820 protein-coding genes, 11 tRNA genes, 3 rRNA genes, 1 other RNA gene and 21 pseudogenes (2 of these 856 cut by a window edge) are annotated in these 909,752 nt (G+C 61.5%); 513 read left to right on the top strand and 343 right to left on the bottom strand.

Annotated features, from left to right (window positions below; genetic code table 11):
• Positions 1-334: the 5' portion of an arsenate reductase (glutaredoxin) gene (gene arsC / locus K5Q02_RS21350; protein WP_225834011.1), read on the bottom strand. It extends 20 nt beyond the left edge of the window; only the first 334 of its 354 coding nucleotides appear in the window; the start codon lies at positions 332-334; its stop codon lies beyond the left edge, outside the window.
• A 278-nt stretch (positions 335-612) separates the two neighbouring features.
• Here arsC and K5Q02_RS21345 point away from each other — a divergent pair.
• Positions 613-1,841, top strand: a pseudogene (locus K5Q02_RS21345) (YihY family inner membrane protein).
• A 355-nt stretch (positions 1,842-2,196) separates the two neighbouring features.
• On the opposite strand, the gene K5Q02_RS21335 reads toward K5Q02_RS21345, so the two are convergent.
• Positions 2,197-2,595: a hypothetical protein gene (locus K5Q02_RS21335; RefSeq protein ID WP_225834009.1), complete on the bottom strand. Its 399-nt coding sequence runs from the start codon at positions 2,593-2,595 to the stop codon at positions 2,197-2,199.
• A 104-nt stretch (positions 2,596-2,699) separates the two neighbouring features.
• On the bottom strand, positions 2,700-4,097 hold the full coding sequence (locus tag K5Q02_RS21330) for a PilZ domain-containing protein (RefSeq protein WP_225834006.1): 1,398 nt from the start codon (positions 4,095-4,097) through the stop codon (positions 2,700-2,702).
• Positions 4,098-4,127: 30 nt separating this feature from the next.
• Between K5Q02_RS21330 and K5Q02_RS21325 the strand changes: the two genes are divergently transcribed.
• Positions 4,128-4,607 (top strand): TlpA disulfide reductase family protein, encoded by a 480-nt coding sequence (locus K5Q02_RS21325; protein WP_225834005.1) that lies wholly within the window; start codon positions 4,128-4,130, stop codon positions 4,605-4,607.
• A 4-nt stretch (positions 4,608-4,611) separates the two neighbouring features.
• Positions 4,612-4,884, top strand: a complete 273-nt coding sequence (locus K5Q02_RS21320) for an acylphosphatase (protein WP_225834003.1) — start codon at positions 4,612-4,614, stop codon at positions 4,882-4,884.
• Here K5Q02_RS21320 and K5Q02_RS21315 read toward each other — a convergent pair.
• The 3 genes from K5Q02_RS21315 to K5Q02_RS21305 form a co-directional block, all read right to left on the bottom strand.
• Complete coding sequence (locus tag K5Q02_RS21315) at positions 4,881-5,834, bottom strand: hypothetical protein (RefSeq protein WP_225834001.1); 954 nt, start codon at positions 5,832-5,834, stop codon at positions 4,881-4,883. The genes K5Q02_RS21320 and K5Q02_RS21315 overlap by 4 nt on opposite strands.
• Before the next feature lie 17 nt (positions 5,835-5,851).
• Positions 5,852-7,567 (bottom strand): proline--tRNA ligase, encoded by a 1,716-nt coding sequence (locus K5Q02_RS21310; protein WP_225833999.1) that lies wholly within the window; start codon positions 7,565-7,567, stop codon positions 5,852-5,854.
• Positions 7,568-7,864: 297 nt separating this feature from the next.
• A complete protein-coding gene (locus tag K5Q02_RS21305) occupies positions 7,865-9,139 on the bottom strand; it encodes an OprD family outer membrane porin (protein ID WP_225833997.1) in 1,275 nt (424 codons plus the stop codon).
• Positions 9,140-9,812: 673 nt separating this feature from the next.
• On the opposite strand from K5Q02_RS21305, the gene K5Q02_RS21300 reads away from it, so the two are divergent.
• The gene (locus K5Q02_RS21300; RefSeq protein ID WP_225833995.1) at positions 9,813-10,238 is read left to right on the top strand and encodes an HIT family protein; all 426 of its coding nucleotides are present in this window, start codon (positions 9,813-9,815) and stop codon (positions 10,236-10,238) included.
• Complete coding sequence (locus tag K5Q02_RS21295; protein WP_225833993.1) at positions 10,239-10,445, top strand: SlyX family protein; 207 nt, start codon at positions 10,239-10,241, stop codon at positions 10,443-10,445. It abuts the gene before it with no gap.
• Positions 10,446-10,503: 58 nt separating this feature from the next.
• On the opposite strand, the gene K5Q02_RS21290 is transcribed toward K5Q02_RS21295, so the two are convergent.
• The 3 genes and pseudogenes from K5Q02_RS21290 to K5Q02_RS21285 form a co-directional block, all read right to left on the bottom strand.
• Complete coding sequence (locus K5Q02_RS21290) at positions 10,504-10,728, bottom strand: cold-shock protein (RefSeq protein WP_165496028.1); 225 nt, start codon at positions 10,726-10,728, stop codon at positions 10,504-10,506.
• Between the two features lie 105 nt (positions 10,729-10,833).
• Positions 10,834-11,106, bottom strand: a pseudogene (locus K5Q02_RS24435) (cold shock domain-containing protein membrane protein); the annotation flags it as partial.
• A gap of 263 nt (positions 11,107-11,369) precedes the next feature.
• The gene (locus K5Q02_RS21285; RefSeq protein ID WP_225833990.1) at positions 11,370-11,840 is read right to left on the bottom strand and encodes a Dps family protein; all 471 of its coding nucleotides are present in this window, start codon (positions 11,838-11,840) and stop codon (positions 11,370-11,372) included.
• Between the two features lie 307 nt (positions 11,841-12,147).
• On the opposite strand from K5Q02_RS21285, the gene aspS reads away from it, so the two are divergent.
• The 15 genes and pseudogenes from aspS to K5Q02_RS21210 all read left to right on the top strand — a co-directional run bounded on the left by aspS (position 12,148) and on the right by K5Q02_RS21210 (position 24,192).
• Entirely contained in the window at positions 12,148-13,923 is a 1,776-nt protein-coding gene (gene aspS / locus K5Q02_RS21280) for an aspartate--tRNA ligase (RefSeq protein WP_225833988.1), read from the top strand.
• A gap of 74 nt (positions 13,924-13,997) precedes the next feature.
• Positions 13,998-14,747: a YebC/PmpR family DNA-binding transcriptional regulator gene (locus tag K5Q02_RS21275; RefSeq protein WP_225833985.1), complete on the top strand. Its 750-nt coding sequence runs from the start codon at positions 13,998-14,000 to the stop codon at positions 14,745-14,747.
• Between the two features lie 217 nt (positions 14,748-14,964).
• The gene (gene ruvC, locus K5Q02_RS21270) at positions 14,965-15,489 is read left to right on the top strand and encodes a crossover junction endodeoxyribonuclease RuvC (protein WP_225833983.1); all 525 of its coding nucleotides are present in this window, start codon (positions 14,965-14,967) and stop codon (positions 15,487-15,489) included.
• Between the two features lie 21 nt (positions 15,490-15,510).
• Positions 15,511-16,116, top strand: a complete 606-nt coding sequence (gene ruvA / locus K5Q02_RS21265; RefSeq protein ID WP_225833980.1) for a Holliday junction branch migration protein RuvA — start codon at positions 15,511-15,513, stop codon at positions 16,114-16,116.
• On the top strand, positions 16,117-17,172 hold the full coding sequence (gene ruvB, locus K5Q02_RS21260) for a Holliday junction branch migration DNA helicase RuvB (RefSeq protein ID WP_225833978.1): 1,056 nt from the start codon (positions 16,117-16,119) through the stop codon (positions 17,170-17,172). It begins immediately after the preceding gene.
• A 50-nt stretch (positions 17,173-17,222) separates the two neighbouring features.
• Positions 17,223-17,697: pseudogene (gene ybgC / locus K5Q02_RS21255) on the top strand (tol-pal system-associated acyl-CoA thioesterase).
• Positions 17,678-18,373, top strand: a complete 696-nt coding sequence (tolQ, locus tag K5Q02_RS21250) for a protein TolQ (RefSeq protein WP_225833975.1) — start codon at positions 17,678-17,680, stop codon at positions 18,371-18,373. The pseudogene ybgC and the gene tolQ overlap by 20 nt, the downstream one beginning before the upstream one ends.
• Before the next feature lie 33 nt (positions 18,374-18,406).
• A complete protein-coding gene (tolR, locus tag K5Q02_RS21245; protein WP_225833972.1) occupies positions 18,407-18,859 on the top strand; it encodes a protein TolR in 453 nt (150 codons plus the stop codon).
• Complete coding sequence (gene tolA / locus K5Q02_RS21240) at positions 18,859-19,869, top strand: cell envelope integrity protein TolA (RefSeq protein ID WP_225833970.1); 1,011 nt, start codon at positions 18,859-18,861, stop codon at positions 19,867-19,869. The genes tolR and tolA overlap by 1 nt, the downstream gene beginning before the upstream one ends.
• The gene (gene tolB / locus K5Q02_RS21235; RefSeq protein ID WP_225833968.1) at positions 19,866-21,164 is read left to right on the top strand and encodes a Tol-Pal system beta propeller repeat protein TolB; all 1,299 of its coding nucleotides are present in this window, start codon (positions 19,866-19,868) and stop codon (positions 21,162-21,164) included. The genes tolA and tolB overlap by 4 nt, the downstream gene beginning before the upstream one ends.
• Positions 21,165-21,222: 58 nt before the next feature.
• Positions 21,223-21,720: a peptidoglycan-associated lipoprotein Pal gene (gene pal / locus K5Q02_RS21230; protein WP_042553163.1), complete on the top strand. Its 498-nt coding sequence runs from the start codon at positions 21,223-21,225 to the stop codon at positions 21,718-21,720.
• 6 nt (positions 21,721-21,726) lie between these two features.
• Positions 21,727-22,545 (top strand): tol-pal system protein YbgF, encoded by an 819-nt coding sequence (ybgF, locus tag K5Q02_RS21225; RefSeq protein WP_225833966.1) that lies wholly within the window; start codon positions 21,727-21,729, stop codon positions 22,543-22,545.
• 187 nt (positions 22,546-22,732) lie between these two features.
• Positions 22,733-23,380, top strand: a complete 648-nt coding sequence (gene queE, locus K5Q02_RS21220; protein WP_225833964.1) for a 7-carboxy-7-deazaguanine synthase QueE — start codon at positions 22,733-22,735, stop codon at positions 23,378-23,380.
• Between the two features lies 1 nt (position 23,381).
• Positions 23,382-24,056: a 7-cyano-7-deazaguanine synthase QueC gene (gene queC, locus K5Q02_RS21215; protein ID WP_225833962.1), complete on the top strand. Its 675-nt coding sequence runs from the start codon at positions 23,382-23,384 to the stop codon at positions 24,054-24,056.
• 60 nt (positions 24,057-24,116) lie between these two features.
• Positions 24,117-24,192 (top strand) — tRNA-Lys (locus K5Q02_RS21210).
• Between the two features lie 127 nt (positions 24,193-24,319).
• Here the strand turns inward: K5Q02_RS21210 and K5Q02_RS21205 are convergent.
• Entirely contained in the window at positions 24,320-25,339 is a 1,020-nt protein-coding gene (locus K5Q02_RS21205; RefSeq protein WP_225833960.1) for a branched-chain amino acid aminotransferase, read from the bottom strand.
• 396 nt (positions 25,340-25,735) lie between these two features.
• On the opposite strand from K5Q02_RS21205, the gene nadA reads away from it, so the two are divergent.
• Entirely contained in the window at positions 25,736-26,794 is a 1,059-nt protein-coding gene (gene nadA, locus K5Q02_RS21200; RefSeq protein WP_225833958.1) for a quinolinate synthase NadA, read from the top strand.
• A gap of 69 nt (positions 26,795-26,863) precedes the next feature.
• Here nadA and K5Q02_RS21195 read toward each other — a convergent pair whose 3' ends face one another.
• Complete coding sequence (locus tag K5Q02_RS21195) at positions 26,864-28,297, bottom strand: M48 family metalloprotease (protein WP_225833955.1); 1,434 nt, start codon at positions 28,295-28,297, stop codon at positions 26,864-26,866.
• 109 nt (positions 28,298-28,406) lie between these two features.
• On the opposite strand from K5Q02_RS21195, the gene K5Q02_RS21190 reads away from it, so the two are divergent.
• A complete protein-coding gene (locus tag K5Q02_RS21190) occupies positions 28,407-28,658 on the top strand; it encodes a sulfurtransferase TusA family protein (protein WP_225833953.1) in 252 nt (83 codons plus the stop codon).
• A gap of 59 nt (positions 28,659-28,717) precedes the next feature.
• Here K5Q02_RS21190 and K5Q02_RS21185 read toward each other — a convergent pair whose 3' ends face one another.
• Positions 28,718-29,188 carry a peroxiredoxin gene (locus K5Q02_RS21185; RefSeq protein ID WP_225833951.1) on the bottom strand — a complete coding sequence of 157 codons (471 nt, stop codon included), beginning with the start codon at positions 29,186-29,188 and terminating at the stop codon, positions 28,718-28,720.
• Between the two features lie 10 nt (positions 29,189-29,198).
• Entirely contained in the window at positions 29,199-29,756 is a 558-nt protein-coding gene (locus K5Q02_RS21180) for a glycine cleavage system protein R (protein ID WP_225833949.1), read from the bottom strand.
• 227 nt (positions 29,757-29,983) lie between these two features.
• Between K5Q02_RS21180 and dapA the strand changes: the two genes are divergently transcribed.
• From dapA to K5Q02_RS21160, 4 genes are all read left to right on the top strand, one after another.
• Positions 29,984-30,862, top strand: a complete 879-nt coding sequence (dapA, locus tag K5Q02_RS21175) for a 4-hydroxy-tetrahydrodipicolinate synthase (protein ID WP_225833947.1) — start codon at positions 29,984-29,986, stop codon at positions 30,860-30,862.
• A gap of 17 nt (positions 30,863-30,879) precedes the next feature.
• Positions 30,880-31,998, top strand: a complete 1,119-nt coding sequence (gene bamC / locus K5Q02_RS21170) for an outer membrane protein assembly factor BamC (protein WP_225833946.1) — start codon at positions 30,880-30,882, stop codon at positions 31,996-31,998.
• Between the two features lie 161 nt (positions 31,999-32,159).
• Positions 32,160-33,026, top strand: coding sequence for a phosphoribosylaminoimidazolesuccinocarboxamide synthase (locus tag K5Q02_RS21165; RefSeq protein ID WP_225833944.1), 867 nt, complete (start codon positions 32,160-32,162; stop codon positions 33,024-33,026).
• Positions 33,027-33,444: 418 nt separating this feature from the next.
• On the top strand, positions 33,445-34,047 hold the full coding sequence (locus K5Q02_RS21160) for a recombinase family protein (RefSeq protein ID WP_225833935.1): 603 nt from the start codon (positions 33,445-33,447) through the stop codon (positions 34,045-34,047).
• 116 nt (positions 34,048-34,163) lie between these two features.
• Here the strand turns inward: K5Q02_RS21160 and K5Q02_RS21155 are convergent, their stop codons facing one another.
• Complete coding sequence (locus K5Q02_RS21155) at positions 34,164-35,075, bottom strand: alpha/beta fold hydrolase (RefSeq protein WP_225839813.1); 912 nt, start codon at positions 35,073-35,075, stop codon at positions 34,164-34,166.
• Between the two features lie 357 nt (positions 35,076-35,432).
• On the opposite strand from K5Q02_RS21155, the gene putA reads away from it, so the two are divergent.
• The 3 genes from putA (at position 35,433) to K5Q02_RS21140 (ending at position 40,742) form a co-directional block, all read left to right on the top strand.
• Complete coding sequence (gene putA / locus K5Q02_RS21150; protein WP_225833933.1) at positions 35,433-38,609, top strand: bifunctional proline dehydrogenase/L-glutamate gamma-semialdehyde dehydrogenase PutA; 3,177 nt, start codon at positions 35,433-35,435, stop codon at positions 38,607-38,609.
• 329 nt (positions 38,610-38,938) lie between these two features.
• Positions 38,939-40,429: a sodium/proline symporter PutP gene (putP, locus tag K5Q02_RS21145; RefSeq protein ID WP_225833931.1), complete on the top strand. Its 1,491-nt coding sequence runs from the start codon at positions 38,939-38,941 to the stop codon at positions 40,427-40,429.
• Between the two features lie 100 nt (positions 40,430-40,529).
• Positions 40,530-40,742, top strand: coding sequence for a VF530 family DNA-binding protein (locus K5Q02_RS21140; RefSeq protein ID WP_225833929.1), 213 nt, complete (start codon positions 40,530-40,532; stop codon positions 40,740-40,742).
• Positions 40,743-40,948: 206 nt separating this feature from the next.
• Here K5Q02_RS21140 and K5Q02_RS21135 read toward each other — a convergent pair whose 3' ends face one another.
• Positions 40,949-44,059 carry a transglycosylase domain-containing protein gene (locus K5Q02_RS21135; RefSeq protein WP_225833927.1) on the bottom strand — a complete coding sequence of 1,037 codons (3,111 nt, stop codon included), beginning with the start codon at positions 44,057-44,059 and terminating at the stop codon, positions 40,949-40,951.
• Between the two features lie 201 nt (positions 44,060-44,260).
• Here K5Q02_RS21135 and K5Q02_RS21130 point away from each other — a divergent pair, with 201 nt between their 5' ends.
• Positions 44,261-45,082, top strand: a complete 822-nt coding sequence (locus K5Q02_RS21130) for an aldo/keto reductase (RefSeq protein WP_225839811.1) — start codon at positions 44,261-44,263, stop codon at positions 45,080-45,082.
• Positions 45,083-45,365: 283 nt separating this feature from the next.
• Here the strand turns inward: K5Q02_RS21130 and rapA are convergent, their stop codons facing one another.
• On the bottom strand, positions 45,366-48,209 hold the full coding sequence (rapA, locus tag K5Q02_RS21125; RefSeq protein WP_225833925.1) for an RNA polymerase-associated protein RapA: 2,844 nt from the start codon (positions 48,207-48,209) through the stop codon (positions 45,366-45,368).
• 176 nt (positions 48,210-48,385) lie between these two features.
• Between rapA and K5Q02_RS21120 the strand changes: the two genes are divergently transcribed.
• The 7 genes from K5Q02_RS21120 (at position 48,386) to K5Q02_RS21095 (ending at position 53,050) form a co-directional block, all read left to right on the top strand.
• A complete protein-coding gene (locus K5Q02_RS21120) occupies positions 48,386-48,682 on the top strand; it encodes an aspartate-semialdehyde dehydrogenase (RefSeq protein WP_225833906.1) in 297 nt (98 codons plus the stop codon).
• Complete coding sequence (locus K5Q02_RS21115; protein WP_442963941.1) at positions 48,679-49,314, top strand: alpha-ketoglutarate-dependent dioxygenase AlkB family protein; 636 nt, start codon at positions 48,679-48,681, stop codon at positions 49,312-49,314. Before K5Q02_RS21120 ends, K5Q02_RS21115 begins: the two co-directional genes overlap by 4 nt.
• Positions 49,311-49,472 (top strand): hypothetical protein, encoded by a 162-nt coding sequence (locus K5Q02_RS21110; protein ID WP_090423737.1) that lies wholly within the window; start codon positions 49,311-49,313, stop codon positions 49,470-49,472. The genes K5Q02_RS21115 and K5Q02_RS21110 overlap by 4 nt, the downstream gene beginning before the upstream one ends.
• 217 nt (positions 49,473-49,689) lie before the next feature.
• Entirely contained in the window at positions 49,690-49,806 is a 117-nt protein-coding gene (gene ccoM / locus K5Q02_RS24430; RefSeq protein WP_329959545.1) for a cytochrome c oxidase subunit CcoM, read from the top strand.
• A 205-nt stretch (positions 49,807-50,011) separates the two neighbouring features.
• Positions 50,012-51,997 (top strand): FUSC family protein, encoded by a 1,986-nt coding sequence (locus K5Q02_RS21105; protein WP_225833904.1) that lies wholly within the window; start codon positions 50,012-50,014, stop codon positions 51,995-51,997.
• Complete coding sequence (locus K5Q02_RS21100) at positions 51,984-52,187, top strand: DUF1656 domain-containing protein (RefSeq protein WP_225833903.1); 204 nt, start codon at positions 51,984-51,986, stop codon at positions 52,185-52,187. The genes K5Q02_RS21105 and K5Q02_RS21100 overlap by 14 nt, the downstream gene beginning before the upstream one ends.
• 11 nt (positions 52,188-52,198) lie before the next feature.
• Positions 52,199-53,050, top strand: a complete 852-nt coding sequence (locus K5Q02_RS21095) for an efflux RND transporter periplasmic adaptor subunit (RefSeq protein WP_225833901.1) — start codon at positions 52,199-52,201, stop codon at positions 53,048-53,050.
• Between the two features lie 258 nt (positions 53,051-53,308).
• On the opposite strand, the gene codA is transcribed toward K5Q02_RS21095, so the two are convergent.
• From codA to K5Q02_RS21065, 6 genes are all read right to left on the bottom strand, one after another.
• Positions 53,309-54,544: a cytosine deaminase gene (gene codA / locus K5Q02_RS21090; protein ID WP_225833899.1), complete on the bottom strand. Its 1,236-nt coding sequence runs from the start codon at positions 54,542-54,544 to the stop codon at positions 53,309-53,311.
• Positions 54,541-55,782 carry a PucR family transcriptional regulator gene (locus K5Q02_RS21085; protein ID WP_225833897.1) on the bottom strand — a complete coding sequence of 414 codons (1,242 nt, stop codon included), beginning with the start codon at positions 55,780-55,782 and terminating at the stop codon, positions 54,541-54,543. The genes codA and K5Q02_RS21085 overlap by 4 nt, the downstream gene beginning before the upstream one ends.
• Positions 55,779-57,050 carry a cytosine permease gene (gene codB / locus K5Q02_RS21080; RefSeq protein ID WP_225833896.1) on the bottom strand — a complete coding sequence of 424 codons (1,272 nt, stop codon included), beginning with the start codon at positions 57,048-57,050 and terminating at the stop codon, positions 55,779-55,781. The genes K5Q02_RS21085 and codB overlap by 4 nt, the downstream gene beginning before the upstream one ends.
• Positions 57,051-57,272: 222 nt before the next feature.
• A complete protein-coding gene (locus K5Q02_RS21075; RefSeq protein ID WP_225833894.1) occupies positions 57,273-57,779 on the bottom strand; it encodes a DUF1993 domain-containing protein in 507 nt (168 codons plus the stop codon).
• Between the two features lie 152 nt (positions 57,780-57,931).
• On the bottom strand, positions 57,932-58,402 hold the full coding sequence (locus K5Q02_RS21070) for a MaoC family dehydratase (RefSeq protein WP_225833892.1): 471 nt from the start codon (positions 58,400-58,402) through the stop codon (positions 57,932-57,934).
• Positions 58,399-59,361 (bottom strand): alpha/beta hydrolase, encoded by a 963-nt coding sequence (locus K5Q02_RS21065; protein ID WP_225833890.1) that lies wholly within the window; start codon positions 59,359-59,361, stop codon positions 58,399-58,401. Before K5Q02_RS21065 ends, K5Q02_RS21070 begins: the two co-directional genes overlap by 4 nt.
• Before the next feature lie 148 nt (positions 59,362-59,509).
• Here K5Q02_RS21065 and fadD2 point away from each other — a divergent pair, with 148 nt between their 5' ends.
• Both fadD2 and fadD1 read left to right on the top strand, forming a co-directional pair.
• Positions 59,510-61,198 (top strand): long-chain-fatty-acid--CoA ligase FadD2, encoded by a 1,689-nt coding sequence (gene fadD2, locus K5Q02_RS21060; protein WP_225833888.1) that lies wholly within the window; start codon positions 59,510-59,512, stop codon positions 61,196-61,198.
• 422 nt (positions 61,199-61,620) lie between these two features.
• Entirely contained in the window at positions 61,621-63,309 is a 1,689-nt protein-coding gene (fadD1, locus tag K5Q02_RS21055; RefSeq protein WP_225833886.1) for a long-chain-fatty-acid--CoA ligase FadD1, read from the top strand.
• Between the two features lie 158 nt (positions 63,310-63,467).
• Here fadD1 and K5Q02_RS21050 read toward each other — a convergent pair whose 3' ends face one another.
• The 6 genes and pseudogenes from K5Q02_RS21050 to K5Q02_RS21025 all read right to left on the bottom strand — a co-directional run bounded on the left by K5Q02_RS21050 (position 63,468) and on the right by K5Q02_RS21025 (position 69,268).
• Positions 63,468-64,493, bottom strand: coding sequence for a UV damage endonuclease UvsE (locus K5Q02_RS21050; RefSeq protein WP_225833884.1), 1,026 nt, complete (start codon positions 64,491-64,493; stop codon positions 63,468-63,470).
• A 66-nt stretch (positions 64,494-64,559) separates the two neighbouring features.
• Positions 64,560-65,327 (bottom strand): phosphonate ABC transporter, permease protein PhnE, encoded by a 768-nt coding sequence (gene phnE, locus K5Q02_RS21045; RefSeq protein WP_225833881.1) that lies wholly within the window; start codon positions 65,325-65,327, stop codon positions 64,560-64,562.
• Positions 65,324-66,151 (bottom strand): PhnE/PtxC family ABC transporter permease, encoded by an 828-nt coding sequence (locus tag K5Q02_RS21040; protein WP_225833879.1) that lies wholly within the window; start codon positions 66,149-66,151, stop codon positions 65,324-65,326. The genes phnE and K5Q02_RS21040 overlap by 4 nt, the downstream gene beginning before the upstream one ends.
• Positions 66,145-66,942 carry a phosphonate ABC transporter ATP-binding protein gene (locus K5Q02_RS21035; RefSeq protein WP_225839807.1) on the bottom strand — a complete coding sequence of 266 codons (798 nt, stop codon included), beginning with the start codon at positions 66,940-66,942 and terminating at the stop codon, positions 66,145-66,147. The genes K5Q02_RS21040 and K5Q02_RS21035 overlap by 7 nt, the downstream gene beginning before the upstream one ends.
• Positions 66,943-67,791 (bottom strand): annotated as a pseudogene (locus K5Q02_RS21030) (putative selenate ABC transporter substrate-binding protein); the annotation flags it as partial.
• A gap of 175 nt (positions 67,792-67,966) precedes the next feature.
• Positions 67,967-69,268, bottom strand: coding sequence for an Nramp family divalent metal transporter (locus K5Q02_RS21025; RefSeq protein WP_225833877.1), 1,302 nt, complete (start codon positions 69,266-69,268; stop codon positions 67,967-67,969).
• Between the two features lie 200 nt (positions 69,269-69,468).
• Between K5Q02_RS21025 and selD the strand changes: the two genes are divergently transcribed.
• Entirely contained in the window at positions 69,469-70,503 is a 1,035-nt protein-coding gene (gene selD, locus K5Q02_RS21020; RefSeq protein WP_225833875.1) for a selenide, water dikinase SelD, read from the top strand.
• Entirely contained in the window at positions 70,503-71,597 is a 1,095-nt protein-coding gene (gene mnmH, locus K5Q02_RS21015) for a tRNA 2-selenouridine(34) synthase MnmH (RefSeq protein WP_225833873.1), read from the top strand. Before selD ends, mnmH begins: the two co-directional genes overlap by 1 nt.
• A gap of 5 nt (positions 71,598-71,602) precedes the next feature.
• Here the strand turns inward: mnmH and K5Q02_RS21010 are convergent, their stop codons facing one another.
• Together K5Q02_RS21010 and K5Q02_RS21005 are read right to left on the bottom strand one after the other, a co-directional pair.
• Complete coding sequence (locus K5Q02_RS21010; RefSeq protein WP_225833871.1) at positions 71,603-72,769, bottom strand: cyanate transporter; 1,167 nt, start codon at positions 72,767-72,769, stop codon at positions 71,603-71,605.
• On the bottom strand, positions 72,766-73,668 hold the full coding sequence (locus tag K5Q02_RS21005) for a DMT family transporter (RefSeq protein WP_225833869.1): 903 nt from the start codon (positions 73,666-73,668) through the stop codon (positions 72,766-72,768). The genes K5Q02_RS21010 and K5Q02_RS21005 overlap by 4 nt, the downstream gene beginning before the upstream one ends.
• 83 nt (positions 73,669-73,751) lie before the next feature.
• Here K5Q02_RS21005 and K5Q02_RS21000 point away from each other — a divergent pair, with 83 nt between their 5' ends.
• Positions 73,752-74,249 (top strand): MarR family winged helix-turn-helix transcriptional regulator, encoded by a 498-nt coding sequence (locus tag K5Q02_RS21000; RefSeq protein WP_225833867.1) that lies wholly within the window; start codon positions 73,752-73,754, stop codon positions 74,247-74,249.
• A 331-nt stretch (positions 74,250-74,580) separates the two neighbouring features.
• Here the strand turns inward: K5Q02_RS21000 and K5Q02_RS20995 are convergent, their stop codons facing one another.
• Positions 74,581-75,474: a LysR family transcriptional regulator gene (locus K5Q02_RS20995; RefSeq protein WP_225833865.1), complete on the bottom strand. Its 894-nt coding sequence runs from the start codon at positions 75,472-75,474 to the stop codon at positions 74,581-74,583.
• A gap of 94 nt (positions 75,475-75,568) precedes the next feature.
• Between K5Q02_RS20995 and K5Q02_RS20990 the strand changes: the two genes are divergently transcribed.
• Positions 75,569-76,735 carry an MFS transporter gene (locus K5Q02_RS20990; protein WP_225833863.1) on the top strand — a complete coding sequence of 389 codons (1,167 nt, stop codon included), beginning with the start codon at positions 75,569-75,571 and terminating at the stop codon, positions 76,733-76,735.
• 111 nt (positions 76,736-76,846) lie between these two features.
• On the opposite strand, the gene K5Q02_RS20985 is transcribed toward K5Q02_RS20990, so the two are convergent.
• Entirely contained in the window at positions 76,847-77,395 is a 549-nt protein-coding gene (locus K5Q02_RS20985; RefSeq protein ID WP_225833861.1) for a GFA family protein, read from the bottom strand.
• 356 nt (positions 77,396-77,751) lie between these two features.
• Here K5Q02_RS20985 and K5Q02_RS20980 point away from each other — a divergent pair, with 356 nt between their 5' ends.
• The 5 genes from K5Q02_RS20980 to K5Q02_RS20960 all read left to right on the top strand — a co-directional run bounded on the left by K5Q02_RS20980 (position 77,752) and on the right by K5Q02_RS20960 (position 85,479).
• The gene (locus K5Q02_RS20980; RefSeq protein ID WP_225833859.1) at positions 77,752-78,828 is read left to right on the top strand and encodes a hypothetical protein; all 1,077 of its coding nucleotides are present in this window, start codon (positions 77,752-77,754) and stop codon (positions 78,826-78,828) included.
• A gap of 271 nt (positions 78,829-79,099) precedes the next feature.
• Positions 79,100-83,146: an ATP-dependent RNA helicase HrpA gene (hrpA, locus tag K5Q02_RS20975; RefSeq protein WP_225833857.1), complete on the top strand. Its 4,047-nt coding sequence runs from the start codon at positions 79,100-79,102 to the stop codon at positions 83,144-83,146.
• Positions 83,147-83,478: 332 nt separating this feature from the next.
• Positions 83,479-83,880 (top strand): hypothetical protein, encoded by a 402-nt coding sequence (locus tag K5Q02_RS20970; protein ID WP_225833855.1) that lies wholly within the window; start codon positions 83,479-83,481, stop codon positions 83,878-83,880.
• A gap of 38 nt (positions 83,881-83,918) precedes the next feature.
• On the top strand, positions 83,919-84,494 hold the full coding sequence (locus K5Q02_RS20965) for a hypothetical protein (protein ID WP_225833853.1): 576 nt from the start codon (positions 83,919-83,921) through the stop codon (positions 84,492-84,494).
• 106 nt (positions 84,495-84,600) lie between these two features.
• The gene (locus K5Q02_RS20960; RefSeq protein ID WP_442963940.1) at positions 84,601-85,479 is read left to right on the top strand and encodes a serine hydrolase domain-containing protein; all 879 of its coding nucleotides are present in this window, start codon (positions 84,601-84,603) and stop codon (positions 85,477-85,479) included.
• Positions 85,480-85,639: 160 nt separating this feature from the next.
• On the opposite strand, the gene K5Q02_RS20955 is transcribed toward K5Q02_RS20960, so the two are convergent.
• Complete coding sequence (locus K5Q02_RS20955; RefSeq protein WP_225833851.1) at positions 85,640-86,482, bottom strand: hypothetical protein; 843 nt, start codon at positions 86,480-86,482, stop codon at positions 85,640-85,642.
• A gap of 348 nt (positions 86,483-86,830) precedes the next feature.
• Here K5Q02_RS20955 and K5Q02_RS20950 point away from each other — a divergent pair, with 348 nt between their 5' ends.
• Positions 86,831-87,304, top strand: coding sequence for a hypothetical protein (locus tag K5Q02_RS20950; protein WP_225833849.1), 474 nt, complete (start codon positions 86,831-86,833; stop codon positions 87,302-87,304).
• Complete coding sequence (locus tag K5Q02_RS20945) at positions 87,291-87,650, top strand: hypothetical protein (protein ID WP_225833847.1); 360 nt, start codon at positions 87,291-87,293, stop codon at positions 87,648-87,650. Before K5Q02_RS20950 ends, K5Q02_RS20945 begins: the two co-directional genes overlap by 14 nt.
• A gap of 288 nt (positions 87,651-87,938) precedes the next feature.
• On the opposite strand, the gene K5Q02_RS20940 is transcribed toward K5Q02_RS20945, so the two are convergent.
• A complete protein-coding gene (locus tag K5Q02_RS20940; RefSeq protein ID WP_225833845.1) occupies positions 87,939-88,844 on the bottom strand; it encodes a LysR substrate-binding domain-containing protein in 906 nt (301 codons plus the stop codon).
• Positions 88,845-89,004: 160 nt separating this feature from the next.
• Here K5Q02_RS20940 and K5Q02_RS20935 point away from each other — a divergent pair.
• Positions 89,005-89,127 (top strand): annotated as a pseudogene (locus K5Q02_RS20935) (hydrolase); the annotation flags it as partial.
• A 272-nt stretch (positions 89,128-89,399) separates the two neighbouring features.
• Positions 89,400-89,903: pseudogene (gene ycaC, locus K5Q02_RS20930) on the top strand (isochorismate family cysteine hydrolase YcaC); the annotation flags it as partial.
• Between the two features lie 136 nt (positions 89,904-90,039).
• On the opposite strand, the gene K5Q02_RS20925 reads toward ycaC, so the two are convergent.
• Both K5Q02_RS20925 and K5Q02_RS20920 read right to left on the bottom strand, forming a co-directional pair.
• On the bottom strand, positions 90,040-91,251 hold the full coding sequence (locus K5Q02_RS20925) for an MFS transporter (protein WP_225833843.1): 1,212 nt from the start codon (positions 91,249-91,251) through the stop codon (positions 90,040-90,042).
• A gap of 171 nt (positions 91,252-91,422) precedes the next feature.
• A complete protein-coding gene (locus K5Q02_RS20920) occupies positions 91,423-92,511 on the bottom strand; it encodes an alpha/beta hydrolase (protein ID WP_268945238.1) in 1,089 nt (362 codons plus the stop codon).
• 188 nt (positions 92,512-92,699) lie between these two features.
• On the opposite strand from K5Q02_RS20920, the gene K5Q02_RS20915 reads away from it, so the two are divergent.
• Entirely contained in the window at positions 92,700-93,644 is a 945-nt protein-coding gene (locus tag K5Q02_RS20915) for an AraC family transcriptional regulator (RefSeq protein WP_442963939.1), read from the top strand.
• A gap of 426 nt (positions 93,645-94,070) precedes the next feature.
• Complete coding sequence (locus K5Q02_RS20910; RefSeq protein ID WP_225833839.1) at positions 94,071-96,428, top strand: FdhF/YdeP family oxidoreductase; 2,358 nt, start codon at positions 94,071-94,073, stop codon at positions 96,426-96,428.
• 90 nt (positions 96,429-96,518) lie between these two features.
• Here K5Q02_RS20910 and K5Q02_RS20905 read toward each other — a convergent pair whose 3' ends face one another.
• Positions 96,519-96,743 carry a hypothetical protein gene (locus K5Q02_RS20905; protein ID WP_225833837.1) on the bottom strand — a complete coding sequence of 75 codons (225 nt, stop codon included), beginning with the start codon at positions 96,741-96,743 and terminating at the stop codon, positions 96,519-96,521.
• A gap of 195 nt (positions 96,744-96,938) precedes the next feature.
• On the opposite strand from K5Q02_RS20905, the gene K5Q02_RS20900 reads away from it, so the two are divergent.
• Positions 96,939-97,379, top strand: coding sequence for a hypothetical protein (locus K5Q02_RS20900; RefSeq protein WP_225833835.1), 441 nt, complete (start codon positions 96,939-96,941; stop codon positions 97,377-97,379).
• A 12-nt stretch (positions 97,380-97,391) separates the two neighbouring features.
• On the opposite strand, the gene K5Q02_RS20895 is transcribed toward K5Q02_RS20900, so the two are convergent.
• Together K5Q02_RS20895 and K5Q02_RS20890 are read right to left on the bottom strand one after the other, a co-directional pair.
• The gene (locus K5Q02_RS20895; RefSeq protein ID WP_225833833.1) at positions 97,392-97,637 is read right to left on the bottom strand and encodes a DUF1652 domain-containing protein; all 246 of its coding nucleotides are present in this window, start codon (positions 97,635-97,637) and stop codon (positions 97,392-97,394) included.
• Positions 97,638-97,748: 111 nt separating this feature from the next.
• Positions 97,749-97,973, bottom strand: a complete 225-nt coding sequence (locus K5Q02_RS20890) for a PLD nuclease N-terminal domain-containing protein (RefSeq protein ID WP_225833832.1) — start codon at positions 97,971-97,973, stop codon at positions 97,749-97,751.
• Positions 97,974-98,435: 462 nt separating this feature from the next.
• On the opposite strand from K5Q02_RS20890, the gene K5Q02_RS20885 reads away from it, so the two are divergent.
• Entirely contained in the window at positions 98,436-98,789 is a 354-nt protein-coding gene (locus K5Q02_RS20885; protein WP_225833830.1) for a hypothetical protein, read from the top strand.
• 256 nt (positions 98,790-99,045) lie between these two features.
• Here the strand turns inward: K5Q02_RS20885 and K5Q02_RS20880 are convergent, their stop codons facing one another.
• Both K5Q02_RS20880 and K5Q02_RS20875 read right to left on the bottom strand, forming a co-directional pair.
• Complete coding sequence (locus K5Q02_RS20880) at positions 99,046-99,930, bottom strand: arginase family protein (protein WP_225833827.1); 885 nt, start codon at positions 99,928-99,930, stop codon at positions 99,046-99,048.
• 44 nt (positions 99,931-99,974) lie between these two features.
• On the bottom strand, positions 99,975-100,655 hold the full coding sequence (locus K5Q02_RS20875; protein ID WP_225833825.1) for a DsbA family protein: 681 nt from the start codon (positions 100,653-100,655) through the stop codon (positions 99,975-99,977).
• 101 nt (positions 100,656-100,756) lie between these two features.
• Here K5Q02_RS20875 and K5Q02_RS20870 point away from each other — a divergent pair, with 101 nt between their 5' ends.
• Positions 100,757-101,638: a LysR family transcriptional regulator gene (locus tag K5Q02_RS20870; RefSeq protein WP_225833823.1), complete on the top strand. Its 882-nt coding sequence runs from the start codon at positions 100,757-100,759 to the stop codon at positions 101,636-101,638.
• Positions 101,639-101,742: 104 nt separating this feature from the next.
• Here K5Q02_RS20870 and K5Q02_RS20865 read toward each other — a convergent pair whose 3' ends face one another.
• From K5Q02_RS20865 to K5Q02_RS20845, 5 genes are all read right to left on the bottom strand, one after another.
• On the bottom strand, positions 101,743-102,669 hold the full coding sequence (locus tag K5Q02_RS20865; protein ID WP_225833821.1) for a cation diffusion facilitator family transporter: 927 nt from the start codon (positions 102,667-102,669) through the stop codon (positions 101,743-101,745).
• Between the two features lie 313 nt (positions 102,670-102,982).
• Positions 102,983-103,297 carry an AzlD family protein gene (locus tag K5Q02_RS20860; protein WP_225833820.1) on the bottom strand — a complete coding sequence of 105 codons (315 nt, stop codon included), beginning with the start codon at positions 103,295-103,297 and terminating at the stop codon, positions 102,983-102,985.
• Positions 103,294-104,007 carry an AzlC family ABC transporter permease gene (locus tag K5Q02_RS20855; protein ID WP_225833819.1) on the bottom strand — a complete coding sequence of 238 codons (714 nt, stop codon included), beginning with the start codon at positions 104,005-104,007 and terminating at the stop codon, positions 103,294-103,296. The genes K5Q02_RS20860 and K5Q02_RS20855 overlap by 4 nt, the downstream gene beginning before the upstream one ends.
• A gap of 11 nt (positions 104,008-104,018) precedes the next feature.
• Positions 104,019-104,318, bottom strand: a complete 300-nt coding sequence (locus K5Q02_RS20850; protein ID WP_225833818.1) for a hypothetical protein — start codon at positions 104,316-104,318, stop codon at positions 104,019-104,021.
• Positions 104,319-104,327: 9 nt separating this feature from the next.
• A complete protein-coding gene (locus K5Q02_RS20845; protein WP_225839802.1) occupies positions 104,328-106,040 on the bottom strand; it encodes an amidase in 1,713 nt (570 codons plus the stop codon).
• Between the two features lie 201 nt (positions 106,041-106,241).
• Here K5Q02_RS20845 and K5Q02_RS20840 point away from each other — a divergent pair, with 201 nt between their 5' ends.
• The 4 genes from K5Q02_RS20840 to K5Q02_RS20825 all read left to right on the top strand — a co-directional run bounded on the left by K5Q02_RS20840 (position 106,242) and on the right by K5Q02_RS20825 (position 109,323).
• Complete coding sequence (locus tag K5Q02_RS20840; protein WP_225833817.1) at positions 106,242-106,814, top strand: flavin reductase family protein; 573 nt, start codon at positions 106,242-106,244, stop codon at positions 106,812-106,814.
• An 80-nt stretch (positions 106,815-106,894) separates the two neighbouring features.
• A complete protein-coding gene (locus tag K5Q02_RS20835) occupies positions 106,895-107,236 on the top strand; it encodes a hypothetical protein (protein WP_225833816.1) in 342 nt (113 codons plus the stop codon).
• 123 nt (positions 107,237-107,359) lie between these two features.
• Positions 107,360-107,671, top strand: coding sequence for a DUF485 domain-containing protein (locus K5Q02_RS20830; RefSeq protein WP_225833815.1), 312 nt, complete (start codon positions 107,360-107,362; stop codon positions 107,669-107,671).
• On the top strand, positions 107,668-109,323 hold the full coding sequence (locus K5Q02_RS20825; protein ID WP_225833813.1) for a cation acetate symporter: 1,656 nt from the start codon (positions 107,668-107,670) through the stop codon (positions 109,321-109,323). The genes K5Q02_RS20830 and K5Q02_RS20825 overlap by 4 nt, the downstream gene beginning before the upstream one ends.
• A 170-nt stretch (positions 109,324-109,493) precedes the next feature.
• Here K5Q02_RS20825 and K5Q02_RS20820 read toward each other — a convergent pair whose 3' ends face one another.
• The 9 genes from K5Q02_RS20820 to K5Q02_RS20780 all read right to left on the bottom strand — a co-directional run bounded on the left by K5Q02_RS20820 (position 109,494) and on the right by K5Q02_RS20780 (position 115,902).
• Entirely contained in the window at positions 109,494-110,525 is a 1,032-nt protein-coding gene (locus tag K5Q02_RS20820) for a GGDEF domain-containing protein (protein WP_225833811.1), read from the bottom strand.
• Between the two features lie 173 nt (positions 110,526-110,698).
• Positions 110,699-111,097 carry a GNAT family N-acetyltransferase gene (locus K5Q02_RS20815; protein ID WP_225833810.1) on the bottom strand — a complete coding sequence of 133 codons (399 nt, stop codon included), beginning with the start codon at positions 111,095-111,097 and terminating at the stop codon, positions 110,699-110,701.
• 72 nt (positions 111,098-111,169) lie between these two features.
• On the bottom strand, positions 111,170-111,502 hold the full coding sequence (locus K5Q02_RS20810; RefSeq protein ID WP_225833808.1) for a DUF2025 family protein: 333 nt from the start codon (positions 111,500-111,502) through the stop codon (positions 111,170-111,172).
• A gap of 173 nt (positions 111,503-111,675) precedes the next feature.
• Positions 111,676-111,930: a hypothetical protein gene (locus tag K5Q02_RS20805; RefSeq protein ID WP_225833806.1), complete on the bottom strand. Its 255-nt coding sequence runs from the start codon at positions 111,928-111,930 to the stop codon at positions 111,676-111,678.
• A gap of 123 nt (positions 111,931-112,053) precedes the next feature.
• Positions 112,054-112,458 (bottom strand): NUDIX hydrolase, encoded by a 405-nt coding sequence (locus K5Q02_RS20800; protein WP_225833804.1) that lies wholly within the window; start codon positions 112,456-112,458, stop codon positions 112,054-112,056.
• 3 nt (positions 112,459-112,461) lie between these two features.
• Positions 112,462-112,974 carry a hypothetical protein gene (locus K5Q02_RS20795; RefSeq protein WP_225833802.1) on the bottom strand — a complete coding sequence of 171 codons (513 nt, stop codon included), beginning with the start codon at positions 112,972-112,974 and terminating at the stop codon, positions 112,462-112,464.
• 197 nt (positions 112,975-113,171) lie between these two features.
• Positions 113,172-113,873, bottom strand: a complete 702-nt coding sequence (locus tag K5Q02_RS20790) for a YebC/PmpR family DNA-binding transcriptional regulator (protein WP_042554383.1) — start codon at positions 113,871-113,873, stop codon at positions 113,172-113,174.
• Positions 113,874-114,041: 168 nt separating this feature from the next.
• Positions 114,042-114,551, bottom strand: a complete 510-nt coding sequence (locus K5Q02_RS20785; protein WP_225833800.1) for a hypothetical protein — start codon at positions 114,549-114,551, stop codon at positions 114,042-114,044.
• Between the two features lie 94 nt (positions 114,552-114,645).
• On the bottom strand, positions 114,646-115,902 hold the full coding sequence (locus K5Q02_RS20780) for a serine hydrolase domain-containing protein (RefSeq protein ID WP_225833798.1): 1,257 nt from the start codon (positions 115,900-115,902) through the stop codon (positions 114,646-114,648).
• A gap of 154 nt (positions 115,903-116,056) precedes the next feature.
• On the opposite strand from K5Q02_RS20780, the gene K5Q02_RS20775 reads away from it, so the two are divergent.
• Positions 116,057-116,302, top strand: a complete 246-nt coding sequence (locus tag K5Q02_RS20775) for a DUF2789 domain-containing protein (RefSeq protein WP_225833796.1) — start codon at positions 116,057-116,059, stop codon at positions 116,300-116,302.
• On the opposite strand, the gene K5Q02_RS20770 is transcribed toward K5Q02_RS20775, so the two are convergent.
• Complete coding sequence (locus K5Q02_RS20770; RefSeq protein ID WP_225833794.1) at positions 116,303-116,491, bottom strand: hypothetical protein; 189 nt, start codon at positions 116,489-116,491, stop codon at positions 116,303-116,305. It lies immediately after the preceding gene.
• A 118-nt stretch (positions 116,492-116,609) separates the two neighbouring features.
• Here K5Q02_RS20770 and dgt point away from each other — a divergent pair, with 118 nt between their 5' ends.
• A complete protein-coding gene (gene dgt, locus K5Q02_RS20765; protein WP_225833792.1) occupies positions 116,610-118,082 on the top strand; it encodes a dGTPase in 1,473 nt (490 codons plus the stop codon).
• Here dgt and K5Q02_RS20760 read toward each other — a convergent pair.
• Positions 118,079-118,813 carry a sulfite exporter TauE/SafE family protein gene (locus tag K5Q02_RS20760; RefSeq protein ID WP_225833790.1) on the bottom strand — a complete coding sequence of 245 codons (735 nt, stop codon included), beginning with the start codon at positions 118,811-118,813 and terminating at the stop codon, positions 118,079-118,081. The two genes, dgt and K5Q02_RS20760, sit on opposite strands and share 4 nt — an antisense overlap.
• Before the next feature lie 97 nt (positions 118,814-118,910).
• Between K5Q02_RS20760 and K5Q02_RS20755 the strand changes: the two genes are divergently transcribed.
• On the top strand, positions 118,911-119,735 hold the full coding sequence (locus K5Q02_RS20755) for an inositol monophosphatase family protein (RefSeq protein WP_225833788.1): 825 nt from the start codon (positions 118,911-118,913) through the stop codon (positions 119,733-119,735).
• Positions 119,736-119,742: 7 nt separating this feature from the next.
• Here K5Q02_RS20755 and K5Q02_RS20750 read toward each other — a convergent pair whose 3' ends face one another.
• The 4 genes from K5Q02_RS20750 to K5Q02_RS20735 form a co-directional block, all read right to left on the bottom strand.
• Positions 119,743-120,159: a GFA family protein gene (locus K5Q02_RS20750; RefSeq protein ID WP_225833786.1), complete on the bottom strand. Its 417-nt coding sequence runs from the start codon at positions 120,157-120,159 to the stop codon at positions 119,743-119,745.
• 54 nt (positions 120,160-120,213) lie between these two features.
• Positions 120,214-121,359: a zinc-binding metallopeptidase family protein gene (locus K5Q02_RS20745; RefSeq protein WP_225833783.1), complete on the bottom strand. Its 1,146-nt coding sequence runs from the start codon at positions 121,357-121,359 to the stop codon at positions 120,214-120,216.
• Positions 121,360-121,503: 144 nt separating this feature from the next.
• Positions 121,504-121,785, bottom strand: a complete 282-nt coding sequence (locus K5Q02_RS20740) for a peptidylprolyl isomerase (protein ID WP_042554371.1) — start codon at positions 121,783-121,785, stop codon at positions 121,504-121,506.
• 64 nt (positions 121,786-121,849) lie between these two features.
• On the bottom strand, positions 121,850-122,773 hold the full coding sequence (locus K5Q02_RS20735; protein ID WP_225833780.1) for a LysR family transcriptional regulator: 924 nt from the start codon (positions 122,771-122,773) through the stop codon (positions 121,850-121,852).
• Positions 122,774-122,921: 148 nt separating this feature from the next.
• Between K5Q02_RS20735 and K5Q02_RS20730 the strand changes: the two genes are divergently transcribed.
• Both K5Q02_RS20730 and K5Q02_RS20725 read left to right on the top strand, forming a co-directional pair.
• Complete coding sequence (locus tag K5Q02_RS20730; RefSeq protein WP_225833778.1) at positions 122,922-123,188, top strand: DUF2798 domain-containing protein; 267 nt, start codon at positions 122,922-122,924, stop codon at positions 123,186-123,188.
• Positions 123,189-123,309: 121 nt separating this feature from the next.
• A complete protein-coding gene (locus K5Q02_RS20725; protein ID WP_225833776.1) occupies positions 123,310-124,347 on the top strand; it encodes a DUF2167 domain-containing protein in 1,038 nt (345 codons plus the stop codon).
• A gap of 104 nt (positions 124,348-124,451) precedes the next feature.
• Here the strand turns inward: K5Q02_RS20725 and K5Q02_RS20720 are convergent, their stop codons facing one another.
• The 4 genes from K5Q02_RS20720 to stpA form a co-directional block, all read right to left on the bottom strand.
• A complete protein-coding gene (locus K5Q02_RS20720; protein WP_225833774.1) occupies positions 124,452-125,012 on the bottom strand; it encodes an MFS transporter permease in 561 nt (186 codons plus the stop codon).
• 180 nt (positions 125,013-125,192) lie between these two features.
• A complete protein-coding gene (locus K5Q02_RS20715) occupies positions 125,193-125,519 on the bottom strand; it encodes a hypothetical protein (RefSeq protein ID WP_225833772.1) in 327 nt (108 codons plus the stop codon).
• A gap of 484 nt (positions 125,520-126,003) precedes the next feature.
• Complete coding sequence (locus K5Q02_RS20710) at positions 126,004-126,894, bottom strand: bestrophin family protein (protein WP_225833770.1); 891 nt, start codon at positions 126,892-126,894, stop codon at positions 126,004-126,006.
• An 81-nt stretch (positions 126,895-126,975) separates the two neighbouring features.
• Complete coding sequence (stpA, locus tag K5Q02_RS20705) at positions 126,976-128,244, bottom strand: glucosylglycerol 3-phosphatase (protein ID WP_225833768.1); 1,269 nt, start codon at positions 128,242-128,244, stop codon at positions 126,976-126,978.
• Positions 128,245-128,352: 108 nt separating this feature from the next.
• Here stpA and K5Q02_RS20700 point away from each other — a divergent pair, with 108 nt between their 5' ends.
• The gene (locus tag K5Q02_RS20700; protein ID WP_225833766.1) at positions 128,353-129,231 is read left to right on the top strand and encodes a CAP domain-containing protein; all 879 of its coding nucleotides are present in this window, start codon (positions 128,353-128,355) and stop codon (positions 129,229-129,231) included.
• Positions 129,232-129,386: 155 nt separating this feature from the next.
• Here the strand turns inward: K5Q02_RS20700 and K5Q02_RS20695 are convergent, their stop codons facing one another.
• The 11 genes from K5Q02_RS20695 to napE form a co-directional block, all read right to left on the bottom strand.
• Positions 129,387-131,270: a M48 family metallopeptidase gene (locus K5Q02_RS20695; protein ID WP_225833765.1), complete on the bottom strand. Its 1,884-nt coding sequence runs from the start codon at positions 131,268-131,270 to the stop codon at positions 129,387-129,389.
• 14 nt (positions 131,271-131,284) lie between these two features.
• A complete protein-coding gene (locus K5Q02_RS20690) occupies positions 131,285-131,881 on the bottom strand; it encodes a LemA family protein (protein WP_225833763.1) in 597 nt (198 codons plus the stop codon).
• Between the two features lie 110 nt (positions 131,882-131,991).
• Positions 131,992-134,181 (bottom strand): mechanosensitive ion channel family protein, encoded by a 2,190-nt coding sequence (locus tag K5Q02_RS20685; protein ID WP_442963938.1) that lies wholly within the window; start codon positions 134,179-134,181, stop codon positions 131,992-131,994.
• Positions 134,182-134,230: 49 nt separating this feature from the next.
• Positions 134,231-134,818, bottom strand: a complete 588-nt coding sequence (lpcA, locus tag K5Q02_RS20680; protein ID WP_225833760.1) for a D-sedoheptulose 7-phosphate isomerase — start codon at positions 134,816-134,818, stop codon at positions 134,231-134,233.
• 7 nt (positions 134,819-134,825) lie between these two features.
• Positions 134,826-136,115, bottom strand: coding sequence for a M18 family aminopeptidase (locus K5Q02_RS20675; protein WP_225833758.1), 1,290 nt, complete (start codon positions 136,113-136,115; stop codon positions 134,826-134,828).
• A gap of 211 nt (positions 136,116-136,326) precedes the next feature.
• Entirely contained in the window at positions 136,327-137,052 is a 726-nt protein-coding gene (locus K5Q02_RS20670; protein ID WP_442963937.1) for a 4'-phosphopantetheinyl transferase family protein, read from the bottom strand.
• Between the two features lie 21 nt (positions 137,053-137,073).
• Positions 137,074-137,670 carry a cytochrome c3 family protein gene (locus K5Q02_RS20665; RefSeq protein ID WP_225833754.1) on the bottom strand — a complete coding sequence of 199 codons (597 nt, stop codon included), beginning with the start codon at positions 137,668-137,670 and terminating at the stop codon, positions 137,074-137,076.
• Positions 137,671-137,679: 9 nt separating this feature from the next.
• On the bottom strand, positions 137,680-138,165 hold the full coding sequence (locus K5Q02_RS20660; RefSeq protein WP_225833752.1) for a nitrate reductase cytochrome c-type subunit: 486 nt from the start codon (positions 138,163-138,165) through the stop codon (positions 137,680-137,682).
• Between the two features lie 11 nt (positions 138,166-138,176).
• Complete coding sequence (gene napA, locus K5Q02_RS20655) at positions 138,177-140,681, bottom strand: nitrate reductase catalytic subunit NapA (protein WP_225833750.1); 2,505 nt, start codon at positions 140,679-140,681, stop codon at positions 138,177-138,179.
• Positions 140,678-140,938 (bottom strand): chaperone NapD, encoded by a 261-nt coding sequence (locus K5Q02_RS20650; RefSeq protein ID WP_225833748.1) that lies wholly within the window; start codon positions 140,936-140,938, stop codon positions 140,678-140,680. The genes napA and K5Q02_RS20650 overlap by 4 nt, the downstream gene beginning before the upstream one ends.
• A 25-nt stretch (positions 140,939-140,963) precedes the next feature.
• Positions 140,964-141,131 (bottom strand): periplasmic nitrate reductase, NapE protein, encoded by a 168-nt coding sequence (gene napE / locus K5Q02_RS20645; RefSeq protein WP_027906290.1) that lies wholly within the window; start codon positions 141,129-141,131, stop codon positions 140,964-140,966.
• 296 nt (positions 141,132-141,427) lie between these two features.
• On the opposite strand from napE, the gene K5Q02_RS20640 reads away from it, so the two are divergent.
• The 15 genes from K5Q02_RS20640 (at position 141,428) to K5Q02_RS20570 (ending at position 160,969) form a co-directional block, all read left to right on the top strand.
• A complete protein-coding gene (locus K5Q02_RS20640) occupies positions 141,428-142,036 on the top strand; it encodes an outer membrane protein (RefSeq protein ID WP_225833746.1) in 609 nt (202 codons plus the stop codon).
• 264 nt (positions 142,037-142,300) lie between these two features.
• Positions 142,301-142,978: a response regulator gene (locus K5Q02_RS20635; protein WP_225833744.1), complete on the top strand. Its 678-nt coding sequence runs from the start codon at positions 142,301-142,303 to the stop codon at positions 142,976-142,978.
• Positions 142,975-144,345: an ATP-binding protein gene (locus K5Q02_RS20630; RefSeq protein ID WP_225833742.1), complete on the top strand. Its 1,371-nt coding sequence runs from the start codon at positions 142,975-142,977 to the stop codon at positions 144,343-144,345. The genes K5Q02_RS20635 and K5Q02_RS20630 overlap by 4 nt, the downstream gene beginning before the upstream one ends.
• 284 nt (positions 144,346-144,629) lie before the next feature.
• Positions 144,630-145,958 carry a dicarboxylate/amino acid:cation symporter gene (locus K5Q02_RS20625; RefSeq protein ID WP_225833740.1) on the top strand — a complete coding sequence of 443 codons (1,329 nt, stop codon included), beginning with the start codon at positions 144,630-144,632 and terminating at the stop codon, positions 145,956-145,958.
• 267 nt (positions 145,959-146,225) lie between these two features.
• The gene (locus K5Q02_RS20620) at positions 146,226-147,176 is read left to right on the top strand and encodes a LysR family transcriptional regulator (RefSeq protein ID WP_225833738.1); all 951 of its coding nucleotides are present in this window, start codon (positions 146,226-146,228) and stop codon (positions 147,174-147,176) included.
• Positions 147,177-147,535: 359 nt separating this feature from the next.
• On the top strand, positions 147,536-150,040 hold the full coding sequence (locus tag K5Q02_RS20615) for a TonB-dependent receptor plug domain-containing protein (protein WP_225833736.1): 2,505 nt from the start codon (positions 147,536-147,538) through the stop codon (positions 150,038-150,040).
• Positions 150,041-150,116: 76 nt separating this feature from the next.
• On the top strand, positions 150,117-151,592 hold the full coding sequence (locus K5Q02_RS20610; protein ID WP_225833734.1) for an FAD-dependent oxidoreductase: 1,476 nt from the start codon (positions 150,117-150,119) through the stop codon (positions 151,590-151,592).
• Positions 151,589-152,566 carry an ABC transporter permease gene (locus tag K5Q02_RS20605; protein WP_225833732.1) on the top strand — a complete coding sequence of 326 codons (978 nt, stop codon included), beginning with the start codon at positions 151,589-151,591 and terminating at the stop codon, positions 152,564-152,566. Before K5Q02_RS20610 ends, K5Q02_RS20605 begins: the two co-directional genes overlap by 4 nt.
• Positions 152,563-153,447 (top strand): ABC transporter permease, encoded by an 885-nt coding sequence (locus tag K5Q02_RS20600; protein WP_225833730.1) that lies wholly within the window; start codon positions 152,563-152,565, stop codon positions 153,445-153,447. The genes K5Q02_RS20605 and K5Q02_RS20600 overlap by 4 nt, the downstream gene beginning before the upstream one ends.
• Complete coding sequence (locus K5Q02_RS20595) at positions 153,444-154,415, top strand: ABC transporter ATP-binding protein (RefSeq protein ID WP_225833728.1); 972 nt, start codon at positions 153,444-153,446, stop codon at positions 154,413-154,415. The genes K5Q02_RS20600 and K5Q02_RS20595 overlap by 4 nt, the downstream gene beginning before the upstream one ends.
• Positions 154,408-155,403: an ABC transporter ATP-binding protein gene (locus tag K5Q02_RS20590; RefSeq protein ID WP_442963935.1), complete on the top strand. Its 996-nt coding sequence runs from the start codon at positions 154,408-154,410 to the stop codon at positions 155,401-155,403. The genes K5Q02_RS20595 and K5Q02_RS20590 overlap by 8 nt, the downstream gene beginning before the upstream one ends.
• 16 nt (positions 155,404-155,419) lie before the next feature.
• On the top strand, positions 155,420-156,982 hold the full coding sequence (locus K5Q02_RS20585) for an ABC transporter substrate-binding protein (protein ID WP_225833724.1): 1,563 nt from the start codon (positions 155,420-155,422) through the stop codon (positions 156,980-156,982).
• Complete coding sequence (locus tag K5Q02_RS20580) at positions 156,982-158,247, top strand: acyl-CoA thioesterase/BAAT N-terminal domain-containing protein (RefSeq protein ID WP_225833722.1); 1,266 nt, start codon at positions 156,982-156,984, stop codon at positions 158,245-158,247. The genes K5Q02_RS20585 and K5Q02_RS20580 overlap by 1 nt, the downstream gene beginning before the upstream one ends.
• Before the next feature lie 575 nt (positions 158,248-158,822).
• Positions 158,823-159,413 carry a peroxidase-related enzyme gene (locus tag K5Q02_RS20575; protein ID WP_225839800.1) on the top strand — a complete coding sequence of 197 codons (591 nt, stop codon included), beginning with the start codon at positions 158,823-158,825 and terminating at the stop codon, positions 159,411-159,413.
• A 359-nt stretch (positions 159,414-159,772) separates the two neighbouring features.
• Positions 159,773-160,969 carry a GGDEF domain-containing protein gene (locus K5Q02_RS20570; protein WP_225833720.1) on the top strand — a complete coding sequence of 399 codons (1,197 nt, stop codon included), beginning with the start codon at positions 159,773-159,775 and terminating at the stop codon, positions 160,967-160,969.
• A gap of 350 nt (positions 160,970-161,319) precedes the next feature.
• Here the strand turns inward: K5Q02_RS20570 and K5Q02_RS20565 are convergent, their stop codons facing one another.
• On the bottom strand, positions 161,320-162,570 hold the full coding sequence (locus K5Q02_RS20565; protein ID WP_225833718.1) for an MFS transporter: 1,251 nt from the start codon (positions 162,568-162,570) through the stop codon (positions 161,320-161,322).
• A 63-nt stretch (positions 162,571-162,633) separates the two neighbouring features.
• Here K5Q02_RS20565 and K5Q02_RS20560 point away from each other — a divergent pair.
• Together K5Q02_RS20560 and K5Q02_RS20555 are read left to right on the top strand one after the other, a co-directional pair.
• Positions 162,634-163,639 (top strand): annotated as a pseudogene (locus tag K5Q02_RS20560) (AraC family transcriptional regulator).
• Between the two features lie 380 nt (positions 163,640-164,019).
• Positions 164,020-165,651 carry an ATP-binding response regulator gene (locus tag K5Q02_RS20555; RefSeq protein ID WP_225833716.1) on the top strand — a complete coding sequence of 544 codons (1,632 nt, stop codon included), beginning with the start codon at positions 164,020-164,022 and terminating at the stop codon, positions 165,649-165,651.
• A 155-nt stretch (positions 165,652-165,806) separates the two neighbouring features.
• Here K5Q02_RS20555 and K5Q02_RS20550 read toward each other — a convergent pair whose 3' ends face one another.
• The 4 genes from K5Q02_RS20550 to K5Q02_RS20535 form a co-directional block, all read right to left on the bottom strand.
• Complete coding sequence (locus tag K5Q02_RS20550; protein WP_225833714.1) at positions 165,807-166,832, bottom strand: GlxA family transcriptional regulator; 1,026 nt, start codon at positions 166,830-166,832, stop codon at positions 165,807-165,809.
• A gap of 183 nt (positions 166,833-167,015) precedes the next feature.
• On the bottom strand, positions 167,016-168,251 hold the full coding sequence (locus tag K5Q02_RS20545; protein ID WP_179538860.1) for an aromatic ring-hydroxylating oxygenase subunit alpha: 1,236 nt from the start codon (positions 168,249-168,251) through the stop codon (positions 167,016-167,018).
• A gap of 221 nt (positions 168,252-168,472) precedes the next feature.
• Entirely contained in the window at positions 168,473-169,816 is a 1,344-nt protein-coding gene (locus K5Q02_RS20540) for an MmgE/PrpD family protein (RefSeq protein WP_225833712.1), read from the bottom strand.
• 114 nt (positions 169,817-169,930) lie between these two features.
• Entirely contained in the window at positions 169,931-170,890 is a 960-nt protein-coding gene (locus K5Q02_RS20535; RefSeq protein WP_225839798.1) for a LysR substrate-binding domain-containing protein, read from the bottom strand.
• Between the two features lie 337 nt (positions 170,891-171,227).
• On the opposite strand from K5Q02_RS20535, the gene K5Q02_RS20530 reads away from it, so the two are divergent.
• The 7 genes from K5Q02_RS20530 (at position 171,228) to K5Q02_RS20500 (ending at position 179,305) form a co-directional block, all read left to right on the top strand.
• Entirely contained in the window at positions 171,228-172,259 is a 1,032-nt protein-coding gene (locus K5Q02_RS20530; protein WP_042553953.1) for a quaternary amine ABC transporter ATP-binding protein, read from the top strand.
• Between the two features lie 47 nt (positions 172,260-172,306).
• Positions 172,307-173,263 carry a glycine betaine/L-proline ABC transporter permease ProW gene (gene proW, locus K5Q02_RS20525; RefSeq protein ID WP_225833710.1) on the top strand — a complete coding sequence of 319 codons (957 nt, stop codon included), beginning with the start codon at positions 172,307-172,309 and terminating at the stop codon, positions 173,261-173,263.
• A gap of 52 nt (positions 173,264-173,315) precedes the next feature.
• Complete coding sequence (gene proX / locus K5Q02_RS20520; RefSeq protein WP_225833708.1) at positions 173,316-174,329, top strand: glycine betaine/L-proline ABC transporter substrate-binding protein ProX; 1,014 nt, start codon at positions 173,316-173,318, stop codon at positions 174,327-174,329.
• 31 nt (positions 174,330-174,360) lie between these two features.
• The gene (locus tag K5Q02_RS20515) at positions 174,361-175,422 is read left to right on the top strand and encodes a GlxA family transcriptional regulator (RefSeq protein ID WP_225833707.1); all 1,062 of its coding nucleotides are present in this window, start codon (positions 174,361-174,363) and stop codon (positions 175,420-175,422) included.
• A gap of 95 nt (positions 175,423-175,517) precedes the next feature.
• On the top strand, positions 175,518-176,837 hold the full coding sequence (locus K5Q02_RS20510) for an NAD(P)/FAD-dependent oxidoreductase (protein WP_225833705.1): 1,320 nt from the start codon (positions 175,518-175,520) through the stop codon (positions 176,835-176,837).
• Positions 176,838-176,910: 73 nt separating this feature from the next.
• Positions 176,911-177,813, top strand: a complete 903-nt coding sequence (locus tag K5Q02_RS20505; RefSeq protein WP_225833703.1) for a dihydrodipicolinate synthase family protein — start codon at positions 176,911-176,913, stop codon at positions 177,811-177,813.
• Between the two features lies 1 nt (position 177,814).
• A complete protein-coding gene (locus K5Q02_RS20500) occupies positions 177,815-179,305 on the top strand; it encodes an aldehyde dehydrogenase (RefSeq protein ID WP_225833701.1) in 1,491 nt (496 codons plus the stop codon).
• 114 nt (positions 179,306-179,419) lie between these two features.
• Here K5Q02_RS20500 and K5Q02_RS20495 read toward each other — a convergent pair whose 3' ends face one another.
• The 3 genes from K5Q02_RS20495 to K5Q02_RS20485 form a co-directional block, all read right to left on the bottom strand.
• A complete protein-coding gene (locus K5Q02_RS20495; RefSeq protein WP_042553960.1) occupies positions 179,420-179,746 on the bottom strand; it encodes an AzlD domain-containing protein in 327 nt (108 codons plus the stop codon).
• A complete protein-coding gene (locus K5Q02_RS20490) occupies positions 179,743-180,483 on the bottom strand; it encodes an AzlC family ABC transporter permease (RefSeq protein WP_225833699.1) in 741 nt (246 codons plus the stop codon). Before K5Q02_RS20490 ends, K5Q02_RS20495 begins: the two co-directional genes overlap by 4 nt.
• A 412-nt stretch (positions 180,484-180,895) precedes the next feature.
• Positions 180,896-182,254, bottom strand: coding sequence for an FG-GAP repeat domain-containing protein (locus K5Q02_RS20485; RefSeq protein WP_225833697.1), 1,359 nt, complete (start codon positions 182,252-182,254; stop codon positions 180,896-180,898).
• Positions 182,255-182,457: 203 nt separating this feature from the next.
• Here K5Q02_RS20485 and K5Q02_RS20480 point away from each other — a divergent pair, with 203 nt between their 5' ends.
• A complete protein-coding gene (locus K5Q02_RS20480; RefSeq protein ID WP_442964022.1) occupies positions 182,458-183,354 on the top strand; it encodes a LysR family transcriptional regulator in 897 nt (298 codons plus the stop codon).
• Between the two features lie 92 nt (positions 183,355-183,446).
• Here the strand turns inward: K5Q02_RS20480 and K5Q02_RS20475 are convergent, their stop codons facing one another.
• Positions 183,447-184,346 carry a LysR family transcriptional regulator gene (locus K5Q02_RS20475; protein ID WP_225833693.1) on the bottom strand — a complete coding sequence of 300 codons (900 nt, stop codon included), beginning with the start codon at positions 184,344-184,346 and terminating at the stop codon, positions 183,447-183,449.
• A gap of 222 nt (positions 184,347-184,568) precedes the next feature.
• On the opposite strand from K5Q02_RS20475, the gene K5Q02_RS20470 reads away from it, so the two are divergent.
• From K5Q02_RS20470 to K5Q02_RS20460, 3 genes are all read left to right on the top strand, one after another.
• Positions 184,569-185,066, top strand: a complete 498-nt coding sequence (locus K5Q02_RS20470; protein ID WP_042554566.1) for a (R)-mandelonitrile lyase — start codon at positions 184,569-184,571, stop codon at positions 185,064-185,066.
• The gene (locus tag K5Q02_RS20465; protein WP_225833691.1) at positions 185,044-185,823 is read left to right on the top strand and encodes a carboxymuconolactone decarboxylase family protein; all 780 of its coding nucleotides are present in this window, start codon (positions 185,044-185,046) and stop codon (positions 185,821-185,823) included. The genes K5Q02_RS20470 and K5Q02_RS20465 overlap by 23 nt, the downstream gene beginning before the upstream one ends.
• Positions 185,824-185,953: 130 nt before the next feature.
• Positions 185,954-187,546: a carboxylesterase/lipase family protein gene (locus K5Q02_RS20460; protein WP_225833689.1), complete on the top strand. Its 1,593-nt coding sequence runs from the start codon at positions 185,954-185,956 to the stop codon at positions 187,544-187,546.
• 105 nt (positions 187,547-187,651) lie between these two features.
• Here the strand turns inward: K5Q02_RS20460 and K5Q02_RS24375 are convergent, their stop codons facing one another.
• The 3 genes from K5Q02_RS24375 to K5Q02_RS20445 form a co-directional block, all read right to left on the bottom strand.
• The gene (locus K5Q02_RS24375) at positions 187,652-188,065 is read right to left on the bottom strand and encodes a serine hydrolase (RefSeq protein WP_268945236.1); all 414 of its coding nucleotides are present in this window, start codon (positions 188,063-188,065) and stop codon (positions 187,652-187,654) included.
• Complete coding sequence (locus K5Q02_RS24370; protein WP_225833687.1) at positions 188,062-188,718, bottom strand: serine hydrolase domain-containing protein; 657 nt, start codon at positions 188,716-188,718, stop codon at positions 188,062-188,064. The genes K5Q02_RS24375 and K5Q02_RS24370 overlap by 4 nt, the downstream gene beginning before the upstream one ends.
• A 459-nt stretch (positions 188,719-189,177) precedes the next feature.
• Positions 189,178-190,053 (bottom strand): LysR family transcriptional regulator, encoded by an 876-nt coding sequence (locus K5Q02_RS20445; protein ID WP_225833685.1) that lies wholly within the window; start codon positions 190,051-190,053, stop codon positions 189,178-189,180.
• A gap of 102 nt (positions 190,054-190,155) precedes the next feature.
• On the opposite strand from K5Q02_RS20445, the gene K5Q02_RS20440 reads away from it, so the two are divergent.
• The 3 genes from K5Q02_RS20440 to K5Q02_RS20430 all read left to right on the top strand — a co-directional run bounded on the left by K5Q02_RS20440 (position 190,156) and on the right by K5Q02_RS20430 (position 192,739).
• Entirely contained in the window at positions 190,156-191,091 is a 936-nt protein-coding gene (locus K5Q02_RS20440) for an NADP-dependent oxidoreductase (protein WP_225833683.1), read from the top strand.
• Positions 191,092-191,123: 32 nt separating this feature from the next.
• Positions 191,124-191,993, top strand: a complete 870-nt coding sequence (locus tag K5Q02_RS20435) for an NmrA/HSCARG family protein (RefSeq protein WP_225833681.1) — start codon at positions 191,124-191,126, stop codon at positions 191,991-191,993.
• 317 nt (positions 191,994-192,310) lie between these two features.
• Positions 192,311-192,739 carry a GNAT family N-acetyltransferase gene (locus K5Q02_RS20430; protein WP_225833679.1) on the top strand — a complete coding sequence of 143 codons (429 nt, stop codon included), beginning with the start codon at positions 192,311-192,313 and terminating at the stop codon, positions 192,737-192,739.
• Between the two features lie 389 nt (positions 192,740-193,128).
• On the opposite strand, the gene K5Q02_RS20425 is transcribed toward K5Q02_RS20430, so the two are convergent.
• Positions 193,129-193,587: a VOC family protein gene (locus K5Q02_RS20425; protein WP_225833677.1), complete on the bottom strand. Its 459-nt coding sequence runs from the start codon at positions 193,585-193,587 to the stop codon at positions 193,129-193,131.
• Between the two features lie 234 nt (positions 193,588-193,821).
• On the opposite strand from K5Q02_RS20425, the gene K5Q02_RS20420 reads away from it, so the two are divergent.
• Complete coding sequence (locus tag K5Q02_RS20420) at positions 193,822-194,601, top strand: AraC family transcriptional regulator (protein WP_225833676.1); 780 nt, start codon at positions 193,822-193,824, stop codon at positions 194,599-194,601.
• 461 nt (positions 194,602-195,062) lie between these two features.
• Here K5Q02_RS20420 and K5Q02_RS20415 read toward each other — a convergent pair whose 3' ends face one another.
• Genes K5Q02_RS20415 through K5Q02_RS20405 form a run of 3 tightly spaced genes read right to left on the bottom strand, consistent with a single transcriptional unit; the run spans position 195,063 to position 197,578 of the window.
• Positions 195,063-195,539 carry a nuclear transport factor 2 family protein gene (locus K5Q02_RS20415; RefSeq protein WP_225833674.1) on the bottom strand — a complete coding sequence of 159 codons (477 nt, stop codon included), beginning with the start codon at positions 195,537-195,539 and terminating at the stop codon, positions 195,063-195,065.
• 30 nt (positions 195,540-195,569) lie between these two features.
• Entirely contained in the window at positions 195,570-196,709 is a 1,140-nt protein-coding gene (locus K5Q02_RS20410; RefSeq protein WP_225833672.1) for a YbfB/YjiJ family MFS transporter, read from the bottom strand.
• Positions 196,706-197,578, bottom strand: a complete 873-nt coding sequence (locus K5Q02_RS20405; protein ID WP_225833670.1) for a LysR substrate-binding domain-containing protein — start codon at positions 197,576-197,578, stop codon at positions 196,706-196,708. Before K5Q02_RS20405 ends, K5Q02_RS20410 begins: the two co-directional genes overlap by 4 nt.
• A gap of 98 nt (positions 197,579-197,676) precedes the next feature.
• Between K5Q02_RS20405 and K5Q02_RS20400 the strand changes: the two genes are divergently transcribed.
• Positions 197,677-198,735 (top strand): NAD(P)H-dependent flavin oxidoreductase, encoded by a 1,059-nt coding sequence (locus tag K5Q02_RS20400; protein ID WP_225833668.1) that lies wholly within the window; start codon positions 197,677-197,679, stop codon positions 198,733-198,735.
• Positions 198,736-198,828: 93 nt separating this feature from the next.
• Positions 198,829-199,218: a tautomerase family protein gene (locus tag K5Q02_RS20395; protein ID WP_225833666.1), complete on the top strand. Its 390-nt coding sequence runs from the start codon at positions 198,829-198,831 to the stop codon at positions 199,216-199,218.
• A 98-nt stretch (positions 199,219-199,316) separates the two neighbouring features.
• Here K5Q02_RS20395 and K5Q02_RS20390 read toward each other — a convergent pair whose 3' ends face one another.
• A complete protein-coding gene (locus K5Q02_RS20390; protein ID WP_225833664.1) occupies positions 199,317-199,937 on the bottom strand; it encodes a tyrosine-type recombinase/integrase in 621 nt (206 codons plus the stop codon).
• An 84-nt stretch (positions 199,938-200,021) separates the two neighbouring features.
• Between K5Q02_RS20390 and K5Q02_RS20385 the strand changes: the two genes are divergently transcribed.
• A complete protein-coding gene (locus K5Q02_RS20385) occupies positions 200,022-201,782 on the top strand; it encodes a hypothetical protein (RefSeq protein ID WP_225833662.1) in 1,761 nt (586 codons plus the stop codon).
• 285 nt (positions 201,783-202,067) lie between these two features.
• Here K5Q02_RS20385 and K5Q02_RS20380 read toward each other — a convergent pair whose 3' ends face one another.
• The gene (locus K5Q02_RS20380; RefSeq protein WP_225833660.1) at positions 202,068-203,960 is read right to left on the bottom strand and encodes an HD domain-containing phosphohydrolase; all 1,893 of its coding nucleotides are present in this window, start codon (positions 203,958-203,960) and stop codon (positions 202,068-202,070) included.
• Between the two features lie 291 nt (positions 203,961-204,251).
• Here K5Q02_RS20380 and K5Q02_RS20375 point away from each other — a divergent pair, with 291 nt between their 5' ends.
• Entirely contained in the window at positions 204,252-204,716 is a 465-nt protein-coding gene (locus tag K5Q02_RS20375) for a FecR family protein (protein WP_225833658.1), read from the top strand.
• A 13-nt stretch (positions 204,717-204,729) separates the two neighbouring features.
• Positions 204,730-205,326, top strand: coding sequence for an OmpA family protein (locus tag K5Q02_RS20370; protein ID WP_225833656.1), 597 nt, complete (start codon positions 204,730-204,732; stop codon positions 205,324-205,326).
• Positions 205,327-205,345: 19 nt separating this feature from the next.
• Here the strand turns inward: K5Q02_RS20370 and K5Q02_RS20365 are convergent, their stop codons facing one another.
• The 4 genes from K5Q02_RS20365 to mobA form a co-directional block, all read right to left on the bottom strand.
• On the bottom strand, positions 205,346-207,466 hold the full coding sequence (locus K5Q02_RS20365) for a CHASE2 domain-containing protein (protein ID WP_225833654.1): 2,121 nt from the start codon (positions 207,464-207,466) through the stop codon (positions 205,346-205,348).
• Positions 207,467-207,822: 356 nt separating this feature from the next.
• Positions 207,823-207,899 (bottom strand) — tRNA-Pro (locus K5Q02_RS20360).
• A gap of 107 nt (positions 207,900-208,006) precedes the next feature.
• Positions 208,007-208,228, bottom strand: coding sequence for a YgdI/YgdR family lipoprotein (locus K5Q02_RS20355; protein WP_225833652.1), 222 nt, complete (start codon positions 208,226-208,228; stop codon positions 208,007-208,009).
• Positions 208,229-208,338: 110 nt separating this feature from the next.
• A complete protein-coding gene (gene mobA / locus K5Q02_RS20350) occupies positions 208,339-208,911 on the bottom strand; it encodes a molybdenum cofactor guanylyltransferase MobA (protein ID WP_225833650.1) in 573 nt (190 codons plus the stop codon).
• Positions 208,912-208,979: 68 nt separating this feature from the next.
• Here mobA and moaB point away from each other — a divergent pair, with 68 nt between their 5' ends.
• From moaB to K5Q02_RS20325, 5 genes are all read left to right on the top strand, one after another.
• Positions 208,980-209,519: a molybdenum cofactor biosynthesis protein B gene (gene moaB / locus K5Q02_RS20345; protein WP_225833648.1), complete on the top strand. Its 540-nt coding sequence runs from the start codon at positions 208,980-208,982 to the stop codon at positions 209,517-209,519.
• A complete protein-coding gene (locus tag K5Q02_RS20340; protein WP_225833646.1) occupies positions 209,516-210,727 on the top strand; it encodes a molybdopterin molybdotransferase MoeA in 1,212 nt (403 codons plus the stop codon). The genes moaB and K5Q02_RS20340 overlap by 4 nt, the downstream gene beginning before the upstream one ends.
• 104 nt (positions 210,728-210,831) lie before the next feature.
• Positions 210,832-211,728: a lipid kinase YegS gene (gene yegS / locus K5Q02_RS20335; protein ID WP_225833644.1), complete on the top strand. Its 897-nt coding sequence runs from the start codon at positions 210,832-210,834 to the stop codon at positions 211,726-211,728.
• A 122-nt stretch (positions 211,729-211,850) separates the two neighbouring features.
• Positions 211,851-212,780 carry a chemotaxis protein CheV gene (locus K5Q02_RS20330; RefSeq protein ID WP_225833642.1) on the top strand — a complete coding sequence of 310 codons (930 nt, stop codon included), beginning with the start codon at positions 211,851-211,853 and terminating at the stop codon, positions 212,778-212,780.
• An 83-nt stretch (positions 212,781-212,863) separates the two neighbouring features.
• On the top strand, positions 212,864-213,664 hold the full coding sequence (locus K5Q02_RS20325; protein ID WP_225833640.1) for an MOSC domain-containing protein: 801 nt from the start codon (positions 212,864-212,866) through the stop codon (positions 213,662-213,664).
• Positions 213,665-213,798: 134 nt separating this feature from the next.
• Here K5Q02_RS20325 and K5Q02_RS20320 read toward each other — a convergent pair whose 3' ends face one another.
• The gene (locus K5Q02_RS20320) at positions 213,799-215,724 is read right to left on the bottom strand and encodes a transglycosylase SLT domain-containing protein (protein WP_225833638.1); all 1,926 of its coding nucleotides are present in this window, start codon (positions 215,722-215,724) and stop codon (positions 213,799-213,801) included.
• Between the two features lie 377 nt (positions 215,725-216,101).
• On the opposite strand from K5Q02_RS20320, the gene K5Q02_RS20315 reads away from it, so the two are divergent.
• A complete protein-coding gene (locus K5Q02_RS20315; protein ID WP_225833636.1) occupies positions 216,102-218,027 on the top strand; it encodes an ATP-binding cassette domain-containing protein in 1,926 nt (641 codons plus the stop codon).
• Between the two features lie 74 nt (positions 218,028-218,101).
• Here K5Q02_RS20315 and K5Q02_RS20310 read toward each other — a convergent pair whose 3' ends face one another.
• Positions 218,102-218,545 (bottom strand): universal stress protein, encoded by a 444-nt coding sequence (locus K5Q02_RS20310; protein ID WP_225833633.1) that lies wholly within the window; start codon positions 218,543-218,545, stop codon positions 218,102-218,104.
• Between the two features lie 87 nt (positions 218,546-218,632).
• Between K5Q02_RS20310 and K5Q02_RS20305 the strand changes: the two genes are divergently transcribed.
• Complete coding sequence (locus K5Q02_RS20305; protein ID WP_225833631.1) at positions 218,633-219,070, top strand: hypothetical protein; 438 nt, start codon at positions 218,633-218,635, stop codon at positions 219,068-219,070.
• Between the two features lie 35 nt (positions 219,071-219,105).
• Here K5Q02_RS20305 and K5Q02_RS20300 read toward each other — a convergent pair whose 3' ends face one another.
• Positions 219,106-219,933, bottom strand: coding sequence for a hypothetical protein (locus K5Q02_RS20300; protein WP_225833629.1), 828 nt, complete (start codon positions 219,931-219,933; stop codon positions 219,106-219,108).
• Positions 219,934-220,050: 117 nt separating this feature from the next.
• On the opposite strand from K5Q02_RS20300, the gene K5Q02_RS20295 reads away from it, so the two are divergent.
• From K5Q02_RS20295 to K5Q02_RS20265, 7 genes are all read left to right on the top strand, one after another.
• The gene (locus K5Q02_RS20295; RefSeq protein WP_225833627.1) at positions 220,051-220,368 is read left to right on the top strand and encodes a hypothetical protein; all 318 of its coding nucleotides are present in this window, start codon (positions 220,051-220,053) and stop codon (positions 220,366-220,368) included.
• The gene (gene fadB / locus K5Q02_RS20290; RefSeq protein ID WP_225833625.1) at positions 220,368-222,515 is read left to right on the top strand and encodes a fatty acid oxidation complex subunit alpha FadB; all 2,148 of its coding nucleotides are present in this window, start codon (positions 220,368-220,370) and stop codon (positions 222,513-222,515) included. Before K5Q02_RS20295 ends, fadB begins: the two co-directional genes overlap by 1 nt.
• 30 nt (positions 222,516-222,545) lie before the next feature.
• Entirely contained in the window at positions 222,546-223,721 is a 1,176-nt protein-coding gene (gene fadA, locus K5Q02_RS20285; RefSeq protein WP_225833622.1) for an acetyl-CoA C-acyltransferase FadA, read from the top strand.
• 343 nt (positions 223,722-224,064) lie between these two features.
• Entirely contained in the window at positions 224,065-224,301 is a 237-nt protein-coding gene (locus K5Q02_RS20280; protein WP_225839794.1) for a DUF1653 domain-containing protein, read from the top strand.
• 267 nt (positions 224,302-224,568) lie between these two features.
• The gene (topA, locus tag K5Q02_RS20275; protein WP_225833620.1) at positions 224,569-227,175 is read left to right on the top strand and encodes a type I DNA topoisomerase; all 2,607 of its coding nucleotides are present in this window, start codon (positions 224,569-224,571) and stop codon (positions 227,173-227,175) included.
• 54 nt (positions 227,176-227,229) lie between these two features.
• On the top strand, positions 227,230-227,751 hold the full coding sequence (locus K5Q02_RS20270; protein WP_225833618.1) for a DUF6586 family protein: 522 nt from the start codon (positions 227,230-227,232) through the stop codon (positions 227,749-227,751).
• Positions 227,752-227,863: 112 nt separating this feature from the next.
• Complete coding sequence (locus K5Q02_RS20265) at positions 227,864-228,100, top strand: hypothetical protein (protein ID WP_042555598.1); 237 nt, start codon at positions 227,864-227,866, stop codon at positions 228,098-228,100.
• An 84-nt stretch (positions 228,101-228,184) separates the two neighbouring features.
• Here the strand turns inward: K5Q02_RS20265 and sulA are convergent, their stop codons facing one another.
• Together sulA and lexA are read right to left on the bottom strand one after the other, a co-directional pair.
• Complete coding sequence (gene sulA / locus K5Q02_RS20260; RefSeq protein ID WP_225833616.1) at positions 228,185-228,643, bottom strand: SOS-induced cell division inhibitor SulA; 459 nt, start codon at positions 228,641-228,643, stop codon at positions 228,185-228,187.
• An 11-nt stretch (positions 228,644-228,654) separates the two neighbouring features.
• Complete coding sequence (gene lexA / locus K5Q02_RS20255; RefSeq protein ID WP_225833614.1) at positions 228,655-229,266, bottom strand: transcriptional repressor LexA; 612 nt, start codon at positions 229,264-229,266, stop codon at positions 228,655-228,657.
• Positions 229,267-229,530: 264 nt separating this feature from the next.
• On the opposite strand from lexA, the gene K5Q02_RS20250 reads away from it, so the two are divergent.
• Both K5Q02_RS20250 and nagZ read left to right on the top strand, forming a co-directional pair.
• Positions 229,531-230,235, top strand: a complete 705-nt coding sequence (locus K5Q02_RS20250) for a TetR/AcrR family transcriptional regulator (RefSeq protein ID WP_225833612.1) — start codon at positions 229,531-229,533, stop codon at positions 230,233-230,235.
• Between the two features lie 343 nt (positions 230,236-230,578).
• The gene (nagZ, locus tag K5Q02_RS20245; RefSeq protein WP_225839793.1) at positions 230,579-231,577 is read left to right on the top strand and encodes a beta-N-acetylhexosaminidase; all 999 of its coding nucleotides are present in this window, start codon (positions 230,579-230,581) and stop codon (positions 231,575-231,577) included.
• 192 nt (positions 231,578-231,769) lie between these two features.
• Here the strand turns inward: nagZ and mfd are convergent, their stop codons facing one another.
• Positions 231,770-235,213, bottom strand: coding sequence for a transcription-repair coupling factor (mfd, locus tag K5Q02_RS20240; protein WP_225833610.1), 3,444 nt, complete (start codon positions 235,211-235,213; stop codon positions 231,770-231,772).
• Between the two features lie 152 nt (positions 235,214-235,365).
• Here mfd and K5Q02_RS20235 point away from each other — a divergent pair, with 152 nt between their 5' ends.
• The 10 genes from K5Q02_RS20235 to sthA all read left to right on the top strand — a co-directional run bounded on the left by K5Q02_RS20235 (position 235,366) and on the right by sthA (position 245,799).
• A complete protein-coding gene (locus K5Q02_RS20235; protein WP_225833608.1) occupies positions 235,366-236,814 on the top strand; it encodes a glyceraldehyde-3-phosphate dehydrogenase in 1,449 nt (482 codons plus the stop codon).
• A 357-nt stretch (positions 236,815-237,171) separates the two neighbouring features.
• The gene (locus tag K5Q02_RS20230; RefSeq protein ID WP_225833606.1) at positions 237,172-238,509 is read left to right on the top strand and encodes a Na(+)-translocating NADH-quinone reductase subunit A; all 1,338 of its coding nucleotides are present in this window, start codon (positions 237,172-237,174) and stop codon (positions 238,507-238,509) included.
• 3 nt (positions 238,510-238,512) lie between these two features.
• Positions 238,513-239,724 carry an NADH:ubiquinone reductase (Na(+)-transporting) subunit B gene (locus K5Q02_RS20225; protein ID WP_225833604.1) on the top strand — a complete coding sequence of 404 codons (1,212 nt, stop codon included), beginning with the start codon at positions 238,513-238,515 and terminating at the stop codon, positions 239,722-239,724.
• A complete protein-coding gene (locus K5Q02_RS20220) occupies positions 239,717-240,502 on the top strand; it encodes a Na(+)-translocating NADH-quinone reductase subunit C (protein WP_225833602.1) in 786 nt (261 codons plus the stop codon). The genes K5Q02_RS20225 and K5Q02_RS20220 overlap by 8 nt, the downstream gene beginning before the upstream one ends.
• A 3-nt stretch (positions 240,503-240,505) precedes the next feature.
• Positions 240,506-241,174, top strand: coding sequence for an NADH:ubiquinone reductase (Na(+)-transporting) subunit D (locus tag K5Q02_RS20215; RefSeq protein WP_225833600.1), 669 nt, complete (start codon positions 240,506-240,508; stop codon positions 241,172-241,174).
• On the top strand, positions 241,175-241,783 hold the full coding sequence (nqrE, locus tag K5Q02_RS20210; protein ID WP_225833598.1) for an NADH:ubiquinone reductase (Na(+)-transporting) subunit E: 609 nt from the start codon (positions 241,175-241,177) through the stop codon (positions 241,781-241,783).
• A gap of 10 nt (positions 241,784-241,793) precedes the next feature.
• Positions 241,794-243,017, top strand: coding sequence for an NADH:ubiquinone reductase (Na(+)-transporting) subunit F (gene nqrF, locus K5Q02_RS20205; protein WP_225833596.1), 1,224 nt, complete (start codon positions 241,794-241,796; stop codon positions 243,015-243,017).
• The gene (locus K5Q02_RS20200) at positions 243,014-244,048 is read left to right on the top strand and encodes an FAD:protein FMN transferase (protein WP_225833594.1); all 1,035 of its coding nucleotides are present in this window, start codon (positions 243,014-243,016) and stop codon (positions 244,046-244,048) included. The genes nqrF and K5Q02_RS20200 overlap by 4 nt, the downstream gene beginning before the upstream one ends.
• The gene (gene nqrM / locus K5Q02_RS20195) at positions 244,045-244,278 is read left to right on the top strand and encodes a (Na+)-NQR maturation NqrM (RefSeq protein ID WP_225833592.1); all 234 of its coding nucleotides are present in this window, start codon (positions 244,045-244,047) and stop codon (positions 244,276-244,278) included. Before K5Q02_RS20200 ends, nqrM begins: the two co-directional genes overlap by 4 nt.
• Positions 244,279-244,404: 126 nt before the next feature.
• A complete protein-coding gene (gene sthA, locus K5Q02_RS20190; RefSeq protein ID WP_225833590.1) occupies positions 244,405-245,799 on the top strand; it encodes a Si-specific NAD(P)(+) transhydrogenase in 1,395 nt (464 codons plus the stop codon).
• Between the two features lie 324 nt (positions 245,800-246,123).
• Here the strand turns inward: sthA and K5Q02_RS20185 are convergent, their stop codons facing one another.
• The 3 genes from K5Q02_RS20185 to K5Q02_RS20175 are packed head-to-tail and all read right to left on the bottom strand — an operon-like array spanning position 246,124 to position 247,718.
• Positions 246,124-246,843: a glycerophosphodiester phosphodiesterase gene (locus tag K5Q02_RS20185; RefSeq protein WP_225833588.1), complete on the bottom strand. Its 720-nt coding sequence runs from the start codon at positions 246,841-246,843 to the stop codon at positions 246,124-246,126.
• Between the two features lie 9 nt (positions 246,844-246,852).
• Positions 246,853-247,149 (bottom strand): phosphodiesterase, encoded by a 297-nt coding sequence (locus tag K5Q02_RS20180; protein WP_225833587.1) that lies wholly within the window; start codon positions 247,147-247,149, stop codon positions 246,853-246,855.
• Complete coding sequence (locus K5Q02_RS20175) at positions 247,146-247,718, bottom strand: PilZ domain-containing protein (protein ID WP_225833585.1); 573 nt, start codon at positions 247,716-247,718, stop codon at positions 247,146-247,148. The genes K5Q02_RS20180 and K5Q02_RS20175 overlap by 4 nt, the downstream gene beginning before the upstream one ends.
• Positions 247,719-247,813: 95 nt before the next feature.
• Here K5Q02_RS20175 and K5Q02_RS20170 point away from each other — a divergent pair, with 95 nt between their 5' ends.
• The 11 genes from K5Q02_RS20170 to murB all read left to right on the top strand — a co-directional run bounded on the left by K5Q02_RS20170 (position 247,814) and on the right by murB (position 257,951).
• Positions 247,814-249,064: a lipoprotein-releasing ABC transporter permease subunit gene (locus tag K5Q02_RS20170; protein ID WP_225833583.1), complete on the top strand. Its 1,251-nt coding sequence runs from the start codon at positions 247,814-247,816 to the stop codon at positions 249,062-249,064.
• Complete coding sequence (gene lolD, locus K5Q02_RS20165; RefSeq protein WP_225833581.1) at positions 249,057-249,761, top strand: lipoprotein-releasing ABC transporter ATP-binding protein LolD; 705 nt, start codon at positions 249,057-249,059, stop codon at positions 249,759-249,761. The genes K5Q02_RS20170 and lolD overlap by 8 nt, the downstream gene beginning before the upstream one ends.
• Positions 249,761-251,005: a lipoprotein-releasing ABC transporter permease subunit gene (locus K5Q02_RS20160; protein ID WP_225833578.1), complete on the top strand. Its 1,245-nt coding sequence runs from the start codon at positions 249,761-249,763 to the stop codon at positions 251,003-251,005. The genes lolD and K5Q02_RS20160 overlap by 1 nt, the downstream gene beginning before the upstream one ends.
• A gap of 89 nt (positions 251,006-251,094) precedes the next feature.
• Entirely contained in the window at positions 251,095-253,317 is a 2,223-nt protein-coding gene (locus tag K5Q02_RS20155; RefSeq protein WP_225839791.1) for a DNA internalization-related competence protein ComEC/Rec2, read from the top strand.
• 72 nt (positions 253,318-253,389) lie between these two features.
• Entirely contained in the window at positions 253,390-254,046 is a 657-nt protein-coding gene (locus K5Q02_RS20150) for a MotA/TolQ/ExbB proton channel family protein (protein WP_225833576.1), read from the top strand.
• Entirely contained in the window at positions 254,043-254,471 is a 429-nt protein-coding gene (locus tag K5Q02_RS20145; protein ID WP_225833574.1) for an ExbD/TolR family protein, read from the top strand. Before K5Q02_RS20150 ends, K5Q02_RS20145 begins: the two co-directional genes overlap by 4 nt.
• Positions 254,471-255,478 (top strand): tetraacyldisaccharide 4'-kinase, encoded by a 1,008-nt coding sequence (lpxK, locus tag K5Q02_RS20140; RefSeq protein ID WP_225833572.1) that lies wholly within the window; start codon positions 254,471-254,473, stop codon positions 255,476-255,478. The genes K5Q02_RS20145 and lpxK overlap by 1 nt, the downstream gene beginning before the upstream one ends.
• 41 nt (positions 255,479-255,519) lie before the next feature.
• Positions 255,520-255,705 (top strand): Trm112 family protein, encoded by a 186-nt coding sequence (locus K5Q02_RS20135; RefSeq protein ID WP_225833569.1) that lies wholly within the window; start codon positions 255,520-255,522, stop codon positions 255,703-255,705.
• 1 nt (position 255,706) lies between these two features.
• Complete coding sequence (gene kdsB / locus K5Q02_RS20130) at positions 255,707-256,471, top strand: 3-deoxy-manno-octulosonate cytidylyltransferase (RefSeq protein ID WP_225833567.1); 765 nt, start codon at positions 255,707-255,709, stop codon at positions 256,469-256,471.
• Entirely contained in the window at positions 256,471-256,935 is a 465-nt protein-coding gene (locus K5Q02_RS20125) for a low molecular weight protein-tyrosine-phosphatase (RefSeq protein ID WP_225833565.1), read from the top strand. The genes kdsB and K5Q02_RS20125 overlap by 1 nt, the downstream gene beginning before the upstream one ends.
• Positions 256,932-257,951, top strand: coding sequence for a UDP-N-acetylmuramate dehydrogenase (gene murB, locus K5Q02_RS20120; RefSeq protein ID WP_225833563.1), 1,020 nt, complete (start codon positions 256,932-256,934; stop codon positions 257,949-257,951). The genes K5Q02_RS20125 and murB overlap by 4 nt, the downstream gene beginning before the upstream one ends.
• A gap of 257 nt (positions 257,952-258,208) precedes the next feature.
• On the opposite strand, the gene rne is transcribed toward murB, so the two are convergent.
• On the bottom strand, positions 258,209-261,421 hold the full coding sequence (gene rne, locus K5Q02_RS20115) for a ribonuclease E (protein WP_225833561.1): 3,213 nt from the start codon (positions 261,419-261,421) through the stop codon (positions 258,209-258,211).
• A 717-nt stretch (positions 261,422-262,138) separates the two neighbouring features.
• Between rne and rluC the strand changes: the two genes are divergently transcribed.
• From rluC to sppA, 3 genes are read left to right on the top strand one after another with little or no spacing between them, the layout of a single operon-like run.
• On the top strand, positions 262,139-263,092 hold the full coding sequence (gene rluC, locus K5Q02_RS20110) for a 23S rRNA pseudouridine(955/2504/2580) synthase RluC (protein WP_225833559.1): 954 nt from the start codon (positions 262,139-262,141) through the stop codon (positions 263,090-263,092).
• Positions 263,085-263,780 carry an HAD-IA family hydrolase gene (locus K5Q02_RS20105; protein WP_225833557.1) on the top strand — a complete coding sequence of 232 codons (696 nt, stop codon included), beginning with the start codon at positions 263,085-263,087 and terminating at the stop codon, positions 263,778-263,780. The genes rluC and K5Q02_RS20105 overlap by 8 nt, the downstream gene beginning before the upstream one ends.
• Complete coding sequence (gene sppA / locus K5Q02_RS20100) at positions 263,770-264,747, top strand: signal peptide peptidase SppA (protein WP_225833555.1); 978 nt, start codon at positions 263,770-263,772, stop codon at positions 264,745-264,747. Before K5Q02_RS20105 ends, sppA begins: the two co-directional genes overlap by 11 nt.
• 70 nt (positions 264,748-264,817) lie before the next feature.
• Here the strand turns inward: sppA and K5Q02_RS20095 are convergent, their stop codons facing one another.
• Together K5Q02_RS20095 and fnr are read right to left on the bottom strand one after the other, a co-directional pair.
• The gene (locus K5Q02_RS20095) at positions 264,818-265,366 is read right to left on the bottom strand and encodes an adenine phosphoribosyltransferase (protein ID WP_225833553.1); all 549 of its coding nucleotides are present in this window, start codon (positions 265,364-265,366) and stop codon (positions 264,818-264,820) included.
• Positions 265,367-265,405: 39 nt separating this feature from the next.
• Positions 265,406-266,140, bottom strand: a complete 735-nt coding sequence (gene fnr / locus K5Q02_RS20090) for a fumarate/nitrate reduction transcriptional regulator Fnr (RefSeq protein WP_225833551.1) — start codon at positions 266,138-266,140, stop codon at positions 265,406-265,408.
• A gap of 144 nt (positions 266,141-266,284) precedes the next feature.
• Between fnr and K5Q02_RS20085 the strand changes: the two genes are divergently transcribed.
• Entirely contained in the window at positions 266,285-266,770 is a 486-nt protein-coding gene (locus tag K5Q02_RS20085; protein WP_225833549.1) for a hypothetical protein, read from the top strand.
• Positions 266,771-266,793: 23 nt separating this feature from the next.
• Here K5Q02_RS20085 and hemN read toward each other — a convergent pair whose 3' ends face one another.
• From hemN to ccoN (K5Q02_RS20010), 15 genes are all read right to left on the bottom strand, one after another.
• The gene (gene hemN, locus K5Q02_RS20080; protein ID WP_225833547.1) at positions 266,794-268,176 is read right to left on the bottom strand and encodes an oxygen-independent coproporphyrinogen III oxidase; all 1,383 of its coding nucleotides are present in this window, start codon (positions 268,174-268,176) and stop codon (positions 266,794-266,796) included.
• A 219-nt stretch (positions 268,177-268,395) separates the two neighbouring features.
• Positions 268,396-269,079, bottom strand: a complete 684-nt coding sequence (locus K5Q02_RS20075) for a sulfite exporter TauE/SafE family protein (protein ID WP_225833544.1) — start codon at positions 269,077-269,079, stop codon at positions 268,396-268,398.
• A complete protein-coding gene (gene ccoS, locus K5Q02_RS20070; protein ID WP_225833543.1) occupies positions 269,072-269,272 on the bottom strand; it encodes a cbb3-type cytochrome oxidase assembly protein CcoS in 201 nt (66 codons plus the stop codon). The genes K5Q02_RS20075 and ccoS overlap by 8 nt, the downstream gene beginning before the upstream one ends.
• Entirely contained in the window at positions 269,269-271,698 is a 2,430-nt protein-coding gene (locus K5Q02_RS20065; RefSeq protein ID WP_225839790.1) for a heavy metal translocating P-type ATPase, read from the bottom strand. The genes ccoS and K5Q02_RS20065 overlap by 4 nt, the downstream gene beginning before the upstream one ends.
• Positions 271,698-272,204 (bottom strand): FixH family protein, encoded by a 507-nt coding sequence (locus tag K5Q02_RS20060; RefSeq protein ID WP_225833541.1) that lies wholly within the window; start codon positions 272,202-272,204, stop codon positions 271,698-271,700. The genes K5Q02_RS20065 and K5Q02_RS20060 overlap by 1 nt, the downstream gene beginning before the upstream one ends.
• A 137-nt stretch (positions 272,205-272,341) precedes the next feature.
• Positions 272,342-273,751, bottom strand: a complete 1,410-nt coding sequence (gene ccoG, locus K5Q02_RS20055) for a cytochrome c oxidase accessory protein CcoG (RefSeq protein ID WP_225833539.1) — start codon at positions 273,749-273,751, stop codon at positions 272,342-272,344.
• 180 nt (positions 273,752-273,931) lie between these two features.
• Positions 273,932-274,879 carry a cytochrome-c oxidase, cbb3-type subunit III gene (gene ccoP, locus K5Q02_RS20050; RefSeq protein WP_225833537.1) on the bottom strand — a complete coding sequence of 316 codons (948 nt, stop codon included), beginning with the start codon at positions 274,877-274,879 and terminating at the stop codon, positions 273,932-273,934.
• On the bottom strand, positions 274,876-275,076 hold the full coding sequence (locus K5Q02_RS20045) for a cbb3-type cytochrome oxidase subunit 3 (protein WP_225833535.1): 201 nt from the start codon (positions 275,074-275,076) through the stop codon (positions 274,876-274,878). Before K5Q02_RS20045 ends, ccoP (K5Q02_RS20050) begins: the two co-directional genes overlap by 4 nt.
• A 4-nt stretch (positions 275,077-275,080) precedes the next feature.
• Positions 275,081-275,689, bottom strand: a complete 609-nt coding sequence (ccoO, locus tag K5Q02_RS20040) for a cytochrome-c oxidase, cbb3-type subunit II (RefSeq protein WP_225833533.1) — start codon at positions 275,687-275,689, stop codon at positions 275,081-275,083.
• Complete coding sequence (ccoN, locus tag K5Q02_RS20035) at positions 275,686-277,140, bottom strand: cytochrome-c oxidase, cbb3-type subunit I (RefSeq protein WP_225833532.1); 1,455 nt, start codon at positions 277,138-277,140, stop codon at positions 275,686-275,688. The genes ccoO (K5Q02_RS20040) and ccoN (K5Q02_RS20035) overlap by 4 nt, the downstream gene beginning before the upstream one ends.
• A 325-nt stretch (positions 277,141-277,465) precedes the next feature.
• Positions 277,466-277,915, bottom strand: a complete 450-nt coding sequence (locus K5Q02_RS20030; protein WP_225833530.1) for an REP-associated tyrosine transposase — start codon at positions 277,913-277,915, stop codon at positions 277,466-277,468.
• 136 nt (positions 277,916-278,051) lie between these two features.
• A complete protein-coding gene (gene ccoP, locus K5Q02_RS20025; protein ID WP_225833528.1) occupies positions 278,052-279,002 on the bottom strand; it encodes a cytochrome-c oxidase, cbb3-type subunit III in 951 nt (316 codons plus the stop codon).
• The gene (locus K5Q02_RS20020; RefSeq protein WP_225833526.1) at positions 278,999-279,184 is read right to left on the bottom strand and encodes a cbb3-type cytochrome oxidase subunit 3; all 186 of its coding nucleotides are present in this window, start codon (positions 279,182-279,184) and stop codon (positions 278,999-279,001) included. Before K5Q02_RS20020 ends, ccoP (K5Q02_RS20025) begins: the two co-directional genes overlap by 4 nt.
• A gap of 4 nt (positions 279,185-279,188) precedes the next feature.
• Positions 279,189-279,797 (bottom strand): cytochrome-c oxidase, cbb3-type subunit II, encoded by a 609-nt coding sequence (ccoO, locus tag K5Q02_RS20015; RefSeq protein WP_225833525.1) that lies wholly within the window; start codon positions 279,795-279,797, stop codon positions 279,189-279,191.
• Positions 279,797-281,236, bottom strand: coding sequence for a cytochrome-c oxidase, cbb3-type subunit I (ccoN, locus tag K5Q02_RS20010; protein WP_225833523.1), 1,440 nt, complete (start codon positions 281,234-281,236; stop codon positions 279,797-279,799). Before ccoN (K5Q02_RS20010) ends, ccoO (K5Q02_RS20015) begins: the two co-directional genes overlap by 1 nt.
• Positions 281,237-281,337: 101 nt before the next feature.
• Here ccoN (K5Q02_RS20010) and K5Q02_RS20005 point away from each other — a divergent pair, with 101 nt between their 5' ends.
• The 3 genes from K5Q02_RS20005 to K5Q02_RS19995 all read left to right on the top strand — a co-directional run bounded on the left by K5Q02_RS20005 (position 281,338) and on the right by K5Q02_RS19995 (position 284,106).
• Positions 281,338-282,024, top strand: a complete 687-nt coding sequence (locus K5Q02_RS20005; protein ID WP_225839788.1) for an alpha/beta family hydrolase — start codon at positions 281,338-281,340, stop codon at positions 282,022-282,024.
• Positions 282,025-282,137: 113 nt separating this feature from the next.
• A complete protein-coding gene (locus K5Q02_RS20000) occupies positions 282,138-282,479 on the top strand; it encodes a hypothetical protein (protein ID WP_225833521.1) in 342 nt (113 codons plus the stop codon).
• A gap of 436 nt (positions 282,480-282,915) precedes the next feature.
• Entirely contained in the window at positions 282,916-284,106 is a 1,191-nt protein-coding gene (locus K5Q02_RS19995; protein WP_225833520.1) for a sugar transporter, read from the top strand.
• Between the two features lie 35 nt (positions 284,107-284,141).
• Here K5Q02_RS19995 and K5Q02_RS19990 read toward each other — a convergent pair whose 3' ends face one another.
• The gene (locus K5Q02_RS19990) at positions 284,142-284,732 is read right to left on the bottom strand and encodes an NAD(P)H-dependent oxidoreductase (RefSeq protein WP_225833518.1); all 591 of its coding nucleotides are present in this window, start codon (positions 284,730-284,732) and stop codon (positions 284,142-284,144) included.
• A 155-nt stretch (positions 284,733-284,887) separates the two neighbouring features.
• Here K5Q02_RS19990 and K5Q02_RS19985 point away from each other — a divergent pair, with 155 nt between their 5' ends.
• Positions 284,888-285,199, top strand: a complete 312-nt coding sequence (locus K5Q02_RS19985; protein ID WP_225833516.1) for a putative quinol monooxygenase — start codon at positions 284,888-284,890, stop codon at positions 285,197-285,199.
• A gap of 177 nt (positions 285,200-285,376) precedes the next feature.
• Here the strand turns inward: K5Q02_RS19985 and amaA are convergent, their stop codons facing one another.
• Both amaA and amaB read right to left on the bottom strand, forming a co-directional pair.
• Positions 285,377-286,663, bottom strand: a complete 1,287-nt coding sequence (amaA, locus tag K5Q02_RS19980) for an L-pipecolate oxidase (RefSeq protein ID WP_225833514.1) — start codon at positions 286,661-286,663, stop codon at positions 285,377-285,379.
• Between the two features lie 13 nt (positions 286,664-286,676).
• Entirely contained in the window at positions 286,677-288,167 is a 1,491-nt protein-coding gene (gene amaB, locus K5Q02_RS19975) for an L-piperidine-6-carboxylate dehydrogenase (RefSeq protein ID WP_225833512.1), read from the bottom strand.
• Positions 288,168-288,364: 197 nt separating this feature from the next.
• Here amaB and K5Q02_RS19970 point away from each other — a divergent pair, with 197 nt between their 5' ends.
• From K5Q02_RS19970 to K5Q02_RS19960, 3 genes are all read left to right on the top strand, one after another.
• On the top strand, positions 288,365-289,273 hold the full coding sequence (locus K5Q02_RS19970; protein ID WP_225833510.1) for a LysR substrate-binding domain-containing protein: 909 nt from the start codon (positions 288,365-288,367) through the stop codon (positions 289,271-289,273).
• Positions 289,274-289,405: 132 nt separating this feature from the next.
• Entirely contained in the window at positions 289,406-290,803 is a 1,398-nt protein-coding gene (hglS, locus tag K5Q02_RS19965; protein ID WP_225833509.1) for a 2-oxoadipate dioxygenase/decarboxylase HglS, read from the top strand.
• Positions 290,804-291,105: 302 nt separating this feature from the next.
• Positions 291,106-291,690 carry an eCIS core domain-containing protein gene (locus K5Q02_RS19960; RefSeq protein WP_225833507.1) on the top strand — a complete coding sequence of 195 codons (585 nt, stop codon included), beginning with the start codon at positions 291,106-291,108 and terminating at the stop codon, positions 291,688-291,690.
• Between the two features lie 6 nt (positions 291,691-291,696).
• Here K5Q02_RS19960 and K5Q02_RS19955 read toward each other — a convergent pair whose 3' ends face one another.
• The 5 genes from K5Q02_RS19955 to K5Q02_RS19935 all read right to left on the bottom strand — a co-directional run bounded on the left by K5Q02_RS19955 (position 291,697) and on the right by K5Q02_RS19935 (position 294,274).
• A complete protein-coding gene (locus tag K5Q02_RS19955) occupies positions 291,697-292,053 on the bottom strand; it encodes a DoxX-like family protein (RefSeq protein ID WP_225833505.1) in 357 nt (118 codons plus the stop codon).
• Entirely contained in the window at positions 292,046-292,471 is a 426-nt protein-coding gene (locus tag K5Q02_RS19950) for a thiol-disulfide oxidoreductase DCC family protein (RefSeq protein WP_225833503.1), read from the bottom strand. The genes K5Q02_RS19955 and K5Q02_RS19950 overlap by 8 nt, the downstream gene beginning before the upstream one ends.
• Before the next feature lie 48 nt (positions 292,472-292,519).
• A complete protein-coding gene (locus K5Q02_RS19945; protein WP_225833502.1) occupies positions 292,520-293,005 on the bottom strand; it encodes a hypothetical protein in 486 nt (161 codons plus the stop codon).
• A gap of 67 nt (positions 293,006-293,072) precedes the next feature.
• Positions 293,073-293,651: a hypothetical protein gene (locus tag K5Q02_RS19940; RefSeq protein ID WP_225833500.1), complete on the bottom strand. Its 579-nt coding sequence runs from the start codon at positions 293,649-293,651 to the stop codon at positions 293,073-293,075.
• A 14-nt stretch (positions 293,652-293,665) separates the two neighbouring features.
• Positions 293,666-294,274: a hypothetical protein gene (locus K5Q02_RS19935; protein WP_225833498.1), complete on the bottom strand. Its 609-nt coding sequence runs from the start codon at positions 294,272-294,274 to the stop codon at positions 293,666-293,668.
• Positions 294,275-294,703: 429 nt separating this feature from the next.
• Between K5Q02_RS19935 and K5Q02_RS24665 the strand changes: the two are divergent.
• Positions 294,704-295,438, top strand: a pseudogene (locus tag K5Q02_RS24665) (PAS domain-containing protein); the annotation flags it as partial.
• Positions 295,439-295,447: 9 nt separating this feature from the next.
• Positions 295,448-296,023 carry a methyl-accepting chemotaxis protein gene (locus K5Q02_RS24660; protein WP_442964021.1) on the top strand — a complete coding sequence of 192 codons (576 nt, stop codon included), beginning with the start codon at positions 295,448-295,450 and terminating at the stop codon, positions 296,021-296,023.
• Positions 296,024-296,075: 52 nt separating this feature from the next.
• On the opposite strand, the gene K5Q02_RS19925 is transcribed toward K5Q02_RS24660, so the two are convergent.
• The 3 genes from K5Q02_RS19925 to K5Q02_RS19915 form a co-directional block, all read right to left on the bottom strand.
• Positions 296,076-296,816, bottom strand: coding sequence for a zeta toxin family protein (locus K5Q02_RS19925; protein WP_225833494.1), 741 nt, complete (start codon positions 296,814-296,816; stop codon positions 296,076-296,078).
• Positions 296,817-297,167: 351 nt separating this feature from the next.
• A complete protein-coding gene (locus K5Q02_RS19920; RefSeq protein WP_225833492.1) occupies positions 297,168-299,171 on the bottom strand; it encodes a peptidase U32 family protein in 2,004 nt (667 codons plus the stop codon).
• 122 nt (positions 299,172-299,293) lie between these two features.
• Positions 299,294-300,277, bottom strand: a complete 984-nt coding sequence (locus K5Q02_RS19915; RefSeq protein WP_225833490.1) for an MBL fold metallo-hydrolase — start codon at positions 300,275-300,277, stop codon at positions 299,294-299,296.
• Positions 300,278-300,464: 187 nt separating this feature from the next.
• On the opposite strand from K5Q02_RS19915, the gene K5Q02_RS19910 reads away from it, so the two are divergent.
• Positions 300,465-301,346 carry a LysR family transcriptional regulator gene (locus tag K5Q02_RS19910; RefSeq protein ID WP_225833488.1) on the top strand — a complete coding sequence of 294 codons (882 nt, stop codon included), beginning with the start codon at positions 300,465-300,467 and terminating at the stop codon, positions 301,344-301,346.
• An 81-nt stretch (positions 301,347-301,427) separates the two neighbouring features.
• Positions 301,428-302,072 (top strand): UPF0149 family protein, encoded by a 645-nt coding sequence (locus tag K5Q02_RS19905; RefSeq protein ID WP_225833485.1) that lies wholly within the window; start codon positions 301,428-301,430, stop codon positions 302,070-302,072.
• A gap of 94 nt (positions 302,073-302,166) precedes the next feature.
• Here K5Q02_RS19905 and K5Q02_RS19900 read toward each other — a convergent pair whose 3' ends face one another.
• The 3 genes from K5Q02_RS19900 to K5Q02_RS19890 form a co-directional block, all read right to left on the bottom strand.
• Positions 302,167-302,988 carry an HDOD domain-containing protein gene (locus K5Q02_RS19900; RefSeq protein ID WP_225833483.1) on the bottom strand — a complete coding sequence of 274 codons (822 nt, stop codon included), beginning with the start codon at positions 302,986-302,988 and terminating at the stop codon, positions 302,167-302,169.
• Between the two features lie 150 nt (positions 302,989-303,138).
• Positions 303,139-304,173: a GGDEF domain-containing protein gene (locus K5Q02_RS19895; protein ID WP_225833481.1), complete on the bottom strand. Its 1,035-nt coding sequence runs from the start codon at positions 304,171-304,173 to the stop codon at positions 303,139-303,141.
• A 119-nt stretch (positions 304,174-304,292) separates the two neighbouring features.
• Positions 304,293-304,910, bottom strand: coding sequence for a hypothetical protein (locus K5Q02_RS19890; RefSeq protein ID WP_225833479.1), 618 nt, complete (start codon positions 304,908-304,910; stop codon positions 304,293-304,295).
• Positions 304,911-305,678: 768 nt separating this feature from the next.
• Here K5Q02_RS19890 and K5Q02_RS19885 point away from each other — a divergent pair.
• The 3 genes and pseudogenes from K5Q02_RS19885 to K5Q02_RS19875 all read left to right on the top strand — a co-directional run bounded on the left by K5Q02_RS19885 (position 305,679) and on the right by K5Q02_RS19875 (position 309,860).
• Entirely contained in the window at positions 305,679-306,131 is a 453-nt protein-coding gene (locus K5Q02_RS19885) for a (2Fe-2S)-binding protein (protein WP_225833477.1), read from the top strand.
• Between the two features lie 116 nt (positions 306,132-306,247).
• The gene (locus K5Q02_RS19880; protein WP_225833475.1) at positions 306,248-308,506 is read left to right on the top strand and encodes a xanthine dehydrogenase family protein molybdopterin-binding subunit; all 2,259 of its coding nucleotides are present in this window, start codon (positions 306,248-306,250) and stop codon (positions 308,504-308,506) included.
• Positions 308,507-308,521: 15 nt separating this feature from the next.
• A pseudogene (locus K5Q02_RS19875) lies at positions 308,522-309,860 on the top strand (c-type cytochrome).
• Positions 309,861-310,008: 148 nt separating this feature from the next.
• On the opposite strand, the gene K5Q02_RS19870 reads toward K5Q02_RS19875, so the two are convergent.
• On the bottom strand, positions 310,009-310,419 hold the full coding sequence (locus tag K5Q02_RS19870) for a cyclophilin-like fold protein (RefSeq protein ID WP_225833473.1): 411 nt from the start codon (positions 310,417-310,419) through the stop codon (positions 310,009-310,011).
• Positions 310,420-310,534: 115 nt separating this feature from the next.
• Complete coding sequence (locus K5Q02_RS19865; protein ID WP_225833471.1) at positions 310,535-310,801, bottom strand: DUF2790 domain-containing protein; 267 nt, start codon at positions 310,799-310,801, stop codon at positions 310,535-310,537.
• A gap of 384 nt (positions 310,802-311,185) precedes the next feature.
• On the opposite strand from K5Q02_RS19865, the gene K5Q02_RS19860 reads away from it, so the two are divergent.
• The 5 genes from K5Q02_RS19860 to K5Q02_RS19840 all read left to right on the top strand — a co-directional run bounded on the left by K5Q02_RS19860 (position 311,186) and on the right by K5Q02_RS19840 (position 316,026).
• A complete protein-coding gene (locus K5Q02_RS19860; RefSeq protein WP_225833470.1) occupies positions 311,186-311,878 on the top strand; it encodes a heavy metal response regulator transcription factor in 693 nt (230 codons plus the stop codon).
• A 9-nt stretch (positions 311,879-311,887) separates the two neighbouring features.
• The gene (locus K5Q02_RS19855) at positions 311,888-313,330 is read left to right on the top strand and encodes a heavy metal sensor histidine kinase (RefSeq protein WP_225833468.1); all 1,443 of its coding nucleotides are present in this window, start codon (positions 311,888-311,890) and stop codon (positions 313,328-313,330) included.
• Positions 313,331-313,508: 178 nt separating this feature from the next.
• Positions 313,509-313,805 carry a hypothetical protein gene (locus K5Q02_RS19850; protein ID WP_225833466.1) on the top strand — a complete coding sequence of 99 codons (297 nt, stop codon included), beginning with the start codon at positions 313,509-313,511 and terminating at the stop codon, positions 313,803-313,805.
• A 576-nt stretch (positions 313,806-314,381) separates the two neighbouring features.
• Entirely contained in the window at positions 314,382-315,035 is a 654-nt protein-coding gene (locus K5Q02_RS19845) for a DUF2076 domain-containing protein (RefSeq protein WP_225833464.1), read from the top strand.
• A 193-nt stretch (positions 315,036-315,228) separates the two neighbouring features.
• Positions 315,229-316,026 (top strand): SDR family NAD(P)-dependent oxidoreductase, encoded by a 798-nt coding sequence (locus tag K5Q02_RS19840; RefSeq protein WP_225833462.1) that lies wholly within the window; start codon positions 315,229-315,231, stop codon positions 316,024-316,026.
• 18 nt (positions 316,027-316,044) lie between these two features.
• Here the strand turns inward: K5Q02_RS19840 and K5Q02_RS19835 are convergent, their stop codons facing one another.
• From K5Q02_RS19835 to acnA, 11 genes are all read right to left on the bottom strand, one after another.
• Positions 316,045-317,220: a GGDEF domain-containing protein gene (locus K5Q02_RS19835; RefSeq protein WP_225833460.1), complete on the bottom strand. Its 1,176-nt coding sequence runs from the start codon at positions 317,218-317,220 to the stop codon at positions 316,045-316,047.
• A gap of 277 nt (positions 317,221-317,497) precedes the next feature.
• On the bottom strand, positions 317,498-318,160 hold the full coding sequence (locus K5Q02_RS19830) for a potassium channel family protein (protein ID WP_225833459.1): 663 nt from the start codon (positions 318,158-318,160) through the stop codon (positions 317,498-317,500).
• Between the two features lie 214 nt (positions 318,161-318,374).
• Positions 318,375-319,088, bottom strand: coding sequence for an alpha/beta fold hydrolase (locus K5Q02_RS19825; RefSeq protein ID WP_225833457.1), 714 nt, complete (start codon positions 319,086-319,088; stop codon positions 318,375-318,377).
• Between the two features lie 5 nt (positions 319,089-319,093).
• Positions 319,094-319,528: a GNAT family N-acetyltransferase gene (locus K5Q02_RS19820; protein ID WP_225833455.1), complete on the bottom strand. Its 435-nt coding sequence runs from the start codon at positions 319,526-319,528 to the stop codon at positions 319,094-319,096.
• 187 nt (positions 319,529-319,715) lie between these two features.
• Positions 319,716-320,051 carry a hypothetical protein gene (locus K5Q02_RS19815; RefSeq protein WP_225833453.1) on the bottom strand — a complete coding sequence of 112 codons (336 nt, stop codon included), beginning with the start codon at positions 320,049-320,051 and terminating at the stop codon, positions 319,716-319,718.
• Positions 320,052-320,088: 37 nt separating this feature from the next.
• Complete coding sequence (locus tag K5Q02_RS19810) at positions 320,089-320,427, bottom strand: DUF6966 domain-containing protein (RefSeq protein ID WP_225833451.1); 339 nt, start codon at positions 320,425-320,427, stop codon at positions 320,089-320,091.
• A 42-nt stretch (positions 320,428-320,469) separates the two neighbouring features.
• The gene (locus K5Q02_RS19805) at positions 320,470-321,003 is read right to left on the bottom strand and encodes a DinB family protein (protein ID WP_442964020.1); all 534 of its coding nucleotides are present in this window, start codon (positions 321,001-321,003) and stop codon (positions 320,470-320,472) included.
• Between the two features lie 51 nt (positions 321,004-321,054).
• A complete protein-coding gene (locus K5Q02_RS19800) occupies positions 321,055-321,915 on the bottom strand; it encodes a hypothetical protein (RefSeq protein WP_225833449.1) in 861 nt (286 codons plus the stop codon).
• A gap of 468 nt (positions 321,916-322,383) precedes the next feature.
• Entirely contained in the window at positions 322,384-322,842 is a 459-nt protein-coding gene (locus K5Q02_RS19795) for a DUF6998 domain-containing protein (RefSeq protein WP_225833447.1), read from the bottom strand.
• 466 nt (positions 322,843-323,308) lie between these two features.
• Positions 323,309-324,874: a methyl-accepting chemotaxis protein gene (locus K5Q02_RS19790; protein ID WP_225833445.1), complete on the bottom strand. Its 1,566-nt coding sequence runs from the start codon at positions 324,872-324,874 to the stop codon at positions 323,309-323,311.
• 283 nt (positions 324,875-325,157) lie between these two features.
• Positions 325,158-327,896 (bottom strand): aconitate hydratase AcnA, encoded by a 2,739-nt coding sequence (gene acnA, locus K5Q02_RS19785; protein WP_225833443.1) that lies wholly within the window; start codon positions 327,894-327,896, stop codon positions 325,158-325,160.
• A gap of 235 nt (positions 327,897-328,131) precedes the next feature.
• On the opposite strand from acnA, the gene rlmM reads away from it, so the two are divergent.
• Together rlmM and tusA are read left to right on the top strand one after the other, a co-directional pair.
• The gene (gene rlmM / locus K5Q02_RS19780; protein ID WP_225833441.1) at positions 328,132-329,187 is read left to right on the top strand and encodes a 23S rRNA (cytidine(2498)-2'-O)-methyltransferase RlmM; all 1,056 of its coding nucleotides are present in this window, start codon (positions 328,132-328,134) and stop codon (positions 329,185-329,187) included.
• Positions 329,188-329,232: 45 nt separating this feature from the next.
• Complete coding sequence (gene tusA, locus K5Q02_RS19775) at positions 329,233-329,475, top strand: sulfurtransferase TusA (RefSeq protein ID WP_225833439.1); 243 nt, start codon at positions 329,233-329,235, stop codon at positions 329,473-329,475.
• A gap of 146 nt (positions 329,476-329,621) precedes the next feature.
• Here the strand turns inward: tusA and K5Q02_RS19770 are convergent, their stop codons facing one another.
• The gene (locus K5Q02_RS19770; protein ID WP_225833437.1) at positions 329,622-331,022 is read right to left on the bottom strand and encodes an MATE family efflux transporter; all 1,401 of its coding nucleotides are present in this window, start codon (positions 331,020-331,022) and stop codon (positions 329,622-329,624) included.
• A 168-nt stretch (positions 331,023-331,190) separates the two neighbouring features.
• Here K5Q02_RS19770 and pdxB point away from each other — a divergent pair, with 168 nt between their 5' ends.
• On the top strand, positions 331,191-332,342 hold the full coding sequence (gene pdxB, locus K5Q02_RS19765; protein ID WP_225833435.1) for a 4-phosphoerythronate dehydrogenase PdxB: 1,152 nt from the start codon (positions 331,191-331,193) through the stop codon (positions 332,340-332,342).
• 12 nt (positions 332,343-332,354) lie between these two features.
• Here the strand turns inward: pdxB and K5Q02_RS19760 are convergent, their stop codons facing one another.
• A complete protein-coding gene (locus K5Q02_RS19760; protein WP_225833433.1) occupies positions 332,355-332,531 on the bottom strand; it encodes a PA1571 family protein in 177 nt (58 codons plus the stop codon).
• Between the two features lie 181 nt (positions 332,532-332,712).
• Between K5Q02_RS19760 and K5Q02_RS19755 the strand changes: the two genes are divergently transcribed.
• Positions 332,713-333,285: a DUF1287 domain-containing protein gene (locus K5Q02_RS19755; RefSeq protein WP_225839785.1), complete on the top strand. Its 573-nt coding sequence runs from the start codon at positions 332,713-332,715 to the stop codon at positions 333,283-333,285.
• A gap of 60 nt (positions 333,286-333,345) precedes the next feature.
• Here K5Q02_RS19755 and K5Q02_RS19750 read toward each other — a convergent pair whose 3' ends face one another.
• On the bottom strand, positions 333,346-333,633 hold the full coding sequence (locus K5Q02_RS19750; RefSeq protein WP_042555657.1) for a DUF3509 domain-containing protein: 288 nt from the start codon (positions 333,631-333,633) through the stop codon (positions 333,346-333,348).
• A 116-nt stretch (positions 333,634-333,749) separates the two neighbouring features.
• Positions 333,750-333,971, bottom strand: a complete 222-nt coding sequence (locus K5Q02_RS19745; protein ID WP_225833431.1) for a hypothetical protein — start codon at positions 333,969-333,971, stop codon at positions 333,750-333,752.
• Between the two features lie 447 nt (positions 333,972-334,418).
• Here K5Q02_RS19745 and dnaX point away from each other — a divergent pair, with 447 nt between their 5' ends.
• The 6 genes from dnaX (at position 334,419) to K5Q02_RS19715 (ending at position 341,862) form a co-directional block, all read left to right on the top strand.
• Complete coding sequence (gene dnaX, locus K5Q02_RS19740; RefSeq protein WP_225833429.1) at positions 334,419-336,518, top strand: DNA polymerase III subunit gamma/tau; 2,100 nt, start codon at positions 334,419-334,421, stop codon at positions 336,516-336,518.
• Between the two features lie 17 nt (positions 336,519-336,535).
• A complete protein-coding gene (locus tag K5Q02_RS19735) occupies positions 336,536-336,862 on the top strand; it encodes a YbaB/EbfC family nucleoid-associated protein (protein WP_042555660.1) in 327 nt (108 codons plus the stop codon).
• A 155-nt stretch (positions 336,863-337,017) separates the two neighbouring features.
• Complete coding sequence (gene recR, locus K5Q02_RS19730; RefSeq protein WP_225833427.1) at positions 337,018-337,617, top strand: recombination mediator RecR; 600 nt, start codon at positions 337,018-337,020, stop codon at positions 337,615-337,617.
• Positions 337,618-337,778: 161 nt separating this feature from the next.
• Positions 337,779-338,285: a sigma-70 family RNA polymerase sigma factor gene (locus K5Q02_RS19725; RefSeq protein ID WP_225833424.1), complete on the top strand. Its 507-nt coding sequence runs from the start codon at positions 337,779-337,781 to the stop codon at positions 338,283-338,285.
• Between the two features lie 3 nt (positions 338,286-338,288).
• Complete coding sequence (locus K5Q02_RS19720) at positions 338,289-339,236, top strand: FecR domain-containing protein (RefSeq protein ID WP_225833422.1); 948 nt, start codon at positions 338,289-338,291, stop codon at positions 339,234-339,236.
• 136 nt (positions 339,237-339,372) lie between these two features.
• A complete protein-coding gene (locus K5Q02_RS19715; RefSeq protein ID WP_225833421.1) occupies positions 339,373-341,862 on the top strand; it encodes a TonB-dependent siderophore receptor in 2,490 nt (829 codons plus the stop codon).
• 63 nt (positions 341,863-341,925) lie between these two features.
• Here the strand turns inward: K5Q02_RS19715 and K5Q02_RS19710 are convergent, their stop codons facing one another.
• Positions 341,926-342,840 carry an AraC family transcriptional regulator gene (locus tag K5Q02_RS19710; protein WP_329959543.1) on the bottom strand — a complete coding sequence of 305 codons (915 nt, stop codon included), beginning with the start codon at positions 342,838-342,840 and terminating at the stop codon, positions 341,926-341,928.
• Between the two features lie 274 nt (positions 342,841-343,114).
• Between K5Q02_RS19710 and K5Q02_RS19705 the strand changes: the two genes are divergently transcribed.
• Entirely contained in the window at positions 343,115-343,852 is a 738-nt protein-coding gene (locus K5Q02_RS19705; RefSeq protein WP_225833420.1) for an SDR family oxidoreductase, read from the top strand.
• 58 nt (positions 343,853-343,910) lie between these two features.
• A complete protein-coding gene (locus tag K5Q02_RS19700; protein ID WP_225833418.1) occupies positions 343,911-344,186 on the top strand; it encodes a putative quinol monooxygenase in 276 nt (91 codons plus the stop codon).
• Positions 344,187-344,256: 70 nt separating this feature from the next.
• Here K5Q02_RS19700 and K5Q02_RS19695 read toward each other — a convergent pair whose 3' ends face one another.
• Together K5Q02_RS19695 and K5Q02_RS19690 are read right to left on the bottom strand one after the other, a co-directional pair.
• A complete protein-coding gene (locus K5Q02_RS19695; RefSeq protein WP_225833416.1) occupies positions 344,257-344,685 on the bottom strand; it encodes an organic hydroperoxide resistance protein in 429 nt (142 codons plus the stop codon).
• A 208-nt stretch (positions 344,686-344,893) separates the two neighbouring features.
• Positions 344,894-345,343, bottom strand: a complete 450-nt coding sequence (locus tag K5Q02_RS19690; RefSeq protein WP_225833414.1) for a MarR family winged helix-turn-helix transcriptional regulator — start codon at positions 345,341-345,343, stop codon at positions 344,894-344,896.
• Positions 345,344-345,539: 196 nt separating this feature from the next.
• Between K5Q02_RS19690 and K5Q02_RS19685 the strand changes: the two genes are divergently transcribed.
• On the top strand, positions 345,540-345,929 hold the full coding sequence (locus tag K5Q02_RS19685; protein WP_225833412.1) for a hypothetical protein: 390 nt from the start codon (positions 345,540-345,542) through the stop codon (positions 345,927-345,929).
• Positions 345,930-345,985: 56 nt separating this feature from the next.
• Here K5Q02_RS19685 and K5Q02_RS19680 read toward each other — a convergent pair whose 3' ends face one another.
• Positions 345,986-346,246: a YgaP-like transmembrane domain gene (locus K5Q02_RS19680; RefSeq protein WP_225833411.1), complete on the bottom strand. Its 261-nt coding sequence runs from the start codon at positions 346,244-346,246 to the stop codon at positions 345,986-345,988.
• A 28-nt stretch (positions 346,247-346,274) separates the two neighbouring features.
• On the bottom strand, positions 346,275-346,652 hold the full coding sequence (locus K5Q02_RS19675) for a Rho termination factor N-terminal domain-containing protein (protein WP_225833409.1): 378 nt from the start codon (positions 346,650-346,652) through the stop codon (positions 346,275-346,277).
• A 232-nt stretch (positions 346,653-346,884) separates the two neighbouring features.
• Between K5Q02_RS19675 and K5Q02_RS19670 the strand changes: the two genes are divergently transcribed.
• Both K5Q02_RS19670 and K5Q02_RS19665 read left to right on the top strand, forming a co-directional pair.
• Positions 346,885-347,283 (top strand): DUF2513 domain-containing protein, encoded by a 399-nt coding sequence (locus K5Q02_RS19670; protein WP_225833407.1) that lies wholly within the window; start codon positions 346,885-346,887, stop codon positions 347,281-347,283.
• A gap of 19 nt (positions 347,284-347,302) precedes the next feature.
• The gene (locus tag K5Q02_RS19665) at positions 347,303-349,759 is read left to right on the top strand and encodes a glycogen/starch/alpha-glucan phosphorylase (protein WP_225833405.1); all 2,457 of its coding nucleotides are present in this window, start codon (positions 347,303-347,305) and stop codon (positions 349,757-349,759) included.
• Positions 349,760-349,998: 239 nt separating this feature from the next.
• On the opposite strand, the gene K5Q02_RS19660 is transcribed toward K5Q02_RS19665, so the two are convergent.
• The 3 genes from K5Q02_RS19660 to K5Q02_RS19650 are packed head-to-tail and all read right to left on the bottom strand — an operon-like array spanning position 349,999 to position 351,098.
• The gene (locus tag K5Q02_RS19660) at positions 349,999-350,247 is read right to left on the bottom strand and encodes a hypothetical protein (protein ID WP_225833403.1); all 249 of its coding nucleotides are present in this window, start codon (positions 350,245-350,247) and stop codon (positions 349,999-350,001) included.
• A complete protein-coding gene (locus tag K5Q02_RS19655) occupies positions 350,244-350,870 on the bottom strand; it encodes an NAD(P)H-binding protein (protein WP_225833402.1) in 627 nt (208 codons plus the stop codon). Before K5Q02_RS19655 ends, K5Q02_RS19660 begins: the two co-directional genes overlap by 4 nt.
• A gap of 9 nt (positions 350,871-350,879) precedes the next feature.
• Positions 350,880-351,098: a hypothetical protein gene (locus tag K5Q02_RS19650; protein ID WP_225833400.1), complete on the bottom strand. Its 219-nt coding sequence runs from the start codon at positions 351,096-351,098 to the stop codon at positions 350,880-350,882.
• A 220-nt stretch (positions 351,099-351,318) separates the two neighbouring features.
• Here K5Q02_RS19650 and K5Q02_RS19645 point away from each other — a divergent pair, with 220 nt between their 5' ends.
• The 7 genes from K5Q02_RS19645 to glgB all read left to right on the top strand — a co-directional run bounded on the left by K5Q02_RS19645 (position 351,319) and on the right by glgB (position 363,559).
• The gene (locus K5Q02_RS19645) at positions 351,319-351,810 is read left to right on the top strand and encodes an MgtC/SapB family protein (RefSeq protein ID WP_225839781.1); all 492 of its coding nucleotides are present in this window, start codon (positions 351,319-351,321) and stop codon (positions 351,808-351,810) included.
• 84 nt (positions 351,811-351,894) lie between these two features.
• Complete coding sequence (locus K5Q02_RS19640; RefSeq protein WP_225833398.1) at positions 351,895-352,137, top strand: hypothetical protein; 243 nt, start codon at positions 351,895-351,897, stop codon at positions 352,135-352,137.
• A 176-nt stretch (positions 352,138-352,313) separates the two neighbouring features.
• The gene (gene ku / locus K5Q02_RS19635; RefSeq protein ID WP_225833396.1) at positions 352,314-353,138 is read left to right on the top strand and encodes a non-homologous end joining protein Ku; all 825 of its coding nucleotides are present in this window, start codon (positions 352,314-352,316) and stop codon (positions 353,136-353,138) included.
• Positions 353,139-353,149: 11 nt separating this feature from the next.
• On the top strand, positions 353,150-355,699 hold the full coding sequence (ligD, locus tag K5Q02_RS19630) for a DNA ligase D (protein WP_225833395.1): 2,550 nt from the start codon (positions 353,150-353,152) through the stop codon (positions 355,697-355,699).
• A gap of 288 nt (positions 355,700-355,987) precedes the next feature.
• Positions 355,988-358,012: an alpha-1,4-glucan--maltose-1-phosphate maltosyltransferase gene (locus tag K5Q02_RS19625; RefSeq protein ID WP_225833393.1), complete on the top strand. Its 2,025-nt coding sequence runs from the start codon at positions 355,988-355,990 to the stop codon at positions 358,010-358,012.
• A gap of 13 nt (positions 358,013-358,025) precedes the next feature.
• Complete coding sequence (treS, locus tag K5Q02_RS19620) at positions 358,026-361,358, top strand: maltose alpha-D-glucosyltransferase (protein ID WP_225833391.1); 3,333 nt, start codon at positions 358,026-358,028, stop codon at positions 361,356-361,358.
• A complete protein-coding gene (glgB, locus tag K5Q02_RS19615; protein WP_225833389.1) occupies positions 361,355-363,559 on the top strand; it encodes a 1,4-alpha-glucan branching protein GlgB in 2,205 nt (734 codons plus the stop codon). The genes treS and glgB overlap by 4 nt, the downstream gene beginning before the upstream one ends.
• A gap of 64 nt (positions 363,560-363,623) precedes the next feature.
• Here the strand turns inward: glgB and K5Q02_RS19610 are convergent, their stop codons facing one another.
• Positions 363,624-363,908, bottom strand: coding sequence for a hypothetical protein (locus K5Q02_RS19610; protein WP_225833387.1), 285 nt, complete (start codon positions 363,906-363,908; stop codon positions 363,624-363,626).
• A 181-nt stretch (positions 363,909-364,089) separates the two neighbouring features.
• On the opposite strand from K5Q02_RS19610, the gene K5Q02_RS19605 reads away from it, so the two are divergent.
• The 4 genes from K5Q02_RS19605 (at position 364,090) to K5Q02_RS19590 (ending at position 367,884) form a co-directional block, all read left to right on the top strand.
• The gene (locus K5Q02_RS19605; RefSeq protein ID WP_225833385.1) at positions 364,090-365,148 is read left to right on the top strand and encodes a tetratricopeptide repeat protein; all 1,059 of its coding nucleotides are present in this window, start codon (positions 364,090-364,092) and stop codon (positions 365,146-365,148) included.
• A gap of 77 nt (positions 365,149-365,225) precedes the next feature.
• A complete protein-coding gene (locus K5Q02_RS19600) occupies positions 365,226-366,314 on the top strand; it encodes a DUF1615 domain-containing protein (protein ID WP_225833383.1) in 1,089 nt (362 codons plus the stop codon).
• 78 nt (positions 366,315-366,392) lie between these two features.
• A complete protein-coding gene (locus tag K5Q02_RS19595) occupies positions 366,393-367,232 on the top strand; it encodes an AraC family transcriptional regulator (RefSeq protein WP_225833381.1) in 840 nt (279 codons plus the stop codon).
• Between the two features lie 46 nt (positions 367,233-367,278).
• The gene (locus K5Q02_RS19590) at positions 367,279-367,884 is read left to right on the top strand and encodes a LysE family translocator (RefSeq protein WP_225833379.1); all 606 of its coding nucleotides are present in this window, start codon (positions 367,279-367,281) and stop codon (positions 367,882-367,884) included.
• Between the two features lie 758 nt (positions 367,885-368,642).
• On the opposite strand, the gene K5Q02_RS19585 is transcribed toward K5Q02_RS19590, so the two are convergent.
• Genes K5Q02_RS19585 through K5Q02_RS19575 form a run of 3 tightly spaced genes read right to left on the bottom strand, consistent with a single transcriptional unit; the run spans position 368,643 to position 370,426 of the window.
• Positions 368,643-369,326, bottom strand: coding sequence for a GNAT family N-acetyltransferase (locus tag K5Q02_RS19585; RefSeq protein WP_225833377.1), 684 nt, complete (start codon positions 369,324-369,326; stop codon positions 368,643-368,645).
• A gap of 15 nt (positions 369,327-369,341) precedes the next feature.
• A complete protein-coding gene (locus tag K5Q02_RS19580; protein WP_225839779.1) occupies positions 369,342-369,782 on the bottom strand; it encodes a GNAT family N-acetyltransferase in 441 nt (146 codons plus the stop codon).
• Positions 369,783-369,799: 17 nt separating this feature from the next.
• On the bottom strand, positions 369,800-370,426 hold the full coding sequence (locus K5Q02_RS19575; RefSeq protein ID WP_225833375.1) for an FMN-binding negative transcriptional regulator: 627 nt from the start codon (positions 370,424-370,426) through the stop codon (positions 369,800-369,802).
• A 90-nt stretch (positions 370,427-370,516) separates the two neighbouring features.
• Between K5Q02_RS19575 and pdxR the strand changes: the two genes are divergently transcribed.
• Positions 370,517-371,989, top strand: coding sequence for a MocR-like pyridoxine biosynthesis transcription factor PdxR (pdxR, locus tag K5Q02_RS19570; protein ID WP_225833373.1), 1,473 nt, complete (start codon positions 370,517-370,519; stop codon positions 371,987-371,989).
• Here pdxR and K5Q02_RS19565 read toward each other — a convergent pair.
• Positions 371,986-372,177: pseudogene (locus tag K5Q02_RS19565) on the bottom strand (GNAT family N-acetyltransferase); the annotation flags it as partial. The gene pdxR and the pseudogene K5Q02_RS19565 overlap by 4 nt on opposite strands.
• A 707-nt stretch (positions 372,178-372,884) precedes the next feature.
• Here K5Q02_RS19565 and K5Q02_RS19560 point away from each other — a divergent pair.
• Positions 372,885-374,111 carry a PrpF domain-containing protein gene (locus K5Q02_RS19560; RefSeq protein ID WP_225833371.1) on the top strand — a complete coding sequence of 409 codons (1,227 nt, stop codon included), beginning with the start codon at positions 372,885-372,887 and terminating at the stop codon, positions 374,109-374,111.
• On the opposite strand, the gene K5Q02_RS19555 is transcribed toward K5Q02_RS19560, so the two are convergent.
• From K5Q02_RS19555 to glgA, 14 genes are all read right to left on the bottom strand, one after another.
• On the bottom strand, positions 374,108-374,320 hold the full coding sequence (locus K5Q02_RS19555; protein ID WP_225833369.1) for a DUF3079 domain-containing protein: 213 nt from the start codon (positions 374,318-374,320) through the stop codon (positions 374,108-374,110). The two genes, K5Q02_RS19560 and K5Q02_RS19555, sit on opposite strands and share 4 nt — an antisense overlap.
• Positions 374,321-374,411: 91 nt before the next feature.
• A complete protein-coding gene (locus K5Q02_RS19550) occupies positions 374,412-375,404 on the bottom strand; it encodes a lysylphosphatidylglycerol synthase domain-containing protein (RefSeq protein WP_225833367.1) in 993 nt (330 codons plus the stop codon).
• Positions 375,401-376,633 (bottom strand): cardiolipin synthase ClsB, encoded by a 1,233-nt coding sequence (clsB, locus tag K5Q02_RS19545; protein WP_225833366.1) that lies wholly within the window; start codon positions 376,631-376,633, stop codon positions 375,401-375,403. Before clsB ends, K5Q02_RS19550 begins: the two co-directional genes overlap by 4 nt.
• Positions 376,630-377,409: an endonuclease/exonuclease/phosphatase family protein gene (locus K5Q02_RS19540; protein ID WP_225833364.1), complete on the bottom strand. Its 780-nt coding sequence runs from the start codon at positions 377,407-377,409 to the stop codon at positions 376,630-376,632. The genes clsB and K5Q02_RS19540 overlap by 4 nt, the downstream gene beginning before the upstream one ends.
• A gap of 818 nt (positions 377,410-378,227) precedes the next feature.
• The gene (locus K5Q02_RS19535; RefSeq protein ID WP_225833362.1) at positions 378,228-378,872 is read right to left on the bottom strand and encodes a glycosyltransferase; all 645 of its coding nucleotides are present in this window, start codon (positions 378,870-378,872) and stop codon (positions 378,228-378,230) included.
• Positions 378,869-379,495, bottom strand: a complete 627-nt coding sequence (locus K5Q02_RS19530) for a class I SAM-dependent DNA methyltransferase (protein WP_225833360.1) — start codon at positions 379,493-379,495, stop codon at positions 378,869-378,871. Before K5Q02_RS19530 ends, K5Q02_RS19535 begins: the two co-directional genes overlap by 4 nt.
• On the bottom strand, positions 379,492-380,250 hold the full coding sequence (locus tag K5Q02_RS19525; RefSeq protein ID WP_225833359.1) for a PIG-L deacetylase family protein: 759 nt from the start codon (positions 380,248-380,250) through the stop codon (positions 379,492-379,494). The genes K5Q02_RS19530 and K5Q02_RS19525 overlap by 4 nt, the downstream gene beginning before the upstream one ends.
• Positions 380,247-381,284 carry an acyl-CoA dehydrogenase family protein gene (locus K5Q02_RS19520; protein ID WP_225833357.1) on the bottom strand — a complete coding sequence of 346 codons (1,038 nt, stop codon included), beginning with the start codon at positions 381,282-381,284 and terminating at the stop codon, positions 380,247-380,249. Before K5Q02_RS19520 ends, K5Q02_RS19525 begins: the two co-directional genes overlap by 4 nt.
• A complete protein-coding gene (gene glgX / locus K5Q02_RS19515; protein ID WP_225833356.1) occupies positions 381,281-383,410 on the bottom strand; it encodes a glycogen debranching protein GlgX in 2,130 nt (709 codons plus the stop codon). Before glgX ends, K5Q02_RS19520 begins: the two co-directional genes overlap by 4 nt.
• 18 nt (positions 383,411-383,428) lie before the next feature.
• Positions 383,429-383,755: a DUF2934 domain-containing protein gene (locus K5Q02_RS19510; protein WP_225833354.1), complete on the bottom strand. Its 327-nt coding sequence runs from the start codon at positions 383,753-383,755 to the stop codon at positions 383,429-383,431.
• On the bottom strand, positions 383,752-386,556 hold the full coding sequence (locus tag K5Q02_RS19505; RefSeq protein ID WP_225833352.1) for a malto-oligosyltrehalose synthase: 2,805 nt from the start codon (positions 386,554-386,556) through the stop codon (positions 383,752-383,754). The genes K5Q02_RS19510 and K5Q02_RS19505 overlap by 4 nt, the downstream gene beginning before the upstream one ends.
• Positions 386,549-388,627, bottom strand: a complete 2,079-nt coding sequence (gene malQ, locus K5Q02_RS19500) for a 4-alpha-glucanotransferase (protein WP_225833350.1) — start codon at positions 388,625-388,627, stop codon at positions 386,549-386,551. The genes K5Q02_RS19505 and malQ overlap by 8 nt, the downstream gene beginning before the upstream one ends.
• A complete protein-coding gene (gene treZ / locus K5Q02_RS19495; protein WP_225833349.1) occupies positions 388,624-390,366 on the bottom strand; it encodes a malto-oligosyltrehalose trehalohydrolase in 1,743 nt (580 codons plus the stop codon). The genes malQ and treZ overlap by 4 nt, the downstream gene beginning before the upstream one ends.
• Positions 390,366-391,904 (bottom strand): glycogen synthase GlgA, encoded by a 1,539-nt coding sequence (gene glgA / locus K5Q02_RS19490; RefSeq protein WP_225833347.1) that lies wholly within the window; start codon positions 391,902-391,904, stop codon positions 390,366-390,368. The genes treZ and glgA overlap by 1 nt, the downstream gene beginning before the upstream one ends.
• A gap of 782 nt (positions 391,905-392,686) precedes the next feature.
• Between glgA and pcaQ the strand changes: the two genes are divergently transcribed.
• Complete coding sequence (pcaQ, locus tag K5Q02_RS19485) at positions 392,687-393,616, top strand: pca operon transcription factor PcaQ (RefSeq protein ID WP_225833345.1); 930 nt, start codon at positions 392,687-392,689, stop codon at positions 393,614-393,616.
• Here the strand turns inward: pcaQ and K5Q02_RS19480 are convergent.
• Positions 393,613-394,455, bottom strand: coding sequence for a DUF1838 family protein (locus K5Q02_RS19480; RefSeq protein WP_225833343.1), 843 nt, complete (start codon positions 394,453-394,455; stop codon positions 393,613-393,615). The genes pcaQ and K5Q02_RS19480 overlap by 4 nt on opposite strands.
• Positions 394,456-394,704: 249 nt before the next feature.
• Between K5Q02_RS19480 and pcaH the strand changes: the two genes are divergently transcribed.
• From pcaH to K5Q02_RS19460, 4 genes are read left to right on the top strand one after another with little or no spacing between them, the layout of a single operon-like run.
• Positions 394,705-395,424: a protocatechuate 3,4-dioxygenase subunit beta gene (pcaH, locus tag K5Q02_RS19475; protein ID WP_225833341.1), complete on the top strand. Its 720-nt coding sequence runs from the start codon at positions 394,705-394,707 to the stop codon at positions 395,422-395,424.
• Between the two features lie 10 nt (positions 395,425-395,434).
• Positions 395,435-396,043 carry a protocatechuate 3,4-dioxygenase subunit alpha gene (pcaG, locus tag K5Q02_RS19470; RefSeq protein ID WP_225833339.1) on the top strand — a complete coding sequence of 203 codons (609 nt, stop codon included), beginning with the start codon at positions 395,435-395,437 and terminating at the stop codon, positions 396,041-396,043.
• A complete protein-coding gene (zapE, locus tag K5Q02_RS19465) occupies positions 396,033-397,163 on the top strand; it encodes a cell division protein ZapE (RefSeq protein ID WP_442963934.1) in 1,131 nt (376 codons plus the stop codon). Before pcaG ends, zapE begins: the two co-directional genes overlap by 11 nt.
• A gap of 4 nt (positions 397,164-397,167) precedes the next feature.
• Positions 397,168-398,109, top strand: coding sequence for an AEC family transporter (locus K5Q02_RS19460; protein WP_225833337.1), 942 nt, complete (start codon positions 397,168-397,170; stop codon positions 398,107-398,109).
• Positions 398,110-398,244: 135 nt separating this feature from the next.
• Here K5Q02_RS19460 and K5Q02_RS19455 read toward each other — a convergent pair whose 3' ends face one another.
• From K5Q02_RS19455 to K5Q02_RS19445, 3 genes are all read right to left on the bottom strand, one after another.
• Positions 398,245-398,865, bottom strand: coding sequence for an NAD(P)H-dependent oxidoreductase (locus K5Q02_RS19455; RefSeq protein ID WP_225833335.1), 621 nt, complete (start codon positions 398,863-398,865; stop codon positions 398,245-398,247).
• Positions 398,858-400,252, bottom strand: coding sequence for a class II fumarate hydratase (locus K5Q02_RS19450; RefSeq protein WP_225833334.1), 1,395 nt, complete (start codon positions 400,250-400,252; stop codon positions 398,858-398,860). Before K5Q02_RS19450 ends, K5Q02_RS19455 begins: the two co-directional genes overlap by 8 nt.
• A 70-nt stretch (positions 400,253-400,322) precedes the next feature.
• Positions 400,323-401,333, bottom strand: coding sequence for a DUF2804 domain-containing protein (locus K5Q02_RS19445; RefSeq protein WP_225833332.1), 1,011 nt, complete (start codon positions 401,331-401,333; stop codon positions 400,323-400,325).
• Between the two features lie 247 nt (positions 401,334-401,580).
• On the opposite strand from K5Q02_RS19445, the gene K5Q02_RS19440 reads away from it, so the two are divergent.
• Together K5Q02_RS19440 and K5Q02_RS19435 are read left to right on the top strand one after the other, a co-directional pair.
• Positions 401,581-402,081: a DUF2059 domain-containing protein gene (locus tag K5Q02_RS19440; protein WP_225833330.1), complete on the top strand. Its 501-nt coding sequence runs from the start codon at positions 401,581-401,583 to the stop codon at positions 402,079-402,081.
• A gap of 53 nt (positions 402,082-402,134) precedes the next feature.
• Positions 402,135-402,440, top strand: coding sequence for a BolA family protein (locus tag K5Q02_RS19435; RefSeq protein WP_225833328.1), 306 nt, complete (start codon positions 402,135-402,137; stop codon positions 402,438-402,440).
• 154 nt (positions 402,441-402,594) lie between these two features.
• Here K5Q02_RS19435 and K5Q02_RS19430 read toward each other — a convergent pair whose 3' ends face one another.
• The gene (locus K5Q02_RS19430; RefSeq protein WP_225833327.1) at positions 402,595-403,608 is read right to left on the bottom strand and encodes a zinc-dependent alcohol dehydrogenase family protein; all 1,014 of its coding nucleotides are present in this window, start codon (positions 403,606-403,608) and stop codon (positions 402,595-402,597) included.
• Between the two features lie 291 nt (positions 403,609-403,899).
• Between K5Q02_RS19430 and trhO the strand changes: the two genes are divergently transcribed.
• The 3 genes from trhO to K5Q02_RS19415 are packed head-to-tail and all read left to right on the top strand — an operon-like array spanning position 403,900 to position 407,244.
• Positions 403,900-404,838, top strand: coding sequence for an oxygen-dependent tRNA uridine(34) hydroxylase TrhO (gene trhO / locus K5Q02_RS19425; RefSeq protein WP_225833325.1), 939 nt, complete (start codon positions 403,900-403,902; stop codon positions 404,836-404,838).
• Positions 404,839-404,840: 2 nt separating this feature from the next.
• Entirely contained in the window at positions 404,841-405,473 is a 633-nt protein-coding gene (locus tag K5Q02_RS19420) for a DsbA family protein (protein ID WP_225833323.1), read from the top strand.
• On the top strand, positions 405,466-407,244 hold the full coding sequence (locus K5Q02_RS19415) for an ABC transporter ATP-binding protein (RefSeq protein WP_225833321.1): 1,779 nt from the start codon (positions 405,466-405,468) through the stop codon (positions 407,242-407,244). Before K5Q02_RS19420 ends, K5Q02_RS19415 begins: the two co-directional genes overlap by 8 nt.
• Positions 407,245-407,672: 428 nt before the next feature.
• On the opposite strand, the gene K5Q02_RS19410 is transcribed toward K5Q02_RS19415, so the two are convergent.
• On the bottom strand, positions 407,673-408,275 hold the full coding sequence (locus K5Q02_RS19410) for a hypothetical protein (protein ID WP_225833319.1): 603 nt from the start codon (positions 408,273-408,275) through the stop codon (positions 407,673-407,675).
• Between the two features lie 296 nt (positions 408,276-408,571).
• On the opposite strand from K5Q02_RS19410, the gene hppD reads away from it, so the two are divergent.
• The 7 genes and pseudogenes from hppD to K5Q02_RS24650 all read left to right on the top strand — a co-directional run bounded on the left by hppD (position 408,572) and on the right by K5Q02_RS24650 (position 416,363).
• Positions 408,572-409,654 carry a 4-hydroxyphenylpyruvate dioxygenase gene (hppD, locus tag K5Q02_RS19405; RefSeq protein ID WP_225833317.1) on the top strand — a complete coding sequence of 361 codons (1,083 nt, stop codon included), beginning with the start codon at positions 408,572-408,574 and terminating at the stop codon, positions 409,652-409,654.
• Between the two features lie 4 nt (positions 409,655-409,658).
• Positions 409,659-410,800, top strand: a pseudogene (locus K5Q02_RS19400) (homogentisate 1,2-dioxygenase).
• Positions 410,800-411,786 (top strand): fumarylacetoacetate hydrolase family protein, encoded by a 987-nt coding sequence (locus tag K5Q02_RS19395; RefSeq protein WP_225833315.1) that lies wholly within the window; start codon positions 410,800-410,802, stop codon positions 411,784-411,786. Before K5Q02_RS19400 ends, K5Q02_RS19395 begins: the two are co-directional and overlap by 1 nt.
• A 242-nt stretch (positions 411,787-412,028) precedes the next feature.
• Positions 412,029-412,679 carry a maleylacetoacetate isomerase gene (maiA, locus tag K5Q02_RS19390; RefSeq protein ID WP_225833313.1) on the top strand — a complete coding sequence of 217 codons (651 nt, stop codon included), beginning with the start codon at positions 412,029-412,031 and terminating at the stop codon, positions 412,677-412,679.
• 83 nt (positions 412,680-412,762) lie between these two features.
• Positions 412,763-414,151, top strand: a complete 1,389-nt coding sequence (locus tag K5Q02_RS19385; protein ID WP_225833311.1) for an amino acid permease — start codon at positions 412,763-412,765, stop codon at positions 414,149-414,151.
• 256 nt (positions 414,152-414,407) lie between these two features.
• Positions 414,408-415,460 (top strand): annotated as a pseudogene (locus K5Q02_RS24655) (methyl-accepting chemotaxis protein); the annotation flags it as partial.
• Between the two features lie 30 nt (positions 415,461-415,490).
• Positions 415,491-416,363, top strand: a complete 873-nt coding sequence (locus tag K5Q02_RS24650; RefSeq protein ID WP_442964019.1) for a methyl-accepting chemotaxis protein — start codon at positions 415,491-415,493, stop codon at positions 416,361-416,363.
• 58 nt (positions 416,364-416,421) lie between these two features.
• On the opposite strand, the gene K5Q02_RS19375 is transcribed toward K5Q02_RS24650, so the two are convergent.
• From K5Q02_RS19375 to K5Q02_RS19360, 4 genes are all read right to left on the bottom strand, one after another.
• The gene (locus K5Q02_RS19375) at positions 416,422-417,552 is read right to left on the bottom strand and encodes a metal-dependent hydrolase (protein WP_225833306.1); all 1,131 of its coding nucleotides are present in this window, start codon (positions 417,550-417,552) and stop codon (positions 416,422-416,424) included.
• A 98-nt stretch (positions 417,553-417,650) separates the two neighbouring features.
• Positions 417,651-419,210 (bottom strand): oxalurate catabolism protein HpxZ, encoded by a 1,560-nt coding sequence (hpxZ, locus tag K5Q02_RS19370; protein WP_225833304.1) that lies wholly within the window; start codon positions 419,208-419,210, stop codon positions 417,651-417,653.
• Positions 419,211-419,235: 25 nt separating this feature from the next.
• Positions 419,236-420,189: a PDR/VanB family oxidoreductase gene (locus K5Q02_RS19365; RefSeq protein WP_225833301.1), complete on the bottom strand. Its 954-nt coding sequence runs from the start codon at positions 420,187-420,189 to the stop codon at positions 419,236-419,238.
• Entirely contained in the window at positions 420,176-421,216 is a 1,041-nt protein-coding gene (locus K5Q02_RS19360; protein ID WP_225833298.1) for an aromatic ring-hydroxylating oxygenase subunit alpha, read from the bottom strand. The genes K5Q02_RS19365 and K5Q02_RS19360 overlap by 14 nt, the downstream gene beginning before the upstream one ends.
• A gap of 465 nt (positions 421,217-421,681) precedes the next feature.
• On the opposite strand from K5Q02_RS19360, the gene K5Q02_RS19355 reads away from it, so the two are divergent.
• On the top strand, positions 421,682-422,197 hold the full coding sequence (locus tag K5Q02_RS19355) for a MarR family winged helix-turn-helix transcriptional regulator (protein WP_225833295.1): 516 nt from the start codon (positions 421,682-421,684) through the stop codon (positions 422,195-422,197).
• Between the two features lie 39 nt (positions 422,198-422,236).
• Here the strand turns inward: K5Q02_RS19355 and K5Q02_RS19350 are convergent, their stop codons facing one another.
• Both K5Q02_RS19350 and K5Q02_RS19345 read right to left on the bottom strand, forming a co-directional pair.
• Positions 422,237-423,388: an amidase gene (locus K5Q02_RS19350; protein WP_225833293.1), complete on the bottom strand. Its 1,152-nt coding sequence runs from the start codon at positions 423,386-423,388 to the stop codon at positions 422,237-422,239.
• Between the two features lie 183 nt (positions 423,389-423,571).
• Positions 423,572-424,834 (bottom strand): amidohydrolase/deacetylase family metallohydrolase, encoded by a 1,263-nt coding sequence (locus tag K5Q02_RS19345; protein WP_225833290.1) that lies wholly within the window; start codon positions 424,832-424,834, stop codon positions 423,572-423,574.
• 566 nt (positions 424,835-425,400) lie between these two features.
• Between K5Q02_RS19345 and K5Q02_RS19340 the strand changes: the two genes are divergently transcribed.
• The 5 genes from K5Q02_RS19340 to arfB all read left to right on the top strand — a co-directional run bounded on the left by K5Q02_RS19340 (position 425,401) and on the right by arfB (position 428,874).
• The gene (locus K5Q02_RS19340) at positions 425,401-426,267 is read left to right on the top strand and encodes a transporter substrate-binding domain-containing protein (protein ID WP_225833287.1); all 867 of its coding nucleotides are present in this window, start codon (positions 425,401-425,403) and stop codon (positions 426,265-426,267) included.
• A 10-nt stretch (positions 426,268-426,277) separates the two neighbouring features.
• Entirely contained in the window at positions 426,278-426,925 is a 648-nt protein-coding gene (locus tag K5Q02_RS19335) for an amino acid ABC transporter permease (RefSeq protein ID WP_225833285.1), read from the top strand.
• The gene (locus tag K5Q02_RS19330; protein WP_225833283.1) at positions 426,922-427,584 is read left to right on the top strand and encodes an amino acid ABC transporter permease; all 663 of its coding nucleotides are present in this window, start codon (positions 426,922-426,924) and stop codon (positions 427,582-427,584) included. Before K5Q02_RS19335 ends, K5Q02_RS19330 begins: the two co-directional genes overlap by 4 nt.
• A complete protein-coding gene (locus K5Q02_RS19325) occupies positions 427,581-428,378 on the top strand; it encodes an amino acid ABC transporter ATP-binding protein (protein ID WP_329959542.1) in 798 nt (265 codons plus the stop codon). The genes K5Q02_RS19330 and K5Q02_RS19325 overlap by 4 nt, the downstream gene beginning before the upstream one ends.
• Before the next feature lie 82 nt (positions 428,379-428,460).
• Positions 428,461-428,874, top strand: coding sequence for an alternative ribosome rescue aminoacyl-tRNA hydrolase ArfB (gene arfB, locus K5Q02_RS19320; RefSeq protein ID WP_225833281.1), 414 nt, complete (start codon positions 428,461-428,463; stop codon positions 428,872-428,874).
• On the opposite strand, the gene dkgB is transcribed toward arfB, so the two are convergent.
• Positions 428,871-429,674 (bottom strand): 2,5-didehydrogluconate reductase DkgB, encoded by an 804-nt coding sequence (gene dkgB / locus K5Q02_RS19315; protein WP_225833279.1) that lies wholly within the window; start codon positions 429,672-429,674, stop codon positions 428,871-428,873. The two genes, arfB and dkgB, sit on opposite strands and share 4 nt — an antisense overlap.
• 154 nt (positions 429,675-429,828) lie before the next feature.
• Here dkgB and K5Q02_RS19310 point away from each other — a divergent pair, with 154 nt between their 5' ends.
• The 13 genes from K5Q02_RS19310 to K5Q02_RS19250 all read left to right on the top strand — a co-directional run bounded on the left by K5Q02_RS19310 (position 429,829) and on the right by K5Q02_RS19250 (position 440,576).
• Positions 429,829-430,722 carry a LysR family transcriptional regulator gene (locus tag K5Q02_RS19310; protein WP_225833277.1) on the top strand — a complete coding sequence of 298 codons (894 nt, stop codon included), beginning with the start codon at positions 429,829-429,831 and terminating at the stop codon, positions 430,720-430,722.
• Between the two features lie 183 nt (positions 430,723-430,905).
• On the top strand, positions 430,906-431,307 hold the full coding sequence (locus K5Q02_RS19305) for a PA2779 family protein (protein ID WP_042552865.1): 402 nt from the start codon (positions 430,906-430,908) through the stop codon (positions 431,305-431,307).
• Positions 431,292-432,251: a PA2778 family cysteine peptidase gene (locus tag K5Q02_RS19300; protein ID WP_225833275.1), complete on the top strand. Its 960-nt coding sequence runs from the start codon at positions 431,292-431,294 to the stop codon at positions 432,249-432,251. Before K5Q02_RS19305 ends, K5Q02_RS19300 begins: the two co-directional genes overlap by 16 nt.
• Positions 432,252-432,746: 495 nt before the next feature.
• Positions 432,747-432,823: transfer RNA gene (locus K5Q02_RS19295), tRNA-Val, on the top strand.
• 290 nt (positions 432,824-433,113) lie between these two features.
• Positions 433,114-435,036, top strand: coding sequence for a threonine--tRNA ligase (gene thrS, locus K5Q02_RS19290; protein WP_225833273.1), 1,923 nt, complete (start codon positions 433,114-433,116; stop codon positions 435,034-435,036).
• Positions 435,036-435,587 (top strand): translation initiation factor IF-3, encoded by a 552-nt coding sequence (gene infC, locus K5Q02_RS19285; protein ID WP_225839773.1) that lies wholly within the window; start codon positions 435,036-435,038, stop codon positions 435,585-435,587. Before thrS ends, infC begins: the two co-directional genes overlap by 1 nt.
• A 60-nt stretch (positions 435,588-435,647) precedes the next feature.
• Positions 435,648-435,842: a 50S ribosomal protein L35 gene (gene rpmI, locus K5Q02_RS19280; protein WP_042552869.1), complete on the top strand. Its 195-nt coding sequence runs from the start codon at positions 435,648-435,650 to the stop codon at positions 435,840-435,842.
• 27 nt (positions 435,843-435,869) lie between these two features.
• On the top strand, positions 435,870-436,226 hold the full coding sequence (gene rplT, locus K5Q02_RS19275; protein WP_225833270.1) for a 50S ribosomal protein L20: 357 nt from the start codon (positions 435,870-435,872) through the stop codon (positions 436,224-436,226).
• Positions 436,227-436,323: 97 nt separating this feature from the next.
• Complete coding sequence (pheS, locus tag K5Q02_RS19270; RefSeq protein ID WP_225833268.1) at positions 436,324-437,340, top strand: phenylalanine--tRNA ligase subunit alpha; 1,017 nt, start codon at positions 436,324-436,326, stop codon at positions 437,338-437,340.
• Positions 437,341-437,386: 46 nt separating this feature from the next.
• Entirely contained in the window at positions 437,387-439,765 is a 2,379-nt protein-coding gene (gene pheT, locus K5Q02_RS19265; RefSeq protein WP_225833267.1) for a phenylalanine--tRNA ligase subunit beta, read from the top strand.
• Positions 439,766-439,768: 3 nt separating this feature from the next.
• Complete coding sequence (ihfA, locus tag K5Q02_RS19260; protein ID WP_013791841.1) at positions 439,769-440,071, top strand: integration host factor subunit alpha; 303 nt, start codon at positions 439,769-439,771, stop codon at positions 440,069-440,071.
• The gene (locus K5Q02_RS19255) at positions 440,052-440,408 is read left to right on the top strand and encodes a MerR family transcriptional regulator (protein WP_225833265.1); all 357 of its coding nucleotides are present in this window, start codon (positions 440,052-440,054) and stop codon (positions 440,406-440,408) included. Before ihfA ends, K5Q02_RS19255 begins: the two co-directional genes overlap by 20 nt.
• A 91-nt stretch (positions 440,409-440,499) precedes the next feature.
• A tRNA-Pro gene (locus K5Q02_RS19250) sits at positions 440,500-440,576 on the top strand.
• A gap of 349 nt (positions 440,577-440,925) precedes the next feature.
• Here the strand turns inward: K5Q02_RS19250 and K5Q02_RS19245 are convergent.
• Positions 440,926-441,492: a TetR/AcrR family transcriptional regulator gene (locus K5Q02_RS19245; protein WP_225833263.1), complete on the bottom strand. Its 567-nt coding sequence runs from the start codon at positions 441,490-441,492 to the stop codon at positions 440,926-440,928.
• Between the two features lie 150 nt (positions 441,493-441,642).
• Here K5Q02_RS19245 and K5Q02_RS19240 point away from each other — a divergent pair, with 150 nt between their 5' ends.
• From K5Q02_RS19240 to K5Q02_RS19230, 3 genes are all read left to right on the top strand, one after another.
• Positions 441,643-442,740: an oxidoreductase gene (locus tag K5Q02_RS19240; RefSeq protein ID WP_225833261.1), complete on the top strand. Its 1,098-nt coding sequence runs from the start codon at positions 441,643-441,645 to the stop codon at positions 442,738-442,740.
• Between the two features lie 116 nt (positions 442,741-442,856).
• Complete coding sequence (locus K5Q02_RS19235; RefSeq protein WP_225833258.1) at positions 442,857-443,546, top strand: hypothetical protein; 690 nt, start codon at positions 442,857-442,859, stop codon at positions 443,544-443,546.
• 112 nt (positions 443,547-443,658) lie between these two features.
• On the top strand, positions 443,659-444,732 hold the full coding sequence (locus K5Q02_RS19230) for an alpha/beta hydrolase family protein (RefSeq protein ID WP_225833255.1): 1,074 nt from the start codon (positions 443,659-443,661) through the stop codon (positions 444,730-444,732).
• Between the two features lie 98 nt (positions 444,733-444,830).
• On the opposite strand, the gene K5Q02_RS19225 is transcribed toward K5Q02_RS19230, so the two are convergent.
• Entirely contained in the window at positions 444,831-445,748 is a 918-nt protein-coding gene (locus K5Q02_RS19225) for an AraC family transcriptional regulator (protein WP_225833253.1), read from the bottom strand.
• Between the two features lie 332 nt (positions 445,749-446,080).
• On the opposite strand from K5Q02_RS19225, the gene K5Q02_RS19220 reads away from it, so the two are divergent.
• The 3 genes from K5Q02_RS19220 (at position 446,081) to K5Q02_RS19210 (ending at position 449,109) form a co-directional block, all read left to right on the top strand.
• A complete protein-coding gene (locus K5Q02_RS19220; protein WP_225833251.1) occupies positions 446,081-447,169 on the top strand; it encodes an alpha/beta hydrolase in 1,089 nt (362 codons plus the stop codon).
• 22 nt (positions 447,170-447,191) lie between these two features.
• The gene (locus tag K5Q02_RS19215) at positions 447,192-447,926 is read left to right on the top strand and encodes an SDR family oxidoreductase (RefSeq protein WP_225833249.1); all 735 of its coding nucleotides are present in this window, start codon (positions 447,192-447,194) and stop codon (positions 447,924-447,926) included.
• Positions 447,927-448,053: 127 nt separating this feature from the next.
• Positions 448,054-449,109 (top strand): NmrA family NAD(P)-binding protein, encoded by a 1,056-nt coding sequence (locus K5Q02_RS19210; protein WP_225833247.1) that lies wholly within the window; start codon positions 448,054-448,056, stop codon positions 449,107-449,109.
• 155 nt (positions 449,110-449,264) lie between these two features.
• Here the strand turns inward: K5Q02_RS19210 and K5Q02_RS19205 are convergent, their stop codons facing one another.
• Positions 449,265-450,194, bottom strand: a complete 930-nt coding sequence (locus K5Q02_RS19205) for an alpha/beta fold hydrolase (RefSeq protein ID WP_225833245.1) — start codon at positions 450,192-450,194, stop codon at positions 449,265-449,267.
• A 116-nt stretch (positions 450,195-450,310) separates the two neighbouring features.
• Between K5Q02_RS19205 and K5Q02_RS19200 the strand changes: the two genes are divergently transcribed.
• From K5Q02_RS19200 to K5Q02_RS19190, 3 genes are all read left to right on the top strand, one after another.
• Entirely contained in the window at positions 450,311-451,246 is a 936-nt protein-coding gene (locus K5Q02_RS19200; RefSeq protein ID WP_225833243.1) for an AraC family transcriptional regulator, read from the top strand.
• A gap of 331 nt (positions 451,247-451,577) precedes the next feature.
• On the top strand, positions 451,578-453,500 hold the full coding sequence (locus K5Q02_RS19195) for a HAMP domain-containing methyl-accepting chemotaxis protein (RefSeq protein ID WP_225833241.1): 1,923 nt from the start codon (positions 451,578-451,580) through the stop codon (positions 453,498-453,500).
• A 371-nt stretch (positions 453,501-453,871) separates the two neighbouring features.
• Positions 453,872-454,648 (top strand): hypothetical protein, encoded by a 777-nt coding sequence (locus K5Q02_RS19190; RefSeq protein WP_225833240.1) that lies wholly within the window; start codon positions 453,872-453,874, stop codon positions 454,646-454,648.
• Between the two features lie 134 nt (positions 454,649-454,782).
• Here K5Q02_RS19190 and K5Q02_RS19185 read toward each other — a convergent pair whose 3' ends face one another.
• Positions 454,783-455,625 (bottom strand): prohibitin family protein, encoded by an 843-nt coding sequence (locus K5Q02_RS19185; protein ID WP_225839771.1) that lies wholly within the window; start codon positions 455,623-455,625, stop codon positions 454,783-454,785.
• A gap of 324 nt (positions 455,626-455,949) precedes the next feature.
• On the opposite strand from K5Q02_RS19185, the gene recC reads away from it, so the two are divergent.
• Genes recC through recD form a run of 3 tightly spaced genes read left to right on the top strand, consistent with a single transcriptional unit; the run spans position 455,950 to position 465,052 of the window.
• Positions 455,950-459,399 (top strand): exodeoxyribonuclease V subunit gamma, encoded by a 3,450-nt coding sequence (gene recC / locus K5Q02_RS19180; protein ID WP_225833238.1) that lies wholly within the window; start codon positions 455,950-455,952, stop codon positions 459,397-459,399.
• A complete protein-coding gene (gene recB / locus K5Q02_RS19175; protein WP_225833236.1) occupies positions 459,396-463,031 on the top strand; it encodes an exodeoxyribonuclease V subunit beta in 3,636 nt (1,211 codons plus the stop codon). Before recC ends, recB begins: the two co-directional genes overlap by 4 nt.
• Complete coding sequence (gene recD, locus K5Q02_RS19170) at positions 463,028-465,052, top strand: exodeoxyribonuclease V subunit alpha (protein WP_225833232.1); 2,025 nt, start codon at positions 463,028-463,030, stop codon at positions 465,050-465,052. The genes recB and recD overlap by 4 nt, the downstream gene beginning before the upstream one ends.
• Positions 465,053-465,391: 339 nt before the next feature.
• Here recD and K5Q02_RS19165 read toward each other — a convergent pair whose 3' ends face one another.
• From K5Q02_RS19165 to K5Q02_RS19150, 4 genes are all read right to left on the bottom strand, one after another.
• Positions 465,392-466,549 carry a YeeE/YedE family protein gene (locus K5Q02_RS19165; protein WP_225833228.1) on the bottom strand — a complete coding sequence of 386 codons (1,158 nt, stop codon included), beginning with the start codon at positions 466,547-466,549 and terminating at the stop codon, positions 465,392-465,394.
• 252 nt (positions 466,550-466,801) lie between these two features.
• Positions 466,802-467,725: a sulfurtransferase gene (locus K5Q02_RS19160; protein ID WP_225833225.1), complete on the bottom strand. Its 924-nt coding sequence runs from the start codon at positions 467,723-467,725 to the stop codon at positions 466,802-466,804.
• A 100-nt stretch (positions 467,726-467,825) separates the two neighbouring features.
• Positions 467,826-468,770 (bottom strand): aliphatic sulfonate ABC transporter substrate-binding protein, encoded by a 945-nt coding sequence (locus tag K5Q02_RS19155; protein WP_442963933.1) that lies wholly within the window; start codon positions 468,768-468,770, stop codon positions 467,826-467,828.
• Positions 468,771-469,047: 277 nt separating this feature from the next.
• The gene (locus K5Q02_RS19150) at positions 469,048-469,626 is read right to left on the bottom strand and encodes a Maf family protein (protein ID WP_225833223.1); all 579 of its coding nucleotides are present in this window, start codon (positions 469,624-469,626) and stop codon (positions 469,048-469,050) included.
• A gap of 111 nt (positions 469,627-469,737) precedes the next feature.
• Here K5Q02_RS19150 and K5Q02_RS19145 point away from each other — a divergent pair, with 111 nt between their 5' ends.
• The 13 genes and pseudogenes from K5Q02_RS19145 to K5Q02_RS19085 all read left to right on the top strand — a co-directional run bounded on the left by K5Q02_RS19145 (position 469,738) and on the right by K5Q02_RS19085 (position 479,935).
• Complete coding sequence (locus K5Q02_RS19145; protein ID WP_225833221.1) at positions 469,738-470,265, top strand: YceD family protein; 528 nt, start codon at positions 469,738-469,740, stop codon at positions 470,263-470,265.
• A 12-nt stretch (positions 470,266-470,277) separates the two neighbouring features.
• A complete protein-coding gene (rpmF, locus tag K5Q02_RS19140; protein WP_025167420.1) occupies positions 470,278-470,460 on the top strand; it encodes a 50S ribosomal protein L32 in 183 nt (60 codons plus the stop codon).
• 3 nt (positions 470,461-470,463) lie between these two features.
• The gene (gene plsX, locus K5Q02_RS19135) at positions 470,464-471,480 is read left to right on the top strand and encodes a phosphate acyltransferase PlsX (protein ID WP_225833219.1); all 1,017 of its coding nucleotides are present in this window, start codon (positions 470,464-470,466) and stop codon (positions 471,478-471,480) included.
• A gap of 99 nt (positions 471,481-471,579) precedes the next feature.
• Complete coding sequence (fabD, locus tag K5Q02_RS19130) at positions 471,580-472,530, top strand: ACP S-malonyltransferase (RefSeq protein WP_225833217.1); 951 nt, start codon at positions 471,580-471,582, stop codon at positions 472,528-472,530.
• A 15-nt stretch (positions 472,531-472,545) separates the two neighbouring features.
• The gene (gene fabG / locus K5Q02_RS19125) at positions 472,546-473,289 is read left to right on the top strand and encodes a 3-oxoacyl-ACP reductase FabG (protein WP_225833215.1); all 744 of its coding nucleotides are present in this window, start codon (positions 472,546-472,548) and stop codon (positions 473,287-473,289) included.
• Between the two features lie 191 nt (positions 473,290-473,480).
• Positions 473,481-473,717, top strand: a complete 237-nt coding sequence (gene acpP, locus K5Q02_RS19120) for an acyl carrier protein (protein WP_225833212.1) — start codon at positions 473,481-473,483, stop codon at positions 473,715-473,717.
• Positions 473,718-473,932: 215 nt separating this feature from the next.
• Positions 473,933-475,176: pseudogene (gene fabF / locus K5Q02_RS19115) on the top strand (beta-ketoacyl-ACP synthase II).
• Complete coding sequence (gene pabC / locus K5Q02_RS19110) at positions 475,176-475,988, top strand: aminodeoxychorismate lyase (protein ID WP_225833209.1); 813 nt, start codon at positions 475,176-475,178, stop codon at positions 475,986-475,988. Before fabF ends, pabC begins: the two are co-directional and overlap by 1 nt.
• 3 nt (positions 475,989-475,991) lie before the next feature.
• Positions 475,992-477,062 (top strand): endolytic transglycosylase MltG, encoded by a 1,071-nt coding sequence (mltG, locus tag K5Q02_RS19105; protein ID WP_225833206.1) that lies wholly within the window; start codon positions 475,992-475,994, stop codon positions 477,060-477,062.
• Positions 477,059-477,691 (top strand): dTMP kinase, encoded by a 633-nt coding sequence (tmk, locus tag K5Q02_RS19100; RefSeq protein WP_225833203.1) that lies wholly within the window; start codon positions 477,059-477,061, stop codon positions 477,689-477,691. The genes mltG and tmk overlap by 4 nt, the downstream gene beginning before the upstream one ends.
• Positions 477,684-478,670 (top strand): DNA polymerase III subunit delta', encoded by a 987-nt coding sequence (locus K5Q02_RS19095; protein ID WP_225833200.1) that lies wholly within the window; start codon positions 477,684-477,686, stop codon positions 478,668-478,670. The genes tmk and K5Q02_RS19095 overlap by 8 nt, the downstream gene beginning before the upstream one ends.
• 34 nt (positions 478,671-478,704) lie before the next feature.
• Positions 478,705-479,061 (top strand): PilZ domain-containing protein, encoded by a 357-nt coding sequence (locus K5Q02_RS19090; protein ID WP_225833197.1) that lies wholly within the window; start codon positions 478,705-478,707, stop codon positions 479,059-479,061.
• Between the two features lie 91 nt (positions 479,062-479,152).
• Positions 479,153-479,935, top strand: coding sequence for a TatD family hydrolase (locus K5Q02_RS19085; RefSeq protein WP_225833193.1), 783 nt, complete (start codon positions 479,153-479,155; stop codon positions 479,933-479,935).
• 296 nt (positions 479,936-480,231) lie between these two features.
• Here the strand turns inward: K5Q02_RS19085 and K5Q02_RS19080 are convergent, their stop codons facing one another.
• Positions 480,232-481,365 carry an aminotransferase class V-fold PLP-dependent enzyme gene (locus K5Q02_RS19080; protein ID WP_225833191.1) on the bottom strand — a complete coding sequence of 378 codons (1,134 nt, stop codon included), beginning with the start codon at positions 481,363-481,365 and terminating at the stop codon, positions 480,232-480,234.
• A gap of 74 nt (positions 481,366-481,439) precedes the next feature.
• Between K5Q02_RS19080 and K5Q02_RS19075 the strand changes: the two genes are divergently transcribed.
• From K5Q02_RS19075 to K5Q02_RS19065, 3 genes are all read left to right on the top strand, one after another.
• Complete coding sequence (locus K5Q02_RS19075) at positions 481,440-482,078, top strand: TetR/AcrR family transcriptional regulator (RefSeq protein ID WP_225833189.1); 639 nt, start codon at positions 481,440-481,442, stop codon at positions 482,076-482,078.
• 101 nt (positions 482,079-482,179) lie between these two features.
• Entirely contained in the window at positions 482,180-482,785 is a 606-nt protein-coding gene (locus K5Q02_RS19070) for a DUF4823 domain-containing protein (protein ID WP_225833187.1), read from the top strand.
• 43 nt (positions 482,786-482,828) lie between these two features.
• Positions 482,829-483,395 carry a DUF1285 domain-containing protein gene (locus K5Q02_RS19065; protein WP_225833185.1) on the top strand — a complete coding sequence of 189 codons (567 nt, stop codon included), beginning with the start codon at positions 482,829-482,831 and terminating at the stop codon, positions 483,393-483,395.
• A gap of 45 nt (positions 483,396-483,440) precedes the next feature.
• Here the strand turns inward: K5Q02_RS19065 and K5Q02_RS19060 are convergent, their stop codons facing one another.
• Entirely contained in the window at positions 483,441-485,105 is a 1,665-nt protein-coding gene (locus K5Q02_RS19060) for an electron transfer flavoprotein-ubiquinone oxidoreductase (RefSeq protein ID WP_225833183.1), read from the bottom strand.
• Between the two features lie 313 nt (positions 485,106-485,418).
• Here K5Q02_RS19060 and K5Q02_RS19055 point away from each other — a divergent pair, with 313 nt between their 5' ends.
• Positions 485,419-486,168, top strand: a complete 750-nt coding sequence (locus K5Q02_RS19055; protein ID WP_225833181.1) for an electron transfer flavoprotein subunit beta/FixA family protein — start codon at positions 485,419-485,421, stop codon at positions 486,166-486,168.
• Positions 486,169-487,098 carry an electron transfer flavoprotein subunit alpha/FixB family protein gene (locus tag K5Q02_RS19050; protein WP_225833179.1) on the top strand — a complete coding sequence of 310 codons (930 nt, stop codon included), beginning with the start codon at positions 486,169-486,171 and terminating at the stop codon, positions 487,096-487,098.
• 96 nt (positions 487,099-487,194) lie between these two features.
• Here K5Q02_RS19050 and K5Q02_RS19045 read toward each other — a convergent pair whose 3' ends face one another.
• On the bottom strand, positions 487,195-488,172 hold the full coding sequence (locus K5Q02_RS19045) for an alpha/beta fold hydrolase (RefSeq protein WP_225833177.1): 978 nt from the start codon (positions 488,170-488,172) through the stop codon (positions 487,195-487,197).
• A 95-nt stretch (positions 488,173-488,267) separates the two neighbouring features.
• On the opposite strand from K5Q02_RS19045, the gene K5Q02_RS19040 reads away from it, so the two are divergent.
• The 8 genes from K5Q02_RS19040 (at position 488,268) to K5Q02_RS19005 (ending at position 495,409) form a co-directional block, all read left to right on the top strand.
• The gene (locus K5Q02_RS19040) at positions 488,268-489,098 is read left to right on the top strand and encodes a substrate-binding periplasmic protein (protein WP_225833174.1); all 831 of its coding nucleotides are present in this window, start codon (positions 488,268-488,270) and stop codon (positions 489,096-489,098) included.
• A gap of 90 nt (positions 489,099-489,188) precedes the next feature.
• The gene (locus K5Q02_RS19035; protein WP_442964018.1) at positions 489,189-489,461 is read left to right on the top strand and encodes a DUF4398 domain-containing protein; all 273 of its coding nucleotides are present in this window, start codon (positions 489,189-489,191) and stop codon (positions 489,459-489,461) included.
• Positions 489,458-490,267, top strand: coding sequence for an OmpA family protein (locus K5Q02_RS19030; protein ID WP_442963932.1), 810 nt, complete (start codon positions 489,458-489,460; stop codon positions 490,265-490,267). Before K5Q02_RS19035 ends, K5Q02_RS19030 begins: the two co-directional genes overlap by 4 nt.
• Positions 490,268-490,419: 152 nt before the next feature.
• Positions 490,420-491,862: an aminotransferase-like domain-containing protein gene (locus K5Q02_RS19025; RefSeq protein ID WP_225839764.1), complete on the top strand. Its 1,443-nt coding sequence runs from the start codon at positions 490,420-490,422 to the stop codon at positions 491,860-491,862.
• A gap of 70 nt (positions 491,863-491,932) precedes the next feature.
• Complete coding sequence (locus K5Q02_RS19020) at positions 491,933-493,594, top strand: vWA domain-containing protein (protein ID WP_225833169.1); 1,662 nt, start codon at positions 491,933-491,935, stop codon at positions 493,592-493,594.
• Between the two features lie 2 nt (positions 493,595-493,596).
• Positions 493,597-494,187 carry an RNA polymerase sigma factor gene (locus K5Q02_RS19015; RefSeq protein ID WP_225833165.1) on the top strand — a complete coding sequence of 197 codons (591 nt, stop codon included), beginning with the start codon at positions 493,597-493,599 and terminating at the stop codon, positions 494,185-494,187.
• The gene (locus K5Q02_RS19010; protein ID WP_225833162.1) at positions 494,184-494,771 is read left to right on the top strand and encodes a hypothetical protein; all 588 of its coding nucleotides are present in this window, start codon (positions 494,184-494,186) and stop codon (positions 494,769-494,771) included. The genes K5Q02_RS19015 and K5Q02_RS19010 overlap by 4 nt, the downstream gene beginning before the upstream one ends.
• 116 nt (positions 494,772-494,887) lie before the next feature.
• Entirely contained in the window at positions 494,888-495,409 is a 522-nt protein-coding gene (locus K5Q02_RS19005) for a hypothetical protein (RefSeq protein ID WP_225833159.1), read from the top strand.
• A gap of 51 nt (positions 495,410-495,460) precedes the next feature.
• Here the strand turns inward: K5Q02_RS19005 and K5Q02_RS19000 are convergent, their stop codons facing one another.
• The 3 genes from K5Q02_RS19000 to K5Q02_RS18990 all read right to left on the bottom strand — a co-directional run bounded on the left by K5Q02_RS19000 (position 495,461) and on the right by K5Q02_RS18990 (position 497,949).
• Positions 495,461-496,216 carry a CPBP family intramembrane glutamic endopeptidase gene (locus K5Q02_RS19000; protein ID WP_225833156.1) on the bottom strand — a complete coding sequence of 252 codons (756 nt, stop codon included), beginning with the start codon at positions 496,214-496,216 and terminating at the stop codon, positions 495,461-495,463.
• 44 nt (positions 496,217-496,260) lie between these two features.
• On the bottom strand, positions 496,261-496,428 hold the full coding sequence (locus tag K5Q02_RS18995) for a DUF2897 family protein (RefSeq protein ID WP_225833152.1): 168 nt from the start codon (positions 496,426-496,428) through the stop codon (positions 496,261-496,263).
• Between the two features lie 174 nt (positions 496,429-496,602).
• On the bottom strand, positions 496,603-497,949 hold the full coding sequence (locus K5Q02_RS18990; RefSeq protein WP_225833148.1) for a class II 3-deoxy-7-phosphoheptulonate synthase: 1,347 nt from the start codon (positions 497,947-497,949) through the stop codon (positions 496,603-496,605).
• Positions 497,950-498,122: 173 nt separating this feature from the next.
• Here K5Q02_RS18990 and K5Q02_RS18985 point away from each other — a divergent pair, with 173 nt between their 5' ends.
• The 4 genes from K5Q02_RS18985 to pabB all read left to right on the top strand — a co-directional run bounded on the left by K5Q02_RS18985 (position 498,123) and on the right by pabB (position 502,969).
• A complete protein-coding gene (locus tag K5Q02_RS18985) occupies positions 498,123-498,896 on the top strand; it encodes a spermidine synthase (RefSeq protein WP_442963931.1) in 774 nt (257 codons plus the stop codon).
• Between the two features lie 115 nt (positions 498,897-499,011).
• The gene (locus K5Q02_RS18980; protein WP_225833146.1) at positions 499,012-499,410 is read left to right on the top strand and encodes an ester cyclase; all 399 of its coding nucleotides are present in this window, start codon (positions 499,012-499,014) and stop codon (positions 499,408-499,410) included.
• Positions 499,411-499,713: 303 nt separating this feature from the next.
• On the top strand, positions 499,714-501,447 hold the full coding sequence (locus K5Q02_RS18975; protein ID WP_225833143.1) for a DEAD/DEAH box helicase: 1,734 nt from the start codon (positions 499,714-499,716) through the stop codon (positions 501,445-501,447).
• Positions 501,448-501,604: 157 nt separating this feature from the next.
• Positions 501,605-502,969, top strand: a complete 1,365-nt coding sequence (gene pabB / locus K5Q02_RS18970) for an aminodeoxychorismate synthase component I (protein ID WP_225833139.1) — start codon at positions 501,605-501,607, stop codon at positions 502,967-502,969.
• Here pabB and K5Q02_RS18965 read toward each other — a convergent pair.
• A complete protein-coding gene (locus tag K5Q02_RS18965) occupies positions 502,954-503,721 on the bottom strand; it encodes a DODA-type extradiol aromatic ring-opening family dioxygenase (protein WP_225833137.1) in 768 nt (255 codons plus the stop codon). The two genes, pabB and K5Q02_RS18965, sit on opposite strands and share 16 nt — an antisense overlap.
• A 105-nt stretch (positions 503,722-503,826) precedes the next feature.
• On the opposite strand from K5Q02_RS18965, the gene K5Q02_RS18960 reads away from it, so the two are divergent.
• A complete protein-coding gene (locus K5Q02_RS18960; RefSeq protein ID WP_225833134.1) occupies positions 503,827-504,477 on the top strand; it encodes a thiopurine S-methyltransferase in 651 nt (216 codons plus the stop codon).
• 81 nt (positions 504,478-504,558) lie between these two features.
• Here the strand turns inward: K5Q02_RS18960 and htpX are convergent, their stop codons facing one another.
• The 3 genes from htpX to K5Q02_RS18945 form a co-directional block, all read right to left on the bottom strand.
• On the bottom strand, positions 504,559-505,431 hold the full coding sequence (gene htpX / locus K5Q02_RS18955; RefSeq protein ID WP_225833132.1) for a protease HtpX: 873 nt from the start codon (positions 505,429-505,431) through the stop codon (positions 504,559-504,561).
• A 226-nt stretch (positions 505,432-505,657) separates the two neighbouring features.
• Positions 505,658-506,104 carry a hypothetical protein gene (locus tag K5Q02_RS18950; RefSeq protein ID WP_225833130.1) on the bottom strand — a complete coding sequence of 149 codons (447 nt, stop codon included), beginning with the start codon at positions 506,102-506,104 and terminating at the stop codon, positions 505,658-505,660.
• Positions 506,105-506,172: 68 nt separating this feature from the next.
• Positions 506,173-507,384 carry a pyridoxal phosphate-dependent aminotransferase gene (locus tag K5Q02_RS18945; protein WP_225833129.1) on the bottom strand — a complete coding sequence of 404 codons (1,212 nt, stop codon included), beginning with the start codon at positions 507,382-507,384 and terminating at the stop codon, positions 506,173-506,175.
• A gap of 147 nt (positions 507,385-507,531) precedes the next feature.
• Between K5Q02_RS18945 and msrB the strand changes: the two genes are divergently transcribed.
• The 3 genes from msrB to K5Q02_RS18930 all read left to right on the top strand — a co-directional run bounded on the left by msrB (position 507,532) and on the right by K5Q02_RS18930 (position 508,986).
• On the top strand, positions 507,532-507,930 hold the full coding sequence (msrB, locus tag K5Q02_RS18940; protein WP_225833128.1) for a peptide-methionine (R)-S-oxide reductase MsrB: 399 nt from the start codon (positions 507,532-507,534) through the stop codon (positions 507,928-507,930).
• A gap of 125 nt (positions 507,931-508,055) precedes the next feature.
• The gene (locus K5Q02_RS18935) at positions 508,056-508,544 is read left to right on the top strand and encodes a glutathione peroxidase (protein WP_225833127.1); all 489 of its coding nucleotides are present in this window, start codon (positions 508,056-508,058) and stop codon (positions 508,542-508,544) included.
• Positions 508,537-508,986, top strand: coding sequence for a MarR family winged helix-turn-helix transcriptional regulator (locus K5Q02_RS18930; protein ID WP_225833126.1), 450 nt, complete (start codon positions 508,537-508,539; stop codon positions 508,984-508,986). Before K5Q02_RS18935 ends, K5Q02_RS18930 begins: the two co-directional genes overlap by 8 nt.
• Before the next feature lie 45 nt (positions 508,987-509,031).
• Here the strand turns inward: K5Q02_RS18930 and K5Q02_RS18925 are convergent, their stop codons facing one another.
• Positions 509,032-511,341, bottom strand: a complete 2,310-nt coding sequence (locus K5Q02_RS18925; protein ID WP_225833125.1) for a hybrid sensor histidine kinase/response regulator — start codon at positions 511,339-511,341, stop codon at positions 509,032-509,034.
• Positions 511,342-511,440: 99 nt separating this feature from the next.
• Between K5Q02_RS18925 and K5Q02_RS18920 the strand changes: the two genes are divergently transcribed.
• Both K5Q02_RS18920 and K5Q02_RS18915 read left to right on the top strand, forming a co-directional pair.
• Positions 511,441-512,331 carry an ATP-binding protein gene (locus K5Q02_RS18920; RefSeq protein WP_225833124.1) on the top strand — a complete coding sequence of 297 codons (891 nt, stop codon included), beginning with the start codon at positions 511,441-511,443 and terminating at the stop codon, positions 512,329-512,331.
• On the top strand, positions 512,328-512,810 hold the full coding sequence (locus tag K5Q02_RS18915; RefSeq protein ID WP_225833123.1) for a GAF domain-containing protein: 483 nt from the start codon (positions 512,328-512,330) through the stop codon (positions 512,808-512,810). The genes K5Q02_RS18920 and K5Q02_RS18915 overlap by 4 nt, the downstream gene beginning before the upstream one ends.
• A 57-nt stretch (positions 512,811-512,867) precedes the next feature.
• On the opposite strand, the gene K5Q02_RS18910 is transcribed toward K5Q02_RS18915, so the two are convergent.
• A complete protein-coding gene (locus K5Q02_RS18910; protein ID WP_225833121.1) occupies positions 512,868-513,638 on the bottom strand; it encodes a hypothetical protein in 771 nt (256 codons plus the stop codon).
• A 379-nt stretch (positions 513,639-514,017) separates the two neighbouring features.
• Here K5Q02_RS18910 and K5Q02_RS18905 point away from each other — a divergent pair.
• The 4 genes from K5Q02_RS18905 to K5Q02_RS18890 all read left to right on the top strand — a co-directional run bounded on the left by K5Q02_RS18905 (position 514,018) and on the right by K5Q02_RS18890 (position 514,409).
• Positions 514,018-514,093, top strand: a tRNA-Glu gene (locus K5Q02_RS18905).
• A gap of 28 nt (positions 514,094-514,121) precedes the next feature.
• Positions 514,122-514,197 (top strand) — tRNA-Gly (locus tag K5Q02_RS18900).
• Positions 514,198-514,244: 47 nt separating this feature from the next.
• Positions 514,245-514,320, top strand: a tRNA-Glu gene (locus tag K5Q02_RS18895).
• Positions 514,321-514,333: 13 nt separating this feature from the next.
• A tRNA-Gly gene (locus tag K5Q02_RS18890) sits at positions 514,334-514,409 on the top strand.
• A gap of 98 nt (positions 514,410-514,507) precedes the next feature.
• On the opposite strand, the gene K5Q02_RS18885 is transcribed toward K5Q02_RS18890, so the two are convergent.
• Complete coding sequence (locus K5Q02_RS18885) at positions 514,508-514,918, bottom strand: PA2817 family protein (RefSeq protein WP_225833119.1); 411 nt, start codon at positions 514,916-514,918, stop codon at positions 514,508-514,510.
• Between the two features lie 75 nt (positions 514,919-514,993).
• Positions 514,994-517,441 carry an acyl-CoA dehydrogenase gene (locus tag K5Q02_RS18880; protein ID WP_225833116.1) on the bottom strand — a complete coding sequence of 816 codons (2,448 nt, stop codon included), beginning with the start codon at positions 517,439-517,441 and terminating at the stop codon, positions 514,994-514,996.
• 331 nt (positions 517,442-517,772) lie between these two features.
• Between K5Q02_RS18880 and K5Q02_RS18875 the strand changes: the two genes are divergently transcribed.
• The 3 genes from K5Q02_RS18875 to K5Q02_RS18865 all read left to right on the top strand — a co-directional run bounded on the left by K5Q02_RS18875 (position 517,773) and on the right by K5Q02_RS18865 (position 520,190).
• The gene (locus K5Q02_RS18875; protein ID WP_225833114.1) at positions 517,773-518,393 is read left to right on the top strand and encodes a glutathione S-transferase family protein; all 621 of its coding nucleotides are present in this window, start codon (positions 517,773-517,775) and stop codon (positions 518,391-518,393) included.
• A 79-nt stretch (positions 518,394-518,472) separates the two neighbouring features.
• Entirely contained in the window at positions 518,473-519,405 is a 933-nt protein-coding gene (locus tag K5Q02_RS18870) for an ABC transporter ATP-binding protein (RefSeq protein ID WP_225833111.1), read from the top strand.
• Positions 519,402-520,190, top strand: a complete 789-nt coding sequence (locus tag K5Q02_RS18865; protein ID WP_225833109.1) for an ABC transporter permease — start codon at positions 519,402-519,404, stop codon at positions 520,188-520,190. The genes K5Q02_RS18870 and K5Q02_RS18865 overlap by 4 nt, the downstream gene beginning before the upstream one ends.
• Before the next feature lie 193 nt (positions 520,191-520,383).
• Here the strand turns inward: K5Q02_RS18865 and K5Q02_RS18860 are convergent, their stop codons facing one another.
• From K5Q02_RS18860 to K5Q02_RS18850, 3 genes are all read right to left on the bottom strand, one after another.
• A complete protein-coding gene (locus K5Q02_RS18860) occupies positions 520,384-521,355 on the bottom strand; it encodes a magnesium and cobalt transport protein CorA (RefSeq protein ID WP_225833107.1) in 972 nt (323 codons plus the stop codon).
• A 76-nt stretch (positions 521,356-521,431) separates the two neighbouring features.
• Positions 521,432-522,154 (bottom strand): lysophospholipid acyltransferase family protein, encoded by a 723-nt coding sequence (locus K5Q02_RS18855; protein ID WP_225833104.1) that lies wholly within the window; start codon positions 522,152-522,154, stop codon positions 521,432-521,434.
• 125 nt (positions 522,155-522,279) lie between these two features.
• The gene (locus K5Q02_RS18850) at positions 522,280-522,969 is read right to left on the bottom strand and encodes a crotonase/enoyl-CoA hydratase family protein (RefSeq protein WP_225833103.1); all 690 of its coding nucleotides are present in this window, start codon (positions 522,967-522,969) and stop codon (positions 522,280-522,282) included.
• 354 nt (positions 522,970-523,323) lie between these two features.
• Between K5Q02_RS18850 and K5Q02_RS18845 the strand changes: the two genes are divergently transcribed.
• A tRNA-Ser gene (locus K5Q02_RS18845) sits at positions 523,324-523,413 on the top strand.
• 293 nt (positions 523,414-523,706) lie between these two features.
• On the opposite strand, the gene K5Q02_RS18840 is transcribed toward K5Q02_RS18845, so the two are convergent.
• Entirely contained in the window at positions 523,707-524,081 is a 375-nt protein-coding gene (locus K5Q02_RS18840) for a hypothetical protein (RefSeq protein ID WP_225833101.1), read from the bottom strand.
• Between the two features lie 71 nt (positions 524,082-524,152).
• Here K5Q02_RS18840 and K5Q02_RS24365 point away from each other — a divergent pair, with 71 nt between their 5' ends.
• The 5 genes from K5Q02_RS24365 to efp all read left to right on the top strand — a co-directional run bounded on the left by K5Q02_RS24365 (position 524,153) and on the right by efp (position 527,594).
• Complete coding sequence (locus K5Q02_RS24365; protein WP_268945235.1) at positions 524,153-524,281, top strand: hypothetical protein; 129 nt, start codon at positions 524,153-524,155, stop codon at positions 524,279-524,281.
• A 75-nt stretch (positions 524,282-524,356) separates the two neighbouring features.
• Entirely contained in the window at positions 524,357-524,683 is a 327-nt protein-coding gene (locus K5Q02_RS18835; protein WP_225833098.1) for a hypothetical protein, read from the top strand.
• A gap of 697 nt (positions 524,684-525,380) precedes the next feature.
• The gene (locus K5Q02_RS18830) at positions 525,381-525,638 is read left to right on the top strand and encodes a hypothetical protein (RefSeq protein ID WP_225833095.1); all 258 of its coding nucleotides are present in this window, start codon (positions 525,381-525,383) and stop codon (positions 525,636-525,638) included.
• Positions 525,639-525,820: 182 nt separating this feature from the next.
• Positions 525,821-526,975, top strand: coding sequence for an elongation factor P maturation arginine rhamnosyltransferase EarP (gene earP, locus K5Q02_RS18825; RefSeq protein ID WP_225833093.1), 1,155 nt, complete (start codon positions 525,821-525,823; stop codon positions 526,973-526,975).
• Between the two features lie 46 nt (positions 526,976-527,021).
• Positions 527,022-527,594 carry an elongation factor P gene (gene efp, locus K5Q02_RS18820; protein WP_225833091.1) on the top strand — a complete coding sequence of 191 codons (573 nt, stop codon included), beginning with the start codon at positions 527,022-527,024 and terminating at the stop codon, positions 527,592-527,594.
• 139 nt (positions 527,595-527,733) lie between these two features.
• Here efp and K5Q02_RS18815 read toward each other — a convergent pair whose 3' ends face one another.
• The 3 genes from K5Q02_RS18815 to K5Q02_RS18805 all read right to left on the bottom strand — a co-directional run bounded on the left by K5Q02_RS18815 (position 527,734) and on the right by K5Q02_RS18805 (position 529,356).
• Complete coding sequence (locus K5Q02_RS18815; RefSeq protein WP_225833088.1) at positions 527,734-528,291, bottom strand: Smr/MutS family protein; 558 nt, start codon at positions 528,289-528,291, stop codon at positions 527,734-527,736.
• 48 nt (positions 528,292-528,339) lie between these two features.
• Positions 528,340-528,663: a hypothetical protein gene (locus K5Q02_RS18810; RefSeq protein ID WP_225833085.1), complete on the bottom strand. Its 324-nt coding sequence runs from the start codon at positions 528,661-528,663 to the stop codon at positions 528,340-528,342.
• Positions 528,664-528,756: 93 nt separating this feature from the next.
• Positions 528,757-529,356, bottom strand: a complete 600-nt coding sequence (locus K5Q02_RS18805; protein ID WP_225833083.1) for a cysteine hydrolase family protein — start codon at positions 529,354-529,356, stop codon at positions 528,757-528,759.
• Positions 529,357-529,602: 246 nt separating this feature from the next.
• Between K5Q02_RS18805 and prmB the strand changes: the two genes are divergently transcribed.
• Positions 529,603-530,508: a 50S ribosomal protein L3 N(5)-glutamine methyltransferase gene (prmB, locus tag K5Q02_RS18800; RefSeq protein WP_225839750.1), complete on the top strand. Its 906-nt coding sequence runs from the start codon at positions 529,603-529,605 to the stop codon at positions 530,506-530,508.
• A gap of 239 nt (positions 530,509-530,747) precedes the next feature.
• On the opposite strand, the gene cobF is transcribed toward prmB, so the two are convergent.
• The 5 genes from cobF to phhA all read right to left on the bottom strand — a co-directional run bounded on the left by cobF (position 530,748) and on the right by phhA (position 536,789).
• Positions 530,748-531,512 (bottom strand): precorrin-6A synthase (deacetylating), encoded by a 765-nt coding sequence (gene cobF, locus K5Q02_RS18795; RefSeq protein WP_225833080.1) that lies wholly within the window; start codon positions 531,510-531,512, stop codon positions 530,748-530,750.
• 157 nt (positions 531,513-531,669) lie between these two features.
• A complete protein-coding gene (ggpS, locus tag K5Q02_RS18790) occupies positions 531,670-533,934 on the bottom strand; it encodes a glucosylglycerol-phosphate synthase (RefSeq protein WP_225833077.1) in 2,265 nt (754 codons plus the stop codon).
• A 98-nt stretch (positions 533,935-534,032) separates the two neighbouring features.
• Positions 534,033-535,322 (bottom strand): MFS transporter, encoded by a 1,290-nt coding sequence (locus K5Q02_RS18785; RefSeq protein ID WP_225833075.1) that lies wholly within the window; start codon positions 535,320-535,322, stop codon positions 534,033-534,035.
• Between the two features lie 191 nt (positions 535,323-535,513).
• A complete protein-coding gene (locus tag K5Q02_RS18780) occupies positions 535,514-535,870 on the bottom strand; it encodes a 4a-hydroxytetrahydrobiopterin dehydratase (protein WP_225833073.1) in 357 nt (118 codons plus the stop codon).
• 133 nt (positions 535,871-536,003) lie between these two features.
• Entirely contained in the window at positions 536,004-536,789 is a 786-nt protein-coding gene (phhA, locus tag K5Q02_RS18775; protein WP_225833071.1) for a phenylalanine 4-monooxygenase, read from the bottom strand.
• A gap of 239 nt (positions 536,790-537,028) precedes the next feature.
• On the opposite strand from phhA, the gene K5Q02_RS18770 reads away from it, so the two are divergent.
• On the top strand, positions 537,029-538,582 hold the full coding sequence (locus K5Q02_RS18770; protein ID WP_225833069.1) for a sigma-54-dependent transcriptional regulator: 1,554 nt from the start codon (positions 537,029-537,031) through the stop codon (positions 538,580-538,582).
• Between the two features lie 45 nt (positions 538,583-538,627).
• Here the strand turns inward: K5Q02_RS18770 and K5Q02_RS18765 are convergent, their stop codons facing one another.
• The 8 genes from K5Q02_RS18765 to K5Q02_RS18730 all read right to left on the bottom strand — a co-directional run bounded on the left by K5Q02_RS18765 (position 538,628) and on the right by K5Q02_RS18730 (position 547,042).
• Positions 538,628-539,290, bottom strand: coding sequence for a DUF799 domain-containing protein (locus K5Q02_RS18765; protein ID WP_225833067.1), 663 nt, complete (start codon positions 539,288-539,290; stop codon positions 538,628-538,630).
• A gap of 5 nt (positions 539,291-539,295) precedes the next feature.
• The gene (locus K5Q02_RS18760) at positions 539,296-539,652 is read right to left on the bottom strand and encodes a DUF4810 domain-containing protein (RefSeq protein WP_225833065.1); all 357 of its coding nucleotides are present in this window, start codon (positions 539,650-539,652) and stop codon (positions 539,296-539,298) included.
• 17 nt (positions 539,653-539,669) lie between these two features.
• Positions 539,670-540,338, bottom strand: coding sequence for a CsgG/HfaB family protein (locus K5Q02_RS18755; protein ID WP_225833063.1), 669 nt, complete (start codon positions 540,336-540,338; stop codon positions 539,670-539,672).
• A 365-nt stretch (positions 540,339-540,703) separates the two neighbouring features.
• On the bottom strand, positions 540,704-543,049 hold the full coding sequence (locus tag K5Q02_RS18750) for a TonB-dependent siderophore receptor (RefSeq protein WP_225833061.1): 2,346 nt from the start codon (positions 543,047-543,049) through the stop codon (positions 540,704-540,706).
• Between the two features lie 290 nt (positions 543,050-543,339).
• Entirely contained in the window at positions 543,340-544,311 is a 972-nt protein-coding gene (locus K5Q02_RS18745) for an IS110 family transposase (protein WP_225833059.1), read from the bottom strand.
• 277 nt (positions 544,312-544,588) lie between these two features.
• Complete coding sequence (locus K5Q02_RS18740) at positions 544,589-545,560, bottom strand: FecR domain-containing protein (protein WP_225833056.1); 972 nt, start codon at positions 545,558-545,560, stop codon at positions 544,589-544,591.
• Entirely contained in the window at positions 545,544-546,074 is a 531-nt protein-coding gene (locus K5Q02_RS18735) for a sigma-70 family RNA polymerase sigma factor (RefSeq protein ID WP_225833054.1), read from the bottom strand. Before K5Q02_RS18735 ends, K5Q02_RS18740 begins: the two co-directional genes overlap by 17 nt.
• Before the next feature lie 71 nt (positions 546,075-546,145).
• Complete coding sequence (locus K5Q02_RS18730) at positions 546,146-547,042, bottom strand: LysR substrate-binding domain-containing protein (RefSeq protein ID WP_042556107.1); 897 nt, start codon at positions 547,040-547,042, stop codon at positions 546,146-546,148.
• A 128-nt stretch (positions 547,043-547,170) separates the two neighbouring features.
• On the opposite strand from K5Q02_RS18730, the gene K5Q02_RS18725 reads away from it, so the two are divergent.
• The 19 genes from K5Q02_RS18725 (at position 547,171) to K5Q02_RS18635 (ending at position 567,955) form a co-directional block, all read left to right on the top strand.
• Positions 547,171-547,998, top strand: coding sequence for an FAS1-like dehydratase domain-containing protein (locus K5Q02_RS18725; RefSeq protein ID WP_225833051.1), 828 nt, complete (start codon positions 547,171-547,173; stop codon positions 547,996-547,998).
• Positions 547,999-548,055: 57 nt separating this feature from the next.
• Positions 548,056-549,219, top strand: a complete 1,164-nt coding sequence (locus K5Q02_RS18720) for an acyl-CoA dehydrogenase family protein (RefSeq protein WP_225833048.1) — start codon at positions 548,056-548,058, stop codon at positions 549,217-549,219.
• 10 nt (positions 549,220-549,229) lie between these two features.
• Entirely contained in the window at positions 549,230-550,582 is a 1,353-nt protein-coding gene (locus K5Q02_RS18715) for an MmgE/PrpD family protein (RefSeq protein WP_225833045.1), read from the top strand.
• Positions 550,583-550,660: 78 nt separating this feature from the next.
• Positions 550,661-551,866 (top strand): CaiB/BaiF CoA transferase family protein, encoded by a 1,206-nt coding sequence (locus tag K5Q02_RS18710; RefSeq protein ID WP_225833042.1) that lies wholly within the window; start codon positions 550,661-550,663, stop codon positions 551,864-551,866.
• A gap of 153 nt (positions 551,867-552,019) precedes the next feature.
• Positions 552,020-552,838, top strand: coding sequence for an HpcH/HpaI aldolase/citrate lyase family protein (locus K5Q02_RS18705; protein WP_225833039.1), 819 nt, complete (start codon positions 552,020-552,022; stop codon positions 552,836-552,838).
• Between the two features lie 155 nt (positions 552,839-552,993).
• On the top strand, positions 552,994-554,298 hold the full coding sequence (locus tag K5Q02_RS18700) for an ABC transporter substrate-binding protein (RefSeq protein ID WP_225833036.1): 1,305 nt from the start codon (positions 552,994-552,996) through the stop codon (positions 554,296-554,298).
• A 2-nt stretch (positions 554,299-554,300) separates the two neighbouring features.
• On the top strand, positions 554,301-555,197 hold the full coding sequence (locus K5Q02_RS18695) for a branched-chain amino acid ABC transporter permease (RefSeq protein WP_225833034.1): 897 nt from the start codon (positions 554,301-554,303) through the stop codon (positions 555,195-555,197).
• The gene (locus K5Q02_RS18690) at positions 555,197-556,141 is read left to right on the top strand and encodes a branched-chain amino acid ABC transporter permease (RefSeq protein WP_225833032.1); all 945 of its coding nucleotides are present in this window, start codon (positions 555,197-555,199) and stop codon (positions 556,139-556,141) included. Before K5Q02_RS18695 ends, K5Q02_RS18690 begins: the two co-directional genes overlap by 1 nt.
• Positions 556,138-556,878 carry an ABC transporter ATP-binding protein gene (locus tag K5Q02_RS18685; RefSeq protein ID WP_092370482.1) on the top strand — a complete coding sequence of 247 codons (741 nt, stop codon included), beginning with the start codon at positions 556,138-556,140 and terminating at the stop codon, positions 556,876-556,878. Before K5Q02_RS18690 ends, K5Q02_RS18685 begins: the two co-directional genes overlap by 4 nt.
• 11 nt (positions 556,879-556,889) lie before the next feature.
• Positions 556,890-557,606 (top strand): ABC transporter ATP-binding protein, encoded by a 717-nt coding sequence (locus tag K5Q02_RS18680; RefSeq protein WP_225833030.1) that lies wholly within the window; start codon positions 556,890-556,892, stop codon positions 557,604-557,606.
• Positions 557,603-559,036 carry an aldehyde dehydrogenase family protein gene (locus K5Q02_RS18675; protein ID WP_225833028.1) on the top strand — a complete coding sequence of 478 codons (1,434 nt, stop codon included), beginning with the start codon at positions 557,603-557,605 and terminating at the stop codon, positions 559,034-559,036. Before K5Q02_RS18680 ends, K5Q02_RS18675 begins: the two co-directional genes overlap by 4 nt.
• Positions 559,037-559,072: 36 nt before the next feature.
• Positions 559,073-560,197, top strand: a complete 1,125-nt coding sequence (locus K5Q02_RS18670) for a zinc-dependent alcohol dehydrogenase family protein (protein ID WP_225833026.1) — start codon at positions 559,073-559,075, stop codon at positions 560,195-560,197.
• Positions 560,198-560,284: 87 nt separating this feature from the next.
• Positions 560,285-561,037 (top strand): SDR family oxidoreductase, encoded by a 753-nt coding sequence (locus K5Q02_RS18665; protein ID WP_225833024.1) that lies wholly within the window; start codon positions 560,285-560,287, stop codon positions 561,035-561,037.
• A gap of 164 nt (positions 561,038-561,201) precedes the next feature.
• The gene (locus K5Q02_RS18660; protein WP_225833022.1) at positions 561,202-562,203 is read left to right on the top strand and encodes a TRAP transporter substrate-binding protein; all 1,002 of its coding nucleotides are present in this window, start codon (positions 561,202-561,204) and stop codon (positions 562,201-562,203) included.
• Positions 562,204-562,296: 93 nt separating this feature from the next.
• Positions 562,297-562,965 (top strand): nitroreductase, encoded by a 669-nt coding sequence (locus tag K5Q02_RS18655; protein ID WP_225833019.1) that lies wholly within the window; start codon positions 562,297-562,299, stop codon positions 562,963-562,965.
• 340 nt (positions 562,966-563,305) lie between these two features.
• Complete coding sequence (locus K5Q02_RS18650; protein ID WP_225833018.1) at positions 563,306-563,773, top strand: MarR family winged helix-turn-helix transcriptional regulator; 468 nt, start codon at positions 563,306-563,308, stop codon at positions 563,771-563,773.
• Positions 563,773-565,218 carry an efflux transporter outer membrane subunit gene (locus K5Q02_RS18645; protein WP_225833017.1) on the top strand — a complete coding sequence of 482 codons (1,446 nt, stop codon included), beginning with the start codon at positions 563,773-563,775 and terminating at the stop codon, positions 565,216-565,218. Before K5Q02_RS18650 ends, K5Q02_RS18645 begins: the two co-directional genes overlap by 1 nt.
• A gap of 9 nt (positions 565,219-565,227) precedes the next feature.
• A complete protein-coding gene (locus K5Q02_RS18640; protein ID WP_225833015.1) occupies positions 565,228-566,424 on the top strand; it encodes an efflux RND transporter periplasmic adaptor subunit in 1,197 nt (398 codons plus the stop codon).
• Position 566,425: 1 nt separating this feature from the next.
• On the top strand, positions 566,426-567,955 hold the full coding sequence (locus K5Q02_RS18635; protein ID WP_042556097.1) for a DHA2 family efflux MFS transporter permease subunit: 1,530 nt from the start codon (positions 566,426-566,428) through the stop codon (positions 567,953-567,955).
• Between the two features lie 172 nt (positions 567,956-568,127).
• On the opposite strand, the gene K5Q02_RS18630 is transcribed toward K5Q02_RS18635, so the two are convergent.
• Positions 568,128-569,063 (bottom strand): hydroxymethylglutaryl-CoA lyase, encoded by a 936-nt coding sequence (locus tag K5Q02_RS18630; RefSeq protein WP_225833013.1) that lies wholly within the window; start codon positions 569,061-569,063, stop codon positions 568,128-568,130.
• Positions 569,064-569,221: 158 nt separating this feature from the next.
• Positions 569,222-570,427 (bottom strand): CaiB/BaiF CoA transferase family protein, encoded by a 1,206-nt coding sequence (locus K5Q02_RS18625; RefSeq protein WP_225833012.1) that lies wholly within the window; start codon positions 570,425-570,427, stop codon positions 569,222-569,224.
• A 178-nt stretch (positions 570,428-570,605) separates the two neighbouring features.
• On the opposite strand from K5Q02_RS18625, the gene K5Q02_RS18620 reads away from it, so the two are divergent.
• From K5Q02_RS18620 to dctM, 5 genes are all read left to right on the top strand, one after another.
• Positions 570,606-571,535 (top strand): LysR family transcriptional regulator, encoded by a 930-nt coding sequence (locus K5Q02_RS18620; protein ID WP_225839748.1) that lies wholly within the window; start codon positions 570,606-570,608, stop codon positions 571,533-571,535.
• Between the two features lie 91 nt (positions 571,536-571,626).
• Positions 571,627-572,631 carry a DctP family TRAP transporter solute-binding subunit gene (locus K5Q02_RS18615; RefSeq protein WP_329959541.1) on the top strand — a complete coding sequence of 335 codons (1,005 nt, stop codon included), beginning with the start codon at positions 571,627-571,629 and terminating at the stop codon, positions 572,629-572,631.
• Between the two features lie 25 nt (positions 572,632-572,656).
• Positions 572,657-573,034 (top strand): VOC family protein, encoded by a 378-nt coding sequence (locus tag K5Q02_RS18610; protein ID WP_225833010.1) that lies wholly within the window; start codon positions 572,657-572,659, stop codon positions 573,032-573,034.
• Between the two features lie 336 nt (positions 573,035-573,370).
• Positions 573,371-574,003, top strand: a complete 633-nt coding sequence (locus K5Q02_RS18605) for a TRAP transporter small permease (protein ID WP_225833008.1) — start codon at positions 573,371-573,373, stop codon at positions 574,001-574,003.
• Positions 574,000-575,283: a C4-dicarboxylate TRAP transporter large permease protein DctM gene (gene dctM, locus K5Q02_RS18600; RefSeq protein ID WP_225833006.1), complete on the top strand. Its 1,284-nt coding sequence runs from the start codon at positions 574,000-574,002 to the stop codon at positions 575,281-575,283. Before K5Q02_RS18605 ends, dctM begins: the two co-directional genes overlap by 4 nt.
• Before the next feature lie 85 nt (positions 575,284-575,368).
• Here dctM and K5Q02_RS18595 read toward each other — a convergent pair whose 3' ends face one another.
• On the bottom strand, positions 575,369-576,916 hold the full coding sequence (locus K5Q02_RS18595) for an EAL domain-containing protein (protein WP_225833004.1): 1,548 nt from the start codon (positions 576,914-576,916) through the stop codon (positions 575,369-575,371).
• 243 nt (positions 576,917-577,159) lie between these two features.
• On the opposite strand from K5Q02_RS18595, the gene acs reads away from it, so the two are divergent.
• The 6 genes from acs (at position 577,160) to argR (ending at position 583,639) form a co-directional block, all read left to right on the top strand.
• On the top strand, positions 577,160-579,121 hold the full coding sequence (gene acs / locus K5Q02_RS18590) for an acetate--CoA ligase (RefSeq protein WP_225833002.1): 1,962 nt from the start codon (positions 577,160-577,162) through the stop codon (positions 579,119-579,121).
• A 317-nt stretch (positions 579,122-579,438) separates the two neighbouring features.
• Positions 579,439-580,218, top strand: coding sequence for an ABC transporter substrate-binding protein (locus tag K5Q02_RS18585; RefSeq protein ID WP_225833000.1), 780 nt, complete (start codon positions 579,439-579,441; stop codon positions 580,216-580,218).
• Positions 580,219-580,378: 160 nt separating this feature from the next.
• Complete coding sequence (locus K5Q02_RS18580; RefSeq protein WP_225832998.1) at positions 580,379-581,068, top strand: ABC transporter permease; 690 nt, start codon at positions 580,379-580,381, stop codon at positions 581,066-581,068.
• Between the two features lie 10 nt (positions 581,069-581,078).
• A complete protein-coding gene (locus K5Q02_RS18575; RefSeq protein WP_225832996.1) occupies positions 581,079-581,777 on the top strand; it encodes an ABC transporter permease in 699 nt (232 codons plus the stop codon).
• Positions 581,778-581,831: 54 nt separating this feature from the next.
• A complete protein-coding gene (locus K5Q02_RS18570) occupies positions 581,832-582,596 on the top strand; it encodes an ABC transporter ATP-binding protein (protein WP_225832993.1) in 765 nt (254 codons plus the stop codon).
• Between the two features lie 62 nt (positions 582,597-582,658).
• Positions 582,659-583,639 carry a transcriptional regulator ArgR gene (gene argR, locus K5Q02_RS18565; protein WP_225832990.1) on the top strand — a complete coding sequence of 327 codons (981 nt, stop codon included), beginning with the start codon at positions 582,659-582,661 and terminating at the stop codon, positions 583,637-583,639.
• A 116-nt stretch (positions 583,640-583,755) separates the two neighbouring features.
• On the opposite strand, the gene K5Q02_RS18560 is transcribed toward argR, so the two are convergent.
• From K5Q02_RS18560 to coxB, 4 genes are all read right to left on the bottom strand, one after another.
• Complete coding sequence (locus tag K5Q02_RS18560; protein WP_225832988.1) at positions 583,756-585,207, bottom strand: SLC13 family permease; 1,452 nt, start codon at positions 585,205-585,207, stop codon at positions 583,756-583,758.
• Between the two features lie 98 nt (positions 585,208-585,305).
• Entirely contained in the window at positions 585,306-585,659 is a 354-nt protein-coding gene (locus K5Q02_RS18555) for a hypothetical protein (protein WP_225832986.1), read from the bottom strand.
• Complete coding sequence (ctaD, locus tag K5Q02_RS18550) at positions 585,659-588,187, bottom strand: cytochrome c oxidase subunit I (RefSeq protein ID WP_225832983.1); 2,529 nt, start codon at positions 588,185-588,187, stop codon at positions 585,659-585,661. Before ctaD ends, K5Q02_RS18555 begins: the two co-directional genes overlap by 1 nt.
• A complete protein-coding gene (gene coxB / locus K5Q02_RS18545) occupies positions 588,184-589,041 on the bottom strand; it encodes a cytochrome c oxidase subunit II (RefSeq protein WP_230411039.1) in 858 nt (285 codons plus the stop codon). The genes ctaD and coxB overlap by 4 nt, the downstream gene beginning before the upstream one ends.
• A 165-nt stretch (positions 589,042-589,206) precedes the next feature.
• Between coxB and K5Q02_RS18540 the strand changes: the two genes are divergently transcribed.
• On the top strand, positions 589,207-589,665 hold the full coding sequence (locus K5Q02_RS18540) for a DUF2231 domain-containing protein (protein WP_225832981.1): 459 nt from the start codon (positions 589,207-589,209) through the stop codon (positions 589,663-589,665).
• A 45-nt stretch (positions 589,666-589,710) separates the two neighbouring features.
• Here the strand turns inward: K5Q02_RS18540 and K5Q02_RS18535 are convergent, their stop codons facing one another.
• Positions 589,711-590,124 carry a CopD family protein gene (locus K5Q02_RS18535; RefSeq protein ID WP_225832979.1) on the bottom strand — a complete coding sequence of 138 codons (414 nt, stop codon included), beginning with the start codon at positions 590,122-590,124 and terminating at the stop codon, positions 589,711-589,713.
• Positions 590,125-590,498: 374 nt separating this feature from the next.
• Here K5Q02_RS18535 and moaA point away from each other — a divergent pair, with 374 nt between their 5' ends.
• Both moaA and K5Q02_RS18525 read left to right on the top strand, forming a co-directional pair.
• Positions 590,499-591,494 (top strand): GTP 3',8-cyclase MoaA, encoded by a 996-nt coding sequence (gene moaA, locus K5Q02_RS18530; RefSeq protein ID WP_042553208.1) that lies wholly within the window; start codon positions 590,499-590,501, stop codon positions 591,492-591,494.
• 179 nt (positions 591,495-591,673) lie between these two features.
• On the top strand, positions 591,674-592,123 hold the full coding sequence (locus K5Q02_RS18525) for a PA2169 family four-helix-bundle protein (protein ID WP_225832976.1): 450 nt from the start codon (positions 591,674-591,676) through the stop codon (positions 592,121-592,123).
• A gap of 77 nt (positions 592,124-592,200) precedes the next feature.
• Here K5Q02_RS18525 and K5Q02_RS18520 read toward each other — a convergent pair whose 3' ends face one another.
• Positions 592,201-592,827 carry a LysE family translocator gene (locus K5Q02_RS18520; protein WP_225832973.1) on the bottom strand — a complete coding sequence of 209 codons (627 nt, stop codon included), beginning with the start codon at positions 592,825-592,827 and terminating at the stop codon, positions 592,201-592,203.
• 227 nt (positions 592,828-593,054) lie between these two features.
• On the opposite strand from K5Q02_RS18520, the gene K5Q02_RS18515 reads away from it, so the two are divergent.
• Genes K5Q02_RS18515 through K5Q02_RS18505 form a run of 3 tightly spaced genes read left to right on the top strand, consistent with a single transcriptional unit; the run spans position 593,055 to position 596,054 of the window.
• Positions 593,055-594,200, top strand: coding sequence for an ABC transporter substrate-binding protein (locus K5Q02_RS18515; RefSeq protein WP_225832971.1), 1,146 nt, complete (start codon positions 593,055-593,057; stop codon positions 594,198-594,200).
• Positions 594,193-595,275 (top strand): FecCD family ABC transporter permease, encoded by a 1,083-nt coding sequence (locus K5Q02_RS18510; protein WP_225832967.1) that lies wholly within the window; start codon positions 594,193-594,195, stop codon positions 595,273-595,275. The genes K5Q02_RS18515 and K5Q02_RS18510 overlap by 8 nt, the downstream gene beginning before the upstream one ends.
• Positions 595,272-596,054 (top strand): ABC transporter ATP-binding protein, encoded by a 783-nt coding sequence (locus tag K5Q02_RS18505; RefSeq protein ID WP_225832963.1) that lies wholly within the window; start codon positions 595,272-595,274, stop codon positions 596,052-596,054. Before K5Q02_RS18510 ends, K5Q02_RS18505 begins: the two co-directional genes overlap by 4 nt.
• 180 nt (positions 596,055-596,234) lie before the next feature.
• On the opposite strand, the gene guaD is transcribed toward K5Q02_RS18505, so the two are convergent.
• Together guaD and K5Q02_RS18495 are read right to left on the bottom strand one after the other, a co-directional pair.
• A complete protein-coding gene (gene guaD / locus K5Q02_RS18500) occupies positions 596,235-597,542 on the bottom strand; it encodes a guanine deaminase (protein ID WP_225832961.1) in 1,308 nt (435 codons plus the stop codon).
• A gap of 154 nt (positions 597,543-597,696) precedes the next feature.
• Positions 597,697-598,926 carry an MFS transporter gene (locus K5Q02_RS18495; protein WP_225832959.1) on the bottom strand — a complete coding sequence of 410 codons (1,230 nt, stop codon included), beginning with the start codon at positions 598,924-598,926 and terminating at the stop codon, positions 597,697-597,699.
• A 272-nt stretch (positions 598,927-599,198) separates the two neighbouring features.
• Between K5Q02_RS18495 and smc the strand changes: the two genes are divergently transcribed.
• From smc to ligA, 3 genes are all read left to right on the top strand, one after another.
• Entirely contained in the window at positions 599,199-602,687 is a 3,489-nt protein-coding gene (gene smc / locus K5Q02_RS18490) for a chromosome segregation protein SMC (protein WP_225832955.1), read from the top strand.
• 224 nt (positions 602,688-602,911) lie between these two features.
• Positions 602,912-603,739, top strand: coding sequence for a cell division protein ZipA (zipA, locus tag K5Q02_RS18485; RefSeq protein WP_225832951.1), 828 nt, complete (start codon positions 602,912-602,914; stop codon positions 603,737-603,739).
• 99 nt (positions 603,740-603,838) lie between these two features.
• The gene (gene ligA / locus K5Q02_RS18480; RefSeq protein WP_225832947.1) at positions 603,839-606,205 is read left to right on the top strand and encodes an NAD-dependent DNA ligase LigA; all 2,367 of its coding nucleotides are present in this window, start codon (positions 603,839-603,841) and stop codon (positions 606,203-606,205) included.
• Between the two features lie 294 nt (positions 606,206-606,499).
• Here the strand turns inward: ligA and K5Q02_RS18475 are convergent, their stop codons facing one another.
• The gene (locus K5Q02_RS18475; protein ID WP_225832945.1) at positions 606,500-608,209 is read right to left on the bottom strand and encodes an OPT family oligopeptide transporter; all 1,710 of its coding nucleotides are present in this window, start codon (positions 608,207-608,209) and stop codon (positions 606,500-606,502) included.
• A 121-nt stretch (positions 608,210-608,330) separates the two neighbouring features.
• Positions 608,331-608,609 carry an HU family DNA-binding protein gene (locus K5Q02_RS18470; RefSeq protein WP_013791713.1) on the bottom strand — a complete coding sequence of 93 codons (279 nt, stop codon included), beginning with the start codon at positions 608,607-608,609 and terminating at the stop codon, positions 608,331-608,333.
• Between the two features lie 291 nt (positions 608,610-608,900).
• Between K5Q02_RS18470 and K5Q02_RS18465 the strand changes: the two genes are divergently transcribed.
• Positions 608,901-610,535 carry a methyl-accepting chemotaxis protein gene (locus tag K5Q02_RS18465; RefSeq protein WP_225832943.1) on the top strand — a complete coding sequence of 545 codons (1,635 nt, stop codon included), beginning with the start codon at positions 608,901-608,903 and terminating at the stop codon, positions 610,533-610,535.
• A 101-nt stretch (positions 610,536-610,636) separates the two neighbouring features.
• An RNA gene (gene ffs, locus K5Q02_RS18460) (signal recognition particle sRNA small type) lies at positions 610,637-610,733 on the top strand.
• A 369-nt stretch (positions 610,734-611,102) separates the two neighbouring features.
• Here the strand turns inward: ffs and K5Q02_RS18455 are convergent.
• From K5Q02_RS18455 to pobA, 5 genes are all read right to left on the bottom strand, one after another.
• Positions 611,103-612,365, bottom strand: a complete 1,263-nt coding sequence (locus K5Q02_RS18455; RefSeq protein WP_225832941.1) for an OprD family porin — start codon at positions 612,363-612,365, stop codon at positions 611,103-611,105.
• A gap of 69 nt (positions 612,366-612,434) precedes the next feature.
• Positions 612,435-613,757, bottom strand: coding sequence for a TRAP transporter large permease (locus tag K5Q02_RS18450; protein WP_225832939.1), 1,323 nt, complete (start codon positions 613,755-613,757; stop codon positions 612,435-612,437).
• On the bottom strand, positions 613,754-614,284 hold the full coding sequence (locus K5Q02_RS18445) for a TRAP transporter small permease (RefSeq protein ID WP_225832937.1): 531 nt from the start codon (positions 614,282-614,284) through the stop codon (positions 613,754-613,756). The genes K5Q02_RS18450 and K5Q02_RS18445 overlap by 4 nt, the downstream gene beginning before the upstream one ends.
• A 59-nt stretch (positions 614,285-614,343) precedes the next feature.
• A complete protein-coding gene (locus K5Q02_RS18440; RefSeq protein ID WP_225832935.1) occupies positions 614,344-615,399 on the bottom strand; it encodes a TRAP transporter substrate-binding protein in 1,056 nt (351 codons plus the stop codon).
• Between the two features lie 208 nt (positions 615,400-615,607).
• Positions 615,608-616,792, bottom strand: a complete 1,185-nt coding sequence (gene pobA, locus K5Q02_RS18435) for a 4-hydroxybenzoate 3-monooxygenase (protein ID WP_225832932.1) — start codon at positions 616,790-616,792, stop codon at positions 615,608-615,610.
• A 150-nt stretch (positions 616,793-616,942) separates the two neighbouring features.
• Here pobA and K5Q02_RS18430 point away from each other — a divergent pair, with 150 nt between their 5' ends.
• Positions 616,943-617,812: a helix-turn-helix domain-containing protein gene (locus K5Q02_RS18430; protein WP_225832929.1), complete on the top strand. Its 870-nt coding sequence runs from the start codon at positions 616,943-616,945 to the stop codon at positions 617,810-617,812.
• A gap of 38 nt (positions 617,813-617,850) precedes the next feature.
• Here the strand turns inward: K5Q02_RS18430 and K5Q02_RS18425 are convergent, their stop codons facing one another.
• The 3 genes from K5Q02_RS18425 to K5Q02_RS18415 form a co-directional block, all read right to left on the bottom strand.
• Complete coding sequence (locus K5Q02_RS18425; protein WP_225832926.1) at positions 617,851-618,852, bottom strand: tripartite tricarboxylate transporter substrate binding protein; 1,002 nt, start codon at positions 618,850-618,852, stop codon at positions 617,851-617,853.
• Between the two features lie 62 nt (positions 618,853-618,914).
• Positions 618,915-620,429: a tripartite tricarboxylate transporter permease gene (locus tag K5Q02_RS18420; RefSeq protein WP_225832923.1), complete on the bottom strand. Its 1,515-nt coding sequence runs from the start codon at positions 620,427-620,429 to the stop codon at positions 618,915-618,917.
• A 12-nt stretch (positions 620,430-620,441) separates the two neighbouring features.
• The gene (locus K5Q02_RS18415; protein ID WP_225832920.1) at positions 620,442-620,909 is read right to left on the bottom strand and encodes a tripartite tricarboxylate transporter TctB family protein; all 468 of its coding nucleotides are present in this window, start codon (positions 620,907-620,909) and stop codon (positions 620,442-620,444) included.
• A gap of 565 nt (positions 620,910-621,474) precedes the next feature.
• On the opposite strand from K5Q02_RS18415, the gene K5Q02_RS18410 reads away from it, so the two are divergent.
• The 4 genes from K5Q02_RS18410 (at position 621,475) to K5Q02_RS18395 (ending at position 625,296) form a co-directional block, all read left to right on the top strand.
• A complete protein-coding gene (locus K5Q02_RS18410; protein ID WP_225832917.1) occupies positions 621,475-622,248 on the top strand; it encodes an IclR family transcriptional regulator in 774 nt (257 codons plus the stop codon).
• 128 nt (positions 622,249-622,376) lie between these two features.
• Entirely contained in the window at positions 622,377-623,426 is a 1,050-nt protein-coding gene (locus K5Q02_RS18405) for a Gfo/Idh/MocA family protein (RefSeq protein WP_225832914.1), read from the top strand.
• Between the two features lie 42 nt (positions 623,427-623,468).
• Positions 623,469-624,302, top strand: a complete 834-nt coding sequence (locus K5Q02_RS18400) for a sugar phosphate isomerase/epimerase family protein (RefSeq protein WP_225832911.1) — start codon at positions 623,469-623,471, stop codon at positions 624,300-624,302.
• Positions 624,303-624,414: 112 nt separating this feature from the next.
• On the top strand, positions 624,415-625,296 hold the full coding sequence (locus tag K5Q02_RS18395; protein WP_225832908.1) for a DMT family transporter: 882 nt from the start codon (positions 624,415-624,417) through the stop codon (positions 625,294-625,296).
• Positions 625,297-625,381: 85 nt separating this feature from the next.
• Here the strand turns inward: K5Q02_RS18395 and K5Q02_RS18390 are convergent, their stop codons facing one another.
• On the bottom strand, positions 625,382-626,758 hold the full coding sequence (locus K5Q02_RS18390) for an MFS transporter (protein WP_225832905.1): 1,377 nt from the start codon (positions 626,756-626,758) through the stop codon (positions 625,382-625,384).
• A 570-nt stretch (positions 626,759-627,328) separates the two neighbouring features.
• On the opposite strand from K5Q02_RS18390, the gene quiC reads away from it, so the two are divergent.
• A complete protein-coding gene (gene quiC / locus K5Q02_RS18385) occupies positions 627,329-629,236 on the top strand; it encodes a 3-dehydroshikimate dehydratase QuiC (protein ID WP_225832902.1) in 1,908 nt (635 codons plus the stop codon).
• 91 nt (positions 629,237-629,327) lie between these two features.
• A complete protein-coding gene (locus K5Q02_RS18380) occupies positions 629,328-629,999 on the top strand; it encodes a TetR/AcrR family transcriptional regulator (RefSeq protein WP_225832899.1) in 672 nt (223 codons plus the stop codon).
• Positions 630,000-630,037: 38 nt separating this feature from the next.
• Here the strand turns inward: K5Q02_RS18380 and K5Q02_RS18375 are convergent, their stop codons facing one another.
• Both K5Q02_RS18375 and aroQ read right to left on the bottom strand, forming a co-directional pair.
• The gene (locus K5Q02_RS18375; protein ID WP_225832897.1) at positions 630,038-630,895 is read right to left on the bottom strand and encodes a shikimate dehydrogenase; all 858 of its coding nucleotides are present in this window, start codon (positions 630,893-630,895) and stop codon (positions 630,038-630,040) included.
• A 7-nt stretch (positions 630,896-630,902) separates the two neighbouring features.
• Positions 630,903-631,343 carry a type II 3-dehydroquinate dehydratase gene (gene aroQ, locus K5Q02_RS18370; protein ID WP_225832895.1) on the bottom strand — a complete coding sequence of 147 codons (441 nt, stop codon included), beginning with the start codon at positions 631,341-631,343 and terminating at the stop codon, positions 630,903-630,905.
• 701 nt (positions 631,344-632,044) lie between these two features.
• Here aroQ and K5Q02_RS18365 point away from each other — a divergent pair.
• The 6 genes from K5Q02_RS18365 (at position 632,045) to K5Q02_RS18340 (ending at position 637,828) form a co-directional block, all read left to right on the top strand.
• Positions 632,045-633,581: ribosomal RNA gene (locus K5Q02_RS18365) — 16S ribosomal RNA — on the top strand.
• A gap of 66 nt (positions 633,582-633,647) precedes the next feature.
• A tRNA-Ile gene (locus K5Q02_RS18360) sits at positions 633,648-633,724 on the top strand.
• A 31-nt stretch (positions 633,725-633,755) separates the two neighbouring features.
• A tRNA-Ala gene (locus K5Q02_RS18355) sits at positions 633,756-633,831 on the top strand.
• A 259-nt stretch (positions 633,832-634,090) separates the two neighbouring features.
• Positions 634,091-636,981, top strand: a 23S ribosomal RNA gene (locus tag K5Q02_RS18350).
• A 140-nt stretch (positions 636,982-637,121) separates the two neighbouring features.
• Positions 637,122-637,237 (top strand): 5S ribosomal RNA (gene rrf, locus K5Q02_RS18345).
• The 16S, 23S and 5S rRNA genes sit together here with 2 tRNA genes alongside, the layout of an rRNA operon.
• A 297-nt stretch (positions 637,238-637,534) precedes the next feature.
• Positions 637,535-637,828 carry a cupin domain-containing protein gene (locus tag K5Q02_RS18340; protein WP_225832893.1) on the top strand — a complete coding sequence of 98 codons (294 nt, stop codon included), beginning with the start codon at positions 637,535-637,537 and terminating at the stop codon, positions 637,826-637,828.
• A gap of 248 nt (positions 637,829-638,076) precedes the next feature.
• On the opposite strand, the gene K5Q02_RS18335 is transcribed toward K5Q02_RS18340, so the two are convergent.
• The 5 genes from K5Q02_RS18335 to hpxX form a co-directional block, all read right to left on the bottom strand.
• On the bottom strand, positions 638,077-638,817 hold the full coding sequence (locus tag K5Q02_RS18335; protein ID WP_225832890.1) for a YciK family oxidoreductase: 741 nt from the start codon (positions 638,815-638,817) through the stop codon (positions 638,077-638,079).
• A 128-nt stretch (positions 638,818-638,945) separates the two neighbouring features.
• Positions 638,946-639,617, bottom strand: coding sequence for an N-acetylmuramic acid 6-phosphate phosphatase MupP (gene mupP / locus K5Q02_RS18330; protein WP_225832887.1), 672 nt, complete (start codon positions 639,615-639,617; stop codon positions 638,946-638,948).
• A 151-nt stretch (positions 639,618-639,768) separates the two neighbouring features.
• A complete protein-coding gene (gene hpxZ / locus K5Q02_RS18325) occupies positions 639,769-640,152 on the bottom strand; it encodes an oxalurate catabolism protein HpxZ (RefSeq protein WP_225832884.1) in 384 nt (127 codons plus the stop codon).
• 4 nt (positions 640,153-640,156) lie between these two features.
• The gene (locus K5Q02_RS18320) at positions 640,157-641,551 is read right to left on the bottom strand and encodes an AtzE family amidohydrolase (protein WP_225832881.1); all 1,395 of its coding nucleotides are present in this window, start codon (positions 641,549-641,551) and stop codon (positions 640,157-640,159) included.
• Positions 641,548-641,736, bottom strand: coding sequence for an oxalurate catabolism protein HpxX (hpxX, locus tag K5Q02_RS18315; RefSeq protein WP_225832878.1), 189 nt, complete (start codon positions 641,734-641,736; stop codon positions 641,548-641,550). The genes K5Q02_RS18320 and hpxX overlap by 4 nt, the downstream gene beginning before the upstream one ends.
• Positions 641,737-641,888: 152 nt before the next feature.
• Between hpxX and K5Q02_RS18310 the strand changes: the two genes are divergently transcribed.
• The 7 genes from K5Q02_RS18310 to hpxK all read left to right on the top strand — a co-directional run bounded on the left by K5Q02_RS18310 (position 641,889) and on the right by hpxK (position 648,371).
• A complete protein-coding gene (locus K5Q02_RS18310; protein ID WP_225832875.1) occupies positions 641,889-642,728 on the top strand; it encodes a MurR/RpiR family transcriptional regulator in 840 nt (279 codons plus the stop codon).
• A gap of 263 nt (positions 642,729-642,991) precedes the next feature.
• Positions 642,992-643,786, top strand: coding sequence for a transporter substrate-binding domain-containing protein (locus K5Q02_RS18305; RefSeq protein WP_442964017.1), 795 nt, complete (start codon positions 642,992-642,994; stop codon positions 643,784-643,786).
• Positions 643,787-643,796: 10 nt separating this feature from the next.
• The gene (locus K5Q02_RS18300; RefSeq protein WP_225832872.1) at positions 643,797-644,462 is read left to right on the top strand and encodes an amino acid ABC transporter permease; all 666 of its coding nucleotides are present in this window, start codon (positions 643,797-643,799) and stop codon (positions 644,460-644,462) included.
• Positions 644,462-645,118 (top strand): amino acid ABC transporter permease, encoded by a 657-nt coding sequence (locus K5Q02_RS18295; RefSeq protein ID WP_225839732.1) that lies wholly within the window; start codon positions 644,462-644,464, stop codon positions 645,116-645,118. Before K5Q02_RS18300 ends, K5Q02_RS18295 begins: the two co-directional genes overlap by 1 nt.
• Positions 645,099-645,836: an amino acid ABC transporter ATP-binding protein gene (locus K5Q02_RS18290; protein WP_225832870.1), complete on the top strand. Its 738-nt coding sequence runs from the start codon at positions 645,099-645,101 to the stop codon at positions 645,834-645,836. Before K5Q02_RS18295 ends, K5Q02_RS18290 begins: the two co-directional genes overlap by 20 nt.
• A gap of 25 nt (positions 645,837-645,861) precedes the next feature.
• Positions 645,862-647,094: a pyridoxal-phosphate-dependent aminotransferase family protein gene (locus tag K5Q02_RS18285; RefSeq protein WP_225832867.1), complete on the top strand. Its 1,233-nt coding sequence runs from the start codon at positions 645,862-645,864 to the stop codon at positions 647,092-647,094.
• Positions 647,094-648,371: an allantoate amidohydrolase gene (gene hpxK / locus K5Q02_RS18280; protein ID WP_225832865.1), complete on the top strand. Its 1,278-nt coding sequence runs from the start codon at positions 647,094-647,096 to the stop codon at positions 648,369-648,371. Before K5Q02_RS18285 ends, hpxK begins: the two co-directional genes overlap by 1 nt.
• 64 nt (positions 648,372-648,435) lie before the next feature.
• Here hpxK and ubiG read toward each other — a convergent pair whose 3' ends face one another.
• Together ubiG and K5Q02_RS18270 are read right to left on the bottom strand one after the other, a co-directional pair.
• Complete coding sequence (ubiG, locus tag K5Q02_RS18275) at positions 648,436-649,134, bottom strand: bifunctional 2-polyprenyl-6-hydroxyphenol methylase/3-demethylubiquinol 3-O-methyltransferase UbiG (RefSeq protein ID WP_225832862.1); 699 nt, start codon at positions 649,132-649,134, stop codon at positions 648,436-648,438.
• Positions 649,135-649,249: 115 nt separating this feature from the next.
• Complete coding sequence (locus tag K5Q02_RS18270; protein WP_225832860.1) at positions 649,250-650,578, bottom strand: TRZ/ATZ family hydrolase; 1,329 nt, start codon at positions 650,576-650,578, stop codon at positions 649,250-649,252.
• Positions 650,579-650,712: 134 nt separating this feature from the next.
• Between K5Q02_RS18270 and K5Q02_RS18265 the strand changes: the two genes are divergently transcribed.
• From K5Q02_RS18265 to pcaC, 16 genes are all read left to right on the top strand, one after another.
• Positions 650,713-651,783 (top strand): s-methyl-5-thioribose-1-phosphate isomerase, encoded by a 1,071-nt coding sequence (locus tag K5Q02_RS18265; RefSeq protein WP_225832858.1) that lies wholly within the window; start codon positions 650,713-650,715, stop codon positions 651,781-651,783.
• A 224-nt stretch (positions 651,784-652,007) separates the two neighbouring features.
• Positions 652,008-654,824 (top strand): DNA gyrase subunit A, encoded by a 2,817-nt coding sequence (gene gyrA / locus K5Q02_RS18260; RefSeq protein ID WP_225832855.1) that lies wholly within the window; start codon positions 652,008-652,010, stop codon positions 654,822-654,824.
• A 92-nt stretch (positions 654,825-654,916) separates the two neighbouring features.
• Complete coding sequence (serC, locus tag K5Q02_RS18255; protein ID WP_225832852.1) at positions 654,917-656,002, top strand: 3-phosphoserine/phosphohydroxythreonine transaminase; 1,086 nt, start codon at positions 654,917-654,919, stop codon at positions 656,000-656,002.
• Positions 656,002-657,111, top strand: a complete 1,110-nt coding sequence (gene pheA, locus K5Q02_RS18250; protein WP_225832849.1) for a prephenate dehydratase — start codon at positions 656,002-656,004, stop codon at positions 657,109-657,111. Before serC ends, pheA begins: the two co-directional genes overlap by 1 nt.
• 85 nt (positions 657,112-657,196) lie before the next feature.
• Positions 657,197-658,306, top strand: a complete 1,110-nt coding sequence (gene hisC, locus K5Q02_RS18245) for a histidinol-phosphate transaminase (protein ID WP_225832846.1) — start codon at positions 657,197-657,199, stop codon at positions 658,304-658,306.
• A complete protein-coding gene (locus K5Q02_RS18240; RefSeq protein WP_225832843.1) occupies positions 658,303-660,543 on the top strand; it encodes a bifunctional prephenate dehydrogenase/3-phosphoshikimate 1-carboxyvinyltransferase in 2,241 nt (746 codons plus the stop codon). Before hisC ends, K5Q02_RS18240 begins: the two co-directional genes overlap by 4 nt.
• Positions 660,540-661,229, top strand: a complete 690-nt coding sequence (gene cmk / locus K5Q02_RS18235) for a (d)CMP kinase (RefSeq protein ID WP_225832840.1) — start codon at positions 660,540-660,542, stop codon at positions 661,227-661,229. Before K5Q02_RS18240 ends, cmk begins: the two co-directional genes overlap by 4 nt.
• 138 nt (positions 661,230-661,367) lie before the next feature.
• Positions 661,368-663,050: a 30S ribosomal protein S1 gene (gene rpsA, locus K5Q02_RS18230; RefSeq protein ID WP_225832838.1), complete on the top strand. Its 1,683-nt coding sequence runs from the start codon at positions 661,368-661,370 to the stop codon at positions 663,048-663,050.
• 278 nt (positions 663,051-663,328) lie between these two features.
• A complete protein-coding gene (locus K5Q02_RS18225; protein WP_225831062.1) occupies positions 663,329-664,378 on the top strand; it encodes an IS3 family transposase in 1,050 nt (349 codons plus the stop codon).
• 257 nt (positions 664,379-664,635) lie between these two features.
• A complete protein-coding gene (locus K5Q02_RS18220) occupies positions 664,636-665,487 on the top strand; it encodes a CoA transferase subunit A (RefSeq protein WP_131199291.1) in 852 nt (283 codons plus the stop codon).
• A complete protein-coding gene (locus K5Q02_RS18215; protein WP_225832836.1) occupies positions 665,487-666,269 on the top strand; it encodes a CoA-transferase subunit beta in 783 nt (260 codons plus the stop codon). Before K5Q02_RS18220 ends, K5Q02_RS18215 begins: the two co-directional genes overlap by 1 nt.
• Complete coding sequence (gene pcaF, locus K5Q02_RS18210) at positions 666,266-667,471, top strand: 3-oxoadipyl-CoA thiolase (protein ID WP_225832834.1); 1,206 nt, start codon at positions 666,266-666,268, stop codon at positions 667,469-667,471. The genes K5Q02_RS18215 and pcaF overlap by 4 nt, the downstream gene beginning before the upstream one ends.
• Positions 667,472-667,793: 322 nt before the next feature.
• The gene (locus K5Q02_RS18205; RefSeq protein ID WP_225839731.1) at positions 667,794-669,107 is read left to right on the top strand and encodes an MFS family transporter; all 1,314 of its coding nucleotides are present in this window, start codon (positions 667,794-667,796) and stop codon (positions 669,105-669,107) included.
• Positions 669,108-669,125: 18 nt separating this feature from the next.
• Entirely contained in the window at positions 669,126-670,493 is a 1,368-nt protein-coding gene (locus K5Q02_RS18200; protein ID WP_225832832.1) for a 3-carboxy-cis,cis-muconate cycloisomerase, read from the top strand.
• Positions 670,494-670,502: 9 nt separating this feature from the next.
• Entirely contained in the window at positions 670,503-671,294 is a 792-nt protein-coding gene (gene pcaD, locus K5Q02_RS18195) for a 3-oxoadipate enol-lactonase (RefSeq protein ID WP_225832830.1), read from the top strand.
• An 85-nt stretch (positions 671,295-671,379) separates the two neighbouring features.
• The gene (pcaC, locus tag K5Q02_RS18190) at positions 671,380-671,778 is read left to right on the top strand and encodes a 4-carboxymuconolactone decarboxylase (RefSeq protein WP_042554079.1); all 399 of its coding nucleotides are present in this window, start codon (positions 671,380-671,382) and stop codon (positions 671,776-671,778) included.
• Between the two features lie 387 nt (positions 671,779-672,165).
• Here pcaC and K5Q02_RS18185 read toward each other — a convergent pair whose 3' ends face one another.
• Both K5Q02_RS18185 and K5Q02_RS18180 read right to left on the bottom strand, forming a co-directional pair.
• A complete protein-coding gene (locus K5Q02_RS18185) occupies positions 672,166-672,999 on the bottom strand; it encodes an aldo/keto reductase (RefSeq protein WP_225832829.1) in 834 nt (277 codons plus the stop codon).
• A 27-nt stretch (positions 673,000-673,026) separates the two neighbouring features.
• Positions 673,027-674,748, bottom strand: a pseudogene (locus tag K5Q02_RS18180) (FAD-dependent oxidoreductase).
• A 161-nt stretch (positions 674,749-674,909) separates the two neighbouring features.
• Between K5Q02_RS18180 and K5Q02_RS18175 the strand changes: the two are divergent.
• A complete protein-coding gene (locus tag K5Q02_RS18175; protein ID WP_225832827.1) occupies positions 674,910-676,676 on the top strand; it encodes an ABC transporter transmembrane domain-containing protein in 1,767 nt (588 codons plus the stop codon).
• A 243-nt stretch (positions 676,677-676,919) separates the two neighbouring features.
• On the opposite strand, the gene folE is transcribed toward K5Q02_RS18175, so the two are convergent.
• The gene (gene folE / locus K5Q02_RS18170) at positions 676,920-677,483 is read right to left on the bottom strand and encodes a GTP cyclohydrolase I FolE (protein WP_225832825.1); all 564 of its coding nucleotides are present in this window, start codon (positions 677,481-677,483) and stop codon (positions 676,920-676,922) included.
• A 187-nt stretch (positions 677,484-677,670) separates the two neighbouring features.
• Positions 677,671-678,672, bottom strand: a complete 1,002-nt coding sequence (gene gap, locus K5Q02_RS18165) for a type I glyceraldehyde-3-phosphate dehydrogenase (protein WP_225832823.1) — start codon at positions 678,670-678,672, stop codon at positions 677,671-677,673.
• A 131-nt stretch (positions 678,673-678,803) separates the two neighbouring features.
• On the opposite strand from gap, the gene edd reads away from it, so the two are divergent.
• From edd to K5Q02_RS18115, 10 genes are all read left to right on the top strand, one after another.
• Positions 678,804-680,633: a phosphogluconate dehydratase gene (gene edd, locus K5Q02_RS18160; RefSeq protein ID WP_225832821.1), complete on the top strand. Its 1,830-nt coding sequence runs from the start codon at positions 678,804-678,806 to the stop codon at positions 680,631-680,633.
• Positions 680,630-681,595, top strand: coding sequence for a glucokinase (locus K5Q02_RS18155; protein ID WP_225832819.1), 966 nt, complete (start codon positions 680,630-680,632; stop codon positions 681,593-681,595). The genes edd and K5Q02_RS18155 overlap by 4 nt, the downstream gene beginning before the upstream one ends.
• A 53-nt stretch (positions 681,596-681,648) precedes the next feature.
• A complete protein-coding gene (locus tag K5Q02_RS18150; RefSeq protein ID WP_225832818.1) occupies positions 681,649-682,383 on the top strand; it encodes a response regulator in 735 nt (244 codons plus the stop codon).
• Positions 682,373-683,830, top strand: a complete 1,458-nt coding sequence (locus tag K5Q02_RS18145; protein WP_225832816.1) for an ATP-binding protein — start codon at positions 682,373-682,375, stop codon at positions 683,828-683,830. The genes K5Q02_RS18150 and K5Q02_RS18145 overlap by 11 nt, the downstream gene beginning before the upstream one ends.
• 242 nt (positions 683,831-684,072) lie before the next feature.
• Entirely contained in the window at positions 684,073-685,305 is a 1,233-nt protein-coding gene (locus K5Q02_RS18140; RefSeq protein ID WP_225832814.1) for a D-mannose isomerase, read from the top strand.
• Between the two features lie 113 nt (positions 685,306-685,418).
• Positions 685,419-686,687 (top strand): ABC transporter substrate-binding protein, encoded by a 1,269-nt coding sequence (locus K5Q02_RS18135; RefSeq protein ID WP_225832812.1) that lies wholly within the window; start codon positions 685,419-685,421, stop codon positions 686,685-686,687.
• 261 nt (positions 686,688-686,948) lie between these two features.
• Positions 686,949-687,857 carry a carbohydrate ABC transporter permease gene (locus K5Q02_RS18130; RefSeq protein WP_225832811.1) on the top strand — a complete coding sequence of 303 codons (909 nt, stop codon included), beginning with the start codon at positions 686,949-686,951 and terminating at the stop codon, positions 687,855-687,857.
• Positions 687,850-688,680: a carbohydrate ABC transporter permease gene (locus tag K5Q02_RS18125; protein ID WP_225832809.1), complete on the top strand. Its 831-nt coding sequence runs from the start codon at positions 687,850-687,852 to the stop codon at positions 688,678-688,680. Before K5Q02_RS18130 ends, K5Q02_RS18125 begins: the two co-directional genes overlap by 8 nt.
• A 134-nt stretch (positions 688,681-688,814) precedes the next feature.
• Complete coding sequence (locus K5Q02_RS18120; RefSeq protein ID WP_225832808.1) at positions 688,815-689,963, top strand: ABC transporter ATP-binding protein; 1,149 nt, start codon at positions 688,815-688,817, stop codon at positions 689,961-689,963.
• Between the two features lie 93 nt (positions 689,964-690,056).
• On the top strand, positions 690,057-691,289 hold the full coding sequence (locus K5Q02_RS18115) for a maltoporin (RefSeq protein ID WP_225832806.1): 1,233 nt from the start codon (positions 690,057-690,059) through the stop codon (positions 691,287-691,289).
• Positions 691,290-691,549: 260 nt separating this feature from the next.
• Here the strand turns inward: K5Q02_RS18115 and K5Q02_RS18110 are convergent, their stop codons facing one another.
• Positions 691,550-692,410, bottom strand: coding sequence for a MurR/RpiR family transcriptional regulator (locus K5Q02_RS18110; protein ID WP_225839730.1), 861 nt, complete (start codon positions 692,408-692,410; stop codon positions 691,550-691,552).
• Positions 692,411-692,586: 176 nt separating this feature from the next.
• Here K5Q02_RS18110 and zwf point away from each other — a divergent pair, with 176 nt between their 5' ends.
• The 5 genes and pseudogenes from zwf (at position 692,587) to K5Q02_RS18085 (ending at position 698,016) form a co-directional block, all read left to right on the top strand.
• Positions 692,587-694,056, top strand: a complete 1,470-nt coding sequence (zwf, locus tag K5Q02_RS18105) for a glucose-6-phosphate dehydrogenase (RefSeq protein WP_225832804.1) — start codon at positions 692,587-692,589, stop codon at positions 694,054-694,056.
• On the top strand, positions 694,043-694,756 hold the full coding sequence (pgl, locus tag K5Q02_RS18100) for a 6-phosphogluconolactonase (RefSeq protein WP_225832803.1): 714 nt from the start codon (positions 694,043-694,045) through the stop codon (positions 694,754-694,756). The genes zwf and pgl overlap by 14 nt, the downstream gene beginning before the upstream one ends.
• A gap of 19 nt (positions 694,757-694,775) precedes the next feature.
• Positions 694,776-695,435, top strand: a complete 660-nt coding sequence (locus K5Q02_RS18095) for a bifunctional 4-hydroxy-2-oxoglutarate aldolase/2-dehydro-3-deoxy-phosphogluconate aldolase (protein WP_225832801.1) — start codon at positions 694,776-694,778, stop codon at positions 695,433-695,435.
• 61 nt (positions 695,436-695,496) lie between these two features.
• Positions 695,497-697,122 (top strand): NADP-dependent glyceraldehyde-3-phosphate dehydrogenase, encoded by a 1,626-nt coding sequence (locus K5Q02_RS18090; RefSeq protein WP_225832799.1) that lies wholly within the window; start codon positions 695,497-695,499, stop codon positions 697,120-697,122.
• Between the two features lie 76 nt (positions 697,123-697,198).
• A pseudogene (locus K5Q02_RS18085) lies at positions 697,199-698,016 on the top strand (shikimate 5-dehydrogenase).
• A gap of 92 nt (positions 698,017-698,108) precedes the next feature.
• Here the strand turns inward: K5Q02_RS18085 and K5Q02_RS18080 are convergent.
• The 4 genes from K5Q02_RS18080 to K5Q02_RS18065 all read right to left on the bottom strand — a co-directional run bounded on the left by K5Q02_RS18080 (position 698,109) and on the right by K5Q02_RS18065 (position 701,128).
• Complete coding sequence (locus K5Q02_RS18080) at positions 698,109-699,440, bottom strand: sensor histidine kinase (protein ID WP_225832798.1); 1,332 nt, start codon at positions 699,438-699,440, stop codon at positions 698,109-698,111.
• A 95-nt stretch (positions 699,441-699,535) separates the two neighbouring features.
• On the bottom strand, positions 699,536-699,943 hold the full coding sequence (locus K5Q02_RS18075; protein ID WP_225832796.1) for a Spy/CpxP family protein refolding chaperone: 408 nt from the start codon (positions 699,941-699,943) through the stop codon (positions 699,536-699,538).
• 179 nt (positions 699,944-700,122) lie between these two features.
• On the bottom strand, positions 700,123-700,806 hold the full coding sequence (locus K5Q02_RS18070; protein WP_225832794.1) for a response regulator transcription factor: 684 nt from the start codon (positions 700,804-700,806) through the stop codon (positions 700,123-700,125).
• A 22-nt stretch (positions 700,807-700,828) separates the two neighbouring features.
• Complete coding sequence (locus K5Q02_RS18065; RefSeq protein ID WP_225832793.1) at positions 700,829-701,128, bottom strand: YciI family protein; 300 nt, start codon at positions 701,126-701,128, stop codon at positions 700,829-700,831.
• A 108-nt stretch (positions 701,129-701,236) separates the two neighbouring features.
• On the opposite strand from K5Q02_RS18065, the gene K5Q02_RS18060 reads away from it, so the two are divergent.
• From K5Q02_RS18060 to rluB, 6 genes are all read left to right on the top strand, one after another.
• On the top strand, positions 701,237-702,100 hold the full coding sequence (locus K5Q02_RS18060; protein ID WP_225832791.1) for a PHP domain-containing protein: 864 nt from the start codon (positions 701,237-701,239) through the stop codon (positions 702,098-702,100).
• A gap of 12 nt (positions 702,101-702,112) precedes the next feature.
• Positions 702,113-702,742, top strand: coding sequence for an L-threonylcarbamoyladenylate synthase (locus K5Q02_RS18055; RefSeq protein WP_225832789.1), 630 nt, complete (start codon positions 702,113-702,115; stop codon positions 702,740-702,742).
• Between the two features lie 127 nt (positions 702,743-702,869).
• On the top strand, positions 702,870-703,598 hold the full coding sequence (locus tag K5Q02_RS18050) for a segregation and condensation protein A (RefSeq protein WP_225839729.1): 729 nt from the start codon (positions 702,870-702,872) through the stop codon (positions 703,596-703,598).
• A gap of 49 nt (positions 703,599-703,647) precedes the next feature.
• Entirely contained in the window at positions 703,648-704,460 is an 813-nt protein-coding gene (gene scpB, locus K5Q02_RS18045; protein WP_225832788.1) for an SMC-Scp complex subunit ScpB, read from the top strand.
• Positions 704,457-704,636, top strand: a complete 180-nt coding sequence (locus K5Q02_RS18040; RefSeq protein WP_225832786.1) for a DUF1289 domain-containing protein — start codon at positions 704,457-704,459, stop codon at positions 704,634-704,636. Before scpB ends, K5Q02_RS18040 begins: the two co-directional genes overlap by 4 nt.
• Positions 704,637-704,790: 154 nt before the next feature.
• On the top strand, positions 704,791-705,972 hold the full coding sequence (gene rluB, locus K5Q02_RS18035; RefSeq protein WP_225832784.1) for a 23S rRNA pseudouridine(2605) synthase RluB: 1,182 nt from the start codon (positions 704,791-704,793) through the stop codon (positions 705,970-705,972).
• A gap of 101 nt (positions 705,973-706,073) precedes the next feature.
• Here rluB and K5Q02_RS18030 read toward each other — a convergent pair whose 3' ends face one another.
• The 7 genes from K5Q02_RS18030 to pnuC form a co-directional block, all read right to left on the bottom strand.
• Complete coding sequence (locus K5Q02_RS18030; RefSeq protein WP_225832783.1) at positions 706,074-706,997, bottom strand: GGDEF domain-containing protein; 924 nt, start codon at positions 706,995-706,997, stop codon at positions 706,074-706,076.
• 291 nt (positions 706,998-707,288) lie between these two features.
• Complete coding sequence (locus K5Q02_RS18025; RefSeq protein WP_225832781.1) at positions 707,289-708,200, bottom strand: DMT family transporter; 912 nt, start codon at positions 708,198-708,200, stop codon at positions 707,289-707,291.
• 49 nt (positions 708,201-708,249) lie between these two features.
• The gene (gene queD, locus K5Q02_RS18020) at positions 708,250-708,606 is read right to left on the bottom strand and encodes a 6-carboxytetrahydropterin synthase QueD (protein ID WP_225832780.1); all 357 of its coding nucleotides are present in this window, start codon (positions 708,604-708,606) and stop codon (positions 708,250-708,252) included.
• Between the two features lie 68 nt (positions 708,607-708,674).
• Positions 708,675-709,817 carry a catalase family protein gene (locus K5Q02_RS18015; protein WP_225832778.1) on the bottom strand — a complete coding sequence of 381 codons (1,143 nt, stop codon included), beginning with the start codon at positions 709,815-709,817 and terminating at the stop codon, positions 708,675-708,677.
• Positions 709,810-711,720 carry a c-type cytochrome gene (locus K5Q02_RS18010; RefSeq protein WP_225832777.1) on the bottom strand — a complete coding sequence of 637 codons (1,911 nt, stop codon included), beginning with the start codon at positions 711,718-711,720 and terminating at the stop codon, positions 709,810-709,812. The genes K5Q02_RS18015 and K5Q02_RS18010 overlap by 8 nt, the downstream gene beginning before the upstream one ends.
• Before the next feature lie 177 nt (positions 711,721-711,897).
• Positions 711,898-712,428 (bottom strand): AAA family ATPase, encoded by a 531-nt coding sequence (locus tag K5Q02_RS18005; protein ID WP_225832775.1) that lies wholly within the window; start codon positions 712,426-712,428, stop codon positions 711,898-711,900.
• Positions 712,425-712,991, bottom strand: coding sequence for a nicotinamide riboside transporter PnuC (gene pnuC, locus K5Q02_RS18000; protein ID WP_225832773.1), 567 nt, complete (start codon positions 712,989-712,991; stop codon positions 712,425-712,427). The genes K5Q02_RS18005 and pnuC overlap by 4 nt, the downstream gene beginning before the upstream one ends.
• Positions 712,992-713,235: 244 nt before the next feature.
• Here pnuC and K5Q02_RS17995 point away from each other — a divergent pair, with 244 nt between their 5' ends.
• Together K5Q02_RS17995 and K5Q02_RS17990 are read left to right on the top strand one after the other, a co-directional pair.
• A complete protein-coding gene (locus K5Q02_RS17995; protein WP_225832771.1) occupies positions 713,236-714,066 on the top strand; it encodes an undecaprenyl-diphosphate phosphatase in 831 nt (276 codons plus the stop codon).
• Positions 714,067-714,091: 25 nt separating this feature from the next.
• Positions 714,092-714,826: a DUF1294 domain-containing protein gene (locus K5Q02_RS17990; RefSeq protein ID WP_225832769.1), complete on the top strand. Its 735-nt coding sequence runs from the start codon at positions 714,092-714,094 to the stop codon at positions 714,824-714,826.
• On the opposite strand, the gene K5Q02_RS17985 is transcribed toward K5Q02_RS17990, so the two are convergent.
• The 3 genes from K5Q02_RS17985 to K5Q02_RS17975 are packed head-to-tail and all read right to left on the bottom strand — an operon-like array spanning position 714,821 to position 717,350.
• A complete protein-coding gene (locus K5Q02_RS17985) occupies positions 714,821-715,174 on the bottom strand; it encodes an MmcQ/YjbR family DNA-binding protein (protein ID WP_225832768.1) in 354 nt (117 codons plus the stop codon). The genes K5Q02_RS17990 and K5Q02_RS17985 overlap by 6 nt on opposite strands.
• Positions 715,171-716,370: an MFS transporter gene (locus tag K5Q02_RS17980; RefSeq protein WP_225832766.1), complete on the bottom strand. Its 1,200-nt coding sequence runs from the start codon at positions 716,368-716,370 to the stop codon at positions 715,171-715,173. The genes K5Q02_RS17985 and K5Q02_RS17980 overlap by 4 nt, the downstream gene beginning before the upstream one ends.
• Before the next feature lie 38 nt (positions 716,371-716,408).
• On the bottom strand, positions 716,409-717,350 hold the full coding sequence (locus tag K5Q02_RS17975; protein ID WP_225832764.1) for a LysR substrate-binding domain-containing protein: 942 nt from the start codon (positions 717,348-717,350) through the stop codon (positions 716,409-716,411).
• A 148-nt stretch (positions 717,351-717,498) separates the two neighbouring features.
• Between K5Q02_RS17975 and K5Q02_RS17970 the strand changes: the two genes are divergently transcribed.
• Both K5Q02_RS17970 and K5Q02_RS17965 read left to right on the top strand, forming a co-directional pair.
• A complete protein-coding gene (locus K5Q02_RS17970; protein WP_225832762.1) occupies positions 717,499-718,107 on the top strand; it encodes an FMN-dependent NADH-azoreductase in 609 nt (202 codons plus the stop codon).
• 114 nt (positions 718,108-718,221) lie between these two features.
• Positions 718,222-719,001 carry a dienelactone hydrolase family protein gene (locus K5Q02_RS17965; RefSeq protein ID WP_225832761.1) on the top strand — a complete coding sequence of 260 codons (780 nt, stop codon included), beginning with the start codon at positions 718,222-718,224 and terminating at the stop codon, positions 718,999-719,001.
• A gap of 48 nt (positions 719,002-719,049) precedes the next feature.
• Here the strand turns inward: K5Q02_RS17965 and K5Q02_RS17960 are convergent, their stop codons facing one another.
• From K5Q02_RS17960 to K5Q02_RS17950, 3 genes are all read right to left on the bottom strand, one after another.
• The gene (locus K5Q02_RS17960) at positions 719,050-719,835 is read right to left on the bottom strand and encodes a DUF4394 domain-containing protein (protein ID WP_225832759.1); all 786 of its coding nucleotides are present in this window, start codon (positions 719,833-719,835) and stop codon (positions 719,050-719,052) included.
• 152 nt (positions 719,836-719,987) lie between these two features.
• Complete coding sequence (locus tag K5Q02_RS17955) at positions 719,988-720,692, bottom strand: anti-sigma factor (protein ID WP_225832757.1); 705 nt, start codon at positions 720,690-720,692, stop codon at positions 719,988-719,990.
• Positions 720,689-721,237: a sigma-70 family RNA polymerase sigma factor gene (locus tag K5Q02_RS17950; protein ID WP_225832756.1), complete on the bottom strand. Its 549-nt coding sequence runs from the start codon at positions 721,235-721,237 to the stop codon at positions 720,689-720,691. The genes K5Q02_RS17955 and K5Q02_RS17950 overlap by 4 nt, the downstream gene beginning before the upstream one ends.
• A 182-nt stretch (positions 721,238-721,419) precedes the next feature.
• Between K5Q02_RS17950 and K5Q02_RS17945 the strand changes: the two genes are divergently transcribed.
• Positions 721,420-722,448: an amidohydrolase family protein gene (locus tag K5Q02_RS17945; protein ID WP_225832754.1), complete on the top strand. Its 1,029-nt coding sequence runs from the start codon at positions 721,420-721,422 to the stop codon at positions 722,446-722,448.
• A 70-nt stretch (positions 722,449-722,518) separates the two neighbouring features.
• Positions 722,519-722,983, top strand: a complete 465-nt coding sequence (locus tag K5Q02_RS17940) for a DUF3859 domain-containing protein (protein WP_225832753.1) — start codon at positions 722,519-722,521, stop codon at positions 722,981-722,983.
• Positions 722,984-723,078: 95 nt separating this feature from the next.
• Here K5Q02_RS17940 and fabB read toward each other — a convergent pair whose 3' ends face one another.
• From fabB to K5Q02_RS17915, 5 genes and pseudogenes are all read right to left on the bottom strand, one after another.
• Positions 723,079-724,299: a beta-ketoacyl-ACP synthase I gene (gene fabB, locus K5Q02_RS17935; protein WP_225832751.1), complete on the bottom strand. Its 1,221-nt coding sequence runs from the start codon at positions 724,297-724,299 to the stop codon at positions 723,079-723,081.
• Between the two features lie 12 nt (positions 724,300-724,311).
• Positions 724,312-724,827, bottom strand: coding sequence for a 3-hydroxyacyl-[acyl-carrier-protein] dehydratase FabA (gene fabA / locus K5Q02_RS17930; protein WP_225832749.1), 516 nt, complete (start codon positions 724,825-724,827; stop codon positions 724,312-724,314).
• A gap of 230 nt (positions 724,828-725,057) precedes the next feature.
• Positions 725,058-726,966, bottom strand: a pseudogene (locus K5Q02_RS17925) (ATP-binding protein).
• On the bottom strand, positions 726,963-727,883 hold the full coding sequence (locus K5Q02_RS17920) for an ABC transporter substrate-binding protein (protein ID WP_225832748.1): 921 nt from the start codon (positions 727,881-727,883) through the stop codon (positions 726,963-726,965). The pseudogene K5Q02_RS17925 and the gene K5Q02_RS17920 overlap by 4 nt, the downstream one beginning before the upstream one ends.
• On the bottom strand, positions 727,884-729,992 hold the full coding sequence (locus tag K5Q02_RS17915) for a TonB-dependent receptor plug domain-containing protein (RefSeq protein WP_225832746.1): 2,109 nt from the start codon (positions 729,990-729,992) through the stop codon (positions 727,884-727,886).
• Positions 729,993-730,181: 189 nt separating this feature from the next.
• On the opposite strand from K5Q02_RS17915, the gene K5Q02_RS17910 reads away from it, so the two are divergent.
• The 7 genes and pseudogenes from K5Q02_RS17910 (at position 730,182) to K5Q02_RS17880 (ending at position 735,923) form a co-directional block, all read left to right on the top strand.
• A complete protein-coding gene (locus tag K5Q02_RS17910) occupies positions 730,182-731,204 on the top strand; it encodes an NAD(P)H-dependent glycerol-3-phosphate dehydrogenase (protein ID WP_225832744.1) in 1,023 nt (340 codons plus the stop codon).
• Positions 731,205-731,215: 11 nt separating this feature from the next.
• Positions 731,216-731,542, top strand: coding sequence for a DUF4389 domain-containing protein (locus tag K5Q02_RS17905; protein ID WP_225832742.1), 327 nt, complete (start codon positions 731,216-731,218; stop codon positions 731,540-731,542).
• A gap of 10 nt (positions 731,543-731,552) precedes the next feature.
• Positions 731,553-732,017 (top strand): phosphohistidine phosphatase SixA, encoded by a 465-nt coding sequence (gene sixA / locus K5Q02_RS17900; RefSeq protein ID WP_225832740.1) that lies wholly within the window; start codon positions 731,553-731,555, stop codon positions 732,015-732,017.
• Between the two features lie 160 nt (positions 732,018-732,177).
• A complete protein-coding gene (locus K5Q02_RS17895) occupies positions 732,178-732,981 on the top strand; it encodes an alpha/beta fold hydrolase (protein WP_225832738.1) in 804 nt (267 codons plus the stop codon).
• Positions 732,978-733,841 (top strand): alpha/beta fold hydrolase, encoded by an 864-nt coding sequence (locus K5Q02_RS17890; protein WP_225832737.1) that lies wholly within the window; start codon positions 732,978-732,980, stop codon positions 733,839-733,841. Before K5Q02_RS17895 ends, K5Q02_RS17890 begins: the two co-directional genes overlap by 4 nt.
• 159 nt (positions 733,842-734,000) lie before the next feature.
• The gene (locus K5Q02_RS17885) at positions 734,001-734,801 is read left to right on the top strand and encodes a DUF4892 domain-containing protein (protein WP_225832735.1); all 801 of its coding nucleotides are present in this window, start codon (positions 734,001-734,003) and stop codon (positions 734,799-734,801) included.
• Positions 734,802-734,847: 46 nt separating this feature from the next.
• A pseudogene (locus tag K5Q02_RS17880) lies at positions 734,848-735,923 on the top strand (AI-2E family transporter).
• Positions 735,924-735,935: 12 nt separating this feature from the next.
• On the opposite strand, the gene K5Q02_RS17875 reads toward K5Q02_RS17880, so the two are convergent.
• Complete coding sequence (locus tag K5Q02_RS17875) at positions 735,936-736,985, bottom strand: patatin-like phospholipase family protein (RefSeq protein ID WP_225832733.1); 1,050 nt, start codon at positions 736,983-736,985, stop codon at positions 735,936-735,938.
• A gap of 140 nt (positions 736,986-737,125) precedes the next feature.
• Here K5Q02_RS17875 and K5Q02_RS17870 point away from each other — a divergent pair, with 140 nt between their 5' ends.
• On the top strand, positions 737,126-737,398 hold the full coding sequence (locus K5Q02_RS17870) for a hypothetical protein (RefSeq protein ID WP_225832731.1): 273 nt from the start codon (positions 737,126-737,128) through the stop codon (positions 737,396-737,398).
• Between the two features lie 129 nt (positions 737,399-737,527).
• Complete coding sequence (locus K5Q02_RS17865) at positions 737,528-738,136, top strand: flavin reductase family protein (RefSeq protein WP_225832730.1); 609 nt, start codon at positions 737,528-737,530, stop codon at positions 738,134-738,136.
• A 4-nt stretch (positions 738,137-738,140) separates the two neighbouring features.
• On the opposite strand, the gene K5Q02_RS17860 is transcribed toward K5Q02_RS17865, so the two are convergent.
• Complete coding sequence (locus tag K5Q02_RS17860) at positions 738,141-738,449, bottom strand: hypothetical protein (RefSeq protein WP_225832728.1); 309 nt, start codon at positions 738,447-738,449, stop codon at positions 738,141-738,143.
• 272 nt (positions 738,450-738,721) lie between these two features.
• Here K5Q02_RS17860 and K5Q02_RS17855 point away from each other — a divergent pair.
• From K5Q02_RS17855 to K5Q02_RS17835, 5 genes and pseudogenes are all read left to right on the top strand, one after another.
• Positions 738,722-739,640: pseudogene (locus K5Q02_RS17855) on the top strand (AAA family ATPase).
• Positions 739,637-740,593, top strand: coding sequence for a DUF58 domain-containing protein (locus tag K5Q02_RS17850; RefSeq protein WP_225832727.1), 957 nt, complete (start codon positions 739,637-739,639; stop codon positions 740,591-740,593). Before K5Q02_RS17855 ends, K5Q02_RS17850 begins: the two are co-directional and overlap by 4 nt.
• Complete coding sequence (locus K5Q02_RS17845) at positions 740,590-742,584, top strand: transglutaminase TgpA family protein (protein WP_329959540.1); 1,995 nt, start codon at positions 740,590-740,592, stop codon at positions 742,582-742,584. The genes K5Q02_RS17850 and K5Q02_RS17845 overlap by 4 nt, the downstream gene beginning before the upstream one ends.
• A 22-nt stretch (positions 742,585-742,606) precedes the next feature.
• Positions 742,607-743,368, top strand: a complete 762-nt coding sequence (locus tag K5Q02_RS17840) for a CHAD domain-containing protein (protein WP_225832725.1) — start codon at positions 742,607-742,609, stop codon at positions 743,366-743,368.
• Between the two features lie 104 nt (positions 743,369-743,472).
• Positions 743,473-744,270 carry an acyl-CoA thioesterase gene (locus tag K5Q02_RS17835; protein WP_225832723.1) on the top strand — a complete coding sequence of 266 codons (798 nt, stop codon included), beginning with the start codon at positions 743,473-743,475 and terminating at the stop codon, positions 744,268-744,270.
• Here K5Q02_RS17835 and K5Q02_RS17830 read toward each other — a convergent pair.
• The 3 genes from K5Q02_RS17830 to K5Q02_RS17820 all read right to left on the bottom strand — a co-directional run bounded on the left by K5Q02_RS17830 (position 744,246) and on the right by K5Q02_RS17820 (position 747,059).
• Complete coding sequence (locus K5Q02_RS17830) at positions 744,246-744,476, bottom strand: hypothetical protein (protein WP_225832721.1); 231 nt, start codon at positions 744,474-744,476, stop codon at positions 744,246-744,248. The two genes, K5Q02_RS17835 and K5Q02_RS17830, sit on opposite strands and share 25 nt — an antisense overlap.
• 113 nt (positions 744,477-744,589) lie before the next feature.
• On the bottom strand, positions 744,590-746,074 hold the full coding sequence (locus tag K5Q02_RS17825; protein WP_225832719.1) for a methyl-accepting chemotaxis protein: 1,485 nt from the start codon (positions 746,072-746,074) through the stop codon (positions 744,590-744,592).
• 148 nt (positions 746,075-746,222) lie between these two features.
• Positions 746,223-747,059 carry a TatD family hydrolase gene (locus tag K5Q02_RS17820; protein ID WP_225832718.1) on the bottom strand — a complete coding sequence of 279 codons (837 nt, stop codon included), beginning with the start codon at positions 747,057-747,059 and terminating at the stop codon, positions 746,223-746,225.
• 206 nt (positions 747,060-747,265) lie between these two features.
• Between K5Q02_RS17820 and K5Q02_RS17815 the strand changes: the two genes are divergently transcribed.
• From K5Q02_RS17815 to K5Q02_RS17805, 3 genes are all read left to right on the top strand, one after another.
• Positions 747,266-748,684: a transglycosylase SLT domain-containing protein gene (locus tag K5Q02_RS17815; RefSeq protein ID WP_225839726.1), complete on the top strand. Its 1,419-nt coding sequence runs from the start codon at positions 747,266-747,268 to the stop codon at positions 748,682-748,684.
• Between the two features lie 100 nt (positions 748,685-748,784).
• Entirely contained in the window at positions 748,785-749,219 is a 435-nt protein-coding gene (locus K5Q02_RS17810) for a DoxX family protein (protein WP_225832716.1), read from the top strand.
• 218 nt (positions 749,220-749,437) lie between these two features.
• On the top strand, positions 749,438-749,737 hold the full coding sequence (locus K5Q02_RS17805; RefSeq protein ID WP_225832715.1) for a class I SAM-dependent methyltransferase: 300 nt from the start codon (positions 749,438-749,440) through the stop codon (positions 749,735-749,737).
• On the opposite strand, the gene greB is transcribed toward K5Q02_RS17805, so the two are convergent.
• From greB to K5Q02_RS17790, 3 genes are read right to left on the bottom strand one after another with little or no spacing between them, the layout of a single operon-like run.
• Positions 749,738-750,235, bottom strand: coding sequence for a transcription elongation factor GreB (gene greB, locus K5Q02_RS17800; protein ID WP_225832713.1), 498 nt, complete (start codon positions 750,233-750,235; stop codon positions 749,738-749,740).
• 33 nt (positions 750,236-750,268) lie between these two features.
• Positions 750,269-752,773 carry an ABC transporter permease gene (locus K5Q02_RS17795; protein WP_225832711.1) on the bottom strand — a complete coding sequence of 835 codons (2,505 nt, stop codon included), beginning with the start codon at positions 752,771-752,773 and terminating at the stop codon, positions 750,269-750,271.
• Positions 752,773-753,456 (bottom strand): ABC transporter ATP-binding protein, encoded by a 684-nt coding sequence (locus tag K5Q02_RS17790; protein WP_225832708.1) that lies wholly within the window; start codon positions 753,454-753,456, stop codon positions 752,773-752,775. Before K5Q02_RS17790 ends, K5Q02_RS17795 begins: the two co-directional genes overlap by 1 nt.
• A 10-nt stretch (positions 753,457-753,466) precedes the next feature.
• On the opposite strand from K5Q02_RS17790, the gene K5Q02_RS17785 reads away from it, so the two are divergent.
• The 3 genes from K5Q02_RS17785 to K5Q02_RS17775 are packed head-to-tail and all read left to right on the top strand — an operon-like array spanning position 753,467 to position 755,440.
• On the top strand, positions 753,467-754,084 hold the full coding sequence (locus K5Q02_RS17785) for an arylesterase (RefSeq protein ID WP_225832707.1): 618 nt from the start codon (positions 753,467-753,469) through the stop codon (positions 754,082-754,084).
• Between the two features lie 58 nt (positions 754,085-754,142).
• Entirely contained in the window at positions 754,143-754,424 is a 282-nt protein-coding gene (locus K5Q02_RS17780; RefSeq protein ID WP_225832705.1) for a hypothetical protein, read from the top strand.
• Between the two features lie 59 nt (positions 754,425-754,483).
• A complete protein-coding gene (locus K5Q02_RS17775) occupies positions 754,484-755,440 on the top strand; it encodes a L,D-transpeptidase family protein (RefSeq protein ID WP_225839725.1) in 957 nt (318 codons plus the stop codon).
• Between the two features lie 125 nt (positions 755,441-755,565).
• Here the strand turns inward: K5Q02_RS17775 and oprI are convergent, their stop codons facing one another.
• The gene (gene oprI, locus K5Q02_RS17770; RefSeq protein ID WP_042553774.1) at positions 755,566-755,817 is read right to left on the bottom strand and encodes an outer membrane lipoprotei OprI; all 252 of its coding nucleotides are present in this window, start codon (positions 755,815-755,817) and stop codon (positions 755,566-755,568) included.
• Positions 755,818-756,185: 368 nt separating this feature from the next.
• Here oprI and K5Q02_RS17765 point away from each other — a divergent pair, with 368 nt between their 5' ends.
• On the top strand, positions 756,186-756,467 hold the full coding sequence (locus K5Q02_RS17765) for a GNAT family N-acetyltransferase (RefSeq protein WP_225832704.1): 282 nt from the start codon (positions 756,186-756,188) through the stop codon (positions 756,465-756,467).
• 57 nt (positions 756,468-756,524) lie between these two features.
• Here the strand turns inward: K5Q02_RS17765 and K5Q02_RS17760 are convergent, their stop codons facing one another.
• Positions 756,525-757,601 carry a 3-deoxy-7-phosphoheptulonate synthase gene (locus tag K5Q02_RS17760; protein WP_225832702.1) on the bottom strand — a complete coding sequence of 359 codons (1,077 nt, stop codon included), beginning with the start codon at positions 757,599-757,601 and terminating at the stop codon, positions 756,525-756,527.
• Positions 757,602-758,051: 450 nt separating this feature from the next.
• Between K5Q02_RS17760 and K5Q02_RS17755 the strand changes: the two genes are divergently transcribed.
• The 3 genes from K5Q02_RS17755 (at position 758,052) to cysB (ending at position 760,139) form a co-directional block, all read left to right on the top strand.
• Positions 758,052-758,438, top strand: coding sequence for a thioredoxin family protein (locus tag K5Q02_RS17755; protein WP_225832701.1), 387 nt, complete (start codon positions 758,052-758,054; stop codon positions 758,436-758,438).
• 123 nt (positions 758,439-758,561) lie between these two features.
• Positions 758,562-759,059 carry a universal stress protein gene (locus K5Q02_RS17750; RefSeq protein ID WP_225832699.1) on the top strand — a complete coding sequence of 166 codons (498 nt, stop codon included), beginning with the start codon at positions 758,562-758,564 and terminating at the stop codon, positions 759,057-759,059.
• A gap of 105 nt (positions 759,060-759,164) precedes the next feature.
• Positions 759,165-760,139: an HTH-type transcriptional regulator CysB gene (gene cysB / locus K5Q02_RS17745; RefSeq protein WP_225832697.1), complete on the top strand. Its 975-nt coding sequence runs from the start codon at positions 759,165-759,167 to the stop codon at positions 760,137-760,139.
• A gap of 57 nt (positions 760,140-760,196) precedes the next feature.
• Here the strand turns inward: cysB and K5Q02_RS17740 are convergent, their stop codons facing one another.
• Positions 760,197-760,817 (bottom strand): phosphoadenosine phosphosulfate reductase domain-containing protein, encoded by a 621-nt coding sequence (locus K5Q02_RS17740; protein WP_225832696.1) that lies wholly within the window; start codon positions 760,815-760,817, stop codon positions 760,197-760,199.
• A 136-nt stretch (positions 760,818-760,953) separates the two neighbouring features.
• On the opposite strand from K5Q02_RS17740, the gene thrH reads away from it, so the two are divergent.
• Entirely contained in the window at positions 760,954-761,571 is a 618-nt protein-coding gene (gene thrH / locus K5Q02_RS17735) for a bifunctional phosphoserine phosphatase/homoserine phosphotransferase ThrH (RefSeq protein WP_225832694.1), read from the top strand.
• Positions 761,572-761,614: 43 nt separating this feature from the next.
• Here the strand turns inward: thrH and K5Q02_RS17730 are convergent, their stop codons facing one another.
• The 3 genes from K5Q02_RS17730 to rloA are packed head-to-tail and all read right to left on the bottom strand — an operon-like array spanning position 761,615 to position 764,667.
• Positions 761,615-762,601, bottom strand: coding sequence for an alpha-L-glutamate ligase-like protein (locus K5Q02_RS17730; RefSeq protein WP_225832692.1), 987 nt, complete (start codon positions 762,599-762,601; stop codon positions 761,615-761,617).
• A 4-nt stretch (positions 762,602-762,605) separates the two neighbouring features.
• Entirely contained in the window at positions 762,606-764,132 is a 1,527-nt protein-coding gene (rloB, locus tag K5Q02_RS17725; RefSeq protein ID WP_225832691.1) for an osmotic stress tolerance membrane protein RloB, read from the bottom strand.
• Between the two features lie 4 nt (positions 764,133-764,136).
• Positions 764,137-764,667, bottom strand: a complete 531-nt coding sequence (rloA, locus tag K5Q02_RS17720) for a retropepsin-like aspartic peptidase RloA (protein WP_042553763.1) — start codon at positions 764,665-764,667, stop codon at positions 764,137-764,139.
• Between the two features lie 293 nt (positions 764,668-764,960).
• Between rloA and K5Q02_RS17715 the strand changes: the two genes are divergently transcribed.
• The 5 genes from K5Q02_RS17715 to prpF all read left to right on the top strand — a co-directional run bounded on the left by K5Q02_RS17715 (position 764,961) and on the right by prpF (position 771,749).
• Positions 764,961-765,683: a GntR family transcriptional regulator gene (locus K5Q02_RS17715; protein WP_225832689.1), complete on the top strand. Its 723-nt coding sequence runs from the start codon at positions 764,961-764,963 to the stop codon at positions 765,681-765,683.
• Entirely contained in the window at positions 765,680-766,567 is an 888-nt protein-coding gene (prpB, locus tag K5Q02_RS17710; RefSeq protein WP_225832687.1) for a methylisocitrate lyase, read from the top strand. Before K5Q02_RS17715 ends, prpB begins: the two co-directional genes overlap by 4 nt.
• Positions 766,568-766,639: 72 nt before the next feature.
• Positions 766,640-767,767 carry a bifunctional 2-methylcitrate synthase/citrate synthase gene (gene prpC / locus K5Q02_RS17705; RefSeq protein ID WP_225832686.1) on the top strand — a complete coding sequence of 376 codons (1,128 nt, stop codon included), beginning with the start codon at positions 766,640-766,642 and terminating at the stop codon, positions 767,765-767,767.
• 114 nt (positions 767,768-767,881) lie between these two features.
• The gene (gene acnD, locus K5Q02_RS17700) at positions 767,882-770,482 is read left to right on the top strand and encodes a Fe/S-dependent 2-methylisocitrate dehydratase AcnD (RefSeq protein ID WP_225839723.1); all 2,601 of its coding nucleotides are present in this window, start codon (positions 767,882-767,884) and stop codon (positions 770,480-770,482) included.
• Positions 770,483-770,561: 79 nt separating this feature from the next.
• Positions 770,562-771,749 carry a 2-methylaconitate cis-trans isomerase PrpF gene (prpF, locus tag K5Q02_RS17695; RefSeq protein WP_225832684.1) on the top strand — a complete coding sequence of 396 codons (1,188 nt, stop codon included), beginning with the start codon at positions 770,562-770,564 and terminating at the stop codon, positions 771,747-771,749.
• 17 nt (positions 771,750-771,766) lie between these two features.
• On the opposite strand, the gene K5Q02_RS17690 is transcribed toward prpF, so the two are convergent.
• Positions 771,767-772,405 (bottom strand): LysE family translocator, encoded by a 639-nt coding sequence (locus K5Q02_RS17690; protein ID WP_225832683.1) that lies wholly within the window; start codon positions 772,403-772,405, stop codon positions 771,767-771,769.
• Positions 772,406-772,430: 25 nt separating this feature from the next.
• On the bottom strand, positions 772,431-773,249 hold the full coding sequence (gene ppsR, locus K5Q02_RS17685) for a posphoenolpyruvate synthetase regulatory kinase/phosphorylase PpsR (RefSeq protein ID WP_225832681.1): 819 nt from the start codon (positions 773,247-773,249) through the stop codon (positions 772,431-772,433).
• A gap of 175 nt (positions 773,250-773,424) precedes the next feature.
• Here ppsR and ppsA point away from each other — a divergent pair.
• From ppsA to K5Q02_RS17645, 8 genes and pseudogenes are all read left to right on the top strand, one after another.
• Positions 773,425-775,796 (top strand): annotated as a pseudogene (gene ppsA, locus K5Q02_RS17680) (phosphoenolpyruvate synthase).
• A gap of 168 nt (positions 775,797-775,964) precedes the next feature.
• Complete coding sequence (locus K5Q02_RS17675; RefSeq protein WP_225832679.1) at positions 775,965-776,969, top strand: alpha/beta fold hydrolase; 1,005 nt, start codon at positions 775,965-775,967, stop codon at positions 776,967-776,969.
• Between the two features lie 110 nt (positions 776,970-777,079).
• Positions 777,080-777,565 (top strand): ribonuclease E activity regulator RraA, encoded by a 486-nt coding sequence (gene rraA, locus K5Q02_RS17670; RefSeq protein WP_042553754.1) that lies wholly within the window; start codon positions 777,080-777,082, stop codon positions 777,563-777,565.
• A 51-nt stretch (positions 777,566-777,616) separates the two neighbouring features.
• Positions 777,617-778,612 carry a zinc transporter ZntB gene (locus tag K5Q02_RS17665; RefSeq protein ID WP_225832677.1) on the top strand — a complete coding sequence of 332 codons (996 nt, stop codon included), beginning with the start codon at positions 777,617-777,619 and terminating at the stop codon, positions 778,610-778,612.
• Positions 778,613-778,666: 54 nt separating this feature from the next.
• Positions 778,667-778,915: a hypothetical protein gene (locus K5Q02_RS17660; RefSeq protein ID WP_042553752.1), complete on the top strand. Its 249-nt coding sequence runs from the start codon at positions 778,667-778,669 to the stop codon at positions 778,913-778,915.
• Position 778,916: 1 nt separating this feature from the next.
• Entirely contained in the window at positions 778,917-779,741 is an 825-nt protein-coding gene (locus K5Q02_RS17655) for a mechanosensitive ion channel family protein (protein WP_225832676.1), read from the top strand.
• 90 nt (positions 779,742-779,831) lie between these two features.
• Positions 779,832-780,422 carry an RNA polymerase sigma factor SigX gene (gene sigX, locus K5Q02_RS17650; RefSeq protein ID WP_225832674.1) on the top strand — a complete coding sequence of 197 codons (591 nt, stop codon included), beginning with the start codon at positions 779,832-779,834 and terminating at the stop codon, positions 780,420-780,422.
• A gap of 109 nt (positions 780,423-780,531) precedes the next feature.
• Positions 780,532-781,512, top strand: coding sequence for an OmpA family protein (locus tag K5Q02_RS17645; protein WP_225832672.1), 981 nt, complete (start codon positions 780,532-780,534; stop codon positions 781,510-781,512).
• Between the two features lie 294 nt (positions 781,513-781,806).
• Here the strand turns inward: K5Q02_RS17645 and K5Q02_RS17640 are convergent, their stop codons facing one another.
• Positions 781,807-782,121, bottom strand: a complete 315-nt coding sequence (locus K5Q02_RS17640) for a transcriptional regulator (RefSeq protein ID WP_225832670.1) — start codon at positions 782,119-782,121, stop codon at positions 781,807-781,809.
• 194 nt (positions 782,122-782,315) lie between these two features.
• Between K5Q02_RS17640 and K5Q02_RS17635 the strand changes: the two genes are divergently transcribed.
• Positions 782,316-782,708 (top strand): hypothetical protein, encoded by a 393-nt coding sequence (locus tag K5Q02_RS17635; protein WP_225832669.1) that lies wholly within the window; start codon positions 782,316-782,318, stop codon positions 782,706-782,708.
• 11 nt (positions 782,709-782,719) lie between these two features.
• Here the strand turns inward: K5Q02_RS17635 and K5Q02_RS17630 are convergent, their stop codons facing one another.
• Positions 782,720-783,658 carry a LysR family transcriptional regulator gene (locus K5Q02_RS17630; RefSeq protein WP_225832667.1) on the bottom strand — a complete coding sequence of 313 codons (939 nt, stop codon included), beginning with the start codon at positions 783,656-783,658 and terminating at the stop codon, positions 782,720-782,722.
• A 141-nt stretch (positions 783,659-783,799) separates the two neighbouring features.
• On the opposite strand from K5Q02_RS17630, the gene K5Q02_RS17625 reads away from it, so the two are divergent.
• Positions 783,800-785,005: an acyl-CoA dehydrogenase gene (locus K5Q02_RS17625; RefSeq protein ID WP_225832666.1), complete on the top strand. Its 1,206-nt coding sequence runs from the start codon at positions 783,800-783,802 to the stop codon at positions 785,003-785,005.
• Positions 785,006-785,012: 7 nt separating this feature from the next.
• On the opposite strand, the gene K5Q02_RS17620 is transcribed toward K5Q02_RS17625, so the two are convergent.
• The 4 genes from K5Q02_RS17620 to xthA all read right to left on the bottom strand — a co-directional run bounded on the left by K5Q02_RS17620 (position 785,013) and on the right by xthA (position 788,618).
• Positions 785,013-785,207 (bottom strand): hypothetical protein, encoded by a 195-nt coding sequence (locus K5Q02_RS17620; protein ID WP_225832664.1) that lies wholly within the window; start codon positions 785,205-785,207, stop codon positions 785,013-785,015.
• Positions 785,204-786,196: a TerC family protein gene (locus K5Q02_RS17615; RefSeq protein ID WP_225832662.1), complete on the bottom strand. Its 993-nt coding sequence runs from the start codon at positions 786,194-786,196 to the stop codon at positions 785,204-785,206. Before K5Q02_RS17615 ends, K5Q02_RS17620 begins: the two co-directional genes overlap by 4 nt.
• Before the next feature lie 154 nt (positions 786,197-786,350).
• Positions 786,351-787,727, bottom strand: a complete 1,377-nt coding sequence (locus K5Q02_RS17610) for a substrate-binding domain-containing protein (RefSeq protein ID WP_225832660.1) — start codon at positions 787,725-787,727, stop codon at positions 786,351-786,353.
• Positions 787,728-787,805: 78 nt separating this feature from the next.
• Entirely contained in the window at positions 787,806-788,618 is an 813-nt protein-coding gene (gene xthA / locus K5Q02_RS17605) for an exodeoxyribonuclease III (RefSeq protein WP_225832659.1), read from the bottom strand.
• Between the two features lie 146 nt (positions 788,619-788,764).
• Here xthA and K5Q02_RS17600 point away from each other — a divergent pair, with 146 nt between their 5' ends.
• From K5Q02_RS17600 to tpx, 3 genes are all read left to right on the top strand, one after another.
• Entirely contained in the window at positions 788,765-790,498 is a 1,734-nt protein-coding gene (locus K5Q02_RS17600) for an autotransporter assembly complex protein TamA (protein ID WP_225832657.1), read from the top strand.
• Positions 790,495-794,166: a translocation/assembly module TamB domain-containing protein gene (locus K5Q02_RS17595; protein ID WP_225832655.1), complete on the top strand. Its 3,672-nt coding sequence runs from the start codon at positions 790,495-790,497 to the stop codon at positions 794,164-794,166. The genes K5Q02_RS17600 and K5Q02_RS17595 overlap by 4 nt, the downstream gene beginning before the upstream one ends.
• Positions 794,167-794,233: 67 nt before the next feature.
• Positions 794,234-794,734, top strand: a complete 501-nt coding sequence (gene tpx / locus K5Q02_RS17590; protein ID WP_225832654.1) for a thiol peroxidase — start codon at positions 794,234-794,236, stop codon at positions 794,732-794,734.
• Positions 794,735-794,788: 54 nt separating this feature from the next.
• On the opposite strand, the gene K5Q02_RS17585 is transcribed toward tpx, so the two are convergent.
• Positions 794,789-795,721 carry a LysR family transcriptional regulator gene (locus K5Q02_RS17585; RefSeq protein WP_225832652.1) on the bottom strand — a complete coding sequence of 311 codons (933 nt, stop codon included), beginning with the start codon at positions 795,719-795,721 and terminating at the stop codon, positions 794,789-794,791.
• Between the two features lie 240 nt (positions 795,722-795,961).
• Here K5Q02_RS17585 and chvE point away from each other — a divergent pair, with 240 nt between their 5' ends.
• The 12 genes from chvE (at position 795,962) to K5Q02_RS17525 (ending at position 815,625) form a co-directional block, all read left to right on the top strand.
• Positions 795,962-797,026 carry a multiple monosaccharide ABC transporter substrate-binding protein gene (gene chvE / locus K5Q02_RS17580; protein ID WP_225832651.1) on the top strand — a complete coding sequence of 355 codons (1,065 nt, stop codon included), beginning with the start codon at positions 795,962-795,964 and terminating at the stop codon, positions 797,024-797,026.
• Positions 797,027-797,129: 103 nt separating this feature from the next.
• Complete coding sequence (gene mmsA, locus K5Q02_RS17575; RefSeq protein ID WP_225832649.1) at positions 797,130-798,656, top strand: multiple monosaccharide ABC transporter ATP-binding protein; 1,527 nt, start codon at positions 797,130-797,132, stop codon at positions 798,654-798,656.
• A gap of 14 nt (positions 798,657-798,670) precedes the next feature.
• The gene (mmsB, locus tag K5Q02_RS17570) at positions 798,671-799,858 is read left to right on the top strand and encodes a multiple monosaccharide ABC transporter permease (RefSeq protein WP_225832647.1); all 1,188 of its coding nucleotides are present in this window, start codon (positions 798,671-798,673) and stop codon (positions 799,856-799,858) included.
• Between the two features lie 71 nt (positions 799,859-799,929).
• Positions 799,930-800,712 carry an SDR family NAD(P)-dependent oxidoreductase gene (locus K5Q02_RS17565; protein WP_225832645.1) on the top strand — a complete coding sequence of 261 codons (783 nt, stop codon included), beginning with the start codon at positions 799,930-799,932 and terminating at the stop codon, positions 800,710-800,712.
• Positions 800,709-802,454 carry an L-arabinonate dehydratase gene (gene araD, locus K5Q02_RS17560; protein WP_225832644.1) on the top strand — a complete coding sequence of 582 codons (1,746 nt, stop codon included), beginning with the start codon at positions 800,709-800,711 and terminating at the stop codon, positions 802,452-802,454. Before K5Q02_RS17565 ends, araD begins: the two co-directional genes overlap by 4 nt.
• A 19-nt stretch (positions 802,455-802,473) precedes the next feature.
• Positions 802,474-803,403 carry a 2-dehydro-3-deoxygalactonokinase gene (locus K5Q02_RS17555; protein ID WP_225832642.1) on the top strand — a complete coding sequence of 310 codons (930 nt, stop codon included), beginning with the start codon at positions 802,474-802,476 and terminating at the stop codon, positions 803,401-803,403.
• A gap of 2 nt (positions 803,404-803,405) precedes the next feature.
• Entirely contained in the window at positions 803,406-804,293 is an 888-nt protein-coding gene (locus K5Q02_RS17550) for an SMP-30/gluconolactonase/LRE family protein (RefSeq protein ID WP_225832640.1), read from the top strand.
• A gap of 198 nt (positions 804,294-804,491) precedes the next feature.
• Complete coding sequence (locus K5Q02_RS17545) at positions 804,492-805,706, top strand: MdtA/MuxA family multidrug efflux RND transporter periplasmic adaptor subunit (RefSeq protein ID WP_225832638.1); 1,215 nt, start codon at positions 804,492-804,494, stop codon at positions 805,704-805,706.
• The gene (locus K5Q02_RS17540; RefSeq protein ID WP_225832636.1) at positions 805,703-808,798 is read left to right on the top strand and encodes an MdtB/MuxB family multidrug efflux RND transporter permease subunit; all 3,096 of its coding nucleotides are present in this window, start codon (positions 805,703-805,705) and stop codon (positions 808,796-808,798) included. Before K5Q02_RS17545 ends, K5Q02_RS17540 begins: the two co-directional genes overlap by 4 nt.
• Positions 808,795-811,896, top strand: coding sequence for an efflux RND transporter permease subunit (locus K5Q02_RS17535; protein WP_225832634.1), 3,102 nt, complete (start codon positions 808,795-808,797; stop codon positions 811,894-811,896). Before K5Q02_RS17540 ends, K5Q02_RS17535 begins: the two co-directional genes overlap by 4 nt.
• Positions 811,893-813,356 carry an efflux transporter outer membrane subunit gene (locus K5Q02_RS17530; protein ID WP_225832632.1) on the top strand — a complete coding sequence of 488 codons (1,464 nt, stop codon included), beginning with the start codon at positions 811,893-811,895 and terminating at the stop codon, positions 813,354-813,356. Before K5Q02_RS17535 ends, K5Q02_RS17530 begins: the two co-directional genes overlap by 4 nt.
• A gap of 151 nt (positions 813,357-813,507) precedes the next feature.
• The gene (locus K5Q02_RS17525) at positions 813,508-815,625 is read left to right on the top strand and encodes a putative bifunctional diguanylate cyclase/phosphodiesterase (protein ID WP_225832630.1); all 2,118 of its coding nucleotides are present in this window, start codon (positions 813,508-813,510) and stop codon (positions 815,623-815,625) included.
• Here K5Q02_RS17525 and K5Q02_RS17520 read toward each other — a convergent pair.
• The 7 genes from K5Q02_RS17520 to gltA all read right to left on the bottom strand — a co-directional run bounded on the left by K5Q02_RS17520 (position 815,614) and on the right by gltA (position 820,448).
• The gene (locus K5Q02_RS17520; protein WP_225832628.1) at positions 815,614-816,615 is read right to left on the bottom strand and encodes a glutathione S-transferase family protein; all 1,002 of its coding nucleotides are present in this window, start codon (positions 816,613-816,615) and stop codon (positions 815,614-815,616) included. The genes K5Q02_RS17525 and K5Q02_RS17520 overlap by 12 nt on opposite strands.
• Positions 816,616-816,700: 85 nt before the next feature.
• Positions 816,701-817,684: a glycosyl transferase family protein gene (locus K5Q02_RS17515; protein ID WP_225832626.1), complete on the bottom strand. Its 984-nt coding sequence runs from the start codon at positions 817,682-817,684 to the stop codon at positions 816,701-816,703.
• The gene (locus K5Q02_RS17510) at positions 817,681-818,016 is read right to left on the bottom strand and encodes a TusE/DsrC/DsvC family sulfur relay protein (protein WP_225832624.1); all 336 of its coding nucleotides are present in this window, start codon (positions 818,014-818,016) and stop codon (positions 817,681-817,683) included. The genes K5Q02_RS17515 and K5Q02_RS17510 overlap by 4 nt, the downstream gene beginning before the upstream one ends.
• A complete protein-coding gene (gene tusB / locus K5Q02_RS17505) occupies positions 818,013-818,312 on the bottom strand; it encodes a sulfurtransferase complex subunit TusB (RefSeq protein WP_225832622.1) in 300 nt (99 codons plus the stop codon). The genes K5Q02_RS17510 and tusB overlap by 4 nt, the downstream gene beginning before the upstream one ends.
• Positions 818,312-818,665 (bottom strand): sulfurtransferase complex subunit TusC, encoded by a 354-nt coding sequence (tusC, locus tag K5Q02_RS17500; RefSeq protein ID WP_225832620.1) that lies wholly within the window; start codon positions 818,663-818,665, stop codon positions 818,312-818,314. The genes tusB and tusC overlap by 1 nt, the downstream gene beginning before the upstream one ends.
• A gap of 1 nt (position 818,666) precedes the next feature.
• Positions 818,667-819,059 (bottom strand): sulfurtransferase complex subunit TusD, encoded by a 393-nt coding sequence (tusD, locus tag K5Q02_RS17495; RefSeq protein WP_225832618.1) that lies wholly within the window; start codon positions 819,057-819,059, stop codon positions 818,667-818,669.
• Between the two features lie 120 nt (positions 819,060-819,179).
• A complete protein-coding gene (gene gltA, locus K5Q02_RS17490) occupies positions 819,180-820,448 on the bottom strand; it encodes a citrate synthase (protein WP_225832616.1) in 1,269 nt (422 codons plus the stop codon).
• A gap of 364 nt (positions 820,449-820,812) precedes the next feature.
• Between gltA and sdhC the strand changes: the two genes are divergently transcribed.
• The 12 genes and pseudogenes from sdhC (at position 820,813) to K5Q02_RS17430 (ending at position 835,016) form a co-directional block, all read left to right on the top strand.
• Complete coding sequence (gene sdhC, locus K5Q02_RS17485) at positions 820,813-821,187, top strand: succinate dehydrogenase, cytochrome b556 subunit (RefSeq protein ID WP_225832614.1); 375 nt, start codon at positions 820,813-820,815, stop codon at positions 821,185-821,187.
• The gene (sdhD, locus tag K5Q02_RS17480; RefSeq protein WP_225832612.1) at positions 821,181-821,549 is read left to right on the top strand and encodes a succinate dehydrogenase, hydrophobic membrane anchor protein; all 369 of its coding nucleotides are present in this window, start codon (positions 821,181-821,183) and stop codon (positions 821,547-821,549) included. Before sdhC ends, sdhD begins: the two co-directional genes overlap by 7 nt.
• A gap of 3 nt (positions 821,550-821,552) precedes the next feature.
• Complete coding sequence (sdhA, locus tag K5Q02_RS17475; protein WP_225832610.1) at positions 821,553-823,325, top strand: succinate dehydrogenase flavoprotein subunit; 1,773 nt, start codon at positions 821,553-821,555, stop codon at positions 823,323-823,325.
• An 11-nt stretch (positions 823,326-823,336) separates the two neighbouring features.
• A complete protein-coding gene (locus tag K5Q02_RS17470) occupies positions 823,337-824,056 on the top strand; it encodes a succinate dehydrogenase iron-sulfur subunit (protein WP_225832609.1) in 720 nt (239 codons plus the stop codon).
• A gap of 249 nt (positions 824,057-824,305) precedes the next feature.
• Entirely contained in the window at positions 824,306-827,137 is a 2,832-nt protein-coding gene (locus K5Q02_RS17465; protein ID WP_225832607.1) for a 2-oxoglutarate dehydrogenase E1 component, read from the top strand.
• A gap of 72 nt (positions 827,138-827,209) precedes the next feature.
• Positions 827,210-828,436 carry a 2-oxoglutarate dehydrogenase complex dihydrolipoyllysine-residue succinyltransferase gene (gene odhB / locus K5Q02_RS17460; RefSeq protein WP_225832605.1) on the top strand — a complete coding sequence of 409 codons (1,227 nt, stop codon included), beginning with the start codon at positions 827,210-827,212 and terminating at the stop codon, positions 828,434-828,436.
• A gap of 84 nt (positions 828,437-828,520) precedes the next feature.
• Positions 828,521-829,957, top strand: a complete 1,437-nt coding sequence (gene lpdA / locus K5Q02_RS17455; protein WP_225832603.1) for a dihydrolipoyl dehydrogenase — start codon at positions 828,521-828,523, stop codon at positions 829,955-829,957.
• A gap of 200 nt (positions 829,958-830,157) precedes the next feature.
• Positions 830,158-831,324, top strand: a complete 1,167-nt coding sequence (gene sucC, locus K5Q02_RS17450) for an ADP-forming succinate--CoA ligase subunit beta (RefSeq protein ID WP_042553713.1) — start codon at positions 830,158-830,160, stop codon at positions 831,322-831,324.
• Positions 831,324-832,211: a succinate--CoA ligase subunit alpha gene (gene sucD, locus K5Q02_RS17445; protein WP_042553712.1), complete on the top strand. Its 888-nt coding sequence runs from the start codon at positions 831,324-831,326 to the stop codon at positions 832,209-832,211. Before sucC ends, sucD begins: the two co-directional genes overlap by 1 nt.
• A 277-nt stretch (positions 832,212-832,488) precedes the next feature.
• Positions 832,489-833,803 (top strand): annotated as a pseudogene (gene brnQ, locus K5Q02_RS17440) (branched-chain amino acid transport system II carrier protein).
• A gap of 89 nt (positions 833,804-833,892) precedes the next feature.
• Entirely contained in the window at positions 833,893-834,627 is a 735-nt protein-coding gene (locus K5Q02_RS17435) for a DUF599 domain-containing protein (RefSeq protein WP_225832601.1), read from the top strand.
• Positions 834,624-835,016, top strand: a complete 393-nt coding sequence (locus tag K5Q02_RS17430) for an MAPEG family protein (RefSeq protein WP_225832599.1) — start codon at positions 834,624-834,626, stop codon at positions 835,014-835,016. The genes K5Q02_RS17435 and K5Q02_RS17430 overlap by 4 nt, the downstream gene beginning before the upstream one ends.
• 60 nt (positions 835,017-835,076) lie before the next feature.
• On the opposite strand, the gene K5Q02_RS17425 is transcribed toward K5Q02_RS17430, so the two are convergent.
• Positions 835,077-835,379 (bottom strand): hypothetical protein, encoded by a 303-nt coding sequence (locus K5Q02_RS17425; protein ID WP_225832597.1) that lies wholly within the window; start codon positions 835,377-835,379, stop codon positions 835,077-835,079.
• Between the two features lie 270 nt (positions 835,380-835,649).
• Here K5Q02_RS17425 and K5Q02_RS17420 point away from each other — a divergent pair, with 270 nt between their 5' ends.
• Together K5Q02_RS17420 and htpG are read left to right on the top strand one after the other, a co-directional pair.
• Positions 835,650-836,891, top strand: coding sequence for an MFS transporter (locus K5Q02_RS17420; RefSeq protein WP_225832595.1), 1,242 nt, complete (start codon positions 835,650-835,652; stop codon positions 836,889-836,891).
• Positions 836,892-836,983: 92 nt separating this feature from the next.
• The gene (htpG, locus tag K5Q02_RS17415) at positions 836,984-838,888 is read left to right on the top strand and encodes a molecular chaperone HtpG (protein ID WP_225832593.1); all 1,905 of its coding nucleotides are present in this window, start codon (positions 836,984-836,986) and stop codon (positions 838,886-838,888) included.
• 406 nt (positions 838,889-839,294) lie between these two features.
• Here htpG and K5Q02_RS17410 read toward each other — a convergent pair whose 3' ends face one another.
• On the bottom strand, positions 839,295-840,881 hold the full coding sequence (locus tag K5Q02_RS17410) for an ABC-F family ATPase (RefSeq protein ID WP_225832592.1): 1,587 nt from the start codon (positions 840,879-840,881) through the stop codon (positions 839,295-839,297).
• A gap of 512 nt (positions 840,882-841,393) precedes the next feature.
• On the bottom strand, positions 841,394-841,867 hold the full coding sequence (locus tag K5Q02_RS17405; RefSeq protein ID WP_442964016.1) for a hypothetical protein: 474 nt from the start codon (positions 841,865-841,867) through the stop codon (positions 841,394-841,396).
• A 555-nt stretch (positions 841,868-842,422) separates the two neighbouring features.
• Between K5Q02_RS17405 and K5Q02_RS17400 the strand changes: the two genes are divergently transcribed.
• The 41 genes from K5Q02_RS17400 to K5Q02_RS17205 all read left to right on the top strand — a co-directional run bounded on the left by K5Q02_RS17400 (position 842,423) and on the right by K5Q02_RS17205 (position 886,965).
• Positions 842,423-843,151: a GntR family transcriptional regulator gene (locus tag K5Q02_RS17400; protein WP_225832588.1), complete on the top strand. Its 729-nt coding sequence runs from the start codon at positions 842,423-842,425 to the stop codon at positions 843,149-843,151.
• Positions 843,148-843,909, top strand: coding sequence for an ABC transporter ATP-binding protein (locus K5Q02_RS17395; protein ID WP_225832586.1), 762 nt, complete (start codon positions 843,148-843,150; stop codon positions 843,907-843,909). The genes K5Q02_RS17400 and K5Q02_RS17395 overlap by 4 nt, the downstream gene beginning before the upstream one ends.
• A 1-nt stretch (position 843,910) precedes the next feature.
• Positions 843,911-844,675: an ABC transporter permease gene (locus K5Q02_RS17390; protein ID WP_225832584.1), complete on the top strand. Its 765-nt coding sequence runs from the start codon at positions 843,911-843,913 to the stop codon at positions 844,673-844,675.
• A 26-nt stretch (positions 844,676-844,701) separates the two neighbouring features.
• Positions 844,702-845,685, top strand: coding sequence for an ABC transporter substrate-binding protein (locus K5Q02_RS17385; protein WP_225832583.1), 984 nt, complete (start codon positions 844,702-844,704; stop codon positions 845,683-845,685).
• 17 nt (positions 845,686-845,702) lie between these two features.
• Positions 845,703-846,719, top strand: a complete 1,017-nt coding sequence (locus K5Q02_RS17380) for a zinc-binding dehydrogenase (RefSeq protein ID WP_225832581.1) — start codon at positions 845,703-845,705, stop codon at positions 846,717-846,719.
• Between the two features lie 83 nt (positions 846,720-846,802).
• Positions 846,803-847,225 carry a PaaI family thioesterase gene (locus tag K5Q02_RS17375; RefSeq protein WP_225832579.1) on the top strand — a complete coding sequence of 141 codons (423 nt, stop codon included), beginning with the start codon at positions 846,803-846,805 and terminating at the stop codon, positions 847,223-847,225.
• Positions 847,226-847,229: 4 nt separating this feature from the next.
• Positions 847,230-848,018 carry a VOC family protein gene (locus K5Q02_RS17370; RefSeq protein WP_225832577.1) on the top strand — a complete coding sequence of 263 codons (789 nt, stop codon included), beginning with the start codon at positions 847,230-847,232 and terminating at the stop codon, positions 848,016-848,018.
• Positions 848,015-849,544, top strand: coding sequence for a class I adenylate-forming enzyme family protein (locus K5Q02_RS17365; protein WP_225832575.1), 1,530 nt, complete (start codon positions 848,015-848,017; stop codon positions 849,542-849,544). Before K5Q02_RS17370 ends, K5Q02_RS17365 begins: the two co-directional genes overlap by 4 nt.
• Before the next feature lie 36 nt (positions 849,545-849,580).
• Entirely contained in the window at positions 849,581-850,645 is a 1,065-nt protein-coding gene (locus K5Q02_RS17360; RefSeq protein ID WP_225832573.1) for an ABC transporter substrate-binding protein, read from the top strand.
• Positions 850,642-851,100, top strand: a complete 459-nt coding sequence (locus tag K5Q02_RS17355) for an acyl-CoA thioesterase/BAAT N-terminal domain-containing protein (RefSeq protein ID WP_225832571.1) — start codon at positions 850,642-850,644, stop codon at positions 851,098-851,100. Before K5Q02_RS17360 ends, K5Q02_RS17355 begins: the two co-directional genes overlap by 4 nt.
• The gene (locus K5Q02_RS17350) at positions 851,097-851,948 is read left to right on the top strand and encodes an acyl-CoA thioester hydrolase/BAAT C-terminal domain-containing protein (protein WP_225832570.1); all 852 of its coding nucleotides are present in this window, start codon (positions 851,097-851,099) and stop codon (positions 851,946-851,948) included. Before K5Q02_RS17355 ends, K5Q02_RS17350 begins: the two co-directional genes overlap by 4 nt.
• Complete coding sequence (locus tag K5Q02_RS17345) at positions 851,945-852,703, top strand: ABC transporter ATP-binding protein (protein WP_225832568.1); 759 nt, start codon at positions 851,945-851,947, stop codon at positions 852,701-852,703. Before K5Q02_RS17350 ends, K5Q02_RS17345 begins: the two co-directional genes overlap by 4 nt.
• Positions 852,696-853,472, top strand: a complete 777-nt coding sequence (locus K5Q02_RS17340) for an ABC transporter permease (protein WP_225832566.1) — start codon at positions 852,696-852,698, stop codon at positions 853,470-853,472. The genes K5Q02_RS17345 and K5Q02_RS17340 overlap by 8 nt, the downstream gene beginning before the upstream one ends.
• Positions 853,473-853,483: 11 nt before the next feature.
• Complete coding sequence (locus tag K5Q02_RS17335; protein ID WP_225832563.1) at positions 853,484-855,106, top strand: gamma-glutamyltransferase family protein; 1,623 nt, start codon at positions 853,484-853,486, stop codon at positions 855,104-855,106.
• Between the two features lie 196 nt (positions 855,107-855,302).
• On the top strand, positions 855,303-856,127 hold the full coding sequence (locus K5Q02_RS17330) for a Plug domain-containing protein (RefSeq protein ID WP_225832561.1): 825 nt from the start codon (positions 855,303-855,305) through the stop codon (positions 856,125-856,127).
• Positions 856,124-857,473 carry a TonB-dependent receptor gene (locus K5Q02_RS17325; protein ID WP_225832559.1) on the top strand — a complete coding sequence of 450 codons (1,350 nt, stop codon included), beginning with the start codon at positions 856,124-856,126 and terminating at the stop codon, positions 857,471-857,473. Before K5Q02_RS17330 ends, K5Q02_RS17325 begins: the two co-directional genes overlap by 4 nt.
• Positions 857,474-858,058: 585 nt before the next feature.
• The gene (locus tag K5Q02_RS17320) at positions 858,059-860,047 is read left to right on the top strand and encodes a TonB-dependent receptor family protein (RefSeq protein ID WP_225832557.1); all 1,989 of its coding nucleotides are present in this window, start codon (positions 858,059-858,061) and stop codon (positions 860,045-860,047) included.
• A gap of 201 nt (positions 860,048-860,248) precedes the next feature.
• Positions 860,249-861,859: an ABC transporter substrate-binding protein gene (locus tag K5Q02_RS17315; RefSeq protein ID WP_225832554.1), complete on the top strand. Its 1,611-nt coding sequence runs from the start codon at positions 860,249-860,251 to the stop codon at positions 861,857-861,859.
• A 2-nt stretch (positions 861,860-861,861) separates the two neighbouring features.
• Positions 861,862-862,794, top strand: coding sequence for an ABC transporter permease (locus K5Q02_RS17310; RefSeq protein ID WP_225832552.1), 933 nt, complete (start codon positions 861,862-861,864; stop codon positions 862,792-862,794).
• 101 nt (positions 862,795-862,895) lie between these two features.
• Positions 862,896-864,191, top strand: a complete 1,296-nt coding sequence (locus K5Q02_RS17305; RefSeq protein ID WP_442964015.1) for an acyl-CoA dehydrogenase family protein — start codon at positions 862,896-862,898, stop codon at positions 864,189-864,191.
• Positions 864,188-865,537: an LLM class flavin-dependent oxidoreductase gene (locus tag K5Q02_RS17300; RefSeq protein WP_225832551.1), complete on the top strand. Its 1,350-nt coding sequence runs from the start codon at positions 864,188-864,190 to the stop codon at positions 865,535-865,537. The genes K5Q02_RS17305 and K5Q02_RS17300 overlap by 4 nt, the downstream gene beginning before the upstream one ends.
• A 25-nt stretch (positions 865,538-865,562) precedes the next feature.
• Complete coding sequence (locus tag K5Q02_RS17295; protein WP_225832549.1) at positions 865,563-866,618, top strand: NADP(H)-dependent aldo-keto reductase; 1,056 nt, start codon at positions 865,563-865,565, stop codon at positions 866,616-866,618.
• Positions 866,619-866,636: 18 nt separating this feature from the next.
• Entirely contained in the window at positions 866,637-867,521 is an 885-nt protein-coding gene (locus K5Q02_RS17290) for an ABC transporter permease (RefSeq protein ID WP_225832547.1), read from the top strand.
• Positions 867,518-869,176, top strand: coding sequence for a dipeptide ABC transporter ATP-binding protein (locus K5Q02_RS17285; RefSeq protein WP_225832545.1), 1,659 nt, complete (start codon positions 867,518-867,520; stop codon positions 869,174-869,176). Before K5Q02_RS17290 ends, K5Q02_RS17285 begins: the two co-directional genes overlap by 4 nt.
• Positions 869,154-870,569, top strand: coding sequence for an LLM class flavin-dependent oxidoreductase (locus K5Q02_RS17280; RefSeq protein WP_225832544.1), 1,416 nt, complete (start codon positions 869,154-869,156; stop codon positions 870,567-870,569). Before K5Q02_RS17285 ends, K5Q02_RS17280 begins: the two co-directional genes overlap by 23 nt.
• 71 nt (positions 870,570-870,640) lie before the next feature.
• Complete coding sequence (locus tag K5Q02_RS17275; RefSeq protein WP_225832542.1) at positions 870,641-871,843, top strand: acyl-CoA dehydrogenase family protein; 1,203 nt, start codon at positions 870,641-870,643, stop codon at positions 871,841-871,843.
• 552 nt (positions 871,844-872,395) lie between these two features.
• Entirely contained in the window at positions 872,396-873,880 is a 1,485-nt protein-coding gene (locus tag K5Q02_RS17270) for a TonB-dependent receptor domain-containing protein (RefSeq protein WP_268945234.1), read from the top strand.
• Positions 873,805-874,521, top strand: a complete 717-nt coding sequence (locus tag K5Q02_RS24360) for a TonB-dependent receptor (RefSeq protein WP_268945233.1) — start codon at positions 873,805-873,807, stop codon at positions 874,519-874,521. The genes K5Q02_RS17270 and K5Q02_RS24360 overlap by 76 nt, the downstream gene beginning before the upstream one ends.
• Before the next feature lie 169 nt (positions 874,522-874,690).
• Positions 874,691-876,376 (top strand): ABC transporter substrate-binding protein, encoded by a 1,686-nt coding sequence (locus K5Q02_RS17265; protein ID WP_225832540.1) that lies wholly within the window; start codon positions 874,691-874,693, stop codon positions 876,374-876,376.
• On the top strand, positions 876,373-877,359 hold the full coding sequence (locus tag K5Q02_RS17260; protein ID WP_225832538.1) for an ABC transporter permease: 987 nt from the start codon (positions 876,373-876,375) through the stop codon (positions 877,357-877,359). The genes K5Q02_RS17265 and K5Q02_RS17260 overlap by 4 nt, the downstream gene beginning before the upstream one ends.
• Entirely contained in the window at positions 877,356-878,222 is an 867-nt protein-coding gene (locus tag K5Q02_RS17255) for an ABC transporter permease (protein WP_225832537.1), read from the top strand. Before K5Q02_RS17260 ends, K5Q02_RS17255 begins: the two co-directional genes overlap by 4 nt.
• Complete coding sequence (locus tag K5Q02_RS17250; RefSeq protein ID WP_225832535.1) at positions 878,219-879,187, top strand: ABC transporter ATP-binding protein; 969 nt, start codon at positions 878,219-878,221, stop codon at positions 879,185-879,187. The genes K5Q02_RS17255 and K5Q02_RS17250 overlap by 4 nt, the downstream gene beginning before the upstream one ends.
• Positions 879,141-879,923, top strand: coding sequence for an ATP-binding cassette domain-containing protein (locus K5Q02_RS17245; protein ID WP_225832533.1), 783 nt, complete (start codon positions 879,141-879,143; stop codon positions 879,921-879,923). The genes K5Q02_RS17250 and K5Q02_RS17245 overlap by 47 nt, the downstream gene beginning before the upstream one ends.
• A 93-nt stretch (positions 879,924-880,016) precedes the next feature.
• Entirely contained in the window at positions 880,017-880,496 is a 480-nt protein-coding gene (locus K5Q02_RS17240) for an HIT family protein (RefSeq protein WP_225832531.1), read from the top strand.
• Between the two features lies 1 nt (position 880,497).
• Positions 880,498-881,019, top strand: a complete 522-nt coding sequence (locus K5Q02_RS17235; RefSeq protein WP_225832530.1) for a GNAT family N-acetyltransferase — start codon at positions 880,498-880,500, stop codon at positions 881,017-881,019.
• The gene (locus tag K5Q02_RS17230) at positions 881,019-882,404 is read left to right on the top strand and encodes an MFS transporter (RefSeq protein ID WP_225832529.1); all 1,386 of its coding nucleotides are present in this window, start codon (positions 881,019-881,021) and stop codon (positions 882,402-882,404) included. The genes K5Q02_RS17235 and K5Q02_RS17230 overlap by 1 nt, the downstream gene beginning before the upstream one ends.
• A 184-nt stretch (positions 882,405-882,588) precedes the next feature.
• On the top strand, positions 882,589-883,134 hold the full coding sequence (locus K5Q02_RS17225; protein WP_225832527.1) for a GNAT family N-acetyltransferase: 546 nt from the start codon (positions 882,589-882,591) through the stop codon (positions 883,132-883,134).
• Positions 883,135-883,162: 28 nt separating this feature from the next.
• A complete protein-coding gene (locus tag K5Q02_RS17220; protein WP_225832525.1) occupies positions 883,163-884,995 on the top strand; it encodes an ABC transporter ATP-binding protein in 1,833 nt (610 codons plus the stop codon).
• Between the two features lie 14 nt (positions 884,996-885,009).
• Entirely contained in the window at positions 885,010-885,471 is a 462-nt protein-coding gene (locus K5Q02_RS17215; RefSeq protein WP_225832524.1) for an NUDIX domain-containing protein, read from the top strand.
• On the top strand, positions 885,461-886,471 hold the full coding sequence (locus K5Q02_RS17210) for an aldo/keto reductase (RefSeq protein WP_225832522.1): 1,011 nt from the start codon (positions 885,461-885,463) through the stop codon (positions 886,469-886,471). Before K5Q02_RS17215 ends, K5Q02_RS17210 begins: the two co-directional genes overlap by 11 nt.
• Entirely contained in the window at positions 886,471-886,965 is a 495-nt protein-coding gene (locus K5Q02_RS17205; protein ID WP_225832520.1) for an AAA family ATPase, read from the top strand. Before K5Q02_RS17210 ends, K5Q02_RS17205 begins: the two co-directional genes overlap by 1 nt.
• A gap of 24 nt (positions 886,966-886,989) precedes the next feature.
• Here the strand turns inward: K5Q02_RS17205 and K5Q02_RS17200 are convergent, their stop codons facing one another.
• Positions 886,990-887,430, bottom strand: coding sequence for a hypothetical protein (locus K5Q02_RS17200; protein ID WP_225832518.1), 441 nt, complete (start codon positions 887,428-887,430; stop codon positions 886,990-886,992).
• 294 nt (positions 887,431-887,724) lie between these two features.
• Between K5Q02_RS17200 and K5Q02_RS17195 the strand changes: the two genes are divergently transcribed.
• The 5 genes and pseudogenes from K5Q02_RS17195 to K5Q02_RS24640 all read left to right on the top strand — a co-directional run bounded on the left by K5Q02_RS17195 (position 887,725) and on the right by K5Q02_RS24640 (position 892,165).
• Complete coding sequence (locus K5Q02_RS17195) at positions 887,725-888,714, top strand: aliphatic sulfonate ABC transporter substrate-binding protein (protein ID WP_225832516.1); 990 nt, start codon at positions 887,725-887,727, stop codon at positions 888,712-888,714.
• A gap of 75 nt (positions 888,715-888,789) precedes the next feature.
• Entirely contained in the window at positions 888,790-889,623 is an 834-nt protein-coding gene (locus K5Q02_RS17190; protein WP_225832514.1) for an ABC transporter permease, read from the top strand.
• A 1-nt stretch (position 889,624) separates the two neighbouring features.
• Positions 889,625-890,344 (top strand): ABC transporter ATP-binding protein, encoded by a 720-nt coding sequence (locus K5Q02_RS17185; RefSeq protein ID WP_225832512.1) that lies wholly within the window; start codon positions 889,625-889,627, stop codon positions 890,342-890,344.
• 192 nt (positions 890,345-890,536) lie between these two features.
• Positions 890,537-891,259: pseudogene (locus tag K5Q02_RS24645) on the top strand (MCP four helix bundle domain-containing protein); the annotation flags it as partial.
• 33 nt (positions 891,260-891,292) lie between these two features.
• A complete protein-coding gene (locus K5Q02_RS24640) occupies positions 891,293-892,165 on the top strand; it encodes a methyl-accepting chemotaxis protein (RefSeq protein WP_442964014.1) in 873 nt (290 codons plus the stop codon).
• A gap of 130 nt (positions 892,166-892,295) precedes the next feature.
• On the opposite strand, the gene K5Q02_RS17175 is transcribed toward K5Q02_RS24640, so the two are convergent.
• From K5Q02_RS17175 to K5Q02_RS17155, 5 genes are all read right to left on the bottom strand, one after another.
• The gene (locus K5Q02_RS17175) at positions 892,296-893,396 is read right to left on the bottom strand and encodes a sigma-54 interaction domain-containing protein (protein WP_225832508.1); all 1,101 of its coding nucleotides are present in this window, start codon (positions 893,394-893,396) and stop codon (positions 892,296-892,298) included.
• 8 nt (positions 893,397-893,404) lie between these two features.
• Positions 893,405-894,592, bottom strand: coding sequence for an acyl-CoA dehydrogenase family protein (locus K5Q02_RS17170; RefSeq protein WP_225832506.1), 1,188 nt, complete (start codon positions 894,590-894,592; stop codon positions 893,405-893,407).
• Complete coding sequence (gene ssuD, locus K5Q02_RS17165; RefSeq protein ID WP_225832503.1) at positions 894,589-895,746, bottom strand: FMNH2-dependent alkanesulfonate monooxygenase; 1,158 nt, start codon at positions 895,744-895,746, stop codon at positions 894,589-894,591. Before ssuD ends, K5Q02_RS17170 begins: the two co-directional genes overlap by 4 nt.
• A gap of 877 nt (positions 895,747-896,623) precedes the next feature.
• Positions 896,624-897,475, bottom strand: coding sequence for a 3-mercaptopyruvate sulfurtransferase (gene sseA / locus K5Q02_RS17160; RefSeq protein WP_225832500.1), 852 nt, complete (start codon positions 897,473-897,475; stop codon positions 896,624-896,626).
• A 120-nt stretch (positions 897,476-897,595) separates the two neighbouring features.
• A complete protein-coding gene (locus tag K5Q02_RS17155) occupies positions 897,596-897,874 on the bottom strand; it encodes a peptidylprolyl isomerase (protein WP_225832499.1) in 279 nt (92 codons plus the stop codon).
• 148 nt (positions 897,875-898,022) lie between these two features.
• On the opposite strand from K5Q02_RS17155, the gene K5Q02_RS17150 reads away from it, so the two are divergent.
• Positions 898,023-899,237 carry a PilT/PilU family type 4a pilus ATPase gene (locus tag K5Q02_RS17150; RefSeq protein ID WP_225832497.1) on the top strand — a complete coding sequence of 405 codons (1,215 nt, stop codon included), beginning with the start codon at positions 898,023-898,025 and terminating at the stop codon, positions 899,235-899,237.
• A gap of 55 nt (positions 899,238-899,292) precedes the next feature.
• Here the strand turns inward: K5Q02_RS17150 and K5Q02_RS17145 are convergent, their stop codons facing one another.
• The 7 genes from K5Q02_RS17145 to alaC form a co-directional block, all read right to left on the bottom strand.
• Positions 899,293-899,811: a thioredoxin family protein gene (locus K5Q02_RS17145; RefSeq protein ID WP_225832495.1), complete on the bottom strand. Its 519-nt coding sequence runs from the start codon at positions 899,809-899,811 to the stop codon at positions 899,293-899,295.
• Between the two features lie 69 nt (positions 899,812-899,880).
• Positions 899,881-900,600 (bottom strand): substrate-binding periplasmic protein, encoded by a 720-nt coding sequence (locus tag K5Q02_RS17140; RefSeq protein WP_225832493.1) that lies wholly within the window; start codon positions 900,598-900,600, stop codon positions 899,881-899,883.
• 183 nt (positions 900,601-900,783) lie between these two features.
• A complete protein-coding gene (locus K5Q02_RS17135) occupies positions 900,784-902,739 on the bottom strand; it encodes an acetoacetate--CoA ligase (protein ID WP_225832491.1) in 1,956 nt (651 codons plus the stop codon).
• Positions 902,740-902,799: 60 nt separating this feature from the next.
• A complete protein-coding gene (locus K5Q02_RS17130) occupies positions 902,800-903,570 on the bottom strand; it encodes a 3-hydroxybutyrate dehydrogenase (RefSeq protein ID WP_225832490.1) in 771 nt (256 codons plus the stop codon).
• Between the two features lie 52 nt (positions 903,571-903,622).
• A complete protein-coding gene (locus K5Q02_RS17125; protein WP_225832488.1) occupies positions 903,623-905,014 on the bottom strand; it encodes a GntP family permease in 1,392 nt (463 codons plus the stop codon).
• Between the two features lie 289 nt (positions 905,015-905,303).
• Positions 905,304-906,704: a sigma-54 interaction domain-containing protein gene (locus K5Q02_RS17120; protein WP_442963930.1), complete on the bottom strand. Its 1,401-nt coding sequence runs from the start codon at positions 906,702-906,704 to the stop codon at positions 905,304-905,306.
• Positions 906,705-906,798: 94 nt separating this feature from the next.
• Entirely contained in the window at positions 906,799-908,043 is a 1,245-nt protein-coding gene (alaC, locus tag K5Q02_RS17115) for an alanine transaminase (RefSeq protein WP_225832483.1), read from the bottom strand.
• 163 nt (positions 908,044-908,206) lie between these two features.
• Here alaC and ampC point away from each other — a divergent pair, with 163 nt between their 5' ends.
• Positions 908,207-909,454, top strand: a complete 1,248-nt coding sequence (gene ampC / locus K5Q02_RS17110; protein ID WP_225832481.1) for a class C beta-lactamase — start codon at positions 908,207-908,209, stop codon at positions 909,452-909,454.
• A 17-nt stretch (positions 909,455-909,471) separates the two neighbouring features.
• Here ampC and K5Q02_RS17105 read toward each other — a convergent pair whose 3' ends face one another.
• Positions 909,472-909,752 carry the 3' portion of a pyridoxal phosphate-dependent decarboxylase family protein gene (locus tag K5Q02_RS17105; protein ID WP_225832478.1) on the bottom strand. 1,069 nt of this gene lie beyond the right edge of the window, so only the last 281 of its 1,350 coding nucleotides appear in the window; the start codon falls outside the window, past its right edge; the stop codon is at positions 909,472-909,474.

Here is a 909,752-nt window from a genome sequence, read left to right as displayed (position 1 = left end):
CGTTCTCGGGGGGGCGGCCGATCACCGCGCGGTCGCCGGCGATCAGGATCGGGCGTTCGATCAGGCGTGGGTGAGCGGCCATGGCCTCGATCAGTTGCGCTTCGCTGAGCGCCTCGTTCGCCAGCTTCAACTCGCGGTATTCGTCTTCGCCGCTGCGCAGCAGTTGCCGTGCGGTGATGCCCAGCTTGGCCAGCAGGTCACGCAATTCCTCGGCGCTGGGGGGCGTTTCCAGATACAGCAGCACCGTTGGCTGTACACCGCGCTCTTCGAGCAGTTGCAGTGCACCTCGAGATTTGGAACAGCGCGGATTGTGGTAGAGCGTCAGGTCGGTCATGAGGTAGTCGCTTCTGGCGGCAGGTGAGCGCTATTCTAACCACGTAGGCGCCCTGCACTGAACCAGGTGCGGCAATGGATACGAACCTAAGTGCACACTCAGCGTCTGTTATGCGTCGCCTATATTGCCTTTTCGTGAACCCGGCCCGTTTCCAGGGGCTTTGGCTTCACCAGTACCTGGCCTTTTCGATTCACTGGCGTAGTGCTCTGACGCCGTGCGAAGCGTGGTGCCTGTATGGCTGTAGTTCGCGAGATATGGATCGGTTCTGAGAGGTAGGTATGCAGCAATTTTTGCGCGATTGGTGGGAGTTCGTGCGATTTCTCTGGCATCGGTTTTTCGAAAACCGCGGTGCCGACAATGCGGCTGCCCTGACTTACACCACGCTGTTCGCCGTGGTGCCGATGATGACGGTCACCTTTGCCATGCTATCTGCAGTCCCCGCTTTTCAGGGCAGTGGCGAGCAGATCCAGGCGTTCATATTCCATAACTTCGTGCCCTCGGCGGGTGAGGCGCTGCAGGAGTACCTGAGCGATTTCACCACGCAGGCTCGTCAACTGACCTGGATCGGCGTCGCGGTACTGGCGGTGACGGCGTTCTGGATGCTGGTGACCATCGAGCGCACCTTCAACACCATCTGGCGGGTTCGGCAGCCGCGTCGCGGCATTTCGACCTTCCTGCTGTACTGGGCGATTCTCAGCCTCGACCGATGCTGCTCGGCGCCGGTTTTGCCGTCAGCACCTATATCGCCTCGCTTTCGCTGCTCAGTGGGCCAGATGCCGTCGTCGGTGCCAAGACGCTGCTGCGTTTCACGCCTCTGCTGTTCAGTGTCGCGGCGTTCACGCTGCTCTACGCCGCGGTACCGAATGCCCGCGTGCCGCTGCGGCATGCGTTCTGGGGTGGCCTTTTCACGGCGATACTGCTGGAGCTTGCCAAGGCGCTTTTCGGCATCTACGTGCGCCTTTTTCCAGGCTACCAATTGATCTACGGCGCGTTCGCCACAGTGCCGCTGTTTCTGTTGTGGATCTACATGTCCTGGCTGATCGTGCTCGTCGGTGCCGAGCTGGTGTGCAATCTGGGTGTATCCCACCACTGGCGCAAGCAGGCGATGCCCCGTGTGCTGGTGCTGCTGGGTATTCTGCGGGTTTTCCAGTCGCGGCAGCGCTCTGGGCTGAAGGTGCGTCATCGGGACGTTCAGCGGCAGGGTTGGCTGTTGCCAGGGCATGAATGGGAAGAGGTGTTGAGCTTTCTCGAGAGCCAGCGTCTGGTGGCCTGTACGGGGGGAGACAGCTGGATGCTCAGTCGCGATCTTGGCCACTATTCGTTGCAGCAGTTGCTGGAGCGTAGCCCCTGGCCGCTACCGTATCTTAATCAGCTACCGGCAGAGCTGGACGAGCCCTGGTATCCCGACTTGCGTCAGGCCCTGCAGCGCCTGCACGAAGAGCAGACACTGCTGTTCGGTGACAGTCTGGCGCACTGGCTGGAAGGAGACGGGGGTGACAAAAAATGACAGATTGCGCGCCAGTTGAGTGTTCGGTTGGGCAAGGATGTTGCTGTGAAGCTCGATGGAGGCATGGCTGTTTCGTCGTTTAACTGGCGCCAGTACAATGGCATGATTCTGGCTAAGTGCCATACTCAATAGGTTTTCAGTATCCGGGTCGGGGAATGCATGCCATGAGTAACGCCACAGGGAAGGTCGTCATGCTTCATCCGCGTGATAGCAGGGCTGCGCTGGAAAGCCTGAATCGCATTACCGGACTCAGATTCAGCCATTGGCCGGAATCTCTCGTTTGCGTAATGGAAAAGGGCGTGCCGTCAGGCACTCTTTCGAGCCCCGTTGAACCCGGCGTGGATGCGCCCGCCAGTCAGGCGTTCGCCTGACTTCCTTGCGTTTGCGCGAGTGCTGGCTCGACGGCCTGCACGAACAGCTCTTCCACTTTCACCTCGATTCGCGGCAGCGCCGTACGTAGGCGAATCTGCATGTCTTCGATGCGTTGCGAAACGGCTAGGCGCGCAATGCCCGACAGGAGGATTCTGTCCTGGGCGCCCACCTTGGCGTGATCCAGGTTCACCGAGCGCAGTTGGCCAGCGTCGCGGTAGCTGACCTGCAGCGACACCAGGCTGTTGGCCTGGCCCGGTAGATGCAGCCAGGCGGCGATGTTGAATTCGGCCACGCGACCTTCGTAAGCGGTAAGTTGCAGGTGCGCGCTCTCGATGAGGTGCGCGGGTACGTGGCCGATCAGCGTGTCGTGAGCGTTGGGCATGGGGCTTTCCCTGGCTGCAAAAGGAAGTCAGCGGGAAAGTATAAAGAGCCGACCTGTTGCAAGACTGTGCGCCAGGCCGGCGTTCGGTGTGACCGGCCTCTCATTTATGGCAGTTCGAGAGGGTGGCGGCTCACCGTGGCGCTGGCCAGGTTGCAGGGCGGCAGTTGCAGTTGGTTCTGGCTGACCGCGTTAGGTAGCTGCAGCCAGAGATTCTCTCCGTCGGCGAACTGGTTGCGTGGCACCCACAGGCCGTGGTGCCAGCCGTTGCGGGGTTTCGGTGTGCTCTGCAGGATGCCGAGATGGGGTTGGCTGCTGGGCGTGCGCCTGAGCCAGGTCGGTTGCGCCAGGCCCTTCAGGTAGCGCAGACCGAGATGCAGGCCTTCGGCATTCAGGTGCCGCCAGCAAACCAGCGCAAGGACATCGCTATCGGCGATCAGCAGCACCAGTTGGCCGATGGGCAGCGTGCTCGCCGCCTGGGCCGAGCACAGCAGGCGTGCGCCGCCTGGGCCAATATCGAGAATCTGCCCCGGTGTGCAGTGCGGGCGTTGCTCGAGCAACTGGGCATGAATGGCCGGTACGCCAACCGCCAGTCGGCAATCGCTTTGCTGCGGCGTGCGTAGGTGACGGCGTTGATTGTTGCCTTGCCAGTGCTGCTGCACCCGCTCGAGCAGCTCGCGTTCTGCGGCGCTCTGCAGTGGCGCCGGTTCGCTCAGCGCTACCAGTAACGCGCCCAGCTCCAAGCGACGCAATGTGTCGGAGCTTGCTTGCGGTCGTTGCAGATAGGTCAGGCAGGGCTGAGCCCGAGCCAGGTCGATCAGTGCGCCTTCGGATTTGTCCTCGGTATCCCATGGCAGTAGTCTGGCGGTCGCTGCCAGCGGTGCCAGGGCGGTGAACAGCCGCTCGCTTTCTTCTGGATGCAGGTGCGGCGGATTGCTGAGAGCCAGCAATAGTGTCTGCTGGTAAAGGCCGCGTAGCGTGTCGGCGGGCGTTGGCAGAAACGCTGCTGCCACAGGCTCGTCGAGGCAGTCCTGCTGTTCGCCTAGCCAGTACAGCAAGTGGCTATCGCGCCACAGCTCGGGGGCGGGCTCGCGATACTGTTGATAATGGCGCAGCAGCGTCTGTGCGATGAAGTGCTGAGCCATATACAGGCACCAGGCCAGATGCGGGGGCGATGGCTTGTGCCCCTGGAATATCTGCAGCAGCAGGCGCTTGAAGCCGATGGCCAGTTCGCTACACAGCATGAGCAGCGGAACCGACGGTGTAGCGTGGCTGGCTGCGTGATAATGGCGATATTCATCGCTGAAGTTTTGCAGCGTGCGTTGTCTTTCGAGTAAGGTCATTGTGCTGCGGTTGAGGCGCGCAAGCAGTGCGAGTGCCTCTTGCAATCCTGCTTCTACAGCCTGCTGGCGGGCCGCGCAGAGACGCTCGGCGAGTTCGGTTTGGGTGATCGAATTGGTCTGGGGCGCGTCGGGCACGTCGAGCTGCGAGGCATCCAGTGTCATAGCAACACTACCGGTATGAGGGCCGTTTCCATGGTAAAGCGACTCCAGTCAGTCATTCGGATCATGATGGTGCTCGCCGCCGGGTTGGCACTGGCGGGATGCGGGGATGACTTCGGTGTCGACCAGCATGGGCGAAAGGTAGCGGTTGAGCGTCTGGAAGGCCAGTGGCTGGTTATCAATTATTGGGCTGAATGGTGCGGCCCATGCCGTTCCGAGATCCCCGAGCTGAATGCGTTGGCCCCGGAACTGGAGAAACAGTCGATAAGCGTATTCGGTGTGAACTTCGATGGCTTGCAGGGTGATGAGCTTTCCCGTGCAACCGAAGCGCTTGGCATCGAATTCACCGTGCTGGCCAAGGATCCTGCCGAGCACTATGGCTTGCCGCCCAGCGATGCACTGCCGGTGACCTACATCGTTGATGACAAGGGCAAGGTACGGGAACGGCTGCTCGGCGAGCAGAATGCCGAAAGTCTCAAGGCGCGCTTGAGCGCATTGCGCCAGGAGGGATAACGCGGTGGCCAGTTTGAGTCTGCAAGGGCATATCAGTGGGCGCGTTCAGGGCGTCGGCTTTCGCCAAAGTACTGCCGCCGAGGCTCTGCGGCTTGGGCTGTCCGGCTGGGTGCGCAACCTGAGCGATGGCCGAGTGGAAGTGTCTTTCGAAGGTGACATGACCGCTGTGCGTGCGTTGGCCGGTTGGCTGGAGAACGGGCCGCTCCCGGCGAACGTGACTGAGCTAGCGCTGCAGGAGCAGCCTTTGCAAGGCCACACGCAATTCGTCGTCCGTTAATCCTCGCCCGGGTCGGCGACCAGCCGTCCAGCGTCATCGGTTAGCGATTTGAGAAACGCCGCCTGCAGTTCTGGGTCGTTGCGGGTTAGTTCGATCAGGCTCTGCTCGAGCTCGCTGGCTTCTTCTTCAAGCCCCAGTTCGGACAAGCGCTTGACGCGATGTACCCATTGCTCGACTTCCGCGCCTTCCAGATCGTCATAGATCAGATCATGGGCCTCGCGCAGCTTGCCGCGCAGGGTACGGCTGACCAGCAGAGTGGCCTCGGCACTGGTCGAGTCCTGATCGTCGGTGACCGTCAGCAGCAGCGTGCCGATACGGGCGATATCCTGATCGGCGAAGGGGCCGTCGAGCAGGTTCAGGCGTAGCACGCCGTTGTGATCGGTCAGCAATTCGTGGGTCTGGTCGCCGGCCTTGATCAGCACCGGACGCTCGCCCCAAGGCAGGCTGGAATATTCGGTACGGGTTTCCTGACGCTTTTCGTCGATACCGGCCAGGTTCTGTTGCGAACGGCCGTTGGACTCGACGTTCATGAACGGATTGATACCCGCCACGCCATAGCTGATCCAGTCCTTGGTCGCCGTGTCCGGCAAGCGACCGAGGGCCACCACGTTGAGCACATTGGCACCGACGCCGCCGACGATGGCCACCGCGCCCAGCGGCACTTCATAGATTTCGCGCCAGGGCTGATACGGCGTGTAGCGATCGTAGTGGCGTGTGACCTCGAAGGGCGTCACTTCGAAGACCTTCTGCTCGTGCACCCGTACACGACGCTGCGGCAGCTCCAGAACCTGAGGCTGGCCGACGTCGATCTGCAGGCTGTGGCTCAACAGTTTGCGCTCGATGCGCTCCTCGTGCTCGCTGCGCTGTGGCAAATGATTGGCACAGCCAGTGAGGAGGATGGCGCCACAGGTAGTGGCGCCGACGAGGCGTAAGGTGCTTCGCTTGAACATGACGGCTCTTTGGCGGGTCAGCGGCGGATACGGTTCTGGATGAACGACAGGACATCGGCAACGGCAACTGGTTGAGCCGCGGTTTCCACGCGGCTCTTGTATTCCAGATTGCCTTCGGCGAGGCCGCGGTCGCTGACCACGATGCGATGCGGGATGCCGATCAATTCCATGTCCGCGAATTTGATGCCCGGACTGGTCTTTTTGTCACGGTCGTCGAGCAATACATCGAAGCCGGCAGCGGTCAGTTCCGCATACAGCTTGTCGGTCGCCTCGCGTACCGCGTCGGTTTCGTAGCGCAGTGGTACCAGCGCGATCTGGAAGGGCGCCAGGGTGTCGTTCCAGATGATGCCGCGCTCGTCGGAGTTCTGCTCGATAGCTGCTGCCACCACGCGGGAAACGCCGATGCCGTAGCAGCCCATGCTCAGGGTGACGGGCTTGCCGTTCTCGCCCAGAACCTGGCAGTTCATCGATTCGCTGTACTTGGTACCCAGCTGGAAGATGTGCCCGACTTCGATGCCGCGCTTGATTTCCAGGGTGCCCTGGCCGTCCGGGCTCGGATCGCCGGCCACCACGTTGCGCAGGTCGGCAACGGTCGGCACAGGTAGGTCGCGTTCCCAGTTGACGCCGAAATAGTGCTTGTCGTCGATGTTGGCACCGATGGCGAAATCGCTCATCAGCTCGACCGAGCGGTCGATGATGATTGGCAGCGACAGATTCAACGGGCCCAGAGAGCCTGCGCCTGCACCGATGGCTGCGCGCAGCTCGGCATCCGAAGCCATTAACAGCGGGCTGGCAACGCCCGGCTGGTTGCCGGCCTTGATCTCGTTCAGCTCGTGATCGCCACGGATGATCAGCGCGATCAGCTTGCCTTCTTCTTCGGCATGCACGATCAGCGTCTTGATGGTGCGCTCGATAGGCAGATCGAAGCCATCCACCAGTTGCTGGATGGTTTTCGCGTTTGGTGTGTCGATCAGGCGCAGTTCTTCACTGGCTGCCGGGCGAGTGGTCTCGCGAGGAATCGCTTCGGCCTTCTCGATGTTGGCGGCGTAGTCGGAGACATTGCTAAACACGATGTCATCTTCGCCGGAGTCGGCCAGCACATGGAATTCGTGCGAGCCAGCGCCACCGATCGAACCGTTGTCGGCCACCACCGGGCGGAAGTTCAGGCCCAGGCGGGTGAAGATATTGCAGTAGGCCTGATGCATGCGGTCATAGGTCTGCTGCAGCGAAGCCTGATCGGCGTGGAAGGAGTAGGCATCCTTCATGATGAATTCACGGCCACGCATCAAACCGAAGCGTGGGCGGATTTCATCGCGGAATTTGGTCTGGATCTGGTACATGTTCAACGGCAGCTGCTTGTAGCTGTTCAGCTCGTTGCGCGCCAGGTCGGTGATGACCTCTTCGTGGGTCGGGCCAACGCAGAACTCGCGGTCATGGCGATCCTTGACGCGCAGCAGTTCCGGGCCGTACTGCACCCAACGGCCGGACTCCTGCCACAGTTCGGCAGGCTGAATGGCGGGCATCAACACTTCCAGAGCACCAGCGGCATCCATCTCTTCGCGCACGATCCTCTCCACCTTGCGCAGGGTGCGCAGGCCCATCGGCAGCCAGGTGTACAGGCCGGAAGCGAGCTTGCGGATCATCCCGGCGCGCAGCATCAGCTGGTGGCTGATGACGACAGCATCGGAAGGCGTTTCTTTGAGGGTAGAAAGCAGGAACTGACTGGTACGCATGATGGGCCGTTCTGTCGGTTGCAAAGGGGATTTTTATGGCTCGGCATTGTACGGCGACAGCTCTGTTGCGTACAGGACGCAGAATGTCAGAGGGGTATGGTGGAAGGGTGTGTGCGCCAAATTGAGGCGCCACCTTGGCGCTGGTAGTCGGTATTGGTGCGCCTATGGGCGTCCGGAATCGATCGCTGGCCGTTTCAATGCACTTGTTCGTGACTGATTTGCTTTGAGGTTTCTTTCAGTCAATAAAAAACCCGGCCTAAGCCGGGTTTTCTGAACTGTTATCAGGCTTTCGCGAGATTACAGAACGCTGAGCGGGTAGTTCACGTAGAAGCGGACTTCGTTGGTGTCATCAATGTTGACGTCACTAACTTCGGAGTTGGCACGCAGCAGCGAGGCACGCAGACGGAAGGAGAGATCCTTGGCTGCACCGCTCTGAACGGTGTACGCCACCTGGTTGAAGAACTCGTGCTCTTTACCGTTGGTATTGGTGATCACGCCGTCTTCGCGGGAAGTGATGTTGTCAGCCCAGATGTAAGCGGTTTTGAAGGTCAGGCCTGGAACACCGTACGATGCGAAATTGATGTCGTAGCTGGCTTGCCAGGAGCGCTCGTCTTCCAGGTTGAAGTCAGACAGGAAGCTGTTGGCTACGAAGATCGCACCGCCACCGTCGCCGCCGCCATAAATGAAGCCCTGGCTGCCAGTGTTGCGCTGGTGAGCGATAGTGAAGGCGTGAGCACCGACGCTGTATTTGGCCGCCAGACTCCAGATGGTGTTGTCGCCACCGCCAACTTCGCGATCGTAATCGCTGTCGTAGATGTTGAAGTCGAAGCTCAGGGCTTGTTCTTCGGTCAGCGGCAGATTGTAGTTCAGGTTGGCGTAGTTACGCTTGTACTGATCTTCCAGGTCGCTGTGGTACAGGGCAGCGCTCAGGTCGTCAGTGAAGGAGTAAGAGCCGCCGAATACGTTGATCGACTTCAGACCAGCGCTGTCGCGACCGGATTGACGCATGGAGTTCTGAGCGGTGAAGCGGCCAGCGTTCAGTTCGAGACCTTCGATCTCGGTGCTGGTGATCATGGTGCCTTCGAAGGTTTCCGGCAGCAGACGGCCGTCATCGTAAGCCAGAACCGGCAGAGCAGGCAGTTGCGAACCGTAGGTCACTACGGTGTTGGAGAAGCGAGCCTTGACCGCAGCATTGGCGATGGTCAGGTCTTTGCCTTCGTTCTCCGGAAACATGCCAACGCCACGACGGCCGCTACCAGTGTCCAGTTGGAACAGGGTGCCGGCATAAGCGTTCACGCCGAATCCAACGGTACCCTGAGTAAAGCCGGATTCGAACAGAGCACGAGCGCTGGCGCCCCACTCTTCGGAGTAGCCGACACGATTGCCACTGCTATCGACGTTGCGAGCAGCACCATTACGAGCATCGCGGTTGTAGTACATGCTGCGCGCAAGGAGCGACAGGCTGCTGTCTTCGACGAAACCCTTGGATTCGGATTGATCCGAAGCCACTGCCATTTGAGAGGTACCCGCGGCTACTGCCAGGGCCATTACGCTCCACTTCATCACTCGCATCGTGATTTGCTCCTTTGGTTTAGAAGAGTAGTTCCACTGCTCAATTGGTTGTTATGGAGAGCAGCTCTATTTCTTTTTGTGTCGGATGGAACTTATAGCACGGTGCTTTGTATGGCGATAGTTTCAATCTATCCACTGGTCGCACTCCGCAGCTCTGTCGAAAGGCTCAAGAAGGCACATCGCAATCTCAAGAATCCCCACCCGTGCAGCACCTACCGACTATTTTTCAGCTCTTGATCAGGCGCGGTGACGTTACCACGTTGCCCTGAAGATGAGCGTTACAGGCTTTAAAGCAAGACTCGTGCTCAAATTGCTAAAGCGGCCAAATAAATAGGCCTCCGGGCTCTGAATGGGCCGCTCCGCTGAGCAAAGATACAAATTCCCGACCTAAACTTTTCATTTCTGCTGTTGTACTTAGGGAGCTTATTAATAGGAGGAATATTTTTGCCGGTTTTCTTGATAATGATTTTTAATTAAGGAGTCGGATGTTTCTCAAATGTTTACTTCGGGAAACAATATGGTGCGCCCTGGAAATTGCTTGTGGCGTTTTTGCGCATTTTTGGTGCGTCGCTGTCAGGGTTAAATTTCCAAGGCATGCCCGGTATGCTGACTGCCCTTGTTCCGGTCGCCACCATACCTTCGGTGGGCACCTTTTACGTTGAGTGGTGAGTTGATGTTCGTTCTGGATTCCCGCCTGCAGCAGGACACCTTCGTGCTGGGGGAATTTCCCCTGAGTCGTCTGCTGCTGAGCAACGATGCACGCTATCCGTGGTTCATCCTGGTTCCACGTCGAGAGGAGGTCAGTGAGGTCTTCCAGCTCGATGCAGACGATCAGCGTGCGCTGTGGGGGGAAACCGCGCTGCTGGCCGAAGTGCTGAAGGATGCGTTCAAGGCGGACAAGATCAATATCGCCACGCTGGGTAATGTGGTGAGCCAACTGCATATGCATGTGATCGTACGTTACCGCGACGATGATGCCTGGCCCGCTCCTGTGTGGGGGCGCCACCCGGCAAAGCCTTATGAGCAAGAGCAGTTGTCTGCCCTGCGCGACAGGTTGCAGTCGGTCATGCCTGCACAGTTTCAATTCGGAGACGTATAAGTGAAGGTGCTCGAAGATCGCATCGTCGAGCTGGAGAGCCGTCAGGCCTTCCAGGACGACACTATCCAGGCGCTCAACGATGCGCTGGTGGAGCAGCAAAAGCTCATCGAGCGTCTGCAACTGCATATGCAGGCGATTGCCAAGCGGCAGGACGAGGTCAGCCCTTTCGGCAGTTCCCAGGATGAAGCGCCGCCGCCTCATTATTGAGGCCTGCGCCAGAAACGAAAAAGCCCGCATCGCTGCGGGCTTTTCTTTGTGCGGTGACTTAGCGCCGGGTTGGCAGCGCCGCGATCACGTCTTCAGCCTGCAAGCCTTTGTCGCGCTGCATGACGGAAAACTCCACACGTTGACCTTCTACCAAAACGCGGTGACCTTCGCCGCGGATGGCACGAAAGTGCACGAAGATATCTTCGCCGACATCGCGGGAGATAAAGCCAAAGCCCTTGGAAGTATTGAACCACTTGACCGTGCCTGTCTCACGATCTCCCAGATCCTGTGGCACTGAGGTCTTCTGCCGCTCGAAACGCAGATTGGTTGCCAGGTGCAGGGCGACTGCAATGGCGATGATCAGCAGGCTGAACAGAAGAGCGGGTTGCTCGGCAATCAAGGGCAGTGGAGCGAGCAGAATCAGTGCTTGCAGTAGCGTGCCTAGAATCAGCAGGGCGCACACCAGGTTTTGCAGTTGCTGGCGCAGGCTGTTGTGCCAAATGGGGAATTGAGTGGCCAGCAGTAGATTGAGGAAACCAAAAAGAGCCAGGCACAGCGCGTCTGGGTTCTGCAGGAACGGCTGGGCTTGATCGCTCAGGCTAGGTGTAGTGGATAGCAGCAGGGCGGATAGCCCGACCAGAAGGTGGACGATTTTCAACATGTTCAACGCACTCACTTAATAAAGGAACACCAGGAAGAGCTGGCTCCACGCGATTTGCCGTGACGTAAGGGCGATAGATATACGAGAGGGCCAGCCTATGCGCCTGCCCGAGGGCTCGGGATGACAGCACGGGGCGTATTTAACAGCAAAGGAGGGGGGTTCTCAAATCAGTAGCGTTACAGCGTGCGGTTGCAGCACTGCGATCAGTGATGCGGATAAGTGAACGATGGACGCCACAGAGGCGGCCATCGCGACAAGCGGGATCAGGAAGCCAGCAGGCTGCGCAGCATCCATGCGGTTTTTTCATGAACCTGCATACGCTGAGTCAGCAGGTCGGCGGTCGGCTCGTCACTGACCTTATCCAGCAGCGGGAAGATACCGCGGGCTGTACGCACGACCGCTTCCTGGCCCTGCACCAGCAGCTTGATCATTTCTTCGGCGCTAGGTACGCCTTCTTCTTCCTTGATCGACGACAGGCGTGCATAGGCCGCATAGGTGCCTGGAGCCGGGAAGCCCAGCGCACGGATGCGTTCTGCGATCTGATCGACGGCCAGTGCCAGCTCGGTGTACTGCCCTTCGAACATCAGGTGCAGGGTGTTGAACATCGGCCCGGTAACGTTCCAGTGGAAGTTGTGGGTTTTCAGATACAGGGTGTAGGTGTCGGCCAGCAGGCGCGACAGGCCTTCGGCGATGGAGGCGCGATCCTGTTCAGCGATTCCGATGTTGATTTCCATGGATTTTTCTCCTGTTGGTAGTAGTAGGGCGCTTAGCCTTGCAGATGGGCAGAGCCTATCATGGTGAACTTGAGCGGCCATGTGCTTTGTATCAATGGCAGCGATCAGCGAAAACTATGCGCGGACGTCAGTGGGTACTTGCTCGGCTGCGCGGTGCTGCTTAACCATATATAATCGGCTGCTTTGCTGCAGCGACAGACCGTCTGGCTTGTCCGTGCCAATCCGCGCAATGCATGTTGCCGGATCGGACGAAAGACGCCGGCTCGCGGTTCAATGAATTTCAGACTCAAGAGAAGCGATTATCCCCATGATGCGCAGCCACTATTGCGGCCAGTTGAACGAAAGCCTGGAAGGCCAGGAAATCACCCTTTGCGGATGGGTTCACCGTCGCCGTGACCACGGCGGTGTGATCTTCCTCGACATCCGTGACCGTGAAGGCCTGGCTCAGGTGGTGTTCGACCCGGATCGCGCCGACACCTTCGCCAAGGCTGACCGTGTGCGCAGCGAATACGTGGTCAAGATTACCGGCAAGGTACGCCTGCGTCCGGCCGGTGCGGTCAACGCCAACATGGCCTCGGGTGCTATCGAAGTGCTCGGCTATGAGCTGGAAGTACTGAACGAAGCGGAAACTCCGCCGTTCCCGCTCAACGAATACTCCGATGTCGGTGAAGAAACCCGCCTGCGCTATCGTTTCATCGACCTGCGTCGCCCGGAAATGGCCGAGAAGCTCAAGCTGCGCTCGCGTATCACCAGCAGCATCCGTCGCTACCTGGACGAGAACGGCTTCCTCGACGTGGAAACGCCGATCCTCACCCGCGCCACGCCGGAAGGCGCCCGCGACTATTTGGTGCCGAGCCGTACCCACGCTGGCAGCTTCTTCGCATTGCCGCAGTCGCCGCAGCTGTTCAAGCAATTGCTGATGGTCGCCGGCTTCGACCGCTACTACCAGATCGCCAAGTGCTTCCGCGACGAAGACCTGCGTGCCGACCGCCAGCCGGAATTCACCCAGATCGACATCGAGACCAGCTTCCTCGACGAAGCCGACATCATGCATCTCACCGAGACCATGATCCGCAACCTGTTCAAGGAAGTGCTGGACGTCGAATTCGCCGAGCTACCGCACATGACCCTGGCCGAAGCCATGCGTCGTTTCGGCTCCGACAAGCCGGATCTGCGCATCCCGATGGAACTGGTCGACGTTGCCGATCAGCTCAAGGATGTCGACTTCAAGGTTTTCTCGGGCCCGGCCAACGATCCGAAAGGCCGCGTTGCCGCGCTGCGCGTACCCGGCGGTGCGAGCATGCCGCGTAAGCAGATCGACGACTACACCAAGTTCGTCGGCAACTACGGCGCCCGTGGTCTGGCCTACATCAAGGTCAACGAGCGCGCCAAGGGCGTTGAAGGCTTGCAGTCGCCGATCGTCAAGAACATCGCCGAGCCAAACCTCAACACCATCCTCGATCGCGTTGGCGCGGTCGATGGTGACATCGTGTTCTTCGGCGCCGACCGCGCCAAGGTGGTCAACGATGCTCTGGGCGCGCTGCGCATCAAGCTTGGCCATGACCTGAATCTGCTGACTGCCGAGTGGGCACCGCTGTGGGTCGTCGACTTCCCGATGTTCGAAGAGAACGACGACGGCAGCCTGACCGCCATGCACCACCCGTTCACCTCGCCGAAGTGCTCGGCCGAAGAGCTGGAGGCCAACCCGGCCGCAGCGCTGTCCCGCGCCTATGACCTGGTGCTCAACGGCACCGAACTGGGTGGCGGTTCGATCCGTATCCACGACAAGGGCATGCAGCAGACCGTGTTCCGCGTGCTGGGTATCAGCGAAGACGAGCAGCAGGAGAAGTTCGGCTTTCTGCTCGACGCCCTCAAGTACGGTGCACCGCCCCATGGTGGTCTGGCCTTCGGCCTCGACCGTCTGGTGATGCTGATGACCGGTGCCAGCTCGATTCGCGAAGTCATCGCCTTCCCGAAAACCCAGAGTGCTGCCTGCGTCATGACTCAGGCGCCAGGTGTGGTAGACGGCAAATCGCTGCGCGAGCTGCACATTCGCCTTCGTGAGCAACCCAAGGCGGAGTAAGCGCCAAACGGTATGCCGAGCCCAGGGAAACCTGGGCTCGTTCATTGTGAAATCTGAAAAATCTGGAGTGGAATATGGCCGGTCATTCCAAATGGGCCAACATCAAGCACCGCAAGGGGCGCCAGGACGCCAAGCGCGGCAAGATCTTCACCAAGCTCATCCGTGAGCTGACCGTTGCTGCCAAGCACGGTGGCCCGATACCCGCAGACAACCCGCGTCTGCGCCTGGCCGTCGACAAAGCGTTGACCAACAACATGTCCCGCGACGTGATTGACCGTGCCATCGCCCGCGGTGCCGGCAACAACGAAGCCGACAACGTCGTCGAGTTCAGCTACGAAGGTTATGCGCCGAGCGGTGTGGCGATCATCGTCGAAGTGATGACCGACAACCGCAACCGCACCGCCGCCGAAGTGCGCCACGCGTTCACCAAGTGTGGCGGCAACCTGGGCACTGATGGCTCGGTGGCTTACATGTTCGAGCGCAGAGGGCAGATTGGCTTCGCTTCGGGTGTCGACGAAGATGCGCTGATGGAAGCTGCGCTGGAAGCCGGTGCTGATGACGTGGAGATGGGCGAGGACGGCGCTGCGCTGGTCTCGACCAGCTTCACCGAGTTCCACGCAGTGAACGAAGCGCTGAGCACTGCCGGCTTCAAGGGTGAGGAGGCGGATATCGCCATGATCCCGTCGATCAGTGCGCCGATCACCGATCTGGAAACCGCGCAGAAGGTATTCAAGCTGATCGATATGCTCGAAGACCTGGATGATGTGCAAAACGTCTATCACAACGCCGAAGTCTCCGACGAGATCATGGAACAGCTCGGCTGATAGTCTGAGTGGGTTGTAGAGCCGGAAGTTGCCATGGGGGCTTCCGGCTTTTTTATGGCCGACCGTTTTGCGCGAGCCAGGGCTCTTATGATGAAAAATGCATCTTATGTCCGACGGGCTGTGGATCCTTTGGATGACGGCGACCTATCGACGACCCTATACTCGCGCCTGGATAAATAGACAGTGTGGCAGCCAATGCCACTGGTGGATGACAGGCATGACGCTGATTCTGGGGATTGACCCCGGTTCCCGCATTACCGGTTACGGTGTGATACGTGATACGGGGCGCACATGTGAGTACGTAGCGTCAGGCTGTATTCGAACGGGTGGTGGGCCTCTACCGGAGCGCTTGCAGATTGTCTTTCGCGGCGTCAGTGAGGTAATTCGTACCTTCGGGCCGGTGACCATGGGCATCGAACAGGTGTTCATGGCGCGCAATGCCGATTCGGCACTTAAGCTTGGGCAGGCGCGTGGTGCCGCTATCGTCGCCGCTATGGAAGCAGGCCTGGAAATCAGCGAATACACGGCGACCCAGGTCAAGCAGGCGGTGGTCGGAACCGGCGCGGCGGACAAGCAGCAGGTGCAGATGATGGTCATGCACCTACTTAAGCTGGTGCAGAAACCGCAGATCGATGCCTCGGACGCTCTGGGCATCGCCCTGTGTCATGCTCATCACCGGCAGAGTCTTATTCCCCATGGTCTGGCCAGCGCCAAGCGGCGCGGTGGTCGTCTTCGTTTGTAATCGAGTTGAAGGAATGCGCCGGTGATCGGACGTTTACGCGGCACCCTGGCGGAAAAGCAGCCGCCACATTTGATTCTGGATGTGAATGGTCTGGGCTATGAGCTGGAAGTCCCCATGACCACGTTGTACCGTTTGCCCTCGTTGGGTGAGCCGCTGACGCTGCACACTCATTTGGTGGTGCGCGAGGATGCGCATCTGCTTTATGGCTTTTTCGAGAAGCGTGAGCGCGAGCTATTTCGCGAGCTCATTCGCCTCAATGGCGTGGGCCCCAAGCTGGCGCTGGCGTTGATGTCGGGGCTGGAGGTCGATGAATTGGTGCGTTGCGTGCAGGCTCAGGACACAGCCGTGCTGGTGAAAATTCCTGGCGTCGGTAAGAAAACCGCAGAGCGCCTGCTGGTCGAACTCAAGGATCGCTTCAAGGCCTGGGAGACGGTACCCGGCATGGCCAACCTGGTGGTTGAACCTCGTGCGGGTAGCGCAGTCACAAGCGCGGAGAATGATGCGGTCAGTGCGCTTATCTCTCTGGGCTACAAGCCGCAGGAAGCCAGTCGCGCCGTTTCGGCGGTCAAAGAAGATGGGTTGAGTAGTGAAGACATGATTCGTCGCGCGCTGAAAGGAATGCTGTAAATGCTCGAAGCAGACAGGCTGGTTACGGCAGGTAGCCGCGACCGCGACGAGCAGGTCGACCGCGCCATCCGACCGTTGTCGCTGGCCGAGTACATTGGCCAGCCCGTGGTGCGTGAGCAGATGGAGCTGTTCATCCAGGCGGCCCGCGGTCGCAAGGAGCCACTCGATCACACGCTGATCTTCGGCCCGCCGGGCTTGGGTAAGACTACCCTGGCGAACATTATTGCCCAGGAAATGAACGTTTCCATCAAGAGCACTTCGGGCCCCGTGCTCGAACGTCCTGGTGATCTGGCTGCGCTGCTGACTAATCTTGAGCCCGGTGATGTACTGTTTATTGACGAAATTCATCGTCTATCGCCCATCGTCGAAGAAGTGCTGTACCCGGCGATGGAAGATTTTCAGCTCGATATCATGATTGGTGAGGGGCCTGCCGCTCGTTCGATCAAGCTCGATTTGCCGCCCTTCACCCTGGTCGGCGCAACCACTCGGGCTGGGATGCTGACCAATCCGCTGCGTGACCGCTTCGGCATCGTGCAGCGTCTTGAGTTCTATAACATCGAAGACCTGGCGACCATCATCATGCGTGCGGCCGGCATTCTCGGTTTGCCGATTGAGCCCGAGGGGGCGTTCGAGATCGCCCGGCGGGCTCGTGGTACGCCGCGTATCGCCAACCGCCTGCTGCGTCGCGTTCGGGATTTCGCAGAGGTACGTGGGCAGGGCGAGATCACCCGGCAGATCGCCGACCTGGCCTTGAACCTGCTGGATGTGGACGAGCGTGGGTTCGATCACCAGGATCGCCGCTTGTTGCTGACCATGATCGAGAAGTTCGACGGCGGCCCGGTCGGCGTCGATAGCCTGGCTGCGGCGATCAGCGAGGAGCGGCACACGATAGAAGATGTGCTGGAGCCTTACCTGATCCAGCAGGGTTACATCATGCGCACGCCGAGAGGGCGAGTAGTGACCCGACATGCTTACTTGCATTTTGGTCTGAATACGCCGAAACGCATGGATGAGCGGCCAGTGCTCGACTTGTTCACAGAGGGTGAGGGGCAATGAAAAAAATACTTGTCGCGCTGATTGGCAAGACTCGGTGCGGGCACTAGAGTATGCGCGCGCAATACGCTGGTCAGCCGTTCGCCCATCGCTGTCGTGTTTACTACGAAGATACCGATGCCGGTGGTGTCGTCTATTACGTCAACTACCTCAAATTCATGGAGCGGGCTCGAACCGAGCGGCTGCGCGAGCTGGGTTTTGCCCAGTCGACGCTGGCTGCAGAGGGTCTATTGTTCGTCGTGCACTCCAGCGAGGCGCGCTATCACGCGCCGGCGCGGCTGGACGACGAATTGCTGGTAAGTGCTGAAGTAACTGAATTGAACCGTGCCAGCCTGCGCTTTCGTCAGCAGGTGAGGCGGGTAACGGATAATGCGCTGCTCTGCGAAGGGCAGTTTCTGGTGGCCTGTGTGTGCGCCGATAATTTCAAACCCCGGGCCATGCCTCTGTCTGTGCGAACCGCGTTCGCCAAGCAGGATGGTACCGGTACATCTACTGCAGGAGAGTAAGCGTGGAAGCCAACGCCGTTGACCACATGTCTATGTGGAGTCTGATCAGCAACGCCAGTCTGGTGGTGCAGTTGGTGATGCTGATCCTGGTGGCCGCATCGGTCACTTCTTGGGTCATGATTTTCCAGCGCAGCAGTTTGCTGCGTGGCGCCAAGCGTGCACTTGATAACTTCGAGGAGCGCTTCTGGTCCGGTATCGATCTGTCCAAACTGTATCGTCAGGCGGGCAGCAATCCAGATCCGGATTCGGGCCTGGAGCAAATTTTCCGTGCTGGCTTCAAGGAGTTCTCTCGCCTGCGTCAGCAGCCTGGGATGGATCCAGACGCGGTAATGGATGGTGTTGCTCGTTCCATGCGCGTAGCCATTTCCCGCGAAGAAGAGAAGCTCGAGCAGAGCTTGCCGTTTCTCGCTACCGTCGGCTCCACCAGTCCTTACATCGGTCTGTTCGGTACCGTGTGGGGGATCATGAATTCCTTCCGAGGTCTGGCTCAGGTGCAGCAGGCTACTCTGGCAACCGTAGCGCCCGGCATTGCTGAGGCACTGATCGCCACGGCTATCGGTCTGTTCGCTGCGATCCCTGCCGTTATCGCCTACAACCGTTTCGCTGCCCGCGGTGAGATGCTGATCTCTCGTTATTACACCTTCGCCGACGAGTTCCAAGCGATCCTGCACCGCAAAGTGCATAGCAGTGAAGAATAAGCCTTAGGCATTCATAGATAGGTTTTCAGAGCCATGGCCAGAATTCGCAATAGACGCAAGCCCGTCGCCGAGATGAACGTAGTGCCTTACATCGATGTGATGTTGGTGCTGCTGGTCATCTTCATGGTCACGGCGCCGATGCTCAACCAGGGGGTCAAGGTCGACCTTCCTCAGGTCAGCAGCGAAGTGCTGCCGCAGGACAATGATTCCCAGGTACTGACCATCTCCATCAAGTCCGACAAGTCCTACTACTGGAACATGGGCACTGAAGTGGATACCGATACGGTGCAGGATCGCGCCCTGACTCTGGATGAGATGACCCGTGCCGTCACCGCCATCATCAACCAGACTCGCAGTCAGGGTAAGCAGGTGCAGGTGTTTGTACGTGGCGACAAGGCCGTCGATTACGGCACTGTGATGTCCGCTATGGGTGGCTTGCAGCAGGCTGGCGTAGGTAACGTCGGTCTGATTACCGAGGCGCCCTAATGCGGCAGCGTGAGCGCTCACCTTCGGAAAATCTGTTCTGGCCGGTGGTCTGGGCCGTAGGTCTGCATGTGCTGATGTTTGGCATGCTGTTCGTCAGTTTTGCCTTTGCCCCGGATCTGCCACCAGCAAGACCGATCGTGCAGGCTACCCTGTACCAATTGAAGTCGCAGAGCCAGGCAACTACCCAGACCAACCAGAAGATTGCGGGCGAGGCGAAGAAAACCGCAGCACCGCAATTCGAGACTGAACAGCTCGAACAGAAAAAGGCCGAGCAGGAAAAGCAGGCCCAGGCTGAAGCGCAGAAACAGCAGGCCGCTAAAGCAGCGGAACAAAAGAAAGTCGAAGAAGCTCAAAAGGCCGATGCGGCGAAGAAGGCAGAGGCCGATGCCGCGACGAAAGCAGCCGAGCAGAAGAAGCTGGCTGATGTCGCCAAGGTAAAAGCTGCGCTTGAGGCCGACAAGAAAAAGGCTGCTGAAGCGGAAGCGAAGAAAAAAGCCGCCGAGGATGCCAAGAAAAAGGCAGCTGAAGAGGCCAAGAAGAAAGCGGCAGCCGATGCAGCGAAAAAGAAAGCTGCCGAGGATGCCAAGAAAAAAGCTAATGCACAGGCAGCTGAGCGCAAAGCGGTAGAGGACAAGAAAGCAGCGGCTTTGGCCGAGCTGCTGTCCGATGACACCGAGCGTCAGCAGGCGCTGGCCGAGACTCAGGGTGATCAGGTTGCGGGTAGCCTCGATGATCTGATCGTCAAATTGGTAAGTGAGCAGTGGCGGCGGCCGCCGTCGGCGCGCAATGGCATGAGTGTTGAGGTGCTGATCGAGATGTTGCCCGACGGCACCATCACCAATGCCAGTGTCAGTCGCTCTAGCGGTGACTCGCCGTTCGACAGTTCAGCAGTACAGGCAGTGCGCAACGTGGGGCGTATTGCAGAAATGCAGCAACTTGATCGTGCCACGTTCGATCGGCTTTACCGGCAGCGTCGTGCCGTCTTCAAACCGGAGGATTTAGGTCTGTGAATACCCTGATGCGAATCGTTGTACTGGGGCTGGCCATGCTGGTCGGTAGCGTGCAGGCGGCTGATCCCCTGGTGATCAGCACCGGCACCGATCGAGCCACGCCGATTGCCGTGGTGCCGTTCGGCTGGCAGGGCGGCAATGTGCTGCCCGAAGACATCGCCACTATCGTTGGCAATGATCTGCGCAACTCCGGCGTGTTCGAGCCGATTCCACGGCAGAACATGATCAGCCTGCCGACTCAAGGCAGCGAAGTCATCTACCGTGACTGGAAGGCGTTGGGCGCCCAGTACGTGCTGGTTGGCAACATCGTGCCCAACGGTGCACGTCTGCAGATTCAGTTCGCTCTGTTCAACGTAGCCACCGAGCAACAAGTACTGACCGGCAACGTTGGCGGCAGCACCGATCAACTTCGCGACATGGCTCACCATATCGCCGATCAGTCGTTCGAGAAGCTTACCGGCGTCAAGGGCGCGTTCTCCACTCGCATGCTTTACGTCACTGCAGAGCGCTTCGGGGTGAACAACACCCGTTACACTCTGCAGCGTTCGGACTATGACGGTGCCCGTGCAGTAACCCTGCTGCAGTCCCGTGAGCCGATCCTGTCGCCGTCGTTCGCGTCCGATGGCAAGCGTATCGCCTACGTTTCCTTCGAACAGAAACGTCCGCGCATCTTCGTGCAGCACATCGATACCGGTCGTCGCGAGCAGGTCACCAACTTCGAAGGCCTCAACGGCGCGCCTGCCTGGTCGCCGGATGGCAGCAAGCTGGCGTTCACGCTGTCGAAAGACGGCAACCCGGAAGTCTATGTCATGGACATAGCCTCCAAAAATCTGCGCCGCGTTACCAACCACTACGCCATCGATACCGAGCCTTTCTGGGGCAAGGACGGTCAGACGATCTATTTCACCTCTGACCGCTCGGGCAAGCCACAGATTTATAAGACCAACATCAATTCTGGTGCGGTCGAACGAGTGACCTTCGTCGGCAACTACAATGCCAACCCAAAATTGTCTGCCGACGAAAAGACCCTGGTAATGATTCATCGCCAGGATGGTTACACCGTGTTCAAGGTAGCTGCACAGGATCTTGAGCGTGGCAATTTGCGCATTCTTTCAGATACAAGTTTGGATGAGTCGCCTACTGTCGCGCCCAATGGAACGATGATAATCTACGCTACCCGCCAGCAGGGGCGGGGAGTCCTGATGTTAGCGTCCGTTAACGGTCGCGTTAGGCTCCCTCTACCTACCGCTCAAGGCGAAGTTCGAGAGCCATCCTGGTTCCCCTTCCTGAACTGATGCGCGGTGCTTCACCTGTTTGTATGCTTAACACACTGGGGTTCATTAGGAGTTACACATGGAAATGCTGAAATTTGGCAAATTTGCTGCACTGAGCCTGGCTCTGGCAGTGGCTGTTGGTTGTTCCTCCAAAGGCGGTGATACCGCTGGCGAAGGCGCTGTAGACCCGAACGCTGGCTACGGTGCAAACACCGGCGCTGTCGACGGCAGCCTGAGTGAAGAAGCCGCTCTGCGCGCTATCACCACTTTCTACTTCGAATACGACAGCTCTGACCTGAAGCCGGAAGCCATGCGCGCTCTGGACGTTCATGCCAAGGATCTGAAAGGTAATGGCGCTCGCGTCGTCCTGGAAGGCCACGCTGACGAGCGCGGTACCCGCGAATACAACATGGCTCTGGGCGAGCGTCGCGCCAAGGCCGTTCAGCGTTACCTGGTACTGCAGGGCGTTTCCCCTGCTCAGCTGGAACTGGTTTCCTACGGTGAAGAGCGTCCTGTTGCCACTGGCAACGACGAGCAATCCTGGGCTCAGAACCGTCGCGTCGAACTGCGTAAGTAATTCGATATGCGAATGTGCCGACGTGTAGTAACCGTTATGGCGCTGAGTCTGCCGCTTGCGGCTTGGGCTCAGATTCCCGTACAGGATGGCAGTACCGGTAACGGTGGTGCCAGTCCGAATGCCGGTTACGGCACGTCTGGCGCCTACGCTGGAGGTGGGGTGGAAACCCCATCTTCGGCGCAGGGCATGCTGTTCAATCAGCTCCAGCAGATGCAGCAGGAAATCGCGCAACTGCGTGGCATGCTTGAAGAGCAGCAGAACGATATTCAGCGTTTGAAGCAAGAAGGCCTGGAGCGATACCAGGATCTTGATAAACGTCTGAGCAGTGGTGCCGCAGCTGGTGCTGCAGCCACACAGAATTCTCCAGCCGCGGGTGCCAGCAATGGCACCGGTGGTTCCTCCGCTGGTGACGCAGGGCAGGCGCAGGCCTCCGGCGAGCCGGCAGACCCGGCGAAGGAAAAGCTGTTTTACGATGCAGCTTTCGACCTGATCAAGGCCAAGGATTTCGACAAGGCCAGCCAAGCCTTCGCAGCGTTCCTGCGTCGTTATCCGAACAGCCAGTATGCGGGCAATGCCCAGTATTGGCTGGGGGAAGTGAACCTCGCCAAGGGTGATCTGCAGGGTGCCGGCCAGGCCTTCGCCAAAGTCAGTCAGGCCTATCCGCAGCACTCCAAAGTACCTGATTCGCTGTTCAAGTTGGCCGATGTGGAAATTCGCCTAGGCAACAATGACAAGGCCAAGGGCATTCTGCAGCAGGTCATCGCCCAGTATCCGGGCACTTCGGCTGCTCAGCTGGCTCAGCGTGACCTACAGCGCATCCAGTAAGCCTCAGCTTGTGAACGAAACCCGCGCCTGTCGCGGGTTTTTTATTGGCCGTCAGCTGAGCGCTCGAGCTACAGGCCGTCGACAGGGGCGTCAAAAATGGCTGCAGGCCGTTTTTTTCGTTTAGAATCGCTGTCCTTTTTCGCAACGGAGGCGGATGGCCTGTTTCGCCGTCACGCCCGTGGCCCCTATGAAAGATACCCTGCGCATTACCGAGATTTTTTTCTCGCTGCAGGGGGAAACGCGTACTGCCGGCTTGCCGACGGTATTCGTGCGCCTGACCGGCTGCCCCCTGCGCTGTCAATACTGCGACACCGCCTACGCCTTCAGTGGTGGAGAGATCCTCTCGCTGGACGCCATCCTCGAGCAGGTGGCGAGCTACCGTCCTCGTTATGTGTGCGTTACCGGTGGCGAGCCGCTCGCACAGCCCAACTGCATTCCCTTGCTCCAGCGTCTGTGTGACGCCGGTTACGACGTGTCCCTGGAAACCAGTGGCGCGCTGGACGTTTCGGCTGTCGATACTCGGGTCAGCAAGGTCATCGACCTGAAAACTCCAGGTTCGGCCGAGGTGGCCCGCAACCGCTACGAAAACATCGAGTACCTGCAGCCGCGGGATCAGGTCAAGTTCGTGATTTGTTCGCGTGAGGACTATGACTGGTCGGTGAGCAAGATCATCCAGTACGGCCTGGCCGAGCGCGCCGGCGAGCTGCTGTTCTCGCCTAGCCACCAGCAGGTGAGTGGGCGTGAGCTGGCCGAATGGGTGATCGCTGACAATCTGCCGGTGCGCATGCAACTGCAGCTGCACAAGATTCTTTGGAACGATGAGCCGGGGCACTGACATGAGTGAAAAGAAAGCGGTCATCCTGCTGTCCGGTGGCCTCGACTCCGCCACTGTGGTGGCGATGGCCAAGGAGCAGGGTTATAGCTGCTATAGCATGAGCTTCGACTATGGGCAGCGGCATCGCTCCGAGTTGCAGGCTGCCGAACGGGTTGCCCGGCAGTTGGGGGTGGTTGAGCACAGGGTGATCGGTATGGATCTCGGCGGTATCGGCGGCTCGGCGCTGACCGATGCCAGTATCGATGTGCCGCAGGCCCCCACGACAGGAATTCCGGTGACCTATGTGCCGGCGCGCAACACTGTCTTTCTAGCCTTGGCTTTGGGCTGGGCCGAGGTGCTGGAGGCCCAGGACATCTTTATCGGTGTTAACGCGGTGGATTATTCCGGGTATCCGGATTGCCGGCCGCAATTCGTCGAGGCGTTCGAGCACGTGGCCAATCTCGCCACCAAGATGGGAGTTGAGGGGCGGCGCATCTCTATTCAGGCGCCCTTGCAGATGATGAGCAAGGCTGAAATCGTCCAGACGGGGTCGCGTTTGGGGGTTGATTACGCTCTGACCGTCTCTTGCTACCTTGCCGATGGTGACGGGCGTGCATGTGGGAAATGCGATAGCTGTCGTTTACGTTCAGCCGGCTTTGCCACTGCCGGTGTGCCCGATCCAACTCGTTATCAATAGATTATTTTCTAGTAGGTGTTGAATTTCTGATTTAAATCAGTATTATAGCGCCCGCAGCACGGGTCGTTAGCTCAGTTGGTAGAGCAGTTGGCTTTTAACCAATTGGTCGTAGGTTCGAATCCCACACGACCCACCATTTAAAGTCTTCCTCGCGAAGACGCAATAAAAAGCCCGGATCTTGAAAAAGATCCGGGCTTTTTATTGCGTGCAATATTTGCTGCTAAAGTCCGCTGACGACTCCTGAGAGCCGCCAGCGGGTTGCATCACACTTTGACGATCCAGCCTTGCGGCGCTTCGATATCACCGGACTGCACGCCGGTCAGCTCGCTGTACAGGCGGCTGATGGTCGGGCCAACTTCTTTCTCACTGTAGAAGACGTGGAGCTTGCCCTCGTACTCGATGCCGCCAATTGGCGTGATGACGGCTGCGGTACCGCAAGCGCCGGCCTCCTTGAAATCGCTCAGGCGATCGATGAACACGTCGCCTTCGATGACTTTCAGGCCCAGGCGGCTTTGTGCCAGTTCGATCAGCGACAGGCGGGTGATGCCTGGCAGCACCGACGGCGATTTCGGGGTGACGAACTCGTCGTTGTGAGTGATGGCGAAGAAGTTCGCCGAGCCCACTTCCTCGATCTTGGTGTGGGTTTGCGGATCGAGGTAGATGCAGTCGGCGAAATTGTTCTTCTTGGCCTGCGAGCCGGGCATCAGGCTCGCAGCATAGTTGCCGCCGACCTTGGCGGCGCCAGTGCCTTGGGGCGCCGCGCGGTCATAGCCAGAGATCACGAAGTTGTTCGGCTTCATGCCGCCCTTGAAGTAAGGGCCGACCGGGATGCAGAACACCGAGAAGATGAACTCCGGAGCGGTGCGCACGCCGATGTTGTCGCCAACGCCGATCACGAAGGGGCGCAGATACAGCGCGCCGCCGGAGCCGTAGGGCGGGATGAAGCGCTCGTTGGCTCGGACTACTTGCTTGCAGGCCTCGATGAATTGCTCGCTGGATGGTGCCGGCATCAGCAGGCGCGCGCAGCTGCGCTGCATTCGCAGGGCGTTCTGGTCCGGGCGGAACAGGTTGATCGAGCCGTCCTTGCAGCGGTAGGCCTTGAGGCCTTCGAAGCACTGCTGACCATAGTGCAGGGCAGTGGAGCCCTCGCTGATGTGCAACACATTGTCTTCGGTCAGGTTGCCCTGATCCCACTCACCGTCGCGCCAGTGCGACAGGTAGCGCTGGTCGGTCTTGATGTAGTCGAAACCCAGCTTGTCCCATTCGATGCTTTCGTAAGCCATGACATCCTCAATCGCTGAACGACCACTGCGGGGCGCGCGCGTGGTCGATGTTTTCCAAAGTGGTGATAATTCGTACAGAGGTCGCATCCGGCCTCTGGGGCATCTCTGCGGTCGGCCATGTGCGGCCATGGCACTTGGCGGCTGTCGCTCGCCCAGGCAGTTATCCTGATGCTGATGATGCGGCGGATTATCGTGGCGATCAACCGGTGGATCGATGCGAGGTCGTTCGGGCGATTGAAAATCGTCCGGCAATGCCCTTAACATGCGCGCCCGCGCAAGGTTCGCAGCCCGCTGCTGTCTAACCTGCGATGCCGCTCTGCGTGTGCCGACCAGTTCGATGCGTCTGGCGGTATACTCAACGTTCCGTGCTCATAGACCTCGATAGGGCCTGACGACATGACGCAGATTGCCGAACGACTTCTTGTCCAAGCTCATCTTGATGCCAAGCAGCCAGAGACGCTGACGGCGGAGCAGGAAGCGTTCTACCGTGATGAAATTGGCAAAGAACTGAAGCGCCAGAATGCCGTTCTGGTGGCTCACTACTACTGTGACCCGGTACTGCAGGCGCTTGCCGAAGAAACCGGCGGCTGTGTGTCCGACTCGCTGGAGATGGCCCGCTTCGGTAATCAGCATTCGGCGCAGACCGTGCTGGTCGCCGGCGTAAAATTCATGGGCGAGACGGCGAAAATCCTCAATCCTGAAAAGCGCGTGCTGATGCCGACGCTGGAGGCTACCTGTTCGCTGGATCTGGGATGCCCGGTCGACGAGTTCGCCGCGTTCTGCGATCAGCATCCGCAGCGCACCGTGGTGGTTTACGCCAATACCTCGGCTGCGGTGAAGGCGCGTGCCGACTGGGTGGTAACCTCCAGCTGCGCCGTCGAGATCGTCGAGCACCTGATGGATAACGGCGAGAGCATCATCTGGGCGCCGGATCAGCACCTGGGCCGCTTCATCCAGAACAAGACCGGTGCCGACATGCTCCTCTGGGACGGTGCCTGCATCGTTCACGAAGAGTTCAAGGCCCGTCAGCTTGAGGAAATGAAGGCGCTGTATCCGGAAGCGGCCGTGCTGGTGCACCCGGAGTCACCAACCGCGGTGATCGACCTGGCCGATGCGGTGGGCTCGACCAGCCAACTGATCGCTGCCGCCCAGCGCATGCCGAACAAGACCTTCATCGTCGCTACCGACCGCGGCATCTTCTACAAGATGCAGCAGCTGTGTCCCGACAAGGAATTCGTCGCAGCGCCGACAGCCGGTAATGGTGCCGCCTGCCGCAGTTGCGCCAGTTGCCCCTGGATGGCGATGAACACCTTGCAGCGCACCTTGCAGTGCCTGCGCGAGGGCAGTAACGAAGTGTTCGTCGATCCGGCGCTGATCCCTCGGGCGATCAAACCGCTCAAGCGCATGCTGGACTTCACCCAGGCGGCACGCCTGAAGCTGGCAGGCAACGCCTGATAGCAGCGGCAAGCTGCAAGCGCCAAGTAAGAGCTGTCTGCAAAAAGGCTCTGGCTTGGCGCTTGTGTATCAGCGCAGCATTTCTTCCGTCATGCGCTTCTCTTCGATCAGCTCTTTCTGGCGGGCGTCGATGCGTGAGGCCAGCTGGAAGTTGTTGCTGGCCCGGCGCTTGGCGAAGTCGAGCTGTTCGATGGCCTGATTGAAATCCCCCACCAATGCGAAGAACTCGGCACGGGCCTGATGCAGGCCGATGGTGTTGCCGCTGAGGCCGCGCACTTCCGCGACCTGATACCAGACGTCCGGATCCTTTACGCGGCGCTTGAGCAGATCGTTCAAGGCCCGCTCTGCTTCGGGAATGCTGCGTTGTTTGAGCAGCAGGTCGATGCGTGCCTGGTTCAGCGGGTAATTGCCTGGGTACAGATCGAGCAGGCGCTTGATGCGCTGATCGGCCGCGGAGAGGCGGTTGGCAGCGCTGTCCAGGCTGATCTGCGCCAGGTTGTAGGTGACGTCGTCCGGCGCTTTTTGCAGCAGCGGCGCCAGTGTGTCGCGTGCTTCGTCGAACTGGCTGCCCTTGATCAGGGCGATGGTCAGGCCGTAGCGGGCAGCGTCCATGTTCGGGTTTTCATCGAGCTGGGCACGGAAGCGCTTGGCAGCGATGCCGGGTGTTTCTTCATAGGTCAGTTGTACGCGGGCACGCATCAGCTGGTAGCGCAAGCTGTCTTCGGTGCCGCCAGCCTGGTACTGCTCGGCGCGGTTGCGGGTATCGGCGATACGCGATTCGGAAACCGGGTGAGTCAGCAGGAATTCGGGTGGCATGCGGTCGTAGCGGTACTGACGCATCAGGCGCTCGAACATGCTCGGCATCGAACGAGGGTCGTAGCCAGCCTTTTCCAGGTTGACCAGACCGATACGGTCGGCCTCCTGCTCGTTCTGCCGGGAGAAGCGCCGCTGCTCCTGAATCGCCGCTGCCTGGGTCGACGCGATGGCGGCGATACCGGCATCGCCAGCACCCGCTGCGGCAGCGACGATACCGGCGAGCATGGCTGCCATGACCGGCAACTGCATGCGTTGCTGGGCTTCCAGGCCGCGGGCGAAGTGGCGCTGCGACAAGTGAGCCAGTTCGTGGGCCAGCACCGAGGCGTATTCGCCTTCGGTCTGCGCATACAGGAACAGCCCGCCATTGACGCCGATGATCCCGCCCGGTGCGGCGAAGGCGTTGATCTGCGGGCTGTTGAGCAGCACGAATTCGAGGCGCCGATCCTGTACCTGGCTGGTTTCGGCCAGACGGTAAACGCTGCTTTCGACGAAGTCCTTGAGCTGAGGATCCGAGAGCTGGCTGACCTGACCGCGGACGATGCTCAGCCAGGCGCGGCCCAGTTGATATTCCTGTTGCGGAGAAACCATCGACGAGCTGGCATCGCCGAGTGATGGCAGGTCGTTGGCCATCGTCGGTTGTGCCATTAGCAAGGCGAGCGTCAGCAGGGTAGGGCGCAGAACATTCATGCATGGAGCTCTTGTTGGATCAGTGCCGTACTGTAGCGGGGAGGCACTTGCCTGACCAGCGTCGGCGGGCCTTGGGTTATGCTGTCGGCCTGGAAAAACGGAGGGCGTTATGGGTGATGTAGCGGTGTGGCAGGGCGAGCATCAGGCTGAGCTGGATGCGTGTGGCTTGAATTGTCCGCTGCCCTTGCTCAAGGCCAAGATGGCCCTCAACGGCCTGGGTAGTGGCGACGTACTCAAGGTGCTGGCCACGGATGCCGGGTCGCAGCGCGATTTTCGGGCGTTCGCTCGGCTGGCTGGCCATGAGCTGCTTCGTGAGGAGGCCGAAGGCGAGGTGTTCCGTTACTGGCTGCGCAAGGCGTGATGCCAGGCTGAATAGGCCACCATGAAAAATGCCGCTCGAGAGCGGCATTTTCATATGTATCAGGCTTTGTTGAGGGCCTCGGCCGCGGCCAGTACCTCATCGACATGGCCAGGTACCTTGACCCCTCGCCATTCCTGGCGCAGCACGCCGTTCTTGTCGATCAGGAAGGTGCTGCGGTCGATGCCCAGGTACTCCTTGCCGTAGAGCTTCTTCAGCTTGATCACGTCGAACAGTCCACAGACGCTTTCGTCCTTGTCCGAAATCAGCTCGAAGGGGAAGCTCTGCTTGGCCTTGAAGTTCTCGTGAGTCTTCAGGCTGTCGCGTGATACGCCGATGACCACCGTGTTGGCCGCCGCGAAGGCTTCATAAGCGTCGCGAAAGCCCTGGCCCTGAGTGGTGCAACCTGGAGTGTTGTCCTTCGGGTAGAAGTAGATCACCAACTGCTTGCCCTTGTAGGCAGCCAGGTTGAAGTCGCCGCCGGTGGCGGGGGCGCTGAAATCTGCAACCGGGGAGTCGATAGCGACAGTCATGAAACGCTCCTTATGGATTCTGGGGGCGCCAGGGTTCGATCAGTGCGTCGAGGTTCAGTGCATCGGCGAAGTCGAGGAACTGATCGCGCAGCCAGCTGATCTGGGTGCCGGCGGGGAGGGTGACGGTCAACTGGGCGTTGAGCATGGTGCCGCCGGTCTGCGGAGCCTGGTAGGTGTCGCAGGTCAGGGCCTCGAGCTCGACGTTGTGGTCGATGAAGAACTGGCACAGTTCGTTGAGGATGTCCGGGCGATACACCGAGCTGACGTAGGCTACGTAAGGCAGCGCCTGAGGACGGACTTCCGAGGCACCGCTGCGGATTACGTTGGCGGTGAACTCATGTTTCTTGGACAGTGCCGGCAGGCCCGTCTCCAGGCGTGCCAGCGCATCCCAGTTGCCAGATACTTGCAGCACCAGTGCGCTGAAGTCTCCATGGCGGCTCAGGCGCGTGCTGACGACCGCACAGCGGTTTTCATGGCTGGCTCGGCACAGGACGTTGGTCAGCTCCATGGCGTTGGTGCCGAGAGCACTGATGACGAGGAATTGTTCGCGAACTGGAGGGGTGGACATGCAGCCTTCCTAAACGTTGAGCGCTCGGCTCTATAGACAGTGCCAAACAAACAAGCAGGGTAGCGAAAAGCGCTCGCCAGGGGAATGACCAGATACCGCTATCGCCAACCTCATTTAATGTACTCAATGCCGGAAATCACGGTCGCTCACACCGCCTGCTACTTCGCTTGTGCAAGGCTGGTGGCGCCAGTACCATTACGGCTCTCTTTTTCGGCAGGAGCGGTTGCATGATTGCGGGCAGTATGGTGGCACTGGTCACGCCCATGGATGCGCAGGGTAATCTCGATTGGGACGCCTTGAGCAAACTGGTGGATTTCCACCTGCAAGAGGGCACCAATGCCATCGTCGCGGTCGGCACCACAGGTGAGTCGGCGACACTCGACGTCAATGAGCACATCGAAGTCATCCGCCGCGTAGTCGGTCAGGTCGGCGGGCGCATCCCGGTAATCGCGGGTACGGGTGCCAACTCCACCCGTGAAGCGGTCGAGCTGACCCAGAACGCCAAGAACGCTGGTGCCGATGCCTGCCTGCTGGTCACGCCGTACTACAACAAGCCGACTCAGGAAGGCCTCTATCTGCACTTCCGCCATATCGCCGAAGCCGTGGCCATCCCGCAGATTCTCTACAACGTGCCGGGGCGTACTGCCTGCGACATGCTGCCGGAAACCGTTGAGCGGTTGTCGAAGGTCGACAACATCATCGGTATCAAGGAAGCCACCGGCGACCTGCAGCGTGCCCGTGACATTCTTGATCGTGTCAGCTCGAATTTCCTGCTCTACTCCGGCGATGACGCCACTGCGGTCGAGCTGATGCTGCTGGGTGGCAAAGGCAACATCTCGGTGACTGCCAACGTGGCCCCGCGGGCGATGAGCGACATGTGCTCGGCGGCCATGCGTGGTGAAGCCGCGATTGCCAGGGCGATCAATGATCGGTTGATGCCCCTGCACAAAAATCTGTTCATCGAAGCCAATCCGATTCCGGTGAAGTGGGCACTGAATGAAATGGGCATGATGGCCGACGGCATTCGCTTGCCGCTGACCTGGCTGAGCCCCCGTTGTCACGAACCGCTGCGTCAGGCCCTGCGCCAGTCCGGTGTATTGGTCTAATCGAGGAACTACGACGCATGAAGCGACTGGCCGGACTTTCCGCACTTGCTCTGATCATCACCAGCACCAGTGGCTGTGGCTGGATCTGGGGCGAAAATGGCTACTTCCGTGATCGCGGTAGCGATTACCTGACCGCACGGCAGACCGCACCGATGCAACTGCCTGCCGATGTCGAGGCCAAGCGCCTTGATCCGCTGCTGCCGGTGCCCCATCAGATCCGCGACAGCGACGTGAAGGGTGAGTACGACGTGCCGCGCCCGCAAGCACTAGCTGTTAGCGAAGACGTCAGCGAGTTCAGCCTGCAGAACAGCGGCGACTCCAGCTGGCTGGTCGCCCAGCGTGTACCGGCTGAAGTCTGGCCGGGTGCCCGTCAATTCTTCGAGGATGGCGGCTTCCGTATCGTTGACGAACGCCCGCAAACGGGTGAATTCAGCACCGATTGGAAGCGTTTCGATGCGCTGTCCAGCAGCATGCAGAGCCGCCTAGGCGGCCGTGTCGCCGGTCTCGACAACAACACAGAAACCCGTGTGCACGTGCGCCTCGAGCCGGGGGTGCAGCGCAATACCAGCGAGATCTTCGTGGTGACTGCGCAGCGCCCCGCGGGCAGCACGACCGACGTGCCGTTCACCGAGCGCAGCGTCAACAAGGCACTGGACGCGGCACTGCTCGACGAGCTGCAGGTCAACCTGACGCGCAGTGTCGAACAGGGCGGCTCGGTATCGTTGCTGGCCGGCCGTGACTACGATGCACCGAACCGTGTGAGCTTGTCCGCTGATGGCAACGGCAATCCCGTGCTGAACCTGAACACCGACTTTGACCGTGCATGGTCCGGCGTTGGTCGCTCGTTGCGCATGGCTGAACTGCGTGTCGATGACATCAACCGTACTCTGGGCGTTTACTACGTCAACCTGGCCGAAGGCCCGCAGCGTGCCAACGAGAAACCTGGTTTCTTCAGCCGTCTGTTTGGTGGTTCGGACAGCAAGGACGAAATTGAAGCCCGCGCCGAGCGCTATCAGGTACGCCTGACAGCCGTGGGTGACACCGTGCAGGTAACGGTCGAGAAAGACCTCAATACTGTTGCACCGGCTGATGTAGCGCGTCGTGTGCTGGGCATGATTCAGGAAAACCTCGGCTAAGGCTGCAGTTCCGAGCGTTGGATCAACAGGCGAAACCCCAGGGTTTCGCCTTTTGTTTTCACCGGCAGTGCTTTTCAGTGCTGCTGGGACTTACCAGGCCGTCGGTCGTCATCGTTGACGAAGAGCGGCGCGACTTTCACGCGACAAGGCGGAATCTCGATATGACCACACCTTCCCTGAGCCTGAAAAAGATCTATTCGGGCAAAGTTCGCGATCTCTACGAGATCGACGACAAGCGCATGCTGATGGTCGCGACCGATCGCCTGTCGGCCTTCGACGTGATCCTTGAACAGCCGATTCCGGATAAGGGCAAGATCCTCACCGCCATCTCCAACTTCTGGTTCGACAAGCTCGCTCACGTGGTGCCCAACCACTTCACCGGTGATCGCGTCGAAGATGTAGTGCCGGCTGCCGAGCTGCCGTTGGTCGAGGGCCGTGCCGTGGTCGCCAAGCGCCTCAAGCCAGTTGCCGTGGAAGCCATCGTGCGCGGCTACATCGTCGGTTCCGGCTGGAAGGAGTACCAGAAGAGCGGCACCGTGTGCGGTATCCAGCTGCCGGCCGGCCTGAAGGAAGCCGCCAAGCTGCCACAGCCGATCTTCACCCCGTCGACCAAAGCTGCCGTTGGTGACCATGACGAGAACATCAGCTTCGAGCAGTGCGAAGCGATCATCGGTGCCGAGCTGGCTGCCAAGGTGCGCGACACCGCCATCGCCCTGTACGTCGCGGCAGTGGAATACGCAGCGACCCGCGGCATCATCATCGCCGACACCAAGTTCGAATTCGGCCTCGATGAAGACGGCACCCTGACCCTGATGGACGAAGTGCTGACCCCCGACTCCAGCCGCTTCTGGCCCGCCGACAGCTACGCCGAAGGCACCAACCCGCCGAGCTTCGACAAGCAGTTCGTGCGCAACTGGCTGGAATCCACTGGCTGGAACAAAGAGCCACCAGCCCCAGCCGTACCGGCAGACGTCGCGCAGAAGACTGCCGACAAATACCGCGAGGCGCTGACTCGTCTTACTGCCTGATTGCGCCATGCCAGACCCAGCGCCGCCGTTACCGTAAGGGAACGGCGGCGTTCTCGTTCAGGGCCTCAGCTTTTGATCGGTAGTGTTCAGGGAATCACCAGTTTCGACTCGAGGTGCCCTCCGGCTGCTTATGCCGAGCGCAATCCGTTTACTTTCGAGCGCTACGTTGCAGGGTTTCCACACTGCGGAGCTTGGTGTAGGTTATGGCCCGGGTGCCACCGCAATCGCGGCAAGGCAGGTTTAGTTTTGCGCAGGTCGGGCCGCCAGCGCAGAGTAAGTGCAGCATGATTCCAGCCTTTTCTTACCAATCCTTCCCTTTGCACGTTCTGTCATCGCATCCATACAAACCTTTCAGCATCACCTCGGCAGTCGCTGTCGCTATACGGTGCAATGGGGCCTTGCCCGGAGTTACCCGCCGATGAGCATGCCGCAGGAATCAGAGCAGCTTCAGGAGACTGGCCCCCGCTACCTGGGCTATGCCCGAGCCAGTGAAACGCCGAACCTGCTCAGTCAGCTGTTCGGGCTTGAACTGGCGGGTTGCACCCGGCTCGTTTCGGAGCAGACCAAGAACAACTGGCGCAATCGCCCCGAACTGACCCGCTTGCTCGCTGAGCTGGGCCCCGGCGACGTACTCACGGTAACCAAGCTCGATCGCCTGGCTCGCAGCACTCGTGAGCTATTGGAGATCGCGGAGCGCATCCACGTCAGTGGCGCGGGTCTTCGTAGCCTGTCCGAGCCCTGGGCAGACACCACCACGGAGAATGGCCTGGCGGTCCTGGCGGTTTTCGCCGGTATCGTCGAGTTCGAGCGCTCTCTCATCCTCGAGAGAACCAAGGATGGGCGTGACGCCGCAAAAGCCCGAGGCGTGAAGTTCGGCGCCAAGCCCACGCTGACCAGCGAGCAGATCGACCAGGCGCGACGCTTGATCAACGAGGATGGCCAGTCCGTCGATCAAGCCGCCAAGGTGCTCAAGGTTCACCGCTCCACGCTCTACAGGGCGTTGCGGCGGGTGGAAACATAGCGGCTGGTGTGGGGCATGCCGTTTGAGTTTCGTCTTCATCAAGGCGGCCGCCTAGCCCTTATGAGACGCTGCGAAGGGACTAGCCTGCCGAGCTCCGAAATGCCTTTTGACGTTCCCTACTTGTCCAGGAACTTCATTACAGCGTCAGAGAAGAGTTCTGCCTGATCAAACATGACGAAGTGAAAGCTGCCGTCTATGCGCGTGAAGCTGACTTCAGGCGTCGAGGCGTAGGCATTGCGATACAGCGCATCTACGTTGGAGGCGGGTACGCCAAAGAGGTTGTCGTAGGCATAGACGACTTCGACCGGCGCCTTGATGCGATTTAGCTCAGGGCGAAGGTCTGTAGTCATCAATTCATACACTGCATGAGCTACGGTTTCGCGATCCGACTGGGTAGCCGCGACGACAAGGCTTGGCCTGATGGCCTCGGTTTTGGCGAGGCGGGCGATGGATGCGTTTTGCATGGCTGCGTTCTGCTCGGGTGATGCCGTCAACATCGCATCGCGTATTTCTATAGCGTGCGGAGTAGCCGTTTCGCTGGTCGCGGATGGGGCAACTAACAATGTATAAAACGGCAGCGCATCAACAATCATCAGGCGCCCGACTCGGTCGGGATAACGGGCACCGAGCATCAGCGCAACCTCACCACCCAGCGAATGACCAATGATGGTGGGCGCTTCGATGCGGTGGCGGCGGATGTACTCGGCGATCGCATCGGCTGTCGGCGCCGCTACCTTCCCATCTATGTCAGGCACCGCAGGCGAACCGGCAAAGCCTGCTATCTGCACCAGATGGAGACGGTGGTTCTGACGTAGTTTGGAGGCCAGGCCCGCCCATACCTCGCGGGACGATGCCAGCCCCGGAATCAGTATCACATCTGTACCGGATCCTTCGATCAGCACCGAGATGCGCTCTTGGTTCAGGGACTCCTGAGGCAAAGGCTTCGAGTGCTCTGGCGATGCCACTACCCAAGTTGCCGCCAACGATAACGTGGCACTAATTGCCGCAAGGATCATTCTTGCGCACATGATCATTCCTTTGACTGACAAATAGTCACTATAGGGCGCATGAACGATCCATGAAACCGCCATCAATTGGTGCTTCCGAAGGCTGTTGCTGTCTCGGTGAGGCGCTCAGGGAATAGTCTGCAAGGGTGCTTGCCAGCCCGATCTGTCAGCGTTTACCGACTGCCAACCTCGTAAAGCATTCAGCTATTCGGAGTTTTCAGCAAAAACTCCAGAGGTTTCCGCAAGAAGCCGTCATCGTTCTGCCACTACATTCCGCCATCCACTTCTGCGTCATGTGATCGCCAGATCCTCGTATCTGAGCTAGACCCAAAGCAGGGGTATCCCACAGATAATCTCCATAACAAGAGGATGGGCGTGATGTTCAAAGCCAGTCACGTCTTGCATCAGGAGTTCCTTGACCGGATCTCCGCTGCCAAGGCCGCCGATTTTTTCCCTGCCATCAGCGCCAACTACAGTGTTGACGAGGCAGCCTATCTCGGCGAATTGCTGCAGCTGGCCGATCCCGGTGCTGCCGGTATCGAGGCCGTTCGTCAGCAGGCGCGCAGCCTGATTCAGGATGTGCGTGGCCGCGACAACGCGGTCGATACCCTCGATGCGCTGCTGCGTCAGTACAGCCTGGATACTCAGGAAGGCCTGATGCTGATGTGCCTGGCCGAAGCCCTGCTGCGGGTGCCGGATGCCGCCACCGCCGATGCGCTGATCCGCGACAAGCTCAACGCCGCCGAGTGGGAACGCCATTTGGGCAAGAGCGACAGCGTGCTGGTCAATTTCGCCGCCTGGGGCCTGGTGATGACCGGCAAGGTGGTCGATCCGCAGACCAGCGATGGCCGACCGAAGAAGGTGCTCGGTCGTCTGATCCAGCGTTCCGGCGAGCCGGTGATCCGTGCGGCCATGAACCAGGCCATGAAACTCATGGGCAAGCAGTTCGTGCTCGGCCGTACCATCAGCGAAGCGCTGAAGAACGGTCGCCCGGAGCGCGAGAAGGGCTACACCTATTCCTTCGATATGCTCGGTGAAGCGGCATTGACCGCCGAAGACGCCGAGAAGTACATGGCCGACTACCGCAAGGCCATCGACACCGTGGGTGCCGAGCCGCAGGTCGGCCCAGGCCCGAAGCCGTCGATCTCGATCAAACTCTCTGCACTGCACCCGCGTTATGAAGTGGCCCAGCGCGAGCGCGTGCTGACCGAGCTGTTCGCCAACGTGCGCGAGCTGGTGATCCGGGCGCGCAAGCTGAACGTCGGGATTTCCGTGGACGCGGAGGAGGCGGATCGCCTCGAGCTGTCCCTGGAACTCTACGAGAAACTGCTGCGTGATCCGGCCGTTGCCGGTTGGGGCGAGTTCGGTCTGGTGATCCAGGCCTACTCCAAGCGCTGCCTGCCGGTGCTGGTCTGGCTGACCCTGTTGGGCAAGGAACTCGGCGAGAAGATGCCGCTGCGCCTGGTCAAGGGCGCCTACTGGGACAGCGAAATCAAGCAGTGCCAGGTGTGGGGCCTCGACGGCTACCCGGTGTTCACCCGCAAGGAAGGCACCGATACCTCCTATCTGGCTTGCGCCCGTTACCTGCTCAGCGAATTCACTCGCGGCGTGATCTACCCGCAGTTCGCCAGCCACAACGCGCACACCGTCAGTTGCATCCTGGCCATGGCTGCCGAGCAGTCGTCGCCGCGCGAGTTCGAGTTCCAGCGCCTGCACGGCATGGGCGATGCGCTGTACGACACGGTGCTGGAGAAGCACCGCAAGACCGTACGCATCTACGCGCCGGTGGGTGCCCACAAGGATCTGCTGCCGTACCTGGTGCGCCGCCTGCTGGAGAACGGTGCCAACTCGTCGTTCGTCCACCAACTGGTCGACCCGAGCGTGCCGGTCGAATCGCTGATCGATCATCCGGTCACTCAGCTGAGCAAATTCGCCAGCCTCGGCAATAACAAAATCCCACTCCCGCCAGAGCTGTACGGGGGCACACGGAAAAACTCTCAGGGCATCAACATGAACATCCAGAAATCGCTGACCGAGCTCGAAAACGCCTACAAGCCGCAACTCGACCGTCAATGGCAGGCTGCCCCGGTGATAAACGGCCAGACCTTGAGCGGCACCGCCGAGGAAGTTCGTTGCCCCTTCGACCTGAACAAGGTGGTCGGTACTGCCCAGTTCGCCACCGCCGCCCAGGCCGCCCAGGCGCTGGATGGCCTGAGCGCCGCCTGGCCGCGCTGGAATGCCGTCGCTATCGACGAGCGCGCACGCATTCTCGAGCGCCTCGCTGACCTGCTGGAAAACAACCGTGCCGAGTTGATGGCGCTGTGCACCGTGGAAGCCGGCAAGTCCATGCAGGACGGCATCGACGAAGTCCGCGAAGCAGTGGATTTCTGCCGCTACTACGCGCAGCAGGCGCGCCTCAAGCTGGGCCGCGAAGAGCTCAAGGGCCCGACCGGCGAGCGCAACGAGCTGTTTCATGAAGGCCGCGGAATTTTCGTCTGCGTCAGCCCGTGGAACTTCCCGCTGGCCATTTACCTCGGCCAGATCAGTGCCGCCCTGGTGGCAGGCAACGTGGTGCTGGCCAAGCCAGCCGAGCAGACCAGCCTGATCGCCGCACGCGCCCTGGAACTGATGTTCGAAGCCGGCCTGCCAAAGGATGTGATCGCCTTCCTGCCGGGCGACGGTGCGACCCTGGGCGGCGTGTTCTGCCGCGACCCTCGCGTGGCTGGCGTGTGCTTCACCGGTTCCACCGACACGGCGCGCATCATCAACCGTCAGTTGGCCGAGAAGGACGGCATGATCGCCACCCTGATCGCCGAGACCGGCGGCCAGAACGCCATGATCGTCGACTCCACCGCGCTGCCCGAGCAGGTGGTCAAGGATGCCGTCGGCTCTGCTTTCACCAGCGCCGGTCAGCGCTGCTCGGCACTGCGCGTGCTGTACGTGCAGCGCGATATCGCCGACCGGGTGATCGATCTGCTCAAGGGCGCCATGGCCGAGCTGAAAATTGGCCCGACCCATCTGCGTGAGAACGATATCGGCCCGGTGATCGATGCCGAGGCCCGTGAAGGCTTGCTGGCGCACATCAACCTGCTCAAGGGTGAAGGCAAGCTGATTGCCGAAGCCTCGCTGCGCGCTGACCTGAATGGTCACTTCATCGCACCGGTGGCGTTCGAGATTGGTGGCATTCACGAGTTGAAGAAGGAACAGTTCGGCCCGGTTCTGCACGTGGTGCGCTTCGATGCCAGCGATTTGGAGAAGGTGGTCGCGGCGATCAACGCCACCGGCTATGGATTGACCCTTGGCATCCACAGCCGAAACGAGGAAACTGCCGCCCGCATCGAAGCCCTGGCGCGGGTCGGCAACCTGTACGTGAACCGTAACCAGATCGGTGCGGTGGTTGGCGTACAGCCGTTCGGCGGCTGCGGCCTGTCCGGTACCGGCCCGAAAGCCGGTGGCCCGAGCTACCTGTTGCGCTTCGTCAACGAGCGCACCACCTCGGTGAATACCACGGCGGTGGGCGGCAACGCCTCACTGCTGTCGCTGGGCGACGAGTAACAGAAAACGGGCGGGAATCTTCAGGTTTCCGCCCGTTTTGCTATCGGGCGTCTTTAAAAACTACCTGCGTTGCCATCACTGCGTCAAAGACAGGCTCAAAATGCTCATTTACAACTCGTAAACTCCGCTTTTTCGCCTGTCTTTTCCTTGTGCTGACTGCCTCGCTGACGTTTTTAAAGACACCCTATTGGGGGCGTATGCCCCGAATCGGTAATGCCACCAGCAGAGTGGCATGCCTGGAGCGCGACCGTGACCGATGGTCGTGATGTGCCAACTGGGCCGGGTAACCCCCGGTTCGAATAAAAACAAACGAGAGGGGCATTCCCCAAATGACTGCAAGTACTCCCATGCTGGTCACCTTCGTGGTCTATATCCTGGCCATGGTGTTGATCGGATTCATTGCCTACCGCGCGACCAAGAACTTCTCCGACTATATCCTCGGTGGCCGTAGCCTCGGTAGTTTCGTCACCGCACTGTCGGCTGGTGCCTCGGACATGAGCGGCTGGCTGCTGATGGGCCTGCCAGGTGCGATCTTCATCGCCGGTATCTCGGAAAGCTGGATCGCCATTGGCCTGATCCTCGGTGCCTGGCTGAACTGGTTGTTCGTCGCCGGTCGCCTGCGTGTGCACACCGAACACAACAACAACGCACTGACCCTGCCGGACTACTTCACCCACCGTTTTGAAGACAACAGCAAGATGCTGCGTATCTTCTCGGCGCTGGTCATTCTGGTGTTCTTCACCATTTACTGCGCCTCGGGCGTGGTGGCTGGTGCTCGCCTGTTCGAATCGACCTTTGGCATGAGCTACGACACCGCCCTGTGGGTCGGTGCGGCGGCTACCATCGTCTACGTATTCGTTGGCGGCTTCCTGGCGGTGAGCTGGACGGACACCGTGCAGGCCACCATGATGATCTTCGCGCTGTTGATCACCCCGGTGTTCGTGATTCTCGCCCTGGGCGACTTCGATGCGGCCATGGCCACCATCGAGCAGGCCAACCCGGCCAACTTCGACATGTTCCGCGGCCTGTCCTTCGTCGCCATCGTGTCGCTGCTGGGCTGGGGCCTGGGCTATTTCGGCCAGCCGCACATCCTGGTGCGCTTCATGGCGGCCGATTCGGTCAAGTCGATCCCGGCTGCGCGCCGTATCGGCATGATCTGGATGATCCTGTGCCTGGGTGGCGCTGTGGCAGTCGGCTTCTTCGGCATCGCTTACTTCGCCAACAACCCGTCTTTGGCCGGCCCGGTCACCGATAACAGCGAGCGCGTGTTCATCGAGTTGACCAAAATCCTCTTCAACCCATGGATTGCCGGCCTGGTGTTGTCTGCCATCCTGGCGGCGGTGATGAGTACCCTGAGCTGCCAGTTGCTGGTGTGCTCCAGCGCCCTGACCGAAGACTTTTACAAGGCCTTCCTGCGCAAGGGTGCCAGCGAGAAGGAACTGGTCTGGGTAGGTCGCGGCATGGTGCTGCTGATCGCCATCGTTGCCATCATCATCGCCTCCAATCCGGACAGCAAGGTGCTGGGCCTGGTGTCCTACGCCTGGGCTGGTTTCGGTGCTGCCTTCGGCCCGGTGGTGATCCTCTCCCTGGTCTGGAAAGGCATGACCCGTAACGGCGCGCTGGCCGGCATGGTGGTCGGTGCACTGACCGTGGTGCTGTGGAAGGAGTTCGTCGGCCTGGGTCTGTACGAGATCATTCCGGGCTTCATCCTCGCCACCCTGGCCATCGTGGTGTTCAGCAAGATCGGTCGCCCGGCAACGCCGGCGATGGTCAAGCGCTTCGACGAGGCCGAGAAGGAGTATCAGGACGCGCACATCTGATCGCGTTTCTGTCACTCGATTGACCAGAGGCCCGGACATTGTCCGGGCCTTTTCGTTGGCGCCGTCTGTTAAGCTGCCGCGCCGCGATAGGGAGACATTCATGAGTACATCCAACGACCCGCTACACGGTCTGACGCTGCAGGCCATTCTCACCGATCTGGTCGAGCACTATGGCTGGGACGGCCTGGCCCAGCGTATCGATATCCGCTGCTTCAAGAGCGACCCGAGCATCAAGTCGAGCCTGACCTTTCTGCGCAAAACGCCTTGGGCACGGGAAAGGGTCGAGGCGCTGTACCTGAAGCTCAAACGCTGATTGATATCACCGTAGGATGGTGTTGAGCGAAGCGATACCCATCGAATCTGGGGATGACCTTGGGATAGGGGCAGACGGTGACTTGCTTCTGTGGGAGCGCGCCATGCGCGCGAGATCACGGGCATGGCCCGTTCCCACTGAGTCGAGAAATGGCCGCCTCCACACCCTGGCTTATACCCAGTTCAACCGCAGATGAGACGAGCCATCTAGCGCACCAACTGGGCCGTCTGCTGTTGTGGCGCCGGGGCGCACAGGGTGTGTGCTCCCGGTTGCAGGTAGGGCGTGAGGATCGGCGCCATGCCTTTGAGCACCTGTACCGGCAGCGCCGAGGTGAAGCGGAAATTCTCCGCCGCACGGCCCGGCACGAAAGCGGTGAGGGTGCCGAAGTGATCCGGGCCGAGAAAGAACACGAAGGTGGCGGTACGGTTCTGTACCCGTGAGCTGATCACCTGGCCACCACGGCCCACACTGGTCAGGCGGTTGTCACCGGTGCCGGTTTTACCGCCGAGGGTCAGTGCCGTGCCGTCGGCCAGGCTGAAGCTGCCTTGCAGGCGTCGCGCGGTACCGCCTTCCACGACTTGCGACAGGGCATCGCGCAGGGCTGCAGCCACCTCTGGGGCCATGACTCGCTGCCCGGGCACCGGCACATGGCCGACCAGGGTGTCGTACGGGGTATTGGCTGCGAAGTGCAGGCTGTCTATACGTACCGTGGGCTGGCGGATACCGTCGTTCTGGATGATGCCGATCAGCTCCGCAAGAGCCGCAGGCCTGTCACCCGAGCTGCCTATGGCGGTTGCCAGCGATGGCACCAGGTATTCGAACGGATAGCCCAGGTTCTGCCAGCGGCGATGGATGTCGAGGAACGCTTCGACCTCCAGCATGATGCGGATACGGCTGTCCCGAGCGCTCTTGTGGCGGCTCTTGAACAGCCAGCCGTAGACCTCCTGGCGTTCATCCTGACTGGCCGCGACGGCATCGTTGAAGCTGGCGTCCGGGTGTTCGAGCTGAAAGCCGAGCAGCCACAATTCCAGCGGATGCACCCGGGCGATATAGCCCTGATCCGGCAGGCTGAAAGCGCCTGGCCCATAGCGCGTGTACAGATCGCCGATACGTTTGTCGCTGAGTTTCACGCCCGGCAGATGAGCCTTGATGAAAGCCCCGAACGTGGCCTGATCGACCTGTGGCATCAGATAACGGTGTACCGCTGCCAGGCGCGTATCGGTGAGGCGCAGGCCGCCGATAAAGGTGTCCAGCCGCTCCTGTGCCGACTGGCTCTGATACTTGCGCCAGAAGCGCAGCAGAAAGGTGGTGCCCTCGCGATCGGCAAAGCGGCTCAGGTACTCCTGGCGCCGTGGATCCTTGTCGTCCTTGAGCAACTCGGCGCTGTTCTCCGGCGCTTGGTAGGTGCTGTAGCGCACCAGATCGCGCATCAGGCGGATGAACGGCAAGTTGATCGATTCGCGCAGCGACTCGCGCAAGGTCGGCAGCCGGCCGTTGTCCTCGCGGCGGAAGTTGCCAAAGGTGTGCAGGCCGCCGCCGGTGAAGAAGCGCTCGTTGGGGCTGGCCGAGTAGCGGCGCTCCAGGGCGGCCTCCAGCATGCTGGAGAGATCGCTGGCCGGGTTACGGCTGAGATAGTCGATGGCCCAGCGGCTAAGCAGATCCTGATCGGCGACCTCCACGGCGCGCAACTGGGCGGGCGTCTGCCCGGCATGGCGTTGGTACAGTTCGGCGATCACTTCCAGATAGGTCGCCATCACCCGAAGTTTCGCCGTGGAGCCCAATTCCAGCTTGCTGCCCTCGTTGATGTCGAACGGCTGGTTGGTATTGTCCGTCTGCACCCGCACCTGGCTGCCGCCGGGGCTGCGCTCGAACAGGGTGAAGCTGTAGCGCACGTCAGCGGTCTTGCTGGGCGACAGCAGGCGGTCGCCGAACAGGCCGACGCTTTCGGCGAATGCGGGGTCGGCGAGCTGTTCGAGGTAGAGGCTGACCTGCTGCTGCAGATCCGAATTGAGGCTGGAGCGTGCATCCAGGTCGAGGCGGTCGAGCCTGTAGTAGGACAGATTGAGCAGGCCGGCCAGTCGTGCCCGGGCCATGCTGATGCCCTTGTCGCTGTCGACCAGCTGCAGGTTGGGGTCGGTCTGCCAGTCGCGGTAGGTCACCTGCTGCGCGAGGGCAGCATCGCGCAGCTCGTTATCGAGTACGCCGCCGCTGGCCAGCAGGCGTAGGTGGCTGTCGGTCAGCTCGGCGAGCTCGTCACGACCTTTCGACAGGTAGTACGAAGGCCGGCGCTGGGCGATCATCAGTGACAGCACTTGGCGCAACGCCAGTCCCCGATCGGCCAGGCTGGCATCGCTCGAACGCTGCGGGTCGAGCAGACGGTTGGTGGTGGCGAAATCAGCGCCGTACCAGATGCGCAGGCCGTCGGCCAGGCCGTGCACCTCGCCGTGCCCCGGTGCCGCTGATAGCGGAACGCTGTTGAGGTAGTCGCGCACGATGTTCTGCCGCGCTTCGAGGGTTTGCGGGCCGCCCTGATAGGCGCGCACGCTGGCCGATATCATCTGCCGCAATTTCTCCGCGGGTGCATGGGTGATGCCATCTGGCGAGTGCCGGTACTTCTCCAGTTGCGTGGCCAGGGTGCTGCCGCCCGCGGACTGATCCTGCATGCCGACATACTTGCCGATCTGCGAGAGCGCCGCCTTGCTGAAGCGCGGCCAGTCCACCGCCGGGTTGGCTTCGGCGGGCTCGCTGGCCAACAGCTTGCGATCCTCGATGAACAGCAGGCTGCCAACCACCAGTGATGGGATTGCGGCGAAGCTCGGGTAGCGTTGCCGGGGATTGCGTACGGTGTAGAAGGGTGAACCGCGGCAGTCTTCGATATTGACCCCGGTCTGCGCTTTTTCCGCGAAGGGCGGGAACAGGCCCCGTTCGGTATAAGCCATCAGCGCCGGAGAAAAATGACTCTGTTGCAACACCTCGAAGCCTCGGCTCTGCAGGCGTTCGATGAAGGTGGGCAGGTGGCTGTACCCCATGCGTTCATCGAAGGGGCCGGCGCCAGGGTAGATGATGGCGTCGCTGGGACCGCTTTCGACCTGATAGGTCAGTTGCGCGGCGTAGCGGCTCAATTCACTGGACTGGAAGTAGGCGGTGCGCAGCTCATAGATCAGCAGTGCTGCGCCGATCATCAGCAGGAGCATCAGGATAACGCCGACGGCCCAGCGCACAGGGTGGGACTGCCGCCGGGGTTCGAGCTGCACCGCGGTAGCGGCTTTGCGCTCGCTTACAGGCGGTGCTGAGTCGGATCGCCATAGTGCGCCCATAGTGAATTGGCCCTGGCTTGTCCTTTATCTTTAGCGTAGTCGTTGAGCGGTGTCGTGCTCTGTCCGCTGAACAGAAAACTCGTGTCGGAACATGAATGGTGACTTTGGGCAGCTGCTCTACGCTGGGCGTGACCCGCTGGCGTATGACCTGAACCCGCGAGTGTCAGGCGGGTCAGGATGCAATCAGCAGGAGGAACCATGATGCGAACACTTGAATTGGCCGGCACTCAGGTACCGGTGATAGGCCAGGGCACTTGGCGGATGGGTGAGAATCCGGGCCAGCGGCGGGCCGAGGTGGCGGCGTTGCGTGAAGGTATCGAGCGCGGTCTGCGTCTTATCGATACGGCCGAGATGTATGGCGAGGGTGGTGCGGAGGAGGTGGTCGGCGAGGCGCTCGTTGGCAGGCGTGATCAGGTGTTTCTGGTCAGCAAGGTCTACCCGCACAACGCCAGCCGTGCTGGCGTGGCGGCGGCCTGTGAGCGCAGTCTGAAGCGCTTGGGCACCGATCATCTCGACCTGTATCTGCTGCACTGGCGCGGGCAATATCCGCTGGCGGAAACGGTCGAGGCCTTCGAACGGCTGCGCGAGCAGGGCAAGATCGGCCGCTGGGGCGTGTCCAACTTCGATCTGGATGACCTGGAAGAACTCGGTGACCCAGCCTGTGCCACCAACCAGGTGCTCTACAACCCGCAAGAGCGCGGCGTGGAGTTCGATCTGTTGCCGTGGCAGCAACGCCAGGGCATGCCTTTGATGGCTTACTGTCCGCTGGGGCAGGGCGGTGCGTTGTTGGCCAATCCGGCGTTGCGCCAGGTGGCTGAGGAGCATGGCGTGACTACCGCACAAGTCGCACTGGCCTGGGCGCTTCGTCAGCCGGATGTGCTGGTGATTCCCAAAGCTGGCGATCCTGAGCATCTGGCCGAAAATGCCGCCGCAGCCGACCTGCAGCTCAGCGAAGCCGATTTGCAGGTAATCGACAGCGCCTACCCCGCGCCAGGGCGCAAGCAGCGGTTGCAGATGGTGTAGCGGCGGTTGTGCCGCAAGGCGGGTATTGAGCGAAGCGATACCCATCAAGGGTTCGGCGTAGAGTCCCGATTGCCCGGCAAGACCGCAATCGATTCGCCCCGAGGTCGGGGCTCCTACAGGGTTGGTGACACTCGCGATCGTGTAGGAGCCGCGCCCCTGCGGCGAATGGCGCAGGCTGCGCCAAGCGTGCGGCAAGGCTGCAGTCGATTTCCGCTACAGGCCGCGCTCTTTGCACAGCGCTGAAGCCAGTCTCGCCCTCCATAAAGAGGGCGAGACTATTGGCTCAACCCGCGACCAGAACCCGAATGGCTTCCAGGCGCAGGGCGGCTTTGTCGAGCATGGCCAGGCCCTGTTCGCGTTGTTCACGCAGGGCTACCAGTTCGCTGTCACGCACGCTCGGGTTGACCGCTTGCAGGGCGGTCAGGCGGGCGAGTTCCTCGTCCAGCTCGGCGGCTAGGCGACGCTTGGCTTCGCTGACACGCTCAACATGGCGTGGCTGGATCTTCGCTTCACCAGCCGCGATCTGCGGGTTGAGCGCATCACGCTGAGCCTGCACGAACTTGTTGGCGCTGGCCCGGGGCACGCTTTCCAGCTGATCGTTGAGGGTTTCGAAGGAGACCTTGCTGGCCAGATCGTTGCCATTGCCATCGAGCAGGCAGCGCAGCGCGGCCGGCGGCAGGTAGCGGCCCAGTTGCAGGCTGCGTGGGGCGACCACTTCGCTGACGTAGAGCAGCTCCAGCAGCACGGTGCCGGGCTTGAGCGCCTTGTTCTTGATCAGCGCCACCGATGTGTTGCCCATCGAGCCGGAACGCACCAGATCCATGCCGCCCTGCACCATCGGGTGTTCCCAGGTGAGGAACTGCATGTCTTCGCGCGACAGCGCCAGGTCACGGTCGTAGGTGATGGTCACGCCTTCGTCGTCGCCGAGCGGGAAGCTGGCATCGAGCATCTTCTCGCTGGGGCGCAGGATCAGGGCGTTATCCGAGTGATCTTCGCTGTCGATGCCGAACGCGTCGAACAGTTGCTCCATGTACATCGGCAGGGCGAACTGGTCGTCCTGCTCGAGAATCGCTTCGACCAGCGCTTCGCCTTCACCGGCACCACCCGAGTTGAGCTCCAGCAGACGGTCGCGACCGGCGTGCAGCTCGCTTTCCAGGCGCTGGCGCTCGGTAGTGGCTTCGTCGATCAGGCTTTGCCACTGACCATCGTCGGCGTTTTCCAGCATCGGCAGCAGGCGGCTACCGAACTGGTGCTGCAAGGCGTTGCCGGTCGGGCAGGTGGCCAGGAAGGCGTTCAGCGCCTGGTGATACCACTGGAACAGACGCTCCTGCGGGCTGTTTTCCATGTACGGCACGTGCACCTGAATCTTGTGCTTCTGGCCGATACGGTCAAGACGGCCGATGCGCTGCTCGAGCAGATCCGGGTGCGCAGGCAGGTCGAACAGCACCAGGTGATGGGCGAACTGGAAGTTGCGGCCTTCACTGCCGATTTCCGAACAAATCAGCACTTGGGCACCGAATTCTTCGTCGGCGAAGTAGGCGGCAGCGCGGTCACGCTCGAGGATGCTCATGCCCTCGTGGAACACCGTGGCCGGGATGCCGGAGCGCACGCGCAGGGCGTCTTCCAGATCCATGGCGGTCTCGGCGTGGGCGCAGATGACCAGTACCTTGAATTTCTTGAGCATCTTCAGGGTATCGATCAGCCACTCGACACGCGGATCGAAGCGCCACCATCGTTGATCTTCCTCGATGTCCGCCTGGCCCTGGTAGCTGACTTCCGGGTACAGCTCGGCATGCTCGCCCAGCGGCAGCTCCATGTACTCGTCGGGGCTCGGCAGCGCGTAGGCATGCAATTCGCGCTCGGGGAAGCCCTGCACCGCAGCGCGGGTGTTGCGGAACAGCAGGCGGCCGGTGCCGTGACGGTCGAGCAGTTCGCGGGTGAGGCGGGCGCTGGCTTCGATGTCGCCGTCGGCGACGGCGGCCAGCAGAGCTTCACCCTCGGCACCCAGGAAACCCTGGATGGTTTTGTGGGCGGCGGCGGACAGGCGACCCTTGTCGAGCAGCTCCTGCACGGCTTCGGCGACCGGCTGGTAGTTGGCGCTTTCGGCGCGGAAAGCTGCCAGGTCATGGAAACGGTTCGGGTCGAGCAGGCGCAGACGCGCGAAGTGACTGTCCTGGCCGAGCTGTTCGGGGGTGGCGGTGAGCAGCAGCACGCCTGGGATGACTTCGGACAGCTGTTCGACCAGGCTGTATTCGCGGCTGGCCTTTTCCGGGTGCCAGACCAGGTGGTGGGCTTCATCGACCACCATCAGATCCCAGCCGGCGGCGAACAGCGCGTCCTGGGCCTTTTCGTCTTCGCACAGCCATTCCAGCGCGACCAGTGCCAGTTGCGCGTCTTCGAACGGATTGCTGGCATCGCTTTCGATGAAGCGTTCGGCGTCAAACAGCGCCACTTCCAGGTTGAAGCGCCGGCGCATTTCCACCAGCCACTGGTGCTGCAGGTTTTCCGGTACCAGGATCAGCACGCGGTTGGCGCGCCCCGAGAGCAGTTGGCGATGGATCACCAGGCCGGCTTCGATGGTCTTGCCCAGGCCCACTTCGTCGGCCAGCAGAACGCGCGGGGCGATCCGGTCGGCGACTTCACGGGCGATGTGCAATTGGTGGGCGATAGGTTGTGCACGCACGCCGCCCAGGCCCCACAGCGAGGATTGCACCTGCTTGCTGGTGAACTCCAGCGTGCGGTAGCGCAGCGAGAACCAGGGCAGCGGGTCGATCTGCCCGGCGAACAGGCGGTCGCTGGCGAGACGGAACTGAATGAAGTTGGACAGCTGGGTTTCCGGCAGGGTGACGTTCTGGTTCTGCGCGTCGAGGCCATGGTAGACCAGCAGGCCATCGACATCGTCGACTTCGCGCACGGTCAGCTTCCAGCCTTCGAAGTGGGTGATCTCGTCGCCCGGAGAGAAACGCACGCGGGTCAGTGGCGCATTGCGGGTTGCGTACTGGCGGGTTTCTCCCGTGGCCGGGTAGAGCACGGTGAGCATGCGGCCGTCCTGCATGAGGATGGTTCCCAAGCCCAGTTCCGCTTCGCTGTCGCTGATCCAGCGTTGCCCCGGTTGATACTCCGCCATGCTGCCTGTCTCCACCTGTGAAAAAGCCGGCTATGGTAACGGAAACGCCGGGCCTCGGCCAAAGGTGCATGCTGCGGATTTGGCACTTACTGACGGATACCCGGTCAGAAAGTGTAGTAAGAACCCACTAAAGCTGCCTGCTCAACGGCCGACATACCCCAAAAGGGGATTTATCCATGCTGCCACCCATCCCTAGTAGCCTGATTCCGGTCACTGCCCAGCAGGACGTGGTCAAGCCGCGCCCGGAAATCGCTCCGGTAACGGCGACTGCCGAGGCAGCCCAGGAGGATGCGGTCGGTCTGGACAAGCGTCACCCTCAGGAAGTGGAAGAGCGCTTGCGCGAAGAACAGCGTCGTCGGCAACGGCGGGGTTACAGCGCCGCAGAACTCGCCGAGGGTGATGTCGATGAAGCCGACGAGCCTGCCATCGAACAATTGCCCCGCCAGGGGCTGTGGGTGGACGTCGAGGTTTGACTAGCGCTGATCCCACCCCGACCGCTCAGGCCGGCCTGTTCGACAGACCCGATCTGAACCTGCCCGATGCCGACCTTAGTTATCTGCCTGCCTGGCTTGACGGCCCTACGGCGGATCATTGGCTCGAGCGACTGGTTAGTGAGACGCCCTGGCAGCAGCCCGAGGTCGTGCTCTATGGCCGTCGTCATCCGGTGCCGAGGCTGACCGCCTGGTATGGCGATGCCGACGCCAGTTATCGCTACTCCGGGATGATCCATCAGCCGCTGCCCTGGACGCCGCTGCTCACCGAGATTCGCCAGCGTCTGGTGGACGCGCTGGGCTGCCCGCTCAACGGTGCGCTGCTCAATTATTACCGCGACGGCCAGGATTCCATGGGCTGGCACAGTGATGACGAGCGCGAGCTGGGCGATGACCCTCTGGTGGTTTCCCTGAGCCTGGGAGGCGCGCGGCGCTTCGATCTGCGCCGCAAGGGCCATAACCGTATCGAACATTCGCTTACGCTGGCACACGGTTCGCTACTGGTCATGGGCGGAAAGACCCAGCATTATTGGCAGCATCAGGTGGCGAAAACGCGCAAGCCGTGCGCGCCGCGCCTGAATCTTACGTTTCGTCTGATCCGGGCGCCGCTATGAGCAACGATGTGAAACTGATCGACTTCACCGCCGAGCGCGACAAGCGCATCCATGACCTGCGCGACAAGAAGCTCGAGGACATGCGCAATGCCTTCGAGCAGGCCTTGCCGATGCCCAAGGGCAAGAAGAAGTCCAAGGGCAAGCCGAAGAAGCGCTGACGGTTCGTCTCGCTGCACGCTGCTGTCGCCTGCCTTGCCATTCTGATTCCCCGCCGCACATCCCGCTTGTGGATGCTCGCACCCTTTCCGTTGATCCAGATCACCTGCTGCCAGCCGTTTGCAGCAGGCGTAGCGCTGCCCTTGATCTGGATCAATGGCGCCTAGCCCTGCGCTGTTAACGTAGCCGCATACCCGAGCAACGGATGCAGGAGGCAGCATGTTCGTCGATGTGGTGGTTCTCGCCGGTATCGGCACCGTGGGACTGATGGTTCTGTTCTGCGCCGGGTTCACGTATTTCATCTGGAGAGATGCGCGCAAGAAAAAGCCGCACTGAAACCGGATTCACGAGCACGCAAGGCATTGGGGCGACTTCGGTCGCCCTTTTTTTCGTGCGCGTTTTTCAAGCCTGCGAGTGCGAAAGCGAGACAGCCCTCTGGACAGCATATAGTTAGCTAGCTAATAATTTGCCTCTCTGCACGGAGGCGGAACCGTTTCGCTACGGCTATGTTCAGACAAGTGCCGCTTTTTAGGTAACCATCGTGCGTGATTCCCTGCTGGCGTTCATCGCGCCAAGCCCGCAAGCCATTCAGTTCGCAATCAAGACCCTGCTCGGTGGTGGTCTGGCGCTCTGGCTCGCGTTGCGTTTGGGGCTGGAACAGCCGCAGTGGGCATTGATGACGGCGTTCATCGTCGCCCAGCCGTTGTCCGGCATGGTGGTGCAGAAAGGCCTGGCGCGGCTGCTCGGCACCTTGGTCGGCACCTTCATGGCGGTGGTGATGATGGCGCTGTTTGCCCAGACGCCGCTGCTGTTCCTGCTCGCCTTCGCGCTGTGGCTGGGGATGTGCACGGCAGCCTCTACCATGCTGCGCAGCGCTTGGTCATATGCGTTCGTGCTCGCCGGCTATACGGTGGCGATCATCGGCCTGCCGGCCATCGGCAAGCCGCATGTGATTTTTGACGAGGCCATCGCCCGCTCCACGGAAATCTGCCTGGGGATCGTCTGCGCCACGCTCAGCAGCGCTTTGCTCTGGCCGCAGCGTGTCGAACGCCAGCTGGCGCAGCAGGCGCGGGATGCCTGGCAGACCGGCGTCAAGGCCGCGCGCCAGGCGCTGACTGGTGAGGCCGAAGCGCGTCAGGGACTGCTGGAGGCGCTGGCCCGTATCGTCGCCGTGGATGCCCAGCGTGAGCACGCCTGGTTCGAAGGTGAGCGTGGCCGCCAGCGCGCGATTGCGCTGCGCGTGCTCAGCCGCGATCTGCTCGGCGTACTGCGCTTGGCCCGTGGTGTGGCGCGGCAATGGCGGCAGTTAAGCAGTAGCGAGGCTGAAGCCGTTGCCCCCTGGTTGCAGGAGGTGGACGAGCGCTTGCAGGAAGCTCAGGGCGATCTGCCGGCGCTGATCGAGCGTCTGCGTCAGGCCGCTCAGGACGATGAACTGAACAGCGGCCAGCAGCTGTGCCTGGAGCGCATGGCGGTGTTGCTGTTGCGCATCGAAGATGCCAGCCGGGCCTTGCTCGCCGTCGAACAGGGCAGGGCGCCGGCCGATGCGCCGCGAGCGCTGTCCTGGCATTACGATTGGCAGAGCGCCCTGGTGTACGGCTCGCGCAGCGCCCTGGCGTTCCTCACTCTGGCGACCTTCTGGCTGGCCACCGCCTGGACTCACGCCACTGGGGCCATGCTGTTGGCCTGCGTGGTTTGCAGCCTGTTCGCTCGGCTCGAGGCGGCGCCGCAGATCGGCATGATGTTCCTGCGTGGGATTTTCTATGCGCTGCCGGTGGCGTTCTTCGTCGGGCAGATCCTGATGCCGCAGATCGACGGCTTTGTCATGCTCTGCCTGGTGCTCGGCGTACCCCTGTTCTTTGGCGTACTGGGCATGGCCAGGCCACCGATGGCCGCCACCTCGACCTCCTTCTGCCTGCACTTCATCGTGCTCTGTCTGCCGGCACCGGGCGTTGGCTATAACGTCGAGTTCTTTCTCAATGAGGCGCCGGGCATGCTCATGGGCGTTGGCATCGCGGTGTTGGCGTTCCGCCTCGTGGTGCTGCGCAACCCGGTGTGGCACGGCCGCCGGTTGATGCACGCGATTCTGGTGGATCTTGGCCGCCTGACTCGCCGCGAGCTGGGCCGTGCGGAAAACTGGTTCGGTGGGCGCATGGCCGACCGTTTGCTGCAGCTCGCCCGGCATTATCCGGCGCGTCCGGATCAGGCGCGTAGCCGCTGGGACGACGGCGTGGCTGGTCTCGATCTGGGCGATGAGTTGTTGCACCTGCGCGCTTGCCTGGCCAATGCCGATCCCGAATTGGCGCGGTCGCAGCGGCGATTTATGCGGCGTCTGGACGATGTGCTCGAGCGCGGCCCGGCGCCGGGCCGTGAGGATGATCTGGATGGCCCCGTGGCGGATCTGCAAGACGCACTGCGCGCCTGTGCGCCCAGTGTCGATAAGCGCTTGGCCGAGGCGGCACTGCTGCAATTACAAACCGGCTGGCGCCACTGGTGCCACCTGAGAGGAGAGGCCCATGGGCTTGCATGAGTGGTCGCTGGGCGGCGTATTGCTGAGCCCCATGGCGGCCTATGCGGTATTGGCGCTGTTGCTCACCGGCGTGTTGCGCCTGGGGCTGCAGCGCGTTGGATTGGCGCAGTGGATCTGGCACGAAGCCCTGTTCGATTGCGCCCTGTATGTCTGTGTTCTGGCGGTCATAATTGCCGTGCTGGCACGTTGAGGAGAGAAAGCATGCGTTCGACGATTCGCGTCGGCATTACCCTGGCCATGGTGGTGGCGGCGATTTTCGCCGGCTCCTGGATCTGGCAGCACTACATGTATTCGCCCTGGACCCGCGACGCTCGGGTGCGTGCCGACGTGGTGACCATCGCGCCGGACGTCTCGGGTTGGGTGGTTGAGCTCAAGGTGCGCGACAACCAACAGGTCAAGGCGGGTGACCTGCTGATGACCATCGACCGCGACCGCTACCAGGCCGCGCTTGAAAAGGCCCAGGCGGTGGTGGATATCCGCAAGCAGCAGCTCAGCCTGCGCGAGCACGAAGCCTCCAGGCGCGCGAGCCTTGGCGCTCAGGCGATCAGTGCCGAGCTGCGCGAGAATGCGCAGATCAACGCCGAGATGGCCCGTAGTGAATTTCGCGAGGCCCAGGCCGATCTGCGTGTCGCCCAGCTCAACCTGGCGCGCAGCGAAGTGCGCGCGCCGCGTGACGGGCAGGTCACCAACCTGGTGTTGGCTCAGGGTAATTATGTGACGGCTGGCCAATCGGTAATGGCGCTGGTCGATACCGGCTCGTTCTACGTGCAGGCGTATTTCGAGGAAACCAAGTTGCCACGCATTCAGGTCGGTGCGCCGGTCGAGGTGTGGTTGATGGGCGGCGAGCAAGAGATCCGTGGCGAGGTGGAAAGCATCAGCCGTGGCATCACCGACCGCAACGCCAGCCCGGACGGCCAGTTGCTGGCCAATGTCGAACCGACCTTCAACTGGGTGCGCCTGGCCCAGCGTATTCCGGTACGCATCAAGCTTGACGCCATGCCGGAGAACGTTCAGTTGAGTGCCGGTATGACCGCCAGCGTGCGGGTGGAGTAGGGTGCTTTGGTCATTGTGGGAAGGGCTTTAGCCCCGATACTCAGTGAAGAGCTCGGGGCTAAAGCCCCTCCTACGGTCACTGTTCGTCTCAGGATTCTTCTGCCGTTTATGGGGAGGTCGAACTTGGCGATGTGCCCAGGGGCTGGCTTGAGCGACGACATGACCCCTGCGTGCGGGTGGAGTCGGGCGTGTAGGAGTGGCTTTAGCCGCGAGCCTTTTACAGGTTTTCGTGGCTAAAGCCCCTCCCACGTTTCAGCATTAGCCGCGCTGTACGCTCGCCGGGGTTCTGCGCATCAGCACTTCGCCGTGGCGTACCGATACCAGGGCGTAGCCCTGGGTGCGGATCATCTCGTAATCGTCGGGTGCCGAGAGAATCAGCAGGTTGGCCGGGCGGTCCACTTCCAAACCATAGCGTTCGCCCAGGTGCAGGGTGCGGGCGCTGTTGTCGGTAATCAGGTCGAGCCCACGTTGCAGGTCTTCGTAGCCAAGCATGTGGCAGATATGCAGGCCGGCTTCGAGGATGCGCAGGATGTTGCCGTTGCCCAGCGGGTACCAGGGGTCGACGATGGAATCCTGGCCGAAGCAGATATTCATGCCGGCGCGGTCGATCTCAGCCACGCGGGTCAGGCCACGGCGTTTCGGATAGGTGTCGAAGCGGCCCTGCAGGTGGATGCTCTCGGTGGGGCAGGAGATGAAGTTGATCTTCGACATCTTCAGCAGGCGGAACAGCTTGGAGCAGTAAGCGTTGTCGTAGGAGCCCATGGCGGTGGTGTGGCTGGCGGTGACGCGCGCGCCCATGCCGCGCACCCGGGCTTCTTCGGCCAGTACTTCGAGAAAGCGCGACTGCGGGTCGTCGGTCTCGTCGCAGTGCACGTCCACCAGGCAGCCGGTGCGTTCGGCCAGATCCATCAGGAACTTGATCGAGCTGACGCCCTGATCACGGGTGTTCTCGAAATGCGGGATGCCGCCAACCACGTCGGCGCCCAGTTCCACCGCCTGCTCCATCAACGCGCGACCATTGGCGTAGGACTCGATGCCCTCCTGGGGAAAGGCGACGATCTGCAGATCGATGAGGTGGCGGGTTTCCTCGCGCACCTCGACCATCGCCCTCAGAGCGCCCAGGGTCGGGTCGGTGACGTCGACGTGGGTGCGCACGTGCTGGATGCCGTGGTCGACCAGCATGTCGATGGTCTTCTTTGCCCGCGTCTTGGTGTCTTCGTGGGTGACCAGCGCTTTGCGTTCGGCCCAGCGTTCGATGCCTTCGAACAGCGTGCCGCTCATGTTCCAGGCCGGCTCGCCGGCGGTCAGGGTGGCGTCGAGGTGGATGTGCGGTTCAACGAAGGGGGCGATCACCAGGTTGCTGGCGGCGTCGAGGTCGCCTTCGGTCACGTTGACTGTGGTCGGCTGCGCGGTGATGGCGGCAATCTTCGAGCCGTCCAGTGCGATGCTGAAAAGACCTTCGCGGCCACGCAGACGGGCGTTGACGATGTTCATGGGGTACTCCTTGGCAGGCTATGAGACGACAGGCGGCGAATCAGCAGGGCGATGCTGATGTTGAGCCGGTCGTGAGGATCATCGAACGAGCAGCCGGTCAGCGCTTCGATACGCTGTACACGGTAGCTCAGGGTGTTGCGGTGTACGCCCAGGCGTTGCGCGGCCAGGGCCAGGTTGGCGTTCTCGAAGAACCAGGCTTCGAGCGTCGGCATGAGCACCGGTTCATGGCGTGAATCATCGCCGATCAGTGGCCCCAGCGTACGCTCGACGAAGCGCTCCAGCAGGCTGCGGTCGCGAATTGCAGCGAGCAGTTCGATCACGCCCAGCTCGTTGAAACTGCACAGCCCCAGCCGCTCGGGAAAGGCCTGGGCGGCAACCAGCGCCTGACGGGCCTGACCAAGAGCACGGGCGAAGCGCTCGGGGTGATGGCTGCCACTGCTGAGGCCGAGAACCGCGCGTTGTGGCTGCAGGCGCTCGTCCAGCTCACCAAGCAACTCCATCAGCAACGTGCGGTTGCGTTGTTCGTCGTGGCTGCTGGCGCAGGGCAGCAGGGCAATCCAATGCTCGCCCTGACTGATCAGCGGCAGCGCGTCGCCGAGGCGCTGCAGGCATTGTTCGAGGCGTTGCTGCAGGCACTGGCGGTTATCGCGCAGCAGGCGTTCGCCGCTGTCGGCAGCTTCACCATCGAACAGCTGCTCGCCGTTTTGCAGGCGCAGCAGGGCGATCTGGCGCGGCACGCCCAAGGGCAGATCGAGACTGGCGGCGCGCTGTAGCAGAATCTCCAGGGACTGATAGTCGCCTTCCAGCAGCTGCTCCAGCACGTGCTGGCGCGAGCTGCCGAGCATCTGCTGTTGCACCAGCGCGGTACCGATGGCCTGGGTCACCACCACCATCTTCAGCTGGTAAGGCTGTTCGAGCAGCGGCAGGCCGAGGCGGTCGGCTTCGGCCACTACCGTTGCCGGAATGCTCTGGATGAACTCGGCGCCGGTGAGAATCACCAGACCGGCCGTGGCGCGCTCGACTGCCTGGCGTACCAGAAGCAGCAGGTTGGCTTCGTCACGAGGGTGGTTGATCCCGGTGACGAAGACCAGCTCGCCGCCCATCACCCAGTCGGCGATATCCTCGTTCTCGGCCACGTACGGCCAGCGCACCGGGTTGCCCAGCGCCGCCTGGCCTGCGCGCAGGCGCAGGTCGTGCAGGCCGGGCAACGTCAGTACATCGGCGACGCTCAGGCTCATGCGCCGGCGACCAGACCGCGGGCGGCGAACAGTTTCTTCGCTTCGAACAGGCTGACGTACACCAGCGCAGCGACGGCGATACCAACCAGCGGCGCGACCCAGGGCGAGAAGTAGGCGCACAGCGAACCGACGGCATAGGCGCCCAGGCCGACCCAGTTGAACGCCGGCAGGCGGGTCTCGGCGAGCAATGGGTACTTGCCTTTATGGCCGTAGAAATAGTCGGCCATGATCACGCCACCAATCGGCGGGATGATCGAGCCGAGCAGGATCAGGAAGGGGATCAGCATGTCGGACATGCCGCCGATGGCCAGCAGCGTGCCGATACCGGCGCCAACCACGGTCACCGTCTTGCGGCGCCCGGTGCGCAGCAGGTTGCAGCCGGCTGCGGCGAAGTTGTAGATGGTGTTGTCCTGGGTGGTCCACAGATTGAGGAACAGCATCACCACCGCCGCCATGGAAAGCCCCTGCAGCACCAGCACTTCGACGACGTCCGGTTGCTGGTAGACGATGGCGCCATAGGCCCCGGCAACGATCATCAAGCCGTTGCCGAGAAAGAATCCGACCATGCTGGCAATCACTGCGATACGGCCGGTGCGGGCGAAGCGTGTCCAGTTGGTGGCCTGGGTGGCACCGCTGACGAAGGTGCCGAAGACCATGGTGATGGCGACGCTGAGGGTCATGCTCTGGGTCGGCTCGATGGCCATCAGTGCGCCGAGGCCGCCGATGTCGTCGGTGGCGATCCACAGCGAGCAGATCAGCAGGGCAAGCATGGCCGGCACGGAAATCCGCGAGAGGATATCCAGGCCCTTGTAGCCGATGAACGCGGTGATGCAGAAGGCGAAGCCGAACAGCACCATCAGCGGGATGATCAGGCTTTCCGATAGGCCGAGAATCTTCACCAGCACGATGGCGACCGTCGCGGTGCCCCAGGCGTACCAGCCGATCTGGGTGAAGCCCAGCAGCACGTCGGACAGCTTGCTGCCGGCCTCGCCAAAGCAGAAGCGGCCCATCAATACCGAGTTCAGGCCGCTACGGCAGGCGATCAGGCCCAGCACTGCGGCATAGGCGCCGAGCAGCAGGTTGCCGATGATGGCTGCCCAGAGCAGCGTCTTGAAATCGAAGGCCATGCCGATCTTGCCGCCGGCGAACATGGTGGCGGTGAAGAAGGTGAAGGAGAACAGCATGATCGAGGTGGAGAACAGCCCCTTGCGGGCGCCTGCGGGAACCTCGCTCAGAGGGTAGTCGCTGTCGGTGGTCGGGTGCGTCATGGCCTAGCTCCACGGGGTGAGAGAAGGCATGGCTATAGCAGGTGACGTGCCAAGTGATTGATTTGGCAGCTCATACAGCGCGGGTTGTGCAGGTTGCACAATGAAAATCGATTTTACGGCTTAACTACCGATTTTATTTGTGATGGGTGAACAGTTTTGACTCGGCTTGGTGCAACGCGCATAGGCGACGCACCAAGACGGTCTCTATTGCTGGCGACGAACTCAGCGGGTGCCGAGGAAGTCGCGTTTGCCGATCTCGACGCCGTTGTGACGCAGGATCGCGTAGGTGGTCGTCAGGTGGAAATAGAAGTTCGGCAGCACGTGATCGAGCAGGAAGGCCTGACCCTGGAAGTGGGTCTCCTTGTCACGGCGCTTGAGGGTGATGGTGCGGTCTTCGCTGCCATCGAGCTGCGCGGCGCTGATGCTGCCCACGAACTCCAGAACCTTGGCGATGCGCGCCTGCAGTTCGGCGATGCTGGTTTCGTCATCGGCGTGGCTCGGGGCTTCGACGCCAGCCAGCAGGGCGGCACCGGTTTTCGCGGTATCGCAAGCGATCTGCACCTGGCGGCTCAGGGCGAACATATCCGGCGCCAGGCGTGCGTTGAGAAACACGCTCTGCTCGATCTTGCGGGCTTCGGCGTTGGCCGCAGCGATACCGAGAATGGTCGACAGATTGTTCAGTTGGCGGGTGAAAACTGGAATGGAAATGGAATGCATGGACAGTGGCATGGGAAGCTCCAGAAAATGTACGTCGTATGAAGGGGGCGGGCCGTAATCCGTAGGATGGGTGCAACCCATTGATGTGGTGATGGGTTGCACCCATCCTACGGATCTTGGTAGGTCTCATCTACGCTGCCCGACCCACCAATAGAATCGTGAAATCAGCCGATGGTGATCGGTGGCAGGCTCGCTAGTTCGACAGTAAACGCTTTGCGTGGCGCAATGATTTCCGCCTCGCCATCGACCACCAGCTCGTCGTTCTGATTGAACACGCGGGTGGCGATCAGTACACGGAATTTGGGGCGTTTTTCGAGAATTTCCAGGCGCACGGTGAGGGTGTCACCCAGCTTCACAGCCTTCTGGAAGGTCATCTGCTGGCTGACGTAGATGGTGCCAGGGCCGGGCAGGGTGCAAGCCACGGCAGCGCTGATCAGCGCGCCACTGAACATGCCATGGGCGATGCGCTCCTTGAACATGGTGGTGGCCGCGTATTCAGCGTCCAGGTGCACGGGGTTGTGGTCACCGGAAACGGCGGCGAACAGCAGGATGTCGCGCTCTTCAACGGTCTTGCTGTAGGTAGCGGTCTGGCCGACTTCGAGTTCTTCGTAAGGGGTGTTGCTGCTCTGTGTCATGGAGTGGGTTCCTGAGGATGTAATGGTCGCTGCTGGGGCTGCGCGAGCGCCTGTTCCAGCCAGTCGATCAGGTCGCGGGTGACCTCGTCACGGTTGAGCTCGTTGAGCAGCTCGTGGCGGGCCTGGGGGTAGCGTTTGAGTGTGGTGCGGTTATGCCCCGAGCGGTTCAGGGCGTCGGCCAGGTGTTGCAGGCGCTGGCCCTGGCTGACCGGGTCGTGGTCGCCACCGATGATCAGTATTGGCAGCTGTGGTGCGATCTGTTTCAGGCAGGCGGTCGGGGTGATCTGTTGCAGGCCTTCGAGCAGGTCGAGCCATAACTGGTTGGTGCAACGAAAGCCGCACAATGGGTCGGCAATGTAGCGGTCGACTTCTGCGCTGTCACGGCTGAGCCAGTCGAACGGTGTGCGGGCAGGCTTGAAAGCCTTGTTGAAGGCACCGAATGACAGCCAGTCGATCAGCGCACTGCGCCCCGTAGCACCTTGGCGCCAGCGCTCCACGCGGGCGATCAGCGTGGCTGCTCGGTAAATTGCCACCCGCTGATAGTTCGAGCCACTGAGAATCGCGCCCTGCACGCTGCTGCTGTGGTGCATCAGATACGCCGTGGCGATGTAACTGCCCATGCTGTGGCCGAACAGGAAGATAGGCGTCTGCGGGCACTGCTGACGGATGTGGTGATTGAGCGTGGAGAGGTCGCCCACCACATGGCTCCAGCCATTGCGATCGGCGAAATAGCCGAGCTGGCCATGCTGCGCCGTTTGCCCATGGCCGCGTTGATCAGCGGCATAGACCTCGAAACCGACAGCCACCAGCGCTTCGGCAAAGCGGGCGTAACGGCCGCTGTGCTCGGCCATGCCGTGCGCAATCATCAGCACTGCTTTGGGCTCGCGCTCGGCACGCCAGTGATTGACGTACAGGGGTACGCCATCACTGCTGTCGAGCCAAAAGCTGCGGTGCTGCATGGCAATTCCCTTGAGCCTGCGAATGGCGTGCATTGTAGACCGTGCAGGTGCTGAAATTCACGGTATTGATTGTGGCTTTGCGACGCGGTGGCCGGCTGCTAAGTTCAGGGGGACTTCACGCAAATTCGGAAAAAAAGGGATAACAACAATGCAACCCGATTTCTGGAACGATAAACGCGCCGCTGGCGTGGCCAACGATATCGACATGTCGGCCTACCAGTCGGTGGTCGAGGTGTTCGAGCGCTCCTGCAAGACCTTCGCGGATCGCCCCGCCTTCAGCAACCTGGGTAGAACCCTGACCTATGGCGAGCTGGACGAACTGTCCAGTGCATTCGCCGCCTACCTGCAGCAGCACACCGATCTCAAGCCTGGCGACCGCATCGCTGTGCAGATGCCCAACGTGCTGCAGTACCCCATCGCGGTGTTCGGTGCGCTGCGCGCCGGGCTGATCGTGGTCAACACCAACCCGCTGTATACCGCCCGCGAGATGCGCCATCAGTTCAAGGATGCCGGCGTGCGTGCGCTGGTGTACCTGAACATGTTCGGCAAGCTGGTGCAGGAGGTGCTGCCCGATAGCGAGATCGAGTACCTGATCGAAGCGCGCATGGGTGACATGCTGCCCACGCTCAAGGGCTGGCTCATCAATACGGTGGTCAAGAAGGTCAAGAAGATGGTGCCCGACTACCATCTGCCACAGGCACTGTCGTTCAAACAGGTGCTTCGCGATGGCGCGAGCCTATCGGCTAGCCCGGTCAGCGCCACCCACGACGATATCGCCGTGCTGCAATACACCGGCGGCACCACCGGGGTGGCCAAGGGCACCATGCTCACCCACTCCAACCTGATCGCCAACATGCTGCAGGCCGATGCCTGCATGTCCCAGCACGGTGCCGATGGCGCCGAGCTGATGAAGCGCGGCCAGGAGGTGATGATCGCGCCGCTGCCGCTCTATCACATCTATGCCTTCACGGTTAATTGCATGTGCATGATGGTCAACGGCAATCACAACGTGCTGATTACCAATCCACGGGACATCCCAGGCTTCATCAAGGAGCTGGGCAAATGGGACTTCTCCGCGCTGCTGGGGCTCAATACCCTGTTCGTCGCGCTGATGGATCACCCAGACTTCAAAAAGCTCGACTTCAGCCACCTCAAGGTCACCAATTCGGGCGGTACCGCGCTGGTCAAGGCGACCGCCGAGCGTTGGCAGAGCCTGACCGGCTGCACGGTGGTCGAAGGCTACGGCCTCACCGAAACCTCGCCGATCGCCAGCGCCAACCCCTATGGCGAGCATGCGCGGCTGGGCACGGTGGGCATTCCGGTGCCGGGCACTGCCTTCAAGGTCATCGACGACGACGGCAACGAGTTGCCGCTGGGCGAGCGGGGCGAGCTGTGCATCAAGGGCCCGCAGGTGATGAAGGGCTACTGGAACCGACCAGACGCCACCGCCGAGGTGCTGGACGACGAGGGCTGGTTCAAGTCCGGTGATATCGCGGTGATCGACGAGGACGGTTTTGTACGCATCGTCGACCGCAAGAAGGACATGATCATCGTCTCCGGCTTCAACGTGTACCCCAACGAGATCGAGGACGTGGTGATGGCCCACAGCAAGGTGGCCAGCTGCGCGGCCATTGGCGTGCCCGACGAAAAATCCGGTGAGGCGGTCAAGCTGTTCGTGGTCAAGCGTGACGCCAGCCTCACTGCCGAGGAGCTGAAGGCGTACTGCAAGGACAACTTCACGGGCTACAAGGTGCCGCGGCACATCGTCTTCCGGGATTCGCTGCCCATGACCCCGGTGGGCAAGATCTTGCGACGCGAGCTGCGCGACAATCCATGACGGCGTTATGACCTAACCCCATGGCAAAGCGATAGCCGGGCGTCCTTCCCGGGTGTCGCTTCGCTCGACCCAGGCGATGTGAGCGAGGGATGGCATAGCCGCAGCGGTCTCTTTCGGCGTTTCACCTACCTCTGCTATTGCCAATCTCGTCCGGCAGGAAAAGCTGCAGGCGTCTATCATGGGCGTTGCCTGCCGTTCGGTGATTTCTGCCAATCAATCCCGAGTGGAAAAATTCTTTGTGACCATATGTGTTTATTTGGTCACTTTCAGTACTTGTCGGCCTTTTCGGGCTCTGGTCGGTATCTGGCAACTCTGCTACTCTCGGCCCGCTTTGCGCCTCACAGGGGCGAACAGGCAGGCATACATACAACAAACAACCGCATACGCGGTGAAGACAAGCAGTTGCTTAGGAGTGGGTGTCCATGACCGAAAACTTCTGGACGGACAAGTATCCCGAGGGGATCGCGGCCGAGATCGATCCCGACCAGTACCCCAACGTTCAGGCGGTGCTGAAGCAGTCCTGCCAGCGTTTTGCCGACAAGCCCGCATTCACCAACCTGGGCAAGACCCTCACCTACGGTGAGATGTTCGAGCTCTCCGGTCACTTCGCAGCCTACCTGCAGCAGCACACGGATCTGCAGCCCGGCGACCGTATTGCCGTGCAACTGCCCAACGTTCTGCAATACCCGATCGTGGTGTTCGGCGCGCTGCGTGCCGGGCTGGTGGTGGTCAACACCAACCCGCTGTACACCGCCCGTGAAATGGAACACCAGTTCAAGGATTCCGGCGCCAAGGCGCTGGTCTGCCTGGCCAACATGGCCCATCTGGCCGAGCAGGTGGTACCCAAGACCGGCGTGAAGACGGTGATCGTCACCGAGGTCGGCGACATGCTATCGCCGCTCAAGCGCTTGCTGGTCAACGCCGTGGTCAAGTACGTGAAGAAGATGGTGCCGGCCTACAACCTGCCTGCCGCCATCAAACTCACCGATGCCCTGAGCCAGGGCCGTGGCAAGGCCGTCAGTGAAGCCAGCCCCGGCGCCGAAGAGATCGCCGTGCTGCAATACACCGGCGGCACCACCGGCGTGGCCAAAGGCGCGATGCTGACCCACCGCAACCTGATCGCCAACATGTTGCAGTGCCGCGAGTTGATGGGCTCGAACCTCAACGAAGGCAGCGAGATCTTGGTCGCGCCGTTGCCGCTGTACCACATCTACGCCTTCACCTTTCACTGCATGGCGATGATGCACTGCGGCAACCACAACCTGCTGATCACCAACCCGCGTGATCTGCCGACCATGATCAAGGATCTGTCCAAGTTCAAGTTCAGCGGCTTCGTCGGCCTCAATACCTTGTTCGTCGCGCTGAGCAACAACGAGGGCTTCCAGAAGCTCGATTTCTCCAAGCTCAAGGTCACTTTGTCCGGTGGTATGGCGCTGCAGCAAGCGGCAGCCGAGCGCTGGAAGCAGGTAACCGGCTGCGCCATCTGCGAAGGCTACGGCCTGACCGAAACCAGCCCGGTGGCTTCGGTCAACCCGATTACCAACATCCAGTTGGGCACCATTGGCATTCCGGCACCGTCCACCCTGTTCAAGGTGATCGACGACCAGGGCAACGACCTTGCCCTGGGTGAAACCGGCGAGCTGTGCATCAAGGGCCCGCAGGTGATGAAGGGCTACTGGCAGCGCCAGGAAGCTACCGACGAAGTGATCGATGCCAACGGCTGGTTCAAGACCGGCGACATCGGCATCATTCAGCCGGATGGCTACATCCGTATCGTCGACCGCAAGAAGGACATGATTCTGGTGTCCGGCTTCAACGTCTACCCGAACGAGCTGGAAGAAGTGCTGGTGGCCCTGCCGGGCGTGCTGCAGTGCGCCGCCATTGGCGTGCCGGACGAGCGTTCCGGTGAGTCGATCAAGGTATTCGTGGTGGTCAAACCGGGCATGACGCTGACCAAGGAGCAAGTCCTGCAGCACATGCACGACAACCTCACCGGCTACAAGCGACCCAAACAGGTCGAGTTCCGCGAGAGCCTGCCGACCACCAACGTCGGCAAGATCCTGCGCCGCGAGCTGCGCGATGAAGAACTGAAGAAACTCGGCAAGAAGTAACCCTTCGCGCCGTAGCAAAAGGCCCTGCACTGCAGGGCCTTTTGCGTTGTGGAGATTGTGGCGTTTCAACTCCCGTAACCTGGCGTTGAGCGAAGCGATACCCAAGTCGATTTCCCGGGTGTCGCTACGCTCGACCAGGCTACGTAAAACGGCTTCGGCTAGTCGGCTTTCAGATACCGCTCGTAAAACTCCAGAGTCGCCACGTTCTTGTCCTTGGACTCGAACATAATGTCGAAGCGATCGAGGAATTGCAGAACGTACTCGTTCGTCCACCCATTCCACATGCGCGCGCTATGGCCGTACAGCTCACGTTTGGGCACGACTTTCAGCACCTCGGGCATTTCCAGTTTCTGCTCGGCGCTCAGCCCCAACTCCTGTAAACGCTCCTGCGGCTGGGAAAGGTGCATGGTCGGCCGTACGCCGCGCCAGCTGTCGATGATGCGCGCCACGCGGTCAGCGTGAGGGGCGATGTAGTCGTCCTCATGGATCCAGCAGTGGTGCACGTCCAGCACCACCGGCGCCAGGTCGGCGAGAGCCAGGCAAGCGTCGACGCCATAGGTCTTCTCGTCGTTCTCGAAGGTGATGCAGTGGCGCGCTTCCTGGGACAGGCGCGCCCAGACTGCGCGAGTACCTTCACCACCCAGCTTGCCGGCGATGTGCAGGTTGCATTTGAAATCCTGAAACTGCCGGCCGTAGCCCATCATGCGGATCATGTCGGCGTGGTACTCGAACTCGGCGATGCTGTTCTCGACCACATCCGGGCGGTCGGAGCCGAGCACGCAGTACTGGCCGGGGTGCATGGACAGACGGATATCCGCCGCACGCGCAGCCGCGCCAATCGCCGCGAAGCCGTCGATCAGCCGCTGCTGGATGACGGGCTGCTGATAGAAGGCACTGACCTTCGGGTGGCTGTAGAACGGCAGCAGATCGCTGCTCAGGCGCAGCATCTGCAGCGGCTTCGGCAGGCTGACGACATAGGCGAGCAGACGCAGTTGAGCCTGCAGGTTGTGCTCGACGATCTCGACCAGCTTGGCGTGTGCGACCGGCTGGGCAACGCTGTCCATCCAGCGCAAGGTCGTGGTGCGCGGGTTGAACGCCGCTTCGATGATTTTCAGCTCGCCAGCCGGCAGGCTGCGATCAGGGTGACGGTATTGGCAGGCGAAGCCAATGCGGGGTAACGACATGGAAAGCCTCGGAAGTGAAAGTCGCTGTGTGGCATCGGACGCTGATGACGGCATTTCGCTCAGGGATTAGTTGCGCACCCAGCGTTGTCGCGTCCAGCCACTGAAGGCATCTACGGCGAGTACCAGCAACAACATGGCAAGGATCACGGTGCTGGCCTGGGCCTCTTGAAAAAGGCTTAGGCTGACGTACAGCATCTGGCCTAGCCCGCCTGCGCCGACGAAACCCATGACTGCGGCCATACGGATGTTGTTCTCCCAGCGGTACAGGGTGTACGCCAGCAGTTGTGGCCATAGGTTGGGCAGGGTGCCGTAACAAAAGGCCACCCAGGCACCGCCGCCCTGCAGGCGAATGGCGGCGGCTGGCTCCGGCGGGGTGTTTTCCAGCGCCTCGGCGAACAGCCGACCGAGTACACCAGCGGTGTGTAGCGCCAATGCCAGCGTGCCGGCGTTGGGGCCCAGGCCGGCGGCCAGCACCATCAGCAACGCCCAGACGAGCTCGGGAATGGCGCGCAACGCATTGAGCAGCAGGCGCGTAACGCTCTGCAGCGGCCAGCCCAGACGACCTGCTGCGGGCAGGGCGAGGAGCAATCCCAGTACGGCGGCGAGCAGGGTGCCCAGTGCCGACATGGCCAGGGTTTCCTTGGCACCCTGCACCGTGGCCTGCAGGTGCTCGATACTCAGATCCGGGCTCATGAAACGCAGCGCGTAGCTGCCCATCTGTCCCAGGCTGTCGCCGCTGAACAGGCCGAGCAGATCCAGACCCAGGTACACAAAGGAGCAGCCGACCGCTGCGAGGATGGCCAGCACCAGCAAGCCATTGCCCAGGCGCCTCATGCGAACCTGCCGCGTAGCAGGCGGCTGAGCTGGTCGGCCAACAACACCAGCACCAGGAAGGTCAGCAGCATGCTCGCCACTTCTGCACCGGCGAACATGCGCATGGACAGATCGATCTGCTGGCCCAGGCCTCCCGCACCGACGAAACCCATTACCACCGAGGCACGCACTGCGCACTCCCAGCGGTACACGGTATAAGAGGTCAGTTCGCCGGCCGCATTGGGTAACACCCCGTAGGCGAAGGCCGCCAGGCGCCCGCTCCCTGAGTGCAGCAGGGCATGCATCGGGCGTTGATCAACCGACTCGAAGATTTCCGCATAGACCTTGCCGAGCATCCCCGCATAGGTGATGGCGATGGCCAGCACGCCTGCGGTAGGGCCCAGGCCGACGGCACGCACGAACAGCAGCGCCCAGACGATTTCCGGCACGCTGCGCAGAATGATCAGCAAGCCGCGCACCGGCCAGCGCAAGCACTGGCCGAGCAGGCTGGGTCGCCCGCCGCGAGCGGCTGCCGACAGCGACAGCGCGCGGCTTGCCAGCAGGCAGGCCGGCACAGCCAGCAGCAGCGCCAGGGCCATGCCGGCGGTGGCGATGGCGAGGGTCTGCAGGGTGGCTTCCAGCAGCAGGGCAAGGAAATCGGCATCGTGCGCCGGTGGCCAGAAGCCCTCGAGAAAGCTGCCCATCGAGCGGGTGCTTTCCGGCTGCAGCAACACCGCCAGATCCAGTTCGGCCAGCTGGATACCCGGCCACAGCAGGGCAATAGCCAGCAAGCTCAAGAGCAAGCGTGGCGCGGCCGCGGGATCGCGCCCGTCGCGTTTCAGCATCGTGCTGTCCAGGGGCTTGCGGTTGCCACCCCTTGGGTCTCGGGGTTCAGTTGCTCATTGGCATATAAGGTGTCGAGGCGCTGCCGGTCGACGTCGCTAGCGGCGAGGTCGAAGACGATCTGTCCGTCGCGCAGGCCAATGATCCGCGGGAAATGCGTCAGGGCCAGTTCCACCGTGTGCAGGCTGGCGACCAGCGTGACCTGGCTGGCCTGCGCATGGCGGCAAAGCAGCGACAACGTGTGATCGGCCAGGCGTGGATCCATCGCCGAGACCGGTTCGTCGGCAAGCAGCAGCGCTGGCGCCTGATACAGCGCTCTGGCAATGCCGACCCGTTGCAACTGGCCGCCAGACAGTTCGCCGCAGCGGGCGAACAGCTTGTCGGCCAGATCCAGCTTGGCCAGCTCGGCACGGGCGCCTGGAATGTCCAGCGGGTGCAGCAGATTGAGCAGGCTCTTGCCCAGGCCCCACTGGCCGAGCTTGCCGGCCAGCACCGCGGTGACCACGCGTTGCCGCGAGGGCAGCGGTGGCGCCTGATGAATCAGGCCGATACGCGCACGCAGACGTTGGCGCTGGCGACTGGAGAGCTGCCAGGGATGCTCACCGAGCACCTGCAATTCGCCGGTGCTTGGTGCCAGCGCCGTGGCCAGCAGGTTGAGCAGGCTCGACTTGCCGGCGCCTGACGGGCCGATGATCGCCACCCGCTCGCCGCGCTCGATGTTCAGGTGCAGATTCTGCAGTGCCTGAACACCGTTGCCGTGCCTGAGGCCGATGCCGGACAGCCGCAGGGTCATTTCCAGCAGGTCGGCCGCGCGGGCAGCTTCTTCGATGCCTTTGTAGTTCTCGGGTTTGGTGTCGATGAAGCGGCTCGCCGCCTGCAGGTCGAGGATTGCCTTGTGCTCCGGGTTGGCCGGATCGAGTGCCAGGAAGGCCTGCTTGATCTTCTCGGCCAGTGCCGGGTCGAGGGTGCCGCGTACCGTCCAGTTGTAGTCGAAGTAAGTCGGTGTGGTGGCGAACACCTTGACCTTGTTGGCGTCGACCTTGCCGCTGTTGACCAGCTTGTCCCACACGCTGGCATTGAGTACACCAGCATCGACCTTGCCAGCCTGCACCCAGGCGGCCGTGGCGTCATGGGCACCCGAATAGGCGACACGGCTGAAGAAGGCTTCCGGCTTGATGCCGTCCTGCAGCATGAAGTAACGCGGCATCAGGCTGCCCGAGGTGGACGATACCGAGCCGAAGGCGAAGGTCTTGCCCTTCAGATCAGCCAGAGATTTCACGTTCGGGTCGGCGGTGATGAATTTGCTGGTGAACTGCGCATCCTGTTCGCGCTGTACCAGCGGGATGGCGTTACCGGTCTTCAGGTGCACTTGAACGAAGGTGAAACCGCCCAGCCAGGCCAGGTCGAGGCGATCGGTGGCCAGCGCTTCGACCACCGCGGGGTAGTCCGCCACCGGCACGAACTCCACCTTCATGCCCAACTGCTGTTCCAGGTAGGCACCCAGCGGTTTGAACTTGCGCAGCAGCTCGGTCGGCGCCTCGTCAGGAATGGCTGACACGCGCAGGGTTTCGGCTGCAAAGCTGGTCAGGGCGGAAACGGACAGGGCGAGGCCGGCGGCGAGCGCCAGGGTGCGCTTGAGCATGGGAGTTCTCCGGTTCAATAGCGGGAAAAGCGGGAGGGTGTGTACGGCGTGCTTGCCGGTGCGGTGATGCGCTGGAACCGCTCCGCTGGGGCTGGGTGTTCGTAGGGGCGGCCTGTGGCAAGTATAGGGGCAGTCGCCGCCCGCGGCGAGCGCCGCAGGGGCGACATGGCAGGCCCTAACCAATCAGCCGGAAGAGTTCGTTTAGACAAAGCACTACGAACAACGCGGCAGCGACGCCCAGCAGGCCGTTGGACAGCCAGCCCGATCGCCACTCCGCCGGAACCCTTTTCGAGTTGAGCAGCCAGATCAGCGTGAGCGCCAGGAACGGCATGAAGAACGCACCGAAGGCGCCGTAGGCGATCACCAGGCCGAATGGCCGGCCCAGGGTGAGCAGCAGCATCGGCGGGAAGGTCAGCCATAGCACGTAGAAGCGGAAGGCCGGAGTCCTTTCCAGATCCTGCCGCGCACCTTTGGCCTGCTCGCCGCCCTGCACCTGGCGTACAAAATCTGCGAACAGCAGCGACACGCCGTGCCAGACACCCAGGATCGAGGAGAAGGTGGTCGCGGCGAAGCCGACGAGGAACAGGGTGGACACCACGCTGCCAAAGCGCTCACGCAGGATTTCATCCAGGTCGAGCAGGCCGCGGTCGCCACCGGCCAGGGTGATTTGTGCGGTGTAGAGCAGCTCGGCGCCCACGATCAGCATCGAAATCACGAAGATACCGGTCGCTATGTAGGCGACGCGGTTGTCCAGCCGCATCATGCCCATCCAGGCCGGCGTACGCCAACCCTTGGCCTGCACCCAATAGCCATAGGACGCCATGGTGATGGTGCCGCCGACGCCGCCGATGAGGCCGAGCGTGTAAATCGCCGAGCCTTCGGGAAAGGTTGGCACCAGGCCGGTTAGCGCGTTGCCGAGGTTCGGCATGACCAGGATGGCGAGGCCGACCACCACCGTGAACATGATGCCGATGAACAGCTTCATGACGGTTTCGAAGGCGCTGTAGCGGTTGAACAGGACGAACACCGCGCCCGCGATCCCCGACAATGCCCCCCACATCCAGAATGGCATCACGTCCGGGAACAATGCGGCCAGAGGTAGCGCCGTGGCGCTCATCGCCGTGCCGCCGTAAACGAAGCCCCAGACCACGATGTAGATACCGAAGTACCAGTACGTCCACTTACCCAGTGAGCGCCAGCCTTCGAGAATCGTCGATCCGGTCGCCAGGTGGTAGCGCGCCGAGCCTTCTGCGAGGGCAATCTTCACGATGCAGCCCACGACCGCGGCCCACAGCAGTGCATAGCCGAAGCGGGAGCCGGCGATCAGGGTCGCCACGAGGTCGCCGGCGCCGACGCCGGTGACCGCGACCACGATGCCGGGGCCGATTAGCTTCCAGCGGGCCGCCGTACTGCTCGGCGGGGTCGCATCCGTTGGTTCTTCCATCGAAGGTGTGCGCGTCTCATTGTTGTCGGTCATGTCATCCTCCTCTATGCAGGCGCTTCGGCATGTACCTGCAGCATAGACAGTTGGTGAAGCGTTGCTCACTGCAGTGGGGCGCAAAGCGCTCCAGGCGGCAGGCCTGAAAGAGGCCAGGCACGGCTCGACTCGCTCCTTTGCTCTGCGACGGCACCCCCAGGCTGGTAGAATTCGCCCCTCTTCACGTGCGAGGTATCTTCATGAGTGAGCCGATCCGCCTGACCCAGTACAGCCATGGTGCCGGTTGCGGCTGCAAGATTTCCCCCAAGGTGCTGGAGGTGATCCTCGCAGGCAGCGGCGCGCAGAATCTCGACCCAAATCTCTGGGTGGGCAATGCCTCCCGTGATGACGCCGCGGTGTATGCCCTCGACGAAGAGCGCGGTGTGGTGTCGACCACCGATTTCTTCATGCCCATCGTCGATGACCCCTTCGACTTCGGCCGCATCGCCGCCACCAATGCGATCAGCGATATCTACGCCATGGGCGGCGACCCGTTGATGGCCATCGCCATTCTCGGCTGGCCGGTCAACCTGCTGCCGCCTGAAGTCGCCCGCGAAGTGATCCGCGGCGGCCGCGCCGTCTGCGATGCCGCCGGCATCCCGCTGGCCGGTGGGCATTCCATCGATGCCCCGGAGCCGATCTTCGGCCTGGCGGTGACCGGCGTGGTGAACAAGCGACACATTAAGCGCAACGACACTGCCCAGGTCGGCGACACTCTTTATCTGACCAAACCATTGGGCATCGGCATCCTCACCACGGCCGAGAAAAAGGCCAAGCTGCGCGCCGAAGACGTCGGCCTGGCCCGTGACTGGATGTGTACCCTGAACAAGCCTGGTAGCCGCTTCGGCAAGCTCGAGGGCGTCAACGCGATGACCGACGTGACGGGCTTCGGCCTGCTCGGCCACCTGGTGGAAATGGCCGACGGATCGGGGCTCAGCGCGCGCCTGGACTATGCTGCCGTGCCGCGTCTGCCAGGCGTCGAGCACTACCTTGCCGAGGGCTGTGTACCAGGCGGCACGCTGCGTAACTTCGACAGCTATGGCGAGCGCATCGAGGCGCTCAGTGACGAGCAGCGCGACCTGCTCTGTGATCCGCAGACCAGCGGCGGTCTGTTGATCGCCGTCAGCGAGCAGGGCGAGGCCGAGTTCCTTGCGCTCGCCGCCGAGCTGGGGTTGGAGCTGGCGCCCATCGGTGTGCTGGTCGAGCGACAGCGTCACGCGGTAGAGGTGTTCTGATGCGCGACGACGCCCGCAACTACCGCGAGCTGTTTCTTTCCGATGTACCGATGATGGATACCCGTGCACCGGTGGAGTTCGTCAAAGGGGCCTTTCCCGGTGTACTCAACCTGCCGCTGATGACCGATCTGGAGCGGCAGAAGGTCGGTACCTGCTACAAGCAGCACGGCCAGGATGCCGCCATCAAGCTGGGCCACCAACTGGTCGGCGGCCAGACCAAGGCCGAGCGTGTCGAGGCCTGGGCTGCGTTCGCGCGGGCCAATCCGCAGGGTTACTTGTACTGCTTCCGCGGCGGCTTGCGCTCGCAGATCGTCCAGCAATGGCTCAAGGAAGCCGGCATCGACTATCCGCGTGTGGTCGGTGGCTACAAGGCCATGCGCACCTTTCTGCTGGAAACCCTCGAGCAGGCGGTGGAGCAGTGCCAGTTCGTCGTGCTTGGCGGCATGACCGGCACCGGCAAGACCGACGTGCTGGCGCAACTGCCTAACGCGCTTGATCTCGAAGGCCATGCCAATCACCGCGGCTCCAGCTTCGGCAAGCGTGCCACCGGCCAGCCTGCGCAGATCGACTTCGAGAACGCCTTGGCCGTCGACATCCTCAGAAAGCGCGCGGCGGCTATCGAGCAGTTCGTGGTCGAGGACGAAGGCCGTATCGTTGGTAGTTGCAATGTGCCGCTGGCGCTGTACCAGGGTATGCAGGGTTACCCGCTGGTCTGGCTGGAGGACAGTTTCGACAACCGTGTCGAGCGCATCCAGCGCGATTACGTGGTCGATCTGTGCGCCGAGTTCATCCGCGTGCACGGCGAGGAGCAGGGCTTCGGGCTGTTCGCCGAGCGCCTGTTGCAGAGCCTCAACAACATCCACAAACGCCTGGGAGGCGAGCGTCACCAGCGCCTGCTGGTGATCATGCAGGCAGCGCTGGACGAGCAACAGCGCAGCGGCAAGGTCGACCTGCACCGCGGCTGGATCGAAGGCCTGCTGCGCGAATACTACGACCCCATGTACGCCTATCAGCGCGACAGCAAGGCCGAGCGCATCGAGTTCGCCGGCGACGAAGCATCGGTGATCGAATATTTGCGTAACCGCCGCGCCTGAATGCCTTAGCCGGTTCGCGTCTGAAAATGCCCGCTACCCGGCTTGAAGCGCGCTGCCATGACCATCAGCGCCAACGTGGCGACGGCCATGGCCAGCCAGCTCAGGCGCAAGTCGTCGGTGTACTGGCGCAGCAGGCCAGCCAGCAGCGGGGCGCAGGCGGCGATCAGGTAGCCACCGCCCTGCACGAAGGCCAGCAGATCGCCGGTCTGGCGTGGGTCGTGGAGATGATCCTGAGCCACCACCAGCGAGAGCGGGAACAGCGCACCGATGCCGATACCCACCAGGATGCAGATCGGCACCACCAACTGCAGCGGTGCCAACAGCAAGCACAACAGACCGGCTAGCAACGACAGCAGCACGACGGCAAGCAGAATGCGGCGATCCGCAAAGCGCGCCAGCAGGCTCGATGCCAGCAGCCCGGCGGTCACCTCACAAAGCGTCAGTGCTGCCAATAACAGGCCACTGGACTGGGCGCTCCAACCCAATGCGGTGTAGTAGGGCGGCAGCCAGGCCAGCACCAGGGTGTAGCCGGCTGTGCCGACGCCGAAGAACGCCATCAGCAACCAGGCTCTGGGCGAACGCCAGGCATCCAGATGTTCCACCTCGCCGCTCGGCGGCGCACTGTCAGTGGGTGCGGCTTTGTTCCAGAGCAGAGTCGCACCGACCGCCGGAAAAGCCCACAGCGCCAGAGCCCAGCCCCAGCCGACCCACTGCGCGAACCACGGCGTGAGGGCCGCGCCAAACGCGGCACCACCCATGATTGCGCAGCTGTAAAAGCCGATCAGGCGGCCGCTGTCGTTGCTGAAGCGTGCCTTGATCAGGCCAGGCAAGAGCGCCTGTACGAAAGCGATACCAGCGCCGGCCAACAGTGCGCTGACGATCAGCGGAGTCGCGTGCGGCTGCACTCCTCGGATCGCACAGGCCAGGGCGATCAGCACAACGCCGACGAGAATGCCGTTCTTCTCACCAAGGCGCCGGCGCAGTAAACCGGCAGCCAGGGCACCCAGGCCCATGATGACGATGGGCAGGCTGGTCAGCAGGCTGGCGCCGACATGGCCCAGGCCGGTGTCGAGCTGGATGCGGTCGAGCAACGGGCCGAGCGCCGCCAGCACCGGGCGCAGGTTGAGGCCGAGGAGGACGATGGCGATCAGCAGCAGCGACTGGCGTTTCATCGTTTGTTCTCCTGGGCACCACGCCAGGCCACCAGCAGCACACCACCGACGATGCACAGCGCCGCCAGCAGCATGTTCAGGCTGCCGCGCTCGTCCAGCAGCGTCACCGCCATGGCCGCGCCCAGCATCGCCGCCACCGAGCCGATCTGGCTGAGGTACACCGCGCCAGCGAGCTTCTGCAGCACGAAATACAGGGCGTAGACGATGGCGAACAATGCCATCTGCACCAGCAGCAGGGTGATCGCCAGGCCGCTGTCCAGGGTGGGGGCGAGCCTGACGTCGAACAGTGCCAGAGGCAGCAGGAGCAGGGCGCCACCGAGCAACATGCCGGGCGCCAGCGACAGTGGGCTGGCACCTGCCGGCCAATAGCGCGAACGGTAGATATTGCCCAGGCCCAGAAACACCGGCACGGCCAGCGCGGCGATGATCCACAGCAGCGGGCTGTCGCCACTGTGCAGCTTGTCCAGCGCCAGCAGCAGGCTGCCGCCCAGGCCAATGCAGATTCCCAGCAGGCGCACGCGGCTCAACGGTTCCATGCGCAGCGCCAGGGCCAGCAGGTAGGTGATCAGCGGCGGAAACGCCAGGCACATGGAGGCGAAGCCGGCACCGACGTGGGGAATCGAGCTGAACAGCAAGCCATTGGGCAGGGCGATACTGAGTAGGCCCGAGCCCAGGTAGTAGCGTTGCAGGCGTGGGCTCATACACGGCGCCTCGCCACGCAGGCGGGTGAACACCAGCAACAGTAGGCCACCACCCAGCAGGCTCCATAACAGATAGGCCACCGGCGCCCAGCCTGCTGCGCTGGCCAGCTTGACCAGATTGCTGGTCAGCCCCATCAGCGCGCCGATGGCGAGCAACAGTATGAGTGCCAGTAGCGGGCGTGAATTGGCAGGTGGCATGGCTGGCCTCATCCGGTGAATACGCTAAGATGGCAACATTCTTTTTGAAAAGTATCTTGATGGCAAGATAAATCGAGGGCGACATGCAGGATCGTGCACAATTGGCCGCCGAGCAGTGGCAACAGCAACGCCCGGATCTGGATGGGTTCTCCATGGCGGTGATCGGTCGCCTGGGTGAGTTGAGCCAGGTGGTCAGCCGCGATCACTTGTTGCCGTTCTTCGCCGAGCATGGCTTGCAGGCCGGCGAGTTCGACCTGCTCGCGACCCTGCGCCGATCCGGCGAGCCCTATGCCCTGATGCCCACCGCACTGTACGAAAGCGCGATGATCTCCTCGGGCGGCATGACCAGTCGTATCGACCGCCTGGAAAAGGCCGGCCTGATCGAACGCCGCCGTCACCCGAGCGACCGTCGCGGCATTCTGGTGGCGCTGACGACGGCAGGCTTTGAACTGATCGACAGCATGCTCAGTGCCCATGTTGATAACCTGCAGCGCGTTCTCGCTGCCCTCAGTGACGAGGAAAAACAGCAGCTGCATGCACTCACCGGCAAGCTGTTGGCCAACCTGCAACCGGGTGAATGAAAGACAGCGAGTCCATGTCTCTCACGGCCTTGATCATCGGCCTAATCGTCCCGACGTGATCGCTGGCCGCGTGCCAGTTTGGGTGCAAGCCTGCGACGCCAGGTGTAATCCACAGCAGGTAGACGCTGGAGCGTCGAAGGCTGCATTCCCACGCGGAGCGTGGGAACGATCGGTTCTGCGCTTGCATAGGATGGCTCCCACGCTCCAGCGTGGTAGCACAGCCCAGGGCGCTCCGCGCCCGTATGGGATTGACGAGGTGCACCCGACAGTAGACGCGGAGCGTCCTGGAAGGCATTCCCACGCGGAGCGTGAGGAACGATCAGTTCTGCGATTACATCCGGTGATGCTCGACCAGAAAATCCACGAACACCCGCACCCGTACCGGCATTGCCGAGCCGCCTACGAACACCGCGTGAATCGGTTCCCGGTCGCCGGGGTTCCAGGCCTCCAGCAGCTGTATCAGGTCGCCGCGCTGTAGATCTTCGCTCACGCTGAACTCGCCGATGCGGGCGATGCCGGCACCTACCCGTGCGAGTTGTGCCAGCGCTTCACCACTGCTGCATTCGATATTGCCGCTGACCTTCATGAAGAACTCGTTTCCGTCGCGCACGAACGGCCAGTTGGGTTCGGCACGGCGGAAGTTGAAGCGCAGGCAGTTGTGCCCCAGCAGGTCTTCTGGTTCCTGGGGCGTGCCATGGCGCTGCAGATAATCCGGCGAAGCCACCACCACCTGGCCGGTGTCGCCGATCTTGCGCGCGGTCAGCGGGCTGTCGGGCAGATTGCCAAAGCGCACCGCCACGTCGGCCTGGCCGCCGAGAATGTCGACCACTTCGTCGCCGAGGGTGAGGTCGACGGTGATGTTCGGGTAGCGCGCGCTGAAGGCTGCCACCAAGGGAACGATGGCCAGCCGCCCGTGGCCAAGGGCGGCGCTGACCCGCAAACGGCCCCTGGGTACGCCCTGGTCGGCGATGGCTTCTTCGACCTCGGCCATGTCGGCCAGGATACGCCGGGCGCCACGCAGGTAAGCCTCGCCCTCTGCGGTGAAGGTGATCGCCCGGGTAGTGCGCAACAGCAGGCGAGTGCCAAGACGCTGTTCGGTGCGCGCGATGATCCGACTGACCGCCGAGGGTGTCAGCCCCAATGCACGCGCGGCGGCCGACAAGCTACCTTCCTGCGCTACCGTGGCGAACACGCTCATTTCACCTGAGCGGCCGTTGAAGTCCATTTGTGCTCCTAAAGCAAAAGTGCTTTCCAGAAATGCTATCTACCGCCTGAAAAGGCTTAATCGTAGCATTCGCAGCATAGATAAGGAGCCTCTCATGAACATCAATCCACCCCTAGTAGCACTCGCCATTGGTGCCTTCGGCATCGGCGTTACCGAGTTCGCCCCCATGGGCATGTTGCCGAGCATCGCTACGGATCTCGGCGTTTCTATTCCCGCTGCAGGCCTGCTGGTCAGTGCATACGCGTTGGGCGTATTGCTCGGCGCGCCGCTGATGACCCTGACCACCGGCAAGATTCCCCGGCGTTATCTGCTGATCGGGCTCATGGCGATCTTCACCCTGGGCAACCTGATGTCCGCCCTGGCGACCGATTACTACAGCCTGATGGTCGCCCGGGTGGTGACCTCACTGAACCACGGTGCGTTCTTTGGCGTCGGCTCCATCGTCGCCGCCAGCGTGGTCGCCCCGGAAAAACGTGCCGGCGCGGTTGCGGCCATGTTCATGGGCCTGACTCTGGCGACCATCGGCGGTGTGCCGCTGGCTGCCTGGTTTGGCGAAGTGCTCGGTTGGCGAACCGCATTCTGGGGGATCACCGGCCTCGGCGTGGTGGCCATGGCCGCGTTGTGGTTCGCCTTGCCCAACCTGCCGGCGCCGAAAAGCGTTGGTGTAATGGCTGAAGTTCGCGCGCTGGGCCGTGGCCCGGTGCTGGGGGCATTAGCGCTGACCGTGGTCGGTTCGAGTGCGATGTTCACCGTGTTCACCTATATCGCGCCGATTCTCAGCAGCGAGACCCACGCGTCCACCGCTTTTATCACCGCCATGCTGGTGCTGTACGGCGTGGGCCTAACGCTGGGCAACATGTGGGGCGGCAAAGCCGCTGACCGCTCCATCGACCGCACCCTGATCGTTTCGCTGAGTGTACTGATTGTTGTACTGCTGGCGTTCACCGTACTGATGCGCTGGCCGCTACCGGCCGCCGTGGCCATCCTGATCTGGGGCATCGCCAGCTTCGCCATCGTGCCGCCGCTGCAGATGCGTGTGATGGAGGCCGCCAAGGGCGCACCCAACCTAGCTTCGGCGGTAAATATCGGTGCCTTTAACCTTGGCAACGCCGTTGGCGCAGCGCTGGGCGGCGCGGTGATCAGTGCAGGCCTCGGCTACCCGGCGATCTCCCTGGCCGGTGCCGCGATGGCGGCACTTGGGCTGCTGATGGTGCTGGGATTTGCTTGGCGTTCGAGGGGGATAGCGGCAACAGTGAGCTAAGAAGGGCGTTAATTAAAAAGGGGCGGATTAAATAAATCCGTCCCTTTTGCTTAGGAAGCGCACGTTGGGCGTTGGCAAGGAGTAAACAGTTATAGAAAAGGCGCAGATTTATTATCTGGTTGTTTTGTCGCGCTCAGCTTCCTCGCCAATACGGATCTTGGGTGATTTGAATCCCATGGCAATCCACGCGCCCAACAGGTTTGCATAGAATCGCCAGGTCTGCAGCGTGCCTGCTGGCAGACCATCATCGAACGCGACTTTGTCTGTTCTGTCGCCCGTCATCGTGCGCAGCTGTGGCTTTGGCCGTGTCTCTTCGGGCCAGAGGCTCGAATAGAGGCTGAGCCAGTGGCCGCTCTGGAATTCGAGAAAGATCGGGCTGTTGCAGCACCGGCTTATTACGCGACGCGTTGGGGCTTTTGGCCCGAGCCGGAAAGCCTCCAGGAGATCCTGACCGCGCAGGAATTGGATTCTGTCTTTGCGATAGAGCACAAACTGCGTGCCTGCATTGCGCTCCAGCATCGGCCGCGCAAGCGGCAGCTGCTCAAGGCGTATCGCCGCTTCCCGGCAACTGTTGCAATGGCATTCGGTGGAAATGAACGGCTTACCATCGAGCTCGATGGCAACCTGTGCGCACTCGCACGTCACAACGTTCTTTGTCACGTCGCCGCTCCTTGGAGGTTGGTTCTGATGCCTTCTGACGCCTCAAACAACGGGCGTCTTCGAGCCGCAAAGCCATTTCCTGGCTACGCCCATTTGCGGGCGATGCGTTGCGGCCATGTTGTAGTGGTAAGCGCCGGCAACTCGATTCCTAAAGTGGCCGGTGACCCGGGTAATAGTGCACCAGGCATGCACGGTGCCACAGGTCTCTGGCTTGTATTCTACGGCGGTCGCGGGAATCTGTTATATCTCATAACTTGTGATACTCAGCTTCCGCCCCGGCCAAAGTCATCAAGAAGGCTCGTATTGAGGTGTGAGGGCGCGCACGTCAATTGTCCGTTTTCAGGGAGAAAACCGAAATGTTGTTGCGTATGGGAGCTGCCTACCTGCTGTCGTTGCACGCCACCGTTGCCATGGGCGCATTGCCTTACGCCAGTGGGGATGTGACGCGCACGGAGTGCGTGGAGGCGATGAAGTTGGCGAGCGCCATGTTCTATTCATCGGCGCCCAGGCTTTACGCGCCGCTTGTGCTGCCAGAGGGAATGAAAAGTCGCATGCTGTTGGGGGCTGCCGAACTGGATCTCTCAGCAGGTGACGCCCTTAGCAGCACCGAGGATTTCCAGCTCTACCCGTCAGGCAATCGCCACCTATATTGGGAAGCGCAGACGAGTTATCCGCAAAGGCTAGTGCTGCATGAAGTCGGGGCAGGCTGGCGCGGTGATCGATATTCGCTCTACTGGGTCGATGCGGATGTTACGCCTGAGGATTTCCTTCGGCAGATCAGCGATTACGCATCAGCGGCGAGAATGGCTGTGGTTGCCGATAGCTGGCGGCCTCCTCTAGTGCTACAAACTACGCCCGAGCAGGGCAAATGGGTGATTGATTTCGGCCAACCTTTTACAGTGTTTGCCAATTGGCAGGTGTATACGACCGGCGCGCGCGAGGCCACCTGCACTATCGCATTCACGCCTGCAGATCAGGCGCCTGAAGCGGGCTTGCCAGAACCGGTGTTGAACCTAGTCAGCAAGCTGGATAAGGCGCTGGGCGAGGGTACGGACGAAGGCACGCTGCAGCCAACGGCAAGCATCAGGTTGGAGGGTAAGCATGCACTGGCCAACGTATCATTACGTCCGTGGGCGATTTCCGAAGCCCAGGTCTACAACAGCCGTACACAGGTTGAGGCCGGGCTGGCTGCTTGGGCGGAATCGGCAGAATCCAATCGGCAACACTACGACCAGATCAAGCAAGTCTATTCTGAGGCGGAGCAGGCGTTGGCGGATTATTACGCGCGTACTTTCGGCTTGCCTGCGCAGGCTGCGCACACAAGTGCAGCGTGGAATCTGGATGTCCTCTTGCGCACTTTTTTTGTCTTTGCCGATGAGCAGGGCGGCCAGAAGGGCGAGATGGGTACTAACCCATGGCCGGCGCGCTTTTAGCGGGACAGTGTTGCTGTCGGCTGAAGTCTAGTTTGGGAGAAGCAAGATTTGGCACGGCGAGGAGGGAGCGCTCGCTGCTCGGGGATGATGAGGTAGTCGGCTGGGGCTAGGTCGCTAACGGCTAGAAGATGGGATAGATTTATTTATTGGGCAGTCTGACCGCTTCTAATCAAAAGTCCTCGCTCCCCGCCTTCCATCTACAGCCCACCCTGCACGCCTCACCCCGGAATCTGCGACAATCGCCAACTTTTCCGCGACCCGCCCGAGCCTGATGACCGACGTCCCCTTCGATATCGCTGCCCTGCAGAACAACCTAGACCACGCCATGATTGCCGACCGCCATCGCTTGCGTCGGCAGTTGCATGAGCTGCAGAAGAAGCCCGACGAGGCCAAGCAGGCGCAGTGGCTGGATCGTTTCCGGGCGTCTTGCGCCAAGGTCGAGGCGCGGCGCTTGAGTGTGCCGGTGATGCGTTATGACGACGCGCTGCCGATCGCGGCCAAGCGCGACGAGATCAAGGCGGCGCTGGCCAAGCACCAGGTGTTGGTGATCGCCGGTGAGACCGGGTCGGGGAAGACCACCCAGTTGCCGAAGATCTGCCTGGAGATCGGTCGTGGCCAACACGGGCTGATCGGCCATACCCAGCCGCGGCGACTGGCGGCGCGCAGTGTGGCGACGCGGGTGGCCGAGGAGATCGGTACACCGTTGGGCGAGCTGGTCGGTTATCAGGTGCGCTTCGAGGATCAGAGCAAGGACAGTTCGCTGATCAAGCTGATGACCGACGGCATTCTGCTTGCCGAAACCCAGCATGATCGCTACCTGGAAAAGTACGACACGCTGATCGTCGATGAGGCCCACGAACGCAGCCTCAATATCGACTTCCTGCTCGGCTATCTGAAGACCCTGCTGCCGCGGCGGCCCGACCTCAAGGTGATCATCACCTCGGCGACCATCGATCTGGAGCGCTTCTCGAAACACTTCAACGACGCTCCGATCGTCGAGGTCTCCGGCCGCACCTATCCGGTGGAAACCTGGTACCGGCCGCTGGCTGCCGAGGTGGACGAGGAGGGCGAGCGCCTGCTCGACGATCTCACCGTCGATCAGGGCATTCTTGCCGCGCTGGACGAGATCGCTGCCCATGAGACGAGTGTCGGCCAGCGCCCGGGCGACGTGCTGATTTTCCTGCCGGGCGAGCGCGAGATTCGCGATGCTGCGGAAGTGCTGCGCAAGGCCAACCTGCGCTTCACCGAAGTGCTGCCCTTGTATGCGCGGCTGACGCCTGCCGAGCAGCAGAAGATCTTCGCGCCCATGGCTGGGCGCAAGATCGTGCTGGCCACCAACGTCGCGGAAACCTCGTTGACGGTGCCGGGCATTCGTTACGTCATCGATAGCGGCACGGCGCGCATCAGCCGTTACAGCTACCGCGCCAAGGTGCAGCGCCTGCCCATCGAGGCGGTTTCTCAGGCCAGCGCCAACCAGCGCAAGGGCCGTTGCGGCCGGGTCGAGCCGGGTATCTGCGTGCGCTTGTATGCCGAGGAGGATTTTCTCGGTCGGCCCGAGTTCACCGATCCGGAAATTCTGCGCACCAACCTGGCGGCGGTGATCTTGCAGATGCTGCACCTGCGCCTGGGCAGCATCGAGGATTTCCCCTTTATCGAGCCGCCGGATGGCAAGGCCATCAGCGATGGTTTCAACCTGCTGCAGGAACTATCGGCAGTCAATCGCGAAGGGCAACTGACCCCGCTGGGGCGTCAGCTGGCACGCTTGCCCATCGATCCGCGCCTCGGCCGCATGGTGCTGGAGGCCGCCAAGCTTGGTAGCCTGCAGGAACTGCTGATCGTCACCAGTGCGCTGTCGGTGCAGGATCCGCGCGAGCGGCCGATGGATCGCCAGCAGGCGGCTGATCAGGCCCATGCGCAGTGGAAGGATGTGGATTCCGACTTCGCCGCGCTGATCAACCTGTGGCGCGGCTTCGAGGAAAAACGCCAGGAGCTCGGCTCCAGCCCGCTGCGTAGCTGGTGCAAGAAGAACTTCCTCAACTACATGCGGTTACGTGAGTGGCGAGATTCCCATCGCCAGTTGGTGTTGCTGGCGAAGGATCTGCAGCTGGGCGATAACGCCTCCCGTAGGAGCCCGCTTGCGGGCGATTCAGCGCAAGCAGGTTCAGCCGAAAAAGCCGTGCAAGTAGCGCCGACCACCGACACCAAGGTTAATGTGATCCTCCGCGAGCAGGCCGAGGCCAATGAAGCCGCGCAGCGCGCCAAGGGTTACGCGGCTGTGCACAAGGCGATTCTCAGCGGCCTGCTCAGCCAGATCGGCCAGAAGACCGAGGAGGGCGACTTTCTCGGTGCCCGCCAGCGGCGCTTCTGGGTGCATCCGTCGTCGGTGATCGGCCGCAAGAAACCCAACTGGATCATGGCCGCCGAACTGGTCGAGACCACCAAGCTGTTCGCCCGCCAGGTCGCCAAGATCGAACCGGACTGGATCGAGCCGCTGGCTGGTCACCTGATCAAGAAGAACCACTTCGAGCCGCACTGGGAGAAGAAGCGCGGCCAGGTGGTGGCGTACGAACAGGTGACCCTGTACGGGATGATCGTGATCGGCCGTCGGCCCGTGCATTACGGGCCCATCGATCCGCTGGTGGCGCGTGAGTTGTTTATCCGTGAAGGTTTGGTGCGTGGCGAAATCAATAGCCGTACCAAGTGCCTGAGCGCCAACCGACTGCTGCTGGAGAAGCTCGACGAGCTGGAAGCCAAGGCGCGCCGCCGCGACATTCTCGCCGACGAGGAAACCCTGTTCGCCTACTACGAGGCGCGCATTCCCCAGGACATCTACCAGACGGCGACCTTTGAGAGTTGGTACAAGCGCGAGAGCGCCAAAGACCCACAGCTGCTGATGATGCGCGAGGAAGACGTGCTGGCCCGCGAGGCGCTGGAAGTCACCGCCGCCCAGTATCCCGATACCCTGCATATCGGTGAGCTGCAGTTGCCGCTGACCTATCACTTCGAACCCAATCATCCGCGCGACGGCGTGACCCTGCGCGTACCGGCGCCGCTATTGCCGCAGCTACCGGGCGAGCGCCTGGAGTGGCTGGTGCCGGGGCTGATCGAGGCCAAGGCCATCGATCTGGTGCGCGGCCTGCCCAAGGCGCTGCGCAAGAATTTCGTGCCGGTGCCGGATTTCGTCGGCGCAGCCCTGAGCAAGCTCACCTTCGGCCAGGGCAGCCTGCCGGAAAGCCTGGCTCACGAGCTGCAACGCATGACCGGTGCGCGCATCGACAGTGATGCGTGGGTCGAAGCGACCCGCCAGCTCGAACATCACCTGAAGATGAACATCGAGGTGGTCGACACCCACGGCAAATTCCTCGGCGAAGGCCGGGATCTGACCGAGTTGACCGCGCGCTTCGCCGAGGCCAGCCAGGCCGCGTTGGCCATTCCTCAGACCGACAAGGTGCCGAAGGCGGTGGAGGCCAAGGGCTTCGCCCAGGTCGCCGAGAAGACTCAGCAAAAGGTTGCCGGGCTCTCCATGACCGTGTTCCCGGCGCTGGTGGAAGATGCCGGTGTGGTCAAGGAAGGGCGCTTCCCGACCCAGGCCGAAGCCGAGTTCCAACACCGCCGCGCGCTGCAGCGCCTGTTGCTGCAACAACTGGCGGAGCCTGCCAAGTTCCTGCGCGGCAAATTGCCTGGGCTGACCGAGCTGGGCCTGTTGCACCGCGATCTGGGCCGGGTCGATGCGCTGGTCGAAGACATTCTGCTGGCCAGCCTCGACAGCTGCATCCTCGAAGGCGAACAACCGCTGCCCCGTGACGGCGCAGCGCTGGCCGCCTTGGCCGAGAAAAAACGCGGCGCCTGGGCCGACCATGCCGAGCGCCTGGCCCGCCTGACCCTGGAAATTCTCAAGCTGTGGCACGGCCTGCAGAAGCGTTTCAAGGGCAAGATCGACCTGGCCCAGGCAGTGGCGCTCAACGACATCAAGGCGCAGCTGGGCAATCTGGTCTATCCCGGCTTCGTCCGCGAAACGCCTGGCGAATGGCTCAAGGAACTGCCGCGCTATCTCAAGGCCATCGAGCAACGCTTCGACAAGATCGCCGCGCAGCTGCAACGCGACCGGGTGTGGAGTGGCGAGCTGGCCGGCTACTGGGAACAGTACCAGGCGCGCCTCGGCAAGCATCTGCAGGAAGGCAAACGTGACGCCAATCTGGTGCTCTACCGCTGGATGCTCGAGGAGTACCGCGTGTCGCTGTTCGCCCAGCAACTGGGCACCAAGATGGCCGTGTCGGACAAGCGCCTGAGCAAGCAGTGGAGCCAGGTCGAGGGTTGATACGGGGCTTTTGTAGCCTGGGTCGAGCGTAGCGACACCCGGGAAGTCGCCCTGCTCGGCTCTGGCTTCTGCATCTTCAAAAGTAGTGGGGCAGCACACCAGCAGCTCCCTTTTTTTGGCAAGCTATTGCGCTATTTACAAGGAATGTACTCATGAGATTTCTTCAGCACGTTCTCCTTTTGTCCCTGGCTTTCTTGGTAGTGGGATGCTCATCGCGTCAGCCTCTGCCCGAAACGCCGAAGCGAGCTGTCTTGATTGGCAGCATCCTCGAGAGGTCATCAATGGTCACAACCGTAGCTGACAGCGATCGAGGGCGTAAGACCGATGCTCAGATGCGTGAGGAAGCCCGCAGTGTTACGGATAGGTTAAAGGCAAAAGCCCGTACTGATCTGCCTGAGGATTATTGGAGCACTTATGAAGAAGGCTCTTACCAATTTTCTTTGGACGTTAACAGTATTGAGCAGCGCGCATTGGGGGCTTACAAAGCTAGATACCGACAGGGGCTGGCTACGGCTTCCAATGAAGAGCTGGAGCAATTGGCACGCAGCGAAAGCATGGAGGGTACGCCAACGTTCAAGAAGCTGTTCAATGGTGGTGATACACGACTTACGCTGCTCTATTTTCAGCAAGACAACCACCTTAGTGCGCAGGCGCTGGATGACTATCTGAAGCGGCTCGATGCACTTGATAAGCGCTATGGCGTTTGCGTCGCGAGAGAACGCTGCTGGAAATGAATTTTAGTATGAACTCGCTAAATTAACAGGGAAGCTTAATGAATCTGCGTGTGTCTAATTATCTCGTAATACCGCTTATGGCGCTGCTTGTTGGACTTTCCGGATGCTCCTCTAGAGGTTTGCCAGAAACCCCCGAGCGAGCAAAGCTAACCGATGCTGTGGTGCATAGGTTGCTGAGTGATGCCAATATTTCAGAGCCGGAGCCAAAGTCGGAATTTGAAATGCGGCAATACATTCAGACTGCCATCCAGAAGCGCAGGAACGATATCGGAGTTTCTCTGCCGGATGCATACTGGTCGCAAGTGGAAGAGCTTACCTACCAGTATTCTCGGGGGGAACAATCATTTCAGCAGTATGCAATCAGCGATTACAAACGGAAATTCAAAGCGAAGCTCGCTCGCGCTTCCGATGAGCAATTGGATATTCTGATCCACTCAGAAAATATGAAGGATACTATTGAGTTCAAGCAGTTTTTTAAGAACTTTGATAGAGACATGTTTGTTTTAAACCTCGCAATGAATTCGTATACAGCCCGGTCGCGGTATGTCGAGCAGATGAGGGAGCTTGATAGCAAATACGATGTGTGTTCCAAGGTCAGTACCTGCTGGAAGTGATCGGGACGCTGTGGTGGATCCATCAAGCGCGATCCACCCTATGGGTTAAATCGATGAGTTCGAACCACAAGACAATGGACTTTCTTTCACGGCGGCGGAGAGCGCATTGACTGGTTTTTCAAGCGCGCTGGTTGTAAACGACCGGCTCTCTGCCTCGGGGTCTTCGGGATTGCTCGTACCCTGGTGGAGCTTCACCAAGACCGTGCTGGCGGCGACTACCCTGACCCTGGTGCGTGATGGGCTGGTATCGCTCGACGAGGTGGTGCTGGGCGGCCCCTTCACACTGCGCCAGTTGCTGAAACACGAGAGCGGCCTGGCGGATTACTCCGAGCTCGCCGACTACCACGCTGCCGTCTCCCGTGGCGATGAGCCCTGGCCAGCCAGCGAAATGCTCGAGCGCCTCGATGCCGCGCGCCTGCGCTACCAGCCTGGGGTCGGTTGGGGGTACTCCAATGTCGGCTATCTGTACGTCACCCGGTTGATCGAGGAACTCAGTGGCAGCTCACTCGAAAGCGCCATCGAGCAACGGGTGTTGCAGCCGCTCGGCGTGTCTTCTGTTCGTCTGGTGAAGACGCCTGCCGACTTGCGCGACGTCGATATGGGCAGCGCTGCCGCCTACCAGCCTGGCTGGGTTTATCACGGCTTGCTGGTCGGCAGTGTGTCCGATGCCGCCTTGCTGCTGGATCGGCTGCTGGGTGGCAGCCTGCTGCCCAATGAGCTGTTGGTACAGATGCAGGAACGGCGCGTTCTGGGTGGGCCTCTTCCAGGGCGTCCATGGATCGTTGCTGGCTACGCCTTGGGTTTGATGCAGGGCGATATCGAGGGCGGCATCGTCCTCACTGGCCACACCGGGGTTGGGCCGGGCAGCGTGATTGCGGTGTACCGCTGCACCACGGATGCCGGAACGGCGACCTGTGCGGTGTTTCAGAAAGACGCCAGAGAAGGCGACGTGGAAGCTGAACTGGTCGCTGCGCTTCGTCGCTAACGTTTGCCTGGTCACATCCCCTGCACTCAATGTCGCTCTTCGTAGCCTGGGTCGAGCGCAGCGACACCCAGGGAAATTTCCCGGTTATCGCTGCGCCCAACCCTACGGTACTGGAGCACCTACCGGCGAGGTCAGTCATGGGTTTGGTGCTTCGAGTCGGTCAGACCCGCTCCGACATCGGCTTGTGCTCGCCCTTGGCCCACAATTGCTGCCGCCAGTTGTTCGCCAGGTTGAGCGGGTGCAACCCAGCCGCCGGGCCATCGCGCGGAGCATTGCGGGCGGCGACCCTTGCGAGCAGTTCTGCGCCGATATCGATGGTTTGCGGGTAGTTGGCGCGGTTGAAGTCTCTCCCCAGGCTGAAGCGCTCGACCTCGAACAGGGCGATCTGCGCATCGGCCAGGTCATTGGCCTGCTTTACCAAGTCGTCCGATGCGTTGAGTGTTCGCAGCAGGCGATCGCGTTGATCGGCGCTCAGCGAACTCGCGTTGGTCAGCACGAGCGCTCCGGCTGCATCGACACTAAAACCGAAAGCGGCACCTTTCAGATCGGGGTGAGCGCTGGCAATCGTTTCCAGGAGACGGGTGTAGGTCTGTTCGATCGTCGTAGAGATAGCGCTTAACTGCAGATTCGCCGCCTTCATGGCTTGCCCTTGAGTTTCCAGGGCCTCTTTGGCGACTGCTACAGGATCTCTGTGCAGGCTGGCGATCAGCGCCTGTTGGTCTTGCTCGCTCAATGCATCGGGAGCGTGAAGTTTCACCCCTTCAGAAAGGCTCAACGAGCTGCTGGCCGTGCTGCCGGTCTTTGCTGCTTCTGTGTAGGCCTGAAACGTGTCCAGGGCCTCTTGGCTGATCTGTACCTTGGTGCGTTCGGCCAGCATGTCGCTGCCAGCAGTAGGATCGTTTTCAGCGCTGACGTTTGCCGCGTGGCCGGGCGTAACGCGCCACAGCGAAGTTGTGGGTGAATTGGCCGTGGCGGAAAAAGTGAATGTGGGTAACTCACTCATGTCCTTTCTATCTCCTGTTCATCCTTGCCTGGTCAGTGCCGTAGTCAGCCTGTGTTGCTGGCGACTGCGCTTCCATCAGGTTACATAGCGGCAGCGCGGCTCGGTTCTTTAACGAGTCCAGTTGATAGCGTCAGGGCAATCGCCAACTTATGAAGCCTCGGTGTAGGCGACTACGAACCGAACCCGTCAGTCGCTTGCTTCGCTAGGCCATATGCCCGTGCATATCGTTGTGCAGGCATTCGGGATTTATTTCCTTTGTGCGTGGTCATTCACGGTGGACTGCGTGTTGCTCAGTCATGCTTGTTCAGCAACATGACCACCGACCTGCGTACACATAAGGAGCATGTGATGGAAATGAAGATATTGGCCAGCGGCATTGGCGCAGCGCTGCCCAAGACCAGCATTGGTTTCAGCCTGTTCAGTGGCGTTTATATCCAGCTAAGGCGTTCCAGCAGCGACCAGCCGCAGACGTTCGGCATCGCCTCGGGTTTCGAGATCGGTGGCAACAGTGGCACGCTGATCGCCGGGCATATCGAAACGGCGTGGATGAAGATCGACACGACAAAGCACGCCTGGCTGTGCAGCCGCTCTTCGCTGGTCGGCAAGCTGGGTGAGGTGGAGCTGAAGGGCACGCTGGCTTTCAGCGGCACCGTAGACGTGAATTTCACCATTTTCGATGCGAACAACGAATCCACGTTCTCGCTCAGCCGGATCAAGGTCGAGTCCAAAGGCGGGCAACTGGCGGATACCAAGATTCGTGGCGTGATCAAGGACATGATGGGCAAGACCCAGAACGGGAGCGCGCTCTGTGCACAGCCGTGACCCGGGTCGATTCCCTCGTCTGAAGACACTGTGCAACCTGATTCTGCTGGTGCTTCAGCTGATTACCGTGGCGGCATACTGGGGGCTGGTCGATGCCAGGCCCGACTATATGGCCATTAGTCAGGGGCTCTATCCCGACAGCGAGCTGCTGATGAACAGCCGGCTCGCTGACTGGCTGGTTTCCATGCCAGCGATGGCGGTGGTGGCTGTCGTCTTCGCTGCGAGTGTTGCCAAGGAATTCGCCGGCCTCCCCAAAGGGCGGCGGATCCTGCTCAACCTGGTGCTGCTGATCATCCTGGCTGCCGCGTTCGGTCTCGCAGCCTCTCAGCTCCATCCCGTCGTTTAGGGGAGAGGGCTGGCGCAAGTCGCTGCGTTGATGGCGTAGGCCGGGGCCAGTCAGAGGCCCATGCGTAGGAGGAGCGTCGCCCCCGGCGCGAATCGATGGCTGCTGCGCCGCACTCTCCGGCCTGGCGCCTAACTTTTGATGGCCCCCACGCTCCAGCGTGGGAGCCCCGACCTGGTCACGCTGCGCCCGCGTTCCCTGGCCAGCAGGGACGCAGAGCGTCCCGGAATGCATTCCCACGCGGAGCGTGGGGAACGATCAGATGCAACGGTAAGGCCTGGCGCATGCGAATCAGGCCATATCGCTCTGCCTAAACTCTTCCGCCAGAAAGTCGATCAGGGTACGCACCGAGGGCAGCAGCCCGCGGCGGGACGGAAAGATGGCGTGGACGATGCCGCATTTGGGTTCCCAGCCCGGCAGCATCTCTACCAAGGTGCCGGCGTCCAGATCCTCGCGCACCGCGACCCGTGGGACGTGGGCAATGCCGACGCCGGCCAGGGCGCCGTGGCGCAGGGCGATCAGGTCGTCAGTGACCATGCGCGGGTGATGGGGGATCAGCAGCTTTCCCTCATTCGGGCCGAACAGCTCCCACTGGTATTCGCGCTGCGAGCCACCCCAATGCAGGCTCGGTAACTGGCCCAGGTCGGCAGGCTGAAACTGCTCCGGCAGCTGTTTGAGAAAGTCCGGGCGGCCAACCAGGCACTGGCGGCTGTTGCCCAGCACCTTCATCACCATGTCGGTGTTTTCCAGTGGTGGGAAGCGTACCCGCAGGGCGATATCGAAGCCTTCGTGGAGCAGGTCGACGCGGCGGTTGGTGCTCTCGATGAACAGCTCCACGGACGGGTAGCGCAGCATGAAGCGCGTCAACATCGGCCCGACCCAGGAGTTGAGCAGGGTGGTTGGGCACGCCAGGCGCACCAGGCCGCGAGGCTCGCTTAGGTTGCGTTCGATCACTTCGGCTGCGCCTTCGGCCTCCACGCGCATGGCCACGCAACGCTGGTAGTACTCCTGGCCGATCTCCGTCAGCGAGCAATGGCGGCTGGTGCGGTGCAGCAAGCGCACGCCCAGGCGCTCTTCGAGCAGGGCGATGCGTCGGCTGAGTTTGGACTTGGGAATATCCAGAGCACGGCCGGCGGGCGCGAAGCCGCCATGCTCTACCACCTGGGTGAAGTAGTAGAGCGTATTGAGGTCTTCCATCGATATACCGTTCTGAAAATGGAACGCTGTAGGCAATTTTTGCCGTCTGGTGCGTTGAAGGTGTCGAATTTAATCTTTACCACATGCAGCGACAACTGCACGACACCAACCAAATCCAGCCGAACGACTCGGCAGCCAACTGAAAATAGAGGATCGCGCCATGACTACTTCCTTCACCTACAACCGCCTCAACAAAGACAACGCCGTCGTTCTGCTGGTCGACCACCAGGCTGGTCTGCTCTCGCTGGTGCGCGACATCGAGCCGGACAAGTTCAAGAACAACGATAGGGACTACTCCCGTTTCAGCGCGAGCCGCGTTGCCGCGTAAGACCTCGCCAGGCTAGGCGGAGGACGCAGGGAATGGCATTCCCTTTTCAAGTCCTCCAACGACGCATGGCGAGGTCTTACGCGCAACCCTCAGAGGCCGGGCCAGTTTTCGCGCGATGCTGCGTTTCTCGGTGGCTCATTTGGCCTGCCAAACTTCGCACCTCGTGCCTTGCCTCGCGCAAAAACTGGCTCCGGCGCGGCCGTGCTGAAACGGGAGTAGTCCCTTGGGCCCTGGCTGATCTGGCCAAGTTCTTCAATCTGCCGACCATCCTCACCACCAGCTTCGAAACGGGCCCCAATGGCCCGCTGGTACCCGAGCTGAAAGAGCTGTTCCCGGATGCGCCGTACATCGCTCGCCCTGGCCAGATCAACGCCTGGGACAACGAAGATTTCGTCAAGGCGATCAATGCCACTGGCAAGAAACAGCTGATCATCGCCGGTGTGGTGACCGAGGTGTGCGTGGCGTTCCCGGCGCTGTCGGCGCTGGAGGAGGGCTTCGAGGTATTCGTGGTCACCGACGCTTCTGGCACCTTCAACCAGATCACCCGTGACGCGGCCTGGAACCGTATGTCCAACGCTGGCGCTCAGCTGATGAACTGGTTCGGCGTGGCCTGCGAGTTGCACCGCGACTGGCGCAACGATGTGGAAGGGCTGGCGAAGATCTGCTCCGATCACATCCCGGACTACCGCAACCTGATGACCAGCTACGCGGCCCTGACCGGCAACAAGTAAAGGCCAATTGGCGAGCATGAAGGCACCTCCACGCAGGTGCCTTTTCTCGTTGGCGGTAAGCGAAACCGCCGCCGCGCGAACGGTGAGAGCCAAGTGGCGTTGATGGCAGCGGCAAGCGTGCCTTGCCTCGCTCACCTTATGCTGCCGCACGCGATACCATCGAGGGCGCCTGTAGCGCGGCACGCCCTGCCAGGCAGGCGAGCACACCCGCGACTACCAGCAGCGCGGCACTCAACTCGAATGTTGCACGGTAGCCGCTCAGGTCGAACACCAGCCCACCCACAGTGGCGCCCAGTGCTATCGCCAGCTGGATGATCGCCACCATCAGCCCACCGCCTGCCTCGGCATCGTCTGGCAGGGTTTTCGCCAGCCATGTCCACCAGCCGACTGGCGCCGCCGTCGCCACCAGCCCCCAGAGGCCGAGCAACACGGTAGTGGCTGCGGTTGAGGCACCGAAGGAAATCAGCGCCATGGCGATTGCTGCCATCAGCAGCGGGATGGCGATCAACGTGCGATACAGGCTTCTTTTCAGGAATACCTCGATTGCGAAGGTACCGACCAGACCGGCCACGCCCAGTACCAGCAGCATCAATGACAGCGTGTTTATGCCAACGTGGGTGACGGTTTCCAGAAACGGGCGCAGGTAGGTGAACAGCATGAACTGGCCCATGAAAAAGACACTCACGGCGATCATGCCCAGCGCCACGGGCAGGCTCTTCATCAGCCGGAAGACATTGCTGCTTTTGCCGCTGCGCTCGGTTTTGATCGAGGGCAGGCTAAGCAGCAGCCAGATAGCAGCCAGCGCGGCGACCGGCACGATGCAGAAAAACGCGCCGCGCCACCCGATCAGCGAGCCGAGAAAACTGCCCAGAGGTGCTGCAATCACTGTTGCCAGCGCGTTGCCGCCGTTGACGATAGCCAGTGCCCGAGGCACTTGATCCGTGGGTACCAGGCGCATCGCCGTCGCCGCTGATAATGACCAGAAGCCACCGATGGCGACACCGATCAGGGCGCGGCCCAGCATGAAGATCAGGTAGTTCGGCGCGAACGCCACCACCGTTCCTGAGACGATCATCAGCAGCGTCAGCGAGAGGAGCAGCCGCTTGCGATCGACGCGTGCCGCCAGCGCTGCGATGACCAGGCTGGTGAGCAGGGCGAACAGGCCGGACACGGCGATGCCCTGGCCGGCCTGGCCCTCGGTGATTTGCAGGTCTGCTGCAATCGGCGTGAGCAAGCTGACCGGCATGAACTCGGAGGCGACCAGGGCAAACGCGGCGAGCGACATGGCAAGTACGGCGCCCCAGGCGTGGGGTGCCTGGGGCGCTGACGAAAGAGGTGTGGGGGGCATGAATGAATCCTGTGTTTCCCGGATGCTGTCCGGTGTGGCAATGGCCAGCCGCAACGGGCCGGCGAACGGCCTATTCGGGGTGGCCGCGAAGGCCAGGGAATGGCGCTTGCAGTTGTAGCGCGAAGACTGACCGGACGCAGGCATGTCGCGTTCGGTCAGTCTTGCTTGTGATTACTTCAGGTTCTTGTCGAAGAAGTTGGTGATCGTCTCGAAGGGGATTTTGTCCAGGCGGTCATAGAGATCCACATGGTTGGCATCCTTGACGATCAGCAGCTCCTTGGGCTGTGCGGCGGCCTTGAAGGCGTCTTCGCTGAAGTAGCGCGAGTGCGCATGCTCACCGGCGATGATTAGAATCGGCCGTGGCGAAATTTCCGCGATGTTGGTCAGCAACGGCAGGTTCATGAACGGCAGTGGTGTGGTGGTGGTCCAGGCACCATTGGAGTTCGGCGAGTTCTTGTGGAAGCCGCGCGGCGTGCGGTAGTAGTCGAAGAATTCCTCGATGATCGCGCCGTCGTTGCCGCTGAGCTTCTCCGGCAGGATGCGCGGCCCCGGCATGGGCGTGCCGTTCTGGGCATCGACCCAGCGCTGCTGGCTCAGTTGCTCCAGGGCCTGTGCGCGTTGTTGCGGCGTCAAGCTGTCGTTCATGCCCTTGGCCATGACGCGCGACATGTCGTACATGGCGGTGGTGACCACGGCCTTGATGCGCGTATCCACCGCTGCAGCACTCAGGCCCATGCCACCGAAACCGCAGATGCCGATGATGCCGATGCGCTGGCGATCGACCGATTTCTGTAGCCCGAGGAAGTCGACCGCGGCGCTGAAGTCTTCGGTATTGATGTCCGGCGAGGCCAGGTCGCGGGGTTCGCCGGTGCTTTCACCGGTGTAGGACGGGTCGAATGCCAGTGTGATGTAGCCACGCTCGGCCATGGTCTGGGCGTACAGACCAGATGACTGTTCCTTCACCGCGCCGAATGGGCCGCTGACGGCCAGGGCCGGAAGCGGCTGGCTGCCGCGCTCTTTAGGCAGGTACAGGTCGGCTGCCAGGGTGGTGCCGTAGCGGTTCTTGAAGGTCACTTTCTGATGGTCGACCTTGCTGCTTTGGGGGAACGTCTTGTCCCACTGCTGGGTAAGCGTCATGGTCTTTTCTCCTGTCGCGTGTTGCGCTTCCTGGGCCAGTGCGGCCGGCACGCTGGCGAAGGCTGCGATGCCGGCAAAGAGGGCGCTCTGGATCAGCCCCAGGCGTGAAAACGAGTTGTCCATTGAATGCACTCCGGTGGTGATGCGATCGATGATCTGTCGCAGGCCGTGCCATTCTGCGTAGCTGCCCACGCGGTCTGTAGCGCATTTCACTGGATTACTTGCCCGATCCGATGAGCTTGCCGGCTTTCGATGGGAAGGTCGTGACGAGCGCGTTAGAGTGCAATAACGACGCAGATACAGGCTTGATGATGAACAGACACAACGCGCAAATCGCATCACTCCAAGAGTCGCTCGCGCAGAGTATCGGTGCGCGCATTGCCCGGCCGGGGGATGACAAAACCGCTATTGCCGGGCTTGGTTTCTTCAGGCGTGAAGAGCCGTCGCCACCGGTGGTGTGCATGGTCGAGCCGAGCATCATCCTCGTCGCCCAGGGCGAGAAGCGGCTGTGGGTCGGCGGCGAAGGCTACCCATATGATCCCTCGCGTTTTCTGGTCACCTCGCTGAATCTGCCGGCCAACTCCGAAGTACTGGTGGCGAGCCCACAGCGGCCCTGCGTGGGGTTGACCCTGAAGCTGGATTTGCGCGTGCTGGCCGAGCTGATCGCCGAGGGTAGTTTGCCGACCAGCCGTGATCGGTCGGCGGGAACTGGGGTGGGGATTGGTTGCACCACCGCGCCGCTGCTGGCGTCGTTCGAGCGGCTGCTGGCGCTGCTGGATGAACCGGAAGCCATACCGGTGCTCGCGCCGTTGATCCAGCGCGAGATTCACTATCGCCTGCTGATGGGCGACCAGGCGGGCAAGCTGCGCCAGATCACCTCCGTCGATGGTCAGGGCTATCGCATCGCCAAGGCCATCGACTGGCTGAAGCTCAACTTCGCCACGTCGCTGCGTGTCGAGGAACTGGCTGCTCGTGTACAGATGAGCGCGCCGACCTTTCATCATCACTTTCGCCAGCTCACCGCCATGAGTCCGCTGCAGTACCAGAAGTGGCTACGCCTAAACGAAGCCAAACGGCTGATGCTCAACGAGCACCTGGACGTATCCAGCGCCGCCTTCAAGGTTGGCTACGAAAGCCCCTCGCAATTCAGCCGTGAATACAGCCGCCTGTTCGGCGTGCCGCCCAAGCGGGATATCGCCGTGTTGCGTGGGCAGGCGGTTAGCCCGGCCGGTGAGCAGGGGCCGCTCGCTGGTTAGGCCGGTTGGCAGCATTGTTGCGCACTGGCGGTACTCGAGAATGAGCGATTGAGAGGTGATGCTGATCACCGGCCTGCGTTACGACCGCGAACGCAACCGTACCGATGTCGAGCAGGACGACGTTCCACTCCCGACAACGTATCCAAGACCTTCAACGCATTACTGCCCAAGCTCGGGCTGGATTACCCACCGGCAGACAGCCAATACCTCGGTTTTACCGTGCCATCGACGTGGGGCTCCACGTAGCTTCGGGTTGATGCTCGATGACACGCTGTAGGCAGGGCGATGGTTCTGCCCGTGAGCCGGATGAGCAAGCATGGTGCTACATCCGGCTACAAAAACCTCGCTAGACCGTAGGACTGTTAACCCGAACCTTTCAGGAAGCGCCTTCGTCGTACCAGTACCACCAACGTGCTGGAGAGGGACATGCTGACTGATCCGAAAACCCGCTATCGACCCTATACCCACGCAGCCGGTGGCTGGGGGTCGGCTAAGTCCGTGGCGCGTATCGTGTTGCGTGAACAGGCGGTGCTGAAGATCGGCGCGGCATTGCTCAAGCAGAACAAACCTTCGGGGTTCGCCTGTGTGAGTTGTGCCTGGGCCAAGCCCGGCGATACCCACCCCATGGAGTTCTGCGAGAACGGCGCAAAGGCCACCGCCTGGGAGCTGACCGCGAAACGTACGGGCCCGGAGTTCTTCGCCAAATACAGTGTGTCGGAACTGAGAAACTGGTCGGCCTACGCCCTCGAACAGCACGGTCGGCTGACCCATCCGCTGCGCTACAACGCCAGCACCGACCGCTACGAGGAAACCAGCTGGGAAACCGCCTACCAGGAAATCGGCGCCACGCTGCGCACGATGCAGCCGGACGAGGTGGTGTTCTATGCCTCCGGGCGCGCCTCGCTGGAAGCGTCGTTCATGTACCAGCTGTTCGCCCGGGCCTATGGCACCAACAACCTGCCGGACAGTTCCAACATGTGCCACGAGAGCACGTCGGTGGGCCTGCAGGAAAGCATTGGTGTACCGGTTGGCACCGTGACGCTGAATGATTTCGAGCACACCGACTGCCTGCTGTTCTTCGGCCAGAACGTCGGCAGCAACAGCCCGCGCATGCTTCATCAGTTGCAGGAGGCGCGGCAGCGCGACGTGCCGATCATCACCTTCAATCCGCTCAAGGAGCGCGGCCTGCAGCGCTTCGTCAATCCGCAGTCGCCGAGCGAGATGCTCGGGCCGAACTCGACGCAGATCAGCACCCAGTACCATCAGGTAGCCATCGGCGGAGACACCGCGGCGATTACCGGCGTCGCCAAGGCGCTGCTGGATCTGCACGACGCTGCCTTGCAGCGCGGTGAGCCCGGCCTGCTGGACGAGGATTTTATCGCCACCCATACCAGAGGCGCCGAGGATTTCATCCGCTACGTGCGCGAGCAGAGCTGGGCCGAGCTGGAGTCCATCACCGGGCTCAGCCGTGGCGCCATGGAGGCGACAGCGCTGACCTATGCCCAGGCGCAGCGGGTGATGATCGTCTACGGCATGGGCCTGACTCAGCATCGTCAGGGCGTGCAGAACGTACAGATGCTGGTGAACCTGCTATTGCTGCGCGGCAATATCGGCAAGCCGGGCGCCGGCATCTGCCCGGTGCGTGGGCACTCCAACGTACAGGGCCAGCGCACCGTCGGTATCGCCGAAGACCCGGCCAAGGTGCCGGTCGAGCTTATCGAGCAACACTTCAAGTTCAGCGTGCCGAAGCAGATGGGGTTGTGCACGGTCGACGCCTGCAGCGCCATGCTCGACGGGCGCGTGCGCGGTTTCATCAGCCTGGGCGGTAACTTCATTCGTGCAGTGCCCGATACCACGCAGATGGAGCCAGCCTGGCAACGATTGAAGCTCAACGTGCAGGTAGCGACCAAACTCAACCACTCCCATCTGCTGCCTGGTGAGCACGCCTGGTTGCTGCCGTGCCTGGGGCGTATCGAAGCCGATCGCCAGGACGGCGTGGAGCAGAGCCACAGCACTGAGGACAGCACCGGATGCATTCACGGCTGGCGCGGTAGCAGTGAGCCGGCCAGCGAACATTTGCGTTCCGAGCCGGCGATCATTGCCGGGCTGGCGCGCAGTACGTTGTCACCACAGGTCGGCATCGACTGGGATGCCTGGCGCCGCGACTATTCGTTGATCCGCCAGGCAATCGCCACGATCTACCCGGATATCTTCCACGACTTCAACCGGCGCATGTGGCAGCCAGGCGGTTTTCATCGTCCTCTGGGGGCGGCGAAGCGCGAGTGGGCTACCGAGAGCGGCAAGGCGCAATTCGTCACCCCGCAACAGTTGCACGTCGACGATGACGTGCAGGCACCCTATGTACGGCGTGACGTGCTGCAACTGATGACGATCCGCAGCAACGACCAGTTCAACACCACCATCTACGGTTACGACGACCGCTTTCGCGGTGTGTATGGCACCCGCTCGGTAATCTTCATGAACACCGACGACATCGTCCGCCTCGGGCTGGCGGCCGGCGAATGGGTGGACGTGACCACCGCCGTGCAAACGGAGGTCGAGCGGCGGGTCGGACCCCTGCAGGTACTCGCCTACGACATTCCTCAGGGCTGCTGCGCGGCCTACTACCCGGAGTGCAATCCGCTGGTGCCGCTCTGGCATCACGCCGAGCGCAGCAAGGTGCCGGCGGCCAAGTCGATTCCGGTAACGCTGCGTATCAGCGACGCAGTTGCGCCGGGTGACACCCTGCCGCAGGGTGCGGCGGTGATTGCCTCGCAGCGCTAGTGCTATTGCCGGAGCGGGCGGCGCCGCTGGTGCAGCCCAGCCGGTGATGGGCGACCGACCGCCGCAGCGGTCGGTTCGCGCAGTGCGATCTCAGTCCTGCTGGCGGATCTTGCGTTCGGCCTCTCGGGACTTCTCTCTGATCTTCTCCGCTTCCTGCTCCTTGGTCTTGATCGAGGTCGGCGTGATCACGCGGTCGATGGCCTCGGTCTTTTCTCCTGGCCGCTGAATCTCCTTCTTCACCACATTGACGTCATCGCCTTCCACATCCTTGGCCGGGGCGTTCGGTGGGGTCTGATCGATCGGTGTCCTGCTCATGTCGTTCTCCTGTTTCGTTGATAGGTTCTAAAGTTAGGAGGCCGATCAGCCGGTTGAGTTCGGACAATTCCCGACTGTGTCGGGATGCTTCAAAACGGCGATTTCATGGCCTGCCGGGCGCAGAAACTCGGAATCTCTCGCGCCGACCCGCATCGAATGAAGTGACGTTCCATAACCACGCTGCTGGAGAACAACATGGGCGAATTCAGGATTTATCTCGACGACGAACTGCTATGCGCAACCACCTCACCGGTTCTCGCGCAGGCCGCCTGGCACCGCGCGTCGCGTGATGCCCGCGTGGCGGAGGCGGGCGGTTCGGTACGTGCTTACGAGGGCGAGGTGACCGTCGCGGAAATGCATCCGCAACCGCGGGTTGGTCACCCCTGGCCGGACGGCCGCGATCATCAGGCGGATCTGCGCGACGTATGGGACAGCCTGTTGCAGATGCTTGCGCAGCAAGGGCTCGATGACCAGGCGCTGACCGATGCACTGAACCGCTTCGGCCTGAAGACCAGCAGTGCGCAAGCTACGGTGCATGATGACCTGGGCGGCCGGACGATCCCGTCTGCGGCGGAGCTGGTGGTATTGCTCAAGGCCATCCAGCAGGCCCAGCCCGATACCCGCCTGCAGGTCTGACGCTGGTTGTTACTAACGCAGCATATTGTTCATGCGGTGGCGTTCGAAGATTTCCGGCGTTTCGGCGCTAATCCGATCTTCGATCAGTTGAATGATCTCGAACACTTCCATTGGTGTCAGTGACGTTTTACAAGGGATTTCACTGACATGAATGGAGATGGATGAGTCAGGCTCTTTGAGGACGACGCTCATACTCGTGGGAGAGTCCAGAGATGCTTGTACAATAATTGGCGAGAAATAGTTGTACAGCAGTGCCATTGCGTCCAGAAACCGCATTGTTGCCACAATAATTACTCTCGACATTACGCCTGAAGGGTGGCGTTATAATGTCGAAGAAAACAGCCATGTCAATTGATGTTACGTAACTGGCTATTTGCTATGTTCTGGCGAGGAGGGCGGTTTTGGCATGCCGCGCGATCCAGCATACGCCCAGGCGATTATCCCAAATACTGGGAGCGCTATTATTGCCACTGCCCACATCAGCCGAGTATTGAAACTTTTATCGCTGCGCCACAAGTTCATGATGGCCACTAGATCGATGAAGGCGATCACGACAATTGCGCCCAGCCAGAAATATAGCGAGGGATCGTTCATGGTAGAGCTCCTGCTTGGTGGGTGGAGGCCTCTGGAAAGGCCCTGGTCGTGGGCTGCTTGGCGGGGCGGCTGGCCTGGATGCGCAGTGATGGGGGAATCGTCCACCAGCATGCGAGATCGCATTGTCATCTTCATGGATATAGCGGGGGTTATTCAGCACTATATAAAGGTACGAAGTGGCGCGGGATATTAAGTTCGTGCGAAGGGATAGCCGGTGATATGAATGGTGATTATATATAAAGGTATAATTGCATCTTGATATCAGCAGGCTTTGCTCATGCGTGCATGATGCCTGCCGGAAAATTTGCCGTTCATGCATTTTGCACTGACAGCTTATTCAAACTGAATTAAGAACCGCGGAATCCGGGGCGTTGATGATTCGAGAAAGTTGGCATGCGTGATGCACTCCTCTGTTCGCAAAGAACAAATAAGTGTGCCACTTCTGCTAATAAGGAATTCTCGATGACCTTCTCTGCCATCAACCAGTTGATCACTGCCCTGCCTGACCATCAGATCTCCATCAAACCGCGCCCGGATGGCATGTACCTGCTGACCATCAGCAAGGACGGCGAGAACGTCTTCGTCAAGGCGGTCGACAAACAGTCGGTCATGAGTGAGGAAGGCGTGCACTCACTGCAGCGTGAGATAGTACGCGACCGCAAGCTGGTCAGCGGCGAGGTGAATTGGAAGGGTACCGGGGCGCATTGGGTATCGCGCAAACTGCCGACCTTCACCGGGGCGCCGGTGAACCCGACCGCAGCGAAAATGATGTGGTCACGCCGCAATCTGGACAGCGTACTAAGACCCACGGCGTGAGAGCCTGGTCGAAGAGCCCCGATGATTCAGTTTTTATATCTGCGTGACGCGCGCGCTCAGCCGGCCGTGACTGCCGGCTTTGCCCAGCCACCACTTTGCATCGAAACCCATGTGCAAGTTGCCACATTGAAGCCGTCGAAATGAATGACGTAGCGCCAGGCTGCCTATAGCCCTGTTCGCCGCGGTTGAGTGCCTGCATGAACGGCATGGCCCAGTTGGCGTCAGGCTATCTGATCGCGACCGCCTCCAGATTGCGTTAACGGCAGTTTCCAATTAGCGGAAGCCTGGTGAGCATCGTCTTGAGCGCCAGGGCGTCCCAGGGCAGATGTTCGGCGATGCCGATGCCGACTACATCGGCGCTGGCGGAGAGGTCACTTAACACCTCGACAACTTGCCCCATGCTCAGTTGGCCTTGCGCGACGCCATCGAAGGCGCCTTCGGGCGTTGTGGGGTTGGCAAACAGCAGCCCTCGGAAGAACGCCGGATCCAGCGCATCCAGGTCGAAGTGAATGGCCAGGTGTCTGGCGCCCGTGGCCTTGAACCATTCGATCACCGGCTGGCTGCCTCGCTCGGCGAGCAAGGAGGGGCTGACATTGCCGAGCCCCAGGCGTTGAATCTCTGCTGCTTCCCACTCGCTCGGATCATGCAGGCCCAGATACAGAACGTTCTGCGCCTTGAGGGGGCGCGGCACGGCGTTGACGAAGTCGGCGTCGCCGTTGCCCAGCAGGTTGCCGAGCACCATGGCATGGGCATGCTGGAACTGCGCCGGGGTCATGAGATCCGGGTGGGCATCGATCCAGAGGACTGCCAGCTCGCCATCGTAGCGTTCGTTCAGGTAGGCGAAAGGGGCGAGGTCGACGAGGCAATCACCGCCCAGTACCACCAGGCGATCGGGGCGATGCTTGTCGATCAGCGCCCGCGCCGCTGCCGCCTGGGCGAGTAGAGCACTACGGCCGACGATGCCGTTCTCGAGGGCGAGCGGCGCGTCATCCGGCGCTGCCACAGGCACTTCCTCGACCGGGCCATCGGCTTTGGGGGCCAGCCAGGCCAGGAGTTGCGAGCCGAAGTGATAGGGCGGATTGTTGCCGCCCTGCCATTGGGGAAACAGCAGGCGCAGCGTCTTGCCGGTGGATTCGGACATGGGATCTCCTGAGGTTCGGGGGCTCGAAAACGCGCAGAGTGCGATCAGCCCAGTGCGCTGCCAGCCACTTTGCGCAGCTCGCCCAACAGTACGTCGCGCCCTTGATACAGCGCTGCCGAGGGAATGGCGTGGAGCTTTTCATCGACCTGTACCAGCAGTTGCGGCACGCCACGGATGCCAAGCCTGCTCATCAGCTGTTGAGTCGTGTCGATGCGTGTTTGCGTCTGTTGGGCCAGGGCGTCGTCCGTTTCCAGGCGCTGGCCCAGCTCCGTGGCGTCGATGGCGTGGCCTGCGTCGCTGAGAAACCCAGCCGTTACCTCGGCGACGACCTGAGCGATGGCGGTGTTCCGGCCCGCCACATACCTGGCGACCTGCAACTGCCTGAGCAGCCCAGGCTCCAGCCCGTTGCCTATCTGCTGAACCAACGTCAGGGCCCGGTTGATGGCGGTGGAGTCGAATGGCGTGGCGCTATCCATCAGCACCTTGTCACGGTATGCCTCGCTGAACACTTCGCCGGTCGCTGCGGCAATGCGTTGATCGTTGCTCCACGCATAGCCCGCCCAATCGGCGGACATCTCCCGCGCCCCCAAGCCCGAGAACAAGCCGCTGGGGCACATCTCGAGCCGCTCAGGCCAGGCCTGTGCCAGCGTGGTCAGTGCTGGAGAGCTGGCGTAGCACCAGCCACACAGGGGATCGAAGATGTACTGAAAACGAACGGACGCCATGGCCAAAAGCCCTCGTGGAATGCTGATGGCGGCACTGTATTTGTTTGTTGGGCGGCGATATACGGGCCTATGGTTGACGCTTTGTTGCTTGAGACGAGCATATGGATCGCATCACGGCCGCCAAGGTGCTTCTGGAGACGGTCGCGCGTGGCAGCATCTCGGCGGCCGCGGCTCACCTCGACATGTCGCGAGCGATGGCGACCCGTTACATCGCCTCCATGGAGGAGTGGGCCGAAGCCCGGCTGCTGCATCGCACCACCCGCAAGCTCAGCCTGACGGCGGCGGGGGAGCAGGTGTTGCCGATCTGCCGATCGCTGGTGGCCTTGTCCGATGATGTGCGGGCGTTGGGCGTGGAGGCCGAGCGTGAACCCAAGGGGTTGCTGCGCATCACCGCGTCCTCGATCTTTGCTGAGTACTGCCTGACCGATACGCTGATGGCATTCCTGCAGCGGCACCCGGCCGTTTCCATCGATCTGCAGATCGTCGATCGCATGACCAATCTGGCGGAAGATGGAATCGATCTGGCGATCAGGGTCACCAACGAGCTCGATCCCAGCGTGATCGCGAAAAAGCTCGGTGAGGTGTGCTCGTTCATCTGCGCGAGCCCGGCGTACCTCGAGCGCCACGGCTGGCCGAGCGATATCCGCGATCTGGCGGCACACAATTGCCTCACCTATGCCTACTACGGGCGCAGCATCTGGCACTTCAATAGCGGCGGCGAAAACACCATGGTGCCGGTCACGGGGTGCTTCAGCACCAACGAGGCGTCCATCGTCGTACGTGCGGCCATGAGTGGAACCGGAATCGCCATGCTGCCGCATTTCGCTGCCGAACAAGCGATCAGGGACGGGCGCCTGGTACGCCTGTTCCCGGCAGCGGAGATAAAGCCGCTGGGCATCTACGCCGTGTACCTGTCCAGGCAGCGGATGCCGACAGCGCTACGCGCGCTGATCGACTTTCTGTCCACGCACCTGGCGGTGTGAGGCGGGTTCTGCGCTCGGCGGGCCTTCATGGTTTTCATGAGCTGCGCTGATTCCGAACTGACGATTGAATAGTCGCTCTCGCAGAGCCAAGGGCAGACGCATCACTAGCGAGCCCATTGCGGATCGGTGGTGAAGGCGATGGTCAGCCAGCGGTTGGGGCCTTCGTCGCCAATCGCTTCACCGATGGCGTCGCGCAGCCGATCCCAGTCGTCCAGGGTCTGGGCTGGCCAGTCTGCAGGCACGATGAAGTACAGCTCGACCTGCAGGGCGCGGCCCACCTTGGCCACGTAGGCCTCGTAGCCGACGAAACCCTGCTGGGCCACTACCCCGGAAGCCACCTCGTCGACGTGCATTTTCAGCGCTGGCGGCGTGACCAGCAGGATATCGGCCAGCGCCTGGCGGATGGTCAGCAGCGGCATGGGCAGAATCACCAGGCAGATGATCGCCAGTACCGCCGGGTCGATGTACGGGCCAAGCCAGCCGTAGGCGGTCGAGGCGGTCAGTTCGCCTAGCAAGAAGGCGATCAACAATGCCAGCGAGATGCTCCCGGACATCACCCAGGCCTTGGCATCCAGGGCCACGAAGTCCGAGCGGATAAGCTTGTTGGCGCGGAACTCCAGGACGGCAAGGCTGAAGCAGGCGATGGTTGCGACGAGCGCGTAGATGATCGCGAAGCCGAAATCGAGGGGTTTGCCGCCTGCCAGCAGGCTGCCTACCGCGTTGATCAGCGCGTACAGCGTCACGCCGCACAACAGCGTGCCGTTGAGCGCCAGCACCATGGGTTCCAGGTGCCAGAACCCCATATTGAAACGTTCGATGAGGCGGCGGTTGGCGTCGCTGTTGGACGTGTGCTTGCGGATCAGGGTAGCCACGATCAGCGCCAGGCCGCTCATGCTGGCATCGGCGAGCGAATAGACGCCGTCGAAGACGATGGAGAAGGAGCCCGACAAGAGGCCGAAGACGATACCTCCACCCGCTAGCAGCAGGGTGACGGCGATGGATAGGCGCAGGATGCCTTGTTCTGTTTTCATGATCGATTACCGGGTACTGGGACGAAATGCCAGGCGTGACCTGTCACTTCGAAAACTCGAAAACGCTATCTTTCGGCTGGCCGAACCGCTGTGGCTTGGCGACAGGAGGAGTAGTCGGGTTGGCTAACGACAGATTCTGGCAACGCAGTTTGCGGGAGCCTGGGGGCGAGACTGGCCAGCTCGGCTGATATGCGCTGGCCAGTATAAGTTAGCGTCTGTGCATAAAAAATTGGCGAACGGGCAAGTCTTCTATGCGTTGGTGCAATGTTCGTTGGGAGTGGTGTCAGCCTGATCGATCCGCCAGGCTGCTGCTTTACAGCCCCGTTTGCCTGACGAGAGCAGCAACCAGTATCCCTGCGGCAATCGCTGGAAGTGGCTTCTTGACCAGCAGCATGACGATTGCCGTGCTCAATAATGCCAGCCGTGCACCGTTGTCACCCTCCAGCGCCAGCGGAGCCAGCAGTGCCACCAGCACCGAGCCGGACATGGCGCTGATGAACTGCTGGGTTCTGAGGTTTATCGGCACGAAGGACATGACGAAAATACCGCCCCAGCGGGTGGCGAGCGTCACCACTGCCATCACGATGACGACGATCATGGCGCCGGAACCAGTCGATTCGAGCATCATGCTTTCTTCTCCATCCACAGGGCACCGAGCATGCCGCCCGCCAGTGCGCCGACGACTACATGGCTATTGCTGGGTAAATACCAGTAGGCCAGCAGCGAGGCGCACGCAGCAATTGCCCAGATGATCAATATCCGCAGGTTCTTCTGGCCGCCGACGACCATGGCCAGCAGAAAGCAGCCCATGACCATGTCCAGGCCAAAGCTCACCGGGTCGTCAATGGCGCTGCCGAAGTAGATGCCCAGCCAGGTTCCCAGCAGCCAGGCCAACCACAACGCTATACCGCCACCGAGCAGCAGCCCCAGTCCTGGCTTGCCAGAGCCGAAGGCCTGCATGGACATGGCCCAGTTGGCATCGGAGGCGACTAGCATGACGCCGTAGCGCTTGGCTGGCGGCAGGTTGCTCAGCCAGGGGTGAAGCGTTGCGCCCATCAACAGGTGGCGGGCGTTGATGGCGAATACCGTCAGCGCCAGAGGCACCAGCGGTATGTGGGTGCCCCACAGATCCAGCGCTGCGAACTGTGATGCCCCGGCGAAGACCAGTGCGCTCATGACGAGGCTGGTCTCGGTACTCAACCCGGTCTGCGTGGCGGCCAGCCCGAAAGCCAGGCCGAACAGCACCACGAAAGCCGAAATAGGCAGGAATGCCTTGAACCCATCCCAGGCGATAGAAAGGTTGATTGCTTGCAGATTTTTATCGCTGTTCGACAACATATCGTTCCTGTTCATGCATCCGTTGCGCTTATCGCCAGTGCATTCGCGAGCTGTCCGAAAACGCTGTTAATGCGAGTTTCTCCACACGGGGTGTAGTGAGCCCATGGCGAAAGTATGTGTTGGGTGCATTCTTCCGTAAATCGCATAATTCGGCTGTCTGTCATTCGAATTACGAATGCTGTGGTGAAGCGGATGGGCTCCAGTTCGATTTGCGCAAATCGCTTATCCCACTCGTCACGCAGGCAGGCCAGGTGCTGCTCGGTTAGGCGCTGCAGCGTGAGCATGATTGTCGCTTGCAGCTCGACAATCACGCCGGCTCATCACTCAGCCTTCGGCAGCGGCGGGGTGCGCGGTGGAATCTGGCGTTTCGAACCGGTCGACTCGTAAGCGCAGGCCAGGCGCAGCAGCGCCGAGTCATCGTAGGCGCGGCCGGCGAAGGTCAGCCCGACTGGCATGCCGATATCCGCCATCACACCCATCGGCACAGTGACCGTGGGTACGCCGAGGTGGCGAATGGCGAGGTTGCCGTTGGCGACCCAGATGCCGTTGCTCCAGGCAATGTCTGCGGAGGCCGGGTTGACGTCGGCATCCGCCGGCCCCACGTCAGCGACGGTGGGGAAGAGCACGGCGTCGAGCTTCAACTCGTCCATCCATTGTTCGAGATCGATCTGCCGGGTCTTCTCCAGCCCGCGCAGGCCGTCTGGCAGCGTGGCGATCTCGTTCCACGGGGTGATGCCGCGTTCGGCCATGCGCACGTATTCGTCCATCCCGGCGGCCAGATCGTCCTCGCGGTTGGGCAGGGTGCCTGGGTCGTGGGGGAAAATCTGCGGCCCATCGACGTCCGCCAAACGGTTCAGTTTCGGATCGCCATTGGCACGCAGGAAATCATCGAAGGCCCAGGCCGACAGCTCCCACAGTTCGTCATGCAGAAACGCTTTGGAAACCAGGCCGCGGTTGAACACCGTCGAGGCGCCAGGGCGATCGCCCTCGCAGTTGGAAACCAGCGGGAAGTCGACGTCGATCACTTCGGCACCGGCACTTTCCAGCGCCTTACGGGCGCTCTCCCACAGTGCGATCACCGAGGCGCGGGTATTGATGCGCTGCCCGGTTGGCCCGCCAATGCCTGGCGACTCGCTGGTGCCCGCTTCGGGGTCGGCATTGATGAACATGCGCGGTACGCCGAAGCGTTTGCCGGCCAGTGCGCCAGCATCCGCAGCCAGTGTCTGATAGGCGTCGGGGCGCACCGAGGAGGCGCTGGGAATCGGCACCCAGGGCTGCAGGCGCCACAGGTCGCCACGGGTGTCGGGGTCATCGGCGACGACTACGTCCAGCACTTCGAGCAGATCGGCCATGCTTCGCGCGTAGGGCACCACCACGTCCATGGTCGGCGTCAGCGGCCAGTTACCGCGTACCGAGATCACTCCGCGTGACGGCGTATAGGCACACAGGCCGTTGTTGGAAGCCGGCCCGCGGCCGCTCGACCAGGTTTCCTCGGCCAGGCCGAAGGCGGCGAAGCTGGCGGCGGTGGCGGTACCGGCGCCATTGGATGAGCCCGAGGCGAACGGTGCGGTCAGGAAGTTGGCGTTGTAGGGGCTTTCGGCGCGGCCATAGACGCCGCGCTGCATGCCGCCGTTGGCCATCGGCGGCATGTTGGTCTTGCCCAGGCAGATGGCGCCGGCAGCGCGCAGGCGTTCGACGGTGAAGGCGTCGCGGTGGGCGAGCAGATCCTTGAAGGCCGGGCTGCCCGAGGCGGCGGTCAGCCCTTTGACCAGGTAGCTGTCCTTGGCCGTGTAGGGGATGCCATCGAGCGGGCCGAGGGTTTCGCCACGGGCGCGGCGGGCGTCTGATGCCTCGGCTTCGCACAGCGCGTCAGGGTTACGCACTACCACGGCATTCAGCGCGGTGGGCGTCTGCGGGCCGTCGTAGGCATCGATCCTGGCGAGGTAGGCTTTGACCAGTTCGACCGCCGTGGTGTGACCTGCCTCGAGCGCCGCGCGCAGTTGGGCGATGGAAACTTCGGTTACCTCGATCATGGTCTCACCACTGGTTGCTGACAGGCGGGCGACGTCTGGCGTCATGCTGCACCTGAATGGGATGGAGGGCTCGAGCAAAGCCGGCACGGGCGCCGATTCTAGCGCGCCAGTGGCTGTCCGGGCGATCACGTCGTTGCAGGTGCTGGCTCGCGAGGTGCGATGTTGTACATTGCCGTTTTCGACTTTCTATGAGGCGCAGCGATGGACAACCCGATCAAGCCGGTGAGCCTGGACAAAGCCTATCGGCTGCTTAACCACGGCCCCACGGTGCTGGTGTCCGCACGTCATGACGGCGTAGATGGGGTGATGGCCGCCGCCTGGGCCTGTGCCCTGGACTTCGATCCGCCCAAGCTGACTGTGGTGCTGGACAAGATCACCGCGACCCGTGTGCTGGTCGAGCGCAGCGGCCAATTCGTCATTCAGGTGCCCACTGCCGCGCAGCTGGAACTGACTCACCAGGTCGGCTCGCGCAGCTTGAACGATGAGCCCGACAAGCTCGCCTCTACCGGCGTCGAGCTCTTCGCCCTTGGCGACCAGGAGCTGCCTTTCGTCGCGGGTTGCTCGGCGTGGCTGGCCTGTCGCCTGATCGTCGAGCCGCATAACCAGCAGACTTACGACCTGTTCATCGCCGAGGTGACCGCCGCCTGGGCCGATTCGCGGGTATTTAGTGATGGGCGCTGGCACTTCGAGGACGCCGATCCTGCCTGGCGCAGCATCCACCACGTAGCCGGCGGTCACTTTTATGGGATCGGCGAGGCGTTGAGCCGCAAATGATCCGCGCTGCGTGCTGTCTCAGCTAGAGCATGAGGCGAAGGCGCCATTGCCTGGCGCCTCAACGGCTATCGGAGTTCGAGATGAAATCACTGATCGGTTTTACCCTGATGCTGGCTGTGCTGACGGCTACGGCTGCATCCGCCGACGAGCGCGCGCCGCAGACCATCCGCGTGATTCCCAAGGCTTACGTCAGCCCGGGTGCCAGTGGCAGCGTCGACACCTATGAGCGTCAGGAGCGTTACAACCTTTATGGCGGCCAGCGCATACCGCAAGGTATCGATTCAAGTCGTTATGAAAGTGGCCAGCGCAGTTCGACTTTCGAGACCCGTGGCGGCATCCGGCAGAGTACCGAGTATCCGAACGGCTATCAGATTCAGCGCTATCCGGGGCAGGGTACCCAGCAGTATCAGCAGCGGCGCTGAGTGCGCCGGGCATTAGACATTGGTCTAAAAGGGAGGGGGTTTCGACTAAGGTCGTCTGTCGGAAGTTGAATGCTGACTTACAGTTATCCATACCAGCATCCAGCTGTGGAGGATAACAATAAAATGAACGACAGCATCTACCGGCGGATCGAGCAAAGTCCGCACTTCAAGGAGCTAGTAGCCAAGCGTGAAAAGTTCGCCTGGATACTTTCCGCCATCATGCTTGGCATCTATGTAGGCTTCATCCTGCTCATTGCTTTCGTGCCCGGTTGGCTGGGAACACGGATCACCGAAGGCTCTCCGATCACCTGGGGCATTCCCGTAGGCCTCGGCGTAATCCTCTCGGCCTTCGTGCTGACCGGTATCTACGTGCGCCGTGCCAACAGCGAATTCGACCATTTGAACCAGGTAATCCTGGATGAGGTGGGCAAATGATCGGTCGCATCCTTTCCACTTTGGCCTTGATGGCCCTGGCCCCCACTTTGTGGGCCGACGCGCTGACCGGTGACGTACAGCGTCAGGCGGTCAATACGCCCGCTATCCTGATGTTCCTGGCTTTCGTCGGTGGCACGCTGTGCATCACCTACTGGGCTTCCAAGCGCAGCAAGTCGACGTCTGATTTCTATACCGCGGGGGGCGGTATCACAGGCTTCCAGAATGGCTTGGCAATCGCTGGTGACTACATGTCGGCGGCGTCCTTCCTGGGTATTTCCGCCCTGGTGTTCACTTCCGGCTATGACGGCCTGATCTACTCCATCGGCTTCCTGGTCGGCTGGCCGGTGATCCTCTTCCTGATCGCCGAGCGCCTGCGTAACCTGGGCAAGTACACCTTTGCCGACGTGGCCTCCTATCGCCTCAAGCAGAAGGAAATCCGCACCCTGTCCGCCAGCGGTTCGCTGGTGGTGGTGGCCTTTTACCTGATCGCGCAGATGGTGGGTGCCGGCAAGCTGATCGAGCTGCTGTTCGGCCTGCAATACCATGTGGCGGTCGTGCTGGTCGGTATCCTGATGGTGATGTACGTGCTGTTCGGCGGCATGCTGGCCACCACCTGGGTACAGATCATCAAGGCGGTGCTGCTGCTCTCCGGTGCGTCGTTCATGGCGTTCATGGTGATGAAGCACGTCGACTTCAACTTCAACACCCTGTTCACCGAAGCGATCAAGGTTCACGCCAACGGCGAGAGGATCATGAGCCCCGGCGGCTTGGTGAAGGATCCGATCTCGGCGATTTCCCTCGGCCTGGCGCTGATGTTCGGTACGGCTGGTCTGCCGCACATCCTGATGCGCTTCTTCACTGTTGGTGATGCCAAGGAAGCCCGTAAATCGGTGTTCTACGCCACTGGTTTCATCGGTTACTTCTACATCCTGACCTTCATCATCGGCTTCGGCGCGATCCTGCTGGTCAGCACCAACCCGGCCTTCAAGGACGCTGCTGGCGCTCTGCTGGGCGGCAACAACATGGCGGCGGTGCACCTGGCCAACGCCGTGGGTGGCAGCATCTTCCTGGGCTTCATCTCGGCCGTGGCCTTCGCCACCATCCTTGCGGTGGTTGCCGGTCTGACCCTGGCTGGCGCCTCGGCGGTATCCCACGACCTGTATGCCAGTGTGATCAAGAAGGGCAACGTCAACGAGAAGGATGAGCTGCGCGTATCGAAGATCACCACCGTATGCCTGGGTGTCCTGGCCATCGGCCTGGGTATCCTCTTCGAGAAGCAGAACATCGCCTTCATGGTGGGCCTGGCGTTCTCCATCGCGGCGAGCTGTAACTTCCCTGTGCTGTTCCTGAGCATGTACTGGAAGAACCTGACCACCCGTGGCGCAATGATCGGCGGCTGGCTCGGCCTGATCACTGCCGTGGTGCTGATGGTGCTCGGCCCAACCATCTGGGTCACCGTACTTGGCCACGAGAAGGCGATCTTCCCGTACGAGTACCCGGCGCTGTTCTCCATCATCGTGGCGTTCGTCGGTATCTGGTTCTTCTCGATCACCGACAAGTCCGAATCGGCTGCAGAGGAACGTGCGCTGTTCCTGCCGCAGTTCGTACGTTCGCACACCGGCCTGGGTGCCAGTGGCGCTTCGTCTCACTAACTGATCCAGCTACAGGGAACAGGGCGGCCTTCGGGCCGCCCTTTTTCTTTGGGATGTGCAACCAGAGGATGGATACAACGGAGGCGCATGCAGTGGCAGAGGTGTGAAGGTTTCGCCGTCTGGCAACGTCCGCATCCTGTGTGAAACGCACCTGTGTCCTGAGGTCGTTCCTAGCTTGGTTCGAGGGTTGCGTCGCTATCGATATGGATGCGATTACGGCCTGCGCCTTTGGCCTGGTAGAGCTGCTGATCCGCACGCTCCAGCCAGCCTTCCCATCGTTCGCCTGCTCGTAGCACCGCTCCACCCATGGAAACCGTCACCGCGCCGCCAGGGCTGCTCAGGTGCTCGGCAATCTGCGCCTGCAGGTGCTCTGCAGCCGAGAACAATCCTTGCTCATCGGTATTGCCCAGCAACAGCAAAAACTCTTCACCACCAAAGCGAAACAGCCGATCTTCCTGGCGGACGCTGCGCTGGGCCAGTTCGACGAAATCCACCAGCACCTGATCGCCGGCCTGATGGCCGAAGCGGTCGTTGATCTGCTTGAAGTGGTCGAGATCGATCAGCAGCACCGCGGCGCTGATGTCGTGCCGGCGCCGGCTGGCCACGGCGATCTTCAGTTCGTCGTTCATCACCCGGCGGTTACGAGCGCCGGTCAGCGGGTCGCGGGTGGCCCAGGCGTGTAGCTGCTCGCGCTGATGCTGGGTGCGATAGGCGAAAATGAAGGTCAGCACGCTGGCCATCAGCGCGGTGACCAGAAAGGACAGCATCTGGTAGCGGCTTTCGAATACCGTGCCGGGCATCAGCATGGCGTAAATCGCCAGTGCCGCGACAACCATGACCGTGGCGAGCAGCGCCCTGGGCGGCGATACCATGAAGAAGTTGAAGAGGATCAACGGGTAGATCCAGAACAGCCCGTTGACGCCCAGATTGATGGTGATCAGGGTGGCGCACAGCGAGAAGATACCGGCCAGCCAGACCCCCGGTTTGACCGTGTCGCCGGTGCGCCAGGCATGGATGACGGCCAGGATGGTCGACAGCACGATCACCGTATCGGCGATGCTGACCAGGTAGTTGCCGTGCAGGGCCCGATAGACGGCATAGGGTGAAATGCCGAGCACGCCGAACAGACCCATGAGGGTGATGATCGACAGCTGGAAATCCTTGCGCAGCCGCGCAAGCAGACGCTTCACTTGAATAGCCATGGTGCTTTCATTCTGGTTGTGGGCGCGTGTGCTCGATTGCTACGGTAGGTCGCGTGTAGATAAGAGTCTCGACCTCAGGCAGCCGTTCACATTGGCGGTAGCGCTGGCGGGCGGCAAGTGAGGGAAGTGGTCAAAGTGCCAGCATATACGCCAGGAAGCACGAACGGCGCACTTCAGCGCAGCATTGCGTCCAGTGTTTTGGTACGCCGGTAGCGGGCCAGGCGCTCGGCCAGCGGGGTGGGCAACTCGTTGCAGGGCTGAAAACCCAGGCGCTGGTAGAACGGCTGCAGGTCCGGGTGGCAGAACAGCCAGGTAGGCTTGTCTGTCTCCTCTAGCGCCGCGGCGATCAGGGCGCCGGCCAGGCCTTGTTGGCGCCGCGCTGGGGCGACCAGCAGGCTGGTCAGCCAGTGGCCGTGAGCCGCCTTCTGCAGGCAGAGTGCGGCGACAATCTCGCCGTCCCTGGCGATCCAGACCTGATGGTCGCTGCGGGTACGCATGGCGGAGCGGTGGCTGCGATAGAACTTGTCCGCCAATGGGCGCAGATGATCGGGCAACAGGCAGAACACAGGCATGGCAGTCAGCAGCGTTGAATGGCCGGCCAGTCTAAGTTGCGGGCGGGAGTGAAACCAGCGGTTCGCGCTTGATCAGCCGCTCGGTTGCAGCTGCCGTTGCGCGCTGATTTCCGGTAGATCCTCACGGCGCAGATAAATGCGCAGCGGCTCGCCGATGTTCAGGCGTTCGTCGATACGCATATCGGCCAGTAAACCCAGGCGGTCGCGTTTCAGGGTCATCAGTTCGGGTGTGTCGCCAACTGCCCAGACGAACTCGCTGGTTGGCGTGATGCTGTCTTCGGCGATATCGAGGCCAAAGGAGTCCTCACTGAAACGCACGATGTGTTGACCGGTCTTGAGGTTGAAGCCGACGAACCCTTTCAACTGGTCGGCAGCGGCGCAGATGTCGGCAGAAGTGATAGCCATGGTGAACCCTCGCGGATACGGAGCGGATCACCACAGGCTACGGGCTTGAAAAACAGCAGCCTTGCTACAGATCAATGGATAGTGGCTGGCTCAGTGGGCGCCTTGTCGCAGGCGCTCGGATTGCACTGGAAACCCTGACCCTATGATCGAGACTGTCGATAGCCCTGATCCACTCAGCCTTCTGGATCGATACCGCGCTGTGGGCCGGCATCGCGAATCGAGTTGGAGGCCCGGTAGTTAGGTGCTTGCAAGGCGCTACGGATCTTTTCGTAATCCTCGTAGGAAAGGCCGCTGCGGCTGATCATCTCCAGGGCGAACTGCTTGACCTCAGCGTTTGTGTAAGGTCGTTCAGCGGCCGATTGCGGGGCGGCGCAGCCAGTGAGCAGCAAGGTAAAGACTGTGAGCAGAAGGATCAGGGAGCGTTGCATGAGAGCACCTGTGAGCGAGGCCGTTTGGATTGCTCATAGGCTATTCACTGGCCGCTTCCGGCAGAAATCATTCGCTTCGATAGTGGCTATCGGTGCTTCAGCTCAAATGGGAAATTCGTGCGCTCAGGCGCTTGGCCAGATCACTGGCAGCACGTGACGGCACAGCAACGGCGCCAGGTCGTCGGTGCGTGGGTCGCAGGCGCTCAGCCAGCGCAGTTCTTCCAGCTCGGCTGCGGGCAATACGGGGTGTGGGAGCAGGGCTCGGAAGATATCGGCTTCGACCCGGGTATCCGCTTCGTTGGCGGCGACTTCGCTGAAATGCCCCAGCTGCATGAACGCCGACTCGGGCATGTGCAGCTCCAGCTCTTCGTGGAGTTCGCGCAGGAGTGTCTGCAGCGGTGTCTCGCCCTCGTCACGTTTACCGCCGGGTAGCATGAACATGCGAGTGCCGCGCTTGCGCACCAGCAGCAAGCGGCCCGTTTCGTCGAACAGGCAGGCTGCTGCGATGTGCAATGTACGTGGCGGCATGGATCAGTGCAGGTTCTGCGGCTTCATCAGGCCATCGAGCAGGCCGACTTTGACTGCCATCAGCGGCGAGTTGTTGATCCACACATCGTCGATGACGATGGTGCGGCCGATGTCTTCCTTGTCGGCGGCGACGAGCAGGTAGTAGGTGCCATCTTCCAGCGCTTCGCCATCCCAACCCAGCGTGGTCATGCCAATTACGCTAGAGGAGCGGGTGGGTTTGTTTGGAATAACGGTGCCGTAGGCGTCCATCAGAACAGCACGCGGCTTCAGGGCGAATTTGTTGATGCCCATACAGGTGTGATCGCACAGCGAATTGACGTTGAGGCGATAGCGTTCGCCCTGCTTCAACTGCAAGGAATACACGCGGTAGTTGGACAGCGAACTGCCGAACTGCATGTTCGCTTTGCCGGCCTTGCCACGCGTCAGGCTGGAATGCGGGTTCAGCGGCAGCGGAACGACCTGGGCGTTGTGGATCGCTTCCAGGTTGTTGCGAACGATACTGTCTTGATCGGCCACGGTGGTGGGCGACGATGAATGAGGCGCGCTACTGCAAGCTCCAAGCATTAAGCAGGCGGCGAGAACGAGTGACTTGTGCAAGATGAAGCTCCTGTGCGGCGATGTTCCGCTCTGCGATTGATCAGCAAAGAAGGAAGCCGGACAGTATACCGGGTTATTGCGGCAATACCGTGATGGATTGCCGCAATTCGCCTTGGTTAGCCGGCCAGACCCACGTAGACGTTTTGCACATCGTCATGGTTGTCGATGGCTTCTAGGAAGGCTTCGACCTCTTCGCGCTGCTCGGGCGTCAGGTTCGCGACCGGATTTTTCGGGCGGTAGCCGAGGTTCGCCGAGTTTACCGTGAAGCCTTGTTCCGGCAGCGCACGGCTGACCAGATCGAGATCCGTCGGCTCGGTGATGAACAGGGTGTTGCCTTCATCGGCTTCGTCGAAATCCTGAGCGCCGGCTTCGATAGCTGCCAGCTCCGGGTCTGCGCCGCTCTCGCTTGACGCCTCGATCAGCCCGACATGGTCGAAATCCCAGGCTACCGAGCCGCTGCTGCCGAGCTGGCCCTTGCGGAACAGCACGCGAATCTCCGCTACGGTGCGGTTCACGTTGTCGGTCAGGCACTCGACGATCAGCGGCACTTGGTGCGGTGCGAAGCCTTCGTAGGTAGTGCGTTCGAAGTTGACCGTCTCGCCGCTCAGGCCTGCGCCTTTCTTGATCGCGCGATCCAGGGTGTCCTTGGGCATCGAGGCTTTCTTGGCCTGATGGATGGCCAGGCGCAGCTTGGGGTTCATGTCCGGATCGGCGCCATTGCGCGCGCAGACCATGATCTCCTTGACCAGGCGACCGAAAATCTTGCCCCTGGCGTTGGCGGCGGCTTCTTTAGGTTTGGCTTTCCACTGGGCGCCCATGTCTTGTTCTCTCGACTATGCGGATGATGGATAGGCGCAGCCTTCGGTTGGCTGGAAGGAGCTGCGCGGCGAATCTGGTGGCGGATTTTAATCCGTCGCCGCCGCGCTGGCACCCTGCAAATTGCGTTGGCGCCTGTTTAAGCGTTCGGCAACGCTGCTTGTGCGGCCCTAGGGCGTTTGCACCAGCTGATTGACCAGATCCAGCGCCTTCTCGAAGGAGGGGTAGCCGCTCTTGGCCACGTCCAGCTCGGAGTAGTCGGCGCGATACTCCTCGGCGCGGATGGGGTCGGCCTCGTCGACCAGGTAGGGTTCCGACCAGATCTTGTAGAGCAGGGCCACGGCGTAGGGTTGCTGCTGCGCGGCAGCATCCTCCAGCTTCTTGAGCACCTCTTCTGTCTGTGGGCCTTCGCGAATCATCAGAATCGCCTGGTAGAAGGCCACCTCGCCCAGAGAGTCTTCGCTCTCGGCGCGGCGTAGCAGGGCGCTGGCCAGCTCATGGCTCTCCATGTCGCCGGACACCACCAGCATCTTGGCCTGCAACATGTCGTTCTGATGGAGCAGTTGGCTGTCGCGGCAGCTGTCGCCGCTCAAGGGTTCGTCGCAGGAAGTCGAGGAGGCGCAGCCACCGAGCATCAGGCTCAGCAGCAGGCAGCCAACGCCGTGTCGGCAATCAATCATAGGTATCCCTCAGGTAAATCTGATCTATCGACCAGCACGGCGTCGCCGGGTTCGCCCAACCGGCGATCTTTGTGGTTTCCACCAGTCGCTTCGATCAGCGCAATGCCTTTACCGCTGCACCGATGAAGGCATAGGTTTCCATTTCCCGCTCATCCATCTCCGGCTTCGGCCAGGTGCTCCACACCACTGCCACGACCTTTTCCTTGGGGTTGATGTAGAGGAACTGGCCAAAGATGCCCTGCGCCTCGAAGGCGCCGCCGTCATGCTCAGGCAGTGCTGCGGCGCCGGTCGGGAACAGCCACCACTGGTAGCCGTAGCCGAGCGCGTATTCGCCGTCATACAGCTTGCCGGGCTCCAGGTGCGAGCCCGGTGCCGCGCGGGTGGCACTCGCCAACCAGCCGGCAGGCAGGATGCGCTCGCCGTCGATCACCCCGTCATTGAGTATGAATTGGCCGAAGCGTCCGTAATCGCGCAGGGTTGCGGACAGGCCGCTGCTGCCGATTTCCTGACCCGCACGGCTGTCCAGTTGCCAGTAGGCATCGCGCTCCATGCCCAGGCGTGCCCAGATTCGTTCGGAAAGGTAATCGCTGGTGGTCATGCCGGTTGCTGCGCGAACGAGTTCACTCTGCAGGTGGGACTCGCCGGTGCTGTAGGCGAATGTCGTGCCTGGCGCGTGGGCTTTCTTGAGGCCGGACATCTGCTTGAGCAGGGCGCCTGGGTTGTTGGCCAGTTGCAGTTCGAACATACGACGCCGGTCGGATTTCGGATCGCGGTAGGTTTCGTCCCAGGCCGCGCCGGAGCTCATCTGCAGCATCTGCTCGACGCTCACGCCGTCATAGGCGCCGCCCTTGAATTGCGGCAGGTAGCGGGTCAACGGATCTTTCACGCTGGCGATACTGCCTTGCTGCACGGCGGCACCTACCAGCGTGGATGAGATCGACTTGACCACGCTGAACGAGGTCCAGCGGGTGCTGGCGTCGTTACCCATGGCGTACTTTTCCAGGGCGACCTTGCCGTCCTTGATGATCAGCACGCCGCCGACCTGATTGCGGCGCATGAACTCCTCGACGCCCAATGACTGGCCGTCGACGCTGTAATGCACCGGTACTTCGGTACGGGCTGGCAGTGGGTAGACCTTGGGGCCGCGGGGCACGGTACGGGTGAAGAACAGCTCGTCCATGTGCCGGTAGGTACCGGGCTGATAGGCCGGGCGTAGCTCGTAAAGATCCTGAGCGCGGCCGATCCGCTCGGTTTTTTCGGCAGGAGGCGTCTGCGAGCTGGCGCAGGCACCGAGCAGCAGGGCGATTGCGGGCAGAACGAGGGCGTTGCGGCATGCGGCTCTGGTGCTCATGGTGCTTTCCCGATCATGGTGGTTGGCTTCAACCATAGCCGATAACGGCAGCGAGTAGCCGCCCAACCGTGGGCCGGAGAGGTTGAACTGTCGTTCGTGAGCGTCGCTCTACTGCGCACGTACATGAAAACCAACCCACCTGATGGAGACCCACATGGAACTTCCCAACAAAGACCTCGGCACCTTGTTCCAGCAGCTGGGCCTGGACTCCGACCCGGCCAGCATTGACGCCTTCATCGCCGAACACTACCCGCTGGCCGATGAGGTCAAGGTGTCCGAAGCGTCATTCTGGACTGAATCTCAGGCGGCTTTCTTGAAAGAGCAACTGCTGGAGGACGCTGAATGGGCGCCAGTGGTCGATGAGCTCAACGTACGCCTGCACGAGAGCAAGCCGGTTTAGCTAAACCTCCGTCAGGCGCTGCAACTCGCGCCTCACCATGGCCGCGTACTCGGGAGGCGACAGGCTGTATAGCTCGCTGGCTACCCAGCCCAGCCAGCGAGGCCCGAGTGCCGCCTGCTGCTCCAGCAGGCGCATGGCTTCGGCGCTGGCCTGCTCGGCTTGTTGCTGGTGAAAGTCGGCGCGGCTCATAGCGAGATCTCTTGCGGTTCAATGGGCGTGGTGCCCATTCTCGCCACGCGCAGGTGCTTGGTAAACCGCTCCTTGCGCGTTAGGCTCGCGGTTTCTGCGCCTGGTCGAGACTCAAGCGATGCCTTCAGTGGTGAATTTCAAAGACAGGATTGTTGCATTGCGCCCTGGCGATCAGGTTGGCGTAGCAGCCGATGTCGATCTGCTTTATGCCTTCGAAAGCGACCGTGGGCGCATCATCAATTCTGCGGCCATCCGCCGTCTGCAACAGCGCACCCAGGTATTTCCCCTGGAGCGCAACGCCGCGGTGCGCAGCCGCCTGACCCATTCGATGGAAGTGCAGCAGACCGGGCGCTTCATCGTCCGCACGCTGTATGTGCAACTAGGTGAGCGCGCCGTGGATTACGGCCTGGATGGCTTGCAGGGCGCGCTGGAAAGCCTGGTGGAAATGACCTGCCTGATGCATGACATCGGCAATCCGCCGTTTGGCCACTTTGGTGAGTTCGCCATCGGTGAGTGGTTCGATCGTGGGCTGGACGGCTTGTTTGCCGTAGCCCTACCGCAACCGCCGGACAACGACGAACTGCACACCCGAATGCGTGCCGACCTGCGCAATTTCGAAGGCAATGCCCAGGCCGTGCGGCTGGTGGTCAACCTGCAGCGCCTGCGCCTGACCTACACCCAGACCGCGGGTCTGCTCAAATACCTGCGCCCCGCCTATCAGCCGAAGCCGGCCAAAGGGGCTGCCAACGCCTACCTGAACAAGAAACCGGGCTTCTATCTTTCCGAGGAGGACTTCGTCACGGGCCTGCAGCAGAAGCTGGGTCAGCAGCCGGGGACGCGCCATCCGGTGGCCTACATCATGGAGGCGGCCGACGACATTTCCTATTGCCTCGCCGATATCGAGGATTCGGTGGAGAAGGGCATTCTTGGCGTGGCCGAGCTGGCGCCGCTGCTGATCGACACCTTCGCAGGCATGCAGTCGCCCGATGTGCAGATTCCCGGCTCGCGTCACTCGTTCCGCAGCCTGGTGGAGCAGGCGCTGGAGAGCTATCACCAGGAAGAAATCAACAAGGCTGGCGAGTTCTTCGTCAAGCTACGGGTCAGCATGATCCACCCGCTGGTGCAGCACGCTGCACGTCAGTTCATCGATAACATCGAAGCGGTATACGCCGGCACACTCGACCGTGCGCTGATCGAGGACGACAGCCTGCCTCACGCCATCGTGCAGACTTTCAAGGATGTCGCCATGGCGCGGGTGTTCTGCCACCGCGAGGTGGAAACTCTGCAGTTGCAGGGCTACCGAATCATCCAGGGCTTGCTGGACAGCTATGGCGCGCTGCTGCGCGTCGATGCGCAGACCTTTCTGGAATTGACCGAGGGTCAGTGCCGTCGTGAGGCCTATCTGCAGATGCTTGTGCGGCGCCTGCCGGGGCAACTGCTCAAGGCCTACCGTCAGGCTGTGCGCGAGTCAGTCGGGAGCGACCAGGCCGCCTGGGAGTTCTACTACCGCTGCCGTTTGCTTCAGGATTTCATCAGCGGCATGACCGACCAACATGCTCAGGACGAGTACCGAGCGCTCTCGGCGCTTTAAAGGTTCTTCCAGATCAGCTGCACCCCCGCCACCAGCATGCCCAGGCGGGCAATGCGGTAGAACCAGGTGTGGTTGATGCGCGACTGCAGCCACAGACCCGTCCATACGCCGAGCGGTACGATGGGCGCGAGCATCAGACTGAGCAGCAGATTCTCCCGGTTGAACTGCCCGAGCCAGGTGTAGGGAATCAGCTTCATGGCGTTGGTCAGCAGAAAGAACATATTGATGGTGGCCACGTAGCGCACTTTTTCCAACTGCTGCGGAAGCAGGTGCATCATCACCGGTGGCCCGCCGGCATGGGCAACGAAGCTGGTAAAACCGGCCAGTGACGAGAGCATCACGCCGCGCTTGGGCTGCAGTGGGCGAGGTGCTGGGTCGGTCTTGAGCAACCCCATCAACACGAAGGAAATGGCGATGAGGCCGATCAGCAGGCCGATCAGGTTCTCGTTTAGCAGCTCGAAGGTCAGCGAGCCGATGGCGATACCGATCAGCGCGCCGGGCAGCATGACCTTAAGGTTGGCCACGTCCCACTTGCCCCAGTAGGCCTTGAGCCCGACCACGTCGGCCAGGCAGAGTATCGGCAGCATCACCGCCACCGCCTGCATCGGTGAGGTGGCCAGGGCCAGCAACGGCACCGCGATGCCGCCCAGCGCACCGCCGAAGCCGCCTTTGGAAAGGCCGGTGAGAAAAACTGCCGGAATGGCGAACAACAAGAGGTCGACGAGGGTCATTGCACTGCAGCCCGATCAGGAAGCGCGCAGGGTAGAGGCTGTTGCCGCTGCATCGCAAGTCGGCTGATTCCCGCTGTCACTCAGGAGTGCCCCGAGCATGTCGAACGCCAGCAACGTAACCAACCAGGATCTGACCGTTCGTTACGCGTTTGCCAAACGCGTAGCCGTGGAAGCCGCCGAGCGCGGCATGAGCTACTACGCACGGCGCCACAGCCTGGCCGTGCAGCACAAGGGCGATGACCTGCAGGATGTGGTGAGCATCGCCGATCAGGACGTGGAGGCCTTCATTCGCGCCGAACTGGCCGCGCATTTTCCCGAGGACGGCATCGTTGGCGAGGAGGGCGGCAGCGGTGGCCTGGAGGCTCGCTGCATCTGGGTGATCGATCCCATCGACGGCACCGCGTGCTTTCTCAATGGCTTGCACAACTGGTGCGTGTCCATCGGCCTGCTGGTGGATGGGCAGCCGCTGCTCGGGGCGATCGCCGATCCCAATCACGATGAGCTGTTCCATGGGTTCATCGGCCACGGTGCGTTCGTCAATGACACGCCGCTGGCGGCTCATGGCGCCGGCCATGTGCGTGAGGGGCTGGTCGGCGTGGGCACTACTCACCGGGCGGGCAAGGAGAACTTCTTGCCCTTCGTCGGTGCGCTGCTGGATGAGGGTGGCATGTTCCTGCGCAACGGTTCCGGCGCCCTGATGACTGCCTATGTGGCGGCTGGTCGCCTGATCGGTTATTACGAAACCCACCTGAAAAGCTGGGACTGCCTGGCCGGCCTGGTGCTGGTACGCGAGGCGGGTGGTCGCCATAACGATTTTCTGCGTGGCGATGGGCTGCTTGGCGGTAATCCCTATCTGGTCGCCGCGCCGGGCGTCTACGAACAACTGGCGGCTATGGTCGGCCCGTCGCTGGACGCCGAGTGAGGCATTGTCACGTGGAACTGTATTGCGCGAACAGTTGTTCGCCGGTCAGCTCCCGCGTCTGGTTGGCGAAGCAGTAGTAAGCGGGTTTGGCATCGATGAATACCTGGCTTTCAAACTGCCAGTTCTCGTCGCCGTCGAGCAGGCCTACCGGCACTGCATAGAACCCACCACTGGTGAGGCGATAGAACAGGTGCGTGCCGCATTCCGCGCAGAATGCGCGTTCGGCCCACTCTGAAGACGCGTAGGTGCGCATATGCTGTTGCCCGGTGAACTGCGCGGTTTCCCCTTCGACCACCAGCAGCGGGCCACCGCCCCATTTGCGGCACGTTGCACAGTGGCAGGCGCTCACGTTTGCAGTGCTGACCTGCAACGTAAGGCTGACCGCCCCACACAGGCAACTGCCGTGTTTCTCAAGATCAGCCATGCTGTGCGCTCCGAAAAAATGAGTCGGTGGTTCGGTGCCGCCATTGCGCGCCTGTTACGTGGGTGACGCACTCTGAACCACACGATGAATGAACTGTAGCTTGCCGATCACCGCCGCGGGCAGCACGAAGGGGTAGAGATCCTTCTGGCCCATGCTGCGCGCCAGTTCGTTGAGCATGGCAGCCAGTTCGATCCAGGCGTTGACGAACTGCAGGAATTCTTCCGCCAGGGGATCGTTCGGGTCATACAACGCTGCTCGGGTGAAAGGCCGGAATTCCAGCTCCACGTCACCGGCACGCATACCGAAGCTCAGGGCGGTGTCCAGGGTGTCCATCATGTGCAGGTAGTGGGCCCAGGTTTCCGCCCAGTCTTCCCAGGGGTGCATGGTGGCGTAGGCACTGACGAAGGAAGCCTGCCAGTCTGCCGGTGCGCCCTGTTCATAATGACGCTGCAGGGCGGCGCCGTAGTCGGCACGTTCGTCACCGAACAGCATGCGGTAGTCGTTCAGCCACTGGCTGTTGGCGATCAGCCGATCCCAGTAGTAGTGGCCGACCTCATGTCGGAAGTGGCCGAGCAGGGTGCGGTAGGGCTCGCGCAACTGGATACGCGTCTGTTCGCGTACGTCGTCGTCGGCTTCGGCGATGTTCAGGGTGATCAAGCCATTGGCGTGGCCAGTGGTGGGCTGCTGACCATCGGCATCCGGGCCGAGGAAGTCGAAGGCCAGGCCGTTGATTTCGTCCTGAGTCTTGCTGATCAGTGGCAGGCCCATGGTCAGCAACTGCGCGACCAGACGGCGTTTGGCGGTTTCGAAGCGCGCCCAGCGTCTATCGTTGTCCGGCACCGACAGGTCGGGGATGGTGCGGTTGAGCTGGCAGGCCGTACACAGGCCGGCGCCATACATGGCCGGTAGCAGCCAGTTGCAGCCCGCGGCGGTATGCAGATTGTCGCAGCGCCGGTAGCGCCAGCCCTGCGGATCACCTTCCACCCGCCATACGTCGGTTTGCTCGCTGGCCACCAGGGTTACCACCTGACCGCGCTCGGGCTCGTAGCCTAGCGGCGACTGGCAGGCCAGGCACTGGCTGTTGCGAAAGAAGATCGGCTGGCCGCAGGTGCATTGTCCCAGAGCCTTCTGGCTGGGCGTGCGAGCCTGTTTTGCCGAATCGCCAATGCGCAGGCCGAGGGCCTGGAAGAACCGGTTCATATCATGGCCTCGCGGAAGGTGGGACTACCGGAGCGATAGAGTGGTGCGGTGGTGGGGCGGTTCCGGCATTTTCTGTGGCCTGGGCGGCGTGCCGGGGAAAGCGGGCGAGCGGCCTGGTGCCGTGGGACACCAGGCGCTGGGTGATCAGTCCTGGCGGCTGGTCACTTCGAGCAGGTGATAACCGAATTGGGTTTTCACCGGGCCCTGAACCACGTTGACCGGCGCGCTGAACACGACGGTGTCGAATTCCTTGACCATCTGGCCCGGGCCGAACGAACCAAGGTTGCCGCCGTCACGGCTGGATGGGCAGCTGGAGTTGTCTTTGGCGACCTGGGCGAAGTCGGCACCGCCTTCGATGGCAGCTTTCAATTCGTTGCACTTGTCTTCGGTAGCAACCAGGATGTGGCGGGCAGTGGCTTTGGCCATGGGGGAAACACTCCATTCAAATGAGCTGCCGAGCGTACCGGATTCATTCGGTGAGTCAAATTCGTTAGGGGCGCCAGTCGTCGCGCAGGCTGTCTTGCAGATGCTCCACGAAGGCGCGCACCTTGGGTGTCAGTTCGTAGCGATCACGCACGCACAGGTAGTAATCGAGGGGTTCGGTAAGCGCCTGGCTACTCGAATGCTGCGGGTTGGCGAACAACTGCTGCAGGTGACCACTCGCCAGATAGGGCTCGGCGACGAAAGCCGCCAGGCGCGTGATGCCGCCACCGTTGGCAGCGACTCTGGCGAGCACGTCGATATCATCGCTGATCAGTGCCACGCGAATCTGTGCATCGAAGCGAATCCCATCGCGCACGAACCGCCAAGGCATCAGGCGTCCGTCCACGGCAACCTTGAAAGCCAGGCAATCGTGCTCGCGCAATTCTTCTGGGGTGACTGGCGTGCCGGCTTTGTGCAGATAGGCCGGCGACGCGCAGTAGATCGATGGCACGCTGGCAATATGCCGTGCCACCAGGCCATCTTCGAGTTGCTGCGGGATACGGATGCTGATATCCACCGACTCCTGAATATGATTGACGCTGCGGTCGGTGGTGATCAGCTCGCAGGCGATACGTGGGTAGCGCGTGGTGAAGGCGGGCAGCAGCGGCGCCAGCACATAGCGGCCGAATGCGGCGCTGGACGCGATCCGCAACCGACCTTGAGGGGTGTCGTGTGCTTGCGTGGCCGTGCTGCGTGCCAGTTCCAGATCGCGCAGCACGTCGCGCACCTGCTCGAAATACAGCGTACCGCTTTCGGTTAGTGCCAGGCTGCGGGTGGTGCGCGTCAGCAGACGTACGCCGAGAGATGATTCCAGGCGAGCGATATTCTGGCTGGCTGCAGCGGCGCTGATGCCCAGCAGGCGAGCGCCTGCAGCGATGCTGCCGGTTTCCACCGCCTTCACGAAACTCTCGATGCCGCGCAAGGTATCCATGTACAAGCTTTCTATTGGTTGATCGATTGATAAGGTTAGCTTTGTACTGACCTTACCTGCGGCCCGCTACTCGCGGCAACGGGCGGCCGCGATAATGGCCGCCTCTGCCGTACCTTGACGGCATCTCACTATTCGAAGGATGTAGCCCATGCCTGAAGCGACCCTTAGCCGTACTCGCCGAAACTGGAAGTTGCCGGCCAAGTTGTCGCCGGTGGCCTTCGCCTTTTTCATGTCCGGCATCATGGCGTTTCTGATGTGCCTGGTGATCACCGCCACCAACCGCGGTTTCAGCGATGGCTATCTGTGGGCGGTGGTGGAGGCTTACCAACTGGCGATGCCGGTGGCGTTCGTTTGCGTAATGGGCGTTCGGCCTGTGGTGCTGCATCTGGTTCGGCTTACCGTGCGCGCTTCATAAAACCGGGTATTCGGACGGCGCTTTGTGAGATGTATCCAAAAATGACAGGAAGTTACCAAATGATTCTGTCGTCGATGATAGGCTAGCGCCCGAAATTCAAGCCGATCTCATGGAGCGTTACATGTTGTTCAAGGAGTTGATGCTGGCCAGCCTGTTGGCCACGGTAGTTCCCCTGACCTGGGCCGACCAGGCACCCACCGCGCAGGATGCGCAAGAAGCCCCCGCCGCCGAAGCCGCTGACAGTGATCACATCAGCGAGGAGCAGTTTCTCGATAGCCTCGATTTTCGCTCCGGCAAAGTAGTGGTCGGCAGCAACCTGGCAACCCTCGATCTCCCGGAAAATCTGGTATTCCTCGACGGTGCCGACGCCGAGCGCGTGCTGGTCGAGGCCTGGGGCAATCCGCCAGACGACAAGCTGCCGCTGGGCATGATCCTGCCCAAGGGCGTATCGCCCCTGGCGGACGAGTCTTGGGCCGTCACCGTGGAGTACGAAGAAAACGGCTACGTGTCCGACGAGGACGCTGCGGACATCGACTACGCCGACATGCTCAAGGATCTGCAGGACGGCGCCAAGGCCGAGAACGAGTGGCGCACCGAAAACGGTTACGAGCCGATCGCCATCGTCGGCTGGGCCTCTGCACCGCACTACGATGCCGCAGGCAAGAAGCTGCACTGGGCCAAGGAAGTGAAATTCGGCGACAGCGAGGAACACATCCTCAACTACAACATCCGCGTGCTGGGCCGCAAAGGTGTACTGGTGCTGAACTTCATCGCCGGCATGCATCAGCTGCCGCAGATCGAAGAGAACCTGCCGGCAGTGCTGGCCATGACCGACTTCAACGACGGCAACCGCTATGCCGACTTCAACCCGGATCTCGACCAAGTCGCGGCCTATGGCCTCGGCGCGTTGATCGCTGGCAAGGCTGCTGCCAAGGTCGGCCTGTTCGCTGCCGCACTGGTATTGTTCAAGAAGCTGTGGTTCCTGCCCATTCTGTTGATTGGCTGGGTATGGCGGCGTGTTACTGGCAAGAAGAAGGAACAACCTCAGCCGCTGGCACCCGAGCCACAAGTGCAGCCTGAAGCCAAAGCCGAGGCCGCCCCGGAGCGCGTTTCTAGCGTGATGGATCTGAACAATCCGCGCGAGGATGACAAGCGCTGATAGCACTACCGCGCTGACAGAAAAGCCCCGGCCAATGCCGGGGCTTTTTGTTGGCCGATACAAATACGCTTCGTCCCTGACTGCCGCAGCGGCGATCAGGTAAATCAGATGTAGGAGCCGATGATGATCAGCAGCCACAGCAGGCCGCCCGGCAGCATGCACAGATAATTCGCGATGCTGAAGTGGCTGTTGCTCTGGCCCGTCGGATCGTCGCTGGCCAGGTTGGCTTTCTCCTGGATGATCGACAGCGGCCACGCCGGTAGGATGGTACCCGCGAGCAGCAGCATGATTTCCAGGGTCACGCCGATATGGCCGTCCAGACGCGAAAGGCCGTTGCTGGCAAAGACCAGGACAATGTACATCCACGCCGCGCTCGCATATTTCCAGTCGCCCAGACCCTTGGCCTGCAGTTGCGTGAGGATCAGCCGGCACAGCGAATGGATGAAAAAGATATGGAAGATCGAGCGCGCTGCCGGGCTGATCTTCTTCGGGCGCATGGTTGCTCGTTGGCTATCCCATTGCTTGTAGGCCCAATAGACCGCGTAGAACCCGAGCGTCATGAAGAACAGCACGTAGAGTTTGCTGGTGGAGGTGACGAAGAAGCTGTCGCGGGGGCGTTCGTCGACCAGTAGTGGGGCGCTGGGCGTTTGATACAGGTTATCCATTGACCTTGCTCTCGCAGACGCTGCCCTGTCAGGCAGTGTGATGGTTTAGCGCTCATCACACATTGCGCGGTGACGAACGACTCCTCCAGGAGTGCATGGCAGTTTACAGTGCAATGGCTGGGCGCAGCAGGGCGGGGATCTTGAAAGCGGTGGGCCAAGGCGGCCCACCGCATCAGGTTTTCAGCAGTAGCGATCGAGCAATTGATCGTGCTTGGCCTGTTGGCCTGTCCACTCATGCTCTAGCGTACGCAGTACGTTGCCCAGGAAATCACGGTCAGCGGCGGCGCGGCGGCCTACGTACCCTTGGCCGCGGCGGTAGGTGCGCAGGCGAGTGCGCATGCTGGGCCGCTGACTGACGAACTCGTGTTCTTCCTGATCCGCTGGCAGGCAGTCGATGCGAACTTCGCCCGACTCGCATACCCAGAGGATGTGGTTGTCCAGGCTGTCCTTGCGTGTGGCGAACAGTTGAGCGAGGTCTTCGATGGTCGGTTTCTTGTTCAGGTTCATGGCGTGTACCCCTTCATTCTCTGATCTGTCTAAGGCGCCCGCTTGCGGTGCGGTGCCGTCATTGCCCGTGGCGTTTGAGTGCTGCCGAAGACCGTGTAGCGACGTGTAGGTGTCACTACGCAGCGGCGGCTAACGGAGGTCTGGCGGTGCGGGGGAGAGAAAGTCAGCTGAGACGGGGCCGGATGCAGGTGATCCGCAGGATCAGCCACAGGCATCATGACAATGTCTCGCTAACGCTCTCGTCCTCGCAGGACGCTCGACTTCATCAATCTGCCTTGTGGGCAGTACATATCGTGGAACGCTCGGCTGGTGTTACCGAGTTTGCCCAAGTGCCCTTGTCAGGGCTCCCGTCAGGGGAGGCAGATCCATCATGCAAAAGCGCGAAGAGGTCGTCAATAGATTTTGTAGTGTTTTTTTGATCGCACTACAAAAAGCCTTGAGACCTCGCTTGAGGTGTCTACTGCGCCGAAAAATGACCCTGTAGTCAGAGGCGTTCGTCGCGCTCGCGTTGAGCATCGCGTTGCATCGATTCGAGGTTCTTCTCGATGGTTTCGCAGAGTGCATCCATCTGGATCTGATGCTCGCTGGCCTGGAATGGGCTCTGCAGGTCACCGCCCACTCGCTCGATGGCCAACAGCATGAAGCCGACTACGGTCGATGCCAGCGGCGTGAACCACTCAAGCGTTTCCACCAGGCCGATGGGCACGATCACGCAGAACAGCGTGATGAACAGGCGTGGGAAGTACACGTAAGGGTAAGGCAGCGGCGTGTTGGCGATACGCTCGAGGCCGCCCTGGCAGTTGGAAACGTCGACCAGCGTCGATTCCAGGCGGGTCAGGCGGATGCTGTCCAGGCGACCGGCCTTGTATTCGCTGGCCAGAATGGCGGCGGAACCATTGAGAATGTCGTTAGGAAAATTGTTGGTGGTATGGCGGCGTTCGAATTCGTCTGCCGCTACGAAAGCGCGAACTTCGTCGGCGCAGGGTTCATTGCGCAGGGTTGCGGACAGGCTTCTGATGTAGGCCACATGGCGGCGCAGCAGCACCGCTTTGACCGGGTTGCGGTCGTCGTTGTCGTCGATCAGCGTGAGTACCTGACGGGCGAAGCTGCGTGAGCTGTTGATCAGCGCACCCCAGATGGTACGTGCTTCCCACCAGCGGTTGTAGGCACTGCTGTTGCGGAAACTGATCAGCACAACCAGCGCTGAACCGAGCAGCGTCAGCGGCATGGACGGCAGGCTGATCTTGCGTTCCAGAAACAGCATGTAGTCCACGGTGACGACGAGATCCCAGATCAGCAGCCAGAACAGCGACCAGCCAACATAACCAAACGTCTTGATAAGGTAGCGGTAACCGCGGGTGATGGAGTGCGTCACGTGGGATTCTCTGCGGGCAATGAAAGCGAAAGCGCAGAGCTTCGGACGTGAAGCGGTGACAAAGGTTCTGAAATTCAGGAGTCAGCGTGCACGACGTGCCTTCGCCAGCGCGCAGAAAAAGTCGATGTACTGCTCGGGCCCACCGCTAAAAATACTATTCAGGCGCAGCGGGTCTTGGGCATCGGTGATGCCTTGCAGTGCTTCCCAGGGGGCCGTCGGGTGCTCACGCAGGTAGTCTGCGTCCACGCCTGGGCGTTGCACTTCGCCACGGCTGCTGTCGATGTACAGCACGCGATTGTCCTGCCCGAACGCTGTGCCCAAGTTCTGCACCAGGGTGAGAAAGCCACGGTCGCTGCCGCCACGTAGCCAGGCCGTTGCGCCGTTTTCGGCCTCGAGTGGAGAGCTGGTCAGGGTGTCGCCGACTCCGACCAGGCGCGGCATATGCTGCGGGTCGAAGCGCTCGCGGGCCAGTTGCAATAGCGCTTCGAGGTCGGTGGGCGCCTGGCGTACGTTGAAGTCCTCGCCCAGTGGATAGTCGCCGGTGCGCTGTCGGTAAAAGCGGTTGAGGATCACCAGAACGCCGGCTTCCTTGACGGCGCCACGCAGCATGAACTGCAGATCCGTGGTGCCAGCATTGCCATCGTTTGCCGGGCGCATGCGCTCACGGCCTTGTGCATCCCGGCCGAGATTGGGGGCGTAATGGATAAAAAACGACTGTTGCAGCCCTTGCCTGGCAGCATCGTCGAGCAAGGCCTGCACGAGGGCAGCACCATCCGCCTGCAGGCGAGCGTAGAGCGCCGGGCGGTCGGGCCAGTGGTGATGGAAGGCGTTCAGGTTGAGGGTAGGTGACACCGGATTGTCGAGCACGCTGCTTGCCAGCAGTCGATCGATAAGCGGCTTATCCAGGCTGTAGGGTGGCTCGCGCAGCAACTGCTCCAGCGATTCACTCAGGCGCTGCGGCGCGGCGGCCAGAAAGGCTAGCTCTGCAGCACTGACGCCCGGGTGCGAGACCTGTCCGTAGCGATCCTGCAGTTGTACCCCGCCAGCGGCCAGCCCGGGGAGGTAAAGGCCCTGTTCATGGCACTGTTGGGGCGTGCCAACGGCCCGTTCTACCAGGCCGTTCACGCCACGATTACCGATATGTTCGCCATTGGTGAGCACCTGGAAATGGCCATCCAGATCGCGGGCCGCGAGGATGTAGCGGTGCTCCAGGGTGCGGATGAGCGGATCACGCACCAGGTTCATGCACACGCCATCCAGATCCTGGATGATCAGCAGGTTATCGGCGCCGTAAAGGCTGTCCAGCAGTGGCTTGGGGTCGAGGGATATTGCAGTTTCGGTCACAATCATGGCCCCGAGTTTAACGCGGTTTCGCTTTGATCAGGCGATTGACTGAAGCGTTTGGCCCAACCCATTGTCCATAAACAGATAGGCAGTGCGGATTAAGAGGAAGCATGGATGAGTGATTCACCCAAGCACGTTCGGCAGGTGGCCGCTGTGGTGATGCTGCTTTGCGCGAGCGTCGCTGGTAGCGCATGGGCCGATGATGCGGCGCAACTGACCAAGCTGATCAACAGCTACCGTGAAGCAGGGCAGGGGTGTGATGGGCAGCCGAGCCCTGCGGCTGGACCGCTGGCGCCGGACAGACGTCTGGCGGGTCAGAAGGTCAACTCATCCGAGCAACTGCAACAGGCTCTGCAGCAGGCCGGTTATCAGCCCGCTGCCGTGCAACTGATCAGAGTGACGGGGCCGGACAGCGCCGAGGCTGCCATGGCCATGCTGCGTCAATCGTACTGTGCGCAATTGCTCGATGCCCAGTTTGCTGATGTCGGCGTACTGCATGAAGGCAACAGCTGGCAGGTCGTGCTTGGCCGGGCACTTTTGCCCGCGCGCCTTGGCGATTGGCAGGAAGAGGGCAAGGCGATTTTGAAGGCGGTCAACGAAGCGCGGGGCACTGCGCGCAGTTGCGGTGACCAGCCTTTCGATGCTGCCGAACCTTTGAGCTGGAGCGACGATCTTGGCCAGGCCGCGCTGACCCACAGCCGCGACATGGCGATGAATAGCCTGTTCAGCCACCAGGGTAGCGACCGCAGTCTGGTCGGCGCCCGCGCTACCGCTACTGGCTATGCCTGGACGGTGATCGGCGAGAACATCGCCGCCGGCCAGGGCCGCGCGCAGCAGGTGGTCGAAGGCTGGCTGGCCAGCCCCTCGCACTGCTACAACCTGATGAACCCGGATTTCCGCGACATGGGCGCCGCCTACGCCAGCAACCCGCAGAGCCAGGCGACCATCTACTGGACGCAGGTGTTTGGCGCGGCGGGGCGGTCAGGCCTCTAAGCAGGATTAGCATAGATTTGGTGGGCTAAAGCCCACCCTACGACGGCGCCGTCTTCCCAAAGTAGGGTGGGCCGGGCGGCGATCCGCTTCAGCTCACCAATAGCAGCCATTCCACCGAGTGTGAATGAATGGCTAGTGGCTTATCACCCTGGCGCTCAAGCCTGAGCATCACTCAACAGCGGCGGCATCGGGCAGTCCAGTGTGTCGGCGACTGCGCGCATCAGTTCTGCCTCGCTGGCGCTGATGCGGCCGTCGTGTTCGATGCAACGGGCCATCGCCTTGAGCAATTGTGGTTTCTGCAACGGGCGCATCTGATTCAGGCGGCTGAGAGCATCGTTCAACTGAGTGATGCTCGCTTGCGGTTGTTCGGTGAATACTCGCGCAGTGAACGGGAGGGTACTCCAGGCCGCCTGGAACGCCTCGCTGGCGGCTTCTTCGCTGGTATTGCCAGCCCGCGACAGCGCCACCAGCAGCACGCAGCTTTCGCTGCCTAGGGCCGCCAGCGGCAAGCGGCCTTCAACAGCGCGCTGCATACCCAGGTTACGCTCGACGATGCGCAACAGAGCCCATTCGATCAGATCCAGCTGTTTCGTGCTGATCAGCAGGGTACCGATGTCGCGTTTGAGGCTGACGAAATCCTGGGCCTCGAGTTGTTTGAGTGCCGGAATCGCCAGCTCCAGCAAGGGCAAGCGTCGGCCGTCCGGTAACTGCTCCAGCATCGGGCCCAGTTCAAGCAGCCAATCAGACAGTAGCTGCGGCAGATTGGCCTGCATCCAGGCCATGCGCTGCTGGCGCGTGTCGGCATCACGGCCGAGCAGCAGACCGTAAAGAATCGCCAGGGCGCCGTGGGGATCGTGAGCGGCATTGCGCAGGCGGTCGTCGATCTGCGCCAGGCTCTCGCGTGCCTCTACGATATGCAGCGACTGCGGCTCACCGATACTGGCGATGGCCACGCCCGCAGCAGCAGCGCTGAAGCCTGAGGTTTCCTCCTGGACGTTCGCTGATGGGCGAGCGGGGCGTTCGAACACCTCGTTGCCAAGCACCACGCCGTCCCACTTTGGGTCGATACGGCGGATGCGCTCTTCCAGCGGCGGATGAGTGGCCATCATCTTGCTCAGCGCCAGGCCCTGGCCGAAATACATATGGCTGTACTCGGCGGCATGCCCGGCTTCGATCTGCGAGCCGCCGCCCAGCTTTTTCAGTGCTCCCGCGATGCCGTCGGGGTTGCGGGTGTACTGCACGGCCGAGGCATCGGCAAGGAACTCGCGCTGGCGACTCACCGCAGCCTTGATCAGGTTGCCGAAGAAGGTACCGGCGTAGCCAATGATCAACAGCGCCAGGCCGACCACCATGACCAGCGCGACGGCATTGCCTTTGCCCTTGTCGTTGGAGCTGCTGCGCGGCGCGTGACGGGTGTGGCTGCCGCCGCGCAGTACCAGCTCACCGATAAGGCCGAGCAGCAGAATGCCGTGCAGCACCGCCACCAGGCGCGTATTAAGGCGCATGTCGCCATGCAAGATATGGCTGAACTCATGGGCGATCACGCCCTGCAGCTCATCGCGGCTGAGCTTCTCGATGGCGCCGCGGGTGACGCCGATCACCGCGTTTTCCGGCCGCAATCCGGCGGCGAACGCGTTGATCGAAGATTCCTCGAGCAGATACACCGGTGGCACTGGCGTACCTGCCGCCAGCGCCATCTCTTCCACCACGTTGAGCACGCGTTGCTCATGGATGCCCTGGGGCTGCAGGTTGAGCAGGCGCCCACCGAGCCGTTCGGCGACCACCTTGCCACCTGACCGCAGCTGCGTGGCCTTGAAGGCCCAGCCGAGCAGCACCACGGCAACCACCACCAGGGCCACGCTGGCCAGCAGTTGGTGGTTGAGCCCCTGCAGGCTGTAGTTGCCGTATTGGTAAACCTGCCAGGCAATGGCGATCACCAGCGTGGTGGTGCCGATCAGGGTGATCACCGCCAGCACCAGCAGCATGACCAGGCGACCCGTGTTGCGTCGGGCTCGATCCTGTTGTTCGAAAAAGTCCATCTAATCCGCCGCGCTTAGAAAGACACTTTCGGGGCTTCCTGAATCGCCGCGCTGTCGGCGAACTCCAGCAGGGCGGCATCGCTGCCATGGCCGAAGGCGCCGGCCAATACCACCGGCGGGAAGCTCTGACGATAGGCGTTGTAGGCGGTAACCGCATCGTTGTAGGCCTGGCGAGCGAAAGCCACCTTGTTCTCGGTGCTGCTCAGCTCCTCGCTGAGTTGCTGCATGTTCTGCGAGGCCTTGAGATCCGGATACGCCTCGACCGTCACGTTGAGGCGACCCATGGCGTTCTTCAGCACGCCTTCAGCGTTGGCCAGCAGGTTCATGCTCTGGGCATCGCCTGGGTTCTGCGAAGCCTGCTTGAGGCCTTCGACCGCACCGTTCCGGGCAGCAACCACGGCTTCCAGGGTTTCGCGCTCGTGGGACAGGTACGCCTTGGCGGTTTCTACCAGATTGGGAATCAGGTCGTAGCGGCGCTTGAGCTGCACTTCGATCTGCGCGAAGCCGTTCTGGTAACGGTTGCGCAGGTTGACCAGGCGGTTGTAGATGCTGATCACGTAGAACACCACCGCGACCAGTACGGCAATGATGATGAGGGTGGAGATATCCATGAGATGTCCCTATCGGTTGGAAAAATGTGCCGTCATGGTAGCGGAAACTGCTCCAGCCCGTGCGCGGGATGCCGAATGATCCTGCTCCGGATGTGAGCAGCGTCGCGTTGTCAGTCGGCGTCTGGCTGGGGCCCGTGGCTGTTTGGGCTGACAGCGGTCATCTGGATGTTCAGGCGCGGCGTCGCCAGGCTCAGGCCGGATTCGTCCAGGTGCCGCTTGAGCGCCAGGTTGAAGGCGCGGGACACCTCCCACTGCTTGATCGGTGCGGTCTTGAAGCGTGCACGCAGTACCGCGTTGCCCGACTCGAAGCTTTCCACGCCCTGGATCTCCAGCGGCGACCAGATGTTGCGGCGCATCAGCACATCGTTGCGCAACTCGCTGGCCACGTCGCGCAGCAGCTTGATGGCATCGTCGATGTTCATGTCGTGGGGCACCGCGACGCGGAAGATGGCGTAGCCGAATTCCCGCGAGTAGTTCTTGATGCTCTTGATCTCGCTGAACGGGATGGTGTGCACGATGCCGTCGATGTCGCGCAGGCGCACGGTTCGAATGGTCAGGCCCTCGACAGTCCCTAGGTGGCCGCCGACGTCGACGTAATCGTCGATGGCCAGGGAGTCCTCGATGATGATGAACAGCCCGGTGATCAGATCCGCTACCAGCGACTGCGCGCCGAAACCGATGGCCAGGCCGATGACGCCGGCACCGGCGAGCAGCGGGGTGACGTTCATGCCCATGTTGGCCAGGGCGACGATCAACGCGATGATGAAGATGCTGATGAACAGCACATTGCGGATCAGCGGCATCATGGTTTGCGCACGGGCGTTGGTCTGGCCCTTGCGTGAGCGTGTCAGAGCGTGATGCACCGCCGTGTCGCTGAGAATCCACACCAGCCAGCCGCACGCCAGGGTGGCGCCGAGGCCGAACAGTTTGATGCTGATTTCGTGGCCCTCGCCCTCGGCGAAACGAATCAGCGAAAGCCCCCACACGCGCAGCCCCAACTCGATGAAGAACAGCCAGATGGTCAGGCTCAGCAGGGCGTGGAAGAAACTCTGGAAGCGTTCGAAATAAGCGGCATTGCGACGGTGACGCAAGCGGGCCTTGTGCATACGCCGGCGAATCAGCCCGTTGATGACCATGCAGGTAACCAGCAGCACGGTGCAGACCAGCGATTGCCGAAAGGCGGTGCTGGTATCGCCGGCAGACACGAAGGTAGCCGCTAGTGAAATCGCCACCAACGCTAGGGCCGGCAAGTACCAGAAGCTGCCCAGCAGCTCTACGGTTTCGCTGATGCCGCGCTGCTTGAGGCGACGGGCCAGAGGCTGATTGCGCATAAGGTGAGCGATCGGCCGACGGAAACGCAGGATAAACAGACCGGTGCACAGCGCCGCCAGCACGTTGGTCAGGGTTGCGGTGGTATGTGCCAGGTTGGCGCCAAGGCTGGCGACCAGGCGCGGATCGCTGAGCGCTTCGCCAAAGGCCGCGAAGCTGCCGATCAGCCACAGTGGGCGGAACGCGCGACGGCGCAGAATGTTCAGGGCCGTGCGCCGGTGCGGGCCGTCGAGCAGGGAAAAGGCGATCACGCAGATCGCCGAGAAACAGGTACCGATCACCAACGCATAGGCCAGCACCATGGCCAGGTCGCGCCCCAGCGAGGCGGGCAGTACATAACTCAGGTAACCGGTGATCAGCAGTGCAGCGAACCAGGGGCCGAGCTTGCGCAAGGCGAAGCGCAGCAGGTCGGTCGGCCGTGGATTCTGCGGCAGTTCTTCGGCGAGGCCGAAACGCAGGCGCACCTGATGGCTTAGGGCTCGTAGGCCGAAGGCCAGTAAGCTCCAGATACCGAGAATCAGGGCGAAGTTGCTGACTAGCGCCAGGCGCTCGCCAGCTTCCGGCATCAGCGCCGCCAGCTCGTCCTGGCTACGGCCGATCTCCAGCTGCCAGCGCGCCAGCGGGCTATGGTCGCCGGAAAACTGCTTTTCGATGCCCGTCAGGGTGCTGCCGATCAGCCCGAGCACGCCATCGGGGGTATCCGGCTGGGTTTTTTGTGTGCTGTCGCGCAGGGTCTTGAGATCATTGAGCAGTTGCGCGCGTTGCTTGTCGTTCTCCAGCGACTGGATCACCTCATCGAGCGAACGATCCAGCGGCTGATCCGCCTGAGTCTGGCTACTGCCGCTGCTGCCCGTGCCGAACAGACCCGGTATGCCAGCCGCCTGAACGGCAGAGTAGGGCAGGGCCAGAAGGAGCAGAACCAGTAGATGGGGCAGCAGATTGTTGAGGCGGATCACGCGCGAGTTCTCCATCACGCGGGCGGGATTTCAAGGAGCGCCCTCAACCGACGGCGCACCTCACTCACGCGTAGTTTTCAGGGCTGAGCTGGCGTTCTACAAGCTCGATGAGGATATGGATAACCTTGATGTGCAGCTCCTGGGTGCGGTCGGCGAAATCGCCGCCCGGCGCGCAGATGCTGACGTCGGCCAGGCTTTCCAGCAGCGAGCCGGGTTTGCCGGTCAAAGCGATGACCTTGATGCCCAGTGCCTTGGCCGCTTCGGCGGCCTTGACCACGTTGGGGCTCTTGCCACTGGTGCTGATGGCCAGCAGCACATCACCTTCACGGCCGTGGGATTCCACGTAGCGCGAGAAGATGTGGTCGTAACCGAAATCGTTGGCCACGCAACTGATATGGCTGGCGTCGCTGATCGATACCGCAGCGATGCCCGGGCGGTTCTTGCGATAGCGCCCGGTAAGCTCCTCGGCAAAGTGCATGGCGTCGCACATGGAGCCGCCATTACCGCAGGAGAACACCTTGCCCTTGGCCTCGAAGCTGGTCACCAGCAAGTTGGCGGCGTGTTCGATATTGGCCAGCGTCTGCTCGTTGCCGATAAATGCATCGAGCGCACGCTGGGCTTCGATCAGGCTGTTTCGGATATGTTCGATCATGCTGGCCTCAGGGCAGGTCATGGCTGTTGTAGAAGGCGCCGAGTACTTTCACCAGGTGCGCCAGATCCTGGCTGCCGGCCAGTTCGCGGATCGAATGCATCGCGAAGGTCGGCAGGCCGATATCCACGGTACGCACGCCGAGCTGGCTTGCAGTGATCGGGCCGATGGTCGAGCCGCAGCCCATGTCGCTACGGGTCACGAAGCTCTGTACGGGCACTTCGTTTTCCAGGCACAGGTGACGGAAGAAGCCGGCGGTTTCGCTGTTGGTGGCGTAGCGCTGGTTGCTGTTGATCTTGATCACCGGCCCGGCGTTTAGTTTGGGGCCGTGGTTGCCGTCGTGCTTGCTCTCGTAGTTCGGGTGCACGCCGTGGGCGTTGTCGGCGGAAACCAGCAGCGAACGCTGAATGGTGCGCACGAATCCGTCGCCTTCCGGCAGCACGCGGCGCAGCACTTGTTCGAGCATCGGGCCATCGGCGCCACAGGCCGAACTGGAGCCGACTTCTTCGTGATCGGTACAGACCAGCACGCAGGTTTCATCGTCGCTGGCGTCAAGCAGGGCCTGCAGGCCAGCGTAGCAGGACAGCAGATTGTCCAGGCGCGCGCCAGCGATGAAGTCCTGATTGAGGCCAACTACCGCGGCGCTCTGGGTGTCGTAGAAGCTCAGCTCGTAATCGAGCACCGCATCGGCATTGAAGTCGTGTTCCATGGCCAACTGCTCACTGAGCAGGGCGCGGAAATCGGCGCTTTCACTGCTTGCCAGTTGGGCGAGGATTGGCGGCAGTTCGTTCTGTGCATTGATTGCCCAGCCCTGGTTGGCCTCGCGGTTGAGGTGGATGGCCAGGCTGGGGATCACGGCGATGGGCTGGTAGAAGTCGATCAGATCGCTTTCCACCTTGCCGTCGCGGCGGTAGGTCACGCGGCCGGCCAGGGACAGATCACGGTCGAACCAGGGCGCGAGCAGAGCGCCGCCGTAGACTTCCACGCCGAGCTGGAAGAAGCCCTGGCGTTGTAGTTCGGGGTTCGGCTTCACGCGCAGGCAAGGGCTGTCGGTGTGGGCGCCAACCAGGCGGATACCACCCTCGATAGGCGAACGATGGCCCAGCTTGAAGGCGATGATCGAGGAGTCGTTGCGGGTCACATAGTAGCGGCCACCGGCTTCTGTTTGCCAGGGCGCGCGTTCATCGAGGTGACGATAACCGGCCGCTTCCAGGCGCATGGCCAGGCTGCTGGTCGCGTGAAAGGGGGTAGGTGAGGCGTTGAGGAAATCGATCAGGCCTTGGTTCAGTTCTTCGCGCATGGGGCACTCCGGACGGCAATCTGCCGAGTTTATCGGATTTGCCCCCGGCGCTGTTGACGTTTCCTTGCGTATGCTGGGATCAGTTCAGGTAGCCCGGTGTTGAGCGAAGCGATACCCGGTAGCCGTATTGAAGTCGGCTTGTTATGTGAATCCCGTCCTGGGTATCGCTGCGCTCAACCGCAGGCTACACAGCCTGTACAGGAGCCGTTGATCAATCCGCTGCGACGGCCACTAGACTGAGCAACTGATTGTCCAACTCGGCATACAGGCCGGTCAGCTCGCTGCCGGCTGACCATTCTTCGCTCAAGTCGATCAGCAGGCGCAAACGCGCGGTGCTCTGTGTGCGGTCGAGACTGAGCAGCTCAGCGTCCTGAAAGTAGAAGCGCTTGAGTACCAGCGGATAGAGCGCCTTGAACAGGCTTTCCTTGAGGGAAAAAGTCAGACTGATCTGCCAAGCCCGCTGCTCGGACGTTAGATGCGTGATGCGGCTTAGCTCGTCTGCGGTGAGAATTTCACCCGCCAGCCGCTCGGCACGCTCGCTCGACAGACGCCGCTCGACATCCAAACCCAGGCCGCGCCATTGCTGCGTTGGCGCAACGATGGCGGCTGCCCAGCCCTGGCCGTGAGTGATCGAACCACTGACCTGCTCTGGCCACTGCGGCGCGCGATCCTCACCAACGGCTGGCACGCTTGCCACACCTGTTACCCGATACAACGCCTCGCGAGCGCATACCCGCCCGGCCAAATGCTCGGCCTGGCGCTTGGCGACGCCGCGAACCGGGTGCACGCCAGCGGCCGAGTAGTCGGCATCATCGAGTAGCGCGGGGTCGAAGTGCGTGCTGATCAGTTGCGCACCGATCAATGGCCGGGCAAACGGCCAGTGATCGTCGAGAGGGCTGCAGCAGCGGGGCAGGTGGGCTGTGTTCATGGCCGGCATTCTGCCGCGCCGCTCAGATCCTTACCAGCCGTGTACGCCGCTCATGTCCGGCAGCTTGTGAGCGATGCCTTTGTGGCAATCGATGCAGGTGGCTTCGCCATTGGCCAGGGCCGTGGAGTGCATCTGTGCGGCGCGCTTGCTCTGGCGGGTGAAGTCCATGAAGTCGAAGTCGTGGCAGTTGCGGCATTCCAGCGAGTCGTTGGCCTTGAGGCGCGCCCACTCGTGCTCGGCCAGCTCGCGGCGTTTCTCGAGAAACTTCTCGCGGGTGCTGATGGTGCCGAAGATTTTGCCCCACACCTCCTTGGAGGCCTGCATCTTGCGGGCGATCTTGTCCGTCCACTGATGCGGCACGTGGCAGTCGGGGCAGGTGGCGCGAACCCCGGAGCGGTTGTTGTAGTGGATGGTGTCCTGCAGCTCGACATACACGTTGTCGCGCATCTCATGGCAGGAAATGCAGAACTGCTCGGTGTTGGTGGCCTCCAGCGCGGTGTTGAAACCACCCCAGAAGATGATCCCGGCGATAAAGCTGCCCAGGGTCAGAAAGCCCAGGCTGTAATGAACGCTCGGGCGGCGCAGCACGTTCCAGTAAGTGCCCAGCAGGGAGAGCAGGAATTTCATGGTGCCTCCTCAATGACGCCCGGCAGGGTTGGCTTCTTCTTGGAGAAGTCGGTCTATGTTCTTGAAGCTGTTTTCCACCAGTGGTTTCACTTCGGCCTGGGTCACGTGGCACTGGGTGCAGAAGTAGCGGCGTGGCGACATGGCCGCCAGGGGCTGGCCGTCGCGATCCATGTAGTGAGTGATGCTGATCATCGGCGCCTGGCTGCTCGCGCTGTTGGCGCGGCTGTGGCAGGTCAGGCAACGGTTGCCGAACCTGTCCACCTGATAGCCGACGATGGTGTGGGGAATGGTCGGCGGCTGTTCGGGGTAGTTGCGCTCGCGGCGCATGTCCTTGTTTTCCTCCGCAGCGATGTGCGGCGCCTGGAATTCCTGGGTCAGGGTGCCGCCGGGGCGGCGCCCATCTGGCGCGGGAGCGTCCAGCGGGTAGTTGAGGTCGGCAGCCAGGGTCACGCCAAAGGCGGCGAGCAGTAGCAGGGGCAGGTAACGCAGTTTCATGACCGTTCTCCTCAGGCCGCGCTGATCAACTGAATCTTCACCGCACACTTCTTGTAATCGGTCTGCTTGGAGATCGGATCGGTGGCGTCCAGGGTGACTTTGTTGACCAGTTTGTTGGCATCGAAGAAGGGCACGAAGACCAGGCCCCGTGGCGGTTTGTTGCGCCCGCGGGTTTCGATGCGGGCGCGTATCTCGCCACGTCGGCTGATGACTTTCACTTCGCTGCCACGGCGTGCATTGAGCGCCCGGGCATCGTCCGGGTGCATGTACACCAAGGCATCGGGCACCGCGCGGTGCAGTTCGTCGACCCGTTGGGTCATGCTGCCGGTGTGCCAGTGCTCCAGCACGCGACCGGTGCTCAGCCAGAACGGGTAATCGTCATCCGGTGCTTCGGCTGGCGGTTCATAGGGCAGGGCGAAGATGATCGCGCGGTTGTCCGGGTAGCCGTAGAACTGCACGCCACTGCCCTTGGCCACGTAGGGATCGTGGCCTTCGCGATAGCGCCAGCGGGTTTCCGAACCTTCCACTACCGGCCAGCGCAGGCCGCGCTCGCTGTGATAGCGCTCGAAGGGTGCCAGGTCGTGACCGTGGCCACGACCAAACTGGGAGTATTCTTCGAACAGGCCTTTCTGCAGGTAGAAGCCGAATGCCTCCGCTTCATCATTGCGGAAACCTGCCTCCAGCTCCTCGGTGGGGAAAGCGTCGACCTGGCCGTTTTGGTACAGCACCTCGAAGAGCGTTTTGCCCTTTAGCTCAGGTGCTATGGCCAGTAACTCGGCCGGCCACACTTCATCGGTGGTAAAGCGCTTGGAGAATTCCACCAGTTGCCAGAGGTCGGATTTCGCCTCGCCCGGCGCGCCGACCAGTTGGTGCCAGAACTGCGTACGCCGCTCGGCGTTGCCGTAGGCGCCTTCCTTCTCGACCCACATGGCGCTGGGCAGGATCAGGTCGGCTGCCTGGGCGGATACGGTGGGGTAAACGTCGGAAACGATCACGAAGTTGTCCGGCTTGCGCCAGCCGGGCAACACTTCCTGCATGATGTTGGGGCCGGCCTGCATATTGTTGCTGACCTGCGTCCAGTAGACCTTGAGCACACCGTCCTTGAGCATGCGGCTCTGTTCCACGGCGTGGAAACCGGGTTTCTCCTGGATGGTGCCGGCGGGCAGTTTCCAGATCTTTTCGGCGGTGGCGCGGTGTTTCGGGTTGGTCACCACCAGGTCGGCCGGCAGGCGATGGGAGAAGGTGCCCACCTCGCGGGCAGTGCCGCAGGCCGAGGGCTGGCCGGTCAGCGAGAAGGGGCTGTTGCCCGGCTCGCTGATCTTGCCGGTCAGCAGGTGGATGTTGTAGATCAGGTTGTTGGCCCATACGCCGCGAGTGTGCTGGTTGAAACCCATGGTCCAGAACGACACGACCTTGCGTTGCGGGTCTGCATACAGCTCGGCCAGCGCCTTGAGGCGCTCGGCGGGTACGCCAGTTTCCTTGGCGGCCCGCTCCAGGGTGTAGGGTTTGACGAAGGCGGCGAATTGCTCGAACGAGATGTCGCTCCAGGTATTGGCCTTGTCGGCGTTCTTGGCCTGTTTCTCCAGCGGATTGTCCGGGCGCAGGCCGTAGCCGATGTCGTCTGCGCCGAGAGCGAAGCGCGTGTAGCGTTTGACGAACTCCTGATTCACCGCGCCGCTCTGGATGATGTGGTTAGCGATGTAGTTGAGGATCAGCAGATCTGTCTGTGGCTTGAACACCATGGGGATGTCGGCCAGATCGAAGCTGCGGTGCTCGAAGGTCGACAGCACGGCGACCTTGACGTCGGGCTTGCTCAGGCGTCGGTCGGTGACCCGGCTCCACAGCACCGGGTGCATCTCCGCCATGTTCGAGCCCCACAGCACGAAGGTGTCGGTCGCCTCGATATCGTCATAGCAGCCCATGGGCTCGTCCATGCCGAAGGTACGCATGAAACCCATCACCGCCGAGGCCATGCAGTGGCGCGCGTTGGGGTCGATGTTGTTGCTGCGAAAGCCGGCCTTCATCAGTTTGTTGGCCGCGTAGCCTTCCCAGATCGTCCACTGCCCGGAGCCGAACATGCCCACGGCCCGCGGTCCATCCTCGCGCAGTGCCTGTTTGAACTTGTCCTCCATGATGTCGAAGGCCTGCTCCCAGCTGATCGGCTGGAACTCGCCCTGCTTGTCGTAGACGCCGTTCTTCATGCGCAGCAAAGGCGTAGTCAGGCGATCGACGCCATACATGATTTTCGACAGGAAGTAGCCCTTGACGCAGTTCAGGCCTCGGTTGACCTCGGCCTTGATGTCGCCGTGGGTGGCCACCACGCGGTTGTCGCGGGTCGCCACCATGACGCTGCAGCCTGTGCCGCAGAAGCGGCAGGGCGCCTTGTTCCAGTCCAGACGGGTGGATTCCGCGTCGGCGACCAGGTTGCTGGCGGTCGAGGCGAACGGCAGGCCGGCGGCGGCAGCAGCGATCGCAGCGGCCTGGGCCTTGGTGAATTCGCGGCGGGTCATGCTCATTGCGCGGCTCCTTGCGAGCTGAGGCATTCGTGGTAAATCAGTGCGGCATTGAGTACGCCGGGCAGGGCGTTGATCTGCTCGATGCGCTGCATGATCAGTTGCTCGTCGACGGCTTCGATCACCACCACCAACTTGCCTTCGGGGCTGTGCTGGTGCACTTCCAGGTCGGCGAGCAGGCGCAGGTTGGCGAGCACCGCCGCGAACTGCTCGGGGCGTGCGTGCACGATGAAACTGGCGATATGCAGGGGGGCATCCATGGCGGGCTCCTGTAGCCGGGTAGGGTCAGTTCGGCGGGCCGGGTGGCCCGAAGAGCATTTGCAGGAACCACACGGCGAAACCGTAAGCACCGACGAGGGCCACGGAGAGCAGCGGAAAGAGGAATATCACCAGGAATAGAAACAGCCGGCGTTCGCGGCGTTTGCCCCCGGTGTCTTCGGATGGGCTGGGCATGGGCAGTTCTTCATCGGTCAGGCTGGTCGGATATGCCGTCATCGAGTGGAGTCGCGCACCTAGTGCTGGAACCCCGACGGTCTCTGGTCGTTATGCCTCGACCTTAGTCTCACTGGTAGGCGGGGTATTGATCCGGATCAATGTCCGGGCGCTTCTTCCCTGGCAGGTCGCAGAAAAAGGGCTGTGGCAGGGTTGTTCAGGTGTGGTTCAGGAAGGGTTCAGGGGAGGTTCAGTCGACGCCGGGCAAGATGATTCTCGAGTTTTTCATTAACCCACTGCCATTCGAGAGGCATCTCATGAAATCGACTCTTACCAAGCTGGCTCTGGCGACTTCCATGGTGTTCGGCGCTGCTACCGCCGCCCACGCCGACAACAACTTCGCTGGTCTGACCTGGGGCCAAACCAGCAACAACATCCAGAAGTCTTCGGCGCTGAACGCCAACATGGGTAACCCGAACTTCGACAGCGTCATCAACAACACCAGCACCTGGGGTGTTCGTGCCGGTCAACAGAACGACGTCGGTCGTTACTACGCGACCTATGAGTACATCTCCGGCAGCAACAACGGCCTCAAGCTGCGCCAGCAGAACCTGCTCGGCAGCTACGACGCCTTCCTGCCGCTGAACGAGAACGGCACCAAGCTGTTCGGTGGTGGCACGCTGGGTCTGGTCAAACTGGAGCAGAACAGCCCGGGTGTCTCGCGTGACACCAATGTCGGGTATGCTGCCGGTCTGCAGGCTGGCCTGTTGCAGGAAGTCAACGAGAATGCCTCCGTCGAAGGTGGTTACCGTTACCTGCGCACCAACGCCAGCACCGAGTTCGCTCCGCACGAGCAGGGCAAGGTCGGCTCCCTCGACCTGCATAGCAGCGGTCAGTGGTACTTGGGTGCCAACTACAAGTTCTAAATCACCATAATCAGCTGCGCGTCGGCCCTGCGGCGTTAAAAACAGGCTCGGAAAGCCGCTTGCGGCTAACGCACTTCAGTGCGGCTCCGGAGGAGCGAGTGAAGCGAGTAATGCTCATGTACAAAAGTACAGTCGCCCGCGACTCCGACCGTTTCTCGCCTGTTTTTGCGGGGCCGCCTAGGCCTTGCAGGGCTCTAGCTCGCAAGATTATTAAATCAATGGTTTGAGTTTCTTGCCGTTTCATAACGAAGAGGGCATGCAACGATGAAATTGCTGGTCGTGGAGGATGAGGCGCTGCTGCGTCACCATCTGTATACCCGACTCGGCGAACAGGGCCACGTGGTGGACGCGGTCGCCAACGCCGAAGAGGCGCTGTATCGCGTCGATGAGTACCACCATGATCTGGCCGTGGTCGATCTCGGCCTGCCGGGCATCAGTGGGCTGGATCTGATTCGCCAACTGCGCAGCCGTGACAAGACCTTTCCCATTCTGATCCTCACTGCCCGTGGCAACTGGCAGGACAAGGTCGAGGGCCTGGCCTCGGGTGCTGACGACTATGTGGTCAAGCCATTCCAGTTCGAAGAGCTGGAAGCCCGTCTGAATGCTCTGTTGCGCCGTTCCTCTGGCTTTATTCAGTCGACCATCGAAGCCGGCCCCCTGTTGCTGGACATGAATCGCAAGCAAGCACTGATCGATGGTGCCGGCATGGGCCTGACCGCTTACGAATACCGCATCCTCGAATACCTGATGCGCCACCATCAGCAGGTGGTGCCCAAGGAACGCCTGATCGAGCAGTTGTACCCTGATGACGAAGAGCGTGACCCCAACGTGATCGAAGTGCTGGTGGGTCGTCTGCGCCGCAAGCTGGAAAGCAGCAACGGTTTCAAACCCATCGAAACGGTGCGTGGTCAGGGCTACCTGTTCACCGAGCGCTGCCGATGACACCAAGCTTCAGGCGATTGCGAGGCCGCTGGGTTTCTTCCCTGCGTTTGCGCCTGATGTTTGGCAGCACCGTATTGGCGGTGCTGTTCATGCTGGCACTGCTGCCAGCCCTGCGGGGCGCCTTCCTGATCGCCCTGGAAAAATCCGTCGAGAAACGCCTTGCTGCCGATGCCGGCGCGCTGATCTCCGCTGCTCGTACTGACGACGGCCAGCTACGGATGCCGAACAAGCTGCCCGACGAGGAATTCGACATTCCCGACGCCCAGTTGCTGGGATTCATCTATGACCGTGACGGGCGTCTGGTCTGGCAGTCGCCCTCGACACGGGACATTTCCGTTTCCTATATGCCGCGCTACGACGGCCGTGGTGATGAGCTGCTGCGCGTCGTAGATCGTCAAGGCCGGGAGTTCTATATCTATGACGTGGAAATCAAACTGCTGCGTGGTGAGAGCGCGGCTTTCAGTATCGTCACCATGCAGCCGGCCAGTGATACGCAGGCGCTCTACAGCGATTTCATGACGCAGCTCTACCTGTGGCTCGGTGGTGCCCTGTTGTTGCTTCTCGGCCTGTTGTGGTTCGGTCTGACCTGGGGCTTTCGCAGCCTACGCGGGTTGCGTGAAGAGCTGGACGAAGTGGAGGGCGGCACCCGCGAGCGCCTCAGCGACGAGCATCCCCGCGAACTGCTGCGCCTCACCGGCTCGTTGAACCGCCTGCTCGACAGCGAGCGCCAGCAGCGCGAGCGCTACCGTCATTCCCTGGACGACCTGGCGCATAGCTTGAAGACCCCGCTGTCGGTGTTACAGGGCGCGGCCGAGGTGATCGCCGCCAAGCCGGAGAACCGTGAGCAGTCGCAGATCCTGCAGGGGCAGATCGAACGCATGAGTCAGCAGATTGGCTATCAACTGCAGCGCGCCAGCTTGCGCAAGAGTGGCCTGGTGCGCCACCGCGTGCTATTGGCTCAGGTGGTAGACAACCTCTGCGCTGCGCTCGACAAGGTCTACCGCGACAAGCAGGTGACGGTACTGCGCCAATTCGAGCCCTGGCTGGAAATTCCCATGGAGCGCGCGGCGCTGCTCGAATTGCTCGGCAACCTGCTGGAGAACGCCTACCGCCTGTGTTTGGGCCAGGTGCGGATTTCCGCCAGTATCGAAAATGGCGTCTGTCAGCTGTGTGTCGAAGACGACGGGCCGGGCGTGCCGGTCGATCAGCGCGAGCGCATTCTGCGCCGCGGCGAGCGCCTGGATGCTCAACATCCGGGGCAGGGCATTGGCACCGCGGTGGTCAAGGACATCATCGAGAGCTATGAAGGTGAGCTGTTTCTCGACGATTCCGAGTTGGGTGGGGCGGCATTTCGGGTGCGCATTTAAGCATTTGTTAGTGGCCTGGGGGGAAACCGCCAACGGTGCCTGAGGTGCCGTGCGGAAAACCGCCAAGAACTGCTGCCTGGCATGCTTTTACTTTCCCCAGAATCCTGATTTTTAAAGGGTTTTCCTGTTTTTTTCTTGTGTGGCATGGGCTTTGCTATTCCAGCGATAAGGCCGTGCTAAGCGTGCCTATAACAAATCCCTCCAGGTCAGGAGGGTTGGCGCCTAAACAAGAAAGGTGGTGCGGACGTCTCTGGATGTCATTGCCGCGCCCATGAGGATTCACCATGACTGCCACAACGAACGATGTTGTCCGTCAACCGTTCTACAAAATGCTTTATGTCCAGGTGCTGGTCGCCATCACCGTGGGCATCCTTCTCGGTCACTTCTACCCTGAAACTGGCGTTGCCCTCAAACCGCTCGGCGATGGTTTCGTCAAGCTGATCAAGATGGTCATCGCGCCCATCATCTTCTGTACCGTAGTCAGCGGCATCGCCGGCATGCAGGACATGAAGGCAGTCGGCAAGACCGGCGGCTACGCGCTGCTCTACTTCGAGATCGTTTCCACTATCGCCCTGATCATCGGTCTGGTCGTGGTCAACGTGGTGCAGCCGGGCGTCGGCATGCACATCGATCCGAGCACCCTGGATACGAGCAAGATCGCAGCCTATGCCCAGGCGGGTGAAGCGCAAAGTACCATTGCCTTCCTGCTCAACGTGATTCCGTCCACTGTGGTCGGTGCGTTCGCCAACGGCGACATCCTTCAGGTGCTGTTCTTCTCGGTGATCTTCGCGTTCGCCCTGCAGCGCATGGGTGAGTTCGGTCGTCCGGTGCTCGAGTTCATCGATCGCATCGCTCACGTGATGTTCGGCATCATCAACATGATCATGAAGCTCGCGCCTATCGGTGCCTTCGGTGCCATGGCCTTCACCATCGGTCAGTACGGTGTCGGCTCGCTGGTGCAGCTCGGTCAGCTGATGATCTGCTTCTACATCACCTGCCTGTTCTTCATTCTCGTGGTTCTCGGCGGTATCGCTCGCGCTCACGGTTTCAGCGTCCTGCGCCTGATCCGCTACATCCGTGAAGAACTGATGATCGTGCTGGGTACCTCTTCGTCCGAGTCGGCACTGCCACGCATGCTGACCAAGATGGAAAAACTCGGTGCCAACAAGTCGGTCGTCGGCCTGGTGATTCCTACCGGTTACTCCTTCAACCTCGACGGTACCTCGATCTACCTGACCATGGCTGCGGTGTTCATCGCCCAGGCCACCGACACGCCGATGGATATCGGTCACCAGATCACCCTGTTGCTGGTGCTGTTGGTTGCCTCCAAAGGTGCGGCAGGCGTTACCGGTAGTGGCTTCATCGTCCTGGCCGCCACGCTGTCGGCTGTTGGCCATCTGCCGGTTGCCGGCCTGGCGCTGATCCTGGGTATCGACCGCTTCATGTCCGAAGCCCGCGCCCTGACCAACCTGATCGGTAACGGCGTCGCCACCATCGTGGTCGCCAAGTGGTGCAAAGAGCTGGACGAAGACACCCTGCAGCGCGAGCTGGCTTCCGGTGGTCGTCCGGACATCGTTACCCTGCCTGGCGACACCGCTGGCAAGGTTTCCTGATAGCTGATGTCGTCGACCTCCCCGGCTAGGGGGAGGTCACCTGGCCCGCCCTTGTGGCGGGCTTTTTTATGGGCGCTCATAACGTTTTCGATCAGCTATCGCTCAGGTGGTTGGCCTGCGCTGCTGCCCATTGCGCGGCTCCAAGGCGTATCCTTTCGGGTTTGGCGAGCCCGCTATGCTTGCGCGGGCATTGACTGGCAGGCTGGCGGTCGGAATCATTCGGGCGTTGCTGGCGCCTGGCGCCGTGTATCGATCAGGAACGGATGAATGGATTTACGACAACTCGAGGCCTTCGCTGCGGTGATGTCCGCCGGTAGCGTGACCGGGGCAGGGCAGATGCTGGGGCGCTCGCAGCCGGCGGTCACCCGCTCGATTCAGGAGCTGGAGCAGGAGCTGGGCTTCCCGCTGTTCGAGCGCAGCGGGCCCAAGGTCACGCCGACTCACCGTGCCTTCAGCATGTACGCCGAAGTCGAGAGTGCCCTGAGCGGGGTGCGCAACATCAAACAGCGCGCGGTGGCAATCAGTCAGGAAGACAATCACCACTTGCGTCTGGTGGCGACCGCGGCACTGGCCACCGGGCTGCTGCCGGCCGCGTTGGCGCGTCTGCCGGAAGGGCTGCGGCCGCAGCAGTTGCAATTGCAGAGCCTGGCGCCGGAGAAGGCGATCGAGGCCGTGCTGGCCAATACCGTGGATCTGGGCCTGGTCAGCCTGCCGCTGGAGCACCGCGGCCTGACCGTGCACTGGATCGGTGAGGCACCCTGTGTCGCGGTTCTGGCCAGTGATTCGCCGCTGGCTGCCGAGGAAACCCTGAGCCTGACGCAACTGGCCGAGCAGGTGCTGATCAGCATCGCCAACCCTTATCGATTCCGCCGTCGCATCAACCATGCTTTCGCCGAGCAGCAGCTCGAGCCGCGGCAGATCCTCGAAACCAATACCTCGTTGAACGCCATGCAGATGGCCCGCGTGGGGCTCGGTGTGGCGCTGGCCGATCCGGTGACGGCCTATGGCGTTCCGCTGCAAGGCGTGGTGGTGCGCCCCATCGCGCTGGATATTCCGTTCTTCTTCGGTCTGATTTCCCCTTACGCCAGCCCACTCTCCGAAGTGGCTCAAGCTCTGGTGGCGAGCCTGGCGGACGAAGCGCGGCACATGCTTCCGGGAATGCGCATGCATGCCCCCACCGAGCACGATGCGCTGCTGCAGCGTGTCTATGCGGTGTAACCCACCCTCCGCTTGATCTCCCGCGCCGCCAAGGCGCGGCTGCTCCGTAGCTGTCCTGCATCATCTGCCTGATATGTCCCTGGCCTTTCTGGATCGCTCGCCCGGAAGGACGGCTGTCGTGCTGAGCTTTATATTCTTTTCGGATATATAAATAGTTAAATAATTTATTTTAAGGAATAAAATTCAAGGTTTATCATTCGTTTTATGGATTCAAAGGCTTATTGAATTAATAAAACGCATCAATGAGCCCGTTATCACGGCCAGTCAATGGTCAGCCCTTTTACGCGGAAATCCAGCCGACCTCGGCACATCGCCGCAACACCTTTCCTACCAATGGCGATTTACCGGGGAGTACCGCAATGTCATCCAAACCATCCATCAACGCGAATCATCGACGTCGTCTGGCGCGCAGCCCGCTGAGCTTGGCCATCGGCCTGTGCCTGGCGCCGCTGGCTGGCCAGTCGATGGCGCAGGAAGTCGCTGTCGCAGCCGATGAGCCGGTACTGCAAACCGTCATTTCGGTGGGTAACCGCGGTACTCAGCGCACCGTGGCGGACAGCCCGGTGCCGGTCGATGTGCTGGATGCCAGAGCCCTGGAGAAGCAGGGCGCCAGTGCCCTGCGTGACGTGCTCTCGAACCTGCTGCCGTCCTTCCACGTGGCCAAGGTCACCGGTGGCGCCTACAGCAACGTGGCGCGCTCTGCCGGCCTGCGCGGGTTGGGGGGCGGTTACGTGCTGGTGTTGGTCAACGGCAAACGCCGCCATGCCAACGCGGTGTCTTCGGAAGGCTCGGGGCTGCAGGAAGGCTGGAACGCCGCGGATCTGGATTCGATTCCCATGGCCGCCGTCGACCGGGTCGAGGTGCTACGCGATGGCGCGGCGGCTCAGTACGGTTCCGACGCCGTGGCCGGGGTGATCAACATCATCCTCAAGTCCGACAGCAGTGGCGGCAGCGCCACCACCACGGCGGGGCGTCGCTCCCATTACGCCAGCGGCGTCGGCTCCAACGGTGAAACCTATCAGCAGAGCCTCAACTACGGCCTGGGCCTTCCCAATGAAGGCTTCCTGAGCCTGACCCTGGACTGGAAGAACCAGGACAGCACCAAGCGCTCGGCGGAGGCCACCGGTAGCTTCTACTACCCCGTGAATGGCCAGCCCGACCCACGGGAGAACACCGTGGAACGTCGTTCCTACGGCGGCGGCCTGCCGGAGATCGAGCAGCTGAACCTGTCCTACAACGCCGAGCTGCCGCTGAGCGACGATCTGCGTCTGTACTCCTTCAGTACCTACACCAAGCAGGACGCCCTGGTCTCCATCGGTTTCCGCCGGCCCAACTCGAACACCGTGCTCACCGAACTGTATCCGGACGGCATCGCCCCGGACTTCGAGTTCGACACCCGCGACTTCCACACCACCTGGGGGATCAAGGGCGAGGAGCTGGCCGGTTGGAACTGGGATCTGAGTACCACCTACGGTGAAAACACCCAGCGCATGGACTCTAGCAACAACCTCAACCCCTCGCTGGGGCCGGATAGCCCCACCGAGTTCTACCTGCAGAACAACGAACTGAGCCAGTGGGTCACCAACCTGGATTTCAACCGCCACGTCGATATCGGCCTGGCCAACCCGCTTAACTTCGCCACCGGGCTGGAGTACCGCGAGGATCACTATGTCACCGAGTCCGGTGACGAGGCCTCCTACGTCAATGGCCGTTACGTGTTCCCGGCTGGCCACCCGCGTGCCGGGCAGGAAGCGGCCATCGGTGCACTGGGCAACTATCTGTTGCTGCCCGAGGATGAAGCCAACCTGCGCCGCAGCACCTCGGCTGCCTATGTGGATCTGGGCCTGGACGTCACCGATAAATGGTACGTCGGCGCCGCTGGCCGCTACGAGCGCTACACCGACAGCGCCGGCAGTACCTGGAACGGCAAGCTCGCCACGCGTTATGCCTTTACCCCGGCGTTCGCGGTGCGCGGTGCAATCAATACCGGCTTCGTGGCGCCCTCGCTCACCCAGCAGGGCTATGCCAAGACCGGCCTGGGCCGCCGCACCGTCGGTAACGACACGGTGGACATCATGATCAAGCGCGTCCAGGCGGACTCCGCCATCGGCCGCGCCCTGGGCGCCGAAGAACTGACCCCAGTGAAGTCCACCAGCTACTCCCTGGGCCTGACCTGGACGCCGATCACCGATCTCAATCTGGCGGCGGATGCCTATGTGATCGACCTCGAAGACCGCATCGCCCTGATCAGCCCGCTTCAAGGCGCGGCGGTGGACGCGATTCTCGATGCCAATGGCTTCGGTCACGTGCAGCAGGTGCAGTACTACGCCAACGCCTTCGACACCCGCACCAAGGGCCTCGATCTGGTCGCCGACTACACCCAGCGTCTGGCCCAGTACGGCCGTCTGCGCTGGACTGTTGCGGCCAACTGGAACGACACCAGCATCACCGACATGGCGCCCAATCCTGCGCAGTTGCAAGGCCTCGGTCTGTCGCGCTTCCAGCGTACCGAGATCGGTAGCGTCACCGACTCCAAGCCGAGGAGCAAATACATCCTCGGGGTGAACTGGCAGGTCGGCGATTTCGATATCGGCCTGCGCAACACCCGCTACGGCAAGGTCAAGCTGCTCGGCACCGGCACCACGGTGGATCAGGAATTCAGCGCCAAGTGGATCACCGATGTGGACGCCACCTACAGCCTGACCGACAACGTGCGCGTGACCCTCGGTGCGGAGAACCTGTTCGACGTGTACCCGGACAAGCACACCGTCAATGACGTTTCGGGTGGCTCCTACTACTCGACCATCTCGCCGTTCGGCTCCTACGGCGCCTACTACTACACCCGCCTGAGCATCGACTTCTGACCCGTCGATGAGCCGGCCTCGTGCCGCAGCCGGTGAACGTCGGCTGCGGCTTTGCACTTCAACCGTGAGTATCTTCATGACCCGCAACGCCAGTGCCCCCATCGGTTTGTCCGCCCTCGAAGCGCGCTTGCGCCAAGACCTGCAATGGCTCGATCTACCCGCCAAGGCCTGGGCCAAACCACGTTTTCAGAATGGCGAGCAGTTGCTTGACGTCGCTATCGTGGGCGGTGGTATGGCGGGCCTGGCGCTGGCGACCGAATTGCGTCACCTGGGCATTGCGGTAGTGGTGCTGGACAAAGCCGCGGAGGGCTTCGAAGGCCCCTGGGCGACCACCGCACGGATGGAAACCCTGCGTTCCCCCAAGCAGCTCACCGGCCCGGCACTGGGTTTGCCGGCACTGACCTTTCGTGCCTGGTTCGAGGCGCAGTTCGGCATCTCCGCCTGGGAGCAACTCGACAAGATTGCGCGCTTGCAGTGGGCCGATTACCTGCGCTGGTACCGCCGCGTGGTCGGCCTCGACGTGCGCAACGGGCAGCGGGTAATGGCCGTGCAGCCCCAGGCCGAAGGCTGGGTACGCCTGCGCATCGACGGCCCGCAGGGCGAGCACGCGGTGTCCGCCAGGCATGTGGTGCTGGCCACCGGTCGCGATGGCCTGGGTGGCCCCTGGGTGCCGCCGCTGGCCGAGCAGTTGCCCCGCGAGCGCTGGGCGCATTCTGCCGATGGCTTGCAGGCCGAGTGGTTCGTCGGCAAGCGTGTGGCGGTGGTCGGTGGTGGCGCCTCGGCCATGGACGCGGCAGCGACCGCGCTGGAGGCTGGCGCGCAGCGGGTCGATCTGCTGATTCGCCGTGAACAGCTGCCACGCATCAACCGCGGCAAGGGCGCCGGTAGCCCGGGCATGACTCATGGCTACTGGCGCCTGAGCGACCAGTGGAAATGGCGCATTCGCCACTACCTCAACAGTCAGCAGGTTCCGCCGCCCCAGGGCAGCACCCTGCGCGTGGCACGTCACGCCAATGCACGCTTCCTGCTCGGCCGCAGCATCGAGTCGATCAGCCGCAACGCCGACGGCAGCCTGCGCGCGCTCCTGCCCGATGGCCAGGTGGATTACGACTTCCTGGTGTTCGCCACCGGCTTCAGCAATGACATGCGTCAGCGTGCCGAATTCGCCAGCCTGGCGCCCCATGTGCGTAGCTGGGCACAGCGTTTCGCCGAGCAGCGAGTCGTCCAGGAGCCAGGCGCACAGGCGGAGCTGAGCGAGTTGCCCGATCTTGGCCTGGCGTTCGAGTTTCAGCAGGCGCAGCCCGGCAGTTGCCCCGGCCTGGAGCAGGTGCACTGCTTCTGCTACCCGGCAGCGCTCAGCTACGGCGGTGTATCCGGGGACATTCCGGCGATCAGCGACGGTGCCAAGCGGCTAGCCCAGGCCCTGGCCGGCACGCTGTTCGTCGAGGATATCGACCAGCACTTCGCCGCCATGCAGGACTACGCCGAGCCCGAGCTGCAGGGTGACGAGTGGCAGCCCGGCGAACTGACCAGCGAGGAGCGCGAGCGATGACCGGCTGGCTTATCCGTCGACTGCTGCAGTCGCTGCTGGTGCTGCTGTTGATGAGCCTGCTGGTGTTCATCGGCCTGCAGGCGGTCGGCAACCCGGTGGATATTCTGGTCAGTGAAGATCTCAATCAGCAGGAGCGTCTGGAGGCCATTGCCCGGCTTGGCCTCGATCAGCCGCTGGCCATGCAGTATCTGGGGTTCCTGCGCGGTGCTCTGCAGGGTTCGCTGGGCGTCAGCTACGTCTACCACCAGGATGCCCTACAACTGATCTTTCAGCGCCTGCCGGCGACCCTCGAGCTGGCGGTGGTGGCGCTGACCATGGCAGTGCTGATCGGCGTGCCTCTTGGCCTGTTCGCCGGCCTGCACCCGGACAACCCGGTGGCGCGCCTGATCATGGCCGGCAGCATCATCGGTTTTTCCCTGCCGTCCTTCTGGGTGGCGTTGCTGCTGATCATGCTGTTCGCCGTGCACCTGGGCTGGCTGCCGGCCAGCGGCCGTGGTGAAACCGCCGAGTGGCTGGGCGTGCAATGGTCCTGGCTGACCCTCGATGGCTGGCGCCACCTGCTGTTGCCGGCCTGCAACCTGGCGCTGTTCAAGGTCGCGCTGGTGTTGCGCCTGACCCGTGCCGGCGTACGCGAAGTGGTGCAGCAGGACTTCGTCAAGTTCGCCCGAGCCAAGGGCCTGGCGCCGCACCGGGTGATTCGCATGCACGTGCTGCGCAACACCCTGATCCCGCTGGTCACCGTGCTCGGCCTGGAGCTCGGTTCGACCATCGCCTATGCGGTGGTCACCGAAAGCATCTTCGCATGGCCCGGTGCCGGCAAGCTGATCCTCGACAGCATCAACTCCCTGGATCGCCCCGTGGTGCTGGCCTACCTGATGGTCGTGGTGGTGATCTTCGTCAGCCTCAATTTGCTCGTCGACGTGCTCTATCGAGTACTCGACCCCCGGGTACGCCTGGCCGGAGGTGAGCAATGATCACTGCCCATTCACCCTGGCGTCAGTTGCTAGTCGACTTCGTCAGGTCGCCCTTGGCGGTGCTCGGCGTCCTCGGTTTGCTGCTGGTCGGCCTGAGCGCCTTGCTGGCGCCCTGGATCACCCCGCAGAACCCCTATGACCTGATGCAACTGGACGTTCTCGACGCGCGCCTGGCCCCGGGCAGCGAGAGCATGGCGGCCGGCTACACCTACTGGCTAGGCACTGATGGCCAGGGCCGCGATCTCTATTCGGCCATCGTCTACGGCCTGCGCATCAGCCTGCTGGTGGGCATCGGTTCGGCGCTGATCGCTGCCTGCATCGGCACCCTGATCGGCCTGCTGGCCGCCTACCGTGGGGGCTGGGTGGATGCCGCGCTGATGCGTCTGGTCGATCTGCTGCTGTCTTTTCCCGGCATCCTCATGGCCCTGATGATCCTCGCCTGGCTGGGCAAGGGCGTGGGTAACGTGGTGCTCACCCTGGTGCTGCTCGAGTGGGCCTATTACGCCCGTGCCGCCCGTGGCCAGGCGCTGGTCGAGCGGCGCCGCGAGTACGTCGAGTCGGCGCGGGGGCAGGGGCTGGGTTCGTTGCGCATCATGCTCGGCCACATCCTGCCCAACTGCCTGCCGCCGCTGATCGTCATCGCCACCTTGCAGATTGCCCGCGCCATTACCCTGGAGGCGACCCTGTCGTTCCTCGGCCTGGGCGTGCCGGTCACCGAGCCGTCGCTCGGCCTGCTGATCGCCAATGGCTTCCAGTACATGATGGGCGAGGAGTACTGGATCAGCCTGTTTCCCGGTCTGGCACTGCTGGTGACCATCGTCTCGATCAATCTGGTCGGCGATCAGTTGCGCGACCAGCTCAACCCGAGGTCGCAGCGATGACGCCAACACTCGAAATCCGCCACCTGACCACCGTCTTCGACAGCCGTGGCGGGCCGTTGCCGGCGGTGCGCGATCTGTCTCTGCAACTGGCACCGGGGCGCATTCTCGGCCTGGTGGGCGAGTCCGGTTCGGGCAAGTCGGTCACCGGCTTTTCCATCCTCGGTCTGGTGGATGCGCCGGGGCGTATCGCCAGCGGTGAGATCCTCTTTCAGGGCCAGGATCTGCGTCGCCTGAAACCCGGGCAGTTGCGCGCTTTGCAAGGCAACCGCCTGGCGATGATCTTCCAGGATCCGATGATGACCCTCAATCCGGTGCTGCGCGTCGACACGCAGATGATCGAGGCGGTCCAGGCCCATCGTCGGGTCAGCCACGAGGCAGCCCGCCGCCACTGTGCCGAAACCCTGGCGCTGATGGGCATCGCCAGCCCCGATGAGCGTCTGCGGGTCTACCCCCATCAGTTGTCCGGCGGCATGCGGCAGCGCATCGCGATCGCCATCGCCCTGTTGCACGGGCCGGATCTGCTGATCGCCGACGAGCCTACCACCGCGCTGGACGTGACCATCCAGGCGCAGATTCTCTCCGAAGTGCAGAAACTGGTGCGCCGGCAGGGCAGTTCGCTGATCTGGATCACCCACGACCTTTCGGTGGTCGCCGGGTTGGCCGACGACGTGGCGGTGATGTACGCCGGGCGCATCGTCGAGCAGGGGCCGGTCGACCAGGTACTGGACAACCCCCAGCACCCCTACACCCAGGGCTTGATCGCCAGCCTGCCGAGCCGTAACCGGCGCGGCCAGCGGCTGCGGCAGATTCCTGGCATGGCGCCAAGCCTGGCGGCCTTGCCAGCCGGCTGCGCTTTCGCAGCGCGCTGCCCACGAGTCAGCGCGCTGTGCGTTGCCGAGCCCGCCAGCCAACTGATGGCCAAGGCGCATTGGGTGCGCTGTTTCCACCCTGGAGGTGAGCATGAGTGAAGCCCTGGTGCAGCTGACCCAGGTCAGCAAGGTATTCGGCCCGCCGCCAGCGGGAGCGCTGGGGCGCCTGAGCGAGCGCTTGGGGCTGAGCAAGCCGGCGCAGCGCACCCGGGCGGTGAGCGGTGTCGACCTGCGCATCAACCGTGGCGAGGTGGTCGGTCTGGTCGGCGAGTCGGGGTGCGGCAAGTCCACCCTGGGCCGTCTGGTCGCCGGTCTGCTGGAGCCGACTGCCGGCCAGGTCGAGGTGCAGGGCCAGCAATTGCATCTGCTGGACGAGCGGGCGCGGCGTGCGGCGCGGTTACGTACCCAGATGATCTTTCAGGATCCGTACTCCAGCCTCAATCCGCGCCTGCGGGTCGACCGCATCGTCGGCGAGGGCGCGCGCCTGCATGGCTTGACCGACTCGGCGGGTTTCGATGACTACGTCAGCGCCCAGCTGCAGCGTGCCGGCCTCGACCCACAGATGCGCCGCCGCTACCCCCATCAGTTCAGCGGTGGCCAGCGTCAGCGCATCGGCATCGCGCGGGCCCTGGCGGTACAGCCGGAGCTGCTGGTCTGCGACGAGTCGGTGGCGGCGCTGGACGTGTCGATCCAGGCACAGATCCTCAATCTGTTCATGGACCTGCGCGAGCAACTGGGCCTGACCTACCTGTTCATCAGCCACGATCTCGGCGTGGTCGAGCACCTCTGCGACCGCGTGCTGGTGATGTACCTCGGCCGGGTGGTAGAAAGCGCCACGGTCGACGAACTGTTCGAGCATGCCAATCACCCCTACACCCAGGCTCTGCTGGCGCAGATCCCGCGTTTCGACCTGCGCCGCAGCCAGTACCAGCCCATCCACGGAGAAATGCCCAGCCCGCTGAACCCACCTGGCGGCTGCCATTTCCATCCGCGTTGCCCGCACGCCACGGCACGTTGCCGCGAGCAGGCGCCGGCCTTGCGCGAGATCGCGCCGGGTCACCTCAGCGCTTGCCACCTCAACCCTTGAACCTCAGGAAGCTGCCATGAAACTCAACCTTCTGCCGCTGTTAACCGCTGCCTTGCTTGGCGCCGCTGGCGTGCAGGCCGAGACGCTGCGCATCGGCTATGCCGACCCTGTATCGAGCCTCGACCCGCAACTCAACAACTACGCGGGCGATCGTTCGATTGCCCTGCACGTATTCGGCTCGTTGCTGGAGCGGCGCGACAGCGAAATCCTTCCCGGCCTGGCGGAAAGCTGGAAGGTCATCGACCCGCTGACCTGGGAGTTCAAGCTGCGCCAGGACGTCAAATGGCAGGACGGCACCCCGTTCACCGCCGACGACGTGGTGTTCTCGCTGGAGCGCGCACCCAAGGTACCCGGCAGCCTGTCGTCCTATTCCGCCGGCCTGCGCACCGTCGCTTCGGCCAAGGCTATCGACGCCCACACCCTGCGGGTGACCACCTCGGTGCCCAACCCCAATCTGCTGCCCAATATCGACTCCATCTACCTGGTCAGCCGCAAGACCGGTTCGCTGTCGAGCAGCGACGATTACAACAGCGGCAAGGCCATGGTCGGCACTGGCCCGTACCGCTTCGTCTCCCACGTTCCGGGGGATCGCACCCTGTTCGAGCGCAACCCGAGCTACTGGGGCACGCCCGCTCGTTGGGACAAGGTCGACTACCGCTACATCGCCAACCCGGCCGCGCGCACCGCCGCCCTGCTGGCCGGAGACGTGGACGTCATCGACAAGGTGTCGCCAGCCGACGTGGCGCGCCTGAGCAAGAGCGACAAGGTCAGCCTGTACGCTTATCCGGGGCTGCGTGCCCTGTTGGTGCAGCCGAGCCTGCGTGCCGGCAGCAACGAATTCATCCGTGGCAACGATGGCAAGCCACTGGCTGAAAACCCGCTGCGTGATCCGCGCGTGCGGCGTGCGCTGTCGGTCGCGATCAACCGCACGGGCATCACCGAACGCATCCTCCAGGGCACTGCCAGCGTGGCCAACCAGTGGATGCCGGCCGGCACCTTCGGCTACAACACGCAGATTCAGGACATCCCCTACGATGCTGCCCAGGCCGAGGCGCTGCTCGCCGAAGCCGGCTACCCCGAAGGCTTCCAGCTGACCGTGCACGTACCCGGTGACCGCTACCCGCTGGCGCCCGAGTCGATGCAGGCCGTGGCGCAGTTCTGGTCGCGCATCGGCGTCAAGGTGCAGCTGGAAGTGGTGCCATGGGCGGTCTACGCCAGCCGCGCCAACAAGAACGAATACGCCGTCAGCGTCATCGCCTGGGGCAACGGCACCGGCGAGGCCAGTTACGGCCTGATCAACGTGCTCGCCACCCCGGATGCTTCCAAGGGCCTGGGCGGTTCCAACTGGGGCCACTACAGCAACGCCAAGGTCGACCAGGCACTGGCCGAAGCCACCGAAGAGTTTGATGACACCCGTCGCGCCGCGATCCTCAGCGATGCCGCCCAGGTGGTCAGCGACGACGTGGGCATCATCCCACTGTTCCATTACCAGAACATCTGGGCCGCCCGCAAAGGCCTCAAGGTCGAGCCGCTGGTCAGCGACCGCACCGCAGCGCAGATGGTCAGCGAGGTAAAGTGATGACGGGTGTGTCACGTATCCAGGTCAGCCCGCAGGATGGCCTGCTCGACGAGCCACGGCATATCCGCCTGCAAGGGCTGCAGCCATTCGAGCGGGTCGAGCTGAGCAGCGAGACGCTGCGCGGCGCGGTGTCCTGGCAGGCCAGGGCGAGCTTCGTCGCCAATGCCGAGGGCGAGGTCGACCTGCTGCGTGATGCACCCGTGGATGGCGATTATCGAGACGTCAGCGGCCTTGGTCTGCTCTGGTCGCAACGGCCCGTGGGAGCCGCCTCGGCGCAGCCGTTCAATGACTCGGTGGCCCAGCCGCTGGTCACCCAGCTGACCCTGACATCCTCCGCGGGCCAGGCGCATGCGCAATTCACCCAGCGGCTGATGGCCGCCGGTGTGACGCGCCGGGAAGTGCGCACAGGGCGCCTGGTCGGCACCCTGTTCCTGCCCGCAGGGGAGGGGCCGCACCCGGCCGTGATGGTGCTCAATGGTTCCGGTGGCGGCATCAACGAACCCCGTGCGGCACTCTATGCATCACGCGGCTATGCGGCCTTCGCCCTGGCCTATTTCAAGGCACCGGGGCTGTCCGACTACATCTCCAACACGCCACTGGAGTACTTCCTCGAAGGCCTCGACTGGCTGCGGCAGGAGGTGCGTCCTGCGGGGGGCTTCGTCGCGCTCAGCGGGCAATCCCGTGGGGGAGAGCTGGTGCTGTTGCTGGGCAGCCTGTTCCCCGACAAGGTCAATGCGGTGATCGGCTACGTGCCCGGCGCACTGGTGCACGGTGGCCAGGCCGCCGCCGACCCGGCAGTGGGCCGCGACGGCCCGGCGTGGCTGTATCAGGGCAAGCCGCTGGTGCATCTGTGGAACGACAACCGCCATGGCAACTGGAGCGACCGCGACGCCGGGCGCCGCAACGCGCTGTCCATCGCCACCGCGCTGCAGGATGAAGACGCGGTGCGCAAGGCGCGCATCCCCGTGGAGAACATTCGCGGCCCGGTGATCATGCTCACCGCCGGTGATGACGCTGCTTGGCCGTCGAGCCGCTACGGGCGCATGGTCGAGGCCAGCCTCGAGGCCGCCGAACACCCCTGGCCGGTGCAGCGGCTGGACTACCCCGAGGCCGGGCACAGCATTCTGCTGCCGTTCATTCCCGCGACCTATGCCCACGACGGCCACCCACTGGCCAACGCCGAAGCCAACCGTCACTCCTGGCAGGCGGTAAGGGCCTTTCTCGATACCGCCGTGTCGCAGCATCTACAGAAGGTACAACCATGAGCAACCAAGCAACCGGCACCCCAGTGGATGTCGTCGACGCTGCCGCTGGCGTGGCAGAAGGCAGCGAGCTGCATGGCATACGCCACGCCCGTCATAAGGTGGTCGCGGCTACTCAGGGCAGCTACGACGCACTGTTCGCCAGCAACCTCGAGACCGGCCTGACCCTGCCAGAGCGGCTGTTGCTGGCCTTGTATGCCAGCCAACTGAGCGCCCAGCCGGCGCTGGTCAGCCACTACCGGCAACGCTTGCGTGCCGATGCGCTGCCAAGTGAGTGGCAACCGCTGCTCGATCCGATCCGGCCCGAAGCGTTCGCCTCGCAGCGCCTGCAGGTGCTACTGGCGTTCACTCGGCGATTGACCGTGAAACCCGTGGAGGGCGACCGTGAGGCCTTGCAGAGCCTGCAGTCTGCCGATCTGGACACGCCCTCTGCGGTGGTGCTGGCCCAGCTTCTGGCGTTCATCGCCTATCAGGTACGGCTGATCGCCGGTCTGGCCGCCATGGCCCAGCCCCATGATCCGGCCACTGCCGAACCGGCGCCGCCTGGCGAACGCGAGCCGGGCGCGCAGAGCGGGGCGTTGATCGACATCCAGGGCTTCACCAATCGCACCCTGGGCTGGCGCTCCTGGCTGGACATCCTCGAACTGGAGCGCGCCAATCCCGAACAACTGGCTGTGCTGGAAGAGAGCCACCCCAAGGCCAAGGTGTCGGAGTACTACCTGACGCTGATCCATCAGCCAGAAATACTGCGGCAGCGTTCCCTGGCCTTCAACGCCATCATGTACGCCCCAGGCGGCTTGCCACGTGCCGAGCGGGAATTGGCCAGCGCCGTCGTTTCGCGTACCAACCGGTGCGTGTACTGCGCCTCGGTGCATGCCCAGCGTTATGCACAACTGGCCAAGCGCGACGAGATCATTCGCGAAGTCTTCAACGACCCCCACAGCGCCGGGCAGACGCCACGTGAACGGGCCATCGTGCACCTGGCCATCGACCTGACCCTGCAGCCCGGCAGTTTCAGTGCCGAGCACCTGCTCGCCGCCCGCCAGGCCGGGCTCGGCGAGGGCGAGCTGCTCGACCTGATCCACGCCGTGGCGATCTTTGCCTGGGCCAACCGCCTGATGCTCAATCTGGGCGAGCCGATCTGGCCGGAAGAATCGAGCGCAGTCTGAGCCAGTGAGTGGGAGGCCAACGGCGGTAGCCATCACCTAGCTCTCACATAAATCGCAGCTCCCGCAGGGCCAGGGCAACCCTGGCGTTCCTGCGGATCAGCTGCTGCTAGAGGAAGCCCGTACAGAGCGGGCAGGGCAGTGGGCTTGCGAGCGCCCCGCCATTGATGCCCAGGCCGCCGGCCCTGCGATCTGGTCGTCGGATTTCCAGCACCGCGCGTGTTTGCCGGATTATCCTGGTATGGCTATATGCGATTACTATTTGCAGTCTTAGATAGCCGAATGCGTTAGAGGCGGGATGGGGGCATTTTCGCCATTCCTGCAGTATCCGGCTCCTGCCACCCCTCTACTTGCGCGAACCCATGGTCACCACCACCGTCATCCTCGGCATGCTCTGCGTGCACTTGCTGTGTTTCTGCGTGATGTTCCTGCTGATCAGCACCCGGCTGAGCGGCAAGAAGCTGGGCATGGATGTCTTCGCGCTAGGCAACTTTCTGCTTGGGCTCGCCTACATCTTGCAGTTGCTAGGTGACCCTGCAAATAGCGGGGTGCTCAGTGTTATCAACCACACGCTGACGCTCTGCGCCCCCGTCGCTTATGTCCTGGGCGCCATGCGCTTTTTTGATCGCCCAACCCCGATATGGCGCCCACTGCTCGCACTGGCAGGTACCTACACGGCCGTGCAACTGCTGATGGAGTCAACGCTCGGGCCTGATGCACGCCACGCCTTGTTGGCGGGATCTTGCATGTTGCTGTTTCTGGCCATGACAGTGACGGCGCTTTATGTGAGGGGAAATGTGGCCAAGGATTTGCGCGTAGAAATGGCCGTGTTCGCCGTTTTGATTGCTGGCATCTGTGCGCTGAACGCGGCAAAGCTGGTGATGATTCTCAATGTGGGCTTGGAGGTGCTCGATATGAACACCAGGTTCCAGAAAGCCTTCTATATCTACATGTCGTTCCTGGGGACAGTGCTTCCCCCCTGCGCGGTCTGGCTGGTTCTGCGCCGTCTCACCGATGAGCTGCGCAGCATGGCGGCACACGACCCGCTGACCCGATTGCTCAATCGGCGCGGGCTGATGGATGGGCTGGATGCGCATTTCCATTCACGATCGGCAGGGCCTGCGTATCTGCTGATCGTGGATATCGATCACTTCAAACGCATCAACGATACCTACGGCCACAAAATGGGCGATCTCGTGCTGTGCCATGTTGCCGATGTTCTCAAAGCCACTGCCCGCGAAGGCGATCTGACCTGCAGGCTGGGCGGCGAGGAATTCGCGGTCGTCTGCCAGGGCACGGACAGGGCTGGTGCCATGCAACTGGCAGAACGCATGCGTACGGCAATCGAGCAAATCGAAGTGCCTGGTATCGGCCTGAACCAAGCGATCCGCTGCACGGCAACCATCGGCGTTTCGGATGACTTCACCAGCACGCAAGCGCTGGAGCAAACCATGCAGCAAGCCGATGCCGCGCTCTACCGAGGCAAGAAGTCAGGGCGCAATCGTGTTGAGTATGGGCAGGAAGATTACGCAGGCCAGGCGCAATCTACGCTGATCTAGGTGCTGTTGATGGGGAGGGGGGTAGATTTATTTATGGGGCAACATCGGTGCATAAATAGTAAATCCGTCCTGTTTGCCCTGTATGGATGTGTGCTCGCGTCGCATTTTTAACGTGGCAAGGAGGCAAGTGATGCCAGTGAAAGTTGTTTGGAGAGTTCTTTTTGTTTTCATGCTTTGCGTGGCAGCGTTGGTTTTTTATGTTTTCGGAAGCTGGGCTTACGTTGGGGTTCGTAACTATCAAGGATACTGAATTAGTGCAGGAGAAGCCTCGGCCGCTAGCCGCCCTTCGCGACCGGTAGCAGTCGGCCAAAAGCAACTATTCGCCGACTCCGAACAAGTGATCACACATTTTAAAGATGCAGAACCTGACCGTCCCCTGCGCCGTGCCCTGGCGCTTCGACCTTAACCCGCATCCCGATCAACAGCGCTGCGAGCAGCATCAGAATGCCAGCGGCGACAAATACGCCGGCGATGCCACTGAAACTGAACATAGCGCCCCCGGCAGCGGCACCCGCAGCGATCGCCGACTGCACCGAGGCCACAACCATTCCTCCCGCACTTTCCGCCTGATCTGGCACCGCCCGGGCTACCCAGTTTGACCACGCCACTGGAACACCGCCGAAAGCTATGCCCCAGAGAGCCAATAACAACACCTGAAACGGCACAGAAGCAGGCAGCAAAACCAGGGCTAATGCTGCAACGCCGACCAGCGCAGGCATCATCACCATCGTCCCCCAGGGGCTACGCTCAAGTAGCCAACCTGCCAGCAGGGTGCCGACGAAGTTAGCTGCGCCGAAACCCAGCAGCATCAGCGCCAATCCTTCGGCCCCCACGCCGGTTGTGCTTTCCAGAAACGGCCGGATGTAGGTGAACAACGCGAAGTGTCCTGTATGCACCAGCACGCAACCCAGCATGCCCACGGCAATACCCGGACGCAGCAGCACTTCCAGCACCGTTCTCAAGCGTGCCGGCCTGCGCGGTGCCAGAGGGGGCAGCGTGAAAAGCTGGAAAACCAGCGTCACTACCCCGACGGCGGCGGCCGCCACAAAAGCACTGCGCCAGCCATATAACCCGCCCAAATAGCTGCCGAGCGGCACCGCCACCACAGTGCCCACCGCAATACCGCTGAAAATAATCGACAGGGCCCGCGGCAGCAACGTCGCTGGCACCAAACGCATCGCCACTGCCGCCGCCATGCTCCAGAAGCCGCCGAGTGCGATGCCTAGCAAAATCCGCATGATCAGCAGAACCATCAGGCTGGAAGAGAAAGCCACCAGCAAGTTGGAGGCAATCATCAGCATGGAAAAGCACAGCAATACCACGCGCCGGTCGATCCCTCGCGTCAAGCCTGGCACCAGTAACCCAGAGAACAGCGCCACTACTGCAGTTACTGTCACCGCCTGCCCCGCCAAGGCTTCCGACACACCCAGTTCAACAGCCATCGGCGTCAGCAAGCTGGCCGGGAGGTACTCCGCCGTCAACAATCCAAACACGCCCATCGCAAGCGAGAACACCGCCATCCAGGCCGGTGTCGCTGGCTCTGCATCAGCCTCGTTGCCAAAGTGCGCATCAGTTACAACGTCACACACCCCATTACTCATCACTAAATACCTCTGGAATTATCTCAACCAGAAGTCTATGGAAGCAGAGCAGGATGTTCTATGATGCAAAGTCTTCAGTTTTTGACCGAAACCCCGTAATAACATCTATGGATCAGTTCGCCTTATCGTCCGACCTCATCAACGAACTGTTACGCGGCATGCGCCTGCGGGGCGTCGAGTACCGCCGCATCCAGGCGGGCCCCTTTTTCGGGCTGGGTTTTGCTGCCAAACCAGGACACGCCTACTTCCATTTCCTCGCCGTCGGCACCGCCGTCCTGCGTGCGGAGGATGGCACTTTGTACGAGTTGTCGGCCGGCAACGCCGTGTTCATCGCCCAGGGTGAAGCCCATCAACTTCTCTCAAGCTTGGACGTACCCGCCCAAGACATCGGCAGCTTCGACGCGGTCCTCTCGGCGACGCGATCTGCGCCGTAGATGCTTCCCCCGGTGCCGATGTCAGCCCCAGCACCATTATCTTCAGCGGTTGTATGGAGTTCGAACTCACAAGCTTGCATGGCCTTGGCGGGTTGATGCCAGATCTGATGCTGATTGATGCCAGGGGGCAGCGTTACCCTGGACTTATGCCGATTCTCGCCTCCATGGAGCGTGAAGTTCGCTCCGCACGCATCGGCTTCGCAGGCATCCTCGCTCGTCTCGCCGACGTAGTGGCGGCGATGATCGTCCGTGGCTGGGTTGAATGCGCCTGCGGCAACGCCTCAGGCCTGGTGGCCGCTTTGCGCGACCCCAGGCTGGCCAGTGCGCTCCTGGCCTTGCACAGGGAGCCGGCGCGTGACTGGACCGTAGCGGAACTGGCGGCGCAATGTAATATCTCTCGCTCTGTCTTTGCGGAACGCTTCCAGGTCACTGTCGGCATCCCCCCGCTGCGCTATGCAACGGAGCTGCGGATGCGCCTTGCCAGTCAATGGCTAAGTCTTGAGCGACTATCTATTGATGCCGTAGCGCAGCGCCTGGGCTATACCTCTCAGGCGGCCTTCAGTCGCGCCTTCAAGCGCATCACCGGCCAGCCACCCGGCGCTAGCCGGCGAATGGCTCGTTCTATCGCATCCTGAAGTATGAAAATGTGGAGTGTGCATAGACACTTGTATCGATCTGGTAATCCCCCCTGATGTAAGCGGGTGCTATGGGTCGACTGGCGCCCTTCACGACAGGCACCAACCGGCCAAAAAGTGACGTTGGACACGGGCCTTCCTCGTCGGGAAGCTCAGATTTTTATAACCAATAAAAGTATTGATTGTGGGTGAATCAACCCGCTTACCAGTTCAGCAAATTCGACATCATGCTGGATTTCGCGCGGGTCGGGGGTATATGGCGGCCGAGTAGTGCAGGCGTACTAAACCCACTTCATAACGTCAGTGTTGTATTGCGCCTGAAAAAGTCTGGGGGCTATGGTGGCCGGATATTCGAATCAAAAGCCTTCCGGGAAGTTTCCATGTTCACGACCGCCCCTACCGCATACGACGTCGAGCGCTCTCAGGCGATCGTGCGCCTGATCATCGCACCAATCATCACCAGCTACGCACTGCTGCTCTATCAGCAATCGTTCATAGAATCATTGCTAGCCCTGCAGGTCCTCTGGCTCATGACGATGTGCTTCGTCGTTTCTCTGGTGCTATGGGTCGATATCCGCCGCCGGCCAGGTAATCGACCAGTACGGCGGGTGCTCACCATGCTCATTGACTATGGCTGCCTCACCGCAATGATCGCCGTAGGCGATGCGCCCATGCTGCCGATCTATGCGATCCTGCTCTGGGTGACTGTCGGTTATGGGCTGCGTTACAGATCAGGTTACCTGTTGCTGGCAACCATCATGGCCATGATCTCGCTGCTGATAATCGTCAGCACATCGGCCTACTGGCGATCGCAGCCTTACCTGATCTTCACCTTGGTGCTCACCACTCTGATGGTGCCAGCCTACATACACGCCCTACTCAAGCGCTCACGTCGGGCGACCGAGGCCGAGCAGGCAGCCAACCTGGCCAAATCGCAGTTCCTGGCGCAAGCCAGCCATGACCTTCGCCAACCCATTCACTCCATCAGCCTGTTCACCGCCTGCCTGCGCGACAGCAGCCTGGATACCGAGCAGAAGCGCCTAGTGGAAAACATCGACAAATCGCTGCACAGCGTCACCCGCCTGTTTCGTTCGATTCTCGACATCTACTCGCTGGACAGCGGCAAGGTCGTTCCGCAGATAGAGGTCCTGCCACTGCACAAGCTCCTGCAACACCTGATCCAGCAGAACACCGAGGCCGCTCGCTGGGCCGGGGTGGACATTCGTCTGCACTGCCCGCCGGTATATGTGCGTGCCGATCATGGGCTACTGAACACCATGTTGCAGAACCTGCTCTCCAACGCCCTGAAGTACGCCCCCGGGCAACCCTTGCTGGTCGGTTGCCGGCGCAAAGGCACGGGCCTGTCCATCGAGTTTTACGACAAGGGTCGAGGCATCGCCGCAGCGCATCTCGACAATATCTTCGAAGAGTTCTACCGGGTACGTCAGGCGCGCGACAGCGATGTCGAGGGCATGGGCCTTGGGCTGACCATCGTCAGGCGACTGGGGAAGCTGCTGGGGCTGCGCATTCGTATCCGCTCCGTAGAAGGCCGCGGCACGCTCGCCGCAATCGACGGCCTGCAACGGGTAGCGGCACCGGTCGAGCGCGCCTCACCGGCAAGCGGCGCCAGCCAGGCGCCGCGCATGCTCGATGGGCTGCGGATATGCCTGATCGAGGACGATCAGAACGTTCTGCTGGCTACCGCCACCCTGCTGAAGAAATGGGGCTGCGAAGTCGCCACCTTCACCTCGATCCCCGACGTTTCGCCCAACTTCGATCTGGTAGTTACCGACTTCGACCTTGGCCGCGAGGCCTCCGGGGCCGACTGCATCGCCCATGTACGCGCACTCAGCGGCCGCAACGTGCCCGCCATCATCATGACCGGGCACGATGTGCGCCGTGTTCAAGAGCAATTGGGCGATGAGGAGATTCCGATCTTGTCCAAGCCCGTGCAGCCCGCCGAACTGCGCTCGCTGCTGGTGGCACTGAAACAAAAAGCGCTAGCTGCTTAGGGCCTGCTGCCGATCTCCAGCATCAAACGCAGCCAATTAACAGTTGAGTGGATATATTCTCCGCGCTCTAACCGTCCGCCTCTGGCCGAAAACGGCCTGTCATGACGTCTGCTATCCGCCAAAGAGACATCCAAAGAGGCAGCTGAAGAAACTGCTCATTTACTAGATTTCACATTGCCCTGACGCCTTTCTTTCGAAGGGGAGTTACCGAAGTAGGACGCGTAGCATTTGCTGAAATGGCTTGGCGAGGCGAAACCGCAGGCGACGCTGACATCCAGAATTGGCAAGTCAGAGTACTGGAGCAAGCGCCGTCCTTCGGTGATACGAAGCTCCAGGTAATAGCGCACCGGTGTGGTGCCAAGTTGCTGCTGGAATAGCCGCTCGATCTGGCGCCGAGAACGGCCCGAATATTGAGCCAATTGCTCGGCACTCAGGGGCTCTTCGATATTTGCGCCCATCAGGCTGATCACGTTCCGCAACGGCTCGCTCATCTTGGCGTGCAGAGCAGGGCGGACTCGTCTGAAGCGGGATTCCTCGAAGGCCAAGATATCTACGATTCCTTCAACCAGATCACGGCCATGGAGTTTGTTGATCCACTCCAGCACCATGTTGAACGCGCCGGTAGGACTGGCTGCCGTCAAACGGTCATGATCGACCATGAAGCTTTCCGAAGTGACTTGGCTATTCCTGGCGATCTCCGCCAGCGCGGCTCTATGCTCCGGGTGGATCGCGCACTTGTATCCGTCAAGCAGGCCCGCCTGTCCCAGAAACCATGCGCCGCTCCATAGGCCTGCCAGGGCGATATCCTTTTCATTCGCAGCGTGTAGAAGTTGCTTCAGAGCAGGAATCGGGCGCAGGTTGGTACGCAGCCCTCCGCAGACCACCAGCAAATCGAGCCCCGTTAGATGGCTTACGTTCAGCTCGGCACTGGGGCAGATGGTGATACCTAGATCACTGACCACCGCTTCGCCGTTCAGGCTGAAGGTTCGAGTCGCGAATACGTCAGCGTTGATCAGGTTGGCCGTTACCAGGATATCCAGCGCCTGAGTGAAGGCAGGCAGGGAGAAGTGTTCCAGAAGCAGAAAGCCGACATTGGTCTTTCGCAGGGCAAGGCCCTCCTTACCTACGAACCGCAGGTTTTGTCCCTGTAGCTGCTCACTAAAGCTTCGTCTGTTCGACATATATCAACGATCTCATCCTTGTCGAGTCGGCGCCAATGCTGCCTGTGGAGTGTCTTGCGAGAGCCGAGAGGTCGATAACGGAATTCAGAGCTTAGTGCTCTATCTGCTATTCCCGTGGGGAGCCTGTTACGTGCGAGAAAACGGCGCCCTATAGACGCCGCTTTGTGTGGTTGGGATCAGGTTTCAGCCAACCGACTTCAACGCAATCGGCCCGCGGAGGCGTTCTAGCATGGTCGCGCAGTACCAATCATCGAATTGGCACACGCCGTTTTCGGCAATTTCCGAGTATGGGCCTGGCTCGTAGGAAGGCGAATTGACGCCGGCCTGAGTGCCCTCGACCAACTGACGATCCTGGTCGTTGGTTGCGATCCACACCTTGGTCAGGCGCTCGATGTCGTAATCCACTCCCTCGACCGCCGACTCCGGCACCAGCCACTTCGTAGTAACCAGGGTTTCGTTCGGGCCAATGGGCAGCACTCGGAAGCTCAGTGCGTGGTCGCCCAGAAAGTGGTTCCAAGTGGACGGGTAATTGAAATAGAGCAGGGCACCGATGTCAGCTTCGCCGCTCTTGTCGAGCCGGCCATTGACGGCGGGCTTGCCATCCATCGTGTAGCTCACTGCACCAGCGGAGAGCGGGATGCGGGTCATGCGGAAGCGACCGTTGATGTCCATGACCAGCTTGCTGGGCATACCGGCTCGTTCGCAGCGAGCCCAGTGGGCGCTCAGTTCCGGGTCGTCTTCGCCACCCACGCCTGCGACTGAGAGGTTCTCCACGAAGGAATTGAGCAGCTCTGGGTGTGTGCCGTCGCAGTGGTAGCACTCGCGGTTATTCTCGAAAACCAGCTTCCAGTTGCCTCGTTCGATCAGGTCGGATTTGAAGGCGACTTTGCAGTTATCCAGAAAGTGCGGCGCGATGAAGGGCTTTACCGCGCTGCGGAAAGAGTCGAAGTCGGGTGCCTTGGTGGCGACACAGACATAGATGAAGCTTTCGACGATTTCGCAGTGCACGGGCTTCAGGTTGTACTGGGTTTTATCGAAGTCAGTGCCCATGTTGCCAGCGAACAACAGGTTGCCGTCCAGCTCGTAAGTCCACTTGTGATAAGGGCATACGAGCTTGGCTACTTTACCCTGTTCGTGCTCGCAGACCTTGGCGCCACGGTGGCGGCAAGCATTATGAAAGGCATGCACCTGGCCGTTCTTGCCACCTACCACAACGACCGGGTAATCCCCGATCTGCAAGGTGAAGTACTGGCCAGGTTTGGCGACTTCGAATGTATGGCCGGCGAAGATCCAATCCTTGTGCCAGATCTGCTCCAGATCCTGGCGATAGACCTGGGGATCACTGTAAAGCTCACGGGGTAGCGAGTGTCGGGCTTTGCGTTGAGAGATCAGGTCGATGACGGTTTGCTTGTTACTCATAGTGGTTCCTCCAGGAAACATACCTTGAGCCGAATTTCGTTAACGGTCTTGTTGGTCTTGTGATGTTTGAAAACTCATGGCAAACGCCGCCATCGCTATGAAAGCTTTCGGCGGCGGGCAGGCCGGAGACACCCTGCGGCGCAGTGATGCATGCTCGGAGCGTATTACGCCACCCGTGGCGCTACAAACGACATTTCAGACGGGGAAAGCATGATTGCAGGTTATTGATCGTGCGGCCGGAACAGTGGCGCCAGAGCATCGATGGCCGATGCCGACTGCTCCAGTTCCTTTATCGCCGACTTCAACTCCAGGCACGTTTGGTGACTGAGATTCACACCGGCAAACAGATCGAATTTCATGTCGATGTCTTCTGAGGTCATGGGGCGCTCGGGGTCACCCAATGCGGCTGTAATGGGTGACTCCAGCTGTTCTCCGCTCTTCAGTGCAACGAGTACGCGGGAAAGAATTTCCTTCGGGAAGCGTGCCGAAATATCTGCTGACTCTACGATTTCGATGCGTTCACTGACGGCGAGAATGTCTGGCGCGGCGATGGCTGCGCCGGTGACTTCAACTGGGCCGACCTTGCCGCGTGCAATGAGCGCCGCCAGTGGAAAGGCGAGGGCGTACTGGGCTTCGTCGGCGTTGCTGGGACGGTGGCCCTGCAGGCACATCGACTCCCAAAAAGTTTCCACACGAATCGATTCGACGTTGTCAGCACAGATTTGCGGGTGCTCGCGCATCAGCTCGCTCATGGCGGTGAGGGCGGGCTGAGCCCAGCGGCATACGGGCCAGGGTTTGAAGTACTGCGCGTCTATTTCCCAGCGGCTGCCCAGATCATCCCAGTAGGGTGCTGCACTGGCATCTTCGACTGTCTCGGCCGGAGCGCCGGTTACGCCCTCGCGGGCCATCAGCAATGCGTTCAACCCAACGAAAGCCCCGGAACCATGGGCATCACGCAGCATGGTCGGGTGCTGAACCACACGCATCATCGGGCAGCGCGCGCTGAAATACTCGGCGATTCCCAGTGCATGGCGGAAGGTGGTTTCATCGAGCCCCATCAGGCGTGCGCCCGCGCACACCACGCCAATGGCCGAAAAACCACCTGAGGCATGGTAGGTCGGAGAGGTGGATATCAGTGATACACCAGCACGCAAGCCTGTTTCATAACCGACGCAGAGTGCTTCGAGCAGTTGCCTGCCAGTGATCGGCTGGCCCTGCGCATGCAGCGCGTCAGCCAAGGCCAGGATAGCTGGAACTACCGTTGCGCCCGCGTGGCCCTTGGACGTGAAATGGCCTTCGTGGGCATCCAGGCTATCGGCCGTGAAGCCGCCAGCCCAGCCGGCACCCAGAACACTGACCTGGGTGCCATCGAACGGCAACCGACTGATGAACGCTCCGCCGGGATAGTGTTGGCGAGCGAAGCGATAGAGCGTCTGGCTGGTCTCGTTGGTTACCGCCCCGGCCATTACCCCAACGATATCGAGCAGGCTTTTTTTCAGTATTGCCTGGGTATGAGCAGGCAACTGGGAAAACTCAAAGTCACGGCAGAAGATGTACAGCGACATGCGATGGCTCCTTTTGAGCTCTGCTCGGGCAATATTCACCCCGCAGACAGTGGCCCAGCGCGTAGTCGTACTCTAGCGACATTTTCTTCGTGCAAAGGATAACCGCAGGTCAGGCTAGCGGCGTGCGAAGTGGCCCAATATCCATTGCTGAAAACGCCGCACGGCATCGACGTCTTCGGCTTCTTCGCGAATAGAAAGATAGTGACGGCTGTTGCGCAGCTCTACTTGCGACTCGATGGGGCGTACCAGCAGGCCCTGTTCGAGCAGTGCCTTGACCAGATGATTCCAGCCCAGCGCAACGCCCTGATGAGTGAGCACCATGCTGATGATCAGGTTGTAGTCGTTGGCGCTGAAAATCTGTGGGCTTGTCGCTGGGCGCTCATCGAGATTGATGCCCTGAAACGCCAGCCATACGCCCCAGTCGACGTGCTCCGCTACCTGCGAGCGTCCGTAGGGACTCAGGTTGAGCAGCAACGAATCACGTACGCCCTCTAGCGTGCAGAGCTGTGGGTTGCGCTCCAGATACTGTGGTGAGCACACGGGGTAGATGACGTCGTGGAACAGGGCAGTCCTGCGGTATCCCTCGCCGACCTTGGGCAGTTTGGTAATGAAAATATCCGGCTGTACACCGGGTTCCATGACCAGGAAGTTCTGAGTCGTGATCAGGTTCAGTTCGATGTCGTTGTGCTGGGCGAAAAAATCCGGGAGGTGCTGCGACAGCCACAGCGCCGAGAACGCGGGTGAACAGCAAACCGTCAGCATGCGTTTACTGGCTTGATTACTGCGGATGCGCTCGGCGGCCTGGGCGATGTTGACGAACGATAACTGTGCGGCATCGAAGAAAAGCTCGCCGGCGCTGGTGAGCTGCACCGCCCGACCAACACGGTCAAACAGTTGGGCGCCTAGATAACCTTCAAGCTCTCGAATCTGCCGGCTGATTGCGGCTTGCGATACGCACAACGCTTCTGCGGCACGCGTGAAGCTTTCATATTTTGCAGCAGCAACGAATGCCTTTACCGCGCGCAATGAGGGCATTCTGAGGAGTAGGGCATCTGGGTCGGTGTGCTTGGACATTCGAGCCTCGTTAATAACTGCAGTGCCATGCTCAGGGGGCACGGTGCACGCGTGCCGAAGGGTAAGACGCGCAAGCGCGTAGGTCTGTTCTCTACACGACACTCCGGTGGCGTTGAGCGAATGCATAACGCGAGGTTATCAAATTGCCTCTGGAAATGTAGTTGGATTTGCTAGGGGGATGATTATAGTTTTGACGAAAGCCCTACTCCGCGGGCAAACAATAAAAACAGGATATCGTCGTGAATACAGACACTCATTGCTCCTGCCCATCAAGAATTATTCCCTATCACTGTGCGCTGGTTTATGGCGAGCACGTCGGGGTTGAAGGAGGCGAGTCATGAGTGAAACCGATGAAATCATGTCTGTTCGTAATGTTTACAAGGTGTTCGGCTCTCAGCCGAAAATAGCGCTGGATATGGTGCGCGATGGCGCAACCAAGGCAGATATATTTGAAAAGACCGGGCAAGTGATTGGCGTATTTGATGCCAATTTTTCTGTCAGGCGTGGTGAGATTTTCGTCATCATGGGTTTGTCTGGGTCGGGCAAGTCGACCATGGTGCGTTTATTCAACAGGCTCATCGAACCCAGCTTCGGCTCCATCTTTCTCAATGGTAAGGAAATCACCGGCCTTGCTGATAAAGACCTGCTGCAAGTTCGTCGCAGGGACATGGGCATGGTGTTTCAGTCCTTTGCTTTGATGCCTCACATGTCGGTACTCGATAATGTCGGCTTCGGCCTGGAGATAAGTGGTGTTTCGGAAAAGGAGCGCAATGCGCGTTCTCTCGAGGCGTTAAGCCAGGTTGGCCTTGCCGGGCAGGAACATTGCTTTCCGCACCAGCTCTCGGGCGGCATGCAGCAGCGTGTGGGGCTGGCAAGGGCGTTGGCAAACGATCCGGCTATCTTGCTGATGGATGAAGCATTTTCAGCCCTTGATCCTATGATCCGCTGTGAGATGCAGGGTGAACTGATAAAGCTTCAGAAAGAACAAAATCGCACCGTTATCTTTATTTCCCATGATATTGAAGAGGCCGTTCGTATTGGCCATCGCATTGCAATAATGGAAGGTGGCAAAGTTGTACAGATCGGTACGCCACGTGAGTTGTTGAGCAATCCGGTTAACGATTATGTTCGCGCATTTTTCAACGGATTCGATTCCAGTCGAATTCTCAAGGCTGGAGATATCGCCCAAGAAGGCGGTATTGCCTATGAGCCGGGCCGACAGCCCTCGCTGAAGGCCGAAACTCCGCTCAACGAGATCTTCCATATTGTGGCGCAGGCCGCTTTGCCCGTTCCGGTAGTTGATGAGGCTGGCGTCTATCGGGGAAGTATTTCTCAAGGCCGCTTGCTGAGTTGTCTTGGCGGAAACTAAACCTGCACTACGTAAAGTAAGCCGTTGTTGAGGCTGAGGTACAGCTCATGTCCGATTTTAGTTTTCTCGACCCGTTCAAAACGATCAATGTTCCAGTAGGGACATGGGTGGAAGATGCACTTCGTTATTTGGTGCATAACTTTCGCGATGTATTTCGCTCCATTCGCTGGCCTGTCGATCAGGTGCTCGATGGTGTCCAGGCAGCGCTGATGTCGGTACCGCCTAGCGTATTCATCATCCTGGCGGGCCTGATCGGCTGGCAGGTGGGCGGACGCCGAATCGGTGCGCTGATGGTCGTCATGCTCACTGCCCTGGGATTGATCGGCGTATGGGGCGACGCCATGGTCACTCTCGCGCTGGTTCTGACCTCGCTGTTTTTCTGTGCCGTGATCGGTATCCCACTGGGCATTGCCTGTGCACGCAGCGACCGTCTCGAGGTGTTGATTCGCCCAGTGCTCGACGCCATGCAGACCTTGCCCGCATTCGTCTATCTGGTTCCGGTGGTGATGCTGTTCGGCATCGGCAACGTGCCTGGCGTAATCGTCACCATCATTTTTTCGGTGTCGCCACTGGTACGTCTCACCAACCTGGGTATTCGTCAGGTTCCTGAAGACAAAATCGAGGCCGCACGGGCCTTTGGCTGTACGCCTCGACAGATGCTGCTAAGGGTGCAGCTGCCGCTTGCCGCTCCCACCATCATGGCTGGTGTCAACCAGACCCTGATGCTGGCGCTGTCGATGGTAGTCGTGGCGTCGATGATTTCCGTCGGTGGTCTGGGGCTGATGGTACTGAGTGGTATTGGCCGGCTCGACATGGCGCTGGCGAGCGTTGGCGGTATCGGATTGGTACTGCTGGCGATTTGTCTGGATCGTTTCACCCAAGCGCTGGGTGAGCGCAGTCAACACCTGACTACCGGTCAGCGCTGGTACCACAGTGGGCCGGTCGGGCTGGTGGTGCGGTTGAAGAAGAAAAAGAAAGACGTTGCACAGCCTTTAACTCATTGAACTTGCCTTTCCTCTAATTAAAAACATCAGCAGGTGACTCATGAATTTCTCCATGTGCAAGAGAGCTATCGTTGCCGCCATGACCGCTCCGGTTATCGGCATGATTCTGGTATCCGCCGCTCAGGCAGCCAACCCGGACAAACCCGGCGAGGGGGTATCGGTCACGCCTATCTTCCCGACCATCGCCGAAGAGCGTTTTCGCGGCGAAATAGCTATAGCGGGGCTCGAGGCGCTTGGCTACGAGGTCAAACAACCGAAAGAGACTGACTACCCAGCATTGTTTCTGGCGCTGTCTTACGGCGATGCAGACTTCACCGTGCACATGTGGGAGCACCTGCATGCTGCGTTCTACGCCAAGGCTGGCGGCGATGACGTGATGACTGCGGTCGGTGACGTGATGCCCGGGGTATTGCAAGGCTTCATGATCGACAAGAAAACCGCCGATGCCCACCACATCAAGGACGTGTCTGACCTCAAGAAGCCAGAAATCGCCAAACTCTTCGACAGCAACGGTGACGGCAAGGCAGATCTGACCGGCTGCAACCCTGGTTGGGGTTGCGAGGTGATCATCGAGCACCAGCTCAAGGCTTACGGCCTCAACGATACCGTCACCAATAACCGTGGCTCTTACTTCGCCCTGATGGCCGACACCATTTCTCGCTATCAGCAGGGGCAACCGATTCTCTACTACACCTGGGTGCCGCAATGGATCTCTGGCGTGTTGGTGGAGGGGCGTGACGTCGTATGGCTGCCGGTTCCATTCACTTCATTGCCCGACGGCAAGAATGACGTGAACACCACGTTTGATGGCAAGAATCTCGGCGCTCCGATCGACAACGTGAAGGCGGTTCTTAACAAGGAGTTCGCCGAGGAAAATCCGGCAGCGCGCACCTTCCTTTCCAAAGTCCGGATATCCACTGAAGACGAAAGCGCACAGAACCTGCGTATGCAAAATGGCGAGAAGTCACTCGAGGCTATAAAGCGCCAGGCCCAGGAGTGGATCAGTGCTCACCAGACCGAATGGCACAGCTGGCTGAAAGATGCACGGGCAGCTGGACAGCAGTAAGGGCAGAGTTTTCTGGGCAGGCAGGTGAATCATGAAAGACTCCTTTCAAAGCGTACTGAAATCACGAAACCAGGTGTTTGGCGTGGGTGGCACTCCGGCAAGCCGCTGTGTTCGTGTCGCCTTCATCCTGCTTGACCAGTTTTCTCTGACGTCCTTTTCCACTGCACTGGACGCGCTCAATACGGGCACTGCACTCGAGCAGGGTGTCGACTACCAGATCAGTACATGGTCGCTGACTGGTGGTGCCATCTGTAGTGATGTGGGTGTGACGGTTGATACCCAGCGCCTGCCGCTGGTTCGTGTGCAGCACCATATGCTTGTGCTCGTCGGAGGGCACCGCGTCAGGCTGGCGCCAAACGCCGTACTGAGTAAGGTGCTGCGCCGCGCCGCCCTCGAGCGCACGATGATGTGCGGCCTGTGGAACGCTGCATTTCATCTGGCGCAGGCTGGGCTTCTCGAAAACCGGGCCGGTGTATGCCACCCCGATAGTCTTGCGCCGATCAAGGAGTATCACCCGTCTTTGGATCTCGGTGGCAGTGGTCACGCACTCAGCGGCCGCGTTGGCACCAGTGCCGAACCTGGTGCGGTGCTGGACTTGATGCTGGCGGTGATGAAGCGCTGCGCACTGGGGCATACACCGGTGTTCGAGGACGAGATCAAGCGCCTGCACCAGCCGGAGCGTCATCAACAGGATTTGCCCGCCATCTCGAGGCCGAGTGGCAGGTGCCTCCCCAAACCGTTGAGTGTGGCGTTGTCGATGATGGAGGAGAACATAGAAGAGCCGCTGGACATCGAGCTGATCGCTGATCAGGTCGGCGTCTCACGGCGACAGCTAGAGCGTCGTTTCTCGCGTCACCTGAACGCGCCACCGCTGCGCTATTACCTGGAGCTGCGCCTGACTCGCGCGCGCCAGTTGATCGTCCACAGCAACCGCTCACTGACCGATGTAGCACTGGCTACCGGGTTCGTCAGCTACCCGCACTTTCACCGTCGTTTCAAGGATCTGTTCGGGCTGCCGCCGATGGAATTCAGAACCACCTACGACTCGCATTTGAGCCACCACTCGGCTTTCCAGGCACAGCCGAGCACCTGATCACGATAACCAACGAACCCGCTCGCCAGCCAGCGGGTGTAGCTCAGTACGCCCTGCATTCAGGCCGCTTCCTCAATTGCAATGGTTCAGCACTCATGAAAGTTCACGCCTTGCCTGCCGATGACAACAGCTGTGGCTGGTTCCACCTCAGCCCGCCGCGTAAACCCTGTGCCAGCCATCATGGCCACAGTGAGGCACCCTGGGTGGTCATCGGCGCGGGGTTTACCGGCCTCTCGGCAGCTCGGCAACTGGCGCTGAACTTCCCGGATGACGAAGTGGTGCTGATAGAGGCGCAGGAGGTTGGCCTCGGCCCCTCCGGGCGCAACGCCGGCTTTGCAATCGATTTGCCCCATGACATCGGCGCCGAGGATTACATCGGCGATCTCGATATCGCCAGAACCGTTCTCAAACTGAACCTGGCTGGCCAGCGTCTGCTCAGCCAGTGGGTCGAGACCTTTGGTATCGACTGCCAGATGAAGGCCTGCGGGAAGTATCAGGCCGCAGTCGAGCGGCGAGGCCTGGCCGTGCTCGATGCATACCGCCGTGGCCTGGACAAGCTCGGCCAGCCTTATGAAATGCTCAGCGAGCAAGAGTTGCCGCATCACATTGGCACGCACTTCTATCGCCAGGCTTTGTACACCCCGGGAGCGGTGTTGATTCAGCCTTCGGCGCTGGTCAAAGGCCTGGCCGACAACCTGCCCGCGAACGTGACGCTTTACGAGCGCACGCCGATTCTGGAAGTTGAATACGGCACCAATAAAACACGCTTACGGCATGCCGCTGGCAGCATCTCTGCCAGCCGGCTGGTGCTGGCCAACAATTCCTTTGGTCAGCATTTCGGTTTTCTGCACGGGCGCATGCTGCCGATCTTCACCTACGGCAGCATCACCCGCCAACTCACCAGTGACGAACAGGCGCGCCTGCAAGGCAAACCCTACTGGGGAGTCATTCCGGCCGATCCGTTCGGCACCACGGTTCGCCGCACGCCGGACAACCGTCTGCTGATTCGCAACAGCTTCAGTTTCAACCCTGATGGCCGCAGTAACCCCAAATACCTGCAGCGTTTTCTGCAGCGTCACAGGGCCTCTTATGCACAACGTTTCCCCATGCTGCCCAACGTCGATTTCGAATACACCTGGGGCGGCGCACTGGCGATGACCCGCAACCACAACGGCTTCTTCGGCCAGTTGGCACCTAACGTCTATGGCGCTCTGGGCTGCAACGGGCTGGGCGTAACACGCGGCACCATCACCGGTAAGTTGCTGGCCGACTGGCTCGCTGGCGAACGCAATGACTTGATCGATTTCCTGCTGGCCGCTCCAGGCCCCAACGCAAACCCACCGCAGCCGTTCCTGTCAGCAGGGGTCAATCTGAACCTGCTGTGGGGGCAGCGCCGGGCAGGGCGGGAGAGCTGAGGCCAACGTACTGCCGAAACGCGGTGCTCCGGTTCCGCACTATCAATGAATCAACCAGATGGAGGCTCTACCCATGAACTTCGACGGCATCTTCACTCCGGCCATTACTCCGCTGCAGAGCAATGGCGAGATCGACCATGGTGCGTTTGCGGAGGTCCTCGAATACCTGATCGAGGCCAGGGTACACGGCATCGTCATCGGTGGCTCTACGGGTGAGTACTACGCCCATACCAGCGAAGAGCGTATCGCGTTGATCACCCGTGCTCGCGAGGTGATAGGCAACCGCCTGCCGCTGGTAATTGGCACAGGCGCCATTCGCACCGAGGATTCCGTGCTCTTCGCCGAGGTGGCCAAGTCCCAAAAGGCTGACGCCATCCTCGTCGGCACGCCACCCTATGCACTGCCAACCCAGCAGGAAATCGGCGAACACGTGCTCACCGTGGACAAAGCCGCTGGCCTGCCGATCATGCTCTACAACTATCCCGGCCGCATGAACGTGGCCATGCAGCCGCAATTCTTCGACGCCGTGGCTGCATGCAAGAACATTCAGGCGATCAAGGAAAGTTCGGGTGATATGGCGAGCCTGCATCACCTCGCGGTTCATCGACCCAACCTGCAGATTTCCTGCGGTTGGGACGACCAGGCGTTGGAGTTCTTCGCCTGGGGCGCCCGCAGCTGGGTGTGCGCCGGCTCCAACTTCGTGCCACGCGAGCACGTCGCGCTCTATGAGGCGTGCGTGATCGAAAAGGACTTCGACAAGGGCCGCCGCATCATGGCAGCGATGCTGCCGCTGATGGACTTCCTGGAGGGCGGCAAGTTCGTTCAGTCGATCAAGCATGGTTGCGAAATCAGCGGCCTTCGCGCCGGTGGTGTACGGGCTCCGCTCAAGGATATGAGCAGCGACGAAAAAACCGAACTGGAGCGCGTCGTGGCCGCGCTGAAGAAAAACGTATCGCTGATCACTCAGGAGGCCTGACATGACCGAGTTGCTCACCAAACAAGCTTATGCAGACATCGCTGCCAAGCTGAACGTCCGTACCCAGGCCTTCATCGGCGGTGAGTTCCGTGATGCGCTGTCGGGCGAAACCTTCGTCACCACCAACCCGGCAACCGACGAACTGTTGGCCAACGTCGCAGCCTGTAACGCCGAGGATGTAGACGTCGCTGTTGCAGCCGCTCGCGAGGCGTTCGACGATGGTCGCTGGCGACTGCTTTCGCCCGGTGCACGTAAAAGCATCCTTCTGCGTTTCGCTCAACTGCTCGAAGATAACGCTCACGAGCTGGCCGTGTTGGAAAGCCTGGACAGTGGCAAGCCTATTCAGGAATGCCAGAACGTCGACCTGCCGGAAACCGTCAATACCCTGCGCTGGCACGCCGAGTTGATCGACAAGATCTACGACAGCACCGCGCCGGTTGGCTCGGCAGCCATGGCCATGGTCGTGCGTGAGCCGGTCGGTGTGGTTGGCCTGGTGCTGCCCTGGAACTTCCCGCTGCTGATGTTGGCCTGGAAGATCAGCCCGTCGCTGGCCGCTGGCTGTTCCATCGTCGTCAAACCGGCTGAAGAAACCACACTCACTGCCTTGCGCGTCGCCGAGCTGGCCTTCAAAGCGGGGATTCCTGCAGGTGTGTTCAACGTGGTCACCGGTGGCGGCCGTGAAGTCGGTGAGCCCATTGGTCGCCACAACGATGTCGCCATGGTCAGCTTCACCGGCTCCACTGAAACTGGCCGCCTGTTCCTCAAGTACGCCGCCGAATCCAACCTCAAACAGGTCGTGCTTGAGTGTGGTGGCAAGAACCCGGCAGTCGTCATGAACGACGTCGAGGATATCGACCAGGTCGCCCAGTTCATCGTCAATGGCGCATTCTGGAACATGGGCGAGAACTGCTCGGCCTCATCCCGCCTGATCGTCCACGCCGAGGTCAGGGATGCGTTGCTGGAACGCATTGGTGTACACATCCAGAGCTGGAAGATGGGAGACCCGCTGGATCCGGAAAATCGCCTCGGTGCGATGGTCAGCAAGGCGCACTTCGAGAAGGTTCGCTCCTATCTCGATCAGGCGCATAGCGACAAACTGGACATCGTTTATGGCGGGCAGACGGAGAAGAACATCTTTGTTCAGCCGACCGTGGTCAACGACGTGGATCGTCAAAGTCGCCTGTTCCGCGAGGAAATCTTCGGCCCTGTGCTGTCGGTGACCACCTTCACGGATATCGACGAAGCCATCGACCTGGCCAACGACACCGTCTACGGTCTGGCCGCATCGGCCTATACCGGCAGCCTGCGCAACGCGCTGCGCCTGTCACGGGAAATCCGTGCCGGCATCGTCACGGTCAACTGTTTCGGTGAGGGTGACGCATCAACGCCGTTCGGTGGCTACAAGGAATCCGGCTTCGGTGGGCGCGACAAATCGATCTGGGCGCATGACCAGTACACCGAGCTGAAAACCATCTGGATCGATGCGTCGTAGCACGCTCATTCGGCCCAGCGCGGAGCGATCAGGGCATCCAGCATTTGAGTAGTGCTGGATGCCTTGCTCATGGAGAGTAGAGCAGTATTAAGCCGTGCAAATACTGCAACTCCATCACCAACCCAACAGCTCGAGAGCCCACAGCGTCCCCATGCCCGCCACGAGCGTCAGCGTGGTATTGCGTACCTTCCAGGCTATCAAGGTGGCCACGATGGCGGCCGGAATCTGCGGGCTGTTCCATACCACTTCGCTTTGTCCGCCGGGGTATACCACCGCCGGTAAAACCAGCGCGGCCAGCACGCTGGCAGGAACGAACTGCAAGGCTTGGCTGAGAATTGCCGGAATCCTGATCTGGCCATAGAGCTCGAGAAAGGAAAGTCGTATGGCAAAGGTTCCGAGGCCGACAGCCAGGAACAGCCCCCAGAGAAACAAATCGCTCATGGGGCTTCTCGCTCGGCATTGCTGACGCTCGTGTCATCCGCCGTTTGCTGGCGCGTCTTGCTGATCAGCAGCCCCGCACCGATACCGGCTATCGATGCAGTCAGCAGGCCCAGGTTATACGGCATGTTGACTGCCCATACCGCGACCACGCCTGCGACCACAGCAGCGCCAAGGCTTGCCGAATTGCGGATCGCCGGAACCAGCAGAGCCAGAAACGAAAGGGGGATCGCGAAGCTCAGCGACCAGGTATCGGGAATGCTGGTGCCCAGAAAGATGCCGGCCATGACCGAGAGCTGCCAGGACAACCACATGGTCAGCGCCGTACCGGCATAAAAGAAGTGAGCAAAGCGTCCCAGTTCGCCTGATGACAATTTGAGAATACAGGTGGCGTACGACTGGTCGGACAGCATGTAAGACAGAGGCCATGTCCAGCGCCGAGGCAGGTGATGCAGGTAAGGGGCAAGCGACGCGCTGTACATCAGGAAACGCAGATTGATGATCAATGCAGTGAATATGATCGCCACTGGCAAGACATCGTCTTGCAGCAACTGCAGCGCGACCATCTGCGCCGAGCCGGAATAGAACAGCAACGTCATGCCCATCGCCATGCCCGGTGTCATGCCGACTCCGATGGCCATGACACCTGCCAGAAGCCCGAATGGAACCACGCCTGGGGTCAATGGAATGAGCGCACGGACACCTGCCCAAAAAGCGTCTGCTCTTGTTCGGTAGGGCATGCTGGCTCCTCCACTGTGAAAATTGCCGCACGGCAGTTTCCTGGGCGCTGCTACAGCTTCGGTTCGACCCAGGCAGTGCAAAAATTGCGATCGCTTTGGCGATGTCTACCAACCCCCGTGTAGTCGCTTTGTCGGGGGAGGAAGCGGCGGCGTACTGAGAGCACTGCAGTTTCGGATTATAAGAATTCGAGTGGCTGAGGATGCCCCGATGCGCCCAGCCACAACCGCCCATGCTCGACGCTTTAATGCCTCCGAGCGACATCGAGACGTCGCCTTCTTGATGCGCTCACCCAGGTACTCTGTTGCCCGCGCCTTGAACAGCCTTCCACCTGTAGGAGCGGCTTGACGACTCCTGAGACGGACTGCTGTCCTGCCACTCAGGCGCAAGGCGCTACGCAGGTAAGTACACGCTCTAGTTGTGCTCTTTGCTACGAGCTGGCGTCAATCTTTGCTGCGCGGGCAGGGCATCTTGATAGCCTTGTTTATCGGTAAGCAGCAGCCTGGCTTGTGTGCCCCAGCCGCCAATGAAGATGTCGGTCTTGCCGTCGCCATCGAGGTCGCCAGAGCCCATGCTCCAGCTTCGACCAACGGTAATGCCAGGTACCGCCTCAAGCGTGACATCCTTGAAGAAGCCCTTGCCATCATTCTGCCAAGCTCTCAACTGCAGCGGTACGAACCCAGGTACCTGAATCGCGCCGGCGAGAATATCCGGGGCACCGTCGTTGTTGAAGTCGACTATCTTGCCCGCCCAGCTCGAGAAGCGGTGCGCTGGCAGGCGTTGGGTGGTTTCGTCAATGAAGCGGCCTTTGCCGTTGTTGATCAGAAGCCGGGTCTGCGGATCTTTGTCCCAGCCGAAGTTATTGCTCGTAATGTTGAAGAACAGAATGTCATTGAGGCCATCTCCGTTCGCATCGAAAACCTGCACTTCGCGGGTTTCCATCGGCACTTGTAGATCAAGCCGATCAGATGCGTCGGTGAACCGGCCTTGCCCATCGTTGATCAGCAATCGATTTGGATGGGCCGGGCTCGCGATCACCATGTCCAGATGGCCGTCGCCGGTCATATCGGCAAGCGCAATGCTTTCCGTCTGATCATTGCTATCGGGGAGGTGTGTTTTCGTGGCGTCGATGAAGTGCCCTGGGCGCTTCGGATCGTTGAGGAAGAGCAGGTTGCTAGCCGGAACGATCTCCGCGTCTGGCGTGTGCCCCGTTTCGCCTGTACTGCCCACCACGATATCAGGCAATCCGTCGCCGTTTACGTCGCCGACTGCCAATCCATTACCTTGGCTATGTGCCGGGAGACGCTCGCTGGCATCGATAAAACCACCTTTGCCATCACCCAGAAACAGCTGGTGTACCTCATCGGATTCAGCGACGAAAACCACATCCATATTGCCGTCGCCGTCGAAGTCGGCAGCTTTCACATGCTCGTTGTCATGAGGCTCTGTCCCAAAGGCATCGGGCACGTAGGTCAGTCGCCCGGTGCCATCGTTCAAATAGAGCCTGTTAACCCCGTACTCGACTGAAACCACCACGTCCAAATGCCCGTCATCGTCGACGTCGATAAATACCGAGTCGGTAGCGTGAAGACTGGGGGCGATGGGAACATGAGTTGCCGTGGCGTCGACATAAGCGGAGGAGGGGCTCTCGGGAATCAGTATGAACGCGTCGTAAGCGGGGTTTCTTGTTCCGTCCTGAGCTCCCGCAGCTCCCGCCATTACGGTGACTGATGCGAGGAGCGTAATGGGTGATTTTAGAAAGCGTCTCATCATCGTGATCGATCCTCCGCAAGCCATGGCATTGGCACATAGTGAGCAAAGACTCTAACCCGCATGAGCCGCTGTGATTAGCCGCTTGAACACACTTGGACTTATGACGGTAAGTCATAAGTTTTTGCTGGGAGCTATCATCAGTTCTTAGATTCAGGCCGTGGATGACTCGCGGTTTGAGTGGTGGGTATGACGGGGAGTCATTAATCATGCAGGACGAACTTGGCAGCCTGGCGGCCTTCGTGGCGGTGGCGCAATTGAACAGTTTTACTCGGGCCGCTGGGCGCCTCGGGACGTCTCAGTCCGCGTTGAGTCATAAAATCCGTCGCCTCGAAGGCAGGCTCGGCATCCGCCTGCTAAGCCGAACCACTCGCAGTGTTGCGCCCACTGAAGCTGGCGCTCGTCTGCTGGAAACGCTCGGGCCGGCGCTGGAGGATATACATCGGCAACTGGGCGCGTTGACGGGGGCTGCTGACCAGCCGGCAGGTACGGTGAGGATCACCTCCGCGGATCATGCTGCAGAAACCATCGTCTGGCCTGCTGTACACACGCTGCTTTCTGATTATCCCGATCTCAACATCGAGCTCGATGTGGACAATGGTTTTGTCGACATAGTCGCGGAGCGCTACGACGCCGGTATTCGCCTTGGCGCCAACCTGGACAAGGACATGGTTGCCGTTCCGATTGGCCCACCGGAGCAGTTGGTGGTGGTGGGTGCGCCTTCTTATTTCGCCACATACCCCAAGCCCGAAACCCCTTTCGAGCTTTCGTCCCACCGATGCATCAATCGTCGCCTGCCCACCTTGGGCGGCGCATCAACGTGGGAGTTCGCGCGGGACGGCCAGCCGCTGAAGGTCAGAGTATCCGGCCAGCTGTCGTTGAACAGGCCTGAGTTGATAATTCAAGCCGCCATGTCGGGGCTCGGTTTGGCCTGCTTGTTGAGATCGCAAGTTGAGGCGCAGATCAGGGCGGGGAGTCTGCTGCCGATTCTGCAGCAGTGGTGCCCATCATTTGCTGGGTATCATCTCTACTACCCGAGCCGGAGGCAGAATACAGCTGCTTTCCAGCTTCTTGTCGCAGCCCTGCGATACCACGAAAATTAGCGGCTGCAGAAGGACATTGGTGCTAACACGAGGCTGTGATTGAGAGGTGATCGTTGCAGCAACATGCAGCGCTTGAGCGATTAATCCGCGAGTCACGGCGCTTGGTGATAACGCAGCGCGTTGATTACCAGAGTGAGTGCCGGCGAGACCTGACGCCTGCTAGCGTAGTAAATATGGTAGCCGGGGAATGTGGCGCACCAGTCTTCGAGTAGCGGCTCTAGCTCCCCGGATTTGAAGTGCTGCTCCAGAATATCGAATGGCGCATAGACCAGCCCCCGGCCATCAATAGCTGCTCTGATCATGAGAAACGCGTTATTGAAGATGACCTGCCCTTGCACGCGAACACTGAGCTCGTTGCCATCTTTTTCAAATTCCCAGGCATAGAGGCCGCCATAGGTAGGCAGCCGCAGGTTAATGCAGTCGAACTCGGTCAGCTCATGGGGGGAGGCCGGTGGACGTTTCCCCTCCAAGTATTTTGGCGCCGCGCCTATTGCCATCCGCATGTCCGGCGCGATGCGCGTAGCGATCATGTCTTTATCTACGCTGTCGCCAAGCCTGACGCCGGCGTTGAAACGTTGGGCCGCGATATCGGTAAAACCGTAGTCCGCGCTGAACTCGATCTGGATCTCCGGGTACTCCTCCAGCAACGGCAGCAGCCGGGGCCACAGCACGGTTTGGATTGAATGGTCATTTGCCGTGATGCGCACCATCCCGGCGGGCTTCTCGCGCAAAGCGGTCAGGCTCGCGAGCTCCTCTTCAATCTCACTTATTCTCGGCGCTACAGCACTCAACAAGCGCGCGCCCGCTTCAGTGGTCGAAACGCTGCGCGTGGTGCGTGTCAGCAATTGCATGCCGAGCAGTTCTTCCAGCGCGCGCATTTTGTGGCTCAAGGCGGAGCGCGATATACCCAGCTGCGCCGCTGCCCTTGTGAAGCTCCGCTCCCGCGCCGTAGTCGCGAACGCTAACAAATCATTGAGATTGGGCTTTGCCATTGGTGAACTCAGTGCACTAGTGCGTTCCGTTTTTACCATCTTATCAGCAAGTGCATTAAGCCCTAGTGTGATTAGGCAGCATTACGCTTGGCGGTAGAGGTTGTATCCAGGGTTTTTCAGGAGTGGTTGCCGCCGCCCCCAGACTGCCATTTGCCGAAGCACCAGAACGCATCACGGTGCCGTATTCAAGGCAGGTTAGGCGATGTTTACAGGAGAGTTGTCATGTCCACCCCCTTAGTAAGATTTGCCTTATGCGCTGCAGCGCTTCATGTCGGCGCGTCGAACGCCGCAGGTGAAGAACCTGCAAGCGATTCGAGCCAGCAGATAGTCAGAGCCGGCAGCGAAGCATCGATCGTTGGGCCTGCGGAATATTTCACCGGCCCGGTTCGTATCGACATGATCTGGCCGGCCGAGGGCGGCATCAATGTGTCGGGAGCGCTGGTGACGTTCGAGCCTGGATCTCGCTCTGCCTGGCATACCCATCCCGTTGGCCAGCGTTTGTCAGTGGTCTCGGGTGTCGGGCTCACTCAGGAGTGGGGTAAGCCGATCCAGGAGATTCGCCCGGGTGATGTCGTGTACTGCCCGCCAGGCGTGAAGCACTGGCATGGAGCATCACCGAAAACGGCGATGACGCATTTGGCGGTTACCGGTGTGCAGGCGGATGGAAAAAATGTCGAATGGATGGAGAAAGTCAGCGATGACCAATACCACGCTCACTAAGTGCAGCAGCATCTGCATGCTGGCTGTTGGCGGCTTGCTAAGCCTGGCCACGGCCGTCAGCCAAGCCGCCCCGGCGACAAACTCGGATCGCGCTCGAAGCAGCACGCAATCCACTTCCGAGACACTTTCCGCCCAACAGCAGGCGATCATTCCCATCGCGGCCTTCGCGGCAGCAGGCAACATCCCGAAGTTGGAAGAAGCGTTAAACCAGGGGCTGGACGATGGGCTCTCGGTTAGCGATATCAAAGAAGTACTGGTGCAGTCATACGCCTACGCCGGATTTCCCCGCAGCCTCAATGCGCTGGGCAAGCTGATGGACGTTGTGGCATCACGCAAAGAGCGTGGCATTCAGGACGATCCGGGCCGTGAGCCAAGTCGGGAGATCCCCACCGGTGACGCGCTATTGGAGGCCGGCACTGCAAACCAGACCAAATTGGTAGGCCAGCGCGTGGAAGGGGCGTTGTTCGAGTTTGCGCCTGCCGCTGATACTTACCTGAAGACCCACCTGTTTGGGGACATCTTCGAGCGGGACAACCTCGACTGGCAGAGTCGGGAGTTGGCAACCGTCAGCTTTTTATCTGCGCTTCCTGGCGTGGAGTCCCAGCTGCAATCCCACATCCGCATCAGCCGAAATGTAGGCCTTACCACCGGGCAGCTGCGTCAGGCAGCGCAGGTATTGACCGAGCGCGTAGGCGCCGACAACGGGCAGCGTACCCGCGATGCCATCGCTGCCACGCTGGAAAACGCCGCTGGTTGATCTGTGATGGCCGCCCGCGTCGGAGCGAGCGGCTAAAGCCCAACCTTGGTACGAGCCGGGGTTGGGCCTCTATCGGCTGTGGCGGTGAATCCAGCGCATCTAGCGACACCTCAACTATTCAAGGACTCACATGCAAAACCTGATTTCGCGGCGTTGCCTTTTGGCCACCCTCGCGCTCTTCGGAGGGCTTTGCGCCGCTCTTTCAAGTCATGCTGATGAGCGTCTCGCTATCGACTTAACGTCTGGCCCCATCATTGGAGCGGCCGTCGACGGCCTCGAGTCCTGGCAGGGGATTCCCTATGCCGAGCCACCAGTGGCGGATCTGCGCTGGCAGCCGCCGCAGCCTGTTAAACACTGGACGGCTCCCATCAAGGCCAATGCATTGGCTAGCCGCTGCGCACAGAATGCGGACTTGGGCGTTTTCGCCAAGGCGGGCGGAAGTGAGGATTGTCTTTATCTCAACGTGTACAGAGATACGAATGCCAGCAACGACCGCCAGAAACTGCCGGTTTTCGTCTGGCTACATGGCGGCGCTCTTCAGGTCGGCCAAGGTGGCGATTACGACCCGAGCAAACTGGCCAGGCAGGGCAAGGCTGTTGTGGTCACGCTCAACTATCGCTTGGGTGTATTCGGCTTCCTCGCACACCCTGCTCTCGATAGTGAAGGGCATGACTTCGGCAATTACGGCCTGATGGATCAGCAAGCGGCCCTGCAGTGGGTGCAACGCAATATTGCAGCCTTTGGCGGAGATCCTTCCAACGTAACGATCGCTGGTGAGTCATCTGGCGGCAATAGCGTAATGGTGCATATGGCCTCCCCGCAGTCGGCCGGGCTGTTTCAACACGCGATTGCCATGAGCGGCGGCGGGGTAATGACCCGGCATCCGGCGTTCGGTGCCCCGCGTCCGTTGGCGGTTGCGCAAGAGGTCGGCGCAGCCTTTGCGAAAGAGGCGGGGTGCGATACTGGTGAAGCCAATTGCCTGCGTGCCTTACCGACCAAACGGATCCTGGATATTCAGGCTCCATTCGCGCTCAACGAATTCATCGTTGACGGTAAGTCGCTGCCGATGCATCCATCCGATGCCTACCGTACGGGGAAAATCAACCATGCCACGTTGGTCAACGGAAGCACCCGCGATGAGGGGAGATTCTTCGTCGCACTGCCAGAGCTGATGACCGGCAAGGTGATGAAGGAGGTCGACTATCCCGTAGAGATCGAGCGCATGTATGGGAAGGCGCTGGCTCCAAAGGTCTTGCGCGAGTATCCCTTTGAAAACTATGACAGCCCAAGTGAGGCGTTCGCTGCAGCTGCCACTGACAGCATGTTCGCGTGCACTGGCCTTCAGATGAGTCGGGTTCTAGCAGACAAGATCCCCGTATACGCCTATGAATTTGGTGATCGAACCGCGCCGTCATATGTCGGGCCTACCTCGTTCCCGATGCTTGCTGCCCATACCTACGAGCTGCCTTACCTATTCCCCGGATTCCGCGGTGGCGGTGACATGCAGGTGAAGCTCAATCTCTTGCAGGAGAAACTCTCCGACCAGATGGTCGCTCACTTCTCGAACGTCGCTGCGGTTGCTGGCAAGCAGAGCGACTGGCCGCGCTTCGATCCCAGGCAGGACAACGTCATGACCTTTGCACTGCCTACTGCCAAGGTGGTATCCGGCCGCTTCGCAGACACGCACCACTGTGAGTTTTGGGATCAGACCGGGGTGTACTGATCGCCTGAAGCGATTGTTGTAATCAGTAATCGCTGAAGCTCCTTCGGACATATCGTATCGACCTACTCCACCCTGGCAGGACGTACCGTCGATCCGGCGACCTATCTACCCCGACGTTCGCGGAGCCTGCGTGGCGGACGTGATGATGCTGGCCAGCAGACGATGAAGGTCTCTTCGGTGCCCACTGTGGGCTGCTGAGGCATGCTCGTCCGAGGTCATGACGACGGTCAGCCCTAGCCGCGGCACCAGGTAGAGCATCTGGCCGCCGTAGCCCCAGCCGTAGTGGATGTCCTCATCGGCGATACGGGTAAGGAACCAGGCATAGCCATGCCCGTCACCAGTCCAGGGGGACTGCGTGCGTTGCTGCCAGGACGCGTCGATCCACGCCTGCGAGAGCAGGCGCTGGCCCGAGGCTGTAACGCCGCCACGACGGTAGAGTTCGCCAAAGGCCAGCAGGGAGCGCGGGCTCATGGCCATCTCGTTGCCGCCCATGTAGATGCCCTGCGGATCGCGGGTCAACTGGCGATCTGGAAGCCGTCCTGAGGCCCCAGCCAATCACGCGCCAGTTGCAGCGTCGAGCGCCCGCTTTGCCGGGTCAGTATGGCCGAAAGCAGGTGCGTGGAGCCTGTGGAGTAGATCATCCGGCCGCCGGGTTCGTCGTCGAAGGGCCGCGCCAATGCCGCTCGCACCCAGTTGCGGCTTCCGACCCAGGCGCCGTAGTTCTGGCCGGATGTCGAGCCCAGCCCGGCCTGCATCGAAAGGAGGTTGCCGACCGTCAGCCGCTGCAGGCGTGGATCAGGATTGGCAGGCAGCTCCGGTGCCAGCAGCGATGCCACTCGCTGGTCGGTGCCTTCGAGAACGCCCTTTTCGATAGCGATGCCGACCAGCGCGGAGATCACCAGCTTGGAAGCCGACTTGATATTGGTGGCGGCGGTGGTGCGATGCCCCCGATAGCCGCGCTCAGCGATGATCTGTCCATCGCGAGCGACTATCACCGTCTCCAGCGGCACCAGCGCGGCAGCTTGATCGAGGATGCCGTCCAGCGTGGCCGTTTGCGGTGCGTCGGCAGCATGTGTCGGAGCGCTCCACGCCATTATCGCGGCGAGGGCGAGGGCACAGCGCGCCAACACTGCATGTGCGCGGCTCGATGGTAAGGCGATGGATACGATCATGGCTGGACTGGCTCCGAGAACTGCGGGCCCCTTTTCTCAGGTTTCGCCGCTGACTGTTGCATACGTTCTACCACCGTCGTGACGTGGCCGGCCATCTTGGGTGGTCGATGCTGGACGATAGCGAAAGTATCTCGGAGTCCTAAGCATGTTTGCTTACGATTGCGCGATCGCCATCGTTGCAGAGACGTCGCAAATACGGTCATCAAGTAACGGGAGCGGCCATGCGTAGCTTCGTCGCCGGCACCACAGGTTTTGTGGGCTTCACGATCATTCATGATCCCACCAACGCCTAGCGTCGCGTGATCAGGCTGGCAGATCGATAACCTGATCACGAGCGACTATATCCATCTGCCGAACTCCCTTCGATCGGCGAAAACAAACCCGCTTTCGGCCAAGCGGACTATTGCAAGTGGTTACTTACGCCCAACATCGCATGCACGTGCCAGGTTGAAGGTTCTTCTATCCTCTCAAAACCAGTGACATATCGGGGTATTGAGCGCATATGAAGTCGACGAATGCGCGAACCTTTGGAGCCGCAAGCCGCCTGGATGTGTGCAAGACCCAAAGCGCCGGCTCTACACCTGACACCGTTCCCCACTGAACCAGCTCACCGCTGGCAAGCTGGTTCCAGGCGATGGACTGTGGAATGAGGGCTACACCGCCACCGGCGATAGCTGCATCGCGAACCATCAGCAATGAAGAAAACTGCATTTTCGGGATCGGCTCCAAGACCAACTGTCCACCATCAAGACTCCAGTGCGTGGGCTGGAAAGTTGAAGTCACGATGCCAGGAACAGATCTGATTGCGCCGGGCCTCGGCCTTGGTATTTCAGGTGCCGCCACAACAATCAGCCGATCCTTGGCGAAGCACCGCCCAACCAGGCTGCTGTCTGGGCTGGGGTTGATTCGGATAGCGACGTCAAATTGCTCCTCCACCAAATCCACCATGCGATCTTCCGCCACGACCTCAATGAAGACTTCCGGGTAGGCCTTACAGAACTCGGCACTAATGTGCCCCATCGCGAGCTGCGAGAACAGAACCGGAGCAGCGACTCGCAAGCGTCCCCGAGGTGTTGAAACGCCTTCACGGGCTGCCGTCATGGCTTCGGTCACTTCGCTCAGCGGGCCTTCAGTTCGAGACATCAGCGCCTCACCGGCTTCGGTGAGCTTCAAGCCACGGGCGCTGCGCTCGATCAGCCTTACGCCCAATTGTTCCTCAAGGTCGGAAATTCGGCGCGACAAGGTGGCTTTGGAAATACCGCTCGCACGGCTTGCCTTTCCCAGCCCCTCATTGGTGGCGACAAGGATGAAATCGATCAGCGCGTTCAGGTTCATGGTGTTCCATATCTGAAACAAGGTGTCTGGATTTTGTGGTCTTCGTTTTGTAAGTGCAACGGATTACTTTCTCGTCATCGGAACACGAGATGAGGAATTGCAATGAGCACCACCCAACGCGCTTTACTGATCCACTCATACGGCGGTGCTGAAGCCGTACAAATTGCCGAGATCGAGAGGCCAGCACCAGGGCAAGGCGAGGTTTTGGTTCGAGTCCGAGCGGCTGGCGTGAACGGCATCGATTGGAAGGTGCGCCAAGGTCATGTGCGCAATGCGTTTCCGCTCCCATTGCCCATCGTGCTCGGCGCCGAGATGGCTGGGGTTGTTGAGGCGGTTGGTTCCGGCGCCTCTCGTTTCGGTGTTGGCGACCGTGTCATGGGAGCGATGGGCGGGCTGGGCGCTTACGCTGAATTCTTGGCAGTCAGCGAAGCGAGCCTTTCCCCGACACCTGACGCTTTAGACGACGTGCATGCGGCTGCCATGCCTGTAGCGGCCGTCGCGGCCTGGAACAGTCTTCATCACGCTGGGCCGATCTTTGCGGGGCAGCGGGTTCTGATTCATGGCGCGGCAGGTGGGCTTGGCGCTTATGCCGTGCAGTACGCCAAGCGTGCGGGCGCCGAGGTCTGCGCAACGGCGGGCACTGCGGATCTCGATTACGTGCGCAGCCTCGGCGCCGATCTTGTCATTGACTACCAATCTCAACGTTTCGAAAACGTCGTCGGCAATATTGACCTGGTGCTCGACTACGTCGGCGGTGAGGTACTGGAACGCTCCTGGCAGGTGCTGGCGCACGACGGCGTCATTGTCGGCACCTCATCGCCCGACATTCTGGCCCGAACGCCCGCCAATCGCCGGGGCCTCTGGTTCATGAATAAACCTGACCCTGTACTGCTGGAGAAACTGGCCAAAGAAGTCGCCAGCGGCACGCTTCAGTCCAGGCTCGGCGAAGTAGTCAGCTTCACTGACATCCCCAAGGCAATCGAACGCAATCGCACCGTGTCACGCACTGGCAAGGTCGTTGCCGATTTCACTCTCTGATCCACCCCTCTATTCAACGCAGGAGTTTCAACATGAGCATTCTGGTCATCGGTGCCACGGGCACTATTGGTTCATTGATCACCCAAGGCCTTGCTGAGGCAGGCGCCGAGGTCAAAGCCCTCGTGCGTCAAACGGGTAAGCGGGAGTTCCCGGCGGGCGTTACGGAAGTGCTCGCAGACCTCACCGATGTTGCGTCGATGCGCACGGCACTTTCGTCGGTGCGTACGCTGTTCCTGCTCAATGCCGTGACGCCCGATGAGGTTACCCAAGCCCTCATCACGCTGAACCTTGCTCGCGAGGCTGGCATTGAGCGGATTGTTTACCTGTCGGTGATTCATGCTGACAAATTCACCAATGTCCCGCACTTCACCGGCAAGCATACGGTTGAGCGCATGATCGAGAGCCTCGAAATGCCCGCGACCATTTTGCGCCCGGCTTACTTCATGCAAAACGATCGCATGGTTCAGCAGACGATTCAGAACTACTCGGTTTATCCGATGCCGATCGGGTCGGCAGGCGTCTCGATGATTGATGCACGCGATATCGCTGACGTTGCCGTTGCAGAGTTACTGCGCCGAGACAAGGCATCGTCTGCGTTGGATCCTGTAACGCTGGAGTTGACTGGCCCGCAACCGCTTACGGGGGCGTCCGTGGCGAAGATCTGGAGCGCTGCGCTAGGCCGCGAGATCGCTTACGGTGGTGATGATGTAGCCGCTTTCGAAGGACAGCTGGCGTCGTATGGTGCTAGCTGGCTGGCTTATGACATGCGTCTGATGATGGCGGGGATTCAAACATTCGGCATGCAGGCAGCAGCAGGAACCATCGAGCAACTTCAGACCATCATTGGGCACCCACTGCGCACCTACGAAAACTTCGTGCGTGAGGCAGTTGCCGAGGTTTAAGCAACTGCGGCAAAGGGGGCGGATTCACTTTTGGCTAGCGTACGTACTCCCCCTACCTGCAGTCGTGTTGCTACTGATCATGGGGAGTATTGCTTGGCTCAATCGCGCGAGCAGCTTGAGTTTCGTCCACCCAACTCAAGCTTGACCGGCAGCTGCCGGCCAGAAGCGGTCATTCCGGAAGAAAAATAAATCTGTCACCGTTTCAGTCACCTTTTCACCGTTGCGCTTGACCCTATTCCCTCCTTGCGGCCACATACGCGTACTGATCAAAAACAAGGAAGACTCTCACATGCCCCCTGGTTTGGCTGCGTGACCATATGCAACACAGCGACACCCTGGCGCAGTGGCTGCATCAGCAGTTCGCATACGAGTTTGTTGAGCAGCCATTGGCCGATTGGCAACGCGAATTCGCGGAAGGCCAGGGCAACGGTGATTGGCAATGTCTGATCGCCCTAGGGTATGACCAGCTACTTGGCGGCGCTGCACTTGCCGCCAACGACTTGCCCGAACGCCCGGAGCTGGGGCCCTGGCTAGCCTGCGTCTTTATCGCCCCGCAGGCAAGGGAGCGAGGGTTGGCGGAACAATTGATAGAAGGCATCTGCGACGCCGCAAAGGCCAACGGCACCACGCGGTTGTATTTGCACACCTATGATCGCAGCGACTACTACGCCAAGCGTGGATGGCAGGTGCAGGAGTTTTTTCGGGCGTGGGGTAAGGAGCAGCGATTGATGCTGCGGGATCTTTGAACTCGCTCAGGTTTGCAGCATAAGATGGAGAGCAAACGCCTGGGAGCGCGGATGTTCGCAACAGGGACGAAAGGCCAGAAGCTGCTAATTCAGGAATGTCCTCCGCCAAAAGCAGTCATTGATAGATCTTATATGGCGGTAATTTAAAATTTTCGCCTTTGCGCGTTAGTGATCTGCGCTCTAGCGCACTAGGGCTTTAGCTTTTCGATCTGCGCAGTAGAGTGCCAGAAAGGAAATCCAAATTTTATTTGGCCGGCGAAGTGTATGATTACGCCAGCTTTATACTTGAAGGTGATGAACTTTATGTTTGCCATTAGACATCATGCGCGACGGAGAGCGCTTTAAGTAATTGCTTTAGGGAAATAAGATTAACAGCCTTCGGCAGGAAGCTACTCATTAGCCTGCATCAGTTCCAGAGTGATATGATCTGGTCCGATCACATATACAACTAGAGTTCCCTTGCGCGGGCCTGCGGGAATCGCTTGAGGCTTGCCTCTTGCTTTCCAGCCTGCTTGCTCAATGCGTTCGAGTACGGCGTATATGTCCTGCACTCTCAATGCCAAATGCGCTGAACCAATCGCTGATGCCGTAGGTGGAGTGATACCGTGGCGGTCACCCTGCGAATATTCCAGCAACTCTACTCGGCTGCCATCCGGGCCTTTGACTATAGCCGTTCGCACGCTCGGGTCGGCGGTGCCGGTTACTTGCAAAATGAATGATCCGCCCATTTCCGACTGACGCTCAAGAGTGAACCCAAGTCCAATTGTCCAGAAGCGAATGGCTTCTTCCAATGAACTGACTGCGAAGCCAATATGATCGACGGCATGCACCATGTGGTTAGAATTCATCAAATGATCCTTTAAAGGTTCACGGGCCAATTAGGGAGGTGAGCTTGCGCATCCAGCTGTTACGGCCAAAACACAGAAAATAAATGTGTGAGAGGTACGCATAATCAGGCCAATCCAAGAGAAGCAACATTTGCGATTTTTAGACATTGAGTATTCCTCTGACCGGTCTTATTCTCCATTAGGCATTCAGGATATGGCTACCTCGGATATGACATTGGATAACGTAAACCAGCCATGAACCGCGCGCTTATGCCACTGCTGGCGATAGAGCAACGCGACCGGGCGATCCGCGAAACGGCGCCCCACACTCATACGACAGGCCAACTAATCGCAAGCCTTGCCGGCCTGCTTTCCGTCAGCACTGACGGCGGCTCATGGGTAGTGCCGGCTACCCATGCCATTTGGATACCTCCCCGTGTCGCACACGCGATGATGTCACATGGCGCTTTTGCAGGAGCGATGGTCTATATCGCGGAGCAAGAGTGCGGGATCCTGCATCAAATGCCATGCACATTTAGGGTCAGCAGTTTGCTGCGCGAAGCTGTAAGCCGCGCTGCGTCGTGGGGACAACCACCCCGCAACGAAATGGAGTCGCGGGTTGCAGCAGTCATCTTGGATGAAATTGCTACCTCACCCGCTGAACCCATCGGTCTGACGCACCCCAATGACCCGCGCTTGAGGCGTATCACCAATGCGATACTTGCTCAGCTTGATGACAATAGATCACTTGAGGATTGGGCTGCTTGGTCAGGTATGGCACCTAGAACACTTGCCCGGCGTCTGGTCGCTGAAACCGGTTTTAGTTTTTCTGAATGGCGACAACGTGCACGCACGTTGCGCGCTATTCAACTATTGGTCGAGGGGATGTCAGTGACGACAACGGCGATTGAGCTTGGCTACGAAAATATTAGTGCTTTCATTGCCATGTTCCGTCGGATAATGGGTGTTACGCCAGGACAATATGTGCGAGCGCAGACACTGATTAGCAAAGAGGCAATTTCTAGATCAAGTTGATGGGTGTAAGAACCGCTGTACCATCCAACCCGATCCTGCACGCTACAGGCTAGACCTTCAACCATGTGCCGGAACAGATGAAGAAAGAAATGCCAGCCACTTCAGGAGTCGCCAGAGCATCAGTTTTCTTTTAACTGGTGGGGCACTCACGCTGCACTCAGCTGGCGCTTGTAACTTCAACCGTGCTAGTTGCGTATCCCCTCCAACACCACCACAAGCACTCTACGATCTGTTCGTTAGTGCATTGGCTCAGGCATAACGTTAGTGTACGCGAAGTCCATGCTTCGCCTAATTGTGCGGCGCCAAGTGCTAAGGTGCTTTTGTAGAGAGCGCTGCGCGCACCACGCGATAGCCTTGCGTACGCCGCAATGATGTCCATTGGGAAAAGAGAACAGATTTATTTCTCTGTTCTAAACGTCCGCTTCTGGCCTTCAAAGAACAGCCTATAAATGATCTAAAAGTCATGCCCCTGGTTGCGAGCCACCATGTAGGCTCCTGTTGCCCCAGCTTTGTAGTGCATGCTGCGTGATGCCTGTGATTTTCCAGTGATCGTCTGCCCGGTTGAGCAAAAACTCGTAATTACCGCAGGAGTGAAAGAAATTGTCACCGGCAATATCTGCGGATTGGCAGTCTGCGAATCGCAGGATCAGATAGTTGCAACGAGCGCTCACTGCATCCTCATGCTGTTCATACGCAACAAGAAGATTCGAAAAGCTGTGGTGTTTAGCCAATTTGTCGACAGCATTCTCTCGGCGCCTAACAAAGTCCATGCCGCTCATAGTCGATGGTTTTTCTCTACCCGACGATGAGTAATCAATGGACACGAGCGAGGACAGGCAATTGCTCATCGATCCCCAATCTCGACGGTCGAAGGACAGGAAGAATCGACAAAGGACGTCGTTAATCGCTAAAAAATCGTTTGGGCTGACTGCTTTCATAGCTTCTCCTGATACCACTAGCTGTATGTGCTAGAGCATTTTCAAACTGATACAAGCGGCTGCTGTGAGAGCTATGCCGGCGGCCCACAGTGATCCATTGAAATTCTGATTCATCGTGTAGAAAGCGTCCGCTACAAAGGGGCCAGCAACTTGGCCTACGCTGTAGATGATTGTCATGACCGCTAAGAGATTGATGCTCGCTTTGGCGGTGATACGCTGAGCGGCCGACATGGCAATGGTCACTGCGCCCATGAAAGTCCCGCCGACAAGTAGCGCGCTACCTAGATAGCCGGTGCCGTTTGGCAGCAATATAGGCAAGATGACACCTAGTGCCTGTATTGCCAGATTCAAGGCCAGGGCATTTTGAGTTCCGAAGTTCCGGTGTAGCCGATGCCATAAAAAGCACGAGGGAGCAGCGCCGAGGCCAAATACAGCCCACACATGTCCAGGATCAAGCTCTGGAAGAGCCGTCCTGACCAGCAGTGGAAGATAGGTTGCGGTGATGATGTACCCGAAACCAGCGAGGCCATAGATGAGCACTAGCGGCCATTGTTTTACCGGGCTCTCCGGCGCACCTTTGTTGTCAGCCTGTGCGTCGTACTTGTTGTCGCTCAGGCCAGGTAGTGCAAGGAGCATCAGGGCGAAGCTCACCAATCCCAGCAAAAGCCACACTTGTTGGCTTGTCAGATCCAACCAGAAGCCGAGAACGACAAGCTCAGCAGATACCGCGATGCCCAGTCCTACACCTGCATAAAGCAGAGGGGCCCCATGGATATGTCGGCGGCGCTGAAGCAGCCAAAGGGAAGCGGCAACCATTGCAACGGCGCTTAGGGCTCCAGCGACACCGCGAACTATAACGATTAGCCAAGCTGACTCAAGAAAGGCGAGGCTAATCAGGCAGGCGGCAGTACCGCCCGTGGCCCACAGACAGAAGCGATGGGCATTTTTCGGTTTTGTCTGAATTGCCAACAGGGCGCCAACCAGATAGCCCGCGTAGTTGACAGACGCAGCCATGCTGCCCTGGCTCAGGCTGAGGATATTTTCCTGAACCATGCGTGGGTATAGAGCTGTGTAAGCAAAGCGGCCGAAGCCCATTCCAATCGCGATGACAATCGCAGCCTCCAGCGCTGAACGCAGTTGCATCACGGGAGACATCGACTTGAGTGTCATGCAGCTCCCTTGAACAGCAGGGCGAACTTTTCGAATGCAGGAGTCTTATAGTCCCTGCGCCAAACCAGGTATGTGCTGATCGAGCAAACCCTGATCGTAGAAAGATGGTCGCGAGCGCTGGTCAGTTGAAGCACACTTTCCGGCAGGATCGCGACGCAGGAGCCCGCTGCTACAGTCGCGACCATTGCGTGATAAGAGCCTAATTCCTGAATTTTCCAGCCGGAACCTGCGTGGATGCCGAATTGCTCCTCCGCGATGAACCGATACGTACAGCCAATTCGAAAGGCTGCGAGTGCACGCGTTTTTACCTGTGCAGGGCTTGTGGCAGTGGCATCTGTTGGAGGCAGCAGCAGCAAGAGCTCCTCTTGCCAGATTGCGCTGCCTTCCAGCCCCATTTCGTTGAGATGCGCTTCATCGCTGTGTGCTGTGGGCAGTGCCACAAATGCGCAGTCGAGTTGGCCGCTACGAACCTGCTCAATCAACATTCCTGAAGGCCCGGTACTGACTTCGAGCTGTGTCGAAGGGCTCTCACGATTAAATGCCGCCAAGGGCACAGGTAGCCGGCTAGCTGCAGTGCTCTCCATGCTACCGATACGTAGCGTGCCCCCCGTAGCTCCACCGGTGATGACATGGCGAGCCTCGTCTTCCAGCGAGAGGATCCGCTGCGCATAGCCTACAAATTGCTCTCCCGAGGTCGATAGCGCCATGCGTTTGCCGGCACGAACGAAGAGCTCCACCCCCAATTCCGCTTCAAGCTGTTGAATGCGAGTGGTCACGTTCGAGGGCGCGCGTCCCAGCCTGCTGGCGGCGCGTGTAACGCTCAGCTCACTGGCGACGCTGCTAAAAATTCGTAACGACTCAAGATCCACTGAATTCCCCTTTTGGTAATGATATTGTTAATATATTCTTATTTTGAGAACAATCAACCTCCATCGATTTCGTAGTCGTCTAGCGGGAGTTCAGGGTAATGAGTGTTTTTAGTTCTTTTGCTGCTCGTTTGCGCATCTACCCCATCATCCAGGCTCCGATGGCCGGTGTAGCGACGCCAGAGTTGGCTGCCGCGGTATCGAATTCAGGGGGGCTGGGTTCCATTGGGATCGGAGCTAGCAGTGTTTCACAGGCGAAAGAGATGATTTCGCGAACTAAAGCGCTCACCTCAAAACCATTCAATGTGAATGTCTTTTGTCATGCACCCGCCCTGCGCAATGAGCCCTTGGAGAGAGCGTGGCTGCAACGCATGGAGCCTTTGTTTCAGGAGTGCGAGATGGATGTGCCGACCTCGCTGAACGAAATTTATAAGAGCTTTATCGCCGACGAAGAAGTTTTTCAGATGCTTCTCGAAGAGCGCCCCGCTGTAGTGAGCTTCCATTTCGGCCTGCCCACGGCGCAGCAGGTCAGCCTGCTGAAAGATGAAGGCATCTGCACGTTGGCTACCGCGACTAACCTTGATGAAGCAAGACAGATCCAAAAGCTGGGCCTTGATGCGATTGTGGCTCAAGGCATCGAGGCAGGTGGGCACCGGGGCGTGTTTGACCTGGACGCTGTCGACGAGCAATTGACGATGCCGGTGCTCGTTCGACTCTTGGTGAAGAACACAGACCTTCCGATCATCGCTGCAGGCGGAATTATGGACGGGCAAGGGATTCATGCAGCGCTGGAGCTAGGAGCTGCAGCGGCTCAGCTTGGTACTGCATTTATCCTGTGCCCGGAGTCCGCGGCGAATGAGGGTTATCGAGCCGCACTACGAAGTGAGCATGCTTCCAATACCCGGTTGACTTCGGTCTTCTCTGGCCGCCCGGCACGCGGGATCGTAAATCAGTTTATTCAGCATCTGGATAGGGGATCGGAAACCCAGGTGGCAGCCTATCCGCTTGCATACGACGCAGCAAAGAGGCTGTCTGCAGCGGCCGCCAACAAAGGCAATCATAAATTCGCCGCACATTGGGCCGGGCAAGGAGCCCCCATGGCGCGTGAGCTACCCGCCGAAGATCTGATGAATAAGCTGATCGAGGAATGGCGGCGTTAAGACCTCATCGAATGCCAAGCGGCCAATCAAGCAATCTTGCCTCGCTCACCTGCGGGGTCTATCGCGCATTTAACCTTCAAGTGAGTAGTTCACATGCCATTGCTAAAAATTGATGCAATCAAAGGCCGCACCAGTGCGCAAATCCAACAGCTACTAGACGCAACTCATCAGGCAATGGTGGAAGCATTTGAGGTGCCTGAGCGTGATCGATATCAGATTTTCAATGAGCACGAGCCGAGCCATATGATCATTCAGGACACCGGGCTTGGTTTCGAGCGAACTGACCGCGTCGTCGTGATTACGGCTATCAGCAGGCCGCGCAGCGTTGAAATGAAGCAGCGCTTTTATGCACTGCTGGTAGCTGCACTTGAAGAGAAATGCGGTATTGCTGCAACGGATGTCATGGTTTCAGTGGTTACCAACCGTGATGACGACTGGAGCTTCGGTATGGGTCGAGCGCAGTTTCTAACTGGCGAGCTCTGAGGTAGTTGAGGTTGCTCTGGGCGAGCGAACGCTTGCCCAGTAAATGTCCGCTATTGGCCGGTTAGCGACGGTCTAACTTCGACCGTCGCTCTGCATGGTTAAACCTCGGTCTGTTCCGCCATCTCCAAGGCGTCATCGACCTCGATCCCGAGGTATCGAACGGTGCTCTCCAGCTTCGTATGGCCTAGCAGCAGTTGAACCGCCCGCAGGTTCTTCGTCCTGCGATAGATCAGTGATGCCTTCGTACGTCTCATTGTGTGAGTGCCATATATAGCCGGATCAATGCCAATGGCTTGCACCCAGCCTTTGGCGATACGAGCGTATTGCCGAGTAGATAGATGTTCTGAGGTTTGCAGCCGGCTCGGAAAAAGGCAGTCCTCGCTACGAAGCTGAGCTTGATGTATCCAGGCTGCGAGAGCAGAACGTGTTTGCTCAGTGATCTCAAACTGGACTGGCCGGTGCGTTTTCTGCTGCATCACCATGGCTCTTGATGACACATTCTCGCCATGGGCGACGTCGCGCACACGGAGCTTAGTTAAGTCGCAGGCTCGAAGCTTGCTGTCGATGGCCAGATCGAAGAGAGCCAGATCCCGGGTTCTTTCTGCAATCTGAAGCCTTACTCGGATCGCCCAGATATCTCTAAGTCGGAGCGGGGTTTTCTGCCCTACCAATTTCCCTTTGTTCCAGGGCTGACGGCTGCAGGTAGCGATGATGTTCATGGCAAGTCCTCCGCGTGTGAGAGGACAAGGATGCTCTAGCCAGAGCAATGGTCGCTAACCGGCCAAAAGCGTACTTTTAGAATAGTGAATTACATCTGCACCTCCGACCCTGAGTGGGATCGTGAGCAAAGCTGGTGGGGGCAACAAATCATCATCCACAGGCAATCGTTTATTGCTGAGGTGCAGTTCGCACGCCCATTTCTAGTCTTCAATCTGTTAGATTTTCAGCCTGTCCGGCAACCAGTTGGGCTGCTTTTAACTCGAACTACCTTCAAGGAAGAAAACATGTCAGAAAATTATTTCAAGGTTGAATGCATTGCCGAGCCCAAGGAAAAACTCGCTCCGCTGCTAGCTGAACTGCAAAAGCTGGAGCGTAGTGGTGCCTATCAAGGCTCACTGCTAAGTGACTGGGACAATCCGGTATTGACGCCGCCCGCGCTGTACGGAAATTTGCTGCTCTTCACTCTCGAAGCATCCAGCCACGACATGATGGGCAAAGCGCAGGTGGATGCGTTACATACCTTAGGCGCCGACTACATTCGTATTTCTGCCGAATACACCCAAGTAGGCGAATCTGAAACCATCTGCTTCCAAGCTGGCAAAAAGATTTCCGCCAAAGCATTCCCTAAACCTATTCTGGATGATGCCGGTAAGGCATACATGTTTATCCAGGATGAGCAGGACAGCTCGCTGGCTGCGCTGATCAAGGCGGGCCTAGACCCCGACTGTATTTTTACCGGCCGCCCCCTATTTGTTCACGCCTGTGAACACTATTTGGAAAAGTCGATGGCAGCGTTGCTCAAGGCAGGCGTCAACTTGAGTGCCTGCAAGCCATACACGCGGGAAGTCATCTATGCAATTTCTGCTTTAGAGCAACAGAAAGATCGCCACGCCGTCCTCGCAGGTCTGCTGGCCGGCGGCGCCGACGTTAATGAGGTCTGGTTAACGGCCGAGGGATTTTACAAAGACCCGGCCATGACCGAAATGCTCATAGAGGCGGGCGCAGACATCAACCAGCCGTTCTCAGAAGAGCAAGGCTCGCTGTTGTTTCACAGTGCCGAGCTGTTCGACGATGACCCAGTGCTGCTGGCTCTGCTGGAGCGTAACGGCGCGCTGGCCATCGCGCCAGAAATCCAATATGACTCTGACCGTCTAGAACGCCTCATTTACAGCTTGCGAGGGGCGGAGACTCTGGAGCAGTTGGTAGTCGCTGGTATCGACCTGAACAGCTCTGTAGGGGCTGAGCCCGCGGCAGTTACGGCACTAACCATCAAGCCCAGTATTGCCCTTGGCCTGATCTCGGCTGGTGCAGATGTTAGCCAATGGTTGGAGCCCAGTTACTTTCAAGGCAAGGTGCTTTATCACCTTGCCTTGAACGACAGCAACCACCCACTGGACGACAACGAAGCCGCCGCCACGCTCGGTATTTTCCGGGTTTTACTAGAGCGCGGCCTAAACCCCAACCTTGCTTGCCAGGCTCACGTTTACTACCAGAGCAGCACTTGCTTTGGTTACGCCGGTTCGCTGTTTCTACTGCTGATTAACTTCTGCTGCGCAGATGGCAACAAATGGTCTGAGCTACGCACGGACCTGGCGAAGTTGCTGGTGGCGCATGGTGCCGACATCAATGCACCGGGCGCGCGGGAGACAGGCCTGCTTGGGGCGCCGATGCTTAGTGTTCAGCTGGAATCCGAGTACGTGCAGGGGTTTTCCAATGCCGGTTCAGGCAGCTTGCTCTACCACCTGGAACAGCAAACTGAAAAAAGTGCAGACACCCAAACGTTTATGCAGTGGGTAGCGGCCAATGGCGGTATTTCTCAACGAGCGCACGTTGCAGTCCCGTAAGCTGCGAGCTCACCTACCAGCGAAAAGGAGACGGATTTTATCGGCACCAACTTAACCAGCTTTGGGTGAGTAGACTGTCTCTAATCTATCTAGTCCCCAAGAGTGAAATCGTTAACGACCCCCCGCTTGATTCCAAGCCTACTTTCTTAATCGTCCGCTTTTGGCCGGTAACTGCCGCCCACTTCCACCAACATTTAGCCAAAGACGCCAGCCCTAGGTTGATATCGGTTGTCCCAAACAGAACCCTCAAAGAGGGTGCGACCCTTCGGCAGCGTTACGGGCTGGTTACTCCAGCAAGAAACGATCAACGTCGATGGCGTCGATCTGGTCGGCGTGCAAATGGCGCTCGGCGTAACGCATCGGCAGTCCTGCCTGCAAAAACAGTGCGAACAGGTCGGCATCGATATGGCCTTTGTCGCGAAGCCTGGCCAGGATTTCAATCGACTCTGACAGGGTCTTCGCCTGCTTGTAGGGGCGGTCGGAGGCGGTCAGCGCTTCGAAGATATCGGCGATGGCCATGATGCGTGCCGGAATGGACAGCTGGCTCTTGTCCAGCTTTCGCGGGTATCCGGTTCCGAGAAGGGTTTCGTGGTGGGTTCCGGCATACTCCGGCACCCGCTTGAGGTTCGAAGGCAGCGGTAGATTTTCGAGCATGACGATGGTCTGAATGATGTGCTCGTTGATCTTGAAGCGCTCTTCGGCGGTCAGCGTGCCGCGGCTGATACTCAGGTTGTAGAGCTCGCCATGGTTGTAGAGGTGCTCGGGAACGCTGACCTGAAAGCCGTACTTGGGGTCGAGCGCCTTGGTCTCCGGGCGCGGGAAAATATGTTGTTGCTTGTCTGCCAGTAGCCGTTCAACCGCGGGCAGGGACGCCACGGACAGTTCGGCGACGCGCGCCAACTCGGCGGGGGAGAGCCCCAGGCGGTCATCGAAATGCCGCAGCCAGGTTCGCTCTGCCGCTTTGTGAAGGGTGCCCACATGCTCGGGGTTCATGAGTTCGCCGCCGATATTGCACCCGGCAATGAAGGCGAATTCATCCTGTAGCGCCTGGGCGAGCTGTTGATATTGCGCATCGGCCTGCAACCGATCCTGACCATCCAGTACTCGCTGCAGGCGCTCGATCTGCGCATCGCGCAACAACACCTCGAAGCGCATGCGCACCTCGTGGATGCGGTTGTAGATCGTCTCCAGCTTGGTGGCCTTGTCGACAACATGTTCAGGCGTGGTGATCTTGCCGCAGTCATGCAGCCAGGCGCCGATACGGAACTCGCGCCATTCGTCTGCGGTGGTGAAGCGGAAGTGCTCCAGCGGCCCTTCGCTGACATCGCTGGCCGCCTCGGCAAGCATCATCGCCAGCTCCGGTACACGCTCGCAGTGCGCGCCGGTGTAGGGGCTCTTGGCGTCTATCGCGCCGGCCAGCACTTCAATCATGCCGTCGATCAGGGCACGCTGCGAATCGATGAGGTTATGGTTTTCCAGCGCGACGGCAGCCTGGGAGGCCAGCGCGCCAATGAATGACATCACTTGCGGTGAGAAGGCGATCACGTCGCCCGTTTCGACGTCCAGGGCGTTCATGAACTGCAGGACACCGATCACTTCGCCGCCTCGTGGCGCCAGCGGTACGGTCAGCATGGAGACGGTATGAAAGCCGGACTCGCTATCGAAACCGCGTGTTCCGCTGAGGTCGAAGCGGCTCTCGGCGTATACGTCGTCTATGACGACGGTTTCGTTGTGCAGTGCAGCGTAGGTCGACACGTGCCGTTCGTTGGGCAGGCCGGTCTGCGGATCATGCAGGGGCAGTTCGATCGTCGGCAGCTCATCGTCCATGGAGCGCAACGCGAAGCGCAGCGTGTTGTGCTCGGTCTTGAGGTACATGGTGGCGGCCTGAGCATTACAGATGCGCTTTCCTTGCATCAGGATATGGCGCAGCAGCGCATCCCGGTCGCGCTCGGATGACAACAGCAAGCCGTTCTCGACCAGGCTGGAAAGCTTCATCTGTGAAGCCTGCAACGCCTGGGTCTGGCTTTGCAGGGCGGCTTTCATCTCGATGTGGTTGCGATTGAGGGTCTCGATTTCGGCGAACATCGAAGCCGGCGGCAGTTCGCCGGAAAAATCCATTTGGCGGATTTTCTGGGTGTCCTGCATCAGCAACTTGATGGTGCGATCAATACTTTCCATGCCGCCCAGCACCAGCGGCATCGTGCACAGCACTATCACAATGGACAGGCAAAGCGAGACCGCTGGCGGAACACCCAGGGTAAGCGCCAATATAGGCGCCAGCTGCAAAAGCAGGAAGGTGGCGACCACCAGCTTACTGCTCTTGAACCGTAGTCTGAATCTCGGCTTGATTTGCCCTGATGACATGCTGCAACCTGCGCTAGAGTCCCATCGCGTACTACTTCGTACATCCGGCCACGCAGTGGTGCTGCGGCTGGATGTGCAACGCTCAGTTCAACTCAGGGAAATAGAATGAAGAAGGAGATTACTGTGTTTGCTCGCTTCAGGATATTGCCACTTGCCAGCGCATTGCTGGCATCGGCAGCGCTCGCAGTTGAGCCAGCTACATCAATAGGTTACGTGATGAAGGTACAGGGAGAGGCCACCGTCAGCATAGATGGCACAACGCAATCGGCGACGATTGGCACACCTTTGTACGTCGGTAGCGTGGTGAAAACCGGTTCGGCGGGCTCGATGGGGGTGACCCTGAAGGACAACACCGTGATGTCTTTCGGCCCCAATAGCGAGCTGACCATCGACGAGTTCCTCTTCGATCCGGCACAGGACGAATTGAAACTCAGTGCCAAGATCACTCACGGCACGCTTGATTACATTTCTGGCACTATCGCTAAGCTCAAGCCCAAGGCCGTCGAGATCAACACCCCGACCGGCACCATCGGCGTGCGTGGCACCCACTTCCTCGTCAAGGTCGATTGAGTTCGAATACGGCATGCCTCCAACCTATACGTACGCAATCGCCGTTCTTCTCTTCGCATTGCTGGGCAGTGGATGCGCCTCCAAATCTTATGTGGTGCTGGTGGAAAGCCCCGACGGAAGTACAGGCGCCATTGAGGTTAAAACCGATAAAGGTCTCACCCGCGTCGACCAGAAGGGCTATGCCGTGAACCTCGACGGCAGCAGCGCCAAGCCGTTCCAGGTGGGTGAACCCAGACTCGACAAGGATTTCTCCGCCGCACGGGCAGCGCAGCCTGCGTTGCCGAAAAGCTATCTGCTGTACTTCAATACGGGCGGCACCAGCCTGACCAGGAAGTCTCAGGCGGAAATTCCGGAAGTGCTGCAGACCGTCAGGGAACGCGGGCCATCGGCTGTTTCGGTGATCGGCCATACCGACACCGTTGGCAGCAAGACATACAACGAAGAGCTGGGGCTGTTGCGCGCCCGTGCCATTGCCCGTCAATTGCAAGACAATGGTCTTCAGGCCCTGGAGCTCGTGGTTACCTCCCATGGTGAAGGCAACCTATTGGTGAAAACCCCGGACAACAAGCCGGAGCCCGCCAACCGCCGGGTCGAAGTCACCGTCCGCTGAAGCCTGCATCGGCAGGCCTTTACTTGCGGGCCATCACCAGGCGGGTGCCTTGTTCGCCACTGCGCAGGCGTTGAAGGTGAAAGGCGACCAGCCCGTCCCACGAGCGCTGTTCGCTCAGGTTCTCGAATACCGCCAACGCATCAGGATCAGCGCTCTTCAGCAGACGGTAGGCGGCCTCGTAAGCCTCGTCGCAGGTAACAACGGGCACGACCATCGCCTCAAGCGGCTCGAATACCTGCACGGCTTCGACCTTTCCCTGGAGCACTATTTCGCCAACCGGCCGCATCGGCACTTCAGGGCAGTTCTGACGAATTGCCTCGGACACGCACAGCAGGGTGCCTATCTGCCTGTTCAAACTCTCCAGGCGCGACGTGGTGTTAACCGGATCGCCCAGCGCGCGGTAATCGAAGATCGTCGAGCCGCCGAAATTGCCCACTACCACTTCGCCGCAGTGCACACCGATGCGCGTCTGGCCGAACTCGATGCCTTGCTCGCGCAACGATGCGACATAGGACTGGGCAAAACGATTGATCTCCAGCGCGCAGGAAAGCGCTCGCTGTTGATGATCGGCCTGCGGGATTGGGGCGGAAAACATGATCGCCACCGCATCCCCGACGATTCGATCCAGCGTGCCCTCATGGCGGAACGCAATGCCAATGACCTGCTCCAGGTAATCATTGAGCAGGCTTACCGCCGCCTCGGGCGTCTGGCGTTCCATCATCGAAGTAAACCCGGTGATGTCGGTAAACACGAAGCTGCACAGTTGCCGCTGACCACCGAGTGTCAGCCGCTCCGGGTGTGCCACCAGATGGCTGACCAGATTGGGGGACACGTAGCGTGAGAAGGCGGCCTGTATCCAGCGCTGTTCGCGCTCGGCAGCCATGTGCCGCACGATGCTGGCGGCGCCGTACACCAGCATCAGCCCGATCGATGGGGTAAACAGATCGAGCAGCAGCCTGTGAGCGACGAAGCCATACCAGGCAGCAGCATTGAGCAGCGCTACCACTATCACCATGAGCACGGCTGATGCCAGGGCGGGAGCGTTCAGCGCCAGCAGCCCCAGTATCAGGCTGCCCAGCAGCAGGGTCAGGCTCTCCGCCGCCAGCGCCCAACTCGGCCTAAGTAGCAAGGTGTCCGTCAGCACCTGTTCCAGCGCCTGGGCGTGAACCTCTACCCCAGGAATGATCCCGCCCAACGGGCTGAAGCGCAGATCCTGCAAGCCCTGGGCGGAGGTGCCGATCATGATGATGCTGTTTGCAATGGGCGGCGCCGACCCGTCCAGCACTTGCCAGGCAGGGATGCTGCGCTCGGGTTGTGGAGGGGTGAAATACACCCAGAGTTCGCCGCTGGCAGCAGTCGGAATCTGCAGCTGGCCAATATCGACCCGCTGTACCCCGGACTCACTGCTGGTGATCCGGTAGCGACCGGTGCGCTGTGAAACACGCAGGGCCTCCGACACCAGCGATGGGCGCAACTCACCAGCCAGCGATACGAATAGCGGTACGCGTCGAACCACACCATCGGCATCGGGCCTGAACGTCATGGCACCGATGCCACGAGCCGCCTGCTCCAGCTGTGGCAACGGGCGCGTAGCGCCCTGGAAGGCCGGCACGAACGCAAGCGGGGAGGGGCCTTGTAGCACCATGCCAAAGCGACTCAGCGGTGGCCCGACCTCTCGACCGCTTCGTTCAGCGGCAAAACCGAGCACCGTGTTACCGCGCTTCAGTACATCAGCGAACTGTGCATCATGATCCGGCAAGGCTGCCAGCCCGGCGGCCAAGTCGGGTGGCAACTGGTTGTTGCGCAGAAGCTGGGTAGGTGAGGTGCGATCCGGCTCGGCGAACAGTACGTCGAACACCACGGCAGCCGCGCCAGCCTGCTCGAGCTTGTCCACCAGCGTAGCGACCTGCGTGCGAGCCCAGGGCCACTGGCCGATGCGCTTGAGGCTTTCCTCGTCCAGATCGACGATACGCACTGGCGCAGTTTGGTAATCACGTGGCTGCCAACGCTGATACTGGTCGAAAACCGCATTGCGGACTTTCTGTACCGGCAGCGGATCGAGCAGAAATACCACTAGGAGGCCCAGCAAGACGGCAAGGCAGAAGCCGCCTCCCACTGAAAACAGACGGAATCTAGGCACGCTCAAAGGCTCTGGGCAGGATAGAGAACAACTTGGTGTTGCGAAGATACCGAAAAAGGCGCCGCATGGGGCGAGTGCTTCACATCGGAGAAAGTAGAGCGCCATCATCCAGCATGAGCCTGGGTACGGCCTTAGATGTCGATCTATCAGCGCTTCTGGCTGGTTGCTGCCATGGGTGCGCTAGTAGCGGCTAGCTTCGACCAACGCGGATTTCACGAGTGGTAGACGCGCGAGGGGGTTAGCAGAGCAGGTCTAGTCAAAGATGCTGGCGCCAGCAGCCAGATACAACAAAGCCCGCACGAGGCGGGCTTTGTTGAGGTGTTTCTTAGCAGGTTGGGCTGCTAGAAACCGGGATCTGGTCGGAGAGGCAGGATTCGAACCTGCGACCTTCTCGTCCCGAACGAGACGCGCTACCAAGCTGCGCTACACTCCGAATGCGCCGAATTGTACTGAAAAAGTTTTACAGCACAAGGGCTTAGCAAAAAATTTTAAATCGGGGCGCAGCGCTTGGTGCTTACGCCCACGATGGGTCAAAGGTGCTTACAGCTCTTTGACGGTACGAACCTGGTCTTTGTTGACCTTGGTGCGCTTGCCATCCAGTTGTTCGAACTCGTAGAAGCCAGTGTCGTCGTCGAAATCAGGGCGATCTACGGTCTGGATTTCCCGGCCATCGTTCAGGGTGATGACCGAAGGCGTGGAACAACCGACCAGGGTAACCAGGCCGAACGCGAGTAGAAATGCAGCGGTAGTCCGTTGCTTCATGACATGTCTCCTTAAAATCGAAGCTGAATGATTACTTGGGCTAAGACGGGCGCTTCGAGCCCAAGTTCCACTGTATTTACTGCTTGGCTGGCCTGCACTGCAAGTCCGTTCTACTCAATGAGCTGCGGTGAATTGACGTTGCTCAGGCGCGGATCGTCTGGCGCGCAGGTTAGCGCCACAGGTTGATGATCCTTCAGCCAGCGCTGGGTGCTGCGCTGACCGGCCTGCCAGGCCTGCTCCAGGGAGGGTAGAAGGCTGCGGGGAATGACCGCGAACAGCGGTTCCCAATGGCCGTCGCGGCTGGCCATCACTGGGCGCTCGCCGGCCAGCGCGAGGAGTTCGTCGAGCAGCGTGCGGTCGACTCTGGGGGCGTCACAGGGCAGCACCAGCAGGAGAGGGTGGCGGGCGATCTGCAGGGCTGCACGAATACCGGCCAGCGGGCCCGGATAGTCCGCGCTGTCATCGCCGACGAGGTGGTCGGCGTAGGGCGCGTAGGCTTCGTGATTACGGTTGCAGGAGATGATCAGGTCGTCGGTCAGTGGCCGAACCTGGTCGTGCAGCCATGCGATCATTGGCCGCTCCTGCCAGTGCACCAGGCCCTTGTCGCGGCCGCCCATACGCTGGCCGCGCCCGCCTGCGAGCAGGACCACCGAGAGGCTTTGGGGCGGGGCTGAGGTAGGCATGGCAGGGTCTCCGGCGGTGGCGCTGTGGTATAACACCGGCCATTGTTCACGACAACTGGAAGCCTGCCATGAGCCACAAGGCCGATGCGCCATTCGTGCCCCTGAATATCGCCGTTCTGACCGTCAGCGATACCCGCACGCTGGAAACCGACACCTCCGGACAACTGTTCGTTGACCGCTTGAAAGCGGCCGGCCATAGCCTCGCCGAGCGTGTGTTGCTGAAAGACGACCTCTACAAGATCCGCGCTCAGGTCGCCACCTGGATCGCCGAAGACGTGGTGCAGGTCGTGCTGATCACCGGCGGCACCGGCTTCACCGGACGTGACAGTACACCGGAAGCGGTGGCCTGCCTGCTGGACAAGCAGGTCGATGGTTTCGGCGAGCTGTTCCGACAGATATCGACCACCGATATCGGCACTTCGACCATTCAGTCCCGGGCGCTGGCCGGCCTCGCCAATGGCACGCTGGTTTGCTGCCTGCCTGGCTCGACCAATGCCTGTCGTACCGGCTGGGACGGCATTCTGGCCGAGCAGCTCGATGCCCGTCATCGCCCCTGCAATTTCGTGCCGCACCTCAAGCTCGCCGCTCCCTGCGAGAGCCGCGGATGAGCGAGCAGCATTCGCCGCTGATGCCGGTGGAGCAGGCGTTGGAGCGCTTGCTGGCGCTGGCTGACGCTACCCCTATCGAAGGCCATGAGTTGGTCGACTTGGCTCAGGCCGATGGCCGCGTGCTGGCCGAGCCGCTGATCGCCGGCCTGGATCTGCCGCCATGGCCGAACAGTGCCATGGACGGCTACGCGCTGCGCCTGGCCGACTGGCAGGGCGAGCCGCTGCCGGTCAGCCAGCGCATCTTTGCCGGCACCGCGCCCGAGGCGCTGGAGCCTGGCACCTGTGCACGGATCTTCACCGGCGCACCGGTTCCGCTTGGCGCCGATACGGTGGAGATGCAGGAAAACGTCAGCCTCGGCGATGACGGTCGCGTGCATTTCGATCAGGCCATGAAAGTCGCCCAGAACATACGCCCCCAGGGGCAGGAGAACCGCAAAGGCGAAACCCTGCTCACCGCCGGTACGCGGCTTGGGCCGGTAGAGCTGGGGCTGGCGGCTTCGATTGGCCTGGCGCAGTTGCCGGTGCGTCGCAAACCTCGTGTGGCGGTGTTGTCTACTGGCGATGAGCTGGTCGAGCCTGGTCAGCCGCTGGGCGCCGGGCAGATCTACAACAGCAACCGCTACCTGCTGGTCGCCTGGCTGCAGCGCTTGGGTTGCGAGGTCATCGATGCCGGCATTCTGGTCGATGATCTCGAACGTACCCGCGAGGCCCTCGGCGCCCTGCAGGATGTCGACCTGATTCTTTCCACCGGCGGCGTGTCGGTGGGCGAGGCGGACTTTCTCGGCATCGCCTTGCGCGAGGCCGGCGAGCTGGCCCTGTGGAAGCTGGCGATCAAGCCCGGCAAGCCGCTTACCGTCGGCGAGTTCCGGGGGCGGCCGGTGATTGGCTTGCCCGGTAATCCGGCGTCCACCTTGGTAACCTTCGGCCTGCTGGCGCGGCCTTATCTACTGCGCCGCCTGGGCGTACAGAAGGTCGAGCCGCTGGGCTTCGCGGTGCCGGCGGGCTTCGTCTGGGCAAAACCCGGCAAGCGCCGCGAGTTCCTGCGTGCGCGCCTGGAAAACGGCCGCGTGGTGCCGTACGCCAATCAGAGCTCCGGCGTGCTGCGCAGTGCCGCCTGGGCCGAAGGGCTGGCGCAAGTGCTGGAAGGTACCACCCTGAAAGAAGGCGACAGCCTGCACTTCATTCCAATGAGTGAATTACTCGGCTGAGGTGTAGAGTCGATAGTCGGCGAGCAGGAGATGGACGGTGTGATTATTTCTCCTGCGCGTTGTCTGCATAGGCAGTCGTTTTCAATCCCGTTTTCGGAGCCGTTATGCAAGAGCGTAAAGCGCTGTTGATCCTTCATGGTAAGCAGTCCCTCAACGAAGAGGTGCGCACGGCGGTCAAGACCCAACGCGAGCGCGGCTGGGATCTGGCCGTGCGCTTGACGTGGGAAGCGGGTGACGCCCAGCGTCTGGTCACAGAAGCCTTGCAGGCGGGTTATCAGACGCTGATCGCCGGCGGCGGTGACGGCACTCTGCGAGATATTGCCGAAGCGATGGCCAAGGCCAATACGAATGCAAGTTTGGCGCTGCTGCCCCTGGGTACCGCCAATGACTTCGCTGTCGCTGCCGGTATTCCGGTCGTGCCTACCGATGCTTTGGCGCTGCTCGATACGCCGGCGCAGCCGATCGACCTGGGTGAGGTCGACGGCCAACTGTTCCTCAATATGGCGACGGGTGGTTTTGGCTCCAACGTCACTGCCAATACCTCCGAAGATCTCAAGCGCGTGCTGGGCGGTGCCGCCTACATGCTTACCGGCCTGACCCGTTTTGCCGAAGTGCGCTCGGCCTTTGGTCGCTTCAAGGGGCCGGACTTCGAGTGGGAAGGTGAGTTTCTCGCCCTGGGTATCGGTAACGGTCGGCAGGCGGGTGGCGGGCATGTGCTGTGCCCCCACGCGCGAGTCAACGACGGCTTGCTGGATGTGTGTATCGTTCCGGCGGCGTCCGATGTAGTTGGCACGCTGGGGACGCTGTTCTCTGGTGGGCTGAAAGGAATCGAGGGTGTGTCCGTCAGCGCTCGCTTGCCCTGGTTGGAAATCGAAGCGCCGGAGGGGCTCGATCTGAACCTCGATGGTGAGCCACGTGAGGGGCACAGCATGCGTTTTTCCGCGCGGCCACAGGCGCTGCGTGTGCATCTTCCACAGCAGTCTCCTTTACTGCACGACTAGATATAGCGATGCTGGTTTCCCATCAGCCGCTGGTGCAAGATGGCGTTGCGCCATGCCGCCTTCAGTAATGCGACGCCTGGCCGATAGCTTGACAAGAACATCACGCCTCACAGGAGCGAATAATGGCCGGTATTCTCGACACCGTTGATCAACGGACACAGCTGGTAGGTGAGAACCGCCTGGAAATCCTGATGTTCCGCCTGGCTGGCCGGCAGTTGTTCGCGATCAACGTATTCAAGGTGCAGGAAGTCCTGCAGATGCCCAAGCTGACGCTGATGCCGCAGCGCCATCGCTTCGTCTGCGGGGTGATTCACCTGCGTGGCCAGACCCTGCCGGTGATCGACCTGTCCCAGGCCATCGGCATGCGGCCTATCGTGCCCGATGAGCGCAGCACCATCATCGTCACCGAATACAATCGCTCGATTCAGGCGTTCCTGGTCGGCGGCGTCGACCGCATTCTCAACCTCAACTGGGAATCCATCCTGCCACCGCCTGGCGGAGCAGGGCGCCACCACTACCTGACGGCGATCACCAAGGTCGACGACCAGTTGGTGGAGATCATCGACGTGGAGAAAGTGCTGGCCGAGATCGTGCCGTACGACACCCGTATTTCCAGCGACCGCCTGGCCGATCCAATGCTGGAAAAGGCCCGCGGCCGCGAAGTGCTGCTGGTCGACGATTCCAGCGTGGCCTTGTCGCAGCTGCGCGATACCCTGTCGCAGCTGGGGATCAAGATGCATGTGGCCACCGATGGCCTGAAGGCGCTGAACATGCTCAAGGCCTGGGCGGACACCGGCCAGGTGATGACCGACAAGCTGCTGATGATCTTCACCGATGCCGAAATGCCGGAAATGGACGGCTATCGCCTGACCACCGAAATTCGACAGGACGCGCGTCTGCGTGATCTGTACGTGGTGCTGCACACTTCGCTGTCCGGCAGCTTCAACGATGCCATGGTGAAGAAGGTGGGTTGCGACAACTTCCTTTCCAAATTCCAGCCCGACAAGCTGGTCGACGTGATTCGCGAGCGTCTGGCGCTCGACGAGCAGTAAGCGCTCAGCGCTACACGCCTGGCTTGAGCCGCGGCGGCGGTTTGCGTATAACCGCCGTTTAGCTCTAGTCAGGACGCCGGGCCATGCACCTTTCCTCGCTTTACCGTTTTCCTCTCAAGTCCGCCATCGGCGAGTCGTTGCCCAGTCTGCAGCTCGACGGTCTGGGCGTGGCCGGTGATCGCCGCTGGATGCTGGCGAGCGAGGAGAATGGTCGCTTCCTGACCCAGCGTACCTTTCCGCAGATGAGCCGCCTGACGGCGCGCTGGAATCAGGCCGGCGGCCTGACCCTCGAGGCGCCGGACAGACCTTCTATCGACGTGGCGCTACCGAACCCCGATGAGGCATTGCGTGGAGTGATCATCTGGCGCGACAGCATGCGCGTGCCGGACGCTGGCGACGAGGCGGCGGCCTGGGTCAGCGAATTCATCGGCAAGCCCTGTCGGTTGGTACATGTACCCGCAGAGCGTGCGCGCTATATCGAGGGCAGCGTGACAGGGGATGAGAAGGTCGGGTTCGCCGATGGCTTTCCGCTGCTGTTGATCGGCCAGGCTTCACTCGACGACCTGGTGGCTCGGGTTGGTCGTCCACTGGACATGCTGCGCTTTCGTCCAAATCTGGTGGTACAGGGCAGTGAGCCCTATGCCGAGGATAGCTGGAAGCGTATTCGCATCGGCGATGTCGAGTTCACGGTTGCCAAGGCTTGCTCACGTTGCATCATCACCACCATCGATCCGCAGACCGGCGAGCGCAGCGCCGATCGCGAACCGCTGACCACCTTGCGCAGCTACCGCCAACGCGAAGGCGAGATCCTCTTCGGGCAGAACCTGATCAACCACGGTAGTGGTGAATTGCAGGTTGGCATGCCGGTCGAGGTGCTGGAGTAGGTTGATGGTTAGCCAATCATCCTGATGTAGCTCGGGTCGAGCGCAGCGGCACCCGGGAAAGTTGCCCTGGGTATCGCTCTGCTCAACCCAGGCTACGGGTGCGGGAGCGATGCGCGCTCTTTCTTGCCGCTGCCCTATTGGTCGAAATAGCGCTCGTGCCAGCCCACCAGCGGTTGCGGGGCGTTGAGCTTGTCGCCGTAGATCACTGCGTAAGACAGAACGTTCTGCACGTATTGGCGGGTCTCATTGAACGGAATGTTCTCGACCCACACGTCATACGACAGGTGGTTGGCACCGCGCAGCCACTGGCGAACGCGGCCGGGGCCAGCGTTGTAAGCGGCCGAGGCGAGCACCCGGTTACCATTGAACTGGCCATAGATCTGGCTCATGTAAGCGGCGCCCAGCTGAATGTTGATGCTGGGCAGCAATGTGTTGTTTGGATTGCTCAGTGGAATACCGAACTTGCGTGCGGTCTCCTTGGCGGTGGCGGGCATGACCTGCATCAGGCCCATGGCGCCGGCGTGAGACTTGGCGTCGGCCATGAAGCCGCTTTCCTGGCGGGTGATGGCGAACACCCAGCTGGAGTGCAGGCCGCGCTTTTTCGCTTCAGTTGTCAGCGATTCGCGATAGGCCATCGGGAAGCGAACGTCGAGGTCGTCCCAGTACTTGGCCTGGCTGATGGTACGGATGGCCGGGAAATACCATTCCATGTCGTAGGCCAGGCGTGCCTGTGCCACCAGTTCGTCGCGGTCGAAGTGCCGGCTGGCGTGGTACCACTCGCGGCGGCCATCGACGATCTGGCCACGGTCATGGAACTCCATGGCGCGACGGATGCCAGGGGCGTTGCGTACCTTTTTGATCACCGCGGCGCTGAGCGGCAGTGGCGCGTTTTTCAGGTGATAAGGTTCCTTGACCTGATCGGCAGCCATGAAACCGTAGAAGTCGCGCTCCTTGGCCAGGCTGTGGAACAGCGGCTGAGCGGCCTTGCTGTTGGGTTGTGCCAGTTGCAGCGTGCGAGCCTGCCAGTAGCGCCAGCGGTTGGTGCTGGCAAGGGAGTCGGGCATGCGGCTGATCAGCTTGTAGGCTTCGTCCCAGCGGCCCAGGCGCAGCAGCAGGCGAGCGCGCCATTCGCTGACGGTGTCGTCACGCAGGTTGGGATCGTACTTGGCCATCACGTCAAGGGCGCGCGGGTCAAAGCGCCGTGCCAGGGTCAGGCCGATCTCGTTGGCGATGGCAACCTTCTCCTGATCGGAGAAGTGCATGCGCTGGGAATAGCCTTCGAGCAGGCTCAAGGCCTGTTCCGGATCCTGGCGGGCGAGACGGCGCAGGCCGAGGCTGACCACGTCGCCCATGGCGTCGTCGGCCGGCGTGAATCGCGCGGTCTGGGTGAGAATCTGCGGTTTCTGGCCAACTTCCACGAGCAGCTTGCCATGGTTGCTGAGTGTCGGCAGATCTTTGCTCAGGAAGGTGGCCAGGCTGTAGTTGCGCGCTTCGGCAGCCAGCTTGGTACGTTGCCAGCGGCGTTGTTCGGTCAACTGGCCTTCGGCTGCCCAGCGGTCGAATAGACGATCACAGGCTTCGGGCTGCGACTTGCCAACCAGCCACAGCTTCTCGGCGCTGGCATAGCCTTCGGCGGTCTGGCCTTGGTTGAGCTGGCGCTGGCCATTGAGGCAGTCGAGCTCGGTAAAGTTGAGGCCCGGATCATAGTACTTGGCGAAGGTTTGCCATTCGCCACGCTCGGCCAGCCAGCGCAGCCAGCGCAGTTTCATCCAGCTGGCCTGAGGCAGGTCACCATGGGCTGCGAGGAAGGCTTCGATTTCGTTATTGCTAGCTGATTTCAGGCGTGCGGTGAGTTCGTCATACGCCAGATAAGGCGTCAGCGGATAGTCGCTCAGGGCGCTGGCGTAGCGCTGATAAGGCCCCTTGTCGCCCTTGGCAAGAGCGGCCTTGGCCTCATCGTAATACTGGCGTTGCTGGGTCAGGCTCGCTGCCTGGCTCAGGGTTGCCGTGGTGGCGCAAAGAATCAGGCAGCTCAACAGACTGGGCAAACGACAGCGCATGGTACTTCCGGGGGGATCATCTCGTGAGCGGATGCGATCTGGCTGATGCCGGTCGCTCGATGCGCCCTTTGGGCGGCAGCAGGCCGTATTGGCAGTTGCGGGCGCAGTTAAAGGCAATGGGCGTTAGCTTAGCCTTTTGCCCGCTTGGCGCGAAAGGGCCGCAGCAGTCTGGCGCATGTCTGTTTATGTCACATCGACAGCCGGTGCGTAAGGCCTGACAGACGCCGAGGGCCTTCTCGGTTAGAATACGCGCCCGGTTTTTGGCTGGCGCATGCGCCGGTCAGATCAGTTTCGTGGTGGTCGGCCACGTGGTGAACCCATTGGCTGCGTTCGCACACTCTTTTCGCCACCACCCCAGCGTATTGTCGAGGCAACCCATGACCCTGCTCAAGTTCACCGATGTTTCCCTGGCCTATGGCGCCATGCCGCTGTTGGACAAGGTGTCTTGGCAGATCGCCCGCGGTGAGCGGGTGTGCATCATTGGCCGCAATGGTACCGGCAAGTCCAGCATGCTCAAGCTGGTCAAGGGCGATCAGAAGCCCGATGACGGTGCCGTCTGGCGCGCGCCGGGGCTGAAAATCGGCGAGCTGCCACAAGAGCTGCCGGTCGCCGATGAGCGCACCGTGTTCGATGTGGTTGCCCAGGGCCTGGATGGCGTTGGCGAGTTACTCGCCCAGTACCATCACTTGGCACAGAACTGTGTCACCGAAGAAGATCTGAACAAATTGATGCACGTTCAGCAGGATCTTGAGGCCCGTGATGGCTGGCGCCTGCAGCAACTGGTCGACAGCACCCTGAGCCGTCTGCAACTGCCGGCCGACAAGACCCTGGCCCAGTTGTCCGGTGGCTGGCGCCGCCGTGTGCTGCTGGCCCAGGCGTTGGTCAGCGAACCGGATCTGCTGCTGCTCGACGAACCGACCAACCACCTGGACATCGGCGCGATCGCTTGGCTGGAAGAAGCCCTCAAGGATTTCCAGGGCGCCGTGCTGTTCATCACCCACGACCGTTCCTTCCTGCAGAACCTGGCCACGCGCATTCTCGAGCTGGATCGCGGCGGCCTGATCGACTGGAATGGCGATTACGCCAGCTTCCTGGTGCACAAGGAGGCCGCGCTGGCCGCCGAGGAAACCGCCAACGCGCTGTTCGACAAGCGCCTGGCCCAGGAAGAAGTGTGGATCCGCCAGGGCATCAAGGCCCGTCGTACCCGTAACGAAGGCCGTGTGCGTGCCCTCAAGGCGTTGCGCGTGGAGCGCAGCGAGCGCCGCGAGCGCACCGGCAAGGCCAACATCCAGCTCGACACTGCGGAGAAATCCGGCAAGCAGGTGATGGTGCTCGAGAGCGTCAGCTTCGCCCACCCAGGCGGCCCGTTCCTGATTCGCGATTTCTCCATGGTGCTGCAGCGCGGCGACCGTATCGGCCTGCTGGGCGCCAATGGTACTGGTAAGACCACGCTGTTGAAGCTGATGCTCAGCGGTCTGCAACCGACCAGCGGCAAGGTGGAAGAGGGCACCAAGATCGATGTCGCCTACTTCGATCAATTGCGCCATCAGCTGGATCTGGAAAAGACCGTCATCGACAACGTCGCCGAAGGTCGTGACTTCATCGAAATCGACGGGCAGAACCGACACGTGCTCAGCTACCTCGGCGATTTCCTGTTCAGTCCGCAGCGTGCCCGTACCCCGGTCAAGGCGCTGTCGGGAGGCGAGCGTGCGCGTCTGCTGCTGGCCAAGCTGTTCAGCAAACCGGCCAACCTGCTGGTGCTCGATGAGCCAACCAACGACCTCGATGTGGAAACCCTCGAGTTGCTCGAGGAAGTGCTGCTGACGTTCAAGGGCACAGTACTGATGGTCAGCCACGACCGGGCATTCCTCGACAACGTGGTCACCAGTACCTTGGTCTTCGAAGGCGAGGGCAAGGTGCGCGAGTACGTCGGTGGTTATCAGGACTGGCTGCGTCAGGGTGGTTCGCCACGCCTGCTGGGCGTTGGTGAGACAAAGTCGGGTAAGGCCGAGCTTGGCTCCGCGGTCGTCGAAGCCCCCGTCGCTGCGCCTGTTGCCGAGCCGGTAGAAAGCGCACCGGCGGCGAAGAAGAAACTCAGCTACAAGCATCAGCGTGAGCTGGACGCCATGCCCGAGCAGATCGATGCCGCAGAGCAGAAGATCGCCGAGCTGGAAGCGCAGATCGCCGCTCCTGCGTTCTACCAGCAGTCTGGTGAACATACTGCGGCGGTGCTGGCGCAGTTGCAGGCGCAGCAGGAAGAGTTGGAGCGCCTGGTCGAGCGCTGGGCTGAACTGGAAGGCTGATCAGCCTTCGGCCACTATCTGCTGGCTGATGCTACAGCGCCGGGCTTTGCCCGGCGCTGTTCATTGCGGGGCGATCAGGCCGATGGCTTCTTCAGGCTGACGGCCAGCACGTCGCAGGGCGCGCCGTGCAGCACGTCATTGGCAGTCGAGCCGAGCAGCAGAGCCAGGCCGTGACGGCCGTGGCTGCCGACGATGATCAGATCGCAGTGCTGCTCAGAAGCGAGGCGATGAATTTCCTGGCGTGGCTGGCCGTAAGCCAGGTGGCGGTTTTCCGCAGTGAGCTGAGGGTGCTTGAGGGAGAAGGCGTCGAGGCGCTCCTTGGCCTGCTCGAACTGCTGTTGTTGCAGCATCGACAGATCCATCGGTACGTCGCCGCCAAAGGCCATGGCCATGGGTTCGACGATATGCACCACGGACAGTTTTGCCTGGGTGCTGCTGGCTAGGGCCTGGGCGCGCTTCATTACCGGGTCGCACTCCTCGGTCAGATCGACGGCGACCAGAATGTGCTGGTAGGGCATGAGATTGTCTCCTTTCAGGGTGACCAATGATTTCAAGTATGGCTGGTTTGAGCATTTACCACAGGTTGCGCAGTGGAGATAGAAATTATGACGGGATGGATCGTTGTCGCACTACTGGTCGTCGCACTTAGTCCCCTGGTCTGGCTGGTGCCATCGCGGCGTCAGCGTGGCCAGATGGACGTTCGCATGGAGGCGCGGCGTATGGGTTTGGCCATGCAGCTGGCCCGCGAGGAGTGGCCGTATTGGATGGCTAATACGGCGCCGAGCCCCTGCCCGCAATACCACCATCCGCGACCCCGCGGGCGGCAGGACAGTTGGTGCTACTGGCAGCGAGAGCCAGGCATATGGCTGAACAAATGGCAGGAGCCTTGTGCTGATCTGCCCCTCGTCGAGCAGCTCTGCAGTTTGCCCGCAGACGTCTACAAGGCTGAAGCCACTCTCCAGATGATCGCCCTGTTTTGGGGGGAGCGGGCCCGGCCGGAATCGTTGCAGGCTATTGCGGCTTTTCTCAAGTCACGTGCCTGAGCAATCTCGCGCCATGGGCGGGGCGTTATCAGCTGTCATGACTGGCTGCTCGTCTGAGCTGGCTGCACGTAAAGATCAGTGACTTCCATCAGTCCGCGAATGATGCTGTCCGAGTACTTGTTGACCAGGAACGGTACGCTTTTCTCGTTGTAATTGAGCAGCGATTTCTCGATGTAGCGCCATTTGGTCGCTACTGCGTCCAGTGCCGTATTGATCTGCGCGCTGTTGCCCGGCAGGCTGCGCAGCGCATCCAAACGGTTGGAAAAGTCTGCTACCTGATCTTCAATGGGGCGCTCGCTGCTATCCCCGGAAAAGCTGGCACCTACCGATGCACTGCGTGCGGCGTAGCTCACGGCGATGCTTTGCATCAGCAGGCTGAGCTGCCGGGTGCTGGCGGTCTGCTCGGATATCGCGCGTGCGTCCGCGCGCTGCAATGCGTCGTACAGGGCCTCACTGGTCGCCAATACCTGGCGGTTGCGTGCGGCCATGTCGGCGACCGGCTGCAGATCTGTGTAGCCCTGCTTCCCCAGCGCGCTCATCAGTGTCGTCAGATCTCGATCATAGGCTTGCCACTCCTCCTGCAGGCGAGTTTGTAGGCGAGCCGCGCCGATGTCAGGCATGCCTGACAGTTTCAAAATCTGTCTGCTGGCTTCCTGGCGAGACTCATCGATCATCCGTGCGTAGCGCTGATCGCCTTCCATACTGTTGTACATGTAGAAGTCGCCCAGACTTTTCTGCGCAGCCAGGTGCAGGCGCAGAAGATGTTGCAGGTAGGGCGAGGTTTCCGCGGCAGCGCTGAAACCAGGCAGCAGCAGGGTGAGGAACAGGGCGTGTAGAAGGATGGCGCGCAGGCGTGCAGACATGCTGGAACCTCGGTGAAGACACATCGTTATTGTTGTTTTAGTCATTCGGTGGCAGCCGAATCGCGCGACTCTACCCCTGGTGTCGAGTTTTGGCTAGCGCTAAGTCCAGGTGGAGGCATGCCTGCCGAATGGCGCGTTATCGACGCCATTGATCTGCTTTTCGCTGCAGGCTTTATCAATCACTGTGGGCTGGTAGTGCGCGCTGCAAGTGGCTACAGAACGCCAATTGACAATTCCCGGCTTTTCCGTGAATGTGTGCTCACCCAAATCAAACGGGCGTATGAATTGAGCGTTTGCCGCTTCGGCAGTGCCCAATCCAGTCCGAATATCGCATCGGTGGGTAGCGGAATTTCGTCTACGGTGTTTTGTGGCGTGAGTCTGTGGATTGACTCCGGTGTGTACTGTTCAGATTCCCTAAGCGTGGAGATCAGTTGATGATTTACGAAGGTAAAGCCATCACGGTTAAGGCTCTTGAAAGCGGCATCGTCGAACTCAAGTTCGATCTCAAGGGTGAGTCCGTCAACAAGTTCAATCGTCTGACCCTGAGCGAGCTCCGTCAGTCCGTCGACGCGATCAAGGCTGATGCCTCGATCAAAGGCGTGATCGTCAGCAGCGGCAAGGACGTGTTCATCGTCGGTGCCGACATCACCGAGTTCGTCGACAACTTCAAGCTGCCGGAAGAGCAACTGATCTCCGGTAACCTGGAAGCCAACAGGATCTTCAGTGATTTCGAAGACCTGGAAGTGCCCACCGTCGTCGCCATCAACGGCATCGCCCTGGGTGGCGGCCTGGAAATGTGTTTGGCCGCCGATTACCGGATCATGGCCGAAGGCGCCAAAATCGGTCTGCCCGAGGTCAAGCTGGGTATCTACCCGGGCTTCGGTGGCACCGTTCGCTTGCCGCGCCTGATCGGTACCGACAACGCCGTCGAGTGGATCGCCTCCGGCAAGGAAAATCGTGCCGATGAAGCCCTCAAGGTCGGTGCGGTGGACGCCGTGGTCAGCGCTGACAAGCTGCAGGCCGGTGCCCTGGATCTGATCAAGCGCGCCATTTCCGGCGAACTGGATTACAAGGCCAAGCGTCAGTCCAAGCTGGAAAAGCTCAAGCTCAACGCCATCGAGCAGATGATGGCCTTCGAAACCGCCAAGGGTTTCGTCGCAGGCCAAGCCGGCCCGAACTACCCGGCGCCGGTCGAAGCGATCAAGACCATTCAGAAAGCCGCCAACTTTGGTCGTGACAAGGCGCTGGAAGTCGAAGCCGCCGGTTTCGCCAAGCTGGCCAAGACCTCGGTCGCGGAAAGCCTGATCGGTCTGTTCCTCAACGATCAGGAGCTGAAGAAGAAAGCCAAGGGCTTCGATGCCATCGCTCAGGACGTGAAACTGGCCGCTGTGCTGGGTGCCGGCATCATGGGTGGCGGTATCGCCTACCAGTCGGCGTCCAAAGGCACGCCGATCCTGATGAAGGATATTCGCGAAGAGGGTATCAAGATGGGCCTGGGCGAGGCCTCCAAGCTGCTCGGCAAGCGCGTCGAGAAAGGTCGCATGACCACCGCGCAGATGGCTGAATCGCTGAGCGCCATTCGCCCGACCATGTCCTATGGCGACTTCGGCCATGTCGATATCGTCGTCGAAGCCGTGGTCGAGAATCCCAAGGTCAAGCAGGCCGTGCTGGCCGAGGTCGAGGCTGCGGTCAAGGAGGACACCATTCTGGCGTCCAACACCTCGACCATTTCCATCAGCCTGCTGGCCAAGGCCCTCAAACGCCCGGAAAACTTCGTCGGCATGCACTTCTTCAACCCGGTGCACATGATGCCTCTGGTCGAAGTCATCCGCGGTGAGAAGTCCAGCGAGAAGGCGGTTGCCACTACCGTGGCGTACGCCAAGAAGATGGGCAAGAACCCGATCGTGGTCAACGACTGCCCGGGCTTCCTGGTCAACCGCGTACTGTTCCCGTACTTCGGCGGCTTCTCCAAGCTGCTCAGCTTCGGCATCGACTTCGCGCGCATCGACAAGGTCATGGAGAAGTTCGGCTGGCCCATGGGCCCGGCCTACCTGTCCGACGTGGTCGGCATCGACACCGGCCACCATGGCCGTGACGTGATGGCCGAAGGCTTCCCGGATCGCATGGCGGTAGAAGGCCGCACCGCGGTCGACGTGATGTACGAGGCCAACCGCCTAGGCCAGAAGAATGGCAAGGGCTTCTACGCCTACGAGACCGACAAGCGCGGCAAGCCGAAGAAGGTCACCGACCCTGAGGCTTACGAGCTGCTCAAGTCGATCGTGGTCGAACAGCGTGAGCTGAGCGACGAGGACATCATCAACACCATGATGATCCCGCTGTGCTTGGAAACCGTGCGCTGCCTGGAAGACGGTATCGTCGAAACGGCTGCCGAGGCCGATATGGGCCTGATCTACGGCATCGGTTTCCCACCGTTCCGCGGTGGCGCGCTGCGCTACATCGACAGTGTCGGGGTAGCTGAATTCGTGGCCCTGGCCGACAAGTACGCCGATCTGGGCGCGCTGTATCAGCCGACCGAGAAACTGCGTGAAATGGCCAAAAACGGCCAGACCTTCTTTGGTTAATCGCGCAACGATTGGAGCGAGAGTGAATTTATGAGCCTGAATCCAAGAGATGCAGTCATCGTCGACTTCGGCCGTACCCCAATGGGGCGTTCCAAGGGCGGCATGCACCGTAATACCCGTGCCGAGACCCTGTCGGCGCAGCTGATCAGCAAACTGCTGGAGCGTAACGACAAGGTCGATCCCAAGGAAGTCGAAGACGTCATCTGGGGTTGCGTCAACCAGACCCTGGAGCAGGGCTGGAACATCGCGCGCATGGCGTCGCTGATGACCCAGATCCCGCACACCAGTGCCGGGCAGACCGTCAGCCGCCTGTGCGGTTCGTCGATGAGCGCGCTGCACACTGCCGTGCAGGCGATCCAGACCGGCAACGGCGATGTATTCGTGGTCGGCGGCGTTGAGCACATGGGCCACGTCGGCATGATGCATGGCGTCGATCCCAACCCACACCTGTCGCTGTACGCGGCCAAGGCCTCCGGCATGATGGGCCTGACCGCCGAAATGCTCGGCAAGATGCACGGCATCACCCGTGAAGCCCAGGACAAGTTCGGTGTGCGTTCGCACCAGCTGGCCCACAAGGCCACCGTCGAAGGCAAGTTCAAGGACGAGATCATCCCGCTGCAGGGTTACGACGAGAACGGCTTCCTCAAGGTCTTCGACTACGATGAAACTATTCGTCCCGAGACTACCCTGGAAAGCCTGGCCAGCCTCAAGCCGGCGTTCAATCCCAAGGGCGGTACCGTCACGGCGGGTACCTCCTCGCAGATCACCGATGGCGCTTCCTGCATGATCGTGATGTCCGCCCAGCGTGCTCAGGATCTGGGTATCCAGCCAATGGCGGTGGTTCGCGCCATGGCCGTGGCCGGTGTCGATCCGGCGATCATGGGTTACGGCCCGGTGCCGTCGACTCAGAAAGCGCTCAAGCGCGCTGGCCTGACCATCGACGACATCGATTTCGTCGAGCTCAACGAAGCTTTCGCTGCCCAGGCCCTGCCTGTGCTGAAGGATCTCAAACTGCTCGATAAGATGGAGCAGAAGGTCAATCTGCACGGCGGCGCTATCGCTCTGGGTCACCCGTTCGGTTGTTCCGGAGCGCGTATCTCCGGTACCCTGCTGAACGTGATGAAGCAGAACAACGGTACCTTCGGGGTGGCGACCATGTGTGTTGGTCTGGGCCAGGGCATCACCACGGTGTTCGAGCGCATCTGAGAATCCGCCAAAGGCTGCTGCGCGTCGGCTCTGCTGCGTTAAAAGCAGGCTCGAAAGCCGCCTGCGGCTAACGCACTTTAGTGCGGCCCGTAGGGCGAGCGCAGAGAGTAAATGCTCATTTACATCAGTAAACTGCGCTTTCTCGCCTGCTTTTGCCTTGCATAGCTCTAGCTCGCGCGCCCTTGAACGGATTCGCTGTAGTGATTGCACAACCGGGGCTTCTGCCCCGGTTTTTGTTTTTTGGCACTGCATCGTTAATGCAGGCCGTTCTGGTTCGGCGCGCGGCACGAAATGCCGCCCGAGCATTTTTATCGAACGAAAAATATTTCCAGGAAATTGAATGATGTCGCCGCAGCCCGGTCTCTACCGTCACTACAAGGGCCCCGAGTACCGCGTGCTGGGTGTGGCCCGGCATTCCGAGACGGAAGAGGAAGTCGTCGTTTACCAGGCCCTGTATGGTGAATATGGTCTGTGGGTGCGACCGCTGGAGATGTTCCAGGGCGAGGTCGAACTGGACGGCAAGCGGGTTCCGCGCTTTGCTTTCGTCGAGGGCGAGCCGAGCGTTTTGCGTCGTCCCTGAGGCGGCTACAAAAGACACTCGCCCTTGACCTCGACTTGACCGCCACTATATATAGCGGGGCCAAAGCAGGTCGCAGGGCACTTGCGATCCGTTGGATAACGACGAGATCGATGTGGTACAAGCGGCAGCGCCACGTTTTTTCGGCGTTCGCTCTGTCGAGCGGGCGCTTTCATCGTCGATGCAATATGCGTCGAACCGAGACACCCAACAGTTTTTTCAGGCGCTAGCCCGCCTTTCAATTACCGAATTTCAGGAATTTTCCAATCCATGGGTAAATCGCTGGTCATCGTGGAATCCCCGGCCAAGGCCAAGACCATCAACAAGTATCTGGGCAGCCAGTACGTGGTGAAGTCGAGCATCGGCCATATCCGCGACCTCCCCACCAGTGGCGGGGCGGCAGCCAAGGAGCCTGCCAAACGCGGCAAGGCTGCTGCTGGTGAGGCGCCGGCCCTGTCTCCCAAGGAAAAGGCCAAGCGTCAGCTATTCAACCGCATGGGCGTCGATCCCGAGCACGGTTGGAAAGCCAAGTACGAAATCCTGCCGGGCAAGGAAAAGGTGGTTGAGGAGTTGCGCCGCCTCGCCAAGGATGCCGACACCATCTATCTCGCGACCGACTTGGATAGAGAGGGGGAGGCCATCGCCTGGCACCTGCGCGAGTCTATCGGTGGTGACGACAGCCGCTACAAGCGCGTGGTGTTCAACGAAATTACCAAGAAGGCCATCCAGGAGGCGTTTTCTGCCCCGGGCGAGCTGGATATCAATCGGGTCAATGCCCAGCAGGCGCGGCGCTTTCTCGATCGCGTGGTGGGCTACATGGTCTCGCCGTTGCTGTGGTCGAAGATCGCTCGCGGCTTGTCTGCCGGTCGTGTGCAGTCCGTTGCGGTCAAGTTGGTAGTCGAGCGTGAGAAGGAAATTCGCGCGTTCGTGCCAGAAGAATACTGGGAAGTGCACGCTGATCTGGGCACCGCTCAAGATGCCAACGTGCGCTTTGAGGTAGCCCGCGAGAACGGTGCCGCCTTCAAACCGTTGAACGAAGCGCAAGCCATGGCCGCGCTGGCGACGCTCAAAGCGTCGAGCTACAGCATCGCCAAGCGCGAGGACAAACCGACCAGTAGCAAACCCTCGGCGCCGTTCATCACCTCCACACTGCAACAGGCGGGCAGCACGCGCCTGGGGTTCGGGGTGAAGAAGACCATGATGATGGCCCAGCGTCTCTACGAGGCTGGCTACATCACTTACATGCGTACTGACTCCACCAATCTTTCGGCCGATGCCATCGAGATGGTGCGCGGTTTCATTGACACTGAGTACGGCAAGAAATACCTGCCAGAAAAGGCCAATATCTATTCCAGCAAAGAAGGTGCTCAGGAGGCGCACGAAGCGATTCGTCCTTCTGATGTCAACGTGCGTCCGACCCAATTGTCCGGGATGGAACGTGACGCCGAACGGCTCTACGAGTTGATCTGGCGCCAATTCGTCGCCTGCCAGATGCCGCCGGCCGAATACCTGTCGACCACCGTGACCGTCACTGCTGCCCAGTTTGAACTGCGTGCCAAGGGCCGTATCCTCAAGTTCGATGGCTACACCCGTGCGTTGCCACAACTGAGCAAGCCGGGCGATGACGCCGTGCTGCCGGAAATGAAGCAGGGTGAGACGCTCAAGCTGATCAAGCTTGACCCTAGTCAGCACTTCACCAAACCGTCGGCGCGCTATTCGGAAGCCAGCCTGGTCAAGGAAATGGAAAAGCGCGGTATCGGCCGCCCGTCCACCTACGCCGCGATCATTTCCACCATTCAGGATCGTGGTTACGTAGCGCTGCACAATCGCCGTTTCTATTCGGAAAAAATGGGCGATATCGTCACCGAGCGTCTTTCCGAGAGCTTCTCCGACCTGATGGACTACGGCTTTACCGCCGGTATGGAAGAGAATCTCGATGACGTAGCCCAGGGCGAGCGCGAATGGAAGCATCTGCTCGATGAGTTTTACGGCGACTTCAAAAAGAAGCTGGATCTCGCCGCGGACGGTGACAATGGCATGCGTGCCAACACGCCGACTCTCACCGATATTGCCTGCCGCGATTGCGGTCGACCGATGATGATTCGTACCGCCTCGACGGGCGTTTTCCTCGGCTGTTCGGGCTACGCCTTGCCACCAAAAGAGCGTTGCAAGGCCACCGTCAACCTGGTGCCCGGTGATGAAATTGCCGCGGATGACGAGGGTGAGTCAGAGTCGCTGGTGCTGCTCGGAAAGCATCGTTGCCCGATCTGCGCGACGGCGATGGACGCCTACCTGCTGGACGAGACGCGCAAGCTGCATATCTGCGGCAATAACCCGGATTGCACGGGTTACGAGATCGAGCAGGGCCAGTTCCGCATTAAGGGCTACGAAGGGCCGAGCCTGGAATGCGACAAGTGCGGTAGCCAGATGCAGCTCAAGACCGGCCGTTTCGGCAAGTTCTTCGGTTGCACCAACAGTGAGTGCAAGAACACCCGCAAGCTGCTGCGCAGCGGCGAGCCCGCGCCACCCAAGATGGATGCGGTGAAGATGCCGGAGCTCAAGTGCGAAAAGGTCGATGACACCTACGTGCTGCGTGATGGCGCCTCAGGGCTGTTCCTGGCTGCCAGCCAGTTTCCGAAAAACCGCGAAACCCGTGCGCCACTGGTACTTGAGATTGTCCCGCATAAAGACGAGATCGATCCGAAGTATCACTTCCTGATGAGCGCTCCAGCGAAAGATCCAGAAGGTCGCGCGGCAGTCATCCGTTACAGCCGCAAGACCAAGGAGCAGTACGTGCAGACCGAAGTGGACGGTAAACCCACCGGTTGGAAAGCGTTCTACGACGGTGGCAAATGGAAGGTTGAAGACAAGCGTTGATCTGCCTTGGGCATGCTTCGCTGGGGTGTGCCCATGGCGATCGGGAGAGTGGATATGGCTGGCGAACTGTATACCCGCACGAACCAAAAGATTTTCTATGCCGGGCTTTCTCTGGACTCCTGGCGCAAGGCCGAAGAAGGCCGGGCGATGAATGCCCAGGCGTTGGTGCAGGCCGAACGTGAAGCGACCCTGTTTCATTTGTACGGTGCGTTACTTGGGCTGTGCCATGAAATCGCAGGTTTCTATCGTTTGCCGAACAGCAGTGCCGCGCGTGCCGAGGTATTGCTGGATCGACAGAGCCTGGCTTCTTCACCCAGCCCTGAGTTGGCCGAACTGGTTGAGTTGGCCGAAAGCGGGCATACCTGGCTTGGGCAATTATTGGCTGCTCATGCCGAGCTATTCCGGCCTCCGCGCGCCCCGCGCGAGGCTAAGGCCGATCCTGGCGCTACCTCGCTGATCAAGGCGGTGAGCGTCGATGAGGTACAGCCTCCACTTGACCGGGAAACATTGGAGGGCTGGCGTCAGGAGCTGAAAGCACTGGCACAGCGTTTTCGCGTCGGCCTCAGCGAATGGTGACCGTGCTGGTCACCGATTATTGAAAAGTCCGTTCAGCGCTTAGCGGTTTTTCGCCAAGCGATTGAATGGAGCGGCTGCTACAATGCGCGGCCTTTCGTGGAGAATCCGAGTTATGCCTACTTCCTTCCTTGAAATCGTCGAACTGCCCGATGGGCGTATTGCCCTGCGTCGAGCCGATGATGAGGAAGCACTGGTGGTGTTGGACTTCTCCGAAGATGCCAAGGCCTTTCTCCAGGGCCAGCATGTGGAAGTCGCCAAAGCGATGCTCAATGTCGGCGTGCAAATGGCCGGCAGAATGGCGGAAGGCGATTTCGAACAGGAAGACGAGCAGCCGCGCGTCCTGCACTGATTCGGCTTTCTACCCGCGCCCTACACTGGCGGTCAGGCAGAAAAGCGACACCCTCGCTTCGATTATTTCTCAGTAACCCGCGGCTCAGCCGAGGCTGATGTTCAGGCTTTGCGCCTGGCCGAGGTGCGCTGCCGCTTCCAGTTGCTGACGTGCCTGCTGGGGCAGGGGATGCAGCCAGCTGACCACCGTATGGCTACGGCCAAGTTTCAAGGCTTCCTGAGCCAGCTGCAGGGCGCTCTGGTTGTTGCGAGGGTGCAGCAGCAGAATCCGTTCGCGGTTTAGACCGGCATCACGCAGCCAGCTCTGGGTCAGGCTTGCCGGTGGAGCAATCAGTGTCAGCCAGCGTTCGTCATCCTTCTCGCTCAGTTCCCGCAGCATGGGCGCCAACAGCGTCAGGCAGTTACCCGCAGCACCTCTCAGCGATACTTCGCTGAACGTGGTTTCCAGTGCTACTGGTTCGGATTCGGCCACGGCAATGGTCGAGGCCAGAAAGGCATCGAACAGCGGAAGTTGGGTACGGCTCAGCGACTGAGGGAACTGCATAAAGCCTCCAATTAGCGGCGTATGACGCCGACACTCAAGCCTTCGATGATCAGCTCCTGTTCTTCCAGGTTCACTTCGATCGGGGCGAATTCTGGGTTTTCAGCCAGCAACCAGACGGTATTGCCTTCACGTTTGAAGCGCTTGACCGTCACTTCATCATCGATACGCGCGACCACTACCTGGCCGTTGCGTGCTTCGCTGGTGGTGTGGACGGCAAGCAGGTCGCCGTCGACGATGCCGATGTCCTTCATGCTCATGCCGCGTACCCGCAGCAGGTAATCGGCCCTCGGGCGGAAGAAGTCCGGGTTAATCCGGCAGGCTTCCTCTATATGTTGTTGAGCCAGAATGGGTGCGCCGGCAGCCACTCGGCCGATCACCGGCAGACCTTCTTCCTCGGCCTGATTGGGCTCGAAGCCCGGGATGCGGATGCCGCGGGAAGCGCCTGGGGTCATCTCGATCGCACCTTTGCGGGCCAGGGCCTTGAGGTGTTCCTCGGCGGCATTTGGTGACTTGAAGCCGAGCGCCTGGGCGATCTCTGCACGAGTCGGCGGGTAGCCGTTGTCTTCCAGGCATTGCTTGATGAAGGCGAGGATTTCGGCTTGGCGGGGCGTCAGCTTGATCATGTGGGCGGCTCTGTCTTTTTATACAGTGACTGGGATTATATACAGTAAGCGCTGCTTGGCAATCCATTGATGTGCGTTGCGCCTGTGTTATCCGCCAGGCGGCGTAACGGGCTATGCTCAGCAGGCCATTTTCGAAACCCGGCCGGGATTGCCCGCGACGCTATCGCCAAATGATGACTGAGCATCCAGAATACGGTCTGCGCGACTTGACAGGCGTGCGCGCTGAAACGTATGTTTCAAACACTTGTTTGTCGGATGGATGTCATGGCGCAATCGGAAACCGTTGAACGCATTCTGGATGCTGCGGAGCAGTTGTTCGCGGAGAAGGGGTTCGCCGAAACGTCGTTGCGCCTGATCACCAGCAAGGCTGGGGTCAACCTGGCCGCCGTCAACTACCACTTCGGTTCCAAGAAAGCCCTGATTCAGGCGGTCTTCTCGCGTTTTCTCGGGCCGTTCTGCGCGAGCCTCGAGCGTGAGCTCGACAAGCGCCAGAGCAAGCCAGGAGTGACCTTCAGCCTTGAGGAGTTGCTCGAATTACTGGTCGAGCAGACCCTGGCGGTGAAACCGCGCAGTGGTAATGACCTGTCCATCTTCATGCGCTTGCTCGGCCTGGCTTTCAGCCAGAGTCAGGGGCACCTGCGCAAATACCTCGAAGAGGTCTACGGCAAGGTATTCCGGCGCTACATGCATCTGGTGCATGAAGCGGCGCCCGGCATTCCTCCGCTGGAGCTGTTCTGGCGCGTGCATTTCATGCTCGGCGCCGCGGCGTTCAGCATGTCTGGCATCAAGGCCTTGCGGGCCATGGCCGAGAGCGACTTCGGTGTGGATACCTCGATCGAGCAGGTCATGCGCCTGATGGTGCCGTTCCTGGCCGCCGGTATGCGCTCTGAAAGCGGAGTGACCGACCAACGGTTGGCGACTGCTCAGCTTATTCCTCGCAGCAAAGGCCCAGCCATCATCAAGGCTTGACCGCCTTGTCCGGCTTGCGGGCTGCTCGTCGCTGCCCCTAAGCTACCGCCTATATCAGCAGCCGGTTCCGGCATAGCCAGAGTTTGGGCGATCTCCTCACCGAATCGCCAGATATTCGTTGCGCTTGGGCGCGAGCATTCGCTTTGCTGCGCTTGTCTGCGTGCCGAATGCGGAACCTGTTCGTGGGGCACTGTCCCATGGCTGTGTGCAGGCCGAGTTTCATATCTGCTGCAAAATCTTTTCCCCGGTGCTCGCTCGATGTGTGGCGCTGATCGATGAAGCGCCTCGCTCCAGCTGAGCGATGCGGCCACTCAATTAAGGATTACCTGTTGTGAGTACCCCCTTGTATGGCTCCCTGATGGTGGATATCGCCGGCACCTGGCTGACTGCCGAAGACCGGCAGTTGCTGCGCCAGCCCGAAGTCGGTGGCCTGATCATCTTCGCCCGCAATATCGAGAGTCCACGTCAGGTGCGTGAGCTGTCACAGGCCATTCGTGCCGTGCGCCCGGATCTGCTGCTCGCTGTGGATCAGGAGGGTGGCCGCGTACAGCGGCTGCGTGAAGGCTTTGTGCGTCTGCCGGCGATGCGAGCCATTGCAGGTTGCGCTGATGCCGAGAGCCTGGCGCGGCAGTGCGGCTGGTTGATGGCGACCGAAGTCCTGGCGGTGGGCCTGGATCTGAGTTTCGCGCCGGTGCTGGATCTCGATCACCAGCGCAGTGCGGTGGTCGGCCACCGTGCCTTCGAGGGTGACTCCGAGCGTGCCACCCAATTGGCTGGCGCGTTCATTCGCGGCATGGCGGAGGCGGGCATGGCGGCGACCGGCAAGCATTTCCCCGGGCATGGCTGGGCCGAGGCCGATTCCCATGTGGCCATTCCAACCGATGAGCGCAGCCTGGAAGAAATCCGTCAGAACGATTTGCGGCCCTTCGCGGCGCTGAGTCGTGACCTGGCGGCAGTGATGCCGGCTCACGTCATCTACCCGCAGGTCGACAGCCAGCCAGCCGGTTTCTCGCGCCGCTGGTTGCAAGACATCCTGCGCGGCGAGTTGGGTTTCGAAGGGGTGATTTTCAGCGATGACCTGTCGATGGCCGGCGCCCACGTGGTCGGCGACGCGGCCAGCCGCATCGAGGCGGCCCTGACGGCAGGTTGCGACATGGGCCTGGTATGTAATGACCGGGCGGCTGCAGAACTCGCGCTGTCGGCCGCACAGCGCCTGGGTGTGGTCGCGCCTAAAGGTCTGGCTGCCATGCGCCGTCGGGCGTTCCCCGGTGTCGACTATCGTCAGAATCCGCGCTGGGCGCAGGCGCTTTCGGCATTGCGGGCGGCGCAGTTGGTGGCGTGAGGTAAAAGCGGTTTGCCCGTTTTGGTTGGGTTGACTCTAAGTTGGTGTAGCCAGTATCGGTGCAGTAACTGTGGGAACGGGCCATGCCCGTGACTTTTCGCGGGCATGGCCCGCTCCCACAAAAGTGGTTAGCCATCAGTTGCTTTTTTGTCGCCATAAATAATCAGGGCCGCATAAGCGGCCCTGATTTTTTCAGCTTTTCACCGTGGCCAGCAGGCGTTCCAGTAACGCCTCTAGCGTGTTGAAGCGTTCTTCCGCACGCTCCATCGGTATGGAGAAGCGGAACAGTGTGGCGCCTTCGAACTTGTAGCGATTTGGCGCGCTCTGGATCAACTTGATCAGCGTCAGTGGATCGACTGGTGTTTCCGCCGCGAACTCGATGCGCCCACCCTGCGGCCCTGCGTCGATCTTCTTGATACCCAGCCGCTCGGCCTGCAGCTTGAGCAGGGTCAGGCGTACCAGATGTTTGGCTGGCTCCGGCAGCAGCCCGAAGCGGTCGATCATTTCCACCTGCAGCTCTTTCAGGCCGTCTTCGTCGATTGCGTTGGCGATGCGCTTATAGAGGATCAGGCGGGCATGGACGTCCGGCAGGTAATCCTCGGGAATCAGCGCCGGTACACGCAGGTTGATTTCCGGCCCGCCGCCCAGCGGTTGATCGAGGTTCGGCTGCTCGCCCTTGCGGATCGATTTCACTGCTCGTTCGAGCATTTCCATGTACAGGGTGAAGCCAACTGCCTGGATCTGCCCGCTCTGGCCGTCGCCGAGAAGTTCGCCCGCACCACGGATTTCCAGGTCGTGGGTGGCGAGGACGAAGCCAGCACCGAGATCCTGGGCATTGGCGATGGCTTCCAGGCGTTTCTGCGCGTCGTCGGTCATCTGCTTGCGCGGCGGCGTCAGCAGGTAGGCATAGGCCTGGTGGTGGCTGCGCCCGACGCGACCGCGTAACTGGTGCAGCTGAGCCAGGCCGAACTTGTCGGCACGCTCGATGATGATGGTGTTGGCGCTGGGCACGTCGATGCCGGTCTCGATGATGGTCGAGGCGATCAGTACGTTGAAGCGCTTGTGGTAGAAGTCGCCCATCACCTGTTCCAGCTCGCGCTCGTGCATCTGTCCGTGGCCGATGCCGATGCGTGCCTCGGGCACCAGTGCGGCCAGCTCGGCCGCGCACTTTTCGATGCTCTTCACGTCGTTGTGCAGGTAGTACACCTGGCCGCCGCGCAGTAGCTCACGCAGCAGCGCCTCCTTGATCGTCGGGTTGTTCTGTTCCATGACGAAGGTACGCACCGAGAGGCGGCGAGCTGGCGGTGTCGCGATGATCGACAAGTCGCGCATGCCCGACACGGCCATATTCAGGGTGCGCGGAATGGGTGTGGCGGTGAGGGTGAGGATGTCTACCTCGCTGCGTAGCGCCTTGAGCACTTCCTTCTGGCGCACGCCGAAACGGTGTTCTTCGTCGATGATCACCAGGCCCAGGTTCTTGATCTTGACGTCATCCTGCAGCAGCTTGTGGGTGCCGATAACGATGTCGATCTTGCCTTCGGCCAGTTGCTGTACGGCGGCGCTGATTTCTTTGGCACTCTTGAAGCGGCTCATCACCTCGACCGTTACCGGCCAATCGGCGAATCGGTCACGGAAGCTGTTGTAGTGCTGCTGGGCAAGCAGGGTAGTGGGCACCAGAATGGCTACCTGGCGACCGCCATGTACGGCGATAAAGGCGGCGCGCATGGCCACCTCGGTCTTACCAAAGCCGACGTCGCCGCAGACCAGGCGATCCATCGGCTTGGGTGCGAGCATGTCTTCGCGCACCGCCTCGATGGCGCTCTGCTGATCCGGGGTTTCCTCGAACGGGAACCCGGCGCTGAAGGTGTCGTAGTCGGCTTTGGGATCATTGAACGCGTAGCCTTCACGGGCGGCGCGGCGGGCGTAGATGTCGAGCAGCTCGGCAGCGACGTCGCGTACCTGTTCGGCCGCCTTGCGCTTGGCCTTCTGCCAGACTTCCGAGCCGAGGCGATGCAGCGGGGCGAGCGCATCGTCGCTGCCGGTGTAGCGGGCAATCAGGTGCAGGCTGGCGACCGGTACGTAGAGCTTGGCTTCCTCGGCATACATCAGGGTGAGGAACTCGGCGGCTTGGCCGTCGAATTCCATGGTCACCAGGCCCAGGTAACGACCGACACCGTGATCGATATGCACCACCGGCGCGCCTTCGCGCAGCTCGGTGAGGTTCTTGATGACGTTGTCGCCGCCATCGCGGGTCTTTTCCCGACGCCGACGCTGCATGACGCGTTGGCCAAACAGCGGGCTTTCCGCTATCAGTGCCAGGTTTTCGAGCTGCAGGCCTTCATCCAGTGGCGCAATGGTGATGCCGAGGCGTTCCTTGCTCGCACAGAACTGCGGCCAGCCATCGACTTCTTTGGGCTTGAGCTTGAGGCGCGCGAGCAGCTCCAACAGCACTTCGCGGCGCCCGGCGGATTCGGCGCAGAACAGCACGCGACCTGGGTACTCCTCGATGAAGCGGCGCAGCGCTGCCAGTGGCTCGCTGCTCTTGGCCTGGATCGCCAGGTCGGGCAGGGCGCTGGCGTCGAAGCGCGTGCGGCCGACGCCAGGCTCGATGTCATCGGCGCTGACGACGACGCGCGGCCAGTCCTTCAGGCGCGCGAAGCAGTCTTCGACCGGTAGGAATATATCGGCCGGCGGCAGCAGCGGACGCTCGGGGTCGACGCGGCGTTCGTCGTAGCGGTTGCGCGCGTCCGTCCAGAACTGTTCGGCGGCCTTTTCGATGCCGGGCAGCGAGAACACCTGGGTGTCTTGGGGCAGGTAGTCGAAGAGGGTGGCGGTTTCTTCGAAGAACAGCGGCAGGTAGTACTCGATACCGGCGGGGGTGATGCCGGTGGAGAGATCCTGATAGATCGGGCAGCGACGGAAGTCGACGTCGAAGCGCTCGCGGAAGCGTCCGCGAAAATCGGTGACGGCCTTCTTCTCGAGGGGGAATTCGCGTGCCGGCAGCAGCTTGATCGACTCGACCTTGTCGATGGAACGCTGGGTCTCCGGTTCGAAGGTACGCAGGGTTTCGATTTCGTCATCGAACAGGTCGATACGAAATGGCAGCTTGCTGCCCATCGGAAACAGATCGATCAGCGCGCCGCGTACGGCGAATTCACCGTGCTCATAGACGGTATCCACGCAGCGATAGCCGGAGGCTTCCAGGCGCGAGCGCATGTCGTTGACGTCGATGCGCTGGCCGACGTCTAGCACCAGGCTGCTACCCAGCAGAAAGCGCGTTGGTGCCAGGCGATGGAGTGCCGTGGTGATCGGCACGACCAGTACACCATGCTTGAGCTCGGGCAGGCGATACAGCGCCGAAATGCGCTGGGAAATGATGTCCTGATGCGGCGAGAACAGGTCGTAGGGCAGGGTTTCCCAGTCGGGGAAATGCAGCACCGGCAATTCTGGCGCGAAGAAGCTCAGTTCCTGCTCCAGGCGCTCGGCGCTCTGGCTATCGGCAGTGAGCAGCAGGGTGAAGCGCTTCGCAGCGCTGGCCGCTTCGGCAATGGCCAGGCTCAGCGCGGCACCGGGCAGGTTGCCCCAGTGTTGTTTACCGGCGGTGGCCGGCAAGGACGGCAGACGCAGTACAGGCACAGGTGGCTCGCGATTGGTAACGATTTGGCCCCCGATTGTAACTATCCGCGAGGATGGCTGTCAGTGTTTCGACCGCTGCAGATTGCCGACCAATGTGTGTGTCGTCATAATGTAGCCCCTTTTTTCAGCCCCTACATGTGGAAGGTATTGCCGTGACTCAGAAGCCCGACCAGTGTCTTGGTGAATGGATTGACCGTGAAGCTCTCGCCGAGGCGATGATTCCGCTGATTGGTCAGCTGTACCGCAACAACAATGTGGTGCTGTCGATCCACGGCCGCAGCCTGATCAACCGTTCGGTCATCGAGATCCTCAAGGCGCACCGTTTTGCCCGTCACCGTCAGGCTGACGAAAACGGCCTGGCCGTTCACGATTCCTACGCCGTGCTCAAAGTGATGAGCGAGCTCAAGTTGGGCGCCGCCTCCGTCGATCTTGGCAAGATGGTCGGCAAGTTCAAGGCCGAAGGCCAGGGCCGCAGCATCGAGCAGTTCGTCCGTGACGAATTGGCCGACGTGGCCGGCCAGCAGAACGCCTCGCCGCGCAAGGGCACCGATGTTGTCCTTTATGGCTTCGGTCGTATCGGCCGTCTGCTGGCGCGTATTCTGATCGAGCACACCGGTGGTGGCGACGGCCTGCGTCTGCGCGCCATCGTCGTGCGCAAGGGCGCCGAGAATGACCTGGTCAAGCGCGCCAGCCTGCTGCGTCGCGACTCGGTGCATGGCAAGTTCGATGGCACCATCACCATCGACGAAGAAAACAGCACCCTGACCGCCAACGGCAACCTGATTCAGGTGATCTACGCCAAGGATCCGTCGGCCATCGATTACACCCAGTACGGCATCAAGGATGCGCTGCTGGTCGACAACACCGGCGTATGGCGTGATGCCGAAGGCCTCGGCCAGCACCTCAAGTGCCCCGGTGTCGACCGCGTCGTGCTGACCGCTCCGGGCAAGGGTGCCCTGAAGAACATCGTGCATGGCATCAACCACAGCGAGATCACCGCTGAGGACAAGATCGTCTCGGCCGCCTCCTGCACCACCAACGCCATCGTGCCGGTGCTCAAGGCAGTCAACGACAAGTACGGCATCGTCAATGGCCACGTCGAAACCGTTCACTCGTACACCAACGACCAGAACCTGATCGACAACTTCCATAAAGGCAGCCGTCGTGGTCGTAGTGCCGCGCTGAACATGGTCATCACCGAAACCGGTGCGGCTACCGCGGCTGCCAAGGCGCTGCCGGTTCTCAAGGGCAAGCTGACGGGCAATGCGATCCGCGTTCCGACGCCGAACGTGTCCATGGCGATTCTCAACCTGAACCTCGAGAAGGCCACCAGCCGCGAAGAAATCAACGAGTACCTGCGCCAGATGGCCATGCACTCTGACCTGCAGAAGCAGATCGATTTCGTCAGCTCCCAGGAAGTGGTGTCCACCGACTTCGTCGGCTCGCGCCATGCCGGTGTGGTCGATGCCGAAGCCACCATCGCCAACGACAACCGCGTCGTGCTCTACGTCTGGTACGACAACGAGTTCGGCTACAGCTGCCAGGTTGTCCGCGTAATGGAAGATATGGCCGGCGTTAACCCGCCAGCATTTCCGCGCTGATCGCCAGTCGCGCGACTGGAAATGAAAATGGGAGCCTTCGGGCTCCTATTTTTTTGCCTGCTGTTTTGTCCGCTTCACTGCCGTCTTTGATGCCGGGAGGAGGGCGGTGCGGCGTTATGTCGCCGGTCACTTAGCTCGCCGCCGTTAATTTCTTGTTGCGTTCTGTAACGGAAATCCGAAAAAAGCCAACCGCTTGGGTGGCGTCCGGTTGTCGCACAACTTTATAATCCCGGAGATTTCTTACCTGCGCTCAACATCTACCCGCGGCAATAGTGATATTGGCGTGCGTCCTGCCTTTTGGCTGACGTTTCGTTGAGTGCGTATCAAAAATTTTTAAGCTCGTGGTTAGGCAGACCTATGATCAAAATAAAACGTGGGCTCGATTTGCCCATAACAGGCGCGCCGGCTCAGCAGATCGAGGCATCGAGGCCGGTGCGCAGCGTGGCTGTTATCGGCTTCGATTATCACGGTATGAAACCCACCATGGCAGTTCAGGTGGGTGACCGGGTCAAGCTGGGTCAGATTCTTTTCTCCGACAAACGATCCGAGGGGATCCAGTACACGGCTCCAGGCGCTGGCATCGTCAGTGCGATTCACCGTGGCGAGAAGCGGGTGCTGCAATCGGTGGTCATCGATCTCGATGGCGACGAGCAGGAAACCTTCGCTCACTACCCAGACGCTCAGTTGAGCGGCCTCGACGCGGCGCTGGTTCGTGAGAACTTGCAGCAGTCGGGTTTGTGGACGGCGCTGCGCACGCGGCCGTTCAGCAAGGTGCCGGCCATTGATGCCGTACCGAGCTCGATCTTCGTCAGTGCCATCGATACTCACCCGTTGGCGGCCGATCCTGCGCCGATCATCGCCGAGTACGCGGCTGATTTCGAAAACGGTCTTAAGGTGCTAGCTCGCCTGGGCCAGGTGTTCCTGTGCAAGGCTCCGGATGTGAGCCTTCCGGGCGAGCAGGCCGAAGGTGTACGCAGCCAGGCTTTCGCCGGCCCGCACCCGGCGGGTCTGCCGGGCACCCATATCCATTTTCTCGACCCGGTCAGCGCCAGTAAAAGCGCCTGGACGATCAACTATCAGGACGTGATTGCCGTCGGCAAGCTGTTCACCACCGGTCAGCTGTGGGTCGAGCGCGTCGTCGCGCTGGGTGGCCCGGTCGTCGAACGTCCACGTCTGCTGCGTACCCGCCTGGGTGCCAACCTCGATGAGCTGACTGCAGGTGAACTCGCCTCCGGTGAGAACCGGATCATTTCCGGCTCCGTGCTGGGTGGGCGTACGTCCCGTGGTGCCTGTTCCTACCTGGGCCGCTACCACCTGCAGGTGTCGTGCCTCGCCGAGGGCAGTAACCGCGAGTTGATGCACTACCTGCGTGCTGGGGTGAACAAGCACTCGGTTCTGAATATCTTCGTATCCAAGCTGAACGCCGCAAAGCGTTTCGCGTTCTCGACCACTACCAATGGCAGCCCACGCGCCATGGTGCCGGTCGGCAACTACGAAGAAGTGATGCCGCTGGACATTCTGCCAACGCAATTGCTGCGTTCGCTGATCGTCGGCGACACCGAGATGGCCCAGCAACTTGGCTGCCTGGAACTCGACGAGGAAGACCTGGCGCTGTGCACTTACGTGTGTGCCGGCAAATACGAATACGGTCCGATCCTGCGGGATAGTCTGGCCCTCATCGAGAAGGAGGGTTGACCCGTGAGCGTGCGTGAATTCCTCGACAAGATCGAACACAACTTCGAAAAAGGCGGCAAGTACGAGAAGTGGTACGCCCTCTATGAGGCCGTGGACACCTTCTTCTATCGTCCTGCCAGCGTTACCAAAACCACTGCCCACGTGCGCGACGGCATCGACCTCAAGCGCATGATGATCACCGTCTGGGCCTGTACCTTCCCGGCGATGTTCTTCGGCATGTGGAACACCGGCTACCAGGCCAACCTGGTCTACGCGCAAAGCCCGGAACTGCTGGCTGCGCAAGACGGCTGGCGCTTCGCGCTGATCGGTGCGCTGGGCGGTTTCGACCCGAGCAGCCTGTGGGACAACTTCATCCAGGGGGCGGCGTACTTCCTGCCCGTGTACCTCACGGCGTTCATCGTCGGTGGTTTCTGGGAAGTGCTGTTCGCCTCGATCCGTCGCCATGAAGTGAACGAAGGCTTCTTCGTGACTTCGGTGCTGTTCGCGCTGATCCTGCCGCCGAGCATTCCGCTCTGGCAGGTTGCGCTGGGCATCAGCTTCGGTGTGGTGATCGGCAAGGAAGTGTTCGGTGGTACCGGCAAGAACTTCCTCAATCCGGCCTTGGTCGGCCGTGCCTTCCTGTTCTTCGCCTATCCGGCACAGATTTCCGGTGACGGCGTATGGACGGCCGTGGACGGCTACGCGGGTGCTACCGCTCTGACCGCTATCGCTGATGGCGGTGTGAATGGTCTGGTAAACGACGGCCTGACCTGGACCCATGCGTTCATCGGTTTGATGCCAGGCTCCATCGGCGAAACCGGCACCCTGGCGATTCTGCTCGGCGGTGCTGTGCTGCTGATCACCAAGATCGCCTCCTGGCGGATCGTCACTGGGGTCATGCTCGGCATGATCGCCACCGCCACGCTGTTCAACGCTATCGCCTCGGAAAGCAATCCGCTGTTCGCCATGCCCTGGTACTGGCACCTGGTCACCGGAGGCTTCGCCTTCGGCATGATCTTCATGGCTACCGACCCGGTGTCGGCATCCATGACCAATACCGGCAAGTGGATCTTCGGCATCCTCATCGGTTTGCTGGTGACCATCATTCGTGTGGTCAACCCGGCGTTCCCGGAAGGCATGATGCTGGCGATTCTGTTTGGCAATCTGTGTGCGCCCCTGATCGACCACTACGTGGTACGGGCCAACATCAAGCGGAGGCTGGCGCGTAATGTCTAAGATTAAAGAAACGCCGACACGCACCCTGGTCGTCACTCTGGTGATGTGCCTGGTGTGCTCGATCGCGGTATCGGCCGCGGCGCTGATCCTGCGTCCCACCCAGCAGGAAAATGCCCTGGTCGACCGCCAGCGCGCGGTGCTGGTGATCGCCGAATTGTGGCAGCCGGGCATGTCCAGCGATGAAGTACGCGAGATGTTTTCCTCGCGCGTGACGCCACGTCTGGTCGATCTGCGCACGGGTGAGTACAGCGACGCTCACGACCCGCACACCTTCGATCAGAACAAATCCATCGCCGACACATCGTTGTCCAGCCAGATTCCGGAAGGGCAGGACATCGCCTCGATCCGTCGTCGGGAACACTACGCAGTGGTCTATCAGATCGAGCAGAACGGGCAGATGGATCGCCTGGTGCTGCCGGTGCGTGGCTACGGCCTGTGGTCGACCATGTACGGTTTCGTGGCACTGCAGAGTGACCTGGAGACCGTCGCTGGCCTGGGCTTCTACCAGCATGGCGAAACCCCAGGGCTGGGTGGCGAGATCGACAACCCCAATTGGCAGGCCAAGTGGATCGGCAAGAAGGTTTACCAGAATGGCGAACCGACCCTTCGCGTGATCAAGGGCAGCGTCAATCCCGACAGCCCGCAGGCCGATTATCAGGTCGACGCTATCGCTGGCGCGACGCTGACTGCCAACGGCGTGACTCACATGATTCACTTCTGGCTTGGTGAGAACGGCTTCGGCCCGTTCATCAAGAAGCTCGGCGCAGGGGAGGCTTGATCCATGTCCAAATCCACCATGAAAGAGCTGTTGCTCGATCCGATTCTCAACAAGAACCCGATCGGTCTGCAGATTCTCGGTATCTGCTCGGCACTGGCGGTCACTTCCAGCCTGAGCACCGCGCTGGTGCTGTCCATCGCGCTGACCGTGACCACGGCCTTTTCCAGCTTCTTCATCTCGATGGTGCGCCACCAGATTCCGGGCTCCATCCGCATGATCGCCCAGGTGGTGATCATCGCCTCGCTGGTAATCGTCATCGATCAGTTCCTCAAAGCCTATGCCTATAGCCTGAGTCAGCGGCTGTCGGTGTTCGTCGGCCTGATCATCACCAACTGCATCGTCATGGGCCGCGCCGAAGCGTTCGCCATGTCCAACCCGCCCGTGGCCTCGTTCGTCGACGGCCTGGGTAACGGGCTGGGCTACAGCGCCATGCTGGTTGCGCTGGGTATCGTGCGCGAGCTGTTCGGCGCCGGTTCGCTGATGGGCGTGCAGATTCTGCATACCGTCAACAACGGCGGCTGGTATCAGCCCAATGGCTTGCTGCTGTTGCCACCGTCGGCGTTCTTCCTGATCGGCCTGTTCATCTGGGCACTGCGTAGCTACAAGAAAGAGCAGGTCGAGAAGGTCGAGTTCCGCATGGCACCCCAGGTGAAGAACGAGGAGGCTTACTAAATGGAACATTACATCAGCCTGTTCGTCCGGGCGGTGTTCATCGAGAACATGGCCCTGGCGTTCTTCCTGGGCATGTGTACCTTCCTGGCGATTTCCAAGAAGGTCGAAACCTCGTTGATGCTGGGCCTGACGGTCATTGTGGTGATGATCATCACTGTGCCGCTGAACAACCTGCTCTATGTGTACCTGCTTAAAGAAGGCGCGCTGAGCTGGGCCGGTCTGCCGGAAGTCGATCTGAGCTTCCTCGGTCTGATCTGCTACATCGGCTTGATCGCTGCCGTGGTGCAGATCATGGAAATGGTGCTCGACAAGTATCTGCCTGCGCTCTACAACGCGCTGGGCATCTTCCTGCCGCTGATCACCGTGCACTGCGCCATCTTCGGCGGCACGCTGTTCATGGTCGAGCGTGACTACGACTTCACCGAAAGTGTGGTCTACGGCGCCGGTGCCGGTGTCTCCTGGGCACTGGCTATCGTGCTGCTGGCGGCGATCCGCGAGAAGCTCAAATACAGCGATCCACCCGCCGGTCTGCGTGGGCTGGGTCTGACGTTCATCACCGTTGGCCTGATGTCGCTGGGCTTCATGTCGTTCTCCGGCGTACAGCTGTAAGGGGTTGCCAATGGCTTTCGAGATTCTAGTAGCAGTCTCCATGTTCACCGTGGTGATCATCCTCCTCGTGGCGGTGATTCTCATGGCGCGTGCTCGTCTGGTTTCGGCCGGCGACGTGAGCATCGAGATCAATGGTGAACGCACCATCACCGTTCCGGCTGGCGGCAAGTTGCTGCAAACCCTGGCCGAGAACGAGATTTTCCTGTCGTCCGCCTGTGGCGGCGGCGGTACCTGTGCGCAGTGCAAATGCATCGTGGAAAGCGGTGGTGGCGAGATGCTGTCCACCGAGGAGTCGCACTTCAACAAGCGTGAGGCCCGTGACGGCTGGCGCCTGTCCTGCCAGACCCCGGTCAAGCAGGACATGAAGATCGAAGTGCCGGAAGAAGTCTTCGGCGTGAAGAAGTGGGAGTGCACGGTGGAGTCCAACCCCAACGTCGCCACCTTCATCAAGGAACTGACCCTCAAGCTGCCGGAAGGCGAGAGCGTCGACTTCCGCGCCGGTGGTTACGTGCAGTTGGAGTGCCCACCGCACACCGTGCAGTACAAGGACTTCGACATTCAGGAGGAGTACCGCGGCGACTGGGACAAATTCAACCAGTGGAAGTACGTGTCCAAGGTCGACGAGACCGTGATCCGTGCCTACTCCATGGCCAACTACCCCGAAGAAGTCGGCCTGGTGAAGTTCAATATCCGTATCGCTTCGCCGCCACCTGGCAAGGATCACCTGCCGCCCGGTCAGATGTCTTCCTGGGTGTTCAGCCTCAAGCCTGGTGACAAGGTCACGGTGTACGGCCCGTTCGGCGAGTTCTTCGCCAAGGAAACCGATGCCGAGATGGTCTTTATCGGCGGTGGTGCCGGTATGGCGCCGATGCGCTCGCATATCTTCGATCAGCTCAAGCGTTTGAATTCCACCCGCAAAATCAGCTTCTGGTATGGCGCGCGCTCCATGCGCGAGGCCTTCTATACCGAGGAGTATGATCAACTGCAGGCGGAGAATCCGAACTTCGAATGGCACCTGGCGTTGTCCGATCCACAGCCGGAAGACAACTGGACAGGCCTCAAGGGCTTCATCCACAACGTGCTGTATGAGAACTACCTGAATGATCACCCAGCACCTGAGGACTGCGAGTTCTACATGTGCGGTCCGCCCATGATGAACGCCGCCGTGATCAAGATGCTTACCGACTTGGGTGTCGAACAGGACAACATCCTGCTCGACGATTTCGGCGGATGATTCCACGGGTTGCAATACTGCAGCCCGCCCTTGTTACAGCCCTGGCTGTGGCATTGGCGGGCTGCGGTTTTTCCGAGAGTGTCGAAGAGTTCGGCGGCCCTGCTCAGGGCAGCACTTATTCGGTCAAGTACGTAAGCACTGCGTCCGCTCCTGACAAGGCTACGCTCAAAGCCGAGGCCGAGGCGATCTTCGCCGAGGTCGACGAGCAGATGTCCACTTACCGTGACGATTCGCTGATCGAGCAGTTCAACCGCGCGCCGGCAGGTACCTGTATGCCCATGCCGGAAGGCGTGTTGAAGCTGGTACAGACCGGTGACGCGTTGCACCGCGACAGTGGCGGAGCCTTCGATCTGACCCTGGAGCCGTTGCTCGATCTGTGGGGCTTCGGCCCGCGCGGTAACGGCGAACGCCAGGTTCCGGATGCCGAGGCCTTGAAAGAGGTGCGCGGACGTATCGGCCAGGAGCACCTGCATATCGAGGGTGATCGCCTGTGCAAGGATCTCGAACTGCAGATCGACTTCAACAGCATCGCTGCCGGATATACGGTTGATCGAATCATCGAGCGTCTTGTCGAATTAGGCGTGCGCAGTTACCTGGTGGAAGCCACCGGCGAGCTCAAAGCGGTAGGGCGCAAGCCCGATGGTCAGCCTTGGCGCATCGCTCTGGAGGCGCCCCGCGATGATCAACGGGCCATCCAGCGCGTCATCGAACTGGACGGCTATGGCATTTCCACTTCAGGTGATTACCGCAATTATTTCGAGGAGCAGGGCGTACGTTACTCCCACACCCTTGATCCGCAGACCGCCGCGCCGATTCAGCACACCCTGGCGGCGGTCACCGTGGCTGCGCCATCGACGCTGATGGCTGACGGCCTGTCCACCGTGCTACTGGTGCTCGGCCCCGAGAAGGGCTACGAGTACGCAGAGCGTGAAGGTATAGCGGCGTTCTTCGTGACCCGTGAGGGTGACGGTTTCGTCACACGCAGTACCGCCACTTTCGAGCAGCTTTTCGCTGCGGGAGGTAAACAATGACATTCGTAATCGTTTTTCTGGTCATGCTGACGGTCGTCGGCCTGATGGCTGTGGGCGTAATGATGGGCCGCAAACCCATCGCCGGCTCCTGCGGCGGCATCGCCAACCTGGGGATCGAGAAGAAGTGCTCGATCTGCGGCGACGACCGTGAGCTTTGTGAAGAAGTGACGCGGAATAACGAAGGTAAAGGCGCCTCGGGCGTTGAGACCTTCGACGCGAGCAAGCGCTGATCGCCATTTGCGGTCTGGCCCGGTAGGCTATGCGCTGTTGCGAAATGTTGCGTACCAGGCCGCACGGTCGGTCTGGTTCTGCCGAGGACGCCCGATAAGCGTTCCGGCGTGATCTGAGGAGAGAACATGGCGGTCTACAACTACGATGTAGTGGTATTGGGTTCCGGCCCCGCAGGAGAAGGGGCTGCGATGAACGCGGCCAAGGCCGGACGCAAGGTGGCGGTGGTCGATGACCGCCGCGAGGTCGGCGGCAACTGCACGCACCTGGGTACCATCCCGTCCAAAGCGCTGCGCCACTCGGTGCGGCAGATCATGCAGTTCAATACCAACCCCATGTTCCGTCAGATCGGCGAGCCACGCTGGTTCTCCTTTCCTGATGTATTGAAGAGCGCCGAGGGTGTGATCGCCAAGCAGGTTACTTCGCGTACCAGCTATTACGCCCGTAACCGAATCGATGTGTTTTTCGGTACTGGCAGCTTTGCCGATGATCAGACCATTGAAGTGGTGTGCCCCAACGGCGTGGTGGAAACCCTGTCGGCCAAACAGGTGATCATCGCCACCGGTTCACGCCCCTATCGCCCGGCGGATATCGACTTCAATCATCCGCGCGTCTACGACAGCGATACCATCCTCACGCTCAGCCATACGCCGCGTCGTCTGATCATCTACGGAGCCGGGGTGATCGGCTGTGAGTACGCGTCGATCTTTAGCGGCCTGGGCGTACTGGTCGACCTGATCGACAATCGCGACCAGTTGCTCAGCTTCCTCGACTCGGAAATCTCCGATGCGCTGAGCTATCACCTGCGTACCAACAACGTGCTGATTCGTCACAACGAAGAGTACGAGCGCATCGAAGGGCTGGATAACGGGGTGATCCTGCACCTCAAATCCGGCAAGAAGATCAAGGCCGATGCACTGCTGTGGTGTAACGGGCGTACCGGTAACACCGACAAGCTGGGCCTGGAAAACATCGGCATCAGCGTCAACAGCCGTGGTCAGGTGCAGGTCGACGAGCACTACCGCACCGAAGTCGACAGCATCTATGCGGCCGGTGACGTAATTGGCTGGCCGAGCCTGGCCAGTGCCGCAGCTGACCAGGGTCGTTCTGCGGCTGGCAGCATCGTCGACAACGGTAGCTGGCGGATCGTCGATGACATTCCTACCGGTATCTATACCATTCCCGAGATCAGCTCGATCGGCAAGAACGAGCATGAGCTGACCAAGGCCAAGGTTCCGTACGAAGTCGGCAAGGCGTTTTTCAAGAGCATGGCACGCGCGCAGATTTCCCATGAGCCGGTGGGCATGCTGAAGATCCTCTTCAACCGCGAAACCCTGGAAGTGCTCGGCGTGCACTGCTTCGGCTACCAGGCTTCTGAAATTGTGCACATCGGCCAGGCGATCATGAACCAGAAGGGCGAGGCGAATACGCTGAAGTATTTCGTCAATACCACCTTCAACTACCCGACGATGGCCGAAGCCTATCGGGTAGCAGCGTTCGATGGCCTCAACCGGCTTTTTTGAGCGGCTCCGGCCGGTGGCCTGAGCCGGTCGGGGATCCATTCGCCGACTCCCGCGACTGGCACTGGCCAAACCGCGAGAGTTTCTAAGCAGGCCAGAAAGCCGATCCCTTGTGGATCGGTTTTTTTATGGGTGGCACCTGTCGAAAACATACAGGACAGCCTGGTCTGAGCGCGGCGATACCCGGGATTGCCTGATTCACGATTATCGCTGCCCTCGACCCGCTCCCACAGCGTCAGGCCGCGCCTGGCTCGCGAGGCAAAAAACAGTGGTGCGGCCGCCAATCGCCGGCAAGCGGGCTCCTACATGGCGGCAGCTGTGGAAGACTCAGCCGCGCAGTGTGCTCACTGCGATACCGGGGAAGTCGGTGATGATGCTGTCCACGCCGAAGTCGGCGAGGCGGCGCATCAGGGCGGGTTCGTTGACTGTCCATACCGACACGTGCAAGCCGGCCTTCTGGGCTTTGAGCAGGCGTTCCGGGGTGCACAGTGTCCAGTTCAAGGCCAGCAGGTCGCAGCCGTAGTTGCGTGCGACCTTGAGCGGATCCAGCCAGGCGTATTCGGCGACCAGGCCGCGGGCCAGGTGGGGTGTCAGGCGCTGGGCGGCGCTCAGTACCTCGCGGGAGCTGGACGTGATGGTGATCTTGTCGTCCAGGCCAAAACGCCGGCTGAGCAGGGCGATGGCCTCCACCGTGCGCGCAGCGCGTACCTTGGAGGCGCTCTTGACCTCCAGTTGCCAGTGCTCGAAATCGCACTGCTCGAACAGTTCGCTCAGGCGCGGAATGGGGCAGGGGTGGCGCCAGCCCGGGCCGCCGCGACGGGCGTCGTAGTGAACCAGGTCGGCGGCGTCATGCTCGACCACCTTACCGCGCTGGCCGGTGGTGCGCTTGAGCGTCGGGTCGTGGATGACCATCAGCTCGCCGTCACGGGACAGGTGCAGATCCAGCTCGCAGTGGCGTACGCCGTGCTCGAGGCACTGCTGGAAACTGGTCAGGGTATTTTCCGGGGCTTCGCCCTTGGCGCCGCGGTGGCCGTAGATCAGGGTCACGGTTGCTCCTTACTCGGTTCGTGTGGTGCGCGGTTGTTGATGGCGCACGCTGTTGATCACGTGGTCGTATTCGAAGTAAACGCTGAATTCGCGGTAGTCCCAGCGGGTGATCGGCGGCTTGCCGACGGCGGGGTGTTCTTCGTCAGCCAGGCCGAAACGTTCCAGCACCGAGCGCTTGGACTGGCCGAGCTGTGGCAGATCGGTGAGGTCAGCGCCTTGTTGGCCGATGGGGATTGTCAGGGTGTCGGCATGGGTTGTCAGCGGCAGCAACAAAGCCAGTGACAAAATAAATCGACGTGCAGTCATACGGAATCCTCGCGAGCCTGACGGCGCTCCTGCGCCTGGCGTTGCAGGATATGCCGGGCGAGCAACTGGCGCTGTGCGTCAGTCAGCGCTTCGAATTCGGCGCCGATCTCGAACTGCCCTTCGTGTTCCTGGCAATGCAGTATCTTGGCGCGCAGCAGCAGGCCCAGTGCCTGGGGCATCAGCACCATCTTCAGCGCCAGGTGAGTGTCGACCGGCAGGGGCTGGGCATTGAAGAAACTGATGCCACCCTCCGACAGGGTGACGCGTTTCGGTGGGCCGATGTCGCGCAGCAGGCTCTGAGCCATGGCCTGGCCGAGCAGGTCGATGCGTTTGTTGACCACCTTGAGGTAATTGGCCAGGGTGCGGTCGCGCTCGCTGATATTGCGCAGCAGGTGCTGGGACTCGAAGTCCATCAGATGCAGTTCGCTGAGCAGGTTGAACAGCGGAGATGCGTCATGAAGCTCGTCACTGGCCAGGGCTTCGGCACCAGCCAGTGAGGTGAAATCCAGTGCGATCGTGTCCTCGATACGGTAGTATTCGCGGCGATCATTTTCGTCTTGAGTCGACATGGCGAACCCATGGCAGCGGTGGTGGTCAGAGTGTAAGGCCGCTCGCCAGGCCCCGCCACAAGGACGTTTCTCTTTCCCTCGAACAAGCGCCCCACATGTTCAGACCCCTGTCCGTTTTTCTCGGTACGCGCTACACGCGGGCCAAGCGTCGCAACCACTTTGTTTCGTTCATTTCCCTGACCTCGATGATCGGGCTGGCACTCGGTGTGCTGGTGATGATTCTGGTGCTGTCGGTAATGAACGGCTTCGACCATGAAATGCGCACCCGCGTCTTGGGCATGGTGCCCCACGCCACGGTCGAGAGCTCCCAGCCGATCAGTGACTGGCGCCGCCTCGCCGACCGGGCGTTGCAGAACCCTCAGGTTCTTGCCGTGGCGCCGTTCAGCCAGATGCAAGGCCTGCTGACCAACGATGGCAAGGTACAGAAGGTGCTGATCAACGCCGTGGATCCCGTCGAGGAGCCCAAGGTGTCGATTATCGGCGACTTCTTCCGCGAGGGTCGGCTGGAAGACCTGCAGCCTGGCACCTTCGGCATCGTCATCGGCGACAAGGCTGCCGAGAAACTCGGTGTCGGGCTGGGCGACAAGGTGACCTTCGTGGCGCCGGAAGTCACGGTCACCCCTGGCGGCATGTTCCCGCGCCTCAAGCGCTTTACCGTGGTCGGCATCTTCCATGTCGGTGCGGGTGAAATCGACGGTTTCGTGGCCATGACCCATATCCAGGATCTGGCCCGTCTGAAGCGTCATCAGGCCGATCAGGTGCAGGGCATCCGCCTTAAGTTCGATGACCTGTTCCAGGCGCCGCGTACTGCCTGGCAACTGGCGCAGAGCTTCGGCGAACAGGATTACCTGGCCCGCGACTGGACGCGCACCCACGGCAATCTGTATCAGGCCATTCGCATGGAAAAAGCCATGATCGGTCTGTTGTTGCTGCTGATCGTCGCGGTGGCGGCCTTCAACATCATCTCCACCCTGGTGATGGTGGTGACCGACAAGAAAGGCGATATCGCCATCCTGCGTACCCTTGGCGCCACGCCCATGCAGATCATGGCAACGTTCATGGTGCAGGGCACGGTGATCGGCGTGATCGGTACCTTGATCGGCGCAGTGCTGGGCATCCTCGCCGCGCTCAACATCAGTTCGATCATCGCCGGCGTCGAGCGCCTGCTCGGCTTCAAGTTTCTCAATGCCGATGTGTACTTCATCGACTACCTGCCGTCGCAGCTGATGCTCGCCGACGTGGTGCAGGTCTGTGGTGCGGCATTGGTGTTGAGTTTCCTCGCTACTCTTTATCCGGCCTGGCGCGCGGCGCGCACCCAGCCCGCGGAGGCATTACGTTATGAGTGATCCGGTCGTGCAGGCGCAGGCAAGTGCCGTGCTCAGCTGCCGCAACCTCGGCAAGCGCTACGAAGAAGGCCCGCAGTCGGTGGTGGTACTCGACGACTTGCAACTGGAGCTGCTGCCCGGGGAGCGGGTGGCCATCGTTGGTAGTTCGGGCTCCGGCAAGAGCACCCTGCTGAACATGCTCGGCGGCCTGGATACGCCGAGCAGCGGCAGTGTCTGGCTGGCCGGTGAAGAGCTTTCGGCGCTCAACGAGAAACAGCGTGGCTTGCTGCGCAACCGCGCCCTGGGTTTCGTCTACCAGTTCCATCACCTGCTTGCCGAGTTCACCGCGCTGGAGAACGTGTGCATGCCGCTGTTGATCGGCAAGACCTCGATCAGCGAGTCGCGTCAGCGGGCCACCGAGTTGCTCGAGCGCGTCGGCCTGGGCCATCGCCTGAGCCACAAGCCTGCCGAGCTTTCCGGTGGTGAGCGTCAGCGCGTGGCGATTGCCCGGGCGCTGGTCAATCGTCCCGGCCTGGTGCTGCTCGACGAGCCCACCGGCAACCTCGATAACCATACTGCCCAAGGCATTCAGGATCTGATGCGCGAGCTTAGCAGTCAGTCGCAGACCGCTTTCCTGGTGGTGACTCACGACCTGCAACTGGCGCGGCAGATGGATCGGGTGCTGAGCCTGGAAGACGGCAAGCTGGTGCACGCCTGATGTTTCGCCCGCTGAGTGTCTTCATCGGCCTGCGTTACACCCGTGCCAAGCGCCGCAACCATTTCATCTCGTTCATTTCCCTGACTTCGATGATCGGCCTGTCCCTGGGCGTGCTGGCGATGATTGTGGTGCTGTCGGTGATGAATGGCTTTCACCGTGAAATGAGCTCACGCATTCTCGGCATGGTGCCCCACGCGACCATCGCCGGTGCGCCTGCGCTGGCCGACTGGCAGGCGCCGGCCAAGGTCGCCCTGGAAAATCCGCAGGTGGAGGCGGCGGTGCCGTTCGCCGAGTTGGAAGGCATGCTGTCCTACCGCGGCGTGATGCAGCCGATTCAACTGCACGGTATCGACCCCGAGCTGGAGCCGAAGGTCTCGATCATTGGCGATCACATGGTGCAGGGTCGCCTGAGCGATCTGCGCGAAGGCGAGTACGGGGTGATTATCGGGGAGATCACCGCACGCCGCTTCCAGCTGCAGGTCGGTGATCGACTGGCGTTGATCGTGCCGGAAATCAGCTCGGTGCCCGGTGGTATCACGCCACGCATGCAGCGCTTGAACGTGGTCGGGGTGTTTAAGGTGGGCGCCGATCTGGACAGCTCCCTGGCCCTGATCAATGTCGCCGATGCCGCGCAGATCCAGCGTCTGGAACCGGGTTCGGTGCAGAGCATCCGTCTCAAGTTGAAAGATCTCTATCAGTCGCCGCAAGTTGCCAGCGCCATTGCCACGCAGCTGGGCGAGGGCTACCACGCCAGCGACTGGACGCAGACTCAGGGCAGCCTGTTCAGCGCCATGAAGATGGAGAAGACCATGATCGGTCTGCTGCTGCTGCTGATCGTCGCGGTGGCCGCCTTCAACATCATCGCCACGTTGATCATGGTGGTTGCCGACAAGGGCGCCGATATCGCCATCCTGCGCACGCTGGGCGCCACGCCGCTGCAGATAATGGGCGTATTCATGGTGCAGGGGACGGTAATCGGCGTGGTTGGCACCTTGATCGGCGGTGTACTCGGTGTGCTGGCTGCCCTCAATGTCAGTGAACTGGTCGGTTGGCTCGAGCGGGTCAGTGGTCAGCATGTGTTCAGCTCCGACGTGTACTTCATCAGCAACTTGCCGTCCGAGTTGCAGGTCGGGGACGTGGTGCTGATCTGCAGCGCGGCGCTGATCCTCAGCTTCCTCGCCACGCTCTATCCCTCCTGGCGTGCGTCGCGTACACAGCCGGCCGAGGCGCTGCGTTACGAATGAGCTGCTAACCTGATGAAGGCCGCTATTTATAGCGGCCTTCTCGTTTCTGGATCATAAGGACGCCCATGGATGGGAGTAAGCCGGGCAACCTGCGCAATGGGTTGCTCGCATTGGCAGCGGGGCTTTTGCTGCTGCGCTTTATACCGCAACTGCCGCCAGCCTCCATGTTGCTGGTGTCGGGCCTGGTAGGTCTGGCGCTGTTGCCTTTTCGCACGTATCCCATCGGCCTGTTTCTGCTCGGTTTCAGCTGGGCATGCACTTCTGCGCAATGGGCGCTGGATGATCGCCTAGACCCGGCCCTCGATGGTCGCACCCTGTGGCTGGAAGGCAGGGTGGTGGACTTGCCGGATGTGCGCGAGGGTGTGGTGCGCTTTCATCTGCAGCAGCCGCAATCGCGCCGTGCCCAGTTACCGCAGCTGTTGCGTCTGTCCTGGTATGGCGGGCCGGATATTCGCGCTGGCGAAACCTGGCGGCTGGCGGTCAACCTCAAGCGCCCCCATGGTCTGGTCAATCCGCAGTCCTTCGATTACGAGGCCTGGTTGTTGGCCCAGCGCATCGGCGGTGTCGGCACCATCAAGTCCGGACAGCGTTTGAGTGAGGCGGGTGGTAGTGGCGCTTGGCGAGATGGTTTGCGCCAGCGGATGCTCGCAGAGGATCCCCATGGCCGTGCGGGCGGATTGGCCGCGCTGGTGCTTGGTGATGGCTCAGGCCTCTCGGTGGCCGACTGGCGCGTGCTGCAGGATACCGGCACGGTGCACCTGCTGGTGATCTCTGGCCAGCATGTGACATTGGTGGCTGGCATGTTTTACGGCTTGGTGTTCTGGCTGGCGAGGTTGGGCTGGTGGCCACGGGTCGTGCCCTGGTTGCCGACGGCCTGCATTCTGGCCTTCTCTTCGGCATTGGGGTACAGCCTGCTGGCTGGCTTCGAGGTGCCGGTGCAGCGCGCCTGCGCGATGATCGGCCTGGTACTGCTATGGCGTTGGCGCTTTCGCCACCTGGGCATCACCTTGCCGCTGCTGGTGGCGTTGGTCACGGTACTGCTGCTGGAGCCGCTGGCGGTATTGCAGCCGGGCTTCTGGTTGTCGTTCGGCGCCGTGGGGCTGCTTATTCTGATCTTCGCTGCACGCCTCGGTGCCTGGGCTTGGTGGCGCACGCTGGGGCGCGCGCAGTGGGCGATGACCGTGGGGTTGTTGCCGATGCTCCTGGCCCTGGGGCTGCCTATCAGTGCCAGCAGTCCGCTGGCCAATCTGATCGCCGTGCCTTGGGTCGGTTTCGCCGTGGTGCCGCCCGCATTGCTCGGTACCCTGTTGCTACCTGTTCCCTGGTTGGGGGAGGCCTTGCTGTGGTGGGCCGGTTTCGCCCTGGAGTGGCTGTTTCGTCTTTTGGCGTTGATGGCTGCTTGGTTGCCGGCCTGGTTGCCGAGCGCACTGCCGTTATGGGCCTGGTTGCTGGTGGCGCTGGGCGCCCTGTTGATTCTACTGCCCAGCGGCGTTCCACTGCGGGGGCTGGGCCTGATCCTGCTCTTGCCTCTGTTGTTCGCGCCGGTGCAACGGCCGGCCGAACAGCGTGCTGAAGTGTGGATGCTGGATGTCGGTCAGGGCTTGTCGATGCTGGTGCTGACTGGCGAGCATGCCTTGCTCTACGACGCTGGCCCCAGTTTTGGTGATTTCGATATGGGTGAACGGGTAGTGCTGCCATCGCTAAGGGCGTTGGATGTGCGCGCACTCGACATGCTGCTGCTCAGCCACTCCGATAACGACCACTCTGGCGGGGCTGAAGCCGTGGCTCGCGGAATACCTGTGAGCCGAGTCGTTAGTGGCGAAGCACCGGCGCTACCGGCTGTACTGCAGGCTGAGCCCTGTAGAGAAGAAAGCTGGACGTGGAATGGCGTGCATTTCAGTACCTGGCGTTGGGCGGATGCTACTGACAGCAATCAGTCATCCTGCGTGCTGATGATTGAAGCCGCGGGGGAGCGCATCTTGCTGACCGGCGATATCGACGGGCGCGCCGAGCGAGCGCTGATCGATACGGGGCGAGATCTGCAGGCCCAGTGGCTGCTGGCACCTCATCACGGCAGTCGCAGTTCATCCTCCTGGGCCCTGCTCAAGGCGGTCACGCCTGAGGCGGTGTTGTATTCCCGCGGTCGGCACAATGCCTATGGCCATCCTCACCCTGCAGTCGTCTCACGTTATGCGGCGTTTAACGCCAGGGCGTACGACAGTGTCGAGACCGGTGCGCTGCGTATCGATCTCGGCACCTTTGGCGAGCCACATGCCTTACGTGAAATAGCGCGTTTCTGGCGGGAAAAATGAGAACCGCAGCCGTCGGCGACATCACGACCCTATGCTAGAGTGGCGCCACTTTTGCGAAGGGGATTTGCCACCGTGTGGGAACTGGTTATAGCTGGCGGCTGGGTGATGCTGCCGATCGTTCTGTGTTCAATCGCTGCCCTGGGCATTATCGCTGAGCGGCTGTGGACGTTGCGTGTCAGTCGGGTCACGCCGCCCAACTTGCTGGGGCAGGTGTGGCGCTGGATCAAGGACAAGGAGTTGAACAACGCGAAGCTCAAGGAGTTGCGCGCGCATTCGCCATTGGGAGAGATCCTTGCCGCTGGCCTGGCTAATTCCAAGCACGGCCGTGAGGTGATGAAAGAGTGCATCGAGGAGGCTGCGGCCCGCGTGGTGCACGAGATGGAACGCTACCTCAATGCGCTGGGCACCATCGCCGGGATCACGCCGCTGCTCGGTCTGCTCGGTACGGTGATCGCCATGATCGATATCTTCGGTTCGTTCATGGGCGGCAGTGCGGCCAACCCGGCGATGCTCGCTGGCGGTATCGCCAAGGCGCTGATCACCACTGCGTCGGGTCTGACCGTGGCGATTCCGGCACTGTTCTTCCACCGTTTCCTGCAGCGCCGCGTCGATGAACTGGTCGTTGGGATGGAGCAGGAAGCGATCAAACTGGTGGAAATGGTGCAGGGCGAGCGCGATGTCGACCTGGCCGAGGAGCCCAAGCCGGCCAAGGGGAGCAAGAAGGCGTGAAGTTCAGACGTAGACGGCGTGAGCAGGTCGAGATCAATCTCGCCTCGCTGATCGACGTGGTGTTCATCCTCCTTCTGTTCTTCGTGGTGAGCACTACCTTCACGCGTGAAACCCGTATGCAGGTCGATCTGCCCGAGGCTGCCAGTGGCACGCCGCCCGAGCAGAGCGAGCTGAAACAGCTGGAAGTGGTGATCGCTGCCGATGGCGGCTTCTCGCTCAACGGCCAGGCCCTGATCAAGAATGATCTGGATAACCTGATGGCTGCCCTGCAGAAGGAGTCCGGCGGCGATAACAGCCTGCCGTTGACTATCAGTGCCGACGCCAAGACCAGCCACCAGTCGGTGATCACCGCCATGGATGCAGCCGGCAAGCTGGGCTTCGCGCACCTGCGCATCACCACGGTCGAGACCCAGGCAGCGCCCTGATGGCGAGCTTTTCCGAGCGTCTGGTGCGGGCCTGGTACGAAGGGCATCCGGCGTTGGCGCTGCTGCGGCCGCTGGAGATCCTGTACCGTGGCGTTGTGCAGCGCAAGCGCGCACGCTTTCTCGCTGGCGAGGGCGAGATTTATCGCGCCCCCGTGCCGTTGATCGTGGTGGGCAACGTCACCGTCGGCGGTACCGGCAAGACGCCGCTGATTCTCTGGTTGGTCGAGCAGTGCCAGGCCCGCGGCCTGCGCGTTGGCGTGATCAGTCGCGGGTATGGTGCCAAACCGCCGAGCCTGCCCTGGCGAGTCAGGGCAGAGCACAGTGCCGAACAGGCTGGCGACGAGCCTCTGCTGATCGTGCAGCGCAGTGGCGTGCCACTGATGATCGACCCTGATCGCAGTCGCGCCGCTCGCGCCTTGCTGGCCGAGGTACCGTTGGATCTGCTGCTCAGCGATGATGGCCTGCAGCACTACCGTCTGGCCCGTGATCTGGAACTGGTTCTGATCGACGCCGCACGCGGTCTGGGCAATGGCCGCTGCCTGCCCGCCGGGCCGCTGCGCGAGCCCGCTGAGCGAATGCAGAGCGTGGATGCCTGTCTCTACAACGGTGCGCCGAGTGATCCACTGGGTGGTTATGCCTTTACCCTGGTACCCAGCGCCCTGATCAACCTGCGCAGCGGCGAGCGCCGCCCGCTCGATCACTTCCCTCCCGGTCAGGCCGTGCATGCGGTGGCCGGTATCGGTAATCCGCAGCGTTTCTTCACGACCCTCGAGGCGCTACACTGGCGGCCTGTCGCGCATGCCTTCGCCGACCACGCTGCCTACAGCGCCGAACTGCTGAATTTCTCGCCGGCGCTGCCGCTGTTGATGACGGAAAAGGATGCGGTGAAATGCCGGGCCTTCGCGGCTGACGACTGGTGGTATCTGGCCGTCGATGCCCAGCCTTCCGCCGCGTTTCGTGGCTGGTTCGAGGCTCGCCTGGATCGTCTGCTCGGCGAGCGGCAGTAACTGCATCACGCGCTCACTCCTCTTGTTCTCAAGGATTTCCCATGGACCCGAAACTGCTCGATATCCTGGCCTGCCCGATTACCAAGGGCCCGCTCAAGCTCAGCCAGGACAAGACCGAACTGATCAGTAAAGGTGCCGGCCTGGCCTATCCGGTGCGCGATGGCATTCCGGTGATGCTGGAAAGCGAAGCCCGCACCCTCACCGATGACGAACGCCTGGACAAGTAAGATGAGCAACGCTTTTACCGTGGTGATCCCGGCGCGTTACGCGTCCACACGCCTGCCAGGCAAGCCGCTGCAGGATATCGCCGGCAAACCGATGATCCAGCATGTCTGGGAGCAGGCCTGCAAAAGCAGCGCAACCCAGGTCGTGGTAGCCACCGATGATGCGCGCATCGTCGAGGCCTGCCAGGGTTTCGGTGCCCAGGTGCTACTGACCCGTGTCGATCACAACTCCGGCACCGACCGTCTGGCCGAAGTGGCGACAGCGCTGGGGCTGGCTGCCGATGCCATCGTGGTCAACGTGCAGGGTGACGAGCCATTGGTGCCGCCTGCGATCATCGACCAGGTAGCCGCTAATCTGGCCACCAACCCCCAGGCCGCCATCGCCACTCTGGCCGAGCCCATCGACGATGTCGCCGCGCTGTTCAACCCCAATGTGGTCAAGGTCGCCAGCGATCTCAATGGCCTGGCGCTGACCTTCAGCCGCGCGCCGCTGCCGTGGGCGCGTGATGCCTTTGCTGCCGATCGCGATAGCTTGCCGGCCAATGTTCCCTATCGTCGGCATATCGGCATCTACGCCTACCGCGCCGGTTTCCTGCAGGACTTCGTCGCCTGGGGCCCGTGCTGGCTGGAAAACACTGAGTGTCTGGAGCAGCTGCGGGCGCTGTGGCACGGCGTGCGTATCCATGTCGCCGATGCGCTGGAGGCACCACCGGCCGGCGTCGACACCCAGGAAGACCTCGACCGCGTGCGCCGGTTACTGGGCGCCTGATGCGCGTTCTGTTCGTTTGCCTGGGCAATATCTGTCGTTCTCCTACTGCCGAGGCGGTGCTGCGTCAGCGTCTGCAGCAGGCGGGGCTGGCTGAGCGTATCGAGGTGGATTCCGCCGGAACCGGCGACTGGCACGTGGGCAAGGCCCCGGATCCGCGCACCCAGGAGGCTGCCAGCCGGCGAGGCTATGACTTGTCCAGTCTGCGTGGTCGCCAGGTCTCTGCTGACGACTTCTCGCGCTTCGATCTGGTGCTAGCCATGGACACCGCTAATCTGCGCGATCTGCAACGGATGCGCCCGGCTCAGGCAAAGGGCGAGCTGGATCTGTATCTACGTCGCTATGAGCTAGCCGTGGATGAGGTGCCCGACCCTTATTACGGCGGTACCCAAGGCTTCGAGCAGGTGCTGGATCTGCTTGAGCAGGCCAGCGATGCGTTGTTGATCGAACTCAAGGGGCGCTTATGAGCCTACAGGTACGGTCTGGTGCGTCGCTCAAGGCCTACAACACCTTTGGTGTGGATGTGGCCGCACGCTACTTTGCCGAGGCGGACGATGATCAGCAGGTGCGCCAGGCGCTCGACGCTGCCCGTGAGCGGCAGATGCCGCTGCTGGTGCTGGGCGGCGGTAGCAACCTGCTGCTGACCGCCGACGTCGAGGCACTGGTGCTGCGCATGGCCAGCCGCGGTATCCATGTATTGGCCGATGATGGCGAGCGCGTGGAGATCGAGGCCGAAGCGGGCGAGCCCTGGCACCCGTTCGTGCAATGGACGCTGCAGCAGGGCTTCGTCGGGCTGGAAAATCTCAGCCTGATTCCGGGTACGGTCGGCGCCTCGCCGGTGCAGAACATCGGTGCTTATGGCGTCGAGTTGAAGGATTGTTTTCTCGGCCTGACGGCGCTGGATCGGCAAAACGGCGCGATCTTCGAGTTTGATCTGCAGGATTGCGCTTTCGCTTATCGTGACAGCCTGTTCAAGCGTGAAAGCGGACGCTGGATCATCCTGCGTGTGCGTTTCGCCCTGAGCCGCAATGCTGCCCTGCATCTCGATTACGGCCCGGTGCGCCAGCGCCTGGCAGAGCAGGGCATCGAGGTGCCGAGCGCCAACGATGTCAGCCAGGCCATCTGCGCCATTCGCAGCGAAAAGCTGCCGGATCCAGCGGTGCTCGGCAACGCCGGTAGTTTCTTCAAGAATCCACTGGTACCGGCGGAGCTGGCGCAGCGTCTGCAGCAAAGCCACGTGGATCTGGTGGCCTATCCCCAGGCCGACGGCCAGGTGAAGTTGGCAGCTGGCTGGCTGATCGAGAAGGCTGGCTGGAAGGGCTTTCGCGATGGCGATGCCGGCGTGCATCGTCTGCAGGCGCTGGTGCTGGTCAACTACGGTCAAGCCAGTGGGCAGCAACTGCTCGCGCTGGCGCAGCGCATTCAGGCGGATATCGCCGAGCGTTTTGGCGTGAGCCTGGAAATCGAGCCGAACGTGCTCTGATCCTCTGCGTAGCCTCGCCGGGTTGGCGGGGCTCACAGGCCCATCTCTCCCTATCTCTTGCCGTTCCCAGGTATCGCTGTGCTCAACCGCGGGCTACCTGGTGCATGCTTTCGTAGCCTGGGTTGAGCGCAGCGATACCCAGGGCAATTGGTAGTGCATACAAGAATTGCCGAGTGCAATCGCTTGCGTGGTCTCCAAGAATCGCAGGCAATAAAAAGGGATGCCGTAGCATCCCTTTTTTTGTTACGCGTTACCTATCAGGCTTGCGGCTTGGGCGCGTCCTGATCGTGCTGAGCGCTCTCGTCGACCGGAGTGACGATGACGTCGGTTTGCTCGACTGGCTCGACCGGCTCGTTGGCCAGTTGAGTGTCGACGACGGCTTCGCTCTCTGCTGCCGGAGCAGCGGCTTCGGTTTCAACGACCACTACGGCTGGAGCGGCCTTGGCGGCCTCTTCAGCTTCGCGAGCCAGGCGCTCTTCTTCACGCTTGCGGCGACGCACTTCACGCGGGTCGTTCGGCGCGCGGCCATTGCTTGCAACCGGTGCGGCCTGCTCTTCGACCACAGGCGCTTCAACTGCAGCTTCCTCGACTGCCGGAGCGGCCTCAGGTGTGGCAGTGAAAGTGGTCTCGGCGACTGGCGCTTCGATGGCCGGTGCTTCGAACACTGGCGTCTCGGCAACAGGTGCTTCGACGATGACCGCTTCGCTGGCCGGTTCGGCCGCGATCGGAGCTTCCTGCTGTACTGCTTCGAACTTCGGTGCCGAAGCACGTGGGCGTTCGATTTCAGGCAGGGGCTCGATCACCGCATCGGCGCGCTCGGCAACTGTTTCTGCCGGTACTTCGACTGGAGCTGGAGCGTCTTCGGCCACAACGGCAGCAGCTTGTACGGGCTGCTCGGTCTCGACCGCTGGCTGTACATCCTGTGCGGTTACAGGTGCTGCGGTTTCGGCAGGGGCAGGGGTAGCTGCTTCCTGAGCGACCGGCTGTTGTGCAGCTGGCTGCTCGGTTTCAGCGATAACCGCGGCCACGGTGGCGGCGGCAGCGATGCTGGCACCATCTACCGGCTCTTCCGAGTTGTCGTCACTGCCTTCGATCGGGTTGCCATCGGCATCACGCTGACGCTCACGACGATTGCTGCGGCGACGCTGGCCACGGGAGCGGCGACGTGGGCGGTCACCGCCTTCGTTACCGTCCTGATCGTCGTCTTGCTGCTCGTCGTTGTTCAGCACTTCGTCTTCAGCAGCGTCTGCCTGAGCCTGCTCGGCGCGTGGTTGACGCTCCTCGCGAGGTTGACGTGGCTGACGCGGCTCGCGTTGCGGGCGTTCGGCGCGAGTTTCTTCACCGGCTACGGCTGCGGTTTCGTTCTGCGGCTCGGCATCCAGTGGGGCACGCAGTTCACGCGGCTGACGCTCTTCGCGCGGACGACGCTCGCGACGGTTTTCCTGACCTTCACGCGGTTCGCGCGGCGGACGGGATTGACGCACTTCCTGAGGCTCGCGAACTTCCACGTTCTCACGCGGCTGGCGATCTTCACGCGGGGCGCGAGGCTGACGCTCTTCACGCGGTGCACGCTCTTCACGAGGCGCACGTTCCTCGCGCGCTGCGCGATCTTCACGTGGGGCCCGTTCTTCACGCGGCTTGCGCTCTTCGTCGCGGCGGTTGCCACGGTTGCGGTTCTGCTGGCGACCGTTACGACGCTCGTCGCCACGCGGCTGACGCTCGCCTGGCTTCTTCTCAATCACTGTCGGCTTCTGCTCTTCAGCGCCGGCGAACAGGCCCACCAGGGATTTCACCAGACCTTTGAACAGGCCCGTTTGCGGGGCGGCTGCAGCGGGAGCGGCAGGCGCGGCTGCTGCAACCTCTGGAGCAGGTGCGCTGCGCGGAGGAGCGGCTTTGAGTGCAGCTTCCTGGCGAACCAGAGTGCGGGTGGCGGCTGCCGGCTTTTCTTCCTCGACTTCGACCGTGGCCATTTCGTAGCTGGTCTGGGTGCTTTGGGCTTCCGGGCTGTCGTCACGGATACGCTGCACTTCGAAGTGCGGGGTTTCCAGGTGATCGTTCGGCAGGATGACGATGCGCGCACGGGTACGCAGTTCGATCTTGGTGATCGAGTTGCGCTTCTCGTTGAGCAGGAAGGCCGCAACCGGGATTGGCACCTGAGCGCGAACCTCGGCGGTACGGTCTTTCAGGGCTTCTTCTTCGATCAGGCGCAGGATCGCCAGAGACAAGGATTCGACGTCACGGATGATGCCTTGACCGTTGCAGCGTGGGCAGACGATGCCGCTGCTTTCGCCCAGCGATGGGCGCAGACGCTGACGGGACATTTCCAGCAGGCCGAAGCGCGAGATGCGGCCGACTTGAATACGGGCGCGGTCAGCTTCCAAAGCTTCACGAACTTTTTCTTCGACGGCGCGCTGGTTCTTGGCCGGCGTCATGTCGATGAAGTCGATGACGATCAGGCCGCCGATGTCGCGCAGGCGCAACTGACGGGCGATCTCTTCAGCGGCTTCCAGGTTGGTCTGCAGTGCGGTTTCTTCGATGTCGCTGCCTTTGGTGGCGCGCGCCGAGTTGATGTCGATGGACACCAGCGCTTCGGTCGGATCGATGTAGATCGAACCACCGGACGGCAGCTTCACTTCACGCTGGAAAGCGGTTTCGATCTGGCTTTCGATCTGGAAGCGGTTGAACAGCGGCACGCTGTCTTCGTACAGCTTGATCTTGCTGGCGTACTGCGGCATCACCTGGCGGATGAAGGTCAGGGCTTCTTCCTGCGCTTCGACGCTGTCGACCAGTACTTCGCCGATGTCCTGGCGCAGGTAGTCGCGGATGGCGCGGATGATGACGTTGCTTTCCTGATAGATCAGGAACGGGGCAGGGCGATCCAGGGACGCTTCCTTGATGGCGCTCCACAGTTGCAGCAGGTAATCGAGATCCCACTGCATTTCTTCGCTGGAGCGACCCAGGCCGGCGGTGCGTACGATCAGGCCCATGTCGTTGGGGATGTCGAGGCCGTTGAGGGCTTCACGCAGTTCGTTGCGCTCTTCACCTTCGATGCGGCGGCTGATACCGCCAGCACGTGGGTTGTTCGGCATCAGTACCAGGTAGCGGCCGGCGAGGCTGATGAAGGTGGTCAGGGCTGCGCCCTTGTTGCCACGCTCTTCTTTCTCGACCTGAACGATGACTTCCTGGCCTTCCTTGAGCACGTCCTTGATGTTGACGCGGCCTTCGGGGGCCTTGCTGAAGTATTCGCGGGAGATTTCTTTAAGCGGGAGAAAACCGTGGCGGTCAGAGCCGAAGTCTACGAAGGCGGCTTCGAGGCTGGGCTCTACGCGGGTAATACGGCCTTTATAGATGTTGGATTTCTTCTGTACGCGTGCGCCGGACTCGATGTCCAGGTCGTACAGACGCTGGCCATCTACCAGCGCTACACGCAACTCTTCGGGTTGAGTTGCGTTAATCAGCATTCTTTTCATGTGGTACCAATGGTTTCCGGTGCTGCTGGAAGCCGCATTAGGCACACACGACGCTCAGGGTCGGTGTCAGGCGCGTCAGAAACGGGCGTAAATCGTTTCATTGTCGAGCGGCAGCAGCCAGTTGTACTGGGCCGCGACGGACGTCTCCTGCTTGCTGTTTTGACAGAAAGCACTCAGAACCTGCTAACGATCTGCTGCGCATCGGCCATGCTGCGTTAAAACAGGCTTGGAAGGTTCATTTACACCAGTAAACGTCGCTTTCTAGCCTTTTTTGCCATGCATGGCTCTAGCTCGCGAGACCGTAAACACGTTCTCAGTCAGGAGGAGGAATCAAGGGTCGGTAGCGGACGAGATAAAGCGTCTTGGATAAAGCTGTTTGCTACGCAGGCCGACCGTTGTGCATCTCCACCCTACACGTATCGCTGAAAATCGGGTGCCGCTAGCGAAATAACCGCAGCGGGTTGGCATTATCGCAACCGTCCATATGGGCAGGTTGCGCATCTGTGTGTCAGGCCTTATTTCCGAGTTTCTCGAGCAGCCTTGGTGGCCTATTGCTCTCTGAGAATCCCGTCGGACGGCCTTACGTCCTGAAAGGGTTGCTTGATTCACGATGGCGATTTGGCAACTTCCGCGAATCAGGCCGCTTTTGGCGGCATTCGCGACTATAGCAGCAATGATTAAGTGCTTCAAATGCATAAAAATTGTATGATCGCGACCATGACGACACCCACTACTCCAACCTCCGGCGTTCAGCTGATTGAGGTCGCGCCTGAACTCGCGGGTCAGCGCATCGACAACTTCCTACGTACTCAGCTCAAGGGCGTGCCCAAGACCTTGATCTACCGCATCCTGCGCAAGGGTGAGGTGCGGGTTAACAAAGGGCGGATCAAACCCGAATACAAGCTGCAGCCTGGCGACATCGTGCGTGTTCCGCCGCTGCGCCTTGCCGAGCGCGACGAGCCCGAGCCGCTGGCCCAGGGGCTGCTGCAGCGCCTGGAAGCGGCCATCGTCTATGAAGACAAGGCGCTGATCGTGCTGAACAAGCCGGCCGGCATCGCCGTGCACGGTGGCAGTGGCCTCAATTACGGGGTGATTGAGGCGTTTCGCCAGTTGCGTCCGGATACCAAGGATCTGGAGCTGGTACACCGCCTCGACCGCGATACCTCCGGGCTGCTGATGATCGCCAAGAAGCGCAGCATGCTTCGTCACCTGCACGAGCAACTGCGTGGTGACGGCGTCGATAAACGCTACATGGCGTTAGTGCGTGGCCACTGGGCGACTGCCAAAAAGCAGATCAACGCGCCGCTGCTCAAGAGCAATCTGCGTTCCGGTGAGCGCATGGTCGAGGTCAACCCGGAAGGCAAAGAAGCGCTGACGATCTTCCGTGTGCTGCGCCGTTTCGGCGAGTTCGCCACCCTGGTTGAAGCCAAGCCGGTGACGGGACGTACTCATCAGATTCGCGTGCATGCTCAGTACGGCGGGCACTGCATCGCCGGCGACAGCAAATACGGTGATGACGACTTCAGCCGCGAGATCCGCGAGTTGGGCGGCAAGCGCCTGTTCCTGCATGCCTATGAGCTGAACATTCCGTTGCCCGAGGGGGGCGTGCTGAAGCTCGAAGCGCCGGTTGACGAGATCTGGGCGCGTACCGTGGAGCGACTCAGTGCGTGACTACAAACTGCTGATTTTCGACTGGGACGGCACGCTGGTCGACTCCATTGGCCGCATTGTCATGGCCATGCACCAGGCTGCCGACCAGCGCGGCATGCCGCGGCGCAGCGACGAGGCGGTCAAGGGCATTATTGGTCTGGCGATGCCGGAGGCGATCAGGACGCTTTATCCGGAACTCACCACAGCCGAGCACGTCGAACGCTTCCATGCTTCGTACAGCGACTGTTACCTAGCCATAGATCGGATACCATCGGCGTTTTTCCCTGGCGTCGAGCAGAGCCTGGCGAGCTTTCTTGAGCAGGGCTATCAGTTGGCTGTTGCCACCGGCAAGAGCCGCCGCGGCCTGCAACGGATTCTCGATGCGTTGGGTTGGCAGGACTATTTCGATATCACGCGGTGCGCCGATGAAACGGCAAGCAAGCCCGATCCCAAAATGCTCCACGAGATCCTCGAGCATTGTGGGGTTCCTGCCAGCCAGGCGCTGATGGTCGGTGATGCCTCGTTCGATCTGTTGATGGCGCAACGCGCGGCAATGGATTCAGTGGCGGTCGGTTACGGAGCGCAGACGCTGACGGCGTTGAGCGCCTATGGGCCGAAGTTGTCGATCAACCATTTCATGGAATTGAGTGCCTGGCTGAACCAGACGGTAGCCGAGCCCCTAACCGAGGAGATTGAGCATGTGGGGTGACAGAAAGACGCCGGTGGTCTCCGAGAGCGACCCAAAGAGCTGGAAGCTCCTCGAGAAGACGCTGCTGGCCAGCGTGCATGAGCAGCGTCGGTCACGCCGCTGGGGGATTTTCTTCAAACTGCTGACCTTCATTTACCTGTTCGGCGCACTGGCGCTGTTCTCGCCGCTGCTCAACCTGCAGAAGGGGGCCAGCAGCACGCCGCATACCGCCGTGATCGAAGTGCGCGGCATGATCGCCGACAAGGAAGCGGCCAGCGCCGACAATATCGTCGGCAGCCTGCGCGCGGCGTTCAAAGATCCCAACACCAAAGGTGTGATCCTGCGTATCAACAGCCCCGGCGGCAGCCCGGTGCAATCGGGTTACATCTATGACGAAATCCGCCGCCTGCGTGGCGAGAACCCGGACACCAAGGTGTACGCGGTGATTTCCGATCTGGGTGCTTCGGGTGCGTATTACATCGCCAGTGCCGCTGATCAGATCTACGCAGACAAGGCCAGCTTGGTAGGTTCCATCGGTGTCACTGCCGCCAGCTTCGGCTTCACCGGCCTGATGGACAAGCTGGGCGTTGACCGCCGTGTTTATACCTCGGGTGAGCACAAGGCGTTTCTCGATCCGTTCCAGCCACAGAAGCCTGAAGAGGCTGCCTTCTGGAAGACCGTGCTGGAAACCACGCACAAGCAGTTCATCGACAGCGTGAAGAAGGGCCGCGGCGACCGCCTCAAGGATGCCGAGCATCCCGAGCTGTTTTCCGGTCTTATCTGGTCTGGCGAGCAAGCGTTGGGTCTGGGTCTGATCGACGCCCTGGGCAATACCAGCTATGTGGCGCGTGACGTGATTGGCCAGGAAGAACTGGTGGATTTCACCGTGCAGGAAAGCCCGCTGGATCGCTTCACCAAGAAACTGGGTGCTAGCGTGGCGGAACAGTTGGCGATGTGGATGGGCTTCCAGGGCCCGTCACTGCGCTGATTGCCTGAGACGCAATAAAAAGCCCCGGCCAAGTGCCGGGGCTTTTTATTGGGCGATCACCTCGCAGGTATCAACGCTCGTCGAGTGCGAAGGCTGTCAGCGTAAATGTGGGGATGCCCATGTCCTGCAGTTTGCGCGAGCCGCCGAGTTCCGGCAGGTCGATGATCGCAGCGGCTTCATGCAGGCTGGCACCCATGCGTTTTACCAGTTGCACGGCGGCGAGCAGGGTGCCGCCAGTGGCGATCAGGTCGTCGACGATCAATATATTGTCGCCTTCACACAGGCTGTCGGCGTGCACTTCCAGAAAGGCCTCGCCGTACTCGGTCTGGTAGCCCTGGCTGAGAACGTCGGCCGGCAGTTTGCCCTGCTTGCGGAACAGCACCAGCGGCTTGTTCAGCTCATAGGCGATGATCGAACCGATCAGAAAACCGCGGGCATCCATGGCGCCAACGTGGCTGAAGTCAGCCTCGACATAACGCTGGATCAGGCTGTCGATCACCATGCGCAGGGCACGCGGCGATTGGAACAGCGGCGTGATGTCGCGAAACACCACGCCCTGTTTCGGAAAGTCGTTAACCGGGCGGATGAGGGTCTTGATACTGAATTCGTCGAAAATCATCGGTAATCCTTGTAACGGTCAATTGGGCCTTCGGCCCTATCAGCCATTAAGGTTACCACCCGCCAGGGCGCACAGCTCGATTGGGTCGAGAATATGCACTTCCTTGCCTTCAGCCTCGAGCAGTTTGCTCTGCTGGAAACGGGTGAACACCCGTGACACGGTTTCCACCGCCAGGCCCAGGTGATTGCCGATTTCGTTGCGCGACATTGCCAGGCGGAACTGGTTGGCAGAGAAGCCGCGGGCCCGGAAGCGCGCGGACAGGTTGACCAGGAAGGTGGCGATGCGCTCGTCGGCGGTTTTCTTCGAGAGCAGCAGCATCATCTGCTGATCGTCGCGAATCTCGCGGCTCATGATGCGCATCAGTTGGCGGCGCAACTGCGGCAGGCTCACCGACAGTTCATCGAGGCGCTCGAAAGGAATCTCGCAGACCGAGGTGGTTTCCAGTGCCTGGGCAGATACCGGGTATGCCTCGGTATCCATGCCGGACAGGCCGACCAGTTCGCTGGGCAGGTGGAAGCCGGTGATCTGCTCTTCGCCTGCATCGCTGATGCTGAAGGTTTTCAGTGCGCCAGAACGTACCGCAAAAACCGAATTGAAAGTGTCGCCCTGGCGGAACAGGAATTCACCTTTTTTCATGGGGCGGCCGCGCTTGACGATGTCGTCGAGCGCATCCATGTCCTCGAGATCCAGCGAGAGGGGCAGGCAGAGGCTGGATAGGCTGCAATCCTTGCAGTGTGCCTGATGAGTTGTACGCAGCTTGATGCTTTCGGACATCGCCCTTATCCCTGAGGTATAGACACAGAAGTCGTAAGGGTACCGCACCACAGGGGTGCGCGGCCACACAATGAGGCGCGCTCAAGTGTCGCTCCCCCATGCCGATAACCCTGAATCAGTGAGTTGGCGGCCAGGAGCGTTGCAATGCGTGTGGATAATCCCGTTTCGGTCGAGCGCAGTTTCGTGCCGACCAGTTCGGCTGCAACTGCCACAGCGGCGCCTGCCGAAACGACCGAGGACGCTTCGACTGCGGCGCCAACTGCCGGAGCCAGTGCTGAGCCGGGCGTAAAGGTCACTCTGTCGGCCGAAGGCTTGATGAAATCGAAGTCCAGCGACAAGAACAGCGATATCGACGAGAGCGGCCTGCCCGACAACGTCAAGCAGTTGCTCAAGATGATCCGTGAGCTGAAGGCGCAGCTTGCCCAGAAGATGGCCGAGTTGCAGGCGATCATGGCCCAGAGCGATATGGACGACGAAACCAGGCAGGCGAGTGCCCAGGCCCTGCAGACCGAAGTCGGTTCGATCAGTGGTGCGCTAACCACCGCCACTGCCGAGCTGGCCAGGGTGATGAGGGATCAGAAACTCACCACCGAACAGAGCGCCACTGTCGGTTCGCTGTTGAACGGGTGAGCCAGGCATCTGCGCGGCGCGGTTCAGATCACCCGCGAGAAGCGTTGCAGGTTCTGCTCGCCTAGATAGCGGTCGAACAGCATGCACAGCGAGCGCACCATCAGCCGCCCTGCCGGCAGCACTTCGATGCTGCCGGCTCTCAGTTCGATCAAACCGTCGCGACCCATCTGCTGCAAGGCCGGCCAGGCGTCGGCGAAGTAGCTGTGGAAGTTCACCGCGAAGCGCCGTTCTATTTCCGTGAAGTCCAGCTGGAAGTGGCAGATCAACTGCTGGATCACGGCGCGTCGCAAGCGGTCGTCGTCATTGCATAGCAGGCCGCGTTGGGTCGCCAGTTGCTGGTTATTCAAACTGCGTTGATAAACCGCCAGGTCGGCGCTGTTCTGGCAGTACAAATCGCCGATCTGGCTTATCGAGGAGACGCCGAGGCCGATCAGGTCGCAATGACCATGCGTGGTGTAGCCCTGGAAATTACGTTGCAGGCTGCCGTCTTCCTGAGCGCTGGCCAGTTCGTCGTCGGGCAGGGCGAAGTGATCCATGCCGATGTAGCGATAACCGGCACTCGCCAGTTGTTCGATGCTGCCTTGCAGCATGGCCAGCTTGTTCGCCGCACTGGGCAACTGGTTGCTGTCGATGCGCCGCTGCGGCATGAAGCGTTCCGGCAGGTGGGCGTAGTTGAACAGCGACAGGCGATCGGGTTGCAGGGCGATCACCTGTTGCACGGTATGGGCGAAATTCTCCGGGGTTTGTTGCGGCAGGCCATAGATGAGGTCGATGTTCACCGAGCGAAACTGCAGGGTGCGCGCGGCCTCGATGATGGCGCGGGTTTCTTCCAGACTCTGCAGACGATTGATCGCGCGCTGCACGTTGGGGTCGAGATCCTGCACGCCGAGGCTGACGCGATTGAAGCCCAGTTCGCGCAACAGGCCCATGGTCGACCAGTCCGCTTCGCGAGGATCGATCTCGATGCTGTAATCGCCGGAGTCGTCGTCAAGCAGGGTGAAGTGCTCGCGCAATTGCGTCATCAGCCGGCGCAGTTCGGCATGGCTGAGGAAGGTCGGGGTGCCGCCGCCGAGGTGCAGTTGTTCGATGTGCTGGCGCTTGTCGAGATGGCGGCCGATCAGTGTCATCTCCAGTTCCAGCGCCTGCAGATAAGGCTGGGTGCGGCCGCGATCCTTGGTGATGACCTTGTTGCAGGCGCAGTAGTAGCAGATGTTGGCGCAGAACGGCAGGTGCAGATACAGCGACAGCGGGCGCAGGGCTCGACGGCTTTCGCGCAGGGCGTGGAGCAGATCGAATGAGCCCATGCCGTCATGAAATTGCACGGCGGTCGGGTACGAGGTGTAGCGCGGGCCGGCTTGATCGTATCGGCGGATCAGGTCGGAATCCCACTGGATGGCGTCGAGCATGGCGAGTTCCGCTTCAGCGTTGAGTGCTCGGCAGTCTAGGGCGCGCCTGGGCGGGGCTTTTTGATCTGAGTCATGGGGGCGCGGCAGAGCGCTACCGTTGCGCCTGTCTCTTGGCCAGGCAACGAGATGGCTTCAAGTAGCCTGGGTTGAGCTCAGCTGAGCCCGGGAGAACGGTGCCCTGGGTATCGCTGCGCTCAACCCAGGCTACTGGCTGTTGCCTTAGTGCCCCATCAGCCAATGCTGGTGCGGGCCGGGTAGTGTCCACAGGCCGAACAGGATCACCAGCAGGCCACCCGCCACGCGCACGCCACGCTGGCGCAGCAGGCGGCCCATGCGCTCGGCCGCCAGGCCGGTGGCCAGCAGCACCGGCAGGGTGCCGACGCCGAATGCCAGCATCAAGGCAGCGCTGTGCAGGGCGTTGCCCTGGCTGGCCGCCCACAGCAGGGTGCTGTAGACCAGCCCGCAGGGCAGCCAGCCCCACAGGCCGCCGAGGAGCAGTGCACGAGATGGGCTGGTGATCGGCATGAGCCGGCGGGCAAGCGGCTGCAGATGTCGCCACAGGCCGCGGCCCAGTGCTTCGATGCGCGTCAGGCCGCTCCACCAGCCCGCCAGATAGAGACCCATGACGATCAACAGCACGCCGGCGATGCTTCGCAGTACGACCGCCAGCGGGCCGCTGGCCAGTGCCCAACCCGCCAGGCCGAGCAATAGTCCTGCGGCGGCATAGCTGAGAATGCGACCGGCGTTATAGGCCAGTAGCAGGCGCAAGCGCTGATCACGCTGCTCAGGAGGAATGGCCAGGGTCAGGGCGCCCATCAGCCCGCCGCACATGCCCAGGCAATGACCGCCGCCGAGCAGCCCCAGAATCAGCGCGGACAGCAATTGCGGCAGCAGGTCAGTCATGGGGTTTCTGGTCTGGCTCGCTGGCCTGCTTCACCGCCGCTTTATGGCGCGGGTCATCGTCGTCGAAAAGGATGCGATGGGCCGGGCTGTCGAGGTCGTCGTACTGGCCGCTGTCGACCGCCCAGAAGAACAGCCACACGGCAAAGGCGACCAGCAGCAGGGCAACGGGAATCAGGATGTACAAGGCGGTCATGATGATTTCCCCAGGCGCAGCGCATTGAGCACCACCAGCAACGAACTGAACGACATGCCCAGCGCGGCCCAGATCGGGGTGATCCAGCCGAGGGCCGCGAAGGGCAGTACCAGGCCATTGTACAGCCCGGCCCAGGCCAGGTTTTCGATGATGATGGTGCGGGTGCGACGGGCCAGGCGCAGGGCGTCGACCAGGCTGCTCAGGCGATTGGATAGCAGCACCGCGTCGGCGCTGGTCTTTGCCAGGTCGGAGGCCGAGCCCATGGCCACGCTGATATCGGCTCCGGCGAGTACCGGCACGTCGTTGACGCCATCGCCAAGCATCAGCACGCGCCGCCCTTGTGCTTGCAGGTCGCGGAGAATGGCCAGCTTGGCATCCGGTGTCAGACCACCCTGTGCTTGCTCGATACCCAGTTGAGTGGCCACTTCGCCGACCATGGGTGAACTGTCGCCGCTGAGCAGGAGAATCTGCCAGTTACGAGCACGGGCTGCCTCGATCAGCGCAGGGGCGTCGTCACGCAGGCGATCATCGAGGACGAACCAGGCCAGTGGGCCCTGTTCATCACCGAGCAGCAGCCATTGGCCCTGATCCCCCGGAATATCGGGTGCTGGGCTGGCGCTGAGTGCGCTGACGAACGCGGGCTGGCCAATACGCAGCCGGCGGCCACCCACAGTGCCCTGCAAGCCCAGGCCGGGAAAACTCTGCAGCGCGTCGACAGGCGCTGCGGCATGGCCAAAGGCGCGGGCGATGGGGTGTTCGGATTGACTTTCCAGGGCGGCGGCGAGAGCCAGGCAGGCATCACCATCCAAGCTGGCCAACGCATGCACGGCGCGCAGGGTGAGGCGGCCTTCGGTGAGGGTGCCGGTTTTGTCGACGATCAGCGTGTCGATCTGCTCCAGGCCTTCCAGCACGTGACCGCGAGTCAGCAACATGCCCTGTTTGTGCAGGGTGCCGGTGGCGGTGGTCAGGGCGGTTGGCGTAGCCAGGGCGAGGGCGCAGGGGCAGGTGGCGACCAGCAGGGCGAGGACGACCCAGAAAGCGCGCGACGGATCGAGCTGCCACCAGACCAGGCCGACGACAGCGGCCACCACCAGAACGATCAACAGAAACCACTGGGCGACCCGGTCGGCGATTTCCGCCAGGCGCGGTTTTTCGCTCTGGGCGCGTTCCAGCAGGCGCACGATGGCCGACAGCCGGGTGGCGTCGCCCAGTGCCTGCACTTCGACGGTCAGCGGGCCTTCGACGTTGAGCGTGCCGGCCGTTACGCCATCACCGATCGTGCGGGGTTGCGGCAGGTATTCGCCGGTGAGCAGGGATTCGTCGACGCTGGAGTGGCCTTCCAGTACCCGGCCGTCCGCAGGCAGCAAGGCGCCGGGTGGTACCTGTACCCGGTCACCGACGCGCAGCTCACTGAGCAGGATGCGCTGGCTCTGGCCGCGTTCATCCAGGCGCAGGCAGGAGGCCGGCAGCAACTTGACCAGTTGCGCGGTCGCCGCTGCAGTGCGTTCCCGAGCGCGACGTTCCAGGTAGCGGCCGCTGAGCAGGAACAGGGCGAACATGCCCACCGCGTCGAAATACAACTCGCCATGGCCCGTGACGGTGGACCAGATGCCCGCCGCATAGGCGCCGCCGATGGCCAGCGACACCGAGACGTCCATGCTCAGGTGGCGGGTGCGCAGGTCACGCAGAGCGCCACGGAAGAACTGGCCGCAACAGTAGAAGACGATGGGCGTGGTGAGAAACAGGCTGACCCAGCGCAGGATGCTGTCCAGCTCCGGGCTCAGGTCGACATTGAATTCCGGCCAGGTGGCCATGCTCGCCATCATCACCTGCATCCACAGCAGCCCGGCCACACCCAGTTCGCGCATGGCCCGGCGGTTTTCCCGGGTCAATTGCTCGGCAGCGGCATCGGCCTGCCAGGGATGGGCCGCATAGCCGATATGGCGGATTGCGCCGAGCAGTTCGCTGAGCGGCAGGGTGCTCGCGTCCCAGCGCACCAGCAGGCGATGGCTGGACAGGTTGAGGTGGGCTTCGGCTACGCCCGTCAGGCCGTGCAGGTGCTTCTCGATCAGCCAGCCACAGGCCGCGCAGCTGATGCCTTCGATGAGCAGGCTGGTTTCGCTCAGCTCGCCCTGATGCTCGACGAAGGGCTGCTGCACGTCGCTGCGGTCGTACAGTGCCAGCTCATCCGGCAGTACCTGGGGCAATTGCCGGGGATTGCTGGCAGCCTCGCTGCGGTGGCTGTAGTAATGCTCGAGGCCGTTCTGCACGATGGTTTCGGCCACCGCCTGGCAACCGGGGCAGCACATTTCGCGGGGTTGCCCCAATACCACGGCCTGGAAGTGCGTGCCCGCGGGCACAGGCAGAGCGCAGTGGTAGCAGGGCGTGGGGACGGCCTGTGCAGTCCCGAGGGCTGGGGCGTCGATCAGGCTTCATCCCCGAGCTGGATGCTCTGGCCGGGTTGCAGGGTTTCTTCCTCGAACAGGCGCCAGTCCTGGCCGCCTTCCTGTCCGATCAGCTCGACGAAGCGCCGGCCCTGGACGCTGTCCTGCAAGTTGCCGCGATACAGGCCTTCACCTTGATGCTGCAGCACCACCCGGCGGTCGCGCTCGGGCTGGGTGGGCGATACCAGGTTGAGCACCAGTTGCGCCGGCGCGCTGCTGCCCTGCAGGTGCAGCTCGGCAATGCCGCGCTGATCGTCGAGGTCTAGGGTGGCGCGCAATTGCAGGCGCACGGCCAGGTTCTCGCGCTCCAGCGACTGGTTGATGCCCTTGCCGACGTCGTAGTAATCGTCGGAGATCAGCCCCGGCGGGTTGCGTGTGGCCACGGTCAGCAGGGTCAGCCCCTGGATCACCGAGTAGCCGAGCAGGGCGATCAGAAACCACGGCCAGAACTGCTTGTACCAGGGGGCGGGTTGAGTCTCTTCGTTCATGGCTGGCCTGCTTCTCTTCTCGGTGTTGGTGCTTGGCTTGGGTCATTCGCTTTGGTGGGCTGAAGCGGATCGCCGCCCGGCCCACCCTACGGAGTTACAGCTGTAGGGTGGGCCGGGCGAGCCCACCAGCCGTTCAGCTATCTCACGCTAGGGCCGATAAACCGGCTGCTGGCGTCGTTGTGGATGCTCTGGTCATCCGTGGCACGGATGCGGAAGGTGATCTCGTTGGTGCTGGATGGCAATTTTTCGGCATCGATGGACAGCTCCACCGGGATCGCCAGCACTTCGCCGGCCAGCGCGCGGACTTCGCGGCGGCCTTCGTAAATCAGGCCATCCAGGCCATCGGCCTCAATGCGGTAGACGACGTCCTGTTGTGCCTTGTTCATGATCTTCAGGGTATAGACGTTCTCGACTCGGCCCTGCTCGTTCTCCCGATAAAGTACCCGATCCTTGAGCACGTCCAGCTCCACCAACGGGCGGTCGTTCAGCGCCCACCCGAACACCGCGAACATGGCCAGCAACGCCACTGCATAGCCGATCAGGCGTGGGCGCAGCAGCTGGGTCTGCTGCCCGGAAAGGTTGTGCTCGGTGGTGTAGCTGATCAGCCCGCGCGGGTAGTTCATCTTGTCCATGATGCTGTCGCAGGCATCGATGCACGCGGCGCAGCCGATGCATTCGATCTGCAGGCCATCACGGATGTCGATACCGGTCGGGCAGACCTGCACGCACAGGGTGCAGTCGATGCAGTCACCCAGGCCCTGGGCTTTGTAATCGGCGCTCTTCTTGCGCGCCCCGCGGGCTTCGCCACGGCGCGGGTCGTAGGAAACGATCAGGGTGTCCTGGTCGAACATCACGCTCTGGAAGCGCGCGTAAGGGCACATGTGGATGCACACCTGCTCGCGCAGCCAGCCGGCGTTGCCGTAGGTGGCGAGGGTGAAGAAGCCGATCCAGAACAGCGCCCAGCCTCCGGCCTCGAAGGTGAGCAGTTCGCCGAGCAGTTCGCGGATCGGCGAGAAGTAGCCGACGAAGGTCACTGCGGTGATCAGCGAAACGCCCAGCCAGATGCCGTGTTTGGCGAAGCGGCGGACAAATTTGGTGGTGCTCATGGGGGCTTTTTCCAGCTTCATGCGCTGGTTGCGGTCGCCCTCTGTGACCTTTTCCGCCCACATGAAAATCCACGTGAAGACGCTCTGCGGGCAGGTGTAGCCGCACCACACACGGCCGGCGAAGACGGTGATGAAGAACAGCCCGAAGGCGGCGATGATCAGCAGCGCCGAGAGCAGCACGAAATCCTGTGGCCAGTAGGTGGCGCCGAAGATGTGGAACTTGCGTTCCGGCAGGTTCCACCACACTGCCTGGTGGCCGTTCCAGTTCAGCCACACGGTGCCGAAGTAGAGGATGAACAACAGCGCGCCGCCGGCCCGTCGCAGGTTGCGGTAGAAACCACTGAAGGCGCGGGTGTGGATTTTCTCGCGACTGGCATAGAGGTCGATGGTCTCGCCTGCAGCAGCGGGCGTGACGTTCTTGACGGGGATCTGTTGGCTCATCGAGGGCTACCACAACGGTTGGTCGGGCATGTCGCGACCGATACTTGCCGGTCGCGATCGTTCGCTGCGCCGATGGTACGCCTCCAGCCCCCACAGGGCTTGCGGCTACCCGTCGCAGGGATCAGGCGTGACCATCCTAGGCGCAGCATCGAAACCCCGCCCTGACCCAGATCAGTGCGCTCAATCTTTCTCCTGATTTCGCTCCGCCACGGGCTCTTTTTCACGCTGCGACAGGCTGTACACGTAGGCGGCCAGCAGGTGCACCTTGTCGTTGCCGAGAAAGTCCTCTTGCGCCGGCATTTGGCCGCTGCGACCGTAGCGGATGGTCTGCTGCACCTGAGCGAAGCTGGAGCCGTACAGCCAGACCTTGTCAGTCAGGTTGGGCGCGCCAAGCACCTGCATGCCCTTGCCGTCGGGGCCGTGGCACATGGCGCAGCTGCTGTCGTACAGCTGCTTGCCCTTGTCCACATCCACGACGATATCCGCCGGGTTTTCCAGGCCGGAGAGGCTGCGCGTGTAAGCGGTGACGTCACGCACGCCGTCATCGCCCAGCACCTCCTGCCAGCCCGGCATCACGCCCTGGCGGCCCTGCATGATGGAGGTCTTGATGGTCTCAGGGTCGCCGCCGTACAACCAGTCATCGTCGGTCAGGTTAGGAAAACCGAAGGCGCCCTTGGCATCGGAGCCGTGGCACACCGAGCAATGGTTGGCGAAAAGGCGGCCGCCTATTTTCAGCGCCCGCTCGTCCTTGGCCACGTCGGCGATGGGCATGGCGGCGTACGTGGCGAACAGCGGGCCGTAACGGGCATCGGCGACGGCCATCTCGCGCTCCCATTGGGCGACTTGCGTCCAGCCGTCGCCGTAGCCGGGCAGCAGCCCCCTGAAGTTGCCGAGGCCGGGGTAGAGCAACAGGTAGCCAAAGGCGAAGATCAAGGTGCCGACGAACAACAGGAACCACCAGCGTGGTAGCGGGTTGTCGTATTCCTCGATGCCATCGAAGCTGTGGCCGACGGTCTGGTCGGTGTTGTCTGGGCGCTGGCCCTTGCGCGTGGCGAAGATCAGCCAGGTTACCGCCAGCAGCGTGCCGAGGGTGAGCAGGGCCACATAGAAACCCCAGAAGGTGCTCATGGCCGGTCGCTCCCGGCATTGTCGTTGGCGTCTTTGCGAGCCTCCGGCTCATCGGCGAAGGGCAGGTTGGCTGCCTCGTCGAAGCTGGATTTGCGCTTGTTGCTGTAGGCCCATAGCACCACGGCGACGAAGGCGATGAACACCACGGCGGTGCCGATGCCGCGGATGGTGCCGATGTCGGTCAGGAAGGCTGGCATCGGCTCACCGCTTGTTCTGGATGGCGGTGCCGAGCACCTGCAGGTAAGCGACCAGCGCGTCCAGCTCGCTACGCCCCTCGACCGCTTCCCTGGCCTTGGCGATGTCCTGATCGCTGTAGGGAATGCCGAAGTCGCGCATGATCTTCATTTTCTCGGCGGTCAGCGCACTGTCCAGTTTCTTCTCGGCGAGCCAGGGATAGGCCGGCATCTTTGATTGCGGTACCAGGTCGCGCGGGTTGATCAGGTGCACGCGGTGCCAATCATCCGAGTAGCGGCCGCCGATGCGCGCCAGATCCGGCCCGGTGCGCTTGGAGCCCCACAGGAAGGGGTGATCCCACACGCTTTCACCGGCTACCGAATAGTGGCCGTAGCGTTCGGTCTCGGCGCGGAACGGGCGGATCATCTGCGAATGGCAGCCGACGCAACCTTCCTTTATGTACACGTCGCGGCCTTCGAGTTGCAGCGCGGTATAGGGTCTCATGCCGGAGACGGGTTCGTTGACCACATCCTGGAAGAACAGCGGGACGATCTGGGTCAGGCCGCCGATGCTCACCGCGATGACCATCAGCAGGGTCATCAGGCCGATATTCTTTTCGATCAGGTCGTGTTTCATCCGTTGGCACTCCCTGACTGGGCAACGGGAATCCGTGCGGCGACATCGTACTGCGCCGGCTGGGCGGCGCCGATGGTGCGCCAGGTGTTCCAAGCCATCAACAGCATGCCGCTGAAGAAGATCGCGCCGCCGATCATGCGCACCACGTAGCCGTTGTGGCTGGCCTCCAGGGACTCTATGAAGGAGTAGGTGAGCGTGCCGTCTTCGTTCACCGCCCGCCACATCAGGCCCTGGGTGATGCCGTTGACCCACATCGCGACGATGTACAGCACGGTGCCGACGGTGGCCAGCCAGAAGTGCACGTGGATCGCCGCCAGGCTGTGCATCTGCTCGCGGCCGAACACTCTGGGAATCAGGTGATAGAGCGAGCCGATGGTGATCATCGCTACCCAGCCGAGCGCCCCGGCATGAACGTGGCCGATGGTCCAGTCGGTGTAGTGGGACAGAGCGTTGACCGTCTTGATGGCCATCATCGGCCCCTCGAAGGTCGACATGCCGTAGAACGCCAGGGACACCACCAGGAAGCGCAGGATCGGATCCGTGCGCAACTTATGCCAGGCGCCGGAGAGGGTCATCATGCCGTTGATCATGCCGCCCCAGCTCGGCGCCAGCAGGATGATCGACATCACCATGCCCAGGCTCTGGGCCCAGTCCGGCAAGGCGGTGTAGTGCAGATGGTGCGGGCCGGCCCAGATGTACAGGGTGATCAGTGCCCAGAAGTGCACGATGGACAGGCGATAGGAGTAGATCGGTCGCGCCGCCTGCTTCGGCACGAAGTAATACATCATCCCCAGAAAACCGGTGGTGAGGAAGAAGCCCACGGCGTTGTGCCCATACCACCACTGGATCATCGCATCGGTGGCGCCGGCATACGCCGAGTACGACTTGAACAGGCTGACCGGCACCGCTGCGCTGTTGACCACGTGCAGCATCAGGGTGACCAGGATGAAGGCCCCGTAAAACCAGTTGGCGACATAGATGTGGCGCGTCCTGCGCCTGGCGATGGTGCCGAAGAACACCACCACGTAGGCCAGCCAGACGATGCCCAGAAGGATATCGATCGGCCATTCCAGCTCGGCGTATTCCTTGCTGCTGGTGTAGCCCATCGGCAGGCTGATCACCGCCGCGACGATCACCGCCTGCCAGCCCCAGAAAGTGAAGGCCGCCAGGCGGTCGGACATTAGCCGGACCTGGCAGGTGCGCTGCACCACGTAATAGCTGGTGGCGAACAGCGCGCTGCCGCCAAAGGCGAAGATCACCGAATTGGTGTGCAGCGGGCGCAGGCGGCCGAAGCTCGTCCACTCCATGCCCAGGTTCAACTGCGGCCACACCAGCTGCGCTGCGATGAACACGCCCAGCGCCATGCCGACCACGCCCCAGACCACCGTCATCACCGCGAACTGGCGGACGACCTTGTAGTTGTAGGCAGCCGGACTGCTTGCTGGGCTCATGCTGGGTTCCACGCTGGGCTGGGTGCTGCGGATGGGGCGATAGATATTTTGGGCGGCGCGAGTATCCCCGACCGGCAGGGGCGGTGCAATGCGTCGGAAATATGCGGAAAGCGCTCTGTAGTGAGCTTTGCTGTGTTTCGAGAGGAGGCGCGGCCAGTGCAGGCGGGCCTGTCGGGCGGAAGGGGGTTACCGTGGGGGCCTGTATCTTGTGGGAGGGGCTTTAGCCCCGAGCTTTATTTAGTACAAAGAGCTCGGGGCTAAAGCCCCTCCCACGGTTGCGATAGTTAAAGTTGCTGGAGTCGGGCCGAAAATATTGAGCAGATTTTCAGAGCCACACTGCATCCCAAAAAGGGTAATCGCCGATACGTTTTACCAGGCCTGCACGTAGAGGATTGGCAACTATGTATCGTGCAGTTGGCAGTATGTCCTCCTCACGGCGTAGCGCTCTGTCATGGAAGCCCTCTTGCCAGAGTTTGCCTTGGCGGCCGAGCCGACGATTCACCTGCAAGGCGCTGCGTCCTTTGACGCGATGCATCAATTCGCTGAGCGAGCCTTGTTGCTGGGATACCAGCCAGTGCAGGTGATCTGGCATGACTACCCAGGCGAGCGACTCAGCCAGTCCTGATGCCTGGGCATGATGCAACTCGCGAATGAGGAGACGAGCGGGCGCCAGGTCGGCAAAGATCGCCTGGCGATTTTCGACAGTGGCCGTGAGCAGGTAGATCTGGTTGGTTAGAGAGATTCGGCCTTTGCGCACACTGACTGAGTGGGGCATTCCGTTGCCTCCCGAGTAGGTAAAGCAACGGTAGCTGACAGATAGCAACCTGCGTAGGAGCGGCTTTAGCCGCGAGCTTTATCGCCCGACCAGACACCAAATAGCTCGCGGCTAAAGCCACTCCTACACATGGGCATTATTCGCCTGGTTGCGGTTTGCGGTTTGCGGTTTGCGGTTTGCGGCTCAGGCTCAGCACGTAGGCCGCCAGCAGATGCACCTTGTCGTTACCCAGATACTGCTCTTGGGCCGGCATCTGACCATTGCGGCCGTAGCGGATGGTCTGCTGCAACTGTGCCAGGCTCGATCCGTAGATCCAGCCGCCCGGGTGGGTCAGGTCTGGTGCGCCAAGCAGGGCCATGCCGCTGCCAGTCGGGCCATGGCAGGCCACGCAGGTGCTGTCGTACAGTTGCTTGCCCTTGTCCAGATCGGCATTGCTGCCTTCCGGCAATGGCAGCTTGGCCAGGCCATTGCGCACATAAGCCGCCACGTTGCGCACGCCGTCATCACCGAGCACTTCGCCCCAGGCCGGCATGGTGCCGATGCGCCCGTTGAGGATGGTGGTCTTGATGGTTTCGGCATCGCCGCCCCAGCGCCAGTCCTGATCCGTCAGGTTGGGAAAGCCCACCGCGCCCTTGGCATCCGAGCCGTGGCAGATCGAGCAGTAGGTGGCGAACAGCCGGCCACCCATCTTCAGCGCCTGTTCGTCCTGCGCCACCTGCTCCAGCGGCATGGCCGAGTACTTGGCAAAGATCGGCCCGTACTGGGCATCGGCCTTGGCGACTTCGCGTTCCCACTGGGCCACTTGCGTCCAGCCGTCTTCGTAGCCTGGCAGCAGGCCCTTGAAATTGCCCAGGCCCGGGTAGAGCGCCAGGTAGCCGGCTGCGAAGATCAGTGTGCCGAGAAACAGCATGAACCACCAGCGCGGCAGGGGGTTGTCGTATTCCTCGATGCCGTCGAAGGAATGCCCCATGGTCTGATCGGTGGTGCTCTTGCGTTCCCCTTTGCGAGTGGCGAACAGCAGCCAGAACAATGCGACCAGGCTGCCCACTGTCAACAGCGTGATGTACCAGCTCCAGAAAGTGCTCATGGGGTGTCATTCCTCGAAGCTTTTTTATTAGGTTCATCGGCGAAGGGCAGGTTGGCTGCATCGTCGAAGGCCTTGGCGCGTTTGCCGCTATACGCCCAGAGCGTCACGCAGGTGAACGCGATGAAAACCAGTGCAGTGCCGATGCCGCGCAGCAAACCGATGTCGATAAAGTCGAAAAGCATGGGGTCACCTCTTGTTTTTCAAGGCAGTGCCGAGCACTTGCAGGTAGGCGACGAGGGCGTCCATCTCGGTCTTGCCCTTCACTGCAGCCGTTGCGCCGGCGACGTCCTCATCCGTGTAGGGCACGCCGAGAAAACGCATGGCTTTGATCTTGGTGGGCGTGTCCTTGCCGTCCAGCACGTTCTCGACCAGCCACGGGTAGGAGGGCATCTTCGACTCCGGCACCACGTTGCGCGGGTTGTACAGGTGCGCGCGGTGCCACTCGTCCGAGTAGCGGCCGCCGACGCGCGCCAGATCCGGCCCGGTGCGCTTGGAGCCCCACAGGAAGGGGTGATCCCACACGCTTTCACCGGCTACCGAGTAGTGGCCGTAGCGCTCGGTTTCGGCGCGGAACGGGCGGATCATCTGCGAGTGACAACCTACGCAACCTTCCTTGATGTACACGTCGCGGCCTTCCAGCTGCAGCGCGGTGTAGGGCTTCATGCCGGCGACCGGCTCGTTGACCACATCCTGGAAGAACAGCGGGACGATCTGCGTCAGCCCGCCGATGCTCACGGCGAACACCATCAGCAGGGCCATCAGGCCGACGTTCTTTTCGATGATTTCGTGTTTCATCAGTGGGCTCCCTGTACCGAGAACTGCGCGGCCGCTTCCAGCTCTTCCGGCTTGCTGGCGCGCACGGTCTGCCAGGTGTTCCAGGCCATCAGCAGCATGCCGGCGAAGAAGATCGCGCCGCCGATCACCCGCACCACGAAGCCGGGGTGGCTGGCCTCCAGTGCCTCGACGAAGGAGTAGGTGAGCGTGCCGTCGCTGTTCACTGCACGCCACATCAGGCCCTGGGCGATGCCGTTGACCCACATCGAGGCGATGTACAGCACGGTGCCGATGGTGGCGAGCCAGAAGTGCGCGTTGATCAGGCCGATGCTGTGCATCTGCTCACGGCCGAACACCTTGGGAATCATGTGGTACAGCGAGCCGATGGAGACCATGGCGACCCAGCCGAGGGCGCCGGCATGCACGTGGCCGATGGTCCAGTCGGTGTAGTGGGACAGGGCGTTGACGGTCTTGATGGCCATCATCGGCCCCTCGAAGGTCGACATGCCGTAGAACGCCAGGGACACCACCAGAAAGCGCAGGATTGGATCCGTGCGCAACTTATGCCAGGCGCCCGACAGGGTCATCATGCCGTTGATCATGCCGCCCCAGCTCGGCGCCAGCAGCACCAGCGACATCACCATGCCCAGGCTCTGGGCCCAGTCCGGCAGCGCGGTGTAGTGCAGGTGGTGCGGGCCGGCCCAGATGTACAGGGTGATCAGCGCCCAGAAGTGCACGATTGACAGGCGATAGGAGTACACCGGGCGCCCGGCCTGCTTGGGCACGAAGTAGTACATCATCCCCAGGAAACCGGCAGTCAGGAAGAAGCCCACCGCATTGTGGCCGTACCACCACTGGATCATCGCGTCGGTGGCACCGGCATACAGCGAGTAGGACTTGGTCAGCGTGACCGGCACTTCCAGGTTATTGACCACATGCAGCAGCGCCACGGTGAGAATGAACCCGCCGAAGAACCAGTTGCCGACATAGATGTGGCTGACGTTGCGTTTGATGATGGTGCCGAAGAACACGATCGCGTAGCTGACCCAGACGATGGTGATCAGGATGTCGATCGGCCATTCCAGCTCGGCGTATTCCTTGGAGCTGGTGTAACCCAGCGGCAGGCTGATGGCCGCCAGCAGGATCACCAGTTGCCAGCCCCAGAACGTGAAGGCCGCCAGCTTGGGCGCGAACAGCGTGGCCTGGGAGGTGCGCTGTACGGCATAGTAACTGGTAGCGAACAGAGCACAGCCGCCGAAGGCGAAGATCACCGCGTTGGTGTGCAGCGGGCGCAAACGGCCGAAGCTCGTCCAGGGCAGGTCGAAGTTGAGCCACGGCCAGGCGAGTTGCGCTGCGATAAGCACGCCGAGCCCCATCCCGACTATCCCCCACACCACCGTCATGATGGCGAATTGGCGAACCACCTTGTAGTTATAGGCGGAACTGGTTGTTGTGTTCATGTCTGGGTTTCCATCCACGGTTATGGGCAGATCATCTGCAGCCCCCACGCGGATCGGAATGACCGCACGGTAATAGAGGGCTTTTTATGAGCGAGGCAAGCATGCGAGAAGGGCAGCAGAGCGGTATTGACGCCGGTCAACAGGCACAGGGAAGTCCAGCGACAGAGCTGCTGTGGGATCGGCCAACGGGCGACAGCCTGGGCACGCTGATCCTTGCCCACGGCGCCGGCGCGCCGATGGACAGCGATTTCATGAACCTGATGGCAGAGAAGCTGGCGGCCCGTGGGCTGACGGTGGTGCGCTTCGAGTTCGACTACATGGCCGCGCGCCGGCAGGACGGCAAGAAACGCCCACCCAATCCCCAGGCCAAACTGCTCGAGCGCTGGCGTGAGGTACATGCTGCCGTGCGACAACAGGTCACCGGGCCGCTGGCCATCGGCGGCAAGTCCATGGGCGGTCGCATGGCCAGCCTGCTGGCCGACGAGCTGGGCGCGGATCGGCTGATCTGTCTGGGCTATCCCTTCCACGCCATCGGCAAGGCCGACAAACCCCGCACCGCCCACCTGGCCGACCTGAAGACCCCGACCCTGATCGTCCAGGGCGAACGCGACGCCATGGGCGACCGCCATACCGTGGCGAGCTATCAGTTGTCACGAGCCATCGAACTGGTCTGGCTGACCGCCGGCGATCACGACCTCAAGCCGCTCAAGGTCTCCGGTTACAGCCATGAGCAGCATTTGGAGTCGGCCGCCGATGCCGTGGCGACATTTCTTACGCAGGGCGATTGAGGTCGCTGAGCTGTGGCCTGCTTGGCAGTCGCTTTGATGCCGAGTTGCTAGGATCCTCGTGGGGCGGGAAAGTAGGGAAAGGCAAAGGAATGCACTATCAGGATGTACTCGCAATGCACAGGAGTGCTCGGCGTTTCAAACGTATGGCGCTTTGGGCCGGCGCGCTGTTGTGCTGCATTCTGCTATTCAGCAAGAATAAGTGGTACCTGACAGGCGCCCCCGCCAACCCTGCTTCCATCGATATGATGAAAGACTTCGTGCGTGGCGCTGGCGCCGACCCCGAGTCGCTTATTCTCAGCGACCATCACGGAACCTGTGGCACCTTCACCTATATCGACCGTGACGGTAAACGCACCGCACCTCTCGGTTTCGTCGCCATTCCCGGCAAGGGAGTATCGTTAAGTCTGTTCAGTGCCGAATGGGATGCAAGTCCTTGTGCTGGACCGCGTTCCTAAGCATTGCAACGTTGCCCACGGAGTGAGCCAGTGTGCAGGGCCGTAGGCTTGTAATTGCTTCATCCGATTGATGAGGAGCCACGCTCCAAAATACCGCTTGCGCCTTGAAACTATTTTTAAGCGGCTTTAATAAGCAAAAAATATCTCTTCTGCAGACCGGCTATCGCCCGGCGTTACAACGCCTTCGCGACCATATTGTCGACGTGCCTGGCCGAGCGTAGAATCGCCGCCGCAGGCCATCCCTATACCTATAATTTTCCGCTCTCGCATCCGCCACTCCCCGCGTTCATCGCCCCGGGAGCGCGAGCTGCCGTGTGCGTGTTCGTCGTGTATGGGGCTCTATTTTTCGTTCGCTTTCTACAGCCGCTCGCTGTCATTCAGGCCGCGGGCGAAAGGCCGTTGTAGCCAGCGTTCCCCAAGGGCGGATATCACCCGAATGAACACACCCGAGCAGGCGCACAGCGGTAGCTGGCTGAGCGTGATTGCACTGGCGCTGGGCGCCTTCATTTTCAACACCACCGAATTCGTGCCGGTGGGCTTGCTGAGCCAGATCGGCCACAGCTTCGACATGACCACCGCGAGCGTCGGCCTGATGCTGACCATCTATGCCTGGGTGGTGGCCCTGGCGTCGCTGCCGCTGATGCTGCTGACCCGCAATATCGAGCGGCGCAAGCTGCTGGCTTTCGTGTTCATGCTGTTCATCGCCAGCCACGTGCTGTCGGGGATCGCCTGGAGCTTCAGCGTGCTGATGGTCAGCCGTATCGGCATCGCCCTGGCTCACGCGCTGTTCTGGGCGATTACCGCGTCCCTGGCGATCCGCGTGGCACCCGAAGGCAAGCAGGCGCAAGCCCTCGGTCTGCTGGCTACCGGCAGCGCCCTGGCCATGGTGCTGGGCATTCCTCTGGGCCGCGTGATCGGCGAGGTGCTTGGCTGGCGCACGACCTTTACCGTGATCGCTGTGGTGGCGGGCATGGTGGTGCTGTGCCTGATGAAGAACCTGCCGCTGCTGCCCAGCCAGAACTCCGGCTCGCTGCGCAGCCTGCCGGTGCTGTTCAAGCGCCCGGCGCTGGTCACCGTGTACGTGCTCACTGCGCTGGTGATTACCGCCCACTTCACCGCGTATACCTACATCGAGCCGTTCGCGCTGGAAGTCGCGGGCATCGCTGGAGACATGATCACCGTACTGCTACTGCTGTTCGGCTGTGCGGGCATCATCGGTTCCATCCTGTTCAGCCGTTACAGCGCACGCTACCCGCGCGGTTTCGTGATCGCGGCGATCAGCGTGCTGAGCCTGTGCATGCTGTTCCTGCTGCCAGTGGCTCGCGAACATGCTTACCTGGCGACGCTGAGCGTGGTCTGGGGCATCGCCATGATGTGCTTCGGTCTGGCGCTGCAGGCCAAGGTGCTGAACCTGGCCTCGGACGCCACCGATGTGGCCATGGCGCTGTTTTCCGGCATCTTCAATATCGGCATCGGCGGCGGTGCCTTGCTCGGCAGCTTGGTGAGCAGCCAGCTGGGCGTGGCCAATGTCGGCATCGTCGGCGGTATGCTCGGCATCGGTGGTTTGCTGCTGTGCTGCGTGACCACGTATCACTTTTCCAGGCCGTTCAAGCCACAGCCTCTCTAGATCGGTGCAGCAGCAGATTTAATTCTGCATCGCTCTCAGGCGTCTGCCTGAACGATCCGCGCCAGATGCTCACGGTAACGCGTCACGTCGCGCTCGACGTCAGGGCGCTTCATCACGTCCACGCAGAGGAAGGTCGGCAGGGCGCTCATGCCGAGGAACTGCTGAGACTTGTGGAACGGGAAGTAGACGGCATCCACGCCCTTGCCTTCGAAGAAGTCGCTGGGGTCGTCGAAGGCCTGCTGCGGGGCGTTCCAGGTCAGCGAGAGCATGTACTGTTTGCTGTGGATCAGGCCGCCGCTGCCGTACTGCTGTGAGGCATCGGAGCGGGTGCGACCATCGCTGGCGTACAGGTTGCCGTGGCCTTCGGTGAACACTTCGTCGATGTATTTCTTGACGATCCACGGCGCGCCCATCCACCAACCCGGCATCTGGTAGATCACTACGTCAGCCCAGAGAAATTTCTGCACCTCTTCGGCGACGTCATAACCCCCGTCGATCTCGGTGGTCTTGAACTCGACGCCGGCCCCGTCGAGAAACGCTGCGGCGGTTTCGTGCAGGGTGCGGTTGAGTCGACCATCGGAGTGGGCGAACTGCTTGCCGCCATTGAGAAGCAGAATCTTCTTCATGCTGGGTTACCCGTAACTGATTGAATGGCGTCAGGTTACGGGCTCCCATGTAGGAGAAAAATGCCTGCATGGGCAAATCACCATTGACTGAAAAGCATGAATCTCCCGCTATTTGCTGTTGTAGGGTGCAAATAGCATTCACCACGGAGATTCCCATGCACGGCTTCATTCTTCACGCTCATACCCGCCCGGAACGGGCAGAGGCTTTCGAGCAGTTGTTCCGCGGCTATGTCGAGCCAAGTCGCGCCGAGCCCGGTTGCATCGAGTACCACATGCTGCGCGATGCCGAGGATCCCACGCTGTTCATCTTCTTCGAGGTCTGGCAGTCCCGCGAGCACCTGGCGGTGCATAGCGCCTTGCCGCACATGCGCGACTTCCATGAGCGGCGCATGGAGTACCTGCGCCGGGATTTCGAGATTCGCGAGATCGAGATGCTCAGTCCGGCGTCAGCCAGGCTGGCGGATTGACGCCCAGCCACCCATCGCCGGCAAGCCGGCTCCTACAGGATCTGGGTTACCGCCAGTGCGTAGGAGCTGGCTTGCCGGCGATTGGGCCTCAGGCCTGCAGCGTGTGCCCAGCTCGTGTAGGGTGACTGGCCATGATGGGAGCAACGCGACCCTATTGGAGCGCTGCTTCGAGGTGGCTCACAGAATGACCCGCAGGCACTGGCCGGCGTGATACAGCGAGAAGCCGGTCTCGTACATGCTGCTGCGCAGCTCTGCGCCGCGCAGTGCCTGCATGGGTGAGAAGGGGATTGGCAGCGCTGCACTGTCGTCGCTCAACAGGAACTGTGCCAGGGCCTTGCCGACCACCGTACCGGTGGTGTTGCCGCGGCCGTTGTAGCCGGTGACCGCGACCAGCCCGGGGGCAGGCTCGAAAAGACGCATCAGGTGATCGGGGGTGAAGTCGATGCAGCCCGTCCAGTGCAGCTGCCATTCGACCTTGCCCAGCGCCGGGAAGTAGTGCTGCTGGATGCGGTCGGCCCAGCCGCGGATGAACCAGTCCGGCTTGTTGTTGGCGCGCCCCATGCTGCCCAGCAACAGGCGGCCATCGGCGTCGCGGCGGATGCTGCTGAGCACTGTACGCGTGTCCCAGGAACCCTGGCCGTGGCGCAGTACCTGATCGGCCGCAGCGCCCTGCAGTGGCACCGAGGCGACCTGGTAGTAATAGCCGCGGAAATAGTGACGCTGCAGCTCCGTCCATTCGCCCTCGGTGTAAGCGCCTGTGGAGATGATCACCTTCTGTGCGTTCACCGCGCCCTGGCCGCTGCGTACCTGCCAGGCATCACCACTGCGGGTCAGTGCCTTTACCGGCGAGTGTGGGTGGATCCGCCCACCGAGACGCACGACGGCGCGGGCCAGGCCCATGGTGTAGGCCATTGGGTTGATGGTGCCGGCGCGGCGGTCAAGCAGCGCGCCGGTGATTTTGTCGGTGCCGCAGTAGTCGGCACAGGCTGCCCCCGTAAGCAGTTCGACATCAGCACCGCGTCGCCGCCACTGCGCTTCGCGATCCTTGAGGTCGGCCAGGCCGGCGGCGTTGTGCGCCATGTGCAGGGTGCCATCGTTGCGTGCCTGGCAGTCGATGCCGAGGCGCTGGATTTGTGCGAATACCGCGGCGGGTGCCTGACCGAGCACCTCATTGAGGCGGCTGCCGTGGTGCTGGCCCAGGGTGGCCTCGACATCATCCGGCTTGATCCAGGTACCCGCGTTGACCAGGCCGACGTTGCGCCCCGAGCCGCCGTGGCCCACTTCATGGGCGTCGAGCACGCAGACCGTGCGCCCCTGTTCGAGCAGGTGCAAGGCGGCCGACAGCCCGGTGATGCCTGCGCCGATGATGCAGACATCTGCCTGCACATCGCCATTCAGCGGCCCGGAAAGTGATTCGCGCGGCGTAAGCGTTTCCCACAGACAGGCATGCTGCAATTGACGCATGGCGCGACCTCGCTCAGTCGAAAACGATGCCCTGGGCCAGGGGTAGCTGGCGCGAGTAATTGACGGTGTTGGTTTGCCGGCGCATGTAGGCCTTCCAGGCGTCGGAGCCGGATTCGCGACCGCCGCCGGTTTCCTTTTCGCCACCGAAGGCACCGCCGATTTCCGCACCGCTGGTGCCGATATTCACGTTGGCGATGCCGCAGTCGCTGCCCGAGGCGCTCTGGAAGCGTTCGGCCTCGCGTACGTCGAGGGTGAAGATGCACGACGACAGGCCCTGGGGCACGTCATTGTTCAGCTTCAGGGCATCCTCGAACTCGTCGTAGCTCAGCACGTAGAGAATAGGCGCAAAGGTTTCATGGCGTACGACATCGGTCTGGCCGGGCATTTCGACGATGGCCGGGCTGACGTAATAGGCATCCGGGTAACGCTCCTGCAGCTGGCGCTCGCCGCCGAATACCGTGCCGCCTTCTTCCCTGGCGCGGGCCAGGGCGCTCTGCATGGCGTCGAAGGCCTGCTTGTCCATCAGCGGATCGACCAGGTTGTCCTGGCGCGGATCACCGATGCGCACCTTGCCGTAGGCCGCCTTGAGGCGGGTGACCACCTCGTCCTTGATCGAGCGGTGGGCGATCAGGCGGCGCAGCGTGGTACAGCGTTGCCCGGCGGTGCCGACGGCGCTGAACAGGATGCCGCGCACGGCGAGGTCGAGATCGGCGCTGGGCGCCAGGATCATCGCGTTGTTGCCGCCCAGTTCGAGGATGCTGCGACCGAAGCGCGCGGCCACCCGCGGCCCGACTTCGCGGCCCATGCGGGTGCTGCCGGTGGCGCTGATCAGCGGCACGCGAGCATCGTCGACCAATGCCTCACCCGCTTCACGGTCGCCGATGATCAGCTGTGCCAGGCCTTGCGGCGCATCGCCGAACCGCTTCAGCGCCTTGTCGAACAGGGCTTGGGAGGCGAGGGCGGTCAGCGGGGTTTTTTCCGAGGGCTTCCAGATCACCGCATTACCGGCTACCAGCGCCAGGGTGGTGTTCCAGGCCCAGACCGCGACGGGGAAATTGAAGGCGCTTATCACCCCGACCACACCCAGCGGGTGCCAGGTTTCACGCATATGGTGGCCAGGGCGTTCGGAGGCGATGGTCAGGCCGTACAGCTGGCGCGACAGGCCGACGGCGAAGTCACAGATGTCGATCATCTCCTGCACTTCACCCAGGCCTTCCTGGGTGATCTTGCCGGCCTCGATGGACACCAGTTCGCCCAGTGCAGCCTTATGCTCGCGCAGCACCTCACCGAAGATACGCACCAGCTCGCCGCGGCGGGGGGCAGGCACGTCACGCCAGGCCAGAAACGCCTGGTGGCCGGTGGCGATCTTGGCGCGCACCGCTTCGGCGTTTTCCAGGCTTACCCCGGCGATCCGGCTACCGTCGATTGGCGTGTAGACGGCATGTTCGCCGCTCTGGAAGGCGTGTGGCTCTACACCGAGGCTTTCGAGCAGTTGACCGAGCATCGTTCTCTCCTGCGTTGCAGCCTGGCGACGATCTGGCGTGCTGGGTGCCCGATCGTCGGCAGGCTCTGAATAGGGGCGTCGTTTACAGCGACTTCACGCAGTATCGACCCGAATGTTTTTTTCGAACAAACGACCTTTACGCACCACATCATTCCCCCAGAGAATGAACCATCGCTGCCCGAGCTCTCGGAGTTTTCATGTCCAAACGCCTGCTTCCCACCATGGCCGCCCTGCAGTGCTTCGAGTCGGCAGCCCGACACATGAGCTTTACCCGCGCCGCCGAGGAGCTGCACCTGACCCAGAGCGCGGTCAGCAAGCAGGTCGCGCAACTCGAGGAGATGCTCCAGCACCTGCTGTTTCATCGCATTCGTCGGCGCCTGCAGCTGACCCCCGCGGGCGAGCTGTATCTGGCCGAGGTCGACAAGATCCTCACTCAGGTCGATATCTCCAGCCGCTACATCCTCTCCTACGGTGGCGAGACCGAGGTGCTGCGAGTATCCACCCAGCCCACTTTCGGGGTGCGCTGGCTGATCCCCAATCTCAAGGGGTTCTCCAAGGCGCACCCGAACATTCATCTCGATATCCGCAACGAGCTGGAGCCCTTCGACCTCGTCCAGGCCAAGGCCGACGTGGCGTTCTTCTATGGCAATGGCACCTGGCCCGGCGCGGTATGCACCGAGCTGTTCGGCGAGGACGTGATCGCGGTCTGTGCGCCGTCTATCCTGCCAGCTGCGGCGTTCACCAGCGCCGGCGACTTGACCTCGCTGGTGCTGTTGCAGTGCGCCTCACGGCCCGAAGCCTGGCACCAGTGGTTCGACGAGCAGGGCATCGATACCGAGTACAGCTACCACGGCCCACGCTTCGACACCTTCTATATGTGCATTCGCGCTGCTCAGGATGGTTGCGGGGTGGCGCTGGTACCGCGTTTTTTGGTCGAGGACGAGCTGGCCGAAGGCAAACTGGTGATCCCCTGGCAGCACCTGAAGGTCAGCGAAGGCGCGCACTACATCGCCTGCGCCGAACAGTCGCTGGAGTTGCCGAAGGTGCGGGCGCTGGTCGAGTGGGTGCTGGACAAGGCCGGAGTGGAAAGCGCCGTGCGACGATGATCGTCGTGCAGCATTCCCTGGCGGAATGAAAAGCTGACGAGATGTCGGTTGCCAGGCACCGGCGGGCTGCGCAGAATCCTGATCAGGTGGCAGCCGGCCGCTGGCTCTGATTCGAGGGAGAAACCATACGCCATGAACACCTCCGCGTTCGTCAGCCCGGACAGTATCCGCGCGCAGTTTTCCCGTGCCATGTCCGATCTCTACCGGAGCGAAGTGCCGCTCTACGGCGCGCTGCTGGAGCTGGTGGCGCAGACCAATGCGCAGGTCATGCAGGGCCAACCCAAGGTTGCCGAGCATCTGCGCCTTACCGGCGAGATCGAGCGGTTGGACGTGGAGCGCCACGGCGCCATTCGCCTGGGTACGCCCGAAGAACTGTCGACCATTCGCCGGCTGTTCGCGGTGATGGGCATGCAGCCGGTGGGCTATTACGACCTGGCCCCGGCAGGGGTGCCGGTGCATTCCACGGCGTTTCGCGCCACCCATGAAGCGTCGCTGCAGGCCAGCCCGTTCCGGGTGTTCACTTCGCTGCTGCGTCTGGAGCTGATCGAGGATGCCGGATTGCGCGGCATGGCCGCCGAATTGCTGGCCAGGCGGCGCATCTTCACCCCGCGTGCCATCGAACTGATCGAGCAGTGCGAGGCCGCTGGCGGCCTGCTGGCCAGCGAGGCGGACGAGTTCGTCGGCGAGGCGCTGGAGACGTTCCGCTGGCACACCCAGGCGACGGTCAGCGCAGAGCAGTATCGGCAACTGCACGATCAGCATCGCCTGATCGCCGATGTGGTGGCCTTCAAGGGGCCACACATCAATCACCTGACACCGCGCACCCTGGATATCGATGCGATTCAGGCCGGTATGCCGCGCCACGGCATCACTCCCAAGGCGGTGATCGAAGGGCCGCCGCGGCGCAACTGCCCGATCCTGCTGCGCCAGACCAGTTTCAAGGCGCTGCAGGAGCCTGTGGCCTTCGTCGGCCAGGACGGGCCGCAGGGGAGTCACACCGCCCGTTTCGGCGAGATCGAACAGCGCGGTGCGGCGCTGACGCCGAAAGGTCGCGAACTCTACGACCGCCTGCTCGACAGCGCCCGCGAGGCCCTGGGTGAAACGCCCAGCGAAGCCAATGCCGAGCGTTACGACGCGCTGATGGCCGAACACTTTCAGGCGTTCCCGGATGACCACGAGTCGATGCGCCGCGAGGGCCTGGCGTATTTCCGTTACTTCTCCACGCCGCAGGGCATCGCCGCAGCGCAGCAACAGGCGTTTCCAGAGGGGTTGGATGTACTGATCGAGGCCGGGCATGTGCGCGTTGAACCACTGGTTTACGAGGACTTTCTGCCGGTCAGTGCTGCGGGCATCTTCCAGTCCAACCTGGGCGAGGGCGCCCAGGCCGATTACGCCATCGACTCCAATCAGGCGGACTTCCAGGCTGCTTTGGGCGCCGAGGTGCAGGACGAGCTTGGCTTATACGCCGACACCCAGCGTCGCTCGCTACAGGCTTGCGCCAAGGCTTTGGGTCTCGACTCACTGAGCTGACACCTAAGAACCTGTTCACTATCTTTCTGGGCATGCGTACGGGCAACTACAAGGCAAGAGCGGTCGTTCGCGTAGCTCGTGGGAGGGGCTTTAGCCGCGAGCTCTTTACGCCTAGATAGGCACAATCGCGGCTAAAGCCCCTCCCACATAAAGAAAAGCAGCAGCGCCTGATGACCGCTTTCGCCACGTCGCAATCAAAATAGATAAAGCCCGGCATGGAGATCGTGAACAGGCTCTAAGAGGCTGGACATTCTGCGCCGCTGACGCCAAGGTCGCCTCTTTGCGTAAGTCGAGAGCGATCCATGTTCAAACGCAGTCTGGCGTTCGTCCTTCTGGCTGTTTTCCAGGTATCCCCCGCGCTGGCCTGTGCGCCCGGCGAAACCCAGGTCTGCCTGGGCGGCTGCATTTGCGTACCCGACCCGAACGGCGTGCTCGGGCCGATGCAGGAGCGTGCCGGAACGATCTCGGCCAAGGCGCTGGAAGCTTGGATTCTGCGATCGCGTGCGTCGGCCGCGCGCGGGGGGACATTGCCGATTCCTTTCGAAATCCGTCGTCAGCTACTGCCGTTCTATCCGGCCGAATTGCTCGATGCCGTGCGCTACAAGGTCGGTGATACCGATGAACTGAGCGCCGCCCGAAACGTGATGCAGAACCCCGACATCAAGGCCGTCACCCTGGTCGATATCATCGTGTTTCGCAACGCTCAAATGGCCGAGCAAGATGCGGCCCTGTGGGCCCACGAGCTGCTGCACGTGCAGCAATACCGGGAGTGGGGCAGTGCCGGCTTCGCCGCGCGTTACAGCCGCGACTTCAACGCCGTAGAAGCGCCGGCCTATCGTCGACAGGCAGAGATCGCGCGCCTATTGCGCGAGCAGGGGCGCAACTAGTCGCGCCTACTCCGCGCGCTTGGCTCGCAGTGCGATCACGCACAACACGCTGGCCGCCAGGTTGACGGTCACCGGGTTGAAGGCCTCCGCCAGCAACTCCGGAACGAAGATCGCCACATCCACCAGCAACAGAATCAGCGCGGCCAGGGCCAGCCACAGCGGCCAGCGCTGGCGACGCAGCAGCACGATGGCGAGCCCCAGCAGAATCTCGGCAACGCCCGCCAGCGCAGCCACTGCATGAGGCAGGCCATGGGCGTCGAGCATGCGCAGTTCGGTGGGGCTGAGAAACAGCAACTTCGGCACCAGGCCGTGGTAGATGAAGATCACCCCCAGGGTCAGGCGCGCCAGCAAGGCATCAGTCATGCAGGAAGCGCTCACGGTCTTCGGGGCGCGGCAACGGGCAGTGCGCGTGGCGGCCGAACAGGCGATAACGGTTGCGGGCGATAGGATCGTAAGCCCAGTCGCGCACGCGTCGCGGTATGACACGTAGCAGCGTCGCCCAGCGCCACGGAGCCGGCAACTGCCGAAGGATCGCCAGAATCGCATCGCTGCGCTTCAACGCCCGATCACCCTCGACATAGAGCAGCGTGTCGAAATGATCCAGCGGCATGCCGAACCAGGCCAGGATCGCCTGGCCTTGGGTGGATTGCACGCTGCACAGCTTGAGTTTGCCAGCGCGGTCATGGCGGATCAGAAATCGGCTCCAGCCATTGCACAGTTTGCAGACACCATCGAACAGCACGACCCGATCACCGGGCTGCAAGTAAGGTGGGTAAGCCATTGATATCCCTCGCACTGACGATGCACTCAGAGTAACGCAGCGGCAGGCCTAGTAATGGATATCTTCACGTGCATGTGAGCACTGACGAACCAGTGCGTAGATGGACACGGCAAGCAATACGAAGATGGCAGCGATGCACGACGTGAACACCAGGAAGTTCATGCGGCTATGTTCGTAGATTTCACGAGGTATGTGAAAACTGGGCAGTAGAGGTGAGTGCATGATCTCGATGCTCTGGCCCACGGCGTGAGCTGCCGTGGTGGGCAGCCGGTACTGCTCGGCCACACCGTTGAGCTGCAATGCGTCAGACGTGCTGAAGCTGTACTCGTAAAGCTCCACGCTACTGTTTCCCTGCATGGTCTTTACGGAAGTAACAACACCTTCGGCAGTCGTCGGCCACACCTTTATGATCGCGATAGTGGCACCGCTCTGTGCCAGAAAGGCGATGAAGGCGAAGGCGGGAATCATCCAGATGGCAAGTGAGGACAGTGTGAACAGGAAGTCGCGCTGTTCTTCTCGCGGGTAGTACACCATTGTCATTCCTTTGAAGGCACACGTGGCCATAAGTGGGGCGAGCTTTTGCGCTCGCCCCATTCGAACGTCAGATCAGCTTCTGACGTGCTGCTTCTTCCAGACTGCTGCGGGTCAGCTGAACAAGGATGTTATCCGCCGACTCGTTGAACGGTAGGGCGAAGATCAGCAGCAACTGCATCCAAGTGGTGATGGTTTCGCTCTTCTCCACCTTGCCGAGCAGTTTGCCGTCAGCGTCCTTGAACTGCATTTCCATGGTCAGTTCATTCTTGAACCGGCCAGGAATGATGAAGAAGGTAGCGCCGGTGACCACTGCGCTGAACATGCTGCCGCGCTCATGGTTGGTTACACGTGCATTGATGTAAACATCCGAGCGCTCCTTGGCCGTGGTCACGGCGCTGAAGCGTCCGCTGTCTTTGAGTTGCTGGATCAGCAGGTTTTCGAGATTGGTCTGATCGAAGCCGCCGGCGCGATTCTGTTCGTTGAACAGGTAGCGGCTTTCGACTTTCAACTGAGCGGTCGGTTTGGCCTCGGCAGGTGCTGCCAGCGGCCATTGTTCGACTGGTACCAGATCGTGATTCGAATAGGAGGCGCAGCCGGTCAGGGTGAGCAGGGCAGTGGCCAGAATGGCGGAAAACAGCTTGTTCATGGTGTACGTCCTTGTCAGGGCTTGGCGAGTTTGCGAGTGGCGTCTTGCAGCAGTTGCTCGACCAACTGGTTCAACTGATCGGCGCCGAGCGAGGTGTTGAAGTAATCGTTGTCCCACAGGCCGGTGTTCTGGTTCAGTTTCACCGCCTGCTCGCTGCTGCTCAGTAGCTTGCCGTGGGCATCGACGATCTGCAGGTTGCCGGCGAGGTCGTATTTGTCGACGTAGATGGGGCCGTTCACCCAGATCCACACGGTCAGGGTCAGCAGGGCGCCGGGAAAGTAGGCCGGGTGTGGCGTGCGTTTGGCTTTCAGCGAGGTAAAAGTGAACTTCAGACCGACGTCCTGCTCACCAAGGGTGGCAGGAAAGCTGATCACTTCCTCGAAGTACTCACCGCGCTCTACGCGGCGGGCCAACTGCTCGGTGAATTGCGCGCTGAGGGTCTTGCGCAGCGCGTCTTTGACTTTGCTGTCGGTAATCACAACGTCGTCGATCATCGCTGCGCGAGGCTGGGTGATCGTGGCTTTCTGAGCGGGGTCGCCGATAGGGCCAGCGGGTACGAAGGACACACAGCCGGTCAGCGTCAGCAATAAAGAAATGGTGCAGAGATAAAGCAGCTTTTTCATGCTTCTTCCTTGAAAAAAACAGGAGCGGGGAGGGAACGCTACGCAGGCATCTGATGCTCTGGCCTGCGAGGGGGCGCCATCTTAGAACTCATGCAGTGATGAAGCCAGTACTGTGGTCACGTTTGTGAGGCAAGCCCGATCCGGCGTTTTACCGAATGAGGTTTTCGAAGTATTGAGTGGTCGCTGATGTGTGCGGTGAGAGTGCCGCGAGTCGGTATTTGTTGTCGCACTTTCATAGAGGGCTAATGTCAATTTGCTTCCACGTTGTCGGCTCATCAGCGTCGCGCCTTTTTTAATCTGAAACTCTCATGGCTGTGCACCTGCCCTCTATGCTTTATGGCAGATCGGCAATGCAGTCGCGCTGTTCTTGAGGTCGCTCAATAAAACGCCTGAGTGGCCGATGACCTCTTACAAGATTGCTTAGGGAGAATGAGCATGTTCGGTAGTCGCTTGAAAAAAGAGTTGCAGACCAAGGATGCCGAACTGTCATTGCTGCGGCAGCTGTACCAGGGTATCCAGACCGAGATGATCATGCTGACGGTCGATCCCGAGTATCGAATCATCGATTGCAATGCCAACTTCACCCGCTTCGTCGGTTATAGCGTCGAGCAGCTGAGCAACCGGCCGATGAGCGATATCGTGCCGCCATACGTGAAGACCTTGCCGTGCTTCAAGAACCTGCGCGAGTCGGTTCGAACCGGTGGTTCGGTGCGTGACCGCTATCGGTTCCTGCGCGCAGATGGCGCGCTGGTATGGATTCAGGCCTGCTGGCAACCTGTGGTGGACGAGAGCGGCGTGGTGCGGCGTATCCAGTGCTTCGGGACAGAAATTACCGAGACCATGAACCGGGCACGGGAGAACGAGGACTTCATCAACGCGCTGCTGCGTTCTACGGCCGTGATCGAGTTCGACCTCAGTGGCAATGTACTGACCGCCAACGATCAGTTTCTGCAGGCCATGGGTTATGGTCTGGAGCGCATCAAGGGCAAGCACCACAGCCTGTTTTGCGATCCTCAGGAAACCCATACTCCCCAGTACAAGCAGTTCTGGGAGCGCCTCAATCGGGGCGAGTTCGTCGCTGGCCGCTTCAAGCGCATCGACAGCCATGGCCGGGTGGTCTGGCTGGAAGCGACCTACAACCCGGTACACGACACTCAGGACAAACTCTACAAGGTGGTCAAGTTCGCCACCGTTATCACTGACCAGGTCAACCGTGAGGAAGAGGTCAACGACGCTGCCGGCATCGCCTACGGGATTTCCCAGCAGACCGACACCACGGCTCAGCGTGGCGCCCAGGTGGTGACCGATACCGTGCAGACCATGCAGCGCATTTCCGAGGAAATGACCTCCGCATCCCAGGGCATCGAAGCGCTGGGCAAGCAGTCAGTGCTGATCAGCACCATGGTGCAGACCATCGGCAGCATCGCCCAGCAGACCAACCTGCTGGCGCTCAACGCCGCCATCGAAGCAGCACGTGCCGGTGAGCAGGGCCGTGGTTTTGCCGTAGTCGCCGATGAAGTTCGACAACTGGCCAGCCGCACGAGTAGCGCCACCGAGGAAATCGTCGGCGTGGTTCAGGAAAACCAGAAGCTGGTGGACGCTGCGGTACGCGATATGGCCAGCAGCCGTACCCAGGCCGAAGCCGGTCTGGAGCTTGCCAACGAGGCCGGCGAGGTGATCGTCGAAATCCGCCAGGGCGCCAAGCAGGTGCTGGCCGCTGTTGAGCGATTTGCCAGTCAGTTGAAGTAGTTGTTGGCGAGCAAATAGGGCCGCGCTCTCGTGGCCCTGTTTTATTTCGGGGTCAACTCGCTGGTTGATTCGCCAGGGCTTCGAGCGCCGTCATGCACCAGCTATGAAGATTGTCGATCTTGAACTCGGCTTCTTCGCTATCTGTAATCTCGACCTCGAGCACCGCGCGATCTCCCGAATTGTCGAACAGGTATGCGCGGCTGGATGCTTGTATGGCTTCGGGTAGCAACCCAAGAGTACGCCAGTAACGCTCGACGATTTTGTCTTCAGGAACGCCATGGCCTCCATCGCTCACGCGGTTGGCGACCCGGTTTATGTTGATTGCGGGATCTTCCGTGGCGACGAAATAGAGATAGGTGCGATAGCCTTTGGTTCGTGCCATCTTGATGAACTCCACCTTGTCAGGTGATGACATAACCGTCTCAAAGGTGAAACTGGCCTTCCTGGCGATCAATTCGTGGCGGATGAAGTCTGCAATCACTGAGGCATGATAGGAGTTCATCACAATGCCATTGAACACGATGAATTGGCCGTCGACAGCTATCTGCCCCACCTGATTTTTCAGCCCCGCATGCAGAACCAATCCATGATTGGCGAAGAACGCTTGAAATATATCTTGGCTGGTCGCCACTTCGAAAGGTGTCAGATCCACCCGGCCGGTGGCTTTGACCTCCTTCTCGATTTCATCGGCATTGACGTAGATATAGATCAGGTGTGCTGGCAAAACATCCTTGATGGTGCTCTTACCCGATCCGTTAGGGCCGGCAAAGACGCGAAGCCTCGGTACCGACATGTCTCTACGCCGACCGAATCTTGAAAGGTTGTCCTTTTTTCACCTTGTGCAAGGGAGGTGCTGCACCGATGACTTGCACTTCTCCGTCCGCATTCGTCGCTACGAGCTGCGAGCCTTGTGTGCGAATTACGGTATGTCCGGCAGCCAAAGCTTTCACGTAGGCTGTGTGTGTGGCGCCTGTCGCCAGCTCTGGGATCATGCTCTCAAGGTTCTGAGTCTCAGCCTCACTAAGGCCTTTCTTCTTCACTTGTACCATTACGTTCTCCCGCGCGCTCGTCACCAGCTTTAAATCATTCTAGCCACCGTCAGGTGCTTTATGAAATGGGCTCTTCCTGAGCCCTTGTTACTGTATCAGTGCGGCGCGCGCTGTCGTGCGGTTTTCATCAGATCCTCGGGGGTGATATGGCCGACCACCTGAGCCGCGGCACTGCCGGCGAGTGGCAGGCCGAGGATGTGGCCCTTCATCTTGCCGATCACGTGCATTTCACAGGGCTTGCAGTCGAACTTCAGGGTCAGCACTTCATCGCCGTGTACCAGTTGCATCGGCGCGACCTTGGTCTTCACGCCGGTGACGCCCTTGGCCTGTTTCGGGCACAGGTTGAAGGAGAAGCGCAGGCAATGTTTGGTGATCATTACCGGCACTTCGCCCAGTTCTTCGTGGGCCTCGTAGGCCGCGTCGATCAACTGCACGCCGTGGCGATGGTAGAACTCGCGTGCCTTGTGGTTGTAGACGTTGGCCAGAAATGACAGGTGCGACTCCGGATACACCGGGGGCGGCGTGCTTTCTGCTTTGCGCCCGCCACGTGGGTGGGCGGCGATGCGGGCTTCGGTGAGTGCTTCGATGGCCTCGCGGCGCAGGTTCTTGAGCTGCGAGTTCGGCACGAAGAACGCCTGGGGTGCATCCAGTTCTACGCCTTGGGCGTGGTAGATGGTAGTGCCCAGTTGGGTGAGCAGATCACGCAGCCCGTCGAGGGCCTGCTCCGGCTTGTTGGCGGCACTGAATGGGCCGTCCAGGCTGGCGGTGGCGCTCAGGCCTTCTTCGCTGGTTGCGGTCAGGGTCAGGCGTTCTTCGCGCAGCGCTGCTTGCCACTGGATGCCGATGCGGCGCTCTGCCGAGGTCTTCTGCAGCGCTTGCTGCCAGTTGTGGTCGAGGTTGCGGCTCAGCGGATGGTTGGGGCGCAGGCGGAACATGCCGGCCGGCATCTCGTTGGGCTCGACGCGATAGCGCCAGCGCTTCTCGCCGTCTTCTTCGAACTCTTCTTTCAGCTCGGCGATGTTGGTGCGAAAACCCACCACTTCGCGTTTGACCAGCACGTTGAGGCCGTCACCATTGGACAGTGGCTCATGGGTGACGGCGATCAGGTCGCGCTTGTTCACTTTCTCGACGTGGCCAACGGAGAGGCCGGTAAAGGTCGGCGAATCGAAGGCGCCGATATCGACCTTGCGGTCGGTGACGAAGTAGTCGGTGCTGCCGCGGTGGAAGGTCTTGTCCGGATCAGGCAGGAAGAAATGCGCGGTGCGGCCGCTGGAGGCACGGGCGAGATCCGGGCGCTCTTCGAGGATGTCGTCGAGACGCTGGCGGTAGTAGGCGGTGATGTTCTTCACGTAGCCCATGTCTTTGTAGCGGCCTTCGATCTTGAACGAGCGTACGCCGGCCTCGACCAGGGCGCGCAGGTTGGCGCTCTGGTTGTTGTCCTTCATCGACAGCAGGTGCTTCTCGAAGGCGACCACGCGGCCCTGATCGTCCTTTAGGGTGTAGGGCAGGCGGCAGGCCTGGGAGCAGTCGCCGCGATTGGCGCTACGGCCATTCTGGGCGTGGGAGATGTTGCACTGGCCGGAGAAGGCCACGCACAGCGCGCCATGGATGAAGAATTCGATGGCGGCATCGGTTTCATCGGCGATGGCGCGTATTTCCTGCAGGTTCAGCTCGCGGGCCAGAACCAGCTGCGAGAAGCCGGCCTGGTCGAGGAACTTGGCCCGATCCAGGGTGCGGATGTCCGTCTGCGTGCTGGCATGCAGCTCGATCGGCGGAATATCCAGATCCAGCACGCCCAGGTCCTGCACGATCAGCGCATCCACGCCCGCGTCGTAGAGTTGGTGGATCAGCTTGCGCGCTGGCTCCAGCTCATCGTCATGCAGGATGGTGTTGATGGTGGTGAACACCCGGGCGTGATAACGGCGCGCGAACTCCACGAGCCCGGCGATATCGCTGACGTCGTTGCACGCGTTGTGCCGCGCGCCGAAGCTCGGGCCGCCGATATAGATGGCGTCGGCGCCATGCAGGATGGCCTCGCGGGCGATGCTGACATCACGGGCAGGGCTGAGCAGTTCCAGGTGGTTCTTGGGCAAGGACATGTTTTTTCTTTATAGGGCTGAGCACGGTCGAGGTGCGCATTGTAACGGCCTGCGGGGCGGAGGACACCCCGAGCCGCCGGTTGGTTGCCTGAAGCCGGCGGCCAGCCCTGCCAGCAGGCGCCCTATGGCCGGAAACGGTAGTCCACTGGTACGAAGGCATAGCCCTGGCCGTCCCGGCGTAGATGGCCGATGCCGGGATAGGGCAGGTGAGCAGCGGCAATGCGCTCGCGCTGGCTGACGAAGGCGTCGAAACGGTTCTTGCGCTGGGCGGAGGCACTCGGTTGGTCGAGGTCGAAATCGATGGTGACCTTCGGGTTGGGCATCTGCACGGCATAGACATGCACCAGATCGCCGATAAAGGTGATGCTGTCTTCCCCATTCTTCAGGCGGAAGTTGCTGTGCCCGGGCGTATGGCCGGGCGCTGGGATCGTGGTGATTCCTGGCAGCACTTCACTGCTGCCCTCGAAGGTTTTCACCTGACCCGATGCCAGGTAGGGCGAGATGCTGTCGCCGGCGATCTTGAAGTAGGACTTGTCGTAACCGGGTACGCCGTTCTGGCGGTCGGCTGCCAGGAAATAGTCGATATCGCTCTTGGCCACGTGCACCACGGCATTGGGAAACACGATCTGCCCGCCCTGAACCAGGCCGCCGCTGTGGTCGCTGTGCAGGTGGGTGATGAGAATGTCATCGATCTGCTCCGGCTTCACGCCGATCTGCGCCAGGCTGCCCAGCAGCTTGCCGCCGGTGTGGGCGCCGAACAGAGTGCCTGCGCCGGTATCGACGAGTACCAGACGCTTGCCGGTGTCGATCAGAAAGGCGTTGATCGAGGTTTCCACCGGATTGGTCTGGAAGCCGCGCGCGAGCAGTTTGTCGATCTGCTCGGTGGACAGCCCCTTGAGCAGCGCATGGCTGTCCACCGGAACCGAACCGTCGCTCAGTGCCGTGACCTGCAGCTCACCTATATTGAAGCGGTAGTAACCGGCCTGGGTGGCCTGCTCGGTTGTTGCGCTCGCTGCCAGCGCCGGTTGTGCAGCATGGGCGGGGAGCGCGCCGGCAGTGGCAAGGGTCAGGGCGCTGAGGAGGAGGGTGAGGGGCGTGCGAGACATGAATGCTCCGTTGTCGATTGGTTCGCTCGGGCTCGATCAGGTATCGGTATTAAGGATGCCTGTAAGCCAATACAGGTTGTTTGCTCGGGTGCTGCTAAGCTAACGCCGCCAAGCTCAAGGGTGTGAGTGGGCAGATTCCATACGAGGTATTGGTAATTTGGATATCAGGCGCTCCGAGCTTCCCCTGTTGATCTCGCTTGACGTGCTGCTGGAAGAGCAGAATGTCACCCGCGCCGCCCGGCGTCTGAACATCAGCCAGTCGACCCTGTCCGGGCAGCTTTCGCGGCTGCGCGTGTTGTTCGGCGATGCACTGCTGATGCCATCCAGCAACGGGCGCGGTATGGTGCCGACCCCGCGAGCGCTGGAGCTGCGCGGGCCGCTTGGCCAGGCGCTGGCAGGCCTGCGTAAGGCGGTGGTGAGCGACAGCGAGTTCGTCCCCACAACCTCGCGGCGAACCTTCGTCATCGCTGCCAACGACAACGTATTCACCATCGCCGGGCTCTCGGTGATGGCTCAGGCCGCAGCGTTGCAAAACCCAGGACTGCGCATTGCCTCGATTCCGGCAAGCGAAGAAGGTTTGGTCGAGCGCATGGCGCGCGGTGAAGTCGATCTGTTTCTCGGTGATGCGGCCAGGATTCCGGATGTATTGAAGATTCGCTTCCTCAAGAGTGATCACTTCCTGATGGCCCAGCGCATTGGCCACCCGCGTGGCAAGGTGGTGCCGACCCTGGATGAGTACTGCCAGCTGCAGCATGTGATCGTGTCGCAACGGGCGCATTTTCATACCGCCATCGACGATGTTCTAGCGGATCTGGGGCGTGTACGCCACGTCGCCATGGCCGTGCCCAGCTACAACCAGGTCGCCTTGGTATTGGCGCACAGCGATCAGGTGGCAACCATGCCAAGCCGCTTGCTGGCTCGCTACGATTCCCTGCTCGAAGTGGTCGACCTGCCATTCGATATTCCGCAGTTCCAGTTTTCGATGGCCTGGCACCCGAGGGCGCACCATGACCCGGGGTCGATCTGGCTGCGTGAGCGCTTCATCGAAGCAATCACGGCAGGGCATTGATCGGCACAATTGCCGGCAAGGCTTTTGGGCGATGGCTAACTGTGGGACATTAGCGGCCTTTTTTGCCGGGGAGCGTTTTCGATGGATAACAAGGGGCTCGAAAAGCTCGACCAGTTGCTGCTCAAGTACGGCAACGATGATTCCATTCTGTCCGCCAGCGAGCTGGATGGTTTCTTTGCCGGCATCGTGTCGGGGCCACGGCAGATCGACCCCGGCACCTGGTACCCGGCTATCTGGGCTGACAAGTTGCCGCGCTGGCCGAGCGACAAGGAGGCGGAAACCTTCAGAAAGCTGGCCATCGAGCTGATGAGCGAAGCGGCTTACATGCTTGGTGAAGAGCCGGACGATTACGAGGCGATCTTCCTGGCCGACGCTAATGGCAAGGGCGAAAAGCTGATCGTTTCCGAGTGGTGCGCCGGTTACCTGCGTGGCGCGAATACTGCCGGCTGGCTCGATGATGGGTTGCCAGAGGCGCTGGAAGCCTCGTTGGCGGTGATCATTCTGCACGGTGCCGAGAGCGGCTCGGAAGCGCTCAATGCCATGTCCGACGACGAGTACGATGCCTCCGTCGCCACGCTCGAACCGGCTGCGGTGGCTATTTACGCGTACTGGCAGGAGCACCTTGAGCCGTTGCTGCCGGTGCGTCGTGACGAGACCAAAGTTGGCCGTAACGACCCGTGTACCTGCGGCAGCGGCAAAAAGTACAAGCAGTGCTGCATGCAGTGAGCCGGACTCCGTAGGAGCCGGCTTGCCGGCGATTGGTGGCTTCTCCGCCGATCATGCTGGATGCGCCACCGTCGCATCATTCAGAAGCGCGCGCCTACGCGAGCAATTCGCCAAACGCCTTGTCGGCTTCCAGTACCGCTGGCAGCGCCTCGAACAGTTTGCCCAGATCCACTTCCTCGAACAGCGGGCCTTCCAGATCCTGGCGGGCTTCGTCGGTCAGACCGTGTGCCTCGAGGCTTTCCTCAACATGAATGGATTGCGCCACCAGGCGCGCATATTGGCCGCCGTCCGGCGCTTGGCCGGGTTTGCCCTGATAGGCGATGGCGTTCTGGATCAGTGCCGGCAACTGCCAGCGGCGTGCCAGCTCGGCGCCGACTTCCGGGTAGCCGAACCCCAGTTGCAGGGTTTCCTCGGCAGCCTGGGCCGCGGCCTCGCGGTGCGGATGACGGTTCAGGCGGCGGGCGAAGTCCGGGGCGCCGCTCTGGATCAGCAGCTCGCCGATGTTGTGCATCATGCCGCAGGTGAAGGCTGCGTCAGCGTCCAGCTTGAGCTGCTTGGCCAGGGCGCGCGCGATGCTGGCAACGCGAAAGCTGCGAATCCAGAAACTCTTCAGGTCGAAGCCGGTGTCGACCTTGAAGGCGCCGGTCATGGCCGAAGCAAGCACCAGGGTGCGCAAGGTGTTGAAGCCCAGGCGCATGGCCGCATCCTCCACGCTGCTGGCCTCGCGCGAGCCACGAAAGCGTGCCGAGTTAGCCAGGCGTAGCACCTTGGCGGCGATCACCGGGTCACGCTCGATATTGCGCGCCACGCTTTCCAGGCTGGTGGCGGGGTTGTCGAATTGCTGGATTAGATCCTGGGCGACCTTGGGAACGCTGGGCAGGGTGTGCAGTTCGGCGAAGAGGCTGGCGATATCCATATGATGCTCCTGGGCAGATTCCGGGGGACGATATGGAGTTTCAGCATAGCCGCGCTGCGGCTACCTGCCAGGCTTGGCGCGGGCTTTTTCGAGGTGGCGTGGTGTTTGGCAGAACGAAAAACGCATGTGTTTTCAATGCCAAGGCGGTTATCAGGTGGCGGCTGTCGCCTCATCGCTGACGACCTGATTACGTCCCGCGCGTTTCGCTGCATAGGTGCGCCGATCTGCTGCGCTCATCAGCTCGTCCAGGCGTTCGCCATCCTGTCCGAGGTTAGCGACCCCGGCGCTGAGCGTCATTTGCAACGGCGTGCCCTTGAGCTCCACGGGCATACCCGCGAGGCGCTCACGCAGGTTCTCGGCAATCGCGGCGGCCTGCGCGGCGTTGGCATTGGGTAGTAACACCGCAAACTCCTCGCCACCCAGCCGACAGAGCAGGTCGGTAGCGCGTAGGCGCTGCGATAGCACGGTGGCGAAATGGCACAGTGCCTGATCGCCCGCTTCATGGCCGAAGCGGTCGTTGATCTGCTTGAAGTGATCGATATCCAGATACACCAGGGCCAGCGGGGTATCGTTGCGGCGGGCATGGTTGCGCTCGCGATGGAACACTTCGGCAAGTTTCGAACGGTTGGCCAGGCCTGTGAGGTTATCGGTGCTGATCAGCTCGATCAGCCGCCTTTCGGTGATAACCCTGCTTCGTTCATAGGTATGGGAGAAGATGGTGATTGCCAGGCTCGCCAGGCCAATGTCGAGCATAAAACCCAGGTTGTCCATCGGGTCTTTTTCGGCGTAATGCTGGGTATACAGGTACAGCCCCAGGCTGACGAAAAATAGTGAGCCGATCAGCCCCAGGCGCAGGCCGAGCAGCAGGTAGAGGATGATGGGGATGGTCTGGATCCAGGCAAATATACCCACCGATGTATGTGGGTTGGCCAGGGTGAGCATCATCACGCTCAGGAAGGGAATCAGGTAGATGATGGTCAATGCCCGCAAGTGCCGGGTACGCTCGACGACCATCAGCATGTACAGCGACAGCAGCGTATAGACCACTTCAAGGCTCACCAGCAGCCAGAGCCCGCGGGTTGCGTTAAATATCGAGAAAAGTACCCCGAAGCACATCGTTACCCACAGCAATGTTCTGAGCATCATGCGTCGGGTTTGATCACTGTGGTCGAGCGGTTGGGGCATCAATACGGCCTGCAGGCATTCATGACGAGTAAGCGTAGCGGCACGCCGCGATGCTTGCAGCCTTGATCGGCTGGCGTGATGAAACTGCAGTAATTTTGCAGGATGATGTCAGTATGCCGCTACGGGTATTTCGTCAATTGTTTGCGCAGCACGGGGCGCATATCCAGTGAGGCCGTACAGCCATGCCGGAAGGCCGCCTCCAGCCATTTCAAGTTGCGTTCGATGGCCTCGCGGCTTTCCGGTAGCCGACTGCTGCCGAGGATGTACTCGGCTTCAGCACGAAATTGTTCATGGGTGAGCTCGTTTACCTGGGCCGGCTCGACAGCGAAGCACTGGCTGGCCAGCATGGGCAGCGGGTAATAGGCTAGGGCTGGGTCTTGCTGGCCGAGCGATTGCTCGACCGCTTCCATGACAGCAAGGTGCTCAGGGCTGTTGAATTCGAAGCGATTGTAGGCGGTGTCGCACTCCCGAAAATTCAGCACGGCTGCGGCCACGAAACCCTCTTTGGCCAAGGCATTCAGTGAGGCGCAGCCCTGGCGTCGGTCTTCCAGTGCTACAGCTGGATCCTGGGCCCGCCTCTTCAGGCGCACCAGTGCCTGAAGCAGCTTGGCAGCTGGGTGCCCGAGCTGTGCAGCACTATTGATATGGGTGTCGAAGTCATCGAGGTGGCGGTTGAGTTCGTCAGCGTTACCGCTCTGTTCGTTGGTCAACCGTTGTAGCTGGTTCAGTGCCTCCATCCCCTGTCCGTAAAAGGTGTCTGCTCTGTTGTTTGCCGCCACTGCGTTGAGGCTGAACAGGCAGATACCTAGTGTGAGAAGACAAGCGAATGAAGTGTTAAGCATGTGAACTCGATGATGTGAAAACTTGAAGTTAAGGCGTACGACAGCGGTTCTAGGTAAGGATTCGGTGCCCACCCGACAACGTTACCAATCGAGCAGCCAATGCAGAGCGAAGCGCGATCTTCGATCTATGGCAAGAACAAATACTTGCGTACCGCACAGGTGGCTTTCATACCGGGTTCCACCACAACGTTGCATGGATATCGACTAGAACAATCAATTCAAGCCTTCACGGCGCCGCCGCATATCCCAAAAGATGTAGAGCGACGAGAGAGCGGAGGCTTTCAATATGTCTAACTGTCTATGTGGCAGCGACATAAACGAATTTGTTGCAGATAGCAATTTTTATCATCGTTAATGAGCGTCTTTGCAAGATGGCCAAGTAGCCAGCCGCTACTAAGATGTTGATGAAAGCCATACTTTTCCTGAGTAAAGAAGCGCTAGATAGGATCAGGCAAGAAACTCAGTGAAATGAGCTATCTGGCATCACATGCCTGTTGATATAAAAACGTATTTTTAGCGCTTTCCTGTCGCGGCACCTGGCGATTCTGTAAAGGAAATACAGCTATTAGTCGTTTCAGTAATGAAAGTGCGTCCGAATTGAGCCCGTCGCCGAGCTCCACGGATACATAGAATAAATATATATAGCCGACCGAGATTAGAACCATGGAACTTAACGTCAACGGCAACAAGTATGAGGTCGAGGCGGAGCCTGGAACTCCGCTGCTGTGGCTTATCCGCGATGATATTGGCCTTACAGGAACGAAGTACGGCTGTGGTCTGGCCCAGTGTGGAGCTTGCGCCGTCATGGTCGACGGGTTCTTGGTGCGTTCCTGTGTAACGCCTGTTGAGGGTGTGGCCGGCAGGGAAATCCGCACCATCGAAGCCGTAGAAGATGACGAGCTCGGCAAGCGAGTCGTTGCCGCCTGGGTCAAACATCAGGTGGCTCAGTGCGGATACTGCCAGTCCGGTCAGGTCATGGCTGCGACTGCTTTGCTCAAACGCACGCCCAATCCGACGGAAGCCGAAATCATATCGGCGATGACCAACCTCTGTCGTTGCGGAACCTATAACGCGATCAAGTCGGCGATCAGTGAGCTGTCCTCAGGGCAAGTTTAGGTTCCCTTACGCATACGACTTTTGGGGTTAAGCAGTACCAACTACTGAATCTCGCCCCGAGCTCCCTATGAAGCCGCAGCAATCGCGCTTCCACTGATACGACGGAAGGACAGGCCATGGTTATGCTGGATAACTCCAACGGTCAAGACGGCACTTTTGCGTCTGTAGAGCCGGTCAATATTTCTCGGCGCAGGTTTCTCCTGGCCTCTGCTGGTATTACCGCGGGCGCATTGGTGATCAGCTTCGGCATTCCAATTGAAGAAGCGCGGGCAGCACAGAGCATCAAAGCCGTCGCTCCTGGCACGCGCGTGCCGGCGTTCCTGGAAATTCGGGCGGACAACACCATTCATTTGAAAAGCCCGTTCGCTGAAGGTGGCCAGGGCATCTTCACCGGCCTGGCGCAAATTGTCGGTGAAGAGCTGGATGCGAGCCCCGAGAGTTTCTTTGTAGAGATGGCACCGCCTGGCGGCGACTACATGGTGATGGACAATGGTGGGCGGTTCACCGGCGGCAGCATGTCGGTTCGTTCGAGTTACACGACCATGCGAAAGCTCGGCGCTTCGGCCCGCTTAATGTTGCTTCAAGCGGCATCGGAGTTGTGGGGCGTACCGATCACGCAACTCACCACCGAGCCAGGTCGAGTCATTCACCTCGCGTCAGGGAAGTTGGCGAGCTATGGCGAACTCGCGCAAACAGCGCTGGATCGCCCCATCCCTGATCCCGAGCAGATTCAGCTCAAGGACCCAGGAAACTTTCGCTGGATCGGCAAACCCGTCAAGCGACTGGACGTGTACGAGAAGTCCACCGGCAAGGCTATCTACACGATTGATTGCCGTGTCGACGACATGCTTCATGCTGCCGTCCAGCACGCGCCTCGGCTCGGTCTGGAGGTGGGCGGTTTACGCAACGAAGCACAGGTCAAGGGCATGCCGGGCGTGCACTCCGTGCATGTACTGCCCGGTGCAGTGGCGGTGGTAGCGCCGCGCTGGTGGAATGCCAAACGTGCCGCAGAATCGCTTCAGGTCGAATGGAGGGAGCCGCAAGACAAGTCGGCGATGCGTTACATGCCAGCAGACTTTTCTACGCAGGCTTACCGAGAGCAGCTCACCAGCGATCGTGACAAGGGCGATGTGGCGGAGGAGGAAGGGGAACTGACGAAAGCGTTCGACGGTGCACGCAAGACCGTCGAGGCAAGCTACCACACCCAATACCTCCACCATGCTCAGATGGAGCCTCCTTCAGCGCTCGCGTGTTTCGATAGCGACGGAAGTCTGGAAGTCTGGCTGCCCAACCAGGCTCCCGATCTTTTTCTGGCCGAGATTCTCAAGCAGACCGGTCTCGATGCTTCGCGCGTCAAAGTCCACTCACCGTTGTTGGGCGGCTTTTTTGGCCGGCATTTCATATACCCCAACGCATCGCCCTATCCGCAGGCAATAAACCTGGCTAAAGCGGTTGGTCGCCCGGTCAAAGTCATCTGGAGCCGTGAGGAAGAGTTCTTGCGCGATCCATTGCGACCTATGGCAGTCGTGCACATGCGGGGTGGGGTTGATGAACAGGGTATGCCGGTTGCGCTCGAGGCGGTCACTGTCACCGAGGGGCCGACTGAAGGTATCGCCAACAAACGTGGTGAAAAGATCGACCCTACGGCAGTCGAGGGGCTGACGGAAAAAAGTTATCGGATACCCAATCGCCGGATCGCCCAGCGCTACGTGAAAACGCCGGCGTCGCTCGCTTACTGGCGGTCGGTAGGTAACTCCATCAACGACTTCGTTTACGAGGCCTTTCTGGATGAGCTAGCCGATGCTGGGAACCAAGATCCTTACGACCTGCGGATGAAACTGCTGCAGGGCAACGAGCGGTTGACCAACTTGCTGATTGCCGTCGCTGATCATTCTGGTGGTTGGAAGCGTGGCCCGTTCACTGCCGAAGATGGGTCTCGCCGTGCGCGTGGAGTCGCAATGGCATCGCCGTTTGGCTCGGAGGTGGCGGTCATCGCCGAGGTCTCGATTCTCAATGGTCAGGTCAAAGTGCACGATATCTGGCAGGCGATTGACCCTGGCAGCATCGTCAATCCGGCAATCATCGATGCCCAGGTCAATTCGGCGGTCGCACTTGGTTTATCTCAGGCATTGATCGAAGAGGCGGAGTACAAGAATGGCCAGCCTGTAGCTCGCAACTACGACCTCTACCGCGTTTTGCCGATGGCGATGATGGCGAATGTGCACGTCCGGATAGTCGAAAGCGGCGCCAAGATGGGGGGCATCGGTGAGCCGCCTTTGCCCGCTGTCGCACCCGCCGTGGCGAATGCTGTTTCCAGACTCACCGGGCAGCGGATTCGCAGCATGCCTTTTTCGCATTACAGCTTTGACGCCTGAGAAAGGAATGCACCGTTGAAAAAGACAATTACATCCCTCCTGGTGGGCGGCATCGTGGCGGCAGCGGGTTTGGCCTGGTTCGTAACTCGCACGCCTTACTCACCGTTGGCGAATCAAAGCGCGGCGGCAGTGACTCCCGAGCTGATTCAACGCGGTGAGTATGTTGCCAGGCTGGGCGATTGCGTTGCCTGCCACAGCACTCCAGATGGTGCTCCGTTTTCAGGGGGCTATGAAATGGCAACCCCGCTGGGCTCCATCTTCACCACCAACATCACCCCTGATCCAGAGACTGGAATCGGCAATTACAGTCTGGCCGAGTTCGACCGCGCGATACGCGCCGGTGTCGCGGCAGATGGGCACCGCCTCTACCCGGCGATGCCTTACCCGTCATACGCCAAGTTCAGTGACGATGACATTCGCGCCCTCTATGCATTCTTCAGCCAAGGGGTCGAGCCTGTGCGCATGGAGAACCGGGAAAGTAAGATTCCCTGGCCGCTCAACATGCGATGGCCCATCGCGATGTGGAACGCTGTTTTTGCGCCAGAAGGAGCCTATGAGGACAAGCCCGGGCAGGATGCGTTGTGGAATCGCGGCGCCTACATCGTTCAAGGGCCAGGCCATTGCGGTAGCTGCCATACGCCTCGCGGGCTAGCGATGAACGAGAAGGGGTTGGACGAAACCAATCCACTGTATCTGAGCGGCGCGTTGCTGGATGGCTGGTACGCGCCGAGCTTGCGGCAGGGCCCTAATACGGGCCTGGGGCGTTGGAGCGAAGAAGAGATCGTCCAGTACCTGCAGGTCGGGCGAAACGTGCACAGCGTCGTCACCGGCACCATGACGGAGGCATTCAATAACTCGACTCAATACATGACGGATAAGGACCTGGCCGCCATCGCTCGCTATCTCGGCTCGCTACCCGGTGACCCCGAGAGAGACGGTCCCCGCCTGGGATCCTTTGTTGGCGCAGCCGCTCCAGGCTGCGGATATGGCAAGACCCGGCTCGAGCACCTATGTGGCCAAGTGCAGCTCCTGCCACGGTATCGATGGGCGAGGCCAGGGGCAGTGGATGCCGCCTCTAGCGGGGGCTTCCTCTTCCATGTCCGAACATAACGCCACCTCTATCAATGTGACTCTGAATGGTTCGGATCGGGTTGTCGCACAAGGCGTGCCTGATGCGTACCGCATGCCGCCGTTTCGCAATCAGTTGAGCGATGCCGAGATGGCAGAAGTGCTGACTTTCGTTCGTACCGCCTGGGGCAACCAGGGCGGCGCAGTGACTGCGGCCGAGGTCGGCGAACTGCGAGAGCGAACCAGCCCGGCAAGCAGCAACCCGATCATTCTGCAGATGCGCTGATGGTTACTCGAGTGCGGCTCGCGCGCAGTGATGCGTGTTGAGCCGGGATGGGGGATGATTGTTGAGCCACTCATCGAGCTGCGAACCGCGCTTTGTATTGGTTGACAAGGCGCGGTACAGGCAGGGTTGTTTACTGTTTCAAGAAAACCTATTCAGCCTGTTCGACCCTGACGGTAATGGGGCCCGGACGATCCAGAAAGGAGATGTCCCCCTCTATATCCCCGAGAATCACGATGCCAGGTGAGGGGACGCGACCCTCACTGTAGTAGATGACAAAGTGATCAGGCCCCCATAGCCCGATCGTGCCTGTCGAGAAGTCTCTCTGGCGATTTACTTCCGGTAGGGGTGAAGGCAAGTCGCCGGTCTTTTCCTGACGAAGGTGATCGCGCATCTCTATCGTTACCGGCAACATCGCTACCAATGCCTGTGTCGCATCATTATCGACCAGGCGTGCCGTTGCATTACCCCATTCTGACGATATCAATATTCGCTCTTGCGCAACGGTGTGGCCCGCCAGAATGAACGTGAGGCTGCCAGCGAATAGAAAGGCTCGTTTCATTGACTCTATCCTGGTGTGGTTTGTTGTGATAACTGCTTATTCGGCAGGGTTAAGTGTTCGTGAGTCGTGATGATTCTTCGGCGCTTGCAAACTATCGAATAGTCGTGGCTTTTCCTCAGTTGTCCGGGCAGCGCGGGCCCGAATTGAGCTGAGTGAAGCGCAAGAGGTGTCGGTCACCTCGGCTGTCTTCATAGTGCATGGTCACGGGCACCAGGCCGCAAGACTCTTTAGGTTCAGAAATCGAGATCACTCTCGCTACATCTAAATTCATGCCGTAGCGATATTGAGCCGCAGCTGCATTGCCAAGGGAGCTTGAGGCGTCTGCTGCCATTACGAATGAGGATGCAAGTAGAGCGGTAGCAAGGGTTGCGATGACTTTCATATTACACCTGTTTGGCTGTGATTTTGGGGAGTTGCTAATGCGAAGGCCTGTTGCATAGGTGATCAGTTAATGCCGAATTTTTCGATTGGGTGGCGTTGATCGATGTTTGTCTCCTTGTCTCTATTATTTGTTTTCGGTATGGGGTGGTGTCGCTTTATCAAGATCGCCCGGGCGAGCTTCATTAGTCTTACCCATAAGGTTGGTTTGTGTTCTGGCTAGGTTATGAGTGCGCGACTGTCATTTAGATGACCGGTAGATAACATTTTCGTCAGGATGACCTAGAGTGTTTTCTGACAGAAATGTCAGTTGAATGTCAGCTGTCTGTTGGAAATGTTCGGTATGATGAGTGACTATGAAGTTGGCTTAAGCTAGCAGGTGGAATGTATGAGGTTATTGCTTGTGGAGGATGAAGAAAAAACTTCTTCCTACATAAACCGAGCGTTTAGTGAACTGGGGTTCACCGTTGACGTTGCCTCCACGGGCACCGTGGGGCTCCACCTTGCATTGGAATATGACTACGATGCAGTCGTTTTGGATGTAATGCTTCCGGGTATGGATGGTTATAGCGTTCTCGAAAACCTGCGTATGACTAAACAGACGCCTGTCTTGATGCTGTCTGCACGAGGGTCTGTAGACGAGCGTGTAAAAGGCCTGAGGCATGGCGCGGATGACTACCTTCCAAAGCCATTTTCTCTTATCGAGTTAGTCGCACGTATCCAGGCACTGTTGCGCCGACGCCCGAGCGATGGCGCCGATATAGCGCAGCTTCAGATCCACGATCTTCATCTGGATTTATTATCGAGGAAAGTTTCGCGTGCAGGGGAACGTCTGGAACTGACAGCCAAGGAGTTTTCCTTGTTGAGTCTTTTGGCCCGACACCAAGGGCAGATTCTGTCGAAAATGATGATTGCAGAACAGATCTGGGATATGAATTTCGATAGCGACGCCAATGTTGTCGAAGTCGCAATAAAACGACTCAGAAGCAAAATTGATGCTCCGTATGAAATGAAGTTGCTCCATACCGTTCGGGGTATGGGTTATGTTCTTGAAGTACGTCCCGAGCGCCAGTCGGCATAGAGTAAACCAATGATAAAGAAATCAGTATCCGGCCGCCTGGCTTTGATGTTTGCAGTTGCGTCCGTGTTAATTGCATCGGTATTTGGTTTTTCTTTACGAGTGGCGTTGCATCAGTCGCTGGAGAGCCAAATGCATAACGAGCTGTTATTCCGGGAGTCGCTCATGGAGCCCTGGATAAGTGCTCGTACCAATTTTGATGACTGGCAAGCCGTTGTGGCCAAAGTGACTGACTTGTCCGCGGCCGAGGGCGGGCGAGTTCGTTACTGGGTGTTGAGTGAAGACCCTCTGTATCGAGTAGGTGGGCAGCCGCCTGTGGGTGTGGACTTGTCATCTCTGGCCAGTGGCTTTAATCAAGTGCCAGGTTTGAGTGAAGATGCATGCGCTCTTTACCTGTTGATCTCGGATATTCCGGTCAATGGTGATCGACCCGCGCTCAGGTTCGTCGTTGCAATAGATTCTACGCCGTACATGGGCACGTTGAATGAGTTTACTCGCGCCCTGTTGTTCATTAGCCTGTTCAGTGTGCTTCTTGTCGCCTTGCTAGGTTATTTTATTTCCAAGGTTGGAATGCGTCCGATCAATAGTTTGAGCGATCAGGCGCAGCGTCTGGCTCCCGGCAAATATGGGCAGCGGCTGGATGCGGCAGTCCTGCCGGAAGAATTGAAGGAGTTGGCCGTTTCGTTTAATGGGGTGCTTGAACGGCAGGAAGTGGCGTGGATGCAACTGGAGAGCTTTAACGCAGATGTCGCTCACGAGTTAAAAACGCCACTGACCAACCTGATAGGGGAAACCCAATTGGCACTTTCTCGTAAGCGAGATACCCATGAGTTGGTGGAGCTGCTGGAGTCAAACCTGGAAGAGTTGGAAAGAATGACGTCCATCGTCAATGATATGCTTTTTCTATCTCACGCCCAGTCCGGGGTGCGTGCGACCCAACTAAAAGAAGTATCTTTGCGTGAAGAGGCTTTTAAAACGGTCGAGTATGTTGAGCCTCTTTTCCAGCAGAAAAATAATGTCGTTACAGTGGATGGTGATGGGGTGGCATGCATCGACCGACAGCTCTTCCATCGCTCATTGGCAAACCTGCTGGATAACAGTTCCAGACATGCCATCGCGGGCACTACGGTAACGGTTTCTATCACCACGCGAGGCAACATGGCTGTGGTGTCCGTTGCCAATTATGGTGAGCCCATTGCAGAAGAGCATTTAAAGCGCTTGTTCGAGCGCTTTTACAGGGTCGATGGTTCGCGAGCCGGAAGCGACACGCATCATGGGCTTGGTCTTTCGATAGTCAAGGCTGTGGCGACTATGCATAAAGGCGACGTGTTCGCTAACAGCCGAAATGGAGTGAATACATTTGGCCTGACGTTGGCAATTGGCAGCATTGCCTCTGGGCATTCAGATGCTTTCGAATCGAAAAGTGATGTCGAAGTCGATGGCGTCCGTGTGTGAAGAGCTGAGTCCCACTCCAGTTGCTGTTGCCTTTTCGTAAAGACAGCAGTTTCGGATGTACATTGTAAACCCTTGAATTTTTCTGATTTTCCCCGCCTTCAAGCTTTTTTGAGCAGGGGTGGCATGGTTGAGTTGATAGTTTAATTTTCTTTACAGTGTTTATGCTAAGGGGGACATTATGGCCATTGAAGCTGTAACGACTATGAAGATCAAAGCAGTTGAAGCCTGTGCGGCAAGAATCGACACGCTATTGGCTATGAGCGTGGAGCATCTGTCGAGCTTCTCAGGTTGCTTGAATTGCTCGTATACCCGTAGAACTTCGGGATGCCCTGAGTGGATACTCAGTGCCTATTGGGCGGATAGCCATTCTTTGAATAAGAGTATGGGTTCACTTGAGTTGAATAACCTCATCAAGGATATTTGCGAATGCGCTTTGGGCGTTGATTTTCACTGTTTCATGGCCGACGACGAGTGAGCTGATAGCTCGTTGACATCTTTTTCTATTGATCCCGTTGGCAGCTATCCTGGTTTTCCGTAGCCGCTCCACGCTCAAGTTCGCAGTGCAGTATTCCATCACCACGCATCCCATGCGTTTTCCAACACCATTTACCTCGTGGGCCTTGATGCCCAGCCACACACCGGGACTTCTTCTGCCCATTTTTCAGCACCGCTTGCCCGGTGTGGGTGGATGCCGTTCTGCTCGGGCCATTCCTCGGCAAAGGATTGCCCATTCCCTTTCCCGTGAGGGATGCGCCCTTGATGCGTTCCATTCACAGGTGTCTACGACACTATGGTAAGCGGCTCATTGGCCATCGGGTTGACTCCTGCTGGTGGCTAAAGATCGCTCCCTATAGAGCTGCGCATGACCGACCAACTGTCTGAGCTCGACATGCCTGTGCCCATCCGCGCTATCGGCGGTGCATCTTTACTGCCGCCAGCCCGGAACTTGTAATTTTCCCTTCCAGTCCTATCTCTCATTCAGCGGCGCCAGGCGTCGCATCAGCACGTCGTACAAGGATGTCTCACCTTTCATCGCTCAATCGAGGCGCCCATGAATTCCGAAGAGCAAACCCTGATCGATGGCCTGTTCTCCCGCTTGCAGGAGGCCGAGCATCAGGGGGGACTACGCGATACCGAGGCCGAAGCGCAGATCAAGGGACATCTGGCCCGCCAGCCTGCTGCCGCCTACTACATGGCCCAGGCGATTCTGATTCAGGAAGCTGCGATCAAACGCCTGGATCAGCGTGTACGCGAATTGGAAGCCCAGGCCGCCGAGCAGCAACGACAGCGCTCAGGCAGCGGCGGCTTTCTCGCCGGCCTGTTCGGTGGCGGCCAGTCCAATAACGCCGCACAACCTGCGCAGCGCCCGGCTGGCTGGGGGGAGACCCGCTTCTCGCAAAACGCTGCCGCTGCGCCGGTTGCCAGTGCGCCGGCTGGTGCAGCGGCTGCCCAAGGCGGCTTCATGCGCGGCGCCTTGCAGACGGCGGCTGGCGTGGCGGGCGGGGTGATGGTGGCGGATCTGCTGACCAGCATGTTCCACCACGACCAGCCTCAGGAGATCGTCGAAGTCATCCGTGAAGACCTGCCCGCCCAGGACAGCTTCGCCAGCGGCCTGGACGATGCGCCATACGCGGGCACCGACGATATCGACACCGATGCCTTCGATAGCTCGGATTTCTTCGACGACGGCGATACCTTCAGCTAGGCAATCAGACATCCCAGGCGCAATAGGCGCCGGGCGCAGGTCGTCATTCACTGTGAATCTTGCACGTGCGGGGCGAGTCCATCGATCACCTGTGGGCAGGCGTGTTTGGCCGGTAGCGCAGCGGCATCGGGCGAATGCTCGATGTTGTCACGCCGGCTCTGCCCAGCATCTTTCGCACGTCAATGAGGTTTCTATGGATCTGCAAATCAAGGGGCGCGTTGCGCTCATTAGCGGTGCTGCCGGGGGCATCGGCCTGGCCACGGCAAAGCTGCTTGCCGAAGAAGGGGTTCACCTGCTGCTGACCGACAAGGATCAGGCCGCCCTGGACAAGGCCGGTGCCGATCTGCCTGGCGACGCGCTGAGGGTCGCCGCGGACATGACTCGCCAGGATGAGGTCGATGCGCTGGTCAAGGCGGGCGAAACCCGCTTTGGGAAAATCGATATCGTGGTGCATGCCGCTGGTGTTACCGGTGCCAAGGGCGATCCGCTGGAGTTACCCGACAGTGACTACCAGGAAGCCTGGGCCACCGATTTCTTTTCCGCCGTGCGCGTCGCTCGGGCCACCATTCCTGCCATGCGCCAGAGGGGATGGGGCCGATTGGTGTGCATCACCTCGGAGAACGCCGTTCAGCCCTACTGGGAGGAGGCCGTCTACAACGTATCCAAGGCCGCACTCGGCGCCTTCGTGAAGAACCTGTCCTACAAGGAAGCGGCCTACGGCGTGTTGTGCAATACCGTGGCCCCGGCTTTTATCGAAACCAACATGACCGACGGCATGATGCGTAAGCGGGCCGAGAAAGAGGGCGTTTCCTTCGACGAAGCGGTGGCGAGTTTTCTCGAGGAAGAGCGCCCCGGCATCGTCCAGCAGCGCCGCGGCCGGGCTGAGGAGGTGGCGGCAGCTATTGCCTTGCTAGTCTCCGAGCGGGCCTCGTTCATCAACGGTAGCAACCTGCGGGTGGATGGCGGTTCGGTTCAGGCCGTACAGAACTGAGCCACTGCTGCCTGTTGATCAGATGGCCGAGGTAGAGCTGCCGGTCAAGGTACGATCGACCAGGCGAATGCTGTTGCGTCCGCCGCGCTTGGATTGATAAAGCGCTGCGTCACCTTGTTCGATCAACGCCGCCAGGCTGGCGGGTGGCTGATCGAACAGGCTGGCGCCGATGCTCAGGGTTACCGCTTCTGGGGTGGCGAAGGTTTGCGCGGCCACGCCATGGAACCGCTCGCGCAACGTATCGCCCAGGCTCACGATGCGTTCCTGGGACGCATCGCGCAGCAGAATCACGAATTCGTCACCGCCAAGTCGGGCAGCCAGTGAACCGTCGGGCAGCACCAGGCGAATCATCTCGCCCAGTACCACCAGCAAGCGGTCGCCTGCACTATGCCCGTGCAGGTCGTTGACCAGCTTGAAGTTGTCGATATCGATCAACAGCAGCGCGCTAGGGCGGGACGGAGAAACCTCGTTGAGCAGGCGTGGCGCCCGTGCTTCCAGGGCGCGTCGGTTGTACATGGCGGTGAGCGGGTCGCGGGCAGCCAGCCGCTCGATGCGTTTCTCTCGGCGATAACGCACGGTGCCAGTCATCGACAGGGCGATCAGCATGAGCGCCATCACGCCCTCAACCAGCGAGATCTGGATGATCTCGCCACGAAAGGCCGCCAAGTCGATCAGCGTGCCTGGGATCAGCACCGGGATGGTCTTGGCGATATAGAACAGACCGTGGCCGAGCAGCACGAAGCGTAGCTGCGCGGCACCGGCACCCAGGGATTTACCTTGGGGGCGCAGCAGCCAGCTGGCCCAGAGCGCCGTCAGCGCAACTGACAGTGAATTGACCAGCAACATCACCTTCGACCACTGCGGCCCTTCCGGCAGGAGCAGCATGGCGAACCAGGCGACTACCATCAGGCACCAGGCCCGAGACAGGCGAGTCTCGGTGAAGCGTGCCACGCCGACCAGAAACAGCCAGTGCGCGGTGATCAGCAAGCCGTTGGCAAACCAGATACCTATCAGTAACAGGCCGCTGCCGCGCAACAAGGCGAGCGTCGAGCCCACGCTGATCAGTGCGAAAGCAGCGCTCCAGAAGAGCAGCGATGGCTCTCGCACGGTCTGCCATTCGATTGCCAGATAAAGCGCCGCCGCCAAGGCGAGGGCGATGGTGATCGTCAACATGGTTAAGGGATCGAGCGCCATGTTCTGAGAGTGCCTGCTTGTTTATGTGTTGGGCGTGCTGCGGTGATCGCGGGGGCTTGCAGCCGTTGCACATCGTGCAAACGGCTGCGATTTTTCGGCCGCGATTGTAAGCGTTCGGTTGCCAATTTCAGACGGGGCCAGGCAACGAAACGGATGGATGGCAGGCTTTTTTCACCTGCCACTCCAGCGAGTCCGTAGTGCTGCTCGCCCGCGCCGCGCTTTATTCAGTCTGGCAGACGGCAAGGCGTTTTCCACTGGCGGGCCAGGGCCGGGCCGGTCAGTGTGGTTTTGGCCTGACCGTCAGGCTGACCAGGCGGGTAACGACCAGGCCGATGTACATGACCCCGGCGAACTGCTCGAGCATCACCAGCGCCCGGGCGAATGGCTTTAGCGGCAGGATATCGCCCAGGCCGACGCCCGACAGGGTGGTGAAACTCAGGAACAGCAGTTCCACCCAGGTACGTTCCGCTTCCGGGTTGATGGCTGCGGTGAAACTACCAGGGCTCAGCAACTGGCACACGGAAAAGGCGTGGGCGAACGCCCAGGCCAGTAGGGTGAAGGTGGCGCCGACCGCGAACAGCTCATCGGTGCTCGCTCGCTGGTCTTCCATCATGTAGGCGATCAGGCCGCCAGCGGCATAGAAGTAGAAGCTCGACTCCATTGCTGCCAGCAGAATCGCCAGCACAGAGCTGTATTCGAACTCGACCGCCACGGTCAGCGCCAGGATGCAGGCGGCCTGAGTGAAGGCAATCCACTGGATGGTCGGGCTGCTGCGCACCATGCGCAGCGACATCGCCAGCACGATGATGCCGAAGGCTCCCACGATGGCGCGGCCTTCGGACAGCCGCTCCATGAAGGGGTAGAGCACGATGCCCAGCAACTGCACGAACAGCAAACTGGCAGAGGGATAACGAATCAGGTACGAGTGAACCTTGGGCATTGAATTGAACCAGGAGGAAGGGATGCAGAGGGCTGTGGCGAGCGCGCGAGCGATTTTGCCGGGCAGTCTAATGTATCCCGAGTGCCTATGTATGCTGCCGCACCGGCCGTCTGCTAGCGGCGAGAGCGGGGCTGATGCCGAAGGATATGGTAGGCCTGCTGCACATGTTCGACACCCTCGTTTGCCTGCTTGCCAACCAATATTGAACGCCCAGTTATTCAGTGTGCTCGCGCTGGGTTGTTTGCAATGCCTGAGTGAATGACGCCACTGCTTGAGCCGCCTCGGCAGGCGCTGCTTGCAGCAAGAAGTGGGGCGCGTTGATGGGGGCAACTTGCACAGCGGGAGAGATACGCTGGATATGCTTGAGCGCTTTGGTAGGAACGACGCGATCGTGCTGTGCGAGAAGATAGAGCATTGGTACGTCGATAGTTCCAAGCTGCATGGAGACGTCTACATCAAGGACTGCACGCAATCGCGCGCGTAATGCTTGCGCCGATACCTGCGACATTGCTGCTGCGAACGCAGCCCGCAACGCTGGCGTCGAGAAACGACCAAGCAACAGCGTACTGAGAGCGGGCAACGGCGCGAGCTTGACGGGCAACAGGCTAGCGATATGTCGCAGCGGGCCAAATGCCGGCCGTGGGTTGCGAACGAAGGTGCTGCACAGAACGAGGCCTACCAGCCCCGGCGGTCGCGATGCCGCAATCGCTACAGCAACAGGGCCAGAAAAGGATTCGCCCAACAGGATGAAGCGGCCACTGCTTGGAAGCGAGTGACGCGCATGGGCCTCCAGTTCGCTATAGCCAAGTGCGTCGACGGCTGGATAGCTAACGACCTGAACAGCGACGTCTTGTCCGAGAGCCGTTATGAATGGCTCGAATAAGGTGCCTGTACCATCCATTCCTGGTAGCAGCACGAGCGTCAGCATCGTTATCACCTACGACAAACTACGTTGCGAAGCGCCATGCCCTGGCTTGCCGGTGCAGTCAGTGCAAAGCCGAACTGCTGATAGAGGCGATACGCCTCGCCGTCGGCGATCAGACTGACGTACGCGGATTCTGGCACTTCGCGGGCGATGAAGTCGCTGATCTCGGCCATGATCTGCTTGCCCAGACCACGCCCCTGATGGGCCGGCAGCACCGCGATATCCACCACCTGATAGAACGAGCCGCCATCACCGATCACGCGGCCCATACCGACCGGTTCGCCAGCACAGAGAATCTGCACGGCGAACAGGCTGTTGGGCAGGCCACGGGTTGCCGCTTCGACGGTCTTGGCGCTCAGCCCCGCCGCGGTGCGCAGGTGGCGATAGGTTTCTACCGATGGGATGGCGTGCACGGCCGAGTAGGCAGGGGTGTTTTCTGTCATTCAATTATTCCTTTGTTGGCCATAATGGATCGCGTGCTGTTACCAGCAGCCCGGTGATTGCCAGTTAAAAAACAAATTCGTCGGCGGGTCGGAGCGGGTAGCTGACGCTTTATCCGGCCACCGTTTGAGATCGCAATGGTGGATGAAAAAGGCGTCAGCTACGCGCCCCGATCCACCCTACTTGCTGTCACGGTCTGGCATCGCTGTCGGTAAGGGCGGCGTGGTAACGAGCCAGCAGCAACGGTAAGCCCTTCTCGCGCCAGAAAACCAGACTGATCCCACCCGACGACATGCCGCCATGGCTGTGACGCTCAACGAACACGGACGACTGCGTCGAGTCTGGCGATAGGCCAACCAGGCGCTCGAAGGTGTCGTCGAGGATGGCGGCCAGCTGCGTCTCGCTTGGCGGAAGCGGTAGGGTGGCAAGCGTCTCGCTCATTTCCTGCCACAGATAGGGATCGCCTCGCAGGCCCCACTGGATGGGCGCGGGCTGGAACAAGGCGGATAGGGTGTAGATGGACATCGATTCATTTGTCTCAGCAGGGGGGGGACGTATGCAGTCAGTCAGCGTCTGTGGCGTTGCGCAGTCTTATCGCCCGGGCCGACATGTAGACGCGATTTGAGACCTCATCCAGGGACTCCATACCGGCAATGAAGCGACCATTTTCCCACGGCGCGTAATCGTTGAAGCTGCCCATGCCGCCGTAAACCGACATCACAGAGCACGCCAGGCCTGTCAGTTCATCCGCATCGCAACTGCTGCCCGCCAGCGCTTGGGCAGTCGACAGGCAATTGCGGAAATGAGCGCCCCAATGGCTATGGGCGTCGAAGGAGAGAATGTCGGTGAGCGCCGCAAGGTGAGCGATCAGTTCATTCAGCTGGGTTTGCGGATTGGTCATGGCGCGCCGGGTGGTTGATCTGCATCGAACGGTGAGTATGCCTCAAGCGTTTCTACGCTCAGGCTCCGCGCCATGGATAAATACCGTGTAGGTATCGGCTGGCCGGTTGCCGTCAGCCCGGTCGAGTGCATGGCCGATGGCGCCGCGATGATAGGTGCCGTGGTTGATCAGGTGAAAGATCGCTTCTTCACGGCTCAACATGCCCTGTTTGCCATCCACGAAAACAAAGCGAATAGGCTCCTGAAGCTGCGCGGGCGCAAGGCCACCGAGGTACGCGGCCAGCCACTGATTGGCAGCCGTCAGCCTGCGGTCGAGCTCATCGAGCTGGGGCAGGGTATCGGTGTTGGTACTGTCATGCGGCGCCGGCTCCTCAAGCAGCCGCGCGCGGAACAGCTCTTCAACGCGAACCATATGGTTGAGCTGCTGCCGCGCGAAGGCCAGCGCTTCAGGCTGCGTCAGCGGGTCGAGCTGAGCGACGGCATCCAGTGTTCGACGATCTGCCCAGGCTTTGTATTGGAGAGTGTTGTGTATGAGCATCGAGTTGACCTTAGGCGCTGTTTGAAGGGGAGAGTCCATAAACATCGTTAGGCGTAGGTAGATGAAAAAGGCGTCATCCACCCTACTTGCTTATTCGCCTATGACTTCTCTAGCTCTTATTGCTGCTGAGGTTATTATATTAATCGCAGATTTTGTTATTTCCTTGGTTGGGGGAAGCCTGTCGTGGTATTGCAATGAGTATTGGCCGTCAGACATTTTTAGAGCAGCAGGTAGATACCTTTGAAGCGTGAAGTAGTCGCTTATTTGAATTCCTAATAATGAAATAATGCTTATCTCGTTGGATTTATCTAGGTATTCTGTTAGTGGCTTGAATAAGCTTATGAATTTCTCACCTGATATTTTCCTTAAAAGCTTATCGCCGTCTGAAATTCTTCTATCTGGCTTGGGCAGATAATTAGATATTTTTTCAAAGAGCATAGCTTTTGCCATAGAAATTTCAGCTGTGGCTTGTTCAAGTTCGTTGCTTTCTAGCAAGCTTTCTGCATTTTTAATTTTGGCGCGAATATTTGAGTATGGAATTAAATCGGCTAATGACAGTGACGTGAGTTCTATTGAGTAGAATTCATAGAAACTGATTGTAAGGAATTCTTCAGTGTATGCTTTAAATTTTTTTGCTTCTGAGATGTCTGGTAAGTTACCGTAGTGCTTGAAGTTAATTCTAGATTTATTTAGCTCTAGAATTTTTGCCTTGAAAGGAAGCGATAATCCTTTTGTGTTTCCTTTAGCGTTTTTTACAAGGTCAAAAAAACTAGTGAAGGCAGTTTGCTCTTTTGCTTCGGCGTCAAGGCTCTTTAGAAGCGACCAAATAAATATCTCTATTGAGTCTTGAAATAGTGAAATTGAAATTCCTGCTGAAACTGGATCGTCTTTTTCAGCGTAGCCTGAACCGATCAAGAACAGCCTCTTGGCTAGGAGTAACTGCTCTTTCATGCGTGTTCCTTGTAGTCTAATGCTTGATTAAAGGGCGGGCTTTAGCTAGTCCCAGTGAGCGAAGCGAACGGTTTGAGTTGGTTGTTATGTGCTGTTGATTCAGTGGCTATAAAAGTGAAGTTATGATAGCGGAACAAGCTTATCTCCTATTGGTAGTCCGAAGCCGTATCTAACGTGAGGGGTTTTTCGTTGCTCCGGCGCCAACTCCATAACAAAAAATTGAACCCCACCAGCCTTTCCAATATGGCGAGAATTCAAAAAAACAGCCATCAACTCGACAATTTTGATCAATGATTCAAAAGAGCTTTCAAAGAAGCCTTTTACCAGAGTAATGCTTATTTGTGTCTTAGAATGCACTACCTCAATGGTAGGAGGGAAGTGGGCAGATCACACACTGTTCACATACTTTGCAAGGTTTACCTAAGAGGATCACCAGGCGCCGTCACTGTTTCTGGAGTGAGCCGTTTGTTAGCCTTTTCTCCTCGCGATGCGCTGATGAGTGGGTACTGATTTTGAAAGCTTACGCAGCTCACTAATTGGAAATGAGAGCAGTGAGAGACCAATTCCTTTTCGATGAATGTAGCGGTCATAGATGATTTGACCTGGCCCGTTGAAAATTTCCTCATACTCCCCGTTGGGGTGAAGCCTGAAGCCTAAGTAATAGTCGGGGACGGTTCTAAAGGTGAGAAAGTTCTTAAAGGTTGCTTTGACTTGAACAAGTTTTCCGTCTGAGGCAACGCCATCATGTCGTGGCTGTGAGACCTCATGGACTGCCATGTCGTACTCAAGCTCTGCAATAACCTCTCCAATATCGCCTACCAAACGGCCATCTATCGTGAATACACGATTAGGAAAGGTATCTTTTAGCTTTTGAATACCCTCAAATATTAATTCAAGGGCTTCGGTTATTGCTCTGTGCTTTTGCATGTTAGTTTAGTACTTGATTAAGGGCGGGTTTTAGCCCATTCAGTGAGCGTAGCGAACGCTTTGAGTCAATTTTTAGGATTTTAACCACTCGCTCAGCAGTGAAGCGATGTACGGCTCGAAAATTTTAATTGTCCAGAGAAACAATGCTAGTTTCAAAGCCAAAATGACCCAAGAAAGTAAACCATATCGGCTATGCCTGAGCCTGCCGTCTAGAAATTTAGGGCCCACGAATACAAACCAAAGCACTGGAGCCACGAAGAATATTGAAGTTATCCAATTCTCGACGGTATTCGGCCTGACAGTAACTATGGCTAGCGGAATGCACGCGAGCATATGCCATACGCTGGTATGGCATTTTTTATATAACGGGATATTCAGCGGTTTTGATGGCATTTGATAGCCTAACGTTTTGTTAAGAGGTGGCTTTAGCGCGCCCAGTGCCACAGCAACATCACGTCAACGCTGCTTACCGATTAAACCTTGCCACCAACGAATACTGCCCCTGCGCCGTACTGGTCAACTCTTCACTTAACAGCGCCGTACTCTGCGCCTCGCCAGCGGTCTGGTCTGACAGTTGGGCGATGGTGGTGATATTGCGGCTGATTTCGTCGGCCACAGCGCTTTGTTCTTCGGCGGCGGCGGCGATCTGGTCGGCCATTTCGGCGATGTTGGCGACGGCGTCGCTGATACCGGCCAGAGCATGGTCGGCCTGTTGTACGCGTTCGACGCCTTCGTCGGCCTGTTTGCGGCCGATGTCCATGGTCAGTACCGCTTCGTCGGCGGTGCGTTGCAGTTTGGCGATCAGTTCGTGGATCTGCCCGGTGGACTGGGCGGTGCGCTGAGCCAGGGAACGCACTTCATCGGCGACCACGGCGAAGCCGCGGCCCATTTCGCCGGCGCGAGCGGCTTCGATGGCGGCGTTGAGGGCCAGCAGGTTGGTCTGGTCGGCGATGCCTTTGATCACGTCGACCACGCCGCCGATTTCGTTGCTGTCGCGGGCCAGGCGGGTGACGGTTTCGCCGGTTTCGCCTACCGAGAGCGACAGACGCTGGATCGCTTCGCGGGTTTCGCTGGCGATGGTGCGGCCTTGCTGGGTGAGGCGGTTGGCTTCCTGGGTGGCGATGGCGGTACGTGCCACGTTGTTGGCCACTTCCAGGGTGGTGGCGGCCATTTCGTTGACGGCGGTGGCGACCTGATCGGTTTCCTCACGCTGGCGCTGCAGCCCCGCGGAGCTGTTGTGGGCCAGCACGTCGGCCTGAGTGGCTTGTTTGGCGAGGTTCTCGGCGCTGTCCTGCAGGCGGGTGAGGCAGGTTTTCAGGCGTGCCTCCTGGCTGAGTATGGAGAGCTCCAGGCGGCCTTCGACGCCACGGCTGTCGGTGTACATCTGCGCGATCAGCGGGTCGGAGGTGCTTTGTTCGGCCAGCTTGAGAAGGCGTTTGATACCACGGGTTTGCCAGGCCAAGCCCAGCAGGCCGAGCGGGATCGAAAGCGCGGCGGCGGCGATGAAGCCCCAGGTGCTGTCCAGCCACGCGCCGACTAGGAAACCGACCTGGCTGACCAGAATGAACGGCAGCCAGTTCTGCAGCACCGGTAGCCAACGGTCGCGGCTCGGTATGGCAGCCTTGCCAGCGTTGATGCGCGCATAAAGCAACTGGGCGCGTTGAACCTGCTCCGCAGTGGGTTTGGTGCGCACCGACTCGTAGCCGGTGACTTTGCCGCCATCGAGCACTGGCACCACGTAGGCGTTGACCCAGTAGTGGTCGCCGTTCTTGCAGCGGTTTTTGACGATGCCCATCCACGGTCGGCCGGCCTTCAGGGTGTTCCACATGTGCTCGAACACGGCAGGCGGTACATCAGGGTGGCGCACCAGGTTGTGGGGCGCGCGGATCAGCTCGTCTCGCGAGAAACCGCTGATTTCGACGAAGGCATCGTTGCAATAGGTGATCTGGCCCTTGAGGTCGGTCGTCGAGATCAGACGCTGTTGCGCCGGAAACGTCCGCTCGTTCCCGGTGATCGGCTGATTGTTACGCATGGCATCTACCCTGATGATTTTTGATTTATCGCGTACGCGCGGCAGGGCTAGGAGTGTAACCGGATTTTGAGGTGGATCACATTTTGACGCCGGTATAACGGCAGTCCATTGGTGTAATGGTGGTGTCAGGCGGGCGGGAACATCGGCGTACGAGGAGGGCGGAAGACGGGGAATGTGAGATCGATAGGGGTCTGTGAGAGCGCATCCCCGGGTGTCGCTTCGCTCGACCCAGGCTACGGATAGCAACGGGCGCCGCATCTCTGCGGCGCCCGTTTTATTGCTATCAGCCAGCGATCAATTGGCGCAGCACGTAGTGCAGAATGCCGCCCGCCTTGAAGTACTCCACTTCGTTGAGGGTATCGATGCGGCAGAGCAGTTCGACGCTGCGCTGCTTGCCGTCTTCACCGGTAATTTCCAGGGTCAGCGGCATGTGCGGGCGTACGTCGACGCCGTCCAGGCCCTTGATGGCCAGGGTTTCCTTGCCGGTCAGGCCCAGGCTCTTGCGGTCGGCACCGTCGGTGAACTGCAGCGGCAGTACGCCCATGCCTACCAGGTTGGAGCGGTGGATGCGCTCGAAGCTTTCGGCGATCACCGCTTTCACACCCAGCAGGTTGGTGCCCTTGGCGGCCCAGTCGCGGCTCGAGCCGGTGCCATATTCCTTGCCGGCAATCACTACCAGCGGCGTGCCTTCCTCCTGATAGCGCATGGACGCGTCATAGATGGCCAGCTTCTCGCCGCTTGGCACGTGTACGGTGTTGCCACCTTCTTCGCCATCGAGCATCTCGTTGCGGATGCGGATATTGGCGAAGGTGCCGCGCATCATCACTTCGTGGTTGCCGCGGCGCGAGCCGTAGGAGTTGAAGTCACGTGGCTCCACGCCTTGCTCGCGCAGGTAGCGGCCAGCAGGGCTGTCGGTCTTGATGTTACCGGCAGGCGAGATGTGGTCGGTGGTCACCGAGTCGCCGAGCAGCGCGAGGATGCGTGCGTTGGCGATGTCGGTGATGGCCGGTGGCGCCTGATCGATGGCCTCGAAGAACGGCGGATGCTGGATGTAGGTGGAGTCGTTCTGCCAGGTGTAGGTATCGGCCTCGGGCACGGCGATGGCCTGCCACTGCTCGTCACCGGCGAACACTTCGGCGTATTCCTTGCGGAACATGGCGGTGCTGACCTTCTGTACCGCTTCGGCGATTTCCTTCTGGCTCGGCCAGATATCGCGCAGGTACACCGGCTTGCCGTCGCGGTCTTCGCCCAGCGACTCTTCGGCGATGTTGATTCGCACGCTACCGGCCAGGGCGTAGGCGACCACGAGGGGTGGCGAAGCCAGCCAATTGGTTTTCACCAGCGGGTGCACGCGGCCTTCGAAGTTGCGGTTGCCAGACAGCACCGAGGCGACGGTCAGGTCATGATCCTGAATGGCCTTCTCGATCGGGTCGGGCAGCGGGCCGGAGTTGCCGATGCAAGTGGTGCAGCCGTAGCCGACCAGATCGAAACCGAGCTTGTCGAGGTACTCGGTCAGCCCGGCTGCGGCGAAGTACTCGGTCACCACCTTGGAGCCCGGAGCCAGCGAGCTCTTGACCCAGGGTTTACGCTGCAGGCCTTTCTCCACCGCCTTCTTGGCCAGCAGGCCGGCGGCCATCATGACGCTCGGGTTGGAGGTGTTGGTGCAGGAAGTGATCGCCGCGATCACCACGGCGCCGTCGCTGAGCGGATGACGCTTGCCGTCCATCTCGTAGTGGATTTCGTTCTGCGCGGCATTGCCGACTGCCACGCCACCGCCGCCCTCGCTCTCCAGGCGGCCTTCTTCCTTGCCGCTGGGTTTGAGCTGCAGGCCGAGAAAGTCATCGAACGCCTGGCTGACATTTGGCAGGGCGACGCGATCCTGAGGCCGTTTCGGGCCGGCCAGGCTGGCTTCTACCTCGCCCATGTCCAGCGCAAGGCTGTCGGTGAACACCGGCTCGGTACCGGCGTTGCGCCACATGCCTTGGGCCTTGGAATAGGCCTCGACCAGTTTCACGGTTTCCTCGGGGCGACCGGACAGACGCAGGTAGCCGAGGGTGATCTCGTCGACCGGGAAGAAACCGCAGGTGGCGCCGTATTCCGGTGCCATGTTGGCGATGGTGGCGCGATCCGCCAGAGGCAGTTCGGCCAGGCCGTCGCCATAGAATTCGACGAATTTGCCGACCACGCCTTTCTTGCGCAGCATCTGGGTGACGGTCAGCACTAGGTCGGTGGCGGTGATGCCTTCCTTGAGCTTGCCGGTTAGCTTGAAGCCGATCACTTCGGGAATCAGCATGGATACCGGCTGGCCGAGCATCGCCGCTTCCGCTTCGATGCCGCCCACGCCCCAGCCGAGTACGCCAAGGCCGTTGATCATGGTGGTGTGCGAGTCGGTGCCGACCAGGGTGTCGGGGTAGGCGAAGGTGGTGCCATCTTCTTCCTTCGTCCACACGGTGCGGCCGAGGTATTCCAGGTTGACCTGGTGACAGATGCCGGTTCCTGGCGGTACCACGCTGAAGTTGTCGAAGGCACTCTGGCCCCAGCGCAGGAACGCGTAGCGCTCGCCGTTGCGTTGCATCTCGATCTCGACGTTTTCGCCGAACGCCGCTGGCGTGGCGAACTTGTCGACCATCACCGAATGGTCGATGACCAGGTCAACCGGCGACAGCGGGTTAATCTTCTGCGGATCGCCGCCGGCTTTGGCCATCGCGTCGCGCATGGCGGCCAGATCGACCACAGCCGGTACGCCGGTAAAGTCCTGCATCAATACGCGGGCTGGGCGGTACTGGATCTCGCGGTCGGAGCTGCGTTTCTGCAGCCAGTCACTCATGGCCTGCAGGTCGTCGCGGGTGACGGTTTTGTCGTCTTCCCAGCGCAGCAGGTTTTCCAGCAGCACCTTGAGCGAAACCGGCAAATCGTCGATGTTGCCGAGCTGCTTGGCAGCCTCTGGCAGGCTGAAGTAGTCGTAGGATTTGCCGTCCACGTCCAGTGTGCGGCGGCAGTTCAGGCTATCGATGGAAGGCATCGTGCATCTCCTTGTGGCTTGCACGGTACAAGCCGTTCTGGTTTTGGCAGAGGTTCTCTCCGACTCTGCGCACTGGTTCCCTTACGGCTTGCGATGAGCCGTCGTCCGGTCTTGCGCCTGGCGTGAAAACGCCTGTGCGGCGGGCCGGTAAATGCCGGGATTCTGTTCACTGGACAGGGGGCAGGCGCCGCGGGTTCCAGTTTTCGCTATCATGCGCGGCCCAAGGAGAGCCCTGATGAATACTTTGTTACTGCACTGCCGCCCTGGTTTCGAGAACGAGGTGTGTTCGGAAATCTCCGAACATGCGGCGCTTCTCGATGTTCCTGGTTATGCCAAGGCCAAGCCGAATACCGCCTGTGCGGAGTTCATCTGCAGTGACGAGGAGGGCGCCGAGCGGCTGATGAAGGGGCTGCGTTTCAGCCAGTTGATCTTCATTCGGCAGTGGGCACGGGGGCGCTTCATGGAGCTACCCGAGAAGGATCGCATCAGCGTGCTGCTCGAGCAGCTGGCGCCGTTGCCGGCCTTCGGCAGCCTGTGGCTGGAGGTGCTCGACACCAACGATGGCAAGGAGCTGTCCGGCTTCTGCAAGAAATTCGAAGGCCCGCTGCGCAAGGCCCTGACGGCCGCCGGCAAGCTGGTGGAGAACGCCCGGGCGCCACGCCTGCTGCTGACCTTCAAAAGTGGCCGTGAAGTGTTCCTTGGTATGGCCGAGGCGAACAACTCGGCGATCTGGCCTATGGGAATTCCGCGCCTCAAGTTTCCTCGGGAAGCACCAAGCCGCTCGACCTTGAAGCTCGAAGAAGCTTGGCACACCTTTATTCCCCGCGAGCAGTGGGACGAGCGCCTGTCAGACGAGATGACCGGCGTCGATCTCGGTGCCGCGCCCGGTGGCTGGACCTATCAACTGGTGCGCCGTGGCATGCTGGTAACGGCCATCGATAATGGCCCGATGGCCGAGAGTCTGATGGATACAGGCCTGGTGCAGCATCTGATGGTCGATGGCTTCACCTGGAAGCCCAAACAGCCGGTGGACTGGATGGTCTGCGACATCGTCGAGAAGCCCGCGCGCAGTGCCGCGCTGCTGGAAACCTGGATCGGCGAGGGGCATTGCCGTGAAGCGGTGGTCAACCTCAAACTGCCGATGAAGCAGCGTTACGCCGAGGTACGCCGTTTACTCGAGCGCATTGCCGACGGCCTGGCCGCGCGCAAGGTCAAGGTCTCCATCGCCTGCAAGCAGCTGTATCACGACCGCGAGGAAGTGACCTGTCACCTGCGCCGGCTGGATAAATAAGCTGCCCCTTACTGAGCAACGATTCGAATTGCTGCGGAGCCCGTGATGCTTGATACCACCCCCGATGACACCCTCGACGCCACCGGGCTGTTTTGTCCGGAGCCGGTGATGATGCTGCACAACAAGGTGCGCGATTTGCCGGCTGGCGGTTTGCTCAAGGTCATTGCCACCGATCCCTCGACGCGCCGTGATATTCCCAAGTTCTGCGTGTTTCTCGGCCACGAACTGGTCGAGCAGGCGCAGGACGCCGATACCTATCTGTACTGGATTCGCAAGAAGGTTGATTGAGCGGTTCAAGGCGAAAGCGGACGGTGAGCAGAGCTTTTGTGGGAGAGGCTTTAGCCTCGATTTTGCCTAGCTAGGCGTAAAGAGCTCGCGGCTAAAGCCCCTCCCACGAGATCGCGAACGTCCGCTTCCGCCTTCTTGCTGCCAATTCACGCTTGGCTGCCTTCACGCCCCGGCGCTTCGACCAGCCAAATCCGTCGCTTGGCGCTGCTTTTCAGGCGTAGGGTCAGCATCAGGGCGGCGCAGGTCAGGCCAACAATCAACCCTTCCCATAACCCCGCTGGGCCGCTGGCCGGGCCGAACAGGTCGGTCAGGCCGAGGATGTAGCCCACAGGCAAACCGATGCCCCAGTAGGCGAACAGGGTCATGATCATGGTCGCGCGGGTGTCCTGATAGCCGCGCAGTGCGCCTGCGGCAGTGACCTGCAGGGCATCGGAGAACTGAAACAGAGCGGCGTAGACGATCAGGCTGGCGGCCAGAGCGATCACCTCCGGCGCTGGGGTATAGATCTGCGCGATTTGCTCGCGCATCAGCAGCATGCAACTGGCCGACACGCAGGCGTAGGCCAGTGCGGTCACCATGCTCACCCCGGCAGCGAAGCGTGCCTCACGCGGCTCGCCGCGGCCCAGGGCCTGGCCCACGCGCACCGTGGCGGCCATGCCAATGGAGTAGGGGATCATGAACACCAGCGAGGCGAAGTTCAGGGCAATCTGATGCCCGGCGACCACCGTGGCGCCCAGCCCGCCGATCAAGAGCGCAATCACCGCGAAGATGCTCGATTCGGCGAACACCGAGATGCCGATCGGCAATCCGATACCCAGCAGGCGCTTGATCAGCGGCCAACTCGGCCGCTCGAAGCGCTGCAGCGGTGTGGTGTCGTTATAGGCCGGTGCACGGCGAATCCACCAGATCATGCCCAGCAGCATGAACAGCATCACCATCGCTGTGGCCCAGCCGCAGCCGACGCTGCCCAGTGGCTGCAAACCAAGCTTGCCGTAGATGAGCACGTAGTTCAGGGGGATGTTCAGCAGTAGCCCGAACAGGCCCACCACCATGGCTGGGCGGGTACGGCCCAGGCCGTCGCTGTAGCAGCGCAGCACATGGAACAGCGCCACGCAGGGGAAGCCGAACGCCACGCCGTGCAGGTAGCCCATGGCCGGCTCGATCAGATCCGGATCGACCTTCATCAGCCGTAGCACGAACTCGGCGTTCCACAGCACTGTGCCGGCCAGGCAGCCCACCACTAGGGCCAGCCACAGTGCCTGGCGCACCAATGGGCCGATTTCCCCGTGCTGCCCGGCACCAAAGCGTTGCGCCACCTTGGGCGTGGTGGCCAGCAGAATACCGGTCATCAGCAGGAACACCGGCACCCAGATCGAATTGCCCAGCGCCACCGCCGCCAGATCGCGGGCGCTGAAACGCCCGGACATCACCGTATCGACGAAGCCGATGGAGGTGTACGCCAGTTGCGCGATGATGATCGGGGTGGCCAGGGCCAGCAGCGTGCGCAACTCGGTGCGCACGCGCTGCAGGCGGGAAAGGGCAGGCATCGGGGTTCCGTGATCCGTGGAAAACCGCACAGTCTACGCGTTGACGGATCGGTCAGGAAAGGCGCCGGGAAACTGTTTCAACGCCGCACAGCCGAAGCGCAGATGTTTTTCGTGCAGAGCCCGGGCTGTGCATCCGGTTAGAATGCCGGCCTGATTGCGGAGATATCCATGCGCATAGTTGCCGACGAAAACATTCCCCTGCTCGATGAGTTCTTCGCCGGTTTCGGCGAGATTCGCCGCTTCCCCGGCCGTGCCATCGACCGTGCCGCCCTCGGCGATGCCGAGCTGCTGCTGGTGCGCTCGGTAACCAGCGTCGACCGGGCACTGCTGGAAGGCAGCCAAGTGCGCTTCGTGGGCACCTGCACCATCGGCACCGATCACCTGGATCTTGGGTATTTCGCCGAGGCCGGTATCGCCTGGAGCAGCGCACCGGGCTGCAACGCACGCGGTGTGGTGGACTACGTGCTCGGCAGTCTTCTGGTGCTTGCCGAGCGTCTGGGCAGTGACCTGACGCAGCGTACCTATGGGGTAGTCGGCGCCGGCCAGGTCGGCGAGCGGCTGGTGCGCGTGTTGCGCGGTCTGGGCTGGCGCGTGCTGGTCTGCGATCCACCGCGTGAGCGCGCCGAAGGTGGGGATTTCGTCGACCTGCAGCAGATCATCGAGCAGTGCGACGTGATCAGCCTGCACACGCCGTTGACGCGCGAAGGTGAGTTCGCCACTCGGCATCTGATCGATGCGCAGCGCTTGCAGGCGCTGCTTCCCGGCACCTGGCTGATCAACGCCAGTCGTGGTGCGGTGGTGGATACCGCCGCGTTGTGCGAGCATCTGCAGCAAGGGATCGATCTGCACGTGGTGCTGGATGTCTGGGAAGGCGAGCCACTGGTGGAGCCGGCCCTGGCTGCGCTGTGCCATATCGCCACGCCGCACATCGCTGGCTACAGCCTTGATGGCAAGCTACGTGGCACGGCGCAGATTTACGACGCGTTCTGCCGGCACCAAGGCATCTCGCCGCAGCTGACGCTGGATGCGCTGACGCCCGAGCGCTGGCTACCGCGCCTCAGCATCGGCGCTGGCAGTGATCCTGCCTGGGCACTGGCGACGCTTTGCCGGGCGGTCTATGACCCGCGCCGTGATGATGCAGGCCTGCGTCGCAGCCTGGTCGCTGACGTGCAGGCGCGCAAGGCCGGCTTCGATCTGCTGCGCAAGCAGTATCCGATGCGGCGAGAAATCGAAGGGCTGGACGTCGAGCTGCTCGGCAGTGACGAGCGACTGCAAGCGCTGATCACGGCGCTGGGCGCGCGCGTGATCAGCGCTGGTTAACAGCCTGGGTGGTCAGGAAGGGTTTTCATCCTTGGGCTTGAACCACTGTTCGTCCAGCTCGTTGCAGGCTTGCTGGATCATGCTTTCGGTGATCGGTATTTCCCGGCCGCGAGGGTCGATCACGGCACCATGGCTGGTTTCCGATTGTGCACTTGCTTGATTGGCGTGTTGCTCGTCAGGGCTGCTCATTGTGGTTTCCTCATCAGGTGTTCGCGCTGTCTACCGGCATCTATGCTTGGCGACGTTATCTGGCGATGGGGGGCATCCCAATATGGCTTCAACTTTGCCCAGCCATACTGTCGCAAAAAATTACCGGATAAAGAAGAGAGTCCGTCGAACGGTTTTGGCTTTGAAGGGAGAGCATGGAGTGCTGAGATCATCATTGTTGCTGTTGGGTTGGCTGCTGAGCCTGCACGTACTTGCCGTGGAACCGGCGACGTTGGTGAGTGGGGCTCGCGAGCAGGTCGGCGTAACCCTGTCCTACGATCCCGCTTACCGGCGCATCGACTATCCTGGCGGTGATGTGCCGATGGAAACCGGTGTCTGCACTGACGTGGTGATCCGCGCGTTGCGTCTGCAAGGCCTGGATCTGCAGCAAGCGGTGCATGTGGACATGGCCGCGAATTTCTCCGCCTATCCCAAGCACTGGGGGCTGAGCCGCCCCGACCGCAATATCGACCATCGTCGCGTGCCCAATCTGATGACCTGGTTCCAACGCCAGGGCATGGGGCAGCAGGTCAGTCGGGATGCCCGTGATTATCGCTCGGGCGATATCGTCACCTGGGATCTGGGGCGCGGTCTGACCCATATCGGTATCGTTTCCGATCATCTGTCCGCTGCGGGCGAGCCGTTGATCCTGCACAACATCGGCGCTGGTACCCGCGAGGAGGCCATTCTGTTTCGCTTTCCCGTCATTGGTCATTACCGCTTCGCACCGGGCTAAGCCCAAAAACGACAAAGCCCCGCGCCTGTCAGGGCTGCGGGGCTTCGTTGCGGACACGTATCAGGCGTGGTGGTAGCTGATCACGCTGTCCTGTTCCTTGAGCATCTTGCGCATTTCGGCCGGAATGTTGCCGGCTCTGACGGCGAGCTCGAGGCGGATGTCTTCGAGGCTTTGGGCGAAAGCGTTCGAGTCGTTCAGCTGCAGCTTCTGCAGCACCCGGCTGTAGGCGGTGGTATCGGCTTCATCGATCAGGGAGAGAACGATGCTGCCGTCCGGGCGAGGCCGACTGAAGGTGGCGCGTAGGGGGGCGAATAGCTGGTCGACAAGCTGTCGATTACTATTTTCCATTGACGAACTCCAGTTGAAGTATGAATACCTATGAGTAACTAGGATTCATTTAGTTCGACGATGGCTACTATTTCGCTCCCTTAATAGTGACGTTGTTTGCAAATTCACTGCTTGGATCAGCGACGCAGCGCTTTGCGGGTGCGTTCGATCACGCCTTTCAGGGAATCGTCGCAATATTGGCCGGGGTAAAGGCGTTGGCTGTGCTGCGCGACACCGGTGTGATCCACGACTGTGAAGCTGAAGCTGCCCTTGCGGGTTGCCAGGATATGGCAGGCAAGCGGGGCGAAAGCGTTGGACAGGGTATGGATAGCGGTCTGGATTTGTTGGTTGGTATTCATATTCGGGTGTTTCCTGATACTACGGGCACATAATCGCGCCATAAGAGAGGGCTCCGGGCACTGGCTTGGGCCAATGGGATTGATTATCGGAGCGGACTGCGCGCTTTTAAGTTCCACCTATATAGTGAGGTGAAAGCTAGAGCGGGTCTGTACTTCGGAAGGCTGGCGACGGTCTGCGCGTGAGCGGGACGGCCAGATCAGTCAGCGGAGGGGGTCTTGGCAGTTGTGCGTGCATCCTTTGGATGCCGATTGCCAGGAAACCATCGAGAAGGCCATAAGGCCGAATGACTTGCAGCGTGGTACGAACGGGACGGACTATACGTGGCTGTATAAAATTTAGCCAGCCCTGATTGCAGTCTTTTTCATGTCCGCCGATCGGCGTCGCACTGATAGGCCTATTTGAGCTAGCATTAGTCCTCTTTTGCTTTCCTCTGGCGACGGTTTTCAATGAGTTATCAGGTTCTTGCACGCAAATGGCGCCCGCGGTCGTTTCGCGAAATGGTCGGGCAGACCCATGTGCTGAAGGCACTGATCAACGCACTCGATAGCCAGCGCCTGCATCATGCCTACCTATTTACGGGTACACGGGGCGTGGGCAAGACCACCATCGCGCGGATTATCGCCAAGTGCCTGAACTGCGAAACCGGCATCAGTTCCACCCCTTGTGGCACCTGTTCGGTGTGCCGGGAGATCGATGAAGGGCGTTTCGTCGACCTTATCGAAGTGGATGCCGCCAGCCGCACTAAGGTGGAAGACACCCGCGAGCTGCTCGACAACGTGCAGTACTCGCCGAGCCGCGGGCGCTTCAAGGTCTACCTGATCGACGAAGTGCACATGCTCTCCACCAGTTCCTTCAACGCCTTGCTCAAGACGCTCGAGGAACCGCCACCCCACGTCAAATTCCTGCTCGCCACCACCGATCCGCAGAAGTTGCCGGTTACTGTGCTGTCGCGCTGCCTGCAGTTCTCCCTGAAGAACATGCCGCCAGAGCGCGTGGTCGAACACCTCACCCATGTTCTGGGTGCCGAGAACATTCCTTTCGAAGACGACGCCCTGTGGCTGCTCGGCCGTGCGGCCGACGGTTCCATGCGCGACGCCATGAGCCTGACCGACCAGGCCATCGCCTTTGGTGAAGGCAAGGTGCTCGCTGCCGATGTGCGCGCCATGCTCGGTACCCTCGACCATGGGCAGGTGTACGGCGTGCTGCATGCGCTGATCGAAGGTGACGCCCGTGGTGTGATCGAAGCGGTGCGCCAGCTCGCCGAACAAGGCCCGGACTGGAGTGGCGTGCTGGCGGAAATGCTCAATGTGCTGCACCGCGTGGCCATCGCCCAGGCGCTGCCGGATGCCGTGGATAACGGCCAGGGCGACCGCGACCGGGTTCTCGGCCTGGCCCAGGCACTGCCGGCCGAAGACGTGCAGTTCTATTACCAGATGGGCCTGATCGGCCGACGCGACCTGCCGCTGGCGCCGGATCCGCGTGGCGGCTTCGAGATGGTGCTGCTACGCATGCTGGCGTTCAGGCCAGCGGGCGAGGGCGCTGCCCCGAGGGTGGCGCTAAAGCCACTGGGGATCAGCCAGGCCAAGGCTGATCCCCAGACAACTCCGGTGGCCGACGTAGCGTCTGCTGCGTCGACCCCTGTTGTCAGTGCTGCGCCGCAGATTCCGGTCGCCGCGAGCCAGCCTGCGCCGGCCACAGTGGTGCAGCTAGCAGCAGAGCCTGTTGTCGAACCAGCGCCCATCCCGCCAGCGGTAACTGCGCCCGTGGCCGTTGCTGCCCCGGCGCCCGTGGTAACGCCGCCGTGGGAGGAGGCGCCGGTCGAGGCCAAGGTCGTCGAGCCCGTAGCACCGGTCAGCGAAGCGCCTCAGCCGTCTACCGCCGTGCAGGCCCAGCCAGAGCCGAAGGCAGAAGAGCCGGCCAAGATTGCGCAACCCGAGCCGGAGGCGGCACTGCCCGTTCCGGAGCTGGCCGACGTGCCGGTGATCGACAGCAACGATCTGAATCCACCCGACAGCGATGATGAGCCACCACCCGGTGACTACGACTACGTGGCGATGGATGCCGAGAATCTGGATTACGATTTCGCCGATGTACTCGCCGATGAGCAGCCGGAAGCCGAGCCCGAGCTAGCGTCACTGCCGGCCACCGGCCTGGCTGCAGACTGGCTCGAGTTATTCCCGAAGCTGGGCCTGAGCGGCATGACGGGCAGCATCGCCGCCAACTGCAGCCTGATCGCCGTCGAGGGTGACAAATGGTTGCTGCACCTGGATCCTGCCCACAGTGCACTGTTCAACGCGACCCAGCAGCGTCGCCTGAACGATTCGCTCAATGCCTACCATGGCCGTGAGCTGCAACTGAGTATCGAATTGATCAAGCCTGAGCAGGAGACACCCGCCCAGGCAGCAGCGCTCAAGCGCGCTAACCGCCAGCGTGATGCCGAGGCCTCGATCCAAAACGACCCGCTGATCCAACAGATGATTTCCCAGTTCGCCGCCTCCGTGCGCGCGGGCAGCATTGAACCCGTCGATACCGTCGTTAATCCCTGACTACCGAGGACAACATCATGATGAAAGGTGGCATGGCCGGCCTGATGAAGCAGGCACAGCAGATGCAGGAAAAAATGCAGAAGATGCAGGAGGAGTTGGCCAATGCCGAGGTAACCGGTCAATCCGGTGCTGGTCTGGTCAGCGTGGTGATGACCGGTCGCCATGACGTCAAGCGCGTCAGCCTCGACGACAGCCTGATGCAGGAAGACAAGGAAATCCTCGAAGACCTGATCGCCGCTGCCGTCAACGACGCGGTGCGCAAGATCGAAGCCAACAGCCAGGACAAGATGTCCGGTATGACCTCCGGCATGCAATTGCCGCCAGGCTTCAAGATGCCGTTCTAAAGCAGTCGATTTTGCTGGGCTAAAGCCCACCCTACGGCCCGCGCGCATAGGTAGGGTGGGCTTTAGCCCACCGAATCGCACGACTGCTACCGCCGTGAAGCCTGCGTAACAACGCTTTCCCCTATATCTCCGCTTTCATCGTCGAGCCTCGCACCATGAGCTTCAGCCCCCTGATCCGCCAACTGATCGATTCCCTGCGCATCCTGCCCGGCGTCGGCCAGAAGACTGCCCAGCGCATGGCCCTGCAGTTGCTCGAACGCGACCGCAACGGCGCCGTACGGCTGGCACAGGCGCTGAACCAGGCCATGGACGGTGTCGGTTACTGCAAATCCTGTCGCAGCCTCAGTGAAGACGAGCTCTGCCAGATCTGCCTCGACCCGCGCCGTGACGACAGCCTGCTCTGCGTGGTTGAAGGGCCGATGGATGTGTACGCCGTGGAGCACACCGGTTTCCGCGGGCGTTATTTCGTGCTCAAGGGCCATCTCTCGCCGCTCGACGGGCTGGGCCCGGAGGCCATCGGTATTCCCGAGTTGCTGAAGCGCATCGAGGCCGGCCAGTTCAGTGAAGTGATCCTGGCGACCAACCCGACCGTGGAAGGCGAAGCGACTGCCCACTACATCGCCCAGTTACTGGCCGGCAAAGGCCTGGTGGCTTCGCGCATCGCCCACGGCATGCCGCTCGGTGGCGAGCTGGAGCTGGTGGACGGCGGCACTCTGGCCCATGCACTGGCAGGCCGCCGTCCGATCAGTATCTGAGCCGAGTCACTGTTGTAGCCGCTGCGATACCCGGAAAATCGCTCCCTGGGTATCGCTACGCTCAACCCAGGCTACGGATCAGCAGGCTACGAATTCCTGTAATTCGCTTCTGAGAAGCATTACCATTAATGCCTTGTTCAGGTGCGGTGATGGTGTGCTCGATGTCGCTTGTTTCCTCTCAGCAGTCCCTGCAGCAGTTGTATCGCGAGCATAGCAGCTGGTTGAACGGCTGGCTGCGCAGGCGGTTGGGCTGTGCCGAGAATGCGGCGGACTTGGCGCAAGACACCTTCCTGCGTGTGCTCAGCAAGGAGCGCGAACTGCCAGCGCTGCGTGAGCCGCGGGCCTATCTGTCGACCATCGCTCATTCGCTGCTGGTCAATCACTGGCGGCGCCAGGCGGTCGAGCGTGCCTACCTCGAAGCCCTGGCCTTGCAGCCAGAGCAGCATGCTCCCTCGCCGGAAGCGGCCGAGCTGATCATCGAAATCCTGCTGGCCATCGACGCCATGCTGCTGCGCCTGCCGAGCAAGGTGCGCGAGGCGTTTCTGCTGTCGCAACTGGACGGGCTGACCTACGCAGCCATCGCCCTGCGCCTGCAGGTTTCCGAGCGCATGGTGAAGAAATACATGGCCCAGGCGATGCTGCAGTGTCTGCTGCTGGCCGAGGGCTGAGCGATGAACGCCGATCACCGAACCCTGCAGGAAGCCGCCGAGTGGTTTGCGGTACTGGCCGATCCCCCTGTCAGTGACCATCAGCAGCAGGCCTGGCGGCAGTGGCTGGCGGCGCGTCCCGAGCATGCGGTGGCCTGGCAGCGAGTCGAGGCGATCAGTGGCCAGTTCACCCGACTGCCCACCGATACCCGCCGCCAGGCTGCCGGCCAAGCGCTGCGCAGCACAGGCCGTAGCCGCCGCCAGGTGCTTGGCCTGTTCGCACTGCTGGGCGCAGCCGGCGTGCTGACGGTGGCGGGGCAGGGGCGTCCATGGCGCGCCGGGGTCGCCAGCGAACGAACCGGAACCGGCGAGATCCGCGATACGCGTCTGGCCGATGGCACCCACCTGTGGCTCAGCAGCCGTACCGCAGTGGATATCGACTACAGCGCGTCTGCTCGCCTGCTGCGCCTTTTCCAGGGCGAGGTGTTGATCGAGACAGCTGAGGATCCGCGCCCACTACTGGTGCAGGCCGCGCACGGGCGACTGCATGCACTGGGCACCCGTTTCGGCGTGCGCGAGGGCCATGGCTTCACCCAGCTCAGCGTGTTCGCCGGCGCGGTGCGTATCGAGCCCGCCAATGGCGCTGCGCCGGTTGTTCTGCAGGCAGGCAACCAAGCGCGTATCGGCCCTGATGGCATCGCTGCGGGCGAGCCGGTGGATCGCGCCCGCGAGGCCTGGAGCCGCGGCGTGCTGCTGGCCGATAACCGGCGGCTGGGCGATTTCATCGAGGAACTGGCCGAGCACGTACCCGGCTATCTCGCCTGCGATCCGCGGGTGGCTGATCTGCGATTGGTCGGCGCCTATCCGCTGGGCGACACCGGGCGCATTCTCGACGCGCTGCAGGGCAGCCTGCCGATACGCGTCAATCGCCGCCTGCCGTGGTGGGTGACGCTCGAACCGCTAGAGGCCTGAAGAACGTGTGCAGTGCGGCGTTTTCGCGGCCTTCGCAAAAAAATCGCAATCAGTGGTTCCCCTTTTTGGGTTTCGCTTGGCTTCAGTGCATCCGGCCCTTGCGTGTCATGCGCGGCCCCTGCAATGAGGAAGTCCCATGTACTCCAGTCCCCGCTTCTCGCCGAGCTATCTGCGGCGCTCCATTCGCCTTGCCACACTGACGCTGGCGGCATTGTCGCCGCTGCTTGGCCATGCCCAGGTCGTCGAGGCTGACGGCTACCAGCAGAGCGCTCGCAGCTACCAGATTCCCGCCGGCCCGCTGTCGGCGGCACTGAGCCGCTTCGCGGCCGAGACGGGGGTGCTGTTGTCGGTGGATGGACGGCTTACCGAAGGCAAGCAGAGCCCCGGCCTGCAGGGCGAGTTTGGCATCGACGAGGGGTTCTCCCGCTTGCTGCAGGGCAGTGGTCTGCAGGCCACCACGGACGGCAATGGCGGTTACTCGCTGCAGGCCGCGAGTCAGGCCGGCGCAGGCTCCCTCGAGTTGGAGAGCACTGCTGTGCGTGCTTTCGCCCTCGGCAATGCGCTGGGCAGCATGGACGGCTACAACGCTACCCACAGCAGCGTATCGACCAAGACCAGCAAGGAACTGCTGAAGACTTCGCAGAGCGTTTCGGTGGTTACCCGCGAGCAGATCGAGAAACAGGGCGCTGCCAGCGCTGCCGATGCGATGCGCTACACCCCGGGCGTACTTACCAATCCTTATGGCAACACGCACCGCTACGACTACCTGGCGATCCGCGGGATCAACGACGGTTCGGTGGACAACATCATCATCGATGGCCTGAAGTCCATGGGCGATCCCGGCTCCTACAGCAGCCTGCAGATCGATCCGTACTTCATCGAGCGTATCGACGTGCTCAAGGGGCCGTCCTCGGTGCTCTATGGCCGCAGCAATCCCGGTGGCCTGGCAGCCATCACCACCAAGCGTCCCGAGTTCACCCAGGCCGGGCGGGTCGATATCTCCTACGGCAACAACAACCGCAAGTCACTGGGTTTCGATGTCACCGGGCCGTTGAACGAGAACATCGCCTACCGCGTCGTCGGGCTGGCCAAGGATGCCGACTCCCAGGCCGATCACGTTACCGAGACTCGCTATGCGCTGATGCCCAGCCTGGCGCTGAATCTCAGTGAAGACACCTTCATGACGCTCTACGCCTACCTGCAGGACGACCCCAACGGCGGCTACCACGGCAGCCTGCCGGCCTCCGGTACCCTGCACAAACGCAATGGCCAGCGCATTTCGAGCAGCTTCTTCGAGGGCGACCCGGCCGTCGAGGAGTTCACCCGAACCCAGCAGATGGTCGGTTATGAGTTCGAGCATCGTTTCGATGACACCTGGAGTGCCCGACAGAATTTCCGTTATGTGGATGCGCGGGTGTCGAACAGCCAGATCTGGGGTTCGGGTTACCTGAGTGACACCAGCAACGAGTTGTACCGTGGCTACAGTGGCGGCCAGGAGCGTCTGCATGCGTGGATCGTCGACAACATGCTGCAGGCCGAATTCGCCACTGGCGCCGCCCTGCACACCGTGGTGCTGGGCCTGGATTATCAGTACTCGAAGAACAAGATCGCCGACCAGCGTGACGGTTCGATACTGCAGCCGCCAGGTTCGGTCACGCCCATCGACGTGTTCGATCCGGTCTACGACAACAATGGCCTGACTGCCATCACCCCGGTGACCGACGCCCTGCGCCGGCAGAAACAGACAGGTCTCTACGTGCAGGACTTGATCGAGATCGACAACTGGAACCTGTCCCTGGGCCTGCGTCAGGACTGGTACGACGTGTCCATCGACGATGAGATCAACGGCCAGAATGACAGCCAGGGCGAGAAGCTCAGCGGCCATGCCGGCGTGCTCTACGCCTTCGACAATGGCGTGTCGCCCTACGTCAGCTATTCGACCTCGTTCAACCCGACGTCCAACTACTCCAGCGGGGCGCAGATTCTCGACCCGACCACGGGCGAGCAGTGGGAGGCCGGTATCAAGTTCCAGCCGCCCGGCACCGACGACCTCTACACCCTGTCGTTCTTCAATCTGGAAATGGAAAACCTCTACGCCAAGGAAAACAGCCTGGTCACCGACAGCTTCTACAAAGGCGTGGGCGGGATCGAGTCCAAAGGCGTCGAGCTCGAGGCGCGTTTCCGGCCCATCGACAATCTGCAGCTGATGGCCAGCTACACCTACGCGGACGTTTCCTACAGCAAGTCCTATTTCGTCAACAGCGGCACGGGCGTGGTGGATGCCAAGGGCAATAACCCACCGCAGACACCGGAGCAGATGGCCACGCTGTGGGCGGACTACAGCTTCACCGATGGGGCGCTCGTCGGCGTGACGGTTGGCGCCGGTGCGCGTTACGTGGGCAAGAGCAAGGGTAGCGAGCTGAACGACTTCGAGGTGCCGTCCTACACCCTGTTCGATGCGTCCGTTGGCTATGACCTGAAGCAAGTCGGGCTGCGCGGAACCTCGCTGCGCCTCACCGCCAACAACCTCACCGACGAGTACTACGTGGCGTCCTGCTACTCGGCTGCCGCCTGCTATCTGGGCGAGGAGCGCAGTGTGACGGCAACCCTCACGCAAAGGTTCTAGGGGGCTGATGTAAAAAAGCGCGTCACCGACCCAGATCGGTGACGCGTTTTTTCGTTTCTGCGATCAGCCCGCGTTGCGCAGCCTGTGCATGTCGCGCAGCGGTGGCGCGCCGAACAGGCGGCTGTATTCGCGGCTGAACTGCGAGGGGCTTTCGTAGCCGACGCGGAAACTGGCCGAAGCTGCTTCCAGGCCTTCGCTGAACATCAGCCGGCGAGCTTCCTGCAGGCGCAGTTGCTTCTGGTACTGCAGCGGGCTCAGGGCGGTGACCGCCTTGAAACGGTGATGCAGGGTCGAGGCGCTGAGGTTGACCTCGCGGGCCAGCTCCTCGATGCGCAGCGGTTTGTCGTAATGCTGGTTGATCCATTCGATCGCCCGGGCAATGCGATGGCTCTGGCTATCGGCCATGACCAGCTCGCGCAGGCGCTGACCCTGGGGGCTGCGCAGTAGGCGATAGAAAATTTCGCGCAGCGCCAGCGGCGCCAGCATGGCGGCATCGCGCGGAGTGTCGAGCAGGCGCAGCAGGCGGATCACCGCATCGAGCATCGATGGATCAAGGCGGTCGACGAACAGCGCGCGGTTGGGGCCAGGGGTTGGCAGACCAATCGGGCCCGCCTCGGCGAGCAGGCTGCTGATCATCGCCGGGTCGATGTCCAGTTTCAGGCTCAGGTACGGCAACTCGGGTGTCGCTTCGATAACCTGGCCGGTAACCGGCAGGGTCACCGAGGCCACCAGGTAGTTCAGCGGGTCGTAGAAGTACTGCTCCGCACCGAGACGGATCTCCTTGCGGCCCTGGGCAATGATGCACAGGCATGGGCGGTAGAGCGTCGGCATCGGCAGGCTGGGCGCTGCCGTGTAGGCGAGGCTCAAGCCTTCGATAAGGGTGTCGTGCATGCCTTCGCCGAGCGCTTTGCGCTTGATCAGATTGGCAAGTTCGAGTTGCCGGGCGGCCAGTTCATCGAGCTGATCGGGTTGCATCATGGGGTCACTCCTGATTCTGGGCGCAGATTATCCGGGAATTGCCCAGACGTCCTGTGCGGCAGGCGTAGTCCACAGGAATGGGCAAGCATATGAGAGAAATAGGCAATTTAATATCTGCACGCCAGCTCTCACGGGAGCGGGGCAATTGCTCTGATCTCCCTTTCTGCAGGATCGGGCAAGAATGTTCCAGTAATCGACTAACGCCAAATCACCCTGAGCCCTAACCTCTGTACCTATCGCGGCGCAGTGAGCCGCACTACCAGAGGATCTCGTCATGTCCAATATCCAAGAAAAAGTCGTACTGATCACTGGCGCCAGCAGCGGAATCGGCGAAGGCTGCGCTCGCTTACTGGCAGAGAAGGGCGCTCGGGTAGTACTCGGCGCGCGCCGTGTCGAGCGCTTGCAGCAACTGGTCGAAGAGATCGGCGCTGCCGGTGGCCAGGCTATCGCCCGCCGTCTGGACGTCACCGATGCCGCCGATGTTCAAGCCTTCGTGGACGCCGCACTGGCTGAATATGGCCGCGTCGACGTGCTGATCAACAACGCTGGCGTGATGCCCCTGTCGATGATCGAGGCGCTGAAGATCGACGAGTGGAACCGAATGATCGACGTCAATATCCGCGGTGTGCTGCACGGTATCGCTGCCGTCTTGCCGGTTATGCAAGGCCAGCGCAGTGGGCAGATCATCAGCGTGGCATCCATCGGTGCCTACCGCGTGTCGCCGACGGCAGCGGTGTACTGCGCCACCAAGTACGCGGTGAGGGCGATCAGCGATGGCCTGCGCCAGGAAGTGGGCGGTGACATTCGCGTCACTCTGGTCTCTCCCGGCGTGGTCGAGTCCGAGCTGGCCGAGAGCATTTCCGACGAGGGCGCCCGTGAGGCCATGCGCGAGTTCCGCAAGATCGCCATCACACCCGATGCCATCGCCGGTGCCGTTGCCTACGCCATCGAGCAGCCAGCGGATGTCGACGTCAGCGAACTGGTGGTGCGTCCCACTGCAAGCATCCACTGAGGTGCCCTAAAGTGGCGGCGCCACTGCTGGGCGCCGCCACTCATTCGTGAGGAGAGACATGCTCATGCAGACCCACATCACCGTACTTGAAGCTCCACCTGGCCGCTGCGAAGAACTGGGCGGCTACCTGCGTGACCTGCTGGAACCGGTGCGTGGCCTTGAAGGCTGCGTGGCATTCGAGCTAGAGAAGGACGGGCAGCGCTGGCAATTGCATGGCAGTTGGCAGTCATCTACCGATCTGGATCGTTACTTCGGTGCACCACTGCTGCAGGAGGTGCTGGACAGTGCCTGGCGTAGCGGGGCTATCCAGCATCTGGAGAGCCGCGCTGCCTGAGCCCTGAAACGACAACGCCCCGGAATTATCCGGGGCGTTGTCGTTCAGTAGCATGCGTTCAGCGCGGCGATCACTCGACCAGGGTCAGGGTCACGTCGATGTTGCCCTGAGTGGCATTCGAATAAGGGCAAACGATGTGCGCCTTGTCGATCAGCGCCTTGGCCTCTTCACGATCCAGGCCCGGCAGGGTGATCTTCAGTTCCACCTCGATGGCGAAACCGGTAGGCACTGCGCCGATACCGACGATGCCTTCGATCCAGCTGTCCGGCGAGACCTTGTGCTTGTCACGGGCACCCACGAATTTGATCGCACCCAGGAAGCAGGCCGAGTAGCCAGCCGCGAACAGCTGCTCCGGGTTGGTGCCCTGGCCGCCAGCGCCGCCCAGCTCCTTCGGTGTGGTGAGTGCGACATCGAGCACGCCGTCGGAGGAAATGGCACGGCCTTCACGACCGCCAGTGGCTTCAGCGTAGGCGCGGTAGGCAACGGTTTCGATAGACATGATGGAAGTCCTCAGTTCGTAGTTTTGATTTGCGTGGTAAACATTTGTGCGCAAGTTATTTGCTTGAGATGGACTCTATTCCTGATTTAGTTGGTGCGCAAGATATTTTTTGTGGCTCACCGTATCGGGCTCTAGAGCCCGAATCCGTGGCCAGTAGACGAAGCTGAGTGTAGACCTGCCACGCAGCCAGGCAACCGAGGCGCTGGGGTCAGAGACTTTCCTGCAACTGCTTGCGCAGTGCGGTGAGTTCGGCGGTCAGGCTGGCCAGGCGTTTGGCGGTCTGTGCGCTGGCGTTGATGATGCAGCCGGGAATCTGCCGAGCCTCGGCATGCAGGGCCCGGCCCTTGTCGGTGAGCTGCAGATGCACCACACGCTCGTCACTGCTGCTGCGCGTCCGGGTGATCAGCCCCTCGGCTTCCAGGCGCTTGAGCAATGGCGTGAGCGACCCCGGGTCGGTCAGCAGGCGAGCACTGATCTCGCCCACGGTGATGCCGTCACGCTCCCACAGCACCAGCATGGCCAGGTACTGCGGGTAGGTCAGCCCGAGCTTCTTGAGCAGCGGCTTGTAGACCTTGGTCATCGCCAGTGAGGTCGAATGCAGGGCGAAGCACACCTGATTGTCGAGCAGCAGATCGGCGCAGGTGTCGTCGGTGGTCATGGAGGCTCCGGAGTCGGGGGGCAGGGCGGATGGCGCAATTTATCGCGCCAACCGCACCGATACTAGTTGTTTGCGTGACCCGGCGCAGACGAGCTGGCTTGTATCCGGCATACAATGCCGAGTCGCTGGCCACCTTTGTGCAAACATGGTGCAAGAGTGCTCGGCAGTCCTGATCGGATTTTACCGGAGTGAACGTATGAAAATCTTGCTGGCCGGCCTTGCCGCTGCACTGATACTGGCGGGTTGCAGCCACACCAGGCCGCCCGTGCCTCAAGTACCTGTCGCAGGCAAGATCAACCCGACGCGCGTAATGGTGACTCCCTCCGATGCCGACGTTGAGGCGGCCAAGGCCAGCCTGTTCACCGCCATCGACCCGCGCGGCATCAGCTTCGAATCGTTGTTCGGCACCGCTGCAAGCGCGGCTGGCGATGATCTCGCCGTATGCGGATTCGCCAGCCGCGACGAGCAGCAGGGCGCGCTGTATTTCGCTTATTACAATGGCGAACTGCTGCTCTGGGACGAAGCCGCGCCCCACGGCACCAGCACGGAAAACCAGTTTCTGGCGATGATCTGTTCCTACCGCTGAACGACCTGCGTTGAATGAAGCGGATGTGCCCCTCGGCACATCCGGCAGGCTCAACGTTAGCCGAGCAGGCGTTGTGGCGCGGGTAGCCGTTTCACGGTGCCTGCAGGTTTTCTTGCGGCGGCCATGCGCCGCTTCGCCGGGCAGATGCCGGTCACTCCGCGAAACAGGCCCAGCGCGCCTGCCGCGATGTCCACCAGGCCGAATACGCCGCGCACGGCCAACCCCTTGCGAATCAGCATCACCCCGCCGGCAATGGAAATCACCCGCTCCATGGGCGCCAGGTTGATCGCGCTGTCGTGCTTGGTCTGCTCAGTCATGCCGCTACTCCGTTCATGGGGCTGCTTATCAAGATGCTTTCTTCAGGGCGCTGACCAGTTCGGCCTTGCGCATGCTCGAGCGGCCGGTTATCTGCCGGGCGCGGGCCAGGTGCAGCAGCTCCTGCTTGCTCCGGCTCTCCAGCGGCCGGTCGGGGCGTACTTCGCCGCGGCGTGTCGAGGCTGCCTGGCGGGCTGAGTCCTGGCGGGCCTCGGCTTTCGCTCGGGGGCTGGTGCTGCGCCCGGAGCCGCCGACCCGTTCACCACCACCGGACTGCTTGTTCACGGTCGCCCAGGCGCGCGCGCGAGCTTCGTCCGTGGGCACGCCGCGTTCCTGATAACTGGCTTCGATCGCTGCAGCCTTGCGTTTCTGAGCTACGGTGTACTTGTCTTTGCTTCCGCTTGGCATGGGAGTCTCCTCGAGCTTCATGGATCAGAGACCGGCACGCGGCCAGTAGCGTTGTGAATGGCAGTGAGCGGGGCGAGTTCATGACGATAGATGAATGGTCGTCGGCAAATGGCTCTACGGATTGAACTCTGTCGCGCGTGGCGTACTCATTGCTAAGTACTTTTGGGGCAGGGCGCCCCCAGGCTCTGGAATGCGCCTGACAGCCACTGACAATTTCATGAGGAGAGCGACGATGAAACGAGATTGGGAACTGATCCGTGAGCTGCTGCTGCAGATCGAGGCACTGGAAACCGGGCATCATTTCTACCCGCAGGATGTCGGCCAGCACTCCGCTGAAGCCGTCAGCTACCATATTCATTTGATGTGCCAGGCCAATCTCATCGAGTGTTCCCAGCATCACCCGTGGAACGGTGCGCCCGTCGCTATCGCCAATGGCCTGACCCTGACCGGCCACGACCTGCTCGACGGCATTCGCGAAGAAGCGCTGTGGGAAGCCAAGAAAGCCTTCCTGCAGGCACGCGCTGGTGGCATCACCTACGAAGGCCTGAAGAACGCACCCACCGCCGAATCCATGCTGTTCGCCGCCAATAGCGGTGCCGACGAGGGCCACAACGGTCACGTCTATAACTGATTCAGGGAGTGAACCTGTGATGGCCGAGGAAGCAGCGAAAGCAACAGACAACGTCGAAACTTTCAAACAACTGATCCTGGCCAAGCTCAGGTACGCGGTCGGCAAGGATCCGGGTAATGCCTTTGATCACGACTGGTTCGAAGCCGTCGCCCTGGCCGCCCGCGATCATCTGGTCGATCACTGGGAAGACGCCTCGCTACAGGTCGACCGGCAAGAGCAGAAGCGGGTTTATTACCTCTCGCTGGAGTTCCTGATCGGTCGCCTGTTGGTCGATAACCTGAGCAACCTCGGCCTGCTAGATACTGCTCGCGAGGCGCTTTCGCAGCTGGGTGTGGATTTCGAGCAGATTCGCGACATGGAGCCTGATGCAGCGTTGGGTAACGGTGGCCTGGGCCGCCTGGCCGCCTGCTTCATGGAAAGCATGGCGTCGCTGAATATCGCCGCCCATGGTTACGGCATTCGCTATGAGCACGGCCTATTCCGCCAAGTGGTGGTCGACGGCTGGCAGCAGGAACACACCGAAACCTGGCTGGATTTCGGCAACCCTTGGGAGTTCGAACGTCCAGAGGTCAGCTACCGCATCGGTTTTGGTGGCAGCGTGGCCGATCTGGCTGCGTCCAGCGAAGTGCCGCGTCATGAGTGGTTGCCGAGCGAGCAGATTCGGGCTATCGCCTACGATACGCCGGTGGTCGGCTGGCGCCATTCCAGCGTCAATACGCTGCGCCTGTGGCGCGCCCGCGCTGAGGAAAACCTGAAGCTGGAGCGCTTCAACGCTGGCGATCACTTTGGCGCAGTCGCCGACGTGGTCAAGGCCGAAAGTATTTCTCGTGTGCTCTATCCGGCCGACAGCACCGAAGCGGGTCAGGAGCTACGCCTGCGTCAGGAATTCTTCTTCGTTTCCGCTTCGTTGCAGGATCTGATCGCGCGGCATCTGGAGACGAACCTCGATATCCACTCGCTGCCTGATCGTGTCGCCATTCAGCTCAATGACACCCACCCGGCGATTGCCGTCGCCGAACTGATGCGCCTGCTCGTCGACGTGTATCGCCTGGAATGGTTCGAGGCCTGGGCGCTGACCGTCGCCACGCTGTCTTACACCAACCACACGTTGCTGCCCGAGGCGTTGGAGTCCTGGCCGGTGTCGCTGATGGAGCGGCTGCTGCCGCGGCATATGCAGATCATCTACCTGATCAACGCGTATCACATCGATTCACTGCGGGCCAAGGAGATCCACGATTTCGACCTGCTGCGCTCCGTCTCGCTGATCGATGAAGAGCATGGCCGCCGTGTGCGTATGGGCAACTTGGCATTTCTCGGCTCGCACAGCATCAACGGGGTATCGGCGTTGCACACCAACCTGATGCGCAAGAGCGTATTCAGCGATTTTCATCGCCTGTATCCAGAGCGCATCAACAACAAGACCAATGGCGTGACCTTCCGCCGTTGGCTGTATCAATCAAACCCAAGACTGACCGAGTTGCTGGTCAGCGCCGTGGGTGAAGAATTGCTCGATACGCCAGAAAGCACCTTGAAGAAGCTCGAGCCGTTCGCGAGCAAAGCCTCGTTCCGCAAGCAGTTCGCCGCACAGCGACAGCACGCCAAGCTCGAGCTGGCCGAGCTGGTTCGTGAACGTATGGGTATCAGCCTCAATACCCAGGCGATCTTCGATGTACAGGTCAAACGCATCCACGAATACAAGCGCCAGTTGCTCAACCTGCTGCACACCGTGGCGTTGTACCAGGCGATGCGTAACGACCCTGCCACCGATTGGGCGCCGCGAGTGAAAATCTTTGCCGGCAAGGCGGCGGCCAGCTATCACCAGGCCAAGCTGATCATCAAGCTGGCCAACGACATCAGTCGCACCATCAACGTCGACCCGACCCTGCGCGGCATGCTCAAGGTGGTGTTCATCCCCAATTACAATGTCAGCCTGGCCGAGGTGATTATTCCCGCGGCCGACCTCTCCGAGCAGATATCCACTGCGGGGCTGGAAGCCTCCGGTACCAGCAACATGAAGTTCGCCCTTAACGGTGCGCTGACCATTGGCACCCTGGATGGCGCCAACGTGGAAATGTCCGAGCAGATCGGCCGCGAGAACATGTTCATCTTCGGTATGACCGCTCAGCAGGTCGCCGCGCGTTCGCGTCGAGACTTGAGCATGAGCGCGGAGGTGGCGGCGTCCGAGCGCCTGGCTGGCGCACTGGAAGCGATTCGTTCCGGGGTATTCTCGCCGGATGATCCTGGTCGTTATACCGGCCTGATTGATGGTCTGCTGGCCCATGACCGGTTCTTGGTGTGTGCAGACTTCCAGGCGTACTGGGACGCGCAACGCAAGGTCGACATGCTCTGGCGCACCCCGGATCGCTGGTGGCAGGCGGCAGTGCTCAATACTGCACGCACCGGCTGGTTCTCGTCGGATCGCACCATCCGTGAATACGCTAAGGACATCTGGAAAGTAGCGGGCATCGGCGACTGAGCGCCGTCGGTGCAATGAAAAAACGCCCGTCATCGGTCACGAGACGGGCGTTTTCTTTTGCCTGGAGAAGCGCAGTTGTTTGGAGAAGGAATGCATCGCGCCAACTGGTGGTGCACCTGTTTATGGCCACGCCATCAATGTTGGAGCGTCGACCTCGGCGCAATGCGATGGAGGCCATACCGAAAAACGAATTATGGCCACCATTCGCCCCGGGGTCGCGGCTCCTGCAATGTCTGCACCTAGCTAGTCAGCGCGTGCTGATGCTGCTGATAAGTCCGATAGGCACGCTCGCGCAGTCGCGCTCGGCGCGGTGCGTGCTGGAGCCGCCAGGATTGGTTGGTAGGCGAGGTGGGCAGAGGAGGGAATTCCTCGGCCAGCTGGGCTTCGAGCTGGTAGCGGTTGACCAGGCGCAGCATGCCCCAGAGCATGGCGGCCGACACCAGCAGCCAGCCCGAGATCATCAACAGAATATAGCTTTCAGTACTCATGGTGCCTCCTCGGCCTGTGGGCGAGAGTCGACGTGTATGCGTTGATTGACGCTCGTCCCCAGCAGGCATTGGTCTATCACGCTGCAGGCATAATGTTGCAGTGTGATGATTGCGGTATGGTCGCCATCCCGAGCGGTCGTCTGGCTGTCGCTCGGACGATGGCCGGGCGCATCCACTAGCGTCCAGGCCAGTGGTGATTTGTGCAGGCTGTGCTGCAGGTGTTCGACCTTCTCGCCCGGCAGATGGGCGGCGGCGTCCAGCCAGCCGTGGTCTCCGATCAGCAGCAGACGCTCGACCCGTGCGCTGGGCAGCCCCTCGAGCAGCGCGATGATGGCATCGTAGGTGCGCACGAAACCGTCGACGTCGCAGCCGGCGCGGAGCTGGCGGCTGCTCAACACGGCAATCACCGCGTCCACTCCAGCAACGCTACGCGCCACGCTGGCAGCATCGAACGGGTTGCCGCTCTTGGCGCTCAGCTTTGGGCGGGCGGCGATATCAGTGGGGTCGTTGACGATCACGATAGCCTGCAGGCCCTTGCTCGACATGGCCTCCAGCAGGGCATCGGTCATCCGATCCGGTGCGCCGTACAGGGCTATTTTCTCAATCACGTTCGGGTCGCTCATGGTGCGTGCTCAGCTCTGGCGAATCTGACCAGGTTCCTGGTCGCCGGTATCGCCCAGTGGCTTCACGTCGATGTCGGTGATTTCACTGGGTAGTTCGCTGCTGTGCAGCGATTCGATATGGTGGCGCGCCTGCTCGGGCGTAAGCGCTGGCGCTTCAGCCTGAACCTCAGTCGATTTTTTCTGGTTTCCCAGCTTGTAGCTGACGAGAAAGTAATGATTTCTGGACATTCGAACCTCCATTCGTCGAGCGACGTGATGGGTTGAAGTCACGTCGCAGGTGTTAACCAAACAGACTGGGCCGGGTTCACGCCCGTTCAGGTTTTTCGCCAGACGGTCAGCTCGCAAAAAAGCCAAACCTATCGCCCCCGGCAAGGTCGATAGCGAAGCGCCAACAGCGCCTCGGCTGTGGCAGTGCGTTCATATGGATCAGTGCAGGCTGGGAGCGATCATCTTGAGTTTCTGGGACGAAGTACTGGCCACGCTGGCCAACGAATTTTCTGATTTGAGTACGCCCGAGCAATTTACCCAAGTCACCCTGCGTCTGCTGTTGGCCGCGCTGTTGGGCGGCTTGCTGGGATTGGAGCGGGAAACCAGCGGCAAGGCCGCAGGCATTCGCACGCATATGCTGGTAGCCATGGGCTCGGCGCTGTTCGTGTTGGTGCCTGCGCAGATGGGCGCCGAGAGCGATGCCATGAGCCGGGTGATCCAGGGGTTGGTGGCGGGCATTGGGTTTCTGTGTGCCGGCACCATCATCAAGGGTGACTCCATGGCCGAGGTAAAGGGCCTGACCACGGCTGCCGGTATCTGGCTGACCGCTGCCATTGGCATCACCGTCGGCATGGGCCGTGAGGCGACGGCTGTATTGGGTACGCTGCTGGCGCTGTTCATTTTCAACACTGTGCCGCACTTCATCACCTGGCTGGAAAAGCGCCCTCGCTGAAACCGCTGGAACGCTTGGGCCGTTATGCGCTCCTAAGCAAATAGGCCCGCATCAGGTGGCCGCAATACAGAAGTGGAGTCTGAGATGTTCAGAAACTTCAAAGGATGCATTGCCTGGACGGATGCCATGAAGGATGGCCAGCAGTACGTGGGCCTTATCGAGTACCAACCCAAGTGCGCTGGCGCCGCCGTGCAGATGCTCTGGGTCGCTGCTCCCGGCAGTATCTGCGAGAGCGAGGCGGAAACCGCGGCTGACAACATGCTGCGCGAGATCCGCGACATCACCATCGACGGTAGCGTGATCTATCGCGACGGCGTCACTCTGTAACGACGCCGCTTGCCAGACCGCTACAGAACTGCGCCGCCGCGCAGTAGTTCGCTATACGCATTTCTCCCACTTTCTCCCTGCATCAGTCGCTTGCCGCTGCCCTCCGGCGGATGACTGAAACTTTTGTTTTCACGCTCAAGTCACCCGTTAACGTTCAATGGCGGGGGAGTGAACTCATGGCGCGGGCAATCTGGAAAGGGGCGATCAGCTTCGGGCTGGTGCATATCCCTGTTTCGCTGGTATCGGCGACCGAGACACAAGGCATCGATTTCGACTGGCTCGATTCGCGCAGTATGGAGCCGGTCGGCTACAAACGCGTCAACAAGGCCACCGGCAAGGAAGTCGACAAGGAACATATCGCCAAGGGCGTGCAGGTGGAGAAAGGCCGCTACGTAATCATTGGCGAGGACGAGATCCGTGCGGCTCACCCCGAATCCACCCAGACCATCGATATCTTCGGCTTTCTCGATGCCGAGGCCATTCCGCTGCAGCATATCGAGCGCCCCTATTACCTGGCGCCGGACAAACGCGGCGAGAAGGTCTACGCCCTGCTGCAGCAGACCCTCAAGGATACCGGCAAGGTCGCCCTGGCCCACGTTGTGCTGCACGTCAAACAGCACCTCGCCGCGCTGATGGTTGACGACTCGGCATTGCTACTGGTGATGCTGCGCTGGCCTGACGAGGTGCGTGGCCTCGACACCCTAGAACTCAGCGACGCAGTGACCGACGCCAAACTGAGCAAGGGTGAACGCGACATGGCCAAGCGCCTGGTGCGCGACATGGCGGTGGACTGGCAGCCCGAGGAGTATCACGACACCTTCCGCGACAAGATCATGGCGCTGGTCGAGAAGAAGGCCAAGGCCGGCAAGATCGAAGATGTCGAAAGCGGCGAGCGCAAACCGCCAAGCAAGAGCGCCGATGTCATCGACCTTACCGATCTGCTCAAGCGCAGCCTGGAAGGCAACTCGGCCAAGCCGACGCGCAAACGCACGTCGAAGTGAGGTGAGCGGCCATGGCCAGGGCGACCAGCGTCTACAACCGCAAGCGCAACTTCGAGTCCACCAGCGAGCCCCGTGAATCGACGACGCGCCGTCGCGCCAAGGCCGGTGCTCTGCGTTTCGTGGTGCAGAAGCACGATGCCCGTAACCTGCACTATGATTTTCGCCTGGAGCTGCAGGGCACTCTGAAGAGCTGGGCGGTGCCCAAGGGCCCCAGCCTGGATCCGACTCAGAAGCGCCTGGCCGTGCATGTCGAGGATCATCCGCTGGAATACGCCACCTTCGAAGGCAGCATTGCCGAGGGCAATTATGGCGCGGGCGACGTGATCGTTTGGGATCAGGGCATCTGGCAGCCCGAGGGCGACCCCGTCGCTGCTTACGAGGCGGGCAAGCTCAAGTTCACCCTGATCGGTGAAAAGCTGACAGGAGCCTGGACGTTGGTGCGCACACGCCTGAAGGGCAGCGGCGACAAGCAGCAGTGGCTGCTGATCAAGGAGCGGGATGACGTCGCGAGGCCGGCAGGCGATTACGACATCGTCAGCGCGCTGCCGGCCAGCGTGATCAGTGGCAATCTGGTCGGCGGCATGCACAAGCCCGCAGCCAATCAATCGCGGCCATCGTCGGCCAAAGCCAAGAGCGTGGCCAAGGCAACGCCGGCGGCCGGCAAAGCCAAGACAATGCCCGAGCTGCTGTCGCCGCAGTTGGCCACGCTGGTCAGCGCGCCTCCAGGTGGCGATTGGATCTACGAGATCAAGTACGACGGCTACCGCATCATGGCGCGTATCAGCGAGGGTGTCGTGAAGCTGTTCAGCCGCAACGGCCATGACTGGACACAGCGCATGGCGCCACAGGCCGAGGCGCTGGGTAAGCTCAAGCTGGGTGACAGCTGGCTGGATGGCGAAGCCGTGGTGCTAGACGACCACGGCATGCCGGATTTTCAGGCCCTGCAAAACGCCTTCGACGAGCAGCGCAGTGGCGACATTCTGTATTTCCTCTTCGATGCGCCATGGCTCGATGGCCAGGATCAGCGCAGCCTACCGGTTCAAGAGCGGCGTGCGGCGTTGCTCGAGAGGCTACCGGCACGACGTGGCCTGCTGCGTTTCTCGGACGCTTTCGAGGTCGACCATCAGAGCGTATTGGGCAGCGCCTGCGCCCTGGGCCTGGAGGGGGTGATCGGCAAGCGTGTCGGCAGCCCGTATCGATCCTCGCGTAGCGCTGACTGGATCAAGCTCAAGTGCCGGCAGCGTCAGGAATTCATCGTGGTTGGCTTCACCAAGCCGCAAGGTAGCCGCGCAGGTTTCGGCGCATTGCTGCTGGCGGTCAACGATGGCGATGGGCTGCGCTACTCCGGGCGCGTCGGCAGCGGGTTCAACGATGCGTTGTTGAGCAGCCTGCACAAACGCATGAAGGCACTCGGCCGCGATGATTCGCCTCTGAGCAAACAGCCGAGCGCCGCCCAGCGCCGTGGCGTGCAGTGGGTCGAACCGCAACTGGTGGTGGAGGTGGCGTTCGCGGGATGGACGCACGAAGGCCTGGTTCGGCAGGGCGCCTTCATCGCCGAACGCAGCGACAAACCCGCCGAACAGATCGTTGAGGAACGGCCGGTGCCCCCCGAGTTGCTCGACGATGAGCCCGTGCCCAGCACCAAAACGCAGCGCCGCGGTGGTCGCGAAGACGTTGGCGAAGTGTCGATCAGTAACCCGGATCGGGTCATCGATGCGCAGAGCGGGGCGACCAAGGTCGAGCTCGCGCAGTTTTACGCCGGGATCGCCGACTGGCTGCTGCCGGATCTGCGCAGCCGCCCGGTATCGCTGCTGCGTGCGCCAGATGGCGTGAACGGTGAGCAGTTCTTCCAGAAGCACGCCGAGCGCTTGGCGATCCCCAATATCCGCCATCTCGACCCTGCGCTGGATCCCGGTCATGACCGCCTGATGGCCATCGACAGCGTGCCGGCACTGGTCGGTGCTGTGCAGATGGGCGCCATCGAGCTGCATACCTGGAACGCCGCCTACGCCAGCATCGAGCGCCCAGACCGGCTGATCCTCGACCTTGACCCTGATCCGGCATTGCCTTGGCGTGCCATCGTCGAAGCCACGCGCCTGAGCCTGGCGGTGCTTGATGAGTTGGGGCTGGAGGCGTTTCTCAAGACCAGCGGCGGCAGCGGGATGCACCTGGTTGTGCCGCTGGCGCGGCATGTTGACTGGGAGACCTTGAAGGCCTTCGGCAAGGCAATCTCGCAGTTCATGGCCGATGAGTTACCGGATCGTTTCAGCGCTCGAATGGGCCCGAAGAACCGCATCGGCAAGGTGTATCTGGACTACCTGCGCAATGGCCGCGGCGCCAGTACGGTGGCAGCGTATTCGGTTCGTGCGCGGCCTGGGCTGCCCGTATCCGTGCCGATTCGCCGGGAAGAACTGACGGAGCTGCAGGGGTCGGCCCACTGGCATATGGGTAATCTGCAGCAGCGCTTGTCGCGTTTGCAGAGCAACCCCTGGGAAGGCTATGCCAACCGGCAGCGCATCACTCGCGCCATGTGGAAGAAGCTTGGTGCCGATGCGCCTTGATGGCGTTGTGATAGCCGCTTTTCCCGGCCGATTGCAGCCCCTCGGAAACTCTGAACTTTGCCAAAGCCGTCAGGTTCGGAGATAGACAGGTCACGGCATCCTGGAACTTTTCATGACCTCGCACGCTAGAGCCTTTTTTCGATGTAGCAGGCTGACGCAGCAGATCCTGAAACGCCCTCCAGATGTCGCGGCAAACCCGCATTAGGTACGCACTTTCGTGTACGGCCTATGGCATGAGCCATACGGCTAACAGCTTATACGCCTGCCAGGCGTGAGGAGCCCGTTTCGATGCCGTCTGCTCATCTGCAAACCCCTTATCTGCAAGAGCCCGTCCGTTTGGGGCATGGCCAGTTGTCACTGGAACAGGCGCTAGAGTTGCCACGCCTGGCCATCGAGGCGGTGGAACCGCAGATCGAGCAGGGCCGCTTCGCCGTCAAGGCGATAGCCGGAGATCAGTTGACGGTCAGTGCGCTGATCTTCGCCGATGGCCACGACAAACTGGCGGGCGAGGTGTTGTGGCGCGATTTCGGTGCGCAGGACTGGCACCGCGAACCGCTGGCGTTCATCGGCAATGACCGTTGGCAAGCCGAGATCACCCCGCAGCGGGTCGGCGAGGTTGAGTTCCTCATCGAGGCCTGGTGGGATATTTACGCCAGCTACTGCTACGAGCTGTCGAAGAAGTTCGGCGCCGGAGTGATCATCAATCTGGAGTTGCAGGAAGGCGAGCAGTTGCTGCGTCAGGCGGCCGAGCGCGCGGATGGCGACCTGGGCGTGGCCTTGCAGGCACTGGTCGATGAGTTGCTCGAATTGCAGAGCCTCGACGAGCGCGTGGCGCTGTTGCTGGCGCTGGATACCCAGGCGCTGGTACGCCGTGCCGAAGGCCATCCGCACCGCACCCGCAGCGCCGTCTACCTGCTGGATGTGGAGCGCCCGATGGCACGCTTTGCCAGCTGGTACGAGCTGTTCCCCCGTTCGGAAACCGACGATCCCGAGCGCCATGGCACCCTCCGGGACGTGATCAAGCGCCTGCCTGCGATTCAGGCCATGGGCTTCGATGTGCTGTACTTCCCGCCCATTCATCCCATTGGTACCGCGCACCGCAAGGGCCGCAACAATTCGCTCACGGCCGGGCCCGATGATCCGGGCAGTCCTTACGCCATCGGCAGCCCCGAAGGTGGGCATGACGCCATTCACCCACAGCTCGGCACCCGTGAAGATTTCGTCGCTCTGGTCGAGGCGGCCCGTGAGCATGATCTGGAGATCGCCCTGGATTTCGCCATCCAGTGCTCGCCGGATCACCCGTGGCTGCAGGAGCATCCCGGCTGGTTCAGTTGGCGCCCGGACGGCAGCATCCGCCATGCGGAAAACCCACCGAAGAAGTACGAAGATATCGTCAACGTCGACTTCTATGCCAAGGACGCCGTGCCCCAGCTATGGCTGGCGCTGCGTGACGTGGTGCGCACCTGGGTCGAACTGGGCGTGTACCAGTTCCGCGTCGACAACCCGCACACCAAGCCGCTGCCATTCTGGGAATGGCTGATCGCCGATATTCGCAAGAGCCACCCGCAGGTGATGTTCCTCGCCGAAGCGTTCACCCGCCCCGCGATGATGGCGCGCCTCGGCAAGCTGGGCTTCACCCAGAGCTATACCTATTTCACCTGGCGCAACACCAAGGCCGAACTGGAAACCTACCTGACCGAGCTCAACGAGGCGCCGTGGCGCGATTGCTACCGCCCGAACTTCTTCGTCAATACGCCGGACATCAATCCCTTCTTTCTGCACCACAACGGTCGCGCAGGCTTTCTGATTCGTGCTGCGCTGGCGACCATGGGCTCCGGGCTGTGGGGTATGTATTCAGGCTTCGAGATCTGCGAAGCCCTGCCGGTGCCAGGCAAAGAGGAGTATCTGGATTCGGAGAAGTACGAGATTCGCCCGCGTGACTATCAGGCGCCCGGCAATATCGTCGCCGAGATCGCCCAGCTCAACCGCATCCGCCGTCAGAACCCGGCACTGCAGACCCACCTGGGTTTCAAGGCCTTCACCTGCTGGAACGACAACATCCTGTACTTCGGCAAGCGCACCGCTGATCGCGAGAACTTTATTCTCGTGGCCATCAGCCTCGACCCGCACAACGCTCAGGAGGCGCACTTCGAGCTGCCGCTCTGGGAGCTGGGCTTGGACGACGATGCCACCACCCTCGGAGAGGATTTGATGAGCGGCCATACCTGGCTGTGGCACGGCAAGGTGCAGCAGATGCGCATCGAGCCCTGGCACCAGCCGTTTGGTATCTGGCGCATCCGCGTTGCGAGCTGAGAGGACATACCCGATGGCACGCAAAAAACCGCGCGGTACGTTCCTCAATGACCCGCAGTGGTACAAGGACGCGATCATCTATCAGGTGCACATCAAGTCGTTCTTCGATGCCAATAATGATGGCATCGGTGATTTCGCCGGTTTGATCGCCAAGCTCGATTACATCGCCGATCTGGGTGTCAATACGCTGTGGTTACTGCCGTTCTACCCGTCGCCGCGTCGCGATGATGGCTACGACATTTCCGAATACCGCGATGTGCATCCGGACTACGGCACCATGGCCGACGCGCGCCGCTTGATCAGCGAAGCCCATAAGCGCGGCTTGCGGGTAATCACCGAGCTGGTGATCAACCACACCTCGGATCAGCACCCCTGGTTTCAGCGTGCCCGTGCCGCCAAGCCCGGCAGCAAGGCGCGTGACTTCTACGTGTGGTCTGACAGTGACCAGAAGTACGACGGCACGCGGATCATCTTCCTCGATACCGAAAAATCCAACTGGACGTGGGATGCCGAAGCCGGGCAGTACTACTGGCATCGCTTCTATTCACATCAGCCGGATCTGAATTTCGACAACCCTCAGGTGCTCAAGGAAGTGCTGGCGGTCATGCGCTTCTGGCTGGATCTGGGCGTCGACGGCTTGCGCCTGGATGCCATCCCGTACCTGATCGAGCGCGACGGCACCAATAACGAGAACCTGCCAGAAACCCACGTGGTGCTGAAGAAGATTCGCGCCGAGCTCGATGCCAATTACCCCGATCGCATGCTGCTGGCCGAAGCCAATCAGTGGCCCGAAGACACTCAGCTGTATTTCGGCGGCCAGGATGGCGGCCCCGGTGACGAATGCCATATGGCCTTCCACTTTCCGTTGATGCCGCGCATGTACATGGCCATCGCCCAGGAGGATCGTTTTCCGATCACCGACATCCTGCGCCAAACGCCGGACATTCCGGAAAACTGCCAGTGGGCGATCTTCCTGCGCAACCATGATGAGCTGACCCTGGAAATGGTCACCGATCAGGAACGCGACTACCTGTGGAACTACTACGCTGCCGACCGCCGGGCGCGCATCAACTTGGGGATTCGCCGCCGCTTGGCGCCGCTTGTCGAGCGGGATCGCCGGCGTATCGAGCTGCTCAACAGTTTGCTGCTGTCGATGCCGGGCACGCCGACCCTGTATTACGGCGATGAGATCGGCATGGGCGACAACATCTTTCTTGGCGACCGCGATGGCGTGCGCACACCGATGCAGTGGTCACCGGATCGTAACGGCGGGTTCTCCCGCGCCGACCCAGCCAGCCTGGTACTGCCGCCGGTGATGGATCCGCTGTATGGCTTCCAGAGCATCAACGTCGAAACCCAGTCCCGCGACCCCCATTCGCTGCTCAACTGGACGCGGCGCATGCTCAACATTCGCAAGCAGCACAAGGCCTTTGGCCGCGGCACGCTGAAAATGCTTACGCCGAACAATCGCCGGGTACTGGCCTATCTGCGTGAGGCTACCAATGCCGATGGCAACCCGGAGCTGATTCTCTGCGTGGCCAACTTGTCCCGAGCGGCTCAGGCAGTCGAGCTAGAGCTGTCGGCTCACGAAGGCAAGGTACCGGTGGAGATGGTCGGCGGTTCGTCGTTCCCGCCCATCGGGCAGCTCAACTATCTGCTGACACTACCGCCTTATGGTTTTTACTGGTTTCTGCTCGCCGAGGAGGCGCAAATGCCCAGTTGGCACGTTCCACCGGTCGATCGCTTGCCGGAGCTGACCACTCTGGTGATCAAGCAAGCGCTTGGTGAACTGCTGCAGCCACCGGCCCGCACGACCCTCGAGCAGGAGTCGCTACCGGCCTACCTGCCCAAACGTCGCTGGTTCTCAGGGCAGGGCGAGGATCTGCGTCAGGTCAAGCTGCTCTACGCCATTCCCTTTGGTGAGCCGGATGAGTTGTATGTGCTCAGCGAAGTGCAAGTCAGCCGTGAATCGGGCACCAGCGAACAGTATCAACTGCCGCTGGGGTTCGTCGGTGAGCATGAGGCGGGCACTAGCGTGCCTCAGCAACTGGCCTTGGCGCGTCTGCGTCGCGGACGCCAGGTTGGCCTGCTGACAGACGGTTTTACCCTCAATGGTTTCGTCCGCCATGTGATGCGTCACCTGCGTGAAAGCAGCGTGTTGGGTTGGCAGGGCAGCGAGATCCAGTTCGTGCCCACGCCACGCCTGGAAGCCCTGGGCGATCTGGCCGAAGCCGAGGTGCAGCTGATTTCCGCCGAGCAGTCCAATAGTTCGGCGATCATCGCCGAGCAGGCGGTACTCAAGCTGATTCGCCGTGTGCTGCCCGGCATCCACCCGGAAGCGGAAATAGGCGGCTACCTGACAGCCGCCGGCTTCGAGCACATCGCCCCATTGCTGGGTGAAGTTCGCAGGGTCGATGAGCAGGGCGTGCCGCATACGTTGATGATCCTGCAGGGCTACCTGAACAATCAGGGCGATGCCTGGCAATGGACGCAGAACAATCTGGAGCGGGCGATCCGTGATGAGCTGGCCGGCGGTCACTCGGAGCAGGAAAACCAATACACCGCGCTGGCCGAATTAGATGCCTTCGCCGGGCTCCTGGGGCGGCGCCTGGGCGAAATGCACATGGCTCTCGGCCAAGCCAGCGATAACCCTGATTTTGGTTACCGCGAAACCAGCGAGGTCGATGTGGCCGACTGGTCGCAAAGCATCGCAGGCCAAGTGCGCGAGGCGCTGATGTTGGTGGCCGAAGGGCGAGGGGAACTCACCGGTGAAGCAGCCAACCAGGCCGATTGGTTGGCCGTACGGCACGAGCAGATCATCACCCTGGTGGACGACTTGGCGCGGCGTTCGGCGGGCGGTATCCGCATGCGCGTGCACGGCGATCTGCATCTTGGCCAGGTGCTGGTGGTGCAGGGCGACGCTTATCTGATCGACTTCGAGGGCGAGCCGACCCGCACGCTGGATGAACGTCGCGCGTTCTACAGCCCGCTCAAGGATGTTGCCGGCATGCTGCGCTCCTTCGACTACGCTGCCGCTATGGCCATGCGCAGCGCCCAGAGCGCCGATGTGACGCCGGAAGCAGAGCACGCACGCCAGCATATCGCCGGGCTCTATCGCAGCCAGTCGAGAACGGCGTTCAACGAAGCCTATCGCCTGGCGGCGGCAGATTTGCCCCACGCCTGGCATGAACGCGAAGGTGAAGTGGCGGCGCTGGCGTTGTTCTGCATCGAGAAAGCGGCCTACGAAATTCTGTATGAAGCGCGCTATCGCCCTGATTGGCTGGAGGTTCCGGTACAAGGGCTGATAGAGCTGACCAAATATCTTCTGGGGAGCGGTAAACGATGAGTAATGGAGAAACTGATCGCCAGGTGGCAGGTATCGACCGCGCCGCCATTGAGTCCCTGATCAGGGGTGAGCACGGCGACCCGTTTTCAATTTTGGGCCCACATGAGTTCGCTCACGGTCTGACGATTCGTACCTATCTGCCCGGCGCCCTGGGTGTCGAGCTGATCCACGCCGTCAGTGGTGAAACCCTCGGCTCGCTGGAGCAATCGAGCGTACCGGGGCTGTTCAGCATTCGTGTCGAGCAGCGCGTGCCCTATCGCTACCGCATCAACTGGAGCTCCGGCGTCCAGGAAACCGAAGACCCGTATGCCTTTGGGCAACTGCTCGGTGAAATGGATCTGTACCTGTTCGCCGAGGGTAACCACCGCGAACTCGGCAAGAGCCTTGGTGCCCAGCTGACGACCCATGAAGGCGTGCAGGGCGTGCGCTTCTCGGTGTGGGCGCCGAATGCCCGCCGGGTATCGGTGGTCGGCGGTTTCAATGGCTGGGATGGCCGTCGCCACCCGATGCGCCTGCGCCAGCCGAGCGGGGTCTGGGAGCTGTTCGTGCCGCGCCTCGGCCCGGGCGAAGTCTATAAGTTCGAGATCCTCGGCCGCGAAGGCCTGCTGCCGCTCAAGGCCGATCCCATGGCACTGGCAACCGAGTTGCCGCCAGCCACTGGTTCGGTGGTCTCGGCGCCGCTGGAGTTCGACTGGCGTGATGGCGACTGGATGCAGCAACGCCAGGCGCAGCAGGGCTATCAGGCGCCGATGTCGATCTATGAAGTGCATGTCGGTTCGTGGCGCCGCGAGGGCGGCGAAGACGGCCGCGTGCTGAGCTGGAAAGAGCTCGGCGAGCAGCTGATTCCCTACGTGCAGCAACTGGGTTTCACCCATATCGAACTGATGCCGATCATGGAGCACCCCTTCGGTGGTTCCTGGGGCTATCAGTTGCTTTCCCAGTTCGCGCCCACCTCGCGCTATGGCAGCCCGGCGGATTTCGCCGCCTTCGTCGACGCCTGTCACCAGGCCGGTATCGGCGTGATTCTCGACTGGGTGCCGGCGCATTTTCCCACCGACGCCCATGGCCTCGGCCAGTTCGACGGCACGGCCCTGTACGAGTATGCGCACCCGTTCGAAGGCTTCCACCAGGACTGGGATACCTACATTTACAATCTCGGCCGCACCGAAGTGCATGGCTTCATGCTGGCCTCGGCGCTGCACTGGCTGCGCGCTTATCACATCGATGCCCTGCGGGTGGATGCGGTGGCTTCGATGTTGTATCGCGACTATTCGCGCAAGGAAGGCGAGTGGATTCCCAACCGCCACGGCGGCCGCGAGAATCTGGAGAGCATCGACTTCCTGCGCCACCTCAACGACGTAGTCGCCCAGGAAGTGCCCGGCGCCCTGGTGATCGCCGAAGAGTCGACCGCCTGGCCTGGCGTCAGCCGACCGACGCAGGAAGGCGGCCTGGGTTTCGCCTACAAGTGGAACATGGGCTGGATGCACGACAGCCTCAAGTACGTTGCTGAAGACCCGCTGCACCGCCAGCACCATCATCACCAACTGACGTTCGGCCTGCTATATGCGTTTTCCGAGCATTTCGTGTTGCCGATCTCCCACGACGAAGTGGTGCACGGCAAGCGTTCGCTGCTCGACAAGATGCCCGGTGACCGCTGGCAGAAGTTCGCCAACCTGCGCCTGTACCTGAGCTTCATGTGGAGCCATCCGGGCAAGAAGCTGCTGTTCATGGGCTGCGAGTTCGGCCAGTGGCGCGAGTGGAACCATGACCACGAGCTGGACTGGTACCTGCTGCGTTATGGCGAGCACAAGGGCGTGCAGCAATTGGTCAGCGACCTCAACGGCCTGTACCGCCACGAGCCGGCGCTGCACCGTCTGGATGGTCAGGCCGAGGGCTTCGCCTGGCTGATCGGTGACGATGCCGTCAACAGCGTGTTCGCCTGGTTGCGTCAGGACGAGACCGGCGCGCCGCTGCTGGTGGTGCACAACTTCACGCCCGAGCCGCGCAATGGTTACCGCATCGGTGTGCCGAAAGAGGGTAGCTGGCATGTGCTGCTCAACAGCGATGCCGAGCGTTATGCCGGCTCGAATTCTGGCAGCCAGGGCGCGTTGCTGACTGAGACACTCGCCAGCCATGGTCAGCCGCAGTCGTTGCTGCTGGATCTGCCGCCGCTCGCCACGCTGGTGATCAAGCCGCACTAACGCAGAAGGGGTGGATCGATTACCGATCCACCCCTTCTGCTATCAGCCTGACTTACGCTAAACCCTATACGTAGGGCTGCCCAGCGAAGCCGCGCGGCAGGCGGTGGGTGCCCGGCAGCTCGGTGAGGCGTTGCTGCCAGGACGAGCGCCAGTCGGTACGAGGCTGATTGCTCTTGGCCTTACGGGCAGCGCGTCGGCTTGCATTGCGAGTGTCACGACGGGCCTGCTTGTAGGCTTCGGTGTTGCGGCAGTTGCGGCATTTCACCCGGTTCAGCTCTTTGCTGGAGGTGACGTTCTCGCCGTGGGTGCCGCAGGCCAAGTGACCATCGGTCTTGTAATGGGTAACCATGGGTGGATCTCCTTGCTCATGCCGATCCTGGAGCGGAACTTGCTCCGTGTCCGCAGGTCCGTTGATTCGGGCCGTAGGTTATTTGTAGACCGCTGCGCTTGTGCCTCGGTTCGAACTGCTTTTTCCGCTGCCTTTCCTATGAGACGGTTCAACGATGGCTGCTTATTCAGGGACGAAGAGGATGCGAGCGAGCTTTCTGGTGCTGCTGTTGGCTGTCTCGGTCTGTGCGTCCGCCGCTGAGGATGACGACGAACGCCGGGTGCAGTTGGATTCCCAGGTTCGTGAGCTGTTTCAGGCCGGGCAGTACCAGCGGGCCATCGAGCCGGCGCGTCAGGCTCTGGCCCTGGCGGAGCGTACGGCTGGCGGTGATCAGCAGGCCATCGGCAACAGCCTGGATACGTTGGCGAGCGTATACGCGAGCCTCGGGCGTTTCGACGAAGCGCTGCCGCTCTACCGACGTGCCCTGAACATTCGTGAGAGGGCCCTGGGGGCGTATGATCTCGGCGTGGCTGCGGCGCTGATCAATCTGGGTAAGGTTCACGATGCCCGTGGCCAGTATGCTGAAGCCGAGGCTTATTACACCCGGGCGCTGAACATTCGCGAGAGCAGGCTGGGCGCGGACAGCCCCTACGTGGCCGAGAGCCTCAACAACCTGGCTTTGCTGTATACCAGCCAGGGCCGCTACGCCGAGGCTGAGAAGGCCTATGGGCGCGCCCTGAGCAACTTCGAGAAAGCGCTGGGGGCATCCGATCTCGCGGTGGCGGGTGTGCTCAACAACGTCGGCCTGCTCATGGAGGCGCAGGGCCGCTACGCTGAAGCTGAACCCCATTACCGACGCGCGCTGGCCATTCGCGAGCAGCGTCTTGGCGCTGACCATCCGCAGCTGTCTCTCAGTCTTAATAATCTCGCGGGTCTGTACGCCCGTCAGGGGCGTTACCCAGAAGCCGATGTATTGATGCGCCGCGCCCTGGCCATGGATGAGCGCTTGTATGGGCTGCAGCATCCGCAGGTCGCCGTGGCGCTGAGCAATTTAGCCGGGCTATATGGCGTGCAGGGCGAATACGCCAAGGCCGAGCCGCTGCTGTTGCGGGCATTGGATATTCGCCAGGCCGCGCTGGATCAGCGTGACCCGGCTATCACCGAGACGCTCCAGGATCTGCTCGAACTGTATCGAGTTGCCGGTTGGTCGGATCGGGCGACCGAGATGCAGGCGCGTCTGGCCGAGCGGGGCGGGCATTGAATCGGCTGAAATTATCGTGGATAGGCTGGGGGCTGGCGTTGTCTCAGCAGGGTCATTGCTATCCGAGGATTGTCCGGGTGAAGTCATCGTTCCTGCGTACACCCTGTGCGTTGCTGATCTTGCTGCTGGCCGGCTGTTCCAGCCAGCAGCAGGTGCCTGCGCCGAGGCCGGCCGAGGTGCGCGCGCAGATCGTCCGCCTGATGCCGGTGAATACGCCTGACCGCGAGGGCTGGGCGGCCGATATATACGCCGCGTTTGCGGCCCAGGAGATCGCGCCAAGCACCGAGAATATCTGCGCCGTGCTGGCAGTGACGGAGCAGGAATCGACGTTCACTGCCGACCCGCAGGTACCTGGCCTGGCGAAGATCGCCCGGGCGGAAATAGACCGCCGTGCTACCAGCCTGCATATCCCGCAGTTGCTGGTAAATGCAGCGCTGCGCATCGAGTCGCCTACCGGCAAAACCTATCAGCAGCGCCTGGATAGCGTGCGCACGGAAAAGCAGCTGAGTGCCATTTTCGATGACTTCACCGGCATGGTGCCGCTCGGTCGGCAACTGTTCGGCACCCTCAATCCGGTGCGCACCGGTGGGCCGATGCAGGTCAGCATCGCCTTTGCCCAGGCCAATGCCGAGGGCTATCCGTATCCACCCGACGGCTCGATTCGCCGCGAGGTGTTCAGCCGCCGTGGCGGCATGTACTTCGGTATCGCTCATCTGCTGGGCTATCCGGCCAGCTACCCGAAACCCCTTTATCGCTTCGCCGACTTCAATGCCGGCTGGTACGCCAGCCGCAATGCGGCCTTCCAGCATGCGGTCACCATCGCCTCGGGCATTCCGCTGGCGCTGGACGGCGACCTGATCATTCACGGCACCAGCAAGGCTGGCTCCACCGAACTGGCCGTGCGGTCGCTGGGTAAACGCCTGGGCATGAGCGACCGGGCGATCCGCCGGGCGCTGGAGGAGGGCGATACCCTGGAGTTCGAAGAAAGCCGCTTGTACGAGCGGGTATTCGCCCTGGCTGATGAGGCTGAAGGCATGTCGCTGCCGCGGGCGGTACTGCCCGGCATCGTTCTGAAAAGCCCGAAGATTACCCGGAGGCTGACCACTGCCTGGTTCGCCGAGCGTGTCGACACCCGCCATCAACGCTGCATGGCGCGGGCGCGCTGAAGCTGCACAAACCTTCCAGAATATACGTGGTGGGTCGGGTAGCATGAACGCTCCGCAGAGCGTGGCGCTGGAGCAAGCATGAGCGCGCAGAGTTGGGTCGACCTGGCCCAGGATGAAGACACCGGTATCGAGACCATCCGCGCGCATTTTCGCGGGCATGCCTACGATCCCCATTGGCACGATGCCTATCTGGTCGGGTTCACCGAGCAGGGCGTGCAGCAGTTCCATTGCCGCAAGCAACTGAACAGCAGCCTGGCCGGCCAGGTGTTTCTACTCGAGCCTGGTGAACTCCATGACGGCCATGCACCGGAGCCGGAAGGCTTTACCTACTCGATGCTGTACCTGGATGCTCAGTGGCTGGAGCGCGAGCTGCGCAGCCTGTTCGAACAGGCGCCCGCCGACTGCCTGCCCGGCTTCAGCGCCACCCTGGCCAATGAGCCTCGCCTGCTCGCGGCGGTCGGCGAGGCCTTTGCCGCGCTGCATCGCCAGGAGATGCGCATGGTCAGGCAGAGCGCACTGGACGGCCTGCTGACGCGTCTGACCGAACAGCTGCACTGGCGTCGGCGCCTCGATCCGGATCCGCGCCTGCCGTTGGTTGCGCAGCGTGCGCGGGATTTCCTGCATGATCAGCATACTCGCGACATTGGTCTCGATGACCTGGCCGCCGCCTGTGGGGTCGATCGCTTTCGCCTCAGCCGCGCCTTCAAGGCAGCTTTTGGCCTGGCGCCACATGCCTATCTGGTGCAACTGCGCCTGGCCCGGGCGAGGCATATGCTGGCCCGTGGCGAACCGCCGGTTCAGGTCGCTGCAGTGCTTGGCTTCGCCGATCAGAGTCATCTCGGGCGCTGGTTCCGGCGGGCTTATGGCATGACCCCGGCCCATTACCAGCGGCGTTGCTCAAACCTTCCAGACGCCTGACGCTGCCCGACTCATGATCAGCGCTCGGTTTGTCTGGAGCCTGTTCATGACTCAGTTGTTGCCCTTCATGCTGTTCGCTTTCGTCGCGTCGATCACCCCGGGGCCGACCAATGTGCTGGTGCTTGGCAGCAGCGCCCGTTACGGCGTAGCGGCGACCCTGCCGCTGGTGCTCGGCGCCTGTGTGGGGTCTGCGGCAATCGTGGTGGCAGTCGGGCTTGGCCTCGGCGAATTGCTGCAACAGCACCCACGCCTGCAATGGGCAATGGCCTGGTTCGGCGTGTTGTGGCTGAGCTACCTGGCGTGGCGCATCTTCAGCAGCCCGGCTACCGCGTTGAACGCAGACGATGCGCGGCCAGGCGAGCAGCGGCTTGGCCTGTTTGCCGGTGCGGCACTGCAACTGGTCAACCCCAAGACCTGGATGATGGCTTTGGCGGTGGTCAGCGTGTTCGCCACACCTGGCCCCGGGCAGGCCATGCGGGTGACCTTGCTGGCGGCGATCTTCCTGGCTATCGCCTTGCCATGCCTGGGCTGCTGGGCATTGCTCGGCCGCGGTGCTGCCAAACTGTTCACCTCGGCCCAGGCCATGACCCGCTTCAACCAGGTCATGGCGCTGTTGCTATTGATTTCCGCCTGGCTCGGCGCGCCGCTCTAAACCTCCTAAATGATGCGATCTCTTTGTAGGAGCCGGCTTGCCGGCGAATGGTGGCCGTGATGCGTGATTGCGGTATGCCCGCAATCGCCTCGCCCGCAAGTGGGCTCCTACACGGTGGTAGGGAACGCGATTCCGTAGGAGCCGGCTTGCCAGCGAATGGTGGCCGTGATGCGTTTTTGCGGTATGCCCGCCATCGCTTCGCCCGCAAGCGGGCTCCTAGACGGTGGTAGGGAACGCGATTCCGTAGGAGCCGGCTTGCCGGCGATTGGTGGCCGTGATGCGTGATTGCGGTATGTCCGCAATCGCCTCGCCCGCAAGTGGGCTCCTACACGGTGGTGGGGAACGCGATTGCGTAGGAGCCGGCTTGCCGGCGAATGGTGGTCGTGATGCGTGATTGCGGGATGGCTGCACTCGCCTCGCCCGCAAGCGGGCTCCTACACGGTGGTAGGGAACGCGATTCCGTAGGAGCCGGCTTGCCGGCGATTGGTGGCCGTGATGCGTGATTGCGGTATGTCCGCAATCGCCTCGCCCGCAAGCGGGCTCCTACACGGTGGTAGGGAACGCGATTCTGTAGGAGCCGGCTTGCCGGCGAATGGTGGCCGTGATGCGTTTTTGCGGTATGCCCGCAATCGCTTCGCCCGCAAGCGGGCTCCTACACGGTGGAAGGGAACGCGATTCCGTAGGAGCCGGCTTGCCGGCGATTGGTGGTCGTGATGGGTGATTGCGGAATGGCTGCAATCACATCGCCCGAACAACACCTACCGGATACGCAATGCTTCCAGGCGCTGACGCTGCTTGCCTTGCTCATCGAAATTGTCGGGTGACAACCAGCGCACAAAGGCGGCGCGGCATTGCGGCCATTCGCTGTCGATGATCGAGAACCAGGCGGTATCGCGGTTCTGTCCCTTGATCACGGCGTGCTGACGGAATAACCCCTCGTGAACGAAACCCAGACGTTCGGCTGCGCGCAGCGAGCGCGCGTTGCGTGCATTGCACTTCCACTCCAGGCGCCGGTTGCCTAGGTCGTCCATCGCCAGACTCATGAGTAGCCAGATCGCTTCCGTGGACGCCGGAGAACGCTGCATGGCTTGGCCAAAGGCGATATGGCCGATTTCGATACAGCCGTCGACTGGCGTGATACGCAGAAAGGACAACAGCCCTACAGCGCGTCCGCTGGTCTTGTCGATCACACTGAAGAACAGCGGGTCGCTGGTGCTTTGCTTTTCCTGCAGCCAGGCATCGAACCCGGCACGCTCGGCGAACGGGCCGTAGGGCAGGTAATTCCACAAGGCAGGATCGCTATTGGGGCCTTGCAACGCCTGCCAGAGATTATCGCCATGCGCTGCTGCGTCCAGCGGTTCCAGGCGCACGTAGCGGCCATCAATGGCGCTGCGAGGTGGCGGCGAAACGGGTTTCCAGTCGAGCAGGGTGTCGTCGGTCATGGTCTGGGTTCCTGATTACAGCTGCTTGCGGTATTGCACGAAGCCGGGGCGGTCGGCGATGTGATCGTATAGCTGCATGGCGGTGGTGTTGCTTTCATTGGTCAGCCAGTGCACCCGTGAAGCGCCGGCCAGCTTGGCCTGGGCGTAGACATGTTCGATCAGCCCACGCCCGGCGCCAGTACCGCGAACACTTTCGTCTACGAACAGATCCTGCAGGTAACAGTAGTCGCCGGTCGTCCAGCAGGAGCGGTGGAAGATCCAGTGCACCAGGCCGATGGCTCGCCCTTCGTGCCAGGCGAGGGCCGCATGCATCGGCTCGTCGTCAGCGAGAAAGCGTTGCCAGGTCAGGGCTGTGGTGGCCTCGGGCATCTTCTGCCCGTAGAAGCGCAGATAGCCTTGCCAGAGCGGCGACCAGGCAGCCTGGTCGTCAGCAGTGATTGCGCGTATTTCCAAGATCCAGGTCTCCTCGGTGATTAGTCATTCATGCGCTGCGCCAGGGCGCGGTCGCGGGGATCAGCACTGGCGCTGAGGCCGTCATGCACGCCCTGGCGATCCGCTTCGCTACGGTTCTGGCCGAGCTTCCATTTGCCTTCCAGGCGCTCGATGGGCAGCGCGAAGCCGACGATGGCACGCAGCATGCCGGCGATGTAGTCCTCGGGGGCATCGCTCAGCGCCCAGGGCTGTGGGCGCGGGTTCTCGTGACGGTCGGTGAGTTCGTCGAGCAGGCTCAACAGGCGCTCGCCGTCATCGAAAACCGCAGCCTGGCCGTAGGCATGCACTGCGATGTAATTCCAGGTGGGTACTACCTTGCCGTGCTCGGCCTTGGCCGGGTACCAGGACGGGCTGATATAGGCATCGGCGCTGTTGAAAATCACCAGCGCTTCACCGCCTTCGGCCAGTACCCGCCAGTGCGGATTGGCCCGCGCCAAGTGGCCGTACAGCGTGCCGTGCTGGCCTTCTTCGGGGCGTAGCAGCAAGGGCAGGTGGCTGGCTTGCAGGCCGGTCTCGCCATGGCTGATCAGAGTAGCCAAGCGGCAGCCGGCAATCTCCCGGTGCAGGGCGGCGAGGTCGTTCTGGCGGAAAGCGGAAGGTACATACATGGGGCATTCCAATCAGTAGATGCGCTTATGCTAAAACTGGTATTGGTCTGTTGTAAGATCCATTTTCAATGACTTTCATGGGGCCAATCTATGGCATCTTCAGCTCCTCTGCCGGTCGACCTTTCCGGTCTGCGTCTGCATCCCGGCAAGGGATTGTCCCGCCAGCTCTACCAGGCCCTGCGCGAACGCGTGCTCGATGGCCGTCTGCCTGGCGGCACGCGCTTGCCCGCCAGCCGGCAATTGGCCGAGCGCCTGGGCGTATCCCGCAATACGGTGAACCGTGCGCTGGATCAGCTCTATGCCGAAGGCTACGTGCAGGGCCGGGTTGGCGATGGCACCTATGTGGCCGCCATTGCCGCAGTAGCGGAGCCGCCAGTCAGCGAAGCGCCGGGGGCGGCCAGCAGCGCCGCGCTGCAACTGCTCGACGAGCACCATCTGCCGGCGCCGTTATCCGGTGCGCCGCGGGCGTTTCGGGTTGGCGTGCCGGCTTTCGATCTGTTTCCGTTCGAGACCTGGGCGCGGCTGTCGGCGCGTTTCTGGCGCAGGCCTTCGCCGGCACGGCTGGGCTATGGTGACCCCGCTGGTGACCCGCAACTGCGCGAATTGATCGCCGCGTACCTGCGCAGCAGCCGGGGCCTGCAGTGCGATCCAGCGCAGATCATCGTCACCTGCGGCGCACAGCAGGCAATCAGCCTGTGCGCGCAATTACTGGTTGGGCCGGGCGATCCGGTGGCCGTCGAAGATCCGGGTTACCGTGCCGCGGGCCATGCCTTTAGCATTGCCGGTGCACAGCTGCGCGGCATTGCCGTCGATGCCGACGGCCTGGATGTCGCGGCGCTGGAGCGGGCAGGGCCGTGTAGGCTGGCCTATGTCACGCCTTCGCACCAGTATCCGACCGGGGTGACGCTGTCGCTGCCCAGACGCCTGGCGCTGCTCGACTGGGCCGAGCGTAATGACGCCTGGATCATCGAGGACGATTACGACGGCGAGTACCGTTACAGCGGCACGCCGCTGGCGCCGTTGGCCGCACTGGATCGTGGGCAGCGTTTGCTCTACGTCGGCACCTTCTGCAAAATCGCCTTTCCGGCGCTTCGGCTTGGCTATCTGGTATTGCCACCCCGTCTGGCTGCTGCCTTCGCCCGGCGTCGTGCGGTGGATATGCGCCACTCGGAAGTCGGCACCCAGGCGGTAATGGCCGAGTTCATCGCCGCCGGGCATTTCCAGCGGCATATCCGTCGCATGCGCAATGCCGCCCGCGCCCGTCGGGATGCGCTGCTGGCGGGCTGGCCGCAGTCCTTGCCGGGCTGCGCGCCACTGCCCGATGTACACGCCGGTCTGCACCTGAGCGTGCGCTGCGAAAGCCTGGCGCGAGAGCGGGAACTGGTTGCCGCTGCGGCCGCGGTGAGTGTGGAGATCAACCCACTCAGCAACTACTGGCTACCCGGCGGTGATACGTCGATGGACGAACGCGCTGGCCTGGTGCTCGGCTTCGCGGCGGTGCCGGAAAAGACGATCGGCGAGGCATTGCAGGCCTTGCGGGGTGCTTGGAAACTGTCTGATTAGACCGGCGCCATCTTCGCCTGTAGACGAGCCTTCACGGCGGGCCACTCACTGTCGATGATGCTGAAACGCACCGAGTTGCGCTTGCGACCGTCGGGCATGATTCGTTCGTGGCGCACGATGCCCTCCTGCACAGCTCCAATCGCGAGGATCGCCGCGCGGGACTTCTCGTTCAGCTCATCGGCGTTGAATGGCTTTGGTGGGCTAAAGCGCCACCCTACGGTCGATGCCCCTGGGGAGTGGGGTGGGCTTCAGCCCACCACCGACAATGCCCACAGCCCGAAGCTCCGAGCCGCATGCTCTGAATAGCCAGCCACCATCGGCGTTGAATGGCTTTGGTGGGCTAAAGCTCCACCCTACGGTTGATGCCCCTGGGGAGTAGGGTGGGCTTCAGCCCACCACCGACAATGCCCACAGCCCGAAGCTCCGAGCCGCATGCTCTGAATAGCCAGCCACCATCGGTGTTGAATGGTATTGGTGGGCTAAAGCGCCACCCTACGGTTGATGCCCCTGTGGAGTAGGGTGGGCTTCAGCCCACCACCGACAACGCCCACAGCCCGAAGCTCCGAGCCGCATGCTCTGAATAGCCAGCCACCATCGGTGTTGAATGGTATTGGTGGGCTAAAGCGCCACCCTACGGTTGATGCCGCTTTGGAGTAGGGTGGGCTTCAGCCCACCACCGACAACGCCCACAGCCCGAAGCTCCGAGCCGCATGCTCTGAATAGCCAGCCACCATCGGCGTTGAATGCCTTTGGTGGGCTAAAGCGCCACCCTACGGTTGATGTCCCTGGGGAGTAGGGTGGGCTTCAGCCCACCGAACGATCGCACCACCGCCCGACCAGGCAAAGCCCCTGAACAGGTTAAGATGGGCGCCCACCCAAGCACGAGGAAATGCCGATGCGGATGTTGCAGTCTGCCGAATTCAAGCCCCGTCTGCGTGAGGGCCTGCTCGAGTTTCCGGTGCACCATGTGCGCGGCGGGACGTCCACCGGCCTGGTGATCTGGGAGCCGTTCGCGCCTGCCGATCCGGCGTTGCGTGAGGAGCTGTTGCGCCACCTGATGGGCGTGCCCCTGAGTGGTTCACAGCCCGGCAATCGACAGATCACCGGCCTGGGCCGTGGCGCTCCGACCAGCAACAAGGTGTTCATCGTCGACTGGGAAGCGACCCGTGACGGCGAGCGATTGGTCAGCACCCTGGCGCAACTGGCCAGTGATCACGCCGCCATCGACTGGAGCGTGAATTGCGGCAACCTGTCCAGCGCGCTGCCACTGTGGGCGCTAGACGTCGGCCTGGTGACGGCAGCGGCGGGCGAAAGCCGCGATATCAGTATTCGCAACAGCAATACCGGGGTGATCAGCACCGGGCGCATCGGGCGTACTGCCGAAGGCGCTCTGGTCAGCGCGTCGATTCCGGGTGTCAGCGGCGAGTTTCCGTCTGTCGATCTGTTTCTGCATGACCCCGTGGGCGCCAAGACCGGGCAGTTGCTGCCGACCGGGCAGGTGGTCGAACAGATCGACGGGCGTGCGGTGTCCTGTGTCGATGTGGCGGTGCCGATGGTCATCGCCCTGGCCAGCGATTTCGGCAAGACCGCCCATGAGCCCCTCGCCGAACTGCAGAACGATCAGGCCTTCATGGCCGATCTGCGCCGCGTGTGGATCGAGGCCGGTCTGCGGATGCAGCTGCGCCGCCGCGACGGTGAGCTGATGACGGCGGACGAGCTGGCGCGCAGTGAAACCCAGCCCAAGGTCTGCATCGTCGGCCCACCTCAGGGGGACGGTAATATCTCGGTGCGCTATTTCACCCCCCAGGCACTGCATGCCTCGATGGCGGTTTCTGGTGGTTGCTGCCTGGCGGCCGCGGCGCTGATCCCCGGTTCGGTAGCCTGGCAGGTAGCTACCGGGTTAGCCGCACCGTCGGGCGAGTTTGCCGATATCGAAGTGGCCATTGAAAACCCGGCGGGTATCCTCGCCACCACGGTGGTGGCCCGTGAGTACGAGGGCAAGCTGCAGGTCAGCAGTGCCGCCTATCGGCGCACGGCGCAGGTATTACTGCGCGGGCATGTGCCGCTGTATCGCGCCTCACCGGCGCTGGTCGAAGCGCTATTGCCGTTGACGCAACGCTAGAGCTCACGCTGTTTGCGTCGCTGTTCGGCGGGCGGAGGCTCGATGCCCCAGTCGCCATGCAGGTACCAGTCGTCACCGAGCATCTCGATGGGATGCTGGGTGCGGCCTGCACCGTTACCACACTGCAGATCGTCGGCACCACAATAGCGGTCGCACCCCCAGCAGATGCGCTCGGGGTTCTTCGGATGCAGGGGGAATTTCTTGGCCATGTCGCGCACTCCTCAGCTACAGGCTCAGGCTAGCGCGTCCGGCGTCGCGGCCCTTGACCTAGGTCAGCAGGGCCGCTGTCGATGCTGACCCTCAGGCCGGGTCAGTCGCTTCGCTGGAAGCTTCCTGATTGCTGTTCTGGCGAAGCTTCTTGGCCCGTTTTTCCAGCACCAGATACACCACGCAGGCGACGGCCAGTGGCAACAGGAAGTAGATCGCCCGGTAGCCGATCAGCGCGGCGACGATGCTGCCCTTGGACATTTCATGCTGCAACAGGGCGATGAACACGGCCTCGATCACCCCCAGCCCGGCCGGGATGTGGGTGATCACTCCGGCGATGCTGCTGATCATCAAGATGCCGAGAATCATCGGGTAGAAGGCTTCTTCCGGCAGCAACAGGTAGATGATCAGCGCCATCAGCGACCAGTTCAGCGCACCCAGGCCCGCCTGCAGCAGCGCCATTGGCAGCGCAGGGAGCGTCAGCTCATGGCCACGCACTTTCCAGGTGCGGCGCTTGGAGAACTGGCAGGCAAGCAGGTAGCCGATGCCCACCGCCAGCAGCGCCAGGCCGATAATGCGCAGGCCCGTGGCGCCGATGGCCCAGCCTTCCGGCAGCTTGAGCAATCCGAAGGTGAAGATCACGCCTGCCAGCAGGATGTAGCCCAGCCAGTTGGTGATCAGGCTCATGCTCAGCACGCGGGTGATGGTCGAGACCTTGAGCCCGAGGCGCGAATACAGGCGGTAGCGCAGGGCCACGCCGCCCACCCAGGAGCTCAGGTTGAGGGTGAAGGCGTAGCACACAAAAGTCAGCGGCAGGATCTGCCGGGCGGGCAGCTTGTGGCCGGTGTAGGCGCGGCCGATCAGGTCGAAGCTCGAGTAAACGGCATAACTCAGCGCCGACACGCCGATCGCGGCGAGCAAGATGCCGCTGCTGTAACTGCGTAGGGCCTTGCTGACTTCCTGCCAGTCGAGGTTCTTGACCAGCATGAACAGCAGCACCGGCACCAGGATGAAGAAGCACAGGGTCAGCAACCGCTTGGCCCAGCGCCACACTGGTTTGCCTTGCTTGTCGTCGGGCTCGCTCACGAGACTTTCTCCTGGTCGATCTGCAGGGTGCTGCACTGTGGCGCCTCGACTGTCGGTTGCAACAGCTTGAGCCGTGGCGAGTGGGCCGGGAACCAGCCGGCGATGGCCGGGAAATGGCGCAGGAAGTGGAAGCACATGAAGATCAGCGGCGCGCGCCACCAGTAGCCGCGCATCACCCGCTTGAGCGGCACCGATTTGCAGCTCGAGGTGGCCAGTTCCATCAGGTGCTCGTACAGGCGGCGATTGAGGGCCGGGTCACGGACGATCACGTTGGCTTCCAGGTTCAGCGACAGGCTCAGAGGATCCAGGTTGCTGGAGCCCACGGTCGACCATTCGTGATCGGCCAGCGCCACCTTGCCGTGCAGCGGGCGCTGGCAGTATTCGTAGATGGTCACGCCGTCGCGCAGCAGGTAGTTGTAGGTCAGCCGCGAACACAACCGCACCAGCGGCATGTCCGGTTGGCCCTGGAGAATCAGGGTGACCTTGACCCCACGCCGCGCCGCGTTGCGCAATTCGCGCAGCAGGCGGTAGCCCGGGAAGAAATAGGCGTTGGCCACCACCAGGCGATGCTGGGCATTGCGGATGGCGTCCAGGTAATGCTGTTCGATGGTGTTGGTGTCGTCGCCGTTGTCGCGGATCGCCATGAGCATCCGGCTGTTGCCGGCATGCCGGTGCTGAGTCGGCTGATTGCTGCGGCGCAGGGCCACTTCACGGTCATCGCGCGCCTCCAGCAGGCGCTCGCTGGCAGCGTGCAGATCGGCAACGATAGGGCCGCGTACACGAACCGCGTAGTCCTGCTTGGCCATCGGCCCATTGGCGATGAGGTGATCGACGCCGAAGTTGATGCCACCGATGTAGGCCAGCTCGCTGTCGATCACCACGATCTTGCGGTGCAGGCGGCGGAACAGGTTGGTACGCATGCCCATCAGGCGCTTGCCCGGATCGAACATGTGCACGCGCACGCCGGCAGCGACCAGGGCCGCCACGTATTCTTTCGACAGGTCGGCGGTACCGTAGCCATCCACGGTGATCTCTACGCGGGCGCCGTTGTGTGCGGCAGCGATCAACGCTTCCTGCAACTCCATGCCGACCTTGTCTTCGAAGATGATGAAGGTTTCCAGCAGCACCTCACGCTGGGCGTTGCGGATGCTCTCGAACACAGCAGGAAAGAAATCCTCGCCGTTGATCAGCAAATCGACCTGGTTGCCATCACGCCAGTCGTACTTCATAGCCGTATCTCCACAGCCAACGGTGCATGATCCGACAGGTGCGACCAGGGGCGGGTCGACAGCACCTGCGGGTTGTGAGTGGTTGCGTTACGCACATAGATGCGATCCAGGCACAGCAGCGGCCAGCGCGCGGGGAAGCTCTTGGCCGGCGCGCCATGTTCGCTGACGAAGGCTTCCTTCAGACCGCTGGCGGCCAGCAGCCCATCGGCGCGTTTGCGCCAGTCGTTGAAGTCACCCGCGACGATCACCGGCGCATCGGCAGGCAGGCGGTCGAGCACCTTGCAGAGCAGACCCAGCTGCTGCTTGCGATGGATTTCCCGCAGCCCCAGGTGCACGCAGATGGCGTGTACTTCGGCGTGGCCCGGCACGTCGAGCACCGAGTGCAGCAGCCCGCGCTGTTCCTGGGTGCCGATGGAGATATCCAGGTTCTCGTGACGCAGGATGGGAAACTTCGACAGCAGTGCGTTGCCATGATCGCCATGGGGGTAGACGGCGTTGCGGCCATAAGCGAACTGCGGCCACATGCTGTCGGCGAGAAACTCGTATTGCGGCGTCGGTGGCCAGTCTTCGTAGCGCTTGGCGTGGTGCTCGTGGGTGCCATGTACTTCCTGCAGGAACACCATGTCCGCCGACAGCGTACGTACCGCATCGCGCAGCTCCGGCAGGATGAAGCGCCGATTCAGGGCGGTGAACCCCTTGTGGGTGTTGACCGTGAGAATCTTCAGCGTGTGTACCGCCGTAGCCAGTTCGGTCGGTGCCGGTTGGTGGGTGCTCATGGGGAAACTCCTGGCGACCGACCAGGGGCATTGGGCAACCCCTCGGCCAGGTCGAACTTCTGTAAAAGCGAGTAGGCGTCGTAGGGCGCGCGTACTTTGAGAGCGTTGTCTAGGGTCTGTTCCCGTTTCAGCGCGAGCCGCGTTGCTGCGAGAAATGGCCTCCGGTTAGGCGCAGGACGCCGGGAATGGTTGTTCCCTTGCCAAGTCCTGCAACGACAGCGGAGACCATTTCCCGCGCAACCCGCAGGGCCGGGCCAGTTTTTGCGCGATGCGGCGTTACTCGATGGCTCATTTGGCCCGCCAAACTTCGCATCTCGTGCCTGGTCTCGCGCAAAAACTGGCTCCGGCGCGGCCGTGCGTGAAACGGGAACAGACCCTAGGTAACTGTAAACGTCGCGCAACTCGGCAATGCGCCCGGACGTTTGCAGGGCGCAGAACGAGGCACTTAGGCCGATAACCCGGCTCAAGGGTATTCACCGCGGCAAAGGGTGCTGGCTGGCAGGCTGCGCGCGTGGCTTGGCACACACGCAACCGGTTGCCTTCGCGTTGGCTCTATCGGCATGGCTCAGTGCACCGTGGACAGACCTGCGTTGGCGCCGCCGCTTCGTGAGCGGCCTGGAGCGGTGTGATGGTCTGTACGCCGCGAGCCATGAGATCGCTGACTTTCATTCTGTCCTCCTGTCGGTGGTCGAGGTGGTTCAGCGAGGCTACTGGGCAGCCGTGCGCGTTCCAGGCGTCGTTAAATTCCGACTGGAGCGGCGGGGGCGCGGTTCAAGGTTTTTGCCAGCTGGGCAGCGGGAGTCGGCGCGGAGCAGGTGTCAGAGCAGGGACTTGAGATAGTCGCCGAAACCACCGCGGGCACGGCAATCCAGTCGTGCGCTGGTGTACACCTGCGGCAGGCAGCTCCAGGCGATATGCGCGCCGATACGTTCGAAGGCTGCCACCAGTTGTACGTCTTCATCGACAGGGATGGCCTTGAAGCCACCCGCGCGGCGGTAGCAGGCGGCGCTGAAGGACAGATTGGCGCCGTGGATATGCCGGTGTCCGTCGCGGGCCTGGTAGGCGCTCTGGTAGCGCGCCTGCACGTCCAGGCCGAGATCGCCCCATTCGGCGACCTGTACGGTGCCGCATACCATGTCGGCGTTCAGGCTCAGCTGGCGTACCAGCCAGTCCGGTGCGACGCGGCTGTCGGCATCCGAGCAGGCGATCCAGGTGGCGCCGTGGGACAACAGCCACTCGATACCAGCAGCACGCGCCAGGCCTACGTTCTGTGCCTGGATGGTGAGGGTCTCGACCGGGTAGTTGGCGATCACGCTGGCTGAACCATCGGTGCAGCTGTCGAGCACGACCAGAACGCGAACAGCCATCTCCAGCTCGGGATGAGCAGCGGCCGTCAGCACCGCATCGAGGCACTGGTCGAGCGACAGCTCTTCGTTATGAGCAGGAATCACGATGCCGATCATGCTGGCGACTCGTCACCCGTGCTGGGCGCCAGCCCCTCACGCTGCGCCACTGATGTGCTCTGGGTGCCCCATACCTCGAGAACCATATCGGCGTCTTCATGGCGCAGCAGGCGTGGCAGACCCAGTGCCTGGTGGATACGCTCGTGTACCTGGTCACCGTTCTGCGGGCATTCGTCGATCGGCCAGCGCCAGTGGCAGGCGAGCAAGTTGCCGCCCTGATTGAGGGATGTTCGAGCCCGCTCGATCAACTGATCGAGATCTTTCTGGTCGAGGTAGTAGCACAGCTCACTGAGCACTATCAGGTCGAATCCGCCTTCGGGCCACTGCTCGGGCAGGCGGGTCTGTAGCAGGCGCACGTTGCTGCGATGGGCGAGGCGATTGCGGGCCAGTTCCAGGGCGATTGCCGAGGTGTCGCTGCATAGCAATTGAGTGCAGCGCTCCGACAAACGGACGCTGAGTTCACCATTGGCACACCCCGGCTCGAAGATGCTGCCGTAGTGGTTGCGTGGCAGGGCAGCGAGCGTCAAGTTGCGCTTGCGTTGCTCGTACCAGCGCTCGCGGAATGACCAGGGATCCTGGCTGCCCTTGTAGAGCTTTTCGAAATAGTTGTCTGCGACGCTCATAAGAACACCACCTCGAATGGTTGCTGCAGACGCTCCACGGTGATCGCCGACAGTACCGGCTCGTGGCCCGTGTCCGGGTCGCTGTACAGCTGGCTGGCAAAGGCCTGTACCGCATGACGCTTGCGCGCCTGAACCCTTTTATCCAGCTGTAGTTTGCGCGCTCTGTCCCACGGAATGCGCAGGTCTTCCGGGTTGGCCCAGTGCCAGGCCCACACCGGTATCTCGTGCATACGCGCGCCACATTCCTGAGCTGCCGCCAGGGAGGCACGACCTACGGCCTCGTGGTCGCTGTGGCCATCCTCGCTCCAGGTGGTGAACACCACGTCGCTAGGTTGCAGGTAGGTTTTGAGAAAGTCGCGCAGCTCATTTTCCCTCGCGGCTACGCCGGTATCGGGAAAACCACCATGAACCCATTGCATCTGGTTGAGCGGCAGGCCCAGGCGCTTCAATGCGTCGGCACTTTCTTGCGGGCGGACGATGCTGAGCCGTTGCGGCGTCCAGTAACGCGAGCCCTGGTGACTGGCTCCGCCATCGGTAACCGATATCAGTAGAACGTGGCGTTGCTCGTGCGCGAGCAGTTGCAGCAAACCACCGCAACCAAGGATTTCATCATCCGGATGGGGCGAGATGATCACCGCCCGTGAGCCTGCCGGTACCAGCTCTGCGCAGTCGATATCGGCTACCTGGGCCAAATGCCGTGAAGCTTTCCACGCTTGCGGCGAGGTGCCTTGTCCTTGAATCGGATTGGCTTTCATAGCATCCAGCTCCCTGGTTGTTGTCGCGCTGCGAGGCTGCCGAGGTCGGCTAGGTCGCGTTCTGCATGGCTCTGCCGCAGGTACACCGGCAGGTCGGCCAGATGCCTGGCGAGCGTGCCGTCACGGCAATACGGGGCGGCGCCCAGCGCGCGGCCGACGTGACGAATCACGCTGTCGACAGCGCTTTCGCACGAAGCACGTACCCGGCGCACCGCTAATTCGGCGCTTGCCTGTGGGTTGGCGTCGATCCAGCGGGCGCAATCGCGCAAGGCACTGGCGGCCGCGAACAGTGTGTTGTCCACCTCGCCGAGGTGGGCGAGGGCATGGGGTTCATCGTGGCGCGCGCAGTGCTTGCGCAGTGCCTCGCCGATGAACTGCGCCGAGCCATACCAGCAGGCGGCGATACCGGCACCGCCCTGCCAGAAGCCTGGGCGCTCGAGGTAGCCACCGGGTGGCCCCACGCGGTACCCGCGAGCCCCCTCGAACGACACCTCCACGCTTTGCGTGGCCTGCATGCCGATTGCCTGCCAGCCTTCATTGCTGACGCTCACGCCTGGCTGGGCCAGCGCGACGGCCACCAGCTGCTGCTCGCCGTTGGCATTCCAGGCCGTGAGCAGCCCATGGCTGAGTACCTTGGCGCCGGAACACCAGGCCTTGCGCCCATGCAGACGGACACTGCCATCGCTGTGCTCGGCATGCAGCTCGACGCGAGCCTGGGGCGGCTCGGCGGCCCACATGCCCCAGGTACTGTCGCTGGGCGGCGTCGCTGCCGCGAAGTGCTGCATGATCGCCAGGGCGTCAGTGTGTCCTTCGTAGAGTTTGCACAGGCTCAAATCGTGTGCAGCGACCGCGGCCAACGCCTGCCAACGTTGCAGGGTATGGCCACCGCCGGGCTGCGGTAATTGGTCGAGGCCGGCGCCACATAACGTTTGCAACGCATGGGCGAGGGCCTCGGGTTGGATCGGTGCAGCGAGCGGCAGCTCGTCCAGCAGAACGCCGAGGCGATCCACGGGAGAGCCGCCGCCGGGCTTCATGCCTGCTTTTCCTTGTGCAGCTCGAAGAGCACCAGGGAGCGATGAGTCACGGTGAACTCGTCGCCGAACTGGAAGCTTTCGTCTTCCGGTTCATCGGTGCGGTTGGTGTCGAGCATGCACGTCCAGTGACTACCCTGGGCGACTTCCGGCAGACGGAAATTGACCACGTCGTGGTGCGCGTTGACCACCAGCAGCAGCGTCGCGTCTGCACCGCTGCGGCGAATGCCGGTCGGCTGCGCGCGGCCATCGAGCAACATGCCCAGGCAGCGGGCGTTCGGGTCATGCCAGTTCTCTTCGCTCATCTCTTCGCCATGGGGCGCCAGCCAGGTGACATCCTTGACCCCCAGCTCTTCGTTGTAGGCACCGACGAAGAAGCGGCCACGACGCAGGATTGGGTAGCTCATGCGTAGCTTGATCAGGCGGCTGACGAAGGCTTGCAGTTGCTTGCCCTGTTCGCCGAGGTTCCAGTCGATCCAGCCGATTTCGCTGTCCTGGCAGTAGGCATTGTTGTTGCCGTGCTGGGTACGGGCGAATTCGTCACCGGCCACCAGCATCGGTGTGCCCTGGGCGAGCAGCAGGGTGGCCATGAAATTGCGCATCTGGCGTTGGCGCAGGTCGCTGATTTCCTCGTCGTCGGTCGGCCCCTCGACGCCGTGGTTCCAGGACAGGTTGTTGTTGCTGCCGTCCTGGTTGTTCTCGTCGTTGTCCTCGTTGTGCTTGTCGTTGTACGACACTAGGTCATTGAGGGTGAAACCGTCGTGAGCGGTGATGAAATTCACCGACGTGAACGGACGTCGACCACGCTGGTTGTACAGGTCGCCGGACGCGGTCAGGCGGCTGGCGAGCTCGGCCAACTGACCTTCGTCGCCTTTCCAGAAGCCCCGTACGTTGTCACGGAACTTGTCGTTCCACTCTGCCCAGCCCGGTGGGAAACCACCGACCTGATAACCACCCGGGCCGCAGTCCCACGGCTCGGCGATCAGCTTGACCTTGCTCAGTACCGGATCCTGGCGACAGGCGACCAGGAAGCTGTGGCGCTCGTCGTAACCGTCGTGGGCACGGGCGAGAATAGTCGCCAGGTCGAAGCGGAAACCGTCTACGCCCATTTCCTTGGCCCAGTAGCGCAGCGAGTCGGTAACCATCTGCAGCACGCAAGGGTGGCTCAAATCCAGGGTGTTGCCGGTGCCGGAATCGTTGATGTAGTAACGCTTGTCGTCGGGCATCAGCCGGTAATAGCTGGCGTTGTCGATACCGCGCATGGACAGGGTAGGGCCCAGCTCGTTGCCTTCGGCGGTGTGGTTGTAGACCACGTCGAGAATCAGCTCGAGGCCGGCGTCGTGCAGGTGCGCGGCCATCTCCTTGAACTCGTTGATGTGCCCACTGGCCAGGTAGCGCGGGTGAGGCGCGAAGAAGCCGATGCTGTTGTAGCCCCAGTAGTTGTTCATGCCCTTTTCCAGCAGGTGCTGGTCATTGACGAAGGCATGCACGGGCAGCAGTTCCACCGAGGAAACACCCAGTTTGCGGATGTGCTTGATCACGTCGGCGTTCATCAGCCCGGCGAAGGTGCCGCGCTTTTCTTCGGCCACCGACGGGTGACGCATGGTCAGGCCGCGCAGATGGGCTTCGTAAAGCACCGTCTTGTCCCAGTCGACGCGATGGTTGCGGTGTTTGCCCCAGGTGTAAGCCGGGTCGACGACCTTGCACTTGGGCACGAAGGGCGCACTGTCACGCTCGTCGAAGCTGAGGTCGCCATCGGGATGGCCGATCTCGTAGCCGAACAGCGCTTCCGACCACTTCAATTCGCCAACCAACTGCTTGGCGTAGGGGTCGATCAGCAGCTTGTTGGGGTTGAAACGGTGCCCGGCTTCCGGCTCGTAAGGGCCGTAAACCCGGTAGCCGTAAATCAGCCCCGGGTGTGCATCGGGCAGGTAGCCGTGCCAGATTTCGTCACTGTACTCCGGCAATTCGATGCGCTCGATCTCTTCCAGGCCGTCAGGATCGAAGATGCACAGCTCGACCTTGGTGGCGTGAGCCGAGAAGAGCGCGAAGTTGACGCCCAAACCATCCCAGGTCGACCCCAATGGAAAGGGGTGACCTTCGGTAATACGCGAGCGTGGTTGACTCATTCTGGGTGGCTCCTGGTGTCAGGCCTTGGGTTTCTTGGGGGTGGGCTTTGCCGTGGTCGGCTTGGCTTTGGCCGGCGCCTTGGCCGGTTTCAGTACGGCTGGTTTCTCAGCTGCGGCCGGCGCGGTCTTGCTGGCGCGCGGCTTGATCGGCGCGGCAGGCTTGGGCTCGGTAGTGGCAGCCTTGGGCTTGCTCACGCGCTTGGTGGTGGCCTTGGCAGGCGTCTGCTCGGCGTCGGCGAGCTTGGTGGCCATTTCCCAATGGCGTTTGGCCTGGCCGCTGGGTTTCCCTTCGGATTCCCAGATCTGGTAGGCGAATTCACGGATGCGTTCTTCTTTTGCGCTCATGGGTGTGACTCCTGAGAATGGGTCGGGACAATCAGCAGATTGACGGGGACATCGCGCAGTACGTCGCGTACCGCGATATGGCCGTCACTCGGTAACAGATCGGCAGAGGAGAAGGCGCTGTGCAAAGCCTTGTCGGACAGGGCCGGTGGCAGGGCGATACGAGTGTCGCCCCATTGGTCATGGGCAATCAGCGGGGTCTGGCTGTCGCCCAGTAGCGATGTGGCCAGGCGCGGCACGATCACCAATGCGTGGGTGTCGCCATGGCTGCGCAGGAAGGCGAGCACCTTGCTGGCATGGCGACCCGTTATCGTGAGCGGCTGATAATCGCCTTCGGCGAACAGTCGCTGATGTTGTTTGCGGGCGCTCAGGGTCGCGGCGATCAGCGCCTGCTTGACCTGGCCGTCGTGCCAGTGCGGCAGCGCCTCGGCAAGCGACGCGTTACTGTCCAGTGCCTGCTGGCGAGCGGCGAAATCCACCGGGCGGCGGTTGTCCGGATCGACCAGAGAGAAGTCCCAGAACTCGCAGCCCTGATACAGATCGGGCACGCCCGGCACACTCATGCGCAGCAGGCTCTGGGCCAGGCTGTTGAGCGCACCAGCCGGCGCGATACGCACGGCGGCGGCGCGAATCTCTTCACGCAGCTGGCTGCCTTGCCCGCTGCCCAGTAGCTTCTGCAGATAGTCCCGGCAGGCACTTTCGTAGTCGCCGTTCGGGTTGCTCCAGGTACTGCGTAGCTTGGCCTCACGAACGGCCTTTTCCTGCCAGGCGGTGACCCGCTCGGCGAGGGCCTGCAGGCCTTGGGAGTCATCCGCCTGCAGATCCAGCGGCCAGCAGGCCAGGAGAATCTGCAGGAGCATCAGCTCATCACCTGGCGACGGCGCGGTGCCGTCATCGAGCTCCTTGCGCAGCGGTGTAGCCAGCTCGCGCCAGTGTCCGCAGCGTTCGGCGAACCATTCGGCGCGTTCGCTGAGCACCGCCAGCCGGGCGCGGGTGTCTTCGCCGCGCTTGTGGTCATGGGTCGCGGTGGTCAGCAGGTTGGCCGGAAAGTGCCGGGCGCGTTCCTGGCAACCGTCATGGAAAGCTTCCAGCGGCGCGCTGAACTGCTGCGGGTCGAAACCCACATCATTGCGCGACAGCAGCACGGCGCTGCGGTAGCAAGCCGTGTCTTCCACCGCCTTGGCGGCGGCCGGGGAGGTGAGCTGCTGGAAGCGCTCGATCATCTTCGTCCAGAGCTTGCGCTGCGGGCTCGGTGGCAGCTCGGAAAGCACCTGACCGCCCAGCCAGTTGTCGAGGTGGCCGAGCAGCGGCCAGTCGGCTTCGGCCAGGGTGCTGCGCGCGCCTTCCAGGGCCTGGTCGAACACCGGCTGGTCGCTGGCACTGCGCCCTGCAGCGGAAACGTAGGTGCGGTACACCGGGAAGTGCACGATCAGTTCCAGCAGGGCCCGGCGGATGGCGCCCAGGGTCAGGTCGCGGGTAGCGATATCGTCCCTGGCGATCAGCAGCAGACCTTGTGCCAGCGCCTCGAGATCGCCGGCCAGGGAGGTGGTCAGCACCAGTTGGCGGGCCTGACGCACTTCCTCCATGAAGTCGGCGCCACGGCCGCTGGTCTCGCTCCACAGCTGGGCCAGCACGTCCTCGCCCTGAGGATCGTGCTGCAGCAGGGAAACCTGGTTCATGAATTCGTAGCCGGTGGTGCCATCGACACCCCAGTCGCGAGGCAGTTGTTCGCCCTCGCCGAGAATCTTCTCGACGTAGATCGGGAAGCGACTGCCACGCAGTTCGGCGGGGCGCTGCGGCAGCAGCCGCTCGACGCGACGGCGCAGCTTGCGGCAGTAAGCGCGCGGGTTGGCCAGGCCATCGACGTGGTCGATACGCAGGCCGTCTACCAGACCCTTCTCGATCATCTCGAAGATCTTCGCGTGGGTCGCTTCGAATACTTCGTGGCGTTCGACCTTGAGGCCGCCCAGCTCGTTGATGTCGAAGAAGCGCCGCCAGTTGATGTCGTCCGCCGCGGTGCGCCAGCTGGCCAGGCGATAGTGCTGGCGCTCGAGCAGTTGGTGCAGCGGCTCGAAACCCTGTTCTTCGCTTGGGCGCAGGCTGGCGATGGCGCGATCGATTGCGCCATCTGCTTTGCTGGCCAGGGCAACCAACTCGCGGAACAGGGTGCGCGCCTGGCGTTGGCCGTCCTGGCTGTCATCCAGCGCTGCGAAGCGCTTGCCCAGTGCCTGCAGTTCGGCATGCCCGCTGTGTTGCAGCACGTCGCCATAGGTCGGCGGGTTGAGCGGAAAGCGGTGATCGTAGTGCTTGGCGTAGATCAGGCCGCGTTCGGCATCGAAGTGCAGCTCGATCTCGCCGGCAGCCAGGACTTCGCCATAGTCGCTGCGCAGGAAGGGCACCAGCAGTTGACCGCGCAGCAGCGGGTCGTGGGACTGCCAGTGGATGTCGAAGAACTTGGCGTGGGGGCTGCTGATGCCCCATTCCAGAACGTCCAGCCACCAGGGGTTGGCGTCGCCGCCCACGGCCATGTGGTTGGACACGATGTCGAGGATCAGGCCCATGCCCTTGGCGCGCAGAGCAGTCACCAAGCGTTGCAGGGCTGCTTCGCCACCGAGCTCCGGGTTGATGCGGGTCGGGTCGACCACGTCATAGCCGTGCATCGAACCTGGCCGCGCAGTTAGCAGAGGCGAGGCATAGATGTGGCTGATGCCCAGGCGCGCGAAATAATCGACCAGGGGCACTGCGTCTTCGAGGGTGAAGCCCTTGTGGAACTGCAGGCGAACGCTGGCGCGCAAATCAGTCATGGCGTGTGCCCTCGACCAGATTGCGGGCCCATTGCAGGCGCTGCAGGCGGTGACTGACCGCCGCATCGTCGAGCATGCCGTCGGCATCTTCCGACCAGCGCCGACGCCAGTTCGGGTGTTCTTCACCGGGGCCGGGCAGGTTGGGCTGCTCGGTGGCGGCCATGGCATCTTCAAGTGGCAGCAGCACCAGCGGCGCCGGTGTGCTGCCGATGAAGGCGATGCTGGCGTCCAGTTGCTGGGTGTCGTCCATGTGGTCTGCGGTAGCGTGTCCGTGCTCGTGCAAGGCCTGATGCAGTGCCTGGGTTTCGTGAGCGCGCAAGTCGTGATCCTGTCTGGTGTAGTCGTCGCTGCGGTGACCCGCGGCCTGGCGCCAATGGATGTCGCGGGAGGCAAGCCAGCCGCGGATACTCGGCAAATCGTGGGTAGTGGTGGTGGCCAGGGCATCCCGCGGCCAGTGTGCCGGCGCGTTGAAGCGACCATTGCTTTGCTCGAACAGCAGCACGCGCATGCCAAGGATGTTGCGCTGCGCCAGTTCTTCACGCAGGCCATCGGGCACGGTGCCGAGGTCTTCGCCGATGATCAGCGCACCGTGGCGCTCGGCTTCGAGGCACAGCAGGCGCAGCAGATCCTTGGACGGATAATTGAGGTAGGCACCGGCACCGGAATCCGCCCCTTCGGGGATCACCCACAGGCGGCGCATGCTCATCACGTGGTCGATGCGCATGCCGCCGGCATGGGCCAGATTGGCACGCAGCATTTCGATGTAAGCGCGGAAGCCGTTGCGTTGCAGGCCGCTGGGTGAGAACGCGGAAACGCCCCAGTTCTGCCCCGAGCGGTTGAGGATGTCCGGCGGCGCGCCGACGCTCACTGCCTGCAGCAGTTCGGCCTGGCGAGCCCAGGCCTGGCTGCCAGCGGCATCTGCACCCACTGCCAGGTCGGCGATCAGGCCGACCGCCATGCCAGCCTCACGGGCGCTGTCTTGGGCACGGTCGAGGCAACGGGCGATCAGCCATTGGGCGAAGGCGTGGAATTCGATTTCTTCCTGATGGCCCTCGCAGAACTGCTCGACGGCTTCGTTGGCAGGGTCACGGTACTGCTCGGGCCATACGCGCCAGTCCACCGGTAGCCCGTTGAGATCCATGAAACCGCGCAATGCTTCGAAGCGGCAGTGCTGACGCAGGGCGTCGCCGGCTTCGCGACGAAAGTCCTCGAAGTCGTCGCGCAGTGGGTGAGCGCTGGCGCTGAAGTTGGCGTGCAACTGACGCAGGATGCGCATCCGGCTGCCAGCCACGCCCGGCCAGTCGATCAGCTGGAGGCTTTCCAGGCGCGCCAGTTCTTCGCCAAGATCACAATCACGAATCGCCTGCTGCAGCGCGTCTTCGCCAAGAATGCTGCCCGGCGCCGCATGCAGCACGTTGAAGAACAGGCGGCTGGAGGGCGAGTAGGGGCTGTAGGTGTGTAGATTGGCGCTGAACATGGCATGCATCGGGCTGATCGCCACCGCATCGGCGCCACGCTTGGCTGCACCGCGAACCAGGGACTCGAGTGCCTGGGTGTCGCCCAGGCCACCATCGTTGGGGCGCCGCAGCGAGTACAACTGGGCACTCAGCCCCCATATCTTGGCGTTCTCGCGGCCGGCCAACTGAGCCACGCTTGGGCAGGCTGGAGGTGCGACCGCCAGGGTCACGGCACCGTCGGCGATGCGCAGTTGGTGATAACCGGTGATGCCGATGACTGGTAGCCGGCAGCTGTCATCCAGACGGCCTTCCAGACGCTCGCCCTGTTCCAGCTCAATTTCGTAGGGAGTGCCAGGCGGAAAGTAGCGGGTCAGATCTAGCGTTTCCTGCTGATCCAGCGTCACCAGCGGCCCAAGCGCCAGGCTGTCCTGACGCTGTTGCAGTTCGGCAAGGCTGGCCTCGATCTGCTCGCTGTCCTGCACCGCATAACCCAGTGCTTCGAGCAGGCGTCGCTGGTTTTCCGGGGTAACCGATTGCTGGCGACCATCGGCATCGATCCAGTCGACGCTCAGGCCCGCGGCATGGCTCAGTTCGGCAAGGCGTGCATCGCTCATGCTGCGCCCTCCAGTAGAACCCGAATGCTGCGTGGCTGCAGGTGGCCGCTATCCTTGTCCGCGCGATAGGCGAACAGCGTACTGGCGCCCGCGTGGGAACCTGCGGCCACTTCGGCATCGCTCAGGTTCAGGTCGATGCGCAGAGTCTGCCCATCACCCAACTGCCAGCTGGCAGCCACTGCGGCGTCGCCCAGTACCCGGCTCTCAAGGGCCTGACTACCCGGCAGGCGCGGCACGATGTGTTGGTGGCGCAGGCTCAGCAGTTCACGGTAGAAGCCCAGCCATGCCTTGCCAGAGGACGTCTCGCGGGTTTGCTGATCGGGAGTGGAAGCCTGGAAGGTGCTGGCTTCGTTGGGGGCGGGAATTTCCTGGCCGGAGAACCTGGAGAATTCGCGAAACTCATTCTGCCGACCTTTACGTACCGCTTCGCCCAGCTCGTCGTTGTGCGAGGTGAAGAACTGGAACGGCTGTTCGCTGCCCCATTCCTCACCCATAAACAGCAGGGGAATCATCGGGCTGAGCAGCAGCAGGGCAGTAGCGCTCTTCAGTGCATCACCATCGGTCAGGCTGAGCAGACGCTCGCCAAGGGCGCGGTTGCCGACCTGATCGTGATTCTGCAGAAACAGCACGAAGGCGCTGGGTGGCAGGTGGCCGCTGCTGCTACCGCGGGCAGTGCCGTGGCGGGTGGTATCACCCTGATAGATGAAGCCCTCGCGCAGACAGCGTGCAAGCTTGTGAGTGGCGTCCTCGGCGAAGTCGGCGTAATAGCCTTCATGCTCGCCGGTGAGCAAGTGATGCAATACGTTGTGGCCGTCGTCATTCCATTGGGCGACGAAGCCACGCTGCAGCAGTTCTGCGTCGTTGTTCTCGTTTTCCAGCACTAGGTGCAGATGGCGCCCGCTGGCTATCGAGCCGTGCAGACGCTCGGCCAGTTCGAGCAGGAAGTCGCGCTCGCCGATGGCATGCACGGCATCCAGGCGCAGGCCGTCAATGCGATAGTCCTGTACCCACATCAGGGCGTTTTCGATGAAGTAGTCGCGCACTTCGCGGCGGCGGAAGTCGATGGCCGGGCCCCAGGGCGTGTGGACGTCCTCACGGAAGAAACCACTGGCGTACTGCCCGAGGTAATTGCCGTCCGGGCCGAAGTGGTTGTAGACCACATCGACAAACACCATCAGGCCCAGCTGGTGCGCATGGTCGATCAGTGCGCGCAGTTCGTCGGGAGTGCCGTAGGAGGAGTCCGGGGCGAAGGGCAGAACCCCGTCGTAGCCCCAGTTGCGACCACCTGGGAACTCGCCCAGCGGCATCAGTTCGATGGCGGTGATGCCCAGCTCGCTGAGTGCCTGCAGCCTTTCTTGCACGCCTTTATAGCCACCGAGGGTGCCGACGTGCAGTTCGTAGAGCACCGTCTCCTGCCAGGGGCGGCCCTGCCAGTTGGCTGTGAGCCAATCGTATTGGCCTGGCGCGTCCACTCGGCTCGGGCCGTGCACGTCATTGGCCTGCCAGCGCGACGCGGGGTCAGGTACCAGCAGGTCTTCGTCGATCAGGTAGCGGTAATCGCTACCGGCACCTACCGGTAGCGTTGCCGTGAACCAGCCGTCTTGGTCGGCCGTCATTGCGTGTCGCTGATGGTCTTGCAGTTCTACTGCCACACGCTTGGCGTCTGGCGCCCAGAGTGCGAAATGGGTGTGACCATGTTCGTCCAGCCAGGCGCCATGTCGTCGGAATTTCTCAACCATCACGCCAATTTCCCACCCGACATCTTCGCGGCCAGCAGCTTGCGGTACAGCGCCGCATAGGGCTCCACCGACTGCGTCCAGTACAGCGGTGATGCCATGGCGCGGGCGCGCATGGCGTTGAGCAGTTCCGAGTTGCGGTGCACGGCCATGGCCCGGCGTACCGCTTCCAGATAGCTTGCGCTGCTGGTTTCGTTGAACAGGAAGCCGCTAACGCCATCTTCGATGGTGTCGGCCAGGCCGCCGGTGGCACGAGCAATCGGCAGCGAGGCGAAGCGCTGGGCATACATCTGGCTGAGGCCGCACGGCTCGAAGCGCGACGGCATGAGCAGGAAATCGCTGCCTGCGAACATGCAGCGCGCGTCCGCTTCATTGAAGCCAACGTTGGCGCCGACCCGGCCCGGATGACGGCGAGCGAGTTCGCGCACCGCTTCTTCCAGATGCTCTTCACCACGACCGATGATGGCGATACGGCCACCTTCGGCAACGATGGTGTCGGCGATTTCCAGGGTCAGGTCGATACCTTTCTGCTGCACCAGGCGCGACACCACGGCGAACAGCGGGCCATCGCTCTGCTCCAGGCCGAACATCTTCTCGACGTGGCGGGTGTTGACCCGTTTGCTTTCCCAGTCGTGGGCTTCGAAGCCCTGCACCAGATGCGGGTCGTTCAACGAATCCCAGCTTTCGTCGATGCCGTTGGGGATACCGCTCAACTGGTTGAGCTGCACCTTGAACTGCAGCATGCCTTCCAGGCCGCAGCCGAATTCCTGGGTGGTGATCTCGCGAGCGTAGTTTTCGCTCACGGTGGTCACGTGATCGGAGTACACCAGGCCTGCCTTGAGGAACGACAGCCTGCCGTAGAACTCCATGCCCTGATGGCCGCATGCCGAGGAGGGCAGGCCCAGTTCCGGGCTGCACTCCAGGCTGCACAGGCCCTGATAGGCAAGGTTGTGAATGGTGAACACGGTGGGTGTGTTCTGCCCGCGCCAGGTCATGTAGGCCGGCGTCAGTGCAGCGGGCCAGTCGTTGGCGTGAACCACCTCCGGGCACCAGCTCAGGCAGGCAGTACCCGCTGCGATTTCCGCAGCAGCCAGGCCCAAGCGAGCGAAACGGATGTGGTTGTCCTGCCAGTCACGGCCTTGAGCGTCGGCGTAGGGGGTGCCGTCACGGTCGTAGAGTTCGGGGCATATCAGCACATAGACGATCAGGCCGTCGGGCAGGGTCATGCAGCCTACGCGGGCCGGGGGCAGGGCGGCATGGCCGGGAACGCTGCCGACGTCTCGAATGGCATGACCACTTTCCATCACCTGGCGGTAGCCGGGGATCAATACGCGAACGTCATGATTGGTGCTCATGGCGCGTGGCAGCGAGGCTGACACGTCACCCAGACCCCCGACCTTGATCAGGTCGGCGAGCTCGGAACTTACAAAGAGGACTTTCTTCTTTGCTGCATGCAAATTGGTGATTTTGCTCTGCGGCTTGAGTGGCGTTTCTACCGATAATGCCTGATCAAACCGTGTTGCCACGACAGCGTTTCCCATAACCACCTCCGATCGATTCTGTCCTTGATTCATATCTGCTTGTTCTGCTTGCACACTAACGGGAATATGCCGCATGTCGTTCCAGTTGAATCCCGTGTCAGGGCCGGAGGAAAAGCTGCTTTCTGGTTATTAATTCCCACCTAGTTGATGACCTAGTCATTAAAGAAGAAGTTTCGACTTTTTTCGTCGCTGCTTTAACGAACGTGGAACTCATGAAATACAACAGGTTTTCGCTGCTCTTCTACTGAAAGTCGTGGCTTTTCGACTGTTATAGGCGCTCTTGGTTAGCGCTTTTAGCTGTTTGTAAGCGGCTCTGGGAGGCGTCTTTCGGGATTTCGCACCCTGTAGGGCGACAGATGGTCATTTCTGGGCAGGTCGTGCTTATTGGCACAACCCTGTACCGACCCTGGACAAGGGTTGGACAGAAACTCGGTAAAGTTAGATGTAATGTCAGTTGTCCGTTTGATGGCACTTTAACTTGATCGATTGAATAGTTACCGTAGTTGAAGCGCGTAGAGCTTTTTAAAGTGTTCAATATTTCCTGTCGAATTTAGGCGGCTTTTAAAAACACGCTGCTTTAAGTTGCTTGCGCGTCCTGTAAACACCCGAGCTACAGAGTGATTTCTCTTGTTTTTTACGGTCTTGGCTGCAGGAGATCGTGAGCGCTTTTCCCCGAGCGGCCGCCGGGCTGTTGAAAATCGCGAACGGTAGGCAGTCGCGCCAGCGCATGAAACTGGGCTGTTCTGCTACTGTTGCGCAGCACTCACCAGCGTCCCACGGCCATGAACCTCGATACCCGTATCAAATTCCGCCACCTGACCTGCTTCCTTGAAATAGCCCGCCAGCGTAGTTTCGCCAAGGCCGCCGATGCTCTGTCGATCAGCCAGCCAGCTGTATCCAAGACGCTCAAGGAGCTGGAGGAGATTCTCGCTGCCGTGCTGTTCGAACGCGGCAAGGGCGGCGTCAGCCTGACGGCTGCCGGTCTGGCGTTCATGCGCTATGCCGGGCCTTGCGTACAGGCGCTGCGCGATGGTGTGGCGAGTCTGCGTGGCGGTGAGCACGACGCCGGCCATGTGCGCGTTGGCGTGCTGTCGACCGTCGAGAGCCTGCTGATCCCGGAGGTAGTGCGCCGCCTGCACGAGCGCCATGCCGCGCTGGTGGTCAGTGTCGCCACCGGGCCGAGTGCTTATCTGCTGTCACAACTGCGAGTCGGCGAGCTCGATCTGGTGGTCGGGCGTATGACCGACAGCCCGGAGATCCAGGGCCTGACCTTCGAGCACCTGTACAGCGAGTCGATGAGCCTGGTGGTGCGTCCGGGGCACCCTTTGCTGGCTCTGGGCGACGAGGGCCTGGTGCAACTGGGGGGGTATCCGCTGGTGCTGCCGTTGGCCGGTACCACCATCCGCCGCTATGCCGACAGCCTGTTCGTGCAATGCGGGGTGCCGCAGCCTCGGCAACGCCTGGAAACCCTGTCGCCGGCTCTCAGTCGGCGTTACGTGCAATGCAGCGATGCGGTCTGGGTCGCGCCGCTGGACGCCGTGCGCCTGGATCTGCAAAGCGGCGAACTGGCGGAGCTGTCCTTAGGGATTCGCGAGCCCGGTGGCTCGGTTGGCATCTGCAGCAACGCGACACTGCCGCTGTCACTGGCTGCCCAATGGTGTTGCGAGACCTTGCGTGAGCTGGCATCGGAGTATCGCGGGCACCGTTCTTAGGGCCTGTCGAGCCGGTCGCGGGCAGCCGTCCAACTGGTGACGTTGGGGCGGCAGTCATCCAGAGGTGGTGGCGCTGCGTAGTGCGGATATTCGTTCGCGATAGCCGCCTGCAGCACTGGCGGCAGTTCACTGATGCCAGGCACCTGCTGGCCCGTCGCGTTGAACACCATCAGGCCTGGTCGGCTGCCCATGCACATGAAGGGCAACCATGGCGCGATGCGCACCCAGGCGACACTGGCGCCGGCGCTATCGGTATCAGTGCGCAGCAACTGCTGGCGGTCAGCCGTGAAATCGAAGATTTCCATGGCGTGGTAATGGTTGCCCACCAGGTTCTGATGATCCCCAGCCAGTGGATTGTCATAGAACAGTGGAATCTCAATGCTCAGGAACACCCGCTCACCCTGCATGCGCAGAGGTGCGACGAAGGGGCGGCCTTGAGCATCGCGTTCGAAGTAGGGTGGCAGGTTCACCGGGTCGTTGGCCACGTGCATGACCGCCACATCGGCTCCCGTCCAGGGGTTGTGCCAGGTATGCAGCGGCTCGCCAGTCAGCGGGTCGAGGTAGAGCATCAACTCCCGGGATACCTGGCGAAAGCCGGTACCGCTCTCGGGATCCTGCAGGGTGCCGCATTGGCGGATGTTCATGCCTTCAACCCGGAACAACAACCGATCCGCTTCTCCTTCGACCCGCGACCAGACACGGCCCGACCAGTGATAGATGATCGGTTTGCCGTCGAGGGTCGAGCCGTGGATCTTGCGCATGGCGATCAGCGCGTCGGCAGGCTGGGTCACATCGAGCTGGCGAGCGCCCTCCAGCGGTGGGTGCAGTGGCGTAGGCATGGCGCGATCCTCGGGCAGGGGCCGGTCTGTGGATGCAGCCATTATCCGGTGCTTCGTTGCTGCAGCCCGGGGAGACGGCTGGATTTAATTCAAACTTAATTCATAACCTATAGGTTATTGATGGGCGGGTTATATTCATTGGGCGCGACGCTCTGCCTGCGTGATCATTGCCTCTAGAACCTGTACCGTCGGCCAAGCCTGAGCACGGTGGACGGGTCGACTCCATAATTTCAATAACCGGAGCCTGTCATGCCTGTTGAGGACAATAGCCGTTTCATCATTCGTGATCGTAACTGGCACCCCAAAGCCTTCACCCCCGATTACAAGACCTCCATCCCGCGTTCGCCGCGTCAGGCACTGGTGAGTATTCCGCAATCCATTTCGGAAACCACCGGCCCAGACTTCACCCATCTGAAGATGGGCAAGTACGACAACGACCTGCTGCTCAACTTCAACAACGGCGGCCTGCCGGTTGGTGAGCGCATCCTGGTCTGCGGGCGTGTTATGGATCAGTACGGTAAGCCAATTCCGCATACCTTCGTGGAGATGTGGCAGGCCAATGCCGGTGGCCGTTACCGCCACAAGAACGACCGCTATCTGGCGCCGCTGGATCCGAACTTCGGCGGCGTGGGCCGCGCCCTGACCGACAGTGAAGGCAATTACAGCTTTCGCACCGTCAAGCCGGGCCCGTACCCATGGCGCAACGGTCCCAATGACTGGCGCCCTGCGCACATTCACTTTTCCATTAGTGGTCCGTCGATTTCGACCAAATTGATCACCCAGCTGTATTTCGAAGGGGATCCGCTGATCCCGCTGTGCCCGATCGTCAAGGCCATCGCCAACCCGGACGCGGTACAGACGCTGATCGCCAAGCTCGACATGAGCATGGCCAACCCCATGGACTGTCTGGCCTACCGCTTCGACATCGTGCTGCGCGGCCAGCGCAAGACCCACTTCGAGAACTGCTGAGGAGCCTGTCATGCCTGTCGAACTCTTGCGCGAAACCGCTTCGCAAACAGCCGGCCCTTACGTTCATATCGGCCTGGCGCTGGCTGCCGCCGGCATCCCGACCCGCGATCAGGAAATCTGGAACCAGATGGCCCAGCCCGGTGCGCCAGGTGAACACATCACCCTGATCGGCCACGTCTACGATGGCAACGGCCACCTGGTGCGCGATGCCTTTCTGGAACTCTGGCAAGCCGATCATCAGGGTCGCTACGACACCGAGTACGATCTGGACAAACCCTTCAACGGCTTCGGCCGTACCGCGACCACCTTCGATGCCGGCAGCGAATGGACGGTGCAGACCATCAAGCCCGGCGTGGTCAACAACGCCGCCGGGGTGCCGATGGCGCCGCATGTCAACGTCTCGCTGTTCGCCCGGGGCATCAACATCCACCTGCACACGCGCATCTACTTCGACGATGAAGCCGAGGCCAACGGCAAGGATCCGGTGCTCAACCTGATCGAGCAGCCATCGCGCCGTGAAACCCTGGTCGCCAAACGCTGCGAGGTTGACGGCAAGCCGGCCTACCGATTTGATATCCGCATTCAGGGGGACGGCGAAACGGTGTTTTTTGATTTCTGACAGAGGGCTGGATACGCCCGTCGAGCAGATCGACGAGCGTATCCATCAGGGGTTCACGGCGGCACTCGAAGCCCGCGGCTTTCGTGCCGATACCGAGCAGCAGCGAGCAATCGATACCCTGGCGCAGTGGCTGCAAGGCTGGTGCGCCGGGCGTCGTGGCTGGCTGCGCAAACCCGCCGCCGGGGTTTACCTGTGGGGCGGCGTAGGCCGCGGCAAGAGCTTCGTCATGGATGCCTTCTTCGCCGCCGTCCCCTTCGCCGCCAAGCGGCGTGTGCATTTCCATGCGTTCCTGCAGGAATTGCAGGAGCGCATGAAGGCATTCGCCGGCCACCCCGATCCTCTGGTGCTGGCGATCCGCGCGCTGGCGCAGGATATTCGCCTGCTGTGCTTCGACGAATTCCACGTGCATGACATCGGCGATGCCATGCTCCTGCGGCGCCTGCTCGACGTGCTGGTCGAGGAGGGCGTCGGCCTGGTCATGACCTCCAACTACGCACCTGCGGGGCTGTGCCCCAATCCGCTGTACCGCCAGCGTTTCACGCCGGCGATCGACATGATTGAAAAGCGTTTCACCGTGCTGGCGCTGGACGCCGGTATCGATTACCGCGAACTGCCCGGCGGCGGGCAGCGCTGGGGCGAATACCTCTGGCCACAATCGGCGGGCGGCCTGGCTTACCTGGAAAAGTGGCTGGCGCTGGATGACGAGACGCAGCGCGACCAGTCGCTGACCGTCAACCATCATCCACTGCAGGTAAGGGCACTGGCTCCCGGCCGCGCCTGGCTGGAGTTCTCCGAGCTGTGCGGCAACGCCCATTCCACTGCGGACTTCCTTTGGCTGCTGCAACGCTACCCGCGTATTGCGCTGACGGGGGTACCGACCCTGGATTCGCAACCCACCGATGCCTGTCAGCGGTTCATCAACCTGATCGATATCGCGTACGATGCCGGCGCGACTCTGTTGCTGTGCAGCGAGTCCAGCCTGGAGCGGCTGTGTCGCGGCTCGGCTCATCAGGACTTCGGGCGTACCCGAAGCCGGCTGAGCCAGCTGCAGGCGCGTGAGCTCTGCGTGATTGAGCGCGCCGGCCACGATGTCGGCAGTGTTAGCGATAAGGAATTCTGAAACCGTGCTGCAAATCTTCCAGATAACCGCGCCGATCTTTCTGCTGATCGGGCTTGGCTATGCCGCCGCCATGAGCGCTGTGCTCAGCCGCGAACAGGTTCGCGGCATCGGTGCGTTCGTGATCACCTTCGCCATGCCGGCGCTGCTGATCAAGACCCTGGGCACCTCGCCGATTCAACAGACCATGATTCCCGGCTATCTGCTGGCCTATACCGTCGGTTCCTGCGTGGCCTTCGCCGCAGCGTTCTGCGTGTCGCGTTGGGTGCGCCGCGATGATCTGTCTGGCTCGGCGATCAATGCCATGGGCATGTCGGTATCCAACAGCGGCTTCATCGGCTATCCGCTGGTGGCGGCGGCCATCGGTTCACCTGCGGTATTGGGCATGGCCATGGGCATGCTGGTCGAGAACCTGCTGCTGATTCCGCTGGCGCTGGTGCTGGCCGAGGCGGGCAAGCAGCAGGGCGGTGGCTGGCTGACCGTACTGCGCATGACCTTCGGGCGACTGCTGAGAAACCCGGTGATCATCGGTATCGTCATCGGGCTGTGTGTGTCGCTGCTGGGGATCGAGATTCCGCCACTGCTGCTCAAGCCCATCGACATGCTGGCCGGGGTTTCGGCGCCGCTGGCGCTGTTCGTGATCGGTGCCGGACTGTTCGGCATGAAGGCTCGCGGTGTGTGGATCGACGCCGCGTGGATATCCACCGGCAAGCTGATTTTTCATCCACTGGCGGTGCTTTGCGCGTTCATGCTGGTGCCCGGCGTAGATCCGGTCATGAAGGCCGTCGGGGTGTTGTTCGCCTGCTCACCGATGATGAGCATCTTCCCGATCCTCGGTCAGCGCTTCGGCCTGGAGGATCGCTGCAGTGCGACTCTATTGGTTGCCACCGTGCTGTCGTTCGTCACCATCAGCGTGGCGCTGATGTTCATCCACGTCACGCCAGCCTGAGCGCTTGCCCCTCATGGCGGTGATGCGACCAGGTGGTAGGCCGGGCGGCGATCCGCTGAAGCCCACCCTACATGGCTCAATCGTAGGGCGGTAGGGTGGGCTTCAGCCCACCAAGTCGAGTGTCCGTTTCCGGCTCTATACCCGGCTACCGAGCTGTTCGGCGCGGCGCAGCCAGTTCTGGCGCTGGGTTTCCGAAGAGGGGCGCACGGGTGAGAACTCCGCCAGGCGGCGGGTCTTGATGCCGCAGAAACCAAGAATGGTGCGCTTCATCTGACGATGAGCCGGGGCGCCGTAGATCCAGCGGAAGTACCAGCTTGGCGTGTCCTGGGTCACCAGCAGGTCGGCGGTGCGGCCGCTGAGCAGTTTGTCCCACAGCTGCGAGTCGCTGCGGTACTTGAAGGCGAAGCCGGGTAGCAGCACGCGATCGAAAAAACCCTTGAGCAGCGCTGGCAAACCGCCCCACCAGACCGGGTAAACGAACACCAGGTGCTGGGCCCAATGAATCTGTCGCTGGGCTTCGAGCAGATCCGGCTCCAGGGTCTGGCTCTGCGTATAGCCTTCGTGCAACACCGGATCGAAGCTGATCGCTCCCAGATGAATCTGCCGCACCACGTGGCCTTCGGTACGCGCGCCAAGGGCGTAGGCCTCGGCCAGGGAATGGCAGAGGCTGTCGTTTTTCGGCGTGCCGATGATCATCAGGATGCGTTTGCCATCACCCTCGAGTGGGGTGGCGCCGCTCTTGGCGGTTTCAGTCATGTTGCCCTGCCTCCAGCATGGTTTCCGGGCGAACCCAGGCGTCGAACTGTTCCGCGGTCAGATGACCCAGCGCCAACGCCGCTTCACGCAGGGTGGTGCCGTCCTGATAAGCCTTTTTGGCGATCTCGGCAGCCTTGTCGTAACCGATATGCGGGTTCAGGGCAGTGACCAGCATCAGGCCACGTTCCAGGTGCTCCGCCATGCGCTGCTCATCAGGTTGCATCCCGACGATACAGTGTTCACGGAAGTTGCGACAGCCGTCGGCCAGCAGGCGAATCGACTGCAATACGTTATGGATGATCACCGGCTTGTAGACGTTGAGCTGCAGGTGGCCCTGGCTGGCCGCGAAGCCGATGGTCACGTCGTTGCCCATCACCTGGCAGGCGAGCATGGACAGCGCTTCGCACTGGGTCGGGTTGACCTTGCCGGGCATGATCGAGCTGCCCGGCTCGTTGGCCGGCAGGCGCACTTCGGCAAAACCGCCGCGGGGGCCGGAGCCGAGCAGGCGCAGGTCATTGGCGATCTTCATCAGCGTGGTGGCCAGGGTTTTCAGGGCGCCGGAAAGGGCTGCCAGCGGCTCGTGGCCGGCGAGGGCAGCAAACTTGTTCGGTGCGCTGCGCAATGGCAGGCCGCTCAATGCGGCCAGTTCGGCGGCAATGGCCTCGCCGAAGCCGGATGGCGAGTTCAGCCCGGTGCCCACTGCGGTACCACCCTGGGCCAGCTCACAGACCGCTGGCAAAGCCGCGCGGATCGCCTGTTCCGAGTATTCCAGCTGGGCGACGAAGGCCGACAGCTCCTGGCCGAAGGTGATGGGTGTGGCGTCCATCATGTGTGTACGGCCGGTCTTCACCAGGCGGCTGTGGCGCGCGGCCTGATCCGCCAGGGCTTCGGACAATTCGCCGATGGCGGGTAGCAGGTCGCGTTGCACCGCGCCGACTGCGGCGATGTGCATGGCGGTCGGGAAGCAGTCGTTGGAGCTCTGGGCGCGGTTGACGTGATCGTTGGGGTGCACCGGGCTTTTGCCGCCGCGCGGGTTGCCGGCCAGCTCGTTGGCGCGCCCGGCGATCACTTCATTGACGTTCATGTTGCTCTGGGTGCCGCTGCCGGTTTGCCAGACCACCAGTGGAAACTGTTCGTCGTGCTGCCCAGCGATCACCTCGTCGGCAGCCTGTTCGATCAGCCGGGCGATGTCCGGTGGCAGGTCGCCGATACGGTCGTTGATGCGAGCGGCAGCTTTCTTGATCAGGGCGAGCGAATGCACCACGGCAATGGGCATGCGCTCCTCGCCGATGGCGAAATTGACCCGCGAGCGCTGAGTCTGTGCACCCCAGTAGGCTTCTTCGGGGACGTCGATGGGGCCAATGCTGTCGGTTTCGGTGCGGCTCATGAGGGGGCTCTCCGTTGCTGTTCAGGCAGTTTAGGCTGCGACAACGGCGACACGTTCCACTTTGAATCGACTACCAGCGTGTTTGCGTGGCACCTATCCAACCCTGGGCAGCCTTGACCGGCACGCGCTCGCCTTGGGCGTTGCGCAATAGCCCGTCGTAATGGCCGAACCATTCCTGGGTGTCTGCATACAGCAGGCCCAGTGCTAGCCGTGGTTTGGCAATGTGCAACTGGCGTGGAGTGAAGGTGAGATCGACCTGACCATCGTCGGTCGTTAGATGCCAGGGTGCCAGCGGATTTGTCTGGGTCTGGCGTATCTGTACCGCTTGATCAAGGTGCAGCAAGAGTCCACCAAACCACAGGGCGTTTTCCGACAGGCCGCTGTGATCCGTCCAGCCCGCGCCAAAATTGCCGCCGATGCCGCCCGGTGCGGCAAAGGCCGCGCGCGTCCAGTAGCTGTTGAGTGGCCAGACGCCACGGCCGAAATCCATCGACGCGAAGCTCTGACCGGTGGCGCAGTGATATTCACGATCACCTAAGTGAATGCTGCCGCTGGCCGGCAGGCCGACTTGTCGGCAAGTGGCATGAAAACCTTTCTTGCCGAGCGGTACGACCAAGTTCACCGATTCCAGGTGGGCGGGGCGCTGGATATCCAGCGCCAGATGCAGGGGCAGGCCGCCAATATTCGTTGAGGTGGCGGTCAGGCGCACGCGGCCAGGGTATTCGTTGAAATGAATCTGCACGCGGGGGTGGTCGAAAGCATGGCTGCCCTGTGGCGTATCCGGCAGGCTGCAACCGCGGCCGAATAGGCTCAGTTGGCTGTGGGCCACATTGTGGCCGCTGTTCAGGTCGAGAAAATAGACAGCGCCGTAGCCGACGTAATCGAGATCGGCCTGAATCAGCGACAGCGTCCAGTCAGGTGTATTAATGCTCCAGTGGTTCCAGCGCTTGCGGCGACCCAGGTTGCCCGGCAGGGAGCAGTCGACCCGAGGTTGTGACGACCAGCCGGCTGCATCCGGGTTGAAGCGACCTTGCGGGTCACACAGCGGAATCGGCGGTGGTAGAACGAAAGGGCTATTCATCAGGCACGTCCATGTGTGCAGTCGTCAGTCGCCGAGCATGCAGGCGTTGCTCGTGGGCAGGCAAGTGCTGGCATTTTGAACCTTGCTGGAAGGGTGCGCCAATAGGCATTTAGCGATAATCATGGGCTCTTGATAGACAGGCTAAGGTCGTTCACCTGTGCGAAAAGGCTTGAGGGGCAAGGGAACGGGGCACAAAATGCGCGACAGTCGGTCAAAGCACCTCACCCTCGTGATCAGGAGTACCCCGATGTCCCGTATCCCCGCACTCTGCATTGCCGCTCTGCTGGCTGCCGGCAGCACCCAGGTGCTGGCCGATGCCCGCAGCCATGCCGCCGATGCCGAGCGCTTCCTGCAGCTCGCTCACGCCGACAAGCTCGCCGTTCCGGTGTACGCCCAGGTTCAGCAGATGTTCGCCCAGCGTTTCGCCGAGGCCAAGGCCCCGGAAAGCAAGCAGGCGGTGCTGGAAACCTACCAGGCCAAGGCCAACGCCGAGCTGGACAAGGCTGTCGGCTGGGACAAGCTCAAGCCCGATATGGTCAAGCTCTACACCAGCAACTTCAACGAGCAGGAGCTCAAGGATCTGATCGCTTTCTACCAGTCGCCACTGGGTCAGAAGGTACTGCAGAAAATGCCGGCACTGACCGCACAGTCGGCTCAGATCACCCAGGCCAAGCTGGAAAGCGCGGTACCGTCGGTGAACAAGCTGCTGTCGGACATGGGCACTGAACTGGGCGCCAAGAAGCCCTGATATCCGCCGTGGTCGGCACTGGCCGGCCACGGTTTTCCCTCGCGGAGCAATCGATGTCCAAAATTGAACACCTCCAGACCGCTTTCGCGGCTTTGCAACCTGAGCACCTCGACGTGCTGGACGAGAGCCATATGCACAGCCGCGGTCTGGAAACCCATTACAAGGCTGTAATCGTCAGCCCGCAGTTCGATGGTCTCAACGCCGTCAAGCGCCATCAAAAAGTGTATGGCGTGCTAGGCGATCTGATGAGCCAGGTGCATGCCCTGGCGCTGCATACCTACACCCCTCAGGAATGGGCCGCTCAGGGTATCGCCCCGGACTCGCCGACCTGCCGCGGTGGCAGCAAGCACGACCATTGATCCTTCGCGGGACGTCGCCTGTAGGGTGTGGGCGCGCTTCACCTGCGTAGCCCGCCCGCGCCATCAGGCCATTCAACGCCGATAGCCCTGGCGAACCCGAGCACCCTCGGGTATCGCTGCGCTCAAACGTGGGCTATGGCGACGTTCCCTGTTGTTACCACTCGACCACGATCTTGCCGAAATGGCTGCCGCTTTCCTGCAGACGAAAGGCATCTGCGAGGTTTTCCAGGGCGAAGCTGCGGTCGAGGATCGGTCGCACGCCGGACTGTTCCAGCGCCCGGATGTAATCCTGTTGATGGCGGCGACTGCCGACGATCAATCCCTGCAGGCGCACCTGTTTGGACATCAGTACCGAGGTCGGCACCTCGCCCTGGCGCCCGGTCAATACGCCGATCAGGGCGATATGACCGCCCACGCGCACGGCGGTGATCGATTGCGCCAGGGTGCCTGGCCCGCCGACTTCGACGACCTGATCGACGCCACGTCCACCGGTCAGCTCCAGCACCCGCTTGCCCCAGTCCGGCGTCTGTCGATAGTTGATGGTGTGATCGGCGCCGAGCTGGCGCAGGCGCTCGAGCTTCTCGTCGGATGAGGAGGTGGCGATCACCGAGGCGCCCATCATCCTGGCGATCTGCAGGGCCGCGATGGACACGCCGCCGCTGCCCAGAATCAGTACGCTGTCACCGGCTTTCAGCCCGCCGTCTACGACCAGGGCTCGCCATGCGGTCAGCCCCGCAGTGGTGATGGTCGCTGCTTCGGCATGGCTCCAGCCACGCGGTGCATGGGTGAAGGCGGTGGCGGCGCGTACCGCGTACTGGGTCGCGAAACCGTCGATGCCATCGCCCGGTGTGCCGGCGAAGTTGCTGACCGGGGCGAGCACATCGCCGTCCGGCCACTGCGGGAAGAAGCCGGAAACCACGTGGTCGCCGACCTGAAACTCACTGACTCCTTGGCCAACGGCCTCGACTACGCCGGCACCATCGGCCATCAGCACCCGACCATCAGCCGTGGGAATGCTGCCATTGGCTACCAGCAGGTCGTGAAAATTCAGCGAGCTTGCGTGCAGGGCCACGCGAATCTGGCCCGGCCCGGGTTGACCGGTATCGGCGATATCGGTCACCTCGATCTTGTCCAGGCCTCCGGGTGTGCGAACGACGACGGCTTTCATGGCTTGCTCCTCTGTGGCGCCGGGGCGGGTTCAGGCCAGCGTCCCGACGATATTGATCTGTTGCGGCAGCGAATTGCCGCGCTTCTCTCTCGACCGTCTTCGCTAGCGAGCGTTCCGGCTCCTTGCACTACACCTGAGCCGCCAAGACCAGTAAACTGCACGGCCCAATTCTCCAATGCACCTCATTCAATGCCCCGGCGATGCCATCGGGCAGTGCGGTGCTTTGCTGAAGCGGCTCCCATTTCGTACCCAGTCCGCCCTTTGCGAGGGCGACTACTGAAGGACAGTGACATGACCGACAACATCGTCGTGGCGGCGCTCTACAAATTCGTCTCCCTGCCGGACTACGAGGCGCTGCGCCAACCCTTGCTCGACACCCTGGTCGCCAACGGCATCAAGGGCACTTTGCTGCTCGCCGAAGAGGGCATCAACGGTACCGTCTCCGGCAGCCGTGAAGGCATCGATGGCCTGTTCGCCTGGTTCGCCCTCGACCCACGTTTGGCCGATGTCGATCACAAGGAATCCTACTGCGCCGAGCAGCCGTTCTATCGCACCAAGGTCAAGCTGAAGAAGGAAATCGTCACCCTGGGCGTACCGGGCGTCGATCCCAACCAGCGCGTCGGCACTTATGTCGAGCCGCAAGACTGGAACGCGCTGATCGCCGACCCCGAAGTGCTGCTGATCGACACCCGCAACGATTACGAGGTGTCTATCGGCACCTTCGAAGGCGCCATCGACCCGCAGACCAAATCCTTCCGCGAGTTTCCGGCCTACATCCGCGAGCACTTCGACCCCAGCAAGCACAAGAAGGTGGCGATGTTCTGCACCGGTGGCATCCGCTGCGAGAAGGCCTCCAGCTACATGCTCAACGAAGGCTTCGAGGAGGTTTACCACCTCAAGGGCGGCATCCTCAAATACCTGGAAGAAGTGCCTCAGGAAGAAACTCGCTGGCAGGGCGACTGCTTCGTCTTCGACAACCGCGTCACCGTGCGTCACGACCTCAGCGAGGGTGACTACGACCAGTGCCACGCTTGCCGTACGCCGATCTCGGTCGAGGATCGCGCCTCTGAATACTTCAGCCCAGGCGTGAGTTGCCCGCACTGCTGGGACACTCTGCCGGAGAAGACCCGCGAGGGCGCCCGTGAGCGCCAGCGTCAGATCGAACTGGCGAAAGTGCGCAATCAGCCCCATCCTCTGGGCAACAACCCCCGCCAAAAACACGAGGCCTGAGGATGCATGCGCGCCTGCTCTATGTGATGGACCCGATGTGCTCCTGGTGCTGGGGCTTCGCGCCGGTGGTCGAAGCGCTGGCAGCCCAGGCCGCCGAGCGGGGTGTGCCGATGCAGATGGTGCTCGGCGGTCTGCGCCGTGATCAGGTGGCTATCGATGCCGCCGCACGGGTGCGTTACCTGGGCTACTGGCAGGCGGTCAACGCCAGCACCGGTCAGCTGTTCAACTTCGACGCCGGGCTGCCCGAAGGCATGCGCTACGACACCGAAGCAGCATGCCGGGCAGTGGTCACCGTGCGTGGCCTCGACCCGCAGAGTGCCTGGCCGATGGCGCGGCGCATCCAGCAGGCTTTCTATCAGGAAGGCGCGGACGTGACTCAGGCAACCACTCTGGTGCGGCTGGCCGAAGAGGTCGGTATTCCGCGAATCGAATTCGCCGAGGCCTTCGACAGCGAAGCACAGCACAGGGCCACCGCTGCTGATTTCAGCTGGGTGCAGGATCTTGGCATCGCCGGCTTCCCGACCCTGCTGGCCGAGAAGGGCGGGCGCCTGGCGTTGCTCACCAACGGCTACCAGCCACTCGAAACCCTGTCGCCACTGCTCGCGCGTTGGCTGGAGCACGGCATCGATGGTTGATCGCCTGAGCTGGGCGGAAATCCGTCGCCTGGCCTTGCGCCACAAGCGTGCGCTGATCGTTGCCAATCTGGTTGCTGTGCTGGCGACTCTGTGCAGCGTGCCGATACCCTTGTTACTGCCGTTGCTGGTCGACGAAGTGCTGCTGGGGGACGGCAATGCCGCGCTCCAGGTGATGGACAACTTCCTGCCTGCGCAGTGGCAGAGCGCGGTCGGCTACATCCTGCTGATGCTGGCGCTGACCTTCGTGTTGCGCGGCGGCGCGTTGATCTTCAACGTGGTGCAGGCGCGGCTGTTCGCGCGGCTCTCCAAGGACATCGTCTACCGCATCCGCATCCGCCTGATCGAGCGTCTCAAGCGGATCTCCCTGGCCGAGTACGAAAGCCTTGGCGGCGGTACGGTGACTACCCACCTGGTCACCGATCTCGACACCTTGGACAAATTCATCGGCGAAACCCTGAGCCGCTTCCTGGTCGGCGTGCTGACCCTGGCCGGTACCTCGGGGATTCTGCTGTGGATGCACTGGAAGCTGGCGCTGCTGATTCTGCTGTTCAACCCGCTGGTGATCTACGCCACGGTGCAGCTCGGCAAGCGCGTCAAGCACCTGAAGAAGCTCGAGAACGACAGCACCTCGCGCTTCACCCAGGCGCTGACGGAAACCCTCGACTCGATCCAGGAAGTGCGCGCCGGTAATCGCCAGGGCTACTTTCTCGGCCGCCTCGGTGGGCGTGCCCGTGAAGTGCGCGACTATGCCGTGGCCTCGCAGTGGAAGACCGATGCTTCGAACCGCGCCAGCGGCCTGTTGTTCCAGTTCGGCATCGACGTGTTTCGGGCCGCGGCGATGCTTACCGTGCTGTTCTCCGACCTGTCCATCGGCCAGATGCTCGCGGTGTTCAGCTACCTGTGGTTCATGATCGGCCCGGTGGAACAGCTGCTCAGTCTGCAGTACGCCTTCTATGCCGCCGGCGGGGCGCTGACCCGCATCAACGAACTGCTCGGGCGTCGTGACGAGCCGGATTATGTCGGCGGCGCCGACCCGTTCAAGGGCCGTGAAACCGTCGGTATCGATATCCGCGACCTGACCTTTTCCTACGGCGAGGAGCCGGTGCTGACGGGGCTCAATATGTCCATCGCGCCTGGCGAGAAAGTCGCCATCGTCGGTGCCAGCGGCGGCGGCAAGAGCACGCTGGTGCAACTGCTGCTGGGCCTGTATACGCCTCAGGCTGGGGTTATTCGTTTCGGCGGCAGCAGCCAGGAAGAGATCGGCCTGCCAGCCATTCGCGAGCACGTGGCGGTGGTGCTGCAGCATCCGGCACTGTTCAACGACACGGTACGCGCCAACCTGTGCATGGGCCGCGAACGCAGCGACGAAGCCTGCTGGCAGGCACTGAGCATCGCCCAATTGGCTCAGACCATCCGCCAGTTGCCGCAAGGCCTGGATACCGTGGTCGGCCGCTCCGGCGTGCGCCTCTCCGGTGGCCAGCGCCAGCGCCTGGCCATCGCCCGGATGGTACTCGCCGAGCCTAAAGTGGTGATACTCGACGAAGCTACATCGGCCCTGGACGCCGCGACCGAATACGCTTTGCACGAAGCCCTGGCCCAGTTCCTCCGCGGCCGCACCACATTGATCATCGCCCACCGCCTGAGCGCGGTGAAGCAGGCCGATCGCGTTCTGGTATTCGACGGCGGCAGCGTCGCCGAAGACGGCGATCACCGCCAACTGATCGCCGAAGGTGGCCTGTACGCCAAGCTTTACGGTAATTTGCAGCACTAGGTGCGCTAACCCAGTACCGCGTAGGAGCCCGCTTACGGGCGATGCAATAGCGGCCATACCGCAAGATCGGCGTTGGCAAGACGATTCGCCCGCAAGCAGGCTCCTACATTACTGAGGTGTCTGCAGGCTGTGCGGTCGCCGCCAGCCCTGTAGGAGCCCGCTCGCGGGCGATGCAATGGCGGCCTTAGCGCAAGATCGGCTTTGGCCACACGATTCGCCCGCAAGCGGGCTCCTAGATTACTGAGGTGTCTGCAGGCTGTGCGGTTGCCGCCACTCTTGTGGGAGCGTCGCCCACGGCGCGAAAGGATCGCGGCCGTACCGCATCATCTGCGGTCATCCACCATCCCGTAGCCTGCGGTTGAGCGCAGCGATACCCAGGATCGTCCCCGGATATAGCTGCGTTGATCCGTCGAGCTACCCAAAAATCCCTACTCGTGCGGCAGTTTGCTGCCCCATTGCTGAATCGCCTTGGTGCGCTGCACGCTAGCGTTGACGGCCTTGTCGAGTTCTTCGTTGTAATCATCCAGCCAGCTGCGTGAGCCAGGGATCATATCGGCCAGGTCGCGCATGCCGTTTTTCAGAGCCTGCAGGCTCTGCTGAAAGCTCTGCTCCTGGCCCAGCAGGGTGCGGCCCATAAGTTTCAGCGCGGCGATGTCCTGGGACGGCGGTGCTGCCGGTGCCGCAGCTGTTGGTGCAGCGGGCGGCGGGGTGGCAGCCAGTTTCAGCAGGGCATCCTGGCGTTTTTGATCTTCTTTAAGGCTGGCCAATTCCTTTTCCAGCGCTTCGGCACGCTGTTGGACGGCGGCGAATGCCTCCGGGTCGAAGGGCGGTGGCTCGTCAGCGAGCATCTTCACCACGGCCGAGGTGGCCAGGCTGGACAGCACAATGAACAGCAGCAGCGCCAAGCCGAAGATCAGCAGGCGATTGAAGCGGTTGGCCTTTTCCAGCTTGGCCAGGCGCGCCTCGTCGCTATCGGGGGCGAGATCGAACGCGGCGGGGCTTTCGGCTTCGGAAGGCGTTTCACTGCTCATGGCGGCCTCGTTGTTGGCTCTTTTTGGATGGTTGTCATTCTGGCAGCGTTTGCGGTTATCTGCCTGTCATTCGGCCATCATCCCGACGGCAGCCAAATCGACCATGCTGTAAAGAAAGGTTTACGTGTAGGGGAGGTCTGTCGCTCTGAAAGCAACGAATATTGGCCCGCGCCCATGTGATGTATCGATCCGTTGCCACAGCCTAGTCCTGTAGTCGCACTGCATCCCATCGGGGGGCCTTGTCCCAGGCTCTCGCCTCGACTGTCATGAAGCCATAACGACAACGAGGACAACCCATGAACGCCGTGTCCAGAATCGAACAGCACAATCCCATCGGAACCGACGGTTTCGAGTTCGTCGAATTCACCGCCCCTACGCCCGAAGGCATTGAACAATTGCGTGAATTGTTCACCGCCATGGGCTTCACCGAAACGGCCAAGCACCGTAGCAAGCAGGTCTGGCTGTTCCAGCAGCACGGCGTCAACTTCGTCCTTAATGGCAGCCCGACCGGCCATGTGCATGCCTTCGCCGAGAAGCACGGGCCAAGCGCCTGCGCCATGGCCTTCCGGGTTCGTAATGCCGCCCAGGCTGCCGCCTACGTGCAGGAGCAGGGCGCCACCCTGGTCGGCAGCCACGCCAACTTCGGTGAGTTGAATATTCCCTGCGTCGAGGGCATCGGCGGCTCGCTGCTGTATCTGGTTGATCGTTACGGCGAACAAAGCATCTACGACGTGGACTTCGAGTTTATCGAAGGTCGCGGCCCGGACGACAACGCCGTCGGCCTGCAGATGATCGACCACCTCACCCATAACGTGAAGCGCGGGCAGATGGACGTCTGGTCCGGCTTCTACGAGCGCATCGCCGGGTTTCGCGAGATCCGTTATTTCGATATCGAAGGCAAGCTCACGGGCCTGGTTTCCCGGGCCATGACTGCGCCCTGCGGCAAGATCCGTATTCCCATCAACGAGTCGGCGGACGACAAGTCGCAGATCGAGGAATTCATCCGCGAGTACCACGGTGAGGGTATCCAGCATATCGCGCTGTCCACCGACGACATCTACTCCACCGTGCGCAAGCTGCAGGCCAACGGCGTGGCGTTCATGAGCACGCCGGACACCTATTACGAGAAGGTTGACCAGCGCGTGGCTGGGCATGGCGAGCCGCTGGACGTGCTGCATGACCTGAACCTGCTGATCGACGGTGCGCCAGGTGACGACGGCATTCTGCTGCAGATTTTCACCAACACGGTGATCGGCCCGATCTTCTTCGAGATCATTCAGCGCAAGGGCAATCAGGGCTTCGGCGAGGGCAATTTCAAGGCCCTGTTCGAATCCATCGAAGAGGATCAGCTGCGCCGCGGTGTGATCAGCGAGGAGTGAAGCCATGAGCCGCCAATGGATCAGCTTTCCCCTGCGTGAAGGCGAGCACTCGCGGCAAGCCCACTGTGACTTGCCGAGCGAGACCTACGAGCGAGAAATGGGCCGCGAAGGCTTCTTCGGCCCTGTGACCCATCTGCATCACAAGCATCCGCCCACCGGCTGGGTCGACTGGCAGGGCCCGCTGCGGCCCCATGCCTTCGACTTCAACCGGATTGCCAGCGAGCACGACTGCCCGCTACAGGCGCCGCTGACCCTGCATAACGCCGACATTCGCTTGCGCGTGTGGAAGACCGCCGGCGCCATGAACCACCTGGTGCGCAACAGCGATGGCGACGAACTGCTGTTCGTGCATGACGGCGCAGGGCACTTCTACTGTGATTTCGGGCACCTGGAGTATCGCGATGGCGATTATCTGGTGATTCCCCGTGGCACCGCCTGGCGCATCGAGCCGACGGCGCCCAGTCATTTTTTGCTGATCGAGAACACCGATGGCGCTTACCAGCTCCCCGACAAGGGGCTGCTCGGGCCCCAGGCGATCTTCGATCCGGCGGTGCTCGATCACCCGCATATCGATGATGCCTTCAAAGCCCAGCAGGACGAACGCAGCTGGCAGATCCGCATCAAGCGGCGTAACCAGATCAGCACCGTGACCTATCCCTACAACCCGCTGGATGTGGTGGGCTGGCACGGCGACAACACCGTGGTGCGCCTCAACTGGCGGGATATCCGGCCGCTGGCGAGCCATCGCTACCACCTGCCACCGTCGGTACACACCACCTTCGTGGCCAACGGCTTCGTGGTCTGCACCTTCACACCACGGCCGGTGGAGTCCGACCCCGGCGCACTCAAGGTGCCGTTCTTCCACAACAACGATGACTACGACGAAGTGCTGTTCTACCACCGTGGCAATTTCTTCAGCCGCGACAACATCGAAGCGGGGATGGTCACTCTGCATCCCTGCGGTTTCCCCCATGGCCCGCACCCCAAGGCCCTGAAGAAGGCGCAGACCGATCCAGCTTCATTCACTGACGAAGTGGCGGTGATGATCGATACCCGCCGCGCCCTGGAAGTGGCTGACGCCGCCGCTGCGGTGGACGTTGCCGAGTACGTGAACGTTCCTGGCGTGCGCCGGGCAAGGAGTCCTGATGAAACTTGCATCGCTGAACCAGGGGCGCGACGGCGTGCTGGTGGTCGTCTCCCGCGATCTGTCCCGTGCCGTTCGCGTGCCGCAGATCGCCCACACGTTGCAGGCCGCGCTGGACGAATGGGCGAGCAGGCGGCCGCAACTGGAGGCGGTCTACCAGCGCCTCAATGACGGTCTGGAGGCCAGCGCATTCGACTTCGACCAGCGCGATTGTCACAGCCCGCTGCCGCGCGCCTATCACTGGGCCGATGGCAGTGCCTACGTCAATCATGTCGAGCTGGTGCGCAAGGCTCGCGGTGCCGAGATGCCCGAGTCGTTCTGGCACGAGCCGCTGATGTACCAGGGCGGCGCGGATGCATTCATCCCGCCCCACGCGCCGATCCGCCTGGGTGACGAAGCCTGGGGCATCGATCTGGAGGCCGAACTGGCGGTGATCACCGACGACGTGCCCATGGGCGCCACGCCGGCTCAGGCGCTCGGCCATGTGCAGTTGCTGCTGCTGGTCAACGACGTGTCGCTGCGCAACCTGATTCCCGGCGAGCTGGCCAAGGGCTTCGGTTTCTATCAGAGCAAGCCGTCGTCGAGCTTCTCTCCGGTGGCGGTCACCCCGGACGAGCTGGGCGAAAGCTGGCGCGAGGGGCGGGTGCATCGGCCGCTGGTGGCGCACATCAACGACCAACTGTTCGGCCAACCAGACGCCGGCACCGACATGACCTTCGATTTCCCCACGCTGATCGCCCACGCCGCCCGTACCCGGCCCCTGGGCAGCGGTACCCTCATCGGTTCGGGCACCGTTTCCAACTACGACCGCAGTGCCGGTTCCAGCTGCCTGGCCGAGAAGCGCATGCTGGAGGTGATCGAGCACGGCGAGGCGAAAACCCCGTTTCTCAAGTTCGGTGACCGGGTGCGCATCGAGATGTTCGACGCCGCTGGCGCGAGCATCTTCGGCGCCATCGACCAAGTGGTAGAACGCTACGAAGCTCACTGAGCCGCGATGCTATCGGCGCCTTCAAGGCTGATCGCGGCTGAAGCCGCTCCCACGAGGTGGTGTTTCGAAGGTAGCCCGCACCCTGACTTAGGGTCGACGCACCGGGTGCGCATCGATCTAGTGAAGTGCTACGACGCTCCTGATGCGTGGGAGCGGCTTTAGCCGCGATGGCGATGGCGATGGCACGTTCAAGATTGATCGCGGCTAAGGCCGCTCCCTCAAGTCATGTTAAGGAGTCCGGCATGCTGACGCTATACGGCTACTGGCGCTCCAGCGCCGCTTACCGGGTGCGTATTGCACTGAACCTGAAGGGGCTCGCTTATCGTCACGTGCCGGTGCATCTGGTTCGTGAGGGCGGCGAGCAGCACGGCGATGCCTACCGGGCGCTGAACCCCCAGGGCCTGGTGCCGCTGCTGGTGGACGAGGAAAATGGTGGGGTGCGGATCGCCCAGTCCCTGGCGATTCTCGAATACCTCGACGAGATCTTCCCGGTGCCGGCGATACTGCCTGGCGACCCGGCGCAGCGCGCGGCGGTCAGGGCTCTGGCGCTGCACATCGCCTGCGAGGTGCATCCGCTCGATAACCTGCGGGTGCTGCAGTATCTCGGGCGTGAGTTGGGCGTTTCCGAAGAGGGAAGAAACGCCTGGTACCGGCACTGGGTGGCTCAGGGCCTGGCTGCCGTGGAGCAGGGCTTGGTGGCGTACGGTGAAACATTTTCCCTGGGCAAGCGGCCCGGCTATCTGGAAGCCTGTTTGGTTCCACAGGTGTACAATGCGCGCCGTTTCGACTGTGACCTCGATGCGTATCCTCGCATCCTCGCTCTGACCGCACGTTGTGAGGCCCTCGAGGCGTTCCAGCAAGCCGCACCGGATGCTCAGCCCGACGCGCAGTGATCGACGAGAAAACCAAGCCATTCCGCCAGGCCACGAGCCGAGCGGGTTCGATCCCGTCACGGTCGATCACCCACAGGTGACAGATGCCAAGCGAAATGCTCCAGACAGGCCAGCTCAAGCGGGGCCTGAAGAACCGTCATATTCAATTGATCGCCCTGGGTGGCGCCATCGGTACCGGCCTGTTCCTCGGCTCGGCCGGGGTCATGGCGTCCGCCGGGCCGTCGATGATTCTCGGCTACGCCATCGGCGGTTTCATCGCCTTCCTGATCATGCGCCAGCTCGGCGAGATGATCGTCGAAGAGCCCGTGGCCGGCTCCTTCAGCCACTTCGCCCACGCCTACTGGGGCCCGTTCGCGGGCTTCCTGTCGGGTTGGAACTATTGGGTGCTCTACGTGCTGGTCGGCATGGCCGAACTCACTGCGGTGGGCAAGTACGTGCAGTACTGGTGGCCGGAAGTACCGACCTGGGCCACTGCGGCGGTGTTCTTCGTCGCCATCAACGCCATCAACCTGACCAATGTGCGGGTGTTCGGCGAGGCCGAGTTCTGGTTCTCGATCATCAAGGTGGTGGCGATCATGGGCATGATCCTGCTCGGCTGCTACCTGCTGTTCAGCGGCGCAGGTGGCGAGCAGGCATCGGTGAGCAACCTGTGGAGCCATGGTGGCTTCTTCCCCAACGGTATCTCGGGGCTGGTGATGGTGATGGCCATTATCATGTTCTCCTTCGGCGGCCTGGAATTGGTGGGTATTACCGCGGCCGAGGCCGATCAGCCGAGAAAGGTGATCCCCAAGGCCATCAACCAAGTGGTCTATCGCATCCTGATTTTCTACATCGGCGCGCTGACCGTGCTGCTGTCGTTGCACCCTTGGGACGACCTGGTGGCGACCCTTACCGCTGGCGGCGACTCCTACGGCAGCAGCCCCTTCGTGCAGATTTTTTCGCTGATCGGTAGTGACACCGCTGCGCACATCCTCAACTTCGTGGTGCTCACCGCGGCGCTGTCGGTCTACAACAGCGGCGTGTACTGCAACAGCCGCATGCTCTATGGCCTGGCTGAGAAGGGCAATGCACCCAAGTCGCTACTCAAGGTCGACAAGCGCGGTGTGCCGGTGCTGGCGATCTTCTTCTCGGCGGCCTTCACGCTGATCTGTGTGGTAGTCAACTACCTAGTGCCGAAGAGCGCCCTGGAGTTGCTGATGTCTCTGGTGGTCGCCGCGCTGGTGATCAACTGGGCGATGATTAGCCTGGCTCACCTCAGGTTCCGCAAGGCCATGCAGGCCAAGGGCGTCGAGCCGTCGTTCAAGGCCTTCTGGTTCCCCTTCGCCAACTACCTGTGCCTGGGGTTTGTGGTGTTCATCCTCGGTTTGATGCTGTTCATTCCGGGCATTCGCATGTCGGTGTTCGCCATCCCGTTCTGGCTGCTGTTCATCTGGGGCTGCTTCCAGCTGCGCCAGCGTCGGCTCGCTCGCTAGGGGCTGGGCTGTCGTCTGCAACACTCGCAGTGCAAGGCTGCGGGTGTCATTTGTGCCATCTGCTGCCGTGCTGCAACCTTTTGTTGCGCTACAGCAAACCTCTCAGTGAACCTGAAGGTATAGTGGCAACTTAATGGCGCTGTCTTTTTGCTAAGGCTTTGCGCGGCGTGGCCGATGAATTGACTGGAGCCACGAGTAGCGTCGATGTAGCGGCGCTCGAGCACTGCAATCTATAAAAATAAATGGAGCCGCTTAGATGTTGCATTCTGCCACTCGACTATTCGTCGACCTTTCCGTAGGCAAGAAACTTCTGATGGGCTTTGGCCTGGTGCTGTTGCTGACCGTTGCCGTGACCGGCAGTGGTTTCGTCGCCGTGCAGGCGGTGATGAAGGGGCACGCCCAGTCCCTCGGGTTGTCGACCATCGACGCGCAGATACTCGGTGCGCGGCGCATGGAGCGCGATTACGCCATCAGCCACAGCGAAGCCGATGCGCAGCGCATGCGTGAGCAGCTCGCCAAGGTGCGAACCGGCCTGGCCGAGCAGATCGCCAGTGCCACCCCCACCGAACGTGAACGTCTGCAGGCCATGGACACCGCCACCGCGGACTACCTGCAGCAGTTCGACGCCAGCGTGCAGCAGCAGGCCCGCGCCAGCGAAGCCCGTACCCAGATGAGCGAAGCGGCCCAGGAAGCGCGCAGCCAGTTCGAGATGATCGAGCTGGGCATGTACGACGCCGTTCGTGAATTACGCCTGGCTGGCGACCAGCTTCGCGGCAGCGACCCGCTGACCCTGGCGGAAACCGCCTCCAACCTCAGCAAGCGCATGCTCGAGCTGCGCAGCCATGAGAGCCAGTTCATCATCGATGGCTCGCAGGCTGCGCTGGAGGACTGGAATTTCGTCAGCTACGACCTGCAATCGTCGGCCAGCGGCCTGATGGTGTGGCTCAACGACGATCAGAAGCGCGCCATCGAAGCAGCCCTGGTGGCGCTTGGTACCTACCAACAGGCGTTCACCAATTTCCAGGCGCTCTACGAACAGAGCAAAGCCACTGATGCGGCCATGCTCCAGCAGGCCGACCAGGTGCTGGCGCTGGCCGAGCAGGCCAAGAACGTCGAAGAGCAGAGCATGACCGACGACAGCCACAGCGCCATGCTGCTACTCGGCAGCATGGGTGGGGCGGCCGTGTTGATTGGCCTGTTCGCGGCGCTGAGCATCAGCCGTTCCATTGTCGCGCCGCTGCGTCAGACCGTGGCCTTCGCCCAGCGCATCGCTGGCGGTGACCTGAGTCAGGATTTACCGCTTAATCGTCACGACGAACTCGGCCAGTTGCTCGAGGCCATGCAGGGCATGACTCGCAGCCTGCGCGATCTGGTCGGGCGAATTGGCGCTGGGGTGGGGCAGATTGCGGCGGCGGCTGAGCAGCTCTCGGCAATCACAGCGCAGACCAGTGCCGGTGTGCAGAATCAGAAGCTGGAAACCGAGCAGACCGCTACCGCGATCCACCAGATGGCTGCCACCGTGCAGGAAGTGGCGCAGAACGCCGAGCAGGCCTCCCTGGCTGCCGCCGATGCTGATCGCGAAGCTCAGCAGGGCAATCAGGTGGTGCAGCAGGCGATCAGCCAGATCGGCAAGCTGGCCCAGGAGGTCGAGCAGTCGGCTGAAGCCATGCAGGAACTGAATCAGGAAAGCGGGCGCATCGGCAGCGTGCTCGAGGTAATCCGCGCGGTCGCCGAACAGACCAACCTGCTGGCGCTCAACGCCGCTATCGAAGCCGCCCGCGCCGGCGACCAGGGCCGCGGTTTCGCCGTGGTGGCCGATGAAGTGCGAGCCCTGGCGCGACGCACCCATGACTCGACCCAGGAAATCGAAAACCTGATCGCCAACCTGCAGCGCCTGGCCGGTGGTGCCTCGGCGCAGATGGAAGGCAGCCGTGCATTGACTCAACGCACCGTGAGCCTGGCCGGCGAAGCAGGCGAGGCGCTTGGGCGCATCACCCAGGCGGTGAGCTCCATCGAACAGATGAATCAGCAGATCGCTGCCGCGGCGGAAGAGCAGAGCGCGGTAGCGGAAACCATCAGCGAGAGCGTTACCCGAGTACGCGACATCGGCGAGCAGAGCGCCAGCGCCAGCCAACAGACCGCCGCTTCGAGTGCAGAACTGGCGCGCCTCGGCGTCGAGCTGCAAGGCCTAGTCAGGCAGTTCCGAACCTGAGGCGTAATACCCGGGAGAGGGTTTCCCGGGTATCGCTGCGCTCAACCCAGGCTACGGTTTATAGCGCCGGGTCTTTCTTGTCGTTTGCGGAGCTGGCGGCTTTGCGGCCCGGGGCCAGATCGGCATCGGCTGGTGAGCGCTCGCCGTGCGGATACTGACTCAGCTCGCTGGCCCAGAGCGCCAGTGGGACGGGCGTCGAGGGCTGCCAGATGCGCTGCCAGAGCAGGGCAAGGCGCTGCATGTCACCACGTTCTGCCGGCCAACGATCGATATAAGGCTGCACCTGCCAGGCGTTGTCCTGCCAATGGGCGAAATCGAAGCGGAACGGGTGGAAGCCGGTCATGCCCAGGCGAATATCGGTCACCACCAGATGATCGCCGAGCCGGTCGTAGCGCAGTACGTCATCCGTAAACCATTGCAGCCGTTGGTGAGTCGGCGAATCATCCAGCACCTTCCCTAGCGCGGCACCGCGAGGCATTCGTTCCAATGCCGGTGGTGCGCTGTCGAACCAGCCCACCAGCGCTTCGTGGTAGTCCTCACCCTCGATCACGATGACTCGCCACAGTAGCGTATTGAACGGCGTCGGCGAGCTGAAGATGGCTTCGGCTTCGATGCCCTGACGGGCCAGCTCTTGCTCCACCCGGTGTTCGGCCATGTATTTGCCGCCCAGGGTCGAGGCCAGGTAAACGGTAGAAAACGCCAGCGCCCAATTGACCACCGGGTTGGCCCGATCTTTCAAGCCGCTGATCAGCCCATAGATCACCGCGCCAAGCAGCGGCAGGCTGTAGATCGGATCGATGATGAAGATGCTCGACCAGGCCGCGGGCGTTGGTGTCAGCGGCCAGAGCAGTTGCGTGCCGTAACTGGTGAAGGCATCGAGCAGCGGATGGGTGATCAGTACCAGCCAGATTGCCAGGAACAGCCGCTGCGCCGAATAACCAGGGTGTGGTCGCCACTGTCGTAGCAGCCAGGTCAGCAGCAGGGCAAAACCAGTGAGCACGAACAGCGAATGGCTGAAGCCCCGGTGGTAGGTCATCGCCGCCACCGAGTCGCCATAGTCGATGACCACATCCAGATCCGGCAAGGTGCCCAGCATGGCGCCGTACAGCAGCGCCTTGCGCCCTTGCCAACGCCCCAGCAGAGCGCCCTGAATGCTGGCGCCGAGTACGGCTTGGGTAATCGAGTCCATGGTCTTCTCTGAAATGCCTGCGCGGTCGACTACGTTACTTGAGCGTCTCGCACCTTGTATCGGCAAATTTCAAGCAAAGGTTTCAGCCGATAGAGCTGCTAATCCATGTTGCTGACATGGGCGGACACGATCCGCCAGGCGCCTGCGATGCGAATCCAGGTCTGAGTCTGGCGGCCGGTGCGGGGATTGCCCGCACGGCTGAAGGCGATATGAGTGACGGCACTGTCGCTGCCGAAGCTGGTTATCGAGCGCTCGATGATCTTGCGTGACAGTCCGGTTGCCGGGCGGCCATCACGAAACGCGCGGATCGCTGCGCTGCCGTAGAGGTTTTCCGTGGCGCCGTAGCGAACTGTATGCGGGCTCTGCCAGAACAGCTCGTCCAGCGTGGCGATGTCGTTGCTGATCAATGCCTGTTCGTAACGCTCGAAGGCCGCGCTGACCTGGGCGAGTACCAGAGGATCGTTCAACTCCGGCTCATCGGCTGCAGGCGACCCGTACAGGCGTGCCGGTGTCTGGCATACGCCGCGCCCGAGCAGGCCGGCCTCGCCCCGGGCATCGAGCATGGCGATAGCCACGTTCGGCAAGCGTGCGCGAGGGTCGATCCGCTCGATGTCGATAGCGGCTCCCAGGCCGAAGGGGGCGAACAGCGGGTGCTGGCCTACCTGCCAGTGCGGTGCGCCAGCCGGGCGCCCCGGCAGCCAGCCGGCCATATCGGCGGCGACACCGGTGGCGTGGTGCCAGGCCTGGGCACCGAAGCCGGCGGCATCGATCACGCCGCTGTCGCCAAGCATCGGGCTGATTGGCTCGTCACCCATTTTCAGGCGCGGCCCTTGTGGCGTGTGGGCTGTGGCCGTGCGCCAGTGAGTGGGGTCGCCAGCCAGCCGGATGCCGACCTCGATACCGTTGCCGGCCAGCCCCACCAGCAGCGATCGTGCCGCGGGCTCATCGCACAGCGTATCGAGCAGCAAATGGCAGGCGGCCATCCACAGCGTCAGGAAGAACAGCGGTGTTTCATCGAGCATCCGCTCGACCTCGTCTGCACCTTCCAGTAGCGGCAGCAAGCGTTCCTGCAGTGCCCGGCTGGCACCGCTGGTGACGCTGTGCAGGTCGTCACCGCGCTGCAGCCCGATGACGGCTAGCGGAAGCAGATCGATGGGGCCGGCGGCCAGGGCGCTCTGCAATGCCCGGGCAAGCTCGCCATCGCGCCATGCCAGACGTTCTATTACCGCCTGCTGGCGCGTGCCGAAACGGATCTGTGGCCCCCGGCCACTGCCCAGGATCGACCAGCAGGGGCGCGGGTTGATCCCGGCGGCATCGACCACCTCGACCAGCGTGGTAGTCGGTGAAATCACCGCAGCCAGCGGCGTCACCACATTGAAATCCTGTGCCGATTCGAGGCGCACTTCACCGCTGGTGATCAGGTATTGCGCTGCAGCCTCGCTGTCGGCCCAGCCCTCGTGCAGGCAGCAGAGCACCGCGGATGACAGGATCGGCGCGCTCGGTTGCTCACCGAGACGAAAGGGCGGCCCGGCGTGCAGCAGGGTTCTGTCGGCCAGGCCTATGGCCTCGGCGGCGCTGACCACCCGTTGCCAGACGGGGCGTACGGCATACAGCTTTTCCAGCGCAGGCTGGAGATCGGAGGCTGCCAGATCGGTCATGGGGTACGCTCGCTTGTTAGAGTTTCTAGATATCCAGCACCAGCCGGCCGCTGTTACTGCTGGAGCAGCAGATCATCATGCTGCCGCGTTGAGCATGTTCCTCGGCCGAGTACACCGAGTCCGCGTGCAGCGGATCGCCTTCCACGACCTTCACTTCGCAGGCGCCGCAGATGCCTTGCTCGCAGGAGTACATGACATCGGCACCTGCCTCGAGTAGAGCACCGAGGATGGTTTCGCCCTTGCAGACCTGCACTTCGGTGCCCGAACGCGCGAGCACCACGGTGAAGGTTTCGCTAGCTGTGGCCGGTGGGCTGGCGCCCTGGAAGCGCTCGACGCGCACGTGCTCCAGGCCATGGGCGGCGCTCAGCGTCTCGAGGTCGGCGAGCATACGCAGCGGGCCGCAGCAATAGATCTCGGTGCGCGGGTCGACAGCGGTGAGGACGTCGGCGAGGGACTTGCGGCCCGCAGTGCCGGAGAAGTGCAGGGTCACGTCGTCGCTGCGTTCCAATGCATCGAGGAACAGCGTCTGCTCGGCAGCCCGGCTCCAGTAGTGCAGATGCACCCTGCGCCCGGCACCACGCAGCTCCGCGAGCATCGAGAACAGCGGCGTGATACCGATGCCACCGGCAAGCAGCAGCACCGGGGCATCGCCATCGGCGAGCGCGAAATGGTTGCGTGGCGGCTGCAGGACGAAGGTCTGGCCGACCCGTGCCTGATCGTGCAGCCAGCGCGAGCCGCCGAGGCCGTCGGCGTCGCGCTTGACCGCGACCACATAGCGTTCGGCGTCGCACAGCGGGGTGAGCAGCGAGTACGAGCGGATCTGCTCGTTGGGCAGCACGATGTCCAGGTGGGCGCCGGCCTGAACCGCAGCCAGGGGCTGGCCATTCAGCGGCTGGAACTCGTAGAGCACGATGTCCTGTGCCCCGTAGCGCATGGCCGTGAGGCGGAACGTCGGCGCGAGCGTTTCAGACGGTGCCATAGTTGATACCCATGCCGCGTAGCCAGGATCGGTACTTCATGCCGAGCAGGTCGGTGCTGTGGTGCAGCTCCTGGCGCAGGTCGGTGGGGATGCGCTCGGGGCGTTGGGTGTCGACAATCGCGCTGTCCTGGGCGTAGACCAGATCCTGGCGGCGGCGCACGTCTTCATCGCTGGGCATCGGGTCGAAGTTCATGGCGCAGCAGATGCGCACGATGCTGCGCGTCTCGCTGACCTGCTGCATGGTGAAGAAGGTGCAGAAGCGGTCGTTCTCGTTACCTTCATGAGCGCGCAGCGGGTCGGAAATGATCAGGCGCTTCTTGAAATAGGCCACGCCCGGGCGCAGGCACTTGTAGGCGTAGTAGGCGATGACGGGCACCTGGCGCGGGTCGCCATAGGGCTGGGTGACCTGTACTTCCGAGGTGGCCAGCACGCCATCCTCTTCCCACACCCGGTACTGACCGATGGGATCCGGTGCGTCCATCAGGCCGTTGACGCCAGCGTGTACGAAGGGAAAGTGGGTCGGGTCGATGAAGTTCTCCAGCGCGCGGTAGCCGGATTTGAACTCGTAAGGCCCGCAGACCACTTTCTTGTAGCTGTCGTCGAGCCATTCGGGGAAGGCGGCGATATCCTGTGCCGGCTCACCCAGGCAGGTCCAGATGAAACCGTAGGCCTCCTTCACATGGTGAGCGATGGCCTTGGCCTTTTTCATCGGCGTTTCGTTGGGCGATGCCGGAATCAGCGTGCACTGCGCGCTGCCGTCGTAGTTCCAGCCGTGGTACGGGCAGATCACCTTGTCGGACGCGATGAAGCCTTTGGACAGGCGCGCGCCACGATGAATGCACAGGTCTTCCCAGACATAGGCCTGGCCCTTGGAGTCCCGCCAGATCACCAGATCACGGTCGAACAGGGTGGACGGATACAGCGTGCCCTCTACCACTTCCTCGCTGCTGGCGACCACATGCCAGTCATTGAGCAGGGCGGGTGCCAGCGGGGCGTCCAGGTTGTTGAGATGCTCTTTGCAATTCATGGGTCGAACTCCGTTCCTGCACATAAGGATTCCAGGCCGGCTAAGCGCTGGGATGAAAAGTCGCAGTGCGCGAATGTTTCCAATGGCCAATGAAAAGCAAGAGGTATGCCACGTTTTTTGTCTGCGCCTGCAACCCAGGCGGGGCGCAATCAGCCGATTTCCTTCAATACCGGGAGGGAGCGCTAAAGGCAGCGCACTGCTATATAAGCGTGCGCTATTTGAGTGGTATGCCACTTATATGGGCAGGTGTGGTAGTTTGACGGCGTAAATGCGAACAAGAAGCCTCCAGCTTTGACGGCATGATTCGTGCTGAGGGGAATTGTCGTTTGGCGTTTTGTGGTTAGCGCCGACGAGCCTGAGCGGGGTAGGGATAGCGCTGACGATTGCTGGCGCTGGTGGATCTGTCGAAACGTAACGACGCAACTGTTAATCATCAGCGAGTAGCCGGGAGCTACGGAGCGCAATATGGACAACCAAGAAGTAAAAGCCATGGTCGATGAGGCCGTCAGTCGCTCGAGCCTGTTGGGTCGACCTGGCTTTTTGATACGTCGCCTGCATCAGGTGCATTGCAGCCTGTTCCAGGAGGAAACCCGAGGCCATGACATCACGCCCGTGCAGTACAGCCTGCTCAGTTCACTGGGCATATTGGGCGAGATGGATCAGAACACCATCGCTCAGGCCATTGGTCTGGAGCGCACCAGTGTCGCCGAAGTGATTCCCCGCCTCGAAGCGCGGGGGTTGTTATTGCGCCGGCAGAGCGAGAAGGACAAGCGCGTCAAACTGGTGAAACTGGCGCGCAAGGGCAAAACCCTGGTCACGAAGATGAACGATGCCGTTCAGCGTGCCCATGACCGCACACTGGAGGCGCTGCCAGCCGAAGAGCGCGACCTGTTCATGCTCCAGCTGATCCGCCTGGTGGAGGCCAACAACGAGGTCAGAAGTGCTCCCTTGCGCCTGCAGCCTACAGAGACCGGCAACTGATCTCTGTATCAGGCGTCGAGCAAGCAGGCCAACGCGGCCTCAGCTCAGCTGACGTGCCAGGGCAAGCAGCGCACGGTCACTGCCGCGCGGGCCAATCAGCGAAACGCCCACCGGGCCGTCAGCGGTCTGCAGCAGCGGCACGGATACCTGGGGTAACCCGCCGACGCCGGCGATGGCGGTCATCCGCTGGGTCGCCAGGCGAATCTGCTCGACCTGCTCGTCGCTGGCCGTCAGGGCGATCGCCGGGCTGGGTGCAGTGGGCAGGCACAGCACGCCGTCATCGCCGAGCAGGGCATCCAGCTCTGCACGCAATATGCCGAGGCGTTTCTGCGCAGCGGTAGCATCCGTCTCACTGACGCGGCTGGCATTGGCGAAGCGCTCTTTCACCCCTGGGCCGAACTGCGGCTGGTGCTGGCTGATCCAGTTGCCGTATTCCTGCCAGGCTTCGAAGGCCTGCAAGGTGCGGAAATCGTTGGCGAAGTCGGCCAGCGACGGCAGTGCCTGCCAGCCATCACAGGGCAGCGGCAGGCGCGACAGTGTCAGCCAGCTGTTGAATTGCGCCAGCACCGCTTCGCCAGCCTCCTCACGCACGTTGCTGACCAGCAGCACACGTTGCAGGCGATGCTCACCCGCTGGCAACAGCACCTTGCCGACCCGTTCCAGGGTTTCGCCATCGCGGGCGAACCAGCCCAGGCAGTCGAAGCTGCGTGCCAGTTGCGCGCAATGTGCGTAGTCGAGTGCTCCGTGGCTGGGGCGCAGCCCGTAAATCCCGCAGTAGCTGGCTGGAATACGAATCGAGCCACCGGTATCGCTGCCCATGGCGAAATCCACCAGGCCTGCGGCCACCACCGATGCCGAGCCGCTCGACGAGCCACCCGCGGTTGCACCCGGCACGGCGGGGTTGGGTGGCGTGCCGTAGTGGACGTTGCTGCCGGCCAGGCTGTAGGTCAGCTCGTCGGTGTGAGTCTTGCCCGTCAGCGTGGCGCCCGCGGCCAGCAGTTGTTCGATCAGCGGCGAGGTGGTTTGCGCAGGCGAGTGGCTATCACGCCACAGCGGGTGACCGCAGCCGGTGCGGTGGCCAGCGATTGCCATCACGTCCTTGACCGCGAAGCTCAGGCCGTCGAGGGGGCCCGAACCGGTGGCGGCAAGATGGATCGGATCATCGGTGATCATTCCGTTGGCAAGCTTCATGGGCATGTTCCTGACAGTGAGCGATGAAAGATAACAGGTGAGCGAGCCCGACACGCATGGCGCGGATAGCCAGGCCGCCATTCATGCGCCTGCCGGGCAAATATCGCCGGCAAGCCGGCTCCTACAGATGCGATTTTCTGCATACCCCGTAGGAGCCCGCATGCGGGCGATCCCAGTGTTCAATCACGCCGCAAAGCTGGAGTAGGGCGGCAGGATCGAGGCGACGGCGTCGAAGCGCTCGCCATCTTTCAAGCAGAACGCCGGTGTCAGCAGGCGGTCGCTGTAGGCGGCGGTGCCTTCGTTGTCCTTCAACTGGAAGCGCCCACGTTCATCGTTGAGCACGCTGATGTCGGCCGGGTTGCCGATGGCCAGGGTGCCGAGGTCTTTCGGCAGCCCGAACACCTCCACCGGGTTGCAGGTGGCCATGGCCACCACATGGTTGATGTGCAAGCCCAGGGCCAGCATGCTGGTCATCGCCGAGGCCATGGAGAAGCGCTGCTTGCCGAAGAACATGTGCTCGGTATCCGAGTGCTCTTTCGGTGTGCCCGGCGGCGCGGGTACCAGGGTGTTGTAGCCGTGCATGTCGGCGCCGAGGGTGTCGGGAATCACGCCGCCATCGAGAACGATGCGCGCGCACTGGAAGCTGAAGTGCGAGCCGTGACCGACATCCACCTTCAGCCCCATGTCCCTGGCCAGGGTCATGAAGGGGTGCAGCTTGCCGTCGGCGCTGACCACGCCGCCCGGATGACGGGAGAACGGGTGGGCGAGGATATCGCCAGCTTTGAGCATCGGCACCACATCGGCGAGGATCGAGTCGGGATGCACCGGGCTCGGGTCTCCCGGGCTTGGCCACAGCTGGCCGAAGTGAATGTACAGCGGCATGCCGGCGCGCCGGGAGATCTCCGCGCTCATCGCCATCACATCGCTGCCCCAGCGTTCAAAACCGCCCAGTTCGGCGTGGGCCTTGAAGCCCTTGATGATGTCGGTATTGGCCAGCGCCGCGCGCACGGTCGCGTCGACGTCCACGCACTCCGGGGTATACAGGCTGGGGTAGAAATGGCCCTCCAGGCCGCCGACCAGATAGGCCGACAGGTAGGCGAATACGCGGGTTTTCTTGGCCTTGACCACATGCTCGCGGAACGCCGGCAGCGTCATGCACGATGGCCCGCCCTGGTCGATCAGGGTGGTCACCCCCGAATGCACGCCAGCGAGGTCGGCATCCAGGCCGAAGCGGCCGGTCACGTATTCGAAGACGTGGCCGTGGGTGTCGATCAGGCCGGGCGTAACCAGCTTGCCGCTGACATCGATCACCGTGGTTGCCGCACCGGCAGCGCCAGGCGCGGTGATCGCCTCGATACGACCATTGCTGATGGCGATGTCGAAATTCCCGTCGTAGCCCTGGGCGGGGTCGATCAGGTAACCACCTTTGAGGATCACATCAGCCATTGTTCTTCACCTTCTACTAGTTGCGAACCCAACACTGCGTTGAGGTATGCCCAAGAGGGTGCAACGGCTGTGCCATTTATCCCATTCCAGTTTCTATTTAAATCTCAAGATATTGATAAATATAGATTTATTAGTTTATTTATAGCGGGGTATACCACTCTTTATGGTTGCTGGCGGCGAATCTAAATTGCCACTTTACGAACTAAAGTGGGGTATGCCACCTATTTGTGCCTTGTTTTGATGCAGGCGTGATACGCCCTTGAATGGGCTCATGCGCAGCTAGAGCGCAAGCCTGCCTTCGCCTCGAGCAGAACGTGACTGCAGGCAAGGGGCTCGAGTGAATGAAGTCTCGCCCATTTAAGTGGCATACCACCCATATCGCGAGCGCTGTTGGGGCGAACAATGCACATGATTCAGCTATCAAAAAACCTGAAAATTAATTAAATATTTGATTATTAAGCGTAAAAAATAAATGGCATGCCACTTGCTTTGACCCTTGTGCTGCGCCGGCCGTGGTTTTGCGTGCCCGCATTGATGTCAACGTCAATAACTAGAAGGAAGTCAGCATGTCAGCAATTCGCGACCTTATTTGCTCCACGGCTGTTGCCAAGGGGCACGTTGGTAAATCTCTTTCGGCTATCGCGCTGGCACTGGCGACCACCATCGGCGCCGTATCCATCAGCCAGGCCATGACCGCTGAAGAGGTGAAGGCTCGGGGCTACGTCGTGGTCGCCACTGAAGATGACTACCGTCCCTTCGAATTCATGGAGAACGGCAAGTCGACCGGCTACGACAACGAACTCAAGGACTTGGTGGAAAAGGAAACCGGCCTGGAACTGCGTCAGCAGATCATGCCCTGGGCTGGCATCCTTTCCGGCGTCACCAGCGGCAAGTTCGACATGGCACTGTCTGCAGTCATGGTCACCGCCGAACGCAAGCAGAGCTTCGACTACACCACGCCAACGGCTGAATCGGCGACCTACTACGGGGTTAAGAAGGGCAGCTCGATCAAGACCGCTGAAGACCTGATCGGCAAGGTGGTCGGCGCTGAAACCGGTAGTGCCTTCCTGGCCGAACTCAAGGCATTCGACGCCAAACTCAAGGCCAGCAAAGGCGAGGGCGTGAAGAAAATCATGGAGTACCACGGCTATCCCGAGGCTTATCAGGATCTGGCCCAAGGCCGTATCGATGCAGTGGTCAATACCGATCTGACCTTGCGTGCGCTGGTCAAGGAGCGTGGCGATGTGTTCGAGCTGGGGCAGCCGATCGGTGAGCCTGGCCACAAAGCCTGGGCCGTCAAGAAAGGCAACGATGGCGTACTTGAGGTGATCAACAACGCACTGCTGAAAATCCGTGAAAGCGGTGAGATGTATCGCCTGCAGGAAAAATGGTTGGGCGTGCGCTTCGAGAACATGCCGCTTAACGTGAACTGATAAAGCCATCATGAATGCATACGACTACTGGAGCATCCTGCAGGGTGCCTTTGCCACGGTGGGTGTGTCGCTGGTAGGAATCGTTATTGGCATTCCTCTGGGGCTGGGCCTGGCGCTGGTGCGCTGGGCCCGGATCCCGGTAGCCCGGCAACTGGCCTTCGTCTACGTCAGCATCATCAGATCCTGCCCTGCGGTGACCCTGATTCTGCTGGTGTACTTCGGCCTGCCGCAGTTCGGCATTTCGCTGAGCCCGCTGCTCGCCGCACTGATTTCCCTTTCGGTCACCGCCGCTGCATTCAACTGCGAGATATGGCGCGCGGCCTTGCTGGCCTTCGATCGACAGCAGTACGACGCGGCGCTTGCCTTCGGCATGCCGCGGCGCATGCGGGTGATGCGCATCGTGCTGCCCCAGGTTTGGCAGTCGAGCCTGCCCGGGCTGGTCAACGAGATGACCATGCTGGTGAAGTCCAGCCCGGCCATCGCGGTGATCGGCATGGTCGAGATCACCCGTGCAGCCCAGCGCGTGGGCGCCAGAACCTATGACCCATTGCCGCCGTTGCTGGTGGGGCTGTGCCTGTACGTGGCGATCATCTTTCTGCTGGTCAGGCTGCAACGTCGCCTGGAGCGCAACGTCCAGGGTCAGGAGGCCGCCGTATGAACCTCAGCGATTTCATCACCGTCTGGCAGCACTATCCGTCCATTCTGGAAGGCTTCATGAACACCCTGGTGTTCATCCTGATCGCCGGTAGCGTGTCGCTGCTGCTGGGGATTCTGCTCACTCCGCTGCTGATGTCGAATCGCGTGTTCATTGGTCGCAGCGCTTCGTTCTACTGCGAGTGCATGCGCTGCACGCCGTTCCTGCTGCTGGTGTACCTGATCTATTTCGGGCTGCCATCCGGGGGTATCCAGCTGAGCAACTGGGTGTCGGGCATCGTCGCGCTGATCATCTACAACACCGCCTACATGGCGATCATCCTCAAGGGCGCCTGGAAGGATCTGCCCCACGACACCATCGAGGCGGGCAGGGCGTTCGGCTTCCACGGCTTCGGCCTGCTGCGGCGCATCATCATGCCGCCGGTGCTGCTGCGCGCGACACCGATGATCGGCAACCAGATGATCCAGATCGTCAAGGACAGCGCCTTTCTGGGAATCATCGCCGTGACCGAGCTGACGGCGGCGATCAACGCCATTCAGTCGACCTACTTCATTCCCTTCGCCAGCTTCCTGTCGGCGGTGCTGATGTACTGGGTGATCTGTCTGGCCATCGAATTGCTCACCAACCTATTTACCCGTTACGCCGAGGTGCGCCGCGCATGAGCAGTCTTATGAACAACGTGGATACACCCGCAACGACCAAGGTGCTACAGGTGCAGGGCGTGTCCAAGTCCTTTGGCGCCAACCGCGTACTGGCAGATGTCTCCCTGGATTTGGAGCGTGGCGAAGTGCTGTGCCTGCTCGGGCCGTCGGGCTGCGGCAAGTCGACCCTGCTGCGCTGTATCAACTGGCTGGAGACGCCGGACGCCGGCAGCATCCGTCTCAACTCCAAGCGCTTCGGTGCACACAAGGGCGGCGCGCGGATCGGCGATGCCGAACTGGCGCAGATGCGCTCGCGCATCGGTATGGTGTTCCAGCACTTCGCCCTGTGGCCGCACCTGACCGTACTGGGCAACATCATGGAAGCCCCGGTGCACGTGCAGAAGCGCAACCGCAAGGAGGTGCATGACGAGGCCATGGCGCTGCTCGCCAAAGTCGGGCTTGCCGACAAGGCCAACATGTTCCCGTCGCGGCTCTCGGGCGGGCAGAAACAGCGGGTCGGCATTGCCCGTGCGCTGGCCATGAAGCCGGACGTGCTGTTGTTCGACGAACCCACCAGCGCCCTCGACCCGATGCTGGTCGGCGAGGTGTTGGAGGTGATGCGCGATCTGGCCGCCGAGGGTGCGACCATGGTGATCGTCACCCATGAAATGGAGTTCGCCCGGCAGGTCGCCAGCCGGATCATCTTCATGGATGGCGGCCACATCGTTGAAAGCGGCTTGCCGGAAGCCTTCTTCAGTGCCCCGCAAACGGCCCGCGCCCAGCAGTTTCTGGCGCCGTTCCGGCAGCGAGCCTGAGCTGTATCGTTGGCCGCGATCACTGGTGCCTGGCGACGCTCAGGCGTTATGCTGCGCGGCTCAGCTCATTGCCGGAACCCCCATGCTGGTCATTTCCAACAGCATCCATCTGCCTGACGACGAAGTCGAACTCACCGCCATCCGCGCCCAGGGCGCGGGCGGGCAGAACGTCAACAAGGTGTCCAGCGCCATGCACCTGCGCTTCGACAGCCAGGCATCGTCACTGCCGCCGTTCTACAAGGAACGGCTGCTGGCCCTGCGTGACAGCCGCATCACTGCCGATGGCGTGGTGATCATCAAGGCGCAGCAATATCGCACCCAGGAACAGAACCGCGCTGACGCCCTGGAGCGCCTGTCCGAGCTAATCCGTTCTGCGGGCAAAACCGAAAAGGCTCGCCGCCCGACCAAGCCGACCCTCGGTTCCAAGAAGCGTCGGCTGGAAGGCAAGACCAAGCGCGGGGCGATCAAAGCGGGCAGGGGCAAGGTCGACTTCTAATCCCAGTGCGGCGCGAACCCCGGGTTGGCCAGTCGCTCACCGCGCTCCAGCTTGGCGATGGCAGCCATGTCCTGCTCGCTGAGTGTCAGCTTCAATGCGCCCAGGTTGCTTTCCAGGTTGGCCCGTTTGGTGGATGACGGAATCACCGCGAAACCCTGCTGTAGCGCCCAGGCCAGTGCGACCTGTGCTGGATTGGCGGCGTGTTTGGCGGCGATGTCCTGAATCACCGGATCGGTCATCACCTTGCCGTAGGCCAGTGGCATGTAGGCGGTCAGGTGCACGCCGTGTTCCTGGGCGAACTCCACCACCTTGCGGTTCTGCAGGAACGGGTGGATTTCCACCTGGTGGGTGGCGATCTGGTCAGCGCCGACCACCTCCATTGCCTGTTGAAGATGCGCGTTGGTGAAGTTGGACACACCGATCAGCGCGGTCAGGCCAGCAGCCTTGGCCTCCAGCAGGGCTGCCATGTATTCGGCCACCTGCAGTTCGTCATTGGGCGATGGCCAATGGATCAGGGTCAGGTCGACCTGATCGAGGCGCAACTTGCGCAGGCTTTCTTCCAGGCTGGGGATCAGCTTGTCGGCGCCCAGGTTGTCGGTCCAGATCTTGGTGGTGACGAACAGTTCGCTGCGCGGCACGCCGCTTTCGGCGATGGCCTGGCCCACTTCGGCTTCGTTGCCGTAGATCTGTGCGGTATCGATATGCCGGTAGCCAAGCTCAAGGCCGGTGCGTACCGAATCGATCACCTGCTGATCCTTGAGGCGGAAGGTGCCGAGGCCGAGGGCGGGAATCTGTGGCATGTAAGTCTCCTGTTGAATGGACAGCTGTCTGTAGCTGACAGCGATGCCCAAGGGTTGTTGCGCTGGATTCGTGAGCCAGTATGTGCCGTGGACTTATGCGGAAAAACCGCGTTTCATGCAGAACATATTTGCGCCGCAATCACGAATGGTCGCCATGAAAACCACTCTCGACGAACTCCTTGCCTTCAGCACCGTGGTGGCCAGCGGCTCCATCAGCGCCGCCGCGCAGCAGTTGGGGCAGACCGCTTCGGGCATCAGCCGTGCCCTCAGCCGACTGGAAGAAAAGCTCGATGTAACGTTGCTGCAGCGCACCACCCGGCGCCTGGAACTGACCGAGGAGGGCCACGCCTTTCTCGCCCAGGCGCGGCGCATTGTGGCCAGTGTCGAGGAGGCCGAGGAGCAGATGCGCGTGCGTAGGCAGACGCCGGCCGGGCGCTTGCGCGTCAACGCTGCCGCGCCGTTCGTGCTGCATGCGGTGGTGCCGCTGGTCAAAGGCTTTCGCGAGCGCTACCCGAATATCCAGCTGGAGCTGCACAGCAGCGATGAAATCATCGACCTGATTGAACAGCGCACCGACGTGGCCATCCGCATCGGCCCGCTGCGCGACTCCACCCTGCATGCCCGGCCGCTGGGCAGCAATCGCATCCGCGTGCTGGCCAGCCCGGTTTATCTGCAGGAGCAGGGCGTGCCCGCCAGTGTCGAGGCGCTGAGTGAGCACAGCCTGCTCGGCTTCACCCAGCCGGAGAGCCTCAACCTGTGGCCGCTGCGCCATGAACACGGCGACCGCTACGCCATCGAGCCCAGCCTGCAGGCCTCCAGTGGCGAGACGCTACGCCAACTGGCCTTGAGCGGCGCAGGGATCGTTTGCCTGGCGGACTTCATGACCCACCGCGACCGTGCGTGCGGCGAGCTGGTGCAGATCCTCGCGGAGCACACCGTGGAGATTCGCCAGCCGATCCATGCCGTGTACTACCGCAACACCGCACTCACGTCACGCATCACCTGTTTTCTTGATTATCTGAGCAGCGAGCTGGGCCAGACGCTTTGAGTTTCACGTGCTCGCAAAGGCGTGAAATACAGAGTGATTCGGGCTGGTTTTCGCTGAAGCCGGGCGCGGGCCGAGTGCCCGGATTACCTGGGCTGCAGCACATGTCCAAGTGGTCGTATATATAGGTGGAACTGGCCGAGTGCCACACGGGTCTAGGATGATGGTTGATAAGGAGATACCAAAATGACCAAGTCCCCGTTCTTTCGTCGTCTGGCTGCCATGTTGGCAGTGTTCCATGTCCTGATGATCGCCCAGGTTCCACTCGCCAATGCCGCGATGATCGGTACGGGTGAAGTGCTCACCGAGCAGCAACAGCAGGTCGACCGTCAGCAGCTGCTGTCGATGCTCGACGATCAGCAGGTCAAGGAAAAGCTGCTCGCCATGGGCGTCGAGCGTGATCAGGTGGAAAACCGCATCAACAACCTGACCAGCGCCGAACTGTCGCAATTCAATGCACAGCTCTCTGAAGCCCCGGCTGGTGCCGGTGTGGTCGGCATCATTGTGTTGTTCTTGGTGATCTTCATCATCACCGATATGCTCTGCGCCACAGACCTCTTCAGTTTCGTGAAATGCATAAATCGCTAAGACCGCTCCTCGCTTCACTTCTGATCGTCCTGCTCAGCGCGTGCGCCAGCTCTCCGGTACTTTTACCGGAGACCGAGCGCCTGCCTGAGCGGGTCGAGCTCAGCAGCGTTCCCTTCTATCCGCAGACCGCTTATCAGTGTGGCCCCGCCGCTTTGGCGACCATGCTCAATCAGCGCGGTGTGCTGACCACCCCAGGTTTCCTGCAGGATCAGGTCTATATCCCTGGCCGTGAAGGCAGCTTGCAGGTGGAAATGGTCGCAGCAGCGCGTTCTCACGATCTACTCGTTTACCCGCTCAAGCCCAGGCTCGATGCGCTGCTGGCCGAAGTGGCTGCCGGCAACCCGGTGCTGGTGCTGCAGAACCTGGCCTTCGACTGGTACCCGCAGTGGCACTTCGCGGTAGTGGTGGGTTACGACCGTCGTGAGCAGACGCTGATTCTGCGCTCTGGCACCACTCGCCGCTGGGTGACCGATTTCGCCGCGTTCGACAAGACCTGGGCGCGAGGCAGCCGCTGGGCCGTAGTGACCATGCCGCCAGATACTCTGCCAGCGACCGCCGAACCGACCGTATGGCTCAAGGCCGCTGCTGACTTGGAAGAGGTTGGCCGCAAGGATGTCGCCCAGCACGCCTATCGAACCGCCACCCAGCGTTGGCCGGAACAGGCCGTAGGCTGGTTCGCCCTGGCCAATAGCCGTTATGCCGGTGGTGATCTGCGCGGTGCCGAAGCGGCGTTACGCGAAAGCGTCAGCCGCCAGTCGGACTTCGCCGCAGGCTGGTTCAACCTGTCTCAGGTGCTCGATGAGCGCGGCTGCAAAGCCGAAGCCACCAGCGCCCGCCAATGCGCCCAGCGTATCGCCCCGGACGACAAGCGCTTCACCGTAATCGGCAAGCAAGGCACCGCATCAGGCCAGTGCACCGCCCCCACCGCGTGCCCGGCCCAGTAGTCCATCTCATCTGGCAAAACAAAACGGCGCTCGAGAGCGCCGTTTTGTATGGGGTTGGTGCATACCGCACGTGAACTGTCTCTTGTAGGGCGTATGGGCGCGCGTAGCTTGCACCCACCGTCAGGTTGATTGATTGCTCCCACGCTCCAGCGTGGGAGCATCTGCTTGGGCGCTCCGCGCCCGCTTCCCGGCTCGCAGGGACGCAGGGACGCAGGGACGCAGAGCGTCCCAGGATGCATTCCCACGCTGAGCGTGAGGAACGATCAATTGCTGTCCCAGTGCTGGAATAGAAAAGCGTTTTCCACCCTACGAGGGCGATGCGCATCATCTTAGCCTGGGTTGAGCGAAGCGATACTCAGGAATAAGAGCTTGCGTTACGGCGGCGAGGGCAGGGCAGCTACACACCTCAAATCCAAAAAACTCAATTTTTTTAGTCAGTTAGCGAAAAAGGGTATTGACTCTTCAGCGTGCCTACGTAAAATGCGCACCCACAGCAGGCACATAGCTCAGTTGGTTAGAGCACCACCTTGACATGGTGGGGGTCGTTGGTTCGAATCCAATTGTGCCTACCAAATTTTAAATGGTCGCTTCGGCGGCCATTTTTTTTGATCGCGATTCCTGGTTCTTGCCTTTCGGGGTGCTGTTCGCGATTTGGGGAGATTCTCCCAGGCTTTCTAGGGCGCCTTGTCAGGTGTCCGTGATTCTGCAAGCATCCACCGTTTTACACCTTCCAGTGATTGTGGTTCCTTGGCTGGCCTAACAGCTCCTGCCTCTGTATGGCAGGTACGCCAATGGATCGCTTACTGGCTCATCCCAACCCATGTGGCCTTTGGTAGAGGTCACCACTAGGAGAGGAAGCGCCATGCCTATCATTACTCTTCCCGACGGCAGTCAGCGTTCGTTCGATCATCCGGTATCCGTACTCGAGGTGGCTCAATCCATTGGTGCCGGTCTGGCCAAAGCCACCGTCGCTGGCAAGGTCGATGGCCGTCTGGTTGACGCCTGTGACCTGATCGAAGCCGATGCGACCCTGCAAATCATCACGCCCAAGGATGCGGAGGGCGTAGAAATCATCCGCCACTCCTGTGCTCACTTGATCGGCCATGCAGTCAAGCAGTTGTACCCGACTGCACGCATGGTTATCGGCCCGGTGATCGACGATGGCTTCTATTACGACATCGCCTACGAGCGTCCCTTCACGCCCGATGACGTCACCGCCATCGAAGCGCGCATGAAAGAGCTGATCGACAAGGACTACGACGTCATCAAGAAAGTGACGCCGCGCGCTGAAGTTATCGACGTGTTCACCTCGCGCAGCGAAGACTACAAGCTGCGCCTCGTTGAAGACATGCCGAACGAGCAGGCCATGGGCCTGTACTACCACGAAGAGTACGTGGACATGTGCCGCGGCCCGCACGTGCCTAACACTCGCTTCCTCAAGGCATTCAAGCTGACCAAGCTGTCCGGCGCCTACTGGCGTGGCGATGCCAAGAACGAGCAGCTGCAGCGCATCTACGGCACTGCCTGGGCTGACAAGAAGCAGCTGGCGGCCTACATCCAGCGCATCGAAGAAGCCGAGAAGCGCGATCACCGCAAGATCGGCAAGCGCCTCGATCTCTTCCACACCCAGGAAGAAGCGCCGGGCATGGTGTTCTGGCACCCCAATGGCTGGACCATCTATCAGGTGCTCGAGCAGTACATGCGCGGTGTGCAGCGTGAAAACGGTTACCAGGAAGTCCGTACCCCGCAGGTCGTCGACCGTGTGCTGTGGGAGAAGTCCGGGCACTGGGGCAACTACGCCGACAACATGTTCACCACCGAGTCGGAAAGCCGCGACTACGCGATCAAGCCGATGAACTGCCCGTGCCACGTGCAGATCTTCAACCAGGGCCTGAAGAGCTACCGCGAGCTGCCGTTGCGTCTGGCCGAGTTCGGTTCTTGCCACCGCAACGAAGCATCCGGTGCCCTGCACGGCATCATGCGTGTGCGCGGCTTCACTCAGGACGACGCGCACATCTTCTGCACCGAAGAACAGGTGAAGAAGGAAGCGGCCGACTTCATCAAGCTGACTCTGCAGGTCTATTCGGACTTCGGCTTCAGCGACATCAAGATGAAGCTTTCCACTCGTCCGCCCAAGCGTGTTGGCGACGACGCCTTCTGGGATCGCGCCGAGAAAGCCCTCGCCGACGCCCTGAATGACGCTGGCCTGCCGTGGGAATACCTGCCGGGCGAAGGCGCGTTCTACGGTCCGAAGATCGAATTCACCCTGCTCGACTGCCTCGGCCGTGCCTGGCAGTGCGGCACCCTGCAGTACGACCCGAACATGCCGCAGCGTCTGGAAGCGAGCTACGTTTCCGAAGACAACAGCCGCAAGATCCCGGTCATGCTGCATCGCGCGATTCTCGGTTCCTTCGAGCGTTTCATCGGAATTCTCATCGAACACTACGAGGGTGCCTTTCCGGCATGGCTGGCGCCAACCCAGGCAGTGATCATGAATATCACCGATAAACAGGCCGATTTTGCCCTCGAAGTGGAAAAATCACTCACTCAAAGCGGCTATCGTGCCAAGTCCGACTTGAGGAACGAGAAGATAGGCTTTAAAATCCGCGAGCATACTTTGCTCAAGGTCCCCTATCTGCTAGTCATCGGGGATCGCGAAGTCGAGACGCAAACTGTCGCTGTGCGTACCCGTGAAGGTGCTGACCTGGGCTCCATGCCCGTCGCCCAATTCAATGAGTTGCTCGCACAAGCGGTTTCCCGGCGCGGTCGCCAAGATTTGGAGTAATTATTATTAAGCGTGAAATGAGACAAGATAAACGAGCTGCACCGAAGGCCCCGATCAACGAGAATATCTCGGCACGCGAGGTTCGGTTAATTGGCGCTGAAGGCGAGCAGATTGGCATCGTCTCTATTGAAGAAGCGCTTAAAATAGCCGAAGACGCCAAGCTGGATCTGGTGGAAATTTCTGCTGATGCATTGCCGCCGGTTTGCCGGATCATGGATTACGGCAAGCACCTCTTCGAAAAGAAGAAGCAGGCAGCGATTGCCAAGAAGAACCAGCACCAGCAGCAGATTAAAGAAATCAAGTTTCGTCCAGGGACGGAAGATGGGGATTACCAGGTAAAACTTCGCAACCTGGTACGTTTCCTGATGGAAGGGGACAAGGCCAAGATCTCTTTGAGATTCCGTGGTCGTGAGATGGCCCACCAGGAGCTGGGTATGGAACTGTTGAAGCGGGTCGAAGCTGACCTCGCCGAACACGGTACCGTCGAACAGCATCCTAAGATGGAAGGACGCCAACTGATGATGGTCATCGCTCCCAAACGCAAGAAGTAACCTCCAGGGCACGGCAGGCCTTATGGTTATCTATATCAACTGAATGCGGAGTATCCGAACATGCCAAAGATGAAAACCAAAAGCGGTGCGGCTAAGCGTTTCCTGAAAACCGCCACCGGCTTCAAGCACAAACACGCTTTCAAGAGCCACATCCTGACCAAGATGTCGACCAAACGTAAGCGTCACCTGCGCGGTAGCACCATGGTGCATCCGTCTGACGTTGCAAAGGTCGCGCGCATGCTGCGCGTTCGTTAATCTCGGTCAAGATAGAGGAAATAACTCATGGCTCGTGTTAAACGTGGCGTTATCGCTCGTGCTCGTCACAAAAAAATTCTGAAACTCGCTAAAGGCTACTACGGTGCACGTTCGCGCGTATTCCGTGTTGCCAAGCAGGCTGTCATCAAGGCTGGTCAATATGCCTACCGTGACCGTCGTCAGAAAAAACGTCAGTTCCGCGCTCTGTGGATCGCTCGTATCAACGCTGGTGCTCGCGTCAACGGTCTGTCCTACAGCCGTTTCATCGCTGGCCTGAAAAAAGCGTCGATCGAAATCGACCGTAAGGTTCTGGCTGATCTGGCAGTGAACGAAAAAGCGGCGTTTGCTGCGATTGTCGAGAAAGCGAAAGCCGTACTGGCTTAAGTCCCCGACAATCACCGGGTTTCGGCCCGGTGCTAAACGTCACCAATAGGGGAAGAGCCTTCAAGCTCTTCCCCTGTTTCGTATCTGGAGTCTGTAAATGGAAAATCTGGATGTGCTGGTCTCGCAAGCGCTTGAGGCCGTCAGCCACACCGACGATGTGAACGCCCTGGAGCAACTGCGGGTTCACTATCTGGGCAAGAAGGGCGAACTGACCCAGGTGATGAAGACTCTGGGCAACCTGTCTGCCGAAGAACGTCCCAAAGCGGGCGCTCTGATCAACTCGGCCAAGGAGCGCGTCCAGGACGCCCTCAACAGCCGCAAGGACATTCTCGAATCGGCCGCGCTGAGCGCCAAGCTCGCCGCTGAACGTATCGATGTCACCCTGCCGGGCCGTGGCCAGGCATCGGGTGGTCTGCACCCGGTTACCCGTACCCTGGAGCGCGTCGAGCAATTCTTTACGCGCATTGGTTACGGTATCGCCGAAGGCCCCGAAGTGGAGAACGACTACCACAACTTCGAGGCGCTCAACATTCCGGGCCACCACCCGGCGCGTGCCATGCACGACACTTTCTATTTCAACGCCAACATGCTGCTGCGCACCCACACCTCGCCGGTACAGGTTCGCACCATGGAATCCCAGCAGCCGCCGATTCGTATCGTCTGCCCGGGCCGCGTGTACCGTTGCGATTCCGATATCACCCACTCGCCGATGTTCCACCAGGTCGAAGGCCTGCTGGTCGACGAGGGTGTGAGCTTCGCCGACCTCAAGGGCACCATCGAGGAATTCCTCCGCGTGTTCTTCGAGAAGCCCCTGGGCGTGCGTTTCCGTCCTTCCTTCTTCCCGTTCACCGAGCCGTCGGCCGAAGTCGACATGCAGTGCGTGATGTGCAGCGGCAAAGGCTGCCGTGTGTGCAAGCAGACCGGCTGGCTGGAAGTGATGGGCTGCGGCATGGTGCACCCGAACGTGCTGCGCATGTCCGGCATCGACCCGGAAAAATACTCCGGTTTCGCCTTCGGCATGGGCGTCGAGCGCCTGGCCATGCTGCGCTACGGGGTGAACGACTTACGGCTGTTCTTCGATAACGATCTGCGGTTCCTGGCGCAATTTCGCTAGCAACTCTCGCATTTTGTAATCGAATCGGATCAGGAGAACAGACAGTATGAAATTCAGTGAACAGTGGCTGCGTGGCTGGGTAAGCCCGCAGGTTTCCCGTGACGAACTGGTCGCGCGCCTCTCCATGGCCGGCCTCGAAGTCGACAGCGTCAGCCCGGTGGCCGGCGCCTTCAGCGGCGTGATCGTGGGCGAGGTGCTGAGCACCGAGCAGCACCCAGACGCCGACAAACTGCGCGTGTGCCAGGTCAGCAACGGCAGCGAAACCTTTCAGGTCGTGTGCGGCGCGCCCAACGTGCGCCCCGGCCTGAAGATTCCGTTCGCCATGATCGGCGCCGAACTGCCCGGCGACTTCAAGATCAAGAAGGCCAAGCTGCGCGGCGTCGAGTCTAACGGCATGCTCTGCTCGGCTTCCGAGCTGCAAATCAGCGAAGACAACGACGGCCTGCTCGAGCTGCCAGCCGATGCGCCGGTTGGCCAGGACATCCGCGAGTACTTCGAACTCAACGACGTCAGCATCGAAGTCGACCTCACCCCCAACCGCGGTGACTGCCTGTCGCTGGCCGGTCTGGCCCGTGAAGTCGGCGCCCTGTACGACGTGCCGGTAACCCGCCCGCAGGTTGCTGCAGTTGCCCCGGCTCACGACGAAGTGCGCCCAGTCGAAGTGCTGGCCACTCAGGCTTGCCCGCGTTACCTGGGCCGTGTGGTACGCAACGTCGACTTGTCCAAGCCGACCCCGCGCTGGATGGTCGAGCGCCTGCGCCGCGCCGACGTACGCAGCATCGACGCCGCCGTCGACATCACCAACTACGTGATGCTCGAGCTCGGCCAGCCGATGCACGCCTTCGACCTCGACGTGATCCAGGGTGGCATTCGTGTGCGCATGGCCGAAGAGGGCGAGAAGCTGGTACTGCTCGACGGCCAGGAAGTCACCCTGCGTGCCGACACGCTGGTCATCGCCGACCATGAACGCGCCCTGGCCATCGCCGGCGTGATGGGCGGCGAGCACAGCGGCGTCAGCGACAGCACCCGTGACCTGTTCCTCGAAAGCGCCTTCTTCGACACCATTGCCGTCGCTGGCAAGGCCCGTTCATACGGCCTGCACACTGACTCCTCACACCGCTTCGAGCGTGGCGTGGACTGGCAACTGGCCCGCGAAGCCATGGAGCGCGCCACGTCGCTGCTGCTGGAAATCGTCGGCGGCGAAGCCGGCCCGATCATCGAAGCAGTAGCCGAAGCGCAATTGCCAGACATCGCACCGATCAGCCTGCGTGCCGAGCGCGTTGAGCAGATGCTCGGCCTCAAGCTCGACGACGAACTGATCGTCAAACTGCTCGGGGCCCTGGGCCTGGGTATCGAAGCCCAAGGGGCAGGGCAGTGGCAGGTCAAGGTACCGAGCCACCGCTTCGACATCAGCCTGGAAGTCGACCTGATCGAAGAGCTGGCACGCCTGTATGGCTACAACCGCCTGCCGGTTCGCTACCCGCAAGCGCGCCTGGCGCCGCAGACCAAGGCCGAGGCCGTGGCTGACTTGCCGGTGCTGCGTCGCCTGCTGGTGGCCCGCGGTTACCAGGAAGCGATCACCTACAGCTTCATCGATCCCAAGCTGTTCGAGCTGTTCAGCCCGGGCGTGCAGCCGCTGACCCTGGCCAACCCGATCTCCGCCGACATGGCCGCCATGCGCGCCTCGTTGTGGCCGGGCCTGGTCAAGGCCGTGGAGCACAACCTCAATCGTCAGCAGCCGCGCGTGCGCCTGTTCGAAAGCGGCCTGCGTTTCGTTGGCCAGCTGGACGAACTCAAGCAAGAGCCGATGCTCGCTGGCGTGATCACCGGCAGCCGTCTGCCGGAGAGCTGGGCCCATGGCCGTGATGGCGTTGACTTCTTCGATGCCAAGGCAGACGTCGAAGCCCTGCTGGCTGCAGCCGGCGATATCGGCAGTTTCAGCTTCGTGCCGGGCGAGCACAGTGCCCTGCATCCGGGCCAGACCGCACGCATCGAGCGGGAAGGGCGGCTGGTCGGTTACGTAGGTGCCATCCACCCGGAGCTGGCCAAGACCCTCGGCCTCGATCAGCCGCTGTTCCTGTTCGAGCTGGTGTTGAGTGAAATCACCCAGGGCCGCATGCCGGCATTCAAAGAGCTGTCGCGCTTCCCCGAAGTGCGCCGCGACCTGGCTTTGCTGGTAGATCGCGAAGTACCGGCCCAGCATCTGCTGGCCGATATTCGTGAGCAGGCTGGTGAATGGCTGACCGACCTCAGGTTGTTTGATGTTTATCACGGTAAAGGCATTGATCCGCTTAGAAAAAGCCTCGCCGTTGGCTTGACCTGGCAGCATCCATCGCGCACTCTGAATGACGATGAGGTGAGCAGCGCAACCCAGAATATCCTCACCTCCCTGGAACAAAGGTTCAACGCCACGTTAAGGAACTAGCGTATGGGGGCACTGACGAAAGCTGAGATGGCCGAACGTCTGTACGATGAGCTGGGCCTGAACAAGCGAGAAGCCAAGGAGCTGGTGGAACTCTTCTTCGAAGAAATCCGCCAGGCTTTGGAACTCAATGAGCAGGTGAAGCTCTCAGGCTTCGGTAACTTCGATCTGCGCGATAAGCGTCAGCGCCCCGGTCGTAATCCAAAAACAGGGGAGGAAATCCCGATCACGGCCCGCCGTGTAGTGACTTTCCGCCCCGGCCAGAAGCTTAAAGCCAGAGTTGAAGCTTATGCTGGAACCAAGTCATAACGACGAACTGCCTGTCATACCCGGCAAGCGGTACTTCACCATCGGCGAGGTCAGTGAACTCTGTGCGGTGAAACCGCACGTGCTTCGTTATTGGGAGCAGGAGTTTCCGCAGCTCAACCCGGTAAAGCGTCGCGGCAACCGTCGGTATTATCAGCGCCAGGATGTGCTGATGATCCGCCAGATCCGCGCCTTGTTGTACGACCAGGGTTTCACCATCGGCGGTGCACGACTGCGCCTGACCGGCGACGAAGCCAAGGACGACAACACCCAGTACAAGCAACTCATCAAGCAGATGATCGCCGAGCTGGAAGATGTTCTCATCGTCCTGCGCAAATGATTTTCGCGAAGAAAAACCTTCCGTAATTCATATGCTTAGTTTATAGTTTCTCCCGCTTTCGGCTAACGCCAAAGGCACCCGCAACACCAGTCGGGGCGTAGCGCAGCCCGGTAGCGCACTTGCATGGGGTGCAAGGGGTCGAGTGTTCGAATCACTCCGTCCCGACCAAATAATCCCAACATCGAAGCTCGATCAGAAATGATCGGGCTTTTTTGTTTTCGGGACTTTTGCGTGACTTTTCCAGCCTGTCATTTTCCCTAAAGTTGCTAGGGCCGACTCGTACGAGTGGGTAGTCGATTGGTTTCACCGATCAGCTTGCCTGCTCGGCGGCTGAGTAAGGCAAGTGGTTTTGGGTTTTGCTGTCAGCGCCTTCCCGCCTTCTTCCGTAGTGGCAGCTACACGAAGTTCACCTCCAAAGGCGTGCTTGAGGCCGTGACCCGGATCGAAGCGAATCCAGGTGGAGCGGGGCGCAGAGAACACTCTTGGCGTTGTCGGCCTCGCTACACCGAGTACCTAGTCAGAGCTCTGTCCGCAAACTCTCGAAAGCATCTCGCAGGAATTCAGCCGCCGGCTTTCGCTGGCCGGTCTGCTCTCTCCAGGACGCGAGTGCGACTCTCATCGCACCGACGGAAACCATGGCCACTATCCGCAGCGCTGGACGGCGCTCGGGCTGCCGCCAGACCTCGCACAGTGCGTTGAAGAGCGACCGTTCCTGTTGCGCGTAGTGCGCCTGCTTGCGTGCAAGCAGGGATTCGCTCGACATCATGAGGTTGTCGATAGCGATCATTTCCTCGCTTGTGTAGCGCGCAATGCGCTTCACCATCACATCTCGAACGGCATCCAACGGCGCTACGTCGGGTGAGGTAGTGAGCAGATCGGCAATCAGCATGGCCGAATCGGCGTCCAGTCCGAAGAGGATGACGTCGTCTTTCGACTTGAAATACGAAAAGAAGGTGCGGCGCGAAATGCCAGCTCCTGCCGCGATAGCGTCCAGCGTCGTGTCGTCGTAGCCATCGGCAAGGAACAAGTGCAACGCGACTTCGGCGATACGCTGACGTGTTTCGCGGCGCTTGCGTTCGCGCAAGCCCTCAGCGGGTTCCATTGCTGAGGGGGGACGGATTTCCGACATTTTGAATGGCCTATTGCATTGATGCACTGAGTGCATTAAATTTTGCACTCAGTGCGCTAATATGTGCACCCAGCTTACCTTCCTTCCCCCAGCAAGGCAAAGATCATGGCTAACTGGACAGTCTTCAAAACCCCCACTTGGCGCTCCCGCACTGTAGCCGCCACTCGAGTTGCGACCTTAAGTTTCAAGGCACGCCCTCTGTATTCTCGCTGGCGAAACGGTCTCGCCGCTCTTGGTTTGCTCGTGATCTCTGCCAGTGCCGCAGGCGATTCGATTGCTCAGAGCTCGCCCAAGCCTGATTGGAGTTTTACCGACATACCTTCTCAGAAGGGGCGCATCTTCCTCGTCACCGGCGGCACGAGTGGTATCGGGTATGAGAGCGCCAAGGCTCTGGCGGGCGCGGGCGCGCAGGTCGTTATTGCAGCGCGTGATGCGAGGCAGGGCGAGGAGGCGATCAGGAACATCCGCCTGCAAACGCCCGACGCGCAGGTGCGCTTCGAGGCGCTCGATCTGGCCGACTTGGCGTCGATCCGCGCGTTTAGCGAGTACCTCAACGCGACACTGCCCCGCCTCGATGGCTTGATCAACAATGCGGGCATTATGGAGCCGCCGGAGCGCATTACATCGGCGGACGGATTCGAGATGCAGTTTGCCGTCAACTATCTGGGGCACTTTGCCCTGACCGCAGAGCTGCTGCCGTTGTTGCAGAAGGCTGATTCCCCCCGCGTCGTCACCTTGTCCAGCATTGCTGCTGCCCGCGGCGGCGCCATCCACTTCGAGGATATGCAGTTCGAGCGAGCCTACGATTCAATGGCTGCTTATAGCCAATCGAAGCTGGCCTGTCTGATGTTCGCGCGTGAACTGCAACGTCGCAGCGATGTAGGTGGGTGGGGGATACAGAGCATCGCGTCTCACCCCGGAGTTTCGCGCACCAACCTGTTGATGAACCGCGGCGGCGTGTCAGGGTTCGTGCGACGCAACTTGACGTTTCTGTTCCAGCCGGCCGACCAGGGCGCGTTGCCGACGCTCTATGCCGCCACCGCTGTGGATGCGCAAGGCGGAGCCTACTACGGCCCCACCGGCATGATGGAAACCCGTGGCCCACTTGGCTTTGCCAAAGTGCCCCCCGCTGCCACGGATGCCGATACAACCGGGCGCCTTTGGGCTCTCAGCGAAGAGCTCAGCGGCACGCAGTTTCCGTAGCGGCTTCGCTGATCCGTCGCGTTCGGCAGCAGTACGGCCGCTGCTGCGATCAGGACTGACCCGATCACAACTCTCGTCTCCGGCGCCGACGCGCTCCGGTACAGGATCTTCTCTTCATGAGCCGAACCACGACATCCGTATCGCGCCGTCCCCGCTTGCTGCAATCGCTGCTTAACCTTCGTCGTGAGGAGTTCGGGCCGGTGCTGATCGCGGCCCTGTTTTTCTTCTTCGTGCTGACCGCGCTGATGGTGCTGCGCCCTGCGCGTGACGCCCTGGGCATGGAGGGTGGAATCGAAAACATTCGCTGGCTGTTCATCGGCACCGCCGTTGTCACGCTGGCGGTGAGCCCGCTGTTCGGTTGGTTGGACACCCGCTCACGACAGATGAGACCAGACCCTACCAAGGCACGAAAACTAACCCATGGCTATTGGAAGCACAGAATGAACCTGTCAGTACGACCACTTGCCAGGCTCGCTCGTCCTGCCGGCGCGAAGATGAAATTACCCGCTCGCTTATCAACCTGGTTGGTATTTCCTGTGCTCTTGAGTGCGTGCGCTCAGGCGCCCAAAAGCACGGTAGCCGAGGCGCAGTTCGCGGCGCTGTCTTGTGCGGAGTTGGCCGTGCAGGCAGAGGACGGGCGTGTGTGGAAGGCCGCTGCCGACCAAGCCAAGAGTGATTCCTGGAACGCTGTTGTGCCCTTCGTCGTGGCAGCCCGCTACGGTCGAGCTGCCTTTTCCTCCAACGAGGCGCAAAAGCATCTGACTTCGCTTGGTGAGCAATCAACCCGACTGGGTTGTGTTCATTGATGTTCGATACCGCCCACGCAGCTCGTACGCATCTGGCGCAGAGCATCCGCGAATCTTCGCCTAGGCCAAGTTCTTTCAGTCAAAGCTGCGCGGGTTTGAACCCAGGAGTCTTATGAGCGATATCCCAGAATGCAGGCCCGTCGACGATGACCGCACGACTGAGGTGTGCGGCATTGCGCTGAACACGTTGCCGCCAGAAATGCGCGTGAACATGGGACGGCGGCAAGTGAATGCCATGCTGCTGATGGGGCTCTTGGCCTTGCATCCGGCGGTAAGGGCTCAAGGCTCCGAACCACCTTATCTGGTGACTGATTTCGACTGGGTCGATCATGCTCGATCGCGGTCGGTGCCAGCGCGTCTTTACTGGCCAACCGGTATCGCGCCTGACGCGTCGGTGCCATTGGTGGTGTTCTCCCATGGCATCGGCGGTTCTCGGCAAGGCTACAGCTACCTCGGTAAGCACTGGTCGACCCGTGGTGTCGCCAGTCTGCATGTCCAGCATGTCGGCAGTGACGTGCAACTTTGGAAGGGTAACCCGTTCGGTGTGGTTGGTCGTTTGCAGGCTGCGGCTCGGGAGGAGGAGGCCATCGCACGTGCCGGCGATGTGCGTTTCGCGCTTGATCGGATGCTCTCCGACGAAACTGGCAGCCGTGGTGCTGCGGTAGACCGCCAGCGCCTCGTCGCGGCGGGCCATTCGTACGGCGCCAATACCATGCTGCTCACGGTTGGTGCGGAGGTCATCAGAAACGGCCAGACCATTAACTGCCTGGACTCGCGCTTCTCTGCGGCCGTCGTTATCTCGGCACCGCCGTTCTACGGTGAGTCCGATCTGAAAGCGGTGCTGAGCAAGGTGTCGGTTCCGACCATCCACGTCACCTCGACCGACGACACGATCGAGATTCCGGGTTATCACTCTGGGGTGGAAGATCGACTGGCCATCTTCGATGCGATCGCCCATCCGCATAAGTTGCTTGCCGTATTTCAGGGTGGCTCCCACAGCATGTTCACCGACCGGTCACTCACCGGCGGCCCATCGCTCAATCCCAAGGTGAAGGTTGCCACTGCAGATCTCACCCTGGCGTTCCTCGACTTGATCTTCAAGCGTGACGGAGCAGCGCTCGCACGCTGGCAAACCAACTGGCAAAGCATCCTGGTATGTGCACCAAGCCCCAGTTTCACGCTATGAAGTAGGGCGCCAGGCGTAGGCGTGAGGCAGGTCTGTTCTGCTTGGCGGAGGGTAATTGAAGCCAAGCCAACTTCTCGTCACCAAGGTGCAGGGCCACGCTAAGCGCGTGTTGTACGCCGGCCATACTGTCGAGGCGAAGCGCCCATTACCCGTTTGAATGCCGTGCTGAACGCGCTTTCCGATTCGTAGCCGAGCGAGAAGGAAATGACCGAAACAGGTTCGCTGGAATTTTCCAGTTTGTCTCCCGCCAGCAGCATGCGCCAGCGCGTCACGTATTCCATAGGCGACGCTCCCACTGTCTCCCTGAAACGCTGTGCAAAGGCCGAGCGCGACATGCAGGCGTGCCCTGCCAGCGCCTGCAACGTCCAGCGGTGCGCTGGGTCGGCATGAATGGCACTGAGGGCAGGCCCCAGTTGCTTGTCCGCCACGCCGAACAGCCATCCCGCGCCGCTCGCTTCGCCTTGCGCCACATGCAGCCGCAAAGCCTGAATCAACATCATGTGGGCGAGGTGCTGTGCAACCAGGGAGCTGCCAGGCTGCGCGGCGTGCATTTCCTGCATCATCCGCTCCACGGACCAGCGCAGCGCAGCCTGCTCTGACTCGTTGCGAATATGCACGATGGGCGGGAGCATGCCCATCAGCATATCGGCGTGCCCACCGCTGACGCCAAAACGGCTGCCGACGAGGAAGAAATCACCACCGTCATTGATCTTCACCACGGCGCCGGGGTGCGGTGGCGGAAAGTAATTGCTCGATGGCTCCGGCGACAGCGACATGTCGCTCGTCAGGCGGAACGGCCGCCCGCTCGGTAGGACGAAGCAGTCACCTTGCTTCAGATGCGCAGCGTCAGGAACGCCATCTACGGCGAGCCAGCATTCTCCGGTTACCACGGCGTAGCACTTGATGAGCTTGTTCTGATCCGGGAACTGGATCGACCATGCTCCCCCGGCGTCCACGCCTGAAGACACATAGCTACGGGGTTTTAGCAGCGAGAGGACATCTGAAAGCGGATCCATTGGTTGCCCTGGTGGATTCCAAATAGACGGTGGACTTTATCACGCAGATGGGGCTGCCATAAGGATCTTGGGTGTTGCGCGGGAGGAGGGTGTGGATCGTCTCGCATTAGGCCATCAGCGATCCGCAACCCATCAATCTACGGCTGTATGCTCGAATTCCTCCCTCGGATACGCCGACACACTTGGTGGACGATCGCGAAGATTAAACAGACGTTCGCGCATAGCTCCCTCAAGCCGTGGCTTCTACCTTTGCGCTCAGACCGCAGGCCGGCGCTTGCCAGCCTGCGCACAATTTCCGGCGTGGCACCGCTGGCACAGAGAAGGAGCGGATCATGAGCAACGCGTCAGATAGCGAAGGCAACCTACCTTTTCATAATGCTGAGCGCCGCAGAGTTCTCGGTGGCATGGCCTTGGCTGCGGGCATGCTGGCGGCGGTTGGTACGCAAAGCCATGCGCGAGCCGCTTCAGCGACCAGCGCGAATGCCAAGACCAGCCCATTGGGCGAAGATCAGATCGGGCAAATTCTCGATCAGATGGCTAACTCCTTTCAGCACCAGCTACGTTCGCCGGTCATGCACCTGCCATCCGAGTATGGGCTGGACTATGAGGACGTGACTTTTCCATCGCTTGACGGCGTACCGCTAGAAGGATGGTTCATCCCTGCGCAAAACTCGAACAAGATCATTATCGCCAATCACCCAATGGGCTTCAGCCGCTCGGGTATTCCCGCTCACCTGGAACCATGGCGCAGCATATGGCGCGCGAGCGGCAACGATTTCGAAGTCGACTTCATCCCCGACTACAAGATTCTGCATGACGCTGGGTACAACGTTCTTACCTACGACCTGCGCAACTTTGGCCATAGCGGCGAGGCCAACGGTGGCATTGCGTCGAGTGGAATATTCGAGGCGCGTGACGTACTGGGTTCACTGAACTACGTGCGTGGTCGCGCCGATCTGCGCGGCATGACCATTGGCCTGTTCAGCCGCTGCCTGGGTTGCAGCTCGACTTTCCGCGCCATGGCCGATGCGCCGGCAGCGTTCGAAGGTGTGCGTTGCCTGGTCGGTGCGCAGCCGGTCACGATGAAAGGCATCGTGCAGCGGCGGCTTGCTCTCGCGGGCGTGCCCGCCGAACGCATCGACGATCTGGAGCAGCGAATCGTACTGCGCACCGGCATCGCGTTCGCACGACGGATGCCGGCTGAATGGGCAAAGCACGTCCGCGTTCCGACCTTCCTCTATCAGGTGCGTGGCGATGTCGTTACCGACCCGAGCGATGTGCAGTCGATGTTCGACAACATTCCGATCGCCGAGAAGAAGCTGCAATGGATCGATGGCACAACCGCACGCTTTGATGGCTATCTCGAATTCCAGCGTCGGCCAGGGCCGATGCTCGATTGGTTCGCACAGCACATGAATTGAACCGCTGACCAGGAGACGACACATGAAGATGTCAGGAAATAGTGTGCTCATAACGGGCGGCGGTAGCGGAATAGGGCTGGCGTTGGCGCGGCGCTTTGTCGAGCTCGGTAACGAGGTCATCATCTGTGGCCGCGATATCGACCGCCTTGATGCGGCGAAAGCGCAGATTCCCGCTATCACGACGCTTCGGGCCGACCTGGCGGATGCGAGCCAGCGTGAGGCGCTCGTTGCATCCGTGCTTGAGATAGCGCCCAAGCTGAACGTGCTCGTCAACAACTCGGGTATCCAAAGACGTGGGTCATTCCTGGCCGACACGGGCACATGGGATGAACGTGCCAGCGAGATCGCCATCAACCTGGAGGCTCCGATCCATCTCGCGGCTTTGCTACTGCCTCACCTGGTTGCCAGGCCGAATGCAACGATCATCAACGTTTCCTCAGGGCTGGCCTTTTTGCCGCTCAAGTTCGCCGCCATCTACGTGGCGACCAAGGCTGGGCTCCATGCTTTCAGCGTGGCGTTGCGAGCAGACCTCGCTAGCAGCAGAGTCAGCGTGATCGAGATAGTCCCGCCAGCAGTCGATACCGATCTTGGCGGCACGGGACTTCACACAGACGGTGTGCCAGTCGATACCTTCGTCAACGCAGTGATGAATCGCATGGCGGAGGGCGAGCTGGAAATCGGGTATGGCCCCTCGGACGGCTTTCGCCTCGCCACCCGCGGCGAAATTGAAGAGCTGCTGAAAACCTTCAATGGTTGACCTGTAGATGCTGGACGATCACGAAGATAAAGAGGACTTATGCGCATGGATCGTACGGGTGTCGGTCTCTAGTCTCTGCAGTCATAGGCAGCGTCACACTGATGCCGTCTGGCTAAAGAGGTGACGTATGGACAAGAGAGATGAGCCCGATTTTTCAGGCGACGCACAGCTACCGTCCACCCAAGGCGTCGACAGACGCCGCTTCCTGGGCGGGCTGGCGCTTGGCGTCGGTGCCGGCATGCTGACAGGCCTTGGCGCCCCGCGCTTTGCACAGGCCGCACCGACGCTCACGCGTAATAGGATTGTCGTCACCGCTCCGACGGGCAACATCGGCCATCGCGTTCTCCAGCACTTGGTGAAAAGCGGCGCGCTGATCCGGGTGATCGTGCGCGATCCCTCGGATCTACCCGCCGCGACACGGGCCCGCGTCGAAGTCGTGCAGGGTTCGCACGGGGATCACGCCGTGCTCGACAAAGCATTCAAGGATGCGGACACCGTGTTCTGGTTGTGCCCGGCCAATCCTGCTGCCGAAAGCGTCATGGCGGCTTATGTGGACTTCAGCCGTCCGGCCTGTGAAGCCATCAGGGCTTATGCCGTTCGGCGGGTGGTCAGCATCTCCGCGCTGGGGCGCGGCACTCCGATGGCCGCCAGCGCTGGCTACGTCACCGCGTCGCTGGCGATGGACGACCTTATCGCAGGTACCGGAGCGAATTTTCGTGCGCTGACCATGCCGTCGTTCATGGATAACATTGCCCGCCAGGCCACGCCGATCCGCGATCAGGGCGCATTCTTCTTGCCAATCGATGGCGATCGCAAGCTGCCGGCGGTTGCCACCCGCGATATCGCGTCGGTTGCCGCAAGCCTGCTGCTCGACACCTCCTGGACGGGACGCGACGAAGTGCCGGTGCTCGGCCCGGAAGACCTGTCCTTCAACGACATGGCGCGCATCATGACTGAGGTGCTGGGCAAGCCCGTGCGCTATCAGAAAATCAGCTTCGAGGCCTACAAGGCCGGCTTCATCCAGCGCGGCATGTCGGACGCCATGGCCCAAGGCATGACCGACATGGCCAGGGCCAAGAACGAGGGGCTCGACAGCGCCGTGCAGCGCACTGGGGCGAGCAGCACTCCCACCAGCTTCAGGCAGTGGTGCGAAGAAGAATTGCGACCGGTGATTCTCAGCTAGCGCCACACGCCAGCACGAAGCGGATCTTCACCGTTAACCAGTCCGGTCGTTATCGTTCCTTTCCGGCTCGCGTGGCGCTGCAGAGCCTGAGTCACGATCAAACCAAGTCGTTGAAGCCATAGCCGAGCAACTCGGCTATGGGGCACTGGTCGCCTTCAGCTACCGCTTCCCTTGCTACTTGCCTCGACCGCTGCCTTCACGAAGTTCACCAAGTCCTGATTGAAGCGCTCTGCCTCTTCCAGGAAGGGAGCGTGGCCTGATTCTTCGTAAAGCTTCGATTGCGCCCTTGGGTTGAGTGCTTTGGCGCGGGCGATGCTCGGTTGTACTTCGACGAGCTGATCCTTGGCGCCGTAGAGCAGCAACAGCGGTACCTGCGCCTTGGGCAGGCCCTCGCTGGCGGCGGAGGTCATCTTGGGAATGCTGCGGGTCATTGGCCAGGATGCCATGGCGGCGTTGGTCAGCAGCAGTTCCATGGTCGCGCTGTCAGGCTGGGTGTGGAAGCATAGGTGCAGGAAGGTGCGCAGTGCATCGAGGTGAGTTCTGAGGTCATCGGAGGCCAGGCCGGCGTAGACCTCGGGGTGCGGCGTGATCAGTTTCTCGTTGAGCTCGATCACCGCGTTGACGTATACGGCGCCGCCGATCTTCGCGTCTCCGTAGGCGGCCAGGTAGTCGGACATCACCAGCCCGCCCAGAGACCAGCCCACCAGCACCGGGCGCTTGGCGCCGGTCTCCTCGAGTACCGCGGCCAGGTCATCGGCGTAGCGGCGCCCGTCGACATAGGCTGTGACATTGTCCGGTTTGCCCGAGAGGCCGTGGCCGCGCATGTCATAGGTGATCAGCCGGTAGCCCTGCAGATCGGGGCTACCGGTCTGTTGTTCCCAGTTCAGGCGGCTGCCCAGCAGGCCGTGGATGAATACGATGGCCGGGCCGTCCGGGTTGCCGGTTTCCTGCACGGCGATTTTCAGTCCGTCGGCGGCGGTGACGCTGTAGTGCTTGTCGCCCGCCTTGGCGGCGAGGGGCAGTGCGGCGAGCAGCAGTGCAAGCCAGATGCCGCGCACCGTGCGGGTGAAAGGGGAGTGATGCATGGGTGACTCCTTGGCAGCGAAGTGGATGGATTGGAGTCTAGGTCGGTGACCTGGGACGAGCTATGGCATAGAGTGCGGATCTATTGATCTATCGTCCTGAATTTCATGGGGGCTCGATGAGTGCCAGTGACCTGATCAGCGAGCTGCTGCTGGGCATGCGCCTGTTCGGCGTGCAATTTCGTAGGATGGAAGTGCCAAGCCCATTGGGTGTCGGCTTCAGCAACGAAGTGGGGCGGGCACAGTTCCACTTCGTCGGCCGTGGCCCGGTGTGGCTGCGCAGCCCGGCAGGTGAGCTGCACCGCCTCGATAGCGGCGATGCTGTGCTGATTCCCCGTGGAGGCCCGCATGCGGTGTTGTCCGAGTTAAGCACGCTGAACCGCGATATACAGCGCTTCGACCCGGCGAGGCCTGTCGACGAGCATTCCAGCGAGTCGGTGGACGCTGACGAAGCGGCGGTCATCTTCAGTTGCTGCATGACGCTGGAGTTGGGCGGCATGCAGCCCTTGGTCGCGGCCATGCCCGAGGTGATGCGGGTCGATACCATCCTGCAAACCTCGCCGGAGATTCGCCCCTTGCTCGCTGCCATGGAGCGCGAATCCCTGGTGCTGCTGGCTGGGCATGCGGGCATTCTTGCGCGCCTGGCGGAAGTGATCGCAGCGTTGATCGTGCGCGGCTGGGTGGCCAAAGGCTGTGGAGTGGCCACAGGCTGGATCGGCGCGCTGCAGGATCCGCGGCTGAGCAAGGCCTTGGTGATGATGCATAAGCACCCAGGGCGTCCCTGGACGGTGGCCTCGCTGGCCAGCGAAGCGGGGCAGTCGCGCTCGGTATTCGCGCAACGCTTTCTGCGCGCGACCGGTGTATCGCCGCTGCGTTACCTGACCGATTTGCGAATGCGCCTTGCGCAGCAGAGCCTGAGCCATGATCACCAGTCCGTCGAGACCGTTGCCGAGCAACTCGGGTACGGGTCACTGGCGGCTTTCAGTCGCGCTTTCAAGCGTTCGGTCGGCGTGCCACCGGGCGCTGTGCGTGGCGTGAAGCGAGATGCAGAGTAGGTAAGGGTGATTGCTTCCAGTGAGGTAGGCGGTACTGCTGCCTGTTGGCGCAACGGGATCTGCATCTGCTGGCGTTCCCGTCCTAGAGCGTCACATCCAATTTACTGTCAATTGCGAATTAGGTTGAACCAAGCCGCGCTGCGCTACGTCTGTGCAATATCAAAGTGATATCGCTCGCTTGGCGAGCATCACAGCATCGTCAGTTCGATGGGTGAATCATCGCGACACCGGCTGGGATGCCGTCTCAGAACCGCGCTTGGAGTGCGGGCTGGCTGAATAAGAATAAGTCTCCAGTTTCCTGATCACTTGAATTTTGTAGTTGGAGCGATCCATGAATACGTGGTTTGGCAATATCAGTGTCACCATGAAACTGGCCTTGGGGTTTGGCCTTGTGCTCTTGCTGACCATGGCCCTGGCCTTCGTCGGTTGGACCAGCCTGGGCAGCGTGGTGCAGCGCAGCGAGCGGATGACGGACGTCAACGACCTGGCCCACACCCTGACCGATCTGCGCATCGCGCGCCTGCAGTACCTGCTTAGCAACGGTGTTCCCGCTGACGCCGAGAAGGTGCAGCAGCGTATCCGCACGCTCGTTCAGCGGCAGCAGGAAATGTTGCCGCACTTTCAGAACCCGGAGAACGTTCGCCTGATCAAGCAGCAGGTGGAGTTGATGGGGCAGTACCAGCAAGCCTTCGATAAAACGCGTGGTGCTTATGACACCGCTAACAAGACCCGCACCGAAATGGTCGACCTGGCGGATCGGGCTGGCGAGTTGATTGATCGCGTCATCGACGAAGTGTCACGCACTGCCGCCGGTGACGAAGCGGGTTTTGCGCGTTACCAGGCCATCGCCCGAGCCAAGGATGATGTACAGACCCTGCGTTATCGCGTGCTCAGCTACACCGCTGATGCAAGTGAGCGCACCGAACAGGCGCTGAACCAGCAGATCGACCGGCTCGATCAGGGACTCGACGCTCTGAATTCGGTATTCGCCAGCGACTACCGTGAGCAGATCCAGCAACTCGAGGCCACGGTCACTGCCTACCGCAGTCTGTTGGGCACCTATCGTACGGCAACCGCCGAGCGCCTGCAGTTACGCGATGCCATGACCGCTCAGGTACAGGAGATCGTAACGGGCAGCGATGCGTTGCTGGCGATGCAGGTCAAGCTGCGTGACAGTGATTCCGCCTTTGCCAACCGCATGATGCTCGGCGCCACGCTGCTAGCCTTGTTGGTGGGCATTCTTGCCGCCTGGCTGATCACTCGGCAGATCACCCGGCCACTGCAGGAAACCCTCGAAGCGGTGGAGCGCATCACCAGTGGTGATCTCACCCACACCCTGCAGGTCAGCCGTCGTGATGAACTCGGTGTGGTGCAGCAAGGCATCCAGCGCATGGGCAGTACCTTGCGTGAGCTGATTGGCGGGATTCGTGATGGCGTTACGCAGATTGCCAGCGCCGCCGAGGAACTCTCGGCCGTGACCGAGCAGACCAGCGCCGGGGTCAACAGCCAGAAGGTGGAAACCGATCAGGTGGCCACGGCCATGCAGGAGATGTCGGCCACTGTGCAGGAGGTGGCGCGCAGTGCTGCCGAGGCTTCCCAGGCGGCGTCCGATGCGGATCATGAGGCCAGCCAGGGTGATCGTGTGGTGGCGCAGGCCATCGCGCAGATCGACCGTTTGGCCGCTGAGGTGACCCGTTCCACCGATGCCATGAGCGAGCTGCAAAGCGAGAGCAAGAAGATCGGCGGCGTGATGGATGTGATCAAGGCGGTAGCCGAGCAGACCAACCTGCTGGCGCTGAATGCGGCCATCGAGGCGGCACGTGCCGGTGAAGCAGGGCGCGGGTTCGCTGTGGTGGCTGACGAGGTGCGCGGGCTGGCCCAGCGCACGCAGAAGTCCACCGAAGAGATCGAAGGCCTGATCGCCGGCTTGCAGCAGGGCACTCAGCAAGTTGCAAACATCATGCATGGCAGTCGCGAGCTGACCGACAGCAGCGTGGCGCTGACCCGCAAGGCCGGTGACGCGCTGGGGATGATCACCCGCAAGGTGTCCAACATCCAGGCGATGAATCAGCAGATCGCCGCGGCCGCCGAGCAGCAAGGCGCGGTGGCCGAGGAGATCAGCCGCAGTGTGGTCAACGTGCGCGACATCTCCGAGCAAACCGCCGAGGCCAGTGAGGAGACAGCAGCATCGAGCATCGAGCTGGCGCGTCTGGGCAATCAGTTGCAGATGATGGTTAGCCACTTCCGCGTGTAGCGCCCTGGCGGAGAAAGGCCCCGCATGGCGGTAGTTCATGCAGGGCCGGCAATGCCGCAGCGAATGCTGGAGAGTCCCGGTGCAATTGGTGGCCATGCCGCGATTTCGCAGGATGGCCGCTATCGTTTCGCGCCGGGGCGACACTTCTACGATTAGCGGATGCAGCCAGTATGAATTCTGCGTGCTGCAGCGCTTCGTTTGCCATCTTATGGCCAGTATCCCGCCCGTCAGAAACCGCTCTGTAGTGCGGGTTTAGGCGGTACTTGAGCCTTTAAAAAAATGCCAACCTGTCTGCGCAGCGATTACCTTGATAAAGACAACCGCTCTGAATCAGCCTGACCGCCGAAACAGCAGACAAGGACGCAATCCCAATGCCCGATTTCCAGAAAGCCGACCCTCAGGTCGTGCCGCGCATCGTCGACGACATGGAGCGACAGGGGTATTCCGTCATCGAGGGCTTTCTCTCCGACGAGCAACTGCAGGCGGCCCGCACCCACGTAAATTACGAGGTGGAGCGGCACCATCACGAGTACTTCGCGATGCAGGGCCAGGACGCTGTCAAGGGCAGCATCTTCGAGGAAATGAGCGTATCGCCTCAGGTGCTGGATCTGTTCAGGGACATCTACCAGACCGGCGTCGGCCAGCCGCCGCGCTCGCCGGACATCTTCCCGGCGCTGCGCTGCCTGCAAGGCAAGACCGGCAAGCGCGAGTCGTATTACTTCCACTACGATGCCGCAGCGCTTACTGCACTCATCCCTCTGGTAACGCCCAGCGAAGGCCGCTACTGCGGGGATTTCATCTTCTTCCCCAACTTGCGCAACATCCGCTCGAACCTGTACATCAACATTCTGGAAAAGGCGGTGATGCAGAACACCTTGACCCAGAAGCTGGTGACCTTCGCCGTCAAGCGCAACTGGCTGAAACCGGCGAAGATCAAGATCGTGCCCGGCAACGCCTATTTCTTCTGGGGTTATCGCTCGCTGCACGCGAACGAGCCCTGCGATCCGAATGCACTGCGCTCCACCGTGCTGCTGCATTACGGTGAACCGCACAGCCGCGAAAACCTTGCCTCGCGCGTTTTTCTTGGCTGGAACTTCCGCCGCGCGCGGGTCAGCAACGAGCGCACCACGCGCAAGGATGTTGGCTAGGCTAGGCGGATGGCGGAAGTACTCGGTACGGGCTTACGCAGCTCCCGGAAGAATTCATTGCATGCGATGTACGGATAAACAGAAGGGCCTCGAAAGGCCCTTCTGGAGGTAACTGTGAATCGCGCCGGCGCGTATTACTTCCTGGCTTCGATAAACGGCAAGGTGCCGCTTGGCAGTACGGTAGTCGGCAATACGCCGTCCCAACGTTCGGCCTTGGTCAATTCGACCAGACCCGGGTTGCTGCCCAGGGCGCGAGCGCGTGCATCAATCGCTTTGGCTTCTGCCTCGCCACGCAGCTGGATGCTTTCCGCCTCGGCGCGAGCGGCGGCAAGAGCCGAGTCGGCTTTCGCCTGGGCCTGGGTGACGACGATCTGCGCCTGGATCTGTTCGGTAGCCAGTTGCTGTTCGCGGGTTTTTACCGCGACTTCGGCGCGCATGCGTTCTTCGATGGACTTTTCATAGGCATCGCTAAAGTCGATGTTCTCGACCTGTACGCTGTCGATCACCACCGGGCCGCTGATCGCGCCCTTGATGGCGGCCGCGATATCGGTGACCAGCTTGCCGCGCTGCTGTACAGCGTTGACGGCTGTGTATTGACCGAAGACGTTTTCGACCTGAGTCGGCACGTGGCGGCTGATGGCCCTGGCCAGCAGGCCGTCCAGATCGGCGTAACCCTTGTAGACCGCAGCCACTTCGCCAGCCGGCACGTGCCAGCTGACCGAGACCGACAGCGTCGCGGCCTGCTGGTCACGGCTGTAGGCCTGCAGCTTGTCCCACTTGGTGGCGTTGTTCTGCACGGAGATGGCTTTCGCGCTGTCGATGAAGGGGATTTTCCAGTGCAGACCGGGGTCAGCGACTTCGATGAAAGCACCGTTGCGCAGTACCACTGCACGTTCTTTTTCGTCGACGGTGTAGAAGCTGCTGACAACCGCGATCAGTACTATCAATACCAATCCGGCGATAACGCCCTGCTTCATGTACGTGGCGCCCATATTCTTTTCCAACGTCCTTCCCCTTACTCGCGGCCCGGCTACCTGCCAGGCCATGTTGATGTCTGAACGCTAGACAGCCGTCAGTAAGCGGCGGACACAAAATCCTTTGGCAATCGGCCACATTTCGCAGGCCAGCCGTGTTTTTTGAGCAGGAGCGCACAGTCGTTGGGCCTGTTGCTCGGTGCGGGGTGGCGTCTCGCTGAAAGTCGCCGCCGATTTTTAGCCGATCACGCGGCCTGCGCGTCACACGTCGACGCTTCGCTCTGTCATCATTCGCGATCTGATTCTGCACACTCAGGAACCCCATCCATGTCGGCGCTGAACCCCGGTCTGATCGTGATCCATGGCAATCGCCTCGAGGAACTGAGGGCGTTGGCGGTGGAGTGGATGCGTATGTATCCGTTGCGGCCGCTGGAGAACGAAGTGCTGCTGGTGCAGAGCAACGGCATCGCCCAGTGGCTCAAGCTGGCCCTGGCCGAACAGGAGGGCTGCGGCATCGCGGCGGCCACGGATGTGAGCCTGCCCGCGCGCTTTCTCTGGCAGGCCTACCGCAGCGTGCTGGGCAGCGAGGCGATTCCCCAGCAGTCGCCGCTGGACAAGGCGCCGCTGACCTGGCGGCTGATGCGCCTGCTGCCGAGTTTGTTGGGCGAGCCCTGTTTCGCGCCGTTGCGGCGCTTCCTGGCGGACGATGCCGACCTGCGCAAGCGCCACCAACTGGCCGAGCGCCTGGCCGATCTGTTCGATCAGTACCAGGTGTACCGCGCCGACTGGCTGGCGGACTGGGCCGAAGGGCGCGATCAGTTGCGCACGGCCCGTGGCGGTGTGCATGAACTTGACGAAAGTGCGTTGTGGCAACCGCTGTTGTGGCGCACGTTGCTGGCGGATGTCGGCGATGAGCACCTGTCCCAGAGCCGCGCGGGTGTGCATCCGCGTTTCGTCGCCAAACTAGCCGAGCTGGATGCGCCACCCCGTGGCCTGCCACGCCGAGTCACGGTGTTCGGTATCTCTTCGCTGCCGGCGCAGATGCTCGAGGCGCTGGCGGCCATGGCGCGCTTCAGCCAGGTGATGCTCTATGTGCAGAACCCGTCGCAGCACCACTGGGGCGATATCGTCGAAGACAAGGACCTGCTGCGCCACGAGTATCGCCGGCACAAGCGCAAGTCGGGCGGGCAGGCTGGGCAAGTCGGCCAATTGGGGCTGTTCGACGCGGTGGAGCTGCATCAGCATGGCCAGCCGCTGTTGGCATCCTGGGGCAAGCAGGGTCGCGACTACATCAACCTGCTCGATCAGTACGACGAGCCGCAGCGCTACCGCGAGCATTTCGAGCGCATCGATCTGTTCAGCACAACGGACGAGAGCACGCTGCTCGGCCAATTGCAAAGCGACATTCTCGACCTGCGCCCGGTAGAAGAGAGCCGCACGCATTGGCCTGCTGTCGACCCCGTACAGGATCATTCTCTGCGTTTTCAGGTCGCCCACAGCGCCCAGCGTGAGGTGGAGGTGCTGCACGATCATCTGCTCGCAGCGTTCAGCGCGAACCCGACGCTGCGCCCGCGGGACATCATCGTCATGGTGCCCGATGTGAACAGCTACGCGGCGCAGATCCGCGCGGTGTTCGGCCAGTTCGCCAGCGACGATCCGCGCTTCATTCCCTTCACCCTGGCGGACCAGGGGCTGCGCGGCAAGGAGCCCCTGGTGATCGCCCTGGAGCATCTGCTGCGTCTGCCGGACAGCCGCTTCAGCGTCAGCGAGATTCTCGACTTGCTGGACGTGGCCGCGGTGCGCGCCCGTTTCGCTATTCCCGAAGACCAGCTGTCGGTGTTGCGCCGCTGGTTGGAGGGCGCTGGCGTGCGCTGGGGGCTGGATGCCGAGCAGCGCGAAGGCCTTGGCCTGGGGGCCGGGTTGGAGCAGAACAGCTGGCGCTTCGGCCTGCGCCGCATGCTGCTCGGCTACGCCGTGGGCGGTGCTGGCGCGCGCGCGGGCATCGAGCCCTATGACGAGATCGGCGGCCTGGATGCCGCGCTGATCGGCCCGCTGACGCGCCTGCTGGACGTGCTGGAAACACATTGCGATAGCCTTGCCGAGACGCTGCTGCCAGTGACCTGGGGCGAGCGTCTGCGAGCGCTGCTGGACGACTTCTTCCTGCCCCAGGACGAGCGCGACGAAGTGCTGCGCAACCAGGCCCAGGATGCGCTGGAAAGCTGGCTGGAGCTCTGCGACGCGGCCACGCTGGAAGAAGCCCTGCCGCTGGCCGTCGTCCGTGAGGCCTGGCTGGGCGGGCTCGACCAGGGTGGCCTCAGTCAGCGCTTCCTGGCGGGCGCGGTGAACGTCTGCACGCTGATGCCGATGCGCGCCATCCCGTTTCGTCACCTGTGCCTGTTGGGCATGAACGATGGCGACTACCCGCGCAGCCAAGCGCCGCTGGACTTCGACCTGATGGGCGGCGATTACCGCCCCGGCGACCGCTCGCGCCGTGAAGACGATCGCTACCTGCTGCTCGAAGCGCTGCTGGCGGTGCGCGAGCGCCTGTACATCAGTTGGGTAGGGCGCAGCATTCGCGACAACACCGAGCGACCGCCTTCGGTACTGGTCGGCCAGTTGCGCGACCATTTGGCCAGCGCCTGGCGCCTGGCGGACGACGGTGATCTGCTCCACGCCCTGACCACTGAACATCCGCTGCAACCCTTCAGCCGTCGTTATTTTTCCGGCAGCGGGCCGCTGTTCAGCTATGTGCACGAGTGGGCTGCGTCGCACCGTGCACCGGTGGCCCAGCCGCTCGAGCATCCACTGGGTGCGTATCTGGCGGATGCCGCGCTCAATCTGGAAAAACTGCAGCGCTTTCTGCGCGACCCGGTGAAGCACTTCTTCACCGTGCGCCTCAAGGTGCATCTGGACGAAACCGAGCAGGCCGAGCTGGATAGCGAACCCTTCGCCCTGGATGGCTTGCAGCGTCACCAGATCCAGCAGGAGCTGCTGCAGGCTGCAGCCCTGGCGCTGCAAGAGAACCAAGGTGTCGACGCGGCGCTGACGCGGGCCGCGCGGCGCATCCAGCGCAGCGGTCTGCTGCCGGTGGCGGGCTTTGGTGATCGTCTGCGCGCGCAATTGCTCGAGCCGATGCCGGAGCAACTGCGCGGCTACGAGGCCCTGCTGGCGCGCTGGCCCGATCGTCTGCCGTCGCCGATTCGCCTGAGCTTCGCCCATGGCGGCCTGGAACTCGAAGACTGGCTCGGCGAACTGCGCAGTGCCGGCGACGCCCTGGCCCGCCTGGAGCTGCAAGCGGGGGGGCTGAAGCGCAAGGATCGCTCGCTGAAGTGGCACCGCCTGCTCAGGCCCTGGGTCAGCCATGTGGTGGCCGCGGCCTGCGGGCATCCGCTCACTACGCTGCTGGTCGCCGAAGACGTTCGCCTGGCCTTCGAGCCGCTGGCTCAGACCGAGGGCGAGCGCATCCTGCTCCAGTGGCTGGAAGCCTATGCCGAGGGCATGCAGGCACCGCTGCCGGTGGCGATCAGAACGGTCGCGGCCTGGTTCGCCCAGCTCGATAAGGACGAGGATGAGGACAAGGCCATAGATGCTGCCCGCAAGGTCTACGAAGGCGGCCACCTGGTCACGGGTGAAGTGCAACAGAGCGCCAGCCTGGCTCGCCAGTACCCGGGCTTCGATGCCCTGCTGCAAAACGGTCAGTTCGCCCACTGGGGCGCCGTGCTCTACAAATCATTGCTCGATGCAGACATTGCCGAACTCAAGGACGACCAGCCATGAGCCAGCCTACACGCCCTCTGGCGCTGCGTTTCCCGCTGCACGGCAGCCGCCTGATCGAGGCCAGCGCCGGTACCGGCAAGACCTACACCATCTCGGCGCTGTACCTGCGCCTGATCCTCCAGCATGGTGGTGAAGCCGCCTTCCGCGAGCCGCTGCTGCCGCCGCAGATTCTCGTGGTGACCTTCACCGACGCCGCCACCCGTGAATTGCGTGACCGCATCCGTGCGCGCCTGGTGCAGGCGGCCACGGTGTTTCGCGGTGATGCCGAAGGCGACGCCTTGCTCACCACCCTGAAGGCCGACTTCGCCTCCGCCCAATGGCCCGAGTGCGCCCGGCGCCTGGAGCTGGCCGCGCAGTGGATGGACGAGGCGGCGGTGTCGACGATTCACGGCTGGTGCCAGCGCATGCTGCGCGAGCACGCCTTCGACAGCGGCAGCCTGTTCAGCCAGACCCTGGAAACCGACCACAGTGAGTTGCTCGCCGAGGTGGTGCGCGACTACTGGCGCCAGCACTGCTACCCGCTGCAGGGCCTGGCCCTCGAATGGGTGGCGGAGAACTGGGGCGCGCCGGATGAGCTGGGTCTGCGCATCCGCCCGTTGCTTGGCGAAGGCGATAATGGCGCCGCCCTGGCGCTCGGCGATCTGCTGGACGGCACTCTGCTGGAGCGTCAGCGCGCGCTGATCGCTCTCAAACAACCTTGGGCAGCCTGGGCCGACGAGTTGCAGGGCCTGCTCGAGCAGGCGGCAGCCGACAAGCAGGTCGATGCCAGAAAGCTGCAGGCACGTTTCTACAAGCCCTGGTTCGACAAGCTGCGCGCCTGGGCCCTGGGCGATGATGAAGTGCTGGATATCGGCACCGGCTTCACGCGGTTGACCCCGGACGGCCTGGCCGAGGCCTGGAAGGTTGGGGTGCCGCCTGCGCATCCGGCACTGGATGCCATGGCCACGCTCAAGGCGCAGCTCGACGGGCTGCCCGCACCGGGCGATGCCGCGCTGCGCCACGCCGCCGCCTGGATCCGCCAGCGCTTCGACCGCGAGAAACGCCAGCGCGCCGAGATGGGTTTCGACGACATGCTCACCCGCCTGGACGATGCCCTGCAGAGCGACAGCGGCCCGCGTCTGGCCGAGGTGATTCGCCAGCAGTTCCCGGTGGCGCTGATCGACGAATTCCAAGACACCGATCCGCTGCAGTACCGCATCTTCGACACCCTGTATCAGGTGGAGGCGAATCGCGACGACTGCGGCCTGTTCATGATCGGCGACCCCAAGCAGGCCATCTATTCCTTCCGCGGCGCGGACATCCACACCTACTTGCGTGCACGGCGTGCCACCGCTGGGCGGCATTACAACCTGGACACCAACTTCCGCTCCAGCGAGCACATGGTCGAGGCGGTCAACGGGCTGTTCCAGCTGGCCGAGTCACGCGAGGACGGGCAGGGCGCCTTTCTGCTGCGTGACGACCTGCCGTTCATTGCGGTCGGCGCTCAAGGGCGCAAGGAGGTCTGGACGGTCGAGGGCGAGGCGCAGTCGGCGCTCAACCTCTGGCACCTGCCCAGCGACGAAGCGGTCGCCAAGGGGCGTTATCTGGACGCCCTGGCCGGCAGTGCCGCGGCAGAGATCGTCCGCCTGCTGGTGCTTGGCCAGCAGCAGCGCGCCGGTTTTCTCAAAGGCGACGAGCTGACGGCCTTGCGGCCCAGCGATATCGCCGTGCTGGTGCGCGATTTCAAGGAAGCCCAGGCGATTCGTGGCGAGCTGGCCATGCGAGGCGTACGCAGCGTGTACCTGTCGGACAAGGATTCGGTGTTCGACACCGTGGAAGCCCATGACCTGTTGCTGTGGCTGCGCGCCTGCGCCGAGCCCGATCAGGATCGTCCGCTGCGCGCCGCGCTGGCCAGTTCGACCCTGGGCTTGAGCCTCACCGAGCTGGAACAGCTGAACCTCGACGAGCGCTTCTGGGAGGCGCGGGTCATGCAATTTCGTGGTTACCGCCAGCGCTGGCAGCGCCAGGGCGTGCTGCCGATGTTGCGCCAGTTGCTGCAGGATTTCGGCCTGCCACAGCGGCTGATGAGCCGTCCCGACGGCGAGCGGGTGTTGACCAATCTGCTGCACCTGGCCGAGCTGCTGCAGCTGGCCGCCGCCGAACTGGACGGCGAGCTGGCACTGATCCGTCATCTTGGCGAGTCCCTGGCCGGACGCGGTCAGGCTGCCGAGGAACAGGTACTGCGCCTGGAAAGCGACGATGCGCTGGTGCGCGTGGTGACCATCCACAAATCCAAGGGCCTGGAATACCCGCTGGTGTTCCTGCCCTTCATCTGTTCCTTCCGCCCGCTGGACGACAAGAAACCGGTGCAGGTACACGACGGCGAGCGCCGCCGGCTGCTGCTCAAACCCGACGAGGTCAGCCTGGCTCAGGCCGAGCAGGAGCGCCTGGGTGAAGACCTGCGTCTGCTCTACGTGGCGCTGACCCGCGCCCAGCACGCCTGCTGGCTGGGTATCGCGGACCTGAAAATCGGCACCGCCAAGACCTCGCGCCTGCACCAGTGCGCCCTTGGTTATCTGCTCGGTGGCGGGCAGCCCCTGGCGCAGAGTGCGCAACTGATCGACTGGCTGAGCCCGCTGGCCAATCCTCCTCGCTGCGTGGCGTTGCCGGCCCCCGAGGCCAGTGATCAGCAATACCGCGCGCAGGATGCCGACGCCTTCGAGCCGCAGTGGCGCACGCCATCACGTCGTGCTGCCGAGCATTGGTGGATCGCCTCCTACAGTGCCTTGCGCATGGAGGAGGGCGAGGCCAGTACGATTGATCGCCATGACGACGTTTCACCGGACAGCTCGGCCGTGCAGATCGCCAGTGACGACGAGCGCCCGGCACTGGCGCTGGAGCAGATTCCGGTCTCCGCCCAGGGGCTGCACCGTTTTCCGCGCGGGCCGAACCCCGGTACCTTCCTCCATGGCTTGCTGGAAATCGCTGCGGCGGAAGGCTTCGCGGAGATGGCGGCGGCGCCGGATGTGCTGCGCGAACACCTGGCGCGGCGTTGTCAGCGACGCGGCCTGGAAACCTGGATCGAGCCGCTGTGGCTGTGGCTGCAGGGCCTGCTGGTGCAGCCCATGGCGCTGGGTAATGGGCAGTCGGTGAGCCTGGCGACCCTGGGCGAGTACCAGGCGGAGCTGGAGTTCTGGTTCGAGGCCCGCCGGGTCGACGTGCTGCGTCTGGATGCGCTGGTGCAACGCTCTGAAATGCCCGGCGTGGCGCGCCCGCAACTGAGCCCGGATACCTTGAACGGCATGTTCAAGGGCTTTATCGACCTGGTGTTCGAGCATGAGGGCCGTTACTACGTGGTCGACTACAAGTCCAACTGGCTGGGCGCCGACGAGCAGGCCTATACCGCTGACGCCATGAGCGCCGCGGTGGCCAGCCACCGTTACGATCTGCAGTACGTGCTTTACGTGCTGGCCCTGCATCGCCACTTGCGGTTGCGCCTGGCCGATTACGACTACGGCCGGCACATGGGCGGCGCGCTGTATCTGTTCCTGCGTGCACCGGCGGCAGGGCAGTACCTGGCGCGGCCGGAGCGGGCGCTGATCGAAAAACTGGACGCGCTGTTTCTCGGCGAGCCCGTGGAGGTACTGGCATGACGCCGATGCTCGACAACCGCGAAGGTCTGTTCGCCCTGTTGGCCGCCTGGAGCGAGCGCGGCTGGCTGCGCGAGCTGGATCGTACCCTGGCGCATTTCTTCGCCGAGCTAGACCCCGAGGCATCGCCCTTGCTGCTGCTGGCAGCGGCGCTGGCCAGCCATCAACTGGGCCAGGGGCATGTGTGCCTCGACCTGCAGACCACCCTGGCCGACCCGGATTCGGCGCTGTCGCTGCCGCCGGAAGGCGAGGATGCCGAGGGCGTCAGCCTGCTGCCCTCCGAGGTGCTGGCGGGTCTGAGCACGGATGCCTGGCTGGCGGCCTGCGCGAATAGCGCGCTGCTGCACGATGCCGAGGATGAGGTCGCGCCGCTGGTGCTACGCGGCACCTGCCTGTACCTGCGCCGCTACTGGGATTACGAGCGCAACGTCGCCGCTGATATCGGCGAGCGCTTGCAGGCCCCGGCGGATGCGCCGGCCGATCTCGCTCAGCGCCTGGCGGTGCTGTTTCCCGAGCCCCTGGAGCTGGGCGGTCAGCGCCTCACCGACTGGCAGAAACTTGCCTGCGCCCTGGCGGCGCGGGGGCGCTTCACGCTGATCACCGGAGGCCCCGGCACGGGCAAGACCACCACCGTGGTACGCCTGCTGGCGCTGCTGCAGGCAGCCGCGCTGGATCAGGGCGCGCCGTTGCGCCTGAGCCTGGCGGCGCCTACCGGCAAGGCGGCGGCTCGGTTGACCGAGTCCATCGGTGCGCAGGTGGCGACGCTGCCCGTCAGCGAAACGGTGCGCGAGCAGATCCCCAAGACGGTCACCACCCTGCACCGTTTGCTGGGCAGTCGGCCGGACAGTCGGCACTTCCGCCACCACGCCGCCAACCCGCTGCCGCTGGATGTGCTGGTGGTCGACGAAGCTTCGATGATCGATCTGGAGATGATGGCCAATCTGCTCGACGCCTTGCCGACCCATGCGCGACTGATCCTGCTCGGCGACAAGGATCAGCTGGCGTCGGTTGAGGCGGGCGCGGTGCTCGGTGATTTGTGCCGTGATGCCGAGGCAGGCGGTTACAGCCAGGCGACCGGCGAGTGGCTGGCGCGGCAGACTGGCGAGCGGATTGACGATGCGCAACTGCTGGCGGGAGAGCGGGCGCTGTCGCAGCACATCGTCATGCTCCGCCATTCCCGGCGCTTCGCCGGTGGCTCTGGCATTGGCCGTCTGGCCATGGCGGTGAATCGCGGTGCGGCCATGGAGGCTCGCGAGGTGCTGGCAACCGGTGGAGGGGATCTGCACCAGCTACGCCTGGCAGGTGAGCAGGATCGCGCCTTCGAGCGCTTGCTGCTCGATGGTTTGTCAGGCAGCGAGCAACGCCCGGTGGGCTATGCCGATTACCTGAGCATTCTCCGTGAGCAGCGCCCTGAGCTGTCCGATGGAGAGGAACGCTGGGATGCCTGGGCCGCCAGAGTGCTGGCGGCGTTCGATCGTTTTCAACTGCTGTGTGCGGTACGCAAGGGGCCTTGGGGCGTCGAGGCGCTCAACGGGCGCATCGCCCATGCGCTGCTGCAGCGTGGGCTGATCGAACAGGAGCATGGCTGGTACGAAGGCCGGCCTGTGCTGGTCACCCGCAACGACTACGGGCTGGGCTTGATGAATGGCGATATCGGCATCGCCCTGCGCTTGCCCGAGCCAGCGCTGGAGGCGGGCGGCCCGTTGCGTTCGGCGCTGCGCGTGGTGTTTCCGCGCAATGACGGGTCGGGCAGCTTGCGCTCGATCCTACCCAGCCGCCTCGGCGCCGTGGAAACCGTGTTCGCCATGACCGTGCACAAATCCCAGGGCTCGGAGTTCGCCCATTGCGCCTTAGTGTTGCCGGATAACCTCAATCCGGTGTTGACCAAGGAGCTGGTCTACACCGGTATCACCCGCGCCCGGGATTGCTTCAGCCTCATCGAAAGCCGCGCCGGCGTATTCGAAGCCGCCATCGGGCGCCGCGTCGAACGCCGCAGCGGGCTATGGGAGCGGTTGAGCACATAACTCACCAACAGCGAGTAGGGCGGGCTTCTGCCCATCACCGGCAACACCCACAGCCCGACGCTCCGGCCCGTATGCTTTGAGCATCCAGCCACCATCGGTGTTGAATGGCTTTGGTGGGCTAAAGCGCCACCCTACGTTTCATGCCCCTGGGGAGTAGGGTGGGCTTCAGCCCACCACCCACAACGCCCACAGCCCGACGCTCCGAACCGCATGCGTTGAACCGCCAGCCACCGTCGGTGTTGAAAGATTTTGGTGGGCTAAAGCGCCACCCTACGTTTCATGCCCCTGGGGAGTAGGGTGGGCTTCAGCCCACCACCGACTCATGCTCAAGAGTCATCTCTAGCCAATCACCCTGCGCAGGCGTAGCCCGGCGATCAGGCCGATGAAGCAGAACACGGCGAACAGCCAGCCTGAGGCGGCGCCGGCCATGATGCCGGACAGCAGGGTGCCGACCGTGCAGCCGAGGGCAAGCATGCCGCCCAAGCCGAGCAATATGCCGCCGAGGAAATTGCGCAGCGCTTCCCGCACGCCTGGCCAGCGCGGTGCCCAGTCGCCAGCGAGCAGGGCGCTGGCCCAGGCGGCGAAGACCAGGCCAAGAATGAACAGGCCATTGTTCGACAGCAGGGCTTCCTTCACCACAGTGGCGCAGCCGGAAAAACCGTCCAGGCCTTCCAGGCGTTCGGGCAGCCAGCCCAGGCCATTGGCGGCGGTACGCGACAGGCTGCCGAGCTCGGCGGTGACGCCCAGCGGGCCAACGCGCAGGTAAGCCGCCAGGGCCAGCGTGCCGATCAGGATGCCACCGACCCAGGTCGGCCAGCGTGCGCCGAATAACAACTGGCGCAGGCTGCTGCTCGGTTGTCCGGGCTCTTCACCCTTGCGGTAACGCAGCAGCAAATGCGCCAGGCCGCCAAGCACCCCCAGTTGCAGCAGCAATGAGCCGCCGTAACCGAGCTGGGCCGGCAGCCAGATCACCGGTGCCTCCTGGATGCTCGCCAGGTACAGGGTGTTCCAGCACAGGAAACCGAGAAAGAAGCCGATCAGCGCGCCCAGCAGTGCGAGCACCGAGGCCAGGGCGCCTTCGCCCAAACGGTATAGGTGGGCGCTGATGCACGACCCGGAAATCGCCATGCCCAGGCCGAACAGGGTGGCGCCCAGTGCCAATACCCAGCTCAGTGGGCCGATATGGGCATCCGGCGGCAGTCGGCCGCTGGCAGGATCCGGCAGGAAGGCGCCGAAGGCCGCGTGATAACCCAAGGTGCCGACCGCCAGGGCGGCGAGAATGCCGAGCAGCCCGCGCGGGTCACGGCGTTCGATGAAGTCGCGGCTGACGCAGAAGAAGCAGAAGCGCGAACGTTGCAGCAGCACGCCGAACAGGCCGCCTGCCAACAGGGAAAAGCTCAAGGCCCGCCCTTCGTTGCTTGGCGTGGCCAGTAACCAGGCGGCTATGGCCAGGGCGAACAGAATCAGGGTGGCGCTGCTAGTGCGCAAGATGGGCATGGAAGGTCGCTCCATTGACGGTTGTCCGTTGGGTGGAATCGGGCAGGTAATGATCGCGGCAGATCCGGGGTATCGCTTCGCTCAACGCCGGGCTACGGGATCCGTCGAGGGCGCCCATAAAAAATCGCCGGGAGCGATTTTTAACGTTGCTTGCGACGGCCCGCAGGGTGGCCGCCAGGGATGGCAGGCCATAAAAAAGGGGCGGACGCCATGCCTGGCGCGTCCGCCCCGTCAAACGGTGTTTCTCGAGGGTTACTTGCCGCCCCAGACCGTGCCGGCGACGTTGACTACCGGTACGCCGACGGCATTGCCGTATTCGGTCCAGGAGCCGTCGTAGTTGCGCACGTCGTAGCCGAGGATCTTCTTCAGGGCGAACCAGGTGTGGCTGGAACGCTCGCCGATACGGCAGTAGGTGATGATCGGTTTGCTGCCGTCGATGCCCACGGCTGCGTAGACTTTCTTCAGCTCTTCGGCGGACTTGAAGGTACCGTCAGCGGCAACTGCCTGGCCCCACGGAACGTTCACGGCACCCGGTACGTGGCCAGCGCGCACGGCCAGTTCCTGTACGCCTTGGGGGGCGAAGACCTTGCCGTTGTATTCATCGGCGGAACGGATATCCACCAGTTGCTCGTCGCTGCGTTTTTCCGCGGCGGCCAGGACGTCCGGCAGGAAGGCGCGCAGTTCCTTGTTCGCAGCTTTGAGGGTGACGTTGCCGTTGCCCGCGCTGCCGGCGCGGTTGCTCAGGGTGCGTTTTTCCGCTTCCCATTTGATCCGCCCGCCATCGAGCAGTTTGACGTTCTCCACGCCGTAGACATCGAACACCCAGGCGCCCCAGGCAGCGAACCAGTTGTTGTTGTCGCCATAGAGAATGGTGGTGGTGTCGTCTGATACACCGGATTTGCGCAGCAGGCTCTGCAGAGCCTCCTGGCTAGCGATGTCACGCTTGACCGGATCGACCAGGTCGCTGTGCCAGGCCAGGTTGACCGCGCCTGGGATATGGCCGCGCTCATAGACGCCAGGCACCACGCTGACTTCGATGATGCGTACTTTCGGATTGTCGAGGTTCTTCTCCAGCCAGTCAGTGGTGACCAGAAATTCGCTGGCAGCCCAGGTGGGCGCGGACAGCAGGCTGGCGACGGCGATCACGCCAGCGCCGAACAGGGAACGAATGTGCATGTGAGGCTCCTTTTCATCTGATGCAATAGGCGTTGTTGGGTCGGTGTCTTCGGCAGTTCTTATTGATCGTCCTGGCCCTCCCTGTAATCCGCTCTTGAGGTCAGCGCTTCTCTGGCGCCCAGGTGGCGACGTCCACGGCGTCGACCGGCGCGGGTAGCAGGCCTTCCTTGTAGAAGGCGTCGGCGATCTTCTGCTGCTCTTTCAGGCTGCCAGGCTGTACCGCACGAACCTGGTAGCTGCGGCGTGCGTTGGCTTTCTCGACGATGGCCGGATCCAGGTTGCCCCACAGCGGGCCAAGCAGTTCGGCGGCCTCACGAGGGTTGCTGCGTACCCAGTCGCCGGTCTTTTCCAGTTCGGCGAATACGGTTTCCAGCACCTTGGGGTTGGCCTTGGCGAAGCGGGTGCTAGTCAGGTAATAGCGTTGGTAGTCGGCCAGGCCTTCGCCATCGGCCAGGGTGCGGGTCGGCAGTTGTTGCTGGGCGCCGCTGAGGAAGGGTTCCCAGGTCACCCAGGCATCCACACGCTTGTTCTCGAAGGCGGCGCGGCCGTCGGCGGGTGTCAGGTAGGCGGGCTGGATGTCGCTGAACTTGAGGCCAGCTTTGGCGAGTGCGGCGATCAGCAGGTAATGGCTACCGGCGGCCTTGGTGACGGCGACTCGCTTGCCCTTGAGGTCGGCCAGGGTCTGGATTGGCGAGTCTTCACGAACGATCACCGCCTGAGCACCCGGCGAGGGTGCTTCCTGGGCAAAGTAGGTGAGCTCGGCGCCGGCTGCCTGGGCGAACACCGGCACGGTATCGGCGACGTCCGCGGACAGGTCGATATTGCCGACGTTCAGCGACTCCAGCAGCGGCTGGCCACTGGGGAATTCGTGCCAACTGATGGTCACGTCCTGGTCGGCCAGCGCCTTCTCCAGCGTGCCCTGACTTTTCAGGATGCTGATCAGGGTCGAAGATTTCTGGTAGCCGATGCGCAGGTTTTCAGCGTGAGCCTGGGGCAGGGCGAGCAGCAGGCTGGCGGCGAGCAGCGCGGGACGGAGCAATGACATGGTAAGCCTCATCAATGGCGTGGCCAGCCACTGATTGAGGCGGGTCACGGGACGGTCTGGGTTCAGCAGGGTGTCCGGTGATCCGGTAGAGGCAAACTAGGCGATCTAAAAAATACGAAGCCAATAATTTAAAGGAATTAGCTTAGATGCAATTGCAGGCAGGCCGACGCTCCAGCATTCGCGCCGCTCTGAAAGCCTTGAGCTGGCGCAATGCCGGTATTTGTGGAGGAGCGAAAGAGGGCGTGGCGAGGCGTTTCAGTAGTTGTAAGAAAGCATTTCAGGGCACCTGTACGCCGGCAACATCCAGCATCTCGATCAAGCGGATCAGTGGCAATCCGATCAGGCTGTTGACGTCAGTGCCCTCGGTGCTGCGGAACAGGCTGATACCCAAGCCTTCGGCCTTGAAGCTGCCGGCGCAGTCGAAGGGTTCTTCGGCTTTCAGATAGCGCTCTATCTGCTCGGCGCTCAGGGTGCGAAAATGCACAGTATAAGGAACGCAATCGACCTGGCAGGAACCGTCGCGGCTGTCGAGCAGCACGAGGCCGGTAAGAAAGCTGACGCTCTTGCCGCTGGCTGCACTGAGTTGTGCGTGGGCGCGCTTATAATCGTGCGGCTTGCCAAGTATCTGCCCATCGAGCACGGCGACCTGGTCGGAACCGATGATCAAGTGCGAAGCAAAACGCCCTGCCAGTGCCTGGGCTTTCTCCCTGGCCAGGCGGCGTACCAGCGCCTCGGCGGACTCGTCAGGCCGGCGCGATTCATCGATACTTGGCGCAGCCCACTCGAAGGGCTGGCGCAGACGGCTCAGCAGCTCGCGGCGGTAGGGTGAGCTGGAGGCGAGAACCAGAGATGACATCGGCGTTGACCTTGTGCGGAACGGTCGCAGAATTCTAGCTGTCGGCAAAGGTGCTGGACAGGCAGAATTTCCTTTGACAGCGCATGGTTGCATCCATAGAATGCGGCGCCTATGTCAAATGGCCCGATTCCACCTCACGTTGATCCACGCAAACTCGCCGATCGTGGTGCCACCCTCCAGGGTGAGTTACCGCTAGCCGATTTGTTGAGGCTCTGCGACCCTCTTGCCGATAATGGCGGTAACGTGCGCGCGAAGTTTTCTTTCGAGCGTGACGAGCGCCATGCTGTGGTCATACACAGCCAGCTTGAGGTCGAAGTCAAGATGGTTTGCCAGCGTTGTCTGGATCAGGTCACCTTACCGATCCTCAGTGAGTGTCATTACGCTGTGGTGAAAGAAGGCGCGAATACCCAGTCCGTGCCGCAAGGCTATGACGTACTGGAAATGGGTGAGGATCCTCTGGATCTGTTGGCCTTGGTCGAAGATGAGCTGTTGCTCGCTTTGCCCATCGTGCCGGCACATGACCCGAAAGATTGCCAGCAGCCGGCGGGCCTTGATGAGCCCGAATCGAGCGAGGACGGGGTGACGCGGTCCAACCCGTTCAGTGTATTGGCACAGTTAAAGCGTGACCCAAACGTTTAGGAGTTTACTAGTATGGCTGTTCAGCAGAACAAAAAATCCCGTTCCGCCCGTGACATGCGTCGTTCGCATGACGCGCTCGAGGGTAACGCTCTGTCCGTAGAGAAGAGCACCGGTGAAGTTCACCTGCGTCACCACGTATCGCCTGAAGGCGTTTACCGTGGTCGCAAAGTGATCGACAAGGGCGCTGACGAGTAAATCTTGTCCGCTCCGATCATCGCGATTGATGCAATGGGTGGGGACTTCGGTCCCCACTGCATTGTTCCGGCCAGCATCGCCTGTCTGGCTGAATTCCCCTCGTTGCACCTGGTTCTCGTCGGCCAAGCCTCTCTTATAGAAAATCTGATCGCTGGTATCCCCGGTGTCGATCGCTCTCGCCTGCAAATCGAGCACGCTGCCGAGTCCATCGATATGGGTGAGCGTCCGTCTCAGGCCTTGCGTGGCAAGCCGGACTCCTCCATGCGTGTGGCGCTCGAAATGGTGCGTGACGGGCAGGCTCATGCCTGCGTGAGTGCCGGCAATACCGGTGCCCTGATGGCCCTGTCGCGGCATGTGCTGAAGACTCTGCCGGGCATCGATCGTCCGGCGATGATCGCGGCTATCCCCAATCGCAACGGTGTCTGTTATCTGCTGGATCTCGGCGCCAACGTCGACTGCACAGCCGAGCATCTTTGTCAGTTCGCGATCATGGGGTCGGTGGCTGCCGAGGTACAGGGCATGGCTTCACCGCGTGTCGGTCTGCTCAACGTCGGCAGCGAGGAAACCAAAGGTAATCAGCAGGTCAAGCAGGCTGCTGCGTTGCTCGAGGGTATTGAGGGGCTTAACTATATCGGCTTCGTCGAAGGCGACGGGCTGTATAACGGCGATGCCGATGTGCTGGTGTGCGATGGTTTTGTCGGCAACGTTCTGTTGAAGTCCAGCGAAGGGCTGGTGACCATGATTGTGTCGCGGCTCGAGGCGCTGTTTCGCGGCACGCTACTGGGGCGTGTCGCCGGCCTGTTGGCGTTGCCGCTGTTGCGGCGTTTGCGCAGCGAGTTGGCGCCTGCGCGGCACAACGGCGCGAGTTTTCTCGGCCTGCAGGGCGTTGTGGTGAAGAGTCACGGCAGTGCCGGGCCGGATGGTATAAAGAGCGCCATTCGCCGGGCAATGACCGATGTGCAGGAAAATTTGCCACAGCGACTGAGTGGTCGTATCGAGCACTTAATCCGTAATATGTGACCGCTTAGGATGGGCAGCCATCCAAAATTTCAGTTTTACAGCGCTTGCCGAGGGTAGGCGTTAATTTTTCGACGAGAAGATCACTAAGGGAACCGTTCCATGTCTGCATCCCTCGCATTCGTCTTTCCCGGTCAGGGCTCGCAAGCACTGACCATGTTGGCCGGACACGGCGCAGAGCACGCGCTGATCCTCGATACCTTCGGCGAAGCTTCGAGCGCCCTGGGCTATGACCTGTGGGCACTGACCCAGCAAGGCCCGGAAGAGCAGCTCAATCAGACCGACAAGACCCAGCCCGCCATTCTGGCTGCCTCCATCGCCTTGTGGCGTCTGTGGCTGGCCGAAGGTGGCGCGCGCCCTGCGTTCGTCGCCGGGCACAGCCTGGGTGAGTACAGTGCGCTGGTCGCTGCCGGCTCCATCGGTTTCGCCGAGGCTGTGAAGCTGGTCGAGCTGCGTGGCCAACTTATGCAGCAGGCCGTACCGGCCGGGCAGGGCGGTATGGCGGCGATCATCGGTCTGGAAGATGCCGACGTGCAAGCTGCCTGCGCCGAAGCGGCTCAGGGTGATGTGGTTAGTGCAGTGAACTATAACGCGCCGGGCCAGGTGGTCATCGCCGGTTCCGCGGCTGCCGTGGCTCGCGCCGTCGAAGCCTGCAAGGCGCGTGGCGCCAAGCGCGCGCTGCCGCTGCCGGTCAGCGTGCCGTCGCACTGCGAGCTGATGCGCCCGGCTGCCGAGCGCTTCGCCGAGTCCGTCGCAGCCATCGCCTGGCAAGCCCCGCAGATTCCGCTGGTGCAAAACGTCAGTGCAGCTGTGGTGGCTGACCTGGATACCCTCAAGCGCGACCTGCTGGCTCAGTTGTACAGCCCGGTACGCTGGGTCGAGTCGATGGTTCGCCTTAGCGAGCAGGGCGTTACCGATCTGGTCGAGTGTGGCCCGGGTAAGGTGCTTTCGGGTTTGAACAAGCGTTGTGTCAAGGGCGTCAACACGCACAACCTCGACACCCCCGAAGCTTTTGCCGCTGCGCGCGCCGCACTGGCCGCCGTACAGCCCTGAACAAAGGAGAATGCTATGAGTCTGCAAGGTAAGGTTGCACTGGTCACTGGCGCAAGCCGCGGTATTGGTCAGGCGATTGCCCTGGAGCTGGGTCGTCAGGGCGCTGTGGTCATCGGCACCGCTACGTCCGAGGCGGGCGCCGAGCGCATCGCTGCGACCCTCAAGGAAAACGGCATCGAAGGCACTGGCCTGATGCTGAATGTGAGCAATGACGAATCCGTGACGACCACTCTGGAAAAAATCCAGAAAGACTTCGGTCAGGTGCTGATTCTGGTCAATAATGCCGGCATCACCCGCGATAACTTGATGCTGCGCATGAAGAACGATGAGTGGTATGACGTCATCGATACCAACCTCAACAGCCTCTATCGTTTGTCGAAGGCTGTACTGCGCGGTATGACCAAGGCGCGTTTCGGGCGTATCATCAACATCGGTTCGGTGGTGGGTGCCATGGGCAACGCCGGCCAAGTGAATTACGCAGCGGCCAAGGCTGGCCTTGAAGGTTTCGGTCGTGCACTGGCCCGTGAGGTTGGTTCGCGTTCGATTACCGTGAATGCGGTGGCACCGGGTTTCATCGACACCGATATGACCCGTGAATTGCCGGAAGCGCAGCGTGAAGCGCTGCTGACACAGATTCCGCTGGGCCGTTTGGGGCAGGCACAAGAGATCGCCAACGTGGTTTCTTTCCTTGCTTCCGATGGTGCAGCTTACGTTACAGGGGCTACTATTCCTGTTAACGGCGGGATGTACATGAGCTGAATGCAGGCGGTGCCGTCGGCGAACGTCTTCGATTCGATCCAAACTTGGTTGTAAAGCTGCAGATTTGGAGTGAGATCGTTGACGGTTTTCTGTGCGCGCCATTGGCATTCAGCTTGAAAAGCTGAAAACCCTTTCTATACACTTGCCCGCACAACCAGCTGGCTGGATTTGTCCCATAGGAGTGATAACACGTGAGCACCATCGAAGAACGCGTCAAGAAAATCGTTGCCGAGCAACTGGGCGTGAAGGAAGAAGAAGTAACCAACAGCGCTTCCTTCGTTGAAGACCTGGGTGCCGACTCTCTTGACACCGTTGAGCTGGTGATGGCTCTCGAAGAAGAATTCGAGACCGAGATCCCGGACGAACAAGCCGAGAAGATCACCACCGTTCAGGAAGCAATCGACTACGTTACTACGCACGCGCAGTAAGCAGTTCGTCGCTTCCCGAATTGGAAAAGCCGCACGTCTGCAAAGGCGTGCGGCTTTTCTTTGACGGTTCCTGTAGCTGTAAGAGACGCGCCAATGGCGTTTGTCTGTTCGGGTGAAATTGCCACTCGAACCAATCGCCGGATGATCAATCTGCCTGAGCAATGGCTTGCCAGGTGCATCAAGGCGTCGAAAAACCTGATTAAGAGGAGATTGCTGTGTCGCGTAGACGCGTCGTGGTTACCGGTATGGGCATGTTGTCGCCGCTGGGTAACGATGTGCCGAGCAGCTGGCAGGGCATTCTGGCCGGCCGTAGTGGCATCGGCCTGATCGACCACATGGATCTTTCTGCCTATTCCACTCGCTTTGGTGGTTCGGTAAAGAATTTCGATGTCGAGCCGTATCTGTCCGCCAAAGAGGCGCGCAAGCTCGATCTATTCATTCAATACGGTTTGGCGGCAAGCTTTCAGGCAGCGCGTGATTGCGGCCTGGAAATTACCGATGCCAACCGTGATCGCATCGGTGTGGCGATGGGCTCCGGCATCGGCGGCCTGACCAACATCGAGAACAACTGCAAGTCGCTGCACGAGCAGGGGCCACGGCGCATTTCGCCGTTCTTCGTGCCGGGCTCGATCATCAACATGATTTCCGGCTTCCTGTCGATCCACCTCGGTCTGCAGGGGCCTAACTACGCTATCGCAACCGCTTGCACTACCGGTACCCACTGTATCGGCATGGCTGCACGCAATATCGCTTATGGCGAGGCCGACGTGATGATTGCCGGTGGTGCCGAAATGGCGGCCTGCGGTCTGGGTATGGGCGGCTTTGGCGCGGCGCGGGCTCTGTCCACCCGTAACGACGAGCCGACCAAGGCCAGCCGGCCATGGGACAAGGGCCGTGACGGCTTCGTGCTGTCAGATGGCGCTGGCGCGCTGGTGCTGGAAGAGTTGGAGCACGCCAAGGCGCGTGGTGCCAGCATCTACGCCGAGCTGATTGGCTTTGGCATGAGCGGCGACGCCTTCCACATGACCTCTCCCCCGAAGACGGTGCCGGCGCGGCGCGCTGCATGACTAACGCATTGCGCGATGCAGGCATACAGCCTTCTGATGTGCAGTACATCAACGCCCACGGCACCTCCACCTCGGCTGGCGACAAGGCCGAAGTGTCGGCGATCAAGTCGGTATTCGGTGAGCACGCTCACTCCGTTGCAGTAAGCTCGACCAAGTCGATGACCGGCCACTTGCTTGGCGCAGCCGGTGCGGTGGAGGCCATCTTCTGTGTGTTGGCACTGCGTGATCAGGTAGCGCCGCCGACCATCAATCTGGATGAGCCGGACGAGGGTTGTGACCTAGACTTCGTGCCTCATGAAGCGCGCAAGATGCCGATTGAAGTGGCGCTGTCCAATTCCTTCGGATTTGGTGGAACCAACGGCTCACTGGTATTCCGTCGGTACGCCGATTGATGTTCAGTTGGGTCGACGGTCAGCCGGCCACGACGCTACCTCTGGTGGATCGTGGTCTGGCTTACGGTGATGGCCTGTTCGAAACCATAGCGGTAGGGGGCGGCCAGCCCGTGCTGCTTGAGCGCCACCTGACGCGGGTTACTGCGGGTTGTGTGCGATTGCGTATCGACCTGGATGCAGCTCAGTTACGTCGCGAGCTGTCTGCCTTCTGCGCCGAGCTGGGGCAGGGTGTTGCCAAGCTGATCGTTACCCGTGGTGACGGCCAGCGGGGTTACGCCCCTTCTGCCGGAGCGCCGCGGCGCATTCTTCAGGCTGGCGCCATGCCGGCTTACTTGCCGCAGCATGGCGAGAGCGGCATCCGCCTATTCCCCTGTGAAACACGCCTGGCCGAGCAGCCGTTGCTGGCCGGTCTCAAGCACCTCAATCGTCTGGAGCAAGTGCTGGCCCGTGCCGAGTGGCAGGGTGGCGAGTTTGCCGAAGGATTGATGCGCGATGTGTCGGGGCGCGTAGTCGAGGGCGTGTTCAGCAACCTGTTTCTGGTGCGTGATGGTGTGTTGTCGACGCCTGAATTGTCGCGCTGCGGTGTGGCGGGGGTGATGCGTGCCGAGCTACTGGAGCAGGCGCAAGACCTGGGGATTGCCTGTCAGACACGCGATATCGAATTGAACGAACTGCTGGCCGCAGACGAAGTCTTTCTCTGCAACAGCCTGTACGGCGTATGGCCGGTTCGTGAGTTGCAAGACCGTCACTGGTCGGTCGGGCCGCTCACCCGTAAACTGCAGGCCATTGCCCGTCATCTACTGGACTGCTGATTCGTGATTCGCAAATTACTGTTGGTGCTGGAAATTGCTGTGGTACTGGCTGCCCTGACTCTGGGCTTTGCTGCCTGGCAACAGCACCGCGCCCTCGAGCAGCCCCTGGTGCTCAGCGAGGAACGCCTGATCGAGGTGCCGGCGGGCGCTACCCCTGGCGGGGTGCTCAACCGTTTGGAAGCCGATGGTGTGATCGACGGTGCTTTTTGGCTGCGCCTGTACTGGCGCTTCAACCTGCAGGGCCAGCCGCTGCACAGCGGTGAGTACCGTCTGACGCCTGACCTGCGGGCACGCGACCTGCTCGATCTGTGGCGCCGCGGCGAAGTGGTGCAATACAGCCTGACGCTGGTCGAAGGCTGGAGCTTTCGTCAGGTGCGTGCAGCCTTGGCGCGTCAGGACAAGTTGGAACTGACCCTGAGCGAGCTGAGCGATGCTGAACTGATGGCCAAGCTCGGCCAGCCTGGGCTCAACCCCGAAGGGCGCTTCTTCCCTGATACCTACCGCTATGTGCGCGGCATGAGCGACCTGGATCTGCTCAAACAGGCCCATAAGCGGTTGCAGTTGGTACTCGACGAGGAGTGGGAAGGCCGCTCCAAATCGCTGCCGTACAAGGATGCATACGAGGCGCTGATCATGGCTTCGATGATCGAGAAGGAAACCGGTGTTCCCGAGGAGCGCGGTGAGATTGCCGGCGTGTTCGTGCGGCGCCTGGCTATCGGCATGCGCTTGCAAACCGATCCGACCGTGATCTTCGGGCTTGGCGAGCGTTATAACGGGCGAATCACCCGGGCCCACCTACGCGAGCCGACGCCCTACAACACCTATACCATCGACGGCATGCCGCCGACGCCGATCGCTCTGGTCGGCCGTGAGGCGATCCATGCGGCGTTGCATCCTCAGCCAGGCAAGAGCTTGTACTTCGTTGCCCGTGGTGATGGCAGTCACGTCTTTTCGGAAACCCTCGACGCACACAACCGTGCTGTGCGTGAGTATCAGTTGAAGCGCCGTGCGGACTACCGTTCCAGCCCGGCGCCGATTCCCCGCAACAGCGATAGCGATAAGGACAACCAGTGAGCGGCTTGTTTATCACCCTGGAAGGCCCCGAGGGCGCCGGCAAGAGCACCAATCGAGAGTACCTGGCGGCGCTGCTGCGCGAGCAGGGGATCGATGTGCTGCTGACCCGTGAACCCGGCGGTACGCCACTGGCCGAGCGAGTACGCGAGCTGCTCCTGGCGCCCAGCGATGAGCCCATGGCCAGCGATACCGAGCTGTTGCTGGTATTCGCCGCGCGCGCTCAGCATCTCGCCCAGGTGATCGTGCCGGCGCTGCAGCGTGGTGAAGTGGTTCTTTGTGATCGGTTTACTGACGCAACTTACGCCTATCAGGGCGGTGGCCGTGGCCTGGATGTCGAGCGTATCGCGCAACTGGAACGTTTCGTCCAGGGGGCGCTGCGCCCGGATCTGACCCTGGTGTTCGATCTGCCGGTCGAGGTCGGCCTGGCACGGGCGGCTGCCCGTGGTCGTCTGGATCGCTTCGAGCAGGAAGGCCGCGAGTTCTTCGAGGCGGTGCGCAGCACCTATCTGCAACGGGCCAAGGCCGAGCCGGCGCGCTATCGGATTATCGATGCCGCCCAGTCACTCGAGGCCGTACAGCGCGATCTCGATGCACTGCTGCCGCAATTGCTGGAGCTGCAGCGTGGCTGATGTCTATCCCTGGCAGACCGAGCTCTGGCAGCAACTGGCCGGGCGTACCCAGCACGCTCATGCCTACCTGCTGCACGGCCCCGCAGGCATTGGCAAGCGCGCGCTCGCCGAGCGTTTGATGGCGCTGTTGCTGTGCAAGTCGCCGGAGGCGCAGCAAGCCTGCGGCCACTGCAAATCCTGCCATTTGCTCGCGGCGGGCAGTCACCCAGATAACTACGTGCTCGAGCCGGAAGAGGTCGATAAGCCGATCAAGGTCGATCAAGTGCGTGCGCTGGTCAACTTTGTTGTACAGACCGCTCAGTTGGGTGGGCGCAAGGTGATCCTGATCGAACCCACCGAAGCGATGAACCTGAATGCTGCCAACGCGCTGCTCAAGAGTTTGGAAGAGCCATCTGGCAACACGGTACTGTTGTTGATCAGCCATCAGCCAAGCCGCCTGCTGCCGACCATCAAGAGTCGCTGCGTGCAGCAGGCGTGCCCCTTGCCAAGCGAGGCGATGAGCCTGCAGTGGCTGAGCGAGGCGCTGCCGGACAGTGGCGAGCAGGACATTCGTGAGCTGCTGTACCTGGCCGCCGGTTCGCCGCTGGCGGCGGTCAGGCTGCAGGCGCAAGGGGTGCGCGAGCAGCGTGCACTGGTTGCCGAGGGAGTGAAGAAGCTGCACAAACAGCAGATTTCCGCCAGTCAGCTGGCCGAGAGCTGGAGCACGGTGCCCTTGCCGTTGTTGTTCGACTGGTTCTGCGACTGGGCTCATCTGATTCTGCGTTACCAGCTGACGCAGGATGAACAAGGCCTTGGCCCGACAGATATGGGCAAGGTCGTGCAATACCTGGCGCAGAAGACGCCGCAGGCTAAAGTGCTGCAGATTCAGGAGTGGTTGCTGCAACAGCGTCAGAAAGTGTTGGGCAAGGCCAACCTTAACCGTGTGCTGCTTCTCGAAGCCTTGCTGGTTCAGTGGGCAAGCCTGCCTGGACCGGGCTAGAATCGACCTCACGCCACGACATCAGGAATCACGCATGAGCTTGCCACCGAATCTGGGGCCCCGTAACGGCATTCTGTCCCTGACCATCAAGGACAAATCTGTGCTTTATGCCGCCTACATGCCCTTCATCAAGAACGGCGGCCTGTTCATCCCCACGAACAAAAGCTACAGGCTCGGTGATGAAGTGTTCATGCTCCTCAATCTGATGGATGAACCGGAAAAGATCCCGGTCGCCGGCAAGGTCGTGTGGATCACCCCGAAGGGCGCCCAAGGCAATCGCGCTGCAGGTGTGGGCGTGCAGTTCAACGAGGGCGACAACACTGCCCGCAACAAGATCGAGACTTACCTGGCCGGTGCCCTCAAGTCTGATCGTCCCACCCATACGATGTAACGACGGCAAGCAGGCGTCGCGGATGATGGGCAGGCCTCGCTGTCTGCCTGATCCCGTGCGCCGCCACGCTTGCCGCTCAAGGCTCTGATTTATGCTCATAGATTCCCACTGCCATCTCGACCGTCTCGACCTAGCCGCCCGTGGCGGTTCGCTGGACGACGCCCTGGCAGCCGCCCGCGCTCGTGGTGTCGGCCACTTCCTGTGCATTGGTGTTAGCGCCGAGAACGCTGCCAACGTACGCGAGCTGGCGCAGCGCTACACCGACGTCGACTGCTCCGTCGGCATCCACCCGCTCGATCTCGAACCTGGCAGTGCACCGGCGCTGGACTGGCTGCTTGCCGAGCTGGATCACCCAGGTGTTGTTGCCATTGGTGAAACTGGCCTGGACTACCACTACGAACCGGAAGCGGCGCAGCTGCAGCAGGAGGCTTTCCGCCTGCACCTGCAAGCCGCGCAGATCACTGGCAAACCGGTGATCGTGCATACCCGCGAAGCGCGTGCCGACACCCTCGCGCTGCTGCGCGAGGCGGCGTTGCCCCAGGGCGGCGTGCTGCATTGCTTCACCGAGGACTGGGAGATGGCCAAAGCGGCGCTGGATATCGGCTTCTACATTTCGCTGTCCGGTATCGTCACCTTCCGCAACGCCGATGCGTTGCGTGAAGTCGCCCGCCAGGTGCCCGCCGATCGCCTGCTGGTGGAGACCGATTCGCCCTATCTGGCGCCCATCCCCCATCGTGGCAAGCCGAACCTGCCAGAGTACGTGCGTGATGTTGCCGAGTACCTGGCAGTGCTGCGTGGCGTTAGCTACGAAGAGCTAGCGTGGCAGACCGGCGAGAACTTCAAGCGCCTGTTCCCGTTGGCACGGGTAGCCTGAGCCGCACCCGTTAGGTCGCCATTGCAGATCCTAACTATGCTCGGGCGCCATTTTTAACGACGCGGCGCCGGCTCGAAGGGTTGCTGACAGGAGTGGCTAGCCAAAAAAAACCCGGTTTCGCACGGAAGCCGGGTCAAGACCTTTAGGAGTCAAGCGGAGTGCGCGATCCTCGGCACTCCGGCCGCTGCGACACTTGGGGGGCATGCCGCACCGGTACTTGAAGTATTGGCCATGTGCGGCAGACGTCCATCTCCGGCTTTAAACGGATTTGGAATATTTTTCCCGCTGCTGAGTGCTTATTCGCTGGCCAGTCGCCGTATCAGCTTCAGCGTGTGTTCGATAATCCGTGGCTCGGTGTAGAAGTGCGGCGACAGGCGAATGCCGCCTCCGCGTTGAGCGCAGATGATCTGTTCGCTTTTGAGGCGTTCGTGCAGGGCGCGATTGTCCCAGCCGTTCAGGGAAAAGGTCAGGATGCCTGCGCGTTTCTCGCGCTCGATGACACTGCGCAGTTGTACGCCGGCGATGTCCTGCAGGCCGTCGAGCAGCCACTGTACGCGCTGGTGCACGGCCTGTTCGACCTGCGGCATGCCTACCTCTTCGAGCAGCGACAGGCTCGCTTCCAGCGCCATGGCGCCGAGCATGTTGGGGCTGCCGCATTCGAAGCGCCTGGCGCTGCGGGCCGGCTGCCAGTCGTCACGGTCATAGTCGCCAGCGTGCTCGAGCATGTGCCAGCCGTATTCGTGCAGGGTCAGCTGCTCGCGCAGATCCTGACGGCAATAGAACACGCCCAGGCCCTCAGGGCCGAGCAGCCACTTGTGACCATCGGCCATGGCGAAGGCGCAACGACTGCTTTGCACGTCCACGCTCATGGCGCCCAGCTGCTGGATGGCATCGACGCAGAGCAGAACGCCGCGCTGTTCGCAGCCGGTACCGAGGCGCTGCAGATCCAGGCGCAAACCGCTGGCGTATTGCACGGCACTGATGGCCATCAGACGGGTACGGGGCGTACAGGCGGCGAGCAAGACGCTTTCGGCATCGCCGTCCTGAAGGTTGACCTGGACGACTTCCACGCCCTGTGGGCGCAGTGCTTCCCAGACGATACGGTTGGACGGGAATTCCTCGGTGCTGATGATGACCTGGTCACCATCACGCCAGTCCAGGCCGAAAGCCACGAACGACAGGGCTTCCGAAGTGTTCTTGACCAGTGCGATGTCGGCTCGTGAGGGCGCGTTGAGCAAGCGTGCCAGGCGCTCGCGCAGACGGCGTTCTGTTTCCAGCCATTGCGGATAATCACGCGCGCCCGTGGTGATGTTCTCGCGGGCAAAGCGCTCTACGGCCCGTGCGGTGCGTGCCGGCCAGGGGGCGACTGCAGCGTGATTCAGGTAGTAGAGATCGGCCGGTTGGGGAAACTCGTCGATGATGGCATTCATGAGCGCGTGATCCGTGCAATTTGGCGTTAGTTAGGCATAATACCGGACTTGAATTCCGACCTTGTCATTTCCTTATGCAGAAAGAACCCCGCAAGATCCGTGAGTTTCGCCGCCGCGAGCAGGAGATTCTCGACATTGCCCTGAAACTCTTCCTCGAGCAGGGCGAGGACAGCGTGACTGTGGAGATGATTGCTGACGCCGTGGGTATCGGCAAAGGCACCATCTACAAGCATTTCAAGTCGAAGGCGGAGATTTACCTGCGGCTGATGCTCGACTACGAGCGCGATCTGAACGAGTTGCTGCATTCGTCCGATATCGACCGTGACAAGGAAGCGCTGTCGCGGGCCTACTTTGAATTCCGCATGCGTGACCCGCAGCGCTACCGGCTGTTCGACCGCCTCGAAGAGAAGGTGGTCAAGGGCAATCAGGTGCCTGAGCTGGTCGAGCAGTTGCACAGCATTCGCGCCTCCAACTTCGAGCGTCTCACCCAGTTGATCAAGGGTCGCATCAGCGAGGGCAAGCTCGAAGACGTGCCACCGTACTTCCACTACTGCGCTGCCTGGGCACTGGTGCATGGGGCCGTGGCGCTCTATCACTCGCCGTTCTGGAGCAATGTGCTGGAAGATCAGGAAGGCTTCTTCCAGTTCCTGATGGATATCGGCGTGCGCATGGGCAACAAGCGCAAGCGCGATAGCGAGACGCCTCCCGCCTGAACCTTTGGGCCCGATTCGGGCCACGCGTGAGCCGACTGGCGCGAAACCTGCTTGGAGCAGTCATTCGCCGGTTTTCCGTCGCCGGTGTCGGGAGAGTTCACATGCGTAATCTGTTCGCCCTGGCCATATTGCTGAGCCTGGCTGGCTGCATGAATGTCAGCGATATGGCCGATGGCGCCACCTACCACCTGCGTGATGCAGGCGTGCTGGATCACAGCAAGGTGCGGCGCTCGGCGTCTTGGCGGTTGCAGGGTGATTCGTTCATCTACATTGCCCAGGGCCACTTCGCGCCAAGTGGCAAGCACGCCTACCCACGGCCCAACGTAGTGGCCGAGGAAGCATTCCGCGGTTTCGTTGAATACTTCCCCATGGTGCGCCGCGCCAGAGCCCCTGTCGGCCTGGACGAGGCGCTGGGTGAGGCCCGCGCCGCCGGTGCCCACTATCTGCTCTACACCCGATTCGCCTATGCCGATGACCGTATCGGCACCATGGAGGAGTGGGAAGATCAGGAGGCTTTCGATCGGCTCGGTACCGACCGCAGCGTGCTGCAGCTGATGCTGATCGAGACCAATACCCGTTATCTGGTAGACACTGCGCGGATTCGCAGTCGTGGCGGATTCCTGACGTTCTACGACGCCAGTCCAGAGGATCTGATCCGCGCGCCGCTCGAGGATTATGCGCGTACACTGCTCGGATTCAGTCGTTGAGGGCACTGCCGCCTGGTGCTCCACGGAGCGTGAGGAACGGTTAATGAGTGACAGCGACAAGGCCGGTGATCTACTGGCGCAGATTCCGCCAGCGGGTAGCAAGGGCATGCCGCCGGTGCATCTGTGGAATCCCGATTTCTGCGGCGATATCGATATGCGTGTCGCCCGCGACGGCTCATGGTTCTACATGGGCACGCCCATCGGTCGGCCAGCCATGGTACGGCTGTTCTCGACGATCATTCGCCGTGATGGCGACGATTACTTTCTGGTCACGCCGGTAGAAAAGGTCGGCATCAAGGTCGATGACGCGCCGTTCGTGGCGGTCTCCGTGCAGGTGTCGGGGCAGGGTGAAGGGCAGGTGCTGCGCTTCGTCAGCAATGTTGGCGACGAGGTCGAGGCGGGTGCCGAGCATCCATTGCGGGTCGAACTGGATGCGCAGACACAGGAGCCATCGCCCTATGTGCACGTACGGGCCAACTTGGAAGCGCTGATCCATCGCAACGTTTTCTACCAGTTGGTCGAGCTGGCGCAAACTCGTGAAATCGACGGCCAGCCCTGGCTGGGCGTGTGGAGTGGTGGCGTGTTCTTTCCTATCGGGCCGCTGGAATAGCGCCCATGAAAAAGGCTCCCAAGGGAGCCTTTTTCAGTTCAGCACTTACATGTTGGGGTAGTTAGGCCCGCCAGTCCCTTCCGGCGCCACCCAGGTGATGTTCTGGGCCGGGTCCTTGATGTCGCAGGTCTTGCAGTGCACGCAGTTCTGCGCGTTGATCTGGAAGCGTTTGCTGCCATCGTCATTGGCGACCACTTCGTACACGCCGGCCGGGCAGTAGCGCTGCGCCGGTTCGTCGTACAGCGGCAGGTTCTTGTTGATCGGAATACTCGGGTCGGCCAGTTTGAGGTGGCAGGGCTGCTCCTCTTCGTGGTTGGTGTTGGAAAGAAACACCGAGCTCAGCTTATCGAAGCTGAGCTTGCCGTCCGGTTTCGGGTAATCGATCTTCTTGCTCTCTGCGGCAGGCTTGAGGCAGGCGTAATCCGGCTTGTTGTCGTGCAGGGTGAAGGGCAGCTTGCCGCCGAACAGGTTCTGGTCGACCCAGTTGATGCCGCCACCGACCACGGCGCCGTACTTGTGGATCGCCGCGCCGAAGTTACGGCTGCGGAACAGTTCGTCGTACAGCCAGCTGGCCTTGAAGGCATTGACATAGTTGCCCAGCTCGTCGCCACCCTGACGACCTGCAGCCAGGGCCTCGGCGATGGCCTCGGCAGCCAGCATGCCGGACTTCATGGCGGTGTGGCTGCCCTTGATCTTGGCGAAGTTGAGGGTGCCGAGATCGCAGCCGATCAGAGCGCCGCCGGGGAATACCATCTTCGGCAGCGAGTTCAGGCCGCCCTTGGCAATGGCCCGGGCGCCGTAGGCGACACGCTTGCCGCCGTCGAGGTACTGCTTGAATACCGGGTGATGCTTGAGGCGCTGGAATTCGTCGAACGGCGACAGGTGCGGGTTCGCGTAGGACAGGTCGATGATCAGACCGACCACCACCTGGTTGTTTTCCAGGTGATAGAGGAAGGAGCCGCCGGTGTTCTCGGTGCCCATGATGTCCATCGGCCAACCAGCGGTGTGCACCACCAGGCCCTGCTGGTGCTTGCTCGGGTCGATGTCCCAAATTTCCTTGATGCCGATGCCGTAATGCTGAGCGTCGGCTTCGCTGTCGAGGTTGTACTTCTTGATCAGTTGCTTGCCGAGGTGGCCACGGCAGCCTTCGGCGAACAGCGTGTACTTGGCGCGCAGTTCCATGCCCGGGGTGTAATAGCCTTCCTTCGGGTTGCCTTCACGGTCGACACCCAAGTCGCCGGTAACGATGCCGCGCACCACGCCGCTTTCATCGATCAGCGCTTCCTGAGCGGCGAAGCCCGGGTAGATTTCCACGCCGAGATTCTCGGCCTGCTGGGCCAGCCAGCGGCACAGATTGCCGAGGGAGATGATATAGTTGCCTTCGTTGTGCATGGTCTTGGGCACGAAGAAGCCCGGAACCTTGACGGAGCTGTTGGCATCTTTCAGCACGTAGATGTCGTCGCCTTTGACCGGCGTATTCAGCGGCGCGCCCAGTTCCTTCCAGTCGGGGAACAGTTCGTCCAGGGCTCGCGGTTCGAAGACAGCGCCGGAAAGGATGTGGGCACCCACTTCGGAGCCTTTCTCGACCACGCAAACGCTGATTTCCTGGCCAGCCTCGGCGGCCTTCTGCTTCAGGCGGCAAGCGGCGGACAGGCCGGCAGGGCCGGCGCCGACGATGACGACGTCGAACTCCATAAATTCGCGTTCCACGGGCTATCTCCTCATCAGGGCTCTCTAATTTTTCATGGCGAGCCAGCAACCTTCCCAAGGCACGCTCGCGCAGTATATAGCCAGCCTCGATTAGGGCCAATACAAACGTTTGTTTGAATTTTCTGTAGGCCTGCTAGAATCGGGCTACAACACGAATGGCTCGCAGCCAGGGCGTATTGACCGAGCCAGGTCGGACGGTCAAGATACGGGCGGTTTTGCGCTCGCCGCCTGAGCTATGGTGTTTGCTTGCCTGCATCACCCGCATGCTCGCTTCTGGCGACATTCCTATTCACCGGAGAGTAACGAGGAATCCATGAAGGTTCTTGTAGCTGTCAAACGAGTGGTCGATTACAACGTCAAGGTTCGCGTCAAACCGGACAATAGCGGCGTCGATCTTGCCAACGTCAAGATGTCGATGAACCCTTTCTGCGAAATCGCCGTTGAAGAGGCCGTGCGCCTGAAAGAGAAGGGCGTCGCCAGCGAAATCGTGGTCGTCTCCATCGGCCCGACCCAAGCGCAGGAACAACTGCGTACCGCTCTGGCACTGGGCGCCGATCGCGCCATTCTGGTCGAGTCGGCCGAAGAGCTGAACTCCCTGGCGGTCGCCAAACTGCTCAAGGCAGTGGTCGACAAGGAGCAGCCGCAGCTTGTCATCCTCGGCAAGCAGGCAATCGACAGCGACAACAATCAGACCGGCCAGATGCTGGCTGCGTTGACCGGCTATGCCCAGGGCACCTTCGCCTCCAAGGTGGAAGTCAGCGGCGACAAGGTCAACGTCACCCGTGAGATCGACGGCGGTCTGCAAACCGTTGCTCTGAATCTGCCGGCCATCGTCACCACCGACCTGCGCCTGAACGAGCCGCGCTACGCTTCGCTGCCGAACATCATGAAGGCCAAGAAGAAGCCGCTGGAAACCCTGACCCCTGACGCGCTGGGCGTTTCCACTGCCTCCACCGTCAAGACCATCAAGGTCGAAGCGCCAGCTGCACGCGGTGCGGGTATCAAGGTCAAGTCGGTCGCCGAACTGGTCGAGAAACTGAAAACCGAAGCGAAGGTGATCTAAATGACTATCCTGGTTATCGCTGAACACACCAATTCCGCGCTGGCACCAGCGACTCTGAACACCGTCGCTGCTGCTCAAGCAATCGGTGGCGACATCCACGTACTGGTCGCCGGCCAAGGCGTTGGCGCTGCCGCCGAAGCGGCTGCCAAGATCGCTGGCGTCGCCAAGGTACTGGTTGCCGACAACGCTGCATTCGCTCATCAGCTGCCGGAAAACGTCGCGCCGCTGGTCGTCGAGCTGGGCAAGGCCTACAGCCACATTCTGGCTGCCGCTACCAGCAACGGTAAGAACATTCTGCCGCGCGTCGCTGCGCAACTGGACGTCGATCAGATCTCCGAGATCGTCTCCGTGGAAAGCCCGGACACCTTCAAGCGCCCGATCTATGCCGGTAACGCCATCGCTACCGTGCAGTCTTCCGCTGCCGTGAAAGTGATCACCGTGCGTGCCACCGGTTTCGACGCCGTGGCGGCCGAGGGCGGTTCCGCTGCCATCGAAAACATTTCGGCGGGCGGCGATGCCGGCAAGTCGGCGTTCGTCGGTGAAGAGCTGGCCAAGTCCGATCGTCCGGAACTGACCGCTGCCAAGATCGTGGTCTCTGGTGGTCGCGGCATGCAGAACGGCGACAACTTCAAGCACCTGTACACCCTGGCCGACAAGCTCGGCGCAGCGGTCGGCGCTTCCCGTGCCGCGGTCGATGCCGGTTTCGTACCGAACGACATGCAGGTCGGCCAGACCGGCAAGATCGTCGCCCCGCAGCTGTACATCGCGGTCGGCATCAGTGGTGCCATCCAGCATCTGGCTGGTATGAAGGACTCCAAGGTGATCGTCGCGATCAACAAGGACGAGGAAGCACCAATCTTCCAGGTTGCCGACTATGGCCTGGTAGCCGACCTGTTCGAAGCCGTACCGGAGCTGGAAAAGCTGGTTTGATCCCGCTTTTGCAGTAACGAAAAACCCGCTCAGTGAGCGGGTTTTTTAATGGGCGCGAATCAACTATCGAGGGCGTTGCCCCGTGATTTGCTGCTGTCAGTTAACAGACGTTGCTTTGCGCTCGATAGCTTCCTGGTTCGTACCCAACGTTACCTCATCGATGAATGTCAGGAAGTGCGTTGCGGTTTCCTCCGGTCGTTCGATCATCGGCGCATGGCCGCAGCCTTTCATTATGACCACGCTTGATTTGGCCAGTAGAGGCTTCATGACCTCGATGCTGGAGACGTCCAGGATGCGATCCTGATCGCCCCAGAGCAGCAGCGTCGGTGCACTGATTCTCGGTAGTTCGGGTTCGAGGGGCAGGTAGCGTTGTTGCAAATGGTCGAAAACCTGCCGCTGATGAGCGCTATCGCCGATGGCGCGTTGCGCCAGGTACTGGTGGATGCGCTCTGGCAGTTGGGGCGGCGCGACGAATAGCCAGTCAAGGAGCTGGTCGAATTGCGGCGTACTTTCTACCAGCAGAGGATTGTCGCCTTGCACTTCCAGGCGCTCAAAGAAGGCGCTGCGTTTTGGCGCGCTGATTCCGGCATTGGCCATCAGTGCGAGACTGCTGACCTGCTGCGGGTAGCGAGCCGCGTAGAGCGCTGCAATGTGCCCGCCCATCGAGTGGCCGACCAGGTGCAGGCGCCTTATCGCCAGGGCATCGATGAACGTAGCCAGGCGTTCGGTTTGGGTGCCGACATCGTAGCTGCCATTTGGCCTGCTACTGGCGCCGAAACCCGGCAGATCGACGATGATGACGTGATAGCGCTCGGTAAGCTCTTGAGCGAACCATAGCCAGGTACTTTTATCGGCACCGAAGCCGTGCACCAGTAGAACGGTTTCGGCGCTCTTCGGGCCGCCTTCGTAGTAGCTGATTTCCAGGCCGTTTACGGTGACGCGACGTTCATGCAAGCCGGCGCGCCATTGCTCGAGGTGCTGGTAACTCGCGAGTTGCGCGGCTGGTGAAAGATAAAGGAACACCGCTGCAGCGCTGGTTAGCAGGGCGAATACCACCAGAATGATTTTCTTCATGCTGCGTCTATCACTGATTATCGGGGGCGGAATGAGCTAGCATGTCATGAATCCTCCACCGGTGGATGGCCGGTATTTGAATCGAGAGAGTGCCAATGCTTGAGCGAGGTTTAGTCAGGTCAGGGTTGTGGTTGCTCGTCGGATTGATGTTGTCGAGTGGTGTGCAGGCCGCCGGCAAGTGCGAGCGGCTGGTCGCTACCGGTAATCCTGAGTACCCGCCTTACCTATGGCGTGATCCCCAGAACCCCGGGCAGCTGATCGGCGCTACCGTCGACCTGCTCAAGGCGGTTTCCGAGGAGCTTGGTGTTGGTATCGAGGTCGTCTACGCCGGGCCGTGGTCGCGGGCGCAGGAAGACGTGCGTAGCGGGCGTATCGATATGCTGGCCGGTGCCTTCCTGACCGTGCCGCGCCTGGAAAGTATGGACTTCATTCACCCGGCGTTTTTGGCTACACCGAGCGTGGTGTGGGTACGCAAGGGCAGCGGCTTTCCTTACGCCAGTTGGGCTGACCTGCATGGTCGTACTGGCGATACCTTGGTCAATAACAGCTTTGGGCAGACGTTCGATGCCTATGCCAAGAACAACCTCACCCTCGAAGGCGTCTCCAGCCTGACTCAGGCCTTCCAGAAGCTGCTGCTGGGCCGTACCGATTATGTGCTCTACGAGCGCTATCCGGGGCAGGCGCTAGCCTCGTCTTTGGGCTTGCAGGATGACTTGCAGGTGCTCGAGCCGCCAGTATCCAGTGAAGGGTTGCACTTGGCGCTGTCGCACAACTCCGCCTGCAACGATGCCTGGTTGCGCGGACAACTGGCCAAGAAAATGACAGAATTTACCGCCGCTGGCATGCCGCAAACCCTTCTGCAGCGCAACTTGCAGCGCTGGAAAGAGCAACAACCGCAAGCGGCCGCCAGTGTTCCGAATCAGTAGGACTAATCTGTGATCTATCGATATACCGGCGCCGCTCTGGCGCTGCTGTTACTTCAGGGCTGTGCCAGCGACCCCGCTCCCAGTGAGCAGATGCGTCTGACCGAGCAGGTGATCGAGCAGGCGCGCACCGTTGCAGCCGGCGAGACCGTCGCCGAGCTGACCCAAGCCGAAAGCAAGCTCGTCCAGGCGCACACGGCCATGGACGATAAAGCGTATCGCGCCGCGCGTATTCAGGCTGAACAGGCCGAGCTCGATGCCCGTCTGGCAGAGGCCCGCGTGCTGACGCTACGCAGTCAGGCGCAACTGGTGGAGTTGAATCGCTATAACGAGCGGCTGCGCAATCAGCTCGGAGCGATGCCATGAGTCCGCTGCGCGTATGCGCCGTGGCGCTGATGGGCATTTCCCTAGCGGGTTGTGCCGGGCTCAATGACGAACATAACGCTACGCTGGAGGCTGCCCGAGCCAGCTTCCAGTCGGTCAAGGAGGATCCTCAAGTGCTGCGTAGCGCACCTAAGGACGTTATCCGTGCTGGCGAGTCTTTGGGGCGTGCCGAGCGGCTGTCCGGCTATTGGGGCAGCGGCGACGATGTGGCTCATTACGCCTACCTGAGCCAGCGTTATAGCGAGATCGCTCGTGAGCATGCGCAGCTCGCTATGGATCAGGAGCGTGCTGCCCGCCTGGAGCTTGAGCGTCAGCGCCTGCAATTGGCATTGCGCGAAGCCAAGCTGATAAGCGTGCAGGAGCAGAACGCCTGGCTCGAGGAGCAGATCGTCAGCCTGGCAACCGCACAGACTGATCGCGGGTTGGTGATGACCCTCGGTGACGTGCTGTTTGATGCCGGTCAAGTAGGGCTCAAGACCAACGCCAACCGCACCGTATTGAAGCTGGTGCAGTTTCTGCAGTTGAACCCGCGGCGCATCGTGCGTATCGAGGGCTACAGCGACAGCAGCGGCAAACGTGAGGAAAATCTGCTCCTGTCCAAAGCCCGCGCTCAGACCGTCGCCGATGCGCTGATCGACCTTGGGGTCGATGCCAAGCGTATCGAGGTTCAAGGCTTTGGCGAAAGCTTCCCCGTCGCGGAAAACGCCTCTTCCAAAGGGCGTGCGCAGAATCGCCGGGTCGAGATCGTGTTCTCCGATGAACAGGGGCGTTTAGGCAGCACTCGCTAAGCCTGTCGATCAAGAACCCCGTCACGGTAATACAGGACGGGGTTTTTTATCGCCAGGCGAATGGCTGTATCGTCGAGATATTTCAGGGCTGTACCGGTACAGAAACATTCGGTTGGAGTACTGTTATGGTTCAGTCCCGGGATGAAGCGGCCATGACCAATCTGTTGCTCTATCAGCGTATCGCTCAGCAGCTGGCGGATGATATCCGTCGTGGCGTCTATCAGCCCGGTGAGCGGGTGCCTTCCGTGCGCAAGCTCAGTGCCCAGCTCAGCGTCAGCCACGCCACCGTTCTGCAGGCCTACGCCAATCTGGAAGATCTGGGCCTTATCCGCGCGCGCCCGCAGTCCGGCTTTTACGTGCACCAGACCCCCGCGCTGACCGCCGATACCCCGGATATCGCCCGGGTCGAACGCCCCGGCCTGGTGACGCGCAGCAGCATTATCAATCAGGTACTCGGTGAAGCGCGCCGCGAGGGTGTGTTTCCGCTCGGTGCGGCGGTGCCTCACGTCGACTACCTGCCGGTTCGCGCCCTGCACCAGCAGTTGGCCAAGGTCACCCGCTTCCAGAGCCCGCGCGCCTTCAGCTACATGTTCAGCCCTGGTTTCGAGCCACTGCGCCGGCAGGTGGCTATCCGTATGCGCGATGCGGGTGTTTTGGTCGACCCCTCCGAGGTGATCATCACCCATGGCTGCGTAGACGCCCTGCAGATGTCCCTGCGGGTACTGACGCGGCCCGGCGACCTGATCGCCACCGAGTCACCGACCTACTACGGCCTGCTGCAACTGGCCGATTTGCTCGGGCTCAAGGTCATCGAGATTCCCAGCGACCCCACCACCGGGATCAGCGTCGAGGCCCTGCAACTGGCTGCCAGCCAGTGGCCGATCAAGGCGCTGGTGCTCACCGCGCGCCTGAGTAACCCGTTGGGCGGCACCATTCCCGAGGCTCGGCAGAAACAGCTACTGCGCCTGGCCAGCGACTTCGATATTCAGATCGTCGAAGACGATATCTATGGCGAGCTGATGTTCGAGCAGGGCCGCATCAAGGCGCTCAAAGCCGGGGATCTGGAAGGGCGCGTGGTGTATTGCTCGAGCTTTTCCAAGACCCTCTCGCCCGGAGTACGGATCGGTTGGATCATCGCGGGCAAGTACCACGACGAAATCCAGCGCCTGCAGATGTTCACCACCCATTCGGCCTGCAGTGTCACCCAGATGGCGGTGGCGGCCTACCTGGAGAATGGTGGCTACGACCGCCATCTGCGGCACATCCGCCAGGAATACCGCAAGAACCTGAGCGCTTTCCAGCTGGCCGTGCAGCAGTACTTTCCCGAGGGTACGCAGATAACCCGGCCCAACGGCGGCTTCATTCTCTGGGTCAGCCTGCCGGCACGAGTCAACACCAAGGACTTGCACGTCAGCGCCTTGCAGCAGGGCATCAGCATCGCCCCAGGGCTGATCTTCAGTAACACCGAGCAGTTCAACCACTGCGTGCGCCTCAACTGTGGGGTACCGTGGAACCGCGAGGCTGAACGCGCACTGATGACCCTCGGCATGCTGGCCAGCCAGCTTTGCCAGGAGGCGGCTGCCAGCAGCTTCTAGTTTTAACCCGAATCACGACACGCGTGCGTCTACTGGATCAGAGCGACTCTTTCGATCCAGGAGATGCACCATGAACATGATTTCCCAACCTCTTTTATGCGGCCTTGCCAGCGGCGTCGTGCTGTCACTGGCGGCCTGTACTGCCAGCCATGAAGAGGCCAGCGAGGCGCCGCGCAGCGAGCCCCTAGCTGCCAGTGAAGTTGCATCGATCCAGAAACAGGTTCGTCCCGCACCGATGATGACGCGCATGGCCGCGCCAATGGCCGCCGAGCATGCCTATGCGCCAGTCGCCGACGCCAGTCGCGAGCAGTACCAGCGCCTGGCTGCCAACCCCGTGCAGTCCGTTGCCGAGGCGCCGGTATCGACCTTCAGCATCGACGTGGACACTGGCAGCTACGCCAATGTGCGGCGCTTCCTGAACAAGGGGCGGCTCCCACCGGCCGAGGCAGTGCGCCTGGAGGAGCTGGTCAATTACTTTCCCTATGCCTACCCCATGCCCAGCGGCTCGGCGCCGTTCGGGGTCGGCACCGAGCTGGCGGTGACGCCATGGAATCCGCAGAGCCGCCTGCTGCGCATCGCCATCAAAGCGTCCGACCTGCAGGTCGCCGAGTTGCCGGCCGCCAACCTGGTGTTTCTGGTCGACGTATCTGGCTCGATGGATCGTCCCGAAGGGCTGCCGCTGGTGCAGAGCACCCTGAAACTGCTGGTCGACCAGTTACGGGCGCAGGATCGCGTTTCGCTGGTGGTCTATGCCGGTGACTCCAGCGTGGTACTTGAGCCCACGTCGGGCTCGCGTAAAGCTGACATCCGCGCGGCTATCGAGCAGTTGCAGGCTGGCGGGTCGACGGCAGGGGAGTCGGGCATTCAGCTCGCCTACCAGCAGGCGCAGAAGGGCTTCATCAAAGGCGGTATCAATCGCATCCTGCTGGCCACCGATGGTGACTTCAATGTCGGCATCAGCGATTTCGAGAGCCTCAAGGCGCTCGCTGCCGACAAGCGCAAGAGCGGTATCTCGCTGACCACTCTGGGTTTCGGTACGGGCAATTACAATGAGCGACTCATGGAGCAGCTGGCCGACGCCGGTGATGGCAACTACGCCTACATCGACAACCTGCGCGAGGCGCGCAAGGTGCTGGTCGAACAGCTCAGCTCGACCCTGGCCACGGTCGCCCGGGATGTGAAGATTCAGGTCGAATTCAACCCGGCTCAAGTCAGCGAGTACCGTCTGCTCGGTTACGAGAACCGCGCGCTGAAGCGTGAAGACTTCAGTAACGACAAGGTCGATGCTGGCGACATCGGAGCCGGGCACAGCGTGACCGCGCTTTACGAGATCGTGCCGGTCGGCAACCAGGGTCGGCTGGAGCCGCTGCGCTATCGTCAGGCGGCGCAAGCGGCCGCGGGTGATAGCGAACTGGCCTGGTTGCGCATCCGTTACAAGACGCCCGAGCAGAACCACAGCCGCCTGCTGGAAACCGCCATCCAGGCGCAAGCGTCTTACACGCCAATCAGCAAAGCCAGTGAAGACCTGCGCTTCGCGGCCTCAGTGGCAGCCTTCGCCCAGCAATTGAGCGGGGGCCGCTACACTGCAAGCTTCGACTGGGCCGCTACGGCGGCGCTGGCGCGGGGCAGCCGTGGCGACGATCCATTTGGCCTGCGCAATGAATTCGTGCAACTGGTGGAACTGGCGCAAAGCCTGCAAACTGGGGATTCCCGTGCCACCGGAGTCGACTGAGTGTGACTGCCAATCCCCCAACTGCCGTCGAGCCCGGCGATGCCGAGTTGTTGCGTCGCTACCGGGCCGGCGATGCTGCTTCCTTCACGCAACTCTACGAGCGGCATCGCCTCGGCTTGTTTCGCTTCCTGTTCGGCTTGTGCGGCGACCATGCGATCGCCGAAGAAGTATTCCAGGACACCTGGATGAGCCTGATCCGCAGCGAATCCCTGCAGCGCGAGGCGGCGGTGCTGTTCAAGACCTGGCTGTACCAGATCGCCCGCAATCGTCTGATCGATCACTGGCGCAAGCATGGCAAGCGTCAGCAGCGCGAAGACGTGTTCGACGAGCAGTTGCATGACCAGCCCAGCAGCGAGCCCGATCCTGAGCGACAACTCAGCCTTAGCCAGGATCAGGCGCGCATCCAGGCGGCTCTCGATGACCTGCCTGCGGAGCAACGCGAAGTTTTTCTGTTGCGCGCCCATGCCGATCTGGAGCTGCACGAGATTGCCGAGCTGACCCACACGCCGGCAGAAACGGTAAAAAGTCGCCTGCGCTATGCGATGCAGAAATTGCGTCGCCTGCTCAGCGTGGCCGAAGAGGTATCACCATGAACGATCATCCGCGCGATCTCGAGCGCGACGAGGCTCTGCTGCGGCACGTGCGCCGGTACGATCGTGAGCAGCCATCGTCGGCGCTGGATGCCCGCATTCTGGCTGCCGCCGCCGAGGCTGCCAAACCACGCAAGCCTGAAGCGCAGGGTGCCTGGCAGCGTTTGCTGAGCTGGCTGGCTGGCGCATCCGGGCGTGGGCGCTGGTCGGCCGCCTTCGGGTGTCTTGCCGTGCTTGGGTTGGGGCTTGGCCTGAGCCTGAAAACCCACGAGCAGGTACCGCCAACCTATGACGCGCCACCTGCGGCGATGCAGCGTAAGGCTCCCGCGCCCATAGCATTGCAGGCGCCGCCAAGCCCTGCCTCGAACTCGGTGATGGCTGAAGCGGCCGAGGCGCCGAAGATCGTTGCACGCATGGCGGCCAAGACCGCGCCATTGCCGGGTGATGTACTGACTGCCCTGCGTGAGATCGACGATCTGCGGGCTCGCGGGGACGGGCAGGAGGCCGAGCAGCGGGTCGAGCGCTTGAAGGAGCAATATCCCGATCTGGACGTCGAGGCCGAGTTATTGCGCTTGCCGCAGCCCTGACGCACCACTATGGATCGACAGGCGGTGCTGCCATTCGGGCAGCCCGGCTGGCGTTATTTTTCAGGCGTTTTAGAATGAGTTTTTAACGCAACTGCGTGAACTGCCCGATGAACTCGATGCGTTACCTATTGCCGATACTCTTTGCCGTGCTGCTAAGCGCCTGTGGCTCCGATGAGAAGGGCGGGGAGATGCCGCGCAAGAACAGTGAGCCAGCGGTAGCGGCTAGCCAGCCCGCGAGCAAGCCAGCCGAGCCCGCCAAGCAGCCTGCTAAGGCTGCCGTCGAAGAGGTTGCACCGCCACAGCCTGCCGCAGAGACGGTAGATAAAGCCGAGCCTGCTGTGCCTGCCAAAAAGGCCGCAGAGCGGGTCAAAACCGAGAAGAAACCACAGAAAGTCGTGCAGGCTCCACCCAAGACTAAGCTGGATCTGAGCCTGCCAAAAGAACTGGCCGCCCAGCTCGACGCCGAAAATCGGGCTGCCGATGACGGGCTACCGCCAATCCTGCCGGCGTTCTTCGAAGAGAAGAAACCTTCGCTGAACCCCTTCCAGCTGAGCGGCAAGCTGCTGACTGGAGAGAGCGGTACCGAGTTTTCCAATTCGGTCGAAGGTGCCGAGCTGCATTTCGAATTCCGCCGCTAGCCAGAGTTGCACGCACTGAGTTGCCCACGTATCGGTTTCAGGCTATCGCAATCAGCCGAGACGTATTGGGTAGCTCAGCAGCGTGAAGTGCAACAGGTTGACCAAGCCATGCAGGGCGATGGCGACGCTCAGCCGGCCTGTCAGGTGGAATGCCAGGCCGTAGCCGACCCCGGCGACGGTTGCTACCACGGCGAATCCGGGGCTGAAAGGAATGTGTGCGGCGCCGAACAGCAGGGAAGCGCAGAGAATCCCCGGCCAGGCGCCCAGCCACTCGACCAGGCGCCGCTGCAGCAGACCACGAAACAGCAGTTCCTCCGCCAGCACAGCCACTCCCACATTGACGATCAGCCAGGGCCAGAGCATGTCGGGCCACTTCGGCTGCCAGGCCACGACGCCCAGCAGCAGTGCCAGGGTGGGCACTGCGAGCAGCGTCGCCGCAGACGCCGGTATGGCCAGCATCGGCTTGTCGCCATGTTGTGAGGGCAAGCCAATCCACCAGGCGAGCAGTGTGCAACCCACCAGCAGTTTGTCCCACGACAGCCGCAGCAGATAGGGCGGCGCGTCGCTGCTGACCCGCTCGGGCTCCCTAATGATCCAGGGTTCGAAGCCGGGCAGCAGGTGTGCTGCAAGTAGTAGGCTGGCGATCATCACCAAGGCATGCCAGATCCGCGCGGGCAGGCGGTCAGGAACAAACACCAGGGCGATGAACAGGCAGGCGACGAGCAGTCCCACGGGCTCGATAAAGCCCAGGATCACGCCTGTCGCGAGGGGGAAAAGCGGCAATAGCAGTCGGAGAGATAAGGGCATTGCGCCTCCTGAGCGGAGGCGCAGTTTAGCGCGCTCGAAAACGATCAGCGATCCTGAGCGTCCTTGGCATCCTGCTCGATATTGCGCTCGTGGATGCGCTTCAGCTGCTCGTCGCTCAGCGGCAGTTTCTTCGCCGTGTCACGCAGCATGAACAGGCCACCGACGATGGAGCCGATCGCCACAATCAGAATCAACCAGGCATACCAGGGCATGTGCGACTCCTTCTATGGATAGGTGAGCCTTGGGGTGATCGATGTCGATCGGCTCTGTACAGAAGACCGTTTGTCGGTTGGCTTCGTTCAGGTTAAAGAAGAGTGCGCAGTGGTAAATCGGCAGGCTGATGCCGGTGAATCATTGCAGTCCGATTCACCGTCGCCTGCGCCTCTCTAGCGGCGTACCTGCTTCAGCGTTTCGGCAATCATGAACGCCAGCTCCAGAGACTGATCGGCGTTCATCCGCGGGTCGCAGTGGGTGTGGTAGCGGTCTGACAGGCCGGCTTCGGTAATCGGTTTGGCGCCGCCGATGCACTCGGTAACGTCCTGGCCGGTCATTTCGATATGGATGCCGCCCGCGTAGCTGCCTTCGGCATGGTGCACGGCGAAGAATTGCCGAACTTCGGCGAGGATCTGCGCGAAATCACGGGTCTTGTAGCCACTGGAGGCCTTGATAGTATTGCCGTGCATCGGGTCGCTGCTCCATAGCACCTGACGGCCCTCGCGCTGCACGGTGCGGATCAGTCGTGGCAGGCCGGCTTCGACCTTGTCGGCGCCCATGCGCACGATCAGGTTGAGGCGGCCCGGATCGTTGTCCGGATTGAGGATGTCGATCAGGCGGATCAAGTCCTCGTCGGTCATGCTCGGGCCAACTTTCACGCCGATGGGGTTACCTACGCCGCGGAGGAACTCGACGTGGGCGCCGTCCACCTGGCGAGTGCGGTCGCCGATCCACAGCATGTGTGCCGAGCAGTCATAGAAACCGCCGGTGAGGCTGTCACGCCGTACGAAGGCTTCTTCGTAATTGAGCAGCAGCGCTTCGTGGGCAGTGAAAAAGCTGGTTTCGCGAACCTGGGCCGCGCCGTCCATTCCGCAGGCGCGCATGAACGCCAGCGTTTCGTCGATGCGGTCGGCCAATTGGTGATACTTCTGCGCCAGTGCCGAGTTGGCAATGAAGTCGAGGTTCCATTGATGGACTTGATGCAGGTCGGCAAAGCCGCCCTGGGCGAAGGCGCGTAGCAGGTTCAGGGAGGCGGTGGACTGGTGATAGGCCTGCAGCAGGCGCTGCGGGTCGGGCGCGCGGCTGAGCGGATCGAAGCCGATGCCGTTGACGATATCGCCGCGGTAGGCGGGCAGGGTGACGCCGTCGATGGTTTCGTCATTGGCTGAACGCGGCTTGGCGAACTGGCCGGCCATACGCCCGACCTTGACCACCGGGCAGCCCGCGGCGAAGGTCATGACGATGGCCATTTGCAGCAGCACCTTGAAGGTGTCGCGGATCTTCGCTGCACTGAATTCGGCGAAGCTTTCCGCGCAGTCGCCGCCCTGCAGCAGAAATGCCCGGCCCTGGGTCACCTCGGCAAACTGCTTGCGCAGCTCCCGTGCCTCGCCGGCGAACACCAGTGGCGGAAAGCTGGCCAAGGTCTGCTCGACCTGATTCAGCCGTGCGGCGTCTGGATAGAGGGGTTGCTGCTGAACCGGTTTGCTTCTCCAGCTGTCGGGGCTCCAGGGCTGACTCATGGTGGCATCTCTAATTATTGGCGATCAGCAATGGTAACCGATCACTGTAGGCTTCCAAGCATGCCGGTTCGCCTATCGCCGGGCATTTAACGCGTGACCTGAATGCGCGGCATCATCGACAATCGGTGCCAACCCGGCCTGAGCCGGGAAACGCGATGGTGGAGAATCTGCGTATGCCTGGCTTGCCTCCAGTGGAGGAAATGAAGGACGAAGTGGTACTGGCCGAGGTACACGATGCCTTTGGCGTAATCCGTGTGGTGGAAATCGGCGAATACCGCTTTCTCGAGTTCGGCGAGTCGATCGAGCAGAGCTGTGTATTCACTGCCGACCCGAGCTGGCTGGAGTATGACTACACCCGTGCCATGTTTGCTGGCGCGCTGTGCCACGAAGCCCCGGAGACCGCGCTGTTCCTTGGTCTGGGCGCCGGCAACCTGACCCAGGCGTGTCTGAAGTTCCTGCCGCTCGAGGATGTTGAGACCATCGAGCTACGCCCTGACGTGCCGCGCCTGGCCATGGAATACCTGGGCCTGGAAGACGATCCGCGGCTGACCATACGCATCGGCGACGCCGTGGAGCTGTTGCCGAGTGCGGAAACCGCGGATCTGATCTTCGTCGACCTCTATACCGATACCGGCCCTGGTGTCGGGCACCTGGCTTGGCGCTTTCTCGATGAATGCCGCGCCAAACTCAATCCGGGCGGCTGGCTGATCATCAACCAATGGGCGGGGGAGGATGGCAAGCCCTTGGGCGCTGCGCTGCTGCGCGGGCTTTACCACCGTCATTACTGGGAGTGCCCGGTGGTGGAGGGCAACGTGGTGGTGCTGGTGCCGGCAGAGCTCGATCAGCGCTTCGATCGTGAGGCCGTAAGCCGCCGTGCTGAGGCCTTGGCGGTGCAGCTCGGTTATTCGCTACAGCCGTTGATCAATGCCGTGCGCATGGCCAGTTGAGAGCGGAATTAACCAGCACCTGCAATGTCCTTTTATAGGCTGCTCAGGCTTGGCCGCAACGCGATGTGCGCTGAAGCCTGAGCAATCCCTAAAGCCATATTGCTGGAGCAATGCCATGAGCGAGCAAGATCTTCGCGTGATATATCGCGCTTACATCGATTGCCTCAATCTTCAGGACTGGCCGAATCTGGGGAATTTCGTTCATGACGATGCGATTCACAATGGCCGGCGTTTGGGTCTGTCCGGTTACCGCGAAATGCTTGAGCGGGATTTTCGCGAAATTCCTGACCTGCGCTTCAATATCCGCCTGCTGACCTGTGAGGAGTCGACCATCGCCAGCCGCCTGGACTTTCATTGCTCGCCGAAAGGTCGGTTTCTCGATCTGCCAATAAATGGCCGCAAGGTTTCCTTCAGCGAAAACGTCTTTTACGCGTTTCACGCCGGCAAGATCGCCGAGGTCTGGTCGGTCGTCGACAAGGCGGCGATCGAAGCTCAGTTGGCGAGCAGAGTCTGACCGATAGATCAGTCAGTCAGCAGGGCTGCGGCACAACGTCGCGGGCGGGGTGGCGTCTAGCCTAAGGGCAGTTTTATCTTTGCAAAAACAACACATTCGTCTGGAAATTCCGGTATAGTGCGCGCCGGCCAATTCATGGCCACGTTCAAGTTGTGCAATTCGCCGGGAAGCTATTTCCGGCAGCCAGTCCGCCAAGCGGGCTATCTTGACGATTCACTTTCCACCACGTTTTCGCAAATCCCCGCCGACCAGGCTGCCAGGGTGACCCACAAGGTCCCTACATGGCATGTGCAGCTTTGGAACATGGGTCTTTGCGGATGCACTAGAGGCAGACCCATGACCCAGGAAATCGGCGGCTTCGCCGCACTCGGACTTCACCCTAATATTCTCGCTGCTGTGCTCGCTGTCGGTTACGAAGAGCCGTCGCCCATTCAGTCTCAGGCCATTCCGGTCATTCTTTCCGGTCAGGACATGATCGGCCAGGCACAGACCGGTACTGGTAAAACTGCAGCCTTTGCTCTGCCGTTGCTGTCGAAGATCGACCCGAGCAAGCGTGAGCCACAAGCGCTGATCCTCGCGCCAACCCGTGAGTTGGCCCTGCAGGTAGCCACCGCGTTTGAGACCTACTCCAAGCAGATGCCTGGCCTGAACGTGGTCGCTGTCTATGGCGGCGCGCCAATGGGCCCGCAGCTCAAGGCCATTCGCCAGGGCGCTCAGGTCATCGTAGCTACGCCGGGTCGCTTGGTCGATCACCTGCGTCGCGATGAAAAAGTACTGTCGACCATTCAGTACCTGGTGCTCGACGAAGCAGACGAAATGCTCAAACTGGGCTTTATGGATGACCTCGAAGTGATCTTCGAAGCCATGCCGAAAAGCCGCCAGAGCGTATTGTTCTCTGCGACTTTGCCGCATTCGATTCGCGCCATTGCCGAGAAGCACCTGCGCGACCCGCAGCACATCAAGATCGCCACCAAGACTCAGACCGTCTCGCGTATCGAGCAGACGCATCTGATGATCCATGCTGATCAGAAGACCAACGCCGTACTGCGTTTGCTGGAAGTCGAAGAATTCGACGCACTGATCGCCTTCGTGCGCACCAAGCAAGCGACCCTGGATCTGGCCGCTGCGCTGGAAGCCAAGGGCTACAAGGCTGCTGCGCTGAACGGTGACATCGCCCAGAATCAGCGCGAGCGCGTGATCGAGTCGCTCAAGGATGGCCGTCTGGACATCGTTGTTGCCACCGACGTCGCTGCCCGTGGTATCGACGTGCCGCGCATCACTCACGTATTCAACGTCGACATGCCGTACGACCCTGAGTCGTACGTGCACCGTATCGGTCGTACCGGCCGTGCCGGTCGCGATGGCCGTGCGCTGCTGCTGGTGACGCCGCGTGAGCGCCGCATGCTGCAAGTGATTGAACGCGTAACCGGCCAGAAGGTTGGCGAGGCCAAGCTGCCGAACGCCCAGCAAGTTCTGGACGCACGCATCAAGAAACTGACCAACAGCCTGTCGCCGCTGGTTGCTGATGCCGAAGCCAGCCACGGTGAGCTGCTTGATCGCCTGACCACTGATATCGGTTGCAGTCTGCGTGCCCTGGCCGCTGCGCTGCTGAAAAAAGCTACCAATGGTCAGCCTCTGGATCTGGCCAGCGTCGAGCGCGAGCAGCCGCTCGTGCCGGGTGCCGGTGGTGCTCCGCGTGAACGTCGTGAGCGTGATGGTGAGCGCGGCAGCAGTGAGCGTAGTACTGCTGAGCGTGGCGAATACCGCGAACGTCGTGCGCCAATGCCGCTGGGCGAAGGCCGTGCTCGTTGCCGTACCGCGCTGGGTGCGCGTGATGGCATCGCTGCCAAAAACCTGTTGGGCGCAATCCTCAATGAGGGTGGCCTGGCTCGCGAGGCCATCGGCCGCATCCAGATCCGCGAGAGCTTCAGCCTGGTGGAACTGCCAGAAGAAGGTCTTGAGAACCTGCTGGGCAAGCTCAAGGACACTCGCGTTGCCGGTAAGCCGTTGAAGCTGCGTCGTTATCGCGAAGACTGATTCGCGATGCTGTAACACTCGGGGGAGCCATTGGCTCCCCCGAGTCGTTTTCGGAGGTTGAAAAACCGTCCACTCAGGCGCTCGAAGCGGCGACAGCTCTAGGACGAACCGCCCTACGGCTCTACAATCGGCCGTCCTTGTCCGTGTGATGTGTTGAATGCCTACCTGCCTCGTCCATCCTCTGCCTTATCGGGCAGATCCTGCAGCTTATTTTGAACGGGTGCGCCAGGCACCGGGTGCAGTGTTGCTGGATGCCGGGCGGCCGACGGCCTCGCGTGGGCGCTATGACCTGCTCAGCGCCTGGCCCCAGGCGACCCTTAGCCCGCAGGAAGGCGAGTCGGGCGCCGACTTTTTCGCGCGTCTGCGCGAGGGGGTGGCTGCGCTGGGCGAGGCCGAGCTACCGGTCGGGTTCGAGCTGCCGTTCGCGGGTGGCCTGCTGGGTTACCTCGGCTACGATTTCGGTCGTCGCATCGAAGTGCTGCCCGAGCAGGCCAGCGATGATCTGGGCCTGAGCGATGCCGCATTCGGTCTGTACGCCTGGGCACTGATCAGTGATCACCAGGCACAGACCAGCCAGCTGGTATTTCACCCTTCGCTCTCCAGCAGCGAGCAGGCGCGTTTGCTCTACCTGTTCCAGGGGACGCCCTCGGTAGCAGCGGAAGATGCGCCATTCGCGTTGCTTGGGCCCTTCCAGGGCGATATCGAAGCGGATGCCTACGCCAGCGCCATCGCCCGCATTCATGCTTACATCGCCTCCGGTGATTGCTACCAGGTCAATTTCGCCCAGCGCTTTCGAGCCGCTTATCAGGGCGAGCCCTGGCAAGCCTACTGCGCGCTGCGTGAGGCCTGTCCGACGCCGTTTTCCGGCTACCTGACGCTGGCAGATGGTGGTGCGGTGCTGAGCCTCTCGCCAGAGCGGTTCATTCGGGTCAGCAAGGGGCAGGTGGAAACCCGGCCGATCAAAGGGACTCAGCCCCGTGGACGCAGCGAGGAGGAAGATGCTGACAATGCCCGCGCCTTGCTCGAGAGCCCCAAGGATCGTGCCGAAAACCTGATGATCGTCGATCTGCTGCGCAACGACCTGGGGCGCAGTTGCAGCATCGGTTCGGTGCGCGTGCCCGAACTGTTTGCGCTGGAGAGTTACCCGAATGTGCATCACCTGGTCAGTGCGGTGACCGGTGAACTGGCCGCCGACAAGGATGCGCTGGATCTGTTGCTGGGCGCCTTTCCAGGCGGCTCCATCACCGGTGCACCGAAGATCCGTGCGATGCAGATCATTGACGAGCTGGAGCCGACGCGGCGTGGCCTGTATTGCGGTTCGCTGCTGTACCTGGACGTACGCGGCGAGATGGATAGCTCCATCGCCATCCGTAGCCTGCTGGCCAAGGACGGCACGATCAGTTGCTGGGGCGGCGGCGGTATTGTTGCCGACTCGGCCTGGCAGACCGAGTATCAGGAGTCGATCACCAAGGTGCAGGTGTTGCTCGCCACCCTGGAGCGCTGCTGTCAGGCGAAGCTGTAGATATCCATACCCAGCGCTCCCAGGGTGAAGCCCTGGTGTTCGATCTGGCAGTCGCCGCCAGCGCCACGTGCGAAGAACAGCGGCAGCAGGTGCTCCTCGCTGGGGTGATTGCGGCGGGCGTGAGGCGCTTGCTGTCGGTAGTCGAGCAATGCCTGCAGATCGCCACGCTGCAGCTTGTCGACCATCCAGTCGCGAAACTCCGCGGCCCAGGGCGCCGCCTTTTCCGGGGCGGCACGCCAGTCCAGCTCGCCGAGGTTATGGGTAATGCTGCCGGAGCCGAGCAGCAGGATGTTTTGCTCACGCAGCCCGGCTAGCGCCTTGCCCACTTGCAGTTGCAGGGCTGCGCCATGGTGGCTGGGCAGTGACACCTGCACCACTGGGATGTCCGCTTGCGGATACATCAGCGATAGCGGCACCCAGCAGCCATGATCGAACGGCCGGCGCTCATCGGTGCGGGCGGCCAGGCCAGCTGTTTTCAGGCGCTGCAGGATGTCTTCTGCCAGCTGCGGATTGCCGGGCGCCGGGTATTGCACCTGATAGAGCTCCGGGGGAAAGCCGCCGAAGTCGTGCCAGGTCTGTGGCTGGGCTGCGCTCATTACCAGTAGCTCGGCGCTCTCCCAGTGCGCCGAAACCACTACGATGGCGCGTGGTTTCGGCAGCTCTGCAGCAAGGCGGGTGAGGGCCACGCCGCTGGCGCCGGGTTGTAAGGCGAGCATGGGGGAGCCGTGGGAAATGAACAGGCTAGGTAACATGGTGATCTCCTAAAGTAGAAAGATGATCTATCAGCTAGACTGGATGAACAACGGCTATTTGATGGCTTTTTTGATCTGTTTTATCGATTGTTCATTGGAGGCATCATGCAGGAGGCGTTCTGGCAGACGCGTTGGCAGAATAATCAGATCGGTTTTCACGCGACGGAGGTCAACCCGTTCCTGCGGCGCTATTGGCCAAGCCTGGCGGCAGCGGATGGCGCTCGAGTGCTGGTGCCTTTGTGCGGTAAAAGCCTGGATATCGTCTGGCTGGCCGAGCGTGGGCATCGGGTGATCGGCGTGGAGCTGGCACAGACCGCCGTCGAGGCATTCTTCAGCGAGCAGGGGCTGGAAGCGACGGTTACTCAGGAGGGGGCATTTCGGGTTTACCGGCACGGACGGGTCGAGCTCTACTGTGGTGATTTCTTCGCACTCGACAGCGAGCATCTTGAAGATTGCGCACTGTTCTACGACCGTGCCGCGCTGATCGCTCTGCCGCCTGTGATGCGCGAGCGTTATGTTCGGCACCTGCAGCGCATACTGCCAGTTGGCAGTCAGGGGCTGCTGGTGACCTTGGACTACGATCAGTCCTTGATGGACGGGCCGCCCTTTTCCGTCAGCGATACACAAGTGCAAGGCTGGTTCGGCAGTATCTGGGACAGCGAGCTGCTGGAAAGCCAGGACGCGATGGAGGAGCGATTCCGAGCCCGTGGCCTCACTCGCATGGACGAGCGTGCTTATCGGCTGCGGCTGCTCTGAACGGTTGACCGAAGATGGTTGGCAGGAATGACAGGCACAAAAAAGGCGACCTCGCGGTCGCCTTTTTCGTTCGTGTCGCTATCAGCCCAGGCGGCGCAGGGCTTCGATGCGATCTTCCAGCTTCGGGTGGGTCATCAGCAGGCCGGCCAAGCCGTTCTTCAGGCCACCGTTGATGCCGAAAGCAGTCAGGCTGTCAGGCATCTGCACCGGAACGCCTTGCTCGGCGCGCAGGCGCTGCAATGCAGCGATCATGGCACCAGTGCCGGCCAGTCGAGCGCCGGCTTCGTCTGCCTTGTACTCACGTTTGCGCGAGAACCACATGACGATGATGCTGGCCAGGATGCCCAGTACCAGTTCGGCGAAGATGGTCGCAACGAAGTAACCGATGCCGTGACCGCCTTCGTTCTTGAGGATCGCCTTGTCGACGAAGTTGCCGAAGATACGGGCGAAGAACATCACGAAGGTGTTCACCACGCCCTGGATCAGCGCCAGAGTAACCATGTCGCCATTGGCCACGTGGCCGATTTCGTGGGCCAGTACGGCTTTCACTTCATCGGGCGAGAAGCGCTCGAGCAGGCCCTGGCTGACGGCGACCAATGCGTCGTTCTTGTTCCAGCCGGTGGCGAACGCGTTGGACTCGTAAGCGGGGAAGATACCCACTTCGGGCATCTTGATGCCGGCTTCGCGGGACAGCTCTTCGACGGTCTGCAGCAGCCATTGTTCATGGCGGGTGCGTGGTTGGGTGATGATCTGGGTGCCGGTGCTCATCTTCGCCATCCATTTGGACAGGAAGAGTGAGATCAGCGAGCCGGCGAAACCAAAGACGGCACAGAAGATCAGCAGGCTGCCGTGGTTCTGGCCGGTAAAGCGATCAACCCCCAGCAGTTTGAGGGTGATGCTGGCGATAACGAGTACCGCCAAGTTGGTAGCCAGGAACAACATAATGCGCATCATGGTGTGAAACGACTCCTCACGGGAAATACAGGCTCAATACGGCGGCTATATAAGGGCTCGCCCTGTGGCTATTCAACCGAGTGACTATTTCAAACTGTGTCGCATGGCCACGGCGTGAGCACTCTGCTGCTCAACGGTGGCAGTGCTTAGATTGGGATTTTCTGGTTTATTTCAATCCCCACCGAGAAAAACCGCGTTTATCGCAGATAACTGAGTGGTGTGGGGGTTACAGGCGATGTTCCGCAGAGCGTTGCTCGAACAGGTGTCGGGTTAGTCGCGCAATCCGTTCACCATGTTGCTGCGCCAACGCTTCGCGCAGTTGAAAGGCCAGTGTGGCCTGCACTCGACTCACCGCTGGTGGCGGCGTCTCACCATCCGGTAGGGCGCGCGCGATACCGCGTGACAAACGCAGAAAGCCTTTTTCGCTCAGTACGGCCTGATCCAGGGCGTCATAGCCAATGGTGGACTCGTAGCGCAGATAGCCTTCATCGGCTAGCCATAGCAGTGTGCCCAGGCAAGCTTGGTGGCGTTTGCTCGGCAGGCCGAACTCGTCAGGCTCTTCGCGGCCGATCAGATCTTCCACATACAGCGCCGCCTTGCGCGGGAATACCTGATACAGCATCAGCAAGCTACTGGCTGCGTCCTTGTAAAAGTCGTCGATCTGCAGATCCATGGGCTCAGTCTTGTAAGGTTGGTGGCCGCACGGATGCCTGGGCAGGCGCCCGTGAGGCGGTAGCGTGGTTACTGGCGATAGGTCTTGAGAAAACTACCGATACGTCCGATGGCAAGTTCGAGGTCATCGACGCGGGGCAGGGTGACCACTCGGAAGTAGTCCGGCCACGGCCAGTTGAACGCGGTGCCCTGTACCACCAGCAATTTCTCGGAGAGCAGAAGGTCGAGCACGAACTTCTCGTCGTTGTGGATCGGGCAGACCTTCGGGTCGATCTTCGGGAAGGCGTACAGCGCGCCCATGGGTTTGACGCAGCTGACACCCGGAATATCGTTGAGCAGTTCCCAGGTGCGGTTGCGCTGTTCCAGCAGACGGCCGTTGGGCAGTACCAGGTCGTTGATACTCTGGTAGCCACCAAGGGCGGTCTGGATCGCATGCTGGCTCGGCACGTTGGCGCACAGGCGCATGTTGGCGAGGATATCCAGGCCTTCGATATAGCTGGTGGCGCGGTGCTTGGGCCCAGAAATGGCCACCCAACCGGAGCGGAAACCAGCCACTCGGTAGGATTTCGACAGGCCGTTGAAGGTCAGGCACAGTACGTCCGGCGCCAGGGATGCGGTACAGATATGCACGGCGTCGTCGTAGAGAATCTTGTCGTAGATTTCATCGGAGAACAGCACCAGATTGTGCTGGCGTGCCAGCTCTACGATGTCCAGGAGCACTTCGCGAGAGTACACCGCGCCCGTGGGGTTGTTCGGGTTGATCAGCACCAGGGCCTTGGTGTTGGGGGTGATTTTGGCGCGCATGTCGGCGATGTCGGGGAACCAGCCGGCTTGTTCATCGCACAGATAGTGCACCGGATTACCGCCTGAGAGTGCCACGGCAGCCGTCCACAACGGGTAATCAGGGGCGGGAATCAGCACTTCGTCGCCGTTATTGAGCAGGGCCTGCATGGCCATGACGATCAGCTCGGATACACCGTTGCCCAGGTAAACGTCTTCGATGCCGACGCCTTCCACCTGTTTCTGCTGGTAATACTGCATTACCGCCTTGCGGGCGCTGAACAGGCCTTTGGAGTCGCTGTAGCCTTGAGCCGTGGGCAGGTTACGGATGACGTCCTGGAGGATTTCCTCTGGGGCTTCGAAGCCGAATGGCGCCGGGTTGCCGATATTCAGCTTGAGGATGCGCTGGCCTTCTTCTTCCAGGCGCTTGGCGTGCTTGAGCACCGGGCCGCGAATGTCGTAGCAGACGTTGGCGAGCTTGTTGGATTTGCTGACCTGCATGGTGAAGAATCCCGAATCGAAGAGGTGCGGCCTTCAGCGGGCCGAGGCGGCGGCGAGCCGTGGCGGGTTGAGGTGTCGAATCATACGTGTCAGCCTGAGTCGGGCAAAGATACAGATAAGGCTTTTTTATCCCGAGGAGGACGGCCTGTGAGCAAGCTCGAAAAACCACTGGAAACCTGGCGTGAGGAGTTGTCGGACATTCAGTTCAACGTCTGTCGTCTGGGGGGGACGGAACGTCCGTTCACCGGGGAGTACCACGACAGCAAGGTGCCGGGCGTTTATGAGTGCGTGTGTTGTGGCACGCCATTGTTCGACTCCGAGGCCAAGTTCGATTCCGGCTGTGGCTGGCCCAGTTACTTCCAGCCGCTGAATGCCGAGGTCATCACCGAGCTGGAAGACTTCAGCCATGGCATGCACCGTATCGAAGTGCGCTGCATGAAGTGTGATGCTCACCTTGGTCACGTATTTCCCGACGGCCCGCGGCCGACCGGACAGCGCTATTGCATCAATTCTGCGTCGCTCAAGCACGTGCCTCGCGAGGCATAGTGTGGGTGCGCACCTGTAGTGATCATTCGGCCCGCTGATGGCGGGCCTTATTTTTTGGCAATTAAATTGTTCGCAATCTAATTGCTGTCTATTCTTTTGTTTCATTTATCTATGAGTTCGCACCCATGAGCCAAGACCTGTTGGCGATACCCTGTACCACTATCACTGGCGAGCAGAAGAGCCTGGCGGACTTCGCTGCCAAGGCGATTTTGGTGGTCAATACCGCCAGCCAGTGCGGCTTCACCCCGCAGTATCAGGGGCTGGAAAGCCTTTGGAAGCAGTACGCCGACAAGGGCCTGGTGGTGCTCGGCTTTCCGTGCAATCAGTTCGGCAAGCAGGAGCCAGGCGACGAGAAGGCGATCTCCAGCTTCTGCGAGCTGAATTTCGGGGTAAGTTTCCCGCTGTTCCGCAAGATCGAGGTAAATGGTGATGGCGCGCATCCGCTGTACGTGCAACTCAAGCACCAGGCGCCCGGCCTGCTGGGCACGCAGCGTATCAAGTGGAATTTCACCAAGTTCCTGATCAGTGGCGATGGCCGCAAGGTGACGCGCTATGCACCCACCACCAAGCCCCAGGCACTGAGTGCCGCTATCGAAGCGATGCTCGATGGCTGATCTGAAACTTGACCAGCATCTGTGCTTCAAACTGTATGCCGCATCCCGCATGGTGGTGCGTGCCTACAAGCCGATGCTCGACAGGCTGCAACTGACCTACCCCCAGTATCTGGCCATGTTGGTGCTCTGGGAGTGGGATGAAACGCCGCCTGCGCAGCCGACCGTTAAGGCGCTGGGAGAACGCCTTCTGCTCGATTCGGGCACCCTGACGCCATTGCTCAAACGTTTGCAGCACGCGGGCCTGGTTGAGCGTCAGCGTTGTGCGCAAGATGAGCGTGAAGTGCATCTGCGCCTTACCGCCGCCGGTCGCCAGCTACAGGGCCGCGTACCGGCATTGAAGCGAGAGTTGCTCTGTGAGCACGGGGTCGATAGCCAGGAACTGGAGCCACTGCGCATGCAACTGGATATGCTCCTGCAGCGCATGCGCAGCCTGAGGGATTAGGGTGTGTTCGTAACGGCGCGGCTTGCGCCGAGAGGCAAACAGACCCTAGTTTGGCAACCATTGATCGAGCAGTGCGAGTAGCTCCTCACGGCGGAAGGGTTTCGCCAGGTAGTCACTCATGCCCGCAGCCAAACAACGCTCGCGTTCTTCGGAAAGCGCATTGGCGGTAAGGGCGATGATGGGTAGGTGCTGCCACGCCGGGTTGGCGCGTATGCGTCGGCTAGCTTCGTAACCGTCCATCACTGGCATGTTGCAGTCCATCAGCACCAAGTCGACAGGCTCTTCCTGCAGTCGCTCCAGCGCCTGCTCACCGTTGTTGGCCAGCGTTACTTCCAGGCCCTGTTTGCTGAGCATGCCTTTGGCCACCAACTGGTTGACCGGATTGTCCTCGACCAGCAGCACACGTGCTTGTTTACAGGGTGCTGCTGCGCGTACCTGTGGTCCGCTCGCGTTCTCGGACGGCTGCTGTAAGGCGCGGCCCAACGCCTGCAGCAGGTGATGTCGGGTGAGTGGTCTGGCTACCTGCTCCAATGGTGCCAAGGCACGGGCTTGCTCGGCATCGAGGAAGCTGCCGTATGCAGTGACCAGAATGATTGGCGTGGTGGTCTGCTGGCGTAGACGTTCCATGCAGGTCGGGCAATCGCTGATCAGCACATCGGCATCAATGTCGCTGGCCTGCAGGGCGCTGTCCAGGCGCTGGTAACCCAGGCCCCAGCGGTTGACCTGCATGGGTAGCAATTCGGCCAGGCCGGTGTTGGCGCTACAGATGGCCAGTACTCGCCCCGCCAGCTGTGGAGGGGTAGGGGCCGCTTGTAAGCTCGGCAACGGTAATGTCGCGCTGAAGCGGCTGCCGCTACCAGGCGTAGAGACCAACTCCAACTTGCCGTGCATGGCCTCGCACAGGCGGCGGGTCAGTGCCAGGCCCAGGCCGGTACCGCCAAACTGACGAGTAATGTCCGCGCCTGCCTGGGTAAAGGGCTGGAAGATGCGTGCCTGAGCATCGGCGGCAATGCCGATGCCGGTGTCACAGACCTCGATGCGAACCCGATCCGCCTCGGCGCTGATGCGGATATCGACACGCCCCTCGCGGGTGAACTTCAGGGCGTTGGACAGCAGGTTGCTGATGATCTGCCTTACCCGCGTCGGATCGCCGAGCAACTGGGCGGGCAGGTTTGGGTCGATCAGGCAGGTCAGCTCCACGCCGGGCAGGGCATTCTGTGACAGCAGGCTGGCGGTACCCTCCACCAGTGCGCCTGGGTCGAAGGCGATGTGCTCCAGCTCCAACTGCCCGGCCTCGAATTTCGACAGATCGAGAATGTCGTTGAGCAGATCGACCAGTACCTTGCCCGAATCATGGGCGATCGACAGTTGCTGGCGCTGTTCGCTGCTCAGTGTGCTTTCCAGAGACAACGCCAGCATGCCTAGCAAGCCGTTCAGCGGAGTACGGATCTCATGGCTCATGTTGGCCAGAAATATGGAGCGTGCCTGGGCCATGGCCAGGGCGTCGTGGCGGGCTTGTTTCAGCTCTTCATTGGAACGGCTGAGACGGCTGTTGGCAGCCTTGAGCTCCACCGTGCGGGCGGAAACGATAGCTTCCAGCTCACCGAGGTAATCGGTCAGTCGATCCTCGGCGTTGCGTCGTTGTTCGATTTCAGTGGAGATACTGGCGAGCTGGCGGTTGGCAACTGCCACCAAAACACCGATTTCGTCGCGCTCGTGTCCGGGCGGACAGGGCAAGCGGGTGCGATCCGGGGTGCGTAGGTCGCGACTGGCGATTGACTGGATCACCTGGTTCAGTGGCTTGGTCAGCATGAAATAGAACAGCACCAGCAGAATCACCGAGAGCAGCAGGCTGCGGGCGAAGCCATTGACCAGGGTCAGCATCGCGCGTTTGAGGAAGTTGCTGCCGAATGCGTAGGTGTCGATGTCCAGTTGCAGCATGCCCAGTTGCTCGTCAGGGGCATGCTCGACCGACAGGCGGGTTTCGAAATGGCGGCTGTTGCCGAACAGGAAGTCGCTGAATATTCGATAGTTGCTTTCCGCTGCTGGCTGCGTGGTGCTGGCCAGGGACTCGCCATTGCTGTCGACGATGCGTGCGCCGGTCACGGCGGGCGAGCGCAGCAAGCCAGCGACCAATTCCTGGGCCAGCTCGGCGTCGATGTTGTAGGCGATACGTGCGGCAGGATTGTGGCTGATCTCCATCAGCGCACGAATCTCGCGGTTGATGGCGGCGTCTTCACTGGCATAATCGACGCCTATCTGCACCAGGCTGAGCAGCGTTCCGATGATGAACGCCACCAGGACGGTAACGCCAGCTTGTTTGAATGACAGCCGCTGTGTCAGTGGGATTTCCATATAAGGCGCTGTCTCGTTCCGATCGCTGCCCAAGCATAGTCGATATGGCCTGCTTTTCGGCACACCCGCCTCACATACTGATGATTCGAGGGCCTGACCGTGGATTCCCGTTTGTTTGATTTTCTCCAGCGTGCCGACAGTGTTCTGACACGCCTGGAGCCGCTGCTGCCTGCGATTCGCGAGCCACTCGATTGGCAGCAAAGTCTGGCCGCGCGCTGGCAGCGTGAAGGGCGCAGTGGCTATCTGCAGCCGCTGAAAGTGAGCCTGGACATGAGCCTCAGCGACCTGATTGGTGTCGACACCCAGCGTGAACAGCTGGCGCGCAATACCCGCCAGTTCGTGCAGGGCATGCCTGCCAACCACGCGCTACTGTGGGGGGCGCGGGGCACCGGCAAATCGTCACTGGTACGTGCGCTGCTGGCCGAGCATGCAGGCGCCGGTTTGCGCCTGATCGAAATCGAGCGCGACCACCTGGCCGATCTGCCGCGGGTAGTGGAACAACTGATGAAACTGCCGCAGCGTTTCATCCTGTTCTGCGATGACCTGTCGTTCGAGGCGGGAGAGGGCGATTACCGGGTGCTCAAGAGCGTGCTCGACGGCTCCCTTGAGCGTTCGCCGGAAAACGTGCTGCTGTACGCCACCTCCAACCGCCGCCACCTGGTGCCGGAGCGTGAGAGTGACAACGCCAATACCAAGATGGTCGATGGCGAACTGCACCCGAACGAGGCCGTCGAGGACAAGATCGCCCTGTCGGATCGCTTTGGCCTGTGGCTGTCCTTCTATCCCTTCACCCAGCAGCATTACCTGGATGTGGTGCGTCACTGGATCGAGGTGCAGGCGGCGGGCGCTGACCTGCAGTGGCAGTGGAGCGAAGACCTGGAAAAACTTGCCGTGCGTTGGGCTACCGGGCGCGGCAATCGCAACGGCCGCTGTGCCTATCAATTCGCCCGCCAGTGGGTGGGCCTGCAACTACTGGAGACGTCGCGATGATCGATTTGAGTGAAAAAGGAGCAGGCCTCGACGGCTACCCGTTATTGACTGCTCAACTCGATGCGCTGTTGAGCGGCGAGCGCGATTTCATTGCCAACGCCGCGCAGTTCAGTGCCTTCGTCTTTCACGAGCTGGAAGGGCTCAATTGGGCCGGTTTCTATCTGGTCAAGGACGATGAGCTGGTGCTCGGGCCGTTTCAGGGCAAAGTCGCCTGCGTACGCATTCCGTTTGGGCGCGGTGTGTGTGGTGCGGCGGCAGCGTCGTTGCAAACCCAGCGGGTGGAGGACGTGCATGCTTTCGCCGGGCATATCGCTTGCGACAGTGCGTCCAACAGTGAATTGGTCATCCCGCTCATCAAGGATGGCCGGCTGATTGGCGTGCTGGATCTGGATAGTCCGCTGCTTGGGCGATTCAGCGAGGTTGATCAGCGTGGTATCGAAGGCCTCGCGGCCGTGTTGCTAGGCGCGAGTGATTGCTGATATTTAACGTCTATTGCCGTTTCAGCAACGTGGCTTGCGTTGAAACGGCAACAGGCCCTAGTCGTATATCGCCTTCTTCTTCCAGTCCCCATCACCTTCCAGCGACTTCAGCCCCTCGGTGAGCTCGCTTGACTCTTCGCCGGGCTGCGGCGCGGGATTGATCAGCATGGCGTTGACCCGTGCTAGCTGCTTCTGGAACTGCGCCAGCGGTGCCTGATAGCGCGCCATGTCGCTTTGTTTTTGCAGAAATTGCACGCCACGCTCCAGTGCGAGGCGGGCGTGGCCAATTTGTTGCTGTTGCAGCGCGTGCTGAGCCTGATTGCCATACAGCTCTATATAGAGCTGAGCCAGCATGTGGCGTATTTGCTGCGCCCAGTGTTTGGCTTCATCGACAGGCAGCAGGCCGGTCTGTGCTGCTTTGCTGACTTGGCCATGCAGCATTTCCAGTTGAGCGCGAACCAGTTTCGCCCGTTCGTCGTCGGTCACCGGGAAGGGAGCGTTGCGAACCGGGATGGCCTCGCCGTGGCCGATGAATTTGCGCAGTTCCTGGGCCATGGCTGCGTAGGCAGCGTCCTGCTTGTCAACCTCCAGCAGGCGCTCGGCGAAGTGCAACTGCAGACGGCTGAGCAACAGCTTGAGCTCCGGCGTCATGAATTGCCCGGCGAACTGTTCGTTGATATCGGCGATACGACGGTAGCGCTCGGCCAGATCAGCCTTGAGGCGTGCCTTCTTACGCTTGTTGTTTTCGGCCAGTTGATTCAAATAGGCAATCAGCACCAAGAGGATGATGCCGCCGATTATCGCCAGGGTGATCACGAGCGAGGACATCGCTTTAACCTCTCAAACGCGGTTTTCGCACGAGTGTAGTGCTTAGTTGGGGCGCCTCCTAGCGGCGATTGCATTTGAACCAGCACTATTCATGCCGCCATTAATCGGTTGTGTGTGAGGGCTCTTGAGCATCTGTATCCAGTAGGGCTACCAGCCTGCAGTGTAGTGTCCATGTTCAGGTCTTGTGACCTGGACCTGTAGCGCTATCTATAGTGTGCTTTCAGGTCTTTCGCCGGGCTGCTGGAATCCGGTGTGAAGTCGTTGATTTTAAAAAATATTATTTGAGAGGTTGACGACCGTTAAAAGGCTCCATAGAATGCGCGCCACTTCCAAGGGAATGCCGAAAGGCACAGCGAGGAAGCCGGAAATTCCGGGCAACGTCCCCTTCGTCTAGTGGCCTAGGACACCGCCCTTTCACGGCGGTAACAGGGGTTCGAGTCCCCTAGGGGACGCCACTTCGGAAATGAAGTGGAAGCAATATATGCGGGAATAGCTCAGTTGGTAGAGCACGACCTTGCCAAGGTCGGGGTCGCGAGTTCGAGTCTCGTTTCCCGCTCCAGATTTTGGATTCAGCTTGGCAGCTGAATCGTTGTAAAAAAGTTCAAGGTCCCCTTCGTCTAGTGGCCTAGGACACCGCCCTTTCACGGCGGTAACAGGGGTTCGAGTCCCCTAGGGGACGCCAATTTGTTGTAAATGCGGGAATAGCTCAGTTGGTAGAGCACGACCTTGCCAAGGTCGGGGTCGCGAGTTCGAGTCTCGTTTCCCGCTCCAAATAAACAAAAAAGCCGCTCAATGAGCGGCTTTTTTGTGTCTGCCTTTTGGCGTTTCGAGGCCCGCCAGCACGGGGTGAGTGCTGGCGGGTTTTTTCGTCAGTGGCGGCTGGTTGGTGTCGGCATCGCCAGCAGCTGCTTTTCCTGATTCCAGTCGAACGGCTCGTCGTTTTCTTCGGCGTAGAAGCGGCGCTCGTCGAGTTGTTGGTACAGCTCGATCTCTTCGTCCGGCATGAAGTGCAGGCAGTCGCCGCCGAAGAACCACAGCAGGTCGCGGGGCACCAGGTGGGCGATCTGCGGGTAGCGCTGGAAGATCTGGCTGATCAGATCCTGACCCAGGTACTGGCTGCGTTCGAAATCCACTGGCAGCTCGGCCAGCAGCTCGTCGTAGCGCTCTAGGAAGTTGGCATGGCTGTCATCGAGAATCTGCTCGGCTTCGCCCAGGGCGACCAGAATGGTGCGCAGGTGGTTGAGCAGGGCGATGTGGTGATCGAGATGGGTGTTGGCCATGTCCGGTGATCCTGAAAGTAAAACGGGCGCCGGAGTATAAAGTCCACGGCGCCCGCTGTCGTGCCTGCAGTATGACTACCTGACTTTACCCTCGCTCGGCAGCAGCTCTTCCTTGCTGAAGTCATCGACATCGATCACCACGCGACGGGCAACTTCAGCCCGTTGCAACTGCTGGCCTTCCTCGACGGTGAGTACGCCGGCAGCGACTGCCGTTTCGATTTCGTTCTGCCCCGGCGTTTCCCGAACCTGCCCGGCCTTGACGGCCTTGTGCAGCTTCTTCTGTAGCGGTTGGGCTTCCTGCAGCAGATTGAAGGCGTGTTGCAGGGCGCCAACCGGGTCGTCCGTGGCGCTCGGGCGGAAGCAGCCCTCGAGCAGTTCTTCGAGTGCCGGATCGCCAGCGTTGCGGCCGATGATCGCCGCGACCTGTGCGTCGAGGTGATCGTCCGGGCCCTGGTGACGACGGCCGAAGGGGAAGACCAGCACGCGCAGGGCACTTCCCAGGAAGCGGTTGGGGAAGTTGCTGAGCAAATTATCGATGGCAGTCTCGGCCTTGCCCAGGCTCTCCTCGAGCGCCCAATGCAGCAGCGGGCGGACGTGCTCCGGGTAGTCCTGGTCGTGATAACGCTTGAGAGCCGCAGAGGCCAGATACAAATGGCTGAGTACGTCACCCAGGCGTGCCGACAGGCGCTCGCGACGCTTCAGTTCGCCGCCCAGCAGCATCATGCTGAGGTCGGCAAGCATCGCGAAGGCGGCGCTCAGGCGGTTCAACGCGCGGAAGTAAGGGCGGCTGATACGGTCGCCCGGCACCTTGCCGAGCAGGCCCAGGCTGAGGCTCAGGATCAGCGTGCTGGCGGCGTTGCTGACGGCGAAGCCGATGTGCTGCATCAGCAGGTCGTCGAACTCCAGCAGCGCCTGCTCGCGGTCTTCACGACCGGCCAGGGCCATTTCCTTGAGCACGTAGGGATGGCAGCGAATGGCCCCCTGGCCGAAGATCATCAGGTTGCGCGAGAGGATGTTGGCGCCCTCGACGGTGATGAAGATCGGCGCGCCTTGCCAGGAGCGGCCCAGGTAGTTGCTCGGGCCCATGATGATGCCCTTGCCGCCGTGCACGTCCATGGCGTGGGTGATGCATTCGCGGCCACGCTCGGTTAGGTGATACTTGAGGATTGCCGAAAGTACCGACGGCTTCTCGCCCAGATCCACCGCATTGGCGGTGAGGATGCGTGCGCTGTCCATCAGCCAGGCGTTGCCGCCGATGCGAGCCAGCGCCTCCTGAATGCCTTCGAAGGCCGACAGCGGTACGTTGAACTGCTCGCGCACCTGGCTGTACTGGCCGGTGACCAGGCTGGTGTACTTGGCGGCGCCGGTGCCGACGGCGGGCAGGGAGATGGAGCGACCTACCGACAGGCAGTTCATCAGCATCATCCAGCCCTTGCCGAGGTAGTCCGGCCCGCCGATCAGGTATTCCAGGGGTACGAATACATCCTTGCCGGAGTTGGGGCCGTTCATGAAGGCGGCGCCCAATGGTAGGTGGCGGCGGCCGATTTCGACTCCGGGGGTGTCGGTGGGAATCAGTGCCAGGCTGATGCCCAGCTCTTCCTTGTCGCCGAGCAGGTGCTCCGGGTCATAAGCCTTGAAGGCCACGCCAAGCAGCGTCGCTACCGGGCCGAGGGTGATGTAGCGCTTTTCCCAGTTCAGCCGCAGGCCGACGACTTCCTCGCCGTTCCACTGGCCTTTGCAGATCACACCGCTATCGGGCATGGCGCCCGCGTCGGAACCCGCCAGCGGGCCGGTCAGGGCGAAGCAGGGGATATCGTCGCCACGGGCCAGGCGCGGCAGGTAATGGTTGCGCTGTTCTTCGGTGCCGTAATGCAGCAGCAATTCGGCCGGGCCGAGGGAGTTGGGCACCATCACGGTGGAGGCGAGGTCACCGCTGCGGGTGGCCAGCTTCATGGCCACTTGGGAGTGGGCGTAGGCAGAAAAACCCTTGCCGCCGTATTCCTTGGGAATGATCAGGGCGAAGAACCCATGCTGCTTGATGTGCGCCCAGGCTTCAGGCGGCAGATCCATGCGCTGGCCGATTTCCCACTCGCTGACCATCGCGCACAGCTCTTCGGTCGGGCCGTCGATGAACGCCTGCTCCTCGGCGGTCAGCTTGGCTTTCGGGTAAGCCAGCAGCTTATCCCAGTTGGGGCGGCCGCTGAACAGCTCGCCATCCCACCATACGGTGCCTGCCTCGATGGCGTCCTTCTCGGTGGCCGACATCGGCGGCAGCACCTTCTGGAACCAGGCAAACAGCGGTGCGGTGAAGTGCTTGCGGCGCAGCTCCGGCAGCGCCAGGGGCAAGGCGACCGCCAGCCAGAGCAGCCAGAAGATCACCATCAGCCAGCCCGGCGCGTGGCTGTAGGCGCCCATGACGAGCAGATAGGCGGCAACGATTGCCAGGGCGGGTAGGGGCGCCGTGCGGCGGTGGGCCAAGAAGGCCGTACCGATAACCAGAACGAGCAACCAGACAGCGAGCATGCAAAATCCTCCATGATGGCGATGGCAGAACGACTACCGACGCCATAATCGTAGTCGGCAAGCGCAGAGGCTGCCGACAGGGGCGTTACAGATCACTTCCGGGTGGTCACGACCTGTTGCGTTCACGATAGTGACCCCTGCCGGGGCCGCGTAGTTCGGCTAACAAATTGCGTCTGCGGATGACCTGTTGGTCAGCTCATGAATGGCCCTTACGCGTGCTACATGAACGAGGTCGATAGCCAACATCAGTATGTCTGGCTTTCTTCTTCTGAGCAGAGTGGTAGGGTTGTCAGCGTTTCGGCTCATGGGCTTCTGATAAGGACGATTGGCAATGCTGAAGATATGGGGCCGCAAGAATTCCACCAATGTGCGCAAGGCGCTGTGGTGTGCGGAGGAGGCTGGCGTCGGCTATCAACGGCTGGATGCCGGCGGCGCGTTCGGGGTGGTTGATCAGCCCGAGTTTCTGGCGCGCAATCCCAACGGGCAGGTGCCCGTGCTCGAGGATGGTGGCCTGGTGCTCTGGGAGTCCAACAGCATCGTGCGTTACCTGGCGGCAGCTTACGCGCCGGACAACCTCTATCGCGAAGACCCTGTCAGCCGTGCGAATGGCGACAAGTGGATGGACTGGACCACGTCCACCTTTGCCGGCGTGTTCCGCGATTTGTTCTGGGGCACCTTGCGTACCCCGGTCGAGCATCGCGACCTTGCGGCCATCGAGGCTGCCCGGCAGCGTTGCATTACGCTTCTCGCGATACCCGAGCAGGCCCTGGGCGAGCATGACTATCTATCCGGCGACGCTTTCGGTATGGGCGACATTCCCCTTGGTAGCTTCATCTACGCCTGGTTTGAAATGCCCATCGAGCGACCACCGCAGCCCAACCTGCAGGCCTGGTACGCGCGGCTGCGCGAGCGACCGGCCTATCAGCGTGCGGTGATGACCGAGCTGAGCTGATTGCCCCTGATATTTCGTTGTAATAGTTCGACAATACCCCCATCTAAATCCTGTCATTTTTCATGCGTGCGTATCCTTTATGAGTACTGCTCTGTCGATCCGGCAGCTGACCAAAACCTACGGCAATGGCTTCCAGGCCTTGCATGGCCTCGACCTCGATGTGGCCGAAGGTGATTTCTTTGCCTTGCTTGGCCCTAACGGTGCGGGTAAATCCACCACCATCGGCATCCTCTCGACGCTGGTGAACAAGTCCAGTGGCACGGTCAATGTGTTCGGCCATGACCTGGACGCCCAGCCTGCAGCGCTCAAGCGCTGCATCGGCGTGGTGCCCCAGGAATTCAACTTCAACCAGTTCGAGAAGGTCTTCGACATCGTCGTGACTCAGGCCGGTTACTACGGTATTCCTGCGCGCCTGGCCAAGGAGCGTGCCGAGCAGTACCTCAACCAGTTGGGTTTGTGGGACAAGCGCGACGTGGCTTCGCGGGAGCTGTCCGGCGGTATGAAGCGCCGACTGATGATCGCCCGGGCGCTGGTGCACCAGCCGCGGCTGCTGATCCTCGACGAGCCGACTGCGGGTGTCGACATCGAACTGCGGCGCTCGATGTGGAGCTTCCTCACCGACCTCAACAAGCAGGGCATCACCATCATCCTCACTACCCACTACCTGGAAGAGGCCGAGCAGCTGTGCCGCAACATCGGCATCATCGACCACGGGCGGATCGTCGAGAACACCAGCATGAAAGCGCTGCTGGGCAAACTGCACGTCGAGACCTTCTTGCTGGATCTGAAGCACGACCTGGCTGCCGTCCCGCAGCTTGTCGGCTATCCCGCCAAGCTGGTCGACCACCACACCCTCGAAGTGCAGGTGGACAAAAGCCAGGGCGTCACCGAGCTGTTCCGGCAATTGTCGGCACACAACATCGAGGTGCTGAGCCTGCGTAACAAGAGCAACCGCCTAGAGGAGCTGTTCGTGTCCCTGGTCGAGAAGAACCTGTCGAAGGTGGCCATATGAGTCATGAGCAGTCCGAGTTCAACGCCAACATGGTGGCGTTGCGCACCATCGTCTACCGCGAAGTGCGCCGTTTCATGCGCATCTGGCCGCAGACCTTGCTGCCGCCAGCGATCACCATGGTTCTGTACTTCGTGATCTTCGGCAACCTGATCGGCCGGCAGATCGGCGACATGGATGGTTTCACCTATATGGAGTACATCGTGCCGGGGCTGATCATGATGTCGGTGATCACCAACGCCTATGGCAACGTGGTGTCGAGCTTCTTCGGCAGCAAGTTCCAGCGCTCGGTGGAGGAGTTGATGGTGTCGCCGGTGTCGCCGCATACGATTCTGATCGGCTATGTCACCGGCGGCGTGCTGCGCGGCCTGGCCGTGGGCGTGATCGTGACGATATTGTCGCTGTTCTTCACCCATCTGCAGGTGCACCACCTGGGGCTGACGGTGCTGGTGGTGCTGCTAACGGCGACGATCTTCTCGCTGGGCGGCTTCGTCAACGCGGTGTTCGCGCGCAACTTCGACGATATCTCGATCATCCCGACTTTCGTGCTGACGCCGCTGACCTACCTGGGCGGCGTGTTCTATTCGATCACCTTGTTGCCGCCGTTCTGGCAGACCGTATCGATGGCTAACCCGGTGCTGCACATGGTCAACGCCTTCCGTTACGGCATTCTCGGCGTATCGGACATCCGCATCGGTACCGCCATCGGCTTCATGTTGGTCGCCACGGCTGTGCTCTATGTGCTGTGTGTGCGTTTGCTGGTCAGCGGGCGCGGCATGCGCCAGTAAGCGAGGCGAGGTAGGGGGCTGTATGCCCGGCCCCTTACCTGAACTTGCAAGAGAGCCCACTTGTAGGTGCGTCGCCCTCGGCGCGAATCGATCGTCTCACGAAGTGCGAAATCCTGATGAACGCTGATCGCCGGCAAACCGGCTCCTACGGTTGGCGGCGGCTTCAGGTAGCAGGGATATTGCGCTTTGCCGTCTACAGCCAGCCGTAATGCCGGAAGCTGGCGTACAGGCCCACGCAGCCTGCGCCGATCACACCCAAGACTGCGAAATAGCCGTACTGCCAGGTGAGCTCGGGCATGTTGTGGAAGTTCATGCCATAGATGCCGGCGACGGCTGTGGGGAAGGCCAGTATGGCTGCCCAGGCGGCGAACTTGCGCTGCACCACGCTTTGCCGGGACGACTCCAGCAGCAGGCCAATCTCGATGGCGTGATCGGCCATCTCGCGCAGGTTGGTAAGGTCTTCGAGCAGGCGATTGACGTGGATGGCGACGTCACGGAAGTACGGCCGCATGTTCTTGTCGATGAAGGGGAAGTCCAGGTGTTGCAGCTCCTGGCAGATCTCCGCTAACGGGCCAATATTGCGGCGCAGGCGCAACAGGTCGCGGCGCAGTTGCTGAATGCGCACCACCTCGGTATGGGTCATGGCGCATTCCAGCACCGTCTGTTCGAGCTGCTCCAGCTCGGCGTAATAGATATCCATCAACGGTCGGTAATTTTCGATGATGAAGCTGAGCAGGGCATAGAGCACGAAGTCTTCGCCGTGTTCAAGCAGCAGCGGCCGTGCCTCGCAGCGCTGGCGCACCCTGGAATAGGGCGCGGATTCGCCGTAGCGGGCGCTGATCACGTAGCCTTTGCCGGCGAATAGCTGAGTTTCCACGAAGGTCAGTTCGTCGCCGACCTGCACCGGTGAATAGAGCACCAGAAACAGCGCATCGCCGAAGGTCTCGAGCTTGGGGCGGGTATGCCGTTGCAGCGCGTCTTCCAGGGCCAGTTCATGCAGATTGAACTGCCGCTGCAGGTTGCCGAGCTCTTCGCTGCCAGGATCGTGCAGGCCGATCCACACGAAGTGCTCGGGCTTGCTTGCCCAATCGCGGCCTTCGTCGAGATGGATATCGCTGACCTTGCGGCCCTTGCTGTAAACGGCTGCTGCGACGACTTCGCCCATGGTTGGCCCCATGCGTAACCTGTTCGCTGCAGCTTACCTGCTTATCTCAACTCGCTCAGCACCTTTGAACAGGCTCTCAGGTGCGAGCCAGCTCGGCATCCATCGAATCGATACACGCCTGCATGCGTGTACGGCAGGTTTCGATCAATTGAGGCAGGTCATCCATGCTCAAGCCTGCAGTGGGAATCTCGGGCAGTGAACGGATCATCACCTTGCCACTGTTCCAGCTATTCAGGCGCAGGCTTCGCACATAGCTGCTGGCACATACGGGGATGATCGGTACGCCCGCGTTGACGGCCATCTGGAAGGCGCCCCGCTTGAAGGGCAACAGTTCACCGCCGCCATTGCGGGTGCCTTCGGGAAATACCCAGATCGAGGTGTTTTCGTGCTGCAGCGTATGGGTGGTGGCCAGCATCGAGCGCTTGGCTTTGTGCGCATTGCCACGGTCGATCAGCACATTACCCGCCAGCCAATACAACTGGCCGAACAGCGGCACCCATTTAAGGCTCTTCTTGCCAATGCTCACCGTGCGCCTGGGTACCACGCGACCGATGACATACAGGTCATAGTTGGACTGGTGATTGGCGATGATCACGCAGGGTTTGCTGTGTTCAGCAAGGTTGCGTGTATCGGTCTCTACCCGAATGCGTAACAGCCGCAGTGCCGGTAGAGAATAGAAGCGCGCGCAGAGGCGGCTGTTATCCGGGTGGAAGGGCCTGCATAGGCCCAATAGCAATCCGAGAATGCCTGCGATGATGAAATGCACGCTCATCATCAGCATGCGCAGTACGAAAAGCATAGGTGCGACCCACTCGAAAAAGGTCGCGCAGTGTAGAGGTGGCCCGGGCTTTGGGCAATTGCCAGGCCATTACCAGTGATTGCCAGCATTCATGCATACAGCCCATGAGGCTGCATGCATGAACCTTACAAGGCGTGCTGCTTATCCAGCTCGATAGACTTGTCGAGGGTTTCCAGCAGCGCGGCGCGTACCTTGAGCTTGGTCTTGCGGTGGGCGTTCATGTTGATCTTCTTGAACTGCGCCGCCACGGCCAGGGCGGAGGCGAGCAACTGCTCGGCGGGCACCACCTTGTCGAGGAAACCAGCATCCACTGCGCTCTGCGGATCGAACATCTCGCCATTGATTACCGAGCGATGGAACGCGGACTTGCGCAGGCGATCACGGGCTAGCTCAATACCGACATGGTGCATGGTCATGCCGATCTGTACTTCGTTGAGGCCGATGCTGAAGGCGCCCTCGACACCGATGCGGTAATCACTGGAAAGCAGCAGGAACGCACCTTTGGCTACCGCGTGGCCCGGGCAGGCGACGATGATCGGATAAGGATGAGCGAGCATGCGCCGCGCCAGGGTCGAACCCGCGGCTACCAGGTCGATGGCATTCTGCGGGCCAGAGGTCATTACCTTCAGGTCGTAACCACCGGAAAGAATGCCCGGTTGTCCGGTGAGGATCACGATGGCCTTGTCCTGGGTGGCGCGATCCAAGGCTGCATTGAAGGCCTCGATCACCGCAGGAGAAATGGCATTCACCTTGCCGTTGTTCAAGGTCAGGGTGGCGATGCCGTCATCGAGTTGGTAGCTGATCAGGTCGCTCATGGTCGACTCCTTGTTCTGGATATGCGGCTGACGTTACCCATCGGACGAGGTCAGGTAAAGCGCGAAGGATGACCGACAAGTCAGCGTTCAGAGCCAGGCTGCCTGGGCGAGTGAATGAAAGATTCCACTTACAACCTGGTGCCGATGATGGATTGGGCCGATCAGCATTGCTGGCAATCTCATCCACGCCTGTCACCACAGACTGGCAAGCCACCGTTGCGCCATTGCACTTGCTGAAGCGGGCTGCCGCTTGCTGTGGCTTAACCGCATGAATCTTCTGAAAAAAGTTTTGCCTTTGGGCAGATGTTCGATTACATTAGCGCGCCTCGACAGACAGCATGTCTGGCGAGATCCGGTGAAGTGTCCGAGCGGTTGAAGGAGCACGCCTGGAAAGTGTGTATACGAGAAATCGTATCAAGGGTTCGAATCCCTTCTTCACCGCCACTTTCGAAATACCTAAAGCCCCGAAACGGTAACGTTTCGGGGCTTTTTGCATTCAAGGTCGAGGAAGTGTCGAAAGTGCTTATTCGTAGTGAGTCCAGAGCCTCAGCACCTTGACCAGCTATTCATGCTGCAGCACCTGATAGACGAGTCGGTGTTGGATGTTGGTGCGCCGGGCAGGCCGCCCACCAACTTTTCGTCGACTGGTGGGGCCTGGATGTGGCTCAAGAGTTGATTGAATACCTGTTACTAAGCCCCGCCACCGCGGGGCTTTTCCGTTTCTGGCTACCCGAAAATCAGGAATCCGACACTCTCTCACTGAGACGCTGCAGCTTGCCGACCTTGCGCGTTAGTCGGGCCATTTGGTGGCGAGTGAGAATTTCCCGATACTTGTAGTAGAGATCGGCCAGGGCACTTGCCGCGGCAATTGCTGCCAATATGTAGTGGTTCCACTTCCCCATCGAAACGAGTATGACAATGCCTACAGCTGCGCCGATCAGGGTCGGCGACTTGAAAATGATCGAGGCTCGTATCAGCCGCTCACTGCGCACGGCCTGGTGGGCCGCACTGGTGATTGTGCTGGTCACAAACTTCACACCTGGGATCGCGAGCAAGGCTCTGTCCGCCCAGGTTCTTTTTCTCTGAATCATCCTTTGCTGCTTGCTGGCCATCGTCCGTGGTCTCTTTAGTGCACATCAGCAGGATCGTCAGGCCAATGAGCTGACCAGGCGTTTGATAGGGCATGCTGGTATCTAAGCGCTACCTCGTCGCCACCCAGGCGATCAACGACCCGAACACGCCAATGCACGTGCCGATGATTAGCGTTCCCTGGATCAATGCGCGGCGTGCCCGTGCACCAACCTCACGGTAAAACAGATCAATCTCTTGCTTCGGAATACCGCGGCTGATGAGCCGGTTGGCTTGGCTCTTTGCGCGAAGTGAGATTATGGAAAGAGTCAGTACAAGTGCTGCCGCGTACGCGCTCAAGAAAATCCATACATACATATTTGGTTCAGCCTGTTTGCGTCCGTTTATTTTTCCCGATCAGCGCTCGAATGGCGTTGATTTGTTCATCTGTTACACGGCCGCTCCCGGCAGTCATGATCAGCTAGGCAATGAGCTGGGCAATCGACTCTTGCATCTCGGCATTGATAAGAACGTTTGCTCGGTTTGGGCCGATGAAGCGCTCCTGCATCGCCAAGTTGCGCGCTCTTTCAATCGCCTGTTCAGTAAGAATCTGGACGATGCCGTCCACATCGTCAGCGCCGGGTGATGAAACTTTGTACCGCTTCGCTATTCCGGTCTGCGTCAAGTCGATGCGGCTGATATTTGTAATTTCGGAATGTACACAGCCAGTCTTGGACTGAATGTTCCGACCTGTATGCCAACCATACTGGCCGTCTTTACTGCCATCGAAAGGTTGATGGCACGCTTCCCATTCAGGTGGCTGCTAAGCGTCCCCATGACGCATGCCGAGCTGATGGGAGTTTCTACCTGAGTGAACTGCTTGTCCCTAGGGGCACGCTGATTGTAAGCGGCAAGTTCAGCCTTCAAAGCCGCGCATTCAGCGGTTTCCCACTCTCCAGTGCGCGTGTCTCTGTCTTTATTTGCGAAGGCTATTCCCGATGGAGATAGCTTTCAATCTCCAATGGAGTTTCTTGATATTTCTAATGGAAATACCCTCCTGTCGTGAATCCATAGATCACCACCGTACGCCGTATCTCCTATCTGACTTCGCAGCCAAACTAAGGGGTTAACCGTTGACCCGATACCAGATCGCCCCAAGCAGAGGCCAATTCCCCGCAAGACCTACCGATCTACCATTCGCTGGCTGGAAAATCTGGGGTTGTTGGTGACGACCGGCACCATGGTTTATCCGTCAGGCGGTCACTGCATTGCCTGAACCTCTACGGATCGGGCCTCTCGGATTCTATGAGGCCAAATCTTTGGCCTCCCTCGAGGTAACTGTCATGAACGTGAAAAGTACTGAAGGTGCTCAGGATAAATCCAAGAGCTCTGCCAACGACGCCGACAAAAGCGGCTCGAAAGGGGCGCATCACGACAAGGACAAGTCCAAGCCTGCCGGGCAATCCAAAGCGCAGCAAAGCGACGATAATCAGGCTGGGAAAAAGAAAGGCTCTGATAGCAAATCCAAAGGTGAAGATGAGTCCCCTGGTAATAAGTCGAGTGGTAACAAGTCGACCCAGGCGTCAAAGACGTCGAAGTAACGTAGCGCGTTGACCAGAAGCCCGGCCTCAGCGCTGGGCTTTTTCATATCAGCAATCTGCTGCCATGCTGGCTCAGGGCGAATGACCCTGATCTTGACGGGCGAGTCATGCATATTGTGCTCTGAGCTGTAGTTCGTGATTCTTTCGTTAGTGTTGTGAGCCTGTCTCTGTAAAGCTGATTTATGAATTCTTATCTTGAGCGGGAACGTGGCGTGAAGTGGGATGTTTTCTGCAAGGTCGTCGACAACTACGGCGATATCGGCGTGACCTGGCGGCTGGCCCGGCAGTTGGTGGCCGATCAGGGGGCTGAGGTGCGCCTGTGGGTCGATGACCTGGCAGCGCTGGCGCGTATCTGCCCGCAGGCGGATGCCGAGTCGACAACTCAGCGCCTGCACGGCGTCGAAGTACGTCACTGGGCACCGGCCTGGCAGGCGACCGAGCCGGCGGATGTGGTGATCGAGGCGTTCGCCTGTGATTTGCCCGCCGACTACGTGGCGGCTATGGCGGCAAGGCCCGCGCCGATTCTCTGGCTGAATCTGGAGTACCTGAGCGCCGAGGGCTGGGTTGAGGGCTGCCACGGGCTTCCTTCGATGCAGAGCAATGGTCTGCAGAAGTTCTTTTTCTTTCCTGGGTTTACTGCAGGCACCGGCGGGCTACTGCGTGAGCAGAGTCTGCTGAGCGGGCGCGATGCATTGCAGAGTGACACGGGTGGTCGCGAGCGCTTCCTTGAGTCGATTGGCGTGCGGTCAGATGCTGGTACTCGATTGGTTTCATTGTTCGCCTACGAAAATGCAGCGCTGGCTGGTTGGCTCGATGCCCTGGCTAGTGATGCCGCGTCGACTCATCTATTGGTGCCTGAAGGCCGGATACTCGGTGACCTGCAGCATTGGCTGGGGCAACAGATAGGCGCGGGTGCGGTGGTGCGGCGGGGGGCGTTAAGCGTGCAGGTGCTGCCCTTCATGCAGCAAGATCAATACGACGCGTTGCTCTGGTGCTGCGACCTGAATCTGGTGCGCGGTGAAGATTCCTTCGTGCGCGCGCAGTGGGCCGGGCGACCGCTCGTCTGGCATATCTACCCGCAGGAGGAGGGCGCGCACTGGGACAAGCTGGAGGCTTTCATAGCGTTGTACTGCCAGGGCCTTTCTGCCGAAGCCAGCGCAGCGCTACGGGCCGTGTGGCAAGCTTGGAATGCTGGCGAGCCAATGAATGACGGCTGGAACGCGTGGCTACAGTGCAACGATGAGCTGGCCGCCCACGCCCAGGAGTGGGCGAAGTGCCAGGCGGTACGTGCAGATCTTGCCGCGGCGCTGGTGCAGTTTTACCGAAATTGGCTATGATACGCGGCCTCGAATTTTGTAAATCCATTCAGATCCGGATATTCGTATGAAAACCGCACAAGAAATGAAGCCTAACAGCGTGGCCCTGATCGATGGCCAGCCATGGCTGATCCAAAAGGCCGAGTTCACCAAGTCCGGTCGTAACAGCGCCATCGTGAAGATGAAGCTGAAAAACCTGATGAACGGCTCGAAGACTGAAACCGTCTACAAAGCCGACGACAAGATGGAGCCGGTCATCCTTGAGCGCAAGGAAGTGAACCTGTCCTACATCAGTGGCGACGACTACGTTTTCATGGATCCGGAATACAACTCCTACGAGCTGCGCGCCGAAGACCTGGAAAGCGTTCTGCCGTTCATTGAAGAAGGCATGAACGACGTCTGCGAAGCCGTGTTCTTCGAAGGCAAAGTGATCTCCGTTGACCTGCCGACCACCATCGTGCGTCAGCTGACCTACACCGAAGGTTCCGCCCGTGGCGACACCTCCGGCAAGGTGATGAAGCCAGCCAAGCTGAGCAACGGCACTGAAGTGAAAGTGGCTGATTTCTGCGAAATCGGTGACTGGATCGAGATCGACACCCGCACCGGCGAGTACAAGTCCCGCGCCAAGGCGCCGGTCTGATCGTCAGGTTTGCTGTGTGATGAAAAACCCGGCCTTCGCGCCGGGTTTTTTGTGCCCCCCGTTTTATGGCGGGCGCCTTACTTATTAGCGGAGTGTGCAGCGGCAACTCTAGATGATTTGCTCCGTTGTGACGCTAACCTTACTCGTCGCGGCCATCCATCATGATGCGCTTGAGCATCACGTAGACCGCGCCGGTTCCGCCATGCTTGGCGATGCAGGAGGTGAAGCCCAGCACTTGCGGGTGTTGACGCAGCCAGGTGTTCACGTGGCTCTTGATCATCGGCCTGCGCCCGTCGGTGCGCACCGCTTTGCCGTGGGTCACGCGTACGCAGCGAACCTCCAGCTTGGTGGCCTCGGCGAGGAATTCCCAAAGGGTGTCGCGAGCTTTCTCCACGTTCATGCCGTGCAGGTCGAGGCTGCCGTCGAAAGGGATCTGGCCGAGCTTGAGCTTGCGCATCTGGCCGTCTTGCACGCCGTTGCCGGCCCAGTACAGCGCATCCTCAGGGCCAACATCGATGACGAACTGATCGGAGAGGCCGTCGACCTTGATGGTGTCGGTGCGCAGGGTCGCTGCCTGGCGCAGGGTGGCCAGGCGGGCACGGTCGCTCTTCGGCTTACCGGTGTCGGCGCGATCGTGCTTGATCGGCTTCACGCCTTGCAGCTGTGCCTTGAACAGGGAAAAGTCATCGTCTTGCATCGGAGCCTCCGCAGGGGGCGACAAGTTTACCAAGCGGAGAAGGGTAGGTCAGTCGCGTTTCTTCATCAGGTGCGGAGACATGGCCAGGTCGGCGCCGCGTTGACGCATGCGCCGACGACATTTACGCCAGCCAATCACACCGCCGAAAAGCAGCACCAAGCCGACAACCAGAAGAGCACCGGCGTCGCTGGTGGAGTCATTCAGGTTGCCAAGTGCCGGTGGCCGACCCAGTAGGGTTGCGGTACCTGCCATGGCCAGAAGGATACCGAATGTCGCACAGAGTGCCGCCAGAGCAGCGGCAAAGCGCAATCGCCAGCTGCCCGATCCCCTCGGGCGTAGGCGGCGTGCATTGAAACCGTCTGATTGCTTCATGGGGCGACATTTCCTCGAAGGAGCATTTCGCTATGACTGGCAGGAACGAAGCGGGTTCAAACCAATGCGGCGCCTGGCGCCGCAGGCTCAAGCTCAGACCAGCGCACTGGCGTCCGGAACCCAGGCTGCGAAGTTGTCCGCCAGGGCGATCATTTCGATGCGGTGCATCTCGGCGGCGCTGATCACCTTGCCGTCCGGCGTTGGCAGATCGCGGGTAGCACAGGCGGCGTCGACCACGGTGCAGCGGTAGCCGTAATCCTTGGTGGCGCGAATGGTGGTGCTGATGCTGGAGTGGGTCATGAACCCGCAGACGATCAGATCCAGATGGCCGAGCGACTGCAGCTTTTCATGCAGGTCGGTACCGGAGAAGGCGTTCGGCATGCGCTTCTCGACGACGATCTCGCCGGGCAGGGGGGCAACTTCCGGGAGGTGCTCGCCACGCGGGCCGCGGGGATCCAGCAGGCCGCCAGGAATGCCCAGGTGCTTGACGTGAACGATGGCGCCACCCTGGGCGCGTACAGCATCCAGCAGCTTGGCGATTTCCGCCAGGGCTGCATCCAGGCCAGGCAACTGCACCACACCACTGCGATATTCTTCCTGGGCATCGATGACCAGCAGAGTCGCATTGCTCAGGTTGGCAGGCGCGTGGCCACGACCAGTGAGCTGATAGAACGTTTGCGGGTGGGACGACATGTACGACTCCTTGCTGGCGCGGTTAACGGTGCATATTGTCCGCCTCTATGACGCTGCTGTGAACCTCTCTGTTGGTTGTATTGCAGCGCAGCGCTCTCTACAACCCAAGTGAATCGTTTCAGCTGCCTGGCTCTAACGCGGGCCTGCCCATCGAACAGGCGGCTGGCAGCGCTGGATTGCCGGGGTAGGCCTGCTAAACTAACGGCTTTTGCCCGGAGCCATGTTGTGACCGATGCCCGCCCAGCCCTGAACACCCGCCTGCGCACGCTGCGCGATTACATCCGCTGGGCCGTGAGCCGTTTTCAGGCTGAGGAGTTGTTCTTCGGTCATGGCACCGACAATGCGTGGGACGAAGCCCGGCAACTGGTGCTTGGCGCCCTGCATCTGCCCTGGGAAATTGCCGACAGCTACCTGGATTGCCGCCTCGAAGAGGACGAGCAGCAACATCTGCACGCCTTGCTGCAGCGGCGCATTGAAGACCGTGTACCAACCGCCTACCTGCTTGGCCAGGCCTGGTTCTGTGGCTTGCCCTTTATCGTCGATGAGCGCGTGCTGGTGCCGCGTTCGCCGATCGCCGAGCTGATCGAGCAGCGTTTCAGCCCCTGGTTGTCTGGTGAGCCGGCGCGGATTCTCGATCTGTGCACCGGCTCGGGCTGCATCGGCATTGCCTGCGCCTATGAGTTCCTTGACGCCGAAGTGGTGCTTGGTGACCTGTCCTACGAGGCGCTGGAGGTGGCCAACCGCAATATCGAGCGCCACGGCCTCGATGAGCGGGTATACACCGTGCAGGGCGATGGCTTCGCCGGGCTGCCTGGGCAGCGCTTCGATCTGATCGTCTCCAACCCGCCCTATGTGGATGCCGAAGATTTCGCCGACATGCCGGCCGAGTATCAGCACGAGCCGGAAATGGGCCTGGCCTGCGGCGATGATGGGCTGGATCTGGTACGCCGGATGTTGGCGGAAGCGGCCGATCACCTGACCGAGAAAGGCCTGTTGATCGTCGAGGTGGGCAACAGCCAGGTGCACGTCGAGGGGCTGTATCCCGAAGTGGATTTCGCCTGGCTAGACTTCGCCCGTGGTGGCCACGGCGTGTTCATGCTGTCGGCCGAGCAGTGCCGCGAACATCAGGCGCTGTTTCGCGAGCGTCTCTGAGGCGATGTTCTTGATCGGCCAGCTCGAAACAAAAGTCGCCTGACCGGCCGCTACGTGGCGGAAGCGGACGGTGAGCAGAGCTTTTGTGGGAGAGGCTTTAGCCTCGATTTTGTCTAGCTAGGCGTAAAGAGCTCGCGGCTAAAGCCCCTCCCACGAGATCGCGACCGTCCGCTTCTGCCTTGTAGCGGTCGAACAGCCAGGCGACAGGCAGCAGACGGCCGATATCCTCGAGTCTGCGATCAGGCCTCGCGCCCGCCACGGCGCAGCAGGTAGCTATCCATGATCCAGCCGTTGGCCTCGCGGGCAGCTGCGCGGGTATGCGCGATGCGCTCGGCGACATCGGCGAGCCTGCCGGCGATAAGAATCTCGTCTGGCGTGCCGACGTAGGCGCCCCAGTAGATATGCAGATCTTCGCTAACCACATGGCGGTAGCTGTCCTGTGCGTCGAGCATCACCACCACGCTGTCCACGCCCTCTGGCCAGCCTTCGCGCAGGCGTCGACCAGTGGTGATCTGTACGGCTCGGCCGATCTGGTTCAGAGGAATGCGGTGGCGCGCGGTAAGCGCCTGAACGCTGGTGATGCCGGGGATCACCTCGTAATCGAGGCGCATGCCGCCCGTGATCACGCCATCTAGAATACGGATGGTACTGTCGTAGAGCGATGGGTCGCCCCAGACCAAGAAGGCGCCGGTTTCGCCGTCCTTCAACTGGCCAAGCAACTGCTCGAACACCGCCTGCTTGTAGCGGTTGAGGCTGTCGATGCTCGCGTCATAGTTGGCCACATCGCGTTCGCGTTCCGGGTTGGTCGCTTCGAGGATTCGATAAGGGCGACCAGACTCGATATAGCGATCTAGGATCAGGCGGCGCAGGGCGATCAGCTTGTCCTTGGCTTCACCCTTGTCGAGGATGAAGAACACGTCGGCGCGATTGAGCGCCTTGATCGCTTGCGTGGTGAGGTAGTCAGGGTCACCGGCGCCGATGCCGATGATCAGGATGTCTTTCATGCTGCGCGTCTCGTACTTGCAATGGCGCGCAGCATAGCAGTTCGTCACGACAGCTGACCGTAGCCTGCTGCTGAGCGAAGCGATGCGCAGGAGCGATTTGTCGGCAGGCCAAATGCTCCCCTGGGTATCGCTTCGCTCAACGCCAGGCTACTGGTGTTTAACCAGCCGCTAGGCGCAGGACATTTTCCTCTTCTGCCGATGGCTCGGCGACGCCGGCGAGGAACTCGTCACCCCAGCGACGGATATCGTTGTAGTTGACGATATCGAACAACTCGCGCATCCGCGCACGGGCCTCTGCTTTGGGCATATTGAGCGCCAGGTAGCAGGTTTGCGCCAGGTCGGCGGTGTCGTGGGGGTTGGTCAGCAACGCGCCCTTGAGCTCCGCTGCAGCACCGGCGAACTCGGACAGCGCCAACACGCCCTGGCCCTCGAGCAAGCCCTGGGTGGCGACGAATTCCTTGGCCACCAGGTTGAGGCCGTCACGCAGTGGGGTGATCCACATGACATCTGCCATGGCGTACCAGGCCACCACTTCGTCGAACGGGAAGCTGCGGAAGAAGAACTGCACGGGCGTCCAGCCGATCCGCGCGAAGCGGCCGTTGATACGCCCCACCGCCTGTTCGATCTGCGATTGCAGCTCGTCGTAGATGGTCATTTCGCTGGCCGCCGGTACGCAGATGCTGACCAGGGTGATCTTCTTGTGCAGCTCGGGGTTGTCGGCCAGCAGCCGCTCGTAGGCCTGGAGTTTTTCGAGGATGCCCTTGGTGTAGTCCAGGCGTTCGACTGACAGCACCAATTTGATGCCACTCAGCTCGCTGCGCAGGTTGGCCATCTGCTCGCGGGTTTTTTCCTGAGCCAGGGCGTTACGCACGCGATCAATATCCAGGCCGACCGGGTGGGCGCCAAGCTTGACCACGCGGCTGCCGGTATCCACAGCGGTGGTCATGCGCTCCAGCCCCACAGCGCAGCCGTAGGTGATGAAGCGTGGCGCGCAGTTCTGCCGGCTGACGGTCTGTAGCGGCGTGACGCCACGCGCTACGTCGACGAAGTTCTCCACCTGGCGGGGGATATGGAAGCCGATGTAGTCGCACTGCAACAGGCTGCCGATGATCTGCCGGCGCCACGGTAGCACGTTGAACACGTCGGCCGATGGGAAGTAGGTGTGGTGGAAGAAGGCGATGCGCAGGTCTGGGCGCAATTCGCGCAGGTAGCCCGGCACCATCCACAGGTTGTAGTCGTGCAGCCAGACGATGGCGCCTTCCGCGGCTTCCTTGGCGGTGCGCTCGGCGAAGGCACGGTTGACCTTGAGAAACACCTGCCAGTCATCCTCGTCGAAACGTGCGCGCTCCCAGAAGGTATGCAGGGTCGGCCAGAAGGCTTCCTTGGAGAAGCGCTTGTAGAAGATGTCGACTTCTTCCTTGCTCAGTGCCACCCGTGCGGCGGTGAGCTTCGGGTAGCGCTCGGCATCCACGGTGGTGTGGGTTTCGAACGGCTCGTCGCCTTCCTCGTCGACCGCCCAGGCGACCCAGGAGCCAGGGCGCGAGTCACCGAAGAAACTCATCAGGGTCGGGATGATGCCGTTGGGCGAGGTCGGGCGGCGGCGCTGTACCTTGCCGTCCACGCGGTGCTCTTCGTAGGGCAGGCGGTGGTAGACCATTACCAACTCGGCGCGGCCCGGCTTGGTTGCCGTGCGTTTCTCCGCGGCAATGCCATGTTCACCGAGAAAACCGAAATGCACGAAGGCCTGCAGAATACCGCCGCAGCCAGGGCGATCGGCCTGCAAGATCCACGACTGGTGCTCGGTCGCCTTGATCAGGTTCGGCTCCGACTCGCCGACGCAGACGCCCTTGTAGGTGCCATCGAGCATGTTCAGGTCATTGAGGGTATCGCCACAGGCCAATACTTGGCCGTCGTCGATCCCCAACCAATCCACCAGCGCCTTGAGGCTGGTGCCCTTGTTGATGCCTTTAGGCAGAAAGTCGAGGTAGCGATCCGCGGAGTAGAGCAGATCGCAACCTAGCGTTTCTGCGACCTGGGCCAGGGCCGGGTCGGCGGCTTGTTCGGGCGTGCAGAAGTAGGAGCAACGGCGTGCCTGAGGGACGTCCTGACGCTCCAGGCCGAAGCCTTCCACGGCCTGCGCTACCTGGCTTTCGCCCGGCCAGCGAGCATCGACCTGGCTCTGCAGCAGTTGGATCGGTTGCAGGGTGTCGCCATGCACGAAGGTGGCGCCGACGTCGGCGATGATGAAGTCCGGTTGTGGCAAGGTCGGGTCGGCCAATAGCGGCAATACCGCTTCCAGGCTGCGACCGGTGACGTAGGCCAACTGAATTTCCGGGTGGGCGGCGATGGTCTGGTAAAGGCTCAGGCGATCCTCGGGATCACCGGCGAGAAAGGTTCCATCAAGATCGGTTGCAAGTAGCATGCGCTGTCTCCCTGTCCATGAGTGGTGCAGTGACGCGCCGACATCAGCCGACGAGCAAAGCGGGCACCTTGAGGTGCCTCTGATAGGTAGGCGTCTGCCTACGATGAAGCGGTGGCGGGCTCCTGCTCGTCACCTTGGTTATCGTTGTCCGGGTCGTTTTCATCGTCCGAAGGTGGGGCGTCGGGCATCAGCTCCAGAACGGTATGGCTGGTGCGTAGCATCGGTACGAAGTGTGCCTGCTCACCGGCGACCAGGTCGCTGACATGACGCAGGCGATAGAAGGTGTAGGCCGCCAGCAGTCCCAGGGTGGCAGCGAAGTACAGCGGCAGTGCGGCGGCGCCGGTGTATTGCATCAGTAGCCCGGCGAGCAGCGGCCCGCATACGGAGCCGACACCGTTGACCATCAGCAGGCTGCTGGAGCCGGAAAGAATCTCGTCGCTGTGCAGTTGGTCGATCAACTGCGCCACGGCAATCGGGTAGATGGCGAACGACAGCCCACCAAACAGGAACATCAGGGCCAGCAATGGTCGACCGGCCGGCAAAAGGCTCATCAGCAAGGCGACGACCACCGCGGCGCTGACTACCCAGAACAGCACCCAGCGTCGATCATGGCTGTCGGAGAAGCGGCCAATCGGCACTTGCAGCAGTGCGCCACCGAGAATGGTCGCGCTCATCATCAGGCCGACTCCTGACGCATCGAAACCATTTAGGCTGGCATACACCGGCGCCATCCCCCAGAACGCGCCAAGTGCCAGACCGGAAAGACCCGCTGCGGCAATCGACAGTGGGGCGATGCCGACGATGGCGCGCAGGTTGGTGTGCAGGGTCTCCGGCACGCTGGGCTGCGGCTGACGGGTCAGGGTGATGGGCATCAGCGCCGCACTGATCAGCATCGCCGCCAGGGCGAAGAGCAGGAATTCGCCGGGGTCGGCCAAGTTCAGCAGCTGCTGTGCGGCAGCCAGGGCGCCGAGGTTCACCGCCATGTACACGGCGAACATCTGCCCACGCTTGTCGTTCGGTACCTGAGCGTTGAGCCAGCTCTCGATGACCATGTACAAGCTGACCAGCGCCAGGCCGTAGAGCACTCGCAAGCCGAGCCAGACCCAGGGGTCGACGATCAGCACATGAAGAAGCGCAGTGATCGCGGCGAGGGCGGCGCAAAAGGAGAACGCACGGATATGCCCAACGCGGCGAACCAGCGGAATCGCTAGCCAGGTGCCGAGGAGAAAACCGACGAAGTACCCGGACATGATCAGTCCGAGCATTCCGGTGGAGTAGCCTTCGGCGACGCCACGCAGAGTCAGTAGAGTGTTGAGCAGACCGTTGCCAAGGAGGAGTAATGCGACCCCACCCAGCAACGAGCTGATAGGGGAAATCAAGGACCACATGGCGAACAACCCTAGGGGACTATGCCAGTGATAGCAAGCATGAAGCGCGCCAGTGATCTTTGCGATGGTTATCTATGTTATTGAAATATAAAGATTATTTTTACCGACGAACGGTCTTTGTGTTTTTCTGAGGAGTGAAAGGCACCAGCGCGGTGCGCGAAGGAGCGACTTTTTCCCGTTTACGGGGCATTTCATTTGCGCCCATCGGCGCCCTTGGCCAGCTCGTCGGTGCGCGCCGCCATGATGAAATCGTTGCGATGCAGGCCCTTGATCGAGTGGCTCCACCAGGTCACGGTGACCTTGCCCCATTCGGTCAGCAGGGCAGGGTGATGGTTCTCCGTTTCGGCGATTTCGCCCACTGCGTTGGTGAAGGCCAGCGCATGTTTGAAGGTGCGAAAGGCGTAGGCTCTTTCGAGCTGCATCACGCCGTCGCGAACCTCGATGTTCCAGTCGGGAATCTGCCGCATCAGCTCCGCCAGCTCGGCTTCGCTGACCTTGGGTGCATCGGCGCTGCATGCTTCGCAGGTGGCTTTGGATAGATCGGTCATAAATGGCTCCGCTGATATGTAGTCAGGACTATGCGAATTGAACATCGTGTAGGAGCCCGCTTGTGGGCGATCGCTCTACCGTCAATCATCGCCCGCAAGCGGGCTCCTACGATCCAAATTGTTATCTGCCCCATCAAGCCGCCTTGGGCGGAAACTTCGGTTCGTGCAGGCCCAGGCGCATCGCCTCCTGAACATGGCCCATGATGTTTTCCTGGGCCAGGGCGTACAGCCGTTGCAGATCCGGCAACACGAAATACAGCGGCTGCAGGATGTCGATGCGGTAGGGCGTACGCATGGTTTCGACAGGATCGAACTGCAGGTGTTCGGGCTCTGCGGACAGGCAGTACAGCGCTTCCTTGGGTGAGGAGAGAATTCCGCCGCCGTAGATGCGCTTGCCCGCCGGGGTATCCACCAGCCCGAACTCGATGGTCATCCAGTACAGGCGGGCGAGAAACACCCGCTCCTGGGGGCTGGCGGCCAGGCCCAGGCGGCCGTAGGTGTGAGTGAATTCGGCGAACCACGGGTTGGTAAGCAAGGGGCAGTGGCCGAATATCTCGTGGAAGATGTCCGGCTCCTGGAGGTAGTCCAGCTCCGCTTCGGTGCGAATGAAGGTAGCCACTGGAAATTGCTGATTGGCGAGCAGTTCGAAGAAGCGTTGAAAGGGAATCAGCGCCGGTACCTGCGCCACCTGCCAGCCGGTCGCGGCGCGTAGTACACGGTTGATGTCAGGCAGTTGCGGAATTCGATCATGGGGCAGGGCGAGCCTGTCGAGGCCATCGAGATAGGGCTGGCAGGCCCGTGACTCGATCACCGCGAGCTGGCGCTCGATCAGCGTCTGCCAGGTGCGGTGCTCGACCTCGTCATAGTGGATAAAGCCGCTCGCGTCAGGCTGCCTGGCGACGTACTGGCTGGCTTTCATCTAGTGATCTCCCTGGCACAACCCGATCTGGTCATGGCTTACCCACCCTGCGGTGCGTTGCCTGTCGTAAGCATGGCGCAGGCTGAGGGTTGTGTGAGGGGCGTATGCGACCTGCCTGAGGGCCATGACCGAGGTTTTCGTAAAGAAAGGATTACGTCTCGCGCGAAACCTTGTCCTGGGCCTGGCTTGATCCACTAGACTGGCAAGAAACCTTGACGAAAATAACAAGAGCGGCTGTCATGCGTATCAAGATCCATTGCCAGAATCGTGTTGGTATCCTGCGCGACATCCTCGAACTGCTGGTCGACTACGGCATCAACGTCGCACGTGGTGAGGTCGGTGGCGAGCAGGGCAACGCCATCTACCTGCATTGCCCCAACCTGATCAATCTGCAGTTCCAGGCCCTGCGCGCCAAGTTCGAGGCCATCACCGGCGTGTTCGGCGTCAAGCGCGTGGGCCTGATGCCCAGTGAGCGTCGCCATCTGGAACTTAACGCCTTGCTTGGCGCCCTGGAGTTTCCGGTGCTGTCCGTCGACATGGGTGGCAGCATCGTTGCGGCCAACCGTGCTGCTGCTCAGTTGCTCGGCGTGCGGGTGGACGAAGTGCCGGGTATCCCGCTGTCACGCTACGCCGAGGATTTCGACCTGCCGGAGCTGGTGCGGGCCAACCGCTCGCGCATCAATGGCCTGCGTGTGAAGGTATGCGGTGACGTATTCCTCGCCGACATCGCACCGCTGCAGAGCGAGCACGACGACAGCGAGGCCATGGCCGGCGCGGTGCTGACCTTGCACCGTGCCGACCGCGTCGGCGAGCGCATCTATCAGGTGCGCAAGCAGGAACTGCGCGGTTTCGACAGCATCTTCCAGAGTTCCAGGGTGATGGCGGCCGTGGTGCGTGAGGCCCGGCGCATGGCGCCGCTGGATGCCCCGCTGTTGATCGAGGGCGAAACCGGTACCGGCAAGGAGCTGCTGGCTCGCGCCTGTCACCTGGCCAGCCCACGGGGGCAATCGCCGTTCATGGCGCTCAACTGTGCCGGCCTGCCAGAGTCGATGGCCGAGACCGAACTGTTCGGCTATGGCCCCGGCGCCTTCGAGGGGGCTCGCGCCGAAGGCAAGCTGGGCCTGTTGGAACTGACGGCGGGTGGCACCCTGTTTCTCGATGGTGTCGGCGAGATGAGCCCGCGCCTGCAGGCCAAGCTGCTGCGCTTTCTGCAGGACGGCTGCTTCCGCCGCGTCGGCAGTGACGAGGAGGTGTACCTGGATGTGCGGGTGACCTGCGCCACCCAGGTCGATCTGTCCGAACTCTGCGCCCGTGGCGAGTTTCGCGAAGACCTCTATCACCGGCTCAACGTGCTCAGTCTGCACATCCCGCCGCTACGCGAATGTCTCGACGGCCTGCAGCCTTTGGCCGAGCATTTTCTCGACCGCGCCAGCCGGCAGGTCGGCTGCCCGCTGCCCGGCCTGGCACCTGCCGCGCTGGAAAAACTGGGCCGCTATCACTGGCCAGGCAACGTCAGGCAACTGGAGAACGTGCTGTTCCAGGCGGTATCACTCTGTGAGGGCGCAGTGGTGAAACCCGAGCATATACGCCTGCCGGGGTACGGAGCTGCACAGCCTTTGGGCGACTTCTCGCTGGAGGGCGGGCTGGATACGATTGTCGGGCGTTTCGAGAAGGCCGTGCTGGAAAGGCTGCACGGTGAGTTTCCGAGTAGCCGCCTGCTGGGCAAACGCCTGGGTGTGTCCCATACCACCATTGCCAACAAGCTGCGCGAGCATGGGGTGGGCAAGGAGTAGGCAGAAATAAAACGAGCCCGGTGATCCGGGCTCGTCTGGCGGGCTTCAGCGAGCGCTGACCGGGCGCGCTCGGGGGCCTGGCAGAATGCCGTTGACCGCATTGCTGCTCAGCAGGCGAGAGCTGGTGAGGCCCGCAATCTCATGACCACGATCATTCAGGCTGTTCATCACCTGATTGACCAGCGCGGTGATGAGGATGCCCGCAAGGCCGCCGCCGCTGTTCTGCTGTTGCTCCGCAGTGCTGGCGCGGGCGATGCCTTTCCACAGTTCCTTGCCGGTACGCAGATCGACCAGCGTAGCGCTGGCGGCAACTGCCACTTCGCTGCTGATCACCTTGTAGCTGCTGCCGTACTCGGTCACGTCGATGTACAGCACTGTGTCGGCGCCGAAAATTTCGTACAGCTTCTGCGGCGATACTTCGCGGATTTCCTCGGCGTTGAGCATGCCGTTCTGTTTGAACGTCTCGTTGACCACCGCGACGGGCAGCACGTAGTAGCCCGCCTCGCTCAAAGGCGCGGTGATAAGCGAGTAAACGCTGAAGGACGCTTTGATATCCGGCGATTTGTTGACCGGAGGCAGCACCAGAATGGAGGCCGGGCTGCTTTCCTTGAAGGCGCTGTAGTCATAGGGCTGCTTGGTGGCGCAACCGGCCAGCAGCGCGAGCACGGCCAGCGCCGCGAGTGTTCTGATTGAGTTCAGTAGAGGCATGTCGATCACTTGGCGATATTGCGCATCAGGAAGTCCATGTACTGAGCGGACTCGGGGAACAGGGCCTTCTCGGTTTCGAATTGCTGGCGCACCTGATCGGGCTTGCCAATCTCCGCGTACAGCATGCCTAGATGGGCATGGAAGCCTGGCGGCAGAGTGCGATCCGCCGCGCGGGCTTTCTGCACGCTGGCTTCAAGGGCGGCAATCTGCTCTTCGGGGCCGGTGGTGTTCTCGAAGCGCTGATAAACCTGCTGCTGATAGCCATCCCAGTAGTACAGCGATTTGGGCTGCTGGGCGCAGCCGCCCAGCGTTGCAACGGCGAGCAGGGCTGCCAGCAGAAGGGGAGTACGGGCGAATTTCATGGTCGAGTTCTCCGCGCTCACTTGACCGGGCGCCAGGCGCCGCTGTCGACACCGCTGACCAGGTTGTTCACGGCTTCACGAATCGCCAGGTCGAGCACCTTGCCATTGAGCGTCGAGTCGTAACTGGCGGTGCCGCCGAAGCCGATGACTTCACGGTTCGACAGGCTGTACTCGCCGGCGCCCTGGGCGGAATAGACCACTTCGGAAGTGGTGACGTCGACGATATTGAGGTTCACCTTGGCATAGGCGATCTGCTGTTTGCCGCGGCCGAGAATACCGAACAGCTGGTGGTCGCCGACTTCCTTGCGGCCGAATTCGGTGACGTCACCGGTGACCACGAAGTTGGCGCCTTTCACCTGTTGAGCCTGCTTGGAGAAACCCGACTCCTGCTGCAGCTCTGCGAGGTTGTCGCGGTCGAGCACATTGAAACGGTTCGACTGCTGCAGGTGGGTGATCAGGATGGTTTTGGCCTGCCCGCCAAGGCGGTCGACGCTGTCGCTGAAAATGCCGCGCAGATAGCTGGAGCGGTTATCGAACTTGCCGACGGCGATCGGGCTGCGCGGGCCGTTGTAATGGCTGGCAGCGGTAGTGACCTTGGCGACTTCCAGGGTGCGCGAGCTTTCGGTGGCGCAACCGGCGAGCAGCACGAGCATGCCTGCAAGGCTGGCGGTGATGATCTTGTTCATACGAATCTCGTGAAAAAGTGGGCAGGGCAAGGCCTGTAACGGACAGGAAGCTGCCGAACACTTTCACAAGGTGATAACGCATGGGTACTTCGGGCAGCCTGTGCGCGAAGGGTTTGATGAGTCTATCCATGACGCTAACCCGAGAGCCGGGGCGTGGCTTCCTGCGTCGGCGATTCTAGTGATCGTAAAGGCCTTTTGCCAGTAGCGCCTATCATTGGTGTGATGGAGTTGGTAAAGCGTTGGCCCTCAGCTTCAGCGCGACAATGGTGTGCTGCGGCAGTCGGACATGCATGTGTGACTTTCTCGGGAGACATCTCGCATCACCTCGGCCCAGGTGCTGCGAGAGCATGGCTTGGGCGAGAAAGTCAGTAGGTGTATTTCAGGGAGGTCATGAAGTTGCGGGGCGGCCCATATATGCCGTTACCCGCCGAGCCCATGAAATACTCCTTGTCGAACAGGTTGTTGACGTTGAGCGAGGCGGTCAGGTTTTCGCTGATGTCATAGCGAGCCATCAGGTTGGCGAGGGCATAGCTGCTTTGCGTGTAGAGATGCAGATTGTCACCGGTCTTGCTTTCCCAGTTGACCCCACCGCCAATCGTTAATTTATTCAGTGCGCCTGGGAGGCGGTAGGTGGTGAAGGTCTTGATGCTGTGTCGAGGCGCCCGGGTCAGGATGCGTTCGTCGTCCTTGTTGCGAGTGACGCTGTAAACGTAGCCGCTACTGAAGTTCCAGCCCTCTGCAAGTTCGCCATTGAGCTCGAGCTCCACGCCTTCAGTGGTCGTGTCGTTGTAGAGGTCATAGGTACGTACGACGCTGTCCCAGACGGCCAGGTTGTCCTGCTCGGTTCTGAATACGGAGAAGTTGGAGTTGAGGCGACCGTCATTGAAGCTGCCCTTGATGCCGGCTTCATAACTGGTGCCTTCTTCCGGCGCTGGCGACTCGACGTAGTCCTGGACGAAGGAGTCTTGCGGCTGGAATATCTGCGTGTAACTGGCGTACACCGACCACGTGTCATTCAGCGCGTGAACGAGGCCCGCGTAGGGCACGAATATACCGCTTTCACGGCTGTTTTCTTTGCTCTTGAGGCCAGTGGTGTAAGACGTGGAGTCCTTGTTCTGCTTCCAGTCGGTTACCCGGCCACCCAGTAGCAGACTTGTATCCTCAGTCAGGTGCAGGCGGGTGCTCAGGTACGCACCATACTGATACTCGTGAGAAGTCGATTTCCCGCTGCGGTTGAAGTCAGGCCTTGGTGTCGCATCGACCCAGTCTGATGCATCCGCAACGGTGAGGGCGGATCGCAGCGCATAGCCAGGGCTGCTCGACTGCAGTTGCGACAGCGTGACGCCCCCGATCAATTCATGCTCCTGCCCGAACAGCGAGAAGGGGCCTGTCACATAGGCGTCCAGGCTGTCCTGACCGACATCGCTTGCCCAATGAACCGGGCGCACGATGCCACCTGTTCCGGTTGCCTGGTCGATATTGCCTGTCAGGTTTCCAGTGATGGTGTCGTAGCTGTACTCGGTGTGGGTGAACTCTGCCTTGGCATTCCAGCCTGACTCGAAGCTGTGCTCGATCGATGTGAAGACACTGCTCAGTTCGTGGTCGTAGTACTGCCACTTGGGTGTGTCGTTATCTTCTGCATCGAATCGGATGCGCTGCCCGTTGCTGTAGAACAGCAGGCTGGGCCTCACCGGGGAGTCGGTGTCCCGGGTGATATGGCTGAAGCCGAGCGTGAGCAGGGTGCTGTCATTCAGATCCACTTCGGTAATGCCATAGAGCGTGAAGTAGTCCTGCTGGTAATTGTCTGTCCAGGCTCCCTGCTGCTTGTAATCGACAACTGCTCGAGCGCGGATATTGCCGCTTTCGGTAAGGGGGCCGGAGGCATCCACTGCGGTGCCGTAGCGCTGCCAGTTTCCGGTCTCTGCGCTGAGAATGACCTGCGGCTCGTAGGTTGGACGTTTACGGATCATGTTGATCGTCGCGGACGGCGTTCCCAGTCCGCTCATCATGCCGGTAGCGCCACGCACGATCTCGATGCGGTCGAAGATTGCCGTGCTTTGCAGGTAGTTGCTCAGTGATGACGAGGTCGGCACGCCATCTATCTGGAAGCTTTTGATGGAAGAGCCGCGCGCCCAGATTTGCGGGGCGTCAGCTCCCATGCCCAGCGGTTTGACGGTAACTCCGGGGGTGGCCTCCAGCACGTCACTCAAGTTGGTCAGGCGTTGGTCATCCATGCGTTGTCGGGTTATCACCGCAATCGACTGTGGTGTTTCCTTGGGCGACAGGTTGAGGCGCGTGGAGCTGCTCGTCGACCAGGTCGTGTAAGAGCCAGTGCCTTCGGTGGTCGAGCCAGGCGCCTTGCCGGAAATGCTCAGGGCCGAAAGCTCCATGCCACCGCTGATTGGTAGCGGCTGTAGCTCATAACGATTCTCGCCGGTTTTCACCGCTTCCAGGCCGCTGCCCTCAAGCAGGATCGCCAGCGCCTGTTCGATGCTGTAGCTGCCGTCCAGAGCGCGACTGTGCTGGCCGCTGGTCAGGCTGGCATCGCCGGCCAGGAAAATGCCGGCTTGAGCGGCGAAGCGGTTGAGTTGCGTGGCCAGCGGGCCGGATTCGAGTTGGTAGTGTTCGGCGGCGCTGGCCAGTGGTGCGAACAGGGCCAGGGCGATGGCCAGGCTCAGGGGGCGTAGAGAAACCGAGGGGCGAGGGGACATAGGTGTTCCTTGGCTGATGTTGTGGCAGTGTCATCAGCTAATTCGGATGAGACGTGAAAACCGGAACGCCTAAATGAAAATAATTTTCACATGGGTTTCTTGTTTTCTTTGCAAAGCGCCTTGGTAGCGATAGTGGTCATTCGTTACGGAGACACCAATTGGTGGGCTAAAGCCCACCCTACAGCGGGATGTGCGCAGCGATGTAGGTTGGTTGGCAAATTGGTGCTTGCGAGGTAGCGGGCAAGACGGCATCTACCGAGGAGCACGAGTTGTAGATACCGTCTTGCCCGCTACCTAGCAAGTGCCAATTCAACATCAAAAGGCACTCCCGATTTCAGTACGCCGTAGGCGATGCACAGCAACTTGCGCATCGCCGCACACACGATCTGTTTTCCGGTTTTGCCTTTGTCTCTCATGCGCTCAGCCATTGCCCGTATCGCGACGTTATGCGTTATGGACACCACGCCGGGCATGTACAGTCCCGCCCGCAAGGTGGCAGAGCCGGTGCGAGATATCCGCGTTTGGCCTTTGAATTTCCCAGACTCTTGAAGCCTGGGATTGAGCCCCGCATAGGCCGTCACAGCACGGCTGCCGTCGAACCTGTCCAAATCGCCCAGTTCGGCCAGCAGCAGCGCTGCCGTCTTGTCCCCCACGCCGTCGATACTCATCAACAGGTTCCGTTTGCCCCTGAGGTCATCGTTGTCGTCGAAGTGTTTCTTGATCGCCTCGAGCGTCTCGTCGATCTGCTGGCGGGTGTGCTCAAGCACCGATCTGATTGACTCCACTACCCGCGCATCGCTCGTGACATCCAGGCGGTTCTGCTCCATCTGTTCGAGCTCCTGAAGATCCTTCAAGCGACGTACCAGGGCCTTGAGGCGGCGAAGTGACGGTGGATCAGGTTTCCAGATACGTAGCTCGTCCTGATGCTTATCGCCGTAGCTGGCAATCAGCTTCGCATCGACCTTGTCGGTCTTCACCCGCTGTAACTGGCTGCGCGCGTAGTAGGCAATCTGCGCAGGATTGAGCACGCAGACGCGGTAGTTTCTCTCGTAAAGCCACTCGGCTAGCGCCTCGTGATAAATACCGGTCGCTTCCATCACGATCCAGGCCTGCGGATCGGCGTGCTTGAGCAGCCACTGCTGCAGGGCCTCGAACCCTGCCGGGTCATTGGCGAGCTTGGCCTTGGTGCGGTGCTTGCCGTTTGCCTGCACCGTGGCAATGTCGAATGAGTGTTTAGCGATGTCGATTCCGACTACAGACATGGTCCTCTCCTCTTTTTCTGTCTGATCGTCACTGCATCCGTCCAACCTTGCTGATGCGAGCTCGAGGCTCTGGATACCGTTCGGACTTATCAGGGTGAGTGTGGAGCCATGCAGCGCAATCTACGAAACAGGCTCAAGGCCTTAGGGTGGGCTCGACTTGCATGACTCCCCCGATGATCAGTCGGGGACTATCGCCTCTTGTGAGGCGGTAGTCGAGATACAAGGGTGGGCTTCAGCCCGCCAGATCGAATGTCCGCCACAGCGTTTGATCGAGCCGCTAGCGCCTGGCTTCGAGGCTGACCCACCACGGCAGTGGCCGTTCGATGCTGATCGGCAGCACGCTTTGCAGCATGCTCAGGCTCTGTTGCAGATCGTTCAGCGGGAAGGTACCCATCACCCGCAGACCGGCGATTTCCGGTGCTACACCGATATGGCCATGGTGATGGCGGGCCAGCTCGGTGATCACCTCGCCCAGCGGTCGTTCATCGGCCTGCAGAATCCCTCGCGACCAGCTCTGCCGTCCGCTGCTGGCCGCTTCCTCCGTGGTCAGCTGCGCGGCATCGAAACGGCGCTGGCGGCCAGCGGGTACCACCGTGGCTACCTCGCTCTGATCGCCGAAGCGAATGGCAACCTGGCCTTCGAACACATCGAGCCTCGTCTGGTCTGCTTGCTGGCCAATACTGAAGCGAGTCCCTAGGGGTTGCAGACTGCCGTGGACGGTTTCAACCAGCATTGGTCGACTATCCCCGGCGGTCTCGATCAACACTTCGCCCTGGATCAGGCGCAACGTGCGCCGTTGCGCCGTGTAGGCAATATCCAGCGCGCTGTTGCTGTTCAACCAGAGGCGTGTGCCGTCTTCCAGGCTAAGCGAGCGGATTTCACCGACGGCGGTGCGCTGATCGGCACGCCAGGCCAACAGACTCTGCTGCGCCGGCGCCCAACCGAGACGGGCGAGCAGGGCGCCACCGCCAAACACGGCCAGGCCCAGCAGCACCTTGCGCCTGGAGTGTTTGAGTTGTCTGGCAGCGCTCAGGGTGTGCTGGGCGGTATCGCGGTCATCCTGCAGCGGCGAGAAGCGCGTGCCGATACGCTCGACGTACTGCCAGGCCAGGCGATGACTGTCGTGCTCGGCGTGCCAGCTCTGCCAGTTGGCGCGCAGCGCTGCATCGGCGTCGCCCTGCAGTTGCGCGTACCAGTATGCAGCCTGCTTGAGCACGGCGTGATCCGGGGCATCAGACGAGGGCTTCATCCAGCTCCATCTCCAGCAGCAGGCACTGGTACATGGCCTGGGCCAGGTACTTGGTCACGGTGCGTTCGGATACGCCCAACTGCACGGCGATTTCGCGGTAGGTAAGGCCTTGCAACTGAGCCAGCAGAAAGGCCTCGGCGACCCGCTCCGGCAGGCGGGCGAGCATGCTGTGAACCTGCTGCAGTGCTTCGAGCACCATGGCTCGATGTTCTTCTGAGGGCGCGCAGACCTCGGGACGGCTTGCCAGCACATCGAGCCAGGCCTGCTCGACCTCGCGACGGCGCCAGAAGTCGACGCACACATGCCGCGACATGGCGTGCAGGTAGGCGCGGGCGTGGCTGTCGCTGTCGAATTGGCGAGGTTTGCTGAGCAGGCGCAGAAACACGTCGTGAGCCAGGTCCGCCGCATCGCTGACGTTGCCCAGGCGCTTGCTCAGCCAGGCCTGAATCCAGCCGTGGTGGGCACTGTAGTAGCCCTCCACCTGGTGTGCGTAGGAATCGTCCAGGGTAGACATCGAAATCAATCACATATGCGAAGTGTTCGCATCTTATTGAAGTGCGATGGTGGCGGCAATCCCGCTTTAGCCTACGGGGTAGAGGATTCCGGCAGCAACGTGGCGATCAGCGCCCGCACGCTGCCGGGCAGCGCTTCGAGGTCGCGTACCAGCATGCTGCGTTCGCGCACGGCCCAGGCCTCGTTCAGTTCGATGGTGTGCAGCTTCATGGTGCGGCGGTGTCGGCTGGCGGCGGACTCGGGGATGATGCCAATGCCGACGTTGGCTTCGACCATGCGGCAGATGGCCTCGAAGCTGGACATCTGGATGCGCAGCGACAGCGTGCCGCCCAGGGTTTCCACATGTTCACGCAAGAAGGTCAGCAGCGTGCTGCCGTCGTGCAGGCCGATGTGCTGGTACTGCAGGGTGTCGCGCAGGCTGACCTGATCGCGGCCGGCCAGGGGGTGGTTGTCCGGCACCACCAGCACCAGGCGATCGGTGCTGAAATGCAGCACCTGCAGGCCAGCGGCTTCCACCGGCCCTGCGATGATGCCCAGGTCGGCGCCGCCATCGAGCACGCCGCGGACGATATCGCGGCTCAGGCGCTCCTGCAGATCCACCGTCACGCCGGGGCGCTCGGCAAGGAAGCCAGCCAGTACTTCGGGCAGGAACTCGGTCACTGCAGTGGTGTTGGCGAAGATGCGGATATGCCCGGCCGAATCACTGCCGTATTCGGTGAACTCGCTTTTCAGGTAATCGACCTGGCGCATGATCAACCGCGCGTGCTGCAGCAGGCGCTGGCCGGAGGGCGTCAGCTCCACGCCACGGCTGTCGCGGTACAGCAGGCGCGTATCGAGCTGGCCTTCCAACGCCTTGATGCGCGCGCTGGCTGCGGCGGGTGACAGCGAGGCGCGCCGTGCGCCCTGGGTCAGGCTGGGCGATTCGGCGATATGGATGAAAAGGCGCAAATCCGGCAGATCGAAGTGCATGGTGATCCTGTTCAGGCAGCGGAAGCGGTGTTCAGCATAACCGAACGCCGGTTTATGCAAATGCAAATTCACAGAACGATAAGTGGATTGCATGCTGGTCGCACATAAAAAGACAGCTGGAACCCACCATGAGCGACTCTGCTTTTTCCGCCTGGATCGGCCGCACCGAAGAATCCCACGATCAACTGAGCCGCAACCTGGTCAAGCGCATCGCCGCGACCCTGGGCGAAGACACGCCCGCTCACGGCGAAGCCTTGCCGCCGCTCTGGCACTGGGCGTTCTTCCAGGGCCCCATCGCCGAAAGCGGCCTGGGGGGTGACGGTCACCCGGCACGCGGTGGCTTTCTGCCGCCGGCCGACAACCGCAACCGTATGTGGGCGGGCGGTCGCGTCGAGTTCATCGCCACGCTGCGGGTCGGCGCAGAGGCCACCCGCGTGTCGACCATCAAGCACATCGAAGAAAAGCACGGCCGCACTGGCGCGCTGCTGTTCGTCACCGTGCAGCACGATTACCTGCAGGACGGCGAGCTGGCGATCCGCGAGGAGCAGGACATCGTCTACCGCGAGCCCAGCCCGCCCAAGAGCGGCGCTGGCGAGGCGCTGCCGAGCGGTGACTGGCGCGAAGGCGTGGTGCCCAGCCCGACACTGCTGTTTCGCTACAGCGCGGTGACCTTCAACGGCCACCGCATTCATTACGACTGGCCCTATGTCACCGACACCGAAGGCTATGCCGGGTTGGTGGTGCACGGCCCGCTGATCGCCACCCTGAACCTGCGCGCGTTCTGCCGCGCCAACCCGCAGGCCCGTTTGCGTCGTTTCGCCTATCGCGGCCTGCGCCCGCTGGTTGCGCCAGAGCCCTTCGAGGTGGCCGGGCGCGTCAGCGCTCCGGGCAAGGCGCAGCTGTGGGCCGGTAATGAAGCCGGCATGGCCCAGCAGGCCGACTTGGAATTCGACTGACCAGCGCCATTGATCCCCCTGCGCTTGGCGTACAACAAGAAGAATCGAGGAATCGAGATGACCCCGGAACAGAACGAAGAACTGAATTTCATCCGCGAAGGCGTACGCGGCCTGTGTGCCGAATTCCCCGCCGAATACTGGCGCAAGATCGATGAAGAGAAGGGCTTCCCGGAAGCCTTCGTGGCGGCCATGACCGAAGCCGGCTGGCTGTCGGCGATGATCCCGGAACAATACGGCGGCTCTGGCCTGGGCCTGGCCGAAGCCTCGGTGATTCTCGAGGAAGTGAATCGTTGCGGCGGCAACTCCGGCACAGTGCACGGGCAGATGTACAACATGTTCACCCTGTTGCGTCACGGCAGCGATGAGCAGAAAAACTACTACCTGCCGAAGCTGGCCAGCGGCGAGCTGCGCCTGCAGTCCATGGGCGTGACCGAGCCCACCACCGGCACCGACACCACCAAGATCAAGACCACCGCCGTGCGCCAAGGCGACAAGTATGTGATCAACGGCCAGAAGGTGTGGATCTCGCGCATCCAGCATTCCGACCTGATGATCCTGCTGGCGCGCACCACGCCGCTCGCCGAGGTGAAGAAGAAATCCGAAGGCATGTCGATCTTCCTGGTCGACCTACGCGACGCCATCGGCAACGGCCTGACCGTGCAGCCAATCGCCAACATGGTCAACCACGAGACCAACGAGCTGTTCTTCGACAACCTGGAAATTCCTGCCAGCAGTTTGATCGGCGAAGAGGGCAAGGGCTTTCGCTACATCCTCGATGGCCTGAATGCCGAGCGCACGCTGATCGCTGCGGAGTGCATCGGCGATGGCCGCTGGTTCATCGAAAAAGCCAGTGCCTACGCCCGTGATCGCGTGGTCTTCGGCCGTCCGATTGGCCAGAACCAGGGCGTGCAGTTCCCTATCGCCAAGGCGCATATCGAGGTCGAGGCCGCCGATCTGATGCGCTGGCGCGCTTGCGAACAGTACGACCGCGGCGAAAATGCCGGGGCCAGCGCCAACATGGCCAAGTACCTGGCGGCGGAAGCCTCCTGGGCGGCGGCCAACGCCTGCCTGCAGACCCACGGTGGTTTCGGCTTCGCCAATGAATACGACGTCGAGCGCAAGTTCCGCGAAACCCGCCTGTATCAGGTGGCGCCGATCTCCACCAACCTGATCATGTCCTACGTGGCCGAGCATTTGCTCGAGCTGCCGCGTAGTTTTTAAGGAGCTTGCCATGAGCACCCATACTCAGCAGCTCGCTGCATTTCTAGCCGACCTCCGTTACGAGCAGATCCCCGCGCAGGTGCTGGATCGTACCGAAGACCTCTTCCTCGACTGGCTCGGTTCGGCACTGGCCAGTGAAGGCGCGCGGCCGATTCCGCTGTTCGAAGCCTACGCGCAAAAGATGGGCCCGACCGATGGCCCGGCGCGCATTCTGGTCAACGGCCGCGGCACCTCGGCGTACTTTGCGGCACTGGTCAACGGCGCGTCTTCCCATCTGGTCGAGCAGGATGACCTGCACAACAGTTCGGTGCTGCACCCGGCCACGGTGGTGTTCCCGGCGGCCCTGGCTGCGGCGCAGGGCCTGGGCAAGACAGGCCGCGAGCTGTTGCTGGCCTCGGTGGCCGGCTACGAGGCGGGCATCCGCATCGGTGAGTTCCTCGGCCGCTCCCATTACCGCATCTTCCACACCACGGCCACGGTCGGCACCCTGGCCGCTGCCGTGGCGGTGGGCAAGCTGCTGAACTTCGACAAACAGCAGTTCGTCCACCTGCTTGGCAATGCCGGCACCCAGGCCGCCGGGCTTTGGGAGTTTCTGCGCGATGCCGCTGATTCCAAGCAACTGCATACCGCCAAGGCCGCTGCCGATGGCTTGCTGGCCGCGTATTTCACCGATCAGGGCCTGACCGGCGCACAGAACATTCTCGAGGGCGAGCAGGGCATGGCCGCCGGGATGTCCAGCGATGCCAACCCGAGCAAACTGTCGGATCGTCTCGGCAGCCGCTGGGCGCTGGCAGAAACCTCGTTCAAGTTCCACGCCTCCTGCCGCCACACCCACCCGGCTGCCGATGCGCTGCTGGATCTGATGCAGCGCGAAGGCCTGCGACATGGCGACATCGCCCAGGTGATCACCCATGTGCACCAGGGCGCCATCGATGTGCTGGGGCGTGTGGTGGTGCCGCAGACCGTGCACCAGGCCAAGTTTTCCATGGGCACCGTGCTGGGCCTGATCGCCGTGCATGGCAAGGCGCAGCTCACCGAGTTCGAGAACCTGTCGCTCAGTGATGCTGACGTCAGCGAATTCAGGGATAAGGTCAGCATGCGCCTCGACCCCGAGGTGGATGGCGCCTATCCGGCGCGCTGGCTGGGTCGGGTCGAGGTGGTTACCACCGACGGCCGCACCTTGCGCGGCGCCATTGACGAGCCCAAGGGCGATCCGGGCAACACCCTCAGCCGCAGTGAGCTGGAAGACAAGTTCCGCCGCCTGCTGGCATTCGCCGGCAAGCGCAGCAGCGTTGATGCCGGTGAGCTGATCGCCAAGGTCTGGCGCCTGCGACAAACCGACGACCTGAGCGGCCTGGCCTGACTGCGTCGACATATTGCGCTGGATCGATGAAGCGCGATCCAGCCTACGGATCTGGACGATTGAAACGGGAAAACCGCCATGAATAACAACAATACGCAGCCCCGGCCATTGGACGGCATCACCGTGGTCAGCCTGGAGCACGCCATCGCGGCGCCGTTCTGCACCCGTCAGCTCGCCGACATGGGCGCTCGGGTGATCAAGGTCGAGCGCCCCGGCAGTGGTGATTTCGCGCGTGGTTACGACGAGCGGGTCAATGGCCTGGCGTCGCACTTCGTGTGGACCAACCGTTCCAAGGAAAGCCTGACCCTCGACCTCAAGCAGGACGATGCCGGTGAGGTGCTCGACAGCCTGCTGGAAAAGGCCGACGTGCTGGTACAGAACCTCGCGCCGGGCGCGGCAGCGCGCATGGGCCTGTCGTTCGAGGCGCTGCATGCGCGCTTCCCGAAGCTGATCGTCTGCGACATCTCCGGCTACGGCGAAGGCGGCAGCTACGAGAAGAAGAAGGCCTACGATCTGCTGATCCAGAGCGAGGGCGGCTTCCTGTCGGTCACCGGCGGGGCAGGCGACGATCAATTGGCCAAGGCCGGCTGCTCCATCGCCGATATCGCCGCCGGCATGTATGCCTACAGCAACATTCTTACCGCTCTGCTGCTGCGTGGCAGAACCGGTCTGGGCAGCCGCATCGATGTGAGCATGCTCGAGAGCCTGGTCGAGTGGATGGGTTATCCCCTGTATTACGCGTACGACGGTGCCACGCCGCCGCCGCGTGCCGGGGCCGCCCACTCGACCATCTATCCCTACGGCCCATTCCCCGCTGGCGACGGCGGCACGGTGATGCTTGGCCTGCAGAACGAGCGCGAATGGCAGGCGTTCTGCGAGCGGGTGCTGCTGCAGCCTGAACTGGTGACCGATGAGCGTTTCTCGGCGAACTCCAGGCGTTCGGCCAATCGTGAGGCGCTGCGCTCGATCATCGTCGGCACTTTCGCGGTGCTCAGTGCCGAACAGGTGATCGAACGGCTGGAACACGCACAGATCGCCAACGCCCACGTCAATGACATGGCCGGTGTCTGGGCCCACCCGCAGCTCAAGGCCCGCGACCGCTGGCGCCAGGTGGACAGCCCGGCAGGCAGCTTGCCCGCGCTGCTGCCACCCGGTAGCAACAGCGCCTTCACGCCGCGAATGGATGCGGTGCCAGCGCTGGGCGAGCACACCGAAACCTTGTTGGCCGAGCTGGGGTACAGCGATGCCGCGATAGCGGGCCTGAAGGTCAGCGGCGCGATTTGAGGCCTAGTTCGAGGCGACATGAGTCGGCGGCCGTGCACGCTCGGTTTTGTGGGCTAAAGCCCACCCTACGAAAGGCATACGGGTAGGGTGGGCTTCAGCCCACCAATTGGCCGTATCACCAAACAATAAGTCTTACGCCAGGAAGCAGATTCCATGACCAGACAAACCATCCGTAGCGCCTTGTTCGTACCGGGTAGCCGGCCTGATCGCTTCGCCAAGGCACTGGCCAGCGGTGCCGACACGGTCATCATCGATTTCGAGGATGCTGTCGAAGAACCGCTCAAGCGCCAGGCCCGTGAAAACCTCGGTGCCTTCCTGACAACCAACCCCGAAGCGCGGCTGAGAGTGCGGGTCAACTCGCCCGAGCATGCCGAGCATGAGGCGGATCTGGATTTCTGCGCCGCCCATGCGGGCGTCATCGGCGTGCTGTTACCCAAGGTTGAAAGCGCGGCGCAGAGCGAGCGTGCCGCCGCAACCGGCAAGCCTGTGTGGCCGATCATCGAAAGTGCCCGAGGCTTGTTGATGCTTGCCGAGATCGCCTTGGCCAAAGGTGTCGATCGCCTGAGCTTTGGGGCGCTGGACCTGGCTCTGGATCTCAACCTCAACACCGGCAGTGCGGCGGCGCAGATCGTTCTCGACCAGGCGCGCTACCACATCCTGGTGCATTCACAGGGCGCCGGATTGGCCGCACCGCTGGATAGCGTATACCCGGCCATCAGCGATGCTGATGGTCTGGCCCGCACCATGCAGCACGCCCGGGATATGGGCTTTGGCGGTGCGCTGTGCATCCATCCTGCCCAGGTCGACACCATTCACCGCGCCCTGGCGCCGGATGAGCAGACCCTCGATTGGGCGCGCCGCGTGGTTGCGGCCGATAGCGGTGGGGCTGGCGCCTATCAAGTGGACGGGCAGATGGTCGACGCGCCAGTGCTACTCAGGGCTCAGCGCCTGCTGGCGCTGGCTGGTGCGTGAAATAGGAGGGGGTCGAAACAGGTGTTCTGGCGTTCAGTAAAACCGAACGCCACCTTGAAAAAATGTGAATTCTGAAAACAGGGCGCATTGTGCAACCTGCGCTTAGCTGTAGACGTACGCTTCAAAACAAAAACAACAGCCTCAGAGGCAGAGCCATGTTCAAGCAAACAGTTCTACGAGTAGGTGTGCTCGCTGCTTTTTCCCTGGCGGCACTTCACAGTGCCGTGCAGGCCGCTGAAAAGCCCGCCGAACTCAAGGTCGGCATCACGACGTTCCTTTCTGGCTCGGCATCGGTGTTCGGTGTGCCTGCGCGCGACGCGGCGCAGATGTACATCGAGGAGCTGAACGCCAAGGGCGGCATCGATGGCGTCAAGATCAAGCCGATCTACATCGATGAAGGCGTAGGCGGCGACCGCCTGCTTTCCGAGTACCGCCGCGTGGTGCAGGAGGAGAGGGCCGAGCTGATGCTGGCGTCGATCTCCAGCGGCAATTGCAACACCCTGGCGCCGGTGGCCGAAGACCTCAAGGTAGTCAACCTGATGTGGGATTGCGGCACCGAGAAGGCACTGGAAGGCCACGGCTACCGCTACGTATTTCGCACCCAGGCCAACGCGGTGACCGAGATGGTCGCGGCAGTCGCTTACCTGCTCAAGGTCAACCCGGACTTCAAGACCATTGCCGTGGTCAACCAGGATTACGCCTGGGGCCGCGATTCCTGGGACATCTTCCGCACCGTACTGACCCAATTGAAGCCTGACGTGAAGGTCGTCGCCGAACTGTTCCCGAAATTCGGTGCACCGGACTTCTCGGCCGAAGTCAGCCGTTTGCAGGTACTGCGCCCGGACGTGGTGCTGTCGACCTCCTGGGGTGGTGACCTCGACACCTTCGTGCGTCAGGCCAGCCAACGGGGCTTGCTGCGTACCTCCAAGTTCTATCTGCCGCTGGGCGAGAGCTCCCTGGAGCGCCTAGGCCAGACCCTGCCTGACGGCGTGCTGATCGGCGCGCGTGGCGACCACTACTTTCTCCACCCCAGCTACCTGAACGACGAGAAGCACAAGACCTTCGTCGCCACGTTCAAGGAAAAGACCGGCAGCTACCCGATCTACTCCGTGTACCACATGGTGCAGGCACTGGACGCTATGGTCGCGGCCTATGACAAGGCGATCAAACAGAACGCCGGCTGGCCGAGCGAGGAGCAACTCGCCGAGGCGTTCCGTGGCCTGGAGTTCCGTGGCTTGACCAGTGCGGTCACCATTCGCCCGGAAGACGGGCAGGGCATGGAAGAGCAACTGTTCGGTATTACCACGACCAGCAGCGAGCATTCCTTCAAGGTCTTGAAGGACATCATGATCGTGCCAGCCGAGCCCGTCACCACGCCGGCTGGTCAGCACACGCCTGACTGGCTGAAGACCGTAACGCCGACGATCATCGACGCAGTCAAACCCGCACAGGCGCAGTAACCATGAGCAAGGACATCCTGATTCTGGCGTTGCTGGATGGGGTGTCCTATGCCGGCCTGCTGTTTCTGGTCGCGCTGGGACTCACCTTCATCTTTGGCGTAGTACGCATCCTCAATGTCGCCCATGGCAGCCTGTATGCCTGTGGTGGCTATGCTGCCGCCACGCTCGGTCTGTGGCTGGGCGGCGGTTCCCTCGGGGTATCGCTGGCCGCGCTGATCGGCTCCTCGATCGTCGTGGGTATCGTGCTCGGTACCCTGCTGATGCTGTTGCTGCGGCGCTTCCAGGATCGTGATCCGATCCTGCAGCTGCTGGTTACCTTCGGCGCCTTCATGATCTTCGAAGACCTGCAGCGGATGATCTGGGGCACCCAGCCCTATTTCGTCGCCGACGTGGTCAACCAGATGGGCACCTCCGAAGTACTGGGCGTCATCTACATGAACTACCAGCTGTTGTTCGTGCCAGGTGCCGCGCTGGGGGTCTATGCACTGCTGCAGTGGTTCCTCAATCGCACGTTGATGGGCCGGCAGATCGTTGCCGTTACCCATGATCGCGAAGTGGCCACGGCCATGGGCATCAATGCCAAACGCATCGCTTACCTGACCTTCGTGGTCGGCGCGATGCTCGGTGCCCTCGGTGGCGCGCTTGCCTCGCCGACCACGTCGCTGGTGCCGGGGATCGGTGCCGACATGATCGTGCTGTCTTTCGCAGTGGTGGCCACGGCCGGGCTCGGGCAGATCTCCGGTGCGCTGATCACGGCGCTGTTGATCGGCCTGTCACGCTCGTTCTGCGTCTACTTGTACCCCGAGCTGGAAGTGGTCATGCCCTACGTGATCATGGTGCTGGTACTGCTGGTACGCCCCCAGGGCCTTTTCACCGTGGCTCAGGCAAGGAGAATCTGATGCGCCTTTCAATGATTGTTGCAACCGTGGCCGGGGTCGCGCTGCTGATCACCGGGCTGAGCATGCCCTGGCTGAAGATTCCGCTGATCCTGTCCTTCTGCTACGGCATGGCCGCTTTGGGTATCGGCGTGCTGCTGCGCGCTGGGCAGATCTCGTTTGGGCACGCCATGTATGCCTGCATCTCCGGCTATGTGGTGGCTTACCTGAGTAGCCATTTCCGCGGCCTCGACGGCGTGCTGCTGATCATCCTCGGCACCCTGGCCAGCATCGCCGTGGGCATGTTGGTCGGTGCCTTCGTGGTGCGCTACCGGGAGATTTTCTTCGGCATGCTGAATCTGGCCATTTCCATGGTGCTGTTCACCGTGCTCGGCAAGTTTTACGCCTACACCGGCGGTACCGATGGGTTACGCGTGCAGCGCCCGACGCTGTTCGGCTTCGAGCTGGGCCGTACCGAGTTCGAGAGTGCCCTGCTGGTACTGGCGGTGATCCTTTCGCTGGCAGTGATCTGGGGCGTGCAGCGCTACTTCCGCTCTAGTGCCGGTGAGGCGCTGGCGGCGATCAAGACCAACGAAACGCGCCTCGAATACCTGGGCGTGTCCGCCAAATTGCTGCTCTGGCAAGGCTATGTGCTGTCGGCTGGCCTGTGTGGTCTGGCCGGTTCGCTGTTTGGTCTGTCTCAGGGGTTGGTAACGCCGGAAATGGGCTACTGGCTGCGTTCTGGCGAGTTCGTGTTCATTGCCATTCTTGGCGGTTCGGGCCACGCGGTGGGCGCTTTCGTCGGCGCGCTGCTGTACGAGTTCCTCAAGATGTACGCCGCTGCGCTGGTCAGCGGGGCCTGGCAAATGATTCTCGGCGTGACCCTGATCGTGATCATTTATTTCCTGCCCAAGGGCCTGGTCGGGCTGCTATCGGAACGCCGCAAGGCGCTGCGAGGTGATGCATGAGCGCCTTATTGAAAACTGAAGGGCTGACCCTGGCGTTTGGCGGCCTGGTGGTTGCCAATGGCATCGACTTCGAGTTGCACGAGGGGGAACGTCTGGCGGTGATCGGCCAGAACGGTGCCGGCAAGACCACCTTCATCAATATCTGCACCGGCCTGCTGCGTCCCAGCGCGGGGCGCGTCGAGTTCGACGGCGTGGACATCACCGGCAAGTCGCCGCGGCATATCGTGCGCCGCGGCATGGCCCGCTCGTTCCAGCTGCCGCAACTGTTCCTCGACCACAGTGTGCGCCAGTGCCTGGAGCTGGCCGGCATGGCCCGGCAGTCACGCATGCCCTGGTGGCGTTCGCTGGCCTCGAGTGCCGATGCCCGTGAGGTCGACCGTGTGCTTGAACTGGTCAATCTGCGTGCGCGTCAGCATGAGCCTGCTTCGAACCTGCCGGAGGGGCAGCGCAAGCTGCTCGATGTGGCCATGTCGCTGATGCTCGAACCGCGCCTGCTGATCATGGATGAGCCCACCAGCGGCGTATCCAGCGAAGAGAAGCATGGGGTGATGGAGATCGTCATGGGCGCGCTGGAGGAAAAGAAGGTCACCGCGATCTTCGTCGAGCACGACGTCGATATCGTGCGCCGTTACGCCACCCGCGTCGCCGCCTGGATTTCCGGTGGTATCGCTGCCGATGGTTCCCCCGACACCGTACTCGCGGACGCCAATGTGCGCCGTGAAGTTCTGGGCGAGTAGAGGAGGTCGTCATGCTGCATTTCGAAAACATCAGCGCAGACATCCTGCAGGCGCCGGTGCTGCGCGGGATTCAGGCAAGCCTGCCGCAGGGCAGCCTGAGCGCCGTGGTCGGCCGCAACGGGGCCGGCAAGACCACCTTGCTGCGCGCGATCATGGGCTTCGTGCCGTTACGTGGTGGGCGCATCCTGCTCGACGACAGCGACCTGGCGAAAGTGCCGGCTCACGGTCGAGCGCGCCTGGGAATTGGTTACGCACCGCAGGAGCGGGTGATGTTCCCGACCCTGACGGTGGAAGAAAACCTGCGTCTGCCTTGCCAGGTCATCGGCATGTCGCGCGCCGAGGTGGACGCCCGCTTGGCGCTGACCCTGGAGGTAGCGCCGCAACTCAGGGAGATGCTGCCGCGCTCCGGTGCTGCGCTGTCCGGCGGGCAGGGCAAGATGGCGGCATTCGGCCGTGCGCTGATGGTCGGCACTCGCCTGATCCTCCTCGACGAACCCTTCCAGGGGCTGGCACCGGCCCTGGCCGGGCAGTACGGCGAAGCGCTGAAGCGTCTGCAACAACGCGCACCCGAACTCTGCGTGGTGATCACCGAATCCAACGGCAGCCTGCTGCGCGATCTGCCCGATCGCGTGCTGCATATCGAGCGCGGGGCACTGCTGCCTGACCAGACAGCGCCCACGCCGGCACCATCCTCTTCATCCTCCTTTTCCCTCGAGGCTTACCCATGAGCAAGTTGTTCATCGACGGCGCCTGGTGCGCACCCCTGAGCCAGGAAACCCTGCCGGTCTACTCGCCGGCCGACGGCCAGGTCTATGCCGAAATCGGCCGTGGCCAGGCTGGCGATATCGACCTGGCAGTGAAAGCCGCGCGCAAGGCCTTTGAAGGTGAATGGGGGCGCTACAGCGCAACCGAGCGCGGCCGCGTGCTGGTGCGAATCGGCAACAAGGTGCTGGAGCACATCGACGAGCTGGCAAAGATCGAGGCGCGTGATACCGGCAAGCCGCTGGCCCTGGCACGCAAGGACATCGAGGCGCTGGCCCGTTACTTCGAGTTCTACGGTGGTGCTGCGGACAAGGTGCACGGTCAGGTGATTCCTTATCTGCCCGGCTATTCGGTGAGCGTGGTGCGCGAGGCGTATGGCGTGGTGGCGCACATCATTCCCTGGAATTACCCGGCGCAGATGCTCGGGCGCACCATCTGCCCGGCGCTGGCCATGGGCAACGCCTCGGTGGTCAAACCGGCGGAAGATGCCTGCATGACCTCCCTGCGTATCGCCGAACTGGCGGTCGAGGCCGGTTTGCCGGCGGGGGCGCTGAATATCGTCACCGGGCTCGGCCGCGAAGCAGGTGCTGCGTTATCGGAGCATCCGGACATCAACCTGATCACCTTCACCGGCTCGCCTCAGGTGGGCGTGCAGGTGCAGCAGGCCGCCGCGCAGAACCACGTCAAATGCGTGCTGGAGCTGGGCGGCAAGTCACCACAACTGGTGTTCGCCGATGCCGATCTGGACAAGGCGGTACCGATCATCGTTGGCGCAATCATTCAGAACGCCGGTCAGACCTGTTCGGCCGGCAGCCGCCTGCTGATCCAGCGCGAGGTGTTCGACAGCGTGCTGGAAAAGGTCGCCGCACGCTTCCGCGAAATGCGTGTGGGCGCTCCCGATGCTTCGCCCGATTGCGGCCCGATCATCACCCGTGCGCAGTTCGAGCGGGTCAAGTCATTCATCGCCGATTGCGATGCCAGTGGGCTGCCGCTGGCGGCGGAGGGCCGTAGGGATGAAGGGCTGCCCAGCAACGGCTGGTACGTGGCACCCCGGCTCTATGGGCCGGTGCCGCGTGATCACCGGTTGGCCACCGAGGAAGTGTTCGGCCCGGTATTGGCGGCGTTGCCATTCGATGACGAAGACGACGCCGTGGCCCTGGCCAATGGCACCGAATACGGCCTGGTGGCGGCCATCTGGACGGAGAACGGCGCGCGTCAGCAGCGCCTGGCGCGTCGCCTGGTCGGTGGCCAGGTTTTCATCAACTGCTACGGCGCCGGGGGCGGCGTCGAGCTGCCGTTCGGCGGTGTGCGCAAGAGCGGCCACGGGCGCGAGAAGGGCTTTCTCGCACTGGAGGAGTTCAGCGTCACCAAGACGGTGGTCAGCCACCACGGTTGATCGCCGATCCGACAACTTCGCGCTGGAGAAACAACAATGAAAATCCGCTCCGCCGTACTCCGTGAAATGGTCGCCGAAGGCCCTTTCGCGGACAGCAAGCCGCTGGTTATCAGCGAACTCGAACTGGCCCCGCCTGGGCCGGGCGAGGTGCTGGTGAAGATGATTGCCGCCGGCCTCTGCCATTCCGATCTGTCGGTCATCACCGGCGTTCGTCCGCGCCCGCTGCCCATGGCCCTTGGGCATGAAGCCAGCGGCGAGGTGGTCGAAGTCGGTTCCGGCGTCGACAACGTACGCCCCGGGCAGAAAGTCGCGTTGGTCTTCGTGCCCAGCTGTGGTCACTGCTCGCCCTGCATGGAGGGCCGCCCAGCACTCTGCGAACCCGGCAATGGCGCCAATGGCAAGGGCGAGCTGCTGCAGGGCGGGCATCGCCTGAGCCAGGCCGGGGCGACGGTCAATCACCATTGCGGCGTCTCGGCATTCTCCGAGTACGCGGTGGTTTCCGCCCGCTCGTGCATCCCGATTGGCGACGATATTGATCCGGTCGAGGCGGCTGTGTTCGGCTGCGCGGTGCTTACCGGCGTCGGCGCGGTGGTCAATACCGGCCAGGTTCGTCCCGGCGCGTCAGCGCTGATCGTCGGTTTGGGGGGCGTAGGCCTCAGCGCCTTGCTTGGTGCGCTGGCGGCGGGCGCCAACCCGATCGTGGCGGTGGACGTGCATGACAGCAAGCTCGACCTGGCTCTGGCGCTGGGCGCGACCCATGTGGTGAATGCGCGGGATGCCGATGCCGTGGCACGCATTCGCGAACTGACCAAGGGCGGTGTCGACTACGCCTTTGAGTTCGCCGGTTCGGTGCCGGCGATGCAGCTGGCTTACGCCGCTACCCGACGTGGCGGCACCACGGTGACCGCCGGGCTGCCCCACCCAAACGATCAGTGGCCGTTGCAGCAGCTGTCGCTGACCGCCGAGGAACGGACGATCAAGGGCAGTTACATCGGCTCCTGCATACCCGCTCGCGACATCCCGCGCTACGTGGGGCTTTACCGGGCCGGCAAGCTGCCGGTGAACCGCTTGATCGGCGAAAAGCTCAAGCTCGACGATATCAATGCCGGCTTCGACCGATTGGCCAGTGGCAGTGGGCTGCGTGACCTGATCGTTTTTTGAATAACCGGCTCCGGCCAGGTTTCTACCCATTATCGAGTGCGGCGCCGCTGTGGGCCGCGCAGTTCATGCACTGAGAGGGAAACAAAAATGCCCCAGCTGACTAACAAGATCGCCATCGTCACCGGTGCGGCCAGTGGTTTTGGTGCCGGTATCGCGCGCAGCTATATCGAAGCCGGCGCCAAGGTCGTGCTGGCCGACATCAATGGCGAGGCAGCCCAGCGTCTGGCTGAGGAACTCGGTCCCAACGCTTGCGCGGCGACCTGCGACGTCACCAATGGCGAGCAGGTGCAGGCCGCCGTACAGCTTTGCGTGGACACCTTCGGCATTCCCGATATCGTGGTTAACAACGCCGGCACCACGCACCGCAACCAGCCGCTCATGAATGTCGACGAGAAGACGTTCGACCGGGTATTCGCGGTCAACGTCAAATCGATCTTCCACATGGTCAAGGCCGTGGTGCCGCTGATGCGCGAGCGCAAGAACGGCTCGATCATCAACGTCGGCTCGGTCGCGGGTATTCGGCCACGGCCGGGGCTGACCTGGTACAACGGCTCGAAGGGGGCGGTCAATCTGCTGTCGAAATCCCTCGCCGTGGAGCTCGGGCCTGATGGCATACGGGTCAACAATATCTGCCCGGTGATGGGCGAAACGGCCCTGCTGGAAGATTTCATGGGCATGCCGGATACCCCGGAAAACCGTGCCCGCTTCGTCGCCACGATTCCCCTCGGGCGTCTGTCGAAGCCTTCGGATATCGCTGCGGTCGCGGTGTTCCTGGCCAGTGATGAAGCTGCATTTCTCAACGGTGTGGAGCTGCCCGTGGATGGGGGGCGAGTGGTTTAGGGGCTTCACGACGGCGTTCGACTCACTCGAACGCCGTCTTCGCTAAAAACGGATTCTCCTCACGCGGCCACCGGGCCACTCTGTTCCTGACGCTTTTTCGAGAGGGACGCCACGCTGCCGCGAGCGTCCCTGCGCACCATTACAAAAACAATATGAGGTCACCCATGCTCAAGCTTTCCATGAAGGCGCTGGTTTGCGCCGTATCCCTTTCCGTCGCCGGTGTACTACACGCTGCCAGTGGCGATCCGATCAGCATCAAGTTTGCCCACGTGGTCGCCGAGCACACGCCGAAGGGGCAGGGCGCGCTGCTGTTCAAGAAGCTGGCCGAAGAGCGTTTGCCAGGTCGGGTCAAGGTGGAGGTTTATCCGAACTCCTCGCTGTTCGGTGATGGCAAGGAGATGGAAGCGCTGCTGCTCGGTGACGTGCAGTTGCTGGCGCCTTCGCTGGCCAAGTTCGAGCATTACGCCAAGCCGATGCAGATATTCGACCTGCCGTTTCTGTTCGACAATATGGAGGCGGTCGACCGCTTCCAGGCCAGTCCACAGGGCAAGGCGTTGCTGACCAGCATGGAAGGCAAGGGCATCACTGGCCTGGCCTACTGGCACAACGGCCTGAAGCAACTGTCAGCGAACAAGGCGTTGCACGAGCCCAAGGATGCTCGTGGCCTGAAATTCCGCGTACAGGCTTCCGCGGTGCTCGACGAACAGTTCAAGGTGCTGCGTGCCGCGCCGCGCAAGATGAGTTTTGCCGAGGTCTACCAGGGCCTGCAGACCGGCGTGGTCAACGGCACCGAGAACACCTGGTCGAACTACTTCAGCCAGAAAGTGCACGAGGTGCAGCCGTTCTTCACCGAATCCAACCATGGCCTGATCGATTACATGGTGATTACCAACACCAAGTTCTGGAACAGCCTGCCGGAGGATGTACGCAGCGAGCTGGACAAGGTCATGGTCGAGGTGACCGCCGAGGTGAACCGTCAGGCCGATGACCTCAACAAGGAAGCCCGTGCCGCGATCGTCAAGGCGGGCACCAGTGAGATCATCCAACTGACGCCTGAGCAGCGCGAACAATGGCGCGAAGCCATGCGCCCGGTCTGGAAGAAATTCGAAAGCGATATTGGCGCCGACCTGATCAAGGCCGCCGAGGCATCCAACCAGGCGCAGTGATTGCTGGCGAACGTAGAGGCAGCACCCAAGGCCGCTTCCATCAGGAGGCGGCCTTTGTTTTGATGGCGTATTCATTACAAGCGAGGAGAGCGGATGAACGTCAGCCAGGCGCTACGTGAGCGGCGCAGTACACGGGCCTTTTTGGATCGCCCGGTGGCGACTGAATTGTTACGCGAATTGCTCGAACAGGCAGCCCGCGCGCCTTCCAGTGGCAACCTGCAGCCTTGGCGCATCCATGTGCTGCAGGGCGAGGCGCTGGAGCGTTTCCGTCAACACATCACACTGCGGCTGGAGGACGATCCCCAACCCGATCCGGCGGATTATCAGGTCTACCCGCAGCCGCTGCAGGAGCCCTACCGCACCTCACGGTTCGAAGTAGGCGAGCAGATGTACGCGCTGCTCGGCATTGGCCGTGAAGACAAGGCTGCGCGGCTGGCCTGGTTCGCCCGCAATTTTCGCTTCTTCGAGGCGCCCTGTGCGCTGTTCTTCTCGGTCGACCGCTGCATGGGGCCGGGGCAGTGGGCTGATCTGGGCATGTATCAGCAGAGCCTGATGTTGCTGCTCAAGGAACACGGCCTGGACAGCTGCCCGCAGGCTTGCTGGGCGCGCTACCACCTGAGCGTCGAGCGTTTTCTGTCGATACCTGCCGAGCACATGCTGCATTGCGCCATCGCCGTGGGCTATGCCGACCCTGAAGCGCCGGTCAATCGACTGGTCAGCGAGCGCCTGCCCCTGGAGGCTTTCTGCACCTTTGTGGAATGAGGACGGCGCATTGAAATGCGCAACGGCTCAGCTGAATCGCATCTGCCACTGATCCCGGGTGTCGCTTCGCTCGACGCCGGGCTACCCGACCGTAGCCTGGATTGAGCCCGCGAAACCCAGGGCCATCGCCCCTGTTGCAAGCCCCCTCTAATCTCCCCCGCAATCATCTTCCTCCCAACAAATCCCCTGAACCCACCCAGCCCCAAGCAGTCCTTTCAAAACCCTTGAATATTTCAAAGTATTTCTGAAATTGATAACAAGTATTACGAAATGTAATTGGGCTGTTCGCTGCCTGGGCAGTAATCTGCATGGCATTCACTGCCTGGGCAGGTAATTTCCGATGCCACATTTCGACCGCGAGCGGTTCTCGCTGCAGCACTCACCCGGCCACCTCATTGCGCTGATCAATCAGCTCAAGGACCGCATGCTGGAGCGCTATCTGGTGGATCACGGCGTCACTGCCGCGCAGTTCAAGGTGGTGCTGCTGATCAGTCAGAGCCGCGCCAGTAGCCCCGCCGATCTGGTCCGCCTGCTCAGCCTCGACAGCGGGGCGATGACCCGCATGCTCGACCGCCTGGAGCAGAAGGGCCTGCTGACTCGCGAGCGCAGCGTTGAGGATCGCCGCCAGGTGCGCCTCACGCTCACCGAGGCGGGCAATGCCCTCGGCGTGCGGGTGCCGCAGATCGCCGCGGATGCCACCAATGAGCTGACTGGCTGCCTGAGCCGCGCCGAACTCGACGAATTCCAACGCCTGTTGAAAAAAATGCTGATGGCCGCCGATGCGTTGCCGCATGTGCCAGGAGAATGATGAACACCATGCCGTTGCGTACCCCACTGACCCTGATTTTCAGCGCTTTGCTGCTGGCCGGCTGTGCCTCGCAGGAGGGCCTGCATACCGAAGGTCATACCCTGAATGCCGCCAGTCTGCAGGGGCAGACCTTTACCGCGAACCTGTCGCCGGCTGCCTGGCCGGCGAGCGACTGGTGGAATCGCCTGGGTGATGCGCAGTTGAGCGGGCTGATCGAAGAAGCTCTGCGCAGCAACCCGGATCTGCAGGTCGCTGATGCCCGTGCCCGCCAAGCCAACGCTGCCGTGCTGGCTGCCGATGCGCAGCGCCAGCCGACTCTGGATGCCAATGCCAACGTCACCCGCTCACGCTCTGCCCGGGTCGATGACCCCAGCGGGCAGGGCGGGCGCTACGGCACTTTGCGCAGTCTGTCGCTGGAGGGTGGCTACCGCTTCGATCTCTGGGGTGGCGAGCGTGCCGCCTGGGAAGCGGCGCTGGGCCGTGCCCGTGCCAGTGAGGTGGATCGCCAGGGTGCGCGCCTGACCCTGGCTGCGGACGTCACCCGCGCCTACAACGACCTCGGCCTGGCCTACGCCACTCAGGATCTTGCCGAGCAGGACCTCAAGCGCAGCCGCGACATGCTCGACCTGGCCCGCAGCCGGGTCGATGCCGGCCTCGACAGCGAATACCAGTTGCAACAGACCCAGAGCCTGGAAGCCGCCGCCGAAGCCAGCCTGACCGCCGCCACCCAGCAGGTGGACAGCGCGCGCATCCGCCTGGCCGTGATGCTCGGCCAGGGCCCGGATCGCGGCGCCACGCTGCCCCGGCCGCAGCTGATCGCCCCCACGGCGGTCAGCCTGCCGGCCAACGTGCCGGCCGAACTGCTCGGTCGTCGCCCTGACCTGGTCGCTGCGCGTTGGCGCGTCGAGGCAGCCACCCGCGACATCGATGCCAGCAAGGCCGACTTCTACCCCAACCTCAACCTGAGCGTTGCCGCAGGCAGCAAATCGCTGCTCGGCGATGCCATGTTCGGTGGCGCCAGCCGCTTCTTCAGCGTCGGCCCGGCCCTCAGCCTGCCGATCTTCGACGGGGGCGCCCGGCGCGCCGCGCTGGCTGGGCGCAACGCCGATTACGACGTGGCCGTGGCGCAGTACAACCAGACCCTGGTCGGCGCCCTGGGCGATATCGGTGATGGCATCAGCCGCATCCGTTCCCTCGAACAGCAGATCGAGCAGCAACAACGGGCCCGTGACATCGCCCGCAGTTCCTACGACATCGCCATGCAGCGCTATGCCGATGGCATCGGCAATTACCTCGATGCGCTGAGCGTCGAGCAGCAACTGCTGCAGAGCGAACGTCAACTGGCCAATCTGCGTGCCGAGCGTATCGACGCTTCGGTGCTGCTGATGCAGGCCCTGGGTGGTGGCTTCGAAGCTGCCGCTCCGTCATCCACTTCCGCACGCTGAGTACTCGCCATGACCGAATCTCAAGCCACTCCCGCTGCTCCTAATTCGGGCAAACGCAAACGCCTCCTGCTGGGCCTCGGCGTCATCGTCGTGCTGTGCAGCGTGGCGATCTTCGCCTACCACGAGCTGTACGGCCGTTTCTACGAAGAGACCGACGACGCCTATGTTGGCGGCAATCTGGTGCAGATCACTCCGCAGATCACCGGCACCGTCACGCGCATCGCCGTGGATGACGGTGACTATGTCGAAGCCGGTCAGCCGCTGGTGTGGCTGGACCCGGCCGACACCCAAGTGGCCCAGCAGAGCGCCGAGGCCAACCTGGCGCGTACGGTGCGTCAAGTGCGCGGGCTGTTCAGCAATGTCGACAGCTACAAGGCCCAGGTGGCCTCGCGCAAGATCGACGTGCAGCGCGCCAAGGCCGACTACCAACGACGCGTGACCCTGGCCAGTAAGGGGGCGATTTCCCGTGAGGAGCTGGCCCACGCCCAGGACACCCTGAGCAGTGCGCAGAGTGCGCTGACCTCCGCCCAGCAGCAGCTCGATACCAACCAGGCGCTGGTCGATGACACCGTGATCGCCTCCCACCCGGACGTGAAAAGTGCCGCCGCACAACTGCGCCAGGCCTTCCTCAACAACGCCCGTAGCACCCTGGTGGCGCCGGTCAGCGGTTACGTGGCACGCCGTTCGGTACAGGTTGGTAGCCGCATTCAGCCCGGTACCGCGTTGATGGCCGTGGTGCCGCTGCATGAAATCTGGATCGACGCCAACTTCAAGGAAACCCAGCTGCGCGAGATGCGCATCGGCCAACCGGTGACTGTCGAGGCCGATCTGTATGGCGATGAAGTGACCTATCAGGGCCACGTCGAGAGCCTCGGCGTAGGCACGGGCAGTGCCTTCTCCCTGCTGCCGGCGCAGAACGCCAGCGGCAACTGGATCAAGATCGTGCAGCGCTTGCCCGTGCGCATCCGCCTGGATGAAGAAGCACTGCAGAGCCATCCGCTGCGTATCGGCCTGTCCACCGCGGTGACCGTGGATCTGCATGACCAGAGCGGTGCCCAGCTGTCCACCCAGATGCCAAGCGAGCCGCGCTTCAGCACCGCTGTCTACGACGCGCCGCTGGTCGAGGCCGATGCGCTGATCGAACGCATCATTCACGCCAATGGCCCGGCCCAGGCCTCGACCGCCACTCAGGCGAAGCAGGGCTGACATGAGCGACGCCAACTTTCGCCCGGCCAGCATGCTGCTGGCCACCATCGGCATCTCCCTGGCGACCTTCATGCAGGTGCTCGACACCACCATCGCCAACGTCGCCCTGCCGACCATTTCCGGCAACCTGGGCGTCAGCTCGGAGCAGGGCACCTGGGTGATCACCTCGTTCGCCGTGTGCAACGCCATCGCCTTGCCGCTGACCGGCTGGCTGGCGCGGCGCTTTGGCGAGGTGAAGCTGTTCCTCGCCGCGGTGGTGCTGTTCGTGATCACCTCGTTTCTCTGCGGGATCGCCCGTTCGATGCCCGAACTGGTGGTGTTCCGCGCCCTGCAGGGGTTGGTCGCCGGCCCGCTGTACCCGATGGCGCAGACGCTGCTGCTGGCGATCTTTCCCAGCGCCAAGCGGGGTATGGCCTTGGCGCTGCTGGCAATGGTCACGGTGGTCGCACCGATCATCGGGCCGATTGCCGGCGGCTGGATTACCGACAGTTACAGCTGGCCGTGGATCTTCTTCATCAACATACCGATCGGCATTCTGGCCACCTTCGTGGTCTGGGCGCAGCTGCGCAAACGGCCGGAGACCATCGTCCACCAGCCCATCGACTACATCGGCCTGGCGCTGCTGGTACTGGGTGTCGGCATGCTGCAGGTGGTGCTCGACAAGGGCAACGACCTGGACTGGTTCGAGTCGACTTTCATCCAGATCGGTACGGCCGTGTCGGTGGTCTCGCTGGTGGCGTTGGTGATCTGGGAGCTGACCGATCAGCATCCGATCATCAACCTGCGCCTGTTCATGTACCGCAACTTCACCTTCGGCACCCTGGCGCTGGTGCTCGGTTACTCCGGGTTCTTCGGCATCAACTTGCTGCTGCCGCAGTGGTTGCAGACCCAGTTGGGTTACACGCCGATCTGGGCTGGGCTCGCGGCAGCGCCGATCGGCATCCTGCCGCTGTTCCTGTCGCCGCTGGTGGGCAAGTACGCGCACAAGTTCGACCTGCGCCTGCTGGCCGGCGGATCGTTTCTGGTGATTGGCGCGTCGTGCTTCATGCGGGCCTCGTTCAACACCGAGGTGGACTATCGGCATATCGCCGAGGTGCAAGTGTTCATGGGCCTGGGAATCGCGCTGTTCTTCATGCCCACCACCAGCATTCTGCTCTCCAGCCTGCCGCCGAAGGACATCGCCGACGGCTCCGGCCTGGCCACCTTCCTGCGCGTGCTGGGCGGCAGCTTCGCCTCGTCGCTGACCACCTGGATCTGGCATCGGCGGGAGATCTATCACCACGCGCAACTGACCGAGCACGTCACGCCCTACGACCCGGCCACTCACCAGTATCTGGAACAGCTCGGCGGCGCCTCGCAATCGGCCTACCTGCAGATCGATCGGGTGGTGGAGAGTCAGGCCTACATGCTCTCGACCGTGGATTACTTCACGTTGATGGGCTGGCTGTTCTTTGGCCTGATCCTGATCATCTACCTGGCCAAACCACCGTTCTCCGCCAAGGGCGCAGCGGAGTCGGGCGGCGGGCATTGAAAGCCGCGTTCACGTGCTAATGAATGAGCCTGCGATTGGCTGCCGTGATGCGGATTGTTCTGAATGGCCGCAATCGCTTCGCCCGCAAGCGGGCTCCTACATCCAGCATGTAGCCCGGCGTTGAGCGTAGCGATACCCGGGGATGGTGGTGGAATAACAGCCACATCCGCGATCAGGCGTTCTCTTCGCTCATCCATTTCGGTTTCGGATAACGGCGCTCTGAAGTGCCGGCCTTGAGGATCGCGCCCGGCACGTCATGGCCGATCAGCTCGGGCAGGGCGGCCGCCGCTGCCAGTAGCGCATCAAGGTCGACACCGGTATCCAGGCCCATGCGCTGGAACATGTGTACCAGATCTTCCGTGCAGATATTGCCGCTGGCGCCTGGCGCATAGGGGCAGCCGCCGAGCCCGCCGAGCGATGCGTCGAAGCGGTCGATGCCGGCATTCAGCGCTGCCAGGGCGTTGGCCAGGCCCATGCCACGGGTATTGTGGAAATGCGCGGTGAACACCGCCTCGGGCCAGCGCTGCAGCGACTCGCGACAGATGCGTTCGACCTGGGCTGGATCGGCCATACCGGTGGTGTCACAGAGGGTTACGCCCTGAACGCCGAGATCGAGCAGTCGCTGGGTCAACTCCTGAACGCGCGCCTCGGGCACCGCGCCCTCGAAGGGACAGCCGAAGGTGGTCGACAGCGATGCATTGATGAACACCCCGCTGCCGCGAGTGGCTTCGATGATCTCGCGAAACTGGGCCAGGGACTGTTCCGGCGTCATGCGCAGGTTGGCCAGGCCGTGGGTGTCACTGGCCGACATCACCAGGTTGATCTCATCCACCTGGCACGACAGTGCCCGTTCGCAGCCGCGTACATTGGGTACCAGCACGGTGTATTCCACACCGTCGACACGCTGAATGCCGCGCATCACTTCTTCGGCATCGCGCAGGTTGGGAATCGCCTTGGGCGAGGTGAACGAAGTGACTTCGATCTTCGCCAGGCCGGTCTGCGACAGCTTGTCGATGAGGGCGATCTTGGCTTCGGTCGGCACGAAGGCCGCTTCGATCTGGAAGCCGTCACGGGTGGCGACGTCCTGGATATAAAGGTGTTTGGTCATGGGGAAGTCCTGGTTGTGTCGGGTGCCGTAGTGATCGTTCCCATGCTCTGCGTGGGAATGCATCTTGGGACGCTCTGCGTCCTGCTATCTACGGCGGACGCGGAGCGTCCGGGGCTTGGCTACCACGCAGAGCGTGGGAGCCATCGGTATCCACCTGCTCAGATAATCCCGCGCTCGCGCAGGCCCTTGACCTGCTCGTCGCTCAGGCCCAAGCCGGCCAAGACGTCATCGGTGTGTTCACCGAGCTGCGGGCCACCTTCGCCGATGCGCCCTGGGGTACGGCTGAGTTTTGGCAGCACCCCAGGCACTTTCAGCGGGCCGGCGCTGGTGCGTACCGTCTCGATCATCTGTCGCGCCAGGTAATGGGGGTCGCTGACGATATCGGCGGCGGTGTAGGGATAACCCGCCGGCACCCGTGCGCCTTTGAGCGCGTCGATCACTTCGTCGCGGCCACGCTGGGCTGTCCATTCGCCAATGGCGGCATCGATCATCTCAGCGTGCTGACTGCGCCCGTCGTTCTGGGCCAGGCGCGGATCGTCGGCCAGATCGACGCGGCCGATCAGGTTCATCAGGCGCTTGTAGATGCTGTCGCCATTGCCGGCGATCAGCAAGTAGCTGCCGTCGTTGCACGGGTAGGAGTTGGAAGGGGTGATGCCGGGCAGGGCGCTGCCAGCCGGTTCCCGCACATAGCCGAAGGCATCGTATTCGGGCACCAGGCTTTCCATCATGGCGAACACCGATTCGTACAGGGCGACGTCGATCTGCTGGCCCTGGCCGCTGCGGTTGCGCTCCTGCAGGGCGAGCAGTACGCCGATCACCCCATACAGCGATGACAGCGAGTCGCCGATGCTCACGCCGACCCGTACCGGTGCCTGGCCGGGGTAGCCGGACAGGTGGCGCAGGCCGCCCATGGCTTCGCCGATCACGCCGAAGCCTGGCAGGTCGCGGTAAGGGCCGGTCTGTCCGTAGCCGGAGATGCGCAGCATGATCAGGCGCGGGTTGATGCGTGACAGCTCTTCCCAACCCAGACCCCATTCTTCCAATGTGCCGGGGCGGAAGTTCTCCACCAGGATGTCGGCTTCGGCGACCAGGCGACGGACGATGTCCTGGCCTTCCGCTTCCTTGAGATTGAGGGTCAGCGACTGCTTGTTGCGTGACTGTACGTGCCACCAGAGCGAAGTGCCGTCCTTGATCTTGCGCCATTTGCGCAGCGGATCGCCGATACCCGGCGGTTCGATCTTGATCACCTCGGCGCCGAATTCGCCGAGCATCTTGCTGGCGAAGGGGCCGGCAATCAGCTGGCCCATTTCGATGACCTTGAGCCCAGCCAGGGCCATGGGTGTAACGGTTGAGTCGGCAGACATGTGCGAATTCCCGATGACTTGGGTCGATGGCGCCGAGCATCGCCCACGGCGGGCCTTGCCGCAATCAGTCAATCGCCAAGTCTGGCTTCGTATCTCGCGAAGGCTTATGGTGTGGCCGCTCCTGCCCGGCGCCAGCCGTGGCGGTGAGCCTTTCGCCAATCACGAAGCGGAGCCTGCCATGCGCGTGGATTTTCTGACCCTCAAGCTGTTCGTGGCCATTGCCGATGAGCGCAGCCTGACCCGTGCCGCCGAGCGCGAGCACCTGGCGCTGGCGGCGGTGAGCAAGCGCATCAGCGACCTCGAGGCGCACCTGCGCACGCCGTTGCTGTATCGCCAGCCAAAAGGCGTGGCGTTGACGCCGGCCGGCGATGCTTTACTGCACCACGCGCGCAATCTGCTGGACAACATCCAGCACATGCAGGCCGACCTCAGCGAGTTCAGCGAAGGTATCAACGGCCATGTGCGCATCCACGCCAACACCTCGGCGGTGATCGCCTTTCTGCCCGAGGATCTTAGCGCCTTCACCGCCCAGCACCCGCAGATTCGTATCGATCTGGAAGAGCGGGTCAGCAGCGAGATCGTCCACGCCGTGCGCGAGGGGTTGACCGATATCGGCATCTTCGCCGGCCACGTACAGGCCGACGGCGTGCAGGTTTTCCCCTACCGCCGCGACCGATTGGTGCTGGTGGTACCCAGCGAGCATCCCCTGGCGACGCGCGAACGGGTGACGTTGCTGGAGACCGTGGGCTACGACTTCATCGGCCTGCAGAAGGAAGCGTCGCTGCACGCACTGATTAGTGAGGCGGCGCAGCAGGTCGGTGCGCATTTGCGGGTGCGTATCCAGGTGCGCAGCTTCGAAGCGATCTGCCGGATGATCCACACCGGCATGGGTATCGGCATCCTCCCCGAGCAGGCGGTGCGCACCTATCTGCCGGGCATGGCGGTGCGTGCCGTGGAGATCGAGGACGCCTGGGCGATCCGCGAATTGAACATCTGCGTCAGGCACTACGACAACCTGTCGTTGATTGCCCGGCAGATGGTCGATCATCTCGCTAGCGGCCCTGCCTTCGGCAACCACGAAGGCAGGCTTGGCCAATCAAGAATTTAGTCGCCCTCGGCGCTGCAGTAGAGTTCGTCGCGAACAAAGGCATCCGGTAGGGCACAGACCCTCCGTACTAACAACAACAGGAGATCGCCTCATGTCGCGCTTACTCTGCCGCAGCTTGTCCTGCGTGCTGCTTTCTACCGCTATGGCGTTCGGCGCCGCTGTGCAGGCCGAAGAAATCGTCATCAAATTCGCCCACGTCGCTTCCGACCAGACGCCCAAGGGGCAGGGCGCGCGCATGCTGCAAAAGCTGGTCAAGGAGCGCCTGGCCGGCAAGGCGCGCGTAGAGGTCTATCCCAACTCCTCGCTGTTCGGCGATGGCAAGGAGATGGAGGCGCTGTTGCTCGACGACGTGCAACTGCTGGCGCCTGCGCCGGTGAAACTGGAAAAGTACCAGCCGCGGGTGCAGATCTTCGACCTGATGTTCCTGTTCGACAACGCCGCTGCGTCCCAGCGTTTCGAGCAGTCGGCCAAGGGTCAGGAGCTGCTGCACAGCCTGGAGAACAACGGCATTCTCGGCCTGGCCTACTGGCTCAACGGCATGCGTCAGTTCACCGCCAACAAACCATTGCACGTGCCGAGCGACGCCCGCGGCATGAAATTCCGCGTGCAGCCTTCGGATCTGCAAGCGGCGCAGATCAGTGCGCTGCGTGCGGTGCCGCGCAAGATGGCTTTCGCCGAGATCTATCAGGGCCTGCAGACCGGGGTGATTAACGCCTCCGACAATCCCTGGTCGAACATTTTCAGCCAGCGCCACTATGAAGTGCAGCAGTACATGATCGAATCCAACCATGCCGTCGGCAACTACATGCTGATCACCAATGCGGCATTCTGGAACGGCTTGCCAGAGGATGTGCGCGGCGAGCTGAGCAGCATCATCGATGAGGTCACCGTCGAAGTGAATCGCCAGGCGCTGGCGCTCAACGAGAAGGACAAGGAGCAGATCCTGGCCAGCGGCAAGCATGAGCTGATTACCCTCAGCGACGAGGAGCGGGCACAATGGCGCGACGTCATGCGGCCGATTTGGAAGGAGTACGAAGGCAAGATCGGCAGCGACCTGATCGAAGCGGCCCAGGCAGCCAACGCAGCCGGCCAGTAAGTCATCACCGAACACGGAGACCGCCATGCTCGACCACCTGGATCATCTGGTACTGACCGCTACCGACGCCGACGCAACCACGCACTTCTATGTCGAGGTGCTGGGCATGCGCCTGGAGACCTTCGGCAATGGCCGCAAGGCGTTCTGCTTCGGCAATCAGAAGATCAACCTGCACGTGCGTGGGAAGGAGTTCGAGCCCAAGGCTCACCTGCCGGTGCCGGGTGCGCTGGACCTGTGCTTCATCGCCAGTCAGCCCCTGGACGAGGTGATCGCGCACCTGCAGCGAGTCGGTTGGCCGATCATCGAAGGGCCGGTGATGCGCACCGGCGCCACGGGGCCGATCCGTTCGGTGTACCTGCGCGACCCCGACCTGAATCTGATCGAGATAGCTGAGTTGGTGTGAGGGTGGCTTGGTCGGGCAGCGGAAAGTGTAGAGGCGGCCGGTGGCATGACCTGTAGGAGCCAGCTTGCTGGCGATGCGATTGTTGATACAACACCGTATCGGCGGTGGCCCTGATCGCCAGCAAGCTGGCTCCTACACGAGAACCGCGGCCGACCGCTATCGCCACTTTCTAGCCGTTAGGTTTTTCCGCACGGATGCCTCCAGTCCTTTGCCACTGAAGGCTATTCGCCCACGCCGAAGGCCGCGTTTACCAATCGTGAATAACTGCCCGCCAGACGGCGGGGTTAGAGTCGGCTTGCCAAAACAATTACAACAACTCTCTCTGGGAGACCGCTGATGACAGCTTTGCAGCGCCTGTGGGATCAGCTCGAGGAAATCGCCGTGGCGTTTCTTCTCGCGGCGATGACCCTGGTCACCTTCTCGTACGTGGTATTCAACAATCTCTACGGGCTGTTCTACGCCCTGGGTGATTCCCTGCCGTTCGCCAACGATGCGATGTTCAGCATTGGCGACGGCATTCTTTATGTTGCCCAGGAAATGACCTGGAGCGTGGCCCTGACCAAGGCCATGTTCGGTTGGCTGATCTTCGTCGGCCTGGCCTGGGGCGTGCGCATCGGTGCGCACATCGGCGTCGACCTGTTGGTGCGCCTGTTCAAGCCTGCCCTGCAGAAGGCCGTGGCGATTCTGGCGCTGGTCATCTGCCTGGCCTATTGCGCGCTGATGGCCTACTCCAGCGAGCAGTGGGTCGCGGTGCTGTACAACATCGGCACCGGTGCCGAGGATCTGGATCGCTTCGGCGTCCAGCAGTGGCACATCGTGATGATCGTGCCGATTGGCTTCTCTCTCATGTTCCTGCGTTTCGCCCAGGTGTTGGTGCGGGTGATTCAGGACAAGCAGATTGGTTTTGGTGGTCACGGCGAAGTCGAAGACGCCATCAAACTCGCCGAAGAGACGGAGGCTAAACGATGACCATCGCATTTCTGTTCGTCGCCCTGTTCGCGCTGATGTTCATCGGCATTCCGGTGGCGATTTCCCTGGGCTTGTCCGGGGCCATGACCATCCTGTTCTTCAGCAACGACTCGGTGCGTTCGCTGGCGATCAAGCTGTTCGAGACCAGCGAGCACTACACGCTGCTGGCGATTCCATTCTTTCTGTTGTCTGGCGCGTTCATGACCAGCGGCGGCGTGGCCCGTCGGCTGATCGACTTCGCCAACGCCTGCGTCGGCCACATCAAGGGTGGCCTGGCCATCGCCGCGATCCTGGCGTGCATGCTGTTCGCTGCGCTGAGCGGCTCGTCGCCGGCCACGGTGGCGGCGGTCGGTTCGATCGTCATCGCCGGCATGGTGCGCTCGGGCTACAAGAAGGAGTTCGCCGCCGGTATCGTCTGTAACGCCGGTACCCTGGGCATCCTGATTCCGCCGTCGATCGTCATGGTGGTCTACGCCACGGCGACCGAGACTTCGGTGGGCAAGCTGTTCATGGCCGGTGTGGTGCCGGGCCTGCTGCTGGGCGTGTTCCTGATGATCACCATCTACATCATCGCCCGGGTGAAGAACATGCCGTCGCTGCCGCGCGCGTCGATGGCCGAGATCCTCACTGCCGGGCGCAAGGCCGGTTGGGGGCTGGCGCTGATCGTGATCATCCTCGGCGGTATCTACTCGGGCATGTTCACGCCGACCGAAGCCGCTGCGGTGGCTGCGGTGTATGCGGCCTTCGTGGCGATCTTCATCTACAAGGACATGACCGTTCGCGAGTGCCCGAAGGTGTTCGTCGAGGCCGGCAAGCTGAGCGTGGTGCTGATGTTCATCATCGCCAACGCCATGCTGTTCGCCCACGTACTGACCACCGAACAGATCCCGCAGTCGATCACCGCCTGGGTCGTCGACCAGGGCTTCAGCCCGATCGAGTTCCTGATCGTGGTGAACATCGTGCTGCTGGTCGCCGGTACCTTCATGGAGCCGTCGGCGATCATCCTGATCCTGGCGCCGATCCTGTTCCCGATCGCCATGCAGTTGGGCATCGACCCGATCCACCTGGGCATCATCATGGTGGTGAACATGGAGATCGGCCTGATCACGCCGCCCACGGGCCTGAACCTGTTCGTCACCTCGGCGGTCACCGGCATGCCGCTGACCCGCGTGGTGCGCGCGGTATCGCCGTGGCTGCTGGTGATGCTGGCGTTCCTGATCCTGGTCACCTACGTACCGTTCATTTCGCTGGGCTTGCCGAACTTCCTGGGCATGAACTAAGAGTTCACTGCGCAAGGCGCTTCCTGCTCGGCAGGAGGCCCCGCTCTTTTCCTCGACCCGGCCTTCGTGCCGGGTTTTTTATGCGTCAACGAGCACTCGGTGGCGTCTCCAGGGCCTTGAACAACGCCGGTGCAGGCATCGGCCTGGCGAACAGGTAGCCTTGCAGGAACTGCACGCCGCGCTGGCTCAGGTACTCGCTCTGTTCAGCGGTTTCTACCCCCTCGGCGACCAGGCCGAGCTCCAGGCGTACCGCTAGGTCGAGAATGTTGTCGAGGATATGCCGTGACAGGGCGTCGGAGCCGATCATGGAGACGAAGCTGCGGTCGATCTTCAGGTAGTCGACGCGAAATTCGCGCAGGTAGGCGAGGCTCGAGTGGCCGGTGCCGAAGTCATCGATGGCGATGCGCACACCCAGCTCGCGCAGTTCGGCGAACAGCTGTTCAGTCACCGCAGTAGGCGTGATCATCTGGCGCTCGGTGAGCTCCAGTACTAGGTTGATGCGCCCGGCCGGGAAGGCCGCCAGAAAGTTACGACACTCTTCCAGTAACTGCAGGTTCTGGCAGTGCGCCGCGGTGATGTTGATGCCGATATGAAAGCCAACGGGCAATTCTTCCGCTCGGCTGGCGAAGTCTTCGCGCACCTGGCTTATCAGGGCGCTGGTCATGGGCACGATCAGCCCAACGCGTTCGGCCAGGGGAATGAATTGATCCGGTGGCACCAGGCCTTCTCTGGGATGCTGCCAGCGCATCAGCACTTCCACGCCATCCCAGCTGCCGTTGCGAGCGTCCACCAGTGGCTGGTAGTAGGGGATGAATTCACCCGCCTCCAGAGCGCGCTGCAGCTCGCCGCTGGGCGAGGCCGAGCGCAGGCTGAAGCGATAGGTTGCGGTGCCGGCCAGTGCGCCCAGCATCAGGAACAACAGGAGCTGCGGCAGATAGTGTTCACGCATGTACTGCAGCGAGACGCCGGTGGGGTAGCTGGCGAGTACCTTGAATGGATAGCGTGATGATGTGGTGCTGAAGGGATAGTCGGTGTACTGCGCTACTGCCGCCTGGCTGACGGCACCGTCGGCAGTCATCCAGTTCGCGCCGACCGATAATTGCAGCGGTACATCCTGACCGTTGATCTGCAGGAGGTTGTTCAGGTGCTGGCCGTCGATGCCGATGAGTACGCCATCATTGCCGTTGTGCTGCCGGTAGACCAATACCGCGCGCTCTGGCGTGACGCTATTGCCCGCCATCAAGCGCAGGCGTCCATCGCTGTATGCGGCGGGTTCTTCGGCGATGTCGTACGGCCCCATCAGTGAGGTGCAGAATATGACGCCGTCATGCACCAGATTCACCGAGCGGGCGAAGGCGCTGGCGGTCACCTGATGACGGAGTTGCGGTTCCGCTTCAGCGCAGGTGCGATCCGCGAGTTCGATTACCGCATCGGCAGCTTGAGCGGCACTGTCGAGCATGACCTCCAGCTGCGCCTGGGCATCCATCGCGCTCTTCTCTGCACTATTCGCCAGTAGCGTCGCGGCCTGCCAGTACATCAGCGGGACGCCGAGCAGCAGCGGTAGCACCGCCACGCCCAGCGAGGTGCTCAGACGCTGAGTGCGTCCGCGAGAGCGAAGGGTGGAGAAGGGCATGGCGATCCTTGATCCGGGGTGCTTTCGCAAGCTTAGCGAAAGTTGTACGACAAGAATGTCCGCTGCGTCTCGAATTGTTTGCGCAGGTCTGTCATCTGATGTCTTGGCGATCATGCGCCAGCCTGGCGTACGGGTTGCGACCAAGGTCTAGCGGCGGTAAGACCATGGTCGAATGGTTGTGAAGGGGGGGGATGGTTACAAATGTGCTTATAGAAGAACAACATCAATAACCGAGGTGAATCAATGAGCGCTGCGTCCCTGTATCCCGTGAGCCCCGAGGTGGCGGCCAATTCGTTGACCGACGAAGCCACCTACAAAGCCATGTACCAGCAGTCCGTGATCAACCCGGACGGCTTCTGGCGTGAGCAGGCTCAGCGTCTCGACTGGATCAAGCCTTTCACCAAGGTCAAGCAGACCTCGTTCGACGACCACCATGTCGATATCAAGTGGTTCGCCGACGGCACCCTCAACGTTTCCTACAATTGCCTGGATCGCCACCTGGAAGAGCGTGGCGATGCGATCGCGATCATCTGGGAAGGTGACGACCCGTCCGAGCACAAGGAAATCACTTACCGCGAACTGCACGAACAAGTGTGCAAATTCGCCAACGCCCTGCGTGGCCAGGATGTGCATCGCGGCGACGTGGTGACCATCTACATGCCGATGATCCCGGAAGCCGTAGTGGCCATGCTGGCGTGCGCCCGTATTGGCGCGATCCACTCCGTGGTGTTCGGTGGTTTCTCTCCGGATGCCTTGGCCGGTCGCATCATCGACTGCGCCTCCAAAGTGGTCATCACTGCGGATGAGGGCCTGCGCGGCGGCAAGAAAATCCCACTGAAAGCCAACGTCGACGACGCCCTGACCAACCCTGAAACGCGCAGCATCCAGAAGGTCATCGTGGTCAAGCGCACAGGCTCCGAGATCAAGTGGAACCAGTACCGCGACATCTGGTTCGAGGACCTGATGAAGGTTGCCGGCAGTGTCTGTGCGCCGAAGGAAATGGGCGCCGAGGAAGCGCTGTTCATCCTCTATACCTCCGGTTCTACCGGCAAGCCCAAAGGCGTTTTGCACACCACCGGTGGTTACCTGTTGTACGCCGCGCTGACCCATGAGCGGGTGTTCGATTACAAACCGGGCGAGATCTACTGGTGCACCGCCGACGTCGGTTGGGTCACTGGCCACAGCTACATCGTCTATGGCCCGCTGGCCAACGGCGCGACCACGCTGCTGTTCGAAGGCATCCCCAATTACCCGGACGTGACCCGCGTGTCGAAAATCATCGACAAGCACAAGGTCAACATCCTCTACACCGCGCCGACCGCGATTCGCGCCATGATGGCCCAGGGCACGGCCGCCGTCGAAGGTGCCGATGGCTCCAGCCTGCGCCTGCTCGGTTCGGTGGGCGAGCCGATCAACCCGGAAGCCTGGAACTGGTATTACGAAAAAGTCGGCCAGTCGCGCTGCCCGATCGTCGACACCTGGTGGCAGACCGAAACCGGTGGTTTCATGATCACCCCGCTGCCGGGCGCCACGGCACTCAAACCGGGTTCGGCGACCCGCCCGTTCTTCGGCGTGGTGCCAGCGCTGGTGGACAACCTGGGCAACCTGATCGAGGGCGCTGCCGAAGGCAACCTGGTGATTCTCGATTCCTGGCCGGGCCAGTCGCGCAGCCTGTACGGCGACCATGATCGTTTCGTTGATACCTACTTCAAGACCTTCAAGGGCATGTACTTCACCGGTGACGGCGCGCGTCGTGACGAGGACGGCTACTGGTGGATCACCGGTCGTGTGGACGACGTGCTGAACGTTTCCGGCCACCGCATGGGCACCGCAGAAGTGGAAAGCGCCATGGTCGCCCACCCGAAAGTCGCCGAAGCGGCAGTGGTTGGCGTACCGCACGACATCAAGGGGCAGGGCATCTACGTCTACGTGACCCTGAACCAGGGGCAGGAGCCGTCCGAGCAACTGCGCCAGGAGCTCAAGGCCTGGGTACGCAAGGAAATTGGCCCGATCGCCACGCCGGATGTAATCCAGTGGGCGCCGGGGCTGCCGAAGACTCGCTCGGGCAAGATCATGCGCCGTATCCTGCGCAAGATCGCCACGGCCGAGTACGACACTCTCGGTGATATCTCCACCCTGTCTGATCCAGGTGTGGTTCAGCAACTGATCGACACCCATAAGACGATGCAGACTGCCTGCGCCTGATTGGGTCGAAGGCTGAACGCAAACGCCCCATGCTGCTAAAGGCTGCGTGGGGCGTTTGCGTTTCAGCGTGGCGTGCGTTTAGGCACGATAACGCTGAATTGGCTATTTCTTGTTCTGTCAAGATGCTTGCGCCGTACCCCTCGGGCTTCTGTAATTAGTTGTCGCATCTGGGAAATATCGCCTGCCGCGCTATCGCTAGAATGCCGCACTTCCGTGCGACGCCCGCAGCCCTGCGCTACGCTGGCGACGTCACTTCTCCATGGCCCGGGTAACCCGCCTACGGCCAGCGAAACCCTATCCCTGTCAGGAGTTTCTCCATGAAAAAGATCGCACTGCTCGGCGCGTTGGCACTATCCCTGCTCTCGCCGCTGACCATGGCCCAGGAGGCCAAGGCGCTGCGTATCGGTATCGAAGCGGCTTACCCGCCGTTCGCCTACAAGACTCCCGACGGCAATATCACCGGTTTCGACTACGACATCGGTGTTGCCCTGTGTGAAGAGATGAAGGTCGAGTGCAAGTGGATCGAGCAGGAGTTCGACGGCCTGATCCCGGCACTGAAGGTCCGCAAGTTCGACGCGGTGCTGTCGTCGATGTCCATCACCGAAGAGCGTAAGCGCGCCGTGGATTTCACCGGCAAGTACTACGCCACGCCCGCCAAGCTGGCGATGAAGAGCGGTGCAGTACTGAACGACGTGGCCACCGACCTCAAGGGCAAGAAGATCGGCGTACAGCGTTCGTCCGTGTATGACCGTTACGCCACCGACGTTTTCGGTCCGGCTGGTGCCGAGATCGTGCGTTACAGCTCACAGAACGAAGTGTTCCTGGATCTCAGCGCCGGCCGCCTGGATGGCACCATCGCCGACTCGGTGAACATTGAAGACGGCTTCCTCAAGACCGACGCCGGCAAGGGCTTCGCCTTCGTGGGCCCGGATTTCACCGAAGAAAAATACTTCGGTGAAGGCCAGGGCATCGCCGTGCGCAAGGGTGACAAGGCGCTGGCCGAGAAGGTCAGCGCGGCGATCCTGGCGATCCGCGAGAACGGCACCTACAAGGCCGTTCAGGACAAGTACTTCAGCTTCGACGTCTACGGCAAGTAAGACCACGCTCTGCTGCGCGCGGGCCTGCGGTGTTTAAGCAGGCTCCAGCTCGCGAGGTCGTGATTTCTTGTTGACGAGTGGCACACGCTGACGGTTATTGGCGTGTGCCACTTTTGCGTTGCATTTCCGGCGCCCGATGGCGCGCCCATGAGGTAAGCGGATGCTCAACGGCTACGGCTCGTCCATTCTCGATGGCGCCTGGCTCACCCTGATCCTGGCCCTGACCTCGATGGCGGTGGCCATCGTGCTCGGCCTGCTCGGCGCGGCCTTTCGCCTGTCGCCGGTGCGCTGGCTGGCGGTGCTCGGTGAGACCTATTCGACGGTGATCCGCGGCATTCCCGATCTGGTGCTGATTCTGCTGATCTTCTACGGCGGCCAGGATCTGGTGAACCGGCTGATGCCGATGCTCGGCTATGACGAGTACATCGATATCAACCCCTTCGTCGCCGGTGTGTTCACCATGGGCTTCATCTTCGGCGCCTACCTGTCGGAGACCTTCCGCGGCGCCTTCATGGCGATTCCCAAGGGACAGGCGGAGGCGGGCGCGGCTTATGGGATGAGCGGCCTGCAGGTGTTCCTGCGCATTCTGGTGCCGCAGATGATCCGTTTCGCGATTCCCGGTTTCACCAACAACTGGCTGGTGCTGACCAAGGCTACGGCGCTGATTTCGGTGGTTGGCCTGCAGGACATGATGTTCAAGGCCAAGAGCGCGGCTGACGCCACACGCGAGCCCTTCACCTTCTACCTGGCGGTGGCCGGCCTGTATCTGCTGATCACCAGTGTCTCGTTGCTGGCCCTGCGTTATCTGGAAAAACGCTACTCGGTCGGCACCAAGGCCGCCGAACTGTGAGGGGCGCACGATGATCTTCGATTACACCGTGATCTGGGACAGCCTGCCGCTGTATCTCGGCGGCGTGCTGGTCACCCTCAAGCTGCTGGCCATTGCGCTGTTCTTCGGTTTGCTGGCTGCCGTGCCGCTAGCGCTGATGCGTACCTCGCGTTCGCTCTGGATCAATGGCCCGGCCTGGCTCTACACCTACGTAATCCGCGGTACGCCGATGCTGGTGCAACTGTTTCTGGTCTACTACGGCCTGGCCCAGTTCGAAGCGGTGCGTGAAAGCGTGTTGTGGCCGTACCTGTCCAACGCGACTTTCTGCGCTTGCCTGGCTTTTGCCATCAATACCAGCGCGTACAGTGCCGAGATTCTCGCTGGCAGCCTCAAGACCACGCCCCATGGTGAGATCGAGGCGGCCAAGGCGATGGGTATGTCGCGGGTCAAGTTGTACCGACGCATCCTGTTGCCCTCGGCGCTGCGCCGCGCGCTGCCGCAGTACAGCAACGAAGTGATCATGATGCTGCACACCACCAGTCTGGCGTCCATAGTCACCCTGATCGACATCACCGGTGCGGCGCGTACGGTCAGTTCCCAGTATTACCTGCCGTTCGAGGCTTTCATCACCGCCGGCCTGTTCTACCTGTGCCTGACCTTCATTCTGGTGCGCCTGTTCAAGCTGGCCGAGCGCCGCTGGCTGGCCTACCTGGCGCCGCGGCGCAGCTGACTGGCCGTTTTTACGAAGCAGCGGCACGACATCGGATTCAAGAGAGTGGAAAGCATGTACAAGCTCGAAGTGAAGGATCTGCACAAGCGCTACGGCAGCCACGAGGTGCTCAAGGGCGTGTCGCTGGCTGCCAAGGCCGGCGACGTGATCAGCATCATCGGCTCCAGTGGCTCCGGCAAGAGCACCTTCCTGCGTTGCATCAACTTGCTCGAGCAGCCTCACGCCGGGCAGATCCTGCTCAATGGCGAAGCGCTCAAACTGGTGCCCGGCAAGGACGGCGCCCTGCGCGCCGCCGATGACAAGCAGTTGCAGCGCCTGCGCTCGCGTTTGGCCATGGTGTTTCAGCACTTCAACCTGTGGTCGCACATGAACGTGCTGGAAAACGTCATGGAGGCGCCGGTACACGTGTTGGGCATGAGCAAGGCCGAGGCCCGCGAGAAGGCCGAGCACTACCTGCACAAGGTTGGCGTGGCGCATCGCAAGGACGCCTATCCGGCGCACATGTCCGGTGGCGAGCAGCAGCGCGTGGCGATTGCCCGTGCGCTGGCGATGGAGCCGGAAGTCATGCTGTTCGACGAGCCCACCTCGGCGCTTGACCCGGAGCTGGTCGGCGATGTGTTGAAGGTGATGCGTGATCTGGCCAGCGAGGGGCGTACCATGGTGGTTGTCACCCACGAAATGGGCTTTGCCCGCGAAGTCTCCAACGGGTTGCTGTTCCTGCATCAGGGCGTGGTGGAAGAGCAGGGCGACCCGCGTGAGGTGCTCGCCAATCCGCAATCTCAACGTCTGCAACAGTTCCTCAGCGGTAGTCTCAAGTAGTTGGGGTTATCATCCCTGCACGCCTCAACCTTTCACTGCCTTCAGAGTCCGACCTGCCCATCATGACTGCCCACCGAATCGGCTTCCTGCTTTGGCCTTCCACCAAGCCTTTGACTCTGGCGCTGGCGGAAGAGGCCCTGAGCGTCGCTCAGCGCGTCCATCCGGAAGTGGTTTACGAGGTGTCGTTCCTGCAGGCCGAAGAGCCTGTCGAGGGCGCCTGGCGCCTACCGGGCAGTCCTTGGGTCGGCAATTTGGACGGTTATCGCAAGTTGTTCCTGCTTGCCGATGAGCCGCCGGCTGCCGTAGCACCGGCGTTAGCTGCAGCCCTCAAACAAGTGGCGCGCAATGGCTGCTGTATCGGCGCAGTGTCCGCGGGTGTTTATGCGCTTGCGCAACTCGGCTTGCTCGACGGTTATCGGGCGTCGGTGCACTGGCGTTGGCAGGATGATTTTTCCGAGCGCTTTCCCAAGGTGATTGCCACCAGCCATCTGTTCGACTGGGATCGTGATCGCCTCACCGCCTGCGGCGGCATGGCTGTGATGGACATGCTGCTGGCCCTGCTGGCCCGTGATCACGGTGCCGAGCTGGCCGGTGCGGTGTCTGAAGAGCTGGTGGTCGAGCGCATCCGTGAGGGCGGGGAGCGTCAGCGCATTCCGTTGCAGAACCGCCTTGGCTCCAGCCACCCCAAGCTCACCCAGGCGGTGCTGCTGATGGAGGCCAATATCGAGGAGCCGCTGACCACCGACGAAATTGCCCAGCATGTGTGCGTGTCGCGTCGGCAGCTCGAGCGCATCTTCAAGCAGTACCTCAATCGCGTACCCAGCCAGTATTACCTGGAGCTGCGCCTGAACAAGGCGCGGCAACTGCTGATGCAGACCAGCAAATCGATCATTCAGATTGGCTTGTCTTGCGGTTTCTCCTCGGGGCCGCATTTCTCCAGCGCCTACCGCAACTTCTTCGGCGCCACGCCGCGGGAAGACCGCAACCAGCGGCGCAGCAACAGTCCCTTCGAACTGACGTCGGCCCCCGCTGAACGCGGCTGATGATTGCCGGTGGACGGGGCTTTCCTCGTCTAACGGCATCGGTCAGCGGGTAGGGTGGACCGGGGCGCGTAGCCGGCGCTTTTTCCGTCCACCACTAGGCTGACGGCCGGCGCGGATCAGTGGCTCCAGATCATCCCGATCAGCAGGTAGCACAGCGTGGTTATCAGGATCACGCTGAAGATATTGATCACAAAGCCGGCCTTGATCATTGACTGAATACGCATTAGCCCGGTGCCGAACACCAGCGCGTTGGGTGGCGTGGCCACGGGCATCATGAAGGCGCAACTGGCGGCGATGGTTGCCGGGATGGTCAACAGCTCCACCGGAATGCCCTGAGACACCGCCAGTGCACCGACCAGAGGAATGAACGCCGCTGCCGTGGCGGTGTTAGAAGTGACCTCGGTGAGCACGTTGATGGTCAGTGTCACAGCGCCGATGATCAGGAACAGATGCAAGGTACCGACCACCTGCAGGCTCTCGCCAATCCATTTCGCCAACCCGGTTGAAGTGATTGCGCCGGCCAGCGACAGGCCACCACCGAACAGCAGCAGGATGCCCCAGGGCACCTTGTTGGCGGTTTCCCAGTCCATCAGAAATACACGCTTGTCGCCGTCACGTTTGCCGGGAATCAGGAACAGGCTGAGGGCTGCGACCATGGCGATCAGGGTGTCATCGACCGCACTGACGACATTGGATATCAGCGGCTGAGTGACCCAGGCCAGCGCGGCCAGGCCGAATACCAGGGCAATACGCTTTTCGCCGGTCGTCCAGGCACCGAGCTTGCCCAGTTCCTCCTTGAGCAGCGGTTGGCTGTCGCCTTCCAGTTTGAAGCCGCCACGGGTCAGCCACCACCAGACGAACAGCAGCATGCAGGTGGCGACCGGGACGCCGACCATCATCCACTGGCCGAAGCCAACATGTACGTCATGGTGCTCGCGCAGGTAGGCCGCCAGCAGCGCATTGGGTGGCGTGCCGATCAGCGTGGAAATGCCGCCGATGCTGGCGGCGTAAGCGATACCCAGCAGCAGGGCGGTGGCGAAGCGCTCGTGTTCGGCCTCATCGCCTTTCTGGGTGAGCATGGTGATCACCGACAGACCGATAGGCAGCATCATGATCGCCGTGGCGGTGTTGCTCACGCCCATGCCGATCAGCGCGGTGGCGAGCATGAACCCGCCAATTTGCCGAGCAGGCTGGTTGCCAACTGCGATCAGGGTATTGAGCGCGATGCGTTTGTGCAGCTCCCAGCGCTGCATGCACAGGCCGAGCAGAAAACCGCCGAGAAACAGGAAGATTACCGGGTTGGCGTAGGGGCCAGTGGCTTCCTGCGGCGTACCAATGCCGAGTAGCGGAATCATCGGTATGGGCAGTAGGGCGGTGGCCGGGATGGGAATTGCCTCGGTAGCCCACCAGGTGGCCATCAGGCCGATGAGGCCGGCGGTCAGCCAGGCTTCCTGGCTCAGGTCGGCGGGCGGCTCGCTGACGATACAGGCCAGCAGTAATAGTGGCCCGAGAAACAGGCCGATACGTGCGGCTATGATCGCGCCGTGGGTTTGTTTTTTCTCGCTCATTATTTTGTTCTCGTTCCATCTGCACGGTGTTGGGCTTCGAGTCCGTGAGGCGTTGGAAGGTCAAGCGCAGCTGTTTCAGCAGGTTTCCCGGTGCATTGTCAGGCGCAGGGCGGCAGCGCCATGATCGGCAGGGCGATAAACACCACGGCGATGGCGGCAATCAGATTGCCGCCGGCCGAGACGCTTGCCACGAACCGCTCGCGATCACTGCGGTCGGGCTGCCGCGCTGCCTTCTGGAACAGACGCGCCAGGGCCAGCAGCAGGAGGGTGGTGAGCAGCGACAGAGCGACCAGGGCCAGGTTCAGCCAGGTCCAGGGGCCGTCCTCGAGCGGCGGTGGTGCGACCGAGCAGCCGACGCCCTGGCCGCCGTAGAGCGCGACGAACCAGAGGCTCCAGATGCTCAGGCCGGTGACGATGTGAATCGGGTTATAGACCGAGCGCAGGCTTTGCATCACGCACCTCCGAATGCGGGTGGGAACAGGGCGATGGCGAAGTAGCTCGTCCACAGCACACCGAGGCTGTAGTTCCAGAACTGCGCCACCACCAGCGGTTCGTAAGGCGACTCGGCGCTGACGTAGCCGATGCGTACGCGCAGTGCCTGCAAGGCGCTGAGCGTGCCGGCCAGCAGGGCATGGCCAAAGCTGTAGGCGAGCATCACGAAGATCACCGCATCATGGGCACGAACGGTGGGCTGCAGCGCCTCGCTGAGCAGGGCCCAGAGCAGCAGCGCGGCCTGTATCAGGCCTATCACGGCAAGGCCGATCTGGCAGGCTAGCAGGCCACGGTCGTCTCTCTGGCGCAGGCGGGCAAGCACCCGTCGGTGCCAGGGCGTGGCCACGGTCAATAGCAGAGCGCTGGCGAACAGCAACCAGTGATTGAAAACTGGCGCATCCGGCACCAGCCAGTTCGGCGCCACCGTCCACAGGTAGAACCAGCCAAACAGCAGTGACAGGTACAACGCACCGTTGGACAGCAGGGTCACGCCCATGCCCCAAAGGCCCGGCCCGTCGCAGGTTCGCGAGTGCAGCGGCGGTTCGCCAGGCTGGGTCTTGGCATCCGGCGCCGCCTTGGGGTGGGCACCGTTCTCCCAGCTCCAGCGCAGCAGCACCACGATCGAGGCGAAACAGGCTACCAGTGCCAGGATGTAGGTTTTGGTCAGCAGGCTCAAACACACCACGGCGATGCAGCAGGCGGCAATGAACGGCAGCCAGCTGTTGCCAGGCAGGTGGATGATTTCCCTGACTTCGCCGGTCAGCGGATCGACGCCCCAGGTTTCACGACGGCCGTGGTCGATCACCGTCAGGTCATGTTCACCACGGGCCATGCTGTCGCCCAGATCCGGGTCACGCCACAGCGGATGGCGGTCGGTGACCTTGGCCAAGCTGACGAAATTGTACGGGTTGGGCGGCAGGCTGGTGGCCCACTCCATGGTGTCGGCCTGCCAGGGATTCTTGCCCGCGGGTTTGCCATAGCGGTAGTGCAGGATCAGATCCAGCAGCAGGGTGGCGATACCGATCACCATGATGAAGCTGCCGATCGACGAGATCAGGTTGGGCATGTCCCAGCCCAGGCCCGTGTCATAGGTGTAGACGCGCCTCGGCATGCCCAGCAGGCCGGTCCAGTGCATGATCAGGAAGGTCATGTTGAAGCCGATGAACACCAGCCAGAATCCCCACTTGCCCAGGCGTTCGGAAGCCATGCGCCCGGAGAAGTGCGGCAGCCAGTAATACAGCCCGGCGATCAGCGGAAAGAGCATGCCGCCGATCAGCACGTAGTGGAAATGCGCGACCACGAAGTGGGTGTCATGCACCTGCCAGTCGAATGGCACCAGGGCCAGCATCACGCCGGTCAGCCCGCCACACACGAAGGTGATCAGAAAGCCCATCAGCCACAGCATCGGCACGTTGTAGCGCGGTTTGCCGAGCCACAGCGTGGCCAGCCAGGCGAAGACCTGAATCGCCGTGGGTATCGCCACCAGCATGCTCGCCGCGGAAAAGAACGCCTGGGCCAGCTGCGGGATGCCCACCGTGAACATGTGGTGCACCCAAAGACCGAAGCTGATGAAGCCGGTGGTCAGCACGCCCAGCACCACAGCGCGATAGCCCACCAGCGGGCGACCGCAGAACACCGGCAGCAGCGTCGAGACGATGCCGGCGGCCGGCAGGAAGATGATGTACACCTCGGGGTGGCCGAACAGCCAGAACAGGTGCTGCCAGAGCAGCGGGTCACCGCCACGCGCTACTTCGAAGAACGGCAGTCCGGCGGCACGTTCCAGCTCCAGCAGGATGCTGCCGAGAATCAGCGGCGGGAAGCCGATGACGATCATCATCGCCATGGTCAGGATGTACCAGGCGTAGATCGGCATCCGGTTCAGCGCCATACCTTCGGCGCGGGTACGCAGGATCGACACCACCAGCTCGACACCGGCCGACACTGCGGAGATCTCCACGAAGGTGATACCCAGCAGCCAGAAGTCGGCGTTGATCCCCGGTGAATGCGCAGCGCTGGACAGCGGCGTGTACATGAACCAGCCCGCGTTGGGCGCCACGCCGAGCAGCAGGCTGGAACAGATGATCAGGCCGCCGAACAGATAGCACCAGTAGCCCAGGGCCGAGAGCCGTGGAAAGACCAGATCCCTTGCGCCGAGCATCTTCGGAATCAGGTACACCGCCAGGCCTTCCATCATCGGCACGGCGAACAGGAACATCATCACCGTGCCGTGCATGGTGAACACCTGGTTGTACATTTCCGCGCCCATGAAGGCGTTGCCCGGCAGCGCCAGTTGGGTGCGGATCAGCATCGCCAGCAGGATGCCGAAGATGAAGAAGCCCAGGCCGGTGACCATGAAGCGCAGGCCCAGGGTGGTGTGGTTGACGATGGTCAGCGCACGCCAGCCCCGCGGGTTGCCCCAGACCTCGTTGAACTGGTCGTGCAGGGCATCGGTGTCTTCGCCGCGTTGTGTTTCGCGCGTTTCACTCATGGTTCGAGGCCCTCCAGCCAGGTGGCGATGGCCTGCAGGTGCTCGGCATCGAGATCGTCGGTCAGCGGCATGCCGGTGCCCGGCTTCAGGCGCCCGTGCTCCTGCAGCCAGGTCAGGATGGCACCGGGCTCGTTGGGCATTACGCCGCCGCCCAGGTTGCGGCGGCTGGCCAGGTCGGTGAGATCCGGTGCGCGGTTGCCCGCGCTGACGCCCGCTACGGTGTGGCACATGCCGCAGTGAGCCAGGAATGTATCGGCGGCCGGGCCTTGCAGCGCCTCGACCTGTGGCTCGCGGCGGGCGTCGATCCAGGCGGCGAAGTCTTCGTCGCTGTGGGCCTGTACATCGAGAATCATGTGGCTGTGCTGAGTGCCGCAGAACTCCGTGCACTGGCCACGAAAGGTGCCGGGCGCATCTGCTTGCAGGCGGATGCGGTTCTCGCGGCCGGGGATCATGTCGATCTTGCCGCCCAGGCGCGGTACCCAGAAGGAATGGATCACGTCGGCGCTGCTGACGGTGATGTCCACCGGCCGACCTGCGGGGAGATGCAGCTGGTTGGCGGTCACCACGCCGCTGTCCGGGTAGCGCACCTCCCACCACCACTGGTGGCCAATCACGTGAATCTGCAACGGCTGCTCACCGAGAATGGGCAACTGCATCATGCGCTGGCCCACGGGAATGCCGAACGCCAGTAGCACGGTAACGGTGACCGTCGGCAGCACGATGCCGCCGCCGATCAGCCAGCGACGCTGGATGCGCCGGGCATCCTCGGCCGAATATTCGCGCGGCTTGCGCCATACCGCGTAGATCCACAGCGCGCTGACCACCACCAGTACCAGGCTGAAGAAGCCGCACATGGCCCACCACAGCAGGGCGATGTCGCGCGCTACCGGGCCGGCCGGGGCCAGAATTGATTGGTCACCACTGCAGGCAGAGATAATCGGAACTGCTGAGGCCAGCGCGGTCAACTTGAGTAGAGCCGGGTAAATGCGGCCATCTTTCAGACCGACAGGGAGGCCGCCATGGCTGAGCAACAAGAGTCCATCATCAGTCGCGCGGCCATCGCCGGGCACCCGCTGCACCCGATGATGATCCACTTCCCGGTCGCCGCCTTGCTGGGTTTGGTGGCCACCGATTTCGCCTACTTCTGGACCACCGATCAGTTCTGGGCGCGAGCCAGTTTGTGGTTGGCCGGCGTCGGCGCCGCAGGCGGCTGGATCGCCAGCATCGCCGGGATGATTGACCTGCTGACCGTGAAACGCATTCGCCAGAAGATCAGCGCCTGGTGCCACGCCATCATCGCCGTGATGATGCTGTCCCTGGCCTCGCTGAACTGGATGGTGCGCTACCGGCACGGTGACGAGGGCTTCGAAATGTGGGCTTTCTACCTGTCGCTGTTCACCGCAGGGCTGATTGCGATCGCCGCGTACCTGGGTGGGCGACTGGTCTACGAGCAGGCCGTAGGTGTCGATGTCGATTGAATCCGGCTTTAGCCCGCCTGCATTCATGGGGGGATGACTCCTCATTCAGAAGGGTTTGGCCAGTACCAGCCACAGGGTGGTGGCGATCATGCTCAGCGTTATGCCACCGAGTGCTGCGCAGGCGACGGTCAGGCCTGGTCGTGGGTGGCGCTCGCAGAGCAGGATGAGCATCCCGCACAGCGCGTGACAGATGACCATCACCGCCACGGTGGAGAGCTTGGCCACCAGCCAGATGCCGAAAGTACCGTCACGCAGGAACAGCGCCGTGCCGCTGCCGATGGCGATGAGCGCCGCTGGAGTGGCGACCAGATTGAAGATCGTGCGGTTGAGTTCGGGGTGACCTGGGCGCTCGACCGTATGCGCCTTGCGGCAGCTGGCCGCGATCAGCGCAGGCAGGTAGAGCAGGGCGCCGCACCAGACGATCAGCGCGGTGAAATGCAGCAGTTTCAGCAGTGGCATCGGTGCCCTCCATAGCCAGTCGTCCCGGGTCAGTCCGTGTGACCCCCCTTCGAGAAACAGGGTTCGACCTTTCCGCCGAGCGCCTCGCAGGGTTGCAGGCGTTTCTTGCCTTGGGCTGTGACCCCCAGCACCCCTGGCCTGTAGCGCAGCGGTTGGGCGCGAAAGTGGTTTGTGGACGAGGATTGGCGCGCTCCCGTTGTGTCACTGAATGTGTGGGTATTGCTGTCCGAGGCGACAGCGTGTGACTCGCTGACCGGCGCGTCGACAGGGCAGGCGTGGTAAACTGATCACCTCTTCGCAGCCCCTGACGGCTGCGCACTGCCGCTCACGTGGCAGCCATGAATAGCTGGCCCCAGGGCCGGGAGATGGGCTCCATGAACACGACGCAGTTGGTCGATCCCTTCGGCCGGCGCATTACCTACCTGCGACTCTCGGTGACCGATCGCTGCGATTTTCGCTGCACCTACTGCATGAGCGAAGACATGGTCTTCGCCCCGCGTGCGCAGATCCTCACCCTGGAGGAGCTGTACACCGTGGCCGATGCGTTCATCGGGCTGGGTGTCAAACGCATCCGCATCACGGGCGGCGAGCCCTTGGTGCGCAAAAATCTGCTCAGCCTGTTGCGCCGCCTTGGCGAGCGCCCGGAGCTTGAGGATCTATCGATCACTACCAATGGTTCGCAGCTTTCGCACATGGCGGGCGACTTGCGTGCGGCCGGCGTCACCCGCCTCAACGTCAGCCTCGACTCCCTGCAGCGTGAGCGCTTCGCCGGCTTCACTCGCCGCGACATGCTCGATCAGGTGCTGGCCGGCATCGACGCCGCGGTGGCCGCGGGCTTCAAGCGCATCAAGCTGAACAGCGTGGTGCAGACCGGGCGCAACGATGACGAAGTGCTTGGCCTGGTCGAGTACGCCATGGCCCGCGGCCTGGACATCAGCTTCATCGAAGAGATGCCCCTGGGCAGCGTGGTCAGCCATCAGCGTGAGCAGACCTTCTGCTCCAGCGAGGTGGTGCGCGAGCGCATCGAGGAGCGTTATTCGCTGGTGCGCAGTAGCCATGTCACCGGCGGCCCGTCGCGTTACTGGCAGGTCAGCGGCAGCGACACCCGGGTCGGCTTCATCTCGCCGCACAGCAACAATTTCTGCGGCGATTGCAACCGCGTGCGGGTCACCGCCGAGGGCAAACTGGTGCTCTGCCTCGGGCATGACAATGCCCTGGATCTGCGCACCTTGATGCGCGCCCACCCCGGCAACAGCGAGCGGCTGCGCGACGCGCTGCTCGAGGCCCTGCAGCTCAAGCCTGAACGCCACCACTTCGAGACCGATGAGCAGGTGCAAGTGATTCGTTTCATGAGCATGACCGGCGGCTGAGAACCTGCCCTCCAGACGAGCGGTTCGCGCCCAGGCCGCACGGGCCTTTGCCTGCAGCTGCTCGATGCCAGTCGATGCACCCCGCCGGAAATTGCCCTGAACCTCCGCAACGAGCGCTCACTCCACTTAAGGGAGCGGCCCATACAGGGCTAATTTCTGAAGCTACGAGGAGATTCAAAGTGGATAACAAAGACGTTATTTCGGTACTGAACGACCTGATCGAAACCAGCAAAGATGGTGAGAAGGGCTTCAGCGAGTGTGCCGAGGACGTGAAAGAGCCGCGTCTCAAAAGCTTCTTCACCCAGCGTTCGCACGACTGCGCAACTGCCGCTGCCGAACTGCAACAACTGGTACGTGGCCTGGGCGGTGATCCGGAAACCAGTTCGAGCGTGGCGGGTGCCCTGCACCGTGGCTGGGTCGACCTGAAGTCGCTGGTCACTGGCAAGAGCGAAGAAGCCATCCTCAACGAGTGCGAGCGCGGCGAAGACGTGGCGCTGAAGAACTACCGCGAAGCGCTGGAGAAAGACCTGCCGGCCAACGTGCGCAGCGTTCTGGAAAAACAGCTGCAAGGTGTGCAGCGCAACCACGATCAGGTCAAGTCGTTGCGTGATGCCGCACGCGCCAGCTGATCTGCAATCGTTGAAAGAAGGATGCCCCCGGGCATCCTTTTTTATGCCCGCCATTCCGGCGACCTGATCGAAAGTGCTCAGCGACTCAGCAGCGCCGCGCTTCCTGCTGCCCCGAACAACCCGGCACTGACTCGGTTGAACCACACCTGACCCTGGCCGCTGCGCAAATAACGGGCTGCCCCTCGTGCACTCAGGGCGTAGAACAGTTTGCAGGCCAGATCCAGGGTCGCCCAGGTGGCGATCAACACCAGCAACTGATCGAACAGCGGCTGCGATGCGCTGATGAACTGCGGCAGAAAGGCAGCAAAGAACAGGATGTCCTTCGGGTTGCTGGCGCCCAGGCCGAAAGCTTTCCAGAACATCCCGCGGGTCGATGGCGCTATCGGTACGCTGTCATCGCGTACCGGCTGAGCCGCCTCTCTGGAAGCCCGCCAGCTGTGCCAGGCGAGATAGAAAAGGTACAGCGCGCCGACGATCTTCAGCAGGCTGAATACCTGTTCCGATGCCAGCAGCAGGGCACCCAGCCCGAGCGATGAAGCACTCAGCAGGCAGATGGATGCCAGTAAGCCACCGGTGATGGACGGCACTGAACGGCGCAGGCCGTGATTGAGGCTATTGCTGACCATCAGCAGTGACAGCGGGCCAGGAATGATGATCACCAGCAGGGCGGCGCCGCTGAACAGCAGCCAGGTTTCCAAAGGCATTGTCGGTCTCGGCAAGTCAGGCCGGATGTTCCGGCGCTTGCAGGAAACAGTACCTCAGCCAGGTGGCGCTCGACAGGTACAGCTAGCAGCACAGTGGCGACCAATGTGTTCATCGAGAATAGTTCTTAATGACGCTGGCCTGAGCCTTTGTTACGCTATATTTCCGTTTTTCCCGCTGCTGGCGTTCATCGCCTGCTCCATCGCGCAGTAAAAGGTTTCTCCCCCCCATGAAAATCCCCGCGCCTCTCGTCCGTCTCACGGCCGCTCTCTGCCTGCTGCTCAGCGCCGCTGCGCATGCCACCGACTATCCGCTCACCGTGACCGATCTCGCCGGCCGTCAAGTGACCATCGAGCACGAGCCCCAGCGCATCGTGCTGCAGGACGGCCGCGACCTGTTCAGCCTGGCATTGCTCGACCGTGAAGATCCCTTCAAGCGCATCGCGGTGTGGAACAACATCATCAAGCGATCCGATCCCAACACCTGGCAGGTTTTTCAGAAGCAATGGCCGAAGAGTTCCGGGCAAGCCGTGGACATGCAGTTCGGTGACGACGGTGACATGAACCTGGAAGCCGTGGTCGCCGGCAAGCCCGATCTGCTGGTGTTCCAGCTGCGCGCACGCAAATCCCTTGAAGGCGCGGGTGTCGAACGCAAACTCTCGGCGCTGAAAATTCCGGTGATCTACATCGACAGCGATTTGGATCCGGTCACCAATAGCCAGCGCAGCGTGGCGCTGCTCGGCAAGGTGCTCGACCGTGAAGCCCGTGCCACCGAGTATCTGGATTTCTACAAAGCGCGGCTGGCGCTGGTTGATCGCCTGATCACCGAGCAGGGCAAGCGCCCGCTGGTGTTCGTCGAAGCCAAGGCCGGGCAGGGCGGCGCCACCAGTTGCTGCTTCACCCATGGCGACGTGTACTGGGGCAAGCTGGTACAGGCCGCTGGCGGCGACAACCTGGGTAGCCAATTGCTGCCGGGTGCCACCGGTGACGTGACATTGGAAACGGTGATCAGCAAGAAGCCCGACGTCTACGTGATGAGCGGCACCCAGTTCCCGGGCAACACCTCGATCTCGCCACCGTTCGGCTTCGGCCCTACGGTCGATCAGGCCGCCATCGACAGTTCCCTGCAGCGTCTGCTGCAGCGTCCGGGCATGGCCCAGTTGCAGGCCACCCAGCAAAACCGCGTGTACGGCGTCTACCACCAGTTTTACGCCAGCAGCTGGAACATCCTGTCCGTCGAGTACCTGGCCCAGGCTTTCTATCCGCAGGCTGCCGAACGGCTCGACCCGGCGGCGAGCACCCGCACCTTGCTGGGCATGACTGGCCTTGGCGAAGTGCCGGCGATCCTCTTCGGTCAGGCGCCTGCCGGTGAGTGATTCTGCCGTGGGCGAGCTGGCTGCCGACGGTTATCAGCAGCGTTATGCCAAGGCAGTCTGGCAGCGCAGCCTGCTGCTCGTGGGCCTGTTGCTGGTGGCGCTGGTCGCCTTCATCGCCGATCTGGTGGTGGGTTCGGGCACGCTGAGTTTCGCCGATGCGGTGCAAGGCCTGTTCACTCCGGATCGAGTGGACGCCTCCACGCGGGTCATTCTCTGGGAACTGCGCATGCCGATGACGCTGATGGCGGTGCTGGCCGGCACCTGCCTGGCGCTGGCTGGGCTGATCATGCAGACGGTGCTCGACAACCCGCTGGCCGAGCCCTTCACCCTGGGCATTTCTTCGGCTGCCGGTTTTGGTGCGGCGCTGGCGCTGACCTTCAACCTGTCCCTGGCGCAATGGCTGCCGGGTTTCGGTGCCGAGATGGTGGTGACGGCCAACGCCTTCCTGTTCTCGTTGCTCACCGTTGGCGTGATCCTGCTACTGACCCGCGGGCAGATCGGCCTGCAGGCGATCACTCTGCTGGGTATTGCGGTGCATTTCGTGTTCAGCTCGCTGCTTGGTCTGGTGCAGTACGTATCCAGCGTCGATCAGTTGCAGAGCATCGTGTTCTGGCTGATGGGCTCTTTGCTGCACGTGACCTGGAGCAAGGTCGCGTTGTGCGCTGCCATCGCGCTGGTGGCGTTACCGCTGGTGCTGATGCAGGCGTGGGCACTGACTGCCTTGCGTAGCTTCGGCGAGCAGGCGGTGGTGTTCGGGATTCGCGTTAAACGCGTGCGCACCCTGATGCTGGTGCTGGCGGCGCTACTGGCTGGTGCCGTGACCTCGGTGGTCGGCATCATCGGTTTCGTCGGCCTGGTCGCTCCCCATGTGGCGCGCTTGCTGGTCGGCGAGGATCAGCGCTTCACCATCGGCGTGACGCTGGCCTGCGGCATCATCTTCGTCACCCTGGCGTCCTTGGCGAGCAAGCTGATCGTGCCTGGCGCCGTGCTGCCGATCGGCATGGTTACCTCGCTGATCGGCCTGCCGTTTTTCATCATTCTGATCTTGCGTGACCGGAGGCTGACGTCCCGATGAGTTTTGTCAGTCAGGATTACCGTGTTTCCCTTGGCGGCCGGCCGATCATCCACGACTTCGCCGTACGTGCCGAAGCGGGCCGTACCCTGGCCCTGCTCGGGGCCAACGGTGCGGGCAAGTCGACGTTCATGAAAGGCCTGTGCGGTCTGCTGCGTGCCGAAGGCTCGGCGACCATTGATGGCACGCAACTGATCGGTCTGGAGCCGGCGCTGCGGGCGCGGCTGATCGGTTACGTGGCCCAGGATCTGACCCATCTCGACGTGCGCCTGTCCACCTACGAGCTGCTGCTTCTGGCTCAGCACGGCGGTGCACGCGGCTGGGCCACCCAGCGGGACAGCCAGCGACGGGCCAGTGAAGTGCTCGAGCTGCTGGGCCTGCAACGTTTCGCCGAGCAGCAGCCGGGGCAGTTATCGGGTGGCGAGCGGCAGATGATCTCCCTGGCCCTGGCCTTGGTGCGTCGCCCGCGCCTGCTGCTGCTCGACGAACCGACCTCGGCGCTGGATCTGGCCAACCAGTTGCACATGCTCGACGCGGTGAGCGCCTATACCCGCCGCGAAGGCATCGTCACCCTGGCGATCTTCCACGACATGAACCTGGCCAGCCGCTACGCCGACGATGCACTGATGATCCGCGACGGCCGTGTACACGGCTGCGGCACCACCGAAGAAATGCTCACCCCGGCGCATTTGGCGGCCGTGTATGGCGTCGATTGCCGAACCCTGAGCGTGGACGACGGCGCCTTCACCGCCATCTACCCGGTATCGGTGATCGGCGCGTAGTCCTTCCCAGGATTACGTCACTGCCCCGTAGGAGCCGGCTTGCCGGCGATTGGTGGCCATGCTGCTGACTGGATGAACGCCTACCGTCGCATCGCCCGCAGGCGGGCTCCTACAGTCCATGCGATCGCGTAGGAGCCGGCTTGCCGGCGATGCTTTCCGCCTTAACGCCGGAGCTCGCAATCAGCTATCGCGGCTGTGCACGCTCTGCCCGGCGGCGAAGGTTTCCTTGATCACCCGGTCGTCACCCAAGGTAATCAGGGCGAACAACCGTTCGGCCAAGGTGTTGCTCTGCTTGAGGCGATAGTCGATCAGCGGCGTGGCCTGGTAATCGAGCACCACGAAATCCGCTTCCTTGCCCGCCGCGAAGTTGCCAATGCGCTCGTCCAGATACAGCGCCCGGGCGCTGCCCAGCGTCGCCAAGTACAGAGACTTGAACGGGTCGAGCTTCTGCCCCTGCAACTGCATGATCTTGTACGCCTCGCTCAGCGAACGCAGCTGCGAAAAGCTGGTGCCGGCGCCGATGTCGGTGCCCAGGCCGACGCGTACCTTGTGCTGTTCCATGCGGCGCAAGTCGAACAGGCCGCTGCCGAGAAACAGGTTGGAGGTCGGGCAGAAGGCGACAGCCGAGCCGGTCTGCGCCAGGCGCTCGCATTCCGCGTCGCACAGATGCACCGAGTGAGCGAATACCGAGCGCGGGCCGGTCAACTGGTGCTTGTCGTAGACATCCAGGTAGCCGCTGTTTTCCGGAAACAGCTCCTTGACCCACTCGATCTCCTGGCGATTCTCCGAGAGGTGAGTGTGCAGATACAGATCCGGGTATTCGCGCAGCAGGCGCCCGGCCATGGCCAGTTGTTCCGGCGTGCTGGTCGGCGCGAAGCGCGGCGTTACCGCATAGTGCAGGCGGCCTTTGCCGTGCCATCGTTCGATCAGTTCACGGCTGTCGGCATAGCCTGACTCGACGCTATCGGTCAGCGCCTCGGGGGCATTGCGATCCATCAGCACCTTGCCGGCAATCATGCGCAGGTTCAGCGCTTGTGCCGCTTCGAAGAGTGCATCCACCGATTGCTTGTGCACGCTGCCGAATACCAGTGCGGTAGTGGTGCCGTTGCGCAGCAGCTCTTTTAGGAACACGCCCGCCACCTCATCGGCGTGGGCCTTGTCGGCGAAGCGCATTTCCGTAGGAAAGGTGTAGGTGTTCAGCCAGTCGAGCAGTTGCTCACCATAGGCGCCGATCATTCCGGTTTGCGGGTAGTGGATATGGGTATCGATAAAGCCGGGAGTAATCAGCGCGTTTTCATAATGCGTCAGTGCAACGCCACTCAGGCGTGGCAGCAAATCGGCAGCGTGGCCAACCTCGCGGATCTTGCCGTCTTCCACCAGCAGAATACCGTCCTCGAAATAGGCGTAGGACGCCTCGATACCGACTTCGGCCGGATCGGCCAGGCTTTGCAGAATGGCGCCGCGGTAGGCGTGGGTGACGTTGGACATGGGGCCTCGATTGCAATTCGGTGGAGCAGGGCTTGGCATCGCGCGCAGGCGAAAGCCTGCAGGGCCGAGCGCACTGAGCGGGGGCGCTCGCCGGGGTGAAAGGGGATTTTGCGGGACAACGCCTCCGCCGACAAGAATGTCGGCGGAGGCGGGCTCAGGACGCCGCGCGCGGGGATAGATCCAGCGATTGCGTCGCCGACTCGGCCGTACGCAGTGTTTCCGGCAGGAACATCAGCAGCAGGGCTGCACAGCCGGCAACCGCCGCAAGCACCAGAAAGGCGCTGTCGTACCCGCCGGCTTCTGCCACGTAGCCGGCCAGGCCGTTGCTCAGCGCCGCGCCGATGCCGAACACCAGGCTCACCGCAGCCAGGCTGATGTTGAAGTGGCCGCTGCCCTGTGTCAGATCGCGCACCATCAGCGGGATGAGCGCGCCGAACAGCCCTGCACCGATGCCGTCGAGCAGTTGTACCGAGACCAGCCAGATCGGGTCATCGCTGAGCGTGTACAGCACGCCACGGATCGGCAGGATCAGAAAACCGGTCATCAGCAGCGGCTTGCGGCCCCAGCTGTCAGCGCGGGCACCGACCAGCATGGCAGCAGGGATCATCACCAACTGGGCGGCGACGATGCAGGCCGAGATAAGCGTGGTGGCCAGATCCGGGTTGGCCAGGGCCAGTTTCTGACCGACCAAGGGCAGCATGGCGGCGTTCGCCAGATGGAACAGGGCGCAGCTCAGCGCCAGCAGAACCAACGGTGGCTGGCTCAGCAAGTGGCGCAAGGGGGTAAGCGCTGCGCCGGCTTGCCGTCCGCGTGCCCTGTCGGCATCGATGGCGTTTGGAGGAATGCCGAGGGCCGAAATCATGCTCAGCAGCGCCATGCCGGTCATCAGGTAAAACACCGCCGCTGGGCCCCACAGGTAGGCGAAGGCACCGGCGAGCAGGGCCGCAGTGGCATTGCCTGCATGGTTGAAGGATTCGTTGCGGGCTATGCGCCGGGTAAACGCTTTCGGGCCGACGATACCCAGGGTGATGCCGGCCAGCGCGGGGGCAAAAACCGAGGAGGCCATGCCGGCTGCCACCTGGCTGATGACGATCCAGGTAAAACCCGGTTGCCACAGCGCTACCAGGCAGGACAACGTCACCAATGCCGCCGCCATGACGATCAGCACGCGCTTGTCTTTGGCCCAGTCGACCAGCGCGCCAGCTGGTATCTGCGAGGCCAGTCCGGCCAGCCCGCCGAGCGCCATTACCAGGCCGATGTCGCCTGCCTTCCAGTCATGCACCGTCAACAGGTAGATCGCCAGGTAAGGCCCCAGCCCGTCGCGTACATCAGCCAGGAAGAAATTCAAACGATCCAGTTTGGCTGCGCATGCGTATGTCGGCATGATGAATCTCGCGAGGAGGGGATGGAAAGCCAAGGCAAGGCGCCCGGACAATGTCACTGGTTTGGCGATTGGATCGCTGCCGGTGATGGGGCGTTCCGTATATGTATGGGCAAGCACGCAGCCAACCTGCGCTGCTGTGCTAAACTCCCCGGCCCTTCTGGCGATTGGCCAGTTTTACGCACTCGAAAGCATTGCGCCTCAAGGACTTACATGACGCTGTGCGCCGCTGACTTGATCCTCTGTTTGGTTGCCGTGACGGCGGGCTTGCCAGCATGCGCCTGAAGTCCATAAAGCTGGCGGGCTTCAAGTCCTTCGTCGACCCCACTACGGTGAATTTCCCGAGCAACATGGCGGCGGTCGTCGGGCCAAACGGCTGCGGCAAGTCTAATATCATCGATGCCGTGCGCTGGGTGATGGGCGAGAGCTCGGCGAAGAACCTGCGTGGCGAGTCGATGACCGACGTCATCTTCAACGGCTCCAACACCCGCAAACCGGTGACCCAGGCCAGCATCGAGCTGATCTTCGACAACTCCGACGGCACCCTGACCGGCGAGTACGCGGCCTTCGCGGAAATCTCCATTCGCCGGCGGGTGACCCGAGACAGCCAGAACACCTATTTCCTCAACGGCGTGAAGTGCCGGCGTCGCGACATCACCGATATCTTCCTCGGTACCGGCCTGGGGCCGCGCAGTTACTCGATCATCGAGCAGGGCATGATCAGCAAGCTGATCGAGGCCAAGCCGGAAGAGCTGCGAAATTTCATCGAGGAAGCCGCGGGTATCTCCAAGTACAAGGAGCGCCGCCGCGAGACCGAGAACCGCATCCGCCGTACCCACGAAAACTTGGCGCGTCTGAGCGACCTGCGCGATGAGCTGGAACGGCAGCTCGAGCGCTTGCATCGCCAGGCCCAGGCGGCAGAAAAGTATCAGGAATACAAAGCCGAAGAGCGCCAGCTCAAAGCCCAGCTCACCGCGTTGCGTTGGCAGGCGTTGAACGAGCAGGTTGGCCAGCGCGAGGCGGTGATCGGTAACCAGGAAGTTGGTTTCGAGGCTCTGGTTGCCGAGCAGCGCAATGCTGACGCCAGCATCGAACGCCTGCGCGACGGTCATCACGAGCTATCCGAAGGTTTCAACCTGGTGCAGGGGCGCTTCTATTCGGTGGGCGGCGATATTGCCCGTGTCGAGCAGAGCATTCAGCATGGCCAGCAGCGCCTGCGCCAGTTACAGGACGACCTGCGCGAAGCCGAGCGCACGCGCCTGGAAACCGAATCGCACCTGGGCCATGACCGCACTTTACTGGCGACCTTGGGCGAAGAACTGGCCATGCTCGAGCCGGAGCAGGAAATTACTGCCGCCGCAGCCGAAGAGTCTGCCGTCGCTCTGGAAGAAGCCGAAACGGGCATGCACGGCTGGCAGGAGCAGTGGGACGGCTTCAACCAACGCAGCGCCGAGCCCCGTCGCCAGGCGGAAGTGCAGCAGTCGCGCATCCAGCAGCTGGAACACAGCCTGGAACGCCTCAGCGAGCGCCAACGGCGCCTGGTCGACGAACTGCAGCAGTTGGCCGCCGACCCCGAAGATGCGGCGATCATCGAGTTGGGTGAGCAGATCGCCGTCGGTGAACTGGATCTGGAACAGTTGCAGGAGCAGGAAACCGAGCAGGCAGACGGTTTGCAACAGCTTCGCGAAGACCTTCAGCATGCAGGCCAGGCCCAGCAGCAGGCTCAGGGTGAGCTGCAGCGCCTGAATGGCCGCCTGGCTTCTCTGGAAGCGCTGCAACAGGCTGCGCTGGATCCCGGCACCGGCGCGGCAGAGTGGTTGCGCGAACATGGCCTGGACAAGCGCCCACGCTTGGCCGAAGGTCTGCGTGTGGAAGCCGGCTGGGAACTGGCCGTGGAAACCGTGCTCGGCGCCGATTTGCAGGCCGTTCTGCAGGATGATTTCAATGGCCTGGACTTCTCCTCCCTGGATAAGGGTGAGCTGCGCCTGGTGTCGACCGGCAGCGATGGCGAGCGAATACCCGGCAGCCTGCTGGACAAGATCGAATCACCGGTCGATCTGACCCCCTGGCTGGGTCGCGTGCGCCCGGTTGAGAACCTCGACCAGGCCTTGGTAGAGCGCGCAGGCCTCGCGCCCGGCGAAAGCCTGGTCAGCCGTGATGGTTACTGGGTCGGCCGGCATTTTCTGCGCGTTCGCCGTGCCAGCGAGGCGCAGAGCGGCGTGCTCGCACGTGGCCAGGAGCTGGAAAGCCTGGGCCTGGAGCGCGAAGAGCGCGAGGCCGCATTGGCGCTGCTCGACGAGCGCTTGCTGGTGCTGCGCGAGCGTCAGCGCGATGCAGAAGAATTACGTGAACAGCAGCGTCGTCAGCTGCAGGATCAGGCGCGTCGCCTGGGCGAGCTGAAAGCTCAGCTTTCTGCTGGTCAGGCCAAGGCCGAGCAACTACTGCTGCGTCGCCAGCGCATCGAGGCCGAGCAACACGAGCTTGCCGAGCAGCGTGCTCTGGAGCATGAGCAACTCGGCGAATCACGCCTGCACCTGCAGGATGCGCTGGACAGCATGGCCCTCGACAACGAGCAGCGCGAGAGCCTGCTGGCCAGCCGCGACGCCTTGCGCGAACGGCTCGACCGGGTGCGTCAGGACGCCCGCCAGCACAAGGATCATGCCCACCAGCTGGCGGTGCGCCTGGGCTCGCTACGCGTTCAGCACGATTCAACGCGCCAGGCGCTCGAACGCCTTGAACTGCAATCCGAGCGCCTGCATGAAAAGCGCGAACAGCTTGATCTGAATCTGGAAGAGGGCGCCGCCCCGCTGGAAGAGCTGCGCATGAAACTCGAGGAACTGCTCGAGCGGCGTATGAGTGTCGAGGAAGAGCTGCGTTTGGCGCGGCTGGCCCTTGAAGATGCCGACCGCGAACTGCGTGATGCTGAAAAGCGCCGTACCCAGGCCGAGCAGCAATCGCAATTGTTGCGTGGCCAACTGGAGCAGCAGCGCCTTGAGTGGCAGTCGCTAAATGTACGCCGCAAGGCCCTGCAGGATCAGTTGCTGGAAGACAGCTACGACCTGCATGGGGTGCTCGCCACGCTGCCTGAGGGCGCCAGCGAAAATGCCTGGGAACAGACGCTGGAGCAGATGGCGGCACGTATCCAGCGCTTGGGCGCGATCAACCTGGCGGCCATCGAGGAGTACCAGCAGCAGTCCGAGCGCAAGCGCTACCTGGACGCCCAGAACGCCGACCTGGTCGAAGCACTGGATACCCTGGAAAACGTCATCCGCAAGATCGACCGGGAAACCCGCAACCGTTTCAAGGAAACCTTCGACCAGATCAACGCCGGTCTGCAGGCGCTTTTCCCGAAAGTTTTCGGTGGCGGCAGCGCATATTTGGAACTCACCGGCGAAGATCTACTCGATACCGGGGTGACCATCATGGCGCGCCCGCCGGGCAAGAAGAACAGCACCATCCATTTGCTGTCCGGCGGCGAGAAGGCATTGACGGCGCTGGCGCTGGTATTTTCGATTTTCCAGCTCAATCCGGCCCCGTTCTGCATGCTCGACGAGGTGGATGCGCCGCTGGACGATGCCAACGTCGGGCGGTATGCGCGGCTGGTCAAGGAGATGTCGGCAACCGTGCAGTTCATCTACATCACCCATAACAAGATCGCCATGGAAATGGCCGATCAGTTGATGGGCGTGACCATGCATGAGCCTGGCTGCTCACGACTGGTGGCGGTGGATGTGGAGGAGGCATTGGCGATGGTGGATAGCTGAAGCGTCGCAACACAGATTCTGTTGCGTAAAAACTGCCGGGAGCGGCGGTTTTACAGTGTTTGCCGGTGTAAAGTTGTCTTTCGTCGTGCTAGCTTAACGCCCACTTTTGTTGCACGTGGGAAAACGCCATTCAGAACATGGAGTTGGCGCCACGTTTCAAGGTCATCAAGACGGGCCAGGACGCCTTTTTTTATCAATTTTTGCTCTAGGGGTCAGGACATTTCATGGAATTCGGTCTACGCGAGTGGCTGATCATCATCGGTATCATCGTCATCACCGGCATCCTTTTCGATGGTTGGCGGCGGATGCGCGGTGGCAAGGGCAAGCTGAAGTTCCGGCTGGATCGCAGCGTATCCAATTTGCCTGATGAGGACGGTGATCCCGATCTGCTCAGCCCGCCCCGAGTGATTGAGCGCAATAACGAACCGTCGCTGGACGAGGACGATCTGCCGTCGCTGAGCGCGCGGGACGTCAACAGCCGTCGCCGTGGCGAGCCGCGCCAGGGCGATCTGGATCTGGCCGCTGACGAGCCAGTGCCGATGTTGCTGACGCCAGTCGACGACGAAGACAGCGGTCGCGACAGCCTGTCCGCCAAAACGGTGAACAAGGATCAGGCGCCGGTTGACGAAGTGCTGGTGATCAACGTTATTTCTCGCGATGAGCAAGGCTTCAAGGTCCCTGCACTGCTGCAGAACATTCTGGAAAGTGGCCTGCGTTTCGGCGAGATGGATATCTTCCACCGTCACGAAAGCATGGCTGGCAATGGCGAGGTGCTGTTCTCGATGGCCAACGCACTGAAGCCGGGCACGTTTGACCTGGACGACATCGAAGGTTTCAGCACCCGTGCGGTGAGCTTCTTCCTCGGCTTGCCAGGCCCGCGCCACCCCAAGCAGGCTTTCGATGTGATGGTCGCCGCGGCGCGCAAGTTGGCTCACGAGCTCAACGGCGAGCTGAAAGACGATCAGCGCAGCGTACTTACTGCACAAACCATCGAGCATTACCGTCAGCGCATCGTCGAATATGAGCGCCGACTGTTGACGCAAAAACGCTAAACGGCAGCTTTTAGCTGCAAGCCCCAAGCTACAAGCCACGCGCTTGGCTTGGGGTTTTTCATTTCTGCACTGCCGCCGTACCTTGTCGAGAACTACCGCATGAAAGACTCCGCCCAACGCATCCTCGAACTGCGCACCGAACTGGATGTGCACAACTACCGCTATTACGTGCTCGACGAGCCAAGCGTTCCGGATGCCGAGTACGATCGACTGTTCCGTGAGCTGCAAACACTCGAAACCGAGCACCCGGAGCTGGTGACGCCGGACTCGCCGACCCAGCGTGTGGGTGGCGAAGCGCTCAGCGCCTTTGGTGAGGTGCGCCATGAAGTCCCTATGCTCAGCCTCGGCAACGCCTTCGAGGAAGACGACCTGCGGGCTTTCGATCGCAGCGTGCAGAGTGGTCTCGGTCTGCAGGGCGGTGATCTGTTCGGTGGTGGCGTGGACGTCGAATATAGCTGCGAGCCCAAGCTCGACGGCCTGGCGGTGAGCCTGCTGTATCGCGACGGCAAGCTGGTGCGCGGCGCTACCCGTGGGGATGGCACCACCGGTGAAGACATCAGCGTCAACGTGCGCACCATCCGCAACGTGCCGCTCAAGTTGCAGGGCAGCGGCTGGCCCGATGTGCTGGAGGTGCGTGGTGAGGTGTTCATCTCCCGCGCGGGCTTCGAGCGACTGAATGCCAGCCAGGCCGAGATTGGCGGCAAGACCTTCGCCAACCCGCGCAATGCCGCGGCCGGCAGCCTGCGCCAGCTGGATTCGAAGATCACCGCCAGCCGCCCGCTGGAGTTCTGCTGCTATGGCCTTGGCCAGCACAGCGCCGAGCCGGCCACGACTCAGGTCGGCATGCTGCAGCGCCTGAAGACCTGGGGCATTCCCATCAGCCCCGAGTTGAAGCTGGCCAAGGGTGTCGAAGACTGCCTGGCCTATTACCGAGATATCGGTGAGCGGCGCATGGGCCTGGCCTATGACATCGACGGCGTGGTGTTCAAGGTCAACAACATCGAAGATCAGCAACAGCTGGGCTTCCGCGCACGCACGCCGCACTGGGCCATCGCCCACAAGTTTCCCGCCATGGAAGAGCTGACCGAACTGCTCGACGTGGAATTCCAGGTCGGCCGCACCGGTGCCGTGACGCCCGTCGCGCGTCTCAAGCCGGTCAAGGTGGCGGGGGTGACGGTTTCTAACGCGACATTGCACAACATGGACGAAGTCGCGCGCCTCGGCGTGATGATCGGAGACACGGTGATTATTCGCCGCGCGGGGGATGTGATCCCGCAGGTGATGCAGGTCGTCACCGAGCGCCGTCCCGAAAATGCCCGCCCGATCGCCGTGCCTGAACAATGCCCGGTGTGCGGCTCGGCGGTGGAGCGCACTCAGTTGATCAAGCGCAGCAAGGGCCGCGAAACCGTCAGCGAGGGCGCGGTCTATCGCTGCGTTGGGCGCCTGGCCTGCGCGGCTCAGCTCAAGCAGGCGATCATCCATTTCGTCTCGCGTCGCGCCATGGACATCGAAGGCCTGGGCGAGAAAAGCGTCGAGCAACTGGTGGACGAAGGCCTGGTAGGCTCACCAGCCGATCTCTACACCCTGCAGTTCGAACAGATCGTTGGCCTCGAAGGCTTCGCCGAGGTGTCCAGCCGCAAGCTGCTCGATGCCATCGCCGACAGCAAGCGACCGAGCCTGGCACGCTTCATCTATGCGCTGGGCATTCCCGATGTCGGCGAGGAAACCGCCAAGGTGCTAGCCCGCTCTCTGGGCTCGCTGGAACGCGTCACCCAGGCGCTGCCCGAGGTGCTGACCTACCTGCCGGATGTTGGCCTGGAGGTCGCCCACGAGATTCACAGCTTCTTCGAGGACGAGCACAACCAGACCGTCATCAAGCACCTTCTCGAGCGTGGCCTGGAACTTCAGGATCAGGGCGAGCTGTCCGCCGAGTTCGCGGCCAGCACCACGCTGGGCGGGCTGCTCGACAAGCTGAATATTCCCTTCGTTGCAGTGACCGGCGCGAAGAACCTGGCGGAGCGCTTCAAGAGCCTCGACGGTGTGATCGCTGCTGACTGGCTCGACCTGAGTGCCATGAAGGGGCTCAACGAGAAGGCCAAGCAATCGGTGCGGGAGTTCTTTGCCAAAGCGGAAAATGCCGAGCGCGCACGCGCCATCGAAGCGCAATTGCGTGATTTCGGCATGCACTGGGAAAGCGAGAAGAAGGTGGTCGAAGGCCTGCCGCTGGCCGGCCAGACCTGGGTGCTCACCGGCAGCCTGGAAGTGATGAGCCGCGATATCGCCAAGGACAAGCTGGAAGCCCTGGGCGCCAAGGTCGCTGGCTCGGTATCGGCGAAGACCACCTGCGTGGTCGCCGGCCCCGGTGCCGGCTCGAAACTGGCCAAGGCTACCGAGCTGAACGTTGCCGTGCTCGATGAGCAGACCTTTATCGCCAGGCTGGCGGATTACGGCGTCGGCACCGAGTGATTTAGTAGCGACAGCTAATCCCCATCACCCTTATTCGTTGCTTCTCGTAGCCTGGCGTTGAGCGCAGCGACACCCGGGAAGACCCCTGGGTATCGCTGCGCTCAACGCCAGGCTACGATCCAACGATCGCCAACGTGCGCGTGGCGTAACGACCGTGTAGGAGCCGGCTTGCCGGCGAATGGCGGTCATGCCTGGGTTCTGCGTGATGGCCGCAATCGTTCTCGCCCGCAAGCGGGCTCCTACGGTGTATGGCTTGTTTAGGAGCCGGCTTGCCGGCGATCCCGGCATCAACCCTCAGCCACCCGCGAACATCATCCAGAACGACACACCAACACCGACGATGCTTTCCCCGGCCACCAGGCCGGCCGCTGCGGCGATGGTGAAGCGTTCGCCCAGGCTCCTCCAGCGTGACTGAATCACCCAGGCGAGCATTGCGCCCAGCGCCATCATCAGCGAGATGGAGGCGGGGATGATGAACGCCAGGCCGAATGCCGCCGAGCTCGGCAGCAGGCGGGCAAAGGTCGATTGCACGGGCAGGCTGGCTTCCAATATGCCGAACAGCACGCCGCAGAGGGCGCCGACCAGCATGGCCCAGCGGATGCTGCTGTTGATCGAGTCGAGGCCGTAGCCCAGCACTTCGGCTACCGCTTTCCAGGTGGCCACTGCCGGAGCGGGCCATTGCTCGGTAATCAGCATGGCCTGCGGGTCGGGAATCAGAATCTGATAGACCAGCACGCCGACGATGCTGCCGACGAAGATGCCCAGGCACTGGGCGATCAGCTGGTTGTAGGGTTTGGCACCGATGGCATGGCCAACCCGGAAGTCATTGAGCAGATCGGTGCATTGCCCGGCAGCGCCTCCAGCGGTATTGGCAGCCATCAGGTTGACGCCGACCTGACCCGGCGCGATGAGACCGAAGGTCAGCTGGGACAACTGGCCCGTGGCACCAATCGGGGGAATGCCGGTGGCGCCCACCACCCGCGCCGCCATGCAGGCGAGGGCGACCGCCAGCGGCACGCTGAGCAGCGCCATCAGCGGGTCGATATCGAACAGCAGTACCTGCAACGTGACCACCAGCAGTGATGCCAGTGCGAGCATGACCAACGGCAGCTTTGCCGGTGCCTGTCTGCTGCTGCCGGGCGCCGCTTTGGCCAGGCGCCGGCTGACGCGATAGCGCACTGCCAGGGAGGTAAGCGTGGCGCATACCAGCAATGTCACGCCGGGCCACAACAGCCATTCCACCAAGGGGCCGAATTGCGGGCCGCTGGCGTCTTCTGCGATGGGCACCAGGCCGCTGCCGAGCAACCAGGGCGCCAGGCCACCCCAGGCGATCAACGCACCGAGCAGCAGGGAAAGACCGACGCGAGTACCGATGATGCCGCCAAAACCGATCAGCAGTGGTGAGGGATCGAGGCTGAAGGTAAGCCGTTCCAGGCTCGCCGAGGGCGACCAGCGCGGCAGCGCCAGCAGCGTATCGGCCCACTTGACCAGGCCGCCGAGCAAGGCTGCCGCGCCCAGCACGTAGAGACGCTGCAGCGCGTCACGGCCATGGTTGTAGACCTGCTGCATGGTTTCCAGGGTGGCGACCGCTTCGGGAAAGCGCAGCCTCGTGTCCTCGACCATGCTGCGGCGCAGGTACCAGGCCACCCAGATACCCAGAAAACTCACCGAGAACACCCAGGCCACCAGTGGCAGTGTGGGCAGTTGCTGGCCGGTCAGCAGGGTATAGGCCGGTATCGGCGCGACCAGACCGCCGGAGATGATAGACGCGGCAGCCGATGCCGTGGTCTGGTTGATGTTGCTCTCGCGCATGCTCCAGGCGGTGCCCAGACGCCAACGCACCAGGCTTTGCCAGATACCGTAACTGACCAGCAGGGCGATGATCGACATGTTGAACGACCAGCCGATCTTCAGGCCGGAATAGATATTCGAAGGCGTCAGCAAGGCGCCAAGCAGCACACCTGAAAACAGTGCACGGAAGGTGAGTTCGCGGTCGGCGGGCATGGCGAACCTGCGTCTGACGGATGTCGTCGTTTGAGGCGACAGGTCGGCGTGGGTTCAGTCTTATCGAGAGGGGCGTGTTGCGGGGATGCAGCGGGGCGCCTGGTGACGCCCCGCCGATAGATCAGTTGACCGCGTCGGTCAGGGCCTTGGCCGGTACGAACTTCACTACTTTCTTGGCAGCGATTTCGATGGCTTTGCCAGTCTGCGGGTTGCGGCCGGTGCGGGCAGGGCGCTCGCTGACCTTCAGTTTGCCGATACCTGGCAGGGTGATTTCACCACCATTTTCCAAGGCGTCGCTGACGATCTCGCTGAGTTGATCGAGCGCCGCACGGACGGTGGTCTTCGGCGTGTCGATGGCTTCTGCGATGTCACCGATCAATTGGTCTTTGGTAATGGCCATGTGGTTGCTCCTTGGGGATGAAAAAGTGTGGCATTGATTAATGCCCGCGCATCATAGGCGATCGACTGGGCGGTTTTCCCGGTCAATCAGGCTTCATTGTGACCTACCTGCTCACGGTAAATTCCCGTGGCAGTGCTCAATTACGGGCATCCGCCACAGTTTTTCGGTTTACCTGCGTTTTCGGGTGAGAGCGGTGCGATGCTGGCTGTGTGCCTGCGCGGTGAGGCGGATTGCAGCTATGCTGCTGGAAACGACGTACCAGAACCAGTCCATAGCTGTTCGGGGGTTGCCATGCTGCGCTTGCTCGCTGATCTCGGGTTTCGTTCGAAGATCGCTCTGCCGATCATCTTTCTGGCCCTGTTACTGCTGCTGATGGGCGCGCTGGGCATGTGGGGCATTGGCCAGGTCGTCGACTCCAGCAATCGCCTGACCCACCGCTACCTGCCGGGCGTCAGTCTGCTCCTCAATGCTGATCGTGACCTTTACCAGGCATTGGTCGCTGAGCGCAGCCTGTTGGGCGAGGTCGCTGAGAATCATGTAGCTGACCTTCGTAAGTCACAGGTGGACAACGTTAAGCAGGCCGCCGACCGGGTCAAGGCTTATGCGCAGATGCAGCCAGGCGACGAGGCGCTGCGATTGGTCGCGGACTTCGAACGTGCCTTCACCAGTTGGGAGCGCACGGCTGCGCAGGTCGTGCAGTTGGCTGCTACCGATCCTGCTGCCGCGTCGCGACTCAGCTTTGGTGACAGCGAGGCGCAGTTCGATGCCATGCGTGATGTGATCGACAAGCTCGGTGAGCTGGAGGATCAGGCCGCCAATGGGCTGGGCGTTGCCGCCATTGCCCATGGCGAACGCCTGGCCTGGCAGCAGGGAGCGGTGGTTATCTGTGGGTTGCTGGTTTGCTTGTTGCTGATCATCGGTTTCCCTGCGCTCATCACCCGGCCGCTGCACCGATTGCTCACCCGCATCGAGCAGTTGGCCGATGGCGATGGGGATCTGCGGGTGCGCCTGGAGGTGACCTCACGCGATGAGCTGGGGCGCCTGAGTCAGGCGTTCAACCGCTTTCTCGACAAGCTGCAGCCGCTGATCAGCGAAGTAGGTCGCGTGACTGGGGAAGTCGCAAGCTCTGCGCAGAGCCTGGCTGGCATGGCGAGTGCGAATGATCGCCTGATCAACAGTGAGCATGCGGCGGTGGATCAGGTCAGTACAGCGGCTACCGAGATGAGTGCCGCGGTGCATGAAGTGGCGCGCAGTGCTCAAGGCGCGGCGGATGCGGTACGCAACGCAGAAACCCAGTCCCGTGACGGCGAGCGGGTGGTCGGGGCGACCATCCAGTCGATTCGGCAACTGGCGCACGAGGTGGAAAGCGCCTCGGACAGCATCCAGGCCCTCGAGCAGGAAGCAGGCAAGATCGGTGAGGTGTTGGCGGTGATCCGTGGCATCGCCGAACAGACCAACCTGCTGGCCCTTAATGCCGCCATCGAAGCGGCCCGTGCCGGCGAACAAGGTCGCGGTTTTGCGGTGGTCGCTGATGAAGTTCGGGCGCTGGCCGCTCGTACCCAGGAGTCCACCAAAGACATTCAGGAGATGATTCAGCGTTTACAGGGCGGCGTGCAGAATGCGGTCAAAGCCACCCACGCGGGCAGCGTCAAGGCGCGCGAAAGCGTCGAACAGGCTGCCGGTGTCGATCAGGCATTGAGCGATACCGGCGATTCGCTGCAGCGCATCAACGACATGGCCGCGCAGATCGCCACCGCCTGCGAGGAGCAGAGCAGCGTTACCGAGGAAATCGCCCGCAACATCAGCGATATCCGCGAGCTTTCCAACGAGGCAGCGCATACCTCGCAACAGAGCACCGCGGCCAGCCAGCGCTTGTCCGAGCTGTCCAGCGACCTTGCCCGGTTGGTGGGGCGCTTTCGCGTCTAGTCGCTGGCATTAGCGCTAAGTGCTTGAAGCAGTTGTAAGTTCAGCGCAAGCCGGTACAATGGCGCCGGCTCACTGCAAGGTGAGCTGCGTTATGGTGGCCCTGCCGGTCCCCCCGCAACGATTACCCGTGAACCTGGTCAGATCCGGAAGGAAGCAGCCACAGCGGGAACATTGTGTGCCGGGGTGTGGCTGGTAGGGTTGCCTCCATTTCAAGACCTGCTCAGGTCGTCTCTCTTTTGAATATTTTCTTCGACGCTCGGTACATGCCGCAGTGGCGTTTTCGTGTGTCCGTCGCCTTTGTTCTCCTGTGCAGAAACAGTCGAGCAGTGACTGCTGACGCCGTGCGCGCCTGCGCATAAAAAAGCCCGTCACGAGGACGGGCCAAATGTGCCATGACACTGGAGTAAAACGATGCGATGCGAGCCTTAGAACCCGTTCAAAGTCTGCTGCGCGTCGGCACTGCCGCGTTAAAAACAGGCTCGGAATGCTCATGTACAAAAGTACACTCCGCTGCCTCCCCTGTTTTTGCCTTGCATTGCTCTAGCTCGCAAGACTTTGAGCAGGCTCTTACAGGATCGACAACGGGTAGTTGAAGATCAGGCGGTTCTCGTGGAGATCCTGGCCGACGTCACGACGGACGTCGGAGTTACGCCAGCGCACGCTGAGGTTCTTCAGAGTGCCGTCTTGGACGGTGTAGGCCAGTTCGGATTCGCGGCCCCACTCTTCGCCATCCTTGCGGCCATCGGCTGCGTGGATGCTGTCGCCGCTGACGTAGCGGTTCATCAGGGTCAGGCCCGGGATGCCGACACCGGCGAAGTTGAAGTCATGACGCACCTGCCAAGAGCGCTCGTTCGGAGCGTCGTAGCTGTTTGTGAAGCCGTCGTTGACCAGGGTGCCGCCGCTGGCGCCGTCGACGCGCATGAACTTGGTGGAACCGTTGAGCTTCTGGTACGCCACGGTGAAGGTGTTGCTGCCGGTCTTGGCGGAGAAGCTCCCCTGGTAGACCTTGTTGTCCAGCTTGCCTGCTTTGGCAGCGCCTTCGTCCTTGCCGTCCACATAACCAAGGTTGGCACCCAGTACCCAGTCACCCACCGGTTGGCTGTGTGTCAACTGCAGGTAGCTCTGCTGGTAGATGTCTTCCAGGCGTGCGTGCCAGACGCCGACCATGGTGTTGTTGCCGTTGAATTTGAATTCACCGCCACCGAAGTTGAAGTCATCGCCGGCGATACCGTTATAGGACATGTCCTCACGGCTGGCGTCGTTACGCTGGCTGTTCTTCCAGAACTGGCCGCCGTACAGGGTCAGGCCATCGATTTCGCTGGAAGTGAGCTGCGCACCCTGGAAGGTTTGCGGCAGGGAGCGACCGTCGTCTGCACGCAGGATCGGCAGCACGGCGAACCATTCACCGACTTTCAGCTCGGTCTTCGACAGGCGAGCTTTGGCAGCTACGGCAGTGCGGCCGAAGTTGTCAGCGGCCTGGCCATCGCCATGGATCGGCAGCAGTTGGGTGTTGGCGGCGCCGCGGTTGCCGTCCAGCTTGATGCTGTACAGGCCCAGTACGTCGAGACCAACACCGATGGTGCCGGCGGTGTAGCCGGAGCGGGCATCGAGAATGAAGCTCTGTGTCCAGCCTTCGGCCTGGCCCTGACGCTCGCCGCGGATCACCGGGTCGGTGCCGTTGAGGTAGTTGCGGTTGAAGTAGTAGTTGCGCAGGCCAAGGCTGACCTTGGCATCTTCAACGAAGCCTTCGGCCTGGGCGGCCACTGGCAGGGCGCTTGCTGCGATAGCCAGTGCGATGAAGCTAGGTGGTAGTGCGGCGATGATTTTCATTGTTGTTTTCCTTTTTTGTTGTGAGCGTTGCCCACCGCTCCCACGGTGGGGGATGGAGAAAATGCCTCGTCAAGTCAGCCAGCGAACCAGGCACAGGGTTATCGATGGGAACAGCACCAGAATGATGACCCGGACGATGTCCGAGATCAGGAACGGCACGATACCCATGAAGGCGTCGCGCATCGGGATGTCGCGGGCCATGCTGGCGATCACGTAGACGTTCATGCCGACCGGTGGCGTGATCATGCCGATCTCCACCACCATCAATGCCAGGATGCCGAACCAGATGGCCTTTTCGGTATCGTCCAGGCCGTAGAAGTCCAGGCCCATGATGATCGGGAAGAAGATCGGAATGGTCAGCAGGATCATCGACATGGTGTCCATCACGCAGCCGAGGATCAGGTACAGGATGAGAATCCCGGCCAGCACCAGGAACGGTGGCAGACCTGCGCTGGTAATGGCATCGGCGACGAAGTTGGGCAACTGCGAGATGGCCAGGAAGGCGTTCATCACATCGGCGCCCAGCAGGATCATGAAGATCATCGCCGTGGTGATGGCGGTGCCGAGCAGCACTTCCTTGAATTCTGCGATGCGCATCTTGCCCAGGGTGACGGCGAAGAAGCCGGTGCCCACGGTGCCGATGGCGGCAGCCTCGGTCGGCGTGAACCAGCCGCCGTAGATACCGCCGAGCACCACCAGGAAGATCACCAGCACCGGCCACACGCCTTTTTGCGCGATCAGCCTTTGCTTCCAGCTTGCGCGCTCCTGAGCCGGTGCTGACTCGGGGTACAGGCGCACGTAGATGGCGATGGCGATCATGTAGCCGATGACGGCCAGGATGCCCGGCACGAAGGCGGCCATGAACAGTGTGGAGATGTTCTGCTGGGCCAGGATGGCGTAGATCACCAGTACCACCGAAGGCGGAATCAGAATGCCCAGGGTGCCGCCTGCTGCCAGGCAACCCACGGCCAACGAGTTGGAATACTTGTAGCGGCGCAGCTCGGGCAGCGCCACCTGGCCCATGGTCGCTGCGGTGGCGATGGAGGAGCCGCACACGGCGCCAAACGCCGCGCAGGAGCCGATGGCGGAAATCGCCAGGCCGCCACGCCAGTGCCCGACCATGGTCGCTGCAGCGCGAAACAACCCGGTGGCTAGACCGCCGCGGGAGGCGAACTGCCCCATCAGCAGGAACAGCGGAATCACCGACAGGTCGTAGACCGTGTAACGGGCGTAGGCGACCGTCTTCAGGTAATTGAGCAGCGGATCCCAGCCGCTGATCGAGACATAGCCAGCGATGCCGGTGAGCATCATGGCGATGGCGATAGGAATGCGCACGGCCAGCAGGAACAGCAGGAAAACCAGGAACAGGCCACCCAGAGCAACGCTACTCATGAGCGATCCCCTTCACCGTGGAAGTCCAGCCAGGCGGTGTAGAGAGAAACGATGGTCAGCAGCGTGAAGGCGGGGGCGAATGGGGTCATCGACCACCACATGGGGATGCCCATGATGATCGACTCCTCGCCGTTGCTGTAGGTGTCCAGGGTGCCGATCACCGAGCGCCAAGCCAGCAGCATGGCGCAGCCAGCCATCAGCAGGCAGCCCAGGGTGTCCAGGCCACGCCGCACGGCGGCGGAGGCGTTGAGGGTGAAGGCGTCGACGATGACGTTGCCACGGCGCAGCTGGCACAGCGGCAGGAAACTGACCACGGCGATGCCGCAGCCCATCTGTACCAATTCCACGTCGCCGAGCAGCGGAGCGTCGAAGAAACTGCGCATGGTGATGCTGTAGGCAGACAGCAGGGTAATCGCTACCAGAACCAGGCCTCCCGCCAACGCGAGCAGCCTGGCCAGGGTATCGAGCAGTTGGCCGAGCGGTCGGGCGCGATGCGCCTGTCCTGGGTAAACCGGGTTTTCGATCATGAGGAAACTCCGCAAGGGCCGGTGCGTTTACACCGGCCAAGACAACAACGGGAACGGACTCAATTGGCCAATTTGGCGTTGTAGCTTTCCACCCGTTCGCGGACTTCTTGCAACAGCGCTGCACCGTTCTCGTTGCCCTTGCTTTCCACTTCCTTGATCCAGTCCTGATCCAGCTTGCTACCGATGGCGACCCACTTGGCCTGCTCTTCGGCGGGCAATACATAGATCTCGTTGCCGCGCGACTCGGCCAGTTTGTGGCCGGTTTCGATCACGTTGGTGTCCCAGATATGCCCGGCTTGGCGCGACAGTTCGCGACCGCTGTTGTTGTCGATGATCTGGCGCAGGTCATCGGGCAGGCTGGCGTACTTGGCGGGGTTCATCGCCAGCACCAGGGCGGTGTGCATCAGCGCCGGCTGACCGGGCGCCATCTCTGTGTGGTACTTGACCAACTCGTGCAGCTTCAGTGCGGGCACCACATCCCACGGCAGGACGGCGCCGTCGACTACACCCTTGGACAGCGACTCGGGCACCTGCGGCACTGGCATGGCCACCGGGGTGGCGCCGAGCATGGAGATCAGTTTGGTCGACACGCGGTTGGCCGAGCGCAGTTTTAGGCCACGGAAATCGGCCAGGGTGCGGATCGGCTTTTTCACGGTGTGCAGCAGTGCGCCGTCGGTCAAGTGCGTGGCCAGCAGGTGTACGCCGGCGAATTCTTTCTGCCCGTGAGCGTCGAGGAAGTCCCACATGGCCTGGCTGCTGGCCTCGGAGGAGCGGCTCATGAACGGCAGCTCGAAGGCCGATGCCAGGGGGAAGCGGCCGCTGGTGTAGCCCGGCAGGGTCCAGACGATATCGGCGACGCCATCACGGGCCTGGTCGAACAGTTGCGGCGGGGTACCGCCCAGTTGCATGGACGGGTAGAACTGGAACTGGATACGGCCGTTGGATTCCTGGGTGACTTTCTCGGCCCAGGGCTTGAGGAAGTCGGCCTGGGTCACCGAATGAGCAGGCAGGAAGTGATGAATCTTGAGGGTTACCTCGGCTTCGTCTGCATGTGCCTGGAAGCTGATCGCGCTGGCGGCCAATAGCGTCATGAGAGCTTTTGAAAGCTTGAGCATTGCGTATTCCTTTTCTTATTTTTGATGGGTGGCAGCTGGATAACGCTTGGGTGGCCTTTCAGCCCGCTCGATCCCGTCCTCCATGGCTCGCTGCCGCCATGTTGCGAGGTCGAACGTTTTGGTTCAATTCGCTAATCGTCTTAATGGGCGATTAACGAACGAATTGCATGCAAGGGCAAACGGCGCGATGAAAAGCAGTCAGTGCCGTCTAGCTCACGTCTTCATACGGCAGGCCGACGTAGTTCTCGGCAATGGTGCGGCGGCCGGCTTCCGAAGAGACGAAGTAGTCGAGTTCGGTTTCCTGCATGCGCCGGCTGAAGTCATCGGTATCGGGGAACCGATGCAGCATCGAGGTCATCCACCAGGAGAAGCGTTCGGCCTTCCAGATGCGCCGCAGGCAAATTGCCGAGTATTGCTCGATGGCCTCCGGGCGACCCTCGCGATAGACCTTGAGCAGAATGCGATACAGCGTATTGACGTCACTGGCGGCCAGGTTCAGCCCCTTGGCGCCGGTTGGCGGCACGATGTGGGCGGCGTCGCCAAGCAGGAACAGGCGCCCGTACTGCATGGGCTCGACCACGAAGCTGCGCAGCGGCGCGATGCTCTTCTCGATCGACGGGCCGGTTACCAGGCGCTGTGCGACGGCCTCGGGCAGGCGGGTTTTCAGTTCGTCCCAGAAACGTTGATCTGACCAGTCCTCGACACGCTCATCGGCGCCAACCTGGAGGTAGTAACGGGTGCGGGTGGCGGAGCGCATGCTGCACAGGGCAAAACCGCGGGGGTGGTTGGCGTAGATCAGTTCATCGTTGACCGGCGGTGTGTCGGCCAGAATGCCGAGCCAGCCGAAGGGATAGACCCGCTCGAACTCCTTGAGCTTGTGCGTCGGAATGGATTGCCGGGATACACCGTGGAAGCCGTCGCAACCCGCGATGTAGTCACAGTCCAAGCGAACGGGCTGCCCCTGGTGCGTGAAGGTCAGGTAGGGCTGGTCGCTGTCCATGTCTTGGGGTTTGACGTCACCGACCCCGTACAGGGTAATGCCGCCGTTGGCTTGCCTGGCCTGCATCAGGTCACGGGTTACTTCGGTCTGGCCGTAGACCGTGACGCTCTTGCCGCCAGTCAGCCCCTTGAGGTCGATGTGTTCGCATCGACCGTTGAAGGCCAGCTCGAAGCCATCATGTACCAGGCCCTCGCGATCCAGGCGCTCGGCTACTCCAGCTTCGCGCAGCAGATCGACCATGCCTTGCTCCAGCACGCCGGCACGGATACGGCCCAGCACGTATTCAGGGCTTTGCCGCTCGACGATTACATTGTCTATGCCTGCATTGCTGAGCAGTTGGCCCAACAGCAGCCCTGATGGGCCGGCGCCGATAATGGCGACTTGTGTTTTCATTATTGTTCTCCTGTGGCTCGACGCCTACAGGCCCGGTTTCGCCGATACGAGACCAAGCGTGGGCACGTTTGTATTTTTGGTGGATAGCAGCGGGCTTTGAAGGCACTATCGGAGTGAATTCATGGATTTTTCGTGGTTGAGGGCGGCGACATGCTGAAGCGTTCAGAGGTGGCGGTGCCGATCTTCAAGCTGTACGGGGAAACCACCGCTTGGCCGACGCCGGACCTTATTCACTGCGAGTCGATTCCCGAGCGCAGTCGTTTGCACGGCTGGGAAATCAAGCCCCACCGGCATGGCGATCTGGTTCAGTTGCTGTTCATTCAGGCGGGCTGCGCGGAACTGGAAGTGGAGGGCAGCATTCACCAGGTGGCCACGCCAACGTTGCTGTTGGTGCCTGCCCTCAGCGTCCATGGCTTTCGTTTCTCCCAGGATACCCAGGGCTATGTGCTGAGCCTGGCTCAGCCGCTGGTTGAGCAGATAAGCCTGGGGCTGGACAGCCAACTGATGAAGCGCTCCGTGTGCTACGCGCTGAACGATGGGGTGGATGAGCTGCATGGCATGTTCGAGGCGATCGCCGAGGAGTACGCACTTCATGCTGCAGGGCGGGATCTGCGACTGCAGGCTTTGATCACCTTGCTGCTGGTAGCGCTGCATCGCCGCTGGCTGGCCATGGCCAAACCCCAGAGCCCGGAGCGCGACCGGGGGCGAGAGCATGTCGACGCTTTCACCACGCTGCTCGAGGCGCAGTTGCGTCAGCATTGGCCCATCGAGCGATATGCCCAGGCATTGGGCATCAGCGCGGCGCATCTCAATGCGCTGTGTCGACGTTTGGCGGGGCAGTCCGCGTTGCAGATGATCAATCAGCGGCTGGTGCTGGAGGCCAAGCGCTGCCTGGTGTACACCAATATGAATGTCAATCAGGTATCTGACAGCCTGGGCTTTTCCGAGCCGGCGTACTTTTCCAGGTTTTTCAAGCGCGAAACGGGCATTGCGCCCAAGGTGTTTCGCGTACAGCGTTAGGGTGATCGGGCGGCACGCAGGCCGCCCGGTCGAGTTGCTTACGGTTGCGGGATACCGACGCTGTCAGGCGAGATTTCGATCGCCTTGGCCTTGTACATCGACCAAGCGGTAACCGACTGCCAGCGCTTGAGGAACTGCTCGGCCTCGGCGCCGTTGAGGTTCAGGCTCTGCGCCCCGTAGTTCTTCAGGAAGCCCTGGAACTCTTCATTGGCAACGGCTTTGGAGTAGGCCTCGACCAGCTTCTGCTTGATGTCGTCCGGCGTGTCCTTGTGCACGAAGGCGCCCCAGAACGGGCCCCACGGCAGGTACTCACCGATGTCCGGCAGGGCTTTGGTGATCGGTTCTACGCCAGGCAGTTCCGGCACTTCTTCGGCAGCCAGTACGGCCAGTGCCTTGAGTTTGCCGGAGCGCACCAGTTCCTGGGCGGCTGCCAGGCTCAGCGGCATGAAGTCGATGTGCTTGCCCATCAGTGCGGTGATACCGGGGCCGTCGCCGCCGAAGGTCACTTCACGCACCTTCAGCTCGCCAACGGCGTTGACCATGGCATGCACGGTGCTCGGCAGGCCGCCTGCGCCGGTGGAGCCCATGCGCAGGGTGTCCGGCTTGTCCTTGGCTGCGGCCAGCAGGTCGGCCATGGAGTTGAACGGACTGTCGGCGTTGGTGGCGATTACCACGACGTTCTGGCCAATGATGTTGACCGGGTAGAAGTCGCTGTAGTCGAACTTGGCCAGGCCGAGTACCGGGTACAGCTGCGGGTTTTCGGCGCCCAGCAGCAGGGTGTAACCGGTGGGTTTCTGCTGCAGCACGTAGCTGCTGCCGATTACCGCGGTACCGCCAGGACGGTTGTTGAGGATCAGCTTGGTACCCAGTTCTTTCTCGACGTAGGGCGCCAGGCTGCGCATCACGTTGTCGGTGGCGCCACCGGCGCCCCAGGGAATGACTGCCTGAATGCTGCGCTCGGGGTAATCGGCGTAGGCGGGCAGGGCGAGCGTCAGTGCGCTAAGGGAAAATGCGACGCCGGTAAGTAGTTGCTTGAGCATGTTGGAGACTCTCCATTGGTTGTTTTTATATATCCGTTTCCGGGCATGCGTGACGCGGTGTATCAAGATTGAGCCGATGCGGCCTTGCGCTTGCGCTTGAGCCAGCCGAACAGCGGGGTATTGCTCAGGAGCACCAGCACCAGTGCGCTGGTGAGAATCAGTGACAGCGGGCTGCTGACCATTTCGCCAAGCAGCTCGACGGGGTTGTCGCCGACCGAGGCCATGGCCTGGCGGTAGGAGCTGTCCATCAACGGGCCGAGAATGACGCCGAGGATGATCGGCCCCATCTGGAAGCCAAAGGCCTTGAGGAAGTAGCCGAGCAGGCCGAAGCCGAGCATCCAGTACACCTCGGTCATGCTGCTGTTCAGCGAGTACGAACCGACGGTGCAGAGCACCAGAATCAGCGGGATCAGCACGGCCTTGGGCAGCTCCACGACCTTGGCGAACAGCTTGATGCCCATCAGACCGAAGATCAGCAGGAAGATGTTGGCCAGCGCCAGGTTGCCGACGGTGAACCAGAAGATGTGCGGGTTCTCCACCATCAGCATCGGGCCGGGGTTGAGGCCGTGGATGACCAGCGCGCCAATGATCACTGCAGTGACCGCGTCGCCCGGCATGCCGAGGGTCAGCATCGGTACGTAGGCACTGCCCACCGCGGCGCTGTTGGCGGTTTCTGGTGCCACCAGGCCTTCATAGGCGCCTTCACCGAAGGGGCGAGTCGGGTTCTTGACCGTGCGCTTGGCATGGTCGTAAGCGAGCAGGGCGGCGATCTCGCCACCAACGCCTGGCAGTACGCCCACCAGTACGCCGATCACCGAGGTGCGCAGCGACAGCGGCAGGAACTTGATGACCATCGCCAGGGACGGAATGATTTTGTCGACCTTCTGCTTGACCGCCTGGGTGCTGAGGTTGTGCAGCTGGAACAGCGCTTCGGCAACGCCGAACAGGCCGATCATCACCACCACGTAGTGGATGCCGCCCATCAGCTCCATCTGGCCCATGGTGAAGCGCCCTTCGGCGGTGACCGGATCCATGCCGACCATGCCGATGACCGCTCCCAACGCGACCGCGAAGATGCCCTTGGCCAGGCTGCCGTCGGCCAGGCTGCCGACCAGCATCAGGCCGATGGCAGCGATCAGGAAGTAGTCGCGTGGCGCGAATTTCAGCGCCAGGTCACCGAGAATCGGCGCGGCGCAGGCCAGCACCACGGTGCCGACCAGCCCACCGATCACCGACATCACGGTGCTCAGGCCAATCGCCCGGCCGGCCTCGCCGAGCTTGGCCAGCGGGTAGCCATCGAACGAGGTGGCCACCGAAGATGGCCCTCCTGGAATGTTCAGCAGAATCGCGCTGCGCGCACCGCCATACACACCGCCGATGAAGATGCCGACGATCAGCGCCAGGGCGTCGTTCACATCCCAGGAGAAGGTGAAGGACACCAGGATGGACACCGCCATGGTCACCGACAAGCCGGGAATGGCGCCGATGTAGATGCCGGCGAAAGTGCCGAGCGCTGTGAGCATCAGGAGGTTTGGATCCATCCAGGCCATCAGCAGGTAAGAAAAGGTATCGCTCATGGAAATCTCGTCTCAGGGCAGGTAGACGCTGAACGCCAGGGTGAACAGGAGGTAGATGGCCAGCACCGAGATGCCGCTGGCGAACAGTGCCGAGAGCACCTTGCCGCGCCGCAGGTAGACGATGGAGAGCATCAGGAAGACGAAGGTGCTGACATAGAAGCTCGCCCACTGGATCACTGCCAGATAAGCCACTGAAAGCAGGGTGAAGACGACGATGTGACGGGGGAAATGCTCGTGGCTGAAACGTTTTGCCGACGCCACCCAGCCTTCTCCGTGAGTGGGTTTGCCGCGTAGCTCGTAAAGCACGCGCAGTGCGGAGATCAGCAGCACTGCGCCGGCCCCGAGGGGAAAGGCGCCCGGTGAGCTGATCGAGGAAAAACCGGAAATCAGATACGCCTGATAGAGCACGGCGATGCTGAAACCCACCAGCAGTACGCAGAAGGTGAGTTCACCCACCGGTACCTTTTTCGATGTAGTCATAGGTCACTCCAGAAGCAGTCCATGCTGCCCACGTTGAGGGACGTACCTAGTCAGGTACGTGCGTCGGCATGTCCTGGTGGCACGACGTCGGGCTGCCAGGATGCGGAGGGCATGAGCAGGGTGATAGCGGCGGGAGAGAGCGATGACCAATCTTCGCCAGGCGAGTTGGCAAGCGTGCGAATGGCCCGGAGGGTCATTTCTTTTGCACGAACAAACACAGTGAAGAGCTGCGGCATGGAGGGCGACCTTTTTATATTTATAGGTTCAGCGTTGTGCTTTTTTATAGGGTTTGCCGGCTTGAGCGCGGAAACTCCTTAAGACGTGGATCGCATACTGTGCGGTGAATCCGTCTATTTCAATTCGCAAAAGGTGTTGTCGTTCGGTTATCGAACAAGAACGAACCAGTTAGTACAAACACAGCGTCTCGATTATGGCCCGTGTTGCCCGGTGCAGCCAACCCTCGAACCTGTATGTGGCTTTTGCAGCCACTGAGCGACACAACGAGCGGTTCCGCCCACACGGCAATGTCTTTTAGAATCGCGCAAAATCTTCGAGGGACTGCACCATGGCCGGTAGCCAGATAGAGAGGGCGTTGAATCTGCTGGAGAATCTGGCGGGCGCCGGCGACGTGCCGATGCAGACATTGGCCGAGCAACTGCAGATTCCCAAGAGCGCCACGCACCGCATGCTCACCGAACTGGTGCGCCTGGGCTACGTGCGTCAGGACCCACAAAGCAGTCGCTATCGTTTGTCGACCAAGCTGGTCGCCCTGGGTTTCCGCTACCTGGCCAGCAGCGGTGCGGATATCGTGCAGCCGCTTCTCGACCGCCTGGCCCGAGAAAGTGGTGAGCTGGTGCGCCTGGGCGTGATCGAGGGCGAGCGACAGACCTGGATCGCCAAATCCCAGGGCGCTCGCTCCGGTCTGCGTTATGACCCGGACATGGGGCGTGACGCACCGCTGCGCTATACCGCCTCCGGCCACGCCTGGCTGGCCAGCATGACGGATGCCGAGGCGCTGGCGCTGGTAGCGCGACAGCAAATCGCCGAAGACGCCGAGTTCGGGCCCAACGCACCGCATAGCGACGAGCAATTGCTGGGCTACCTGCGTCAGGCGCGTGTTCGGGGTTATGCCGCGGTGGTGGAAACATCCTCGCTCGGAACCTGCGCACTGGCGGCGGTTATCACTCACCCACAGCATGCCGGTGTGATCGGCGTGCTAAGTATCGCCGGGCCGAGCGCGCGCATGCCGGCCGAGCGCATGGAAGAATTGGTGCCGAGTCTGATCGAGTCTGCAGCGGAGCTTTCCGCTGCCAGCCAGGCCTCGGGGCTGTTCGTCTGAGCAGGCAGCGATAGCGTTCGATTAACGGCCCGCGAGCGAAACCGTTATTGATTAATTGTGGAACCGAGTTCTAAATTATTTAGGTGAGCGATAGGCTTACCCAAAATAATCAGAAAAGGACTCGTGTCTTGAAACCGCCACTGCGCATCGCCCTGATCGGCGCCGGAATCATGGGCCGGCAACACCTTCATCATCTGCGTCAACTACCTGAGGCAACGCTCTGCGCGATCGTCGACCCGGGGCCACAGGCGGCGCAGTTGGCGCAGGAGTTCGATGTGCCCTGTTTCAGCGACCTGCAAACTCTGCTGGACCGGCGTCTGGCTCAGGCGGTGATCGTCGCCAATCCCAACGCTGCGCACGTACCGACTGCCCTGCGCTGCATCGAAGCCGGCTTGCCTGTGCTGCTGGAGAAACCGGTCGGCGTCAATCTGGATGAGGTGCGTGAATTGGTGGCGGCCGTCGAGCGCCGCGGCGTGCCAGTGCTGGTTGGCCATCATCGCCGTCACAATCCGTTGATCGCCAAGGCCCGTCAGCTGCTGCAGGACGGTGCGCTGGGGCGTCTGACCACGGTGACGGCGTTGTGGCAGTTGCAGAAGCCGGACAGCTACTACGATGTCGCCTGGCGCCGCGAAGCCGGCGCCGGAATGCTGTTGACCAACCTGATTCACGACCTCGATCTGCTGCGTCACCTCTGTGGGGAAGTGGAGCAAGTGCAGGCCATCACCAGCAGTGCGGTTCGCGGCTTCGCCAATGAGGACAGCGCGGCGGTGATCCTGCGTTTTGCCAATGGCGCGCTGGGCAGCCTGACCGGCTCCGATGCGGTCGCGGCGCCCTGGAGCTGGGAACTCACTGCCGGTGAAAACCCGGTTTACCCTAGGCAGGCCGACCAGCCGTGCTATCTGCTCGCCGGTACCGGCGGCGCGCTGAGCATCCCCCAGCTCAAATATTGGTCGTACGGCACGGCGGGCGCTGGCTGGCACGAGCCGCTGCAAATGCAGGAGCAGCCCTTCGGTGTCGATGAGGCGCTGCGCCGACAACTCGCGCATTTCATCGCCGTTGCTCGCGGCGAGGAGCCGCCTCTGGTCAGCGCCGCCGATGCTGGCCGCACGCTGGCACTCTACGAAGCTATCTGCCGGGCCGCTTGCGATGCCAGTGCCTGTACGCCCGAGCGCTTCTGAGCGCCCACCAGATCAATGCGGTTAGCCGCCGAGAGAACGTCCATGAACAACCACGAGCGCATTTTTTCCCTGGCCAGCCTTACTGTCCTGGAGCTGTCTCCGCCACAGATGGTCGAGGTGGCCGCCCGCACCGGATATAGCCATGTCGGACTGCGGCTGATTCCGGCGACCGAGGAGGAGCATCATTTTCCGTTGATTGCCGACCTTGAGCTGCGCAGGCAGACGGTCAAGCGCCTGCGTGATACCGGTGTGCAGGTGCTGGATATCGAGATCCTGCGGCTAAAGCCGCAAACCCGCTGCAGCGATTTCGAGGCGGTGCTCGAAGCCGGTGGTGAGTTTGGTGCGAGCGAAGTGCTGGTGGCCGGCAACGACCCCGACGAAGCACGATTGGCCGACAACTTCGCCGAGCTGTGCGACCGCGCGGCACCCTATGGCCTGCATCCGCATCTGGAGTTCATGCCCTGGACGGACGTCGCCAACCTGCAGCAGGCTGTGCGGATCATGCAGCGCGCCGGGCGTGACAATGGTTGCGTGCTGGTTGACGCTTTCCATTTCGACCGATCGGCTTCGCGCCTGGAGGATTTACGGCAGGTGGAACCATCGCGTCTTCGTTATGCCCAATTGTGCGACGTCGCCGGCCCGCGCCCCGATGACATGGTGGAGATTCTGCGCCAGGCGCGTAACGAGCGACGCTTTCCCGGTGACGGAGATTGTGACTTGGCAGGGCTGTTGCGTTGTCTACCGGCGACTGTTCCATTGAGTCTGGAAATACCCACCCGGCATTTGCTGGAGCAGGGCGTCAGCGCTGAGTCGCGGGCGCAAGCGGCTATCGACAAGACACGGGCGTTGCTGGCACGGTTGCAACTCCATCAATAGCCCATACTGAAATCGACCGCGCCAGAGATGGCTCGATGAGCGGGTGCAGTGCTGATTAAATAGTTAGTCAGCTACCGATTATGATGATGTCTGCTGAATCACGAGAGTTCGCATGAGTACCCCGAGTTCGCTGTCAGGTGTCAACCATCCGCTCAAGGGCATCGGCCTGGTGGTGCTGGCGACCTTCCTGTTCGCCAGCCATGACGCGCTGTCGAAATACCTGTCCGGCATCTATCCGGTGATCATGGTGGTGTGGGCGCGCTATGTCGTGCACACGCTGCTGATGGCCGGGATCTTCCTGCCACAATCCGGCCTGCGCGTGCTGCGCAGCAAGCGACCCGGCCTGCAGGCGCTGCGCGCGATCTGCCTGTTGGGCTGTAGTCTGTTCTTCACCACGGGGCTGCTGTATATCCCGCTGGCCGAGGCGACGGCGGTCAACTTTCTCGCTCCGCTGATGGTCACCGCGCTGTCGGTGCCGTTGCTCAACGAACGGGTCAGCCGTGGCCAGTGGGCTGCAGTGTTGGTCGGGTTCGGTGGGGTGCTGATCATCGTCCATCCAGGCGGCGAACTGTTCACGCCGGCGATCCTGCTGCCGCTCTGTTCAGCGACCTGTTTCGCGGCCTATCAGTTGCTGACGCGCATGCTCAGCGAGTACGACACGCCGACGACCAGCAACTTCTTCACTGGCCTGCTCAATACGCTGCTGATGAGCTGCCTGGTGCCGTTCTTCTGGCAATTGCCCGAGTGGCGGCATCTGCCGCTCATGCTGGCGCTCGGGGCCTGTGGCATGTTCGCTCACCTGATGCTGACCAAGGCCTTTCGTCACGCGGCCCCGGCGTTGCTGGCACCGTTTGGCTACTGCCAGATCGTTTTCGCCGGCTTGCTGGGCCTGGTTATTTTCGGTCACGACCCGGAAACCAGTGCCAAGGTCGGTATCGCCATCATCTGCCTGAGCGGCTTGGCCGCCGCGTATCAACAGCGTAGAAAGCGTTGAGCGGGCAGGGCACGCAGGCTATTTGGTCTGCCTGAAATGAAAGAAGGCCCTTACGGGCCTTCTTGTTTTGCGCGGAGCAATCGACTCAGTGGTCGGTGCTGTTGAAGCTGTTCTTGCGTGCAGCTTCGTATTCTTCCTTGTCCATCGGCTTGGCGCCTGGCTTGCCCAGATCGGCCATCGGAATCCGGTAAGTTTCCGGTGCGATGAATGCAGCGATGGCGCACAGGCAGGTGATGCCGAATGCCAGGCCGCCGATCAGCAACGGGATGTTGTCCGAACCGGGCGGAGCGAGCAGGGCGAACACCGCTGGCAGCATGGCGGTCAGCATGGTACCGATATTCTGGGCGATGGCCATGGCCGAAACGCGGTAGCGGGTCTGGAACAGCTCCGGGTAGAAGCTTGGGAACACCGCGTTGTAGCCCTGGTACACCACGCCCCACATCAGCAGCGACATGATGAATGCCAATGGCACGTTACTGATGCTGATGGCGTACAGGTAACCGAAGGCCAGCAGGCCAGAGCCCAGCGCACCGGTGATCATGGTCGGGCGACGGCCGATCTTGTCGGAGAGGTTACCGACGAAGGGGATCACCAGCACCGCGACGATGTTGCCCACCACCGGAATCCACAGATACACGCTCTTGTCGAAGCCGATCCCATACGCCGGTTGTACGGCATAAGCCGCACCGAAGATGGTCGCCACTACCGGGATGACGTTCATCAGCGCCATGACCATGACCAGGAACATGGTTCTCCAGCTGGTGGTGAACGCTTCGGCGATTGGCGACTTGGCGATCTTCTGCTTGTTCTCTTCGTTGACGAAGGCTGGGGTCTCATGGACTTCGCGGCGGATGATGAAGCCTGCCAGCAGTACGAAGGCACTGAGCAGGAATGGGATACGCCAGCCCCAGTCATTGAACGCCTCGGTCGGCATGAAATAAGCCAGCGGCAGGAACACGGCAGCGGCAAGTACCTGGCCAGCCTGTACACCCTGCAGGGTGAAGCTGGCGTAGAAACCTCGTCGCCCGAATGGCGCATGCTCGAGAATCATCGAGCTGGCCCCGGAAATTTCCCCGGCCACGGCAAAGCCCTGAATCAGGCGCAACACCACCAGCAAGGCCGGAGCCAGGAAGCCGATGTCATGGTAGGTCGGCAGCAGGCCAACGGCCATGGTCGAGATGCCCATCAGGAACATGCACAGCAGCAATACGTTTTTGCGCCCGCGGGTGTCGCCCCAGTGACCCAGCACAAACGCACCGAATGGGCGGGCCAGATAACCGACACCGTAGGTGGCCAGCGAGGCCACGATGGCCATCTTCGGGTCTGTGTTGGGGAAGAATATCTGCGGGAAGATCAGTGCCGCCGCTTGGGCGTAGATAAAGAAGTCGTAGTACTCCAGCGCGGAACCGACCCAGCCGCTGGCTGTAGCTTTCTTGGCTTGTGAACTCGAGGGCTTAGCCATCATTGTCTCCGTTGTTATTAGAGCGCTGAACGAACCGTCAGGATGAGTGCGGATCGAACACCGGCTTAGGCGACCAGCCTTGGATTGGCTCGGTCAGCCCGCTGTCAGGATTATCGAGCGGAGTGTCGCTAGTCAGGGTCGGACGTGCGGAGGAGCAGCTGCTGGCCGAGTGCCGGCCAAAAAGCGTGCGAATGGTATGCGGGTACGCAGGGACTGGGAAGTGAGCATGGTCGTACTCTTATTGAAATTGTTATGGGTGATGCACGGCCGCTTGAGTAATCTGCGCCTGGATATGACAGCGCCGCGGTGAGAAATATGGTGTTGCAAATGACGAAAGGCCGTCAATTCGATTAACGGCCTATTGTTCGATAAACGCACAGAATACTAACTGGTTCGTACACTTTGAATTGCCGCCTCCCGCGTGCGCGCGAATAATCGCTGCAGCCCCCGAGAAATCGAGCTACCAGCTTGTCCAACGACGTGCAGAATGTCTCGTCGACTACGCTTGCTGGAGCTTGGCCGAGGCCACCACGCGATCCGCAGAGGTCGTTATTTACAAGGAGCTGAAGTATGCATCGCTCGATTGCCACTGTTTCCCTGAGCGGAACCCTGCCGGAAAAACTCGAGGCCGTTGCGGCTGCGGGCTTCGACGGTGTGGAGATTTTCGAGAACGACCTGCTGTACTACGCGGGTAGCCCTCGCGACGTGCGCAAGATGTGCGCCGATCTGGGCATCGCTATCACGCTGTTCCAGCCATTTCGCGATTTCGAAGGTTGCCGCCGTGATCGCCTGCAGCGCAACCTCGACCGCGCCGAGCGCAAGTTCGATTTGATGCAGGAACTCGGCACCGACCTGGTGCTGGTATGCAGTAACGTTGCTGCCGATTCGCTCGGTGACGAGGAGATTCTGGTCGAAGATCTGCGCTTGCTGGGTGAGCGCGCTGGCGCACGTGGTCTGCGTATCGGCTACGAAGCATTGGCCTGGGGCCGCCACGTCAACACCTACCAGCAGGTATGGAACCTGGTGCGCCAGGCTGATCATTCGGCCGTCGGTGTCATCCTCGACAGCTTTCACACCTTGTCGCTGAAAGGCGATCCAGCGGCCATCGCCGATATTCCGGGCGACAAGATCTTCTTCGTGCAGATGGCCGATGCGCCGATCCTGGCGATGGACGTGCTGGAGTGGAGCCGCCATTTCCGTTGCTTCCCTGGCCAGGGCGAATTCGATCTGCCGGGCTTCCTCGCGCCGATCATTCGCACCGGCTACAACGGCCCGCTGTCCCTGGAAATCTTCAACGACGGTTTCCGCGCCGCGCCACCGCGCGCCAACGCTGTGGACGGGCTGCGCTCGCTGCTCTATCTCGAAGAGAAAACCCGTCAGTTGCTGGCTGCAGACGCGCAGGCACCGAATCTCGACATGCTCTTCTCCACGCCGCCAGCCAGTCGCTATCACGGCGTCGAATTCCTCGAGTTCGCGGTCGACGAAGCGGCCGGCGCCAAGCTGTCGGGCTGGCTCGAGCGGCTGGGCTTTGCCAAGGCCGGCGAGCACCGCTCCAAGGACGTCAGCCTGTTGCGCCAGGGCGACATCAATATCGTCCTCAATGCCGAGCCGTACTCCTTCGCTCATGGATTCTTCGAAGCCCACGGCCCGTCTCTGTGTGCCACCGCATTGAAGGTCAAGGACGGCGCGTCGGCGCTACAGCGCGCTCGCGATTATCGTGGCCATCCTTATCGTGGGCTGGTCGGGCCGAACGAGCGGGAAATTCCGGCGATGCGTGCCCCCGATGGCAGCCTGATCTACCTGGTCGACCAGGCCGAAGCCGGGCAGAGCATCTACGACAGCGACTTCAAGCTCGATCCAAGTGCCGTGCAAACCGGTAGCCTGGAGCGCATCGATCACATGGCGCTGGCGCTGCCGGCTGACAACCTGGACAGCTGGGTGCTGTTCTACAAGAGCCTGCTGGACTTCGAGGCCGATGACGAAGTCGTTCTGCCCGATCCGTATGGCCTGGTGAAAAGCCGCGCGTTGCGTAGCCGCTGCAGTTCGGTGCGCCTGCCGCTGAACATCTCCGAGAACCGCAACACCGCCATCGCCCACGCGCTTTCCAGCTACCGCGGGTCAGGCGTGCATCACATCGCGTTTTCCTGCGAAGACATCTTCAAGGAAGTGGCGCGGGCCAAGGAAGCGGGCGTTCCCCTGTTGGACATTCCGCTCAACTACTACGACGATCTGGCCGCACGCTTCGACTTCGACGACGAGTTCCTCAGCGAACTGGCGTATTACAACGTGCTCTATGACCGTGACGCCCAGGGCGGCGAGCTGTTCCACGTCTATACCGAGGCATTCGAAGAGCGTTTCTTCTTCGAAATCATCCAGCGCAAGAATGGCTATGTCGGCTATGGTGCCGCCAACGTTGCCGTCCGCCTCGCGGCAATGGCCAAATCGCGCAGTGGTAGCGTGCGTCAGGCGAAGCTCTGACCTGTATGTTCAGGCGCGGGTATCGGCTGTAGCCTTCACCCGCCGTCCATGTGCAGGATGAACAATAAGAAAGGCCACGATGAGTACCTCTATGACCGTTACCCTTGAGCCTGCGGCCGAAGAACAGGCCACGGCGACCCGCAAACCACGCAAGAACAACCCGGAAAAGACCCGGGAGAACATTCTGCAGGCCGCCATTACCGAGTTCGTCCAGCAAGGCCTGTCAGGCGCGCGCGTCGACGCCATCGCCGAGCGCACGGCCACATCCAAGCGCATGATCTATTACTACTTTGGCAGCAAGGAGCAGCTTTACGTCGAAGTGCTCTGCAAGCTGTATGGCGATATCCGCAGCACCGAACGCCGTCTGCATCTCGATGAATTGCCGCCACCGGATGCCATCCGCCGGCTGGTTGAGTTCACCTTCGATCACCATGATCGCAATTCGGATTTCGTGCGCATCGTCAGTATCGAGAACATCCACTACGGCGAGTACGTCAAGCAGTCACCGGAAATCCGCCGGATGAGCAATGTGGTGCTGTTGACGCTAGGCGAAACGCTTAAGCGGGGAGAGAAGGAAGGGCTGTTCCGCGAAGGGCTGGATACGCTGGACGTGCATATGCTGATCAGCTCGTTCTGCTTCTATCGCGTATCCAACCGGCATACATTCGGGGAGATCTTCCAGATCGATCTACCGGATGAGCAGGTCAAGCTGCGTCACAAGAACATGATCTGCGAAGCGGTGTTGCGCTATATCACTCGCTGAACGCGGGCCGGCCATCATTTATAGCCGGCCCGTAGTGATCAACTATTCATGCTGTGGAAGTGGTCGAGCATGCGCTGCGCGTCCGCTTCAACGCCGCTGAACAGTTCGAATGCTTTCACCGCCTGGAATACCGCCATGTTGCCGCCGTCCAGGGTTCTGCAGCCGATTGCTCTGGCTTCGCGAAGCAGCTCGGTTTCCAGTGGGAAGTAAACGATTTCTGCTACCCACAGTGCTGGACGAAGCAGCGCCTTGGGAATGGGCATGCCCGGAAGCTTGGCCATGCCCATCGGGGTGGTGTTGACCAGGCCATCTGCGCTTGCCACTGCAGAAGCCAGGTCGCTGCCGGCTTGAGCGCGTGGTGAGCCGAAGTGTTCGTTGAGATTGGCAGCCAGCGCTTGGGCGCGTTCGAGCTCGACGTCGAAAATGGTCAACTGCTCGACGCCTTCACTTAATAGTGCGTGAGCCACTGCGGCACCTGCGCCACCGGCACCCATCTGTACCACCTGGCTGCGTTTCACGTCACCGAGACCGCGTCGGAAACCTTCCGAAAAACCCAGGCAATCGGTGTTGTGGCCGATCCGTTTGCCGTCTTTGAAGACCACGGTATTCACCGCGCCAATTCCTCGGGCCTCGTCGGACAGTTCGTCGAGCAGCGGAATGATCGCCTGCTTGCAGGGGAACGTGATGTTGAGCCCGGTGAAGCTCATGCGTTCGGCTGCGCTCAAGAGATCGGGGAGGGCGCTGCTGTCGAGTTGCAACTGATCCAGGTCGATCAGCCTATATAAGTAGCGAATGCCCTGGGCGTCGCCTTCATGCTCGTGCATGGCGGGTGTGCGGGAAGCCTGGATGCCTGCACCGATGAGGCCGGCGAGGATGCTCGGTGTATGGGTGGTCATGGGTGCATCATCCTTTAATGAGTTGGCTGAAGTGTTGCAGTGCTGCGCGATAGCCCCCGCTGCCCAGGCCGCAGATCACGCCGAGGGCGATCGATGAGACGAAGGAGTGGTGGCGGAAGGCTTCACGTTTATGCACGTTGGATAGATGCACCTCTATTACCGGCAGTTCGCTGGCGACCAGTGCGTCGCGGATGGCCACTGATGTGTGTGTCCAGGCGGCAGGATTGATCACGATGCCTGCACAGCGGCCGCGGGCCTTGTGGATCCAGTCGATGAGTTCGGCTTCGTGGTTGGTCTGACGAAACTCGGTAGCCAGACCCAGCGGTTCGGCAGTGTCGGCGCAAAGGCGGGAGATGTCGGCCAGAGTCTCGTGGCCATAGGTCTCAGGTTCACGGGTGCCGAGCATGTTCAGGTTCGGATCATTGAGGATAAGGATGATGGGAGCCATGGTGCTTCCTGTTGTTATTGTGGGGTCACTAATAAATCTCCTTTAAAAATGTACTAACCGGTTAATTAGGTCAATCGCTTGCCTATAAAGGTCAGGACAAAGCGTTCGATTATCGAGCTTTAGCTTTTTACGTAAAAACCTGAAATAAACGGTTGACCTGAGATTCTGGCTGCCTATAATGCGCACCACTTCCGGCGCAGCCTGATCTGAAAACTCCTTGTTAATCAGGAAGTTAGAAGAAAATAAGGGTTGCACGGACGGCGAATTCGAGTAGAATGCGCCGGCATCGACAGGGTGGTTTGAGTGGCTCTGTCGATGGTTCGATCAGGTTTGATCGAAGGCGGTAAAGAGGGTGTTGACAGCAGGTTGTAACGCTGTAGAATGCGCCTCCCGCTGGAGAGAAGATGATCTGGTTGGGTGCTGCAAGGTGTTGAGAAGAAAGAAAAAATTCTTCAAAAGCAACTTGACAGGAAATGAGGCTGCTGTAAGATGCGCGCCTCGGTTGAGACGAAAGACTTAACCAAACGTTCTTTAACAATTGAATCAAGCAATTCGTGTGGGTGCTTGTGAGCTAAGACTGAGGATCGCAAGATTATCAGCATCACAAGTAAACACTCGTAATAGAGAGTTTTTTCTTCTTAATTGAAGAGTTTGCGATTGCTGAGCCAAGTTTAGGGTTTTCTCAAAACCCATGCAGTATTGAACTGAAGAGTTTGATCATGGCTCAGATTGAACGCTGGCGGCAGGCCTAACACATGCAAGTCGAGCGGTTGACGGGAGCTTGCTCCCTGATTCAGCGGCGGACGGGTGAGTAATGCCTAGGAATCTGCCTATTAGTGGGGGACAACGTTTCGAAAGGAACGCTAATACCGCATACGTCCTACGGGAGAAAGCAGGGGACCTTCGGGCCTTGCGCTAATAGATGAGCCTAGGTCGGATTAGCTAGTTGGTGAGGTAAAGGCTCACCAAGGCGACGATCCGTAACTGGTCTGAGAGGATGATCAGTCACACTGGAACTGAGACACGGTCCAGACTCCTACGGGAGGCAGCAGTGGGGAATATTGGACAATGGGCGAAAGCCTGATCCAGCCATGCCGCGTGTGTGAAGAAGGTCTTCGGATTGTAAAGCACTTTAAGTTGGGAGGAAGGGCAGTAAATTAATACTTTGCTGTTTTGACGTTACCGACAGAATAAGCACCGGCTAACTCTGTGCCAGCAGCCGCGGTAATACAGAGGGTGCAAGCGTTAATCGGAATTACTGGGCGTAAAGCGCGCGTAGGTGGTTTGTTAAGTTGGATGTGAAAGCCCCGGGCTCAACCTGGGAACTGCATCCAAAACTGGCAGGCTAGAGTACGGTAGAGGGTGGTGGAATTTCCTGTGTAGCGGTGAAATGCGTAGATATAGGAAGGAACACCAGTGGCGAAGGCGACCACCTGGACTGATACTGACACTGAGGTGCGAAAGCGTGGGGAGCAAACAGGATTAGATACCCTGGTAGTCCACGCCGTAAACGATGTCAACTAGCCGTTGGGTTCCTTGAGGACTTAGTGGCGCAGCTAACGCATTAAGTTGACCGCCTGGGGAGTACGGCCGCAAGGTTAAAACTCAAATGAATTGACGGGGGCCCGCACAAGCGGTGGAGCATGTGGTTTAATTCGAAGCAACGCGAAGAACCTTACCAGGCCTTGACATGCTGAGAACTTTCCAGAGATGGATTGGTGCCTTCGGGAACTCAGACACAGGTGCTGCATGGCTGTCGTCAGCTCGTGTCGTGAGATGTTGGGTTAAGTCCCGTAACGAGCGCAACCCTTGTCCTTAGTTACCAGCACGTAATGGTGGGAACTCTAAGGAGACTGCCGGTGACAAACCGGAGGAAGGTGGGGATGACGTCAAGTCATCATGGCCCTTACGGCCTGGGCTACACACGTGCTACAATGGTCGGTACAAAGGGTTGCCAAGCCGCGAGGTGGAGCTAATCCCATAAAACCGATCGTAGTCCGGATCGCAGTCTGCAACTCGACTGCGTGAAGTCGGAATCGCTAGTAATCGTGAATCAGAATGTCACGGTGAATACGTTCCCGGGCCTTGTACACACCGCCCGTCACACCATGGGAGTGGGTTGCACCAGAAGTAGCTAGTCTAACCTTCGGGGGGACGGTTACCACGGTGTGATTCATGACTGGGGTGAAGTCGTAACAAGGTAGCCGTAGGGGAACCTGCGGCTGGATCACCTCCTTAATCGAAAGATCCCAGCTTATTCATAAGCACCCACACGAATTGCTTGATTCATTGCGAAAGACGATTGGGTCTGTAGCTCAGTTGGTTAGAGCGCACCCCTGATAAGGGTGAGGTCGGCAGTTCGAATCTGCCCAGACCCACCAATTGTTGAGGGTGCAGGCCTTGGAAGTATTTGGGGCCATAGCTCAGCTGGGAGAGCGCCTGCCTTGCACGCAGGAGGTCAGCGGTTCGATCCCGCTTGGCTCCACCACTTACAGCCTCGAGATTGTTGAGAATTAGAGTTCAGAAATGAGCATTCCTGTTTAGGCAGATGAGTGTTGATTTCTGGTCTTTGACCAGTCAGAAAAATCGTTCTTTAAAAATTTGGGTATGTGATAGAAGTGACTGATTAATTACTTTCACTGGTAATTAATTTGGTCAAGGTAAAATTTGCGTTGTTCTCAAGTGCAAATTTTCGGCGAATGTCGTCTTCACGTTATAGACAGTAACCAGATTGCTTGGGGTTATATGGTCAAGTGAAGAAGCGCATACGGTGGATGCCTTGGCAGTCAGAGGCGATGAAAGACGTTGTAGCCTGCGATAAGCTCCGGGGAGTCGGCAAACAGACTTTGATCCGGAGATCTCTGAATGGGGGAACCCACCTAGCATAAGCTGGGTATCATGCACTGAATACATAGGTGCATGAGGCGAACCAGGGGAACTGAAACATCTAAGTACCCTGAGGAAAAGAAATCAACCGAGATTCCCTTAGTAGTGGCGAGCGAACGGGGACTAGCCCTTAAGTTGATTAGAGATTAGTGGAAGGTTCTGGAAAGTTCCGCCGTAGTGGGTGATAGCCCCGTACACGAAAATCTCTTTTCAATGAAATCGAGTAGGACGGAGCACGAGAAACTTTGTCTGAATATGGGGGGCCATCCTCCAAGGCTAAATACTACTGACTGACCGATAGTGAACTAGTACCGTGAGGGAAAGGCGAAAAGAACCCCGGAGAGGGGAGTGAAATAGATCCTGAAACCGTATGCGTACAAGCAGTGGGAGCCTACTTTGTTGGGTGACTGCGTACCTTTTGTATAATGGGTCAGCGACTTATATTCAGTGGCGAGCTTAACCGAATAGGGGAGGCGTAGCGAAAGCGAGTCTTAATAGGGCGTTTAGTCGCTGGGTATAGACCCGAAACCGGGCGATCTATCCATGGGCAGGTTGAAGGTTGGGTAACACTAACTGGAGGACCGAACCGACTACCGTTGAAAAGTTAGCGGATGACCTGTGGATCGGAGTGAAAGGCTAATCAAGCTCGGAGATAGCTGGTTCTCCTCGAAAGCTATTTAGGTAGCGCCTCGTGTATCACTGCTGGGGGTAGAGCACTGTTTCGGCTAGGGGGTCATCCCGACTTACCAAACCGATGCAAACTCCGAATACCAGCAAGTGTCAGCACGGGAGACACACGGCGGGTGCTAACGTCCGTCGTGAAAAGGGAAACAACCCAGACCGTCAGCTAAGGTCCCAAAGTTATGGTTAAGTGGGAAACGATGTGGGAAGGCTTAGACAGCTAGGAGGTTGGCTTAGAAGCAGCCACCCTTTAAAGAAAGCGTAATAGCTCACTAGTCGAGTCGGCCTGCGCGGAAGATGTAACGGGGCTCAAACCATACACCGAAGCTACGGGTTCATCTTAGGATGAGCGGTAGAGGAGCGTTCTGTAAGCCTGTGAAGGTGAGTTGAGAAGCTTGCTGGAGGTATCAGAAGTGCGAATGCTGACATGAGTAACGACAATGGGAGTGAAAAACTCCCACGCCGAAAGACCAAGGTTTCCTGCGCAACGTTAATCGACGCAGGGTGAGTCGGCCCCTAAGGCGAGGCAGAAATGCGTAGTCGATGGGAAACGGGTTAATATTCCCGTACTTCTAATTACTGCGATGGAGGGACGGAGAAGGCTAGGCCAGCACGGCGTTGGTTGTCCGTGTTTAAGGTGGTAGGCTGATTTCTTAGGTAAATCCGGGAGATCAAGGCCGAGAGCTGATGACGAGTTGTCCTTTAGGACGATGAAGTGGTTGATGCCATGCTTCCAGGAAAAGCTTCTAAGCTTCAGGTAATTAGGAACCGTACCCCAAACCGACACAGGTGGTTAGGTAGAGAATACCAAGGCGCTTGAGAGAACTCGGGTGAAGGAACTAGGCAAAATGGCACCGTAACTTCGGGAGAAGGTGCGCCGGTGAGTGTGAAGGGTTTACCCCGTAAGCACATGCCGGTCGAAGATACCAGGCCGCTGCGACTGTTTATTAAAAACACAGCACTCTGCAAACACGAAAGTGGACGTATAGGGTGTGACGCCTGCCCGGTGCCGGAAGGTTAATTGATGGGGTTAGCTAACGCGAAGCTCTTGATCGAAGCCCCGGTAAACGGCGGCCGTAACTATAACGGTCCTAAGGTAGCGAAATTCCTTGTCGGGTAAGTTCCGACCTGCACGAATGGCGTAACGATGGCGGCGCTGTCTCCACCCGAGACTCAGTGAAATTGAAATCGCTGTGAAGATGCAGTGTATCCGCGGCTAGACGGAAAGACCCCGTGAACCTTTACTATAGCTTTGCACTGGACTTTGAGCTTGCTTGTGTAGGATAGGTGGGAGGCTTTGAAGTGGGGACGCTAGTTCTCATGGAGCCAACCTTGAAATACCACCCTGGCAACCTTGAGGTTCTAACTCTGGTCCGTTATCCGGATCGAGGACAGTGTATGGTGGGTAGTTTGACTGGGGCGGTCTCCTCCTAAAGAGTAACGGAGGAGTACGAAGGTGCGCTCAGACCGGTCGGAAATCGGTCGTAGAGTATAAAGGCAAAAGCGCGCTTGACTGCGAGACAGACACGTCGAGCAGGTACGAAAGTAGGTCTTAGTGATCCGGTGGTTCTGTATGGAAGGGCCATCGCTCAACGGATAAAAGGTACTCCGGGGATAACAGGCTGATACCGCCCAAGAGTTCATATCGACGGCGGTGTTTGGCACCTCGATGTCGGCTCATCACATCCTGGGGCTGAAGCCGGTCCCAAGGGTATGGCTGTTCGCCATTTAAAGTGGTACGCGAGCTGGGTTTAGAACGTCGTGAGACAGTTCGGTCCCTATCTGCCGTGGACGTTTGAGATTTGAGAGGGGCTGCTCCTAGTACGAGAGGACCGGAGTGGACGAACCTCTGGTGTTCCGGTTGTCACGCCAGTGGCATTGCCGGGTAGCTATGTTCGGGAAAGATAACCGCTGAAAGCATCTAAGCGGGAAACTTGCCTCAAGATGAGATCTCACTGGAACCTTGAGTTCCCTAAAGGGCCGTCGAAGACTACGACGTTGATAGGCTGGGTGTGTAAGCGTTGTGAGGCGTTGAGCTAACCAGTACTAATTGCCCGTGAGGCTTGACCATATAACACCCAAACAATTTGGCTGTTAGACGGTAGAAGTCGACAGTAATGCCGAAAATTTGTAAAAGAACACGCAATACCAACTGATATCACATACCCAATTCGGGGAAGCGACTTAAACATCGACTCCCCAACCAGATTGCTTGACGACCATAGAGCGTTGGAACCACCTGATCCCATCCCGAACTCAGTAGTGAAACGATGCATCGCCGATGGTAGTGTGGAGTTTCTCCATGTGAGAGTAGGTCATCGTCAAGCTTCTACTAGAAACCCCAGATCTCGACAGAGGTCTGGGGTTTCGCCTTTTCGGCGCAGGAAAAGACCGCTGCAGCAGCTCGGACGTAGGAGCCGGCTTGCCGGCGATGCTCCTCAATCCCGGCTCGCCGGCAAGCCGGCTCCTACAGGCACCACGCGGCTCTAGTCAGATAACCAGAACTCACCCTAATGAAAAAATCGATCTAAGCCAGCTTATAAAATCGGGGTAGATTGCGGTGTTAGGCAGGGCCGGGCCCATTTCCGTCCATGTTTACCGCTTATATCGGCTAAGGAGTGGCAATGAACCTGATCGACGAAGCGAAGAAGCTTCCACAGGCGTGGCGCTCTCGTATTCTTGGTAGTACCGCGGGAGCGAATCTAAAGCTGATCCGCATGGACGGCGCTGGAATACCTTACGAAAGCCACTCCGAGTTCGACGAAGCATTACTGGTGCTCGAGGGGGAGATGCAGCTTGAGCTTGAGGGCGAAGTTATCCATATGAAGAGCGGAGACTTCCACATCGTTCCTGCCGGCAAGCAACACAAAGTTCTGCAGGGAAGCTTTGGCATCCTCTTTTTGGTAGACGCCGAGTGATGGAATTGAGTTGGGCACTAACTTTATAAACTAGGCCCACGCTGCAATTGAAAAAGCCCGCCGTGGTAACCATTGCGGGCTTTTTCAATTGTTGCTCGAACTGTCGTTGCTAGAAAAAGGCTTATTTTAATTTCCTGCCAAGTTCTGTTTATCGGCAAACGATCGCCACGGCGATATTCGCTCGGCGCGATAGTGAATAGCCGGCCGAACCTTGTGCTGCTCTTAAATTAAATCGCCACTCCTTCGTGCTATTGCGCGTCGAAGGCCTGACCGTTGATGCCCTGGCTATCTGGGCCCATCAGGTACAGATAGACCGGCATGATGGCTTCGGGCAGCGGTTTGCTTTCCGGGTTTTCGCCAGGGTAAGCCTGGGCACGCATGTCGGTGCGGGTGCCTCCGGGGTTGACGCTGTTGGCGCGAATCGCCGTGATGCCGTCGACCTCGTCAGCCATCACCTGCATCAGTCCTTCAGTGGCGAACTTGGATACAGCATAGGCGCCCCAGTACGCCCGCCCCTTGCGGCCCACGCTGCTGGAGGTGAACACCACCGAGGCATCGGTAGACAGCTTGAGCAACGGCAACAGAATGCTGGTCAGCATGAACATCGCGTTGACGTTGACCTGCATGACGCGCATGAAATTCTCGCCGGACAACTGCTCCAGCGGCGTACGCGGGCCGATGATCGAGGCGTTGTGCAGCAGGCCGTCGAGTTTGCCGAACTCCTTCTCGACCATGGCCGCCAGCTCGTCGTACTGATGCGGCAGGGCGCTTTCCAGATCGAATGGTATGACTACCGGCTTTGCATGGCCTGCCTGCTCGATGGCGTCGTAGGTGCGCGCCAGGTTGTCTTCGCTCTTGCCGAGCAGCAGTACGGTGGCGCCATGAGCCGCATAGGTACGCGCCGCCGCTGCGCCAATTCCACGTCCTGCTCCGGTGACCAAAATCACACGATCCTTGAGCAAGTCAGGGTGGGCGCTGTAATCGAACATGGCGGGAGTCCTTCAGATTTCTGGTTGTAAGTTGGCGGACAGAAGACCCGCCGACGGTGCGGCGGGCTCATCCTAAACAACGGCGGGTGATTGGCTGCTGATCGCGATCAATGAAACGCCTTGCGCTGTCAGCAGCTACACAATGCCTGATCGAGCACCTTGCGCAGTTCCAGTGGGTGGTCGACTACAACGTCTGCGCCCCAGTGCCGCGGGTTGTCGTCAGGGTGGATATAGCCGTAGGTCACCGCTGCGGTCTTGGTGCCGGCGTCGCGGCCGGACTCGATGTCGCGCAGGTCGTCGCCGACGAACAGTACGCTGGCCGGATCCAGTTTGAGGGTCGAGCAGGCGAGAATCATCGGCTCGGGGTCCGGCTTGCTGCGGGTCACGTGATCAGGGCAGATGAGTATCGAGGAGCGTTCGGCTAGCCCGAGGCGCTGCATGATCGGCTCGGCGAAGCGCAGTGGCTTGTTGGTCACCACGCCCCAGATCAGCTTGGCGCGCTCGATATCTTCGAGCAGCGTCTCAATGCCGTCGTAGGGACGGGTAAACACAGCGCAGTGATCCTGATAGCGCTCGAGAAACTCCAGGCGTAGCGCCTCGAAGCCGTCACTCATCGGGTCGATATCGAATGCATTGAGGATCATCGCCCGGGCGCCGCCCGAGACGTGATCGCGAATCAGCTTCTCATTCACCGGCGGCAGGCCGCGCTCGGCGCGCATGGTCTGGCAGATGGCGATGAAATCCGGCGCGCTGTCGAGCAGCGTGCCATCCATGTCGAAAAGAACCGCGCGCAAGCGCATCAGGCCTCCTTGGGGATTCGAGTCTAGCGTTGAGGTGTTGCCCGCATGGCACGAGGCAACAGGCTAAAGCCGCATGTTGCCAGTTTCCGAAGCCTGATTGGGCTGCACAACCTCTTCCACTGTATGTCACTTTGTCGCAGCGTGCAGCCGCTCAGCTCATCAGGCTGACCTGCGCGGCCACGATGCGCCAGTTGCCGGCCATCTTCACCCAGCTCTGCTGCTGGCGGCCGATCCTGTCGCTGCCTTCACGGGTGAACTCGGTGCTGCACACCGCGAAGCTGTCGCCATAGGTGGTGATGACCGTGTTCCTCAGTTCGCGGTACAGCCCCGCCGCAGGCCGCGCAGCACGAAACTCGCGGATTTCGCTGATGCCGTAAAGGTTCTCTCCGGCGCCCAGGCGTACCGTACGTTCGTCGTGCCAGAACAACTCGTCCAGCACGTCGATATCGTTGCCGATTAGGGCTTTTTCGTAGCGCTGGAAGGCATGGGTGACCTCCGCCAGAACGTCCGGCAGGTCTATCTGTTGAGTATTCATCGAGTCACTCCAGGTTGGCAGGTGCGGCGTGGGCGATGCCCATCCGCTCGAGCGCGCTGGCGGCACGCAGGCAAGCTTCTTCCTTGAACGGTGCGGCGATCAGTTGCACGCCGATCGGCAGGCCACCCGCAGTACGCAGCGGCACGCTGACCACCGGCAGGCCCAGGAAGGAGATCGGTTGAGCCAGCATGCCCATGCTCGCGCGGGTCGGCAGATCGGTACCGTTGATACGCATGGTTTCCTGACCGATGGGCGTCGCGCTGGTCGGTGTCGCCGGTGCGATCAACACATCGACGCCATCGAACAGCGGCAGTACCTGCTGCCGGAAATGGCGGCGGAAGCGTTGCGCCTGCACATACCAGGCAGCGGGAATCATCGCGCCGGCCAGCAGGCGCTCCCGTGACAGCGGCTCGAAGGACTCCGGCGAGCTGCGCAGCGCCGGCAGGTAGCTGTTGCCGCCTTCCGATGCGCTGATGATGAACGCCGAGGTACGCGCCAGTTCGGCATCCGCCAGGATGACTTCTTCGCTGGCGTTGAGGGCCTTGGCTACCTGGGCCACGGCATCGCGAGCACTGTCGTCGCACCACTGCTGGAAGTAACCACCCAACACGCCGAAGCGCAGGCCATCCAGCTCGCGGTTCAGCAGCGCTGCTACTGGCTGGCGATCCTGCGTGGCCTGAAAGCCGTCTTGCGGGTCATGGCCTTGCAGCACGTCGTAAACCTCGGCCAGATCGCGGGTGCTGCGTGCCAGCGGGCCGATGTGGTCGAGGCTGCCCACGAACGGGTGTGAGCCGCTGCGCGACAAGCGGCCGAAGGTGGGCTTCAGCCCGAATATCCCGCACAGCGATGCCGGTACGCGGATGGAGCCGTTGGTGTCGCTGCCCAGGGAGAAATTAACCAGCCCGGCCGCGACGGCGGCTGCCGAGCCCCCGGAGGAGCCGCCCGCGATGCGGGAGAGATCGTGGGGGTTGCGGGTCGCGCCATAGTGGGTGTTTTCGGTGGTGAAGCCGTAGGCGTAGGCGTCCATGTTCAGCATGCCCGACAGCAAGGCGCCGTTGGCTGTCAGCTGGCGTACCGCCCAGGCGTCGGCGGTTGCCGCTGGGCGATTCTGGAACAGGCGCGCTCCGGCCAGAGTCGGGAAGCCTGCCACGTCGAACAGGTTCTTCACCGCATAGGGCACAGCCGCCAGGGCGGGCAGGGGCGAGCCCTGGCGACGCAGACGGTCAAGGGCGTCCGCTTCGTCTTTCATGCGCTGCTGGGTGATCTGCGTCCAGGCGTTGATCGCCGGGTCGTGCCGCTCGATGGCTTGCAGGCTGTGCTCGGCTATTTCACGTGCACTGAGCTCGCCGGATGCCAGGGCGGCACGCACCTGGGCAATCGACAGAAGGGCTGGATTCATGCCTTGTAGACTCCTGCCACTTCCAGACGGTCATCGAGCGGGTAGTCCATCAGCGGCTTGGCCATTGCCGCGATACGGCTGAACTGGGTGAGCAATTCGTGACGGCGGGCATCGTCCAATTCGAGGGCCAGAACCTGCTCCATCTGCGTGACGTACGCTGCCCAGTCGGGCGTGATCTGTGTCATGGTGATCTCCTCTCGGAGGCGGCGGCGCAGCCTCCGGGCGCGGGTTGACGAGGGTCTGCCTTCAGCATCGGTGATAGTAAACGGCGACTTCAAGCAGGCAGGTGACTTCCTATATCATCGGCTGAATGAAACGAAAGTTACAAGGCGCCACCATGAATCAACTCGATGAACGTCTGCGCAGCCATTATTCGCAGCTCGCGCCACAGGAGCAGCGAATCGCTGACTTCGTGCTCGACCATTACGACGATCTGGTCAGCTACAACAGCGCCGAACTGGCTCGCCTGGCCGGCGTCTCCAAGGCGACCGTGAGCCGGCTGTTCAAGCGCCTGGGCTATGAAAAGTACAAGGACATGCGCGAGGAGCAGCGCACGCTGCGCCAGAGTGGCATGCCGGTCGCAGACAGCCGCGATGTGGTGCAGGGCAACACCTTGCTGGCCCGTCACTACAAGCAGGAGATGGCCAACCTCACCCAATGGGTGAGCGCTATCGATGCCGCGCAGTTCACCGAAGTGGTGCAGGCGCTGGGCAGCAGCAGGCGGGTTTTCATCATCGGCATGCGTAACGCCTTTCCCGTGGCGCTGCACCTGCGCCAGCAATTGCTGCAGGTTCGCAGTGCCGTCCAGGTGCTGCCCCAGCCTGGGCAGACGCTGTCTGAGGAGCTGGTGGATCTGACCGCCGAGGATATGGTGGTGGTGCTGGCCTTTCGTCGACGCTCGCGAATCATTCGTCCGCTGCTGCAGGCCCTGCAATTGCAGCAGGTGCCGACGCTGGTCATCTGCGAGCCGCAGGCCCAGGCGATCATCGAGCTGGCCCGGTGGCAGCTGTGCACGCCGCTGGACAGCGTGTCGGCCTTCGATAGCTACGCGGGTGCCAACAGCCTGATCAACTTGCTGGTCAATGCCGTGCTGCACGAGCAATTGACCGAAGGGCGGCAGAGAATTCATCAGATCGCCGCGCTTTATGGGCAACTTGATGAACTGGAACAGCGTTAGCGCCCTTTACTGGTGCGTTAAATCGATAATGGCGCCTTTTTGGCGCCCTTTTTTGTGGCGCATCTCTGGCGAGAGCGGCATTCTGTTTGCTCGTTCCTCGTCTACCTCACTACTACTTATCTCCTCACAAAGCACGTCATACGGGGCTTTATCTGCAGAAGTGGGGATGAGCGTAGAAAAAAACGACAGCATGAAACGCCGTGGCACGTTGGTTGCAGAATTATGCATAACGAATCTTTCGTTTCATGGCTGACGTTAACGGGGTGACGAAAATGAAGAAAGGATTGATCGCGATACTGGCTGCCGGTCTGCTGCTGACTCAGGCGACCACTGCGCTGGCGGATCAGCTGCAGGAGATTGAGAAGCGCGGTGTGATCCGCATTGCCGTGCCGCAGGATTTCCCACCCTTCGGTTCCGTGGGCACCGATCTGCAGCCCCAGGGCTATGACATCGACATGGCCAAGTATCTGGCCAAGGAAATGAAACTTAAGTTGCAACTGGTGCCCGTGACCAGCGCCAACCGTGTTCCGTATCTGCAGACCAACAAGGTCGATCTGGTTATCTCAAGCCTTGGCAAGAATGCCGAGCGCGAGCAGGTGATTGATTTCAGCGCTGCCTACGCGCCGTTCTTTCTCGGCGTCTTCGGCGCCAAGGACAAGGCCCTGCAGAACGCCGAGGAGCTCGCTGGCAAATCGATTGGCGTCACCCGTGGAGCCGTCGAAGACATGGTGCTGACCGAGGTGGCACCGAGTGGTGCACAGGTGAAGCGCTACGAAGACAACAACACCACCTTGTCCGCGTATCTCTCCGGGCAGGTCGAGTTCGTTGCCACCGGCAACCTGGTGGTTGCCGCCATCGAGCGTCAGAACGCCGATCGGGCGCCCGTCGCCAAATTCATGCTCAAGGATTCGCCTTGCTATATCGGCCTGCGCAAAGGCGAAGCCGCGCTGAAGGCCAAGGTCGACGCGCTGATCGAGCAGGCCAAGACCGATGGCACGCTCAACGGTCTGTCCGAAGAGTGGCTGAAGGCGCCGCTGCCGGCGAACCTGGGCGCATAAGGATTTCGCGATGATGGCGCAGCTGAATTTTTCTGCCCTGTGGCCCTACTGGCCGGAGTTGCTTTCCGGCCTCTGGGTGACCATCCAGCTCACGGTGATGGCGACCGTGGGCGGCGTGGCCCTGGGCATCCTGGGCGCTGCACTGCGCAGCGGCCGTCCGAGCATTCTCAGCCGCGTGTGGGGCGTCTATGTCGAGCTGATCCGCAACACGCCGTTCGTGGTGCAGCTGTTCTTCATCGTCTTCGGTTTGCCGAACCTGGGATTGAAATTGACGGCGGGCGAGGCTGCGCTGCTGGCCATGCTGATCAACCTGGGGGCCTACAGCACCGAGATCATCCGCGCCGGCATCCAGGTCACGCCCCGTGGGCAGTGGGAGGCTGGGCGCGTATTGGGGCTGAGTCGTACGCAGACCTTCGTTCAGGTGGTCTTGCCGCCGTCGCTGAAGCGCATTTATCCGGCACTGGTCAGCCAGTGCATCATCGTCATGCTCGGCTCGTCGGTGGTTTCCCAGGTGTCCCATGAGGAGCTGACCTTCGCCGCCAACCTGATCCAGTCACGTACCTTCCTGAGCTTCGAGGTCTATCTGGTGACCACGTTGATGTACCTGGCGCTGTCCATCGCCATGCGTCAGCTGTTGCTGGCTGCCGGCCGCAAATGGTTTGGAGATCAGCCATGATGACCACCTTTACCGACTGGGACATCCTGCGCAATCTGCTTCTGGCCGCGCGCTGGACCGTTCTGCTGTCCCTCACTGCATTCATCGGCGGCACCCTGGTGGCCATTCCTCTGGTCATGGCGCGCTTGTCCAAGCGCGTTTGGCCGCACTGGCTGATTCGCGGCTACACCGAGCTGTTCCAGGGTACGCCGCTGCTGATGCAGCTGTTCCTGGCGTTCTTCGGCGTGGCACTGCTAGGCATCGACGTATCGCCCTGGACAGCTGCCTCGGTGGCGCTGACGCTCTATACCAGTGCATTTCTGGTGGATATCTGGCACGGCAGCATCCGCGCGCTGCCCAAGGGCCAATGGGAAGCCTGTCGCTGCCTGGGGCTGGATTTCGGTCAGGCCCTGTTTCGCGTCATCCTGCCCCAGGCGCTGCGCATCGGCATCGCGCCGACCGTGGGTTTCGCCGTGCAAGTCGTGAAGGGCACGGCGCTCGCGTCGATCATCGGTTTCGTCGAGCTGACCAAGGCCGGCACCATTCTCAACAACGTCACCTACGAGCCTTTCAAGGTGTTCGGTCTGGTGGCGCTGGGCTACTTCCTCATGTGTTATCCGCTGTCGCGTTACAGCCAGTATCTGGAGAAGAAATTCAATGCCGCTCATCACCATTGATCAGGTACAGAAGTACTACGGCGACAACCACGTACTCAAAGGTGTCGATCTCGATATCGAGGTGGGTGAGGTGGTGTCGATCATCGGCCGCAGCGGCTCGGGGAAGAGCACCTTGCTGCGCTGCATCAATGGCCTCGAAGGCTATCAGGACGGCAGCATCAAGCTCGGCGGCATGACCGTCACCGATCGTGATTCCCAGGCGCGGGAGATCAGCCGCTCGGTCGGTATGGTGTTCCAGAACTTCAACCTGTTTCCGCACATGACCGCCCGTGAGAACGTCATGCTGGCACCACGTCGGGTGCTGAAGAAGAGTGACGCCCAGTGCCGCGAACTGGCCGCACAGATGCTGGAAAAGGTCGGCCTGGGCGATCGCATGGACTATTACCCGGCCAACCTTTCCGGCGGCCAGCAGCAGCGCGTCGCCATCGCCCGTGCGCTGGCCATGTCGCCCAAGGTGCTGCTGTGCGACGAGATCACTTCGGCCCTCGATCCCGAGCTGGTTGGCGAAGTGCTCAAGGTACTCGAGCAACTGGCGAAGGAGGGCATGACGCTGATTCTGGTCACCCACGAAATGAACTTCGCCCAGGAAGTTGGCGACCGCGTGGTGTTCATGCACCAGGGGCGCGTGTGGGAGCAGGGCCCCAGCCGTGAGCTGTTCGCCAACCCGCAGAGCGCCGAACTCAAGCAATTCATTTCGTCCGTGCGTGGACTGAACTGAGCGTCATTAGAACGAGAAATCCCAGATGAACACGACTTTCCTGCCAGTGAATCCGCCCCAGCGTCTGTTGATGGGGCCGGGCCCGATCAATGCCGATCCCCGTGTGCTGCGCGCCATGTCCAACCAGTTGGTCGGCCAGTACGACCCGGCCATGACCCACTACATGAACGAGGTGATGGCGCTGTATCGCGGCGTCTTTCGTACCGCCAACGCCGCTACTCTGCTGATTGATGGCACCTCGCGGGCCGGCATCGAGGCCATTCTGGTCTCGGCGATTCGCCCAGGCGACAAGGTGCTGGTGCCGGTGTTCGGTCGCTTCGGCCACCTGCTCTGTGAAATCGCCCGGCGCTGCCGTGCCGATGTTCACACCCTCGAAGTTCCCTGGGGTGAGGTGTTCACCCCGCAGCAGATCGAGGATGCGATCAAGCAGGTGAAGCCGCGCCTGCTGCTGACCGTGCAGGGCGACACCTCGACCACCATGCTGCAGCCACTGGCCGAGCTGGGTGACATCTGTCGGCGCCATGGCGTGCTGTTTTATACAGATGCCACGGCGTCGCTGGGTGGCAACCTGCTGGAAACCGATGCCTGGGGCCTGGATGCCGTGTCCGCCGGTCTGCAGAAGTGCCTGGGTGGGCCATCCGGTACCGCGCCGATCACGCTCAGCGAGCGCATGGTGGAGGTGATTCGTCGCCGCGCCTGCGTGGAGGCCGGCATCCGTACCGCAGCCCATCAGGACGGCGACGATGAGATGATCTACTCCAACTATTTCGACCTCGGCATGATCCTCGATTACTGGGGCCCCGAGCGCCTCAACCATCACACCGAAGCCACCTCGGCGCTGTTCGGTGCCCGCGAGTGCGCACGGGTGATTGGCGAGGAAGGTCTGGACGTGGGGATCGCCCGCCACAAGTTGCATGGCGATGCTCTGCTCAAAGGCATCCAGGGTATGGGCCTGGAGACCTTCGGCAACCTCGAATACAAGATGAACAACGTCCTTGGCGTGGTGATTCCCGAGGCGGTCAATGGCGACCAGGTGCGCAAACTGATGCTCGAGGACTTCGGTATCGAGATCGGTACTTCGTTCGGGCCGCTGGCTGGCAAGGTCTGGCGCATCGGCACCATGGGCTACAACGCCCGCAAGGACTGCGTGATGCAGACCCTCAGCGCCTTGGAGGCGGTACTCAACCGCCTCGGCCTGCGTACGACCCAGGGCGCTGCGATGCAGGCGGCCTGGGATCACTACAGCGAGCGCTGCTGATGAGCACCCTGGATAAGCTGGCGGCAAGCAGCGCGGGTGCCCGGGTCATGGCACGTTGCGACGAGCTGGCGGCGATCAGCGAGTCTGCCGATTGCCTGACCCGTGTGTACCTGTCGACAGAACACCTGCGTGCCAACGCGCTGGTGGGCGAGTGGATGCAGGCAGCCGGCATGCGCGTCTGGCAGGACGCCGTGGGCAATATCTGCGGGCGTTACGAAGGCCAGAGTGCTGGCGCGCAGGCGTTGTTGCTCGGCTCGCACCTGGATACCGTGCGCAACGCCGGTCGCTACGACGGCATGCTCGGCGTGGTCGCTGCCATCGAGACCGTGCAGCACTTTCATGACCGCGGCATACGTCTGCCGCTGGCTATCGAGATCGTCGGTTTCGCCGACGAGGAGGGCACGCGCTTCGGCATCACGCTGCTAGGTAGCCGCGGCCTGACCGGCAGCTGGCCGCAAAGCTGGGTCGACCAGACCGATGCCAATGGCGTCAGCGTCGCTCAGGCGATGACCGCTGTCGGCCTGGATGCGGCGCGGATCCCCAGTGCGGCCCGGAAAGCGGATGACTTCGCTGCCTATCTAGAACTGCATATCGAGCAGGGCCCGTGCCTGGAACGTGAACAGCTGGCGCTGGGCGTGGTGACGGCCATCAATGGTGCGCGCCGCCTGAATTGCCGCTTCGTCGGTATGGCTGGGCATGCCGGTACCGTGCCGATGAGTCACCGCAAGGATGCCTTGGCCGCTGCGGCGCAGTGGATGGTCTACATCGAAGCGCAGACCATGCAGCGCGATCCGCAGTTGGTGGCCACGGTGGGCACCCTGCAATGCCAACCGGGTGCGGTCAACGTGATTCCCGGTGAGGTCGCCCTGACCCTGGACGTGCGTGGCCCGCAGGATCAAGCTCTGGCGGATTTGCTCGACGACCTGCTGAGCCAGGGTGAGGCGATTGCCCGGCAGCGCGGGCTGCAGTTCCATGCCAGCCAGTACTACGGCATACCGGCGACCCGTTGCGACGAGGCCGTGCAGGCTTCCCTGGCGCGGGTATTGACCCAGGTGCAGGGGCGCAGCCTGTCGCTGCCCAGTGGTGCGGGACATGACGCGATCGCCATGGCCGAGCATTGGCCGGTCGGCATGCTGTTCGTACGTTGTGCGGGAGGTGTCAGCCATCATCCGGCTGAAGCCGTCGAGGTGGGCGACGTGGCCCTGGCGATTCAGGCGTGCGTGGACTGGGTTCAGGCGTTGGCGATGGAGCCACCGCTGGCCAAGTCGGTCGAATGAGCGCAGGGCGTTGAGGTCAGCCAGCGTACGGCCCGAGTGGGCGTGCGCTGGCTGCCCGGCAGAATCAGTTTGCCTTGCTGGTGTGCACCATGTAGTTGACGTCTACATCGTTGGCCAGCTTGTAGTGCTTGGTCAGCGGGTTGTAGGTCAGGCCGATGATGTCCTTGACCTGCAGGCCGGCTTCGCGGCTCCAGGCGCCCAGTTCCGATGGGCGGATGAATTTCTTGAAGTCATGGGTGCCGCGCGGCAGCAGGCGCAGAATGTATTCGGCGCCGATCACTGCGAACAGGTAGGCCTTCGGGTTGCGGTTGATAGTGGAGAAGAACACCTGACCGCCGGGCTTGACCAGTTTGTGGCAGGCGCGAATCACTGACGATGGGTCAGGTACGTGCTCGAGCATTTCCAGGCAGGTGACCACGTCGAACTGGCCGTGCATCTCTTCTGCCATTGCCTCGGCGGTGATCTGCCGGTAATCGACTTCCACGCCTGATTCCAGCTGATGCAAGCGGGCCACCGCCAGCGGCGCTTCGCCCATGTCGATGCCGGTCACCGTGGCGCCACGTTGAGCCATGGCTTCACTGAGAATGCCGCCACCGCAGCCAACGTCGAGTACCTTTTTGCCTGCCAGCCCGGCGCGCTCGTCAATCCAGTTGACCCGCAGCGGGTTGATCTCGTGCAAGGGCTTGAACTCGCTTTCCTTGTCCCACCAGCGATGGGCGAGGGCTTCGAATTTGGCGATTTCAGCTTGGTCGACGTTGCTCATGGTATTCCCTGAATAAAGCGAATGCGTATGACATGACGCGCAGTGCGTGCATGTTGCCAGCTTTGCTCGGCGCGCTGCTGGCCTCTGACGTGTGACAGTTTGCCGTAGTTTGTGATCAATGGGTCGGACGCCCGGCTATTTTCGCTCCCCACTGTCGCGTGGTCGCAATGATGCGTTCCTCGTCCAGGCGCGTCAGCCTGCGGTCTTCGAGCAGCGGCTTGCCAGCGACCCATAGATGCTCGACGCAGTCTCGGGAGGTGGCGTAGATCAGCTGCGAAACGGCATCGTAGAGCGGTTGCTGGGCCAGGCCGCGCAAGTCGAAGGCGACGATATCGGCGGCTTTGCCGAGCTCCAGTGAGCCGATCTCGGCATCCAGGCCCAGGGCGCGGGCGCCATTGAGGGTCGCCATGCGCAGTGCGCGGTGGGCGTCCAGGGCGCTGGCCGAGCCGGCCACGGCCTTGGCCAGCAGTGCGGCAGTGCGGGTTTCGCCGAGCAGGTCGAGGTCATTGTTGCTGGCTGCACCGTCGGTACCGATGGCGACATTGACGCCGGCCTGCCAGAGCTTCTCGACCGGGCAGAAGCCGCTGGCCAGTTTGAGATTGGATTCAGGGCAGTGGATCACGCTGCTGTTGGTGGCGACCAGTAGAGCAATATCGTCATCGTCGATCTGGGTCATGTGTACGGCCTGGAACCGTGGGCCGAGCAGGCCCAGGCGGTGAAGCCTGGCCAGCGGGCGTTCGCCATGGTGCTCGAGGCTCTGCTGCACTTCGAAGGCGGTTTCGTGCACGTGCATATGAATTCCGGCATCCAGTTCTTCGGCGAGGATGCGCAGCTTCTCGAGGTTCGCGTCGCTGACGGTGTACGGCGCGTGAGGGCCGAAGGCAACGCTCAGGCGCGAGTGGTGCTTCATTTCATCGAACAGCGTTACGCCCTTGCGCATCGCCTCGTCGGCGTCACGGGCGCCGGGGATGGCGAAGTCCAGTACCGGGATGCTGATCTGTGCGCGCATGCCGCTGGCGTGCACCCGTTCGCAGGCCATCTCCGGGAAGAAGTACATATCGGCGAAACAGCTGATACCGCTCTTTATCTGCTCGGCAATCGCCAGTTCGGTGCCGTCCTGAACGAACTGCTCGTCGACCCACTTGGCTTCTGCCGGCCAGATGTGCTTTTCCAGCCAGGTCATCAGTGGCAGATCGTCGGCCAGGCCGCGAAACAGCGTCATCGCTGCATGGCCGTGGGCGTTGACCAGGCCCGGTGTCAGCAGGCGCCCGGGCAGCTCGCGGATTTCCGTGGCGCCGCGCCGCAAGGCTTCGGCACGTGGCGCGATCAGCGCGACCTTGCCGTCACGAATGCCCAGGCCATGATCATGCAGTACCACGCCCGCAGGCTCGACCGGCACGAGCCAGGTGGGCAGCAGCAAAAGGTCGAGCGGGGCGTCGGCCATGGGTGGGTTCCGTCAGTGAAAACGCCGAGTCTATAGAGGAATGTCCCGGTCTTGAAGGTGCCCGGCGCTCTGCGCGGGTGCGGCTGGCCTCTGCTGCGGAGTATACTGGCCGGCTTTCGAGGATGGAGTGGGTAATGCGCGAGCGTTTGCTGGCTGCCGAGCAGGTCGTGGGCTTTGTCTGGCGCGAGGGTGCTCTGCATGTGCTCGATCAACGCCGCCTGCCTGGTGAACAGGTCTGGCATGCCTGCCATTCGGTCTCTGCGGTGGTCGAGATGTTGGCTGGCGGCGCGGTGCAGGGCGCTTCTGCCATGGCCATTTGTAGTGCCTATGCCCTGGTGCTGGGCGCTCGCCAGCGCGCCGATGAAGGTGGCGACTGGCACGCCGGGCTGCAGGCCGATGTTCAGCGCCTGTCTGGCGCGGGCCTGAATGTTCTCGACGGCCAGCGTCTACTGCAGCAGATGCACGATCGGCTGACGCGCGCGCGGCCTGGTGCGGAGCCGCTGCAGGTGCTCGAAGACGAGGCCTACGGCATCCATCAGCGTGATCGCGAGGCCAGTCTGGTGATGGCGCAGTTGGGCGTGGAGCTTATTCGCGGCTTTCAGGGCAACTCTCAAAACCTGCTCAGCATTGGCTGCGCGGGGGCGATGAGCAGCGGTGGTTTCGGTACGGCGCTGGCGGTGATCCGTGGCGCTCAGCTCGAAGGTCTGCTGGAGCGCTGTTACATGGGTGAAAGTCGGCCATTGCTGCAGGGCGCTCGGCGGGCGGCCTGGGAGCTGCGCGAAGAGGGCATAGCCGTAGTGCTCAGTGCGGATGCCGCGCTGGCCCATCTCATGAAAGAGCGCGGCATCACCTGGGCCATCGTCGGCGCCGAGCGGATTGCAGCCAACGGAGACGTCCTCGCGCTGATCGGCACCTATCAACTGGCGGTGGCTGCCATGCATCACGGCGTGCGGCTGATGGTGGTGGCACCCAGTGGCGTCATCGACCTGCAGGCCGAGAGCGGCGAAGAGTCTTTTCACGAGCTCGGCCATGCGCCGCTTGCCTACCCGCAGAGCGATCAGGTGGCCGGTGTGGACGAGGTGGAGCCGCGTTTCGACGTGACACCCGCCGATCTGGTGGATTTCCTGGTGACCGAGAAGGGCGTGATCGAGCGTCCGGACGCCGCCAAGATCGCCCAATTGATGTCTCGCAGGCGCCTGCACTGATCCCCTGGCTTCATGCGCCTTCAGGGATAGGTGCGAGGCATGCTTTGTGGTAAGCTCCGGCAGTTTTCAGGGGCACCGCCAGCGGTCGCCATTACTGCTCGAATGCATGGCATAACGTATTGATTTGTCGTGAGTCGTCGCTGGCCTGATGCCATCGCGACGCGCTTCGCCAGGTTCCCAATGAACCGGTGGAGTTTCACCAGAAAAAAGGAATCAGGCTACTCATGGGCGAACTGGCCAAAGAAATCCTCCCGGTCAACATCGAAGACGAACTGAAACAGTCCTATCTCGACTACGCCATGAGCGTGATCGTCGGGCGTGCTTTGCCGGACGCGCGCGATGGCCTCAAGCCCGTGCACCGTCGGGTGCTGTTCGCCATGAGCGAGCTGGGCAACGACTGGAACAAGGCGTACAAGAAATCCGCCCGTGTGGTCGGTGACGTGATCGGTAAATATCACCCGCACGGTGATACCGCCGTTTACGACACCATCGTCCGTATGGCTCAGCCGTTCTCGCTGCGTTACCTGCTGGTCGATGGCCAGGGTAACTTCGGTTCCGTGGACGGCGACAACGCTGCCGCCATGCGATACACCGAAGTGCGCATGACCAAGCTGGCTCACGAGCTGCTGGCCGACCTGCACAAGGAAACCGTCGACTGGGTACCCAACTACGACGGTACCGAGCAGATCCCGGCGGTCATGCCGACCAAGATCCCCAACCTGCTGGTCAACGGTTCCAGCGGTATCGCCGTGGGCATGGCGACCAACATTCCGCCGCACAACCTGAGCGAAGTCATCGACGGTTGTCTGGCGCTGATCGACAACCCGGAGCTGACGGTCGATGACCTGATGCAATACATCCCCGGCCCGGATTTCCCCACTGCCGGCATCATCAATGGCCGCGCCGGTATCGTCGAAGCGTATCGCACCGGTCGTGGGCGGATTTACATCCGTGCCCGTGCCGAAGTCGAAGATATCGACAAGGTCGGTGGTCGCCAGCAGATCGTCGTTACCGAGCTGCCGTACCAGCTGAACAAGGCTCGCCTGATCGAGAAGATCGCCGAGCTGGTCAAAGAGAAGAAACTCGAAGGCATCACCGAGCTGCGCGACGAGTCCGACAAGGACGGTATGCGCGTGGTCATCGAGCTGCGCCGCGGCGAAGTGCCCGAGGTGATCCTCAACAACCTCTACGCCCAGACCCAGATGCAGAGCGTGTTCGGCATCAACGTGGTGGCACTGATCGACGGCCAGCCGAAGATCCTCAACCTCAAGGACATGCTCGACGCCTTCGTCCTGCACCGTCGTGAAGTGGTGACCCGGCGTACCGTGTTCGAACTGCGTAAAGCCCGTGAGCGTGGCCATATCCTTGAAGGTCAGGCTGTTGCGCTGTCCAACATCGACCCGGTCATCGACCTGATCAAAGCCTCGCCGACGCCTTCCGAGGCCAAGGAAGCGCTGATTTCCACGCCGTGGGAATCGACCGCCGTAGAAGCCATGGTCGAGCGTGCCGGCGCCGATTCCTGCCGCCCGGAAAACCTCGATCCACAGTTCGGTCTGCGTGACGGCAAGTACTTCCTGTCGCCAGAACAGGCTCAGGCGATCCTTGACCTGCGTCTGCACCGCCTGACCGGCCTCGAGCATGAAAAACTGCTGGCCGAGTACCAGGAAATCCTCACCCAGATCGGTGAGCTGATCCGCATCCTCACCAGCGCCGTGCGCCTGATGGAAGTGATCCGTGAGGAACTGGAAGCGGTCAAGGCCGAGTTCGGCGACAAGCGCCGTACCGAGATCCTCGATTCGCGTCTGGATCTGACCCTCGGCGACATGATTCCCGAAGAAGAGCGCGTGGTGACCATTTCCCATGGTGGCTATGCCAAGACCCAGCCGCTGACCTCGTACCAGGCCCAGCGCCGCGGCGGCAAGGGCAAGTCGGCCACTGGCATCAAGGATGAGGACTACATCGCTCACCTGCTGGTCGCCAACAGTCACGCCACGCTGCTGCTGTTCTCCAGCAAGGGCAAGGTGTACTGGCTCAAGACTTACGAAATTCCCGAGGCGTCACGTGCCGCTCGCGGCCGTCCGCTGGTCAACCTGCTGCCGTTGGAAGAAGGTGAGTACATCACCACCATGCTGCAGATCGACCTCGAAGCCCTGCAACAGCAGGCCGGCGCCGACGACGTGGATGACAGCGATGACGCCGTGCTCGAAGGCGAGATTGTAGAAGCCGAAGAAGTTGCCGACGTGGCCGAGGTCGAAGAAGTCGAAGGCGAGACCGCCGAACTGGTGGCTGAACCGACGGGTGCCTACATCTTTATGGCGACCGCCTCCGGTACCGTGAAGAAGACCCCGCTGGTGCAGTTCAGTCGTCCGCGCTCCAATGGCCTGATCGCCCTGAAACTGAAGGAAGGCGACACTCTGATCGCCGCCGCCATTACCGACGGTGCCAAGGAAGTCATGCTGTTCTCCAGTGCCGGCAAGGTGATTCGTTTCGCTGAAAGCGTGGTGCGTGTCATGGGCCGTGGCGCCCGTGGTATTCGCGGTATGCGTATCGGCAAGGAGCAGCGCCTGATTTCCATGCTGATTCCCGAGTCCGGTGCGCAGATTCTTACCGCCTCCGAGCGCGGTTTTGGCAAGCGCACCGCGCTGAGCAAGTTCCCGCGTCGCGGTCGTGGTGGCCAGGGTGTGATCGGCATGATCACCAAAGAGCGTAACGGCTCGCTGATTGGCGCAATCCAGGTTCAGGATGGCGAAGAAATTATGCTGATTTCCGACCAGGGCACCTTGGTGCGTACCCGCGTCGACGAAGTCTCCAGTTCTGGCCGTAACACCCAGGGCGTGACCCTGATCAAGCTGGCCAAGGACGAGAAACTGGTCGGCCTGGAGCGTGTGCAGGAGCCGTCCGAAGAGGACATCGAAGAGGCGCTGGACGAAGAGGGCAATCCTATCGTCGTCGCCGAAACCGATGAAGCCGATGACGCCGTTGTTGGCGAAGAGCCGGCAGCAGAAGGCGATGAGCCCGCCGAGGAAGATCGCGACGCGTAAAAGCGCCGCTCTGCCTGCCGCAGCGATGCGGCAGGCAGCATTTCGCCAGATAGATGTAGTGCTGTAACCAGACAGTCAAGCGAGAGTGAATTGTGAGCAAGCGAGCCTTTAACTTCTGCGCCGGCCCGGCCGCGCTTCCCGAAGCCGTTCTGCAGCGTGCCCAGGCCGAACTTCTCGACTGGCAGGGCAAAGGCCTGTCCGTCATGGAAATGAGCCACCGCAGCGACGAATACACGGCCATCGCTGAAAAGGCCGAGCAGGATCTGCGCGACCTGCTGACCATTCCCTCCGACTACAAGGTGCTGTTCCTGCAGGGCGGGGCCAGCCAGCAGTTCGCGGAAATCCCGCTCAATCTGCTGCCTGAAGACGGTACCGCCGATTACATCGATACCGGCATCTGGTCGAAGAAGAGCATCGAGGAAGCCCGCCGCTACGGCAACGTCAATGTCGCTGCCAGCGCCAAGGCCTACGATTACTTCGCCATTCCCGGGCAGAACGAGTGGCAGCTGTCCAAGGACGCCGCCTACCTGCATTACGCCAGCAACGAAACCATCGGCGGCCTGCAGTTCGACTGGATTCCCGAGACCGGCGACGTACCGCTGGTGGTCGACATGTCGTCCGATATCCTTTCGCGTGAAATCGATATCTCCAAGTTCGGCCTGATTTACGCCGGCGCCCAGAAGAACATCGGCCCCAGCGGACTGGTGGTGGCGATCATTCGTGAAGACCTGCTCGGTCGTGCGCGCAGCGCCTGCCCGACCATGCTCAATTACAAGATCGCTGCCGACAACGGTTCGATGTACAACACCCCGGCGACTTTCTCCTGGTACCTGTCCGGCCTGGTCTTCGAGTGGCTGAAAGAGCAGGGCGGTGTTGCCGCTATGGAGCAGCGCAACAAGGCCAAGAAGGAGCTGCTGTACGGCGTGATCGACGCCAGCGAGTTCTACAGCAACCCGATTGCCCGCAATGCCCGTTCGTGGATGAACGTGCCGTTCCGCCTGGCTGACGAGCGCCTGGACAAGTCGTTCCTGGCCGGTGCCGACGCCCGTGGTCTGCTTAACCTCAAGGGCCATCGCTCGGTGGGCGGCATGCGTGCTTCCATCTATAACGCCGTGGGCCTGGATGCCGTAGAGGCGCTGGTCGCTTACATGGCGGAGTTCGAGAAGGAGCACGGCTGATGACTGCGGATGCGAATACCGACCAGGCGCTGCAGGCTCTGCGCCTGCGCATTGATAGCCTGGACGAGAAGATTCTCGAACTGATCAGCGACCGTGCACGCTGCGCCGAAGAAGTGGCGCGGGTGAAGATGGCCTCGCTGCCGGAAGGCGAGGTGCCGGTATTCTATCGTCCAGAGCGTGAAGCGCAGGTGCTCAAGCGGGTGATGGAGCGTAATCGTGGCCCGCTTGGCAACGAGGAAGTGGCGCGACTGTTCCGCGAGATCATGTCCTCCTGCCTGGCGCTGGAGAATCCGCTGAAGGTCGCTTACCTCGGCCCGGAAGGCACGTTCTCCCAGGCCGCGGCGATGAAGCATTTCGGTCATGCGGTGATCAGCCAGCCCATGGCTGCCATCGATGAGGTGTTTCGCGAAGTGGTGGCTGGCGCGGTCAACTTCGGCGTGGTGCCCGTGGAGAACTCCACCGAAGGTGCGGTCAACCACACCCTCGACAGCTTCCTCGAGCATGATCTGGTGATCTGTGGCGAGGTGGAACTGCGCATTCACCATCATCTGCTCATCGGCGATGCCACCAAAGCAGACCGCATCACTCGCATCTATTCCCATGCTCAGTCACTGGCCCAGTGCCGCAAGTGGCTGGATGCTCATTACCCCAATGTCGAGCGCGTAGCCGTCGCCAGCAACGCTGAGGCGGCCAAGCGGGTGAAGAGTGAGTGGAACTCGGCGGCCATTGCCGGTGACATGGCTGCCAATCTGTACGACCTGACCCGGCTTGCCGAAAAGATCGAAGATCGCCCGGATAACTCCACGCGCTTCCTGATCATTGGCAACCAGGAAGTCCCGCCGACTGGCGACGACAAGACCTCGGTTATCGTTTCCATGCGCAACAAGCCAGGCGCACTGCATGAGTTGCTGGTGCCGTTCCATCAGAACGGTATCGACCTGACCCGTATCGAAACCCGCCCGTCGCGCAGCGGCAAGTGGACCTACGCCTTCTTCATCGATTTTGTCGGCCACCACCGCGACCCGCTGATCAAGGACGTGCTGGAAAAAATCAACCAGGAAGCCGTGGCGCTCAAAGTGCTGGGTTCCTACCCCAAAGCAGTACTTTAACTGCGGCTCCAGGCCGCAGGTTGCGGGCTACAGGCGGAATCAGGCTTGTACCCGTAGCCTGGGGCCTGCAGCCTGAGGCCCGTTTATGAGCTGTGATTTCATCGCCCTGGCCCAGCCAGGCGTGCAGAAACTTTCCCCCTACGTGCCAGGCAAGCCGGTCGACGAGTTGGCCCGTGAGCTGAACATGGATCCGGCCAGCATCGTCAAGCTGGCCAGCAACGAGAACCCGCTCGGTCCGAGCCCCAAAGCGCTGGCGGCAATTCGTGCTGAACTGGACGATCTCACCCGCTACCCGGACGGTAATGGCTTCACCCTGAAGACCCTGCTGGCCGAGCGCTGTGGCGTTTCCACGGCTCAGGTCACCCTGGGCAATGGTTCCAACGACATCCTCGAACTGGTCGCCCGCGCGTACCTGGCCCCTGGTCTGAATGCTGTGTTCAGCGAGCACGCGTTCGCCGTATACCCGATCGCCACGCAGGCCGTTGGCGCCCAGGCCAAGGTAGTGCCGGCAGTAAACTTCGGTCATGACCTGCCGGCCATGCTGGCGGCCATCGATGCCAACACCCGCGTGGTGTTTATCGCCAACCCCAACAACCCGACCGGTACCTGGTTCGACACCCAGGCGCTGCACGACTTCCTCGCCGGTGTGCCGGAAAACGTGCTGGTGGTGCTGGACGAGGCCTACATCGAATACGCCGATGGCGACGAACTGCCCGATGGCCTGGATTTCCTCGCCGGTCACGCCAACTTGCTGGTCTCGCGCACCTTCTCCAAGGCCTATGGCCTGGCGTCGCTGCGTGTCGGCTACGGCCTCAGTTCGGCACAGGTCGCCGATGTGTTGAACCGTGTGCGTCAGCCGTTCAACGTCAACAGCTTCGCGTTGGCCGCGGCCTGCGCAGCGTTCGACGATGCTGATTATCTGGCGCGCAGCCGTGAAATCAACGCCGCCGGCATGCTGCAGTTGCAGGAAGGTTGCCGCGAGCTGGGCCTGGGCTGGATTCCGTCCAAGGCCAACTTCCTGGCCATCGACTTTGGCCGTGATACCGCTGCGATCAACCAGGGGCTGCTGCGTGAAGGTGTGATCGTGCGACCGGTCGCCGGCTATGGCATGCCCAACCACCTGCGCGTGTCCATCGGCCTGCCGGCCGAAAACGCCCGTTTCCTGGAGGCGCTGCGCAAGGTGCTGAACGCGTGATCGAACGCACTACACCAGTAATCAAACCATTGGTCGAGCGCCTGGTCGTGGTCGGCCTGGGGCTGATCGGTGGTTCCTTCGCCAAGGGCTTGCGTGCCCGTGGCGTGTGCCGCGAAGTGGTCGGCGTCGACCTGGATCCGCAGGCTCGCCGTATGGCTGTCGAGCTTGGCGTGGTCGACCGCTGCGAGGAGCAACTGGCTGCCGCCTGTCAGGGCGCGGACGTGATCATGCTGGCGGTGCCTATCCTGGCCATGGAACGCTTGCTTGCTGAGTTGGCCAAACTGGATCTGGGCGACGCCGTGCTAACCGATGCCGGTAGCGCCAAAGGCAATGTGGTGCGCGCTGCGGACGCGGTCTTCGGTGGTGTGCCGGCGCGTTTCGTACCCGGCCATCCGATTGCCGGCTCCGAGCAGAGCGGCGTTGAAGCGGCCAATGGCGAGCTATTCAAGCGTCACAAGGTGATCCTCACGCCGTTGCCGCAGACCGATGCCGTGGCCCTGCAACGGGTCGATCAGTTGTGGCGCGAGCTGGGTGCCGACGTCGAGCACATGCAGGTCGAGCATCACGATCAGGTGCTCGCCGCCACCAGCCACTTGCCGCATTTGTTGGCCTTTGGTCTGGTCGACTCGCTGGCCAAACGCAACGAAAATCTGGAAATTTTCCGCTACGCCGCCGGCGGCTTCCGCGATTTCACGAGAATCGCCGGCAGTGATCCGGTTATGTGGCACGACATCTTTCTCGCCAACCGCGAGGCGGTGCTGCGCACTCTGGATGTATTTCGCGACGACCTCGACGCCTTGCGCGACGCGGTCGACGCAGGGGACGGGCATCATCTGCTGGGCGTATTCACTCGCGCCCGCGTGGCCCGCGAACATTTCAGCAAAATACTGGCCCGTCGGGCCTATGTGGACGCTATGCACTCGAACGATCTGGTTTTCCTGGCTAATCCTGGTGGCAATGTCCGTGGGCGTATCCGCGTTCCAGGCGACAAGTCCATCTCCCACCGCTCGATCATGCTCGGCTCGCTGGCCGAAGGCACTACCGAAGTCGAAGGCTTCCTCGAGGGCGAAGACGCCCTGGCGACCCTGCAGGCGTTCCGCGACATGGGCGTGGTTATCGAAGGGCCGCACCATGGCCGCGTGACCGTCCATGGCGTTGGTCTGCACGGCCTGAAGGCGCCACCCGGCCCGATCTACGTGGGCAACTCCGGCACCTCCATGCGTCTGTTGTCTGGCCTGCTGGCTGGCCAGCCGTTCGACGTGACTATGACCGGCGACGCTTCGCTGTCCAAGCGTCCGATGAATCGCGTGGCCAACCCGCTGCGTGAAATGGGCGCTGTGGTCGAAACCGGTCCGGACGGTCGTCCACCGCTGACCATTCGTGGTGGCCAGAAGCTCAAGGCGCTGACCTACACCTTGCCGATGGCCAGTGCTCAGGTTAAGTCCTGCCTGCTGCTGGCTGGCCTGTACGCCGAGGGCGTGACCACCGTGACCGAGCCAGCGCCGACCCGTGATCACACCGAGCGCATGCTGCGCGGCTTCGGTTATGCCGTCGAGTCAAACGGGCCGGTGGCCTCCCTGCAGGCCGGTGGCAAACTCAGTGCCACGCGCATCGAAGTGCCTGCGGACATTTCCTCGGCAGCGTTCTTCCTGGTGGCAGCTTCCATTGCCCCGGATGCTGAACTGGTGCTCGAGCATGTCGGCATCAACCCGACCCGTACTGGCGTCATCGACATCCTGCGTCTGATGGGCGGTGACATCACCCTGGAAAACCAGCGTGAAGTCGGCGGCGAGCCAGTTGCAGACCTGCGTGTGCGTGGTGCCAAGCTCAAGGGCATCGAGATTCCCGAAGAGCTGGTGCCATTGGCCATCGACGAATTCCCGGTGCTGTTCGTGGCTGCGGCCTGCGCCGAAGGCCGTACCATTCTGCGTGGCGCCGAAGAGCTGCGGGTCAAGGAATCCGACCGCATCCAGGTCATGGCCGATGGCCTGATCAGCCTGGGCGTGAAGTGCGAGCCGACCCCGGATGGCATCATCATCGATGGTGGTCAGATCGGTGGCGGCGTGGTGCACAGCCATGGCGATCACCGTATCGCCATGGCTTTCAGCGTTGCGTCGCTGCGCGCCACGGCGCCAATCCACATCCACGACTGCGCCAACGTCGCCACCTCGTTCCCCAACTTCCTCGCCCTGGCTGAACAGGTTGGCATGCGCGTGGCAGTGGAGGGGCAGCAATGAGCCTCAATGCACCGATCATTACTATTGATGGGCCTAGTGGCTCGGGGAAGGGCACGGTTGCTGGCCTGCTGGCCAAGCAACTGGGCTGGAATCTGCTGGATTCCGGCGCGCTGTATCGCCTGCTGGCGTTCTCCGCACGCAATCACGGTGTCGACCTGAGCAACGAAGAATCGCTGAAGCTGTTGGCCGCGCACCTCGATGTGCAGTTCCTCGCTGCAGGTGATGGCAAGCCGCAGCGCATCATCCTCGAAGGCGAGGAGGTGACCGACGCCATCCGTAACGAGCAGATCGGTGCCGGTGCTTCCCAGGTCGCGGCACTGCCAGCAGTGCGTGATGCGCTGCTGCAGCGCCAGCGCGCCTTCAACGAGGCGCCGGGCCTGGTGGCCGATGGTCGTGATATGGGCACCGTGGTGTTTCCAGAGGCGCCGCTGAAGGTTTTCCTGACCGCCAGCGCCGAGGAACGGGCCAATCGACGTTACCTGCAGTTGAAGGCGAAGGGAGATAATGTTAATCTCGCGAGTCTTCTTGATGAGATTCGGGCGCGCGATGAGCGCGATACCCAGCGCGCAGTGGCTCCGCTCAAGCCGGCAGCCGATGCAATCCAGCTGGATTCCACCGAATTATCTATCGAGCAGGTGCTTGAAAGAATCCTGAGCGAAGTCGCCAATCGCGACCTCGCCGGTTGAAAAGAGCCATTTTCGGCTCACAAGGAAGGCATGCGGGAGACCAGTCCAAGTCCCGTAGGTCTTCTTTTATATGAACAAACCCGCATTGTCTGGAATGCGGAGCAGGGCGAATCCCCGCCCGATCCAACAGGAATCAACATGAGCGAAAGCTTTGCAGAACTTTTTGAAGAAAGCCTAAAAACCCTGGACATGCAGCCGGGTGCCATCATCACTGGCATCGTGGTAGACATCGACGGCGACTGGGTTACTGTTCACGCTGGCCTGAAATCCGAGGGCGTTATCCCTCTGGAGCAGTTCTTCAATGAACAAGGCGAGCTGACCATCAAGGTCGGTGACGAAGTTCACGTTGCGCTGGACGCGGTTGAAGATGGCTTTGGTGAAACCAAGCTGTCCCGCGAAAAAGCCAAACGTGCCGAGTGCTGGATCGTCCTGGAAGCAGCTTTCGCCGCTGAGGAAGTGGTCAAGGGCGTTATCAACGGTAAGGTTAAAGGCGGCTTCACTGTCGACGTTAACGGCATCCGTGCGTTCCTGCCAGGTTCCTTGGTCGATGTCCGTCCGGTGCGTGATACCACTCACCTGGAAGGCAAAGAGCTCGAATTCAAAGTCATCAAGCTCGACCAGAAGCGCAACAACGTTGTCGTTTCCCGTCGTAGTGTCCTGGAAGCCGAGAACTCCGCAGAGCGCGAAGCACTGCTGGAATCGCTGCAGGAAGGCCAACAAGTCAAAGGTATCGTCAAGAACCTCACCGACTACGGCGCATTCGTGGATCTGGGTGGCGTCGATGGCCTGCTGCACATCACCGACATGGCCTGGAAGCGTATCAAGCACCCGTCCGAGATCGTCAACGTTGGCGACGAGATCGATGTCAAGGTTCTGAAGTACGATCGCGAGCGTAACCGTGTTTCCTTGGGCCTGAAGCAACTGGGCGAAGACCCATGGGTTGCTATCAAAGCTCGTTACCCGGAAAGCACCCGCGTTGTTGCGCGTGTGACCAACCTGACCGACTACGGCTGCTTCGCAGAGCTGGAAGAAGGCGTGGAAGGCCTGGTACACGTTTCCGAAATGGACTGGACCAACAAGAACATCCACCCGTCGAAAGTCGTTCAGGTTGGCGACGAAGTGGAAGTCATGGTTCTGGACATCGACGAAGAGCGTCGTCGTATCTCCCTGGGTATCAAGCAGTGCAAAACCAACCCATGGGAAGACTTCTCCGGTCAGTTCAACAAGGGTGACAAGATCTCCGGCACCATCAAGTCGATCACCGATTTCGGTATCTTCATTGGTCTGGACGGCGGCATCGACGGCCTGGTTCACCTGTCCGACATCTCCTGGAACGAAGTCGGCGAAGAAGCCGTACGTCGTTTCAAGAAGGGCGACGAGCTGGAAACCGTCATCCTGTCGGTTGACCCAGAGCGCGAGCGCATCTCCCTGGGCATCAAGCAACTGGAAGAAGATCCGTTCTCCGACTACGTTGCAGTCAACGACAAAGGCACCATCATTCGCGGTATCGTCAAAGAAGTTGACGCCAAGGGCGCTATCATCACCCTGGCTGAAGGCATCGAAGCGACACTGAAAGCCTCCGAAATCAGCCGTGACCGCGTTGAAGACGCGCGTAACGTTCTGAAAGAAGGCGAAGAAGTTGAAGCCAAGATCATCAGCGTGGATCGCAAGAGCCGCCTGATCAGCTTGTCGATCAAGTCGAAAGACGTTGAAGACGAGAAAGAAGCAATCAAAGAAATGCGTAGCAAGCAGGAAGTTGAAACTTCCGGTCCGACCACCATTGGTGATCTGATTCGCGCGCAAATGGAAAACCAGAACTAAGTTCGGGTAATCCAGCGAAAAAGGGCGACTTTGGTCGCCCTTTTTTGTGCCTCCTGTCCCGTCCTGAATAAGGTTTACACCTTCTGACTTCTTTTTCAGGAGAGCCTTATGGCTGAAGGTGTACGGCGCAGTCAGCGAGATTACTCGCTGGCTTTTAAATTGGCGGTTGTCGATCAGGTCGAAAAAGGCGAACTTAGCTACAAAGAAGCCCAGGATCGCTATGGGATTCAAGGTCGATCAACCGTATTGGTTTGGTTGCGTAAGCACGGTCGCCAAGATTGGAGCCAAGGCGCTTCCATTCGAGCCGAGAGGAGTCGCGTCATGACCGCCCCCAAGCCGCCGACGCCAGAGCAGCGCATCAAAGAGCTCGAGCAGCAGCTCGAAGTGGCGACACAGAAAGCCCATTTCTTCGAGGCTGTAGTGGATGTTCTGAAGACCGACTACGGTGTGTCGATCGTAAAAAAGCGACCCGGCAAGTCCTCACACAAAGGCAAGTCGAAGGGCTGAGTATCGGTAGGGCTTGCCAGTTCATGGGAATCAGTCGTCAGGCCTATTACAAGCGCAACCGAGCGATTGACGGCAGGACGGATGAGTCGGGAAGCGTTGCACGGTACGTTAGCCAGATCCGAATGCGCCTGCCGCGAGTGGGCACCCGCAAACTGCATTACCTCCTGCACCAACAACCGAGCCCTGAGCTGAAGGTTGGTCGTGATCGTCTCTTCAGTATCTTGGCCGAGCATCGTCTACTGGTGCAGCCCAAGCGTGCGTATTACAAGACCACGAACAGCTTTCACCGGTTTCGTCGGCATCCCAACCTGCTCAAGGACGGGCCTGGGCAGGTGATTGCAACCGCGCCCGAGAATGTCTGGGTTGCTGACATCACCTACCTTCCCGGCCAGAGTGACCCACTGTACTTGAGCCTGGTCACAGACGCTTTCTCGCGCAAGATAGTGGGCCATCACGTCCATCAGGGGCTGCACGCAGACTCCGTTGCCAAAGCCTTCAGGGCGGCGCTGCGCAAGCGCCGAAAAAACGCCCCACTTGTGCATCACTCAGATCGGGGGATCCAGTACTGCTCAGCACTTTACCAAGGGCTACACGAGCGCTATGGGGTGCGCTGCTCGATGACGGATGGCTATGACTGCTACCAGAACGCACTGGCTGAGCGAGTCAATGGGATTTTGAAGGCGGAGCTTTTACCTGCGCGCTTTGAGAGCTTCGAGCAGGCACGGCAATTAGTGGATGAGGCGGTGCGGATTTATAACACCGAGCGACCTCACTTAGCGCTTAAATACAAAACGCCCGATGCAGTGCATCGGGCGTTTTGATCTCACAATCTAGCTGATACGGTGTAAACCTATTTCAGGACTAGACATCCAGGAAAGTGGCTGGCAGATAGCGCGACGCATTGATGTGGCAGGCACTGGGCGGCCACTCCGCGTGGAAATCGCATGATTAAGCACTGTTCGATTATCGAACAAATAATCGATTATCGGATTGTTAGCTTTCTATGGGCTGGGTACCTTTGTATCCACACGGCGCAATAGCCGCCCACGGTTTCCAGAGCAATAAGACGAGAACGACCATGGCTGAAATTCTCTCCCTGCGCGAGGCGGTTGAGCGCTTCGTTCACGACGGTGACACCATCGCCCTCGAAGGCTTCACCCATCTGATTCCCACCGCGGCTTCCCACGAACTGATCCGTCAGGGCAAGAAAGACCTGACTCTGGTGCGCATGACGCCGGATCTGGTCTATGACCTGCTGATCGGTGCGGGTTGCGCCAAGCGTCTGATTTTTTCCTGGGGTGGTAACCCTGGTGTCGGCTCCCTGCATCGTCTGCGTGACGCGGTCGAGAAGCATTGGCCGCACAAGCTGGAAATCAGCGAGCACAGCCACGCCGCCATGGCCAACGCCTATGTGGCTGGTGCCTCCAACCTGCCGTTCGCTGTGCTGCGCGGTTATCAGGGGTCGGATCTGGTCAAGGTCAACCCGGAAATCAAATTCATCGAATGCCCGTACACCGGCGAGAGCCTGGCTACCGTGCCGAGCGTGCGTCCTGACGTCACCGTCATCCACGCGCAGAAGGCCGACCGCAAGGGCAACGTGCTGATCCAGGGCATTCTCGGTGTGCAGAAGGAGGCCGCGCTGGCTGCCAAGCGCTGCATCGTCACCGTTGAGGAAATCGTCGACGACCTGCAGGCACCGATGAACGCCTGCGTGCTGCCGACCTGGGCGCTGACCGCAGTCTGCGTGGTGCCTGGGGGTGCTCATCCGTCTTACGCCCATGGTTACTACGAGCGTGATAACCGCTTCTACCAGGCCTGGGATCCCATCGCCCGTGACCGCGAAACCTTCACTGCCTGGATCGATGAATACATCCGTGGCACCGAGGATTTTGCGCAGTACCAGGCGAAAATTAACGGGGAGGCCAAGTGATGAGCGACTTCAACACCAATGAAATGATGACCGTGGCCGCTGCTCGTCGCCTCGGCAACGGCAGTGTTTGCTTCGTCGGCATCGGTCTGCCCTCCAAGGCAGCCAACCTGGCGCGTCTGACTCATGCGCCGGAAGTGGTACTGATCTACGAATCCGGCCCGATCGGCGCCAAACCGACCGTGCTGCCACTGTCCATCGGTGACGGCGAGTTGGCCGAGACTGCCGATACTGTGGTGCCGACTGGCGAGATCTTTCGCTACTGGCTGCAGGGCGGCCGTATCGATGTCGGCTTCCTCGGCGCGGCTCAGGTCGACAAGTTCGGCAATATCAACACCACGGTGATCGGTGATTACCATGCGCCGAAAGTGCGGCTGCCGGGTGCCGGTGGCGCGCCGGAGATCGCTGGCAGCGCGAAGAAGGTGCTGATCATCCTCAAGCAGGGTCATCGCACCTTCGTCGACAAGCTGGCGTTCATCACCTCGGTCGGCCATGGCGAGGGCGGCGATCACCGCAAGCGTCTCGGCCTGCCGGGCGAAGGCCCGGTAGCGATCATCACCGACCTGTGCATCATGGAGCCGGAAGCGGGCAGCAATGAATTCATCGTCACCTCCCTGCATCCGGGCGTGACCCGCGAGCAGGTGGTCGAGAATACCGGCTGGCAGATCCGTTTCGCCGACAACCTGACCACCACCGAAGCGCCAAAAGCCGAAGAACTGGCCGCGCTGCGCGATCTCGAAGCACGTACCGCCGCTGCCCATGGGCAGAAGGGGAGTGACGAATGACTCGCGACGTATTCATCTGCGATGCCGTGCGCACGCCAATCGGTCGGCTCAATGGCGGACTGTCCGCCGTGCGTGCCGACGACCTGGCAGCCATTCCGCTTAAGGCGCTGATCGAACGTAACCCGCAGGTCGAATGGTCGGCTGTCGATGAAGTATTCATGGGCTGCGCCAACCAGTCCGGCGAGGACAACCGCAACGTCGCCCGTATGGCGCTGCTGCTCGCTGGCCTGCCGGAGACGGTGCCGGGCGTGACCCTCAACCGCCTCTGTGCCTCGGGTATGGAGGCGGTGGGCGCAGCCTTCCGCGCTATCGCCTCCGGCGAGATGGAACTGGCCATCGCTGCTGGCGTCGAGTCGATGACCCGCGCGCCATACGTGATGGGCAAGGCCGACAGCGCCTTTGGCCGTGGCCAGAAGCTCGAAGACACCACCCTGGGCTGGCGTTTCGTCAACCCGGCGATGAAGGAGCGCTACGGCGTCGACCCGATGCCAGTGACCGGTGACAACGTGGCCGAGGATTACGGCGTCAGCCGTGCCGACCAGGACGCTTTCGGCCTGCGCAGCCAGCAGCGCGCCGCAGTGGCGCAGCAAAGTGGTTACTACGCCGAGGAAATCGTGCCGGTGGTGATCAAGACCAAAAAGGGCGAGAGCATCGTCGACACCGACGAGCACCCTCGCGCCGACACCACCGCCGAGGCATTGGCCAAGCTCAAACCGGTCAACGGCCCGGACAAGACGGTGACCGCCGGCAACGCCTCGGGCCTCAACGACGGGGCGTCGGCGATGATTCTGGCGTCTGCCGAAGCGGTACAGAAATATGGTCTCAAGGCCCGCGCCAAGGTGCTCGGCATGGCCAGCGGTGGTGTGGCGCCTCGGGTCATGGGCGTCGGCCCGGTGCCGGCGGTGCGCAAGCTGCTGAGCCGCCTGAATCTCGATATCGATGCCTTCGATGTGATCGAGTTGAACGAGGCGTTCGCCGCTCAAGGGCTGGCGGTCACCCGTGACCTCGGCCTGGCGGACGACAGCCCCAAGGTCAACCCGAATGGCGGCGCCATCGCTCTTGGCCATCCACTGGGCATGAGCGGTAACCGCTTGGTGCTGACTGCCGTTCACCACTTGGAGAAGACCGGCGGCAAGCTCGGTCTGGCAACTATGTGCGTGGGTGTCGGCCAGGGCTTGGCGTTGGCCATCGAGCGCGTCTAGAAACCTGTAGGTCGGCCAAAATGGCCTTGCTTATGCGCTGATTGGTGGGCTGAAGCGGATCGCCGCCCGGCCCACCCTACGGTTACGTCGGGTGCTTGTCTTTCGTAGGGTGGGCTTTAGCCCACTAAAATCGACGGCCGCTAACAATCCGGCGATATGCCTACAGGTCCCAGAGTTTGTTTGCTTCGGTATCGGACAGGGCTCCACGCCGCCGTGTCCGATACCGTGGTGAGCAATCAGCCGGGCAATAATGCTCGAATCATTTGGTTACATGTGAGTCGGAGTAGGGAACTGTCCCGTTCCTTACCAGTGAGTATCCATGATGAGTTCTGAAGCCAGCACGGTGTACGAAGCCCCGAACTACAGCCCGGAAGAGCGCCGCAAGCGCATCTTCGCCATCGTTGGTGCTTCCTCCGGCAACCTGGTCGAGTGGTTCGACTTTTACGTCTATGCCTTCTGCGCGATCTATTTCGCGCCGGCCTTCTTTCCGTCCGACGACCCCACCGTCCAGTTGCTCAACACCGCGGGTGTATTCGCCGCCGGCTTTTTGATGCGCCCAATCGGTGGCTGGGTGTTCGGCCGGGTTGCCGATAAGTACGGCCGCAAGGTCTCGATGATGATCTCCGTACTGATGATGTGCCTGGGGTCGCTGGCCATCGCCTTCATGCCGACCTATGACAGCATCGGCGCTATGGCACCGCTGCTGCTGTTGCTGGCACGCCTGTTCCAGGGCCTGTCGGTGGGCGGCGAATACGGCACGACGGCGACCTACATGAGCGAAGTGGCGCTCAAGGGCCAGCGCGGCTTCTTCGCGTCGTTCCAGTACGTCACCCTGATCGGCGGGCAATTGCTGGCCGTGCTGGTGGTGGTGATCCTGCAGCAACTGCTCAGCGAAGATGAGCTGCGTGCCTGGGGCTGGCGCATCCCGTTCGTGATCGGTGCCCTGGCTGCGGTGGTGGCCTTTTATCTGCGCCGTTCGCTGGATGAGACTGCGAAGAAAGACCAGATCGGCAACAAGGAATCGGGCAGCATCGCCTACCTGTTCAAGCACCACAAAGCAGCCTTCTTCACAGTGCTCGGCTATACCGCCGGCGGCTCGCTGATCTTCTACACCTTCACCACCTACATGCAGAAATACCTGGTCAACTCGGCAGGCATGAGCGCCAAGACCGCCAGTGGCATCATGACCGCTGCGCTGTTTCTGTTCATGATCATGCAGCCGTTGTTCGGCGCCTTGTCCGACCGCATCGGTCGACGCACCTCGATGCTCTGGTTCGGTGCCCTGGGGGCGATCTTCACCTGGCCGATCCTGGCGCTGCTGCAGACCGTGCACAGCCCGGTGATGGCTTTCCTGCTGATCATTGTGGCCCTGGCCATCGTCAGCCTGTATACCTCGATAAGCGGCCTGGTGAAGGCCGAGATGTTCCCGCCGGAAGTGCGCGCCTTGGGCGTTGGCCTGGCTTACGCGGTAGCCAATGCGCTGTTCGGCGGGTCTGCCGAATATGTGGCCCTGGGCCTGAAGTCCATCGGCCTGGAGCAGACCTTCTACTGGTACGTGTCGGGCATGATGGTGCTGGCCTTCCTGGTCAGCTTGCGTCTGCCGCGCCAGGCCAGTTACCTACACCATGATCATTGACCACGGAGTTTCAGCAGTATGAGTTCAAGGCCCTGCAGCCAGTTGTTCGATGCCTACTTCACCAGTGCGCCGATGCGTGAGGTGTTCAGCGACCATGGCCGCGTGCAGGGCATGCTCGACTTCGAAGCGGCGCTGGCCAGGGCCGAGGCTGCGGCCGGCGTGATTCCTGCGGCAGTGGTCGCCGACATCGAGGCCGCCTGCCGGGCCGAGCTCTATGATTTCGACGCCCTGGCCATCGCCATCGGCAGCGCTGGCAATTCGGCGATTCCGCTGGTCAAGGCGCTGGGCAAACGCATCGCTGCGCAGAGTGAAGAGGCCGAGCGCTACGTGCATCTCGGCGCCACCAGCCAGGACGCCATGGACAGCGGCTTGGTGCTGCAACTGCGCGCCGCCATCGTGCTGCTGGAAAACGACCTCGATGCCTTGAGCCGACTTTTGGCCGAACAGGCCGAGCGATATGCGGCAACGCCCATGGCTGGACGCACCTGGTTGCAGCACGCCACGCCAGTGACCTTGGGGATGAAGATCGCCGGGTGGCTGGGGGCGGTCGACCGCCATCGCCAGCGCCTCGCCGAGATCAAGCCGCGCCTGCTGTGCCTGCAATTCGGTGGCGCGTCCGGCAGCCTGGCGGCGCTGGGCGACAAGGCCTGGCCGGTGGCCGAAGCGCTGGCGGTTGAGCTGGGCCTGCAACTGCCGGAGCAGCCCTGGCACACCCAGCGCGATCGCCTGGTCGAGTTCGCCAGCCTGCTCGGCATGATCGCCGGCAGCCTGGGCAAGTTGGGCCGCGACCTCAGTCTGCTGATGCAGACCGAAGCCGGCGAGTTGTTCGAACCCTCTGCGCCGGGCAAGGGCGGCTCCTCGACCATGCCGCACAAGCGCAACCCAGTCAGCGCCGCAGTGCTGATCGGCGCCGCCACCCGCGCGCCCGGCCTGGTTGCCACCATGTTCGCGGCCATGCCCCAGGAGCACGAGCGCAGCCTCGGCCTGTGGCATGCCGAGTGGGAAACCCTGCCGGAGCTCTGCTGCCTGGTGTCCGGTGCCCTGCAGCAAGCGCTGCTGGTGGTGCCGGGGCTCGAGGTGGATGCCGAACGCATGGCGCGCAACCTCGACCTGACCCGTGGCCTGGTGCTGGCCGAAGCGGTGAGCATCGCCCTGGCGCAACGCATCGGTCGTGACGCGGCTCACCATCTGGTCGAGCAGTGCTGCAAAAAGGCGGTGAAGGAGGGTGCTCATCTGCGTGAGGTGCTTGGCGCCAATGCCGAGGTCACTGCCCAGCTGTCCGCAGAAGAACTGGATCGCCTGCTCGACCCTGCGCATTACCTGGGCCAGGCGCGCCGCTGGGTCGAACGTGCCGTGGCTCAAAGTCAAACAACCGCTTCCTGTTAGGAGATTGTCATGCCTGTGGTATCCCTCGCCGATGGCGACCTGAACTACAAACTCGAAGGCCCGGCGGAAGCGCCAGTGCTGGTGCTGTCCAATTCCCTGGGCACCAACCTGCACATGTGGGACGCGCAGATCCCGGCGTTCACCGAGCATTTTCGCGTGCTGCGTTACGACACCCGTGGTCATGGCCAGTCGCTGGTCAGCGCCGGCTTCTACAGCATCGAACAGAACGGCCATGACGTCCTGGCGCTGCTCGACGCGCTGAACATCGGCAAGGTGCATTTCTGCGGCCTGTCCATGGGCGGTTTGATCGGTCAGTGGTTTGGCATCAACGCCGGCGAGCGCCTGCAGCGTCTGGTGCTGTGCAACACCGCCGCCAAGATTGGTAGCGATGAGATCTGGAGCACCCGCATCGACACCGTGCTCAAGGGTGGCGAGAAGGCCATGCGCGATTTGCGCGATGCCTCCATCGAGCGCTGGTTCACGCCGCCGTTCGCTGCCGAGCATCCGGAGAAGGTCGATCCCATCGTCACCATGCTGGCGCAGACCTCGCCCCAGGGCTACGCGGCCAACTGCGCGGCGGTGCGTGATGCCGATTACCGTGAGCAGATCGCTGCGATCAAGGCGCCGACCTTGATCGTCTGCGGTACCGGCGATGCGGTGACCACGCCGGAGCACGGCCGCTTCATGCAGGAGCGTATCGCCGGTGCGGAGCTGGTCGAGTTCGACGCCGCGCACCTCTCCAACGTGCAGGCTGGCGAGTTGTTCACCCGGCGCGTGCTGGATTTTCTGCAAGTTGAATGACTGCCCGTTACTGATCCAGCCTGAGTGCTGGATCGATGGGGCGTGAGCGACGCGCCCCGATTCATTCTAGAGACCGGAGTTACCGATGGACGAGAAACAACGCTATGAAGCTGGCATGCAGGTGCGCCGTGCGGTGCTGGGTGATACCCATGTCGACCGCAGCCTGGAAAAGCTGACGCCGTTCAACGAAGAGTTCCAGGAAATGATCACCCGACATGCCTGGGGCGATATCTGGACGCGCCCGGGTTTGCCACGCCACACGCGTAGCCTGATCACCATCGCCATGCTGATCGGCATGAACCGCGAAGGTGAATTGAAACTGCACCTCAAGGCTGCCAAGAACAATGGCGTGACCCGTGAGGAGCTCAAGGAATTGATCATGCAGAGCGCGATCTACTGCGGCATTCCCGCGGCCAACGCGACCTTCCATCTCGCTGAGGAGCTGTGGGATGAAGTCGGCGTGGAGTCGCTGAACAAGGCGTAGGCAGGTTTCCGTAGGGTGGAAGACGCTGTTTTCTTCCACCAGGCGATTCGAGTATTTCTCGGGTATCGCTTTGCTCCACCCAGGCTACGAGAGAAGCCCCGCAGACGCGGGGCTTTTGTTTTGATGGCTCCCACGCTCCAGCGTGGGAGCCTGGTCAGGGCGCTCTGCGCCCGCTTTGCCTAGCCTGCACAGGACGCAGAGCGTCCCTCGATGCATTCCCACGCGGAGCGTGAGGAACGATCAGAGCAACGTTTGATGGCTCCCACGCTCCAGCGTGGGAGCCTGGTCGGGCGCTCCGCGCCCGCTTTGCCTAGCCTGCGCAGGACGCAGAGCGTCCCTCGATGTCTTCCCACGCGGAGCGTTAGGTTCAGAGCGTGATCTCTGCTGTTACCAGGCCGGTGCGAAGTCCGGGCTGACCAGGCGACGGTCTTTGGGCAGGCTGGCGATCAGCGCGCGGTCTTCGTCGTCGAGGCGGATATCCAGAGCGGCCAGGTTGGCCCGCTGGTTTTCTACGCCGCTGGCCTTGGGGATCGCCGCCACGTTGTCCTGGGCGAGCAGCCATTGCAGCACCACCTGGCTGGGGAACACGCCGTGCTTGGCGGCAATCTGGCGGATTTCCGGCAATTGCGCGGCTTCGCCACGTGCCAGCGGGCAGTAGGCGGTGAACGCCAGGTTGTGTTCGCGGGCGTAGTCGAGCATCGGTTGCTGATCGAGCAGTACGTGGTATTCCACCTGAATGGCGGCGATTGGGGCCTTGAACTCCTCGATGCTCTGACGCAGCAGAGGCAGCGGGAAATTGGCGACGCCGATGTTCAGCGTCTTGCCTTCGTCACGCAGCGCCGCGAGGGTGTCCAGAGCGCGGTGCAGGTCATCACCTTTGAGGCTACCGGCGTTGCCTGGCCAGTGGATCAGGAACAGGTCGACGTACTCGGTGCGCAGCGCCTGCAGGCTATCGGCGAGCGAGGCGCGGATGGCATCGGGCTGCAGCTTGTCCCACCAGACCTTGGTAGTCAGGTGGATCTTCTCGCGGTCGACCTCTGTCTCTGCCAGCGCCTTGCCGACTGCCGCTTCGTTCTCGTAGGCCGTGGCGGTGTCGATATGTCGGTAGCCGATCTGCAGGGCTTGATGCACCGCGCGGGTACATTCGTCGTCGCGCATGGGCCAGGTGCCCAGCCCCAGTTTCGGCATGTTCAGTTGATAACGATTGCGGATGGCCTGCATGTGAATACTCCTGATGACAACGAGTGACTATTCGTAGGCGCTGATGCCAGCGGCATGGCGCGCGGCGACGTAGCCGAAGGTGAGGGCGGGCCCCAGGTTGATGCCGCCCGAGGGGTAGTGGCCGCCGAACACACTGGCCATGTCCGCGCCAGCGGCGTACAGGCCGCTGATCGGCAGGCCTTCGGCGTCGAGTACGCGGGCCGATGCGTCGGTCTTCAGGCCGGCGAACGTGCCGAAGCAGCCAGGTTGTACTTTGACTGCATAGAAAGGCCCCTGTTCGATTGGCGCGACGCAGGGGTTTGGCCCCGGATGCAGCGGGTCACCCTGCTTGCGATTGAACGCGGTGCTGCCGCGGCAGAACTCGGGATCGTCACCAGCGCGTGCGTGCTGATTGAAGGTCGCCACTGTGGTCGCCAGGGCAACCGGATCGATGCCGCATTGCAGCGCCAGCCGCTCCACTGTGGCAGCGCGCTGCAGGTAGCCACTGCGCAGTGCCGACCACAGCGGCACGGGAGCCGGGCGGGCGAAGCCCAGGCCATAGCGGCGTTGGAAGCGATGGTCGCAGATCAGCCAGGAACAGACTTCCTGCCCATCCGGCACCTGCTCGACCATGGCCGAAACATAGTCGTAGTAGCCGTGAGCCTCGTTGACGAAACGTTTGCCGTTGGCCAATACGCCGATGATGCCCGGCTTGCCACGCTCGATGATGTGCGGGAAGTGGCCGACGCTACCGTCGCCGCGCGGCACCTTGGAAACCGGTGCCCAGGCGACGGGCGACTTCAGCCGGCTGTCGACCTGGGCGCCCAGTGCCTCGCCGAGGCGTAGCCCATCGCCCGAGCAGGATGCGGGCGGTAGCGCCAGGTTGTCCTGGCCGCTGGCGTCGCGGGGAAACAGCTGTTGGCGACGCAGTGGGTCGTTGGGAAAGCCACCAGCGGCGAGAACCACCGCGCGGGCACTGATGAAGTGTTCGCCATCCTTGCGCAGGATCGTGGCGCCACTGACTCGGCCCTCCTGCTGATGCAGGCGAACCACGGGCGCCGAATCGATCAACTGCACGCCAAGGTCGGCGGCCGAGCGCGCCAGTCGTGCGACCAGTGCGACGCCGTTGACCAGATGCATGGCGCGGCCGTAGCGGGCCAGGTGGTAGAGATGAGCGCTGAAGCGCCGAATCACGTGCCACAGCGATTTTGGCGAGCGGGTCATGCTGAGAAAAGCCGCTAGATCGGCACCCGCCATAATCGGCATGCCCATGAACGAGGTTTCCGGCATGGTCTTGCGCAGGCGCGGCAGCAGGTCGAGCACCTGGCGCGCATCATAGGGGGCAGCAATCACCTGATGGCCGCCCGTGGCGGCACCCGGCGTATCACCGTGCATATCGGGAATCGCGTTGCCATCGGCGAACTGCAGGGCCGTATGCCGTTCGAAGAACGCCACCATATGCGGGCAGGCTTCCAGAAAGGCCTCGACGCGCTGGCCATCGAAATGTTCGCCAAGTTCATGGCGCAGGTAGGTGAGCGGCTGCTCGATGTCTTCTTCAATACCGGCCCGACGCGCCAGCGGATTGCGCGGTACCCAGGCCCAGCCACCGGATCAGGCGGTGGCGCCACCGAATACCGCGTCCTTTTCCACCAGCACGACCTTCTGGCCGTGCCAGGCGGCGGTCACTGCGGCAGCCAGCCCGGCGGCGCCGGAGCCGACCACCAACAGGTCGCATTCTTGAGGGAACGGGGCGGGGGTTGCGGCGGGCATTTTTAGGCTCCTGGCGGCTTATGATTATTTTTGGAATCGAGTTCCATATATTAATTTCAACAGCAGGCTGCCGCCAAGATCAGCCCCTGCGCTTGATGTTTGCAGCTCGCGGCCCCATCTGATGGGCTAGAGCCCTTCTGCCATCAGCCTTCGAGCCCGCCATGAACCTGTTTTTGTCTTCTCGCCACCGTGAGGCCTTGCGCATGTCGTGGGCGTTTATCGCCCCCTATCGTGGGCGCGTGGCCGGCGCGCTGCTGGCATTGCTGTTTACCGCAGCCATTACCTTGTCCATGGGGCAGGGCATCAAACTGCTGGTGGATCAGGGACTGGCCACGCAATCGCCGGAAGCGCTGCGCCACTCGATCCTGCTGTTCTTTGTGCTGGTTCTGGCCTTGGCGGTCGGCACCTACACGCGCTTCTACCTGGTGTCCTGGCTTGGCGAGCGGGTAGTGGCGGATATCCGCAAACGGGTATTCGATCACCTGATCGGCTTGCATCCGGGGTTCTATGCGCATAACCGCAGCTCGGAGATCCAATCGCGGCTGACCGCCGACACTACGCTGCTGCAATCGGTGATCGGTTCGTCGCTGTCGATGGCGTTGCGCAACCTGATCCTGATGGTTGGCGGCATGATCCTGCTGGTGATCACCAATCCCAAGTTGAGCGCCATCGTGCTCGCTGCATTGCCGTTGGTGGTGGCGCCGATCCTGCTGTTCGGCCGTCGCGTACGGGAATTGTCGCGTCTCAGCCAGGACCGCATCGCCGACGTTGGCAGCTACGTCAGCGAAGTGCTCGGGCAGATCAAGACGGTGCAGGCCTACAACCATCAAGCCGAAGATCGCCGCCGTTTCAGCCTTTCCGCCGAGGCCGCGTTCGACACGGCGCGAAAACGCGTGGCTCAGCGTGCCTGGCTGATCACCGTGGTGATCGTGCTGGTGCTCGGCGCCGTCGGGGTGATGCTCTGGGTCGGTGGCATGGACGTGATCGCCGGGCGCATCAGCGGTGGCGAGCTGGCCGCGTTCGTGTTCTACAGTCTGATCGTCGGCTCCTCGTTCGGCACCCTCAGCGAAGTGATCGGCGAGTTGCAGCGTGCGGCCGGTGCCGCTGAGCGCATCAGCGAATTGCTGCGCGCGCGCAACGAGATCCATGCGCCGCTCGAAGGTGCCCTGATTCCGGTGCAGCCCGTGCAGGGGCGCATCGAGGTACAGGATTTGTCCTTCGCCTACCCGACCCGTCCGGAAAGCCTCGCCCTGCAGGGCATCGATCTGACTGTCGTGCCCGGCGAAACCCTGGCCATCGTCGGGCCTTCCGGGGCGGGCAAGTCGACGCTGTTCGATCTGCTGCTGCGCTTCTACGACCCACAGCAGGGGCGAATCCTGATCGAAGGCCTGCCGATCGATCGGCTCGATCCCCATGTGTTGCGCGAGAACTTCGCACTGGTCTCCCAGCACCCGGCGCTGTTCTTCGGCAGCGTGGAGGACAACATCCGCTACGGGCATCTGGATGCCAGCAGCGCAGAAGTCGAAGCTGCCGCGCGGGCGGCCCATGCCCATGAGTTCATCGAGCGATTGCCGCAGGGTTATCAGACCCACCTGGGCGATGCCGGGCTGGGTTTGTCAGGTGGGCAGCGTCAGCGCCTGGCGATTGCCCGTGCGTTACTGGTGGATGCGCCGATCCTGCTGCTGGACGAAGCCACCAGCGCCCTCGATGCCGAGAGCGAACACCTGATCCAGCAGGCGCTACCCGAGCTGATGCGTGGCCGTACTACTTTGGTGATCGCCCACCGCCTGGCCACGGTGAAGAGTGCGGATCGCATCGCCGTGTTTGATCAGGGGCAGTTGGTTGCCTTGGGCAAGCATGCCGAACTGGTCGCCAGCAACCCGCTGTACGCGCGGCTGGCCGAGTTGCAGTTCGTGGAGAAAACCTGAGGCAGGTATCTGGGATGGCACGAACCGGCTTACCTGCGATTAGTGGTCAGGTCGCAATAGCGCGTAATGACCGCCATCGTTTCGCGCCGAGGGCGACGCTCCTACGGGAAGGGGCGTTCACCCCATTGGTAGGAGCCGCGACCCCGCGGCGAATGGTAACGGCGCAACCGATATTGCGGTGATGCCACCATCGTTTCACGCCGAGGGCGATGCTTCTACGAGTAAGCGCTGAAGTGCTCGGTCTCAGCTATTGACCAAGCTGAGAAACTCGCTGCGGGTCGCGGCGTTTTCGCGGAACTCGCCGAGCATCACCGAGGTGACCATGGAGGAGTTCTGCTTCTCCACGCCGCGCATCATCATGCACATGTGCTTCGCCTCGATAACCACCGCCACACCCAGGGCGCCAGTGACCTGCTGGACTGCCTCGGCGATCTGCCGGCTCAGGCTTTCCTGGATCTGCAGGCGGCGGGCATACATGTCGACGATGCGCGCCACCTTGGAGAGGCCCAGCACTTTGCCATTGGGGATGTAGGCGACATGGGCCTTGCCGATGAAGGGCAGCAAGTGATGCTCGCACAGCGAATACAGCTCGATATTCTTCACCACCACCATCTCGCTGGCGTCGGAGCTGAACAGCGCACCGTTGGTGACTTCTTCCAGGGTCTTCTCATAGCCGTTGCAGAGGTATTGCATGGCCTTGGCGGCGCGCTTGGGCGTGTCGAGCAGGCCTTCGCGGGAGACGTCTTCGCCGAGTTGGCCGAGGATCGCGGTGTAATGCTGTTCGAGAGTGTTACGGCTAGAGTCCATGCGGCTTCCAGTGATGTTCGGATGACAATGTACCTGCTGCCTGCCGACGCGGCTGGCGACGCCGACCAGAGCGATCTGGCGTCAGTGGCCGGCATTGAGGTTCAAGCGGGCGGCAATTGTAATCCGCTCACGGCGATTTACCGAGCGTAATCCGCTTCGATGCCTCGCCGCACTGGTGAGTGCTGCCTTATTTGGCCCCGTGGGCAGCCAGGCAGGTGTCGAGCATGCGGTTGGAGAAGCCCCACTCGTTGTCGTACCAGGCCAGTACCTTGACCAGCCGGCCGTTCACCTTGGTGTGATTGGCGTCGAAGATCGACGACAGCGGGTTGTGGTTGAAGTCGCAGGACACCAGCGGCAGTTCGTTGTAGCCCAGTACCGGCGACTGCTGGCTGGCCGCGCGCAGCAGGGCATTGATTTCCTCGGCACTGGTGTCGCGCTGCACTTGCACCGTCAGGTCGACCAGCGAGACATTGATCACCGGTACCCGCACCGCCATGCCGGTCAGGCGACCCGCCAGCTCCGGCAGCACCAGGCCGACGGCTTCCGCCGCACCAGTCTTGGTGGGAATCATCGACTGCGTGGCCGAACGCGCGCGGAACGGGTCGCTGTGGTAGACGTCGGACAGGTTCTGGTCGTTGGTGTAGGCGTGGATGGTGGTCATCAGCCCGCTCTCGATGCCCAGCTCGCGCTGCAGCACTTGGGCGACCGGTGCCAGGCAGTTAGTGGTGCAGGAGGCGTTGGAGATGATCTGGTGACTGGCGCGTAGGCTGTCGTGGTTGACTCCGAAGACCACCGTGGCGTCAGCGCCCTTGGCGGGTGCGGAGATGATCACCTTGCGCGCGCCGGCAGTCAGGTGTGCGGCGGCCTTGTCGCGGTCGGTGAACAGGCCGGTGCACTCGAACACCACGTCGACGTCGAGATCCTTCCAGGGCAGATCCGCCGGGTTGCGGATCGCGCTGACGGCAATGCGATCGCCATTGATGATCAGGTTCTGCCCGTCGACCTCGACCGACGCATCGAAAATGCCGTGTACGCTGTCGTACTTGAGAAGGTGCGCATTGATTGCACTGTCACCCAGATCGTTGATCGCGACGACTTGCAGGTTTTCGCGGTAGCTCTGGGTATAGAGTGCACGGAGGACGTTACGGCCGATGCGACCGAAACCATTGATGGCAATTCGCAATGTCATGAGCGCTGATCCTTATATGTTGTTTTAAAAACAAGATTATTCTCATGAAAGTAGAAATCAAGCGTTTTAGCTGTCAGTATTTTGATAAAAATACAATTCGAATTGCTACCTGTTAGCCTGGAGTCGACACCATGCATCCCCGCATTCTCGAGGTAACCGACCGCCTGATCGCCCGCAGCCGCGCGACTCGCGAACGCTACCTGGCGCAAATGGCCGCCGCCGATAGTGAAGGCCCACACCGCGGTGCGCTGCAATGCGCCAACTTCGCCCACGGCGTTGCCGGCTGTGGTTCCAGCGAAGACAAGCAGCGGTTGCGGCTGATGAACGAGGCCAACGTCGGCATCGTTACTGCCTACAACGACATGCTGTCCGCCCACCAGCCCTACGAACACTACCCCGAACTGATCAAGCAGGCGCTGCGCGCCGTGGGCTCGGTCGGCCAGGTGGCGGGCGGCGTGCCGGCGATGTGCGACGGTGTGACCCAAGGCGAACCGGGCATGGAATTGAGCCTGGCGAGCCGCGAGGTGATCGCCATGTCCACCGCCGTGGCGCTGTCGCACAACATGTTCGATGCGGCGATGCTGCTGGGCATTTGCGACAAGATCGTCCCGGGGCTGATGATCGGCGCCCTGCGTTTCGGCCACTTGCCGATGATCTTCGTACCGGGCGGGCCAATGCCCTCGGGTATTCCCAACAAGGAAAAGGCCGAAGTCCGCCAGCTCTACGCCGAAGGCAAGGCGACCCGTGAAGAGCTGCTGGAATCGGAGATGAAGTCCTACCACAGCCCCGGCACCTGTACCTTCTACGGCACCGCCAACACCAACCAGGTGGTGATGGAAATCATGGGCCTGCACCTGCCGGGTTCATCCTTCGTCAATCCGTACACGCCGCTGCGTGACGCGCTGACCGCCGAGGCCGCGCATCAGGTGGTGCGCCTGACCCGCCAGGGCGGCGAGTACACGCCGCTGTGTCGGATCATCGACGAGAAGGCCATCGTCAACTCGGTGGTGGCGCTCAACGCCACGGGCGGCTCGACCAATCACACCCTGCACATTCCAGCCTTCGCCCGCGCCGCGGGGATTCAGTTGACCTGGCAGGACATGGCCGACCTGTCCGCCGTCACGCCGACGCTGGCCAAGGTCTACCCCAACGGCCAGGCGGACGTGAATCACTTCCACGCCTGCGGCGGTGTGCCGTTCATGGTGCGAACGCTGCTAGAGGCTGGCCTGCTGCACGAGGATGTCTACACCGTTGCCGGCCATGGCCTGTCGCGCTACACCCAGGAGCCTTTCCTCGGCGACAACGGCCTGGTCTGGCGCGAGGGCCCGGAGCAGAGCCTGGATCGCAATATTCTGCGTAGCGTGCCGGAAGCCTTTTCACCGGAGGGCGGGCTGCGCGTGCTCAAGGGCAACCTCGGCAACGGCGTGGCCAAGGTCTCGGCGGTGGCACCGGAGCATCAGGTGGTCGAAGCCCCTGCGCGGGTATTCGAGACCCAGGTCGACCTGGCCGAAGCTTTCAAGGCCGGCGAGCTGGAGCGCGATTTCATCGCGGTGGTGCGTTTCCAGGGCCCCAAGGCCAATGGCATGCCCGAGCTGCACAAGCTCACACCGTATCTGGGCATCCTTCAGGATCGCGGCTTCAAGGTGGCGCTGGTCACCGACGGACGTATGTCCGGTGCTTCCGGCAAAGTGCCGGCAGCCATTCACGTCAGCCCGGAAGCCTGGGATGGCGGGCCGCTGGCTCGGGTGCGTGACGGTGACGTGATTCGCGTCGATGGCGTGGAAGGCCGTTTGCAGATTCTGGTCGACGAGATCGAATGGGCGGCCCGCGATTCTGCACCGCGCCCGCAAGGCACTGGTGTTGGTTGCGGTCGCGAGCTGTTCGCCTTCATGCGCGCCGCGTTCAGCCCGGCGGAAGAGGGCGCCAGTGCCTTCACCGCCGAACTGGATTCGCTGCGATGAGTCTGGCGTTGGTTGGCGACATTGGTGGCACCAACGCGCGCTTCGCTCTTTGGCGCGACGAGCGCCTGGAGTCTGTGCGCGTGTCGGCTACCGCCGATCACGCTACCGTCGAGCAGGCCATCCAGGCCTACATGGCGGCCGAAGGCCTGGCGCTCGGCGAGGTGGAAACCATCTGCCTGGCCTGTGCCGGCCCGGTCGAAGTGGATCCCTTTCGCTTCACCAACAACCCGTGGCGCATCGATCGCACGGCGTTCTGCGCCGAACTGCAAGTGAGCAAGCTGCTACTGATCAACGATTTCTCCGCCATGGCCCTGGGCATGACCCGCCTGCGCGACGATGAATACATCACCGTCTGCCCTGGCGTGGCGCAGCCGCAGCGACCGGCTGTGGTGATTGGCGCCGGCACCGGTTTGGGCGTCGGTACGCTGCTGGCCTTGCCGGATGGCAGCTGGCACGCGCTGCCGGGCGAGGGCGGCCACGTCGACTTGCCGGTCGGCAGCGCCCGTGAGGCGCTGATCTGGCAGGCGTTGCATCGCCAGCTCGGTCACGTCAGCGCCGAGGCTGGCGCACTCAGCGGCAATGGGCTGTTGGCGCTGTACCGCGCTGCCTGTGCGGTGGACGACCAGCCCGCTGCGCTGCAGAGTGCGGCTCAGGTAACTCGCGCCGCGCTGGAGGGCGAACCGCTGGCGGTCGACGTGCTGGAGCTGTTCTGCTGCCTGCTCGGTCGCGTCGCTGGCAACAATGTGCTCACTCTGGGGGCTCGCGGCGGTGTGTTCATCGCCGGCGGCATGGTGCCGCGTTTCGCCGACTTCTTCATGGCCAGCGGTTTCTCCCGCAGCTTTCGAGACAAAGGCTGCATGAGCGATTATTTCGATGGCTTGCCGGTCTGGCTGGTGACTGCCGAGTACCCTGGCCTGGTGGGTGCAGGGGTGGCTGCACAGCAACACCTGCTACGGAGTTAGCGGACAAATAGCGTGTCCAAGCATCGCTGATAACAACAATAAGGATTATCGATGTGAGCCCAACCGGAAAATCCATCCTGCTGGTCGACGACGACCAGGATATTCGTGAACTGCTGCAAACCTACCTGGGGCGTGCCGGCCTGCAGGTAAATGCCGTGGCGGATGGCGCCAGCTTCCGTCAGGCGCTGTGCGAGGGCGGCGCGGATCTGGTGATTCTCGACGTCATGCTGCCCGACGAAGACGGCTTCAGCCTGTGCCGCTGGACGCGTGGGCATCAGCGTTTCGCCCAGGTGCCGATCATCATGCTGACTGCCAGTTCCGACGAGACCGATCGGGTGATCGGCCTGGAGCTGGGCGCCGACGATTACCTCGGCAAACCGTTCAGCCCCCGTGAACTGCTGGCGCGTATCAAGGCGCTGCTGCGCCGTGTGCACTTTTCCCAGGAACGTGGAACGGACGTGCTGGCCTTCGACGAATGGCGCCTGGATATGGTCAGTCATCGGCTGTTCCACCTTGACGGCGAAGAGGTGCTGTTGTCTGGCGCCGACTTTGCGCTGCTCAAGTTGTTTCTCGATCACCCGCAGCAGATCCTCGACCGCGACACCATCGGCAACGCCACCCGCGGTCGCGAGATGATGCCGCTGGAGCGCATCGTCGACATGGCCGTGAGCCGTCTGCGCCAGCGCCTGCGGGACACCGACAAACCCCCGCGTCTGATCCGCACCGTGCGTGGCAGTGGTTACCAACTGGCCGCCGCCGTCACCGCCCAGGCCGGCAATGCGCACTGACTGGCGTCGGCTGCTGCCGATTCCACGTTCGTTGCTGGGGCGCATGTTGTTGCTGACCCTGCTCTCGGTGCTGGTCGCCCAGGCATTGTCCAGCGCCATCTGGCTGTCCCAGTTGCGCGCGACGCAGCTCGAAGGGCTGGTGACCACGGCGCGCAGTCTGGCCCACTCGATGTCGGCCAGCGTGCGTTACTTCCGTTCGCTGCCGGTGGCCTACCGGCCGATGGTGCTCGACCAACTGCGCAGCATGGGCGGCACGCGTTTTGTCGTCAGCCTCAATGACCGGCCCTTGTCGATGCATCTCCTGCCGATCACGCCGCGCAAGCAGGCAGTGACCCAGGCGGTGAGCGAGGTGCTGCGCGAGTCGCTGGGCAACAGCGTGGACATTTCAGTGACCTTCGTCAGCCCGGATGATCTGCGCATCTTCAACGGTGGCCTGAAGCTCGACGAATTGCCGCGTTCCTGGGCGCATTACGCCCTGACCCTGGAACCGGTCAATCCCCCGGTGCTGGTCACGCAGATCCAGATGGCGCCCGGCGAGTGGTTGTATATCGCCTCGCTGCTGCCGGAGCCCTATACCAGCCTCGAGGAGCCGGTGCTGCCGACTCAGCAGCTGTGGTTCATCCTGCTCAGCAGCGGTTTCCTGCTCCTGTTCATCGGCATTCTGGTGCATTGGCAGAGTCGACCGCTCAAGCGTCTGGCGCGAGCCGCTCGGCATATGTCCCTGGGCGCCGACGTCGAGCCGGTGCTGGAAGGCGGCGGCCGTGAAGTGGTCGAAGTAGGCCGCGCGTTCAATGCCATGCGCGAGCGCATCAGCCGCTACCTGACCGAGCGAGCTCAACTGTTCAGCGCCATTTCCCATGATCTGCGCACACCGATCACGCGGCTGCGCCTGCGCGTCGAGCTGCTCGACGACGAGACGTTGCAGACCAAGTTCGGCCGTGATCTCGACGAGCTGGAGCTGCTGGTCAAGGGCGCACTGCAGTGCGTCAAGGACACCGACATCCACGAAAACATCGAACCCGTGGATCTCAACCTTCTGCTGCACTGCCTGGTCGAGCCCTGTCTGGCTCCGGCGGGCAACGGTCGGGTGACGCTGCATGGCGAGGCCAATGCGGTTTATCTGGGCAAGCCCCTGGCGCTGCGGCGCTGCATCGGCAACCTGATCGACAACGCCCTCAAGTACGGTCACACGGCTCATCTGCACGTCGAGGATGACGAGGGCGCCTATGTGCTGCATGTCGACGATGAAGGGCCCGGCGTTCCCGAACAGCGCTTGGAGCAGGTGTTCGAGCCGCACTTCCGCCTGGCCGGGCAGCAGCAGGGCTATGGCCTGGGGTTGGGCATCGCTCGCAATATCGCCCACAGCCACGGCGGTGAGGTGAGCCTGCAGAATCTGCGTGAGGGCGGCTTGCGGGTGACACTTCAACTGCCACGTTCGCCGGATTGAATGTCACCAGGCGGTGACAAAGCGACCGGCCTTCGTTACCTGGGTGGTATGCAGCCGCCAGTAGACTCTTGCATGAGCCGCTAAGGATTTGTGGGCCGATGAAGTGCTCCACTGATGCCGACAATTGGCTTTTGTAGCCTGGGTTAGCCGATGGCGTAACCCGGGTTGCAGTTCCCGGGTATCGCTGCGCTCAGCCCGGGCTACGGGCCAGGTGGCCCCCTCGTTTGCATGGAATAACAACAATGAAAACACCTGCATTGCTCTCCGATAGCTGGCTGGTGAAACCGGCTCACCGGGCCTGGCTGAACGCCGAAGGCATGCGCCTGTTGCCGTTCGCCGCCGCGTCTCGTGTCGCGCAGGGCTTCGCCGCTCTCGACTCCACTGGTCGTCTGCCTGCAGGCGCCAGCGCCGAGCTGATTCACACCACCCGCATGACCCACTGTTTCGCCCTGGCGCATATCCAGGGCGTGCCCGGCTATGTCCATCTGGTCGACCACGGCATCGCCGCGCTCCAGGGCGCCTTGCGTGACGAACAGTCTGGCGGCTGGTTTGCCGATGCCAGTCGCAGGGGCGACAAGTCCGCCTACCTGCATGCCTTCGTGGCCTTGGCCGCCAGCTCCGCGCAGGCTGCCGGCAGGCCTGGAGCCGAGGCTCTGCTGGGCGAGGCGATCGACATCCTCGAACGGCATTTCTGGAGCGAGGGGGAGGGGGCGCTGCGTGAAAGCTTCAGCAGCGATTGGTCGCAGGAAGAGGCCTATCGCGGCGCCAACAGCAACATGCACGCCACCGAGGCGTTTCTCGCCCTGGCAGATGTCACCGGGGATGCCCTCTGGCTGCAGCGCGCGCTGCGCATCGTCGAGCGCCTGATCCACGAGCATGCCGCTTCCCGTGGCTATGTGGTGATCGAGCATTTCGACAGGCAGTGGCAGGCCCTGCCCGAATACAACGCCGATAACCGTGCCGACCCGTTCCGGCCCTATGGCAGCACGCCAGGCCACAGTTTCGAGTGGGCGCGTTTGCTGCTGCACCTCGAGGCAGCGTTGACCCGAGCCGGACTCGACGCGCCAGACTGGCTGCTGGAGGATGCCCGCGGGCTGTTCGCCAGTGCGTGCCGCGATGCCTGGAATGCCGATGGCGCGCCTGGGCTGGTCTACAACCTCGACTGGCTGGGGCGGCCGGTGGTGCGGGCGCGGCTGCATTGGGTGCAGGCCGAGGCCATTGCTGCTGCCGCAGCGCTGCTGCGACGCACCGGCGAACCCCTTTACGAGCAGTGGTATCGACGCTTCTGGGAATTTACCTGCAGCCATTTCATCGACCTGCAAAATGGCAGCTGGCATCACGAACTCGACAGCGACAACCAGCCAGCGGCCAGTATCTGGCCTGGTAAGCCTGATCTCTATCACGCTTACCAGGCCGTTTTGCTGCCGCGATTGCCGCTGGCGCCGAGCCTGGCCACGGCATTGCTGGCGATGTAACGAGGTGGTGACATTCGCACGTCCCTTCGTTACCTGGCTGCCAGCAAAGCCTGATTACACTGCATCCAACGCAAGCGCCACGACTTGCTTCTAACAACAAGAAAGGTACTTCGATGAACGCGATCACTCGTCTCGCTACTGCCGTTTCTCTCGCCTCGCTATTGCCACTCACTGCCCTGGCAGCCGACTCCAAAGGTACGGTTGAAGTCGTGCACTGGTGGACGTCCGGCGGTGAGGCTGCGGCCGTGAAGGTTCTGCGTGAGCTGGTCGAGAAAGACGGTTACACCTGGAAGGACAGTGCCGTGGCCGGTGGCGCCGGTTCCGCCGCGATGACCGTGCTGAAGACCCGTGTGGTATCCGGCAACCCGCCCGGTGCCGCGCAGATCAAGGGGCCGGATCTGCAGGAGTGGGGCGCGCTGGATCTGCTCGCACCGCTGGATGACGTCGCCAAGGCCAACAACTGGGATGGCCTGCTGTCGAAAACCGTCTCCAATACCATGAAGTACGACGGCCACTATGTCGCCGTGCCGGTGAACATCCACCGCGTCAACTGGCTGTGGATCAACCCGGAAGTATTCAAGAAGGCCGGGATCGACAAGGCACCGACCACTCTCGAAGAGCTTTACGCCGCTGGCGACAAGCTCAAGGCCGCTGGCTTCGTGCCCCTGGCCCATGGCGGTCAGCCGTGGCAGGACAGCACCGTGTTCGAAGGTCTGGTGCTTGGCATCATGGGCGCCGAGGGCTATCACAAGGCATTCGTCGAGAACGACGAAGCGACCCTCACCAGCCCGCAGATGACCGAAGTGTTCACCGCGCTGAAAAAACTCTCCACCTACATGGACGATAACCGCGCGGGCCGTGACTGGAACCTGGCAACTGCCGAACTCATCGATGGTAAGGCCGGGATGCAGATCATGGGTGACTGGGCCAAGAGCGAGTGGACGGCCGCCGGCAAGGTCGCGGGCAAGGACTACCAGTGCGTGCCGATGCCCGGTACCGCCGGCAGCTACACCTACAACATCGACTCCATGGCCATGTTCAAGCTCAAGAAGGAAGGCGACATCGCCGCCCAGCACGCCTTGGCGCGTATCGCTCTGGAGCCCGAGTTCCAGTACGTGTTCAACGAGAACAAGGGTTCGATTCCGGTACGTTCCGACCTGGACATGAGCCGGTTCGACAGCTGCGCCCAGGCTTCCATGAAGGATTTCCAGGCGGCCGACAAGAGCGGCAAGCTGGAGCCGAGCATGGCCCACAGCATGGCCACCAACCTGGCGGTGCAGGGGGCGATTTTCGATGTGGTCACCAACTTCATGAGTGACAAGAACGCCGACCCGAGCAAGGCCGGCGCGCAGATCAACGCGGCGATCAAATCCGCCCAGTAGGTTGATTTGGGCCGGTTAGCCGGCCCATTTCCTTAGAACCTGTTCATGATCTGCTGCGCGTCGGCCCTGCGGCGTTAAAAACAGGCTCGGAATGCTCATTTACATCAGTAAATTCCGCTTCCTCGCCTGTTTTTGCCTTGCATTGCTCTAGCTCGCTAGATCGTGAACACGTTCTTATCAGCAAAGCCTCCTTCGACCAGGCCTTGGCCCAGTCGCAGGCGGCGTTCGACCCGAATTTCATTTCCACACTGGTAATGCCCGATGAGTGTCACGACGGTAATCGGCAAGGCTTCACCCTTCGACGCGCTGCAGCGCTGGCTACCCAAGCTGGTGCTGGCGCCGAGCATGTTGGTGGTGCTGGTCGGCTTCTACGGCTACATCCTCTGGACGCTGGTGCTGTCGTTCACCAATTCCAGCTTCATGCCCAGCTACAAGTGGGTCGGTCTGCAGCAGTACGTGCGGCTGATGGACAACGACCGCTGGTGGGTGGCAAGCAAGAACCTGATGGTGTTCGGCGGCATGTTCATCGGCATCAGCCTGCTCATCGGCGTGTTGCTCGCCGTGCTGCTGGATCAGCGCATTCGCCGCGAAGGCTTCATCCGCACCATCTACCTGTACCCCATGGCGCTGTCGATGATCGTCACCGGTACCGCCTGGAAATGGCTGCTCAATCCCGGCCTGGGGCTGGACAAGATGCTGCGTGACTGGGGCTGGGAAGGCTTTCGCCTGGACTGGCTGGTGGATCAGGATCGGGTCGTCTACTGCCTGGTGATCGCCGCCGTGTGGCAGGCCTCGGGCTTCGTCATGGCGCTGTTCCTGGCCGGCCTGCGCAGTGTTGATCAATCGATCATCCGTGCCGCTCAGGTGGACGGCGCGAGTCTGCCGACCATCTACCTGCGCATCGTCCTGCCGAGCCTGCGGCCGGTGTTCTTCAGTGCGGTGATGATCCTCGCCCACATCGCCATCAAGAGCTTCGACCTGGTGGCGGCGATGACCGCGGGCGGCCCCGGTTACTCCTCCGATCTGCCGGCGATGTTCATGTACAACTTCACCTTCAGCCGCGGCCAGATGGGCATCGGCTCGGCCAGCGCGATGATGATGCTCGGCGCGATCCTGGCGATTCTGGTGCCCTATCTCTACTCGGAACTGCGGGGCAAACGCCATGACTAGAGCCTTCAGCCCAAGCCGTGTGGCGATCTATGCCACCTTGCTGTTCGCAGCCGCGCTGTACCTGGTGCCGCTGATCGTAATGCTGCTGACCAGCTTCAAGACCCCCGAGGACGTGCGCGCTGGCAATCTGCTGTCCTGGCCTGAAGCGTTCACTTTGATCGGCTGGGTCAAGGCCTGGGACGTGGTCGGCGGCTATTTCTGGAATTCGGTGAAGATCGCCGTGCCGGCCGTGCTGATTTCCACGGCGGTCGGCGCCCTGAATGGTTACGTGCTGTCGATGTGGCGCTTTCGTGGTTCGCAGTTATTCTTCGGTCTGCTGCTGTTCGGCTGCTTCCTGCCGTTCCAGACGGTGTTGCTGCCAGCCTCGTTCACCCTCGGCAAGTTCGGCCTGGCCAATACCACCACAGGCCTGGTGCTCATCCACGTGGTTTATGGCATCGCCTTCACCACGCTGTTCTTCCGCAACTTTTACGTCAGCGTGCCGGATGCGCTGGTCAAGGCGGCGCGCCTCGATGGCGCGGGCTTCTTCACCATCTTCGGACGCATCCTGCTGCCCATGTCGCTGCCGATCATCATGGTCTGCCTGATCTGGCAGTTCACCCAGATCTGGAACGACTTCCTCTTTGGTGTGGTGTTCGCCAGTGGCGACTCCCAGCCGATCACCGTGGCCCTCAACAACCTGGTCAATACCAGCACCGGCGCCAAGGAATACAACGTGGACATGGCCGCGGCGATGATCGCCGGGCTACCGACCCTGCTGGTGTACATCGTGGCGGGCAAGTACTTCCTGCGTGGCCTCACGGCCGGCGCGGTAAAGGGTTGAAAGCTACTGCGCTCGGTCATGCGGCGTTGGATTCAGGTTCGGAATGCTCATTTAGCGGCCTAAATTCCGCTTCCTCACCTGACTCCGCCTTGCCTGACCTTCGCTCGCGACGCTTTCAAAATGGAGAGAAGTAAATGGCAACGCTCGAATTGCGCAACGTCAACAAGTCCTACGGCAGTGGCCTGACGGACACGCTCAAGAGCATCGACCTGAAGATCGATGCCGGGGAATTTCTGATTCTGGTCGGCCCTTCAGGTTGCGGGAAATCCACCCTGATGAATTGCATCGCCGGGCTGGAGAGCATCAGCAACGGTGCGATCCTGGTCGACGACGCCGACATCAGCGGCATGAGCCCCAAGGATCGTGACATCGCCATGGTGTTCCAGTCCTACGCGTTGTACCCGACCATGAGCGTGCGCGACAACATCGCCTTTGGCCTGAAGATGCGCAAGATGGCCCCGGCGGCCATCGACGAGGAAGTGGCGCGGGTCGCCAAACTGCTGCAGATCGAGCATCTGCTCAAACGCAAGCCGGGGCAGCTTTCCGGTGGCCAACAGCAACGTGTGGCCATGGGCCGGGCGCTGGCGCGGCGACCGAAGATCTACCTGTTCGACGAGCCGCTGTCCAACCTCGACGCCAAGCTGCGGGTGGAGATGCGCACCGAAATCAAGCTGATGCACCAGCGCCTGAAGACCACCACGGTCTACGTCACCCACGACCAGATCGAGGCCATGACCCTCGGCGACAAGGTGGCAGTGATGAAGGAGGGCGTGATCCAGCAATTCGGCACGCCGCAACAGATCTACAACGACCCGGCCAACCTGTTCGTGGCCAGCTTCATCGGCTCGCCGCCCATGAACTTCGTACCCGTGCAGTTGCAGCGCCGCGCCGGCCAGGTGTGGGCGACGTTGACTTCGTCGTCCGGCAGCTGCGAATTGCCGCTCGGCCATCTGCCCGAGGGCACCGAACAACGCACATTGCTGCTCGGTATTCGTCCCGAACAGATTCAGCCGGCCAGCGTGTCGGGGCAGGAGGCTTCATTGCCTGCCGTGGTCGAGGTCACCGAACCCACCGGGCCGGACACCCTGGTCTTTGTCAGCGTCAATGACGCCAAGTTGTGCTGCCGCCTGGCGCCGGATCAGGCGCCGGAGATCGGCCAGAGCGTCGAGCTGCACATCGACGCCTCGCGGGTACTGCTGTTCGACGCCGACAGCGGCGAGCGCGTACGCCCGCAAGCCCACGCCGCTCCACAGAGCAATGTCACCCAGCTAAAGAATCGTTGAAAAGGAGTCGGTCTCGCGAGTGCCGTCCTGGCCTCGGTTGTCCTGATGCCGGCAAATGAAGCGGTAACAACAATAAAAACAGCAGGAGAGGGTATGAAACGATCGACGGGTTTCGGTCTGGCCATGGCGTTGGGTTCCCTGACGCTACCGGCCACGGGAATGGCGCTGGAGTTTACCGGCTACGTGCGTAGCGGTGCCGGTACTGCCGACGGCAATGGCCGACAGTCATGCTTCCAACTACCGGGGGCGCGCTCCAAGTATCGCCTGGGCAACGAGTGCGAACACTACGCCGAGCTGGATCTGCGCCAGGATCTGTTCAGCCTGGACGATGGCTCGGTGCTGAGCATCGAGGGCATGGCGCAGCTCTTCAACGAGTATGGCCACACGCCGAAATTCACTGGCGACCGTGGTACCGCCAGGATGAACCAGATGTACGCCGAGTGGAGCAACATGCCGGCGCTCAATGGCGGTTCGTTGTGGGCAGGGCGCCGTTTCTACAAGCGAAACGACATCCATATCTCCGACTTCTACTACTGGAACCAGAGCGCCACCGGTTTCGGTATCGACGAGATGAAGATCGGTGATTACAAGTACAGCTACGTGTTCTCGCGCAAGGACAGCTACGACCAGAAGGAATACATCAACCGCCACGACTTCAACGTCGGCGGCTTCGTGACCAACCCGGGCGGCGAGATCGAGGTGGGGGTCAGCTACATCGACAAGGCATCCTCCGTTGACGATGCGAACAGCGGCTGGTCGGTGACAGGGCAGCACGTGCAGAAGAACTTCCTCGGCCTCGGAGGCGACAACAAGCTGGCGCTGCAATATGGCGAGGGGCCGGGAACCGGCCTGGGCTACACCGGCGATCCGACCCTCGATGGTGGCGCCAAGAGCTGGCGCGTCGTCGAGTTCTTCGACTTCCAGGTGACGCCTCGTCTGGGTGGGCAGGTTCAGGCCGTTTACCAGAAGGACAAGCGTGATGACGGTGAAGATCAGGACTGGTGGTCGGTGGGTGGGCGTACCAGCTATGCCTTCACGCAGCAGTTCAAGCTGGTCGGCGAGATCGGCCATGACCAGGTGGACGCCTCCGGCGGCACCCGCAAGCTAACCAAGTTCACCGTCGCACCGACTTGGTCGCCGGCCGGCCCTGGTTTCTTCGAGCGCCCGGAAGTCCGTCTCTACTACACCTACGCCAGCTGGAACCGTGCCGCGCAGGAAGCGGCGAATCTGTTGGCGGAAGGCTCGGCATTGTCCGACACCGGCGCTTTCGGCAGCGCACGCAATGGCTCCAATTTCGGGGTTCAGGTGGAGTACTGGTGGAAGTAAAGCTTCGAGCTGCAAGCGACAAGCCGCAAGTAAAAGCTGACTACGATTTCGCAGTCGCGCAACGCTAGCTTGCAGGCTCGTAGGGTGGGTGGAGGCGCTGGTCGTTATCATTGGGAACGACTCGGTTCTTGGGCGCCGTAGCCCACCATTGGGTATCAGCGTCGACCGCGTGGTGGGTTACGCGGCGCTCTGGACTTGATGTGGGTCGGCGGTCGCGGTTTAGCGCCGCTCCACCCACCCTACGAATGGCGCCATGTCGCTCAGCCTTGTTCTTCGCTGGCCGGATAACGGCTGGCGTTGAGGCTTTCCTTGATCTTGCGCAGGTGCGGCTGGAAGTCCGCACCGCGGCGCAGGGTCATGCCGGTTGCCAGTACGTCGAGTACGGTGAGCTGAATGATCCGCGAGGTCATCGGCATGTAGATGTCGGTGTCTTCGGGCAGCGGGATATGCACGCTCAGGCTGCAGGCTTGTGCGAGCGGCGAGCCGGCGGCGGTGAGGCCGAGCACCGAAGCGCCATTCTCCCGCGCCAGACGCGCCACCTCGACCAGTTCGCGGGTGCGGCCGGTATAGGAAATGATCACGAACAGATCGCCGGTATGGGCCACCGATGCCAGCATCCGCTGCATCAGCACATCGGCGTGGGCGGACACCGCGAGGTTGAAGCGGAAGAACTTGTGCTGGGCGTCCAGTGCAACGGGCGCCGATGCGCCAAGGCCGAAGAAATGGATTTGCCGGGCCTGGATCAACAGATCGACGGCGCGGCTGATCAGGTTCGGGTCGAGGCTCTGGCAGGCGCTGTCCAGCGAGGCGATGGCGCTGCCGAATATCTTGCGGGTGTAGGCCTCGGGGCCGTCGTCGGCTTCCACGGCGCGGCTGACGTAGGCCGCGCCGCTGGCCAGGCTCTGCGCCAGCTGCATTTTCAGCTCGGGATAGCCGTTGACGCCGAACGAGCGACAAAAGCGGTTCACCGTCGGTTCGCTGACCTGGGCGGCCTGGGCGAGGGAGGCAATGCTCAGGCGGGTGGCCTGCTGCGGATTGAGCAGTATCACTTCGGCGACCTTGCGTTCGGCCTTGTTGAGGCTGTCGAGGCGGCCCTTGATCTGCTCGAGAAGATTGCGCACGCGATCCATTTTTGTCCTTCTCTGATAAAGCGTCGGTCAATCGTACGACCGATGCTGTCAACTGGCTATCCGGATATGCAGTCTATAAAAAATGTTGTTTTTATTACTACATTTGCAGTTGCGAAATTAGCGGTTAACCGCTATCAATAGGGTAACTTGATAGAAGAACAAAGATCATGTCCGTGATTCCCGTTGAACCTTGTACCTTCGCTCTGTTCGGCGCCCTCGGCGACCTGGCATTGCGCAAGCTGTTTCCTGCCCTCTATCAGCTCGATCGTGCCGGGCTGCTGCACGAGGATACCCAGCTGCTTGCCCTGGCGCGCGAGGGCGGTGATCCCGCCACGCACCTGAGCGCCATCGACAGTCACCTGCGCCGCTACCTGCCGGCCAAGGAGCTGGACGACGTGGTGATGCAGCGTTTCCAGGCGCGCCTGCGCTACCTGAGCATGGAATTCCTGCCACCTGATGCCTACCCGCAACTGGCGGAAGCGGTCGGTAGCGGCCGCCAACTGATTGCTTATTTCGCAACCCCCGCGTCCGTGTATGGCGGCATTTGCGCCAACCTTGCCGCGGTCGGTCTGGCCGAAGGCACCCGCGTGGTGCTGGAGAAACCGATTGGCCACGATCTGGAATCGTCCCGTGCGGTTAACGATGCAGTAGCGGCGTACTTCCCGGAAACCCAGGTTTATCGGATCGACCATTACCTGGGCAAGGAGACGGTGCAGAACCTGATTGCCCTGCGCTTCGCCAACAGCCTGTTCGAGACCCAGTGGAACCAGAACCACATCACCCACGTGGAAATTACCGTGGCGGAGAAGGTCGGTATCGAAGGTCGCTGGGGCTATTTCGACAAGGCCGGCCAGCTGCGCGACATGATCCAGAACCACCTGCTGCAGCTGCTCTGCCTGATCGCCATGGATCCACCCGGCGATCTATCGGCGGATGCCATCCGTGATGAGAAGGTCAAGGTGCTCAAGGCGCTCGAACCGATGAACGCCGAGCAGCTTTCCCGTCATGTGGTGCGTGGTCAGTACGTGGGCGGGACCAGCGACGGCAAACCGGTACCGGGTTATCTGGAGGAAGAAAACTCCAATGCCCATAGCGATACCGAAACCTTCGTTGCCCTGCGCGCGGACATCCGCAACTGGCGCTGGGCCGGCGTGCCGTTCTATCTGCGCACCGGCAAGCGCATGGCGCAGAAGCTGTCGCAGATCGTCATCCACTTCAAAGAGCCGCCGCACTACATCTTCGCTCCCGAGCAGCGGCAGTTGATCGGCAACAAACTGATCATCCGCCTGCAGCCGGACGAGAGTATTTCTCTGCAGGTGATGACCAAGGATCAGGGGCTGGACAAGGGTATGCAGCTACGCAGCGATCCGTTGCAGCTGAACTTTTCGGCAACTTATGGCAGCTCACGCATTCCTGATGCCTATGAACGGTTGCTGCTTGAGGTCATGCGTGGCAACCAGAACCTGTTCGTGCGCAAGGACGAAATCGAACATGCCTGGCAGTGGTGCGATCAGCTGATCGCCGGTTGGAAAAAACTTGGCGACCCACCTAAACCATACGTCGCCGGAAGCTGGGGGCCGATGAGCTCCATCGCCCTGATCACTCGCGACGGGAGGGCCTGGTATGGCGATCTCTGACCTCGAATTTCCCGCGGGCGTGGTTGCCCGCAGCCACGACAATTCCCAGCGCCTGGCCCAGGCTCTGGTCGATAGAGTGGCCGGCGCCCTGCGCGATGCCATCGACAGTCATGGCACCGCTACGCTGGTGGTGTCGGGCGGGCGTAGCCCGATCGCTTTCTTCAAGGCACTGGCGCAGCAACCCTTGCCCTGGAACCAGGTGCTGGTAAGCCTGGCCGACGAGCGCTGGGTGCCGGTTGCCCACGAAGACAGTAACGAGGCACTGGTGCGTCAGCATTTGCTTCAGGGGCCAGCCGCTGAAGCGCGACTGCTCGGCCTGTACCACAGCGCGGGTAGCCTTGAAGAGGCGGCGACGCTCACCGAACAGGCGTTGAACGACCTACCGCCCATCGACGTGCTGGTACTGGGCATGGGCACCGACGGGCATACCGCCTCGCTGTTCCCCAACAGCCCCAACCTCGATCAAGCGCTGCAGGCAGATGGCTCGCGCCGCTGCTTGCCGATGCTCGCGCCAGCTGTGCCACATCAGCGCCTGACCCTCACGCTGCCGCTGCTCAAGGCCGCTCGACTGCAACTGTTGTCAATCGAGGGAGAAGGAAAGTTGCGCGTGCTGGAGCAGGCGCTAGAACACCGTGACCACAAAAAAATGCCAATCAGCGCGTTTCTCGGCGCGCCTTTAGAAATTTACTGGTGCCCTTAGGCCAAAAGGATCAAAACACATGACACACGCCATCAGCCGACCAACCCCGACCATGGCTGAGAAGATCGCCAGCATCGATGTGCTCTGTGAGCGGGCGCGGATCATGCCGGTGATTACCATCGCCCGCGAGGAAGACATTCTGCCGCTGGCCGATGCCCTGGATGCCGGCGGCTTGCAGGTGCTGGAAATCACCCTGCGCTCGGTGCATGGCCTGACGGCCATCCGCCGCCTGCGTGAAGAACGACCGCATCTGTGCGTTGGTGCCGGCACGGTGCTGGATCGCCGCATGCTCGAATCGGTGGAGGAGGCCGGTGCCCAATTCATCGTCAGCCCAGGCTCTACCGATGAACTGCTGCGTGCTGCCCTGGACAGCCCGATCCCGCTGCTGCCCGGTGTGGCCAGCGCTTCGGAAATCATGGTCGGTTACGCCCTCGGCTATCGCCGCTTCAAGCTGTTTCCTGCGGAAGTCTGCGGCGGAGCCGCAGCGCTCAAGGCCCTCAGTGGCCCGTTCGGAGACATCCGTTTCTGCCCGACTGGTGGCGTCAGCCCCGACAACATGAAGCGTTACATGGCCCTGCCCAATGTGATGTGCGTTGGCGGCAGCTGGATGCTGGACAGCTCCGCGGGTTGGGACAAGGTTCGCCAGGCGAGCGCCGATGCCCTGGCGCTGCTGAACTGAGCCAACTCATCTCGTCATAGCCCGCGCCGTGGGGCCGGGCTCCCTCCGTCCAGGAGTTCTCATGTCCCGTCCCTTCGACCCTGCTGCGCTGTTTCCCCGTCTGCACGATATTCCTGAAGCCTACCGCCCCGATGCACCAGTCGAGCAGCGTGAATACCTGGTCGGCGGCGAGTTACGCCACTGGCAGGGGCCGCTGGCGCAGGTGCGCAGCCCGATCTATCTCGCCGAGGACGATGGCGAGCGCCAGGTGGTGCTCGGCAGTACGCCGCTGCTCGACGCCGATGCTGCCCTGGCCGCGCTGGATGCCGCCGTGGCAGCCTACGATCACGGCCAGGGTCAGTGGCCCAACCTGCGCGTCGCTGAACGCATCGCCCATGTCGAAGCCTTTCTGGCTCGCATGCGTGAACAGCGCACGGCAGTGGTCAAGCTGCTGATGTGGGAGATCGGCAAGAACCTCAAGGACTCCGAAAAGGAGTTTGACCGTACCTGCGATTACATCGTCGACACCATCGGAGCGCTCAAGGAGCTGGATCGTCGCTCCAGTCGTTTCGAGCTGGAACAGGGCACCTTGGGGCAGATCCGCCGCGTGCCGCTGGGTGTGGCGCTGTGCATGGGGCCGTATAACTATCCGCTGAACGAAACCTTCACCACGCTGATTCCGGCGCTGATCATGGGCAACACGGTGGTGTTCAAACCGGCCAAGTTCGGTGTACTGCTGATGCGTCCGTTGCTGGAAGCGTTCCGCGATAGCTTCCCGCCAGGCGTGATCAACATCATCTACGGCCGCGGGCGCGAAACGGTCAGCGCTCTGATGGAGAGTGGCAAGGTCGACGTGTTCGCCTTCATCGGCACCCACAGGGGTGCCAGTGATCTGAAGAAGTTGCACCCCAAGCCCCATCGCCTGCGTGCGGCGCTGGGCCTGGATGCCAAGAATCCTGGCATCGTGCTTCCCCAGGTCGATCTGGACAACGCGGTGAGCGAGGCACTGACTGGCGCGCTGTCGTTCAACGGCCAGCGTTGCACCGCGTTGAAAATCCTCTTCGTTCATGAAGATGTACTGCAGCCATTCCTCGACAAGTTCAGCGCCGGCCTGGCCAAACTCAAGCCCGGCATGCCCTGGGACGCGGGCGTCGCGCTGACGCCACTGCCCGAGCCGGGCAAGGTCGATTACCTGAAAACGGTCATGGCCGATGCCATCGACAAAGGCGCGAAGATCATCAACCCGGGCGGCGGTGAGCACCGCGAGAGCTTCTTCTATCCGGCGCTGCTGTGCCCGGTAACGCCACAGATGCGCCTGTATGGCGAAGAGCAGTTCGGGCCCCTGGTGCCGGTGGTGCCGTATCGGGATGTCGAGCAGGTGATCGATTACGTACTGCAGTCCGATTTCGGTCAGCAGCTAAGCCTGTTCGGCAACGATGCGCAGCAGATCGGTCGCCTGGTCGACGCCTTCGCCAACCAGGTCGGGCGCATCAACATCAACGCCCAGTGCCAGCGCGGCCCGGATACCTTCCCGTTCAACGGCCGCAAGGATTCCGCTGAGGGCACGCTGTCGGTGCATGACGCCCTGCGTACCTTCTCGATCCGCACCCTGGTGGCGACCCGTTTTACGGACGACAACAAGGCGCTGGTCAGCGAGGTGATTCGTCAGCGTTCATCGAATTTCCTGACCACCGATTACATTTTCTAAGCGCCAGGCCAACGTCTCTCGTGCTGGAGCAATGCAAGCGCGTAGCAGACTTTGAGCCGGCTCTGAGGTTGTTTGCATGACACTCAGCATCAGCAAGGACACCCGCCTGTGCATGTCGCTTTCCGGGCGGCCGGGGAATTTCGGTACGCGCTTCCAGAACTACCTGTATCAGGAACTGCAGCTGGATTATCTGTACAAAGCCTTCACCACCACCGACCTGCCGGCTGCCATCGGCGGCATTCGCGCGCTGGGCGTTCGCGGCTGTGCGGTGTCGATGCCGTTCAAGGAAGCTTGCATCGCGCACCTCGACGCCTTGCACGAGTCGGCGGCGACGCTGCAATCGGTCAACACCATCGTCGCCGATGACGGCCACCTGACGGGCTATAACACCGATTACAGCGCAGTGGTGCATCTGCTCGCGCTGCACGGCGTACCCAAGAGCAGCCAATACGCGCTGCGCGGTAGTGGCGGAATGGCCAAGGCAGTAGCCTGCGCGTTGCGTGACAGCGGCTTTGGTAATGGCCTCATCGTTGCCCGCAACGAAGCGGCGGGCAGGGCGCTGGCAGAGCAGTGCGGGGTGAGTTGGTCGAGACACTGGGCGACAAGCCGGCAGACCTGCTGGTCAACGTCACGCCGCTGGGTATGCGTGGCGCGGAGGCCGAGCAATTGGCCTTCGACGAGCGCGCCGTTGCCGCTGCCAAGTGGGTATTCGATGTGGTCGCCGTGCCGGTGGAGACCCCATTGATTCGCCTGGCCCGCTCGCTCGGCAAGCCGGTCATCACCGGTGGTGAAGTGATCGTTCTGCAGGCCGTCGAGCAGTTCGCCCTGTACACCGGGGTGCGCCCCGACTCCGAGCTGATCGAGCGCGCCGCACGCTTCGCCCTGGCGGAATAGTCGGTTTTTGCATTCGGTGGGCTGACGCGGAGTCGCCTGGTGGGCAAGGCGTTGCTTGGGCTCGGGCTACAGCCTGAATGATCTGGGATGGCTCACTCGATCTGCACCACATCGAGGGGCAATATCAGCTTGGCGCTGAAGCCGCCGCCCGGGTGATTTTCCAACTGCAGTCGACCACCGTGGCGTTCTGCGGCGCGGCGTGCGATGGCCAGGCCGAGGCCGTGACCGGCTGCGCTCTGGCCGGGAGCGCGGAAGAAGGGTTCGCCGAGCTGCGGCAGATGCTGTTCGGCAACGCCGGGGCCGTGGTCGCGGACTTCCAGATACACCTCATCGGTGCGACGTATGAAATTCAACTCGATGGGTTGCCCAGCGGGGCTGAAGCGCAGGGCGTTGCGCAGCAGGTTGTCCAGCGCGCGCTCGAGCATGTCTGGCCAGCCCTGCAGGTGCATGCCCGGCTGCAAGCTGACGTCGAGCTGCTGCTCGGGATGGCTGAGCTTCACGTCCTCGCGCAGCTTACCGGCCAACTGGGCCAGGTCGATGCTCTGCGCCGAGCCCGGTTCGGCGTCGAGGCGGGCGAGGGTGAGGATTTCGCTGATCAGGTCTTCCAGGCGGTCGCATTCGCGAATCAGCCGTGGCCAGAGTTTTTCCCGTTCTGCAGGCTCGGCGCGCTCCGCCAGCGCCAGGGCGATGCGCAGGCGGGCGAGCGGGGAACGCAGTTCATGGGAGACGTCGCGTAACAGCTGGCGCTGGCTGCAGATGAGATCCTGCAGGCGTGCGCCCATGCGGTTGAAGTCGTTGGCCAGCACGCCAAACTCGTCACGACGGCTGGCCAGGCGCGCCAGGCTGTTCTGCTGGTAGGCGGTCTGCCCGAGGTCGTGCACTGCACCGCGCAAGCGATTCAGCGGGCGAGTGATGGACAGGGTCAGCAGCAGGCTGAACAAGGTCAGCACGACCAGTGCGATACCCAGCGCACTCAGCGGCCAGAGCAGGCTGCCGCGGTGCCAGGCATCCAGTTCCGGGTGTGGGATGCGGTAGATGAACAGGTAGGTTTCGCCGCTCGACGGGCTGGTGTAATCGGTGGTCAGGCGCCGCCAGGGCAAGCGCCGCTCGCCTTCGTTGCGTTCTTCGAAGGCCGCAGCGCGCGGTGGGAAGGTGCCACGAATTACCGGCTGGCCGGCTTCCGTCAGTACCTGGGTGTCGATACGAAAACGCCGTTTGCGTTGTTCCAGCACGTCTTGCGCAGCGCGTGCGCCGTCCGTCTCGTAGGCCTGCACCCATTGTGCGGGGAGATTTTCCAGGCCGGGATGCTGGTTGAGAATCCAGGCGTCCTGGTTCAGGGCGCGACCGAGCAGCATGGACAGGCCTGCCACCAGGGCAATCGCCAGCCAGAAGCTGCCGAGAATCCGCCAGAACAATGAGCGCACGTGAACTCCTTCAGACGCCAGAAGCCTGCGCCACCAGAGGTGGCACAGGCGGGTATTGGGCCGTCACCTGGCGTGCAGGCGACGGGATGACGCGATCAGCCGGCTTTCTTGTGTTCGGCTTTCCACGCTTCGAAGGCTTCGCGGTCGGCCTTGCGCTCTTTCATCTTGGCCGCCTGTTCGTCGAAGGTCTTCTGTTGTTCCGGGTTCAGCAGGGCACGAATGGCGGTCTGCTGCTTGTCGCGAGAAGCTTTGCGCTCTGTTTCCAGGGCCTTCTTGTCGGCTGCCGGCAGCTTGTCCAGATAACGCTGGGTGAGCTCGCGATCGTTCTTTCTCTGTTCGCCCATCAGCTTGTGTACCTGGCGTTGCTGATCCTTGCTCAGATCCAGCTCATGGAAGAACCGCGGGCCGTGATCACCGCCTGGGCGATGGTCACCACCAGGGGCTGCCATTGCCAGGGTCGGCAGGGTCATGGCGAGGAGCAGGGCGGTCATGGTCTTGCGCATGGTGTATCTCCTTGTCTCGAAACCGGCCAGTTGCCGGATGTGCCCAGATTAGGGGTTTCAAGGTAAGGCGCGGTCAGCCAAGGTAAAGGCAGGGTAAAGAGACGCCATGCTGTGTAAATCGCTCGAAAACTGCTCATTATTCGCGGCGAACCGGCCCCGCAGCGTCGCAGAACAGGCTCTCAGGTCGTGTAGTAATAGCCGCGGCTGCGCAGGGCGATGATGCGTTGGCGACCATCCGGGTGCGGGCCGATTTTCTTGCGCAGGTTGCTGACGTGCATGTCCAGGCTGCGGTCGTAGAGGGTCAGCTTGCGGCCCAGGGCCAGTTGCGCGAGCACCTGCTTATCCACCGGTTCGCCGGGCTGCTTGAGCAGGGCTTCGAGAACCCGGCTTTCGGACAGGGTCAGGACGATCTCCTGGCCATCTGCGCCAAGTGCCGCCACGCCACGCGCCGGGCTGAAGCGCAGATCGCCCAATTCCAGCTGGCTGGAGGTGGCTGGTGGCAGGCTGCGGCGCAGCACGGCGCGCAGGCGCGCGGTCAGCTCGCGGGGGTCGCAGGGTTTGGCCAGGTAATCGTCGGCGCCCAGCTCCAGGCCGAGAATCCGATCCAGCGGCTCGCCCCTCGCCGAGAGCATCAGCACGGGCAGCTCGGGGTGTTCGCTGCGTAGCTGCTTGAGTACCTCGAGGCCACTGCCGTCTGGCAGCATCACGTCCAGCACCACGGCGTCAGGGGCGTTTTGCGTGAGCGCGTGGCGGGCACTCTGCCCGTCGTGGCAGGCGGTGACCTGAAAACCTTCCTGGGTCAGCCAACTGGCCAGCAGTTCACAGAGTTCGACGTCGTCGTCGATCAGCAGCAGATTGCTCATGGTAAGAGGTGACGATTCCTGGTCAAGGCAGCACGTGTTTGAACGGCTTGACCACCACCTCGGCGTAAACGCCGGCGTCGCGGAAGGGGTCGGCATTGGCCCAGGCCTTGGCGGCGTCCAATGATTCGAATTCGGCGACTATCAGGCTGCCGCTGAAACCGGCCGGGCCTGGGTCGTTGCTGTCGATAGCGGGGTTGGGGCCGGCAAGAATCAGCCGCCCTTCGGTTTTCAGTTTTTCCAGGCGTGCCAGGTGGGCAGGGCGTACGGAAAGACGACGCTCCAGGGAGTTTTCCACGTCGGTGGCGATGATGGCGTAGAGCATGTCGATCCTTGTGTTCGGAAACATCGGGTGGGAACGCTGTGCAGTGCCAGCAAGAATCCGCCAGCCGGGGCATAATAACAAACATGATTCGTCGGGAAAGCGCCCCATATGCAGGTTGATCTTCACTGTCACAGCACCGCCTCGGATGGCGCCTTGCCGCCTGCCGAAGTGGTCGCCCGTGCGCACGGGCGTGGCATTCGGATGCTCGCGCTGACCGATCACGACACCCTCGAAGGGCTCGATGAAGCCAGTGCTGCGGCTAAGGCGCTAGGTGTGCAGCTGGTCAATGGCATCGAGCTGTCCTGTACTTGGGGCGGTGCGACCATCCATGTGCTCGGCTATGCCTTCGACAGTGAGGCTCCGGCATTGCGCCAGGCCATTGCTGCGTTACATCAGGGTCGCTGGTTACGCGCCGAGGAAATTTCCCAGCGTCTGGCGCTCAAGGGCATGGCGGGCGCACTTGAGGGCGCGCGCGCCATTCAACTGGCCCAGGGGGAAAGCGGCAACGCGCCGGCGCGACCGCATTTCGCCGAGTTCCTGGTGCGCGGTGGTTACGTCAAGGATCGCGCCGATGCATTCCGCAAATGGCTGGGCTCCGGCAAGCTGGGCGACGTCAAGCAGCACTGGCCTACGTTAGATGAAACGCTCGAGACCTTACGCCAGTCCAACGCATGGATCAGCCTGGCCCATCCGTGGCAGTACGATTTCACCCGCAGCAAGCGGCGCAAGCTGGTGACAGCCTTTGCGGCGGCTGGTGGCCACGCGTTGGAAGTGGTCAACGGCATGCAGCCTGCGGAGCAGGTCGGAGGCCTGGCGATCCTGGCGCGCGAGTTCGGTCTGCTGGCCAGTGTCGGCAGCGACTTTCACGCGCCTGGCGACTGGTCGGAGCTGGGACTGTACCGACCGTTGCCTGATGATCTGTCACCCATCTGGACGCGGTTCGCCTGCGCCCCGTCTTACGATGCCGTTTGAGAGCCTCTAACCATGAGCCAGTTTTTCCAGATACACCCGGAGAGTCCTCAGGCCCGCCTGATCAAGCAGGCGGTCGAAATCATCCGCAATGGCGGCGTGGTGGTCTATCCCACCGACTCGTCCTATGCGGTCGGTTGCGTGATGGGCGCCAAGAGTGCGCTGGAGCGCATTCGTCGCCTGCGCCAACTCGATGACAAGCACAACTTCACCCTGGTGTGCCGCGATCTGTCGCAGCTCAGCACCTTCGCCAAGGTCGACACCGCCGCTTTTCGCCTGCTGAAGAATCACACACCTGGCCCCTACACCTTCATCCTCAACGCCACCCGGGAAGTGCCGCGCATGCTGCTGCATCCCAAGCGGCGCACCATCGGCTTGCGTGTGCCCAATCATCCGATTGCGTCAGCGCTGCTGGAAGAGTTGGGCGAGACGATGATGAGCGTCAGCCTGATCCTGCCCGGCGAAGATCTGCCGATGAGTGATCCCTATGAAATGCGCCAGATACTCGAACATCAGGTGGATCTGATCATCGACGGCGGTTTCGGGGGGCTAGAAGCCTCCACGGTGATCAGCCTGGTGGACGACGAGCCTGAGATCATCCGCGTGGGTTGCGGCGACCCATCACCCTTTGCCGAGCAGCGCTGAACCGATGTCCAACCCTGCTGAACATGTCGACAGCCAGGCCGGCGCCCAGCAGGAGCTGCCGTTCGCCTTGGTCTACGGGCAGGCGCTCACCGAACTGCCGGTGGATCTGTACATTCCGCCGGACGCTCTGGAGGTTTTTCTCGAAGCTTTCGAAGGCCCGCTGGATCTGCTGCTCTACCTGATTCGCAAGCAGAACATCGACGTGCTGGACATCCCCGTGGCGGAAATCACCCGCCAGTACATGGGCTATGTCGAGTTGATGCACAGCGTGCGCCTGGAACTGGCTGCCGAGTACCTGGTGATGGCCGCCATGCTCGCCGAGATCAAGTCGCGCATGCTCCTGCCGCGTTCCTCAGAGGCGCAAGAAGAGGAAGACGATCCGCGTGCCGAGCTGATCCGCCGGTTGCTGGAATACGAGCGCTTCAAGGCGGCGGCCGAAGGCATCGACACCTTGCCCAGGGTTGGCCGAGACCTCACCGTGCCGCGAGTCGAAGCGCCCGAAGCGCGAGCGCGCAAGCTGCTGCCAGAGGTCAGTTTGCAGGAGCTGCTGGTGTCCATGGCCGAGGTGCTGCGCCGCGCCGATATGTTCGAGAGTCACCAGATTAGCCGTGAGGCGCTCTCAACCCGCGAGCGCATGAGCGAAGTGATGGAGCGCCTCAAGGGCGGGGAGTTCGTGCCTTTCATCGAGCTGTTCACGGCCGAAGAGGGGCGCCTCGGCGTGGTGGTGACCTTCATGGCGATTCTGGAGCTGGTCAAGGAATCGCTGGTGCAACTGGTGCAGAACGAGGCCTTTGCCGCCGTGCATGTGCGCCTGCGCGTAGCGGGCGTCGAAGAGGACGAGAGCGAGTTCGAATGAGCTGCTAGACTCGCGCTTTTTGCGGCCTTCTGCGCGGTATTTCCTGACGATGAATCTATCCGATCCCAAACAACTCGCAACCTTGCTCGAGGGCCTTTTGCTCGCGTCTGGCAAGCCGCTGTCGTTCGAGCGGATCATGGAATTGTTTGAGGAGGCCGAACGGCCGGAGCCCGACGAGTTTCGCAAGGCGCTGGCGATTCTGGGCGGCAGTTGCAAGGGGCGGGCGTTCGAACTCAAGGAAGTAGCCTCCGGTTATCGCCTGCAGATCCGTGAGAATCTCTCCACCTGGGTGGGCCGTTTGTGGGAGGAGCGCCCGCAACGCTACTCCCGTGCCATGCTCGAAACCTTGGCACTGATCGCCTACCGTCAGCCCATCACTCGCGGCGAGATCGAGGAAATTCGTAGTGTTGCCGTGAACAGCCAGATCGTTAAAACCCTGCTGGAGCGAGAGTGGATTCGCGTGGTGGGCTATCGGGAGGTTCCCGGCAGGCCGGCGATGTTCGCGACCACCAAGGGCTTTCTCGATCACTTCAACCTGAAGAATCTCGACGAACTGCCGCCTCTGGCCGCACTGCGCGAGCTGGAGCCCGAGCCGATCCTGGCTCAGGATGACGACCCGGACGTACCGCAGAGCCTGCAGGCTCGCGCTGACCTTGCCTTGGGCGATGAGCCGGAAGCGGATAGCCGTTCCGAAGCCGCTGCCGAGACCAGCTTCGGTTCGCTGCTGGCCGAGCTCGACGCCATGGAGCAGGGCCTGAAAACCGATTTCGATGATTTGGCGCGTGCTGACGAAGAGCCGAACCGCGAAGAACAGGGCGCTGTCTTTACAGCTGAGGATGACAGCCGTGAAGAGAGCCCATGAAAGATCCCTGCATCAGTGTCTGCAAGTTCAGCGATAGCATTTGCCTGGGCTGCGGGCGCAGCAAGGCCGAGATAAAGGCCTGGAAAAAACTCGACAAGGCTGAGCAGCGCCTGGTTTTGGCCGAGGCCGATATGCGCTTGTTGGCACTAGGTTCCAAGGCGCGCCGCAAGCGTTGAGCTGAGCACCTATGTTGACAGCCGCTCGCTGGACGCCCTCATCTGGTCAGCTATGCTTTTGCGCCAGGTGCGTTGAGCGCCTTATCCGCGTATGATTCGCGCCCCTTCGACGAGATGATCGTCCCATCACCAGAAAACACCGGGAGGTGCCCAGATGAGTGAAACCGAAGAATACAGCCCCGCTGGCGAGAAACTGCAGAAAGTCCTGGCTCGTATTGGTCTGGCCTCGCGCCGTGAGATCGAGTCCTGGATCACCGCAGGTCGCGTCAAGGTCAACGGCAAAGACGCCACCTTGGGTCAGCGCGTCGACTTGCATGATGCCATCGCCATCGACGGCCGCCTGCTGCGCCGCGAAGAAGCGACGGAAGCACTGCGTCGCGTACTGATCTACAACAAGCCAGACGGCGAGATCTGCACCCGTGACGACCCGGAAAAACGCCCAACCGTGTTCGACCGCTTGCCGCGGCCGAAGGAAGGCCGTTGGATCAATATCGGCCGTCTGGATATCAATACCACCGGCCTGTTGATGTTCACTACGGATGGTGAGCTGGCTAACCGCCTGATGCACCCGTCCTATCAGATGGATCGCGAGTACGCGGTGCGTGTGCGTGGCGAAGTCGACGAAGAAATGATCGAGCGTCTCAAAGCTGGCGTGATGCTTGAAGACGGCCCGGCCAAGTTTACCGACATCAAGGAAGCGCCCGGCGGTGAAGGCTTCAACCATTGGTACCACTGCGTGGTCATGGAAGGGCGCAACCGTGAAGTGCGGCGCCTGTGGGAGTCTCAAGGTCTTGTGGTCAGCCGTTTGAAGCGTGTGCGCTTCGGCCCGGTATTCATGACCTCCGATCTGCCCATGGGCCGTTGGCGCGAAATGAGCCAGCGTGAAGTCGACATCCTCAGTGAAGAAGTCGGCCTCAAGTCGGTGGCGCTGCCGGAAATGAAGGAAAAGGCCCGCGAGAAGCTCGAGCGTTTGCAGCGCAAGGCAGCTAAACCGGTTGGCCGTGGTGAGCGCCCAGCGCGTACCGCGCGTCCGGCTACTGGCGGCCCCGTTCAGCCATCCAGCAGCGGTCGTGGTTCCCGTGAGGAGCAGGGCGAGCGTCCGACACGTGCGCCGCGCACTCCACGTGGTGAAGGTCGTAGCGAACCATCGCGTGGCACGCCAGTTGCCGAGCGTCCGCGTGATGTTGGCAAGAAGCCTGGCAAGCCTCGGGGCGAACGCCCGGAGTCGGCTGAGCGCGCGCCGCGTAAGCCTGCTGGTGCCGATAACCGCCGCGGTCGCCCGGCAAGCGAAGGTCAGCGTCCAGGTTTCGGCCGTGGTACTCGCAAGCCGCAGTAACTGATCACAAGGCAGTTCGTAGCAGCTGCCAGCGGTCATGAAAAAGGGCCCCCTCGGTTAGGAGTGGGGCCCTTTTTCATGTGAGCTATCTGGCGTTTAGATCAGCTAGCCATGGCCATGCAGTTGCGTCCGTTGCGTTTGGCGCTATACAGCGCCTTGTCTGCGCGGTTGAGTAGGTTTTCAAGCGGCTCGCCTGCTTCCAGGGTGGCGCAACCGAGGCTGACAGAGAGTTCTATGGGCTTGCCTTGCGCCACGCATTGCAGCCCCAGCACCGACTCGCGCAGGCGCTCCCCCACCAGTGCGGCACCTTCGCGTGGTGTGCCGGAAAGCAGTACCAGAAACTCTTCGCCACCGTAGCGGAACACCATGTCGATATTGCGTAGCTGATCCTTGAGGGTCGCGGCTACGGCCTTCAGGACTTCGTCGCCAGCGCTATGACCGTGCTCATCGTTGATGCGTTTGAAGTGGTCGATATCCAGCATCAACAGCGACATCGGTTGCCCGTTACGGCGAGCCAGCTCGATTTCCCGTCCTAGTACCTGATCCATGGCGACGCGGTTGCCGGTGTTGGTCAGGGGGTCGCGCAGCGCGCTCTGGATGGCAACGCGGTAGAGCAGGGCGTTGCGTAGCGGGAATAGCAGGCAGGCGAGCAGCGACTCCAGCTGGGCCAGCTCCTGATCGGAGAAGCGTTGGCGGCGGCGAAAGGTCAGCTCACCCAAGTATTCGCTCTCATGGCTGAGGCGGTAGGTGGCCGAATGATTGGCCTGTTGACCCATGTCCAGGCGCAGGTCGCTGCTCAAGTGCTGGTAGCCGAGCGCATCGACCGGCACCAGGTGCTGGAGCTCACGAAAGAACATACCGAGAATGCGTTCTGCATCCAGGCTGGTTTGTAATTGCAGGCCAAGTCGCTGGCGCAATTGCGCGAGGCTGATCGGGCGTGCCTGATCCTTACGATTCGAGAAATCGAGACGCTGCAGCTTGGCAGCATCGAAATCGATCGTGTTCTTCTGGCTAGGTGGAACCATTTTGGCGAACCTCTGGCGCTTCATTACGACTTATGAGCAGTAGAGCGAATTTCGTGCCAGTCTTTTTTGGCCCTATAAAAGCCTTTAGGTTCAATGGGTTGGATGGAGAGGTGAGGGGCAGAGTGCCATTGATGGCAATTAGCTGTCAGAAGGCCGGCAATGATTTGCCGGTCTTGGGGTCGTCGCGACAATTTAATGTCGAGTCAGGTTTTGCTGTTGCTTGAGCGCTTGGGTGCGAATGATTTCAACGTAATTGCTCCATCTATTGAGGCAACGGCGTGAAATCGGAGGTTAGCGGCGTATCACGAGTAAACCGGCAACCAGGATCAACAGCATCCCGCCCCATGTATGCACGCCGGGCACTTCGTCAAATATCAAGTATCCCCATAAGCATGCAAAAATAAGGTAAATGTAGTCAAAAGTCCCGATCAGCGCCGAAGGTGCAATTTGGTAAGCTTTCGCTGTTGCGGTATTGATGGTAACCAAGGCAATTGCATAGCTGACGATAAAAATTGCTTCCTGCCAGCCTATGGGTTGCCAGGTCAAAAACAGCCCTGGCGCAGAGGCCATCAAGGCCGGGCCACCTAGATAGGACAGGAGACCGCCAAAGCTGGCGGCGATTAGAAAAGCTATGTTCAGGCCCAGAGCCATTACCAGTGGATGCTCGCCTCGACAGTGCCGGCGCGTCACCACCATCGCGGCGGCATAAAACACCGCGCCGATTACGGGTAAAAGCACAGCAAGATCAAATGCTTCAGATCCGGGGCGTAAGACGATAGCGACTCCCGCGAAGCCTACCGCTACGGCTATCCAGCCACGGGCCGAGAGGCGCTCTGCGCCATAGCACGTTGAAAGAATCGCGATGAAGAGAGGTGTGGTGTATATGGCAACGGCAGCTACCGAGAGGGGAATGAGTGGCAACGCCGAGTAATAGGCTACCCACATCAGTAACAGCAAGATGCTCCTTGCTGTAACCCAAGGCACCGATGTCACGTGCAGTTGCCCGGAGCTTATTCTTGTGGCCAGCCATGTTCCAAGGAGTGGAACCGAAATGCAGGACACGAGTAGAAATAGCTGCCATAGCGCCAATCGAGTACTGAAATACTTCACTGATGCATCCGCGAGCGAGAGCAGGAAAACGGCAGATACGATCAGCGCTATTCCCTGATATACGCTGTCATTTCTGACGTGCGGAGTGCTCATGGTGATTTGCTCATGGCTCGGCGCGCTACTGCTGGGGCCGCGTCAATCTTCAGTCACCGCGGTATTCGCAGCCGCTGCTGCAGGTCTCGTGAATACGAATGCGTGACAGCTCCGGGAGCAGCGGTTTGAGTTGCTGCCATACCCATTTGGCGAGAACTTCGCTGGTCGGGTTTTCCAGGCCAGGGATGTCGTTGAGGTAGTTGTGGTCGAGTTGTTCGTAGATCGGCTTGAAGATGGCCTTAATCTCCGAAAAGTCGCGAATCCATCCGGTATGCGGGTCGACCTCTCCCTCGATATACACCGCGATGCGGAAGGAATGGCCGTGCAGGCGCGCGCATTTATGGCCTTCCGGCACGTGCGGGAGCCGGTGGGCGGCTTCGAAGATGAATTCTTTGAACAGTTCCAAGGCCAGTCTCTTTGTCTACAGTGCGAACAGGCTGCGATTCTAGCAGCCTGCTGCGTACTGTAGGACGTTCACTGAGCCAGAGCGGCGTTGCGATCGTGGCGATAGACGCTTACCGCTTCGTAGACTGCCTTGCGCAAGCGATTGATACCGCCGATTGGACGATGCTCCGGTAAGGCGTGCCAAGGATTGAAGGACAGGTTGTCGCAAAACAGGTTCTGCTCCGAGCTGTCGAAGTCCTGGGCTGGGAGGCGGATGTCCGCGACGGTTTCGAACGGAGAAATTCGCTCGTCCCATTCCACGCTGGGATCCTCGATCGGCATGTAATGGTTCGGATTTTGCCGTTGTACCTGCAGCGCGAAGCAGGCCGGCATGCGATCCAGCGAAAGCTGCTGATAAAGCGCGCTGCGCAGGAAGTTGGGCAAGTCGGTATTGGGCTTGGGAATCGCGTAGGTCGGGCAGCTTTCAGGGCTGGGGATGACCCGGTACTTGATGTTGTGTGGGCCCAGCTTGAAGGGGGCGATCGAGTTGTAGGTCGTTTCGACCGGGCTGCTCGGCGCAGGCGAAAGCGTTTTCAGGGCGATGATCAGGTGGCGGATTTCCCAGCTACGGGGATCTAAGCTGGGGAAGAAGGCCAGCGCTTTCTTGCCGTCCGCCTGGGCGGCGAAGTTGCTCCGGTACTCGGCAACGTCACGTACGAAGAATGCCGGATGGTTGAACATCACGAAATCCTGCTCGTCGGCATGGCGCGGATTGACCATCAGCTTGTTGCCTGGAACGTCGAGCAGCTTGATGGCCATACCCCTGGCATCACGAGCGCGGTCGAACTGCGGATAGGCGTTGCCGTTGGACAGGCGCATCCAGGCCTGCCAGGTCTTGCCCGGTTCGCTGAGCACGCCATGGCGCAGGGTTTCATCGAGCTCTGCTCTCACCGTGACTTCGGCCTTCACACAACCGTGCGCCTTGGCATGGGCGTCGCGCAGGACGCGGGTATTATCGCGGTGCTGCTCGACCACGCGGATGGCATCTTCGATGATGCCCTCAGTATAGGCCGCCTCATTGGCGGGTATCTGTTCCTCGCTGGAAACTGGCCCGGAAAACTTCCAGCTGTAGTAAGCGGCGCCTATGGCCCAGCCACCAAGGCCGACGACCAATAGCACGACGAGTGTTTTGCCCAGAAGCCGGCCGAGCCAAAGCCAGAATCGTTTAAGCATCGTTGGACTCCTTGTTGTTTGCCGTCACGCTGCCCTGGCAGAACTGTCCGGGGCTCCAGGGTTTGCTCGGCACTTCGCTCAATTGATTTTCCAGCTGCGCATTACCCAGCACTTTCAGGTACTCGACCAGCGCCCAACGCTCCTCTGGCTGCAGGCCGCGGCCAATGACGCCGTCGTTACGGCAGCCGTCGCGGAACTCGTGGCCGTTGTTGCCGTTGCCTTTGATACGGGTATCGAGAAGGAAACCGCCGGGGAATTTGTCGCTTACGAAGCCGACATGCTTGGGATCGAATTCGAAGTTGCCGACCCAGAAGCGGCTGGGGCGCTCCGAGACCGGCGACAGCAGATGAAACAGCGTGGGTACCGAGCCGTTGTGCAGGAAGGGCGGGGTGGCCCAGATGCTGTCGAGGGGGCGCGCCTTGTAGCCGCGGATCTCCTGCACACCGATAGGTAGGCCATAGCCGTCCATGCGCTTGCGCTGCTCCGGTGCGATGCCGTTGTCGCGGTAGGCCCGCTCTTCGACATAGGCGGTGACGTAAGCCAGCGCTTCGGCGGTGGAGATGGCGCGCAAGTCGACCTTGTCGAGGCTGTTGCTGAACAGCTTGACGTCGAGCTTGGCCAGCTCCGCTTTCGTCCACCCCAGCTTGCTGATGTCGAAACGATGGTCGGCGATATTGTCGGCAGTGGTGGAGTCGGTGCCGACGATGGACGTCGGGATGACGCGCATGTGCCACTCTGGGTCGCGCTCCGGGGCCATGCGTTTATCCGGCGGAACGACCTGTGGTGCGTGGCAGTGGGCGCAGTTTTCCTGGAACAGGGCGCGCCCTCGGCTGGCCAAGGCGATATCCACCTTGCCAAAGATCTTTTCCGGCCACGCAGGCGGTTGCAGGCGCTTGAGCGTTTCCTCCAGTGCATAGAGGTCGTTGATGCGGACGCTGGAGGCATAACGCTGAGCCTCCGGGACGGCTTGCCCGTTTTCGTCGAGCAGATGCAGCGTGGCGCCAACGCCGAGCGATTCGCCGACGTTACGTGCCATGGGCTGCATGGCCGAGCCGTTCCACTGCACCCAGTCGAATTTCCAGATATCCCAGAGGTGCGGATAGCTGACCGGTGCATCGGCAATCCGGTAATTGGCGGCGTCGATGCTGTCACCGAACACGGTATTGGCGATGCGCCCGAAAGCATCGGTACGGCCGAAGCCTTCTTCGGTCGGGTACAGGCCTCTGTGCCAGTCGTTGTAAGCGGTACTCAGCAGCCGATCGAGGACTTGCTTGAATTCTACCCGCAGGGTGTCGTACTCGCGCTCGTAGCGCTCGCCCAATACCTCCCGGGCGAAGCGGCGGAACTTCAGCGGGTTGTAGTAGGTGAACGCCATGCTCATGCCGAGGGACTGGCCAAAGCTGCCCCCCTTTAGGGTCGGCACGGTGGAAGCCAGGGAGTGCAAGGCTGCGCCGCCGTCGATACGCACCGCCTGGCCCTTGAAGCGCAGCTCGCCGGTGTGACAGGCGGCGCAGGTGATGTCCAGGTACTCAACGCCGCTTTCGTCATCCTGATGGCGTGTGAAGCCCACCGGCAGGTTGCCAGGATTGAGTGCCGTGGCCTTTTGCCCGGGCTGGGTGAGAAAGCCGAAACGTGCCAGGTAGTCGGGGTCGGCGAACTTGGCGTTGCCGAAGGGCAGCTCCAGCGCCGAGAACCATGCGTACTGCAGACCCTTCACCCGCGTTCCCTGGGGGGTGTAGTAGTAGAACTGACGTTCCTGCTCGCTCCATTGCCCAAGGTAATGCACCTTGTCCGCTGGCTTGTAGTCGGGAAGATTAGGCTTGGCGATGAAGTAAGTGGCGATCATTAACGCGATGAGCAACAGCAGAAGGATGATCTGCAAGGTGCGGCGAATCATGCGCATCGGTGACGTCCTTGTGGCGTTTTCTAGTCGTGTTCCTTTATGCCCATGCCAACGGCTAATGGCAAGATGCCAGACATGCATCCCGTGATATTTGTGTGGCTTTCGATGGCCTGGCATCCCAGGCGGCCACACTGCCGGCCGCCGCAAGCGACGTTAAAAAGTTCTCCCGGAAACTGTTTATTCGCCAACTGCCAGCCAGGCTTCGACCAGGCCAATGACTTCGTTCTGGCGCTCACTCCAGGCCCCTGCAATTTCCACGACGGCCTGCTCATGTGCCGCGAGCCATGCAGCGCAGGCCTGATGAAAAACGACCCGCTGTGCGAGCTCCGGCTGGCAGCGCTGGCCGTCACTGACCCATTCGACCCCGCGCGGGTCGAGCAATAGATGCAGGTGGTATTCACGCTCGAGCAGCGCCGGTTCCATCCAGTCGGGACAGTCACCGAACAGCTCATGGCTCCAGAGGATATTGCTCAGCAGGTGAGTATCGAGAATCAGCAGGTGAGGGCGCTTCTCCCGCGCGGCATCTTCCCAGGCCAGCTGGCCCCTGGCGATGGCGGGTATGTCGGCGTAGCAGGTATCGCGTTGCTCGCTGTCGATGAAGTGGCGCACGTACTCACCAACGATGATTCCCCCGAAGCGCTGCTGCAACCCATTGGCCAGCCAGCTCTTGCCGCTGGACTCCGGGCCCGTCAGTACCAGAACCTTCATGATGCACGCACGACCAGTTCGCGTCGCCAGGTCAGCCAGCCGTGACAGGCGAGCAGGGTGAACAGGCCGTACAGAGCGGCGGTGGAGTAGAGCGCCTGGTCGATGAACAGCGCGACGAAGAGCAGATCGAGGACGATCCACAGCGGCCAGCACTGCAGGCGTTTCTTGGCCATCCACAGCTGCGCCACCAGGCTGAAGGCACACAGCGTTGCATCCTGCCAAGGCGCGCTGGCATCAGTGTAGGTGCTCATCAATACACCCAGTACGACCGAGCCCAGCAGGCCCAGCGCAAGGCCGGCGGAGATCGGGCGAAGACCCAGGCTGGATACCTGAAGGCGCTCGTCAGGCCGGTCGCCCCGTGTCCAGTGCCACCATCCGTAGAGCTGCAGGGCGGCGTAGACGAATTGCAGCAGCACGTTGGAATACAGCCGCGCCTCGAAGAATACCCATGCATAGAGCACCACCATGACCAAGCCAACAGGCCAGCACCAGGGATTCTGGCGCACGGTCAGCCAGACGGCGATCAGGCCGAGCAGTGAGGCACAGGCTTCGAGCGGTGACATGGAACCCCTGAATGCGTGGTGGTGTAGGGGGCGCATTCTATCCCGTGCCACTCGAGGCGTCTCGACACAGTACGGTGCGTTATGGCGGCAATTCGAGGGATTGCAGTGATAGCGGTTTGAAATTGAAAACAACTGCTTTATAACTGCCGCTTTTTTCGGCCATGCTGGAACCTACACCAGCCACTCCAGTCCGAGAATCATCCCCTTTCCAGCCAGCCTGTCTGGCACATCCGTAGGAGTTCTGATGGACAGTTGGCTCGCTTTTCAGGCGCTGATCCTGGGTATCGTTGAAGGCCTCACTGAATTTCTGCCCATTTCCAGCACGGGTCACCTGATCGTCGTTGGCGATCTGCTGTCGTTCAATGGTGAGCGCGCCACGGCATTCAAGATCATCATCCAGCTCGGCGCGATCCTGGCGGTGATGTGGGAGTTTCGTCAGCGCATCACGTCGGTGGTCACCGGCCTGGGCAGTGATCCCATGGCGCGGCGCTTCACGGTAAACGTGTTGGTTGCCTTCATTCCTGCGGTGATCCTCGGTCTGCTGTTCGCCGATATCATCGAGCACTGGCTGTTCAACCCGATCACCGTCAGTGCGGCCTTGGTTATCGGCGGCGTGATCATGCTCTGGGCGGAGAAACGCCAGCACCGCATCGTCGCGGAGTCGGTCGATGACATGGACTGGAAGCTGGCCCTCAAGGTCGGTTTCGCCCAGTGCCTGGCACTCATTCCGGGTACATCGCGCTCTGGTTCGACCATCATCGGCGGCCTGTTGTTTGGCCTGTCGCGCAAAGCAGCCACCGAGTTCTCGTTCTTTCTGGCCATGCCGACCATGGTCGCAGCCACCGTATACTCGCTCTACAAATACCGCGACATCCTGCAGTGGAGCGATCTGCCGATGTTCGCCATCGGTTTCGTGACGACTTTTGTGGTTGCCATGATTACCGTGCGCGCGCTGCTGGTATTTATCGCCAACCACAGCTACGCGGTGTTTGCCTGGTACCGGATCGCTTTTGGTCTGGTGATCCTGGCGACTTGGCAATTCGGCTGGATCGACTGGAGCACGGCAGAAGGCTGATTGCCTTGCCAGACAGGGAAGACCTATGCAGACCAAGGAACAGGCCGGCCGAATCAAGAGCTGGAACGACGACAAGGGCTTCGGCTTCATTCAGCCCGCTGCGGGCGGTGTCGAGGTCTTCGCGCACATCTCGGCGATGCGCGGTGATCGCCGACCTAGCGCCGGTGATCAGGTGATGTTCGTCGCCGGGCGTGACGAAAAGGGGCGTTTGCGTGCCGAGCATCTGCGCCTTTCGGGTGAGCTGGCCATCGATCAGCCGCAGATTCGCGTCAAGCCGCGGGCTGCCGCACCGTCCCGTAAGCCCCCGGCCGCGGCCGGGCGCGCAGCCAAACCACATGCACGCAATACCCGCCAGACATCGGGTGCACTGCGTAATCCAGCCGCCAAGCTAGTGATCTTCGCTGCCCTATGCAGCCTGCCCGCGTTTGGCGCTCTGCGCTGGCTGGCAGAGGGGCAGAGTATCTGGCCGCTGCTGCTTTATCCGCTGGCCAGCGTGCTGTGCTTCATTCTCTACTGGAGCGACAAGAGCAGCGCCCAGCGTGGCCGTCAGCGTATTGCGGAAAACACCCTGCATCTGGTCGAGCTGGCAGGCGGCTGGCCCGGTGCTCTGCTGGCGCAGCAAGCGTTCAGGCACAAGACGCGCAAACTTTCTTACCAGCTGCTGTTCTGGATCATCGTGGTGCTGCACCAGCTGTTCTGGGCTGACCAGGTGTTGTTGGCCGGAGCTTATACCAGTGGCAGGCTGGGCGGCCTGCTATAGATCGAGCAGCAAGCCGACCTGCTGCTTCTTGGGCAGGCGCCGCACAACCAGCTGGTGAGAGCGGGTCAGCAACTCACGCAGCTCTACGTCCCCCATGGGTTGTTGGCTGCCGTTCATGCTGATCCAGTGAGCACGGGCCAGGTAAGGTGCGGGGCGAACGCCTGGGCGGTCGGTGAAACCGAGAAACAGCGCGTCATCCACCTTGAAGGCCAGGTTGTCACCGAGAAAGTCGACGATGGCGAACATCTTGTTGTGCGCCACGGAAAACACCTGATTGCTGCCCCATTTGTAATCCACGCGAGCCCCTGGCAGTTGCAGGCAGAAGGCAACGAGTTCTTCGCGGGTCATGGCTGCACTTCCTTCGGTCGTTCCGCTCGGCGCAGTAGCAGGAGGCTCAGCCCAAGGCCAAGCAGCGACAGCAGGCCGGAAGCGAGGAACACGGCGCCGTAGTCATAGGCGCTGGCGATCAGGCCCATCAGCGGCCCGGCAATGCCCAGTGCCAGATCGAAGAACAGCGCGTAGGCGCCCAGCGCTGAACTGCGGCTGGCGGCGGGTATATTGCCGATTGCCTCCACACCCAGCGCCGGGTAGACCAGCGAAAGGCCGAAGCCCGTCAGCGCGGCGCCACAAAGTGCCAGTGCCGGGATCGGGGCGAGCCAGAGCAGCAACAGGCCCAGGGTTTCGATCGCCAGGCAGATGGTCGCGACCCGGTAGCCGCCGCGCCGCTCGATGGCGCCGGCGAACAGCAGTCGGGCGACGATGAAGGCCACGCCAAAGGCGCTCAGGCAGTAGGCCGCGTGCTCCCAGCCGAGGCTGGCGTAATACAGGGTGACGAAGGTCGCCAGGGTGCCGAAACCGATGGAGCCCAGCGCGAGCGCTACACCATTGGGGGCAATGGTCAGGAATACGTGATGAAACGGCAGGCGCTTGCCCTGAATGATCGGGATCGCGGGTTTGTCGCGCGCCACCCAAAGGGCGCCAAGGCTCAGCACGGTGATCGCCAAGCCGATACTCCAGAGGCCCAGGGAGGAGGCCATCACCACGCCGAGCGGCGCACCTATGGCGATGGCGCCATAGGACGCAATGCCGTTCCAGGAAATCACCCGCGCGGTGTTCTCCGCACCGACCCGGCCGATGCCCCAAGTGATCGCCCCGGTACCGATCAGCGCCTGGGATATGCCCAGCGCCACCCGTCCCGCCAACAGCAAGCCCAGGCCGACGTCGCTGGACAGACCATGCAGGCTGGTCGCCGCGAGCGTCAGCACGCCGCTGCCCGCGGCACCGGCGAGGCCATAAACCACTGCGCGCTTTGGCCCGATACGGTCGATCAGCACGCCAGTAATGGGGCGTGAAACCAGGGTGACGAGGTACTGCAGGCTGATCACCAGGCCAGCCATCACCGAGCCATAGCCCAGATCGTTGAGTACGAAGCCAGGCAGCACGGCGAGAGGCAGGCCGACACACAGGAAACCGATGAAGGTGAAGAAAACCACTGCAAGAATTCGGGCGGTCTGGCCAGGAACGTGGGGCTTGCGAGCGGTCATCGGGCATCCTGTTTGGTAGAAGGGGGTTATCGATCGTTCTAAGGCGTTTCTGACAGGGCCGGAGCCAAGTCCGTTCCAGGCATCAGCCAGCCGTTGGCACTGGCCTGGATCATGTGGTCGAGCCACGCCCTCACAGCCGGCAGCATGCCCTGACGATGAGGATAGACGGCTTGCAGATGGCCGCCGGGCAGTTCCCAGTCCGGTAGCAGGCGAGTCAGGCGGCCAGCCTTGATATCGGCCAGGCACTTGGTGTGCGGCAGCATGGTGAAGCCCAACCCCTGCAGCGCTGCTTCCCGGCGTATGTCGAAGTCTTCGATGCTCAGACGCGCCTCGAAAGTCACCTCACGGCGCATTCCCGACTGACTTTTGAAAATATGGTGAATGCGCCGGTCACTTCCCACGGCGCCGAGTGCGGGCAGCTGCTGCAGATCGTCCGGAGTCTGAATGCTCAGCCCTTGTAGCAAGGCCGGGGAGGCCACCAGAAAGGCCGATGCTGGTGCCAGCTGGCGGGCGATCAGCGAGGGATCTTCGTCACTCTGATCACGTACCCGCAGGGCGACGTCGACACCCTCCTGGAGCAGATCCACCCGGCGATTGGTGAGTACCACGTCGAGCTGAACCAGCGGGTATTTCAACAGGAAGCTGCTGATCACCTGATGCAGCCCGGCTCGGGCCAGTTCGCTGGGGCAGGACATGCGAATCCTGCCGCGCGGCTCACTGCTCAGCGAGGCTACCGCCTCCTGGGCCTGCTCGGCTTCGAGCAGCATGGCCTGACAGTGGCGCAGATAGCGTTCACCTGTTTCGGTCAGCGCCAGCTTGCGTGTGGTGCGTTGCAGCAGACGCACGCCCAGACGTGCCTCGAGCTCGGCCACTCGCCGCGACAGCCGGGATTTGGGAATGCCCAATTGTTGCCCGGCAGCGCTGAACCCGCCGTGCTCGACTACTTTGGCGAAGTACATCAGGTCGTTGAGATCCTGCATCACGGGCTCCAGCTCAGCAGAGAAATGAAGTTTGTCCTATCAGTGGAACGCATCATCGCATTTTTGCCGACTAATCAGGGATTGGCTTCATCGGTAGGATTAATCCATCAAACATCTACTGATGAACCTAATTGTTCAAGGAGCCACCATGAAACTTCTCCATCTCGATTCCAGCATTCTCGGCAATGCTTCCGCTTCTCGTCAGCTCAGCGCCGCTGTGGTCGATGCCTGGAAGAGCGGTCAGGCCAATCTGCAGGTCACTTACCGCGACCTGGCCAGCGATGCCCTGAGCCACTTTTCGGCTGCCAGTCTGGTTGCCGGCGGCACACCCGCCGAGCTGCGCGATGCCGCCCAGGCTCATGAAGTGGCGCTGGCCGAAGCCACACTGGAAGAGTTTCTCGCCGCTGACGCAATCGTGATTGGCGCCCCGATGTACAACTTTTCCATTCCGAGCCAGCTCAAGGCCTGGATCGACCGTATCTCCGTGGCCGGCAAGACCTTCGCCTACGACGAAAACGGCCCCAAAGGTCTGGCAGGTGGTAAGAAGGTGATCATCGCCTCGACCGCTGGTGGTCTGCATGCCGGCCAAGCCAGTGGCCAGGCCCACGAGGATTACCTGATCTTCGTGCTGCGCTTCCTTGGTATTACCGATATCCAGGTGGTGCGTGCCGAAGGTCTGGCTTATGGCGAAGAGCCGAAAGCCAATGCGCTGCGCGGAGCTCAGGAGCAGATCGACGCGTTGTTCGCCGCTGCCTGATTCCACTCCTGCCGCGGCGCCGTGGGTTTCCCTAGCGCCGCAAATGTGCTTCCTTGTGGCTCTGGCGCAGCTTCGGCTGTATCGAGTGGGCACATCCACGATGGGAGTCAAACAATGAAGAAATCACTGTTGTCGGTAGCGTTGCTGGGGCTGGCCGGGTTGGCCGAAGCGGGTGTGGTGGTCAAGAACGTGCCCTATGAAATCGATGGTGAGCCGTTCGAAGGCCTGCTGATCTATGACGACGCCGTCACTGATCCGCGTCCCGGTTTGCTGATGGTGCCCAACTGGATGGGCGTCAACGATGCGTCCGCTCAGAAAGCGGCGCGCGCGGCCGGAGACAAGTACGTGGTGTTCATGGCCGACATGTACGGCAAGGCCATTCGCCCCGGCAATGCCGATGAAGCCAAGGCAGCGGCCACCACCGTGCGCAGTGATCGGGCGCTAATGCGCAAGCGCGCCCAGGCTGCGGTCGAAGTCCTCAAGGCGCAGACCTCCCAGGTCGCTCTGGATACGTCCAAGCTGGGCGCGATCGGTTTCTGCTTTGGTGGCGGAACCGTTCTGGAACTGGCCCGTTCGGGGGCTCCGTTGAAGGCTTTCGTGTCCTTCCACGGCAATCTGGATACGCCCAACCCGGCTGACGCCAATAACATCAAGGCGCCGGTACTGGTACTCCATGGCGCGGATGATCCGGCAGTGCCGCAGGCGCAGGTCGATGGTTTCGTTGCGGAGATGAAGGCCACCAAGGTGGACTGGCAGTTGGTGAGCTACGGTGGTGCGGTGCATTCGTTCACCAATCCGAAGGCCAATACGCCAGGTAGCAATGAATACCACCCACTGGTCGCGGCGCGTGCCTTCAAGGCGATGAACAATCTACTCGATGAGGTGTTCGAGTAACGCGAACCGATACAGGGGAAGGCCGCTCGGCCTTCCCCCGCTGGCGTTTTACTTGGCTGGCAGGACAGTGATGTCGATGATGTCGGCAGGCAGATTCTTGATCTCGCCCAGCGCGCTGGCCTTGCCGGTTTCCAGATTTACCTGGTGCAGTGTGGTGCCGGTCAGCAGGTAAGCCGTGTTACCGCCTTTGCCATCACTCTTGATATCCAGCGCCGCATTTTTCAGGCCATCGGCGATCTTGCCGACTACCTGCTGGATGCCGTCGTTTGGCGGGTTCTGCAGCATCAGGTTGCCGCTGGCCAGATCCACCGTGTACAGCGCGGTTTTCTCGGTACCGGCGTAGGCGTTGGTGTAGGCACCGGCTACCACCTTGGCGGTCTTGCCTGCGTACGGGCCATCTTTGGCGTAGGCGACCTTGCCGTCTACCACGACTTCACCGCTCTCAACGTTGACGCGCAGGCTGGTGCCGTCGGCAGCCAGCAGGCGCAGACGATCGGCTACCGGGTTGAAGTCCACCACCGCCTGGCCTTTGCCTGGCAACGCTTGGCTCAGTTTGGCAGCTTTGCTGGCCGCGCCAGTTTTGGCGTCGACGGTGTAGAGCTGGCCAGCGTCATCCAGGCCGTAGATCCAACCGTTGGAAGGGCGTACATCAAGGCCGCGCAGGCTGGATACGCCGCTGAGTTTCACGTCGGAAGCAACGGTGAGGGTCTTGGTGTCGATGTTTAGCAGTTTGCCGTCCGCACTCAATGCCAGCAGGTTGTCGGCGTTGGCAGTGGCACAGCCCAGAGCAGCGGTGGTGATAGCGATACCGAGCATTTTCTTGGAAATGTTCATGAGCGTCCTCTCTATGGGTAAGGCGCGAAGGTCTCTTCGCGCTCGCATCCAGGCACCGTGATGAAGCACCTGTTATCAATACCCATGAGATGACGTCGCAGATGTCGGCAGACATACTTATTTACATCTGCCGATTTTCTGCGTGCATCCGATCAGTCCAGCGACGCTACCACAGCGCGGCCGATATACAGTACTTCGCCCGTTGGCCTGTTCAGTGGCGAGCCTCCGGATGGCTCCAGGGTCAGCTCGAACAGTTGACCGGCACGTACGGCGCCGATCTGCTCGGCGGACAAGGTCAGGCGTTCGCCCGGCTCCACGAGACCGAGTGAGCGCGGCCCGTCCTTCGGATCGACGAGCGTCCAGAACTGCACGGATCTATCCGCCGCGACCTGATCCTCACGCAGTGGCTCCAGCAGCAAGGTGCCAGCTGCATCGATATGCACTACCCAGCCCGGTGCTGCCGCTTCGCCAGGCGGCTGCAACACGGCGGTGTAGGAGGCCGGGAGCACGTCGCTGCGCCACGGCATTGGCAGCAGGGCGATGATCAGCGCCATCGCTAGGGCCGCGCTGGTCAGGCGCCAGGTATTCAGGCTCGACCACCAGGCCTGCCAACTGCTGGCCCGCTGACCCAGGTTCAGCGTTTGCTGCAGGCGCGGCCACAGGCCGGGCGAGGGTGTGCTGGGCTCGAGCTTGTCGCTTAGTTCGAGAAAGTGCTGCTCCCATTCCAGCGCCATGGCGGCAGCTTGGGGATCGTGCTCTATCAGCTCGGAGACTTCACGGGCCTGATCCTGCTCGAGCAGGCCCAGAACATACTCGCCGATGAGCGCACGGCGTTCTGCGGGGTCGGTGCTTATCATCGTTGCAAACACTCCTGCAGTGCGCGCAGACCGCTACGAATGCGCCCTTTGATGGTGCCCAGTGGGGTGGTCAGGCGTTCTGCGATCTGCTCGTGAGTCAGGCCGCGGTAGAACGCCAGCAGAACCGGATGACGCCGTGGGCGCTCGAGCTTCTGCAGGCAGGCGCGCAGATGACGTTTGTCCGACTGTTGTTCGTGTTGCTGAGCGGCCGAGGGACTTTCATCGATCAGGTGATCGGCGATGTCGTCCGCCAAGGCCACGGTGCGGCCGCGCTGGCGCAGCTGGTTCAGCGCGCGGTAGCGCAGGATGCTGTAGATCCATGCCCGGCCGCTGCCCAGCGAACGCTGGAAACGCCCGGCGTTACGCCAGATCTGCACGAAGGCATCGTGCAGGCAGTCCTCGGCCGAGTCGCGCTGGCCCAGCAGGCTGATTGCCAGACCGAGCATTTGCGAGGCTTCCTGGCGGTACAGTGCCTGGAAGGCGCGCTCGTCACTGCGGGCGCATGCTTCCAGCGTTTTTTCGTAGTCGAACATCGGGTCAGACATGCCGTCGTCCTGTCATGGGCTGCGTCCTGAATGTGACAAGGGTTATACCCGAGACAAGGGGTTACGGATGCCTCGGCAATGAAACAAATAGTCTCGCCTGTGCCTTCGCAGATCCGCCATATTGGCTGAACTTGGCGCAAGCGCTCACAGTCTATGCTGCTCAACGTCAGGAGGACGCCTGCATGCATCTGATTCGTCTGGGTTTTTTATTGTCTGCAGGGCTGCTGGCCGGTCTTGTCGAGGCGCGTGAATATCGTTACAGCGACGCCCATTTGCACTACGTCGATTTCTTCCAGGAAAGCGCAGGCATGGACATACTGCTGCAGCGCATGGACGAGGCGAAGGTCGATCACGTGATGTTTTCAGGCATACCGGTCGCCAAGAAATGGCACGAAGACGAGCCCAAGCGCCCGCGCTACTACGCCGGCGATGACGCCGCTGCCTACTGGTACAGCGCCACCGACGTGCTGATCGCCCATGCCTACAAGCAGGTGCCAGAGGCGCAGCGCCATCGTTTTCACCCGTTCCTGTCTGGCTTCAACCCCAACGACAAGAATTCGGATGCCCATATCCGCCGCATGCTGGAGCTCGATCCGGGGCTTTGGCAGGGCATCGGCGAGGTGTTCACGCGCCACGATGACCTGACCTCGCTGATCGAGGGCAGCACCCCGCGGGCCAACAACGAGGCCATGACCCGGGTCTATCACCTGGCGGCAGAATACGATCTGCCGGTGATGGTGCACTCCAACATCACCTCCAAGCGCGAGCGTAATCCGCTCTATCTGCAGGAGATCGAAGAGCCGCTGCGCAATCACCCTCATGTACGTTTCATCTGGGCGCATGCCGGCACCAGCATGGAGATCCATCGGCATCAGGAGAAGCTGGATTTTCTCTTCGATACCCTCGCGCGGATGTTGGAAAGCTACCCCAATCTATATGTCGATCTGTCCTGGACGATGCTCAGGCCTTACCTCACTGACGAAAACGGCAAGCCGGATCCTAAGTGGGTAGAGCTGGTCGGCCGCTACCCCGAGCGTTTCATGATCGGCTCCGACGTAGTCGGGCGCTTCGACAGCATGGGCGAGTACATGCAGGGCTTCGATCGCTTCCTCGATGAGCTGCCCGAAGACGTTGCTCACAAAGTGGCCAGAGACAACTTTCTTTCCATCCTGCCACGGCAGGTGAAGGAGGCGCTGCCTGCGCCACGCTGACGGCCACGATTGTCATTAGGTTGTCATCGCCGCGTCATAACCTCGCGCCATTCCAAAGAAGGAGCGTGAGATGCAACACTTTCGATTCGCAACGATGACGGCGCTGCTGCTGGCAGCAGGCCTGGTTCAGTCTGAGGTACGTGTGCAGGGGCCGGTCGAGTACGGCGTTTTCGTCAGCCAGTACAAGGATTTTCAACCGGGCGAGCGGGTGCTGACCCAGTCCAGTCAGGAAATCCAGCAGACCAGCGTGGTACCGGCCAAGTTGGGCACCAAGTTCGGTATGCGCTATACGCTGACGGGCAAGACTGCCGATGGCGAGCCGCTGACTCTGCTGTACCTCACCCCAGGCGTGACTGGTAGCGATGGCCAGCGCCGCGACAAGTTCGTGGTGACGCAGAAGCTGGTGCCCGACGCGTTGCAGGACGTCATGGCCTTCGAGTTTTCCGAGAATAACGAAGTGGTACCCGGCGAGTGGCATTTCCTGCTTTTCCAGGGCGACCGCAAGTTGGCTGAGCAGCGCTTCGAGGTGCGCTGAGGCGGCGAGATACAACGCTACGCGGGCCTGTAGTGAATAAACCCGGAGCATAAAAAACGGCGCCCTAAGGCGCCGTTTTTCGTATCAGGCAGTTATCAGTTGCCGGCCCAGCGCTTCAGTACCAGGGTGGCGTTGGTGCCACCGAAGCCGAAGCTGTTGGACATGATGGTGTCCAGCTTGGCGTTCTCACGGGTTTCACGCAGGATCGGCAAATCAGCGACAGCCGGATCCAGTTCCTCGATGTTGGCCGAGGCGGTGATGAAGTTGCCTTCCATCATCAGCAGGCAGTAGATCGCTTCGTGAACACCGGCGGCGCCCAGGCTGTGACCGGACAGGCTCTTGGTGGAGCTGATGGCCGGAGCCTTTTCGCCGAACACTTCGCGCACACCCTTCATTTCCGCAACGTCGCCGACCGGAGTCGAAGTGCCGTGGGTGTTCAGGTAGTCGATCGGGGTGTCGACGGTGGACAGTGCCTGCTGCATGCAGCGCACCGCGCCTTCGCCACTCGGGGCAACCATGTCGTAGCCGTCCGAGGTCGCACCGTAGCCGACGATCTCGGCGTAGATCTTGGCGCCACGAGCCAGCGCGTGCTCCAGCTCTTCAACGACGACCATGCCGCCGCCGCCAGCGATGACGAAACCGTCACGCTTAGCATCGTAGGCACGGGAGGCCTTTTCCGGGGTGTCGTTGTATTGAGTGGAAAGGGCGCCCATGGCGTCGAACAGGCAGCTTTGGCTCCAATGCTCTTCCTCACCACCACCGGCGAAGACCACGTCCTGCTTGCCGAGCTGGATCTGCTCCATGGCCTGGCCGATGCAATGCGCGCTGGTGGCGCAAGCCGAGGAAATGGAGAAGTTGACGCCCTTGATCTTGAAGGGTGTCGCCAGACAGGCGGAAACGGTGCTGCCCATGGTGCGGGTAACGCGGTACGGGCCAACACGCTTGACGCCTTTCTCGCGCAGGGTGTCGATAGCTTCCATCTGGTTAAGAGTGGAAGCCCCGCCAGAACCGGCGATCAGGCCGGTACGTGGGTTCGAGACCTGATCTTCGCTCAGACCGGAATCCTTGATCGCCTGATCCATCGCCAGGTAGGCGTAGGCCGCGGCATCACCCATGAAGCGGAACAGCTTGCGGTCGATCAATTCTTCCAGGTTCAGGTCGACGGAGCCGGATACATGGCTGCGCAGACCCTTTTCGGCGTATTCCGGATTGAAGCGGATACCGGGGCGGCCAGCGCGAAGGTTGGCGGAGACGGTTTCTTTGTCATTGCCCAGGCAGGAAACGATGCCTAGACCGGTAATAACGACGCGACGCATGGAAAGGATCCTTTAGAAACTGTCGGTGGAAGTGAACAGGCCGACGCGCAGGCTTTCGGCACTGTAGATCTCGCGACCATCGACACTCACGCTGCCATCGGCGATTGCCAGGATCAGCGAACGGGTGATGGTGCGTTTGATATGGATGTTGTAGGTGACTTTCTTGGCGGTAGGCAGAACCTGGCCGAAGAATTTCACGTCGCCCGAACCCAATGCACGGCCACGGCCGGGGTTACCCTGCCAGCCGAGGAAGAAGCCAACCAGCTGCCACATGGCATCGAGGCCCAGGCAGCCAGGCATGACCGGGTCGCCTTCGAAATGGCAGCCGAAGAACCACAGATCAGGATTGATATCGAGCTCTGCGACAATTTCGCCCTTGCCGTACTTGCCGCCCGTTTCGCTGATGTGGACGATTCGATCGATCATCAACATGTTGGGGGCGGGCAGTTGCGCATTACCCGGGCCGAACAGTTCGCCGCGGCTGCAGCGCAACAGATCTTCCTGGGTGAAGGCGTTTTGTTTGGTCATGCGAGCTCCTCAATAATCCCCACGCGCCTCGGCTGGGTAAATCGTCCTGGCTGGCGGCGCATCAGTAATGCGACTGCCAGCAGCCTAGTCATAGACTGTTGCGTTGTGGTGAAAGTCACAGTGCGGTGAGTACAGTTGTACTCTGCTGCGGCCAATGGTGTCACAGATGACCCTTTGACGCCCACTTCAGCCCGCAAGCGTGCAACATTTCCGTCGATCTGACTAGTCATCTAATGGTTGGGTGACAGCCAGCGATCGAGCAATTCCTGCAGTTCCATGCGTTTGAACGGTTTGGCGAGGTAATCGTTCATTCCAGCCTGCAAGCAGGCTTCCCGATCTCCCTGCAGCGCATTGGCAGTCAACGCGATGATCGGAAGCTGTCCTTGTGATCCCAGTTCGCGGATGCGGCGAGTGGCCTCGTAGCCGTCCATGATCGGCAGGCGGCAGTCCATCAGCACGGCTGCGAATCGACTCTGACGTACCGCCGAAACGGCCTGTACGCCGTCGACCACCAGGGTCACCTGATAGCCGAGACTGCGCAGCATGGCCTCGATCACCGTCTGGTTGACGGCGTTATCTTCCACCAGGAGTACCGAGTGGGTTTCTCGTATTTCAGGCTCTGGTGTTGTCGCTTCGGGGGGAGCAGCGGCTGTTGCGCCGAAAACGGCAGAGGAATTTCCAAGGTAAAGCAGGAACCGCGGCCCTGTTCGCTTTGCGCTTTCAGGGTGCCTCCCATGCGCTCTGCCAGCGTGCGGGCGATTGGCAGGCCCAAGCCGGTGCCACCGTAACGTCGGGAAATCGAATTGTCTGCCTGCTGGAAGGCATCGAACATGGTTTCAAGTCGTTCGCTGCTGATACCAATGCCAGTGTCGTGCACGCTACAGGTGAACCACAGCACCTGATTGTCCAGCGCCTGCCAGTGAGCCTCCACGCGGACTTCGCCGCGCTCGGTGAATTTCAGGGCATTGCCGATCAGGTTGACCAGAACCTGGCGAAGACGAGTGGGGTCGCCCTGTACCTGAAGCGATGGCAGTGCTTCGCCGAGTTCCAGGCGCAGGGCCAGTCCACGCTGCTGGGCGCTGTGCTGAAAAGAGTGCAGTGCAGTTTTCAACAGTACCGACAGATTGAAACTGATGAGCTCCAGCTCCAGTGCACCGCGTTCGATCCGCGAAAAATCGAGAATGTCGTTAATCACCTTGAGCAGGTGTTCGGTCGACTCCGTGGCCAGGGCCGCATATTCATGCTGCTCCTGGTTCATGTCCGTGGTTTCCAGCAACTGCAACATCCCCAGAACACCATTCATGGGGGTGCGAAGTTCGTGGCTCATCATCGCCAGAAAGTCCGATTTTGCACGGTTGGCCAGTTCCGATTCCTCGCGGGCCTTGATCAGCAATGTCATGGCCTGCTGTTGCTCCAGGGCGGCGTTGTTCAGGCCGCTGGCAAGGTTGTTGATGTGCTGGGCCAGGGTAACCAGTTCGCCGCCGCCGACTTCCGGAAGCGTCGTCTGGTAGTTACCGCTCTGAATTGCCGTGACGGCATCGCTCATCGCGCTTAATGGCCGAGACAGGCGGCTGGCGAGGCGCCGGGCCAGCAGGAAGGTCAGCAGCAGGGCAAACAACACCAGGATTGCGACCTTGAAGAGGATTTCCTGCTGGCGTGTATTGAAGGCTTCGCCGGACACGCCGACGACGACTCGGCCCAGGTAGTCGCCGTTTAGGGGGGCTGCGTGCTGGAATCTTCCTGAATGAAATCCGAACCCAAGTCGACCTGCTGCTGCCGGATCGGCGATTGGAAAATGTCGATATGCGTGTGGCCCGCCTGCACGTGTTCGGGTTGTTCGAGGTAGGCCAAGATGCTGTCGTCGCGATCACGCACCTCGATGAAGCGGACGTGAGGAGTTTTCAGGGTGGCCTGCAGCAGTGACTCCAGCACTTTGCGGTTACCCGAGATCACCCCGTATTCGGTGGCCGGTGCCAGTTGGCTGGCGATCAGTTGCCCGGTTTGATTGATCTCGACGCGCAGATCCTGCAGGCGGTTGAAGGTCAGGAATCCGGTTAGCAGGAGCGTTAGCAGCAGGGCCGGCCCGACACTGATGAGCTGGGTACGGATATGGATGTTCCAGCCGCGCCACAGTTTCATGGCGTTTCTCCTTCTGACAGATGCCGGGCAAGATCCTCGTCGCTGGGCAATTCCACCGCCAGAGCGCGCGCTACCTGGGAATTGCCGAGCACTTTGAATGTGTTCGAGTAGGTACCGCTTGGCCAGCTGTGCGGCGGTTGGTCGAGCAAGCGAGCGAGTGTGTCCAGCCAGTCGTTCTGGTCGCTGTAGGTGCTCGCCAGGCTGCCTGCACGGACGAAGCCTGCGCTAGGGCCAATCACGGCACGTTGTTGGCCGTAACTGGTCAGCAGCAGGTTCTTGGCGGTTTGTGGGTTGTACAGGTCGTCGTCGGCGACGCCGAGCAGCACGTCGCTGTCGCGCAGCACGCGCAACAATGTTCGGTTGTCGCGAGTGCTTGGCCAGCCTTCTGAGACTATCTGCATATCCAGGCCCGTGGCGGCATGCCGGATCTCGTCGAGCAGAAATGCGCTGTGCTCATCATGCAGTACACCAACCCGAGCGATATGCGGCAGCAGCAGTTTGGCCAGACGAAGCTGGCGCAACGGTGATGGATCTGACCAGAGCACGCTGAGTTTGGTCGGTGTACGGTCGCCAAGGGTTGCGCGCGCCTGGGTCTTGTTCACCTGCAATACCAGCGTCGGCGGGCCTTCATGCGAACTGAGGCGCCAGGCCAATGCCGGTTGACCGAACAGAATGAGGTAGGTATCTGCCGGTAGTTCGTTCAGCGGCGGCAGGTCGTTCAACGCTACGATACGTACACGATCCTGCGGGCGAGACGACGCCAGCGCGGTGCTGAAGCCCTGCAGGGTAGCGGTATCCCCTGCGGTGCTCAGCAGCAGCTCTGCCGCCTGCAGCGGGGATTGCAGCAGGCAGAGCAAAAACAGCAGGCGGCGCGCCCATGAGCGGCCTGACCTTGTTCTCGAACGATTGGCGACCATCTAGAATTCGAGCTCGGCGCTGAGATAGAACAGGCGGCGCTCGTCGTAGTTGTTCTCACGCCAGGTCAGGGCTTCATCATCCAGGCGCCACTGCACCACGCCCGCCACTTCCAGCTGGCTGCGGCCTATTGGCGTACGCTTGGCCAGGCGCAGATCCATACGCTCGAAGCGCCGCTCGTTGAGGCGATCCGCGCCGTAATAGAACAAACCACTCGACCAGCCCATTCCCCAGTCACGAAGCCAGCCGGCGGAGCCACTGTTGCGCGCGGTTAGGCGCTGATCGGTTTTACTGGTGGCGCTGAAGTCGACGTAGGCATAGGTCAGACGCAAGCGGTCATCCATGCTGACATGCCAGTCCAGTTGGGTTTCCGCACCGCTGAAACGCATGCGATGGGTATTGTCTGGAACGAAGCGATCGGCGCGCAAAGGCTCGCTGATCATGCTGTGGATCTCGTCGTAGAACAGCTTTACGTCAATGCTGAGGCCGGCTTCGGCGAACAGGCCGTTATAACCGAGCTCGTGGGAACGGATGACTTCCTGTTCGAGGTCGCGGGGCCCCTTGGCGTTGATGAAGTAGTAGGCATCGCGCTGGCCGAATGGCTGTGGCTGCAGGCCGCGAATTCGGTAGCGCCAATCGGCATTGTTTTCGTACATATCGGGGGAACGTACCGCCTCCGAGTAGACTGCTCGCAGGCCGTGGCGCGGAGTAATCAGGTAGTTGACGGCGAGGCGTGGTGTTAGCGATGAGCCGGTGAGCCGGTCGTCTTCGAGCATGGCACCGCCTTGCAGCAACCAATGGTCGTCCACCTGCCATTCAAGGTGGCTGAACAGGCGCCAGACCTGGTTGCTGAGCCGGCTGCTGAAAAAGGTTTCCGAGTCGGCCTGGTCATAGCGATAACCCAGGCCGCTGAGCAGGCGCAGGTTGTCGGTGAGGCTTAGGGTGTCCTGCAGTTCGAGGTCGTAGCGGGTTTCGCGGATGTTCTGGTTGGCCGTGCCGCAGACCTCGCGGGTCGCTCCCGAGGCCAGTTGCTGCTGAATCTGCGTTGCCAGCGCGCGTTCCTGAGTGGTACCCGCAGGCACGCTGCCGAACGGATTGCGGGTGAAGCGTGTCACGTACCCAGGGTTGAGCGCCCACAGCTCGGCGAGCTGAGGGCTGAAGGCGATTTCTGCTTCACAGGCTCGCCAGCTTTCCAGGCGTTCCCAGTGCTGTACGGAGCTCTGCAGTGACAGGCTGTGGTTGGCCGTCTGGTCGAAATTCCAGCGCAGCGAGCCTGCATAGTCGCGGGCCTTGACGTCCGAGTCGGTATCCCCGAGGCCGATACCCGGAAACAGCGGCTCATAGAGGTAGGGGCGCTGATTGCTGCCTTCCTTCGCGGCGAGTTGCCAGTCCAGGCTCTGGCGTTCATCGAGCTGATGGCTGACGGACAGATTGATACGTTCCAGGCGACGGCTGTCACGGTAGGGGGCGGCAAATTCATCGTGGTCGAAACCGCCATCCTCCTGGCCGCTGATCGACAGGCGCATGGCGCCACTGTCCCAACTGCTGCCTTGGCTGGCGTAGTAATCGGCGATACCACGCTGGCCACGGGTGACCTTGAGTCGGGTGCCATGGCTGTCTGCCGGATTGCGGGTAAAGATGCTGACGACGCCCATCAGCGCATTGGCGCCATAGCTCACGGTGTTGGGGCCGCGAAATACCTCGATGCGCTCGATGTCTTCCAGGGCCACTGGAATGTCCGACCAGTCGACGGTCGCCAGGCCCGGGTGATACACCGAACGGCCATCGACCATCACCTGCAGGCGTCGTGCTTCCGAGGCGCTGGAGCCGTGGTAGTTGAGTGTTGGTTGATTGCCGTTGCGGTAGCCGACCATCATGCCCGGCACCAGGCGCAGCAGTTCTGCGATATCGCGTGCTCCGCTGGCCCTGATCAGGGCGCTGTCGAGCACCGTCACGCTGCCAGGCACCGCAGCAGGCGACTGTTTCAGGCGCGTGGCGGTCAATACTTCGGGAACGACCTGGCCGCCGCTGAACAGGTCATCGGCCACGGCGTCGCCAGTGGCCAGGAGCGCCAGCAGCAGAAGTTTGAGGGGAGGGGAGGCTTTGGTCACGCAACGACCCTGTTCGCGCAGTGTGATGCATGTTAACCGAGCGGCGAACCGTTGCTAGTCATACATCGGTAAAAGACCCGTTTTTAGTTCAGCGAGCCAGTCTGCCGCGTTGGTCAGTCCGCAAGGGTGGCCGTGGGGCGAGTGAGCCGTATAATGCTGCATTGCCACACACCTCACTACGGATCGGTCATGACTCAACAGCAACCTATCGCGGTGCTTGGCGGCGGCAGTTTCGGTACCGCTATCGCTAACCTGCTGGCGCAGAATGGTCATCGTGTTCTGCACTGGATGCGCGACCCCGTGCAGGCCGAGGCCATTCGGGTCAATCGCGAAAACCCCCGTTACCTGAAGGGCGTCAAGGTGCTCGACGGTGTCGAGCCGACTACTGATCTGCCTGGTGCGCTGAACAGTTGCGCATTGGCGTTCGTGGCTTTGCCGTCCAGTGCACTGCGTCAGGTGCTGCAACCTGTGTCGGCGCTGCTGGTTGGCAAGATGCTGGTCAGTACCACCAAGGGCATTGAGGCGCAGACGTTCAAACTGATGAGCCAGATCCTCGAAGAGGTTGCCCCCGAGGCGCGGATCGGCGTGCTTTCCGGGCCAAACCTGGCGAAGGAAATCGCTGCGCATACGCTGACCGCCACGGTCGTCGCCAGTGAAGACGAAGCCCTGTGCCGTGAGGTTCAGGAGGTGTTGCACGGTCGTACCTTCCGCGTTTACGCCAGTGCCGACCGTTTTGGTGTCGAGCTGGGTGGTGCGCTGAAGAATGTTTACGCCATCATCGCCGGCATGGCGGCGGCGCTGGGCATGGGTGAGAACACCAAGAGTATGTTGATCACCCGGGCGCTGGCGGAAATGACCCGTTTCGCTGTGCATCTGGGAGCCAATCCCATGACCTTCCTTGGTCTCGCCGGGGTTGGTGATCTAATCGTTACCTGCTCGTCGCCGAAAAGCCGCAATTACCAGGTCGGCTTCGCGCTTGGTGAAGGCCTGAGCCTGGAAGATGCCGTCGAGCGCCTCGGCGAAGTTGCCGAAGGGGTCAATACCATCAAGGTGCTTAAGGCCAAGTCCGACGAATTACAGATATATATGCCGTTGGTGGCGGGGCTGCACGCGATCCTGTTCGAGGGGCGAACCCTGGATCAGGTGATCGAGGCGCTGATGCGCGCAGAGCCGAAGACCGACGTCGATTTCATTCCAGCCACTGGCTTCTGAGGGATCCGAACATGAGTGAACACCCAAAAGGCGAGCCTATCGGGCTGCGCATCGTCTGGATGCTGCTGTTCCTGCTGGTCTGGCAAGTGGCCGAGTTGTTGCTGGCCGGTGTGGTTCTGCTGCAACTGATCTATCGCCTGGTATACGGCGCGCCAAATGCCGGTTTGCTGGGTTTCGGCGACAGCCTCAGCCAGTATCTGGCCCAGATCGGCCGTTTCGGCACTTTCAACAGTGAATCCAAGCCCTGGCCGTTTGCCGACTGGCCAACGCCGCGCCCAGCTCAGGGCGAATTTGCGCACAGCGTGCCGCCGGCAAGGGACGAGGAGCCGAAGCTGTGAGCCATCAGCCATGAGAATCTGGTTGTTGCGTCATGGCCAGGCCCACCCTGAGGCACGCACCGATGCTCAGCGGGAGCTGACGGACTACGGGCGTGACGAAGTACGCCAATCCTTCGAACACCTGCGTGGCCGTTCACTGGATGCGATATTCGTCAGCCCATATGTTCGGGCCCAGCAGACGGCTGCGCTGGTGCGTGATGCCCTGGCGTCGAGCGCCGAACTGCACACGGTTCCCTGGCTGACCCCGGAAAGCGATCCCCGCGACAGCCTGGGCAAGCTGCAGCGCCTCTCGGCCCAGGAGCTCCTGCTGGTTTCCCATCAGCCCTTCATCGGCGCACTCGGTGGGCTGCTGGTACATGGTCATCGGCAGCAGCCGCTTTCCATGCACACCGCCAGCCTGGCGATGCTCGAAGGTGAAGAGCTGATTGCCGGGCTTATGTCACTGGAGTTGCTGGCCCACTCCGACCTGCGCTGAGCTGGCTATGGCGTAGCCCCACATGACTCTCGCTCGCAAGACGTTGAGCCGGTTATGGAACATTTGGCCGGAGCGTCGTCCTTCCTGACCGTTACGGTCATTGCCGTGGGCTGGGGGCTGGCTGACAATCCCCGCATTGCCTGCCACCAGCGCGACGACCATGTCCCAGCTCATCTTCTTTGCCCACGCCAATGGCTTCCCCTCGGGAACCTACGGCAAGCTATTTGCCGCGCTCGCACCGGAGTACCGGGTGCAGCACCTGGCACAGCACGCGCACGACCCGCGCTTTCCCGTGAATGATAACTGGAGCAACCTGGTCGACGAGCTGCTGCATCACCTGGAGCAGTGCGGCGGCCCGGTATGGGGAGTGGGTCATTCGTTGGGTGGCGTGCTGCATTTCCATGCCGCGTTGCGCCGGCCGGATCTCTACCGCGGCCTGGTCATGCTCGACTCGCCCGTGCTGAGCCGTACCGACCGGATGGTGATCCATGCTGCCAAGCGCTTCGGCTTCATCGACCGCCTTACACCCGCCGGGCGAACCCTTGGCCGACGCGAAGCGTTCGCCGACCCGTTGGAAGCACGCCGTTATTTTGCCGAGAGGAAGCTGTTCAGCGGTTTCGATCCCGAGTGTCTGGATGCCTACGTCGAGCACGGTTTGCACCCACACGAGGATGGCGTGCGGCTGCGTTTCGAGGCGGCGACCGAGATCAGTATCTACCGCAGTGTTCCTCATACCAGCCCTGGCCTGCCGCAGCAGTTGCAAGTGCCGCTGGCGCTGGTGAAAGGTGCCCAGAGCCGCGTGGTACTCGCCCATCATGGGCGGATGGCACGCCGGGCGCCGCGGGGCGAGTTTCTCACGCTGCCCGGTGGGCATATGTTTCCCCTCGAATACCCGGACGACACGGCACAGTTGCTCCGCAAGCTATTCGCGCGCTGGCAGGGTTCTGGCGAGGCCGTTCGATGAGTCTGGGGTTCGAAGAGGTGCGTCTGCGTCTGCCGCATATTGAACTGGCCGCTCAGATTCATGGCCCGGAGGACGGCACTCCGGTAATCGCCCTGCACGGCTGGCTCGACAATGCAGCGAGCTTCGCGCGGTTGGCGCCCAGGCTGTCAGGGTTGCGTATCGTCGCCCTGGATTTTGCCGGCCATGGCCATTCGGATCATCGCCCCGCAGGTGCAGGGTATGCGCTGTGGGATTACGTGCACGACGTGCTGTTGGTCGCGGAGCAGTTCGGCTGGCAGCGCTTCAGTCTGCTCGGCCATTCCATGGGCGCGATCGTCTCGCTACTGCTCGCCGCGACTTTTCCCGAGCGCGTGCAACGCCTGGCGCTGATCGACGGCCTTGTCCCGCCGACCAGCGAAGCAGAGGCAGCCGTCACCACCCTGGCTGATTCCCTGCGTGCGCAACTGGCACTGCCCGCCAAGCGTAAACCGGTCTACCCCAGCCTGGAGCGTGCGGCTCAGGTACGCCAGCGCGGGGTAGGGTTGGTGAGTTTCGAAGCCGCCGAGCTGCTCGCGCAACGTGGGCTGATGCCGGTTCCCGGCGGCTATACCTGGCGCACGGACAATCGCCTGACATTGCCGACACCCTTGCGGCTGACCCGCGACCACGTGCATGCCTTCATTGTCGCGCTCGGTTGCCCCACAAAGCTGGTGCTGGCCGAGCACGGCCTGCTTGCACAGCGTGACGGGCTGAATGATTTGCTCGCGCAGACGGCCATCGACGTCGAGCGGTTGCCCGGCGGGCATCATTTGCATCTGGACGATGAGCGCGGGGCGCAACTCGTAGCAGACTGTTTCAATCCTTTCCTGAACGCGCCTTGACGGCCTGCTGCAACTGGGGAAAGGTGTCGGCATTGCAATGGAGACCCGCATGACCGACTTGTATACCGTCGCGCTGGAAGCGCTGCTCGCGTCCGATGATGTTCACACCCTGCCAGCTGCTTCGCAGACCCTCGCTACCGCCGAGCAGCGAGGGGTTTCATGCGTCTGAGTTACCTGTTTCCCCTGATGTTGGTCAGCGCCGCTGCCACTGCTGATGTAGCCGGCAGCAGCGACCTCGATGTGCTGCCACGCTTTCCGGGTAGTGAGATCGTCACGTTCAAGGAGCAGGCCGACCAGGAGCGTCTTTATCCGCAAGGCACCATCCGCCGTATCAGCGGGCGCTTGCGTTACGAGCGCGAGGTGCTCGCCACCGGTCAACTCACCGCCATCACCTACGAGCTGCCCCGTACTCACAATGCCAATGAGGTGTTCTCTGCCGCGCGCGAGTCGCTGCAGGATAAAGACGCCCACATCCTTTATTGGTGCGAGGGGCGCGAGTGTGGCTCCAGCAGCCTATGGGCCAACGCGGTATTCGGTAACTCCACTCTTTACGGCTCCGATGATCAGCAGGCTTATGCCTTGCTGCGCTTGGCCGAGCCGAATCAAGACAGCCTTGTAGCGCTGTACAGCATCACTCGCGGCAATCGCCGCGCTTATCTGCATGCCGAGTTGCTGGCTGCCACTGAGCCCCTGGCGAAGGTGTTGCCAACGCCTGCCACGCTGTCACGGCAGCTGAAAAGTACCGGAGAGCTGCGCCTGCCTGGGCAGGGCGAGCCCGATCAGGAGTGGACGGAGCTGCTGGCGCGTAGCCTCAATCAGGACAGCACCTTGCGTGTCAGTCTTTCCGGCGCTCACGCAGAAGCCTGGCGCGAGGCGTTGATCGAGCAGCGGGTGAGGGCGGCTCGCCTGGAAATCGGTGAGGGCAGTGGCGACGGGTTACGTGTCGACGTGCTACGTTGAGCGCGCCCTTCAGGGCCTGAGCCTGCTTTTCTGGAAACACTGAAAAATGCCGAATAACGACCGTTTGCTGGTGCAGATCCTGCTACTGGGATTGCTGGGCGCCAGCCTTTGGGTGCTGGCGCCGTTTTGGTCGGCGCTGTTCTGGGCCGCGGTTCTCTCGTTCGCCAGCTGGCCGGTAATGCGTTGGCTGACGCGGCTGCTCAAGGGCCGCCAGTCCGTCGCTGCAGGGTTGCTCACTGGCGTCTGGATCGTTCTGGTCGCAGTGCCCCTGGTGATGCTTGGCGTCAACCTGGCCGACCACATTCGTGATGCCACCGCAGTGATCAAGGGCTTCCAGGTCGAAGGCTTGCCGCCACCGCCGACCTGGCTGGAATCCGTGCCTCTGGTGGGCGCTCGTCTGGTCAGTATTTGGGAAACGCTGGATCAGCAAGGTTCGGCGCTGTTCGCCACGGTTCAACCCTATCTGGGCCAAGTCGGCAACTTCCTGCTGGTGCGCAGTGCCAAGATCGGCGGCGGCATCCTCGAGCTGGCGCTGAGCCTGATCCTGGTGTTCTTCTTCTACCGTGACGGCCCGCGTTTGGCGGCCTTTGTCGAAAGCCTGCTCGAACGCCTGATCGGCGATCGTGCCGAGCATTACCTCGAACTGGTGGCCGGCACCGTACAGCGGGTGGTGAACGGCGTGCTGGGTACTGCCGTTGCGCAGGCGATCCTCGCCTATATCGGCTTCATGATCGCCGGAATTCCGGGCGCTCTGTTGCTGGGCCTGCTGACCTTCGCCTGCAGCCTGATCATGGTGCCGCCACTGATCTGGGGCCCAGCGGTGGGCTGGCTGATCTGGCAAGGCGAGATCGGCATGGCGATCTTCCTCGGCATCTGGGGCTTCTTCATCATCAGTGGTGTGGACAACATCCTCAAACCGTACCTCATCAGCCGCGGCGGTAACCTGCCGTTGGTGGTGGTGCTACTTGGGGTGTTCGGCGGCATTCTGGCCTTCGGTTTCATGGGGCTGTTCCTCGGTCCGAAGCCCTGCTGGCAGTGGCTTACAGCCTGCTCAGCGACTGGGTCGCCCACAAGGCGCCAGCCGGTCTGCCGCCGCGCGAAGAGCGCACGCCGCCAGGCTGAATGACGGCGACCTCAGTGGTCGCCGCGCTCATATTTGTCGAGGGTATCCTTGGCTATCTGCCGACCCAGCATGATCAGTTCCGGCGCCTTGTAGAACTCGAAGAAACGACACACCCGCTTGGGCACGTTGATCAGGATGTCCGGCGGATAGCCGGCGATCTTGTACTGCGATAGCGAGGTCTGCATGACCTCGAAACTCTGGTTGATCAGTTCCAGCAGCGAAGCCGGGCCGACCATGTTGGCGACCCGCGAACCACTCGCTGATTTCGGCGCACTGCCGCTCTGCGGCGCGGCGGCGGGTTGTTGGGCATGGGGATCCACCGGATCCTGCAGCCACAGGTCGGGCTGCTGCGGGATCGCTGCTTGGGCGTCGTTGCCCAGCAGCAGAAGCTGATCATCCTCACCACCCTTGCGGCGTAACGACGGCAAGCGTGAGCCCAATGAAGCCATCAACTGATCGAAGCGGCCTTTCAACGCGGGCGTACGCTCGATGATTGGCAGCTGATAGTGCTGTTGCTGCGCCGAGTTGAGGTTGACGGCGATGATCAGGTCGCAATGACTGGACACCACCGGCACGATCGGCAAGGGATTAAGCAGGCCATCGTCGACCAGCATGCGCTTGCCCTGGATGACCGGGGTGAACAGGCTGGGAATCGCCGCCGAGGCACGCATCGCCTGGTGCAGACAACCTTCCTGGAACCAGATTTCCTGCTGGTTGGTGAGGTCGGTGGCTACCGCGGTGAACGGGATGTTCAGCTCCTCGATATTGATCTCGCCGACGATATCGCGAATTCGCCCGAAGACCTTTTCCCCACGTATGGCGCCCAGGCGAAAGCTCACGTCGAGCAGGCGCAGCACGTCCAGGTAATCGAGGCTCTGCGTCCAGTCGCTGTACTCCTTCAGCTTGCCGGCCGCATAGATGCCACCGACCACTGCGCCCATGGAGCAGCCAGCGATGCAGCCGATCTCGTAACCGCGCGACTCCAACTCCTCTATGACGCCAATGTGGGCATAACCGCGTGCGCCACCCGAGCCCAGTACCAGGGCCACTTTCTTGCTCATCCCAATCTCCCTGAAACGCTCTGTAAGCAACCGCACATTACGTATCGTAAGGCGCTGCTGATAGTGGCACTTTTTCCTCGGCGTGCCGTCATAATCAGCACCGGCAACATGATTGCCGGTCAACCTTTGGAGTATGCGACATGAAAGCCTGGATCCTCTTACCGATTGCGCTGTTGGCAGGCTGCTCAGCGACCACTTCCTACCGTGATAGCTGCGCCTCTCAACTGGATGCCGCGTGGCAGGAACTCGACCTGGCCAAGGCCGAAGGCTTTGCCGGTACCGTTAGTTACTCCAAGGCTGCATCGCTGATGACGGCGGCGAAAACCCAGCAACAGTTCGAAGCGTTCCGCGGCTGCACCAACAAGTCAGAAAAAGCCCGTTTCTATATTCGTGAATCTCGGGCAGGCCGCTGAAAACCGGCTCACGCTCTGCTGCGCGTCGGTCTTGTGGCATTAAAAACAGGCTCTGGCGCGCGAGATCATGAGCAGGTTCTGGTGGCTGATTGGCGTAAACTGGCAGCAACCTGACTTTTGGAGAATGGGATGCTGCTCGAGTTCGCCAATCTGACCCCGCTGGAACGTTATCGCTGGCTTGCCTCTACCGTCACACCCAGGCCCATCGCCTGGGTGTCGAGCCTTTCTAAAGAGGGCGTCGCCAATCTGGCGCCCTTCAGTTTCTTTCAGGTGATCAGCGACGATCCGGCCACGCTGATGGTCAACGTCAGTACCCGTGATGACGGCGTTCTAAAGGACACCCTGCGCAACGCTCAGGAAACCGGCGAGCTGGTCATTCATCTGGTGTCCTTCGCCCAGGTGGAAGCGATGAATGCCAGCGCCGCGATTCTGCCTCGCAGCAGCAGTGAGTTCGAACATTGCGGCATCGCGTCTATTCCCAGCAGTCGTGTAGCACCGCCTCGCGTTGCAGGCGCAGCCGTGGCGTTCGAATGCCGAGTGGCGGAAATCATCGGCTATCCGCAGCAGCAACCCAATCAGCATCTGATCTTCGCCGAGGTGCTGCTCGCACACGTGGACGATGGCGTGCTCAATGAAAAGGGCCGTATCGACCCGCATCGCCTCGATCTGGTTGGGCGCCTGGGTGGTACGGCCTATAGCAGAACTCGTGAGACCTTCGATTTGCAGCGGCCGGGCTGAGCCCTTACCAGTAGAGTTCGATGCGCGAACGTGGAGAGCGTTCGTCCAACCGTGTGACGGTCTGCGCTAAGGCTTCACGATCGATGCGCGTGTCGGCATTCTGGTAGCGAATGCGGTAGCCGTCCCGGCAATCGTGGTTGGTCAGCAGCAGTGCCTGACTCTCTGCGAGGCTGTCGACCTGGCAGGCACTGTGCACGGCCAGGCGGATACCCACTTCACCGCCGGCCATCTCGGCGAAAGCCTGGCTGCTCGTCAGCAGAGCGCCTAGCAGCAGGATCGAAGGGTAGAGGTTCTTGCGTGAGGTGTTGGGCATGGTCGGTGTCCTGCCGACGGTCTGTCGGCTGAGTAGGCGAGCCGATTCTAGCAGTGGATTCTCTGTGGTGGCGAGGTGCTATTGCAGCCGTCCGTCGCTCGGGATCAGGCTGTCTTTCGCCCTGACATTCTGCAGCCGTACTTCGCTTTGGTAACGCTGTAGCGCCGCTCAAGTTCGGGCCTGGTACACAGTTTCGTCAGCAAAGGTTACGTAATGCTTTGCCCGGTGCGGCAGGGCCAGTAGCATCGAGCCACTTGCATGAGGAGTGGACGATGCACACGAAACTGGATGCCTGCCTTGATACCGTCAACCAGGTGCTGCTCGGCAAGGACGCGCAGGTACGCCTGGCACTGACCTGCCTTCTGGCACGCGGCCACTTGCTGATAGAGGATCTGCCCGGCATGGGCAAGACCACCCTCAGCCATGCCCTCGCCAAAGTGCTTGGGTTGAGTTTTCAACGCGTTCAGTTCACCTCCGATCTGCTACCCGGCGATATCCTCGGTACGTCGGTATTCGACAAGGATACCGGGCAGTTTCTCTTCCATCCCGGGCCCATCTTCGCCGAACTGGTGCTGGCTGACGAAATCAACCGGGCTACGCCAAAGAGTCAGAGTGCTCTGCTGGAGGCCATGGAAGAGGGGCAGGTGACCATCGAGGGGGGCGACCCGGCCATTGCCGGATCCGTTCTTCGTGATCGCCACGCAGAACCCGATCAGCCAGAGCGGCACCTTCGCCTTGCCAGAGTCGCAACTGGATCGCTTCCTGATGCGTCTGTCGCTTGGCTATCCAGCCCGAGCGGCGGAGAAGGCGTTGCTGCTGGGCGAATCCCGTCGCTCGGTGCTGCCAACTCTGGAGGCGGTACTCAACCACGCCGAGCTCGCGAAATTACAAGCCGAGGTGCCCAAGGTTCGGGTCAGTGATGCGCTGGTCGATTATGTGCTGCGCCTGGTCGAGGCCACACGCACCCAGCCGCAGTTCGCTTGGGGCCTTTCACCCCGGGGCAGTCTGGCGCTGCTGGCCGCGTCACGCGCCTGGGCGCTGCTGGCTCAGCGTGATTATGTGATTCCCGAGGATGTGCAGGCGGTGCTGCCGTCGGTTGCTGGCCACCGGTTACGCGATCAGGCCGACCCTGCGGGGCATGGCGGTGGGGCGCTGGTGCAGTGGCTATTGCGCGAGGTTCCTGCACTTTGACGAGTGCTCTGAAGCAGCGCTGGGGTCGTTGGTTGGACAAGCGCATTCCGGCGGCGGCCAGTATCCAGCTCAGTCAGCGGCGGATCTTTATCCTGCCGACGCGGGTCGGGGTGGCGTTTCTGTTTGCGCTGCTGGTGATGTTGCTGGCGGCAATCAATTACCAGAGCAGCCTGGCCTACGGGCTGACGTTCCTGCTGGGCTCGGTCTTCGTGGTGGCCATCCTGCACACCTATCGCAACCTGGCGGGTCTGGTGCTGCATGCCGGTGGCGCTGGTGCCGTGTTCGCTGGTGAACAGGCGCGTCTGCGAGTGCGTCTGGAAAGCCGCGGGAGGGGGCATGAGGCTGTCGCGCTGGGCTGGCCGCCTGCCGACACGCTGCAACAGGACGTTGCCGCCGGTGGCGTTGCCGAATGCGAACTGAGCCTGCCCACCGAGCGCCGTGGCTGGCTGCACCCCGGCAGGCTGCGGGTGGAAAGCCGTTTTCCTTTGGGCCTGCTGGTGGCCTGGAGCCTGCTCGATCTGGATCAATCGGTGCTGGTGTATCCACGCCCCTTGGAAGGTGAGCTGCCGCTTGCCGCCGGCGGCAGTGAAGACGATCAGGAGCAGGGGCACCTGAGCATGGGGCAGGGCAGCGACGATTTCCAAGGCCTGCGTACCTATCAGCCGGGCGACTCGCGCAAGCGTCTGCACTGGAAGGCTTACTCGCGCGGCCAGGGGCTGCTGGTCAAGGATTTTGCCGCCCACAGCGGTCGTGATCTGGTGCTGGATTTCGACGTACTGAGCGGTGATCTGGAAAGCCGACTCTCGCTGCTCTGCCACTGGGTGCTGGTGCTCTCCGAACGCCAGCAGCCGTTTGCCCTGCATCTGCCTGGCAGTCTGTTCTCCGCGGATATCGGCGAGCGTCACCGTGAGCAGTGCCTGCGCGCGCTGGCACTGCACGGAGCCCGAGCATGAGCGCCATTCAGGGTATTCCGCGCATCAGCCTGACCTGGCTGCTGGTGGCGCAGGCGCTGGTGATCGTCCCGCACCTGGGGCATCTGCCGTTATGGGTGATCGGCCTGTGGCTGGGCTGCGCCTTCTGGCGGGTGCAGATTTTTCGCATGCGTGCCGGTTATCCCACACGGCTGCTGCGCATCGGTCTGATCGTACTGGCGGGGCTCGGGGTGTTCCTTTCGCGCGGAACGCTGGTTGGGCTCGATGGCGGCGTGGTGCTGCTGATTGCCGCCTTTATCCTCAAATTGCTGGAGATGCGCACCCGCCGCGACGCGCTGGTGCTGATCTTCCTCGGCTTCTTCGTGGTGGTGACCGCGTATCTGTTCGACGACAGTATCCTCATCGCGCTATTCAGCCTGCTGCCGATCTGCGCCCTGCTGGCGGCAATGATTGGCCTGCAGCAGAGCGGTACGGCGACCCGCCCATGGCGCACGCTTCGCTTGTCGGCCAGCCTGCTGCTGCAAGCGCTGCCGCTGATGCTGCTGCTGTTTCTGTTCTTTCCGCGCCTGGGACCGCTTTGGTCGCTGCCGGTGCCCAATGAGCGTGGCGCCGTCACGGGGCTGGCCGACAGCATGGCCCCCGGAGATATCGCCGAGTTGACCCGCTCTGGTGAACTAGCCTTTCGCGCCAGTTTCGAGGGCGAGGTGCCGCCGCGCAGCGAGCTCTATTGGCGAGCGCTGACCCTCGATCAGTTCGATGGACGACGCTGGTCGCAATCACCAGCCGCGCAGTTCTCGCCACCGCCGCAATGGCAGCAGCGTGGTGAGGAACTGCGCTACAGCATCGTCATGCAGCCCACCACCCGGCCCTGGCTGTTCGCCCTCGATGTCGCGCAGACCGATTTGCAGGGTACGCGACAGATGGGCGACTTCCGCCTGCAGCGCAACCGGCCAGTGGAGCGTGCGCTGCTTTACAACGTCAGTTCCTGGCCCGAGGCTGTACGCGAGCCGCAAGAGCGTCAGAACGGTATGCGAACGTGGTTGCGCCTGCCCGAGGGGGGCGATGCACGCAGCCGCGCGTGGGCCCAGGAGCTGCGCCAACAGTATCTGCAGGACGAGCAACTGGTCGCTGCGCTGCTCGCCCACTTCAATCGTCAACCGTACGTGTACACCCTTAAGCCGACGCCCCTGGGTGCCAACTCCATCGATGAGTTCCTGTTCGACACGCGCAGTGGCTTCTGCGCTCATTATGCGGGCGCCATGACGTTCGTGCTGCGTGCGGCAGGCATTCCCAGTCGGGTGGTCGCCGGTTATCAGGGCGGAGAGTTAAGCGGTAACGGCAACTATGTTCAGGTGCGTCAGTTTGATGCCCACGCCTGGGTCGAGTACTGGCAGCCGGAGAAGGGTTGGACGAGCGTAGATCCGACGTTCCAGGTCGCCCCGGAACGTATCGAACAAGGCCTGGAGCAGGCACTGGCGGGCGAGCAGAGTTTCCTTGCCGATTCACCATTTTCGCCATTGCGTTACCGCAACCTGACCTGGCTGAACGAGCTGCGACTGGCTTGGGATGACCTCAACTATGGCTGGCAGCGTTGGGTTCTGGGCTATCAGGGGGCTCAGCAGTTCGAATTGCTGCAGCGCTGGTTCGGTCAGGTGGATGCCAGCCGGCTGATACTGGCGCTGGTCGGCGGCGGTGGGTTGCTTCTGGGTTTGCTGTCACTGTGGTTGTTCAAGCCGTGGCGTGCTGAGCGTGATCCGCTGCAGCGTGTGTTCCTGCGCTTCGAACGTCTGCTGGCACAGCATGGTGTACGCCGAGATACCGGCGAGGGCCCGCGAGCTTTCGCTGCCCGTGCGGCTCAAGCGCTACCCGGGCAGGCCGAGGCCATCAATGGGTTCGTGCAGGCCTATGAGGCGCAGCGTTATGCAGGACAGAACATATCCACCCGCGTACTACTCCAACAGCTGACTGCGCTTCGCCGTCAGCTACCGTGGCGTTGGAGTCGATCCCATTGACCGGTTTTCAGGAGTACCCGCAATGAGTGGTTTCGTCAGCAATTTGCGCAGTGAGGTGCTGCGTTTGCAGGTAGCGCTGTATGCCTGCCGCGAGCGCCTTCAGGCCCAGACCGATGGTGAGGCGCTGCATGATCTGCGGGTGTGCCTGCGCAGGCTGCGCAGCTTGTTGAAGCCCCTCAAGGGTGCTGCTGGCAGTGACCCGTTGCAGCAGCGTGCGGCAGAGATCGGACGTCTGAGTGGCCCGCTGCGGGATCTTGAAGTGTTGATCGATACCCTGAGGCAGCATGGCGAGCATGCCGCCGCCGACCGACGTGTGGCCGAGCGGGCCAGAGGCGATGCGATGTTGCTCGCCAGCCGCTCGCTGCCAGCACTGTTTCGGGCACTGGATGAATGGCCCCAGGAGCTGGCTGTGCAGCAGGCCAATGGTGAACTCGATGACCTGCACAAAAAGGTTCGCCGCTACCTGCGCAAGCAGCGAGCTCTTCTGGTCGAGGCGTTGCGTGATGCCGAGCATGACCGCCACCGCGTCCGTCTGCTGATCAAGCGCGTGCGCTATACGGCGGAAGCGTACCCGCAACTGTCGCCGCTATCCGCCGCTCAGGTTCGCCTGCTCAAGAAGGGGCAGGCGCTGCTCGGCGACTGGCACGATCACCTGCAGTGGCTGGCAAGGGCTGAAACGGAGAAGGATTTGCAGGTATTCGTACAGGCCTGGCGCCGTTCGATGGAGGAGGCCGAACAGTCGTCGGAAGTAATTCAGGCGCGTCTGCTGGCCGCGCTGGAGTGAGCACGCCGCTATCTCCTCACAAATGACCGAACTGGCGTTCGCCCCAGGCTCGCTGCCTGGGGGCGAGTCTTTTACTATCAGGCGGACGTTTACGGGAGTTGAATATGAATTTCTCTGCATTGCTGGAGCATGTACAGCGCACGCCCGAGTCGCTGTCGATCCCGGCTGACTGGGGCCAGGGGCGCGCCAGCTTTGGTGGCGTGGTAGCGGCATTGGTGTACGCCGTGATGCGCAGCAAGGTACCCGCCGATCGTCCCCCACGCTCGCTGGCAATCTCTTTCGTGGCGCCGGTCGCGCCTGACACCGAAATCCGTTTCGAGGCCGAGGTGCTGCGCGAGGGCAAGGCGGTCAGCCAGGTGCTGGGGCGTGCGCTACAGAACGGCGAAGTGGTGGCTCTGGTGCAGGGCAGCTTTGGCGCGCCGCGCTCTTCTTCGGTCATGGTCGAAGCGCAGCCGGCACCAGTGCTCAAGTCTGTGGAGAGCAGCCAGGAGCTGCCTTACATCCCCAAGGTCACTCCGGAATTCACCCGCCATCTGGGCATGCGCTGGGGGCTGGGTGGCTTGCCATTCAGTGGCAGCCAGTCGCGGGAGATGGGAGGTTGGGTACGTTTCCGCGATCAGGAACGTGTCGAAACCCTCGATGAAGCACACCTGCTGGGGCTGGTCGATGCCTGGCCACCGGCTGTGCTGTCGCTGCTCAAGGGGCCTGCCCCAGGCAGTTCGCTGACCTGGACCATTGAATTCATCCAGCCGCTGGTTTCGGTGACCTCTGATCAATGGTGCCTGTACCGCGCCGAAATCGAGCACGCACGCGATGGCTACGGGCACGTCGCGGCAGCACTCTGGACCTCAAACGGTGAATTGCTGGCGATCAGCCGTCAGACGGTAACGGTGTTCGCCTGAGTCTCAGCGGCAGGTAGCAGCGCCTGACGCGCCAGGGCATAGGCTGCGATGGCTCCAAGCCCGGACAGAGCCAGTGCCAGCGGGCCTGAGCCACTGCCGGCAAGGGCGAGCGACACCAGCAGCAGCGGCATGGCGATGGCCAGCGATGGCATGTCGATCGATTCGGTGCTGGCCGAGTGGGCGAGGGGGGCGCTTTGCGTGGTCATGAGAAGTCTCCTGCATCAGATGGAGCCAGTCTATGGCGCTGCAGGCCCGGCAGCGAATTGATCCCTCCTATGTGGCAGATAGCTTTTGTACTATCTGCCTGCGCTCCGATAGCCTAAGGCTTGAGCTGGCGGATGGCCCGCGATAACTCGCCAGCTAGTTCTGCCAGTTCACTGCTGGTAGTGGCCGATTCCTGAGTCTGCTCGACGGTTTGTTCGGTGACATCGCGAATGCCGATCACCGAACGGGTCATTTCCTCGGCCACCTGGCTCTGCTGCTCGGCGGCCACGGCGATCTGCGTATTGCTCTCGCGCATCTGTGCCACTGCACTGGTAATCGCAGCCAGCGCCTCACCGGCTTCGTGGGCGGCCTGTACGCAATCGTCGGCCTTGAGCGAGCTTTCCTGCATGAACTCCACGGCGTCGCGAGTGCCGGCCTGCAAGGTGCCGATCATGCTGGTGATCTCGTCGGTGGAGTCCTGCACGCGCTTGGCCAGGTTGCGCACCTCGTCGGCTACCACGGCAAAGCCACGGCCCATCTCGCCAGCGCGCGCCGCCTCGATGGCGGCGTTGAGCGCCAGCAGGTTGGTCTGTTCGGCGATGCCATGGATGACGTTCACCACACTGCTGATCTTCTGGCTGTCGCCCGCGACCTGCTGGATCAACGTTGCGGTCTGCTGGACGCCGCTGGAAAGCCCGGTGATGGAGTGTACGACGCGACTGACCACGGCCTGCCCGGCGCCGGCGAGTTGGTCGGCGGTCTGTGACTGGTCACGAGTGGTCGCCGCATGTTCGGCAATGTGGTGCACGGTGGTCGACATCTCGTTGATGGCGGTAGCGGCTTGGTCGGTTTCGCTCTGCTGGCCGAGCATGCCCTGGCGTACGTCTTTCATGCTCCGGGCAAGCCGTGCTGTGCCGTCATCCAGTCTGGAGGCTGCCTGGATGACCGTGCCGACGACACGCTGGTAGCCGTCCTGCATGGCATTGAAGGCACCGGCCATCTGCCCGACTTCATCGCGGCTTTGCAGGGCAACGCGTGCCGACAGGTCGCCGTTCCTCTCCACGTGCAGCATGACGTCCTTGAGGGTGTTGAGGTGGGTGAGCAGAAAACGGATGAGAACCTGCGAGGCGCCGAGCAGGGCAAGCATCAGCAGGGCTACCGTCAATGCGTAACTGCCGACACGCTCGGCAAATATTTGCGCCAGGCTGCGACCGTATGCCGGTAGCGCTACGCGCTTGTCGCTGCCGCGCTCGATGATCTGGGCGCCGATCAGCGGATCGCTGCCGAACACACTGTCATGGGCGAGCTCGACCCAGCCGCGGGCATTGCGCAGTGCGCTGGTGTCCGCGTTACCGGGCAGGCGTGGCGCCTCACCTGTTGTGAACGGGATCAGATCAGCACTGCGCGGTAGCTCGCCATCGGCGGGCCAGGCGGCAATCAGGCGTGCCTGCTTTTGCGCTCCTTCGCGCGCAGCCTGGGCAAAGGTGTCCTGTTCCTGATACATGGCGAACAGAACGAGCAGCAAGGTGGTGAAGAAGGCGACGGCGTTGACCGCCCAGAACTTGTGTTTCAGGGATACATCGCGAATCCAGACGGGCATGTTTTTCTGCTCTCGACATGAATGAGGGTGCTAGCAAGGCGCCATCATTCTTCCACGGGCAAAATGTCCATCCCTTGATATGAGTCAATGACTCGGAAGTTGCATGATTACACCCGGATCAACGGAGGTGGTCGCCCAGGTGCAGGGGCTAGTCATCCATTTCTTCGTCGTCAGCCCGCTCGACGATCGACGGCAGCGCAAAAAAGGCACGGGCACAGGCGGTGGTATGTCGTGCAACCTCGGTCTCGGATTCCTGGCGATGCAGGGCCACCTCGCGCAGTACCTCAATCAGGTAGGCGGGCTCGTTACGTCCGTTTTTCGGTTTGGGTCTGAGGCTGCGGGGGAGCAGGTAAGGGGCGTCGCTTTCCAGCATCAGGCGGCCAACGGGAATCTCCCTGACCAGCGGATGCAGGTGGGCACCACGACGCTCGTCGCAGATCCAGCCAGTGATGCCGATGTGCAGATCCAGATCCAGGTAATCGAACAGCGCGCGCCGCTCGCCAGTGAAGCAGTGCACGACCGCCGCCGGCAAGCGATCACGGTAATCACGCAGAATCTGCACGAAGCGTGGATGAGCATCACGCTCGTGCAGGAACACCGGCATCTGCAGCTCCACCGCCAGGCTGAGCTGTTCTTCCAGCGCCTTCTCTTGCTGGGGGCGTGGCGAGAAGTCGCGATTGAAGTCCAGGCCACATTCCCCCACGGCGCGTACCTGAGGCTCGGCCAGCAGGGCGCCCAGTCTTCGCGCATGGTCGCTGCTCCAGTCCTTGGCGTTGTGAGGGTGCAGGCCAGCCGTGCTGAACAGGCGGTCGCCGCTTTCATCCAGCTGTCGGCAAAGATTCAGCGCATGCTCGCTTTCCTCCAGACTGGTGCCGGTCAGTACCAACTGGCAGATGCCGGCGCTGAAGGCTCTTTCGAGCAGGGCCTGGCGCTGATCATTGAAGCTTGCGTGGGTCAGATTGACGCCGATGTCGATGAGTTGCATGGTGTGACCCTGTGAAACCTGAGGGCCGCAGCATAACAGAGCTTTTTATTGCATATAAAAAATCAACAATTACAAAGGGTTGTGAGTTCTTTGTAATGTAAAACCAACAATTATTGGCGTCAGTACTCCGGCTGTGCGACCCTCCGCGCCCAGCTTTCGGCTGACCGCCACTGGCCGTCGGCCGGTTTTCTGCCTCCGGAGCGTCGATATTGCGTGTCCTTCTTGTGCTGTGCATGTTGCTCTCGCTGCCGCTTTCGGCAGTGGCGCGCATTGCCGGCCCGGTGGAAGTGACCCAGCCAGCAGCGGTTCGTGATTTACCCAGCATTCGCAAGAGTGGCGAGCTACGCGTACTGGTCAACCAGAGCCGCAACAGTTCGGGGGAGGTCAAAGGGCAGAGCATCGGCGTCGAATATCAGCGCCTGCGTGCCCTGGAGCAGTACCTCAACCGCAACGCGCGGGATGGTCGCAGCCTGCATCTGAAGATGATTCCCAAAGCCAAGGATCAATTGCTCGCCGCTCTGCAGCGCGGCGAAGGTGATCTGGTGGCGCCCGGTGAGTTGCTCAGCAGCAAGGGCGGTACGAGCATCATCGCCAGTGAAGCGATTCGCCGTGATGTGCCGGTGGTGATCGTCGCGCGGCAGGGCAATCGCCGTTATCAGCGTCTCGAGCAACTGGCTGGGCGCAGCTTGTCGCTGCCGGTGGGCAGCATCGCCAAAGACGCCCTGCACGGTATCAACCTGAAACTCCAGGAGCGCAAGCTGCCGCCCATTGTGGTCGAGTGGGTGGATCCGACTCTCGCCGTCGAGGACGTGCTGGAGATGGTTCAGGCCGGTATCTTCGACTTCACTGCCGTGGAGCTGCATATTGCCGAGCGCTGGGCCAAGGTGATGCCCAAGTTGCGCGTCGATCGCCATCTGGTGCTCGATGATCAGGGCGATATGCGCTGGTATATGCGCCGCGATGCGCCGATGCTCAGTGTCAGTGTCGATCGCTTCCTTGAAGGTTACCGAGTACCCGATGATCAGGACGCCGCCTTTCAGCGTGTCTATCGGCGTCTCTACAAAGTGCATTCGCCCATGGGGCGCACCGAGCGGCAGCGCCTGGAGCGAGTGCGTCCGGTCTTGCAGCGTTACGCCGAGCAGCATGATTTCGACTGGCTGGCGCTGGCTGCGCTGGCATTCAAGGAGTCAACCCTGAATCCCGGTGCGCGGGGCAGCAGTGGCGCTACCGGGTTGATGCAGATCACGCCAGCGGCGGCGCGCAGCGTCGGTGTCAGCGATATCACACGGGTGGAGAACAACGTGCAGGCCAGCGCCAAGTACCTGGCCAAGATCCGCCGTAGCTTCTTTAATAGTCCTAGGCTGAACGAGCGAGAGCGTATGGCGTTTGTGTTGGCCGGCTACAATCTCGGCCCACAGCGAGTGCAGAGGCTGCGCGCAGAGGCGCGGCGACGTGGCTTGAATCCGGATCAGTGGTTTTTCCAAGTGGAGCGCGTCGCCATGGAAGAGCTGGGCATGGGTGTGGTCAGTTACGTCAATGCGGTGAACAAGTACTACCTGGCCTATGCGCGGGAGCGCTATTCCCTGGAGCCTGCTGCAAAGCAGGCAGTGAGCATGCGAAAATAATCGATCTATTCGATTTGTTTTAGCGGTTTTATCCGGTATTCACATTTGATAATTAAATTAATATGGCGCCATCTCACTCACATAGCAAAGGAATCGCCCCATGAACGCACTCATCAAATCCCTGGCAGCCACTCGCGCAGGCTATGGCCTGACCATCCTACGGGTACTGGTCGGCATCATTTTCGTGGCCCATGGCGCGCAGAAACTGTTCGGCTGGTTCGGTGGTTACGGCCTGGCGGGTGTGGCGCAGTGGATGGAGAGCATCGGCCTGGCGCCCGGATACCTGATGGCGTTGATGGCCGGTAGTGCCGAGTTCTTCGGTGGTCTGGCGCTGATTATCGGCTTGCTGGTGCGTCCCGCTGCGGCGGTGCTGACCTTCACCCTGTTGGTGGCCATCTTCTCCGTGCACATCGGTAACGGCTTCTTCATGAGCGACAATGGCTATGAATTCGCCCTGGCGCTGATGGCCGCTACGCTGGCACTGCTGATCGAAGGCGCCGGCCGTCTGTCTGTCGACAAGCGCATCGCCGGTTAAGCGACACGAATCTCTGAAAAGCCCGCTGATGCGGGCTTTCTCGGTTATTGACAGGGCGATCTGCAACTCTCTACGATTGCCGTCTGCGCCGATTTAAACAGCTACTTGCGGGGCGCCTTAGGGATTCTTCAACGAGTCTCGAAATTCCGCTAAAGCGCTGGTTCGGTGTTGCCTCTCACCGCTGCCCAGCGGGATTTTCGAGGCGGAGACAAACACCCATGACCTGCTCCCAGGCCACACAGATTCGTATCGCTCCCATCACTTCCGGTTTGATCCGGCGCAACCCGCGCATTCTGCTCGGTGGCACCCACCAGCCGACCCTGCTGCGTTACCTCGATGGTTGGCCCAGTCGCCGTCAGGGGCGACGCGCATTCCTCGTGCAGTTCGCCGAACACGGCGAGTCGCTACAACGCTTCGCCGATGACAGCTTCGACTTCGCGGTGCTGCAGCGCCCCAGTAGCGAAGCGCTCGGCCAACTGACGCGTATCGCCCGACAGGGGCTGATCACCCTGCGCTGATTACGGATAGTCGATGGTCATGACGTACCAGTACTTGTCACCGGTCGGCGTTTCTACGCGCACTTCGGCGTCCAGCCCCTTGCCGATCAGCGCCCGCGCCAGCGGTGAGTCGATGCTGATCAGGTTGAGCTTCAGGTCGAGTTCGTCAGGGCCGACGATGCGGTAGCGCGAGGCGTTGCCGTCTTCATCTTCCAAGCTCACCCAGGCGCCAAAGTAGACCTTGTCCGGGTCGCTTGGGCGGGTGTCGACCACCTTGAGCTTTTCCAGGCGCTTGGTGAGAAAGCGCACACGGCTGTCGATTTCCCGCAGCATTTTTTTGCCGTAGGTATATTCCGCGTTTTCAGAGCGGTCGCCCTGAGCTGCCGCCTCGCTGACCGAGCGTGTTACTTCAGGGCGGCGTACGTGCCAGAGTTCGTGCAGTTCGGCGCGTAAACGCGCCTCACCTTCGGGGGTGATGAGGGGCGTTCCGGCTACGCGGGGTGGACGGTATCGACTCATGCTGGGCTCGGTCTGTTACGGGCGCGCAGTCTATCAACCCTCACGCAGAACAGTGAGAGGGCTGGCATCCAGCGAGCGCCGCGTACCGAGTACGCCTGCAGTGGCGACCAGTAAGGCGCCAATCAGCGGCAACACCAGCAGCCACGGATGCGGTTGCCAGTCCATTTGGAAGGCATAGCGATAGAGCAGGAAACTGACCAGCTCACAGCCAAGGGCAGCCAGCAGACCACTGGTTGCACCGAGCAGGCCGAATTCGGCGCGGCGTGCCTGAATCAGCAGCTTGCGTTCCGCCCCCAGCGCGCGTAGCAGGGCGCCCTGGTGAATGCGTTCGTCAAGCGTCGATTGCAGGCCGGCGAACAGCACGGCCAGGCCGGCCGCCAACACGAACAGCAGGACGAACTCGATGGCGATGGTGACCTGGGCGAGGATGCTGCGCAGTTGATTGAGCAGCGCCTCGACCTGCAGCAGGGTGACCGACGGGAACGCCCGTGACAGTTCGACCAGTTGTCGTTCCTGCTGGGGCGGCAGGTAGAAGCTGGTCAGGTAGGTGACCGGCAGATCCTGCAAGGTGCCGGGCTCGAAGATCATGAAGAAGTTGGGCTGGAAGTTGTTCCAGTCGACTGTGCGCAGGCTGGTCACGACAGCGTCGCGATTGACGCCACCCACAGTGAACGTCAGTCGGTCACCCAGCTTGACCTGGAGGCTCTCCGCCAGTTCGTCTTCCACCGACACACCGGGCAGTTCCTGATTCTTTTCGCCCGTCCACCATTGGCCCGCAGTAAGGGTATTTCCCTCTGGCAGGTCGGCACCCCAAGTCAGGCTGAGGTCGCGGCGTACGGCGCGCTCGCCACGGGAGTCCTTGCTGACGTACTGACGAACCGGATCGCCGTTGACCATCACCAGCCGCCCCGGCACGACCGGGTAGAGTGGCGCCGGGTGGGGGGATAGCTGCTCCAGGCGTGCGGCGAAAGCGTCCCGCTCGGCAGGCAGTACATTGAGTGCGAAATGGTTGGGTGCGTCAGCGGGCAACTGATCCTGCCAGGTGTCCAGCAGTTCGCCGCGCAACAGAGCGATCAGTGCCATGGCCAGCAGGATCAGGCCGAAGGCCAGGGATTGCCCAGCGGCAGCCAGGGGCCGGCGCAGCAGTTGGCCGAGGCCCAGGCGCCATGGCAGCGAGGCACGAGCCAGCAGGCGGCGCAGGCTCTGCAAGCCGAGCAGCAACAGGCCGCCGAGCAGCAGCGCAGTGACCAGGCCTCCGCCGAGCAGTGCCAGGGTCAATGGTAAATCCAGACTCAAGCGCCACATGATCAGCCCAAGGGCGAGCAGGGCGGTGCCGTACACCAGCCAGGAACTGGCCGGCACCGGCAGCATGTCGCGGCGCAGCACGCGCAGTGGCGGCACGCGGCCAAGTGCCGCCAGTGGCGGCAGGGCGAAACCGGCCAGTGCCACCAAGCCTGTTGCGATGCCGGCAAGCGCCGGCCACAAGCCGCCCGGTGGAATCTGGGTCGGCAGCAAACCCTGTAGCAACTGGAACAGCAACTGCTGGGCGAGCCAGCCGAGCAGGGCGCCGCTGAGGCTGGCGACCAGGCCGAGAATTGCCAGCTGCAGACTGAACAGTCCAAGAGCCTGGCGGCGTGACAGGCCCAGGCAGCGCAGCAGTGCGCTGGCATCGAAGCGGCGGCTGGCGAAGCGTGCGGCTGACAGCGCCACGGCGACCCCGGCAAGCAGCACGGCGGCCAGACTGGCCAGATTCAGGTAGCGCTCGGCGCGCTCAAGGGCGCCGCCGACGCTGCGGCTGCCATCACGGGCATCATCGAAGCGCTGGTGGGCGGCCAGGTCTGGTTCGAGGGCTTGGCGATAACTGGCAAGGGCGTCGCTCGGGCCATTCCATTGTTCGATGTAGCGTACCCGGCTGCCTGGCTGCACCACGCGAGTGGCGGGCAGATCATCCAGGTGCATCAGCACATGGGGTGTCAGGCTGTAGAAGTCGCCAGCTTCGTCCGGCAGGTAGGTAAGTACCCGGGTCAGGCGCAGGGTCTTGGCGCCGACCTCGATGTCGTCCCCGGCTTTCAGGTTCAGGGCAGCCAGCAATCGCGCCTCGGCCCAGACTTCGCCAGGTTGAGGGCCTTGGCTGACCGCTTCCTCGGCATAGGGCTCGGCAGCGCTCTTCAGTTCGCCGCGCAGAGGGTAGCCGTTGCCGGCCGCTTTGACGCTGGCCAGCTGGATGCCTTCGTCGCTGGCGATCACGCTGGAAAATTCGACGACCTGGGCGTGTTCCAGCCCCCGCGAAGTGCCTGCCTCGATTTGTTCGGCAGATGCCGGCGCACTGCCGCGCAGAATCAGGTCGGCACCGAGAAACTCGGTCGCACGCAAGGTCATGCCTTCATTCAGGCGAGCACCGAAGTAGCCGATGGCGGTACTGGACGCGACGGCGATCAGCAAGGCGAAGAACAGCACGCGCAACTCGCCAGCACGGGCGTCGCGCAGCAGTTGGCGGCCTGCAAGGGAGAGCAGGCTGAAGAAAGACAGGGATTTCATCAGGCGTTCACCGGTGCCACGAGGTGGCCACCCTCCAGACGGATCAGGCGTTGGCAGCGGGCCGCCAGGCGTTCATCGTGGGTAACCAGCACCAAGGTGGCGCCGCGCTCCTGATTCAGCTCGAACAGCAGGTCGCTGATCCGCTCGCCCGTGTGGCTGTCGAGGTTGCCGGTGGGCTCATCGGCGAACAGTACATCCGGCTCGGCGGCAAAGGCACGGGCGATGGCGACTCGCTGTTGCTCGCCACCGGAGAGCTGGCGCGGGGTGTGAGTAAGCCGTGCGCCAAGCCCTACGCGCTCGAGCAGCTCAGTGGCGCGCTGCCGAGCATCGCTTCGGCCTTCGAGCTCCAGCGGCAGCATGACGTTTTCCAGGGCGTTGAGGCTGTCGAGCAACTGGAAGGATTGGAACACAAAGCCGACGTGCTCAGCACGTACCCGGGCACGTTCGTCTTCGCCCAAGCTACCCAGATCGTTGCCGGCCAGCAGAATGCGCCCGCTGCTTGGCAGGTCGAGCCCAGCCAGCAGGCCGAGAAGGGTGGATTTGCCAGATCCCGAGCTACCGACGATGGCCAGACTGCCACCTTTTTCCAATTCCAGTGAAAGGTCGTGCAGGATGGTCAACTCGCCTTCCGCGCTGGAAACCACTTTGTTAAGGTTCCGCGCAGACAGAATGCTTGAGCTCATGAGGTATCCGATGCGTGCGATATGGAAAGGGGCCGTTCTCGGCCTGCTGCTGTTGGGACAGATTGCGGTACAGATGGCGCAGGCGGGGGCCGTACTGGTCGTCGGCGATAGTATCAGTGCGGCTTTTGGCATGGATACCCGGCAAGGTTGGGTTCATCTGCTCGATGAGCGCCTGCAGGGTGACGGTTTCGAGCATCAACTGGTGAATGCCTCGATCAGTGGCGACACCAGTGCTGGCGGTGCCGCGCGGCTACCGGCGCTGCTTGCAGAGCACAAGCCGGATCTGGTGATCGTGGAGCTGGGTGGCAATGATGGCTTGCGCGGCCTACCACCTAGCCAATTGCAACAGAATCTTGCGTCGATGGTTGATGCCTCTCGTGAGGCAGGTGCCAAGGTGTTGTTGCTAGGCATGCGCATTCCTCCCAACTATGGGGAGCGCTATACCACCGCGTTCGCCAAGGTTTATGACGACCTGGCGGCGGAGAAAAATATCCCGCTGGTACCCTTCCTTCTCGAGGGTGTGGGCGGTGTCGACACGCTGATGCAGGACGATGGCGTGCATCCCGCCGTAGAGGCACAGCCGCTGCTGTTGGAGAATGTCTGGCCAACCCTGAAGCCGTTACTCTGACGGGCTTTTCCACTGACGGCGTTTCGGCTAATGTGGCGCCCCCGCCCAGGAGCCACCAATGCTGCGACCCGTCTGGTCTCTGTACGCCTATCAACTGATCGAGCCCGACGAACAGCTCGACCTGTTCGCCTGCCGTGAGGCTCGGGTGCACTTGGTCGCTCGTCAGTTGGAACTGGGTGGCTATGCCGACCGCACGCTGTGTGGCGGCTTGCTACCGGCGCAGCCGCTGTGGCGTGATCTGGAGCGCCACATGTTGCACGATCGGCGCCTGTGTCCGGCCTGCCTGGCTACGCTCGAGGCTCAGCGGCGCGGAGATCGCCCGGCCTGGCCGGGGCGCTGAGTCTGGCAGCGGTATACACTTCACCTCTCACTATCACCTTCATCTCAAGGGTTTCCTGCATGTCGCCGCGCGTTTCAGCTCTCGCCCGCTGTCTGTCGTTGAGTGCTTTCTGTCTGGCAGGTTCTGCTGTCGCGATGGAGTTGCCGCTGCCACCACCCGGTGAAGATGTGGTGGGCGAAATCCAGGTGATCAAAGCGCGTTATGAAGACACCTTCGCTGATCTGGGTACCGCCAATGATCTGGGCTACCTAGAAATGGTTGCCGCCAATCCAGGGGTGGATGCGTGGCTACCGGGCGAGGGCACTGATATTGTGCTTCCGACACGGTTCATTCTGCCAGCGGGCCCTCGAGAGGGCATCGTCATCAACCTGGCCGAGTACCGCCTGTATTACTTTCCAAAAGGCCAGAACGTCGTTTACACCTACCCGTTGGGGATCGGTCGTGAAGGGTGGAGTTCACCGGTTGCAGATGCGCGTATTACTGCGAAAACGCCGAATCCCGGTTGGTACCCACCGCAGTCGATCCGCGACGAGCATGCTGCTGATGGTGATCCGTTGCCGAGTTACGTGCCGCCAGGCCCGGACAATCCGCTGGGGCCCTACAAAATGGCGCTTTCGGTGCCGGGTTACCTGATCCATGGCTCGAATAAAAAATTCGGTATCGGCATGCGTGTGAGCCATGGTTGCTTTCGTATGCTCAACAACAATGTGCTCGAACTGGCCGATATGGTGCCGGTCGGTACGCCAGTGCGCATCATCAACGAGCCCTACAAGTTCGGTGTGAGCAATGGCAAGGTTTACCTTGAGGCCCATGCGCCGCTCGGCGAAGAAGAAGGCGCGCCGAGCGGTGATCAGCATGCCGCGGTGGTCAACGCGCTGATCAAGCGCAGCGACCTGAATGCGCAGAACTTGGACTGGGATGTAGTGCGCGAGGTTGTAGCGTCGCAAGACGGTCTGCCGATCGAGATCGCCGCGCCTGGGGATGCGGTAATTCAGGCGCAATCGCCCACGTTCTGAGTTTTATTTCAGCCAATGAAAACGACTGTTACCGCACCGTGGTTTTATTGTTTACCCATCCGCTTTAAATACCCTGGGTAATAAAAAACCGGCCCTGAGGCCGGTTTCTATTAGCCCAAGGGCTATTACTTGCGGCTGGCTTTTTCCAGCATACGCAGAGCACGCTCGTTGGCTTCGTCAGCAGTTTGCTGAGCCTTTTGAGCAGCGGCCAGCGCTTCGTCAGCCTTGCGGTAGGCTTCGTCAGCGCGGGCTTGAGAGCGAGCTGCTGCGTCTTCAGTTGCAGTCAGGCGAGCTTCGGTTTCTTTGGTGACGCTGCTGCAACCGGTAGCCAGAACTGCGGCCAGAGCCAGAGCAGAGAATTTCAGAACGTTGTTCATCGTGTTCCCCTTGGGGTAAGTTTTTTGCTTGTTGAAGCCAAATCCCGAACCCGGAAAATGACCGGCGTACATACTACCTGTAACTTTTAGTAAGTAAACGCATGGAAAGCAAGGGCGCTGTTTTTTTTCATATTCAATGGGTTGCTGATAATAAACTGAACGCGATTGGTTGTTTATTGATCAGCGCGCTGAGGTGAAATGCAGTCGAACGATCAGAGAAAATGGATAAGGATTGTGCCGATTCCGAGCGCCGCGGATTTCGCCTTGCCCTTTACCTTCTAGAATGGCTTTATATCCTATTGTTACCGGATGTACGCGGGCCACCATGGTGGGGTATCGATGTCCGGCCTAATTTGAGAGGAGTAGTAATGAGCGAGTCACTGTCCATTCACCATGACCTTGCCGGTCACCAGTTCGAGACCACAGTGGATGGTGATCGCGCGTACCTTTCCTATATGGATCTGGGTAAGCAGACCTTGGATATCTATCGGACTTTCGTACCCAACTCGCTGCGTGGTCGCGGTATCGCCGCAGCCCTTACCGAGACCGCACTCGATTACGCTGAGCGCATGGGCTACACGGTGATTCCTTCCTGCTCCTATGTGGAGCGTTACATGGAGCGTCGTGAGGGCTCTGCCGAGCAGAGCTGAGGCCATGGTGCAAACAAAAACGCCGGGCATCTGCCCGGCGTTTTCATTGCTGTCGGCTTAACCGCGCTGGCGCTTGGGCAGTACGTCCTTGAGTTTGACGTGCATGCTACGCAGGGTTTTCTCGGTGCTCTCCCAGTCGATACAGGCATCGGTGATCGACACGCCATACTTGAGCTGCTGCAGGTCTTTCGGGATCGACTGGCTACCCCAGCCAAGGTGGCTCTCGACCATCAGGCCGACGATCGATTGGTTGCCTTCTAGTATCTGGTTGGCGACGTTGTCCATCACCAATGGCTGCAAGCCTGGATCCTTGTTGGAGTTGGCGTGGCTGCAGTCGACCATGATGTTCGGTTTGATGTTGGCCTTCTTCAATTCCTGTTCGCAGATAGCCACGCTCACAGAATCGTAGTTCGGCTTGCCGTTGCCGCCGCGCAGTACCACATGACCGTAGGCATTGCCCGTGGTGGTGACGATGGATACGCCGCCTTGCTGGTTGATGCCCAGGAAGCGGTGTGGGCTGGAAACCGATTGCAACGCGTTGATGGCAACGGTCAGGCCGCCGTCGGTGCCATTCTTGAAACCGACGGCCGACGACAGGCCCGAAGCCATTTCGCGGTGCGTCTGCGATTCGGTGGTGCGCGCGCCAATGGCGGACCAGCTGATCAGATCCTGCAGGTACTGCGGCGAGATCGGATCCAGCGCTTCGGTGGCGGTGGGCAGTCCCATTTCCGCGAGATCGAGCAGCAGCTTGCGGCCGATATGCAGGCCGTCCTGGATCTTGAACGAGTCATCGAGGTACGGATCGTTGATCAGACCTTTCCAGCCAACGGTGGTGCGTGGCTTCTCGAAGTAAACGCGCATCACCAGATAGAGCGTGTCGGAGACTTCTTCGGCGAGAACCTTCAGGCGCTCTGCGTATTCGTGAGCCGCCTTGATATCGTGGATAGAGCAGGGGCCAACGACCACGAACAAGCGGTGATCCTTACCGTCAAGGATGTCACGCACCACTTGGCGGCCGGCAGAAACCGTGCGTTGAGCGCTTTCGGTCAGCGGAATCTCCAGCTTGATCTGCTCTGGGGTGATCAGTGTTTCGTTGGAGGCGACGTTAAGGTCGTTAATCGGTAAATCAGCCATCGTGCTTTTCATCAATTGCGTCATCGGGTCACGGAAGCCGGCCGCCAGCGATCCCCGTGCAGCGGGCACAGCAGTATGGGCACAGCGGGGAAGCGGAACCTTAGCGCGTTAGCGCCCGGCTAGACAATGATATTTAGGGTATGGAGGCGCTAAACCTGTCAGCGTGCGACAGGGCGATGGCATTCAGAGCTGATGCGTCGGCTTGGCGTTCGCTGCACCCTGCGACAGACTTGCCCGAGCCTATGAGCGCGCAACCTGCTGTCGTGCACCTGCCGAGCAGGCCGGAATAGAATGCGGTTCAGAAGATGCCGCTCGACTGCGCTGTCTTGAGAGCGCGTTGCCCGTCGCACCATGAAGCCGACGTTATCGAGACCTTGCCAGAGGCTATGTATTGGACGGGATAACCGCAGCTCCCCAAATAGATCACTGCTATGACGAAGAAACTGGCGCATGACAGATCCCACCAACTGGTCGCAAATGGATAGTGCCTCGTCGGATAAAACGAGCGAGCTGGAGCTGACCGACTTCGATGCCGATCAGCAACTACTGGGTCTGCCGGGCATCTCATTGATAGCCTTCACCAGCCAGGGCTGCGCCGCATGCCGTTACGCCCGCGAGCGATTGCCCAGGATATCGCTGCCCGTCGAGCGGCTGGTATGGATTGATGCCGGCGCCAATGGCGGCTTGGTTCAGCGTTATGAGGTTTTTCACCTGCCTACAGTGTTTTTGGTGCGGGAAGGACGCTTCTATGGTGCATTGCAAAGCCGGCTTGACGGTGCCGAGCTGGTGCAGGCCATTGGCGAGGTGCTTGGCCGAGAACCTCAAGAGTTGCCTTGAGTCTGCTGGCTGGGCGCGAGTCTTATATAGCCATGCGTCCTGACAAACCGCTTCGTCGCTCACTTGTGGTACTGCTGCTAAGCTCAAGCGAGGCTTGGCCGTGCCGGCAGTCGAGGAGGCCGTATGATTCGTTCAATTCTCTATGCAACCGATCTCGGCCTTTATGCACCTTACGTCCTGCAACACGCGTTGGCGATGGCCCGCAGCTTCAAGGCACGGCTCTATGTCGTGCATGTGGTTGAGCCGATGGGCCTGTTCGCCGAGTCGGTTCTGCAGACCTACGTCGATGAGGCGCGTCTCAAGGAATTGCGCAGCACGGGGCTGGAAACGGTAATGAACAGCATCGAACTGCGCGTGCTCGAGGGCTTTCGTGACGAGCTGGGTGACAACCGTGACGACCTCGACCTGATCGGCTCGGTGCGGGTGCTACGTGGTGATCCGCCTATCTCGATTCTCGAGGAGGCACAGAAACTCGGTGTGGATTTGCTGGTCGTAGGCAGCCACAGCCATGGCGCAGCGCTGGAGGTGCCGATGGGCAGAACGGCGTCTAGATTGCTGCAATTGTCCGATGTGCCGGTCTATCTGGTGCCCATGCTGCAGCACCGTTCTCGGCATGAGTGATCAACGTGCAACCTAGGTAAAAAATCTATATTCACTATCTGAACCATTAATATGGTTATATATCGGATCGACGATCAGGCTGCCTATCCGCTCTGAGGGATTTATATGAAGCTTCAGCAACTGCGCTACATCTGGGAGGTCGCGCACCATGACCTCAACGTCTCAGCCACGGCGCAGAGCCTCTATACCTCGCAGCCCGGCATCAGCAAACAGATCCGTTTGCTCGAGGACGAATTGGGTGTGGAAGTGTTCGCGCGCAGCGGCAAGCACCTGACGCGAGTGACACCCGCGGGTGAGCGCATTATCACTACCGCCGGTGAGATTCTGCGCAAGGTCGAAAGCATCAAACAGATTGCCCAGGAATTCTCCAACGAGAAGAAGGGCACTCTGTCCATCGCGACCACTCACACCCAGGCACGTTACGCGCTGCCGCCGGTAATCAGCAGCTTCATCAAGCAGTACCCGGATGTTGCCCTGCACATGCATCAGGGTACGCCGACGCAGATTGCCGAGATGGCCGCCGACGGCACCGTGGATTTCGCCATCGCCACTGAAGGTCTGGAGCTGTTCAACGACCTGGTGATGATGCCGTGCTACCGGTGGAATCGCTGCGTGATCGTGCCTCAAGGGCATCCGCTGGCCAAGCTGCCCAAGCTGACCCTGGAAGCCCTCGCCGAGCACGAGATCGTCACTTACACCTTCGGTTTCACCGGTCGCTCCAAGCTCGATGAAGCGTTCAGCCACCGCGGTCTCACCCCCAAGGTGGTGTTCACCGCGGCGGATGCCGACGTGATCAAGACGTACGTGCGCCTTGGTCTCGGCGTGGGCATCGTGGCCAAAATGGCCATCGACCCGACTTTGGATCCGGATCTGGTCGTGCTCGATGCCAGTGAGCTGTTCGAGTCCAGCGTGACCAAGATCGGCTTCCGTCGTGGCACCTTCCTGCGTGGCTTCATGTGCGACTTCATCGAGAAGTTCGCCCCGCACCTGACCCGTGATGTGCTGGCCAAGGCCGTGCAGTGCCACAACAAGGTTGAGCTCGAAGAGCTGTTCAAGGGCGTGGAGCTGCCGCTGCACTAATTGCTGCAGTAAAACGAAAATGGCGCCCATGAGGCGCCATTTTCGTTCGTGCTGAGGTCAGTGGCTCAGGTGCAGACCGCACTCACGGTTGTCTTCGCCCTTGGTCGGGTCGAAGTAGTCGAAGTTGTTCGGCAGGCCGTGGGCGGTGAGGTACTGATACAGATCCTTGGACGACCAGTGCAACAGCGGCGCGACCTTGATCAGGCCATCCGGGTTGATGCTGACCGGCTGCATCTGTGCGCGCACGGCTGTGTCGGTAGCGCGTAGCGCGGTGAACCAGACACTCGGTGCGGTTTCACGCAGGGCGCGGGCGAATGGCTCCAGCTTGACCTCTTCGGTGAACGCGGCGTGGCGCGGATCGTCCAGCGCCGGTGTCGTGCCGTCGATGGCTTCACGGTGGGCCCGGCTGCGTTTGGGCAGGTAAGTGATCAGATTAAGACCAAGCTGCTGGGTGACTTCATCTGCGAACTTGTAGGTGGCTTCGGTGTTGTAGCCGCTGTCCATCCATATGATCGGGATGTCGGCCTTGGCCTGGCTGACCATGTGCAGGATGACGGCCTCGAACGGGCGGAAATTGGTGGTGCAGATCGCTGGTTTACCCAGGCCGATTGCCCACTCGACCAGCTTTTCCGGCTGATTGGCGAATTCGGCGTTGAGTCTGTCCAGATCGAGATCCATTGCGGGCTCCAGAGCATGTGGATGAGAAGGGCGATGGTAGCAAATCTGCGTGATAGCCGGGGCCGACCTTATCGTCAAAGCGCTGCCGCTTCTGTAGAGTTGCCGCCAACTTTCAAGCCCAACGTAGGAGTGTGCCGTGGAAATCGCTTGCCTCGATCTGGAAGGTGTACTGGTTCCCGAGATCTGGATCGCCTTCGCCGAGAAGACCGGAATCGAATCCCTCAAGGCGACCACCCGGGACATTCCCGATTACGACGTGTTGATGAAGCAGCGCCTGCGCATCCTCGACGAGCACGGCCTGAAGCTGTCGGATATCCAGGAAGTGATCGCCACGCTGAAGCCGCTGGACGGCGCCGTTGAGTTCGTCGACTGGCTGCGCGAGCGCTTCCAGGTGGTGATACTGTCGGACACCTTCTATGAGTTCTCCCAGCCGCTGATGCGCCAGCTGGGCTTTCCGACGCTGCTGTGCCATCGCCTGATCACCGACGATACCGACCGCGTAGTGGATTATCAGCTGCGTCAGAAGGATCCCAAGCGCCAATCGGTGCTGGCCTTCAAGAGCCTCTATTACCGTGTCATCGCTGCTGGTGATTCGTACAACGACACCACCATGCTCAGCGAGGCCCACGCCGGTATTCTGTTCCATGCCCCGGAAAACGTGATTCGCGAATTCCCGCAATTTCCGGCCGTGCACACGTTCGCCGGCCTCAAGGCAGAGTTCCTCAAGGCGTCCAGTCGTCAGTTGAGTCTGTAAGAGAGTTGCCTGCTGCCGACGGGCGTCGGCAGCAGGGCAGGGCTCAGATTTCTGCAGGTGGGATGTGGCCGAACAGTTCCTGAGAGAAGCGCGTGCGTTCTTCGGCGTTTTCCTGGATGCCTTTGGCCGCCAATTCTTCCAGGCGAGCCTCCACCGCATGGGCGCGATGGGTCAGGCCGCAGTCGTTGGCGATCTGGATGTTTAGGCCGGGGCGGGCGTTGAGCTCGAGAATCAGCGGGCCTTTGTCCTGATCCAACACCATGTCCACGCCGATGTAGCCCAGGCCGCATAGCTCGTAACAGCCAGCGGCGAGCTTCATGAAGCCATCCCAGTTCGGCAACTGCACGCCGTCTACCGCATTGGTGGTGTCTGGGTGCTTGGTGATCTTGTTGTTCAGCCAGGTGCCGCGCAGCGTCACGCCGGTTGCCAGATCCACACCGACGCCAATGGCACCCTGGTGCAGGTTGGCCTTGCCGCCCGACTGGCGGGTTGGCAGGCGCAGCATGGCCATCACCGGATAACCCATCAGCACGATGATGCGAATGTCTGGCACGCCTTCGTAGCTGATGCTCTTGAAGATGCTGTCCGGGGTCACCCGGTATTCGATCAGCGCACGATCTCGGTGTCCGCCAAGGGAGTACAGGCCTGAGAGGATGCTGGAAATCTGCTGCTCGATCTCGGAGTGGCTGACGATCTTGCCCGATACAGTCTTGAAGCGATCTTCGAAGCGGTCGGCGATCACCAGAATGCCGTCACCGCCGGCGCCCTGGGCCGGCTTGACGACGAAATCGCTGCGCTCGCCAATGATCTTGTCGAGGTTGTCGATTTCCTTCTCGGTAGAGATCACCCCGTACATTTCCGGCACGTGAATGCCGGCTTGAATTGCCCGCTCCTTGGTGATGATCTTGTCGTCGACGATGGGGTACAGGTGCCGTTTGTTGTACTTCAGCACGTAGTCCGCATTGCGTCGGTTGATGCCCATGATGCCTTTGGCTTCAAGGGCCTTCCAGGTTTTCCAGAGACCTAACATTGGCTCAATCCTTCAGGAAGGCTTTGAAGCGGAACAGTTCGGTCAGGCGGTAGCCGCGGTAGCGACCCATCGCCAGCATGAAGCCCACCAGAATCAGCAGAATCGCCGGGAAGGTGAAGACGAAGTAGACCAGCTCCGGCACGCTCATCAGCAGGTGCGCGATGGTGGCGGCGAACAGGGTGCCGATGGCCACCTTGAAGGCATGGCTGCCGCCACGTTCTTCCCAGGTGATCGACAGACGCTCGATGGTCATGGTCAGAATCACCATCGGGAACAGCGCTACGGACAGGCCGCGCTCCAGGCCCAGCTTGTGACTGAACAGGCTGATGGTGGCGATCAGCACGACCACGAAAGTCAGTACCACCGATAGCCTCGGGAGCATCTGTAGCTTCAGGTGCTCCAGGTAGGAGCGCAGTGACAGGCCGAGTGCGGTGATCACCGTGAACAGGAAGATACCGAAGCCCAGCTGCGTCTCACGGAAGGCAAGGGCGATCAGCACCGGGGTGAAGGTACCCAGAGTCTGCAGGCCGCCGAGGTTGCGCAGGATCAGGATGACCAGCACGCCGATGGGGATCATCACCATGATCATGAAGGTCTGCTGGGTCTGCAGCGGCAGGCCGTACAGCGAGTACTCCAGGAAGTCGGCGTCGGTGTTTTCGTCGGTCAGCTGAGCGAGGCGAATGGCGTTCATCTCGCTGTTGTTGAGGGTGAAGGTGGTGGTTGCCTGGCGGCCACCGTCGAGGGTGACCAGCGGCTCGTCACCTGTCCACCAGACCAGGCGATCGTTCGGTAGGCCTTGCTCACCGGTTTCCGGGTTGAAGTACAGCCAGCGGTCGCCGTTGAAGCTGCGCAGCCACAGCTCCGGGCTCTGTTGGATGTCTGCTGCCAGGCGAATGGTGTGCACGCGCTCCATCGGTACGTGGGCGATGGACAGCAGCAGTTCGACGGCCTGGGCCTTCTTGGTCGTCGAGGCATCGCCGCCGAGCAGCAGCTTGGCGTTGTCGTCATTTGTGTTGTTGACGCGCTTGATGGTCTCGCTGATGAAGGTTTCGACGTCGGCCGAGTGCTGACGAATCGGCGCCAGCAGCGCTTCCGCAGCGATCTTCTCGGGGCCTTCGACCGGAATGCTGTCACGGAAGATCGGGCCTTTAGCCTTGGCCTGCTCGCCGCTGTAGCGCTTGGTCAGCACCAAACGGTAATAAAGAGTTTGCTTGCCGCTGGCGCGGCGCGCCGACCAGGTCACCTTGCGGTTGGCGTCGGCACGGTTGACGCTCACGCCATAGTTGTTGGAGATGAAGCTCTCGTTGAGGCTTACGTAATCCTGATTCAGCGGCGGCACGAACATCTGCAGCTTGATGGGGTCGCGGCCATTGGCCTGGAATTCGACGCGGGTGTCGATGTTCCACAGGTCATCGGTTTCGTCGCTGCTGACCGGAATGCCGAGCACGAATATTTGATAGGCGGTAATCGCGATCCCCAGGCTCACCAGGATGGTGATGAGGACTTTCAGGTGCAGGGTGAGAGAGCGCATGGGATTACTCGCCGGACTTTGCGGTGGTACAGGCAGGTTTCCCTGCTGCGTATTTCAAACTTGGGTCGATCAGGGCATCGAAGCGCTTGAGTGCATCGGAGCCGATCAGAAGAGGGTATTGGAAGGCACTGCGATCGGTAAGGTTCACTTCGATCTGGCGCCTGACGCCGCCCATGCAAACGTCGAGCTCGACCACCGGACGTGCCGTGTAGGTCTTTTCGTCATCCGAGTCCACGTCGCCGGCACGTCGTTTGATCTTGCTGATGCGTGCCAGGGGGCGTTCGATCGGGTGCGCGTGGGCATCGTCGATGGCCAGGTAAAAGCGCACCCAACGTTCGCCATCACGCTTGAAACGTTCGATATCACGAGCGCTGAGCGAGGCGGTCTGGGCGCCGGTATCGAGCTTGGCGGCCACCTCCACGTCGATGTCGAGGCTGACGTATTCGTTCAGGCCATAGATGGTCTTGTCCGCTGCCACGGCGAAGCCGGGCAGGAGCAATAGACAAAAAAGCAGGGGGAGGGGTTTGAGTCTCATAAATCCTGTCGGGTGGATCGCGATCGGTAGAGCGAATCTCGGGCAGGGCCGCCGTTCGCTGGCTTGGAGTCTAGCAGGCGCCCCGGGACACCCCGTTCAGGCATGAATGGCGCGCATTCTAACATGGGGCTTTTCCGCGGTGACAGACGGTTTTCCGCCTTTCTATGTCTACCTATTATTGGTCATGTTTATGGCGAAACTTAGCCTATTGTCGACAATGCTATTTTTTATTTGTGGGTTTATGGCTTTTTATCTATCGTTATCGAACCAATGGCTAGCGATGTGTAGACAATATGCAGGAGTCCAGTGTACCCGCCCTGACTGCCGAGCAGGACGCGGAAACCCGCTCCGAACAGGTATTTCGCCGTATCCAGGCGGCTATCGTGAAGGGCGAGATCGCGCCGGGTAGCAAAATCTCCGAGCCCGAGCTGGCGCGCACCTACGGCATTAGCCGTGGCCCGCTGCGCGAGGCGATTCATCGTCTGGAAGGGCAGCGACTGCTGGTACGCATCCCCCATGTCGGGGCACGGGTGGTGTCACTCGACCGTGACGAGCTGATTGAGCTCTACGAGATCCGCGAGTCCCTCGAGGGCATGGCCTGCCGATTGGCTGCCGAGCGCATGAGCGAAGCTGAGATCGACGATCTGCGCAGGGTGCTGGATACCCACGAGCGCGATGAGGCCTTCCAGGCTGGAGTGGGTTACTACCAGCAGGAGGGGGATTTCGACTTCCACTATCGGATCATCCAGGGCAGTGGTAATCGCACTCTGGTGAAGATGCTCTGCGGCGAGCTCTATCAGTTGGTACGCATGTACCGCATCCAGTTCTCCGCCACGCCCAACCGACCGCCCCAGGCGTTCGCCGAGCACCACCGCATCCTCGATGCCATCGCCGAGCGTGACGGTGAGCTGGCCGAGCTGCTGATGCGCCGGCACATCGGCGCCTCCAAGCGCAATATCGAGCGCCATTACCAGGGCGCCCATCCCATCACCGTCAAGTCCCGAGGCAAGTCATGAGTCAGAGCACGCCAGGCCAGCGCTTTCGCGATGCGGTTGCTAACGAGCAGCCGCTGCAAGTCGTCGGCGCCATCAATGCCAACCATGCACTGCTCGCCAAGCGCGCAGGGTTCAAGGCTATTTACCTGTCGGGCGGCGGCGTTGCCGCGGGCTCTCTGGGGCTTCCGGATCTGGGCATCACCGGGCTGGATGATGTGCTCACCGATGTGCGCCGCATCACCGATGTCTGCGATCTGCCCCTGCTGGTGGATGTGGATACCGGCTTCGGCAGTTCGGCATTCAACGTGGCGCGCACCGTCAGGTCGATGATCAAGTTCGGCGCCGCCGCCATTCACATCGAAGATCAGGTTGGCGCCAAGCGCTGCGGCCACCGCCCGAACAAGGAGATCGTCTCCCAGCAGGAGATGGTCGATCGCATCAAGGCTGCGGTGGACGCGCGCACCGATGACAGTTTCGTGATCATGGCGCGCACCGACGCGTTGGCCGTCGAGGGCCTTGAGGCCGCTCTGGATCGCGCCGCAGCCTGTGTCGAGGCCGGCGCCGACATGGTCTTCCCTGAGGCCATCACCGAGCTGCAGATGTACAAGACTTTCGCTGCACGGGTGAGGGCGCCGATCCTTGCCAACATCACCGAATTCGGCGCCACGCCGCTGTTCACCACCGATGAGCTGGCCTCGGCCGATGTGGGCCTGGTGCTCTATCCGCTGTCGGCGTTTCGCGCCATGAACAAGGCGGCGGAAAACGTATATACGGCAATTCGCCGTGACGGCACGCAAAAGAACGTGGTCGACAGCATGCAGACCCGCATGGAGCTTTACGAACGCATCGACTATCACGCTTTCGAGCAGCACCTCGATGCGTTGTTTGCCCAGAAGAAGAGCTGAACCGCGCGCCGTTGATGAGGCGGCGCGTTACGAATTGCACATCCGACAATTTCAAGAAAACGGGAGCGAGCAATGGCTGAAGCAAAAGTGTTGAGTGGCGCTGGCCTGCGTGGCCAGGTAGCCGGGCAGACCGAACTGTGCACCGTGGGCAAGACCGGTGCCGGGCTGACCTACCGAGGTTATGACGTGCGCGAGCTGGCTGCGGGGGCGATCTTCGAGGAAGTTGCCTACCTGCTGCTGTATGGCGAGCTGCCCAATCGGGCGCAACTGGATGGCTATCTGAAGAAACTGCAGGGCCTGCGTGATCTGCCCGCAGCGCTCAAGGAAGTACTGGAGCGCATTTCCAAGGATGCCCATCCCATGGACGTGATGCGTACCGGCGCCTCGGTGCTGGGCAACCTCGAGCCCGAGGCCAGCTTCGAGCAGCAGCGTGACAAGGCCGACCGGCTGCTCGGCGCCTTTCCGGCGATCATGACCTACTGGTATCGCTTCACCCATGAAGGCCAGCGTATCGATTGCACCAGCAGCGAGCCGACCATCGGTGGTCATTTCCTGGCGCTGCTGCATGGCAATAAGCCCAGCGAGCTGCACGTCAAGGTGATGAACGTTTCGCTGATTCTGTATGCCGAGCATGAATTCAATGCATCGACCTTTACCGCGCGGGTTTGCGCCTCGACGCTCAGCGACCTCTTCTCCTGCGTCACCGCGGCCATCGGTTCCCTGCGCGGGCCGTTGCATGGCGGTGCCAACGAGGCGGCGATGGAGATGATCGAGCGCTTTGCCTCGGCAGAAGACGCCACTGCCGGCACCCTGGCGATGCTCGAGCGCAAGGACAAGATCATGGGCTTTGGCCACGCGATCTATAAGGAGTCCGACCCGCGCAACGAGGTGATCAAGGGCTGGAGCAGAAAACTCGCCGATGAAGTGGGCGACAAGGTGCTGTTCCCGGTTTCCGAGGCCATCGACAAGGTCATGTGGGAGCAGAAGAAGTTGTTCCCCAACGCCGACTTCTACCATGCCTCGGCGTATCACTTCATGGGTATCCCCACAAAGTTGTTCACGCCGATCTTCGTCTGCTCTCGGGTTTCCGGCTGGACGGCTCACGTGTTCGAGCAGCGTGCCAACAACCGAATCATTCGCCCCAGTGCCGAGTACACCGGCGTCGAGCAGCGTCCGTTCGTGGCGCTGGATCAGCGCTGAAGTAACGCTCGCGGCCCACTGCGGTGGCGCCGCGATCCCTATAAAGAGCGCAGCCGGCTCGAACGGCGCGCCAGCTATTCCACCGTGATCGAGTTTCGTGCCATGACCCTGACCATGAACAGCGCCAACCGCAAGCCGCTACCCGGCACCTCGCTGGAATTCTTCGATACCCGCGCGGCGGTCGATGTCATCCAGCCCGGTGCCTACGCCACGCTGCCGTACACCTCGCGAGTGCTGGCGGAGAACCTGGTGCGTCGCTGTGATCCGGCCACGCTCACTGCGTCGCTGAGGCAGCTGATCGAGCGCCGCCGTGACCTAGATTTCCCCTGGTACCCGGCGCGTGTGGTGTGCCATGACATCCTTGGTCAGACCGCGCTGGTGGATCTCGCCGGGCTGCGTGATGCGATTGCCGAGAAGGGCGGTGACCCTGCCCAGGTCAACCCGGTGGTGCCCACCCAGTTGATCGTTGACCACTCCCTGGCCGTGGAGTGCGGTGGTTTCGACCCGGACGCGTTCGCCAAGAACCGCGCCATCGAGGATCGCCGCAACGAGGATCGCTTCCACTTCATCGAGTGGACCAAGAAGGCGTTCAAGAACGTCGACGTGATCCCGCCGGGCAACGGCATCATGCACCAGATCAATCTGGAGAAGATGTCGCCGGTGGTGCAAGTGCAGGGCGGGGTAGCCTTTCCCGATACTTGCGTGGGCACCGACAGCCACACGCCGCATGTCGACGCGCTGGGCGTGATCGCCATCGGTGTAGGCGGCTTGGAAGCGGAGAGCGTGATGCTCGGGCGGGCCTCGTGGATGCGCCTGCCGGATATCATCGGCGTTGAGCTGACTGGCCGGCCGCAGCCTGGGATCACCGCCACCGATGTGGTGCTGGCGATCACCGAATACCTGCGCCAGGCCAAGGTGGTCGGCGCCTACCTGGAGTTCTTCGGGGAGGGTGCCGCAGCGCTGACCCTCGGCGACCGCGCGACTATCTCCAACATGACCCCTGAGTTCGGTGCCACCGCCGCGATGTTCGCCATCGACCGGCAAACCATCGACTACCTCAGGCTGACCGGTCGTGACGATGAGCAGGTTCGCCTGGTCGAGACCTACGCCAAGGTCACCGGCCTGTGGGCTGACGACCTTGCCGACGCCGAATACGAGCGCCTGCTGAGCTTCGATCTGTCGAGCGTAGTACGCAACATGGCCGGCCCCTCCAACCCGCATAAACGTCTGCCGACCTCGGCGCTCGCCGAGCGCGGCATCGCCGGGGCCTGGGAGGATGTGCCCGGGCAGATGCCCGATGGCGCGGTGATCATCGCCGCCATCACCAGTTGCACCAACACCAGCAACCCGCGCAACGTGATCGCGGCCGGGCTGTTGGCGAAAAAGGCCAATGCGCTGGGGCTATTGCGCAAGCCCTGGGTCAAGTCGTCCCTGGCGCCTGGCTCGCGGGCGGTGCAGCTGTATCTGGAGGCCGCAGGCCTGCTGCCGGAACTGGAAAAACTCGGTTTCGGTATCGTCGGCTTTGCCTGCACCACCTGCAACGGTATGAGCGGCGCGCTGGATCCGGCGATTCAGCAGGAAATCATCGAACATGACCTCTATACCACCGCCGTGCTGTCGGGTAACCGCAACTTCGACGGGCGCATTCACCCCTACGCCAAGCAGGCGTTCCTGGCTTCGCCACCGCTGGTGATCGCTTATGCCATTGCCGGCACCATTCGCTTCGATATCGAAAAGGATGTGCTGGGCGTGGTGGACGGGCGAGAAATCCGCCTCAAGGACCTCTGGCCAGCGGATGAAGAAATCGACGCAGTGGTCGCGGCCAGCGTCAAGCCAGAGCAGTTCCACAAGGTCTACATCCCCATGTTCGCCGTGCAGCCTGACAATGGCGAACGCATCAGCCCGCTGTATGACTGGCGGCCGATGAGCACCTACATTCGCCGTCCGCCTTACTGGGATGAGGAGGGCGAAGGAGCTATGGCCGGTGAGCGTACCCTCACCGGCATGCGTCCACTGGCGGTGTTGCCGGACAACATCACCACCGATCACCTGTCGCCGTCCAACGCCATCCTGGCCGACAGCGCTGCCGGTGAATACCTGACGAAAATGGGCTTGCCGGAAGAAGACTTCAATTCCTACGCCACCCACCGCGGCGATCACCTGACCGCCCAGCGCGCTACCTTCGCCAACCCGCAACTGGTCAATGAAATGGCCGTGGTCGATGGCCAGGTGAAGAAGGGCTCGTTGACTCGCCTGGAACCCGAGGGAAAAGTGGTGCGGATGTGGGAGGGCATCGAAACCTACATGCAGCGCAAGCAGCCGCTGATCATCGTGGCTGGCGCCGACTACGGGCAGGGCTCGTCCCGCGACTGGGCGGCCAAGGGGGTGCGCCTGGCCGGGGTGGAGGCGATTGCCGCCGAGGGTTTCGAGCGGATTCACCGCACTAATCTGATCGGCATGGGCGTGCTGCCGCTGGAGTTCAAGCCAGGTACCACGCGCCTTACCCTCGGCATCGACGGCAGCGAGACGTTCGATGTGATCGGCGCCCGCAGGCCGCGCGCCGATCTGACGCTGGTCATCCGCCGACGTGACGGGGAAACCCTTGAGGTACCCATGACCTGCCGCCTGGACACTGCCGAGGAAGTATCGATCTACGAGGCCGGGGGCGTGTTGCAGCGCTTCGCCCAGGATTTCCTGGAGTCGGCCAAGGCCTGACAGGGCTTGGTGGAAGGCACTCCCGGCTGCGGCTTGGTGCCCGGTACAGAACATCGCGACTTAAACAGGACAGACATTCATGGCCCATGTACCGCAAGTGAAAATTCCCGCCACCTATATGCGTGGCGGCACCAGCAAGGGTGTGTTCTTTCGCCTGGAGGATTTGCCCGAGCGTTGCCAGGTGCCGGGTGAGGCTCGCGACAAGCTGTTCATGCGCGTGATCGGCAGCCCCGATCCTTACGCCGCACAGATCGACGGGATGGGCGGCGCGACCTCCAGTACCAGCAAATGCGTGATTCTGTCGAAGAGCAGCCAGCCTGATCACGACGTGGATTACCTCTACGGCCAGGTTTCCATCGACAAGGCCTTCGTCGACTGGAGCGGCAATTGCGGCAACCTGTCCACGGCTGCAGGTGCGTTCGCCCTGCATGCCGGGCTGATCGACCCGGCGCGCATTCCGCAAAACGGCACCTGCGTGGTACGCATCTGGCAAGCCAATATCCACAAGACCATCATCGCCCACGTTCCCGTCAGCAACGGCCAGGTTCAGGAAACCGGCGACTTCGAGCTCGACGGGGTGACCTTTCCGGCCGCGGAGATCGTGCTGGAGTTTCTTGACCCGTCAGATGACGGCGAGGAGGGCGGCTCGATGTTTCCGACCGGCAATCTGGTCGATGACCTGGAAGTGCCTGGTGTCGGTACCTTCAATGCCACCATGATCAGTGCCGGCATTCCCACGGTATTCGTCAACGCCGAGGACATTGGCTACCAGGGCACTGAGCTGCGCGAAGCGATCAATGGCGACCCGGCGCAGCTCGCGCGCTTCGAGAAGATCCGCGTGGCCGGCGCCCTGCGCATGGGCCTGATCAAGAGCGCTGAACAGGCGGCGACCCGGCAACATACGCCGAAAATCGCCTTCGTCAGCCCACCGAAATCGTACACGTCATCGAGTGGGAAAACGGTTGAGACCGGGGAGGTCGATCTGCTGGTACGCGCGCTGTCCATGGGCAAACTGCACCACGCGATGATGGGCACTTGCGCGGTGGCGATCGGCACGGCAGCAGCCATTCCCGGCACGCTGGTGAATCTGGCTGCGGGGGGCGGCGAGCCCAGCGCGGTGCGCTTCGGTCATCCCTCCGGCACGCTGCGGGTGGGCGCCGAGGCAACCCATGACGGCAAGCAATGGCTGGTAACCAAGGCCATCATGAGCCGCAGTGCGCGGGTGTTGATGGAAGGTTGGGTGCGCGTACCGGGCGATGCTTTCTAAACGACCGGCTCACCGGATCAGTGCTGTGTCGTACCGATCAGCAATCCGCCCGCACCCATGAAGAAGGCGCCGGTGGTGCGATTCAGCCGCTGTGCGCCGCGACTGGTGCGAATAAAGCGGCGAATCTGCCGGCCGAACAGGGCGTAGACCAACGACGCGGCGTACTCGGCCAGCAGGTAGGTCGCGCCCAGGTAGACGAACTGCTCGATGGCGGGCTCGCCCGGCTTGATGAACTGCGGGAACACCGCAGCGAACAGCAGGATGGCCTTGGGGTTGCTGATGCCGATCAGAAACTCCTGCAGCATCAGGCGGCTTATCCGCCGTTGCGGCTGTACGGCAGGCACCGCTCCGTCCAGATCCAGGCCGCTGAATTCCCGGCTGCGCCAGGCGCTGATGCCCAGATACAGCAGGTACAGCGCGCCCACCCATTTGATCGCTGTGAAGGCCGTTTCCGAAGCCAGCAGCATGGCGCCCAGGCCGATGGCGGAAATGCTCAGGAAAATGGCGAAGGCCACTGCACGGCCTGTGGTCGCCAGTACGGCCGCGCCGATGCCATGGCGAATGCCGTTGTTCATCGCGCAGAAATTGTTCGGCCCTGGCGTCAGTGCGATCAACATGGCGACAGGGGCGAAGAGCACGGCATCGAGCAGAGTCATGGGGCACGTCCAGAGAGGGTGCGGGTTACTTGAAGCGCCGTTCGACGCCTTTTTCCACCAGGATCTTGGCGGAGATTTCTTCCACCGAGAAGTGCGTGGAGTCGATGAAATTGATCGATTCGCGACGGAACAGGCCTTCCACCTCGCGCACCTCGAACTCGCACTGAGCATAGCTGGAGTAGCGGCTGTTGGGTTTGCGTTCGTTACGAATGGCAGCCAGGCGATCGGCATCGATGGTCAGGCCGAACAGCTTTTCGCGGTACTTCTTCAGCGAAGCCGGCAACTGCAGGCGTTCCATGTCGTCTTCGGTGAGCGGGTAGTTGGCGGCACGGATGCCGTACTGCATGGCCATGTACAGGCATGTCGGGGTTTTGCCGCAGCGCGATACGCCGACCAGAATCAGATCGGCTTTGTCATAGTAGTGCGTGCGTGCGCCATCATCGTTGTCGAGGGCGAAGTTGACCGCCTCGATACGCTCCATGTAGTTGGCGTTGTGGATGATCGAATGCGACTTGCCGACCGAGTAGGAGGAGTGCGAGTTCAGTTCCTGCTCCAAGGGAGACAGGAAGGTCGAGAAGATATCGATCATGAAACCACGGGACTCGGCCAGGATGTCGTGGATCTGCTGATTGACGATGGTGGCGAAGATGATCGGGTTGGCGCCGTCCTTGTCGGCGGCGTTATTGATTTGTTGTACCATCGCCCGCGCTTTTTCCACGCTATCGACGTACGGTCGCGTGAGCTTGGTGAAACCGATGGTCTCGAACTGGGCCAGAAGGCTCTGACCCAGCGCTTCTGCGGTGATACCGGTGCCGTCGGAGATGAAGTACGCGGTTCGATTCATTGCGACAATGGCCTTAAGCTGAGAGCGAATCTTGGCTATGATGGGCCAGTTTTGCGGCCCCCGATGGGCTTGCATTGTTACTTATTTTCCAGGGCCAGGCCATTGTCCACACGGCGCGAGCCGGCGGCTTTTCCAGCCCCATGAGCTTTTCCAACACTGAAGTGGAGAGATCACCTTGGCAGAGTACGTAGTTTCCCTCGATAAGCTCGGCAATCACGATGTCGAGCATGTAGGGGGCAAGAACGCCTCCCTTGGCGAGATGATCAGCAATCTGGCGGGCGCCGGCGTTTCGGTTCCCGGTGGTTTCGCCACTACGGCACAGGCCTATCGCGACTTTCTCGAGCAGAGTGGGCTCAACGCGCAGATCCACGAAGCCCTGGACGCTCTGGATGTCGACGATATCAACGCCCTGGCCAAGACCGGTGCGCAGATCCGTCAGTGGGTTATGGACGCCGAGTTCCCTGAGGCGCTCAACGAGCAGATCCGCATCGCCTTCGCCGCCATGGCGGGTGGCAACGACAACATGGCCGTTGCCGTGCGCTCCTCGGCGACCGCCGAAGACCTGCCCGATGCGTCCTTTGCCGGCCAGCAGGAAACCTTCCTCAATATCCGCGGCGTGGAAAACGTCATTCGCGCTGCCAAGGAAGTCTTCGCTTCGCTGTTCAATGACCGTGCCATCGCTTACCGCGTGCATCAGGGCTTCGACCATAAACTGGTCGCCCTGTCTGCCGGCGTACAGCGCATGGTGCGCTCGGAAACCGGTACCGCCGGGGTGATGTTCACCCTCGACACCGAATCGGGCTTTCGCGACGTGGTGTTCATCACCGGTGCTTACGGCCTCGGTGAGACCGTCGTGCAGGGCGCGGTCAACCCTGACGAGTTCTACGTGCACAAGCACACCCTCGAAGCGGGCCGCCCGGCGATTCTGCGTCGCAACCTGGGCAGCAAGGCGATCAAGATGATCTACGGCGACGAAGCCAAGGCCGGTAAGTCGGTCAAGGTCGTCGACGTCGACCGCGCCGAACGCGCGCGCTTCTGCCTGAGCGATGCCGAGGTCACCGAACTGGCCAAGCAGGCGGTGATCATCGAGAAGCACTACGGCCGCCCGATGGACATCGAGTGGGCCAAGGACGGTGACGACGGCAAGCTGTACATCGTCCAGGCGCGTCCCGAGACCGTGAAGAGCCGCGCCAATGTCACCGTGATGGAGCGCTACCTGCTCAAGGAGACCGGCACCGTACTGGTCGAAGGTCGTGCCATCGGCCAGAAAATCGGCGCCGGCAAGGTGCGGGTCATCAACGACGTGTCGGAAATGGACAAGGTTCAGCCCGGCGACGTACTGGTTTCCGACATGACCGATCCGGACTGGGAGCCGGTGATGAAGCGCGCTAGCGCCATCGTCACCAACCGTGGCGGGCGTACCTGCCACGCGGCGATCATCGCCCGTGAGCTGGGCATTCCGGCCGTGGTCGGCTGCGGCAACGCCACCCATGTGCTGCGTGACGGCCAGGGCGTGACCGTTTCCTGCGCCGAGGGCGACACCGGTTTCATCTTCGAAGGCGAGCTGGGCTTCGACATTCGCAAGAACTCCGTCGATGCCATGCCCGAGCTGCCGTTCAAGATCATGATGAACGTCGGCAACCCGGATCGCGCCTTCGACTTCGCCCAGCTGCCCAACGCCGGTATTGGCCTGGCGCGTCTGGAATTCATCATCAACCGCATGATTGGCGTGCACCCCAAAGCGCTGCTGAACATGGACGGCCTGCCGCCGGAAATCCGCGAAAGCGTCGAGAAGCGCATCGCCGGCTATGACGACCCGGTGAATTTCTACGTCGAGAAACTGGTCGAGGGCATCAGCACCCTGGCCGCGGCGTTCTGGCCGAAGAAGGTCATCGTGCGCCTGTCCGACTTCAAGTCCAACGAATACGCCAACCTCATCGGCGGCAAGCTGTACGAGCCGGAAGAAGAGAACCCGATGCTCGGCTTCCGTGGTGCCTCGCGTTACATCAGCGAGTCGTTCCGCGATTGCTTCGAGCTGGAATGTCGGGCGCTGAAAAAGGTCCGCAACGAGATGGGCCTGACCAACGTCGAGATCATGGTGCCTTTCGTGCGTACCCTGGGCGAAGCCAAGCAGGTGGTCGATCTGCTGGCCGAGAACGGCCTGGCGCGCGGTCAGGATGGTCTCAAGGTCATCATGATGTGCGAGCTGCCGTCCAACGCCATTCTTGCCGAGGAATTCCTCGAGTACTTCGACGGCTTCTCCATCGGCTCCAACGACCTGACTCAGCTGACCCTGGGCCTGGATCGCGACTCCGGTATCGTCGCTCACCTGTTCGACGAGCGTAACCCGGCGGTCAAGAAGCTGCTGTCGAACGCCATCCAGGCGTGCAACAAGGCCGGCAAGTACATCGGTATATGCGGTCAGGGCCCGTCGACCACCCGGATCTGGCGCGTTGGCTGATGGAGCAGGGCATCGAAAGCGTCTCCCTGAACCCGGATTCGGTGCTGGAAACCTGGTTCTTCCTCGCCGAAGTCCAGCCTAGCTGACTGAGATGCGCTGAACCGTGACCCGAGGGCAGGTTCTACCTGCCCTTTTTTGTGACCCGCATTCCCGCTGGCTGGCTTTATAGGACAGCCAGCTGTTTCCCGACATTTTGTGGCCTGTCGACTGGTGATCAACCGTCGTCGACAGCATGCTGTATCAGAGCGAAGAAGATGCAAAGCAGTAGTGAGTTGTTTCCCGTAGCGCTGATCAGTGCCGAGTTGCGTGGCGATCTGACTGAAGATGTCTACCGCCTCAAACCTGGCAACAGCCCGGACTTCAGCGTCGAGCTGGCGCTGACCCGCTTGGCGGTCGCGGGGCAGGAGAGCGTGCGTGGCGAGCCGGTGATCCTGCTGCACGGCAGTTTCTCCAATCGGCGTTTCTGGTACTCGCCCAGGTGCATAGGCTTGGCGCCGTACCTGGTTCGCGCCGGGTTCGATGTGTGGATCGCGGAAATGCGTGGCCACGGCCTGTCGCCGCGTAACCTCGCCTATCGTCAAAACTGCGTGGCTGACTATGCGCGTTACGACCTGCCGGCAATCGCGGCCTTCGTTGCCGAAAAGAACCCGCGTCCTGCGCACTGGCTTGGCCACTCGCTGGGCGGCCTGACCCTCGCCGCAGCGCTGGGCGGCGGCTATCTGCAGCAGGGCGCTATCGCCAGCGTCGGCCTGTTCGGTAGCGAAATCAGCCGCCGCTACTGGCCGCTCAAGGTGCCGCCAATCGAGTGGCTGGCGCGCCTGCTGCTCAAGCGTTTTGCGCTGCTGTCCGGCTCGCGGCTCAAGCGCGGGCCTGAAGACGAGCCGATCGGCATCGCTCTGGAAACCCTGCGCTGGCACCGCTTGTTCGGTCGTTTCGGCGATGCTGAACGGGACTGGTGGGCCGGTTTGAATGAGGTACAGGTGCCATTACTGGCAGTGGCGGGCGAGGGTGACCTCGAGTGTCCGCCTGCGGCGTGCCGGGCGCTGTTCGAGCAATTCGCCTCGGTTGATAGGCAGTTCGTCAACCTGAGCCGTGCCCAAGGCTTTCAGCAGGACTACGACCACGTGCAGATGCTGGTCAGCAAGCAGGCGCAAGACGAAGTCTGGCCGCTGGTTCGCCGCTGGCTCGAGGGAGACCGGCAGTCGCCAGTCGCTACCGCGCAGGAGCAAAGCGATGCGAGCATTCCTGCTACGCCGTGATCCGGCTAAGATTGCCTCGTCAATCGCCGCGACGCCTGGCCACACAGTGCCCGTCGCGTGGCTGAGAGAGCTATGCTGCAGGCCACGATCACCCATTCAGGAGCTTCGCCATGCAATACATCACGCCCGATCTGTGTGACGCCAACCCGGAACTGGTCAGCGTCGTGGAGCCGATGTTCAGCAATTTCGGAGGCCGCGATTCGTTCGGTGGGCAGATCGTCACCGTCAAATGCTTCGAGGACAATTCCCTGGTCAAGTCCCAGGCCGATGAGCCCGGTGCTGGCAAGGTGTTGGTGGTCGACGGCGGAGCCTCGCTACGTTGCGCGCTGCTTGGCGACATGATCGCCGAGAAGGCCGCAAAGAACGGCTGGGAAGGCATGGTGATCTATGGCTGCGTGCGTGACGTCGATGTGCTCGCGCAGACCCACCTTGGCGTTCAAGCCCTGGGCAGCCACCCGATGAAGACCGAGAAACGTGGCCTGGGTGATCTCAACGTGGTGGTCACTTTTGGCGGCGTGACTTTCCGCCCGGGCGAGTACCTGTATGCCGACAACAACGGCATCATCGTCTCGCCGCAGGCCTTGCAGGTCGAATAAATCAGCTTGTCGTGGCCACCTGGCTGCCGTGATGAATCATCAGGGGTATGGATGTACGAGGAAGACAACGCGCAGTGGGGCCTGGTACACGGTTTCGTGCTGGATGGTAAAGGCGGCGCCTGTGCGGTAGCGCGCGAGCAACTTGACGAATTGCAGTTGGAGGAGGGGCAGAGTCTTTGGCTGCACTGGGATCGCAGTCACCCGCAGACCCAGAGCTGGTTGCGCCGCGACAGTGGTTTGAGCGAGTTCGCCTGTGATCTGTTGCTCGAGGAAAATACCCGGCCACGGGCATTGCCGCTGTCCAATGATGAGCTGCTGGTCTTTCTGCGGGGCGTCAACCTCAATCCGGGCGCCGAGCCCGAGGATATGGTTTCGGTGCGTATTTTCGCCGAAGCGCGACGCATCGTTTCCCTGCGCCTGCGCCCGCTGCGGGCTACCGAGGATCTGATCGAGCGGCTGCAGGTCGGCAAGGGGCCGAAGACTGCCTCCGAACTGGTGCTTCAGCTCAGCGATTACCTGACCGACAAGGTCGAGGATCTGGTCACCGAACTCTCCGAGCTGGTCGACGGCCAGGAGGAGAAGGTCGACGGCGATGAGCGAGCCTTGCCCGATCACGGTCTGCTGCTGCAGATCCGTCGGCGTGCGGCGAACCTGCGGCGCTTTCTGTCACCGCAGCGTGATATCTACGTACAGCTGACGCGCAGTCAACTGCCCTGGCTGACCCACGAAGACGGCATCTACTGGAACGAGCTGAACAACCGCCTGCTGCGCTACCTCGAGGAGCTGGAGCTGACTCGCGAGCGCATCGGCCTACTGCTGGAAACGGAAAATCGGCGCATGGACGTGCGCATGAACCACATCATGTTCCGTTTCGGCATCATCACCTGCGTGTTCCTGCCAATGAGCTTCGTCACCGGGTTGCTGGGCATCAACGTCGGCGGCATCCCAGGAGCTGATAGCCCGTACGGCTTCCTCGTCGCCTGCCTGTTGATGCTGTCCATCGGCTTCGGGCAGTGGCTGTTATTCCGGCGTCTGCGTTGGGTGTGATGTGACTTGCGTCTCAGGCGCTTCGTCTAGCGAAGACGTTCTATGAGGTCTGCCATGCACGATCCATTCGAAGAATCCCTGCGTGATCTGTTGAAAGCCTCGTCTTCGCCATCGCGCGATGACGACGCTTGCCTGAACCGCGTCCTGAAGACCGCCAACCGCCAGGTCGGTGCGGGCGACCTGTTCGGCTTGATGGGGCACTGGGCCGGCGCCCTGATGATTGCCCTCAACAATGGCTCTTCCCATGTAGCACCGGTGTCGCGTCGCCGTGCTGCTGCTCGCTCTTCTGATAAGGCTGAATGAAATGGAACTCGACCCCTGGACTCATAGCCTGGTCGCCGCGATGACGGCGTTGTGGACGAAAGTCGCCAGCTTCATTCCCAACCTGTTCGTGGCCCTGGTGCTGGTGCTGCTCGGCTTCGTGGTCGCCAAGCTGCTCGATACATTGCTTTCCAAATTGCTCGGCAAAGTCGGCCTTGACCGCCTGATGGCCGGCACCGGCCTGACCAAGATATTGGGGCGTGCGGGTTTTCAGGTTCCGGTTTCGACACTGATCGGCAAGATCGTCTATTGGTTCGTATTGCTGATATTCCTGGTGTCGGCTGCCGAGTCGCTGGGCCTGGAGCGGGTTTCCGCGACGCTTGACGTGCTCGCCCTGTACCTGCCGAAAGTGTTCGGCGCCGCATTGATCCTGCTGGCTGGCGTGCTGCTGGCGCATCTGCTCAGTGGCCTGGTGCGGGGGGCGGCAGAAGGTGTCGGTCTGGACTATGCCCATGGTCTCGCACGGCTGGCCCAGGGGCTGGTAATCATCATCAGCATCTCCGTGGCCATCGGGCAGTTGGAAGTGAAGACCGACCTGCTCAACAACGTCATCGCCATCGTACTGATCTCTGTCGGCCTGGCCGTCGCGCTGGCGCTCGGTCTCGGCAGCAAGGAACTGGCCAGCCAGATTCTCGCTGGCATCTATGTGCGTGAGCTGTATCAAGTGGGGCAGGAGATCGAAGTAGGGGGTGTCGAAGGGCAGATCGAGGAAATCGGTACGGTCAAAACCACTGTATTGACGGACTCTGGCGAGCTGATATCGCTCTCCAATCGTGTGCTGCTCGAGCAGCGGGTAAGCAGCCGCTGAGGGGGCATTTCTGCTACCCTATGCGCCCAGCCAGCAGCCTGTACGAACAGGTGCTGGCTGTTTTCGTCCTGACCGTTGGCCCGATCTGCTTTGAACGCACCCCAATCACCGTCACTGCGCTATGACCCACGCGAGCTCTCCGACGAGGAGCTGGTGGCGCGTGCCCATGACGAGCTGTTCCACATCACTCGCGCCTACGAGGAGCTGATGCGGCGTTACCAGCGCACCCTGTTCAATGTGTGCGCGCGATATTTAGGGAACGATCGCGATGCGGACGATGTCTGTCAGGAAGTGATGTTGAAGGTTCTATACGGACTGAAGAACTTCGAAGGTAAATCGAAGTTCAAGACCTGGCTCTACAGCATTACTTATAACGAGTGCATTACCCAGTACCGCAAGGAGCGTCGCAAACGTCGTTTGATGGATGCGCTGAGTTTGGATCCTCTCGAGGAGGCGTCTGATGAAAAAGCGCCAAAGGTAGAGGAACCGGGTGGTTTGGATCGATGGCTTGTGCATGTAAACCCGATTGACCGTGAAATTCTGGTGCTGCGTTTTGTTGCAGAACTGGAGTTTCAGGAAATTGCTGACATCATGCATATGGGGCTGAGCGCCACGAAAATGCGCTACAAGCGTGCGCTCGACCGATTGCGAGAGAAGTTTGCAGGCGTTACCGAAAGTTAGTTCGGGCAGGTTTTTCTGGCAAAGGTGAGTTTTGTTAAACTTACCGAAGACTCACATGTCTATCTGCATGTGAAGCAATCACTCTATATATGAGATGGGGATTTAACGGATGAAACTGAAAAACACCTTAGGCGTTGTCATTGGCTCCTTGGTAGCCGCAACCTCCATGGGCGTGCTGGCTCAAGGCCAAGGCGCTGTCGAGGTGGAAGGCTTTGCCAATCGCTATTTCACCGACACACAGCGTGACTTTGCTCATGACGAAGGCAACCTGTTCGGCGCAAGCGTTGGTTACTACCTGACCGACGACGTTGAACTGGCTCTGTCCTACGGCGAATACCACGACCTGCGTGGCGAAGGCGCTGCTGGCAGCAAGAACATCAAGGGCAACCTGACTGATCTTAAAGCTCTCTACCACTTCGGTCAGCCAGGTGTAGGCCTGCGTCCGTACGTTTCTGGCGGCGTTGGCCACCAGAGCATTGGCGACGCCAACAAAGGCGGTCGCGACACCTCCACTCTGGCTATCGCTGGTGCTGGTGCCAAGTACTACTTCACCGAGATGCTGTACGCACGTGCTGGTGTTGAAGCCCTGTACAACATCGACAAAGGCGACACCGAATGGCAAACCGGCGTTGGTGTCGGTCTGAACTTCGGTGGCAGCACCCGTCAGGTTGCCCAGGTAACTGAGCCGGCTCCAGAGCCAGTTCCAGCTCCGGCTCCGGTCGTTGAAGAAGCACCGCAAGTGGTTCGCGTTGAGCTGGACGTTAAGTTCGACTTCGACAAAGCTGCTGTCAAAGAAGAAAGCTACGGCGACATCAAGAGCCTGGCTGACTTCATGAACCAGTACCCGCAAACCAACACCACCGTTGAAGGCCACACTGACTCCGTCGGTACTGATGCCTACAACCAGAAGCTGTCCGAGCGTCGTGCAAACGCTGTTCGTGACGTTCTGGTCAACCAGTACGGCGTAGGCGCTGATCGCGTCAACTCCGCTGGCTACGGTGAGTCCCGTCCGGTTGCTGACAACGCTACCGAAGAAGGCCGCGCGATCAACCGTCGCGTAGAAGCTGAAGTAGAAGCCCAAGCCCAGTAATAGGCTCAGGTTTCAGGAAAAACCCGGCCTCGGCCGGGTTTTTCTTTGCCTGCAGAAAAGTGCGCAGAGCTGTAAATAAAAACGGCATCTACCAGGCCACCCGATGGGGGAAGGTGATCTGGCAGACGCCGTGTACGTTACTCGGCTTCTCATTCAATGGGCGCCGATCTAATGTCTAGATCATAAAGCAAACATCGCGCCACATAGCCTTGCACGAGTAAATCCAGGTTTTCCAAGCGCAATCCCCTGCACATCATGAGCCATTTTTGTGCGTAGTTGCCTGCAGGTGGATCGCTATGAGGCGGGGCGAGCCTGAGCTTCTTCCACATAATCCCTGAGCCAGCGCAGTACATCTACGGCTTCCCAGCGGTTGGGGTCGAACATCGCATAGGCAAGGCCCTGATAGCCGACCACATCCAACTGCCTGTGATAGCCCGCACGTTGTAATAAGGCCTCGATTTCGGCGAAGCAGGTATTGAAGTGCAGGCGGTTGAAAGGGGTCTTACCTTCGGTAACGATTCCCTCCAGATGCAGTTCCTCGACGATGGGGCGAACCTTGTCCAGTGGCATCCGGTTGATCGAGTATTTGAGTTGCATTACGTCCAGCATATTAGGCTCCCGCTTTACGCCTGATCTAGTCGAGGCAATCCCGGTTTTCGATCGGTGTGGTGACGGCTGCTAGGGTAAATCAAAAATACTGTACAAATAAACAGTATTCGGTAATAGTGAGCTCCGACGCTTCATGACTCCCATGTCCGCGATCGCTGCAAAGCGCTCGTGGCCGATGCCGAGGGCTACTGACAATGCAACAGATACTCATGACAGTTGTGCTGCTGGCGACGCTGACTGGCTGTGTGCAGCCGCACGTCGAGCAACCCAAGGTCAACGCCAATTACCTGATTATCGAAGACAGCCAAGCCTGGGCCGTGCTGGTTTCTGACGGTAAACGCGTGGAAGAGCGCGGTATGGTCGTCGATGCGATCAAGCTCGCCGGTAGCGATGCGCCGATCGCTGCCAGCTACGTGATCGATACACCGAACTGCGGCAAGGTTCAGTGGCTGGTCGAGCGCCAAGATGCTGCGGACGGTGTAACCACCCGCATGACCCTGCATGACAATAAGCAATTGGGCGCCTCGGGTTGTGTGATCGGCGAAGGCTTGACCCGAGTCTGGACGGTGCTGGATTACTCCAGTTAAGGCCTATCGCCTTAGCTGTCTGCTGTTGCCGCGGATGCCTTGCGCTCCTCGGCGGTGATGCGCTGGCAGATCTCGATGATCTGCTCACGCATCCAGCGATTGGCAGGATCCTGGTCAGTGCTCTCATGCCAGTAGAGATGGGTTTCCAATAGCGGAATGCTGGCAACCGGCAGTTCGCTGAAATGCAGATCGTTATCCCGGGCGAAGCGTTCCGGCACGGTGATCGCCATGTCGGTATCGCGCATCACGCGGCAGGCCATCAGGTAATGCTGTGAGCGCAGGGCTATTCGCCTCTGAATGCCCATCTTGCCCAGTGCCAGGTCGACATAGCCCAGGCCGCTACGGCGGCTGGAAATGTGGATGTGGGTCAGTGACAGGTACTTTTCCAGGCTCAGCTTTTCCTTGGTCAGCGGATGGCCGTGGCGCATCGCACAGACGTAGCGATCCTCCATCAGTTTGACGTGGCGCACCTGCGGGTCGATGTTCAGCGGCGCGTCGACGGCAAAGTCCAGGCGCCCGGCAGCCAGCTCCTTGGTGGTTTCCCGGCGGCGTACCAGCATGCTTTCGATGGTCACGTTCGGCGCCTGGCGACGCAGACGCTGGAACACGGGTGGCAACACCACGGCTTCGGTCAGGTCGGTCATGCTGATGCGGAAGGTCTTGTTCGCCTGGGCCGGGTTGAAGGTACGGCTTTCCTGCACCGAAATACGCAGCTGCTGCAGTGCGGTGCGCACGGGGGTAATGATGTTTTGCGCCATAGGCGTCGGCACCATGCCCTGTGCGGTGCGCACGAACAACGGGTCATTGAAGGTTTCCCGCAGGCGCGCCAGGGCGTTGGATACCGCCGGCTGGGTGATGCCGACGATCTGTCCGGCGCGGGTCAGATTGGCTTCGGTGTAGATGGCATCGAAGACCACGAAGAGATTGAGATCTACCTTGTTCAGGTTCATGCCTGAGCGACTCCGCAATGTTGTTCTTGTGGGGTGATCTTATATCGGTGATGAATGTTTATACACGCCGAAAATAGCTTCGATAAATTATGCGCCGTCCACTAGCATCGTTTGCACACGAAAAGCAGCCGAAGGTGTGCCATGGATTTCGCCTATTCCCCCAAGGTTCAGCAATTGCGCGAGCGCGTCAGCGCTTTCATGGAGACTCATGTCTATCCGGCCGAGGCGGTATTCGAGCGTCAGGTGGCCGCAGGCGATCGCTGGCAGCCGACGGCGATCATGGAACAGCTCAAGGACAAGGCCAAAGGCGAGGGCCTGTGGAACCTGTTCCTGCCCGATTCCGAGCACGGGGCGGGGCTGAACAACACTGAATACGCGCCATTGGCTGAGATCATGGGCAGCTCGCTGATCGGCCCCGAACCGTTCAACTGTGCGGCACCGGATACCGGAAACATGGAGGTACTGGTGCGCTACGCCAGCGAGGAGCAGAAGCGTCAGTGGCTCGATCCGCTGCTCAGTGGCGAAATTCGCTCCGCATTCGCCATGACCGAGCCGGAGGTCGCCTCGTCTGACGCGACTAATATGCAGGCCAGCGCCGTGCGTGAGGGTGATCAATGGGTCATCAACGGGCGCAAGTGGTGGACTTCGGGTGCCTGCGATCCGCGCTGCAAGATCATGATCTTCATGGGGCTCACAAATCCCGAGGGGCATCGTCACCAGCAGCACTCGATGATTCTTGTACCCATGGATACGCCCGGCGTGAAGGTGCTTCGGCCGCTGCCGGTGTTCGGCTATGACGACGCGCCTCATGGCCACGCGGAAGTGCTGTTCGAGAACGTCCGCGTTCCTTACGGCAACGTGCTGCTTGGCGAGGGGCGTGGCTTCGAGATCGCTCAGGGGCGCCTCGGCCCCGGTCGTATCCACCATTGCATGCGCTCCATCGGCATGGCCGAGCGGGCACTCAAACTAATGTGCGAGCGAGCCCTGCAGCGAAGTGCGTTCGGCAAGCCGCTGGCGCGCCTCGGCGGCAACATCGACCTGATCGCCGAGTCGCGGATGGAGATCAACATGGCGCGCCTGCTGACTCTGAACGCGGCATACATGATGGATACGGTTGGCAACAAGGTGGCCGCCAGCGAGATCGCGCAGATCAAGGTCGTGGCGCCCAACGTGGCATTGAAGGTGATCGACCGGGCCATCCAGATGCACGGTGGAGCAGGGGTCAGCGCAGATTTCCCGCTGGCTTACTGGTATGCGATGCAGCGCACTCTGCGCCTCGCCGATGGCCCGGACGAGGTGCATCGCGCGGCAATCGGCAAGTACGAACTGGGCAAGTACATGAGGTGAGGCTGGCTCAGGTGCCAGGTGGCTCGTCGAGCCCCGGCACCAGAGTCAATTTCGTCGTGTTGACGCGCATGTGCAGTTGCGCGGCGAAGGTACGTGCAGCGAGTTCGTTATCGAACATCAGGGTGCGCTTGCCCAGGCGTACGCACCAGCGTAAGCCGTCGCCTTTGTCTACGCATTCGATCTGCACGTCTTGCTCGGTCACGTCGTCTCTGCAGGCTTCTTGTCGCGGGTTTTCAGCAGCGACAGGATGACGCCGCCGGCCAGTACACCCATGGTAACGCCGAGCGAGAGCAAAGCGGGAACCTTGATGAAGCCATGCAGGAATATCTTGCAGCCGATGAACATCAACACGATCGCCAGTGCGTACTTGAGGTACACGAAGCGGTGCATCAGTGCCGCCAATGCGAAGTACAGCGCCCGCAGGCCGAGAATCGCGAAGATGTTCGAGGTGTAGACGATGAACGGATCCTGGGTGATGGCGAACACCGCCGGCACGCTGTCCACGGCAAATACCAGATCCGCCAGTTCGATCAGCACCAGTGCCAGGAGTAATGGGGTGGCGAACAACAGCATCTTGCCGCTGGCTGGGTCGTGCTGACGCACCAGAAACTTGCCGTCGTGCAGGTCATCGGTCACCCGGATGTGCTTGCGCAGGAAGAGCAGGAACTTGTTCTGCGACAGATCCGGATGCTCGTCGTGATCCTTGCTGAACAGCATCTTGATGCCAGTGAACAACAGGAACGCACCGAACACGTAGAGGATCCAGTCGAACTCCTGAACCAGGGCCGTTCCCAGACCGATCATGATCGCCCGCAGCACGACCACGCCGATGATTCCCCAGAACAACACGCGATGCTGGTATTTGCGGGGGATACCGAAGAAACCAAGAATCATCGCCATGACGAACACGTTGTCCATCGATAGCGACTGTTCGACCAGGAAGCCAGTGTAGAACTCCAGTGCCTTGGTGGCGCCAAGCTCCCACCAGACCCAGCCGCCAAACGCGACGCCCACGCTGAAGTAGCCAGCGTAGAGCAGCAAGCTTTCGCGCATTTCGATTTCATGCTGGTCGCGATGCAGGACGCCGAGATCGAAGATCAGCAGCGCAAAGACGATGACGATAAACGCCATCCAGAAATAGTACGGGGTGCCGAGAAACGGCGTGGACATAAAGGCATGTAGAGCTGTCATGGGCCCTCCCTGTTTAATGCCTAAGTTGAGATTCAACTTAGTGACTCCGACATCACGATGAGAGAACTCATCGCCAGAGGGGCCCGGCGTCACATGTTTATAAGGCTAGGATGAATCGCGCGGTTGAGCAAGTGCTTGGCGCGCCTCGGAAAAATCAATACACCCAGACTTCCACGCGGCGGTTCTTGATTCTGCCGCTGTCGCCATCATTGTCGGCGACCGGCAACTCATCACCGAGACCGGCGACTTCACGCAGCACCACGCCTTCGCGCACCAGTTCGCGGCGTACCGCCATGGCGCGCAGCTTGGACAGCAGTTCGGCGCGTGCCGAGACGGCTTTTGGATCGCCGAAACCGACCAGTACCACCTTGTGCTGCAACTTGTCGTGCTGTTTGAGGTAATCGAGCACCCGGCGCAGATCCTGCTGGGCCTTGTTATCGAGGCTGGCGCTGCCCTCCTGAAAACGGAAGTTCACCGATAGGCGCTGGGCGTCGCGTGCCAGGGCCTGATAGGTCGCTGGCATGTCGGGTGTGGCTTGGATGCTGATCGCCTGCACGGTCTGCGCGATGAAGCCGTTCTGCGCGACGATAGCCTGGCCTCGTGGACTCTGAGCGAATTGCAGCAAGGCTTCGGCCCACGGGTTGGTGCTCTTCGGTGGCCCGTAGAGGAACAGGCGCCGTGACAGCGGGTAATCCTCGGTGGCGATCAGTGTCACGCTGGGTAGCATCGGTTGTGACTCGCCGGCAGCGATGGCTACGGCTTTAGCCTTGCGCACGTACGGCAGACCGATGAAACCGATACCCAGCGGGTCACGGGCGACCGAATCGGAAAGCTGCTCGCTGGATTCGAAGCGCTTGGCTTTGCCTGACAACTGCTTGCCGTTGGCGCTCAATACCAGCTCCTTGAAGGTGTCGTAGGTGCCCGAGTTGTCGTCGCGGGCGTACAGATTGATGGCACCGGAGCGTCCGCCCAACTGTGCCCAGTCATTGACCTCGCCGGAGAATATCTGTGCCAGTTGTTCGGTGTTAAGAGCGCTGATGGGGTTGTCCGGATGCAACACAATGGCCAACCCGTCAATGGCGATGACCTGTTCGGCGTCTCGGCTTTTCATGTCACCGAGGGAGGACAGGGTCGCTACTTCGTTGTCCTTGATCGGCCGTGACGAGGCCGCGAGTTCAGCGCTGCCCTGACCTATGGCACTGAAGCCGGTACCTGAACCGTGTGCGGCAATTTCCACTGTAAGCGTGCGGCCTGCCGCGTTCATGGCGGAGATTACTTGCTCGTTTTCCTGGGTGTTGGTGGTGCGGATATTGCGCAGGCCCTGTTGTTCCAACAGGCCTCTGACCAGCGCCGGGCCCAGGTTGGCACCAATGGTATTGGAACCCTGGATGCGCAAGGCTGGGTGATCTCCAGCGGGTAACGGCAGGGCGGCGAATGCCGTCCAGGGGCTCAGGTAGCAGACGAAGCCGAGCAACAGAAACGTCGCGGTTCGGCTCCAGGTTTCTCGGTCACAGACGGGGGCGCGCAGCATGCGGCAAACACCTTGCAGGGGGTGGCTGAAGTGCTGCGACGATAAGACAGAAAAATGACCGGAAGATGACTGTGCGCGTTAGCTCAGTTCCAGCCAGATCGGCGCATGATCCGAAGGCTTCTCCATGCCCCTCAGGTCATAGTCGATACCGGCCTCCTTGAGGCGTTCCTGCAACACCTGGGAGGCAAGGATCACGTCGATGCGCAGGCCACGTTTGGGTTCGTCCTCGAAGCCGCGGCTGCGGTAGTCGAACCAGCTGAAGCGATCGTCGACCTGCGGGTGCAGCGAACGGAAACTGTCGACCAGCCCCCAGCCTTTCAGCGTCGCCAGCCACTCGCGCTCTTCTGGCAAGAAGCTGCATTTTCCGGTCTTCAACCAGCGCTTGCGGTTGACCTCGCCGATACCGATGTCGCAATCCTCCGGCGAAATATTGATATCACCCATGACGATCAGCGGCTGGTCGTGGGCGAAACGACCGGTCAGCAGTTCCTGGAGGTCGGCATAGAAGCGCTGCTTGGCAGGAAACTTGGTGGGGTGGTCGCGGCTCTCGCCCTGAGGGAAGTAACCGTTCATCACCGTGACCGGGTTGCCCTGAGCATCGGCATAGGTGCCGTAGATGAAGCGGCGCTGGGAGTCTTCACTGTCGTTCGGAAAGCCCTTGACCAGCTCCAGTGGCGGCTGACGAGACAGCAGGGCGACACCGTAGTGGCCCTTCTGGCCATGGTAGTGAACGTGGTAACCCAGAGCGCGAATGTCCGCTTCGGGAAACTGATCGTCGCTGACCTTGGTTTCCTGCAGGCCGATCACATCCGGCTGATGCTTCTCGATCAGCGCTGCGAGTTGATGCGGACGTGCCCGCAAGCCGTTGATGTTGAAGGAAACGAGTTTCATGTCGGCGATCCTGGTGATTCTGGCGGTGAGGCGACGAATGCTAGCTGATCAGGGCGGCGCACGGCCAGCGACCGGGCAAGACCTGGAAATGCTTTGGGGCCGTGCCAGCACTGGAATGGGGCGCTTGCCGTGATAGCATCGCGGCCATGAGAGTTATTTTCAGACTAGGCGCGGGATGCGCGCTGTTGTTGTTCAGTTCGGCATTGCTGGCGGAAAACGCACGTCTCGTGGTCAGTGTGCAGCCTGCCAACAACGCGTTGAAGAGCAATGTCGAGGGCTACATCGGCAGCCTCGGTGAGCGTGATGCCGAGGCGCTGCAGCGCTTGCGTCGAGTGGTCGAGGGGCAGGCGGAAAAAGCCGCACAGGCGCTGGGCTATTACCATGCGCAGATCACTACCGAAGTAGTCGAGCAGACGCCGCCGCGGTTGAACGTGCGTATCGTGCCTGGCGAACCGGTACGCATCGGCAGCGTCACCGTTCGCGTCGACGGGCCGGCCGCACAGATGCGCGCCTTTCAGATCCCCAAAGATGCACAGCTCACCCAGGGTGCGCGGCTCAATCATGGCCGTTACGAAGCGGCCAAGCGGCATATTCAGAATCAGGCTTCACGCTACGGCTTCTTCCGCGGACGTTTCACTCAGCAGCGCCTGAGCATCGATCCCCAGGCCGGGTTGGCCGACATCGAACTGATCTATGACAGCGGTCCGCGCTACATCCTCGGCAGCGTAGCCTTCGAAGGCGACATGCCGTTCGACGATGATCTGCTGCAGCGCATGGTTCCGTTCCCCGCCGACACGCCCTACGACTCCGAGCGCATCGCCGAGCTGTATCAGGCGTTGCGCTCCAGCGGCTATTTCGAGTCGGTACGGGTCGATGCCAGCCCCACCGTGGCCGAGCAGCAGGTGATTCCGGTCAAGGTGCACCTGCAGACCCGTCTACCGCGCACCATGGGCATTGGGCTGGGTTTTTCCACCGATGTTGGCCCTCGCGGCCGTGCCAATTGGGAGCGGCACTGGGCCAATCCGCAAGGGCACAGCTATGGCGCAGAGGTGGAAATTTCGGCGCCACGGCAGAACGTCGGTCTTTGGTATGACATCCCCGGCAATCCGCCGTTGACCGATAAGCTGCGAATTGCCGGCGGTTATCAGTACGAAGAGATCGCCAACACCGACAGCCTCAGTCGCTTGCTGACCGTCGGTCCGGAATGGCACAGCCGACTGGACAGCGGCTGGCAGCGGGTGATTTCCCTGAAATGGCAGCGCGAAGAATATCGCCTCGGTGACGACTCGGGGCTGAGTACCCTGCTGATGCCCGGTATCAGCTACTCCTACCTGCAAAGCGACAACCGCATCGATCCCAACCACGGCTACCGCCTGCAGTTCGATGCCTCGGTGGCCAAGGAGGGCCTGCTGGCCGACTCCGATGTCATCCACGGCAATGTGTTGGCCAAGGGCCTGACCACGTTGTGGCAGAACCACCGCTTCCTCGGTCGGGCACAGTTTGGTGGTACCGAGTCCAAGGGCTTCAATTCCTCTGTACCACCCTCGCTGCGCTTCTTCGCCGGTGGTGACCAGAGCGTGCGCGGTTATGACTATCAGAGCCTGTCACCGGAAAACAATCAGGGCGACAAGATCGGGGCACGCTACATGTTCGCCGCCAGCGCGGAGTACCAGTACAGCGTGGCCGACAAATGGCGGGTGGCGACGTTCTACGACACTGGTAACGCCTTCAACTCGCTGGAGATGCCGACCCTCAAGAGTGCGGTTGGTATCGGTATGCGCTGGGTGTCGCCGGTAGGGCCGTTGCGCCTCGATCTGGCTCACCCCCTGGACGACGAGGGCGGTGTGCGGCTGCATTTTTCCATGGGGCCTGAACTGTGAAGCGGGCGCTCAAGTATTCCGGGTTGAGCCTGGCGAGCCTGCTGGCACTGCTGATCGTGCTGCTGATGTGGATGCTGGCGACCTCTGCCGGTAGCCGATGGACACTGGGCCTGGTGCCCGGGCTGCAGGTGGATGGATTCGAGGGACGCCTGGGCGGTCGCTGGACAGCCGAGCAGGTGCTCTGGCGCCAGGGCGTCGATCAGGTACTGGTTCGCCAGCCGTTGTTCGACTGGTCACCTGCCTGTCTGCTGCGCTTGACGCTGTGTATTGATACGCTGCGCAGCGAACGTATCGAGCTGAACTTCGCACCCAGTGACGCGCCGCCGAGTGAGGAGCCGTTTAGCCTGCCGCAGCTCGATCTGCCGCTGGCCTTTGAGGTCGGCGAGGTATGGATTGGCAGCCTGCAGCTCAACGGTGACGATCAGTTGCAGGGCCTGGAGCTTACGGCCGACTGGGCGAGCGATGGTCTGAACGTCAGCAGGCTGCACGTGCAGCGGGACGATCTTGTCGTCGACCTGCAGGGACGCCTACTGCCAAATGGCGAATGGCCGCTGAGCCTGCAGGGCACTGCAGCGCTGCCGTCGCCTGATGGCAAAGACTGGGATCTGGCACTGCGTGTCGAAGGCAACCTGCGGCAGAACCTGGCGCTGACGATCGACAGCACCGGCTACCTGGCCGGGCGCCTGAGCGGTGAAGTGCAGCCGCTGGTCGAGCACATTCCGGCAACTCTGACGTTCACCGCCGACGGCTTCAAGGCCGATGCATCCTTGCCCGATACCCTGCGACTGAACGGCTTGACGTTGCGGGCAGCGGGTAATCTGCAGGACGGTTACGGCATCGATGGCATCGCCACTTTGCCTGCTGAGGATGGCCCTGTCGCCTTGTCGCTGCGCGGCCGCGTCGACGCTAACGGTGCGGATATCGCCACCCTGCGCCTGGCTGCAGCGGAGAACCAGTACCTGGCGATCAACGGGCGCCTGGACTGGCAGCAAAGCTTCAGCGCCGACACCCATGTCGACTGGCAGGATTTTCCCTGGCTGCGCTTGTATCCGCTGGAGGAAGCGCCCCCAGTTACCCTGAAGAAACTCACCGGCGACCTCGCCTACGAGGACGGCAACTACCTCGGCAACCTGTCCGCGGCGCTGGATGGCCCGGCAGGTGCGTTCAGCGTGCAGACGCCGCTCAGCGGTGACCTGCAGCAGGTGCATCTGCCGCAACTGCAGATCCGCGCCGGGCAGGGCAAGATCGATGGCCAGGTGACTGTCGGTTTCGCCGATGCAGTGCGCTGGGATGCACAACTGCAGGTCAGTGATTTCGACCCCGCCTACTGGGTCGCTGAATTGCCGGGACGTATCGCCGATCCGGTGCGCAGTAAGGGAGAGCTGCGCGACGGGCGCCTGGAACTGACGGGTGATCTCGACCTGCAAGGGCGCCTGCGTGGTCAGCCCGCACAACTGCAGACCCAGGTAGCCGGCGCCGGCGAGCGCTGGCAGCTGAGCGCGCTCAGTGCGCGCCTGGGCGACAACCGGATCGACGGTAGCGGCCAGCTCGATCAGCGTCTGCAAGGTGAGCTGCGCATCGCCCTCAACCGCCTCGGTCAGCTATGGCCGGGCTTGCAGGGGCAGGCCTCCGGGCGCCTCGATCTGGCCGGCAGCCTGCAAGCACCGCAAGGCACGTTCGACCTGAACGGCCAGGGGCTGGGATTCGAAGACACGCGCCTGCGTCAATTGGGGCTGGACGCCACCCTGGATGGCAATGGGCAGGCCAAGGTGCAGTTGCGTGGCCAGGGGATTGCCAGCGGCGATACCCAGTTTGGCAATCTGACGATCAACGGCAGTGGCAATCAACGTCAGCAGCAAATGGATCTGAGCTTGCAGGGGCCCCAGCTGCAGACCAGCCTGGCACTCGACGGTACCCTCGATCAGGGCAACTGGCGCGGCCGCCTCAGTCGTGCCGAGGTGCAGGCCGGTGGGCAGGATTGGCGCCTGCAGCAGCCTGCTTCACTGGTGCGCCTGGCTAACGGTCAGATCGACCTCGGCGCACATTGCCTGCGCTCCGGCGAGGCCAGTCTGTGCGGCGAGAATCAGCGCCTGCAGCCGGAACCGAGAATTCGCTATCGCCTTGCCGATTTCCCCCTCGACAGCCTGGCTCCCTTCTTTCCGCATGACTTCGCCTGGGAGGGCAAGCTCAATGCCGATGTGCACCTGGATCTACCGGCGGCTGGCCCCAGCGGGCGTGTGGTGGTGGATGCCGGCAGCGGCACCTGGCGTGCACGTGATAACGGGCAATGGGTGGACTTTACCTACGACAGCCTGCGCCTGAGCAGCGAGCTGAAACCTCAGCGCATCGACACCGAACTGAGCCTGCGTGGGCCGAAGATCGGCGAGCTCATGGTGCAGGCGCAGCTCGATCCACGGCCACAGAACAAGCCGCTGTCCGGCCAGTTCCGCCTCAGCGGCCTTGATCTGGCCATCGTCCGGCCGTTCGTACCGATGGTGGAGCGCTTGTCCGGCCGACTGGATGGAAGCGGCAATCTGTCCGGTGATCTCATGAAGCCGCTGATCAACGGCCAACTGGCGCTCAGCGACGGAGAGATTTCCGGGGGTGAATTGCCAACCAGTTTCGAGGATCTGCAGATCCGTGCGCTGATCGCTGGCGAGAGCCTGCAGCTCAACGGCAACTGGCGCAGTGGCGAGCAGGGGCAGGGCACGCTTGATGGTGCACTGGCCTGGGGCGGCCAGTTGAGCGGCAGCCTTAGTGTGCAGGGCAGCCGCCTGCCGGTGGTCGTCGAACCCTATGCAAATCTGGAAGTGGAGCCGGATATGCAGGTGCGCCTGGCCGATGATCAACTCTCGGTCAGCGGCAAAGTGTCCATTCCCCGCGGCAAGATCGTGGTGCGCGAGTTGCCGCCGTCGACGGTCAAGGTCTCCGACGACGCGGTCATCGTCGGTGCCGAGGCACGTGAGCAGCAGGCGGTGGCCATCAGCATGGACATCGATGTCGACGTTGGCAGCGACAAGCTGACTTTCAGTGGCTTTGGCCTCAACGCCGAGCTGGCCGGGCGGGTACATATCGGTGACGACATGGACACCCGCGGCGAGCTGAACCTCAACAAGGGCAACTTCCGCGGTTACGGCCAGCGCCTGACCATCCGCCGCGCGCGCCTGTTGTTCGCCGGGCCCATCGACCAACCGTTCCTCGATATCGAGGCGATCCGCAAGGTCGATGAAGTCATCGCTGGCCTGCGTCTGACCGGCAGCGCCGATCAGCCGCGTACCGAGGTGTTTTCCGAACCGGCGATGAGCCAGGAGCAGGCGCTGTCGTACCTGGTGCTGGGGCGTCCGCTATCGACGGGCAATGAAGACAGCAACATGCTGGCCCAGGCGGCTCTGGCGCTTGGTGTGGCAGGCAGCTCCGGGGTGACCGGCTCGGTCGCGCAGAGCCTGGGCATTCAGGATTTCCAGCTGGATACCGAAGGCAGCGGCAACACCACCAGCGTGGTCGCCAGCGGCAACCTATCGGAGCGGCTGAGCCTGCGTTACGGCGTCGGCGTGTTCGAGCCGGTGAACACCGTGGCGCTGCGTTACGCGCTCAGCCGACGCCTGTATCTGGAGGCAGCGAGCGGTCTTGCGAGCTCTCTGGACCTGTTCTACAAACGTGACTTCTAGCAAAGGCCTTCCTGACGTAGGATGGCCGCCCATGCGTGTTTTACCCACATAGAAAAGGATCATTTTCATGGCACAAGTAACCCTGCGCGGTAACCCGGTTCAGGTCGACGGCCAGCTGCCGCAAGTCGGTCAGCAGGCGCCTGCCTTCAATCTGGTCGGCGCCGGCCTGGCTGATGTCAGCCTGAGCAGCCTGGCGGGCAAGCGCAAAGTGCTGAACATTTTCCCAAGCGTCGATACCCCGACCTGCGCCACCTCGGTTCGCAAGTTCAACGCCGAAGCCAGCAAGCTGGATAACACCGCGGTGCTGTGTATCTCCGCCGACCTGCCGTTCGCCCAGGCGCGTTTCTGCGGCGCTGAAGGTCTGGAAAACGTCCAGAACCTGTCGACCATGCGCGGCGCCGAGTTCCTCAAGAACTACGGTGTGGCCCTGAGTTCCGGCCCCCTGGCCGGCGTGTCTGCCCGCGCCGTGGTGGTGCTGGATGAGAACGACAAAGTGCTGCACAGCGAGCTGGTTGGCGAAATCGCTGACGAGCCGAACTACGATGCCGCTCTGGCCGTTTTGAAGTAAGTTTCTCGTCACGCGAAAACGGCCTGCTTTGCAGGCCGTTTTCGTTTCAGTGGCTCATTGCTTGTTCAAGCCCGCAGCCACCAGCCTGCGCAGGCGGTTGGCGACCGGCGAAAGCTGCCTGCCCTTGACCAGCAGCAGGTAGTACGGCGACATCTCGATGGTCACGTTGAGTGGCAGCACCTTTAGCTTGGCGCCGACCTGATCGCCCAGCAGCAAGTCAGGAACCTCGCTGGCCAGTGGGGCGATGGCCGAGGACGAGACCAGAATGGCAATCATCGCCAGCAGCGAGGTGGTGTTGGTGATGTTGGTGGGCAGCGGTGCGCCAGCGCTTAGAAAGGCCGTCTCCATCGCTTCACGGATCGGTGCCCGGTGGCTCTGCATCACCCATTCGTAAGGTGACAGGTCGCGCAACGTCACCTGATCGACGTTGGCCAGCGGATGATCCTGGCGAACCATCAGCTTCAGGGTTTCGGTGCGCGCCGGAAATATCTCGAAGTCCGCCGGGTTGACGCCGCGCGGCAGGCGGGCAAGCACGAAGTCGTTCTTGCCGGCAGCCAGGTCATGCACCAGCACGTCACTGGCTGCCACGTTGACGTGCACGTCGGCCCGTGGCGAGATCGCCTTGAGCTGGCGAATCGCTGGAATCACGAAACCCACCGCCGCTCCGGTCACCGCGCCCACCGTGGTGATGCCGCCTTCGCCGCGCTTGAGCTCTTCGACGTCCTGCGCCAGGTCTCGCAGCTCTACCAGCATATTGTGCGAGCGCTGCGCCAGCGCTCGGCCGATCAGGGTCGGCAGCATGCCTTTGGCATTGCGCTCAAACAGTCGTGCGCCGAGGGTATGTTCGATGTCCGCCAGCATGCGCGAGGCGGCCGGCTGGGTAATGGTCAACTCGTCTGCCGCCAGGCCGAGCTGGCCGTGCTCGGCGATCGCGGCGATCAGCCGTAACTGGGGAATCTTCAGGTGTCGGGCGATCCCGATATCCATGGCAGCTCTCACTTTATTGTCGTTATCGGAGGCACTGAACGGATTCTGCGACGGGGTAGGGTGCTTGTCGACTGCTACATACCAGTATTGGTATGGCGGTGAGCGGAATATGAATTTGATTGATATGGGTGGCTGGTTCTATCTTCATGTCTGCTTTGAAAGCTCTTCGCTGACCGAACAACAATAACTGCGATGTCGCGTGTGCCCCGGCCCACAGCAGGCGTCGCCCAGGAGAAGCTGATGAACACTGTCCGTAAACTCGTGGCCGCCGTGGCCATGGGCGCCAGCCTGTTGAGTGCCGCGTCCGCAGGGGCCGCCGAAAAGGGTTACGTGGGTATCGCGATGCCCACCAAGTCGTCCGCCCGCTGGATCGACGATGGCAACAACATGGTCAAGCAACTGGAGAAGGCCGGCTACAAGGCCGACCTGCAGTACGCCGAAGACGACATCCCCACCCAGGTCTCGCAAATCGAAAACATGATGGTCAAGGGCGTCAATGTCCTGGTCATCGCGGCGATCGACGGCACCACGCTCACCAACACGCTTGAAAACGCCAATGCCGCGGACATCAAGGTCATCGCCTATGATCGCCTGATTCGCGACAGCGAGTACGTGGACTACTACGCCACCTTCGACAACACCAAGGTCGGTGTGCTGCAGGCCGAGTCGCTGGTCAAGGGCATGCAGGCGCGCGGGCCAGGCCCTTACCACGTCGAACTGTTCGGCGGCTCGCCAGACGACAACAACGCCTACTTCTTCTACGACGGCGCCATGTCGGTGCTGCAACCGCTGATCGACAAGGGCGAGATCAAGATCCTCTCCGGGCAGACCGGCATGGGCAAGGTCGGCACCCTGCGCTGGGATGGCGCCACTGCCCAGTCGCGCATGGACAACCTGCTGTCCGCCAATTACACCAAGGAGCTTCTCGACGGCGTGCTGTCGCCCTATGACGGCATCTCCATCGGCGTTCTCTCGTCGCTCAAAGGCGTTGGTTATGGCTCGGGCGACATGCCCATGCCAATCGTCACAGGTCAGGACTCGGAAGTGCCGTCGGTGAAGTCCATCCTCGCTGACGAGCAGTATTCGTCGATCTTCAAGGACACCCGCCAGCTCGCCGAAGTGACCGTGGGCATGGTCAAGGCGTTGCTCGAAGGCGGCGAGCCGCAGATCAACGACACCAAGACCTACAACAACGGCAAGAAAGTTGTGCCGGCCTACCTGCTGCAGCCGGTCACGGTCGACAAGAGCAACTGGGAAAAGGTGTTGATCGACAGCGGTTACTACACCAAGAACCAAGTCCAGTAGCGTGACTCCGCCGGCAGCCAGGCGCTGCCGGCCATTCAATCCTTTCCTGAAGTGAGCATGGCATGCGCTGCGGCTGGCGCGTACCTTGCGGACGGATAAAGCCATGCAGCAAGACATCATTCTGGAAATGCGCGGCATTACCAAGACGTTCCCGGGCGTGAAAGCCCTGAACGACGTCAATCTCAAGGTGCGCCGTGGCGAGATCCATGCGCTGTGCGGCGAGAACGGCGCCGGCAAATCGACCCTGATGAAGGTGCTCAGTGGTGTCTACCCTCACGGCAGCTACGAGGGCGAGATCGTCTACGAAGGCAAGCCACTGGCGTTTGGCGGTATCCGCGACAGCGAGCGGGAAGGGATCATCATCATTCACCAGGAGCTTGCGCTGGTGCCGCTGCTGTCCATCGCCGAGAACCTGTTTCTCGGTAACGAGATCGCCAGCAACGGCGTGATCGACTGGCCAGAGGTCTATCAGCGTACCGAGGTGCTGCTGAAAAAGGTCGGCCTCGACGAAATCGCCACCACGCCGGTCGAGAAGCTCGGTGTCGGCAAACAGCAACTGGTGGAGATCGCCAAGGCGCTGGCCAAGGACGTCAAACTGCTGATCCTCGATGAGCCCACTGCGGCCCTGCAGGAGAACGACAGCCAGAAGCTGCTCGATCTGTTGCTGGAGTTTCGCGCCCAGGGGATTTCCTCGATTCTGATTTCCCACAAGCTCAACGAAGTCAGCCGCGTCGCCGACAGCATCACGGTGCTGCGCGACGGCGCGTCGGTCAGCAGCATGGATTGCCATACCGAGGCGGTCAGCGAAGAGACCATCATTCGCGGCATGGTTGGCCGCGACATGGAGAACCGCTACCCGGAGCGCATTCCCGAAATCGGCGAAACCCTGCTGGAGATCCGCGACTGGAATGTCTGGCACCCGGAGTCGGCATCCCGGCAGATGATCCGCAACGTCAACCTCAGCGTGGCTGCCGGTGAAGTGGTGGGCATCGCCGGATTGATGGGGGCAGGGCGCACCGAGCTGGCCATGAGCGTGTTCGGCAGGAGCTACGGGCGCAACATCTCCGGCTCCGTGCACTTGCGCGGCAAGGAAATCGATGTCTCCACGGTGCGCCGCGCCGTCGACAACGGCATCGCCTACGTCACCGAAGACCGCAAGTCCCTGGGGCTGGTGCTCGACGAGAGCATCCTCTGCAACACCACCCTGGCCAATCTGCCGGGCGTATCGAGCCACGGCGTGATCGACGAGCACGAGGAGCGACGCGTCGCCGAGCAGTACCGCGAAGCGCTGCACATCCGAACGCCCGGGGTGTTCCAGAAGGTACTCAACCTGTCTGGTGGCAACCAGCAGAAGGTGGTGCTGAGCAAATGGCTGTTCGCCAAACCCGAGGTGCTGATTCTCGATGAACCGACCCGGGGCATCGACGTCGGCGCCAAGTTCGAGATCTACAGCCTGATCAATCAGCTGGCCGCCGACGGCAAGGGCGTGATCATCATTTCCTCGGAAATGCCCGAACTGCTGGGCATGTGCGACCGCATCTACGTAATGAACGAAGGCGCCTTCCTGGGCGAACTGGCGCGCGCAGACGCGAGCCAGGAAAAGATCATGTCGATGATCGTCAAGGCGTGAGCGAGGTGAACGCAATGGATACGAAAACCCAACCGGCCCGGCCCTCGTTGCTGGCCCACCTGAAGAACCACGTGCGCGACTACGGCATGCTGATGACCCTGGTGGTCATCATGGCGCTCTTCGAGGTGCTCACCGACGGCACCCTGATGCGCCCGGTGAACCTGACCAATCTGTTCCTGCAGAACAGCTACATCATCATCATGGCCCTGGGCATGCTGCTGGTGATCGTCTCCGGGCACATCGACCTGTCGGTGGGTTCTGTAGTCGGCTTCGTAGGCGCCGCAGCGGCGGTGATGATGGTTCAGTGGGGCTGGCCGACCTCGGTGGTGGTGCCGGTGTGCCTGTTGATGGGCTGTCTGATCGGCGCTGCCCAGGGCTACTGGATCGCCTATTGGCAGATCCCTTCGTTCATCGTCACCCTGGCCGGCATGCTGGTGTTCCGTGGCCTGACCCTGGCCGTGCTCGATGGTCAGTCGATCGGCCCGTTCTCGAGCAGCTTCCAGTTGATGAGCAACGGCTTCATCCCGGACATCTTCAGCGATACGCGGCCGAACATCACTGCCATCGTGCTCGGCGCGCTGGCGGCCGTGCTGATCATCTACCTGGCCGTGCGTGCTCGGCGGCGTGCCAAGCGCTACGGCATCGTCGACGAACCGGCGCTGTTCTTCGTCATCAAGAACGGCTTGATCGCCGGTGCCATCGTCTACATCGCCTACCTGCTGGCCACCTACCGCGGGCTGCCGAACGTACTGATCATCATGGCGATGCTGATCAGTGCCTACACCTTCCTGACCAACCGTACCACCCTGGGCCGGCGCATCTACGCCATCGGCGGCAACGTCAAGGCCGCCAAACTGTCGGGCATCAACACCGAACGGCTGACCTTCTTCGCCTTCGTCAATATGGGCATGCTCGCTGCCCTGGCCGGGCTGATCTTCGCTGCGCGGCTGAACACCGCCACCCCCAAGGCCGGGGTGTCCTTCGAACTCGACGTGATCGCCGCGGTGTTCATCGGTGGCGCATCGATGTCGGGCGGCGTGGGCAAGATCATCGGTGCGGTGATCGGCGCCCTGATCATGGGCGTGATGAACAACGGCATGTCGATCCTCGGGATCGGCATCGAGTGGCAGCAGGTGATCAAGGGCCTGGTGCTGCTGGCTGCGGTGATCTTCGACGTGGTCAACAAGAACAAATCCCGCTGAGGCGGAGCCATCTGCTCCCGTCGCGCCGGGCAGTTCCTGGGCGTGACGGGACGAACATGAGGTAACAGGCCATGAATAGCCAGAATCTGACCCCAGGCAAGGCGGTGTACGCCGACCTGGCAGAGCGCACCGTGCTGATTTCCGGGGGCGCCACCGGTATTGGCCGGGCATTGGTGGAAGCCTTCGCCCGTCAGGGCGCGCGCACCGCGTTCGTCGATATCGACGACAAACACGGCCAGGCCCTGGCCAGCCAGTTGAGCGAGGCGGGGCATCAGGTGCGTTTCCTGCGCTGCGACATCACCGACATCAAGGCCTACCAGACGGCCATCCACAAGATGGCCGAACAGTTCGGGCCGATCACCGCCTTGCTCAACAACGCCGCCAACGACGTGCGCCATGCGCTGGATTCGATCAGTGTCGAGCGCTTCGACGACCTGATCGCCGTCAACCTGCGCCACGCCACCTTCGCCACCCAGGCGGTGGTGCCGATGATGCGCCAGGCCGGCGGCGGCTCGATCATTAACTTCGGCTCGGTGGGCTGGATGATGGCGTCGGCCGGCTACCCCGTTTACGCAGCGAGCAAGGCCGCCACCCACGGCCTGACCCGAGGCCTGGCGCGGGATCTGGGCAAGGGCCGTATTCGCGTCAACACCCTGGTGCCCGGCTGGGTGATGACCGAGAAGCAACTGGCCATGTGGGTCGACGAGTCGGCCAAGGAACAGATTCGCCAGAACCAGTGTATGCCCGGCCAACTGCTGCCCGAACATATCGCCGACATGGCGTTGTTCCTGGCTTCGGACGCCGCGGCGATGTGCACGGCGCAGAATTTCATTGTCGACGGAGGCTGGGTATGAGCACCTTCAAACCGGCGGTATGGCCACGCAAGCTGCGTTCCACCGAATGGTTCGGCGGCAACTCGCGGGATCACATCTACCACCGCAGCTGGATGAAGAATCAGGGGCTGCCCGCGGATCTGTTCGACGGCCGACCGGTGATCGGCATCTGCAACACCTGGTCGCAGCTGACGCCCTGCAACGCGCACCTGCGTGACCTTGCCGAACGGGTCAAGCACGGCATCTACGAAGCCGGTGGTCTGCCGCTGGAGTTTCCGGTGTTCTCGGCCGGGGAAAGCTCGCTGCGTCCGACCGCGATGATGTACCGCAACATGGCGGCGATGGACGTGGAAGAAGCGCTGCGCGCCAACCCACTGGATGGCGTGGTGCTGCTGGCCGGCTGCGACAAGACCACTCCGGCGCTGCTGATGGGCGCGGCGAGCGTCGATATTCCGGCGATCGTGGTGTCCGGCGGGCCGATGCTCAACGGCTGGTTCCGTGGCGAGCGGGTCGGTTCGGGCACCGCGCTGTGGCAGATGTCGGAAGACATCAAGGCCGGCAAGATGAGCCGCGAGGATTTTCTCGAAGCCGAGCAGTCGATGTCCCGTTCGCCGGGCTCCTGCAACACCATGGGCACCGCCAGCACCATGGCCAGCATGGCCGAAGCGCTGGGCATGGCGCTGTCCGGCAACGCGGCGATTCCGGCCGTGGACAGCCGTCGCCGGGTGGTCGCGCACCTGACCGGGCGGCGCATCGTGCAGATGGTCAAGGACGACCTGAAACCGTCCGACATCATGACCCGCCACGCCTTCGAGAACGCCATCCGGGTCAACGGCAGCATCGGCGGTTCGACCAATGCGGTGATCCACCTGCTGGCCATCGCCGGTCGCGTCGGCGTCGACCTGACGCTGGATGACTGGGGCCGTCTCGGTCAGGACATTCCCACCATCGTCAACCTGATGCCCTCGGGCAAATACCTGATGGAAGAGTTCTTCTACGCCGGTGGCCTGCCGGTGGTGATCCGGATGCTCGGCGAGGGCGGCAAGCTGCACAAGAGCGCACTGACCGTGTCCGGCGAAACCATCTGGGAAGAGGTCAAGGGCGTACGCAACTGGAACGAGGACGTCATCCGTCCGGTGGACAAGGCGCTCACCGCCAAGGGTGGGATCGCCGTGCTGCGGGGCAACCTGGCACCCCGCGGTGCAGTGCTCAAACCCTCGGCCGCGTCGCCGCATTTGATGCAACACCGTGGCCGCGCCGTGGTGTTCGAGGACATCGACGACTACAAGGCGAAGATCAACGACGAGAGCCTGGATATCGACGAACACTGCGTGATGGTGCTGAAGAACTGTGGTCCGCGCGGTTATCCGGGCATGGCCGAGGTGGGCAACATGGGCCTGCCGCCGAAGGTGCTGCGCAAGGGCATCACCGACATGGTGCGTATCTCTGATGCGCGGATGTCCGGCACCGCCTATGGCACCGTGGTCTTGCACACCACGCCGGAGGCCGCGGCTGGCGGCCCCCTGGCGGTAGTGCGCGATGGCGACATGATCGAGCTCGACGTGGAGGCCAGGCGCATTCACCTGGACATCCCCGAGGCTGAATTGCGCCAGCGCCTGGCCGAGTGGCAGCCGACCGTCGAGCCGCCTACCAGTGGCTACATCAAGCTGTTCCACGACCATGTCGAGGGCGCCGATAGCGGAGCGGACTTCGATTTCCTCAAGGGTTGCCGCGGTGCCGGCATTCCCAAGGACAGCCACTGAGACCAGCGAGGAATCCGCGATGACAGACAACAGCCGAGCTGCGGTGGGCTGGATAGCCGTCGACTGGGGCACGACCCATGTGCGCGCATGGGCGCTTTCGGAGAGTGGGGCGATCCTCCAGCGCGGGTCTTCAGCGCGCGGCATGAGCACCCTGACGCCCGATCAGTTCGAAGGCGCGCTGCTGGAACTGATCGAGCCCTGGCTGGATCACGGGAGGATCATCGACGTGGTCGCCTGTGGAATGGTCGGTGCCCGCCAGGGCTGGCGCGAAGCGCCGTATACCGAGGTGCCCTGCGCACCCCAGGCGGTAGAGCGGATGATCAGGCCCGAGGTAAAGGATGAGCGTTTGCGCGTCTCGATCATTCCGGGGCTGTGCCAGCGTGCGCCTGCCGATGTACTGCGTGGTGAGGAAACCCAGGTCGCCGGCCTGCTCGCCGAGCATGCTGATTACAGCGGCGTGGTTTGTCTGCCAGGCACCCACAGCAAGTGGGTCGAGGTGCGCGACGGCCAGGTAACCGCCTTCCAGACGTTCATGACCGGCGAGTTGTTCGCCTTGCTGAGTCAGCAATCGGTGCTGCGCCATGGCATGCAGGGTGATGCGGGGCAACTGGATCAACAGGCGTTCGAGGTCGGCTTGCAGGCAGGGGCAGGGCAGGCGCAGCGTCTGGTCGGCGCTTTGTTCGGCCTGCGTGCCGAGGGGTTGCTGGAAGGGCTGGGGCCGGTTGCCGCACGGTCCCGATTGTCCGGGCTGCTGATCGGCCAGGAGCTGGCTGCGCTGGATGAACGTTGGCGAGGCCAGCCGGTCTGTGTAATCGGTGACGGTGAATCGGCCGAGCGTTATCGCCATGCCCTCGACACGCTGGGGGTGACGGCGCTGACCGTGAGCGCCGAGCGAGTCACCCTGGCTGGCCTGACCGCCGCCTATGAGCACATTCAACGAGGAGCCTAGGCATGGCCGCAACCCCGAATGGCAGCACCGACGCACGTATCGCCGACGCACGCCGCTGCACGCTGGGGGAAGGGCCGCTGTGGCACCCGCAGCGCGAGCAATTGTTCTGGTTCGACATTCTCGGTCGGCGCCTGCTCAGCCAGCGGGGTGATCAAGCGCTGGAGTGGTCGTTCGATGAGCGGATATCGGCTGCAGGCTGGGTCAATGACCATGTTCTGCTGGTCGCCAGCGAGACGGCGCTGCTGACCTTCGATCTGCTCAGCGGCGCACGGCAGAGGGTTTGCGCCCTGGAGGCGGACAACCCGCTGACCCGTTCCAACGATGGCCGCGCCGACCCTTGGGGCGGTTTCTGGATCGGCACCATGGGCCTCAATGGCGAGAAGCAGGCCGGTGCCATCTACCGTTACTACCGAGGCGAATTGCGGCGTTTATTCGCGGACATCAGCATCAGCAATGCCATCTGCTTTTCCCCGGATCGGCGCCATGCCTATTTCGCCGATACTGCTCGCCAGCAGATCTGGCGCCAGCCGCTGGACGAGCAGCATGGCTGGCCACAGGGCGAGGCGCAGCCGTTCATCGATGGTCGGGTGGCGGGCGTCAACCCGGATGGCGCGGTGATCGACAGCCAGGGGCGCTTGTGGAACGCGCAGTGGGGTGCTTCACGCGTTGCCTGCTATGACGCTGATGGGCGTTTTCTGCAGGCGGTCGCCTTTCCTGCTTCGCAGATATCCTGTCCGGCGTTTGGCGGGCCAGGCCTGTCGACGCTGTTCGCGACCTCCGCGCGCGATGGCCTCGACGACGAGGCGCTGGCTGCCGAGCCACAGGCGGGCAAATTATTTGCCGTCGAGGTGGCGGCCCAGGGACAGGCCGAGCACCGGGTCATCTTGTAGCGCCGGCAAATGTGCTGAGCAATACCAGGCAATACATCGAAAACAATACCCATGGCGCTCGTCCAGCTACCGGCCAGGGCGGTTTTCTGTGCATTTCTTCCTCCCAAGCCACCTCTGGAGGTAAATAGCCCGTAAAGAGGCTTTGCTTCGGGCCTTACAGTGCTTATCGTTCACGCTCCCCAAGGAAGCGATTGGCCCATGTCCGAAGTAAATACACCGCGCAGTACTCCATCCTCGAAACGTCAGTGGTTCATCGGTTTGCTCCTGCTGGCGGCTGTCATCGTTCTGATCTGGTGGTTCTGGCCGGCCAAGCCAGCACCTGAAGGCGACATGGGCTGGGGCTTCAATAACGTGCCGGTGCGTATCGCCCACGTCGAATCGCGGGACTTTCCCATCGTTCTCAAAGCACTGGGCACGGTCACTGCCTACAACACCGCCAATGTGCGCAGCCGAGTGGATGGGCAGTTGGTGAAGGTGCTGTTCAAGGACGGGCAGCCGGTCAAGGCCGGCGACGTGCTGGCGCAAATCGACCCGCGACCGTTCGAGATAGCCCTGCAGCAGGCCCAGGGCACGCTGGCGGAAAACCAGGCACAACTGCGCAACGCCGAGAAGGATCTGGCGCTGTATCGCGGCCTGTTCGCCGAAGATTCCATCGCCCGGCAGACCCTGGACACCCAGGAAGCGCTGGTCAACCAGTACCGTGGCACGCTGCAGAACAACCAGGGTTCGGTGGCCGAAGCCAAACTCAATCTGGACTTCACCAAGGTGCGCGCGCCCATCGATGGCCGCCTGGGTATCCGTCAGGTCGATCAGGGCAACCTGGTGAATTCCGGCGACACCGATCCCATCGTGGTCATCACCCAGACGCTGCCGATTTCGGTCACCTTCACGCTGCCCGAGGCCGAACTGCCGGCCGTACTGGCCCAGGTGCGCAATGACCGCGAGCTGGTCGTACAAGCCTGGGATCGCGGTGACAACAACAAGCTGGCCGACGGTGTGCTGGAGAGCCTGGACAACCAGATCGACACCACCACCGGTACGGTCAAGCTCAAGGCGCGTTTCGAGAACGCCGAGGAAATGCTGTTCCCCAACCAGTTCGTGAACACCCGCCTGCAGGTTTCGGTGCGCCAGAACGCGCTACTGGTGCCAGTCGCTGCACTGCAATTCGGCGCCAACGGCACCTTCGTCTACGCCATCGACGGGGAAGACAAGGTGCAGGTTCGTCAGGTCAAGGTCGGCCCCAGCGACGGCGAGTTCTCGGTGATCGAAGAAGGCGTGGCGGCGGATGAGCGTGTGGTGGTCGAGGGCACCGATCGCCTGCGTGACGGCAACAAGGTCGAAGTGATCGGCGAGGGCACTCGCGAGCCGTCTGCCACCGAGGAAAATGCACCGCGGGTGCGTAGCGCTTCATGAACGTCTCCCGCCTGTTCATCCTGCGTCCGGTCGCCACCACCCTGATCATGCTGGCGATCTTCCTCAGTGGGGTGATTGCGTACCGTCTGCTGCCAGTCTCTGCGCTGCCCGAGGTCGATTACCCCACCATCCGGGTGATGACCCTTTACCCCGGTGCCAGTCCGGATGTGATGACCAGCGCGGTGACGGCGCCACTGGAGCGCCAGTTCGGCCAGATGGCTGGGCTGCAGCAGATGTCGTCGACCAGTTCCGGTGGCGCTTCGGTGATCACCCTGCGCTTCAATCTGGAAGTGCAGCTGGATGTGGCCGAGCAGGAAGTGCAAGCGGCGATCAACGGCGCCACCAACCTGCTGCCCAACGATTTGCCGGCGCCGCCGGTGTACAACAAGGTCAACCCGGCCGACACCCCGGTACTGACCCTGGCGGTGACCTCCAAAGAGCTGCCGCTGCCCCAGGTCAACGATTTGGTCGACACCCGGCTGGCGCAGAAACTGGCGCAGACCACCGGCGTCGGCCTGGTCTCCCTGGCTGGTGGCCAGCGCCCGGCGGTGCGCATTCGCGTCAATCCCGAGGCCCTGGCCGCCTATGGCCTCAATCTGTCCGACGTGCGCACGCTGATCAACGCCAGCAACGTCAATCAGCCCAAGGGCAACTTCGATGGCCCGACCCGGGTTACCCAGCTCGATGCCAACGACCAGCTGCAATCGGCCGACGAATACCGCGACCTGATCCTCACCTACGCCAATGGCGGCGCGCTGCGCCTGCGTGATGTCGCGTCGATCGTCGATGGTGCGGAAAACCAGCGCCTTGCCGCCTGGGCCAATCGCAATGCGGCGGTGCTGGTCAACGTGCAACGCCAGCCCGGTGCCAACGTCATCGACGTGGTGGATCGCATCCAGACCCTGCTACCCAACCTGACCCAGGGCCTGCCGGCCAGCGTCGAGGTGACGGTGCTCACCGACCGAACCCAGACCATCCGTGCTGCAGTGCGCGATGTGCAGCACGAGCTGATGCTGGCCATCGCCCTGGTGGTGATGGTCACCTTCCTGTTCCTGCGCAAGGTGTCGGCGACGCTGATTCCCTCGGTGGTGGTGCCGCTGTCGCTGATCGGTACCTTCGGCGTGATGTACCTGGCCGGCTTCACGATCAACAACCTGACGCTGATGGCGCTGACCATCGCCACCGGTTTCGTGGTGGACGATGCCATCGTCATGCTGGAGAACATCGCCCGTCATCTCGAGGAGGGTGAAACACCGTTCAACGCCGCCCTCAAGGGCGCCAGGCAGATCGGTTTCACCCTGGTGTCGCTGACCCTGTCGCTGATCGCCGTGCTGATCCCGCTGCTATTCATGGCCGATGTAGTGGGGCGGCTGTTCCGCGAATTCGCCATCACCCTGGCGGTGGCCATCCTCATTTCTCTGGTGATTTCCCTGACCCTGACGCCGATGATGTGCGCGCGCCTGCTCAGGCACGAGCCAGAAGCGGAGCAGGGGCGTTTCTACAAGGCCAGCGGCGCGGTCATCGATCGCATGATCGAACGCTATTCGGTCGGCCTACGCTGGGTGCTACGCCACCAGCCGCTGACCCTGCTGGTGGCCATCGGCACCATGGCGCTCACCGTGGTTCTCTACCTGGCCGTGCCCAAGGGCTTTTTCCCGGTGCAGGATACCGGGGTGATCCAGGGCATTTCCGAGGCGCCGCAGTCGATCTCCTTCTCGGCCATGAGCGAACGCCAGCAACGCCTGGCTGACGTGATCCTCAAGGATCCGGCGGTCGCCAGCCTGTCTTCCTATATTGGTGTGGACGGTGACAATCCGACCCTGAACAGCGGGCGCATGCTGATCAACCTCAAGCCCCATGCCGAGCGTGACCTCAGCGCCGCCCAGGTGATCGAGCGGCTGCGCCCGGAACTGGCCAAACTGAGTGGTATCGAGCTGTTCATGCAGCCGGTTCAGGATCTCTCCATCGAGGATCGGGTCAGCCGTACCCAGTTCCAGTTCAGCGTCGAGTCTCCCGACCCCGAGATGCTGGAAACCTGGTCGAACAAGCTGGTCGAGGCGCTGCGTCAGCAACCCGAGCTCAGTGACGTCAACAGCGACCTGCAGAGCCGTGGCCTGCAGGCGTATCTGAAGATCGATCGCGACCTGGCCGGGCGTCTCGGCGTCAGTGTGGCGGCGATCGACGATGCGCTCTACGACGCCTTTGGCCAGCGCCAGATCTCCACCATCTACACCCAGGCCAGCCAGTATCGCGTGGTGCTGGAAAGCGCCGATGGCGGCAGCATCGGCCCGGCGGCCCTGCGCCAGATTCACGTTGCCACCTCCGAAGGCGGTCAGGTGCCGCTGTCGTCCCTGGCCCAGGTCGAGGAGCGTGCGGCGAGCCTGCTGATCAACCATATCGGTCAGTTTCCGGCGGCCACGCTGTCGTTCAACCTCAGCCCTGGCGTAGCCCTGGGCGATGCGGTGGCGGTGATCGAGCAGGTGCAGCAGGACATCCAGATGCCGGTCAGCGTACAGGTGAACTTCCAGGGCGCCGCCGAGGCCTTCCGCGCTTCGCTGTCGTCCACGTTGCTGCTGATCCTGGCGGCCATCGTCACCATGTACATCGTGCTCGGCGTGCTCTACGAGAGCTACATCCACCCGATCACCATTCTCTCCACGCTGCCGTCGGCCGGGGTCGGTGCCTTGCTGGCGCTGCTGTTGACGGGCAACGATCTTGGGCTGATCGCGATCATCGGCATCATCCTGCTGATCGGTATCGTCAAGAAGAACGCCATCATGATGATCGACTTCGCCCTCGAGGCGGAGCGGCACCAGGGCATGACGCCTCACGATGCGATCTACCAGGCGGCGCTGCTGCGTTTCCGGCCGATTCTGATGACCACCCTGGCGGCGCTGTTCGGCGCCATTCCGTTGATGCTGGCGTCGGGCTCGGGCGCCGAGCTGCGTCAGCCGCTGGGTCTGGTGATGGTTGGCGGCCTGCTGCTCAGCCAGGTGCTCACCCTGTTCACCACGCCGGTGATCTACCTGTACTTCGACCGCCTGGCGCGGCGAGTCAGTGGCCGCAGTGCGGCAGGCGTGCCGACCGCATGAACCTTTCGGCACCCTTCATCCGCCGTCCGGTCGCGACCCTGCTGCTGAGCCTGGCGATCATGCTGCTCGGTGGCGTCAGCTTCGGTCTGCTGCCGGTAGCGCCGCTGCCGAACATGGATTTTCCGGTGATCACCGTGCAGGCCAGCCTGCCCGGTGCCAGCCCGCAGGTGATGGCGGCTACGGTGGCCACGCCGCTGGAGCGCTCGCTGGGCGCCATCGCCGGCGTCAGCCAGATGAACAGCAATAGCAGCCAGGGCAGTACGCGGATCATGATCGAGTTCGATCTGGACCGCGATATCAACGCCGCGGCGCGGGAAGTGCAGGCGGCGATCAACGCCTCCCGCGAGCTGCTGCCGAGCGGCATGCGCAGCATGCCCACCTACCGCAAGATCAATCCGTCCCAGGCGCCGATCATGGTGCTGTCGCTGACCTCAACGGTGCTCGACAAGGGCCAGCTGTATGACGTCGCCTCGACCATCGTCGGCCAGAAACTGTCGCAGATCAGCGGCGTCGGTGAAGTACAGATCGGCGGCAGCTCGCTGCCCGCCGTGCGAGTGGCGCTGGAGCCGCGCCTGCTGGATCAATATGGCGTGGCGCTGGACGACGTGCGTGCGACCATCGCCGCGGGCAACGCCAAGCGACCCAAGGGTGCCGTCGAAGACGAGCAGCGTCACTGGCAGGTGCAGGCCAATGACCAGTTGGAGCGCGCCGCCGATTACGAGCCGATGATCATCCGCTACCAGGACGGTGCGGCGATCCGCCTGGGTGATGTCGCTCAGGTCACCGATGGCGTGCAGGATCGCTACAACAGCGGTTTCTATAACGACAAACAGGCCGTTCTGGTGGTGGTGAACCGGCAGAGCGGGGCGAACATCATCGAAACCGTCGCCGGTATTCGTGCCCTGCTGCCCGAATTGCGCGGGGTGATCCCGGCCAGCGCCGACCTGGAAGTGGCGATGGATCGCTCGCCGGTGATCCGCGCCACCCTCAAGGAAGCCGAACACACCCTGTTGATCGCCGTGGCGCTGGTGATCCTGGTGGTCTTTGCCTTCCTCGGACGCTGGCGTTCAGCGCTGATTCCCGCGTTGGCGGTGCCGGTATCGCTGGTCGGCTCGTTCGCGGCGATGTACCTGTTGGGTTTCTCGCTGAACAACCTGTCGTTGATGGCCCTGATCATCGCCACCGGCCTGGTGGTGGACGACGCCATCGTCGTGCTGGAAAACATTTCCCGGCATATCGAGGCGGGCGAAACGCCCATGGCGGCGGCCTTCAAGGGTTCTCGCGAGGTGGGCTTCACGCTGTTGTCGATGAACGTCTCGCTGGTGGCGGTGTTCCTCTCCATCCTGTTCATGGGTGGGCTGGTCGAGCGGCTGTTCCGCGAGTTCTCCATCACGCTGGCGGTGGCCATCGTGATTTCCCTGCTGGTATCGCTGACGCTCACGCCGATGCTTTGCGCGCGCTGGCTGAAGCCCGAGCCCAAGCGCGAAGAACACCAGGCAGGGCGCCTGCAGGCCTTGGGCGCGCGGGTGATGCGTGGCTATGAACGCAGCCTGGACTGGGCGCTGCGCCATTCCCTGTTGATGCTGATCAGCCTGTTCGCGACCATCGCGCTGAACGTGTTCCTGTTCGTCAGCATCCCGAAGACCTTCATGCCGCAGCAGGATACCGGGCAGTTGATGGGCTTCATTCGCGGTGACAACGGGCTGTCGTTCCAGGTCATGCAGCCGAAGATGGAAGCCTATCGTCGTTCGATTCTGGCCGACCCGGCCGTGGATAGCGTGGCCGGCTTCATTGGCGGTAGCAGCGGCATCAACAACGCGATCATGATCGTGCGCCTCAAACCGCTGAACGAGCGCGACCTGTCGGCGCAGCAGGTGATCGATCGCCTGCGCAAGAATGCCCCGAAGATTCCTGGCGGGCGGATGTTCCTCATGCCCGATCAGGACCTGCAGGTTGGCGGGCGCCAGGGGCGCAGTTCGGAAAACGAATACATGCTGATGTCGGGCGACCTCGATGCCCTGCGCGAGTGGCTGCCGAAGGTTCGTGAGGCGCTGCGAGCCTTGCCCGAACTGACCGATATCGATGCCAGCGAAGACGGTGGCGCGCCGCAGATTCGCCTGGTGGTCGACCGTGACGAAGCCAAACGCCTGGGCATCGACATGAGCCTGGTGACCGGCGTGCTCAACAACGCCTTCAGCCAGCGGCAGATTTCCACCATCTACGACAGCCTCAACCAGTACAGCGTGGTCATGGAGATCAATCCGCGCTATGCCCAGAGCCCCGAAGCCCTGGCGCAGATCCAGCTGATCACCACAGACGGCGCCAAGGTTCCACTGTCGGCCATCGCGCACTGGGAGCGCAGTCTCGAAGACGACCGCATCAGCCATCAGGGCCAGTTCGCGGTGGAGAACATCGGTTTCTCCCTGGCGGAGGGCGTCAGCCTCGACCAGGCGACCGTTGCCATCGACCGCGCCGTGGCGCTCATCAGCCTGCCCACCGAGGTGCAGGGTGTACTGGGTGGCACCGGCGGAGCCTTCCAGCAGACGCAGAAGAACCAGCCCTGGATGATCCTGATGTCACTGGTGGTGGTGTACATCGTGCTCGGCATTCTCTACGAGAGTTACGTGCACCCGCTGACCATCCTTTCGACGCTGCCGTCGGCCGGCGTTGGCGCCTTGCTCGCTCTGCAGCTGCTCAATACCGAATTCAGCCTGATCTCGCTACTGGGGCTGTTCCTGCTGATCGGTGTGGTGAAGAAGAACGCCATCTTGATGGTCGACCTAGCGCTGCAGCTTGAACGTAACGAGCACCTGAGCCCGGCCGATTCGATCCGGCGCGCCTGCCTGCTGCGTTTCCGACCGATCATGATGACCACCTTGGCGGCGTTGCTCGGCGCCTTGCCGCTGATGCTCGGCAGCGCCGAGGGCTCGGAAATGCGCCAGCCGCTGGGCATCACCATCGTTGGCGGCCTGATCCTCAGCCAGATCCTCACGCTCTACACCACTCCGGTGGTCTATCTCTATCTCGATCGCCTGCGCCACCGGGTCAACCGCTGGCGTGGCGTGCGTACCGATGCCGCTTTGGAAACGCCTCTATGACTCATGCAACCCGCCGTACCCTAAGCCTGTTGGCGCTTAGCGTCGCCCTGGCCGGCTGCGCTATCGGCCCGGATTATCAGCGCCCGGAAATCAACACGCCGGCGCAGTTCAAGCAGGCCGAAGGCTGGAAGGCTGCAGTGCCCGCCGACGCGCTGGAGCGCGGCACCTGGTGGGAGCTGTATGGCGATGGCGAACTCAACGCGCTGGTCGGGCGCCTGAACGTCTCCAACCAGAACCTGGCCGCCTCCGAAGCCCAGTATCGCCAGGCCCGCGCTCTGCTGCGCAGCGGCCGCGCGGCATTCTTCCCGACCCTGTCGACCAGTGCCGGAATGACCCGTGCCGGGCAGGGCGGTGGCGACAGTACGCTGCGTACCTCCGACGGTATTGCCATCGGCGGGACCAACTCGGCGAGCATCTCGAAGAACTACGACCTGAGCCTCAACGCCAGCTGGGAGCTGGATGTGTGGGGCAAGCTGCGTCGTGGTCTGGAGTCCAATCGCGCGGCCTTCGAAGCCAGCGCGGCAGATCTCGCCGCAGTGCGTCTGAGCCTGCAATCCGAGCTGGTACAGAGCTACCTGCAATTGCGTGTACTTGATGAGCAGCAGCGCCTGCTGGATGCCACAGTGGCGGCGTACCAGCGTTCGCTGCGTCTCACCGAAAACCAGTACCGCGCCGGCATCGTGCCGCGCTCAGACGTCGCCCAGGCGCTGACTCAGCTGCGCAGCACCGAGGCCCAGGCCATCGACCTGCAATGGCAGCGCGCGCAGCTCGAACATGCGATTGCCGTGCTGATCGGCGTACCACCGAGTGACGTGAGCATCGCCCGCCGGGAAAGTCTGCCGACGTTGCCGCAGGTGCCGGCGAGCGTGCCGTCGCAGATGCTGGAGCGTCGGCCTGACGTCGCTGCGGCCGAGCGCCGGGTGATCGCCGCGAATGCCGAGATCGGCGTGGCCAAGGCGGCCTGGTTCCCGGATCTGACCCTGTCCGCCAGCGGTGGCTACCGTGGCAGCAGTTTCGCCGACTGGGTCAACCTGCCCAATCGTTTCTGGTCGGTGGGGCCGCAGCTGGCCCTGACGCTGTTCGATGGCGGGCGCCGCAGCGCCGAAAGTGAGCGGGTCGAGGCAGCCTACGACCAGACCGTCGCGCAATATCGTCAGGCCGTGCTCGACAGCTTCCGCGAGGTCGAGGATTACCTGGTGCAGCAGAGCGTACTGGGCCGCGAGGCCGAGGTGCAGTCGCAAGCGCTGGATGCCGCGCGTGAATCCCTGCGCCTGATCGAAAACCAGTATCGCGCCGGCACCGTGGACTACAACAGCGTGGTCAACGTGCAGGCCACGGCGCTGAGCAACGAACGCAGCAGCCTGACGCTGCTCGGTAGCCGCTTGACCGCCAGCGTACAACTGATCACCGCACTCGGTGGTGGCTGGGAGGCTGAGCGATCGCCCGATGGCGGCGACTAGCGCATACAAGCCACTGGCTATTATTGCGTGATAGGGGATTGCCAGCTTTGCTATAGTTTGCGGCTTGCCCGCGCATCGGTGTCCGAGAGGTACTTATCCGGCTGCAGGTGACTTGTCGAGGACAATAGGCCGGTTTTTATCGAGAGTTGCGATGTTGACGGGTAGCTACGATCTTTCCCTGGTTTTCATTTCTCTGTGTGTAGCGATCCTCGCTTCCTACACTGCGCTCGATCTGGCCGGCCGCACCAGCACCGCCAAAGGCACTGCGGCAGCGCTCTGGATCGGCGGCGGCGCGCTGGCCATGGGCATCGGCATCTGGTCGATGCACTTCGTCGGCATGCTTGCCTTCAGCCTGCCCATCCCCCTGGGTTACGACCTCGCTATCACGCTGTTGTCGTTGGCTATCGCCATGCTCGCTTCGGGCTTCGCGCTGTGGCTGGTCAGTCAGCCGAGCATGCCGGTCTGGCACTGGCTGCTCGGCGCGCTGGTGATGGGCGCAGGCATAAGCGCCATGCACTACATCGGTATGCAGGCGCTGATGATGGAGCCGGGCATCGACTACGATCCGCTGCTGTTCGCGCTGTCTCTGCTGATTGCCGTTCTGGCATCCGCCGCAGCACTGTGGATCGCGTTCCGGTTGCGCCGGCAGACGCCTTACGTGCGTCTGGCGCGAGGCGGGGCAGCGGTGATCATGGGCTTCGCCATCGTCGGCATGCACTACACCGGCATGGCCGCCGCCAGTTTTCCCGCGGGCAGTTACTGTGGCGCAGCGAACAGCGGGCTGGACACCGGCTGGCTGGCCAGCCTGATCATCATCGTGACCCTGGCGGTGCTGGCGATCGCCTTGCTTACTTCGGTGCTGGACGCTCGCCTCGAGGCCCGTACGGCGACATTGAGCAGCTCCCTGGCCGAGGCCAATCAGGAGCTGACGATGTTGGCCCTGCACGACAACCTGACCCGTTTGCCCAATCGCCTGCTGCTGGAGGACCGCATCGATCAGAGCATGCGCAAGATTCAGCGAAATGGCGGGCATTTCGTGCTCATGTTCCTCGATCTTGACGGATTCAAGCCGGTCAATGACGCCTTTGGGCATCACGTCGGTGACCTGCTGCTGCGCGAGGTCGGCCAGCGCTTGCGCGAGAGCCTGCGGGCTCAGGACACCTTGGCGCGGGTAGGCGGCGACGAGTTCGTGTTGCTTGCCGAACTGAGCGAACGTGACGATGCGGCGACTATCGCCGGGCAGGTCGTTTCTCTGTTGGCCCAGCCATTCGTGGTGGGCGATCATGAGTTGCGGATATCGACCAGCGTAGGCATCGCCCTGTATCCAGGGGACGGCCTCGATCAGCAGGAGCTGCTGAGAAACGCCGATGCGGCCATGTACCACGCCAAGCGTGCAGGCAAGAACGATTACAGTTTTTTTGAAGCGTCGATGAACACCAATGCGCGCAACCAGTTGCAGTTGTTGCACGACCTGCGGGCAGCTTTGTCGCGAGATGAGTTCGTCCTGCACTACCAGCCCAAGTTCGACGCCAGTAACGGACAGCCGGTGGGCGCGGAAGCCTTGCTTCGCTGGCAGCATCCGGTGCGCGGCCTGTTACCGCCCGACTCTTTCATTGCGTTGGCCGAGCGTACCGGGCTGATCATCCCCATCGGTGAATGGGTGATCCGCCAGGCGTGCCAGCAGATGCAGCAGTGGTATGCCCTGGGCTACAGCCACTGGCGCATGGCAGTGAACCTGTCGGCTCTGCAGTTCTGCCACGCAGGGCTGGTGGAAAGCGTGGCCAGCGCCCTGGACGAGTATGCCTTGCCAGCCAACTGCCTGACGCTGGAAATCACTGAAAGCACCGCCATGAGCGATGCGGACGCCAGCATGCGGGTGTTGCAGCAACTCTCCGACATGGGCGTGGACATTTCCATCGACGACTTTGGTACGGGCTACTCCAGTCTGCTGTACCTCAAGCGCCTGCCCGCCAACGAGCTGAAAATCGACCGTGGCTTCGTCAGCGAGCTGGAGCGTGACAGCGATGATGCGGCGATCATTTCCGCCATCGTTGCTCTGGGCCAGGCGCTGAACCTGCGCATCGTCGCCGAAGGTGTGGAGACGGCCAGCCAGCAGGACTTTCTGACCAATCTGGGCTGCGATTCGCTGCAGGGTTTCCTGCTTGGTCGGCCAGCGCCGGCCGACCAGTTCATGGACGCAATCGATCAGGCCCAGGCAGATCGCTTGAGCGCGGTGGAGTTGATCGGCGACAAGGCCTCAGCTCCGTAACCAGATGCCTTTGCCGTCCAGGCGTTCGCGGTCGTGTGCGTCGTCCAGGTCGAGCGCGGGCCCTTTGGGCACGACACCGGTCGGGTTGATGGTCTGGTGGCTGGCGTAGTAGTGGTGCTGGATGTGCCACATATCAACGGTCGCCGCCACGCCTGGCCACTGGTAGAGCTCGCGCAGCCAGTTGCTCAGGTTCGGATAGTCGACGATACGCCGCAGGTTGCACTTGAAGTGGCCGTGGTACACGGCATCGAAGCGCACCAGGGTAGTGAACAGCCGCCAATCGGCTTCGGTCAGGTACTCGCCAGTCAGATAGCGCGCTTGCCCGAGGCGGGTTTCCAGCACTGACAGCTCGCTGAACAGCTCGTCGAAGGCCTCTTCATAAGCCGCCTGGGTGGTGGCGAAACCGGCGCGGTAGACACCATTGTTGACGCTTGGATAGATGCGCGCATTGAGCGCATCGATATCGGCGCGTAAAGCCTGCGGGTAGAAGTCCAGGTGATTGTCGGTCAGCCCGTCGAAGGCCGAGTTGAACATGCGGATGATCTCCGCCGACTCGTTGCTGACGATGCGCTGCTGCTGTTTGTCCCACACCAGTGGCACGGTAACCCGCCCGGTGTAATCAGGGTCGTCACTGGTATAGCGCTGGTACAGGAAGGCGAAATCATCCAGGGCGTCACCACTGGAGCCGTGTTCGTGATCGAACGTCCAGCCGTTTTCGCGCATCAACCAGCTCACTACCGACACGTCGATCAGCGCGTCGAGCCCCTTGAGGGTACGCAGGATCAGCGTGCGGTGAGCCCACGGACAAGCCAGGGATACATAGAGGTGATAGCGGCCAGCTTCGGCAGCGAAGCCACCTTCGCCTGTCGGGCCGGGCGCTCCATCGGCGGTGATCCAGTTGCGCCGTTGGGCATTTTCTCGCTTGAAGCGGCCACCGGCGCCGGTGTCATACCATTGGTCGTGCCATTGGCCTTCGATCAGCAAGCCCATATCTTTTACTCCCGGTCATCTAGTGGCTGGAGTCTACCCAGTCAGCTATCGACAGAAGATATAAAAACCGGGTTCAACGAATCGGCTAGCTCGATAGGTGGCGTGCCTGCCAGCGCCTGCGCGCATCCTCGAAGGCGTCTTCGCGGCTCATGCCCAGGCCGCGTAATGCCAGGGCCATGGTGGCGATGATCGCCAGCTGACCGTAGGCATCGTCGGCTTCACCCTGCCATACAGCGCGCAGGTGGGCCGAATCCAGGCGCTCGGGTTTGACATGCCGGCGCTCGGAGAGCATCGGCCAGTCCTCGTCCCAATTCACGCCGCCCTCGGTGCCGTACAAATGGCAGATAGCGTCCGGGTTGAGCTCGATCTCGCCGCCATCGCCCTTGACCACGATGGCGTGATCGCCCAGCAACTGGCTGGCCTCGCGGTGCACGGCCTGGTAGCCAGGATGGAAGATGCTCTGCAGGGCGCATCGCGCACCCAGCGGGTTGAGAATGCGTGCCAGGGAGTGGATCGGCGAGCGCAGACCGAGCACGTTGCGCAGGTCGATCATGCGCTGCAGGGCCGGCGCCCAATCGCCCAGGGGCATGAAGGCCAGGTTCTGTTGATTCAGGCTCAGCGCGACCTCATCCCAGTTATGGCACAGCGGTATCGCCAGTTCGCCAAGTAACTGCTCGCTGTACAGGCGCCCGGCCGTGTGTGCGCCGCCGCCATGCATGAAGATGCGCAGGCCGCTGTTGGCCAGGGCTTTGGCGGCCAGCAGGAACCAGGGCAAGTGGCGTTTCTTACCGGCGTAGGTGGGCCAGTCGAAGTCGACGGCGATGGCCGGTGCAGGCAGGCGGGCACGTACCGCTTCGGTGAAGCCCGCCATCTCCTCGGCGCTTTCCTCCTTGTGGCGCAAGAGCATGAGAAAGGCGCCAAGCTGGGTGTCTTCGACCTTGTCGTCGAGAATCATGCCCATGGCCTCACGGGCTTCCTCGCGGGTCAGGTTGCGCGCACCGCGCTTGCCCTTGCCGAGAATGCGCACGATAGGGGCGAAAGGGTGTTCGGCTGGGGTAATCAGGTTCATAGGCAATTCGTGGGCTTGGGCAGGCCCGCCAGTTTGGCGGCGAGTTTGGCAGGAGTGCCATTGAACAGGCGATTGAGGTGCAGGCTGTTGCCTTTATCCGCGCCCAGCTTGAGGGCGACGTACTTGATCAGCGGGCGATTGGCCGGTGACAGCTGGAACTCATCATAGAACGCGCGCAGCAGGGTGAGGATTTCCCAGTGCTCGTCGCTCATCTGCAGGGCTTCGCGCTCTGCCAGGGCCGCGGCGACCTCAGCGGACCAATCCTGCAGGTCGAGCAGGTAGCCGTCCTTGTCCAGTTCGATGGTGCGTTCGTTGACGATCAGCGTGCTCATAACCAGCTGTTGACCTTGTCGAAGCGTATGGCGAGGGCGACGAAGCCTGGATAGTCGATCTGCTGCAGGCCGCTGGCAGGCTGCAGGCCGCGAGCCTGGATGTCTTCTTCCATGGCGAACAGAGCAATCCCATCGCCCAGGGCGCTCAGTGATTCGGCGTGCAACGTGCCGGGCTGGCTTGCATAGGTGGCATCGCCACAAAGCAGCAGGCCGTCGCCGCTGCCCAGCAGGCGCAGGCAGCTGCTCAGGCGGTCATCGCTGAACGGGGAGCTGGATACAACGTGCAGGGTCGTCATCAGAGGGTGATCACTTGGTCGTAACGGTCGATGAGGTCGCGCAGTCCGGCGCTGTCCAGGCGTTCGACCTCCAGCGAAGTTTCACTCAGGCCACGTTGTTGCAAGCTGTAACTGCAAGCGTACAGCGATTCGACACCGAACATCGGCAGCGCCTGCAGATTGGCGGTCAGATCCTTCTGTTGCACGGCCTGGGATTTTTGCCCTGGGGCCAGCTGCAGTACGCCATCATCGAGAAACAGCAGGCAGATGGGTAGATCGAAGGCGCCGCCAGCCAGGGCGATATCCAGGGCCTCGCGGGCACCCGAACCCTGCCAAGGGGCCTGGCGGCTGATGATTAGCAATGAGCGGCTCACGTCAATCGCCTCCGAAACAGATCAGGCGGTCGGCCAGTTGCGCCGCCTCGTGCAATTGGCCCAGGCCAGAGAGCACCCAGGGCGCCGGCAGATTGGCCGCCTGGCGCTCGTAGCGGCGCGCTTCCTGCTCATCGAGTACGCCACGGCGCAGAGCAGCAGCGATGCATACCACTCCGTCGAGTTGCTGGGCGTCGATAAATTCCCGCCATTGGCGAGCGATGTCGGTTTCATCCTGGGGGCTGACGACGTTACCCGAGGCGCTGTGCACGCCATCGGCGTAGAAGAACAGGCGCACGATCTCATGGCCGCCTTGCAGCGCCGCTTCGGCAAAACGCAGGGCGCGACGGGAGGAGGGTGCCGAGGGTGGAGAAAACAGGGCAATGGCGAATTTCATGAGCGGCCCGGTTGTGGAAACAGGGCGCCATGATAAGGCCTGAGCGGCCGGGGTAGAAATGAAAAAGCCCATATCCGTAGATATGGGCTTTCATGTCACAGGCTGCTCAACGCAAGCGAATTACTTGATATCGCGCTTGGTCGGGCCGGTGTACAGCTGGCGCGGGCGGCCAATCTTGTACGGGCTGGAGAGCATTTCTTTCCAGTGCGAGATCCAGCCGACGGTACGCGCCAGGGCGAAGATCACGGTGAACATGCTGGTCGGAATGCCGATGGCCTTGAGGATGATGCCCGAGTAGAAGTCGACGTTCGGGTACAGGTTACGTTCCTTGAAGTAAGGATCGTTACGGGCAATTTCGTCGAGCTTCATCGCCAGTTCCAGCTGCGGGTCATTGATACCCAGCTCGGCCAGTACTTCGTCGCAGGTCTGCTTCATGACCTGAGCGCGTGGATCGAAGTTCTTGTAGACGCGGTGCCCGAAGCCCATGAGCTTGAACGGGTCGTCCTTGTCCTTGGCCTTGGCGATGAACTTGTCGATGTTCGATACATCACCGATCTCGTCCAGCATGGCCAGAACGGCTTCGTTGGCGCCGCCGTGAGCCGGGCCCCAAAGCGCAGCGATACCAGCAGCGATACAGGCGAACGGGTTGGCACCCGAGGAGCCTGCCAGGCGCACGGTGGAGGTGGAGGCGTTCTGTTCGTGATCGGCGTGCAGGATGAAAATCTTGTCCATCGCCTTGGCCAGCACGGGGCTGATCGGCTTGGTTTCGCACGGCGTGTTGAACATCATGTGCAGGAAGTTTTCCGCGTAGCTCAGGTCGTTACGCGGGTACATCATCGGCTCGCCTTTGGAGTACTTGTACACCATGGCTGCGATGGTCGGCATCTTGGCAACCAGTCGCATCGCGGAAATGTCGCGGTGCTGCGGGTTCTTGATGTCCAGGGAGTCATGATAGAAGGCGGAGAGGGCGCCAACTACGCCACACATGACGGCCATCGGGTGGGCGTCACGACGAAAACCGTTGAAGAAGGTCTTCAGTTGTTCGTGAACCATGGTGTGGTTCTTGATGGTGCTGACGAAAGCAGCTTTCTGCTCTTCGTTGGGCAGCTCGCCATTGAGCAGCAGGTAGCAGGTATCCAGGTAGTCGGCTTTCTCGGCAAGTTGCTCGATTGGGTAGCCGCGGTGCAGCAGGATGCCTTTGTCACCATCAATATAGGTGATCTTCGACTCGCACGAGGCGGTCGACATAAAGCCGGGGTCGAAGGTGAAGTTGCCCGTGGCGGTCAGGCCCCGCACGTCGATCACATCTGGGCCAACGGTGCCGGATAAAACGGGCAGGTCGACGGGGGCTGCGCCCTCGATGATCAACTGCGCTTTTTTGTCAGCCATGTTTGGCCTCCTAGTTATGCTTGGAATCATCAGTCGGCCCCCCACGCAGGGCCCGCACCACTATAGTGTTATGAATCTGAAAGTCAATTTGCGAAAACCCAGGCAATAGAAGGGTTTGAGTGCACTACCTGCGACAAAAGGGCGCGGCCTTTTACGCCAATTTTGAGGTTGACGCAATCGGTAGAAGGTCGAGGTGTCCGCGTTGTCATTAGTGACCTAACTGTCTATACTCTGCGCCCGACTGCCAAGGGCCTTACAGCCCGGATTCTGGTAGTTGTCACTTCTTGGGTGATGGGTACCTGACCAGTGCGCTTCCCGACAACTCAGCCCTGATAGCTGGGGCTCTCAGTGTGATAATAAAGCCGTGAATAGCCAACGACCTGTAAACTTAGACCTTCGGACGATAAAGCTCCCAGTCACCGCTTACACGTCCATTCTTCACCGTATATCCGGCGTGATCCTTTTCTTCGGCATTGCCGTGCTGCTGTTCGGGCTCGACAAATCGCTGTCATCGGAAGAGGGCTTCGCCCAGGTGAAAGAATGCTTGACCAGCCCGCTGGCCAAGTTCGTGATCTGGGGACTGCTGTCCGCTTTGCTGTACCACCTGGTGGCCGGTGTGCGCCACTTGATCATGGATGCTGGAGTCGGTGAGACGCTGGAAGGCGGCAAGCTGGGTTCCAAAATCGTACTCGTCGTATCGACGATCGTGATCGTGCTGCTGGGGGTGTGGATATGGTAACTAATGTCACTAATTTCTCACGTTCGGGCCTCTATGATTGGATGGCGCAACGTGTTTCTGCGGTCGTTCTTGCGGCTTATGTCCTGTTTCTGTTGGGCTACATCCTCCTGAATCCAGGTATGGGCTACGCCGAATGGCATGGTCTTTTCTCCAATAGTGCAATGCGCATTTTCAGCATGCTGACGCTTGTCGCGCTGGGTATTCACGCCTGGGTTGGCATGTGGACGATTTCCACTGACTACCTGACGCAAACCGCGCTGGGTAAGTGGGCAACCGTTGTGCGTTTTCTGTTCCAGGCCACGTGTGGCATCGCCATGTTCGTGTTTTTCGTCTGGGGCGTGCAGATTCTTTGGGGTTTCTGATTCATGACTAGCATCCGTACTCTTTCCTATGACGCCATCATCGTTGGTGGTGGTGGTGCCGGCATGCGCGCTGCATTGCAGCTGGCGCAGGGCGGCCACAAGACTGCTGTGGTCACCAAGGTCTTCCCGACCCGTTCCCACACTGTATCTGCTCAGGGCGGCATCACCTGTGCCATTGCATCGAACGATCCGAACGATGACTGGCGTTGGCACATGTACGACACCGTCAAAGGCTCCGACTATATCGGTGACCAGGACGCGATCGAGTACATGTGTTCCGTAGGCCCTGAAGCTGTATTCGAACTCGAGCACATGGGGCTGCCGTTCTCCCGTACCGAGCAGGGCCGCATCTATCAGCGTCCGTTCGGTGGCCAGTCCAAAGGCCCGGATAACCCGACTCAGGCTGCCCGTACCTGCGCTGCTGCCGACCGTACCGGTCACGCACTGCTGCACACCCTGTATCAGGCCAACCTGAAAGCCGGCACTTCGTTCCTCAACGAGTGGTACGCGGTCGATCTGGTCAAGAACCAGGACGGCGCCGTAGTTGGCGTCATCGCCATCTGCATCGAAACCGGTGAAACCGTTTACATCCGCTCCAAGGCCGTGGTTCTGGCCACTGGCGGTGCTGGCCGTATCTACGCTTCCACCACCAACGCTCTGATCAACACCGGTGACGGTGTAGGCATGGCGCTGCGTGCAGGCGTGCCGGTGCAGGACATCGAAATGTGGCAGTTCCACCCGACCGGTATCGCCGGCGCCGGTGTACTGGTTACCGAAGGCTGCCGTGGTGAAGGTGGTTACCTGATCAACGCCCATGGCGAGCGTTTCATGGAGCGTTATGCGCCCAACGCCAAGGGCCTCGCAGGTCGTGACGTAGTGGCCCGTTCCATGGTCAAGGAAGTCATCGCCGGTAACGGCTGTGGCCCTGACAAGGATCACGTACTGCTGAAGCTCGATCACCTCGGTGAGGAAGTACTGCACAGCCGTCTGCCAGGCATCTGCGAACTGTCCAAGACCTTCGCACACGTTGACCCGGTCGTTGCGCCTGTTCCGGTCATTCCGACCTGCCACTACATGATGGGCGGCGTTGCCACCAACATTCATGGTCAGGCGATCACCCAGGACGCCAACGGCGTCGACCGCATCATCGACGGTCTGTTCGCCGTGGGCGAAGTGGCTTGCGTATCGGTGCACGGCGCCAACCGCTTGGGCGGCAACTCGCTGCTCGACCTGGTGGTATTCGGCCGCGCCGCTGGCCTGCACCTGGAAAAAGCGCTGAAAGAAGGCGTGGAAGTCCGTGGTGCCAGCGAGACTGATATCGAGCTGTCGCTCAAGCGTCTGTCTGGTGTCAACGAGCGCAGCGCGGGCGAAGAAGTCGCACCGCTGCGTAAAGAGCTGCAGCAGTGCATGCAGAACTACTTCGGCGTATTCCGTACCGGCGAATACATGAAGAAGGGCATCACTCAGTTGGCCGATCTGCGCGAGCGCATCGCCAACGTCAAGATCTCCGACAAGAGCCAGGCCTTCAACACCGCGCGTATCGAAGCGCTGGAGCTGCAGAACCTGCTGGAAGTCGCCGAAGCCACTGCTATCGCCGCCGATACCCGTACCGAGTCCCGCGGCGCACACGCCCGTGAAGACTACGAGGATCGTGACGACACCAACTGGTTGTGCCACAGCCTGTACTTCCCAGGTGAGAAGCGCGTGACCAAGCGTGACGTGAACTTCTCGCCGAAGACGGTCCCGGCGTTTGAACCCAAAGTTCGTACTTATTAAGGGTGGCTACCATGTCTCTTGGCAAAAGCTTGAAAGTCAGCGTTTATCGCTACAACCCAGAAGCGGACAAAGCGCCCTTCATGCAGGAATTCGACGTCGAGATCGACGGCAAGGACCTGATGGTGCTCGACGTGCTGGCCTTGATCAAGGAACAGGACGAAGGCTTCTCCTACCGTCGTTCCTGCCGTGAAGGCGTATGCGGTTCTGATGGCATGAACATCAGCGGCAAGAACGGTCTGGCCTGCGTTACGCCGATCTCCAGCGTGGTCAAAGGCAATAAGCTGGTGATCCGTCCGCTGCCCGGCCTGCCGGTCATTCGTGACCTGGTGGTCGATATGAGCATCTTCTACAAGCAGTACGAGAAGGTGCAGCCGTTCCTGCAGAACGATACGCCGGCGCCTGCTATCGAGCGCCTGCAGACGCCGCAAGAGCGCGAGAAGCTGGATGGTCTGTACGAGTGCATCCTGTGCGCTTGCTGTTCGACCAGCTGCCCGTCGTTCTGGTGGAACCCGGATAAATTCCTGGGCCCAGCCGCGCTGTTGCAAGCTTATCGCTTTCTGGCTGACAGCCGTGATACCAAGACCGCGGAACGATTGGCGTCTTTGGATGATCCATTCAGTGTGTTCCGCTGCCGCGGCATCATGAACTGCGTGAACGTATGCCCCAAAGGGTTGAACCCGACCAAGGCAATCGGTCACGTTCGTAACATGCTGCTGCAGAGCGGTACCTGATTCACTGTTCTTTAGCTTGACCCGTAACGCCTGCCGCACCGACTTCATGTCGGTGCTGCAGTATCGCCAGGGCGTCGGTCTAGCCGCCGACGTACCTAAATGACAAATATGACGACCAGCAGGGGCATTCGGGCTGGTGCCCGGACTATCTGCGGGATTCTTGGTGGCTTTTTCGAGTCGCTGTTCCATGACTTCGAAAGCCAGTCGGTGTCCTCGCCGGTGGTGTCCCCTTACCGAGGGTGACCAAGCATGCAAGAAAGCGTGATGCAGCGCATGTGGGACAGTGCCCACCTATCCGGTGGTAACGCTGCCTACGTGGAAGAGCTCTATGAGCTCTACCTGCACGATCCCAACGCCGTGCCGGATGAGTGGCGCACTTATTTCGATAAGTTGCCGTCTGAAGGCAGTACCGCCAATGACGTATCGCACTCTACGATTCGTGATCATTTCGTGTTGCTGGCCAAAAACCAGCGTCGTGCTCAGCCAGCATCAGCTGGAACGGTGAGCAGCGAACACGAGAAGAAGCAGGTCGAAGTGTTGCGGTTGATTCAGGCATTCCGCATGCGTGGCCACCAGGCGGCTCAGCTCGATCCGCTTGGGCTGTGGCAGCGTTCTGTTCCTGCTGATCTGTCGATCAGCCATTACAGCCTTACCGACGCGGATCTGGACACCACCTTCCGCACGGGTGGTCTGGCAATCGGCAAAGAAGAAGCTACTTTGCGGGAAATCCGCGATGCTTTGCAGCAGACATATTGTCGCACCATCGGCTCCGAGTTCACCCACATCACCGATTCCGAGCAGCGCAGCTGGTTCCAGCAGCGTCTGGAAAGCGTACGTGGTCGTCCTCAGATCTCCGCCGAGGCACAAAGTCATCTGCTCGAGCGCCTGACTGCCGCTGAAGGTCTGGAAAAATATCTGGGCACCAAATACCCAGGTACCAAGCGCTTTGGTCTGGAAGGTGGCGAGAGCCTGATCCCGCTGCTCGATGAAATCATCCAGCGCAGCGGTTCCTACGGCACCAAGGAAATCGTCATCGGCATGGCCCACCGTGGCCGTCTGAACGTCTTGGTCAACACCTTCGGCAAGAACCCGCGCGACCTGTTCGACGAGTTCGAAGGCAAGAAGGTCGAAGGCCTGAGCTCCGGTGACGTCAAGTATCACCAGGGTTTCTCCTCGAACGTGATGACTTCGGGTGGCGAAGTGCACCTGGCGTTGGCGTTCAACCCGTCTCACCTGGAGATCGTTTCTCCGGTGGTCGAAGGTTCGGTGCGTGCTCGTCAGGATCGTCGCAGCGACGTGGTGGGCGACAAGGTTCTGCCGATTTCCCTCCACGGTGACGCGGCATTCGCCGGTCAGGGCGTGGTCATGGAAACCTTCCAGATGTCGCAGACCCGTGCTTACAAGACGGGCGGCACCATCCACATCGTCATCAACAACCAAGTTGGCTTCACCACCAACCGTGCTGACGATGCGCGCTCTACCGAGTACTCCACCGACGTTGCCAAGATGATCCAGGCGCCGATCTTCCATGTGAATGGCGATGATCCGGAAGCCGTGTTGTTCGTCACCCAATTGGCTGTCGACTACCGTATGCAGTACAAGCGTGACGTGGTCATCGACCTGGTCTGCTACCGCCGCCGTGGTCACAACGAGGCCGACGAGCCAAGTGGTACTCAGCCGCTGATGTATCAGCAGATCGCCAAGCAGCGCACTACGCGTGAGCTGTATGCCGAAGCGCTGACCAATGCCGGTCGCCTATCGGCAGAAGCCGTGCAAGCGCCGGTCGACGAGTACCGCACTGCACTGGACAACGGTCAGCACGTGGTCAAGAGCCTGGTCAAGGAGCCGAACAAGGAATTGTTCGTCGATTGGCGCCCATACCTGGGTCATGCCTGGACTGCGCGTCACGACACCCGCTTCGATCTGAAGACCCTGCAGGATCTGTCCAGCAAACTGCTGGAAACCCCGGACGGCTTCGTCGTTCAGCGTCAGGTCGGCAAGATCTACGAAGATCGCGCCAAGATGGGCGCAGGCGGCTTGCCGCTGAATTGGGGTTACGCTGAGACCATGGCGTACGCGACCCTGCTCGTCGAAGGCCATCCGATCCGCATCACCGGTCAGGACGTGGGCCGTGGCACCTTCTCGCACCGCCACGCGCAACTGCACAACCAGAAGGATGGCAGCGCCTACCTTCCCCTGCAGAACCTGTACGAAGGTCAGCCGCGTTTCGACCTGTACGACTCCTTCCTGTCGGAAGAAGCGGTACTGGCATTCGAATACGGCTACGCCACCACCACGCCGAACGCGCTGGTGATCTGGGAAGCTCAGTTCGGCGATTTCGCCAACGGCGCTCAGGTGGTGTTCGATCAGTTCATTTCCAGCGGCGAAACCAAGTGGGGCCGTCTGTGCGGTCTGACCATGTTGCTGCCGCACGGTTATGAAGGGCAGGGGCCGGAGCACTCCTCGGCACGCCTGGAGCGTTACCTGCAGCTGTGCGCTGAGCACAACATCCAGGTTGCCGTTCCGACCACGCCGGCGCAGATCTACCACCTGCTGCGTCGTCAGGTCATTCGCCCGCTGCGCAAGCCGCTGGTCGTGCTGACGCCGAAGTCGCTGCTGCGCCACAAGCTGGCCGTGTCGACCCTGGAAGATCTGGCCGAAGGTTCGTTCCAGACCGTTATCCCGGAAATCGATGCAGTCGATCCGAAAAAGGTCGAGCGTCTGGTGCTGTGCAGCGGCAAGGTCTACTACGACCTGCTGGAGAAGCGCCGTGCCGAAGGCCGCGAAGATATCGCCATCGTGCGTCTCGAGCAGCTCTATCCGTTCCCGGAAGACGACCTGGCCGAAGTTCTTGCTCCGTACAAGAATCTCAAGCACATCGTCTGGTGTCAGGAAGAGCCGATGAACCAGGGCGCCTGGTATTGCAGCCAGCACCACATGCGTCGTGCTGCCACGGCACACAAGAAAGCCTTGGTGCTCGAGTATGCTGGTCGTGATGCCTCGGCTGCTCCGGCTTGTGGTTACGCTTCGATGCACGCCGAACAGCAGGAAAAACTGCTGCAGGATGCCTTCACCGTTTAATGCCATCGCGAAGGAGGTAGCTCAATTGGGGGCTACCTCTTCGAACAAACCGAATTTAAGGAACAGAACACAATGGCTATCGAGATCAAAGCCCCTACATTTCCCGAATCGGTCGCCGACGGCACCGTGGCAACCTGGCACAAGAAGCCGGGTGAAGCGGTCAAGCGTGATGAGCTGATCGTCGACATCGAAACCGACAAGGTTGTGATCGAAGTACTGGCCGAGGCCGATGGTGTTATTGCTGAAATCGTCAAGAACGAAGGCGACACCGTACTGAGCAACGAAGTACTGGGCAAACTGACCGAAGGCGGCGCTGCCGCTCCGGCTGCTGCACCTGCACAAGCCGCTGCTGCTCCGGCTCAGGCCGCTGCACCTGCCGCCGCTGGCGACGACCAGATCCTGTCGCCTGCCGCTCGCAAGCTGGCTGAAGAAAATGGCATCGACCCGAACAGCATCAGCGGTTCCGGCAAAGGCGGTCGCGTCACCAAGGAAGACGTGGTTGCCGCTGTCGAAGCCAAGAAGAACGCGCCGGCTGCCGCTCCTGCTGCCAAGCCCGCTGCAGCTGCCGCTGCTCCGGTTGTCGCAGCTGCTGGCGACCGCACCGAGAAGCGCGTACCGATGACTCGTGTACGTGCCACCGTTGCTCGCCGTCTGGTCGAAGCTCAGTCGAACATGGCCATGCTGACCACGTTCAACGAAGTCGACATGTCCGAGATCATGGCGCTGCGTTCGCGTTACAAGGATCAGTTCGAGAAAGCCCACAACGGCACTCGTCTGGGCTTCATGTCCTTCTTCGTCAAGGCTGCTACCGAGGCGCTGAAGCGTCTGCCGGCAGTCAACGCCTCGATCGATGGCAACGACATCGTTTACCATGGCTACCAGGATATCGGCGTAGCCGTTTCCAGTGACCGTGGTCTGGTCGTGCCGGTACTGCGTAACGCTGAACTGATGGGCCTGGCCGACATCGAAGCCGGTATCGCTGCTTACGGCAAGAAAGCCCGTGACGGCAAACTGTCCATCGAAGAGATGACTGGCGGTACCTTCACCATCACCAACGGCGGCACCTTCGGCTCGATGATGTCGACGCCGATCGTCAACCCGCCGCAGGCTGCGATCCTTGGTATGCACAACATCATCCAGCGCCCGGTTGCCGTTAACGGCCAAGTGGTGATTCGCCCGATGATGTACCTGGCACTGTCCTACGATCACCGCCTGATCGACGGCAAAGAAGCCGTGACTTTCCTGGTGACCATCAAGAACCTGCTGGAAGACCCAGCTCGTCTGCTGCTGGACATCTAAACGTAGCTGCAGGTTGCAGATGACGAGCCTTACAGGGCACGTGTCTGCGCCTGAGCTCGAAGCTTGAAGCTAAAAGGAATATTTATGAGCCAGAAATTCGACGTGGTAGTGATCGGTGCCGGCCCTGGGGGCTACGTAGCCGCTATCAAGGCTGCCCAGCTCGGTCTGAAAACCGCATGCATCGAGAAGTACCAGGACAAGGACGGCAAGATTGCCCTCGGTGGTACCTGCCTGAATGTCGGCTGCATTCCTTCCAAAGCGCTGCTGGACAGCTCCTGGAAATACCACGAAGCCCATGAAGGTTTCGCCATCCACGGTATCGCGGCCAAAAGCGTGACCATCGACGTGCCAGCCATGGTGGGTCGCAAGAACAGTATTATCAAAAACCTGACCGGTGGCGTAGCTGGCCTGTTCAAGGCCAACGGTGTAACGCTGCTGGAAGGCCACGGTAAACTGCTGGCTGGCAAGAAAGTCGAAGTTACCGACAAGGACGGCAAGACCTCCGTTGTCGAAGCCGAGAACGTGATCCTGGCATCCGGCTCGCGCCCGATCGACATCCCGCCGGCCCCGGTCGACCAAGACGTCATCGTCGACTCCACCGGCGCGCTGGAATTCCAATCGGTACCGAAGAGACTGGGCGTCATCGGCGCCGGCGTCATCGGTCTGGAGCTGGGTTCGGTGTGGGCCCGTCTGGGCGCTGAAGTGACCGTACTCGAAGCGCTGGACAAGTTCCTGCCTGCCGCTGACGAAGCGGTTGCCAAGGAAGCGCTGAAGACCCTGACCAAGCAGGGCCTGCAGATCAAACTGGGCGCTCGCGTGACCGGTTCTGAAGTCAAGAAGAAGCAAGTCACCGTCAATTACACCGATTCCGAAGGCGAGCAGAAGATCGTTTTCGACAAGCTGATCGTTGCCGTTGGCCGTCGTCCTGTTACCACCGATCTGTTGGCTTCCGATAGCGGCGTTGATCTGGACGAGCGTGGCTACATCTTCGTCGATGACCAGTGCACCACCAGCGTTCCTGGCGTATACGCCATCGGTGACGTCGTGCGCGGCGCGATGCTCGCTCACAAGGCCTCGGAAGAGGGCGTGATGGTTGCCGAGCGTATCGCCGGTCACAAGGCGCAAATGAACTACGACCTGATCCCATCGGTCATCTATACCCACCCGGAAATTGCATGGGTTGGTAAAACCGAGCAGCAACTGAAGAGTGAAGGCGTTGCAGTCAACGTCGGTACCTTCCCGTTCGCAGCCAGCGGCCGTGCCATGGCAGCCAACGACACCGGCGGTTTCGTCAAGGTGATCGCCGATGCCAACACCGACCGCGTACTGGGTGTACACGTGATCGGCCCGAGCGCCGCAGAGCTGGTGCAGCAAGGCGCTATCGGTATGGAATTCGGTACCAGCGCTGAAGACCTGGGCATGATGGTCTTCTCGCACCCGACCCTGTCCGAAGCTCTGCACGAAGCAGCGCTCGCAGTAAACGGTGGCGCGATTCACATCGCCAACCGCAAAAAACGCTAAGAAGTCGTTCGTCTGGTGCCGGCCTACGGGTCGGCGTCGTGCAGACGATTTTTCGCGAAGCAGAACCACGGTGCATTGCCCGCGCAGGGCTCAGGCCCATGCGCGGAATGTGCGCCGGACTGCCTTGAGGCAGTCACAGGTGGTGCGGCACGTAAGTGCAGCACCGATGCGCAATACCTAAACGAAAACGGTAGACAAGCATGAATCTTCACGAGTATCAGGGTAAGCAGCTGTTCGCTGAATACGGCCTGCCCGTATCCAAGGGCTTCGCCGTAGACACCCCGGAAGCAGCAGCAGAAGCCTGCGAAAAAATCGGTGGTACCGAGTGGGTCGTCAAGGCTCAGGTACACGCTGGTGGCCGCGGTAAAGCGGGCGGTGTGAAACTGGTCAAGAGCAAGGAAGACGCCAAGGCTTTCGCCGCCAACTGGCTGGGCAAGCGTCTGGTGACCTATCAGACTGACGCCAATGGTCAGCCTGTCACCAAGATCCTGGTCGAGTCCTGCACCGATATCGCCAAGGAACTGTACCTGGGCGCGGTAGTTGATCGCTCCAGCCGTCGTATCGTGTTCATGGCTTCCACCGAAGGTGGCGTGGACATCGAGAAGATCGCTCACGAAACTCCTGAGAAGATCCTCAAGGCCACTATCGATCCGCTGGTCGGCGCTCAGCCGTTCCAGGGTCGCGAGCTGGCATTCCAGCTGGGCCTGGAAGGCAAGCAAGTCGCTCAGTTCGCCAAGATCTTCGTAGGTCTGGCCAAGCTGTTCAAGGATCACGACCTGGCTCTGCTGGAAGTGAACCCGCTGGTCATCAAGGCCGACGGCGACCTGCACTGCCTGGACGCGAAGATCAACATCGACGCTAACGCCATGTACCGTCAGCCGAAGCTGAAGACCTTCCACGACCCGTCGCAAGACGACGCTCGTGAAGCTCATGCTGCCAAGTTCGAACTGAACTACGTTGCTCTCGAAGGCAACATCGGCTGCATGGTCAACGGTGCTGGCCTGGCCATGGGTACCATGGACATCGTCAACCTGCACGGCGGCAAGCCAGCCAACTTCCTCGACGTAGGTGGCGGCGCAACCAAAGAGCGCGTTACCGAAGCCTTCAAGATCATCCTGTCCGACAGCAACGTTGCTGCCGTTCTGGTGAACATCTTTGGCGGTATCGTTCGTTGCGACATGATTGCCGAAGGCATCATCGGTGCAGTGAAGGAAGTCGGCGTCAAGGTTCCGGTTGTCGTCCGTCTGGAAGGCAACAACGCTGAACTGGGTGCCAAAGTCCTGGCCGAAAGCGGCCTGAACATCATCGCGGCAACCAGCCTGACCGACGCTGCTCAGCAAGTCGTCAAAGCTGCGGAGGGCAAGTAATGAGCGTCCTGATCAATAAAGACACCAAGGTTATCTGCCAGGGTTTCACTGGTTCGCAAGGTACCTTCCACTCCGAACAAGCCATCGCCTACGGCACCAAGATGGTTGGCGGCGTGACCCCAGGTAAAGGCGGTACTACCCACCTGAACCTGCCAGTGTTCAACACTGTGAAAGAAGCTGTAGAAGCTACCGGCGCTGACGCTTCGGTCATCTACGTTCCGGCTCCTTTCTGCAAAGATTCGATCCTGGAAGCTGCTTTCGGCGGCATCAAGCTGATCGTCTGCATCACCGAAGGCATTCCTACCCTGGACATGCTTGATGCCAAGGTCACCTGCGACGAGCTGGGCGTTACCCTGATCGGCCCTAACTGCCCAGGCGTAATCACTCCGGGCGAGTGCAAGATCGGCATCATGCCAGGTCACATCCATCTGCCAGGCAAAGTAGGCATCGTGTCGCGTTCCGGCACCCTGACCTATGAAGCCGTCAAGCAGACCACCGACGCCGGCTTCGGCCAGTCCACTTGCGTGGGCATCGGTGGTGACCCGATCCCGGGCTCCAACTTCATCGACATCCTGAAGCTGTTCCAGGAAGACCCCAAGACCGAAGCGATCGTCATGATCGGCGAGATCGGTGGTTCGGCTGAAGAAGAAGCGGCTGCCTACATCAAGGCCAACGTCACCAAGCCTGTAGTTTCCTACATCGCTGGTGTGACCGCTCCTCCCGGCAAGCGTATGGGCCATGCTGGCGCCATCATTTCCGGCGGCAAAGGCACTGCAGACGAGAAGTTCGCTGCACTGCAGGACGCTGGTGTGAAAACCGTGCGTTCCCTGGCTGACATCGGCAAGGCCCTGGCCGAGCTGACCGGTTGGGAAGTGAAGAAGGCGTAAGCCATCTGATCTGATCAAAGAAGGCCACCCTCGGGTGGCCTTCTTTTTTTGCCTGAAAAAAGTTGTTCAGGCGACAGCCGCTTACAGCCAATGGTCAGGTGGGCTGGCACGGGCAGGCCGGTTGCGGCAAAATCGTTAGCCTTGCAACTAATAGGTTTGGTCTCTACCCGAGACGGGCCTGCAACTAAGGTTCGCGCCACGAGGGCGAACGACGTTTCCCACTATCCATCGGGATTCCCTCTCTCAACTCCGATTTAGCGATGTGGTATTTCTTTAAATGACTTCCCTGAAAAGCCAGGACGTTCTCGCCCTGGGGTTCATGACTTTTGCCCTGTTCGTCGGGGCCGGCAACATCATTTTCCCGCCGATTGTCGGCATGCAGGCCGGTCCTCCATGTATGGCTGGCTGCGCTGGGCTTTCTGATCACTGCGGTCGGTCTGCCGGTAATCACCCTGGTTGCACTGGCCAAGGTCGGTGGTGCCATGGACGCGCTGAGCAGCCCGATCGGCAAAGCCGCCGGTGTGCTGCTAGGCACGGTCTGCTACCTGGCCGTCGGCCCGTTATTCGCCACGCCGCGTACCGCCACGGTGTCCTTCGAAGTAGGTTTGGCGCCGCTGACCGGTGATAGCCCACTGGCGCTGTTCATCTACAGCCTGGTGTATTTCGTCATCGTGTTGGGCGTTTCCCTGTATCCGGGGCGGCTGCTGGACACCGTTGGGCGTGTGCTAGGCCCGATGAAGATTCTCGCGCTACTGATTCTCGGCGGTACGGCGTTCGTACTGACGCCCGGCGAAGTGGGGCCGGCAATTGCCGTCTATGAAGCTGCACCGTTCTCCCAGGGCTTCATCAATGGTTACCTGACCATGGATACCTTGGGTGCGCTGGTCTTCGGCATCGTCATCGTCAATGCCATCCGCTCCCGTGGGGTCGAATCGCCGCAGCTGATCACCCGTTACGCCATCATCGCCGGGCTGATTGCCGGGGTCGGCCTAGCCGTGGTTTACATCAGTCTGTTCCGTCTTGGTGCGGGTAGCCACACCATCGCGGCTGGTGCCACCAATGGTGCGGCGGTGCTGCATGCCTACGTTCAGCACACCTTCGGGGCGCTGGGCAGCGGCTTCCTGGCCGTGCTCATCTCGCTGGCCTGCCTGGTCACGGCCGTGGGCCTGACCTGCGCCTGTGCGGAGTACTTCAGCCGTCTGGTACCGCTGTCCTATCGCAGTCTGGTGGTGATCCTCGCCGCGTTCTCGCTGCTGGTATCCAACCTGGGCCTGACCAAGCTGATCCAGATTTCGGTACCGGTGCTCACCGCCATCTACCCGCCATGCATCGTGCTGATCGCCCTGAGCTTCTGCTGGGGGCTGTGGAACTTGGCAGGTCGCGTCGTCGGGCCGGTGATGCTGGTGGCGACACTGTTCGGCATCGTCGATGGTCTGAAGACCGCTGGCCTGGACGGCGGTTTGCCGCAATGGCTGGTCGACCTACCGCTGGCCGAACAGGGTCTGGCCTGGCTGCTGCCGGCGGCCATCATGCTGGCCCTTGCCAGTGGTTACGACTGGTTGCGTGGCAAGCCTCAGGAAGTGTTGGCCTGAGCACATCCGGTTGATCGAAAGCCGCTCGCATGAGCGGCTTTTTCTTATCTCGCCTGGCTATAATCGCTCCAGCCTTACAAGGAGCTTGCATGCCCATCAGCGAAGAATATCTGCCGCACATACTGGCCGTTCTGTGGTTCGTCATCTGCTGGGGCGGCTACACCCGCTACGCCCAGGCGAAAGGTCGCACCACCCCCTGTTTGGCCAGCGTTCTGCATCTGTATCGCGAGGACTGGATGCGTCGCATGTTGCTGCGCGACAACCGCATCGCCGACGCCAACGTGATCGGCAACCTCGAGCGCAATGCTTCGTTCTTCGCCTCCAGTACGCTGATCATCCTGGCCGGCATCCTCACCGTGCTCGGTGCCTCGGATCGTGCGGTATCGCTGTTGGCTGACCTGCCGTTCGTGCAGGTCGCCAGCCGTGGCATGTCGGAAGCCAAGCTGCTGTGTCTCGGCGTGGTCTTCGTTTATGCCTTTTTCACCTTCAGCTGGTGCATGCGCCAATACAACTTCGCCGCGGTACTGGTGGGCTCGGCCCCGATGATCGGTGAGCGACACGTCACCGAGCAGGAGCGCAAGGCGTTTGCTGAGCGCACCGCACGGGTCATCTCGATGGCGGCCAACCAGTTCAACTATGGGCTGCGCGCCTACTATTTCGGTATGGCGACCCTGGCCTGGTTCATCAATCCCTGGTTCTTCATGATGGTCACCGCCGGCGTCGTGGTGGTGCTGTATCGACGCGAATTCCATTCCGATGTGCTGGAAGTGATGGTGTATACACAAACGCCGACCTTCGAGCCGGCCAAGGAGAAAACCGAATGAGTATTCCTTTCTGGTGCATATTCATCAGCGCTTTGCTGATCTTCGTGGCAAAGGCGCCCGTTGCCAAGGCGATGAAGGAGCAGGGTGGGCGCTACGACAACCATCATCCACGGGCACAACAGGCACTTCTCACCGGATTCGGCGCACGCGCGCTGGCTGCTCACCAGAACAGCTTCGAGGCGTTTCCGCTGTTTGCGGTGGGAGTCTTGATGGCGCACGTTACCCAGAGCAGCGGGTGGCTGGTGGACTGGCTGGCGGTGATCTTCGTGGTCGCTCGGGTGCTTTACCTGCTCTTTTATTGGGCAGATTTGCACTGGCAACGTAGCCTGGTTTGGGCCATCGGGATGGGCTGCACGCTGCTGTTGATGCTTACGCCAGCGTTGCGTTAAGGCGGGGAGGGGTAAAGCGCGTTACCCGCAGCGGGCTGCGGGTAACGTGAAGATGACAGCTTATTGCTGTTGCTGATTCGGCGCAGCCGGTGCAGCTGGATCCGCAGGCGCTGCCGGCTCGGCAGGTGCGGGAGTGGTTGGCGGCGTCTGAGCGTCTTCCTGTTGCTCTTCGGCGCGTTCCTGAGCGGCTTCAGCTTCTTTCTGAGCAGCTTCGTTGCTCTCCTCAGCGGCGTCGTTCATCGACTCCTGAGCTTCGGTGCGAGCTTCTTGAGCGTCTTCCGCTTTGTTTTCGGACGGCTTGTCACAGGCCGCAAGGCCCAGCGTGGCAGCCAGCATGAAGGCGTAAGCGACTGATTTTTGCATGGGGTTGTTTCTCCTTTGGGTAAATACCATTACGGTTTTTCGAGGCATCAAAGTGGCTATAAGTTCATTCCCTTTCCACTCGATGCCCGATAACGCACGGGCTGCACCCCGGAAAGCACCAATTCAGGGCCTGTCACAAAATCGGAAAATTCTCGACTTCTCGATGGAATGAACGCGCTTCGATGATTATCGTGACGCTCACTCCCGCGGTGCCCACTGGAAAGTGAGCGCCGCTGACGCCGAATCTGGCTATTGATCTAAGGAAACTGAATGGACGCGTTGCTGATACTGGGCGGCCTGCTGCTGATACTCGTCGGTCTGGTATTACTGGTGATGCGCGGTTTCGCCACCAGCCTGCTGTGGGGTTGGGCTTGCCTGCTGCCACCTCTGACGCTGCTGTTCATCGTGCGCCATTGGCGCCGGGCTAGGCATGCGCTGGCCTGCTGCGCATTGGGTGTGATCCCGCTGGTCGTCGGTCTGGCGGTGATGGCCGGTCAGGATCCGCAGCGCCTGGAGGCTATCATCGGCCTGCAGTGGCTGCAGGCTGAAAAGCAGGCCCCTGGCGGACTGCACATCCAGCTCAATGGCCAACTCAACGGCGAGCCTTTTGCCCCACAGGAGGCCGAACTGATCGATGGTGTGCTCAGCTTGCGTGAAGGGCAGGATTTCTTTGCGCGTCGTGAACTGATCATTCGTGGCCTGCCGCTCGCCGTGGACGGCCTGCGCCTTGATGTTCTGCCGGATGATCAAGGCCAGTTGCCAGAAATCGAGCTCAACTGGTTGTTGCCCGATCAGGATTTGCCCGAGGCGCGGCAGTTGAAGGCCGGTTACACCTTGCACCTGGATCTTCAGCCCGAAGAGCCTAACCGCCTGGTGGGAGATTTCCATCTGGTGCTGCCGCCGCAGTTCGAGACCACCTTGAGCGGCAAGGTCGAGGTGTTTCGCAACGGCCTGCGTTATCACGACGGCAAAGTGGATCGTACCGTCGACTCTCGCGACACGCTGGCCTACCTCCTCACCGACTACCTGCAGCGCCGCTTTACCACCCGCGATGTGCAGCTTTCGCCGCTGCCCGCTTCTGGCGTGACCGGCAGCAACCTGATGCTCGATGTCAGTGCTCGCATCGATGGCCGTGAACAGCGTTTGCCGATCAGCTTGAGCAAGCACCCTCAGTTGGGCTGGCGGGTGGATGATGACCGTTTCGCCGAATTGCCGGCTGCGGTCACTCCGGCGCCTGCTGCTGCGTCTGTTCAGCCTGCAACGCCGCGCCAGCCCGAGGCGGTGCAGGATCCACGCCGGGATTTCTCCCTGGTACGCCTGCTCAGCGAGCCAAAGCGCTACGTCAACCAGCCGATGCGGGTGTTCAGCGAAAAGGGCAGCTCCATTCAGGGGCAGTTTGCCGGGCTTGAGCAGGGGCAGGTCATTCTCAGGCAGCGCCTCAACGGCTCGGGCGAAGCACGCTTTACCATGCCCGAAGCGGACATCGTTCATGTCGAACTGCTCGACGAGTGAGTTTGAGATGACTTGAAGTTTTCCCAGGCCGCCCCCACTTGATGGACATCCGCCGTACTGCGGCTTAGCCATCAATGTGGAGTTAGATGACCATGAGTGTGGAAACTCAAAAAGAAACCCTGGGCTTCCAGACAGAAGTGAAGCAACTGCTGCACCTCATGATTCACTCGCTGTATTCCAACAAGGAAATTTTCCTTCGCGAGTTGATCTCCAATGCCTCCGACGCCGTCGACAAGTTGCGTTTCGAGGCATTGGCCAAGCCAGAATTGCTCGAGGGTGGCGCTGATCTGAAGATCCGTGTGACCTTCGACAAAGACGCCAAGACCGTCACCCTCGAAGACAACGGCATCGGCATGAGCCGCGAAGAAACCATCGTGCATCTGGGTACCATTGCCAAGTCCGGCACTGCCGACTTCCTCAAGAATCTCTCCGGTGACCAGAAGAAAGACTCGAGCCTGATCGGTCAATTTGGCGTGGGCTTCTACTCCGCGTTCATCGTCGCCGACCAGGTTGAAGTGTTCACTCGTCGCGCCGGTTTGCCCGCAGGCGAAGGCGTGCACTGGGCTTCGAAAGGAGAGGGCGATTTTGAGATCGCTACCGTCGAGAAAGCCGAGCGTGGTACTCGTATCGTCCTGCACCTCAAAAGTGAGGAAGTGGAATTTGCCGATGGCTGGCGTCTGCGCAACGTCATCAAGAAATACTCCGACCATATCGGCCTACCGATCGAGCTGCCGAAAGAAAGCCATGGCGAAGAGCAGGACAAGCCGGCCGAGCCGGAGTGGGAAGTGGTCAACCGCGCCAGTGCGCTGTGGACGCGGCCACGTACCGAGGTCACCGACGAGCAGTACCAGGAATTCTACAAACACGTTTCTCACGACTTCGACAACCCGCTGAGCTGGAGCCACAACAAGGTCGAAGGCAAGCTGGAATACACCTCGTTGCTCTACGTGCCCGGCCGTGCGCCGTTCGACCTGTACCAGCGTGAAGCGCCGCGCGGCCTGAAACTGTACGTACAGCGCGTATTCATCATGGATCAGGCGGACGAGTTCCTGCCCCTGTACCTGCGCTTCATCAAGGGCGTGGTCGACTCCAACGACCTGTCGCTGAACGTCTCCCGCGAAATCCTCCAGAAGGATCCGGTGATCGACTCCATGAAGTCGGCACTGACCAAGCGCGTGCTGGACATGCTGGAGAAGCTGGCGAAGAACGATCCCGAGCAGTACAAGTCGTTCTGGAAGAACTTCGGCCAGGTGCTCAAAGAAGGCCCGGCGGAAGACTTCGCCAACAAGGAGAAGATCGCCGGCCTGCTGCGCTTCGCCTCCACTGCCGAAGGCGAGGGCGAGCAGGTGGTTTCCCTGGGCGACTACATCGGTCGTCTCAAGGAAGGCCAGGACAAGGTCTACTTCCTCACCGGCGAATCCTACGCGCAGGTCAAGAACAGCCCGCACCTGGAGGTCTTCCGCAAGAAAGGCATCGAAGTGCTGCTGCTCACCGACCGTATCGACGAGTGGCTGATGAGCTACCTTACCGAGTTCGACGGTAAGTCGTTCGTCGACGTTGCCCGTGGTGACCTGGATCTGGGCTCGCTGGACTCGGAAGAGGACAAGAAGGCCCAGGAAGAAGTCGCCAAGAGCAAGGAAGGCCTGGTCGAGCGTCTGAAAAGCGCGCTGGGCGAGCAGGTCGCGGAAGTCCGTGTCTCCCATCGCCTGACCGACTCGCCAGCCATCCTGGCCATCGGTGAACAGGATCTGGGTCTGCAGATGCGCCAGATTCTCGAGGCCAGCGGCCAGAAGGTGCCGGATTCGAAGCCGATCTTCGAATTCAACCCGAACCACCCGTTGATCGAGAAGCTGGATGCCGAGCCGGACGAAGATCGTTTCGGCGACCTGTCGCACATCCTCTTCGACCAGGCTGCGCTGGCAGCAGGCGACAGCCTGAAAGATCCAGCCGCCTACGTGCAGCGCCTGAACAAGCTATTGGTCGAGCTCTCTGCCTGATCCGCTAGCTGACGCAAAACGCCGCTCAATTGAGCGGCGTTTTTGTATCTGCGTAGGATGGGTCGAGGAGCGAAGCGACGATACCCATCAATGACCTAGCAACAAAACACCTCGCTATTCTCGGAAGAACGGGGCTTGCGGTCGTGCCAACTCACTCTGTAGCCCGGGTATCGCGCTGCTCAACCCAGGGTACCTGGGCTGTAGGAGCCGGCTTGCCGGCGATCAGGTTGGCGAGGCGGGTGATGATTTGAAATGCTGAAACTGGATCCCCCGCAGTGGCTGGCCGCCTGCCGAGCGCCTACGGATTCGTGGGCCAACTATCACCTTGGGCATTCGCTCTCTCAGATACGAAAAAGCCCCGCCATTCAAGGGATGACGGGGCTTTCGGTCTTGCCGATTCAGCCGATCAAACGATGATGCCCTGGCTGCGCAGGTAGTCGTCGTAGGTGCCGCTGAAGTCGGTCACACCGTTGTCCGACAGCTCGATGATGCGTGTGGCCAGGGAGCCGACGAACTCGCGGTCATGGCTGACGAAGACCAGCGTGCCTGGGTAGTTCTCCAGCGCCAGGTTGAGCGCTTCGATGGATTCCATGTCCAGGTGGTTGGTCGGTTCGTCCATCACCAGCACGTTGGGCTTCTGCAGAATCAGCTTGCCGAACAGCATACGGCCCTGTTCACCACCGGAGATCACCTTGACCGACTTGAGGATCTCGTCGTTGGAAAACAGCATGCGGCCCAAGGTGCCACGAATCACTTGCTCACCGGTTGTCCACTGACCCATCCAGTCGAACAAGGTCACGTCGTCTTCGAAATCGTGAGCGTGATCCTGAGCGTAATAGCCGATCTCGGCGCTTTCCGTCCACTTCACTGCACCGGCGTCCGGGCTCAGTTCACCGACCAGCGTGCGCAGCAGGGTGGTCTTGCCGATACCGTTGGGGCCGATGATCGCGACGCGCTCGCCAGCTTCGACGGTGAAGCTGAAATTCTTGAACAGCGTCTTGCCGTCGAAGCCTTTGGACATCTGCTCGATGGTCACGGCCTGGCGGTGCAGTTTCTTGGTCTGCTCGAAACGGATGAACGGGCTGACCCGGCTCGACGGCTTGACCTCGGCCAGCTGGATCTTGTCGATCTGCTTGGCGCGGGAGGAGGCCTGTTTGGACTTCGAGGCGTTGGCCGAGAAGCGGCTGACGAAGCTCTGCAGTTCGTTGATCTGCGCTTTTTTCTTGGCGTTGTCCGACAGCAACTGCTCGCGCGACTGGGTCGCAGCGGTCATGTACTCGTCGTAGTTGCCCGGGAACAGACGCAGCTCGCCGTAATCCAGATCCGCCATGTGGGTGCAGACCGAGTTCAGGAAGTGACGGTCGTGGGAAATGATGATCATGGTGCTGTTACGCGTCGTCAGGATCGTTTCCAGCCAGCGGATGGTATTGATATCCAGGTGGTTGGTCGGCTCATCCAGCAGCAGCACGTCCGGATCGGAGAACAGCGCCTGGGCCAGCAGCACGCGCAGTTTCCAGCCGGGAGCGACTTCGCTCATCGGGCCGAAATGCTGCTCTAACGGAATGCCCAGCCCGAGCAGCAGCTCGCCGGCACGGGATTCGGCGGTGTAGCCGTCCATTTCAGCGAACTCACCTTCGAGCTCGCCGACCTTCATGCCGTCCTCTTCGCTCATTTCCGGCAGCGAGTAGATGCGGTCACGCTCGGCCTTGACCTTCCATAGCTCCTCGTGGCCCATGATCACGGTGTCGATCACGTTGAATTGCTCGTAGGCGAACTGATCCTGGCGCAGCTTGCCGAGACGCACGTTCGGCTCGAGCATGACCTGGCCACCGGAGGGCTCGAGGTCATCACCGAGGATCTTCATGAACGTCGACTTGCCGCAGCCATTGGCGCCGATCAGGCCATAGCGGTTGCCGTTGTTGAACTTAACGGACACGTTCTCGAACAGCGGCTTGGCACCGAACTGCATCGTGATATTAGCTGTGGAAATCAAAGTGCTCTAACTCGCATGTTTCAGGGGTGTGGATTCAGTCTTGGGGCAGTTTTGGGGCAATTCGTAGCTTCTTCATCTCTGCCCAGTTGCCTTCGCCATCAATCCATCGGCATCGCGGGTCAGCAGAATCTGTATCGAATGGCCCAATTGCTGTGCAATAAAGGCCGGGGCCATGCCTGCCATCAGACACATAGTTGCGTAGGTGTGGCGCGCATTGTACGGAGGACGGTAACGAATACCCAGCGCTTTCAGGGATGGTCGTCACTGATGATGCAGGTCATTCGTCTTTTGGGCGTACAAGGCTTTGTTGTCGGGAGGAAAGCAAAAGGGTATGCGGGATTTTTTCCGGTGCCGGCTGTGCGGCGCTCGGCGAACGCCAGGGCTTCTTTTACAGTGCCTTGCAGCCAGCGAGCTGCAGGTCGTGAATGAGGTGTGTCGATAAAAAGTCAGGCCCGTTGCCGCGGGATTCCCTTCGGTATCGGGCCTTTTGCGTTACTGAGCGTTCACAAACGCTACTTTTTATCTTCGCAATTGACTACCGAGGCATCGGTGATGATGTCCTTGTTGTCAGTGAAGAGGGTGATGCTGCAGAAGTAGTCGATGATGGTGACGTTGTCGTAGTAGCCAACATCACGGTAAATCGGTTGGCTGTAAGCCGGCATGATGCCTGTCATGCCTCTGCCACCAATGGTGACCCAGGTTTGTTGCTCACCAACATACTCTTCGCCCGTTTTGATGAATTCTTTCTCGGGGCTCAGGTGTGTCTGCAAGCGATTCCAGGTGTAGAGGCCGCCGCCCGAACCGTATGACGATGGCCCCATGCCCTGGTCGGGTTTGCCGAATACGGCGAAGGCGTTGCTGGCAGGTTGGCCTATCAGCAATTTGGCAGCCTCCTGCACGTCGTTGCTGCTCTTGTTGTTTGGCGTCGAGCAAGCGCTCGCTGCAATTACTGCCATTGCCAGGCAGATTGTTCTGATTGGACTCACGCTATCCACTCCTTGTGCATTGGTATCCATGCTGAGTCAGCACTGGGCATACCTTTAAAAATCACAGTAAAAAACCAGCCATTTCTTCGTCAAGGCAAGCAGCATCAGACTGATCAGGCCAGTAATAGTCAGCCGAGGCCGCTCAGGTAATGACCATGCCTGATCAGATAAATGCGATGTGTGTGGCTGAGACTGAGCGCTACGACACGTCTGGAAATCGACATCACGAAGGTGCGCCTGTCGCCGTTGTGTCGGCCGGCAGGAAATTGCATTCGATTTCGGGGTTTCTAATCGCCTGATGCGTCGCCTTCGGTAGCTGTTGGCGTCGAGGAAAGTGAGTGTCGTATACCGCTCAAAGGCCCGGCTGGCGGTGCAAGGCGCCTAGCGGGTTATGCATTAAATTTTCCTTGAGCAGCTCAGTCTATTCTTTCGGTTTATATGTTTAGCGGAATTAATTCGTTCGAAATTGCAATGTTCTGTTCTAGCTTAGCGGCCATCTGTAGGCATCACAGACAACTTCTGTGAGCTGCTCACCGTTTCCGTCAAGGCTGCCGAATGTCACTCATCATCGCTTCCGCCGATCACCCGCTCGACTGCGCCAACCAGGGTGACTCCGCCTACGCCCGCATTCGCCGCGACATCCTGTCCTGCCGCCTGACGCCAGGGGCGCTGATCACCGAGCCCGGGCTGATGGAGCTGTACGAGATTGGCAAAAGCAGCTGCCGGATCGCGCTGACGCGTCTGTCCCATGAGGGCTTCGTCAGGTCTTTGCCGCGCAAGGGCTATCAGATCGCGCCGATCACCGTTAAGGACGTCGAGGAAGTCTTCACCCTGCGTGTGCAGCTCGAGCCGTTGGCGGCTCGGCTGGCGGTCGGTCGTGTGGACATCGAGCGTCTACGGGTTCTGGAGGCTGCCTGCCGGGTTCGCCATCTGGTTTCACTGCCTGATCAGATCGATGTATTCATGGACGCCAACAAGGCGTTCCACCTGGAGATCGCCCGGGCCACTGGCAACGAACGGTTGTTGCGCACGTTGTCCGGCCTGATGGACGAGATGACGCGCCTAGTGGCGCTGGGGTTCAACGTCCAGGGCACCAAGCCGGAGATCAAGCACGACCACAACGCCATGATCGCCGCTTTCGAAGAGGGCGACGGCAAGCGTGCCGAGCTGATCGCCCGTCGGCATATCGAAACCTTCCAGGCCATGACCCTGGAAAAAGTCTACGCCAGCCTCAGCGAAGCCGGTGCATCGCTGCCGCTGCTGGCGGCGAGGTTCGCCCGATGAATGCCGCACTGCATCAGGACTTAACGGTATCGGCGATCATCTTGCAGGGGATCGGCAAGCGCTTCGATGCCCTTGAGGTGCTGCGCGATATCTCCTTCGAGGTGGGGCAGGGCGAAGTGGTCGCTCTGCTGGGTACGTCGGGGTGTGGCAAGAGCACCTTGCTCAATATCGTTTCCGGGCTGCTCGCCCAGGATCAAGGCCGGTTGAGTCTGTTTGGCCAGGCCTCGAGCGCTTTCAGCGACTGGCGGCGCATCGCTTACATGTTTCAGGAAGACCGTCTGCTGCCTTGGCGCAGCGTGCAGGCTAACGTCGCCTTCGGTCTGGAGGGCAGTGGTATCGGCAAGGCCGAGCGCGCCCAACGGGTTGCCGAGGCGCTGCGTCTGGTGGGCCTCGAGGCCTTCGCGAAATCCTGGCCGCATCAATTGTCCGGCGGCATGCGCAGCCGGGTCGCTCTGGCGCGCAGCCTGGTGGTGAAACCCCAGGTGCTGCTGATGGACGAGCCGTTTTCCAAGCTCGACCCGCACACCCGCAGCCAGATGCACGACGAGCTGCTGCGTCTGCAGGCACTCACCGGCATGACGGTGCTGTTCGTCACCCATGATGTGGAGGAGGCCGTGGTGCTGGCCGACCGGGTGGTGGTGCTGGAGCCGCGTCCTGGTCGCATTCGCGCCATCCATTCAATGGCTTTGCCGCGCCCCCGGGTGCCCACCGAGCCTGCCGTCAACGAACAGGTTCGTCGCCTGCGTCTGGAGGTCTGACATGGATACCGCCAAGCGCTTTTCCAGCCTCGCCCTGCAACGCTTCGCATTGATCGCCGTGGTCGGTCTGTTCTGGTGGTACGCCGCAGGTCGCCTGCCATCGTTCGTGCTGCCCGGGCCGGAAAAGGTTTTAACCGCACTGGGCAACCTGCTGCAGAGCGACACCTTCCTGCATGACCTGAGCGCCACCCTCGGCCGGGTGCTCAGCGGCTTCGCACTCGCCACGCTGGTCGGCACACCGCTGGGCCTGGCGCTCGGCAGCAGCCCCGCACTGGCGCGCTTCTTCGAGCCGGTGCTGTCGGTGTTCAACACCGTGTCGTCGGCGATCTGGGCGATCTTCGCCATCATCTGGTTCGGCATTTCCGACGCCACCACAGTGTTCGTGGTGTTCATGACCGCCATGCCGCTGATCCTCACCAACGTCTGGCAGGGCGCGAAGACGGTGGAGCGGCAATACGTCGAACTGGCGCGCTCGTTTCGCCTGTCGCGGCTGCAGATTCTGCTGAAGATCTCGCTGCCTAGCATCCTGCCGTACTTCTTTTCCGGTGCCCGCCTGGCGTTCGGTTTTGGCTGGCGGGTATCGCTGGTGGCCGAGACGCTCGGCGCCTCCGATGGCATCGGCTATCGCCTGCGCCAGGCCGCGGATCTGGTGCAGAGCGACCAGGTATTCGCCTGGACCGTGCTACTCGTCGCCCTGATGTTGGCGCTCGAAGCGGGGGTGCTGAAGCCCCTCGAGCGCCGGTTGTTTCGTTGGAAAACCCCCTAGTTCCTCCCTCTATCAAGGATCAATCCATGCGTAAGTTGATTGCCGTCGCTGCCCTGGCCGCGACCGCGGTGCTGCCTTTTGCTGCCCATTCGGCGGACAAGGTCCGTATCGGTTACTGGACCAGCGGTGTGAGCCTGGGCTACGGCTCGGTGCTCGAGTCCAAGGATTTTCTCGCCAAACGCGGCATCGAGGCCGAGTTCGTGCACTTCCCCGACGTCAATGCGCCGATCCGCGCACTGGCAGCCGGCTCTATCGACCTGGCATTCGGCGCACCGCTGGCCGGAGTGTTCTCGACGGCAGCCGAAGGTGTGCCGATTCGTATCTTCGCGGCGACCCAGCCGGCCGACGTGCAGTTCGTGGTGCCGGCTGATTCGCCGATCACCTCGCTGGCCGAGCTCAAGGGCAAGAAGATCGGCATGTCGCCGGCAGGCTCTTCGGTGGCGGTGATCGCCGGCGCGGTGTTGGCCGGCAACCATGGCATCAAGACCAATGACTTCTCCCTGGTCGGCGGTAACGAGTCGCGTCTGGCGCAGTTCCTGGCGCAGAAGCAGGTGGATGGAGCGGCCCTGCGTTCGGTCACCATCGCCCAGCTCGAAGACGAGCTGAAGGTCAAGCGCCTGGGCAGCTTCGCCGAGGAATGGAAGACCCTCACGCACTCCGATGCGGTGCCTTATATCGGCGTTGGCACGGTCGCCGCCAAGCTGGTCGACGACAAACCGGAGGTTGTCGCCCGCGTCATCGCTGGCCTGCGCGACACACTCGCCTGGGGCAAGGCGAACCCGGATGAAGTCGTCCGCATTCTGCAGAAGAGCGCCAACCTGCCGGAGAAGGATGCCCGCGTGTACGTCGGCCAGTGGGATGCGATGAACCGCATCGCCTTCGAGCCAGCGGACATCGAGACCCTGCGTCGTCAGCACCAGGTGTTCGTCGACGGCGGCCTGATCAAGGGCGAACTCAAGGACGACCTGTTCGCCACCGAACCCTACAACCAAGCCAAACACATCAAGTAATCACGGAGACAACGACTGTGAGCAAGACCATGAAAGCCCTGGTACTCGACGAACACGGCGACCTCGACCAGTTGCGCGTCGTCACCGACAAGCCGATACCGGCAGTGGGCAGCGGACACGTGGTAATTCGCGTTGGCGCATCGTCCTTCAATTACCACGACGTCTTCACGGTGAAGGGCATGCCCGGCATCAAGGTGCCGCTGCCGGTGGTCATCGGCCTCGATCTGGCCGGCACCATCAGCGAGCTGGGTGAAGGTGTCGAAGGCTGGAAGGTCGGTGACCGCGTGCTGATCAACCCGCTGAAACCCGACGTTGGCCTGATGGGCGAGATGGTCGACGGCGGCATGGCCGAGTACGCCCTGGTCGATGCGCGGCAACTGATTCGTCTGCCCGATGCCGTGAGTTTCGAACAGGCAGCGGCCTTGCCAGTGGCCTATGGCACCGCCCACCGCATGCTGATTACCCACAACACCGTGAAGGCAGGTGACCGCGTGCTGATCCTCGGTGCCAGCGGTGGCGTGGGAACCGCCTGCGTGATTCTCGCCAAACTGCTGGGTGCCGAGGTGATCGCCTGTGCGGGCAGTGACGAGAAGGGCGAGCGCCTCAAGGCGCTGGGCGCCGACCACGTCATCAACTACCGCGACACCGACTTCTCCAAGTGGGCCATCGGCCAGTACGGCAAGCCGCAGCGCCGCAACTACGAAGGCGGCGTGGACGTGGTGATCAACTTCACCGGCGGCGACACCTGGCTGCCATCGCTCAAGTGCATCAAGCGCGGCGGCACGCTGCTGGTGTGTGGCGCTACCGCCGGCCACGACCCCAAGGAAGACCTGCGCTACGTCTGGAGCTTCGAGCTCAACATCAAAGGCTCGAACAGCTTTTACGAAGACAACCTGGTCGGGCTCCTCGACCTGATCGCCGAAGGCCGGATCGACCCGATCATCGACCGCGTACTGCCCCTTGAACAGGCCGCTGAAGGCCTGGCGCTGATCCGTGATCGCGAAGTGCTGGGCAAGGTGGTCGTCACGCCTTGATCCGCTTGCATCAACCAGCACCGTGCAGTCGCCCGTTTGCGGGCGACTGCACGACCTTCTGAACACTCAACAGGATTGATCTCATGATCGAAACGACACTTCCGAGCGCTGCCGATATCCAGGCCAAACTGCTCAAGGGCCCTTATCACCAATGGCTGGGCCTGCAGGTTCTGGCTGTGGGCGAGGGCAGCATCGAGCTCAGCGCAAAATGGCGCGAAGAATGGGTGGTGAATGTCGAGGGTGGCTACACCCACGGCGGCATACTCGCGGCGCTGGTCGACCTGACCGCTGACTGGGCGCTGGTGTCCAAGACTGGCAAAGGCGTGCCGACCATCGATCTGCGTGTCGACTACCACCGGCCAGCCAAAGGCGATCTGCGCGCCACGGGCACCGTGATCAAGTTCGGCAAGCAGTTCTCGGTGGCTGAAGCACAGGTCTTCGATGGTGAAGGCAATCTGGTCGCCAGCGGCCGTGGCGTCTATTCCACGCCCGCCCCGAAGGTGTGATCCCATGAGTGCGGCACTGGACCACCTGGTCATCAACACGCGCTTCGATCTCGATGCGGCGGCGGGCATCTTCGCGGGCCTGGGCTTTACGCTCACGCCCCGTGGCCATCACTCACTCGGCTCGATCAACAACCTGATCATGTTCGATGAGGGCTACCTGGAGTTGATCGGGCTGCCGGTTGGGGGCGAGCGTCTGCGTCAGGAAATCCTCGACAGCCCACCTGGTATCGACGGCCTGGTGCTGGCCAGTGACGACCCCCGCGCCACCCATGCGGCGTTGGTGCAGGCCGGCTTTCTGGTTCAGCCGGTGCAGCATTTCTCCAGGCCGGTGGAGGTCGATGGTGCCTCGCTGGAAGCACGCTTCGGCACCGTCCGGCTGGTGCCTGGGCAGTTCGCCGCTGGCCGGGTGTATTTCTGCCATCACCAAACACCGGAGCTGGTCTGGCGGCCCGAGTGGCTGGGCCACGCCAACGGCATCCACAGCATCGAGCGGCTGACGGTGCTCAGCGAGCACCCCGAACAGACACGCCAGGCGTTCGAGCGTTTGGGGCGCTTCGACGGACGATTCAGCGTCGAGGTTATCGATAAGGCGGCGTGGCGTATCAGGGGTGTGCAGGTTGGAGAGGAAGAGCCCGGGCGTCCCGAACGCTTCGTGTCGATCGGCCTGCGTGGTGGCGCCCCGGCGGATCTGGCACGCCGCGCCGCGAGTCTCGGTTTGCCCCATCGGCAGGAGGCCGATCGGGTCACCATCGTCATCCCAGGCTTCGACACCGTGCTGGAGTGCCTGGCATGAATGCGCAGATCGCCAATCTGGGCAGCGTGATCGGCCCCGACAGCCCGGGCGAGCGACTGGCCTTCATCGGCCTCGACAGCCAGTTGAACGAGTCGCGCTGCACTTACGGCGAACTGGACGAGTTGGCCAATGGCATTGCCCGTGCTCTGCGTGCCCGCGGCTTCGCTGTAGGGGAGCGCATTGCCTTGCTGGCCTTCAACTCGGTGGCTTCCATCGCGGCCGTACTCGGCATCATGCGCGCCGGGCTGGTCGCCGTGCCGGTCAATCATCGATTCCCCAAGGCGCTGACCGACTATGTGATCACCGACAGTGGTGCGCGCCTGCTGTTCTGCGACGCGCCGCATCGAGACGCGGCCCCCAACATGCCGCGCGTATCGCTGGAGGCGGATGACCTGGCGGCCTTCGCCCAGCCAGGGCCTTTGCAAGCCTTCCAGCCGCTGGGTGACGAGCCGGCGATGATGCTCTACACCTCTGGCTCCACCGGTAAGCCCAAGGGCGTGGTGCTCAGCCACCGAGCCCATCTATGGATCGTGCGCACCCGTTTGCAGGCCACCCCGCTGATTGATGAGCGTGCGTTGATCGCGGCGCCGCTGTACCACATGAATGCGCTGGCGCTGGCGCTGCTCGTCCTGGCCAGCGGTGCCACCGCGATACTGCTGCCGCAGTTCAGTGCCGCCACCTATATCGAGGCGATCCAGCGTTACCGCTGTACCTGGCTGACCGCCGTGCCGCCGATGATCGCCATGATGCTGCGCGAGCAGGCGCTGCTGGAACGCGCCGACCTGTCGTCCGTGCGGGTGGTGCGCATGGGCTCGGCGCCGGTGAGTGCGAGCCTGCTGGAGCAGATCCACCGCCTGCTGCCGAATGCACGGATCATCAATGCCTACGGCACTACCGAAGGTGGGCCGGTGGTCTTCGGCGCCCACCCGCAGGGGCTGAGCAGCCCGGTGCTATCGGTGGGGTATGCCCACCCGGATGTGCAACTGCGCTTGCGCGATGAAGCGGGCGAGCTGGCGGATGAGGGCGTGTTGGAGCTCAAGAGCCCCGGGCTGATGTCCGGTTACCACAACCGTCCTGATCTGGCCGCACCCTTCACGGCCGATGGCTTCTACGTGACGGGCGACGTGTTTCGCCGCGATACCCATGGTTTCCACACCTTCGTGGGGCGCCGTGACGACATGTTCGTTAGCGGCGGCGAGAACATCTATCCCGGCGAGGTGGAAAAGCTGCTCGAACGTCATCCCGCGGTGCAGCAGGCCTGCGTAGTGCCGGTCGAGGACGAGATCAAAGGGTTCAAACCCATGGCCTTCGTCGTTCGGCGCCAAGGCAGCCAGGTCAGTGAGGCCGAGATCAAGGCCTTCACCCTTGAGCACGCGCCGGCCTATCAGCATCCGCGCCGGGTGTGGTTCATCGACACCCTGCCGCTTGCTTCCACCCACAAGATCGACCGCAAGGCCTTGCTCGACAAGGCTCGGCAACACCTCCAGGACAGTGGCCGGACCACCGGAGCGCCTAGGGACCGCTAGACCGTCTGACGTTCAACCTACCTAGGATCTGCCTCCATGCGCTTCGCCATTCGCTCATTGCTGCCCCTCACGCTGGTTTGCGCCAGCCACGCCCATGCCCTCGACGAGGTCACCGTCGCCCTTGCCATCCCCGCCGCTGTGCATGACGGCGCGCCTTACGCCGCAGCCCAGGAACTGGGGCTGTTCAAGGAGCAGGGGCTGAGCGTCGAGACCGTGGTCTTCCAGGGGGCTGGCGCCTTGCTGCCGCAGGTCGCCAGCAAACGGGTGACCTTCGGCTTCCCGGTCGCTGAGCCGGTACTCTCCAGTCACTTCAACAAGAACCCGTTGCCGCTGCGTTATTTTTACAATGGCGTTCCCAGCCAGACCCTGGAGTACCAGGTGCTCGCCGATTCGCCGATCAAGACCCTGGCCGATCTCGAGGGCAAGAAGATCGGGGTCGGCGCTTTGACCTGGGGCACCTTGCCGAACAGCCGCGCAGCCCTGCGCGTCGCCGGCCTGGAGCCCGGCAAGAACGTCGAATTCGTCGCCGTCGGCGCGCTCGGCGCGGGCTTTCAGGCGCTGCGCAGCGGCCAGGTGGATGCACTCAACTTCAATAACAGTTGGGGTGACATGCTGGAGCTTGCCGGTACGCCGATCCGGCGCATCCAGTATCCCGAGGTGTTTCAGGACAATCCCGGCAACGGCTTCATCGCTCACCAGGACACTTTCAAGGACAACCCTGACCTGATCCGCCGCTTCGGCCGCGCCTATACCGAGGCGCAGTTCGTTTGCGAGGTGAACCCGGCGTTCTGCGTGCAGGCATTCTGGCGTCAGCACCCTGAAAGCAAGCCTGCCGATGCCCAGGGCAAGGGCCTCGAAGACGCCAAGACTCTGCTTGCTCGCCGTTTGCAGCGCACCCTGTATTTCCCGGATGGCAGCCCGCGCGTACCGGGGCAATATGACCTGGAGGCGATTCGCGCTGCGGTGAAGGCCATGGCCGAGGCGGGCGAGTTCCCCAGTGCCGAGGTGCCGGTGGAGCAGGTGTTCTCCAACGAGTTCGTGCCCGCCTTCAACGATTTCGACCGTGACGCGCTGCGCAAGCGGGCGGAGGCGGCGAAATGACCCCAGCGTTCGAAATCGACATTGCCGATGGGCTGATCGACCAGCCTCGGCGCATTCGGGTGCTGGGGCTGAGCCCGGGTGTGGCGCACCTGACGACGACCCTGGAACATCCCGATGGCAGCCTCTGGCAGAGCGAAGCCAGCTTCGAAGTCGCTGCCCACGGCGCGCTGGATATCGATGCACAAGTGCCGCTTGCTGGCGACTGGAGCGAGTTGGAAGCACTGGCGCCGGTGTGGGCGTTGCGCCAGCTGAGCGCTCCCCGCAGGCCGCAAGCCAGTGAGGGGCTGGATGCCCTGTCGATTCGATTGCAGATACGCGATGCAGCGGGCGGCAGGGCCGCGGCCACGCTCACCCAGCGCTTTCTCGCCCCCGGCGTGAGCCGCCGTGAAATACGCGACGAGGGGCTCTCCGCAACCTTGTTCAGTCCTGCTGGCGATGGATACACCCGCTGGTGATCGTGCTCAATGGATCGGGGGGCGGTACGCCGGAGCAACGTGCGGCGCTGTATTCCGCCCATGGCTATGCGGCACTGGCTTTGGCCTTTTTCAAGGCGCCGGGGCGGCCCGAGCATATTTCCGACACGCCGCTGGAGTATTTCGAGCAGGCACTGCTCTGGGCGCAGCGCGAGCTGCAACCGCAGCATGGTTTCATCGCCGTCGCCGGGCTGTCTCGTGGCGGGGAGCTGGCATTGCTGCTGGGGGCGACCTTTCCCGAGTTGGTCTCCGCGGTGATCGGCTACGTGCCGAGCGCGGTAATCCACGGCACGTTGCGGGCAGGGCGCCCGGAGCAGCCACGTGACGCCGACGCATGGACATGGCGTGGCCAGCCGCTGCGTAATGTCTGGAGGGACAACCCCGCAGCCGACTGGCGCGCCTTCGACCAGCCACCCGAAACCGGGGCGGCGATTCGCCAGGCGCCGGCCTTCGTGGCGGTGGAAGCGCACGCAACCAGCGTCGCGGCGGCACGCATTATGGTGGAGCGCATCAACGGGCCGATCCTGCTCATCTCGGGCACTGATGATGGTTTCTGGCCGTCCAGCGCTTACAGCGAGCGCATTCAAGCCGAATTGCAGGCGGCCGGGCACGCCTGGCCGGTCACCCATGTGCGTAACGAAGGGGCAGGCCACGCCATCGGCTTTCCCTTCGTGCCCACCACGCAGATCGCCAAAATTCATCCGGTCGCCGGCGTGCTGATCAGTGGCGGCGGCACGCCGGCAGCCAATGCCCGTGCCAACCGCGAGAGCTGGCAGGCCGTGCTGACGTTCCTGGCTGATGCGCTGCACGCACGGGAGGCGCAGCCATGAGCGCCGCCCTGACCCTGCAGGCGGTGGGGCTGACGTACCAGACCCGCCGCGGAGAGATTCAGGCCCTGGCCGACGTGAGCATGAGCATCGCCGAGGGGGAGTTCGTCGCGGTGCTCGGCCCGTCCGGCTGCGGAAAGTCCACCATTCTCAAGCTGGCGGCAGGCTTGCTCGACGCCAGCGAAGGGCGAGTGGCGGTCGCCGGGCAGGCGATAGAGGGCCCTGGCCGGCATACCGGCGTGGTGTTCCAGAAGCCCAATCTGCTGCCCTGGAAAACCGTGCTGAACAACGTGCTGCTGCCGGCACGCACACTTGGGCTGCCCATCGACGAGGCCCGCCAGCGGGCGACAGCACTGCTCGAACTGGTCGGCCTCGGCCCGTTCGCCAACGACTACCCGTTCGAACTCTCCGGGGGCATGCAGCAGCGTGTCGGCATCGCCCGCATGCTGTTGCACGATCCGCAACTGCTGCTGATGGACGAGCCGTTCGCCGCCCTCGATGCCCTGTCACGCGAGGCACTGACCCTGGAGCTGCAACACATCTGGAGCCAGCAGCGCAAATCGGTGCTGTTCATCACCCACAGCATTCAGGAGGCGGTGTTTCTCGCGGACCGGGTGCTGGTCATGTCGCCGCGCCCCGGGCGCATCATCGACGAGGTGGCGATCACGCTGCCGCGCCCGCGCACCCTGGAAACCCTGGCCGAACCGGCGTTCATCGCGCTCTGCCAACAACTGCGAAGGCACTTCACCCATGCGTAGATTGCTTCCCGTGCTCTATCCACTGACCAGCCTGGCGGTGCTGATCCTGATCTGGGATCTGTCCGTGCGCCTGCTCGAGATTCCCGACTATCTGCTGCCCGCGCCGCTGACGGTCTATCAGGCGCTGGCGGGCGGTTTTGCCGATGGCAGCCTGTGGCCGCATATCGGCGTCACCCTGGGTGAAACCCTCAGCGGTTACGTGATCGGCTGCCTGCTGGCGATCGTCCTCGGGGCCTTGCTGGCCGAGTCGGAAACCTTCGAGCGCTTCGTCTATCCCTTGCTGATCGGCCTGCAGGCAACGCCCAAGGTCGCGCTGGGGCCGATCATTCTGGTCTGGTTCGGCTTCGGCATGGCCTCGAAGATCGTGCTGGTGGCGCTGGTGTGCTTCTTCCCGCTGTTCGTCAACACGGTGAACGGCATTCGGCGCACCGACCCCGAACTGCTCGATGCCTGCCGTTCGTTTTCCGCATCGCGGCTCTACCTGCTGATCCACGTGAAGTTTCCTGCCGCGGCGGGCGAGGTGTTCGCCGGTTTGCAGATCGGCGTGTCGCTGGCGCTGATCGGTGCGGTGGTCGGCGAATTCCTTTCCGCCCAGCGCGGGCTGGGTTATCTGATCGCGTCCAGTTCGGTGAGCATGAGCCTGTCGACCATGTTTGCCGGTGTCATCCTGCTGGCGCTGATCGGCCTGTGCGGTGCGCAAACCGTGCGCTGGCTGCAACGCCGTGTGATCTTTTGGGAGCCGGGCGCTGTCCGACCCCGTAAACACTGATGGAGAACCCGATGTCCTTTGACTGGCACAACCCTTATCCGTCGATCCGCATTCCGCTGTTCGCCCGCAACGTGGTGTCGACTTCGCATCCTCTCGCGGCCCAGGCCGGTTTGCGCCTGCTGCTGGCCGGCGGTAATGCGGTGGACGCGGCAATCGCCGCGGCGGCGATGCTCACCGTGGTCGAGCCGGTGTCCTGCGGCCTGGGTAGCGACGCCTTCGCCATGGTCTGGGACGGCCAGTCGCTGCATGGCCTGAATGCCTCTGGCACGGCACCCGCCGCCTGGACGCCGGAGTATTTCCGCCAGCGCCATGGCGAGGATGGCAAGGGCCACGCGAAGCGCCCGGTGCGCGGATGGGATTCGATAACGGTACCTGGCGCGGTGGCCGGCTGGGCCGCGCTGCACGAACGCTTCGGCAAGCGGCCGTTCGCCGATGTGCTGGCGCCGGCTGCCGAGGTGGCCGATCGGGGTATCACCATCGCCCCGATCGTTGCCCACAAATGGGCGGCGGCGGTGCCCGATCTGCGTGATCAGCCCGGCTTCGCCGAGGCCTTCATGCCTGGCGGCCGGGCACCGCGAACTGGCGAGAAATTCGTCTTCGCCGACGCTGCGCGCACCTTGCGGCTACTGGGCGAGCAGGGCGCACGGGCGTTCTACGAGGGTGAGATTGGCGAGGCCATCATCGCCCATGCACGCGCCACCGGTGGCAACTTGAGCGCAGCTGACCTGCGCGACTACCGACCGGAATGGGTGACGCCCATTTCCCAGCGTTATCGCGGTTACGACGTGCACGAGATACCGCCCAACGGCCAGGGCATCGCGGCCCTCATCGCCCTGGGCATTCTCGAGCACTTCGACCTGGCGGCTCTGGCGGTCGACTCGGCTGCTTCGCAGCACCTGCAGATCGAAGCCATGAAGCTGGCCTTCGCCGACGTCTATCGCTACGTGGCCGACCCGCGCAGCATGGAGGTCACCCCTGAGCAGATGCTCGATCCTGCGTACCTCGCGCAACGCGCCAAGGCCATCGATCCTGGCAAGGCGAGCAATCCCGGTTTCGGTCTGCCCAAGTCGGGCGGTACCGTCTACCTCAGCGTTGCCGACGAGAACGGCATGATGGTGTCCTTCATCCAGTCCAACTACATGGGCTTCGGCTCGGGCGTAGTGGTGCCAGACTATGGCGTCAGCCTGCAGAACCGCGGTGCCGGTTTCTCCAGCGACCCGGCCTCGGCCAACGTGGTGGCCCCCGGCAAGCGACCGTTCCACACCATCATTCCGGCGTTCCTGACCCGCGACGGTGTGGCGCAGATGAGCTTCGGGGTGATGGGCGGCGACATGCAGCCCCAAGGCCACGTACAGACCCTGGTGCGCATGCTCGACTACGGCCAGCAACCCCAGGCTGCCTGCGATGCGCCACGCTGGAAGGTCAACCGGGACTTCTCGGTGGACCTGGAAGCGAGCATGAACGCCGACGCCGTGCGCGGTCTCGCGGCCCTGGGTAACCCGTTGAAGTCGGTCGAGGACCCCTACATGGACTTCGGTTCCGGGCAGTTCATCTGGCGGCTCTCGGATGACCCGAACCACGGCTATGTGGCTGCCAGCGACAGTCGCCGGGATGGGCAGGCGGTAGGGTTCTGATGTAAGGCGCAGCGGGCAGCGCGGGTGGATGGAAAGCCTGCCCGAGTGCCGACTTTGCGGTGGCAATTCGAGGCGCTGGAATGTACTTGACCGGACAGCGGTTCAGCAAACTGGCCGCCCAGTGTTTATCCAGTTGTTGGTCGATTATCTTAACTACCTGTTTTAAAAGAAAATAATAGCTGGCACAGACGCTGCTATGGACGTTGGTATCGCTATCGATACCACGACGATTCATGACAGGAGTGCAAGCAAGATGCCGGCAAAAGGAGATAACCGCAGATCACTGATGGGTGCAGCTGGAGCAGGGGCGCTGGCTGCCTGCCTGGGTACGGCCTCCATGGCGCATGCCCAGTCACCGTCGGGTGATGCCGCTGCTCAGCGCCTCGATACCGTGGTGGTCAGTGGCGAGAGGAAAACCGAAGCACAGCAGGCCCAGGAGCGTATCGAGGAAGTGGCCGGTGCGGCGACCGTCATCGATAACAAGCAGGTCGAGCGCGGGCGTGCCTCCAATGCCGAGGATGTACTCGCGCTGCAGCCCGGGATCTTTGCTCAGGCAACCAGCGGCACCTCCGCCAACAAGATCTCCATCCGTGGTTCGGGCTTGAATACTTTCTATCAAGGCTATTCCCTGGGGATCAAATACCTGTATGACGGCATGCCCATCACCGGCCCCGGCGGTACCCAGGAAGATCTGCTGAACATGGCTGCGGTGAACTACACCGAAGTGCTGTACGGCGCCAATGCCTTTTCCTATACGGCGCTGGCCTTGGGCGGCGCGATCAACTTCGTGACCCACAGCGGTTATTCGTCGCCGGGTAACTACGCGCGTTTCGAAGTGGGCAGCTTCGGCTATCGCAAGCAGCAACTAAGCACCGGCGGCGTGGTGGGGGACAGTGATTACTACGTCTCGGTATCCTGCACAACGAACGGGACGGCTTCCAGGACAATACGCCCAACGAAGGCAAGGATTTCATCGGCAATTTTGGACACCGATTCAACGACAAGCTCGATACCCGGTTGATTGCCCGTTATCGCGAAGAGGACCTGATCAACGGTGGCACCCTGACCAAGGCGCAGTTGCTGGACAACCCCAAGCAGAACAACGTGCCGGCCGGGCGCAAGAAGGACGGCACGACCCTTCTGATCAGCAAGACCAACTACCGCTTCGATGACGATTCGCTGCTGGAGGTCGGGTTGGGTTACAACGACTACCCCTTGCACAACGGCTGGCGCTATTCCGCCACGCCGCAGGATTGGCGCTCCACCGATACCAGTGTGAGCTTGCGTTATCTACGCCAGGGAGATGTGCTGTTCGGCAAGCCGAGCGACACCACCCTGAGCTTCAGCCACACCCGTCTGAATGGCGATGTGAAAGCCTACAATCGCAGCGATAACTCGTTGCGTCAGTACACCGAGTACAGCGGCTCGCGGGATACCGTTTTCGCCATCGGCAACGAGCTGCAACTCGATGAGCGCTTCTGGTTGTCCAGCGGCATTTCCTTCATCGAAATCGACCGTGACGTCAGCATCGAATACACCACGCTGACCAACACAACCGAATTTCCAAGCAGTGTCAGCTATCAGGACTGGGATGTAGCGCCACGGCTCGGGTTCCGTTATCAGGTGCACCCCGACGTACAGCTGTTCGGTAACGTCAGCCGTTCCATCGATCCGCCCGTGACCTGGTACTACGGCAGCACCGGCAATGCCTACGTGCGCCCGCTGCAGCCGCAAGAGGGCACCACGCTCGAATTCGGCGTGCGCGGTAGCGCCGGCATCTTCGATGGCAGCCTGACGCTGTATCGCAGCTGGATCGACAAGGAGCTGCTGTCGGTGGTTGTCATCCCAGCCACCAGTACTGCGGATGCCGTCGTTGCCAACGCCAACGCCAGCAAGACCATTCACCAGGGTATCGAAGCCGGGTTGAACACTGTGCTTTGGGAGGGCAGTTCGGGCAATACGCTCAGCTTGCGTCAGGCGTATACCTTCAATGATTTCTTCTACAAAGACGACGATGTGTTTGGCGACAACCAGTTGCCGAGCTTGCCCATGCATGTCTACCAGGGCGAGTTGCAGTATCAACACACCAGCGGCTTTTACGCTCAGCTGAATGTGCGTTCGGCTTCCAATTACTACGTGGATTATGCGAACACCCTGAAGGCGCCTTCCTACACCTTGTGGGGTGCGAAAGTCGGCTATGAAGCGCCTAGCGAGAAGTGGAGCGTGTTTCTCGATGCCCGCAACCTCACTGACGAGAAGTACGCCACGACGACGAATACCGCTTATAACCTCAATGGTAATGACTCAGCCAACTTCTATCCGGGAGATGGCTTTGGCGTGACTACCGGGGTGGCGTTCCGTTTTTAGCCCGCCTCCATCCCGCGCGTGACCATTGCACGGCGTCTTATCAGACGCCGTTTTGCATGAGCATTTCCAGTCGATGTGTTTGTTGCCGGACTTATTCGCCACGGTGGATCAGTGCATGGGTTCGAGAATGTTCTAAGCACTGTTAATTCTTCAACTATGAGCTGCAGTTATAACCATATTCCGGCGCCTGTTGTTGCTTATGTTTTTAAGGCTTATCCATAGTTCATTATTCGCTGTATGTGGCGAAACAGTAGATCAGCAGAAAACATTAACTGATACATGGGGTTGTTTTTAGCTATTGCTAATCTACTGAATTAATTGGCTTTTATTTTCTGGAACGGCCTTTGCTAAGAGAGTGTCGAGGTGCGGAAATTACAATAAATAAAGCGCCGAGGAATTCAATCAGACATAGGAGTGGTATCGGTGCGTTGGTCAACTTTTGAGGGGAGCAACTCCAATTTTCCCAGCCGTCTCAGGCCGCTGTGCAGTGCGGTGAGTTTGGGTGGGTTGGTTATGTGTGCAAGTCAGATTGCCCTGGCCAACGAGCCTCAACCGGTGGCAGATGCCCGGCTGGGAACTGTCGTCGTGAGCGGGGCCAAGAAGACCGAGTCGCAACAGGCAGAGGACAAGCTTAAGGAAATACCCGGCTCGGTAAGTGTCGTGGATAACAAGGAGGTCGAGCGTGGCCGCGCGGCAACCCTGGAAGATGTACTCGCCTTCCAGCCAGGGGTAATAGCGCAAGCTGCTGGTGGCAACGATGCGATCAAGATCTCGATCCGCGGTTCCGGCGCCAATGCCTCGCCCGGTTACTTCCGCGAGGGGGTCAAGTTCCTGTTCGATGGCCTGGCGCTGACCGGGCCAGGTGGTACGCCTTATGAATTGCTGGAAACCTCTGGAGTCAGCCACACCGAAGTGCTGCGCGGCGCCAATGCGTTCGACTACACGGCACTGTCGCTGGGTGGCGCGATCAACATGATTACCCACAGCGGCTACACCTCGCCGGGCAACTACGCCCGCTTCGAGGCCGGTAGTTTCGGCTGGCGCAAGCAGCAGTTGAGCACCGGCGGCGTGGAAGGCAACGCCGACTATTACGTCAGCCTGCACAACTCCGAGCGCGACGGTTACCAGGACTACACCTTCACCAAGGCCAAGGGCGTGGTATCCAACTTCGGTTACCGCTTCAACTCCAAGCTCGATACGCGGCTGATCATCCGCTACCGCGAGCAGTACCACGAGAACTCCGGCACCCTGACCCGTGCGCAGTTGGAGGATGACTCTTCCCAGCCGAACCTGACCACCGTAGCGCAACGTGGCGACTCGACCAAGAACGGGTCGATATGGGTTGGCAGCAAGACCACCTACAGCTTCGACGATGACTCCCGGGTCGAACTGGGGCTGGTCTACCACAATTACCGGCAGATCCTCGGCGAGAAGAGCCCGGTCACCCCCAACCACTGGCAATGGCGCGACCTCAACACCTCACTGCGCTACCTGCGAAGTGACGAAATTTTCGGCCACCAGAGCAACACCACGATCGCCTTCAGCAACACCCTGCATGACCGCGCCGAGGTCAGCACCTACAGCGGCAGCACCCAGCAACTGGTCAAGGACACCAACTACAGCGGCTCCTTCGACACCGTGTTCTCGGTCGGCAACGACCTGGAACTGACCGAGCGCCTGTGGCTGTCCAGCGGTCTGTCGCTGGTCAACATCGTTCGCGACGTGGACGTGAAGTTCTCCGATCGGCCCAACGCCACGCCTTTCCCGGATGACTACAAGTACGACAACTGGAGCCTCGCGCCGCGCCTGGGCCTGCGTTACTACCTGACCCCGGATCTGCAACTGTTCACCAACGTCAGCCGCTCTATTGATCCGCCCAGCGCCTGGTCGATCTCGCCGTCTGGCCCGACCAACAATTACACCATGCCGCTGGTGGAGCAGAAGGCCAACACCTTCGAAGTCGGCATCCGCGGTTCCCAGGGCATCGTCTCGGGCAGCCTGGCGCTGTACCGCTCGTGGATTCACAACGAGCTGCTCAACGTCGAAGTAGTTCCGGCCAGCGGCCTGACGCCGGCGTTGACGCGCACCTCCAATGCCAGCGCGACCATCCACCAGGGCGTCGAAGCCGGCCTGGACATCGACCTCTGGCAGGGCACACGCGGCGACAACCTGCTGCTGCGCCAGTCCTACACGCTCAACGACTTCTACTACCGGGATGACCAGGAGTTCAACGCCAACGAACTGCCCGGCCTGCCCAAGCACATCTACCAGGCGGAGTTGAAGTATCAACACCCGAGTGGCTTCTACGGTGGCATCGACGTGCGTAGCGCATCGAGCACGGCAGTGGACTACGCCAACTCGTTCTACGCCCCGTCCTACACCGTGTGGGGCGCCAAGTTCGGCTACGAAGACCCGAGCGACCGCTGGCAGGTTTTCCTCGACCTCAGAAACCTCACCGACGAGAGCTACGCCACCGCGATCAGCCCGATCTACAACGCCCGTGGCAACGATGCGGCAGCGCTTTACGTCGGCGATGGCTTTGGCGCCTTCACCGGCGTGGCCTTCCGTTTCTGACCCTCTGGCGACGGCGCCCAGCGCTGTCGCCGTTCACCGGCATCTCTAGGAAAACGCGTCATGCAACGAAATCAAAGCGCAGCCAGGCAAATCAGGTGGGTCAGCGCAGGCCGGTGGCTCGGCGCCGTTGCCGGGGCTCTATTGACCCTTTCCGGCTGCTCGCCCAGCGACGAGCCTCCAGCGTCGGCAACCGGTAATGGGATGAAGGCAAGCGGGCAAGTGGTCGATGGTTTGCTCAGCTATCCCGCTTCCGACTATCACGAGCAGGCCAAGGGCAAGTCGGGTGGCACCCTGCGCGCTTCGGTGGCGCTGGATACCGGCACGTTCGACGTTCACTCCATCTCCCACGGCAACGTCCAGTGGCTGGGCCGGATCATCTACGACGGCCTGGTGTATCAGGACGAGCAGGGCGGAATTTCACCCTGGTTGGCAAAGTCCTGGGAGGTTTCCGAGGACGGCACCGTCTACACCTTCCACCTGCGTGACGATGTCACCTTCAGCGATGGCACCAAGTTCAATGCCGAGGCCGTTCGCGTCAACCTCGAGCACATGCGCGATCCAGCCACCAAGTCGCCACTGGCCGCCGCCTATATCGCGCCGTATGCCCAGGGCCGGGTGCTCGACGAGTACACCTTCGAAGCGACCCTGCGCGAACCTTACTCGCCGTTTCTCGACGTGCTGGCGCAGTCTTGGCTGAGCATGATCTCGCCACGACAGATTCTCGAAGACCCGAAATCCATCGCGGAAAAACCCATCGGTTCCGGGCCCTTCGTGGTTGAAAGCTACACGCGCGAGCAGGGGGCGACCTTCGTCAGGCGCGATGACTACAACTGGGCGCCGCCGGTCGTGCGCCACCAGGGCCCGGCGTATCTGCAGCGTATCGAACTGACGTTCATCCCGGAGGCGATGATCCGCTACAACTCGCTGTTGTCCGGCCAGCACGATTTCACCCTCGATGCCCCGACGCAAAACGCCAAGTCGATCCGCTCCAACCCCGAACTGGTGCTCAACAGCCGTATCCGCAAGGGCAATCCATTTCGCAGCCTCACGTTCAACGTCGAACGCTTTCCCTTCGATGACGTGCGCGTGCGCAAAGCCGTTACCCAGGCCGTCGACCGTGAAGGTCTGGCGTGGATCACCGGCTTTGGCGAGTTCCAGACGAAAAGTGATTACCTGGCGGCCAACTCGCGGTTCTACGATCCGTCCTTCAGCGAGGCATTGAAGTTCGACCCGCAGGCGGCTGACCGACTGCTCGACGAGGCCGGCTGGCAGCAGCGTGACAGCGAAGGCTACCGCACCAAGGATGGCAAGCGTCTGGCAGCCCAGCTGCTGATCAGCGAGAACCCGGCGTTCCCGAGCAGCGTGGCCGTTGCCATTCAGTCCGACGCGCGCAAGATCGGCCTGCAGGTCGAGATCGAAGTGCTGCCCACGGCCCAGGCGACCGACCGCCGCTACAGCGGTGACTACCAGATTCTGGGCGGCGGCTACTGGCACACCAATACGCCGGACGGCCTGTTCATCCTCTACCACAGCGCGTCGATCACCACCGACCGGCTGATCGGCCAGAACTCCTCACGGCTGCGTGACGCGGAGCTGGACGACGTGCTCGAGCGTGCGCGGCGCAGCAACGATGTGGCCGAGCAACGGGCGCTTTACAGCCAGGCCCAGCGGCGCCTGACCGAGCTGGTTCCTGCTGCGCCTTCCTACGAAAGCCATCACATCACCGCGCACCAGGCCTACGTCAAGGGCGTGGTTTTCGACACGTCTCACAACACCCCGTTCTTCACCAGCGTCTGGCTGGACAAGGAGTGAGCATGAGCCCATTGCGACGGATCATCTGGCGGCTGCTGGCCGGCGTGCTGGTGCTGTGGGGGGCGGCGACCCTGACGTTCGTCGGCTTGAACGTCACCGGTGGCGATCCCGCCCTGGCCATCCTCGGAGGCCCGGAGGCCGTGCCGACGGCTGAAGCGCTGGCGCAGGTGCGCCGGGAATACGGGCTCGACCAGCCGCTGATCGTCCAGTATGGCCAGTATCTCGGTCGTCTGGCCCAGGGGGATCTCGGTGAATCCTATCGCCTGCGTATCCCGGTGGCTCAGGCGATCGGCGATCACCTCGGAGCCACCCTGCAACTGGCGATCTGGGCGGCGCTGGTGGCCGTGTTGCTGGCCATCGCGGTGGCCGTGCTGACCGCACGCCGCCGTCCCTGGGTCGGCTCGCTGTCCTCGGGAATCGAGCTGGTGTTGTCTTCCATGCCGTCGTTCGTGCTCGGCATCCTTCTGTTGCTGGTGTTTTCCTTCCAGTTGCGGCTGTTTCCTCCGAGCGGTTCCAGCGGCTGGAAAACCATGGTGCTGCCGATCCTGACACTCGCGCTGCCGGTAGCCGCGGTACTGGCCCAGGTGCTGCGTCAGGAACTGGAAGACATCCTCGAACAGCCGTTCATCACCATGGCCCGCGCCCGCGGCCTTTCCGAAGCCGGGGTGCGCCTCGGCCATGCGCTGCGCCATGCGCTGATTCCGCTGGTGACGCTGTCCGGCTTCATTCTCGCCAGCCTGCTTGGCGGTGCCGTGATCACCGAGACGCTGTTCGCCAGGCAGGGTGTCGGCCGTTTGATGCTCGATGCCGCCAACACCAAGGATGTGCCCATGGTGCTCGGCATCACCCTGCTGGCCGCGCTGATCTACGTGGTCGTCAACCTGATCGTGGATCTGCTCCTGCCGCTGATCGATCCGCGGGTGACCGCGCGATGAGCATGAGCAGCCTCAATGCCCTGATCCGCCTGCGCGCGCTGTTCGACGAGAACGACACGCCGCCGTCACTCCAGTTTTCCGCTACTGCCAAGGATTCCCCCATGATATTCAGCGAACAGCAAACCTCACCCGCGACCTCCGCCGAACTGCCGGTAGCGCCCAGCGATGCACAGTTGCTGGCCATTTTCGAACCGCTGTTCGCGCGCATTGCCGAAGGCGCCATCGCCCGTGAGCAGGGCCGTGAGCTGGCGCATGAGCCGGTTGCCTGGCTGCGCGATGCGGGCCTTGGCAGGCTGCGCGTGCCCCAGCGTCACGGCGGTTTCGGTGCCAGCCTTGAGCAACTGTTCCGGCTGATCAGCCGCCTGGCGGAAGCAGACTCCAACCTGCCGCAGATCTTTCGTGCGCACTTCGGTTTCGTCGAGGGCCGTCTCAATGATGACGATGAGCAAAGCCGCCAGCGCTGGTTCGCGCGCGTGGTTGCCGGAGAGCTGTTTGGTGCGGCGATGGCCGAGCGTACCGAGAGCACCACCAACAGCGTCCAGCTGAGCCGCGATGGCGAGCGCTTGCTGCTCGATGGCGAGAAGTACTATTGCACCGGCACCCTGTATGCGGACTGGATTGCCGTTTCGGCCAATCAGGACGACGAGCATGTGGCCGTCGCCGTCTCCACTACAGCGGCCGGTGTCACGCGCCTGGACGACTGGGACGGCTTTGGCCAGCGCCTCACGGCCAGTGGCACCACTCGCTTCGAACAGGTCGAGATTGCCGACGAGCAGATCATCAGGCGCTTCACACCGGGCGAGCGCAAGAGCGATTCCTACATCAGTGCGTTCTATCAGCAGGTGCACCTGGCGACCCTGGCCGGCATCGCAAGAGCCGTTCAGCGCGATGCCGTCGCATTCGTGCAGGCACGTACCCGCACCTTCGGTGTACCGGGGCAATCCAGCCCGCGCAACGATCCGTTGGTACAGCGGGTGGTCGGCCGGCTGTCCAGCCTGACCTTCTCCAGCGAAGCCCTGGTGGAGAAGGTCGCGCGGACGCTGGATCAGCTCTGGCTGGCGCATCAGGCTGGCAAGGCCACGGCCGAGCAGTACGCCGAGGCGGATATCCATACCTTCCAGGCTCAGCAGATCGTGATCGAGCAGGTACTGGAAACCACCACCTTGCTGTTCGAAGTGGGCGGCGCCTCGGCGTCGAGCAGCGCGCGGCGCCTGGATCGTCATTGGCGCAACGCACGCACCTTGGCTTCGCACAATCCGGCGATCCTGCGTGAGGCCTACCTGGGCGATTACTACCTCAACGGCACCGTGCCCAGCGAGGCCTGGACGGAGCGCTTCGCCGCCGCCAAGGGCCGGGAGAAAGAACAGCCGGCAGCCAATGAAGGGGATCTGGCATGAGTGACGCGAAGCGGCAGATGAGCATCGGCATGAACATCCTCGGCTTTGGCGCGCACGCTGCGGCCTGGCGCACGGGTGAAGCGCATCCCTCGGCTTATCTCGATGTCGACTACTACCGCAATATCGCCAGGATCTCCGAACGCGGCACGCTGGACGCCATCTTTCTGGCCGATGGCCCGGCGCTGCAGGGCGACGTTGCCAAGAGCCCGGCCGGGCGACTGGAGCCTACGGTGCTGCTTACCGCCGTGGCGCTGGCGACCCAGCACATCGGGGTGATCGCCACCTGCTCGAGCACCTACAACGACCCGTACAACCTGGCGCGCCGATTCGCGTCCATCGATCACATCAGCGGCGGGCGTGTCGCCTGGAACGTGGTGACCAACGCCGGTGACGCGGCTGCGCAGAATTTCGGGCTGGCCGGGGCGCCACTGCATGTCGACCGCTACGCCCGCGCCGACGAGTTTCTCGATATCGCCACCAAGCTGTGGGACAGCTGGGAAGAGGGCGCCATCATCGGCGATGCCCAGCGCGGCGTATTCGCCGACCTGGCGAAGGTGCACAACATCGATTACGTCGGCGAGCACTTCTCCGTGAAGGGGCCGTTGAACGTGCCGCGCTCGCCTCAAGGGCGGCCGGTGCTGGTACAGGCTGGCTCCTCCGAAGGCGGCAAGGCACTCGGTTCCCGCTGGGCCGATGCCATTTTCACCACCCAAACGACCCTGGCGGACGGCCAGGCGTTCTATCAGGAGATGAAAAATCGCGCCCGCGCCTGGGGCCGCAATCCTGACCATCTGAAAATCATGCCTGGCCTGTCCACGGTGATTGGCAGCACCGAAGCGGAGGCTCGCGAGCGTTTCGACCGCCTCAATGCCTACATCGGTGAGGGCGGGTTGATCAGCCAGGTGGCGCAACGTATCGGCATCGCGGCGCACGAACTGGATCTGGACGCCGAACTGCCCTGGCACCGCATCGGCCCGATCAATGAATTCGAAAGGGGCTCCCATGGCTTTCTCGAGGCGCAGATCAATCTGGCACGCCGTGAAAAGCTCACCGTGCGCGAACTATCGCGACGCATCCTGGTGGGGCACCGGCTGATCGTCGGCACCCCCGAGCAGGTTGCCGACACCCTGGAGCACTGGTTCCTCGCTGGCGCTGGCGATGGCTTCAACATCATGCCGGACAGCTTCCCTTCAGGCGTCGAGAGTTTCGTCGACGAAGTGGTGCCGTTGCTGCGCAAGCGCGGTGTGTTTCGCCACGAGTACAGCGGTAGCACGCTGCGTGACCACCTTGGCTTGCCCTATCCCCGTAGCCAGTACGAACAGCCCCAGCGGGCCGCATCGGCTTGAACGTCATCCATTCGAGAGCAGAGCAATGAATTACCGCCCACTTGGCAACAGCGATATTCAGGTCAGCAGCATCGGCCTCGGCACCATGACGTGGGGCCACCAGAACAGCGAAACCGACGCCCACCAACATCTCGATCACGCGCTTTCCCGGGGCGTCAATCTGGTGGACGCCGCAGAGATGTACCCGACGCCAACGCGTGCCGAGACCTGGGGCATCACCGAGCGCTTCATCGGTACCTGGCTGGCGAAAACCGGGCGCCGCCAGGATATCGTTCTAGCCAGCAAGGCCGTGGGGCCGGCACGTACGCCATCGCAGAATCACATCCGTGGTGGCAAGTCCCATCACGATGCGAAGAACCTGCGCGCAGCCCTGCACGGCAGCCTCGATCGTCTGCAGACCGACTACCTCGACCTCTATCAGTTGCACTGGCCGGATCGCAGCACCAATTTCTTCGGGCTGCGCGAGTACCCATGGGCCGAGGATCAGGAGAGCGTGTCGATCGAGGAGACGCTGTCGGCGCTCGCCGACCTGGTCAAGGAAGGCCTGATCCGCCATATCGGTGTGTCCAACGAAACCCCCTGGGGCGTGGCGCAGTTTCTCAAGGCCTCCGAGCGTCTTGGCTTGCCGCGCATCGTCAGCATCCAGAACCCCTACAGCCTGCTCAACCGCCTGTATGAAACCGGGTTGGCCGAGTTCAGCCACCGGGAAGGGGTGGGCCTGCTGGCCTATTCGCCACTCGCGTTCGGGGTGCTAAGTGGCAAGTATCTGGATGGCGCGCAGCCCGAGGGCGCGCGCCTTTCAGCCGGCTCGCCCTATGGCCGCTTCGCGCGCTACGCCAGCACAGAGGCGGCCAGTGCCGTGCGTGCCTATGTCGAATTGGCGCGTAGCAGAGGGCTGACGCCCGCGCAGCTGGCGCTGGCATTCGTCGTCGGTCGCCCATTCGTAACCAGCGCGTTGACTGGTGCCACCAGCCTGGCTCAGCTCGATGAAAACCTTGGCAGCCTCGACGTGCAGCTGGATGACCAACTGCTCGGCGAACTCAATGCCATCCATTCGCGCTTGCCCAACCCGGCGCCCTGAGTCGCGGAGTCTTCTTCGATGAGCATGACCACTCCTGAAGTATTCATTGGCCAGCGCAGCAGACCAGGATTGCGTCTGCCTGCCTGGTCGCCGGTTTTGCTGCGCCGCCCAGGCCTGCTGCTGGCGGGTTTGTTTGTCGCGCTGCTGGTGCTGGCCGGTATCGAGCCGAGCTGGCTGGTGCGTGGTGATCCGCTGCTGGCCAGCGCCCGGGATGCCTTCCAGGCACCGGGCGTCGCTCATTGGCTGGGCACCGATGAAAATGGCCGCGATGTGTTCGCGCGCCTGGTGCATGGCGTTCGCGCTTCGCTGTTGATGGGGGTTGCGGCCACCATCATCGCGTTGCTTGGTGGCGTGGTCCTGGGGCTCGCTGCGGGGCTCGGTCATCGCTGGCTGGATGCGGCGATCATGCGCTTCATCGATGTGCTGCTGGCCTTTCCGGATCTGCTGCTGGCGTTGCTGATCATCACCTTCTGGGGGCAGGGCATGCTCAATGCGGTGGTGGCTATCGGCATCGCCGGTATCCCGCGTTTCGCCCGCATGGTGCGTGCGCAGGCGCTGCTGGTTCGGCGTGCCGCCTATGTCGAGGCGGCGTTGACGCTGGGCTTGCCGCCGGTGGTGGTGATTCTTCGCCACGTACTGCCCAACGCGATCAAGCCGATTCTGATCCTCGCCACCATCAGCATCGGCGGCAATATCGCCGCGGGTGCCTCGCTGAGTTTCCTCGGCTTTGGCGCGCCGCCACCGGCTCCCGAGTGGGGCGCGATGCTGTCGGTGGGCCGCAACTTCCTGGGCAATGCCTGGTGGCTGGTTGCCGCTCCGGGCGTCGCCGTGACCCTAACGGTGGTTGCCATCACCGCACTGGGCCGTGCATTGCTGCGTCACAGCGAGGGCAAGGCGCTATGACCCTCTTGAGCGCACCCAGCCATCCATTGATCGACGTGAACGACCTGCACGTTGGCTTCGCCCACGACGCTGCTGTGGTCAAGGGTGTTTCGTTCCAGCTCTACCGCGGCGAGTGCCTGGCCCTGGTTGGCGAGTCCGGCTCGGGCAAGAGCGTGACTTCGCGCACCCTGGTCGGCCTCACTGGCCAGGGCGCGCAGATTCGGGCAGGGCGGCTGCAGTTCGACGGCCAGGATCTGCTGACCTATCGCCCGCGTGACTGGCAGGGCGTGCGTGGCGGGCGCATCGGCTTTGTCATGCAGGACGCGCTCGGCTCCCTTGATCCGTTGCGCCCCGTAGGCCTCGAGATCGAAGAGGCGCTGCGCCTGCACACTCAATTGAACCGGGAGCAGCGCCAGGAACGGGTTATCGAGCTACTGCGTTCGGTGGGTGTGCCCCAGCCCGAGATGCGCGCCCGGCAGTACCCGCATCAGCTCTCCGGTGGCCTGCGTCAGCGCGCGTTGATCGCCTCGGCAATTGCCTGTGATCCGGATCTGCTGATCGCCGATGAGCCAACCACGGCACTGGATGCCACGGTACAGGCGCAGGTGATGGATTTGCTGGCGTCGCTGCGCAGCCAGGATCGCGCGATGCTGGTAGTCAGCCATGACATGGCGGTGGTCTCGCGCCTCGCTGACCGTGTCGCGGTGATGCGTAACGGTGAGATCGTCGAGCAGGGGCCGGTCGAGCAGGTGCTGTATGCACCGCGTGAGGCCTACACCAAATCGCTGTTGCGCGCGGCGGCTGCCGTTCATGTGCGGCGCGACCCGTCGCTATCCAGCGAGGGCACGGACCGGTTCGCCGAAAGCCCTACCGTGGTGGAGGCGCAGGGGCTCAGCAAGCACTTCAGCGGGCCTGACGGTGAGGTGCGCACGGTGGTGAGCCCGACGTCGTTCTCGCTGCGGGCCGGTGAAACCCTTGGCATCGTCGGTGAATCCGGCTCGGGGAAAACCACCCTGACGCGCATGCTGCTGGCCCTGGAAAAACCGGACGGCGGGCAGGTCGTGCTGCGCGGCCGACCCTGGGGCGAATTGTCCGCGGCCCAGCAGCGTCAGGAGCGCAAGCGCATTCAGGTGGTGTTTCAAGACCCCCTGAGTTCCTTCGACCCTCGCTACACGGTCGTCCGGGTGCTCGACGAAGCCCTCGCCGTGGCAGGTGTCCCCTCGGGGGAGCCGCGACGCCAGCGAGCCCTCGAACTGTTGCGCCTGGTGCAGCTCGACCCGGCGCTGCTGACGCGTCGCCCCATCGAGCTATCCGGTGGTCAGCGGCAACGCATCGCCATTGCCCGCGCGTTGGCTGCAGAGCCGGATGTATTGGTCTGCGACGAGCCCGTGTCGGCGCTGGACGTGTCGGTGCAGGCGCAGATCCTTCAGTTATTGGCAGATCTCAAGCAGCGCCTGGGGCTGGCCTGCCTGTTCATTTCCCACGACCTGGGTGTGGTGCAGCAGGTGAGCGACCGCGTGCTGGTCATGAAGGATGGCGTGGTCGTGGAGCATGGCTCGGTACGCGAGGTGTTCGCCCGACCTCAGCACGCCTATACCCGAACGCTGCTGGCAGCGATTCCCTTTCTGTACATCCATGAGGAGCGTGGCGTCCGTGTCGAAGCAATTGCTCATTAATCTGTTCGAGATGAACTGCGTCAGCCATATCGTGCATGGCCTGTGGGTGCACCCGGAAAACAACCGTCACCGCTTCAATGACATCGAATACTGGACGGAGCTGGCGCAATTGCTGGAGTTCGGCACCTTCGACGGCGTGTTTCTGGCCGATGTCGTGGGCGCCTACGACCAGTTTCGTGGCGGCCCCGAGACCGCGCTGCGCGAAGGCGTGCAGATCCCCAGCAACGACCCCATGCTGGTCATCCCGGCCATGGCAGCGGTGACGCAGAACCTGGGTTTCGGCGCGACCTTTTCCACCACCTATGAACCGCCATTCGCCTTCGCTCGGCGCATGAGCACCCTCGATCACCTGACCAAGGGACGGGTAGGCTGGAACGTGGTGACATCCTACCTGCCCAATGCAGCACGTAACTTCGGCCTGGAGGGCGAGGTGCCCCATGACCATCGCTACGAGATCGCCGACGAGTATCTCGATGTGCTCTACAAGCTGTGGGAAGGCTCCTGGGACGACGATGCGGTGTTGGTCGATCGTGCCCGACGCGTCTACACCGACCCCAGCAAAGTGCGCTACATCAACCATGTCGGTGAACATTTCAAGGTCGCCGGCCCGCACCTTTGCCAGCCGTCACGCCAACGCACACCGGTGCTCTTCCAGGCCACCGGCTCGGCAGCCGGTATGGAGTTCGCTGGCCGCCATGCCGAGGTGGTATTCACCGGCGGGGCTACCCCACAGGAAGTGCGCCGCAACATCGAGCGCATGCGCGAGAAGGCGCGCGCCAACGGCCGCGATCCCCTGGGCATCAAGTTCATCGTCCAGGCTGGGGTGATCGTCGGACGCACCGACCTGGAGGTGCAGGAGAAACTGCAAAGCTACCGCCGCCTGCACAGCGTCGAAGGCGCTCTGGCACACATGCAGGCGCCCATCGACCTGACTGCGTTCCCGCCACAGGCGCGCCTGGTCGATGTGTTGCCCGAAGGCGCTGCAGCCTGGGGGTTGCTGCGCCAGAACGACTCGAACGCCACCGTGGCGGATGCCCTGTCGCGCATCAACGGCTTCAATGAGGGCCGTTTCTTCGTGGCCGGGACGCCGCGAACGGTGGCCGACGAAATCGAGAAATGGCTCGACGAGGACGGCATCGACGGCATCAACCTGCGTCAGTACCTGTCGTTCGAGACCGCCCGTGACTTCATCGAGCTGGTGGTTCCCGAACTGCGCAAACGAGGCCGTTTCCGCGAGCGCTACGAACCCGGTGAAACACTGCGCGAGCGCCTGTTTGGCGCCGGGCACTCGCGGCTTCCGGCGGATCACCACGGTGCCCGTTATCGCGACCCTGCGGCGCTATCCGTTCCCAGCCAGCCACTGCGGTTCCCGCAGGCAGCTACCCACGCCTGACCCGCCGACACATTCACCCGCGGGCAGGCGCACAAGGTTGCGCCAATGCCCGCCAGCATCGAGACCACCTTATGACTTTGCAGGCCGTCAACACCAACCCTACTGACTCCCTGAGCGTTGCCGAACTCAGGCAACTGGCTCGTACACGCCTGGCGAGCATTGCCGAGGGCGCCTCCGAGCGGGAGCGCCAGCGCAAGCTGCCGACCGAGCAGATTCGCGCCTTGGCAGGCGATCGTTTGTTGACCTGGCGTATTCCCAAAGCCTATGGCGGCAGTGGGGCGAGCGTACGCGAGGTGATCGAATTCATCGTCGATCTCGCGGCAGCCGACTCCAACATCGCCCAGGCGCTGCGGCCGAGTTTTTCCTTCATCGAAGGCCTGTTGCTGCGCGACGGTGAGCAAGAGCGTGAGCGCTGGTTCGCGCGTTATCTGGCCGGTGAAGTGGTTGGTAATGCCGGCTGGGAAGTGGGCGGGGCCAATGGTGCGATAAGTGCCCGTATCGTTCGCGAGGGCGAGCACTACCGGGCCAATGGCAGCAAGTATTACAGCACCGGATCGCTGTACGCCGACTGGGTGAGCGCCGTGGCGCTGGATGAGAACGAGCAGCCCGTGTCGTTCATCCTTCCCCGTGACCGCGAGGGCCTGGAGCTGCATGACGATTTCGATGCCATGGGGCAGCGTCTGACGGCCAGCGGTACCACGCTTCTGAACAACGTCATCGTTCACCCCGATGAGATTCGTACGCGCCCGGGCAGTGACGGGCAGCGCTCCATCGTCACGCCTTTCCTGCAGCTGTTCCTGGCGGCGGTGGAGGCCGGTATCGCGCGCAACGCGCTGCACGATGCGGTGCATTTCGCCCGCGAGCATGCGCGGCCGATCAAGCACAGCAGCGCCAGCCGCTCGGTTGACGATCCCTACGTGGAGTTTTCGGTCGGCGAGATTTCCGCACGGGCCTTTGCTGCCGAGGCGCTGGTACTTCGCGCAGCGCAAAGCATCGATGCCGCCTGGGCCGCGGGCCTCAATCAGGAGGCGATTACCCGTGCCTCGGTCGATGTGGCGCAGGCGCAGTACCTTGCAATCGAAGCTGCGCTGAAAGCTGCCGAACTGGTGTTCGATGTGGGTGGCGCATCCACCACGGGGCGCAGCCACAATCTGGATCGCCATTGGCGCAACGCCCGCACGGTAGCGAACCACAACCCACGTCACTGGAAGGCTGCAGCCGTGGGTGCATGGCGACTCAAGGGAATCGAACCGCCGACGTCAGGGCTGTTCTGAGTGATCGTTCGATTACTCGGCGTTGCCTGGTGCTGATGGATAACAGCCAGCACCAGGCTATTAGCGATTGACTGTAACGTCCTGCCAAGTCTCTCCCGCGTAGCACCTCGCGTTAATTACTCCCTTCGTTGTTTATAACTTGCCCGATGAGTGTGTGCATTCAAATGGCGCCTGCTGTTTCATACGGCTGCTTATTCCATTTTTCTGTTTTTATTTTGCGCTCGGTAATAACTTTACGTTCACTTCGTAATTTGCAGATTGCTGTCCTTGAGCAGCTTTTTGTGTCTTGAGAATAAGTGTTCTTGGCGGGTCACTGATTAATCATCAAGTGTCTGGAAATATTCAGTGCGTTGAGTTTTCTTAATGAAAAACATGCCTTTTCGATGTTTTTATCTGGCACGGTAAATGCTCCCTGTGATCGGTGTCAGCAAACTTGATTGTTGTTTGTGTGGGCTTTGATAACGCTGGGGCGTAATTAAGATGAAAACGCGTAAACGAACTAGAAATGCAATGCGGGCAGTGTTTTCACCTTCTTGGGGTGTGAGTGCCACGGTGCTTTTCATCGGTGGATTACAGGTGGTGCAGGCGGACACGGGCAGGCAAGCAGCGGAGCAAGACAGTCGGCTGGGCACGGTGGTCGTTCAGGGCGAATCACTGGACGCCACCGAGCTTGCCGAAAGCACTCTCAAGGAAGTGGCCGGTGGTGTGAATTTTGTCGACTCGGCGCGGGTCGAGAAGGGCCGGGTATCCACCAGCACCGATGTGTTCGCCCTGCAGCCGGGAGTCCTGGCCACCCAGGGCGGTGGTAACAATGACGGCATCCGCATTTCCATCCGCGGTTCAGGCATCAACAAGGGCGTTGGCTATTTCCGTGCGGGGATCTTCTTTCTCTTCGACGGGCTGCCGGTTTCCGGGCCGGGCGGCACACCCTATGAGCTGTTCGAGCCGTTGGGCCTGAGCCATACCGAAGTGCTACGTGGTGCCAATGCGTTCGATGTCGGCTCGCTCTACCTGGGCGGCGCCATCAACTACGTGACCAAGACGGGCCACAACGCCGCGCCTTTGCAGGTCCGTTACGAGGCGGGCAGTTACGGCTACCAGAAGCGCCAGATCAGTTCGGGCCAGGTGTTCGGCCCGCTCGATTATTACGTCAGCCTGACGGATTCCGCTGCAGACGGTTTTCAGGACCAGACCCGCGGCAAGAGCGCTGGTGTCGCGTCCAATATCGGCTATCAGTTTTCTCCGCAGTTGAAGACGCGCTTCTATTACCGCTACCGCACCACGGACAACGAGACCCCCGGCTACATCACCAAGGCGCAGTTGCAGGACGACCCCAAGCAGGCCAACCCGACCAGCGTCAACGTCGGCGCACACCGCAAGCAGCCGGGTTCCACCTGGCTTGCCAACAAGACCGAATACGCCTTTGACGATGGCTCGAACCTGGAACTGGGGCTGGTTTATCACGACTATCCCATCGACGCCAAACAGGGCGTGAACCGCAACTACTGGGGCTTTACCGACTACTCCGCCAGCCTGAAATATGACCGCCTCGATTCGCTGTGGGGCAAGAACAGCACCACGCGTTTCAGCGCGCTGCGTACCCAGCACGCCAACGGTTACTCGAAGATCAGCGTGCGTGTTCCCGGGGGCAATACCGCCGGTTTGCCGGTTGGCACCCAGGTACGCAAAACTGAATACGACGGCTCCGATACGGTGTTCAGCCTGAGCAATGAAATGGAATGGGTGGACGAGCGTTTCTGGTTGGATGTAGGCCTGTCTGCCGTCGAGTTTCGCCGCCGTGCCGAAGTGTCGTACCCGGTGGGCGGTCAGGCCGACAATCCCAACAACCCGATCGAGAAGAACGATTGGGAGTTCGTCCCGCGTATCGGTGCCCGCTATCAGCTGAGCCCCAACTGGCAGCTGTTCGGTAACCTCAGCCGCACCGTTGAGGCTCAGCAGTCGTGGGCGTTCGTTTCAGGACCCAGGCCTTCACGTCCGGCCCTGCGACCGGGCTCAATTCCGGTGGTCAGCAGCTAGAACCGCAGATCGCCGACACGCTGGAGTTCGGTACGCGAGGCGAGTACGGCCGCCATGCATGGGATCTGACCTTCTACCGCTCCCATGTGCAGGATGAACTGCTGTCGGTGGTGATCCGCGAGGCGACCTCGACCGCCGATGCGCTCACCGCCGAATACAACGCCAGCGACACCATCCACCAGGGCATCGAGTTCGGCCTGCAGTCGGTGCTTTACGAGAATGCCGGCAATGCCTTGAGCCTGCGCCAGTCCTACACCTACAGCGATTTCTTCTACCGGGACGACGATCAGTTCGGCGGCAATGACTTGCCGGGCGTGCCCAAGCACAACTACCAGGCAGAGCTGCGTTACGACTTCAACAATGGTGTGTACGTCGGCGTGAACACCTACTACGCCTCCAAGGCGCCGATCGACTTCGCCAATAGCCAGTACGCAGGTTCCTACAACCTGTGGGGCGCGGTACTGGGCTGGGATTCGCCGAAGAAGGAGTGGTCCGTCTACCTCGATCTGCGCAACATCACCGACGAGAAGTACGCCGCCTCCATCAGCCCGACCCATGATGCGCGCGGTGTCGATGTGCGCTCGATCATCCCAGGTGACGGCTTTGGCGCCTATGCGGGCGTCCAGTACAGCTTCTGGTGATGAGGGGCGGCAGCTAGCGTTTCAGGCGCCAGCTGTCTGCCTGCCAACAGCACCTGCACAGTTTGTTTCCTGATGACCTCAGTTCGCTCGCCCGAAGCCCGGTTTCACTGGGTTTCTGGCCTGGCACGCAGGGTGCAACAGACGCTTCGACATTCGCAATGAGCATGACATGCCTATCTATACCCATTTCAAGCCATTCGCCCGGCAAAGCCTCCCAGGCGGCCGACCGGTTCGTTCGCTCGGCGCCACTGCGCTGTGTGCCATTCTTCTTGCCGGCTGCGGGGCAGAGGTGGCGACCCAGGCGCGCAGTGACAAGCCCGTGAGCGGCGGCACCTTGATCTACGCCACTGATCGCGAGCCGACGTGTCTCGATCCGCATGTGGCTGGAGATATGCCGCAACTGTTCGTCGCCAGGCAGTTTCTCGATTCGCTGGTGTCGATGAACGAGAAAGGCGAGATCGGCCCCTGGCTGGCCAAGTCCTGGGACGTGTCGGAGGACGGCAAAACCTACACCTTCCATTTGCGCGACGATGTGCGCTTCACCGATGGCACGCCATTCAACGCGCAGGCACTCAAGGCCAACCTCGAACACATCGTCAACCCCAAGACCCAGTCGAGCACGGCCGGTGGCTACATTCGCCAATATGTGGCTACCGACATCATTGACGAGTACACCGCGGCAGTACGTTTGAATGCGCCCTATGCGGCATTCCTCGAGGTGCTGGCCCAGGGCTTCCTGGGCATTCAGTCGCCGGCGGCGCTGCGACGCAGCCGCGATGAAAATTGCCAGAGCCCGGTGGGCAGCGGGCCTTTCAAGGTGGTGCGCTGGGAGCGGCAGAACCAGGTTCTGCTCGAGCGCAACAGCGGCTATAACTCGGCGCCACCTACCGCATGGCATCAGGGGCCGGCCTACCTGGAACGCATTCAGTGGAAATTCATTCAGGAGCCCTCGGTTCGTTTCGCGTCGCTGCAGGCGGGTGAGGTCGACGTCATCGAGACGCTACCGCCGGAATCCCACGAAGCGGCACGGCGCAACCCCGATCTGCAACTGATCATCGCCCAGCGCCCGGGCAACCCCACCAATGGCACCTTGAACATCACTCGTGCGCCGTTCGACGACGTGCGCGTGCGCGAAGCCTTCGTGCGCAGTGCCGACGTCGAGGGTGCGCTGAAAAGCGTGTACTTCGGCGAGTTTCCGCGTTCGGGCGGGCCGCTCAGCTCGGCGACCCGGTTCTACAGCGGCGATTTCGAAGCCGCCCAGGCGTACGACCCGAAGCGCGCCGCCGAACTGCTCGACGAAGCTGGCTGGATGCAGCGTGACGAGCAGGGCTACCGAACCCGGGATGGCAAGCGCTTGCATGTCAACGTGGTGATCGGTAGCCGTACGGCGCCGTCGGAGCTGACCCTCTGGGAGCAGGTGCAGGCGACTGCCCGGCAGGTGGGAATCGATGTGCAGCTAGAACAGATGAGCGACGTGCAGGCGACCAAGCGCCAGGCGGACTGGGAGTACGACATTCGCATTGGCTATTGGAACACCAACACGGCTGACGTGCTGCGCATCGTGTTCGGCTCCGAGTTCGTCCAGCCCGCAGGGGTTGGTGGCTATCACCAGAACACCGCTGGCTTCGCCGACCCGGACTTTGACTCGGTAATGAAAGCCGCGCTGGCGACTCAGGACGCCGACGTCCGTGCGCGCCTCTATTACCAGGCCCAGGAAATCATCTCGCGCCAGTACCTGCAGCTGACCACTTACCCGCAAAGCACGCGGCTGGGCATCTACAAGACCACTCAGGGCGTGCACCTGGAGCCATCGCTGGCCGTTCCATATCTGTACGACGCATGGGTGAACAAATGAGCGATTCCGTTGCAGCATTCACGCCCGATCCTCGTCGTCAGCGTCGGGTCGCCTTGGCCAGGCGATTTTTTCATCGGCTGTTGGGCGGCGCGTTCGTTCTCTGGGCGATTGCCACGTTGATCTTCTTCGTGATGCGCTTGATGCCAGGCGATCCCGTGCTGGCGATCCTCGGTGGGCCGAGCGGCAATCCGACCCCCGAGACCATCGCCGAGGCCACCCGCGAGTACGGCCTCGACAAGCCATTGCCAGTGCAATACGGGCTGTACCTGGGGAAGCTGGTACAGGGCGATCTGGGCTCGTCCTACTCGCAGCACCTGCCGGTTACCCGAGTGCTGGCCGAGCAGTTCTGGCCAACCCTGGAGCTGACGCTGTTCTCGCTATTGCTGGCCTGGCTGCTGGTGCTGCTGCTTACGGTGCTGACCGCCGGGCGCAGGCACTGGGTGGGCGGCCTGGCTTCCATGCTCGAGACCCTGGCCGCTTCGATTCCCCACTTCTGGCTGGCGATTCTGCTGCTGGCGGTGTTCGCCTTTGGCCTGCGCTGGTTTCCACCGGCTGGCAGCGACGGCTGGCGCACGCTGATCCTGCCATCCCTGGCACTGGCCATTCCCCTGGCCGGTTTCATCGCCCAGGTCACCCGTGAGTCCCTGGAACTGACGCTCGAGCAGCCTTTTGTGCTGACTGCCCGTACGAGAGGTTTGAGTGATATCGCCGTGCGCTTTCGCCATGCGCTTCGGCATGCCTTGCTGCCGGGTATTTCCCTCTCCGGCTGGGCCATTGGTTCGCTGATCAGCGGGGCGGTGGTGGTGGAGGTGATTTTCTCCCGGCGCGGCCTGGGGCGTCAGTTGTACCAGGCGGTGCAGGCCCAGGATCTGCCGCTGGCCATCGGCATCAGCCTGGTGGTCGCTGCCGGCTACGTATTGATCAACGTGGTGGTCGATGCGCTCTATCAGTGGGTCGACCCACGCCAGGAGGCGACCGTATGAGTGAGTTGATGCTCAATACCCAAGTGCTGCTTCCAACGCCTGTGCGACTACGCCGCCACAAACTGCCCTGGGCGGCGTTGCTGGCCGCAATGTTTCTGCTGCTGTTGATCATCGCGGCACTGCTGCCTCAACTGTTCAGCCATACCGATCCGCTGAGCATCGCGCCGCGCGACGCATTCCAGGCGCCAGGCTGGGCGCACTGGTTCGGCACCGATCAATCCGGGCGGGACATCTACTCGCGGGTGATTCATGGCGCCGGACAGTCACTGACCATTGGCCTGGCCGCGACCTTTCTGGCCATGTCCATCGCCATCTACCTTGGTTTGCTGGGCGGGCTCGCCGGCGGGCGCACGGATCGCGCAGTGGGCTGGCTGCTGGAGATCCTCTTCGCGTTCCCTTCGCTGGTGCTGGCACTGCTGTTCGTGGCCATTTTCGGCACCGGGCTGATTCCGCTGATCGTGGCCACTGGGCTCGGCGCGGCACCCGGCTATGCGCGGATGGTTCGCGGCCAGGTGCTCGCCGTCAAAGGCTCGGGTTATATCGAGGCCGCGCGGGCGCTGGGCCACTCGCCGCGGCGCATCATCCTGCGGCAACTGCTGCCCAATGCCATGCGCCCGTTGCTGGTCACCGTGACCATGGGCATTGGTCAGGCGATCGTCTGGGCGTCGGCACTCAGCTTTCTGGGCATGGGCGCGCCACCGCCTGCGCCCGAGTGGGGCACCATGCTGTCCATGGGCCGGGACTTCATCGCCAACGCCTGGTGGCTGACCTTCTTTCCGGGGGCTTTCATCGTCCTGACCACGCTGTCCACCACCGTCGTCGGGCGTTATCTGCAGCAGCGACTAGAGGGACGCCTGTCATGAGTGAGCGCAGTCTGATCGTCGAAGGATTGTCCATCACCTTCGCGGATCGCCAGGTGATCCGCGACCTTTCGTTCACCCTTGAGCCGGGCAAGGCCATCGCCCTGGTGGGCGAGTCCGGTTCCGGCAAGAGCGTCACTGCGCGCAGCCTGGTGGGCCTTGCCGGCAGTGGCGCGCAGGTCAGCGCCCGTCGTCTGAGCTACGCGGGGCATGATCTGTTGACCCTGTCCGAGCGGCAATGGCGCCGATTGCGCGGCAAGGAGATCGGCTTCGTGTTGCAGGATGCCCTGGTGTCACTGGATCCGCTCCGGCCTGTGGGCAAGGAAATTCTCGAAGTGCTGCAAACCCACGGTTGGGGCACGCGCCATGAGCGTTCCGCGCGGGTACTGGAACTGCTGGACACGGTCGGCGTGCCCGAGCCCGAGTTGCGTGCCCGGCAGCGCCCGGATCAGCTCTCCGGCGGGTTGCGTCAACGCGCATTGATCGCCAGCGCACTGGCGCTGACGCCAGGGCTGATCATCGCCGATGAGCCGACCACCGCGCTGGATGCCACCGTGCAGGCGCAGATCCTTGGCGTGTTGCAGGAGATCAAGGCACGGGGTGATTCCCTGCTGATCATCAGTCACGACCTCGCGGTCGTGGCGCAGCTCGCTGATGAAGTCGTGGTGCTCAGGCAGGGTGAAGTGGTGGAGCAGGGGGCCATGCAGCAAGTGCTGCAGAACCCGCAGCATCCGTATACCCGCTCGCTGCTCGATGCCGTACCGACCGAGCATCCACGCGGTACGAGACTATCGCCAGGGCGTGGCAAGGCCGGTCCCTGTTCTCCGTGCAAACTCGGATACGCCGGTGTTGCTGGCGGCACATGGCCTCGGCAAGCGTTATCAGGGGCCGGACGGGCAGAGCCGTCAGGTCGTCGACGAGGTGTCCTTCGAGCTGCGTGCGGGACAGACGCTGGGCATCGTCGGTGAATCCGGTTCGGGGAAAACCACCGTGGCGCGCATGGCGCTAGGCTTGCTGCCCGCCGATCAGGGTGAGGTTCGTTTTCTCGGCCAGCTCTGGAACGGCGTCGGCGTCGAGGAGAAGTCCCGGCGCCCATACCGCCGTGCGATCAGCGTGATCTATCAGGACCCACTCAGCTCGTTCGATCCGCGCTGGAGCGTCGGGCAGATTCTGGCTGACGCACTGGAGGTAGCGGGTGTTCCGGCAGCGGATCGCCAGGAACGCGTCAGTGAGCTGCTGGACAAGGTGCGTTTGCCGGCCGATATCGCCGCTCGCCGGCCGCTGCTGTTGTCAGGTGGGCAACGCCAGCGGGTGGCCATCGCGCGAGCCATCGCCAGCGAGCCGCAGCTGATCATCTGTGATGAGCCGGTCTCGGCGCTGGATGTCTCGGTGCAGGCCCAGGTGCTCGATCTGCTGGCGGATCTGCAGGCTGAACTGGGCCTGGCGTACCTGTTCATCTCCCATGACCTCGGGGTGATCCGCCACGTCAGCGATGAAGTACTGGTCATGCACCAGGGGCGCGCCATCGAACATGGCCCGGTCGAATCGGTGTTTCTTGCCCCGCAGCAAGCCTATACCCAGCGCCTGTTGGGTGCCGTGCCGCGGTTGCCGGGTGCGGGCGTCGACCTGATCGTTCCGTCCGCAGAGCCGGAAAGCCCGGCACTGCTGTTCGACGAGGCGCGGCTGTGGCGAATTGCCGTATGAATGGCATGGACGACGCGTGCTTGCTTGCATTCGTGCGAGGCCGCAAGCGCGCGGCTCGTGCATTCGTCCCTCTAATCGTTTCAGGGAGGGCGTGTGACTGAGCTACCAGCCTGGGATGAATTGCTGCATGGCAAAGGCTGCCCACTCTGCGCGCCAAGGGCGAAGTACACGCAGCTCCTGCACTTTGTCACGACGCTGTCCGTATCGTCGCTTTACCTCAGCGCCAATCAGGCTTATCGAGGCACCTGTGCACTGATCTACGACCTCGGGCATGCGGTACACCCAGGGCAGCTCGACAGTGACCAGTGGCGGCTCTTCGCCGATGATCTGCGCCGGGCCGAAGCGGCCGTCAGGCAAGTGGTCAGTCCTGATCACATGAACCTAGAAAGTCTGGGCAACAGCGTTCCTCATCTGCATTTTCATATCGTTCCACGGTACAAAAATGACCCGCGCTGGGGACACCCCATCTGGATGAGCCGCCGCACAGAAATGCCCGATGTGCGCCTGCAGGATTCCGAATACGTGGCACTCGCACGGGATATCGATCTGGCCTATCAGACAAAGTATGAGTGAAATGCGTTCTGATCGCCCCCAGTTGACCTTGTGTTCGATCGACCTCGAGCGCCATGCCGATATCTGCGTGCGCTTTTGTGAGGACGCCATACAGGGCAGCTTCGGCTCCACCGATAGCTTCCATGGGGCTGATGGCCAAGGCGCTACGCGCTACCTGGCGCGATTGAGACAGCGCCAGGAGAGCCTGCCAGGTTCAGCGATGCATGCCTGGCTGGATGGCCGAATAGTCGGGCAGATCCAGATGAGCATCCTGTCGCAACACCCGCCAGCGCTGGGGTACGTGAGCCTGTTCTACCTGCTGCCGCAGTGGCGTGGCAACCGGCTCGGTGATGAACTGCAGGCCTACGCCATGCAGTTTTTCGCCGGCCTGGGGTGCTCGGCGGTGCGTCTCAGCGCTCATCCGACGAACCGGCCCGAATGGCGTTTCTACCAGCGACACGGCTGGCAGGATCTGGGGCCGCGGGAGGATGAACCCAGCGTGCATCTGTTGCACAAGGATCTGTCCGGCACGGCGCTTACCTGATGGCGAGTGAGTCGTTTTCCCGCACGGTACCGATCATCATCGGCTGCGCACTGTTCATGGAGCTGCTCGACGCGACGGCGGTGCTGACGGCGCTACCACAGATGGCGGCAGACTTCGGCGAGCCAACGGTGCGCATGAACCTGGTGGTGTCGCTGTATCTGCTTGCCGTGGCGCTGTTCGTGCCGGTTAGCGGTTGGGCGGCGGATCGTTTCGGGCCGCGGCGGGTGTTCATCGCGGCCATCCTGCTGTTCATGCTCAGTTCGCTGGCCTGCGCGGCCTCCGGTTCATTGCTGCAGCTGTCTCTGTCGCGGCTGTTGCAGGGGGCCAGCGGGGCGATGATGGTTCCGGTCGGGCAGGTGATCCTGCTGCGCTGGGCGCGCCGCGAGCATTTGCTGCAAGCCATGGCCTTTCTTTCCATCCCGGCATTGCTCGGCCCGGTGCTTGGCCCGCCGCTGGGTGGGCTGCTGGTTACCCTGTTGTCGTGGCAATGGATCTTTCTGATCAATGTGCCCATCGGCGTGCTGGGTATCCTGATGATCCGCCGCCATGTGCCGGAATACCCGGCGCAGCCGCAGGCGAAGCTCGATGGACTGGGTTTCGTGCTCAGTGGCCTCGGCCTAGCCAGCCTGGTATTCACCTTCGAAGCCATTGGCCACGGCTTGCTGCCTACGCCCTGGGTCATTGCATTGCTGTTGCTGGGGGTGAGCAGTGCGACCCTCTATGTGCGCCATGCGCGGCATGCACCGCAGCCATTGATCGATCTGCGGCTGTTGCAGGTGCCGACGTTCGCTACGGCCATCTGGGCCGGCAACCTGTTTCGTCTCGGCAGTGCTTCACAGCCGTTTCTGCTGGTGCTGCTTTTCCAGGTCGGCTTTGGCCTCAGCCCACTGGTAGCCGGCCTGCTGACACTGGCCGGTGGCGCCGGCGCGCTGACCATCAAGTTTCTTTCGGTGCGCATCGTCAAACGCTTCGGCTTTCGCCGCACCTTGCTGGGCAACTCCTTGTTGGCGGGGGGCTCCATCGCGCTGTGTGCGGTCTTCGATGCGCAGACGCCGTACTGGTTGATCGTGGTCTTGCTGTTCGTTGGCGGCGTCATTCGTTCGCTGCAGTTCAGTACCCTGGGGGCATTGACCTTTTCCGACGTGCCCGTGGAGCTGGCAAGTCGCGCCAGCAGTCTGTCGGCGATGTCCATGCAACTGAGCATGAGCCTGGCGATAGGGCTGGCAGCGGTCGTACTGAGCGCGATCATGAATCTTCGCGGCCATTCCGAGATTCACGCTTCCGACCTGAGCCTGACCATGTTGCTGTGCGGATTGCTATGTGCGTCATCCTGGTTGCTGTTTCGTCGCCTGGCACAAAAGGCAGGCAGCTCGGTCACTGGTTGAGCGGCTGCTGTTACCGGGCAGACAGCGTTCCAGCAGTTTGCCCCAAGGGGCATTCTCCAACTGTCGCTGTCTACTCCTAACCACATGAATTTATGAGAATTGTGCCGTTGGCACGGGCTGTGCTCCATGGTTATGCCGGCAATTGTGCGGCGAGCGTGAAGACTGGGCGGGAGGCCTGTGAAAAATGACCTGGATTGCAGCCAGTGTGCTGATTCGTCCACCGCAGGCTGAAGATGCACGGGCTATCGCGCAACTGCATATCCGCAGTTGGCAAGTGACCTACCGTGACCTGCTGTCAGCTGCTTATCTTGCCGCATTGAACGATAGCCTGGAGCGTCGTGTGGCCTGGTTCGACAAGGCCATCGCCGCAGGGGAGCCGGTGATCCGAGTCGCCGAAGCCGAGGGGCGTGTACTGGGCTGGTGCTCGTTTGGCGACAGCCGTGATGAGGGCGCCGCCCCTGCGACCGGCGAGCTGATGGCCATCTACCTGCTGCCTGAGGCCTGGGGGCAGGGCATCGGCTCACACCTCTGGGTGGCGGCCCGGCAGGCAATGCAAGACGCCGGCTACCGTGCCGTTACCGCCTGGGTACTGGACGGCAACCAGCGTGGTGCCGGCTTCTACCGTAGCGCCGGCTTCATCGCCGATACCGCCAGCCACCGCACCTTCGAGGAGAACGGCGAACCACTGCCGCTTACCCGCTTCAATCTGCAACTTGCCACTCCGGCGTAACCCTACCTGCCGCAAGGATTCGTACGCCATGAGCGTTTTCAGATTGACCCCGCGCGCCCCGAGCGACCCGCTCGACTGGAAGATCCGCAGCCTGCCGGATACCCCGCTGCAGTTCGTGCTGTTCTTCGTCAGGCACTACAAACCCTGGTATCTGGCCATCCTGCTGCTGCAGGTCGCTGCGGTGATATGTACCGTCCTCGTGCCCTGGGGGCTGGGGCAGATCACGCGGCTGGTCAGTGAGGGGCTCAGCGTGGAGAACGCTAGGGTGATCCTGCAATGGCCGGTACTGGCGTTCGCAGGCCTGATACTGCTCGAGGTGCTGTTCACCCGCAGTGCGACCGGCTGTCATATCCGCGTGCTGCCGCAGCAGCGCCGTACCGTGACGCATACCGTATTCGCCTACCTGCAGCAGCATTCTCATCGCTTCGTCAGCAGTGAGTTCGCCGGCGCTCTTGCGCATCGGGTTTCCGAAGTGGCCCTGGGCGTCAACCAGACGCTGAGCATTCTCCTGTTCGATCTGATTCCCCTGGCCGTCACCCTGATTCTGGCCACCGCTCTGCTATGGACGGCGTCGTCGCTGCTGGCCTTGCTGATGTTCGGCTGGTCGGTGCTGTTCATCGCTGTTTGCTATCACCTGGCCAAACGTAGCCATCCGTTGGCTCAACAATATTCAGCAGCGCGCAGCACCAGTAACGGAAAGGTGGTCGATGCCGTGAGTAACCTGACCAACATCCGTCTGTTCGCTCGCCACTCCTTCGAACACGACTATCTGGGTGACTACCTGGAGCGTGAAGTGGGTGCTGCCTACCGCTCGTTTGGCTACATGGAAAAGATTCGCTGGTTCCAGTCGATATCGGGAATGCTGCTGAAGATCAGTGTGCTGGTGTTGTCGCTTTACCTGTGGCGCAGCGGGCAGATCAGCATCGCCACGTTCGTCATGGCCACCAGCCTTTCATTGTTGATCATCAATGATGTGGCCAGCCTATCCCGGCGATTCCTCGAGTTCTTCGAGGCGTCGGGCAACATCGCCAATGGCGTTCGCACGCTGATCCGTCCCCATGAAGTGGTGGACAGGCCAGATGCCAGCAGCTTGCAGGTCAGCCGGGGAGAGGTGGCGTTTCGTGATGTCGCCTTCGGCTATTCGCCAGACAAACCGATCTTCGAGCACCTCGATCTGGTCATTCCCGCCGGACAGCGCGTTGGCTTGGTCGGCTCCTCCGGCTCGGGAAAATCGACCTTGCTCAACCTGTTGCTGCGTCTTTACGACGTCAATGGTGGCCAGGTGACGATCGATGGCGTGGATGTGCGTGAGGTCACCCAACAGTCACTGCATCAGCAGATCGGGCTGATTCCCCAGGAACCGGGGCTCTTTCACCGCAGCATTCGCGAAAATATCCATTACGGGCGGCTCGATGCGTCCCAGGAGGAGCTGGCGGCAGCCATTCATCGAGCCGGGGCGAGTGCCTTTATCGAGTCGATGGACAAGGGCTACGACTCGCTGGTCGGTGAGCGCGGCGTCAAACTGTCCGGCGGGCAGCGCCAGCGCATCGCCATTGCCCGTGTCGTGCTGAAGAACGCGCCGATACTGGTGATGGACGAGGCCACCTCGAGCCTGGATTCGATCACCGAGCACTTCATTCAGAACAAGCTGGACGAGATCATGGATGGCAAGACGGTGATCGTGGTGGCCCACCGGCTGTCCACCGTTGCTCACCTTGATCGCATCGTGGTCTTCGACAAGGGGCGCATCGTCGAGGATGGCAGCCATCAGGAGCTGCTCAAGAAACGTGGTTATTACTACCGATTGTGGAGTCGGCAATCCGACGGGATGACCCATGAGGATGCTGTGCAAGCAGTTTGATGGGATACGTAGTGATGCGTGAAGTCTTGAAGGCGGTCGCGTGTGTCATCCAGGAAGGCAGCCTGCTGTGTTTCCGGCATCCGTTGGCCGGTAATCAGGTACCCAAGGGCACGGTGGAGCCGGGCGAACTTCCCGAGCAGGCAGTCGTTCGCGAGTTGTTCGAGGAAACCGGTGTCGTCTTTAGCGGTGACGTGCAGGCTCTCGCGGTACTCAAGCAAGAGCGCCACGGTGCGCCCGGGGACGTGCAGATCCAGCGCTGGCACCTGTTTCTGTTGCCAGTGTCGGGTTTACCGCCCGCGTGGACGCATGACGCCTCGGGCAGCGAAGCCGAGGATGGCTTATGTTTCGAATGTTTCTGGCAGCCGCTCGAGTTGCCAGCCGTAGGCTTCCACGAGTCGTTCGAGCCAGTGATCGAGCGTGTTCGTGAGGCTGTATTGAGTCGGCCTGGGCCGACAGGAGAATCAGATGAGTCTTGAATATCGTCGCCTTGGCCGTTCCGGCCTGCAGGTTTCACCGCTAACTCTGGGCAGCATGATGTTCGGTGGGCAGACCGATGCCAGCGTGTCGCAGCGCATCATCGACACCGCCTTCGATCAGGGCGTCAATTTCATCGATACGGCTGACGTCTACAACGACGGGCGTTCCGAAGAAATCGTCGGCCAGGCCATTGCCGCACGACGTGATGATTGGGTCGTGGCCTCCAAGGTCGGCATGGGCGCCGCGGATGGCGTGGTCAACCGTCGCGGGCTGAGTCGCAAGAACGTACTGCGCGCCATCGAGGGTAGCCTGCGTCGGCTGGGTACCGATTACCTGGATATCTACTACCTGCATCGTGAAGACCCTCTCACTCCGCTAGAGGAGACCGTTTCAGCCATCGGCGACCTGCTGCGCCAGGGCAAAATCCGTTACTGGGGTGTTTCCAACTACCGTGGCTGGCGTATCGCCGAGATCGCCAACGTTGCCGAGCGCCTGGGCGTGGCCAAGCCAGTGGTCAGCCAGCCGTTGTACAACCTGGTCAATCGGCAGGTCGAAGTGGAGCAGATTACCGCAGCTGCCTTCCATGGCATTGGCGTGGTGCCCTACAGCCCACTGGCCCGTGGCGTGCTCAGCGGTAAGTACCAGCCTGGCGTCGCGCCGCTTGGCGACAGCCGCGCAGGGCGCCAGGACAAGCGTATTCTCGAGACGGAGTGGCGTGACGAGTCGCTGCATATAGCCCAGCAGATCAAGGCTTATGCCGAGCAGCGCGGCGTTGGCGTGGTGGAGTTCGCCATCGCCTGGGTGCTCAACAACGCGGCAGTCTCCTCGGCCATCGTTGGCCCGCGAACCGAGGCTCATTGGGCCACCTATACCAAGGCGCTGGAGGTGACAATCACTGCCGAGGACGAAGCGTTCGTCGATTCACTGGTCACGCCTGGCCACGCATCGACCCCCGGCTATAACGATCCGACGCACTTCGTTTCCGGCCGGCTGAGCTGATGCAGTCGGTGCTGGCGGGGCGCATCGTCAATCCTGACGACTACCTGGAAACGCCAGCCGGTCGGGTATTCACCGCCGAGCGCAGTCACCAGGCATGGGAGCAAGCCTATGCCGCTGTGGACGTGCTGCTAGCGCAGGCGAGCAGGCTCTATCTGGTCATGGGCGTGCAAGGTGCAGGCAAGTCGAGCTGGATCGCCCGCCATGCCGCTGGCCTGCAGGAGCACGCAGTGATCTTCGACGCGGCGCTGCCGGCACGCCGTCATCGCGAACGCCTGCTGACACTGGCCCGAGCTCATGACGTACCGGTAACGGCGGTGTTCGTGCAGGCAAGCCTGGATGAGGCACTATCACGCAACGCCGCGAGGACCGCGGACACGATGGTGCCGGAGCATGCGCTGCGCAGCGTTTTTGCAATGCTGGAAGTGCCTTCGGTGGAAGAGGGGATCGATACCGTCATCCTGCACCGCAGTGCATCTAACGGCGCAGCCGAATGACCTGCGCTTTCGTTAACCGCTGACCTAGGAGCGATTCACCAGATCGACGAGGTGGTTCAAGAGAAAGTCATTGCTGAACTGTGACAGGAAGGTCTCGGCCGACGAAAAGACAATCCATTGCCCGTGCTCTTTTCGAATGATCAGCGATGGATGCTCGGGAGACAGGTCGCTGACGATCACCCGCAGGGACGAGTCGACGATGTCGGGTTTGATATCAACGGTGTTGCCTGCGAGGACGATCTTGAGCGACTCGAGCTCGACGGTTGCACCGTCGAATGCGTGCGCCTCTTCGGTTCGGATCAGATCGAGGCCGCCAACGCCGGAAATATCGACATTGATCATCCTGAACAGCTCGGCAAGCTGCTCCCTGGCCACGTCGATTTGCCTGTTCCGCTCGGCGATGGCGTCGTCGGTTCTTTCTCGGTAGATCTTCAGGGCGATGACCAAATCACTCTTGCTTGCCATTCCGTTGGTTCCTCGGTGATGTCGTCTGACTCTAGTCGAGCATTCTGACAACTGCCAAATGCCATCGCCCTGTCGCCTGAACCGGGCGTCGTGGCAATTTCAATCTTCAACTGTTTGCCCAGCAACAGCGGATGTGCAGTTTGCCTGTGGGGTGGCAGGTGATCGCGCTAAAGCCCCCGTGAATCGGGCTCTGGGTGCTGGCATGAGTGCTGCAAAGCCACAGGTAATCGCGGAGTCGATCTGGGTGTCATGCCAGATCGACAACGCCGCGTCATTCCCTGTCAGGAGCATTCCATGCACCAATCCCGTGTCGCCAATTCGTTCGTACGGCTGCTGACCCTAGCTGCTACCGCCTTGACTCTGTCTGCCTCGCTGCAGGCGGCCGAGCTGCCCAAGGAGTTGAAGCTCGACTACGCCTATTACTCACCGACCAGCCTGGTGCTCAAGCGCTTTGGCTGGCTGGAGGAGAGTGTAGGCGCGGATACCAAGGTGAGCTGGGTGTTCAGCCAGGGTAGCAACCGTTCCCTGGAATACCTGAACAGCGGCGGTGTGGATTTTGGTTCCACCGCAGGATTGGCCGCAGTGCTGAGCCGTGCCAATGGCAGCCCGATCAAGACCGTTTACGTCGCCAGTCGCCCGGAATGGACCGCGCTGGTGGTCGGCAAGGGCTCGCCGATCAAGACCCTGGAGGATCTGAAAGGCAAGAAGATCGCTGCCACCAAAGGCACCGATCCGTTCCTGTTCACCCTGCGCAGCCTGGCCACCGTCGGCCTCGACAAGAACGACGTGGAGCTGGTGCATCTGCAGCACCCGGACGGTCGCACTGCCCTGGAGAAGGGTGACGTCGATGCCTGGGCCGGCCTCGACCCACTGCTCGCCGCCAGCCAGTTGCAGGCTGGCTCGCGCATTCTCTATCGCAATCTCGACTTCAACAGCTACGGCGTGGTGAGCGTCACCGAGAAATTCGCCAAGGAGCACCCGGAGGCGATCGACAAGGTGCTGGCCGCCTACGAAAAGGCCCGTGAGTGGGCCCGCGCCAACCCTGAGGAGCTCGCCAAGATTCTTTCCGAAGAAGCCAAGCTGCCGCTGGAAGTGGCCAAGCTGCAACTGCAGCGCACCGATTTCAGCAACGCCCAGCCCGGCCCTGAGCATGTCGCAGCGCTGAAGGCTGCCGCACCCATCCTGCTCGAAGAGCAACTGGTGCGCCGTGGCACTGACGTGAATGCCGTGGTGGACGCACTCATCGAGCCGGCGTTCGGCAAGCAGGCCATCGCCGCCAAATAAGGCGTGCGTACAGCGCTTGCCGCCGTTCGCTGCGGCAGCGCTGTGTTCATGTCGCTTCAACAATCGGAGTCTTTCATGACAATCAAGAGCAAGTCGCTGCCGGCTTTGCGCAGTTCCCCATGGAAACCGGGGTTCGATGCCAGTGCCTGGCGTCGGCGCGCCAAGGGATTGGTCATCCCGCTGCTGCTGATCGTGTTTCTGGAAATCGTGGTGCGCATCGGCTGGATTCCGTCCTATCAGATGCCGGCCCCCAGCGAGATCGTGCTGACCCTGCACGAGCTGGCCGAAGGGCCGCTGTGGGGGCATATCGGCGCCAGCCTGGCGCGGGTATTCGCCGGTTTCGCCATCGGCGCCGGGCTGGCCCTGCTGGTGGCCGCCTGGGTGGGCCTGAGCCGTGAGGCGGAAGCCTATCTGGAGCCCACCTTCGCCGGGCTGCGGGCGATTCCCAGTCTGGCCTGGGTACCGCTGCTGTTGCTCTGGCTGGGCATCGACGAGACCTCCAAAGTGGTTCTGATCGCCATCGGCGCGTTCTTCCCGGTTTACGTCAACGGTGTCGCGGCCATCCGCAACATCGATCGCAAGCTGGTCGAGGTGGGGCAGATGTATGGTTTCAGCTCGCGTCGTCTGGTCGCGCGTATTCTTTTGCCAGCGGCGTTGCCTGGGCTGATGACCGGCTTGCGCAGTGGCCTCAGCCTGGCCTGGATGTTCCTGGTCGCTGCCGAACTGATCGCAGCGACCAAGGGGCTCGGTTACCTGCTCACCGATGGCCGGGAAACCTCGCGGCCGGATATCGTCCTGGCCTCGATTATCGTCCTGGCGTTGCTCGGCAAGCTTAGCGACGGCCTGCTGGCCAAGCTGGAGCAGCGCCTGCTGGGCTGGCGAGACGCATTCACTGGCAAGGAGGTTTGAGATGGCAGCGCCATTGCTGGATATCCGCGTGGAGCGCAAGAGCTTCGCGGGCGTGACCGTGCTGCAGAACGTCGGCCTGTCCCTGGGCGAGCGGGAAATCGTCAGCCTGCTGGGCCCCAGTGGCTGCGGCAAGAGCACCTTGCTGCGCATCGTCGCAGGGCTGGAGCGTGAGTTCAGTGGCCGCGTGCAGCTCGGTGAACAGGGCGGCGACGTCTCTTTCGTGTTCCAGGAGCCGCGGCTGATGCCTTGGCTCACGGTGGAGCAGAACATCGGCTTTGCCGACGACCGTAACTACGACCGTGAGCGAGTGGCGCAATTGATTGCCGAAGTGGGCCTCGATGGCTTCGCCAGCGCGCTGCCCAAGGAGCTCTCCGGCGGCATGGCGCAGCGCGTGGCCCTGGCGCGCGGACTCTACTCACGGCCACGGGTGCTGCTGCTCGACGAGCCCTTCAGCGCAGTGGATGCCTTCACCCGCATGAAACTGCAGGATCTGCTGCTCGAGCTGGCCGAGCACCATGCCATCGCCTTGTTGGTGGTGACCCACGACGTAGACGAGGCGCTGTATCTCAGTGACCGGGTGCTGGTGATGGGCAACCGCCCCAGCGGCATTCGCCAGGAGCTTATCGTCAACCTGCCGCGCCCCCGTGACCGCCGCGATGGCGAGCTGTCACGGCTGAAAGCCGAAGCGCTGACCGAGCTGCACCTGGCCCATGCGATCTAAGAGCCCGTTCGAAGTCTGCGGCGCGTCGGCAGCTGTGTTTTGAATAGGGCTGGCTTGCCGGCAGCCCAGCCGCAGAGCCGATCTGATCGCTTGCAGATGTGATGGCCAAAGGCTTCATATTTATTCCCCTTTGCCGATAGAAATGGAAAGGCATACGCGATGCTTCATTTCTGACTGGCCGGGGGTGGGTACATGTTGTTGAGACGCTTGAAAATAGCCAAACGAACGCTGTTGTGTTTCGCGCTTATGGTCGTGCTGGTGCTAGGGCTCGGTGGTTTCAGCCTGCTGCAACTGGCGAGCATTCGGGGCGAAGGGCTGGAGATCGAAAACGATGCCCTGCCGGGTATCGCCATTGGCGATGACATAGCCCTGGCGTTCGCCAATACGCGTTTCGATGTCATGAAGATGCTGTCCACCCGCGATGCTGCTCAGCTCAAAGAGGCCTACGAAGAACTGGAGCTGCGCAAAGCGGAGTTCGTGGAGGCCATGACAGCTTATCGGCCATTGATAACCTCTACGGACGAGCGCGCGTTGCTCGACAACATAGATCGCATCTTTCAGGGCTATAGCGGCCAGGCAGAGCAGGTACATGAGCTGGTCGGGGCCGGGCAGGTCGAGGCAGGCCGAGAGCTGGCGTGGACGCAGATGGCCAATGTCGCGAAAACGATGGTCGGTGAGCTGGACAAGCTCGAGCAGATCAACGATGCGTCCGAGCAGGCATCGAGTGCCAAGGCCACTGCCGAGTACGATAAGGCCAAGCTGATCACGCTCATTACGATGTTCATCGCCGTGGTGGCGACGGTGATACTGGCGTGGCGTCTGACGAAAAGTCTTTCCGGGCCCATCGGGCAGGCGTTGGCTGCTTCCGAGACGGTGGCGGCGGGCGACCTGCGGCCAACCAGCGCTGACACTTCGGGCATCGACGAAGCGGCCCTGTTGCTGCAATCCATGGAGCGCATGCGCGAAAACCTGCGCTCGACCCTCACGCATGTCGGCGATGCGGCGAGCCAGTTGTCCTCGGCCACCGAGGAGATGAGCGCGCTGATGCTGAGCAACAACGCGGATCTGCTGACTCAGAACAGCGAGATCGAGATGGCCGCGACCGCCGTGACGGAAATGAGTCAGGCTGTCGACGAGGTCACCCGTAATGCGGTCTCGACCTCAGAAGAGTCCAAGGCTTCATCGCGCACGGCCAAGCAGGGCGAGGAGGAGCTCGAGCGGACGGTTCGATCCATCATCGAGTTGACCGAAAACGTCTCCAGCGCCTCCGAGCAGGCTCAGCTTCTGGCTTCTCGAACGCTGGAAATCACCAAGGTGCTGGAAGTCATTCGCTCGGTCTCCGAGCAAACCAACCTGCTGGCGCTGAACGCCGCGATCGAAGCAGCTCGCGCCGGCGATGCCGGGCGCGGCTTTGCGGTGGTTGCCGACGAGGTGCGTGCGCTGGCCCACCGCACCAGTGAATCGACCCGTGAAATCGAAACCATGATCGGCCATATCCAGCAGGGCACTCGCAGTACTGTCTCTGCGTTGGCAGTGAGCAGCGAGCAGGCTCAACGAACCAAGGGCCAGGCTCAGTCGGCCAAGGATGCATTGAGCCTGATCGCCAGCTCCGTGACGGTGATCGACGATCGCAATACAGTTATCGCCAGCGCATGTGAAGAGCAGGCACAGGTCGCCCGGGAGGTCGATAGCAACCTCGTGCGCATCCGCGACCTCTCCGCCCAGTCCGCGGTTCGTGCCGATCAAACGGGCAGTGCCAGTCGTGCGCTTGCCGAGCTGGCTACGGGCCTGAGCGTCAAACTCAGGCATTTTCAACTGTGAGAAGTAGGGCTGCGTAATTCGCCGCCCTGCTAGTCCTGTCTTTTGCATGAGGTTAGAGCTCATGCGCGTTACAGCAGAGGGGCAGGGCGCCAGCTCATCCACGATGCTGAGGTCGCATGGTCATCAGCTGTCATATCGACAGGTTGATGACCCGGTTGCCCTGCGAACTTTGCGCAGGTTTTCGTTTGTTGACGACCAGCTCGCCAATCGCGATCAGCCTGGCCCGGGTGACGTTGCGCGTCAGCCCAAGCAGGCTGGCGGTGTGTACCTGGTTGTAATGGCTGAAACGGTAGGCGGCCCTTAGCAGGCTGTCCTCGACCTTCTCGTGAAGGGCGCCGCTCTGCTCCTCGAACAGCCGCTGGAATGCGCGCTGCAGCAGGGCATCGGCGGACTCGTCGACCGGCGGCGTGCCATCCTGGCGCTCGATGCGCATGTTCGAAAGGCGCAGATCATCGTGCTCGATCACCCCGGCGCGGCAGATCAGCAGCGTGTGGTGGATGACGTTCTCCAACTCACGGATGTTGCCGGGCCAGCTGTAATTGACCAGCTTGGTCTGCGCCTCGTGGGTCAGGCGCACCTCGCCGTAGCCAAGACGGTTGCTGTAGGCCGTGATGAAGTGCCGGGTCAGCGGCAGGATATCGCCAGGGCGCTCGCGCAGCGGGTGCAATTGCAGGCTGACGACATTCAGGCGGTAGTACAGATCCTCGCGGAAATGCCCGGCGTTGATGGCCTTTTCCAGTAGCACGTTGGTTGCCGCCAGTACCCTGACGTTGATCGGAATGCTTTTGCGTGAGCCAAGGCGTACCACCTCTCGCTCCTGCAGAACGCGCAGCAGCTTGACCTGGATGGGCATCGGCAGGTCACCGATCTCGTCGAGGAACAGGGTGCCGCCGTTGGCCTCCTCGAACCAGCCGGCCTTGGCAGCCAGGGCGCCGGTGAAGGCACCCTTTTCGTGGCCAAACAGCTCGGCCTCGACCAGAGACTCGGAGAAGGCTCCGCAGTTGACCGCCATGAACGGCCCGTTGCGCCGGCCACTGAGGTTATGGATATGCCGAGCGACCAGCTCCTTCCCAGTACCGGTTTCGCCGATTATCAGGACGCTGGCCTCGCTGGGTGCGACCTGTTGCAAGTGGGCGAGCAGCGCCTGCGATTTTGGGTCTTCGAAAACCTGTGCGGTTGCCCGAATCGAGGTAGCCAGTGCGGGAGAGGGAGGAAGCGTCAACAGCTGCATGGGTATCCCTATGAGTAGAAGGTTGGGGTGGGGCGCGTCTGGTTGAGAGCCCAGTCGCCCAGTTCCTGGATCTTGTAGTCCACGGGGTCGTGCAGGGTTTGCGTGCGCAGGTTGCGCCAGTGCCGATCAAGACGTAGTGAGGCATGAGTCGCGCGAGCACCCGTGACCTCGAAAAGCCGATTGCAGATATCCAGGCCGGTACGGCTGGCTGCCACCTTGGCGGTGGAGATGGAGATGGCCAGTTGTGCACGCTCTTCTGCGCTTAGCGCATGTTCCTTGCTCCAGGCCTCATCGAGCTGCGCGGCGGCGCGCTCGACCAGCAGGCGCACGCCTTCCAGGCCGACCCAGAACTCGCCGTAGTGGCGCAGGATGTAGGGATCTTCACTGGTGTGCTGGGCCTTGGATTTGAACCAGGGTCGGCCCTCCTTGAGCGTGTAGTGACGTGCGTCTTCCAGGGCGCCTTCGGCGATGCCGAGAAAGATGTGGGAGAAGTGCAACTGCGCGATCAGCGGCCTGAGGCAGGCAAACGGCGTACTCAGCGGTCCCGGATCGAGCAGCAGCTCTTCTTCCTCGACACGCACCCGCTCGAAGGTCGCGCTGCCGCTGTCGGTCTGTCGCTGGCCCATGTTGTTCCAGTCATCATGCAGGGTGATTCCAGTACGACCGCTGGGGATTGCGGCAATCAGCAGCTTGCCCCCGGCACTTTCGTCAACGGCCGAGGCGATCAGCATCTCCGAGTCGGTGGCGCCCGAGCAGAAGCTCTTCTTGCCGGAGAACTCGCGCCAGCCATCGAATTTCTTGACGATGGTTCGGGTGTCCAGCGGGTTCAGGGCGTTGCCCCAGAACCAGTTCTTGCGTGCGGTCTGCTCGTACCAGGGCTGCCACTGTTCTGGCCGGGAGAACAGCCGCACGGTCGCCAGCATCAGGTGTTGGAAACCGAATACGTGGGCGATGGAGCTGTCGACCTTGGCGAATTCACGCACCACCCCCAGGGTCTCGGCCCAGCTAGCGCCCACGCCACCGAACTGTGTCGGGATGCTGAGTGCGAGCAGGCCGCTCTGGCGAATGGCGTCGCGCTCGGCCTTTGGCGTTCCGCCTGCTTCATCGCGCTCGACAGCGGTTTCGGCAAAGCCGGCAGCCAGCTTTCGCGCGGTTTGCAGTGGGCTGAGAACTGCAGTTTTATGATGGGCGCTCACGCGGAAGTCCTCGCTGTCTGGGTACTGGGCAGCACGTCGTTGGCGATCATTTCGCCGAATGGGCCCGTGAGATTGGTGATGCCACGCCCGGCCAGGCTGGCATAGGGCTCGGGCAGAAGCGGGAAAACCAGCTCGGCGAAGCGATAAGCTTCCTCGAGGTGGGGGTAGCCCGAGAAAATGAAGCTGTCGATGCCCAGGTCGGCGTACTCCTTGATGCGATCCGCCACCTGCTGCGGGTCACCGACCAACGCAGTGCCAGCACCGCCACGCACCAGGCCGACGCCAGCCCAGAGGTTGGGGGCGATTTCCAGGCTGTCGCGGCGTCCACCATGCAGGGCCGCCATGCGTCGCTGGCCTTCGGAGTCGAAGCGCGAGAAGGACTTCTGCGCCGCCTCGATGGTGTCGTCCGAGATGTGCTCGATCAAGCGATCTGCAGCCGCCCAGGCTTCTTCCGCCGTCTCCCGGACGATTACGTGCAGGCGAATACCGAACTTCAGGGTGCGCCCATGTTTGGCGGCGCGGGCGCGAACATCGGCGATTTTCTCGGCCACTGCGGCTGGCGGTTCGCCCCATGTCAGGTAGACGTCGAGCTGCTCGGCGGCAAGCTCGTGGGCGGCCTCCGATGATCCGCCGAAGTACAGCGGCGGGTAAGGGCGCTGCAGCGGTGGATAGAGAGCTTTGGCGTTATCGACCTTGAGGTGTTTGCCGTCGAAATCCACGGCTTCCCCTTGTAGCACGCGACGCCAGATACGCAGGAACTCGTCGGTGACTTCGTAGCGCTCGGCATGGCTCAGGTGAATGCCGTCGCCGCGATTCTCGTCGGGGTCGCCGCCGGTAACGACATTGATCAGCAGGCGCCCGCCTGACAGGCGATCCAGGGTTGCGGTCATGCGCGCCGAGACGGTTGGCGAAATGATTCCGGGGCGGATGGCGACCAGATAACGCAGGCGCTCGGTCATGGGCGCCAGGGCCGAGGCGACTACCCACGAGTCTTCGCAGGAACGGCCGGTTGGAATCAGTACGCCGTAATAGCCCAGCCCGTCGGCTGCCTGGGCGATCTGCTTGAGGTAGTTGAGGGTTACCGGGCGGGCGCCCTGACTGGTACCGAGAAAGTGGCCGTCGCCATGGGTCGGTAGAAACCAGAAAACATTCATCGAGACGCCTCCCGCTCATTGCGGGCCTGTTGCCGGCCAGCATGGATCGAGAGCGCTGACGGCCTGCGGTGGGTCGTAGATTTGGTGCGGTGAGCAATCATGTACGCGTCCTGTGACTGAGCCCCGTGAACAGGGCGGTACAGGCAGACAGCAAGAGCTGTACCAGCAGCATTGACCACGGATTATGTGGCCTTGAGGCAGCTGATGAAGGAGGAGGTGTTGCTCTGCCGGGCGTAGTGTTGCGCAACTGTTGCCTAGCAAACAGTTGTTGGGCGTACAGCGCGGATGCAGAAAAGGGTTGGAGGGTGCAGGGCATGGCGTGCTCGTTTCGTGTCCTGTTCATCAGGGTTATACGAGCAACGACTTATTCTTCAAAAGAATTTGAAAGGATATCGTTATAGCTGTTTTTGAATTTTTGCTGCTAATCCTGTTTCTAGATTTATTTTATAAAATATATAAAAATCATAAACTTATGAATTATATGTGATGTTATTTATCGATTGTTTTCCTGCCTTATGCTAAGCAGGCAGAAGATTCGCTGATCGCCAAACTGCTTGTGACCTGTCCAGCTAAACTGCTTTTTACCGATTTTATCGCCATCTGCCGACCTGTTCGGTGGTTTTGGCACCCAAGTGTCCATCGTGCAACAGTGCTGCGCTCTGCATGCCTTGTTAGCAGTGACGACGTCATCACACCTGTAGGCTGCGCTTTTACAGGAGAAACAATCTAGTAAATCCTTATTTATCAATAAAGTAAGATTGATATTTAAATAAATTATCACCTTTATTGGTGCCAAAAACGCCCCAGACTGGAATGTGGTGCGCCTGGTTTTCTTGAGGGATGGCGTGCATCCCCGGTAGGGATGCACGTCGGCCTATCAAACCAGTCCGGTCGCTTTGGGTGTGTCTTGGCGGCTGCCCCATTCTGTCCATGAGCCGTCATACAGTGCAGCTTCTGGAAGACCGGCCACTTCCAGGCCTAGCAGCAGTACGGCAGCCGTTACGCCGCTACCGCAGCTGGTGATCACTGATTTTTTGCCGTCGACGCCGGCCTCGGCGAACAGTGCACGCAGCGAGTCTGCGGGCTGCAGGGTGTGATCAGCGCGCAGTAGTCGGCTGTAGGGCAGGTTGTGGCTGCCTGGAATATGCCCCGAGGCAACGCCCGAGCGTGCTTCTGCGGTACTGCCATCGAAGCGGTTGGCGGCGCGGGCATCGAGGATCAGGGTGTCGTGTTGATCGATGGCTTCGAGTACGTCGCCCAAGCCCTTGAGCCTGCGTGTATGCACGTTGGTTTCGAAGGTTCGCTGGGGAACGGCAGCAGGTTCGCCTGTTTCGCTGGGACGGCCTTCGGCCAGCCATTTGGGCAGCCCGCCATCGAGCACGGCGACGTGCTCGTGACCGAAATAGCGAAACAGCCACCAGGCGCGGGCGGCGGAGAACAGTCCCTTCTGATCGTAAACCACCACGCGGCTGCTGTTGTCGACGCCCTGTGCGCCGATCAGACGGGCGAAACGGCCCTGGGATGGCACGGTATGGGGCAGCGGTGTATCAGGGTCGGAAAAGGCGTCGATATCGAAGAAGCGTGCGCCGGGGATATGCCCCTTGAGGTATTCCTCGTGGCCGTTCTTCGCTTCATTGGGCAGGTAGGTGCTGGCATCGAACAGCACCACGTCCGCGGCATTGCCCTCGCGGGCGAGCCATTCACTGGTAACCAGGGGAGCAAAACTCATCCTTCCATCTCCTTTCGTCTGGGGCGGTTTACTTTTCATCCTGCCAGCTTGGCTGGCAGGTGGCATCCCATGGCGATGGTTTCCACTAGACCGTTTTCACCTATGCATAGGATGCGCAGGTCAGTCGCGGAAGAACACTTGTACCAAGTGATAGCCGAACTGGCTCTTGATCGGGCCGTGGATCTCGCGCAGCGGTTTTTTAAAAATCACCTGGTCGATGGCGCGCACCATCTGCCCAGGTTTCACTTCGCCCAAGTCACCACCGCGTTTGCCGGAGGGGCAGGTTGAATGTTTGCGGGCCAGCACGTCGAAGGCTTCGCCCGCCGCGATGCGTTTTTTAAGAGCCGCCGCTTCCGCCTCGGTCTTGACCAGAATGTGGCGGGCCATTGCCTTTGCCATGACGGATTCCTCATTTTTTCGGGCGCATATTGTGCCAGTATTTGATGCGCCATCAGAATGGCGTCGTTTTTCCGGCTTAATCTGGCCGGTCTCTCAACAAACCTTGGCCTAAGGTCAACAGACTCTAACTCCAGTCGGAATGCAGCTAATGGACCTTCAAGCAATGCTGAAAATTCTCTCCAGCCAGGACGGCTCCGACCTGTATCTGTCGACCGGCGCGCCGCCGTGCGCCAAGTTCAATGGCGTGCTCAAGGCGTTGAGTGGGGAGCCACTGAAGGCTGGGGCCGTGGCCGATATCGCCGATGCCATCATGGATAGCGCGCAGAAGGAGGAGTTCGAGCGCGAGCTGGAAATGAACCTGGCGATCTCCATCAACGGCGTCGGGCGTTTTCGCATCAACATCTTCAAACAGCGCAATGAAGTGTCCATTGTCGCCCGTAACATCAAGCTCGACATCCCGCGTTTCGAGGATTTGAAGCTGCCTGAGGTACTGCTCAAGACCGTGATGGAAAAGCGCGGACTGGTGCTGTTCGTGGGTGGCACCGGCTCGGGTAAGTCGACTTCGCTGGCGGCCCTGATTGACTATCGCAATCGCAACAGCGGCGGACACATCATTACTATCGAGGATCCGGTGGAGTACGTGCACCGGCACAAGAAGTCGATAATCAACCAGCGGGAGGTGGGTGTGGACACGCGCAGTTTCCACGCGGCGCTGAAAAATACCCTGCGTCAGGCGCCGGACGTGATCCTGATCGGCGAAATCCGTGACCGCGAAACCATGGAGCACGCCCTGGCCTTTGCTGATACCGGGCACTTGGCGATTTCTACCCTGCATGCCAACAACGCCAACCAGGCGCTGGATCGGATCATCAATTTCTTCCCCGAGGATCGCCGGCCGCAGCTGCTCAACGATCTGGGCAACAACCTCAAGGCCTTTGTCTCTCAGCGCCTGGTCAAAACTACTGACGGCAAGCGCCGGGCAGCCGTCGAAGTGCTGCTCGGTACGCCGACCATCCGCGACCTGATCAAGCGCAACGAGTTTGCCGAGATCAAGGAAATCATGGAGAAATCCAAGAACCTCGGCATGCAGACCTTCGACCAAGCGCTGATCGACCTGGTGAACGAAGGGGCCATCGACGAGGAGGAGGCGGTCAAGAACGCCGATTCGGCGAACAACGTGCGCCTCAAACTCAAGCTCTATCGCGAGAATCCAGCTGTGCCAACGCCCGTGGCGCAGGCCGCACCGACAGCGGAGGTAAGCCCACCGAAGGTTGCCGAAGCCACAGACTGGGGGCTGGAACTGAAACTCGAAGACATCGAAGTGGAAACGCCACCCGAAGATCCGGGCCGCCGCGGCATCTGAACCTGCCAAGGCGGCGCTGGCTGTAATCAGCCTCTGGCTGCCGCCTAGTGGCCAATCAGGGCCGCTTACGCTTCTCGTGGCCTTCGATGATCGTCAGCAGGTCTTCCATTGTGCTGTCGAGGTAGCGGCCGGCACGGTAGTCCGCCTTGCTCGCTTCGCCGCCGTCGATAACCGCCTGGGGCTGTTCGACGAAGCGGCCGATCGGCTCGAAGCCTTCGTCCAGCACCACCACCAACGGAATTGGTATGCGCTCCAGGTTAAGGCGCTCTTTTAGCCCGTGCTCGGCACGGCCCTTGGAGACTATCGCCAGTGCCACGCGTGGCTGCAGACGCTGCAGGTGATCCATGGCCGTGAGATTGAGCTGGCAGTCCGGGCACCACATCTCGCCGGCGGCCAGCAGGTAATAGCGGCCTTCCACGGCCTCCAGCCGCTGGCGTGTTTCCGCGCTCAATGCGTTTTCGCCATCCAGCTGCTCTTGTGCGCGTTGCACGGCGGCAATTTCGGCGGGCATGCCGTGGCTGACGAAGGCATCGAAACCCTCGCCGATGGCGAACAGCGCCTGGTAGGAAGTCATGCTGAGTTCTCGTGCAGGGTGGCAGCGCAGTCCAGCAGAAAATCCTGGGGGCGGCAATCGCTGATCGCGCTAGCGATTGGGCGCGTAGCGCTCGGTGATGCGCTGCAGGCTGCCATCACTGCGCATGCTCTCGAGGGCATCATGGACGGATCTGACCAGTTGCTGGTCGCATTGCAGCGAGCAGGCGATGTACATGTCCAGCGGTGCCAGCTGTGCGCTCATCGCCAGCTCGGGGCCGCTATCCCACTGGTGTCGGCCTTCCAGCTCGGTGGTGAACCAGGCGTCGACACGTCCTCGCCTTACCAGCTGGATCGGTCTGTCGCCGAGTTTGAGTACATAGAGCTGGTCGCCGGTGAAACCGTTGCGTCTGAGCAGTTCTTCCTGCGCGGAGCCCAGGCCGACGGCAACCAGCCGGTAACGCTGGCGTGCTTCCTCCAGGCTGGCGACCGGGTTGTCGAGGGTAAAAAAGGCGCGGTAGAGGGGCTGGATATTGGCTACCCAGGTGAAGTGTTCCTCCCGTGCTGGAGTGCGCGAGAGTGGCACGATCATCACGTCACGTGATTCCTGCGTGCGTTTCTGTGCCCGCGGCCACGGGACATTCTCGATCACGGGGTTATAGCCAGCCCGCTGCAGTGCCATGATGGCAGCGTCACCGGTGATGCCATTGCCGTTGTCACTATGCAGGGCCAATGGTGCCGCGTCCGGCATATAAAGCTGGATATCGCGCTGCTCGGCAGCTAACGAGCAGGGCAGCAGCAGTGGCAACAGGCAGGCGATCAGGCGCAACACGAGCATTCCTTGGGGGGATGTCGCGAGTATAGAAGCTGTTTGGATGGATATCCGTGAACATTTCCGGGGGATTGATGGAGCGTTCGACCAGGCTGCGTAGCTGCCTTGGTCAACTCATCTCTTACCTGATCTACGATGGGTTCTGGGGATCTCCCGGCCCTCAGGGCCGGAAGATCGCTGCCTTCAGGCTTGCAGCTCAGGCAAGTCGCGGTAGAGCTCCAGAGCTTGCGGATTGGCCAGGGCGTCGGTGTTTTTCACTGGTTGGTCGTGCACCACGTTGCGTACGGCCAGTTCGACGATCTTGCCGCTGATGGTGCGCGGAATGTCCGCCACCGCGACGATCCGCGCCGGCACGTGGCGTGGCGTGGTGTTGGCGCGAATCACCTGGCAGATCTGTTTCTGCAGCGCTTCGTCGAGCTGCACGCCGTCACGCAGGCGCACGAACAGCACCACACGTACGTCGCCGTCCCATTGCTGGCCGATGGCGATAGACTCCAGCACCTGCTCGACCTTTTCTACCTGGCGATAGATCTCGGCGGTGCCGATGCGTACGCCGCCGGGATTGAGCACGGCATCCGAGCGACCATGAATGATCAGCCCGCCATGGGGCGTCTGCTCGGCATAGTCGCCGTGCGCCCAGATTCCAGGGAAGGTATCGAAGTAGGCGCTGCGGAATTTCTCGCCGTCGGCGTCGTTCCAGAAGCCCACCGGCATGGAGGGGAAGTGCTGGGCGCAGACCAGCTCACCCTTGTCACCCGTCACTGCTTTGCCGTCGTCGTCCCAGACCTGCACGTCCATGCCCAAGCCCTTGCACTGGATCTCGCCGCGGTACACCGCGGAAACCGGATTACCCAGGGCAAAGCAGGAGACGATATCCGTGCCGCCGGAGATGGAGGACAGGCAGACGTCGGCTTTGATGTCGCGGTACACGTAATCGAAGCTTTCGTGGGCCAGGGGCGAGCCGGTTGAGAGAATCGCCTTGAGGCGCTGCAGACGATGACTTTCACGGGGTTTGGCGCCGGCCTTTTCCAGGGCTGCGATGAACTTGGCGCTGGTACCGAAAATACTGATGTCCTCGGCGTCGATCAGGTCGATCAGGCGATTGGCATTCGGGTGGAACGGCGAGCCGTCATACAGCACCAGCGTGGCACCCAGCGCCAGGCCGGAAACCAGCCAGTTCCACATCATCCAGCCGCAGGTGGTGTAGTAGAACAGCGTGTCGTCGGCCGTCAGGTCGCTGTGCAGACCCAGTTCCTTGACGTGCTGCAGCAGGGTGCCACCGGCGCCATGGACGATGCACTTGGGTACCCCGGTGGTGCCGCTGGAGTAGAGGATGTACAGCGGCTGCTCGAAGGGCACGGGGGTGAACTGCGGCTCGCCTTCGGCACGGTAGAAATCCTCCCAGCGCTGGACGCTGGCCTGGGTCTGGAAATCACCGGGTTGAGTGTTCGGATTGGCGTAGGGCACCACCACCAACTGCTGCAGGGTGGGCAGGTGCGAGAGGATTTCATTGAGCTTGCCCGTCAGGTCCAGCGTCTTGCCGGCGTAGCGATAACCGGCACAGGCGATCAGGATCTTGGGCTCGATCTGGCCGAAGCGGTCGATGACGCCCTGGGTGCCGAAATCCGGTGAGCAGCTCGACCATGTCGCGCCCAGGCTGGCGGTGGCGAGCATGCCAACCAGGGTCTGCCAGGTGTTGGGCATGAACGCCGCGACCCGGTCGCCAATCCCCACGCCAGCGTCCTGCAGGCTGCGTTGCAGACCGGCGACATGGGCGGCCAGTTGCGCGTAACTCAGCTGCTCGCGGCTGCCGTCTTCGGCCACGGCGACGATGGCCGGGTGCTCGTCGCGGCGGCGCAGCAGATGCTCGGCGAAATTCAGCGTGGCACCCGGAAACCAGTGGGCGCCGGGCATGGCCGGGCCTTCTTCGAGCACTGCACGTGGTTGCTGGCTGAAGCGAATGTCGAAGACCTCGACGATGGCCTGCCAGAACGCTTCGCGCTCGCTCACGCTCCAGGCGTGCAGCGCCGGGTAGTCGGCCAGATCCAGGCCGTGGCGGCTGTTGACGAAGCGGCGAAAGGCATCCATTCGTGTAGCGCTGATGCGTTCGGCCGTGGGCGTCCAGAGCGGTTGCTGCATTGGGTTACCTCACTACTTTTTTATTCGTGGGCAGGGCCATTCAGCCCTGCCGGTTTCCATCTATTGTGCCAGCCAGCCGCCATCCATGTTCCAGGCCGCGCCGCGAACCTGGGCAGCGGCATCGCTGCACAGAAACAATGCCAACTCGCCGAGCTGTCTGGGCGTCACGAACTCCAGCGACGGCTGTTTTTCAGCCAGCAGGTTACGCCGTTCGGCTTCGCTGTCGCCGCTTTCGGCCGCGCGGGCATCGATCTGCGCCTGCACCAGAGGCGTCAGTACCCAGCCCGGGCAGATGGCGTTGCAGGTGATGCCGGTGGTGGCGGTTTCCAGCGCCACGGATTTGCTCAGGCCGATCAGCCCGTGCTTGGCCGCCACGTAGGCACTCTTGCCGGGTGATGCCGCCAGCCCGTGGGCAGAGGCGATATTGATGATGCGCCCCCAGTTGCGTTGGCGCATACCGGGCAGCGTCAGCCGGGTGGTGTGGAAGGCCGAGGAGAGATTGATCGCGATGATCGCGTCCCAGCGCTCCGGGGCGAAGGTTTCCACGGGTGACACGTGCTGGATGCCCGCGTTGTTGACCAGGATGTCGACGGCACCGAACGCCTGCTCGGTGTAGGCGATCATCGCCTCGATCTGCTGTGGATCGGAGACATCTGCCGGGTGATGGCCGACCTTGCCGCCGAACGCCGCCACGGAGTCGATGGCCGCCTGGGCGTCGCCGAAACCATTGAGTACCAGATCAGCACCGGCTTCGGCCAGCACCAGCGCGATGCCCAGGCCGATGCCGCTGGTGGAGCCGGTGACCAGTGCGGTCTTGCCTTTGAGATTCATACGAACTCCTCATGCATGCGGCCCCTGATCAGAGCCGCGCGCTTCACAAAAATTAAACGATGCCGGTGCTGTAGAACACGCCGATTACGAAGAACACGGCGAGCGTCTTGATGATCGTTATGCCGAAAATGTCCTTGTAGGCTTCGCGGTGGGTCAGCCCGGTGACCGCCAGCAGGGTGATCACCGCGCCGTTGTGGGGCAGGGTGTCCATGCCGCCGCTGGCCATGGAGGCGACGCGGTGCATGACTTCCAGCGGAATGTTGGCGGCGTTGGCGGCGGCTATGAAGCTGTCGGACATGGCCGCCAGGGCGATGCTCATGCCGCCCGACGCCGACCCGGTGATACCGGCCAGCAGGGTGACGGTTACCGCTTCGTTGACCAGCGGATCAGGGATGCCCTTGAGCGCGTCGGCGAGGATCAGGAAGCCCGGTAGCGATGCGATCACCGCGCCGAAGCCATACTCCGATGCAGTGTTCATCGCCGCCAGCAGCGAGCCACCCACCGCGCTCTTGGTGCCTTCGGCGAGCTTCTCGCGAATCACCCCGAAGGCGCTGACCAGCACCATCAGGATGCCCAGCAGCAGCGCCGCCTGCACCGCCCAGATGGCGGTCAGCTTGCTGACATCGGTTTGCAGTGGAGCCGCCATGCCGGCCAGTTGCAGGCTGTGGGTCTTGCCGTAGAACTCGGGAATCCAGTGGGTGAACAGCAGGTTGGCCACGCCCACCAGGATCAGCGGCGCGATGGCCAGCCATGGGCTGGGCAGCTTGATGTCGTCCGGGGTTTCCGGCTCGTTGCGCAGGTCGGTGCCGTAGCCCTCGCCAGCCCGCAAGGCCTTGCCCAGTTGCCGACGCAGATAGAGCATGCCGACGCCCAGTACGAACAGGCTGCCGATCAGTCCCAGCCAGGGCGCGGCCCAGGCAGTGGTGTTGAAGAAGGTGGTGGGGATGATGTTCTGGATCTGCGGTGTGCCGGGCAGGGCGTCCATGGTGAAGCTGAATGCGCCGAGGGCGATGGTCGCAGGAATCAGTCGCTTGGGAATGTTGCTCTGGCGGAACATCTCGGCAGCGAACGGGTAGACCGCGAATACCACCACGAACAGCGACACGCCACCGTAGGTCAGCAGGGCGCAGACCAGTACGATCACCAGCATCGCCTGGCCGGTGCCGAACAGACGGATGGCGGCCGCCACGATGGAGCGCGAGAACCCGGACAGCTCGATCAGTTTGCCGAACACGGCACCGAGCAGGAACACCGGAAAATAGAGCTTGATGAAGCCAACCATCTTCTCCATGAACACCCCGGTGAAGGCGGGCGCCACGGCGCTGGGGTCGGTGAGCAGCACGGCACCGAGCGCGGCGATGGGAGCGAAGAGGATGACGCTGTAGCCACGGTAGGCGGCCAGCATCAGTAGAGCCAGTGCAGCGAGGGCGATGATGACACTCATCGTCTATCTCCTGACCCTGCAGCACGGCGAATCGAGAGGCTGCCGTAGCCTTCGAGTAACTCGCACAGGCGCTGTGGGCGCTTTTGTTTTTGTTGTCGGCGGCGGGTGGGCCCGCGACTGGCTTGTAGCGAGTTCTATGCCAGTTTTATAAGTTGTTGAATTTGAATGACTTTATTTTTAGCTAAGCGGCGCCGCCTGCTATTCGTCCCGTTTCTGGGACGAAAATCAGGCGTTATGCCGTATTGACTTGGTGTGCGCGTTTGTCCCGAAGGTGGGATTAGTCCCGCATTCAGGACGACAGGCCGAGCTCCAGCATCTTGCGATACAGGGTGGAGCGGCCCAGGCCCAGTCGCTGCGCAGCTTGCGGCACATCTCCAGCAGTGGCGGCCAGGGCCTTGCGGATCAGTTCGCGCTCGAAGTCGGCGCGGGCCTGGTGGAAGTCGTCGATCTGAGCGTCATCCGCAATCAGGTTGTTTGCTTCGGGCACCGCATGCAGCGTACCGATTGCTGCTGCCACCGCCGCGCGGTCGAGCAGCGTTTCATCGCTGAGCAGGCAAGCGCGCTCCAGCACGTTGTGCAGTTCACGGACGTTGCCGGGCCAGGCATGCCGAGCCAGCAGAGCCATGGCTTCGGGGTGCAGTTCGTGGCGTCCCTGCAGCGCGTCGAAGATCGCTTCGCAGAGCGCCGGCAGGTCTTCCAGGCGTTCGCGCAACGGCGGCACGGCGATGGTCAGCACGTTGAGGCGGTAGTACAGGTCGGCCCGGAAGGTGCCTTTGCGTACCGCGGCCTCCAGGTCGATGGACGTGGCGGCGATCAGCCTTACATCGCTGCGCAGCACCTCGTTGGAGCCCACTGGCTCGAACTCCTTCTCCTGCAGCACACGCAGCAGCTTGCTCTGCAGTGTCAGCGGCATGTCGCCGATTTCGTCGAGAAACAGCGTGCCGCCGTGGGCGATCTGCAGCTTGCCAGCACGGCCTTTGCGATCGGCGCCGGTGAAGGCGCCAGGTGCGGTACCGAAGAATTCCGCTTCGAGCAGGGTTTCCGGAATCGCCGCGGTGTTCAGGCTGACGAAGGGTTTGCTGGCCCGAGGCGAGGCATTGTGAATGGCGTGGGCGAGCAGCTCCTTACCGGTGCCGGTTTCGCCCAGCAGCAATACCGCCGAATCGCTGGTCGCGCTGCGCCGGGCCAAGCGCTTGACCTCCAGGCTGCGGGCGCTGGTGCCGATGAAATGGGCGAAGCTGTACTTGGCCTGGCGGGACTTGAGTTGCGAGCGCGTGGAGGCCAGTTCCTGCTGCATCGCCTGGTAGCGGGCCAGTAGCGGCGACAGCGATTGCAGCTCGTCGAACAGCGCGAAGCCGATGGCGCCGATCACCTCGCCGGCATCGTCATGAATGGGCAGGCGCATGACCACCAGCGGTTCGCGCGGGGTGTCCATCATATCCAGCAGGATCGGCCGGCCGCTTTTCACCACATCGCGCAGCAGGCTGCCGGGAATCACGCTTTCGCAGGGTCTGCCGATGGCTTCGCTGGCATGCCCGAGGCCGAAGCGTTGGGCGTAACGCTCGTTGATCCACACGATGCGCGCATCACGGTCGACGATGATGGTGCCTTCGCTGGACTGCTCGAAGATCTCGAACAGCGAGTGAATGGCCAGTTGGCGGACGTAGGGGTAATTGCCGAGGTCGTTCATGGCGCTCATCGTGGCAGATGCAGAGCGCGGATCATAAACCAGATGGTCGCGGGGGCGGGCAGGCGTGGCACGCAGGGCGCGCCACGCTTTTCACTTAGGAGGCGTCTGCGGCCTTGCGCGGGGCTTTGGTGGCAGTGGTTTCGATCAAGCCATCGGCCCGGAACATCGACTTGATGCCACGCACGGCCTGGCGAATACGATCCTGGTTCTCGATCAGTGCGAAGCGTACATGGTCGTCGCCGTAATCACCGAAGCCGATGCCCGGCGACACGCAGACCTTGGCTTCGGCCAGCAGTTTCTTGGCGAACTCCAGGGAGCCAAGAGGGGCGTAAGCCTTGGGAATCTTCGCCCACACGTACATCGAGGCCTTGGGGTTTTCGACCATCCAGCCCAGCTCGTGCAGGCCCTTGACCAGCACGTTGCGGCGCTGGCGATACTGTTCGGCGATGTCGCGCACGCACTGCTGGTCGCCTTCGAGTGCAGCAATGGCGGCGACTTGCAGTGGCGTGAAGGTGCCGTAGTCGTGGTAGCTCTTGATCCGCCCCAGGGCGTTGACCAGCTCCGGGTTGCCGACCATGAAGCCAATTCGCCAGCCGGCCATGTTGTAGCTCTTGGACAGCGTGAAGAACTCCACGGCGATGTCCTTGGCGCCTGGTACTTGCATGATCGACGGGGCTTTCCAGCCGTCATAGACGATGTCGGCATACGCCAGGTCGTGGATCACCAGTACGTTGTACTGCTTGGCCAGGGCCACCACGCGCTCGAAGAAGTCCAGCTCCACGCACTGCGCGGTGGGGTTGGAGGGGAAGCCCAGGATCATCATCTTCGGCTTGGGGATGCTCTCGCGGATCGCCCGTTCCAGCTCGATGAAAAAGTCCACGCCAGGCACCAGCGGCACCGAGCGCACCTGGGCCCCGGCGATCACTGCACCGTAGATATGAATCGGGTAGCTGGGGTTGGGCACCAGCACGGTATCGCCATGATCCAGGGTGGCCAGCATCAGATGCGCCAGGCCTTCCTTGGAACCGATAGTGACGATGGCTTCGCTTTCCGGGTCGATGTCGACCTGATAGCGATCCTGGTACCAACGCGAGATCGCCCGGCGCAGGCGCGGGATACCGCGGGAGGTGGAGTAGCCATGGGTGTCTTCACGCTGAGCGACCTGTACTAGCTTTTCCACGATATGCGGCGGCGTCGCGCCATCGGGGTTGCCCATGCTCAGGTCGATGATGTCCTCGCCACGGCGGCGAGCGGCCATCTTCAGTTCAGCGGTGATATTGAAAACGTAAGGGGGGAGACGATCGATGCGCGCAAAGCGGCGCGGAGCTTGGTCAGCCATGCTTTCCTCAGAGAACGTAAGCGCCCGGAACCGTCCGAGCGACGTAGGCCACTGCGGTGGCCTGGGCGGACAATAATCTCAGCCGCAGGCTTTGTCGAGAGGCTCTGCACAAACAATCGCGCGCGTTGCACCAGTCGCCGGTGGCCGGCATGAAACGATATCCTTGGCCACGACTCGAACACCGATGCTCACCGCCGGGCAGAGCGAATCGGCGTCGCATCACAACAAACAGAGAGCCGTCATCGAGATGAATCAGGGATATATCGCCATGGGCCTGTTCACCGCCAGCCTGGCTCTGTCGCTTCCTGCCGTTGCCATGTCCGAGCAGGCGTTTCAGGGGCGCGCCGCTGAAGTGTTCAAGCCACTGATGGCAAAGTACGACGTTCCCGGTCTGGCTGTCGGCGTGACCTGGAAGGGCAGGCATTATGTGTACACCCAGGGTATGGCAGATCGGGCAGCAGCCATTCCGGTCGACTCCGCCACACTGTTCGAGCTGGGGTCGCTGAGCAAGACCTTCAACGTTACCCTGGCGGCACTTGCGCAGCAGCGTTCGCTGTTGTCGCTCGATGACCCGGCGGCGAAGCACATCCCCGAGATGGACAAGCGCCCGTTCGGCGCCCTGAGCCTGATGGATCTGGCCACCCACCAGAGCAGCGGCCTGCCATTGCAGCCGCCGGATGTGGCCAAAGACGACGCCAGCTTGATGGCCTGGTTGAAACAATGGCAGCCGGTGGCCGGCAGTGGCCATGAGCGCTCTTACTCCAACGTCAGTATCGGCATGCTTGGGCGGATCTCGGCTCAGGCATTCGGGCAGCCCTATGCCCAGGCGCTCCACGACAACGTACTGCAGCCTCTGGCGCTTCAGCATACTTACGTCGAAGTGCCTGCTGCGCAGGTGAAGCACTATGCCTATGGGTACGCGCGTGACAACAACGCAGCGATCCGGGTCAATCCAGGCATGCTCGATGCCGAAGCCTACGGCTTGAAGTCGGATATCGACGACATGCTGCGCTTCGTCGATATCAACCTGGGTGCCATCGCCGTGCCCGAACAGCTTTCCACCGCCATACAGACAACGCATCAAGGCGTTACTCGAACATCCGCATTCACCCAGGCGATGATCTGGGAGCGCTATCCCTGGCCGGTTTCCCGTGCGGAGCTGTTAGCCGGCAACGCCCCGGCCCTGGCCCTGGAAAGCCAGCCGGCCAGCCGCTTGAGCGCCAGAGACACCTCCGAGCATGGCGTACTGTTCAGCAAGACCGGCTCGACCAATGGTTTTGGCGGTTATGTCGCTTTCATCCCCGATGAAGAGATCGGCCTGGTCCTGCTGGCCAACCGCAACGTGCCGTTGGAACCTCGTGTAGATGCGGCCTTCACGCTGCTTCAGCAGGTGTTGAAAGACGATCGCTAACGTCATGCTCGTATGGCTCAGGCATTTTTCAGGCGTAGCAGCAGGGTGATGAGGGTTTCGATATCCGCATCCGTGGTACGCCAGGAGCTCACACTCAGGCGGAAGGCCGGTCGGCCCTGCCAGACGGTGGCGCCGAACCAGACTTCGCCTGAGTCCTGCGCTGCCTTGAGAATCGCAGCGGTTTGCTCGTCCGAGTCGGCGCGCACCAGCACCTGATTGAGCCGCACCCGGTTGAGTACCTGATAGCCACCGTCACGCAGCGCTTCTGCAACGCGCCCGGCCTGACGGATATGGCGGT

It is taken from the genome of Pseudomonas sp. MM211 (assembly GCF_020386635.1).
Classification (GTDB): domain Bacteria; phylum Pseudomonadota; class Gammaproteobacteria; order Pseudomonadales; family Pseudomonadaceae; genus Aquipseudomonas.
The sequence above is the reverse complement of the archived record's forward strand: the minus strand, read 5'-3'. Positions and strand labels throughout refer to the sequence as shown.

Excerpts from the sequence above, each read along its gene's own strand:
- K5Q02_RS21335 (WP_225834009.1), bottom strand. The coding sequence starts at position 2,595 with ATGCCCAACGCTCACGACACGCTGATCGGCCACGTACCCGCGCACCTC.
- K5Q02_RS21330 (WP_225834006.1), bottom strand. The coding sequence starts at position 4,097 with ATGACACTGGATGCCTCGCAGCTCGACGTGCCCGACGCGCCCCAGACC.
- K5Q02_RS21325 (WP_225834005.1), top strand. The coding sequence starts at position 4,128 with ATGGTAAAGCGACTCCAGTCAGTCATTCGGATCATGATGGTGCTCGCC.
- K5Q02_RS21315 (WP_225834001.1), bottom strand. The coding sequence starts at position 5,834 with ATGTTCAAGCGAAGCACCTTACGCCTCGTCGGCGCCACTACCTGTGGC.
- K5Q02_RS21310 (WP_225833999.1), bottom strand. The coding sequence starts at position 7,567 with ATGCGTACCAGTCAGTTCCTGCTTTCTACCCTCAAAGAAACGCCTTCC.
- K5Q02_RS21305 (WP_225833997.1), bottom strand. The coding sequence starts at position 9,139 with ATGCGAGTGATGAAGTGGAGCGTAATGGCCCTGGCAGTAGCCGCGGGT.
- K5Q02_RS21300 (WP_225833995.1), top strand. The coding sequence starts at position 9,813 with ATGTTCGTTCTGGATTCCCGCCTGCAGCAGGACACCTTCGTGCTGGGG.
- K5Q02_RS21285 (WP_225833990.1), bottom strand. The coding sequence starts at position 11,840 with ATGGAAATCAACATCGGAATCGCTGAACAGGATCGCGCCTCCATCGCC.
- aspS (WP_225833988.1), top strand. The coding sequence starts at position 12,148 with ATGATGCGCAGCCACTATTGCGGCCAGTTGAACGAAAGCCTGGAAGGC.
- K5Q02_RS21275 (WP_225833985.1), top strand. The coding sequence starts at position 13,998 with ATGGCCGGTCATTCCAAATGGGCCAACATCAAGCACCGCAAGGGGCGC.
- ruvC (WP_225833983.1), top strand. The coding sequence starts at position 14,965 with ATGACGCTGATTCTGGGGATTGACCCCGGTTCCCGCATTACCGGTTAC.
- ruvB (WP_225833978.1), top strand. The coding sequence starts at position 16,117 with ATGCTCGAAGCAGACAGGCTGGTTACGGCAGGTAGCCGCGACCGCGAC.
- tolR (WP_225833972.1), top strand. The coding sequence starts at position 18,407 with ATGGCCAGAATTCGCAATAGACGCAAGCCCGTCGCCGAGATGAACGTA.
- tolA (WP_225833970.1), top strand. The coding sequence starts at position 18,859 with ATGCGGCAGCGTGAGCGCTCACCTTCGGAAAATCTGTTCTGGCCGGTG.
- pal (WP_042553163.1), top strand. The coding sequence starts at position 21,223 with ATGGAAATGCTGAAATTTGGCAAATTTGCTGCACTGAGCCTGGCTCTG.
- ybgF (WP_225833966.1), top strand. The coding sequence starts at position 21,727 with ATGCGAATGTGCCGACGTGTAGTAACCGTTATGGCGCTGAGTCTGCCG.
- queE (WP_225833964.1), top strand. The coding sequence starts at position 22,733 with ATGAAAGATACCCTGCGCATTACCGAGATTTTTTTCTCGCTGCAGGGG.
- queC (WP_225833962.1), top strand. The coding sequence starts at position 23,382 with ATGAGTGAAAAGAAAGCGGTCATCCTGCTGTCCGGTGGCCTCGACTCC.
- K5Q02_RS21205 (WP_225833960.1), bottom strand. The coding sequence starts at position 25,339 with ATGGCTTACGAAAGCATCGAATGGGACAAGCTGGGTTTCGACTACATC.
- nadA (WP_225833958.1), top strand. The coding sequence starts at position 25,736 with ATGACGCAGATTGCCGAACGACTTCTTGTCCAAGCTCATCTTGATGCC.
- K5Q02_RS21195 (WP_225833955.1), bottom strand. The coding sequence starts at position 28,297 with ATGAATGTTCTGCGCCCTACCCTGCTGACGCTCGCCTTGCTAATGGCA.
- K5Q02_RS21190 (WP_225833953.1), top strand. The coding sequence starts at position 28,407 with ATGGGTGATGTAGCGGTGTGGCAGGGCGAGCATCAGGCTGAGCTGGAT.
- K5Q02_RS21185 (WP_225833951.1), bottom strand. The coding sequence starts at position 29,188 with ATGACTGTCGCTATCGACTCCCCGGTTGCAGATTTCAGCGCCCCCGCC.
- K5Q02_RS21180 (WP_225833949.1), bottom strand. The coding sequence starts at position 29,756 with ATGTCCACCCCTCCAGTTCGCGAACAATTCCTCGTCATCAGTGCTCTC.
- dapA (WP_225833947.1), top strand. The coding sequence starts at position 29,984 with ATGATTGCGGGCAGTATGGTGGCACTGGTCACGCCCATGGATGCGCAG.
- bamC (WP_225833946.1), top strand. The coding sequence starts at position 30,880 with ATGAAGCGACTGGCCGGACTTTCCGCACTTGCTCTGATCATCACCAGC.
- K5Q02_RS21165 (WP_225833944.1), top strand. The coding sequence starts at position 32,160 with ATGACCACACCTTCCCTGAGCCTGAAAAAGATCTATTCGGGCAAAGTT.
- K5Q02_RS21160 (WP_225833935.1), top strand. The coding sequence starts at position 33,445 with ATGAGCATGCCGCAGGAATCAGAGCAGCTTCAGGAGACTGGCCCCCGC.
- K5Q02_RS21155 (WP_225839813.1), bottom strand. The coding sequence starts at position 35,075 with ATGTGCGCAAGAATGATCCTTGCGGCAATTAGTGCCACGTTATCGTTG.
- putA (WP_225833933.1), top strand. The coding sequence starts at position 35,433 with ATGTTCAAAGCCAGTCACGTCTTGCATCAGGAGTTCCTTGACCGGATC.
- putP (WP_225833931.1), top strand. The coding sequence starts at position 38,939 with ATGACTGCAAGTACTCCCATGCTGGTCACCTTCGTGGTCTATATCCTG.
- K5Q02_RS21140 (WP_225833929.1), top strand. The coding sequence starts at position 40,530 with ATGAGTACATCCAACGACCCGCTACACGGTCTGACGCTGCAGGCCATT.
- K5Q02_RS21135 (WP_225833927.1), bottom strand. The coding sequence starts at position 44,059 with ATGGGCGCACTATGGCGATCCGACTCAGCACCGCCTGTAAGCGAGCGC.
- K5Q02_RS21130 (WP_225839811.1), top strand. The coding sequence starts at position 44,261 with ATGCGAACACTTGAATTGGCCGGCACTCAGGTACCGGTGATAGGCCAG.
- rapA (WP_225833925.1), bottom strand. The coding sequence starts at position 48,209 with ATGGCGGAGTATCAACCGGGGCAACGCTGGATCAGCGACAGCGAAGCG.
- K5Q02_RS21120 (WP_225833906.1), top strand. The coding sequence starts at position 48,386 with ATGCTGCCACCCATCCCTAGTAGCCTGATTCCGGTCACTGCCCAGCAG.
- K5Q02_RS21110 (WP_090423737.1), top strand. The coding sequence starts at position 49,311 with ATGAGCAACGATGTGAAACTGATCGACTTCACCGCCGAGCGCGACAAG.
- ccoM (WP_329959545.1), top strand. The coding sequence starts at position 49,690 with ATGTTCGTCGATGTGGTGGTTCTCGCCGGTATCGGCACCGTGGGACTG.
- K5Q02_RS21100 (WP_225833903.1), top strand. The coding sequence starts at position 51,984 with ATGGGCTTGCATGAGTGGTCGCTGGGCGGCGTATTGCTGAGCCCCATG.
- K5Q02_RS21095 (WP_225833901.1), top strand. The coding sequence starts at position 52,199 with ATGCGTTCGACGATTCGCGTCGGCATTACCCTGGCCATGGTGGTGGCG.
- codA (WP_225833899.1), bottom strand. The coding sequence starts at position 54,544 with ATGAACATCGTCAACGCCCGTCTGCGTGGCCGCGAAGGTCTTTTCAGC.
- K5Q02_RS21085 (WP_225833897.1), bottom strand. The coding sequence starts at position 55,782 with ATGAGCCTGAGCGTCGCCGATGTACTGACGTTGCCCGGCCTGCACGAC.
- codB (WP_225833896.1), bottom strand. The coding sequence starts at position 57,050 with ATGACGCACCCGACCACCGACAGCGACTACCCTCTGAGCGAGGTTCCC.
- K5Q02_RS21075 (WP_225833894.1), bottom strand. The coding sequence starts at position 57,779 with ATGCCACTGTCCATGCATTCCATTTCCATTCCAGTTTTCACCCGCCAA.
- K5Q02_RS21070 (WP_225833892.1), bottom strand. The coding sequence starts at position 58,402 with ATGACACAGAGCAGCAACACCCCTTACGAAGAACTCGAAGTCGGCCAG.
- K5Q02_RS21065 (WP_225833890.1), bottom strand. The coding sequence starts at position 59,361 with ATGCAGCACCGCAGCTTTTGGCTCGACAGCAGTGATGGCGTACCCCTG.
- fadD2 (WP_225833888.1), top strand. The coding sequence starts at position 59,510 with ATGCAACCCGATTTCTGGAACGATAAACGCGCCGCTGGCGTGGCCAAC.
- fadD1 (WP_225833886.1), top strand. The coding sequence starts at position 61,621 with ATGACCGAAAACTTCTGGACGGACAAGTATCCCGAGGGGATCGCGGCC.
- K5Q02_RS21050 (WP_225833884.1), bottom strand. The coding sequence starts at position 64,493 with ATGTCGTTACCCCGCATTGGCTTCGCCTGCCAATACCGTCACCCTGAT.
- phnE (WP_225833881.1), bottom strand. The coding sequence starts at position 65,327 with ATGAGGCGCCTGGGCAATGGCTTGCTGGTGCTGGCCATCCTCGCAGCG.
- K5Q02_RS21040 (WP_225833879.1), bottom strand. The coding sequence starts at position 66,151 with ATGCTGAAACGCGACGGGCGCGATCCCGCGGCCGCGCCACGCTTGCTC.
- K5Q02_RS21035 (WP_225839807.1), bottom strand. The coding sequence starts at position 66,942 with ATGACCCTGCGGCTGTCCGGCATCGGCCTCAGGCACGGCAACGGTGTT.
- K5Q02_RS21025 (WP_225833877.1), bottom strand. The coding sequence starts at position 69,268 with ATGACCGACAACAATGAGACGCGCACACCTTCGATGGAAGAACCAACG.
- selD (WP_225833875.1), top strand. The coding sequence starts at position 69,469 with ATGAGTGAGCCGATCCGCCTGACCCAGTACAGCCATGGTGCCGGTTGC.
- mnmH (WP_225833873.1), top strand. The coding sequence starts at position 70,503 with ATGCGCGACGACGCCCGCAACTACCGCGAGCTGTTTCTTTCCGATGTA.
- K5Q02_RS21010 (WP_225833871.1), bottom strand. The coding sequence starts at position 72,769 with ATGAAACGCCAGTCGCTGCTGCTGATCGCCATCGTCCTCCTCGGCCTC.
- K5Q02_RS21005 (WP_225833869.1), bottom strand. The coding sequence starts at position 73,668 with ATGCCACCTGCCAATTCACGCCCGCTACTGGCACTCATACTGTTGCTC.
- K5Q02_RS21000 (WP_225833867.1), top strand. The coding sequence starts at position 73,752 with ATGCAGGATCGTGCACAATTGGCCGCCGAGCAGTGGCAACAGCAACGC.
- K5Q02_RS20995 (WP_225833865.1), bottom strand. The coding sequence starts at position 75,474 with ATGGACTTCAACGGCCGCTCAGGTGAAATGAGCGTGTTCGCCACGGTA.
- K5Q02_RS20990 (WP_225833863.1), top strand. The coding sequence starts at position 75,569 with ATGAACATCAATCCACCCCTAGTAGCACTCGCCATTGGTGCCTTCGGC.
- K5Q02_RS20980 (WP_225833859.1), top strand. The coding sequence starts at position 77,752 with ATGTTGTTGCGTATGGGAGCTGCCTACCTGCTGTCGTTGCACGCCACC.
- hrpA (WP_225833857.1), top strand. The coding sequence starts at position 79,100 with ATGACCGACGTCCCCTTCGATATCGCTGCCCTGCAGAACAACCTAGAC.
- K5Q02_RS20970 (WP_225833855.1), top strand. The coding sequence starts at position 83,479 with ATGCGTGAGGAAGCCCGCAGTGTTACGGATAGGTTAAAGGCAAAAGCC.
- K5Q02_RS20965 (WP_225833853.1), top strand. The coding sequence starts at position 83,919 with ATGAATCTGCGTGTGTCTAATTATCTCGTAATACCGCTTATGGCGCTG.
- K5Q02_RS20955 (WP_225833851.1), bottom strand. The coding sequence starts at position 86,482 with ATGAGTGAGTTACCCACATTCACTTTTTCCGCCACGGCCAATTCACCC.
- K5Q02_RS20950 (WP_225833849.1), top strand. The coding sequence starts at position 86,831 with ATGGAAATGAAGATATTGGCCAGCGGCATTGGCGCAGCGCTGCCCAAG.
- K5Q02_RS20940 (WP_225833845.1), bottom strand. The coding sequence starts at position 88,844 with ATGGAAGACCTCAATACGCTCTACTACTTCACCCAGGTGGTAGAGCAT.
- K5Q02_RS20925 (WP_225833843.1), bottom strand. The coding sequence starts at position 91,251 with ATGCCCCCCACACCTCTTTCGTCAGCGCCCCAGGCACCCCACGCCTGG.
- K5Q02_RS20920 (WP_268945238.1), bottom strand. The coding sequence starts at position 92,511 with ATGGACAACTCGTTTTCACGCCTGGGGCTGATCCAGAGCGCCCTCTTT.
- K5Q02_RS20915 (WP_442963939.1), top strand. The coding sequence starts at position 92,700 with ATGAACAGACACAACGCGCAAATCGCATCACTCCAAGAGTCGCTCGCG.
- K5Q02_RS20910 (WP_225833839.1), top strand. The coding sequence starts at position 94,071 with ATGCTGACTGATCCGAAAACCCGCTATCGACCCTATACCCACGCAGCC.
- K5Q02_RS20905 (WP_225833837.1), bottom strand. The coding sequence starts at position 96,743 with ATGAGCAGGACACCGATCGATCAGACCCCACCGAACGCCCCGGCCAAG.
- K5Q02_RS20900 (WP_225833835.1), top strand. The coding sequence starts at position 96,939 with ATGGGCGAATTCAGGATTTATCTCGACGACGAACTGCTATGCGCAACC.
- K5Q02_RS20895 (WP_225833833.1), bottom strand. The coding sequence starts at position 97,637 with ATGGCACTGCTGTACAACTATTTCTCGCCAATTATTGTACAAGCATCT.
- K5Q02_RS20890 (WP_225833832.1), bottom strand. The coding sequence starts at position 97,973 with ATGAACGATCCCTCGCTATATTTCTGGCTGGGCGCAATTGTCGTGATC.
- K5Q02_RS20885 (WP_225833830.1), top strand. The coding sequence starts at position 98,436 with ATGACCTTCTCTGCCATCAACCAGTTGATCACTGCCCTGCCTGACCAT.
- K5Q02_RS20880 (WP_225833827.1), bottom strand. The coding sequence starts at position 99,930 with ATGTCCGAATCCACCGGCAAGACGCTGCGCCTGCTGTTTCCCCAATGG.
- K5Q02_RS20875 (WP_225833825.1), bottom strand. The coding sequence starts at position 100,655 with ATGGCGTCCGTTCGTTTTCAGTACATCTTCGATCCCCTGTGTGGCTGG.
- K5Q02_RS20870 (WP_225833823.1), top strand. The coding sequence starts at position 100,757 with ATGGATCGCATCACGGCCGCCAAGGTGCTTCTGGAGACGGTCGCGCGT.
- K5Q02_RS20865 (WP_225833821.1), bottom strand. The coding sequence starts at position 102,669 with ATGAAAACAGAACAAGGCATCCTGCGCCTATCCATCGCCGTCACCCTG.
- K5Q02_RS20860 (WP_225833820.1), bottom strand. The coding sequence starts at position 103,297 with ATGATGCTCGAATCGACTGGTTCCGGCGCCATGATCGTCGTCATCGTG.
- K5Q02_RS20855 (WP_225833819.1), bottom strand. The coding sequence starts at position 104,007 with ATGTTGTCGAACAGCGATAAAAATCTGCAAGCAATCAACCTTTCTATC.
- K5Q02_RS20845 (WP_225839802.1), bottom strand. The coding sequence starts at position 106,040 with ATGATCGAGGTAACCGAAGTTTCCATCGCCCAACTGCGCGCGGCGCTC.
- K5Q02_RS20840 (WP_225833817.1), top strand. The coding sequence starts at position 106,242 with ATGGACAACCCGATCAAGCCGGTGAGCCTGGACAAAGCCTATCGGCTG.
- K5Q02_RS20835 (WP_225833816.1), top strand. The coding sequence starts at position 106,895 with ATGAAATCACTGATCGGTTTTACCCTGATGCTGGCTGTGCTGACGGCT.
- K5Q02_RS20830 (WP_225833815.1), top strand. The coding sequence starts at position 107,360 with ATGAACGACAGCATCTACCGGCGGATCGAGCAAAGTCCGCACTTCAAG.
- K5Q02_RS20825 (WP_225833813.1), top strand. The coding sequence starts at position 107,668 with ATGATCGGTCGCATCCTTTCCACTTTGGCCTTGATGGCCCTGGCCCCC.
- K5Q02_RS20820 (WP_225833811.1), bottom strand. The coding sequence starts at position 110,525 with ATGGCTATTCAAGTGAAGCGTCTGCTTGCGCGGCTGCGCAAGGATTTC.
- K5Q02_RS20815 (WP_225833810.1), bottom strand. The coding sequence starts at position 111,097 with ATGCCTGTGTTCTGCCTGTTGCCCGATCATCTGCGCCCATTGGCGGAC.
- K5Q02_RS20810 (WP_225833808.1), bottom strand. The coding sequence starts at position 111,502 with ATGGCTATCACTTCTGCCGACATCTGCGCCGCTGCCGACCAGTTGAAA.
- K5Q02_RS20805 (WP_225833806.1), bottom strand. The coding sequence starts at position 111,930 with ATGCAACGCTCCCTGATCCTTCTGCTCACAGTCTTTACCTTGCTGCTC.
- K5Q02_RS20800 (WP_225833804.1), bottom strand. The coding sequence starts at position 112,458 with ATGCCGCCACGTACATTGCACATCGCAGCAGCCTGCCTGTTCGACGAA.
- K5Q02_RS20790 (WP_042554383.1), bottom strand. The coding sequence starts at position 113,873 with ATGGGCGCCCAGTGGAAAGCCAAACCTAAAGAAGCCGCCGCCAACGCC.
- K5Q02_RS20785 (WP_225833800.1), bottom strand. The coding sequence starts at position 114,551 with ATGATTGATTGCCGACACGGCGTTGGCTGCCTGCTGCTGAGCCTGATG.
- K5Q02_RS20780 (WP_225833798.1), bottom strand. The coding sequence starts at position 115,902 with ATGAGCACCAGAGCCGCATGCCGCAACGCCCTCGTTCTGCCCGCAATC.
- K5Q02_RS20775 (WP_225833796.1), top strand. The coding sequence starts at position 116,057 with ATGGAACTTCCCAACAAAGACCTCGGCACCTTGTTCCAGCAGCTGGGC.
- K5Q02_RS20770 (WP_225833794.1), bottom strand. The coding sequence starts at position 116,491 with ATGAGCCGCGCCGACTTTCACCAGCAACAAGCCGAGCAGGCCAGCGCC.
- dgt (WP_225833792.1), top strand. The coding sequence starts at position 116,610 with ATGCCTTCAGTGGTGAATTTCAAAGACAGGATTGTTGCATTGCGCCCT.
- K5Q02_RS20760 (WP_225833790.1), bottom strand. The coding sequence starts at position 118,813 with ATGACCCTCGTCGACCTCTTGTTGTTCGCCATTCCGGCAGTTTTTCTC.
- K5Q02_RS20755 (WP_225833788.1), top strand. The coding sequence starts at position 118,911 with ATGTCGAACGCCAGCAACGTAACCAACCAGGATCTGACCGTTCGTTAC.
- K5Q02_RS20750 (WP_225833786.1), bottom strand. The coding sequence starts at position 120,159 with ATGGCTGATCTTGAGAAACACGGCAGTTGCCTGTGTGGGGCGGTCAGC.
- K5Q02_RS20745 (WP_225833783.1), bottom strand. The coding sequence starts at position 121,359 with ATGAACCGGTTCTTCCAGGCCCTCGGCCTGCGCATTGGCGATTCGGCA.
- K5Q02_RS20740 (WP_042554371.1), bottom strand. The coding sequence starts at position 121,785 with ATGGCCAAAGCCACTGCCCGCCACATCCTGGTTGCTACCGAAGACAAG.
- K5Q02_RS20735 (WP_225833780.1), bottom strand. The coding sequence starts at position 122,773 with ATGGATACCTTGCGCGGCATCGAGAGTTTCGTGAAGGCGGTGGAAACC.
- K5Q02_RS20730 (WP_225833778.1), top strand. The coding sequence starts at position 122,922 with ATGCCTGAAGCGACCCTTAGCCGTACTCGCCGAAACTGGAAGTTGCCG.
- K5Q02_RS20725 (WP_225833776.1), top strand. The coding sequence starts at position 123,310 with ATGTTGTTCAAGGAGTTGATGCTGGCCAGCCTGTTGGCCACGGTAGTT.
- K5Q02_RS20720 (WP_225833774.1), bottom strand. The coding sequence starts at position 125,012 with ATGGATAACCTGTATCAAACGCCCAGCGCCCCACTACTGGTCGACGAA.
- K5Q02_RS20715 (WP_225833772.1), bottom strand. The coding sequence starts at position 125,519 with ATGAACCTGAACAAGAAACCGACCATCGAAGACCTCGCTCAACTGTTC.
- stpA (WP_225833768.1), bottom strand. The coding sequence starts at position 128,244 with ATGATTGTGACCGAAACTGCAATATCCCTCGACCCCAAGCCACTGCTG.
- K5Q02_RS20700 (WP_225833766.1), top strand. The coding sequence starts at position 128,353 with ATGAGTGATTCACCCAAGCACGTTCGGCAGGTGGCCGCTGTGGTGATG.
- K5Q02_RS20695 (WP_225833765.1), bottom strand. The coding sequence starts at position 131,270 with ATGGACTTTTTCGAACAACAGGATCGAGCCCGACGCAACACGGGTCGC.
- K5Q02_RS20690 (WP_225833763.1), bottom strand. The coding sequence starts at position 131,881 with ATGGATATCTCCACCCTCATCATCATTGCCGTACTGGTCGCGGTGGTG.
- K5Q02_RS20685 (WP_442963938.1), bottom strand. The coding sequence starts at position 134,181 with ATGGAGAACTCGCGCGTGATCCGCCTCAACAATCTGCTGCCCCATCTA.
- lpcA (WP_225833760.1), bottom strand. The coding sequence starts at position 134,818 with ATGATCGAACATATCCGAAACAGCCTGATCGAAGCCCAGCGTGCGCTC.
- K5Q02_RS20675 (WP_225833758.1), bottom strand. The coding sequence starts at position 136,115 with ATGCGCGAAGAACTGAACCAAGGCCTGATCGATTTCCTCAACGCCTCA.
- K5Q02_RS20670 (WP_442963937.1), bottom strand. The coding sequence starts at position 137,052 with ATGCCGGCCATGAACACAGCCCACCTGCCCCGCTGCTGCAGCCCTCTC.
- K5Q02_RS20665 (WP_225833754.1), bottom strand. The coding sequence starts at position 137,670 with ATGAAATTCCTGCTCTCCCTGCTGGGCACTTACTGGAACGTGCTGCGC.
- K5Q02_RS20660 (WP_225833752.1), bottom strand. The coding sequence starts at position 138,165 with ATGAAACTGCGTTACCTGCCCCTGCTACTGCTCGCCGCCTTTGGCGTG.
- napA (WP_225833750.1), bottom strand. The coding sequence starts at position 140,681 with ATGAGCATGACCCGCCGCGAATTCACCAAGGCCCAGGCCGCTGCGATC.
- K5Q02_RS20650 (WP_225833748.1), bottom strand. The coding sequence starts at position 140,938 with ATGGATGCCCCCCTGCATATCGCCAGTTTCATCGTGCACGCACGCCCC.
- napE (WP_027906290.1), bottom strand. The coding sequence starts at position 141,131 with ATGCCCAGCCCATCCGAAGACACCGGGGGCAAACGCCGCGAACGCCGG.
- K5Q02_RS20640 (WP_225833746.1), top strand. The coding sequence starts at position 141,428 with ATGAAATCGACTCTTACCAAGCTGGCTCTGGCGACTTCCATGGTGTTC.
- K5Q02_RS20635 (WP_225833744.1), top strand. The coding sequence starts at position 142,301 with ATGAAATTGCTGGTCGTGGAGGATGAGGCGCTGCTGCGTCACCATCTG.
- K5Q02_RS20630 (WP_225833742.1), top strand. The coding sequence starts at position 142,975 with ATGACACCAAGCTTCAGGCGATTGCGAGGCCGCTGGGTTTCTTCCCTG.
- K5Q02_RS20625 (WP_225833740.1), top strand. The coding sequence starts at position 144,630 with ATGACTGCCACAACGAACGATGTTGTCCGTCAACCGTTCTACAAAATG.
- K5Q02_RS20620 (WP_225833738.1), top strand. The coding sequence starts at position 146,226 with ATGGATTTACGACAACTCGAGGCCTTCGCTGCGGTGATGTCCGCCGGT.
- K5Q02_RS20615 (WP_225833736.1), top strand. The coding sequence starts at position 147,536 with ATGTCATCCAAACCATCCATCAACGCGAATCATCGACGTCGTCTGGCG.
- K5Q02_RS20610 (WP_225833734.1), top strand. The coding sequence starts at position 150,117 with ATGACCCGCAACGCCAGTGCCCCCATCGGTTTGTCCGCCCTCGAAGCG.
- K5Q02_RS20605 (WP_225833732.1), top strand. The coding sequence starts at position 151,589 with ATGACCGGCTGGCTTATCCGTCGACTGCTGCAGTCGCTGCTGGTGCTG.
- K5Q02_RS20600 (WP_225833730.1), top strand. The coding sequence starts at position 152,563 with ATGATCACTGCCCATTCACCCTGGCGTCAGTTGCTAGTCGACTTCGTC.
- K5Q02_RS20595 (WP_225833728.1), top strand. The coding sequence starts at position 153,444 with ATGACGCCAACACTCGAAATCCGCCACCTGACCACCGTCTTCGACAGC.
- K5Q02_RS20590 (WP_442963935.1), top strand. The coding sequence starts at position 154,408 with ATGAGTGAAGCCCTGGTGCAGCTGACCCAGGTCAGCAAGGTATTCGGC.
- K5Q02_RS20585 (WP_225833724.1), top strand. The coding sequence starts at position 155,420 with ATGAAACTCAACCTTCTGCCGCTGTTAACCGCTGCCTTGCTTGGCGCC.
- K5Q02_RS20580 (WP_225833722.1), top strand. The coding sequence starts at position 156,982 with ATGACGGGTGTGTCACGTATCCAGGTCAGCCCGCAGGATGGCCTGCTC.
- K5Q02_RS20570 (WP_225833720.1), top strand. The coding sequence starts at position 159,773 with ATGGTCACCACCACCGTCATCCTCGGCATGCTCTGCGTGCACTTGCTG.
- K5Q02_RS20565 (WP_225833718.1), bottom strand. The coding sequence starts at position 162,570 with ATGAGTAATGGGGTGTGTGACGTTGTAACTGATGCGCACTTTGGCAAC.
- K5Q02_RS20555 (WP_225833716.1), top strand. The coding sequence starts at position 164,020 with ATGTTCACGACCGCCCCTACCGCATACGACGTCGAGCGCTCTCAGGCG.
- K5Q02_RS20550 (WP_225833714.1), bottom strand. The coding sequence starts at position 166,832 with ATGTCGAACAGACGAAGCTTTAGTGAGCAGCTACAGGGACAAAACCTG.
- K5Q02_RS20545 (WP_179538860.1), bottom strand. The coding sequence starts at position 168,251 with ATGAGTAACAAGCAAACCGTCATCGACCTGATCTCTCAACGCAAAGCC.
- K5Q02_RS20540 (WP_225833712.1), bottom strand. The coding sequence starts at position 169,816 with ATGTCGCTGTACATCTTCTGCCGTGACTTTGAGTTTTCCCAGTTGCCT.
- K5Q02_RS20535 (WP_225839798.1), bottom strand. The coding sequence starts at position 170,890 with ATGTCCAAGCACACCGACCCAGATGCCCTACTCCTCAGAATGCCCTCA.
- K5Q02_RS20530 (WP_042553953.1), top strand. The coding sequence starts at position 171,228 with ATGAGTGAAACCGATGAAATCATGTCTGTTCGTAATGTTTACAAGGTG.
- proW (WP_225833710.1), top strand. The coding sequence starts at position 172,307 with ATGTCCGATTTTAGTTTTCTCGACCCGTTCAAAACGATCAATGTTCCA.
- proX (WP_225833708.1), top strand. The coding sequence starts at position 173,316 with ATGTGCAAGAGAGCTATCGTTGCCGCCATGACCGCTCCGGTTATCGGC.
- K5Q02_RS20515 (WP_225833707.1), top strand. The coding sequence starts at position 174,361 with ATGAAAGACTCCTTTCAAAGCGTACTGAAATCACGAAACCAGGTGTTT.
- K5Q02_RS20510 (WP_225833705.1), top strand. The coding sequence starts at position 175,518 with ATGAAAGTTCACGCCTTGCCTGCCGATGACAACAGCTGTGGCTGGTTC.
- K5Q02_RS20505 (WP_225833703.1), top strand. The coding sequence starts at position 176,911 with ATGAACTTCGACGGCATCTTCACTCCGGCCATTACTCCGCTGCAGAGC.
- K5Q02_RS20500 (WP_225833701.1), top strand. The coding sequence starts at position 177,815 with ATGACCGAGTTGCTCACCAAACAAGCTTATGCAGACATCGCTGCCAAG.
- K5Q02_RS20495 (WP_042553960.1), bottom strand. The coding sequence starts at position 179,746 with ATGAGCGATTTGTTTCTCTGGGGGCTGTTCCTGGCTGTCGGCCTCGGA.
- K5Q02_RS20490 (WP_225833699.1), bottom strand. The coding sequence starts at position 180,483 with ATGCCCTACCGAACAAGAGCAGACGCTTTTTGGGCAGGTGTCCGTGCG.
- K5Q02_RS20485 (WP_225833697.1), bottom strand. The coding sequence starts at position 182,254 with ATGATGAGACGCTTTCTAAAATCACCCATTACGCTCCTCGCATCAGTC.
- K5Q02_RS20475 (WP_225833693.1), bottom strand. The coding sequence starts at position 184,346 with ATGGCAAAGCCCAATCTCAATGATTTGTTAGCGTTCGCGACTACGGCG.
- K5Q02_RS20470 (WP_042554566.1), top strand. The coding sequence starts at position 184,569 with ATGTCCACCCCCTTAGTAAGATTTGCCTTATGCGCTGCAGCGCTTCAT.
- K5Q02_RS20465 (WP_225833691.1), top strand. The coding sequence starts at position 185,044 with ATGACCAATACCACGCTCACTAAGTGCAGCAGCATCTGCATGCTGGCT.
- K5Q02_RS20460 (WP_225833689.1), top strand. The coding sequence starts at position 185,954 with ATGCAAAACCTGATTTCGCGGCGTTGCCTTTTGGCCACCCTCGCGCTC.
- K5Q02_RS24370 (WP_225833687.1), bottom strand. The coding sequence starts at position 188,718 with ATGATCGTATCCATCGCCTTACCATCGAGCCGCGCACATGCAGTGTTG.
- K5Q02_RS20445 (WP_225833685.1), bottom strand. The coding sequence starts at position 190,053 with ATGAACCTGAACGCGCTGATCGATTTCATCCTTGTCGCCACCAATGAG.
- K5Q02_RS20440 (WP_225833683.1), top strand. The coding sequence starts at position 190,156 with ATGAGCACCACCCAACGCGCTTTACTGATCCACTCATACGGCGGTGCT.
- K5Q02_RS20435 (WP_225833681.1), top strand. The coding sequence starts at position 191,124 with ATGAGCATTCTGGTCATCGGTGCCACGGGCACTATTGGTTCATTGATC.
- K5Q02_RS20430 (WP_225833679.1), top strand. The coding sequence starts at position 192,311 with ATGCAACACAGCGACACCCTGGCGCAGTGGCTGCATCAGCAGTTCGCA.
- K5Q02_RS20425 (WP_225833677.1), bottom strand. The coding sequence starts at position 193,587 with ATGAATTCTAACCACATGGTGCATGCCGTCGATCATATTGGCTTCGCA.
- K5Q02_RS20420 (WP_225833676.1), top strand. The coding sequence starts at position 193,822 with ATGAACCGCGCGCTTATGCCACTGCTGGCGATAGAGCAACGCGACCGG.
- K5Q02_RS20415 (WP_225833674.1), bottom strand. The coding sequence starts at position 195,539 with ATGAAAGCAGTCAGCCCAAACGATTTTTTAGCGATTAACGACGTCCTT.
- K5Q02_RS20410 (WP_225833672.1), bottom strand. The coding sequence starts at position 196,709 with ATGACACTCAAGTCGATGTCTCCCGTGATGCAACTGCGTTCAGCGCTG.
- K5Q02_RS20400 (WP_225833668.1), top strand. The coding sequence starts at position 197,677 with ATGAGTGTTTTTAGTTCTTTTGCTGCTCGTTTGCGCATCTACCCCATC.
- K5Q02_RS20395 (WP_225833666.1), top strand. The coding sequence starts at position 198,829 with ATGCCATTGCTAAAAATTGATGCAATCAAAGGCCGCACCAGTGCGCAA.
- K5Q02_RS20390 (WP_225833664.1), bottom strand. The coding sequence starts at position 199,937 with ATGAACATCATCGCTACCTGCAGCCGTCAGCCCTGGAACAAAGGGAAA.
- K5Q02_RS20380 (WP_225833660.1), bottom strand. The coding sequence starts at position 203,960 with ATGGAAAGTATTGATCGCACCATCAAGTTGCTGATGCAGGACACCCAG.
- K5Q02_RS20375 (WP_225833658.1), top strand. The coding sequence starts at position 204,252 with ATGAAGAAGGAGATTACTGTGTTTGCTCGCTTCAGGATATTGCCACTT.
- K5Q02_RS20370 (WP_225833656.1), top strand. The coding sequence starts at position 204,730 with ATGCCTCCAACCTATACGTACGCAATCGCCGTTCTTCTCTTCGCATTG.
- K5Q02_RS20355 (WP_225833652.1), bottom strand. The coding sequence starts at position 208,228 with ATGAAGCAACGGACTACCGCTGCATTTCTACTCGCGTTCGGCCTGGTT.
- mobA (WP_225833650.1), bottom strand. The coding sequence starts at position 208,911 with ATGCCTACCTCAGCCCCGCCCCAAAGCCTCTCGGTGGTCCTGCTCGCA.
- moaB (WP_225833648.1), top strand. The coding sequence starts at position 208,980 with ATGAGCCACAAGGCCGATGCGCCATTCGTGCCCCTGAATATCGCCGTT.
- K5Q02_RS20340 (WP_225833646.1), top strand. The coding sequence starts at position 209,516 with ATGAGCGAGCAGCATTCGCCGCTGATGCCGGTGGAGCAGGCGTTGGAG.
- yegS (WP_225833644.1), top strand. The coding sequence starts at position 210,832 with ATGCAAGAGCGTAAAGCGCTGTTGATCCTTCATGGTAAGCAGTCCCTC.
- K5Q02_RS20330 (WP_225833642.1), top strand. The coding sequence starts at position 211,851 with ATGGCCGGTATTCTCGACACCGTTGATCAACGGACACAGCTGGTAGGT.
- K5Q02_RS20325 (WP_225833640.1), top strand. The coding sequence starts at position 212,864 with ATGCACCTTTCCTCGCTTTACCGTTTTCCTCTCAAGTCCGCCATCGGC.
- K5Q02_RS20320 (WP_225833638.1), bottom strand. The coding sequence starts at position 215,724 with ATGCGCTGTCGTTTGCCCAGTCTGTTGAGCTGCCTGATTCTTTGCGCC.
- K5Q02_RS20315 (WP_225833636.1), top strand. The coding sequence starts at position 216,102 with ATGACCCTGCTCAAGTTCACCGATGTTTCCCTGGCCTATGGCGCCATG.
- K5Q02_RS20310 (WP_225833633.1), bottom strand. The coding sequence starts at position 218,545 with ATGCCCTACCAGCACATTCTGGTCGCCGTCGATCTGACCGAGGAGTGC.
- K5Q02_RS20305 (WP_225833631.1), top strand. The coding sequence starts at position 218,633 with ATGACGGGATGGATCGTTGTCGCACTACTGGTCGTCGCACTTAGTCCC.
- K5Q02_RS20300 (WP_225833629.1), bottom strand. The coding sequence starts at position 219,933 with ATGTCTGCACGCCTGCGCGCCATCCTTCTACACGCCCTGTTCCTCACC.
- K5Q02_RS20295 (WP_225833627.1), top strand. The coding sequence starts at position 220,051 with ATGCCTGCCGAATGGCGCGTTATCGACGCCATTGATCTGCTTTTCGCT.
- fadB (WP_225833625.1), top strand. The coding sequence starts at position 220,368 with ATGATTTACGAAGGTAAAGCCATCACGGTTAAGGCTCTTGAAAGCGGC.
- fadA (WP_225833622.1), top strand. The coding sequence starts at position 222,546 with ATGAGCCTGAATCCAAGAGATGCAGTCATCGTCGACTTCGGCCGTACC.
- K5Q02_RS20280 (WP_225839794.1), top strand. The coding sequence starts at position 224,065 with ATGTCGCCGCAGCCCGGTCTCTACCGTCACTACAAGGGCCCCGAGTAC.
- topA (WP_225833620.1), top strand. The coding sequence starts at position 224,569 with ATGGGTAAATCGCTGGTCATCGTGGAATCCCCGGCCAAGGCCAAGACC.
- K5Q02_RS20270 (WP_225833618.1), top strand. The coding sequence starts at position 227,230 with ATGGCTGGCGAACTGTATACCCGCACGAACCAAAAGATTTTCTATGCC.
- K5Q02_RS20265 (WP_042555598.1), top strand. The coding sequence starts at position 227,864 with ATGCCTACTTCCTTCCTTGAAATCGTCGAACTGCCCGATGGGCGTATT.
- sulA (WP_225833616.1), bottom strand. The coding sequence starts at position 228,643 with ATGCAGTTCCCTCAGTCGCTGAGCCGTACCCAACTTCCGCTGTTCGAT.
- lexA (WP_225833614.1), bottom strand. The coding sequence starts at position 229,266 with ATGATCAAGCTGACGCCCCGCCAAGCCGAAATCCTCGCCTTCATCAAG.
- K5Q02_RS20250 (WP_225833612.1), top strand. The coding sequence starts at position 229,531 with ATGGCGCAATCGGAAACCGTTGAACGCATTCTGGATGCTGCGGAGCAG.
- K5Q02_RS20230 (WP_225833606.1), top strand. The coding sequence starts at position 237,172 with ATGATCAAAATAAAACGTGGGCTCGATTTGCCCATAACAGGCGCGCCG.
- K5Q02_RS20220 (WP_225833602.1), top strand. The coding sequence starts at position 239,717 with ATGTCTAAGATTAAAGAAACGCCGACACGCACCCTGGTCGTCACTCTG.
- K5Q02_RS20215 (WP_225833600.1), top strand. The coding sequence starts at position 240,506 with ATGTCCAAATCCACCATGAAAGAGCTGTTGCTCGATCCGATTCTCAAC.
- nqrE (WP_225833598.1), top strand. The coding sequence starts at position 241,175 with ATGGAACATTACATCAGCCTGTTCGTCCGGGCGGTGTTCATCGAGAAC.
- nqrF (WP_225833596.1), top strand. The coding sequence starts at position 241,794 with ATGGCTTTCGAGATTCTAGTAGCAGTCTCCATGTTCACCGTGGTGATC.
- K5Q02_RS20200 (WP_225833594.1), top strand. The coding sequence starts at position 243,014 with ATGATTCCACGGGTTGCAATACTGCAGCCCGCCCTTGTTACAGCCCTG.
- nqrM (WP_225833592.1), top strand. The coding sequence starts at position 244,045 with ATGACATTCGTAATCGTTTTTCTGGTCATGCTGACGGTCGTCGGCCTG.
- sthA (WP_225833590.1), top strand. The coding sequence starts at position 244,405 with ATGGCGGTCTACAACTACGATGTAGTGGTATTGGGTTCCGGCCCCGCA.
- K5Q02_RS20180 (WP_225833587.1), bottom strand. The coding sequence starts at position 247,149 with ATGACTGCACGTCGATTTATTTTGTCACTGGCTTTGTTGCTGCCGCTG.
- K5Q02_RS20175 (WP_225833585.1), bottom strand. The coding sequence starts at position 247,718 with ATGTCGACTCAAGACGAAAATGATCGCCGCGAATACTACCGTATCGAG.
- K5Q02_RS20170 (WP_225833583.1), top strand. The coding sequence starts at position 247,814 with ATGTTCAGACCCCTGTCCGTTTTTCTCGGTACGCGCTACACGCGGGCC.
- lolD (WP_225833581.1), top strand. The coding sequence starts at position 249,057 with ATGAGTGATCCGGTCGTGCAGGCGCAGGCAAGTGCCGTGCTCAGCTGC.
- K5Q02_RS20160 (WP_225833578.1), top strand. The coding sequence starts at position 249,761 with ATGTTTCGCCCGCTGAGTGTCTTCATCGGCCTGCGTTACACCCGTGCC.
- lpxK (WP_225833572.1), top strand. The coding sequence starts at position 254,471 with ATGGCGAGCTTTTCCGAGCGTCTGGTGCGGGCCTGGTACGAAGGGCAT.
- K5Q02_RS20135 (WP_225833569.1), top strand. The coding sequence starts at position 255,520 with ATGGACCCGAAACTGCTCGATATCCTGGCCTGCCCGATTACCAAGGGC.
- kdsB (WP_225833567.1), top strand. The coding sequence starts at position 255,707 with ATGAGCAACGCTTTTACCGTGGTGATCCCGGCGCGTTACGCGTCCACA.
- K5Q02_RS20125 (WP_225833565.1), top strand. The coding sequence starts at position 256,471 with ATGCGCGTTCTGTTCGTTTGCCTGGGCAATATCTGTCGTTCTCCTACT.
- murB (WP_225833563.1), top strand. The coding sequence starts at position 256,932 with ATGAGCCTACAGGTACGGTCTGGTGCGTCGCTCAAGGCCTACAACACC.
- rne (WP_225833561.1), bottom strand. The coding sequence starts at position 261,421 with ATGAAAAGAATGCTGATTAACGCAACTCAACCCGAAGAGTTGCGTGTA.
- rluC (WP_225833559.1), top strand. The coding sequence starts at position 262,139 with ATGACGACACCCACTACTCCAACCTCCGGCGTTCAGCTGATTGAGGTC.
- sppA (WP_225833555.1), top strand. The coding sequence starts at position 263,770 with ATGTGGGGTGACAGAAAGACGCCGGTGGTCTCCGAGAGCGACCCAAAG.
- K5Q02_RS20095 (WP_225833553.1), bottom strand. The coding sequence starts at position 265,366 with ATGATTTTCGACGAATTCAGTATCAAGACCCTCATCCGCCCGGTTAAC.
- fnr (WP_225833551.1), bottom strand. The coding sequence starts at position 266,140 with ATGTCCGAAAGCATCAAGCTGCGTACAACTCATCAGGCACACTGCAAG.
- K5Q02_RS20085 (WP_225833549.1), top strand. The coding sequence starts at position 266,285 with ATGCGTGTGGATAATCCCGTTTCGGTCGAGCGCAGTTTCGTGCCGACC.
- hemN (WP_225833547.1), bottom strand. The coding sequence starts at position 268,176 with ATGCTCGACGCCATCCAGTGGGATTCCGACCTGATCCGCCGATACGAT.
- K5Q02_RS20075 (WP_225833544.1), bottom strand. The coding sequence starts at position 269,079 with ATGACTGACCTGCTGCCGCAATTGCTGTCCGCGCTGATTCTGGGGCTG.
- ccoS (WP_225833543.1), bottom strand. The coding sequence starts at position 269,272 with ATGACCGCCTTGTACATCCTGATTCCCGTTGCCCTGCTGCTGGTCGCC.
- K5Q02_RS20060 (WP_225833541.1), bottom strand. The coding sequence starts at position 272,204 with ATGAACGAAGAGACTCAACCCGCCCCCTGGTACAAGCAGTTCTGGCCG.
- ccoG (WP_225833539.1), bottom strand. The coding sequence starts at position 273,751 with ATGAGCCAACAGATCCCCGTCAAGAACGTCACGCCCGCTGCTGCAGGC.
- ccoP (WP_225833537.1), bottom strand. The coding sequence starts at position 274,879 with ATGAGCACCTTCTGGGGTTTCTATGTGGCCCTGCTCACCCTCGGCACG.
- K5Q02_RS20045 (WP_225833535.1), bottom strand. The coding sequence starts at position 275,076 with ATGCCAGCCTTCCTGACCGACATCGGCACCATCCGCGGCATCGGCACC.
- ccoO (WP_225833533.1), bottom strand. The coding sequence starts at position 275,689 with ATGAAACACGACCTGATCGAAAAGAATATCGGCCTGATGACCCTGCTG.
- ccoN (WP_225833532.1), bottom strand. The coding sequence starts at position 277,140 with ATGAGCCCAGCAAGCAGTCCGGCTGCCTACAACTACAAGGTCGTCCGC.
- K5Q02_RS20030 (WP_225833530.1), bottom strand. The coding sequence starts at position 277,915 with ATGCCCCACTCAGTCAGTGTGCGCAAAGGCCGAATCTCTCTAACCAAC.
- ccoP (WP_225833528.1), bottom strand. The coding sequence starts at position 279,002 with ATGAGCACTTTCTGGAGCTGGTACATCACGCTGTTGACAGTGGGCAGC.
- K5Q02_RS20020 (WP_225833526.1), bottom strand. The coding sequence starts at position 279,184 with ATGCTTTTCGACTTTATCGACATCGGTTTGCTGCGCGGCATCGGCACT.
- ccoO (WP_225833525.1), bottom strand. The coding sequence starts at position 279,797 with ATGAAACACGAAATCATCGAAAAGAACGTCGGCCTGATGGCCCTGCTG.
- ccoN (WP_225833523.1), bottom strand. The coding sequence starts at position 281,236 with ATGAACACAACAACCAGTTCCGCCTATAACTACAAGGTGGTTCGCCAA.
- K5Q02_RS20005 (WP_225839788.1), top strand. The coding sequence starts at position 281,338 with ATGCGAGAAGGGCAGCAGAGCGGTATTGACGCCGGTCAACAGGCACAG.
- K5Q02_RS20000 (WP_225833521.1), top strand. The coding sequence starts at position 282,138 with ATGCACAGGAGTGCTCGGCGTTTCAAACGTATGGCGCTTTGGGCCGGC.
- K5Q02_RS19995 (WP_225833520.1), top strand. The coding sequence starts at position 282,916 with ATGAACACACCCGAGCAGGCGCACAGCGGTAGCTGGCTGAGCGTGATT.
- K5Q02_RS19990 (WP_225833518.1), bottom strand. The coding sequence starts at position 284,732 with ATGAAGAAGATTCTGCTTCTCAATGGCGGCAAGCAGTTCGCCCACTCC.
- K5Q02_RS19985 (WP_225833516.1), top strand. The coding sequence starts at position 284,888 with ATGCACGGCTTCATTCTTCACGCTCATACCCGCCCGGAACGGGCAGAG.
- amaA (WP_225833514.1), bottom strand. The coding sequence starts at position 286,663 with ATGCGTCAATTGCAGCATGCCTGTCTGTGGGAAACGCTTACGCCGCGC.
- amaB (WP_225833512.1), bottom strand. The coding sequence starts at position 288,167 with ATGCTCGGTCAACTGCTCGAAAGCCTCGGTGTAGAGCCACACGCCTTC.
- K5Q02_RS19970 (WP_225833510.1), top strand. The coding sequence starts at position 288,365 with ATGTCCAAACGCCTGCTTCCCACCATGGCCGCCCTGCAGTGCTTCGAG.
- hglS (WP_225833509.1), top strand. The coding sequence starts at position 289,406 with ATGAACACCTCCGCGTTCGTCAGCCCGGACAGTATCCGCGCGCAGTTT.
- K5Q02_RS19960 (WP_225833507.1), top strand. The coding sequence starts at position 291,106 with ATGTTCAAACGCAGTCTGGCGTTCGTCCTTCTGGCTGTTTTCCAGGTA.
- K5Q02_RS19955 (WP_225833505.1), bottom strand. The coding sequence starts at position 292,053 with ATGACTGATGCCTTGCTGGCGCGCCTGACCCTGGGGGTGATCTTCATC.
- K5Q02_RS19950 (WP_225833503.1), bottom strand. The coding sequence starts at position 292,471 with ATGGCTTACCCACCTTACTTGCAGCCCGGTGATCGGGTCGTGCTGTTC.
- K5Q02_RS19945 (WP_225833502.1), bottom strand. The coding sequence starts at position 293,005 with ATGGTGTACTACCCGCGAGAAGAACAGCGCGACTTCCTGTTCACACTG.
- K5Q02_RS19940 (WP_225833500.1), bottom strand. The coding sequence starts at position 293,651 with ATGAACAAGCTGTTTTCCGCCATTCTGGCCACTGCCCTGCTCACCCTG.
- K5Q02_RS19935 (WP_225833498.1), bottom strand. The coding sequence starts at position 294,274 with ATGAAAAAGCTGCTTTATCTCTGCACCATTTCTTTATTGCTGACGCTG.
- K5Q02_RS19925 (WP_225833494.1), bottom strand. The coding sequence starts at position 296,816 with ATGTCGGTACCGAGGCTTCGCGTCTTTGCCGGCCCTAACGGATCGGGT.
- K5Q02_RS19920 (WP_225833492.1), bottom strand. The coding sequence starts at position 299,171 with ATGTCCTTGCCCAAGAACCACCTGGAACTGCTCAGCCCTGCCCGTGAT.
- K5Q02_RS19915 (WP_225833490.1), bottom strand. The coding sequence starts at position 300,277 with ATGTCTCGCACGCCCCTCACCCTCCTCCTCAGCGCCCTGACCCTTGCC.
- K5Q02_RS19905 (WP_225833485.1), top strand. The coding sequence starts at position 301,428 with ATGGATAACAAGGGGCTCGAAAAGCTCGACCAGTTGCTGCTCAAGTAC.
- K5Q02_RS19900 (WP_225833483.1), bottom strand. The coding sequence starts at position 302,988 with ATGGATATCGCCAGCCTCTTCGCCGAACTGCACACCCTGCCCAGCGTT.
- K5Q02_RS19895 (WP_225833481.1), bottom strand. The coding sequence starts at position 304,173 with ATGCCCCAACCGCTCGACCACAGTGATCAAACCCGACGCATGATGCTC.
- K5Q02_RS19890 (WP_225833479.1), bottom strand. The coding sequence starts at position 304,910 with ATGGAGGCACTGAACCAGCTACAACGGTTGACCAACGAACAGAGCGGT.
- K5Q02_RS19885 (WP_225833477.1), top strand. The coding sequence starts at position 305,679 with ATGGAACTTAACGTCAACGGCAACAAGTATGAGGTCGAGGCGGAGCCT.
- K5Q02_RS19880 (WP_225833475.1), top strand. The coding sequence starts at position 306,248 with ATGGTTATGCTGGATAACTCCAACGGTCAAGACGGCACTTTTGCGTCT.
- K5Q02_RS19870 (WP_225833473.1), bottom strand. The coding sequence starts at position 310,419 with ATGAAACGAGCCTTTCTATTCGCTGGCAGCCTCACGTTCATTCTGGCG.
- K5Q02_RS19865 (WP_225833471.1), bottom strand. The coding sequence starts at position 310,801 with ATGAAAGTCATCGCAACCCTTGCTACCGCTCTACTTGCATCCTCATTC.
- K5Q02_RS19860 (WP_225833470.1), top strand. The coding sequence starts at position 311,186 with ATGAGGTTATTGCTTGTGGAGGATGAAGAAAAAACTTCTTCCTACATA.
- K5Q02_RS19855 (WP_225833468.1), top strand. The coding sequence starts at position 311,888 with ATGATAAAGAAATCAGTATCCGGCCGCCTGGCTTTGATGTTTGCAGTT.
- K5Q02_RS19850 (WP_225833466.1), top strand. The coding sequence starts at position 313,509 with ATGGCCATTGAAGCTGTAACGACTATGAAGATCAAAGCAGTTGAAGCC.
- K5Q02_RS19845 (WP_225833464.1), top strand. The coding sequence starts at position 314,382 with ATGAATTCCGAAGAGCAAACCCTGATCGATGGCCTGTTCTCCCGCTTG.
- K5Q02_RS19840 (WP_225833462.1), top strand. The coding sequence starts at position 315,229 with ATGGATCTGCAAATCAAGGGGCGCGTTGCGCTCATTAGCGGTGCTGCC.
- K5Q02_RS19835 (WP_225833460.1), bottom strand. The coding sequence starts at position 317,220 with ATGGCGCTCGATCCCTTAACCATGTTGACGATCACCATCGCCCTCGCC.
- K5Q02_RS19830 (WP_225833459.1), bottom strand. The coding sequence starts at position 318,160 with ATGCCCAAGGTTCACTCGTACCTGATTCGTTATCCCTCTGCCAGTTTG.
- K5Q02_RS19825 (WP_225833457.1), bottom strand. The coding sequence starts at position 319,088 with ATGCTGACGCTCGTGCTGCTACCAGGAATGGATGGTACAGGCACCTTA.
- K5Q02_RS19820 (WP_225833455.1), bottom strand. The coding sequence starts at position 319,528 with ATGACAGAAAACACCCCTGCCTACTCGGCCGTGCACGCCATCCCATCG.
- K5Q02_RS19815 (WP_225833453.1), bottom strand. The coding sequence starts at position 320,051 with ATGTCCATCTACACCCTATCCGCCTTGTTCCAGCCCGCGCCCATCCAG.
- K5Q02_RS19810 (WP_225833451.1), bottom strand. The coding sequence starts at position 320,427 with ATGACCAATCCGCAAACCCAGCTGAATGAACTGATCGCTCACCTTGCG.
- K5Q02_RS19805 (WP_442964020.1), bottom strand. The coding sequence starts at position 321,003 with ATGGACTCTCCCCTTCAAACAGCGCCTAAGGTCAACTCGATGCTCATA.
- K5Q02_RS19800 (WP_225833449.1), bottom strand. The coding sequence starts at position 321,915 with ATGAAAGAGCAGTTACTCCTAGCCAAGAGGCTGTTCTTGATCGGTTCA.
- K5Q02_RS19795 (WP_225833447.1), bottom strand. The coding sequence starts at position 322,842 with ATGCAAAAGCACAGAGCAATAACCGAAGCCCTTGAATTAATATTTGAG.
- K5Q02_RS19790 (WP_225833445.1), bottom strand. The coding sequence starts at position 324,874 with ATGCGTAACAATCAGCCGATCACCGGGAACGAGCGGACGTTTCCGGCG.
- acnA (WP_225833443.1), bottom strand. The coding sequence starts at position 327,896 with ATGCCTTCCATCGATAGCCTGAACTGCCGCCGCACACTGGACGTGGAC.
- rlmM (WP_225833441.1), top strand. The coding sequence starts at position 328,132 with ATGAATACTTTGTTACTGCACTGCCGCCCTGGTTTCGAGAACGAGGTG.
- tusA (WP_225833439.1), top strand. The coding sequence starts at position 329,233 with ATGCTTGATACCACCCCCGATGACACCCTCGACGCCACCGGGCTGTTT.
- K5Q02_RS19770 (WP_225833437.1), bottom strand. The coding sequence starts at position 331,022 with ATGCCTGCCCTTTCCCGCCTGCAGCGCGTGCGCACCGAGTTGCGCACG.
- pdxB (WP_225833435.1), top strand. The coding sequence starts at position 331,191 with ATGCGCATAGTTGCCGACGAAAACATTCCCCTGCTCGATGAGTTCTTC.
- K5Q02_RS19760 (WP_225833433.1), bottom strand. The coding sequence starts at position 332,531 with ATGAGCAGCCCTGACGAGCAACACGCCAATCAAGCAAGTGCACAATCG.
- K5Q02_RS19750 (WP_042555657.1), bottom strand. The coding sequence starts at position 333,633 with ATGGAAAATAGTAATCGACAGCTTGTCGACCAGCTATTCGCCCCCCTA.
- K5Q02_RS19745 (WP_225833431.1), bottom strand. The coding sequence starts at position 333,971 with ATGAATACCAACCAACAAATCCAGACCGCTATCCATACCCTGTCCAAC.
- dnaX (WP_225833429.1), top strand. The coding sequence starts at position 334,419 with ATGAGTTATCAGGTTCTTGCACGCAAATGGCGCCCGCGGTCGTTTCGC.
- K5Q02_RS19735 (WP_042555660.1), top strand. The coding sequence starts at position 336,536 with ATGATGAAAGGTGGCATGGCCGGCCTGATGAAGCAGGCACAGCAGATG.
- recR (WP_225833427.1), top strand. The coding sequence starts at position 337,018 with ATGAGCTTCAGCCCCCTGATCCGCCAACTGATCGATTCCCTGCGCATC.
- K5Q02_RS19725 (WP_225833424.1), top strand. The coding sequence starts at position 337,779 with ATGTCGCTTGTTTCCTCTCAGCAGTCCCTGCAGCAGTTGTATCGCGAG.
- K5Q02_RS19720 (WP_225833422.1), top strand. The coding sequence starts at position 338,289 with ATGAACGCCGATCACCGAACCCTGCAGGAAGCCGCCGAGTGGTTTGCG.
- K5Q02_RS19715 (WP_225833421.1), top strand. The coding sequence starts at position 339,373 with ATGTACTCCAGTCCCCGCTTCTCGCCGAGCTATCTGCGGCGCTCCATT.
- K5Q02_RS19710 (WP_329959543.1), bottom strand. The coding sequence starts at position 342,840 with ATGATGCAACCCGATCAGCTCGATGAACTGGCCGCCCGGCAACTCGAA.
- K5Q02_RS19705 (WP_225833420.1), top strand. The coding sequence starts at position 343,115 with ATGTCCAATATCCAAGAAAAAGTCGTACTGATCACTGGCGCCAGCAGC.
- K5Q02_RS19700 (WP_225833418.1), top strand. The coding sequence starts at position 343,911 with ATGCTCATGCAGACCCACATCACCGTACTTGAAGCTCCACCTGGCCGC.
- K5Q02_RS19695 (WP_225833416.1), bottom strand. The coding sequence starts at position 344,685 with ATGTCTATCGAAACCGTTGCCTACCGCGCCTACGCTGAAGCCACTGGC.
- K5Q02_RS19690 (WP_225833414.1), bottom strand. The coding sequence starts at position 345,343 with ATGACCACCGACGACACCTGCGCCGATCTGCTGCTCGACAATCAGGTG.
- K5Q02_RS19685 (WP_225833412.1), top strand. The coding sequence starts at position 345,540 with ATGAAAATCTTGCTGGCCGGCCTTGCCGCTGCACTGATACTGGCGGGT.
- K5Q02_RS19680 (WP_225833411.1), bottom strand. The coding sequence starts at position 346,246 with ATGACTGAGCAGACCAAGCACGACAGCGCGATCAACCTGGCGCCCATG.
- K5Q02_RS19675 (WP_225833409.1), bottom strand. The coding sequence starts at position 346,652 with ATGCCAAGCGGAAGCAAAGACAAGTACACCGTAGCTCAGAAACGCAAG.
- K5Q02_RS19670 (WP_225833407.1), top strand. The coding sequence starts at position 346,885 with ATGAAACGAGATTGGGAACTGATCCGTGAGCTGCTGCTGCAGATCGAG.
- K5Q02_RS19665 (WP_225833405.1), top strand. The coding sequence starts at position 347,303 with ATGGCCGAGGAAGCAGCGAAAGCAACAGACAACGTCGAAACTTTCAAA.
- K5Q02_RS19660 (WP_225833403.1), bottom strand. The coding sequence starts at position 350,247 with ATGAGTACTGAAAGCTATATTCTGTTGATGATCTCGGGCTGGCTGCTG.
- K5Q02_RS19655 (WP_225833402.1), bottom strand. The coding sequence starts at position 350,870 with ATGAGCGACCCGAACGTGATTGAGAAAATAGCCCTGTACGGCGCACCG.
- K5Q02_RS19650 (WP_225833400.1), bottom strand. The coding sequence starts at position 351,098 with ATGTCCAGAAATCATTACTTTCTCGTCAGCTACAAGCTGGGAAACCAG.
- K5Q02_RS19640 (WP_225833398.1), top strand. The coding sequence starts at position 351,895 with ATGTTCAGAAACTTCAAAGGATGCATTGCCTGGACGGATGCCATGAAG.
- ku (WP_225833396.1), top strand. The coding sequence starts at position 352,314 with ATGGCGCGGGCAATCTGGAAAGGGGCGATCAGCTTCGGGCTGGTGCAT.
- ligD (WP_225833395.1), top strand. The coding sequence starts at position 353,150 with ATGGCCAGGGCGACCAGCGTCTACAACCGCAAGCGCAACTTCGAGTCC.
- K5Q02_RS19625 (WP_225833393.1), top strand. The coding sequence starts at position 355,988 with ATGCCGTCTGCTCATCTGCAAACCCCTTATCTGCAAGAGCCCGTCCGT.
- treS (WP_225833391.1), top strand. The coding sequence starts at position 358,026 with ATGGCACGCAAAAAACCGCGCGGTACGTTCCTCAATGACCCGCAGTGG.
- glgB (WP_225833389.1), top strand. The coding sequence starts at position 361,355 with ATGAGTAATGGAGAAACTGATCGCCAGGTGGCAGGTATCGACCGCGCC.
- K5Q02_RS19610 (WP_225833387.1), bottom strand. The coding sequence starts at position 363,908 with ATGGTTACCCATTACAAGACCGATGGTCACTTGGCCTGCGGCACCCAC.
- K5Q02_RS19605 (WP_225833385.1), top strand. The coding sequence starts at position 364,090 with ATGCGAGCGAGCTTTCTGGTGCTGCTGTTGGCTGTCTCGGTCTGTGCG.
- K5Q02_RS19595 (WP_225833381.1), top strand. The coding sequence starts at position 366,393 with ATGAGCGCGCAGAGTTGGGTCGACCTGGCCCAGGATGAAGACACCGGT.
- K5Q02_RS19590 (WP_225833379.1), top strand. The coding sequence starts at position 367,279 with ATGACTCAGTTGTTGCCCTTCATGCTGTTCGCTTTCGTCGCGTCGATC.
- K5Q02_RS19585 (WP_225833377.1), bottom strand. The coding sequence starts at position 369,326 with ATGACCGACGACACCCTGCTCGACTGGAAACCCGTTTCGCCGCCACCT.
- K5Q02_RS19575 (WP_225833375.1), bottom strand. The coding sequence starts at position 370,426 with ATGTATGTACCTTCCGCTTTCCGCCAGAACGACCTCGCCGCCCTGCAC.
- pdxR (WP_225833373.1), top strand. The coding sequence starts at position 370,517 with ATGGCATCTTCAGCTCCTCTGCCGGTCGACCTTTCCGGTCTGCGTCTG.
- K5Q02_RS19560 (WP_225833371.1), top strand. The coding sequence starts at position 372,885 with ATGCGGATGTTGCAGTCTGCCGAATTCAAGCCCCGTCTGCGTGAGGGC.
- K5Q02_RS19555 (WP_225833369.1), bottom strand. The coding sequence starts at position 374,320 with ATGGCCAAGAAATTCCCCCTGCATCCGAAGAACCCCGAGCGCATCTGC.
- clsB (WP_225833366.1), bottom strand. The coding sequence starts at position 376,633 with ATGAAGTACGACTGGCGTGATGGCAACCAGGTCGATTTGCTGATCAAC.
- K5Q02_RS19540 (WP_225833364.1), bottom strand. The coding sequence starts at position 377,409 with ATGAGCACCCACCAACCGGCACCGACCGAACTGGCTACGGCGGTACAC.
- K5Q02_RS19535 (WP_225833362.1), bottom strand. The coding sequence starts at position 378,872 with ATGATCGGCATCGTGATTCCTGCTCATAACGAAGAGCTGTCGCTCGAC.
- K5Q02_RS19530 (WP_225833360.1), bottom strand. The coding sequence starts at position 379,495 with ATGAGCGTCGCAGACAACTATTTCGAAAAGCTCTACAAGGGCAGCCAG.
- K5Q02_RS19525 (WP_225833359.1), bottom strand. The coding sequence starts at position 380,250 with ATGAAAGCCAATCCGATTCAAGGACAAGGCACCTCGCCGCAAGCGTGG.
- K5Q02_RS19520 (WP_225833357.1), bottom strand. The coding sequence starts at position 381,284 with ATGAAGCCCGGCGGCGGCTCTCCCGTGGATCGCCTCGGCGTTCTGCTG.
- glgX (WP_225833356.1), bottom strand. The coding sequence starts at position 383,410 with ATGAGTCAACCACGCTCGCGTATTACCGAAGGTCACCCCTTTCCATTG.
- K5Q02_RS19510 (WP_225833354.1), bottom strand. The coding sequence starts at position 383,755 with ATGAGCGCAAAAGAAGAACGCATCCGTGAATTCGCCTACCAGATCTGG.
- K5Q02_RS19505 (WP_225833352.1), bottom strand. The coding sequence starts at position 386,556 with ATGACTGATTTGCGCGCCAGCGTTCGCCTGCAGTTCCACAAGGGCTTC.
- malQ (WP_225833350.1), bottom strand. The coding sequence starts at position 388,627 with ATGAGCGATGCACGCCTTGCCGAACTGAGCCATGCCGCGGGCCTGAGC.
- treZ (WP_225833349.1), bottom strand. The coding sequence starts at position 390,366 with ATGGTTGAGAAATTCCGACGACATGGCGCCTGGCTGGACGAACATGGT.
- glgA (WP_225833347.1), bottom strand. The coding sequence starts at position 391,904 with ATGGGAAACGCTGTCGTGGCAACACGGTTTGATCAGGCATTATCGGTA.
- pcaQ (WP_225833345.1), top strand. The coding sequence starts at position 392,687 with ATGAACCTCGATACCCGTATCAAATTCCGCCACCTGACCTGCTTCCTT.
- K5Q02_RS19480 (WP_225833343.1), bottom strand. The coding sequence starts at position 394,455 with ATGCCTACGCCACTGCACCCACCGCTGGAGGGCGCTCGCCAGCTCGAT.
- pcaH (WP_225833341.1), top strand. The coding sequence starts at position 394,705 with ATGCCTGTTGAGGACAATAGCCGTTTCATCATTCGTGATCGTAACTGG.
- pcaG (WP_225833339.1), top strand. The coding sequence starts at position 395,435 with ATGCCTGTCGAACTCTTGCGCGAAACCGCTTCGCAAACAGCCGGCCCT.
- K5Q02_RS19455 (WP_225833335.1), bottom strand. The coding sequence starts at position 398,865 with ATGACTGAAACCGCCAAGAGCGGCGCCACCCCACTCGAGGGTGATGGC.
- K5Q02_RS19450 (WP_225833334.1), bottom strand. The coding sequence starts at position 400,252 with ATGAGCCGCACCGAAACCGACAGCATTGGCCCCATCGACGTCCCCGAA.
- K5Q02_RS19445 (WP_225833332.1), bottom strand. The coding sequence starts at position 401,333 with ATGAATAGCCCTTTCGTTCTACCACCGCCGATTCCGCTGTGTGACCCG.
- K5Q02_RS19440 (WP_225833330.1), top strand. The coding sequence starts at position 401,581 with ATGTCCCGTATCCCCGCACTCTGCATTGCCGCTCTGCTGGCTGCCGGC.
- K5Q02_RS19435 (WP_225833328.1), top strand. The coding sequence starts at position 402,135 with ATGTCCAAAATTGAACACCTCCAGACCGCTTTCGCGGCTTTGCAACCT.
- K5Q02_RS19430 (WP_225833327.1), bottom strand. The coding sequence starts at position 403,608 with ATGAAAGCCGTCGTCGTTCGCACACCCGGAGGCCTGGACAAGATCGAG.
- trhO (WP_225833325.1), top strand. The coding sequence starts at position 403,900 with ATGACCGACAACATCGTCGTGGCGGCGCTCTACAAATTCGTCTCCCTG.
- K5Q02_RS19420 (WP_225833323.1), top strand. The coding sequence starts at position 404,841 with ATGCATGCGCGCCTGCTCTATGTGATGGACCCGATGTGCTCCTGGTGC.
- K5Q02_RS19415 (WP_225833321.1), top strand. The coding sequence starts at position 405,466 with ATGGTTGATCGCCTGAGCTGGGCGGAAATCCGTCGCCTGGCCTTGCGC.
- K5Q02_RS19410 (WP_225833319.1), bottom strand. The coding sequence starts at position 408,275 with ATGAGCAGTGAAACGCCTTCCGAAGCCGAAAGCCCCGCCGCGTTCGAT.
- hppD (WP_225833317.1), top strand. The coding sequence starts at position 408,572 with ATGAACGCCGTGTCCAGAATCGAACAGCACAATCCCATCGGAACCGAC.
- K5Q02_RS19395 (WP_225833315.1), top strand. The coding sequence starts at position 410,800 with ATGAAACTTGCATCGCTGAACCAGGGGCGCGACGGCGTGCTGGTGGTC.
- maiA (WP_225833313.1), top strand. The coding sequence starts at position 412,029 with ATGCTGACGCTATACGGCTACTGGCGCTCCAGCGCCGCTTACCGGGTG.
- K5Q02_RS19385 (WP_225833311.1), top strand. The coding sequence starts at position 412,763 with ATGCCAAGCGAAATGCTCCAGACAGGCCAGCTCAAGCGGGGCCTGAAG.
- K5Q02_RS24650 (WP_442964019.1), top strand. The coding sequence starts at position 415,491 with ATGCAGGGCATGACTCGCAGCCTGCGCGATCTGGTCGGGCGAATTGGC.
- K5Q02_RS19375 (WP_225833306.1), bottom strand. The coding sequence starts at position 417,552 with ATGGACTCGATTACCCAAGCCGTACTCGGCGCCAGCATTCAGGGCGCT.
- hpxZ (WP_225833304.1), bottom strand. The coding sequence starts at position 419,210 with ATGACCGATCTGGCAGCCTCCGATCTCCAGCCTGCGCTGGAAAAGCTG.
- K5Q02_RS19365 (WP_225833301.1), bottom strand. The coding sequence starts at position 420,189 with ATGGCACCGTCTGAAACGCTCGCGCCGACGTTCCGCCTCACGGCCATG.
- K5Q02_RS19360 (WP_225833298.1), bottom strand. The coding sequence starts at position 421,216 with ATGAATTGCAAAGAGCATCTCAACAACCTGGACGCCCCGCTGGCACCC.
- K5Q02_RS19355 (WP_225833295.1), top strand. The coding sequence starts at position 421,682 with ATGGACAACCAAGAAGTAAAAGCCATGGTCGATGAGGCCGTCAGTCGC.
- K5Q02_RS19350 (WP_225833293.1), bottom strand. The coding sequence starts at position 423,388 with ATGAAGCTTGCCAACGGAATGATCACCGATGATCCGATCCATCTTGCC.
- K5Q02_RS19345 (WP_225833290.1), bottom strand. The coding sequence starts at position 424,834 with ATGGCTGATGTGATCCTCAAAGGTGGTTACCTGATCGACCCCGCCCAG.
- K5Q02_RS19340 (WP_225833287.1), top strand. The coding sequence starts at position 425,401 with ATGTCAGCAATTCGCGACCTTATTTGCTCCACGGCTGTTGCCAAGGGG.
- K5Q02_RS19335 (WP_225833285.1), top strand. The coding sequence starts at position 426,278 with ATGAATGCATACGACTACTGGAGCATCCTGCAGGGTGCCTTTGCCACG.
- K5Q02_RS19330 (WP_225833283.1), top strand. The coding sequence starts at position 426,922 with ATGAACCTCAGCGATTTCATCACCGTCTGGCAGCACTATCCGTCCATT.
- K5Q02_RS19325 (WP_329959542.1), top strand. The coding sequence starts at position 427,581 with ATGAGCAGTCTTATGAACAACGTGGATACACCCGCAACGACCAAGGTG.
- arfB (WP_225833281.1), top strand. The coding sequence starts at position 428,461 with ATGCTGGTCATTTCCAACAGCATCCATCTGCCTGACGACGAAGTCGAA.
- dkgB (WP_225833279.1), bottom strand. The coding sequence starts at position 429,674 with ATGCCACAGATTCCCGCCCTCGGCCTCGGCACCTTCCGCCTCAAGGAT.
- K5Q02_RS19310 (WP_225833277.1), top strand. The coding sequence starts at position 429,829 with ATGAAAACCACTCTCGACGAACTCCTTGCCTTCAGCACCGTGGTGGCC.
- K5Q02_RS19305 (WP_042552865.1), top strand. The coding sequence starts at position 430,906 with ATGACCAAGTCCCCGTTCTTTCGTCGTCTGGCTGCCATGTTGGCAGTG.
- K5Q02_RS19300 (WP_225833275.1), top strand. The coding sequence starts at position 431,292 with ATGCATAAATCGCTAAGACCGCTCCTCGCTTCACTTCTGATCGTCCTG.
- thrS (WP_225833273.1), top strand. The coding sequence starts at position 433,114 with ATGCCTATCATTACTCTTCCCGACGGCAGTCAGCGTTCGTTCGATCAT.
- rpmI (WP_042552869.1), top strand. The coding sequence starts at position 435,648 with ATGCCAAAGATGAAAACCAAAAGCGGTGCGGCTAAGCGTTTCCTGAAA.
- rplT (WP_225833270.1), top strand. The coding sequence starts at position 435,870 with ATGGCTCGTGTTAAACGTGGCGTTATCGCTCGTGCTCGTCACAAAAAA.
- pheS (WP_225833268.1), top strand. The coding sequence starts at position 436,324 with ATGGAAAATCTGGATGTGCTGGTCTCGCAAGCGCTTGAGGCCGTCAGC.
- pheT (WP_225833267.1), top strand. The coding sequence starts at position 437,387 with ATGAAATTCAGTGAACAGTGGCTGCGTGGCTGGGTAAGCCCGCAGGTT.
- ihfA (WP_013791841.1), top strand. The coding sequence starts at position 439,769 with ATGGGGGCACTGACGAAAGCTGAGATGGCCGAACGTCTGTACGATGAG.
- K5Q02_RS19255 (WP_225833265.1), top strand. The coding sequence starts at position 440,052 with ATGCTGGAACCAAGTCATAACGACGAACTGCCTGTCATACCCGGCAAG.
- K5Q02_RS19240 (WP_225833261.1), top strand. The coding sequence starts at position 441,643 with ATGGCTAACTGGACAGTCTTCAAAACCCCCACTTGGCGCTCCCGCACT.
- K5Q02_RS19235 (WP_225833258.1), top strand. The coding sequence starts at position 442,857 with ATGAGCCGAACCACGACATCCGTATCGCGCCGTCCCCGCTTGCTGCAA.
- K5Q02_RS19230 (WP_225833255.1), top strand. The coding sequence starts at position 443,659 with ATGAGCGATATCCCAGAATGCAGGCCCGTCGACGATGACCGCACGACT.
- K5Q02_RS19225 (WP_225833253.1), bottom strand. The coding sequence starts at position 445,748 with ATGGATCCGCTTTCAGATGTCCTCTCGCTGCTAAAACCCCGTAGCTAT.
- K5Q02_RS19220 (WP_225833251.1), top strand. The coding sequence starts at position 446,081 with ATGAGCAACGCGTCAGATAGCGAAGGCAACCTACCTTTTCATAATGCT.
- K5Q02_RS19215 (WP_225833249.1), top strand. The coding sequence starts at position 447,192 with ATGAAGATGTCAGGAAATAGTGTGCTCATAACGGGCGGCGGTAGCGGA.
- K5Q02_RS19210 (WP_225833247.1), top strand. The coding sequence starts at position 448,054 with ATGGACAAGAGAGATGAGCCCGATTTTTCAGGCGACGCACAGCTACCG.
- K5Q02_RS19205 (WP_225833245.1), bottom strand. The coding sequence starts at position 450,194 with ATGCATCACTCCCCTTTCACCCGCACGGTGCGCGGCATCTGGCTTGCA.
- K5Q02_RS19200 (WP_225833243.1), top strand. The coding sequence starts at position 450,311 with ATGAGTGCCAGTGACCTGATCAGCGAGCTGCTGCTGGGCATGCGCCTG.
- K5Q02_RS19195 (WP_225833241.1), top strand. The coding sequence starts at position 451,578 with ATGAATACGTGGTTTGGCAATATCAGTGTCACCATGAAACTGGCCTTG.
- K5Q02_RS19190 (WP_225833240.1), top strand. The coding sequence starts at position 453,872 with ATGCCCGATTTCCAGAAAGCCGACCCTCAGGTCGTGCCGCGCATCGTC.
- K5Q02_RS19185 (WP_225839771.1), bottom strand. The coding sequence starts at position 455,625 with ATGAAGCAGGGCGTTATCGCCGGATTGGTATTGATAGTACTGATCGCG.
- recC (WP_225833238.1), top strand. The coding sequence starts at position 455,950 with ATGTCGGCGCTGAACCCCGGTCTGATCGTGATCCATGGCAATCGCCTC.
- recB (WP_225833236.1), top strand. The coding sequence starts at position 459,396 with ATGAGCCAGCCTACACGCCCTCTGGCGCTGCGTTTCCCGCTGCACGGC.
- recD (WP_225833232.1), top strand. The coding sequence starts at position 463,028 with ATGACGCCGATGCTCGACAACCGCGAAGGTCTGTTCGCCCTGTTGGCC.
- K5Q02_RS19165 (WP_225833228.1), bottom strand. The coding sequence starts at position 466,549 with ATGCCCATCTTGCGCACTAGCAGCGCCACCCTGATTCTGTTCGCCCTG.
- K5Q02_RS19160 (WP_225833225.1), bottom strand. The coding sequence starts at position 467,725 with ATGCACATTCGTTCCCTGTTCGGCGCTGGCGTGATCGCCGTCGCCAGC.
- K5Q02_RS19155 (WP_442963933.1), bottom strand. The coding sequence starts at position 468,770 with ATGTCATTGCTCCGTCCCGCGCTGCTCGCCGCCAGCCTGCTGCTCGCC.
- K5Q02_RS19150 (WP_225833223.1), bottom strand. The coding sequence starts at position 469,626 with ATGTCATCTCTGGTTCTCGCCTCCAGCTCACCCTACCGCCGCGAGCTG.
- K5Q02_RS19145 (WP_225833221.1), top strand. The coding sequence starts at position 469,738 with ATGTCAAATGGCCCGATTCCACCTCACGTTGATCCACGCAAACTCGCC.
- rpmF (WP_025167420.1), top strand. The coding sequence starts at position 470,278 with ATGGCTGTTCAGCAGAACAAAAAATCCCGTTCCGCCCGTGACATGCGT.
- fabD (WP_225833217.1), top strand. The coding sequence starts at position 471,580 with ATGTCTGCATCCCTCGCATTCGTCTTTCCCGGTCAGGGCTCGCAAGCA.
- fabG (WP_225833215.1), top strand. The coding sequence starts at position 472,546 with ATGAGTCTGCAAGGTAAGGTTGCACTGGTCACTGGCGCAAGCCGCGGT.
- pabC (WP_225833209.1), top strand. The coding sequence starts at position 475,176 with ATGTTCAGTTGGGTCGACGGTCAGCCGGCCACGACGCTACCTCTGGTG.
- K5Q02_RS19090 (WP_225833197.1), top strand. The coding sequence starts at position 478,705 with ATGAGCTTGCCACCGAATCTGGGGCCCCGTAACGGCATTCTGTCCCTG.
- K5Q02_RS19085 (WP_225833193.1), top strand. The coding sequence starts at position 479,153 with ATGCTCATAGATTCCCACTGCCATCTCGACCGTCTCGACCTAGCCGCC.
- K5Q02_RS19080 (WP_225833191.1), bottom strand. The coding sequence starts at position 481,365 with ATGAATGCCATCATCGACGAGTTTCCCCAACCGGCCGATCTCTACTAC.
- K5Q02_RS19075 (WP_225833189.1), top strand. The coding sequence starts at position 481,440 with ATGCAGAAAGAACCCCGCAAGATCCGTGAGTTTCGCCGCCGCGAGCAG.
- K5Q02_RS19070 (WP_225833187.1), top strand. The coding sequence starts at position 482,180 with ATGCGTAATCTGTTCGCCCTGGCCATATTGCTGAGCCTGGCTGGCTGC.
- K5Q02_RS19065 (WP_225833185.1), top strand. The coding sequence starts at position 482,829 with ATGAGTGACAGCGACAAGGCCGGTGATCTACTGGCGCAGATTCCGCCA.
- K5Q02_RS19055 (WP_225833181.1), top strand. The coding sequence starts at position 485,419 with ATGAAGGTTCTTGTAGCTGTCAAACGAGTGGTCGATTACAACGTCAAG.
- K5Q02_RS19050 (WP_225833179.1), top strand. The coding sequence starts at position 486,169 with ATGACTATCCTGGTTATCGCTGAACACACCAATTCCGCGCTGGCACCA.
- K5Q02_RS19045 (WP_225833177.1), bottom strand. The coding sequence starts at position 488,172 with ATGAAGAAAATCATTCTGGTGGTATTCGCCCTGCTAACCAGCGCTGCA.
- K5Q02_RS19040 (WP_225833174.1), top strand. The coding sequence starts at position 488,268 with ATGCTTGAGCGAGGTTTAGTCAGGTCAGGGTTGTGGTTGCTCGTCGGA.
- K5Q02_RS19035 (WP_442964018.1), top strand. The coding sequence starts at position 489,189 with ATGCGTCTGACCGAGCAGGTGATCGAGCAGGCGCGCACCGTTGCAGCC.
- K5Q02_RS19030 (WP_442963932.1), top strand. The coding sequence starts at position 489,458 with ATGAGTCCGCTGCGCGTATGCGCCGTGGCGCTGATGGGCATTTCCCTA.
- K5Q02_RS19025 (WP_225839764.1), top strand. The coding sequence starts at position 490,420 with ATGACCAATCTGTTGCTCTATCAGCGTATCGCTCAGCAGCTGGCGGAT.
- K5Q02_RS19020 (WP_225833169.1), top strand. The coding sequence starts at position 491,933 with ATGAACATGATTTCCCAACCTCTTTTATGCGGCCTTGCCAGCGGCGTC.
- K5Q02_RS19010 (WP_225833162.1), top strand. The coding sequence starts at position 494,184 with ATGAACGATCATCCGCGCGATCTCGAGCGCGACGAGGCTCTGCTGCGG.
- K5Q02_RS19005 (WP_225833159.1), top strand. The coding sequence starts at position 494,888 with ATGCGTTACCTATTGCCGATACTCTTTGCCGTGCTGCTAAGCGCCTGT.
- K5Q02_RS19000 (WP_225833156.1), bottom strand. The coding sequence starts at position 496,216 with ATGCCCTTATCTCTCCGACTGCTATTGCCGCTTTTCCCCCTCGCGACA.
- K5Q02_RS18995 (WP_225833152.1), bottom strand. The coding sequence starts at position 496,428 with ATGCCCTGGTATGCCTGGTTGATTCTGATTGTGGCGATCGGCTCCATC.
- K5Q02_RS18990 (WP_225833148.1), bottom strand. The coding sequence starts at position 497,949 with ATGAGTCAGCCCTGGAGCCCCGACAGCTGGAGAAGCAAACCGGTTCAG.
- K5Q02_RS18985 (WP_442963931.1), top strand. The coding sequence starts at position 498,123 with ATGCCTGGCTTGCCTCCAGTGGAGGAAATGAAGGACGAAGTGGTACTG.
- K5Q02_RS18980 (WP_225833146.1), top strand. The coding sequence starts at position 499,012 with ATGAGCGAGCAAGATCTTCGCGTGATATATCGCGCTTACATCGATTGC.
- K5Q02_RS18975 (WP_225833143.1), top strand. The coding sequence starts at position 499,714 with ATGGGTCTTTGCGGATGCACTAGAGGCAGACCCATGACCCAGGAAATC.
- pabB (WP_225833139.1), top strand. The coding sequence starts at position 501,605 with ATGCCTACCTGCCTCGTCCATCCTCTGCCTTATCGGGCAGATCCTGCA.
- K5Q02_RS18965 (WP_225833137.1), bottom strand. The coding sequence starts at position 503,721 with ATGTTACCTAGCCTGTTCATTTCCCACGGCTCCCCCATGCTCGCCTTA.
- K5Q02_RS18960 (WP_225833134.1), top strand. The coding sequence starts at position 503,827 with ATGCAGGAGGCGTTCTGGCAGACGCGTTGGCAGAATAATCAGATCGGT.
- htpX (WP_225833132.1), bottom strand. The coding sequence starts at position 505,431 with ATGATGCGCATTATGTTGTTCCTGGCTACCAACTTGGCGGTACTCGTT.
- K5Q02_RS18950 (WP_225833130.1), bottom strand. The coding sequence starts at position 506,104 with ATGGATCTGCAGATCGACGACTTTTACAAGGACGCAGCCAGTAGCTTG.
- K5Q02_RS18945 (WP_225833129.1), bottom strand. The coding sequence starts at position 507,384 with ATGCAGGTCAGCAAATCCAACAAGCTCGCCAACGTCTGCTACGACATT.
- K5Q02_RS18935 (WP_225833127.1), top strand. The coding sequence starts at position 508,056 with ATGAGCCAAGACCTGTTGGCGATACCCTGTACCACTATCACTGGCGAG.
- K5Q02_RS18930 (WP_225833126.1), top strand. The coding sequence starts at position 508,537 with ATGGCTGATCTGAAACTTGACCAGCATCTGTGCTTCAAACTGTATGCC.
- K5Q02_RS18925 (WP_225833125.1), bottom strand. The coding sequence starts at position 511,341 with ATGGAAATCCCACTGACACAGCGGCTGTCATTCAAACAAGCTGGCGTT.
- K5Q02_RS18915 (WP_225833123.1), top strand. The coding sequence starts at position 512,328 with ATGATCGATTTGAGTGAAAAAGGAGCAGGCCTCGACGGCTACCCGTTA.
- K5Q02_RS18910 (WP_225833121.1), bottom strand. The coding sequence starts at position 513,638 with ATGTCCTCGCTCGTGATCACCCTGGCGATAATCGGCGGCATCATCCTC.
- K5Q02_RS18885 (WP_225833119.1), bottom strand. The coding sequence starts at position 514,918 with ATGGCCAACACCCATCTCGATCACCACATCGCCCTGCTCAACCACCTG.
- K5Q02_RS18880 (WP_225833116.1), bottom strand. The coding sequence starts at position 517,441 with ATGCTCGCTGTCTGGTTGCTCGTTCTGGTTATCGGTACGGCCTTCTTG.
- K5Q02_RS18875 (WP_225833114.1), top strand. The coding sequence starts at position 517,773 with ATGCTGAAGATATGGGGCCGCAAGAATTCCACCAATGTGCGCAAGGCG.
- K5Q02_RS18870 (WP_225833111.1), top strand. The coding sequence starts at position 518,473 with ATGAGTACTGCTCTGTCGATCCGGCAGCTGACCAAAACCTACGGCAAT.
- K5Q02_RS18865 (WP_225833109.1), top strand. The coding sequence starts at position 519,402 with ATGAGTCATGAGCAGTCCGAGTTCAACGCCAACATGGTGGCGTTGCGC.
- K5Q02_RS18860 (WP_225833107.1), bottom strand. The coding sequence starts at position 521,355 with ATGGGCGAAGTCGTCGCAGCAGCCGTTTACAGCAAGGGCCGCAAGGTC.
- K5Q02_RS18855 (WP_225833104.1), bottom strand. The coding sequence starts at position 522,154 with ATGCTTTTCGTACTGCGCATGCTGATGATGAGCGTGCATTTCATCATC.
- K5Q02_RS18850 (WP_225833103.1), bottom strand. The coding sequence starts at position 522,969 with ATGAGCGACCTGATCAGCTACCAACTCGATGACGGCATCGCCACCCTG.
- K5Q02_RS18840 (WP_225833101.1), bottom strand. The coding sequence starts at position 524,081 with ATGGCCAGCAAGCAGCAAAGGATGATTCAGAGAAAAAGAACCTGGGCG.
- K5Q02_RS24365 (WP_268945235.1), top strand. The coding sequence starts at position 524,153 with ATGCTGGTATCTAAGCGCTACCTCGTCGCCACCCAGGCGATCAACGAC.
- K5Q02_RS18835 (WP_225833098.1), top strand. The coding sequence starts at position 524,357 with ATGGAAAGAGTCAGTACAAGTGCTGCCGCGTACGCGCTCAAGAAAATC.
- K5Q02_RS18830 (WP_225833095.1), top strand. The coding sequence starts at position 525,381 with ATGAACGTGAAAAGTACTGAAGGTGCTCAGGATAAATCCAAGAGCTCT.
- earP (WP_225833093.1), top strand. The coding sequence starts at position 525,821 with ATGAATTCTTATCTTGAGCGGGAACGTGGCGTGAAGTGGGATGTTTTC.
- efp (WP_225833091.1), top strand. The coding sequence starts at position 527,022 with ATGAAAACCGCACAAGAAATGAAGCCTAACAGCGTGGCCCTGATCGAT.
- K5Q02_RS18815 (WP_225833088.1), bottom strand. The coding sequence starts at position 528,291 with ATGCAAGACGATGACTTTTCCCTGTTCAAGGCACAGCTGCAAGGCGTG.
- K5Q02_RS18810 (WP_225833085.1), bottom strand. The coding sequence starts at position 528,663 with ATGAAGCAATCAGACGGTTTCAATGCACGCCGCCTACGCCCGAGGGGA.
- K5Q02_RS18805 (WP_225833083.1), bottom strand. The coding sequence starts at position 529,356 with ATGTCGTCCCACCCGCAAACGTTCTATCAGCTCACTGGTCGTGGCCAC.
- cobF (WP_225833080.1), bottom strand. The coding sequence starts at position 531,512 with ATGAAAGACATCCTGATCATCGGCATCGGCGCCGGTGACCCTGACTAC.
- ggpS (WP_225833077.1), bottom strand. The coding sequence starts at position 533,934 with ATGCTACTTGCAACCGATCTTGATGGAACCTTTCTCGCCGGTGATCCC.
- K5Q02_RS18785 (WP_225833075.1), bottom strand. The coding sequence starts at position 535,322 with ATGTGGTCCTTGATTTCCCCTATCAGCTCGTTGCTGGGTGGGGTCGCA.
- K5Q02_RS18780 (WP_225833073.1), bottom strand. The coding sequence starts at position 535,870 with ATGACCGATCTATCCAAAGCCACCTGCGAAGCATGCAGCGCCGATGCA.
- phhA (WP_225833071.1), bottom strand. The coding sequence starts at position 536,789 with ATGAAAGCCAGCCAGTACGTCGCCAGGCAGCCTGACGCGAGCGGCTTT.
- K5Q02_RS18770 (WP_225833069.1), top strand. The coding sequence starts at position 537,029 with ATGCGTATCAAGATCCATTGCCAGAATCGTGTTGGTATCCTGCGCGAC.
- K5Q02_RS18765 (WP_225833067.1), bottom strand. The coding sequence starts at position 539,290 with ATGCCTCTACTGAACTCAATCAGAACACTCGCGGCGCTGGCCGTGCTC.
- K5Q02_RS18760 (WP_225833065.1), bottom strand. The coding sequence starts at position 539,652 with ATGAAATTCGCCCGTACTCCCCTTCTGCTGGCAGCCCTGCTCGCCGTT.
- K5Q02_RS18755 (WP_225833063.1), bottom strand. The coding sequence starts at position 540,338 with ATGAACAAGATCATCACCGCCAGCCTTGCAGGCATGCTCGTGCTGCTC.
- K5Q02_RS18750 (WP_225833061.1), bottom strand. The coding sequence starts at position 543,049 with ATGTCCCCTCGCCCCTCGGTTTCTCTACGCCCCCTGAGCCTGGCCATC.
- K5Q02_RS18745 (WP_225833059.1), bottom strand. The coding sequence starts at position 544,311 with ATGTCTGTAGTCGGAATCGACATCGCTAAACACTCATTCGACATTGCC.
- K5Q02_RS18740 (WP_225833056.1), bottom strand. The coding sequence starts at position 545,560 with ATGAAGCCCTCGTCTGATGCCCCGGATCACGCCGTGCTCAAGCAGGCT.
- K5Q02_RS18735 (WP_225833054.1), bottom strand. The coding sequence starts at position 546,074 with ATGTCTACCCTGGACGATTCCTACGCACACCAGGTGGAGGGCTACTAC.
- K5Q02_RS18730 (WP_042556107.1), bottom strand. The coding sequence starts at position 547,042 with ATGCACTTCGATCTGCCGGATTTGCGCCTTTTCATCCATATCGCCGAA.
- K5Q02_RS18725 (WP_225833051.1), top strand. The coding sequence starts at position 547,171 with ATGAGCGACTCTGCTTTTTCCGCCTGGATCGGCCGCACCGAAGAATCC.
- K5Q02_RS18720 (WP_225833048.1), top strand. The coding sequence starts at position 548,056 with ATGACCCCGGAACAGAACGAAGAACTGAATTTCATCCGCGAAGGCGTA.
- K5Q02_RS18715 (WP_225833045.1), top strand. The coding sequence starts at position 549,230 with ATGAGCACCCATACTCAGCAGCTCGCTGCATTTCTAGCCGACCTCCGT.
- K5Q02_RS18710 (WP_225833042.1), top strand. The coding sequence starts at position 550,661 with ATGAATAACAACAATACGCAGCCCCGGCCATTGGACGGCATCACCGTG.
- K5Q02_RS18705 (WP_225833039.1), top strand. The coding sequence starts at position 552,020 with ATGACCAGACAAACCATCCGTAGCGCCTTGTTCGTACCGGGTAGCCGG.
- K5Q02_RS18700 (WP_225833036.1), top strand. The coding sequence starts at position 552,994 with ATGTTCAAGCAAACAGTTCTACGAGTAGGTGTGCTCGCTGCTTTTTCC.
- K5Q02_RS18695 (WP_225833034.1), top strand. The coding sequence starts at position 554,301 with ATGAGCAAGGACATCCTGATTCTGGCGTTGCTGGATGGGGTGTCCTAT.
- K5Q02_RS18690 (WP_225833032.1), top strand. The coding sequence starts at position 555,197 with ATGCGCCTTTCAATGATTGTTGCAACCGTGGCCGGGGTCGCGCTGCTG.
- K5Q02_RS18685 (WP_092370482.1), top strand. The coding sequence starts at position 556,138 with ATGAGCGCCTTATTGAAAACTGAAGGGCTGACCCTGGCGTTTGGCGGC.
- K5Q02_RS18680 (WP_225833030.1), top strand. The coding sequence starts at position 556,890 with ATGCTGCATTTCGAAAACATCAGCGCAGACATCCTGCAGGCGCCGGTG.
- K5Q02_RS18675 (WP_225833028.1), top strand. The coding sequence starts at position 557,603 with ATGAGCAAGTTGTTCATCGACGGCGCCTGGTGCGCACCCCTGAGCCAG.
- K5Q02_RS18670 (WP_225833026.1), top strand. The coding sequence starts at position 559,073 with ATGAAAATCCGCTCCGCCGTACTCCGTGAAATGGTCGCCGAAGGCCCT.
- K5Q02_RS18665 (WP_225833024.1), top strand. The coding sequence starts at position 560,285 with ATGCCCCAGCTGACTAACAAGATCGCCATCGTCACCGGTGCGGCCAGT.
- K5Q02_RS18660 (WP_225833022.1), top strand. The coding sequence starts at position 561,202 with ATGCTCAAGCTTTCCATGAAGGCGCTGGTTTGCGCCGTATCCCTTTCC.
- K5Q02_RS18655 (WP_225833019.1), top strand. The coding sequence starts at position 562,297 with ATGAACGTCAGCCAGGCGCTACGTGAGCGGCGCAGTACACGGGCCTTT.
- K5Q02_RS18650 (WP_225833018.1), top strand. The coding sequence starts at position 563,306 with ATGCCACATTTCGACCGCGAGCGGTTCTCGCTGCAGCACTCACCCGGC.
- K5Q02_RS18645 (WP_225833017.1), top strand. The coding sequence starts at position 563,773 with ATGAACACCATGCCGTTGCGTACCCCACTGACCCTGATTTTCAGCGCT.
- K5Q02_RS18640 (WP_225833015.1), top strand. The coding sequence starts at position 565,228 with ATGACCGAATCTCAAGCCACTCCCGCTGCTCCTAATTCGGGCAAACGC.
- K5Q02_RS18635 (WP_042556097.1), top strand. The coding sequence starts at position 566,426 with ATGAGCGACGCCAACTTTCGCCCGGCCAGCATGCTGCTGGCCACCATC.
- K5Q02_RS18630 (WP_225833013.1), bottom strand. The coding sequence starts at position 569,063 with ATGACCAAACACCTTTATATCCAGGACGTCGCCACCCGTGACGGCTTC.
- K5Q02_RS18625 (WP_225833012.1), bottom strand. The coding sequence starts at position 570,427 with ATGTCTGCCGACTCAACCGTTACACCCATGGCCCTGGCTGGGCTCAAG.
- K5Q02_RS18620 (WP_225839748.1), top strand. The coding sequence starts at position 570,606 with ATGCGCGTGGATTTTCTGACCCTCAAGCTGTTCGTGGCCATTGCCGAT.
- K5Q02_RS18615 (WP_329959541.1), top strand. The coding sequence starts at position 571,627 with ATGTCGCGCTTACTCTGCCGCAGCTTGTCCTGCGTGCTGCTTTCTACC.
- K5Q02_RS18610 (WP_225833010.1), top strand. The coding sequence starts at position 572,657 with ATGCTCGACCACCTGGATCATCTGGTACTGACCGCTACCGACGCCGAC.
- K5Q02_RS18605 (WP_225833008.1), top strand. The coding sequence starts at position 573,371 with ATGACAGCTTTGCAGCGCCTGTGGGATCAGCTCGAGGAAATCGCCGTG.
- dctM (WP_225833006.1), top strand. The coding sequence starts at position 574,000 with ATGACCATCGCATTTCTGTTCGTCGCCCTGTTCGCGCTGATGTTCATC.
- K5Q02_RS18595 (WP_225833004.1), bottom strand. The coding sequence starts at position 576,916 with ATGCCCTTCTCCACCCTTCGCTCTCGCGGACGCACTCAGCGTCTGAGC.
- acs (WP_225833002.1), top strand. The coding sequence starts at position 577,160 with ATGAGCGCTGCGTCCCTGTATCCCGTGAGCCCCGAGGTGGCGGCCAAT.
- K5Q02_RS18585 (WP_225833000.1), top strand. The coding sequence starts at position 579,439 with ATGAAAAAGATCGCACTGCTCGGCGCGTTGGCACTATCCCTGCTCTCG.
- K5Q02_RS18580 (WP_225832998.1), top strand. The coding sequence starts at position 580,379 with ATGCTCAACGGCTACGGCTCGTCCATTCTCGATGGCGCCTGGCTCACC.
- K5Q02_RS18575 (WP_225832996.1), top strand. The coding sequence starts at position 581,079 with ATGATCTTCGATTACACCGTGATCTGGGACAGCCTGCCGCTGTATCTC.
- K5Q02_RS18570 (WP_225832993.1), top strand. The coding sequence starts at position 581,832 with ATGTACAAGCTCGAAGTGAAGGATCTGCACAAGCGCTACGGCAGCCAC.
- argR (WP_225832990.1), top strand. The coding sequence starts at position 582,659 with ATGACTGCCCACCGAATCGGCTTCCTGCTTTGGCCTTCCACCAAGCCT.
- K5Q02_RS18560 (WP_225832988.1), bottom strand. The coding sequence starts at position 585,207 with ATGAGCGAGAAAAAACAAACCCACGGCGCGATCATAGCCGCACGTATC.
- K5Q02_RS18555 (WP_225832986.1), bottom strand. The coding sequence starts at position 585,659 with ATGCAAAGCCTGCGCTCGGTCTATAACCCGATTCACATCGTCACCGGC.
- ctaD (WP_225832983.1), bottom strand. The coding sequence starts at position 588,187 with ATGAGTGAAACGCGCGAAACACAACGCGGCGAAGACACCGATGCCCTG.
- coxB (WP_230411039.1), bottom strand. The coding sequence starts at position 589,041 with ATGTGCGGCTTCTTCAGCCTGGTACTGGTGGTGGTCAGCGCGCTGTGG.
- K5Q02_RS18540 (WP_225832981.1), top strand. The coding sequence starts at position 589,207 with ATGGCTGAGCAACAAGAGTCCATCATCAGTCGCGCGGCCATCGCCGGG.
- K5Q02_RS18535 (WP_225832979.1), bottom strand. The coding sequence starts at position 590,124 with ATGCCACTGCTGAAACTGCTGCATTTCACCGCGCTGATCGTCTGGTGC.
- moaA (WP_042553208.1), top strand. The coding sequence starts at position 590,499 with ATGAACACGACGCAGTTGGTCGATCCCTTCGGCCGGCGCATTACCTAC.
- K5Q02_RS18520 (WP_225832973.1), bottom strand. The coding sequence starts at position 592,827 with ATGCCTTTGGAAACCTGGCTGCTGTTCAGCGGCGCCGCCCTGCTGGTG.
- K5Q02_RS18515 (WP_225832971.1), top strand. The coding sequence starts at position 593,055 with ATGAAAATCCCCGCGCCTCTCGTCCGTCTCACGGCCGCTCTCTGCCTG.
- K5Q02_RS18505 (WP_225832963.1), top strand. The coding sequence starts at position 595,272 with ATGAGTTTTGTCAGTCAGGATTACCGTGTTTCCCTTGGCGGCCGGCCG.
- guaD (WP_225832961.1), bottom strand. The coding sequence starts at position 597,542 with ATGTCCAACGTCACCCACGCCTACCGCGGCGCCATTCTGCAAAGCCTG.
- K5Q02_RS18495 (WP_225832959.1), bottom strand. The coding sequence starts at position 598,926 with ATGCCGACATACGCATGCGCAGCCAAACTGGATCGTTTGAATTTCTTC.
- smc (WP_225832955.1), top strand. The coding sequence starts at position 599,199 with ATGCGCCTGAAGTCCATAAAGCTGGCGGGCTTCAAGTCCTTCGTCGAC.
- zipA (WP_225832951.1), top strand. The coding sequence starts at position 602,912 with ATGGAATTCGGTCTACGCGAGTGGCTGATCATCATCGGTATCATCGTC.
- ligA (WP_225832947.1), top strand. The coding sequence starts at position 603,839 with ATGAAAGACTCCGCCCAACGCATCCTCGAACTGCGCACCGAACTGGAT.
- K5Q02_RS18475 (WP_225832945.1), bottom strand. The coding sequence starts at position 608,209 with ATGCCCGCCGACCGCGAACTCACCTTCCGTGCACTGTTTTCAGGTGTG.
- K5Q02_RS18470 (WP_013791713.1), bottom strand. The coding sequence starts at position 608,609 with ATGGCCATTACCAAAGACCAATTGATCGGTGACATCGCAGAAGCCATC.
- K5Q02_RS18465 (WP_225832943.1), top strand. The coding sequence starts at position 608,901 with ATGCTGCGCTTGCTCGCTGATCTCGGGTTTCGTTCGAAGATCGCTCTG.
- K5Q02_RS18455 (WP_225832941.1), bottom strand. The coding sequence starts at position 612,365 with ATGAAAATCATCGCCGCACTACCACCTAGCTTCATCGCACTGGCTATC.
- K5Q02_RS18450 (WP_225832939.1), bottom strand. The coding sequence starts at position 613,757 with ATGAGTAGCGTTGCTCTGGGTGGCCTGTTCCTGGTTTTCCTGCTGTTC.
- K5Q02_RS18445 (WP_225832937.1), bottom strand. The coding sequence starts at position 614,284 with ATGATCGAAAACCCGGTTTACCCAGGACAGGCGCATCGCGCCCGACCG.
- K5Q02_RS18440 (WP_225832935.1), bottom strand. The coding sequence starts at position 615,399 with ATGCTCAAGCTTTCAAAAGCTCTCATGACGCTATTGGCCGCCAGCGCG.
- pobA (WP_225832932.1), bottom strand. The coding sequence starts at position 616,792 with ATGAAAACACAAGTCGCCATTATCGGCGCCGGCCCATCAGGGCTGCTG.
- K5Q02_RS18430 (WP_225832929.1), top strand. The coding sequence starts at position 616,943 with ATGCTGAAGCGTTCAGAGGTGGCGGTGCCGATCTTCAAGCTGTACGGG.
- K5Q02_RS18425 (WP_225832926.1), bottom strand. The coding sequence starts at position 618,852 with ATGCTCAAGCAACTACTTACCGGCGTCGCATTTTCCCTTAGCGCACTG.
- K5Q02_RS18420 (WP_225832923.1), bottom strand. The coding sequence starts at position 620,429 with ATGAGCGATACCTTTTCTTACCTGCTGATGGCCTGGATGGATCCAAAC.
- K5Q02_RS18415 (WP_225832920.1), bottom strand. The coding sequence starts at position 620,909 with ATGACTACATCGAAAAAGGTACCGGTGGGTGAACTCACCTTCTGCGTA.
- K5Q02_RS18410 (WP_225832917.1), top strand. The coding sequence starts at position 621,475 with ATGGCCGGTAGCCAGATAGAGAGGGCGTTGAATCTGCTGGAGAATCTG.
- K5Q02_RS18400 (WP_225832911.1), top strand. The coding sequence starts at position 623,469 with ATGAACAACCACGAGCGCATTTTTTCCCTGGCCAGCCTTACTGTCCTG.
- K5Q02_RS18395 (WP_225832908.1), top strand. The coding sequence starts at position 624,415 with ATGAGTACCCCGAGTTCGCTGTCAGGTGTCAACCATCCGCTCAAGGGC.
- K5Q02_RS18390 (WP_225832905.1), bottom strand. The coding sequence starts at position 626,758 with ATGGCTAAGCCCTCGAGTTCACAAGCCAAGAAAGCTACAGCCAGCGGC.
- quiC (WP_225832902.1), top strand. The coding sequence starts at position 627,329 with ATGCATCGCTCGATTGCCACTGTTTCCCTGAGCGGAACCCTGCCGGAA.
- K5Q02_RS18380 (WP_225832899.1), top strand. The coding sequence starts at position 629,328 with ATGACCGTTACCCTTGAGCCTGCGGCCGAAGAACAGGCCACGGCGACC.
- K5Q02_RS18375 (WP_225832897.1), bottom strand. The coding sequence starts at position 630,895 with ATGACCACCCATACACCGAGCATCCTCGCCGGCCTCATCGGTGCAGGC.
- aroQ (WP_225832895.1), bottom strand. The coding sequence starts at position 631,343 with ATGGCTCCCATCATCCTTATCCTCAATGATCCGAACCTGAACATGCTC.
- K5Q02_RS18340 (WP_225832893.1), top strand. The coding sequence starts at position 637,535 with ATGAACCTGATCGACGAAGCGAAGAAGCTTCCACAGGCGTGGCGCTCT.
- K5Q02_RS18335 (WP_225832890.1), bottom strand. The coding sequence starts at position 638,817 with ATGTTCGATTACAGCGCCCACCCTGACTTGCTCAAGGATCGTGTGATT.
- mupP (WP_225832887.1), bottom strand. The coding sequence starts at position 639,617 with ATGCGCTTGCGCGCGGTTCTTTTCGACATGGATGGCACGCTGCTCGAC.
- hpxZ (WP_225832884.1), bottom strand. The coding sequence starts at position 640,152 with ATGAATACTCAACAGATAGACCTGCCGGACGTTCTGGCGGAGGTCACC.
- K5Q02_RS18320 (WP_225832881.1), bottom strand. The coding sequence starts at position 641,551 with ATGAATCCAGCCCTTCTGTCGATTGCCCAGGTGCGTGCCGCCCTGGCA.
- hpxX (WP_225832878.1), bottom strand. The coding sequence starts at position 641,736 with ATGACACAGATCACGCCCGACTGGGCAGCGTACGTCACGCAGATGGAG.
- K5Q02_RS18310 (WP_225832875.1), top strand. The coding sequence starts at position 641,889 with ATGAATCAACTCGATGAACGTCTGCGCAGCCATTATTCGCAGCTCGCG.
- K5Q02_RS18300 (WP_225832872.1), top strand. The coding sequence starts at position 643,797 with ATGATGGCGCAGCTGAATTTTTCTGCCCTGTGGCCCTACTGGCCGGAG.
- K5Q02_RS18295 (WP_225839732.1), top strand. The coding sequence starts at position 644,462 with ATGACCACCTTTACCGACTGGGACATCCTGCGCAATCTGCTTCTGGCC.
- K5Q02_RS18290 (WP_225832870.1), top strand. The coding sequence starts at position 645,099 with ATGCCGCTCATCACCATTGATCAGGTACAGAAGTACTACGGCGACAAC.
- K5Q02_RS18285 (WP_225832867.1), top strand. The coding sequence starts at position 645,862 with ATGAACACGACTTTCCTGCCAGTGAATCCGCCCCAGCGTCTGTTGATG.
- hpxK (WP_225832865.1), top strand. The coding sequence starts at position 647,094 with ATGAGCACCCTGGATAAGCTGGCGGCAAGCAGCGCGGGTGCCCGGGTC.
- ubiG (WP_225832862.1), bottom strand. The coding sequence starts at position 649,134 with ATGAGCAACGTCGACCAAGCTGAAATCGCCAAATTCGAAGCCCTCGCC.
- K5Q02_RS18270 (WP_225832860.1), bottom strand. The coding sequence starts at position 650,578 with ATGGCCGACGCCCCGCTCGACCTTTTGCTGCTGCCCACCTGGCTCGTG.
- K5Q02_RS18265 (WP_225832858.1), top strand. The coding sequence starts at position 650,713 with ATGCGCGAGCGTTTGCTGGCTGCCGAGCAGGTCGTGGGCTTTGTCTGG.
- gyrA (WP_225832855.1), top strand. The coding sequence starts at position 652,008 with ATGGGCGAACTGGCCAAAGAAATCCTCCCGGTCAACATCGAAGACGAA.
- pheA (WP_225832849.1), top strand. The coding sequence starts at position 656,002 with ATGACTGCGGATGCGAATACCGACCAGGCGCTGCAGGCTCTGCGCCTG.
- hisC (WP_225832846.1), top strand. The coding sequence starts at position 657,197 with ATGAGCTGTGATTTCATCGCCCTGGCCCAGCCAGGCGTGCAGAAACTT.
- cmk (WP_225832840.1), top strand. The coding sequence starts at position 660,540 with ATGAGCCTCAATGCACCGATCATTACTATTGATGGGCCTAGTGGCTCG.
- rpsA (WP_225832838.1), top strand. The coding sequence starts at position 661,368 with ATGAGCGAAAGCTTTGCAGAACTTTTTGAAGAAAGCCTAAAAACCCTG.
- K5Q02_RS18220 (WP_131199291.1), top strand. The coding sequence starts at position 664,636 with ATGGCTGAAATTCTCTCCCTGCGCGAGGCGGTTGAGCGCTTCGTTCAC.
- K5Q02_RS18215 (WP_225832836.1), top strand. The coding sequence starts at position 665,487 with ATGAGCGACTTCAACACCAATGAAATGATGACCGTGGCCGCTGCTCGT.
- pcaF (WP_225832834.1), top strand. The coding sequence starts at position 666,266 with ATGACTCGCGACGTATTCATCTGCGATGCCGTGCGCACGCCAATCGGT.
- K5Q02_RS18205 (WP_225839731.1), top strand. The coding sequence starts at position 667,794 with ATGAGTTCTGAAGCCAGCACGGTGTACGAAGCCCCGAACTACAGCCCG.
- K5Q02_RS18200 (WP_225832832.1), top strand. The coding sequence starts at position 669,126 with ATGAGTTCAAGGCCCTGCAGCCAGTTGTTCGATGCCTACTTCACCAGT.
- pcaD (WP_225832830.1), top strand. The coding sequence starts at position 670,503 with ATGCCTGTGGTATCCCTCGCCGATGGCGACCTGAACTACAAACTCGAA.
- pcaC (WP_042554079.1), top strand. The coding sequence starts at position 671,380 with ATGGACGAGAAACAACGCTATGAAGCTGGCATGCAGGTGCGCCGTGCG.
- K5Q02_RS18185 (WP_225832829.1), bottom strand. The coding sequence starts at position 672,999 with ATGCAGGCCATCCGCAATCGTTATCAACTGAACATGCCGAAACTGGGG.
- K5Q02_RS18175 (WP_225832827.1), top strand. The coding sequence starts at position 674,910 with ATGAACCTGTTTTTGTCTTCTCGCCACCGTGAGGCCTTGCGCATGTCG.
- folE (WP_225832825.1), bottom strand. The coding sequence starts at position 677,483 with ATGGACTCTAGCCGTAACACTCTCGAACAGCATTACACCGCGATCCTC.
- gap (WP_225832823.1), bottom strand. The coding sequence starts at position 678,672 with ATGACATTGCGAATTGCCATCAATGGTTTCGGTCGCATCGGCCGTAAC.
- edd (WP_225832821.1), top strand. The coding sequence starts at position 678,804 with ATGCATCCCCGCATTCTCGAGGTAACCGACCGCCTGATCGCCCGCAGC.
- K5Q02_RS18155 (WP_225832819.1), top strand. The coding sequence starts at position 680,630 with ATGAGTCTGGCGTTGGTTGGCGACATTGGTGGCACCAACGCGCGCTTC.
- K5Q02_RS18145 (WP_225832816.1), top strand. The coding sequence starts at position 682,373 with ATGCGCACTGACTGGCGTCGGCTGCTGCCGATTCCACGTTCGTTGCTG.
- K5Q02_RS18140 (WP_225832814.1), top strand. The coding sequence starts at position 684,073 with ATGAAAACACCTGCATTGCTCTCCGATAGCTGGCTGGTGAAACCGGCT.
- K5Q02_RS18135 (WP_225832812.1), top strand. The coding sequence starts at position 685,419 with ATGAACGCGATCACTCGTCTCGCTACTGCCGTTTCTCTCGCCTCGCTA.
- K5Q02_RS18130 (WP_225832811.1), top strand. The coding sequence starts at position 686,949 with ATGAGTGTCACGACGGTAATCGGCAAGGCTTCACCCTTCGACGCGCTG.
- K5Q02_RS18125 (WP_225832809.1), top strand. The coding sequence starts at position 687,850 with ATGACTAGAGCCTTCAGCCCAAGCCGTGTGGCGATCTATGCCACCTTG.
- K5Q02_RS18120 (WP_225832808.1), top strand. The coding sequence starts at position 688,815 with ATGGCAACGCTCGAATTGCGCAACGTCAACAAGTCCTACGGCAGTGGC.
- K5Q02_RS18115 (WP_225832806.1), top strand. The coding sequence starts at position 690,057 with ATGAAACGATCGACGGGTTTCGGTCTGGCCATGGCGTTGGGTTCCCTG.
- zwf (WP_225832804.1), top strand. The coding sequence starts at position 692,587 with ATGTCCGTGATTCCCGTTGAACCTTGTACCTTCGCTCTGTTCGGCGCC.
- pgl (WP_225832803.1), top strand. The coding sequence starts at position 694,043 with ATGGCGATCTCTGACCTCGAATTTCCCGCGGGCGTGGTTGCCCGCAGC.
- K5Q02_RS18095 (WP_225832801.1), top strand. The coding sequence starts at position 694,776 with ATGACACACGCCATCAGCCGACCAACCCCGACCATGGCTGAGAAGATC.
- K5Q02_RS18090 (WP_225832799.1), top strand. The coding sequence starts at position 695,497 with ATGTCCCGTCCCTTCGACCCTGCTGCGCTGTTTCCCCGTCTGCACGAT.
- K5Q02_RS18075 (WP_225832796.1), bottom strand. The coding sequence starts at position 699,943 with ATGCGCAAGACCATGACCGCCCTGCTCCTCGCCATGACCCTGCCGACC.
- K5Q02_RS18070 (WP_225832794.1), bottom strand. The coding sequence starts at position 700,806 with ATGAGCAATCTGCTGCTGATCGACGACGACGTCGAACTCTGTGAACTG.
- K5Q02_RS18065 (WP_225832793.1), bottom strand. The coding sequence starts at position 701,128 with ATGCTCTACGCCATCATCGCCACCGACGTGGAAAACTCCCTGGAGCGT.
- K5Q02_RS18060 (WP_225832791.1), top strand. The coding sequence starts at position 701,237 with ATGCAGGTTGATCTTCACTGTCACAGCACCGCCTCGGATGGCGCCTTG.
- K5Q02_RS18055 (WP_225832789.1), top strand. The coding sequence starts at position 702,113 with ATGAGCCAGTTTTTCCAGATACACCCGGAGAGTCCTCAGGCCCGCCTG.
- scpB (WP_225832788.1), top strand. The coding sequence starts at position 703,648 with ATGAATCTATCCGATCCCAAACAACTCGCAACCTTGCTCGAGGGCCTT.
- K5Q02_RS18040 (WP_225832786.1), top strand. The coding sequence starts at position 704,457 with ATGAAAGATCCCTGCATCAGTGTCTGCAAGTTCAGCGATAGCATTTGC.
- rluB (WP_225832784.1), top strand. The coding sequence starts at position 704,791 with ATGAGTGAAACCGAAGAATACAGCCCCGCTGGCGAGAAACTGCAGAAA.
- K5Q02_RS18030 (WP_225832783.1), bottom strand. The coding sequence starts at position 706,997 with ATGGTTCCACCTAGCCAGAAGAACACGATCGATTTCGATGCTGCCAAG.
- K5Q02_RS18025 (WP_225832781.1), bottom strand. The coding sequence starts at position 708,200 with ATGAGCACTCCGCACGTCAGAAATGACAGCGTATATCAGGGAATAGCG.
- K5Q02_RS18015 (WP_225832778.1), bottom strand. The coding sequence starts at position 709,817 with ATGCTTAAACGATTCTGGCTTTGGCTCGGCCGGCTTCTGGGCAAAACA.
- K5Q02_RS18010 (WP_225832777.1), bottom strand. The coding sequence starts at position 711,720 with ATGCGCATGATTCGCCGCACCTTGCAGATCATCCTTCTGCTGTTGCTC.
- K5Q02_RS18005 (WP_225832775.1), bottom strand. The coding sequence starts at position 712,428 with ATGAAGGTTCTGGTACTGACGGGCCCGGAGTCCAGCGGCAAGAGCTGG.
- pnuC (WP_225832773.1), bottom strand. The coding sequence starts at position 712,991 with ATGTCACCGCTCGAAGCCTGTGCCTCACTGCTCGGCCTGATCGCCGTC.
- K5Q02_RS17995 (WP_225832771.1), top strand. The coding sequence starts at position 713,236 with ATGGACAGTTGGCTCGCTTTTCAGGCGCTGATCCTGGGTATCGTTGAA.
- K5Q02_RS17990 (WP_225832769.1), top strand. The coding sequence starts at position 714,092 with ATGCAGACCAAGGAACAGGCCGGCCGAATCAAGAGCTGGAACGACGAC.
- K5Q02_RS17985 (WP_225832768.1), bottom strand. The coding sequence starts at position 715,174 with ATGACCCGCGAAGAACTCGTTGCCTTCTGCCTGCAACTGCCAGGGGCT.
- K5Q02_RS17980 (WP_225832766.1), bottom strand. The coding sequence starts at position 716,370 with ATGACCGCTCGCAAGCCCCACGTTCCTGGCCAGACCGCCCGAATTCTT.
- K5Q02_RS17975 (WP_225832764.1), bottom strand. The coding sequence starts at position 717,350 with ATGCAGGATCTCAACGACCTGATGTACTTCGCCAAAGTAGTCGAGCAC.
- K5Q02_RS17970 (WP_225832762.1), top strand. The coding sequence starts at position 717,499 with ATGAAACTTCTCCATCTCGATTCCAGCATTCTCGGCAATGCTTCCGCT.
- K5Q02_RS17965 (WP_225832761.1), top strand. The coding sequence starts at position 718,222 with ATGAAGAAATCACTGTTGTCGGTAGCGTTGCTGGGGCTGGCCGGGTTG.
- K5Q02_RS17960 (WP_225832759.1), bottom strand. The coding sequence starts at position 719,835 with ATGAACATTTCCAAGAAAATGCTCGGTATCGCTATCACCACCGCTGCT.
- K5Q02_RS17955 (WP_225832757.1), bottom strand. The coding sequence starts at position 720,692 with ATGATAAGCACCGACCCCGCAGAACGCCGTGCGCTCATCGGCGAGTAT.
- K5Q02_RS17950 (WP_225832756.1), bottom strand. The coding sequence starts at position 721,237 with ATGTCTGACCCGATGTTCGACTACGAAAAAACGCTGGAAGCATGCGCC.
- K5Q02_RS17945 (WP_225832754.1), top strand. The coding sequence starts at position 721,420 with ATGCATCTGATTCGTCTGGGTTTTTTATTGTCTGCAGGGCTGCTGGCC.
- K5Q02_RS17940 (WP_225832753.1), top strand. The coding sequence starts at position 722,519 with ATGCAACACTTTCGATTCGCAACGATGACGGCGCTGCTGCTGGCAGCA.
- fabB (WP_225832751.1), bottom strand. The coding sequence starts at position 724,299 with ATGCGTCGCGTCGTTATTACCGGTCTAGGCATCGTTTCCTGCCTGGGC.
- fabA (WP_225832749.1), bottom strand. The coding sequence starts at position 724,827 with ATGACCAAACAAAACGCCTTCACCCAGGAAGATCTGTTGCGCTGCAGC.
- K5Q02_RS17920 (WP_225832748.1), bottom strand. The coding sequence starts at position 727,883 with ATGGTCGCCAATCGTTCGAGAACAAGGTCAGGCCGCTCATGGGCGCGC.
- K5Q02_RS17910 (WP_225832744.1), top strand. The coding sequence starts at position 730,182 with ATGACTCAACAGCAACCTATCGCGGTGCTTGGCGGCGGCAGTTTCGGT.
- K5Q02_RS17905 (WP_225832742.1), top strand. The coding sequence starts at position 731,216 with ATGAGTGAACACCCAAAAGGCGAGCCTATCGGGCTGCGCATCGTCTGG.
- sixA (WP_225832740.1), top strand. The coding sequence starts at position 731,553 with ATGAGAATCTGGTTGTTGCGTCATGGCCAGGCCCACCCTGAGGCACGC.
- K5Q02_RS17895 (WP_225832738.1), top strand. The coding sequence starts at position 732,178 with ATGTCCCAGCTCATCTTCTTTGCCCACGCCAATGGCTTCCCCTCGGGA.
- K5Q02_RS17890 (WP_225832737.1), top strand. The coding sequence starts at position 732,978 with ATGAGTCTGGGGTTCGAAGAGGTGCGTCTGCGTCTGCCGCATATTGAA.
- K5Q02_RS17885 (WP_225832735.1), top strand. The coding sequence starts at position 734,001 with ATGCGTCTGAGTTACCTGTTTCCCCTGATGTTGGTCAGCGCCGCTGCC.
- K5Q02_RS17875 (WP_225832733.1), bottom strand. The coding sequence starts at position 736,985 with ATGAGCAAGAAAGTGGCCCTGGTACTGGGCTCGGGTGGCGCACGCGGT.
- K5Q02_RS17870 (WP_225832731.1), top strand. The coding sequence starts at position 737,126 with ATGAAAGCCTGGATCCTCTTACCGATTGCGCTGTTGGCAGGCTGCTCA.
- K5Q02_RS17865 (WP_225832730.1), top strand. The coding sequence starts at position 737,528 with ATGCTGCTCGAGTTCGCCAATCTGACCCCGCTGGAACGTTATCGCTGG.
- K5Q02_RS17860 (WP_225832728.1), bottom strand. The coding sequence starts at position 738,449 with ATGCCCAACACCTCACGCAAGAACCTCTACCCTTCGATCCTGCTGCTA.
- K5Q02_RS17845 (WP_329959540.1), top strand. The coding sequence starts at position 740,590 with ATGAGCGCCATTCAGGGTATTCCGCGCATCAGCCTGACCTGGCTGCTG.
- K5Q02_RS17840 (WP_225832725.1), top strand. The coding sequence starts at position 742,607 with ATGAGTGGTTTCGTCAGCAATTTGCGCAGTGAGGTGCTGCGTTTGCAG.
- K5Q02_RS17835 (WP_225832723.1), top strand. The coding sequence starts at position 743,473 with ATGAATTTCTCTGCATTGCTGGAGCATGTACAGCGCACGCCCGAGTCG.
- K5Q02_RS17830 (WP_225832721.1), bottom strand. The coding sequence starts at position 744,476 with ATGACCACGCAAAGCGCCCCCCTCGCCCACTCGGCCAGCACCGAATCG.
- K5Q02_RS17825 (WP_225832719.1), bottom strand. The coding sequence starts at position 746,074 with ATGCCCGTCTGGATTCGCGATGTATCCCTGAAACACAAGTTCTGGGCG.
- K5Q02_RS17820 (WP_225832718.1), bottom strand. The coding sequence starts at position 747,059 with ATGCAACTCATCGACATCGGCGTCAATCTGACCCACGCAAGCTTCAAT.
- K5Q02_RS17810 (WP_225832716.1), top strand. The coding sequence starts at position 748,785 with ATGAACGCACTCATCAAATCCCTGGCAGCCACTCGCGCAGGCTATGGC.
- K5Q02_RS17805 (WP_225832715.1), top strand. The coding sequence starts at position 749,438 with ATGACCTGCTCCCAGGCCACACAGATTCGTATCGCTCCCATCACTTCC.
- greB (WP_225832713.1), bottom strand. The coding sequence starts at position 750,235 with ATGAGTCGATACCGTCCACCCCGCGTAGCCGGAACGCCCCTCATCACC.
- K5Q02_RS17795 (WP_225832711.1), bottom strand. The coding sequence starts at position 752,773 with ATGAAATCCCTGTCTTTCTTCAGCCTGCTCTCCCTTGCAGGCCGCCAA.
- K5Q02_RS17790 (WP_225832708.1), bottom strand. The coding sequence starts at position 753,456 with ATGAGCTCAAGCATTCTGTCTGCGCGGAACCTTAACAAAGTGGTTTCC.
- K5Q02_RS17785 (WP_225832707.1), top strand. The coding sequence starts at position 753,467 with ATGCGTGCGATATGGAAAGGGGCCGTTCTCGGCCTGCTGCTGTTGGGA.
- K5Q02_RS17780 (WP_225832705.1), top strand. The coding sequence starts at position 754,143 with ATGCTGCGACCCGTCTGGTCTCTGTACGCCTATCAACTGATCGAGCCC.
- K5Q02_RS17775 (WP_225839725.1), top strand. The coding sequence starts at position 754,484 with ATGTCGCCGCGCGTTTCAGCTCTCGCCCGCTGTCTGTCGTTGAGTGCT.
- oprI (WP_042553774.1), bottom strand. The coding sequence starts at position 755,817 with ATGAACAACGTTCTGAAATTCTCTGCTCTGGCTCTGGCCGCAGTTCTG.
- K5Q02_RS17765 (WP_225832704.1), top strand. The coding sequence starts at position 756,186 with ATGAGCGAGTCACTGTCCATTCACCATGACCTTGCCGGTCACCAGTTC.
- K5Q02_RS17760 (WP_225832702.1), bottom strand. The coding sequence starts at position 757,601 with ATGGCTGATTTACCGATTAACGACCTTAACGTCGCCTCCAACGAAACA.
- K5Q02_RS17755 (WP_225832701.1), top strand. The coding sequence starts at position 758,052 with ATGACAGATCCCACCAACTGGTCGCAAATGGATAGTGCCTCGTCGGAT.
- K5Q02_RS17750 (WP_225832699.1), top strand. The coding sequence starts at position 758,562 with ATGATTCGTTCAATTCTCTATGCAACCGATCTCGGCCTTTATGCACCT.
- cysB (WP_225832697.1), top strand. The coding sequence starts at position 759,165 with ATGAAGCTTCAGCAACTGCGCTACATCTGGGAGGTCGCGCACCATGAC.
- K5Q02_RS17740 (WP_225832696.1), bottom strand. The coding sequence starts at position 760,817 with ATGGATCTCGATCTGGACAGACTCAACGCCGAATTCGCCAATCAGCCG.
- K5Q02_RS17730 (WP_225832692.1), bottom strand. The coding sequence starts at position 762,601 with ATGTTAGGTCTCTGGAAAACCTGGAAGGCCCTTGAAGCCAAAGGCATC.
- rloB (WP_225832691.1), bottom strand. The coding sequence starts at position 764,132 with ATGCGCTCTCTCACCCTGCACCTGAAAGTCCTCATCACCATCCTGGTG.
- rloA (WP_042553763.1), bottom strand. The coding sequence starts at position 764,667 with ATGAGACTCAAACCCCTCCCCCTGCTTTTTTGTCTATTGCTCCTGCCC.
- K5Q02_RS17715 (WP_225832689.1), top strand. The coding sequence starts at position 764,961 with ATGCAGGAGTCCAGTGTACCCGCCCTGACTGCCGAGCAGGACGCGGAA.
- prpB (WP_225832687.1), top strand. The coding sequence starts at position 765,680 with ATGAGTCAGAGCACGCCAGGCCAGCGCTTTCGCGATGCGGTTGCTAAC.
- prpC (WP_225832686.1), top strand. The coding sequence starts at position 766,640 with ATGGCTGAAGCAAAAGTGTTGAGTGGCGCTGGCCTGCGTGGCCAGGTA.
- acnD (WP_225839723.1), top strand. The coding sequence starts at position 767,882 with ATGAACAGCGCCAACCGCAAGCCGCTACCCGGCACCTCGCTGGAATTC.
- prpF (WP_225832684.1), top strand. The coding sequence starts at position 770,562 with ATGGCCCATGTACCGCAAGTGAAAATTCCCGCCACCTATATGCGTGGC.
- K5Q02_RS17690 (WP_225832683.1), bottom strand. The coding sequence starts at position 772,405 with ATGACTCTGCTCGATGCCGTGCTCTTCGCCCCTGTCGCCATGTTGATC.
- ppsR (WP_225832681.1), bottom strand. The coding sequence starts at position 773,249 with ATGAATCGAACCGCGTACTTCATCTCCGACGGCACCGGTATCACCGCA.
- K5Q02_RS17675 (WP_225832679.1), top strand. The coding sequence starts at position 775,965 with ATGCAAAGCAGTAGTGAGTTGTTTCCCGTAGCGCTGATCAGTGCCGAG.
- rraA (WP_042553754.1), top strand. The coding sequence starts at position 777,080 with ATGCAATACATCACGCCCGATCTGTGTGACGCCAACCCGGAACTGGTC.
- K5Q02_RS17665 (WP_225832677.1), top strand. The coding sequence starts at position 777,617 with ATGTACGAGGAAGACAACGCGCAGTGGGGCCTGGTACACGGTTTCGTG.
- K5Q02_RS17660 (WP_042553752.1), top strand. The coding sequence starts at position 778,667 with ATGCACGATCCATTCGAAGAATCCCTGCGTGATCTGTTGAAAGCCTCG.
- K5Q02_RS17655 (WP_225832676.1), top strand. The coding sequence starts at position 778,917 with ATGGAACTCGACCCCTGGACTCATAGCCTGGTCGCCGCGATGACGGCG.
- K5Q02_RS17645 (WP_225832672.1), top strand. The coding sequence starts at position 780,532 with ATGAAACTGAAAAACACCTTAGGCGTTGTCATTGGCTCCTTGGTAGCC.
- K5Q02_RS17640 (WP_225832670.1), bottom strand. The coding sequence starts at position 782,121 with ATGCTGGACGTAATGCAACTCAAATACTCGATCAACCGGATGCCACTG.
- K5Q02_RS17635 (WP_225832669.1), top strand. The coding sequence starts at position 782,316 with ATGCAACAGATACTCATGACAGTTGTGCTGCTGGCGACGCTGACTGGC.
- K5Q02_RS17630 (WP_225832667.1), bottom strand. The coding sequence starts at position 783,658 with ATGAACCTGAACAAGGTAGATCTCAATCTCTTCGTGGTCTTCGATGCC.
- K5Q02_RS17625 (WP_225832666.1), top strand. The coding sequence starts at position 783,800 with ATGGATTTCGCCTATTCCCCCAAGGTTCAGCAATTGCGCGAGCGCGTC.
- K5Q02_RS17615 (WP_225832662.1), bottom strand. The coding sequence starts at position 786,196 with ATGACAGCTCTACATGCCTTTATGTCCACGCCGTTTCTCGGCACCCCG.
- K5Q02_RS17610 (WP_225832660.1), bottom strand. The coding sequence starts at position 787,727 with ATGCTGCGCGCCCCCGTCTGTGACCGAGAAACCTGGAGCCGAACCGCG.
- xthA (WP_225832659.1), bottom strand. The coding sequence starts at position 788,618 with ATGAAACTCGTTTCCTTCAACATCAACGGCTTGCGGGCACGTCCGCAT.
- K5Q02_RS17600 (WP_225832657.1), top strand. The coding sequence starts at position 788,765 with ATGAGAGTTATTTTCAGACTAGGCGCGGGATGCGCGCTGTTGTTGTTC.
- tpx (WP_225832654.1), top strand. The coding sequence starts at position 794,234 with ATGGCACAAGTAACCCTGCGCGGTAACCCGGTTCAGGTCGACGGCCAG.
- K5Q02_RS17585 (WP_225832652.1), bottom strand. The coding sequence starts at position 795,721 with ATGGATATCGGGATCGCCCGACACCTGAAGATTCCCCAGTTACGGCTG.
- chvE (WP_225832651.1), top strand. The coding sequence starts at position 795,962 with ATGAACACTGTCCGTAAACTCGTGGCCGCCGTGGCCATGGGCGCCAGC.
- mmsA (WP_225832649.1), top strand. The coding sequence starts at position 797,130 with ATGCAGCAAGACATCATTCTGGAAATGCGCGGCATTACCAAGACGTTC.
- mmsB (WP_225832647.1), top strand. The coding sequence starts at position 798,671 with ATGGATACGAAAACCCAACCGGCCCGGCCCTCGTTGCTGGCCCACCTG.
- K5Q02_RS17565 (WP_225832645.1), top strand. The coding sequence starts at position 799,930 with ATGAATAGCCAGAATCTGACCCCAGGCAAGGCGGTGTACGCCGACCTG.
- araD (WP_225832644.1), top strand. The coding sequence starts at position 800,709 with ATGAGCACCTTCAAACCGGCGGTATGGCCACGCAAGCTGCGTTCCACC.
- K5Q02_RS17555 (WP_225832642.1), top strand. The coding sequence starts at position 802,474 with ATGACAGACAACAGCCGAGCTGCGGTGGGCTGGATAGCCGTCGACTGG.
- K5Q02_RS17550 (WP_225832640.1), top strand. The coding sequence starts at position 803,406 with ATGGCCGCAACCCCGAATGGCAGCACCGACGCACGTATCGCCGACGCA.
- K5Q02_RS17545 (WP_225832638.1), top strand. The coding sequence starts at position 804,492 with ATGTCCGAAGTAAATACACCGCGCAGTACTCCATCCTCGAAACGTCAG.
- K5Q02_RS17540 (WP_225832636.1), top strand. The coding sequence starts at position 805,703 with ATGAACGTCTCCCGCCTGTTCATCCTGCGTCCGGTCGCCACCACCCTG.
- K5Q02_RS17535 (WP_225832634.1), top strand. The coding sequence starts at position 808,795 with ATGAACCTTTCGGCACCCTTCATCCGCCGTCCGGTCGCGACCCTGCTG.
- K5Q02_RS17530 (WP_225832632.1), top strand. The coding sequence starts at position 811,893 with ATGACTCATGCAACCCGCCGTACCCTAAGCCTGTTGGCGCTTAGCGTC.
- K5Q02_RS17525 (WP_225832630.1), top strand. The coding sequence starts at position 813,508 with ATGTTGACGGGTAGCTACGATCTTTCCCTGGTTTTCATTTCTCTGTGT.
- K5Q02_RS17520 (WP_225832628.1), bottom strand. The coding sequence starts at position 816,615 with ATGGGCTTGCTGATCGAAGGCCAATGGCACGACCAATGGTATGACACC.
- K5Q02_RS17515 (WP_225832626.1), bottom strand. The coding sequence starts at position 817,684 with ATGAACCTGATTACCCCAGCCGAACACCCTTTCGCCCCTATCGTGCGC.
- K5Q02_RS17510 (WP_225832624.1), bottom strand. The coding sequence starts at position 818,016 with ATGAGCACGCTGATCGTCAACGAACGCACCATCGAACTGGACAAGGAC.
- tusB (WP_225832622.1), bottom strand. The coding sequence starts at position 818,312 with ATGACGACCCTGCACGTTGTATCCAGCTCCCCGTTCAGCGATGACCGC.
- tusD (WP_225832618.1), bottom strand. The coding sequence starts at position 819,059 with ATGAAATTCGCCATTGCCCTGTTTTCTCCACCCTCGGCACCCTCCTCC.
- gltA (WP_225832616.1), bottom strand. The coding sequence starts at position 820,448 with ATGGCTGACAAAAAAGCGCAGTTGATCATCGAGGGCGCAGCCCCCGTC.
- sdhD (WP_225832612.1), top strand. The coding sequence starts at position 821,181 with ATGGTAACTAATGTCACTAATTTCTCACGTTCGGGCCTCTATGATTGG.
- sdhA (WP_225832610.1), top strand. The coding sequence starts at position 821,553 with ATGACTAGCATCCGTACTCTTTCCTATGACGCCATCATCGTTGGTGGT.
- K5Q02_RS17470 (WP_225832609.1), top strand. The coding sequence starts at position 823,337 with ATGTCTCTTGGCAAAAGCTTGAAAGTCAGCGTTTATCGCTACAACCCA.
- K5Q02_RS17465 (WP_225832607.1), top strand. The coding sequence starts at position 824,306 with ATGCAAGAAAGCGTGATGCAGCGCATGTGGGACAGTGCCCACCTATCC.
- odhB (WP_225832605.1), top strand. The coding sequence starts at position 827,210 with ATGGCTATCGAGATCAAAGCCCCTACATTTCCCGAATCGGTCGCCGAC.
- lpdA (WP_225832603.1), top strand. The coding sequence starts at position 828,521 with ATGAGCCAGAAATTCGACGTGGTAGTGATCGGTGCCGGCCCTGGGGGC.
- sucC (WP_042553713.1), top strand. The coding sequence starts at position 830,158 with ATGAATCTTCACGAGTATCAGGGTAAGCAGCTGTTCGCTGAATACGGC.
- sucD (WP_042553712.1), top strand. The coding sequence starts at position 831,324 with ATGAGCGTCCTGATCAATAAAGACACCAAGGTTATCTGCCAGGGTTTC.
- K5Q02_RS17435 (WP_225832601.1), top strand. The coding sequence starts at position 833,893 with ATGCCCATCAGCGAAGAATATCTGCCGCACATACTGGCCGTTCTGTGG.
- K5Q02_RS17430 (WP_225832599.1), top strand. The coding sequence starts at position 834,624 with ATGAGTATTCCTTTCTGGTGCATATTCATCAGCGCTTTGCTGATCTTC.
- K5Q02_RS17425 (WP_225832597.1), bottom strand. The coding sequence starts at position 835,379 with ATGCAAAAATCAGTCGCTTACGCCTTCATGCTGGCTGCCACGCTGGGC.
- K5Q02_RS17420 (WP_225832595.1), top strand. The coding sequence starts at position 835,650 with ATGGACGCGTTGCTGATACTGGGCGGCCTGCTGCTGATACTCGTCGGT.
- htpG (WP_225832593.1), top strand. The coding sequence starts at position 836,984 with ATGAGTGTGGAAACTCAAAAAGAAACCCTGGGCTTCCAGACAGAAGTG.
- K5Q02_RS17400 (WP_225832588.1), top strand. The coding sequence starts at position 842,423 with ATGTCACTCATCATCGCTTCCGCCGATCACCCGCTCGACTGCGCCAAC.
- K5Q02_RS17395 (WP_225832586.1), top strand. The coding sequence starts at position 843,148 with ATGAATGCCGCACTGCATCAGGACTTAACGGTATCGGCGATCATCTTG.
- K5Q02_RS17390 (WP_225832584.1), top strand. The coding sequence starts at position 843,911 with ATGGATACCGCCAAGCGCTTTTCCAGCCTCGCCCTGCAACGCTTCGCA.
- K5Q02_RS17385 (WP_225832583.1), top strand. The coding sequence starts at position 844,702 with ATGCGTAAGTTGATTGCCGTCGCTGCCCTGGCCGCGACCGCGGTGCTG.
- K5Q02_RS17375 (WP_225832579.1), top strand. The coding sequence starts at position 846,803 with ATGATCGAAACGACACTTCCGAGCGCTGCCGATATCCAGGCCAAACTG.
- K5Q02_RS17370 (WP_225832577.1), top strand. The coding sequence starts at position 847,230 with ATGAGTGCGGCACTGGACCACCTGGTCATCAACACGCGCTTCGATCTC.
- K5Q02_RS17365 (WP_225832575.1), top strand. The coding sequence starts at position 848,015 with ATGAATGCGCAGATCGCCAATCTGGGCAGCGTGATCGGCCCCGACAGC.
- K5Q02_RS17360 (WP_225832573.1), top strand. The coding sequence starts at position 849,581 with ATGCGCTTCGCCATTCGCTCATTGCTGCCCCTCACGCTGGTTTGCGCC.
- K5Q02_RS17355 (WP_225832571.1), top strand. The coding sequence starts at position 850,642 with ATGACCCCAGCGTTCGAAATCGACATTGCCGATGGGCTGATCGACCAG.
- K5Q02_RS17345 (WP_225832568.1), top strand. The coding sequence starts at position 851,945 with ATGAGCGCCGCCCTGACCCTGCAGGCGGTGGGGCTGACGTACCAGACC.
- K5Q02_RS17340 (WP_225832566.1), top strand. The coding sequence starts at position 852,696 with ATGCGTAGATTGCTTCCCGTGCTCTATCCACTGACCAGCCTGGCGGTG.
- K5Q02_RS17335 (WP_225832563.1), top strand. The coding sequence starts at position 853,484 with ATGTCCTTTGACTGGCACAACCCTTATCCGTCGATCCGCATTCCGCTG.
- K5Q02_RS17330 (WP_225832561.1), top strand. The coding sequence starts at position 855,303 with ATGGACGTTGGTATCGCTATCGATACCACGACGATTCATGACAGGAGT.
- K5Q02_RS17315 (WP_225832554.1), top strand. The coding sequence starts at position 860,249 with ATGAAGGCAAGCGGGCAAGTGGTCGATGGTTTGCTCAGCTATCCCGCT.
- K5Q02_RS17310 (WP_225832552.1), top strand. The coding sequence starts at position 861,862 with ATGAGCCCATTGCGACGGATCATCTGGCGGCTGCTGGCCGGCGTGCTG.
- K5Q02_RS17305 (WP_442964015.1), top strand. The coding sequence starts at position 862,896 with ATGATATTCAGCGAACAGCAAACCTCACCCGCGACCTCCGCCGAACTG.
- K5Q02_RS17300 (WP_225832551.1), top strand. The coding sequence starts at position 864,188 with ATGAGTGACGCGAAGCGGCAGATGAGCATCGGCATGAACATCCTCGGC.
- K5Q02_RS17295 (WP_225832549.1), top strand. The coding sequence starts at position 865,563 with ATGAATTACCGCCCACTTGGCAACAGCGATATTCAGGTCAGCAGCATC.
- K5Q02_RS17290 (WP_225832547.1), top strand. The coding sequence starts at position 866,637 with ATGAGCATGACCACTCCTGAAGTATTCATTGGCCAGCGCAGCAGACCA.
- K5Q02_RS17285 (WP_225832545.1), top strand. The coding sequence starts at position 867,518 with ATGACCCTCTTGAGCGCACCCAGCCATCCATTGATCGACGTGAACGAC.
- K5Q02_RS17275 (WP_225832542.1), top strand. The coding sequence starts at position 870,641 with ATGACTTTGCAGGCCGTCAACACCAACCCTACTGACTCCCTGAGCGTT.
- K5Q02_RS17265 (WP_225832540.1), top strand. The coding sequence starts at position 874,691 with ATGCCTATCTATACCCATTTCAAGCCATTCGCCCGGCAAAGCCTCCCA.
- K5Q02_RS17260 (WP_225832538.1), top strand. The coding sequence starts at position 876,373 with ATGAGCGATTCCGTTGCAGCATTCACGCCCGATCCTCGTCGTCAGCGT.
- K5Q02_RS17255 (WP_225832537.1), top strand. The coding sequence starts at position 877,356 with ATGAGTGAGTTGATGCTCAATACCCAAGTGCTGCTTCCAACGCCTGTG.
- K5Q02_RS17250 (WP_225832535.1), top strand. The coding sequence starts at position 878,219 with ATGAGTGAGCGCAGTCTGATCGTCGAAGGATTGTCCATCACCTTCGCG.
- K5Q02_RS17235 (WP_225832530.1), top strand. The coding sequence starts at position 880,498 with ATGCGTTCTGATCGCCCCCAGTTGACCTTGTGTTCGATCGACCTCGAG.
- K5Q02_RS17230 (WP_225832529.1), top strand. The coding sequence starts at position 881,019 with ATGGCGAGTGAGTCGTTTTCCCGCACGGTACCGATCATCATCGGCTGC.
- K5Q02_RS17225 (WP_225832527.1), top strand. The coding sequence starts at position 882,589 with ATGACCTGGATTGCAGCCAGTGTGCTGATTCGTCCACCGCAGGCTGAA.
- K5Q02_RS17220 (WP_225832525.1), top strand. The coding sequence starts at position 883,163 with ATGAGCGTTTTCAGATTGACCCCGCGCGCCCCGAGCGACCCGCTCGAC.
- K5Q02_RS17215 (WP_225832524.1), top strand. The coding sequence starts at position 885,010 with ATGCGTGAAGTCTTGAAGGCGGTCGCGTGTGTCATCCAGGAAGGCAGC.
- K5Q02_RS17210 (WP_225832522.1), top strand. The coding sequence starts at position 885,461 with ATGAGTCTTGAATATCGTCGCCTTGGCCGTTCCGGCCTGCAGGTTTCA.
- K5Q02_RS17205 (WP_225832520.1), top strand. The coding sequence starts at position 886,471 with ATGCAGTCGGTGCTGGCGGGGCGCATCGTCAATCCTGACGACTACCTG.
- K5Q02_RS17200 (WP_225832518.1), bottom strand. The coding sequence starts at position 887,430 with ATGGCAAGCAAGAGTGATTTGGTCATCGCCCTGAAGATCTACCGAGAA.
- K5Q02_RS17195 (WP_225832516.1), top strand. The coding sequence starts at position 887,725 with ATGCACCAATCCCGTGTCGCCAATTCGTTCGTACGGCTGCTGACCCTA.
- K5Q02_RS17190 (WP_225832514.1), top strand. The coding sequence starts at position 888,790 with ATGACAATCAAGAGCAAGTCGCTGCCGGCTTTGCGCAGTTCCCCATGG.
- K5Q02_RS17185 (WP_225832512.1), top strand. The coding sequence starts at position 889,625 with ATGGCAGCGCCATTGCTGGATATCCGCGTGGAGCGCAAGAGCTTCGCG.
- K5Q02_RS24640 (WP_442964014.1), top strand. The coding sequence starts at position 891,293 with ATGGAGCGCATGCGCGAAAACCTGCGCTCGACCCTCACGCATGTCGGC.
- K5Q02_RS17175 (WP_225832508.1), bottom strand. The coding sequence starts at position 893,396 with ATGCAGCTGTTGACGCTTCCTCCCTCTCCCGCACTGGCTACCTCGATT.
- ssuD (WP_225832503.1), bottom strand. The coding sequence starts at position 895,746 with ATGAATGTTTTCTGGTTTCTACCGACCCATGGCGACGGCCACTTTCTC.
- sseA (WP_225832500.1), bottom strand. The coding sequence starts at position 897,475 with ATGAGTTTTGCTCCCCTGGTTACCAGTGAATGGCTCGCCCGCGAGGGC.
- K5Q02_RS17155 (WP_225832499.1), bottom strand. The coding sequence starts at position 897,874 with ATGGCAAAGGCAATGGCCCGCCACATTCTGGTCAAGACCGAGGCGGAA.
- K5Q02_RS17150 (WP_225832497.1), top strand. The coding sequence starts at position 898,023 with ATGGACCTTCAAGCAATGCTGAAAATTCTCTCCAGCCAGGACGGCTCC.
- K5Q02_RS17145 (WP_225832495.1), bottom strand. The coding sequence starts at position 899,811 with ATGACTTCCTACCAGGCGCTGTTCGCCATCGGCGAGGGTTTCGATGCC.
- K5Q02_RS17135 (WP_225832491.1), bottom strand. The coding sequence starts at position 902,739 with ATGCAGCAACCGCTCTGGACGCCCACGGCCGAACGCATCAGCGCTACA.
- K5Q02_RS17130 (WP_225832490.1), bottom strand. The coding sequence starts at position 903,570 with ATGAATCTCAAAGGCAAGACCGCACTGGTCACCGGCTCCACCAGCGGC.
- K5Q02_RS17125 (WP_225832488.1), bottom strand. The coding sequence starts at position 905,014 with ATGAGTGTCATCATCGCCCTCGCTGCACTGGCTCTACTGATGCTGGCC.
- K5Q02_RS17120 (WP_442963930.1), bottom strand. The coding sequence starts at position 906,704 with ATGAACGACCTCGGCAATTACCCCTACGTCCGCCAACTGGCCATTCAC.
- alaC (WP_225832483.1), bottom strand. The coding sequence starts at position 908,043 with ATGGCTGACCAAGCTCCGCGCCGCTTTGCGCGCATCGATCGTCTCCCC.